This is a genomic window from Enterobacter cloacae complex sp. FDA-CDC-AR_0164, from assembly GCF_003071645.1.
Classification (GTDB): Bacteria; Pseudomonadota; Gammaproteobacteria; order Enterobacterales; family Enterobacteriaceae; genus Enterobacter; species Enterobacter ludwigii.
The window spans coordinates 3,622,204-4,542,000 of sequence record NZ_CP028950.1 but is presented as its reverse complement, the minus strand read 5'-3'; the positions used below and the strand labels follow the sequence as shown (position 1 = coordinate 4,542,000).

The 919,797-nt window shown below is 54.5% G+C and carries 886 protein-coding genes, 4 tRNA genes, 2 other RNA genes, 12 pseudogenes, 2 riboswitches and 2 other annotated features (2 of these 908 cut by a window edge); of the genes and pseudogenes, 470 read left to right on the top strand and 434 right to left on the bottom strand.

Going from position 1 to position 919,797, the window contains the following annotated elements; genetic code table 11:
* The 3 genes in view from AM410_RS22465 to hpxO are tightly spaced (at most 17 nt apart) and all read right to left on the bottom strand, a layout consistent with a single transcriptional unit that may run on beyond the window.
* Positions 1-538 carry the 5' portion of a PDR/VanB family oxidoreductase gene (locus AM410_RS22465; RefSeq protein WP_108648477.1) on the bottom strand. Its footprint begins 413 nt before the window's first position, so 538 of the gene's 951 nt are visible here — the first part of the coding sequence; its start codon is at positions 536-538; the stop codon falls past the left edge of the window.
* An 11-nt stretch (positions 539-549) separates the two neighbouring features.
* A complete protein-coding gene (hpxD, locus tag AM410_RS22460; protein WP_032677828.1) occupies positions 550-1,584 on the bottom strand; it encodes a molybdenum cofactor-independent xanthine hydroxylase subunit HpxD in 1,035 nt (344 codons plus the stop codon).
* Positions 1,585-1,601: 17 nt separating this feature from the next.
* Entirely contained in the window at positions 1,602-2,756 is a 1,155-nt protein-coding gene (gene hpxO / locus AM410_RS22455; protein ID WP_032681299.1) for an FAD-dependent urate hydroxylase HpxO, read from the bottom strand.
* A gap of 242 nt (positions 2,757-2,998) precedes the next feature.
* On the opposite strand from hpxO, the gene uraD reads away from it, so the two are divergent.
* Positions 2,999-3,499: a 2-oxo-4-hydroxy-4-carboxy-5-ureidoimidazoline decarboxylase gene (uraD, locus tag AM410_RS22450; RefSeq protein WP_047955337.1), complete on the top strand. Its 501-nt coding sequence runs from the start codon at positions 2,999-3,001 to the stop codon at positions 3,497-3,499.
* Positions 3,496-3,819, top strand: coding sequence for a hydroxyisourate hydrolase (gene uraH, locus AM410_RS22445; RefSeq protein ID WP_073395870.1), 324 nt, complete (start codon positions 3,496-3,498; stop codon positions 3,817-3,819). The genes uraD and uraH overlap by 4 nt, the downstream gene beginning before the upstream one ends.
* Here uraH and guaD read toward each other — a convergent pair.
* Together guaD and AM410_RS22435 are read right to left on the bottom strand one after the other, a co-directional pair.
* Entirely contained in the window at positions 3,799-5,118 is a 1,320-nt protein-coding gene (gene guaD / locus AM410_RS22440) for a guanine deaminase (RefSeq protein ID WP_083599645.1), read from the bottom strand. The two genes, uraH and guaD, sit on opposite strands and share 21 nt — an antisense overlap.
* Positions 5,119-5,217: 99 nt before the next feature.
* Positions 5,218-6,714, bottom strand: a complete 1,497-nt coding sequence (locus tag AM410_RS22435; protein ID WP_073395873.1) for an NCS1 family nucleobase:cation symporter-1 — start codon at positions 6,712-6,714, stop codon at positions 5,218-5,220.
* A 144-nt stretch (positions 6,715-6,858) separates the two neighbouring features.
* Between AM410_RS22435 and AM410_RS22430 the strand changes: the two genes are divergently transcribed.
* The 3 genes and pseudogenes from AM410_RS22430 to puuE all read left to right on the top strand — a co-directional run.
* Positions 6,859-7,575: a GntR family transcriptional regulator gene (locus AM410_RS22430; protein ID WP_020884746.1), complete on the top strand. Its 717-nt coding sequence runs from the start codon at positions 6,859-6,861 to the stop codon at positions 7,573-7,575.
* Positions 7,575-8,448, top strand: a pseudogene (gene hpxA / locus AM410_RS22425) (allantoin racemase). The gene AM410_RS22430 and the pseudogene hpxA overlap by 1 nt, the downstream one beginning before the upstream one ends.
* A pseudogene (gene puuE, locus AM410_RS22420) lies at positions 8,348-9,265 on the top strand (allantoinase PuuE); the annotation flags it as partial. The pseudogenes hpxA and puuE, both read left to right, overlap by 101 nt.
* A gap of 91 nt (positions 9,266-9,356) precedes the next feature.
* On the opposite strand, the gene hpxZ reads toward puuE, so the two are convergent.
* Genes hpxZ through hpxW form a run of 4 tightly spaced genes read right to left on the bottom strand, consistent with a single transcriptional unit; the run spans position 9,357 to position 12,916 of the window.
* Complete coding sequence (gene hpxZ / locus AM410_RS22415; protein ID WP_032677834.1) at positions 9,357-9,743, bottom strand: oxalurate catabolism protein HpxZ; 387 nt, start codon at positions 9,741-9,743, stop codon at positions 9,357-9,359.
* Positions 9,740-11,137 carry an AtzE family amidohydrolase gene (locus tag AM410_RS22410; protein WP_050736610.1) on the bottom strand — a complete coding sequence of 466 codons (1,398 nt, stop codon included), beginning with the start codon at positions 11,135-11,137 and terminating at the stop codon, positions 9,740-9,742. Before AM410_RS22410 ends, hpxZ begins: the two co-directional genes overlap by 4 nt.
* On the bottom strand, positions 11,134-11,322 hold the full coding sequence (gene hpxX, locus AM410_RS22405; protein WP_073395874.1) for an oxalurate catabolism protein HpxX: 189 nt from the start codon (positions 11,320-11,322) through the stop codon (positions 11,134-11,136). Before hpxX ends, AM410_RS22410 begins: the two co-directional genes overlap by 4 nt.
* A gap of 10 nt (positions 11,323-11,332) precedes the next feature.
* The gene (hpxW, locus tag AM410_RS22400; RefSeq protein WP_073395875.1) at positions 11,333-12,916 is read right to left on the bottom strand and encodes an oxamate amidohydrolase; all 1,584 of its coding nucleotides are present in this window, start codon (positions 12,914-12,916) and stop codon (positions 11,333-11,335) included.
* Between the two features lie 153 nt (positions 12,917-13,069).
* Between hpxW and hpxU the strand changes: the two genes are divergently transcribed.
* The 7 genes from hpxU to hpxK all read left to right on the top strand — a co-directional run bounded on the left by hpxU (position 13,070) and on the right by hpxK (position 19,422).
* Positions 13,070-13,909, top strand: coding sequence for a MurR/RpiR family transcriptional regulator HpxU (hpxU, locus tag AM410_RS22395; protein ID WP_020884740.1), 840 nt, complete (start codon positions 13,070-13,072; stop codon positions 13,907-13,909).
* A 192-nt stretch (positions 13,910-14,101) separates the two neighbouring features.
* Positions 14,102-14,884: a transporter substrate-binding domain-containing protein gene (locus tag AM410_RS22390; RefSeq protein ID WP_020884739.1), complete on the top strand. Its 783-nt coding sequence runs from the start codon at positions 14,102-14,104 to the stop codon at positions 14,882-14,884.
* A gap of 4 nt (positions 14,885-14,888) precedes the next feature.
* Positions 14,889-15,554: an amino acid ABC transporter permease gene (locus tag AM410_RS22385; RefSeq protein WP_047744285.1), complete on the top strand. Its 666-nt coding sequence runs from the start codon at positions 14,889-14,891 to the stop codon at positions 15,552-15,554.
* Positions 15,554-16,210, top strand: a complete 657-nt coding sequence (locus AM410_RS22380; RefSeq protein WP_025204495.1) for an amino acid ABC transporter permease — start codon at positions 15,554-15,556, stop codon at positions 16,208-16,210. Before AM410_RS22385 ends, AM410_RS22380 begins: the two co-directional genes overlap by 1 nt.
* On the top strand, positions 16,191-16,928 hold the full coding sequence (locus tag AM410_RS22375; protein WP_020884737.1) for an amino acid ABC transporter ATP-binding protein: 738 nt from the start codon (positions 16,191-16,193) through the stop codon (positions 16,926-16,928). The genes AM410_RS22380 and AM410_RS22375 overlap by 20 nt, the downstream gene beginning before the upstream one ends.
* Before the next feature lie 14 nt (positions 16,929-16,942).
* Positions 16,943-18,184 (top strand): pyridoxal-phosphate-dependent aminotransferase family protein, encoded by a 1,242-nt coding sequence (locus AM410_RS22370; RefSeq protein WP_014169474.1) that lies wholly within the window; start codon positions 16,943-16,945, stop codon positions 18,182-18,184.
* Positions 18,181-19,422 carry an allantoate amidohydrolase gene (gene hpxK, locus AM410_RS22365; RefSeq protein WP_047744287.1) on the top strand — a complete coding sequence of 414 codons (1,242 nt, stop codon included), beginning with the start codon at positions 18,181-18,183 and terminating at the stop codon, positions 19,420-19,422. Before AM410_RS22370 ends, hpxK begins: the two co-directional genes overlap by 4 nt.
* Here the strand turns inward: hpxK and AM410_RS22360 are convergent.
* Positions 19,419-20,534, bottom strand: a complete 1,116-nt coding sequence (locus AM410_RS22360) for an ABC transporter ATP-binding protein (protein WP_020884735.1) — start codon at positions 20,532-20,534, stop codon at positions 19,419-19,421. The genes hpxK and AM410_RS22360 overlap by 4 nt on opposite strands.
* A gap of 321 nt (positions 20,535-20,855) precedes the next feature.
* Between AM410_RS22360 and AM410_RS22355 the strand changes: the two genes are divergently transcribed.
* From AM410_RS22355 to AM410_RS22330, 6 genes are all read left to right on the top strand, one after another.
* Positions 20,856-22,070, top strand: a complete 1,215-nt coding sequence (locus AM410_RS22355) for an extracellular solute-binding protein (RefSeq protein WP_032681287.1) — start codon at positions 20,856-20,858, stop codon at positions 22,068-22,070.
* 57 nt (positions 22,071-22,127) lie between these two features.
* Positions 22,128-23,432: a carbohydrate ABC transporter permease gene (locus AM410_RS22350; protein WP_108648474.1), complete on the top strand. Its 1,305-nt coding sequence runs from the start codon at positions 22,128-22,130 to the stop codon at positions 23,430-23,432.
* An 11-nt stretch (positions 23,433-23,443) separates the two neighbouring features.
* Positions 23,444-24,295, top strand: a complete 852-nt coding sequence (locus tag AM410_RS22345; RefSeq protein ID WP_014169479.1) for a sugar ABC transporter permease — start codon at positions 23,444-23,446, stop codon at positions 24,293-24,295.
* A gap of 2 nt (positions 24,296-24,297) precedes the next feature.
* Positions 24,298-25,500, top strand: a complete 1,203-nt coding sequence (locus AM410_RS22340) for a glycoside hydrolase family 53 protein (protein WP_014169480.1) — start codon at positions 24,298-24,300, stop codon at positions 25,498-25,500.
* Between the two features lie 30 nt (positions 25,501-25,530).
* Positions 25,531-27,588, top strand: coding sequence for a beta-galactosidase (locus AM410_RS22335; RefSeq protein WP_108648472.1), 2,058 nt, complete (start codon positions 25,531-25,533; stop codon positions 27,586-27,588).
* 99 nt (positions 27,589-27,687) lie between these two features.
* Entirely contained in the window at positions 27,688-27,930 is a 243-nt protein-coding gene (locus AM410_RS22330; RefSeq protein WP_108648470.1) for a glucose PTS transporter subunit EIIB, read from the top strand.
* 104 nt (positions 27,931-28,034) lie between these two features.
* Here the strand turns inward: AM410_RS22330 and AM410_RS22325 are convergent, their stop codons facing one another.
* Positions 28,035-29,300 carry a maltoporin gene (locus tag AM410_RS22325; protein WP_032681282.1) on the bottom strand — a complete coding sequence of 422 codons (1,266 nt, stop codon included), beginning with the start codon at positions 29,298-29,300 and terminating at the stop codon, positions 28,035-28,037.
* Positions 29,301-29,569: 269 nt separating this feature from the next.
* Here AM410_RS22325 and AM410_RS22320 point away from each other — a divergent pair, with 269 nt between their 5' ends.
* Complete coding sequence (locus AM410_RS22320) at positions 29,570-30,646, top strand: LacI family DNA-binding transcriptional regulator (RefSeq protein ID WP_032677847.1); 1,077 nt, start codon at positions 29,570-29,572, stop codon at positions 30,644-30,646.
* A 41-nt stretch (positions 30,647-30,687) separates the two neighbouring features.
* On the opposite strand, the gene AM410_RS22315 is transcribed toward AM410_RS22320, so the two are convergent.
* Positions 30,688-31,689: a magnesium transporter gene (locus tag AM410_RS22315; RefSeq protein WP_020884727.1), complete on the bottom strand. Its 1,002-nt coding sequence runs from the start codon at positions 31,687-31,689 to the stop codon at positions 30,688-30,690.
* Positions 31,690-31,749: 60 nt separating this feature from the next.
* Positions 31,750-31,919: riboswitch (M-box (ykoK) riboswitch) on the bottom strand.
* Between the two features lie 290 nt (positions 31,920-32,209).
* Between AM410_RS22315 and AM410_RS22310 the strand changes: the two genes are divergently transcribed.
* Positions 32,210-32,713, top strand: coding sequence for a DedA family protein (locus AM410_RS22310; RefSeq protein ID WP_063214624.1), 504 nt, complete (start codon positions 32,210-32,212; stop codon positions 32,711-32,713).
* Between the two features lies 1 nt (position 32,714).
* Here the strand turns inward: AM410_RS22310 and AM410_RS22305 are convergent, their stop codons facing one another.
* Positions 32,715-33,464 (bottom strand): SDR family oxidoreductase, encoded by a 750-nt coding sequence (locus AM410_RS22305; protein ID WP_044857451.1) that lies wholly within the window; start codon positions 33,462-33,464, stop codon positions 32,715-32,717.
* A 100-nt stretch (positions 33,465-33,564) separates the two neighbouring features.
* Here AM410_RS22305 and AM410_RS22300 point away from each other — a divergent pair, with 100 nt between their 5' ends.
* On the top strand, positions 33,565-33,924 hold the full coding sequence (locus AM410_RS22300; RefSeq protein ID WP_020884724.1) for a winged helix-turn-helix transcriptional regulator: 360 nt from the start codon (positions 33,565-33,567) through the stop codon (positions 33,922-33,924).
* Positions 33,925-34,010: 86 nt separating this feature from the next.
* Complete coding sequence (agp, locus tag AM410_RS22295) at positions 34,011-35,252, top strand: bifunctional glucose-1-phosphatase/inositol phosphatase (protein WP_073395887.1); 1,242 nt, start codon at positions 34,011-34,013, stop codon at positions 35,250-35,252.
* Positions 35,253-35,284: 32 nt separating this feature from the next.
* Here the strand turns inward: agp and AM410_RS22290 are convergent, their stop codons facing one another.
* Together AM410_RS22290 and wrbA are read right to left on the bottom strand one after the other, a co-directional pair.
* Positions 35,285-35,512: a YccJ family protein gene (locus tag AM410_RS22290; protein ID WP_014169490.1), complete on the bottom strand. Its 228-nt coding sequence runs from the start codon at positions 35,510-35,512 to the stop codon at positions 35,285-35,287.
* A gap of 18 nt (positions 35,513-35,530) precedes the next feature.
* Positions 35,531-36,127, bottom strand: a complete 597-nt coding sequence (wrbA, locus tag AM410_RS22285) for an NAD(P)H:quinone oxidoreductase (RefSeq protein ID WP_014169491.1) — start codon at positions 36,125-36,127, stop codon at positions 35,531-35,533.
* Between the two features lie 391 nt (positions 36,128-36,518).
* On the opposite strand from wrbA, the gene AM410_RS22280 reads away from it, so the two are divergent.
* Together AM410_RS22280 and AM410_RS22275 are read left to right on the top strand one after the other, a co-directional pair.
* Entirely contained in the window at positions 36,519-36,689 is a 171-nt protein-coding gene (locus AM410_RS22280) for a general stress protein (protein ID WP_001273664.1), read from the top strand.
* A gap of 117 nt (positions 36,690-36,806) precedes the next feature.
* The gene (locus AM410_RS22275) at positions 36,807-37,730 is read left to right on the top strand and encodes a DMT family transporter (RefSeq protein ID WP_041162529.1); all 924 of its coding nucleotides are present in this window, start codon (positions 36,807-36,809) and stop codon (positions 37,728-37,730) included.
* Here the strand turns inward: AM410_RS22275 and rutG are convergent.
* From rutG to rutA, 7 genes are read right to left on the bottom strand one after another with little or no spacing between them, the layout of a single operon-like run.
* The gene (gene rutG, locus AM410_RS22270) at positions 37,718-39,046 is read right to left on the bottom strand and encodes a pyrimidine utilization transport protein G (protein WP_014169495.1); all 1,329 of its coding nucleotides are present in this window, start codon (positions 39,044-39,046) and stop codon (positions 37,718-37,720) included. The genes AM410_RS22275 and rutG overlap by 13 nt on opposite strands.
* 21 nt (positions 39,047-39,067) lie before the next feature.
* Positions 39,068-39,562, bottom strand: a complete 495-nt coding sequence (gene rutF / locus AM410_RS22265; protein ID WP_014169496.1) for an NADH-dependent FMN reductase RutF — start codon at positions 39,560-39,562, stop codon at positions 39,068-39,070.
* A 9-nt stretch (positions 39,563-39,571) separates the two neighbouring features.
* The gene (locus AM410_RS22260; RefSeq protein WP_025204485.1) at positions 39,572-40,162 is read right to left on the bottom strand and encodes a malonic semialdehyde reductase; all 591 of its coding nucleotides are present in this window, start codon (positions 40,160-40,162) and stop codon (positions 39,572-39,574) included.
* A gap of 9 nt (positions 40,163-40,171) precedes the next feature.
* Positions 40,172-40,972: a pyrimidine utilization protein D gene (gene rutD, locus AM410_RS22255; RefSeq protein WP_073395889.1), complete on the bottom strand. Its 801-nt coding sequence runs from the start codon at positions 40,970-40,972 to the stop codon at positions 40,172-40,174.
* A gap of 7 nt (positions 40,973-40,979) precedes the next feature.
* A complete protein-coding gene (rutC, locus tag AM410_RS22250; protein WP_073395890.1) occupies positions 40,980-41,366 on the bottom strand; it encodes a pyrimidine utilization protein C in 387 nt (128 codons plus the stop codon).
* Positions 41,367-41,377: 11 nt separating this feature from the next.
* A complete protein-coding gene (rutB, locus tag AM410_RS22245) occupies positions 41,378-42,067 on the bottom strand; it encodes a pyrimidine utilization protein B (RefSeq protein WP_020884717.1) in 690 nt (229 codons plus the stop codon).
* On the bottom strand, positions 42,067-43,158 hold the full coding sequence (rutA, locus tag AM410_RS22240; protein ID WP_025204484.1) for a pyrimidine utilization protein A: 1,092 nt from the start codon (positions 43,156-43,158) through the stop codon (positions 42,067-42,069). The genes rutB and rutA overlap by 1 nt, the downstream gene beginning before the upstream one ends.
* 243 nt (positions 43,159-43,401) lie before the next feature.
* Here rutA and rutR point away from each other — a divergent pair, with 243 nt between their 5' ends.
* Positions 43,402-44,040, top strand: a complete 639-nt coding sequence (rutR, locus tag AM410_RS22235) for an HTH-type transcriptional regulator RutR (protein WP_014169502.1) — start codon at positions 43,402-43,404, stop codon at positions 44,038-44,040.
* Here rutR and AM410_RS22230 read toward each other — a convergent pair.
* Both AM410_RS22230 and putA read right to left on the bottom strand, forming a co-directional pair.
* Positions 44,037-44,432 (bottom strand): lysozyme inhibitor LprI family protein, encoded by a 396-nt coding sequence (locus AM410_RS22230; RefSeq protein ID WP_020884714.1) that lies wholly within the window; start codon positions 44,430-44,432, stop codon positions 44,037-44,039. The genes rutR and AM410_RS22230 overlap by 4 nt on opposite strands.
* 101 nt (positions 44,433-44,533) lie before the next feature.
* Entirely contained in the window at positions 44,534-48,496 is a 3,963-nt protein-coding gene (gene putA, locus AM410_RS22225; RefSeq protein ID WP_073395893.1) for a trifunctional transcriptional regulator/proline dehydrogenase/L-glutamate gamma-semialdehyde dehydrogenase, read from the bottom strand.
* A 423-nt stretch (positions 48,497-48,919) separates the two neighbouring features.
* On the opposite strand from putA, the gene putP reads away from it, so the two are divergent.
* Together putP and AM410_RS22215 are read left to right on the top strand one after the other, a co-directional pair.
* Positions 48,920-50,428 (top strand): sodium/proline symporter PutP, encoded by a 1,509-nt coding sequence (gene putP, locus AM410_RS22220; RefSeq protein ID WP_020884712.1) that lies wholly within the window; start codon positions 48,920-48,922, stop codon positions 50,426-50,428.
* A 113-nt stretch (positions 50,429-50,541) separates the two neighbouring features.
* A complete protein-coding gene (locus AM410_RS22215; RefSeq protein ID WP_020884711.1) occupies positions 50,542-50,961 on the top strand; it encodes a DUF3574 domain-containing protein in 420 nt (139 codons plus the stop codon).
* A gap of 32 nt (positions 50,962-50,993) precedes the next feature.
* Here the strand turns inward: AM410_RS22215 and AM410_RS22210 are convergent, their stop codons facing one another.
* Positions 50,994-52,178: a NupC/NupG family nucleoside CNT transporter gene (locus AM410_RS22210; protein ID WP_014169507.1), complete on the bottom strand. Its 1,185-nt coding sequence runs from the start codon at positions 52,176-52,178 to the stop codon at positions 50,994-50,996.
* A gap of 251 nt (positions 52,179-52,429) precedes the next feature.
* Here AM410_RS22210 and efeU point away from each other — a divergent pair, with 251 nt between their 5' ends.
* The 4 genes from efeU (at position 52,430) to phoH (ending at position 57,010) form a co-directional block, all read left to right on the top strand.
* Positions 52,430-53,263 carry an iron uptake transporter permease EfeU gene (gene efeU, locus AM410_RS22200; protein ID WP_020884710.1) on the top strand — a complete coding sequence of 278 codons (834 nt, stop codon included), beginning with the start codon at positions 52,430-52,432 and terminating at the stop codon, positions 53,261-53,263.
* 42 nt (positions 53,264-53,305) lie between these two features.
* Positions 53,306-54,433 carry an iron uptake system protein EfeO gene (gene efeO / locus AM410_RS22195; protein ID WP_108648468.1) on the top strand — a complete coding sequence of 376 codons (1,128 nt, stop codon included), beginning with the start codon at positions 53,306-53,308 and terminating at the stop codon, positions 54,431-54,433.
* A gap of 5 nt (positions 54,434-54,438) precedes the next feature.
* Positions 54,439-55,722 carry an iron uptake transporter deferrochelatase/peroxidase subunit gene (efeB, locus tag AM410_RS22190; RefSeq protein ID WP_108648465.1) on the top strand — a complete coding sequence of 428 codons (1,284 nt, stop codon included), beginning with the start codon at positions 54,439-54,441 and terminating at the stop codon, positions 55,720-55,722.
* A 499-nt stretch (positions 55,723-56,221) separates the two neighbouring features.
* The gene (gene phoH, locus AM410_RS22185; RefSeq protein WP_024908976.1) at positions 56,222-57,010 is read left to right on the top strand and encodes a phosphate starvation-inducible protein PhoH; all 789 of its coding nucleotides are present in this window, start codon (positions 56,222-56,224) and stop codon (positions 57,008-57,010) included.
* A 116-nt stretch (positions 57,011-57,126) separates the two neighbouring features.
* Here phoH and AM410_RS22180 read toward each other — a convergent pair.
* The 4 genes from AM410_RS22180 to AM410_RS22165 all read right to left on the bottom strand — a co-directional run bounded on the left by AM410_RS22180 (position 57,127) and on the right by AM410_RS22165 (position 59,103).
* Positions 57,127-57,264: non-coding RNA, RtT sRNA (locus AM410_RS22180), on the bottom strand.
* 45 nt (positions 57,265-57,309) lie between these two features.
* A tRNA-Ser gene (locus tag AM410_RS22175) sits at positions 57,310-57,397 on the bottom strand.
* Between the two features lie 147 nt (positions 57,398-57,544).
* Complete coding sequence (locus AM410_RS22170) at positions 57,545-58,222, bottom strand: isochorismatase family protein (RefSeq protein WP_040017121.1); 678 nt, start codon at positions 58,220-58,222, stop codon at positions 57,545-57,547.
* 20 nt (positions 58,223-58,242) lie between these two features.
* On the bottom strand, positions 58,243-59,103 hold the full coding sequence (locus tag AM410_RS22165) for a pirin family protein (protein WP_040017122.1): 861 nt from the start codon (positions 59,101-59,103) through the stop codon (positions 58,243-58,245).
* Positions 59,104-59,212: 109 nt separating this feature from the next.
* On the opposite strand from AM410_RS22165, the gene AM410_RS22160 reads away from it, so the two are divergent.
* The gene (locus AM410_RS22160; RefSeq protein WP_068794498.1) at positions 59,213-60,118 is read left to right on the top strand and encodes a LysR family transcriptional regulator; all 906 of its coding nucleotides are present in this window, start codon (positions 59,213-59,215) and stop codon (positions 60,116-60,118) included.
* A 275-nt stretch (positions 60,119-60,393) separates the two neighbouring features.
* Here AM410_RS22160 and AM410_RS22155 read toward each other — a convergent pair.
* Positions 60,394-60,481: transfer RNA gene (locus tag AM410_RS22155), tRNA-Ser, on the bottom strand.
* 232 nt (positions 60,482-60,713) lie between these two features.
* On the opposite strand from AM410_RS22155, the gene ghrA reads away from it, so the two are divergent.
* The 4 genes from ghrA to AM410_RS22135 all read left to right on the top strand — a co-directional run bounded on the left by ghrA (position 60,714) and on the right by AM410_RS22135 (position 63,628).
* Positions 60,714-61,652 carry a glyoxylate/hydroxypyruvate reductase GhrA gene (gene ghrA, locus AM410_RS22150; RefSeq protein ID WP_020884704.1) on the top strand — a complete coding sequence of 313 codons (939 nt, stop codon included), beginning with the start codon at positions 60,714-60,716 and terminating at the stop codon, positions 61,650-61,652.
* 84 nt (positions 61,653-61,736) lie between these two features.
* A complete protein-coding gene (locus tag AM410_RS22145; protein ID WP_073395896.1) occupies positions 61,737-62,474 on the top strand; it encodes a phosphatase in 738 nt (245 codons plus the stop codon).
* A 20-nt stretch (positions 62,475-62,494) separates the two neighbouring features.
* Entirely contained in the window at positions 62,495-63,049 is a 555-nt protein-coding gene (locus tag AM410_RS22140) for a TorD/DmsD family molecular chaperone (RefSeq protein ID WP_020884703.1), read from the top strand.
* A 96-nt stretch (positions 63,050-63,145) separates the two neighbouring features.
* The gene (locus AM410_RS22135; RefSeq protein ID WP_073395898.1) at positions 63,146-63,628 is read left to right on the top strand and encodes a DUF1097 domain-containing protein; all 483 of its coding nucleotides are present in this window, start codon (positions 63,146-63,148) and stop codon (positions 63,626-63,628) included.
* A gap of 43 nt (positions 63,629-63,671) precedes the next feature.
* Here the strand turns inward: AM410_RS22135 and csgG are convergent, their stop codons facing one another.
* From csgG to csgD, 4 genes are read right to left on the bottom strand one after another with little or no spacing between them, the layout of a single operon-like run.
* Positions 63,672-64,505, bottom strand: a complete 834-nt coding sequence (gene csgG, locus AM410_RS22130) for a curli production assembly/transport protein CsgG (RefSeq protein WP_014169519.1) — start codon at positions 64,503-64,505, stop codon at positions 63,672-63,674.
* A gap of 26 nt (positions 64,506-64,531) precedes the next feature.
* Positions 64,532-64,945: a curli production assembly/transport protein CsgF gene (csgF, locus tag AM410_RS22125; RefSeq protein WP_020884701.1), complete on the bottom strand. Its 414-nt coding sequence runs from the start codon at positions 64,943-64,945 to the stop codon at positions 64,532-64,534.
* 23 nt (positions 64,946-64,968) lie between these two features.
* Positions 64,969-65,358, bottom strand: coding sequence for a curli production assembly/transport protein CsgE (gene csgE, locus AM410_RS22120; protein ID WP_020884700.1), 390 nt, complete (start codon positions 65,356-65,358; stop codon positions 64,969-64,971).
* A 4-nt stretch (positions 65,359-65,362) separates the two neighbouring features.
* Positions 65,363-66,013 (bottom strand): biofilm master transcriptional regulator CsgD, encoded by a 651-nt coding sequence (csgD, locus tag AM410_RS22115; RefSeq protein ID WP_020884699.1) that lies wholly within the window; start codon positions 66,011-66,013, stop codon positions 65,363-65,365.
* Positions 66,014-66,779: 766 nt separating this feature from the next.
* Between csgD and csgB the strand changes: the two genes are divergently transcribed.
* The 5 genes from csgB (at position 66,780) to ymdB (ending at position 69,254) form a co-directional block, all read left to right on the top strand.
* A complete protein-coding gene (gene csgB, locus AM410_RS22110) occupies positions 66,780-67,235 on the top strand; it encodes a curli minor subunit CsgB (protein ID WP_020884698.1) in 456 nt (151 codons plus the stop codon).
* Positions 67,236-67,276: 41 nt separating this feature from the next.
* Positions 67,277-67,732, top strand: coding sequence for a curli major subunit CsgA (gene csgA, locus AM410_RS22105; protein WP_014169524.1), 456 nt, complete (start codon positions 67,277-67,279; stop codon positions 67,730-67,732).
* Between the two features lie 60 nt (positions 67,733-67,792).
* A complete protein-coding gene (csgC, locus tag AM410_RS22100; protein WP_014169525.1) occupies positions 67,793-68,125 on the top strand; it encodes a curli assembly chaperone CsgC in 333 nt (110 codons plus the stop codon).
* 159 nt (positions 68,126-68,284) lie between these two features.
* Complete coding sequence (locus tag AM410_RS22095; RefSeq protein ID WP_014169526.1) at positions 68,285-68,605, top strand: hypothetical protein; 321 nt, start codon at positions 68,285-68,287, stop codon at positions 68,603-68,605.
* A 106-nt stretch (positions 68,606-68,711) separates the two neighbouring features.
* Positions 68,712-69,254, top strand: a complete 543-nt coding sequence (gene ymdB, locus AM410_RS22090; RefSeq protein WP_014169527.1) for an O-acetyl-ADP-ribose deacetylase — start codon at positions 68,712-68,714, stop codon at positions 69,252-69,254.
* 34 nt (positions 69,255-69,288) lie between these two features.
* Here the strand turns inward: ymdB and mdoC are convergent, their stop codons facing one another.
* Positions 69,289-70,428: a glucans biosynthesis protein MdoC gene (mdoC, locus tag AM410_RS22085; protein ID WP_014169528.1), complete on the bottom strand. Its 1,140-nt coding sequence runs from the start codon at positions 70,426-70,428 to the stop codon at positions 69,289-69,291.
* A gap of 255 nt (positions 70,429-70,683) precedes the next feature.
* On the opposite strand from mdoC, the gene mdoG reads away from it, so the two are divergent.
* The 3 genes from mdoG to AM410_RS22065 all read left to right on the top strand — a co-directional run bounded on the left by mdoG (position 70,684) and on the right by AM410_RS22065 (position 75,066).
* Positions 70,684-72,237, top strand: coding sequence for a glucans biosynthesis protein MdoG (gene mdoG / locus AM410_RS22075; protein ID WP_025204472.1), 1,554 nt, complete (start codon positions 70,684-70,686; stop codon positions 72,235-72,237).
* A complete protein-coding gene (gene mdoH, locus AM410_RS22070; RefSeq protein ID WP_032681268.1) occupies positions 72,230-74,758 on the top strand; it encodes a glucans biosynthesis glucosyltransferase MdoH in 2,529 nt (842 codons plus the stop codon). The genes mdoG and mdoH overlap by 8 nt, the downstream gene beginning before the upstream one ends.
* Before the next feature lie 80 nt (positions 74,759-74,838).
* Positions 74,839-75,066, top strand: a complete 228-nt coding sequence (locus AM410_RS22065) for a YceK/YidQ family lipoprotein (RefSeq protein ID WP_020884695.1) — start codon at positions 74,839-74,841, stop codon at positions 75,064-75,066.
* Positions 75,067-75,072: 6 nt separating this feature from the next.
* Here the strand turns inward: AM410_RS22065 and AM410_RS22060 are convergent, their stop codons facing one another.
* The 3 genes from AM410_RS22060 to AM410_RS22050 all read right to left on the bottom strand — a co-directional run bounded on the left by AM410_RS22060 (position 75,073) and on the right by AM410_RS22050 (position 77,829).
* A complete protein-coding gene (locus AM410_RS22060) occupies positions 75,073-75,447 on the bottom strand; it encodes a MysB family protein (RefSeq protein WP_020884694.1) in 375 nt (124 codons plus the stop codon).
* Between the two features lie 84 nt (positions 75,448-75,531).
* Positions 75,532-76,761: a multidrug efflux MFS transporter MdtG gene (mdtG, locus tag AM410_RS22055; RefSeq protein ID WP_020884693.1), complete on the bottom strand. Its 1,230-nt coding sequence runs from the start codon at positions 76,759-76,761 to the stop codon at positions 75,532-75,534.
* 141 nt (positions 76,762-76,902) lie between these two features.
* Positions 76,903-77,829, bottom strand: a complete 927-nt coding sequence (locus AM410_RS22050; RefSeq protein WP_014169534.1) for a Kdo(2)-lipid IV(A) acyltransferase — start codon at positions 77,827-77,829, stop codon at positions 76,903-76,905.
* Positions 77,830-78,051: 222 nt separating this feature from the next.
* Between AM410_RS22050 and trhO the strand changes: the two genes are divergently transcribed.
* Positions 78,052-79,101, top strand: a complete 1,050-nt coding sequence (gene trhO, locus AM410_RS22045) for an oxygen-dependent tRNA uridine(34) hydroxylase TrhO (protein WP_032677865.1) — start codon at positions 78,052-78,054, stop codon at positions 79,099-79,101.
* Positions 79,102-79,142: 41 nt separating this feature from the next.
* On the opposite strand, the gene AM410_RS22040 is transcribed toward trhO, so the two are convergent.
* The 9 genes from AM410_RS22040 to mdtH all read right to left on the bottom strand — a co-directional run bounded on the left by AM410_RS22040 (position 79,143) and on the right by mdtH (position 85,840).
* Positions 79,143-79,721 (bottom strand): YceI family protein, encoded by a 579-nt coding sequence (locus AM410_RS22040; RefSeq protein ID WP_020884691.1) that lies wholly within the window; start codon positions 79,719-79,721, stop codon positions 79,143-79,145.
* Between the two features lies 1 nt (position 79,722).
* The gene (locus AM410_RS22035) at positions 79,723-80,289 is read right to left on the bottom strand and encodes a cytochrome b (RefSeq protein WP_032670551.1); all 567 of its coding nucleotides are present in this window, start codon (positions 80,287-80,289) and stop codon (positions 79,723-79,725) included.
* Between the two features lie 228 nt (positions 80,290-80,517).
* Positions 80,518-80,631 (bottom strand): DUF2770 family protein, encoded by a 114-nt coding sequence (locus AM410_RS22030; protein WP_032670549.1) that lies wholly within the window; start codon positions 80,629-80,631, stop codon positions 80,518-80,520.
* A gap of 59 nt (positions 80,632-80,690) precedes the next feature.
* Positions 80,691-81,809, bottom strand: a complete 1,119-nt coding sequence (solA, locus tag AM410_RS22025) for an N-methyl-L-tryptophan oxidase (RefSeq protein ID WP_020884688.1) — start codon at positions 81,807-81,809, stop codon at positions 80,691-80,693.
* A 116-nt stretch (positions 81,810-81,925) separates the two neighbouring features.
* Positions 81,926-82,180 carry a biofilm formation regulator BssS gene (gene bssS / locus AM410_RS22020; RefSeq protein ID WP_008500827.1) on the bottom strand — a complete coding sequence of 85 codons (255 nt, stop codon included), beginning with the start codon at positions 82,178-82,180 and terminating at the stop codon, positions 81,926-81,928.
* 273 nt (positions 82,181-82,453) lie between these two features.
* Entirely contained in the window at positions 82,454-82,699 is a 246-nt protein-coding gene (gene dinI, locus AM410_RS22015; RefSeq protein ID WP_020884687.1) for a DNA damage-inducible protein I, read from the bottom strand.
* Positions 82,700-82,773: 74 nt separating this feature from the next.
* On the bottom strand, positions 82,774-83,820 hold the full coding sequence (gene pyrC, locus AM410_RS22010) for a dihydroorotase (protein WP_063214596.1): 1,047 nt from the start codon (positions 83,818-83,820) through the stop codon (positions 82,774-82,776).
* Positions 83,821-83,946: 126 nt separating this feature from the next.
* Entirely contained in the window at positions 83,947-84,507 is a 561-nt protein-coding gene (locus AM410_RS22005; RefSeq protein WP_020884685.1) for a lipoprotein, read from the bottom strand.
* Between the two features lie 124 nt (positions 84,508-84,631).
* Positions 84,632-85,840 (bottom strand): multidrug efflux MFS transporter MdtH, encoded by a 1,209-nt coding sequence (gene mdtH, locus AM410_RS22000; RefSeq protein WP_014169547.1) that lies wholly within the window; start codon positions 85,838-85,840, stop codon positions 84,632-84,634.
* A 236-nt stretch (positions 85,841-86,076) separates the two neighbouring features.
* On the opposite strand from mdtH, the gene rimJ reads away from it, so the two are divergent.
* The 4 genes from rimJ (at position 86,077) to murJ (ending at position 89,974) form a co-directional block, all read left to right on the top strand.
* The gene (gene rimJ / locus AM410_RS21995; protein WP_013097146.1) at positions 86,077-86,661 is read left to right on the top strand and encodes a ribosomal protein S5-alanine N-acetyltransferase; all 585 of its coding nucleotides are present in this window, start codon (positions 86,077-86,079) and stop codon (positions 86,659-86,661) included.
* A 9-nt stretch (positions 86,662-86,670) separates the two neighbouring features.
* The gene (locus AM410_RS21990; RefSeq protein ID WP_020884684.1) at positions 86,671-87,321 is read left to right on the top strand and encodes a YceH family protein; all 651 of its coding nucleotides are present in this window, start codon (positions 86,671-86,673) and stop codon (positions 87,319-87,321) included.
* Between the two features lie 2 nt (positions 87,322-87,323).
* On the top strand, positions 87,324-88,247 hold the full coding sequence (locus AM410_RS21985) for a Gfo/Idh/MocA family protein (protein ID WP_025204464.1): 924 nt from the start codon (positions 87,324-87,326) through the stop codon (positions 88,245-88,247).
* Between the two features lie 191 nt (positions 88,248-88,438).
* Complete coding sequence (gene murJ / locus AM410_RS21980) at positions 88,439-89,974, top strand: murein biosynthesis integral membrane protein MurJ (RefSeq protein ID WP_020884681.1); 1,536 nt, start codon at positions 88,439-88,441, stop codon at positions 89,972-89,974.
* 59 nt (positions 89,975-90,033) lie between these two features.
* Here murJ and flgN read toward each other — a convergent pair whose 3' ends face one another.
* From flgN to flgA, 3 genes are all read right to left on the bottom strand, one after another.
* Positions 90,034-90,459 carry a flagella biosynthesis chaperone FlgN gene (gene flgN / locus AM410_RS21975; RefSeq protein WP_025204463.1) on the bottom strand — a complete coding sequence of 142 codons (426 nt, stop codon included), beginning with the start codon at positions 90,457-90,459 and terminating at the stop codon, positions 90,034-90,036.
* A gap of 4 nt (positions 90,460-90,463) precedes the next feature.
* Positions 90,464-90,757 (bottom strand): flagellar biosynthesis anti-sigma factor FlgM, encoded by a 294-nt coding sequence (gene flgM, locus AM410_RS21970; protein WP_014169554.1) that lies wholly within the window; start codon positions 90,755-90,757, stop codon positions 90,464-90,466.
* 93 nt (positions 90,758-90,850) lie between these two features.
* Positions 90,851-91,510, bottom strand: a complete 660-nt coding sequence (flgA, locus tag AM410_RS21965; RefSeq protein WP_040017138.1) for a flagellar basal body P-ring formation chaperone FlgA — start codon at positions 91,508-91,510, stop codon at positions 90,851-90,853.
* Positions 91,511-91,667: 157 nt separating this feature from the next.
* Here flgA and flgB point away from each other — a divergent pair, with 157 nt between their 5' ends.
* The 11 genes from flgB (at position 91,668) to flgL (ending at position 101,522) form a co-directional block, all read left to right on the top strand.
* Positions 91,668-92,084 (top strand): flagellar basal body rod protein FlgB, encoded by a 417-nt coding sequence (flgB, locus tag AM410_RS21955; RefSeq protein ID WP_014169556.1) that lies wholly within the window; start codon positions 91,668-91,670, stop codon positions 92,082-92,084.
* Positions 92,085-92,087: 3 nt separating this feature from the next.
* Positions 92,088-92,492 carry a flagellar basal body rod protein FlgC gene (gene flgC, locus AM410_RS21950; RefSeq protein ID WP_013097138.1) on the top strand — a complete coding sequence of 135 codons (405 nt, stop codon included), beginning with the start codon at positions 92,088-92,090 and terminating at the stop codon, positions 92,490-92,492.
* A gap of 11 nt (positions 92,493-92,503) precedes the next feature.
* Entirely contained in the window at positions 92,504-93,214 is a 711-nt protein-coding gene (gene flgD / locus AM410_RS21945; protein WP_020884678.1) for a flagellar hook assembly protein FlgD, read from the top strand.
* 26 nt (positions 93,215-93,240) lie between these two features.
* A complete protein-coding gene (gene flgE / locus AM410_RS21940; protein WP_014169558.1) occupies positions 93,241-94,449 on the top strand; it encodes a flagellar hook protein FlgE in 1,209 nt (402 codons plus the stop codon).
* A gap of 20 nt (positions 94,450-94,469) precedes the next feature.
* Positions 94,470-95,225, top strand: a complete 756-nt coding sequence (locus AM410_RS21935; RefSeq protein ID WP_014169559.1) for a flagellar basal body rod protein FlgF — start codon at positions 94,470-94,472, stop codon at positions 95,223-95,225.
* Between the two features lie 11 nt (positions 95,226-95,236).
* Entirely contained in the window at positions 95,237-96,019 is a 783-nt protein-coding gene (flgG, locus tag AM410_RS21930; protein ID WP_008500810.1) for a flagellar basal-body rod protein FlgG, read from the top strand.
* Positions 96,020-96,076: 57 nt separating this feature from the next.
* Complete coding sequence (gene flgH, locus AM410_RS21925) at positions 96,077-96,775, top strand: flagellar basal body L-ring protein FlgH (protein WP_023311139.1); 699 nt, start codon at positions 96,077-96,079, stop codon at positions 96,773-96,775.
* 12 nt (positions 96,776-96,787) lie between these two features.
* Entirely contained in the window at positions 96,788-97,885 is a 1,098-nt protein-coding gene (locus tag AM410_RS21920) for a flagellar basal body P-ring protein FlgI (protein WP_014169561.1), read from the top strand.
* Entirely contained in the window at positions 97,885-98,838 is a 954-nt protein-coding gene (gene flgJ / locus AM410_RS21915) for a flagellar assembly peptidoglycan hydrolase FlgJ (RefSeq protein WP_073395902.1), read from the top strand. Before AM410_RS21920 ends, flgJ begins: the two co-directional genes overlap by 1 nt.
* A 75-nt stretch (positions 98,839-98,913) precedes the next feature.
* Entirely contained in the window at positions 98,914-100,554 is a 1,641-nt protein-coding gene (flgK, locus tag AM410_RS21910; RefSeq protein ID WP_049022670.1) for a flagellar hook-associated protein FlgK, read from the top strand.
* 14 nt (positions 100,555-100,568) lie between these two features.
* A complete protein-coding gene (gene flgL / locus AM410_RS21905) occupies positions 100,569-101,522 on the top strand; it encodes a flagellar hook-associated protein FlgL (protein WP_014169564.1) in 954 nt (317 codons plus the stop codon).
* A gap of 75 nt (positions 101,523-101,597) precedes the next feature.
* On the opposite strand, the gene AM410_RS21900 is transcribed toward flgL, so the two are convergent.
* A complete protein-coding gene (locus AM410_RS21900) occupies positions 101,598-102,812 on the bottom strand; it encodes an MFS transporter (protein ID WP_073395904.1) in 1,215 nt (404 codons plus the stop codon).
* Positions 102,813-102,921: 109 nt separating this feature from the next.
* Here AM410_RS21900 and AM410_RS21895 point away from each other — a divergent pair, with 109 nt between their 5' ends.
* The gene (locus tag AM410_RS21895; RefSeq protein WP_049022668.1) at positions 102,922-103,857 is read left to right on the top strand and encodes a LysR family transcriptional regulator; all 936 of its coding nucleotides are present in this window, start codon (positions 102,922-102,924) and stop codon (positions 103,855-103,857) included.
* Between the two features lie 40 nt (positions 103,858-103,897).
* On the opposite strand, the gene rne is transcribed toward AM410_RS21895, so the two are convergent.
* Complete coding sequence (gene rne, locus AM410_RS21890; protein ID WP_073395905.1) at positions 103,898-106,999, bottom strand: ribonuclease E; 3,102 nt, start codon at positions 106,997-106,999, stop codon at positions 103,898-103,900.
* Positions 107,000-107,571: 572 nt separating this feature from the next.
* Here rne and rluC point away from each other — a divergent pair.
* The gene (gene rluC, locus AM410_RS21880; protein ID WP_073395907.1) at positions 107,572-108,519 is read left to right on the top strand and encodes a 23S rRNA pseudouridine(955/2504/2580) synthase RluC; all 948 of its coding nucleotides are present in this window, start codon (positions 107,572-107,574) and stop codon (positions 108,517-108,519) included.
* Positions 108,520-108,582: 63 nt separating this feature from the next.
* Here the strand turns inward: rluC and AM410_RS21875 are convergent, their stop codons facing one another.
* Positions 108,583-109,167 (bottom strand): Maf family protein, encoded by a 585-nt coding sequence (locus AM410_RS21875; RefSeq protein WP_032677877.1) that lies wholly within the window; start codon positions 109,165-109,167, stop codon positions 108,583-108,585.
* Between the two features lie 140 nt (positions 109,168-109,307).
* On the opposite strand from AM410_RS21875, the gene yceD reads away from it, so the two are divergent.
* The 14 genes from yceD to ptsG all read left to right on the top strand — a co-directional run bounded on the left by yceD (position 109,308) and on the right by ptsG (position 121,632).
* On the top strand, positions 109,308-109,829 hold the full coding sequence (gene yceD, locus AM410_RS21870) for a 23S rRNA accumulation protein YceD (protein ID WP_014169570.1): 522 nt from the start codon (positions 109,308-109,310) through the stop codon (positions 109,827-109,829).
* A 16-nt stretch (positions 109,830-109,845) separates the two neighbouring features.
* Positions 109,846-110,019, top strand: coding sequence for a 50S ribosomal protein L32 (gene rpmF / locus AM410_RS21865; protein ID WP_003857964.1), 174 nt, complete (start codon positions 109,846-109,848; stop codon positions 110,017-110,019).
* A gap of 80 nt (positions 110,020-110,099) precedes the next feature.
* Positions 110,100-111,134: a phosphate acyltransferase PlsX gene (gene plsX, locus AM410_RS21860; protein WP_014169571.1), complete on the top strand. Its 1,035-nt coding sequence runs from the start codon at positions 110,100-110,102 to the stop codon at positions 111,132-111,134.
* A gap of 6 nt (positions 111,135-111,140) precedes the next feature.
* Positions 111,141-112,094 carry a beta-ketoacyl-ACP synthase III gene (locus tag AM410_RS21855; RefSeq protein WP_014169572.1) on the top strand — a complete coding sequence of 318 codons (954 nt, stop codon included), beginning with the start codon at positions 111,141-111,143 and terminating at the stop codon, positions 112,092-112,094.
* A gap of 15 nt (positions 112,095-112,109) precedes the next feature.
* The gene (gene fabD / locus AM410_RS21850) at positions 112,110-113,039 is read left to right on the top strand and encodes an ACP S-malonyltransferase (RefSeq protein WP_014169574.1); all 930 of its coding nucleotides are present in this window, start codon (positions 112,110-112,112) and stop codon (positions 113,037-113,039) included.
* 12 nt (positions 113,040-113,051) lie between these two features.
* Entirely contained in the window at positions 113,052-113,786 is a 735-nt protein-coding gene (gene fabG, locus AM410_RS21845; protein ID WP_014169575.1) for a 3-oxoacyl-ACP reductase FabG, read from the top strand.
* A gap of 154 nt (positions 113,787-113,940) precedes the next feature.
* On the top strand, positions 113,941-114,177 hold the full coding sequence (acpP, locus tag AM410_RS21840) for an acyl carrier protein (protein WP_003857954.1): 237 nt from the start codon (positions 113,941-113,943) through the stop codon (positions 114,175-114,177).
* Positions 114,178-114,266: 89 nt separating this feature from the next.
* Positions 114,267-115,508 carry a beta-ketoacyl-ACP synthase II gene (gene fabF, locus AM410_RS21835; protein ID WP_014169576.1) on the top strand — a complete coding sequence of 414 codons (1,242 nt, stop codon included), beginning with the start codon at positions 114,267-114,269 and terminating at the stop codon, positions 115,506-115,508.
* 121 nt (positions 115,509-115,629) lie between these two features.
* Positions 115,630-116,439 carry an aminodeoxychorismate lyase gene (gene pabC / locus AM410_RS21830; RefSeq protein ID WP_073395908.1) on the top strand — a complete coding sequence of 270 codons (810 nt, stop codon included), beginning with the start codon at positions 115,630-115,632 and terminating at the stop codon, positions 116,437-116,439.
* Positions 116,440-116,441: 2 nt separating this feature from the next.
* Positions 116,442-117,464, top strand: a complete 1,023-nt coding sequence (gene yceG, locus AM410_RS21825; RefSeq protein WP_040017143.1) for a cell division protein YceG — start codon at positions 116,442-116,444, stop codon at positions 117,462-117,464.
* Positions 117,454-118,095 (top strand): dTMP kinase, encoded by a 642-nt coding sequence (gene tmk, locus AM410_RS21820; RefSeq protein ID WP_014169579.1) that lies wholly within the window; start codon positions 117,454-117,456, stop codon positions 118,093-118,095. The genes yceG and tmk overlap by 11 nt, the downstream gene beginning before the upstream one ends.
* Entirely contained in the window at positions 118,092-119,096 is a 1,005-nt protein-coding gene (holB, locus tag AM410_RS21815; protein ID WP_047744340.1) for a DNA polymerase III subunit delta', read from the top strand. The genes tmk and holB overlap by 4 nt, the downstream gene beginning before the upstream one ends.
* Positions 119,097-119,106: 10 nt before the next feature.
* Positions 119,107-119,901 (top strand): metal-dependent hydrolase, encoded by a 795-nt coding sequence (locus tag AM410_RS21810; protein WP_073395910.1) that lies wholly within the window; start codon positions 119,107-119,109, stop codon positions 119,899-119,901.
* Between the two features lie 297 nt (positions 119,902-120,198).
* A complete protein-coding gene (gene ptsG / locus AM410_RS21805; RefSeq protein WP_014169582.1) occupies positions 120,199-121,632 on the top strand; it encodes a PTS glucose transporter subunit IIBC in 1,434 nt (477 codons plus the stop codon).
* A 57-nt stretch (positions 121,633-121,689) separates the two neighbouring features.
* On the opposite strand, the gene fhuE is transcribed toward ptsG, so the two are convergent.
* A complete protein-coding gene (gene fhuE / locus AM410_RS21800; RefSeq protein WP_073395911.1) occupies positions 121,690-123,879 on the bottom strand; it encodes a ferric-rhodotorulic acid/ferric-coprogen receptor FhuE in 2,190 nt (729 codons plus the stop codon).
* A 350-nt stretch (positions 123,880-124,229) separates the two neighbouring features.
* On the opposite strand from fhuE, the gene hinT reads away from it, so the two are divergent.
* The 8 genes from hinT (at position 124,230) to AM410_RS21760 (ending at position 130,317) form a co-directional block, all read left to right on the top strand.
* Positions 124,230-124,589 (top strand): purine nucleoside phosphoramidase, encoded by a 360-nt coding sequence (hinT, locus tag AM410_RS21795; RefSeq protein ID WP_006809243.1) that lies wholly within the window; start codon positions 124,230-124,232, stop codon positions 124,587-124,589.
* A 1-nt stretch (position 124,590) separates the two neighbouring features.
* On the top strand, positions 124,591-124,965 hold the full coding sequence (locus AM410_RS21790; protein ID WP_014169585.1) for a YcfL family protein: 375 nt from the start codon (positions 124,591-124,593) through the stop codon (positions 124,963-124,965).
* A gap of 10 nt (positions 124,966-124,975) precedes the next feature.
* A complete protein-coding gene (gene lpoB / locus AM410_RS21785) occupies positions 124,976-125,623 on the top strand; it encodes a penicillin-binding protein activator LpoB (protein WP_014169586.1) in 648 nt (215 codons plus the stop codon).
* Positions 125,604-126,428: a thiamine kinase gene (thiK, locus tag AM410_RS21780; RefSeq protein ID WP_073395913.1), complete on the top strand. Its 825-nt coding sequence runs from the start codon at positions 125,604-125,606 to the stop codon at positions 126,426-126,428. Before lpoB ends, thiK begins: the two co-directional genes overlap by 20 nt.
* Positions 126,429-126,439: 11 nt before the next feature.
* On the top strand, positions 126,440-127,465 hold the full coding sequence (nagZ, locus tag AM410_RS21775; protein ID WP_083599647.1) for a beta-N-acetylhexosaminidase: 1,026 nt from the start codon (positions 126,440-126,442) through the stop codon (positions 127,463-127,465).
* Positions 127,466-127,499: 34 nt separating this feature from the next.
* Entirely contained in the window at positions 127,500-128,042 is a 543-nt protein-coding gene (gene ycfP, locus AM410_RS21770; protein ID WP_013097106.1) for an alpha/beta hydrolase YcfP, read from the top strand.
* Between the two features lie 238 nt (positions 128,043-128,280).
* Positions 128,281-129,585, top strand: coding sequence for an NAD(P)/FAD-dependent oxidoreductase (locus tag AM410_RS21765; protein ID WP_073395916.1), 1,305 nt, complete (start codon positions 128,281-128,283; stop codon positions 129,583-129,585).
* A gap of 192 nt (positions 129,586-129,777) precedes the next feature.
* Positions 129,778-130,317 (top strand): glycine zipper 2TM domain-containing protein, encoded by a 540-nt coding sequence (locus tag AM410_RS21760; RefSeq protein WP_008500779.1) that lies wholly within the window; start codon positions 129,778-129,780, stop codon positions 130,315-130,317.
* Positions 130,318-130,377: 60 nt separating this feature from the next.
* Here the strand turns inward: AM410_RS21760 and comR are convergent, their stop codons facing one another.
* Positions 130,378-131,013 carry a TetR family copper-responsive transcriptional repressor ComR gene (comR, locus tag AM410_RS21755; protein WP_014169591.1) on the bottom strand — a complete coding sequence of 212 codons (636 nt, stop codon included), beginning with the start codon at positions 131,011-131,013 and terminating at the stop codon, positions 130,378-130,380.
* A 244-nt stretch (positions 131,014-131,257) separates the two neighbouring features.
* Here comR and bhsA point away from each other — a divergent pair, with 244 nt between their 5' ends.
* The gene (gene bhsA, locus AM410_RS21750) at positions 131,258-131,515 is read left to right on the top strand and encodes a multiple stress resistance protein BhsA (RefSeq protein WP_013097102.1); all 258 of its coding nucleotides are present in this window, start codon (positions 131,258-131,260) and stop codon (positions 131,513-131,515) included.
* 79 nt (positions 131,516-131,594) lie between these two features.
* Here bhsA and ldtC read toward each other — a convergent pair whose 3' ends face one another.
* From ldtC to AM410_RS21735, 3 genes are all read right to left on the bottom strand, one after another.
* Positions 131,595-132,560 (bottom strand): L,D-transpeptidase LdtC, encoded by a 966-nt coding sequence (gene ldtC / locus AM410_RS21745; protein ID WP_108648463.1) that lies wholly within the window; start codon positions 132,558-132,560, stop codon positions 131,595-131,597.
* A 150-nt stretch (positions 132,561-132,710) separates the two neighbouring features.
* Complete coding sequence (mfd, locus tag AM410_RS21740) at positions 132,711-136,157, bottom strand: transcription-repair coupling factor (RefSeq protein WP_025204447.1); 3,447 nt, start codon at positions 136,155-136,157, stop codon at positions 132,711-132,713.
* Between the two features lie 148 nt (positions 136,158-136,305).
* Positions 136,306-137,379, bottom strand: coding sequence for an acyltransferase family protein (locus AM410_RS21735; RefSeq protein ID WP_014169594.1), 1,074 nt, complete (start codon positions 137,377-137,379; stop codon positions 136,306-136,308).
* A gap of 256 nt (positions 137,380-137,635) precedes the next feature.
* Between AM410_RS21735 and lolC the strand changes: the two genes are divergently transcribed.
* The 5 genes from lolC to cobB are packed head-to-tail and all read left to right on the top strand — an operon-like array spanning position 137,636 to position 142,575.
* Entirely contained in the window at positions 137,636-138,835 is a 1,200-nt protein-coding gene (lolC, locus tag AM410_RS21730) for a lipoprotein-releasing ABC transporter permease subunit LolC (protein ID WP_025204446.1), read from the top strand.
* Entirely contained in the window at positions 138,828-139,529 is a 702-nt protein-coding gene (lolD, locus tag AM410_RS21725) for a lipoprotein-releasing ABC transporter ATP-binding protein LolD (RefSeq protein WP_041162538.1), read from the top strand. Before lolC ends, lolD begins: the two co-directional genes overlap by 8 nt.
* Positions 139,529-140,773, top strand: coding sequence for a lipoprotein-releasing ABC transporter permease subunit LolE (gene lolE / locus AM410_RS21720; protein WP_014169597.1), 1,245 nt, complete (start codon positions 139,529-139,531; stop codon positions 140,771-140,773). Before lolD ends, lolE begins: the two co-directional genes overlap by 1 nt.
* 54 nt (positions 140,774-140,827) lie before the next feature.
* A complete protein-coding gene (gene nagK / locus AM410_RS21715) occupies positions 140,828-141,739 on the top strand; it encodes an N-acetylglucosamine kinase (RefSeq protein WP_108648460.1) in 912 nt (303 codons plus the stop codon).
* A gap of 14 nt (positions 141,740-141,753) precedes the next feature.
* Positions 141,754-142,575, top strand: coding sequence for a Sir2 family NAD+-dependent deacetylase (cobB, locus tag AM410_RS21710; protein WP_014169599.1), 822 nt, complete (start codon positions 141,754-141,756; stop codon positions 142,573-142,575).
* A gap of 47 nt (positions 142,576-142,622) precedes the next feature.
* Here cobB and AM410_RS21705 read toward each other — a convergent pair whose 3' ends face one another.
* Positions 142,623-144,554, bottom strand: a complete 1,932-nt coding sequence (locus AM410_RS21705) for a methyl-accepting chemotaxis protein (RefSeq protein WP_108648458.1) — start codon at positions 144,552-144,554, stop codon at positions 142,623-142,625.
* A gap of 237 nt (positions 144,555-144,791) precedes the next feature.
* On the opposite strand from AM410_RS21705, the gene AM410_RS21700 reads away from it, so the two are divergent.
* Positions 144,792-146,021, top strand: a complete 1,230-nt coding sequence (locus tag AM410_RS21700) for an EAL and HDOD domain-containing protein (RefSeq protein WP_020884653.1) — start codon at positions 144,792-144,794, stop codon at positions 146,019-146,021.
* A gap of 47 nt (positions 146,022-146,068) precedes the next feature.
* Here the strand turns inward: AM410_RS21700 and potD are convergent, their stop codons facing one another.
* Genes potD through potA form a run of 4 tightly spaced genes read right to left on the bottom strand, consistent with a single transcriptional unit; the run spans position 146,069 to position 149,880 of the window.
* Complete coding sequence (gene potD, locus AM410_RS21695; protein WP_014169602.1) at positions 146,069-147,103, bottom strand: spermidine/putrescine ABC transporter substrate-binding protein PotD; 1,035 nt, start codon at positions 147,101-147,103, stop codon at positions 146,069-146,071.
* Complete coding sequence (gene potC, locus AM410_RS21690; protein ID WP_014169603.1) at positions 147,100-147,891, bottom strand: spermidine/putrescine ABC transporter permease PotC; 792 nt, start codon at positions 147,889-147,891, stop codon at positions 147,100-147,102. The genes potD and potC overlap by 4 nt, the downstream gene beginning before the upstream one ends.
* Entirely contained in the window at positions 147,888-148,745 is an 858-nt protein-coding gene (gene potB / locus AM410_RS21685) for a spermidine/putrescine ABC transporter permease PotB (RefSeq protein ID WP_020884651.1), read from the bottom strand. Before potB ends, potC begins: the two co-directional genes overlap by 4 nt.
* Positions 148,729-149,880: a spermidine/putrescine ABC transporter ATP-binding protein PotA gene (gene potA / locus AM410_RS21680; RefSeq protein WP_171032980.1), complete on the bottom strand. Its 1,152-nt coding sequence runs from the start codon at positions 149,878-149,880 to the stop codon at positions 148,729-148,731. The genes potB and potA overlap by 17 nt, the downstream gene beginning before the upstream one ends.
* Before the next feature lie 233 nt (positions 149,881-150,113).
* Between potA and pepT (AM410_RS21675) the strand changes: the two genes are divergently transcribed.
* Positions 150,114-151,337, top strand: coding sequence for a peptidase T (pepT, locus tag AM410_RS21675; protein WP_108648456.1), 1,224 nt, complete (start codon positions 150,114-150,116; stop codon positions 151,335-151,337).
* 58 nt (positions 151,338-151,395) lie between these two features.
* On the opposite strand, the gene AM410_RS21670 is transcribed toward pepT (AM410_RS21675), so the two are convergent.
* From AM410_RS21670 to rluE, 8 genes are all read right to left on the bottom strand, one after another.
* The gene (locus AM410_RS21670) at positions 151,396-152,517 is read right to left on the bottom strand and encodes a ribosomal protein uL16 3-hydroxylase (protein ID WP_032677894.1); all 1,122 of its coding nucleotides are present in this window, start codon (positions 152,515-152,517) and stop codon (positions 151,396-151,398) included.
* 91 nt (positions 152,518-152,608) lie between these two features.
* Positions 152,609-154,072 (bottom strand): two-component system sensor histidine kinase PhoQ, encoded by a 1,464-nt coding sequence (phoQ, locus tag AM410_RS21665; RefSeq protein WP_032681238.1) that lies wholly within the window; start codon positions 154,070-154,072, stop codon positions 152,609-152,611.
* Positions 154,073-154,744: a two-component system response regulator PhoP gene (phoP, locus tag AM410_RS21660; RefSeq protein ID WP_032670531.1), complete on the bottom strand. Its 672-nt coding sequence runs from the start codon at positions 154,742-154,744 to the stop codon at positions 154,073-154,075.
* Between the two features lie 122 nt (positions 154,745-154,866).
* Positions 154,867-156,237, bottom strand: coding sequence for an adenylosuccinate lyase (gene purB / locus AM410_RS21655; protein ID WP_020884458.1), 1,371 nt, complete (start codon positions 156,235-156,237; stop codon positions 154,867-154,869).
* A 19-nt stretch (positions 156,238-156,256) separates the two neighbouring features.
* Entirely contained in the window at positions 156,257-156,886 is a 630-nt protein-coding gene (gene hflD / locus AM410_RS21650; RefSeq protein ID WP_014169611.1) for a high frequency lysogenization protein HflD, read from the bottom strand.
* 27 nt (positions 156,887-156,913) lie between these two features.
* The gene (gene mnmA / locus AM410_RS21645) at positions 156,914-158,026 is read right to left on the bottom strand and encodes a tRNA 2-thiouridine(34) synthase MnmA (RefSeq protein ID WP_032670452.1); all 1,113 of its coding nucleotides are present in this window, start codon (positions 158,024-158,026) and stop codon (positions 156,914-156,916) included.
* Between the two features lie 40 nt (positions 158,027-158,066).
* Entirely contained in the window at positions 158,067-158,540 is a 474-nt protein-coding gene (locus tag AM410_RS21640) for an NUDIX hydrolase (protein ID WP_108648453.1), read from the bottom strand.
* A gap of 9 nt (positions 158,541-158,549) precedes the next feature.
* On the bottom strand, positions 158,550-159,203 hold the full coding sequence (rluE, locus tag AM410_RS21635) for a 23S rRNA pseudouridine(2457) synthase RluE (RefSeq protein WP_108648451.1): 654 nt from the start codon (positions 159,201-159,203) through the stop codon (positions 158,550-158,552).
* A gap of 117 nt (positions 159,204-159,320) precedes the next feature.
* Here rluE and icd point away from each other — a divergent pair, with 117 nt between their 5' ends.
* The 5 genes from icd to AM410_RS21610 all read left to right on the top strand — a co-directional run bounded on the left by icd (position 159,321) and on the right by AM410_RS21610 (position 164,018).
* Positions 159,321-160,571: an NADP-dependent isocitrate dehydrogenase gene (gene icd / locus AM410_RS21630; protein WP_014169617.1), complete on the top strand. Its 1,251-nt coding sequence runs from the start codon at positions 159,321-159,323 to the stop codon at positions 160,569-160,571.
* Positions 160,572-161,160: 589 nt separating this feature from the next.
* On the top strand, positions 161,161-162,207 hold the full coding sequence (locus tag AM410_RS21625) for a glycosyl hydrolase (protein ID WP_108648449.1): 1,047 nt from the start codon (positions 161,161-161,163) through the stop codon (positions 162,205-162,207).
* Between the two features lie 199 nt (positions 162,208-162,406).
* Complete coding sequence (locus AM410_RS21620; RefSeq protein ID WP_032681232.1) at positions 162,407-162,757, top strand: DUF1304 domain-containing protein; 351 nt, start codon at positions 162,407-162,409, stop codon at positions 162,755-162,757.
* A gap of 76 nt (positions 162,758-162,833) precedes the next feature.
* A complete protein-coding gene (locus AM410_RS21615) occupies positions 162,834-163,079 on the top strand; it encodes a YmjA family protein (RefSeq protein ID WP_014169620.1) in 246 nt (81 codons plus the stop codon).
* A 243-nt stretch (positions 163,080-163,322) separates the two neighbouring features.
* The gene (locus AM410_RS21610) at positions 163,323-164,018 is read left to right on the top strand and encodes a hypothetical protein (RefSeq protein ID WP_108648447.1); all 696 of its coding nucleotides are present in this window, start codon (positions 163,323-163,325) and stop codon (positions 164,016-164,018) included.
* On the opposite strand, the gene AM410_RS21605 is transcribed toward AM410_RS21610, so the two are convergent.
* On the bottom strand, positions 164,015-165,526 hold the full coding sequence (locus AM410_RS21605) for an EAL domain-containing protein (RefSeq protein ID WP_025204430.1): 1,512 nt from the start codon (positions 165,524-165,526) through the stop codon (positions 164,015-164,017). The two genes, AM410_RS21610 and AM410_RS21605, sit on opposite strands and share 4 nt — an antisense overlap.
* Before the next feature lie 237 nt (positions 165,527-165,763).
* On the opposite strand from AM410_RS21605, the gene AM410_RS21600 reads away from it, so the two are divergent.
* The 3 genes from AM410_RS21600 to AM410_RS21585 all read left to right on the top strand — a co-directional run bounded on the left by AM410_RS21600 (position 165,764) and on the right by AM410_RS21585 (position 169,461).
* On the top strand, positions 165,764-167,284 hold the full coding sequence (locus AM410_RS21600; RefSeq protein ID WP_108648445.1) for an EAL domain-containing protein: 1,521 nt from the start codon (positions 165,764-165,766) through the stop codon (positions 167,282-167,284).
* A gap of 181 nt (positions 167,285-167,465) precedes the next feature.
* On the top strand, positions 167,466-168,938 hold the full coding sequence (locus tag AM410_RS21595; RefSeq protein ID WP_032679672.1) for a sensor domain-containing diguanylate cyclase: 1,473 nt from the start codon (positions 167,466-167,468) through the stop codon (positions 168,936-168,938).
* Between the two features lie 274 nt (positions 168,939-169,212).
* The gene (locus AM410_RS21585) at positions 169,213-169,461 is read left to right on the top strand and encodes a GlsB/YeaQ/YmgE family stress response membrane protein (protein ID WP_006174788.1); all 249 of its coding nucleotides are present in this window, start codon (positions 169,213-169,215) and stop codon (positions 169,459-169,461) included.
* A gap of 129 nt (positions 169,462-169,590) precedes the next feature.
* Here the strand turns inward: AM410_RS21585 and AM410_RS21580 are convergent, their stop codons facing one another.
* Entirely contained in the window at positions 169,591-169,689 is a 99-nt protein-coding gene (locus AM410_RS21580; protein ID WP_014883431.1) for a YoaK family small membrane protein, read from the bottom strand.
* 45 nt (positions 169,690-169,734) lie between these two features.
* Positions 169,735-170,763 (bottom strand): sensor domain-containing diguanylate cyclase, encoded by a 1,029-nt coding sequence (locus AM410_RS21575; RefSeq protein ID WP_063156116.1) that lies wholly within the window; start codon positions 170,761-170,763, stop codon positions 169,735-169,737.
* 304 nt (positions 170,764-171,067) lie between these two features.
* Between AM410_RS21575 and AM410_RS21570 the strand changes: the two genes are divergently transcribed.
* The gene (locus tag AM410_RS21570; protein WP_020884447.1) at positions 171,068-171,322 is read left to right on the top strand and encodes a putative hemolysin; all 255 of its coding nucleotides are present in this window, start codon (positions 171,068-171,070) and stop codon (positions 171,320-171,322) included.
* Positions 171,323-171,402: 80 nt separating this feature from the next.
* On the top strand, positions 171,403-171,708 hold the full coding sequence (locus AM410_RS21565) for a hypothetical protein (RefSeq protein ID WP_020884446.1): 306 nt from the start codon (positions 171,403-171,405) through the stop codon (positions 171,706-171,708).
* Here AM410_RS21565 and AM410_RS21560 read toward each other — a convergent pair whose 3' ends face one another.
* The gene (locus AM410_RS21560) at positions 171,709-172,053 is read right to left on the bottom strand and encodes a DUF488 domain-containing protein (RefSeq protein WP_073396579.1); all 345 of its coding nucleotides are present in this window, start codon (positions 172,051-172,053) and stop codon (positions 171,709-171,711) included.
* A 151-nt stretch (positions 172,054-172,204) separates the two neighbouring features.
* Between AM410_RS21560 and AM410_RS21555 the strand changes: the two genes are divergently transcribed.
* Positions 172,205-172,912: a CTP synthase C-terminal region-related (seleno)protein gene (locus AM410_RS21555; RefSeq protein WP_044868433.1), complete on the top strand. Its 708-nt coding sequence runs from the start codon at positions 172,205-172,207 to the stop codon at positions 172,910-172,912.
* Positions 172,913-172,943: 31 nt separating this feature from the next.
* On the opposite strand, the gene AM410_RS21550 is transcribed toward AM410_RS21555, so the two are convergent.
* Positions 172,944-174,131 (bottom strand): CynX/NimT family MFS transporter, encoded by a 1,188-nt coding sequence (locus tag AM410_RS21550; protein WP_040017220.1) that lies wholly within the window; start codon positions 174,129-174,131, stop codon positions 172,944-172,946.
* A 99-nt stretch (positions 174,132-174,230) separates the two neighbouring features.
* On the opposite strand from AM410_RS21550, the gene AM410_RS21545 reads away from it, so the two are divergent.
* Positions 174,231-175,022, top strand: a complete 792-nt coding sequence (locus tag AM410_RS21545; RefSeq protein WP_014169632.1) for an AraC family transcriptional regulator — start codon at positions 174,231-174,233, stop codon at positions 175,020-175,022.
* Here AM410_RS21545 and AM410_RS21540 read toward each other — a convergent pair.
* Positions 175,006-175,452, bottom strand: a complete 447-nt coding sequence (locus AM410_RS21540; RefSeq protein ID WP_014169633.1) for a DUF441 domain-containing protein — start codon at positions 175,450-175,452, stop codon at positions 175,006-175,008. The two genes, AM410_RS21545 and AM410_RS21540, sit on opposite strands and share 17 nt — an antisense overlap.
* 145 nt (positions 175,453-175,597) lie before the next feature.
* Here AM410_RS21540 and yoaI point away from each other — a divergent pair, with 145 nt between their 5' ends.
* Positions 175,598-175,702 carry a small membrane protein YoaI gene (yoaI, locus tag AM410_RS24245; protein ID WP_231106641.1) on the top strand — a complete coding sequence of 35 codons (105 nt, stop codon included), beginning with the start codon at positions 175,598-175,600 and terminating at the stop codon, positions 175,700-175,702.
* Positions 175,703-175,722: 20 nt separating this feature from the next.
* Here yoaI and AM410_RS21535 read toward each other — a convergent pair whose 3' ends face one another.
* From AM410_RS21535 to yeaG, 4 genes are all read right to left on the bottom strand, one after another.
* A complete protein-coding gene (locus tag AM410_RS21535; RefSeq protein WP_014169635.1) occupies positions 175,723-176,223 on the bottom strand; it encodes a YbaK/prolyl-tRNA synthetase associated domain-containing protein in 501 nt (166 codons plus the stop codon).
* A gap of 252 nt (positions 176,224-176,475) precedes the next feature.
* Positions 176,476-177,579, bottom strand: coding sequence for a glycosyltransferase family 9 protein (locus AM410_RS21530; RefSeq protein ID WP_049022944.1), 1,104 nt, complete (start codon positions 177,577-177,579; stop codon positions 176,476-176,478).
* Positions 177,580-178,219: 640 nt separating this feature from the next.
* Positions 178,220-179,500, bottom strand: a complete 1,281-nt coding sequence (locus AM410_RS21525) for a YeaH/YhbH family protein (protein WP_049022945.1) — start codon at positions 179,498-179,500, stop codon at positions 178,220-178,222.
* A 101-nt stretch (positions 179,501-179,601) separates the two neighbouring features.
* Entirely contained in the window at positions 179,602-181,536 is a 1,935-nt protein-coding gene (gene yeaG / locus AM410_RS21520; protein WP_014169637.1) for a protein kinase YeaG, read from the bottom strand.
* Positions 181,537-181,968: 432 nt separating this feature from the next.
* Between yeaG and AM410_RS21515 the strand changes: the two genes are divergently transcribed.
* Together AM410_RS21515 and AM410_RS21510 are read left to right on the top strand one after the other, a co-directional pair.
* Entirely contained in the window at positions 181,969-182,718 is a 750-nt protein-coding gene (locus tag AM410_RS21515) for a MipA/OmpV family protein (protein ID WP_014169638.1), read from the top strand.
* Between the two features lie 91 nt (positions 182,719-182,809).
* Positions 182,810-183,664 carry an aldo/keto reductase gene (locus AM410_RS21510; protein ID WP_020884443.1) on the top strand — a complete coding sequence of 285 codons (855 nt, stop codon included), beginning with the start codon at positions 182,810-182,812 and terminating at the stop codon, positions 183,662-183,664.
* Between the two features lie 47 nt (positions 183,665-183,711).
* On the opposite strand, the gene AM410_RS21505 is transcribed toward AM410_RS21510, so the two are convergent.
* A complete protein-coding gene (locus tag AM410_RS21505) occupies positions 183,712-184,596 on the bottom strand; it encodes a D-hexose-6-phosphate mutarotase (protein WP_014169640.1) in 885 nt (294 codons plus the stop codon).
* Positions 184,597-184,670: 74 nt separating this feature from the next.
* Positions 184,671-185,666 carry a glyceraldehyde-3-phosphate dehydrogenase gene (gene gapA, locus AM410_RS21500; RefSeq protein WP_020884442.1) on the bottom strand — a complete coding sequence of 332 codons (996 nt, stop codon included), beginning with the start codon at positions 185,664-185,666 and terminating at the stop codon, positions 184,671-184,673.
* A 341-nt stretch (positions 185,667-186,007) separates the two neighbouring features.
* Here gapA and msrB point away from each other — a divergent pair, with 341 nt between their 5' ends.
* Together msrB and AM410_RS21490 are read left to right on the top strand one after the other, a co-directional pair.
* Positions 186,008-186,421: a peptide-methionine (R)-S-oxide reductase MsrB gene (msrB, locus tag AM410_RS21495; protein ID WP_020884441.1), complete on the top strand. Its 414-nt coding sequence runs from the start codon at positions 186,008-186,010 to the stop codon at positions 186,419-186,421.
* Between the two features lie 56 nt (positions 186,422-186,477).
* Positions 186,478-186,741, top strand: coding sequence for a YeaC family protein (locus AM410_RS21490; RefSeq protein WP_153852331.1), 264 nt, complete (start codon positions 186,478-186,480; stop codon positions 186,739-186,741).
* A 55-nt stretch (positions 186,742-186,796) separates the two neighbouring features.
* On the opposite strand, the gene AM410_RS21485 is transcribed toward AM410_RS21490, so the two are convergent.
* The 4 genes from AM410_RS21485 to sppA all read right to left on the bottom strand — a co-directional run bounded on the left by AM410_RS21485 (position 186,797) and on the right by sppA (position 191,813).
* Positions 186,797-188,056 (bottom strand): glycoside hydrolase family 18 protein, encoded by a 1,260-nt coding sequence (locus AM410_RS21485; RefSeq protein WP_020884440.1) that lies wholly within the window; start codon positions 188,054-188,056, stop codon positions 186,797-186,799.
* 169 nt (positions 188,057-188,225) lie between these two features.
* A complete protein-coding gene (pncA, locus tag AM410_RS21480) occupies positions 188,226-188,867 on the bottom strand; it encodes a bifunctional nicotinamidase/pyrazinamidase (RefSeq protein ID WP_032681225.1) in 642 nt (213 codons plus the stop codon).
* A 9-nt stretch (positions 188,868-188,876) separates the two neighbouring features.
* Positions 188,877-189,893, bottom strand: coding sequence for an asparaginase (gene ansA, locus AM410_RS21475; RefSeq protein ID WP_020884438.1), 1,017 nt, complete (start codon positions 189,891-189,893; stop codon positions 188,877-188,879).
* 63 nt (positions 189,894-189,956) lie between these two features.
* Complete coding sequence (gene sppA / locus AM410_RS21470; RefSeq protein WP_014169647.1) at positions 189,957-191,813, bottom strand: signal peptide peptidase SppA; 1,857 nt, start codon at positions 191,811-191,813, stop codon at positions 189,957-189,959.
* 167 nt (positions 191,814-191,980) lie between these two features.
* Here sppA and AM410_RS21460 point away from each other — a divergent pair, with 167 nt between their 5' ends.
* The 3 genes from AM410_RS21460 (at position 191,981) to AM410_RS21450 (ending at position 195,604) form a co-directional block, all read left to right on the top strand.
* Positions 191,981-192,532, top strand: coding sequence for an NAD(P)H nitroreductase (locus AM410_RS21460; RefSeq protein WP_108648442.1), 552 nt, complete (start codon positions 191,981-191,983; stop codon positions 192,530-192,532).
* A 116-nt stretch (positions 192,533-192,648) separates the two neighbouring features.
* The gene (selD, locus tag AM410_RS21455) at positions 192,649-193,692 is read left to right on the top strand and encodes a selenide, water dikinase SelD (protein WP_020884436.1); all 1,044 of its coding nucleotides are present in this window, start codon (positions 192,649-192,651) and stop codon (positions 193,690-193,692) included.
* Positions 193,693-193,696: 4 nt separating this feature from the next.
* Complete coding sequence (locus AM410_RS21450) at positions 193,697-195,604, top strand: DNA topoisomerase III (RefSeq protein ID WP_020884435.1); 1,908 nt, start codon at positions 193,697-193,699, stop codon at positions 195,602-195,604.
* Between the two features lie 49 nt (positions 195,605-195,653).
* Here the strand turns inward: AM410_RS21450 and gdhA are convergent, their stop codons facing one another.
* The gene (gene gdhA, locus AM410_RS21445; protein WP_014169652.1) at positions 195,654-196,997 is read right to left on the bottom strand and encodes an NADP-specific glutamate dehydrogenase; all 1,344 of its coding nucleotides are present in this window, start codon (positions 196,995-196,997) and stop codon (positions 195,654-195,656) included.
* Positions 196,998-197,225: 228 nt separating this feature from the next.
* On the opposite strand from gdhA, the gene AM410_RS21440 reads away from it, so the two are divergent.
* Entirely contained in the window at positions 197,226-197,498 is a 273-nt protein-coding gene (locus AM410_RS21440; RefSeq protein WP_014169653.1) for a YnjH family protein, read from the top strand.
* Here AM410_RS21440 and AM410_RS21435 read toward each other — a convergent pair.
* Complete coding sequence (locus tag AM410_RS21435) at positions 197,458-197,874, bottom strand: pyrimidine (deoxy)nucleoside triphosphate diphosphatase (protein WP_025204417.1); 417 nt, start codon at positions 197,872-197,874, stop codon at positions 197,458-197,460. The two genes, AM410_RS21440 and AM410_RS21435, sit on opposite strands and share 41 nt — an antisense overlap.
* A gap of 75 nt (positions 197,875-197,949) precedes the next feature.
* On the opposite strand from AM410_RS21435, the gene AM410_RS21430 reads away from it, so the two are divergent.
* On the top strand, positions 197,950-198,519 hold the full coding sequence (locus AM410_RS21430) for a carboxymuconolactone decarboxylase family protein (RefSeq protein WP_108648440.1): 570 nt from the start codon (positions 197,950-197,952) through the stop codon (positions 198,517-198,519).
* A complete protein-coding gene (locus tag AM410_RS21425) occupies positions 198,512-199,129 on the top strand; it encodes a CDP-alcohol phosphatidyltransferase family protein (protein ID WP_108648438.1) in 618 nt (205 codons plus the stop codon). The genes AM410_RS21430 and AM410_RS21425 overlap by 8 nt, the downstream gene beginning before the upstream one ends.
* Here the strand turns inward: AM410_RS21425 and AM410_RS21420 are convergent.
* From AM410_RS21420 to xthA, 6 genes are all read right to left on the bottom strand, one after another.
* Entirely contained in the window at positions 199,126-200,433 is a 1,308-nt protein-coding gene (locus AM410_RS21420; RefSeq protein WP_108648437.1) for a rhodanese-like domain-containing protein, read from the bottom strand. The genes AM410_RS21425 and AM410_RS21420 overlap by 4 nt on opposite strands.
* A 73-nt stretch (positions 200,434-200,506) precedes the next feature.
* The gene (locus AM410_RS21415) at positions 200,507-201,127 is read right to left on the bottom strand and encodes an ATP-binding cassette domain-containing protein (protein WP_047744471.1); all 621 of its coding nucleotides are present in this window, start codon (positions 201,125-201,127) and stop codon (positions 200,507-200,509) included.
* Positions 201,127-202,656, bottom strand: a complete 1,530-nt coding sequence (locus AM410_RS21410) for a thiamine ABC transporter permease (RefSeq protein ID WP_108648435.1) — start codon at positions 202,654-202,656, stop codon at positions 201,127-201,129. Before AM410_RS21410 ends, AM410_RS21415 begins: the two co-directional genes overlap by 1 nt.
* A complete protein-coding gene (locus AM410_RS21405) occupies positions 202,629-203,789 on the bottom strand; it encodes an ABC transporter substrate-binding protein (RefSeq protein ID WP_416173636.1) in 1,161 nt (386 codons plus the stop codon). The genes AM410_RS21410 and AM410_RS21405 overlap by 28 nt, the downstream gene beginning before the upstream one ends.
* Before the next feature lie 15 nt (positions 203,790-203,804).
* Complete coding sequence (locus tag AM410_RS21400; protein WP_106503952.1) at positions 203,805-204,488, bottom strand: TVP38/TMEM64 family protein; 684 nt, start codon at positions 204,486-204,488, stop codon at positions 203,805-203,807.
* Positions 204,489-204,494: 6 nt separating this feature from the next.
* A complete protein-coding gene (xthA, locus tag AM410_RS21395; protein ID WP_020884424.1) occupies positions 204,495-205,301 on the bottom strand; it encodes an exodeoxyribonuclease III in 807 nt (268 codons plus the stop codon).
* 433 nt (positions 205,302-205,734) lie between these two features.
* Here xthA and astC point away from each other — a divergent pair, with 433 nt between their 5' ends.
* The 7 genes from astC (at position 205,735) to ves (ending at position 213,449) form a co-directional block, all read left to right on the top strand.
* Entirely contained in the window at positions 205,735-206,955 is a 1,221-nt protein-coding gene (gene astC / locus AM410_RS21390) for a succinylornithine/acetylornithine transaminase (RefSeq protein ID WP_014169663.1), read from the top strand.
* On the top strand, positions 206,952-207,986 hold the full coding sequence (astA, locus tag AM410_RS21385) for an arginine N-succinyltransferase (RefSeq protein ID WP_044857183.1): 1,035 nt from the start codon (positions 206,952-206,954) through the stop codon (positions 207,984-207,986). The genes astC and astA overlap by 4 nt, the downstream gene beginning before the upstream one ends.
* On the top strand, positions 207,983-209,470 hold the full coding sequence (astD, locus tag AM410_RS21380; RefSeq protein ID WP_047366436.1) for a succinylglutamate-semialdehyde dehydrogenase: 1,488 nt from the start codon (positions 207,983-207,985) through the stop codon (positions 209,468-209,470). The genes astA and astD overlap by 4 nt, the downstream gene beginning before the upstream one ends.
* Entirely contained in the window at positions 209,457-210,782 is a 1,326-nt protein-coding gene (gene astB / locus AM410_RS21375) for an N-succinylarginine dihydrolase (RefSeq protein WP_108648431.1), read from the top strand. Before astD ends, astB begins: the two co-directional genes overlap by 14 nt.
* A 10-nt stretch (positions 210,783-210,792) precedes the next feature.
* Complete coding sequence (gene astE, locus AM410_RS21370) at positions 210,793-211,758, top strand: succinylglutamate desuccinylase (protein WP_047955473.1); 966 nt, start codon at positions 210,793-210,795, stop codon at positions 211,756-211,758.
* A 338-nt stretch (positions 211,759-212,096) separates the two neighbouring features.
* On the top strand, positions 212,097-212,594 hold the full coding sequence (gene spy, locus AM410_RS21365) for an ATP-independent periplasmic protein-refolding chaperone Spy (protein ID WP_020884420.1): 498 nt from the start codon (positions 212,097-212,099) through the stop codon (positions 212,592-212,594).
* 297 nt (positions 212,595-212,891) lie between these two features.
* Entirely contained in the window at positions 212,892-213,449 is a 558-nt protein-coding gene (gene ves / locus AM410_RS21360; protein WP_020884419.1) for an environmental stress-induced protein Ves, read from the top strand.
* Here ves and cho read toward each other — a convergent pair.
* Positions 213,427-214,305 (bottom strand): excinuclease Cho, encoded by an 879-nt coding sequence (cho, locus tag AM410_RS21355; protein WP_014169671.1) that lies wholly within the window; start codon positions 214,303-214,305, stop codon positions 213,427-213,429. The two genes, ves and cho, sit on opposite strands and share 23 nt — an antisense overlap.
* Before the next feature lie 123 nt (positions 214,306-214,428).
* Complete coding sequence (gene nadE / locus AM410_RS21350; RefSeq protein WP_020884418.1) at positions 214,429-215,256, bottom strand: ammonia-dependent NAD(+) synthetase; 828 nt, start codon at positions 215,254-215,256, stop codon at positions 214,429-214,431.
* Between the two features lie 232 nt (positions 215,257-215,488).
* On the opposite strand from nadE, the gene osmE reads away from it, so the two are divergent.
* The 7 genes from osmE (at position 215,489) to chbG (ending at position 221,351) form a co-directional block, all read left to right on the top strand.
* Entirely contained in the window at positions 215,489-215,833 is a 345-nt protein-coding gene (gene osmE / locus AM410_RS21345) for an osmotically-inducible lipoprotein OsmE (RefSeq protein WP_014169673.1), read from the top strand.
* Positions 215,834-216,116: 283 nt separating this feature from the next.
* Positions 216,117-216,434, top strand: a complete 318-nt coding sequence (gene chbB / locus AM410_RS21340; protein WP_008500676.1) for a PTS N,N'-diacetylchitobiose transporter subunit IIB — start codon at positions 216,117-216,119, stop codon at positions 216,432-216,434.
* A gap of 79 nt (positions 216,435-216,513) precedes the next feature.
* Entirely contained in the window at positions 216,514-217,872 is a 1,359-nt protein-coding gene (gene chbC, locus AM410_RS21335; RefSeq protein WP_014169674.1) for a PTS N,N'-diacetylchitobiose transporter subunit IIC, read from the top strand.
* Between the two features lie 47 nt (positions 217,873-217,919).
* Positions 217,920-218,267 (top strand): PTS N,N'-diacetylchitobiose transporter subunit IIA, encoded by a 348-nt coding sequence (gene chbA, locus AM410_RS21330; protein ID WP_020884417.1) that lies wholly within the window; start codon positions 217,920-217,922, stop codon positions 218,265-218,267.
* 8 nt (positions 218,268-218,275) lie between these two features.
* Positions 218,276-219,115: a transcriptional regulator ChbR gene (chbR, locus tag AM410_RS21325; RefSeq protein ID WP_014169676.1), complete on the top strand. Its 840-nt coding sequence runs from the start codon at positions 218,276-218,278 to the stop codon at positions 219,113-219,115.
* A gap of 110 nt (positions 219,116-219,225) precedes the next feature.
* On the top strand, positions 219,226-220,581 hold the full coding sequence (locus AM410_RS21320) for a 6-phospho-beta-glucosidase (protein WP_025204406.1): 1,356 nt from the start codon (positions 219,226-219,228) through the stop codon (positions 220,579-220,581).
* An 11-nt stretch (positions 220,582-220,592) separates the two neighbouring features.
* Complete coding sequence (gene chbG, locus AM410_RS21315; RefSeq protein WP_032677967.1) at positions 220,593-221,351, top strand: chitin disaccharide deacetylase; 759 nt, start codon at positions 220,593-220,595, stop codon at positions 221,349-221,351.
* Positions 221,352-221,436: 85 nt separating this feature from the next.
* On the opposite strand, the gene katE is transcribed toward chbG, so the two are convergent.
* Entirely contained in the window at positions 221,437-223,686 is a 2,250-nt protein-coding gene (gene katE / locus AM410_RS21310; RefSeq protein ID WP_014169679.1) for a catalase HPII, read from the bottom strand.
* Between the two features lie 187 nt (positions 223,687-223,873).
* Between katE and cedA the strand changes: the two genes are divergently transcribed.
* Positions 223,874-224,128: a cell division activator CedA gene (cedA, locus tag AM410_RS21305; protein ID WP_071605472.1), complete on the top strand. Its 255-nt coding sequence runs from the start codon at positions 223,874-223,876 to the stop codon at positions 224,126-224,128.
* Positions 224,129-224,176: 48 nt separating this feature from the next.
* Here the strand turns inward: cedA and AM410_RS21300 are convergent, their stop codons facing one another.
* The 4 genes from AM410_RS21300 to hxpB all read right to left on the bottom strand — a co-directional run bounded on the left by AM410_RS21300 (position 224,177) and on the right by hxpB (position 227,943).
* Positions 224,177-225,568 carry an L-cystine transporter gene (locus tag AM410_RS21300; RefSeq protein ID WP_014169681.1) on the bottom strand — a complete coding sequence of 464 codons (1,392 nt, stop codon included), beginning with the start codon at positions 225,566-225,568 and terminating at the stop codon, positions 224,177-224,179.
* 127 nt (positions 225,569-225,695) lie between these two features.
* Positions 225,696-226,286: a metal-dependent hydrolase gene (locus tag AM410_RS21295; RefSeq protein WP_020884412.1), complete on the bottom strand. Its 591-nt coding sequence runs from the start codon at positions 226,284-226,286 to the stop codon at positions 225,696-225,698.
* Between the two features lie 93 nt (positions 226,287-226,379).
* Entirely contained in the window at positions 226,380-227,141 is a 762-nt protein-coding gene (gene kduD, locus AM410_RS21290) for a 2-dehydro-3-deoxy-D-gluconate 5-dehydrogenase KduD (protein WP_014169683.1), read from the bottom strand.
* Positions 227,142-227,271: 130 nt separating this feature from the next.
* Positions 227,272-227,943 (bottom strand): hexitol phosphatase HxpB, encoded by a 672-nt coding sequence (gene hxpB / locus AM410_RS21285; RefSeq protein WP_086532653.1) that lies wholly within the window; start codon positions 227,941-227,943, stop codon positions 227,272-227,274.
* Positions 227,944-228,091: 148 nt separating this feature from the next.
* Here hxpB and AM410_RS21280 point away from each other — a divergent pair, with 148 nt between their 5' ends.
* Entirely contained in the window at positions 228,092-228,628 is a 537-nt protein-coding gene (locus AM410_RS21280) for a YniB family protein (RefSeq protein ID WP_014169686.1), read from the top strand.
* A gap of 36 nt (positions 228,629-228,664) precedes the next feature.
* Here AM410_RS21280 and AM410_RS21275 read toward each other — a convergent pair whose 3' ends face one another.
* The 3 genes from AM410_RS21275 to pfkB all read right to left on the bottom strand — a co-directional run bounded on the left by AM410_RS21275 (position 228,665) and on the right by pfkB (position 230,959).
* Complete coding sequence (locus AM410_RS21275; RefSeq protein WP_014169687.1) at positions 228,665-229,525, bottom strand: fructosamine kinase family protein; 861 nt, start codon at positions 229,523-229,525, stop codon at positions 228,665-228,667.
* Between the two features lie 105 nt (positions 229,526-229,630).
* On the bottom strand, positions 229,631-229,921 hold the full coding sequence (gene ghoS, locus AM410_RS21270) for a type V toxin-antitoxin system endoribonuclease antitoxin GhoS (RefSeq protein WP_050736661.1): 291 nt from the start codon (positions 229,919-229,921) through the stop codon (positions 229,631-229,633).
* Between the two features lie 105 nt (positions 229,922-230,026).
* A complete protein-coding gene (gene pfkB, locus AM410_RS21265) occupies positions 230,027-230,959 on the bottom strand; it encodes a 6-phosphofructokinase II (RefSeq protein ID WP_032681207.1) in 933 nt (310 codons plus the stop codon).
* Positions 230,960-231,254: 295 nt separating this feature from the next.
* Between pfkB and AM410_RS21260 the strand changes: the two genes are divergently transcribed.
* Positions 231,255-232,013 (top strand): DUF481 domain-containing protein, encoded by a 759-nt coding sequence (locus AM410_RS21260; protein ID WP_025204400.1) that lies wholly within the window; start codon positions 231,255-231,257, stop codon positions 232,011-232,013.
* A gap of 272 nt (positions 232,014-232,285) precedes the next feature.
* Positions 232,286-232,519: a hypothetical protein gene (locus AM410_RS21255; RefSeq protein ID WP_108648427.1), complete on the top strand. Its 234-nt coding sequence runs from the start codon at positions 232,286-232,288 to the stop codon at positions 232,517-232,519.
* A gap of 198 nt (positions 232,520-232,717) precedes the next feature.
* On the opposite strand, the gene yniD is transcribed toward AM410_RS21255, so the two are convergent.
* Entirely contained in the window at positions 232,718-232,825 is a 108-nt protein-coding gene (yniD, locus tag AM410_RS21250) for a small membrane protein YniD (protein ID WP_008500658.1), read from the bottom strand.
* 99 nt (positions 232,826-232,924) lie between these two features.
* Positions 232,925-233,017: a stress response membrane protein YncL gene (yncL, locus tag AM410_RS21245; protein ID WP_021241082.1), complete on the bottom strand. Its 93-nt coding sequence runs from the start codon at positions 233,015-233,017 to the stop codon at positions 232,925-232,927.
* A 323-nt stretch (positions 233,018-233,340) separates the two neighbouring features.
* Here yncL and thrS point away from each other — a divergent pair, with 323 nt between their 5' ends.
* From thrS to selO, 14 genes are all read left to right on the top strand, one after another.
* Positions 233,341-235,269: a threonine--tRNA ligase gene (gene thrS, locus AM410_RS21240; protein WP_014169692.1), complete on the top strand. Its 1,929-nt coding sequence runs from the start codon at positions 233,341-233,343 to the stop codon at positions 235,267-235,269.
* A gap of 3 nt (positions 235,270-235,272) precedes the next feature.
* Positions 235,273-235,815, top strand: a complete 543-nt coding sequence (gene infC / locus AM410_RS21235; RefSeq protein WP_023616141.1) for a translation initiation factor IF-3 — start codon at positions 235,273-235,275, stop codon at positions 235,813-235,815.
* A gap of 97 nt (positions 235,816-235,912) precedes the next feature.
* Complete coding sequence (gene rpmI, locus AM410_RS21230) at positions 235,913-236,110, top strand: 50S ribosomal protein L35 (protein ID WP_003030583.1); 198 nt, start codon at positions 235,913-235,915, stop codon at positions 236,108-236,110.
* A gap of 50 nt (positions 236,111-236,160) precedes the next feature.
* Positions 236,161-236,517 (top strand): 50S ribosomal protein L20, encoded by a 357-nt coding sequence (rplT, locus tag AM410_RS21225; protein WP_000124850.1) that lies wholly within the window; start codon positions 236,161-236,163, stop codon positions 236,515-236,517.
* Positions 236,518-236,635: 118 nt separating this feature from the next.
* Positions 236,636-236,760, top strand: a sequence feature (Phe leader region).
* Complete coding sequence (gene pheM / locus AM410_RS21220) at positions 236,641-236,685, top strand: pheST operon leader peptide PheM (RefSeq protein WP_001386830.1); 45 nt, start codon at positions 236,641-236,643, stop codon at positions 236,683-236,685. It overlaps the preceding feature by 45 nt.
* A 62-nt stretch (positions 236,761-236,822) precedes the next feature.
* The gene (gene pheS / locus AM410_RS21215; RefSeq protein ID WP_020884406.1) at positions 236,823-237,806 is read left to right on the top strand and encodes a phenylalanine--tRNA ligase subunit alpha; all 984 of its coding nucleotides are present in this window, start codon (positions 236,823-236,825) and stop codon (positions 237,804-237,806) included.
* A gap of 15 nt (positions 237,807-237,821) precedes the next feature.
* A complete protein-coding gene (gene pheT, locus AM410_RS21210; protein WP_025204398.1) occupies positions 237,822-240,209 on the top strand; it encodes a phenylalanine--tRNA ligase subunit beta in 2,388 nt (795 codons plus the stop codon).
* A gap of 4 nt (positions 240,210-240,213) precedes the next feature.
* Positions 240,214-240,513 carry an integration host factor subunit alpha gene (ihfA, locus tag AM410_RS21205; protein ID WP_003857805.1) on the top strand — a complete coding sequence of 100 codons (300 nt, stop codon included), beginning with the start codon at positions 240,214-240,216 and terminating at the stop codon, positions 240,511-240,513.
* A 103-nt stretch (positions 240,514-240,616) separates the two neighbouring features.
* The gene (btuC, locus tag AM410_RS21200; protein ID WP_047366468.1) at positions 240,617-241,597 is read left to right on the top strand and encodes a vitamin B12 ABC transporter permease BtuC; all 981 of its coding nucleotides are present in this window, start codon (positions 240,617-240,619) and stop codon (positions 241,595-241,597) included.
* A 33-nt stretch (positions 241,598-241,630) separates the two neighbouring features.
* Positions 241,631-242,182, top strand: coding sequence for a glutathione peroxidase (locus AM410_RS21195; protein ID WP_014169696.1), 552 nt, complete (start codon positions 241,631-241,633; stop codon positions 242,180-242,182).
* Positions 242,182-242,937 carry a vitamin B12 ABC transporter ATP-binding protein BtuD gene (gene btuD / locus AM410_RS21190; RefSeq protein ID WP_047366440.1) on the top strand — a complete coding sequence of 252 codons (756 nt, stop codon included), beginning with the start codon at positions 242,182-242,184 and terminating at the stop codon, positions 242,935-242,937. The genes AM410_RS21195 and btuD overlap by 1 nt, the downstream gene beginning before the upstream one ends.
* A 74-nt stretch (positions 242,938-243,011) precedes the next feature.
* Positions 243,012-243,476 (top strand): NlpC/P60 family protein, encoded by a 465-nt coding sequence (locus tag AM410_RS21185; RefSeq protein WP_020884403.1) that lies wholly within the window; start codon positions 243,012-243,014, stop codon positions 243,474-243,476.
* A gap of 294 nt (positions 243,477-243,770) precedes the next feature.
* On the top strand, positions 243,771-244,481 hold the full coding sequence (locus AM410_RS21180) for an EAL domain-containing protein (RefSeq protein WP_020884402.1): 711 nt from the start codon (positions 243,771-243,773) through the stop codon (positions 244,479-244,481).
* Positions 244,482-244,545: 64 nt separating this feature from the next.
* On the top strand, positions 244,546-245,988 hold the full coding sequence (gene selO / locus AM410_RS21175; RefSeq protein ID WP_047366441.1) for a protein adenylyltransferase SelO: 1,443 nt from the start codon (positions 244,546-244,548) through the stop codon (positions 245,986-245,988).
* A 59-nt stretch (positions 245,989-246,047) separates the two neighbouring features.
* Here the strand turns inward: selO and AM410_RS21170 are convergent, their stop codons facing one another.
* Genes AM410_RS21170 through AM410_RS21150 form a run of 5 tightly spaced genes read right to left on the bottom strand, consistent with a single transcriptional unit; the run spans position 246,048 to position 250,834 of the window.
* Positions 246,048-246,818, bottom strand: a complete 771-nt coding sequence (locus AM410_RS21170; RefSeq protein WP_032681201.1) for a 3-hydroxybutyrate dehydrogenase — start codon at positions 246,816-246,818, stop codon at positions 246,048-246,050.
* Positions 246,819-246,828: 10 nt separating this feature from the next.
* Entirely contained in the window at positions 246,829-248,223 is a 1,395-nt protein-coding gene (locus AM410_RS21165; protein ID WP_217498541.1) for a GntP family permease, read from the bottom strand.
* 53 nt (positions 248,224-248,276) lie between these two features.
* Positions 248,277-249,458 carry an acetyl-CoA C-acetyltransferase gene (locus AM410_RS21160; protein WP_047366443.1) on the bottom strand — a complete coding sequence of 394 codons (1,182 nt, stop codon included), beginning with the start codon at positions 249,456-249,458 and terminating at the stop codon, positions 248,277-248,279.
* A gap of 9 nt (positions 249,459-249,467) precedes the next feature.
* Positions 249,468-250,124, bottom strand: coding sequence for a 3-oxoacid CoA-transferase subunit B (locus AM410_RS21155; RefSeq protein WP_108648424.1), 657 nt, complete (start codon positions 250,122-250,124; stop codon positions 249,468-249,470).
* A 2-nt stretch (positions 250,125-250,126) separates the two neighbouring features.
* Entirely contained in the window at positions 250,127-250,834 is a 708-nt protein-coding gene (locus tag AM410_RS21150; RefSeq protein WP_032677981.1) for a CoA transferase subunit A, read from the bottom strand.
* A gap of 140 nt (positions 250,835-250,974) precedes the next feature.
* Here AM410_RS21150 and AM410_RS21145 point away from each other — a divergent pair, with 140 nt between their 5' ends.
* On the top strand, positions 250,975-251,898 hold the full coding sequence (locus AM410_RS21145; protein WP_047366444.1) for a LysR family transcriptional regulator: 924 nt from the start codon (positions 250,975-250,977) through the stop codon (positions 251,896-251,898).
* Here the strand turns inward: AM410_RS21145 and AM410_RS21140 are convergent.
* From AM410_RS21140 to ppsR, 8 genes are all read right to left on the bottom strand, one after another.
* Positions 251,865-252,644 carry a heme ABC transporter ATP-binding protein gene (locus tag AM410_RS21140; RefSeq protein WP_047366445.1) on the bottom strand — a complete coding sequence of 260 codons (780 nt, stop codon included), beginning with the start codon at positions 252,642-252,644 and terminating at the stop codon, positions 251,865-251,867. The two genes, AM410_RS21145 and AM410_RS21140, sit on opposite strands and share 34 nt — an antisense overlap.
* Positions 252,637-253,629, bottom strand: coding sequence for a FecCD family ABC transporter permease (locus AM410_RS21135; protein WP_047366446.1), 993 nt, complete (start codon positions 253,627-253,629; stop codon positions 252,637-252,639). The genes AM410_RS21140 and AM410_RS21135 overlap by 8 nt, the downstream gene beginning before the upstream one ends.
* Positions 253,629-254,450 carry a heme/hemin ABC transporter substrate-binding protein gene (locus AM410_RS21130; protein ID WP_047366447.1) on the bottom strand — a complete coding sequence of 274 codons (822 nt, stop codon included), beginning with the start codon at positions 254,448-254,450 and terminating at the stop codon, positions 253,629-253,631. Before AM410_RS21130 ends, AM410_RS21135 begins: the two co-directional genes overlap by 1 nt.
* Positions 254,447-255,475, bottom strand: coding sequence for a hemin-degrading factor (locus AM410_RS21125; RefSeq protein ID WP_044867859.1), 1,029 nt, complete (start codon positions 255,473-255,475; stop codon positions 254,447-254,449). The genes AM410_RS21130 and AM410_RS21125 overlap by 4 nt, the downstream gene beginning before the upstream one ends.
* A 47-nt stretch (positions 255,476-255,522) precedes the next feature.
* Positions 255,523-257,508, bottom strand: a complete 1,986-nt coding sequence (locus AM410_RS21120; RefSeq protein ID WP_073396615.1) for a TonB-dependent hemoglobin/transferrin/lactoferrin family receptor — start codon at positions 257,506-257,508, stop codon at positions 255,523-255,525.
* Between the two features lie 77 nt (positions 257,509-257,585).
* Complete coding sequence (gene hemP, locus AM410_RS21115; RefSeq protein WP_047366450.1) at positions 257,586-257,774, bottom strand: hemin uptake protein HemP; 189 nt, start codon at positions 257,772-257,774, stop codon at positions 257,586-257,588.
* A gap of 166 nt (positions 257,775-257,940) precedes the next feature.
* A complete protein-coding gene (gene aroH / locus AM410_RS21110; protein WP_025204385.1) occupies positions 257,941-258,987 on the bottom strand; it encodes a 3-deoxy-7-phosphoheptulonate synthase AroH in 1,047 nt (348 codons plus the stop codon).
* 152 nt (positions 258,988-259,139) lie between these two features.
* On the bottom strand, positions 259,140-259,973 hold the full coding sequence (gene ppsR, locus AM410_RS21105; RefSeq protein WP_020884387.1) for a posphoenolpyruvate synthetase regulatory kinase/phosphorylase PpsR: 834 nt from the start codon (positions 259,971-259,973) through the stop codon (positions 259,140-259,142).
* A 335-nt stretch (positions 259,974-260,308) separates the two neighbouring features.
* Between ppsR and ppsA the strand changes: the two genes are divergently transcribed.
* From ppsA to AM410_RS21090, 3 genes are all read left to right on the top strand, one after another.
* Positions 260,309-262,687, top strand: a complete 2,379-nt coding sequence (gene ppsA / locus AM410_RS21100; RefSeq protein WP_020884386.1) for a phosphoenolpyruvate synthase — start codon at positions 260,309-260,311, stop codon at positions 262,685-262,687.
* Positions 262,688-262,919: 232 nt separating this feature from the next.
* Positions 262,920-264,320, top strand: coding sequence for an MFS transporter (locus AM410_RS21095; protein ID WP_108648420.1), 1,401 nt, complete (start codon positions 262,920-262,922; stop codon positions 264,318-264,320).
* Between the two features lie 3 nt (positions 264,321-264,323).
* Complete coding sequence (locus AM410_RS21090) at positions 264,324-266,699, top strand: glycoside hydrolase family 3 N-terminal domain-containing protein (RefSeq protein ID WP_073396617.1); 2,376 nt, start codon at positions 264,324-264,326, stop codon at positions 266,697-266,699.
* 5 nt (positions 266,700-266,704) lie between these two features.
* On the opposite strand, the gene rprA is transcribed toward AM410_RS21090, so the two are convergent.
* Positions 266,705-266,812, bottom strand: an RNA gene (gene rprA, locus AM410_RS21085) — antisense sRNA RprA.
* Positions 266,813-267,020: 208 nt separating this feature from the next.
* The gene (ydiK, locus tag AM410_RS21080; RefSeq protein ID WP_020884383.1) at positions 267,021-268,136 is read right to left on the bottom strand and encodes an AI-2E family transporter YdiK; all 1,116 of its coding nucleotides are present in this window, start codon (positions 268,134-268,136) and stop codon (positions 267,021-267,023) included.
* 197 nt (positions 268,137-268,333) lie between these two features.
* Between ydiK and ydiJ the strand changes: the two genes are divergently transcribed.
* The 3 genes from ydiJ (at position 268,334) to AM410_RS21065 (ending at position 272,077) form a co-directional block, all read left to right on the top strand.
* The gene (ydiJ, locus tag AM410_RS21075) at positions 268,334-271,390 is read left to right on the top strand and encodes a D-2-hydroxyglutarate dehydrogenase YdiJ (protein ID WP_014169719.1); all 3,057 of its coding nucleotides are present in this window, start codon (positions 268,334-268,336) and stop codon (positions 271,388-271,390) included.
* A complete protein-coding gene (gene menI / locus AM410_RS21070; RefSeq protein ID WP_020884381.1) occupies positions 271,387-271,797 on the top strand; it encodes a 1,4-dihydroxy-2-naphthoyl-CoA hydrolase in 411 nt (136 codons plus the stop codon). Before ydiJ ends, menI begins: the two co-directional genes overlap by 4 nt.
* 85 nt (positions 271,798-271,882) lie before the next feature.
* Positions 271,883-272,077, top strand: coding sequence for a YdiH family protein (locus AM410_RS21065; protein ID WP_003857766.1), 195 nt, complete (start codon positions 271,883-271,885; stop codon positions 272,075-272,077).
* Between the two features lie 51 nt (positions 272,078-272,128).
* On the opposite strand, the gene AM410_RS21060 is transcribed toward AM410_RS21065, so the two are convergent.
* On the bottom strand, positions 272,129-272,758 hold the full coding sequence (locus AM410_RS21060) for a helix-turn-helix domain-containing protein (protein WP_073396620.1): 630 nt from the start codon (positions 272,756-272,758) through the stop codon (positions 272,129-272,131).
* Positions 272,759-272,825: 67 nt separating this feature from the next.
* The gene (locus AM410_RS21055) at positions 272,826-273,485 is read right to left on the bottom strand and encodes a winged helix-turn-helix transcriptional regulator (RefSeq protein WP_025204381.1); all 660 of its coding nucleotides are present in this window, start codon (positions 273,483-273,485) and stop codon (positions 272,826-272,828) included.
* 451 nt (positions 273,486-273,936) lie between these two features.
* Between AM410_RS21055 and AM410_RS21050 the strand changes: the two genes are divergently transcribed.
* The 6 genes from AM410_RS21050 to AM410_RS21025 are packed head-to-tail and all read left to right on the top strand — an operon-like array spanning position 273,937 to position 279,959.
* On the top strand, positions 273,937-274,467 hold the full coding sequence (locus tag AM410_RS21050) for a fimbrial protein (protein ID WP_050736933.1): 531 nt from the start codon (positions 273,937-273,939) through the stop codon (positions 274,465-274,467).
* Positions 274,468-274,521: 54 nt separating this feature from the next.
* On the top strand, positions 274,522-275,199 hold the full coding sequence (locus tag AM410_RS21045) for a fimbrial biogenesis chaperone (RefSeq protein WP_020884376.1): 678 nt from the start codon (positions 274,522-274,524) through the stop codon (positions 275,197-275,199).
* 44 nt (positions 275,200-275,243) lie between these two features.
* Positions 275,244-277,769, top strand: coding sequence for a fimbria/pilus outer membrane usher protein (locus tag AM410_RS21040; RefSeq protein WP_108648418.1), 2,526 nt, complete (start codon positions 275,244-275,246; stop codon positions 277,767-277,769).
* Between the two features lie 2 nt (positions 277,770-277,771).
* Positions 277,772-278,719: a fimbrial protein gene (locus tag AM410_RS21035; protein ID WP_020884374.1), complete on the top strand. Its 948-nt coding sequence runs from the start codon at positions 277,772-277,774 to the stop codon at positions 278,717-278,719.
* Positions 278,720-278,727: 8 nt separating this feature from the next.
* Complete coding sequence (locus AM410_RS21030) at positions 278,728-279,243, top strand: fimbrial protein (protein ID WP_014169728.1); 516 nt, start codon at positions 278,728-278,730, stop codon at positions 279,241-279,243.
* Positions 279,244-279,290: 47 nt separating this feature from the next.
* Positions 279,291-279,959 (top strand): helix-turn-helix transcriptional regulator, encoded by a 669-nt coding sequence (locus tag AM410_RS21025; protein ID WP_073396623.1) that lies wholly within the window; start codon positions 279,291-279,293, stop codon positions 279,957-279,959.
* A 95-nt stretch (positions 279,960-280,054) separates the two neighbouring features.
* Here the strand turns inward: AM410_RS21025 and fdhF are convergent, their stop codons facing one another.
* The 4 genes from fdhF to ycgZ form a co-directional block, all read right to left on the bottom strand.
* Positions 280,055-282,205, bottom strand: a complete 2,151-nt coding sequence (fdhF, locus tag AM410_RS21020) for a formate dehydrogenase subunit alpha (RefSeq protein WP_068794541.1) — start codon at positions 282,203-282,205, stop codon at positions 280,055-280,057.
* Between the two features lie 192 nt (positions 282,206-282,397).
* Positions 282,398-282,676 carry a biofilm development regulator YmgB/AriR family protein gene (locus AM410_RS21015; protein ID WP_014169732.1) on the bottom strand — a complete coding sequence of 93 codons (279 nt, stop codon included), beginning with the start codon at positions 282,674-282,676 and terminating at the stop codon, positions 282,398-282,400.
* Positions 282,677-282,705: 29 nt separating this feature from the next.
* Entirely contained in the window at positions 282,706-283,026 is a 321-nt protein-coding gene (locus AM410_RS21010; protein WP_020884369.1) for a hypothetical protein, read from the bottom strand.
* Positions 283,027-283,030: 4 nt separating this feature from the next.
* Positions 283,031-283,270 (bottom strand): regulatory protein YcgZ, encoded by a 240-nt coding sequence (gene ycgZ / locus AM410_RS21005; RefSeq protein WP_073396624.1) that lies wholly within the window; start codon positions 283,268-283,270, stop codon positions 283,031-283,033.
* Positions 283,271-283,611: 341 nt separating this feature from the next.
* On the opposite strand from ycgZ, the gene AM410_RS21000 reads away from it, so the two are divergent.
* From AM410_RS21000 to ldtE, 9 genes are all read left to right on the top strand, one after another.
* Positions 283,612-284,832 carry a diguanylate phosphodiesterase gene (locus tag AM410_RS21000; RefSeq protein ID WP_047744529.1) on the top strand — a complete coding sequence of 407 codons (1,221 nt, stop codon included), beginning with the start codon at positions 283,612-283,614 and terminating at the stop codon, positions 284,830-284,832.
* Positions 284,833-285,020: 188 nt separating this feature from the next.
* A complete protein-coding gene (locus AM410_RS20995; protein ID WP_020884367.1) occupies positions 285,021-285,749 on the top strand; it encodes a MerR family transcriptional regulator in 729 nt (242 codons plus the stop codon).
* A gap of 313 nt (positions 285,750-286,062) precedes the next feature.
* Positions 286,063-286,431 carry a Fe-S cluster assembly scaffold SufA gene (sufA, locus tag AM410_RS20990; RefSeq protein WP_008500631.1) on the top strand — a complete coding sequence of 123 codons (369 nt, stop codon included), beginning with the start codon at positions 286,063-286,065 and terminating at the stop codon, positions 286,429-286,431.
* Between the two features lie 8 nt (positions 286,432-286,439).
* Complete coding sequence (gene sufB / locus AM410_RS20985; RefSeq protein ID WP_020884366.1) at positions 286,440-287,930, top strand: Fe-S cluster assembly protein SufB; 1,491 nt, start codon at positions 286,440-286,442, stop codon at positions 287,928-287,930.
* 9 nt (positions 287,931-287,939) lie between these two features.
* Entirely contained in the window at positions 287,940-288,686 is a 747-nt protein-coding gene (gene sufC, locus AM410_RS20980) for a Fe-S cluster assembly ATPase SufC (protein WP_020884365.1), read from the top strand.
* On the top strand, positions 288,661-289,932 hold the full coding sequence (gene sufD / locus AM410_RS20975) for a Fe-S cluster assembly protein SufD (RefSeq protein WP_108648416.1): 1,272 nt from the start codon (positions 288,661-288,663) through the stop codon (positions 289,930-289,932). Before sufC ends, sufD begins: the two co-directional genes overlap by 26 nt.
* Positions 289,929-291,149 (top strand): cysteine desulfurase SufS, encoded by a 1,221-nt coding sequence (sufS, locus tag AM410_RS20970; protein WP_073396626.1) that lies wholly within the window; start codon positions 289,929-289,931, stop codon positions 291,147-291,149. The genes sufD and sufS overlap by 4 nt, the downstream gene beginning before the upstream one ends.
* 14 nt (positions 291,150-291,163) lie before the next feature.
* Positions 291,164-291,580, top strand: a complete 417-nt coding sequence (sufE, locus tag AM410_RS20965; protein WP_073396627.1) for a cysteine desulfuration protein SufE — start codon at positions 291,164-291,166, stop codon at positions 291,578-291,580.
* Positions 291,581-291,677: 97 nt separating this feature from the next.
* On the top strand, positions 291,678-292,691 hold the full coding sequence (gene ldtE, locus AM410_RS20960; RefSeq protein ID WP_014169743.1) for a L,D-transpeptidase LdtE: 1,014 nt from the start codon (positions 291,678-291,680) through the stop codon (positions 292,689-292,691).
* Between the two features lie 60 nt (positions 292,692-292,751).
* On the opposite strand, the gene lpp is transcribed toward ldtE, so the two are convergent.
* The 5 genes from lpp to AM410_RS20930 form a co-directional block, all read right to left on the bottom strand.
* Positions 292,752-292,988, bottom strand: a complete 237-nt coding sequence (gene lpp / locus AM410_RS20955; protein ID WP_001082307.1) for a murein lipoprotein Lpp — start codon at positions 292,986-292,988, stop codon at positions 292,752-292,754.
* A gap of 310 nt (positions 292,989-293,298) precedes the next feature.
* On the bottom strand, positions 293,299-294,711 hold the full coding sequence (gene pykF, locus AM410_RS20950; RefSeq protein ID WP_014169744.1) for a pyruvate kinase PykF: 1,413 nt from the start codon (positions 294,709-294,711) through the stop codon (positions 293,299-293,301).
* A 7-nt stretch (positions 294,712-294,718) separates the two neighbouring features.
* The gene (ynhH, locus tag AM410_RS24425; RefSeq protein WP_419145756.1) at positions 294,719-295,015 is read right to left on the bottom strand and encodes a protein YnhH; all 297 of its coding nucleotides are present in this window, start codon (positions 295,013-295,015) and stop codon (positions 294,719-294,721) included.
* Positions 295,016-295,088: 73 nt separating this feature from the next.
* Positions 295,089-296,234 carry a trans-sulfuration enzyme family protein gene (locus tag AM410_RS20935; protein ID WP_108648414.1) on the bottom strand — a complete coding sequence of 382 codons (1,146 nt, stop codon included), beginning with the start codon at positions 296,232-296,234 and terminating at the stop codon, positions 295,089-295,091.
* 11 nt (positions 296,235-296,245) lie between these two features.
* Positions 296,246-297,616: a pyridoxal-phosphate dependent enzyme gene (locus AM410_RS20930; RefSeq protein WP_014169746.1), complete on the bottom strand. Its 1,371-nt coding sequence runs from the start codon at positions 297,614-297,616 to the stop codon at positions 296,246-296,248.
* Between the two features lie 399 nt (positions 297,617-298,015).
* On the opposite strand from AM410_RS20930, the gene AM410_RS20925 reads away from it, so the two are divergent.
* The 4 genes from AM410_RS20925 (at position 298,016) to fumD (ending at position 300,858) form a co-directional block, all read left to right on the top strand.
* On the top strand, positions 298,016-299,038 hold the full coding sequence (locus tag AM410_RS20925; RefSeq protein WP_020884357.1) for a methionine ABC transporter ATP-binding protein: 1,023 nt from the start codon (positions 298,016-298,018) through the stop codon (positions 299,036-299,038).
* Positions 299,031-299,699 (top strand): methionine ABC transporter permease, encoded by a 669-nt coding sequence (locus tag AM410_RS20920; protein WP_025204366.1) that lies wholly within the window; start codon positions 299,031-299,033, stop codon positions 299,697-299,699. Before AM410_RS20925 ends, AM410_RS20920 begins: the two co-directional genes overlap by 8 nt.
* 28 nt (positions 299,700-299,727) lie before the next feature.
* Positions 299,728-300,540 (top strand): MetQ/NlpA family ABC transporter substrate-binding protein, encoded by an 813-nt coding sequence (locus AM410_RS20915; protein ID WP_014169750.1) that lies wholly within the window; start codon positions 299,728-299,730, stop codon positions 300,538-300,540.
* Between the two features lie 108 nt (positions 300,541-300,648).
* Positions 300,649-300,858, top strand: coding sequence for a fumarate hydratase FumD (fumD, locus tag AM410_RS20910; RefSeq protein ID WP_014831602.1), 210 nt, complete (start codon positions 300,649-300,651; stop codon positions 300,856-300,858).
* Here fumD and AM410_RS20905 read toward each other — a convergent pair.
* Genes AM410_RS20905 through AM410_RS20890 form a run of 4 tightly spaced genes read right to left on the bottom strand, consistent with a single transcriptional unit; the run spans position 300,839 to position 303,902 of the window.
* Positions 300,839-301,525: an amino acid ABC transporter permease gene (locus AM410_RS20905; protein ID WP_108648412.1), complete on the bottom strand. Its 687-nt coding sequence runs from the start codon at positions 301,523-301,525 to the stop codon at positions 300,839-300,841. The two genes, fumD and AM410_RS20905, sit on opposite strands and share 20 nt — an antisense overlap.
* Entirely contained in the window at positions 301,509-302,255 is a 747-nt protein-coding gene (locus tag AM410_RS20900) for an amino acid ABC transporter permease (protein WP_108648409.1), read from the bottom strand. Before AM410_RS20900 ends, AM410_RS20905 begins: the two co-directional genes overlap by 17 nt.
* Positions 302,255-303,070 carry an amino acid ABC transporter ATP-binding protein gene (locus AM410_RS20895; RefSeq protein WP_108648407.1) on the bottom strand — a complete coding sequence of 272 codons (816 nt, stop codon included), beginning with the start codon at positions 303,068-303,070 and terminating at the stop codon, positions 302,255-302,257. Before AM410_RS20895 ends, AM410_RS20900 begins: the two co-directional genes overlap by 1 nt.
* A 1-nt stretch (position 303,071) precedes the next feature.
* Complete coding sequence (locus AM410_RS20890) at positions 303,072-303,902, bottom strand: ABC transporter substrate-binding protein (RefSeq protein WP_020884352.1); 831 nt, start codon at positions 303,900-303,902, stop codon at positions 303,072-303,074.
* A 244-nt stretch (positions 303,903-304,146) separates the two neighbouring features.
* On the opposite strand from AM410_RS20890, the gene AM410_RS24010 reads away from it, so the two are divergent.
* The 4 genes from AM410_RS24010 (at position 304,147) to AM410_RS20875 (ending at position 306,920) form a co-directional block, all read left to right on the top strand.
* Positions 304,147-304,314: a hypothetical protein gene (locus tag AM410_RS24010; RefSeq protein WP_014169756.1), complete on the top strand. Its 168-nt coding sequence runs from the start codon at positions 304,147-304,149 to the stop codon at positions 304,312-304,314.
* 107 nt (positions 304,315-304,421) lie between these two features.
* Positions 304,422-305,747, top strand: a complete 1,326-nt coding sequence (locus tag AM410_RS20885) for a sensor histidine kinase (protein ID WP_108648405.1) — start codon at positions 304,422-304,424, stop codon at positions 305,745-305,747.
* On the top strand, positions 305,740-306,351 hold the full coding sequence (locus AM410_RS20880) for a response regulator transcription factor (RefSeq protein WP_014169758.1): 612 nt from the start codon (positions 305,740-305,742) through the stop codon (positions 306,349-306,351). Before AM410_RS20885 ends, AM410_RS20880 begins: the two co-directional genes overlap by 8 nt.
* Before the next feature lie 89 nt (positions 306,352-306,440).
* The gene (locus AM410_RS20875) at positions 306,441-306,920 is read left to right on the top strand and encodes a GlcG/HbpS family heme-binding protein (RefSeq protein WP_020884350.1); all 480 of its coding nucleotides are present in this window, start codon (positions 306,441-306,443) and stop codon (positions 306,918-306,920) included.
* 35 nt (positions 306,921-306,955) lie between these two features.
* Here AM410_RS20875 and AM410_RS20870 read toward each other — a convergent pair whose 3' ends face one another.
* Positions 306,956-307,096, bottom strand: a complete 141-nt coding sequence (locus AM410_RS20870) for a hypothetical protein (RefSeq protein WP_020884349.1) — start codon at positions 307,094-307,096, stop codon at positions 306,956-306,958.
* Positions 307,097-307,221: 125 nt separating this feature from the next.
* Between AM410_RS20870 and AM410_RS20865 the strand changes: the two genes are divergently transcribed.
* Entirely contained in the window at positions 307,222-308,004 is a 783-nt protein-coding gene (locus AM410_RS20865; RefSeq protein WP_108648403.1) for an MBL fold metallo-hydrolase, read from the top strand.
* 72 nt (positions 308,005-308,076) lie between these two features.
* Complete coding sequence (locus AM410_RS20860) at positions 308,077-308,712, top strand: carbonic anhydrase (protein WP_014169762.1); 636 nt, start codon at positions 308,077-308,079, stop codon at positions 308,710-308,712.
* A gap of 28 nt (positions 308,713-308,740) precedes the next feature.
* Here the strand turns inward: AM410_RS20860 and AM410_RS20855 are convergent, their stop codons facing one another.
* The 4 genes from AM410_RS20855 to mdtK form a co-directional block, all read right to left on the bottom strand.
* Complete coding sequence (locus tag AM410_RS20855) at positions 308,741-310,336, bottom strand: FAD-NAD(P)-binding protein (RefSeq protein ID WP_108648401.1); 1,596 nt, start codon at positions 310,334-310,336, stop codon at positions 308,741-308,743.
* A gap of 118 nt (positions 310,337-310,454) precedes the next feature.
* Positions 310,455-310,531: transfer RNA gene (locus AM410_RS20850), tRNA-Val, on the bottom strand.
* Positions 310,532-310,535: 4 nt separating this feature from the next.
* Positions 310,536-310,612 (bottom strand) — tRNA-Val (locus AM410_RS20845).
* A 153-nt stretch (positions 310,613-310,765) separates the two neighbouring features.
* Positions 310,766-312,139, bottom strand: coding sequence for an MdtK family multidrug efflux MATE transporter (mdtK, locus tag AM410_RS20840; protein WP_014169764.1), 1,374 nt, complete (start codon positions 312,137-312,139; stop codon positions 310,766-310,768).
* Between the two features lie 225 nt (positions 312,140-312,364).
* Between mdtK and AM410_RS20835 the strand changes: the two genes are divergently transcribed.
* Positions 312,365-313,006, top strand: a complete 642-nt coding sequence (locus AM410_RS20835) for a riboflavin synthase (RefSeq protein WP_020884345.1) — start codon at positions 312,365-312,367, stop codon at positions 313,004-313,006.
* A 28-nt stretch (positions 313,007-313,034) separates the two neighbouring features.
* Here AM410_RS20835 and cfa read toward each other — a convergent pair whose 3' ends face one another.
* On the bottom strand, positions 313,035-314,183 hold the full coding sequence (gene cfa / locus AM410_RS20830; protein WP_014169766.1) for a cyclopropane fatty acyl phospholipid synthase: 1,149 nt from the start codon (positions 314,181-314,183) through the stop codon (positions 313,035-313,037).
* Positions 314,184-314,482: 299 nt separating this feature from the next.
* On the bottom strand, positions 314,483-315,682 hold the full coding sequence (gene punC, locus AM410_RS20825; RefSeq protein ID WP_108648399.1) for a purine nucleoside transporter PunC: 1,200 nt from the start codon (positions 315,680-315,682) through the stop codon (positions 314,483-314,485).
* A gap of 114 nt (positions 315,683-315,796) precedes the next feature.
* Here punC and punR point away from each other — a divergent pair, with 114 nt between their 5' ends.
* A complete protein-coding gene (gene punR, locus AM410_RS20820; RefSeq protein WP_108648397.1) occupies positions 315,797-316,708 on the top strand; it encodes a DNA-binding transcriptional activator PunR in 912 nt (303 codons plus the stop codon).
* A gap of 16 nt (positions 316,709-316,724) precedes the next feature.
* On the opposite strand, the gene purR is transcribed toward punR, so the two are convergent.
* A complete protein-coding gene (gene purR, locus AM410_RS20815) occupies positions 316,725-317,750 on the bottom strand; it encodes an HTH-type transcriptional repressor PurR (RefSeq protein ID WP_014169769.1) in 1,026 nt (341 codons plus the stop codon).
* A 297-nt stretch (positions 317,751-318,047) separates the two neighbouring features.
* Here purR and cydH point away from each other — a divergent pair, with 297 nt between their 5' ends.
* Together cydH and AM410_RS20800 are read left to right on the top strand one after the other, a co-directional pair.
* Positions 318,048-318,137: a cytochrome bd-I oxidase subunit CydH gene (gene cydH, locus AM410_RS20805; protein ID WP_032670423.1), complete on the top strand. Its 90-nt coding sequence runs from the start codon at positions 318,048-318,050 to the stop codon at positions 318,135-318,137.
* Positions 318,138-318,300: 163 nt separating this feature from the next.
* Positions 318,301-319,467: an MFS transporter gene (locus AM410_RS20800; RefSeq protein WP_014169771.1), complete on the top strand. Its 1,167-nt coding sequence runs from the start codon at positions 318,301-318,303 to the stop codon at positions 319,465-319,467.
* A gap of 38 nt (positions 319,468-319,505) precedes the next feature.
* Here AM410_RS20800 and sodB read toward each other — a convergent pair whose 3' ends face one another.
* Both sodB and AM410_RS20790 read right to left on the bottom strand, forming a co-directional pair.
* Positions 319,506-320,087 carry a superoxide dismutase [Fe] gene (sodB, locus tag AM410_RS20795; protein ID WP_108648395.1) on the bottom strand — a complete coding sequence of 194 codons (582 nt, stop codon included), beginning with the start codon at positions 320,085-320,087 and terminating at the stop codon, positions 319,506-319,508.
* 122 nt (positions 320,088-320,209) lie between these two features.
* Complete coding sequence (locus AM410_RS20790) at positions 320,210-320,983, bottom strand: C40 family peptidase (RefSeq protein WP_014169773.1); 774 nt, start codon at positions 320,981-320,983, stop codon at positions 320,210-320,212.
* Between the two features lie 339 nt (positions 320,984-321,322).
* Here AM410_RS20790 and grxD point away from each other — a divergent pair, with 339 nt between their 5' ends.
* On the top strand, positions 321,323-321,670 hold the full coding sequence (gene grxD, locus AM410_RS20785; protein WP_003832760.1) for a monothiol glutaredoxin 4: 348 nt from the start codon (positions 321,323-321,325) through the stop codon (positions 321,668-321,670).
* Between the two features lie 46 nt (positions 321,671-321,716).
* Here grxD and rnt read toward each other — a convergent pair whose 3' ends face one another.
* From rnt to eptA, 5 genes are all read right to left on the bottom strand, one after another.
* Entirely contained in the window at positions 321,717-322,367 is a 651-nt protein-coding gene (rnt, locus tag AM410_RS20780; protein ID WP_014169774.1) for a ribonuclease T, read from the bottom strand.
* Positions 322,368-322,463: 96 nt separating this feature from the next.
* Positions 322,464-322,871 (bottom strand): lactoylglutathione lyase, encoded by a 408-nt coding sequence (gene gloA, locus AM410_RS20775; RefSeq protein WP_020884340.1) that lies wholly within the window; start codon positions 322,869-322,871, stop codon positions 322,464-322,466.
* Between the two features lie 100 nt (positions 322,872-322,971).
* Positions 322,972-324,069, bottom strand: a complete 1,098-nt coding sequence (locus AM410_RS20770) for an alkene reductase (RefSeq protein ID WP_073396642.1) — start codon at positions 324,067-324,069, stop codon at positions 322,972-322,974.
* Positions 324,070-324,122: 53 nt separating this feature from the next.
* A complete protein-coding gene (locus AM410_RS20765; protein WP_014169778.1) occupies positions 324,123-324,722 on the bottom strand; it encodes a TetR/AcrR family transcriptional regulator in 600 nt (199 codons plus the stop codon).
* A gap of 41 nt (positions 324,723-324,763) precedes the next feature.
* A complete protein-coding gene (gene eptA, locus AM410_RS20760) occupies positions 324,764-326,389 on the bottom strand; it encodes a phosphoethanolamine transferase EptA (RefSeq protein WP_073396643.1) in 1,626 nt (541 codons plus the stop codon).
* 149 nt (positions 326,390-326,538) lie between these two features.
* On the opposite strand from eptA, the gene AM410_RS20755 reads away from it, so the two are divergent.
* The 3 genes from AM410_RS20755 (at position 326,539) to sodC (ending at position 328,321) form a co-directional block, all read left to right on the top strand.
* Entirely contained in the window at positions 326,539-326,778 is a 240-nt protein-coding gene (locus tag AM410_RS20755; RefSeq protein WP_073396645.1) for a DUF1289 domain-containing protein, read from the top strand.
* A 48-nt stretch (positions 326,779-326,826) separates the two neighbouring features.
* Positions 326,827-327,723, top strand: a complete 897-nt coding sequence (locus AM410_RS20750; RefSeq protein ID WP_014169781.1) for an aldo/keto reductase — start codon at positions 326,827-326,829, stop codon at positions 327,721-327,723.
* A 79-nt stretch (positions 327,724-327,802) separates the two neighbouring features.
* The gene (gene sodC / locus AM410_RS20745) at positions 327,803-328,321 is read left to right on the top strand and encodes a superoxide dismutase [Cu-Zn] SodC (protein WP_047366453.1); all 519 of its coding nucleotides are present in this window, start codon (positions 327,803-327,805) and stop codon (positions 328,319-328,321) included.
* Here the strand turns inward: sodC and AM410_RS20740 are convergent.
* The 3 genes from AM410_RS20740 to AM410_RS20730 are packed head-to-tail and all read right to left on the bottom strand — an operon-like array spanning position 328,300 to position 331,432.
* Complete coding sequence (locus AM410_RS20740; protein WP_047366454.1) at positions 328,300-330,333, bottom strand: FUSC family protein; 2,034 nt, start codon at positions 330,331-330,333, stop codon at positions 328,300-328,302. The genes sodC and AM410_RS20740 overlap by 22 nt on opposite strands.
* Positions 330,333-331,193 carry an efflux RND transporter periplasmic adaptor subunit gene (locus AM410_RS20735; protein WP_040017309.1) on the bottom strand — a complete coding sequence of 287 codons (861 nt, stop codon included), beginning with the start codon at positions 331,191-331,193 and terminating at the stop codon, positions 330,333-330,335. The genes AM410_RS20740 and AM410_RS20735 overlap by 1 nt, the downstream gene beginning before the upstream one ends.
* A 2-nt stretch (positions 331,194-331,195) precedes the next feature.
* On the bottom strand, positions 331,196-331,432 hold the full coding sequence (locus tag AM410_RS20730; protein ID WP_020884333.1) for a DUF1656 domain-containing protein: 237 nt from the start codon (positions 331,430-331,432) through the stop codon (positions 331,196-331,198).
* 186 nt (positions 331,433-331,618) lie between these two features.
* Between AM410_RS20730 and slyA the strand changes: the two genes are divergently transcribed.
* Positions 331,619-332,059 carry a transcriptional regulator SlyA gene (gene slyA, locus AM410_RS20725; protein WP_014169785.1) on the top strand — a complete coding sequence of 147 codons (441 nt, stop codon included), beginning with the start codon at positions 331,619-331,621 and terminating at the stop codon, positions 332,057-332,059.
* Between the two features lie 35 nt (positions 332,060-332,094).
* Here the strand turns inward: slyA and AM410_RS20720 are convergent, their stop codons facing one another.
* Entirely contained in the window at positions 332,095-333,456 is a 1,362-nt protein-coding gene (locus AM410_RS20720) for a sensor domain-containing diguanylate cyclase (protein WP_047744553.1), read from the bottom strand.
* 248 nt (positions 333,457-333,704) lie between these two features.
* On the bottom strand, positions 333,705-334,172 hold the full coding sequence (slyB, locus tag AM410_RS20715; protein WP_014169789.1) for an outer membrane lipoprotein SlyB: 468 nt from the start codon (positions 334,170-334,172) through the stop codon (positions 333,705-333,707).
* A gap of 255 nt (positions 334,173-334,427) precedes the next feature.
* On the opposite strand from slyB, the gene anmK reads away from it, so the two are divergent.
* The 5 genes from anmK (at position 334,428) to pdxY (ending at position 339,009) form a co-directional block, all read left to right on the top strand.
* Entirely contained in the window at positions 334,428-335,552 is a 1,125-nt protein-coding gene (gene anmK / locus AM410_RS20710; protein WP_020884330.1) for an anhydro-N-acetylmuramic acid kinase, read from the top strand.
* Positions 335,553-335,645: 93 nt separating this feature from the next.
* Positions 335,646-335,969 carry a C-type lysozyme inhibitor gene (gene mliC, locus AM410_RS20705; protein ID WP_020884329.1) on the top strand — a complete coding sequence of 108 codons (324 nt, stop codon included), beginning with the start codon at positions 335,646-335,648 and terminating at the stop codon, positions 335,967-335,969.
* A 57-nt stretch (positions 335,970-336,026) separates the two neighbouring features.
* A complete protein-coding gene (gene pdxH / locus AM410_RS20700; RefSeq protein WP_025204349.1) occupies positions 336,027-336,683 on the top strand; it encodes a pyridoxamine 5'-phosphate oxidase in 657 nt (218 codons plus the stop codon).
* Positions 336,684-336,808: 125 nt separating this feature from the next.
* Positions 336,809-338,083 carry a tyrosine--tRNA ligase gene (gene tyrS, locus AM410_RS20695; protein ID WP_025204348.1) on the top strand — a complete coding sequence of 425 codons (1,275 nt, stop codon included), beginning with the start codon at positions 336,809-336,811 and terminating at the stop codon, positions 338,081-338,083.
* 65 nt (positions 338,084-338,148) lie between these two features.
* Entirely contained in the window at positions 338,149-339,009 is an 861-nt protein-coding gene (pdxY, locus tag AM410_RS20690; RefSeq protein WP_014169794.1) for a pyridoxal kinase PdxY, read from the top strand.
* Positions 339,010-339,068: 59 nt separating this feature from the next.
* Here the strand turns inward: pdxY and gstA are convergent, their stop codons facing one another.
* The 12 genes from gstA to blr all read right to left on the bottom strand — a co-directional run bounded on the left by gstA (position 339,069) and on the right by blr (position 349,363).
* Positions 339,069-339,674, bottom strand: coding sequence for a glutathione transferase GstA (gene gstA, locus AM410_RS20685; RefSeq protein ID WP_014169795.1), 606 nt, complete (start codon positions 339,672-339,674; stop codon positions 339,069-339,071).
* Between the two features lie 105 nt (positions 339,675-339,779).
* Positions 339,780-341,288 carry a dipeptide/tripeptide permease DtpA gene (dtpA, locus tag AM410_RS20680; RefSeq protein WP_014169796.1) on the bottom strand — a complete coding sequence of 503 codons (1,509 nt, stop codon included), beginning with the start codon at positions 341,286-341,288 and terminating at the stop codon, positions 339,780-339,782.
* 617 nt (positions 341,289-341,905) lie between these two features.
* A complete protein-coding gene (gene nth, locus AM410_RS20675; RefSeq protein ID WP_014169797.1) occupies positions 341,906-342,541 on the bottom strand; it encodes an endonuclease III in 636 nt (211 codons plus the stop codon).
* Positions 342,538-343,224, bottom strand: coding sequence for an electron transport complex subunit E (locus tag AM410_RS20670; RefSeq protein WP_108648393.1), 687 nt, complete (start codon positions 343,222-343,224; stop codon positions 342,538-342,540). Before AM410_RS20670 ends, nth begins: the two co-directional genes overlap by 4 nt.
* Before the next feature lie 2 nt (positions 343,225-343,226).
* Positions 343,227-343,847 carry an electron transport complex subunit RsxG gene (gene rsxG / locus AM410_RS20665; RefSeq protein ID WP_020884325.1) on the bottom strand — a complete coding sequence of 207 codons (621 nt, stop codon included), beginning with the start codon at positions 343,845-343,847 and terminating at the stop codon, positions 343,227-343,229.
* Between the two features lie 10 nt (positions 343,848-343,857).
* Positions 343,858-344,910, bottom strand: a complete 1,053-nt coding sequence (rsxD, locus tag AM410_RS20660; RefSeq protein WP_073396648.1) for an electron transport complex subunit RsxD — start codon at positions 344,908-344,910, stop codon at positions 343,858-343,860.
* Complete coding sequence (rsxC, locus tag AM410_RS20655) at positions 344,911-347,034, bottom strand: electron transport complex subunit RsxC (protein ID WP_073396649.1); 2,124 nt, start codon at positions 347,032-347,034, stop codon at positions 344,911-344,913.
* Positions 347,027-347,605, bottom strand: coding sequence for an electron transport complex subunit RsxB (rsxB, locus tag AM410_RS20650; RefSeq protein WP_032678028.1), 579 nt, complete (start codon positions 347,603-347,605; stop codon positions 347,027-347,029). The genes rsxC and rsxB overlap by 8 nt, the downstream gene beginning before the upstream one ends.
* Positions 347,605-348,186: an electron transport complex subunit RsxA gene (gene rsxA / locus AM410_RS20645; RefSeq protein WP_014169803.1), complete on the bottom strand. Its 582-nt coding sequence runs from the start codon at positions 348,184-348,186 to the stop codon at positions 347,605-347,607. The genes rsxB and rsxA overlap by 1 nt, the downstream gene beginning before the upstream one ends.
* A 76-nt stretch (positions 348,187-348,262) precedes the next feature.
* Positions 348,263-348,703, bottom strand: a complete 441-nt coding sequence (locus AM410_RS20640; RefSeq protein WP_073396651.1) for a DUF2569 domain-containing protein — start codon at positions 348,701-348,703, stop codon at positions 348,263-348,265.
* Between the two features lie 86 nt (positions 348,704-348,789).
* The gene (gene ydgT, locus AM410_RS20635; RefSeq protein WP_006174966.1) at positions 348,790-349,005 is read right to left on the bottom strand and encodes a transcription modulator YdgT; all 216 of its coding nucleotides are present in this window, start codon (positions 349,003-349,005) and stop codon (positions 348,790-348,792) included.
* Positions 349,006-349,237: 232 nt separating this feature from the next.
* Positions 349,238-349,363 carry a division septum protein Blr gene (gene blr, locus AM410_RS20630; protein ID WP_168112406.1) on the bottom strand — a complete coding sequence of 42 codons (126 nt, stop codon included), beginning with the start codon at positions 349,361-349,363 and terminating at the stop codon, positions 349,238-349,240.
* Positions 349,364-349,606: 243 nt separating this feature from the next.
* Between blr and AM410_RS20625 the strand changes: the two genes are divergently transcribed.
* Entirely contained in the window at positions 349,607-350,647 is a 1,041-nt protein-coding gene (locus AM410_RS20625) for an oxidoreductase (protein ID WP_073396653.1), read from the top strand.
* 45 nt (positions 350,648-350,692) lie between these two features.
* On the opposite strand, the gene add (AM410_RS20620) is transcribed toward AM410_RS20625, so the two are convergent.
* The 3 genes from add (AM410_RS20620) to malX all read right to left on the bottom strand — a co-directional run bounded on the left by add (AM410_RS20620) (position 350,693) and on the right by malX (position 354,604).
* Positions 350,693-351,694 carry an adenosine deaminase gene (add, locus tag AM410_RS20620; RefSeq protein ID WP_073396654.1) on the bottom strand — a complete coding sequence of 334 codons (1,002 nt, stop codon included), beginning with the start codon at positions 351,692-351,694 and terminating at the stop codon, positions 350,693-350,695.
* Between the two features lie 96 nt (positions 351,695-351,790).
* Complete coding sequence (locus AM410_RS20615; protein WP_073396656.1) at positions 351,791-352,963, bottom strand: MalY/PatB family protein; 1,173 nt, start codon at positions 352,961-352,963, stop codon at positions 351,791-351,793.
* A 48-nt stretch (positions 352,964-353,011) separates the two neighbouring features.
* Complete coding sequence (malX, locus tag AM410_RS20610; RefSeq protein WP_014169809.1) at positions 353,012-354,604, bottom strand: maltose/glucose-specific PTS transporter subunit IIBC; 1,593 nt, start codon at positions 354,602-354,604, stop codon at positions 353,012-353,014.
* 177 nt (positions 354,605-354,781) lie between these two features.
* Between malX and AM410_RS20605 the strand changes: the two genes are divergently transcribed.
* On the top strand, positions 354,782-355,810 hold the full coding sequence (locus AM410_RS20605) for a Mal regulon transcriptional regulator MalI (RefSeq protein ID WP_014169810.1): 1,029 nt from the start codon (positions 354,782-354,784) through the stop codon (positions 355,808-355,810).
* A gap of 69 nt (positions 355,811-355,879) precedes the next feature.
* Here the strand turns inward: AM410_RS20605 and AM410_RS20600 are convergent, their stop codons facing one another.
* Both AM410_RS20600 and manA read right to left on the bottom strand, forming a co-directional pair.
* Positions 355,880-357,457 carry a YdgA family protein gene (locus AM410_RS20600; protein ID WP_073396657.1) on the bottom strand — a complete coding sequence of 526 codons (1,578 nt, stop codon included), beginning with the start codon at positions 357,455-357,457 and terminating at the stop codon, positions 355,880-355,882.
* A 99-nt stretch (positions 357,458-357,556) separates the two neighbouring features.
* The gene (gene manA, locus AM410_RS20595) at positions 357,557-358,732 is read right to left on the bottom strand and encodes a mannose-6-phosphate isomerase (protein ID WP_020884317.1); all 1,176 of its coding nucleotides are present in this window, start codon (positions 358,730-358,732) and stop codon (positions 357,557-357,559) included.
* A 197-nt stretch (positions 358,733-358,929) separates the two neighbouring features.
* Here manA and fumA point away from each other — a divergent pair, with 197 nt between their 5' ends.
* Entirely contained in the window at positions 358,930-360,576 is a 1,647-nt protein-coding gene (fumA, locus tag AM410_RS20590; protein WP_025204339.1) for a class I fumarate hydratase FumA, read from the top strand.
* Between the two features lie 137 nt (positions 360,577-360,713).
* Complete coding sequence (gene fumC, locus AM410_RS20585; protein WP_073396659.1) at positions 360,714-362,108, top strand: class II fumarate hydratase; 1,395 nt, start codon at positions 360,714-360,716, stop codon at positions 362,106-362,108.
* Here fumC and tus read toward each other — a convergent pair whose 3' ends face one another.
* The 3 genes from tus to rstA all read right to left on the bottom strand — a co-directional run bounded on the left by tus (position 362,109) and on the right by rstA (position 365,613).
* Positions 362,109-363,038, bottom strand: a complete 930-nt coding sequence (tus, locus tag AM410_RS20580; RefSeq protein WP_073396660.1) for a DNA replication terminus site-binding protein — start codon at positions 363,036-363,038, stop codon at positions 362,109-362,111.
* Positions 363,039-363,112: 74 nt separating this feature from the next.
* Positions 363,113-364,411: a two-component system sensor histidine kinase RstB gene (rstB, locus tag AM410_RS20575; protein ID WP_014169816.1), complete on the bottom strand. Its 1,299-nt coding sequence runs from the start codon at positions 364,409-364,411 to the stop codon at positions 363,113-363,115.
* Positions 364,412-364,896: 485 nt separating this feature from the next.
* The gene (gene rstA, locus AM410_RS20565; RefSeq protein WP_025204337.1) at positions 364,897-365,613 is read right to left on the bottom strand and encodes a two-component system response regulator RstA; all 717 of its coding nucleotides are present in this window, start codon (positions 365,611-365,613) and stop codon (positions 364,897-364,899) included.
* A gap of 128 nt (positions 365,614-365,741) precedes the next feature.
* Here rstA and AM410_RS20560 point away from each other — a divergent pair, with 128 nt between their 5' ends.
* Complete coding sequence (locus AM410_RS20560) at positions 365,742-366,077, top strand: GlpM family protein (RefSeq protein ID WP_025204336.1); 336 nt, start codon at positions 365,742-365,744, stop codon at positions 366,075-366,077.
* Here AM410_RS20560 and folM read toward each other — a convergent pair.
* The 3 genes from folM to ydgH form a co-directional block, all read right to left on the bottom strand.
* On the bottom strand, positions 366,074-366,796 hold the full coding sequence (gene folM / locus AM410_RS20555; protein WP_020884311.1) for a dihydromonapterin reductase: 723 nt from the start codon (positions 366,794-366,796) through the stop codon (positions 366,074-366,076). The genes AM410_RS20560 and folM overlap by 4 nt on opposite strands.
* Before the next feature lie 39 nt (positions 366,797-366,835).
* Complete coding sequence (locus AM410_RS20550; protein ID WP_020884310.1) at positions 366,836-368,218, bottom strand: amino acid permease; 1,383 nt, start codon at positions 368,216-368,218, stop codon at positions 366,836-366,838.
* A gap of 186 nt (positions 368,219-368,404) precedes the next feature.
* The gene (ydgH, locus tag AM410_RS20540) at positions 368,405-369,349 is read right to left on the bottom strand and encodes a DUF1471 family protein YdgH (RefSeq protein ID WP_020884309.1); all 945 of its coding nucleotides are present in this window, start codon (positions 369,347-369,349) and stop codon (positions 368,405-368,407) included.
* Between the two features lie 535 nt (positions 369,350-369,884).
* Between ydgH and pntA the strand changes: the two genes are divergently transcribed.
* Positions 369,885-371,414, top strand: coding sequence for a Re/Si-specific NAD(P)(+) transhydrogenase subunit alpha (gene pntA / locus AM410_RS20530; protein WP_020884308.1), 1,530 nt, complete (start codon positions 369,885-369,887; stop codon positions 371,412-371,414).
* Between the two features lie 10 nt (positions 371,415-371,424).
* The gene (gene pntB, locus AM410_RS20525; protein WP_025204333.1) at positions 371,425-372,813 is read left to right on the top strand and encodes a Re/Si-specific NAD(P)(+) transhydrogenase subunit beta; all 1,389 of its coding nucleotides are present in this window, start codon (positions 371,425-371,427) and stop codon (positions 372,811-372,813) included.
* Positions 372,814-372,862: 49 nt separating this feature from the next.
* Here pntB and uspE read toward each other — a convergent pair whose 3' ends face one another.
* From uspE to AM410_RS20485, 7 genes are all read right to left on the bottom strand, one after another.
* On the bottom strand, positions 372,863-373,813 hold the full coding sequence (uspE, locus tag AM410_RS20520; protein WP_014169827.1) for a universal stress protein UspE: 951 nt from the start codon (positions 373,811-373,813) through the stop codon (positions 372,863-372,865).
* A gap of 110 nt (positions 373,814-373,923) precedes the next feature.
* Positions 373,924-374,076 carry a hypothetical protein gene (locus tag AM410_RS20515; RefSeq protein WP_223398027.1) on the bottom strand — a complete coding sequence of 51 codons (153 nt, stop codon included), beginning with the start codon at positions 374,074-374,076 and terminating at the stop codon, positions 373,924-373,926.
* Positions 374,077-374,252: 176 nt separating this feature from the next.
* The gene (gene fnr / locus AM410_RS20510) at positions 374,253-375,005 is read right to left on the bottom strand and encodes a fumarate/nitrate reduction transcriptional regulator Fnr (protein WP_014070017.1); all 753 of its coding nucleotides are present in this window, start codon (positions 375,003-375,005) and stop codon (positions 374,253-374,255) included.
* Positions 375,006-375,188: 183 nt separating this feature from the next.
* Positions 375,189-375,704, bottom strand: a complete 516-nt coding sequence (ogt, locus tag AM410_RS20505; RefSeq protein WP_020884306.1) for a methylated-DNA--[protein]-cysteine S-methyltransferase — start codon at positions 375,702-375,704, stop codon at positions 375,189-375,191.
* 10 nt (positions 375,705-375,714) lie between these two features.
* The gene (abgT, locus tag AM410_RS20500; RefSeq protein WP_032681150.1) at positions 375,715-377,241 is read right to left on the bottom strand and encodes a p-aminobenzoyl-glutamate transporter; all 1,527 of its coding nucleotides are present in this window, start codon (positions 377,239-377,241) and stop codon (positions 375,715-375,717) included.
* A 60-nt stretch (positions 377,242-377,301) separates the two neighbouring features.
* Entirely contained in the window at positions 377,302-378,747 is a 1,446-nt protein-coding gene (locus tag AM410_RS20490; protein WP_108648391.1) for a M20 family metallopeptidase, read from the bottom strand.
* Positions 378,747-380,057, bottom strand: a complete 1,311-nt coding sequence (locus AM410_RS20485; RefSeq protein ID WP_104440213.1) for a M20 family metallo-hydrolase — start codon at positions 380,055-380,057, stop codon at positions 378,747-378,749. Before AM410_RS20485 ends, AM410_RS20490 begins: the two co-directional genes overlap by 1 nt.
* Positions 380,058-380,232: 175 nt before the next feature.
* Between AM410_RS20485 and AM410_RS20480 the strand changes: the two genes are divergently transcribed.
* Together AM410_RS20480 and smrA are read left to right on the top strand one after the other, a co-directional pair.
* Positions 380,233-381,144, top strand: a complete 912-nt coding sequence (locus AM410_RS20480; protein WP_014169834.1) for a LysR family transcriptional regulator — start codon at positions 380,233-380,235, stop codon at positions 381,142-381,144.
* A gap of 355 nt (positions 381,145-381,499) precedes the next feature.
* Entirely contained in the window at positions 381,500-382,063 is a 564-nt protein-coding gene (gene smrA, locus AM410_RS20475) for a DNA endonuclease SmrA (protein WP_108648389.1), read from the top strand.
* 37 nt (positions 382,064-382,100) lie between these two features.
* Here the strand turns inward: smrA and tcp are convergent, their stop codons facing one another.
* Positions 382,101-383,762, bottom strand: coding sequence for a methyl-accepting chemotaxis citrate transducer (tcp, locus tag AM410_RS20470; RefSeq protein WP_108648387.1), 1,662 nt, complete (start codon positions 383,760-383,762; stop codon positions 382,101-382,103).
* 144 nt (positions 383,763-383,906) lie between these two features.
* Here tcp and AM410_RS20465 point away from each other — a divergent pair, with 144 nt between their 5' ends.
* From AM410_RS20465 to umuC, 3 genes are all read left to right on the top strand, one after another.
* Complete coding sequence (locus AM410_RS20465; protein ID WP_068794557.1) at positions 383,907-384,773, top strand: aldo/keto reductase family oxidoreductase; 867 nt, start codon at positions 383,907-383,909, stop codon at positions 384,771-384,773.
* Between the two features lie 233 nt (positions 384,774-385,006).
* Complete coding sequence (gene umuD / locus AM410_RS20460; protein ID WP_014169838.1) at positions 385,007-385,441, top strand: translesion error-prone DNA polymerase V autoproteolytic subunit; 435 nt, start codon at positions 385,007-385,009, stop codon at positions 385,439-385,441.
* On the top strand, positions 385,425-386,687 hold the full coding sequence (umuC, locus tag AM410_RS20455) for a translesion error-prone DNA polymerase V subunit UmuC (protein ID WP_108648385.1): 1,263 nt from the start codon (positions 385,425-385,427) through the stop codon (positions 386,685-386,687). The genes umuD and umuC overlap by 17 nt, the downstream gene beginning before the upstream one ends.
* Before the next feature lie 7 nt (positions 386,688-386,694).
* Here umuC and AM410_RS20450 read toward each other — a convergent pair whose 3' ends face one another.
* On the bottom strand, positions 386,695-387,576 hold the full coding sequence (locus AM410_RS20450; protein WP_108648383.1) for a LysR family transcriptional regulator: 882 nt from the start codon (positions 387,574-387,576) through the stop codon (positions 386,695-386,697).
* A gap of 97 nt (positions 387,577-387,673) precedes the next feature.
* Between AM410_RS20450 and AM410_RS20445 the strand changes: the two genes are divergently transcribed.
* A complete protein-coding gene (locus tag AM410_RS20445) occupies positions 387,674-388,729 on the top strand; it encodes an SDR family oxidoreductase (protein WP_044868126.1) in 1,056 nt (351 codons plus the stop codon).
* 65 nt (positions 388,730-388,794) lie between these two features.
* Here AM410_RS20445 and AM410_RS20440 read toward each other — a convergent pair whose 3' ends face one another.
* A complete protein-coding gene (locus AM410_RS20440; RefSeq protein WP_108648381.1) occupies positions 388,795-390,303 on the bottom strand; it encodes an aminotransferase-like domain-containing protein in 1,509 nt (502 codons plus the stop codon).
* 36 nt (positions 390,304-390,339) lie between these two features.
* Between AM410_RS20440 and AM410_RS20435 the strand changes: the two genes are divergently transcribed.
* On the top strand, positions 390,340-391,107 hold the full coding sequence (locus AM410_RS20435; protein WP_025204325.1) for an arylamine N-acetyltransferase family protein: 768 nt from the start codon (positions 390,340-390,342) through the stop codon (positions 391,105-391,107).
* 120 nt (positions 391,108-391,227) lie between these two features.
* Here AM410_RS20435 and AM410_RS20430 read toward each other — a convergent pair whose 3' ends face one another.
* Together AM410_RS20430 and yajD are read right to left on the bottom strand one after the other, a co-directional pair.
* On the bottom strand, positions 391,228-391,497 hold the full coding sequence (locus AM410_RS20430; protein WP_014169844.1) for a hypothetical protein: 270 nt from the start codon (positions 391,495-391,497) through the stop codon (positions 391,228-391,230).
* A 56-nt stretch (positions 391,498-391,553) separates the two neighbouring features.
* Positions 391,554-391,901 carry an HNH nuclease YajD gene (gene yajD / locus AM410_RS20425; RefSeq protein ID WP_014169845.1) on the bottom strand — a complete coding sequence of 116 codons (348 nt, stop codon included), beginning with the start codon at positions 391,899-391,901 and terminating at the stop codon, positions 391,554-391,556.
* A gap of 178 nt (positions 391,902-392,079) precedes the next feature.
* On the opposite strand from yajD, the gene AM410_RS20420 reads away from it, so the two are divergent.
* Positions 392,080-393,105, top strand: coding sequence for an LLM class flavin-dependent oxidoreductase (locus AM410_RS20420; RefSeq protein WP_108648379.1), 1,026 nt, complete (start codon positions 392,080-392,082; stop codon positions 393,103-393,105).
* A gap of 96 nt (positions 393,106-393,201) precedes the next feature.
* Here AM410_RS20420 and AM410_RS20415 read toward each other — a convergent pair whose 3' ends face one another.
* Complete coding sequence (locus tag AM410_RS20415) at positions 393,202-394,245, bottom strand: AI-2E family transporter (RefSeq protein WP_014169847.1); 1,044 nt, start codon at positions 394,243-394,245, stop codon at positions 393,202-393,204.
* 133 nt (positions 394,246-394,378) lie between these two features.
* Between AM410_RS20415 and AM410_RS24420 the strand changes: the two genes are divergently transcribed.
* The 4 genes from AM410_RS24420 (at position 394,379) to AM410_RS20400 (ending at position 397,593) form a co-directional block, all read left to right on the top strand.
* Positions 394,379-394,549, top strand: a complete 171-nt coding sequence (locus AM410_RS24420) for a protein YdgV (protein WP_086463355.1) — start codon at positions 394,379-394,381, stop codon at positions 394,547-394,549.
* Positions 394,550-394,666: 117 nt separating this feature from the next.
* Entirely contained in the window at positions 394,667-395,029 is a 363-nt protein-coding gene (gene mdtJ, locus AM410_RS20410) for a multidrug/spermidine efflux SMR transporter subunit MdtJ (RefSeq protein ID WP_032670478.1), read from the top strand.
* Entirely contained in the window at positions 395,016-395,345 is a 330-nt protein-coding gene (mdtI, locus tag AM410_RS20405; protein ID WP_014169849.1) for a multidrug/spermidine efflux SMR transporter subunit MdtI, read from the top strand. The genes mdtJ and mdtI overlap by 14 nt, the downstream gene beginning before the upstream one ends.
* Before the next feature lie 85 nt (positions 395,346-395,430).
* A complete protein-coding gene (locus AM410_RS20400; RefSeq protein WP_108648377.1) occupies positions 395,431-397,593 on the top strand; it encodes a bifunctional diguanylate cyclase/phosphodiesterase in 2,163 nt (720 codons plus the stop codon).
* 1 nt (position 397,594) lies between these two features.
* Here the strand turns inward: AM410_RS20400 and AM410_RS20395 are convergent, their stop codons facing one another.
* The 3 genes from AM410_RS20395 to AM410_RS20385 all read right to left on the bottom strand — a co-directional run bounded on the left by AM410_RS20395 (position 397,595) and on the right by AM410_RS20385 (position 400,749).
* Entirely contained in the window at positions 397,595-398,416 is an 822-nt protein-coding gene (locus tag AM410_RS20395; protein WP_108648375.1) for a trypsin-like serine peptidase, read from the bottom strand.
* Positions 398,417-398,694: 278 nt separating this feature from the next.
* Positions 398,695-399,084 carry an acid resistance repetitive basic protein Asr gene (gene asr, locus AM410_RS20390; protein WP_032670412.1) on the bottom strand — a complete coding sequence of 130 codons (390 nt, stop codon included), beginning with the start codon at positions 399,082-399,084 and terminating at the stop codon, positions 398,695-398,697.
* A gap of 177 nt (positions 399,085-399,261) precedes the next feature.
* Positions 399,262-400,749 carry a carboxypeptidase M32 gene (locus AM410_RS20385; protein WP_108648373.1) on the bottom strand — a complete coding sequence of 496 codons (1,488 nt, stop codon included), beginning with the start codon at positions 400,747-400,749 and terminating at the stop codon, positions 399,262-399,264.
* A 155-nt stretch (positions 400,750-400,904) separates the two neighbouring features.
* Here AM410_RS20385 and AM410_RS20380 point away from each other — a divergent pair, with 155 nt between their 5' ends.
* On the top strand, positions 400,905-401,267 hold the full coding sequence (locus AM410_RS20380; RefSeq protein ID WP_108648371.1) for a cell envelope integrity protein TolA: 363 nt from the start codon (positions 400,905-400,907) through the stop codon (positions 401,265-401,267).
* A 1-nt stretch (position 401,268) separates the two neighbouring features.
* Here the strand turns inward: AM410_RS20380 and AM410_RS20375 are convergent, their stop codons facing one another.
* A complete protein-coding gene (locus AM410_RS20375) occupies positions 401,269-402,522 on the bottom strand; it encodes an MFS transporter (RefSeq protein WP_020884288.1) in 1,254 nt (417 codons plus the stop codon).
* A gap of 121 nt (positions 402,523-402,643) precedes the next feature.
* On the opposite strand from AM410_RS20375, the gene AM410_RS20370 reads away from it, so the two are divergent.
* From AM410_RS20370 to bioD, 3 genes are all read left to right on the top strand, one after another.
* A complete protein-coding gene (locus tag AM410_RS20370; RefSeq protein ID WP_020884287.1) occupies positions 402,644-403,576 on the top strand; it encodes a LysR family transcriptional regulator in 933 nt (310 codons plus the stop codon).
* A 94-nt stretch (positions 403,577-403,670) separates the two neighbouring features.
* Positions 403,671-404,891: a sugar metabolism global transcriptional regulator Mlc gene (mlc, locus tag AM410_RS20365; protein WP_040017347.1), complete on the top strand. Its 1,221-nt coding sequence runs from the start codon at positions 403,671-403,673 to the stop codon at positions 404,889-404,891.
* Positions 404,892-405,021: 130 nt separating this feature from the next.
* A complete protein-coding gene (gene bioD, locus AM410_RS20360; protein WP_014169857.1) occupies positions 405,022-405,717 on the top strand; it encodes a dethiobiotin synthase in 696 nt (231 codons plus the stop codon).
* Here bioD and clcB read toward each other — a convergent pair.
* The 8 genes from clcB to AM410_RS20320 form a co-directional block, all read right to left on the bottom strand.
* On the bottom strand, positions 405,652-406,962 hold the full coding sequence (clcB, locus tag AM410_RS20355) for a voltage-gated ClC-type chloride channel ClcB (protein ID WP_108648369.1): 1,311 nt from the start codon (positions 406,960-406,962) through the stop codon (positions 405,652-405,654). The genes bioD and clcB overlap by 66 nt on opposite strands.
* Positions 406,963-407,130: 168 nt before the next feature.
* On the bottom strand, positions 407,131-408,279 hold the full coding sequence (gene osmV, locus AM410_RS20350) for an osmoprotectant ABC transporter ATP-binding protein OsmV (RefSeq protein ID WP_047357361.1): 1,149 nt from the start codon (positions 408,277-408,279) through the stop codon (positions 407,131-407,133).
* Entirely contained in the window at positions 408,279-408,926 is a 648-nt protein-coding gene (gene osmW, locus AM410_RS20345) for an osmoprotectant ABC transporter permease OsmW (RefSeq protein ID WP_108648367.1), read from the bottom strand. The genes osmV and osmW overlap by 1 nt, the downstream gene beginning before the upstream one ends.
* A gap of 8 nt (positions 408,927-408,934) precedes the next feature.
* Complete coding sequence (gene osmX, locus AM410_RS20340; RefSeq protein WP_079231099.1) at positions 408,935-409,834, bottom strand: osmoprotectant ABC transporter substrate-binding protein OsmX; 900 nt, start codon at positions 409,832-409,834, stop codon at positions 408,935-408,937.
* 18 nt (positions 409,835-409,852) lie between these two features.
* Entirely contained in the window at positions 409,853-410,563 is a 711-nt protein-coding gene (gene osmY, locus AM410_RS20335) for an osmoprotectant ABC transporter permease OsmY (RefSeq protein ID WP_032681133.1), read from the bottom strand.
* A 273-nt stretch (positions 410,564-410,836) separates the two neighbouring features.
* Positions 410,837-411,580 carry a YoaK family protein gene (locus AM410_RS20330; protein WP_047357364.1) on the bottom strand — a complete coding sequence of 248 codons (744 nt, stop codon included), beginning with the start codon at positions 411,578-411,580 and terminating at the stop codon, positions 410,837-410,839.
* A gap of 155 nt (positions 411,581-411,735) precedes the next feature.
* On the bottom strand, positions 411,736-412,359 hold the full coding sequence (locus tag AM410_RS20325; protein ID WP_014169864.1) for a glutathione S-transferase family protein: 624 nt from the start codon (positions 412,357-412,359) through the stop codon (positions 411,736-411,738).
* Positions 412,360-412,465: 106 nt separating this feature from the next.
* Complete coding sequence (locus AM410_RS20320) at positions 412,466-412,759, bottom strand: DUF1330 domain-containing protein (protein WP_014169865.1); 294 nt, start codon at positions 412,757-412,759, stop codon at positions 412,466-412,468.
* Between the two features lie 68 nt (positions 412,760-412,827).
* Here AM410_RS20320 and AM410_RS20315 point away from each other — a divergent pair, with 68 nt between their 5' ends.
* The 8 genes from AM410_RS20315 to atzF all read left to right on the top strand — a co-directional run bounded on the left by AM410_RS20315 (position 412,828) and on the right by atzF (position 423,233).
* Complete coding sequence (locus AM410_RS20315) at positions 412,828-413,280, top strand: MarR family winged helix-turn-helix transcriptional regulator (protein ID WP_014169866.1); 453 nt, start codon at positions 412,828-412,830, stop codon at positions 413,278-413,280.
* A gap of 216 nt (positions 413,281-413,496) precedes the next feature.
* A riboswitch (guanidine-I (ykkC/yxkD leader) is annotated at positions 413,497-413,595 on the top strand.
* 57 nt (positions 413,596-413,652) lie between these two features.
* Positions 413,653-414,711: a putative urea ABC transporter substrate-binding protein gene (locus tag AM410_RS20310; protein WP_025204314.1), complete on the top strand. Its 1,059-nt coding sequence runs from the start codon at positions 413,653-413,655 to the stop codon at positions 414,709-414,711.
* A 17-nt stretch (positions 414,712-414,728) separates the two neighbouring features.
* Positions 414,729-415,544, top strand: coding sequence for an ABC transporter permease (locus tag AM410_RS20305; protein ID WP_014169869.1), 816 nt, complete (start codon positions 414,729-414,731; stop codon positions 415,542-415,544).
* The gene (locus tag AM410_RS20300) at positions 415,541-416,317 is read left to right on the top strand and encodes an ABC transporter ATP-binding protein (protein ID WP_014169870.1); all 777 of its coding nucleotides are present in this window, start codon (positions 415,541-415,543) and stop codon (positions 416,315-416,317) included. The genes AM410_RS20305 and AM410_RS20300 overlap by 4 nt, the downstream gene beginning before the upstream one ends.
* Positions 416,318-416,330: 13 nt before the next feature.
* Entirely contained in the window at positions 416,331-417,038 is a 708-nt protein-coding gene (locus AM410_RS20295) for an urea amidolyase associated protein UAAP1 (RefSeq protein WP_040019021.1), read from the top strand.
* A gap of 11 nt (positions 417,039-417,049) precedes the next feature.
* Positions 417,050-417,682 (top strand): urea amidolyase associated protein UAAP2, encoded by a 633-nt coding sequence (locus tag AM410_RS20290; RefSeq protein WP_025204312.1) that lies wholly within the window; start codon positions 417,050-417,052, stop codon positions 417,680-417,682.
* 152 nt (positions 417,683-417,834) lie between these two features.
* Positions 417,835-421,437: an urea carboxylase gene (gene uca / locus AM410_RS20285; RefSeq protein WP_108648365.1), complete on the top strand. Its 3,603-nt coding sequence runs from the start codon at positions 417,835-417,837 to the stop codon at positions 421,435-421,437.
* Positions 421,434-423,233, top strand: coding sequence for an allophanate hydrolase (atzF, locus tag AM410_RS20280; RefSeq protein WP_108648362.1), 1,800 nt, complete (start codon positions 421,434-421,436; stop codon positions 423,231-423,233). The genes uca and atzF overlap by 4 nt, the downstream gene beginning before the upstream one ends.
* Positions 423,234-423,251: 18 nt before the next feature.
* Here the strand turns inward: atzF and dmsD are convergent, their stop codons facing one another.
* The 6 genes from dmsD to catA form a co-directional block, all read right to left on the bottom strand.
* Entirely contained in the window at positions 423,252-423,866 is a 615-nt protein-coding gene (dmsD, locus tag AM410_RS20275) for a Tat proofreading chaperone DmsD (RefSeq protein WP_020884270.1), read from the bottom strand.
* Positions 423,867-423,908: 42 nt separating this feature from the next.
* Complete coding sequence (locus AM410_RS20270) at positions 423,909-424,763, bottom strand: dimethyl sulfoxide reductase anchor subunit family protein (RefSeq protein ID WP_108648360.1); 855 nt, start codon at positions 424,761-424,763, stop codon at positions 423,909-423,911.
* Position 424,764: 1 nt separating this feature from the next.
* The gene (locus AM410_RS20265; protein WP_014169373.1) at positions 424,765-425,382 is read right to left on the bottom strand and encodes a DMSO/selenate family reductase complex B subunit; all 618 of its coding nucleotides are present in this window, start codon (positions 425,380-425,382) and stop codon (positions 424,765-424,767) included.
* Positions 425,383-425,392: 10 nt separating this feature from the next.
* Positions 425,393-427,831, bottom strand: coding sequence for a selenate/tellurate reductase subunit YnfE (gene ynfE, locus AM410_RS20260; RefSeq protein ID WP_108648358.1), 2,439 nt, complete (start codon positions 427,829-427,831; stop codon positions 425,393-425,395).
* Positions 427,832-427,976: 145 nt separating this feature from the next.
* The gene (locus AM410_RS20255) at positions 427,977-428,270 is read right to left on the bottom strand and encodes a DUF1161 domain-containing protein (protein ID WP_014169881.1); all 294 of its coding nucleotides are present in this window, start codon (positions 428,268-428,270) and stop codon (positions 427,977-427,979) included.
* Between the two features lie 173 nt (positions 428,271-428,443).
* Positions 428,444-429,142 carry a type A chloramphenicol O-acetyltransferase gene (gene catA / locus AM410_RS20250; RefSeq protein ID WP_108648356.1) on the bottom strand — a complete coding sequence of 233 codons (699 nt, stop codon included), beginning with the start codon at positions 429,140-429,142 and terminating at the stop codon, positions 428,444-428,446.
* A gap of 386 nt (positions 429,143-429,528) precedes the next feature.
* Between catA and AM410_RS20245 the strand changes: the two genes are divergently transcribed.
* Complete coding sequence (locus AM410_RS20245) at positions 429,529-430,275, top strand: YnfC family lipoprotein (RefSeq protein WP_032670404.1); 747 nt, start codon at positions 429,529-429,531, stop codon at positions 430,273-430,275.
* A gap of 16 nt (positions 430,276-430,291) precedes the next feature.
* Here the strand turns inward: AM410_RS20245 and speG are convergent, their stop codons facing one another.
* Together speG and AM410_RS20235 are read right to left on the bottom strand one after the other, a co-directional pair.
* Positions 430,292-430,852 (bottom strand): spermidine N1-acetyltransferase, encoded by a 561-nt coding sequence (gene speG / locus AM410_RS20240; protein WP_020884265.1) that lies wholly within the window; start codon positions 430,850-430,852, stop codon positions 430,292-430,294.
* Positions 430,852-431,190: a DUF1283 family protein gene (locus tag AM410_RS20235; protein ID WP_020884264.1), complete on the bottom strand. Its 339-nt coding sequence runs from the start codon at positions 431,188-431,190 to the stop codon at positions 430,852-430,854. Before AM410_RS20235 ends, speG begins: the two co-directional genes overlap by 1 nt.
* 152 nt (positions 431,191-431,342) lie before the next feature.
* Between AM410_RS20235 and AM410_RS20230 the strand changes: the two genes are divergently transcribed.
* From AM410_RS20230 to AM410_RS20210, 5 genes are all read left to right on the top strand, one after another.
* On the top strand, positions 431,343-431,669 hold the full coding sequence (locus AM410_RS20230) for a YnfA family protein (RefSeq protein ID WP_025204305.1): 327 nt from the start codon (positions 431,343-431,345) through the stop codon (positions 431,667-431,669).
* A 113-nt stretch (positions 431,670-431,782) separates the two neighbouring features.
* Complete coding sequence (gene rspA, locus AM410_RS20225) at positions 431,783-432,997, top strand: starvation-sensing protein RspA (protein WP_108648354.1); 1,215 nt, start codon at positions 431,783-431,785, stop codon at positions 432,995-432,997.
* A 14-nt stretch (positions 432,998-433,011) separates the two neighbouring features.
* The gene (locus AM410_RS20220; RefSeq protein ID WP_025204304.1) at positions 433,012-434,031 is read left to right on the top strand and encodes a Zn-dependent oxidoreductase; all 1,020 of its coding nucleotides are present in this window, start codon (positions 433,012-433,014) and stop codon (positions 434,029-434,031) included.
* A 73-nt stretch (positions 434,032-434,104) separates the two neighbouring features.
* Complete coding sequence (locus AM410_RS20215; protein WP_025204303.1) at positions 434,105-435,484, top strand: MFS transporter; 1,380 nt, start codon at positions 434,105-434,107, stop codon at positions 435,482-435,484.
* A gap of 220 nt (positions 435,485-435,704) precedes the next feature.
* A complete protein-coding gene (locus AM410_RS20210; RefSeq protein WP_108648352.1) occupies positions 435,705-437,168 on the top strand; it encodes a mannitol dehydrogenase family protein in 1,464 nt (487 codons plus the stop codon).
* 43 nt (positions 437,169-437,211) lie between these two features.
* On the opposite strand, the gene ydfZ is transcribed toward AM410_RS20210, so the two are convergent.
* On the bottom strand, positions 437,212-437,415 hold the full coding sequence (ydfZ, locus tag AM410_RS20205) for a putative selenium delivery protein YdfZ (protein WP_013096785.1): 204 nt from the start codon (positions 437,413-437,415) through the stop codon (positions 437,212-437,214).
* Positions 437,416-437,704: 289 nt separating this feature from the next.
* On the opposite strand from ydfZ, the gene AM410_RS20200 reads away from it, so the two are divergent.
* Positions 437,705-438,136, top strand: a complete 432-nt coding sequence (locus tag AM410_RS20200; protein ID WP_014169892.1) for a universal stress protein — start codon at positions 437,705-437,707, stop codon at positions 438,134-438,136.
* Between the two features lie 35 nt (positions 438,137-438,171).
* On the opposite strand, the gene AM410_RS20195 is transcribed toward AM410_RS20200, so the two are convergent.
* On the bottom strand, positions 438,172-438,858 hold the full coding sequence (locus AM410_RS20195; protein ID WP_108648350.1) for a GntR family transcriptional regulator: 687 nt from the start codon (positions 438,856-438,858) through the stop codon (positions 438,172-438,174).
* Between the two features lie 91 nt (positions 438,859-438,949).
* Positions 438,950-439,696, bottom strand: coding sequence for a bifunctional NADP-dependent 3-hydroxy acid dehydrogenase/3-hydroxypropionate dehydrogenase YdfG (gene ydfG, locus AM410_RS20190; protein ID WP_020884259.1), 747 nt, complete (start codon positions 439,694-439,696; stop codon positions 438,950-438,952).
* Between the two features lie 142 nt (positions 439,697-439,838).
* On the opposite strand from ydfG, the gene dcp reads away from it, so the two are divergent.
* The 6 genes and pseudogenes from dcp (at position 439,839) to AM410_RS20160 (ending at position 446,841) form a co-directional block, all read left to right on the top strand.
* Complete coding sequence (gene dcp / locus AM410_RS20185) at positions 439,839-441,872, top strand: peptidyl-dipeptidase Dcp (RefSeq protein WP_108648347.1); 2,034 nt, start codon at positions 439,839-439,841, stop codon at positions 441,870-441,872.
* An 83-nt stretch (positions 441,873-441,955) separates the two neighbouring features.
* A pseudogene (locus tag AM410_RS24005) lies at positions 441,956-442,246 on the top strand (DUF4113 domain-containing protein); the annotation flags it as partial.
* Between the two features lie 130 nt (positions 442,247-442,376).
* Positions 442,377-444,245: a DUF4209 domain-containing protein gene (locus AM410_RS20175; RefSeq protein WP_047366276.1), complete on the top strand. Its 1,869-nt coding sequence runs from the start codon at positions 442,377-442,379 to the stop codon at positions 444,243-444,245.
* A gap of 384 nt (positions 444,246-444,629) precedes the next feature.
* Complete coding sequence (locus AM410_RS20170; RefSeq protein ID WP_047366275.1) at positions 444,630-445,694, top strand: hypothetical protein; 1,065 nt, start codon at positions 444,630-444,632, stop codon at positions 445,692-445,694.
* Positions 445,691-445,990 (top strand): DUF6966 domain-containing protein, encoded by a 300-nt coding sequence (locus AM410_RS20165; RefSeq protein WP_044867644.1) that lies wholly within the window; start codon positions 445,691-445,693, stop codon positions 445,988-445,990. Before AM410_RS20170 ends, AM410_RS20165 begins: the two co-directional genes overlap by 4 nt.
* A 251-nt stretch (positions 445,991-446,241) precedes the next feature.
* Entirely contained in the window at positions 446,242-446,841 is a 600-nt protein-coding gene (locus AM410_RS20160) for a tyrosine-type recombinase/integrase (protein WP_047366274.1), read from the top strand.
* 163 nt (positions 446,842-447,004) lie between these two features.
* Here the strand turns inward: AM410_RS20160 and AM410_RS20155 are convergent, their stop codons facing one another.
* Both AM410_RS20155 and AM410_RS24240 read right to left on the bottom strand, forming a co-directional pair.
* Complete coding sequence (locus AM410_RS20155; RefSeq protein ID WP_032681105.1) at positions 447,005-447,751, bottom strand: SDR family oxidoreductase; 747 nt, start codon at positions 447,749-447,751, stop codon at positions 447,005-447,007.
* A gap of 223 nt (positions 447,752-447,974) precedes the next feature.
* A pseudogene (locus AM410_RS24240) lies at positions 447,975-448,100 on the bottom strand (LysR family transcriptional regulator); the annotation flags it as partial.
* A 225-nt stretch (positions 448,101-448,325) separates the two neighbouring features.
* Here AM410_RS24240 and AM410_RS20145 point away from each other — a divergent pair.
* From AM410_RS20145 to asd, 3 genes and pseudogenes are all read left to right on the top strand, one after another.
* Complete coding sequence (locus AM410_RS20145; protein WP_047366273.1) at positions 448,326-448,778, top strand: cyclophilin-like fold protein; 453 nt, start codon at positions 448,326-448,328, stop codon at positions 448,776-448,778.
* A gap of 37 nt (positions 448,779-448,815) precedes the next feature.
* Positions 448,816-449,010 (top strand): annotated as a pseudogene (locus AM410_RS20140) (M3 family metallopeptidase); the annotation flags it as partial.
* A 234-nt stretch (positions 449,011-449,244) separates the two neighbouring features.
* The gene (gene asd / locus AM410_RS20135; RefSeq protein ID WP_108648345.1) at positions 449,245-450,363 is read left to right on the top strand and encodes an aspartate-semialdehyde dehydrogenase; all 1,119 of its coding nucleotides are present in this window, start codon (positions 449,245-449,247) and stop codon (positions 450,361-450,363) included.
* A gap of 88 nt (positions 450,364-450,451) precedes the next feature.
* Here the strand turns inward: asd and iraP are convergent, their stop codons facing one another.
* From iraP to AM410_RS20120, 3 genes are all read right to left on the bottom strand, one after another.
* On the bottom strand, positions 450,452-450,787 hold the full coding sequence (gene iraP, locus AM410_RS20130) for an anti-adapter protein IraP (protein WP_108648343.1): 336 nt from the start codon (positions 450,785-450,787) through the stop codon (positions 450,452-450,454).
* Between the two features lie 135 nt (positions 450,788-450,922).
* Positions 450,923-451,828 (bottom strand): alpha/beta fold hydrolase, encoded by a 906-nt coding sequence (locus AM410_RS20125; RefSeq protein ID WP_020884252.1) that lies wholly within the window; start codon positions 451,826-451,828, stop codon positions 450,923-450,925.
* Positions 451,829-451,879: 51 nt separating this feature from the next.
* Complete coding sequence (locus AM410_RS20120; protein WP_073396690.1) at positions 451,880-452,488, bottom strand: TetR/AcrR family transcriptional regulator; 609 nt, start codon at positions 452,486-452,488, stop codon at positions 451,880-451,882.
* Between the two features lie 219 nt (positions 452,489-452,707).
* Between AM410_RS20120 and AM410_RS20115 the strand changes: the two genes are divergently transcribed.
* Complete coding sequence (locus AM410_RS20115; RefSeq protein WP_047366270.1) at positions 452,708-453,904, top strand: MFS transporter; 1,197 nt, start codon at positions 452,708-452,710, stop codon at positions 453,902-453,904.
* Between the two features lie 38 nt (positions 453,905-453,942).
* On the opposite strand, the gene AM410_RS20110 is transcribed toward AM410_RS20115, so the two are convergent.
* The gene (locus tag AM410_RS20110; RefSeq protein ID WP_014169916.1) at positions 453,943-454,932 is read right to left on the bottom strand and encodes a 2-hydroxyacid dehydrogenase; all 990 of its coding nucleotides are present in this window, start codon (positions 454,930-454,932) and stop codon (positions 453,943-453,945) included.
* 252 nt (positions 454,933-455,184) lie between these two features.
* On the opposite strand from AM410_RS20110, the gene AM410_RS20105 reads away from it, so the two are divergent.
* The 4 genes from AM410_RS20105 (at position 455,185) to AM410_RS20090 (ending at position 458,878) form a co-directional block, all read left to right on the top strand.
* Positions 455,185-455,508: a hypothetical protein gene (locus tag AM410_RS20105; protein ID WP_047366269.1), complete on the top strand. Its 324-nt coding sequence runs from the start codon at positions 455,185-455,187 to the stop codon at positions 455,506-455,508.
* Between the two features lie 217 nt (positions 455,509-455,725).
* Positions 455,726-458,365: a YdbH family protein gene (locus AM410_RS20100; protein WP_073396692.1), complete on the top strand. Its 2,640-nt coding sequence runs from the start codon at positions 455,726-455,728 to the stop codon at positions 458,363-458,365.
* Positions 458,362-458,553, top strand: coding sequence for a YnbE family lipoprotein (locus AM410_RS20095; RefSeq protein WP_014169918.1), 192 nt, complete (start codon positions 458,362-458,364; stop codon positions 458,551-458,553). Before AM410_RS20100 ends, AM410_RS20095 begins: the two co-directional genes overlap by 4 nt.
* Before the next feature lie 7 nt (positions 458,554-458,560).
* The gene (locus AM410_RS20090; protein WP_014169919.1) at positions 458,561-458,878 is read left to right on the top strand and encodes a YdbL family protein; all 318 of its coding nucleotides are present in this window, start codon (positions 458,561-458,563) and stop codon (positions 458,876-458,878) included.
* Here the strand turns inward: AM410_RS20090 and feaR are convergent, their stop codons facing one another.
* Positions 458,879-459,787 carry a transcriptional regulator FeaR gene (feaR, locus tag AM410_RS20085; protein ID WP_014169920.1) on the bottom strand — a complete coding sequence of 303 codons (909 nt, stop codon included), beginning with the start codon at positions 459,785-459,787 and terminating at the stop codon, positions 458,879-458,881.
* A gap of 241 nt (positions 459,788-460,028) precedes the next feature.
* On the opposite strand from feaR, the gene AM410_RS20080 reads away from it, so the two are divergent.
* Positions 460,029-461,528 carry an aldehyde dehydrogenase family protein gene (locus tag AM410_RS20080; RefSeq protein WP_108648341.1) on the top strand — a complete coding sequence of 500 codons (1,500 nt, stop codon included), beginning with the start codon at positions 460,029-460,031 and terminating at the stop codon, positions 461,526-461,528.
* A 41-nt stretch (positions 461,529-461,569) separates the two neighbouring features.
* On the opposite strand, the gene AM410_RS20075 is transcribed toward AM410_RS20080, so the two are convergent.
* The 4 genes from AM410_RS20075 to paaZ form a co-directional block, all read right to left on the bottom strand.
* Complete coding sequence (locus tag AM410_RS20075) at positions 461,570-462,676, bottom strand: GGDEF domain-containing protein (RefSeq protein ID WP_020884248.1); 1,107 nt, start codon at positions 462,674-462,676, stop codon at positions 461,570-461,572.
* Between the two features lie 74 nt (positions 462,677-462,750).
* Entirely contained in the window at positions 462,751-464,724 is a 1,974-nt protein-coding gene (locus tag AM410_RS20070) for an alkyl/aryl-sulfatase (RefSeq protein WP_068794589.1), read from the bottom strand.
* A gap of 167 nt (positions 464,725-464,891) precedes the next feature.
* On the bottom strand, positions 464,892-467,168 hold the full coding sequence (gene tynA / locus AM410_RS20065) for a primary-amine oxidase (protein ID WP_059306799.1): 2,277 nt from the start codon (positions 467,166-467,168) through the stop codon (positions 464,892-464,894).
* A gap of 165 nt (positions 467,169-467,333) precedes the next feature.
* On the bottom strand, positions 467,334-469,373 hold the full coding sequence (gene paaZ, locus AM410_RS20060) for a phenylacetic acid degradation bifunctional protein PaaZ (RefSeq protein ID WP_108648339.1): 2,040 nt from the start codon (positions 469,371-469,373) through the stop codon (positions 467,334-467,336).
* A 284-nt stretch (positions 469,374-469,657) separates the two neighbouring features.
* Here paaZ and paaA point away from each other — a divergent pair, with 284 nt between their 5' ends.
* The 13 genes from paaA to paaY all read left to right on the top strand — a co-directional run bounded on the left by paaA (position 469,658) and on the right by paaY (position 480,836).
* The gene (gene paaA, locus AM410_RS20055) at positions 469,658-470,587 is read left to right on the top strand and encodes a 1,2-phenylacetyl-CoA epoxidase subunit PaaA (protein WP_014169925.1); all 930 of its coding nucleotides are present in this window, start codon (positions 469,658-469,660) and stop codon (positions 470,585-470,587) included.
* An 11-nt stretch (positions 470,588-470,598) separates the two neighbouring features.
* Complete coding sequence (gene paaB / locus AM410_RS20050) at positions 470,599-470,886, top strand: 1,2-phenylacetyl-CoA epoxidase subunit PaaB (RefSeq protein ID WP_003857353.1); 288 nt, start codon at positions 470,599-470,601, stop codon at positions 470,884-470,886.
* 8 nt (positions 470,887-470,894) lie between these two features.
* Positions 470,895-471,641 (top strand): 1,2-phenylacetyl-CoA epoxidase subunit PaaC, encoded by a 747-nt coding sequence (gene paaC, locus AM410_RS20045; RefSeq protein WP_108648337.1) that lies wholly within the window; start codon positions 470,895-470,897, stop codon positions 471,639-471,641.
* A gap of 14 nt (positions 471,642-471,655) precedes the next feature.
* The gene (gene paaD / locus AM410_RS20040) at positions 471,656-472,153 is read left to right on the top strand and encodes a 1,2-phenylacetyl-CoA epoxidase subunit PaaD (protein ID WP_073396700.1); all 498 of its coding nucleotides are present in this window, start codon (positions 471,656-471,658) and stop codon (positions 472,151-472,153) included.
* 7 nt (positions 472,154-472,160) lie between these two features.
* Entirely contained in the window at positions 472,161-473,231 is a 1,071-nt protein-coding gene (gene paaE, locus AM410_RS20035; RefSeq protein ID WP_108648335.1) for a 1,2-phenylacetyl-CoA epoxidase subunit PaaE, read from the top strand.
* Entirely contained in the window at positions 473,228-473,995 is a 768-nt protein-coding gene (gene paaF, locus AM410_RS20030; RefSeq protein ID WP_014169929.1) for a 2,3-dehydroadipyl-CoA hydratase PaaF, read from the top strand. The genes paaE and paaF overlap by 4 nt, the downstream gene beginning before the upstream one ends.
* Entirely contained in the window at positions 473,995-474,783 is a 789-nt protein-coding gene (gene paaG, locus AM410_RS20025; protein ID WP_025204280.1) for a 2-(1,2-epoxy-1,2-dihydrophenyl)acetyl-CoA isomerase PaaG, read from the top strand. The genes paaF and paaG overlap by 1 nt, the downstream gene beginning before the upstream one ends.
* A gap of 1 nt (position 474,784) precedes the next feature.
* The gene (gene paaH / locus AM410_RS20020) at positions 474,785-476,212 is read left to right on the top strand and encodes a 3-hydroxyacyl-CoA dehydrogenase PaaH (RefSeq protein ID WP_073396703.1); all 1,428 of its coding nucleotides are present in this window, start codon (positions 474,785-474,787) and stop codon (positions 476,210-476,212) included.
* Positions 476,202-476,624 carry a hydroxyphenylacetyl-CoA thioesterase PaaI gene (gene paaI, locus AM410_RS20015; protein WP_020884240.1) on the top strand — a complete coding sequence of 141 codons (423 nt, stop codon included), beginning with the start codon at positions 476,202-476,204 and terminating at the stop codon, positions 476,622-476,624. The genes paaH and paaI overlap by 11 nt, the downstream gene beginning before the upstream one ends.
* A complete protein-coding gene (gene pcaF / locus AM410_RS20010) occupies positions 476,624-477,829 on the top strand; it encodes a 3-oxoadipyl-CoA thiolase (RefSeq protein WP_020884239.1) in 1,206 nt (401 codons plus the stop codon). Before paaI ends, pcaF begins: the two co-directional genes overlap by 1 nt.
* Before the next feature lie 26 nt (positions 477,830-477,855).
* Positions 477,856-479,172, top strand: a complete 1,317-nt coding sequence (paaK, locus tag AM410_RS20005) for a phenylacetate--CoA ligase PaaK (RefSeq protein ID WP_014169934.1) — start codon at positions 477,856-477,858, stop codon at positions 479,170-479,172.
* 122 nt (positions 479,173-479,294) lie between these two features.
* On the top strand, positions 479,295-480,230 hold the full coding sequence (gene paaX / locus AM410_RS20000) for a phenylacetic acid degradation operon negative regulatory protein PaaX (RefSeq protein ID WP_044867798.1): 936 nt from the start codon (positions 479,295-479,297) through the stop codon (positions 480,228-480,230).
* Between the two features lie 9 nt (positions 480,231-480,239).
* Positions 480,240-480,836 carry a phenylacetic acid degradation protein PaaY gene (gene paaY / locus AM410_RS19995; protein WP_020884237.1) on the top strand — a complete coding sequence of 199 codons (597 nt, stop codon included), beginning with the start codon at positions 480,240-480,242 and terminating at the stop codon, positions 480,834-480,836.
* 93 nt (positions 480,837-480,929) lie between these two features.
* On the opposite strand, the gene AM410_RS19990 is transcribed toward paaY, so the two are convergent.
* Together AM410_RS19990 and AM410_RS19985 are read right to left on the bottom strand one after the other, a co-directional pair.
* Complete coding sequence (locus AM410_RS19990; protein WP_073396705.1) at positions 480,930-481,868, bottom strand: omptin family outer membrane protease; 939 nt, start codon at positions 481,866-481,868, stop codon at positions 480,930-480,932.
* Between the two features lie 193 nt (positions 481,869-482,061).
* Positions 482,062-482,967: a LysR family transcriptional regulator gene (locus tag AM410_RS19985; RefSeq protein WP_068794593.1), complete on the bottom strand. Its 906-nt coding sequence runs from the start codon at positions 482,965-482,967 to the stop codon at positions 482,062-482,064.
* 149 nt (positions 482,968-483,116) lie between these two features.
* Between AM410_RS19985 and AM410_RS19980 the strand changes: the two genes are divergently transcribed.
* Positions 483,117-483,404: a DUF1330 domain-containing protein gene (locus AM410_RS19980; protein ID WP_014169939.1), complete on the top strand. Its 288-nt coding sequence runs from the start codon at positions 483,117-483,119 to the stop codon at positions 483,402-483,404.
* On the opposite strand, the gene AM410_RS19975 is transcribed toward AM410_RS19980, so the two are convergent.
* Positions 483,401-484,795, bottom strand: coding sequence for an amidohydrolase family protein (locus AM410_RS19975; protein WP_073396706.1), 1,395 nt, complete (start codon positions 484,793-484,795; stop codon positions 483,401-483,403). The genes AM410_RS19980 and AM410_RS19975 overlap by 4 nt on opposite strands.
* 128 nt (positions 484,796-484,923) lie before the next feature.
* Here AM410_RS19975 and AM410_RS19970 point away from each other — a divergent pair, with 128 nt between their 5' ends.
* On the top strand, positions 484,924-485,904 hold the full coding sequence (locus AM410_RS19970) for a LysR family transcriptional regulator (RefSeq protein WP_073396708.1): 981 nt from the start codon (positions 484,924-484,926) through the stop codon (positions 485,902-485,904).
* On the opposite strand, the gene AM410_RS19965 is transcribed toward AM410_RS19970, so the two are convergent.
* From AM410_RS19965 to AM410_RS19950, 4 genes are all read right to left on the bottom strand, one after another.
* On the bottom strand, positions 485,827-488,886 hold the full coding sequence (locus AM410_RS19965) for an efflux RND transporter permease subunit (RefSeq protein WP_063156026.1): 3,060 nt from the start codon (positions 488,884-488,886) through the stop codon (positions 485,827-485,829). The genes AM410_RS19970 and AM410_RS19965 overlap by 78 nt on opposite strands.
* On the bottom strand, positions 488,883-489,992 hold the full coding sequence (locus tag AM410_RS19960) for an efflux RND transporter periplasmic adaptor subunit (protein WP_025204274.1): 1,110 nt from the start codon (positions 489,990-489,992) through the stop codon (positions 488,883-488,885). The genes AM410_RS19965 and AM410_RS19960 overlap by 4 nt, the downstream gene beginning before the upstream one ends.
* A gap of 74 nt (positions 489,993-490,066) precedes the next feature.
* On the bottom strand, positions 490,067-490,681 hold the full coding sequence (locus AM410_RS19955; protein WP_014169944.1) for a TetR/AcrR family transcriptional regulator: 615 nt from the start codon (positions 490,679-490,681) through the stop codon (positions 490,067-490,069).
* A 273-nt stretch (positions 490,682-490,954) separates the two neighbouring features.
* Positions 490,955-491,773 carry an SDR family NAD(P)-dependent oxidoreductase gene (locus AM410_RS19950; protein WP_032681083.1) on the bottom strand — a complete coding sequence of 273 codons (819 nt, stop codon included), beginning with the start codon at positions 491,771-491,773 and terminating at the stop codon, positions 490,955-490,957.
* Between the two features lie 96 nt (positions 491,774-491,869).
* Here AM410_RS19950 and AM410_RS19945 point away from each other — a divergent pair, with 96 nt between their 5' ends.
* Positions 491,870-492,238 carry a MerR family transcriptional regulator gene (locus tag AM410_RS19945; protein WP_020884230.1) on the top strand — a complete coding sequence of 123 codons (369 nt, stop codon included), beginning with the start codon at positions 491,870-491,872 and terminating at the stop codon, positions 492,236-492,238.
* A gap of 36 nt (positions 492,239-492,274) precedes the next feature.
* On the opposite strand, the gene AM410_RS19940 is transcribed toward AM410_RS19945, so the two are convergent.
* Positions 492,275-493,210: a LysR family transcriptional regulator gene (locus tag AM410_RS19940; protein WP_073396710.1), complete on the bottom strand. Its 936-nt coding sequence runs from the start codon at positions 493,208-493,210 to the stop codon at positions 492,275-492,277.
* A 99-nt stretch (positions 493,211-493,309) separates the two neighbouring features.
* On the opposite strand from AM410_RS19940, the gene AM410_RS19935 reads away from it, so the two are divergent.
* The 3 genes from AM410_RS19935 (at position 493,310) to AM410_RS19925 (ending at position 495,753) form a co-directional block, all read left to right on the top strand.
* The gene (locus AM410_RS19935; protein WP_073396712.1) at positions 493,310-494,422 is read left to right on the top strand and encodes an alkene reductase; all 1,113 of its coding nucleotides are present in this window, start codon (positions 493,310-493,312) and stop codon (positions 494,420-494,422) included.
* On the top strand, positions 494,419-495,141 hold the full coding sequence (locus tag AM410_RS19930; RefSeq protein WP_175556440.1) for an SDR family oxidoreductase: 723 nt from the start codon (positions 494,419-494,421) through the stop codon (positions 495,139-495,141). The genes AM410_RS19935 and AM410_RS19930 overlap by 4 nt, the downstream gene beginning before the upstream one ends.
* A 72-nt stretch (positions 495,142-495,213) precedes the next feature.
* Positions 495,214-495,753: an ester cyclase gene (locus AM410_RS19925; RefSeq protein ID WP_108648333.1), complete on the top strand. Its 540-nt coding sequence runs from the start codon at positions 495,214-495,216 to the stop codon at positions 495,751-495,753.
* Positions 495,754-495,864: 111 nt separating this feature from the next.
* Here the strand turns inward: AM410_RS19925 and AM410_RS19920 are convergent, their stop codons facing one another.
* Positions 495,865-496,332: a nuclear transport factor 2 family protein gene (locus tag AM410_RS19920; RefSeq protein WP_014169951.1), complete on the bottom strand. Its 468-nt coding sequence runs from the start codon at positions 496,330-496,332 to the stop codon at positions 495,865-495,867.
* 103 nt (positions 496,333-496,435) lie between these two features.
* On the opposite strand from AM410_RS19920, the gene AM410_RS19915 reads away from it, so the two are divergent.
* Positions 496,436-497,020: a TetR/AcrR family transcriptional regulator gene (locus AM410_RS19915; RefSeq protein ID WP_108648331.1), complete on the top strand. Its 585-nt coding sequence runs from the start codon at positions 496,436-496,438 to the stop codon at positions 497,018-497,020.
* An 86-nt stretch (positions 497,021-497,106) separates the two neighbouring features.
* Here AM410_RS19915 and AM410_RS19910 read toward each other — a convergent pair whose 3' ends face one another.
* Both AM410_RS19910 and AM410_RS19905 read right to left on the bottom strand, forming a co-directional pair.
* On the bottom strand, positions 497,107-497,877 hold the full coding sequence (locus AM410_RS19910) for a hypothetical protein (protein ID WP_014169953.1): 771 nt from the start codon (positions 497,875-497,877) through the stop codon (positions 497,107-497,109).
* Between the two features lies 1 nt (position 497,878).
* Positions 497,879-498,076 (bottom strand): hypothetical protein, encoded by a 198-nt coding sequence (locus AM410_RS19905; protein WP_008502331.1) that lies wholly within the window; start codon positions 498,074-498,076, stop codon positions 497,879-497,881.
* Between the two features lie 263 nt (positions 498,077-498,339).
* Between AM410_RS19905 and AM410_RS19900 the strand changes: the two genes are divergently transcribed.
* The 8 genes from AM410_RS19900 to AM410_RS19865 are packed head-to-tail and all read left to right on the top strand — an operon-like array spanning position 498,340 to position 504,214.
* Entirely contained in the window at positions 498,340-498,774 is a 435-nt protein-coding gene (locus AM410_RS19900) for a nuclear transport factor 2 family protein (RefSeq protein ID WP_014169955.1), read from the top strand.
* Positions 498,771-499,490, top strand: a complete 720-nt coding sequence (locus tag AM410_RS19895; RefSeq protein WP_108648329.1) for an SDR family NAD(P)-dependent oxidoreductase — start codon at positions 498,771-498,773, stop codon at positions 499,488-499,490. The genes AM410_RS19900 and AM410_RS19895 overlap by 4 nt, the downstream gene beginning before the upstream one ends.
* Positions 499,487-500,746, top strand: a complete 1,260-nt coding sequence (locus AM410_RS19890) for an NAD(P)/FAD-dependent oxidoreductase (RefSeq protein WP_108648327.1) — start codon at positions 499,487-499,489, stop codon at positions 500,744-500,746. The genes AM410_RS19895 and AM410_RS19890 overlap by 4 nt, the downstream gene beginning before the upstream one ends.
* A 1-nt stretch (position 500,747) precedes the next feature.
* The gene (locus tag AM410_RS19885; protein ID WP_014169958.1) at positions 500,748-501,470 is read left to right on the top strand and encodes a DUF1365 domain-containing protein; all 723 of its coding nucleotides are present in this window, start codon (positions 500,748-500,750) and stop codon (positions 501,468-501,470) included.
* Positions 501,467-502,687: an SAM-dependent methyltransferase gene (locus AM410_RS19880; protein ID WP_108648324.1), complete on the top strand. Its 1,221-nt coding sequence runs from the start codon at positions 501,467-501,469 to the stop codon at positions 502,685-502,687. Before AM410_RS19885 ends, AM410_RS19880 begins: the two co-directional genes overlap by 4 nt.
* Positions 502,684-503,169 (top strand): DUF2878 domain-containing protein, encoded by a 486-nt coding sequence (locus AM410_RS19875; RefSeq protein ID WP_020884221.1) that lies wholly within the window; start codon positions 502,684-502,686, stop codon positions 503,167-503,169. The genes AM410_RS19880 and AM410_RS19875 overlap by 4 nt, the downstream gene beginning before the upstream one ends.
* Positions 503,166-503,690 carry a hypothetical protein gene (locus AM410_RS19870; RefSeq protein ID WP_108648322.1) on the top strand — a complete coding sequence of 175 codons (525 nt, stop codon included), beginning with the start codon at positions 503,166-503,168 and terminating at the stop codon, positions 503,688-503,690. The genes AM410_RS19875 and AM410_RS19870 overlap by 4 nt, the downstream gene beginning before the upstream one ends.
* Complete coding sequence (locus AM410_RS19865) at positions 503,687-504,214, top strand: DUF3833 domain-containing protein (RefSeq protein ID WP_108648321.1); 528 nt, start codon at positions 503,687-503,689, stop codon at positions 504,212-504,214. The genes AM410_RS19870 and AM410_RS19865 overlap by 4 nt, the downstream gene beginning before the upstream one ends.
* 2 nt (positions 504,215-504,216) lie before the next feature.
* Here AM410_RS19865 and AM410_RS19860 read toward each other — a convergent pair whose 3' ends face one another.
* A complete protein-coding gene (locus AM410_RS19860) occupies positions 504,217-504,687 on the bottom strand; it encodes a DMT family transporter (protein WP_047955572.1) in 471 nt (156 codons plus the stop codon).
* 4 nt (positions 504,688-504,691) lie between these two features.
* On the bottom strand, positions 504,692-505,126 hold the full coding sequence (locus AM410_RS19855) for a DMT family transporter (protein ID WP_079232001.1): 435 nt from the start codon (positions 505,124-505,126) through the stop codon (positions 504,692-504,694).
* 99 nt (positions 505,127-505,225) lie between these two features.
* On the opposite strand from AM410_RS19855, the gene AM410_RS19850 reads away from it, so the two are divergent.
* Positions 505,226-506,158: a LysR family transcriptional regulator gene (locus AM410_RS19850; protein ID WP_108648318.1), complete on the top strand. Its 933-nt coding sequence runs from the start codon at positions 505,226-505,228 to the stop codon at positions 506,156-506,158.
* A 3-nt stretch (positions 506,159-506,161) separates the two neighbouring features.
* Here AM410_RS19850 and AM410_RS19845 read toward each other — a convergent pair whose 3' ends face one another.
* Entirely contained in the window at positions 506,162-507,190 is a 1,029-nt protein-coding gene (locus AM410_RS19845; RefSeq protein WP_025204256.1) for a methionine synthase, read from the bottom strand.
* A 26-nt stretch (positions 507,191-507,216) separates the two neighbouring features.
* On the bottom strand, positions 507,217-508,191 hold the full coding sequence (locus AM410_RS19840) for a DUF1852 domain-containing protein (protein WP_014169967.1): 975 nt from the start codon (positions 508,189-508,191) through the stop codon (positions 507,217-507,219).
* Positions 508,192-508,362: 171 nt separating this feature from the next.
* Here AM410_RS19840 and AM410_RS19835 point away from each other — a divergent pair, with 171 nt between their 5' ends.
* A complete protein-coding gene (locus AM410_RS19835) occupies positions 508,363-508,902 on the top strand; it encodes a DUF2058 domain-containing protein (RefSeq protein ID WP_014169968.1) in 540 nt (179 codons plus the stop codon).
* 7 nt (positions 508,903-508,909) lie between these two features.
* Here AM410_RS19835 and AM410_RS19830 read toward each other — a convergent pair whose 3' ends face one another.
* Both AM410_RS19830 and azoR read right to left on the bottom strand, forming a co-directional pair.
* On the bottom strand, positions 508,910-509,593 hold the full coding sequence (locus tag AM410_RS19830) for an RluA family pseudouridine synthase (RefSeq protein WP_108648316.1): 684 nt from the start codon (positions 509,591-509,593) through the stop codon (positions 508,910-508,912).
* A 96-nt stretch (positions 509,594-509,689) separates the two neighbouring features.
* On the bottom strand, positions 509,690-510,295 hold the full coding sequence (gene azoR / locus AM410_RS19825) for an FMN-dependent NADH-azoreductase (RefSeq protein ID WP_025204253.1): 606 nt from the start codon (positions 510,293-510,295) through the stop codon (positions 509,690-509,692).
* A gap of 205 nt (positions 510,296-510,500) precedes the next feature.
* On the opposite strand from azoR, the gene hrpA reads away from it, so the two are divergent.
* A complete protein-coding gene (hrpA, locus tag AM410_RS19820; protein WP_108648314.1) occupies positions 510,501-514,403 on the top strand; it encodes an ATP-dependent RNA helicase HrpA in 3,903 nt (1,300 codons plus the stop codon).
* A gap of 43 nt (positions 514,404-514,446) precedes the next feature.
* Here hrpA and AM410_RS19815 read toward each other — a convergent pair whose 3' ends face one another.
* The 4 genes from AM410_RS19815 to AM410_RS19800 all read right to left on the bottom strand — a co-directional run bounded on the left by AM410_RS19815 (position 514,447) and on the right by AM410_RS19800 (position 519,337).
* Positions 514,447-515,106 (bottom strand): O-methyltransferase, encoded by a 660-nt coding sequence (locus tag AM410_RS19815; protein ID WP_047744616.1) that lies wholly within the window; start codon positions 515,104-515,106, stop codon positions 514,447-514,449.
* 88 nt (positions 515,107-515,194) lie between these two features.
* A complete protein-coding gene (locus AM410_RS19810; RefSeq protein WP_108648312.1) occupies positions 515,195-516,574 on the bottom strand; it encodes an efflux transporter outer membrane subunit in 1,380 nt (459 codons plus the stop codon).
* The gene (locus tag AM410_RS19805) at positions 516,571-517,653 is read right to left on the bottom strand and encodes an HlyD family secretion protein (RefSeq protein ID WP_108648309.1); all 1,083 of its coding nucleotides are present in this window, start codon (positions 517,651-517,653) and stop codon (positions 516,571-516,573) included. Before AM410_RS19805 ends, AM410_RS19810 begins: the two co-directional genes overlap by 4 nt.
* Before the next feature lie 31 nt (positions 517,654-517,684).
* Positions 517,685-519,337 carry an MFS transporter gene (locus AM410_RS19800; RefSeq protein WP_032681063.1) on the bottom strand — a complete coding sequence of 551 codons (1,653 nt, stop codon included), beginning with the start codon at positions 519,335-519,337 and terminating at the stop codon, positions 517,685-517,687.
* A 202-nt stretch (positions 519,338-519,539) separates the two neighbouring features.
* Between AM410_RS19800 and AM410_RS19795 the strand changes: the two genes are divergently transcribed.
* The gene (locus AM410_RS19795) at positions 519,540-520,343 is read left to right on the top strand and encodes a YdcF family protein (protein WP_073396729.1); all 804 of its coding nucleotides are present in this window, start codon (positions 519,540-519,542) and stop codon (positions 520,341-520,343) included.
* Between the two features lie 48 nt (positions 520,344-520,391).
* Here AM410_RS19795 and gap read toward each other — a convergent pair whose 3' ends face one another.
* A complete protein-coding gene (gene gap, locus AM410_RS19790; RefSeq protein ID WP_020884211.1) occupies positions 520,392-521,393 on the bottom strand; it encodes a type I glyceraldehyde-3-phosphate dehydrogenase in 1,002 nt (333 codons plus the stop codon).
* Positions 521,394-521,582: 189 nt separating this feature from the next.
* Here gap and cybB point away from each other — a divergent pair, with 189 nt between their 5' ends.
* The gene (gene cybB / locus AM410_RS19785) at positions 521,583-522,113 is read left to right on the top strand and encodes a cytochrome b561 (protein ID WP_108648307.1); all 531 of its coding nucleotides are present in this window, start codon (positions 521,583-521,585) and stop codon (positions 522,111-522,113) included.
* A gap of 49 nt (positions 522,114-522,162) precedes the next feature.
* Here cybB and AM410_RS19780 read toward each other — a convergent pair whose 3' ends face one another.
* Both AM410_RS19780 and AM410_RS19775 read right to left on the bottom strand, forming a co-directional pair.
* Positions 522,163-523,230, bottom strand: coding sequence for an oxidoreductase (locus AM410_RS19780; RefSeq protein WP_108648305.1), 1,068 nt, complete (start codon positions 523,228-523,230; stop codon positions 522,163-522,165).
* 13 nt (positions 523,231-523,243) lie between these two features.
* Complete coding sequence (locus AM410_RS19775) at positions 523,244-523,987, bottom strand: DeoR/GlpR family DNA-binding transcription regulator (RefSeq protein WP_020884208.1); 744 nt, start codon at positions 523,985-523,987, stop codon at positions 523,244-523,246.
* Positions 523,988-524,723: 736 nt separating this feature from the next.
* Here AM410_RS19775 and AM410_RS19770 point away from each other — a divergent pair.
* The 4 genes from AM410_RS19770 to AM410_RS19755 all read left to right on the top strand — a co-directional run bounded on the left by AM410_RS19770 (position 524,724) and on the right by AM410_RS19755 (position 547,616).
* Entirely contained in the window at positions 524,724-526,061 is a 1,338-nt protein-coding gene (locus AM410_RS19770; RefSeq protein WP_014169981.1) for a TolC family outer membrane protein, read from the top strand.
* Between the two features lie 120 nt (positions 526,062-526,181).
* A complete protein-coding gene (locus tag AM410_RS19765) occupies positions 526,182-544,187 on the top strand; it encodes an Ig-like domain-containing protein (protein WP_108648303.1) in 18,006 nt (6,001 codons plus the stop codon).
* A gap of 76 nt (positions 544,188-544,263) precedes the next feature.
* On the top strand, positions 544,264-546,444 hold the full coding sequence (locus AM410_RS19760; RefSeq protein ID WP_073396740.1) for a type I secretion system permease/ATPase: 2,181 nt from the start codon (positions 544,264-544,266) through the stop codon (positions 546,442-546,444).
* A complete protein-coding gene (locus AM410_RS19755) occupies positions 546,441-547,616 on the top strand; it encodes an HlyD family type I secretion periplasmic adaptor subunit (RefSeq protein ID WP_020884204.1) in 1,176 nt (391 codons plus the stop codon). The genes AM410_RS19760 and AM410_RS19755 overlap by 4 nt, the downstream gene beginning before the upstream one ends.
* Positions 547,617-547,651: 35 nt before the next feature.
* Here AM410_RS19755 and AM410_RS19750 read toward each other — a convergent pair whose 3' ends face one another.
* Positions 547,652-548,536: a MarR family transcriptional regulator gene (locus AM410_RS19750; protein WP_014169985.1), complete on the bottom strand. Its 885-nt coding sequence runs from the start codon at positions 548,534-548,536 to the stop codon at positions 547,652-547,654.
* A gap of 290 nt (positions 548,537-548,826) precedes the next feature.
* On the opposite strand from AM410_RS19750, the gene AM410_RS19745 reads away from it, so the two are divergent.
* Complete coding sequence (locus AM410_RS19745; RefSeq protein ID WP_073396742.1) at positions 548,827-550,290, top strand: EAL domain-containing protein; 1,464 nt, start codon at positions 548,827-548,829, stop codon at positions 550,288-550,290.
* 32 nt (positions 550,291-550,322) lie between these two features.
* Here the strand turns inward: AM410_RS19745 and AM410_RS19740 are convergent, their stop codons facing one another.
* The gene (locus tag AM410_RS19740) at positions 550,323-550,595 is read right to left on the bottom strand and encodes a DUF883 family protein (RefSeq protein ID WP_014169987.1); all 273 of its coding nucleotides are present in this window, start codon (positions 550,593-550,595) and stop codon (positions 550,323-550,325) included.
* Positions 550,596-550,714: 119 nt separating this feature from the next.
* Entirely contained in the window at positions 550,715-551,383 is a 669-nt protein-coding gene (locus AM410_RS19735; RefSeq protein WP_032681052.1) for an epoxyqueuosine reductase QueH, read from the bottom strand.
* A gap of 802 nt (positions 551,384-552,185) precedes the next feature.
* On the opposite strand from AM410_RS19735, the gene AM410_RS19730 reads away from it, so the two are divergent.
* From AM410_RS19730 to AM410_RS19715, 4 genes are all read left to right on the top strand, one after another.
* Entirely contained in the window at positions 552,186-552,989 is an 804-nt protein-coding gene (locus AM410_RS19730) for a DUF6694 family lipoprotein (protein ID WP_020884201.1), read from the top strand.
* Positions 552,990-553,289: 300 nt separating this feature from the next.
* Positions 553,290-553,565, top strand: a complete 276-nt coding sequence (locus tag AM410_RS19725) for a metal/formaldehyde-sensitive transcriptional repressor (protein ID WP_014169989.1) — start codon at positions 553,290-553,292, stop codon at positions 553,563-553,565.
* Between the two features lie 33 nt (positions 553,566-553,598).
* The gene (locus tag AM410_RS19720) at positions 553,599-554,717 is read left to right on the top strand and encodes an S-(hydroxymethyl)glutathione dehydrogenase/class III alcohol dehydrogenase (protein WP_014169990.1); all 1,119 of its coding nucleotides are present in this window, start codon (positions 553,599-553,601) and stop codon (positions 554,715-554,717) included.
* Between the two features lie 161 nt (positions 554,718-554,878).
* Positions 554,879-556,570 (top strand): methyl-accepting chemotaxis protein, encoded by a 1,692-nt coding sequence (locus tag AM410_RS19715; RefSeq protein WP_025204238.1) that lies wholly within the window; start codon positions 554,879-554,881, stop codon positions 556,568-556,570.
* Positions 556,571-556,625: 55 nt separating this feature from the next.
* On the opposite strand, the gene AM410_RS19710 is transcribed toward AM410_RS19715, so the two are convergent.
* From AM410_RS19710 to AM410_RS19695, 4 genes are all read right to left on the bottom strand, one after another.
* Positions 556,626-559,007: a glucose/quinate/shikimate family membrane-bound PQQ-dependent dehydrogenase gene (locus AM410_RS19710; protein WP_047955586.1), complete on the bottom strand. Its 2,382-nt coding sequence runs from the start codon at positions 559,005-559,007 to the stop codon at positions 556,626-556,628.
* Positions 559,008-559,289: 282 nt separating this feature from the next.
* The gene (locus tag AM410_RS19705) at positions 559,290-560,213 is read right to left on the bottom strand and encodes a LysR substrate-binding domain-containing protein (protein WP_073396745.1); all 924 of its coding nucleotides are present in this window, start codon (positions 560,211-560,213) and stop codon (positions 559,290-559,292) included.
* 186 nt (positions 560,214-560,399) lie between these two features.
* Positions 560,400-561,284 (bottom strand): SDR family oxidoreductase, encoded by an 885-nt coding sequence (locus AM410_RS19700; RefSeq protein ID WP_014169994.1) that lies wholly within the window; start codon positions 561,282-561,284, stop codon positions 560,400-560,402.
* Positions 561,285-561,348: 64 nt separating this feature from the next.
* Positions 561,349-561,738 (bottom strand): YdeI family stress tolerance OB fold protein, encoded by a 390-nt coding sequence (locus AM410_RS19695; RefSeq protein WP_020884197.1) that lies wholly within the window; start codon positions 561,736-561,738, stop codon positions 561,349-561,351.
* A gap of 138 nt (positions 561,739-561,876) precedes the next feature.
* Between AM410_RS19695 and AM410_RS19690 the strand changes: the two genes are divergently transcribed.
* The 4 genes from AM410_RS19690 to AM410_RS19675 are packed head-to-tail and all read left to right on the top strand — an operon-like array spanning position 561,877 to position 564,370.
* Complete coding sequence (locus AM410_RS19690; RefSeq protein WP_032681048.1) at positions 561,877-562,380, top strand: hypothetical protein; 504 nt, start codon at positions 561,877-561,879, stop codon at positions 562,378-562,380.
* 9 nt (positions 562,381-562,389) lie between these two features.
* Positions 562,390-562,836: a DUF421 domain-containing protein gene (locus tag AM410_RS19685; protein ID WP_020884195.1), complete on the top strand. Its 447-nt coding sequence runs from the start codon at positions 562,390-562,392 to the stop codon at positions 562,834-562,836.
* An 11-nt stretch (positions 562,837-562,847) separates the two neighbouring features.
* A complete protein-coding gene (locus tag AM410_RS19680) occupies positions 562,848-563,366 on the top strand; it encodes a 2-oxo-tetronate isomerase (protein ID WP_014169998.1) in 519 nt (172 codons plus the stop codon).
* 17 nt (positions 563,367-563,383) lie between these two features.
* Entirely contained in the window at positions 563,384-564,370 is a 987-nt protein-coding gene (locus AM410_RS19675; RefSeq protein WP_025204235.1) for an SDR family oxidoreductase, read from the top strand.
* Here AM410_RS19675 and AM410_RS19670 read toward each other — a convergent pair whose 3' ends face one another.
* From AM410_RS19670 to AM410_RS19635, 8 genes are all read right to left on the bottom strand, one after another.
* Positions 564,371-565,996 (bottom strand): alpha-amylase family protein, encoded by a 1,626-nt coding sequence (locus AM410_RS19670; RefSeq protein WP_108648300.1) that lies wholly within the window; start codon positions 565,994-565,996, stop codon positions 564,371-564,373.
* 8 nt (positions 565,997-566,004) lie between these two features.
* Positions 566,005-567,015 (bottom strand): cytochrome d ubiquinol oxidase subunit II, encoded by a 1,011-nt coding sequence (cydB, locus tag AM410_RS19665; RefSeq protein ID WP_047955589.1) that lies wholly within the window; start codon positions 567,013-567,015, stop codon positions 566,005-566,007.
* Entirely contained in the window at positions 567,015-568,418 is a 1,404-nt protein-coding gene (locus AM410_RS19660; RefSeq protein ID WP_020884191.1) for a cytochrome ubiquinol oxidase subunit I, read from the bottom strand. The genes cydB (AM410_RS19665) and AM410_RS19660 overlap by 1 nt, the downstream gene beginning before the upstream one ends.
* Before the next feature lie 68 nt (positions 568,419-568,486).
* Positions 568,487-569,359 carry a manganese catalase family protein gene (locus tag AM410_RS19655; RefSeq protein WP_020884190.1) on the bottom strand — a complete coding sequence of 291 codons (873 nt, stop codon included), beginning with the start codon at positions 569,357-569,359 and terminating at the stop codon, positions 568,487-568,489.
* A 16-nt stretch (positions 569,360-569,375) separates the two neighbouring features.
* The gene (locus AM410_RS19650; RefSeq protein ID WP_014170004.1) at positions 569,376-569,882 is read right to left on the bottom strand and encodes a ferritin-like domain-containing protein; all 507 of its coding nucleotides are present in this window, start codon (positions 569,880-569,882) and stop codon (positions 569,376-569,378) included.
* 25 nt (positions 569,883-569,907) lie between these two features.
* Positions 569,908-570,111 (bottom strand): hypothetical protein, encoded by a 204-nt coding sequence (locus tag AM410_RS19645; protein ID WP_020884189.1) that lies wholly within the window; start codon positions 570,109-570,111, stop codon positions 569,908-569,910.
* Between the two features lie 23 nt (positions 570,112-570,134).
* The gene (locus AM410_RS19640) at positions 570,135-570,629 is read right to left on the bottom strand and encodes a YciE/YciF ferroxidase family protein (RefSeq protein ID WP_108648298.1); all 495 of its coding nucleotides are present in this window, start codon (positions 570,627-570,629) and stop codon (positions 570,135-570,137) included.
* 91 nt (positions 570,630-570,720) lie between these two features.
* Complete coding sequence (locus AM410_RS19635) at positions 570,721-570,900, bottom strand: general stress protein (protein WP_020884187.1); 180 nt, start codon at positions 570,898-570,900, stop codon at positions 570,721-570,723.
* Between the two features lie 644 nt (positions 570,901-571,544).
* On the opposite strand from AM410_RS19635, the gene hglS reads away from it, so the two are divergent.
* Together hglS and AM410_RS19625 are read left to right on the top strand one after the other, a co-directional pair.
* On the top strand, positions 571,545-572,888 hold the full coding sequence (gene hglS / locus AM410_RS19630; protein ID WP_014170009.1) for a 2-oxoadipate dioxygenase/decarboxylase HglS: 1,344 nt from the start codon (positions 571,545-571,547) through the stop codon (positions 572,886-572,888).
* Between the two features lie 42 nt (positions 572,889-572,930).
* Positions 572,931-574,436: a carboxylesterase/lipase family protein gene (locus AM410_RS19625; RefSeq protein ID WP_108648296.1), complete on the top strand. Its 1,506-nt coding sequence runs from the start codon at positions 572,931-572,933 to the stop codon at positions 574,434-574,436.
* Here the strand turns inward: AM410_RS19625 and AM410_RS19620 are convergent.
* Positions 574,408-575,265 (bottom strand): LysR family transcriptional regulator, encoded by an 858-nt coding sequence (locus tag AM410_RS19620; protein ID WP_047356516.1) that lies wholly within the window; start codon positions 575,263-575,265, stop codon positions 574,408-574,410. The genes AM410_RS19625 and AM410_RS19620 overlap by 29 nt on opposite strands.
* A gap of 113 nt (positions 575,266-575,378) precedes the next feature.
* Between AM410_RS19620 and AM410_RS19615 the strand changes: the two genes are divergently transcribed.
* The 4 genes from AM410_RS19615 to rimL all read left to right on the top strand — a co-directional run bounded on the left by AM410_RS19615 (position 575,379) and on the right by rimL (position 579,826).
* A complete protein-coding gene (locus AM410_RS19615) occupies positions 575,379-576,548 on the top strand; it encodes a pyridoxal phosphate-dependent aminotransferase (RefSeq protein ID WP_014170012.1) in 1,170 nt (389 codons plus the stop codon).
* Positions 576,549-576,558: 10 nt separating this feature from the next.
* Positions 576,559-577,332, top strand: coding sequence for a transporter substrate-binding domain-containing protein (locus tag AM410_RS19610; protein WP_025204230.1), 774 nt, complete (start codon positions 576,559-576,561; stop codon positions 577,330-577,332).
* A gap of 242 nt (positions 577,333-577,574) precedes the next feature.
* Positions 577,575-579,230, top strand: a complete 1,656-nt coding sequence (locus tag AM410_RS19600) for a glucan biosynthesis protein D (RefSeq protein WP_025204228.1) — start codon at positions 577,575-577,577, stop codon at positions 579,228-579,230.
* A 47-nt stretch (positions 579,231-579,277) separates the two neighbouring features.
* Positions 579,278-579,826, top strand: a complete 549-nt coding sequence (rimL, locus tag AM410_RS19595) for a 50S ribosomal protein L7/L12-serine acetyltransferase (RefSeq protein WP_073396760.1) — start codon at positions 579,278-579,280, stop codon at positions 579,824-579,826.
* On the opposite strand, the gene ydcK is transcribed toward rimL, so the two are convergent.
* On the bottom strand, positions 579,821-580,801 hold the full coding sequence (gene ydcK / locus AM410_RS19590; protein WP_073396959.1) for a YdcK family protein: 981 nt from the start codon (positions 580,799-580,801) through the stop codon (positions 579,821-579,823). The two genes, rimL and ydcK, sit on opposite strands and share 6 nt — an antisense overlap.
* 122 nt (positions 580,802-580,923) lie before the next feature.
* Here ydcK and tehA point away from each other — a divergent pair, with 122 nt between their 5' ends.
* Both tehA and tehB read left to right on the top strand, forming a co-directional pair.
* Positions 580,924-581,925, top strand: a complete 1,002-nt coding sequence (gene tehA / locus AM410_RS19585) for a dicarboxylate transporter/tellurite-resistance protein TehA (protein ID WP_073396763.1) — start codon at positions 580,924-580,926, stop codon at positions 581,923-581,925.
* Positions 581,925-582,518 (top strand): tellurite resistance methyltransferase TehB, encoded by a 594-nt coding sequence (gene tehB, locus AM410_RS19580; protein ID WP_020884178.1) that lies wholly within the window; start codon positions 581,925-581,927, stop codon positions 582,516-582,518. The genes tehA and tehB overlap by 1 nt, the downstream gene beginning before the upstream one ends.
* Here tehB and pepT (AM410_RS19575) read toward each other — a convergent pair.
* Complete coding sequence (gene pepT, locus AM410_RS19575; RefSeq protein ID WP_073396766.1) at positions 582,515-583,744, bottom strand: peptidase T; 1,230 nt, start codon at positions 583,742-583,744, stop codon at positions 582,515-582,517. The two genes, tehB and pepT (AM410_RS19575), sit on opposite strands and share 4 nt — an antisense overlap.
* A gap of 111 nt (positions 583,745-583,855) precedes the next feature.
* On the opposite strand from pepT (AM410_RS19575), the gene AM410_RS19570 reads away from it, so the two are divergent.
* A complete protein-coding gene (locus AM410_RS19570) occupies positions 583,856-585,451 on the top strand; it encodes an ABC transporter substrate-binding protein (protein ID WP_047744635.1) in 1,596 nt (531 codons plus the stop codon).
* Between the two features lie 135 nt (positions 585,452-585,586).
* Positions 585,587-586,261 (top strand): DUF3313 domain-containing protein, encoded by a 675-nt coding sequence (locus tag AM410_RS19565; protein WP_020884175.1) that lies wholly within the window; start codon positions 585,587-585,589, stop codon positions 586,259-586,261.
* A 33-nt stretch (positions 586,262-586,294) separates the two neighbouring features.
* Here AM410_RS19565 and AM410_RS19560 read toward each other — a convergent pair whose 3' ends face one another.
* Entirely contained in the window at positions 586,295-587,191 is an 897-nt protein-coding gene (locus AM410_RS19560) for a DMT family transporter (RefSeq protein WP_108648294.1), read from the bottom strand.
* A gap of 173 nt (positions 587,192-587,364) precedes the next feature.
* Between AM410_RS19560 and AM410_RS19555 the strand changes: the two genes are divergently transcribed.
* On the top strand, positions 587,365-588,237 hold the full coding sequence (locus AM410_RS19555; RefSeq protein ID WP_025204220.1) for a helix-turn-helix domain-containing protein: 873 nt from the start codon (positions 587,365-587,367) through the stop codon (positions 588,235-588,237).
* Here the strand turns inward: AM410_RS19555 and AM410_RS19550 are convergent.
* Positions 588,217-589,383: a benzoate/H(+) symporter BenE family transporter gene (locus AM410_RS19550; RefSeq protein WP_020884173.1), complete on the bottom strand. Its 1,167-nt coding sequence runs from the start codon at positions 589,381-589,383 to the stop codon at positions 588,217-588,219. The two genes, AM410_RS19555 and AM410_RS19550, sit on opposite strands and share 21 nt — an antisense overlap.
* Before the next feature lie 92 nt (positions 589,384-589,475).
* Between AM410_RS19550 and AM410_RS19545 the strand changes: the two genes are divergently transcribed.
* Both AM410_RS19545 and AM410_RS19540 read left to right on the top strand, forming a co-directional pair.
* The gene (locus AM410_RS19545; protein ID WP_108648292.1) at positions 589,476-590,003 is read left to right on the top strand and encodes a helix-turn-helix domain-containing protein; all 528 of its coding nucleotides are present in this window, start codon (positions 589,476-589,478) and stop codon (positions 590,001-590,003) included.
* A gap of 80 nt (positions 590,004-590,083) precedes the next feature.
* On the top strand, positions 590,084-592,048 hold the full coding sequence (locus tag AM410_RS19540; RefSeq protein ID WP_073396781.1) for a peptidase U32 family protein: 1,965 nt from the start codon (positions 590,084-590,086) through the stop codon (positions 592,046-592,048).
* Here AM410_RS19540 and AM410_RS19535 read toward each other — a convergent pair whose 3' ends face one another.
* Entirely contained in the window at positions 592,049-592,279 is a 231-nt protein-coding gene (locus tag AM410_RS19535; protein ID WP_025204219.1) for a DUF2554 family protein, read from the bottom strand.
* A 242-nt stretch (positions 592,280-592,521) separates the two neighbouring features.
* Between AM410_RS19535 and AM410_RS19530 the strand changes: the two genes are divergently transcribed.
* On the top strand, positions 592,522-592,884 hold the full coding sequence (locus AM410_RS19530; protein WP_020884170.1) for a hypothetical protein: 363 nt from the start codon (positions 592,522-592,524) through the stop codon (positions 592,882-592,884).
* Positions 592,885-593,042: 158 nt separating this feature from the next.
* Here AM410_RS19530 and ftrA read toward each other — a convergent pair whose 3' ends face one another.
* Positions 593,043-594,044 (bottom strand): transcriptional regulator FtrA, encoded by a 1,002-nt coding sequence (ftrA, locus tag AM410_RS19525; RefSeq protein WP_050736780.1) that lies wholly within the window; start codon positions 594,042-594,044, stop codon positions 593,043-593,045.
* A gap of 73 nt (positions 594,045-594,117) precedes the next feature.
* Between ftrA and AM410_RS19520 the strand changes: the two genes are divergently transcribed.
* From AM410_RS19520 to zinT, 8 genes are all read left to right on the top strand, one after another.
* Positions 594,118-594,531 (top strand): rhodanese-like domain-containing protein, encoded by a 414-nt coding sequence (locus AM410_RS19520; RefSeq protein ID WP_025204217.1) that lies wholly within the window; start codon positions 594,118-594,120, stop codon positions 594,529-594,531.
* Between the two features lie 156 nt (positions 594,532-594,687).
* Positions 594,688-595,791, top strand: a complete 1,104-nt coding sequence (locus tag AM410_RS19515) for a cobalamin-independent methionine synthase II family protein (protein ID WP_047356507.1) — start codon at positions 594,688-594,690, stop codon at positions 595,789-595,791.
* A gap of 203 nt (positions 595,792-595,994) precedes the next feature.
* Complete coding sequence (urtA, locus tag AM410_RS19510; protein ID WP_020884166.1) at positions 595,995-597,266, top strand: urea ABC transporter substrate-binding protein; 1,272 nt, start codon at positions 595,995-595,997, stop codon at positions 597,264-597,266.
* Positions 597,267-597,290: 24 nt separating this feature from the next.
* Positions 597,291-598,865: an urea ABC transporter permease subunit UrtB gene (urtB, locus tag AM410_RS19505; protein ID WP_108648290.1), complete on the top strand. Its 1,575-nt coding sequence runs from the start codon at positions 597,291-597,293 to the stop codon at positions 598,863-598,865.
* Positions 598,865-599,938, top strand: coding sequence for an urea ABC transporter permease subunit UrtC (gene urtC, locus AM410_RS19500; protein WP_032678138.1), 1,074 nt, complete (start codon positions 598,865-598,867; stop codon positions 599,936-599,938). The genes urtB and urtC overlap by 1 nt, the downstream gene beginning before the upstream one ends.
* Positions 599,938-600,735 carry an urea ABC transporter ATP-binding protein UrtD gene (gene urtD, locus AM410_RS19495; protein ID WP_108648288.1) on the top strand — a complete coding sequence of 266 codons (798 nt, stop codon included), beginning with the start codon at positions 599,938-599,940 and terminating at the stop codon, positions 600,733-600,735. The genes urtC and urtD overlap by 1 nt, the downstream gene beginning before the upstream one ends.
* Positions 600,736-600,744: 9 nt before the next feature.
* Entirely contained in the window at positions 600,745-601,443 is a 699-nt protein-coding gene (urtE, locus tag AM410_RS19490; protein WP_014170038.1) for an urea ABC transporter ATP-binding subunit UrtE, read from the top strand.
* A 52-nt stretch (positions 601,444-601,495) separates the two neighbouring features.
* Positions 601,496-602,134, top strand: coding sequence for a metal-binding protein ZinT (gene zinT / locus AM410_RS19485; protein ID WP_041162947.1), 639 nt, complete (start codon positions 601,496-601,498; stop codon positions 602,132-602,134).
* 48 nt (positions 602,135-602,182) lie between these two features.
* Here zinT and ydeE read toward each other — a convergent pair whose 3' ends face one another.
* Positions 602,183-603,376, bottom strand: a complete 1,194-nt coding sequence (gene ydeE, locus AM410_RS19480) for an efflux MFS transporter YdeE (RefSeq protein ID WP_063924953.1) — start codon at positions 603,374-603,376, stop codon at positions 602,183-602,185.
* Between the two features lie 247 nt (positions 603,377-603,623).
* On the opposite strand from ydeE, the gene eamA reads away from it, so the two are divergent.
* Positions 603,624-604,523 (top strand): O-acetylserine/cysteine exporter, encoded by a 900-nt coding sequence (gene eamA / locus AM410_RS19475; RefSeq protein ID WP_020884160.1) that lies wholly within the window; start codon positions 603,624-603,626, stop codon positions 604,521-604,523.
* Positions 604,524-604,561: 38 nt separating this feature from the next.
* Here eamA and marB read toward each other — a convergent pair whose 3' ends face one another.
* From marB to marR, 3 genes are read right to left on the bottom strand one after another with little or no spacing between them, the layout of a single operon-like run.
* Positions 604,562-604,780 (bottom strand): multiple antibiotic resistance protein MarB, encoded by a 219-nt coding sequence (marB, locus tag AM410_RS19470; RefSeq protein WP_014170042.1) that lies wholly within the window; start codon positions 604,778-604,780, stop codon positions 604,562-604,564.
* A 32-nt stretch (positions 604,781-604,812) separates the two neighbouring features.
* Complete coding sequence (marA, locus tag AM410_RS19465; RefSeq protein WP_008502237.1) at positions 604,813-605,193, bottom strand: MDR efflux pump AcrAB transcriptional activator MarA; 381 nt, start codon at positions 605,191-605,193, stop codon at positions 604,813-604,815.
* 20 nt (positions 605,194-605,213) lie between these two features.
* On the bottom strand, positions 605,214-605,648 hold the full coding sequence (marR, locus tag AM410_RS19460) for a multiple antibiotic resistance transcriptional regulator MarR (protein ID WP_020884159.1): 435 nt from the start codon (positions 605,646-605,648) through the stop codon (positions 605,214-605,216).
* A gap of 256 nt (positions 605,649-605,904) precedes the next feature.
* On the opposite strand from marR, the gene AM410_RS19455 reads away from it, so the two are divergent.
* Positions 605,905-606,570, top strand: a complete 666-nt coding sequence (locus tag AM410_RS19455; protein ID WP_014170045.1) for a MarC family NAAT transporter — start codon at positions 605,905-605,907, stop codon at positions 606,568-606,570.
* A gap of 58 nt (positions 606,571-606,628) precedes the next feature.
* Here AM410_RS19455 and AM410_RS19450 read toward each other — a convergent pair whose 3' ends face one another.
* Positions 606,629-607,825 (bottom strand): sugar transporter, encoded by a 1,197-nt coding sequence (locus AM410_RS19450; RefSeq protein ID WP_108648285.1) that lies wholly within the window; start codon positions 607,823-607,825, stop codon positions 606,629-606,631.
* 177 nt (positions 607,826-608,002) lie between these two features.
* On the opposite strand from AM410_RS19450, the gene AM410_RS19445 reads away from it, so the two are divergent.
* Together AM410_RS19445 and AM410_RS19440 are read left to right on the top strand one after the other, a co-directional pair.
* Complete coding sequence (locus AM410_RS19445; RefSeq protein ID WP_020884156.1) at positions 608,003-608,791, top strand: PhzF family phenazine biosynthesis protein; 789 nt, start codon at positions 608,003-608,005, stop codon at positions 608,789-608,791.
* 27 nt (positions 608,792-608,818) lie between these two features.
* Positions 608,819-609,619, top strand: coding sequence for a PhzF family phenazine biosynthesis protein (locus AM410_RS19440; RefSeq protein WP_108648283.1), 801 nt, complete (start codon positions 608,819-608,821; stop codon positions 609,617-609,619).
* A gap of 51 nt (positions 609,620-609,670) precedes the next feature.
* Here the strand turns inward: AM410_RS19440 and AM410_RS19435 are convergent, their stop codons facing one another.
* Positions 609,671-610,633 carry an NmrA/HSCARG family protein gene (locus AM410_RS19435; RefSeq protein ID WP_020884154.1) on the bottom strand — a complete coding sequence of 321 codons (963 nt, stop codon included), beginning with the start codon at positions 610,631-610,633 and terminating at the stop codon, positions 609,671-609,673.
* Positions 610,634-610,725: 92 nt separating this feature from the next.
* Here AM410_RS19435 and AM410_RS19430 point away from each other — a divergent pair, with 92 nt between their 5' ends.
* On the top strand, positions 610,726-611,637 hold the full coding sequence (locus tag AM410_RS19430) for a LysR family transcriptional regulator (protein WP_236900096.1): 912 nt from the start codon (positions 610,726-610,728) through the stop codon (positions 611,635-611,637).
* A gap of 61 nt (positions 611,638-611,698) precedes the next feature.
* Positions 611,699-612,181 (top strand): GNAT family N-acetyltransferase, encoded by a 483-nt coding sequence (locus AM410_RS19425; RefSeq protein WP_014170050.1) that lies wholly within the window; start codon positions 611,699-611,701, stop codon positions 612,179-612,181.
* On the opposite strand, the gene ptrR is transcribed toward AM410_RS19425, so the two are convergent.
* Positions 612,135-613,013, bottom strand: coding sequence for a putrescine utilization regulator PtrR (ptrR, locus tag AM410_RS19420; RefSeq protein WP_014170051.1), 879 nt, complete (start codon positions 613,011-613,013; stop codon positions 612,135-612,137). The genes AM410_RS19425 and ptrR overlap by 47 nt on opposite strands.
* Positions 613,014-613,112: 99 nt before the next feature.
* Here ptrR and sad point away from each other — a divergent pair, with 99 nt between their 5' ends.
* From sad to AM410_RS19375, 9 genes are all read left to right on the top strand, one after another.
* Positions 613,113-614,501, top strand: a complete 1,389-nt coding sequence (sad, locus tag AM410_RS19415) for a succinate-semialdehyde dehydrogenase (protein ID WP_108648279.1) — start codon at positions 613,113-613,115, stop codon at positions 614,499-614,501.
* 116 nt (positions 614,502-614,617) lie between these two features.
* Complete coding sequence (locus AM410_RS19410) at positions 614,618-616,207, top strand: methyl-accepting chemotaxis protein (RefSeq protein WP_040017476.1); 1,590 nt, start codon at positions 614,618-614,620, stop codon at positions 616,205-616,207.
* A 62-nt stretch (positions 616,208-616,269) separates the two neighbouring features.
* On the top strand, positions 616,270-617,196 hold the full coding sequence (glsB, locus tag AM410_RS19405; protein ID WP_025204200.1) for a glutaminase B: 927 nt from the start codon (positions 616,270-616,272) through the stop codon (positions 617,194-617,196).
* Positions 617,196-617,552: a DUF4186 domain-containing protein gene (locus tag AM410_RS19400; RefSeq protein WP_014170055.1), complete on the top strand. Its 357-nt coding sequence runs from the start codon at positions 617,196-617,198 to the stop codon at positions 617,550-617,552. Before glsB ends, AM410_RS19400 begins: the two co-directional genes overlap by 1 nt.
* A 113-nt stretch (positions 617,553-617,665) precedes the next feature.
* A complete protein-coding gene (locus AM410_RS19395) occupies positions 617,666-619,111 on the top strand; it encodes a sensor domain-containing diguanylate cyclase (protein ID WP_020884148.1) in 1,446 nt (481 codons plus the stop codon).
* Positions 619,112-619,220: 109 nt separating this feature from the next.
* On the top strand, positions 619,221-620,186 hold the full coding sequence (locus AM410_RS19390; RefSeq protein WP_014170057.1) for a sensor domain-containing diguanylate cyclase: 966 nt from the start codon (positions 619,221-619,223) through the stop codon (positions 620,184-620,186).
* An 82-nt stretch (positions 620,187-620,268) separates the two neighbouring features.
* Entirely contained in the window at positions 620,269-620,796 is a 528-nt protein-coding gene (locus tag AM410_RS19385) for a GNAT family N-acetyltransferase (RefSeq protein ID WP_020884147.1), read from the top strand.
* 117 nt (positions 620,797-620,913) lie between these two features.
* Positions 620,914-622,365, top strand: coding sequence for a tagaturonate reductase (locus tag AM410_RS19380; RefSeq protein WP_108648277.1), 1,452 nt, complete (start codon positions 620,914-620,916; stop codon positions 622,363-622,365).
* A gap of 202 nt (positions 622,366-622,567) precedes the next feature.
* Positions 622,568-623,482 carry a bestrophin family protein gene (locus AM410_RS19375; protein ID WP_032681009.1) on the top strand — a complete coding sequence of 305 codons (915 nt, stop codon included), beginning with the start codon at positions 622,568-622,570 and terminating at the stop codon, positions 623,480-623,482.
* Here AM410_RS19375 and AM410_RS19370 read toward each other — a convergent pair.
* The gene (locus tag AM410_RS19370) at positions 623,470-624,018 is read right to left on the bottom strand and encodes a GNAT family N-acetyltransferase (protein WP_020884145.1); all 549 of its coding nucleotides are present in this window, start codon (positions 624,016-624,018) and stop codon (positions 623,470-623,472) included. The two genes, AM410_RS19375 and AM410_RS19370, sit on opposite strands and share 13 nt — an antisense overlap.
* A 143-nt stretch (positions 624,019-624,161) precedes the next feature.
* Between AM410_RS19370 and AM410_RS19365 the strand changes: the two genes are divergently transcribed.
* The 5 genes from AM410_RS19365 to AM410_RS19345 all read left to right on the top strand — a co-directional run bounded on the left by AM410_RS19365 (position 624,162) and on the right by AM410_RS19345 (position 629,151).
* Positions 624,162-624,602: a GNAT family N-acetyltransferase gene (locus AM410_RS19365; RefSeq protein WP_047356495.1), complete on the top strand. Its 441-nt coding sequence runs from the start codon at positions 624,162-624,164 to the stop codon at positions 624,600-624,602.
* A 145-nt stretch (positions 624,603-624,747) separates the two neighbouring features.
* Positions 624,748-625,743: an alpha/beta fold hydrolase gene (locus AM410_RS19360; RefSeq protein WP_108648618.1), complete on the top strand. Its 996-nt coding sequence runs from the start codon at positions 624,748-624,750 to the stop codon at positions 625,741-625,743.
* 44 nt (positions 625,744-625,787) lie between these two features.
* Positions 625,788-626,528 (top strand): response regulator, encoded by a 741-nt coding sequence (locus tag AM410_RS19355; RefSeq protein WP_025204193.1) that lies wholly within the window; start codon positions 625,788-625,790, stop codon positions 626,526-626,528.
* Positions 626,525-627,823, top strand: a complete 1,299-nt coding sequence (locus tag AM410_RS19350) for an ATP-binding protein (RefSeq protein WP_025204192.1) — start codon at positions 626,525-626,527, stop codon at positions 627,821-627,823. Before AM410_RS19355 ends, AM410_RS19350 begins: the two co-directional genes overlap by 4 nt.
* A gap of 137 nt (positions 627,824-627,960) precedes the next feature.
* Positions 627,961-629,151 (top strand): cytochrome c biogenesis protein/redoxin, encoded by a 1,191-nt coding sequence (locus tag AM410_RS19345; protein ID WP_108648275.1) that lies wholly within the window; start codon positions 627,961-627,963, stop codon positions 629,149-629,151.
* 6 nt (positions 629,152-629,157) lie between these two features.
* Here AM410_RS19345 and tam read toward each other — a convergent pair whose 3' ends face one another.
* Positions 629,158-629,916, bottom strand: a complete 759-nt coding sequence (tam, locus tag AM410_RS19340; RefSeq protein WP_108648273.1) for a trans-aconitate 2-methyltransferase — start codon at positions 629,914-629,916, stop codon at positions 629,158-629,160.
* 82 nt (positions 629,917-629,998) lie between these two features.
* Complete coding sequence (locus AM410_RS19335; protein WP_108648272.1) at positions 629,999-630,583, bottom strand: NUDIX domain-containing protein; 585 nt, start codon at positions 630,581-630,583, stop codon at positions 629,999-630,001.
* A gap of 86 nt (positions 630,584-630,669) precedes the next feature.
* Here AM410_RS19335 and AM410_RS19330 point away from each other — a divergent pair, with 86 nt between their 5' ends.
* A complete protein-coding gene (locus tag AM410_RS19330; RefSeq protein ID WP_020884137.1) occupies positions 630,670-631,443 on the top strand; it encodes a DeoR/GlpR family DNA-binding transcription regulator in 774 nt (257 codons plus the stop codon).
* Positions 631,444-631,503: 60 nt separating this feature from the next.
* Here the strand turns inward: AM410_RS19330 and AM410_RS19325 are convergent, their stop codons facing one another.
* Positions 631,504-631,866 carry a DUF4406 domain-containing protein gene (locus AM410_RS19325; RefSeq protein ID WP_041162604.1) on the bottom strand — a complete coding sequence of 121 codons (363 nt, stop codon included), beginning with the start codon at positions 631,864-631,866 and terminating at the stop codon, positions 631,504-631,506.
* 172 nt (positions 631,867-632,038) lie between these two features.
* Here AM410_RS19325 and AM410_RS19320 point away from each other — a divergent pair.
* The 3 genes and pseudogenes from AM410_RS19320 to AM410_RS19305 form a co-directional block, all read left to right on the top strand.
* Positions 632,039-632,518 (top strand): annotated as a pseudogene (locus AM410_RS19320) (mechanosensitive ion channel protein MscS); the annotation flags it as partial.
* An 832-nt stretch (positions 632,519-633,350) separates the two neighbouring features.
* The gene (locus tag AM410_RS19310) at positions 633,351-633,611 is read left to right on the top strand and encodes a protein L (RefSeq protein WP_204247281.1); all 261 of its coding nucleotides are present in this window, start codon (positions 633,351-633,353) and stop codon (positions 633,609-633,611) included.
* Positions 633,608-634,072: a hypothetical protein gene (locus AM410_RS19305; RefSeq protein ID WP_108648269.1), complete on the top strand. Its 465-nt coding sequence runs from the start codon at positions 633,608-633,610 to the stop codon at positions 634,070-634,072. The genes AM410_RS19310 and AM410_RS19305 overlap by 4 nt, the downstream gene beginning before the upstream one ends.
* Positions 634,073-634,109: 37 nt before the next feature.
* On the opposite strand, the gene AM410_RS24235 is transcribed toward AM410_RS19305, so the two are convergent.
* Positions 634,110-635,237 (bottom strand): glycoside hydrolase family 19 protein, encoded by a 1,128-nt coding sequence (locus tag AM410_RS24235; protein ID WP_236900093.1) that lies wholly within the window; start codon positions 635,235-635,237, stop codon positions 634,110-634,112.
* Between the two features lie 57 nt (positions 635,238-635,294).
* On the opposite strand from AM410_RS24235, the gene AM410_RS19295 reads away from it, so the two are divergent.
* Positions 635,295-635,567 (top strand): hypothetical protein, encoded by a 273-nt coding sequence (locus AM410_RS19295; protein ID WP_236900091.1) that lies wholly within the window; start codon positions 635,295-635,297, stop codon positions 635,565-635,567.
* A gap of 156 nt (positions 635,568-635,723) precedes the next feature.
* On the opposite strand, the gene AM410_RS19290 is transcribed toward AM410_RS19295, so the two are convergent.
* From AM410_RS19290 to AM410_RS19270, 5 genes are all read right to left on the bottom strand, one after another.
* Entirely contained in the window at positions 635,724-636,035 is a 312-nt protein-coding gene (locus tag AM410_RS19290) for a Silver-binding protein (protein ID WP_108648268.1), read from the bottom strand.
* Between the two features lie 221 nt (positions 636,036-636,256).
* Positions 636,257-639,391 carry a Cu(+)/Ag(+) efflux RND transporter permease subunit SilA gene (silA, locus tag AM410_RS19285; RefSeq protein ID WP_108648266.1) on the bottom strand — a complete coding sequence of 1,045 codons (3,135 nt, stop codon included), beginning with the start codon at positions 639,389-639,391 and terminating at the stop codon, positions 636,257-636,259.
* Positions 639,392-639,401: 10 nt separating this feature from the next.
* Positions 639,402-640,652 (bottom strand): efflux RND transporter periplasmic adaptor subunit, encoded by a 1,251-nt coding sequence (locus tag AM410_RS19280; protein ID WP_108648264.1) that lies wholly within the window; start codon positions 640,650-640,652, stop codon positions 639,402-639,404.
* A gap of 11 nt (positions 640,653-640,663) precedes the next feature.
* Positions 640,664-641,005 (bottom strand): cation efflux system protein CusF, encoded by a 342-nt coding sequence (cusF, locus tag AM410_RS19275; RefSeq protein ID WP_014170083.1) that lies wholly within the window; start codon positions 641,003-641,005, stop codon positions 640,664-640,666.
* Positions 641,006-641,038: 33 nt separating this feature from the next.
* Positions 641,039-642,424 carry an efflux transporter outer membrane subunit gene (locus AM410_RS19270; RefSeq protein ID WP_025204174.1) on the bottom strand — a complete coding sequence of 462 codons (1,386 nt, stop codon included), beginning with the start codon at positions 642,422-642,424 and terminating at the stop codon, positions 641,039-641,041.
* Between the two features lie 190 nt (positions 642,425-642,614).
* Between AM410_RS19270 and AM410_RS19265 the strand changes: the two genes are divergently transcribed.
* Complete coding sequence (locus AM410_RS19265; RefSeq protein WP_108648262.1) at positions 642,615-643,298, top strand: copper/silver response regulator transcription factor; 684 nt, start codon at positions 642,615-642,617, stop codon at positions 643,296-643,298.
* Positions 643,288-644,748, top strand: a complete 1,461-nt coding sequence (locus tag AM410_RS19260) for a Cu(+)/Ag(+) sensor histidine kinase (RefSeq protein WP_108648260.1) — start codon at positions 643,288-643,290, stop codon at positions 644,746-644,748. The genes AM410_RS19265 and AM410_RS19260 overlap by 11 nt, the downstream gene beginning before the upstream one ends.
* Here AM410_RS19260 and AM410_RS19255 read toward each other — a convergent pair.
* Entirely contained in the window at positions 644,735-645,658 is a 924-nt protein-coding gene (locus AM410_RS19255; protein ID WP_108648258.1) for a LysR family transcriptional regulator, read from the bottom strand. The two genes, AM410_RS19260 and AM410_RS19255, sit on opposite strands and share 14 nt — an antisense overlap.
* Before the next feature lie 116 nt (positions 645,659-645,774).
* On the opposite strand from AM410_RS19255, the gene AM410_RS19250 reads away from it, so the two are divergent.
* The gene (locus AM410_RS19250) at positions 645,775-647,184 is read left to right on the top strand and encodes an MFS transporter (RefSeq protein WP_108648256.1); all 1,410 of its coding nucleotides are present in this window, start codon (positions 645,775-645,777) and stop codon (positions 647,182-647,184) included.
* Between the two features lie 35 nt (positions 647,185-647,219).
* Here AM410_RS19250 and AM410_RS19245 read toward each other — a convergent pair whose 3' ends face one another.
* From AM410_RS19245 to AM410_RS19235, 3 genes are read right to left on the bottom strand one after another with little or no spacing between them, the layout of a single operon-like run.
* The gene (locus AM410_RS19245; protein ID WP_108648255.1) at positions 647,220-648,215 is read right to left on the bottom strand and encodes a DUF2891 domain-containing protein; all 996 of its coding nucleotides are present in this window, start codon (positions 648,213-648,215) and stop codon (positions 647,220-647,222) included.
* Positions 648,216-648,241: 26 nt separating this feature from the next.
* Complete coding sequence (locus tag AM410_RS19240; protein WP_014170090.1) at positions 648,242-649,228, bottom strand: DUF979 domain-containing protein; 987 nt, start codon at positions 649,226-649,228, stop codon at positions 648,242-648,244.
* Complete coding sequence (locus AM410_RS19235) at positions 649,225-649,947, bottom strand: DUF969 domain-containing protein (RefSeq protein WP_014170091.1); 723 nt, start codon at positions 649,945-649,947, stop codon at positions 649,225-649,227. Before AM410_RS19235 ends, AM410_RS19240 begins: the two co-directional genes overlap by 4 nt.
* Positions 649,948-650,192: 245 nt before the next feature.
* Between AM410_RS19235 and AM410_RS19230 the strand changes: the two genes are divergently transcribed.
* Complete coding sequence (locus AM410_RS19230) at positions 650,193-650,741, top strand: winged helix DNA-binding protein (RefSeq protein WP_014170092.1); 549 nt, start codon at positions 650,193-650,195, stop codon at positions 650,739-650,741.
* On the opposite strand, the gene glgX is transcribed toward AM410_RS19230, so the two are convergent.
* The 3 genes from glgX to treZ are packed head-to-tail and all read right to left on the bottom strand — an operon-like array spanning position 650,742 to position 657,086.
* On the bottom strand, positions 650,742-652,817 hold the full coding sequence (gene glgX, locus AM410_RS19225) for a glycogen debranching protein GlgX (RefSeq protein WP_032680984.1): 2,076 nt from the start codon (positions 652,815-652,817) through the stop codon (positions 650,742-650,744).
* A 16-nt stretch (positions 652,818-652,833) separates the two neighbouring features.
* Positions 652,834-655,302, bottom strand: a complete 2,469-nt coding sequence (gene treY / locus AM410_RS19220; RefSeq protein WP_108648253.1) for a malto-oligosyltrehalose synthase — start codon at positions 655,300-655,302, stop codon at positions 652,834-652,836.
* The gene (treZ, locus tag AM410_RS19215) at positions 655,299-657,086 is read right to left on the bottom strand and encodes a malto-oligosyltrehalose trehalohydrolase (RefSeq protein WP_108648251.1); all 1,788 of its coding nucleotides are present in this window, start codon (positions 657,084-657,086) and stop codon (positions 655,299-655,301) included. Before treZ ends, treY begins: the two co-directional genes overlap by 4 nt.
* A gap of 132 nt (positions 657,087-657,218) precedes the next feature.
* On the opposite strand from treZ, the gene AM410_RS19210 reads away from it, so the two are divergent.
* From AM410_RS19210 to AM410_RS19195, 4 genes are all read left to right on the top strand, one after another.
* Positions 657,219-657,746, top strand: a complete 528-nt coding sequence (locus AM410_RS19210; RefSeq protein ID WP_020884118.1) for a GNAT family N-acetyltransferase — start codon at positions 657,219-657,221, stop codon at positions 657,744-657,746.
* A 178-nt stretch (positions 657,747-657,924) separates the two neighbouring features.
* Complete coding sequence (locus AM410_RS19205) at positions 657,925-658,668, top strand: 5'-nucleotidase, lipoprotein e(P4) family (protein ID WP_181012634.1); 744 nt, start codon at positions 657,925-657,927, stop codon at positions 658,666-658,668.
* 142 nt (positions 658,669-658,810) lie between these two features.
* Positions 658,811-659,797 (top strand): MBL fold metallo-hydrolase, encoded by a 987-nt coding sequence (locus AM410_RS19200; RefSeq protein ID WP_108648249.1) that lies wholly within the window; start codon positions 658,811-658,813, stop codon positions 659,795-659,797.
* A gap of 13 nt (positions 659,798-659,810) precedes the next feature.
* Complete coding sequence (locus AM410_RS19195) at positions 659,811-660,722, top strand: LysR family transcriptional regulator (protein WP_049022550.1); 912 nt, start codon at positions 659,811-659,813, stop codon at positions 660,720-660,722.
* Here AM410_RS19195 and AM410_RS19190 read toward each other — a convergent pair.
* Entirely contained in the window at positions 660,713-661,597 is an 885-nt protein-coding gene (locus AM410_RS19190; RefSeq protein WP_020884114.1) for a LysR substrate-binding domain-containing protein, read from the bottom strand. The two genes, AM410_RS19195 and AM410_RS19190, sit on opposite strands and share 10 nt — an antisense overlap.
* Positions 661,598-661,712: 115 nt before the next feature.
* Between AM410_RS19190 and AM410_RS19185 the strand changes: the two genes are divergently transcribed.
* From AM410_RS19185 to AM410_RS19175, 3 genes are all read left to right on the top strand, one after another.
* Positions 661,713-663,203: a UbiD family decarboxylase gene (locus tag AM410_RS19185; protein WP_020884113.1), complete on the top strand. Its 1,491-nt coding sequence runs from the start codon at positions 661,713-661,715 to the stop codon at positions 663,201-663,203.
* A gap of 153 nt (positions 663,204-663,356) precedes the next feature.
* Entirely contained in the window at positions 663,357-663,644 is a 288-nt protein-coding gene (locus AM410_RS19180) for a VF530 family DNA-binding protein (RefSeq protein ID WP_014170105.1), read from the top strand.
* A gap of 7 nt (positions 663,645-663,651) precedes the next feature.
* Positions 663,652-664,944: a glycoside hydrolase family 10 protein gene (locus tag AM410_RS19175; protein ID WP_014170106.1), complete on the top strand. Its 1,293-nt coding sequence runs from the start codon at positions 663,652-663,654 to the stop codon at positions 664,942-664,944.
* Positions 664,945-664,992: 48 nt separating this feature from the next.
* Here AM410_RS19175 and dsbG read toward each other — a convergent pair whose 3' ends face one another.
* The 9 genes from dsbG to AM410_RS24275 all read right to left on the bottom strand — a co-directional run bounded on the left by dsbG (position 664,993) and on the right by AM410_RS24275 (position 671,613).
* Complete coding sequence (gene dsbG / locus AM410_RS19170; RefSeq protein ID WP_032678179.1) at positions 664,993-665,751, bottom strand: thiol:disulfide interchange protein DsbG; 759 nt, start codon at positions 665,749-665,751, stop codon at positions 664,993-664,995.
* Between the two features lie 41 nt (positions 665,752-665,792).
* The gene (locus tag AM410_RS19165) at positions 665,793-666,404 is read right to left on the bottom strand and encodes a DsbA family protein (RefSeq protein WP_020884110.1); all 612 of its coding nucleotides are present in this window, start codon (positions 666,402-666,404) and stop codon (positions 665,793-665,795) included.
* A 7-nt stretch (positions 666,405-666,411) separates the two neighbouring features.
* Positions 666,412-668,445, bottom strand: a complete 2,034-nt coding sequence (locus AM410_RS19160) for a protein-disulfide reductase DsbD family protein (RefSeq protein WP_108648247.1) — start codon at positions 668,443-668,445, stop codon at positions 666,412-666,414.
* Positions 668,446-668,492: 47 nt separating this feature from the next.
* On the bottom strand, positions 668,493-668,864 hold the full coding sequence (locus tag AM410_RS19155) for a hypothetical protein (protein WP_079231019.1): 372 nt from the start codon (positions 668,862-668,864) through the stop codon (positions 668,493-668,495).
* 87 nt (positions 668,865-668,951) lie between these two features.
* Positions 668,952-669,509: an RNA polymerase sigma factor gene (locus tag AM410_RS19150; protein ID WP_108648616.1), complete on the bottom strand. Its 558-nt coding sequence runs from the start codon at positions 669,507-669,509 to the stop codon at positions 668,952-668,954.
* 5 nt (positions 669,510-669,514) lie between these two features.
* Complete coding sequence (locus tag AM410_RS19145; protein WP_014170113.1) at positions 669,515-669,934, bottom strand: hypothetical protein; 420 nt, start codon at positions 669,932-669,934, stop codon at positions 669,515-669,517.
* A 276-nt stretch (positions 669,935-670,210) separates the two neighbouring features.
* Positions 670,211-670,639: a WapI family immunity protein gene (locus AM410_RS19140; protein ID WP_040017536.1), complete on the bottom strand. Its 429-nt coding sequence runs from the start codon at positions 670,637-670,639 to the stop codon at positions 670,211-670,213.
* 11 nt (positions 670,640-670,650) lie between these two features.
* Positions 670,651-671,322, bottom strand: a complete 672-nt coding sequence (locus AM410_RS19135) for a hypothetical protein (protein WP_234047585.1) — start codon at positions 671,320-671,322, stop codon at positions 670,651-670,653.
* Between the two features lie 159 nt (positions 671,323-671,481).
* A complete protein-coding gene (locus tag AM410_RS24275; protein ID WP_257791591.1) occupies positions 671,482-671,613 on the bottom strand; it encodes a hypothetical protein in 132 nt (43 codons plus the stop codon).
* Between AM410_RS24275 and AM410_RS19130 the strand changes: the two are divergent.
* The 3 genes and pseudogenes from AM410_RS19130 to AM410_RS24225 all read left to right on the top strand — a co-directional run.
* Positions 671,600-672,292 (top strand): annotated as a pseudogene (locus tag AM410_RS19130) (phage portal protein); the annotation flags it as partial. The gene AM410_RS24275 and the pseudogene AM410_RS19130 sit on opposite strands and share 14 nt — an antisense overlap.
* 474 nt (positions 672,293-672,766) lie before the next feature.
* Complete coding sequence (locus AM410_RS24230) at positions 672,767-673,819, top strand: SIR2 family protein (RefSeq protein ID WP_236900087.1); 1,053 nt, start codon at positions 672,767-672,769, stop codon at positions 673,817-673,819.
* Entirely contained in the window at positions 673,791-675,362 is a 1,572-nt protein-coding gene (locus tag AM410_RS24225; protein WP_236900085.1) for a hypothetical protein, read from the top strand. Before AM410_RS24230 ends, AM410_RS24225 begins: the two co-directional genes overlap by 29 nt.
* Before the next feature lie 825 nt (positions 675,363-676,187).
* On the opposite strand, the gene AM410_RS19115 is transcribed toward AM410_RS24225, so the two are convergent.
* The 5 genes and pseudogenes from AM410_RS19115 to AM410_RS19095 form a co-directional block, all read right to left on the bottom strand.
* Positions 676,188-676,904: a toll/interleukin-1 receptor domain-containing protein gene (locus tag AM410_RS19115; RefSeq protein ID WP_108648244.1), complete on the bottom strand. Its 717-nt coding sequence runs from the start codon at positions 676,902-676,904 to the stop codon at positions 676,188-676,190.
* 570 nt (positions 676,905-677,474) lie between these two features.
* Positions 677,475-677,696, bottom strand: coding sequence for a DNA-binding transcriptional regulator (locus AM410_RS19110; protein WP_108648242.1), 222 nt, complete (start codon positions 677,694-677,696; stop codon positions 677,475-677,477).
* Between the two features lie 76 nt (positions 677,697-677,772).
* On the bottom strand, positions 677,773-678,942 hold the full coding sequence (locus AM410_RS19105; RefSeq protein ID WP_108648240.1) for a phage late control D family protein: 1,170 nt from the start codon (positions 678,940-678,942) through the stop codon (positions 677,773-677,775).
* Positions 678,939-679,196, bottom strand: a pseudogene (locus AM410_RS19100) (phage tail protein); the annotation flags it as partial. The pseudogene AM410_RS19100 and the gene AM410_RS19105, both read right to left, overlap by 4 nt.
* Positions 679,196-679,312, bottom strand: a pseudogene (locus AM410_RS19095) (Cox family DNA-binding protein); the annotation flags it as partial. The pseudogenes AM410_RS19100 and AM410_RS19095, both read right to left, overlap by 1 nt.
* A 120-nt stretch (positions 679,313-679,432) precedes the next feature.
* On the opposite strand from AM410_RS19095, the gene AM410_RS19090 reads away from it, so the two are divergent.
* Entirely contained in the window at positions 679,433-679,732 is a 300-nt protein-coding gene (locus AM410_RS19090) for a helix-turn-helix domain-containing protein (protein ID WP_108648238.1), read from the top strand.
* A gap of 96 nt (positions 679,733-679,828) precedes the next feature.
* Positions 679,829-680,839, top strand: a complete 1,011-nt coding sequence (locus AM410_RS19085; protein ID WP_047651154.1) for a phage integrase — start codon at positions 679,829-679,831, stop codon at positions 680,837-680,839.
* Between the two features lie 112 nt (positions 680,840-680,951).
* Here the strand turns inward: AM410_RS19085 and AM410_RS19080 are convergent, their stop codons facing one another.
* From AM410_RS19080 to AM410_RS19045, 8 genes are all read right to left on the bottom strand, one after another.
* Positions 680,952-682,502 (bottom strand): methyl-accepting chemotaxis protein, encoded by a 1,551-nt coding sequence (locus AM410_RS19080; protein WP_108648237.1) that lies wholly within the window; start codon positions 682,500-682,502, stop codon positions 680,952-680,954.
* A gap of 97 nt (positions 682,503-682,599) precedes the next feature.
* Positions 682,600-683,616 carry a LacI family DNA-binding transcriptional regulator gene (locus tag AM410_RS19075; RefSeq protein WP_014170151.1) on the bottom strand — a complete coding sequence of 339 codons (1,017 nt, stop codon included), beginning with the start codon at positions 683,614-683,616 and terminating at the stop codon, positions 682,600-682,602.
* Positions 683,617-683,643: 27 nt separating this feature from the next.
* Complete coding sequence (locus tag AM410_RS19070) at positions 683,644-685,050, bottom strand: sucrose-6-phosphate hydrolase (protein WP_108648235.1); 1,407 nt, start codon at positions 685,048-685,050, stop codon at positions 683,644-683,646.
* Positions 685,050-686,420: a sucrose-specific PTS transporter subunit IIBC gene (locus tag AM410_RS19065; RefSeq protein ID WP_014170153.1), complete on the bottom strand. Its 1,371-nt coding sequence runs from the start codon at positions 686,418-686,420 to the stop codon at positions 685,050-685,052. Before AM410_RS19065 ends, AM410_RS19070 begins: the two co-directional genes overlap by 1 nt.
* A 67-nt stretch (positions 686,421-686,487) precedes the next feature.
* A complete protein-coding gene (locus tag AM410_RS19060; protein WP_108648233.1) occupies positions 686,488-688,005 on the bottom strand; it encodes a carbohydrate porin in 1,518 nt (505 codons plus the stop codon).
* A 173-nt stretch (positions 688,006-688,178) separates the two neighbouring features.
* Positions 688,179-689,084 carry an aminoimidazole riboside kinase gene (locus AM410_RS19055; protein ID WP_108648231.1) on the bottom strand — a complete coding sequence of 302 codons (906 nt, stop codon included), beginning with the start codon at positions 689,082-689,084 and terminating at the stop codon, positions 688,179-688,181.
* 89 nt (positions 689,085-689,173) lie between these two features.
* On the bottom strand, positions 689,174-690,385 hold the full coding sequence (locus AM410_RS19050) for a diguanylate phosphodiesterase (RefSeq protein WP_040019032.1): 1,212 nt from the start codon (positions 690,383-690,385) through the stop codon (positions 689,174-689,176).
* A gap of 93 nt (positions 690,386-690,478) precedes the next feature.
* On the bottom strand, positions 690,479-691,960 hold the full coding sequence (locus AM410_RS19045; RefSeq protein ID WP_108648229.1) for an alpha/beta hydrolase: 1,482 nt from the start codon (positions 691,958-691,960) through the stop codon (positions 690,479-690,481).
* 266 nt (positions 691,961-692,226) lie between these two features.
* On the opposite strand from AM410_RS19045, the gene AM410_RS19040 reads away from it, so the two are divergent.
* The 7 genes from AM410_RS19040 to AM410_RS19010 are packed head-to-tail and all read left to right on the top strand — an operon-like array spanning position 692,227 to position 699,064.
* Positions 692,227-693,081 carry a MurR/RpiR family transcriptional regulator gene (locus AM410_RS19040; protein WP_014170158.1) on the top strand — a complete coding sequence of 285 codons (855 nt, stop codon included), beginning with the start codon at positions 692,227-692,229 and terminating at the stop codon, positions 693,079-693,081.
* Positions 693,082-693,093: 12 nt separating this feature from the next.
* Positions 693,094-693,669 (top strand): D-alanyl-D-alanine dipeptidase, encoded by a 576-nt coding sequence (gene ddpX / locus AM410_RS19035; protein ID WP_014170160.1) that lies wholly within the window; start codon positions 693,094-693,096, stop codon positions 693,667-693,669.
* Positions 693,670-693,684: 15 nt separating this feature from the next.
* A complete protein-coding gene (locus AM410_RS19030; protein ID WP_108648227.1) occupies positions 693,685-695,217 on the top strand; it encodes an ABC transporter substrate-binding protein in 1,533 nt (510 codons plus the stop codon).
* A gap of 23 nt (positions 695,218-695,240) precedes the next feature.
* Positions 695,241-696,263: an ABC transporter permease gene (locus AM410_RS19025; protein ID WP_014170162.1), complete on the top strand. Its 1,023-nt coding sequence runs from the start codon at positions 695,241-695,243 to the stop codon at positions 696,261-696,263.
* Positions 696,260-697,156, top strand: coding sequence for a D,D-dipeptide ABC transporter permease (gene ddpC, locus AM410_RS19020; protein ID WP_020884090.1), 897 nt, complete (start codon positions 696,260-696,262; stop codon positions 697,154-697,156). Before AM410_RS19025 ends, ddpC begins: the two co-directional genes overlap by 4 nt.
* A complete protein-coding gene (locus AM410_RS19015) occupies positions 697,153-698,139 on the top strand; it encodes an ABC transporter ATP-binding protein (protein WP_108648225.1) in 987 nt (328 codons plus the stop codon). The genes ddpC and AM410_RS19015 overlap by 4 nt, the downstream gene beginning before the upstream one ends.
* The gene (locus AM410_RS19010; RefSeq protein ID WP_063156450.1) at positions 698,132-699,064 is read left to right on the top strand and encodes an oligopeptide/dipeptide ABC transporter ATP-binding protein; all 933 of its coding nucleotides are present in this window, start codon (positions 698,132-698,134) and stop codon (positions 699,062-699,064) included. The genes AM410_RS19015 and AM410_RS19010 overlap by 8 nt, the downstream gene beginning before the upstream one ends.
* A 26-nt stretch (positions 699,065-699,090) precedes the next feature.
* On the opposite strand, the gene AM410_RS19005 is transcribed toward AM410_RS19010, so the two are convergent.
* Entirely contained in the window at positions 699,091-699,840 is a 750-nt protein-coding gene (locus tag AM410_RS19005) for an SDR family NAD(P)-dependent oxidoreductase (RefSeq protein WP_020884087.1), read from the bottom strand.
* A gap of 153 nt (positions 699,841-699,993) precedes the next feature.
* Here AM410_RS19005 and AM410_RS19000 point away from each other — a divergent pair, with 153 nt between their 5' ends.
* Complete coding sequence (locus AM410_RS19000) at positions 699,994-700,899, top strand: LysR family transcriptional regulator (RefSeq protein WP_108648223.1); 906 nt, start codon at positions 699,994-699,996, stop codon at positions 700,897-700,899.
* 23 nt (positions 700,900-700,922) lie between these two features.
* On the opposite strand, the gene AM410_RS18995 is transcribed toward AM410_RS19000, so the two are convergent.
* A complete protein-coding gene (locus tag AM410_RS18995; RefSeq protein ID WP_108648221.1) occupies positions 700,923-701,351 on the bottom strand; it encodes an OsmC family protein in 429 nt (142 codons plus the stop codon).
* Between the two features lie 127 nt (positions 701,352-701,478).
* Here AM410_RS18995 and AM410_RS18990 point away from each other — a divergent pair, with 127 nt between their 5' ends.
* The gene (locus AM410_RS18990; protein WP_047356455.1) at positions 701,479-702,438 is read left to right on the top strand and encodes a hypothetical protein; all 960 of its coding nucleotides are present in this window, start codon (positions 701,479-701,481) and stop codon (positions 702,436-702,438) included.
* A 23-nt stretch (positions 702,439-702,461) separates the two neighbouring features.
* On the opposite strand, the gene AM410_RS18985 is transcribed toward AM410_RS18990, so the two are convergent.
* The gene (locus AM410_RS18985) at positions 702,462-703,337 is read right to left on the bottom strand and encodes a LysR family transcriptional regulator (protein WP_020884082.1); all 876 of its coding nucleotides are present in this window, start codon (positions 703,335-703,337) and stop codon (positions 702,462-702,464) included.
* Between the two features lie 111 nt (positions 703,338-703,448).
* Between AM410_RS18985 and AM410_RS18980 the strand changes: the two genes are divergently transcribed.
* The 6 genes from AM410_RS18980 (at position 703,449) to adhP (ending at position 710,103) form a co-directional block, all read left to right on the top strand.
* On the top strand, positions 703,449-704,300 hold the full coding sequence (locus AM410_RS18980; protein WP_108648612.1) for a Vmh family MBL fold metallo-hydrolase: 852 nt from the start codon (positions 703,449-703,451) through the stop codon (positions 704,298-704,300).
* 232 nt (positions 704,301-704,532) lie between these two features.
* Positions 704,533-704,748 carry a biofilm-dependent modulation protein gene (bdm, locus tag AM410_RS18975; RefSeq protein WP_020884080.1) on the top strand — a complete coding sequence of 72 codons (216 nt, stop codon included), beginning with the start codon at positions 704,533-704,535 and terminating at the stop codon, positions 704,746-704,748.
* A 95-nt stretch (positions 704,749-704,843) separates the two neighbouring features.
* Positions 704,844-704,981 (top strand): stationary-phase-induced ribosome-associated protein, encoded by a 138-nt coding sequence (gene sra, locus AM410_RS18970; RefSeq protein WP_013096533.1) that lies wholly within the window; start codon positions 704,844-704,846, stop codon positions 704,979-704,981.
* Between the two features lie 176 nt (positions 704,982-705,157).
* The gene (locus tag AM410_RS18965; protein WP_020884079.1) at positions 705,158-706,855 is read left to right on the top strand and encodes an NAD-dependent malic enzyme; all 1,698 of its coding nucleotides are present in this window, start codon (positions 705,158-705,160) and stop codon (positions 706,853-706,855) included.
* A gap of 323 nt (positions 706,856-707,178) precedes the next feature.
* Positions 707,179-708,888 carry an ABC-F family ATP-binding cassette domain-containing protein gene (locus AM410_RS18960; RefSeq protein WP_014170176.1) on the top strand — a complete coding sequence of 570 codons (1,710 nt, stop codon included), beginning with the start codon at positions 707,179-707,181 and terminating at the stop codon, positions 708,886-708,888.
* 204 nt (positions 708,889-709,092) lie between these two features.
* Positions 709,093-710,103 carry an alcohol dehydrogenase AdhP gene (adhP, locus tag AM410_RS18955; protein WP_020884077.1) on the top strand — a complete coding sequence of 337 codons (1,011 nt, stop codon included), beginning with the start codon at positions 709,093-709,095 and terminating at the stop codon, positions 710,101-710,103.
* A gap of 43 nt (positions 710,104-710,146) precedes the next feature.
* Here adhP and AM410_RS18950 read toward each other — a convergent pair whose 3' ends face one another.
* Positions 710,147-710,653 (bottom strand): RrF2 family transcriptional regulator, encoded by a 507-nt coding sequence (locus AM410_RS18950; protein WP_014170178.1) that lies wholly within the window; start codon positions 710,651-710,653, stop codon positions 710,147-710,149.
* A 199-nt stretch (positions 710,654-710,852) separates the two neighbouring features.
* On the opposite strand from AM410_RS18950, the gene AM410_RS18945 reads away from it, so the two are divergent.
* On the top strand, positions 710,853-712,055 hold the full coding sequence (locus AM410_RS18945; protein WP_059306107.1) for an NAD(P)/FAD-dependent oxidoreductase: 1,203 nt from the start codon (positions 710,853-710,855) through the stop codon (positions 712,053-712,055).
* A 30-nt stretch (positions 712,056-712,085) separates the two neighbouring features.
* On the opposite strand, the gene araJ is transcribed toward AM410_RS18945, so the two are convergent.
* A complete protein-coding gene (gene araJ / locus AM410_RS18940; RefSeq protein WP_108648219.1) occupies positions 712,086-713,264 on the bottom strand; it encodes an MFS transporter AraJ in 1,179 nt (392 codons plus the stop codon).
* 166 nt (positions 713,265-713,430) lie between these two features.
* On the opposite strand from araJ, the gene ppk2 reads away from it, so the two are divergent.
* Positions 713,431-714,249, top strand: coding sequence for a polyphosphate kinase 2 (ppk2, locus tag AM410_RS18935; protein ID WP_108648217.1), 819 nt, complete (start codon positions 713,431-713,433; stop codon positions 714,247-714,249).
* Between the two features lie 43 nt (positions 714,250-714,292).
* On the opposite strand, the gene fdnI is transcribed toward ppk2, so the two are convergent.
* Genes fdnI through fdnG form a run of 3 tightly spaced genes read right to left on the bottom strand, consistent with a single transcriptional unit; the run spans position 714,293 to position 718,882 of the window.
* A complete protein-coding gene (gene fdnI, locus AM410_RS18930) occupies positions 714,293-714,946 on the bottom strand; it encodes a formate dehydrogenase-N subunit gamma (RefSeq protein WP_108648216.1) in 654 nt (217 codons plus the stop codon).
* The gene (fdxH, locus tag AM410_RS18925) at positions 714,939-715,823 is read right to left on the bottom strand and encodes a formate dehydrogenase subunit beta (protein ID WP_014170219.1); all 885 of its coding nucleotides are present in this window, start codon (positions 715,821-715,823) and stop codon (positions 714,939-714,941) included. Before fdxH ends, fdnI begins: the two co-directional genes overlap by 8 nt.
* Positions 715,824-715,834: 11 nt before the next feature.
* Positions 715,835-718,882: a formate dehydrogenase-N subunit alpha gene (fdnG, locus tag AM410_RS18920; protein WP_159082276.1), complete on the bottom strand. Its 3,048-nt coding sequence runs from the start codon at positions 718,880-718,882 to the stop codon at positions 715,835-715,837.
* Positions 718,883-719,103: 221 nt separating this feature from the next.
* Here fdnG and yddG point away from each other — a divergent pair, with 221 nt between their 5' ends.
* The 3 genes from yddG to AM410_RS18900 all read left to right on the top strand — a co-directional run bounded on the left by yddG (position 719,104) and on the right by AM410_RS18900 (position 722,224).
* Positions 719,104-719,982, top strand: a complete 879-nt coding sequence (gene yddG, locus AM410_RS18910; protein ID WP_014170222.1) for an aromatic amino acid DMT transporter YddG — start codon at positions 719,104-719,106, stop codon at positions 719,980-719,982.
* 630 nt (positions 719,983-720,612) lie between these two features.
* Positions 720,613-721,686 carry a porin OmpD gene (gene ompD, locus AM410_RS18905; protein ID WP_020884056.1) on the top strand — a complete coding sequence of 358 codons (1,074 nt, stop codon included), beginning with the start codon at positions 720,613-720,615 and terminating at the stop codon, positions 721,684-721,686.
* 79 nt (positions 721,687-721,765) lie between these two features.
* Positions 721,766-722,224 (top strand): GFA family protein, encoded by a 459-nt coding sequence (locus AM410_RS18900; protein ID WP_020884055.1) that lies wholly within the window; start codon positions 721,766-721,768, stop codon positions 722,222-722,224.
* 39 nt (positions 722,225-722,263) lie between these two features.
* On the opposite strand, the gene AM410_RS18895 is transcribed toward AM410_RS18900, so the two are convergent.
* On the bottom strand, positions 722,264-723,751 hold the full coding sequence (locus AM410_RS18895) for an MFS transporter (RefSeq protein WP_025204129.1): 1,488 nt from the start codon (positions 723,749-723,751) through the stop codon (positions 722,264-722,266).
* 116 nt (positions 723,752-723,867) lie between these two features.
* On the opposite strand from AM410_RS18895, the gene AM410_RS18890 reads away from it, so the two are divergent.
* The 6 genes from AM410_RS18890 to narI all read left to right on the top strand — a co-directional run bounded on the left by AM410_RS18890 (position 723,868) and on the right by narI (position 732,761).
* On the top strand, positions 723,868-724,443 hold the full coding sequence (locus AM410_RS18890; protein ID WP_020884053.1) for a TetR family transcriptional regulator: 576 nt from the start codon (positions 723,868-723,870) through the stop codon (positions 724,441-724,443).
* Between the two features lie 206 nt (positions 724,444-724,649).
* The gene (locus tag AM410_RS18885) at positions 724,650-726,035 is read left to right on the top strand and encodes a NarK family nitrate/nitrite MFS transporter (RefSeq protein ID WP_050736857.1); all 1,386 of its coding nucleotides are present in this window, start codon (positions 724,650-724,652) and stop codon (positions 726,033-726,035) included.
* A 72-nt stretch (positions 726,036-726,107) separates the two neighbouring features.
* Positions 726,108-729,848 (top strand): nitrate reductase subunit alpha, encoded by a 3,741-nt coding sequence (locus tag AM410_RS18880; protein WP_047366419.1) that lies wholly within the window; start codon positions 726,108-726,110, stop codon positions 729,846-729,848.
* Positions 729,845-731,389 (top strand): nitrate reductase subunit beta, encoded by a 1,545-nt coding sequence (narH, locus tag AM410_RS18875; protein ID WP_020884050.1) that lies wholly within the window; start codon positions 729,845-729,847, stop codon positions 731,387-731,389. The genes AM410_RS18880 and narH overlap by 4 nt, the downstream gene beginning before the upstream one ends.
* Entirely contained in the window at positions 731,389-732,084 is a 696-nt protein-coding gene (narW, locus tag AM410_RS18870; RefSeq protein WP_050736858.1) for a nitrate reductase molybdenum cofactor assembly chaperone, read from the top strand. The genes narH and narW overlap by 1 nt, the downstream gene beginning before the upstream one ends.
* A complete protein-coding gene (narI, locus tag AM410_RS18865; RefSeq protein WP_014170231.1) occupies positions 732,081-732,761 on the top strand; it encodes a respiratory nitrate reductase subunit gamma in 681 nt (226 codons plus the stop codon). Before narW ends, narI begins: the two co-directional genes overlap by 4 nt.
* Before the next feature lie 42 nt (positions 732,762-732,803).
* Here the strand turns inward: narI and nhoA are convergent, their stop codons facing one another.
* Entirely contained in the window at positions 732,804-733,649 is an 846-nt protein-coding gene (nhoA, locus tag AM410_RS18860) for an N-hydroxyarylamine O-acetyltransferase (protein WP_020884048.1), read from the bottom strand.
* 143 nt (positions 733,650-733,792) lie between these two features.
* On the opposite strand from nhoA, the gene AM410_RS18855 reads away from it, so the two are divergent.
* Positions 733,793-734,368, top strand: a complete 576-nt coding sequence (locus tag AM410_RS18855; protein ID WP_020884047.1) for a flavin reductase family protein — start codon at positions 733,793-733,795, stop codon at positions 734,366-734,368.
* 42 nt (positions 734,369-734,410) lie between these two features.
* On the opposite strand, the gene fusA is transcribed toward AM410_RS18855, so the two are convergent.
* Positions 734,411-736,510, bottom strand: coding sequence for an elongation factor G (gene fusA / locus AM410_RS18850; RefSeq protein ID WP_014170234.1), 2,100 nt, complete (start codon positions 736,508-736,510; stop codon positions 734,411-734,413).
* A gap of 160 nt (positions 736,511-736,670) precedes the next feature.
* On the opposite strand from fusA, the gene AM410_RS18845 reads away from it, so the two are divergent.
* On the top strand, positions 736,671-736,970 hold the full coding sequence (locus tag AM410_RS18845; RefSeq protein WP_014170235.1) for an ArsR/SmtB family transcription factor: 300 nt from the start codon (positions 736,671-736,673) through the stop codon (positions 736,968-736,970).
* A 43-nt stretch (positions 736,971-737,013) separates the two neighbouring features.
* On the opposite strand, the gene pptA is transcribed toward AM410_RS18845, so the two are convergent.
* From pptA to AM410_RS18790, 10 genes and pseudogenes are all read right to left on the bottom strand, one after another.
* A complete protein-coding gene (pptA, locus tag AM410_RS18840) occupies positions 737,014-737,244 on the bottom strand; it encodes a tautomerase PptA (RefSeq protein ID WP_020884045.1) in 231 nt (76 codons plus the stop codon).
* Positions 737,245-737,281: 37 nt separating this feature from the next.
* Positions 737,282-737,899 carry a glutathione S-transferase family protein gene (locus AM410_RS18835; RefSeq protein WP_014170237.1) on the bottom strand — a complete coding sequence of 206 codons (618 nt, stop codon included), beginning with the start codon at positions 737,897-737,899 and terminating at the stop codon, positions 737,282-737,284.
* 40 nt (positions 737,900-737,939) lie between these two features.
* The gene (locus AM410_RS18830; RefSeq protein ID WP_014170238.1) at positions 737,940-738,827 is read right to left on the bottom strand and encodes a transporter substrate-binding domain-containing protein; all 888 of its coding nucleotides are present in this window, start codon (positions 738,825-738,827) and stop codon (positions 737,940-737,942) included.
* Positions 738,828-738,836: 9 nt separating this feature from the next.
* Positions 738,837-739,610: an amino acid ABC transporter ATP-binding protein gene (locus tag AM410_RS18825; RefSeq protein WP_014170239.1), complete on the bottom strand. Its 774-nt coding sequence runs from the start codon at positions 739,608-739,610 to the stop codon at positions 738,837-738,839.
* Positions 739,594-740,520 (bottom strand): amino acid ABC transporter permease, encoded by a 927-nt coding sequence (locus AM410_RS18820; RefSeq protein ID WP_050736859.1) that lies wholly within the window; start codon positions 740,518-740,520, stop codon positions 739,594-739,596. The genes AM410_RS18825 and AM410_RS18820 overlap by 17 nt, the downstream gene beginning before the upstream one ends.
* A 9-nt stretch (positions 740,521-740,529) precedes the next feature.
* Positions 740,530-741,039: a GNAT family N-acetyltransferase gene (locus AM410_RS18815; RefSeq protein WP_014170241.1), complete on the bottom strand. Its 510-nt coding sequence runs from the start codon at positions 741,037-741,039 to the stop codon at positions 740,530-740,532.
* A gap of 9 nt (positions 741,040-741,048) precedes the next feature.
* Positions 741,049-743,312: pseudogene (locus tag AM410_RS24220) on the bottom strand (NtaA/DmoA family FMN-dependent monooxygenase).
* A gap of 16 nt (positions 743,313-743,328) precedes the next feature.
* Positions 743,329-744,450 (bottom strand): amidohydrolase, encoded by a 1,122-nt coding sequence (locus AM410_RS18800; protein ID WP_020884038.1) that lies wholly within the window; start codon positions 744,448-744,450, stop codon positions 743,329-743,331.
* Positions 744,429-745,448, bottom strand: a complete 1,020-nt coding sequence (locus AM410_RS18795) for an LLM class flavin-dependent oxidoreductase (protein ID WP_050736861.1) — start codon at positions 745,446-745,448, stop codon at positions 744,429-744,431. The genes AM410_RS18800 and AM410_RS18795 overlap by 22 nt, the downstream gene beginning before the upstream one ends.
* Before the next feature lie 110 nt (positions 745,449-745,558).
* Entirely contained in the window at positions 745,559-746,098 is a 540-nt protein-coding gene (locus tag AM410_RS18790) for an AAA family ATPase (protein WP_025204120.1), read from the bottom strand.
* Between the two features lie 341 nt (positions 746,099-746,439).
* Between AM410_RS18790 and AM410_RS18785 the strand changes: the two genes are divergently transcribed.
* Positions 746,440-747,975 (top strand): methyl-accepting chemotaxis protein, encoded by a 1,536-nt coding sequence (locus AM410_RS18785; protein ID WP_050736862.1) that lies wholly within the window; start codon positions 746,440-746,442, stop codon positions 747,973-747,975.
* Positions 747,976-748,322: 347 nt separating this feature from the next.
* Positions 748,323-749,819, top strand: coding sequence for an L-asparagine permease (gene ansP / locus AM410_RS18780; RefSeq protein ID WP_020884034.1), 1,497 nt, complete (start codon positions 748,323-748,325; stop codon positions 749,817-749,819).
* Positions 749,820-749,889: 70 nt separating this feature from the next.
* Here the strand turns inward: ansP and yncE are convergent, their stop codons facing one another.
* Entirely contained in the window at positions 749,890-750,951 is a 1,062-nt protein-coding gene (gene yncE, locus AM410_RS18775) for a 7-bladed beta-propeller protein YncE (protein ID WP_020884033.1), read from the bottom strand.
* Between the two features lie 241 nt (positions 750,952-751,192).
* On the opposite strand from yncE, the gene pqqU reads away from it, so the two are divergent.
* Positions 751,193-753,307, top strand: a complete 2,115-nt coding sequence (pqqU, locus tag AM410_RS18770; RefSeq protein ID WP_020884032.1) for a TonB-dependent receptor PqqU — start codon at positions 751,193-751,195, stop codon at positions 753,305-753,307.
* A gap of 133 nt (positions 753,308-753,440) precedes the next feature.
* Here pqqU and AM410_RS18765 read toward each other — a convergent pair whose 3' ends face one another.
* From AM410_RS18765 to AM410_RS18755, 3 genes are all read right to left on the bottom strand, one after another.
* Positions 753,441-754,109, bottom strand: a complete 669-nt coding sequence (locus AM410_RS18765) for a GntR family transcriptional regulator (protein ID WP_020884031.1) — start codon at positions 754,107-754,109, stop codon at positions 753,441-753,443.
* A 254-nt stretch (positions 754,110-754,363) separates the two neighbouring features.
* Positions 754,364-755,404 carry an NADP-dependent oxidoreductase gene (locus tag AM410_RS18760; RefSeq protein WP_108648214.1) on the bottom strand — a complete coding sequence of 347 codons (1,041 nt, stop codon included), beginning with the start codon at positions 755,402-755,404 and terminating at the stop codon, positions 754,364-754,366.
* Between the two features lie 65 nt (positions 755,405-755,469).
* Complete coding sequence (locus tag AM410_RS18755) at positions 755,470-756,045, bottom strand: helix-turn-helix domain-containing protein (RefSeq protein WP_014170255.1); 576 nt, start codon at positions 756,043-756,045, stop codon at positions 755,470-755,472.
* Between the two features lie 150 nt (positions 756,046-756,195).
* Between AM410_RS18755 and AM410_RS18750 the strand changes: the two genes are divergently transcribed.
* A complete protein-coding gene (locus tag AM410_RS18750; protein ID WP_020884028.1) occupies positions 756,196-756,714 on the top strand; it encodes a GNAT family N-acetyltransferase in 519 nt (172 codons plus the stop codon).
* Positions 756,711-757,160 carry a DMT family transporter gene (locus tag AM410_RS18745; protein WP_014170257.1) on the top strand — a complete coding sequence of 150 codons (450 nt, stop codon included), beginning with the start codon at positions 756,711-756,713 and terminating at the stop codon, positions 757,158-757,160. The genes AM410_RS18750 and AM410_RS18745 overlap by 4 nt, the downstream gene beginning before the upstream one ends.
* Positions 757,161-757,174: 14 nt before the next feature.
* Here the strand turns inward: AM410_RS18745 and AM410_RS18740 are convergent, their stop codons facing one another.
* Positions 757,175-757,408 carry a YdcY family protein gene (locus tag AM410_RS18740; protein ID WP_020884026.1) on the bottom strand — a complete coding sequence of 78 codons (234 nt, stop codon included), beginning with the start codon at positions 757,406-757,408 and terminating at the stop codon, positions 757,175-757,177.
* 51 nt (positions 757,409-757,459) lie between these two features.
* Positions 757,460-759,058: an ABC transporter substrate-binding protein gene (locus tag AM410_RS18735; RefSeq protein WP_025204114.1), complete on the bottom strand. Its 1,599-nt coding sequence runs from the start codon at positions 759,056-759,058 to the stop codon at positions 757,460-757,462.
* Between the two features lie 283 nt (positions 759,059-759,341).
* On the opposite strand from AM410_RS18735, the gene AM410_RS18730 reads away from it, so the two are divergent.
* The 3 genes from AM410_RS18730 to AM410_RS18720 are packed head-to-tail and all read left to right on the top strand — an operon-like array spanning position 759,342 to position 765,851.
* Positions 759,342-760,694, top strand: a complete 1,353-nt coding sequence (locus AM410_RS18730) for an SrfA family protein (RefSeq protein ID WP_108648213.1) — start codon at positions 759,342-759,344, stop codon at positions 760,692-760,694.
* Positions 760,695-760,698: 4 nt separating this feature from the next.
* The gene (locus AM410_RS18725; protein ID WP_041162655.1) at positions 760,699-763,680 is read left to right on the top strand and encodes a virulence factor SrfB; all 2,982 of its coding nucleotides are present in this window, start codon (positions 760,699-760,701) and stop codon (positions 763,678-763,680) included.
* Positions 763,677-765,851 (top strand): virulence factor SrfC family protein, encoded by a 2,175-nt coding sequence (locus tag AM410_RS18720; RefSeq protein ID WP_108648212.1) that lies wholly within the window; start codon positions 763,677-763,679, stop codon positions 765,849-765,851. The genes AM410_RS18725 and AM410_RS18720 overlap by 4 nt, the downstream gene beginning before the upstream one ends.
* Positions 765,852-765,884: 33 nt before the next feature.
* Here the strand turns inward: AM410_RS18720 and AM410_RS18715 are convergent, their stop codons facing one another.
* The 9 genes from AM410_RS18715 to ymcF all read right to left on the bottom strand — a co-directional run bounded on the left by AM410_RS18715 (position 765,885) and on the right by ymcF (position 774,378).
* Positions 765,885-766,643 carry an alpha/beta fold hydrolase gene (locus AM410_RS18715; protein ID WP_020884021.1) on the bottom strand — a complete coding sequence of 253 codons (759 nt, stop codon included), beginning with the start codon at positions 766,641-766,643 and terminating at the stop codon, positions 765,885-765,887.
* Between the two features lie 86 nt (positions 766,644-766,729).
* Positions 766,730-766,903, bottom strand: a complete 174-nt coding sequence (locus AM410_RS18710; RefSeq protein WP_032670341.1) for a GhoT/OrtT family toxin — start codon at positions 766,901-766,903, stop codon at positions 766,730-766,732.
* 155 nt (positions 766,904-767,058) lie between these two features.
* The gene (patD, locus tag AM410_RS18705; protein ID WP_108648211.1) at positions 767,059-768,483 is read right to left on the bottom strand and encodes an aminobutyraldehyde dehydrogenase; all 1,425 of its coding nucleotides are present in this window, start codon (positions 768,481-768,483) and stop codon (positions 767,059-767,061) included.
* A 24-nt stretch (positions 768,484-768,507) separates the two neighbouring features.
* Positions 768,508-769,314, bottom strand: a complete 807-nt coding sequence (locus AM410_RS18700; protein WP_032680927.1) for an ABC transporter permease — start codon at positions 769,312-769,314, stop codon at positions 768,508-768,510.
* Positions 769,304-770,206 carry an ABC transporter permease gene (locus AM410_RS18695; RefSeq protein WP_108648610.1) on the bottom strand — a complete coding sequence of 301 codons (903 nt, stop codon included), beginning with the start codon at positions 770,204-770,206 and terminating at the stop codon, positions 769,304-769,306. Before AM410_RS18695 ends, AM410_RS18700 begins: the two co-directional genes overlap by 11 nt.
* A 43-nt stretch (positions 770,207-770,249) precedes the next feature.
* Complete coding sequence (locus AM410_RS18690; RefSeq protein WP_020884017.1) at positions 770,250-771,263, bottom strand: ABC transporter ATP-binding protein; 1,014 nt, start codon at positions 771,261-771,263, stop codon at positions 770,250-770,252.
* Positions 771,264-771,278: 15 nt separating this feature from the next.
* Positions 771,279-772,424: a putative ABC transporter substrate-binding protein YdcS gene (ydcS, locus tag AM410_RS18685; RefSeq protein WP_020884016.1), complete on the bottom strand. Its 1,146-nt coding sequence runs from the start codon at positions 772,422-772,424 to the stop codon at positions 771,279-771,281.
* Between the two features lie 273 nt (positions 772,425-772,697).
* Positions 772,698-774,107, bottom strand: coding sequence for an aminotransferase-like domain-containing protein (locus AM410_RS18680; RefSeq protein ID WP_108648210.1), 1,410 nt, complete (start codon positions 774,105-774,107; stop codon positions 772,698-772,700).
* Between the two features lie 82 nt (positions 774,108-774,189).
* Positions 774,190-774,378 (bottom strand): cold shock small protein YmcF, encoded by a 189-nt coding sequence (gene ymcF, locus AM410_RS18675; protein ID WP_020884014.1) that lies wholly within the window; start codon positions 774,376-774,378, stop codon positions 774,190-774,192.
* 394 nt (positions 774,379-774,772) lie between these two features.
* Here ymcF and AM410_RS18670 point away from each other — a divergent pair, with 394 nt between their 5' ends.
* The 4 genes from AM410_RS18670 to hslJ all read left to right on the top strand — a co-directional run bounded on the left by AM410_RS18670 (position 774,773) and on the right by hslJ (position 777,875).
* Complete coding sequence (locus AM410_RS18670) at positions 774,773-776,173, top strand: cytochrome ubiquinol oxidase subunit I (RefSeq protein WP_108648209.1); 1,401 nt, start codon at positions 774,773-774,775, stop codon at positions 776,171-776,173.
* Positions 776,173-777,183, top strand: a complete 1,011-nt coding sequence (gene cydB, locus AM410_RS18665; protein WP_108648208.1) for a cytochrome d ubiquinol oxidase subunit II — start codon at positions 776,173-776,175, stop codon at positions 777,181-777,183. Before AM410_RS18670 ends, cydB (AM410_RS18665) begins: the two co-directional genes overlap by 1 nt.
* The gene (locus AM410_RS18660; RefSeq protein ID WP_014170274.1) at positions 777,183-777,311 is read left to right on the top strand and encodes a DUF2474 domain-containing protein; all 129 of its coding nucleotides are present in this window, start codon (positions 777,183-777,185) and stop codon (positions 777,309-777,311) included. Before cydB (AM410_RS18665) ends, AM410_RS18660 begins: the two co-directional genes overlap by 1 nt.
* A 126-nt stretch (positions 777,312-777,437) precedes the next feature.
* The gene (gene hslJ, locus AM410_RS18655; protein WP_014170275.1) at positions 777,438-777,875 is read left to right on the top strand and encodes a heat shock protein HslJ; all 438 of its coding nucleotides are present in this window, start codon (positions 777,438-777,440) and stop codon (positions 777,873-777,875) included.
* Here hslJ and AM410_RS18650 read toward each other — a convergent pair whose 3' ends face one another.
* Positions 777,876-778,142 (bottom strand): putative hemolysin, encoded by a 267-nt coding sequence (locus tag AM410_RS18650; RefSeq protein WP_108648207.1) that lies wholly within the window; start codon positions 778,140-778,142, stop codon positions 777,876-777,878.
* Positions 778,143-778,415: 273 nt separating this feature from the next.
* On the opposite strand from AM410_RS18650, the gene nifJ reads away from it, so the two are divergent.
* From nifJ to AM410_RS24270, 3 genes are all read left to right on the top strand, one after another.
* Entirely contained in the window at positions 778,416-781,940 is a 3,525-nt protein-coding gene (gene nifJ, locus AM410_RS18640) for a pyruvate:ferredoxin (flavodoxin) oxidoreductase (protein WP_108648206.1), read from the top strand.
* Positions 781,941-782,332: 392 nt separating this feature from the next.
* Entirely contained in the window at positions 782,333-783,442 is a 1,110-nt protein-coding gene (ompC, locus tag AM410_RS18635; RefSeq protein WP_032678256.1) for a porin OmpC, read from the top strand.
* 224 nt (positions 783,443-783,666) lie between these two features.
* Positions 783,667-783,792 (top strand): hypothetical protein, encoded by a 126-nt coding sequence (locus AM410_RS24270; protein ID WP_255320659.1) that lies wholly within the window; start codon positions 783,667-783,669, stop codon positions 783,790-783,792.
* 58 nt (positions 783,793-783,850) lie between these two features.
* Here the strand turns inward: AM410_RS24270 and AM410_RS24215 are convergent, their stop codons facing one another.
* From AM410_RS24215 to AM410_RS18615, 5 genes are all read right to left on the bottom strand, one after another.
* A complete protein-coding gene (locus AM410_RS24215) occupies positions 783,851-783,928 on the bottom strand; it encodes a hypothetical protein (protein WP_223263916.1) in 78 nt (25 codons plus the stop codon).
* Positions 783,929-783,997: 69 nt separating this feature from the next.
* Positions 783,998-784,411, bottom strand: coding sequence for a GFA family protein (locus tag AM410_RS18630; RefSeq protein WP_020884007.1), 414 nt, complete (start codon positions 784,409-784,411; stop codon positions 783,998-784,000).
* A 3-nt stretch (positions 784,412-784,414) separates the two neighbouring features.
* Positions 784,415-784,612: a hypothetical protein gene (locus AM410_RS18625; RefSeq protein WP_014170281.1), complete on the bottom strand. Its 198-nt coding sequence runs from the start codon at positions 784,610-784,612 to the stop codon at positions 784,415-784,417.
* Between the two features lie 134 nt (positions 784,613-784,746).
* On the bottom strand, positions 784,747-785,196 hold the full coding sequence (locus AM410_RS18620) for a hypothetical protein (protein WP_020884006.1): 450 nt from the start codon (positions 785,194-785,196) through the stop codon (positions 784,747-784,749).
* Between the two features lie 144 nt (positions 785,197-785,340).
* Positions 785,341-785,685, bottom strand: a complete 345-nt coding sequence (locus AM410_RS18615) for a DUF1294 domain-containing protein (protein ID WP_020884005.1) — start codon at positions 785,683-785,685, stop codon at positions 785,341-785,343.
* Between the two features lie 90 nt (positions 785,686-785,775).
* On the opposite strand from AM410_RS18615, the pseudogene AM410_RS18610 reads away from it, so the two are divergent.
* Positions 785,776-785,892, top strand: a pseudogene (locus AM410_RS18610) (site-specific integrase); the annotation flags it as partial.
* Positions 785,893-786,033: 141 nt separating this feature from the next.
* A complete protein-coding gene (gene ttcA / locus AM410_RS18605; RefSeq protein WP_032678259.1) occupies positions 786,034-786,969 on the top strand; it encodes a tRNA 2-thiocytidine(32) synthetase TtcA in 936 nt (311 codons plus the stop codon).
* Positions 786,970-787,019: 50 nt separating this feature from the next.
* On the opposite strand, the gene dbpA is transcribed toward ttcA, so the two are convergent.
* From dbpA to AM410_RS18585, 4 genes are all read right to left on the bottom strand, one after another.
* On the bottom strand, positions 787,020-788,393 hold the full coding sequence (gene dbpA / locus AM410_RS18600) for an ATP-dependent RNA helicase DbpA (protein ID WP_108648205.1): 1,374 nt from the start codon (positions 788,391-788,393) through the stop codon (positions 787,020-787,022).
* Between the two features lie 27 nt (positions 788,394-788,420).
* The gene (gene ynaL, locus AM410_RS24415; protein WP_020882481.1) at positions 788,421-788,603 is read right to left on the bottom strand and encodes a proline-rich small protein YnaL; all 183 of its coding nucleotides are present in this window, start codon (positions 788,601-788,603) and stop codon (positions 788,421-788,423) included.
* Positions 788,604-788,877: 274 nt separating this feature from the next.
* Positions 788,878-789,861 carry a zinc transporter ZntB gene (gene zntB, locus AM410_RS18590; RefSeq protein ID WP_047356423.1) on the bottom strand — a complete coding sequence of 328 codons (984 nt, stop codon included), beginning with the start codon at positions 789,859-789,861 and terminating at the stop codon, positions 788,878-788,880.
* A gap of 200 nt (positions 789,862-790,061) precedes the next feature.
* Positions 790,062-791,213 (bottom strand): methyl-accepting chemotaxis protein, encoded by a 1,152-nt coding sequence (locus AM410_RS18585; protein WP_020882480.1) that lies wholly within the window; start codon positions 791,211-791,213, stop codon positions 790,062-790,064.
* A 457-nt stretch (positions 791,214-791,670) separates the two neighbouring features.
* On the opposite strand from AM410_RS18585, the gene AM410_RS18580 reads away from it, so the two are divergent.
* The 4 genes from AM410_RS18580 to AM410_RS18570 all read left to right on the top strand — a co-directional run bounded on the left by AM410_RS18580 (position 791,671) and on the right by AM410_RS18570 (position 796,120).
* Positions 791,671-793,800, top strand: coding sequence for a putative bifunctional diguanylate cyclase/phosphodiesterase (locus AM410_RS18580; RefSeq protein ID WP_108648204.1), 2,130 nt, complete (start codon positions 791,671-791,673; stop codon positions 793,798-793,800).
* Positions 793,801-793,892: 92 nt separating this feature from the next.
* On the top strand, positions 793,893-795,125 hold the full coding sequence (locus AM410_RS18575) for a sensor domain-containing diguanylate cyclase (protein WP_086532463.1): 1,233 nt from the start codon (positions 793,893-793,895) through the stop codon (positions 795,123-795,125).
* Positions 795,049-795,339: an Ecr family regulatory small membrane protein gene (locus AM410_RS24410; protein WP_369797154.1), complete on the top strand. Its 291-nt coding sequence runs from the start codon at positions 795,049-795,051 to the stop codon at positions 795,337-795,339. The genes AM410_RS18575 and AM410_RS24410 overlap by 77 nt, the downstream gene beginning before the upstream one ends.
* A 217-nt stretch (positions 795,340-795,556) precedes the next feature.
* Positions 795,557-796,120, top strand: a complete 564-nt coding sequence (locus AM410_RS18570) for a DJ-1/PfpI family protein (protein WP_025204027.1) — start codon at positions 795,557-795,559, stop codon at positions 796,118-796,120.
* Positions 796,121-796,189: 69 nt separating this feature from the next.
* Here the strand turns inward: AM410_RS18570 and AM410_RS18565 are convergent, their stop codons facing one another.
* Complete coding sequence (locus AM410_RS18565) at positions 796,190-796,948, bottom strand: hypothetical protein (RefSeq protein ID WP_108648203.1); 759 nt, start codon at positions 796,946-796,948, stop codon at positions 796,190-796,192.
* A 115-nt stretch (positions 796,949-797,063) separates the two neighbouring features.
* A complete protein-coding gene (locus tag AM410_RS18560) occupies positions 797,064-798,680 on the bottom strand; it encodes a peptide ABC transporter substrate-binding protein (protein WP_049022936.1) in 1,617 nt (538 codons plus the stop codon).
* A gap of 185 nt (positions 798,681-798,865) precedes the next feature.
* Here AM410_RS18560 and mpaA point away from each other — a divergent pair, with 185 nt between their 5' ends.
* Positions 798,866-799,579, top strand: a complete 714-nt coding sequence (mpaA, locus tag AM410_RS18555) for a murein tripeptide amidase MpaA (protein ID WP_020882474.1) — start codon at positions 798,866-798,868, stop codon at positions 799,577-799,579.
* Here the strand turns inward: mpaA and ycjG are convergent.
* Positions 799,570-800,535 (bottom strand): L-Ala-D/L-Glu epimerase, encoded by a 966-nt coding sequence (ycjG, locus tag AM410_RS18550; protein WP_108648202.1) that lies wholly within the window; start codon positions 800,533-800,535, stop codon positions 799,570-799,572. The genes mpaA and ycjG overlap by 10 nt on opposite strands.
* A gap of 107 nt (positions 800,536-800,642) precedes the next feature.
* Here ycjG and tpx point away from each other — a divergent pair, with 107 nt between their 5' ends.
* Both tpx and AM410_RS18540 read left to right on the top strand, forming a co-directional pair.
* Positions 800,643-801,149 (top strand): thiol peroxidase, encoded by a 507-nt coding sequence (gene tpx / locus AM410_RS18545; RefSeq protein ID WP_020882472.1) that lies wholly within the window; start codon positions 800,643-800,645, stop codon positions 801,147-801,149.
* A gap of 332 nt (positions 801,150-801,481) precedes the next feature.
* Positions 801,482-802,690 carry an aldose 1-epimerase family protein gene (locus AM410_RS18540; protein ID WP_108648201.1) on the top strand — a complete coding sequence of 403 codons (1,209 nt, stop codon included), beginning with the start codon at positions 801,482-801,484 and terminating at the stop codon, positions 802,688-802,690.
* Positions 802,691-802,725: 35 nt separating this feature from the next.
* Here AM410_RS18540 and tyrR read toward each other — a convergent pair whose 3' ends face one another.
* The 3 genes from tyrR to AM410_RS18525 all read right to left on the bottom strand — a co-directional run bounded on the left by tyrR (position 802,726) and on the right by AM410_RS18525 (position 806,827).
* Complete coding sequence (tyrR, locus tag AM410_RS18535) at positions 802,726-804,267, bottom strand: transcriptional regulator TyrR (protein ID WP_014170325.1); 1,542 nt, start codon at positions 804,265-804,267, stop codon at positions 802,726-802,728.
* 113 nt (positions 804,268-804,380) lie between these two features.
* Positions 804,381-805,433 (bottom strand): YcjF family protein, encoded by a 1,053-nt coding sequence (locus AM410_RS18530; RefSeq protein WP_020882470.1) that lies wholly within the window; start codon positions 805,431-805,433, stop codon positions 804,381-804,383.
* On the bottom strand, positions 805,430-806,827 hold the full coding sequence (locus AM410_RS18525; RefSeq protein WP_049021890.1) for a YcjX family protein: 1,398 nt from the start codon (positions 806,825-806,827) through the stop codon (positions 805,430-805,432). Before AM410_RS18525 ends, AM410_RS18530 begins: the two co-directional genes overlap by 4 nt.
* Positions 806,828-806,982: 155 nt before the next feature.
* Between AM410_RS18525 and AM410_RS18520 the strand changes: the two genes are divergently transcribed.
* On the top strand, positions 806,983-807,993 hold the full coding sequence (locus AM410_RS18520; RefSeq protein WP_073397268.1) for a LacI family DNA-binding transcriptional regulator: 1,011 nt from the start codon (positions 806,983-806,985) through the stop codon (positions 807,991-807,993).
* 34 nt (positions 807,994-808,027) lie between these two features.
* Here AM410_RS18520 and AM410_RS18515 read toward each other — a convergent pair whose 3' ends face one another.
* The 15 genes from AM410_RS18515 to pspA all read right to left on the bottom strand — a co-directional run bounded on the left by AM410_RS18515 (position 808,028) and on the right by pspA (position 822,457).
* Positions 808,028-808,942, bottom strand: coding sequence for an OmpG family monomeric porin (locus AM410_RS18515; protein WP_073397270.1), 915 nt, complete (start codon positions 808,940-808,942; stop codon positions 808,028-808,030).
* A gap of 66 nt (positions 808,943-809,008) precedes the next feature.
* A complete protein-coding gene (locus AM410_RS18510) occupies positions 809,009-810,091 on the bottom strand; it encodes an ABC transporter ATP-binding protein (RefSeq protein WP_063924896.1) in 1,083 nt (360 codons plus the stop codon).
* 2 nt (positions 810,092-810,093) lie between these two features.
* Positions 810,094-810,771 (bottom strand): beta-phosphoglucomutase, encoded by a 678-nt coding sequence (gene pgmB / locus AM410_RS18505; RefSeq protein WP_059305683.1) that lies wholly within the window; start codon positions 810,769-810,771, stop codon positions 810,094-810,096.
* Positions 810,761-813,040, bottom strand: coding sequence for a glycoside hydrolase family 65 protein (locus tag AM410_RS18500; RefSeq protein ID WP_073397272.1), 2,280 nt, complete (start codon positions 813,038-813,040; stop codon positions 810,761-810,763). The genes pgmB and AM410_RS18500 overlap by 11 nt, the downstream gene beginning before the upstream one ends.
* Complete coding sequence (locus tag AM410_RS18495; protein WP_108648608.1) at positions 813,034-814,092, bottom strand: Gfo/Idh/MocA family protein; 1,059 nt, start codon at positions 814,090-814,092, stop codon at positions 813,034-813,036. The genes AM410_RS18500 and AM410_RS18495 overlap by 7 nt, the downstream gene beginning before the upstream one ends.
* Positions 814,093-814,103: 11 nt before the next feature.
* Complete coding sequence (locus AM410_RS18490) at positions 814,104-814,892, bottom strand: sugar phosphate isomerase/epimerase family protein (RefSeq protein WP_073397274.1); 789 nt, start codon at positions 814,890-814,892, stop codon at positions 814,104-814,106.
* 16 nt (positions 814,893-814,908) lie between these two features.
* Positions 814,909-815,961 (bottom strand): zinc-dependent alcohol dehydrogenase, encoded by a 1,053-nt coding sequence (locus AM410_RS18485; RefSeq protein ID WP_073397275.1) that lies wholly within the window; start codon positions 815,959-815,961, stop codon positions 814,909-814,911.
* 28 nt (positions 815,962-815,989) lie between these two features.
* On the bottom strand, positions 815,990-816,832 hold the full coding sequence (locus AM410_RS18480) for a carbohydrate ABC transporter permease (protein ID WP_025204015.1): 843 nt from the start codon (positions 816,830-816,832) through the stop codon (positions 815,990-815,992).
* Entirely contained in the window at positions 816,819-817,700 is an 882-nt protein-coding gene (locus AM410_RS18475; RefSeq protein ID WP_108648200.1) for a carbohydrate ABC transporter permease, read from the bottom strand. Before AM410_RS18475 ends, AM410_RS18480 begins: the two co-directional genes overlap by 14 nt.
* Positions 817,701-817,722: 22 nt before the next feature.
* Positions 817,723-819,015 carry an ABC transporter substrate-binding protein gene (locus tag AM410_RS18470; protein ID WP_020882458.1) on the bottom strand — a complete coding sequence of 431 codons (1,293 nt, stop codon included), beginning with the start codon at positions 819,013-819,015 and terminating at the stop codon, positions 817,723-817,725.
* Between the two features lie 15 nt (positions 819,016-819,030).
* Positions 819,031-820,728 carry a sugar phosphorylase gene (locus AM410_RS18465; RefSeq protein WP_032680896.1) on the bottom strand — a complete coding sequence of 566 codons (1,698 nt, stop codon included), beginning with the start codon at positions 820,726-820,728 and terminating at the stop codon, positions 819,031-819,033.
* A 185-nt stretch (positions 820,729-820,913) separates the two neighbouring features.
* On the bottom strand, positions 820,914-821,138 hold the full coding sequence (gene pspD / locus AM410_RS18460) for a phage shock protein PspD (protein ID WP_032680895.1): 225 nt from the start codon (positions 821,136-821,138) through the stop codon (positions 820,914-820,916).
* 12 nt (positions 821,139-821,150) lie between these two features.
* A complete protein-coding gene (gene pspC, locus AM410_RS18455) occupies positions 821,151-821,510 on the bottom strand; it encodes an envelope stress response membrane protein PspC (protein ID WP_014170343.1) in 360 nt (119 codons plus the stop codon).
* A complete protein-coding gene (pspB, locus tag AM410_RS18450; RefSeq protein WP_025204011.1) occupies positions 821,510-821,734 on the bottom strand; it encodes an envelope stress response membrane protein PspB in 225 nt (74 codons plus the stop codon). The genes pspC and pspB overlap by 1 nt, the downstream gene beginning before the upstream one ends.
* Positions 821,735-821,788: 54 nt before the next feature.
* The gene (gene pspA, locus AM410_RS18445) at positions 821,789-822,457 is read right to left on the bottom strand and encodes a phage shock protein PspA (RefSeq protein WP_014170345.1); all 669 of its coding nucleotides are present in this window, start codon (positions 822,455-822,457) and stop codon (positions 821,789-821,791) included.
* Positions 822,458-822,623: 166 nt separating this feature from the next.
* Here pspA and pspF point away from each other — a divergent pair, with 166 nt between their 5' ends.
* From pspF to sapF, 6 genes are all read left to right on the top strand, one after another.
* Entirely contained in the window at positions 822,624-823,601 is a 978-nt protein-coding gene (pspF, locus tag AM410_RS18440) for a phage shock protein operon transcriptional activator (protein WP_032680894.1), read from the top strand.
* An 88-nt stretch (positions 823,602-823,689) separates the two neighbouring features.
* Complete coding sequence (gene sapA / locus AM410_RS18435; protein ID WP_020882454.1) at positions 823,690-825,330, top strand: ABC transporter substrate-binding protein SapA; 1,641 nt, start codon at positions 823,690-823,692, stop codon at positions 825,328-825,330.
* A complete protein-coding gene (sapB, locus tag AM410_RS18430) occupies positions 825,327-826,292 on the top strand; it encodes a putrescine export ABC transporter permease SapB (protein WP_014170348.1) in 966 nt (321 codons plus the stop codon). The genes sapA and sapB overlap by 4 nt, the downstream gene beginning before the upstream one ends.
* The gene (sapC, locus tag AM410_RS18425; RefSeq protein WP_014170349.1) at positions 826,279-827,169 is read left to right on the top strand and encodes a putrescine export ABC transporter permease SapC; all 891 of its coding nucleotides are present in this window, start codon (positions 826,279-826,281) and stop codon (positions 827,167-827,169) included. The genes sapB and sapC overlap by 14 nt, the downstream gene beginning before the upstream one ends.
* Complete coding sequence (gene sapD, locus AM410_RS18420; RefSeq protein ID WP_014170350.1) at positions 827,169-828,161, top strand: putrescine export ABC transporter ATP-binding protein SapD; 993 nt, start codon at positions 827,169-827,171, stop codon at positions 828,159-828,161. Before sapC ends, sapD begins: the two co-directional genes overlap by 1 nt.
* Position 828,162: 1 nt before the next feature.
* Entirely contained in the window at positions 828,163-828,969 is an 807-nt protein-coding gene (sapF, locus tag AM410_RS18415; protein WP_014170351.1) for a putrescine export ABC transporter ATP-binding protein SapF, read from the top strand.
* Positions 828,970-829,116: 147 nt separating this feature from the next.
* On the opposite strand, the gene AM410_RS18410 is transcribed toward sapF, so the two are convergent.
* Positions 829,117-829,707 (bottom strand): TetR/AcrR family transcriptional regulator, encoded by a 591-nt coding sequence (locus AM410_RS18410; protein ID WP_032680893.1) that lies wholly within the window; start codon positions 829,705-829,707, stop codon positions 829,117-829,119.
* A gap of 132 nt (positions 829,708-829,839) precedes the next feature.
* On the opposite strand from AM410_RS18410, the gene AM410_RS18405 reads away from it, so the two are divergent.
* Together AM410_RS18405 and AM410_RS18400 are read left to right on the top strand one after the other, a co-directional pair.
* Positions 829,840-830,235 (top strand): RidA family protein, encoded by a 396-nt coding sequence (locus AM410_RS18405; protein ID WP_020882451.1) that lies wholly within the window; start codon positions 829,840-829,842, stop codon positions 830,233-830,235.
* A 72-nt stretch (positions 830,236-830,307) separates the two neighbouring features.
* A complete protein-coding gene (locus AM410_RS18400) occupies positions 830,308-831,132 on the top strand; it encodes a helix-turn-helix domain-containing protein (RefSeq protein ID WP_032680892.1) in 825 nt (274 codons plus the stop codon).
* A 52-nt stretch (positions 831,133-831,184) separates the two neighbouring features.
* Here the strand turns inward: AM410_RS18400 and AM410_RS18395 are convergent, their stop codons facing one another.
* From AM410_RS18395 to AM410_RS18385, 4 genes are all read right to left on the bottom strand, one after another.
* Positions 831,185-832,534, bottom strand: a complete 1,350-nt coding sequence (locus AM410_RS18395; RefSeq protein WP_032679689.1) for a sensor domain-containing diguanylate cyclase — start codon at positions 832,532-832,534, stop codon at positions 831,185-831,187.
* A gap of 182 nt (positions 832,535-832,716) precedes the next feature.
* Positions 832,717-832,929 (bottom strand): hypothetical protein, encoded by a 213-nt coding sequence (locus tag AM410_RS23960; protein ID WP_154819380.1) that lies wholly within the window; start codon positions 832,927-832,929, stop codon positions 832,717-832,719.
* Between the two features lie 262 nt (positions 832,930-833,191).
* Positions 833,192-833,344: a hypothetical protein gene (locus tag AM410_RS23955; protein WP_154816610.1), complete on the bottom strand. Its 153-nt coding sequence runs from the start codon at positions 833,342-833,344 to the stop codon at positions 833,192-833,194.
* 113 nt (positions 833,345-833,457) lie between these two features.
* Positions 833,458-834,282, bottom strand: coding sequence for a helix-turn-helix transcriptional regulator (locus AM410_RS18385; protein ID WP_032680890.1), 825 nt, complete (start codon positions 834,280-834,282; stop codon positions 833,458-833,460).
* Positions 834,283-834,599: 317 nt separating this feature from the next.
* Between AM410_RS18385 and fabI the strand changes: the two genes are divergently transcribed.
* The 4 genes from fabI (at position 834,600) to pdeR (ending at position 840,870) form a co-directional block, all read left to right on the top strand.
* A complete protein-coding gene (gene fabI / locus AM410_RS18380) occupies positions 834,600-835,388 on the top strand; it encodes an enoyl-ACP reductase FabI (RefSeq protein ID WP_020882447.1) in 789 nt (262 codons plus the stop codon).
* 156 nt (positions 835,389-835,544) lie between these two features.
* The gene (locus AM410_RS18375; RefSeq protein WP_032680889.1) at positions 835,545-836,531 is read left to right on the top strand and encodes a CMD domain-containing protein; all 987 of its coding nucleotides are present in this window, start codon (positions 835,545-835,547) and stop codon (positions 836,529-836,531) included.
* Between the two features lie 88 nt (positions 836,532-836,619).
* Complete coding sequence (locus AM410_RS18370) at positions 836,620-838,554, top strand: exoribonuclease II (RefSeq protein WP_073397283.1); 1,935 nt, start codon at positions 836,620-836,622, stop codon at positions 838,552-838,554.
* Positions 838,555-838,878: 324 nt separating this feature from the next.
* Positions 838,879-840,870 (top strand): cyclic di-GMP phosphodiesterase, encoded by a 1,992-nt coding sequence (gene pdeR / locus AM410_RS18365; protein ID WP_073397286.1) that lies wholly within the window; start codon positions 838,879-838,881, stop codon positions 840,868-840,870.
* On the opposite strand, the gene AM410_RS18360 is transcribed toward pdeR, so the two are convergent.
* Entirely contained in the window at positions 840,867-841,733 is an 867-nt protein-coding gene (locus AM410_RS18360; protein WP_014170362.1) for a crotonase/enoyl-CoA hydratase family protein, read from the bottom strand. The two genes, pdeR and AM410_RS18360, sit on opposite strands and share 4 nt — an antisense overlap.
* A 192-nt stretch (positions 841,734-841,925) precedes the next feature.
* Here AM410_RS18360 and AM410_RS18355 point away from each other — a divergent pair, with 192 nt between their 5' ends.
* From AM410_RS18355 to osmB, 3 genes are all read left to right on the top strand, one after another.
* On the top strand, positions 841,926-842,108 hold the full coding sequence (locus tag AM410_RS18355) for a YciZ family protein (protein WP_025204000.1): 183 nt from the start codon (positions 841,926-841,928) through the stop codon (positions 842,106-842,108).
* A gap of 43 nt (positions 842,109-842,151) precedes the next feature.
* On the top strand, positions 842,152-842,904 hold the full coding sequence (gene yciT, locus AM410_RS18350) for a DNA-binding transcriptional regulator YciT (RefSeq protein ID WP_073397288.1): 753 nt from the start codon (positions 842,152-842,154) through the stop codon (positions 842,902-842,904).
* Positions 842,905-843,167: 263 nt separating this feature from the next.
* Positions 843,168-843,386, top strand: coding sequence for an osmotically-inducible lipoprotein OsmB (gene osmB, locus AM410_RS18345; RefSeq protein ID WP_008501216.1), 219 nt, complete (start codon positions 843,168-843,170; stop codon positions 843,384-843,386).
* 104 nt (positions 843,387-843,490) lie between these two features.
* Here osmB and yciH read toward each other — a convergent pair whose 3' ends face one another.
* The 5 genes from yciH to pgpB form a co-directional block, all read right to left on the bottom strand.
* Positions 843,491-843,817 carry a stress response translation initiation inhibitor YciH gene (gene yciH, locus AM410_RS18340; protein ID WP_014170365.1) on the bottom strand — a complete coding sequence of 109 codons (327 nt, stop codon included), beginning with the start codon at positions 843,815-843,817 and terminating at the stop codon, positions 843,491-843,493.
* Positions 843,817-844,554 carry an orotidine-5'-phosphate decarboxylase gene (gene pyrF, locus AM410_RS18335; RefSeq protein ID WP_020882443.1) on the bottom strand — a complete coding sequence of 246 codons (738 nt, stop codon included), beginning with the start codon at positions 844,552-844,554 and terminating at the stop codon, positions 843,817-843,819. The genes yciH and pyrF overlap by 1 nt, the downstream gene beginning before the upstream one ends.
* A 185-nt stretch (positions 844,555-844,739) precedes the next feature.
* Positions 844,740-845,909, bottom strand: coding sequence for a lipopolysaccharide assembly protein LapB (gene lapB, locus AM410_RS18330; protein ID WP_014170367.1), 1,170 nt, complete (start codon positions 845,907-845,909; stop codon positions 844,740-844,742).
* 6 nt (positions 845,910-845,915) lie between these two features.
* Positions 845,916-846,224 (bottom strand): LapA family protein, encoded by a 309-nt coding sequence (locus AM410_RS18325; RefSeq protein WP_013096374.1) that lies wholly within the window; start codon positions 846,222-846,224, stop codon positions 845,916-845,918.
* A gap of 148 nt (positions 846,225-846,372) precedes the next feature.
* Positions 846,373-847,140 (bottom strand): phosphatidylglycerophosphatase B, encoded by a 768-nt coding sequence (pgpB, locus tag AM410_RS18315; protein ID WP_020882442.1) that lies wholly within the window; start codon positions 847,138-847,140, stop codon positions 846,373-846,375.
* 197 nt (positions 847,141-847,337) lie between these two features.
* Between pgpB and ribA the strand changes: the two genes are divergently transcribed.
* A complete protein-coding gene (gene ribA, locus AM410_RS18310; RefSeq protein WP_003856813.1) occupies positions 847,338-847,928 on the top strand; it encodes a GTP cyclohydrolase II in 591 nt (196 codons plus the stop codon).
* 44 nt (positions 847,929-847,972) lie between these two features.
* Here ribA and acnA read toward each other — a convergent pair whose 3' ends face one another.
* The 6 genes from acnA to topA all read right to left on the bottom strand — a co-directional run bounded on the left by acnA (position 847,973) and on the right by topA (position 855,462).
* Positions 847,973-850,648, bottom strand: coding sequence for an aconitate hydratase AcnA (gene acnA, locus AM410_RS18305; protein WP_032678290.1), 2,676 nt, complete (start codon positions 850,646-850,648; stop codon positions 847,973-847,975).
* A 163-nt stretch (positions 850,649-850,811) separates the two neighbouring features.
* Entirely contained in the window at positions 850,812-850,910 is a 99-nt protein-coding gene (gene ymiC, locus AM410_RS24205) for a small membrane protein YmiC (protein ID WP_032669830.1), read from the bottom strand.
* A 140-nt stretch (positions 850,911-851,050) separates the two neighbouring features.
* On the bottom strand, positions 851,051-851,221 hold the full coding sequence (locus tag AM410_RS24000; RefSeq protein ID WP_032669764.1) for a hypothetical protein: 171 nt from the start codon (positions 851,219-851,221) through the stop codon (positions 851,051-851,053).
* 2 nt (positions 851,222-851,223) lie between these two features.
* Entirely contained in the window at positions 851,224-851,364 is a 141-nt protein-coding gene (locus AM410_RS18300; protein ID WP_214579162.1) for a YmiA family putative membrane protein, read from the bottom strand.
* Positions 851,365-851,702: 338 nt separating this feature from the next.
* Positions 851,703-852,677 (bottom strand): HTH-type transcriptional regulator CysB, encoded by a 975-nt coding sequence (gene cysB / locus AM410_RS18295; protein WP_006175683.1) that lies wholly within the window; start codon positions 852,675-852,677, stop codon positions 851,703-851,705.
* 187 nt (positions 852,678-852,864) lie between these two features.
* A complete protein-coding gene (gene topA, locus AM410_RS18290; RefSeq protein ID WP_049022533.1) occupies positions 852,865-855,462 on the bottom strand; it encodes a type I DNA topoisomerase in 2,598 nt (865 codons plus the stop codon).
* 398 nt (positions 855,463-855,860) lie between these two features.
* On the opposite strand from topA, the gene AM410_RS18285 reads away from it, so the two are divergent.
* Entirely contained in the window at positions 855,861-856,112 is a 252-nt protein-coding gene (locus tag AM410_RS18285; protein WP_020882438.1) for a YciN family protein, read from the top strand.
* A 34-nt stretch (positions 856,113-856,146) separates the two neighbouring features.
* Here the strand turns inward: AM410_RS18285 and sohB are convergent, their stop codons facing one another.
* Positions 856,147-857,193, bottom strand: a complete 1,047-nt coding sequence (sohB, locus tag AM410_RS18280) for a protease SohB (RefSeq protein WP_049022540.1) — start codon at positions 857,191-857,193, stop codon at positions 856,147-856,149.
* A 250-nt stretch (positions 857,194-857,443) separates the two neighbouring features.
* On the opposite strand from sohB, the gene AM410_RS18275 reads away from it, so the two are divergent.
* Entirely contained in the window at positions 857,444-858,205 is a 762-nt protein-coding gene (locus AM410_RS18275; RefSeq protein ID WP_020882436.1) for a YciK family oxidoreductase, read from the top strand.
* Positions 858,202-858,792, top strand: coding sequence for a cob(I)yrinic acid a,c-diamide adenosyltransferase (gene cobO / locus AM410_RS18270; RefSeq protein ID WP_073397301.1), 591 nt, complete (start codon positions 858,202-858,204; stop codon positions 858,790-858,792). Before AM410_RS18275 ends, cobO begins: the two co-directional genes overlap by 4 nt.
* 35 nt (positions 858,793-858,827) lie before the next feature.
* Here cobO and rluB read toward each other — a convergent pair whose 3' ends face one another.
* The 3 genes from rluB to rnm form a co-directional block, all read right to left on the bottom strand.
* Positions 858,828-859,703: a 23S rRNA pseudouridine(2605) synthase RluB gene (rluB, locus tag AM410_RS18265; protein WP_008502809.1), complete on the bottom strand. Its 876-nt coding sequence runs from the start codon at positions 859,701-859,703 to the stop codon at positions 858,828-858,830.
* Between the two features lie 96 nt (positions 859,704-859,799).
* Complete coding sequence (locus AM410_RS18260) at positions 859,800-860,420, bottom strand: L-threonylcarbamoyladenylate synthase (RefSeq protein WP_003856793.1); 621 nt, start codon at positions 860,418-860,420, stop codon at positions 859,800-859,802.
* The gene (gene rnm, locus AM410_RS18255; protein ID WP_020882434.1) at positions 860,417-861,310 is read right to left on the bottom strand and encodes an RNase RNM; all 894 of its coding nucleotides are present in this window, start codon (positions 861,308-861,310) and stop codon (positions 860,417-860,419) included. Before rnm ends, AM410_RS18260 begins: the two co-directional genes overlap by 4 nt.
* Positions 861,311-861,437: 127 nt before the next feature.
* Here rnm and trpL point away from each other — a divergent pair, with 127 nt between their 5' ends.
* The 14 genes and pseudogenes from trpL (at position 861,438) to AM410_RS18185 (ending at position 873,306) form a co-directional block, all read left to right on the top strand.
* Positions 861,438-861,482 carry a trp operon leader peptide gene (gene trpL, locus AM410_RS24405; protein WP_106993556.1) on the top strand — a complete coding sequence of 15 codons (45 nt, stop codon included), beginning with the start codon at positions 861,438-861,440 and terminating at the stop codon, positions 861,480-861,482.
* Positions 861,459-861,553: a sequence feature (Trp leader region), on the top strand. It overlaps the preceding gene by 24 nt.
* Positions 861,554-861,578: 25 nt before the next feature.
* The gene (locus AM410_RS18245) at positions 861,579-863,141 is read left to right on the top strand and encodes an anthranilate synthase component 1 (protein WP_025203978.1); all 1,563 of its coding nucleotides are present in this window, start codon (positions 861,579-861,581) and stop codon (positions 863,139-863,141) included.
* The gene (gene trpD / locus AM410_RS18240; RefSeq protein ID WP_014170382.1) at positions 863,141-864,736 is read left to right on the top strand and encodes a bifunctional anthranilate synthase glutamate amidotransferase component TrpG/anthranilate phosphoribosyltransferase TrpD; all 1,596 of its coding nucleotides are present in this window, start codon (positions 863,141-863,143) and stop codon (positions 864,734-864,736) included. Before AM410_RS18245 ends, trpD begins: the two co-directional genes overlap by 1 nt.
* A 3-nt stretch (positions 864,737-864,739) precedes the next feature.
* A complete protein-coding gene (gene trpCF / locus AM410_RS18235) occupies positions 864,740-866,098 on the top strand; it encodes a bifunctional indole-3-glycerol-phosphate synthase TrpC/phosphoribosylanthranilate isomerase TrpF (protein ID WP_014170383.1) in 1,359 nt (452 codons plus the stop codon).
* A 10-nt stretch (positions 866,099-866,108) separates the two neighbouring features.
* Positions 866,109-867,302, top strand: coding sequence for a tryptophan synthase subunit beta (gene trpB, locus AM410_RS18230; RefSeq protein WP_020882431.1), 1,194 nt, complete (start codon positions 866,109-866,111; stop codon positions 867,300-867,302).
* Positions 867,302-868,111: a tryptophan synthase subunit alpha gene (gene trpA, locus AM410_RS18225; protein WP_014170385.1), complete on the top strand. Its 810-nt coding sequence runs from the start codon at positions 867,302-867,304 to the stop codon at positions 868,109-868,111. Before trpB ends, trpA begins: the two co-directional genes overlap by 1 nt.
* Positions 868,111-868,671: pseudogene (locus AM410_RS18220) on the top strand (LysR substrate-binding domain-containing protein); the annotation flags it as partial. The gene trpA and the pseudogene AM410_RS18220, both read left to right, overlap by 1 nt.
* A gap of 215 nt (positions 868,672-868,886) precedes the next feature.
* Positions 868,887-869,168 carry a hypothetical protein gene (locus AM410_RS18215; RefSeq protein ID WP_108648199.1) on the top strand — a complete coding sequence of 94 codons (282 nt, stop codon included), beginning with the start codon at positions 868,887-868,889 and terminating at the stop codon, positions 869,166-869,168.
* A gap of 38 nt (positions 869,169-869,206) precedes the next feature.
* The gene (locus AM410_RS18210; protein WP_014170390.1) at positions 869,207-869,551 is read left to right on the top strand and encodes a carboxymuconolactone decarboxylase family protein; all 345 of its coding nucleotides are present in this window, start codon (positions 869,207-869,209) and stop codon (positions 869,549-869,551) included.
* Between the two features lie 43 nt (positions 869,552-869,594).
* The gene (locus AM410_RS18205) at positions 869,595-870,278 is read left to right on the top strand and encodes a cupin domain-containing protein (protein WP_108648198.1); all 684 of its coding nucleotides are present in this window, start codon (positions 869,595-869,597) and stop codon (positions 870,276-870,278) included.
* Complete coding sequence (locus tag AM410_RS18200) at positions 870,275-871,378, top strand: flavin monoamine oxidase family protein (RefSeq protein WP_108648197.1); 1,104 nt, start codon at positions 870,275-870,277, stop codon at positions 871,376-871,378. Before AM410_RS18205 ends, AM410_RS18200 begins: the two co-directional genes overlap by 4 nt.
* 173 nt (positions 871,379-871,551) lie before the next feature.
* Positions 871,552-871,908 (top strand): cyclophilin-like fold protein, encoded by a 357-nt coding sequence (locus tag AM410_RS18195; protein WP_020882425.1) that lies wholly within the window; start codon positions 871,552-871,554, stop codon positions 871,906-871,908.
* Positions 871,909-872,017: 109 nt separating this feature from the next.
* A complete protein-coding gene (locus AM410_RS18190) occupies positions 872,018-872,515 on the top strand; it encodes a (R)-mandelonitrile lyase (protein WP_236900082.1) in 498 nt (165 codons plus the stop codon).
* Complete coding sequence (locus AM410_RS18185; protein WP_083599684.1) at positions 872,515-873,306, top strand: carboxymuconolactone decarboxylase family protein; 792 nt, start codon at positions 872,515-872,517, stop codon at positions 873,304-873,306. Before AM410_RS18190 ends, AM410_RS18185 begins: the two co-directional genes overlap by 1 nt.
* Positions 873,307-873,381: 75 nt before the next feature.
* On the opposite strand, the gene AM410_RS18180 is transcribed toward AM410_RS18185, so the two are convergent.
* Positions 873,382-874,281 carry a LysR family transcriptional regulator gene (locus AM410_RS18180; RefSeq protein ID WP_108648195.1) on the bottom strand — a complete coding sequence of 300 codons (900 nt, stop codon included), beginning with the start codon at positions 874,279-874,281 and terminating at the stop codon, positions 873,382-873,384.
* A gap of 264 nt (positions 874,282-874,545) precedes the next feature.
* Here AM410_RS18180 and AM410_RS18175 point away from each other — a divergent pair, with 264 nt between their 5' ends.
* The 3 genes from AM410_RS18175 to AM410_RS24195 all read left to right on the top strand — a co-directional run bounded on the left by AM410_RS18175 (position 874,546) and on the right by AM410_RS24195 (position 877,894).
* On the top strand, positions 874,546-875,310 hold the full coding sequence (locus tag AM410_RS18175) for an SDR family NAD(P)-dependent oxidoreductase (protein ID WP_014170397.1): 765 nt from the start codon (positions 874,546-874,548) through the stop codon (positions 875,308-875,310).
* Positions 875,311-875,453: 143 nt separating this feature from the next.
* On the top strand, positions 875,454-876,323 hold the full coding sequence (locus AM410_RS18170; protein WP_073397323.1) for an aldo/keto reductase: 870 nt from the start codon (positions 875,454-875,456) through the stop codon (positions 876,321-876,323).
* A 314-nt stretch (positions 876,324-876,637) separates the two neighbouring features.
* A complete protein-coding gene (locus AM410_RS24195) occupies positions 876,638-877,894 on the top strand; it encodes a mechanosensitive ion channel family protein (RefSeq protein WP_020882422.1) in 1,257 nt (418 codons plus the stop codon).
* 165 nt (positions 877,895-878,059) lie between these two features.
* Here AM410_RS24195 and cspE read toward each other — a convergent pair whose 3' ends face one another.
* On the bottom strand, positions 878,060-878,272 hold the full coding sequence (gene cspE, locus AM410_RS18160) for a transcription antiterminator/RNA stability regulator CspE (RefSeq protein WP_014170400.1): 213 nt from the start codon (positions 878,270-878,272) through the stop codon (positions 878,060-878,062).
* 589 nt (positions 878,273-878,861) lie between these two features.
* On the opposite strand from cspE, the gene AM410_RS18150 reads away from it, so the two are divergent.
* Complete coding sequence (locus AM410_RS18150; protein WP_073397467.1) at positions 878,862-879,467, top strand: transporter; 606 nt, start codon at positions 878,862-878,864, stop codon at positions 879,465-879,467.
* A 317-nt stretch (positions 879,468-879,784) separates the two neighbouring features.
* On the opposite strand, the gene AM410_RS18145 is transcribed toward AM410_RS18150, so the two are convergent.
* On the bottom strand, positions 879,785-880,318 hold the full coding sequence (locus AM410_RS18145) for a hypothetical protein (protein WP_073397326.1): 534 nt from the start codon (positions 880,316-880,318) through the stop codon (positions 879,785-879,787).
* Between the two features lie 254 nt (positions 880,319-880,572).
* Between AM410_RS18145 and AM410_RS18140 the strand changes: the two genes are divergently transcribed.
* From AM410_RS18140 to AM410_RS18125, 4 genes are all read left to right on the top strand, one after another.
* Positions 880,573-881,238, top strand: a complete 666-nt coding sequence (locus tag AM410_RS18140) for a Crp/Fnr family transcriptional regulator (RefSeq protein ID WP_052955247.1) — start codon at positions 880,573-880,575, stop codon at positions 881,236-881,238.
* Positions 881,239-881,541: 303 nt separating this feature from the next.
* Positions 881,542-882,507: a nucleoside hydrolase gene (locus AM410_RS18135; RefSeq protein WP_044867516.1), complete on the top strand. Its 966-nt coding sequence runs from the start codon at positions 881,542-881,544 to the stop codon at positions 882,505-882,507.
* Positions 882,497-883,480 (top strand): adenosine deaminase, encoded by a 984-nt coding sequence (add, locus tag AM410_RS18130; RefSeq protein WP_040017659.1) that lies wholly within the window; start codon positions 882,497-882,499, stop codon positions 883,478-883,480. Before AM410_RS18135 ends, add (AM410_RS18130) begins: the two co-directional genes overlap by 11 nt.
* Positions 883,481-883,542: 62 nt before the next feature.
* On the top strand, positions 883,543-884,691 hold the full coding sequence (locus AM410_RS18125) for an MFS transporter (protein WP_073397327.1): 1,149 nt from the start codon (positions 883,543-883,545) through the stop codon (positions 884,689-884,691).
* 181 nt (positions 884,692-884,872) lie between these two features.
* Here the strand turns inward: AM410_RS18125 and AM410_RS18120 are convergent, their stop codons facing one another.
* Positions 884,873-885,352, bottom strand: a complete 480-nt coding sequence (locus AM410_RS18120) for a MarR family winged helix-turn-helix transcriptional regulator (RefSeq protein WP_108648193.1) — start codon at positions 885,350-885,352, stop codon at positions 884,873-884,875.
* A gap of 140 nt (positions 885,353-885,492) precedes the next feature.
* On the opposite strand from AM410_RS18120, the gene AM410_RS18115 reads away from it, so the two are divergent.
* Positions 885,493-886,314 carry an alpha/beta fold hydrolase gene (locus tag AM410_RS18115; RefSeq protein WP_073397329.1) on the top strand — a complete coding sequence of 274 codons (822 nt, stop codon included), beginning with the start codon at positions 885,493-885,495 and terminating at the stop codon, positions 886,312-886,314.
* A 75-nt stretch (positions 886,315-886,389) separates the two neighbouring features.
* Positions 886,390-887,157 (top strand): alpha/beta fold hydrolase, encoded by a 768-nt coding sequence (locus AM410_RS18110; protein WP_073397331.1) that lies wholly within the window; start codon positions 886,390-886,392, stop codon positions 887,155-887,157.
* Between the two features lie 106 nt (positions 887,158-887,263).
* Here the strand turns inward: AM410_RS18110 and AM410_RS18105 are convergent, their stop codons facing one another.
* A complete protein-coding gene (locus tag AM410_RS18105) occupies positions 887,264-888,205 on the bottom strand; it encodes an MBL fold metallo-hydrolase (protein WP_073397333.1) in 942 nt (313 codons plus the stop codon).
* A 174-nt stretch (positions 888,206-888,379) separates the two neighbouring features.
* On the opposite strand from AM410_RS18105, the gene AM410_RS18100 reads away from it, so the two are divergent.
* On the top strand, positions 888,380-889,276 hold the full coding sequence (locus tag AM410_RS18100; protein ID WP_073397335.1) for a helix-turn-helix transcriptional regulator: 897 nt from the start codon (positions 888,380-888,382) through the stop codon (positions 889,274-889,276).
* A gap of 39 nt (positions 889,277-889,315) precedes the next feature.
* On the opposite strand, the gene AM410_RS18095 is transcribed toward AM410_RS18100, so the two are convergent.
* The 3 genes from AM410_RS18095 to AM410_RS18085 form a co-directional block, all read right to left on the bottom strand.
* Positions 889,316-890,521: an NAD(P)/FAD-dependent oxidoreductase gene (locus AM410_RS18095; RefSeq protein ID WP_073397337.1), complete on the bottom strand. Its 1,206-nt coding sequence runs from the start codon at positions 890,519-890,521 to the stop codon at positions 889,316-889,318.
* 136 nt (positions 890,522-890,657) lie between these two features.
* The gene (locus tag AM410_RS18090) at positions 890,658-891,410 is read right to left on the bottom strand and encodes a glucose 1-dehydrogenase (protein ID WP_032680869.1); all 753 of its coding nucleotides are present in this window, start codon (positions 891,408-891,410) and stop codon (positions 890,658-890,660) included.
* A gap of 37 nt (positions 891,411-891,447) precedes the next feature.
* The gene (locus AM410_RS18085; protein ID WP_020882407.1) at positions 891,448-891,795 is read right to left on the bottom strand and encodes a MerR family transcriptional regulator; all 348 of its coding nucleotides are present in this window, start codon (positions 891,793-891,795) and stop codon (positions 891,448-891,450) included.
* Positions 891,796-892,043: 248 nt separating this feature from the next.
* Here AM410_RS18085 and AM410_RS18080 point away from each other — a divergent pair, with 248 nt between their 5' ends.
* Positions 892,044-892,934 (top strand): GNAT family N-acetyltransferase, encoded by an 891-nt coding sequence (locus AM410_RS18080; protein WP_049023750.1) that lies wholly within the window; start codon positions 892,044-892,046, stop codon positions 892,932-892,934.
* Between the two features lie 247 nt (positions 892,935-893,181).
* Here the strand turns inward: AM410_RS18080 and AM410_RS18075 are convergent, their stop codons facing one another.
* Positions 893,182-894,384, bottom strand: a complete 1,203-nt coding sequence (locus AM410_RS18075; protein WP_020882405.1) for a sensor histidine kinase — start codon at positions 894,382-894,384, stop codon at positions 893,182-893,184.
* Positions 894,381-895,067, bottom strand: a complete 687-nt coding sequence (locus tag AM410_RS18070) for a response regulator (protein ID WP_014170413.1) — start codon at positions 895,065-895,067, stop codon at positions 894,381-894,383. The genes AM410_RS18075 and AM410_RS18070 overlap by 4 nt, the downstream gene beginning before the upstream one ends.
* Positions 895,068-895,172: 105 nt before the next feature.
* Here AM410_RS18070 and AM410_RS18065 point away from each other — a divergent pair, with 105 nt between their 5' ends.
* On the top strand, positions 895,173-895,949 hold the full coding sequence (locus AM410_RS18065; protein WP_049023752.1) for a MipA/OmpV family protein: 777 nt from the start codon (positions 895,173-895,175) through the stop codon (positions 895,947-895,949).
* 46 nt (positions 895,950-895,995) lie between these two features.
* Here the strand turns inward: AM410_RS18065 and AM410_RS18060 are convergent, their stop codons facing one another.
* A complete protein-coding gene (locus AM410_RS18060; protein ID WP_073397339.1) occupies positions 895,996-896,886 on the bottom strand; it encodes a LysR family transcriptional regulator in 891 nt (296 codons plus the stop codon).
* A gap of 75 nt (positions 896,887-896,961) precedes the next feature.
* Here AM410_RS18060 and AM410_RS18055 point away from each other — a divergent pair, with 75 nt between their 5' ends.
* The 3 genes from AM410_RS18055 (at position 896,962) to AM410_RS18045 (ending at position 899,376) form a co-directional block, all read left to right on the top strand.
* A complete protein-coding gene (locus tag AM410_RS18055; protein WP_072255850.1) occupies positions 896,962-897,627 on the top strand; it encodes an NADPH-dependent F420 reductase in 666 nt (221 codons plus the stop codon).
* A gap of 18 nt (positions 897,628-897,645) precedes the next feature.
* Positions 897,646-898,527 carry a helix-turn-helix domain-containing protein gene (locus AM410_RS18050; RefSeq protein WP_108648192.1) on the top strand — a complete coding sequence of 294 codons (882 nt, stop codon included), beginning with the start codon at positions 897,646-897,648 and terminating at the stop codon, positions 898,525-898,527.
* Between the two features lie 102 nt (positions 898,528-898,629).
* Complete coding sequence (locus tag AM410_RS18045; RefSeq protein ID WP_020882399.1) at positions 898,630-899,376, top strand: SDR family oxidoreductase; 747 nt, start codon at positions 898,630-898,632, stop codon at positions 899,374-899,376.
* A gap of 140 nt (positions 899,377-899,516) precedes the next feature.
* On the opposite strand, the gene AM410_RS18040 is transcribed toward AM410_RS18045, so the two are convergent.
* The gene (locus tag AM410_RS18040; protein WP_047366395.1) at positions 899,517-900,239 is read right to left on the bottom strand and encodes an SDR family oxidoreductase; all 723 of its coding nucleotides are present in this window, start codon (positions 900,237-900,239) and stop codon (positions 899,517-899,519) included.
* Between the two features lie 98 nt (positions 900,240-900,337).
* On the opposite strand from AM410_RS18040, the gene AM410_RS18035 reads away from it, so the two are divergent.
* On the top strand, positions 900,338-901,240 hold the full coding sequence (locus tag AM410_RS18035) for a LysR family transcriptional regulator (protein WP_073397344.1): 903 nt from the start codon (positions 900,338-900,340) through the stop codon (positions 901,238-901,240).
* Positions 901,241-901,400: 160 nt separating this feature from the next.
* Here the strand turns inward: AM410_RS18035 and AM410_RS18030 are convergent, their stop codons facing one another.
* A complete protein-coding gene (locus AM410_RS18030; RefSeq protein WP_108648191.1) occupies positions 901,401-902,300 on the bottom strand; it encodes a LysR family transcriptional regulator in 900 nt (299 codons plus the stop codon).
* A 161-nt stretch (positions 902,301-902,461) separates the two neighbouring features.
* Between AM410_RS18030 and attM the strand changes: the two genes are divergently transcribed.
* Positions 902,462-903,253: an AttM family quorum-quenching N-acyl homoserine lactonase gene (attM, locus tag AM410_RS18025; protein WP_108648190.1), complete on the top strand. Its 792-nt coding sequence runs from the start codon at positions 902,462-902,464 to the stop codon at positions 903,251-903,253.
* An 87-nt stretch (positions 903,254-903,340) separates the two neighbouring features.
* Here attM and AM410_RS18020 read toward each other — a convergent pair whose 3' ends face one another.
* From AM410_RS18020 to AM410_RS18005, 4 genes are all read right to left on the bottom strand, one after another.
* The gene (locus AM410_RS18020; protein ID WP_025203942.1) at positions 903,341-904,360 is read right to left on the bottom strand and encodes an NADP-dependent oxidoreductase; all 1,020 of its coding nucleotides are present in this window, start codon (positions 904,358-904,360) and stop codon (positions 903,341-903,343) included.
* Entirely contained in the window at positions 904,357-904,767 is a 411-nt protein-coding gene (locus AM410_RS18015) for a hypothetical protein (RefSeq protein WP_073397350.1), read from the bottom strand. The genes AM410_RS18020 and AM410_RS18015 overlap by 4 nt, the downstream gene beginning before the upstream one ends.
* Before the next feature lie 4 nt (positions 904,768-904,771).
* Positions 904,772-905,590, bottom strand: a complete 819-nt coding sequence (locus tag AM410_RS18010) for an oxidoreductase (protein WP_073397352.1) — start codon at positions 905,588-905,590, stop codon at positions 904,772-904,774.
* Between the two features lie 98 nt (positions 905,591-905,688).
* Positions 905,689-906,468, bottom strand: coding sequence for an SDR family NAD(P)-dependent oxidoreductase (locus AM410_RS18005; RefSeq protein ID WP_063156509.1), 780 nt, complete (start codon positions 906,466-906,468; stop codon positions 905,689-905,691).
* A 240-nt stretch (positions 906,469-906,708) separates the two neighbouring features.
* Here AM410_RS18005 and AM410_RS18000 point away from each other — a divergent pair, with 240 nt between their 5' ends.
* The 4 genes from AM410_RS18000 (at position 906,709) to uspF (ending at position 909,451) form a co-directional block, all read left to right on the top strand.
* Positions 906,709-907,257, top strand: a complete 549-nt coding sequence (locus AM410_RS18000) for a TetR/AcrR family transcriptional regulator (RefSeq protein ID WP_047955725.1) — start codon at positions 906,709-906,711, stop codon at positions 907,255-907,257.
* A 177-nt stretch (positions 907,258-907,434) separates the two neighbouring features.
* Positions 907,435-908,646 carry a selenium metabolism membrane protein YedE/FdhT gene (gene yedE / locus AM410_RS17995; protein WP_073397356.1) on the top strand — a complete coding sequence of 404 codons (1,212 nt, stop codon included), beginning with the start codon at positions 907,435-907,437 and terminating at the stop codon, positions 908,644-908,646.
* Positions 908,643-908,876: a sulfurtransferase-like selenium metabolism protein YedF gene (gene yedF, locus AM410_RS17990; protein WP_014170428.1), complete on the top strand. Its 234-nt coding sequence runs from the start codon at positions 908,643-908,645 to the stop codon at positions 908,874-908,876. Before yedE ends, yedF begins: the two co-directional genes overlap by 4 nt.
* A 140-nt stretch (positions 908,877-909,016) precedes the next feature.
* Positions 909,017-909,451: a universal stress protein UspF gene (gene uspF / locus AM410_RS17985; protein ID WP_014170429.1), complete on the top strand. Its 435-nt coding sequence runs from the start codon at positions 909,017-909,019 to the stop codon at positions 909,449-909,451.
* Positions 909,452-909,480: 29 nt separating this feature from the next.
* Here uspF and AM410_RS17980 read toward each other — a convergent pair whose 3' ends face one another.
* Entirely contained in the window at positions 909,481-909,819 is a 339-nt protein-coding gene (locus AM410_RS17980; RefSeq protein ID WP_080127469.1) for an energy transducer TonB, read from the bottom strand.
* A gap of 545 nt (positions 909,820-910,364) precedes the next feature.
* On the bottom strand, positions 910,365-910,997 hold the full coding sequence (gene ompW / locus AM410_RS17970) for an outer membrane protein OmpW (RefSeq protein ID WP_014170432.1): 633 nt from the start codon (positions 910,995-910,997) through the stop codon (positions 910,365-910,367).
* Positions 910,998-911,279: 282 nt separating this feature from the next.
* Between ompW and AM410_RS17965 the strand changes: the two genes are divergently transcribed.
* The 4 genes from AM410_RS17965 to yciA all read left to right on the top strand — a co-directional run bounded on the left by AM410_RS17965 (position 911,280) and on the right by yciA (position 913,545).
* Complete coding sequence (locus AM410_RS17965; RefSeq protein ID WP_032678333.1) at positions 911,280-911,684, top strand: YkgJ family cysteine cluster protein; 405 nt, start codon at positions 911,280-911,282, stop codon at positions 911,682-911,684.
* A 25-nt stretch (positions 911,685-911,709) separates the two neighbouring features.
* A complete protein-coding gene (locus tag AM410_RS17960; protein WP_020882388.1) occupies positions 911,710-912,453 on the top strand; it encodes a YciC family protein in 744 nt (247 codons plus the stop codon).
* 52 nt (positions 912,454-912,505) lie between these two features.
* The gene (locus AM410_RS17955) at positions 912,506-913,045 is read left to right on the top strand and encodes a septation protein A (protein ID WP_020882387.1); all 540 of its coding nucleotides are present in this window, start codon (positions 912,506-912,508) and stop codon (positions 913,043-913,045) included.
* Between the two features lie 104 nt (positions 913,046-913,149).
* On the top strand, positions 913,150-913,545 hold the full coding sequence (gene yciA, locus AM410_RS17950; RefSeq protein WP_014170435.1) for an acyl-CoA thioester hydrolase YciA: 396 nt from the start codon (positions 913,150-913,152) through the stop codon (positions 913,543-913,545).
* A 37-nt stretch (positions 913,546-913,582) separates the two neighbouring features.
* Here the strand turns inward: yciA and tonB are convergent, their stop codons facing one another.
* Positions 913,583-914,305, bottom strand: a complete 723-nt coding sequence (gene tonB, locus AM410_RS17945) for a TonB system transport protein TonB (protein ID WP_025203933.1) — start codon at positions 914,303-914,305, stop codon at positions 913,583-913,585.
* Positions 914,306-914,526: 221 nt separating this feature from the next.
* Between tonB and AM410_RS17940 the strand changes: the two genes are divergently transcribed.
* Positions 914,527-914,823, top strand: a complete 297-nt coding sequence (locus AM410_RS17940) for a YciI family protein (RefSeq protein ID WP_014170437.1) — start codon at positions 914,527-914,529, stop codon at positions 914,821-914,823.
* 35 nt (positions 914,824-914,858) lie between these two features.
* Here AM410_RS17940 and leuE read toward each other — a convergent pair whose 3' ends face one another.
* The 4 genes from leuE to AM410_RS23950 all read right to left on the bottom strand — a co-directional run bounded on the left by leuE (position 914,859) and on the right by AM410_RS23950 (position 916,403).
* The gene (gene leuE / locus AM410_RS17935) at positions 914,859-915,494 is read right to left on the bottom strand and encodes a leucine efflux protein LeuE (protein WP_020882385.1); all 636 of its coding nucleotides are present in this window, start codon (positions 915,492-915,494) and stop codon (positions 914,859-914,861) included.
* Positions 915,495-915,561: 67 nt separating this feature from the next.
* Positions 915,562-915,972 carry an Exc2 family lipoprotein gene (locus AM410_RS17930; RefSeq protein WP_047366390.1) on the bottom strand — a complete coding sequence of 137 codons (411 nt, stop codon included), beginning with the start codon at positions 915,970-915,972 and terminating at the stop codon, positions 915,562-915,564.
* A gap of 12 nt (positions 915,973-915,984) precedes the next feature.
* Entirely contained in the window at positions 915,985-916,113 is a 129-nt protein-coding gene (locus AM410_RS24400; RefSeq protein WP_014170440.1) for a KPN_01571 family protein, read from the bottom strand.
* A gap of 116 nt (positions 916,114-916,229) precedes the next feature.
* Positions 916,230-916,403 (bottom strand): YciY family protein, encoded by a 174-nt coding sequence (locus AM410_RS23950; protein ID WP_086463573.1) that lies wholly within the window; start codon positions 916,401-916,403, stop codon positions 916,230-916,232.
* A 144-nt stretch (positions 916,404-916,547) separates the two neighbouring features.
* Here AM410_RS23950 and cls point away from each other — a divergent pair, with 144 nt between their 5' ends.
* Positions 916,548-918,008, top strand: a complete 1,461-nt coding sequence (gene cls / locus AM410_RS17925) for a cardiolipin synthase (RefSeq protein WP_014170441.1) — start codon at positions 916,548-916,550, stop codon at positions 918,006-918,008.
* Between the two features lie 33 nt (positions 918,009-918,041).
* Entirely contained in the window at positions 918,042-918,371 is a 330-nt protein-coding gene (locus AM410_RS17920) for an HI1450 family dsDNA-mimic protein (protein ID WP_006810881.1), read from the top strand.
* A gap of 31 nt (positions 918,372-918,402) precedes the next feature.
* Here AM410_RS17920 and AM410_RS17915 read toward each other — a convergent pair whose 3' ends face one another.
* Positions 918,403-919,272 (bottom strand): ion transporter, encoded by an 870-nt coding sequence (locus AM410_RS17915; protein ID WP_032678336.1) that lies wholly within the window; start codon positions 919,270-919,272, stop codon positions 918,403-918,405.
* Between the two features lie 14 nt (positions 919,273-919,286).
* Positions 919,287-919,797, bottom strand: the 3' portion of a protein-coding gene (oppF, locus tag AM410_RS17910; RefSeq protein WP_014170444.1) for a murein tripeptide/oligopeptide ABC transporter ATP-binding protein OppF. It continues 494 nt past the right edge of the window; 511 of the gene's 1,005 nt are visible here — the last part of the coding sequence; the start codon falls outside the window, past its right edge; it ends in the stop codon at positions 919,287-919,289.

The following is a 919,797-nucleotide window of genomic DNA, read 5'->3' as shown; positions in this document are numbered from 1 at the left end:
GCGCTGGCGTGGGCATGTGCTCTGCCAGCGCAGTGCGCGGGCTGATGGTATGGATGACACACTCGCCGTGTTTAAATTGCATGAGTTCACGTGCAAACGCCGCGTTGCCATGCTCTTTAACGTAATAGTGCAGCGTAAACGGGGTGCCGGAACCCTCCAGCAGCCGGGCCATCGCATACAAGGGCGTTATGCCTATCCCTGCCGCCAGCAGCAAGAAGCGTTCAGCCTTGTGCAGCGCAAACAGATTGCGCGGTGAGGAGATAAGCAGTTTCTGCCCCGGACGTAGCGTCTCGTGAACATAGCGTGACCCGCCGCGCGAGGCGGCTTCACGCCCTACGCAAATAAGATAGCTCTCGCTGTCGCTTGCCCCGGTCAGCGAATACTGGCGAACCAGCCCGCAGGGCAGATGCACGTCAATGTGCGCCCCGGGCTGCCAGCCCGGCAGGGCTTCACCGCATTCTGACACCAGCCTGACGGCGAGACTCTTATCCCCCTCACGCCAGAGACCGTCGACAATAACGCTCAACATTTCGCTCATCACGTCCTCCGTCACACCAGGAAAAACTCGCCGAAGCCCATCTTTTTCAGCCCCCGGCGGTAGGCAATCGAGCTTTTATCCGCAGGGATATGGGCTTCCAGAGTCAGATCCAGCGGCAGGCTTTCCGGGCGCTGCGTCTCAACCATCAGGCGGTCTTCTTCAAAAATACGCAAATTGAAGGCGTGCACTTCCTCTACCGGAATATGCAGGTCAAAGTTGCGCGCGATAGGGGCGAACATGCGGGTTACCCGTGAAGAGACGGGCGAGGCGGCGTTCATGATCACCAGCCTGGCTTCCCCCGGAAAATGGATCGTCAGCGTGGCGGTAAACGGTAAATGCATTTCAAAATGACGCAGCCACTGGAAGCCTTCCGGGGCCTGGACATCGGAGCTGGCGGGGTAGTTGCTCACCGAGCTCCAGTAATCGGCAACAAAGCCAAACGGCGTCTCCTGGGGCTGATAGTGGGGTACCAGCGGATTATTGGGGTCAGCAAAGGTGTCAGTGTGGATCCAGGCAAAATGCGCCACGTCCAGAAAGCCTTCCACCTGACGGCCGGCGAAGCCATTCACTTCAAACGCCGGGCAGTTGATCTGCTGAAATCCGTCGTTATCCCAGTGCGGCATGGTGGGCAGCGGCATTGGGTTATCCGGATCAAACGCCAGGCAGGTCCAGATCAACCCAAAGCGCTCCTCCACGGCATAGTTGATCAGGTTAAGCTTCGCGGGAACCGGCTGGTCAGGGCTGGACGGAATGCGGTTGCAGCGTCCATCTTCACCAAAGCGTAAGCCATGATAAGGGCAGATTATCCCGTGTTCATCGTGAAAGCCCAGCGTCAGCGGTACGCCGCGGTGCGGGCAAACGTCCCGGGCGACCACAACCTGGTCTTTGACGCGGTAGATAACCAGTTGTTCGTCGAGCAGGGTGGCTTTGACCGGTGCCGCGCCGATGTCGCAGGCGCGAGCAACCGGATGCCAGCATTTTGCCAGACGCAGCCAGTCCTCTGGCTCAAACGTACAATGGGCGGGTGGAGTCGGTTGTATTTTCATGGTTGTCCCTCTCGCGTTCAGCCTAAAGGCCCGGCCTGAATGGTGTCGCACAGACCGTTAATGATGCGCTCTCCGGTCTCCTCTTTGAGCTCCTGGTACCAGGCCCGGGTCAATGCCATGTCTTTGCCATGCGTGATATCACAGCGTTTACGGGCCTTAAGCACCAGGTCGCGGACCCGGTCACAGCGCAGCGCTTCGTACTGCCGCAACGCCAGTGCGATGTTGTGGTTCTCGCGCAGGCAGTCACCCAGCACCACGGCGTCCTCCATCGCCGCGCATCCGCCCTGGCCGATATCCGGCGTGGTGCTGTGCGCGGCATCGCCAAGAAGCGCCACGTTGCCACGCACCAGGGTGTCGAACGGTTCAATGTCGTGGATTTCGATACGGTTGGTGGTCTCGGGATCCAGCGCGGCGATGAGCTTCTGTACCGGTGCCGCCCAGCCGCGGAAGTAGCCCGTGAGATCGGCGCGAAGGGTAGTGCGATCTTCCGCCAGCCCGAGGGGGAGCGGAACATCAAAAAAGAAATAGAAGCGTCCGCCAGCGACGGGCATCAGCGAAACGCGCTTGCCCTCGCCGACGAAGGTGGTCCACTGGTGCGCAGGGGCAATCTCTTCATCAATCTTCACCAGCCCGTTCCAGTTGACGTAACCGGCGTAGCGGCGCTCGGGCGTATAGCCCAGCACGTACGGGCGAACCGCGGAGTGACTGCCATCGGCGGCAATCAGGAAATCCCCTGTCGCGGTAGTACCGTCGGTGAAGGTGACGGTGACGCCAGCCGCGTCCTCACGGACGCTTTCAACGCGTTTGCCGAACTGAACGTTCTCGTGCCCCCAGAAGTTCAGCATTTCGCGCTGCAGTTCCGTACGCGACACGGGGCAGGGGCGACCGCCCGTGCGCTCGACCAGCGGGGCAAGGCTAAAGCGGGTGAGGGTATCGCCGCGCCGGTGATCCTTATAGGCCATAAAGCGCATAGGGCCGCCGTAGGTCTCGATGATGTCGCCCATCCCGAGGTGCTGCATGCATTTCACCCCATTGGGCCAGATGGAGATGGCCGCACCGACGGGCTTCATCTCTTTCACGGCCTCAAACACGGTACAGTCGATTCCCGCCTTCTTCAGCGCTACAGCGGCGCTCAGGCCGCCAATGCCCGCGCCAATAACGATTGCTCTCATGCTTCTCTCCTTTTGCAGGGTGTAAAAAGGAAAGAGCAATTTGCGTACCAGGCTGTAGAGTGGCGAAAAGCGCGTTGTTTGAAGCGGTTTTGCACTGCTAAGGTGCGCAAACGCGGTGAGAATGCCTTTTTATGAATCAATAATTTCCTGTTGTACGATCCGGAATCGACTGTTTCATGGGAGATGGCAAGAGTGGCGTAGTTTGTGCAAAGCGAGAAAACGACGATATGACGGGAGCGAGTATGATTGCACTGCAAACTTTTAATCAACTGAGCCACGAAGAGGCGCTCGCGCGGTTGCAGCCCTGCGTGGCGTTGCCCGACTGGGCCGATGCGCTGGTGCAGGGGCGGCCCTATTTACACCGCAAAGCACTGTTCGACGCCGCCCGGACATTGGCGCAAACCTGGGATGAAACGGCGCTTACGCAGGCCCTGAATGCGCACCCGCGAATTGGTGAGAAACCGACGGGAGCACAGGCGGAGGCGGTGCTTTCGCGCCAGGAGCAGGGCGCCGTCGACAACCGCGACAGGCAGCTGGCACAGGCACTGCAGGAAGGGAACGCTCGCTACGAGGCCCGTTTTGGACGCGTGTTTTTGATCCGCGCGAAAGGCCGTAGCGGTGAGGAGATTTTACGCGCCCTGAACGCCCGGCTGGAAAACAGCGATGCGCAGGAGGTACAGGCCGCACTGGAACAGCTGCGGGAAATTACGCTGCTTCGGCTGGAAGGAGTCATTGACGAATGAGTACGTTAAGCACGCATATTCTTGATATTTCAACGGGAAAACCGGCGCAGGGCGTAAGGGTTTATCTTGAGCAGGACGGCGTCGTATTGGCCACTGCTTTCACTAACGCCCAGGGGCGCATCACCGCGTTTATCCCTTTCCTGCCTGCAGGACGTTACCGGCTGGTGGCCGAGATTGGGGCTTGGTTTACCGAAACCGGCAGCGACACGCTTTACCCCTGCGCACAGATCGATTTTGTGACGGGAGAAACGGCAGACGAGCACTTCCACCTGCCGTTTGTGATTGCGCCGGGCGGGTGGTCAACCTACCGCGGCAGTTGACCACACCTGCACACCGTTGACCCAGGTCTCGCTAATATTGCGCTCGTCGCCCAGGGTCATCAGCACAAACAGCTGCTCATAAATGTCCTGACAGCGCCGGTTACGCAGGCGCTGTAGCGGCGTAACGGCCGGGTCGAGGACGATAAAATCGGCCTCTTTGCCGGGGGCGAAATTGCCAATCTTATCGTCCAGCCTCAGGGCGTGAGCGCCGCCCAGCGTGGCGTGATAAAACGCTTCGCTGGCGCGCAGACGGTAGCTCTGCAGCTGACCCACCTTGTACGCCTCCCCGAGGGTGCGCAGCATGCTGAAGGTGGTTCCGGCACCCACATCGGTGCCAATGCCCATACGCACCTGGTGTTGCCAGCAGGCGGGTAAGCGGAACAGTCCGCTGCCAAGAAACAGGTTCGAGGTGGGGCAAAATGCCACTGCCGAGCCGGTATCGTGCAGACAGCGCCACTCGCTCTCATGGAGGTGGATCCCATGGGCAAACACGCTGCGTTCGCCGGTCAGCCCGTAATGATGATACACATCCAGATAACGTTCATGTTCCGGCCACAGATCGCTTACCCAGGCCACTTCATTTGGGTTTTCGCTCAGATGGGTCTGCATCCACGTGTCGGGAAACTCCTCTTTGAGCAGGCTGACCGCGGCCAGCAGTTCCGGTGAGGAGGTCGGGGCAAAGCGTGGCGTAATGGCGTAGCCCAACCGTCCACGGTGGTGCCAGCGCTGGATCAGCTCGCGCGTCTGCCGGTAGCTCTCTTTCGCGGTTTCACTCAGGTAGTCAGGCGTGTGGCGGTCCATCATCACCTTGCCGGCGATAAGGCGCATGTTAAGGCGCAGGGCCTCGGTGAACAGCGCCTCGACCGATTCAGGATGCAGCGTACAAAACACCAGCGCGGTAGTGGTGCCGTGGCTGACCAGTTGGTTGATGAAAAACGCCGCAATCTCCTTCGCATAGGCCTCATCGGCAAACTGGCTTTCTACCGGGAACGTGTAGGTGGTCAGCCACTCCAGCAGCTGCTCACCAAAAGCGCCAATCATCTCCGTCTGCGGGTAATGGACGTGGGTATCGACAAAACCCGGGAGCAGCAGTTTGCCGCGCAGGTCGGTGTACCCTTTATAGGGATCAAGATACTGCTCGCCCTCCTGCCAGGCCATCTGCGCCAGAATTTTGCCGTCATGGATGAACAACAGCCCGTCTTCAAGGTAGCGCGCCTGTTGGGCGATAACGTCTGCACTGTCGCAGACCCGGGCAATATCAAAAAATGCACCGCGGATCGCAGTCTGGTAGTCCATCATGATTCCTGCCTTAGTGTTTGCGTAGCGGGGTGATGAGACTGAGCAAAAACGGTGCCAGAATGAAAAAGGCCGCAGAGGAACTGCGGCCCGGAGGAAGGGTTACTCTTTTTGCGTCGCCACGCGGGGGCTGAACGACGAGGCGTCTGCCGCTTCACGCTCTTCCCGCGCCAGCCAGCGGTAGGTGACCCCGCCCAGGAAGACACCGATAAACCAGCTAAAATTTGCCACTTCATGCAGGGAGGGAATAAAGCTTATCACCAGTCCAACGGCAACGGATGGCACCAGCGCGCCGATGGCTTTCGGGTTGAAACCGTTGCGATACCAGTATTTGCCTTTTGGCGTGTCATCAAACAGATCGTCTACGGAGACCTTGCCGCGCTTAATCAGGTAAAAATCGGCAATCAGAATCCCGAACAGCGGGCCAATAAACGCCCCGAGCACGTCCAGAGTGTAGTGGATAAGCTCCGGCGAGTTAAACAGGTTCCACGGGGTTAACAGGATAGAGCCGACGGCGGCGATCATCCCCCCGGTGCGGAAGCTGATTTTTTGCGGTGAACAGTTAGAGAAATCAAACGCCGGGGAGACGAAGTTCGCCACGATGTTGATCCCGATAGTGGCGGTGATCATGGTCAGCAAGCCAATGGCCACGGCCAGATCGTTGCCCACACGGCTGACGGTTTCAATCGGGTCAGTGATCATGCGGCCAAACAGCGATTGCGTACCCGACACAATCACCACGGTAACGATGGAGAACAGCAGGAAGTTAAACGGCAGGCCCCAGCGGTTACCGAGGCGGATCTCGCCCATGCTTTTACCGTAGCGGGAGAAGTCACCAAAATTGAGCAGCGGGCCGGAGAAGTAAGAGACCACCAGCGCCGTGGCGGTGATCATCTGCCAGGTCTGCTCACCGGCGCTCAGGGATTTGCTGGCGAGGGTAAAGGAGATGCCGTCAAAACCGGTCTTGTATACAATCCATCCCGCCAGCGCCAGCATCACCACGTAGACAGCCGGACCGGCGATATCAATAAAGCGCTTAATGGCGCTCATGCCGTGCCAGAAGACCATCGCCTGCAGCACCCACATGATAGCGAAACAGATCCAGCCAAGATGCGACAGGCCCAGGAACGAACCGGTGGTGAGCGTCGCGAGTGAAGGCCAGAACTTAAGCGCCACCAGCATCAGCGCGTTGGCGGCCAGGTAGGTCTGAATACCGTACCACGCGAAAGCAATCAGCCCGCGGATCACCGCCGGAATATTGGCCCCGAAAACGCCAAATGCCTGACGGCAAATCACCGCGTAGGGTACGCCTGCCATCTGACTCGGTTTCGCCACCAGGTTGGCGCACAACTGCACAATGCAAATCCCTATCAGCAGGCAGAGCAAGACCTGCCAGCTTGCCAGCCCGAGCGTAAAGAAGCTCGCGGCAACAACATAACCCCCCATGCTGTGGACGTCCGACATCCAGAAAGAAAAGATGTTGTACCAGCTCCAGTTCTGGTCACGCGTCGGTGCCAGATCCTCATTGCAAAGCCGTGGGCTGTAAACCGCACCGGAATCAGCGGCCGTACCGTGCTGCGCGTTTTGTCTGTTTGGCATGAAACCTGCTCCTGTGAATGAAAACCCGTTAAGTGGGAGTGCAGACGGTGTTGCAGGATCCAGGCCAAAATAATAAATCTTGTATGCAATATTTTATTTTTATGTATACGATTCGATAACGAAAAGTAAAAATCGGAGTGGTGAATGAACAACATAAACAGCCTGCAGACCGCGCCAGACCTGCATGACAAAGATGAATCTATCTTTCAGGCGCTGATGACCGCGATAGTCGAACATCAGTTGCTCCCGGGAAGTAAATTGCCTGAAGAGGCGCTGGCTGAGGTCTTCGGCGTGAGCCGCACCGGTATTCGCAAGGTGCTGCAACGACTCGCCGCTGTGCAAATGGTCACCTTAACGCCCAAACGTGGTGCACACGTGGCCAGCCCGACGGTAGAAGAAGCGCAGCAGATCTTCCGCACGCGCGCGCTGCTTGAGGTGGCTAACCTGCCGGACGTGCTGGCCCACTGTCAGCCGCCGCATCTGGCTGCACTGGAAGGGATTATTCGCCAGGAGCAGCAGGCGCACGAAGCGTATGACGGCCCCGCCGCAATCCGCCACTCCGCCAATTTCCATATTCAGCTTCAGGCCATTTCAGGCAATCAGGTGCTGACAGAGATGGTGACCGGACTGAGCCAGCGGTCGTCGCTGGTGATCGCAGCCTGGGGCGCGCCGTGGCGTCAGGGCTGCCGCTGCAATGACCACGAGCAACTGGTGGAACTCTTGCGCCAGAAGGCGCTCCAGCCCCTGAGTGAGGCCTTAATGCACCATTTTGAACATATTGTCGCCAGTCTCTGTTTCGAACGGGCCGGTGAGTGCCTGCCTGATTTTGCCCGGCTGTTCGCCAGCCACAAGGAGTCGTAATGTCGTCTGTTTGTATACAAGTGATTAACCCCAACACCAGCCTCGCGATGACGGAAACCATCGGCGCCGCAGCCCGCGCGGTAGCAGCACCGGGAACGGAGATCCTCGCCGTCTGCCCGAGCGCAGGTGTGCCCTCGATAGAAGGTCATTTTGATGAGGCCATCGCCGCCGTGGGCGTTCTCGAACAGATAAAACGCGGACGGCAACAGGGCGTGGATGGACATGTGATTGCCTGCTTTGGTGACCCCGGCCTGCTGGCGGCGCGCGAGCTGGCGCAGGGGCCGGTCATCGGTATCGCAGAAGCTGCGATGCATATGGCCACGCTGGTGGCAACGCGCTTTTCCGTTGTGACCACGCTGCCGCGCACGCGGATTATCGCCCGTCATCTGTTGCACCAGTATGGTTTCCAGGACCACTGTGCAGCCCTGCATGCCATCGATCTGCCGGTGCTGGCACTGGAAGACGGTAGCGGCCTGGCTCAGGAGAAGGTGCGCGCGCGCTGCATCCAGGCGCTGAAAGAAGATGGCTGCGGCGCGATTGTGCTCGGCTGCGGTGGAATGGCGACGCTGGCGCAGGAGCTGACGCGTGAGCTGCACGTGCCGGTGATCGACGGCGTCAGTGCGGCGGTAAAAATGGTCGAGTCGCTGGTGGCGCTGGGGCTGTCAACCAGCAAGCACGGGGACCTGGCTTTCCCGGAGAAAAAAGCGTTGAGCGGACACTTTCAGGCACTGAATCCATTTTAATTGAGGGGGTGATAATGGCGCTTTTTAACGAGGATTATCCGCGGGACTTACGCGGCTATGCAGGCAAGCCGCCGCACGCGCAGTGGCCGAACCAGGCGCGCATCGCCGTGCAGTTTGTACTCAATTATGAAGAAGGGGCGGAAAACCACGTGCTGCACGGTGATGCCGGCTCAGAACAATTCCTCTCGGACATCATCGGTGCGGCCAGTTATCCGGACAGACACATGTCGATGGACTCCCTCTATGAATACGGCAGCCGTGCCGGGTTCTGGCGGATCCATAACGAATTCTGCAAGCGTGGCCTGCCGCTGACGGTCTTTGGCGTGGCAATGGCGCTGGCGCGACATCCCGATATCGTCGACGCCATCAAAGCAGCTGATTACGACGTGGTTAGCCACGGCTGGCGCTGGATCCACTATCAAAGTATGGATATCAACCAGGAACGCGAGCACCTGCACAAGGCGGTGCATGTCCTGACTGACCTGTTTGGCAAACCGCCTGCCGGCTGGTACACCGGGCGTGACAGCCCAAACACCCGCCAGCTGGTAGTGGAGCATGGGGGCTTTGACTATGACAGCGACTACTATGGCGATGATTTACCGTTCTGGACGCAAGTGGCGTGCAGCGACGGCACGCGCAAACCCCACCTGATTGTGCCGTATACGCTGGATGCCAACGACATGCGCTTCGCGACCGCTCAGGGGTTCAACACCGCCGAGCAGTTTTATACCTACCTGAAAGACAGCTTTGACGTGCTGTACGAAGAAGGGGAACGTGCGCCGAAGATGATGTCCATCGGCATGCATTGCCGTCTGCTGGGGCGTCCGGGGCGTTTTCGTGCTCTGCAGCGGTTCCTTGATTACCTTGCGCAGCACGATCGGGTATGGGTCTGTACCCGCCAGCAGATAGCCGATCACTGGCGTGAGGTGCACCCGTTTCAACAATAACGATCCAGCAGTGCGCCGGGCGGGCGGTGACGCCTGTCCCGGCCTGCTGCTTATCTGATGGGAAAAGCGCCACCGGGCAGGGTTATAAACATTACGCCATCACGCTGACCTGCGCCGCCACAATTCGCCAGCCGTACGGGAAGCGTACCCATGTCTGCTGCTGGCGGCCAATCCGCTCCGTTCCTTCGCGGGTGAATTCGGTGCTACACACGGCGTAATCCTCTCCGAAGGTGGTGATTACCGTATGGCGCAATGTCCTTTGCAGACCCGCGGATGGGCGCGCCGCCCGAAAGGCGCGGATTTCCTCAATGCCGTACAGGTTTTCGCCCGCACCGAGACGCACCGTGTTTTTGTCGTGCCAGAACAGCTCATCCAGCACCGGAATGTTGTTGCTTACCAGCGCATCTTCATAGCGGTAAAAGGCTGCGGTCACTTCTGCAACGACCCACGGAAGGTTAATGTCATCGTGATTTATCATGGTGCCATCTCCGCCGGCCGGGCATCGGTTATTCCGCTTGCTTCCAGCACCCGCGCCACGCGCAGGCAGGCTTGCTCGTTAAACGGTGCGGCGATCAACTGCAGGCCAACAGGTGCGCCCTGAGCGGTGCGCAGCGGGACGGTGGTAACGGGTAAACCTAAAAACGAAATCGGCTGCGTCAGCATGCCCATGCTGGCGCGAACCGGTAACGGCTGGCCGTTGATCTCCATAATCTCTTCGCCAATTTGCGTTGCACTGCGCGGCGTGGCCGGGGCGATCAGCACGTCGGCCTGCGCAAACAACGCTTTAAACGCCTGTCGGGCCTGCGTGCGAAAACGCTGGGCCTGAATATACCAGGCTGAAGGGATCATCGCGCCGGCCAGCAGTCGCTCGCGGGAGTGCGGTTCAAAACGCCCGGGCTCGCGGCGAAGCGCGGGCAGGTACTGATTTCCGCCTTCCGAGGCGCTGATGATAAACGCCGCGGAGCGGGCCAGTTCGGCATCGGGGAATTGCAGCGTTTCCTGCACGTCGAGGGCTTTTGCCACCCGCGCCACGGCGTCTCGCATGTCGCTGTCGCACCAGGTACTGAAATAGCCGCCGAGCACCGCGCAGCGCAAACCATCCAGACCGCGGTCGAGCAGGGGCCGGGTCTGCTCCCGGGAGCTCTCCGCCTGAAATCCGTCGCTGGTATCCCGACCCTGCAGTGCATCGTACACCGACGCCAGATCGCTCACGCGACGGGCAAACGGCCCGATGTGATCCAGACTGGCGACAAACGGATGGCTGCCGGCGCGTGACAGACGACCAAAAGTGGGCTTAAGACCGTATATTCCGCACAGGGAGGCCGGTACGCGAATCGACCCGTTGGTGTCGGTGCCGAGCGAAAAATGAACCAGTCCGGCAGCGACCGCGGCGGCAGAGCCGCCGGACGATCCTCCGGCAATGCGCGTCACATCGTGCGGGTTACGCGTTGCGCCGTAGTAACTGTTTTCCGTCGTAAAGCCGTAGGCGTAGGCATCCATGTTGACCATCCCCGACAATAAGCCGCCGGCACTGCGCAGCTGGCGTACCGCAAAGCTGTCAGCGGTGGCGGGGGGGCGCTGGCTGAACAGCTCTGCACCGGCAAGGGTCGTATGCCCGGCGACGTCGAACAGGTTTTTCACCGCGTAGGGAATACCTGCCAGCGGCGGCAGAGGGCGTTTCTCCCGACGCAGGGTGTCGATATTCTCGGCTTCGGCCAGCATGCGTTCTTCCGTGACGGTGGTCCAGGCGTTGATATGGGGATTGATGCGCGTAATGGCTTCCAGGGTCTGGCGGGCGATGTCATGGGCGCTCAGGTCGCCTGCACTCAGCGCCTGCTGGATCTCACTGATACTCATCTCGTGTAGCGTCATGCTTTGTATACTCCTGCGATCTCCAGACGGTCATCAAGCGGCAGCGCCATCAGCGGGCCGGCCATCGCCGCGATACGGCAGAACTGTACATGGAGTTCTGCCCGGCGGGCGTCATCCAGCTCAACGCCCAGCACGGACTCCATTTGCGCCAGATAGGCATGCCAGTCAGGTTGTGTGGTATTCATCAGTCTCTCCTTAAAATCCGGCGGCGGCGCCGTTGCTGCGCGGGTCAAATGCCCCTTCAAACAGCCCGTTAGGATGGCGAACAATCGCACCCGCGTGGCCCATGGCTTCGCTGAATGCCGGGAAGCACTCCACGTCGTGCCCCAGCGCCCGCAGGCGCGCGACGGTCTGCGGCGTAAAGCGGCCTTCCACCTTCAGGGTGTCGGACGTCTGACCCCAGGTGCGTCCCAGTAACCAGCGCGGGCGGGCGATGCTCTCCTGCAGTGGTACCCCCTGCACCACATAGCGGGTAAACAGGGTGGCCTGAGTTTGCGGCTGGCCGTCACCGCCCATCGAGCCGTAGACCATGACGCGTCCGTCATGCAGACGCGCGGCTGCCGGGTTCAGGGTGTGGAACGGTTGTTTTCCTGGCGCAAGCGCCAGCAGGTGACGGGGATTGAGGCTGAATGAGGCTCCCCGGTTTTGCCAGACGATGCCTGTATCAGGCAGGACCACGCCGCTGCCGAACTCGTGATAAATGCTCTGGATAAACGACACGGCAAGACCGCTGTTATCCATCACCCCCATCCAGACCGTATCACCAGGGCCTTTGCCGCAGCCCCACGGTGCGGCCTGGTTATCATCGACCTGGTCGGCGAGGGCGGCCAGTGCGGCAGGATCCAGCAGACTCTGGATATCGGTTTTCAGCTCGCGCGGGTCGGTGATATGGGCATCGCGCAGACCAAACGCCAGTTTGGTGGCCTCTACAATGCGGTGAACGGTGGTCGCTTCGTCAGCATCGGCCATGGACAGGCGGTCGGTTATCCCGAGGATCGCCAGCGACACCAGCCCCTGCGTTGGCGGCGCAAGGTTCCACACTTCGCCCTGCTGATGCTGTAATTTCAGCGGCGTGGTGCGCCGGGCGACATGCGCGTTTAGGTCAGCCAGGGTGATGGGCAGCCCCAGCGTTGCCATGCCCCGGGCCAGACGCTCCGCCAGCGGGCCGCGATAAAAACTGTCCAGACCGTCTTCTGCGAGGTGCGAGAGCGTGGAGGCCAGCGACGGTTGATAAAACCGGCTGCCGACCTGCGGCGGTTTGCCGTCCGTCAGCCAGGTCTCCGCGAAGCCGGGCAGGTCCTTCAGTTCATCCAGCTTACTGGCCGTGGCGGCGGCCTGAGACGCGGTCACCGGCGTGCCGTTTCGGGCATAGTCAATGGCGTCTGCCAGCAGGCGATTCAGGGGAAGAGCGGTGCCCGTCAGCGTGCGCGAAACCTTCAGCGCTTCGTCCCAGCCGCTCACCGTTCCCGCCACGGTCAGCGCCGCGCGAGGCCCGCGATGGGGGATCTGAGAGACATCGTCATAGGCGGCAAGCGTCGCCAGTGAGCCTGCTGCGCCGCTGGCGTCAATGGCAACCGGTTCGCCGTCAGGCGGCACGATAAGCCAGAAACCGTCCCCACCGAGACCGTTCATGTGCGGGTAAACCACGGCAATGGTTGCGGCGGCGGCGACCATTGCTTCAATCGCGCTACCGCCTTCGCGCAGAATGGCCAGGGCGCTCTGGCTGGCAAGATGGTGGGGCGCCACGGCCATTCCGTGTACGGAGACATTACTTTGCATGGAGAGTCCTCATAACCCAAAAGTCACAAGGTGCTGCAAAAGCTGTTCCAGTTATGAATGAAAAGTTTCACGTCAGTCGTAACATAACGTTTTAAGAAGCTGGCATGCTTAATGAAAGGTATAGTGAGGTGAAACAAAAGTTACAGAGGCTTTATGGAACAGCTTGATGAACGTCTGAAAGCGCAATACGCGTCGTTGTCACCGCAGGAGCAACGGGTGGCTGATTTTATTTTTGATCATTTCGACGACCTCATTAGTTATAACAGCGCCGAGCTGGCGCAGCTGAGCGGGGTGTCGAAAGCCACGGTAAGCCGTCTGTTTAAGCGTCTGGGCTATGAGAAGTATAAAGAGATGCGCGACGAACTGCGCACGCTGCGCCAGAGCGGCATGCCGCTGACCGATAACCGCGATGCGGTGCAGGGCAACACTCTGCTGGCGCGGCATTATAAGCAGGAGATGGCAAACCTCACCCAGTGGGTCAACGCTCTGGATGCTCAGCAGTTTGCCGAGGCCATGGCCTCAATGGTGAAGGCACGGCGGATTGTGATTATCGGGATGCGCAACGCCTATCCGGCGGCGCTGCACCTGCGCCAGCAGCTGTTGCAGGCGCGCGGACAGGTGCTGCTGCTGCCGCAGCCGGGGCAGAGCCTGAGCGAGGAACTGGTCGATTTAACGCCCGACGATCTGGTGATTATGATGGCATTTCGCCGTCGCCCGCGGATCGTTCGGCCGCTGTTGCAGCAGCTTCAGCACAGCGGTATTCCGGTTCTGCTGATGTGTGAGCCGCAGGCGCACAGCCTGTTTCCGCTGACCAGCTGGCAGCTCTGCGCCCCGCTGGACAGCGTCTCGGCGTACGACAGCTACTCGTCGGTCAACAGTCTGATCAACCTGCTGGCTAACGCCTTCCTGCATGAAATCCTCGATAAAGGCCGTCCCCGGATCCACGATATCGCCTCCCTGTATCAGCAGCTGGACGAACTGGAACAGCGATAATGGGGCATCAGGCTGGTGCTTTGCATTAAAATAGTGCAGAAAAGCGGGGCGGAAAAGGGAGGCCTTTTCCGCCCCGCTCTCGTTTTATCAGGTCTTCAGAGAAAATTTCCCGTTTCGCTTCATCTGGCACATTAGTTGCAAAATCCAATTCAAAGAATCTTTTGTTTCATGTTAACGTTACGGGGAAGCACCATGAAAAAGTTATTGATTGCACTGACCGGGGCCGTCTGTCTGTTTGCAAACCTGCCAGCAAAAGCTGACCAGCTTCAGGATATTGAGAAACGCGGCACTCTTCGTATCGCCGTCCCGCAGGATTTTCCTCCGTTTGGTTCGGTCGGGACCGATCTCCAGCCGCAGGGCTACGACATCGACATGGCGCGCTATCTGGCAAAACAGATGAAGCTCAAGCTGCAGCTGGTACCGGTGACCAGTGCCAACCGCGTGCCGTATCTGCAAACCGATAAGGTGGATCTGGTGATCTCAAGCCTTGGTAAAAACGCCGAGCGTGAAAAGGTGATCGATTTTAGCCGTGCCTATGCGCCGTTCTTCCTCGGCGTGTTCGGCCCGAAAGGGGCTGAGCTGAAAGATGCTGCTCAACTGAGTGGAAAAACCATTGGCGTGACGCGCGGCGCGGTGGAGGACATGGTGCTGACCAGCCTTGCGCCGAAAGATGCAGACGTCAAACGCTACGAAGACAATAACACCACGCTGTCGGCTTACCTGTCCGGTCAGGTCCAGTACGTGGCGACAGGTAATCTGGTCGTGGCGGCGATTTCCCGCCAGAACGCCGCCAAAGCCCCGGTTCCGAGCTTTATGCTGAAGGACTCGCCGTGCTTTATCGGGCTGAAGAAAAACGAACCGGCATTGAAAGCGAAAGTTGATGCGGTGATTGAGCAGGGAATTAAAGACGGCACCCTGAATAGCCTCTCTGAGCAGTGGCTGAAAGCGCCGTTGCCGGCAAGCCTGGGCGTGTAAGGCGATGACAGAGCAACTCCATTTCTCTGCGCTCTGGCCGTACTGGCCGGCGCTGCTGGCAGGGCTGTGGGTCACCATTCAACTGACGGTGATGGCAACCCTCGGCGGGCTGGCGATCGGTATTTTCGGGGCGGCGATTCGCAGCGGCCCGACGACGTGGTTCAGCAGGATCTGGGGCGGCTACGTGGAGATTATCCGCAACACGCCCTTTGTCGTGCAGCTGTTTTTCATTGTGTTCGGTCTGCCGAATCTGGGGCTGAAGATGACGGCGGGCGAAGCGGCGCTGCTGGCAATGGTCGTCAACCTGGGCGCGTACAGCACGGAGATTGTCCGTGCCGGTATTCAGGTTACGCCCAAAGGACAGTGGGAGGCCGGCCGCGTGCTGGGGCTTACCCGCCTGCAAACGTTTATACGCGTGGTGCTGCCACCGGCACTGCAGCGTATTTATCCGGCGCTGGTTAGCCAGTGCATTATCGTTATGCTCGGTTCGTCGGTGGTGTCGCAGGTCTCCTATGAAGAGCTGACTTTTGCCGCCAACCTGATTCAGTCAAGAACGTTCCTGAGCTTTGAGGTCTATCTGGTGACCACCGGAATTTACCTGGTGCTGTCAATTACCCTGCGCCAGCTAATGATGGCGGCAGGACGGAAGTGGCTGGGGGTACAGGCATGATGACCACCTTTACCGACTGGGACATTATTCGCAATCTGCTGCTCGCCGGACGCTGGACGGTGCTGCTGTCGCTGGTGGCGTTTGTCGGCGGGGCGGCGGTAACGCTGCCGCTGTTGCTGTTGCGCCTCACGGGCGGGCGTACGGTAAAACGTCTTATCCGCGGCTATATCGAACTGTTTCAGGGCACGCCGCTGCTGATGCAACTGTTCCTGGCCTTCTTCGGCGTGGCGCTGTTGGGTATCGATGTTTCGCCGTGGACCGCCGCGTCGCTGGCCCTGACGTTCTACACCAGCGCCTTTTTGCTTGATATCTGGTTTGGCAGTATTCGTGCGCTGCCGAAAGGGCAGTGGGAGGCGTCGCGCTGTCTGGGGCTGACCTTCGGCCAGACGCTGTTTCGCGTGGTGGCTCCCCAGGCGTTACGCATCGCCATCGCCCCAACGGTGGGGTTCGCCGTGCAGGTGATTAAGGGGACCGCGCTGGCATCCATTATCGGTTTTATCGAGCTGACCAAGGCCGGGACGATGCTGACCAACGTGACCTATCAGCCGTTTAAAGTCTTTGCGCTGGTGGCGCTCGGCTACTTCATTCTGTGTTATCCGCTGTCGCGCTACAGCCGTTATCTGGAGACTAAATTCAATGCCTCTCATCACCATTAATCAGGTGCAGAAGTACTACGGCGATAACCACGTGCTCAAGGGCGTGGATCTGGACATCGACATGGGCCAGGTCATTTCAATTATCGGGCGCAGCGGTTCGGGTAAAAGCACGCTGTTGCGCTGCATTAACGGCCTCGAAGGGTATCAGGACGGCAGCATCAAGCTCGGCGGCATGACCATTACCGACCGGGATTCCCAGGCGCGTGAAATCAGCCGCTCGGTCGGCATGGTATTTCAGAACTTCAACCTTTTCCCGCACATGACGGCGATGGAAAACGTGATGCTCGCGCCACGTCGGGTGCTGAAGAAAAGCGCAGCAGAATGTCAGGTGCTGGCGCAGCGCATGCTGGAGAAAGTCGGGCTGGGTGACCGTCTGGATTACTACCCGTCAAGCCTCTCCGGGGGCCAGCAGCAGCGCGTGGCGATTGCCCGTGCTCTGGCGATGTCGCCTAAAGTTTTACTCTGTGACGAGATAACTTCCGCGCTCGATCCGGAACTGGTAGGCGAAGTGCTCAAGGTGCTGGAACAACTGGCCGCTGAGGGGATGACGCTGATCCTGGTGACCCATGAAATGAATTTTGCCCGCGAAGTGGGCGACCGCGTGGTGTTTATGCATCAGGGGCGCGTCTGGGAGCAGGGCGACAGCAAAACGCTGTTCGCTAACCCACAGACCACTGAGCTTAAACAGTTTATCTCCTCCGTGCGCGGCCTCAATTAACTAAGGACTAAAAAATGGATATCGCTCAATTTCCGCAAATCAATCCGCCACAACGTCTGCTGATGGGGCCGGGGCCAATCAACGCCGATCCGCGCGTGCTGCGAGCCATGTCGAGCCAGCTTATCGGCCAGTACGATCCGGCGATGACCCACTACATGAACGACGTCATGGCACTCTACCGCGGCGTGTTCCGCACGGAAAACCGCTGGACGATGTTGGTGGACGGCACCTCCCGCGCGGGGATTGAAGCGATTCTGGTATCGGCCATTCGTCCGGGGGACAAAGTGCTGGTGCCCGTTTTTGGTCGCTTCGGCCATCTGCTGTGCGAAATTGCCCGCCGCTGCCGTGCAGAGGTCCACACCATCGAGGTACCGTGGGGCGAGGTGTTCACACCGGATCGGGTGGAAGATGCCATTAAACGCGTGCGTCCGCGCCTGCTGTTAACCGTGCAGGGGGATACGTCCACCACCATGCTGCAGCCGCTTGCAGAACTCGGGGCAATCTGCCGTCGTTACGATGTCCTGTTTTATACCGATGCTACCGCGTCGCTCGGCGGCAACGCCCTGGAGACCGATGCCTGGGGGCTGGATGCGGTCTCGGCGGGGATGCAGAAATGTCTTGGCGGTCCGTCCGGCACCTCGCCTGTTACCCTGAGCCCACGGATGGAAGAGGCAATCCGTCGCCGCAAATGCATCGAAGAGGGGATCCGTACCGATGCCCATCGCGACGGCGACGAGGAGATGATTTACTCCAACTATTTCGACCTCGGCATGGTGATGGATTACTGGGGACCCGAGCGTCTGAACCACCACACCGAAGCGACCACCGCGCTGTTTGGCGCCCGCGAATGTGCCCGCCTCATTCTGCAGGAAGGGCTGGATAACGGTATCGCCCGCCACAAGCTGCACGGGGATGCGCTGCTGAAAGGTATTCAGGCGATGGGACTCGAGACCTTCGGCGACCTCAGGCACAAGATGAACAACGTGCTGGGCGTGCTTATCCCTCAGGGCGTAAACGGTGACCAGGTGCGTAAACTGATGCTGGAGGATTTCGGCATTGAAATCGGTACTTCGTTTGGTCCGCTGCACGGCAAAGTGTGGCGTATTGGCACCATGGGCTATAACGCGCGTAAAGACTGCGTGATGACCACCCTGAGTGCGCTGGAGTCGGTACTGAACTACCTGAAGTTTTCCACTACGCAGGGTGCCGCGATGCAGGCCGCGTGGGATCATTACCGCACTGAGACGGCGCTATGAATCACGCGACACGCCAGCAGGCGGCAGAACGTGTGATGGCCCGCGCCGATGCGCTGGCCGCCATCAGCGAAACCCAGGATTCCCTTACCCGCGTGTATCTCTCTGCCCAGCATCTGCAGGCTAACCAGCTGGTCGGGCAGTGGATGAACCAGGCGGGCATGACCGTCTGGCAGGACAGCGTGGGGAATATCTGCGGACGTTATGAAGGCGAGCAGGAGGGCGCACCGGCGGTGTTGCTTGGCTCGCATCTGGATACCGTGCGCAATGCCGGGCGCTACGACGGGATGCTGGGGGTGCTGACGGCCATTGAAGTCGTTGACAGCCTGCACCAACAGGGAAAACGGCTGGCACAGGCCGTTGAGATTGTCGGCTTTTGCGATGAAGAGGGAACCCGCTTTGGTATCACGCTGTTGGGCAGCCGCGCCCTGACGGGCACCTGGCCTGTGGGCTGGCTCGACACGTGCGATGCCAGAGGTATCAGCGTGGCGCAGGCGATGGTACAGGCAGGGTTAGATCCCAGCCGTGTCTCGATGGCCGCGCGACGCCCGGATGATTTCAGCGCCTGTCTGGAACTGCATATTGAACAAGGACCGTGTCTGGAACAGGCCGGTCTGGCGCTGGGCGTGGTTGAAGCCATTAACGGCGCGCGTCGTCTGAACTGCCGCTTCACCGGTGAGGCCGGCCACGCCGGGACCGTGCCGATGGCGCATCGTAAGGACGCGCTGGCCGCCGCCGCCGAATGGATGGTGCTGATTGAAAACACCACCCGTCAGCACGGCGGCAACCTGGTGGCCACGGTGGGTGAGTTGCGCTGTCTGCCTGGTGCGGTAAACGTCATCCCCGGCGAGGTCGCGCTCTCGTTAGATATTCGCGGCCCGCAGGATGCGCCGCTTGACCTTCTGCTTACTGCACTGCTGACGCAGGCGCAGGCGATAGCGGCCCGTCGCGGAATACATTTTGCAGCCGACGAATTTTACCGAATTGCCGCCACGCCATGCGATACACATCTGCAGGCGCTGCTGGCGGAGGCTGTAGAATCGGTGCAGGGGAAGACATTATCGCTGCCGAGCGGTGCCGGTCATGACACCATCGCCCTGGCGGAGCGCTGGCCGGTAGGGATGTTGTTTGTGCGGTGTAAGGGAGGCGTCAGCCACCATCCGGCGGAATCGGTGATGGCTGAGGATGTCGCGCTGGCGATTGATGCCTTTACGCGTGCGGTAACGCGTCTGGCGGGTTAAGCGACCGAGCGTACCGCTTCATCGATGTCGGCACTCACCCGCACATCCTGCTCGTCAAACACCATGCAGTGGCGATCGTCAAAAGCCACATCAATTTGCTGCCACGGCGCGAATTTCACATCGCCCGGCAGCAAAATCTTCACATTGTCGTGGCCGTAGCACTGACCAAAGAGGTAGGTGTTGTTGCCCAGACGCTCAACCACTTCACAGTTAAACGTCAGCCGCGTGCCGTGGCGGAGATCGGTGGTTAAATGTTCCGGACGAATGCCCAGCGTCACCGGGCTGCCTGCGTTCAACGGTGTGGTGGTCAGGGCCAGTGTGAGCGTCTTCTGCTGGGATAATCTCACCGTCAGCTCACCCGGTTGCCAGGCCTCTACCGTTGCCGGCAGGAAATTCATCTTCGGCGAGCCGATAAACCCGGCCACGAACTTGTTCGCCGGTTTGTAGTAGAGTTCCATCGGCGCGCCCATCTGCTCAACCTTTCCGTAGTTCATCACCACAATTTTATCAGCCAGGGTCATCGCTTCTATCTGGTCGTGGGTGACATACACCATGGTGGTTTTCAGCTCCTGGTGCAGACGGGCAAGGTGCAGACGCATCTCCACGCGCAGCTCGGCATCCAGGTTGGAGAGCGGTTCGTCGAACATAAAGACCCGCGGATTACGTACGATGGCGCGGCCAATGGCCACACGCTGGCGCTGGCCGCCGGAAAGCTGCTTAGGTTTGCGATCCAGAAGGTGGGAAAGCTGCAGCGTTTTGGCCACCATCTCGACCTGATGGCGGATCTGATCTTTCGGCACCTTATTGACCTTCAGGCCGTAGCCCATGTTTTCGGCCACCGTCATATGTGGGTAGAGCGCATAGGACTGAAACACCATCGCCACGCCGCGGTGGGAGGGGGCAACGTCGTTCATCACCTCGTCACCAATCAACACTTCCCCTTCGCTAATGTCCTCCAGTCCGGCAATCATGCGCAGCATTGTCGATTTACCGCAGCCGGAAGGACCGACAAAGACGGCAAACTCACCGTCTTCAATCTCAAGATTCACGTTGTGCAAGGTTACGGTGTCGCCAAAGCGTTTGGTGACATTCCTCAATTGTATGTTCGACATCTGTATTCCCCGAGTAAACCGCCGCGTATGTATTACGTATAACAATTATTTGCTACATGGCTTGACGGTGCAATTTGTCTGCTCTGACTATAACTTCCAGTATTCACGCACCCTATACTGATATTCCATTAATGTTATGACGATCACACAACTTACAGTTTTTTGTAGAGTTATCATGATGTGAAGGGTAGCGTATACCAAACCAAAGGCATTTGATGTTATACGTTGTACGCCAGTGTTAGTCGGTTTTCTGGCGAAGGTGTATGGCGGTGAAATGCAATAACAACCATAAAATTGTTATACCTTCACATGAGGTTGATAATGAAAAAGAACATACTCGCTGCTCTGATCCTCTCTACGCTCGCGGTGCAGGCTCACGCCACCACGCAGCTTAACGTCTGGGAAGACATCAAAAAGTCGTCCGGCATTAAAGACGCGGTCGCCGATTTCGAAAAGCAGTACGACGTTAAGGTTAACCTGCAGGAGATGCCTTACGCGCAGCAGCTGGAAAAACTGCGCCTCGACGGCCCGGCAGGAATTGGCCCGGACGTGCTGGTCATTCCCAATGATCAACTGGGCGGGGCGGTTGTGCAAGGGCTGCTGACCCCCCTGAATCTGGAGGCGAAGCAGACCGAACAGTACACGCCGGCGTCGATAAATGCCTTCAAAATGGATAACACCCTTTACGGTGTGCCGAAAGCGGTTGAGACGCTGGTGCTGATTTACAACAAAGACCTGATCGCGAAGCCGCTCAACTCACTTCAGGACTGGTATGACTTTTCTAAACAGCAGCGCGCCAAAAACCAGTACGGCCTGCTCGCCAAGTTCGACCAGATTTACTACAGCTGGGGGGCTATCTCCCCGATGGGCGGGTACATCTTCGGTAAAAACGATAAAGGCGGTTATAACGCCAGCGACGTGGGCCTGAACAAGCCGGGCGCGGTAGACGCGGTCACCTACCTGAAAAAATTCTATACCGATGACGTGTTCCCGGCGGGGATCATCGGCGATAACGGTCTGAACGCGATCGATTCTCTGTTTACCGAGAAAAAAGCGGCAGCCGTCATCAACGGTCCGTGGGCGTTCCAGCCGTATGAAGCGGCGGGCATTAACTACGGCGTTGCGCCGCTGCCGACGCTGCCGGACGGTAAGCCAATGAGTTCATTCCTGGGCGTGAAGGGCTATGTCGTCTCTACCTGGAGCAAAGACAAAGCCATGGCGCAGAAATTTATCGAATTTATCAACCAGCCGCAGTACGTCAAAACGCGCTATATCGCGACGCGAGAAATTCCGCCGCTGACCGCGATGATTGACGATCCGCTCATTAAGAACGACGAGAAAGCCAGCGCGGTTGCCGTGCAGGCCGCACGGGCGACAGCGATGCCGGGCATTCCGGAAATGGGTGAAGTCTGGGCTCCGGCGAACGCGGCCCTCGAGCTGAGCCTGACCGGTAAACAGGATCCGAAAGCCGCGCTCGACAGCGCAGAAAAACAGGTTCAGATGCAAATCGAAGCCATGCAGGCCAGCAACCAGTAGTTTTCTGACGTCGCAGAACGGGAGGGCGTCTCTCCCGTTTTTTGAAAGGAGTTGTTTGTGAGTATCATCCCGGAACATTTTGCCAAACCGCGCGTGGCCGGGCGTCACGCCTGGACCAGCCTGCTGCTGGCGGTCATTCCCGGCTTCGGTCAGTTTTACCACCGTCAGTGGCTAAAAGGGGTCATCTTCCTGGTGCTGCTTGCCAGTTTTATCGGCGTATTTGCTGATTTTCTGCGCGAAGGGCTGTGGGGACTGGTGACGCTGGGTGAGGAGGTGCCGCGCGACAACTCCATCTTCCTGCTGGCGGAGGGGATCATCAGCGTGTTAATCGCGGCGTTCGGCGTGATGGTGTATTACCTGTCGATGCGTGACGCGTGGGTCAATGGCCTGAAACGTGACGAAGGATTGGAGCTTAACAGCGTGCGTAAACAGTATCAGATGCTATTGAGCGACGGCTTCCCGTATCTGATGATCACCCCGGGCTTTATCCTGCTGGTGTTTGTGGTGGTGTTTCCCATTTTGTTCGGGTTTGCCATCGCCTTTACCAACTACAACCTCTACCACACGCCGCCGGCTAAGCTGGTTGACTGGGTCGGGTTTAAGAACTTCATCAATATCTTTACGCTCTCTATCTGGCGTTCCACCTTCTTCGACGTGCTGCAGTGGACGGTGGTCTGGACGCTGCTCGCCACCACGCTGCAGTGTACGGTGGGCGTACTGCTGGCGATTCTGGTGAACCAGAAAGATTTACGCTTTAAGCCGCTGATCCGCACCATCTTTATTTTGCCGTGGGCGGTGCCGGGCTTTGTCACCATCCTGGTTTTCGCCGGGATGTTTAATGACTCCTTCGGGGTGATTAACAACGCCATTCTGGCCTTCTTTGGTATTGCGCCTAAAGCCTGGATGACCGATCCGTTCTGGACCAAAACGGCGCTGATCATGATGCAAACCTGGCTTGGTTTCCCGTTTGTTTTCGCCATGACCACCGGTGTGCTGCAGGCCATTCCTGATGACCTGTATGAAGCGGCCACCATGGACGGCGCCAGCAGCTGGACCCGGCTGCGGACCATTACGCTGCCGCTGGTGCTCTACGCCATTGCGCCGATCCTGATTACGCAATACACCTTTAACTTCAATAATTTCAACATCATCTATCTGTTCAATAACGGCGGGCCGGCGGTGGTGGGGTCGAATGCGGGCGGCACCGACATTCTGGTGTCGTGGATCTACAAACTGACGATGTCATCTTCGCAATATGCCATTGCGGCGACCATCACTATCCTGCTGTCTGTTTTTGTCGTCGGCCTGGCGCTATGGCAGTTCCGCGCCACCAAATCTTTCAAAAATGACGACATGGCGTAAGGGACGTAACAATGGCTAAATCACAAAGTATTAAACGTGAGAAATGGGTCCGCCTTTCACTCTCCTGGCTGGTTATTGTGCTGGTGTCGGTCATCATCATTTACCCGCTGGTGTGGACGGTGGGCGCCTCACTCAACGCGGGCAACAGCCTGTTAAGCTCCTCTGTTATTCCGCAGAACCTGTCGTTCCAGCATTACGCCGACCTGTTTAATGGTCAGGTGAACTACATGACGTGGTACTGGAACTCGATGAAAATCAGCTTCCTGACCATGGTGTTGACCTTAATCAGCGTTAGCTTTACCGCCTATGCCTTCTCGCGTTTTCGCTTTAAGGGGCGGCAGAACGGACTGATGCTCTTCCTGCTGCTGCAGATGATCCCGCAGTTCTCGGCGCTGATTGCCATCTTCGTGCTCTCGCAGCTGTTGGGCTTAATCAACAGCCATCTGGCGCTGGTGCTGATTTACGTTGGCGGCATGATCCCAATGAATACCTATCTGATGAAGGGCTACCTGGACGCCATTCCTAAGGATCTGGACGAGTCCGCGCGCATGGACGGAGCCAGTAACTTCCGCATCTTCATCGAGATCATCATGCCGCTTTCCAAACCCATTGTGGCGGTGGTGGCGCTGTTCTCCTTCACCGGGCCGCTGGGGGATTTCATTCTCTCCAGCACCATTTTGCGCACCCCGGACAAATACACCTTACCCATCGGGCTTTATAACCTGGTGGCGCAAAAAATGGGTGCCAGTTACACCACCTACGCGGCAGGCGCGGTGCTGATTGCGGTGCCGGTCGCGATCCTCTATCTGGCCTTACAAAAATACTTCGTCTCCGGTCTGACCTCCGGGAGTACTAAGGGATAACCATGAAAAGACTCAAACCCGCTTTGCTTGCTGTTTGTCTTTCTTGCGGTCTTGCCGCGAGTGCGTTCGCCGCGGACGGGGTAAAAACGCGTCCTTTTAACGCCATGCCGGCAGACTTTATTAAGGGGGCGGACATCTCGACGCTGCTCGAGGCTGAACAGCATGGCGCAACATTTTATAACCAGAATGGCCAGCAGCAGGACGCGATTGCCATTCTGAAAGCCAACGGCGTGAACTATGTGCGCCTGCGTTTGTGGGTGGATCCGCAGGATGCCAACGGAAATACCTACGGGGGCGGCAGTAACAATCTGGAAAACACGCTGGCGCTGGCGAAGCGCGTGAAGGCCCAGGGCATAAAACTCCTGCTCGATTTCCACTACAGCGATTTCTGGACCGACCCGGGCAAACAGTTCAAACCTAAAGCCTGGGAGAAGATGGATTACCCGCAGCTTAAAACGGCAATCCATGACTATACGCGCGACACCATTGCCCGCTTTAAAAAAGAGGGCGTGCTGCCGGACATGGTCCAGATTGGTAATGAAATCAATGGCGGAATACTCTGGCCGGAAGGCAAAAGCTGGGGGCAGGGTGGCGGCGAGTTTGACCGCGTAGCCGGGTTACTCAACGCCGCAATCAGCGGGATGAAGGAGAACCTGACCGACGGCGAGCAGGTGAAAATTATGCTGCACCTGGCCGAAGGCACTAAAAATGACACCTTCCGCTGGTGGTTTGATGAGATCACGAAGCGCGATGTGCCGTTCGATATTATCGGCCTGTCGATGTACACCTACTGGAATGGTCCGATCGGCGCGCTGAAAGCCAATATGGATGACATCAGCAAACGCTATAACAAAGACGTCATTGTGGTGGAAGCGGCCTATGGCTATACACTGGAGAACTGCGATAACGCAGAAAACAGTTTCCAGGCCAAAGAAGAGAAGGACGGTGGCTACCCCGGCACCGTGCAGGGTCAGTACGATTATATCCACGATTTAATGCAGGCCGTGATTGACGTTCCCGATCGTCGCGGTAAGGGCCTGTTTTACTGGGAGCCGACCTGGATTGCCGTACCGGGCACCACATGGGCCACCAAAACCGGCATGAAATATATCCATGATGACTGGAAAGAGGGAAATGCCCGCGAAAACCAGGCGTTGTTTGATTGTCATGGCAAAGTGCTGCCGTCGATAACGGTATTTAAATAGTATTCTGTTTCACTTCAGGACGTTTTTAATATGAATAAATTTGCGCCTTTAAGTTCGAAGGTCGCTGCGTTATTGCATGGCGCCGACTATAACCCGGAGCAATGGGAGAATTACCCCGGTATTATTGAAAAAGATATTGCCATGATGCAGCAGGCGAAATGTAATGTTATGTCGGTGGGCATATTTAGCTGGGCGAAGCTCGAACCGCGTGAAGGGGAATATGATTTTGTCTGGCTGGATAACGTCATTGATAAATTATATTCAGCGGGGATCCATATTTTCCTCGCCACGCCGAGTGGTGCGCGCCCGGCATGGATGTCGCAAAAATACCCGCAGGTGCTGCGCGTAGGGCGTAACCGCGTGCCTGCGCTGCACGGTGGACGTCATAACCACTGTATGTCTTCCCCGGTGTACCGTGAGAAGACATTGAAAATGAATACCTTACTGGCTGAGCGTTATTCACAGCACCCGGCGGTGCTGGGCTGGCATATCTCCAATGAGTACGGCGGTGAGTGCCACTGCGATCTGTGCCAGGAGCGCTTTCGTGACTGGCTGAAAGCGCGCTACAAAACCCTGGATGCGCTGAACCACGCATGGTGGAGCACCTTCTGGAGCCACACCTATAGCGACTGGTCGCAGATTGAGTCCCCTGCGCCGCAGGGCGAGGTGTCCATTCACGGTCTGAACCTCGACTGGCGCCGCTTTAATACGGCGCAGGTAACAGATTTCTGCCGCCATGAGGTTGCGCCGCTAAAAGCCGTCAACGCAGCGTTGCCGGTGACGACCAACTTCATGGAGTACTTCTACGATTACGACTACTGGCAGCTTGCGAAAGCGATCGACTTTATCTCCTGGGACAGCTACCCGATGTGGCACAAGGAGAAAGACGAAACCCAGCTCGCCTGCTATACCGCCATGTACCACGACATGATGCGCAGCCTGAAAGGCGGCAAACCTTTTGTGCTGATGGAGTCCACGCCGAGCACCACCAACTGGCAGCCGACCAGCAAGCTGAAAAAGCCGGGGATGCATATTCTCTCCTCAATGCAGGCGGTGGCACACGGGGCCGATGCGGTGCAGTACTTCCAGTGGCGTAAAAGCCGCGGTTCGGTGGAGAAATTCCACGGGGCGGTTATCGACCACGTGGGGCATCTTGATACGCGTGTCGGGCGCGAAGTGACGCGTCTGGGCGAAATGCTTGAGCGCCTGCCGGGGGTGGTCGGGTGTCGCACGCAGGCACGGGTGGCGATTATCTTCGACCAGCAAAATCGTTGGGCGCTGGACGATGCCGAAGGGCCGCGCAACATGGGGATGGAGTACGAAAAAACCGTTAACGAACACTACCGTCCGTTCTGGGAAAAAGGCATCGCGGTGGATGTGATTGATGCCGACGGCGATCTCAGCCAGTACGCGCTGGTGATTGCGCCGATGCTTTATATGGTGCGGGAAGGCTTTGCCGAACGCGCAGAAGCGTTTGTCGCCGGGGGCGGCCATCTGGTGACCACCTACTGGAGCGGCATCGTGGATGAAAGTGATCTTTGTCATCTCGGTGGGTTCCCGGGGCCGCTGCGTAAACTGCTCGGCATCTGGGCAGAAGAGATCGACTGTCTCGGTGAGGGAGAACGTAATATGGTACAGGGGCTGGCGGGTAATGCGGCTGGCCTGCAGGGCCCGTATCAGGTTCGCCATCTGTGCGAACTGATCCATGTCGAAAACGCTCAGCCGCTGGCGACCTACCGGGATGATTTCTACGCCGGTCGGCCTGCCGTGACGGTGAACCGTTTCGGTAAGGGGAAAGCGTGGCATGTGGCGTCGCGCAACGATCTGCCGTTCCAGCGTGATTTCTTCGCCGGGATTATTGACGAACTGGCGCTGCCGCGGGCCATGGAATGCGATTTCCCACCGGGTGTGGTGGCAACGGCTCGCACGGACGGCGTCACCACGTGGGTGTTTGTGCAGAACTACACCGCCCAGCAGCAGCTCATTACGCTGCCGCAGGGGTATACCGACTGCATGACCGATGCCGCCGCCGCGGGTGATACTGCTCTGCTGCCGTGGGATTGTCGGGTACTCAGGCGTAAAGCGTAGTCGCTGAGGGCGTCGCGTCGTACAACCCTGGCTAATCAATCTGAAGGCGCCTGCTCTATGAGCAGGCATTTTTTTATCTGCATAACAGAGAGGCGTATTATGGACAGTGAAATAACTCAGCGTTTAATTCCTGCATTCGGCGGCGACGATAATATCGAACATGTTGAAGCCTGTATTACCCGTCTGCGCGTCACGGTAAAAGATTTAAATAAGGTGGATACGCAGGCGTTACAACAGGCGGGGGCGCTGGGCGTGATTATTATCGGCCAGCAGGTGCATGCGATATTTGGCCGGCAGTCTGATACCTTGCGGCAATTATTAGATGCGCATTTTAGTCATTAATAATAAAAAAGGGATAGCCAAAATAATGGCTATCCCAAACGAGGAGAATAGACTGCCAGTTGTTGGAGATACAATAACGATTAACGCATATCAGGAAATAAACATTACCACCAGGCTTCCACCTGCACGCCAAAATTCCAGGTATTATTTGCGGTGCCGTCTTCGAAGGATTGTCCTTTCTCGGAGTCATTCAGGTAAGAGGCGAAGACGCGCAGTTCCGGACGCGACATAAAATCAGGCCCATCCGCCAGTCCGAGTGCGAGGGTGTACTTCTCTCCGCTCTGCTTGTAGCTGGAGCCATCGGTGTAGGTATCTTTCTGGTAGAAACCGCCCACTTCACCAATCAGACGCACGTATTCGGTGAACTGGTACTGTGCGCGACCCACCAGAGAGACAAGGCGCGATTTATCGGTGAATTGCGTGGTGTCATCCGCCGAGCCCCAGGTCAGCACGTGGTTGAAGGAGAGCTTGTCCGTAATCGGAATTAAGCCGGTGTTAATCACACGGTAGCCGCTGGCGTCGTTCACGTAGTTCCACATGTCATACCAGCCGCCGCCCTGGGACACCATGTTCTGCGCCAGGCCTTTGTTCGCATACTGCAGCACCAGCTTGTTGTAGCCGCCTAACATGTCCTGGCTGATCTCACCGGTGACCATGACGCCGTTATCGGCCTCATACAGCCCACCGTACTCTTTCTGCTTATTGGTGGGGTTTGGCATGGCGTAATCAATGCCCACTTCAGTCCATGCACCCGCCCACGGCTTCCAGCCCGCATAGCGAAGGTCGATGTAGTTGATATTAACGTCGCTATCGCCGTCCACGCGGTAGTCCACGTCGTTGGCATCGCCACGGATCCAGGCCACGGACACCGCACCCGGTCCGAGCGTGTAGTTTTCGATACCGGCACCCGCGCCTGAGATGTTCCAGTATTTGGTGTCAATGATGTGCAGGTCATGGCGCTGGTAGTAGCGCTTACCGCCCCAGATCACCGCGTTCGGATCGCCGGGGATCAGCCCCTTGATCTGCAGATTCAGCTGACGCAACCCGAACTGCGCATCGTCGCCGAAGGTGGTTTCATTGTCGTTAGAGCCGTCAGAGACCATGCTCACCATGCTGTCGAGGTAGAAGCTGACATCGTTCTTTTTGTACACCTCTGAGCCCAGCTCCAGCTCGCCGTAGGTATCGGCCTCGTTACCCAGACGGCCAATTTTATTTTTTTGCCACTCCTCCATCCCACCATCCCGTGAGACGCCCACACCGGAGCGAAGATACCCATGAAAATCAATTGGTACTGAAGACGCTGCAAACAGCGAAGGAGACGCTAACGCGGCAGCCAACGCAACAGATACAGAGCGGATCGTCGTGTTCATTGTTACCCTCTTATTGTTTTGTAATACGTTCACAAATCCGCTGTCATAAAATGCCTAAACCTTTTTTCTGGCAATTGCGTGATCGTTAATCTGTGATTAAGTGCAAATAAAATAGCCAATTTTGTTACGATTGATGAGGTGTGACCAGAAATGTAGTATTGTGAACGTAATACTTTTTGATGGTGTTATGGCAGCCAGACGTGCCCAGTGGGCGTTTTTTTATATCGCCCCTGATACAATCAGCGCATAACAACATAAGGAACCGGACCATGAAGTCGAAAAGCGCAACGTTAGAGGACGTCGCACGCCATGCGGGCGTCTCCTATCAGACCGTGTCCAGGGTACTGAATAAATCTGCCAATGTATCCGAAGCCACGCGTCACAAGGTGGAGAAATCCATAGAGTTATTGCGGTATGTCCCGAACCGCCTGGCGCAGCAGCTGGTCGGAAAGCAGACCCAGACCGTCGGACTGGTGACGATTTCGCTGGCTTTGCATGCGCCGTCACAGGTCGCAGCGGCGGTAAAACGCTATGCAAATGTGGAAGGGTATCAGGTGTTGATCTCCATGATTGATGAGAACGTCAACCACAGCATCCAGGATTCGATCAATGAACTGAAATCTCAGCTCGTCAGTAAGGTGATCATCAACGTCCCGCTGGAAGCAGAGCAGGCGCAGAAAATCGCGACGGACAACGACGATATCGTCTGTCTGTTCCTCGACGTTGACCCTTACAGTTCCGTGTTTAACGTTTCGTTTAACCCGGCAGATGGAACCCGTGCCAGCGTCAAATATCTTTACGAACTGGGGCACCGGGAAATCGCGTTGCTGGCGGGGCCAGCGTCTTCTGTCTCGGCGCAGCTCAGGCTGAAAAGCTGGATTGAAACCCTGAAAGGTTACGGTCTGGAGCCGGCCTCGGTGATCCGCGGGAACTGGGATGCGCAGAGCGGTTACGCGGGTGCATTGCAGATGCTGCGCGAGACGCCGCAATTTTCTGCCGTGCTGGTGGCCAACGACCAGATGGCGCTGGGGGTATTAAGTGCTTTCCATCAGCATCAGATTTCCATTCCGGGTGAAAAATCGGTGATTGGCTACGATGACACCTACGAAAGCTCATTCTTCTATCCGGCATTGACCACGGTATCGCTGGACCTGGATCTGCAGGGGAAAGAGGCGGTGCGCCGCATTCTTGACAGTGGCGAAGACAATGCCGTGCGCATGTCATCCATTTTGCCTGCCCGGCTGGTGGTGCGGCAGTCGACCGGGCCGAAAGGTGAGAAGGGCAAAAACCTGCAGGCGCTGGCGCAACAGCTTCGTGATATCGCACATCAGCTTGGCGATATGTAAAACGGTGAGCACCTCAACCCGGTGGGTGAGGTGCTGCACTCTTATTCCAGCCCCAGCGTGTACTGCGCAATCTTGAAGTAGATAATCAGACCGGTTCCGTCGATAAGCGTCGCGATAAAGGGCGCGGAAACGACGGCCGGGTCAATGCCGCAGCGCTTCAGTACCATCGGAATAACTGACGAGACAATCGCACTCCACAGCGTAATGCAGACCAGCGTCAGGCTGACGATAAGGGTAATTTCCAGCCCGATACCCATCATCCAGGCGCGAACACACCCGGCAAGACCAAGCGTGGCGGCAATCATCAGCGAGGTGGTCATCTCCTTTCGTAACACGCGGCCAACGTCGCGCAGGCGCACTTCACCCAGCGCCATTGCACGCACCAGCGTGGAGGTGATCTGCGTCCCGCTGTTCCCACCGGTCCCTATCAGCAGCGGAATAAAAAAGGCCAGGGCAATGGCGGATTCCAGCGCCTCTTCGAAGTGCTGAATAACCGAGCTGGTATAGGCTTCAGCGACAAACAACAGCAGCAGCCAGACGGAGCGTTTTTTCCACAGGCTGAAGGGGCTGGTTTCCAGATACGGCTTTTCCAGCGGCAGCGTTGCTCCCTGGAGCTGGGCATCTTCGGTGACATCATCTTCCAGCAGATGGGCGATTTCGCGTTCGGTCAGGCAGCCGACCACTTTACCGTGCGTGACCACCGGCACGACATCCGCCTCGCCATGGGCCAGCAGCCCGGCGACATCGGCACGCTCGTCTTCCGGTTTGACCTGCAGAAACTGAGAAATCATCAGCGTTTTCACCGGCTGTACCGTATCGGCGGTCTGCAGCAGTTTGCGCACCGCAACCATGCCCGCCAGCCGACCGTTATCTTCGAGGAAAATATGCGATGGAATATCATCGTCTTTTAATTTTTCGAAAAATTGCTCGCGTGCCAGCGCCACGCATAATGAAATATCGAGGACGATAAAATCGGTATTCATATATTGCGCGATTGCGCTGTCATTGAATGCCAGGTTTTGATTGTGAATAGCGTAAGACATAGTGAATTCCCTTTGAATAATAAAATCTCTCAGGGGCGAGCAAGACAGGGCATGTCGAAGAGGAGATCCCCACGTCCTGGGTTCAGCACTGTACACCGTATCCCGTAAGGGAAGTTATACTGACAAAGCCTTGATTCGACAGTGCCTGTTTTACCCTGTGCCGGTTCTCTCGAACCCACCAGAGCGATAACGTGTATTTGTACAGGAGCCTCGCCATAACGAGATCGTTGTAAAACGAGAGGGATAATACGCCACTTTAAAAATCGCGCTGTGGAATTTAAAAGACGTTTAAGAAACGTTTAGAACAATAATTTAATCCCGCGTATTAATGACATCGATTATTCATCAATGACGGAGGTTATTGCTCAAGAGAGTATAATTCCACACCTCTGTGTTTCTAAATGGCGCTGACATTTTCGCGTGTCGTTAATGCCTTCCTGCTGGAGGTCTGAGCGGTTGATACCCCATTTAAGGTTGTTCGTTTCTAATGGTCAGCATCACGAACGCTGCGGGGTGGAATATGACGTGGTTTGACAATCTGCTGAATCATTTTGCGCTCTATCCGACGCATCTGTTCGCGCTGCTTTTCATCATCGCGCTGAGCAAGTCTACGGTACTGGTTTCCTCCGTGCTTCCGCCGGCCTCGGTGATGCTGCTGGCAGGGATCACCGTCAGCCAGACCAGCCTGCATCCGGGACTGACGTGGCTGGCTGTCGCGGCGGGTGCCGCAACAGGGTCGGTATTGAATTATCATATCGGCCAGTTGATGGGCCACACGCGGCTGGTCACGCGCTTCACCTCCCGGCACGCCGAGAAATTTTTGCGGGTACAACATCAGCTGCAGAAAAACGGCGTGCTGGTGCTCTTTACCGCGCGTTTCCTGGCGGTGCTGCGCTATATCGTCCCGCTGGCAGCGGGCATGCTCAGACTGAACGCGGCGAAGGTGTACGCGGTAAGCCTGATTTCAGCCGTCGTATGGGCGGCGCTGTATGTCGGCATCGTCACCGGCATCAGCGCCTTTTGACCTACAGGTTTCCCATTCCGCCGTCGACCAGCAGTTCCGTTCCCACCATATAGCGCGATTCGTCAGAGGCAAGATAGAGCGCGGCTTTCGCCAGCTCCGTCGGCGTGCCCATTCTGCCCAGCGGCACAAGTTTGGTGATATCCCCCAGCATCGCCTTGAGCGCTTCCTCGCTTAACCCCGTTTTATTAAATGCCGGTGTTTCTACCGGACCCGGGCTCAGGCCGTTGACGCGAATACCGCGCGGCAACAGCTCCCCTGACAGCGTGCGTGCCAGCGACAGTAATCCCGCCTTGCTGGCGGCATAAACGCTGCTGGCAGGCAGCCCGATGCGGGCGCTCACGGACCCGCACAGGATCACAGAGGAGGGATTATTGAGCAGCGGCAGCAGGGCCTGAATCAAAAAGAACGGTCCTTTAAGGTTGATGCCCATCAGGCGATCCCAGGCGTCTTCCTGCCACTCTTCAAGCAGCCCGTGCGTCACATCGCCGGCGTTAATAAACACGGCATCAAGACGTGGCCAGCGAGAGGAGAGTGTGTCCGCCAGCGCTTTTTGCGCGGCGATGTCACCCGCATCGGTCGGAATAACCCAGGCATTATCGCCCAGAATGCGTTGTGCTTCGGCAAGGGTATCCGGGTTACGTCCGGTGACAGCAACGTGCGCCCCTTCGGCAATAAATTCCTGCGCGGTAGCGAGACCAATACCGGAAGTGCCGCCGGTAATCAGCGTATATTTACCTGCTAAACGACCCATGTGCTTCTCCTGAAATGACTCTGGAGAAAGCACTATAGAAACGTTAGTATCGAAAGGAAACCAGGTACCATTTGGATACTAATGAGGCAAGAGGTGTGCTATGGCGGAATCACTCACTATACCCTGTGAAAAAAAATCTGAGGTTTATCTTTGCCCGATGACGCAGTTTGTAAACCTGATTTCCGGTAAGTGGGCCATCCCGGTGCTCTATCGCCTGATTATGCTCAATGCACCGGTCCGGTTTGGCGATCTGCTGCGCGCCGCCGCCCCCATCACGCAAAAAGAGCTCACGAAGCAGTTGCGCCTGTTTGAGCAGCGCGGGCTGGTGTCGCGCACTATCTACCCGGAGATCCCACCGCGGGTGGAGTACCAGATAACCGCGCTGGGATTAACCCTGCAGAGCGCGCTCTCCCCGCTGGCCGACTGGATGAGCGAATACGGCGATCGCCTTGAAAAGTAATCCTCAGTTTGCGAAACGCTTCCCGGAAAATTGTCACGAATCTGTCACACTCACTGCGACATTTTAAAACGAGTGAGGAATTAGGGATGAGAAAAGCACTACTCGCGCTGGCAATCGCCGGTTCCATTGCAGTGACATCTGGCGTGCAGGCGCAAGAGACGCCGGAAGGGTATCAGCTGGAACAAGTTTTAATCATGAGTCGCCATAATTTGCGCGCGCCGCTCGCCAATAATGGCAGCGTGCTCGAGCAATCCACACCGAAGCAGTGGCCAGAATGGGAGGTGCCAGGCGGCCAGCTCACCACCAAAGGTGGCGTGCTTGAAGTCTATATGGGCCACTATATGCGTGAGTGGCTGGCACAGCAGGGGATGGTGAAAACCGGCGAGTGCCCGGCCGCGGATAGCGTATATGCCTATGCCAACAGCCTGCAGCGCACTGTCGCCACCGCGCAGTTCTTTATCACCGGCGCCTTCCCGGGGTGCGATGTGCCTGTGCATCATCAGGAAAAAATGGGCACCATGGATCCGACCTTTAACCCGGTGATTACGGATAACTCACCTGCATTCCGTGAAAAAGCGCTGAAGGCGATGGAGACTGAGCGGCAGAAAATGCAGCTTGGCGAGAGCTACAAGCTGCTGGAGCAGATGACGAATTACGCCGATTCACCGTCCTGTAAAGAGAAGAACGTGTGCTCGCTGGCAGAGGCGAAAGATACCTTCAGCGCCGACTATGAAAAAGAACCTGGCGTATCGGGGCCGTTAAAAGTCGGTAACTCGCTGGTGGATGCCTTCACGCTGCAGTATTACGAAGGCTTCCCGGCAGACAAGGTTGCCTGGGGTGAAATTAAAACCGATCAACAGTGGCGCGTGTTGTCGCAGCTGAAAAATGGCTATCAGGACTCGCTGTTTACCTCCACCGAGGTGGCGCAAAACGTGGCCAAACCGCTGGTGAAGTATATCGACCAGGCCCTCGTCACCGGGCAGGCGAAAGCGCCGAAAATCACCCTGCTGGTGGGGCATGATTCCAATATCGCGTCGCTGCTTACGGCGCTGGATTTCAAACCGTACCAGCTGCATGACCAGCACGAGCGGACGCCAATTGGCGGGAAAATTGTTTTCCAGCGCTGGCATGATAAAAACGCCAACCAGGAGCTCATGAAGATTGAGTATGTCTATCAGAGCGCCGACCAGTTGCGTAACGCCAGCGTACTGTCACTGGATGCGCCGGCACAGCGTGTGACGCTGGAACTGAAAGGGTGTCCGGTTGATGCGAACGGTTTTTGCCCAATCGATAAATTCAATGCGGTGATGAATAACGCGGCGAAATAGGTAAAACCCCCCGCTCAGGCGGGGGGAAACGTTCAGACGTTTTTACGTTCGATGGTTTGCTCACCCCAGAAGAGCGCGTCTTTGTCCGTTTTCCCGAAGGCACGTTCCAGCACTTCATCGCTGCCTTCTTCCCAAATCTGCTCTGCCAGCTTCTCGTCATAGTTCGCGACTTCAAAAATGGCTTCGGCGATCTCCGGAGAGGTGTTGCGTAAACTTGCCCATTCACCCACGCGGTGGGCTTTGGATTCTTGAGTTGGCATACTTGTCCTCCTGTTGAGTTAGCCGTTCAGTTTTTTGGCGAGGCCTGCGACATACTCACCCTGATAGCGGGCGATAGTGAGCTCTTCGTTGCTCGGCTGTCGGGAGCCATCGCCACCGGCAATGGTGGTGGCGCCGTACGGTGTCCCGCCACGAACCTGGGAAATATCAAACAGTTCCTGCGCGCCGTAGCCAATCGGCACAATCACCATCCCATGATGAGCAAGGGTAGTCCAGGTTGACGTAATCGTCTGCTCCTGACCGCCGCCGGTCCCGGTGGAGCTGAAGACGCTGGCGAGTTTGCCGTATAACGCTCCGGATGCCCAAAGTCCTCCGGTTTGATCGAGGAAGGTCCGCATCTGGCCTGACATATTGCCAAATCGGGTAGGGGTGCCGAAAATAATGGCATCGTAATCAGCCAGTTCCTGCGGGGTGGCAACCGGGGCATTTTGTGTTTTCCCCCCGGCTTTGGCGAACGCCTCAGCCTGCATCGTTTCCGGTACGCGTTTCACCACAACTTCTACGCCGTCCACTCTGTTTGCACCTTCTGCTACCGCGTGAGCCATGGTTTCAATGTGTCCATACATGGAATAATAGAGCACCAGAACTTTTGCCATTTTGCATCACTCCTCGTTTGTGTTTTCTGACAGCGGATCGCTGCGTTCATTTAAAGATAAGTCATCACAGCCAGACTGCAAAAATGAACGGCATTTCTTTGATTTATAACAATATGGATACAAAAGCGCTTTGTAGCAAAATGAAACAACTTTCCCGCTGCGGATTTTTAAAATGATAAGAAAGGCTTATAAATGGCCGTCGCGTAATCTCACCCGAATGGCTGAGATCATGTTGCAGAATATTACCTCTGACTTGCCGGATAGCCGCATTCCACTAAGCTTAATTTCACGCGGCACAGATAAAGGCACTTTCCTTCAGCCGCGCGGTGAAAGAATCCTCTTTTACTGAATGCAATATGATGTCTAATGTTTCACACTCTGGAGGTTAGAGATGGCAAACCATCGTGGTGGTTCAGGTAATTTCGCTGAAGACCGTGAAAGAGCATCAGAAGCAGGTCGTAAAGGTGGCCAGTCTAGCGGGGGGAATTTCAAAAATGACCCTCAGCGCGCATCAGAAGCTGGCAAAAAAGGGGGCAAAAACAGTCATGGCAGCAATAAGTAATACGCCGGGCTGATACCCTGCCGCCGGGATCTCCCGGCGGTTTTTTATTTCTGCAACATTGAACTGTAACCAAAGGCATCGCACACTAGAGGATTGATGCTTATTTGCTGGTGCCGCATGTCTCTCTCCCGTTTCACATTCTCCGTCAAACCTCAGGAAGCCCTTCTCATTCTGATCACCATGTTCTGGGGCGGAACCTTTCTTGCCGTCCAGTACGCGGTCACGCTGAGCGGTCCGTTCTTTTTTGTCGGCCTGCGCTTTGCGACGGCGGCGATTGCCGTGGGATTACTCTCGCTTAAAACCTTGCGCGGGCTGACGCTTAAAGAACTGAAGGCCGGGGTGGCCATTGGGGTTGCGATTGCCATGGGCTACAGCCTGCAGACGTGGGGATTACAGACCATCACCAGCAGCAAATCGGCGTTTATCACCGCCATGTATGTGCCGCTGGTGCCGTTACTGCAATGGCTCTGTCTGGGGAGAATACCGGGTCTGATGTCCTGCACGGGGATCGTGCTGGCGTTTATTGGCCTTATCTTGCTTGCCGGGCCGGAAAACAATCTGCTGGCGCTGGGGCCGGGCGAAATCATTACGCTGGTGGGCGCTATCGCGATTGCCGCGGAAATTATTCTGATCAGCGCCTGGGCTGGCAAAGTGGACGTCAAGCGCGTCACCGTGGTTCAGCTGGCGACCGCGTCGCTGGTGGCTTTTGCCACCATGGTGCCGGCAGGGGAGTCTGTTCCGCCGATGTCCACCGGGCTGGTTGTAGTGGCGCTGGGGCTGGGCATCTTTAGCGCCATTATCCAGGTCACCATGAACTGGGCGCAGCGCAGCGTTTCCCCGACGCGTGCGACGGTTATCTATACCGGTGAACCGGTATGGGCGGGCATTTTCGGGCGTATCGCGGGAGAGCGTTTACCGCTGCTGGCGCTGGTGGGTGCGGCGTTTATTGTCGCCGGCGTGCTGGTGAGTGAGCTGAAGCTGAAACGGAAGAAAAAAGCGCTGCCAGAGCGTGACAGCGCTGCGATAAATCAAGAGTCCTGATGTACCACGTCGCCCTGCGGTGCGGCCGCTTCCCGGCGGCTCAGCAGGGCGTTAAGCAGGATTGCGCCAAAGGTTGCGGTGCCAATCCCACCAAGGGTGAAGCCGCCCAGCGTCAGGGCAAAATCTCCCGCCCCCAGCACTAGCGTGACCGCCACCATAATCAGGTTGCTGTTCTGGCTCAGATCGACACGATGCTGCACCCAGATGCGTGCCCCGGCAACGGCAATCAGACCAAATACCACAATCGATGCCCCACCAATCACCGGCGCGGGAATGGTGTGGATCAGCGCGCCGAATTTCGGTGAGAAGCCGAGGAGCATCGCCATCACCGCTGCCGCCACGAAGACCAGGGTGGAGTAAACTTTGGTCACTGCCATCACACCAATATTTTCAGCGTAGGTCGTTACGCCGCTGCCGCCGACCGAGCCGGAGAGCATGGTAGCCAGACCGTCGCCGACAAAGGCGCGGCCCATGTAAGGGTCCATGCTGCGCCCGGTCATACCCGCAACGGCTTTCAGATGGCCTAAGTTTTCTGCCACCAGGATCACCGCAACCGGCGCAATTAACATCATCGCCTGCGTGTTAAAGACCGGAGACGTCACCTGCGGCAGGCCGAACCAGGCGGCGTTATGCAGCAGCGTAAAATCAACCGGCTTGCCCAGACCGAAGACGTTTGCCAGCAGGGCGTACACCAGACAGGCAACGATTAACCCCACCAGGATCAACAGTCGCTGGATCATCCCCCGCGTAAACACCGCCACCAGGCCAATGCAGAGTACCGTGATCACCGCCATCCAGCTTTCAAAGGGCGAACCGGAAACACTTCTGACGGCTATTGGCGCAAGGTTCAGACCAATTGCCATTACCACTGCCCCGGTGACGACGGGAGGCATCATCCGCTCTATCCAGCGCGTCCCGACCTTCATGACCACCAGGCCAATCAGCGTGTAGACCAGCCCGCAGGCGATAATGCCGCCGAGCGCGACGCTCAGATTCGGGTTGATGCCCTGACCGTTAAAGCCGGTGGTGGCGATGACCACGCCGACAAACGCAGCGCTGGAACCAAGATAGCTGGGCACGCGCCCGCCGGTGATGAAAAAGAACAGCAGGGTACCGATACCCGACATCAGAATGGACAGATTGGGATCAAGCCCCATCAGCATGGGCATCAGCACCGTTGCGCCGAACATCGCAACCGCGTGCTGAACCCCCATCACTAAGGTTGGCCCGAGCGGGAGCCTTTCATCCGGCGCGACCACGCCAGGTTCCGTAGAGGTCGATTTCAACTGCCAGTGGGGAAAACCGAACATTGCCATGAGCTGACTCCTTAAGGAGGGTTAACAGGCGGGTCGCATAAGCGCGTGATAGCCGCGGTCAAACCACACCAGCCCTTGCGGCGCGGGGTGGCGAATAATCGAAACGATGTCGCAAAACAGGATGTCGTGCGTGCCCACGCTCACCACCTGGCTGATACGGCAGTCAAACGAGGCCAGCGCCTCCTCCAGACGCGGGCAACCCGTTTCGCCGGTCTCCCAGCGCGCGGCGGCGAAGCGCTCGTCCATCGGGGTTTTCCCCCCAAACAGGTTTGATAGCGGCTCTTGTCCGGCGCTCAGGGTATTGACGCACAGGGTGCGGTTTTCACTGAAGGTCGGCCAGACGGATGCGCCACGGTTCAGGCATACCAGCAGCGTGGGTGGTGAATCCGTTACGCTGCACACCGCGCTGGCGGTGAAGCCCGCCATCCCGGCAGGACCGTCGGTGGTGATGATATTGACCGCCGCACCGACGCAGGCCATGGCATCACGGAAGGTTTGTTTATCGGGTGTCATCATGATGGCTCCTTATGCCAGTGCGCATGCGTCTTCAAAGGCCAGACGCGGCAAACGGCCGTAGAGTTTGCTGGTATCGCCATAGCCAATATTGATAAGCAGATTACTTTTCAGCGACGTGCCGGTGAAAAACGCGTCGTCGACTTTTTGGCGATCAAAGCCTGACATCGGGCCCGTATCGAGCCCCAGCGCCCGACAGGCGAAAATCAGGTAAGCCGCCTGCATCGCGCTGTTGCGAAAGGCTGTCTCTTCGGCAAGCGCCGGGCTTGAGGTAAACCAGCTCCGCGCATCCCCGTGGGGGAACAGGGCGGGAAGGCGTTCATAAAATTCACTATCCCAGGCGACAATCGCCGTAACCGGGGCTGTGAGGGTTTTCTCCAGGTTGCCGCTGGAAAGCGCCGGGCGCAGTTTTTCTTTTCCCTCTGCGCTTCGTACAAACACAATCCGCGCTGGCGAGCAGTTGGCGGACGTGGGACCCCATTTCATCAGGTCGTAGATCTCGCGCAGCGTCTCGTCGCTGACGGGGATCGCCTGCCAGCCGTTATGGGTGCGTGCGCCGGTAAACAGTGATGCCAGCGCGCCAGGGGTAATCGCTTCGCTCATCAGGGCTCCTTATAAAGCGGGTTCAGGGCTGTGCAGCAGGCTGGCAAGCCCGTTCAGCAGCAGCGTATTAAAGGTTTCTGGCTCGGTGACGTTGCAGGCGTGCCCGCCCTGACGCATCACCACCTTGTGGCTGCCGGGGATGGCCGCCTGTAGCTCAGTGGAACAGACCGCAGGGATGAGCAGATCGTCGGCGGAGCAGATGAGGTGTACCGGGCAGTGAATGCGTGAGGCGTGGCGACTGAAGTCCGCTTTCTTCAGGGCATTCAGCCTGTGCAGCAGGTTGTTTTTGCCCTGGAAGTGGGCCAGTGCCAGAGCCTCTTCGGCCTCCAGACGCGGCGCGCGGGCGGCCATCCAGTCGGCCGGGTAAAGAAACAGCGGCTGTGCCTCTACCCACGCCTGTGCGCCGCCTGCATGAAGCAGGCGTTCGCGGATCTGGAAACAGCGTCGGGTATGAGCATTCAGAGTGAGCCAGCCGTTCACGCACACCAGCGCGCTGAGGGCATCGGGGTGGTCGAGCGCCAGCTGCAGGCCGATCAGCGCCCCCAGCGCATGACCCACGACGCAGTAACGAACGATCCCGGCGGCATTCAGCGCCCGGGCCAGCTCGTCGGCCATCATCGCCAGGCTGTAGGCTTCCGGCAGCACGTCGGGATTATTGCCCGTCCCGCGCTGGTCGTAGCACACCACCTGGTACTCTTGCTCCAGGACGGCAAGCTGCGGTAGCCAGTAGCTGCCGCCCCCGCCAAGTCCGGTAATCAGGACAACCGTGGGCGCGCCGTCGTAAGGGGGAGGTGAGACAGAGAGCTTCATGGCCGCCTCACTTTGCGATGTGTGCAACGGTCGCGATTTCAACCAGCGCATCTGGCTTCACCAGCCCACACTGAATGCAGAACCGGGCCGGTTTATCACCGGGAAAGAACTCGGCGTAAATGTCGTTAATCGCGGCGTAGTTTTTCCAGTCGGTGATAAAGATACTGTTGAACGTCACATCCTCCATTGTGCCACCCGCTGTTTCGATCACTTTTTTGATCGTCTCCAGCACGTGGCGGGTTTGCGCCTTTGGGTCGTTGGGGTAGACCACGTTATTGTGCTGATCAAACGGCAGCGTGCCGGATACATACACCACACCATCGGCCAGCGTGCCGGGCACGAACGGGGCAATCGGGGTACTGGTTCCTGACGGAATAATCACGGATTTCGGCATGGTCTTGTTCCTCAGGCAATACGGGCTAACGGTGGATTCAGGGCGTCGCAAAAATCCGCGACGTTACTGACCCAGCCAAAAAAGGTTTCGATGTTGAACAGGGCCGCTTGCTGCGCAAACGCCGGCCCGGCCTGATGGGTGGCGTCTTCCAGCACCACGCCAAAATATTCCAGGAAGAAGCCGTCGCGCAGGGTGGATTCCACGCAGACGTTGGTAGCGATGCCGGTAAAGACCAGATGACGGATCCCCCGGCTGCGCAGCAGGCTGTCGAGCGGGGTGTTGAAAAAGCCGCTGTAGCGCGGTTTGGGCAGCACGATATCGCCTGCCTCTGGCACCAGCTCATCCACCAGCTGGTAATCCCAGCTGCCTTTCGCCAGCAGTGTGCCCTGCAGTTCGGGCCGTTTGCGCATGGTTTTCAGGGCGTTCGATTTATGGAAATTGGGAGAGCCCGGGCCACCGGCCTCCACATATTGATCGTCCCAGCCGTTCTGGAACCAGACGATCAGCATGCCTGCCGCGCGGGCTGCGTTGACGGCAGTTTTAATGTTTTCAATCACCGGTCGGGTGGCGGAGACGTCAAATCCCGCCAGATCCAGATAGCCGCCCTGGCTGGCATAGGCGTTTTGCATATCCACCACAATCAGGGCGCTTTGGTGCGGCGCAAAGGTGATAGCTTCCGGACGTGCTGCAAGCGTGGTCATTACGCGACCTCCTTTGTGATGGCAGGAATGTGGGCGCGGCACTGCATCAGCGGCTGAATGCGCTCGCCGAATGTTTCCACACCGGTCAGGAACTCATCGAAGGTCAGCAGCACGCCTTCCGCACCGGGCACGGCGGCCACTTCATCGAGCATTCTGGCGACGCTGGCATAGGAACCGACCAGCGTGCCCATGTTGATGTTGACCGCTGAGGTCGGGTCGGCCATCTGACGGACGTTGGTGTCCGAGCCGGAACGGGTATCTTTCTGGCTCTGTTCGGTGAGCCAGCTCAGCGCTTCGTCGTCTGCGCCCGCCTTATACCGTTCCCATTTCGCGCGGGCGGCGTCGTCGGTTTCGTCGGCAATGACCATAAACAGGACATAGGAACCCACATCGCGACCGGTTTTGTCCGCGGCCTCTTTCATGCGTGCCGCGGTCGGGGCGAAGGCGGCTGGGGTATTCACGCCTTTGCCAAAGCAGAAGTTGAAGTCGGCGTATTTAGCGGAGAATTCCATTCCTGCGTCGCTCTGCCCGGCGCAGATCACTTTCATCGGGGCGGAAGGCTGCGGGCTGACGCGGCAGTCGTTCATGGTGAAGTAGTCACCTTTGAAGTCGCTTTTGCCGGTGCCCCAGAGATCGCGCAGCACCTGCACATACTCGGTCAGGTAGTCGTAGCGGCGGGAGAAATACTCGTCGCCCGGCCAGATCCCCATCTGCTCATATTCAGGTTTTTGCCAGCCCGTAACCAGGTTAACGCCAAAGCGACCACCGGAGATGGAGTCGATGGTGGAGGCCATTCTGGCAACAATCGCCGGCGGCAGGGTGAGGGTGGCGGCCGTCGCGTAGATCTGAATGCGCGAGGTGACGGCTGCCAGCCCGGCCATCAGGGTGAAGGACTCCAGGTTGTGATCCCAGAATTCGGTTTTGCCGCCGAAACCCCGCAGCTTGATCATCGAAAGCGCAAAATCGAAATGGTAGTGCTCCGCCTTTTGCACAATGGCCTTATTCAGCTCAAAAGTAGGCATGTATTGCGGGGCGGTGGTCGAGATTAGCCAGCCGTTGTTGCCGATAGGTACAAATACGCCAATTTTCATCACGAACCTCTCTTTACGACGTTGCAGGTAAAAAGGGTTTTGCAAAGGCAATGCCAGTTTTGAAAATGGCTTTGTTATTAATGTGTTAATCAATGGTTGGTTAATTGAGGTATGCAAATGTGGACTAAATGGTCAAAAACATTGCACAGAAAACAGGCATTCATGCGCGATCGGAGTGCAGAGTGTCGTGGTCGGTGAGGGGTTTTGCTATGCTGATGGCAACGCAAAATATGGAGAGCGGGAATGACACAAGGTGCAGTGAAAACACCCGGTAAACGTTCGCAGGCGGTCAGTGCGAAGAAGCAGGCCATCCTGAGTGCGGCGCTGGAGACCTTTTCGCAGTTTGGTATTCATGGCACGCGTCTTGAGCAGGTGGCGGAACAGGCCGGGGTGTCGAAAACGAATCTGCTCTACTACTACCCGTCGAAAGAGGCGCTTTACATTGCGGTGATGCAGCAGATCCTTGATATCTGGCTGGCGCCGCTCAAGGCGTTTCGCGAAGAGCTTGCCCCGCTGGTGGCAATCAGGGAGTACATTCGCCTGAAGCTGGAGGTGTCGCGTGATTATCCGCAGGCGTCACGGCTGTTCTGCCTGGAGATGCTGCAGGGCGCACCGCTGTTGCAGGCGGAACTGACCGGGGATTTAAAACAGCTGGTTGACGAGAAATCGGCCATTATTGCCGGATGGGTGGCGGGCGGGAAGCTGGCTCCAGTTGACCCACATCATCTGATCTTTATGATTTGGGCCTCCACTCAGCATTACGCTGACTTTGCGGCCCAGGTTGAAGCGGTAACCGGTAAGACGCTTCAGGATGAGGCGTTTTTCCACAGCACGCTGGAAAACGTTCAGCAGATGATCATTGAAGGGATCCGCGTGCGTTAGTTTCCCGGCGGAAGAGGGCAGCTTAAATCGCCCTCTTCACACTGCATCAGTGAGGCAAGAAACGCTTCACGCTCAACGGTTTTTTCGTTCAGGCACTGGCTGATGATCATCGGCTGGACGCTGCCTCCCTCAGTACCCGACCCGATAAAGTTGCAGTCGGCATCGCGCAGGGCAATCCACGCCTGCTGTGCCTTTTTCAGAAGCTCACGCTGTGGGGCTTCTGCGCGTTTGATGGCAGCCTGATACGTCTGATTCAGTTTTTTATCGGCTGCCTGGTACTGCTGCGCCGTACAGGTGTTCATTTCAAGCTGGGTGGTCGCATTTGCGCATTCTTCTGCCAGCGCGTTCGCGCTCAGCAGCAATGCAGCCCCCGCGATCAGATATCTTTTCATCATCCCCTCCATGTAAAAAAGCCGGATGCGCTGTGCTTATCCGGCCCTGGGTTATTTTGTCACCCCGGTAAGCGTAGTGCCACCGGGGATATTTTACACGATTAACCGATTGTCATCAGGCTCGCGTTACCGCCCGCCGCCGCGGTGTTCACGCTGAGCGAGCGCTCAACGTACAGACGTTCCAGCAGCAGATTGGTTTCGCCGCGGGCAAAGCCCTGTACCGAAACAATCGCACCGCTGCGGGCCGCCACCTGCTCGCACAGTTCGCGTAGCTGGTCGGAATCACCGTGATAGATAACGGCATCAAACGGCTGAGTCAGCAGGGCATCGGGCTTCGCAAAATGAATGCGGGCAGAGACCGCTTTCGGCAGCTGTTTCGCGAGGTCACGATGCAGTGCATCTTCCGGCCACAGCACTTCACAACCGGTTGCAGCAGCGGCGGCCAGCTGAACCAGCGCATCCTGCTCGTTGTCCGCCACGCACAGCACACGCTCGCGCGGCATCAGCGTCCAGGTGTTGCGCTCACCGGTTGGCCCCGGCAGCAGGCGCTGCGTTCCCGCCTGCGCCAGTTCGCCATACTGCTGTGCGACAGCGCGCAGTTCCGGGCGTGTTTCTGCCCACGTGATGAGCGCCTCCAGCGGCTGTGTCAGCACGGCCTTCAGCTGCGCGTCCACCGGACGTTCGGCATCCTGACGTGCCAGCGTCACGCCGAGCGCATTGTCCGGACGGTTTGCCAGCAGACGGTACAGGTAGAGTGGACCACCGGCTTTTGGACCGGTACCTGACAGACCTTCACCGCCGAACGGCTGTACGCCCACTACCGCGCCGACCATGTTACGGTTGACGTACAGGTTGCCTACTTTAGCGCTGCCGGTCACCTGAGCGATGGTCTCATCGATGCGGGTATGCACGCCGAGGGTCAGGCCATAGCCGGAGGCGTTAATCTGTTCAATCAGCTCGTTGAGGTTGTTACGGTTGTAGCGCACCACGTGCAATACCGGGCCAAAGACCTCTTTTTTCAGCTCGTCGAAGCTGGCCAGTTCAATCAGCGTTGGCGGCACAAAGGTGCCGGTCTGCCACTCGCGGGCATCCTCGCTGTTTTCACGCACGGCCTGGAAGACCGGACGGCCTTTGGCGCGCATGGTCTGAATGTGGTTTTCGATATTTGCTTTGGCTTCCCCGTCGATAACCGGCCCGATATCGGTCGTGAGACGGCCCGGGTTACCCATGCGGCATTCGGCCATCGCGCCGCGCAGCATCTTCAGCGTGTGGTCTGCTACGTCATCCTGCAGACACAGCACGCGCAGGGCGGAACAGCGCTGGCCCGCGCTGTCGAAGGCGGAGGCGAGAACATCGACCACCACCTGCTCGGTGAGCGCGGAGGAGTCGACGATCATGGCGTTCATGCCGCCGGTTTCAGCGATGAGCGGCGTTGGACGCCCTTGTGCATCAAGACGGGTGGCGATGTTGCGCTGGAGCAGGGAGGCCACTTCAGTCGAGCCGGTAAACATCACGCCGCGCACACGGTTATCGGCGGTCAGTTTCGCCCCGACCGTTTCACCGCGGCCCGGCAACAGCTGTATGACACCCGCAGGCACGCCCGCTTCCAGCAGAATGTTAATACCCTGAGCGGCAATCAGCGGGGTCTGCTCCGCCGGTTTTGCCAGCACGCTGTTGCCTGCGGCAAGTGCGGCGGCAATCTGGCCGGTGAAGATCGCCAGCGGGAAGTTCCACGGACTGATACACACCACCGGACCGAGAGGACGGTGGGTTTCGTTATCGAAATCATCACGAACCTGGCCTGCGTAGTAGTGCAGGAAGTCGACCGCTTCACGAACTTCGGCAATGGCGTTGCTGAAGGTTTTACCTGCTTCGCGCACCAGGATCCCGATGAGCGACTGCATCTGGTCTTCCATCAGCACCGCAGCACGTTCCAGAATGGCGCCACGCTCTTGCGGCGGCGTCGCGAACCAGATTGGCGCGTTATTCACCGCACTGTCCAGCGCCTGATCCACTTCTGCTTCGGTTGCTTCACGCACGTAGCCGACGATATCTTTTGGCTCCGCCGGGTTAATCACGGGCTGCATTTCGCCATCAGCGACGGGCTGCTCCAGAATCGGTTTGGCCTGCCATTTCTGCAGCGCGCTGTTGAGCAGGGCGGAGGAGAGGGAGGCCAGACGGTGTTCGTTCGCCAGGTCCAGGCCCGCGGAGTTCACGCGACCTTTGCCGTACAGTTCACGCGGCAGCGGGATCTTCGGATGCGGCAGGCCAATCTGACCTTCCTGGGCCGCCATCTTCTCAACCGCCTGCACCGGATCGGCAACCAGCTCGTCAAGCGGCAGGGTGGTATCGGCGATACGGTTAACGAAGGAGGTGTTCGCCCCGTTCTCCAGCAGGCGACGCACCAGGTACGCCAGCAGGGTTTCATGGGTGCCCACCGGGGCATAAATACGGCATGGACGGTTCAGTTTGCCATCCGCCACTTTACCGGTGACCTGCTCGTACAGCGGTTCCCCCATGCCGTGCAGGCACTGGAACTCATACTGACCCGGATAGTAGTTCTGACCGGCCAGGCTGTAGATGGCCGCCAGAGTGTGGGCGTTATGGGTGGCAAACTGCGGGTAAATCAGGTTCGGCACGCCGAGCAGTTTTTTCGCGCAGGCAAGGTAGGAGACATCGGTGTAAACCTTGCGGGTATAGACCGGATAGCCTTCCAGACCTTCCATCTGGGCGCGTTTAATTTCGCTGTCCCAGTAGGCGCCTTTCACCAGGCGGATCATCAGGCGACGGCGGCTGCGGCTTGCCAGGTCAATCAGGTAATCAATCACGAACGGACAACGTTTCTGATACGCCTGGATAACGAAACCAATTCCGTTCCAGCCTGCCAGCTCCGGCTCGAAGCACAGTTTTTCCAGCAGATCGAGGGAGATCTCCAGGCGGTCGGCCTCTTCGGCATCGATGTTGATACCGATGTCGTACTGGCGCGCCAGCAGGGTCAGGGATTTCAGGCGCGGATAGAGCTCTTCCATCACCCGGTCGTACTGCGCACGGCTGTAGCGCGGATGCAGGGCCGAGAGCTTGATGGAGATCCCCGGGCCTTCATAAATACCACGACCGTTTGACGCTTTACCAATGGCGTGAATCGCCTGCTGGTAAGAGACCATATAAGCCTGCGCGTCGGCGGCGGTCAGCGCCGCTTCACCCAGCATGTCGTAAGAGTAGCGGAAACCTTTATCTTCGAGCTTACGGGCGTTGGCCAGCGCTTCCGCGATGGTTTCGCCGGTAACAAACTGCTCGCCCATCAGGCGCATCGCCATATCCACGCCTTTGCGGATCAGCGGTTCACCGCTCTTGCCGATGATGCGGTTCAGGGAGCGAGAGAGGTTGGCTTCGTTATGAGTCGAGACCAGTCGGCCGGTAAACAGCAGGCCCCAGGTCGCCGCGTTGACGAACAGCGACGGGCTGCGGCCAATGTGTGACTGCCAGTTACCGTTGCTGATTTTGTCGCGGATCAGTGCGTCACGGGTGGCTTTGTCAGGAATACGCAACAGCGCTTCCGCCAGACACATCAGCGCTACGCCCTCCTGAGAGGAGAGGGAAAACTCCTGCAGCAGACCCTGTACCATTCCGGCGCGGCCGGTGGCATTTTTCTGGTTACGCAGTTTGTCGGCAAGCTGATACGCCAGGCTGTGCGCCTGAGAGGCAATGGCTTCTGGCAGACGGGCCTGCTCCAGCAGCATCGGTACGGCGTCGGTTTCGGCGCGACGGTAAGCGCCGGTAATGGCGGCGCGGCTGACGGACTGAGGCAGGATCTGCTCGGCGAATTCAAGGAACGGCTGATGGTTTTCGTCAGCAGCGGCGGAAACCTCATCACTTTCATTGGCCGCACCCGCCAGCAGCGCGGGCAGCTCTGGCAGCCCCTCATCGCTTTCGAGTCTTTCGAGGTAGTTAAAAATCGCCTGCTTGATTAGCCAGTGCGGCGTGCGGTCAATGCGGGTTGCTGCGGTCTTAATCCGTTCGCGGGTTGCGTCATCCAGCTTAACCCCCATGGTGGTCATACCCATGCCAAAGCTCCTGTTGTTCTGTCGTCGTGTGCTATCGATAGCGTGAAATATCCACCATGTTGCAACTTTGTGCAACCGTGTTAAATGTGACCTGGTTTGCAACCCAGGAAATGAATGGATTGTTAAGAGATGGTTAGCTGGAAAAAAGTGCTGGCTTCTGGATGAGAGGCCTGTTTTTATGCGGGACTTAACACTTTTAAAAGGTGCAACCCGTAAAAGCGTGAGCGAGTGCAACCTATACGAAAGACGTATAAAACCAGGGATGAATTTGATGTAAATGCAGTGTTAAATCGTTTGTGTGCGAGCACTGCTTACGGCAGGATACGCGCGGCCAACAGAAACACATACACACATCACTACGTTCCGGTGATGACATAACAAGGCAACCCGGACGGTTGTCGCTCGACATTTTGGAGAATTTGAATGGCAATTAGCACACCGATGCTGGTGACATTTCTCGTTTATATATTTGGCATGATCCTGATAGGGTTTTTGGCATGGCGTTCAACAAAGAACTTTGACGACTACATTCTGGGCGGGCGTAGCTTAGGGCCGATGGTCACCGCACTCTCTGCGGGCGCGTCCGACATGAGCGGCTGGCTGCTGATGGGTCTGCCGGGGGCGATTTTCATCTCCGGTATTTCTGAAAGCTGGATCGCCATTGGCCTGACCGTCGGGGCATGGATCAACTGGAAGCTGGTTGCAGGCCGTCTGCGCGTGCATACCGAAGCCAACAACAATGCGTTGACCCTGCCGGATTACTTCACCGGACGCTTTGAAGATAACAGCCGCGTGCTGCGCATTATCTCTGCGCTGGTTATCCTCGTGTTCTTCACCATCTATTGTGCCTCTGGCATTGTGGCCGGTGCGCGCCTGTTCGAAAGCACTTTCGGCATGAGCTATGAAACGGCGCTGTGGGCCGGTGCTGCGGCAACCATTCTTTATACCTTCGTGGGCGGTTTCCTGGCCGTAAGCTGGACTGACACCGTGCAGGCGAGCCTGATGATTTTCGCTCTGATCCTGACGCCAGTCATTGTCATCTTCACCGTCGGCGGCTTTGCTGATTCGCTGGAAGTGATTAAGCAGAAGAGCATTGAAAACGTCGACATGCTGAAAGGGCTGAACTTTGTCGCCATCGTTTCTCTGATGGGCTGGGGTCTGGGCTACTTCGGTCAGCCGCATATTCTGGCGCGCTTCATGGCCGCTGACTCTCACCACACGATTGTTCATGCCCGTCGTATCAGTATGACGTGGATGATCCTCTGTCTGGCGGGTGCCTGTGCGGTTGGCTTCTTCGGCATCGCTTACTTCAACAATAACCCGGCGCAGGCAGGTGCAGTAAACCAGAACGCCGAGCGTGTGTTCATCGAACTGGCGGGCATTCTGTTCAACCCGTGGATTGCCGGTATTCTCCTCTCCGCGATCCTGGCGGCCGTGATGTCCACCCTGAGCTGCCAGCTGCTGGTCTGCTCAAGTGCAATCACCGAAGACCTCTACAAAGCGTTCCTGCGTAAAGATGCGAGCCAGAAAGAGCTGGTATGGGTGGGGCGTTTCATGGTGCTGGTGGTGGCCTTAATTGCCATTGCGCTGGCGGCAAACCCTGAGAACCGCGTGCTGGGCCTGGTAAGCTACGCGTGGGCGGGCTTTGGTGCGGCGTTTGGTCCGGTGGTGCTCTTCTCGGTGCTGTGGTCGCGCATGACCCGCAACGGCGCGCTGGCGGGGATGATTATCGGTGCGCTTACCGTGATCGTCTGGAAGCAGTTCGCCTGGCTCGGTCTGTACGAAATTATTCCGGGCTTCATCTTCGGCAGTATCGGCATTGTGGTGTTCAGCCTGCTGGGGAAAGCGCCTTCTGCCTCAATGCAGAAACGTTTTGCTGAAGCAGACGCACACTATCACACTGCACCGCCGTCTAAGCTGCAGGCTGAGTAATCTTTTTCGCTGATAGTCAGGCCGGGTAAGCGCGCGCTACCCGGCTTTTTTCTTGCCAAAATCCGCAATTTACGATGATATCGCTGTGCTTATAACAATGAGGATAGCGAAGCATGACAATCAAAACAGGGGTAATGGCAGCGGCATTATTGATGCTGGCGGGCTGCAGTATGCCGCCGCAACACGCGGCGATGGAGACCTGCAAAGCGGATAACCAGATGCAGCAAACCACGCTCTATTTCGGGCTAAACCGTCCCGCAGGCGCGCAAATCACCACCGGCGAGTGGCAGCAGTTCGTTGACCAGGACGTGACGCCGCGTTTTCGCGATGGCCTGACGGTCTTTGATGCGCGCGGGCAGTGGCTGGGTAACGACGGGAAAGTGGCGCGTGAACCGAGTAAGGCGCTTATGCTGATCCACGGTAAAGATGCGCAGAGCGAGAAGAATATTGAAGCGTTGCGCGGTATTTATAAATCACGCTTCGCGCAGGAGTCGGTGATGCGGGTCGATCAGCCGGTGTGCGTGCAGTTTTAATGAAAAACGGCGGGAGAACCCGCCGTTATCGCTTACAGCACCAGTCCTGCAAAGCTGGCGGACAGCAAACTGACCAGCGTCGCGCCATACACCAGACGTAAGCCAAAACGCGATACCACGTTCCCCTGTTGCTCGTTCAGGCCTTTGATCGCCCCGGCCACAATGCCGATAGAGGCAAAGTTAGCGAACGACACCAGGAAAACGGACAAAATGCCCAGTCCGCGGGGTGACATCTGATGCGCAATTTTTTGCAGCTCAATCATTGCCACAAATTCATTTGCGACCAGCTTGGTTGCCATAATACTGCCGGCATTCAACGCGTCGCTCAGCGGAATACCAACCAGCCACGCCAGCGGATAAAATACATAGCCCAGGATCTGCTGGAAGCTCATACCAAATACGCTGGAGAAGAGGGCGTTAACGGCGCTAATAAGGGCAATAAAGCCAATCAGCATCGCCAGAATAATCATCGCCACTTTAAAACCGGCCAGAATATACTCGCCAAGCATTTCGAAGAAGCTCTGGGACTCGTGCAGCTTTTCAAGCTTGATGTCCGGCTCTGCTTCCGGGCGCGCCGGGTTGATAATGGAGAGAATAATAAAGGTGCTGAACATGTTCAGGATGAGCGCGGCAACGACAAATTTGGCGTCGAGCATGGTCATATAGGCACCGACAATCGACAGGGATACCGTCGACATGGCCGTGGCCGCCATGGTGAAGAGACGACGAGAGGAGAGGTCGCCCAGTACACCCTTGTAGGCAATAAAGTTTTCAGACTGTCCGAGGATCAGCGAGCTCACCGCGTTGAACGATTCCAGCTTACCCATGCCATTCAGTTTTGACAGCAGTGTCCCGATCACCCGAATAAAAATCGGCAGAATTCGCCAGTGCTGAAGAATACCAATCAGTGCGGAGATAAAAATAATCGGGCAGAGTACGCCGAGGAAAATGAACGCCAGTCCTTTTTCACCCATCCCGCCAAAGACGAAATTGGTGCCTTCGGCCGCGAATTTCAGCAGTGACTCAAAGAATCCCGAGACATATTTAATAATGAACAGCCCGCTTTCGGCATGAAGGAAAAAGAACGCCAGGGCTATTTCAATGACAATCAGCTGTAAAACAAAACGAATGCGAATTTTTCGGCGGTCGAAACTCACCAGCCAGGCAAGCGCAAGAATAATCACCAGCGCCAGCAGGAAATGGATAATGTTAAACATGGTTAATTTTCAGTTGGTTTTTGAGGCAGATATTTAGCCACAGCCCTGATTAACCGTAAATGGGCATTTTCGCTATAACTTATAAACTTAACGATAACGCCAGCAATTATTACCAGGCTGGGTGTTTACAACTCGTCATCAAAACAACACACATTTCGCTTGTTTTTCTTGCTGGCGTAATGATAATCACTATCACAAGAATTTACCTTTCTTTGCATCAGTTGACCGCGATAAACATTTAAGGTGTCGGCATGTTTGTTCCATTTCTCATTATGTTACGTGAAGGTCTCGAAGCGGCCCTCATCGTCAGCCTCATCGCCAGTTATCTGAAGCGAACCCAGCGTGGACGCTGGATTGGTGTCATGTGGATTGGGGTATTCCTCGCCGCAGCACTCTGTCTGGGCCTTGGCATTCTTATCAATGAAACCACCGGTGAGTTTCCCCAGAAAGAGCAAGAGTTGTTTGAAGGGATCGTGGCCGTCATTGCCGTGGTAATCCTCACCTGGATGGTGTTCTGGATGCGTAAAGTGTCCCGCAACGTGAAGGTGCAGCTTGAGCAGGCGGTGGATAACGCCCTGCAAAAGGGCAATAACCACGGCTGGGCGCTGATCATGATGGTCTTTTTCGCCGTGGCGCGGGAAGGGCTGGAGTCGGTTTTCTTCCTGCTGGCGGCATTTCAGCAGGATGTGGGGATCTGGCCACCGCTGGGTGCGATGCTGGGTCTGGCCACTGCGGTGGTGCTGGGCTTCCTGCTCTACTGGGGCGGCATTCGTCTTAACCTGGGTGCGTTCTTTAAATGGACCAGCCTGTTTATTCTGCTGGTGGCCGCTGGGCTGGCGGCGGGGGCGATCCGCGCTTTCCACGAAGCGGGCCTGTGGAATCACTTCCAGGAAGTGGCGTTCGACCTCAGTAACGTGCTCTCAACGCACTCCCTGACCGGTACCTTGCTCGAAGGTATTTTTGGTTACCAGGAAACGCCGAGCGTCAGCGAAGTGGCGATGTACTTTATCTATTTGGTTCCGGCGCTGGTGCTGTTTGCCATGCCGCCGCGCACCGGCACTCAGACGTCGCGCGTTGCGCCGTAATCTGACTGTATTAGTTACAACATACTTTTAAAGGGAAGAGTCATGGCAATTCAGTTCCGTCGTAGTGCGTTATGCGCAGGCATTGCCGCGCTGTTCGCTTCAGCATTTTCCGCCTGGAGCGCGGATGTTCCGCAGGTCAAGGTTTCGGTCAATGATAAGCAGTGCGAGCCAATGACCATCACGGTCAACAGCGGCAAAACCCAGTTTATTATTCAGAACCACAGCCAGAAGGCGCTGGAGTGGGAAATTCTGAAAGGCGTCATGGTGGTGGAAGAGCGTGAAAATATCGCGCCGGGCTTTAGTCAGAAGATGACCGCCAACCTGCAACCGGGTGAATATGAGATGACCTGCGGGCTGCTGACGAACCCTAAAGGCAAGCTTATCGTGAAGGGCAACGCCACGGCCGATGCCGCAAAAGGCACGGCTCTGTTGAGCCTGGGTGATGCGATTACTGCTTATAAAGCGTATGTCATCAAAGAGACAGCGGACCTGGCTACCGGTACCAAAGCCTTCACCGATGCAGTAAAAGCGGGCGATATCGCGAAAGCGAAATCCCTGTATGCGCCAACCCGCCAGCATTACGAGCGTATTGAGCCGATTGCCGAGTTGTTCTCTGACCTGGATGGCAGCATTGATGCCCGTGAAGATGATTTTGAGCAGAAAGCCGCCGACCCGAAATTTACCGGCTTCCACCGTCTGGAGAAAGCCCTGTTTGGCGATAACACTCTCAAAGGGATGGATAAATATGCCGATCAGCTGAACAGTGACGTGCTTGAGCTGCAAAAACGCATCGGCGAGCTGGCCTTCCCGCCATCAAAAGTGGTGGGCGGTGCCGCGGGTCTGATTGAAGAAGTGGCGGCAAGTAAAATCAGCGGTGAAGAAGACCGTTACAGCCACACCGACCTGTGGGACTTCCAGGCGAACGTCGATGGCGCGCAGAAAATTGTCGATCTGCTGCGTCCTCAGTTGCAGAAAGATAACAGCGAACTGCTGGCGAAAGTGGATGCCAACTTCAAAAAAGTCGACACCATTCTGGCGAAGTACCGTACCAAAGACGGGTTTGAAACCTACGATAAACTGACCGATGCCGACCGTAACGCGCTGAAAGGCCCGATTACCACACTGGCGGAAGATCTCTCCCTGCTGCGTGGCGTACTGGGTCTGGATTAAGCACGATGAACAAGCAGAATGAACACGACGTGGTGGAACCTTCACGTCGTCGATTGTTAAAAGGGGTAGGGGCGCTGGGGGGCGCCCTTGCTCTGGCCGGAGGGTGCCCGGTGGCGCATGCGGCGAAATCGCAAAGTGCTCCCGGCACGCTGTCACCCAATGCACGCATGGAGACGCAGCCTTTTTATGGCGAGCATCAGTCGGGCATTCTGACGCCACAGCAGGCCTCCATGATGCTGGTGGCTTTTGATTCGCTGGCAAGCGATAAAGCCGATCTTGAGCGTTTGTTCCGCCTGCTGACGACGCGCATCGCGTTTCTCACCGCCGGTGGTCCGGCGCCGGACACGCCTAACCCGCGTCTGCCGCCGATGGATTCCGGTATCCTCGGGGCATTTATCGCTCCGGATAACCTGACGATAACCGTTTCGCTCGGTGAGTCGCTGTTTGATGCGCGCTACGGGCTGGCAAAACAGAAGCCAAAAGCGCTGCAGAAAATGACGCGTTTCCCGAATGACTCTCTGGATGCTGCTCTCTGCCATGGCGATCTGCTCTTGCAAATTTGCGCCAACACCCAGGATACGGTGATCCACGCGCTGCGCGACATCATCAAGCACACGCCGGACCTGCTGAGCGTTCGCTGGAAGCGGGAAGGGTTTATCTCTGACCATGCCGCCCGCAGCAAAGGGAAAGAGACGCCGGTTAACCTGCTGGGCTTTAAAGACGGCACGGCCAACCCGGACAGCCGTAATGACCCGCTCATGAAAGAGGTGGTCTGGGTGACGGCCGATCAGGGCGAGCCGGCATGGGCTGTGGGGGGAAGTTATCAGGCGGTGCGGATTATTCAGTTCCACGTGGAGTTCTGGGACCGTACGCCGCTCAAAGAGCAGCAGACGATTTTTGGCCGCGATAAACAGAGTGGCGCTCCGCTCGGGATGAAGAACGAGCATGATGTGCCTGACTACGCCAGCGATCCGAATGGCGATGTCATCGCGCTGGACAGCCATATCCGCCTGGCCAATCCGCGTACCAAAGAGACACAATCCAGCCTGATGATGCGTCGGGGATATAGCTATTCACTTGGCGTAACCAACGCTGGCCAGCTCGATATGGGGCTGCTGTTTGTCTGCTATCAGCACGACCTGGAGAAGGGCTTCCTGACCGTACAGAAACGCTTAAACGGGGAAGCGCTGGAAGAGTACATTAAACCCATCGGCGGCGGTTATTTCTTTGCCCTGCCTGGCGCACGCGATCGCAACGCCTATCTCGCTCAAGGGTTGATTGAAGCCTGATAATTGTCCCTGCGATAATTCGCGGGGACATTATTTTTTCATATGCCTGTCCTGCTGTTATATTTCTGTAATATTCCTGTATGAGACTGATTTCCACTGTAGGGACAGTCTTAAAGTTACGTTCAGGTAAAATAAATGTTGCATTTATGATAACTCCTGATGTACTTAAGATAAGACAGCGGTAGTTCCCGGCAGTGATGCTGAATCACTATGGAGATCGCGAATGGTTGCGTCCTGTACTGGACATGGTAAACACAACACCCGCAGCACCCGGCGCGGAGGCTCAGACTCCGGCAGCGATTTCCTCACCACAAAATTATCCCCCTCGACTCAAGAATCTCTTTCGACCGACGTGCAGAATGGTGCGCGTAGCCGTTCTGTTGCGTCATCCGGTAAAGCAAGCAATGGCTTACAAGGAAGCCAACCCTCTGATGTTCGTGCGCATAATCGTGCTGAAACTGGCACGTGTGATGAATACCAACAACTCAAGGTGCTATCCATGGGAAGACAAAAAGCAGTGATCAAAGCTCGTCGCGAAGCAAAACGTGTGCTGAGACGGGATTCACGTAGCCATAAACAGCGTGAAGAAGAATCGGTCACCTCGCTTGTGCAGATGAGTGGCGTAGAAGCAATTGGCATGGCCCGAGACAGCCGTGATAATTCTCCAATTGTGGCGCGCAATGAGGCTCAGGCGCACTACCTGAATGCTATCGAGAGTAAACAGCTCATCTTTGCAACCGGCGAAGCCGGATGCGGGAAAACGTGGATCAGTGCAGCCAAAGCGGCAGAGGCGCTGATCCATAAAGACGTGGAGAGAATTATTGTCACCCGTCCGGTACTGCAGGCTGATGAAGATCTTGGCTTCTTGCCCGGAGATATTTCAGAGAAGTTTGCCCCTTACTTCAGGCCCGTCTATGACGTGCTGGTGAAACGTCTGGGAGCATCCTTTATGCAGTACTGTCTGCGACCAGAGATTGGCAAGGTGGAAATCGCGCCGTTCGCTTATATGCGCGGACGTACATTTGAAAATGCGGTCGTCATTCTTGACGAGGCTCAGAACGTGACCGCAGCGCAAATGAAGATGTTTTTAACGCGCCTCGGGGAAAACGTGACGGTCATCGTCAATGGTGATATTACCCAGTGCGATCTGCCGTCGGGCGTGAAGTCCGGACTGAGCGACGCCATGTCACGTTTTGAGGAAGATGAGATGATTGGGGTGGTACGCTTCACGAAAGAAGACTGCGTGCGTTCAGCGCTCTGCCAGCGCACGCTGCAAGCGTACTATTGAGTTAGCCGTTGTGTTCAAGGCCCGGGAAACCGGGCTTTGTTTTTCGTGCGGGCGTCCTGTCCGGGGAATATAAAAGAAAAAAGCCCGTACTTTCGTACGCGCTCTCATCTTGAATAAGGCGGTGAGGGGGGGATTGACTCGCGTCGCTCGCCCTGCGGGCAGCCTGTTCGCTGCGCGCTCAGTCTGTCCAACTGGCTGTCGCCCGTTGTCGAACCCCGGTCGGGGATTCTCATCCCCCCCTGTCCGGGGAATATAAAAGAAAAAAGCCCGTACTTTCGTACGAGCTCTTATCTTGAATATGGCGGTGAGGGGGGGATTCGAACCCCCGATACGTTGCCGTATACACACTTTCCAGGCGTGCTCCTTCAGCCACTCGGACACCTCACCATATTGTTTTGCTGCCTGACCGCTTGGGGGGCAACGGGGCGCTACTATAGGGAGTTGCGCTAAAACGGTCAAGCAGATTTTCTGCTTTAGTGCTTGTTCGGTTAAGCAATAATCAGCTCCACGTCTTTTTGACCGTGGAGCCGGTGATTAACGCTGTGAATCGAGCACTTCGCTGTTTTTGACCACCTCTTGTGCTCTGGTATAGCTTTCGATCAGCAACTGATAGGCAGGGAAGATATGGGTATACACTTCAGCCCACTCGGCTGCATCTTCCCGGTTCCATGTCCGCTGGATCTCAGAGGCAACCGCCGCGGTATCCATCGGTACCACCCCGGCCTGGACCACGCGCGCCAGGGTGATCTCCTGAGCCATTTTGCTGTAGGTGCCGGAGGCATCAATAACCGCAAACACTTTATAACCCTCCGCGACTGCGCTAATAGAGGGAAACGCCATGCAGACGCTGGTGATGGTGCCGGCGATGATCAACGTTTTGCGCCCGGTGGCTTTCACCGCAGCCACAAACTCCGGGTTATCCCAGGCGTTGATCTCACCTTTACGTGGAACGTATTGCGCATGTGGCGCATTAGCGTGGATCTCCGGGATAAGGGGGCCATTCGGTCCCTGCGGAACAGAAGCGGTGGTGATCACCGGGATCTTCGCCAGGGTAGCGATTTTTGCCAGCGCCGCAGCACGTGCGCGCAACTCTGGCATTGGCATATCCCCCACGGTCTGGAAAAGTCCGCTCTGGTGATCGATAAGCAACATCACCGCATCGTTTACATCAATAACCGGGCGTGAGCCGTTAAAATTTGCAGGTGCAGACATCTTCTTCTCCTTTATTACCATCAGATCTGGCCGAAGCGGCCGGAGTTGAAATCACGAATGGCTTCCGCGATTTCGGTTTTACTGTTCATCACAAACGGCCCATAGCCCACGATGGGTTCATTCAGCGGTTCGCCGGCCATCAGTAGGACTTTGGCATCGAGGCTCGCTTCCAGATGGAGTGTGTCGCCTTGCTGGCTTAATACAACCAGCTGTGCCTCGCCTGCCTGGGCTGTTCCGTTCACTGTAATGGTGCCTTCCATCACAACCAGCGCCGTGCTCCATCCCTCCGGCTGACTGAGCGTGAGATGGCTACCCTGATTGAGCGCGATGTCCCAGACGTTTAGCGGCGAAAAGGTGTGCGCGGGGCCTGCAACATCCTCGTAGCGACCTGCGATAACCCGCAGCGAGCCGCTGTTATCCGGCAGCGTGATCACAGGGATATCCGCCTTAGTGATGCTCTGGTAGCCCGGCGTCGCCATTTTGTCTTTGGCAGGCAGGTTGACCCACAGCTGCATCATTTTCAGTTCACCGCCTTTCTGCGCGAACGCGCTGGAGTGGAACTCCTCGTGCAAAATGCCAGCGCCCGCCGTCATCCATTGCACGTCCCCGGGGCCTATTACGCCGCCTCTGCCGGTGGAATCGCGATGTTCAACTTCGCCGGAATAGACGAGGGTGACCGTTTCGAAACCCCGGTGCGGATGCTCGCCGACGCCGCGCTTTGCCCCATCCGCCGGGAAGGTGTATGGCCCGGCGTAGTCCAGCAGCAAGAACGGGCTGAGCGGCTCGCCGTGTGTCTGGTAAGAAAACATTGAACGTACCGGGAAACCATCACCAACCCAGTGTTGACGGGGAGCGGTATACACGCCTGTTACGTTTTTCATGATGAACTCCTGAAGCGTTGTTGATGTAATTAGCTTATATTCAGCGTTAATATCCCGGTAGATAGTGAAAATGGCATTCACTGTTCTAAAAATAGAACGATGAGGATTTATGCAGGATCTCAATGACTTCGTCTGGTTTGTGAAGGTGGTCGACTACGGTGGTTTTGCTGCAGCGGGGCGTGCGCTCGATTTGCCGAAGTCCCGGCTAAGCCGCCGGATAGCTCAGCTGGAAGAGCGGCTTGGCGTGCGGTTAATACATCGCACAACGCGGCAGTTTACGGTGACAGAAGTAGGTCAGACCTTCTATCAGCACTGTAAAGCGATGATGGTGGAAGCAGAAGCTGCTGAGGAGGCGGTGGCCGCGTTACAGGCTGAGCCGCGCGGTATTGTCAGGATCACCTGCCCGATAACATTGTTGCATGTCCATGTTGGCCCGATGCTGGCGAGATTTATGGCGCGCTATCCAGGGATCGCGCTGCAGCTTGAGGCAACCAACCGGCGGGTAGACCTGGTGGGGGAGGGGATTGATGTCGCGATTCGCGTGCGCCCGCGTCCGTTCGATGACAGCGATCTGGTGTTAAGGGTACTGGCTGACCGGGGACATTGTCTGGTCGCCGCACCGGCGTTGATTCAGCGGATGGGTAAACCGTTGGTGCCCTCTGAACTCAGTGCCTGGCCTGGATTAAGCACGAACGAGGGTAAACACATCCATAAATGGGAACTGAGCGGTCCCGAAGGGGCGAAGGCGGAAATCCATTACCATCCTCGCCTGATCACTACCGATATGCTGGCATTGCGTGAAGCGGCTATAGCGGGTATCGGCGTGGTGCAGTTGCCCATATTGATGGTGAAAGAGCAGCTTGCGTCAGGGGACCTCATTCGCGTACTTGATGCCTGGGAGCCACGACGTGAGGTGATTCATGCTGTGTATCCTTCAAGACGCGGGTTACTCCCGTCTGTCAGGGCACTGGTGGATTTTCTTACCGAAGAGTATGCGCGGATGGTGGAAGATTAATATTTCGGGAGAGGGGCTCAGGGCGCATGCTGCACTGGCGGAGAATATAAAAGAAAAAAGCCCGTACTTTCGTACGAGCTCTCATCTTGAATATGGCGGTGAGGGGGGGATTGACTCGCTTCGCTCGCCCTGCGGGCAGCCTGTTCGCTGCGCGCTCAGTCTGTCCAACTGGCTGTCGCCCGTTGTCGAAGCCCGGTCGGGGATTCTCATCCCCCCTGTCCGGGGAATATAAAAGAAAAAAGCCCGTACTTTCGTACGAGCTCTTATCTTGAAAATGGCGGTGAGGGGGGGATTCGAACCCCCGATACGTTGCCGTATACACACTTTCCAGGCGTGCTCCTTCAGCCACTCGGACACCTCACCATATTGTCATCCCGTTGTTGCCGGGACGGGCGCTAATGTAAGGAAAAGCCGAACTGGCGTCAACTCACTTTTTCAGTAAATCAGTGCATTTAGACAAACTTCAGTCAACATGGCTTTTAAATGTGCTGAAAGCGCCTTTTTTATCAACAACGCGGTGGCGGTAAAAATTTGTTATGCTGGCAATCCAGTTGAAAATGAACACAAAACAGCGCAATAAAAGGCAGGAATGACTATGGATATAATCTTCTATCACCCCACTTTTGATACTGCTTACTGGATTAAGGCACTTTCGGCGGCGTTGCCCGGGGCGCGCGTGCGTGAGTGGAAACGTGGTGATAACGAACATGCTGACTACGCGCTGGTCTGGCATCCGCCGGTAGAAATGCTCCAGGGCCGTAAACTGAAGGCCGTTTTTGCACTGGGCGCCGGCGTGGATTCGATTCTGAGCAAACTGAAAGCACACCCTGAAATGCTGCCGGAAGAGATCCCCCTTTTCCGCCTGGAAGATACCGGCATGGGCCAGCAAATGCAGGAGTATGCTGTCAGCCAGGTGCTGCACTGGTTCCGCCGCTTCGACGACTATCAGGCACTAAAACAGCAATCCCACTGGGAACCGCTGCCGGATTATCAGCGCGAAGATTTTACCATTGGTATCCTCGGGGCTGGCGTGCTCGGCTCAAAAGTCGCTGAAGCACTTGCCCCGTGGGGCTTCCCACTGCGCTGCTGGAGCCGTAGCCGCAAGGATTATCCGGGCGTAGAAAGTTTTGCCGGCGCTGATGAGCTTCCTGCGTTCCTGAACGGTACGCGCGTGCTCATCAACCTGCTGCCAAATACGGCCGAAACGGTGGGGATTATCAATGGTGCACTGCTTAATCAACTGGCCGACCAGAGTTACGTAATGAACCTGGCACGCGGGGTACACCTTGTTGAGTCCGATCTGCTTCAGGCGCTGAACAGCGGAAAACTGAAAGGGGCGATGCTGGATGTGTACAGCCGCGAGCCGTTACCGGCCGAAAGCCCGCTGTGGGCACATCCGCGTGTGGCGATGACGCCGCACATTGCAGCGGTCACGCGTCCGGCGGAAGCTGTGGCCTATATTACCCACACCATCAGTGAGATGGAGCAGGGCCATCCGGTAACCGGACAGGTCGACAGACAGCGCGGCTACTGAGTGAAACCCGGCGTTAGCCGGGTTTTTGCTAATATTCGCTGCAGATAACTGCTATCCTTTGGAAAAACCGCAGAGGAGAGAAAGATGTATCCCGTTGACCTGCATATGCACACCGTCGCCAGTACCCACGCGTATAGCAACCTCCATGATTATATCGCGCAAGCGAAACGCAAGGGCATTACGCTTTTTGCGATTACCGATCACGGCCCGGACATGGCAGATGCGCCGCACTACTGGCATTTTGTGAATATGCGGATCTGGCCACGTCTGGTGGACGGTATTGGGATACTGCGCGGCATTGAGGCAAACATTAAAAATACAGACGGTGAAATCGACTGTACCGGACCGATGCTGACCTCTCTGGATCTGATCCTTGCCGGTTTCCATGAGCCGGTTTTCGCGCCGCAGGATAAAGAGACGAACACCCGAGCGATGATTGCTGCTATAGCCAGCGGCAACGTGCACATTATTTCTCATCCAGGCAATCCTAAATACCCGATTGATATCGAGGTTGTTGCCCAGGCGGCAGCGAAACACCGCGTGGCGCTGGAGATCAATAACTCTTCTTTTGTTCACTCGCGTAAGGGCAGTGAAGCAAACTGTCGCGCCGTGGCAGCTGCAGTACGGGATGCCGGCGGCATGGTGGCGCTGGGTTCCGATTCCCATACCGCGTTTACGCTGGGTGATTTTAGTGAATGCCTGAAAATACTGAATGACGTGGATTTCCCGGAAGACAGGATCCTTAACGTTACCCCACGCCGCATGCTTGATTTCCTCGAGTCACGCGGAATGGATCCGATTGATGAATTTGCCGATCTTTAATTGTGTAATGGAATAAAAAAATGAATGAGTTTTCCATCCTTTGCCGCGTGCTGGGTACGCTGTTCTATCGTCAGCCGCAAGACCCGCTGTTGGTTCCACTCTTTACCCTGATTCGTGAAGGGAAACTGGCGCAAAACTGGCCGCTGGAACAGGATGAGTTGCTGGAGCGTCTGCAAAAAAGTTGCGATATGCAGCAGATTTCAACGGATTACAACGCACTGTTTATTGGCGACGAATGCCGCGTTTCGCCGTACCGTTCAGCCTGGCAGGAAGGGGCGACGGAAGCGGAAGTGCGCGCGTTTCTCTCTGAACGCGGAATGCCGCTGACGGATACCCCTGCGGACCATATCGGAACGTTGCTGCTGGCTGCATCTTGGATTGAAGATCACGCCGCTGATGATGAGAACGAGGCTATCGAAACGCTCTTCGAAGCGTATCTGCTGCCGTGGTGCGGTACTTTCCTCGGCAAAGTTGAAGCACATGCGACCTCGCCGTTCTGGAGAACGCTGGCTCCGCTGACCCGCGACGCCATTGCGGCAATGTGGGATGAGCTGGAAGAAGAGGATGAAGAGTGATTTAGGTCACATAAATTCTGCAACCATACATTTCATCTTGCACGGAATGTGCATCTGATCTCATTTCCATGGCGCGCTTCTGCTAAGATGCGCGCCATGAACATATTACTTTGTATCGCATTAACGACAGGCATTCTCTCCGGACTATGGGGATGGGTGGCGGTCTCTCTCGGGTTGCTCAGTTGGGCCGGGTTTCTGGGCTGTACGGCCTACTTTGCCTGCCCGCAGGGCGGCGTAAAAGGGCTATTCATCTCTGGCTGTACCCTGATGAGCGGCGTTATCTGGGCACTCGTGATTATGAAGGGCAGCGCGCTGGCCCCGCATCTGGAGATCCTGGGCTATATCATGACCGGCGTAGTCGCGTTTTTGATGTGTATCCAGGCAAAGCATATGCTGCTGTCGTTTGTACCCGGTACCTTTATGGGCGCATGCGCGACGTTTGCAGGGCAGGGGGACTGGGCGCTGGTGCTTCCCTCGCTAATGCTGGGGTTGGTGTTTGGCTATGCCATGAAGAACAGCGGCCTCTGGCTGGCCGCCAGACGGGATAAAGCGCAAAACATCACTGCGGTAAGCGAATAAAAAAAGGCGAGATGATGATCTCGCCTTTTTTATGCGCTTCCTGTCAGGATTCCGGAGGCACCGACATATCGCGGTATTTAACCAGTATCGGGTTTTGCGCCTCTGCTTTGTTCTGCAGGTCCCACAATCCACGATCGATACCATCATTAATCAGGAAGATTACTCCGGTTTCTATGGCTGACATCAGACACATCATGACCGGTTCGTTAGAGGTATACCCGATTTCACCCTCCAGCAAACGCTGGTAATCGATGAAGCGGAAAACCCCGGCCTGCACTTCATAAGAAAGAATGGTTTTGCTGGTCGTTACCGAAGAGAGCACTTCGCCCGTGCTGACGTTGACGACACGCAGGTTTACGGCGATTTGGTCGAGCTGATATTGCGTATCAGCACCGATACCAAAGTAACGCGCGCCCACACCACCCGATTTAACGTTGCTTTCATAACCAATAATCGATCCCTCGATCATGACGTTCGCCGCGGCCAGTGATTCCAGCGGCATGCGGTTATTATTCGCGACGGTGCCATTTTCCTGCGCAGCGCGAATAATTTTCCGTTCATTTAACAGGTTCTGCAGACCCTGACGTTCCAGAGGAATAAACCAGTGCGAATCCTTCAGGGCGGTCACCAGCATGGCGGTGGCGCTCTGTGGCACTGCCGTAGAGAAGTTACTTGCCGGATAAGGTTTAAATTGTCCCGTTTCATCCTGAATGTTGTAAACCGAGACAAATATTTTACCGGTCGGCGCAGGTAAATGTGTTAAATCACGATAGCTTTGAGCCCGAGGCATTAATGTTGGTTTTGCAGCTTCTTTAGGTGGAGCAGTTAAACAACCGCTCAATAAGCACACTGCAACAAATATCAGGAAGCGCTGCATGATCGTTGTCCTTATTTCGTTGTTGTTTAAAAGTTCGTTGAATCACTTTGTAGACCGGAAACCTGAATGGTGGAGGTTTTCCCGGTTTTTCGATCGGTAACGTTCAACTGGAGTTGTCCGTCCTTGTTGGCGATGTCGACAATGAAGTCGTTGGTCACCATTCGGCCGGGTTTGCCGGTATTAATGTTGGTCAGCAACCCTCCCAAAATCTGCGACTGGATAGCCTGCGTGAAGTTGTCCAGTGCCGATGGGGTATCGACGCTAAAATCCTTAAAGCTGGGATCCTTATAGGAGTTTTGCGCCTGGGCTTCGTTCAACAGAAACGCCCCATTATTGGGATTACCGCCAAAGTTAGGGTTACGGAACTGGAACGTCATATTTCCGGCCCAGCTTATAGGGGTTATTAGCATTATCGAAACAACTGCATATGCAATACGCATGACAGCCTCCGGATATAGGTTCGCTAGAATTCGTCTTTTGCTAAATCGCTGGTGCTTAATAGCGCTTTATCAATTTGCAGGCGATTAATAGCATCTTCTGATTGAGCCAGTGCTAAGGCTACGTTTTTATCGAAGTCTATTTTCGTGGGGAATAAAAATGTTTGATAAATAACGTCCTGATTAGCCGTTATTGTTATCCAACTTCCCCATCGTGCACTGGGCCGCTCGTTGATTGTTATATTTCCAGTAAATGTACTGTCCCATTTGTCACTGAATGCACGATAAAAATTGTGCCCGACCGAGGAGACAGTGTGGTCTGTTAACAATCCAGGAACTTCGACCTCGACGGCCCGTACGTTCCCGGCAGCGAGCATAAAACTCGCTGCGGCGATCCAACTCAACGTGCGTTTCATTTGATTAACGCCTGAGGTTATCGTTTGCCCATGAAACAGCCTGAGTTCGGTTCTTAACAGCTATCTTCTTGAAAAGATTATAAAGGTGCGTCTTTACCGTATTTTCGCTGATAAATAACGAACGGGCGATTTCAATATTTGAAGCACCAATGCGCAATTTGTTCAGGATCTCTTTCTCACGGTGCGTTAGCAGCGCTGACTCTGAACTGTTATAGCGGTAATTTCCGGAGTGCGTGATGAGGTAGCTGGCAAGTTTTTGCGAAAAATAACACTCGCCGCGCAATATACCCTGCAGACCTTCGACCAGCCGATCTTCTTCTTCCGTGATATAGAACACACCATTGATATGCGGCCAGCTTTCAATATCTCTGAAGGGATACTCATCAGGGGTATTCAATAATAACACGCGGATATTATTGTTTTTCCTGCTTAAATTATCTTGCCAGTAATGGATAAGCTTTTTATCCGCTTCCATCATATCAATCAGAATGATACTGCCAGGTGCAATATCATCAAAAGAACGTTGAATATTATGTAATTTCCCGTGCAGAGACAGCGATTGCTTTAAATGTTGTAATAAAGCGGTCGCTTGCAACGAAGGTTTTGTGATCAACAGTAACGTATGACCATGTAAACTTTGGACTTCATTATACATGATGAAACCCCACTTTTTTATGACACCTGACAGCGGTCCTCCAGATAAAAAAGAGGACCCCAGAAGTACTGACAGATGTTGCACTGCTGTGTGAAGAAAAAAACCATAACCTCCAGCAGGAGGTAAATATAAAACAAATTTCGTACATCTGATTTCAATCTAGCTATTACTAACTTTAAAGCAAGTGTTAAACGTGTAACAGAATGTAAAAATCAATATTAATTTGTGAAAATGGACTATTTTAAATGTTGTGAAATGATAAGAAAGTTGTACATGTAAATAACCCTGCACAGATTTTAAAAATCATACAAATATTTATAATTGTTTGATTTTTATGAATATTAATTATTTATTTCTTCCTGTAAAGAGGTATGAGTCACAGAGATTTTCTAAGTCCTGGAATGAACGATGCTGCGTCTTAAGAAAACAGGTCTCGTGTCACGTGTTGTGTAAAATGTCCTCCTGGCGTTTCGTTTAGCGTCCGTTGCATGGGGGCTTTACCCCTCTCGTCCCGCTGCACAATCGATTATTAAGAAAGGCTTAATAGAAAAATAAGAACCCCGGTCTATAACGTTTTTTTGCATGGAATTACTACTTTGAGGTGACGTGATAAATAAAAATAAGCCACGCGGGTGAGATATTTAAAATGTTTCGGCAGACATACTCATCACCGTAACGACGCGTTAACAAATTACGAGTCGTTCTAACACGAAGTCACAGTAACAAGGTTATGGCGTTATCAAATAGCCAGGTCCAGGGTGACAACATGAAAAATACATCGTTATTTATGATGTTTACATTACTGGGTGCGCCTGGATTTGTAATCGCGGCTGATTCAGATTTGGCTAACGCTGAATATAACTTCACGGTTAATGAATTAAGTCGTTCATCATTAAATCAGGCAGCCATTATTGGTCAGCAGGGCATGTTAAATGATGCTCAGGTTCGCCAGGACGGGTCAAAATTATTGTCCATTGTTTCTCAGGATGGAGCAGGCAACAGAGCGAGAGTTGATCAATCAGGGACTTATAATATTGCCTGGATCGATCAGAGCGGTAGCGCGAATGATGCAGGTATTACGCAAGATGGGTATGGTAATAGTGCGAAAATTATCCAAAAAGGGTCGGGTAATAGAGCAAATATTACGCAGTACGGTACGCAGAAAACCGCAGTTGTAGTGCAGAGACAGTCGCAAATGGCGATTCGCGTTATTCAGCGTTAGTTATTTAGCGGCGACTTTAATCAATCCGATGGGGGTTTACCATGAAATTTATCAAAGTGGCAGCAATTGCAGCAATCGTAGTTTCTGGTAGTGCTATGGCCGGTAGTATTAATCAAGGCGGTTGGGGTAACGGGCATGGCCATGGTGGTCATGACAGTGGTCCAAATTCAACGCTGAGCATTTACCAGTACGGTGGCGGTAACTCGGCTCTCGCTTTGCAAACCAGTGCGAGAAATTCCACACTGACCATTAATCAGAGTGGCGGCGGTAACGGCGCTGACGTTGGCCAGGGCTCTGATGACAGCTCAATTAGTCTGACTCAGAATGGTTTCGGTAACAGCGCAACGCTTGACCAGTGGAATGGTAACCACTCGGTGATGAACGTTAGCCAGTACGGTGGTGGCAACGGTGCTGCTGTTGATCAAACCGCATCCGGATCCACTGTGACTGTTCAGCAGGTTGGTTTTGGCAACCATGCGACTGCACATCAGTATTAATTTCCAGTCTGTGCTACAAAAAAACAGGGCATTTGCCCTGTTTTTTTTCGGGAGTTCATCATGAATACCTTAATTCTCCTCGCGGCGCTTTCCAGTCAGATCACGTTTAAAACATCGCAACAGGGAAATATGACCACCATTATTCCGCAGGTTATTCTGACGGAACCGTGTGAATGTCAGGTGCAGATTGTCTCTTTGCGACAGGGGCAGGGGGGGCAAAGTTCTTCACGGCAACAAAACACACTTTTTATTCCCGCTAATCAGACGATTGATTTAATGCGGCTGAGTTTAAATATAGATTCCGGAGACAAGGTGAACATTACTGTCACTGTCTCTGACGGGAAATCGCTTCATTTATCACAGCAATGGTCCCCGGCGGGAAGTGCGCTCTAATGATTATGAAATCAAGACGTTGTGGATATGGCGGGCATACGCGGTTGAGCTATGCTGTTATCAGGAGCTGTGCAGTGCTGTTCCATAACGTGATGCTTTGTTTGCCTTAACGGAGCGCGTTTACCCCTCAAGGACGACTTTCATTGAGGAGTACATATAGTGACCAAATATTTAGCCCGACGGGTTTATGGTTTAGGTTTGATCCTCTCTGCATTTATTACTCCCGCTTTTTCAGCCACGATTGTCGACGGTGGTGTGATTCATTTTCGCGGCGCTATTGTCGCAGACCCCTGCGTGGTCACACCGCATCATGACGCGTTTGCAATGACATGCCCGGATAATAATCGGATGCAAACGCGCAGGGTCAGCTATGAAGATGTACTTAACGGTCAGGTCAACGATTCCAGCCTCGCAACTCTCAGCATGAAGTACCTTAATCCCGAAAAAACGCTCGCGGTTGTTCAAATTCAGTATCGTTAATTCTCGCTCTTCCGCTCCCCGGCGGAAGAGGTTTTTCCCCGATAGTTTTTTATCCATACCTCCTCTGCGATACACTTAAGAAAAAGGCGGGTAGCAGAGGGTACGTATGAAACCGCAAATTGAAGTCATTCATGGCGATATTACGACGATGCACGTCGACGTGATCGTTAATGCGGCCAATCCATCACTGATGGGCGGGGGCGGTGTTGACGGCGCAATCCACCGGGCTGCAGGACCGCAGCTCCTTGAGGCCTGTAAAGCTGTGCGTCAGCAGCAGGGTGAATGTCCTCCGGGTCATGCGGTGATTACCCTCGCGGGAGATCTTCCTGCCAAAGCGGTGATTCACGCTGTGGGGCCTGTATGGCATGGCGGCGATCGGCATGAGGCGAGTATTCTGGAGGAGGCGTACCGCAACTGCCTGCGCCTGGCAGCGGATAACGGCTATAAGACGATGGCTTTTCCGGCTATCAGCACTGGGGTATACGGATATCCAAAACCTGCCGCTGCCACGATCGCGGTAGAGACCGTTTACCGATACCTCTCCCTCAAGCCGATGCCTGAGAAGGTGATTTTTGTCTGTTTCGACGAAGAAACCACGCACCTTTATCAGCGGCTTCTCACGCAGCGTGGGCAGGACGTAGAGAGCTAAAACAAACGCGGCGCACTGAGTGCGCCGCGTTTGTTTATGAGGCTTTAGCCTGCGGTTTTCCTGAAAAGAGGAAACGCAGGAGCGGGATCCGCAGATGGATTTCATAGAGCACGATGGCAATCCCAATCACAAAGACCAGTCCGGTAAAGAAACCCAGCGTGTTGGACGCAATATGTGGCGTGATATAAGCGCCGAAGAACAGCGTCAGCGGGTGGTGCACCAGGTAAATAAACAGTGACGCATTGACGAAGTAGGTCACGCGGCTGGACTTAAAGTTCAGCAAGCGGTGTCCCAGCGCGAAGACCACATTCACCATCCACAGACCCAGCAGCATGGTGATCACGCTTTCTGTTTCATACATCCAGCCATCGCCGCTGCCATAGCGCTGATTTAACAGATAGGCCGCAAACGCGATAGCGGCACCCAGAGCGCACCATGGCGACGGGGTGGTAAACAGCGATTTAAGTTTGGGATGAATAAATGCCAGCGCACCGGCTAAAAAGAAGGGGATGTAAAACAGCGACTGCATCACGACGAAATTGAACAGTCCGTCACTCAGTATCGGCGGATACACGATAAACAGCGTGCGTCTCACGGCCGCATAGGCGATACCCAGCAGCAAAAAGAGCAGAGACAGTTTACCCAGCGTAATATTGGCGAAGAAGGTATCGGCCTGGGTACTCAGGCGATGGCGCAGGCGGCTGAAAATGACCAGGCTGACCGTGGTGAGCACCACCAGGACCAGCAGGAACCACAGGTGAGACACCAGTTCCCAGACCAGGGTATTGTACTTTTCATACAGCGTCAGATTTGGCCAGTTCTCCGCCTTGCCTTTGACGTACTGCAACATAATAAACTGCGGCAACGTCAGCAGGGGAATGGCGGTCAACATCGGAATGCCCACACGCTCCACGCGCACTTTCCACCAGCGTTTTACCGGGTAGCGTAAGAACAGCATGTAGGAGAAATAGCCGGATATGACAAAAAACACCTGCATACGGAAGGCATGGATAAAGTCATTAAACAGCGTGAGCCACCAGGAAGGCATCTGGCTATTCACATGCCAGGTGTGGCTGGAGTAAATTAGTGAAATGTGAAAGGGGATCCCCAACAGCATCAGCCATGCCCGGATCGAGTCGAGGAAATATTCGCGTTCTACAGGTGTTGAGCTCATATAACTTTGTGCATTCTCAGACTTTTCGCCTTATCCCTAAGACTCATAATGGTTACATTCGAAGCCAACCCTACACCAAGACCGACACCCTGTCTCCAGGATAAGCACGCAAAGTGAAAAGCGGGTTCTTTCATTTGCTTAATCCATGAGCCAGCGAGCTGAACAAAGCAGTGATAATGTTGTCGGATTGCCTGAGTTTCCATTAAAATGGATCGGATCGATATAAGCACACAAAGGGGGAAGTGCTTACTTATTATGAAACATAAACCACAGATGATGAAAATGCGTTGGTTGGGTGCTGCAGTGGTGTTATCTCTGTATACCTCATCGGCACTGGCCTTTAACATCGACGATGTCGCAAAACAGGCAAAATCGATGGCAGGCAAGAGCTACGAAGCGCCAAAAAGTAACTTGCCCTCCGTTTTCCGCGACATGAAGTATGCGGACTATCAGCAGATCCAGTTCAACCATGATAAAGCGTACTGGAACAACATTAAAACCCCGTTCAAGCTTGAGTTTTATCATCAGGGAATGTACTTCGACACGCCTGTTGCCATTAATGAAGTGACGGCGACCGCGGTACGTAAAATCAAGTACAGCCCGGATTACTTCAATTTTGGCAATGTTCAGCACGATAAAGATACGGTTAAAGACCTGGGCTTCGCTGGCTTCAAGGTGCTTTACCCGATCAACAGCAAAGATAAAAACGACGAAATCGTCAGCATGCTCGGTGCCAGCTACTTCCGCGTGATCGGGGCAGGGCAGGTGTACGGGCTTTCTGCGCGTGGCCTCGCCATTGATACCGCGCTGCCATCAGGTGAAGAGTTCCCGCGTTTCCGCGAGTTCTGGATTGAACGTCCAAAACCAACCGACAAGCGCCTGACTATTTATGCACTGCTGGATTCCCCGCGTGCGACCGGTGCTTATCGCTTTGTGATTATGCCTGGCCGTGACACGGTCGTTGACGTGCAGTCCAAAGTTTACCTGCGCGATAAAGTCGGCAAACTGGGCGTTGCACCGCTGACGAGTATGTTCCTGTTTGGGCCGAATCAGCCGTCACCGGCGACGAACTTCCGCCCGGAACTGCACGATTCCAACGGTCTTTCTATTCATGCAGGTAATGGTGAGTGGATCTGGCGTCCGCTGAATAACCCGAAACATCTGGCTGTTAGCAGTTTTGCGATGGAAAACCCGCAAGGTTTCGGCCTCCTGCAGCGTGGCCGTCAGTTCTCCCGATTTGAAGATCTGGATGACCGCTATGACCTGCGCCCAAGCGCCTGGGTCACGCCGAAAGGTGACTGGGGTAAAGGTAAGGTTGAGCTGGTTGAAATTCCAACCAATGACGAAACCAACGATAACATCGTTGCTTACTGGACGCCGGATCAGCTGCCGGAAGCCGGTAAAGAGATGAACTTCAAATACACCATTACCTTTAGCCGCGACGAAGACAAACTGCATGCGCCGGATAACGCGTACGTCATGCAGACTCGCCGTTCTACGGGTGATGTGAAGCAGTCTAACCTGATCCGTCAGCCTGATGGCACCGTGGCCTTTGTTGTGGACTTCGCGGGCCAGGATATGAAAAAACTGTCCCCGGATACTGCCGTTGCCGCTCAGGCCAGCATCGGTGATAACGGTGAAATCGTTGAGAACACCGTACGCTATAACCCGGTAACGAAAGGCTGGCGTCTGACGCTGCGCGTGAAAGTGAAAGATCCGAAACAGACCACTGAAATGCGTGCTGCGCTGGTCAGTAACGATCAGCCGCTGAGTGAAACCTGGAGCTATCAGCTACCTGCCAATGAATAATACATCTGAATATATTGATGCCATGCCGCTGACGGACATTGAAAAAGCGGCGCTGCCTAAAAGCGACATCCGCGCGGTACATACCGCGCTGGATGGCGAACATCGTCCGTTTTCCCGTGACGATGATACGCCGCTGGGGTCAGTAAAGGCGCGTCTGGAGCAGGCATGGCCAGACTCGCTGGCAGAAGGGCAGTTGATTAAAGACGACGAAGGACGCGATCAGCTTCAGGCAATGCCGAAAGCCACGCGTTCCTCAATGTTCCCTGACCCGTGGCGCACCAACCCGGTTGGCCGCTTCTGGGATCGCCTGCGTGGGCGTGATGTTACGCCGCGCTATCTGTCGCGCCTGACGAAAGAAGAGCAGGCCTCCGAACAGAAATGGCGTACCGTGGGGACCATTCGTCGTTACATTCTGCTGTTACTGACGCTGGCGCAGACCGTGGTCGCTACCTGGTACATGAAAACCATTCTGCCTTACCAGGGCTGGGCACTTATCAACCCTGCAGACATGATGGGCCAGGATATATGGGTCTCCTTCATGCAGCTGCTGCCGTATATCCTGCAGAGCGGCATTCTTCTGCTGTTTGCCGTTCTCTTCTGCTGGGTGTCAGCCGGTTTCTGGACCGCGCTGATGGGCTTCCTGCAGCTGCTGATGGGGCGGGACAAATACAGCATTTCAGCCTCAACGGTCGGGGATGAACCCCTTAATCCTGAGCACCGTACGGCGCTGATCATGCCTATCTGTAACGAAGACGTTGACCGCGTATTTGCGGGTCTGCGTGCGACCTGGGAGTCCGTAAAGGCAACCGGTAACGCGGCGCATTTTGACGTCTATATCCTGAGTGACAGCTACAACCCGGACATTTGCGTTGCCGAGCAAAAAGCCTGGATGGAACTGATCGCGGAAGTGCAGGGTGAAGGCCAGATCTTCTACCGCCGTCGTCGTCGTCGCGTGAAGCGTAAAAGCGGAAACATCGATGACTTCTGCCGTCGCTGGGGGAATCAGTACAGCTACATGGTCGTGCTCGATGCTGACTCCGTAATGAGCGGCGACTGCCTGAGCGGTCTGGTGCGTCTGATGGAAGCCAACCCGAACGCGGGGATCATCCAGTCTTCGCCAAAAGCGTCCGGTATGGACACGCTTTATGCGCGCTGCCAGCAGTTTGCAACCCGCGTCTACGGGCCGCTCTTTACTGCCGGTCTGCACTTCTGGCAACTGGGTGAGTCTCACTACTGGGGTCACAACGCCATTATCCGCGTGAAGCCGTTCATTGAGCACTGTGCGCTGGCTCCGCTGCCGGGTGAAGGTTCGTTTGCGGGGTCTATTCTGTCGCACGACTTCGTGGAAGCGGCGTTGATGCGTCGTGCTGGCTGGGGCGTCTGGATCGCCTACGACCTGCCGGGATCTTACGAAGAGCTGCCGCCGAACCTGCTGGATGAACTCAAGCGTGACCGCCGCTGGTGTCACGGTAACCTGATGAACTTCCGCCTGTTCCTCGTAAAAGGGATGCACCCGGTTCACCGTGCTGTGTTCCTGACTGGCGTAATGTCTTATCTCTCCGCACCGCTGTGGTTTATGTTCCTTGCACTCTCTACTGCGCTACAGGTGGTGCATGCTCTGACGGAACCGCAATACTTCCTGCAACCGCGCCAGCTGTTCCCGGTGTGGCCGCAGTGGCGTCCGGAGCTGGCGATTGCGCTGTTTGCCTCCACCATGGTGCTGCTGTTCCTGCCTAAGCTGCTCAGTATCATTCTGATCTGGTGCAAAGGCTCGAAAGAGTACGGTGGTTTCTGCCGCGTGACGCTCTCGCTTCTTCTGGAAGTGCTGTTCTCGGTGCTGCTGGCGCCGGTGCGTATGCTGTTCCATACCGTGTTTGTGGTCAGCGCGTTCCTCGGCTGGGAAGTGGTCTGGAATTCTCCGCAGCGTGATGATGACTCCACGCCGTGGGGGGAAGCCTTCATGCGTCATGGCTCGCAGCTGCTGCTGGGTCTGGTATGGGCAGCAGGTATGGCCTGGCTGGATCTGCGCTTCCTGTTCTGGCTGGCACCGATTGTCTTCTCGCTGATCCTGTCACCGTTTGTGTCAGTGATTTCGAGCCGTTCAACGGTGGGGCTGCGTACCAAACGCTGGAAACTGTTCCTGATCCCGGAAGAGTATTCGCCGCCACAGGTGCTGGTGGATACCGACACGTATCTGGAGCAGAACCGCAAACGCTCGCTGGAAGATGGTTTTATGCACGCGGTGTTTAACCCGTCATTTAACGCTCTGGCGACGGCCATGGCGACAGCGCGTCACCGTGCAAGCCAGGTACTGGAGATTGCCCGCGATCGTCACGTTGAACAGGCGCTGAACGATACGCCGGAAAAACTCAACCGCGACCGTCGTCTGGTGCTGTTGAGCGATCCGGTTACGATGGCACGCCTTCACTACCGTGTGTGGTCTGCGCCGGAAAAATACTCTTCGTGGGTCAGCCACTATAAAGAGATTAAAATTAATCCACTCGCGCTGAAGGCGAAGTAAGCCTTCTGTGCCCGGCGGCGTTACGCTACCCGGCAAATAAAATACCGGCTGAAAAGCCGGTATTTTTTTAGAGGTCATTGATGAAAATAATCCTCGCCGTGATGATGGCGTGTTTACTCAGCGGCTGTGGCAGCATCATCAGCCGCACCATTCCAGGGCAAGGCCACGGTAATCAGTACTACCCCGGGGTAAAATGGGATGTACGTGACTCTGCGTGGCGCTATCTCACCGTGCTCGATTTACCGTTTTCACTGGTATTCGATACGCTATTGCTGCCGATCGACGCTCAGCACGGCCCTTATGAATAGGGGAAATTAACGCTCATCCCACTCATCGGCTGCGGTCTGTCCTTCTTCCGTATCCAGCGGCGGCTCGAGCTGAAATTCGCCCTCATCCCACTCGTGCAGGGTGTTTTCTTCAAGCCATTCCTGCCGTAGTTCGATTTCGTCATAGTCGCCATCAAAGACGGCCTGCGCACCTTCTCCGCTCAGGACCGGCAAACATTCTCCTTCCTCGCCATCATCAGCAAAGAATTCGGCCTGCCACATAATATCCCCGTCCTGCAGAACGTATTTCTGGATATTAAGTTGTTGCACGTCAGCATTTTCTTCCTCAACGCCAGGATTATCGGCGAGGAACTCTTCACGAGCGGCATCAATAGCTTCTTCCAGTGTGGCGTACATGGTCATTGGTGTCTCCCTGTTTTCCTGAAGGTTTCAGGGAAAGAATAGCTGAATATCGGGTTCTGCAAGTATGAATGCAAAAATAAGCTGTCACGCGTTCGTCTTATTAACGACCGGTCGTAAAGCCCTCGATAAACTGAACCACGAATAAATCGCATTAAACAGCACCACGCCCGCGGTGACGATAAACACGGCGCGGAAACCAAAACTGGCGGAAATTCCGGCTCCGACAAGCGGTCCGGTGACGTTGCCGATATCGCGAAATGACTGGTTATAGCTAAAAATGCGGCCGGCTATCTGGTTCGTTGAGTTGTAAACCAGCAGGGTCTGAACCGCGGGCAGTAACGCGCCGTCTGCCGCTCCCAGTAAGAAACGCAGCAAGCCAAGTTGCCACGGCGCTTGTACCATCGACATCGGAATGAGGAGCAGAACGGAAATCACCAGGGCGCATATCAGGATTTTTTCCGGGCCCACGCGGTCCCCCAGTTTTCCCAGCCTCGGGGCGCTGAGCAACGCTGCCACGCCGGGCACCGACGCGATAAGCCCGCTGATAAACGCAATATTACTGACGTCACCGGCCAGATCGCGAACGTAGAGCGTCAGAATAGGGGCAATCGACCCGGTTGCTACCTGAATAATCAGGGTCGTGACGAACAGGCTTAGCACCAGCCTGGGATTTTTAAGCGAGGTCAGCACATCCCGTGCGTGGAGCATCTCTTTTCGAGTGACCGGGGTGAAACGTTCACGGATACAGAGCAGCGTGACGATAAAGCAGAGAAATAGGACGCTGGCAGTAATGAAAAAGACCGGACGCAGGCCGTAGTTATCCGCCAGCAGTCCGCCTGCCAGCGGTCCCAGCAATGCGCCGCTCACGCCACCGGTGGAGAGCGTTCCGAGCGCCCAGCCGCTTTTGTGTCGCGGAATTTGGGTGGCGATGAGCGCATTTGCGTTAGGAATAAAGCCCCCCAGCAGCCCCAGTAACGCGCGCAAAATCAGAAATTGCCAGACGTTCTGCGCAAGGCCCATCAGCGCCATGATGATGGCCATCCCCAGTGCCGAACGCAGCAGCATGATCTTTCGTCCTTTGCGATCGGCAAGGCCACCCCAGAAGGGCGAAGCAATCGCGGAAAAGAGAAAGGTGATACTGAAGACCAGGCCAGACCACATATTGAGCGCACTGTGACCGGTGACGCCAAGTTGTTCAACGTAAAGCGGCAGGAAGGGCATCACCAGGCTAAACGCCGCACCGGTGAGAAAACAACCAAGCCACGCAACCGTGAGGTTACGCTTCCAGTTTATGGGGGCATCTGAGGGTGACATAACAATCCGCATAATGAGGTGCAGAGCACCATAGGCCTGAAGTAATAAGCCTGCTAAGTATGCGCCTGGGTTATGATCGCTGCAATGCGGAGGAGCTTTTAAAGCTAAATGAGCGTGCGGCCCTGATGGCCGCACGGAAAATTAATAGCGCGACGGCATACCCTCTGGCCGCGTTTTGAAGCGACGATGGAGCCACATATACTGCTCCGGCGCGAGCATGATGCATTTCTCAACCACTCTGTTCATCCAGCGAGCGGTCGTTTCCGCATCGTCCAGCGGCGGCGCGAGTTCCGGCTCGAGCATCATTAACTCGTAGCCTGAGCCATCCGGCTTGCGACGCGGGACAAACGGGACGATCGCGGCTTTGGACATTTTCGCCAGCATCCAGGTACCGGTGGTTGTGGCCGCCTCTTCAACGGCGAAGAACGGGACAAATACGCTGGATTGTGGGCCATAATCGTGGTCAGGGGCATACCAGATCACTTCACCTGATTTCAGCGCGCGGATCATCCCCTTCAGGTCTTTACGGTCGATCATACTTTTGTTGGAGCGCATACGACCATTGGTCTGGATTAAATCGATCACCGGGTTATCGTTAGGGCGATAAACACCAATACCGGGTGCCTGCATGCCAAACATACGCGCACCGATCTCCAGCGTCAGAAAATGCACGCCAATCAGCAGTACGCCTGTCTTATTGGCCTGAAGCGTATGCACAGGCTCCATACCTGTCCCGGTGACTTCACTCCAGCGGGCCATCCGTTTGTCTGGCCAGAACCATGCCATACCGGTTTCCATCAGCCCCATGCCAACGGATTCGAAATTCCTGGTAACCATCTCATGACGTTCCGCCTCGCTCATCTGCGGGAAGCACAGCTCAAGGTTGCGGTAGGCAATCCTGGCGCGGCGTTTCATGAATTTTTGACCAATACGGCCCACACATTTGCCCACACGGAAAATCACAGGGTAAGGGAGTTGGACCATCAGCCATAAAAAACCAATGCCAAGCCAGGTCAACCAATAGCGGGGATGCAAAAGGGCGACAGTAAATTTCGGTAACTGGGTCATGTCTTTCCTGTGTTCTAACGTCCTGTTTAGCTATTGTCTCATTTTTTGAGGCGTAGCCAAAATGTCTGTCTTCGAAACGTGTACGAATGCAGCAATTGATAAGTCTGACTAACTAGGGTGTGTGAAATGTAGCGTAAATTGTGTGGATGTAAATTGTCATTGTTTGCTATATGATGCCGACCGATTTTTCATTCTCTCTAACGATTGCAGGACTTGTACACCATGCCAGTGTTACACAACCGCGTTTCGAATGAGATGTTAAAGGCGCGTATGTTGGCTGAAACCGAACCGCGCACGACAATCTCATTCTACAAATACTTCACCATCAACGATCCACAAGCGACCCGCGATGCGCTTTATCAGGCCTTCACGACGCTGAATGTTTTCGGTCGCGTCTATCTTGCCCGTGAAGGCATCAATGCCCAGATCAGCGTACCGGAAAGCAAAGTAAACGCCTTCCGCGACCTGCTTTACGGGTTCGATCCGGCTCTCAACGGTGTACGCCTGAACATTGCCCTGGATGATGACGGTAAATCATTCTGGGTACTGCGCATGAAAGTGCGTGAACGCATTGTCGCGGACGGTATTGACGATCCGGCGTTTAACGCCGCTGATGTCGGGGAATACCTGAAAGCGGCGGAAGTGAATGCGATGCTGGACGATCCGGATGCGGTGTTCATCGATATGCGTAACCACTATGAGTATGAAGTGGGGCATTTCGAAAACGCGATGGAAATTCCGGCTGATACCTTCCGCGAGCAACTGCCAAAAGCGGTTGAGATGATGCAGGAACATAAAGATAAAAAGATCGTGATGTACTGTACCGGTGGGATCCGCTGTGAGAAGGCCAGCGCCTGGATGAAGCACAACGGGTTTAATAAGGTTTGGCACATTGAAGGCGGCATTATAGAGTACGCCCGCCGTGCCCGTGAGCAGGGTTTACCGGTGCGTTTTATCGGTAAGAACTTTGTCTTTGACGAACGAATGGGCGAGCGTATTTCAGAGGATGTGATTGCCCACTGTCACCAGTGCGGTACGCCGTGTGATACCCATACCAACTGCAAAAATGACGGATGTCATTTGCTGTTTATTCAGTGTCCGACCTGTGCCGAGAAATTTAACGGATGCTGCAGCGAACTGTGCAGTGAAGAGAGTATGCTGCCGGAAGAGGAGCAGCGCCGTCGTCGTGCAGGACGGGAAAACGGTAACAAGATTTTTAATAAATCCCGTGGCCGTCTGAACACCAAACTGGGTATTCCCGACCCTGAATAAGGCTGATGCCCGGCAGTGTGAAAGCCTGCCGGGCGTCGTTATTATGACTTCTGCTGAACGCCTTCAACGGAAATAATCAGTTCGACATCCTGAGAAGCCGGGCCCAAATCGGTAGTAATATTAAAGTCTTTCAGGTGAATTTTACCTGCGGCTTCAAATCCGGCACGTTTACCCCCCCACGGATCGTCACCCTGGCCCATTAATTTTGCATTCAGCGTAACCGGTTTTGTCACGCCGTTGAGCGTCAGGTTGCCGGTAATATCCAGCTTATCGCCATCTTTTTTCACTTCCGTGGAGGTGAAGGTAGCCTGTGGGAATTTAGACACGTTCAGGAATTCCGCACTGCGCAAATGTTTATCGCGTTCTGCATGATTGGTGTCGACACTGTTGGTATTAATGGTCACGTTGACTTTATCGGCGGCAGGATTTTTTTCGTCAAAGCTGAATGTGCCGTCAAAATCATTAAAGGTGCCATACAGCCAGCTATACCCGAGATGCTGAATACGGAAATTGACGAAAGCATGTTGGCCCTCTTTATCAATTTTATAGTCAGCAGCAACGGCTGAGCCGGTGGTAAATAACAGAGAACCCAGTGCGATACCCAGCAGGTGTTTTTTCATTTTAAGCTCCAGAGTCAACTGACGAGCGGCCAAGCATGCGCTTTAGCGTATCGTCTTTATCGATGAAATGATGTTTAAGGGCGGCAAGCCCGTGCAGCACGGACAGGATAACCACGCTCCATGCCAGCCAGAGGTGAATCACCCCGGCAATATCGGCCTGTGATCCCGCATCGGCAAGCGTTGCCGGGACATCAAAAATGCCAAAAACGCTTATTGGCTTACCCTCTGCTGTCGAGATGAGATAGCCGCTGATCAGAAGAGCGAAGAGCAGCGCATAAAGCGTAATATGCGCGGCAACAGCGCTGATACGGGTAAATTTACTGTGGGTCTTTGGCGCGGCAGGCGGCGGTGAAATGTGTCGCCAGATCACGCGAATAACCAGCCCCATCATCAGCAGCACGCCGATACTCTTATGCAGCTCCGGGGCCTGGTGATACCAGCCATCGTAATAGCTGAGCGTCACCATCCAGAGGCCAAGTCCGAACATGGCATAGACCGCAATAGCAAATATCCAGTGCAAGCTTATGGATATTATTCCATAGCGCCGGGAGGTGTTACGCAATTGCATCAGGATTACCATTATCAAATAAACAGAGCAGTAAAAATGAACGGGAAGGAATGATATTGCAACTGAAATAAGTCGATATTGATTTTTATTTTATTTATTTCAGCGGTTTTGAAAATGATCCGCAAAGGTAATTCAATGTCTTCGTGCAAGACTTAACAAAGGGCTAATTGAGGAATTGTTCTAACTTAAGTAAATATAAAGTAATGTCAATAAATGTCAGGCAGGCTTTCAGTAAAATACAATGTAAATAAAATCAATGATGGCCAGCAGCGCCCACAATAAGATATAGAGCATCAAATGCTCACGAATATTATTGATGAGAAAACCCACAACTTTGCGCATAGCGCCCCGCAAACCGTAACAAAAAGACGGGCTCCGGAACGTCCGAAGCCCGTGGTGGATTATCCGTTAAAACGTGAAAGAGAGAAGGGCGTCAGATCAAACTGCGGTGTAATACCCTGGGCAAACTGCGCGGCAATTTCACCCAGCACCGACGCGAACTTAAAGCCGTGACCGCTCAGACCGGTGATGAGCAATGTGTTCTCATGCCCGGGCAGCGTATCGATAATAAAGTCTTCGTCCGGGGTGTTGTCGTAGGTGCATGCCGCGCCATAGAGTAAGCCACCGACGCCCGGCAGAATATTTCGCAGGAACGAGAAGGCTTCAGAGCCATCCTGTGGGTAGGCGCCAAACGGTTTACGTTCTTCAGGAGAGGAGATAATTTGTCCCCCATTGTGTTTCCCGATTTTGAGCGCGTCTTTATCCGAAGGGAAGCCGTAGAACTGATCGCCGTTGGGTAACTCGCCGGTGAACGCCGGGAATTTATTCTGCGTACTGTAACGGCCATCAGACTGGAACCAGGAGAAGACCTTGCGCACCGGCTGTACGGGCAGGTCTGGCAGCAGACGGGTTACCCAGGTACCTGCACTGATGAGCAATCGGGAGGCCGTGTACTCTCCGTCCAGGGTTGTCACCGTGACGCCGTCAGCGTCATGTTTAATGGCCTCGACCGGGCAATTGAAAAGCTGGGCGCAGCCTGCTTTCGCGGCCAGCGCTATCCAGGTTTTTATTGCTGTTTCGCAATGCAACACCCCAGAATGGGCTTCAAAGAGACCAACATAATCGTCCGGGACGGTGATTTCCGGCCAGCGTGACATGATCCCCGCCGCGTCGAGCTTCTCAACGTCCAGGTTGAATGTCTTCGCGCTGCGTTCGACGCTGGCGAGAAAATCAGAGCGGGCAGGACCAAGGTTAATGATACCCGTGCGTTCGAAAATGCGTTCCTCAGTCTGTTTAGCCAGTTCGTCCCAGAGCGCTTGCGCGCGAAGTACCAGCGGGACATAGCGCTCGCCTTCACCATAGGCGTGACGAATGAGGCGAGTATCGCCATGATGGCTTCCCTCTGAATGAGGGGGAAGATGGGCATCTATCATCAGAACCTTGAGGCCAGCCTGGGTGGCATAATATCCGGCGGCAGAACCAACGGAGCCGCTACCAATAATAATCAGATCATATTTCATGGGCATCTCTTAAACTAACGCTTTGTTAGCAGAGTAATTAACATCGGGGGCTTATACAAGGGAGAAATAAATAAGGCACCCCAAGGGTGCCTGTAGAGTGAAAAGTGGGCTAAACGCTAATGCCGTTTATACTCATTTTCCTGGTAGTCGCCAGATTCTATTTTTGCGATGCCTGCTTCCAAAATAGAAATAAACTGACGGGCGACGTCTGTCGTAAGCCACAGCGTCTGTCCAACTTCCGCTTCTTCACGGTTCAGCTGATTTGGGGTCTGGTAGTGCAAACGCAGCATCAGTGCATCGTAGCTGTCTACGGTACTGATATCCCAGCCAACGAGTGGATGGGTCTGGATGACTTCGCTATTCTTTTCCATTATAACCCCCATAATGCGTGTTAGAAGACAACGACTTCGAGGTTCAATGCATGTTTTTCTGAAGCAACTTCAGTATACAAGTAATAAGGGTTCCTAAGGGAAAAATAAACAGCTAGCAACACATTTTTCTGCTTTTTAGGATTGTTCGAACAATAAAACACCATGTTGTTCACGATTTTTAAAGAAGTTGCCGAATTAATTTGAACTTTCTGGATTTTCAGGCGAAAAAAAAGCCGGGGCGACCCGGCAAAAAAACACAATGAGGGAGCAGTGTTAATCTGTGATGAACCAGTCGTCGGCGCTTTCCCACGTTTCCTGCAGGATTTCGGTGATACGCGCTTTATCTTCTTTCGCGCCGCCAATGACGGAGAGGTTGTTTGCGGCCGCGTAACGCACCGTTACGGCACCATCGTTTTCGGGAAAGGTGTTGTTAATACGACGGGATAATTCGCCTGCAAGTGCATCAAGCGCGCCGGCAGGCAGAACAGTAGTTTTGGCTATGGTGACTTCAATACGCATAAATGCCCCCTGTGTAATATACTGTGTATTTATACAGGTATATTATCGGTTTGACAACAAGGGGCACTGATTTTTTAGCGTTTTACCGTCCAGCGAACGGTTTCACCTGCCAGGAATGGGATCAGCGTGTCATCGGTCAGTGGAATGGCTTCCTCAACCTGGCTCTCTTCACGTTCCAGCTCAATGAAGGTCTCATTGACCGGCAGCCCATAAAAACGGGGGCCATTGAGTGAGCAGAACGCCTCGAAATGCGGCAGGGCATTCATCTCTTCAAACACGGTTGCATAGCTGGCGAGAGCAGTTGGGGCATTAAAGCAGCCCGCACAGCCGCAGCTTGCTTCTTTGCGATGACGCGCATGAGGTGCGGAATCCGTGCCCAGAAACGCGCGGGAGAAGCCGCTGGCAACCAGTTCGCGCAGCGCCTGCTGGTGAATGTTACGCTTGAGGATCGGCAGGCAGTACAGATGCGGACGTACACCGCCAACCAGCATGTGGTTACGGTTAAACATCAAATGCTGTGGCGTGATGGTGGCGGCGATAAGCTCGTTACCGTCGCGGACATACTCCGCGGCATCTTTGGTGGTGATGTGCTCGAAGACCACTTTGAGCGCGGGAAGGCGCTGACGCAGGGGCTCCATCACGGTGTCGATAAAACGGGCTTCACGGTCGAAGATGTCGATCTCGGCATGCGTGACTTCACCGTGAACCAGCAGCGGCATACCCAGTTTCTGCATGCGCTCCAGTACCGGCATGATGGCATCAATGCTGGTAACGCCGTGGCTGGAGTTGGTGGTGGCATTGGCCGGGTAAAGTTTCGCAGCGGTGAATACGCCTTCGTTAAACCCGCGCTCCACTTCGTTTGGATCCAGGGAATCGGTCAGGTAGCAGGTCATCAGCGGGGTGAAATCATGGCCCGCCGGGACGGCATCCAGAATGCGCTGGCGATACGCCATTGCGGCATCGACGGTGGTGACTGGTGGCACCAGGTTAGGCATGACAATCGCGCGGCCATAAATTTCGCTGGTATAAGGCACGACGGTTTTGAGCATATCGCCATCGCGCAGATGGATATGCCAGTCGTCAGGGCGGCGGATTTTAAGAACCTGGGGTTGTGCAGTCATGGAAGCTCCGGCTTGTCAGGAATCAGTCATTCGGATGGCTGTTTTTGCCGGACACAAATCATAAGCGGAAACGTTTTCGTTTGCACACTTTTCCGTAAAAAAAAGGGCGCCTCGGCGCCCTACGGGTTAATCAGTGAAGGGAATAATGATTTCTCCCGGTTTCACCTCTATCCCTTTAGCATACTTTTTCGCAAGCGCTTCACCCTTGCTCTTGTCTTCACTTAAGACATAGGCTGGCTGCTGATTAAAATAGTTACGCAGCGACTGATTCAGATAAGGCATCAGGGTTTGCAACACAGATTTCATCTTGTCCGGCGTGACTTCCGCATCGACGACTTCCATCTCCTGCAGGTAAATAGCCCCTTTCTCTTTGTTAAAGACCGGCAGCGCTTTCAGCTTCAGCTTGATATTGGCTTTCTGGTTGCCGAAGAGGGAGGTCATATCGAGGTTTGCATCCCCGTTCAGCGTCACTTTGTTTGGCTCTTCACGTCCTATCTGGCTGGTCAGGTTGCTGAGGACGATATGCGCATCGGCAAGCCCGGGCACGCCGATGTCTTTTGAAAAGTTGTTATGTTTTTCCAGCGCCTGATTAATTTCCTGTTCACTGACGGTGTATTGCGTAAGCTGGTTACAGCCTACCAGCAGACCGCTGACAATGAATGCAGCGGCAATGACAATTTTCTTCATAGTGTTCCTCAACGAAAAATCGGCGCTTCTGTCCTGTTACGTCAGTATGTCAGTGTGAAATGGCAGAAACCAGCAGAAAAAACTGAGAAGTGAGGCGGGAGCGACCTCCCGCCAGAGGGAAGGGCTATGCGCCCGGTTCGAGCATGCCGCTTGCGCTGCGCTTCTGGCTGAACTGCCACCAGAGGGCCAGCAGCGTCATAAAGCCCACCGCGCCGAGCATCATCCACGGCAGTTCCGGCTGATTCAGCGCTTTGCCTGCATCAAACAGCCAGCCGCCGCCGGCGTAACCCAAAGCCCCACCAAAGGCCAGACCGAGTCGGCTGAACCCCATATAGCTGCCGCGGGCACGCGCATCTGCAAGCGAGGCGCTCAGCGTCTCACGAGCCGGCTCGGCGATGATAGAGCCGATATAGAAGGTGCAAATCAGCGTAAACAGCTGCTGGAGAGAATTCACCAGACCGATGGGCATCATGCTCAGCGTCATTAAAAACAGCCCGGCCATCAGACGATGCTCCAGGCGAAAACGCCGTTCGCTCCAGCGGGCAATCGGATAGAGCAGCGTCAGCGAAAGCGCGGCTTCGATGGCGTACATCCATTTCACGGCGGCCGGGGTTCCCGCAATATCATTGACCATGATAGGCAGCATCAGCATCACCTGCACGGCAAGCATGTAGTAACCCGTCAGGGTCAATACGTAGGTGACAAAACGTTTGTCGTGCAGGACGCGGCCCAGCCCTTCGCGTACCGGCGCTTTCACCGTCGACAATTTCCATGCTGGCAGATACAGGCCATTAAAGAGGGCGCACAGAATAAAGAGCACCGCGCCAGCCGCGCAGACCAGACGGAAATCGTACTGCAGCAACCAGCTCCCCAGAAGCGCGCCAATTACCGCGCCCGCGCTGTCCTGCATCATCAAAATCGAGAAGAAACGTCCGCGGTGCTGCGGGCGAATTAACTTCACCACCAGCGCGGTACGCGGCGGGTCAAACAGGGTTCCGCCGATCCCGGAGAGAAAGCAGGAGAACCACAGAAGCCAGGGCTCATGGGCAACAGCCATCGTGGCAAAGCCTGCCGCACGAAGCAGCATACCGGTCACAATCATCGGTTTCGCGCCGAAGCGGTCAGCAATGGCGCCGCCAAACACCCCAAGGCCTTGCTGGACAAACTGGCGTAACCCCAACGCGATGCCAACCATCAGCGCCGCCCAGCCCATTTGATCGACAAAGCGGATCGAGATAAGAGGAAACACGACAAAAAAGCCGAGCACGACCAGCATGTTATCGACTAGCAGGAAATATTTACCCAGGCTCCTCGCCTGTGATACGCGGGACATTTTCCCTCCAGGGAAAACAGGATGGTGAGCACGCTAACATTCTGCGGGGTTACTGCGCGTTTTCCCACCCCTGGGCGTGACAATATTTTTTTATCAAAAGAGCGCTTTGATAGAGAGTTCTCATCGAAAAATGTGAAAAGAGGTCAAAATGGTATGTCACTGTTTTCACAGACGGCGCAGGCACAGGTATAGTAAAGCTAATGGGTCAGCAGAAGTGACGGGAAGGAGTGGTATCGATGTTTGGCTATCGCAGTAATGTGCCAAAAGTGCGTCTGACAACGGACAGGCTGGTCGTTCGTCTGGTGCATGAGCGTGATGCCTGGCGTCTGGCGGATTATTACGCCGAGAATCGCCAGTTTTTAAAACCCTGGGAACCCGTTCGGGATGAGAGCCATTGTTACCCATCCGGCTGGCAGGCGCGCCTCAGTATGATTGCGGAATTTCATAAGCAGGGAAGTGCGTTTTATTTTGCGCTGCTGGATCCTGAAGAAAAAGAGATCATCGGCATCGCCAACTTTTCAAACGTCGTGCGCGGATCGTTTCACGCCTGCTACCTCGGCTACTCCATCGGTCAGAAATGGCAGGGGCAGGGGCTGATGTATGAAGCATTAACGGTGGCGATCCGTTATATGCAACGCACGCAACATATCCATCGTATTATGGCGAACTATATGCCGCATAATCAGCGCAGCGGTAATTTGCTGGCGCGTTTAGGGTTTGAGAAAGAGGGTTACGCCAAAGACTATCTGCTGATAGATGGAGAATGGCGCGACCATGTCCTCACGGCATTAACCACCCGGGACTGGACAGCGGGTCGCTAAGGAGAAGAGATGAAATATCAGTTAAGCGGTGCAGAAGCGCGCGTCGTCGGATGCCTGCTGGAAAAACAGGTCACGACGCCGGAGCAATATCCGCTCTCTGTCAACGCCGTCATGATGGCCTGCAACCAAAAGACCAACCGCGAGCCGGTAATGAACCTCAGCGAGCATGACGTTCAGGATGTGCTGGATGAACTGGTGAAACGCCATTATCTGCGCACCGTCAGCGGCTTCGGAAACCGCGTCACCAAGTACGAACAACGTTTTTGTAATTCCGAATTCGGCGACCTGAAGTTGAGCGCCGCGGAAGTGGCGGTGATCACGACCCTTTTACTGCGCGGGGCACAGACTCCCGGCGAGCTGCGCACGCGGGCTTCCCGTATGCATGAGTTTGCGGATATGCAGGAAGTGGAACAAACCCTGGAAGGGCTTGCAACCCGCGAGGATGGCCCTTACGTGGTGCGTCTGGCACGCGAACCGGGCAAGCGTGAGAGCCGCTATATGCATCTCTTCAGTGGCGAGGTGGATACCGCGACGCTGGCGACGGAACAAGAGTCCACTGTTGTCAGCGGCAGCCTGACGGCGCGCGTGGACGCGCTGGAAGAGGAGGTCGCTGGGCTGAAACAGCGCCTGGACGCACTGCTGGCACATTTGGGAGACTAACAGTGAAAAAATTACGTGTAGGCGTGGTGGGGCTTGGCGGTATTGCGCAGAAAGCCTGGTTACCGGTATTAGGCGCGGCAACGGACTGGACGCTTCAGGGCGCGTGGTCACCTACCCGCGAGAAGGCTGAACGCATCTGCGCAACCTGGCGGATACCTTACGCCGCTTCGCTGTCGGATCTAGCCCGCGAGTGCGATGCGGTATTTGTGCATACCTCAACGGCAACACACTATCAGGTGGTCAGCGAACTGCTGAATGCCGGTGTTCACGTCTGTGTGGATAAGCCCCTGGCGGAGAACGTTCAGGATGCCGAGCGACTGATAGAGCTGGCGGCACGCAAGAACCTGACGCTGATGGTGGGCTTTAACCGCCGCTTCGCTCCGCTTTATCAGCAGCTGAAGGCACAGCCGGGCGCGCTGGCCTCCCTGAGGATGGATAAACACCGTACCGACAGCGTCGGGCCAAACGATCTGCGCTTTACGCTTCTCGATGATTATCTGCACGTGGTGGACACGGCGCTCTGGCTGACAAACGGCCAGGCTCAGCTGAAAAGCGGGACCCTGATGACCAACGATCTGGGCGAGATGGTCTACGCCGAGCACCACTTTGCGCTGGAACATCTGCAGGTGACCACCAGCATGCATCGTCGTGCGGGCAGTCAGCGGGAGTTTGTCCAGGCCGTCACTGACGGTGCGTTGTATGACATCACTGACATGCGGGAGTGGCGAGAAGAGAAGGGCAACGGTGTGGTCACGCTTCCGGCGCCGGGCTGGCAGAGCACTCTGGAGCAACGCGGCTTCGCGGGATGCGCCCGTCACTTCATTAGCTGCGTGCAAAATCAGACGGTTCCGGAAACCGCCGGTGAACAGGCCATCATGGCGCAACGCATCGTGGAACGGCTCTGGCGAGAGGCCATGAGTGAATAACCCTCTGTAACATCTGCCGATAGTAATTCCCTTAAATCCGGGTAGACTAAGCGCCGATTGTTGGTTTCGCCGGGAGGCTTTTCGCCTACCCGGCCTGCAAATCCGAAGGCCTGCGCAAGCGCAACGCCGTCGGGCATTCATTACGCCTGCTCTGCAGGCGTTTTGCCGTATGGTTGTGGAAATTCACATTAATGAACTTATTAAAATCGCTGGCAGCCGTCAGCTCGATGACCATGTTTTCTCGCGTACTGGGTTTTGCGCGCGATGCCATTGTGGCAAGGGTTTTTGGTGCTGGGATGGCAACGGACGCCTTTTTCGTCGCGTTCAAACTGCCGAATTTATTGCGCCGTATTTTTGCTGAGGGCGCTTTCTCGCAGGCCTTCGTTCCAATTCTGGCGGAATATAAAAGCAAGCAGGGCGAAGATGCTACGCGGGTGTTTGTCGCCTACGTCTCCGGGCTGCTGACGCTGGCGCTGGCTATTGTGACAGTCCTGGGGATGCTGGCTGCGCCCTGGGTGATTATGGTGACCGCGCCGGGGTTTGCCGACACCGCTGATAAATTTGCGCTCACCACCCAGCTGCTGCGCATTACCTTTCCTTATATCCTGCTGATCTCACTGGCCTCGCTGGTGGGGGCAATCCTCAATACCTGGAACCGCTTCTCCGTTCCGGCGTTTGCGCCGACGTTTTTGAATGTCAGCATGATCGGCTTTGCCCTGTTTGCCGCACCGCATTTCAACCCGCCGGTACTGGCGCTGGCCTGGGCGGTGACCGTGGGCGGCGTCCTGCAGCTGGCATATCAGCTGCCGCATCTGAAGAAAATTGGCATGCTGGTTCTGCCGCGCATTAATTTCCGTGATGCCGGCGCAATGCGCGTCATGAAGCAGATGGGACCTGCAATCCTCGGGGTTTCTGTCAGCCAGATCTCACTTATCATCAATACCATCTTTGCCTCTTTCCTGGTGTCCGGTTCGGTCTCCTGGATGTACTACGCTGACCGTCTGATGGAGTTTCCTTCTGGCGTACTGGGCGTCGCGCTGGGGACGATTCTGCTGCCGTCGCTCTCTAAAAGCTTTGCCAGCGGCAACCATGATGAGTATTGCCGCCTGATGGACTGGGGCTTACGCCTCTGTTTCCTGCTGGCACTGCCAAGCGCGGTGGCGCTGGGGATCCTCGCGAAACCGCTGACCGTCTCGCTGTTCCAGTACGGTAAATTTTCAGCCCATGATGCGTCCATGACTCAGCAGGCGCTGGTGGCGTACTCGGTGGGATTGATGGGGCTGATTGTTGTTAAAGTGCTGGCGCCAGGGTTCTACTCCCGTCAGAACATTAAAACGCCGGTGAAGATTGCCCTGGTGACGCTGGTGATGACCCAGTTGATGAACCTGGCGTTTATTGGCCCGCTGAAGCACGCGGGGCTGGCTCTGTCTATTGGTCTGGCGGCCTGTCTGAATGCCGGGCTGTTGTACTGGCAGCTGCGTAAGCAGGATATCTTCACGCCGCAGCCGGGCTGGGCGAGTTTCCTTGTGCGACTGGTTATCGCGGTGCTGGTGATGGCAGCGGCGTTGCTCGGCATGATGCACGTGATGCCGGAGTGGTCGCTCGGCACCATGCCTTATCGTCTGCTGCGACTGATGGCCGTGGTGGGTGTTGGGGTTGTGGCTTACTTTGCCACACTCGCCGTGTTGGGCTTCAAAGTGAAAGAGTTTGCCCGCCGTACGGCATAAACGCCAAAAGGGGAGTTCACCTTATGGTGCTCCCCACTGCTTGATTTGTCGCTTATGCTTCAAATCGAAATCTTTTTCCCGCCCGTAATACGTGCCGTCGCTGTCTGCCCATCCGCACCGTACAGCCCGGTTTCTTTATGCGGTTTTAACACCTCAAGCGCTTGCTGATTACGCTCTATCTGACCTTCAAGCAGCCAGCCGTTATGCTGGTTGAGATCGCGAAGGTGCTGGGTTTTTTCTGTAATAGTCTGCCAGCGCTCAACGATATCGTCGTTAGCACTGCGCTTAGGATCCTGCTCAGCGCGACGTTGCTGCTCAAGGTAATCCAGCGTCGCCAGGAGCGAGCTTTTGTCTTCAGTAATACGCTGCAACGCGCTGCCGTTGATGTGACCGGAAGAGAGGTGCTGTTGCTCAGCGTCCATTACCGTTTTCAGGTCGTTCAGGACAACCGTCATTTGATCCAGTATTTCTGACAGTCGACTCATACGGTTAGTTACTCTGTAAGAAACTCTGCGCTTCCTGAATCAGGGCGTCAGCAATTTTGCTGGTGTCCATTTTCAGCTCGCCGTTACGAATAGCCGTTTTCAGCGCTTCAACGCGTTCCATGTTGATATCGTTGCCGCCTGGCTGCATCAGTTTTGCCTGGGCATCGCTCAGGGTTACGCTGGTGCTGTTAGACGTTGACGGTTTTTCCAGACGCGTTTTCTGCGGCGTAGCGTCATTCGTTTCGCGAGGTTGTACAGCGCTTACCGGCTTCAGGGCTGATGTACGATCAATGCTCATAGTGTTGTCCTCATCGAGGGTTCGCGGCGTTGGCGCCTGACATCATCAATAGTTGAATATTTATCGGCAGCTGCAGCGAAATCTTTAAAAAGATTATAGGTTAATCAGAATATTCCCATCAGAATCGACGGTTCCGCTAACCACCTGCCCTGAAGACATTCTGACGCGGGCATTTTGCGCCACCGCGGCATTGTTTAACGCTTTCCCTTCACTGTTGATACTGAAGCCATCTCCATTGGCCACCACCATCACCTGCTGACCCGCCTTGACGCGCCACGCCTGGCGCAGCATAGACAGCTGTATCGGCTGGCCTGGTGCGACATCACGCAGGCTGACGGCGTCCTGCGCCTGGTTAATTTCAAGCATTGCCCGTGGCGGCAGCTGATCCAGACGGCCACGTTTCAACGTCACGCTATTGGCCTGCAGTGCGGTACCCCGGGCAATGGGGACAGCGGCGACAACATAATTGCCTGTCGCCTGGACTGCAACCTGTAAATACCGTTTTTCGTTGGCGCAGCGTGCCAGCACGTTCACGTTTCCCCACAGTCTGGTGGTGCCGGTCACGGTAAATGACGGCTGCTCACAGGAGGGATACAGATTCGGTGGCGTGCGTACCGTGACGACAACTTCATCGCTAAAGCCCGCCAGCTTCTGGGCAAAAAAGGTGTTTAGCTGATCCTGTAAACCATCCGCCTGCACCAGGGGGCTAAAAAGCAAGAAAGTTGCCATCAGGCCACGTTTTAACGTTTGCATCGCAAGTTCCACCGTTTCCAGAATTGAGTGAATTCTACCTGCAGTGGTTTTTCATCAACGCAATAAATAGCGACGCATTTTGCGCTTATTCCGTCGATAAGGCGGATGGGTTGAGATTTAAGCTGTGAACTGAAATTTTGCCATCAGCGGAGGAGACATGCTCGATAAACTCGACGCCGCGTTACGTTTTCAGCAGGAAGCGCTCAATTTACGTGCCCAGCGGCAGGAAATTTTAGCCGCCAATATCGCTAACGCCGATACGCCAGGGTATCAGGCGCGCGATATTGATTTTTCCAGTGAGCTTAAAAAAGTGATGGAGCGTGGACGCGCAGAAGGGAGCGGTGTCGCGCTCGCGCTGACCTCCTCACGCCATATTCCCGCTCAGACGATGACCGCACCAACGACCGATTTGCTTTATCGCATTCCCGACCAGCCTTCACTCGACGGTAACACCGTGGACATGGACCGGGAGCGTACACAGTTTGCCGATAACAGCCTGAAGTACCAGACAGGCCTGACCGTTCTCGGCGGACAAATCAAAGGCATGATGAACGTCCTGCAGGGGGGCAACTGATAAATGGCCTTGCTGAATATTTTTGATATCGCCGGCTCGGCGCTTACCGCGCAGTCCAAACGTCTGAACGTAGCCGCCAGTAACCTGGCGAACGCCGACAGCGTGACCGGACCAGACGGTCAGCCTTATCGTGCGAAACAGGTCGTCTTTCAGGTCGATGCGGCGCCAGGTGCGGCCACCGGCGGTGTGAAAGTCTCTGATGTGGTTGAGAGCCAGGCACCGGACAAGCTGGTGTATGAGCCTGGCAACCCGCTGGCGGATGCGAACGGTTACGTAAAAATGCCTAACGTGGATGTGGTGGGTGAGATGGTGAACTCCATGTCGGCGTCACGAAGTTACCAGGCAAACGTCGAAGTGCTTAATACCGTGAAGAGCATGATGCTCAAAACACTCACTCTCGGCCAGTAAAGGAGACATGCATGTCCATCGCCGTAAATGTGAATGATCCCACGAACTCAGGTGTTAATGGCGCCAAAAGTTCGACGGGTTCCAACGCCCTGACGGGCAGTAACGCGTCCGATCTGCAGAGCAGCTTTCTGACGCTGCTGGTGGCGCAGCTGAAGAACCAGGATCCCACCAATCCGATGCAGAACAACGAGCTGACCACGCAACTGGCGCAGATCAGTACCGTCAGCGGCATTGAAAAACTCAACACCACCCTTGGCTCCGTTTCCGGTCAGATTGACAACAGCCAGTCTCTGCAGGCTGCGAATCTGATTGGTCATGGGGTGATGATCCCGGGGACCACGATCCTTGCCGGCACCAGCACTACCGAGGGGACGTCAACCACGACCACCACGCCGTTTGGCGTTGAGCTGCAGCAGCCGGCTGACAAAGTGACTGCGACGATCAGCGATGCGAGCGGGGCAGTGGTACGCACCATTGACATCGGTGAGCTGAAGGCAGGCGTACACACCTTTACCTGGGACGGCAGCCTGACCGACGGCACGAAAGCACCAAACGGTTCTTACAAAGTGGCGATCAGCGCCAGCAACGGAACCACCCAACTGGTGGCACAGCCGCTGCAGTTCGCGCTGGTTCAGGGCGTGATTAAAGGCGCTGGCGGTAACAAACTGGATTTGGGTACCTCAGGTACCACCACGCTCGACGAAGTTCGGCAGATTATCTAAGCCTTAACACTTATCAGGAGTAAGTCATGGCCTTTTCTCAAGCGGTCAGCGGCCTGAATGCTGCGGCCACCAACCTGGATGTCATTGGCAACAACATCGCCAACTCCGCGACCTATGGTTTTAAATCCGGTTCTGCCTCATTTGCAGATATGTTTGCCGGTTCCAAAGTGGGTCTGGGCGTGAAAGTTGCGGGCATCACTCAGGACTTTACCGACGGTACGACGACCAACACCGGTCGTGGTCTGGACGTCGCCATCAGCCAGAACGGTTTCTTCCGTATGGTCGATTCCAACGGCTCTGTGTTCTACAGCCGTAACGGTCAGTTCAAACTGGACGAAAACCGTAACCTGGTGAACATGCAGGGTCTGCAATTAACCGGTTATCCTGTTGCGGGTACCCCGCCAACGGTTCAGACCGGCGCTAACCCGCAGGCGATCAATATCCCAACGACCTTGATGGCGGCGAAATCCACCACCACCGCGTCCCAGCAGATCAACCTGAACTCTACTGACACCGCGCCAACCACGGCCTTTGATCCGACCAACCCTGACAGCTACAACAAAAAAGGGACGGTGACGGTCTTTGACAGCCAGGGTAATGCGCACAACATGAACCTGTTTTACGTTAAAGACGCGACTCCGGCAAACTCCTGGAAAGTCTATGCCCAGGACGGCAGCGTTGCAGGAAGCACGCCATCCCTGGCGACCACGCTGACCTTCAACACCAGCGGCGTACTGACCGGCGGCGGCAGCATCAATATCACCACCGGCACCGTTCCAGGTGCAACGCCAGCCACGTTTGCGATGAGCTTCGCCAATTCCATGCAGCAGAACACCGGCGCCAATAACATCGTGGCAACCAACCAGAACGGTTACAAACCGGGTGACCTGGTGAGCTACCAGATCAACGACGACGGCACCGTGGTGGGTAATTACTCCAACGAACAGACCCAGGCCCTGGGCCAGATCGTGCTGGCTAACTTCGCCAACAACGAAGGTCTGAAGTCTGAAGGCGATAACGTCTGGTCTGCCACCCAGTCTTCCGGCGTGGCGCTGCTGGGTACCGCGGGCTCCGGTAACTTCGGTACGCTGACCAACGGTGCGCTGGAAGCGTCTAACGTGGATCTGAGTAAAGAACTGGTGAACATGATCGTCGCGCAACGTAACTATCAGTCGAACGCGCAGACCATCAAAACCCAGGATCAGATCCTCAACACGCTGGTTAACCTGCGTTAAGCGGCTGACAGGAAAGCGCAATGGATCACGCAATATATACCGCGATGGGCGCGGCAAGCCAGACGCTCAATCAGCAGGCTGTTACTGCCAGCAACCTGGCAAACGCCTCTACACCGGGCTTTCGTGCGCAGCTTAATGCGCTGCGTGCGGTCCCGGTGGAAGGGCTCTCCCTGCCGACGCGTACGCTGGTCACGGCCTCCACGCCGGGTGCGGATATGACGCCAGGGCAGATGGATTACACCTCACGCCCGCTGGACGTTGCCCTGCAACAGGACGGCTGGCTGGCGGTGCAGACCGCTGACGGCGGTGAAGGATATACCCGTAACGGTAACATCCAGGTGAGTGCCACGGGCCAGCTGACGATTCAGGGTCATCCGGTAATGGGTGAAGCGGGTCCGCTGACGGTGCCGGAAGGGTCTGAGCTGACTATCGCGGCCGACGGGACCATTTCGGCATTGAACCCGGGCGATCCGGCCAATACCGTTGCGCCCGTCGGGCGTCTGAAGCTGGTGAAGGCGGAAGGCAAAGAGGTGCAGCGTGGCGATGACGGGATGTTCCGTCTGACCCAGGCGACCCAGGCCACTCGGGGGGCCACGTTACAGGCCGATCCGAGCATCCGCGTGATGTCCGGCGTTCTGGAAGGCAGTAACGTCAAGCCGGTCGAAGCGATGACCGACATGATCGCCAGTGCCCGTCGTTTTGAAATGCAGATGAAGATTATCAGCAGCGTTGATGAGAACGCGGGCAAGGCTAACCAACTTCTGGCTATGAGTTAACAGGACTCCTTATGATCAGTTCTTTATGGATCGCGAAAACTGGCCTGGACGCGCAGCAAACCAACATGGATGTGATTGCCAACAACCTGGCAAACGTCAGCACCAATGGTTTCAAGCGTCAGCGTGCCGTTTTCGAAGATTTGCTTTATCAAACCATCCGCCAGCCGGGAGCGCAGTCTTCTGAACAAACGACGCTGCCATCCGGTCTGCAGATTGGTACCGGTGTTCGTCCGGTAGCCACCGAGCGTCTGCATAGCCAGGGCAACCTGTCTCAGACCAACAACAGCAAAGACGTGGCAATCAAAGGCCAGGGGTTCTTCCAGGTGCAGTTGCCTGACGGTACTTCTGCCTATACCCGCGACGGATCGTTCCAGGTCGATCAGAATGGTCAGCTGGTGACGGCGGGTGGTTTCCAGGTTCAGCCTGCGATTACCATCCCGGCGAATGCCCTGAGTATTACTATCGGGCGTGACGGCGTGGTGAGTGTGACGCAGCAGGGGCAGGCCGCACCTGTTCAGGTTGGACAGCTAAACCTGACCACCTTCATGAACGACACCGGTCTGGAAAGCATTGGTGAGAACCTCTACACCGAAACGCAATCCTCCGGTACGCCAAATGAAAGCACCCCGGGCCTCAACGGTGCGGGTCTGTTGTATCAGGGTTATGTGGAAACCTCGAACGTGAACGTTGCGGAAGAGCTGGTGAATATGATCCAGGTCCAGCGCGCGTATGAAATTAACAGTAAAGCAGTGTCGACGACCGACCAGATGCTGCAGAAACTGACGCAACTCTAAGGTGTAGCCCGGTGCGGTCAACGCCGCGCCGGCTCCCTGTTTTCGAAGATGAAGGCAATGCAAAAAAACGCGGCGTTTCGTTATCCGATACTGACTGTTCTGGCTGTCACCCTCAGTGGGTGTGCCTTGATCCCGTCTAAACCTTTAGTGCAGGGTGCGACTACCGCCCAACCCGTTCCTGGCCCGGCGCCAGTGGTGAACGGCTCCATTTTCCAGACCGCGCAGCCAATCAATTATGGCTATCAACCGCTGTTTGAAGATCGCCGCCCGCGTAATGTCGGCGATACGTTGACCATTGTGCTGCAGGAAAACGTCAGCGCGAGCAAGAGCTCGTCGGCGAATGCCAGCCGCGATGGCAAAACCAATTTCGGTTTCGATACCGTTCCACGCTATCTGCAGGGCCTGTTCGGCAATGCGCGTGCTGATGTCGAGGCCTCTGGCGGCAATACCTTTAACGGTAAAGGTGGCGCGAATGCCAGCAATACCTTTAGCGGCACGCTGACGGTGACGGTTGACCAGGTGCTGGTTAACGGCAATTTACACGTTGTGGGTGAAAAACAGATCGCCATCAATCAGGGCACTGAGTTCATTCGTTTCTCGGGCGTGGTTAATCCTCGCACCATCAGCGGCACCAACACCGTTCCGTCCACCCAGGTGGCGGATGCGCGCATCGAGTACGTCGGTAACGGCTACATCAATGAAGCGCAAAATATGGGTTGGCTGCAGCGTTTCTTCCTTAACTTATCGCCGATGTAAGCGAGGTGACCCATGTTTAAATCGATCTTCGCCGTGGCGCTGGCGCTGGTGGCAACGTTTGCCCAGGCTGACCGTATTCGCGATCTCACCAGCGTTCAGGGCGTACGCGAAAACTCGCTGATTGGCTATGGCCTGGTGGTGGGTCTGGACGGAACGGGCGACCAGACCACCCAGACGCCATTCACGACTCAAAGTTTGAACAACATGCTTTCCCAGCTCGGTATTACCGTCCCGGCGGGAACCAACATGCAGCTGAAAAACGTGGCCGCGGTCATGGTCACCGCCTCCTATCCTGCGTTCGCGCGCCAGGGGCAGACGATTGATGTCGTGGTCTCGTCAATGGGTAACGCCAAAAGCCTGCGTGGTGGCACGCTGCTGATGACTCCGCTGAAAGGGGTCGACAGCCAGGTTTATGCGCTGGCGCAGGGGAACATTCTGGTCGGCGGTGCCGGCGCGTCTGCGGGCGGCAGCAGTGTGCAGGTGAACCAGCTGAACGGCGGGCGTATCACCAATGGTGCGATCATTGAGCGTGAACTGCCGACCCAGTTTGGCGCAGGCAACACCATTAACCTGCAGTTGAATAATGAAGACTTCACGATGGCGCAGCAGATTGCCGACACCATCAACCGCAGCCGCGGCTACGGCAGCGCCACGGCGCTGGATGCCCGTACCGTGCAGATCCGCACTTCTACCGGCAGCAGTAACCAGGTCCGTATGCTGGCTGATATCCAGAATATGGAAGTGAATGTTCCGGTTCAGGATGCCAAAGTGATTATCAACTCGCGCACCGGTTCGGTCGTGATGAACCGCGAAGTGTCGCTCGACAGTTGTGCCGTGGCGCAGGGTAACCTCTCCGTGACGGTTAACCGCTCCGCCAACGTCAGTCAGCCTGATACCCCGTTCGGGGGTGGCCAGACCGTGGTGACGCCACAAACGCAGATTGATTTGCGCCAGAGCGGTGGGTCGCTGCAGAGCGTACGCTCCAGCGCGAACCTCAATAGCGTGGTTCGGGCCCTGAATGCCCTGGGGGCGACGCCGATGGATCTGATGTCGATTCTGCAATCCATGCAAAGCGCGGGCTGTCTGCGCGCCAAATTGGAAATCATCTGATGCTGACCGATAGCAAGCTGTTGACCGGTGCTGCCTGGGATGCCCAGTCGCTCAACGAACTGAAAACCAAAGCAGGTAAGGACCCGGCGGCGAATATCCGCCCGGTCGCCCGCCAGGTGGAAGGGATGTTTGTACAGATGATGCTGAAAAGCATGCGTGAAACCCTGCCGAAAGACGGGATGTTCAGCAGTGATTCAACCCGTCTTTACACCAGCATGTATGACCAGCAGATTGCACAGCAGATGACCGCCGGGAAAGGCCTCGGTCTGGCTGATATGATTGTCAAACAGACCGAAGCCGCGCAGGGCATCCAGCCGGATGATAAGCCACAGCAGGTGCCGATGAAGTTCGACCTGCAAACGGTGACCAGTTATCAGAATCAGGCCCTGACGCAGATGGTGCGCAAAGCCATACCGAAGGCCACGAGTACCAGCGATGAGCCACTTTCTGGCGACAGCAAAGACTTCCTGGAGCAGCTCTCGCTGCCGGCACGTCTTGCCAGTGAACAGAGCGGCGTGCCTCACCACCTGATCCTCGCGCAGGCGGCGCTGGAGTCCGGCTGGGGTCAGCGGCAGATCCGTAAAGAAAACGGCGATCCGAGCTTTAACATCTTCGGCGTGAAGGCCACGTCGAGCTGGAAGGGGCCGACCACCGAGATCACCACCACTGAATATGAAAACGGTGCGGCGGTGAAGGTTAAAGCCAAATTCCGCGTCTATAGCTCCTATCTGGAAGCCTTATCCGACTATGTGGGCCTGTTGAGCCGAAATCCGCGTTACACCGCCGTTACACAGGCGGCAACCGCGGAGCAGGGCGCTCAGGCACTGCAGAACGCGGGCTACGCCACCGATCCGAACTATGCGCGTAAGCTCACCAGTATGATTCAGCAGCTGAAATCGATGGGCGAGAAGGTCAGTAAAGCCTATAGCACAGATATCGAAAATCTGTTCTGAAAGTTCTCAAGTCCCGGTGGAGGCTGCCGATAACCTTCATCAGGACTCGTGTCTGAACGTATAAAAGGAACCCCCATGTCCAGTTTGATTAACAGTGCCATGAGTGGCCTCAGTGCTGCGCAGTCGGCACTCAATACCGTCAGTAATAATATTTCAAGCTATAACGTGGCAGGTTATACCCGCCAGACAACAGTGCTGGGCGCGTCAAACAGCACGCTGACCGGCGGTGGCTGGGTAGGTAACGGGGTTTATGTCTCCGGTGTCCAGCGTGAGTATGATGCATTCATTACCAACCAGCTGCGCGCCGCGCAGACCCAGAGCAGCGGCCTGACTACGCGCTATCAGCAGATGTCAAAAATCGACGATGTGCTCTCGGATACCACCAACTCGCTCTCTACCACGCTGCAGGACTTCTTCAAAAGTCTGCAGACGCTGGTGAGTAACGCGGAAGATCCGGCTGCGCGCCAGACGGTGCTGGGCAAAGCGGATGGCCTGGTCAATCAGTTTAAAACCAACGATCAGTATCTTCGCGATCAGGATTCTCAGGTGAATACCGCGATTTCTGCCAGCGTCGATCAAATTAATAACTACGCCAAACAGATTGCGAACCTGAACGATCAGATTTCCCGTCTGACCGGCGTGGGTGCTGGCTCATCACCAAATGACCTGCTCGATCAACGCGATCAGCTGGTGAGCGAACTGAATAAAATTGTCGGTGTTGAAGTTTCTGTGCAGGATGGCGGCACGTATAACGTCTCATTTGGCACCGGTTACAGCCTGGTACAAGGGAGCAAAGCGAACCAGCTGGCTGCGGTGAAATCCAGCGCAGACCCAACCCGTACAACGCTGGCCTATACCGATGATGTTACAGGCAATATCGAAATTCCTGAGAAGCTGATTACCACCGGCACCCTTGGCGGTTTACTCACCTTCCGCTCTGAAGATCTGGATAAAGCGCGTAATAACCTTAACCAGATGGCGCTGGCCTTTGCTGACGCGATGAACAAGCAGCATGAAGCGGGTTTTGATGCTAACGGCGATGCTGGCGGCAAGCTCTTTGACTTTGGCTCGCCTGCGGTTGTGTCCAACAGCAAGAATTCAGGTACCGCCGCGCTGACAGCCTCCGTGGCTGACAGTACCAAAGTCCAGGCAACGGATTATAAGCTGCAGTTCAACGGAACCGACTGGACCATTACGCGTACGTCGGATAAGACCAGTTTCACGATGAGTCCGGATGCGAGCGGCAATCTGTCTTTCGACGGCCTGAATGTCAACGTGAGCGGTACCGCGAATAACAAAGACAGTTTTGTTGTGAAGCCCGTTTCTGATGTCATCGTAAACATGGAACTCAAGTTTAATGATGAGTCCAAACTGGCGATGGCATCGACAAGCGCCGGTGGCGAAAGTGACAACCGCAACGGTCAAAAATTGCTGGATCTGCAAAATAGCAAGCTTGTCGGCGGGAATAAGTCTTTCAATGATGCTTATGCTTCCCTCGTCAGTACCGTTGGTAGCTCAACAGCGGCACTGAAAACCAGCAGCGAAACGAAAGCGAATGTGGCGACGCAGTTAACCAAACAGCAGCAGTCGATCTCAGGGGTAAACCTTGACGAAGAGTACGGCAATTTGCAGCGCTATCAGCAGTATTACCTCGCTAATGCGCAGGTTCTACAAACTGCCAGCTCGCTCTTTGATGCAATCATTAATATTCGCTAAGGCTGAGGTGAAACATGCGTATTAGCACCCAGATGATGTACGACCAAAACATGCGCGGGATCACCGATTCCCAGAGCAAGTGGTTGAGTTATGGTGAACAAATGTCCACCGGCAAGCGTGTCAATCGTCCGTCGGACGATCCCATCGCGGCGTCGCAGGCTATTGTTCTGTCACAATCACAGTCACAAAATAGCCAGTTTGCGTTGGCAAGATCGTTCGCATCACAAAAAGTTTCTCTCGAAGATAATGTGCTTAACCAGGTCACTGCCGCTATCACCAGTGCTAAAGAGAAATTAGTCTATGCCGGAAACGCAACCTTAAGTGATGACGATCGCCTGTCGCTGGCGAGCGATTTGCAAGGTATTCGCGACCAATTGATGAACCTTGCAAACACCGCGGATGGTAATGGTCGGTTTATTTTTGCCGGCTTTAAGACTGAAGTGCCACCGTTTGATTCCGTTACCGGTGATTACAAAGGCGGTACTGAGGCTATTTCGCAGCAGGTTGATACCGCGCGTAATATGGTCATTAGCCACACGGGTCAGCAGATCTTCGAAAGCATCACCAGTAACGCCAAAGAACTGCCTGGTGGCGGATATGGCGAGACGAACATGTTCAAGATCCTCGATACGGCGATTACCGCGCTTAAGGTTCCCGTCGATACCGACTCTGCTGCAGCTGAAGCACAGGGGAAAATCATTTCTGATGCTCAAACCGGCATCACAAATACCCAGAACAACATTCTTACTGTCGCTGCTGATGTAGGTACCAAGATGAACGAGCTTGAAAAGCTGGATAACCTTGGTGACGATCGTGCACTGGGCCAGACTAAGCAGATGAGCGACCTGGTTGATGTGGACTGGAACGCAGCGATCTCTTCTTACACCATGCAGCAGGCCGCGCTGCAGGCATCTTATAAAGCGTTTAGCGATATGCAGGGCATGTCCCTGTTCCAGCTGAACAGATAACATCTTGACCTCTTGGAACATGTCTTGAAACTGGGCATGTTTTACTGCCCAATCCGTGTGGATTGGGCATTTTTTTTACGCGATTTCTGCCGGTGCGGAGGCGACGCGTGCACTTTCAATCAGACGTATTGCCAGCGCAATGACACCGCATACCGTTGCCAGGGCAACCACGCCCGTCCAGCCAGCCAGCGTGTAGATTTTACTCCCCGCAGCCGAACCCAACGCCATGCCGATAAAGACCACCGTAAAGAGCAGGGCGTTAAGACGCCCCCTGGCCTGAGGCTCAAGGCTATAGACTAGATTCTGGTGCGCCACCAGACTGGACTGCAGGCCCAGATCAAACCCGATGGCTGAGACAGCAATCAGAATCAGTTGTCCATGAAGACCCAGCGCGGGCATCAGGAACATCAGGGCAAACGAGACGGTAACCAGTGCCGCGCCAAGCTGCGTGACTTTTCCGGCGCCCAGCTTGTCCGCCAGACCTCCCGCCAGCGGGGCGGCTAAGGCCCCCGCGGCCCCGGCAATACCATAACCACCCGCGACGGCGCTCCCCAGGTGATAGCGCTCCAGCAGCATGACCGCCAGCGTTGACCAGAAGGCGCTAAAGGCAATCGACAGAAAACCCTGTGCCAGTGCTGCACGGCGCAGAGCCGGATAACGACGCCACAGATGTTCCATTGAGCGCATCAGGGCGGGATAGCTCAGCGTGGAGTGAATGGCAAAACGCGGGAGTACCCGCCACATCACCGCCCCAATAAATGCGATGCTTACAGCGGCCAGCTGATACATGACGCGCCAGCCAAAAGCTTCACCCACTACACCGCTGACGGTTCGCGACAGCAAGATGCCCATCAGCAACCCTGTCATCACGGTTCCCACGGTTTTCCCCTGCTTACCTTCGGGGGCGAGGATAGCCGCTGCGGGAACGATATCCTGTGCCATGGTCGCGGCCATGCCAATCAGGAGGCTTGCCAGCAGCAGTGAGTGCTGCTGCCCGGTCAGGCTGCAGCCCAGCAGAAACAGTGCCAGGGCGGCGCTTTTTATCAGGATTAACGTCCTGCGGTCGTGACGATCGCCAAGTGGCAACAGAAAAAGAATACCGAGCGCGTAGCCTGCCTGGGTCAGCGTCGGGACCAGCCCCATCCCTTCGATAGTGAGATGAAGGTCGGCGCCTATCAGCGGCAGCAGCGGTTGCGCGTAGTAAATGGATGCGACGCTAAAGCCAGCCCCCAGAGCCAGCATAAAAATCACCCAGCGACTGGCGGCATGGGGAGCAGTTGTTGTGTTCATAAGACGTTCCTCACTCATAGTGTGCCGCTATTTTTTATCACTACGCCTTGCGACGGTAGAGGGCCTGGTGGTAAAACGCTTATACGTTTGGCGTATAGCAGGGAAAATGATGAAGCGAGTTGAGCGTATAGACAGGGTGGAACTCATGCGCACATTTGTTCGTATTGTGGAAAGCGGCTCGCTATCCGGGGCGGCAAGGCTGCTTGCGACGAGCCAGGCCACGGTGAGCCGCCGCCTTCAGTCTCTGGAAACGCTGCTGGGGGTACGGCTTTTATTGCGAACCACCCATGCAACAAAACTTACCGATGACGGCGAGCGCTGCTATCAACATGCCCGGCGGGTCATTGATAGCTGGCTGGCACTGGAAGATGAAATCGGCCAGACGGAGGACGAGCCGGTCGGGGTATTACGGGTACGTGCACCGCACGCCTTTGGGCAGGATCAGCTCCTGAGACCGTTAACGGAGTTTTTGCAGCGTTATCCTCAGCTGTCGGTGGAGTGGATGCTCAACGATAAGTCGGTGGATTTTCTGAGCGACAATCTGGATTGTGCTATTCGAGTTGGCGCAGAGGTGGATCCGGCAACCGTCTCCGTGCTGTTGGCGGAAGTGCCACGCTGTGTGGTGGCTTCGCCTGCGCTGCTGGACCAGTTTGCGCCGGTTCACACACCGGAGGATCTGCAGGCGCTTCCCTGGATTGCCATCAGCACGTTCTATCAGCGACATGTGGAGTTGTGGGATGATCTTTCGCAGGTAAAACGTATCTCCATTGCGCCACGGTTAAGTACGGATAGCCTGCATGTTGCGCGCAATACCGCCCTGACAGGGTTAGGGGTGGCGATGGTTTCAAGCTGGACGGTCAAGCAGGATATCCAGGAAGGGCGCTTAGTGCATTTGCTTCCACAGTGGCAGCCCGCCGCGCTCCCGGTTCATCTGGTTTATCCGTGGTCGCGTTATTATCCGGCGCGTTTACGCCGTTTTCTGGAGATGATGAAGAGGGTGATGCCGGACATTGCGGGTATGAGAAAGCCGGCACGCGAGCAATAAAAAAGCCGACCCGAAGGTCGGCTTTTTACGCTATGTGTCGTTACTCAACAGACTGCGGACGGGTAGCCGGTGCTGTCGCCTGATGCGTTGCACTGTGGCCACCGGCAGAGCCTTTACCGTCAAAGTTGAACGCAGGGCGGACCCAGTCACTGTGACGCGGCGCTTCCGGCACATATTCCGGCGCTGGTGCGCGAGTCATCGGGGCTGTCGCAACGTGAGCAGGGGCCGGCGCTGTGATTACCGGCTCGGCTTTCACTTCTGGCTCTTCTGCTTTCGCGGCTTCACGCACTGGTTCGACGTCAATTTCAACGTCCTGAACCACGTCTTCAGTCACGGTTTCGACAACCACGTCCGGGGTCTCTTCTACCGCTGCTGCTGGCTGAACCTCAGCAACAACGTCTTCAGCGACCACGGTGTCTTCTTCAGCAATAAGCTGCGGTGCGGCGTCAACCGGCGCGGCAATCACTTCAGGGTGCGTGGTTTCAACGTCTACTGCATGAGGCGCTTCTGACTCAACGGCCTGTGGCTCAACCACGATAGCGGCTTCATTTACCGCTTCTTCAGTTGCGGCTACCGGGGCAATCACCTCTTCGGTGACAGCCTGTTCTTCCACAACCTGCTCCTGACGAGCAACCGGGTAGCGGATCCAGACTTTACCGGATGCCATTTCAGGAGACGCGCACGCCACGGTTAATGGCATTGGCGACTGTGTCGGGTAACGCTCATCGCGATAACGACGACGACGTTGACCGCTGACGCGCAGGTGACGCGGAGAGCGGCGTGAACGACGTGGCATACCCGCGTTATCACGGCCTTCACCGTTATCGTCTTGCTCAGAGTTGCTTTCGACGACGGCCGGCAGATCCACTTTCGCCAGTTGAGTGCCTGGTGCAGTGTCACTTGCTTCTGCAGGGATGATGACGGTCTCTTCCACCGGCAGGGCGCCTACACGCACTTTCTGTGACAGCTGGCGCTGCTTACGACGCGGCATAACCTGAGTACGTTCTTCCTGCTCGCTTTCCTGTTGTTCAACAGGCTCTTCGCGGTTCAGGTTTTTGACTTCCTGCTGCGCCTGGCGCTTCTCGTCGTTACGACGACGGCTACGCTCACGGCGTGGCTGCTGCTCGTCGCGCTGTTTGCTCTTCTCAGACTCATCGCCCGCCTGCTGGCGAATTTCACGATCTTCAACATTCTGCGGTTGCTTCTCGCGACGGTTGCGACGGTTGTCTTCGCGTTGCTCACGACCCTCATTATTGTCCGAACGGTTGTCACGGCGTTCGTTACGGTCATTACGATCACGGCGGTTGTTCTGACGTTTACGACGGTCCTGCTGACGTTCAGGTTTCGCTTCTTTCGGTGCTTCTTTCGGTTGCTCAGGCTGCTGGACTTCTTCGCCTGCAAACATCTTCTTCAGCGCACCGAAGAGGCGGCTCAGCAGACCCGGTTGTTCTGGCTGGGCTTTGACCGCAACGGCTTCTGGTTTTTGCGCAACCGGTTTGGTCACAGGTTTTTCCAGCGCCGTTTCTGGCGGAGCTTCAGGCATGATGAAGGTCGCTAAGGCTGGCTGCTCTGGCAGTTTGCGCTCGGCAGGTTCTTCATCGGAAGGCAGCGCCATCTCTTCTTCATGCAGCTTAGGCAGCAGATAGCTGAGCGTGCTGGTCTCTTCACCCTTACGGACACGCAGCACGTGGTAGTGCGGGGTTTCCATCTGATCGTTAGGCACGATGATGCAGCGAACATCGCCCTGGCGTGATTCAATTGCGCTGACGGCCGCACGTTTTTCGTTCAGCAGGTAGGACGCAATTGGCACAGGAACAATGGCATGAACCTCTTTGGTGTTCTCTTTCAGCGCTTCTTCTTCAATCAGACGCAGAATAGAGAGGGACAGAGATTCGTTATCACGAACCGTACCGGTACCGGAGCAGCGCGGACAGACGTGATGGCTGGATTCACCGAGTGAAGGGCTCAGACGCTGACGGGACATCTCCAGCAAGCCGAAGCGTGAGATATGGCTAATCTGGATACGAGCACGATCCTGACGTACCGCTTCGCGCAGACGGTTTTCAACCGCACGCTGGTGGCGAACAGGGGTCATGTCGATAAAGTCGATAACAATCAGACCACCCAGGTCACGCAGGCGGAGCTGGCGGGCGATTTCATCAGCGGCTTCAAGGTTGGTGTTGAAGGCGGTCTCTTCGATATCACCGCCGCGCGTAGCACGTGCGGAGTTGATGTCGATGGCGGTCAGCGCTTCGGTCGTATCAATAACGATAGAACCACCGGATGGCAGACGCACTTCACGCTGGAAAGCGGATTCAATCTGCGATTCGATCTGATAATGGCTGAACAGCGGGATTTCACCGGTGTACAGTTTGATTTTGCTGGTGAAATCCGGACGACCCAGCGCAGCAATGTGCTGGCGCGCCAGCTCAAGCACTTTCGGGTTATCGATCAGAATCTCACCGATGTCCTGACGCAGGTAGTCACGGAAGGCACGCACAATCACGTTGCTTTCCTGGTGAATCAGGAACGGCGCTGCGCGGCTTTCTGCCGCTTTCTGGATTGCTTCCCAGTGCTTCAGACGGAAGCTTAAGTCCCACTGCAGCGCTTCGGCAGATTTGCCGACGCCTGCGGTACGTACGATAAGCCCCATGCCGTCAGGCAGCTCAAGACTTGCCAGCGCTTCTTTCAGTTCGGTACGGTCATCACCTTCGATACGGCGAGAGATACCACCGGCACGCGGGTTGTTTGGCATCAGAACCAGGTAACTTCCCGCAAGACTGATAAAGGTGGTCAGTGCGGCACCTTTGTTGCCACGCTCTTCTTTATCAATTTGAACAATGACTTCCTGACCTTCACGCAGCACATCTTTGATGTTTGGGCGGCCATGGGAGTTATAGTTTGCAGGGAAATATTCGCGGGCGATTTCTTTCAGAGGGAGGAAACCGTGACGCTCAGCACCGTAATCGACAAATGCAGCTTCAAGGCTTGGTTCAATGCGGGTGATTTTACCTTTGTAAATGTTCGCTTTTTTCTGTTCGTGTCCAGGACTTTCGATATCCAGATCGTACAGGCGCTGCCCATCCACAAGGGCGACACGCAACTCTTCTTGCTGAGTTGCGTTGATTAACATTCTTTTCATCGTAACTTACTCGTTATTCTTACATTGACGACAAAGCTGCGGGCAAGGTGACGCTTTCCGGGGTATGAACCGATGGCCTCGTGTCTATTCACGTCGCCAACCTCACGGTTGTCGCTCGCTTAAGAGGCGCAGAGTGTCGGTTGCCTGTATTTCATACGGAAACACAGCGCAATTATCAGGGGAATTGCCTGGGTAGAACTCTCCAGAGAACAATCCTTATACCGGGAAGTACTGCAACCCGCAGCCCGCTAACTGCCTGAAAGATCAATACGTCTTACGCCATTGCTGCGTGGATGATCGGTCAGACAAAATTGGTCATTCCGTCGAGATCCTTACTTAACCAGGATTTAACACGGAAAACGAGTTCATTATTCCACTGCTCGCCGGGTTATAGCAAGATGACTTTTACCAATTATCACCCGGTTACTCACAGTTTCTTCACTTCAAGGTGGTGATTGGTTTAATAACCACCAAATCGATTGCGTGAAACAGGGGACAGGCCGGATAAAAGTAAATATAAGCATAGAAAAATGAGTGGCGCTAATGGCTGACGATATTTAGAATCGCCAACCATGAAAACAGAGACTCCAGCCGTAAAAATGGTTGCCATCGCGGAAGACGACGCGGGGCAACGTATCGATAACTTTTTGCGCACCCAACTCAAAGGCGTGCCAAAGAGCATGATTTACCGCATCCTGCGCAAGGGTGAAGTGCGGGTTAACAAAAAACGCGTGAAGCCTGAGTACAAACTCGAAGCCGGTGATGAAGTGCGTATCCCGCCGGTCCGTGTTGCGGAACGCGAAGAAGAGGTCGTTTCACCCAGGTTGCAGAAAGTGGCCGCCCTGAGTGACGTTATCCTTTATGAGGATGATCATATCCTGGTGCTGAATAAACCGTCAGGTACCGCTGTCCATGGCGGGAGTGGTCTCAGCTTTGGCGTGATTGAAGGCCTGCGTGCGCTGCGCCCTGAAGCCCGTTTCCTTGAACTGGTTCACCGTCTCGATCGCGATACCTCCGGCGTGCTGCTGGTCGCAAAAAAACGTTCTGCCCTGCGTTCCCTGCATGAGCAGCTGCGTGAAAAAGGGATGCAGAAGGATTATCTGGCGCTGGTTCGCGGCCACTGGCAGTCCCACGTTAAGACGGTGCAGGCACCTTTGCTGAAGAATATTTTGCAAAGCGGTGAGCGCATTGTACGTGTGAATCAGGAAGGGAAGCCGTCTGAGACGCGTTTCAAAGTGGAAGAGCGCTATGCGTTCGCCACGCTGGTGCGCTGCAGCCCGGTAACCGGCCGTACCCACCAGATCCGCGTACATACGCAGTATGCCGGTCATCCGATCGCATTTGATGACCGCTATGGTGACAGGGAGTTTGATAAGCAGCTGGCGGGCACCGGGTTGTCACGCCTGTTCCTGCATGCGGCGGCACTGACGTTCACTCACCCGAATACCGGCGAAACAATTCGCATTGAAGCCCCCCTTGATGAGCAGTTAAAACGCTGCCTGAAGGTGCTGCGCGGCTGATTTGGCTGGCACTTACCGGCCTGAGGTCTCTCAGGCCGGTAAGTGAGGTATCACCCGTAATACTCACATCTTCAGCGGATTACACTCCTCGCGTCTGAGCATCTGGCACAATGCTATCAACGGCAACCCAACCAGCGTGTTTGGGTCACGTCCGTCCAGCTTGTCGAACAGGGCAATCCCCAGACCTTCGCTTTTGAAGCTTCCGGCGCAATTGAGCGGTCGCTCCCGGCGCACATAGTCGGCGATTTCCTGCTCGCTAAGATGGCGAAAATGGACGTCGAAAGGTTCGCATTCGGTTTGCAGGTGACCCGAGGCGGAGTTGTAGAGTGCCAGACCCGTATAAAAGGTGACGATATTGCCTCGCGCTTGCATAAGCTGCTGGCAGGCATTCGCTTCAGTGTGCGGCTTTCCGGTGATAACACCGTCCAGCACACAAACCTGATCGGAGCCTATAATCAAATGCGAAGGGTAGCGTGCGGCAAGTGATTGCGCTTTCTCCTTCGCAAGACGGGTGACCAGGTGACGTGGTGATTCGCCCGGCTGTGGCGTCTCGTCAACCTCCGGCGCCGCGCATTCAAACGGGATCCCGAGCTTTTCCAGCAACATTCGGCGGTAGGGTGAGGTGGAGGCAAGAACGAGATTTGGCATATTTTTATCACCAGATATAGCGTATCGATGCCAGCCATTTTAAACTACAGGCCGCAATGTGTGCGAATAATTGGCAAAAGGCAGCTGTGGTTGCCTTTTTCTTTGACTATATGACGTTACAAAGTTAATATGCGCGCCCTATGCAAAAGGTAAAATTACCCCTGACTCTTGATCCGGTTCGCACGGCTCAAAAACGCCTCGATTACGAAGGTATTTATACTTCCGATCAGGCTGAGCGTGTCGCCGAATCCGTAGTCAGTGTGGACAGTGATGTAGAATGCTCCATGTCGTTCGCTATCGATAACCAGCGTCTCGCCGTTTTAACCGGTGATGCAAAGGTGACGGTAACCCTCGAATGTCAGCGTTGCGGGAAACCGTTTGTACAGCATGTTCACACAACGTATTGTTTCAGTCCGGTCCGTTCTGACGAACAGGCTGAAGCACTCCCGGAAGCGTATGAACCGATTGAAGTTAATGAATTCGGTGAAATCGATCTTCTGGCTCTGGTTGAAGATGAAATCATCCTCTCCTTGCCAGTCGTTCCGGTGCATGAATCTGAACACTGTGAAGTGTCCGAGGCGGACATGGTCTTTGGGGAACTGCCTGATGAAGCGCAAAAACCAAACCCATTTGCCGTATTAGCCAGCTTAAAGCGTAAGTAATTGAGGAGTAAGGTCCATGGCCGTACAACAGAATAAACCAACCCGTTCCAAACGTGGCATGCGTCGTTCCCATGACGCGCTGACTGCAGTTACCAGCCTGTCTGTAGACAAGACTTCTGGTGAGAAACACCTGCGTCACCACATCACCGCTGACGGTTTCTACCGCGGCCGCAAGGTTATCACTAAGTAATCACGCGTCAGCGTGATTAGGCTTAGTGAGGATTTCCCCGTGCAAACGGGGAATTTACCGAACCAGGCTGTGACGATACCTTGACACGTCTAACCCTGGCGTTAGATGTCATGGGAGGGGATTTTGGCCCTTCCGTGACAGTGCCTGCAGCTTTGCAGGCACTGAATTCTAATTCGCAACTCACACTTCTTTTAGTCGGCAATCCCGACACAATCACGCCATTACTTGCAAAAGCTGACTTCGAACAACGTTCGCGTCTGCAGATTATTCCTGCGCAGTCAGTTATTGCCAGTGATGCACGTCCATCGCAGGCGATTCGCAATAGCCGGGGCAGTTCTATGCGAATGGCGCTGGAGCTGGTGAAGGAAGGACGCGCGGAGGCTTGCGTCAGTGCGGGAAATACCGGCGCGCTGATGGGGCTGTCGAAATTGTTGCTCAAACCTATTGAAGGTATTGAGCGTCCGGCGCTGGTGACGGTATTACCGCATCAGCAGAAGGGCAAGACGGTGGTGCTCGATTTGGGTGCTAACGTCGATTGTGATAGTACAATGCTGGCTCAGTTTGCCGTGATGGGGTCGGTGCTGGCAGAAGAAGTTGTCGGGATAAACAATCCCCGTGTTGCGTTATTGAACATCGGTGAAGAAGAGACCAAAGGCCTGGACAGTATTCGCGAAGCTGCCGAATTGCTCAAACAGGTTCCCTCCATCAACTATATTGGTTATCTCGAAGCCAATGAGTTGCTGACGGGGAAAACGGATGTTCTGGTGTGTGATGGCTTCACCGGGAACGTAACGTTGAAGACCATGGAAGGGGTCGTGCGAATGTTTCTCTCACTGCTTAAATCGCAGGGAGAAGGCAAAAAAAGCGCCTGGTGGTTGATTTTATTAAAGCGTTGGTTACAAAAAAGCCTGACGCGGCGATTCAGTCACCTCAACCCCGACCAGTATAATGGCGCCTGTCTGTTAGGATTGCGCGGCATCGTGATTAAGAGTCATGGTGCCGCCAATCAGCGAGCATTTACTGTCGCCATTGAACAGGCAGTGCAGGCGGTGCAGCGACAAGTCCCTCAGCGGATTGCCGCTCGCCTGGAATCTGTATTAGCTAAAAGTGACTGAGCGTACATGTATACGAAGATTTTAGGTACCGGCAGCTACCTGCCAAAACACGTGCGTACCAACGCCGATCTTGAAAAAATGGTAGATACGTCTGACGAGTGGATTGTCACGCGCACAGGTATCCGTGAACGTCGTATTGCCGCGCCAGACGAAACCGTTTCGACCATGGGTTACGAAGCCGCGCAGCGTGCTATCGAAATGGCGGGCATTGATAAAGATCAGATTGGCTTGATCGTGGTTGCCACGACCTCTGCCACGCATGCCTTCCCAAGCGCAGCGTGCCAGGTGCAAAACATGCTCGGCATTAAAGGCTGCCCGGCATTTGACGTTGCTGCAGCGTGTGCAGGGTTCACCTATGCGCTGAGCGTTGCCGATCAGTATGTTAAATCCGGTGCCGTGAAATATGCGCTGGTCATCGGTGCTGACGTGCTGGCACGTACCTGCGATCCAACCGATCGCGGGACGATCATTATTTTTGGTGATGGTGCGGGCGCGGTACTGCTCGGTCAGTCCGAAGAGCCGGGCATCATCTCTACGCATCTGCATGCCGATGGCAGCTATGGAGAATTACTGACCCTGCCTAACGCCGATCGCGTTAATCCGGATAACGCTATTTACCTGACGATGGCAGGTAATGAGGTGTTCAAGGTGGCGGTGACTGAGCTTGCGCACATTGTCGATGAAACGCTGGAAGCGAATAACCTTGACCGCTCCGCACTCGACTGGCTGGTGCCGCATCAGGCGAACCTGCGCATCATCAGCGCGACCGCTAAAAAGCTGGGCATGTCGATGGATAACGTTGTGGTGACGCTGGATCGTCACGGCAATACCTCTGCGGCGTCAGTACCGTGCGCATTTGATGAAGCGGTACGTGACGGACGAATCAAACGGGGCCAGTTGGTCTTGCTTGAAGCCTTTGGTGGCGGGTTCACCTGGGGTTCCGCGCTGGTTCGTTTCTAGTATAAGGATTAAATAATGACGCAATTTGCTTTTGTGTTCCCGGGCCAGGGTTCTCAGGCCGTTGGGATGTTGTCTGAAATGGCAGCAAAGTATCCGGTTATCGAAGAGACTTTCCGTGAAGCTTCCGCTGCGCTGGGTTATGATTTGTGGGCGCTGACTCAACAGGGACCGGCCGAAGAGCTGAACAAAACCTGGCAGACTCAGCCAGCGCTGTTGACGGCGTCCGTTGCGCTGTGGCGTGTCTGGCAGCAGCAGGGCGGTAAAGCGCCAGCGCTGCTCGCGGGCCATAGCCTGGGTGAATACTCTGCGCTGGTGTGTGCCGGTGTTATCGCGTTTGCTGACGCGGTGCGTCTGGTTGAACTGCGCGGTAAGTTCATGCAGGAAGCAGTACCTGAAGGCACCGGTGGCATGTCTGCTATCATCGGCCTCGATGATGCTGCGATTGCAAAAGCGTGTGAAGAATCCGCTGAAGGTCAGGTGGTGTCTCCCGTTAACTTCAACTCGCCAGGCCAGGTGGTTATCGCCGGTCATAAAGACGCGGTTGAACGTGCTGGTGCAGCCTGTAAAGCTGCAGGCGCGAAACGCGCTCTGCCGCTGCCCGTCAGCGTACCGTCCCACTGCGCACTGATGAAACCTGCTGCCGATAAACTGGCCGTTGAGCTTGAAAAAATTACTTTTAACACACCGACAATCTCCGTTGTGAACAACGTCGATGTGAAATGCGAAACCTCGCCGGACGCTATCCGTGATGCGCTGGTTCGCCAGCTCTACAGCCCGGTACAGTGGACCAAAACCGTTGAGTTTATGGCCTCTCAGGGCGTTGAGCATCTGTATGAAGTCGGCCCAGGTAAAGTCCTCACCGGTCTGACAAAACGTATTGTTGACACCCTGACTGCTTCGGCAATTAACGAGCCGGACGCGATGTCAGCGGCACTCTCGCAATAAAAGAGGAATACCATGAGTTTTGAAGGAAAAATTGCCCTGGTCACTGGCGCAAGCCGCGGTATCGGGCGTGCAATTGCTGAAACACTGGTTGCGCGCGGCGCGAAAGTGATTGGTACAGCAACCAGCGAGAATGGCGCTAAGGCCATCAGCGAGTATCTGGGTGCGAACGGTAAAGGTCTGGTTCTGAATGTGACCGAACCTGCATCTATCGAATCTGTTCTGGAAAATATTCGCGCAGAATTTGGCGAAGTGGATATTCTGGTAAATAATGCCGGGATCACTCGTGATAACCTGTTAATGCGAATGAAAGACGACGAGTGGAACGATATCATCGAAACCAACCTGTCATCTGTATTCCGTCTGTCAAAAGCGGTAATGCGCGCTATGATGAAAAAGCGTCATGGTCGTATTATCACTGTCGGTTCTGTGGTTGGTACCATGGGAAATGCTGGTCAGGCTAACTACGCTGCGGCGAAAGCAGGTCTGATCGGTTTCAGTAAGTCGCTGGCACGTGAAGTTGCGTCCCGCGGTATTACTGTAAACGTTGTTGCTCCGGGCTTTATTGAAACGGACATGACGCGTGCGCTAACTGATGAGCAGCGTGCGGGTACGCTGGCAGCTGTTCCAGCGGGCCGCTTAGGCGACCCTAAAGAAATTGCCAGCGCGGTTGCATTTTTAGCCTCTGACGAAGCGGGTTACATCACTGGTGAGACCCTCCACGTCAACGGCGGGATGTACATGGTTTAATCACGATGAAAAATATTTGCGTTATTAGGGCGAATGGCCTCAAAATAACGTAAAATCGTGGTAAGAACTGCCGGGATTTAGTTGCAAATTTTTCAACATTTTATACACTACGAAAACCATCGCGAAAGCGAGTTTTGATAGGAAATTTAAGAGTATGAGCACTATCGAAGAACGCGTTAAGAAAATTATCGGCGAACAGCTGGGCGTTAAGCAGGAAGAAGTTGTGAACTCCGCTTCCTTCGTTGAAGACCTGGGCGCAGATTCTCTTGACACCGTTGAGCTGGTAATGGCTCTGGAAGAAGAGTTTGATACTGAGATTCCGGACGAAGAAGCTGAGAAGATCACCACCGTTCAGGCTGCCATTGATTACATCAACGGTCACCAGGCGTAAGTGAACATCTCCAGGCGGTCATTCGACCGCCTGAGTTTTATCTTTTTTGTCCCACGAATCCCTTTTTTATCCCTCCCTGGAGGACAAACGTGTCTAAGCGTCGTGTAGTTGTGACCGGACTTGGCATGTTGTCTCCTGTCGGCAATACCGTAGAGTCCACCTGGAAAGCTCTCCTTGCCGGTCAGAGCGGCATCAGCCTAATCGACCATTTCGATACTAGCGCCTATGCAACGAAATTTGCTGGCTTAGTAAAGGATTTTAACTGTGAAGAGATCATCTCGCGCAAAGAACAGCGCAAGATGGATGCCTTCATTCAATATGGAATTGTCGCTGGCGTTCAGGCCATGCAGGATTCTGGCCTTGAAATTACGGAAGAGAACGCAACCCGTATCGGTGCCGCTATCGGTTCCGGGATTGGCGGTCTGGGTCTGATCGAGGAAAACCATACATCTCTGATGAATGGCGGCCCGCGAAAAATCAGCCCGTTCTTCGTTCCGTCCACGATTGTTAATATGGTGGCAGGTCATCTGACCATCATGTTCGGCCTGCGTGGGCCAAGCATTTCTATCGCTACCGCATGTACCTCTGGCGTGCATAACATCGGCCAGGCCGCGCGCATGATTGCGTACGGCGATGCAGATGCTATGGTTGCGGGCGGTGCGGAAAAAGCCAGTACTCCGCTGGGAGTGGGTGGCTTTGGTGCAGCGCGTGCGCTGTCTACCCGCAACGATAACCCGCAGGCGGCAAGCCGTCCGTGGGACAAAGACCGTGATGGTTTCGTGCTGGGTGACGGTGCGGGTATGATCGTACTTGAAGAGTACGAACATGCTAAAAAACGTGGCGCGAAGATTTATGCTGAAGTTGTCGGCTTCGGGATGAGCAGCGATGCATACCACATGACGTCACCACCAGAAAATGGTGCGGGCGCCGCGCAGGCAATGGCCAACGCGATTCGCGACGCGGGTCTTACCCCGGAGCACATCGGTTACGTTAACGCGCACGGTACTTCTACGCCTGCAGGCGATAAAGCAGAAGCTCAGGCTGTTAAGTCTATCTTCGGCGAATACGCCAGCCGCGTGCTGGTGAGCTCCACGAAATCCATGACCGGTCACCTGTTGGGTGCGGCGGGTGCAGTAGAGTCTATCTACTCTATCCTTGCGCTGCGCGATCAGGCTGTTCCGCCAACCATCAACCTGGATAATCCGGATGAAGGTTGTGACCTGGACTTCGTTCCTCACGAAGCGCGTCAGGTAAGTGGTATGGAGTACACCCTGTGTAACTCCTTCGGCTTTGGTGGTACTAACGGTTCACTGATCTTCAAAAAGATCTGAGCCTGACTGCATCATGGCGATTAAAAAAGGTCCGCTTGTCGGGCCTTTTTTATTAAGCCTAATCTTCTTGTCGGCTGCATGGCATCCTGCCAGACTAAATGCCCACGCATAAGGAGCCACCATGTTTTTAATCAATGGCCTTGAGCAAAACACGCTGCCTGCTGGTGACAGGGCAACTCAGTTTGGTGATGGCTGCTTTACGACAGCGCGCATTCTCGACGGCAATGTCTGCCTGCTCGAGGCGCACCTTCGTCGTCTTCAGCAGGGTTGTGAAGCCTTGATGATCCCCTTCACGCACTGGGACACATTGCGTCAGGAGATGTGCCAGCTGGCTGCCGGGAAGCAAAGCAGTGTTCTGAAGGTGATTATCAGCCGCGGCAGCGGTGGCCGGGGATACAGCGGTACAGCTTGCCAGCACCCAACGCGGATCCTTGCAGTGTCTGCCTGTCCTGCTCATTATCTGCGCTGGCGTGAAGAGGGCGTTACGCTGACGCTCAGCCCGGTACGTCTGGGGCGAAACCCCATGCTTGCCGGTATAAAACACCTCAACCGCCTTGAACAGGTACTGATTCGCACTCATCTTGAACAGACGGACGCTGATGAGGCGCTGGTTCTTGACAGCGAAGGGTTTATTACGGAATGCTGTGCGGCTAATTTACTCTGGCGGCAGGGGAGCGATGTTTATACGCCGTCGCTCGAGCAGGCCGGCGTCAACGGGATTATGCGTCAGTTTTGTTTGCAGCAGCTGGCACACTCTGGCTTTCGCGTTGTCGAAGTGAGCGCGAGAGAAGAGGCGCTGCACCAGGCTGATGAAATTATCATCTGTAATGCGCTGATGCCGGTTGTACCCGTCCGCGCGTATGGTCAATACAGCTTGTCCTCGCGCGAGCTGTTTCAGTTTTTAGCCCCGATATGTGAGCAAACCCGATAGTCATGAAGAAAATGTTGCGCTTTGTCCTCCTCCTTATCGTTGCGCTGGGTGTTGCCGGCGGAGCGGGAGTGTGGAAAGTTCGTCAGCTGGCGAACAGTAAGATCCTGATTAAAGACGAGACGATTTTTACCCTGAAAGCGGGGACGGGCCGCCTGGCGCTTGGCGAACAGCTTTATGGCGACAAGATCATTAACCGTCCGCGCGTGTTTCAGTGGCTGTTACGTATCGAGCCTGAACTGTCTCATTTCAAAGCCGGTACCTATCGCTTTACGCCGGGGATGACCGTCAAAGAGATGCTTCAGCTGCTGGAAAGCGGTAAAGAAGCGCAGTTCCCGCTGCGTTTTGTTGAGGGGATGCGCCTGAGCGATTATCTCGAGCAGCTGCGCGATGCTCCGTACATTAAGCATACCCTGAAAGATGACCGCTATCAGACGGTGGCCGAGGTACTGAAATTTGAACACCCTGAGTGGGTGGAAGGCTGGTTCTGGCCAGACACCTGGATGTACACCGCAGGCACGACCGATGTGGCTATCCTCAAGCGGGCGCATAAAAAGATGGTTGCAGCCGTCGATTCCGCCTGGGAAGGGCGCATGGACGGTCTGCCATACAGAGATCAAAACCAGTTTGTCACGATGGCCTCAATTATTGAGAAAGAGACGGCCGTCGCCGCCGAACGCGATCAGGTGGCATCGGTCTTCATTAACCGCCTGCGTATCGGCATGCGTCTGCAAACGGACCCCACCGTCATCTACGGAATGGGCGAGAGTTATACCGGTAAGATTTCAAGAAAAGATCTGGAGACGCCAACGGCGTATAATACCTACGTGATTAGCGGTCTGCCGCCGGGCCCGATTGCCACGCCGAGCGAGGCTTCCCTGCGTGCGGCTGCGCATCCTGCTAAAACACCGTATCTCTATTTTGTGGCTGATGGAAAAGGGGGGCATACCTTTAACACCAACCTTGCCAGCCATAATCGCTCCGTTCAGGACTATCTGAAGGCACTTAAGGAAAAAAATGCGCAGTAAATACATTGTCATTGAGGGACTCGAAGGGGCGGGTAAAACCACGGCCCGCAACGTGGTGGTGGATACGCTCAAATCGCTTGGCGTTGCGGACATGGTATTTACCCGCGAGCCCGGCGGTACGCAACTGGCCGAAAAGCTGCGAAGCCTGGTGCTGGATATCAAATCCGTAGGTGACGAGGTCATCACAGATAAAGCCGAAGTATTGATGTTCTACGCGGCGCGCGTGCAGCTGGTGGAGACGGTCATTAAACCGGCCCTGGCTAATGGCAAGTGGGTAATTGGCGATCGTCACGATCTGTCGACCCAGGCTTATCAGGGCGGTGGACGTGGTATCGACCAGACGATGCTGGCCACGCTGCGCGATGCGGTGCTGGGTGATTTTCGCCCTGACCTGACGCTCTATCTGGATGTGACGCCGGAAGTGGGTCTCAAGCGCGCGCGTGCTCGCGGTGAGCTGGACCGCATTGAGCAGGAGTCTCTTGATTTCTTTAACCGTACCCGCGCGCGCTATCTGGAACTGGCGGATCAGGATGGCAGTATTCGCACCATTGATGCGACGCAATCCCTGGAAGAGGTCACCCGCGCAATTCAGAAGACGGTTACGCAGTGGCTACAGGAGCAACAGGCATGAAATGGTACCCATGGTTGCGCCCGCATTTTGAAAAGCTGATCGAAAGCTATCAGGCTGGTCGGGGGCATCATGCGTTACTGATTCAGGCACTGCCGGGAATGGGGGATGATGCATTGATTTACGCCATCACCCGCTTCCTGATGTGTCAGCAGCCGGAAGGGCACAAAAGCTGTGGTAAATGCCGTGGCTGCCAGTTAATGCAGGCGGGCACGCACCCTGACTATTACACGCTCGAGCCTGAGAAGGGCAAAAGCGCGCTCGGTATTGATGCCGTGCGTGAAGTCAGTGAAAAATTGTACGAACATGCGCGGCTCAGCGGCGCAAAAGTCGTCTGGCTCAAAGACGCAGCACAGCTTACCGAGGCGGCGGCGAATGCACTGCTTAAAACGCTGGAAGAACCGCCGGAGAAAACGTGGTTCCTTCTCTCCTGTCGTGACCCGGGGCGTTTGCTGGCAACGCTGCGCAGCCGTTGTCGTCTTCATCACCTCGCGGTGCCTCAGGAATCATGGGCGCTGAGCTGGCTTGAGCGAGAGGTGACAACGTCACAGGAAGGGGCGCTCTCTGCGTTGCGCCTGAGCAGCGGCGCGCCCGCGGCGGCGCTGGCATTACTGCAGCCAGAGGTCTGGTCACAGCGAGACGCGCTCTGCCGGGCCGTTGAGTCTTCCATCACCAGCCGCGACTGGCTAAGTTTATTGCCTGTGCTTAACGGCGAGCAGGCCGCGGAACGTCTGCACTGGCTGGCTTCCTTACTTCTGGATGCGCTCAAACTCCAGCAAGGAGCAACGCTACTGACCAACCCGGATGTCTGGCCGCTGGTTAACACGCTGGCGAACAGCCTGTCAGGCGCATCATTACACGCTATCCTTCACGATATCTGTCAGAGTCGTGAACAACTTTTAACAGTGACCGGTCTTAATCGCGAGCTTTTACTGACCGACCAGTTGCTGCGTATCGAACATTACCTGCAACCAGGCGTGACACCGCCTGTTTCCCATCTCTGAGAGAGACATTATGTTTTTAGTCGACTCACACTGCCATCTTGATGGCCTGGATTATCAATCCCTGCATAAAAACGTGGACGACGTGCTGGCCAAAGCCGCTGCCCGTGATGTGAAGTTTTGCCTTGCCGTGGCGACAACGTTACCGGGGTATCGCGGCATGCGTGAGCTGGTGGGCGAGCGCGAGAACGTTGTTTTCTCCTGTGGCGTGCATCCGCTCAATCAGGATGAAGAGTATGACGTTGAGGAACTTCGCCGGCTGGCCGCAGAAGAGGGCGTCGTGGCGATGGGGGAGACCGGGCTGGATTACTACTACACGCCGGAAACGAAACCGCGCCAGCAAGCGTCCTTCCGCCATCATATTCGCATTGGTCGCGAGCTCAACAAGCCGGTGATTGTCCATACCCGTGATGCGCGCGCCGATACGCTGGCGATCCTGAAGGAAGAAAAGGTGACGGATTGCGGTGGCGTACTACACTGTTTCACAGAAGACAGAGAAACAGCGGGTAAACTGCTTGATTTAGGGTTTTATATCTCGTTTTCGGGGATCGTGACGTTCCGTAACGCTGAGCAACTCCGCGAAGCTGCGCGCTATGTTCCGCTCGATCGCATCCTCGTGGAAACAGACTCTCCGTATCTGGCACCGGTGCCGCATCGCGGTAAAGAAAATCAGCCAGCCATGACGAGAGACGTAGCCGAGTACATGGCCGTGCTTAAAGGCGTCTGCATTGAAGAGCTGGCCCGCGTCACGACGGAAAACTTCTCTACGCTGTTCCATATCGACCCCGCCCGCCTGCAATCTGTTTGATACGCCTGTTTTTTTTAGGCTCGTAATTAATACATAAAACGAGTAAAGTTCACCGCCTCATTTGGGGTGGTGAAGGTGTATTTAGACACATCCAGAAACGCTTTTTGTAAATAACTGAAAGTTTTTCGACCGTCTTAAGCTGAAACGTGATAGCCGTCAAACAAACTCAGAGGGAATTATTTTACTCTGTGTAATAAATAAAGGGCGCTTAGATGTCCTGTCCACGGCACGGTACTCCCCCCGGGCCAATGCGTGAAAGCGTAAAAAAAGCACAAATACTCAGGAGCACTCTCAATTATGTTTAAGAATGCATTTGCTAACCTGCAAAAGGTCGGTAAATCGCTGATGCTGCCAGTATCCGTACTGCCTATCGCAGGTATCCTGCTGGGTGTCGGTTCTGCTAACTTCAGCTGGCTGCCAGCCGTAGTTTCCCACGTGATGGCCGAAGCAGGCGGTTCCGTCTTTGCTAACATGCCTCTGATCTTCGCTATAGGTGTGGCGCTGGGCTTCACCAATAACGACGGCGTTTCTGCGCTGGCTGCAGTTGTTGCCTACGGCATCATGGTGAAAACCATGGCAGTGGTTGCGCCACTGGTTCTGCATTTACCGGCAGAAGAGATCGCTGCGAAACACCTGGCAGACACCGGTGTTCTGGGCGGTATCATCTCCGGTGCGATTGCAGCGTACATGTTCAACCGCTTCTATCGCATCAAGCTGCCTGAGTATCTGGGCTTCTTCGCGGGCAAGCGTTTTGTTCCGATTATTTCTGGTCTGGCAGCGATTTTCACTGGCGTGATCCTGTCCTTCATCTGGCCACCAATCGGTTCCGCTATCCAGACCTTCTCTCAGTGGGCTGCTTATCAGAACCCGGTTGTGGCGTTTGGTATCTACGGCTTCATCGAGCGTTGCCTGGTACCATTTGGTCTGCACCACATCTGGAACGTTCCATTCCAGATGCAGATTGGTGAATTCACCAACGCAGCAGGTCAGGTATTCCACGGTGATATCCCACGTTACATGGCGGGTGACCCAACTGCAGGTAAACTGTCTGGTGGCTTCCTGTTCAAAATGTACGGTCTGCCGGCAGCGGCAATTGCTATCTGGCACTCTGCTAAACCAGAGAACCGTGCAAAAGTGGGCGGTATCATGATCTCCGCAGCGTTGACCTCGTTCCTGACCGGTATCACCGAGCCGATCGAGTTCTCCTTCATGTTCGTTGCGCCGATCCTGTACATCATTCACGCGGTTCTGGCGGGTCTGGCGTTCCCAATCTGTATCCTGCTGGGTATGCGTGACGGTACGTCCTTCTCTCACGGCCTGATCGACTTCATCGTTCTGTCCGGTAACAGCAGCAAACTGTGGCTGTTCCCAATCGTTGGTGCGTGCTATGCCGTTGTTTACTACACCATCTTCCGCGTGCTGATCAAAGCACTGGACCTGAAAACACCAGGTCGTGAAGATGCGTCAGAAGACAGCAAAGCCACCGCGACAAGCGAAATGGCTCCGGCTCTGGTTGCCGCATTCGGCGGGAAAGAGAACATCACTAACCTGGACGCGTGCATTACTCGTCTGCGTGTTAGCGTTGCCGACGTCGCGAAAGTAGACCAGCCGGGTCTGAAAAAACTGGGTGCAGCAGGGGTTGTTGTTGCTGGTTCGGGCGTTCAGGCAATCTTCGGGACTAAATCCGATAACCTGAAAACCGAAATGGATGAGTACATCCGCAACAGCTAAGCTGTGACCTGGGGAGACTAAGGCAGCCGAATGGCTGCCTTTTTTATGGGTAGAAACTTAAAAAGAGTAATTCGCGCTGACGGAGACGTTCAGCGGCGCGCCATAGACAACGTATGACCCGACGTAGTCGTAGTATTTTTTATCAAACAGGTTGTTAACGTTGGCCTGCAAGGCCAGGTCCCTGGTGACCTGATAACGGCTGAAGAGATTCACCAGCGCATAGCTGCCCTGTTCTGCACGGGACTGGCCTGCCGGGCCACCCTCTACATCCGTCCACACTTTATTCTGCCAGTTCACCCCGCCGCCCACCGCCAGTTCCGGCAGCATAGGCAATTGATAACGGGTAAACAGCTTCATGGTCGTGCGTGGCTGATCGGAACTGATGGCATTCCCGCGCTTATCTTCTGCAATAAACCGTGTCGCCCCGAAGGTTAACTGCCAGTTGTCGGTCAGTGCACCGTTTAGCTCAAATTCAATCCCTTTGCTGACCACGCCATCCAGTGATTCATAAATAGATTCACCGCTCGGCATATAGGTGTAGGTATTGCTCGCCACGTTATCCTGTTCAATACGGAAAACGGCCAGTGAGGTGGTCAGGCGGGTGTTGAACCAGTCCGCTTTCACCCCCGCTTCGTAGCTTTTCCCGGTCGTAGGGTCGAGGTAACGGCCGCTCGCGTCACGCTTGTCCTGTGGCTGGAAAATAGAGGTGTAGCTGACATAGGTCGACCAGTCTTCATTGATGTCATAAACCAGTCCTGCATAAGGCGTTACGTCATCTTTGGAACTTTCCAGACGGGTATCCGGGGAGCCTGCCGGGTTGTAACGAATGTTATAGTTGGTGTAACGCGCGCCAAGGATCAGGTGCAGCGGGTCGGCCAGCGAGAATCGGGCCGAGGTATACGCCGATGACTGGCGAATGTCGTCCTGGCTATAGAGCTTCCACGGTGTCCACTGCGGGTCGGCGATTTTGCCATTCCAGTTTTTAAAATTACCCACATCCACCATACCGTATAACGCATCCGGCATGCTGTTATCGTAATGGTTACGCTGGCGGCTGAAGCTCCCGCCAAACATCATCTCATGCTGACGACCAAAAAGGCTGAAATCGCCACGCAGGAAGGCGTCGATGGCATCCTGCTTCCGTTCACCGCGGTTCCAGCCGCCGTAGCCGACCATGCCCACCCCGGTCTCTTTATCCGGATAGCCTGACATATACATCAGTTTGCTGTCGAAATGGGTTTCCGCATGCATGCCGTTGATGTGCGCTTCCCAGCCGTTGTCAAAACGTTGGGTCAGGTTGGCAAAGATACGGGTGTTGTCTTTATCCGAGTAAGCCCAGTCAGGCGCAACGGTCTGGCTGCGGTTGTAATGGGTTTTGCTTCCGTCGCTATACCAGGTTGGCAGCCCGCCCCAGGTGGGATCGGCGGTGTGACTTTCCTGGTATTCATAGCCTACGGAGAGGGTTGTGCTGTCGGTGACGTCGGCATCCACCACGCCATAGAGGAATTTTTTACGGTAGTGGTAGTTATCCACAGCGCTGTCGTTGTCCTGGTAACCGGTGATCAGACGACCGCGCACATTGCCAGACTCTACCAGCGGGGCCTGTAAATCCAGCACATAGCGCTGCTTGTCCCAGCTGCCGTAGCTGGCGGAGACGTTCCCTTTGAATACGTTACTGTCTGCGTGCTTGCGCACCATATTGACGTAGGCGGATGGGTTACCGGTGCCGGACATCAGCCCGGTAGCGCCGCGAACCACCTCTATACGGTCATAAATGGCGGTGTCGGCGGCGGTGTCGCCGAAGTTCCATACTTCGCTGATGGAGGTCGGCAGGTCATCGAACGCATAGTTACTGACGAAAAATCCGCGCGAGTAAAATACGGTGCGGTCGCTGTCCTGTACCTGGGCCGTTACGCCGGTGGTGTTGGTTAACACCTGGCCAACTGACTGCAGGTTCTGATCTGCCATGCGCTGCTGGCTAATCACGCTGACGGACTGGGGGATATCGCGGGGAACAAGTAACAGTTTGGTCCCGGTGGTGGTGGTTTTTACGCTGTAGTCCTGATCCTGTCCGCTGGAGGGATCCTGTGCGTTATCAAAGCCACCCTCCACAACTACCGTATCTTCGGTCGTGGAGGCGGCAAAACTGACGGTTGGCATCAATGCCATAGCAATACAGGCTGCCAGCAACGAAGGTGTTGCGACAGGCTGGCGTTGCCCATCCCTGGTATGAGTAATGAAAGACATCATCAAACCCTTAATGAATGGTGAAGGTGGTCTGCATCAGTCCCGCGTGTGCGGGCTAATGTCGTTTTCTATGTTGAAAATGCGCATGAAAATGCAAATGCGAAATATACGCATTGAGATTAACGGTGTAAACAGATGTGTCAAAAGGAACTGAAATAATGTTTCAGGCGATCGCGACGCGTCAGCGCTCACTCTCCAGGCAGCTGGAGGACATTCAGGAAAGAAATTGGTGGAGAAGGTTGAAAGGACAGGAGAATCTCGCTCATACTCTTGTGTTGTGTCACACAGTAATACTGAGAATGTGTTAATGGCGGCGCACTACGCCAGATTAAACAAAAAAGGAAAAGGTCATGGCTGAAGAAACGATTTTTAGTAAAATTATCCGCCGCGAAATCCCTTCGGATATCGTTTATCAGGATGAGCTGGTGACGGCTTTCCGGGACATTTCTCCTCAGGCTCCGACACATATCCTTATTATTCCTAATATTCTGATTCCGACCGTAAACGACGTAAAAACCGAGCATGAAGTAGCGTTAGGTCGTATGCTGACAGTGGCCGCAAAAATTGCTGAGCAGGAAGGGATTGCTGAAGACGGTTACCGTCTCATCATGAACTGTAATCGCCACGGTGGTCAGGAAGTTTATCATATTCACATGCATCTGCTGGGTGGACGTCCTCTGGGGCCGATGCTGGCACATAAAGGTCTTTGACATGCTTAAAGGGCGTATTGCAGCGCTGGTAATGACGATGTTGATCGTAGGGTGCAGCACGCGTCCGGCGATCCCCGTCAGCGATGAACAGACGCTGGTGATGGAATCCTCCGTACTTGCTGCGGGCATCACGGCGCAACAACCTGCGTTGTCGATCAGTGAAATCAACTCTTCTGCTTCCTCTACGCTCTTTAATGAAAGACAAGAACCAGTGACGGTGCACTACCGTTTTTTCTGGTATGACGTACGAGGTCTTGAAATGCATCCGCTGGAAGCGCCGCGCAGCGTCACTATTCCGGCAAGATCGTCGGTAACGCTCTATGGCAGCGCCAACTATCTGGGTGCACATAAGGTGAGACTTTATCTTTATTTGTAAGGGGTGAACCTTGATTAAAAATTTGAGCCGTTATGCGCTCGTGACTGCTTTCGCTCTGTTCCTCGCAGGGTGTGTGACCCGAACTGAAGAACCTGCGCCTGTGGAAGAGGCCAAACCGGGTACCGAGCAGCCGACACAGCCAACGCAGCCGCCGCCAACCGTACCGACTGTGCCGTCTATTCCGTCGCAGCCTGGTCCAATTGAACATCCGGATCAGACATCGCAGCCTGCGCCGCGCGTTCGCCATTACGACTGGAACGGTGCGATGCAACCGATGGTCGGCAAAATGCTGCAGGCTCAGGGTGTGACCGCGGGCAGCGTATTGCTGGTTGATAGCGTGAATAACCGTACCAACGGTTCGCTGAACGCGGGCGAAGCGACAGAAACCCTGCGCAATGCCCTGGCTAATAACGGTAAGTTTACGCTGGTCTCGGCACAGCAGCTCGCGGTAGCCAAGCAGCAGTTGGGCCTGTCACCGCAGGACAGCCTCGGTTCACGCAGCAAGGCGATTGGGATTGCCCGTAACGTCGGTGCGCAGTATGTGCTTTACTCCAGTGCCACCGGTAATGTGAACACGCCAGCCCTGCAGATGCAGCTGATGCTGGTTCAGACAGGCGAGATTATCTGGTCAGGTAAAGGTGCCGTTACGCAACTCTGACAGGACGCATGAAGAGATCCTGACGCGTTATTTTCCACAGTATCGCCTTATCGCGCCGCAGGCCCCTTCCGGGCTTGGCGGCGCGAGTTGCATTATAGAGCAGGGCGAGCAACGTCTGGTATTGCGGCAGAATCACGATCCCTCAGCGTCATCATCCCATTTCCGCCGTCAGTTTCGGGCACTGAAACGCCTTCCGGCGGATCTGGTGCCAAAGCCCCGTTTTTACCGCCAGGGCTGGATGGCCGTGGAGTATCTGGCAGGGGAGATCGGCAACACGCTACCGGAAACGGCAGTGCTTGCGGCTATGCTCTGTCATCTGCACCGGCAACCGCGTCTGGGGTGGCGGGTGACGCTGCTGCCGTTGCTTGAACAATACTGGCAGCAGGCTTCAGCCGACAGGCGAACCCCATTCTGGCTGGCACAGCTAAAACGGCTGCGTAAAACGGGCGAACCGCAGCCGCTTCGGCTCTCGCCGCTGCATATGGATGTTCATGCCGGAAATATTGTTCATACGTCCCTCGGTGCGAGGCTTATCGACTGGGAGTATGCCGGTGACGGAGACGTGGCGCTGGAGCTGGCGGCAGTCTGGTCGGAAGATGATGCTGCGCGGCAGCGGCTCATCACCAACTACGCCCGGGTAGCGCACATGAATGTCGGTATCCTGGGGCGTCAGGTGAGGCGCTGGCGACCGTGGGTCATCATGCTGATGGCTGGCTGGTTTGAAATGCGCTTTCAGCAATCCCGAGACAAACAATTTATTGCGCTGGCAGATGATGCCTGGCGTCAGTTACAAACTAAAGGATAAGAGAGGTTGGTGTGGGTCCAGTCATGTTGGATGTAGAAGGGTTTGAACTGGATGCGGAGGAGCGTGAAATACTGGCGCACCCGCTGGTGGGAGGCTTGATCCTGTTCACCCGCAACTATCACGATCCAGCGCAGCTGCGAGAACTGGTGCGCCAGATCCGTGCTGCATCGCGCAATCATCTGGTGGTGGCCGTCGATCAGGAAGGCGGACGCGTACAGCGTTTCCGCGAAGGCTTTACTCGCCTGCCTGCCGCCCAATCTTTTGCGGCATTACTGGGCACGGAAGAGGGTGGCAAACTGGCGCAAGAGGCTGGCTGGCTGATGGCCAGCGAGATAATTGCCATGGATATCGACATCAGTTTTGCGCCGGTTCTGGACGTGGGGCATATCAGCGCCGCCATTGGCGAACGCTCATACCATGAAGATCCGCGTATTGCGCTGGCGATAGCGAGCTGTTTCATTGACGGTATGCACGACGCGGGAATGAAAACCACCGGGAAACATTTCCCGGGACACGGTGCGGTGACCGCCGACTCGCACAAAGAGACGCCGCGCGATCCGCGTCCGGAAGCTGACATTCGTGCCAAAGATATGTCGGTTTTCCGCTCCCTGATTACCGATAACAAGCTGGACGCTATCATGCCAGCGCACGTGATTTACAGCGACGTCGACCCGCGTCCTGCAAGCGGGTCCGCGCACTGGCTGAAAACCGTTTTGCGTCAGGAGCTGGGGTTTAATGGCGTGATTTTCTCAGACGATTTGTCGATGGAAGGGGCGGCGATTATGGGCAGCTACGCGGAGCGCGGTCAGGCGTCGCTGGACGCAGGTTGCGATATGATCCTCGTCTGCAATAATCGTAAAGGTGCCGTCAGCGTGCTGGATAACCTGTCGCCGATCAATGCACAGCGTGTTACACAATTGTATCATAAAGGTTCATTTAGCCGTCAGGAGCTGATGGACTCGGCGCGCTGGAAGACGGTCAACGCGCAGCTTGAAGCCCTGAATGAACGCTGGCAGGCACATAAAGCCAGCCTGTAAATCCTCCCGGAAGGCGTAGCGTGGTGAGAAGACAATGATCATCTATTTACACGGTTTTGACTCAAACAGTCCTGGTAATCATGAGAAGGTCCTGCAGCTGCAGTTTATCGATCCGGATGTCCGGCTGATCAGTTACAGCACACGCCATCCAAAGCATGACATGCAGCACCTGCTCAAAGAGGTGGACAAGATGTTGCAGCTCAACATCGATGACCGTCCGCTGATTTGTGGCGTGGGATTAGGTGGCTACTGGGCAGAGCGGATTGGATTCCTGTGCGATATCCGCCAGGTGGTGTTCAATCCTAATCTTTTCCCGAATGAGAACATGGAAGGCAAAATTGACCGCCCTGAAGAGTATGTCGATATTGCCACCAAGTGCGTCAGTAATTTTCGGGAGAAAAACCGCGACCGTTGTCTGGTGATCTTGTCGCGTAATGATGAAGCCCTTAACAGCCACCGGGCGGCTGAGCTGCTGCATCATTACTATGAAATTGTCTGGGATGAAGAACAGACCCACAAATTCAAGAACATCTCCCCGCATTTGCAGCGGATTAAAGCCTTCAAAACCCTGGGCTAAGCCACTGCGTACGTCCTGCCAGGCCCGGCCGCGAAAGCGCGCCGGGCTTTCTTTTTGTCCAGAATTGTCTACTTTTAAGCCATCAAAACTTGATGCATATCAATTTTGGTATGACCAATGCGCCTGACGTGATATTCTCAATGCACCTGAATGGTTTCAGTGCTGTAACCTGTTGTTAATTAAGGGTTATTTTTATAACTTTTAATTAACAATTGGTTAATAATTTGAGGGGGTCACGTTGACTACGCCATTGAAAAAGATAGTGATTGTCGGCGGTGGTGCTGGCGGGCTGGAGCTGGCTACACAGTTAGGCAAGAAGCTCGGTCGCGGCAAAAAAGCCAAAATTACGCTGGTGGATCGTAACCACAGCCATCTGTGGAAACCGCTGTTGCACGAAGTGGCGACCGGTTCACTGGATGAGGGCGTGGACGCGCTGAGCTATCTGGCACATGCGCGCAATCACCATTTCCAGTTCCAGCTGGGCTCCGTGGTGGATATCAATCGTGAGAGCAAAACCATTACCCTGGCAGAGCTGCGCGATGAAAAAGGGGAACTGCTGGTTCCTGAGCGCAAACTGCCGTATGACACGCTGGTCATGGCGCTGGGCAGTACCTCCAATGACTTCAACACACCAGGTGTAAAAGAGCACTGTATCTTCCTCGATAACCCACATCAGGCACGTCGTTTCCACCAGGAAATGCTGAACCTGTTCCTGAAGTACACCAGCAATATGGGTGCGAACGGGAAGGTTAATATCGCGATTGTTGGTGGGGGTGCGACGGGCGTCGAGCTTTCTGCTGAGCTGCACAACGCGGTGAAACAGCTGCACAGCTACGGCTATAAAGGCTTAACCAATGACGCGCTGAACGTGACGCTGGTTGAAGCGGGTGAACGTATCCTGCCGGCGCTGCCTCCGCGCATTTCCGGTGCGGCGCATAATGAACTGACCAAGCTGGGCGTGCGGGTTCTGACCCAAACCATGGTAACCAGCGCGGACGGCGGCGGCCTGCATACCAAAGATGGCGAGTACATCAAAGCAGACCTGATGGTCTGGGCTGCTGGCATCAAAGCACCTGATTTTATGAAAGAGATTGGCGGGCTGGAAACGAACCGTATTAACCAGCTGGTGACCGAGCCGACCCTGCAAACCACACTCGATCCGGACATTTTCGCCATCGGCGACTGTGCTTCCTGCGCGCGTCCGGAGGGCGGTTTTGTGCCTCCGCGTGCTCAGGCAGCGCACCAGATGGCAAGCCTGGTACTGCACAATATTCTGGCGCAGTACAAAGGTAAGCCGATGAAAGCCTATGTCTATAAAGACCATGGTTCTCTGGTATCGCTCTCGAACTTCTCTACCGTCGGCAGCCTGATGGGTAACCTGATGCGCGGCTCTATGATGGTGGAAGGGCGTATTGCACGCTTTGTCTATATCTCGCTCTATCGTATGCACCAGATTGCCCTGCACGGTTACTTCAAAACCGGGCTGATGATGCTGGTGGGACGAATCAACCGCGTTATTCGACCACGCCTGAAGCTGCACTAATATTCTCTCCCTCCGGGGCCTCCGGAGGGAATTTTTAGCATATCATGCTGCTCATCGTACATTGAGTGCTTAAGAGTTCTCCTAAACACGATATATCTCTCCTCCACGTCCACTTTTTGATCCTTTGTCTTATTGGCGAAGCGCGACCTGCATTGCAAAATTGTTACCAATAGCAACAAAGGAGGAAGTCCCGTGAATAAATCAATGTTGGCGGGTATAGGGATTGGCGTCGCTGCTGCGTTAGGTGTGGCTGCCGTTGCCAGTCTCAACGTACTGGATCGCGGCCCACAATACGCACAGGTCGTGTCTGCTACCCCGATTAAAGAAACCGTGAAAACGCCTCGTCAGGAGTGCCGCAACGTCTCCGTAACCCATCGCCGTCCGGTACAGGATGAAAACCGTATCGCCGGTTCAGTACTGGGTGCGGTTGCCGGCGGTGTGATTGGCCATCAGTTTGGTGGTGGTCGTGGTAAAGATGTGGCGACCGTGGTCGGCGCGCTGGGCGGCGGCTATGCCGGTAACCAGGTGCAGGGCGCTATGCAGGATAACGACACGTACACGACGACTCAGCAGCGCTGCAAAACCGTCTATGACAAGTCGGAGAAAATGCTGGGTTACGACGTGACGTACAAAATTGGCGATCAGCAGGGTAAGATCCGTATGGATAAAGACCCGGGCACTCAAATTCCGCTGGATGGAAACGGTCAGCTGGTACTGAATAACAAAGTGTAAAAAAGATGTTCTCTGAACTTAGCTCCTCAAGCGCTCAGGCTGAGGAGCTTTTTTTTTGCGTCAGATTTTGAGCAGTTCAGGCCACAGTTTTAGCGTGGTCGCGGTAATGGTTTGCAGTTTTTCCAGCGTAGCCCCTTCACGAGCGCTTATCGACATACCCTGCAAAATACAGTTCAGGTATTGCGCCAGCATCTGTGGATTGCAATGCGCAGGAATTTCACCTCGTTGTTGGCGCTGAGACAGGAACGCGCTTAGCGTCTCTTCCTGCATGGCATGGCGCGATTTCACCGTGTTGGCAATCTCTTTTGAGGAGGCTGCAAGGGTGGCAGAGGTGTTAATCATAAAGCAGCCCGCAGGGGTATCTTTACTGGTGAAGCAGGTCGCGACGGTGGTGAAATAGTCCCGTAGCGCCTGTTCGACGCTTTTCTCTTCACAAAACAGCTGGGCTTCGTGTTTCGCCGCAAAGCGCGAAATGTATCTGTCCAGCACCGCCCTGAACAGCCCCTCTTTATTGGTGAATTCAGCATACAGTGTGGGTGCTTTGGCACCGGTAGCTTCCACCAGATCGGAAAGCGAGGTCGCTTCATACCCATGTTGCCAGAAGAGAGTCATGGCCTTATCAAGCGCTGCATCCCTGTCGAACACTTTTGGTCGGCCACGGCTTTTCTTCGCGCAACTCGTCACGTCGGTTGTCATTTGCCGTTGGTCCTCTGTTGGTTTGTTGAATAATCATTATAAAAATAATCGCGGGTGACCACCAGCACTGATGAGAGAAAAATAAATTAATCATATGGGTATGAAAAATAACGAATTTAAAATTTAATTAATGTTCGTTATAAAAAGATGTTGACGCGTGAGCTGGATCACATTTATGATTTACCTATCGATCGTTAACTAAATAGCTAACGACCTCCAAATCATCTGCCCAAAGGTAAAAATCATGAAAAACGTAAAAACCCTCATCGCTGCTGCTGTTCTGAGTTCACTTTCTTTCGCAAGCTTCGCTGCTGTTGAAGTGCAATCAACCCCTGCTGACCAGCATAAAGTCGGGACTATCTCTGCTTCTGCCGGGACTAACCTGGGCTCACTGGAAGATCAGCTGGCGCAGAAAGCTGACGAGATGGGTGCAAAATCTTTCCGCATCACCTCAGTGACCGGTCCTAACACCCTGCACGGCACCGCTGTTATCTACAAATAAGCCTGGCTAAACCCTCATTTATGCCACTGCGATGCCACTGTAAAAAAGCCCTGCTCAGCAGGGCTTTTTTTATTGGGGATCACATCGACTGCTGGGTGACATCCTGATGCCGGGTGACATCGGTGGGCATCCCGGAACGCGCCTCCATCGCACGCTCCATCACGATGCCATCCGTGCGGGCATTCGTTTTAAAGCTCACCATCGCGGCATTCAGATTAATTGGCAGTGTCTGCGGATCGTCGCCAATGTTTTTCGATAACGGCTGGTGAATTTCAACCAGTCTTACGCCACCCGGCTCCTCAGAAACCTTAATGGGCGTATTAATAATATTCACTCGGGTACCAGGCGTGATCACGCTATAGAGCGTCTTGATATCATCATCGCGCAGACGAATACAGCCGGAACTGACGCGCATCCCGATACCGAAATCCGCATTTGTTCCATGCAGAAGGTAAACGCCACCATAGGCCGCAAGACGGATCGCGTGGTGACCCATCGGATTCTCCGGACCCGCTGGCACCACAGCCGGCAAATCAATTCCCTGTGCTTTATAGCGAGCACGAATATTAGCCGTTGGCGTCCAGGTTGGGTTGGCACGTTTATCCGATACGGTGGTGACCATTGTTGGGGTCAGCGTGTCGCCGCCCAGTTGGCCAATACCGATTGGATAAACGGTGACTTCATTTTTACCCGGTGGGTAATAGTAAAGACGCAGCTCGGCAAGGTTTATCACGATCCCTTCGCGCGCTACATCCGGGAGAATAGTCTGCAACGGGATGGTCAGGACGCTGCCAGCGCGTGGCACATAGGGGTCGACGCCAGGGTTAGCCTGCAGCAGAGCCAGAAAGCCTACGTTATATTTTTTGGCAATCGCTTCGAGCGATCCCCCATTATTTTCAACCACATGAAAACGGTTTTCGCCCACGACCTTGCTGCCAGCAGGGGGAAGAGGCCAGGTATTTGCGCGTACAGGAAGCGCAACAGCGACCGTTGCTGCCAGCGCAAACACGGTTATCCAGCGGGTAAAACGCGAAGAGGTCATCATCACCATAATCCATATAAATAATAAGGTTATTGTTTTATAAGGCGTTAACGATAATTATGGCGAATGGGTATGTCGGGAAATCCAGGTGAAGTGCAAAGAGTTTGTAAATTGTCCCCCCGTAAGCATTGCGCCAACGGGGGGAAGGGGGAATTATGCAACAGCGTTCTCTTCCAACTGACGCATAAAGTGACGAACCCACTCCATCCGGTTTTTACGATCCGTCAGCTCCTGCGTAAATTTCAGACGCGTTGGACCATCCAGACGGAAATGCTGTGGCTGTTTCTGGAGCAGACCGATTAGCCACATCGGATTAACGTGATTCTTCTCGGCAAATTCAATCACGCCACCTTTTTCATTGCCTTCGAGCTTACGAATGCCCAGCTTCTGTGCCTGCTGGCGCAGCCTCGCAATATCCAGCAGGTTTCTCGCGGCATCCGGCAACAGGCCAAAGCGATCGATCAGCTCTACCTTAATTTCATCCAGTTCGTTCTCATTTTTCGCACTGGCGATACGTTTGTAGAACGACAGACGCGTGTTCACATCCGGAATAAAATCATCCGGTAGCAGGGAAGGCATGCGCAGTTCCACCTCAGTTTGCTGGCTGGTCAGATCTTCCAGCGATGGCTCACGTCCGGCCTTCAGGGCATCGACCGCATTTTCCAGCAGCTCCATATAGAGCGAGAAGCCGATGGTTTCCATCGAGCCGCTCTGGTCTTCGCCCAGAAGTTCACCTGCACCGCGGATCTCAAGGTCGTGTGTCGCCAGCGCGAAGCCCGCGCCCAGATCTTCCAGCGATGCGATAGCCTCCAGACGTTTTTGTGCATCGGTGGTCATCGCTTTCGGATGCGGGGTCAGCAGCCAGGCGTAGGCCTGATGGTGCGAGCGGCCAACGCGGCCACGCAGCTGGTGAAGCTGCGCCAGTCCAAAGTGATCCGCGCGCTCAATAATGATGGTATTGGCCGTCGGAATATCGATCCCGGTCTCAATGATGGTGGTACACACCAGGACGTTAAAGCGCTGGTGGTGGAAATCGTTCATCACCCGCTCCAGCTCGCGCTCGCGCATTTGACCGTGACCGATAGCGATGCGCGCTTCCGGCACCAGTTCTGCCAGCCTGTCCGCCGCTTTCTGGATATTTTCCACGTCGTTGTAGAGATAATAGACCTGACCCCCGCGCAGTACTTCACGCAGAATAGCCTCGCGGACGACCAGGTTGTCGTACTCACGAACAAAGGTTTTTACCGCCAGACGACGTGCCGGCGGCGTGGCGATAATCGACAGGTCGCGCATGCCGCTCATCGCCATATTCAGCGTTCGCGGAATCGGTGTGGCGGTCAGGGTGAGGATATCGACGTCGGCACGCATCGCTTTAATGCGCTCTTTATGACGGACCCCGAAGCGGTGTTCTTCATCGACGATCAACAGCCCCAGATCTTTCCACTTCACATCACTCTGCAGCAGCTTGTGGGTGCCGATCAGAATATCGATCTTACCCTCGCTGGCCTGTTCCAGAATCTGCGTCTGCTCTTTGGTACTGCGAAAACGTGACAGCATCTCAATACGAACCGGCCAGTTGGCGAAACGGTCGCGGAAGTTGTCAAAATGCTGCTGGGCGAGCAGGGTGGTAGGCACCAGCACCGCGACCTGTTTGTTGTTTTCTACCGCGAGGAAGGCGGCACGCATCGCCACTTCGGTTTTGCCGAAGCCGACATCGCCGCAAACCAGCCTGTCCATCGCCAGCGGCTGGCACATGTCGCTCAGCACAGCATTAATGGCCTGGGCCTGATCCGGCGTGGTTTCAAACGGGAAGCTATCGCAGAACATCTGGTACTGTTGTTTATCATGCCTGAAGGCAAAGCCTTCTTTGGCCGCGCGTTGGGCGTAGATATCCAGCAGCTCTGCCGCCACATCACGCACTTTTTCCGCGGCTTTCTGCCGCGCGCGCGCCCAGGCGTCGCCGCCCAGTTTATGTAATGGCGCATGGTCTTCTGCACCGCCGGCATAGCGGCTGATGAGATGCAGGGAAGAGACCGGCACATAGAGTTTGGCGTCATTGGCGTAGGTCAGCATCAGGTATTCGCCCTTGATGCCACCGGCTTCCAGCGTCGTCATGCCCTGATAACGGCCAACTCCGTGCTCGAGGTGAACAATCGGCTGGCCGGGGTGCAGTTCGGCGAGGTTACGGATCAGCGTGTCCGGATTAATGGTGCGACGGCTGTCCTGACGGCGGCGCGCCACGCGTTCCCCCAGCAGGTCGCTTTCGCAAATCAGCGCCAGATTGTTGAGAGTATCCACAAACCCGTGCTCGGCGGAGCCAATCATCAGATAACGGCCATTACCGGTGGCTTCACTCAGGCGCAAAATACGTTTCGGGGCAATTTTGATCCGCCCCAGCAGTTCACCCAGCGCTTCCCGGCGGCCTTCGCTTTCAACGGAGAACACGACCGGCCCGGTAAAGGATTCGAGGAACTTGCGCAGATTATCCAGCGGCGACTTCTGCTGCGCCTGAACGGATAAATCCGGTAGCGTGCGGAAGGCGAGGTTGGTATTGGCGGCCTTGTCGGCGAGCGAATCGGTTTTGAGCTGCATACGCGGCCAGCGTTTCAGCTCGGCGTTCAGCTCATCAGTGCGCAGCCACAGCACTTCCGGTGGCAACAGCGGACGCATCGGGTCCACGCCCCGGTTTTCAAAGCGGGCGCGAGTTTCGCTCTCAAAACGGCTGGCGCTGGCGTCGATATCACCGGTGTTAACAATCAGCGTATTGGCCGGGAAATAGCTGAACAGCGCGGGCAGAGGCTCGTTAAAGAACAGCGGCTGCCAGTATTCAATCCCCGCCGGCAGCGTCCCTTTGCTGACCTGCTGATAGATATGTTCGGCATCGCGTTTAACGTCGAATCTGTCGCGCCACTGGCTGCGGAACAGCTCGATTGCGGTTTTGTCGGTCGGGAACTCATGTGCGGGCAGTAAATTGATGGAGTCCACTTCTTCCAGCGTGCGCTGCGTGTCGGCGTCGAACACGCGCAGGCTATCGATTTCATCATCGAAGAAATCCAGACGATACGGCTGGTCGCTGCCCATCGGGTAAAGATCGAGCAGTGCACCACGCGTGGCATATTCCCCGTGCTCCATCACCTGATCGACATGGCGATAACCGGCGCTGTCGAGCTGCGCGCGCAGGGCGTCCCGGGACAGGCGCTGGCCTTTTTTCATCACCAGCGCATGGCCATGAAGATAGCTGTGCGGACAGACCCGCTGCATCAGGGTGTTTACGGGGACGATCAGCACGCCGCGCTGCATCGTCGGTAACTGATACAGGGTCGACAGACGAGAGGAGATGATCTCCTGGTGCGGCGAGAAACTGTCATAGGGCAGCGTTTCCCAGTCGGCCAGACTGAACACCAGATTGTCAGTGAACTGGCGGATTTCATCATGCAGGCGCAGGGCATTTTGCATATCCGGGGCAACCAGTACCACCGGACCCGGGTGTCGCTCAGCGATTTCTGCCACCAGCGTGGCGCACGCCGCGCCAGTAAGTTCGCCCAGCTGGCGCTGATCGCCCGCTTTGACAGGCAAGGAATATCGATAGTGTTCAGGCATGGCTATGTCAGAGTCTCTTGGGGATATACCAACAGTATTGGGGCATATCACTGATACGCAATGTCTTTATTATCCTCGATCGTTTTACATAATCAAACCGGAACCGCACAGGGAGGAAATTCGCCCCCAAAAGGGGGCGAAAAGCGCATCAGCGGCTGGCCGATGACGGAGAAAGCGTGGAAGGCGGGGAGAAGAACACATCACCAAACAGTGCGGTGGAGACCTTACGCACCCCAAGCCCGGCAACGGTGCAGAGCAACAGGCTGGCAAACGGGTAGACCAGAATCAACGTCAGCTCCGCCCAGACCGGCCAGTATGCGGCATTCATCTCACCAATCAGGAACAGGCTAAAGGCCTCAATCAGGATGCGATGGGTGGTATAAATCGCGATGGTATTAGAACCGATCACGTTAAGCAGATTATTAGGATGGACGGCATAACGTTGCTCAATGCTGTAGAAAAGCTTCATGATCAACACAATCGACAGCAGGGAGAGCAGCAGCGGGACGTTAGCAAACCACAGCACCACAGAAACGGCAGCGAACGCGGCTAACGCCAGCCAGGCGCGACGCAGATTGAACCCTTTCATCCACGCCATCAGCTCAGCGCCATACCACGCGCCGAGGCTGTAGTAGATCATGTTGCGCACCACGCTGTTCATTCCCCACCACGGCAGCGGCAGGAAGTTTATCGCGACGCTCGCCAGTGCCAGCAGCCCCAGTACCGGCAGCTTCCAGCGGCTCAGCAGTTTACACAGCGTGAAATAGACCACCAGGGCATACAGATACCAGAGACTGGTGCTGGCGGTGAGCATTCCCTTCACAAACCCGGAAAGGGAATCGGCATAGGCCGCATTGGAGGAAGTGGCCAGTTCACGCTCGGGAGCAAGCCAGGCGTTGAGGTGGCTCAGCGCCTGCCATTGCAGAACGCCCCACAGCGCCAGTACCCAGACAATGCTCCAGATCCGTTTATCGAGACTGGTACGCCAGTCCACCTCATCGATGTAACGTCGAATCAGATAGCCGGAAATGAAGAAAAACACCGGCATGCGGAAGGGAGCAAGATAGAGATTAAAATAGACCCAACATTTGGCGAGAAGACCGGATAACGGATGTTGTAACCCATTGAGATGGGGATAAAAGGTGATGACTGAATGGTAGATAACCACCAGGCAGATACACAGCCCTTTTATCTGGTTAATCCATAATGCTTTTTGCTTCATTGTTCGCGACTACCTTTTTGCCATAAACGAACGAACAATTGTTGTTAAACAAAACCGTGATGTAACGGGTAACAGTCTGTATCAGGAGGTTTTTCGGAAAAGGTGGAGGCTGTACAGGGAGGTTTCAGAGAGTAGTACCCTGATTTATCTGAATTTTTCAGAAAAATGATTACCAAAGCTTACGGTTTCAGTCATTTACGCTTAAGGGATTCGCTTATATACTCGTGGGTCTGCTATCAGCAAACAGACGGATTTCATGTACCAACCTGTCGCACTCTTCATAGGCTTACGTTACATGCGTGGGCGCGCCGCGGACCGCTTCGGTCGCTTTGTCTCCTGGCTTTCGACTATTGGCATTACGCTTGGCGTAATGGCTCTGGTGACGGTTCTCTCCGTCATGAACGGCTTTGAGCGCGAGCTGCAAAACAACATCCTGGGGCTGATGCCGCAGGCTATCCTCTCCTCAACCAACGGTTCCGTTAACCCACAACAGCTCCCGGAAAGCGCGGCGAAGTTACAGGGTGTCACGCGCGTTGCGCCGTTAACCACGGGCGATGTGGTGCTGCAAAGCGCCCGTAGCGTGGCGGTCGGCGTGATGCTGGGCATTGACCCGGCGCAAAACGACCCGCTGACGCCATTCCTCGTGAACGTGAAGCAGACCGACCTGGAAGCCGGCAAATATAACGTGATCCTCGGCGAGCAACTGGCCGGGCAGCTTGGCGTCAACCGTGGCGACCAGCTGCGCGTAATGGTGCCGTCGGCCAGTCAGTTTACGCCGATGGGACGTTTGCCAAGCCAGCGCTTGTTTACGGTGGTTGGCACGTTTGCCGCCAACAGTGAAGTCGATGGTTATCAGATGCTGGTGAATATTCAGGACGCGTCACGTCTGATGCGCTATCCGGCGGGGAATATCACCGGCTGGCGCCTGTGGCTCGACGCCCCGCTAAAAGTGGATACCCTCAGCCAGCAAACGTTGCCGGAAGGGACCAAATGGCAGGACTGGCGTGAACGCAAGGGCGAGCTGTTCCAGGCCGTGCGGATGGAAAAAAATATGATGGGGCTGCTGCTGAGCCTGATCGTGGCGGTCGCGGCCTTCAACATCATCACCTCACTGGGGTTGATGGTGATGGAAAAGCAGGGTGAGGTCGCCATTCTGCAGACTCAGGGGCTAACGCCGCGCCAGATCATGGCGGTATTTATGGTGCAGGGTGCCAGTGCCGGGATTATCGGTGCGCTACTCGGTGCGGTGCTGGGGGCGCTGCTCGCCAGCCAGCTTAACAATTTAATGCCGATCATCGGCGCTCTGCTTGATGGTGCGGCGCTGCCCGTGGCTATCGAACCGTTACAGGTGATTGGAATTGCGCTGGCTGCGATGGCCATTGCGCTGCTTTCTACGCTTTATCCTTCCTGGCGCGCTGCCGCCACTCAACCCGCTGAGGCTTTACGTTATGAATAAGATCCTGTTGCAATGCGACAACCTGTCCAAACGCTATCAGGAAGGCACTGTGCAGACTGACGTGTTGCACAATGTGAGCTTCAGCGTGGGCGAAGGTGAGATGATGGCGATTGTGGGCAGTTCCGGCTCCGGCAAAAGTACGTTATTACACCTGCTCGGTGGGCTGGATACACCCACCAGCGGTGACGTGATTTTCTCCGGCCAGCCGATGAGCAAAATGTCATCTGCGGCAAAAGCGGAGCTGCGTAACCGCGAGCTGGGCTTTATCTACCAGTTCCACCACCTGCTGCCGGATTTCACGGCGCTGGAAAACGTGGCGATGCCGCTGCTGATTGGTAAAAAGAAACCCGCAGAAATTAACACCCGCGCCAGCGATATGCTGAAAGCGGTTGGGCTTGGGCATCGCGGTAGCCATCGTCCTTCTGAACTTTCCGGCGGTGAACGCCAGCGTGTGGCCATTGCGCGTGCGCTGGTCAACAATCCGCGCCTGGTACTGGCGGATGAGCCAACGGGTAACCTGGACGCCCGCAACGCGGACAGTATTTTCCAGCTGCTGGGTGAGTTGAATGCCTCGCAGGGAACCGCGTTTCTGGTGGTAACCCACGATCTCCAGCTGGCAAAACGGATGGGACGTCAGCTTGAGATGCGCGACGGTCATCTGAACCCAGAACTGACCCTGATGGGGGCGGAGTAATGGCTTCACCGTTATCGTTACTCATAGGGTTGCGTTTTAGCCGCGGACGTCGTCGCGGCGGCATGGTGTCACTGATCTCGGTGATCTCCACCATCGGTATTGCGCTGGGAGTGGCGGTGCTGATCGTGGGCCTTAGCGCCATGAACGGCTTTGAGCGTGAACTGAATAACCGCATCCTGGCGGTGGTCCCGCACGGTGAAATCGAACCGGTGAATCAGCCGTGGACGCACTGGAGCGATGCCCTGAGCAAAATCGAAAAAGTGCCAGGCATCGTGGCGGCCGCGCCTTACATTAACTTTACCGGGCTGGTCGAGAGCGGCGTTAACCTGCGCGCCATTCAGGTAAAAGGGGTGAACCCGGTGCAGGAAGAGCGCCTCAGCGCGTTGCCGAAATATGTTCAAAACGGCGCGTGGGCAAACTTTAAGGCCGGTGAACAGCAAATTATTATGGGCAAAGGCGTTGCCGAGGCCCTGAAGGTTAAGCAGGGCGACTGGGTCTCTATCATGATCCCGAACGCCAGTGCCGACCACAAGCTGCAGCAGCCTAAACGCGTACGTCTGCACGTCACCGGTATTCTTCAGTTAAGCGGCCAGCTCGATCACAGCTTTGCGATGGTGCCGATGGAAGATGCGCGCCAGTATCTCGACATGGCCGACAGCGTGACGGGGATTGCCATTAAGGTCAACGACGTCTTCAACGCCAATAAACTGGTGCGTGATGCCGGCAGCGTGACCAATAACTATGTCTACATCAAAAGCTGGATTGGCACTTACGGTTATATGTACCGTGATATCCAGATGATCCGCGCCATTATGTATCTGGCGATGGTGCTGGTGATTGGGGTCGCGTGCTTTAATATCGTTTCGACGCTGGTGATGGCGGTCAAAGACAAGAGCGGCGACATCGCCGTCCTGCGTACCCTGGGGGCAAAAGACGGTCTTATTCGCGCCATCTTTGTCTGGTACGGTCTGCTGGCTGGACTGTTCGGGAGCCTCTGTGGCGTGGTGATTGGCGTGGTGGTTTCTCTGCAGCTGACGCCAATTATCAATGGCATCGAGGCGCTTATTGGCCACCAGTTCCTGTCAGGTGATATCTATTTTATTGACTTCCTGCCGTCTGAATTGCACTGGCTGGACGTTTTTTATGTGCTGGTAACGGCACTTTTACTGAGTCTGCTGGCAAGCTGGTATCCGGCGCGTCGCGCAAGCCGAATTGATCCGGCGAGGGTACTAAGTGGCCAGTAATTACGTCATGATTTAGCGGTCGTCAGGCCGCCAAATCAAAAAGAGGAATGCGTGATGTATTATGGATTTGATATTGGCGGCACCAAAATTGCGCTGGGCGTGTTTGATAAAAACCTCAAACTGCAGTGGGAAACCCGCGTTCCCACGCCACGCGAAAGCTACGATGAATTTTTAACTGCCATTGCCGCGCTGGTGGCGCAAGCTGATTCACGTTTTGGCGTGAAAGGCAGCGTCGGCATTGGTATTCCGGGAATGCCCGAAACTGACGATGGTACGCTGTATGCGGCCAACGTTCCTGCTGCCAGCGGTAAACCGCTGCGCGCCGATCTCTCCGCTCTGCTTGAACGCGACGTGCGTTTAGATAATGATGCCAACTGTTTTGCACTCTCCGAAGCCTGGGACGATGAGTTTCAGCGCTATCCGCTGGTGATGGGGCTTATCCTCGGCACGGGCGTAGGGGGAGGGATCGTCATCAACGGTAAGCCGATTACCGGGCGCAGTTACATTACGGGAGAGTTCGGCCATATCCGCCTGCCGGTTGATGCCCTGGCGGTCGTCGGGCGCGACTTCCCGCTGACCCGCTGCGGTTGCGGTCAGCACGGCTGTATTGAGAACTACCTCTCCGGACGTGGGTTTGCATGGCTTTACGAACACTTCTATCATCAGAAACTTGAAGCCCCTCAAATCATTACCTTGTGGGAGCAGGGGGATGCGCAGGCGCGAGAGCACGTTGAGCGCTATCTGGATCTGCTGGCGGTGTGTCTGGGAAATATTCTCACCATCGTCGACCCGGATCTGCTGGTGATTGGGGGAGGGCTTTCAAACTTTAGCGCGTTAACGGAACAGCTGTCCGGGCGTTTGCCCCGATATTTATTGCCGGTTGCCCGCGTGCCGCGTATTGAACGTGCGCGACACGGGGACGCAGGAGGGATGCGCGGAGCCGCATTCCTTCATCTCACCGATTAGTTTACGAGGTTTTTATGCTGTCGCGTCGCTTAGGTCGACTCAGCCGTTTTCGCAAAAATAAACGCCGCTTACGTGAGCGCTTGCGCCAGCGGATCTTTTTCAGAGACAGAATGATGCCAGAAGCGATGGATAAACCCAGAGTGGTGGTGCTGACCGGGGCGGGGATCTCCGCAGAGTCAGGTATTCGTACTTTCCGCGCTGCGGACGGGTTATGGGAAGAGCACCGTGTTGAGGATGTGGCGACGCCGGAAGGCTTTGCCCGCGATCCGGATCTTGTGCAGGCGTTTTATAACGCCCGCCGTCGTCAGCTGCAGCAGCCAGAGGTTGTGCCTAACCCGGCGCACCTGGCGCTGGCGAAGCTGGAAGAGGCGCTTGGCGATCGTTTTTTACTGGTTACGCAGAATATTGACAATCTGCATGAACGGGCCGGTAACAAAAACATCATCCATATGCACGGTGAACTGCTGAAAGTTCGCTGCGCCTGGAGCGGTCAGGTGCTGGACTGGAAAGAGGACGTGCTGCCTGAAGATAAGTGCCACTGCTGCCAGTTTCCGTCGCGCCTGCGTCCGCATGTGGTCTGGTTTGGTGAAATGCCGCTTGGTATGGATGACATCTACAGCGCACTGGCCATGGCGGATGTCTTTATCGCCATTGGCACATCTGGCCATGTCTATCCGGCGGCCGGCTTTGTTCACGAAGCGCGGCTGCACGGCGCGCATACGGTTGAGCTGAATCTTGAGCCGAGCCAGGTGGGCAGTGAGTTCGAAGAGAAGCACTATGGCCTGGCCAGTACCGTCGTACCGGAGTTTGTCGATAAGCTCCTGAAAGGGCTGTAATCGCGATAGCCTGAAAAGGCACCCGTCCTGCGGGTGCCTTTTTTTGTTTATGGCGTAAAGTACGCCAGCGTTTTCTCCAGCGATTTCGCCTGCTCGTCCAGAGACAGGGCCGCTGCCGAGATCTGTTGTACCAGGGACGCGTTCTGCTGGGTCGTGCTGTCCATCTGATTGACGGCAATACTGACCTGGCTAATTCCCCGATTCTGCTCATCCAGAGCCTGAACAATATCGTTAATCACCAGATGCACATGCGACACGGCCTCAATGACCTGCTTCATCATGACGCCGGTTTCATTGACCAGCTCAACGCCTTTGCTGACACGGCCTGAAGACTCGGCTATCAGCTGGGAGATCTCTTTTGCCGCGTTGGCGCTTCGCTGGGCAAGGTTGCGAACCTCACCCGCCACCACTGCAAAACCGCGCCCCTGTTCGCCCGCGCGCGCCGCTTCTACGGCGGCATTCAGCGCCAGAATATTGGTCTGGAAGGCGATACCGTCCACAATGCTGTTGATCTCTCCAATCTTACGGGCGCTTTCGTCAATTTCCCCGATCACCACCACGACATCGTTGACCAGCGTCTCGCCATGTCCGGCAAGGGTCGCGGCGCGATCGGTAAGGGTGGTAGCTTTGTGCGCATTGTCGGCGTTATTTTTCACCGTGACCGAAATCTCTTCCATGCTGGCTGCGGTTTCGACAATCGCTGCTGCCTGTTCTTCGGTGCGTGAGGCCAGATCGAGATTGCCTGCCGAAATTTCACTGGTGCCACCGTGAACGGAGTGGCTGGCTTCGCTGATGTTACCCACGATGCGCTTGAGCTGCATCTGCATGGTGTGCAGGGCGTAAAAAATACTGCTGGTATCCCCGGGCCGCACCGGGATAGCGTTGTTCAGGTCGCCGCCGGCCACGGCCAGCGCGATCCCGGCGGCATCTGACGGTTCGCCCCCCACCGGGCGGTCCACTTTACGGGTAAAGATTTGCGCCATGACCAGGCTGACAACCACAATGCTTAACACCATCAGGAGGATGGCTTTCAGTAAAAATTGTCTTGCCTCGGCCATCACTTCGCTGACCGGGGTGACGATAGCCAGCTTCCAGGGCGTCTGACTGTTGCCGATGGTAATCGCCTGCCAGGTGATAAATGCCTCTTCCTTCAGTTGAGGATCGTTTGTGCGTATCACCTCATCCCCTGTGACGGTTCCGGTGTAAGGCTTGCCTACGGCACGTTTATCCGGGCTGGAAACCACGCTGTTGCCCGCCGACAGAAGCAGGGCGTAGCCTGTACCGTTCCACGGTTTAATCGCCCCGATCATCGATTGCAGGGTGGCGAGTGAGAAATCCGACGTGACGGACCCCAGGAACTGCCCCTCACGCATGATGGGGGCGGCAATCGAGGTGAGCATTACGTCCACCCCATTGTAGGGATAAATATAGGGTTCGATGATGACATCTTTTTGCCGTTGCTTCGGCAGCAGATAATAATCGCCGCTGCCGGGCGTTTCGATGTCCGTCAGCAGATGTAATGCCGGTTTGCCTGTGGCGTCGCGGTCAACGTAGCGGGCGTAACGTCCGGCGGGATCTTCACCGCTCTGACCGGCAAAGGTGGCATCGTTGCCATCGAAGGCATCAGGTTCAAAGGCCATCGACATTGAAAGAAACTGAGGGTGCGCTGAGAGATAATGGATTAGCAGCTGGTTGAGCCCCTGTCGATCAGCGATGCTCGCGTCGCGCAGTGCCTGAGCGCTATTTCCCATGTCACGCGCGGCCGCCAGGGCGGAATCCATCTGTTTACTGACCTGCAACGACTGCACTTCAGCAATCTGGCGGATGTGTTTTTTAGCCAGCACTTCTTGCTGATCCATCCACTGCCACATCATAAAACCGATCGTTGCCGTAAAGCCCACCGTCACGGTGAGGAAAATGGACAATAGCATCAACGTCTTGACTCTTATTTTTTGTTTTCGGACCATGGCGTCTTTCATTCTCAACTCCCGTAATGACGTGCATGTCGGGCAGGCACAGATCACTTATCGGATATTTCGCCATGTTTCTGTAGAGCACCGGGTATATTTAATTTAAATTTTTGATCGCTAATTCCCGTTAATTAGTGTGGATGCTTTTATTTTGTGCATTCAATCAAATTAGTGTTCGATAATGCTCGTTATCGTTGTGCAGATAGGGGATGCTAATAAATATAAAGACGTTCAGGAGGATGGGATATGTATGGATTTATCGCGAGACAACCCATTTTTAACCTCGATATGAATACCGTGGCCTATGAGCTGCTTTTCAGAGACGGAATGACCAACCGTTTCCCGGATGTGTCGGCGGAATATGCCACGTCCAGAATGATATCAGACCAGTTCTTATCCGTGCCATCTCAGCGCATCGCCGGGGAACATACGTCGTTTATCAATTTTCCTTCCCGGATGATCATCGACCGCAGCGCTGAGGCGCTGGACAAAAACAACGTGGTCATTGAGATCCTTGAAGATGCTGACCCGGGTGAGGCGCTTTTGCAGGCCGTGAGAGAAATGTATGAGCACGGGTACTGCTTTGCGCTCGATGATTTCACTCTCGCACCGGAATGGGATGTTTTTTTGCCCTATATTTCCATCATCAAATTTGATGTCCAGAATTACACCTTAGCGCAAATTAAAAATTACCTGAGTGAGCGTAAAAGCCTGACCGGGCATATTAAATATCTGGCTGAAAAAATTGAGACTAAAGAGGAATTCAAACAATACAGCGATGCCGGATTTTCTCTTTTTCAGGGATATTTTTTCTGTCGTCCGGAGGTGATTAAATATAAACGGCTATCGCAAAATCAGCTTGCAATTTTCCGTCTGCAAATGGAAGTAGGGCGCAATAAACCTGACTTTCGGATCATCGAGGCGTTAATCAAAAGCGATCTCACGCTGTCCTATAAAATCATGCGCTATATGAAGCACACCGCCTTTAAACACATGGGGGCCTGTAATTTCAGCAAGTTAACCCTGAGTGAAGTGCTGAGGTATCTCGGGGAAAATCAGCTCAGAAGGTTTGTGGCCGTTGTAGTGCTGGCAAGTGCAGCCAACGACACCGTCACCGAGCTTTACCCGATGAGTATGATGCGCGGGAAATTCTGTGAACTGATTGCTGAGAAACTGAATGAGCCAATGCTGGCTGAGAATGCGTTCATGTGCGGTCTGTTCTCACTGCTTGATACCCTGCTTGAGCTGCCGATGGCAGAGTTGATGACACAAATTGCTGTCCCGCAGAGCGTGAGTAATGCGTTGTGCCATCAGGAAGGGCAGTTAGCGGATATGGTTCGCCTCTGCCATTACTACGAGCAGCAGCAGTGGGATGAGGCAAGCAGAATAAGTCACGCGCTGGGACTGGCAGAGGAAGACATCGTAGAGGCGATGAGGAAGGCCACGATCTGGGCCGGGGAGAACGCCGTCAGTTAATCGTTCCTCACTCCGCTAAGACGGAGTGAGGAAGAAAGCCTGGCCGCTTACCGGCCCGCTTTTAATTTCTGGTAATACTCTTCATAGATGCGGCTTGCGTCACCGACATCGTTTTGCCACTCGCCTTTACTGATGGTTTGCGCATCCGGATAGAGCGATTTGTCGTTCGCGACGGCCGGGCTGAGCAGCTTACGCGCAGCGAGGTTCGGGGTGGGATAACCAATGGTCTCCGCAACCTGTTTCGCGACGTCCGGGCGCAGCAGGAAGTTAATCAGCTTCAGGGCACCGTCAACGTTCTTCGCGTTTGCAGGAATAGAGAGGCTATCCATCCAGAAGATCCCGCCTTCTTTCGGCCACACTACCTCCAGCGGCGTACCGGCCTGACGGGCAACATACGCGGAGCCGTTCCACACCATGCCCAGATTCACTTCGCCTTCCATATAGGGGTTTGCCGGGTTATCAGAGTTGAATGCCGCCACGTTAGGCATCAGCTTTTTCAGCTCGTTATAGGCCGCTTCAATCTCTTTCGGGTCCGTCGTATTGCCTGAGTAGCCGAGCTTACGCAGCGCTACCTGGAACACTTCGCGCGCGTCGTCGGTTAACAGCAGGCTGCCTTTGTATTCCGGTTTCCACAGATCGGCCCAGCTTGTAACGGTTTTCGGATCGATAGCCTCGCTGTTGACACCAATGGCGGTTGCGCCCCAGATGTAAGGAATGGAGTAGTCGTTATTCGGGTCAAACGGCTTATTGAGCATCTCCGGATCGAGATTGTTGAAGTGAGTGAGCTTCGTTTTATCGATCTTCTGAATCATGCCCTCTTTGCGCATTTTATCGACGAAATAGGTCGACGGGACGACCAGATCGTACGCGCCTTCTTTGTAAGTTTTGAGCTTGGCGTACATGGTTTCATTCGACTCATAGGTAGAATAGATAACCTTGATGCCCGTCTCTTTCGTGAACTGCTCGAGCAGGCCAGGTGGCACATACTCGGTCCAGTTATAGAAATAGAGCGTTTTGCTGTCATCAGCGTGCGCGGCACCCATTCCGAGCACCAGTGCCGCAGCGGCAAGCATTTTTTTCATTTCATTGTCCCCTGAGATTTTGTTTTATCACGAGCAATAACCTGGCTGGCAATCACCAGCACCAGCGAGAACACTAACAGTATGGTCGCCAGCGCGTTCACCTCGGGCGAGACGCCGACTTTCACCATTGAATAGATCTTCAATGGCAGAATTTCATAACTCGGGCCGGTGACGAAGGAGGAGACCACCACATCGTCCATCGACAGGGTAAAACTCAGCAGCCATCCGGCAGCAACGGCGGGCATCGCCAGCGGCAGGATGATTTTGCGCAGGATCGTCATCTCACTGGCACCCAGATCTTTTGCGGCTTCCAGCATGCGTACGTCAAACCCTTTCAGGCGTGCGAAGACGGTGACCACCACAAACGGCAGGCAGAAAGTGATGTGGGAGAACAGCAGTGACCAGAAGCCCAACTGGACGCCCAGCAGCATAAACAGCACCAGCAGCGAAATCGCCATGACGATATCCGGCGACATCATCACCACAAACAGCATCCCGCTGACGAACGGTTTACCCCGGAAGCGATAGCGATAGAGCGCCACGGCGGTAAGCGAACCAATCAGCGTGGCGAAGGTGGCGGAGAAAATCGCCATCGTCAGGGAGTGCTGAGCAGCCTGCAGCAGGCTGTCGTTGTTCATCAGCAGGCTGTACCAGTTGGTAGTGAAACCTTGCCAGTTGATGCCGAAACGCGAGCTGTTAAACGAGTTCACGATCAAAATAATGATCGGAATATAAAGATAGGCATAGATGGCGGTCATAAAACCGCCGCGAAGCAGTCGACCAATCATTCGAGTTCCACCTTTTTATTCAGTAATCGTGAAGCGCGCCAGTAGATCAACAGCATCAGGCCCATCACCACCGTGAGCGTAATGCTGGTGGCGGAACCGAACGGCCAGTCGCGAATGTTCAGGAACTGACTCTTAATCACGTTGCCGATAAGCAGGTTTTTCGCGCCGCCCATCAGGTCGGACACGTAGAACAAGCCCATTGCCGGCAGCATTACCAGCAGACAACCTGCAATGATGCCAGGCATGGTCAACGGAATGATAATCCGGATAAAGGTCTGCAGTTTGCTGGCGCCCAGGTCTCTCGCAGCTTCCAGCAGCGGTTTATCCAGCTTCTCAATGCTGGAATAGAGCGGCATCACCATAAAGGGCAGCAGGATATAGACCAGACCCACAATGACCGCACCCGGCGTAAACATGATGCGCACTGGCGTATCAATCACGCCCAGCCACAACAGGAACTCGTTCAGATAGCCTTTGGTGCTGAGGAAAATTTTCAGCCCGTAGATGCGGATCAGGGAGTTGGTCCAGAAAGGCACGATCAGCAAAAAGAGCAGCAGTGGACGCACTTTTTGCGGCAGACGTGCCAGAAACCATGCAAAGGGATAACCCAGCACCAGGCAGGCAACGGTGGCGATCAGCGCCATATTAAGCGAGTGCAACAGCACGTCAAAATAGAGCGGATCGAGCAGACGCGAGTAGTTGTCCAGCGTAAAGACCAGCTTTACGAAGTCAGTATCGTCGCGGGTCAGGAAGCTGGTGGCGATGATCATCAGGTTGGGTAAGAAGACAAACAACACAAGCCAACCGACGATAGTAGCAATCACCACATTCTGGAATTTACTTGTGTTCTTCATCAGCCAGTACAACCTCCCAGCTTTCTACCCAGTTGATAACCATTTTCTGGTCGAGGGAGTGGTCGAAATCAGGGTCGTCCTCATTAAAGAACTCACTGACCATCACCATCTTACCGTTTTCCAGTTCGACGACAGACTCCAGCGTCATCCCTTTATAGTTGCGCTCCCGGATATAGCCAATCAGGCCCTCGGCATCAGTATTGCCGTGGATCTCTTCAACGCGCAGATCCTCCGGGCGCAGCAGGACGTTGAGCTTTTGCCCTTTTTCGACGGCAAAATTCACGGTGATATTGCACTCGCGGCCTTCTACGTTGGCCCGCACGCGCTGTTCGTCCAGGCGTTCAATCACCGTGGCGTTGAAAATGTTGATCTCCCCAATGAAGCTGGCCACGAACAGGTTTTTCGGCTCTTCATAGATTTCACGTGGCGTGCCGTCCTGCTCGATTTTGCCGTCACGCATCACCACGATACGGTCCGACATGGTGAGTGCCTCTTCCTGATCGTGGGTAACGAAGACAAAGGTAATGCCGAGCTTGCGCTGCAGGGCTTTAAGCTCGTTCTGCATCTGCTTGCGCAGTTTATAGTCCAGCGCGGAAAGTGACTCATCCAGCAGGAGCAGACGCGGTTTATTGACCACAGCGCGGGCGATAGCAACGCGCTGCTGCTGGCCGCCGGAAAGCTGGTGTGGCTTACGCTGGGCAAATTCTTCCAGTTGCACCATGCGCAGCGCGTCGGTAACGCGAGCAGGGATCTCGCTGGCCGGGGTTTTTTGCATCCGCAGGCCAAATGCGACGTTCTCGAACACGGTCATGTGCGGAAACAGGGCATAGCTCTGAAAGACGGTATTCACGTGCCGCTCTTCGGCGGGAACCTGGGTGATATCCTGGTTTTCAAGGTGGATGTGACCGCTATCGACGTTTTCCAGTCCGGCGATAAGGCGCAGTACGGTTGTCTTGCCGCAGCCAGAGGGGCCAAGCAGCGTGAGGAACTCACCGTCATTGATGGTCAGGTTGAGCCCGGAAATAACATCTTTACCATCAAAACTTTTACGAATTCGTTCCAGTTGCACCAGCGGTGAACGTGAACGGGATTGTGTATTCAATTTTTGCGCTGTCCCATATAGACGCTCCGGGATGCAGACCGAAGCGGGGTTTGTGTGTAACCACCTTGGTGACTCGTAATGAGGGCGGACATTCTACGGCAAACCACTATAATCGCCAATCCTTGTCACTGATTCATAAGCTACATTTACTAACGGATACGATATAAACGGAAAATATTCTCGTTTGCGGGATAAAAGTGACCTGACGCAATATTTGCCTTTTGATGCTTATTGATAATGTTGTCACAAAAAGTGAGGGTGACTGCATGGATAAATTACTTGAGCGTTTTTTACAGTACGTTTCGCTGGATACCCAATCTAAACCGGGTGTCCGCCAGGTGCCAAGCACCGAAGGCCAGTGGAAGTTATTAAACCTGCTCAAAGAGCAGCTCGACGCCATGGGGCTGGTTAACGTCACGTTAAGCGAGAAAGGCACTGTGATGGGAACGCTGCCTGCGAATGTCTCCGGTGATATCCCGGCGATTGGCTTTATCTCTCATGTCGACACCTCTCCGGATTTTAGCGGTAAACATGTCAACCCGCAGATTGTTGAAAACTACCGCGGCGGCGACATTGCGCTGGGGATTGGTGACGAAGTACTGTCGCCGGTGATGTTCCCGGTGCTGCACCAGCTGCTCGGTCAGACGCTCATCACCACCGACGGCAAAACGCTGCTGGGTGCCGATGACAAAGCGGGGATTACCGAGATCATGACGGCGCTGGCGGTGCTGAAAGAGAAAAATATCCCGCACGGGGATATCCGTGTCGCCTTTACGCCGGATGAAGAGGTCGGCAAGGGGGCAAAACACTTCGACGTAGATGCCTTTAACGCAAAGTGGGCCTATACCGTCGACGGTGGCGGCGTAGGGGAACTGGAGTTCGAGAATTTCAACGCCGCGTCCGTGACAATCAAAATCGTCGGAAACAACGTTCATCCTGGCTCCGCCAAAGGGGTCATGGTGAATGCGTTGTCGCTGGCGTCGCGTATTCATGCGGAAGTTCCGCCAGAAGAGAGCCCGGAACAGACCGACGGTTATGAAGGTTTTTATCACCTGACCAGCATTAAAGGCACCGTAGACAGTGCGCAGATGCACTACATCATTCGCGACTTTGACCGTAAAGCATTTGAAGCGCGTAAACGTAAGATGATGGAGATAGCCAAAAAGGTCGGTAAGGGCCTGCATCCGGATTGCTATATCGAGCTGATTATTGAAGACAGCTACTACAATATGCGCGAGAAAGTGATGGCGCATCCGCATATCCTCGATATCGCGCAGCAGGCAATGCGTGACTGTGATATTGAACCGCTGTTAAAACCGATTCGTGGTGGCACAGACGGTTCGCAGCTGTCGTTCATGGGGCTGCCTTGCCCGAATCTGTTTACCGGTGGCTACAACTATCACGGCAAGCACGAGTTCGTGACGCTGGAAGGAATGGAAAAAGCGGTGAAGGTGATTGTGCGAATTGCGGAGCTGACCGCGGCGCGGTAATGACAAAAAAAAGGCCGGGTCAGGCGAAGCCGCCACCCGGCACGCTTTTCTTTACGGTTTAGTCCTCAAAGAACCAGTACCCGCTGTTCACCAGCGCGGCGAGCATCGCGAGGAAAGAGGGATCTTCCAGCGCATCGCCAAAGGTATCGGCCGTTAAGGTCAGGTGGCTGGCAATAGCCTCCAGCGCCGGACGGTGAGGGGAGTCCAGCTTCTCGCCGTTAACGAAAACATCTTCACCGATGCGCAGTACGCGCAACCCGCCCAGACGAACCAGTTTGTCGCCCTGTTGCAGTGCGTCATAAATCTCGTCGGCCTGGTATGGCGGCTCTGGCGGTGCCACATCCAGCTCATGGCGTGACTGGCTGATAAACTCACCAAACCACTGGCTGAAATGCGCCGGTTCATTGATCAAATCCAGCATCATGCCGCGAAGCTTGTCCAGTTCGGCTGGCACAATATCAGCCGGGTGCTCGCGCGCAGGCACATCCGGGTCGCTGTAACGATGGCTGCCCAGTTCACGCTGCAGCACGTAGTCAGCAAAGCCGCTGATCATTTCGCGACCGCTTGGTGCGCGGAATCCGACGGAGTAGTTCAGCGAGTTTTCCAGCGAATACCCTTCGTGCGGGAACCCTGGTGGGATATAGAGAATATCACCCGGCTCCAGCTCTTCATCGATAATCCCTTCAAACGGATCGACCTGAAGCAGGTCCGGATGCGGGCAGTGCTGTTTCATCGGCACTTTGTCGCCCACGCGCCAGCGGCGGCGGCCTGTACCCTGAATGATGAATACGTCGTACTGGTCCAGATGCGGACCAACGCCCCCTCCTGGCACGGAGAAGGAGATCATCAGATCGTCCATTCGCCAGTCGGGCAGGGCGCGGAACGGACGCATTAACGCCGCAGTCGGTTCATGCCAGTGGTTAACCGCCTGAACCAGTAATGACCAGTTGTTTTCACCGAGGTGATCGTAGCTTTCGAAAGGACCGTGGCTGACCTGCCATTTCCCGTCCTGGTGGCTTACCAGGCGGCTGTCGACTTCGCTCTCCATGGCCAGGCCGGCCAGTTCGTCAGGGGAGAGGGGATCGACAAAATTGCTGAACCCGCGTTTAAGAACGACCGGGCGTTTCTGCCAGTAACGTTCAATAAATTCGGGCCAGTTAAGTGTTAAGTGATAATCCATATTTTTTTATTCCGCAGGCTCTTACTGACTCGGATTATAACGGAAGCACAGGAGCCTGGGTGCGAGATCCTCGCATTTTTCACATAACGGGTTAACTATCGTTCGATGTGGGCTGCTGGCGACCGAAAATGACCTCCATTCTGGCGCCTCCGAGTAAACTGTCTTCGGTTTCAATTTTTCCGTCGTACTGGTCGACGATTTCGCGTGCCACCGCTAACCCAACCCCCTGGCCGGGGCGCAACGTATCCGCACGCTGACCGCGGTCGAATACCACATCACGTTTATTGCGCGGGATCCCCGGGCCATCATCCTCAACGATAATATGCAATTCGTTATCCGTCTGACGCGCGGAAACTTCCACGAATTCCAGGCAATATTTACAGGCGTTATCCAGCAGATTGCCCATCACTTCCATGAAATCATTTTTTTCACCAACAAAGCTGATTTCGGGAGAGATATCGAGGCTGATATTGACCCCTTTGCGCTGGTAAACCTTGTTGAGCGCGGAGGTGAGGTTATCCAGAAGCGGTGCCACAGGATGCAGTTCGCGGCTCAATAACGCGCTGCCGGAACGCATGCTGGCACGGTGCAGATAGTAACCAATTTGCTGAGAAATACGGCTGATCTGTTCCAGCATCACCGGCTCGGCGTCATCAACGCTCAGCTTTGAGCTGCGCATCGAACGCAGGGTACTTTGCATCACCGCCAGCGGCGTTTTCAGGCTATGCGTGAGGTCGGTGAGGGTGGTGCGGTATTTATCATAGCGCTCACGTTCGCTTTTCAGCAGACGGTTGAGGTTACGCACCAGGCTTGTCAGCTCGCGGGTAGTCTCCGGGTTGAGCTTCTCACGATGATGTTCTTCCAGCTCGCGCACCTCTCTCGCCAGCGATTCGATGGGGCGTAAACTCCACCACGCGGCGAGCCACAGCAGCGGGATCACCAGCAGCAGATTCGCGGCCAGAACATAGACGAACCAGTTCCATACCATATAAGAACGTTTAAGTTCGACCGGGATGGTATCGACCACCACGATAGTTAACTGCGGCATGTTCATCGTGGCCGGGTAGAGGTTAATCGCCACGGAATGCGTCATTTCTGTTTCGGCATCGTCTGCGCGGATCTCATTCAGCTTTTGCTGCAGGGAGCGGTCCTCGCGCAGCAGCGAGCTGGTGGTGTTCAGATCGGCTTCAAGTTCGTGGAAACCATTGGTCTTAAGCCATTCCGGACGAATACTTTTAACCAGCCATGGAATATCGCGTTGTGCCCAAAGTAGTTTTCCCTTTTCGTTATAAATCAGGGCCAGCGTCGGGCTTTGCTGGTTAAGGTTTTCCGGCATTTCGACGGTGATCGTGTTGTTTTCCCATTTCGCCAGGGTATAAAACAGGTTGCTTTCACCACGCAACAGTCGAAAAGTTGTTTTATCAAAACTGACGCTGTAGCCCACCAGAGCCACCATGCCGTAGGAGAGGGATAACACCAGCACGACGGCGGCCGTTGCCAGTAAAAAGCGAACCCGCAGCGAGAGGGGCAGAATATGACGCAAGATCCCTTTCATTTAGCGTATTTCGAACAGATAACCCTGACCACGGACGGTCGTGATCACGTCCTGCGGGTACTCCGCCTGAATTTTCTTGCGCAGACGTCCCATCAACACATCAATCGTGTGGCTCTCACGCAGCTCGGCATCCGGATAAAGCTGAAGCATTAAGGAGTCTTTGCTCACCACTTTGCCGCTGTTGCGGATTAACGTTTCCATGATGGTGTATTCAAACGCGGTCAGCTTAATGACTTCATTATTGATCGAGAATTCACGACGGGAGAGATCAACCTGGAAAGGGGGAATCGAAATCACCTGGGACGCCAGGCCGCTGTTGCGGCGTAGCAGTGCCTGCATGCGTGCCGCCACTTCTTCGATGTGAAACGGCTTGGTGACGTAATCATCCGCGCCCGCGCTGAGCACTTCAACCTTGTCCTGCCAGCCTTCACGTGCGGTCAACACCAGAACCGGAAGGGAGACATCATGGCTGCGCCAGCGACGAATCAACGACAAACCGTCTTCATCAGGCAATCCGAGGTCGACGATGGCGATGTCCGGCAGGTGCTCATTGAGATAATAATCGGCTTCTTTTGCATCTTCGGCATCGTCCACCTGATGTCCCATCTCCTGAAGCTGAACCTTCAGGTGATGGCGTAGCAATGCGTTATCCTCAACAACCAGTACGCGCATCATCTTTTCTCCCTATATGAATGGTATGAATAGTTTAACGCTGATTATGTTGTTGTGGGGATAAACATTAAGTAAACCGGGGAAAAGCAGCCCCCTTTCCAGGCGGAAAGGGGGAAGGGAGGTTACTTCAGCTCGTCAACCATGGTGATGGCACGGCCGATATAGTTTGCCGGGGTCATCGCTTTCAGGCGGGTTTTCTCGTCTTCTGGCAGTTCCAGACTGTCGATAAACTGTTTCATGCCTTCGGCGTCTACGCGTTTGCCGCGCGTCAGCTCTTTCAGTTTCTCGTACGGTTTTTCAATGCCATAACGACGCATGACGGTCTGAATGGGCTCTGCCAGCACTTCCCAGTTGTGATCCAACTCGTCCAGCAGACGATCGCGGTTCACTTCCAGTTTGCTTACACCTTTCAGGGTGGACTGATACGCGATCAGCGCGTAGCCGATACCCACGCCCAGGTTACGCAGCACGGTGGAGTCAGTCAGGTCGCGCTGCCAGCGGGAAACCGGCAGTTTGCTCGCCATGTGCTGCAGCACCGCATTCGCCAGGCCCAGGTTGCCTTCGGAGTTTTCGAAGTCGATTGGGTTGACTTTGTGCGGCATGGTTGAGGAGCCAATTTCACCGGCGATAGTCTTCTGTTTGAAGTGGTTCAGCGCGATGTAACCCCACACGTCACGATCGAAATCGATCAGAATGGTGTTGAAGCGAGCGATGCAGTCAAACAGTTCCGCGATATAGTCGTGCGGCTCAATCTGGGTGGTGTACGGGTTCCACTGAATGCCCAGAGAGGTCACGAACGCTTCGCTGAACTGATGCCAGTCCACTTCCGGGTAGGCGGCGATGTGGGCGTTGTAGTTACCTACCGCACCGTTGATTTTACCCAGAATCTCGACCTGCTCCAGCTGACGATACTGACGTTCCATACGGTACGCCACGTTTGCCATCTCTTTACCCATCGTGGAGGGAGTGGCCGGCTGACCGTGGGTACGGGACAGCAGCGGAATATCACGATATTCGACAGACAGTGCTTTTACCGCGTCGATGATTTTACGCCAGTAAGGCAGCACCACGTCTTTGCGCGCGGTGGAGAGCATCAGCGCATGAGACAGGTTGTTAATGTCTTCTGAGGTGCAGGCGAAGTGAATGAATTCAGACACGGCATGCAGCGCAGGCACGCTTGCCACTTTCTCTTTCAGGAAATACTCAACCGCTTTTACGTCATGGTTGGTGGTGCGCTCAATAGTTTTAATGCGCGCAGCATCTTCTTCGTTGAAGTCAGCAACGATTTTATCGAGGTAATCGTTTGCCTGGGCGTCAAAAGCAGGAACTTCCTTGATTGCTGCCTGGGCGGCCAGCTTTTGCAGCCAGCGTACTTCAACCTGAACACGGAACTTCAGCAAACCATATTCGCTGAAGATCCCGCGCAGCGCGCTGACTTTATCGCCGTAGCGTCCATCTACAGGGGATACGGCGGTCAGTGAGGATAATTCCATAATTCGCAACTCCGGGAGGTTAACAATGAGCAAGAATTTGTTTTGCCTGAGTCGTCAGGCGATTACGAGAAAACATTAACTGCAGGCGGCCACCGCCAACCTGATGCCACAGCACGGCGGCACGAATACCCGCCAGCAGGGAGGCGCGTACTTTTGCCTGAACCTGCGGGCTTTGCAGCACGGCAGGAGAGCCGGTGACCTGAATACGTGGGCCCAGCGGGCTGATGACGTCAACATAAATGCCGGCCATGGCACTGAGCAGCGTTTCGGACTGCAGATCAAAATGGTCGAGCTGGCGCTGCAGCCCGGCAATGCGGTCACCGAGCGTATCAAGCGCGCCTTTGGCCGCACTGAGCTTACGCTCCAGCACCATCAGGCTTAACGTGTAGCGGGTCAGCTCCGCGTTCAACCCCTGACGGCTACTGGCGTTAAGCACGCCAAGCAAAGTTTCAAGACCGAGACGAAGATTGGTTTCACTCCCACCGAAGACACCCAGAGTCGAACCGGGGTTGAGGTCGATAACGCTGTTGAGTGAAACGTGCAGCGCGTCAGCATCGCAATGACCCTGATGCGCCAGCTGTTGCACCAGACGGGCAGACTGGCAAATTCCAGCCAGTGCCAGGGTGATGTCATAATAGTTCTTCGCCACACGTTCTCCTTTATGTGTGCAATCGTGTTAAACGGCCGGCAGCGGCAGGCGCTGTTCAATGATCCCGCCGCCCAGACAGATTTCGCCGCTGTAGAATACGGCGGACTGGCCTGGGGTGACCGCCGCAACCGGCTCGTCGAAACGCACATCAATGCGTTCATCATCCAGCGCGGTGACGGTACAAGGGATATCGGTCTGGCGATAGCGTGTTTTTACCGTGCAGCGCAGCGTACCCTTCAGCGGCTCACGATCGACCCAGTGCAGCTGTTGTGCGATGAGGCCGACGGACATCAGACGCGGATGGTCGTGGCCCTGAGCAACAACCAGAATATTGTTTTCGACATCTTTATCTACGACGTACCACGGATCTTCGCTGCCTTCTTTGGTGCCGCCAATACCCAGCCCTTTACGCTGGCCCAGCGTGTGGTACATCAGCCCCTGATGTTGACCAATCTCATCACCGTCGACGGTAACGATTTTGCCCGGCTGTGCCGGCAGGTAACGACCAAGGAAGTCGCGGAATTTGCGCTCGCCGATAAAACAGATACCAGTGGAGTCTTTTTTCTTCGCGGTGATCAGATCCAGCTCTTCGGCGATTTTACGCACCTGCGGCTTTTCAAGCTCGCCTACCGGGAACAGGCTTTGCGCAATCTGTTCGTGGCTGAGTGTATACAGGAAGTAGCTTTGATCTTTGTTGCCATCCAGACCGCGCAGCAGCTGGCTTTTGCCATTCACATCGGCACGACGCACGTAATGCCCGGTCGCAATATAGTCTGCACCCAGATCTTCTGCGGCGAATTCCAGGAAGGCTTTAAATTTGATCTCTTTGTTGCACAGAATGTCCGGGTTCGGGGTACGACCGGCTTTGTACTCTTCCAGGAAAAGCTCGAAGACGTTGTCCCAGTATTCTGCGGCAAAGTTAACGGTGTGCAGTTCAATGCCCAGCTTATCGCACACCGCCTGCGCATCGGCGAGATCCGCAGCAGCAGTGCAATATTCCTCGCCATCATCTTCCTCCCAGTTCTTCATGAACAGGCCCTCCACCTTATAGCCCTGTTGTTGCAACAGGTAGGCGGAAACGGAGGAATCGACACCGCCGGACATGCCGACGATCACTTTTTTCTGGCTGTTATCTGACATGGAATACTCACGACATTGAACTTCAAGGCGGCGTATTCTATCACGCCCCCCCACCATTGGCACCCTCTGTAAACGGCCAGTTAAATTCTCCAATCACCTCAAGCGGCAGGCGACCAGCAGACTGCCAGCAGCGGATACTCTCGGCAACCAGCGGCGAGCGCAGGTTTGGCGCATTCAGGATCTCTTCGGCAGTGACCCACAGGCAGCGATCGATATCATTGTCCTGCGGCTCTGTGGCGCACGTTTCGCTAAGCTCCACAGCAAATAAAAAGCGCAGGAACGGGGTGTGATCAGGGGCAATCCACTGGTGCATACGGATGAAGTGTTGCGGCTCCGCGTGGATACCGGTCTCTTCCCACAGTTCGCGTTTGGCGGCCTGCAGTAAGGTTTCATTGGCTTCAAGGTGCCCGGCTGGCTGGTTCCAGAGCGCCTTGCCGTTAATACTCTCTTCTACGACCAAAAACTTACCCTGGGCGTGAACCACGCAGGCGACCGTGACATGCGGTTTAAACATAGTGACTCCTTAAGGGGTAACGTCCCGCCATTCACCGTTTGCCAGTGAATCCAGGGTGTAGTTGCCCATGGCATAGCGAATAAGTCGCAGGGTAGGGATGCCCACGTGTGCGGTCATCCGACGCACCTGGCGATTACGGCCTTCATAAAGGGTGATCTTGAGCCAGCTCGTCGGGATGGATTTGCGCTCGCGGATAGGCGGGGTGCGTGGCCACAGCCATTCCGGCTCGCTGACGAGCTCAATACCTGCAGGCAAGGTAGGACCATCGTTTAACGTCACGCCATGGCGTAATGTCGCCAGCGTCTCTTCATCCGGTTCACCTTCAACCTGGACGAAGTAAATCTTTCCCGTGCGTTTGCCCGGCTGAGTGAGCCTGGCCTGTAAGGCACCATCGTTGGTTAAGACCAGAAGTCCTTCGCTATCCCGGTCCAGACGGCCGGCGGCGTAGACGCCCTGAACAGGAATGTAATCCTTCAGCGTACTGCGTCCGGCTTCGTCAGTAAATTGCGGCAAAACATCATAGGGTTTATTGAACAAAATCACCCGCTTTGGCTTGGATTCTTGTGGTCTTCTGGCGGCTTGTCGTGAGCTGAATCGCTCAACCCGGTGTTTTGTAAAAGAAGTTTTCTTCATGGTATTTTCAGACGTTATCAATTGCCGCATTATAGCCTATTAACGAAGACCTTTCATGGCGTCGGACAATCAGGTACTATCGAAGGGCTCATTACAATTTATTAACATAAGATCAGTAACAACCAGAAGCGCTCGAAGGAGAGGTTAATGGAAAGCAAAGTAGTTGTTCCGGCGGAAGGTAAAAAGATCACCCTGCAAAACGGCAAGATTAACGTTCCTCACAATCCGATTATCCCGTTCATCGAAGGTGACGGTATCGGTGTAGACGTTACCCCGGCAATGCTGAAAGTGGTTGATGCCGCTGTTGAGAAAGCCTACAAAGGCGAGCGTAAAATTTCCTGGATGGAAATTTACACCGGTGAAAAATCTACTCAAGTTTATGGCCAGGACGTTTGGCTGCCAGCTGAAACGCTGGACCTGATCCGCGACTACCGCGTTGCTATTAAAGGCCCTCTGACAACTCCAGTCGGTGGCGGTATTCGTTCCCTGAACGTTGCGCTGCGTCAGGAGCTGGACCTGTACGTGTGTCTGCGTCCGGTTCGTTACTATCAGGGCACCCCAAGCCCGGTTAAGCACCCTGAACTGACCGACATGGTTATCTTCCGCGAAAACTCAGAAGACATCTACGCGGGCATCGAGTGGAAAGCGGACTCTGCTGACGCAGAGAAAGTGATTAAATTCCTGCGCGAAGAGATGGGCGTGAAGAAAATTCGCTTCCCTGAGCATTGCGGTATCGGTATCAAGCCTTGCTCCGAAGAAGGGACTAAACGTCTGGTGCGTGCGGCCATTGAATACGCGATCACCAACGACCGTGACTCTGTGACGCTGGTTCACAAAGGCAACATCATGAAGTTCACCGAAGGCGCATTCAAAGACTGGGGCTACCAGCTGGCGATGGAAGAGTTCGGTGGTGAGCTGATTGACGGTGGTCCATGGCAGAAGATCAAGAACCCGAACACCGGCAAAGAGATCATCATTAAAGATGTGATCGCCGATGCGTTCCTGCAGCAGATCCTGCTGCGTCCTGCTGAATATGACGTTATCGCCTGTATGAACCTGAACGGTGACTACATCTCCGACGCCCTGGCGGCGCAGGTTGGCGGTATTGGTATCGCCCCTGGTGCGAACATCGGTGACGAGTGCGCACTGTTCGAAGCGACCCACGGTACGGCACCAAAATATGCCGGCCAGGATAAAGTGAACCCAGGTTCTATCATCCTGTCTGCAGAAATGATGCTCCGTCATATGGAATGGTTCGAAGCCGCAGACCTGATCGTTAAAGGTATGGAAGGCGCGATCAACGCGAAAACCGTTACCTATGATTTCGAACGTCTGATGGAAGGCGCTAAGCTGCTGAAATGTTCAGAGTTTGGCGACGCGATTATCGCGAACATGTAATCCAGAGTCTGGGTTAAACAAGAACGGGAGCCGATGGGTTCCCGTTTTTTATTATTCGATTTCGTACGGTTATCAAAACCCCTCCTTCAATAGCATTTACCGTCCACACTCTACCGGGCCATCATGAGCTTTCGCCGTTTGATTCGGCGATGTATGCCCCAAAATTTCTTGAATATCTTAATTCCACGTCTCACTAAATTCATTGTTATGGTGTCCGGCCTCACCCGGTGCCGCGCTCATGAATACCTGATCTGACTTATCGGGTACGACGCGATTACGGTGAAACTCTCATTAATTCTCTTGTCAGCATAACTTTCTGGTGTGCGGAATATCACTCGTATTACGGGAGATAGCACAACGTGAATTAGCATCATTTTAAGCAGGCGGCTGATATAAATATCCGTGTCGCAGCAAGTTATTTAATCAAACGGTATTGCTGCGCTGGCACTTTCCGCGGTAGTGGGAAAAGTCAGACAAACTGTACGAAAAAATAAAGCCGGGAAATGTCGGTTTTATTGTGTACATAGCAAACACGCATGGTCATTCATTGCCATGTATTTTCCAATCGAGACGTAAGGATATTCTACAAATGAGTACTTTTACTGTAGTACCCGCAAATCAGTCTGCAGATAATAATGCGAAAATGATTTATCAGTGGTTGAGTGGTCTGTCCGAACGACAGGGTAAAAAGCTCATTTCAGGTATTTTTGGTGGCTATAGCAATATCGGCGGCGTCGATGCTTTTTCCCTGCAACAAGGAAAAGACCTGCAGGCCCTGACCGGGAAATTCCCCGCTATTTATAGCGCTGACTATGCCCGTGGCTGGGATGCCTGTACCCCAGGAGAGGAAGCCAGTTTGATCGATTTTGGTTGTAATGCCGATCTGATCGACCACTGGAAAAAAGGCGGACTGGTCGCGATCAGCCACCATTTACCAAACCCTTGTTTTGCGGGGAATAATCCAGGTGATGGAAAGGGGGCTCTCAAGCATCCTGTGAGTAATGATGAATTTTCTGCAATCTTACAGTCTGGAACACCGTCGCGTGGGCGCTGGCTGGCAATGCTTGATAAAGTCGCTCAGGGCCTACAGCAACTGAATGAGAAAGGTGTCACCGTCTTTTATCGACCCTTGCATGAGATGAATGGCGAGTGGTTCTGGTGGGGGGCAACCGGTGAGAATACAAACGATACTGTACGTATGGATCTGTATCGACGCCTGTATCAGGATATCTTTAACTATTTCGTTAAAACGAAAGGGTTAAACAATTTACTCTGGGTCTTCTCTCCTGATGCAAACCGGGATTATAAGACATCTTATTACCCTGGCGCAGAGTATGTTGATATTACTGGCCTGGACTTGTATACAGACAATCCTGCCACTGTAAACGGTTACGATGAAATGGTGGCATTGAATAAGCCGTTTGCCTTTGCAGAAGTGGGGCCATCAACAATTAACGGCCAGTTTGATTATGCAAACTTAGTGAGTGTTATTCTTCAGAAATACCCTAAAGCAACCATGTTTATCCCCTGGAACAATGACTGGAGCCCGCTGAAAAACCTGAATGCCTCTGGTGCATACAATAATGACCGGGTAATAAATCTCGGAGATGTATGGAACGGCAGCGTTCTGAGTTAATGTACGTTTCGGTGTCACGTTGATGCACCATATAAAATGGTTGAAGTCGCTGGCCCAATCGTTAACGCTATAGAAGATGCTAAAATGTTCAGAGTCTGGCGACGCGATCATCGCGAATATGTCATCCAGATTCTGGGTTAAACGTGAACGGGGGCCAGAAGGTCCCCGTTTTTTTCCTCAGCCTGCGGGAGACTGCAAGATGTTAGCTACGATCCTTGTCGCTATTGTGGCATTAATTCATCTCTACATACTTGTTCTGGAAATGTTCCTGTGGAACACAAAAACAGGCCACAAGGCATTTAATCTCAGCCCTGATTTTGCACGCGATACCCGCGTGCTGGCCGCAAATCAGGGGTTGTATAACGGTTTTCTGGCAGCGGGACTGCTCTGGGGACTGTGGCTTGGTGAAAGCGGTGTTCCTGTGGTCTTCTTCTTTTTGACCTGCGTGTTGATTGCGGGCATTTACGGTGCCATGACCGCCAGCCGAAAAATACTCTGTGTTCAGGCTTTACCGGCGCTGGCTGCATTGATTGCATTGTGGTTGCGTTGATTAACAAGGCTTTGGTCTAAGAGTGCCGTCCGATATACTTACGCATTACCCTTAAAGGTCAGAGAAGAGACTGTTTATGCACAATGAAATTCCACTTAAGTATTATGACATCGTCGATGAGTACGCGTCGGAAGCCGCGGAGCCGGTAAGTGAGGCAGAGCGCGATCCTCTTGCCTGTTATTTCCAGTTGCTGCTCACCCGTTTATCGAACAATGAAGAGATCAGCGAGGAAGCCCAGCAAGAGATGGCGAGTGAAGCCGGTATCCGTAGCGCGCGCATTGATGATATTGCGAACTTCCTCAATCAGTGGGGAAATGAATAGTCCGCCTCAAAAACCGTTGTGCTGATGCTTTGCTAAACAGCTCAGCATCACGCTATCGGACCACATGCATTTTTTATCCGGGATGTGCGTTGAGGGTTTACCGATGAGCAGGGCGAAAATAACGATCAGGAAAAAGAGTACCAGCGGAAACAACAGAGAATTTTTCACGTTTTAACCAAATGAGAGTGTGCTTCAGGGTAATCTACGGTCTGAATGTGACGACTATATGTTTTTAGGAAAGAAATGGAAACGTCTGATCTGGAAAAACATTACCACGACACCAACGCGAAGACGCTGGCACTCTGGGAAAAGCGGGACGGTATCGGAGCGGTAAGGGAGCCGTTTTATGCTACGCAAAAGCTCGCACTGGCGACAGGTTTCCAGCCGGAAATGACCGCGTCTGTCGACATGTTGTTTCGGGAACTGCGGGCGTTGACCCGCCACGACTCGTTAGTAGACCTCCAGCCGCCATCCGGCTTCCATTTCACCTTCGTACCCATAACGCTCCCTCTCTACGACGAGAATGCACCGTTACCGGCGAAGTCGCATCAGCTTATCGACGCATGGACCCCTTTTGCCGGTCTGGGTATCACGGTTCGGGAACTCAGGCTGGTGGCATTGCCCAACCAGCTCTTGCTTGCAGGCATACCCGATACACTTGCCTTGAGGCAGCGGCAGGCGTTTTGTGAACGTCTGTTAACCACGGACTGGCAAGCGGCGTTGCGCTTACGCCATGGCAATACCCCTTTGCCAGCGCCGTTCTGGCACACTACGCTGTTGCGCTACCAGGCAGACTGTCTGCCTGAATTTCTGAGGGCGTTTTTCCGTGAGCGCCGCATGCAGCGTTACGGTGAGGTTTGCGGAGAGCTAAAACTCAACGTCGTGAATTATAACTGGACGCTATGCAGAGCCGTCACGTCGTCAATGTTGACACGTTAACGCGCTGGTTTTTGCTTATCGTTGTTAAGTTGCTGCGTCAGTTCATCAATGGTCAGTGATTTAGAGAAATACCATCCCTGAATCAGGGCATCAGGATACCGGTCAGCGATAAAGCGATATTGCGTTTCGCTTTCCACACCTTCAAAGACGAGCGTTTTATTCAGTCTGGCGAGGGCGTCACTAAAGATGACGAATATATTTTGTTTATAATGCTCATTAATACCATCTACCAGCGATTTGTCTATTTTGATCTCATCGTATTCCAGAAGCGATATGCGGGCGAGGTTAGAGTTTTGTACTCCAAAATCGTCAATTGATATTCTCACACCCAGTGATTTTAACGCCTGACAAAACCCTTCGAGAACATCCGCAGTGGAGACCGCCTTTTCAGAGAGTTCGACTTTTATCAAGGAGAGTGGAATGCTATTCACTAAACACTCACGACACAGAATCTTAATGAATTGCCCGTCTTCAATCTCGGTTCGACCAATGTTTAATGAAATCACCAGCTGATGTTTAATCGCCAGCGAGGCGATTTCTGCCAGGGATTTTTCGATGATATTGATATAATACTTTTGATACAGGCCAATTTTCTTAATTAAGGGAATAAAGAGCTCAGGCGAGACCTCTCCATGATTGTTATCGCGCCATCTCGACAGAACTTCGACGCCCACCATTTTTTTATCCTGGATTCGAATAATGGGCTGGTAGTTAACGCTGATGGTATTGGCTTTTACCGCGTTAACCAGCGTGCGCTCCAGTGAGAACCGATCTTCATAGATGCGGAAGAAAAACAGCGTGATCGCTATCCAGATGAAAGCCAGAATTGCCGTGAGAAGGGTAAACACCACCAGAGACAACGAAGCCAGCCCTGCGTTGTGATGCTTCACGATCACACACAAATCCCATACGGCGCTGCACTGCGTCAGGGTTAAGGTAAACAGATTTGAATGCAGCCAGCTCTGTTCTTTTATCACCGGGGAGGCTGAGAAAAATGTTCTGCCGAAATCTTTGGTCGTCGTACTCAGTGAATAGTTCGCCGTAATCGGCGTGAACTTATCGTAAGCATAGCGGGAGGTGAATATAATCACGTTATTATAAATTGCCGCATTGCCTGTAAAAAAATCTTTTCTGGAAAACTGAGCCAGAAGAAAACCCCGTGGCGTTTTATGCAGCTCTGCAGGAAGGGCAACGGGAGTGGCGAGTTTACCCCAAAAAGCAGTACAGGCTATTTTCCCCTTTTCAATAAAACCGATATCCCCGAAATAGAGGCTATCTAACTTTATCTGCCTGTAACTATCGAGACTGGTTTTATCACAACCCTGTGTAGTAATGCTTTTGAGCGCCTGCGCCACACTTTGAGACAGGCCTTCTGAATATTGCAAAAGGGAATGGGAAACCTCGAGCTGTTTGCTCTTTTGCTGGGCCACGATAACCGCATTAACCGCGTAGAGAGAGAGGGCGACCAGCAACGTTGAAATGATAGCAACGGCAATGATCTTTTTCATTTTCCAGTTGTCCCGTTCGCTCCCTGATTTCACAAATCTTAACACAGCCAGGGCAAGGCACAAGCCTGATAATAACGGAGGTTTATCTTATTCAGTCAGAGTAACTCATGCGGAAGTACCAGTTTTTTAAGATAAATCTTAACTAAACTTTTCATATTGCTTTAAGCAGCGCAGAGTTTGCCAGGCGCTCGCCTTATACAGGTCATAAATGAGCATTTTTCTCTTAAGGAAAAAATCGTGCGCAACGTTATGCTCCCCATTCTGTGTGCCTTATTTGTGTTTCTGAGTGGCATGCTGATCATTAACTGGCAGTTGTGGCATATGGCCCGGTCAAATTATGCCGAAACCGCCGCCGCAAGCACGCGTAAAATTGAGGCCATTCTTGCTGAGGCTGTCAGTGCTGCAGATACCGCAAAACGGGTCGCCGCTGCAGGGTGTACCGACACCGGACAGCGTGAACTGGGTTCGGAAGCTGCGCTGAAACCGCATCTTCGCGCCATTATGATTGAGCAGCAGGGCAGGATCGTCTGTACCTCCCTTCCCGGAAACGGCGTATTGATTGTTCGCCCGCAGACGCTGCCCAACAAAGGATTGATGCTGCTCCCCGGTAATCGCCTGGTGAACGGCATTCCGGTGTTACTTTTTCAGATGCCCGTCGCGAAAGGGCGCGTTATCGTAAGCGTTAGCGACGCGCATTTGCGGGATGTTATTGCGAGTGCAGCAAACAACACGGGACTGAGGCTGGTTGTTGGCGATAAAGCAATAGCCGGCGCGGGCGATGTGATCAGTTGGCCCCCCGTGAAGTGGGCGGGCTCCATAACAGCATCGGCACATTTTCCGTTTAGCATGGCCTGGCAGCCTCCCGCCTTTTTCAGCCTGACGCGTTTACTGTACCAGGGATTGAGCCTGATACTGCTTATCCTTGCGTTATCTGCGGCTGTTGGCATTCTTATCCGTCGCTACAGGGGGAAAAGCAGCTCGTTTGAAGACGATCTGCGTAAAGCCATCATCCACGGCCAGATCGTTCCGTACTATCAGCCGATCGTGAATGGCGATACCGGCGGTTTGTATGGCGTGGAAGTACTGGCAAGGTGGAAGCACCCAGAATCAGGCTTTATCCCACCGGATGTTTTTATTCCGATTGCCGAGCGCAGCGGTCTGATAATTCCGCTGACCAAAGGGTTAATGGCGAAAGTGGTGACCGAGCTTAAGCCGCTTTTGCCTAAGTTGCCGGACGGATTTCACATCGGGGTGAACATCAGCGCCAGACACATCAATGCGCCTTCTTTTATCGCTGACTGCCGGGTCTTTGGAAAAGGCTTTTATGGTAAAGAGGTCAAACTGGTTCTCGAAGTGACCGAGCGTGAACCGCTGATCGATAATCCTCATCTGGTGGAAAATCTCAATGCGTTACATAACGCCGGTTTCGTCATTGCGCTTGATGACTTTGGGACCGGGTATTCCGGACTCTCCTGTCTGCACGCGCTGGCGATTGATTATATTAAAATCGATAAAAGTTTCGTGAACCGGGTATCAGAGGCGAAAGACTCTACGATCCTGCTGGACTGTGTGATTGACCTGGCGAAAAAACTCTCACTGCATATCGTGGCTGAAGGGGTAGAAACGAAGGAGCAACTGGACTATCTCAACCGTAATCAGATTACCCTGTTGCAGGGATACTATTTTGGTAAACCGGTCTCGTATAAAGAATTTATTAAAGTCATCTTATCTAAGCCGCTGGAGAAGGTCAGTCTGTAAGAGATTTTTTTCTGTGAAAGGGGCCCAGTAATAATATCTGATGCCCGTTTGCGAAAAGCGAAATATCATCAGATTTCTGTTGTATGCTTAAGTGCAATTCATTTTCCTCTTATCCTGAGCTTTGTTACAGTGACTCTAGTTGTCAGCCAGGGATGTCAGGCGTGATAAGGTGGAAGAGCTCGTGCATGTGAAAAATACTTTTTACACAACAACTATTACCGTCATCATTGTCTCATTGATCATTTCGCTGTCGCTTGCCGTCCAAATTACCACGTCCAGGCAGCAGTCAATCCAGCAAATAAACACCAGCGTTGCCAACCTGAGCCATACCTTAGACGTGTACAGCGAAGGGATCATGCGCCAAAGTGAAATGTTGATTACTTCGGTTTCCGACATAATCAAAATTTATGGCATGACCCCACAACAGGCCAAAAATATCCAGCGGATGATAAGCAATCAGGATAATCTTCTTATCCAGATAAATAATGTGGTTGTTTACGATGCGCAAGGGAATATTTTTACGGCACTGCATGAAAGTTTTTCCGGACCCCGGAAAGGGGTGGACAGGTCGTTTTTTATCTACCACAAAGAAAATAAGAGCCAGCAGATTTTTATTGGCCAGCCGGTGGTCAGCAGAACGAATGGTAAATGGGTCATAACCATTAGTCGTCGGCTGGAAACCCCTACCGGCGCGTTTAACGGTGTCGTTGTGGTTACGCTGGGTATCGAAAATTTTCTGGCGTTATACGGGCAGATCAATATTGGTCACTCAGGCGTGATCGGCTTAACAACCCAGTCAGGCGTGTTGCTGGTGCGTCATCCGTTTAAAAATAATTACATTGGTGCGATTGTTTCGGATTCGCCTCTCTTCAGGACATACCTCAAGGTACAAAACGCGGGTATCGCCAGCTCTGTCTCACGGTTTGATAAAATCGAACGCATTTATGCTTTCGAGAAGAACAAGCGCTACGGGCTCGTCACCACCGTGGCGGTCAGTACGCAAGAAGCGCTCGCCCCCTGGCGCAAGCAGGCTCTCCAGCTTTCTGTACTCATTTTGGTTTTTACCGCGATACTCATTGCGGCGTCCTGTTTCCTCTATTCCGATTTATCCAGAAAAACACGGGATAACAGGGCGCTGAAGATTATTGCGTCTGAAGATGCGCTAACAGGGCTTTTCAACCGACGCATTTTTGATGAAAAAATTCTGTCAGAAATTGCGGCCTGTGCGGCCAGCGACGCCCCGATTTCGGTGTTGATTGTCGATGTGGACTACTTCAAAAAATACAACGATAACTATGGTCATCCCGAAGGGGACCGCTGTTTAACCCTGCTGGGAAATAGCCTCAGGGAGAGCCTCAACCGGGACAACCAGGTTGTGGCGCGCTATGGCGGGGAAGAGTTTGCACTGATCCTGCCAGACACGGATATCCAGGAAGCGCTCCGCCTCGGTCAGACGATCATTCGCAATGTCTTTTCGCTGCATATTGAACATGCTTTCAGTCCCTTCGGGCGGGTCACGGTTAGCGTCGGGATCTCCACTGCGCGTGCCGTGGATATCGCGGGCAGCCAGCAGAACATCATTATAGCCGCCGACCAGGCGCTCTATCAGGCAAAACGTGCAGGGCGAAACCGGCACGCTTTTGTTGCAGTGTAGGCAAAAAAAGCCCACTTTAGAGTGGGCAAGAAATACTGGAAGCAATGTGAGCAATGTCGTACTGAATACCTGAGTGTTTCGCTCAACTATTCAGTGTTGATAAAGATAATCTTTCTCAACAAAAGATGCAACCCCACATTTCTTGTGGTGCTGTTGATGAATAAACGCGCACTCTCTCACTGTGATGCTTATCACAAATTTCCTTTCTGAAATCCTGTGCTATCCTTTCTTGTGTCGTTGATTTAATGACAAAAACCATACGGAGAGGAAACTTATGGGAATTTTATCCTGGATTATCTTTGGGCTTATTGCAGGTATTCTGGCGAAGTGGATTATGCCGGGCAAAGATGGCGGTGGGTTTATCGTCACCGTAATACTGGGGATTATCGGTGCAGTGGTGGGCGGTTGGATCAGTACGCTGTTCGGCTTTGGTAAGGTCGATGGCTTTAACTTCGGCAGTTTCGCTGTCGCGGTGATCGGTGCGTTGGTTGTTCTGTTTATCTACAGAAAAATCAAAAGCTAAGCCTGATAAATGTTGAAAAAGGCTGCCATATGGCGGCCTTTTTACGTGGTGGGTTTACCACCAGCCTAGCTGCGAGCCTGCAACAGCCACGATTGCCACGATCAGCATAATGAGGGTTATTTTTCTCATTTATGCCCCCGGAGCAGCGTAACCACCGACAAAAAACCAGGCCAAAAACACTACCGCCGTTATAAAAATAACGACCGGGAAGAGGATCCCTATTCTCATACCATCACCTGTTTCGGTTTTTATAACGCCGTAGAGTGTACGGGGTTAATCCATCGCGAGAAAGCACGTTTTGCTTTTTCCTTTCTTATGCTGATACATCGCGACATCAGCCGCGCGTAACGCACTGTCCGGATCGGTCACGGTGGGGTCAACTTCAATCACACCGAAGCTGGCGCCAGGATAAATAATGTTCACGCTCCCCAGCCAGTATTCTCCTGCAATACGGGCATCGAGGCGCGTTTTAAGCAGGTTAATCTGTGTGCTCTCATCCGTACTGTTGGTTTGGCTAAGCGAGGCCACCAGAAACTCATCACCGCCCAGCCGGCCAATTATTTCGTCCGCCTGTTTTTCTTCAGTCAGACGTTTACCCACTTCAATCAGGAACCGATCGCCTGATTCATGCCCGTAACGGTCGTTAATCAGCTTGAAATCATCAAGGTCGATAAACGCGATGATGGCGTTGCGTTTAAGGTGCTTTGCCAGTGAAAACAGGGTCGTCAGCTCTTCGAAGATGGCGCGGCGGTTTGGTAATCCGGTGAGGGCATCGGTATAAGAGTGCGCAATGAGTGCCGCATTGGCTTCCCGAAGCTGGATCACCAGCGACTCTTTCTGAATATACTGGGCAATCAACCCGGCGAATAATTTCAAAACTTGTTCACCGCGATCGCTGGGATGTTTCTTTTCTGTGCTGGTGGCGCAGAGCGTGCCATAGAGTGAACCATCCGCAAGGTGAATAGGAATACTCATGTAGGTTGTAATGCCAAGGGCTTTCGCGGCATCGCAATCCGGCCAGCGCTCAGCCACCTCGTTACTGAACAACGTACCACTCTCAATGGCGCGCTTACACAGCGTGTCGCCCCAGGGAACGCTCAGCCCCTCAGGGATCTGCATCTGCTTGCTGTTGCGGGCGTAGAGGATATGCTGCAGCCGCGCATTGATATCGACCTTTGTCAGGTAGGTGGACTCCATTTCAGTCACAATCTCCAGCATCTCCAGCAGCTGGCGGACGAGACTTTCAAGGGACTGCTCAGTGGCGAGCGTTTCTGAAACACGGGCAAGGATAATATCCGACATGACGTAGGCTCACTCCCATGCAGAAGACGTCTGCATCTGCATGTTATGCTGAATTTTTCGACTTCGGGCATAGTAAAACATGAATATAAAAATTTTAATATTCATCACAGGGGAGCGGGGGAGAAAAAAAGCCCCGATGTTGAGACCGGGGCAAAGACATCTTGATTACGGAATGATGTTCTCTGGTCATTGAGAACACGTGCCACTGTAGTGTGGAAAAGTGCAGTTAAGATGGAGAAATCGTGGAGAAAGCGGCGATGACCCGTTACCCTTAAAGTCTGATGAGGTTAAAAGGATCAATGAGATGAGATTACTGCTTCTGGCACTGGCGTTACCGCTGGCCGCCTGTACCTCCAAAACATCCCCGCCTGATGCCCCGAAACCGCCCCATGTTATCGGGATGGCTAATCCCGCCTCTGTCTACTGCCTGAATAAAGGCGGGGAACAGGTCCCGGTTCAGAGCCCGCAAGGGGTTCGCACGGAGTGCAAGTTGCCCGGCGGCGAAGTGATCGATGAATGGGCGCTTTATCGTCGCGATCATCCGCAACCTGCCAGGTGACAGCGGGACAGTGGCTGCGGTACACTTCTCTTTAGGATTATTCTTAGCCTTTCGATGGCTACCGTTATCGTGAGAGAAGTATGTTTCAGCTTAAACCGGGCAGCATGGCGATGATCATCGGTGCCCGCACGGCGTCCGGCCGTCGTAATATTGGTAAATCTGTTGAACTGTTTGGCCTGTGTCAGCCCGGCCAGCGTTTCGTTAATCCGGTCAATGGCGTCATGACGCAGTTACCTACCACCTCGGATCGCGCGCTTTGGCTGGTGACCGGTGATGTCTTCGCGTTTGACAATCAGCACGGCTTTGCGTTTATTCGCGCCGAACATCTGATGCCGCTTACCCCGGATACGGCGCCGCAAATCCTTGATGAACTGATGATCGACTGACTAGACATTACGCAGCCAGTCGGCTAACACCAGGGCGTGATTGTGTTCCTTATCTTTCGCGCCATAGAGAAGGGTTAAGGTCTGCTTGCTGGCCAGCGCCACAAGACGCAACCCCTCGTCCTTGTGCTGCGCCAGCTCTTCCCGGTACGCCTTGCTGAAGGCGTTGAAATCAAGGGTTTCGCTATGAAACGCCTTGCGTAAATCGTTGGACGGGGTGAGCGTTTTACACCATTCATCATACGCGAGATCGGTTTTCTTCACGCCACGCGGCCAGAGTCTGTCTACCAGCACCCGATAACCATCGTCCGGGCTTGCCTGTTCGTATACGCGTTTACACTGGATCATCTTTTCTCCTCAGCTGCGGCAAAACGTTCTGCGTATTACTCTAGCACTTTGTCTTTACCCACCCAATTTAAGGTATTGTGATAATTGCAGAAGATCGGTAGTCTGAGGTTCCTTATGTTATCTGCTAATACTCAGGCATAAGGAACCTTTCATGGAACACCTCCCGGCTAAAACCACACTGCGCATTGCGCTGGTTGGCGATTACAATCCCGATGTTATTGCGCACCAGGCGATCCCGCTGGCAATTGACGACGCCGCTGCCGTTCTTGACCTCACCGCTGATTATGACTGGCTCGCGACCACGGAACTGACCAGCCCGGAAGATCTGGTGGGTTATGACGCTATCTGGCTGGTTCCCGCAAGCCCGTACAAAAACACGGCGGCGGCCTTTATCGCTGCACGCTACGCACGCGAAAACAGTATTCCCTTCCTCGGCACCTGCGGCGGGTTCCAGCATGCGCTGATTGAGTACGCCCGTAATGTGCTGGGCTGGCACGATGCGGCTCACGCCGAAACGGATACCGAAGGCACAATGGTGATTGCGCCATTAACCTGCTCGCTGGTGGAAAAAACCGATGCAATTGAGCTGCGCAACAATACGCTCATCGCCAAAGCCTATGGCAAACCGGAAATCGTGGAGGGATATCACTGCAATTACGGTGTGTCGCCGGAATTTGCACGGGAGCTGGAGAGCGGTGACATGCGCGTCACCGGCTGGGACGAGCAGGGTGAAATTCGCGCCGCGGAGTTACTGACCCATCCGTTCTTCGTGATCACCTTATTCCAGCATGAACGTGCCGCGCTGGAAGGTCGACCGGTGGTGCTGGTACAGGCAATGCTGCGCGCGGCGCGCGGATAAAAAAAGGCAGACCTGGTGGTCTGCCATTCTACTAACGGGGCGTTACCTCCCGGTCACGCCCGGCAAGCATACCGCAAACGGCCATGATCACGGCGGCCAGTGCACAGGCCAGAAGCGGATACCGCCAGTCACCGGCAGCATCGTGAATTTTGCCCATCAACGGCGGGCCACAGGCGGCCAGCAGATAGCCAACCGACTGTGCCATGCCGGACAAGGCCGCGGCCTGATGCGCAGAGCTGGCGCGCAGCCCGATGAAGGTCAGGCCAAGGATCATCGTTGCCCCGGTACCAAAACCAAACACCAGCGTCCACATGACCGCCATTCCCGGCGCAAACCACAATCCTGCTGCGCTTATCGCGCACAACAGCGCCACGACGCCGGCGATTGCTCGCTGATCCTTCAGACGATGGAGGATCAGCGGCACAGCGAGACCCGGCACGGCGGTGGCCAGCTGTAAGAGTCCGTGCACAGAACCCGCCTGGGCTTCGCTATACCCGTGGCTGAGCAGGATCGCCGGTAGCCAGCCAATGATGACATAGTAAATCAGCGAGTTAATCCCCAGAAAAAGGGTGACCTGCCAGGCGAGGGCAGAGCGCCAGATGGCGCGGTTATGTAACGCGCCTGCACCGGTCACCGTCGCAACGTGTTTCTGACGCCACTGTGGCAGCCAGAGCAGTAACGCCGCCAGCGGAAAGGCCATCAGCATTAGCAGGGCGCCATGCCAGCCGGCTTCCCCCTGCGCCAGCGGAACAATCAGTGCGGAGCCTAACGCCGCGGAGATCCCCATCGTCAGGGAATACGCGCCGGTGAGTCTGGCAACCTGTCCCGGGAAGTCACGTTTAATTAACCCAGGCAACAGCACATTGCCCAGTGCGATACCGCAACCAATCACCGCCGTACCGATGAAAAGCAGGGGGGCGGAAGGCAGGGAGCGCACAGCAATGCCGACGCAAATCAGCAGCAGGGCGATAAACAGGCTGCGCTCCATGCCGATACGCCGGGCAACACCTGCGGCGAGCGGGGAGATAAGGGCGAAAGCCAGCAGAGGCAGGGTGGTCAGCAGACCGGTTTGCGCTGTACTCAAGCCATAATCGAGACGAATGGTATCGAGCAGCGGTGCTGCTCCGGTAAAGGTGACGCGAAGCGTAGTGGCAATCATCAGGATACCTGCGATCAGCAGCGCGCCTTTTTTTCCCGAAACCCGAATTGCAGTAGTCATTGTGTTCTCATACGTTCAAGCGAGCGCACACCATACCGATTTTCTCCACGGTTGAAATCAGGCTAAAATGACAGTTTATCGCTAATATCGGACAACCTGATGATTGGTCTCGGACTGGACGGCTACGATCCCGATAGCCAGCATGATGCGGCTGTCGCGTTTCGCATCCGCGTGGTGGCGCAGGAACAATACATTCCGCGACACCAACACCGTAAGGGACAGCTGATTCTGGCGCTGGGGGGCGCCATCACCTGTGAAGTGGAAAACGCCATGCTGATGGTACCGCCCCAGTATGCCGTATGGATCCCTGGCCAGATGCCGCACAGCAATAAGGCCACGCCGGGTGCGCAGCTTTGCTTTTTGTTTATTGAACCCGGAGCGGTAAGTTTGCCCGATCGCTGCTGCACCCTGAAGATCTCCCCTCTGGTGCGGGAACTGATCTTATCGCTGGCGGAAAAATCACGTGAAGCGCTTTCGCTTGCTGCCACATCGCGTCTGGTGGATGTTCTCTTTGACGAGCTACCGCTGCAGCGTCAGGAACATTTGCAACTGCCCGTTTCGCCTCATCCAAAAATCCGGCTGATGAGCGAGAAGATGGCGGAAGAGCCTGCTGCCTGGCAGACTCTGGCGCAATGGGCGAGCCACTTCGCCATGAGTGAGCGCAATCTGGCGCGCCTGGTGGTGAAAGAAACGGGCCTGAGCTTTCGCCGCTGGCGGCATCAGCTGCAGCTTATTGTGGCGTTACAGCTGTTGATTGGGGGAAAGTCGGTACAGCAGGTGGCACAGTCGCTGGGGTACGACTCCACCACCGCGTTTATCACGATGTTTAAGAAGGGGCTGGGGCAGACGCCAGCGCGGTATATAGCCAGCCTGACTATGACTTCCCGATAAACAGTGAGACCAGCCCGGCCGCAATCAGCGGGCCCACCGGAACGCCACGAAAGAGCGCCACACCGAGCACGGTTCCCACCAGCAGACCGGCCACCAGCGAGGGCTGGCTGCTCATCAGCGTAACGCCACGCCCGCCCAGCCACGAGACAAAAACGCCTACCGCTATCGCTATCAGCGATTTCCAGTTTACAAACGAGTGCAGCAGCGTCGAGGCAGGCAGCGTACCGCTGGCGATAGGTGCCATCACCCCAATGGTCAGAATGATGATCCCGATGGTGAGACCTTGTTTTTCTATCCACGGGAAAAAGGTGTTTAACGGGGTCACGCGCACAATGATCAACACCAGAATTGAGATAGCGACGGTGGTGTTATGGCTGACAAAGCCAAGCGCAGCGAGGGCCAGAAGAATGAGCAGAGTCGGGTCAAACATAAGGAATCCTTGCCAAAAGAGTAAGCCTGCTTACTTTACGCGGAAACACGGCTGAAGACAGTTTTTAAAAAGATTTTACTGCTGTCATAACCCTGTCATTTACGGGGGATAAAACAGGGGCAGGCATCGAAAAAGGGTCGCAAAAATGTACGATCACATGTTTACCGAAACGCTGATCATCTCTTCATCGTTTTTCGCTGTTGCCATTATCCTGGTCGCGTCAGTTATTTTTCTGGAAAAAAAAGGCTGACGGGATGCCAGCCTACACGATTACGCTTTATGGAACGTCACCAGCTCAGGACGGGCGATACGCAAATAATCTTGCGTATCCATAATCACGGATTTTTCCAGCAGACCGGCGTTAAACGCGATTTCATCGAAACGCTCGAACAGGAGCGGGTCGGCCACCAGTGCCAGATCGGGATGGAAGCTAAAAGGCGGAATGGCGCCAAAAACGCAGGCGGTCAGGGTATCGACTTCGGCAGGGCTTGCGAGAGACGCTTTTATCCCCCCAAAATGGCTGGCAAGCTGGCTTAAATCGGCCTGCAGATCGGCGGCGAGGATCGCCAGAACGTGTTTTTTTACGCCGTTTCCCTTCACCTTACAGACCAGTGCTTTTGCCCCTTGCCCCAGATCGGTTCCGCGGATCTCACTCACCGCTTCGCATTTCCCCACGGCGTCATGCTCCATGACGCGAAATCGTGCGCCCTGCTGGGTTAACAACGTAATGAGTTGCTGGTGGGTTGTTGTTCCCTTAACGTCATCAGACATAGCGATTTACCTGTTAAATACCAATACGCAGCGTTTAACCTTAGCACAGAATATTTCGCCGTTGGTATAGACGTTGCTGTTGGGCGATTGTTTTTCCCGCTGATTAGTGTCGGCATCAGAAGAGATTATATCCAGCTGCAATTTGCAGGTGAGATCGGAGAAAGATTTAAAAACGCTTAACAGGCATGAAGCTTCTCAGGTTTCATAAAGTGAAGGTCCTGAGAAGCGAGAAAAGTTACAAATGTGATTTCTTTATCTCGAACTATTATCGGCGATACTCTTCAATTGTTCGTCAATAATATTCAGTATAGGCCGAACATCAGTATCCATCACGCGGCGCTCTTTCAATCTAACCTGGATAGCTGATTCATAGTTTGGTCCCCAGACATCAGCATTATCTGCCTGAGCGACAAGCATTTTAAATGGATAGAGGCAAATTAGTTTTTTCTTAAATGCTCTGGATACATGCACGAATGATGTATCTGGAGAAATCACGAGTGCACTCTCTTTTATGATTTGTGCAGCCGAAAAGAATGAGGGCAATGAGCTCTTAGTGACATGATCTGCATCGGGAATAGGCTTTATTTTATGTTGTTCGCCAAGAATGATTAAGTGAAAAGTATCTTTATATTTAGCCATGTGACTGGTAATGGCCTCAATCTGCGCTGTTGAGAAGAAACGTTCACTAACACTGCCGTAAGGAATGAACGCAACCGTTTTTTTATCACTGGTTTTCTTAAGAAAATCCTTTGCTTTTTGTACATCGTCGTCAGGTATGATCACAGTGTAATCATAGTTCTGTGCCGATATCCCCAGATGCTTCAGGAAATCAATGTATCTTGTGCTTATATGTGACAAAGGGCAGCTAATGTTAATTACTTCGTCATAGATACGATACTTCCTGGTAAAACCGATTGTTTTGTGTGGTTTTATTAGTCTGATTAAATTAAATGTTTCGACATTTGAATGAGTTATTTCATGCGAGTCAACAAATACAAAAGGTGGAAGTTCCCTTAACACCTTGATTAGCATCTTTTTGTTGTTAGGTTCATAAAAGTAAAGAGCTTCTAAATTGTGCCATTCTTTAAAGAGAAAGTGCGTCCTTTTATCTGCAATAACAGAGACCTGAAAATTGTTTCTTACCAGAGTCTCAATCACACCACCAATGACAATAGCATCACCAATCCCTTTACCAATGAAGGGGATAATCAGATGGTTTGTGCCCGACCCATGTCTCGTTCGAGAAGTACGCCCCTGAGCGGCAATCATACTCAATAAGTTAAGTTTTAACTTAAGTTTGATCCTTTTCAAAAAATAGTTTTTAGATCTGTTTGCTTTTTTTATCCATCGAAACATTAAAGACTCCTTGAATACTTATCTGGTGTTAGTTAGCGTGGTACCAATTTCTTTTCATTTTGGCTAAAAGTCAGCGCGACATCCATAAAAATAGTATATGCATTCCCATCCACGAGGAGGCTCTCCACCCGTATATTACCTGTAGGGATTGCTACCAGTCAGTACTGCGAGGTAGGCCACCTGTGTGTCAGTAAACTCTGGCGCGCCCTGGAGTTGGGTAAGTTGTTCTGCCGTCGGTGGAGAAATATTTTCAATGACTGCATAACGCATCTGTGAAAAGGCCCTACGGGGCTTAACGCTTAAAATTATGTGTAAATGGCCGCGAGTTGATGACTCTAACACTGGAGGTAAGGTGGATTCAATGTTCGGTTTTGGTAGGTCAGCAATACGTTCCTGCTTTGGGCAATTTTTATGCGCCGGTTGTTCTTCCTTCTCCGGATATGCTTATCCTTAGTTTATCGTATAGCTTATCCAACAAACATATAACCCTGGTAGGGGTATGCCAATATCGGAAGAAAGAATTTTAGTCAAACATGGGATTGTTGAGGTATTAAATAATCCGCTTGCCCTTTACAGGCAAATTACCCTGAAAGCCAAAAGATCAGCCAGTTAGTATAAATAACTGGCTGATTAATGATGATTAACTTGTTGTTGAACTTTGTTTATGGAACAGTTCCCTGAACACCGGATAGATATCATCCTGATCGCGGATATGCTGCATGGCAAAGTTATCGAACATCGATTGCAGATGTTCATACTCACGCCACAGCGTCTGGTGAGCACGGCGGGTAATTTCGATATAGCTGTAGTAACGCACCACCGGCAGAATTTTCTTCGCCAGAATGTCGTGACACAGCGGGGAGTCATCTGCCCAGTTATCGCCATCTGATGCCTGCGCGGCATAGATGTTCCACTGCGCCGGGTCGTAACGCTCTTTCACCACTTCATCCATCAGTTTCAGAGCGCTCGACACGATGGTGCCACCGGTCTCCTGCGAGTAGAAGAACTCATGTTCATCCACCTCTTTCGCCTGAGTGTGGTGGCGAATATAGACCACTTCCACGTTCTTATAGGTTCTGCTCAGGAACAGATAGAGCAGGATATAAAAACGCTTCGCCATATCCTTGGTGGCCTGGTCCATCGAACCGGAGACATCCATCAGACAGAACATGACCGCCTGGCTCGACGGTTCGGGGCGTTTTTCGTAATTTTTGTAGCGCAGGTCGAAGGTGTCGATAAACGGTACCCGGTCTATTTTAGCCCGAAGTTCGGCTATCTCTTTGCGCAGGCGTTCCTCTTCCAGCAGTTGCGCCGGTTCCGTATTTTCCACCACCTTCAGGCTGCTCTCCAGCTCGCGGAGTTCGCGCCGTTTACCTGCCGTCATGGCCGTGCGTCGCGCCAGAGAGTTCTGCAGCGAGCGGACCACGCTGATGTTGGCGGGCACGCCGTTTGCGGTATATCCCGCGCGATGGGTTTTGTACTCGTTAAGCTGACGATGCTGGTTCTTTTTCAGATTCGGCAGCGCCAGATCCTCAAACAGCAGGTCGAGATACTCATCTTTTGAAATCTGGAAGACAAACTCATCCTGTCCTTCACCGTCCTGGCTGGCCTGTCCCTGACCGCTTCCTGAACCGCCCCCGCCGCCTTGCGGGCGCTCGATTCTGTCGTTCTGCACGAAGTGGTCATTACCTGGGTGTACGCGATGGCGCAGGCCGCCACGTCCCTGATGAAACATCGGTTCGCTGATGTCATCGGTGGGGATGGAGACAGATTCGCCGCTGTCGACGTCGGTCACCGAGCGTTTGTTGATGGCCTCGGAGATCGACTGTTTAATTTGCGCTTTATAACGGCGCAAGAAGCGCTGGCGATTTACCGTGCTCTTGTTTTTGCCGTTAAGACGACGGTCAATAAACCAGGTCATATATCCCCCGTACTGCATTTGCCAACTTGCAGTGTCCGGACGTGCCGGACATTTTTTTGTAGCCCGGCAGGCGTATGCGCTACCGGGCACTTGTACTTGTATTAAGACGATTTACGTACGCGCAGATACCATTCGCAGAGCAGGCGAACCTGTTTACGGGTGTAGCCTTTCTCCATCATACGGTCGACAAAATCGTCGTGCTTTTTCTGCTCATCGGTTGACGTTTTGGTGTTAAACGAAATCACCGGCAACAGCTCTTCGGTATTGGAGAACATTTTCTTCTCGATTACCGTGCGCAGTTTCTCGTAGCTGGTCCAGTTCGGATTACGTCCGTTGTTATGCGCTCTGGCGCGCAGGACGAAGTTCACAATCTCGTTACGGAAGTCTTTCGGGTTACTGATCCCGGCCGGCTTCTCGATTTTTTCCAGCTCTGCGTTCAGGGATTCCCGATCGAACAGCTGGCCGGTATCCGGGTCGCGGTACTCCTGATCCTGGATCCAGAAGTCAGCATAGGTGACATAACGGTCAAAAATGTTCTGCCCGTACTCTGAATAAGACTCCAGGTAGGCGGTCTGGATCTCTTTGCCGATGAACTCCGCATATTTCGGGATCAGGTAGCCTTTCAGGAACTCAAGGTAGCGTTCAGCCTGTTCCTGCGGGAACTGCTCGCGTTCAATTTGCTGCTCCAGCACGTAGAACAGATGAACCGGGTTGGCCGCCACTTCCGCATGGTCGAAGTTAAACACGCGGGAGAGGATCTTAAAGGCGAAACGCGTGGACAGACCGTTCATCCCTTCGTCCACACCGGCGTAGTCGCGGTACTCCTGATAAGACTTCGCTTTCGGGTCGGTATCTTTCAGGCTTTCCCCGTCATACACGCGCATTTTCGAGTAGATGCTGGAGTTTTCCGGCTCTTTCAGGCGCGAGAGAATGGAGAAGCGCGACAGCGTTTCCAGGGTGCCCGGTGCGCAAGGTGCGTGTACCAGCTCACTGTGGTTAAGCAATTTCTCGTAAATTTTGATCTCTTCGGAGATCCGCAGGCAATAAGGCACTTTGACGATGTAGACACGGTCAAGGAACGCCTCATTGTTTTTGTTATTACGGAAGGAGACCCACTCAGATTCGTTTGAGTGTGCGAGGATAATGCCGTTAAACGGCAGGGCGGAAATACCTTCCGTACCGTTGTAGTTGCCTTCCTGGGTGGCCGTCAGCAGCGGATGCAGCACTTTAATCGGTGCTTTAAACATCTCGACGAACTCCATAATCCCCTGGTTGGCGCGGCACAGCGCACCCGAGTAACCGTAGGCATCCGGGTCGTTTTGCGCGTAGTTTTCCAGCTTACGAATATCGACTTTACCCACCAGAGCGGAGATATCCTGGTTGTTCTCATCCCCCGGTTCAGTTTTGGCGATAGCAATCTGTTCCAGAATGGATGGCCACACCTTGACGACGCGGAATTTGGTGATATCCCCACCAAACTCGTGCAGGCGTTTTGCCGCCCAAGGCGACATGATGGTGCCAAGGTAGCGCCGCGGAATACCAAACTCTTTATCCAGAATTTGCGCATCTTCCTGCGGGTTAAACAGGCACAGCGGATGGTCATTCACCGGGCTGCGTTCACCGTTAGCGCTCAGCACATAGATAGGGACGCGCTGCATCAGTGATTTCAGACGTTCAGCCAGTGATGATTTACCCCCACCCACAGGGCCGAGTAAATAAAGGATCTGTTTCTTCTCTTCCAGACCCTGGGCGGCATGCTTCAGGTAGGAGACAATCTGTTCGATGGCATCTTCCATACCATAGAACTCTTCAAACGCCGGGTAGCGGGCGACCACCCGATTCGAAAAGAGACGGGAAAGCCGAGGTTCCAGGGCAGTATCAACCATGTTTGGCTCACCAATAGCCATTAATAGCCGTTCTGCCGCATTGGCATAGGCACTGCGATCTTGCCGACAAATGGTAAGAAACTCCTGCAGTGTGAACTCTTCGTCCTTGGCAGCTTCATAACGCTGGCGATAGTGATCGAATATATTCATGGCATGCCGTCCTTTCGTTTTTTAGCACAGGATAAGAGCCGTTCGTATGAGTAGTGGAGGCTCCCGGAAGAGAATCTCTCGCACCTCACTGCCAGAGCAGCAACCTGTGTGCCAGGTCAGACGCTAAGAACCGCAGGGTGTTCAGAAAAAACTCTTCTTAATTTAAAGCGTAGATGGCATTTGCAAAACTTGCATGCCGATAAAATCTAATTTCAATGACATATCAATAACTCATCCAAAAATTTACCCTGCTGTTTTAGGGTAAAAGCACGTTTTTCATTCAGTAGTCATATAAATGAAAGCAGGCTGTCACCTGAAAAGTTGAAAATAACGGGTTAATCAGACTGATTAGCAGGCAAAAAATTTTGGGATGTACGACAATGGCGGTTAAACTTCTCTCGCTGATTATTTGACTACAGGAAAGAATGGATTGTGACCAAACTCAAACTTCTGGCATTGGGCGTACTTGCCGCAACCGCTGTTAGCACCGCACAGGCGGCGGAAAGTCAGTGGACTGTTGGCGCGGGCGTTGGCGTGATTAACAGCCCATACAAACAGTATGATCGTGATGTTTATCCAGTTCCGGTTGTCACCTATGAAGGCGATAACTTCTGGTTCCGCGGTCTGGGCGGTGGCTACTATCTCTGGAATGATACGGCCGACAAGCTCTCCATCATGGCTTACTACGATCCGACGCACTTCAAGCCGGGTGACAGCGACAGCCATGCGCTTCGCCAGCTCGACAAGCGTAAGAGCACCATGATGGCGGGACTCTCTTATGTGCATAACACCGAATATGGCTTCCTGCGTACCGCACTTGCGGGGGATACGCTGGATAACAGCAACGGTTTTATCTGGGATCTGGCCTGGCTCTATCGCTACACCAACGGTGCGTTAACGCTAACCCCGGGTATCGGTGTGCAATATAACAGTGAGAACTACAACGACTACTACTATGGTGTTTCTAAGAACGAATCCCGTCGTAGCGGTCTGAAGAGCTACAGTGCGGACGACGGCTGGGATCCGTACCTTGAGCTGACGGCGAGCTATAACTTCCTCGGTGACTGGAACGTCTACGGTACCGGGCGCTATGAGCGTCTGAGCGATGAAGTGAAGGACAGCCCGATGGTTGATAAGTCCTGGGCGGGCATATTCTCAGTCGGTGTGTCCTACAAGTTCTGATTGTGCATTAAAACAGTGCAATCATTGCATCAAAACGGGGCGCTTGCGCCCCGTTTGCATTGGTGTGGTGCAACGAAAAAGAGGGGATGATATGAGCGTAAAAACCGTGACCTTTTCCGCAGGGCGTCCACTTCCGGCTATCGGACAGGGTACCTGGTATATGGGAGAAAAAGCCAGCCAGCGTAAATCCGAAGTGAATGCACTGCGGGCGGGCATTGATCTGGGGTTAACGTTAATTGATACCGCTGAAATGTATGCCGAAGGCGGAGCGGAAGAGGTGGTCGGGGAGGCCATTAAGGGCCAGCGCGACAACGTTTTTCTGGTATCAAAAGTCTACCCGTGGAACGCTGGCGGTCAGAAAGGCCAGGCGGCGTGTGATGCCAGTCTGCGACGTCTCGGGACAGACCATATCGATCTCTACCTTCTGCACTGGCGCGGTAATTATGGCCTGGATGAAACCATTACGCTGATGGACACACTCCAGCAGCAGGGAAAAATTGGCCGCTGGGGCGTCTCAAACCTGGATTATGAAGATATGCAGGCGCTGTGGCGCGAAGAGGGCGGTTCCGCCTGTGCCACTAATCAGGTGCTTTATCATCTGGCGTCACGGGGAATTGAATTTGATCTGCTTCCCTGGTGTCAGCAACAGGCGATGCCGGTGATGGCTTACTGCCCGCTGGCTCAGGCCGGGCGCCTGCGTTCGGGGCTGATGAACCATCCGGTCGTGAATGCCATCGCGCATAACCACCGCGCCACTGCCGCCCAAATTCTGCTGGCGTGGGTTATCCGCCATCAGGGTGTTATTGCCATACCGAAAGCGGCCTCGATTGAGCATGTTAACGCCAACGCTGGAGCGCTGGAGATAACCCTCACCGCGGAAGAACGTCACAAACTGGATAATGCTTTCCCACCACCCACCCATAAACTCCCGCTGGATGTCGTTTAATCCTGACGCATGCCCCTCTCCTTTACAGGAAGAGGGGCGGTAGCGTATTAGCGCTTCACAATACTGATTGTCTGCCCTAAGCGAGACGGTTTTTCTTCGCTGGTTTTTTGTGGCGCAGTGACGCACGCCGTTTCCACACAGACGAAGGTTTTGTAACCGTCATCAGGCACGTCGGCCATACTGACAGAAAGTGCCGGGCCTGGGTTCCAGCCCACCACGTTGCTGTGATGGTGGTGTACCACTTCGATACCACGGTTCAGGGCGCTGTCGTGGATCACGTTGCACGCTTCCGGATGCAGGTAAACGCGGTCAGTACGGTCCGGGAACGTCTGAATGCCGTCGCTCAGTTTTCCTTCTTTCGCGTTATCCACTTTGTCGATAAAGGTATCGCCAAGGCCGCTCACCTTCACAGCGCTGATGTCACCAACGTTGAAATAGGTGTGCAGGGCGGAGGTGGTTTCAAATTCACCGTGCGCTTCCAGTTCGATTTCGCAGGTTTTGCCCAGCTTGAAGCGTGCGTACAGGGTGAAATCGTGCGGCCACAGGGCGCGGGTTTCCTCATTCGCCTGCAGCTCAAAGGTCAGTACCGCACCGTTATCGTCTTCATTGTGCGCTTTCAGCGTCCACTGCTGGTTACGGGCAAAACCGTGAGAAGGCAGGCCTTTCTCAGCGGAAGGACCAAACCATGGCCAGCAAATAGGCACGCCGCCGCGAATCGCATCCCCTTTTTTAAAGGAAGTCGCGTCGCTCAGCCACAGTGCTTCCGTTTCGCCTTCAGGTTTCCAGGAGAGCAGGTGTGCGCCGTTCAGCGCCACGGAGGCTTTTACGCGCGGGTGGTCAACGACGATGATATCCGCACCATCAATCTGGCGGCGGGAGAGCACAGGGGTAAGTTGTTCGACTACCGGAAGTGCAAAAATTTTATTAATCATTAAGCAATCCTCTGTCTAAAAACAATAAAAAAGGCGACCGAAGTCGCCTTTTTGGATCAAGCACTCATCTCAACTTATTTGGAGATGTGAGCGATCAGGTCCAGTACTTTGTTAGAGTAGCCGGTTTCGTTGTCGTACCAGGAAACCAGTTTCACGAAGTTGTCGTTCAGTGCGATACCCGCTTTAGCATCGAACACGGAAGTGCACACTTCGCCGTTGAAATCGGTAGATACAACGTCGTCTTCGGTGTAGCCCAGAACGCCTTTCATTGCGCCTTCGGAAGCAGCTTTGATTGCTTTCTTAATTTCTTCATAAGAAGCAGCTTTTTCCAGACGAACGGTCAGGTCAACAACGGATACGTTAGGAGTTGGAACGCGGAACGCCATACCAGTCAGTTTGCCATTCAGTTCTGGCAGTACTTTACCTACAGCTTTAGCTGCACCGGTAGAGGATGGGATGATGTTCTGAGCCGCGCCACGACCGCCACGCCAGTCTTTGTGAGACGGGCCGTCAACAGTTTTCTGAGTCGCGGTGGTCGCGTGGACGGTAGTCATCAGACCTTCGACGATGCCGAAGTTGTCGTTGATTACTTTCGCCAGCGGTGCCAGGCAGTTGGTGGTGCAGGATGCGTTAGAAACGATGTCCTGGCCAGCGTAAGTTTCGAAGTTTGCACCACGAACGAACATTGGGGTGTTGTCTTTAGAAGGACCGGTCAGAACAACTTTTTTCGCACCCGCGGTGATGTGTTTACGCGCAGTTTCGTCGGTCAGGAAGATACCGGTAGCTTCAGCTACAACATCAACACCGATTTCGTTCCATTTCAGGTTAGCTGGGTCTTTCTCAGCAGTAACGCGGATGGTTTTGCCATTAACAACCAGGTGGCCGTCTTTCACTTCAACGGTGCCGTCGAAACGACCGTGAGTTGAGTCGTACTTCAGCATGTACGCCATGTATTCAGCGTCCAGGAGATCGTTGATACCAACGATTTCGATGTCAGAACGTTTCTGAGCAGCACGGAAAACAATACGGCCGATACGGCCAAAACCGTTGATACCTACTTTGATAGTCATATATTCCACCAGCTATTTGTTAGTGAATAAAAGGTTGCCTGTAAAATTACAAAAACCTTACGCAGCGTCAAGCGGAATCGTGTCAATCATTGCGACAAATCAATCCTGTGACTAACGTTTGTGCGACTGACTCGCCTCACTTTCCCTTTGAGCTAGCAACCACATGGGGGCTGCGCGCGGCATTTTAAAGTCCTCGCAGGATAAAAATGTGAACATGATCACAATTGCCTGACCGCCTTTTCGCGACACATAAGTTTAGAACAAAAGTGCACGCAAGGGTGTTAATGTTTTGTTAGAATCCGGGTTAAAAGGTGTCTGTTTCTACAGCGAGATGTAAGCATATGTCGAACCAACGTAACCCTGACGATTTGAAAAAAAACCTCACCGAAATGCAGTTTTACGTGACGCAAAATCACGGAACCGAACCGCCTTTTACTGGCCGTTTACTGCACAACAAGCGCGACGGTGTCTACCACTGTCTGGTATGTGACGCCCCGTTGTTCAATTCCCAAACGAAGTTCGATTCTGGCTGTGGCTGGCCAAGCTTTTATGAGCCGGTCAGCGACGATGCGATCCGCTACCTGAGCGACACGTCGCACGGCATGGTGCGAACTGAAATTCGTTGCGGAACCTGTGACGCCCACCTTGGACACGTCTTCCCGGATGGCCCTCAACCGACGGGTGAGCGTTTCTGTGTGAATTCAGCGTCGATGAGCTTCACCGATGATGAAAACGGTGACCAGATCAAAGGTTGAAAAAACGATTCAGCAAATTATTCCTTTGAAAGGGAGAGATCGTGAATATTGATGACATGATTAGCGGTATGACGCCGGAGGTGTATCAGCGCCTGGTGACTGCTGTTGAACTGGGAAAATGGCCGGACGGTGTCGCGCTCACGCCGGAGCAAAAAGAGAACAGTCTGCAACTGGTGATGCTCTGGCAGGCGCGTAACAATACCGACGCGCAACACATGACTATCGACACTCAAGGCCAGATGGTGATGAAGAGCAAGCGCGAGCTGAAAGAGGACTTTGGTATCACGCCAAAGCCGATCGCGACGATAAAGATGCAGTAACGGTGGGGCGGCAGTCCTGCCAACGCCCTCTCTCTGGAGAGAGGGCGTGCTTATCTTACTCTTTGGGTTTAATTCCCAGCGACTCCGCCAGCTGTTTCGCTAACTGGTTATTGTCATCCGCGCCGTACTCCCAGAACATCGCCCCGGCGAGACCTTTCTCCTTGATGTAATCCGCTTTGATGGCGACGGAACGCGGGTTCTCATAGGAAAGGGCAAACAGCGCCTTGCCGTCCGCCGCATTCACTGAAAGCCACGGCACTTGCGCCCGTTCGTCCCAGTGTTCGGTAAAACGCTTCTGCGGATCGTTTAAGAGCTTTTTCACAATATCGTTGTACTTCACATACGTATCTTTGGTCAGGTCGTAACCCAGTGACGCGAACAAGCCGGTTTCCTGAGGCCCAAAGTAGGGCTGGGTCACCGGATGGTTTTGCGCATCGGGTTTTGTCCAGTCAATACCGGGCTCCACGGCGCGTTTCGGCACGCGGCCGTAAAAACCAATCCCGAGGTTCATCTGTTGCGGCTTCAGCCCGGCCGCCAGATAATTGTTCACCACAAAATCCACGCTGTATTTGTCTGCGGCGGCCACCGTTGGCCAGTCGCTGGAGTCATACAGATTGGCGTTGAAATACTGTGTGCCATACGCCATGTCGTAGGTCATCAGGTTGATGTAGTCGAGCAGCGGGGCAATAGCCTTCACATCCACCCAGCTTTTCGGACTTTCTGCATTTGCCCCCACCGCGATGGTGACCAGCTTTTTATGCCCGAAGGCGGCGCGCAATTCTTTCAGCAGTGCGGTGAAGTTATCGCGATCGGCTGGCGTGCTGGCCACCAGTCCCCATGCGCCATTTACCGGGTATTCCCAGTCAAGATCGATGCCGTCGAGCGCATATTTTTCGACAATCTCCTGAGCCGAGCGGATAAACACCGCACGGCTCTCTTGGGTCGCGGCTGCGCCGGAGAAGCCACGCGCACCCCATCCGCCAACGGAGAGCAACACTTTCAGGTTTGGATTTTGCTTACGCAGCGTCGGGATTAGCGCCAGATCGGCGGCGACTTTTGGCGACAGCCAGATCTGATGAAGTTTCGCCGGATCTTTCAGCGCAGCATGGGTTTCGTCTTTCTCATCGTTATAGACCAGACCAAATGAGTAGTTCAGGTGGGTAATCTGACGAACATCGAGCGTATTGATATCGCCACCGGGACCGGCGGTGACATCGCCACCACCGTTAAAATATCCCACAGACATCAGGGGAGTGGCGGAAGCAACTGACGCGCAAAGCAGGGGTAATGCTGCCAGCAAAGGCAAACGTTTCATACAAGTTCCTCTTTGACTTAACAAAAATAACCACGCCACGGAAAAGCGTGGCGAAAAAACAGCCTGAAGAGAATAGCATTGCCGCTTCGCTGGTGATGCGAGGGAGTTCACTTTATGGGGAATGAGACGGGGCGTGCCGGGCAGCACTGTGGCTTGCCCGGCGAGAAGGTCAGGCGTGCGTTTCCAGCCAGTCTTCCAGGGTATACAGGGTGGCGCCTTCCGCGGCCATATCCATAAACGCCTGTGCGCTGTCCTGCGCCTGAATGTTCACCCCGCGACAGCCATCGGTGATGACGCTGACGGTATAGCCTAGCTGGAGAGCGTCCAGCACGGTGAACTTCACGCAGTAATCCGTCGCCAGACCCAGCACAATCAGTTCGGTGATTTCGTGATGGCGTAACCACCCGTCCAGCGCCGTTTTCTGGCGATGCCCGTTATCAAAGAAGGCGCTGTAGCTGTCGATAGACGGGTTTTCGCCTTTATGAAACACCGCGTCGATGGCCTTCTGATTCAGCAGCGGATGCAGCTGCGCACCTTCCGTCTGTTGCACGCAGTGATCCGGCCAGAAGGTTTGTGCCAGGCCGTCAAGTTCACCCTGAGTGAAGGGCTCAACGCCGTGCTGGCTGGCAAAACTGCCGTGGTCAGCCGGGTGCCAGTCCTGGCTTGCGACAACCGCCTCACCCCGCGTTTTGCACCACTCAATCAGCGTATTCGCCACGTCTACGGTGCTGTCACCTTCAGCGACAGCCAGTGCGCCGCCCGCACAGAAATCATTTTGCAAATCGACCAGTAACAGGGCGCGTTGCGTCATGGTGCCTCCTTATTCGTCCGGCGTCAGTTCGCCGCGCAGGTTTTGCATCATCGCGCTGCGGATGGACTGAATGTCCAGATCCTGACTCAGTAAATAGTGAAGTTTAGTCAGCGTGGCTTCAACGGTCATATCGAATCCGCTGATAACGCCTGCATGCGCGAGGGCGTTACCGGTGGCGTAACCGCCCATGTTGACTTTACCGGACATGCATTGCGTCAGGTTAACCACCACGATCCCGCGCTCGCTCGCTTCCTGCAGCTCTTTCAGGAACTCGCCGTTCTGCGGGGCATTGCCCACGCCGTAAGAGCGCAGGATCAGCGCTTTCACCGGCTGGCGCAGGAAGTTACGCACCACATCTGCAGAGATACCCGGGTAAATCGTTACCACGCCAATCGGTTGCGGCGTGATCGGATGAACAATCAGTTCGCCCGCCGTGCTCGGCGCAGGCGGGGTGCCCAGACGACGAATATGGATGCCCGCCTCCAGTAGCGGCTGCAGGTTCGGTGAGGCGAAAGCGTCAAAACCATCGGCGTGCGCCTTCGTGGTCCGGTTGCCGCGATACAGTCGGTTGTTGAAGAACAGCGACACTTCGTTAATCGGGTAATTCGCTGCCACATACAGGGAGTTGAGCAGGTTGATCTGCCCGTCAGAACGCAGCTCCGCCAGCGGAATTTGCGAGCCGGTGACGATGACGGGCTTGCCCAGATTCTCCAGCATGAAGGAGAGTGCCGAGGCGGTAAACGCCATCGTGTCGGTACCATGCAGGATCACAAAGCCGTCGTACTGGTCGTAATGGGCTTTAATGTCGTCCGCGATATGCTGCCAGTCTTCTGGCGTCATATCGGAGGAGTCCATCAGCGGCTCGTATTCGTGGATGGTGAAGTCAGGCATTTCCGGACGGTGGAATTCAGGCATCAGCGCGAGCTGGCGCTGAAGGTGGCCGGAGACCGGAATATAGCCATTTTCAGAGCGCTGCATACCGATGGTACCGCCAGTGTAGGCTACATAAATCGATTTCTTCTGCATGGTAGTGAGTTCTTGTTCTTCAAAAGAAAAAAATCCCCTCTTCACGGGAAGAGGGGACGGTGTTTAACGGACGTTTGCACAGGTCAGACAAAACGCGTAACGGCTTTGTGGATCGTTAAAGGCCGCCAGTTTGTCGCTTTCCGCTTTCATTGCTTTAGCCGCCGTCGCGACTGGCGCAGGCAGATACGCCTGCAGCGCCTCAGGCAGCATGGCACGCACGGAGCCGGACATGCTGTTCATCACCAGGTCAAAGAACGACGGCTCGTCCTGGTAATACTCAACATGCCACTGCTTGAGCTTCGCCAGCTCGGCGGCTTTTTTCACCGCGTCATCAAAGTCGCCCAGGCTGTCTACCAGACCATTATTCTTCGCATCCTGGCCGGTCCAGACGTGGCCCTGCGCAATGTCGTCGATCTGTTGCGGTGTCTTTTTACGGGACTCTGCCACCAGCGTAATAAAGCGCTTGTAGCCGTTCTCGATACTGAGCTGCATCATCTCAGAGACTTCAGGCGGCAGCGATTTGGTGACCGACACATCCGCCAGCGGTGAAGTGGCAACGCCATCGGTATGGACGCCCAGATAATCCAGGCTGTTTTCCACGGTGTTAATCACCCCAAAGATGCCAATCGAGCCGGTCAGCGTGCTCGGGTTGGCGACGATGTAGTTAGCCGGGGTTGAAATCCAGTAACCGCCCGATGCTGCCATTCCCCCCATCGACACCACTACCGGCTTGCCGGCTGCACGTGCCGCGGCAAGTTCAGCGCGGATCACTTCAGAAGCGCTGACGCTGCCGCCAGGGCTGTTTACGCGCAGTACAATCGCCTTCACTTTCGGATCAAGGCGAGCATCACGGATTTGCGATGCGGTGGTATCACCGCCCACGTTACCCGGCGTTTCCTCGCCGTCCATGATGGCACCATTAGCAAAGACCACCGCGACGCTGTCACCGCTGTCATCCGGCTTTTTGGTCGCATAATCGTACATGCTGATAGCGCTGAAGTTTTTATCCTCTTTGCTCCAGCCAAACTGTTTGCTCAGTGATTTTTCGATATCCGCGCTGGTGCCCAGCGCATCGACCAGTTTGTTATCCAGCGCATATTTTGCGGTATCACCATCAACCTTGCGCAGGCCCTCCAGCACGCCCTGCGCGCCAGGGAACACCTGTTCAGCGGTTATCTGGCGGTTAGCGGCCACGGTGCTCAGATAGTTCTGCCACAGCTCACCAATCCAGCGGCTGTCCGCTTCACGGGCCGCAGGGGACATATCATCACGAATAAACGGCTCCACGGCGGATTTATAGGTTCCGACGCGGAAGACGTGGGTGGTGACTTTCAGTTTGTCGAGCAGCGATTTGTAATACAGACCGTTAGTGGCAAAGCCATGCAGATCGACCGTACCCTGCGGGGAGAGCCAGATTTTATTGGCGAAGCTGGCCAGATAATACTGCCCCTGGCTGTAGCTGTCCCCGACCGCAATCACCGGCTTGCCGCTGTCGCGGAATTCGCGCAGCGCTTTACCAATGTATTGCATTGAAGGCTGGTCGCCGCCGGCAAAATCTTTCAGATCCAGCACGATGCCGGTAATGTTGCGGTCATCTTTTGCCTGACGAATGGTGTCGACGATATCGAACAGGGAGTTTTCCTGAAGACGGTCTGATGTCGCGCCAAACAGCTGACGGCCAATAACGCCCAGACGATTGCTGGTGGACGGCTTATCGACGATGACGCCCGTGATATCAAGTAACAGCGCCCCGCGAGTCGAATGCTGCGCCTGATTTGCGTTGCTGATATGCATCCAGACGCCTGCGCAAACCAGAACCAGGAGGATGAAGAAGATATTCATCACCAGATTGCGGACGAAGTTGAGCAGTCGCCACGTCCATTTAAAGAAACCGGCAATGATTCGCCAAAGGGTTCGCATGTATTCTCCCTAACCAGAAAATGACTGTTTCCGTCGCCACGGGACGGCAATGTGCGGTTATCGTAATGACCCAACCGTCACTTGTCAGCAGGAATCGCCTGCTACGCTGTAACAAAATCTGCCGCCGTGTTAATTTTGTGAGTAAATTTCAAGAAAGGAGTTAACCAATGGACGCACTTGAACTGCTTGTTAACCGCCGTAGCGCTTCACGTCTCACCGAGCCGGCGCCGGCAGGGGAGCAACTGGAGAATATTCTGCGTGCCGGCCTGCGTGCACCGGATCATGGTACGCTGCAGCCATGGCACTTCTTTGTGATTGAAGGTGAAGGCCGCGATCGTTTCAGTCAGATACTGGCGCAGGGGGCGGTTGCCGCAGGTCAGGATGAGAAGGGTATTGAGAAAGCCCGCAGTGCGCCATTCCGTGCGCCGATGATCATCGCTGTCGTGGCGAAATGTCAGGCCGACCACAAAGTGCCGGTCTGGGAGCAGGAGATGTCTGCAGGCTGTGCCGTCATGGCAATGCAAATGGCCGCCGTGGCGCAAGGGTTTAACGGTATCTGGCGCACAGGGCCGCTGACCAACAGCCAGCCGGTTCGCGACGGATTCGCCTGTGGCGAACATGATAAAATTGTCGGCTTCCTCTATCTCGGCACGCCTCAGCTTAAAGCCTCCGCCACCATTAATGTGCCGGACACCACGCCTTTCGTCAGCCGTTTCTGATAACGCGCGCTAAACTGTCTGGATTCTGAGCATCTGCCGCAGAATTCAGACAGTCATACTTACCTCTTTATGGAATGAGCGCTACCATAGCGCGATTGAGATGACAGGAGACGTCCATGAGCGAGCAAACCATTCGTTTAACGCAATACAGCCACGGAGCCGGTTGCGGTTGTAAAATTTCCCCGAAAGTGCTGGAGACCATTCTCCACAGTGAACAGGCGAAGTTTGTCGACCCGAACCTGCTTGTCGGTAACGAAACGCGTGACGATGCGGCAGTTTATGACCTGGGTAACGGCACCAGCATTATCAGTACCACCGACTTCTTTATGCCGATTGTCGACAACCCGTTCGATTTCGGGCGTATTGCGGCCACCAACGCCATCAGCGATATTTTCGCCATGGGGGGCAAACCGATTATGGCGATTGCCATTCTGGGCTGGCCGATTAACACCCTTGCTCCTGAAATTGCCCGTGAGGTGATTGAAGGGGGACGTTTTGCCTGCCAGCAGGCGGGGATCGCGCTGGCCGGGGGTCATTCTATCGATGCGCCGGAGCCAATCTTCGGTCTCGCGGTCACGGGCGTGGTGCCCACCGAGCGCGTGAAACGCAACAGCACCGCGCAGGCGGGCTGCAAGCTGTTCCTCACCAAACCGCTGGGCATTGGTGTCCTCACTACTGCGGAGAAAAAATCGCTGCTGAAGCCGGAACACCAGGGGCTGGCAACCGAGGTCATGTGCCAGATGAACCTCGCGGGTGCGGCCTTTGCGAATATCGACGGCGTGAAAGCCATGACCGACGTGACCGGTTTTGGCCTTCTCGGACACCTCTCCGAAGTGTGTCAGGGCGCGGGCGTACAGGCGCAGGTCTGGTATCAGGACGTGCCGAAGCTGCCGGGTGTGGAGGAGTACATTGCAGCGGGCGCCGTTCCGGGCGGTACCCAGCGTAACTTTGCCAGCTATGGCCATCTGATGGGCGAAATGCCTGAAGCGTGGCGCAATCTGCTGTGCGATCCGCAAACGTCCGGTGGTTTGCTGCTGGCGGTCACGCCAGACGCTGAAGCCGACGTCCAGGCGACGGCCGCAGAGTTTGGTATTACCCTGACGGCGATCGGTGAACTGGTGACCGCGCGCGGTGGCCGACCGATGATTGAGATCCGTTAATTCAATGCGGTTGTTTATTGCCGAAAAGCCGAGCCTGGCCCGTGCCATTGCCGATGTGCTGCCGAAGCCGCATCGCAAGGGCGACGGCTTTATCGAATGCGGTAACGGGCAGGTGGTCACCTGGTGTATCGGTCACCTGCTTGAGCAGGCGCAGCCGGATGTCTACGACAGCCGCTATGCCCGCTGGAACCTCAATGACCTGCCCATCGTCCCTGAAAAATGGCGCCTGCAGCCACGGCCTTCCGTCACCAAACAGCTCAACGTGATTAAACGTTTTTTGCATGACGCGACGGAAGTCATTCACGCGGGTGACCCGGACAGGGAAGGGCAACTGCTGGTGGATGAGGTGCTGGACTATCTGGAGCTGGCGCCGGAAAAACGCCAGCAGGTCCAGCGCTGCCTGATTAACGACCTCAATCCGCAGGCCGTGGAGCGGGCCATTTCACGTCTGCGCGCGAACAGCGAGTTTATTCCGCTGTGCGTTTCCGCGCTGGCCCGCGCTCGTGCTGACTGGCTTTACGGGATCAATATGACCCGCGCCTACACCATTCTGGGGCGTAATGCCGGTTATCAGGGCGTCCTCTCCGTCGGGCGTGTGCAAACGCCGGTGCTGGGGCTGGTGGTGCGTCGTGACGAAGAGATTGAGAATTTCGTCGCCAAAGATTTCTTTGAGGTTAAAGCGCATATCGTCACGCCGAAAGACGAGCGTTTTACCGCCGTCTGGCAGCCAAGCGATGCCTGCGAATCGTATCAGGATGAAGAGGGACGGTTGCTGCACCGTCCGCTGGCGGAGCACGTGGTCAACCGGATTACCGGTCAGCCTGCTATTGTCACCAGCTATAACGATAAACGGGAATCAGAACCCGCGCCGCTGCCGTTCTCGCTTTCCGCGCTGCAGATTGAAGCGGCGAAACGCTTCGGTCTGAGCGCGCAGAACGTCCTTGATATCTGCCAGAAGCTCTACGAAACCCACAAACTCATTACCTATCCGCGTTCGGACAGCCGGTATCTGCCGGAAGAGCACTTTGCCGGCCGTCACTCGGTGATGAACGCCATTGCCGTTCACGCGCCGGATCTGCTGCCACAACCGGTTGTGAATCCGGACATTCATAACCGCTGCTGGGATGATAAAAAGGTGGATGCCCACCATGCGATTATCCCGACGGCGCGCGCCAGCAACGTTAACCTCACGGAAAACGAAGCGAAGGTGTATAACCTGGTTGCTCGTCAGTACCTGATGCAGTTCTGCCCGGACGCAGTGTTCCGCAAATGCGTGATTGAGCTGGAAATTGCCAAAGGAAAATTTATCGCCAAGGCGCGTTTCCTGGCGGAGGCTGGCTGGCGCACGCTGCTTGGCAACAAAGAGCGTGATGAAGAGAATGACGGCACGCCGCTGCCGGTGGTCGCCAAAGATGACGAGCTGCTGTGTGAGAAAGGCGAAGTGGTTGAACGCCAGACCCAACCGCCGCGCCACTTCACCGATGCGACACTGCTCTCGGCAATGACCGGGATCGCCCGTTTTGTTCAGGATAAGGATCTGAAGAAGATCTTGCGTGCCACCGACGGACTGGGCACGGAAGCGACCCGTGCGGGCATTATCGAGCTGCTGTTTAAGCGCGGTTTTCTGGAGAAAAAAGGGCGCTATATCCACTCGACTGAACCGGGGCGCGCATTGATCCACTCACTGCCTGAGCTGGCCGCAAGGCCGGACATGACGGCACACTGGGAATCTGTGCTGACGCAAATCAGTGAAAAGCAGTGTCGCTATCAGGACTTTATGCAGCCGCTGGTGGGGACCTTGTACGAGCTGATTAACCAGGCGCGTAATACGCCGGTGAAGCAGTTCCGGGGGATGGTTGCACCGGGTGGTGCGCCGAAGAAACCGTTCAAAAAGAAAAAAAGCGCAGCCTGATGTGCTTTCGGTTGTCGCCCTCTCCCGACGGGAAAGGGCGACAGCGTGCTTAGATAACCCCTTGCCCCATCATCGCATCCGCGACCTTCACGAACCCGGCGATATTTGCGCCACGCACGTAGTTGGTTTGCGATGCCTCACCGCCGTACTCGACGCAGGCGTGGTGAATATCCAGCATAATGTGGTGCAGGCGCGCATCCACTTTCTCTGCCTTCCAGCCGAGGCGCGCGGCGTTTTGCGCCATCTCCAGGCCAGAGGTCGCCACGCCGCCGGCGTTCGCGGCTTTGCCCGGCGCAAACAGCACGCCGGCCTCAAGGAACAGATCGGTCGCTTCGATGGTGGTTGGCATATTCGCCCCTTCGGCCACGGCCTTCACGCCGTTGGTAATCAGGGTGCGTGCGGCCTCGGTATCCAGTTCGTTCTGGGTCGCACATGGCAGGGCGATATCGACCGGCACGCCCCACGGCTGTTTGCCTTCGAGCCAGGTCAGACCAAATTCACGGGCATAATCCGCCAGACGGCCGTCGCGGCTGGCTTTAATGTCGCACAGGCGTGCCAGCTTCTCGGCCGTAAAACCGGCTTCATCCACCACGGTACCGCGTGAATCTGACGCGGTAACCACGCGGGCACCAAACTGCATTGCTTTCTCAATGGCGTATTGGGCCACGTTACCGGAGCCGGACACCGCCACGCGCATACCTTCAAACCCTAAGCCGTGGCGCTTCAGCATCGCCTCGGTAAAATAGACCAGCCCGTAGCCGGTGGCTTCCGGACGGATCAGGCTGCCGCCAAAGGAGAGCCCTTTGCCCGTAAAGACACAGGCGCTATTATTCGAAAGCTTTTTCATCATGCCGGCCATGAAGCCCACTTCACGCGCACCGACGCCGATATCGCCCGCCGGAACGTCAGTATCGGGACCAAGATGACGATAGAGTTCGGTCATCAGCGCCTGACAGAAACGCATCACTTCGCCTTCGCTTTTGCCTTTCGGATCGAAATCACTGCCGCCTTTCCCGCCGCCCATGGGCAGGGTCGTAAGGGCGTTTTTAAACGTCTGCTCAAAGCCGAGGAATTTTAAAATCGACAGATTCACGGAAGGATGGAAACGCATCCCGCCCTTAAACGGGCCGATGGCGGAATTAAACTGCACGCGCCACGCGCGGTTAACCTGGACCTGATTACGGTCATCTACCCAGGTCACGCGAAACTGGATCACGCGCTCCGGCTCCACGAGGCGCTCAAGCAGTGACATCTGGCGATAACGCGGGTTTTCTTCAAGGAACGGCCACAACGTGGTCATGACTTCACGTACGGCCTGCGCAAACTCACTTTGATGCGGGTCGCGCTGTTGAACATAAGAGAGGAAAGTTTCCAGAGAGCGTGTCTGATCCATAGATATAAGAACCCCTTATATTATTTTATGTATATTGCCTATACGAATTGTGTTGTTTTTTTGACTATACCATCCGTACCGCTTTGTGAAGCAAGCAGAAATGCATGCCGAAAGGGAAATTAATCAGCGGGGCTGCGTCATAACCAAAAGCGATGACGAGATAAATTAAAGGTTCTGCGCCGGTTTACCGTTATAGTCTTTATCAGGGCACAACAGGAAGATAAGTCTATGAACCGTTACGTGATAGCCGCGTTATGTTTGATGTTTACCGCAGGCGCGCAGGCAGACCGCATTCGCCCGGATGTGGACGTGAATGTGCCGCCGGAGGTGTTCAGCTCCAGCGGCCAGCGAGCGCAGCCGTGTAACCAGTGCTGCATCTATCAGGATCAGAACTATTCGGAAGGGGCAGTGGTAAAAGCGGACGGCATTCTGTTGCAGTGCCAGCGTGATGAACGCACCATTAGCACGAATCCGCTGGTCTGGCGTCGCGTAAAACAATAAACGCCTCCAGCAGCGGGATGTCCGCAGGCGCTAAGTTGAAACCAAATGCGTCTTCAGGCGTACACCACACCAGTGCACTGTGGTAATGCGCCGTCAGCGCGCCGCTGAACGCCGGAACGTGCCAGGCGTGAAGGTTGATTAACCGCTGTGACACTTCACGCTGATGGCTTGCCACATACTCACCTGGCTGCGCGTGGATGCCGAGCTCTTCGTGCAACTCGCGGACAAGCGCCTCGGGCTGCGTCTCACCGGCTTCTACTTTTCCGCCTGCGAATTCCCACATGCCCGGCTGGTCGGCATGAGCCGGGCGCTGGGCCAGTAAAATTTTGTTGTCTTTTTCGATGATTGCCGCAACGACATCGACTGTTTTTAGCATGGTCGTCAATACTTGTTAGCGAAAAACACCATATTATCGTGCCCTTTCTAAGAGTCCAGCCATCAGGAGAATCAGGTGAAAGAGACGTCCACCTGGGTAGATCCCATCGCCACCCTTCCGGTCAGCATAAAACCGATTGCCGCCATGCAGAAAAAACACTTTGGTGCCGTGCTTAACCCCACGCGCTGGTGGGGAAGGATGCCACGTCTTTTCTGGCTGGTGGCATTGTTCGTCGGTTTTCTCGAACGTCGTCACGCGCGCCTGTCGCCGGTGCTCCGTTCGCTGTTAATGACCCGGGTATCGCAGCTTTGTCACTGCGCTTTTTGTATCGATGCCAACAGTTTGCGCCTGGCGGAGCGCTCGGGCGCATTGGATAAGGTTCAGGCCGTCAACGCGTGGCGTGATTCCCCTCTTTTTAGCGAAGAGGAGCGTGCGGCGCTGGCCTATGCCGAGGCTGTCACCGCGACGCCGCCCCGTGTGAATGACGAAATCAAAAGTGAGATCACACGCCATTTCAGCGAGGACGCGATCGCCGAAATGACGGCGCTGATTGCGTTTCAGAATCTCTCTGCACGCTTTAATGCCGCGCTGGACATCCCGGCGCAGGGGTTATGTGCCACGTTTAAAGAGGATCCCCATGCTTGATCGTCATCTGCACCCGCGGATTAAACCCACGCTCAACCGACTGGTGTCAGTAGTGGATAAGCCGGGGATTACGCCTGACGGATTAACCCTGACCGGGTTTGCCATAGGCGTGCTGGCCTTACCGTTTCTGGCCCTCGGCTGGTATCCGGCGGCGCTCGTCGCCATCGTGCTGAATCGCCTGCTGGATGGTCTCGACGGTGCGCTGGCGCGCCGGCGCGGGCTGACGGATGCGGGAGGCTTTCTTGATATCGCCCTCGATTTTCTGTTTTACGCGCTGGTTCCCTTCGGATTCGCGCTGGCGGCCCCCGCAGAGAATGCGCTTGCCGCTGGCTGGCTGTTGTTTGCCTTTATCGGTACCGGGAGCAGTTTTCTGGCATTTGCCGCGCTGGCAGCGAAACACAACATCGACAACCCTGGCTACGCGCATAAGTCGTTTTACTATATTGGTGGATTAACGGAGGGGACGGAGACGATCGTGCTGTTCGTGCTGTGCTGCCTGTTTCCGGCGCACTTCAGCGTGCTGGCGTGGATATTTGGCGCGTTGTGCTGGCTGACCACCACAACGCGCATCTGGAGCGGGTATGTGACGCTGAAGTCACTTACCCGTTAGCGTGAACTTTCTGGCCCGCGTTTTCCGCTGGAGACGGGGTTCTGTGGATGACTGCTCCACTCGTACCAGCCGCCGTCATAGACGGCGACATTTTTCCAGCCCATCGCCCGTGCGTACATAAACGTCTCGGACGCACGCCAGCCGGTGCCGCAGTAAAACGCGACGTGCTGTTCCGGCAGGATGTTCCAGGTTTTCCACATGGCGGCGATGTCGTCAGCGCTGCGCATGGTGCCATCCGGATTATGGAAATCTTCCATATGGGTGGCGTCGCTACCGGCATGACCCCAGCGGGCACCGGCAATTTCACCTTTTGGCTTGATGTAGCTATAGCCGCTGGTTTCGCCGATGAACTCCGGCCAGGAACGAATGCTGACCAGCGACGCGTCCTGGCGATGCAGCATCCCGCGTGCTTGCGCCATATCCACCATCAACTGCGGCTGGCCAGGGATCGGTGCACCAAAATCGGGGGCGGGCTTCACGTCTTTGGGCATTCCCTGTTCAACCGGCAGACCCGCGTCAGACCAGGCTTTCCAGCCGCCATCAAGAATGCGGACGTCCTTCACGCCCGCATACAGCATGATCTGCGCCACGCGGGCGGCGGCATATACGTCACGGCCATACAGAATGACGGTCGTATCGTGACGGATCCCGTGCTTCGCCAGCATCGCTTTTAGCGTGTCGTCAGAAACTTTATTCCACAGCGGTTCGCTTTCCACTTCGTTGGTATCAATGTAGCCGGCACCGGGAATATGGTTCAGCAGATAAAACTTCGGCGCGCCCCATGCGGCTTCAATGACTTTCCAGTCGCCCGTTGGCGCAGCAGTGACGGGTTTACCCTGCTGAAGCTGGTGGATCCACTCCGGGTAGACGAGTTGTTCAAAGTGCGGCAAACGCTGCAGACGCTCAGGTACCTGCAGGGCATCGTTGAGCACGGAAATCTGGTGGTAGCCGGCTTTTTCCAGCCGCGTTTTGACCGCCTGATTATCGGCGTCGCGACCGTAGAGCGCGATCGTCATGGCCGGCGTAAGCTGGTGCTGTCTGGCCCAGACGGCAATCTGGTCATCGCTCATCGCGCCAAGCCAGGAGGCGGAAAGGTTAAGTGCGGCGGGCTCATGCCCGGAGGGCGCGCTCAGCGTTTGCGGCCAGCCGTTGTAAAACGCGCTGGCGCGGGTGTCGATCACCGCGCCGTGTTGTGCCTGAAGTTGAGACAGCGTCATGGCGTGCGGCATATCAGCAGCCAGAGAGGAAAATGAAGCGAGGCCGCACAGCATGGCCAGCGCGGTCAGTTGAGAAACACGTTTCATCGAATAACCTGACGTCAGTAAAAGAGGGGGGCATTGTCGTCTCTCCTGAAAGGTAAAACATTGCGTTAGCACATTATTGCCAGCGAGAAATCTCAATCACTTCGCCGCCCGGGGGCACGTCTTCGTCGTCATGCGTGACCAGAACCACCGGAATATTGCGTGCGCGGGTAGTGTCAAATACCCATGCCCGAAACGAGGCGCGTAACGCATTATCGAGACGGCTGAACGGTTCATCCAGCAGTAACGCCTGCGGCTCTGCAAGCAGGGCACGCAGCAGACTGACCCGGGCACGTTCGCCGCCGGAAAGGGTCGCCGGATCGCTGGCATAATGCCCGGCAAGCCCGGCAGAACCGAGCGCCTGCTCGACCGCTTCCCGCCGTGCTCGTCCGACAATCCGTTCAGGTAATGCCAGCAGCAAATTTTGTCCGACGCTGAAATGGTCAAACAGCAGGGCATCCTGAAAGAGGATCCCCAACCCGCGGGCCTCCACGGGCAGTCCGTCGCAGCGACGTTCATCAAGCCACAATTCGCCCTGAGCCTGAAAGTCGTCTGACAGTGCCCCCACCATCCAGGCAAAAAGGGTTGATTTTCCGCTGCCGGAAGGGCCCATCAGCGTGACTATTTCGCCGCGTGGCACACAAAAATTGACCTCGCGGAAAAGCGGTTCAATGGTGAGATTGCTGACCTGCAGCATTAACGTAATCCTCGTCGGTAACGGCTTGCGAGCCGGGATAGCAGGGCGGCAAGGCCAAACACACTCCCCGTGACCAACAGCAACCCCAGCGCCCGGTTAGCCAGAAGCGGAATGCTGCCTCCACTGCTGAGCGCCACGGTTTCAGTGGTCAGCGTCGCAAAACGGCCCGCGCCCAGCCAGAGGGTTGGCATGTATTGCGCCATGCTGACGGAAAACCCGGTCGCGAAAGCCAGCAGCGCCGGGCGTACCAGCAAGGGGCATTTCAGCCAGCAGAAGATTTTTCCCCGCCGCCAGCCGAGCGTTCTGGCGGTAAGGATCAGACGGGGATCGATCCTCTGCCAGGCTGGCTGGAGGACCAGCAACATCCACGGTAAAACCCACAGCAGATGGCTCCACAGCACGGCGGCATAGTGTCCGTCGATACCCAGTCGCAACGCGATAACATATTGTCCGGTAACGAGGGGCAGCGCCGGCAGCGCCAGCGGCAACCACACCCACTGTGTGCCTCGCTGCGGTCCCCACTCAAGCCAGAGAACAATTACCCCCAGCGAAATCAGGCTGGCGAGCAGGCCAAAGGTGAGACTGGCGCCAACCGCACCGATGTCGTCCCGCTGCGCCAGCATGAGCAGCACGACCGCGCAAAGCACCCCGCAGGCGGGCAGAAATCCGCTGAACAGACGCGCTGGTGGCGCGATAAGCGACATTCGACGGCGTCCGCTCAGATCCGGCAGCGTGCGACGCCAGAGTCTCCATGCGCCGTAACCCAGTGCAGAAAGCGCGGCCAGCAGCAGAAGGAGAAGCAGGCACAGCAGCGTTCCCTTTGTCTGCTGCTGCGCATCGCCCTGACTGAGCCACTGCCACGCCAGTACGGCAAGCGTCGGGGGATTGCCGGGCCCGAGCACCATCGCCACGTCCACTACCGACAAGGACCAGGCCAGCACCGCCAGCATCACCGCGCCAAGAGCCGGCGCGATCGTCGGAAGGATGAGCCAGTTCAGCGCCTGAAAACGCCCGTAGCCGAAGGTATGCAGCACGACCTTTTGCTGCGCAAGGCGTTTTTCCGGCAGGACGGCGTAAAGGGCCCACAGCACAAACGCGCTCTCTTTTACCGCAAGCGTCAGCCCCAGCCCTGCACCGTATCGGTCAAGCGGCGGCGTACAGACGCTACACACCTGATACAACAGGCCCCCTTCGGCAAACAGCAGTAAAGCGCTGGTGGCAAAGGCCACATGAGGAACGGCGAGCAGCCACGTCAGCCGGCTGCTGAGCCGTCGCCAGCGCTCGCCCGGCCACAGGAGGGCCACGATCACCAGAGCGATAAACATCGACCCCAGCGTCGCGATAAGCGTTGAGACCAGCGTGGCGACCGTAGCCTGTGGCAGCTGCGGGTCGTTAAACAGCAACTGCCAGTTGTTCAGCGAGAATGCCGGGGCAAACAGTATGGCGGCGGCGGGAAGCAACGGCAGATAGATGACCGCCATCGCCAGCCAGACGAGCCAGCTCAGCGGGTGCCGTAACGACGCAGCCATTCCTGCTCCAGCGCGTTAACCCAGGCGGAGTGCGGCTCGGGAAGCATTTTCGGCAGCCCTGCCGGCGTATGGGCAGCGAGCTGCTTCGCTTCTTTTTCGGGCAGTGTTTTCGCATCCAGTACGCTCGGGTCTCCCCAGATGGCCGGGTCGGCCTTGCGGATTTGCGCCTGCGGTGAAAGGAGGAAATTGGCGACCACCTTCGCGCCTGCGCTTGCGCTGGCATTCGACGGAATGGCCACAAAATGGACGTTGCCTATCATTCCGTTGTCAAAACCAACGCTGTAGCTGTCGGCAGGCAGTTCACCGCTGGCCACTTTTTGCTGCGCATGTGCCGGGTTAAAGGTCAGGGAGAGATTGAGGCTACCGCTGGCAAGCAAGGTATCCATTCTGGCGGGCGAGGGAGGAAAGTCCTCTCCCTTTCGCCACAGCAGCGGGTGTAATTTGTCCAGGTAGTGCCACAGCGGAGCCGTCACCAGGGCAAAGGTGTTATCAGGGGCTTTTTGCAGCGCCTCCGGGTGAGCGGTGAGGGTCAGGAGCAACTGTTCCAGAAACGCCGTACCGGTAAAATCGGGCGGGCGTGGGTAGCTGACTTTGCCCGGATGCTGCTGCGCATACGCCAGTAACGCCTGAGGATCGTTTGGGGGCGCAGGCAGGCTTGCGTGGCGGGCAATAAAGGTGAGCTGCGCACTGCCCCATGGGGATTCCGCGCCATCGGTGGGGACAGCAAAATCCTCCATAACCGGTTTGCGGGTATCGACATAGCGCCAGTTGGGCAAGGTCTGCGCCCATCCGGTTTGCAGCAGGTTAGCGGCTTTCAGGGTACGGAAGTTCTCACCGTTGACCCATAAGAGGTCGACTGAACCGTTTGTTTTCCGGCCTGCGGCGGCTTCTGTTTGAATACGTTTGACCGCATCGGCGGCATCCGCCAGTGGGACGATTTTAAGGGTTATGTCGTAATGCGTTTTCATCTCACCGCTTACCCACTCAAGGTAGCGGTTTACCGCCCGATCGCCGCCCCAGGCGTTAAACCAGACGGTCTGGCCTTTGGCTTGTTGTTGGATAGCCTGCCAGTTGTCCGCTGCAAACAGCGGGGCTGCCAGCAGCAGACCGCTCAGAAACGTGCAAAAACGCACACGGCGCATAATGCCTCACTTTTTTGATGAAGGGGTAAAACGGGAAAACAGCCAGCGCGTCGCCAGCGGCAATAACCCCAGTAGTGTAAAGGCGAATATCAGTCCCGGCGATAAAATATCGCGAAGCGAATTCACTTTCCCCAGCGCGCGTCCGGCGTTCAGAAAGATAATGGTTGCAGGCAGCATGGCGACCTGGCTCACCCACCAGTAGCGACTGACCGCAATACGTGTCAGCCCCATGAGCAGATTCACGAGAAAAAACGGGAACAAGGGCATCAGACGCAGGGCAAAAAGATACCCTGCACCGTCTCGCGCCATACCGGCATTCACCGTATTCATCTGTGTTGTGAATCGCCGCTGTACCCAGTCGCGCAGCAGATAACGGCTGGCAAGCATCGCCAGCGTGGCGCCGAGGGTAGAAGCAAACGAGACCAGCAGGGTGCCTTCCCACAGCGTAAACAGCGCTCCCGCCAGCAGCGTCAGTATCGCCGCACCGGGTATCGACAGGGCGGAGACCAACACGTAGAGGGCGAAAAAGAAAAACGCGCTTTGCCACGGTGCCTGTTCCACGTGCGAGAGGAGCGACTGCTGGTGCGTTTTGATGGTTTCCAGGGAGAGCGTCCCCGGCGGAAGAAAGACGAAGGTCAGAACAAATGCGCCCAGAAGGGCGCACATCAGGAGTATTTTTTGCGTGTTCACACGAGGTTACAGTTTGAATTTCGCCCAGACCGGCGCATGGTCAGACGGTTTTTCCATGCTGCGGATATCGTAGTCGATGCCGGTTTCGATGCAGCGTTCCGCCAGCGGCGGGCTGGCCAGCAGCAGGTCAATACGCAGACCGCGGTTGTCATCAAAGCCTTTTGACCGGTAGTCAAACCACGAGAAGCGATCCTGCGTTTCCGGGTTGGCGGTGCGGAAAGTATCAACCAGACCCCAGCCGAGCAGGCGTTCCATCCACTCGCGTTCTTCCGGCAGGAAAGAACATTTACCGGTACGCAACCAGCGTTTGCGGTTCTCTTCTCCAATGCCGATATCGAGATCGGTCGGGCTGATATTCATGTCGCCCATGATCAGCACCGGATTCTCTTTTTTCAGTTCGGTGGTCAGGTAATCCTGCAGATCCTGATAAAACTTTGCTTTGGCCGGGAATTTTGTCTCATGGTCGCGGCTCTCACCCTGTGGGAAATACCCGTTAATCACCGTGATATTGCCGAGTGGTGAAGGAATTTCCGCCATGATGATGCGACGCTGCGCTTCGCCATCATCGCCCGGGAAGCCACGACGTACGGAAACCGGCGTCTCTTTGGTCAGCAGCGCCACGCCATAGTGACCTTTCTGTCCGTGATAGAAGACGTTGTAACCGAGCTTCGCCACCTCTTCGAGGGGGAACATATCGTCGTGAACTTTTGTCTCCTGCAGGCCGATCACATCTGGCTGATGTTGCTCAACAATTGCTTCAAGCTGGTGAGGGCGGGCACGCAGGCCGTTGATATTAAAAGAGACAAATTTCATAGTCGCTGCCAATGCAAGGTGAATAGTGCATGGATGGTAGCAGAATTTGCGTCATCTGTTACGGGGTTCGACCAATAACTGCGACAGATCATGCCAACGGTGCAATATTTGCACCATTCTGACGCGCATTGCCCCCCAACAGGGCGTAAAGAACCGATAAATTTCGCGAGCGATCACAATTCCAGAATTATATTTGGCTTCTGCATACTCTTTCTTATTTTCGTGCGGCAAACCGCCGCTTGTCGTAAAAATATTCACTTTTTATGCAATAACAGTGAATAACTCCATATCGTAACTTATTGATATTCTGTAACCCTAACCCGTTTATGCATTTTTATCGCTGGATGGCACGAAGGCTGCAATCTACATTCACAGTGCAAACACTCAATTATTTAACATCTAAATAACCTTTTATTTACCGGATGAGGTCGCTATGTCTCTGTCAATTACGCGTGAAAATTTCGATGAATGGATGATGCCGGTTTACGCTCCGGCGGCTTTTATTCCGGTACGGGGGGAAGGCTCACGCCTGTGGGATCAACAGGGCAAAGAGTATATCGACTTTGCAGGCGGGATTGCGGTAAACGCGCTGGGCCACGCGCACCCGGCACTGCGCCAGGCGTTGAACGACCAGGCGGCGAAGTTCTGGCATACCGGTAACGGTTTTACCAACGAGCCCGCTCTGCGACTGGCGAAAAAACTGATCGACGCAACGTTTGCCGAAAAAGTCTTTTTCTGTAACTCAGGTGCGGAAGCAAACGAAGCTGCCCTGAAGCTGGCGCGCAAATATGCACACGATAAATTCGGCGTTCATAAGAGCGGCATTGTGGCGTTTAAAAACGCGTTCCACGGCCGTACGCTCTTTACCGTCAGCGCCGGCGGTCAGCCGTCATACTCGCAGGATTTTGCGCCACTGCCGCCGGATATTCGTCACGGCGTGTATAACGATCTGCAGTCCGCCAGCGAGCTTATCAACGACACCACCTGTGCGGTGATCGTCGAACCTATGCAGGGTGAGGGCGGGGTCCTTCCGGCGCAAAAAGCGTTCCTGCAGGGGCTGCGTGAGCTGTGCGATCGTCATCACGCGGTGCTGATTTTCGATGAAGTCCAGACGGGTGTGGGGCGTACCGGTGAGCTGTATGCCTATATGCACTACGGCGTAACGCCGGACGTGCTCTCTACGGCGAAAGCGCTGGGCGGCGGCTTCCCGATTGGCGCCATGCTGACCACCGATAAATTCGCCAGCGTAATGACCGTGGGTACGCATGGTACAACATACGGGGGTAACCCGCTGGCTACCGCCGTGGCCGGACAGGTTCTCGACATCATTAACACGCCGGAAGTGCTCAAGGGCGTTAAACAACGTCATGACTGGTTTGTTGAGCGCCTGAACGCCATCAACAGCAAGACGGGACTGTTTAAAGAGATCCGCGGTCTGGGTCTGTTAATTGGCTGCGAACTCACACCTGAGTTTGCCGGAAAAGCTAAACTTATTTCACAGGAAGCGGCAAAAATGGGCGTGATGGTACTGATTGCCGGTGCCAACGTGGTGCGTTTTGCCCCTGCGCTGATTGTCAGCGAGGAAGAGGTGAGAACCGGTTTAGACCGTTTTGCACTGGCCTGTGAACATGTGAAGTCCGGGGTGTCATCATGATGGTCATCCGTCCCGTTGAGCGCGGCGATATCGCCGGGCTCATGCAGCTTGCCGGTAAGACGGGAGGCGGGCTGACCTCGCTTCCTGCCGATGAAAAAACGCTGTCGGCGCGCATTGAGCGCGCCCTGCAAACCTGGCAGGGGACGTTGCCAAAAAGCGAACAGGGTTATGTGTTCGTTCTCGAAGATACCGACACCGGTACCGTGGCCGGCATTTGCGCAATCGAAGTGGCCGTCGGGCTTAACGACCCGTGGTACAACTACCGTGTCGGTACGATGGTTCACGCCTCAAAAGAGCTGAACGTCTATAACGCGCTGCCCACGCTTTTTCTCTGTAATGACCACACGGGAGCCAGCGAGCTTTGCACGCTGTTCCTCGATCCTGCGTGGCGGAAAGAGGGCAACGGTTATCTGCTCTCCAAGTCGCGCTTCATGTTTATGGCCGCGTTCCGCGATCGTTTTAACGAAAAGGTCGTCGCCGAGATGCGCGGCGTGATCGACGACACCGGCTATTCACCTTTCTGGGAGAGCCTCGGCGAGCGCTTCTTCTCGATGGAATTCAGCCGGGCGGACTATCTGTGCGGCACCGGGCAGAAAGCGTTTATCGCCGAACTGATGCCGAAACATCCCATCTATACCCATTTCTTAAGCCCACAGGCGCAGGCGGTGATTGGCGAAGTGCACCCGCAAACCGCGCCGGCCCGGGCGGTGCTGGAAAAAGAGGGTTTCCGCTACCGTAACTATGTGGACATCTTTGACGGCGGACCCACCCTGGAGTGCGATATCGACCGCGTGCGTGCGATCCGTAAAAGCCGGCTGGTTGAGGTTTCCGAAGGCCAGCCTGCACCGGGTGAGTGGCCAGCATGTCTGGTGGCTAACGAGCAGTACAACAATTTCCGCGCCATGCTGGTGCGAACCAATCCGAAATGTGAACGTCTGGTGCTGACGGCCGCGCAACTGGATGCCCTGAAATGTAACGCCGGCGACACGGTTCGCCTGGTGCGTCTCTGCCCTGAGGAGAAAACAGCATGACTTTATGGATCAACGGTGACTGGGTCACGGGCGAAGGCGAGCCGCGCATAAAGACCAATCCGGTCGGACAAGAAGTGCTCTGGAAGGGAAATGATGCCAGCGCCGGGCAGGTCGAACAGGCCTGTCACGCCGCCCGTCGCGCCTTCCCGGGATGGGCGAAACAACCGTTCTCCGTACGTCATGGAATAGTCGAGAAATTTGCATCACTGCTGGAGGCCAATAAAGCCGAATTGACGCGCGTTATCGCTCAGGAAACCAGCAAGCCGCGCTGGGAGGCGGCCACGGAAGTGACGGCGATGATCAATAAAATCGCCATTTCGGTGAAGGCGTACCATACCCGTACCGGTGAGCAACATACCGATATGCCTGACGGGGCGGCCACGCTGCGCCACCGTCCGCACGGCGTGCTGGCGGTATTTGGCCCCTATAACTTCCCGGGGCATCTGCCGAACGGGCATATCGTGCCCGCGCTGCTGGCGGGCAATAGCGTGATTTTCAAGCCGAGTGAGTTAACGCCACTGACCGGTGAGGTGGTGGTGAAGCTCTGGGAACAGGCTGGTCTGCCGCACGGGGTGCTCAACCTGGTGCAGGGGGGGCGTGAAACCGGCCAGGCGCTGAGTGCGTTGAGTGATATCGACGGCCTGCTGTTTACCGGCAGCGCTGGAACGGGCTACCAACTGCATCGCCAGCTGGCGGGGCAGCCGGAAAAAATTCTCGCGCTGGAGATGGGCGGTAACAACCCGCTGATCGTTGAAGATCCCGATGATATCGACGCGGCGGTGCATTTGACCCTCCAGTCAGCGTTTATTACCGCCGGACAGCGCTGCACCTGCGCGCGTCGTCTGCTGGTGAAACGGGGTGCACAGGGCGACGCCTTCCTCGCGCGGCTGGTGGAAATCAGCGCGCGTCTGGTGCCTGCGCAGTGGGATGCCGACCCACAGCCGTTTATTGGGGGGCTGATTTCCGAGCAGGCCGCGCTGAACGTGCTGAAAGCCTGGCAGGATCACGTGGCGCGCGGGGCGAAAACCCTGCTTGAACCAAAGCAAATCAAGCCCGGAACATCGCTCCTGACGCCGGGCATTGTTGAGATGAGTGGCGCACGCAACGTGCCGGATGAAGAGGTCTTTGGCCCGCTGCTCTGCGTCTGGCGTTATGACGATTTTGACAGCGCCATTGAGATGGCCAATCACACCCGCTATGGACTGTCGAGCGGTCTGATTTCCCCGCATCGTGAGAAATTTGATCAGCTGCTGCTCGAAGCACGCGCCGGGATTGTGAACTGGAATAAACCGCTTACCGGTGCGGCGAGTACGGCACCGTTTGGCGGGGTAGGCGCTTCGGGTAACCACCGCGCCAGCGCGTGGTATGCCGCAGATTACTGCGCGTGGCCGATGGCGAGCCTGGAAACGCCTGCGCTGACGCTGCCGGAAACGCTGAGTCCGGGGCTGGATTTTACTCAGGGGGATCGTCATGAAAGCGCGTGAAGTCAACTTTGACGGGCTGGTGGGGCTGACGCACCACTATGCCGGCCTCTCGTTTGGTAATGAAGCCTCTACGAAGCACCGTTTTCAGGTCTCTAACCCGAAACTGGCGGCGAAGCAGGGGCTGCTGAAAATGAAAGCCCTGTCGGATGCCGGTTTCCCGCAGGCGGTGATCCCGCCGCAGGAGCGCCCGAACGTGGCGGTGTTACGTCAGCTCGGCTTTAACGGCAGCGATGAGCAGGTTATCGAAAAAGCGGGTACGCAGACGCCGCACCTGCTTTCAGCGGCGAGCTCTGCCTCGTCGATGTGGGTGGCAAACGCTGCTACCGTTGCACCGTCGGCCGATACGCTGGATGGCAAAGTGCATTTAACGGTGGCGAACCTGAATAACAAATTCCACCGTGCTACCGAAGCGGAGACGACCGAGCGCGTTCTGCGTGCGATTTTCCGTCATGAGGCTCACTTTGAGGTCCATCAGGCGTTGCCACAGGTGGCCATGTTCGGAGATGAAGGAGCGGCAAACCATAACCGTCTTGGGGGGGATTATGGCGATCCCGGCGTGCAGCTGTTCATTTACGGGCGAGAAGAGGGCGGCTATTCGGCGCCTGTCCGTTATCCCGCCCGCCAGACGCTGGCGGCAAGCCAGGCCGTCGCGCGGCTGAACCAGGTGAATCCCGCACAGGTGATTTTTGCTCAGCAGAACCCACAGGTGATTGACCAGGGTGTTTTCCACAACGACGTCATTGCCGTCTCTAACCGCCAGGTGCTGTTCTGCCATGAACAGGCGTTTGCCCATCAGGAGAAGCTGCTCGCTACGCTGCATGAGCGGGTGCCGGGGTTTATGCCGATTCAGGTGCCGACCCAGGCGGTCAGCGTGCAGGACGCGGTTGAAACTTACCTCTTTAATAGCCAGCTGTTGAGCCGTGAGGACGGCAGCATGATGCTGGTGCTGCCGCAAGAGTCGCAGGACCATAAAGGGGTGTGGCGTTATCTGTCTGAACTGGTGAAAGCCGATAACCCGATCGATGAACTGCGCGTCTTTGACCTGCGCGAAAGCATGGCCAACGGCGGCGGTCCGGCCTGTTTACGCCTGCGCGTAGTGCTGACGCAGAACGAAATGCAGGCTGTTAATCCGGCCGTGATGATGAATGAGACGCTGTTTAACTCCCTGAATGACTGGGTGGATCGTTATTATCGCGACAGATTAACGCAGGCCGATCTGGTCGACCCTCAGCTACTGCGTGAGGGGCGTGAGGCACTGGACGCGTTAACAACAATCCTGCAGTTGGGATCGGTTTATCCGTTCCAGCGCTAAAGGAGTGGCTATGGAAAATTTACTGGCGTTGACACTGGCCGATGAAACCCCCGAACAGCGTGAGGGGGAGGGCCCCTCATTTCACTGGCGGTGGCTGGGTCGCGGCGTCCTTGAACTGACACCGGCCGCAAAGAGTGAGTTATCGCTGCTGCTTTCAACCGGCATCCATGGCAATGAAACCGCGCCGGTTGAAATTGTCGACCTGCTGCTTCGCGCGTTGTATCGGGGAGATATCACCCTGCAGTGCCGTCTGCTGGTGGTGCTTGGCAACCCGCCTGCGCTGGCGCAAAACAAACGTTATCTTGAGAGCGACCTTAACCGCATGTTTGGCGGCCGCTGGTCACAGTTTGTGCCGGGCGATGAAACGTCGCGGGCGCAGTGGCTTGAGCACGTGGTTGCCACATTTTTCGCCGCGGCCGGTCCCGTGCGCTGGCATCTCGACCTGCATACGGCAATTCGCGCCTCTTATCATGTGCGCTTTGGTGTTCTGCCCCAGCGTAACCAGCCGTGGGATGAGGCGTTTCTGAGCTGGCTGGGCGACGCCGGGCTGGAGGCTCTGGTGTTTCATCAGTCGCCGGGGGGCACATTTACCCATTTCACCTGTGAGCATTTCGGCGCGCTGGCCTGCACTCTGGAGCTGGGAAAAGCGCTACCGTTTGGCCAGAACGATCTCGCGCGCTTCGCGCCAACGCATCTTGCGCTTCGCGCGCTGCTCGGGGGATTGGCACCCGAGCCAACGCAACAGACTGTCGTGCGCTATCGGGTCGTACAGCAGATCACTCGCCGCAGCGAGGCCTTCCGGCTGCATATGGCCGCCCACACGCTGAACTTCACCCCTTTTCGCAAAGGCGTTCTGCTGGCGGAAGATGGCGACGAGCGTTACGAGGTGCAGAAAACCACTGAATATGTTCTGTTCCCAAATCCATCGGTAGCGTTTGGCCTGCGCGCCGGGCTGATGCTGGAAAAAGTGTCCTGAACATTTCCCCTCTCATTGCCTGAGAGGGGAACGTCAAAATATTTTTCTTAGCGATTAAAGCGCAATGACAACTATTGCAGAATATTCCTGGTGAATTGCTTTATTATTGGTCTTCACTTCGCTATACTTTTTTAAATTGCTTTGAAAATCATCATTTTGAATATTTTCGTTGCAACTCTCCATCCTTTATCCTTAATTCCTCCACATTTGGCGATAATTTGTTTTTTACACTTTCATTGTTTTACTGTTGCTCTGATTAATTGACGATAAACCCCGTAAAGTTAATCTCGTCAACACGGCATAGCGCCGAAGAATAACTGAAAGTAAGGAAATAAATTATGCGTAAGTTTACTGCACTGTTTGTTGCTTCTACCCTGGCTCTGGGCGCTACCAGCATGGCGTTCGCTGCAGATACCGCGACCACCACCACTGCCGCGCCTGTCGAAGGCAAAATGATGATGCATCATAAAGGCAAGCCGGGTATGCACCACGAGATGATGATGTTTAAAGATCTGAACCTGACGGATGCACAGAAACAGCAGGTCCGCGACATCATGAAAAGCCAGCGCGACCAGATGAAACGTCCGTCACTGGACGAACGCCGCGCGATGCATGACATCATCGCCAGCGACAGCTTCGATAAAGCAAAAGCCGAAGCGCAGATCGACAAAATGGCTGAGCAGCATAAAGCCCGCATGCTGGCGCATATGGAAACCCAGAACAAGATCTACAACATTCTGACGCCGGAACAGAAAAAACAATTTAATGCCAATTTTGAGAAGCGTCTGACAGAACGTCCAGCAATGGAAGGTAAAATGCCAGCACCAACCGAATAATCGGTTCAACATCTTAAGACCGCCGGGATCCTGTCCACAAAAGCGCTAACGCTGTGGACAGGACCGGCGGTTTTTCTTTCCTGCCCTCTTGTCTGCCGCCGCCAGAGCGGTATTCTCCTGTAGTCGCTTCAGAGAATGTTTGCAGAGTCATGGCGTTATAATTTTTATTAACGTTCCGCTAAGGCCTGCCCGCTCTGCTGCCGATACTGTGTCTGTGAAAACCCAACGATAACAAACAAGACAGCAACGATAGCGATATCCTTGCCCTGGCACAGGTTGTGCCTTTCAGGAGTGGTGATGGAGTTCTTTGATATCCGTAAGATGCCGGTCAGCCTCTGGCGCAATGGCGCAGGCGAAACGCGGGAAATTTGTTGTTTTCCGCCCGCAACGCGTGATTTTTACTGGCGAGCCAGTATCGCGACCATCGCCAGCAATGGCGAATTCTCCTCTTTTCCCGGTGTCGATCGGGTAATTACCTTGCTTGAAGGGGGTGAGGTAACGCTGGATGCCGGTCAGGCGTTCTGCCATACCCTGAAACATCATCAGCCATACCATTTTTCCGGCGATCAGCCGGTGAAAGCGCTGCTTTCCGAAGGACGGATGTCGATGGATTTCAACATCATGACCCGGCGTGACCGTTGTCAGGCGAAAGTGCGTGTCGCTGACCGCACCTTTACCACGTTCGGCTCCCGCGGGGGCGTCGCGTTCGTGTTAAGCGGGGCGTGGCAGCTTGGCGATAAGTTGCTGACGGCCGATCAGGGCGCCAGCTGGGAGGAGGGCGTCCATACTCTCCGCCTGCTGGAGGCTCAGGGCACCTTATTATTCAGCGAAATTAACTGGCTGCCGGGGCACTAAGCTCTATGACCTCATACTTGCCGGTTAGCACGGGCTTGCAGAGAATTTTGTAGCCATCGTGGTCGAAACCGGCGGGTGTGCGCAGCAAGGTTGCCGCATCGTTTACATCGTCAACAGCACCCAGCCAGAGCCAGTTATTGATGATGTGATACTGGGTCATCGCGTCACCAACTTCTTTTAGCGCAACGGCACCCTCCCACGGCCAGCAGTTAACGCTAAGCGCTGCCAGCCCTGCGAGGAGCCGGGCGTGGTGTTCCTCAATGCTTTCTTTCCCGCAGCAGGCACCTGCGCAGCGCTTCAACGCTGAGCGGAAACAGGCACGCCCGCGGGTGGTTGCTTCGAGGCCTAGCAGGCTGTAGCACAGCTGTAACTCATCGGCCAGCGTTTGCAGAGCCTGCAGAGCCGCCCGTTTATTTGCGAACAGCCCGTAGAGATTGGGGGCGTGAGAAAAATCGACTTCGCGTGCGTAGACAACCTGCGGCTTACCGGCGTTTATCTGCAGGGAGCAGAGCTGCCGGTTGCGGCGCAGACGCTTATTGAACAGCGGCTGTTGCTCTTTGATCAGCCGGGCTTCCAGTAAGAGCGCGCCCATCTCTCCGGCGGTACGAAACCAGGTGATGCGTCGCGACTGGCGCAGCATTGCCGCCTCGTCTGGCGTACGCAGATGAGACATGACCCGGCTGCGAATATTTACGCTTTTGCCAATGTAGAGCGGAAGGGTGTCACTCTCACCGTGAAAGATATACACGCCCGGCTGTTTAGGCAGTTCCTCAAGCCAGGGGCGAAGATGTTCGGGATATTCGTAGATAGCCGCCGCTTCAAACTCAAGACGCGGGGCGGATTGACGCCTGCTCACATACTACTCCATATACTGTTCAGGCATACAGTGTAGCAGAGCCGGTTTGGTTAAAAAAGAGCCGGATGGCGCAACGGACGGTGCGGGAGAACACCCCCTCCCCAGAGAGAGGGTGCCAGAGTGTCACTTTTTCCAGAAATCATCGAACACGGTGATCGGTGGGCGACGCTTGTGCTCGGTTTTCAGATACCAGCTTTCAATGATCTTCGCGGTACCTTCATCCAGTTTTTTGCCTTCCAGATAATCATCAATATTGTCATAGGTGACACCCAGGGCCGCTTCATCCGGCAGGGAGGGGCGATCGTCTTCCAGATCTGCCGTTGGCGCTTTCTTGTAAAGGTGCTCCGGGCAACCCAGCGCGGCAAGCAGCTGCTTACCCTGACGTTTGTTCAGACGGAAGAGCGGGTTAATATCGGTACCGCCGTCGCCATACTTGGTGAAGAAACCCGTGATGGCTTCTGCCGCATGATCGGTACCGACCACAACGCCTTTGGTCATCCCGGCAATGCTGTATTGCGCTTTCATACGTTCACGGGCTTTTTCATTGCCGCGGACAAAATCGCTCAACTCAATGCCTGCTTCGCGAAGCGCCTGCTCGCTGGCCAGCACCGATCCTTTGATATTGACGGTGAGTACGCGATCGGGCTGGATGAAGGCGATGGCATCCTGGCAATCCTGTTCATCAGCCTGCACGCCATAGGGAAGACGCACGGCAATAAACTGCAGCGCGTCATCACCCGTCTCTTCGCGGAGCTCTGAAATTGCCATCTGGCAGAGTTTACCGGCCAGGGTAGAGTCCTGACCGCCGCTGATGCCCAGCACCAGGGATTTCAGGAACGAGTGAGTTTTTAAATAAGACTTTAAAAAATCCACGCTGCGGCGGATCTCTTCTTGTGCGTCTACCGCGGGCTTCGCGCCCAGCGCCTGAATAATCTCTTGTTGCAGAGCCATCACGCCCTCCATATGCAGAACATAAACAGATTGTGTTAACTGTTAAAACTAACCCTTTGAACGAGAAACGACAAGGATCACAGTTTCGAGTGCGCTAAATTGCGGCGATTTAGCAGGTTATCGTTGTTTTATTAGAATTTTCCGAAATTCGTCTGGCGGAATTCACAAAGTTGAACAATAGTACTTTTTATTCCATGCTTAGATAACACGCTGATAAACAAGAGGACGGAATATGAACAAGAACGTAGCAGGAATTCTTAGCGCAGCGGCGGTACTGACTATGCTGGCAGGGTGTACGGCCTACGACCGCACCAAAGATCAGTTTACACAGCCCGTAGTGAAAGATGTCAAAAAAGGCATGACCCGTTCGCAGGTGGCTGCGATTGCCGGCAAGCCTTCTTCTGAAGTGACAATGATTCATGCACGCGGTACCTGCCAGACCTATATCCTGGGTCAACGTGATGGTAAGGCAGAGACCTACTTCGTTGCGTTGGATGAGACCGGTCATGTGATCAACTCCGGTTACCAGACCTGTACTGAATACGATACCGATCCGCAGGCACCTAAGGCGCAGTAACCCTTCTTGCCTGAATATGTTAATAAACCGGCCGTTGGGCCGGTTTTTTTTTATACATACGTAAATCTTATTTCTTCTCGCGAATTATTTGCCTGAAATGTGAAGGTAGTCAACACACCAGGTCAATGAGAGACAATTTGACCCTGTGCAGAATTATCTCCTGTCTGTACCATTGCGTATACTCACTCCAACGACAAACAACAGTAAGCAAACTACCTGTCTGCCAGGATAGCGAGTCGAGTGATAGCGCGATGGCAGGTAGTCATACGAGAGGGAAGTTACTATGGAAAAGAAACATATCTATCTGTTCTGCTCAGCAGGCATGTCAACCTCGCTTCTGGTGTCAAAGATGCGTGCTCAGGCTGAGAAGTATGAAGTCCCGGTGGTAATCGAAGCGTTTCCGGAGACGCTGGCGGGCGAAAAGGGCCAGACAGCCGACGTCGTTTTACTGGGGCCGCAAATTGCCTATATGTTGCCCGAAATTCAACGTCTGTTACCCAATAAACCGGTCGAAGTGATCGATTCGGGATTGTACGGCAAGATTGATGGTTTAGGTGTATTGAAAGCTGCTGTTGCAGCAATTAAAAAAGCTGCTAATTAATTTTTATTTTTCCCGTCAAAGAGTTATTTCACACACAATACGCCGTAACCTGCGTTGCGGCATTTAAGGGTATTTTCCTATGAGTAAAGTCATCGCTTCACTTGAAAAGGTACTCCTTCCTTTTGCTGTTAAAATAGGAAAGCAGCCTCACGTTAATGCCATCAAAAACGGTTTTATTAGATTAATGCCGTTGACGCTGGCTGGGGCAATGTTCGTTTTAATTAACAACGTTTTTCTGAGCTTTGGTGAAGGTTCCTTTTTTTATTCATTAGGAATTCGATTAGACGCTTCCACAATTGAAACCCTTAATGGTTTAAAAGCCATCGGCGGCAACGTATATAACGGTACGTTAGGTATTATGTCGCTGATGGCACCTTTCTTTATTGGCATGGCACTGGCGGAAGAGCGGAAAGTGGATCCGCTGGCCGCAGGTTTATTATCCATTGCCGCCTTTATGACCGTGACGCCATACAGCGTCGGTGAGGCCTATGCCGTAGGGGCCAACTGGCTGGGGGGCGCTAATATCATCTCCGGTATCGTTATCGGCCTGGTGGTTGCGGAGATGTTCACCTTTATTATTCGTCGCAACTGGGTTATCCGTTTACCGGATAGCGTGCCGGCGTCCGTTTCTCGTTCATTTTCCGCGTTGATTCCAGGCTTCATTATTCTCTCCATCATGGGGATTATCGCCTGGGCGCTCTCTCATTGGGGCACTAACTTCCACCAGATCATTATGGACTCTATCTCAACGCCGCTGGCGTCAATGGGTAGCGTGGTCGGTTGGGCGTATGTGATTTTCACCTCCCTGCTGTGGTTCTTTGGCGTGCATGGTTCACTGGCACTGGCGGCGCTGGACAGCGGTATTATGACCCCATGGGCACTGGAAAACGTTGCACTTTACCAGCAGTACGGCTCCGTTGACGCGGCGCTGGCAGCCGGTAAAACCTTCCATGTGTGGGCGAAGCCGATGCTTGACTCTTATATCTTCCTGGGGGGTACCGGGGCGACGCTGGGTCTGATCATCGCGGTCTTTATTGTTTCTCGTCGCGCTGACCATCGTCAGGTTGCGAAGCTGGCGCTGCCGTCAGGCATCTTCCAGATTAACGAGCCGATTCTGTTTGGTCTGCCAATCATCATGAACCCGGTAATGTTCATTCCGTTCATTCTGGTTCAGCCACTGCTGGCGGCCATTACCCTGACGGCCTATTACCTGGGCATTATCCCGCCCGTCACCAACATTGCGCCGTGGACCATGCCGGCGGGTCTGGGGGCGTTCTTCAACACCAACGGTAGCGTGGCTGCCTTCCTGCTGGCGATATTCAACCTTGGGATTGCAACACTGCTCTATATGCCATTCGTGGCGATAGCAAACAAAGCTGCAACCGTTATCGATGAAGAAGAGAGCGAAGAGGATATCGCCCTCGCACTGAAATTCTAAAATTGCACGGCGCGGGTCAACCCGCGCCAGCCAAAAGGAGCTTAAAAATGTTAGATTTGGACAGTATTGTCGCAGAAGAAACCGCAGAGAACGATCTGGAAGAGGTGGTGATGGGGCTTATCATCAATTCCGGGCAGGCGCGTAGCCTGGCGTATGCCGCGCTCAAACAGGCCAAGCAGGGTGATTTCGCAGCCGCGAAAACCATGATGGAACAGTCCCGTACGGCGCTGAACGAAGCGCACCTGGTGCAGACAAAGCTTATCGAAAGCGACCAGGGTGAAGGCAAGATGAAGGTCAGTCTGGTGCTGGTGCATGCGCAGGATCATCTGATGACGTCGATGCTGGCACGTGAACTGGTGGCCGAGTTAATTGAGCTTCACGAGAAGATGCAGTAAGGCAGAGTTTGCAGCAGGAGGTCAGCGCGATGGAAATAAAAACCGCACTTGAACAGCAACTGTTTAATGGCAAAAATTTTCACGTGATTATTTACAACAAGACGGAGAGCGCGAGCGGTCTGCATCAGCATGACTACTATGAGTTCACGATTGTTCTGACCGGTCGCTACTACCAGGAAATCAACGGCAAGCGCGTCCTGCTTGAGCGGGGAGATTTCGTCTTCCTGCCGATGGGGTCCCATCACCAGAGCTTTTATGAATTTGGTGCAACCCGCATTCTTAACGTAGGTGTCAGCAGACGCTTCTTTGAGAAACACTATCTGCCGCTGGTGCCGTTCTGCTTTGTGGCCTCGCAGGTCTATCGCATCAAAAACGAGTTCATGACCTGGATTGAAACGGTTATCGCCTCGCTTAACTTTCGCGAGAATGAATTTGATGAGTTTATTGAAACGGTGACGTTTTATGTGATGAACCGTCTGCGCCACCATCGTGAAGAGCAGCAGGTGAGCGATGATATTCCGCAGTGGCTGCGCAGTACGGTTGAACTGATGCACGATAAAGGGCAGTTCAGCGAAAATGCGCTGGAAAATATGGTCGCTTTGTCCGGTAAATCACAGGAATATCTGACCCGAGCAACTCAGCGTTATTATCGTAAAACGCCAGTGCAAATTATTAATGAAATCCGCATTAATTTTGCTAAAAAACAGCTGGAAATAACCAACTACTCGGTTACCGATATTGCTTATGAGTCAGGCTACAGTAGCCCCAGCTTGTTTATTAAGACTTTTAAGAAATTGACCTCGTTCACACCGAACAGTTACCGGAAGAACCTGACGGTAATTAATTAAATTTCGGCGGATTTACCCGCCACAAATATTGCCTTGATTGCTTGCCCACAGAGCGGGAAGAGTACGCTACACCTTGCAGGCGATTAACCTGATATGCTAAGGGAGATATTATGCAGAAGAAATTAAAAGTCGTAACCATTGGCGGCGGCAGCAGTTATACCCCGGAATTACTCGAAGGTTTCCTGAAACGTTATCATGAATTACCGGTCAGCGAATTATGGCTGGTGGACGTTGAGGAAGGTCAGGAGAAACTGAATATCATTTTTGAGCTCTGCAAGCGGATGGTCGCGAAAGCCGGTGTGCCATTGACCGTGCATAAAACCCTCGACCGTCGCCTGGCGCTGCAGGATGCCGACTTCGTGACGACTCAGCTGCGCGTCGGTCAACTCAAAGCGCGTGAAATGGATGAACGTATTCCACTGAGCCACGGCTATCTGGGGCAGGAGACCAACGGCGCGGGCGGCCTGTTCAAGGGGCTGCGTACCATTCCGGTCATTTTTGACATCATCAACGATGTGGAAGCGATCTGCCCCAACGCGTGGGTGATTAACTTCACCAACCCGGCCGGGATGGTGACCGAGGCGGTCTATCGCCACACCGGTTTCAAACGCTTTATCGGCGTCTGTAATATTCCGATTGGCATGAAGATGTTCATCAGCGATGTGCTGGAGTTGACCGATACCGACGATCTTTCTATCGATCTCTTTGGCCTGAACCACATGGTGTTTATCAAAGATGTCATCGTGAATGGTCAGTCTCGCTTTAGCGAACTGCTTGACGGCGTAGCCTCCGGACGCCTGACCGCTGCGTCAGTGAAAAACATCTTTGACCTGCCGTTCAGCGAAGGGCTGATCCGCTCGCTTAATCTGCTGCCTTGCTCATACCTGCTTTACTACTTCAAACAGAAAGAGATGCTGGCCATCGAGATGGGTGAGTACTATAAGGGTGGCGCACGCGCTCAGGTGGTGCAGAAAGTTGAAAAGCAGCTGTTTGATTTGTATAAAGATCCGAACCTGAACGTGAAACCGAAAGAGCTTGAGCTGCGCGGCGGAGCGTATTATTCCGATGCGGCGTGCGAAGTGATCAACGCCATTTACAACGACAAGCAGGCCGAGCACTACGTCAATGTGCCGCATCACGGCCATATCGACAACATCCCGGCTGACTGGGCCGTTGAGATGACCTGCATTCTGGGACGTGATGGCGCCAGGCCGCATCCACGGATTACCCACTTTGACGACAAAGTGATGGGGTTGATCCACACCATCAAAGGGTTTGAAGTGGCAGCCAGCAACGCGGCGCTGAGCGGTGAACTCAATGACGTTCTTCTGGCACTCAATCTCAGCCCGCTAGTCCATTCCGATCGCGATGCCGAGCAACTGGCCAGCGAAATGATTCTGGCGCATGAAAAATGGTTGCCTAATTTTGCCGCCACGATTGAGAAGCTGAAATTCAAACAGCACTGAGAGGATGTGTGATGGAAAACCTGCTGATCGTCAATGCTGATGATTTTGGTCTCTCAAAAGGTCAAAACTACGGCATTATTGAAGCCTGCCGCCGGGGTGTGGTGACCTCAACAACGGCACTGGTTAATGGTGACGCGGTTGAACACGCCGCGCAGCTCAGCCGCGAAGTGCCAGCGCTGGGCGTCGGCATGCACTTTGTATTGACGCTCGGGATGCCGCTTTCACCGATGCCAGGACTGACGCGGGACGGACAGCTGGGCAAATGGATTTGGGAGCAGGCAGAGCAGGGCACGCTGCCGCTCGAGGAGATTACCCGCGAGCTGGACTGTCAGTTCAACCGTTTCGTCGATCTCTTTGGCCGTGAACCCACGCATATTGACAGCCATCATCACGTGCATATGATCCCGGCACTTTTCCCGTCAGTGGCGGAATTTGCACAGCGCAAAGGCGTGGCAATGCGCGTGGATCGTGAGGTGCAGGCGCTGCACGGGCTGTCATTGTCTTCTGTGCCCACAACGGACGGATTCAGTAGCGCGTTCTACGGCGACGAGATTAGCGAAGCGCTGTTCCTGCAGGTGCTGGATGAGTCCGCCGCGCGCGGGGAACGGTCGCTGGAAGTGATGGCACACCCTGCGTTTGTCGATAACATTGTGCGTAAAAGTGCCTACTGCTGGCCGCGACTGGCGGAACTGGATGTGCTGACGTCGGCATCGCTGAAATACGCCATTGCCGAGCGTGGGTACCGTCTGGGCACCTTTGAGGATGTATGAAAATAGCCCGGAGGCGCGGTGCCTGCCGGGCTGAGTAAACGATGTCAATCAGCGCCGGGTCGGGCAAAGCCAGACCCGGCTTTTCTTATGCTGGTATCCGATCAATCTTACTGCTGCGTGACCACACACGGTGCGCTGCGAGCAGATCGAACAGCTTCGTCATAAACGCATCATCGACGTTATCGCCTTCGACAATACCATCTTCACCTTGCTCAGCCACCTTCAGGTGCGCTTTAAACTGTCGCGCATCGCCGGACAGGGCGATCGGCTTCAGGTGCTTATAGGCTTCCAGCAGATAATAAATCGCATCGCCATTGTTCAGCAGACTGTCGATGTCGCCGCACGGCACAATCACCGCATCAACGGTGAGCGATGGTGCTCCGGCAAAGGTGGCCGCAACCGGCAGCACTGAACCGTCGTCGGCGGTCACTTCCCCCATGCGGGAATAGAGCAGTTTGGCGTGAACGCCTTTGGTTTTCAGCGCCTGCATAATCCCCAGCACGTCGCTGGCACGGGTGTTGTCATTCAGCAGAATGGCCACTACCCGGCCCTTTATCGAGCCACCCGGCACCGCATACAGACTCAGGGACGGATCTTTCTTCAGGCCGTTAACGTCTTTCGGTGGGGCCGCATTGCGTTGCTCATCCGTCAGCGTAATGCCAAGGTTATCCGCCACGCTCTGGGCAAGCTGAATATCGATATGGGCGAGCTGATCGACCACGCGCTCGCGGATGTAAGTCCGCACCACTTTGCTCAGTTCAAAGCTAAAGCCGCCGATAATGTGCTGTTGCTCGATCGGCGTCTGGCTGTTCCAGAACAGGCGAGGTTGGGCATAATACTCGCCGAATGACGGGCTACGCTCGCGGATTTTATTGCCATCGATGCGCTCCTGGTACGACTCAAAACCACCGCGTTTCGGTCCCGGCGGCGTTTCGCGCGGCCAGTTATCGTTGATGGAGTTCGGCTCATAGTTAGCCGGATTGGTATCGATATCCTGGCGATGCATCCCGTCGCGCTGGAAATTGTGGTACGGGCAGGTTGGACGGTTAATCGGAATTTCGTGGAAGTTGGGCCCGCCAAGGCGACTGATCTGCGTATCGGTATAGGAGAACAATCGCCCCTGCAGGAGGGGATCGTTCGTGAAATCCAGCCCCGGAACGATATGCCCCGGGTGGAACGCGACCTGCTCATTTTCGGCAAAGAAGTTGTCCGGGTTACGGTTGAGCACCATTTTACCCACCAGCTGAACCGGCACCAGCTCCTCTGGGATCAGCTTTGTCGGGTCGAGAAGGTCGAAATCAAAGTTAAACTCATCCTCTTCCGGGATCAGCTGTAACCCCAGTTCATATTCCGGGAAGTCACCGGCTTCAATCGACTCCCACAGCTCACGACGGTGGAAGTCCGGATCGCGCCCGGTCAGCTTCTGGGCTTCATCCCAGACCAGCGAGGCTTTGCCCGCCACAGGCTTCCAGTGGAAGCGTACGAATGTGGCTTTCCCGTCCGCGTTGATCATCCTGAAGGTATGAATACCAAACCCTTCCATCGTGCGGTAGCTGCGCGGAATGCCCCGGTCTGACATCGCCCACATCACGTTGTGTAACGTTTCTGGCTGCAGTGAGACATAATCCCAGAAGGTGTCATGCGCACTTTGTCCCTGCGGTATGGCCCAGTGGGGCTCCGGTTTTACCGCATGGACAAAGTCAGGAAATTTATGCGCATCCTGAATGAAGAACACCGGGGTGTTATTACCGACGAGATCGAAAATACCCTCTTCGGTATAAAACTTGGTGGCGAAGCCGCGGATATCACGCACGGTATCTGCCGAACCCGCGCCGCCCTGTACGGTTGAAAAGCGGACAAAGACCGGTGTGATTTTGTCCGGATCGGAAAGGAAATCCGCTTTGGTTATCTCTTTGAGGCTTTTGTAGGGCTGGAAGTAGCCGTGTGCCGCGGAGCCACGCGCGTGAACGATGCGCTCAGGTATACGTTCATGGTCAAAATGGGTGATTTTTTCCCGCAGAATAAAGTCTTCCAGCAGGGTCGGTCCGCGTGTTCCCGCACGCAGCGAGTTTTGATCGTCAGCAATGCGCACGCCCTGGTTGGTGGTAAGTGCAAAACCTTCGCCGCCTTTACGGTGGGACTCAAGGGATTTCAGCTTCTCGTTTCCGGTATCCGGGGATTTCATACTTCCCGGCGCGGTAGGCTGTTCGCCAGGTGCGGAAGGGCCGGGGGACGGGCGGTGAGAGCCGTCCGCTGGGGCCAGAGAGTCCATGCCTGGTTGAGATTCTTCAGTGCCATGAATGGGTGATTGATGTGTTTTATCTTTGTTCGACATTGCACGCTTCTCCTTTATCCATTGCTAAAAACCTTGTTAACTATAGAACAATGTGGCGAAAGGGCGGGCGAACTAAGAGTTTTCAGATGACCTGGTTAAGGAATGCGCTATCAGAGCGATGCAGGGCGCGACGCGTGGGGGGAGGATCGGCTATCATAGAATTTTCCTGCTTCCAGAATGTGCTTTAGTGAACCCGTCGCTTATGAAACCTTTTCGTCAACAAAACCGCCCTGTCATTAGCTACGTGCCCCGCGTCGAACCCGCGCCGCCCGAACACGCCCTGAAGGTGGATGGTTTTCGTGATGTCTGGCAACTTCGCGGTAAATACGTAGCGTTTGTTCTGATGGGAGAACACTTCCGCCGTTCACCCGCGTTTTCGGGGCCGGAGTCGGCCCAGCGATGGGCGAACCAGGTCCGCCAGGATGAAGAGATTGAAGAATAACAGCCAAAAAAAAACCGCCATCAGGCGGTTTTTTTTATTCATCCGTGATTAACGGTGCGCCAGTTCAGCGTCGTCTTCACTTTCCAGAATGGTTTTATCGGTCTGCTTCAGCCACTGGCTGGTCAACGTACCGGCGGTCATGGAACCGCTCACGTTCAGCGCAGTACGACCCATGTCGATCAGCGGCTCAACGGAGATCAGCAGGGCAACCAGCGTCACCGGCAGACCCAGGGCTGGCAGGACAATCAGCGCGGCGAAGGTTGCGCCACCGCCAACACCCGCAACGCCTGCGGAGCTGATGGTAACAATCCCGACCAGCGTGGCAATCCAAACGGGATCCAGTGGGTTGATACCCACGGTCGGAGCAACCATTACCGCCAGCATTGCAGGGTAGAGACCTGCGCAACCGTTCTGACCAATGGTGGCACCAAAGGAGGCAGAGAAGCTGGCAATAGATTCCGGTACGCCCAGACGACGGGTCTGCGCTTCAACGTTCAGCGGAATAGACGCGGCGCTGGAACGGCTGGTGAACGCAAAGGTCAGTACCGGCCACACTTTACGGAAGTATTTCAGCGGGCTAACGCCATTGACGCCCAGCAGGATACCGTGCACCACGAACATAATGCCCAGACCCAGATAAGAGGCGACGACGAAGCTACCCAGCTTAATGATGTCCTGCAGGTTAGAGCCGGCAACCACTTTGGTCATCAGCGCCAGAACACCGTAAGGGGTCAACTGCATCACCAGACGGACCAGCTTCATTACCCAGCTTTGCAGGGTATCGATAGCCACCAGCACGCGCTCGCCTTTCGGCGCGTCGTCTTTCAGCAGCTTCAGCGCCGCCACACCGAGGAAGGCCGCAAAGATCACCACGCTGATAATGGAGGTTGGGCTGGCACCGGTCAGGTCAGCAAACGGGTTCTTCGGCACGAAAGAGAGCACCATCTGTGGCACCGTCAGGTCAGCGACTTTACCCACGTAGTTGGTCTGAATCGCCGTAAGACGCGCCGTTTCAGCCGTACCCTGGACCAGACCTTCAGCGGTCAGCCCGAACAGGTTGGTGACCAGCACACCGACCAGAGCTGCAATCAGCGTGGTAAACAGCAGCGTACCGATGGTCAGGAAGCTGATTTTACCCAACTGGGTGGCGTTATGCAGACGGGCAACGGCGCTCAGAATAGAGGCAAACACCAGCGGCATAACGATCATCTGCAGCAGCTGGACATAGCCGTTACCGACGATGTTGAACCACTGAATAGAATCTTTCAGAACTGGATTATCGGAGCCGTAAATAGCCTGCAACGCCAGACCAAACACGACACCCATGGCCAGACCAACCAGCACTTTCTTCGCGAGGCTCCACTGTTTGTGGCGCGCTTGCGCGAGAAGCAATAGCAATACAACGAACACCACAATGTTCGCGATGAGTGGAAAATTCATCCCCGTTCTCCTGATTTATTATACGGTCGGTTTTTACCGATCCTGTTGGCGCAAGGTTATCAGAAGTGTGATGTGGCGCTTATATCCAAATGGAATGGGTTATGACAAATGGAAATAATTTGTGTGCTTAGTGTTCAATCTGGTGATTAATGAAACGATTGAACTGAAATTGCAGCGAATTGATCATCTGGGATGACCAGCGCACTGCACTGTTTTCGGGCAAGGTTTGCGGCATCCAGACGGCGTAGGCAAAGAGCGCCATACACAACACACGCTCAAGCTGATTACCTTTCTGCGGCGCAAGAATGGGCAAACGGAAACGCCAGCGGCATGGCCAGAGCAGCGGCACGCCCGCAGGCGTCAGCATATCGGCAAGGATATGGCTTAAATAACCCAGCACCATTCCCTGGATAGCATCGGCGGGCACTATCCAGCTCTCAGGGACTTTTAAATAGAACAGGGTGAGCAGGCCGAATACGGCCAGCAGGCTGTGGGTAAACCCACGGTGACCAAACGCGCGGGCGATGGGTTTTGATATCCACTTTAGCCGCTGTCCCAGGAACGATTTTGGATGGTCGATATCGGGCAGCAGACAGGTCAACACGGCGGACGGGACAATATGCCACCAGTCCCCCTGTGCGAGCACAGGGGTAAGTTCAGCGTTTTTGGCAAAAACTGCGCACGCAATGGAAAAAAGCAGATGGCCTTCCGCCGTCATGATAAAACCCACAAAACTGTCAATTCATACAGTATAGGGTTTTTATACAGTAGACGAAAGAGGTGACGGTGTAACTGTATGTCACAAACGCGCCTAGCGCGCCAGCCAGCCCCCGTCGACGGCTAACGTATGACCGTTCACGTAATCCGAGGCGGCGGAGGCTAAAAAGACCACCGGTCCCTGCAGGTCTTCCGGAACTCCCCAGCGCCCGGCAGGTATCCGGTCGAGGATCTCCTGGCTGCGCTGCTGATCATCCCGCAGTTGCTGAGTGTTGTTGGTCGCCATATAGCCCGGCGCGATGGCATTAACATTGATGCCGTGTGTCGCCCATTCATTCGCCAGCAGACGCGTGATCCCCAACACGCCGCTTTTGGACGCGGTGTAAGAGGGCACGCGGATGCCACCCTGGAATGAGAGCATCGAGGCGATATTAATGATTTTCCCGCCCTGTCCCTGCGCAATAAACTGTTTAGCCACGGCCTGGGAGAGGAAAAAAAGCGATTTCAGATTCAGGTTGATGACGTCGTCCCAGTCCTTTTCGCTGAACGCGAGAGCATCTTCACGGCGTATGGTCCCGGCATTGTTCACCAGAATATCGACTCGCCCCATCTCAGCCACCGCGCTGTCAACAACGTTCTGAAGACTCTCCTGCTGACTGAGGTCGGCCCGAATCGCCCTGAACCGCCTTCCGAGTGCGCTAATGCATGCAGCCGTTTCCTCCGGCGCTTTGCGGTTAACACCCACGATGTCGCATCCCGCCTGCGCCAGCGCAATGGCCATGGCTTGTCCCAGACCGGTATCGCATCCGGTGACGATGGCCACTTTTCCTGACAGAGTGAAGTTATCCAGTATCATACGCGCCTCAGAAGTAAGGTTATTGTCATTCTGACGCTAAGGATAGAAGCGGGGGATAAGAAAAGCAAACAAAATGAAACGATGTTTTGTTTTTAAAGCAGGCAGCCTGACGCTGCCTGAAAAGGGCGGGTTACTCGCCGCGCAGGTGCTGCGCCGTCAGCTCAACCAGTGAGTTCAGCTTCACGTCGGCAAGGGCAAAACGGGGATCGTGTCGGCCTTCCTCCGCGGGAACAACAATCGAGCGCATGCGCGCGGCCTTCGAGGCCACCATTCCGTTAACGGAATCTTCCAGCGCGACACAGCAGAGGGGATCAAGACCGAGCTTAGCGGCACAGTCGAGATAGACCTGCGGGTGCGGCTTGCTGTATGGCAACGTTTCCGCTGAGGCCAGCGCGTCGAAGCTGTCGCGCAGCTCAAACATGGTCAGTACTTTTTCCAGCATATGCAGCGGTGAAGCTGACGCCAGGCCAACTCTCAACCCCTGCGCTTTACACAGCGCGACGGCTTCACGCACGCCGGGCAGCAGGGGCTTGCTCTCTTCCACCAGTGAGATGGCGCGGCTGATAATGCGCGCGGTCACTTCGTCGCGATCGGGTCCCACCCACGGCTGCTGGGCATACCACAGGTCCACCACCATATCGATGCGCAGACCAAGCGTATCCGGAAGTTCATTACGGCGGCTGATATCAACGCCCAGGCTGGCGATAACGTCCAGTTCGGCGCGATCCCACAACGGTTCGGAATCGATCAGTAATCCATCCATGTCAAAAATTGCGGCAAGAATCTGGCGCGGTGTCGACATCACAACGTCTCCTTATCCAGGGTGTACGACAGACGATAAATGCTAAGTGCACTCTGCAATTTAGCATATTGCCTTTAAAGAGCGGGCGAAAATGATGGTCAGCAGGTAGACTTAGGCAGAAATAACGCGTCTTTATGAAGGGGAACTGATGACGTATCAACAAGCTGGACGCATTGCTGTCTTAAAACGTATTGCTGGCTGGGTAATTTTTATTCCAGCCGTCATTTCGACGCTGATCTCTGTGCTCAAATTTATGTACGATCACAGTGAAAAACAGCCAGGTATTAATGCGGTAATGCTTGATTTTGCTCATGTCATGATTGAAATGATGCGTTTTAACACGCCGTTTCTGAATGTCTTTTGGTTCAATTCGCCGACGCCGAATTTTCATCAGCAGTTGAATCTCGGGTTTTGGGTGATCTACGCGCTGATTTTTATTGGTATGGCGTTGCAGGCCTCTGGCGCACGCATGAGCCGTCAGACGCGCTTTTTACGCGAAGGTGTGGAAGACCAGATGATTCTCGAACAGGCGAAAGGCCCGGAAGGGATGAGCCGCGAGCAGATTGAGTCCCGCATTGTTGTGCCGCGTCACACCATTTTCCTGCAAATTTTCCCGCTGTATATCCTGCCAGTCATTATCATCGTGGCGGGTTATTTCTTCTTTTCGCTGTTGGGATTCCTGTAACCGATAAGGGTGGCGACATAGCCACCCGTCCCGCCATTACGCGGCAAGCACACGTTCAAGTGCCCTCTGGGCATTGACCAGATGCTCTCCGCCAAACAGAATGGCGCGGTTCATCAGTGTGTAGAGCTGATACACCGGCTGGCGCTCAAGAAAACCCTGCGGCAGAGGCAGCACGGACTGGTACCCGTCGTAAATTTGCGGCGGTTGCTCAGGGTGCAGTGGCAGCATCGCCAGGTCACACTCCCTGTCGCCCCAGTAACAGGCCGGGTCGAAGATATAGGGGCCGTCAGGACCCAGCGCGCAGTTATCTGACCACAGATCGCCGTGCAGCAGAGACGGCTGAGGCTGGTGGGATGCCAGACGCTGCTGAATGTGTTCGACGATGGCATCGATATTGCCAAACTCCAGACCTTTCTCCGCAGCCAGTTCCAGCTGCCAGCCAATGCGTTGCTCAGCAAAGAATGTCGACCAGCGGCGTTGCCAGGCATTGGGTTGTGGGGTGGTGGAGAGGTCGTTGTCAAAATCGAGACCAAACTGCGGCTGGTCGCTCCATTGATGCAGTCGCGCTAACTGTTGGCCGAGAATGAAGGCGTTATGGGCGTCTAACGGGCGGGCAGGAAGAAATTCCATGACCAGAAAACTGTAGTCGCGGTCGCTGCCCACGGCCCAGACCTGCGGGACCGTCACCGTTTTACTGCGCGACAACAGTTCCAGCTGGTCGGCTTCGGCGGTGAAAATCGGAAGCAGCTCTCGCTCATCGCATTTAACAAAGAGATCGCGCCCGGCGTAGCGTAAGTGCCATGCGGCGTGGATTTCTCCGCCTGGCAGTTCGTTCCGCAGTTCAATTTCACCTTCACCCAGTTGCTCACTTAAAAGATGACTGATAGCCTGCCACATGTTGTCTCTCCCATGTTGTCTGCCAGATCATAAAGTTAGCGCATAATTGCGGTAAAAAAATACGAACTAACGCACACCTGAGCGGTTTAAATTCATGCAGGGCACTTATTGTTCTTTTTTCTGCCAGTTTTCCCAGGTATCAAGATCAATTTCTGCCGCTTTGTCGGTCACGCTTTCGACCAGACTGGCCGCCAGAGCGTGAACCTCTTCTTTACTCAGGGCGCTGATCAGGCCAAACGTCAGGGTGCCTAAATCATGGATATTGCCCTCGTCATCCGTGAGTGTGAGCAGGAAATTAGCCCGGGTAAAGGCGTTGTTGAGCTCATTAAGCTCGGTCAGCGACGCTTGATGAATGTTGATGGTAACGACGTAGCGGGTGATGTCACCACTGCTCATAATTCACCTCATTGTTATCTTGGAAGTTTTCTTAGCATAGTCGATAGGCTGCGTTTGGCGACTATGGCGCGTATTTCCCCTTCACAGAGAAGGGGAAAAGGGGGATTAATTTCGGGACAGGTAATCGACGATTTTTTGCGTGTCGCTAAGCGAACAGAGACGTGTGCCCTGGTTGATGGTGGCAGCGCTACCCGCTGCGACGCCGTAGCGTGTCATCTCCAGTAATGAAGCACCCTGGGCCAGTTTCAGGGTCATCGCTCCAACCATGCTATCACCTGCGCCCACGGTACTCTGGCTTTTCATCGGCGGCGGGACAACCTGAACGGACCCGGTTTCGTCCACGGCCAGGGCACCCTGCGGGCCAAGGGAGACCACAACCCGTCGCGCTTTGCCGCTGTGAACCAGCTCCTGCGCGGCGGTGAGGACATCGTCCGGCTGGTTCAGCTCGCGGTTCACCAGCGCGCTTAACTCTTTCTGGTTGGGTTTAACCAGCTCAAGATTGCCTGGCGTCAGGGCTGCCTGCAGCGCCTCGCCGCTGCTGTCGACAATGCAGCGGATACCGCGTTGCTGCGCGGCCCGAATCAGCGCCGTCAGTTTTTCCGTGCTGACACCGGGCGGCAGGCTGCCGCTTATCACCAGCAGAGCACCGCTCTCAATGGCCAGCACCTTCTCTTCAAGCTGACGAAACTCATCTTCACTGAGTTTTGCACCAGGCATGACGAAACGGTATTGCTCGCCGCTGGACTCCACGTGCACATGCAGGTTTTGCCGCGTCCAGTCTTTGGCCTCGACGGTCTGCGAGGCCACCTGTTCATCGGCCAGCAGAGAGACCAGGTGCTCACCGGTCGCGCCGCCTGCGGGGAAAATTGCTGTCGCCTTTCCACCGAGGTGCGTTATGGCTCGCGCCACATTGATACCGCCGCCGCCGGGCTCAAACACCGGGGCGCTGCAGCGCAATTTACCTTCCGGGTAAATCTGGGGCGTCAGGGTGGCGGAGTCGAGGGAAGGGGAGAGCGTCAGGGTGTAGATAGAAACCATCATTACCTCCTTTTAGCGTGGGTTCCTTTTAGTCTGGCACCATTTGTCAGGAAGGCAATGTAAATAACAGTATGATTTTAAATATGAATACTGACATAAAGTCTGCTGCGGCTTATATAAAATAAAACGCTTTTTGAGATCGTTCTTATTCAAAAAATGAAATAAGAAATCATTGCTATGTTATTTGCGGCTTTTTATAATTTGTTACCTTTCTCTGGACGCCTTGTCATTGATCCTCAAGAAAGTTTCCGGGACCGTGTGGTCTCTTTTTTTGTTGTACGGACTCCTTAATAAAATGAAGCTTTTGAAGACAGTACCCGCTGCACTGATGCTGGCGGGTGGCGTGTTTGCTGCAATGAACGCGACCGCAGATGATTCCGTTTTTACTGTCATGGACGATCCAGCCACCGCGCAAAAACCGTTTGAAGGTAACCTGAACGCTGGCTATCTTGCACAATCCGGTAACACGAAAAGCTCCTCTCTCACGGCGGACAGTACGCTGACCTGGTACGGTAATACCACCGCCTGGTCTCTGTGGGGAAATGCCAGTAACACCTCCGCGAATGACGAACGTTCTTCCGAGAAATATGCGGTTGGCGGACGTAGCCGTTACAACATGACCGACTTTGACTATCTGTTTGGTCAGGCCAGCTGGTTAACTGACCGTTACAACGGCTATCGCCAGCGTGATGTGTTCACTGCCGGTTATGGTCGTCAGTTCCTGAACGGTCCGGTACACAGTTTACGTTTTGAATTCGGTCCAGGTGTGCGCTACGACGAGTACACCGACGGCGAAACCAAAACTCAACCGCTCGGTTACGCTTCCGGCACCTATGCCTGGCAGATGACTGACAACACCAAATTTACCCAGGGGGTGTCTGTGTTTGGTGCCGACGATACGACGCTGAACTCAGAAACAGCGCTGAACGTGGCCATCAACGAACACTTTGGCCTGAAAGTGGCCTACAACGTCACCTGGAACTCTTCTCCTCCTGATTCTGCTCCGGATCATACCGACCGCAGAACCACGGTTTCACTGGGTTATAAAATGTAATATTCTCGGGCCGATTACGCTATCGGCCCGTTTTTTATTTTTTGAAACTGTGCTGTTTTATATTAAACACTGTTTTGAAATATCTGGTCTGCTGATATCTCCATCATTTCTTCATAATGCATTTTCATTAATTTGCGGCTTATTTGACACGAATTGATAACGTAACAGGCTAGGCAAAAGTGTGATCTGGATCTACACTCTTAGCACGGGCAGAATTCGGCCTTAAGGAATTTAGCATTATTAGTATTAAATGTAGAAAGAGAAAAAACATTATGAAAAAAATCAAAACTGCCGCAGCCGCGATGGTGCTTTCCGCACTGTCTTTTGGCGTATTTGCTGCTGATGAAACCACCCCCACAGCCAGTGACGCCCGCAGCCAAATCGGCATTGCGAAAGCCGCTGACGTTGAAGCCGGGTCTAACATCGCGCCAGCCTCTCAGTCCACCGGCCAGTCTATGAATGATGCTTTTGACGTCCATAAACTGGTTGCAGGTGAATGGTCCTGATGGGTTTTGCCGTGTTGTTATTGACGTTTAAACGCTAATTCAACGCGCCAAAAAAACCGGATTTTGTGGTACCGGTTTTTTCGCGGTAAACCTATTTGACGTAAACCTATCGTCCGTATTTCGTCCTGGCGGCGGATGTCCGCGAAATGTTATTACGGATAACGACGTTATTCCCTGCGCAGTTATTTATATCCACGTTCAGCCCCAAATCATTGCCGCCCAACGCAGAAGCAGCATTGCGCCGCAGATGGCAATCAGCACCAGTACCATTTTCCAGTGTTTTACGGCAAATCGTTTTGTTGGCATAACCTGATCCTTGTAAGTTGATGCGAACAGTCTACCAAACAGGGCGGGGAAATGCCCCTTCTCCAGTGGTGAATCAGGTTATGCCTGCTTCCGGTTCGGTTAGAACCAGTGGAATCGTTCTGCAAGAATCAACAATAAACCGGTGGCTGAAAGGATGTTCAATATCACAACCGTTCTACTTGATACGTTCATGGTATGCACCTTTGGGTTTAAAGACTTGTTCAAGAGTAGCCCAGCATCTCTGGAATGCGAGCACCGGAGATATGCGCCCTGCAAATTCATGCGAAAGTGCCAGCGCAGCAATCTGCCAGCAAAGGGTGCAATCTCTCTTTTGTTAGTGTTACCATTGCAGGGCTTGCCGTAAATCCGCATTTATCTGATTTTCGGTGGGTGAATGATCGCGAGCCAATTTGACGATTGTTGGTCAGATGGTGTCGTAATCTATTGTCAAATCACGATTATTTTCTTTGTATATGCTCTTATGTGTGGGGCATCACTGCAAATAAGGATATAAAATGCCTGTAATTACTCTTCCTGATGGCAGCCAACGCCATTACGACCACGCTGTAAGCCCAATGGATGTTGCCCTGGACATTGGTCCTGGACTCGCGAAAGCAACCATCGCTGGCCGTGTTAATGGTGAGCTGGTTGATGCATCTGACCTGATTGAAAGCGATGCGCAGCTGTCTATCATCACAGCGAAAGACGAAGAAGGTCTGGAGATCATTCGTCACTCCTGCGCGCACCTGTTAGGTCATGCGATCAAACAGCTGTGGCCGAACACCAAAATGGCGATCGGTCCGGTTATCGACAACGGTTTCTACTATGACGTTGATCTTGACCATACCCTGACTCAGGAAGATATCGACGCGCTCGAAAAACGTATGCACGAGCTCGCCGAAACTAACTATGACGTCATTAAGAAGAAAGTCAGCTGGCACGAAGCGCGTGAAACCTTCGTGAAGCGTGGTGAGAGCTATAAAGTCTCTATTCTTGATGAAAACATCTCTCATGATGACAAGCCTGGCTTGTACCATCACGAAGAATACGTCGACATGTGCCGTGGTCCGCACGTGCCGAACATGCGCTTCTGTCATCACTTTAAGCTGATGAAAATCGCGGGCGCCTACTGGCGTGGCGATAGCAACAACAAGATGTTGCAGCGTATCTATGGTACCGCGTGGGCCGATAAAAAAGCCCTTAACGCCTACCTGCAGCGCCTGGAAGAGGCGGCTAAACGTGACCACCGTAAAATCGGTAAGCAGCTTGACCTGTACCACATGCAGGAAGAAGCGCCGGGTATGGTGTTCTGGCACAATGACGGCTGGACTATCTTCCGTGAACTGGAAACGTTCGTACGCTCCAAGCTGAAAGAGTACCAGTATCAGGAAGTGAAAGGCCCGTTCATGATGGACCGTGTGCTGTGGGAAAAAACCGGCCACTGGGACAACTACAAAGATGCGATGTTCACCACCTCTTCTGAGAACCGTGAATACTGCATTAAGCCAATGAACTGCCCTGGCCACGTTCAGATCTTCAACCAGGGTCTGAAATCCTACCGCGATCTGCCGCTGCGTATGGCAGAGTTCGGTAGCTGCCACCGTAACGAGCCATCAGGTGCATTGCACGGTCTGATGCGTGTTCGTGGCTTTACTCAGGATGATGCGCATATCTTCTGTACTGAAGATCAGGTTCGTGATGAAGTTAACGCCTGTATTCGTATGGTCTACGATATGTACAGCACCTTTGGCTTCGAGAAGATCGTTGTCAAACTCTCAACGCGTCCGGAAAAACGTATCGGTAGCGATGAGACCTGGGATCGCGCAGAAGCGGATCTCGCCGTGGCGCTGGAAGAGAACGGTATTCCGTTCGAATACCAGCTGGGCGAGGGCGCATTCTACGGTCCGAAAATTGAATTTACCCTGTATGACTGCCTCGATCGCGCATGGCAGTGCGGTACTGTACAGCTGGACTTCTCCCTGCCGCAGCGTTTAAGCGCCTCTTATGTTGGCGAAGATAACGAACGTCAGGTACCGGTTATGATTCACCGTGCAATCCTCGGTTCTCTGGAGCGCTTCATCGGCATCCTGACTGAAGAGTTTGCCGGCTTCTTCCCAACCTGGCTTGCGCCAGTGCAGGTCGTGGTGATGAACATTACCGATTCTCAGGCTGAATACGTTAAAGAATTGACGCAGAAACTACAAAATGCGGGCATTCGCGTAAAAGCAGACTTGAGAAATGAGAAGATTGGCTTTAAAATCCGCGAGCACACTTTACGTCGTGTCCCGTATATGTTGGTCTGTGGTGATAAAGAGGTGGAAGCAGGCAAAGTTGCCGTTCGCACCCGCCGTGGTAAAGACCTGGGGAGCCTGGACGTAAGTGAAGTGATTGAGAAGCTGCAACAAGAGATTCGCAGCCGCAGTCTTCAACAACTGGAGGAATAAGGTATTAAAGGCGGAAAACGAGTTCAAACGGCACGTCCGAATCGTATCAATGGCGAGATTCGCGCCCAGGAAGTTCGCTTAACAGGTCTGGAAGGCGAGCAGCTGGGGATTGTGAGTCTGAGAGAAGCGATCGAAAAGGCTGAAGAAGCTGGAGTAGATTTAGTTGAAATCAGCCCTAACGCCGAACCGCCAGTTTGTCGTATCATGGACTACGGCAAGTTCCTTTATGAAAAGAGTAAGTCTTCTAAGGAACAGAAGAAAAAGCAAAAAGTTATCCAGGTTAAGGAAATTAAATTCCGTCCTGGTACCGACGATGGCGATTATCAGGTAAAACTCCGCAGCCTGATTCGCTTTCTGGAAGATGGCGATAAGGCCAAGATCACACTGCGTTTCCGCGGTCGTGAGATGGCCCACCAACAGATTGGTATGGAAGTGCTTAACCGCGTCCGTGACGATCTGAGTGAACTGGCAGTAGTCGAATCCTTCCCTACGAAGATCGAAGGCCGCCAGATGATCATGGTGCTCGCTCCTAAGAAGAAACAGTAAGGCCTTCAAGCAGCAAAACCTGTGGAGCCTTCGGGTCTCATAGGTTTTGTTCGCCTATGTTTCGTTTATTTAACAATGCGAAGTGGAAGTAATTAAGATGCCAAAAATTAAGACCGTACGCGGTGCTGCTAAGCGCTTCAAAAAAACCGGTGGTGGTGGATTTAAGCGTAAGCACGCAAACCTGCGTCATATTCTGACCAAAAAATCTACTAAGCGTAAACGTCACCTGCGTCCAAAAGGCCTTGTTTCTAAAGGCGATCTGGGTCTGGTTATCGCGTGCCTGCCGTACGCATAAGCCGTTAACGTTTAATTTTTTACTAAGAATATAGATACAGGAGAGCACATATGGCTCGCGTAAAACGTGGTGTAATTGCACGTGCACGTCACAAGAAAATTTTGAAACAAGCTAAAGGCTACTACGGTGCGCGTTCACGCGTATACCGCGTTGCCTTCCAGGCTGTTATCAAAGCAGGTCAGTACGCTTACCGTGACCGTCGTCAACGTAAGCGTCAGTTCCGTCAACTGTGGATTGCGCGTATCAACGCAGCAGCACGTCAGAACGGTATTTCTTACAGCAAATTCATCAACGGCCTGAAAAAAGCCTCTGTTGAAATCGACCGTAAGATCCTGGCTGACATCGCAGTATTCGACAAAGTAGCGTTCACCGCTCTGGTCGAAAAAGCGAAAGCAGCACTGGCATAAGCCAGTTGAAAGAGGGGGCTTCGCTCCCTCTTTTCATTTAACACCATCAGAAGATTGACTTTTACCCGTGCAACCTTTTCAATAAGGTCTTAACGGTTTTTTACCACACAAGGTAACGCAAGCATGAATGCTGCTATTTTCCGCTTCTTCTTTTACTTTAGCACCTGAATTCAGGAGGCTAGCGCGTGAAAGATGAAACGAAAAACAGCGCCAGATAAGCCTCCTGATGGAGGCTTTTTTTGTGTCTAAATTCGAGAGAATAACTCCACCAAATCGGTGTCTGCACCGACATAATGAGGAAAATCATGTCACATCTCGCAGAGCTGGTTGCCAGTGCAACAGCCGCCATTAATCAGGCCTCAGATGTTGCCGCGTTAGACAATGTCCGCGTCGAATATCTCGGTAAGAAAGGGCATTTGACCCTTCAAATGACAACCCTGCGTGAACTGCCGCCAGAGGAACGCCCGGCAGCGGGTGCGGTCATTAACGAAGCCAAAGAGCAGGTGCAACAGGCACTGAACGCGCGCAAAGCTGAGCTGGAAAGCGCGGTGCTGAATGCGCGTCTGGCGGCAGAAACTATCGATGTCTCCCTGCCGGGTCGCCGTATTGAAAACGGTGGCCTGCATCCGGTTACCCGCACCATTGATCGCATTGAAAGTTTCTTCGGTGAGCTCGGCTTTACCGTGGCGACTGGCCCGGAAATCGAAGATGATTACCACAACTTCGACGCCCTCAACATTCCAGGCCATCATCCGGCACGTGCTGACCACGACACTTTCTGGTTCGACGCCACCCGTCTGCTGCGTACTCAGACCTCGGGCGTTCAGATCCGTACCATGAAGGAACAGGAGCCCCCGATCCGCATCATCGCACCGGGCCGCGTGTACCGTAACGACTACGATCAGACCCATACCCCGATGTTCCATCAGATGGAAGGCCTGATTGTTGATAAGAACATCAGCTTTACCAACCTGAAAGGTACGCTGCACGATTTCCTGAACAACTTCTTTGAGGAAGACCTGCAGGTTCGTTTCCGTCCGTCCTACTTCCCGTTCACTGAACCGTCTGCGGAAGTTGACGTGATGGGTAAAAACGGCAAATGGCTGGAAGTGCTGGGCTGCGGCATGGTGCATCCAAACGTTCTGCGCAACGTGGGTATCGATCCAGAAGTCTACTCCGGCTTTGCGTTCGGTATGGGCATGGAGCGTCTGACAATGCTGCGCTATGGCGTGACCGATTTGCGTGCATTCTTCGAAAACGATCTGCGTTTCCTCAAACAGTTTAAATAAGGGCAGGACAGAACAATGAAATTCAGTGAACTGTGGTTACGCGAATGGGTGAACACCACGCTTGATAGCGAAGCGCTTTCCAACCAGATCACCATGGCGGGTCTGGAAGTTGACGGTGTTGAGCCGGTTTCTGGCGCTTTCAATGGCGTCGTTGTGGGCGAAGTGGTTGAGTGCGGTCAGCACCCTAACGCTGACAAGCTGCGTGTGACAAAAGTTAACGTAGGCGGCGATCGCCTGCTGGATATCGTCTGCGGCGCGCCAAACTGCCGTCAGGGCCTGAAAGTGGCCGTGGCGACCGTGGGGGCTGTACTGCCGGGCGATTTTAAAATTAAAGCAGCGAAACTGCGCGGTGAGCCGTCTGAAGGCATGCTGTGTTCGTTCTCTGAGCTGGGTATTTCCGACGATCACAATGGCATCATTGAGCTGCCGCTTGATGCGCCTATTGGTACCGACATCCGCGAATACCTGAAACTTGATGACAACACCATTGAAATCAGCGTGACGCCAAACCGTGCGGACTGCTTAGGCATTATCGGCGTGGCCCGCGATGTGGCCGTGCTGAACCAGACTGAACTGAACGTACCGGAAATCGTACCGGTTGACGCTACCATCAGTGACACACTGCCGATTCAGGTTGAAGCCGCTGATGCGTGCCCACGCTACCTTGGTCGTGTGGTGAAAGGCATCAACGTAAAAGCGCCAACCCCGCTGTGGATGAAAGAGAAGCTGCGTCGCTGCGGTATTCGTTCTATCGACGCCGTCGTTGACGTGACCAACTATGTTCTGCTGGAGCTGGGTCAGCCGATGCACGCGTTCGATAAAGATCGTATCGAAGGCGGTATTGTGGTGCGTATGGCGAAAGAGGGCGAAACCCTGGTTCTGCTCGACGGTAGCGAAGCAAAACTGAATGCTGATACGCTGGTGATCGCGGACCACGTTAAAGCGCTGGCGATGGGCGGTATCTTCGGTGGCGAACACTCCGGTGTAAATGATGAAACGCAAAACGTTCTGCTGGAGTGTGCGTTTTTCAGCCCGCTCTCTATCACCGGTCGCGCACGTCGTCACGGCCTGCATACCGATGCCTCTCACCGTTATGAGCGTGGCGTCGATCCGGCACTGCAGCACAAAGCGATGGAGCGTGCGACGCGTCTGCTGATCGACATCTGCGGCGGTGAAGCGGGCCCGGTTATCGACGTCACCCACGAAGCGACGTTGCCGAAGCGTGCGACCATTACCCTGCGTCGTAGCAAGCTGGATCGTCTGATTGGTCACCATGTTGCTGACGCACAGGTCAGCGATATCCTTCGCCGCCTGGGTTGTGACGTGACCGAAGGGCAGGACGAGTGGAAAGCCGTTGCGCCATCTTGGCGTTTCGACATGGAGATCGAAGAAGATCTGGTGGAAGAAGTGGCTCGCGTATACGGCTACAACAACATCCCGGATGAGCCTGTTCAGGCGGGTCTGGTGATGGGAAGCCACCGTGAAGCAGATTTGTCTCTTAAGCGTGTGAAAACCATGCTGAACGACAAAGGCTATCAGGAAGTGATCACCTACAGCTTTGTTGATCCAAAACTGCAGCAGATGATCCATCCGGGCCAGGAAGCGCTGATCCTGCCAAGCCCAATCTCCAGCGAAATGTCCGCGATGCGCCTGTCCCTGTGGACCGGTCTGCTGGGGACTATCGTTTACAACCAGAATCGTCAGCAAAACCGCGTGCGAATTTTCGAAAGTGGTTTACGCTTTGTACCGGATAATCAGGCAAATTTAGGCATCCGTCAGGATCTCATGCTGGCTGGTGCCATCAGCGGTAACCGTTACGAAGAGCACTGGGACCTGGCAAAAGGCACGGTTGATTTCTACGATATGAAGGGAGATCTGGAAGCAATTCTCGATCTGACCGGTAAATTATCTGAAATTGAATTCCGTGCAGAAGCGATCCCTGCGCTGCATCCAGGCCAGAGCGCGGCTATCTATTTAGACGGCAAACGCATTGGTTTCATTGGCGTTGTTCATCCTGAGCTGGAGCGCAAGCTGGACCTGAACGGCCGTACCATCGTGTTCGAGCTGGAATGGAGCCCGGTTGCAGACCGCGTCATTCCTCAGGCCCGCGACGTCTCACGCTTCCCGGCAAACCGCCGTGATATCGCGGTTGTGGTCGCGGAAAATGTGCCCGCAGCAGATATTTTGGCCGAATGTAAGAAAGTTGGCGTAAATCAGGTAGTTGGCGTAAACTTATTTGACGTGTACCGCGGCAAGGGCGTAGCAGAAGGTTTCAAGAGCCTCGCTATTAGCCTTATCCTTCAGGATACCAGCCGTACACTCGAAGAAGAGGAGATTGCCGCTACCGTCGCCAAATGTGTAGAGGCATTAAAAGAGCGATTCCAGGCATCATTGAGGGATTGAACCTATGGCGCTTACAAAAGCTGAAATGTCAGAATATCTGTTTGATAAGCTTGGGCTTAGCAAACGAGATGCCAAAGAGCTGGTAGAGCTGTTTTTCGAAGAGATCCGTCGTGCTCTGGAAAATGGTGAGCAGGTAAAACTCTCCGGTTTTGGCAATTTTGATTTGCGTGACAAAAACCAACGTCCGGGCCGTAACCCGAAGACGGGGGAAGATATTCCGATTACAGCCCGCCGCGTGGTGACCTTCAGACCCGGCCAGAAGTTAAAAAGCCGTGTCGAAAACGCAACGCCCAAAGCAGAGTAATATGAACTAACTAAAAAGGCCGCTCACGCGGCCTTTTTTCTTTGCGCTCTCTGGCAAACCCGCCGTAAAATCAATTACATCACACGCTACTAAAACCATGTCCATGCTTGATTATGCCCATCGCCAGCACCGTTTAGATCAACGACACCTGCTTTTGCTCGTGCTGCTGCTCATTGTTACCGCAGGCGTCAGCCTGTGCGCCGGGGAACAGTGGATAGGGCCTGAACACTGGTTTGGGCCTGAGGGGCAGCTTTTCGTCTGGCAAATCCGTCTGCCGCGCACGCTGGCGGTGATCCTGGTGGGCGCCGCGCTGGCACTGTGCGGCACCATTATGCAGGCATTATTTGATAACCCGCTGGCGGAGCCCGGGCTGCTCGGCGTGTCGAATGGCGCGGGCGTAGGGCTGGTGGCGGCGGTGATGTTGGGCGGGGGGGAACTCTCCTCATGGGGGATTAGCCTCAGCGCCATTATCGGCGCGTTGCTGATAACGGTAATCCTTTTGCGCTTTGCCAGACGGCACTTATCAACCAGCCGGCTGCTGCTTGCCGGGGTGGCTCTGGGGATCATCTGTAGCGCACTGATGACCTGGGCGGTGTACTTCTCCACGTCCTTTGACTTGCGTCAGTTGATGTACTGGATGATGGGCGGCTTCGGGGGCGTAGACTGGCGCCAGGGCTGGCTGATGGCACTGCTGATACCGGTCTTGCTGTGGGCAGGCCTGCAGGCACAGCCGCTGAATATTCTCGCGCTGGGGGAAACCTCGGCCCGCCAGCTTGGCATGCCGATAGGCTTCTGGCGTAACGTGCTGGTCATTGCCATTGGCTGGCTGGTTGGTGTGAGCGTGGCACTGGCCGGGGCGATTGGCTTTATTGGGCTGGTTATCCCGCACATGCTGCGTCTGTGCGGGATCACCGACCATCGAACCTTACTGCCGGCCTCGGCGGTTGCCGGGGCGGTAACGCTACTGGTGGCGGATATCATCGCCCGGCTCGCCCTGACAGCCGCTGAGCTGCCAATAGGCGTGGTGACCGCCACGCTGGGCGCGCCGGTATTTATCTGGCTACTATTAAAATCCGGACGTTAAATCACTACCCGTAAGATAACCTGAGGGAATGCTATGCAGTCTGATATTTTGAATACCGAAGTGACCACCATTGAGGGTGAGAAAACCACGCTGGAAAGCTATAAAGGCAACGTGCTGCTCATCGTGAACGTGGCCTCCAAATGTGGCCTGACGCCGCAGTACGAACAGCTGGAAAACATTCAAAAAGCCTGGGAGAAAGACGGTTTCACCGTGCTGGGCTTCCCGTGCAACCAGTTCCTGGGCCAGGAGCCGGGCAGCGAAGACGAAATCAAAACGTTTTGCAGCACCACCTACGGTGTGACGTTCCCGATGTTCAGCAAAATCGATGTTAACGGTGAACATCGCCATCCCCTGTATGCGAAGCTGGTGGCGGCCGCGCCGACCGCCGTTGCGCCGGAAGGCAGCGGTTTTTATGAGCGCATGGCCAGTAAAGGACGCGCGCCGCTCTATCCGGACGATATCCTGTGGAATTTTGAAAAATTCCTTATTGGTCGTGACGGACAGGTGGTGCAGCGTTTTTCACCGGACATGACGCCTGAAGATCCGATTGTGATGGAGTCTATCAAGCTGGCGCTGGCGAAATAATGACGTTGCTGATGCAGCTCACGGACGTCGCCGATACGGGGCGTCTCGAGCCGATAACCGGTGCCATCAATGCAGGCGAAATCCTGCATCTTGTCGGGCCGAACGGCGCAGGAAAGAGCACCTTACTGGCGCGCATGGCGGGGCTGACCGCCGGCGCGGGGGAGATAACCCTGCTGGAGCATAACCTTGCTGACTGGTCGCCAGTCTCGCTGGCGCACAGGCGCAGCTATCTGGTGCAGCAGCAGGTCCCGCCCTTTGTGATGCCCGTCTGGCACTACCTGATGCTGCATCTGCACGATAAACAGCATACGTCGCTGCTCACTGAGGTGGCGGCGGGATTAGGACTAGAAGATAAACTGTCCCGGCATGCCAGCCAGCTTTCGGGGGGCGAGTGGCAGCGCGTGCGTCTGGCGGCCGTCATTTTGCAGATTCACCCGGCCGGCAATCCACATGGCAGACTGCTGCTTCTGGATGAACCGATGAGCGGTCTGGATGTGGCACAGCAGGCCGCGCTGGACACCCTGTTAAGCTCCCTGAGCAGAAAAGGGATCGGCGTGGTCATGAGCAGTCATGACCTGAACCATACGCTGCGTCACGCCCACCGGGTGTGGCTGTTGGCGCGAGGAAAGATGATTGCCAGCGGCACGCGCGATGCGGTATTGACGCCGCCAAATCTTGCCCGCGCGTACAATATGTCTTTCCGCAGGCTGGATATAGAAGGGCATAAGATGCTGATTTCTACCGCGCAGGCGTAACCGTTTCTTGCCTGTTAACGCCGTTGCACGCTAAATTACGAAAAGAACAAAAAAAGCAGAGGATTCGTCTGAAAATGCGATTCTGGTTTCTCCTGATGGCCGCGTTATTTCTTGCGGGATGCAGTAGCCATCGTGCGCCGCCGCCTAACCCGCGGCTTTCAGATTCTATTACCGTCATTGCCAGCCTTAACGATCAGCTGAGCAACTGGCGCGGCACGCCCTATCGTTATGGCGGCATGAGCCGTGGGGGCGTAGATTGTTCTGGCTTTGTTCTGATGACGTTTCGCGATAAGTTTGATTTACAGCTTCCGCGCGAAACGCGCAAACAGGCGGAAATTGGCACGGAAATCGATAAAGATGATTTGCTGCCCGGCGACCTGGTTTTTTTCAAAACCGGCTCGGGTGACAGTGGGCTTCACGTCGGTATTTATGATACCGATAATCAGTTTATTCACGCCTCGACCAGTCGTGGGGTGATGCGCTCGTCGCTCGATAATGTTTACTGGCGTAAAAACTTCTGGCAGGCACGACGTATTTAGTCTGTCAAAGAGCAGTCTCTTATGATGGCATGATAACTAATAAATCATGCCATTTTTTCTCAAATAAGAGGTTTAAAGTTAAATTTACGAAAAATGACTTATCTCCTCAGGTGTCTGTTTTATCTAAAACTGGCTATTACTGAGTAACCAGGATAAGATTATTTTAGATTCAGGGATAAATCTGAAAAATAATACGGAACTAATGAAATTAATCTTATTAAAATCAAGACAGTGGAATTGTGTCGGCAATTGCTCCAGGATGTCCTCTCTCATCTTTAATGCGGGGCGAGTGCAATGATTATTACGCTAGATAATGCTTACCAGTCTGAACTGATGCTTCTGCCTGCCCGTAATAGCGCCGGCGAGCTTAAAGGTTTAGAGGTTCTGGTTAACTTTACTGGCGTCGGTACCCACGTTCGGATCCCCACCGAACTCGTTATCCCGCGGCTTTCGGCTGAAGAAGAGTTAGCGTTGTTTAACGAGAAATTGCAATTGCTTGATACCTGTAAACTGTTTTTTATTCAGCATCAGTTAATTGCATGGATCAATATTACACCTGTAATTGTTGAATTTTTATTAAGTAATGGGAACGCTGTTTCAATACTTGAGCGTTATCCGTTTCTTGAGTTTACTGTTAATGAGAATTATCCAGGTTTAAATAACGGGAAGGACGATCTGCAACTGGCGAGAATGGCAATCCATTTTCCGCTGGTGCTGGCAAACTTTGGCGCAGGCGCAGCGTCGTTGAAAGCCGTTTATGATGGATTGTTTAAACGGGTCATTCTCGACAAGGGATTTATCCAGCAGCGTGCTTCTGAACTCTCTTTTGAGCCTTTTATGCGCGCAATCCTCTGGCAAATAACGCCTCACTGTCAGTCCGTGCTCGTCGGCGGCATTGATGACCACGGTTTATTGCAGCGCGTCTTGTCCTTTAACTTTGGCGCAATGCAGGGGGCGCTCTGGCCAGCCGTCTCTGCAGAGCACGTCACCACGCTCGTTCAGTGATAACCCTCTCTTTCGCCCGTGTTTAAGTCCGGGTAAACCCTCTACACTAAAAGCAGGAGGACCTATGACCCTGTCTTTTACTGCTCACTGGCATGACGAGTTGCCGGGTTTTTATACCGCACTCAAACCCACACCGTTACAAAATTCCCGTCTTATCTGGCATAACGATCGGCTGGCAGATGAGCTGGCTGTTCCACCTGAGATGTTTCAGCCCGCCGACGGCGCTGGCGTCTGGGGAGGCGAAACGCTGCTTGCCGGTATGCAGCCTCTGGCTCAGGTCTATAGCGGACATCAGTTTGGCGTCTGGGCAGGACAACTGGGCGATGGCCGGGGGATCCTGCTGGGCGAACAACGGCTGCCCAACGGGGAGACGGTGGACTGGCACCTGAAGGGTGCCGGCCTGACCCCTTACTCGCGAATGGGCGACGGGCGCGCGGTATTGCGTTCGACTATTCGCGAATGTCTGGCATCCGAAGCGATGCATGCGCTGGGGATCCCCACCACCCGCGCACTGTCGATTGTAACCAGTGACACCCCGGTGGCACGTGAAACGATGGAAAAAGGGGCGATGCTCATGCGCGTTGCGCAAAGCCATCTGCGTTTTGGCCACTTTGAACACTTTTATTATCGTCGTGAGCCGGAAAAAGTCCGCCAGCTTGCGGATTATGCCCTTCGTCATCACTGGTCTCATTTCCAGGACGAGGCCGATAAATACATTCTCTGGTTCCGCGATGTGGTAGCCCGTACCGCAACTATGATTGCCCGCTGGCAGACGGTCGGGTTTGCCCATGGGGTGATGAACACGGACAACATGTCGCTTCTCGGGTTGACCTTTGATTACGGTCCGTTTGGCTTCCTTGATGACTATCAGCCGGGGTACATCTGCAACCATTCTGACTATCAGGGACGTTACAGTTTCGACAATCAGCCGGCTGTTGGCCTGTGGAACCTGCAGCGCCTTGCGCAAACTCTGTCGCCGTTTATCGACGTTGATGCCCTGAATGATGCGCTCGACAGCTACCAGGACATTTTACTGCGCGAATACGGCGTGCTGATGCGCAACAAGCTGGGGCTGGTGACGCAGGAGAGGGGCGATAACGACATCCTGAACGCTCTGTTTGCCCTCATGGAACGTGAAGGCAGCGATTACACCCGCACCTTCCGGATGCTGAGCCAGACTGAGCAACACAGTTGTGCCTCACCGCTGCGCGACGAGTTCATTGACAGGCAGGGCTTTGACGACTGGTTTGCGCTTTACCGTGCGCGGTTGCAGCAAGAGCAAGTCGACGACGCAACCCGGCAGGCGCAAATGAACGCGGCGAACCCGGCGATGGTTTTGCGCAACTGGCTGGCGCAGCGGGCCATTGAACAGGCAGAGCAGGGGGAGTATGACGAATTACATCGCCTGCATGTGGCTCTGCGTACGCCGTTTGCTGACCGTGATGACGACTATGTCAGCCGTCCGCCGGACTGGGGAAAACGCCTGGAAGTGAGCTGTTCGAGCTAGTCCGGGCGGACAAAACCTGACACCTTGCGGTGCCAGGTTTTTTTATGCCGATACCGCGGTCACTGTGCGACCCATCCGCCATCCATATTCCAGGCGGCGCCGCGGACCTGTACGGCGCTGTCACTGCACAAAAACAACGCCAGTTCGCCTAGCTGTTCCGGCGTAACAAACTCACCGGCGGGCTGTTTCTCTGCCAGCAGTTGCTCACGAGCGACATCCGGTGCGACGCCATCGGCAATACGTCTGTCGATTTGCTGCTGCACCAGCGGGGTCAGCACCCAGCCCGGGCAGATGGCATTGGCGGTAATACCGGTGCGGGCGGTCTCCAGCGCCAGGGATTTGGTAAAGCCCACCACGCCATGCTTGGCGGCAACATAGGCGGATTTCTCTTTCGACGCGACCAACCCATGCACGGAGGCGATATTAATGATGCGCCCCCAGTTTTTCGCCTGCATCGCAGGCAGCGCCAGCCGGCTGGTGTGAAAGACGGAAGAGAGGTTGATGGCGATAATGTCGTTCCATTTCTCCACCGGGAACGCATCAACAGGTGCGACGTGCTGTATACCGGCGTTGTTGATCAGAATATCGACTCCGCCATACCGGGTTTCGGCGTAGTGCATCATGGCTTCAATCTGCTGGACGTCACGCAGGTCCGCATCGTGATAGCCCGGCGTTTTACCCCGTTTCGCGATTTCGTCTCTTGCCGATTCACTGTCGCCGAAACCGTTAAGAATCAACTGCGCGCCGGCCTTCGCCAGCACGCCAGCGATCCCAAGTCCAATACCGCTGGTCGAGCCGGTCACCAGTGCGGTTTTACCGTTCAGATTCATTTTATTCTCCTTACACAATGCCGGTGAGATAGAACACGGCAATGACAAAAAGCACCGCCAGACTTTTGATGAGGGTGATAGCGAAAATGCCGCCATACGCCTGACGATGGCTCAGACCCGTAATGGCAAGCAACGTAATCACGGCCCCGTTATGGGGAAGCGTATCCATGCCGCCGCTGGCCATCGAGGCCACGCGGTGGAGAACCTCCAGAGGGATATTGGCTGCGTGGGCGGCCGCGACAAACGTATCGGCCATGGCCGCAAGGGCGATGCTCATCCCGCCCGACGCCGAACCGGTGATCCCGGCAAGCACGGTCACGCTGATGGCTTCGTTGAGCAACGGGTTCGGGATAGCGGCGAGCGCTTTGGATAAGACCAGAAAACCGGGCAGCGCAGCGATCACCGCCCCGAAACCATATTCAGATGCGGTATTCATTGCCGCCAGAATGGCGCCGCTGACCGCCGTCCGGCTGCCTTCTGCCAGCCGTCCCCGGATATTGCGAAATCCAAAAAGCAGTACCATGACAATACCCGCGATCAGCGCCGCTTCCACGGCCCAGATGGCGGTGATTTTGCTGACCTCGGTGACAATCGGCTTCGCCAGCCCGGGCAGGGTAAGTTCATGGTGCGTCCCGTACCAGCCGGGGATCCAGCGGGTAAACAGCAGGTTGAGGATCCCGACCAGCAGCAGAGGGGAAATGGCGATCAGCGGATGGGGCAGATTAATGTTGTCCGGCGTTTCAGGTTCATTTTTCAGATCGGAACCGTAACCCTCATTGTTGTTGAGCGCCTTTCGCCGCTGACGCTCCAGCCAGAGCAGGCCAAAACAGAGGATAAACAGCGAGCCAATCAGCCCAAGCCACGGGGCGGCCCAGGCGTTAGTGCCAAAGAAGCTGGTGGGGATAATGTTCTGGATCTGCGGCGTGCCGGGCAGGGCATCCATGGTAAACGAGAACGCACCCAGAGCCACGGTCGCCGGGATAAGACGTTTGGGGATGCCGCTCTGGCGGAACAGTTCGGCCGCAAAAGGATAGACGGCAAAGGCCACCACGAAGAGCGAAACGCCGCCGTACGTTAACAATGCACACACCAGCACAATGACCGGAATCGCATGGCGGCGCCCGAGGATCTGGATCGCTGCAGCGACGATAGCGCGTGAGAAACCGGAAAGCTCAATCAGCTTGCCAAACACGGCACCCAGCAGGAACACCGGGAAGTAGAGCTTGACGAAGCCGACCATCTTTTCCATAAACAGACCGGTAAACGTCGGGCCGACGGCCCCCGGATCGGTCAGCAGCACGGCACCCAGCGCCGCGATGGGGGCAAACAGAATAACGCTGTATCCGCGATAGGCCGCAAGCATCAGCAATGCCAGCGCCGCCAGGGCAATCAACACACTCATTATGACTCCTCACTATCATTGTTATATTCGGGTACCAACGAGATGTCCGGGCGCGGTTAGCGCGCAAGGGTTAATGCAATGCCTTGCCCCCCTCCCACACACAGGGTGACGAGCCCTTTTTTCGCGTCGCGGCGTTGCATCTCATGCAGCAGCGTGACGAGGATCCGACAGCCAGAGGCGCCGATGGGGTGGCCAAGCGCAATCGCACCACCGTTTACGTTCACCTTACGTTCATCCCAGCCGAGCAGTTTGCCAACGGCCAGCGCCTGTGCGGCAAAGGCTTCATTCGCTTCAATGACGTCCACCTCATCCAGCGCCCAGCCTGCCCGGGCCAGAGCCGTCTGGCAGGCGCTGACCGGCCCGATGCCCATCACCGATGGATCAATGCCGGTCACGGCATAACTCACGATCCGTCCCAGGATCGGTAACCCGCTTTCCCGCGCTTTTTCACCGCTCATCAACAGCACCGCAGCGGCACCATCGTTCAGGGTTGAGGCATTACCCGCCGTGACCGTTCCATCTTCACGACGAAAGGCAGGGCGCAACTGAGCGAGTTGCTCAGCGGTGGTTCCCGGCCGGGGTTGTTCATCACTGCTAACCAGGCGCGGCGGCTTTTTACCCTCGCTCACCGTGACCGGAGCCATCTCCGCGTTAAACAGACCGTGCTCAATGGCCGACGCCGCTTTTTGCTGCGACCGGGCGGCAAAAGCGTCCTGCTGCTCGCGGGAGATGCCATACTGGCGGGCAACGTTTTCCGCGGTGATGCCCATGTGATAATCGTTAAATGCGTCCCACAGGCCGTCCGTTATCATGCTGTCCTGCAACCCTGTATGACCAAAACGCAACCCTGACCGCGCACCGTCCAGCAGGTAAGGGGCATTGCTCATGCTCTCCTGGCCGCCAGCGATAACCACGTCGGCATCGCCGCAGCGGATAGCCTGCGCGGCGAGCTGCACCGCTTTTAAACCAGCACCGCACACCAGATTGACGGTTGTCGCGGGCGTACTGACGGGCAATCCGGCCGTGAGAGCGGTCTGACGGGCGGGGTTTTGTCCGCACCCTGCCGTCAGCACCTGACCGAAAATCAGTTCGTCTACCTGATCTGCGCACAGTTGGCTGTTCTCAAGCAGGCGACGAACCGCTACGGCACCCAGTTCAACCGCGGAAAGGGAGGAGAGCGATCCGCGAAAACTGCCTACAGGGGTTCGCGTGGCCCCGACAATCATGACCTCATTCATGTTCACTCCTCAGTTGAAGCGCATCTCGCGCACGTCGTCCGCCACGATGATTTTCCCGGCTGTTTTACTGACGATGTCGTCAATACTGACGCCGGGGGCGTATTCCCGCAGAATGAACGCGCCGTCTTCAATCTCCAGCAACGCAAGGTCGGTTAACACCCGACGGAGACAGCCAGCGCCGGTCAACGGCAGCGTGCAGCGCGGCAGCAGTTTTGACTCGCCGTTTTTTGCGGCATGGGTCATCACCACAATGATGTTCTGCGCCCCGGCGACCAGATCCATCGCGCCTCCCATCCCTTTCACCATCTTGCCCGGGATCATCCACGAGGCGATGTTGCCTTCGACATCCACTTCGAACGCCCCGAGTACGGTCAGGTCAACATGACCGCCCCGGATCATGGCGAACGACTGGGCCGAGTCGAAAATGGCGGCACCGATCCTCGCGGTGACGGTCTGCTTACCGGCGTTGATCATGTCGGCGTCAAGGCTCTGCTCATCCGGAAAGGCTCCCATCCCCAGCAGGCCGTTTTCAGACTGGAGCATCACGTCCATTCCCGCCGGAATATAGTTCGCCACAAGGGTCGGGATCCCTATCCCCAGGTTGACGTAGTAACCGTCGCGCAGTTCTCGGGCGACGCGCATGGCCATCTGTTCACGGGTTAACATCTTCAGACTCCCTCTGCGCGCAGCGTGCGCTGTTCAATGCGTTTCTCGAACTGGCCGACAATCAGCCTGTCGACGTAGATCCCCGGGGTATGAATGGCCGACGGGGGCAGTTCGCCCGGGGCGACGATCTCTTCCACTTCCACCACCGTTATCCGGCCCGCGGTGGCCATCAGCGGGTTAAAGTTTTGCGCGGTATGGCGATAGATAACGTTGCCGTACCAGTCCGCTTTCCAGCCCTTGATCAGCGCAAAATCGCCGGTGATGGCCTCTTCGAGGACATAATGCTTGCCGGCAAACTGGCGAACTTCCTTGCCAGCAGCCACGGGGGTGCCATAGCCGGTGGCCGTGTAAAACGCCGGAATACCCGCTCCGCCAGCGCGAACCTTTTCTGCCAGGGTTCCCTGTGGGGTGAGTTCCACTTCCAGCTCGCCGCTCAACACCTGTTGCTCGAACAGCGCGTTTTCGCCCACGTACGACGCCACCACTTTTCGTACCTGGCGCGTCTCAAGGAGTATCCCGAGACCAAAACCATCGACGCCGCAGTTGTTTGAAACCACCGTCAGCCCCTGCACCTGACGGCGTCTGACTTCGGCAATCAGGTTCTCAGGAATGCCGCACAGGCCGAAGCCGCCTGCCAGCAATGTCATTCCGTCCGTCAGCCCGTCCAGCGCCTGCGCATAGCTGCCGACGCGCTTATCCAGTCCCGCCATAATCATCCCTCCCGTTATCCGTGCCGGTATCATTAGGGGCGGCGACTCATTTGTTAATTTTGAATTTGTGACCCACTCATTTGGTTTTTTTATTAATTTCCTGTTAACTAAATTTTTTCAATTAGTTAACAAGGTGAAAAATGAGAATGAGTGTCAAACAGTTACGCGCGTTTTTAGCGGTAGCTCACACTCTGAATTTCGCGCATGCCAGTGAACGGCTGAATCTTTCCCAGCCGGCGCTTAGCCTGACGATCAAGGGTCTGGAGGAGGCGCTGGGGGGACCGCTGTTGCAGCGCAGCACCCGCAAGGTGGCGCTGACGCAGGAGGGGGAGACCTTTTTACCGATGGCGCGCCAGCTGCTGGCGGACTGGGATAACGCCGAAGAGGCCATGCATCAGTGCTTTACGCTGCAGCGCGGCAAAATCTCAGTCGCGGCGATGCCGTCATTTGCGGCGAATGTCCTGCCGGAGGTGCTCAAGGCATTTCGCGATCGCCACGCCGGGATCAACGTCACCGTCCATGATGTTATCAACGAGCAGGTAATTGAAATGGTGCGTGAAGGGCGGGTCGAGATGGGGATCGCGTTTGAACCGGCGCCGACTCATAACCTGCTTTTTACGCCGCTGGGTCTCGATCGATTTGTCGCCATTGTGCCGAAATCATCCGCTCTGGCAGCCAAAAAATGCCTTTCATGGGAAGCGCTACTGACGCTGGATTTCATTACCCTGCAGCGCCCTTCGGCCGTTCGTCTGATGATGGAAGAGGAACTGGCCCGCAGCGGTCGTAAACTGGATGTGGCGCTGGAGAGCCATCAGTTGGTGACGGTGGGCAGAATGGTCGCCAGCGGCCTGGGCGGCAGTGCGGTCCCGGCACTGTGTGAGGCGCAGATGACCTCGTTAGGCGCGGTCTGTATTCCACTCGATAACCCGCCAATTGAAAAATGCATCGGCGTGATCCACCCCGGGCACACGCAGCTTTCAAAAGCGGCGCATGCCCTGCTCGAGACGCTGAAAGATTTTTATCAGCCCGGTCAGGGGGCGAGAAACACCTGCGGCGAGGCGTGAACCGGATGTGGGCCAACGTATACCTGCGCGCCATACCACCGGGCCAGCGCGTCGGCCTGTAAAACCGTTTCCGGCGTGCCCTGAGAAACCAGCGTGCCGTTATGCAGCAACAGGATCCGGTCCGCCCACAGCGCTGCCAGATTGAGGTCGTGCAGCACCACGCACACGTGAAAATCGCCCTGACGGGTCAGGGATTTCAACAGCCGCAGCAGATGCTGCTGGTGGTAAAGATCCAGCGCGGAAGTGGGTTCATCGAGAAACAGCCAGCCGCGCGGCCCGCCGTCATGCCAGAGCTGCGCCAGGGCGCGGGCGAGCTGGATCCGTTGTTGCTCGCCACCGGAGAGGGCCGAAAAATATCGGTCTGCGAGGGGCAGGCAGCCCGTTATCGCCATTACGGCTTCGACAACCGGGGCTTCCGGGTAGCGCGTCCAGGGCGCGCGGCCCATACCCACCACCGCGTCGACCGGCCAGTCGAAACCGAGCTGCGTATTCTGGCGCATCACTGCCCGGCGGCGTGAGAGCTTTTGCGGGTGCCACGCCTCAAGTGGCGTACCCGCCAGGCTGCATTGCCCGCCAGAAGGCGTGAGATAGCCCGTGAGCAGGCGCAGTAACGTCGATTTTCCGGCACCGTTAGGCCCAATCAACGCCACCATTTCCCCCGGAGATAACGCCAGCGACACGTTGTTGATAATTGTCCGTTGCCCGACCTGATAAACAAGACGTTCCGCGCAGTAACGTTCAGCCATGTGCGCCTCCACGACGAAAAATGAGCCACAGGAACCACGGCGCGCCGAAGAGACTGGTCAGTAAACCGACCGGCATTTCAGCCGGTGCGACCAGCGTGCGCGCCACCGTATCGGCAACCAGCAGCAGCGACGCCCCGGCCAGTACGGAGCCGGGGATCACGGCCCGGTGATCGGCGCCCAGCCACATCCGTATCAGGTGCGGCACCACCAGACCGACAAAACCAATCACCCCGCTGACGGCAACCGCGGCGGCAACCAGTAAGGCGCTGCACAGCAACAGGATCCGCTGTACCTTTGCTACCGCCACGCCAAGGTAGTGCGCTTCTTCTTCACCCAGCTGCAGTAAATTGAGCGCGCAGGCAAGACGCCAGATCATCAGAACGCCTGGCACCATCAGCGAGGTGACGGCCAGCAGCGTAGACCACTGTGCCTGACCCAGGCTGCCCATGCCCCAGAGGGAGAGCTGGCGAAGCTGGGCATCATTGCTGAGCCATGACAGTACGCCGACTGCCGCACCGCACAGGGCATTGAGGGCAATGCCCACCAGTAACAGCCGTGAAAGTGTGCTGTTACGCTGCTGGCTTAGGACGAAAATGACGAAAGTGGCCGCCAGCGCACCCCCAAATGCCGCGATCATGGGAGCGTAAAGCATCATCAGCGCGGGGAGCGAGAGGGGAATAACCACCCACAGCGCCACGGCCAGCGCCGCGCCGCTGCTGATCCCAAGCAGCCCCGGATCCGCCAGCGGATTACGAAAAAGCCCCTGCATTACGCAGCCTGCCAGCGCCAGCGAGCCGCCGGTGACCAGCGCCAGCAGGACCCGGGGGAGACGAATGGTCAGCCAGATCTGACGCAGGGTTTCATCACTGCCGCGCCACAGCAGACTGACCGGCAGATGCAGTGCGCCAGCCCCGGAGGCCGCCAGCGTCATGATCGTCAGGATGGCGGCCAGCATCCACAGCGACAACGCGATCCGTCGGGACATCAGGGCAGTTGCTCCGCCCGGGTGCGCAATTGCTGTATGGCCTGCGGCGTGCGCACGCTAAAGCCCAGCAGCGCCATATCGTCGATGGCCAGCACCTGCCTGTTCCGTCCCGCCGGCGTTTGCGCGAGGCCGGGAAGTGTCCACACATTCGCTTCGCCACCCAATGCCTTTACGCCATCCTGTGAAATCACGACAAGGTCAGGCTGGCTGGCAATCACGCCTTCCTGGGACAGCGGCTGATAACGGGTAAAGCCCTGCATCGCGTTTTGCAAACCCGCTGCGCGAATGGCTGCATCCGCGGCGGTCTGTTGTCCGGCAGCCATCGAGGTCATCCCGCCGTGGTTGAGGATAAACAGTACCCGTTTGTCGAGTGGCGAGATGGGCAGGGCTGCCAGCGCCTGGCGCAGCCTGGCGCGCAGTGCGTCACCCTGTGCTTCGCGATGCGTCGCTTCGGCAATGACTCGCACCTTGTCGTCAATCACGCTCAGGTCATGACTGCCGGGAACGGTGACGACACTGACGTGACTTTCCTCGACCTGTTTTAACGCCAGAGAGGGCTGCGCCTGAGCACTGGCCAGCACCAGCGTCGGGCGCATGGATAAGATCCCCTCCGCGTTAAGCTGGCGCAAATAGCCGACGTCGGGCAGGGCGTTCGCCGCCTGCGGCCACTGGCTGGTGCTGTCGCGGGCAACCAGTGACGATCCCGCGCCAAGGGCATAAACAATCTCAGTCACGTCACCCCCCAGGGCGACAATTTTCTGCGGTGTGGCCGCGAACGTCACCAGCGGCAGGGCGCAGAGCAGGGCGAGCCATTTTTTCATGCGGCCAGCCCTTTTCGGGTCAGGGCGTCGACCTGGCTGCGCCACTGACGCTGCTCTGGTTCACCTTCGCTGCGTTGACCGTACAGTTGAGCGATTTGCGTCCCGTCGGCGGCGAAGAGCTCCAGGCTGGTGACGTGCCCGTCAGCGGTGGGTTTACGCGTCACCCATGTTTCGGCGATGGACGTATCCCGCAGATGCAGGGTAAAGGTTGGGTTGAAGATGTTGAGCCAGCCTTTCATCGGGACGACGTTTTCCACCACGCCGGTAAAGATCTGCACGCAGCCGCGGTTGCCGACGAAGATCATCATCTCATTCCCCTCCAGGCGGACCGTTTCCAGCAGCTGTGCCAGAGCGGTGTTGTCTACCCTGCAGGCCAGATCGTCACCCACCAGCCGAAACGCCTGCTGGCGGCTCAGATTGTGGCGCTTCAGCAGGCCGAAGAACTGATGCACGTCGGTCATGGCGCGCCACTCCTGGTCAACGAGGGCGGCATCAGCCTTTTCGTTATGGGCAGGGACATCGGCATGCTTCAGCGCCAGTGGCGGATTATCGGCAAAGATAAAGCGCGTAAGCAGGTCGCCCCAGGCAGAAATATCGGTGTTATCGGTCGTGTAAACTTTCAGCAGGGCATCGCCCTGAAGGTCGAAGAACTGAATGCTCTGACGCTCACCGCGGGCGGTGGTTTCACTGATGTGGAACGCGCTCGCCCACTGGTTGAGAAACAGACGCAGATCCAGCGCCCGCGGATTCAGTACCAGCCCGGCGTGGCCGCCAAGGTGTTGATGCGTAAACGCGCCCACCTGCTCGTGAACTGCATAGTCGTTACGACAGATGCATTTGGTCTCGCCCACGGCTTCCAGCGCGCCGATGATTTCGCGGATGTCGCCGTGCAGGCGCCAGGCGTCGTGGCCCACGCGGGCGAAGGTCAGCTCTGCTTCGCTGATGTTCATTAAGCCTGCGATGTCACGTGCGTATTGACCCGGATTTTCTTCTTTCAGCGCAAGCCAGCGTGTGTAGTGATTCATTGTCTCTTCCTTTCGAATAAGGGCCCCGGCAGGCCGGGGCGTGGGGATTACCACTGGTAACTCACAAAAATCTTACCGTTGCGTCCGTCCTGAGGAATGCCCTGAGGAGACCAGTACGCCTTGTCGAACGCGTTACCCAGCACCAGCGTCGTGGTTACCCCTTTGAGCTGCTCCTGGCCTTTATAGCTTACGTAGAAATCGTTAACCGCATAGCCAGGCTGTTCGCTGTAACTACTGCTGATATGGGTTGAGCGATCGACGAAGGTGCCGATCCAGCCGACGGAAAAACCGCTTTGCGCCACCGGGATATCCAGCTTGCTGGTGACGGTATCCGGGTTGATGCTGGAGATATACTCGCCCGTATCGGTATCTTTTCCCCGGGTGCGGTTATAGGCGACGTCGAGGTTGAACAGGTCGGCCGTGTATTTCGCCAGCACGTCCCAGCCCCAGATTTTGGCGTGGGGAACGTTCATGGACATGGTGGTCGCAGCCGCAAAATCGACGCTGGTGGAGATGTAGTCTTTGGCTTTGGTGTCGAAGTAGCTGGCCTTGAATTCCAGCGCATCGTTAGCAAGCATGACGTCGTCAAAGCGCAGTCCGAAGCCAAACTCCTGCGTTTCATTGGTTTCCGGACGCAGGTTCGGGTTCGGTACCCAGTAGTTAGTGTAAAAGCGGCCGATGGAGAAGTGTTTGGCGTCGTTATACATTTCACCCATGGTCGGCGCACGGAAGGCCTGTGCGTAAGAGCCGAACAGCATCAGCCAGTCGGTCGGGCTGACGGACAGTCCGGCACGGGAGGACCATCTGTCCGCGTTCACATCGTCGTATCCTTCGCTGCTCCCGCGGTAATTATCGTAACGGGTACCGCCGAGTAGCGTGACCGGCAGGTCGCGCAGGGTGATCTCGTCCTGCAGCCAGCCGGAGCTGAAATCGATTTTAGCCTCCGGGAAGCCGGTGGTGGTGCCCCCCGGATGTTGCTCCTGACGGTAGTATTCGCCGCCATAGGTCAGAAGATGTGAGGCAAACGTGTCGCTGAACAGACGGGTGCGGTTTTCCACTTTGCCACCTTTGGTGGTCTGCTTGCGAAACTCGCCGGTGCCGTCAATGTTCTGGGCGTTAATGCGCGCTTCAGACCAGTAGAGTTTCGCATCGGCATTCAGCCAGTCGTTGCCCTGGGGAGCCAGGTGATAGCCCAACTGAGCGTCTCGCTGAATGGTGGAGCGATCGGTCATGGGATTGCTGCTGGCGTCCGCGGCGGGGGTTTGCGGGTTTTTGGGCTCCTGCGCCGCGTTATTGTAATAGCGCAGGGATCCGCTCAGCGTCTGGGCCGGATCGATGGCCCAGCGGCCTTTTGCCAGCATGTTGTTGATGGATTCGTCATTCGGTGCTGTTCCACCGTCGCTCTGGCGCAGATCGCCGCGATCGCGGCTCGACCAGGCAACCAGTCCGTCCAGGGTTTCGGTACGCCCGTAAGCGCTGGCCCCCATGCCCAGACTGTGATCGCCCGTCGCGCCCGTACCAAACACGCGGTAGCCGCTGTTTTTGCCCGGTTCCAGCAGGTCATTTGCATCGGCGGTGTCATACGCGATCACGCCCCCCAGCGCGCCGCTGCCGTACAGTAAGGCTGACGGGCCGCGAACCACTTCGATACGTTTAATCAGAGCCGGGTCGAGGAACGTGCTGTTCAGGTGGCCAGTGTCGGTCCCCTGGCGCACGCCATCCACCAGCACCAGCACGCCGCGGCGGTCGTAACCGCGCAGGTTGACGTCCTGACCGTTGGTGCGCCCGGTGCCGTCAAGCATCAGGCCTGGGACGTAGCGCAGCAGGTCGGCGGCCGAGCTGGCGGTCTGATTTTCCGGGGCCGCGGTGTCAATCACGCTGACCATCATCGGGGCTTCGAAGGCGCTGCGGGCGTTGCCGGTGGCGATAACGGTCATATCATCTGTGGCCGCAAACGCGACGCCCGGCAGGGCGCTGACAACGGATAGCGCAAGGCAGGACGGGCGCAAAAATGCGGAATGCAGGTGTGGCATAGCAACTCTCCATAAAGAATCGAAAGCGCTGGCTGCCTGGGGGATCACCTGGGTGGCTGGCGAAGGTATTGTGGTATTTATTTGGTGAGGATCAGCTTCCCGGCATGGGTCTGGCGCAACAGATAAAGCTGGCCGTCATGCTCGATGATCACGCGTCCCTCGTCCCCCAGCAGGCTTTTACTGTCGATCCGACGATCGGTGCGCGCTGGGGCAGGTGCTGTGTGTGTGTTTTCGGGCGTTGCCGTGTTGTTATCCGTACGTGACATAATGTTTATAAATAACAATCAATGTAACAATGATAATCATTATCAACAAAGTGAAAATTCACGGCAAGCGTTTTTGTAAAAAAACTGTGATGGGATCAAAACAGAAGCGGATGTGGCCGTGCGCGAACGTAGACCCTCTCCCGCAGGAGAGGGTAAAAGGCAAGGACTAAAAACGTGAATCGACCGCTGCCGCCAGTTTCTCCAGCAGCAGTTCGCTGTCTTCCCAGCTCAGGCATGGGTCGGTGATCGACTGGCCGTAAACCATTGGCTGTCCGGCTACGATTTTTTGCGTGCCTTCCCGGATAAAACTTTCGGCCATAATGCCCGCGATGGCGGTTGAACCGCTGACGATCTGCTGGCAGATCTCATCACACACGTCCAGCTGGCGGCGATGCTGTTTCTGGCAATTGCCGTGGCTGAAATCCACCACCAGGTGTTCCGGCAGGTCGAACTCGGCCAGCGTTTCGCACGCCGCAGCAATATCTTGCGCGTGGTAATTAGGCTTTTTCCCGCCACGCATGATGATATGCCCGTATGGGTTGCCGCTGGTCTGATAAATGGTCATCTGACCGCGCTTATCCGGCGACAGGAACATATGGCTGGCACGCGATGCGCGGATCGCGTCAACGGCAATTCGCGTGTTGCCATCGGTACCGTTTTTAAAACCAACCGGGCAGGAGAGGGCAGAGGCCATCTCACGGTGGATCTGACTTTCCGTGGTGCGCGCACCGATAGCGCCCCAGCTGATGAGATCGGCGATAAACTGTCCGGTCACCATATCGAGAAACTCGGTGGCCGTCGGTACGCCCAGCTCATTGACCTGCAAAAGCAGTTTACGCGCCAGCTCAATACCATAATTAACACGGTAGCTGCCGTTCAGGTCCGGGTCGGAAATCAGCCCTTTCCAGCCCACGACGGTGCGCGGTTTTTCAAAGTAGGTGCGCATGACAATTTCAAGGCGATGCTGGTACTTGTCCCGCAGTCCCTGAAGCCGTTTTGCGTAATCCATTGCGGCATCCAGATCGTGGATGGAGCAAGGGCCAATCACCACCAGAAGACGTTTGTCTTCGCCATTAAGGATTTTTTCAATGCGACGGCGGGATGCCGTGACATGTTCCGCTACACCCGCGGAAACAGGATGCCGCTGTGCCAGTTCAGCCGGTGTGACCAGGCTGTCAATGCGCGCAGTGCGGAGTTCATCGGTTTTATTCATGAAATGTCTCAGAAAAATTTTTGCTTCATCGGCAGACTACCGGGAAGTGATGGGCATCACCTTAAACCAATCCCTGCTGAATTCAAGTTCGGCGCGCCTGCGCGCCGAGGATGTGGTGATGATACCCGATTCTGAGTTATTGTACTAGCATGTTAGTACATGCGTCGGTTGAGTCCCATGATATCGAGGATTTTGGTGGCGATCTCTTCTACCGAATAGTTAGTGCTGTTTAGCCACGGGATCTGGTTTTTGCGGTACAGCGCTTCCACCTCGGAAACCTCCATTCGACACTGGCGCATTGAGGCGTAGCGGCTGTTCTCACGGCGTTCTTCACGTATTGCCGCCAGCCGTTCCGGGTTGATGGTCAGGCCAAACAGCTTGTGCTGGAGCGGCTTAAGGGCGGCTGGCAGCACCAGATTGTCCATGTCGTCAGCAATAAAGGGGTAGTTGGCGGCGCGGATACCGAACTGCATCGCCAGGTAAAGGCTGGTCGGGGTTTTCCCGCAACGCGAGACGCCCAGCAGTATCACCTGCGCCTGGTCGAGGTTACGCAGCGAAATACCGTCGTCGTGCGCCAGGGTGTAATCAATGGCGGCGATACGCGCATCGTATTTGGTCAGGTTGCCGGGGTTCAGCCCGTGCGTTCGGTGGGCGATAGGCGTCGGGTCGAGTTTCAGTTCGCTCTGCAGCGGGGCCACCAGCGCCTGGACGATATCCTGACAGAACCCTTCACTTTGCAAAATAATCGCGCGAATTTCAGGGATCACGATGGAGTAGAAGACCAGCGGGCGGACCCCCGTCTGCTGGAAGATGGCGTCAATCTGGTCCTTCACCGCCTTTGCACGGCTCTCATTTTCCACAAACGGCAGCGTGATGCTGTTAATCGAAACGGGGAACTGGGACATCACCGCATGTCCCAGCACTTCGGCGGTAATCGCCGTACCATCAGAAATATAAAAAACGTGGCGATCGACAGCATTATCCATTTTACCCACCCTGAATATCGTACGTAATTGTCTGAAAGCATAAATTAAAAAAGTAAATTACACAGCAAAGAACTTATCCTAATTATAAATGAAACGGTGTTTTTGATTTTCCTGAAAAGTGGATTTCATTTTTCAATTAGCGACTTTATTTTTAGGGTTTTTGGCTGAATATATAGGAATCATCGGGTTAGCGGATGGTGGGAAAGTATCCGAAAAGTTGAAAATTTAAATTGCTTACACGATTCACCGTTTTTTTAGCGGAAATAATTATGCCAGTATAAATACGTAGTCAGGTGTTTCTTACTCCGATCAAATATCACAAAAGGATTGTTTCGATGTCCAACAATGGCTCGTCACCGCTGGTGCTTTGGTATAACCAACTCGGCATGAATGATGTAGACAGAGTTGGGGGCAAAAATGCCTCCCTGGGTGAAATGATTACAAATCTGTCGGGTATGGGTGTCTCCGTACCGAACGGGTTTGCCACAACCGCCGATGCCTTTAACCTGTTTTTAGACCAGAGCGGTGTAAACCAGCGCATTTATGACCTGCTGGATAAAACGGATATTGATGATGTGACCGAGCTTGCGAAAGCCGGTGCCCAAATCCGCCAGTGGATTATCGACACACCTTTCCAGCCGGAACTGGAAAAAGCCATTCACGAAGCCTATAACCAGCTCTCAGCGGATGATGCCCAGGCGTCGTTTGCCGTGCGTTCTTCTGCCACCGCGGAAGATATGCCCGATGCGTCATTCGCCGGACAGCAGGAAACCTTCCTTAACGTCCAGGGTTATGACGCCGTGCTGGTGGCGGTGAAGCACGTCTTCGCGTCCCTGTTCAATGACCGCGCCATCTCTTACCGCGTGCACCAGGGCTATGACCATCGCGGCGTGGCGCTTTCTGCTGGCGTACAGCGCATGGTGCGCTCCGACGTGGGCTCTTCCGGCGTGATGTTCTCCATCGACACCGAATCCGGCTTCGACCAGGTGGTGTTCATCACCTCGGCGTGGGGTCTGGGTGAGATGGTAGTACAGGGCGCGGTGAACCCTGACGAATTCTACGTTCATAAGCCGACGCTGGCCGCAAACCGTCCGGCGGTTGTTCGCCGCACGATGGGCTCGAAAAAAATCCGCATGATCTATGCCCCGACGCAGGAGCATGGCAAGCAGGTTAAGATTGAAGACGTACCGCAGGAAATGCGTGACCGTTTCTCCCTGACCGATGCAGAAGTGCAGGAGCTGGCGAAACAGGCGGTACAGATCGAAAAACACTACGGTCGTCCGATGGATATCGAATGGGCCAAAGATGGCAACACCGGCAAGCTGTTTATCGTGCAGGCGCGTCCGGAAACTGTCCGCTCCCGCGGTCAGGTGATGGAGCGTTATACCCTGCACGCACAGGGCAAAATCGTGGCGGAAGGCCGCGCGATTGGTCATCGCATCGGTGCCGGTCCTGTCAAAGTGATCCATGACATCAGCGAGATGAACCGCATTCAGCCAGGCGATGTGCTGGTGACCGACATGACCGACCCGGACTGGGAACCGATCATGAAGAAAGCGGCGGCCATCGTCACCAACCGCGGTGGCCGTACCTGCCACGCGGCAATCATCGCCCGTGAGCTGGGGATCCCTGCCGTTGTCGGTTGCGGTGACGCGACCGAACGCATGAAGGACGATCAGAAAGTGACCGTCTCCTGTGCGGAAGGCGATACCGGTTACGTGTATGCCGATATTCTCGACTTCAGCGTGAAGAGTTCAAGCGTCGATACCATGCCGGATCTGCCGCTGAAGATCATGATGAACGTTGGTAATCCGGATCGTGCGTTTGACTTTGCCTGCCTGCCGAACGAAGGCGTTGGCCTGGCGCGTCTGGAATTTATCATCAACCGTATGATTGGTGTTCACCCGCGCGCGCTGCTGGAATTTGACGACCAGGACGCGAAGCTGCAGAACGAAATCCGCGAGATGATGAAAGGTTACGACTCGCCAAAAGAGTTCTACGTCGGTCGTCTGACCGAGGGGATCGCCACGCTGGGCGCGGCGTTTTATCCGAAGCGCGTGATCGTCCGTCTGTCCGACTTTAAGTCAAACGAATACGCGAATCTGGTGGGGGGTGAGCGTTACGAGCCAGAAGAAGAGAACCCAATGCTCGGCTTCCGTGGCGCCGGACGTTATGTTTCCGACAGCTTCCGTGCCTGCTTCGCGCTGGAATGTGACGCCGTGAAGCGCGTGCGCAACGACATGGGACTGACCAACGTTGAGATCATGATCCCGTTCGTGCGTACCGTGGATCAGGCGAAAGCGGTGGTGGAGGAGCTGGCACGTCAGGGTCTGAAGCGCGGCGAAAACGGGCTGAAGATTATCATGATGTGTGAAATTCCGTCCAACGCCCTGCTGGCTGAGCAGTTCCTGGAGTACTTCGACGGCTTCTCTATCGGCTCGAACGACATGACGCAGCTGACGCTCGGACTTGACCGTGACTCCGGCGTGGTCTCTGAACTGTTTGATGAGCGTAACGAGGCGGTGAAAGCGCTGCTGTCGATGTCCATCCGCGCCGCGAAGAAACAGGGTAAATATGTCGGGATTTGCGGTCAGGGTCCGTCTGACCATGAAGACTTTGCCGCATGGCTGATGGAAGAGGGGATTGACAGCCTGTCCCTGAACCCGGACACCGTGGTGCAAACCTGGCTGAGCCTGGCCGAACTCAACAAGTAACGCCATCAGCACCAGAAAAAGGCGAGGATATATTCCTCGCCTTTTTTTATTTCATGCCTTATTTGCTCCCCATCACAAATAAAGTAAAAAACCAAATATCATAATTTGTCTGTTAATTTAGACAATTGTTAGCGCGCAAAGCGTTGCTAATACTTGAGCCTTACCGCGCATTTCCCTCGCTGATGCGCAACTGGTTGAAATACGTTTTAACCTGATAAAAAGGCAAATAACAATGACAATCTCCTCTGTATTGCGTACCAAAGATAAAATAGGTTATGGCTTAGGTGATATGGCCAGTGCGCTGGTCTGGCAAACGGCAACCTTATTTCTCGCCTATTTCTATACGGATGTTTTCGGTTTGCCGGCGGCCATCATGGGAACCATGTTTTTAGTGGTGCGCGTGGTGGATGCTTTTGTCGACCCCTGCATTGGCGCGCTGGTCGACCGCACCCAGACGCGGCACGGTCGCTTTCGTCCCTGGCTATTGTGGTTTGCCATCCCATTTGGCGTAAGTTGCCTTATCACCTTCTATGTACCGGACGTCGGGCCGACGGCAAAAATCGTGTATGCCTGCGTCACTTACGCCATCTTAAGCCTTATTTATTCCGCGATTAACGTCCCGTATTGCGCTATGCCCGGGGCGCTGACGCTGGATCCGCGTGAGCGTCACTCGCTGCAGTCCTGGCGCTTCGGCCTGTCGTTCATCGGCGGGTTGATTGTGACGGTGATCGCCTTACCGCTGGTCTCGCTGTTAGGCCAGGGCAACGTTCAGAAAGGCTATTTCTATGCCATGAGCATGATGGGCCTGCTGGGTATTATTCTCTTCTTCTGCTGTTTCCTGATGACCCGCGAGCGTTATTCCCCGCGCAATGACACCTCGGGTTCGATGAGCAGTGATTTAAAACTGCTGGCCGGAAATAGCCAGTGGCGAATTGTTTTCCTGTTTAATATTTTGCTGTTAACCGCAGTGGTGACGCGTGGTTCTGCCACCATGTATTACGTGAAATATGTGCTTCTGCGCCCGGAGTTGGTATTTGCCTTTATTGTTTCCGGGATGGTGGCGTCCTTAACGGGGGCATTATTATCTGAACGTCTGTTGGGGAAATTTGACCGCGTCCGCGCCTATCAGTGGACCATTATTTCCTTCGTGATTTTCGGCGCGCTGATTTTCTTCCTGCCGCCTTCGCAGATCTGGCTGATTTTTGGCCTCAACATTATCTTTAGCTTTATTCAGAACCTGACCACGCCGCTGCAGTGGACCATGTTCTCTGATGTGGTCGATTATGAGGAGCATCGCAGCGGCCGTCGTCTGGATGGTCTGGTCTTTTCTACCGCGCTGTTTGCCATCAAATTTGGTCTGGCGCTGGGCGGGGCGGTGGTCGGTTGGGTTCTCGGGATGGTGGATTATGCGCCCGGTCAGGCAACCCAGGCACCGCACGTGCTCTCTACCATTAATGCGCTCTTCACCCTCATCCCCTGCGTGCTGTTCCTCTGTATGGTCGCGCTGCTGACCATTTACAAACTCAACAGCAAGCTCGTCAATTCCATCGCCCGCGAGCTGGCCAGCAAACGCGAGGTGCGAGACGAGACAGGACAACTCACCCCGGCCACCCATTCCGCAATACAGGAGTAACACATGACTGCGATTTATAAGGACGCGGGACGTCCCGTGCATGAACGCGTCGCCGACCTACTGGCACGCATGACCCCGGAAGAGAAGTTCGCCCAGATGCATGCCTACTGGTTGATCCTCGATGAAAACGGTAACCACCGCGAACGCAGCGATCTGAGCGATGAATTCGCGGGCGTGAGCGAACAGGCTGCGCTTAGCGAACGGCTGAAACTGGGTGTGGGACAGATTACGCGTCCACTGGGCACCCATATTGTTGATGCGAAAACAGGCGTGCGTGCCGCTAACCGCCTGCAGTGCATGATGATGGAAGAGACGCGCCTCGGTATTCCGGCGCTGTTCCATGAAGAGTGCCTGGTGGGGCTGTTGTGCAAAGATGCCACGCTGTTCCCGTCGTCGCTGAACTACGGTTCGACCTGGGATCCGCAGTTGGTGCAGCGTGCGGCAGAACAGATTGGCAAAGAAGCACGCTCTGTTGGCTGCCAGCAGGGGCTGGCCCCGGTGCTGGATGTCTCTCGCGACGTTCGCTGGGGACGCACCGAAGAGACCTTCGGAGAAGACCCGTGGCTGGTGGGGGTGATGGCCACGGCATACGTGAAGGGTTTGCAGGGCGATAAGCGCGATCTTCTGGCAACGCTCAAACATTATGTGGGCCACTCCTTCAGCGAAGGGGCACGCAACCACGCGCCGGTGCATCTGGGCCTTAGCGAACTGAACGACACCTTCCTGCTGCCGTTTGAGATGGCGGTGAAGCTGGCCAATGCCGGTTCGGTGATGCCTGCCTATCACGATATCGATAACCAGCCCGGACACAGCGACCACTTCCTGATGACAACCGTGCTGCGTGAACAGTGGGGGTTCGATGGGATCATCGTTGCGGACTACGGCGGCGTGAGCCTGCTGCACCAGCATCATGGCATCTCGCACGATGCCGCCGAATCTGCAGCGCTGGCCTTCAATGCCGGGCTGGATGTCGAACTACCAAAAGATGACTGCGCGCGTCATCTGGCAGAAGCCGTTGAGCGCGGACTGATTTCCATGGCGAAAGTCGATGAAATAGTGGCACGCGTCCTGACCGAAAAATTCCGTCTTGGCTTGTTTGAAAAACCGTATGCCGATGAACAGGGCATCGATTTGCAAAATGAGGCAACGCGTCAGGTTGCAAGGGAAGTGGCGACCCGTTCGCTGACGCTGCTTGAGAATAACGGCATTTTGCCCCTCGGCGGCAACCCTCGCGTGGCGGTCGTCGGGCCAACGGCAGACGATCCGCTGGCGCTCCTCAGCGGTTACAGTTTTCCGGTGCACTTAATTATTAGCGACATGGTGGAAGAGACCTCGCAGGTCACGACACCGCGCGCGGCGCTTGAGCAGTATCTGGGGGCCTCGCGGGTACGTTATGCCAAAGGCTGTCACATTATCGAAAAACGGATGGCGGGTGCGCCGGTGTTTCCGGGTGACAGCGGCGGTAAACCTATGCAGCAATCTCCGGTTTCGCAGCGTACCGACCTGATCCCTGAAGCCGTAAAAGCCGCACAGGAGAGTGACGTGGTGGTGGCCTGCGTTGGCGATCTCGCCGGGCTATTCCAGAGCGGAACCGTCGGGGAGGGCTCTGATACCGACTCTCTGAATCTGCCGGGCGTACAGCAACAATTGCTGGCTGCGCTGGTGGCCACCGGCAAGCCGGTTATCGTGGTCATGACCGGCGGGAGGCCTTACAACCTTCAGGGGCTGGAAGATAACGTCGCCGCGCTGATGATGGCCTGGGCACCAGGGCAGGAGGGCGGCTGGGCGATTGCGGATGTATTAACGGGCCGCGCTGAACCGCAGGGACGTCTGGTGGTCAGCGTGCCGAAAAGCGCGGGAGCAATGCCCTATTACTACAACCACAAGCTCAAAAGTGGCGGCACACCGTTCGCTTTCCATTTTGGCTCCCGCTATCCCTTTGGCTTCGGTCTCGGCTGGACGCAGTTTAGCTGGGGAACGGCGCGCGTGGCTGAACCCCGCGTTCCGATCGACGGCGAGGTGGTCGTAAGCCTGGATATCACCAATACCGGTGAGCGCAGCGGCAGCGAGGTGGTACAGGTCTATGTCCGGGATAACGTCGCCACGCAGGTGCGGCCACTGCAGGAGTTGAAGGCGTTCCAGCGCGTCACGCTCTCACCGGGTGAAACCGCCACGCTCACCTTTACGTTGCCCGTTGAGATGTTCAACTTTACCCGTCGTGACGGCAAACGGATCGTCGAGCCGGGTGAATTTGAGTTGCAGATTGGTGCATCGTCGGCGGATATTCGCGAGGTGGTGACGGTCAATGTGACCGGGGAAACCCGTGTATTGTCAACGGAATGGCGGATGCTCAGCACCTGTGACGTCAGCCGCGCGTAATCAGGATAAAAAAAAGCCCATCGTGGGAGATGGGCAAAGACTACACACAGCAATTCGTAGTTTCACTCAGGGGATTTCCATGCTTATAAATCAAGGTGTTGATTTATAACCGTGTCCTAATAGTAGGCATGTCAGCTTTTAGCGTCGATCAGATTCGTCTCAATAGTTAAAGAGACGTAAAGATTTCTTGAGGTTAATAGGGGACTTAGAGCCGTAATAGCGGGTCTGACCAGTGCGCAACGAATAAATACTTTAGCAACGTTTAAGTATTAAAGGGGAATATGTAGGCCGGGTACGCGACTGCGTTACCCGGCCTGTCCATTACTGCTTGTTCTTATCTTCCAGCTCTTCCAGTTCGCTCAAAATCACGTCCGGGTCCGTTCCCGGAGGCGGGATTTCGTGCACCCAGGCGGAGAACAGACGCCAGGTCACGGCCAGAAGCACCGGGCCAATAAACAGACCAATCATCCCAAAGGCAATCAATCCACCAATTACGCCTGAGAGAATAAGGATCAGCGGCAGGTCTGCGCCCATGCGAATAAGGATGGGACGAATAACGTTATCCATGGTGCCAACCACGCAGCTCCAGACCAGCAGAACGGTGCCCCACGTGGTATCGCCGGTCCAGTACAGCCAGATAATGCTGGGTACCAGCACCAGCAACGGACCCAGTTGCGCAAGGCAGGTCATCAGCATGACCACGGTGAAGACGGTGGCGTACGGCACGCCAGAAATCGCAAGACCAATACCGCCCAGCACCGCCTGAACCAGCGCCGTTACCACGACGCCAAGCGCAACCGCGCGCACGGCCTGCGCCGCCAGCAGAACCGCGGCATCACCCCGTTTGCCCGCCAGGCGAGTGGCAAAATGACGAACGCCTAATGCCACCTGCTCACCGCGCCAGTACAGCAGGGCGCTAAAGACCAGCATCAGCGTACAGTGCATCATAAAGCGGCCAATGTGCGCCGCCTGACCCACAAACCAGGTGGTGGTAGTGCCAATATACGGGCGCACTTTCGCCATCAGCGCGCTGCCACCCATCTCCAGCAGGCCATGCCAGCCGCTGTAAAGTTTTGCGCCAACAACCGGTATGCTGTTAAGCCAGGCGAGATCCGGCGGCGTCAGATCGCCACTGGTCACGGCGCGAATCACCGGGCCGCTGGAGTCGACAAGGCTGTTGACCAGCAACGCAACGGGAATAATGAACAGCAGGAACAACAGCAACGTCATCACCAGGACCGCCAGCCCACGACGTCCGAAGAGCAGTTTCTGTAACCGTAACAGTAAAGGCCAGGTGGCAACCACAACGGTTGCAGCCCAGGCGAAGCCGAGAATGAAGGGTTGAACGATCCACAAACACGCAATAATCATGAGGGCCAGGAACAGCACCGACAGCAAAATTTGCGCAACATCCCTGGGCTGGCGAAGATTGACCATAAATGAAACTTTCCTTAATTGAACACCAGCGTGGCTGGCGGGAACGGAAAACCGCGATTCTCTAATCATTAATGATTTCAGCGATTTTTGACAGGCGAATTCTGCCTGTAATTCTGCAGAGCGTATAAGAAAAAAATGTGATAAAACTTTTACGATACACGCAAACGATTTCACACCTCTAATTAGGGTCGACAGTAATGATCCCACAGATTTCTCAGGCACCTGGCGTCGTTCAGCTGGTGCTTAATTTTTTGCAGGCACTGGAGCAACAGGGTTTTACAGGGGATACCGCCACACATTATGCCGACAGGCTGACAATGGCGACCGACAACAGTATCTACCAGCTTCTTCCCGATGCAGTCGTGTTTCCCCGTTCAACGGCCGATGTGGCGCTTATTGCGCGGCTCGCAACGCAGGAGCGATTTACCTCGCTGGTGTTCACGCCACGCGGCGGCGGCACCGGCACCAATGGTCAGGCGCTGAACCAGGGCATCATCATTGATATGTCGCGCTATATGAACCGCATCATTGAGATCAATCCCGAAGAAGGATGGGTGCGTGTCGAAGCGGGCGTCATCAAAGATCAGCTTAATCAGTACCTCAAGCCTTATGGTTACTTCTTTGCCCCCGAGCTCTCTACCAGCAACCGTGCGACAATCGGTGGGATGATTAACACCGATGCCTCCGGGCAGGGGTCGCTGGTCTACGGTAAAACCTCCGATCACGTTCTTGGCGTGCGCGCGGTGCTGCTGGGCGGCGATATCCTGGATACCCAGCCGATGCCGGTCGAACTGGCGGAAACGCTGGGTAAAGACAACACGGCCAACGGGCGGATTTACCGCACCGTGCTTGAGCGCTGTCGCGATAACCGCCAGCTGATCCTCGACAAATTCCCTAAACTGAACCGCTTCTTAACCGGTTACGATCTGCGTCATGTCTTTAACGATGACCTGACGCAGTTTGATTTAACCCGCGTGCTGACCGGCTCCGAAGGGACGCTGGCATTTATTACCGAGGCGCGGCTGGATATTACGCCGCTGCCGAAAGTGCGTCGGCTGGTGAACGTCAAATACAACTCCTTCGATTCTGCCCTGCGAAATGCACCCTTTATGGTTGACGCGCGGGCGCTGTCGGTGGAAACCGTCGACTCTAAAGTGCTTAACCTGGCTCGGGAAGACATCGTCTGGCACTCGGTGAGTGAGCTTATCACCGATGTACCTGATAAAGAGATGTTGGGTCTCAACATCGTTGAATTTGCCGGCGATGACGAAGCACTGATTGAAAGCCAGGTCACCACGCTCTGTCAGCGGCTGGACGAACTGATTGCAGCAGGCGAAGGTGGGGTGATTGGCTGGCAGCTTTGCAGCGAACTCTCCGGCATTGAGCGTATTTACGCGATGCGTAAAAAAGCGGTGGGGCTGCTGGGCAACGCGAAGGGGGCTGCCAAACCGATTCCCTTTGCTGAAGACACCTGCGTCCCGCCTGAGCATCTGGCGGATTACATCGTTGAGTTCCGCGCCCTGCTGGACAGCCACGGTCTGAGTTACGGCATGTTCGGCCACGTGGATGCCGGGGTGCTGCACGTGCGTCCGGCGCTGGACATGTGCGATCCGCAGCAGGAGATCCTGATGAAACAGATCTCTGACGATGTGGTGGCGTTGACCGCGAAATATGGCGGCCTGCTCTGGGGAGAACACGGGAAAGGGTTCCGCGCGGAGTACAGCCCGGCGTTCTTCGGTGAAACGCTCTACGCTGAACTGCGTAAGGTCAAAGCGGCATTCGATCCGGATAACCGTCTCAACCCGGGTAAAATTTGCCCGCCAGAGGGCGTCGATGCCCCAATGCTGCAGGTGGATGCCGTCAAGCGCGGCACCTATGACAGACAAATCCCGATTGCGGTGCGCGCCTCCTGGCGTGGTGCAATGGAGTGTAACGGTAACGGTCTGTGTTTCAACTTCGACGTGAAAAGCCCAATGTGCCCGTCGATGAAAATTACCAGTAACCGCATTCACTCGCCCAAAGGCCGCGCAACGCTGGTCCGCGAATGGCTGCGTCTGCTGGCCGACCGCGGGGTTGATCCGCTGAAGCTGGAACAGGAATTACCGGAAAAACGCGCCAGTCTGCGCTCGCTGATTGAACGTACCCGTAACAGCTGGCATGCGAACAAAGGCGAGTATGATTTCTCCCACGAGGTGAAGGAGGCCATGTCCGGCTGCCTGGCCTGTAAAGCCTGCTCAACCCAGTGTCCGATCAAGATTGATGTGCCGGAGTTTCGCTCACGGTTCCTGCAGCTTTACCATACCCGCTATCTGCGTCCAATGCGTGACCATCTGGTGGCGACGGTGGAGAGCTATGCCCCGCTGATGGCGCGTGCGCCGAAGACCTTTAACTTCTTCATTAATCAGCCGCTGGTGCGAAAGCTTTCCGAAAAACATATCGGGATGGTGGACCTGCCGCTGCTGTCAGTCCCTTCGCTACAGCGTCAGCTCGTGGGGCACCGCTCGGCGAACATGACGCTGGAGCAGCTTGAGGCGCTGACCCCTGAGCAGAAAGCCAATGTGGTGCTGGTGGTGCAGGATCCGTTTACCAGCTACTACGATGCCCAGGTGGTAGCCGATTTTATCCGTCTGGTAGAAAAACTGGGCTATCAGCCGGTGGTACTGCCATTCTCACCAAACGGCAAAGCGCAGCACATTAAAGGTTTCCTTACCCGTTTTGCGAAAACGGCGCGGAAAACCGCTGACTTCCTCAACCGGGTGGCGCAGCTAGGGATGCCGATGGTCGGTGTCGATCCGGCGCTGGTGCTCTGCTACCGCGATGAGTATAAGCAGACGCTGGGGGAGCAACGCGGTGATTTCCACGTCATGCTGGTGCACGAGTGGCTGCCGGCGGCGCTGCAACAGGCGACCGTGAAGGATGTGAGCGGTGAATCGTGGTATTTGTTCGGTCACTGCACGGAAGTGACGGCACTGCCGGGCGCCCCGGCGCAGTGGGCGTCTATCTTTGCCCGCTTCGGGGCGAAGCTTGAGAGCGTCAACGTGGGCTGCTGTGGCATGGCAGGTACCTACGGGCACGAAGTGAAAAACCACGCGAACTCGCTCGGTATCTATGAGTTGTCGTGGCATCAGGCGATGCAGCGTTTACCGAGGAACCGCTGTCTGGCCACGGGCTACTCCTGCCGAAGCCAGGTGAAACGGGTTGAAGGGAACGGGGTGCGTCACCCATTACAGGCCTTACTGGAGATAATTGGATGATCTGGAAACGAGCCGTGACGCTGCAGGCGCTGAATGCCATGGGCGAGGGGAATATGGTAGGGCTGCTGGACATTCAGTTCACGCGTATTGGTGAGGATGAACTGGAGGCCACGATGCCTGTCGATCATCGCACGCATCAGCCGTTTGGTTTATTGCACGGCGGCGCATCCGTCGTGCTGGCCGAAACCCTGGGGTCCGTGGCGGGTTATCTTTGCACCGAAGGGGAGCAAAAGGTCGTCGGGCTGGAGGTGAACGCGAACCATATTCGCTCGGTGCGAAGTGGACGGGTGCGCGGCGTTTGTCGGGCGCTACATGCCGGTAGCCGCCATCAGGTGTGGCAGATTGACATTCTTGACGAGCAGGATCGGCTCTGCTGTTCGTCGAGACTGACGACGGCGGTCGTGTAAAGTTTTCAGATGTTTTGCCTTTGGTCAAAAACTAGCCAGCCTCTTGTGATATACTGGTCAGGTTTTGTACATAAGCGAGGACATCATGGATACTGAAATAACCCCAACACAGCTGGCAATTGAATATTTACGTCGTGATAAAAGCAACCTGTCTCCGGCGCAGTACCTGAAAAAGCTGAAACAGCTTGAACTGGAGTTCACAGATTTGCTGGCGCTCTCTTCAAATGAGCTTAAAGAAGAGATCTACTTTGCCTGGCGGTTGGGCGTTCACGTCCATTGATCGTGACAGTAAAAAAAAGGCCGCGTCAGCGGTCTTTTTTGTATCTGACGTTCAGTACCGGGCAGGCAGTTTATTGATTTTAACGAGCCTGCCTTCTTCTATCTCAATAAACCCGCCTGTTTTCAAATCCGCCAGAATACGCATTACCCCACTGCGCGACAGCTGGGTTTTTTCGCGAATATACCGCTCTGCGGTGATGGCGTTGCGATAACTCTCATCTTCATCCATCAGCTTTATCAATTGCTGGCGAATCATCTCATAGGCCGTGGGCGCGCCCTGAGGCATCACATTATTGTATAGCCGGTTATAAACAAACATCAGGTGCTTAGACAACAACCCCCATAACCCATTCTCTTTGATAACGGCTTCCACCTGAGCGGTGGTAAGCATACCCGTCAGGCAGGGGGTCACGGTTTTCAGATAATCATTGAAGTAGATGTCTGTCAGATTGGCGAGGCCAAAAAGCGCCGGGCTACGTGCGGTGGTGAGCATCATGTTGTCGCTTCTGCGGTAGATAGCAACGGTGCCTTCGAGGATCAAATAGCACACGCTCTGGCCATTAACCTGGAGATCCAGCTGTTCGCCGGGAGCGACATTGCGCTTGGTACAGTAGGGTTGCAGGAATGAAATCAGTTCTCGCGCGTAAGGAGAACCACGATGCATTTTTTCAGTAGAGGACATAACCTATAACCCGTAGCGATAACCCCCCTGATTATAGCGTTACTCCTTATCGTAAACACGAGGCCAATCAGTATTTACGTGGTAAATGACGGATTTCCAGCAGCACGCCACGCTCCATCGTGATGTACTTTCCGGTACGCAGTTCCGCGAGAATACGCATAATCCCACTGCGTGAAAGGTAGGTTCGACTCTTGATATACGCTGCCGCCGTGATGTTTTTCCGTACGGCATCTGGCTCCTGCATCAGTTCGACCAGCTGAAACCGGATAATGTCATAGGCTGACATCTGCGATATTTGCGCGCAGTGCTCGTATACCCGGGAGGCGGTATAGATGAGTAGCTTTGAAAAATGTTCCCATAAGTTTTTTTCCGCCACGATCTTATTAAAATTATCCAGAGAGACATGCGCTATTTCTGAGGTTTCAAGCGCTCTGACGTACAGATGTTCAGAGGAGAACTGGCTGCTGACACCCAGAATAAAAGGTGAGGATTCTGAGTTTAAAACAATACCATCGCCACGACGATGCAGCGCAACGCTGCCGTGTAACAGCAAAAAACAGAGGCGAACATCATTATTGTGATATTGAATAATTTCGCCTTTCGCGAGAATATGCCTTTCCGTAAAAGGCAGCACAGTACTGATTAACTTATCAATATGGGCATACGGCTTTAAATCCAGTACGGTAGATTTTACATCGGTGAGGACCGCTGTCATTCGCGTGTTCATAAGGTGCTCCACTGCTTTCATTGCGATCATGGTTGACCGGCGTAGAGAATTATCTTAAAAAACAGCGACTACGGGAATATGCAGCACAGGTCTAAAAGTAGACTTTCGATATTATCCTGACTAACATTTTGAATTTAATGATCTTAACACTCCGGTCTATTAATAGACTGCCTGTTATATGCATAAGGCATTCCTTATTTACAATGTTTTATTTTTGTTAATTACGGGTCTACGGAAAGACTCCGAAAATGATTGTCGACGTCAATGGAGTTGTATAAATTTTATTTCATCGACAGCAAGTCATATGCGTCTTCAGACGTTTAATGAAATAAAGTTATTTCATTTTTTTCGCTGCTGTCTGTAAAAGGCAAAACATTAAGCGGGTGAAAAAACCGACGCGTCTTTTTGTCTGAATGTTAATAATAAATAAAGTGATACAGGATATAGCATGATGAAAAAAACACTTCTTCTGGCAACGATCGCAGCAGGTTCCGTACTGACAATGGCCAATGCGTTTGCCGCTGCAGGTACCGTTAATTTTAACGGTAATATTCTGGATTCTGCCTGTGATGTTGATGTGGCATCGCAGAACCAGGTGGTTGTACTTGGGGATTATTATAAAACAGAGTTTACCGCGACGGGGGCGAGAACCGCGGCAACGAAATTCGATATTATTTTGAAAAACTGTCCGGTCTCGGTCACGAACGCCAAAGTGCGCTTTGACGGTACTCCGGATGCGTCTAATAGCAATCTTCTGGCGATTGACACCTCCGTGGCGGGTGCCGCAACGGGCGTGGCGATCAACCTGATGACCGCGGATAAAACCGACCTGCCTCTGCATGGCAGCAATGGTTACACCTACATGCTCAGCAGCTCCGCAGACAATACGCTCAATTTCTATGCCCAGTATATTTCGACCACGGCCAGCGTCACGGCAGGCCCGGCGAATTCTGTCGCCAACTTCTCGGTGGTTTATAACTAGCTCTTTTGCCTGAACGTCGGGGCCGCCCCGGCCCCCAATTTTATGAGGAACAGAATGTATTTTTTCAGAACCCCTTTACTGGCAACAGCGTTGTTATCTCTGATGCTGTCAACGGCTCATGCCGGCGTCATTATTGGTGGTACGCGCATTATTTTTGATGGCGCTAAAAAGGAAACGTCACTCAGTGTGAATAACCCTGATGGTACGCCGTATTTAATTCAGTCATGGATCGACGTGCAGGAAGGGGCGTCAGGCAAGGTGCCTTTTATTATTACGCCGCCTTTGTATCGTCTGGATGGCGGGCAAAAAAACGTTGAGCGCATCGTGATGACGGGGGCACTGCCTCAGGATCGGGAAAGTTTATTCTGGCTGAATATTAAAGCGATTCCGTCTGCCTCAACGCAGATGAACGCATTACAAATTGCGGTTAAAACGCGCATCAAACTGATTTATCGGCCCGCTGAGCTGCACGCGTCCACGCCTGACGAACAGGCCAGTCAATTACGCTGGCGCAGAACCGGGAATGAACTTCAGGTTAATAACCCGACCGCGTATGTCATCAATTTTAATGAAATCACACTTGGGGGTAAAAAAATCGATGACGTGTCGTATGTCTTACCCGGTGGCTCAGTCCGTTTCACGTTACCGCAGGGGGCCAGCGGCAGTGTACTGACGTTTAAAGTGATTAATGACTTCGGCAGCCCTGGGGGCGCGCATCAGGCAACCTTATAACCGGTGAAACGCGGGCATTGCCTGTCATAAATGAGTTAAAAGCGATGGCAATACACTATTTTCGGGCTCGACCTGCACCCCTGGCGACAGTGATCGGATTAATACTTGCAGGTTCATCGCAGGCGCTTTTTGCCGGTGAGACATTTAATGCCGAACTGGTTGAACTTGATAATCCAGGAAGAGGGAGAACGGATTTATCGGCATTTGAATCCGGATCGCAGGCACCCGGCACCTATCACGTCGATATTGTTCTTGATGACCAGCTAATGGCGACCCGCGATATCACCTTTACTGCAGTAAAAGACGAAAAGGGCAATGACGTCCTCCGGCCGTGCCTGAGTCTTGACCAGTTAAAACAGTGGGGCGTAAGAACCACGCTTTTCCCGCAGCTGGCGGCGAACAACGGTGAATGCGCAAACCTTCAGGCGATCCCGCAGGCCAGTAGCGATTTTCAGTTTGGCGCACAGCGGCTGGTGATCAGCATTCCTCAGGCCGCCATCGACCTGCCAGCCAGGGACGCGGTTCCGCCAGAGATGTGGGATGAGGGGATTAATGCCGCCATGCTTAATTACAGTCTGAGCGGCGCAAACGCGTGGGCGAAGAACACTCGCGGCAGCCAGAATGATAGCCAGTACGCCAACCTGCGCCCCGGGGTCAATATCGGGCCGTGGCGCTTACGTAATTACACCACCTGGTCTCGGGATTCCACCGGTGAGGATCGGTGGGACAACGTATATACCTATGCGCAGCGCGCCGTCATTCCGCTGAAAGCACAGCTGATTATTGGGGACAGTACCGCACCGGCGGATGTTTTCGACAGTATGCCATTTCGCGGCGGTCAGCTGGCCTCGGATGATGACATGCTGCCGGACTCTCTTAAAGGTTATGCGCCCGTGGTCCGCGGCATCGCGCGAACCAATGCGCAGGTGGTGGTCCGCCAGAATAGTTATCAAATTTATCAGAGCTACGTGGCGCCAGGCGCGTTTGAAATCTCGGACATGTATCCCACCGGCGGCGCAGGCGATCTGGATGTGACCATTAAAGAGGCTGACGGGAGTGAGCAGCATTTCACGCTGCCTTATGCATCGCTGCCGGTCCTGCAGCGGGAAGGACGACTGAAGTATGCGGTGACGGCCGGGCAGTATCGCGCCTACAACAGCCGCGTGGAGAAAACGTCCTTTGGTCAAATCACCGGTATTTATGGGATTCAGCACGGCATCACCGTTTACGGCGGGATGCAGGGGTCTGATAAATACCGTTCAGTGGCGTTTGGCGTCGGTAAAAATATGGGGGATATCGGCGCGATCTCTGCCGACGTGACCCAGGCCTGGTCAACGCCGAATAACACCGACAAAACATCCGGTCAGTCCTTGCGCGCGCGTTACAGCAAAAATATGGCGAAGACCGGGACAAACTTTTCAATTGCGGGATACCGATATTCAACCCGTGGCTATTACGGGATGCAGGACGTGCTGGATTCCTACGGCGACAGCAGCGCCCTGCAGGATCGGCGGCGTAACCGTGCTGAACTAACCATGAGCCAGGCGCTGGGCGGCGCGCTGGGTTCACTGACGCTCAGCGCCGCACGCGAAGATTACTGGAATTCTGGTCAGGCGATGGCCTCCTGGAGCGTGGGCTACAACAATGACTGGAACAACGTCAGTTACGGTTTGACCTGGACCTACAGCAAGAATGGACGCGGGAGCGCGCAAAACGCGGACCACGATCGGTTGCTGGCCTTTAACGTCAGCGTACCGTTGGACAAATTCTTGCCGCGTACCTGGGCTAACTATGGCATGAACGCCAGTAAGCACAACGGCACGACGCACGTGGTCGGGCTGAACGGCGTGTCTCTGGAAAACAGTGCCCTGAACTGGAACGTGCAGCAAGGTTATGGCACACAGGGCACGGGAAATACCGGCAACCTGAACGGCGACTATAAAGGCACCTATGGCGAAATTGTCGCGGGCTACAGCTACGACAAACACAGCGAGCGCCTGAATTACGGGTTGCAGGGGGGCGTCATTGCTCACCGTGACGGCATCACGCTTTCGCAGCCGCTCGGTGAAACCAATATCCTGGTGAAAGCGCCGGGTGCACACGGTGTCGATATTCGCAATCAACCCGGGGTTCGTACGGATTACCGCGGGTATACGGTGGTTAACAATCTGTCGGTATACCGAAAAAACGACATCACTCTTGAGCCGGAAACTATGCCGGATGACGTGGAACTTGAGATTAATACGCGCACCGTAACACCGACTCGCGGGGCGATAGTGGAAGCCGATTATGTGTCTAAAATCGGGCGCCGGGTGCTAATGACCCTGTCCGACGGGCAATATGCCGTTCCGTTTGGTGCGGTCGTCACGCTCAAAGGCGACAGCAACAGCAGCTTTATTGTGGGCGACCGTGGTCAGGTCTATTTAACGGGACTGCCCGGACAGGGAGAAATCGTGGCAACCTGGGGAAATCAACCCGGTCAGCAGTGCCGCGCGCAGTTTAGCCTGCCTGCACAACCCACCTACGGCGGAATAACCGACGTTAACGCGCTTTGCCGCCAGGAAGGTTAAAAATGAAATTTGCTTTATCTCTGATCCTGCTCTGTTTACTGAGCGGGTGGAATAGCGCCCGTGCCGGCACCTGTACAACCATCACGCCGCAAATATCGACGATATCTGTGGGCACGATTAACGTGCAGCGTGATGCCCCCGTGGGCACCATTATTTTTTCTCGCGCTGCTTCATCAACGGGAACCTATTTAACGGGATGTTCTAACCCGCTGATGCTGGGATTCAGTATGCGATATAACAATGGGAACCTGAGCAGCTACGGTAACCATGTTTATGCCACCAATGTCAGCGGTATTGGTATTCGCTTTTCCTCGGGGAATTATTTTGAAAACCCGGCTTACACGTTTTCGTATAACGCGGTGACGTCGTATGTGGATTGGTTTGGTGGAAAAGTTGAGCTGGTGGTGACCGGCCCGGTAACGTCGGGCGCTTTAACGCCGGGCGTTATCGGAACCGTGGCGCTTCAGGGAAGTGACGGTGTTTATCGTGACGGTCTGACGGTCCAGTTAACTGACGGCACAATTAATGCGCTGGCATGCACGATAACGACGGCGCAGTTGACGTTCCCGATAGGCGATATTCCGGCCTCATCGTTTGGCTCCGTTATTGGAACCACGCCATCCGGCGCCCAAAATACGCAAAATCTGGGGTTAACCTGCAGTGCCGGCACCAATATCAGTGTGTCACTCAGCGGTATGCAAAATCCGGACAGCGCCAATACCAGCGTCATGGCATTAACCGGTCAGGGGAATGCCGGTACGGCAAAAGGGGTAGGGGTTCAGCTACTTTATAACGGTTCTCCTTTGGTAATGAACGGTCGCCTGTTATTAAAACAGTCTGCGGGAGGACAGGAGACGCTCCCGTTAACCGCGCGCTATTACCAGACGTTAACCACCGTGGAATCAGGCTCGGCAAATGCGTCAGCCACGCTTACGATAACCTATCAATAACCGGTGAGATGATGAAAATAATTCCCGCGGCGTTGCTTGTGTCGGGTTTACTGTGCGGCAAAGCGCTATGTGCAGACAGCGTAAATATCGGGGTCACCGGAAATATCGTGGCCTCACCCTGCCTGTTTAATAACGGCAATACGAATCTCGATATTAATCTGGGCAATATCCAGGCGAGTAATATGGTGACGCCAGGATCATCCTCAGACCCGGTTACGTTTGATCTGTTATTTACCCAATGTCCGGTGGGGACGCGTAGCGTCACCGCTACCTTTACGGGTACACCCGACCCTGTTGCCGGCGCCGACTATTACATTAACCGCGGTACGGCCACCCACGTGGCGATAGCAATGCGCGAGGCCGGAAGTGGCATACTGAAAGGGAACGGCTCCAGCATGACGGAATATGTTGCCTCAGACCGGACGGCGAAGATGGCCATGCAGGCTGCGGTTATATCCACCGGAGGCAGGGCGACGCCCGGCACCCTCAGCGCAGTGGTGGTCATTACGCTGCAATACAATTAAGTCGCGCGGGATTTCACGCGCATTTTTGCTTCCCGTCGGTGTGGTCTATGTTGAATATTTTAATTAGCGAGACGGATTCGTTATTTCAGTCTGGTCTGCAGTATTTTTTTATGGATTTCTTTTGGCGTAATTTTAATGACTGTATTCACTTTGATTATGAAATGACGCCGCATAACGTCAGCACGGCGGATATTATTGTCCTCTCTTTATGCCAGGGGGAAACCCTGACCTGTTTTCCGGAATTACAGTCACGGCAAAAAGGCATTGTGATCGGCTGGGTTGACGATGAGCAACGCTCTACGGCGTCGCAATCCTGTTATCAGGATATTATTTTCATCTCCCGCAGGGCCTCTCTTGACATAATTGGCGAGACGGTAGGGTGTGCGTGGCGTAAAACGCAGTTGAAGGGACATGTGCTGCAGAAAACGTCCTGTTTCGATTGCGAGCATAAAATATTATCACCGCAGCAAATACGCATCGTCATGAACCTGTATAAAGGCTTATCCGTTATGCAGACGGCAGACGCGTTACAGATCGGCTATAAGACCGTTTTTGCACACAAGTACATGATCATGCAAAAATTTAACCTGAGAAGCGATTATGAACTTATCGCGCTGCTCAACAGGATGGTGAAGAAAAACGGCACCCCCAATATTTTTCGTGATTCTGCGAGACAGGGTTTCCAGGACCGCCCTTGTTTTGAGGCGTTTATATAAAGAACAAAAAATCTATGACTACTGATATTTAGCGATGTTACATATGATTATAAGCAAACGTATAACGAGGCTCGCCGTGGCGAGCCTCTTTTTCCTCAGACGTTTACTGCCGTGATTAACCGCGTCTTCATGGTCTGATAAGACGACGCCGCAAAGTCTTCCGCCCAGCGTTGGTCTTCAATCGCCTCAAGCTTAACCGCACAATACTTGGTTTCTGGGGTTTTGGAGACCGGGTCAAGGTTATCCTGCGTCAGTTCGTTACAGGCACCAATCCACCACTGGTAGGTCATATAAACCGCACCGGCGTTGATGCGCTCGCTGATGCTGGCACGGGTAATGACTTTGCCCCGACGGGAATGCACCCACACCAGCTGTCCGTCTTTAATGCCCAGGTTGTCCGCATCAAGGGGGTTCATTTGTACACGGCCTGGTTCGTCGGCAAGGCTTTGCAGCGCGGCGCAATTGCCGGTCATTGAACGGCAGGAGTAGTGGCCGACCTCACGCACGGTGCAGAGCACCAGCGGATACGTTTCGTCCGGTATCTCGGCTGGCGCGCGCCAGGCTGCCGCAAAAAGCTGGCCTTTGCCGCTCGGCGTATCGAACTGGTTATCTTTATAGAGATACGGCGTCCCCGGGTGATCGAGCGTTGGACACGGCCATTGCACATGGCCCATTTCACCCATTTTTTCGTATGTCACGCCATAGAACAGCGGACAGAGCTCGCGCATCTCGTCCCAGATCTGCTGGTTGGATGCGTAATGCATCGGATAGCCCATTTCGGTAGCAAGCAGGCTGATGATCTCCCAGTCACGTTTCACGTTGCCGCTGGCCTCAATGGCTTTACCGAAACGCTGGAAACCGCGGTCGGCACAGGTAAAGACGCCACCGTGTTCTCCCCACGATGTGGCAGGTAACAGAACATCCGCCACTTCCGCCGTTTTCGTCATAAAGATGTCCTGAACCACCACAAAATCGAGTGCTTCAAAACCGCGGCGCACCAGCCCCAGATCGGCTTCAGTCTGCAGCGGATCCTCGCCCATGATGTAATAGGCTTTTACCTTGCCTTCCAGCGCAAGGTGAGGGACTTCGGTGATACGCGTTCCAACCTCTTTGTCCATAATCCCGACATCGATTCCCCAGGCTGTGGCGAATTTCTGCCGGACCGCCGGGTCCGTAACGTCCTGATACCCCGGGAACATATTGGGCAGAACGCCCATATCACACGCGCCCTGAACGTTGTTTTGACCACGTACTGGCCCAACGCCGACGGCAGGTCGACCAAGATTTCCGGTCAGCAGCGCCAGGCTGGAGAGACCTTTGACCACGTCTACAGCCTGACCAAACTGCGTTACGCCCATGCCCCACATGACGGTGGCGGAAGGCGCAGCCGCGAACGTCCGCATCGCCTGACGCACATCCCGGGCTGGAATGCCGGTGAGATGTTCGACGTTTTCGGGCGCGTAGTCTTTGACCGTTTCCCGATAAGCGTCAAGCCCTTCGGTAAAGCGGGCGACGTAGTTTTTGTCGTACAACTCCTCTTCCAGAAGGACATAGCCAAACGCATTGACCAGCGCCATGTTGCTGCCGTTTTTCAGCTGCAGGTGCTGGTCGGCAATGCGTGCGGTTTCAATGCGACGGGGATCGCAGACGATGATTTTCGCGCCATTTTCGCGGGCTTTTAAGACCCGACGGGCGACGATGGGGTGCGAATCGGCGCAGTTATAGCCAAACACCAGCAGGCATTTTGAGTTTTCAATATCGTTAATGGAATTGCTCATTGCACCGTTGCCGAGGGTTTCCTGTAACCCGGCAACAGAAGGGCCGTGACAGACGCGCGCGCAGCAGTCCACGTTGTTGGTATTCAGCACCGCACGGGCAAATTTTTGCATCACATAGTTCGTTTCATTCCCTGTTCCCCGGGAGGAACCGGTGGTCATGATGGACCGTGGGCCATACTGCTCTTTTATGCTCCTGAGTTTATGGGCGGTATAGCGGATCGCCTCTTCCCAGGTGACGGGGGTAAAAGCCTCTCCCTTGTGGTAGCGGATCATGGGCTGAGTCAGACGGGGGGTAAGCAGACGCGTATCGTTCAGGAAGTCCCAGCCATAAAAGCCTTTCAGGCACAGGGTGCCCTGGTTTGTTACGCCTTCGGCCGCTTCGGCACGGAGGATACGGTTATTTTCGACGACAAGGTTTAATTTGCAGCCTGCACCACAGTAGGGGCAGACGCTGGCGATTTTTTTCATCAATAACAGACCTGTTAAGAAATGAAGCAAAGTTGACTGGGTAGCCCAGTCCCGTAAACGGGAGTAAGCAGGAACCATGCCACATTTACTTTGTAGGTTTTACAGGGTGTTATACGAGGAGGGAACGTGTCATCGTCAGCCTGATCGTCAGTTTTGACGATGACACGTTAGTATTCACAGAGGGGAGGGTTTTTAGAGATCGTCCATGGTGTGACCCACAACGATTTCCAGGGTCTTACGAATGACATCTGCCTGCACAACGTCGTTTGTGGATTCCAGCGTCTGGATCAGCCACAAAATGATCGCTTTGTTGGACAGGTGTCCTTCAGAAGCCAGAACACAGCGTACTGCAGTAGAAAAAACAGCGGACTCTTCAGCAAAACGATCGCCTGCGTGACGGAAATATTCCGACAGCGCGCTTTCTAAAAAAGCGGAATGGTATTCGGGTTGAAGCTGAATATTTTGTCTCATTTGTTCTCACCGTAGCTGTAAAATTGCAGTCAATGTATTTTCCTGGGATCGGACGGTTTTCCATTTCCAAATAACGGCACTACATTGTCTCTTTTAACGTTGAGAGATCCCTCTCTATCGGTTCGTCCTTGCGCGGTTCTGCGACGTTTCAGGGCGATGTTGTTTGAACCGATGTCGGCAATCACCATCGCAAGTGTCTCCCGCCGCTGGGGATCCTTTTCATGCGCTTTCATATCCCGCAGACGCTGAACCAGAGCTTCGGTTGTGACGGGGCCTCGCTCTTTCAAAAGAGAAAGAACGGCTTCACCGATAAGCTGGTCAATCAGTCGGTCTGCATCACTGCTGTTCATAACATTACCGTTCGAAAAGCAGACCAAGCAGCATGTGGTAATGCTGTTCCTCTTCAGGCCCATCGGCCTTTTCGAGGCGGCTTAAGAGTTTGGTACAGAGCGATTTGCGATTCAGATTTCGCCCGTCGCTAAGAATCTCAACCACGACCTGACCGAGCGTCTCCTGTTGGGTAGGAAGCGCGGCCTTCTCGAAGTAGTGCGCGATCGCTGCTGCTGAATCTGCGACATGATCCTTCTGCTGCATGTTTCGCTCCTGTAAAAAAATGTAATCACTAACGTTACATTTAAGGTATACACAATTTCCAAATCTGTACATAGAAAATGTACAATTTTTTAAAATAATTGTGATATATTTTATAAATTATATGTTTATCAGGTGGTTGGGTCATGAAAATGAAGCATTTCCGTTACAGAATATATTGTACAATACGCACGGTGATGGATAAGTTGTACAACGCAGGAAACGGATGCGTTAGGTGCCGTAAATGGTTGAGATGTAAATTATTTGTCACGTAATTAATATGCTATAACAGATGTTTACCGACGTGTTTTTGTGGCCAACCCCTAACCCCCTTCAGGATAAGCATGCTTACAACCATCATATACCGCAGTCATATCTGCGAGGACGTTCCAGTGAAAGCGCTGGAAAACATGGTAGCTGCTGCAAATAGTAAAAACCGGCAATCCAATGTCACGGGGATCTTGCTGTTTAACGGCACGCATTTTTTTCAGTTGCTCGAAGGCCCAGCGGAAAACGTTTCATCCATTTACGAGCAGATTTGCCAGGACACGCGCCACCATAACGTGGTGGAGCTGATGCGCGATCACGGCCCCTCCCGACGCTTCGGCAAGGTTGGCATGGAGCTTTTTGACTTGCGTCAGTTCGACAGGGAAGAGGTGCTTCAGCAGGTTCTCGACAAAGGCACCAGCAGGTATCAGCTGACATATAGCGATCGCGCCCTGCAGTTTTTCCGCACTTTCGTGGAGGCCACGGAGAAAGCCAACTACTTTGAACTGCCCCCTGCAGATGCCTGGGATTTTATCCCGGAAGAGACGCCTTTATCGGCGCAACCGGAGGTGGTGGCTAAAGGTGCGGATTGCAGCTTTGCGTTCCAGCCTATCGTGGATCCGTTTATGCAGCAGGTCGTCTCCTGGGAGGCCTTGATCCGCACGCCCACCGGTGAATCGCCTGGGGCCTATTTTGCCCAAATTCCTCGTGAAGAGGTGTACGCCTCTGATTTGAAAAGCAAGCAGGTCGCGCTCTCCATGGCGAGCGCACTGGGATTACAGGATCAGACATTATCCATTAACCTGCTGCCCATGACGCTGGTCAACGTGCCTGGCGCCGTGGATTTCCTGCTGACGGCCATTGACGCGAATGGCTTTGTGCCGGAGCAGGTTGTGGTGGAATTCACCGAGAGCGAAGCGATTTCCCGTTTTGAAGAGTTTACCCATTCGGTCAGGCAGCTAAAAAGTGCCGGTATCAGCGTAACCATCGATCACTTTGGTGCCGGTTTTGCCGGTCTGCAGTTACTGGCGCAATTCCAGCCTGACAGAATTAAGATTAACCGCGATCTGGTCGCGAATGTGCACAAAAGCGGCCCGCGGCAGGCCATCATTCAGGCGATTATCACCTGCTGTTCCTCGCTGGAGATCCAGTTCTGTGCCGTTGGCGTTGAGAAGCCTGAAGAGTGGATGTGGCTGGAGTCTGCAGGCATTTCCCAGTTCCAGGGGCATCTGTTTGCCAGCCCGCGTCACGGGGGAATTCCGGCGATCGCGTGGCCAGAGAAGAAGTTTGAATTTTGAGAAAGCTGTACATAAACCTGCAAGCTTGACTGTACGCGCGGCAAAATTTGTACAACAATACATTAACGGGTGAAGGAACTTGTATACCCTTCACCCGCTCAAAAAGAGGCCTTAGTTATACAAATGGTTTGTACAATCTGATAAGGTTGGTCTGGTTGGGTATGGAAGTTCTAAGCGTGAGGGAGTTAATGGCCTATTACAGTATCGGCGAAGTGGCCGAACGATGCGGTATCAACCCCGTTACGCTGCGTGCCTGGCAGCGCCGTTATGGATTGTTGAAGCCGCAGCGAAGCGAAGGGGGCCATCGTCAGTTTGACGATGAAGATATCCTGCGTATTGAAGAGATCAAACGCCTGATGAAAAGCGGCGTTTCGGTCGGCAAAGTCAAAGGCTTGCTGGAAAACAAAGAAGTGATGACTCAGGGTAATTGGGCATCAATCCAGGAAGAGATGATGACGGTTTTGCGTTATGCCAGCCCGGCAAAGCTGCGCGCCAAAATAGGCGAGTTCCGCCGCGATCACGCGATGGATGCGCTTATCGATAATATTATTTCTCCCGTTCGTCAGCGAATGAATCAGGATCAAAATACGGTGCGTCATATGGCGAGCCTGCTTGACGGTGTGCTGATAGAGTTTGCTGTCGCAAGCCTGGCGGAGTCACGTAAGAAAGCCGGTAAAGATGCTCTGCTTATTGGCTGGGAGTGTGATGACCGCACCCACTTGTGGCTTGAGGCTGCGCGTCTGGCACAAAAGGGGTGGCATATTGATGTGCTGGCCGACCCGATTGATTCCCCTCGTCCGGAGCTTTTTCCTGGGCAAAGAATTTTCGTCTGGACCGGTAAAGCGCCGACGCCGCGTCAGCAGGAACTGCTTGACCACTGGCGTGAACAGGGTTTTGTTGTCTCCTTTCATCATTAATTTCCGCAGGCCTTGAAGGCCTTTTTTTTTGCCCGTCGTTTCTCTGGATAAAATCTATCTTAAAAATAGGCATTTCCGATGCATATTTTACTTTTCCCCTTTACTCCACTTTTCTGATTCGATAACCCATTATTTTTCAAAGTATTGAACAATTAAATCCATCCCGCCCGCATCCGCTGACAGGGTCTATGCTTAATAAAAGTATGCAAAAAGGGCGATTTAGCCCAATGCCCCTGCTGACAGAGGGTTGAAGTGATAATCGTTATCACTAACATGGTGTTATGCCCTGGGGCTTATTAGATGAGGTGGACCTATGGAACTGCATTCAGAAACCTTCAATCCTGCCGACTTCGCCTGGCGTGGCTTAACGCTCACGCCAGCGGCGGCGGCACATATTCACGAACTGGTGGCGAAAAAGCCAGAGATCCTCGGCGTGCGCCTGGGGGTGAAACAGACCGGCTGCGCAGGATTCGGTTACGTGCTCGATACCGTCACAGAACCCGAGAAGGATGATCTGGTATTCGAAACTGACGGCGCAAAATTGTATGTCGCCCTGCAGGCCATGCCGTTTATTGACGGCACGGAAGTGGACTACGTACGTGAAGGTTTAAACCAGTTATTCAAATTTCATAACCCGAAAGCCCAGAACGAATGTGGGTGCGGCGAAAGCTTTGGGGTATAGGCGGTACTATGTCACGTAATACTGAAGCAACGAGTGATGTTAACACCTGGAGCGGCGGCCACCTCAATTATAAAGAGGGGTTCTTTACCCAGCTGCAGACCGATGAACTGGCGAAAGGCATCAATGAAGATGTCGTCCGGGCGATCTCGGCCAAACGCAATGAACCTGAGTGGATGCTTGAGTTTCGGCTGAGCGCCTTCCGGGCGTGGCTGGAAATGGAGGAACCTCACTGGCTGAAAGCGCATTATGACAAGCTGAACTATCAGGATTACAGCTACTACTCTGCGCCATCCTGCGGGAGTTGCGACGACACCTGCGCCTCACAGCCTGGCGCGGTGCAGCAAACCGGTGCGGACAACAGCTTCCTGAGCAAAGAAGTGGAAGAGGCGTTTAACCAGCTGGGTGTGCCCGTTCGCGAAGGGAAAGAGGTGGCGGTGGACGCCATTTTTGACTCCGTCTCAGTGGCGACAACCTACCGTGAAAAACTGGCAGAACAGGGGATTATTTTCTGCTCCTTCGGCGAAGCGATTCACGAGCACCCTGAGCTGGTGAAAAAGTACATCGGCACCGTGGTGCCAAGTAACGATAACTTTTTTGCCGCGCTTAATGCGGCGGTAGCGTCTGATGGCACCTTTATCTACGTGCCAAAAGGCGTTCGCTGCCCGATGGAGTTGTCGACCTATTTCCGCATCAACGCGGAAAAAACCGGTCAGTTCGAACGCACCATTCTGGTGGCCGATGAAGGCAGCTACGTCAGTTACATTGAAGGGTGCTCTGCACCGGTCCGTGACAGCTACCAGCTTCACGCCGCGGTGGTTGAAGTCATCATCCATAAAGATGCCGAGGTGAAATACTCCACGGTGCAGAACTGGTTCCCGGGCGATGGCAACACCGGCGGTATTCTGAACTTCGTGACCAAGCGTGCGCTGTGCGAAGGCGAAAACAGCAAAATGTCCTGGACCCAGTCGGAAACCGGCTCTGCGATCACCTGGAAATACCCGAGCTGTATTCTGCGTGGGGATAACTCGATCGGTGAGTTCTACTCCGTGGCGCTGACCAGCGGCCATCAGCAGGCAGATACGGGTACCAAGATGATCCACATCGGTAAAAACACCCGGTCGACCATTATTTCCAAAGGCATCTCCGCCGGGCACAGTCAGAACAGCTATCGTGGGCTGGTCAAAATCATGCCGACGGCCACCAATGCCCGAAACTTTACCCAGTGTGACTCAATGTTAATTGGCGCAGACTGCGGGGCACACACCTTCCCGTACGTTGAATGCCGTAACAATACCGCCCAGCTTGAGCACGAGGCGACGACGTCACGTATTGGGGAAGATCAGCTCTTCTACTGCCTGCAGCGCGGGATCAGTGAGGAGGATGCCATCTCAATGATTGTGAACGGCTTCTGTAAGGATGTGTTCTCTGAACTGCCGCTGGAATTTGCCGTTGAAGCCCAGAAACTCCTCGCCATTAGTCTTGAACACAGCGTCGGTTAAGGAAAGCACATGTTAAGTATTAAAGATTTACAGGTTAGCGTGGAAGACAAAGAGATCCTGCGTGGTCTCAATTTTGACGTCAAACCGGGTGAAGTCCACGCCATTATGGGGCCCAATGGCTCCGGGAAAAGTACGCTCTCCGCGACGCTGGCAGGACGCGAAGATTACGAAGTGACCCACGGGTCGGTCGAGTTTAACGGCAAAGATTTGCTGGAGATGTCGGTGGAAGAGCGGGCCGGTGAAGGTATCTTTATGGCCTTCCAGTATCCGGTGGAGATCCCGGGGGTGAGTAACCAGTTCTTTCTGCAAACGGCGCTGAACGCGGTACGTAAATATCGCGGACTGGAGGCGCTGGACCGCTTTGATTTCCAGGACCTGATGGAAGAGAAGATTAAGCTGCTGAAAATGCCGGAAGACCTGCTGACCCGCTCGGTCAACGTCGGTTTTTCAGGCGGCGAGAAAAAGCGTAACGACATTCTGCAGATGGCGGTCCTTGAGCCTGAACTGTGCATTCTGGATGAGACCGACTCCGGTCTGGATATCGATGCCCTGAAGATTGTCGCCGACGGGGTGAACTCCCTGCGCGACGGCAAACGCGCGTTCATCATCGTCACTCACTACCAGCGTATTCTGGATTACATCAAGCCGGATTACGTCCATGTGCTTTACCAGGGGCGTATTGTGAAATCCGGTGATTTCACGCTGGTTAAACAACTGGAGGAGCAGGGTTATGGCTGGCTTACCGAACAGCAGTAATGCGCTCCAGCAGTGGCACCGTCTGTTTGAAGCGCAGGGCAATACGCGCTCGGAACAGGCGCAACAGCACCTGCAGCAGATGCTGCGTCTCGGTTTGCCGTCACGCAAGCAGGAGAACTGGAAGTACACGCCGCTTGATGGCCTGCTGAACGGCGAGTTTGTCACCCGCCTGGCAGACATCAGCCCGGCGCAGCGCGATGCCCTGGCATTGACCGTGGATGCCGTGCGTCTGGTCTTCGTCGATGGTCAGTTCCGCCCTGAGCTGAGTGACAGCACCCAGGACTGTGGGTTTGAGATTGCCATTAACGATGACCGTCAGAGCCTGAGCGCCCCGGTACAGCCCGAGGTCTTCCTGCATCTCACCGAGAGCCTGGCGCGGAGCGTGACGCATATTCGCGTTAAGCGTAACCAGCGTCCGGTAAAACCACTGCTGCTGATGCACATCACTCAGGGAGCAGACGGCGACGAGATCAACACTGCTCACTACCGCCACCATCTTGAGCTGGCGGAAGGGGCGGAGGCCACGGTGATTGAGCATTACGTCAGCCTCAACGAGGCCCGGCACTTTACCGGGGCGCGTTTGACAATGCATGTTGCCGCCAATGCCCAGCTTCACCATATCAAACTGGCGTTTGAAAACCCGCAGAGCCACCACTTTGCGCATAACGACATGCTGCTTGGACAAGATGCCGCGGCATACAGCCACAGCTTTTTGCTGGGCGGCGCAGTACTGCGCCACAACACCAGCACGCAGCTTAACGGCGAGAATACAACGCTTCGCATCAACAGCCTGGCGATGCCGGTTAAAACGCAAGTGTGCGATACACGCACCTGGCTTGAGCATAACAAAGGCTACTGTAACAGTCGCCAGCTGCACAAAACCATTGTCAGCGACAAAGGACGGGCGGTGTTTAACGGCCTGATTAACGTGGCGCAGCACGCGATTAAAACCGACGGGCAGATGACCAACAACAACCTGCTGTTGGGACGCCTGGCGGAAGTGGACACCAAACCACAGCTTGAAATCTATACTGATGACGTGAAGTGCAGCCATGGCGCGACGGTCGGGCGAATTGATGACGAACAGATGTTCTATTTACGCTCCCGCGGTATCGACCAGCAGGCGGCGCAACAAATGATTATCTATGCGTTTGCCGCTGAACTGACGGAAGCGCTGCACGATGGCCTGTTAAAACAGCAGGTGCTGGCCCGTATCGGGCAGCGTCTGCCTGGAGGCGAAGCATGAGTTTTCCCGTAGAGAAAGTACGGGCAGATTTTCCGGTTCTGACCCGTGAAGTGAACGGTCTGCCCCTGGCGTATCTGGACAGTGCGGCCAGTGCGCAGAAACCGAATCAGGTGATCGACGCGGAAGCGGAATTCTACCGCCACGGTTATGCTGCCGTGCACCGGGGGATCCACACCCTGAGTGCGGAGGCGACCCAGCGTATGGAAAATGTGCGTACCCAAATCGCCGCTTTCCTCAATGCACGCTCGCCAGAGGAACTGGTGTTTGTGCGTGGTACCACCGAGGGGATCAACCTTGTTGCCAACAGCTGGGGCAACGCGCAGGTCCACGCGGGGGATAACATCATCATCACCCAGATGGAGCACCATGCCAATATCGTGCCGTGGCAGATGCTCTGTGAGCGTGTCGGTGCGCAACTGAGGGTGATCCCATTGAACGTTGATGGCACCCTGCAGCTTGAGCAACTTGACGCGTTGCTGGATGCGCGTACGCGGCTGGTGGCCGTGACCCAGGTTTCTAACGTGCTGGGAACCGAGAACCCGGTGGCAGCGATTATTGAGAAAGCCCACCAGGCTGGCGCGAAGGTGCTGATTGATGGTGCGCAGGCGGTCATGCACCACGCGGTCGACGTCCAGGCGCTGGACTGCGATTTCTACGTCTTCTCCGGGCACAAGCTCTACGGGCCGACCGGGATTGGCGTGCTGTACGTGAAAGAAGATATTCTGCAGGCGATGCCACCGTGGGAAGGGGGCGGCTCGATGATCGCGACCGTCAGTCTCTCTGAAGGGACCACCTACGCACGCGCACCGTGGCGCTTTGAAGCTGGCACGCCGAATACCGGCGGGATTATCGGGCTGGGGGCGGCCATCGCCTATGTCACGTCTGTTGGCCTTGACGCGATTCAGGAGTACGAACACCTGCTGATGCACTACGCGCTGCAGGAGCTTGCCAGCGTACCGGCGCTGACCCTGTATGGCCCGGCGGATCGCCAGGGGGTGATTGCGTTCAATCTGGGTAAACACCATGCATACGATGTGGGCAGTTTCCTCGATAATTACGGCGTGGCCGTGCGTACCGGACACCACTGTGCTATGCCGTTGATGGCGTTTTACCAGGTGCCGGCGATGTGCCGCGCATCGCTGGTGATGTACAACACAACGGAAGAGGTCGACAGGCTGGTGGCGGGGCTTAAACGTATTCACCAGTTGCTGGGCTAACGGAGAGGCGACAGATGGCAGATTTGCCGGATAAAGAAAAATTACTGCGTAACTTCGGGCGTTGCGCAAACTGGGAAGAGAAATACCTCTATATCATTGAACTGGGCCAGCGTTTACCACCGCTCAGAGAAGAGGCACACAACCCGGAAAATATTATTCAGGGCTGCCAGAGCCAGGTCTGGATTGTGATGGAGCAGACGCGCGACGGCGTGATCGAATTACAGGGCGACAGCGATGCCGCTATTGTGAAAGGGCTTATTGCGGTGGTATTTATTCTCTATCACCAGATGTCAGCGCAGGATATTGTCGCTTTTGATGTCCGCCCTTGGTTTGAAAAATTGGCCCTGACCCAACACCTCACCCCGTCCCGTTCCCAGGGGCTGGAAGCGATGATTCGCGCCATCCGCGCCAAAGCTGCAATCCTTAGCTAGACTTACAGAACAGCATTCATTCTGTTTCGCGAGGTGGTTCCCGCCTCGCTGGTTTTTCAGCTTTCTGGCATCCGGCCAGTGAATAAGGAATCTCAGCATGAAGCGCGCGTCTCTAATAACTCTATTACTCCTGGGTTCGCTCGGTGCTCTTAATTCGGCCCGCGCGATGGATTACCCGTTGCCGCCCGCAGGCAGCCGTCTGATTGGGCAAAATCAAACCTACACGATACAGGAAGGGGATAATAAACTTCAGACCATCGCTCGCCGGTTTAATACTGCAGCGCAGCTTATCCTTGAAGCCAATAATACCATTGCGCCGGTAAACCCTGCGCCGGGGACGGTGATCACGATCCCTTCGCAGATGCTGTTGCCCGACACGCCCCGTGAGGGGATTGTCGTGAACCTGGCGGAGCTGCGGCTTTACTACTTCCCGCCGGGCGAAAACATCGTTCAGGTTTTCCCGCTCGGCATTGGGCAACTGGGACTGGAAACGCCGGTCACCACCACCCGGGTCAGCCAGAAGATCCCTAATCCTACCTGGACCCCAACACCGGGCATCAGAGCGCGCTCTCTGGAGCAGGGCATCAAATTGCCGCCCGTGGTCCCGGCCGGGCCAAATAACCCGCTAGGACGCTTTGCATTGCGTTTAGGCGTGGGTCACGGGGAATACCTGATACACGGCACCAGTGCGCCGGACAGCGTCGGCCTGCGGGTCAGCTCTGGCTGTATGCGCATGAATGCGCCGGATATCAAAGCGCTGTTTGAGCAGGTGCGGGTCGGCACGCGGGTGCAAATCATTAATGAGCCGGTGAAGTTCTCCGTCGAGCCTGACGGTAAACGCTATATTGAAGTGCATCGTCCGCTGGCCCAGGTTGAGGGTGAAAACCCCCAGATGACACCCATTTCGCATTCCGCAGACTTTGCGACGTTTGTCTCGCAGTCAGGAAGTGATAAAGCGCTTATCGATAAAGCCTTGTCACGCCGCGCGGGGATCCCGGTAGCCGTGTCGGCCGATAACGGCGCGTCAGCGCGTCAGAACGTGTTGTCAGTACAGAACAGTCGGACATCCGCTGTGGTCGCGGAAAATGACGGTGAGAAGGTGACGCAGTAGGGGTTTGACGCAGACAAAAAAAATGGCGCACAATGTGCGCCATTTTATTAACAGGTACTATTACTTACGGTATTTAGTAGCCTGGTTGTCCAGACGCTGGTTAGCGCGAGCTGCGTCGTCTTTAGCAGCCTGAACGTCGGAACGCATTGCGTTCACGTCGTTGCTCAGCTGGTCAACTTTAGCGTTCAGAGTCTGAACGTCAGAAGACAGCTGATCGATTTTAGCGTTGCTGGAGCAACCAGCCAGCAGAGTAGAACCCAGGATTACCGCGCCCAGTACCAGTTTAGTACGATTCATTATTAATACCCTCTAGATTGAGTTAATCTCCATGTAGCGTTACAAGTATTACACAAAGTTTTTTAGGTTGAGAATATTTTTTTGATGGGAATACGCCTATTTTTGATCGTTCGCTCAAAGAAGCATCGAATCGGCCCTTTTTTGGCAAAAAGCTCTGTAAAAAAAGGCATTTTTCATCGGATTCATCTTAGATAATTCGCAATTAAATAGAGAAACCCGATTTGCTTTTTGAATGACTTTGGCTAATGCATGAAATAAAAAAAGCGTCCCGGAGGACGCTTTTTATGAAAATTAATTCGTTCGGGAATTATTACAGCACGTGAACAGATGCTGTGTTGGTGGTTCCGCTTGGTACCAGCGCACCAGAAACCATGACCACAACGTCGCCTTTCTGTGCCAGGCCGCTTTCCAGCGCCAGCGCTTTACCCTGAATGTAGAAATCGTCGGTAGACGCGATTTCTTTCACCAGATGCGCAACCACGCCTTTGCTCAGCACCAGCTGACGGGCAGTGGTTTCGTTGGTGGTCAGCGCCAGGATCGTCGCGTCCGGGAAGTATTTACGGACTGCGCGAGCAGATTTACCGCCCTGGGTGGCAACCACAATCAGAGGCGCTTCCAGTTTCTCAGCGGTTTCTACCGCACCGCGGCAGACTGCTTCGGTAATACGCAGTTTGCGGCTGTCGTTGTTGAAGTCCAGACGGCTGGTCATCACGCGGTCAGTACGTTCGCAAATGGTCGCCATGATGCCAACGGCTTCCAGCGGGTATTTACCTTTCGCGGATTCGCCGGACAGCATGACTGCATCGGTACCGTCGAGGATGGCGTTAGCCACGTCGCCAGCTTCTGCGCGGGTTGGGCGTGGGTTTTTGATCATGGAGTCCAGCATCTGCGTTGCGGTGATAACCACTTTACGCGCGCGAACACACTTCTCGATCATCATCTTCTGCGCGAAGATAACTTCTTCAACCGGGATTTCAACACCCAGGTCACCACGTGCAACCATGATGCCGTCTGACGCTTCGAGGATTTCGTCGAAGTTGTTCAGGCCTTCCTGGTTTTCGATTTTGGAGATGATCTGGATCTTCTCGCCGCCGTGCGCTTTCAGGTGCTCACGGATTTCAACCACGTCGGAACGTTTACGGATGAAGGATGCCGCAACGAAGTCGACGCCTTGCTCGCAACCGAAGATCAGGTCTTGTTTGTCTTTTTCAGCCAGGGCTGGCAGCGCGATGGAAACGCCTGGCAGGTTAACGCCTTTGTTTTCACCCAGGTCGCCGTTGTTCAGCACTTTACAGATAACCTTGTTACCTTCGATGGCGGTCACTTCCATGCCGATCAGACCATCGTCTACCAGCACGGTGTTGCCAACGGACAGGTCGCTGGTGAAACCTTCATAGGTGACCGCAACGATTTCGTTGTTACCGACAACAGTCTTGTCAGTGGTGAAGGTGAAGGTCTGGCCCGCTTTCAGAGAGACGTCGTTACCGCCTTCCAGTTTGATGGTGCGGATTTCTGGACCTTTGGTATCCAGCAGGATGGCTGCTTTTTTACCGGTCTTGCTCATCACGTTGCGCAAGTTCTGGATACGCTGACCGTGTTCAGCATAGTCACCGTGGGAGAAGTTCAGACGCATAACGTTCATGCCGGCGTCCAGCATTTTGCTCAGCATCTCTTCAGATTCGGTTTTCGGGCCGATAGTACAAACAATTTTCGTCTTTTTCATGACAGTCTTAGTCTTTAAGTTGGGAAGGATATGGAAATCTCGCTCCGGGGGCGCACCGCCGCGGAGTCAAACCTGTGTTGCAAAAGAGTATATGACACGCACTAAGGATAGGAGACATCAAATGAGCGTGCAGAAGAAAGTGTGCCTGAGTGACAGCCCAACGAAGGAGAGGAGTAGTTGTACGTTGTTTTTTGTATTCCAAGCGCTGAAACCATTCACCAGGGATTAGGCGCGCATTATACGCTGATTTTAAGATAAAAGGAAAATGAAAACAGCGTTTCAAAAATAATCTGTGCAGATCCACATGAGATTGTTATCAAGGCGTTAAGGTTAGATGACATCTTATCGCGGCAGGTGCGTGACCTGCCGCGTTTTGCTTAGTTTTTCAGCGCCTGGCTGAGGTCGGCAATCAGGTCTTTGGCATCTTCAATGCCCACGGACAGGCGAATCAGCTGCGGTACGATGCCGTTGGCCAGCCGCTGCTCAAGCGGAATCGAAGCATGAGTCATGCTGTAAGGCTGGCTGACCAGACTTTCCACGCCACCCAGGCTTTCTGCGAGGGTGAATAATTTCAGTTTGCGGATCACCTCTGTGGCCCGTTGCGCATCACCTTTCACCACCAGAGAAATCATGCCGCCCGGCAGCGCCATCTGCGTGCGGGCAAGCGAATATTGCGGGTGTGATTCCAGCCCCGGATAAAATACCTTTTCGACCTGCGGCTGTTGCTCCAGCCATTGCGCAATGGCCAGCGCGTTGGTGCTGTGTTTTTCTACCCGCAGCGACAGCGTACGAATACCGCGCAGCGTCAGGAAGCTGCTAAACGGATCCAGTACACCGCCGACTGCGTTCTGCAGGTAGGCAAGCTTGTCCGCCAGCGCGGCGTTATCCCCCACAACTGCCAGTCCGGCGACCACGTCCGAGTGACCATTCAGGTATTTGGTGGCAGAGTGCACGACGATGTCGAAACCCGTTTCCAGCGGGCGATGGATGACGGGCGATGCGAAGGTATTATCGGCCACGCTGATGACGTGATGACGACGGGCGATATCGGCGATAGCCGCCAGATCCGCCAGTTTAAGCAACGGATTGGTTGGCGTTTCAACCCATACCATTCGCGTATCCGGCCGGATGGCGGCTTCAAGACCGGCCAAATCGTTCGGCTTGACCCAGCTCACCTGCAGGCCGGTGCTACGTTTGCGCACGTTTTCAATCAGGCGCCAGGTTCCGCCGTAAACATCGTCAATGGCGACGATATGGCTGTCTTTGTCCAGCAGTTCAAGCACGGTAGAGATGGCGGCGAGGCCGGAAGCGAAGGCATAGCCGCGGGTCCCGCCTTCCAGTTCGGCGATGGCGGTTTCCAGCGCATGGCGGGTCGGGTTGCCGCTGCGCGAATATTCATAGCCGGTGTGCTCGCCGGGTGACGGTTGCGCAAACGTGGAGGTGGCGTAAATCGGGGGCATGACCGCGCCATGCCGATCGTTAAACTCACCGCTGTGTACGCTCAGGGTTGCCAGATTTTTCATCGTGTATTCCTTTATTGCTGAAGACGGTTGCGCCAGGCGGTAAGAACATCGCTGCGCGTAATCAGGCCCAGGAAGCGGTCATTGTCATTAATGACCGCCACCAGACCGCGATCGAAAATGGCGTTCAGGGCGCTTTCCGGGGCGTTTTTATCGAGGAACTCCACCTGACGGGTCATTGCCGCGGTCACGGGAAGCGAGAAGCGGTCGCCATCGCCACCGATATGGCGCAGAAGATCCCACTCGTCAATGATGCCCACGACCTGACCGTTCTCCAGAACCGGCAGCTGGGAGATATCATACAAACGCATCCGCGCCAGTACGGTGGAGAGGGTGTCATCTGGCGCGGCGGTGACGGTTGCGCCTTCATCGTGGCGCAGGGCAATGTAGTCGGAGAGATCGCCAGCCTGCGGCCGGGAGATCAAACCCTGCTGGCGCATCCAGTCATCGTTGAACATCTTTGAGAGATATTTGTTGCCACTGTCGCAGGCGAAGGTCACAACCCGTTTCGGGGTGGTCTGTGCCTGGCAATATTTCAGCGCAGCCGCCAGTAGGGTGCCGCTGGAGGAGCCTGCCAGGATACCTTCCGTTTTCAGCAGCTCGCGGGCGGTGGTGAAAGCCTCGCGATCGGTGATGCGCCAGGCACGATTCACCCCTTCGATGTGTGCCAGCGGAGGAATAAAGTCTTCACCAATCCCCTCAACCAGCCACGAGCCCGCATCCTGGTAGCGTCCCGTTTCTACCTGATCGGCCAGGACCGAACCGGCCGGGTCGGCCAGCACAAATTCAGTCTGCGGTGAGTGCTCAGCGAACCATGCCTGTAGCCCACCCAGCGTCCCGCCAGACCCCACGCCGACGACGATGGCGTCAATCTTACCGTCAAGCTGTTCATACAGTTCAGGCGCGGTGGTGGTGCGGTGCGCCAGCGGATTGGCTTCGTTATTAAACTGATCGATGTAATACGCCCCCGGCAGTTCATTCGCCAGACGTTGCGCGTAATCCTGATAGTAGGCAGGGTGGCCCTTATTGACATCGGAGCGGGTCAGTACCACCTGAGCCCCCAGTGCCCGCAGGTGGAAAATCTTCTCGCGGCTCATTTTGTCTGGCACCACCAGGATCAGCGAATAGCCTTTCTGCGCGGCGATCAAGGCCAGGCCAAGACCGGTATTTCCCGCCGTCGCCTCAATGATGGTACCGCCTGGCTGGAGCTGGCCGTTGCGCTCCGCTTCGTTAATCATCGACAGTGCAACGCGGTCTTTAATCGAACCGCCCGGGTTCTGGTTTTCCAGCTTCAGAAACAACGAGCAGAGACCGGTATCAAGCTTATGCAGCTGGATAAGCGGGGTGTGGCCAATCAGTTCGGTGACGGAGTGGTAAATCGTCATGGTGTTTTCCTTTCAGGAGGTCATGACAGGATGATAGGGCGGGGAAATTAACCCCTTAAAGAATCCTTCACTCCGTTTTAGAACAGAAAAGAATATAAATGCCGTTTTTGGATGGAGGGATAGCAAGACGTAAAGTGCTCTGGATGTGAGGATGGCTATATCAGTCAAAAATGCTGCAAAATTAACCGTTTTCATCAGGTGATGAACCGCTGATATGCACATGCCAGATAATCATTTCTGAAATTGGTCTAAATGCCTGCCGGCGCGAAAACCGCTATTTATTCCTGCAAGTTATAACAAATTCCTTTTTGTTCATTTAAAAGGTGATAACGCCTGTTTACTATCATTTGGACATCCATACTGCTAAACCGCCATGCGCGGGACGGATTACACATAAGAATGATTGTACTCAGCAATATTTCGAAGGTTTTTGACAACGGGAAGGTTGCACTCACTGCCGTTGATAACGTCAATTTGACGATAGAGCAGGGGCAGATATACGGCATTATCGGTTACAGCGGCGCGGGTAAAAGTACTCTTATTCGTTTGCTGAATGGACTGGAAAAACCCACTCGTGGCAGTGTGACCATCAACGGACAGGACATTTCTGCCGCAAAGGGCGAAGCACTGCGCCAGGCGCGTCTGAAGATCAGCATGGTCTTCCAGCACTTCAATCTGCTTTGGTCGCGCACGGTGAGTGAGAATATCGCGTTCTCAATGCAAATCGCCGGTGTGCCAAAAGCCAACATTAAGGCCCGCGTGGCTGAACTGGTCGATCTCGTTGGGCTGAAGGGTCGCGAGAACGCCTATCCCTCGCAGCTGAGCGGCGGGCAAAAACAGCGTGTGGGGATTGCGCGTGCATTGGCCAATAACCCCGACGTATTGCTTTGCGATGAAGCCACGTCAGCCCTCGACCCACAGACCACCGATCAGATCCTCGATCTGCTGCTGGACATTAACCGCCGCTTCAGGCTGACCATTGTGCTGATCACGCACGAGATGCACGTGGTGCGCAAAATTTGCGACCGCGTGGCGGTGATGGAGAACGGCAAAGTGGTGGAAGAGGGGGAGGTGCTGAGCGTCTTTACCCGTCCGCAGCAGCCTATCACTCAGCAGTTCGTCCGCCAGGTGAGCCAGTATGCCGAGGAAGAGACGTTTAATACGGAGCTGGCAGCTGACCTTGAAGGTAGCGTCATCAGGTTGACCTTTACGGGCCACAGCACCCATAAGCCGATCGTGGGCGAGCTGACTCTGCGCTACGGCCTGCCATTTAACATTCTGCACGGAAAAATGACCCAAACGGCCCACGGCGTATTTGGGCAACTCTGGGTACACGTCGTGGCATCGGATGAACAACTGAGCAATATCCTCGCCGACCTGAAGCACAGCGATATTGAAGGCGAGGTAATTAAACATGGCTGAGACGCTTTTTCCTCATCTGAAGTGGGAGCAACTCTGGGCGGCGACGCTGGAAACGCTGTACATGACTGCCCTTTCCGGCGTGGCAACCTTTGTTCTTGGGATCGTCCTTGGCCTGGCGCTGTTTTTAACCGCGCGCGGCGGGTTGTTCCACAATCGCGCGGTCTACAGCGTGATTTCAATTGTGGTGAACGTGTTTCGTTCTATCCCGTTCATCATTCTGATTGTGCTGTTGATCCCGTTCACGAAAACCCTTGTCGGCACCATTCTTGGCGCAAACGCGGCGCTGCCGGCTCTGATTGTCGGTGCGGCACCGTTCTACGCACGCCTGGTCGAAATTGCCCTGCGTGAAGTGGACAAGGGGGTTATTGAAGCCACGCGCTCAATGGGCGCACGGCTGAGCACCCTGGTGTTTCGGGTTTTACTGCCGGAGTCATCACCTGCACTGGTATCAGGTATTACGGTAACGCTGATTGCGCTGGTGAGTTACAGCGCCATGGCGGGGGTGATTGGCGCAGGCGGTTTGGGAAATCTGGCTTATCTGGAAGGATTCCAGCGCAACCATGGCGACGTCACGCTGGTGGCGACGGTGACCATTCTGATCATCGTTTTCATTATCCAGTTCTGCGGCGACGTCCTGACCTCACTGTTAGATAAACGATAATCTCTAATAACACACAGGAACCATCATCATGAAAAAAACACTGACACTGATCGCCGCAGCAACCCTGAGCGCCCTGAGCTTTGCCACCTGGGCTGATACCCTGACCGTGGGGGCATCCAACACGCCGCACGCCGAAATTCTGGAGCAGGCGAAGCCTATCCTGGCGAAGCAGGGTATCGATCTGGAGATCAAACCTTTCCAGGACTACATTCTGCCCAACACCGCGCTGGCGGGTCATGATATTGACGCTAACTATTTCCAGCATATTCCTTACCTGAACAGCGTGCTGAAAGATCACGCCGGTGATAAGGATTATGATTTTGTCAGCGCGGGCGCGATCCACATCGAGCCAATCGGGATCTATTCCAAAAAATACAAATCCCTGAAAGATCTGCCGCAGGGCGGCAAAATCATCATGCGTGATGCTGTATCTGAAGAGGGCCGCATTCTCTCTATCTTCGAAAAAGAGGGGGTGATCAAACTGAAGCCGGGCATCGACAAAGTGACCGCGCGTATCAGCGATATCGTGGAAAACCCGAAAAAACTGCAGTTCACGCCTAACGTGGAAGCCTCTCTGCTGCCACAGATGTACAACAACGACGAAGGTGACGCGGTCGTGATTAACGCCAACTACGCGATTGATGCGGGCCTTGATCCTGTACATGACCCGATTGCGGTAGAGAGTGGTGAAAATAACCCGTATGCCAATATCATTACCGTGCATCGTGGTGACGAGAAGAAGAAAGATATCGTCGCGCTGGTGAACGTTCTGCACTCCAAAGCGATCCAGGACTGGATCCGCACCAAATACAAAGGCGCAGTGATCCCGGTAAACAACTAATTTATTGATTTTACGAATGAAGCCCGGCGGGACTCTCGCCGGGCTTCTTTTTTGTATCCGGGCGATGAATCATTTAAGCTGAGAGTTTAGGGCAATGGAGTGATGACGATGGGTAATGTGACCAAAGACGAAGCGCTGTATCAGGAGATGTGTCGGGTGGTCGGGAAGGTCGTTCTGGAGATGCGTGATTTGGGGCAGGAGCCGAAGCATATTGTCATTGCGGGGGTGCTGCGTACGGCGCTGGCGAACCAGCGCGTAAAACGTAGTGAGTTAACCACCCAGGCGATGGAAACCGTGGTCAAAGCACTGGCCGGTTGAAGCGCCAGTGTTTCGCAAGCTGCTCAAGGGAGCAGCAGAGCAGGTAATAGACCACACCCGTAAAGATAAAAATGGCCGCCGGGTAAATTTGCACCCGGTTGTTCACCTGGCCGGCCACCGTGGTGAGCTCAGGGACATTCACAATAAACGCCAGCGACGTATCCTTCAGCAGGCTGATAAAAATCCCCACCAGTGACGGCAGAATATTGCGCAGCGCCTGCGGCAGCAGCACGCGCGACAGCGTTTGCCGGGTACTGAAACCCTGAGACAGGGCGGCCTCGTACTGCCCTGACGGTAAGGCGCTGAGTCCGGCCAGTACTGAATGCATAACCGAAGCCGTGGTAAACCAGGCCAGGGCCAGCGTGACGGTGAGCGCCCCCGGGAGATCGCCGCCGGTGATGAGCGGCAGCAGATACCACATCCAGAAAATCACAAAGATTAACGGGATCCCGCGAATTAACTCCGCCCATACAAAGAGCGCCTTGCGCACAAGCCCCGTAAAACGCCAGGCCAGGCACGCGAGAGCAATTCCACCGGGCAGGGCGAGAGCCGCCGCGCCCAGCGCCATCAGCAACGAGAGCAAGACCCCGCCAGGCTCACCGACTGCTGCACGTCCCCAGAGCAGGTAATCCAGGTTATCGGTAATGACATTAAGTCCGGCAAGCATGGTTTCCCCTCCCTGAGATTGGGCCGAGGCGCACCAGCACCGCCCCCATCAGCATACCGGTAAGCAGGTACAGGACGGTGCCGACGGTAAACGCCTCCAGCGCATGGGCGTTGTAGCTTTCAATCTGTCTCACCTGATAGGTCAGTTCGGCAAAGCCAATGCCGCTGGCGAGCGATGAGAGTTTCATCAGATTGAGATACTGCCCGACAACGGGTTGCCAGGCGTTGGCCAGCCCTTGCGGCAGAAGGATGTAACGAAACAAGCGCCACGCGGAAAATCCCTGTGCGAGCGCCGCTTCCCGTTGCCCGGCAGGGACTGAACGTAGTCCCGATGCCACTTCCTCAATCAAGAAAGCCGAGGTGAATACGCCTAACCCCCATGCAGAGCATAAAAACTCAGGGGTAAACCACCAGACGTCACCGGGTAAAACGGACCAGCGGTGATCCGCATTCACGGCATCCCGGAACGCCTGCGGTAACCCGTTCCAGGCGGCGAAATACCAGAACAGCAGTTGCACCAGCAGCGGCGTATTGCGAAACAGCGACACCCAGCTACTGACGACCGCGTTCCCGACACGTCCACCCGTCAGGCGCAGAAGCAGAAAAAGCAGCGTGAGCAGGGTTGCCAGCAGCATCCCCGCGAGCGTCACCCACAAGGTGGTGAGAAATCCGGATACGATCCACTGCAGGGGCTGTCCGGTCAGCACGCCCTGCCAGTCAAGTGCGGGCATTAGAGATGCTCCTGATGCAGCGGGTTCAGGACTTTTTGCAGGAATCGCTGAGCGCGTGGGTGCGACGGTTGCCTGAAAAATTGCTCCGGTGGCGCGGTTTCAAGAACGTGCCCGGCGTCGATAAACACAATCCGGTCGGCAATTTCCCGGGCAAATTGCATCTCATGCGTCACCACAATCATGGTGATCCCGCTGTGCGCAAGCGCCTTCATCACGAACAGCACTTCGCCAATCATCTCCGGGTCAAGCGCGGAGGTCGGCTCATCGAACAAAATGATTTGCGGTGAAGAGGCCAGCGCGCGGGCAATCGCCACGCGCTGTTGCTGACCGCCGGAAAGTTCGGCAGGGAAATGGTGTGCTTTTTCCAGCATCCCCACTTTTTCCAGCAGTGCCAGCGCCCGCGCCTGAGCTGGCTGGGCCTTCCAGCCGTGAACATGCTCCAGCGCCAGCGTGATGTTTTGACTGGCGGTGAGGTGGGCGTAAAGATTGAACTGCTGAAACACAAACCCGACGCGGCTGCGCAACTGACGCAGCGCGGTGCCGGAGAGCCGTCCGGTGGGTTTGTTATCGATCAGGATCTCGCCACCGCTCAGGGTTTCAAGCTGATTGATAAGCCGGATCAGGGTAGATTTACCGGAACCCGAAGGCCCGAGAATGGCCACCACTTCACCTGGCGTGATGGTGAGGTTAATGCCCTTTAAGACCTGATGGTTACCGTAATGTTTCTGCACATCGCGAAACTCGACGCTGGCGTGTTTCAGATGTGAAAAATCCGCGGCACCGGCCGCGGAGTATGGAAAAAGCGCTGAGAGCATATTACTGAGCTTCTATTTTAAAGGCACGAGGCTGTGGGGAGGGGGTATCCGGACCGAACCAGACGTCATAGATTTTTGCCGCCTGACCGTTCTTCTCAAGGTTAACAAGCTCGTCGTTGACGGCTTTCAGCAGAGCGGTTTCGCCTTTTTTTACCCCCACGCCAATCTCTTCTTTGCTGAGCAGATCGGGCAGGATTTTAAAGTTCGCCTTGTCCGGCGCCTGCGCCAGCAGACCGGCCAGAATCGTACTGTCCTGAGTGATAGCCTGCACGTTACCGTTGCGCAGGGCCGTCAGCGCCAGCGGAATATCGTCATAAGAGAGCACGCGGGCGTGCGGGAAACGCTGGTGCAGCGCCTGTTCACCCGTTGTGCCTTTTACCGCGCCAATGCGCGCCCGGCTATAGGCCTCAAGCGTATCGGCAGCTTTTACCGGTACCAGGAACTGCTGGCCGGTCACGAAATAGGGAAGGGAGAAATCAACCACCTGCGCCCGTTCCGGGGTAATGGTGATATCTGCCACAATCAAATCCGCTTTACCGGACTGCAGGAGGGGAATGCGGTTAGCGGGGTTGGTGGCGACCAGTTCAAGCTTCACGCCAAGCGCACTGGCAAGCGCTCTGGCGAAATCGACGTCGTAGCCGACAATCTCATGGGTCTTTGCATCGATGGAGCCAAACGGCGGATTGGCATCAAAGGTGGCAACTTTGACCACGCCTGCGGCTTTAATATCCGCCAGTTGATCGGCCTGCACCTGCATTGAGAACAGACCGCCTGCCGCCAGTAAGCCCAGCACCAGTGTCCTTTTTTTAAACCCTTTCGTGTTTGCTGCCATAGTGATTGTTCATCCCGTTGTTTTTGTTTTACCCCGTTACGCTCCCATAAGCGAAAGCTCTCGCCAAATAAGAAATCGTTCTTTGCTATTAGCAAAAAAGCATTAGTGAACAAGGTGTTAATGGTGAGTAAAAGAATGGAGGGCTATTTGCAAATCCTGCACATCGACAGTGGATTTTGGTATTTCCCCTGTGCGGGGGTTGGGTGTTTAACTTAGGGCAAGTGAAGCGAGAGGGGGAAAGACGATGAAAAAGTGGATAAACACGTTACGGCGGTTTTTTGCGACCCGACCAGCGAATGCGGAGAACAGCGCGCAACGTGTTCTTGAGTCCGTACTGCCTGTCGCCAGCCTGTATGGCGTAGACGTTGCCAACATTGATCCGGAGTGGTTCCATGATAAAACGTCACGCTGAACTGCGCCGCACGCGCGAAATGTACTGGAATGAGCTGTGCGAAATTTTGTTCTGACAACGGTTAACTGCTAATGTCGGCAGGATGAATCTCCTGACCCGTTAACGGAATGAATAACACTCTTTTCAGGCGCACGGTTATTGTCTGGCTGCTGGTGTGCCTCATCAGCGGCGTTTTGCTCTATGCCGAACAGATCCGCCGCCAGTTCTGGGAACGCGATCGTGAGTTTTCGACACGCTATTCCACCCTTAGCGCCGTACTGACGCAAAATGAATCTGTTTTGCCGTTACTCAACGGCGAGGAAGACCTCGCGGCCCTGCGCAAAAAATTCCCGCACATCCTCGCCCTTGAGAAAACCTCAGGCCGTGCGCTGAACGCCGCCCGTGTGGAATCGACCCGCGATTGTCAGTACTGGCTGTATAACCCCTGGCGTCAGATCCGCGTACTTATCGATCTTGCGCCGCTGCTCCGCACCCAACATACCTTTGACGCACTTGCCATTCGCTTCAATGACGCAGATAACGCGCCCCCTGCCGGGGCTTTCTGGCACTGGCAGCGGACCTTCACGCAACCCACACAACCTTTTACCCTTATGGCCACGGCAAAGCCGCACTGGCTGGCCGTCTCCTGGTGGGTATATCCGTTCCTGTTCTTCGGCTGGGCAGTGCTTATCGCCGCGGCCAGCCTGCTGCTCTGGCAACGGCGGCAGCGCCAGCACGCCGAACAGCGCGCACACTATTACCAGCATGCAAGGCTCAACACCCTGGGAGAGATCACCGCTGGGATCGTGCATGAGATTAACCAGCCGCTGACTGCCGTTCAGACCTGGATTCAGGGTGCTCAGCGCCAACAACTGCAGGCGAATCCGCAGGCCGTATCGCAGGCGCTGGCTGCCGCGCTGGTACAAACCCAGCGTATCAGCGCGCTCTTAACCCGCTTTCGCGAACATGTGGTTCAGGAAAAAGTCACCTTGCGCGACATCGACCTGAAACCGTGCTGGCAGCAGGTGGTCGATCTCCTGGAACATGAACGCCGCTCTGAGCATATCTCGGTGAGCCATGCGTTCGCGGCAGGTGCCACGCGGGTTCTGGCAGACCGACTCTGGCTTGAACAGGTGCTGCATAATCTGCTCAGTAATGCCATTCAGGCCCAGCAAGAGTGCGCGCAAGGGTGGGTGAAAATAACCAGCGAGAAACGGGAAAACTGGATTTATATCACCCTCACCGATGGCGGACCTGGCTTTAGCCCGGAGGCCTTGCAGAACGCCTTTATGCCGTTTTACAGCGGACGGACGGAAGGAATAGGGCTGGGAATGACGTTAACGGAGTCGTTGATGACGCGCATGAACGGAGCAATTACGCTGGGCAATGCGCCCCAGGGCGGGGCGCAGGTCCGGTTACAACTGGCGAGTGGAGAGGTAAATAGGCGTGGATAACACAGTCTGGCTGATTGATGACGATGAATCCATCCGTGAGTCGCTGGCCTTCTTACTCTCGGGAATGGGCTGGCAGGTCAATGGGTTTGAAAGCGTGGACGCGTTTACGTCAGCGCACGGTGGGCGCGCGGCGCTCGTCGGCTGTCTGCTGCTGGATATGCGCATGCCGGGAAAAGGCGGGCTGACCTGGCTGGAGGAGGGCAAATGGCCCTGGCCGCTGCTGCCGGTTATCGTCATGACCGGACACGGCACCGTTGATGCCTGCCGCCGCGCCTTTCGCAATGGCGTCTTTGAGTTTTTCACCAAGCCGCTGGATGCCGATAAGCTCATTGAAACGGTGGGGCTCGCCTTCGAAGAGAGCCAGAGACGACTGACCCGCTGGCAGGAAACGTCGCGGATTAAAGCGCGTTTCGAACAACTGACGGCGCGTGAGCACGAGGTGCTGGCGGTGCTGATGGAAGGACGCAGCAATAAAGAGGTGGCCCTGCAGTTGAACCTCTCGCCCAGAACGGTTGAAGCGCACCGGGCCGCGGCGTTCGCCAAGCTTGGCGTGACCAGCCTGGTGCAGGCAATCCGCGATTACGACAAATTACAATCCGTATAACTACCAGGATAATTGCGTAATCAACCGAATTACGCCTCATCGCGCGTCTGAGTACGATTGAACGGTATTCAATCATTCGAGGACGTGCGATGAAAAAAGTAATGATGGCAGCCGCGCTTGTCGCCGGTAGCGTAAGCCTGACGGCACAGGCCGACGCATTGAACCAGAAAAACCTCTCCCTGGCGCAGGCCAACGCGCTGGCGACCTCCGCCATTCAGGCCTGCGTAGCGAAAAACTACCAGGTGACGGTCACCGTGGTGGACCGCGCCGGTGTGGTCAAAGCGGTGCAGCGGACCGACAATGCCGGGCCACACACGGTAAAAGCCAGCGAAATGAAAGCCTATACCGCGCTGAGTGCAAAAAATGCGTCAGGCAAGGTTATGGAAGCCGCGCAGAGCAATGCCGGCGCACAAAACATGCGTGATATTCCGGGCTTCCTGCTGCTGGCCGGTGGTCTGCCGGTGAAAGAGGGGGATGAGGTGATCGGCGCAATAGGGATCGGCGGTGCGCCGGGTGGTCATCTGGATGAAGCGTGCGCGCAGGCGGCGATTGACGGGCTGAAGAAATAATATAAAAAAGCACCGGGTTTTCCGGTGCTTTATCATCAGATCTTGCAGGCATCACCGCAGTCGTCATCGGCGATAATCGACTGCGCTTTTTTATCAGCGTCGTCGAGACGTTCCGCGTTACGCTCTTCAGCTTCATCCAGCCCGTTAAAGACCAAGTTTTCGAGATCAATTTCCATATGGCACCTGCTTTGTTCGGTTTTTGATACTGGCACAGTATAGGGCAAAAAGAGCCGGCAATGTACCGCGCAGCACATAACGATAATCCCTGCCATACTCAGTGCTTTATCGCTGAGGAGAGCTCATGATTACACTGTGTAAAACCTGCGGTACCTCTTATGACGCAACGCCGGCGCGATGCCCTGTATGCGAGGATGAACGCCAGTATGTTCCGGCCAGCGGCCAGGCGTGGAGTGATTTTGCGACGGTGACGACCACACACAGCAATAAATGGCAGCAGCTTGAGCCGCAGTTGCTCAGCATCAAAACGGTGCCCGCTTTTGCCATCAACCAGCGCGCGCTGCTTCTGCGTACCCCCCACGGCAATATCCTTTGGGATTGCATTGCGAATCTCGACCCGGCAACCAGAACCGTCATCACGGCGCTCGGCGGCATCAGCGCGATCGCGATTTCACATCCTCACTACTACACCACGATGCAGGAGTGGGCCGGGGCTTTCGATGCGCCGGTTTACCTGCACGCGAACGATCGCGAGTGGGTTATGCGCGACAGTCCGATGCTCCACTTCTGGCAGGGCGATACGCTGGACATTTTCCCCGCGGTAACGTTATTACGTCTCGGAGGACATTTCGCTGGCGGAACGGTGCTGCACTGGCAGGAGGGTGGTGGTGTCTTGCTGGCAGGCGATATTCTACAGGTCACGCCGGGCAAAGATGCCGTCTCGTTTATGTGGAGCTATCCGAATATGCTGCCGTTGCCCGCCCGCAGCGTCGAAGACGTGACCGGGCGGCTGGTGGGGAAAAAATTCGCTCGCCTGTACGGCGCTTTTGAAGGGCAAAATATCCTGGCGAATGCGGATGAGATTGTGCAGCGGTCGGGCCAGAAATATATTGCTTGTCTGAAGTAAAGTCCGGTGGGTAAACTTTACTTGTGTGATCCCGATCATACCTAAACTAAAACAGATAAAAGAGAAATTGCTATGCAACATATTATTGAAGGTTTTCTCAGCTTTCAAAAAGAGATTTTCCCGCAACGTAAAGAGCTCTTCCGCAGTTTAGCGTCCAGCCAGAATCCCAAAGCGCTGTTCATCTCATGCTCTGACAGCCGTCTGGTCCCAGAACTGGTCACTCAGCAAGAGCCAGGACAACTCTTTGTCATTCGTAATGCTGGCAATATCGTGCCACCGTTCGGCCCTGAGCCAGGCGGTGTCTCCGCAACGATTGAATACGCGGTTGTCGCGCTGGGCGTGACCGATATTGTTATCTGCGGCCACTCCAACTGTGGGGCGATGAAAGCCATTGCCGACAATGCGGACCTCGAACCTATGCCGGCGGTTTCTCACTGGTTACGCTATTCCGATGCGGCAAAAGCGGTGGTTGAGAAGAAAACCTGGGATAAGCCAATAGATAAAGTGAATGCGATGGTGCAGGAAAACGTGTTTGCGCAGCTGAGCAACATTAAGACTCACCCGTCAGTGGCGGTGGGCCTGCGCAACAACGCCATCCGTCTTCACGGCTGGGTGTATGACATTGAAAGCGGCAAAATTCTTGCACTGGATAAAGAGACGAAAACCTTCGTCTCTTTATCCGATAACCCGCAGGTTTACTTCGAGTAATCCCGCGTTGCAGGGCACGGATGCCCTGTCAGTCATCACTGTACGGTAATTTCCTTCTTGAACCCGATGCGGTTTTCTCTGCGGCTTTTGCCATCGCCTCTGCTATCTCTGCACATTCCGCCAGTCCCTGAACAAAAGGGTGATCGTGCATCAGCCACGGGATTGCGCCAAATGCAATGCGTCCGCGAAGCGTTTCCGGCGCTTTTAACGTGTAATCCTCGCCAATATCCGGGATCTCATCGCCCGTCGCCTGTAGCTGTTTGCGCAGCGTCGGGAAGGGCAGATCTTTTGTTTTAAGCGGCTTTTGCCCGCGGGCATCAATAAAGACGTCGAAACGGTAGGTCGTCTCTTTAGTGGCGATCACCGTCTGCGCGCTGCCAATATCCAGCGTGTAATCATCACCCAGCGCCACAACGCTAATGATGCCGGCCTCACGAAGCGCGAGAAGCCTGCGAATGGACTGCGGGGGAATGGCGGCATAGTTGTCGATAAAGACGCGTGCCAGCCCGTTTTTAAAGCGTTCAGCGTCCTTTTCGGTAAGATGAGGAACCATCTCCTGAACCACTTCATGCAGCCGAAGCACGGTGTAGCGCCAGGCCACCGTGCGCCGGTCACGTTTGTTCCGCTCGACCTCATTCAGGTTCTCTTCAGCCCAGGTAAACGGACCGTGCTGTTTTCGATCCTCAAACCACGCTTCGCGAAGGCTGTCCGCCGTCTGCATGCGCAGCGATATTTTCTCACACCAGGCCGGGTCGGCGAGTTCAAGCTCTTTCACCATCAGGGCGAAAATGCGGTCAAGCAGACCGTCTGATCCTTTGGCGATTTCGGCTTCGAGTACCGATTCGGTTAATACCGACAGCGGTTCGTACGGAATAGGACAGTAAAAATCGGCCTCTGGCAGAATCCCGGTCCTGGACATGAGTACAATTTTTAACGCTTCACTTCCTTTATCGAGGAGGAATGTGTCGTCGCGAAACTCACCGTGCTGCATGACCACGGCCATCGCCGCGTCCAGCCCGCTTAAGGATGTTCCCATAATACCGACGCGGCAGGGGCGGATGCGGGCATCCATCAACCCTGACCACGGGCTTGGGAAATACGCGCGCGTGGCTTCCTCTTCTTCTGGCCAGACATGCCCGGTGGCGATCACGGCGAGATCGAATCGTTCCGGAAACGGCGTGTCATTGACCGAAAGCGTCACGCCGGAGGAGGACGGGGCAACATCGGTGACGGTGGCAGACGTGTGGATCTCAACCTGAAATCCCCGCCTCTTAGCTTCCTGGACTATCGTCTGGAAACTGTCGCGAAAATACTCGCCCAGCAGAATACGGGGCAAAAACTGTCTGTCATGCAAGGTGGCTTTATCAACCTTAAAGCGCGCCAGATGGGCTTCACTCTGGCGCTTAAGCCAGTCGAGGTAGGTCATAAAAAGGGGCGGGATTTCAATGCTGGCAATGTTCGCCAGCATCAGGCGAGAGTTATCGTCGTCGTTGTAGGGCATTCCCACGCCAGCTTCGTCTGCCTGTTCAAAAACGGAGACAGAGAGCGGCGACGCGTTCTTAAGAAGAGAATAAAAGGTGTAAATCCCTGTAGGGCCGGAGCCGATAATGGCGATTTTCTTCATCGACAGTCTTCCTGTTTTTTTTTCATAAGAAAAGCGTAGCAGGAGAATAATGATGAAATTGGGGTATTAAGAAAAATCAGGCATTAAGAAGAGGATTTGCACCATTTCAGGACTGAAATGGTGCGTCCGAGTGGACTCGAACCACCGACCCCCACCATGTCAAGGTGGTGCTCTAACCAACTGAGCTACGGACGCAGAATGGTGCGTTCAATTGGACTCGAACCAACGACCCCCACCATGTCAAGGTGGTGCTCTAACCAACTGAGCTATGAACGCAACGTGTTGTCGGTGACAACGGGGACGAATATTAGCGGCACAGCATCGTTGAGGCAAGAGGGAAAATGCATTTTTCTCTCTGATTTCACACGATTGCTTTATTACCGCGCAAAGTGAAGAGAAAGTAGCCGCCAGCTGGCGGCTACTGCGTATTTAACGTGCAGCGCGTTGCAATATTACCGAGGATGACTGGCGTTGCAGGAAGCGCATGCGCAGCATCATCATAATTGCCGCAGAGGTTAAGCCGATGATAAAGCCCATCCAGAATCCTGCCGGCCCCATGCGGTCAACCACCAGATCGGTAAGCGCCAGGATATAACCACACGGCAGACCCAGCACCCAGTAAGCGATGAAGGTGATAAAGAAGATCGAACGCGTATCTTTATACCCACGCAGTACGCCGCTGCCAATCACCTGTATGGAGTCGGAGATCTGGTACACCGCGGCAAGCAGCATCAGATGGGAGGCCAGGGCCACCACTTCCGGGTTGTCGTTGTAAAGCAGGGCAATTTGCTCACGCAGCGTGATGGTAAACAGTGCCGTACAGATGGCCATACAGACACCGACGCCAAGCCCCGTGCGGGCCGCCGTTTGCGCATCCAGCGTCGAACCTTGCCCCAGACGAAAGCCCACGCGAATGGTCACCGCTGCGGCCAGCGACATCGGCAATACGAACATCAGGGAACTGAAGTTCAGCGCAATCTGGTGACCGGCTACGTTCACAATGCCGAGCGGAGAAACCAGCAGGGCGACCACGGCAAACAGCGTCACTTCAAAGAACAGCGCCAGTGCAATCGGCAGGCCTAACTGCACCAGACGCGTCATGATGTTCCAGTCCGGCGTGCTGAACGAACGTTCATTGCGGATATCGCGCATTGAACGGGCACGTTTCACATAGGAGATCATACTGAAGAACATCACCCAATAGACGGCAGCCGTCGCCACGCCGCAGCCGACGCCGCCGAGCTCCGGCATACCGAAGTGACCATAGATGAAGATGTAGTTCACCGGAATATTCACCAGCAAGCCGATAAAGCCCATTACCATTCCGGGCTTGGTTTTCGCCAGGCCTTCACACTGGTTACGCGCGACCTGGAAGAACAGATAGCCAGGCGCACCCCACAGCAGGGCTCGCAGATAGCCGACGGCTTTGTCAGCCAGAGCCGGGTCAATATTATGCATGGCACGGATGATATGACCGGCATTCCACAGCACAACCATTATCAGCACGGAGACAAACCCTGCCAGCCAGAACCCTTGTCGAACCTGATGGGCAATACGTTCACGTCGCCCTGAGCCATTTAGCTGAGCGATAACCGGGGTGAGGGCGAGCAGCAGGCCGTGGCCAAACAGGATGGCAGGAAGCCAGATCGAGGTGCCTATTGCCACGGCGGCCATATCGGTGGCGCTGTAGCCACCCGCCATTACCGTATCCACAAATCCCATTGCGGTCTGGGCCACTTGCGCGATGATCACTGGTATAGCCAGTGCCAATAACTGGCGCGCTTCATTCATGTACTTCTGCACGTGAACACCTTTATATTCTAGTTATTTGAGAGACTAAAAAGGCCGCCGTAACTGGCAGCAAGAAGAAAATGCAGGGGGGTGCCAGCTATTGTAGCGGGGTTTAGCTATTTATCTAGTGAAAAAATCGCCACAAAATGCGCTCCGCTGGCAACCTGTTTTTCCAACTGTTATTGTGGTGGGATTAAACGGTGTCACCACCGTCCGGAAAAAACAGGAGTTGTAAGCATGTTTACTGGTATTGTGCAGGGCACCGCCAAAGTGGTGTCCATTGATGAAAAACCTAATTTCCGAACTCATGTGGTTGAGCTTCCGGAATATATGCTTGATGGCATTGAAACTGGCGCCTCGATTGCACATAACGGCTGTTGCCTGACGGTAACCGAAATTAACGGTAACCAGATTAGCTTTGATTTAATGAAAGAGACGCTGCGCATCACCAACCTGGGCGAGCTGGTGGTGGGGGATACCGTAAACGTAGAGCGTGCGGCCAGGTTCAGCGATGAGATTGGCGGCCATCTGATGTCAGGCCATATTATGACCACCGCGGAAGTGGCGAAGATTGTCACCTCGGAAAATAACCGTCAAATCTGGTTTAAAGTGCAGGATCCTTCATTAATGAAATACATCCTGTATAAAGGATTTATTGGTATTGACGGGATTAGCCTGACGGTTGGGGAAGTGACGCCGACCCGTTTCTGCGTGCATTTAATTCCTGAAACTCTCCAGCGTACAACCCTGGGTGCGAAAAAACTGGGGCATCGGGTTAATATCGAAATCGATCCGCAGACTCAGGCGGTTGTGGATACCGTTGAGCGGCTGTTGGCGGCAAAAGAAGCCGCAATAATAAAGACCGCAGAAGAAGAATAAAATGAACCCCGGATATCCGGGGTTTTTTTTAGCGTGCGACCCGCAAACCGTGTTCTATCCCTCGGCTGAAAACAACCTGCCAAAGTTGAATATCACGCGCGCGAAAGGCGCCTGCGCAGGCATTGAGATAATAGCTGAACATCCGTTTAAACCGTTCAGAATAGTTGTCCGCAATTTCTGGCCAGGCTTCCTGGAAACGTGAATGCCATGCCATCAACGTGGTGTCATAATCCGCGCCAAAGTTATGCCAGTCTTCCATAATGAAATGAGGTTCACTGGCGTTAGCAATCTGGCGAACGGACGGCAAACAGCCATTCGGAAAGATGTATTTGTTGATCCACGGATCGACGTTATTGTCGGTGCGCTTAGAACCAATGGTGTGCAGCAGGAAGATGCCGTCAGGTTTCAAGTTACGGTCCACCACGCTGAAGTAGGTGTCATAGTTTTTCGGCCCCACGTGTTCGAACATGCCGACGGAGACTATGCGATCAAACTGCTCGTTCAGGTCGCGATAATCCTGAAGGCGAATATCCACATCAAGGCCCTGGCAGCGCTCCCGTGCCATTTTTTGCTGTTCAGCTGAAATGGTCACACCGACCACGCTGGCACCATAATGCTTCGCCATAAAATAGGCCAGACCACCCCATCCACAGCCGATATCCAGCACACGCATGCCCGGCTGTAGCTGCAGTTTTTCACAAATCAGACGCAGCTTAGCCTGCTGTGCTTCTTCAAGGGTTGAGGCCTCTTTCCAGTAGGCGCAGGAATATTGCATGAAAGGATCGAGCATGCGGCTGAACAGGTCATTACCGAGGTCGTAATGCTCCTTGCCGACGATCCACGCCCGTTTTTTGCTTTGCAGATTAAACAGCCGGGCGGAGGCGACACGTAATGTATCTTTCAGATTACGGGGGAGTTGGTTTTCCAGACCGGCGCGTAACACGCTGGAGAAAAACATATCCAGCCGTTCACACTCCCACCAGCCGTCCATATAACTTTCCCCCAGGCCTAACGATCCCTCCCGCAATACGCGTTTAAAAAAGTCGGGATGCTTAACCTGTGGATCGGATGGCGAAGATCCATTAATAGTGATGCCTGCGCGACCTAACAGTTCACTGACGATCCGGGACCAGTTATCGTCCGGAACGCTGACTTCTTCTATACACGATGAACTCATAGCTTCTCCATCACCTTACTGTGATCAGAACCTTCAAACAGCGTAGACGCTTTTTATGGTTTGTGAGAAATCTCACGGTATTTCCCCGTGAGGCTAGTATCCGACGTAGAACAGAGGAAGGGAGATAACCCTTGCCGAAATGCCTTCCATGGTAAAACGGGAGCGCTCCGGCTCCCGTTAACACTTAATATTTATCGTATTTAATCGAACCAAATTTAGTATAGGCCTCAAAATTTGGTGATTCAATAGAAAATTCTTAGCAACCTAATCACTGATATTTAACATAATTTCTGGCGCGATTATGCATGCGAGGTTTTCACCTCTGCGCGGTCATCCTGCTCACGTTGTGCCGCAGACTGCATACGGTATCCCAGAAGGGCCAGCGCAACCGTAACCAGCATGACGCTGGTGGTGGTCAGGAGCGGCGTGGCAATCAGCGCAGAGACCACCAGGCTTGCCAGGAAGCACAGACCCAGCTGCAGGGTATTCTGAAGCGCGGCCGCACGACCTGTTGCCTGTGGGAACGGACGTAATGCCTGGGCTACCACGACAGGGTAAATCGCACCGTTCGCCACGGCCATCACGCAGAAGGGAATCAGAATTTCTGCCAGACCTGCGCCCGGGATAAAGCCCACAGCCCAGGTGGCGATCACGCTCAGCGCGTAGAGTACCAGCAGCCAGGGCAGCATCTGCTGGCCTTCCCATTTTTGCAGCGCCGCGCGACAGCCATAGCCCCCGACCAGAAACGCGATGGTCTGCGGGACATAGCTCAGACCGATGGCGGCCGGGCTGTAACCCATATCGTGAAGAATGAACGGCGAACCGGTCAGCCACGCGAAGAAACTCGCCGAGCAGGCGGCATAAATCAGGACATTACCGCGGTACGCTTTGGTGCTCAGCAGAGAGGTAAAGGTCACCGGTGTCGTGCCAGCAGGCGTCTCTTTCTTATGTGCTGCCTTGAGTGTGAATGCCGGGATCATCAGGACCAGCGTGATGGCAAACAGCGTAGCGAAAATGGCCTGCCAGTCGAAATGCGCCAGGATCCAGCTCCCGAGCAGCGGGGCGAGGGCAGGCGAAAGCCCTACCAGCGGCATAATGGTGGCGAAAATGCGGTTTGTCCGGTTGGCCGGATAGTAGTCGGTGACCAGCGCCTGCCAGGTCACCGCAGCAGCACAGACGCCAACGGCCTGCACGAAGCGCAGTACCAGCAGCCAGGTTGCATCGCGCACCCATAACATTCCCAGACAGCCGACGGCAAAGATAGCCAGCCCCAGCAACAGCACCGGTTTACGACCAAAGCGGTCAGAGAGAGGCCCCCAGAGCAGCTGCGCGAAGGCAAAGCCCGCGAGGAATAAACTCAGGCTAGCGCTGATGGCTGCCGCCGGGGTCTGTAAATCTTCCTGCATTGCGGCGAAGGCAGGCAGGTACATATCGGTGGCTAAAAAGCCCAGCACGCTTAAACCACCGAGCCAGACTAAAAATCCTTTCCTGGGTTGCATTGTTTTTTCTCCTGAGGGAGGCAGGTCTATGTTTGCGCAGAGTGTAGGGAGTGCAAAGCAGCTTGTGAAACGCTAATATTTGGCGAGTGCATTCAAAATTTTTGCAGGCAGAAAATGTGGTCAGATTATTCTCTTGAAGTGGTCGATGCTGTTGCGCGCAACGGCAGCTTTAGCGGTGCAGCGCAGGAGTTGCACCGCGTCCCCTCAGCAATCAGCTATACGGTGCGTCAGCTTGAGGAATGGCTGGCCGTTCCGCTGTTTGAACGGCGTCACCGTGATGTGGAATTAACGCCCGCCGGGGCATGGTTTTTGAAAGAAGGGCGTTCTGTTATCAAAAAAATGCAGATCACCCGCGAACAGTGTCAGCAGATCGCTAACGGCTGGCGAGGACATCTTTCCATTGCCGTGGATAACATCGTAAAACCGGAACGTACCCGGCAAATGATTGTCGATTTCTATCGCCATTTCTCGGATGTCGAATTGCGGGTATCCCAGGAAGTGTTTAACGGCGTCTGGGATGCGCTGGCGGATGGCAGGGCAGAGATGGCGATCGGTGCCACGCAGGCGATTCCGGTTGGGGGACGCTTTGCCTTTCGCGACATGGGCATGCTCAACTGGAAATGTGTGGTGGCAAGCGATCATCCGCTGGCTACCCTGGACGGGCCGCTCAGCGACGAAACGCTCCGTAACTGGCCCTCGCTGGTGCTGGAAGATACCTCGCGTTCGTTGCCCAAACGCATTACCTGGCTGCTGGATAACCAGCGACGGGTGGTTGCGCCGGACTGGGAATCCTCAGCAACATGCCTCAGCGCAGGGCTGTGCGTTGCCATGGTCCCTGGCCATTTTGCGCGACCCCGAATCGACACCGGTGAATGGGTTGAACTGACGCTGGAAAATCCTTTTCCGGATGCGGCCTGTTGCCTCACCTGGCAACAAAATGATGTGTCGCCCGCGATGGCCTGGCTTCTGGATTACCTGGGAGACAGTGAGACGCTTAACCGGGAATGGCTACGGGAGCCAGTATAACTGGCCCCGTAAAAGATTAACGACGATAGTCGCGGAACGGACCATCCGCAACGGAACGGCGTTCGATAAGACGCGGGTGAACTTCAATGGACTGAGACTCTTCACGCTTGTTGACGATCCTGTCCATCAGCATATTGAAGGCCGTTTCACCCAGCGAGTCTTTTGGCTGGTGGATGGTGGTCAGCGCCGGGGTAAAGAAGCGCGCGTTGCGCACGTTGTCATACCCGATCACGGAAATGTCCTGCGGCACGCGCAAACCCAGTTCATCGGCGGCACAGAGAGCACCCATCGCCATAATGTCACCGCCACAGAAAACGGCTGTCGGGCGATGCGACTGGGAGACAATCTGCTGCATTGCGCGGTAACCGGATTCAGGTTCAAAGTCACCCTGCACGATCCAGTTTTCCGGCACGGTAATCAGCGCCTCTTCCATTGCTTTCATAAACCCGGCCAGACGTCCGGCACCGGTGTTGCGCTCCAGTGGACCCGGGATCACACCAATCTCACGGTGACCGCGTTCAATCAGATAACGGCCTGCCATATAGCCGCCTTCAAACGCGTTATCGATGACGGAGTCGGTGAAGTCTGCACGTGCTTCGCCCCAGTCCATGACTACCATAGGAATATGGCGGTACTCTTCCAGCATGGAAAGCACGGACTCCGGATACTCTGAACACATCACCAGCAGGCCATCCACACGCTTTTGCGCCATCATGGAGAGATAAGCGCGCTGTTTTTCAATGCTGTTCCACGCGTTGCCCAGAATCAGGGTATAGCCTTTCTGGAAGCAGTTTTTCTCGACCGCTTCAATTATCTCGGCAAAATAGGCCGCTTCACTGCTGGTTGCCAGCAAACCAATGGATTTGGTGTGATTAACTTTGAGGCTGCGCGCCACCGCACTCGGTGAATAGTGTAATTCTTTGATTGCCGCCCAGACGGCGTTGCGCGTCTCTTCCGCCACAAAGCGGGTTTTGTTAATTACATGTGATACGGTTGTAGTGGAAACGTTTGCGCGTTTTGCTACGTCTTTAATTGTTGCCATTAAATGTCACTCCAGACCATATCCTAAACTCCTGAAAAACTTGAAGGTAAACGTTTGCCTTCTCTCACCCTTATCACGCAATCTTGAATTGCGGCACGCCGGGAAAACGACACAGGACGTCAGGAGGGGGTCAATGGCCGGTACGCTAATAAATTTAGCGTGGAATTTTGTCCTATCTTGATGAAAAGGGGAAGAGCTAAAGTGGTTATCAGTTTAAATCCAGGAAGATTTTTGAACTAAACTGTGTAAAAATGAGCAGGCTCACTTTTCGTGGGGAGATTAAAAGGAGAAAAATTGATGAGCTACGATCTGAAGTTTTCGCTGGTGACCACCGTTATTGTACTGGCTCTGATTGTTGCGGCGGGTCTGACGGCTGCATTGCACTGATTTACACGGAGGGAGAGCTCTCTCCCTCTCAGTTTTCCTGATTGTTACGTCTGCGGCAAAAATCTTTTGCCAATTTGTTAACTTCTCATTTTTTGTGATTGATGTCATGCTTTCGGCTTCTTTGTTCTGTGTCACGACATGACACGGCATCCGGAGTTGACGCATGAAAATCAATTTTCCCCTGCTTGCCCTGGCGATTGGCGCTTTTGGGATTGGCACCACTGAATTCTCCCCGATGGGGTTACTGCCTGTTATCGCCCGGGGCGTGGATGTTTCTATCCCGGCGGCCGGGATGCTCATCAGCGCCTACGCCATTGGCGTGATGGTGGGGGCACCGCTCATGACGCTTCTGCTTTCACACCGCGCGCGCCGCAATGCGCTGATTTTCCTGATGGCGATATTTACGCTGGGCAACGTGCTCTCCGCGATTGCTCCGGATTACACCACCCTGATGTTGTCCCGCATTCTGACCAGTCTTAACCACGGCGCGTTCTTTGGGCTGGGATCGGTTGTGGCCGCAAGCGTAGTGCCAAAACACAAGCAGGCGAGTGCCGTGGCAACCATGTTTATGGGTCTGACGATTGCCAACATTGGCGGTGTACCTGCCGCAACCTGGCTGGGTGAGGCGATCGGCTGGCGCATGTCGTTCCTGGCGACGGCCGTGCTGGGTGTTATCGCCATGGTGGCGTTGTACTTCTCCTTGCCGAAAGGCAGCGCTGGTGAACGTCCTGATGTCCGCAAAGAGCTGTCGGTACTGATGCGCCCGCAGGTGCTCTCCGCGCTGTTGACCACCGTACTGGGGGCGGGCGCCATGTTTACCCTGTACACCTATATTTCACCGGTGTTGCACGATATCACCCACGCGACGCCTCTCTTTGTGACCGCGATGCTGGTGCTGATTGGTGTCGGGTTCTCTATAGGCAACTATCTCGGCGGGAAATTCGCCGATCGTTCCGTGAGCGGGACGCTGAAAGGCTTTTTAACGCTGCTGATTGTCATCATGATCGCCATTCCGTGGCTGGCGCGTAATGAAGTCGGGGCGGCGATGGCGATGGTTGTCTGGGGGGCTGCGACCTTTGCCGTGGTTCCGCCGCTGCAGATGCGCGTGATGCGCGTTGCCCATGAGGCACCGGGTCTCTCGTCGTCGGTCAATATTGGCGCGTTTAACCTTGGCAATGCGCTCGGTGCCGCTGCCGGTGGTGCCGTCATTTCTGGCGGCCTGGGATACAGCTTTGTGCCGGTGATGGGGGCGATAATTGCCGCACTCGGCCTGCTGTTAGTGATGATGTCTGGCCGTAAACAGCCGGAAGCAGCGTGCGCTGCTGAATAATTAAAAAACGCAGAAGGGCAACCCCTTCTGCGTGTCTCTTACGCGGCGAAGTTCTTCGCCACAAACGCCCAGTTAACCAGTGCCCAGAAGTGCTCCAGGTAGTTCGGACGCGCGTTACGGTAATCAATGTAATAAGCGTGTTCCCAGACGTCCACGGTCATCAGCGGCGTCGCGCTGGTGGTCAGTGGCGTACCCGCGTTCGAGGTGGAAACGATAGCCAGTTTGCCATCCGCGTCTTTCACCAGCCACGTCCAGCCAGAACCGAAGTTCTTGACTGCAGCATCCGTAAACTTCGCTTTAAAATCAGCAAAGCTACCAAATGCCGCGTTAATCGCGCCAGCCAGTTCACCCGTAGGTTCGCCGCCTGCATTCGGTGCCAGGCAGTTCCAGTAGAAGGTGTGGTTCCACACCTGAGCGGCATTGTTAAAGACACCGCCCTCTGAACTGCGGACGATCTCTTCCAGCGTTTTGCCTTCAAAATCGGTGCCCTTGATCAGGTTGTTCAGATTGGTGACGTACGTCTGGTGATGTTTGCCGTAGTGATACTCCAGGGTTTCCGCAGAAATGTGCGGGGCCAGGGCGTCTTTTGCATATGGTAGTGCAGGTAATTCGAACGACATTGCTTCTCTCCTTATTGTTTTTTATGTTGCCAATAACCACACAGACAACAGGGACAGAATAGCAAATTGAAAGGGTATGCAAAAGAGGAACTTACCCTGCCACGGCTGTGGCAGGGCAGGGGTTAGCGAATGGTTTTTGGCGTCATCACGCGGCGTGCGCCGACATAGTGACGTACCCAGTAGTCTTCACTGAGAGAGGTTATCTGGATGTCCTGGCCGCTACGTGGGGACTGGATAAATTTCCCGTTGCCTACATATACGCCAACGTGGTCAGCCGTGCCGCGCCCCTGAGTGCGGAAGAAGACGAGATCGCCATTCTCCAGTTCACCGCGGTTGACCGGTGACGCGTCGCGCAGGTGATACATCTCATTGGCGGTACGTGGAATTCGGAACTTCACCAGATCTTTATAGGCGTAATAGACGAGGCCGCTGCAGTCGAAACCGGTACGCGGTGAGCTGCCGCCCCAGCGATAGGGTTTGCCGATCTGCCCCATCAGTTTATTCAACGCCGTTTTTTGCGCTTTCTGCACGCGAACCTTATGCACTTCCGCTATTTTCGTGACCTTCGTGCATTTCGCTTTATGACCTTTGCGGGGGATGCATTTTTCCGTCACGAGATTAGCAGCAGTTTGCGAGGCTTTACTTTTGGTTGCGTGGGCAGTGCGGGAAGGTTTTGTTTTCGTCTTGCTGGAGGCGGTCTTTTTAGTCTGGGTGGTGGTCTTTTTCTTGTCGTTCTTGCTGGTGGTTTTTTTCTTACGGTCTGTGGTTTTGGCCAGATGCGTTTTTTGTACAGCAGAGTGCCGCGCCTGTTGAGAGGCGTTCGCCACTGGCGTGAAAGTGAGTGTTGTAAACAGTAAAGCACAGAGCGTGATCGAGATTTTATTTATCCGCGCCACTGGGCAGTCCCCTGATAAATGCAGGTCATCAATAATACCCGCGAATGATTTACAAAGCCCGTCGATTCTAATCTATAAAAACACGATAAGTTAATAGCATTTTTCAATCTACAATCCTGTTTCGTTAGCAAGTGCAAAAAAATTCATCAATCTGTCGCACTATTGTTCACTCCCTAAACAAAACCCTGAGTGCCGCAGGGTTAAACACCATTTGCAATGCAACTTTTCATCACTCGCGGTAAAATAAGAAAGACGTGACAAAAATGTTATTTTCCGATGGCAGTCTGAACCGCTACAATGACAGACGAATGCCGTAACAGAAGTTAAAGGAAGCAAGACATGAGCACCACTATTGAAAAAATCCAGCGCCAGATCGCTGAAAACCCGATTCTGCTGTATATGAAAGGTTCTCCGAAGCTGCCAAGCTGTGGCTTCTCCGCGCAAGCGGTTCAGGCGCTGTCTGCCTGTGGTGAGCGTTTTGCTTACGTTGATATCCTGCAGAACCCGGACATCCGCGCTGAGCTGCCTAAATACGCTAACTGGCCGACGTTCCCACAGCTGTGGGTAGACGGTGAGCTGGTCGGCGGTTGCGATATCCTGATCGAAATGTATCAGCGCGGTGAACTGCAGCAGCTGATCAAAGAAACGGCTGCGAAGTACAAAACGGAAGAGCCAGACGCGGAGTAAGTTATCTGCGAAGACAAAAAAGCGACCTCATGAGGTCGCTTTTTTTTTATTCTTCACTGTCACCCATTGGCAGCGGCCAGCCGCCCAGACGCTTCCAGCGGTTCACAATTTCGCAAAACAGCTCCGCCGTCCGCTCGGTGTCATAAAGCGCGGAATGCGCCTGCGTACCGTCAAACTCAATGCCTGCCGTAATACATGCCTTTGATAATACCGTTTGTCCCAACGCCAGACCGCTCAGTGCCGCGGTATCGAAGGTCACAAACGGGTGGAAAGGGTTACGCTTGAGCGACGCGCGCTCAGCGGCGGCCATGGTAAAGGTGTGATCGAACGTGGCGTTATGCGCCACCATAATGGCGCGGCTGCAGTTGCTCTCTTTCATACCTTTACGCACCATTTTAAAAATGGCGTGCAGCGCGTCATATTCACTTACCGCACCACGCAGCGGGTTATGCGGATCGATGCCGTTAAAGGCCAACGCCTCGGGCTGTAAGTTGGCCCCTTCAAACGGTTCAACGTGGAAATGCAGCGTGGTGTCCGGTGTAAGCCATCCCTGTTCATCCATCTTCAGCGTGATGGCGGCAATTTCAAGCAGCGCATCGGTTTTAGCGTTAAATCCAGCTGTTTCAACATCGATCACAACAGGATAAAAACCACGAAAACGGTCGCACAGACCGCTAAATTGAGCGTTATCGGACATCAGGGTCTCTTACATGGGGAAAAAAGCAGTGCGCATTATGGCAAATTTTGGATGGGGATGCAGTAAAAGTACGGGCGCATGTTGCGCCCTGCGGGATCAGTTGCCCAGACCGCGACCAGCGTCTTTGGCTTCAATCAGCTCGATTTTGTAGCCGTCCGGATCTTCAACAAACGCGATCACGGTGGTGCCGCCTTTGACCGGGCCAGCTTCACGCGTCACGTTACCGCCGTTGCTGCGAATACGTTCACAGGCTTCGGCTGCGTTGTCCACTTCGAGCGCGATATGACCATAAGCGGTGCCCAGCTCATAGCTGTCCACGCCCCAGTTGTAGGTTAGTTCGATGACCGCTTCGTCCGTTTCCGGGCCGTAACCCACAAACGCCAGCGAGTATTTATATTCCGGGTTTTCGCTGGTGCGCAGCAGTTTCATACCCAGTACGTTAGTGTAGAAATCGACAGAACGTTGCAGATCGCCAACGCGCAGCATGGTGTGAAGTAGGCGCATAATTTCCTCATTAACCAATGGAATAGAATATCTATTTGAACAGAAACGATGTTTTAGTATAGCGGCGAAAGGTCGCCGCTATCAATGAGCAATGAAGAGATTACAGGGGAGGGTAGTCGGTATAACCTTCAGCGCCGCCGCCGTAGAAGCTTTCCGGACGCTGAGGGTTCAGCGCGGCTTTCTGCTGCAGACGAGCGACCAGATCAGGGTTAGCGATAAAATCGCGACCAAATGCAACGGCGTCGATCAAATCTTTGCTAATCAGATCTTCAGCTTTCTCAGGGGTATATGCCCCTGCACCGATGATCACACCGTGGAAGCGTTCGCGTACTTTCTGACGGAAGGCTTCAGTGTAAGGCTGACCACCGGCCCAGTCTGGCTCGGACATATGCAGATACGCGATACCCCGTTTTGCCAGCTCTTCAATCAGATAAAGGGCATCCGCTTCTTCGTCCGGGCCGTTATCAACGTTCTGGAAAGAACCAATCGGGGACACGCGGATACCAATGCGATCCGGGCTCCACTCCTGACATACGGCATCCACCACTTCCAGTACCAGGCGCGCACGGTTTTCAACGCTGCCGCCGTACTGGTCGGTACGATGGTTAGAGGACGGTGACAGGAACTGGTGCAGCAGATAGCCATGCGCGGAGTGCAGTTCAACCAGGTCGAAACCGGCTTCACGCGCATTCGCCACGGCCTGGCGGAAATCGTTAACAATCCCCGGGATCTCGTCCAGTTCAAGAGCGCGCGGCATAGACGTATCAACGCGGATCGCATTGCCGTTTTCATCACGCAGCGAGGTGCGGGTGTTCGCGCTCAGGGCAGAGGCGGAAACCGGTGCCTGACCGCCAGGCTGGATGCTGCTGTGAGAGATACGACCGGTATGCCACAGCTGGACGGCAATACGACCCTCTTCAGCGTGAACGCCAGCCGTGATTTTTTTCCACGCGGCAATCTGTTCCGGGCTGTGCAGACCTGGTGCGCCAGCGTAACCCTTAGCCTGAGCAGAAATCTGGGTGGCCTCGGTGATGATCAGGCCAGAGCTTGCGCGCTGACGGTAATATTCACCCATCAACGGGGTAGGGATATCACCCGGCTCAATGCTGCGCAGACGGGTAAGCGGGGCCATGAACACACGGTTTGGCGCGGTAACGGCACCCACTTTCAAGGGGGTAAATAATTTTTCAGCGGACATAAAGGCTCCTGAGTAGACCAGTCGTCTAGTAATTACGTAAATAAAAACGCCTGCTATACGCGAGGCGTAGTAATGCTGCTTTTTACATGTGCCAGTGCGCTTTCAAGCGGCACCGCACTGCGAGAAATCTTGGCCTGCAGGTTCGCGCCTAACCAGAGGGCGTATAAAACCTGCGCCTGGGTTAAAGGTTCGCCGGGAAAAGTCAGCGTTTTTTCATCGCGGCCTTTCTCCAGCGCCTGTGCCATGAGGGCGATAACCCCGCGTGCCCCTTTATCCATTGCTGTGCGCATATCTTCTGAAAGATCGCACACTTCGGCAGAAAGTTTTACCGTCAGGCAACCGCTGATGATGCCCTGCTGACAGAACTGGTTCAGCGTTTCCTGATAGAAGTGCAGAACACGATCGCGATAATTACCTTCGCCCGTGGCAAAGTGCGCTGCCAGGCGCTGATGGTAGCTGGCATAGTGCCGCTCCAGCATTGCCACGCCAAACGCCTCTTTGGACCGGAAGTAGTGATAAAACGACCCCTTCGGTACCTCAGCGGTTTTTAATAACTCGCTCAACCCCATACCGGTGAACCCGCGATGCATGCAAAGTCGCTCGCCGGTCGCCAGTAAATGTTCTCGGGTATCGTGTTCTGTATTTCTGCTCATGGCCGCACTCTAATAGACCGTTCGGTCTATTGCAAGCGTGTTCAGTGGCGACATGCGTTCAGAATATCCAGCTGTTGTTGATAAACCTTTGATTTAATGTCCATCATACCCAATACGGTAGAGAACAAATTGTCCTGCGAAACCGCATTTTTTGCTGCATGGTCACGTAAACATTGCTCGTTGACGCCGAAATTTTTCGCATAGTTTGGTGATAACCAGAACATAAACGGAATGTGCGTTTGTTGCTCTGGTGCCAGCAGATACGGCGTGCCGTGCAGATAAATCCCGCTTTCGCCCAGCGACTCCCCGTGATCCGAAAGGTAAATCAGGGCGGTATTCATGCTCGCCTGACGCGCTTTCAGGGCATCGATGGTTTTACTGACCATGCTGTCGGTATACAGGATGGTGTTGTCATAGGTATTCATTAGCGCATGGTGATCGCAATCCTGAATTTCATTGGTATCGCAGGTTGGCGTAAATTTGCGGAAATTATCCGGATAACGGCGATAGTATGCCGGGCCGTGGCTGCCCATCAGGTGGATGACCAGTACGGAGTCCTGCTTCAGGCCATCCAGAACATTGTCCAGACGGGTGAAGTTCACATCGTCAATGCAGGAGTTGTCTTTGCAGAACTGATCGAGTTTCCACTGGGTCATGTCGGTATGGGGAACGCGATCGCAGGCGCCTTTACAACCGCCATCATTGTCACGCCACAGCATATTGATCCCCGCATGGGCGAGCACGTCCAGCAACCCTTCCTGGTGATGGGCCAGGTCGGCATCGTATTTACTGCGCGTCATACCGGAGAACATGCAGGGCACGGAAACGGCCGTTTCGGTGCCGCAGGAGGAGGCCTGCGGGAAGTTAATCACATCCTGCTTTTTCAGCTCGGGGTTTGTTTCACGCCCGTAGCCATTCAAGGAGTAGTTCGCGGCGCGTGACGCTTCGCCGATGACCAGCACCAGAACGGTTTTCTTTTGTTGGCCTGCAATCAGCGGCCCTTTATGGGCATCTTCACCGATCCGGACCAGCGTTTGATCGCCTGCAAACCAGCGCATTTTGCTGTATTTGACCATCGCGCTGACATAGTTAGCGGGGGTCACCATTTTGACGATGCTTTTGTTATTGCGAAACAGCGACGCGTAGTCTTTATAAAACAGGGCGGCGATGAGGATGATAACCAGCAGGGCGCCGAGCATTGCGGCAAAACGGGTCAGCAGGGCGTACCACCATTTCCCGGTGCGAATGCGGATCATGGCCAGCACCACGGACGGAACAAGACCGGCAACGACAATCCACAGGATCATCTGCGGCGTCACCAGGGCAGTGGCTTCCTGAGAGTTGGTTTCGAACACGTTAACAATCATGTTCTGATCGATAACCGCGCCGTAGGTATACATAAAGTAAGTCGCGGCGGCGCATCCGACGGTCAAGACAATCAGCAGCGGCTTACGGATAAACGGGATATTAAGCAGACTAAAAACAATGACCCAGCCGCAAAACAGCACCAGTGGAACGGACGCGGCAAAGAGGACGTCATGGATATGCGCGGGCGCGATAATTGCCCAGCTACGCTGAATAAACAGCGCGTTTAATACGGTAAAGAAAAGTGCACAGCCCAGAGTAAATTTTATATCGTTACATTGTAACTTTTTGATTAGCCACATCGATCAGAAAACCTGCAATTTTAATGATGGGGCGAGTATAGAGAACGAAGATTAGTGAAACCTTAATGCCACAAAACTGTGGTAAAGCCCTTGCACGCGGGACGTTTAGCGTCTTCACTGTAGGTGATAGTCGTTATCGGGAGGTGAGTGTGGCAGAGCAACTGGAGTTTTTCCCCATCCAGAGCCCGTGCCGGGGTATTTGTCAGGTGGATGAACGCGGATATTGCCGTGGCTGCATGCGCACGCGCGATGAGCGTTTTAACTGGCAACACTTCAGCGACACGCAGAAACAGGAGGTGCTCCGTCTCTGTCGACAGCGACTTCTGCGCAAAATACGCGCAAACAAAGCCGATGACACCGAAGAACCCCAGCAACCTTCACTGTTTTAACACGGTAATTGCGTATACTCATGACATCACGTCCTTGAGGAAAATGTTATGGTTCAGCGAATTACCCTTGCCCCCCAGGGGCCAGAATTCTCCCGCTTTGTGATGGGCTACTGGCGCCTTATGGACTGGAATATGTCCCCCCTCCAGCTGGCGAGCTTTATTGAAGAGCATCTCGACTTAGGGATCACCACGGTCGATCACGCTGATATTTACGGTGGCTATCAGTGTGAAGCCGCGTTCGGCGAGGCACTCAAACTGGTTCCTGCGTTACGCGAACGCATGGAGATCGTCACCAAATGCGGGATTGCCACGACGGCAAAACCGGAACATGCTCTCGGCCATTACATTACCGACAGCGCGCACATCATTAAGAGCGCCGAACAGTCGCTGGTTAACCTGGCGACCGATCATATCGATCTGTTGCTGATCCACCGCCCCGATCCGTTGATGGATGCCGATGAGGTGGCCGAAGCGTTTCTGAATCTGCATCAAAGCGGCAAAGTGCGTCATTTCGGCGTATCAAACTTTACCCCTGCACAGTTTGCGCTGCTGCAGTCTCGTCTGCCGTTTACCCTGGCCACCAACCAGGTTGAAATTTCTCCGGTTCATCAGCCGCTGTTGCTGGATGGCACGCTCGATCAGCTTCAGCAGTTGCGTATCCGTCCGATGGCGTGGTCGTGTCTGGGCGGCGGACGTCTGTTTAATGATGATGAATTCCAGCCGCTGCGGACTGAGCTTGAGACCATTGCCCGCGAACTGAATGCCGGGAGCATCGAACAGGTGGTGTACGCGTGGATCCTGCGTCTGCCGTCAAAACCACTGCCGATCATTGGCTCGGGCAAAATTGAACGCGTACGCGCCGCCATTGCCGCGGAAGAGTTGCAGATGACCCGTCAGCAGTGGTTCCGCATCCGCAAAGCGGCGCTGGGTTACGACGTCCCGTAACCGGTAAAACGTGACTTTCCGGTGAAATCTTTGCCCCTGGTATAAACTTAAGGGGCAAAAAACAACCCGTGGAGGTCATATGAAGCGTTTTACTCTGGCTCTCGTCACGCTGGTGGTCTGTGCAGGTGCGCAGGCGGCCAGTGATGAAGTGGAAATGAATCTCGTCACCTCTCAGGGTGTAGGTCAGTCCATCGGCACGGTGAAAGTCACTGAAACCGACAAGGGACTGGAATTCGCGCCCAATCTCAAAGCCCTTCCTCCTGGCGAACATGGTTTCCATGTCCATGCTAACGGTAGCTGTCAGCCCGCATTAAAAGAGGGTAAAGCCTCGGCTGCGGAGGCGGCAGGCGGCCACCTCGACCCACAACATACCGGTAAGCATGAAGGTCCTGACGGTATGGGACATCTGGGCGATTTGCCGGTGCTGGTGGTGAATAACGACGGCAAAGCCACGGATCCCGTCGTCGCGCCGCGGCTGAAAAAGCTGGATGAAGTGAAAGGCAAGGCGCTGATGATCCATGTCGGCGGCGACAATATGTCCGATCAGCCAAAACCGCTTGGCGGTGGCGGGGCTCGCTATGCCTGCGGGGTGATGTGATCCCCAATTGTACCCGGAGCCGGTGCCTGTTCCAGCTGCGACAGTGAGCAGTGCAGGCGCCAGATTATCGAGGCTAAATCTCGTGCTGCAGGCGAGTGGTGGTGCGCAAGGGTATCGCAAATTCGCTGAAGTTCAGCAAGCGTGGTTTCCAGTGGACGCTGCTGGACACCGCGTTCGCTCATGACATCGCGTAGCAGGGTGATGCAGACATCACGAACCTGCGACAGCGGGTCGGACCGTGTTTCCCATGCCCTAAGTTGCCAGACCACGTGAGAGCAGTTCAACAGCACCACGCCCCAGCGCAACAGCCAGCGGCGCGAAAGGGAGTCCTGGCTGTTATTGAGCTGGCTGACATAGTGATAGACCAGCGATTCATACTCACTTTCACGTAAATGCGGTTTTCGACTCAACTGGTCGACAAAACCTCTGCGTAACTCGCGGATATGCCGGCGACTCTTGCGCGCATCTGAACCCGGACGTAACACCGCAAATGCCAGCCACGCCAGCCCAACGCCAAGGATCTTCGCCAGATTGTCATTGAGAAAATCGGCGTAGTCATAAACCGGCGGGTTAGTGACGGAGATAAACGAGCCCATAAACACAATCAGCTGTCCCCACAGCCCCGCGAGTTTGGGCATTTGCAGCTTCAGCAGCTGCATGGTGGTTAACAGCGGGAACAGGAACAGAAGGAACTGCCACAGGTCGCTTATCTGCACCATCAACCCAAACTTCACGGCAAAACTAAACAGCGAAAGCAGCACCAGGGTGCGCAGCAGCAGCGTGAGGGAGTTGAACGGTGACGCAGCGACGGAGTATAGCACGCAGCTGATAGCAGCAAGCGTCAGGGCCGCAGGGCCTGACTCCCACTGGGTGGTGATACTCCACGCGCCAACCAGCGTGAGCGCGCAAAAGGTACGAAAACCGCTCCACAGTGCCTCCATCGAGTCTGTGTGTCGTGCCAGCGCCGGGCTACCGGGGACAGCGAACTCGGTGACCGGGGTGGCATTTTCCACGGCGTTAATCCAGCGGCTGCTGCGCAGATACAACCGGCAAAAATAGTTGAGACGCTGCCAGAAGGCGCGGTGACGGTAATCGTACTCATCTACTGGCGCGAGCGGGGCGATAATCTTCGCGACGGTGTAGATGTCGGCATCCGGGCGTGCAAGCGCCGCGAGCAGCGTTTCAATCACGGCGCGCGTATGTGCAGGGGGCGTGGGCCAGTTGAGCAGCATCCGGCGCAGGCTGGAGATTGAACTGGTCATACGCAGCTGCTGATGCAACAGATAGTTCAGCAGGGTGTTCTGACGACGAAAGCGATAGTGGCTCCAGAAGGCCTGAATGCGTAACAGATTCATGGTCAGGATCTGGCCGATCACCTTTTCGTGCGCAAGACGGATGTCGTCGTTGGTATCCGGTTGCCAGAGCAGGCTTGCGTGCTCCAGTAAACGGGTATGCATGGTCTTCAGGGCGGTAATAAGCGCGGTGCCATCGGAAGTGCTCGGCAGTATCATCATCATGAAACCGCCGCTCAGAATACCGACAATCACTTCGCAGACGCGCGCCTGTGCGATGTCCCACAGCTCGGTGGTATCGAGCACATTCACCACCGGAAAGGCGATAATGGCGGCGGTATAGCCGGCCAGCTGGAAGGCATAGGCAACGTTATTCGTAAAGTGCGCGCAGGCCCAGGTACAAAAGCCCAGCCATATCGCCATGCTCAACAAAAAAAGCCACGGATCGTTCAGCGTATGACCTGCAATGATTAACGCTGCGGTGGCACCCAACAGGCTGCCGGCAATACGTCCAAGACTTTTGCTGATCACCCCGCCGACGGTGGGGAAACTCACCACCGCGGCAGAGGTCATTGCCCAGTAGGGCTGATCAAGGTTGAGGTAATAGGCGACAGTCAGCGCCAGACACATCGCAATGCCATTACGCAGCGCATAGCGCCACTGCGGACGTGTCGCTTTCATCCACGGCGTATTTCGCCAGGAGAAGGCCTGCAGGTTCATCAACGGGTCCCGATGGCGACGGTGCAGGTTGTGCCGGAGACCAGCGTTATGCCCTGCGGTAAATGGTCAAACTCCACACGAACCGGTACGCGCTGGGCCAGACGCACCCACGGCACGTTCGGTTTAATGTCCGGTACCAGGCCTGAATCCATTTCAACACTCTGATCGTAGATGGCGCGGCCAATACTGGAGACGTGACCCTGTAACCTCTGCGAGCCGCTGTAAAGCGTAATGGTAGCGGGAGACCCTTCGCGAATATGGCGAAGCTTGGTCTCTTCAAAATAACCCACCACATAGAACGAGTGGCTGTCGACAAGGGCGAAAACGGGTTGCCCGGCGGTGGCATAATTCCCCACGCGGGCTGACAGGTTGGTGATCCATCCATCGACTGGCGCGGTAATAACGGTTTGTGTCAGCTCCCACTGCGCCTGTTTGAGCGTAGCCTCCGCGACGTTCACGCTCGCCTGCATGGCCTTAACGTTGATATTGGCAGTATCTAAATCTTCTGCGGAAATGTAGTTGCGCGACAAGTGCCGGCGGCGATTGGCTTCGTTATTGGCTTTTGCTAAATCAGACTGGGCCTTCGCCAGCTGTGCCTGGGCGTTAAGGATCGCAATATGATAGGGGGTGTCGTCGATACGGAATAACACGTCACCCTTTTTAACGTACTGGTTATCTTTCACAACAAGCGTCGTAATGCTGCCCGAAACCTGTGGGGTAATGCTGACCTGCTCAGCCCGCACTTTGCCGTCACGTGTCCAGGGTGACTGCATATAAAAATTCCAGAGCCACCACCCGGCAACCAGGGCAAGAGCAAGAACAATCAGCGTGGAAAAGTACTTCAGCGTTTTCAGGGGCATATTCACCACACAATCAAGACAGCTAGGCCCAGGCATACGGAAAGGGCAAACAGGGAGAGATCCATTAACATGGGGTGCCAAATCTCGCCGGAGTACATCCAGTCGCGAAGCAGGCGATGGGCTATGAGCCAAATCATAAAGCCGACCAGGACGGCCTTAAACAAGGGCGGAAAGTAGACTGACGCACCGAAAATCAGGTCCTGAAGGGGGAGTCCCACGGAGCTTTGAAAAAACGTCACGGGCAGAGATCCTTTGCAGTGAACAAAATGCCGCGAGGGCGAGTCTTAATCTGATGGAACATCACAATTCAGTGTAAGTCATCCTTTTAAGTTCGATGAATGCAGTATTGCATTTGTTTTGCCAATACAAATGCTGCACACTATTCTAAAATCAGTATAATAACTTAGCAAGCTAATTATAAGGAGATGAAATTGGAATCGCCATTAGGTTCTGATCTGGCAAGGTTGGTACGCGTCTGGCGTGCTCTGATTGACCATCGCCTGAAACCTCTGGAATTGACACAGACGCACTGGGTCACGCTGCATAACATTCATCAGCTGCCACCCGACCAGTCACAAATTCAACTGGCAAAAGCGATCGGCATTGAGCAACCATCACTGGTACGTACGCTTGACCAACTGGAAGAGAAAGGACTCATCTCCCGGCAAACCTGCGCCAGCGATCGTCGCGCTAAGCGGATTAAGCTCACTGAGAAAGCGGCCCCTATCATTACTGAAATGGAAGCCGTTATCACCAAAACGCGCGGCGAAATCCTTTCCGGGGTTTCACCCGCAGAGCTTGAACTGCTCATCAGCCTCATTGGACGCCTCGAGCAGAACATCCATGAGCTGCAGTCACGCGACTGACACCATCACAAGGCCTTGCAGCAGCAAGGCCTTTTTTACCTCGATACAACGACACGGTTACGCCCGGTCTCTTTCGCTTCATACATCGCCTTGTCAGCATTCTCCACGCACGCTTCAGCGGTCGTCGTCGGAGAGGTGGCGGTAAATACCCCCATGCTAATCGTGATGGATTCAGGTAACTGACCCCCGCTGCTGACCTTATCAAAACTGCTCAGCTTTAGCCGTATGCGTTCAGCCACCTGGTACGCTGCCTCCGACGAAGTATTGGTCAGCATCAGGACAAATTCTTCCCCACCAATACGTGCCGCAATGTCCTGCGGGCGGACGGAATCCATCAGCAGGTTGGCGACAAACTGCAATACTTTGTCTCCCTGCAGATGGCCGTAGCAGTCGTTGATGCGCTTAAAACGGTCGAGATCGCTGACGATAACCGACACAGGGTGATTGGCTTTGCTGATGCTGAGTGCCTGATTTAAGGCGTCGTAAAAATAACTGCGGTTGTAAAGGCGCGTCAGCGGGTCGCGGATCGAGTTCTGATAAGACTGCTGATACTTTATGTGTGAGTCGCGATACAGGTTAAAGACGTCGTACAGCAGGACAAAAATAATCATCAGCGTCGCCACGGTTTCGAATAAGCGAGCGTGATACCAGGACGTGTCCTCGGCATGTCCGCCGGCTAACAGTAATGAGAGCGTCAGGACATAACAGACACATAAGAAATTACCGCCAACCCAAAAAAGATTCCGCACCCGGGTAATCGTCATTAACGTTGCTAATGCCACAACCCAGAGAAGAATCAAAAAGATATTTATGACCTGGCTCCAGAGAACCATAAATTGCCGGGTTTCATTATCCACCAGATCCAGCGTTATCAGTGCCGAGTGGCTGGAGCAGAACCAGGCCAGGGCGACCATAGAAACCGTAAACAGCATTGTACCGATAACCACGGCAATATGCGCGGGGCGTGAAAGGGGATAATCCCGAATGGAATAGAGTAACGCTGAGACTATTATCAGCACCGCCATAAGAATATGACGGAACATAAAGAAGATCATGGCGTCGTTATAGTCGACAACATTGAACTGATAGAGATCCAGCCATGACGGGAAGCTGGACAGGGTACCGGCCATCAGCATCGTCGACCCGGCGAAGGCCGAGGCGAGGGCGATAAGGTACAACCGCCGTCTGTCGCACCAGTATTTCATGACCATGAAGCAGGCAATAAACAGGTGGAATACCAGCAAAAATATGGTAAGTGTCGGGAATAGCAGCGGTGAGAATGAAGGGACTAATTCGACCAGTTTTACAAAGAGACCTTGTAATATTCCAACGACGACGATGCATCCAAAACAGAATGTAATATAAGGGTTCTTAAAATATCGTTGTAGTGCAAGCATAGGGATTTGACGGAATAATAAAATTAAAAAATGTAAAGTAAGAAAGAGAGTAACAGGCGTGGAGAGTAAATACTTTGCGCAGGAACAAGATATACCGCGCTTAATGATTCATGGCGGGAATGTTTTTTGTAAATATATTGCTGATAATTATATTATATGTAAATAGATTTGTTTACTGGCTTCGCTAAACGGATTTGTTAAATGGATTTGTTAAATGGATGTGGTCTGATGACCACATCCAGTTTGAATTAGCGTGGAGAAACGGTGACCTGGCTTCCGTTGCTCGCCAGAACAACGCGCTGGCCGGCAGAGAAACGGGTATTACCTTGTTTCTGTACTACCATGATGGTGCTGCCGTCATCTTTACGGATTTCCAGTTCTACGCCCTGGCTTTTGTTCATTGCACCCTGAACGCCCTGGCCTGCAACACCACCTGCAACGGCACCTGCTGCCGTGGCCAGCGAACGACCCGTGCCACCGCCCACGGTATTACCAAGGAAGCCACCCAGCACAGCACCGCCGATGGCACCCATCACGTTGCTGTCATCGCCACCCTGAATTTGTACAGGGCGTGCGTTAACAACGGTACCGTAAGTGACGCTCTGAACCTGTTTGGCTTCAGAAGCGCTGTACACGTCGCCAGAAAGTGAACTGTCATTCACACAGCCTGCAAGGGTTAAACCGATCAGCGAAACGCCCAGTACACGTAAAATCATTTGAATCTCCTGTTCACCAAAAACACCCGATGGCGGGCATCCGTTATGGCTAAATTATATGGCATAAGGGGCCATAGTTCATATCTTTGCACTAACAATAAGAAAATTGTACTTGAATTTAACTTAACGAGACATAAACGGGCACCCGGCAGGTTACCTGTCTGAGATTGTTAAAAAATATTATCGCCGGATAGCAAAGCGGCGCTGTTTATGGTTGAGTGGAGAGCATTAGCCCACGCAACGTAAGGAAAGCGCATGAAATCGGGTCGCTACATTGGTGTGATGTCGGGTACCAGTCTGGATGGCGTAGACGTCGTTCTGGCCGCTATTGATGAAAACATGGTGGCACAGCAGGCGAGCCTGACCTGGCCTATCCCCCTGGCGCTGAAAGAGGACATTCTCAGTGTCTGTCAGGGGCAGCAACTGACGCTTTCTCAGCTTGGTCAGCTTGATGTGCGGCTGGGGGCGCTGTTTGCCGATGCGGTACTGGCCCTGATGCATAAAGAAAAGCTTCGCCCGCAGGATGTCGTCGCCATCGGCTGTCACGGACAAACGGTCTGGCATGAGCCGGTCGGCGACGCACCGCATACCCTGCAAATCGGCGACAATAACCAGATTGTGGCGAAGACGGGCGTAACCGTAGTCGGTGATTTTCGGCGTCGCGATATTGCGCTTGGCGGGCAGGGCGCGCCACTGGTGCCCGCTTTTCATCAGGCATTGTTGACCCATCCGACAGAGCGCCGGATGGTGCTGAACATTGGCGGTATTGCCAACCTGTCTCTGCTTATCCCGGATCAACCCGTACGCGGCTATGACACCGGCCCGGGTAACATGCTGATGGATGCCTGGATCTGGCGTCAGCGTGGTCAGGCGTATGATAAAGACGCGCAGTGGGCCAGCGAAGGCAAAGTGATCATCCCGCTGTTGCAGTCCATGCTAAGCGATCCGTACTTCGCTTTACCGGCGCCCAAAAGCACGGGGCGCGAATATTTCAACTATGGCTGGCTCGAACGTCAGCTGGCGCAGTTCCCGGCGCTTGCACCGCAGGATGTCCAGGCGACGCTCGCCGAGTTAACGGCGGTTTCGATATCGGAACAGGTTCTTCTCAGCGGTGGATGCGAACGCCTGCTGGTGTGCGGCGGTGGCAGCCGTAACCCGTTAGTGATGGCACGTCTTGCCGGGTTATTGCCGGGTACCGAGGTGACGACCACCGATGAAGCCGGCATCAGCGGCGATGATATGGAAGCGCTGGCCTTTGCCTGGCTTGCCTGGCGCACCATTGCCGGGCTTCCGGGCAATTTGCCGTCGGTGACTGGCGCACGTGAGGCCAGCGTCCTCGGGGCCATTTTCCCGGCGAATCCACGTCATAATCAGAGTTAACTGAAATTCAGCGCGGCGTGTGGTCGTTAGAATGGAATGAAACAGGAGGGCAGCCATGCCCTCCAGGACCAGGAAAGTCTTCGGAATACGCCCATGAAAAAACTTCTTCTTATTGCCGCGCCTTTATTGCTGTCAGGATGCAGCGTCTACAACCAGTTCCTTGATCGCATGCAGACCGATACCCTGGAGTATCGCTGTGATGAAAAACCGCTGACCGTTAAGCTGAACAATCCGCGTCAGGAAGCCAGTTTTGTCTACGACAACAAATTGCTCACCCTCAAGCAGGGCATTTCTGCCTCCGGCGCACGCTACACGGACGGAATTTATGTCTTCTGGTCGAAAGGCGACAGTGCCACCGTCTACAAACGCGACCGTATTGTGCTGAACAATTGCCAGCTCGAAAATCCGAAGCGTTGAGATTTTTACAGGGGCGGCGCACAATAGCGCCACCCAATGTCAATGTCAGCTAACGCCATGTCAGATAACGACGAACTGCAGCAAATTGCGCATCTGCGCCGTGAATACACCAAAGGCGGCCTGCGTCGCCAGGATCTTCCCGCCGAACCCCTCGTGCTTTTTGAACGCTGGCTGAAACAGGCCTGCGAAGCGAAACTCGCCGACCCAACGGCAATGGTTGTCGCAACGGTAGATGAAAACGGTCAACCGTATCAGCGTATCGTCCTGCTCAAACATTATGACGAGAAAGGCCTGGTGTTTTACACCAACCTGGGCAGTCGTAAGGCACACCATTTAGAAAACAATCCTCGTATCAGCCTGCTGTTCCCGTGGCATATGCTGGAGCGTCAGGTGATGGTCACCGGCAAAGCAGAGCGTCTCTCCACGCTGGAAGTGGTGAAGTATTTCCACAGCCGTCCGCGTGACAGCCAGATTGGCGCCTGGGTCTCAAAACAGTCCAGCCGTATTTCGGCGCGTGGGGTGCTTGAAAGCAAATTCCTCGAACTGAAGCAGAAATTCCAGCAGGGCGAAGTTCCGTTGCCCAGTTTCTGGGGGGGCTTCCGCATTCCGATCGAGCAGATGGAATTCTGGCAGGGCGGCGAACACCGTCTGCATGACCGCTTTTTATACCAGCGTGAAAATGGCGGCTGGAAAATCGACAGGCTGGCACCGTAATCGCCGAAATTTGTTGATTTAAGCGCTAGCGCAGGCCGCGCTTGCGCTTTATTCTATGTACCTTTCGCATCAGGCGAAAAGTCGTGTACCGGCAAAGGTGCAGTCGTTTATACATGGAGAATTTGATGGCAAGCAGTAACTTGATTAAACAATTGCAAGAGCGGGGCCTTGTGGCTCAGGTGACGGACGAGGAAGCGTTAGCAGAGCGACTGGCGCAAGGCCCGATCGCGCTCTATTGCGGCTTCGATCCTACCGCTGACAGCTTGCATTTGGGGCATCTTGTTCCATTGTTATGCCTGAAACGCTTCCAGATGGCGGGCCACAAGCCGGTCGCACTGGTTGGCGGCGCGACCGGTCTGATTGGCGACCCAAGCTTTAAAGCTGCCGAGCGTAAACTGAACACCGAAGACACTGTGCAGGAGTGGGTGGATAAGATCCGCAAACAGGTTGCGCCTTTCCTCGACTTTAACTGCGGTGACAACTCTGCGATTGCGGCCAACAACTATGACTGGTTTGGCGGCATGAACGTGCTGACCTTCCTGCGCGACATTGGCAAACACTTCTCCGTTAACCAGATGATTAACAAAGAAGCGGTGAAGCAGCGTCTGAACCGTGACGACCAGGGCATCTCCTTTACCGAGTTCTCCTACAACCTGCTGCAGGGTTATGACTTTGCCTGCCTGAATAAACTGCACGGCGTCTGCCTGCAGATTGGCGGCTCTGACCAGTGGGGCAACATCACGTCGGGTATCGATCTGACGCGTCGTCTGCACCAGAACCAGGTCTTCGGTCTGACCGTTCCACTGATCACCAAAGCCGACGGCACCAAATTTGGCAAAACCGAAGGCGGCGCGGTATGGCTTGATCCGAAGAAAACCAGCCCGTACAAATTCTACCAGTTCTGGATTAACACGGCGGATGCCGATGTTTATCGCTTCCTGAAGTTCTTCACCTTTATGGACATTGAGGCGATCAATGCTCTGGAAGAAGAAGACAAAACCAGCGGTAAAGCGCCACGCGCTCAGTACGTACTGGCTGATGAAGTGACCAAACTGGTTCACGGTGAAGAAGGTCTGGCCGCGGCAAAACGTATTACTGCAAGCCTGTTCAACGGGACGCTGAGCGATCTGAGCGAAGCGGACTTCGAACAGCTGGCGCAGGATGGCGTGCCGATGGTTGAGATGGAAAAAGGTGCCGACCTGATGCAGGCGCTGGTGGACTCCGAGCTGCAGCCATCCCGCGGTCAGGCGCGTAAAACCATCGCCTCGAACGCTATCACCATTAACGGTGAAAAACAGGCCGACCCGGAATACACCTTCGCTGACAGCGATCGTCTGTATGGCCGCTACACGCTTCTGCGTCGCGGTAAGAAAAACTACTGTCTGGTCTGCTGGAAATAATTAAAAGTATCCAGGGGCGTGGGAAACCACGCCCCTTTTGTTTTTTCAGGGTTTGGTAAGTAAAAATGAAGAACATCCTCGCCATTCAGTCCCACGTTGTCTTTGGGCATGCTGGCAACAGCGCCGCGGAATTTCCGATGCGCCGCCTCGGTGCCAACGTCTGGCCCCTCAATACCGTGCAGTTCTCAAACCATACACAATACGGTCAATGGACCGGCTGCGTGATGCCGCCCTCGCACCTCACCGACATTGTGCAGGGCATTGCCAATATCGATCAGCTAAAACGCTGTGATGCGATACTGAGCGGATATCTCGGTTCGGCAGAGCAGGGAGAGCATATCCTGGGCATTGTCCGCCAGGTGAAAGCGGCAAACCCGGCGGCGAAATACTTTTGTGATCCTGTTATGGGGCATCCGGAGAAAGGCTGTATCGTGGCCCCCGGCGTGGCTGAATTCCATGTGCGTCACGCGCTGCCGGCCAGCGATATTATTGCGCCGAACCTCATTGAGCTGGAAATTCTCTGCGAGCATCCGGTGAATAGCGTAGAAGAGGCGGTAAGCGCCTCTCGCGAGCTAATAGCCCAGGGGCCGGAGATTGTCCTGGTGAAACATCTCGCGCGCGCAGGGCTGAGCAGGGACCGTTTTGAGATGCTGCTGGTGACGAAAGACGAAGCCTGGCATATCAGCCGTCCGCTGGTGGACTTCGGCATGCGTCAGCCGGTGGGTGTCGGTGATGTGACAAGCGGTTTGCTGCTGGTGAAATTACTTCAGGGAGCCACGCTGCGGGATGCGCTTGAGCATGTGACTGCTGCGGTGTACGAAATCATGAAGGCGACAAAAGAGATGCAGGAGTATGAACTGCAGGTGGTCGCGGCACAGGATCGTATCGCGAAACCGGAGCATTACTTCAGCGCGACCCGGTTATAACGGTTCACGTTCCTGTCAGCCGGGTAGCGACAGCGCCACCCGGCAATACAGTGCGCCGGTCAGTTCAACCCTTCTGCTTTAAGCGCTGCAGCCACCGCAGGACGCGCGGCTACGCGATCCATGTACGATGCAATGTGGTCCAGCCCGTCCATGTTGAGCTTAATGGCCCGCGCCCAGCGCAGCACGGTGAACAGATAGGCATCAGCAATCGTAAAACGCGCGCCTCCAATCCACTGATCGTCTTTCAGCGATGCGTTAACGTACTGCAGTTTTTTCTCCAGCTGAGCACGTACGGTCGGTTTGTACTCTTCCGGCGTCTCCGGACGGAACAGCGGCGTAAAGCCTTTGTGCAGCTCGGTCGCAATGTAGTTCATCCACTCCAGCGTTTTGTAGCGAGAAACCGTGCTTACCGGTGCCAGCAATTGCCTGTCGGGCACGCTATCGGCGAGGAACTGCATAATCGCCACGCCTTCGGTCAGCAGGGTACCGTCATCCAGCAGCAGAGCCGGAACTTGTCCCTTCGGGTTAATAGCAAAAAAATCATCGCCGTTTTCCAGGCGTTTTTTCATCAGGTCAACGCCATCCAGCGTGAAATCTTTGCCGCTCTCGCGCAGGGTAATGTGGGAAGCAAGAGAGCACGCGCCCGGTTTGTAGAACAGTTTCATCGGTAACTCCTTTTTGCTGAGGTTTCAGCTATGTTAGTGCGCGAACGGGTAAAAAAAAAGCCGCTAATACATTAGCGGCTTCTGTTCAGTCGTTTCTCAGTGACATTATGCGGTAGCGGTTTCGGTCGCTTTCGCCGTCTTGTCGTCGTCCTGAGTCATGCGATTCAGCTTCGGCGCAGTCAGCATCATCAGAACCGCGATAACCGCAGTAGCAATACCAATCTGCATGAACACGGTACCGTAGACGTTCAGAGAGACCAGTGGGTCAGTCACGTTATCCGGCACGGCCATCAGGTTTGCAATTTTACCTGCGATGATAGCGGCACCCGCAGTGGTCAGGAACCAGCTACCCATGATGAAGCCCATCAGACGCTGAGGAACCAGTTGTGCAACCATCGCCAGGCCCAGACCGGAGATCATCAGTTCACCGATAGACTGCAGCGCATAGCTCAGGATCAGCCAGTTAACGGAGACGATACCGGCGTCAGTCGCAAATTTCGTACCCAGCGGCAGTACCAGGAATGCGCCAGAACACAGCAGCATACCGATAGCAAATTTGTGCGGCATCGGCAGACGGTCGCCCATCTTGTTATAGATAGCAGCCAGAATCGGGCTACCAATCATGATCCAGAACGGGTTCAGGGCCTGATACTGTTCCGGCTCGAACGCGATACCCAGGATTGAGTGTTCAACGTTACGGATAGCGAAGAAGTTCAGAGACGTTGGCATCTGGCTGTACAGAACGAAGAAGATAATCGCTTCCAGCATCAGGATGAAGGCCACAATCATCTTACGACGAGCGGCACCCTGCATGGCGAAGGCTTCTTTCGCGAAGATGATCACAATACCCAGCGCAACCACACCCAGAACGGCACGCGCGATGCCCTGGTTATGCAGCAGCCAGGTTGCGATTGCCGCGAGGATCACCACGCCGACAATGGTCGCCAGCAGTTTGCCAATGTGAACCGGTTCGAAGTCAGGTTTAGAGCCGTAGTCTTTAACCCAGCGTTTGCAGAAGGCAAAGTTAACCACGGTGATCAGCATACCGACAACGGACAGGGAGAACGCAACGCTCCAGCCGAATTTAGCGGCCAGCCACGGGGTTGCCAGCATGGAGAAGAAGGAACCGATGTTCACGGACATGTAGTACATGGTGAATGCACCGTCCAGACGCGGGTCATCTTTGTTGTAACAGGTAGAGAGCAGGGAAGACGGGTTCGCTTTGAACAGACCGTTACCGACGGCGATAGTCGCCATACCCATATACACCACAGCGGCATCGTGACCAGACCATGCAACCAGCGCATAGCCAACGGCCAGGACAATCGCACCCAGCATAATGACACGTTTAGTCCCGAGGACTTTATCACCGAGCCAGCCGCCGATAGCGACCAGACCGTACACGAGGGCACTGAAAGAGGAGAACAGCGTAATGGAATCTGCTTCGGACATACCCAGCTGTTTTACCAGGTAAACCGCCATGATCCCTTGCAGGCCGTAATAACCAAAACGCTCCCATAACTCGATAGAGAAGATGAGATAGAACGCTTTAGGTTGTTTAAAAGCGTTAAGACTTACGCTTTCATCTGTTGGTTTATTGTTTGCAGTCGACACATATACCTCTTTTTTTACATCCCATATTAACGGGGGTGTTCATCGCGTGATGGCCGTAGTCCATCCGCCTTATAGTTATATTGGGAGGAGAAACGGCGGGTAATGTTCACTATCCTGCACCGTCTGGCAATACGTTTGTAATAATCTGTTACATATAACTGGGCCGCTATAATCGGCGGTTCATACAAATGTTATTCAGCGTTAAATTTCATACGATCTCTAAAGGGAGTTTTTTTGACTGGCATTCACCCGTATTTTGCCCTCAATGGCGATATGTTCTGCTATTTGAGGTTTATTGCAGTGATATAGCCCATATTCTGAAAAATAGCTGGTCTTATGTGTTGCTCATGATGAGTTTGATCTTGTCTGGCAAAGGGTTTACGCCGCTTTTAACAACAAAAATTCAACACGAAGTTATCAGGGTGATCTTGATCACATATGTATAGAAATTTTCGGCTATGAAAAAAGTATTAACCTGTTTGAGCGTTAAAGGCTCGAACAAGTGATAAGGGAAGCGGTAATGAAGGCGGATAAATTATGGTCAAAAGAAGGTCTTCTGGTAGACCCTCTTTTGGTAAGGAATTGCCGTTGCGACATAAAACGAAAAGTGGAAGATATCAGGGATACACTTTCTCTTTGTACTCGCAAAGATCTTCGATAATACAGGAGCCACAGCGAGGCTTACGGGCAATACAGGTATAACGGCCATGGAGAATGAGCCAGTGATGGCAATCCACCTTAAATTCGGCGGGAACCACTTTTAGCAGTTTCTCTTCTACCTGCTCGACATTCTTGCCCGGTGCGAAGTTCGTGCGGTTAGAGACGCGGAAAATATGGGTATCAACGGCGATAGTCGGCCAGCCAAACGCGGTGTTAAGTACCACATTCGCAGTCTTACGTCCCACGCCGGGTAATGCTTCCAGCGCGGCGCGATCTTCCGGCACTTCACCCCCGTGCTGTTCCAGCAGGATCCGGCAGGTTTTGATCACGTTCTCAGCCTTGCTGTTAAACAGACCGATAGTTTTGATATAGGACTTCACCCCGTCCACGCCCAGTTCCAGCATCGCCTTTGGCGTGTTGGCGACCGGATAAAGCAGGGCGGTCGCCTTATTAACGCTCACGTCGGTAGCTTGCGCAGAGAGCAGCACGGCGATCAACAGCTCGAACGGGGAGTTAAAATTCAGCTCCGTCGTCGGGTGTGGGTTCTCATCCCGCAGACGGGTCAGGATCGCAATGCGCTTTTCTTTATTCATGAGGCCTTCTCGGGTATCCCTTCCTGTACGCTGCGCTCAGCCGCGCGGCGCTTACGTTTTTCATCTATCAGGTATTTTATCGCCAGCATCATGCCGAGGCCAATAAACGCGCCTGGCGGCAGCATGGCCAGCAGGAACGGCGTATCGGTGTGGAAGACTTCGATGCGCAGCGCTTTAGCCCAGCCGCCGAGCAGTGCATCTGCGCCATCAAACAGCGTTCCGTTACCCAGGATCTCACGCATTGAGCCGAGCACGAACATGGCACCGGTTGCCCCCATACCAATAGAGAAACCATCCAGAGCCGACATCGCCGGGCTGTTTTTCACGGCAAAAGCTTCCGCGCGGCCCACCACAATACAGTTGGTTACGATGAGGGGAATAAAGATCCCGAGCGACTGATACAGACCGAACGCATAAGCGTTAATCAGCATCTGGACGATACTCACCACCGACGCGATGATCATGACGTAAATCGGTATACGGATTTCCAATGGCGTCCAGCGGCGCAGGGCAGAGATGGACAGGTTGGTCAGGGTGAGAACCAGCGTGGTTGCCAGCCCCAGACCCAGCGCATTGGTGGCGGTGGATGTCACTGCCAGCAGCGGACACATCCCCAACAGCTGTACCAGCGCGGAGTTGTTCTTCCACAATCCCTGGACGATAACCTCTTTAACCTGGCTCATGATTACTCCTCACAGGCCGGAAGATTGTTCATCTGCGCGGGCAGCGTTTCCGCATACAGCCCGGCTCGTTTTACGGCATTGACCACGGCCCGTGGGGTAATGGTTGCCCCCGTGAACTGGTCAAACTCGCCGCCATCCTTTTTCACAGCAAACGCAGGATCCGCTTCGCCGTGGATCACTTTTCCGGCAAAATGCAAAATCCAGTCGCTCAGACGGGTTTCAATTTTATCCCCCAGGCCTGGCGTCTCATGATGTTCCGTCACGCGCGTACCCAACACGGTACCGGAGAAATCGCTGCCGACCAGCAGTTGAATCGCCCCGGAGTAGCCATCGGGCGCCGTCGCTTCCATTACCGCGCCTACCGCGTTATCCCCCTTACGGGCAATAAAGACGCGGTGCGGGCCTTTGCCTAACTGAGGTGCCTGGACCACGAAGCAACTTTTCTGCAGGTCATTATCGTAGAAATCAGGGGGGATCACCTGATCGAACAGGGCTTTTTGCTGCTTCACCGCCTGTTCGTCGATGGTCGATTTGGTCAGGTTGTTCACCAGGGCCGTCAGTCCGGTGAGGACCGCGGCGAAAATGGCCAGCGTGACACCGTGTTTTTGCATTGTTTTCAGCATCGCGAAACCCTTAACGGTGGCCGTACACGCGCGGACGCGTGTAGTAGTCGATGAGCGGAACGGTGATGTTTGCAAGCAGAACCGCGAATGCCACACCGTCCGGGTAACCGCCAAAGCTGCGGATGAGCCACACCAGCAAGCCAGCCAGCGCACCGAAGATCAGGCGGCCACGGTTCGTGGTAGATGCCGTTACCGGATCGGTCAGGATAAAGAACGCACCCAGCATGGTTGCCCCTGAGAGCAGATGCATCTGTGGGCTGGCGAGCGATTCTGGCGAGAACACCCATCCCAGTGTGGCGCAGACCGCCAGCGTCACGAGGAAGCTGACCGGAATATGCCAGCGGATCGCTTTCTGCTGCAGCAGGAACAGCCCGCCCAGCAAATAAGCAAGGTTCACCCACTGCCAGCCCGCGCCCGCCAGCATGCCGCTGAAGATGGCAGATTTCATAATCTGATCGACGGAGTGCCCGGCATGCAGGGAGGTTTTAAACGTATCGAGTGGTGTGGCCTGGCTGATGCCATCCACGCCCATACGCAGCGCGTCCATATCCGCACCGAGCGCGGTATGGCCGGTAAAGATAACGTGCAGGGCATCCATAAAGCCGGGTACCGTCGCGGCAATGTCATGCGGCGGCAACCAGCTGGTCATCTGAACCGGGAAGGAGATCAGCAGTACGACGTAGCCAATCATCGCCGGGTTGAACGGGTTATGGCCCAGCCCACCATAAAGCTGTTTGGCAATAATGACTGCAAACACCGTACCGAGCACCACCATCCACCACGGGGCAAACGGTGGAATACTGATTGCCAGCAACAGGCCAGTCAGCAGTGCTGAGTTATCGGCAAGTATGCGGGAAACCGCCAGCTTACGCAGTTTAAGCACCAGGGCTTCTGCCCCTAAGGCGCTGGCACTGCCCAGCACTATCTGGAACAGCGTTCCCCAGCCGAAAAACCAGCACTGTACGGCAATGCCCGGCAGCGCCGCCAGGCACACCAGCATCATGATGCGTGATGTCTGGCGCTGATTATGGGTGTAAGGGGAACTTGCGATTCTGAAAACCATTTAATCCTCGTTAACTGCTTGCTGTGCGGCTTTCTTCGCCTGAACGCGCGCAATGGCGGCGGCGACTGCGGCTTTACGTGGGTCGTCGTTTGCGGCCGGTTGCTGTTCTTCCTGCTGTGCTGCTTTGCGGGCCTTGGCGCGGGCAATGGCGGCTTCAACAGCCGCCTTACGCGGGTCGACAGGTGCTTCAGGTTCAGCGGCTTCAGGCTGCGCCGCCGCTTTACGCGCTTTGGCACGGGCAATGGCGGCTTCGACAGCCGCTTTACGCGGGTCGACGGGGGCTTCAGGCGTAGCGGTTTCAGTCTGCGCCGCTGCTTTGCGCGCTTTAGCGCGCGCGATCGCCGCTTCAACAGCCGCTTTACGGGGATCTACGGCCTCCGCTTCTTGTTCAACTACCACGTTTTGCTCGCCGGCCTTACGGGCTTTGGCGCGGGCAATGGCGGCTTCAACGGCGGCTTTACGCGGATCGATCTCAGCGTCAGAGGAGGCTGACCGTGCTTTTTCTGCCTGACGGGCGCGCGCAGCCGCTTTACGCGCTTCGCGGGCGGCAATCGCTTCGCTGTTATCCGGTTTTTCACCGGCCGGGATCACCACGGTCTGGGCTGCCGTCGCTTTTTTCTCCCGCACGCGTGCCAGTGCGGCATTAATCGCATCCTGGTCTTTTTCGCCGGGCTGAACTGCGGCCTGTTTGTGACGCGCCTGACGGGCCAGTTTTTCACGTTCCAGACGCGCCTGACGCGCTTCAAAACGCGCTTTCGCTTCGGCTGCGCGTTTCTCTTCCATGGAGATGGCATAAATCTCGGCCTTCTCCTGGCGGAAGTACTGCACCAGAGGAATGTTACTTGGGCAGACCCAGGCGCAGGCACCGCATTCGATGCAGTCGGCCAGGTTATGGGCCTGCGCTTTATCGTGCAGCTGACCTTTGCTGTACCAGTACAACTGTTGCGGAAGTAAATCCGCCGGGCAGGCATCGGCACAGGCGCTGCAGCGGATACAGCCTTTCTCCTCCTGCTCTTCACCCATTTCGGTCGGGGAGGGGGCAAGCAGGCAGTTTGTGATTTTTACTACCGGGACATCGAGCCACGGCAGGGTAAAGCCCATCAGCGGGCCACCCATGATCACCATCTGGTCGCTGGCCGGGCAAAAATCAGCCTGTTCCAGCAGATGACGAACCGGCGTACCCAGACGCGCCCAGACGTTGCCCGGACGTGCGACAGATTCACCGGTCAGCGTAACCACGCGCTCGGTCAGCGGTTCACCGTCCACCACCGCACGTTTCACGGCGTAGGCTGTCCCGACGTTTTGCATCAGCACCCCGATGTCCGAAGAGCGTCCGCCATGCGGAACCTGCTTGCCGGTCAGAATTTGCGTCAGCTGTTTGGCGCCGCCAGAGGGGTACTTGGTTGGGATAACGCGCAGGCCGATATCGTGGCTGCCGTTGAGGACGGCGCGCAGCATCGAAATAGCCTGTGGCTTGTTATCTTCAATGCCAATCAGCACTTCGCGCGGCTGCAGAATATGGGCAAGAATGCGGATCCCTTCCACGACCTGCGCGGCGCAGTCCTGCATCAGACGATCGTCGGCGGTGATGTAGGGTTCACATTCCGCTGCATTGATGATCAGGGTCTGAATTTTATCGCCGCCGCCGTGCAGTTTGACGCCGGTAGGGAACCCTGCGCCGCCCAGGCCGGCAACGCCGAATTGATGAATACGCTCGATAAGCGCTTCGCGGCTCCGGTTGCGGTAGTCGCTCCAGCCGTCACGGTCTATCCAGCGGTCTTCTCCGTCGGCTTCAATAATGACGCTCAGCTCGGAGAGCGCAGAGGGGTGTGCAACGGTATGGGGGGCGATCGCCACCACTGTACCGGACGTCGGAGCGTGGACCGGCAGCATACGTCCGCGACCGAACGTTAACGGCTGGCCGCGAAGGACGGTATCGCCTTCTTTCACGCACAGTTCACCCTCAGCACCGATATGCTGTTTCAGTGGCATGACGTAACGGGACGCCAGCGGAATTTGGCGCAGCGGCGTGCCGTTGGACTGGGTTTTCATTTCAGGTGGATGGATACCACCGTCAAAGTCCCAAATCTTCTCTTTTCTGAAAGCAGAAAATAACTTAAGCATGTTGTTCCACAGGAATGATGCGAACCGGAATGGTTTGAAGATCCCACTTCCAGCTTTCGGTAGTCGGTTCAACCGGGCGCAACGCGATACATTGCGTCGGGCAGGGTGCCACGCAGAGGTTACAGCCGGTGCACAGATCCGCCACGACGGTGTGCATGGCACGGGTTGCGCCAACGATGGCGTCGACAGGGCATGCCTGAATGCATTTTGTGCAGCCGATGCAGTTCGCTTCGTCAATCACGGCGAGGGCGCGAACCGGCTCCTGCACATCTTCATCGCCGTCAACAGGTTGCGGATCAACGTTAAGCAGGGCGGCTATTTTCAGCATTACCGCTTCACCGCCGGGTGCGCAGCGGTTAATTTTTTCACCCTGCACGCCTACCGCTTCGGCATAGGGGCGGCAGCCAGGATAGCCACACTGCCCGCACTGGCTTTGCGGCAGAAGCTCATCGATTTTTTCTACAACAGGATCGTCCTCTACCGCGAAACGGCGGGAGGCATAACCCAGAATAAGGCCAAACACCAACCCCAGCACGCTGATAGAGGCGATGGCTATCCAGACAGTACTCATTACAACTTCACCAGACCACTAAAGCCCATAAAGGCCAGAGACATTAAACCTGCTGTCACCAGAGCGATCGCGTTACCGCGGAATGGCGCAGGGATATCCGCTGCTGCCAGGCGCTCGCGAATCGAGGCGAACAGCACCATCACCAGAGAGAAACCGACGGCGGCAGAAAAACCGTACAGCGCCGATTGCATGAAGTTATGCCCAAGGTTGATGTTCAGCAGCGCCACGCCAAGTACTGCACAGTTGGTGGTAATCAGCGGCAGGAAGATACCCAGCAGGCGATAGAGAGCCGGGCTGGTTTTACGCACCACCATTTCTGTGAATTGCACTACCACCGCGATGACCAGAATAAAGGACAGCGTACGCAGATAGATTAAATCCAGCGGGATGAGGATCCAGTTATCAATCAACCACGCGCAGATAGACGCCATCGTCATCACGAAGGTGGTGGCCAGCCCCATGCCCATCGCAGTTTCCAGCTTTTTGGAAACCCCCATAAATGGACACAGGCCAAGGAACTTCACCAGGACGAAGTTGTTAACCAGCACAGTGCCGACAAAGAGCAGTAAGTAATCGGTCATTATTTAGCCTGAAATAAAAAAGCCGCCTATTATCGGACAAACCACCGCAGGCGACAACAGGTTATCTGTAAGGTTATTACGAGTTCACAAAGGTGTTCTTCACCCGCGTCGAACGCTTGAAATAGGGCACCAGCAGCGCCGCAGCCAGTAACGGAAAAAGCAGCTGGCGAACGGCCAGGGCATCAGAAACTGGCGAAAAAGCAAAGGCTTTCACCGCCAGCAGGACCGAAATCAGCAGCCAGATAATGTAGTGTTTAGGGACACCCTTACGGCGCTTAAAGAAGGCAATGGTCAGCCATAGCGTGTAGTACCACATCCCGATCGCAAAAACGAACGACACAAACCACATCGTAATATTAAGCACACTTTGCGACATCAGGGTCTGGATTGCATGAGGTGTAATCAGTGCGGTGGTATAAAGCAGCAGCGCAAGTGATGCGCTTAATAAGGCAACCAGCAGCCATGCCAGTGGGGCGATTAACCAGCCTCCAATTCGTTCTCCAGGCGTTGCGGTCATGAACTCTCCCATAATCTGCGCGAAATGTTGTACAGCCAGTTTGCAGGGCGGAGAGTATATAACATTTCGCGCGGATGGCTACTTTCTTATAAAACGTAGCGCCATACAGACTTAGGCACTTCACCGACGTTGAACAAACGGCCACCGGAGACCAGCTCCGCACGGCGGTGGTCAGCGGCGCGATACATATTGATGATTTCCTGATTATCCGACAGCGTGTAGTTCAGATGGTCAAACAGTTTTTCCAGGCTCTCAAGCGAATTGATCTTGCGAAATTTTAATAAATAGTCCTGAACTGTCATATTAATAAGTTTCCATATAAAAGTGAGTAATACCAGTTAAGGTAATTCGTCCGAATAATAAACGGATTAATAAAGACGTAAACAGCCCACTCAGATAACGCGACTAAATTAGGAGTTTTCTTTGCTGAAAGTACAGGCATCAGACGATGCCTGGAAGAGAAGGTTAACCGTGTTCACCAGGGCTGGCAATAAGTAACTGACATATTATGTCACTCTTTATTGCGGTAACCGGTTACTTAGGTTGGGCGACGGTGACAGGCTCCGGCGGCTGGTAGTTATCGATATGGCTGGCAACACCAAGCAAAATGACCGATACCCCAAGGACAATCCATCCCGCTAATTCAATGATTCGATTAATAATTGACGTCATGACTGGTACGTGTAATTTATCCATAAATACAGGTTGCAAATGTTACAGCGCCGTTTCCCCCGCGGCAAGTGCTTTGGGAACGGTTCCCCTAAACAAAATCAGAACGTTAAATCTATGTAACAAAAACAACCGGCATAGCCTGCTATTTTACGTCATATGGCACATGATTAATCTGTAAGAACGTCAGAGTAGCCAGTGTGAAATAAGATAGTCATAAAAGAGGGCAACATTATGAGTGATAGCATCCGCGTCGGGCTTATTGGTTACGGTTACGCGAGCAAGACTTTTCATGCGCCTCTGATTGCCGGGACGCCGGGCATGGCGCTGGCGGCAGTTTCCAGTAGCGATGCCACGAAAGTGCATGCCGACTGGCCCTCCGTGCCGGTTGTTTCTGAACCTAAGCATCTTTTTAACGACCCTAATATTGATCTGATCGTCATTCCCACCCCCAATGACACGCATTTTCCGCTGGCAAAGGCCGCACTGGAAGCCGGTAAGCACGTTATTGTCGATAAACCTTTCACGGTGACGTTGTCACAGGCGCGCGAACTGGATGCGCTGGCAAAAAGTTTTGGAAGAGTGCTTTCGGTATTTCATAACCGCCGCTGGGACAGTGATTTCCTGACGGTAAAAGCGCTCCTTAATGAAGGTTCGCTGGGCGAAATCCTCTTTTTTGAATCGCACTTTGACCGGTTCCGCCCTCAGGTCCGAAACCGCTGGCGTGAGCAAGCCGGGCCGGGCAGCGGCATCTGGTACGATTTAGCGCCGCATCTTCTCGATCAGGCCGTAAATTTGTTTGGCCTGCCAGTCAGCATGACGGTTGATCTGGCCCAGCTCAGACCCGGAGCGCAAACCACTGACTACTTTCATGCCGTCTTGAGTTACCCGCAGCGGCGTATTGTACTGCACGGGACAATGGTGGCAGCCGCCGAATCAGCGCGTTATATCCTTCACGGTACCCGCGGGAGCTATGTGAAGTTTGGTCTCGATCCTCAGGAAGAACGCCTGAAAAACGGCGAGCGTTTGCCGCAGGAAGACTGGGGCTATGACATGCGGGACGGGGTTGTGACGCGGGTGGAAGGCGAGGAGAGGGTTGAAGAAACGTTACTGACGATCCCGGGTAACTATCCGGCATATTATGCCGCTATCCGTGATGCGCTAAACGGGACGGGGGATAACCCGGTTCCGGCCAGCCAGGCGATTCAGATTATGGAATTGATTGAACTGGGGATTGAATCAGCCAAACACCGCGCAACGCTCTGTCTGGCGTGATTCTGGCAAAGCCGGGTAAGGCGAAGCGCCCACCCGGCAACGGGCTTAGCCGCGGGCGACCTTATCCCGCAGCGCCTGTTTCTCTGCTGGCGTCAGGAAGGCGATGTCCAGGCCGTTAATCTGCGCCTGGCGGATCTGATCCTGACTCAGGCCAGCCTGCGGTGCAGCGATGGTGTACTCATGAATAATATCCACGCCCTGTACCGCCGGATCGTCCGTGTTCAGTGAGGCCAGAACACCGTGCTCCAGGAAGGTTTTCAGCGGGTGATGCGCCAGTGATGCCACTGTGCTGGTCTGAATATTGGACGTCAGACACGATTCAATACCAATACGCTGCTCGGCAAGGAAATCCATCAGGGCGCGATCTTCAACGGCTTTGACACCATGACCGATACGCTCTGCACCCAGCTCACGGATGGCCTGCCAGATGCTTTCAGGGCCTGCCGCTTCACCGGCATGCACGGTAATGTGCCAGCCGGCGTCACGCGCGCGGTTGAAATGAGAAAGGAACAAACTGCCCGGGAAGCCGAGTTCATCACCCGCCAGGTCAACGGCAGCGATCGCATCACGATGCGCCAGTAACCCTTCCAGCTCCTGCAGACAGGCCGCTTCACCGAAGGTGCGGCTCATAATGCCAATCAGGCGAGCCTGAACGTCGAAGGTTTTACACCCTTCGCGCACGCCGTCAATTACCGCTTCAACCACGCCTGCAACGGGCAGGTTGTGGGTCATCGCCATATAGCCTGGCGAAAAGCGCAGTTCAACGTAGTGCAGGCCATTACGGGCAGCATCTTCAATATTTTCGAAAGCAACACGGCGGCAGGCATCCAGCGAGGCCAGCATCTTCACGCCCCAGTCGAGTTTGCTCAGGAAACTGACCAGATCCGGTTCATTTGAGGTGACCTGAACGTGGGGGATTAGGGTCTCAATCGTTTGTGCAGGGAGCGTGAGATTGTACTGGCGGCCAAGATCGAGGATGGTTTGGGCACGAATGTTACCGTCAAGATGGCGGTGAATATCAGTTAGTGGCAGGCGTGTATCAATCATGGTCGCACTCTTTTCTGGTTAAAGTGCGTCATATTATAAAAACAAAACGAGGTAAAAAGCTATTTGCGCAAGGGAATATTCCGTTGCGCAATCTGATTACAGGAGCGTCGTTATGCCAGCGATCAGCCGCTGAACCCCTTGCTCAAGCTTGCTACGCGGGCATCCCGCGTTCAGACGGACAAAACCGTTACCCTCTTCGCCGTAGGTGTATCCCGGCATGATGGCGACCTTTTGCTGCTCAATCAGGACCTTTTGTAGCATTTTGTCGTCAAGGTTGAGTGGGCGTAAATCGATCCAGGCCAGATACGTGGCTTCGGGTGGCTGCCAGTTAAGCGTCGGAAACGCACGGTGTAATTCGTGGGCAATGTACGCCAGATTTTCCTCCAGATACGCCCGCAGTGCATCCAGCCATGGCTCTCCCTGCTGATAGGCAGCAATGTGGGCCGTCAGCGCCAGTACGGAAGGGGAAGAGAGCCCGTCACGACCTTTTAATGCGCTGAGGTAACCGTTACGGCTCTCTTCATCGCCAATCAGCCCCCAGGCACCGGTGAGCGCCGGTATGTTAAAACTTTTTGAACCAGAGCTCAGAAGTGCCCATTTGCCGCGTGCCACTTCATTCCACGGCGTATGGCGACGGCCTCCCCACACCATGTCCATATGAATTTCATCGCTGATCACCGCCACGTCATAACGGGCGCACAGTTCTGCCATGTGACTCAGCTCTTCACGGGTCCAGACTTTACCCGTGGGATTTTGCGGGCTGCACAGCAGCAAAATTTTGTTTTCCGGTTTTGCCAGTGCCGCCTCAAGCGCGGCCCTATTTCCCTGCCAGCCCGTGTCATGTTTTTCCATCGCCACGCCGACCACCTGGCGGGCATTCCCCTCGATGGCCTTATAGAACGCATCGTAAGCGGGGGTATGGACCACCACGCCGTCGCCGGGAGTTGACCAGAGGCGAATCAGTTCGGACACCATATAAATAACGGAAGGCCCGTACACGAGCGATTCGGTATCAATGTGGCTGTTAAAGCGCTGCCGGAACCAGTGCGCCACAGCGGCGAGAAACTCTTCATTTTTCCAGCGGCTGTAGCCAAACACCCCGTGATGAATACGCTGGTGCAGCGCTTCGGTGATGCAGGGCGCGGTCGCGAAATCCATATCGGAGATGGTGAAGGGCAGCAGATCGTCCGCGCCAAAGCGGTCGGCGACATAGTCCCACTGCGTGCACCAGGTGCCGTGTCGATCCACGACGGTTGAAAAATCGAACATGACTCAAGTCCTTAAAGAAAACCCCCCTCAGCGCGAGGGGGTGAGGCATCAGGCTTCCACTGTACGCATCAGGGTTGCCAGCTCATCTTTCACTGACTGGACCTGCGGGCCGATAACCACCTGCAAATTATGTTGATTTAACTGTACCACGCCGATGGCCCGGTTGGCTTTCAGGGCGTTGGTGTCCACTTTCGACATGTCCGCCACCGACAGGCGCAGTCGGGTGATGCAGTTATCCAGAGAGGTAATGTTATCCGCTCCGCCCAGCGCCGCCAGAATAGCAGGGGTGTTATAGCCGGACTTACCCACGGTACCTGCAACAGCCTGCTCAACGCTGCTGGCGGTATCGGTATCCCGCCCAGGCGTTTTGAGGTTAAAGCGGGTGATGGCGAAGCGGAAAATGCCGTAGTACACCGCGAACCAGATAGCGGCGACCACCGGTACCAGGTACCATTTGGTCGACAACCCGTGCAGGATCCCGAACACCACAAAGTCGATGACGTTGCCGTCGGTATTCCCGATGGTGACGCCCAGCACCGCCATCACAGTGAAGCCCAGACCGGTCAGTACCGCGTGGATGAGATACAGCACTGGCGCGACAAACAGGAACAGGAATTCGATTGGCTCCGTTGTACCGCCCACGACACAGGCGATGACCCCGGAAATCAGCAGCCCTTTAATTTTATGGCGGTTTTCCGGACGAGCACAGTGATACATGGCCAGCGCCGCACCCGGCAAGCCGCCGAGGAAGGCCGGCATTTTACCCTGTGACAGGAAGCGGGTCGCACTTTCAGAGAAGCCGTGCGTGGTCGGGCAGCTCAGCTGTGCCTGGAAGATGGTCAGCGCACCGCTCACATCGTGTCCGCACACCTCCATTGTGCCGCCCGCTTCGGTAAAGCGGATCAGCGCCACCAGAATATGTTGCAGACCAAACGGCAGCAGCAGACGTTCGCCGGTTCCGAAGATCATCGGACCAAAATCGCCCGCACCGTTGATGATGCGGCCAATTCCGTTAATCCCCAGCGCAAAGACTGGCCAGATCAGCGGAATAATAAGGCCAAACAGACCCATGACCACAAGGGTTACAATGGGTACAAAGCGGGTGCCCCCGAAGAACGCCAGCGCATCAGGCAGGCGGATATTGTGGAAGCGCTCATGCAGCATCCAGATAATCACCCCGGCGATCACCGCGCCGAGGATCCCGGTATCAATGGACTGAATCCCGATAACGCTCTGAATGTTGTTCGCTTTAAGCACGGCGGCATCGGTGGTGGGCAGAATGCCTTTAGCCGTCAGCCAGAAGTTCACCGCAAGGTTCATTACCGCATAACCGACAAACCCGGCAAAGGCGGCCACGCCTTTGTTCTCGCGTGCCAGACCCAGCGGGATAGCAATACAGAACATCACCGGCAGGAAGCTGAAGGCGAAGGAGCCGACTTTACTCATCCAGATAAAGATCGCCTGCAGCACAGGTGTTCCGAGGAACGGGATCAGCGTGATGACGTCCTTACTGCTCAACGAACTGCCGATCCCGAGCATGATCCCGCAGAACGAGAGGAGTGCCACGGGCAGCATAAAGGTTTTACCCAGTTGCTGGAAAAATTCCCACAGCGATATTTTTTGTGCTGCTTTCGCCGTCATAAAACGACTCCTTTATTGTTAAAATCAGTTTATCTGCTTCAATGCTGCGAGAAGATAAAACGTTTTATCAAAGTTTAGTGCGCTCTGAATCACATTCTCAGGCTTTGACTGGTAGTATAAAGATTACATATTGATAAAACGTTTTACCGATCTCATTTCAGGGAGTCACGCCGACACATGGCTGTAGCGAAAAAAATCACCATCAACGATGTCGCGCTGGCGGCGGGGGTTTCCGTCAGCACCGTTTCACTGGTGCTCAGCGGGAAAGGACGCATTTCTCCCGCGACCGGGCAACGGGTTAACGAGGCGGTTGAGCAACTGGGCTTTGTACGTAACCGCCAGGCATCAGCGCTGCGCGGCGGCCAAAGCGGTGTGATCGGTTTGATTGTGCGTGACCTGACCTCTCCCTTTTATGCCGAACTGACCGCGGGCCTGACCGAAGCGCTTGAAGCGCAGGGACGGATGGTCTTTTTGCTTCACGGCGGTCGCGAGGCCGATCAGCTCCTTTCCCGTCTGGATATGCTCCTTACGCAGGGCGTCGACGGGGTGATCGTCGCCGGCGCGTCGGGTGTGAGTAATGACTTGTGCGAGCGCGCCGCCGAAAAAGGCGTGCCGCTGGTGTTTGCCTCGCGCGCCAGCTATCTGGACGAAGCCGATACCCTGCGACCGGACAACATGCAGGCCGCACAAATGTTGACGGAGCATCTCATTCATCGTGGGCATCAGCGCATTGCCTGGCTTGGCGGAAAAAGCTCGTCCCTGACGCGAGCCGAGCGGGTAGGCGGTTACTGCGCGACGCTGATTAAATACGGCCTCCCGTTCCACAGCGAATGGGTGGTGGAATGCGAATCCAGCCAGAAGAAAGCCGCGGAAGCGATAAACGCGTTATTACGGAGTAGCCCGACGATAAGCGCCGTGATTTGCTATAACGAGGTGATTGCGATGGGAGCCTGGTTTGGCCTGATCCGCGCCGGGCGTCAGAGCGGAGAGGGTGGGGTTGAAACCTTCTTCGGCCACCAGGTGGCGTTAGGGGCATTTGCCGACGTCGGTGAAAACGCGCTGGACGATCTGCCCATTGTCTGGGCCACCACACCTGCCCGGGAGATGGGTTACACGCTGGCGGACAGGATTATGCAGCGCATCGAAAAAGCAGACGTGCAGGCCGGGCACCAGATTGTGTCGGCACGGTTAGTGACGGTGAAATAGTATTTCGTGGCACCAGTCTGAGTACCTGCAACCGGTAATAAAAAACCCCTCAGAGAGGGGTTTTGATGATTACTGCTGTGGTGCAGCGGGTGCAGCGGGTGCAGCGGGTGCAGCGGGTGCAGCGGGTGCTTCAGGCACGGCCGGCGCTGCAGGTTCAGCCGGTTCCGGCATCCCCAGGGCAGGCATACCAAACATCCCGACAAAATCTTCCAGCGGCATTTTATCGCCGTTTAGCGTGACCTGACCGTTGGCATACTGCAGGCTGGTGGAAATGGTGTTGTCTTCCATCTTCGTGATGCGGAACATCTGGCCCATTGCCGCCAGGCCTTTCACCTGCTGGCTCGCCAGCTTGCCGGCATCTTCATCGCCATACCCTTCAAGCTTCGCAATCTGGGTCATAAACTCGGTTGCCATATCCACAGGGATGGTCAGCTTGCTGTCGAGTGACTTCACGCTGCGATCCACTTCCTGCGCCAGCGTCTGAGGTTCACCCGTTGCGGTTGCAGGGTCTTTCAGGAACAGGGACAGGTTAAAGTTGGTTTCGCCTTTGCTGTTTTTCCAGCTCAGCGGGGCCACGGTGATAACTGGCTCGCCTTTCAGCAGGATTGGCAGGTTGTTCATCAGCACCGCCATGGCCTGCTGCTGGTAAACTTCCGGATTCTGCTGCAGCGCGGCATTGCTCAGCAGTGCCTGGCTCTCTTTGCTGTATTTCTGGCTAAATTCATGCCATGCCTGACCGTCGATATTGCCAATCTTCAGCGACAGTTTGCCGGTCCCGAGATCCTGGTTCTGCACTTTCAGGCTCTTCAGGGCGTAATCCAGTTGGGTATTGATGCTCTTACCGTCTTTAGACACGTCGGATTTGCCGTCCACCTCCATGCCTTCCAGCACGGCCATCTCTTTCCCTTCAACCGCGATAGCAATCTTGTCGAAAGAGAGTTTCTGATTACCGATACGCTCTTTAAAATCGGTCATCTTGCTGTCGCCATCGGCTTTCAGGTTATTGAACGTCAGCTGAACCTTTTGACCGTATTCATTGACGGCATTGATCAGGCCGCTCTCTGCTTCACCGGTCAGGGAGAAGACATTTCCATCGCGGTCAGCATCAACCTTGAAATTCCCCCCGCTAAAGGTCACTTTCTCGTTATCTTTCTCGTAGTTCAGTGCTTTCAGATCGATACTGGAACGTGTGTCACCGGCGTAGCTGATGCGGGTGTTAACCTCGAAAGGTGACTCATTCTTTGCCAGATCAAACAGCGGTTTGGTTAAGTCGTTATTCACCAGTACAGTATGAACGGACGCCATCGACGGGATCAGGTTAAAAGACGTTAACTGTGCCAGCGGGAACGGACCATGGCTGACCACTTCATCCAGCACCACGCTTTGGCCCGGTTTCAGCCAGCCATTTTCATTACCGGCAACAGGCTTGACAACCACCTGCATATGGCTGGTAAAGATACCACGCTGATAATTCTGGTAGGCAAGCTCCACGCCTGCTTCCGGCGCGCCACGCTTAAGCTCTCCGTTAGCCTGTGCCACCATCTCAGCCAGACGGCTTTCCAGCTGTTTCCCGGTAAACCAGGAGGCACCTGTCCAGACCACGCCTAACGCTACAATCACTCCTACCGCTACGACCGATTTTTTCATTGCGACTATCCCTAAAATGAAACCAGGCGGTAGAAACCGCCCGGTGATGTAAAGTCTTCAACTAGCTTAGCAAGAGTTGTTAAAAAATTCAGTAAGTGCTTATAGCTTATTAAAAACACGCGCCAGACGACCGGTACCGCTCACGCTCACCGGCGACTCGTTTGCCGCTACAAATGCCGATTCGCCTGGCTTGAGCACCAGACGCTCGCCACCTTTATGCAGCGTTGCTTCACCCTCAACGCAGAACAGGATTGCCGCGCTCTCCTGCGCGATGGCGGTTTCTGCCGGGCTCAGGTCATGCAGTGAGAAGGCAAAATCATCCACCGGGATCGGGAAATCCAGCTCCGCACCCTGTTTAACAGGCTGAGTCAACAGGTGATCCGCAGGCTTCGCCTCAAACTTCACGTTGGCAACCAGCTCAGGGATATCAATGTATTTCGGCGTCAGGCCTGCACGCAGTACGTTGTCTGAGTTGGCCATCACCTCCAGCGCCACGCCCTGCAGGTAGGCGTGCGGGGTTTCAGCAAACAGGAACATCGCCTCGCCCGGGTTCAGCTTCACCACGTTCAGCAGCAGAGGGGAGAACAGGCCGCTGTCGTCCGGGTAGAATTCAGAAATCAGGCGGATGGTATCCCACGGCTCACCGTGCTGGCTGTCCAGCGCTGCTTTCAGCACCGCCAGGGCGTGAGATTTCTCTTCTCCCTGCATGTTCAGCAGGCTGGCGAAAAGCTGGCTCAGGCCTTCTGCATTCGGGTTTTCCAGGAAGTGAGCGATCGCGTTGTTAGCACCCGCCACCGGCTGCAGCAGGGAGATAATTTCTGAGAACTCGCGAAACGCGTTCATCGCCAGGAAGGGGGTCAGCGCAAAGACCAGCTCCGGCTTGTGGTTAGGATCTTTGTAGTTACGCTCGGCGGCATCTAACGGAATACCGGCCGCGTTCTCTTTCGCAAAGCCCATCTCAGAGGCTTTTTTATTCGGGTGCACCTGGATGGAGAGCGGCTGGTCGGCGCACAGCACTTTAAACAGGAACGGCAGCTCACCAAAACGGCTGGCAACCTTGTCACCCAGCAGGGTGGCTTTGTCGGCATCAATCACGTCGCGCAGAGAGCGAACCTGGCCGCTTGCGTCTTCAATTTTTGAGCTGCTCTTCGGGTGCGCCCCCATCCACAGTTCTGCCATTGGCAGGTTGTTTGGGTTCGCGATACCGTAGAGATCCGTTAACGCAGTTTTACTTCCCCAGGCGTAGTTTTGCACTGAGTTAATGAGTTTTTGCATTATCAAGCCCTGATTCAATGGTTGAATTAACTCCGGGTATTAAAGCAATAAACCACATGGAAGTAACCTGTGGATGTAAAAAGTCGTACTAGTCTCAGTTTTTGTTAAAAAATTGTGTAGGATAAGCTGACTCGCTTTTAAGCGGGCAGCGGAACATCTGCCCAAATAATCAGACTGAAGCAGTAAGTGAGAGAACAATGTCGAACAAACCCTTTCATTATCAGGATCCTTTCCCCCTCAGTAAGGATCAAACCGAATATTACCTGTTAACCCGCGATCACGTCTCCGTCTCTGAATTCGAAGGGCAGGAGATCCTCAAGGTTGATCCGCAGGCGCTGACGTTACTGGCGCAGCAGGCTTTCCACGACGCCTCGTTTATGCTCCGCCCTGCGCACCAGCAGCAGGTGGCCGATATTCTGAGCGACCCGCAGGCCAGCGAAAACGACAAATACGTCGCCCTGCAGTTCCTGCGTAACTCGGATATCGCGGCGAAGGGTATCTTACCTACCTGCCAGGACACCGGCACGGCCATCATTGTGGGTAAAAAAGGCCAGCGCGTCTGGACCGGCGGCGGCGACGAAGCGGCGCTGGCGCACGGCGTGTACAACACCTACACCGAAGACAACCTGCGCTACTCGCAAAACGCGGCGCTGGATATGTACAAAGAGGTCAACACGGGCACAAACCTGCCTGCGCAGATTGACCTGTATAGCGTGGACGGTGATGAATACAAATTCCTCTGCATCGCCAAAGGTGGCGGTTCAGCGAACAAAACCTATCTCTACCAGGAAACCAAAGCGCTGCTCACACCGGGCAAGCTGAAGAATTACCTGGTTGAGAAAATGCGCACGCTCGGCACCGCTGCCTGCCCGCCGTACCATATTGCCTTTGTGATTGGCGGTACGTCAGCAGAGAGCACCCTGAAAACGGTGAAGCTGGCGTCGACCAAATACTACGACGGCCTGCCTACCGAAGGGAACGAGCACGGCCAGGCGTTCCGCGATGTTCAGCTCGAACAGGAACTGCTGGAAGAAGCGCGTAACCTTGGCCTGGGTGCGCAGTTCGGCGGCAAATATTTTGCCCATGATGTGCGTGTGATCCGTCTGCCGCGCCACGGTGCCTCCTGCCCGGTTGGGATGGGGGTCTCCTGTTCTGCGGATCGTAACATCAAGGCGAAGATCAACCGTGAAGGCGTCTGGATCGAAAAACTGGAGAATAACCCAGGGAAGTACATTCCTGAAGCGTTGCGCAAAGCGGGCGAGGGTGAAGCCGTTCACGTTGACCTGAACCGTCCGATGAAAGAGATTCTGGCGCAGCTGTCTCAGTATCCGGTGTCGACCCGTCTCTCTCTTAACGGAACCATCATCGTTGGTCGTGACATCGCTCACGCGAAACTGAAAGAGCGTCTGGACAACGGTGAAGGGCTGCCGCAGTACATCAAAGATCACCCGATTTACTACGCAGGCCCGGCCAAAACGCCAGAAGGCTACGCCTCTGGCTCGTTAGGCCCGACCACCGCAGGCCGTATGGACTCGTATGTTGACCAGCTGCAGGCCAACGGCGGCAGCATGATCATGCTGGCAAAAGGAAACCGTAGCCAGCAGGTGACGGATGCCTGCCATAAACACGGTGGCTTCTACCTGGGCAGCATCGGCGGTCCGGCTGCCGTACTCGCGCAGGGCAGCATCAAGAGCCTGGAGTGCATTGAATACCCGGAACTGGGTATGGAAGCTATCTGGAAAATTGAAGTGGAAGATTTCCCGGCGTTTATCCTTGTGGATGACAAAGGTAACGACTTCTTCAGGCAGATCCAGTCCTCTCAATGTTCGGCGTGTGTGAAGTAATCTACTATAGCCGGGTGGCGTTCACGTCACCCGGCACATCAAAGAGCGCACAAAGCGCCATATCTTTTCTGTAAAGCAATCAATACTTATCTCTGAAGCATGTGAGCAATCCCGACAGTGTTATCAAGGAGAAAGTAATGACTACGGTACGCCGTGAGAAAGACTCTATGGGCGCGATCGATGTCCCGGCTGACAAGCTATGGGGCGCGCAAACCCAGCGTTCGCTGGAACATTTCCGTATTTCGACCGAGAAAATGCCCGTCTCGCTGATTCAGGCGCTGGCGCTCACTAAACGTGCGGCCGCCAAAGTGAATCAGGATTTAGGCCTGCTGGCGGCAGATAAGGCCACCGCGATTATTACTGCTGCCGATGAAGTGCTGGCCGGCAAGCATCCCGATGAATTCCCCCTCGCCATCTGGCAGACCGGTTCTGGCACCCAGAGCAACATGAATATGAACGAAGTGCTGGCGAACCGGGCAAGCGAACTGCTGGGCGGCGTGCGCGGTATGGAGCGTAAGGTTCACCCGAACGATGACGTAAACAAAAGCCAAAGTTCGAACGACGTCTTCCCGACGGCGATGCACGTGGCGGCGGTGATTGCGCTTCGTGAACATCTGATCCCGCAGCTCAACGTGCTTAAAACCACCCTTGGCGAGAAGGCGCAGGCTTTCAGCGATATCGTCAAAATAGGACGTACTCACCTGCAGGATGCCACGCCGCTGACGCTCGGCCAGGAGATTTCCGGCTGGGTGGCAATGCTAGAACATAACCTCAAGCACATCGAGTACAGCCTGCCGCATCTTGCTGAGCTGGCGCTGGGCGGAACGGCGGTCGGTACGGGGTTAAATACCCATCCGGAATATGCGGTGCGCGTTGCCGACGAGCTGGCGGCCATCACCGGGCAGCCGTTTATCACGGCGCCGAATAAGTTTGAAGCGCTGGCCACCTGTGATGCGCTGGTTCATACCCACGGTGCCCTCAAGGGGCTGGCAGCGTCGTTGATGAAAATCGCCAATGATGTGCGCTGGCTGGCCTCGGGTCCCCGTTGCGGTATCGGTGAAATTAGCATTCCGGAAAACGAGCCGGGTAGCTCAATCATGCCGGGCAAAGTAAACCCGACCCAGTGTGAAGCCATGACCATGCTCTGCTGTCAGGTAATGGGTAACGACGTTGCCGTTAACATGGGCGGCGCATCCGGTAACTTTGAGCTGAACGTCTATCGCCCGATGGTGATTCACAACGTGCTTCAGTCCATACGCCTGCTGGCGGACGGTATGGAGAGTTTCAACGAGCACTGTGCGTCAGGCATTGAGCCAAACCGCGAGCGCATCAGCCAGTTGCTCAATGAGTCGTTGATGCTGGTGACTGCGCTGAATACCCATATCGGCTACGACAAAGCCGCCGAGATTGCGAAAAAAGCGCATAAAGAGGGGCTGACGCTGAAAGCCTCCGCTCTGGCATTGGGTTACCTGACGGAGGCTGAGTTTGATGCATGGGTACGCCCGGAATCGATGGTCGGCAGCCTGAAATAATCACTGCGCCACATACAGGTGCAGCCGCGGAATAATCAGCTGCAGCGGTTGCGCCTGAGGTCTGTAACGATGCTGGACATTTTCAGCATCGTAATTCAGCAGTTCGCCAATATCCGGCACAATGGCCCCCTGATCGGCATCATAAAGTGCGATCAGCGGCGTTGGGCAGGCATACTGTACCTGCTTTTGCTGGCCGGAATACCAGACGCGCGCGATAGGCTGCACCTTCACCGGACGCTTAATCTTAAGCCGGGTATCCACCGGCAGTGAGGCGATGCTGTGGTACTCCTGCTCAAGCCGTTCAATCCACTGCTCGCGTGACCACGGTGCGACAGTCCGCGGTGCCTTAAGACTCTTTTCCAGCTGTGCCAGAATTTCATCCCGGGTGAAGTTTTTAATGATGTGCTTGTTGGCCCAGCCGAAGCGAAGCGTGGCGGGATGACGTAGTACCGTCAGCGTACGGTAGGCATTCAGGGTGATCAATCCCGGTAGCTGTCGGTGTACCCATTCAAAACGGGCGGCAGGGGCCAGACCCGACTCTTCAGTAATGATCTTTTCAAACGTCGCCTTAAGCGTGTTGATATGCGCAATCTGGTTTTCCAGCGTTTCTCGCGTTGTTGCATCGGTTTGCAGGCAGATTACGCCCGGCAGACGAACGGCCGCCTTACTGCTGCGGTTTTCTGACTGCTGCTGGATAAACAGGCGACGGTAGTGTCGCAGCGTCAGTTCCAGCGCCGCTTTGCCGATATGCTGCTGTACCTCTATGGTTTCCAGCGGGTCGTGTTCAGCGCCTTTCACCACATCCGGCAGGGTAAAGACGCGCGCGGCTAACAGACGGCAGGTCTGCAAACGTTCGGTCAGGGTCAGTAACTCGTGTTCAATGTCGCGGAACGTGCTGTTCAGCCTTTCGATGAGATCGTACGTCGCCATGATAACTCTTCATTAGTTACAACATACTTATCATATAGCACAGCACGCCGGGTCAGGCCAGCGTGCGATAAAGGTCAGGCAGGGACGGGAAGGGTGATGTTGTGATATACCGGCCAGCTAAAGCAGAAGCGCGCGCCGCCGAGTGCGCTCTCTTCACAATGCACCGTGCCGCCCATCGCCTGCGCAATGGAGTAAACAATTGCCAGCCCGAGGCCACATCCCCCCGTGGCACGATCGCGGCTGGGGTCGAGGCGTACAAACGGCTCAAACACCGTTTCACGTGCTTCCGGGGCGATGCCCGGTCCGTCGTCCTCAACCGTCAGACAGGCCTGACTACCCTGTAAATCTAAGCCAATCTGCAGCGTGCTCTCGCTATAGCGCATGGCGTTGTTCATCAGATTATCCAGCACACGTTCCATCAGACGCATATCCAGTGCGCCATAATCGCCGGGCGTGACGTGTGTCAGCAGGGTACGTTGCGGGTTTACGCTCTGGACATCATCAATATGGGTTTGTAACCAGCCGGGCAGGTCCGGCGTACTGAGGTTCAGTTCGTTTTGCGGGCGATCGAGGCGCGCGTAGGTCAGGAGCTCCTCAATGAGGCCCTCAAGCTGACCAATGTCGCGGTTCAGCGCCTGAGACTCGGCCTCCGTCAGGTTTTCGCTCATCTCCAGCCGATAGCGCAGGCGCACCAGCGGCGTACGCAGCTCGTGAGCAATTCCGTCAATGAGCTGTTTTTTACTGATAATCAGCGCATTGATGTTATCGGCCATCTGGTTAAACGCCACGCCAAGACGCTCGAAGCTGGAACCGCTGTCGAAGTGAATGCGCTCGGTAAAATGCCCGTCACCAAAACGCTGCGCAGCAGATTCCAGTTTCAGCATGTCCTGCCAGTGTGGCCTCATCCAGATAAAGACCGGGAAAGCGAGCGAAATGGCAATGAAAGCCAGCAGGGCAAGGTCCAGCAGGCGCATCTGGTGCAGATAATAGAGATAAGGTACCGGCCCCACGGCCAGAACGTAATGGCTCCGTGGAATGCGCTGGATAAAGGTATATTTCTCATCCAGCGCCACAATGTCCCCGTCACGCAGTCGCTGCATGGCGGGTGGCTCTAAATCGAAATCCTTCATTGGCTCGATGCGCAGATCAAACGACAGGTTCAGATCCAGCTCTTTTAAGGTCTTGGCCCAGTCGTGTGGCGGGATCTCACGCAGCTCGCTGCGCATCAGGTAGAGCGAGCTTTTCATTAAATCATCCAGTGACTGCCTGCCCGCACGTTCGGCGGTGAATTTATAGACCAGCCCAACCAGCATGGTCATCACCAGGAAGCAGACAAACAGCAGGAGGTAAAACTGTACGAACAGCTTTTTCATTCAATCTCACCGAAAATCAATACGTTAACAACCTGCGTCGAAGACAAACACGCAAACCCAAACTAGTTACACATACCGCTCGGTTTTTTACGGGGCCCGCATTGTGAGTAATCCCACAGAACGTACCCTTTTGATTTCATACAGTCTTCTATTTTTTTGATCCTGGAATCCTGCTGTTCTATCGTTTCGCCCGGCAGCAGGCGGTTACGACTGAAGTTTTCGTCCCATGAATTGAGAGAATACTTTCGATCAACGCCGCAGGCGTACAAATCCTCACGGCGTTGTTGCACATTGGTATGGCCCGGGGTCCAGGGATTCTGGATAGTCTGAATATACGGAACATAGTCATAATTACTTGAATCCATATCTGCGACAACGCATCCGGTTAACCCAAAACAGCAGATCAGGCTGAGTGTTCTTATTTTATGCAACTGTCAGACCTCGTCTGCGTAATGTTTTAAACAGTGTCGTTCGGGGAACCGGCATCAGGTTTCCCAGGCGTGAGGCGCGAACAGATAGCCCTTGTTACGCACGGTTTTAATGCGGTACGGCTCAGTGGCATTATCCTGCAGTTTTTTACGCAGGCGCGAAATAGCCACGTCAACGCTGCGATCCATTCCGTCGTAGCTGACGCCGCGCAGGTTTTTCAGTAATGCATCGCGATCCATGATCTGCCCGGCGTGGGTTGCCAGTTCCCAGAGCAGGTCAAAATCTGCGGTGGAAAGGGCGATAAGCTCGCCAGAAAGCAGAACCTGACGGTTAATCGGATCAATAGACAAGGTACCAAAACGCATCGCTTTGTGCGGGGTCAGTGACTGAGCAGGCGCTTCTCGTTCAACGCTGGCACGCTGGCGTAAATGAAGGCGCAGACGAGCAAGGAGGACGGCAGGGGGCGTGGTTTTCAGAATGTAGTCATTGGCACCCATTTCGAGTGACAAAATATGGTTCATGTCGCTGTCCAGCGAGGTCAACAGCACGATAGGGCCCTCCCACCGGGCGCGCAGATCGCGGCAGACCGTCATGCCATCTTTGCCGGGCAGCATAATGTCCAGCAGCACCAGGTCCGGGTTTTCACGTAAGACCACCTCTTCGGCACGATCGCCACGAGGCTCAACAATGACGTCCATATCATGCTTACCCAGATAGGCGGCGATCAATTGCCCCACTTCGGGCTCGTCTTCAACATAAACAATCTTATTCATACAACGTCTGTTATCGTGAAAAAAGCCAACATACACCGCACAACCTTAACGTTCCATTAATCTTTCATAATTAACGCCAGTTCCGTTATTCTGGCTCATATTGTTATTTGATTGTTATAGGGAAAAAGATGGGGCTGGTGATAAAAGCCGCGTTGGGTGCGCTGGTGGTGTTACTGATTGGTGTTCTGGCTAAAACCAGGAATTATTATATTGCCGGGCTGATCCCACTCTTCCCGACCTTTGCGTTAATAGCGCACTATATTGTCGCCTCAGAACGAGGCACGGAAGCATTGCGTACGACCATCGTGTTCGGGATGTGGTCGATCATCCCTTATTTTCTTTATCTGCTTTCGCTGTGGTACTTCACCGGTTTTATGCGACTTCCCCTGGCGCTGAGCGGGGCCGTTGTCTGCTGGGGGCTCAGCGCCTGGGTGCTTATCTTCTTCTGGAGCCGCTTTCACTAGCGCAGCGGTCGACCGCCGTCCACGGCAAAGGTTCTGCCAGTGACGTAGCAACTGGTGAGCAGATAATCGATAAGATCGATAACCTCTTTTTCACCTGGCGCAATTTTCATCAGCGATTTATTCAGCGCCTGCTGGCGATACTCCGCATCATCGTCTTCGTTGAATAAAATCATCGCCGGGGCGATGGCGTTCACCTTAACTTCAGGGGCAAGTTTACGGGCGAACGAGCGCGTCATGTTATCGAGTGCGGCTTTACTGGCCGCATAGGCGATGTGCTTGTCGCTGCCGCGCTCCACGACGTAATCGGTGAAATGAATAATATCACCCGCCGCATGTCCGTGACCACGCAGCAGGTCGAGCAGGGCATGGTTCAGCAGATAGGGCGCATTGACGTGGATCTGCAGCATGCAGGAGAGCGTTTCGCTGAGTGGCGTACCGGATTTTTCGGGAAGCCAGGCGCTGGCATTATGGATAATGGCGCGCAGCCCGGGAGTGGTAGATTTCACTTTATCAGCGAAGGCCAGAATACCGTCATCGGTTGAGAAATCGGCCTGAATGCAGATCGCACCGGCTTTGCGTAGCCCCTCAATCGAGGGATATTCGCTGCGGTAACTGATGATGACCGGATGGCGAAGATTGAGAAAGTGATGGGCAAGGGCGAGGCCGATACGACGGCCTCCACCAGTAATCAGTATTGGGCGTTGCTGCGCGTTTCCCATCGTGTTCTCCTTTTCAGTTCAACAATGGGAAAGGCGATTCTATCCCATTAACATCCAGGTTGCCGGTACGGCAGCAACCAGTAACAGCCCGATTAAGGCCATCTCACGGCGTCTAAGCGCGTTCTCTAACTGATGCGTGCGGCGGGCGTAGATAAACACCAGCAGACCCGGTGCATACAACACCACCGACAGCAGCAGATGCATAGGCCCGGAAGCATACAACAACCACAGGCCGTAAATACAGGCTCCGACACCCACCACATAGTGCGCCGGACGTGTGGCGATTTTTAACAGATATGCACCCACTAAGAAATAGGGTACCAGAATCATCTCCGAGGCGATGGTCAGCAGAGTGTTATAGTCTGAACCTGTGAGCCAGATCAGCACCAGACAGACCTGAACGCTGATGTTGGTCAGCCAGAGTGAGGCCGACGGCGCGCTGTTTTTGTTTTGACGAGCAAACAGGCGTGGAAATGCTTTGTGCGTTGCGGCCAGGAACGGCACTTCTGCCGCCATAATGGTCCAGCTCAGGTACGCGCCGCACACGGAGATAATCAGCCCCGCGGCAATCACCACGTCACCCCACGGTCCGAACATTTTCACCATCAGGCCCGCCATCGACGGGTTACGCATTTCGGCCAGTTCAGGACGCGCGACCACCCCCAGCGACAGCAGTGTCACCATCAGATACACGCCCAGCGCCGCCAGTACCGCCAGCAGCGTGGCGCGACCCACATCGCGCTTATTCCGCGCCCGGGCAGAGACCACGACGGCCCCTTCAACACCGATGAAAACCCACAGGGTGATCAGCATGGTGTTTTTGACCTGCTCCCAGACCGGTACGCCCAGAGCGACACCGCTGAAATCGAGACTGAACACATCGAGACGGAACGCCATAAAGGCCAGCACGATAAACAGGCCGAGCGGAACCAGTTTGGCCAGGGTTGCCACCAGGTTAATGCTGGCCGCCGTCTGTACGCCACGTAGAATCAGCCAGTGAACAACCCACAGCAGTACCGAAGCGCCCACAATGGACTGCCAGGTATTGCCGTCGCCAAAGAACCGCAGTTCAGGGGTATCGGTAAAGAAACTGAGCGCCGAAAAGACGATCACCAGGTAGGAGACGTTTGCGATGACCGCACACAGCCAGTAGCCCCATGCGGAACAGAAGCCAATCAGTTCGCCGAAACCTTCACGGGCGTAAGTGAAAATCCCCCCATCCAGATCCGGGCGGATGCGGGTCAGCAGCAGCATTGCGAACGCCAGCAGCAAAATCCCGGCACCCGTGATGCCCCACCCTATAAGCAGTGCGGCAGGGCTTGCGACCGCCGCCATATTCTGCGGTAAGCTGAACACGCCCGCACCCAGCATTGAGCTCAAAACGAGTGCAGTCAAAGCACTCAGGCCTAGTTTCTTTTCCATTGGCTTCCTGTTATGAAAGGTCCAAATCCAGAATAATTATTTCGCACAGGCGCATAAAAATGGTGGATCACACTAAGGCGCGGGATTTTACGGAGTGTCACGAAAGCATGCAATGACGTGGGGCCGAATTTCAAAAAAAAGTAACAAAAAAAGGCGGCATTGCGCCGCCTCGGGTCAACCGTTCTGTTACTTGTACAGGTCGGCGCTGATGGTCACGTTGTTACCACGTTCCTGCCACTGGCGGGTGATGTGGTAATACTTCGCCCCTTTCTTCGCCGCACGTTTCGCGACCTGATAAGAGACTTCCGTCATGTTGCCGTAGTTGCCGGTAAATTTAATGCTGTCGAACGGCACCATCTGCGCTGCAGTGGCTTTGTTCAGCTCTTCAATTTTGGTTCCGTCTGGCAGGGTAACGGAGTAACGGCCACCTTTGGTGGATTGCGTTTCGAAGAAACGGCCCACTTCAGCGCTTGGTGCGGCAGAGGTGGCTACGCCTGGAATTTCCACTTTCTTCGCTTCTTCGCCGCCTTTCGCTATCGCCGCACGACCCGCTTCAGAATCAGCAGGAATAGCGTCCGGGCTTTGCAGAACGCGTTTCTTCGCATCTTCTTTATAGATGAACGCGGTAATGCGCTGGTTGCCACCCTGGTTAGCATCGACCTGACGCACGATAAAGAAAGAGTACGCGCCTTTTTCTTTTGCGGCTTTGGTGATGGCATCATTCACTTCAGGCTGGCTGCGATAGAAGCCCTGCACGGTGACGGTGTCATAAGGTTCCAGCTCAATCGCCTGATCTTTTGGTAATTCAACGACGCCGTTAATCACGCGGTTTTTCGGTGCGTCAGCTTTCGGCGCATTGTCTTTATACAGCGCAATGGTCACGCGCTGGTTACCGCTGTTGCCGGAGTCAGACTGATCAACAACGTAAAACGAGGCCGCACCGTTTTTATCGGCGGCTTTTGATGCGGCGGCGACGGCATCGCCAATAGAATTATAACGACCCACAATGACCGTATGGTCAAAAGGTTTTAACGCTGCCGCTTGCTCCGGCGTTAACTCTGTCGCGGCATTCGCAGACAGGGCGGTCGCGGAGAGAAGTGCGGACGCCAGGAGTGTGTTCTTAAGCTTCATAAAAATAATCCTTCGCCTTGCGCAAACCATGTACTGGTATTGTTGTTAATTTGAGACGGTCCCGATTATGGCATTTAAAACCCGTCGCTGTCTGCGCCATTTTTCACAGCCTGTGCTCACTGAATCATCTGATTTGATAACATTTAGTGATATGTTGAAAAAACAGGCGTCTGACAAGCAAAACTGATAAAGCTTATGACTTTTACAAGTTAATTTAATGTTAATAAGTTGTTCTCTAATGGCGCTATATCATGTTTTTACCGCTTCGCTTGCGCTATTTATCGGTCTCAGCGATGAATTTAAGGTAAATATCACTGTCAGCGACGCAGATCACTTATTTTTCACAGATAAAGTAAGAAATAGTGTTTTCTGGCGGTAGATCACGGGCGTTATTTTCAGTAGGTTATAGAAAGTTTGTTACTGTTTTATTTTCTGGGGTTAATCATATGTCGTCGCTGTCCTGCTGGCGAAAGTTGATACAAACCGCGGGCATTTATCGACAAACCATCATCAAAAACCGATGGAAGGGAAAACTATGCGTATTGGGGTACCAAAAGAACGGTTAGCCAATGAAACCCGCGTAGCGGCAACACCGAAAACGGTGGAGCAACTGCTTAAACTGGGTTTTACCGTCGCAGTTGAACGCGGCGCGGGCAAACTGGCGAGTTTCGATGACGAGGCCTTTATTCAGGCTGGCGCGGAAGTGGTGGACGGTGCTGAAGTCTGGCAGTCGCCCGTTATTCTCAAGGTTAATGCGCCGGAAGAGAGCGAGATTGAACTGCTGAATCCTGGCACGACGCTGGTGAGCTTCATCTGGCCTGCACAGAATCCTGAGTTGATGGAGAAGCTGGCAGCACGTGGCGTGACCGTGATGGCCATGGACTCCGTGCCGCGTATTTCGCGCGCGCAGTCGCTGGATGCCTTAAGTTCCATGGCGAATATCGCCGGTTACCGCGCGATTGTTGAGGCGGCGCATGAGTTTGGTCGCTTCTTTACCGGTCAGATCACCGCGGCAGGGAAAGTGCCTCCCGCGAAAGTGATGGTGATTGGCGCGGGCGTGGCGGGTCTTGCGGCTATCGGTGCGGCAAACAGCCTGGGCGCTATCGTACGCGCTTTTGACACCCGTCCTGAAGTAAAAGAACAAGTACAAAGTATGGGTGCCGAATTCCTTGAGCTGGACTTCAAGGAAGAAGCGGGCAGCGGTGACGGTTACGCGAAGGTCATGTCCGAAGCCTTTATCAAAGCGGAAATGGAACTCTTCGCCGCGCAGGCAAAAGATGTCGACATCATTGTCACTACCGCGCTTATCCCCGGTAAACCCGCGCCGAAGCTGATTACCCGTGAGATGGTTGACTCAATGAAGTCGGGCAGCGTGATCGTCGACCTGGCGTCGCAGAACGGTGGCAACTGTGAATACACCGTGCCAAATCAGGTGACCACAACTGCTAACGGCGTGAAGGTGATCGGGTATACCGATTTGCCGGGCCGTCTGCCAACCCAGTCTTCTCAGCTGTACGGTACCAACCTTGTTAACCTGCTGAAACTGCTCTGCAAAGAGAAAGACGGCAACATCACCGTTGATTTTGACGATGTTGTTGTGCGTGGCGTAACGGTGGTGCGTGAAGGCGAAATCACCTGGCCTGCGCCACCGATTCAGGTTTCCGCGCAGCCTCAGGCTGCACCGAAAGCGGCACCTGAGCCTAAAGAGCCAGCTAAACCGGCTTCTCCGTGGCGCAAGTACGCGATCATGGCGCTGGTCATTATTCTGTTTGGCTGGCTGGCAGACGTCGCGCCGAAAGAATTCCTCGGCCACTTTACCGTCTTCGCGCTCTCGTGTGTGGTGGGGTACTACGTCGTGTGGAATGTCTCCCATGCGCTGCATACGCCACTGATGTCGGTCACTAACGCCATCTCCGGGATTATCGTGGTCGGGGCGCTGCTGCAGATTGGCCACGGCGGCTGGGTAAGCTTCCTGAGCTTTATCGCGGTGCTGATCGCCAGTATCAATATTTTCGGTGGGTTCACCGTGACTCAGCGCATGCTGAAAATGTTTCGTAAAGGCTAAGGGGTAGCATATGTCTGGAGGATTAGTCACAGCCGCATACATTGTTGCTGCAATCCTGTTTATTTTCAGTCTGGCGGGACTTTCCAAACACGAAACGTCTCAGCAGGGAAATAACTTTGGTATCGCCGGGATGGCGATTGCGCTGATTGCCACCATCTTCGGGCCGGACACCGGCAACGTTGCATGGATCCTGGTGGCGATGATTATCGGTGGCGCGATTGGTATTCGCCTGGCGAAACGCGTTGAAATGACCGAGATGCCGGAGCTGGTGGCCATTCTGCACAGCTTCGTGGGGCTGGCGGCGGTGCTGGTGGGCTTCAACAGCTACCTGTACCACACACCCGGTCTGGAACCGATTCTGGTCAACATCCATCTGACGGAAGTGTTCCTCGGCATCTTCATTGGTGCGGTGACCTTCACCGGCTCAATTGTCGCGTTCGGCAAACTGCGCGGTAAGATCTCTTCTAAACCGCTGATGCTGCCAAACCGTCACAAGCTGAACCTGGCGGCGCTGGTCGTGTCCTTTGTGCTGCTGGTGGTCTTCGTGCGCACTGAAAGCGTGGGCCTGCAGGTGCTGGCGTTACTGGTGATGACCCTGATTGCTCTGGCCTTTGGCTGGCACCTGGTGGCCTCCATTGGTGGTGCCGATATGCCAGTGGTTGTCTCCATGCTGAACTCCTACTCCGGTTGGGCCGCGGCGGCAGCTGGCTTCATGCTGAGCAACGATCTGTTGATCGTCACCGGTGCGCTGGTCGGTTCTTCTGGTGCGATCCTGTCTTACATCATGTGTAAGGCGATGAACCGTTCGTTTATCAGCGTTATCGCGGGTGGCTTTGGTTCTGACGGCTCCTCAACCGGTTCTGACGAAGAAGTGGGTGAGCACCGTGAGATCACCGCGGAAGATACCGCAGAGATGCTGAAAAACTCACACTCGGTCATCATTACCCCAGGCTACGGCATGGCGGTGGCACAGGCTCAGTATCCGGTTGCGGAGATCACCGAGAAGCTGCGTGCGCGTGGTATCAAGGTTCGCTTTGGCATTCACCCGGTAGCGGGGCGTTTGCCAGGCCACATGAACGTGCTGCTGGCGGAAGCGAAAGTGCCTTACGACATCGTGCTGGAGATGGATGAGATCAACGATGATTTCACCGATACCGACACCGTCCTGGTTATTGGTGCCAACGACACCGTTAACCCGGCGGCGCAGGACGATCCGCGTAGCCCAATCGCCGGTATGCCGGTTCTGGAAGTGTGGAAGGCGCAGAACGTGATTGTCTTCAAACGTTCCATGAACACCGGTTATGCAGGGGTTCAGAACCCGCTGTTCTTCAAAGAGAACACGCACATGCTGTTTGGCGATGCAAAAGCCAGTGTCGATGCGATTCTGAAATCGCTGTAAATCAGCGACAAAAAAACCGCCGGAAACGGCGGTTTTTTTATGTCTGAACTTAGTCGTCTTCCGGGTCGTCCAGTTCAACCGGTGTCTGATACTCATCCGGCTTGATGACCAGCAGGTCACAGCGCAGATGGTCGATCACCTGTTCGGCGGTATTGCCCAGGAATGCGGCAGAAATACCGGTCCGGCCAATGGTACCCAGTACCACAATCCCCGCCTGCAGATGTTCTGCTAAATCCGGGATCACCTCTTCAGGCAACCCTTTTTCCACATGTGTCATTTTCTCATCGATGCTGAATTTCTGGCGTAACGCCTTCATGGCCAGCAGGTGCTGCCCCCGGATCGCATCGTTATACACGCTCGGGTCAAATTCAGGCAGCTCGATAGCAATATTAATCGGTGTTACCGGGTAAGCGCCCACCAGATGGACTTCAGTGTGGTTAACCTGCTCGGCAAGTTGGATCGTCTCCTTGACCAGCTTTTCATTGAGCGAATTGTGGTAATCCTCCTCGCTCGCCAGGTTGACCGCCACGACGGCCTTGCCGCCTTCTGGCCACGGCTGGTCTTTTACCATCCACACCGGGCAAGGGCATTTACGCAGCAGGTGCCAGTCGGTAGGGGTAAAGATCACGGATTCCAGCTTGTCATGCTGGTGCGCCATTTTCAGCAACAGGTCGTGCCCACCGGCGACCACTTCCTGGATAATGGCTTCGAAAGGTCGGTTATGCCAGACCACTTTAATATCGATAGGAACACCCGCTTCCAGGTAATATTTGGCCTGTTCACGGATCCACGCGGTACGCTGGCTGATCACTCCCTGACGCATTGCGGTGCGTTCGTCAGGCGACAGAAGGGTGGTCATCTCATAAGAGAAGTCATAGATCGGCAAAAACGCTTTGATTTTGCCACCAATCCGTTGATGTAGATACACAGCACGTCGTAATGCCGGCTGATCGTCCTGGTTAGGATCGATAGCCACCAGCATGTTTTGATACTTTGCCATACAGGTCTCCTTACTACTGTCACCACAGTCTGTAATTAAAAGAGTAACCTATATATCTTGAATGAAACAGGGGGGAAGTTTTTGTCAGATCAATAAATCATGAAAATCTGTCACAGAAAAAGAACCGTTGTCGTTACCGCGATAAAGGCAATCAACAGCAGTACCATCACCGCAATCGCAAACGTCGTTGAATCCTGTACATAGGTTTTTTCTTCACCCTTCATTGGCCCGACAAGCATGATCCAGATGAATATGAAGGTCACTGAGGCGATAACGACTGAAACGAAAAATAAACTTTCTCTCAATTCATAACCTCAACAAGAACCTTTCAGGGACTGAGTGGGGCGGTGCCAGGGAAACGTGGTGAAACGGAAGTGGTGACGTACCAGACCAATAAATCATAAAAATTTATCGGCCTGGCATCAATCATGCGGGGGCGTTATGCCACGTTGCGGGAGTGACCGGCAAGAACGGCCAGAGCTTCACCGTTTTCGATGGTAATGTATTTACCCTTAACGGCCAGCATTCCGCTTTTCTGGAAACGACCCAGCAGACGGCTGATGGTTTCCACGGTCAGGCCCAGGTAGTTACCGATATCGCCACGCGTCATGGTCAGACGGAATTCACGCGGGGAGAAACCGCGCTCCGCGAAGCGGCGTGAGAGGTTATAGATAAACGCGGCCAGGCGTTCTTCTGCATTCTTTTTGGAAAGCAGCAGAATCATGTCCTGATCGCCTTTGATCTCACCGCTCATCAGACGCATCATCTGCTGACGCAGATTGGGCATTTTGCCTGAGAGATCGTCCAGCGTTTCAAACGGAATTTCGCAAACCATTGAGGTTTCCAGCGCCTGAGCAAAGCTCGGGTGATGGCCAGTACCGATGGCATCAAAGCCAACCAAGTCACCCGCCAGATGGAAGCCGGTGATCTGCTCATCACCCTGTTCAGTGATGGTGTAGCTTTTGATGGTGCCAGAACGGATAGCATAGAGCGATTTCAGTTCGTCTCCCGCTTTAAACAGCGTCTGCCCTTTCTGAATAGGCTTTTTGCGCTCGATGATATTATCAAGCTGATCGAGTTCATGCTCATTCAGGGTAAACGGGATACAGAGCTGGCTGATGCTGCAATCCTGGCAATGGATAGCACAACCGCCAGACTGAATGCGTCGTATAATTCGCTTTTCCGGGATCATAGGTTTGCTCAAGCCTTAATTGATATTGGTCAATTTTAACATCTTTTTGGTAAGTACGTAAGCCTGCCAAACCATCAATAAGGACAAGAGACGGCAACCTGTTGCCATCTTCTTGAAATTCCACAGCTTGATTATGGATTTTTAGCCTAACCGGAAGAAAATTAAGCACTAAAAGCCTGGAAACTAGAGCAGGAGATACCCCTCGTGACGCAGTAACCACTCCTTGCGCTGCACGCCACCGGCATAGCCGGTCAGGGTGCCGTTGCGGCCAATCACGCGGTGGCAGGGGACCACAATACTGACGGGGTTAGCGCCATTTGCCGCGCCGACCGCGCGGGCCGCGCCGGCACGGCCGAGTTGCCCGGCGAGCTGGCCGTAATGCATGACCTGTCCGCACGGAATACTGCGCAGCGCCTGCCAGACTTCGCGCTGGAAAGGTGTGCCTGCCGTGGCGGTCGGCAGGGTGTCAATGATGCTGAGATCGCCCTCGAAGTACGCCGTCAGTTTGTCGCTCAGGCCGCCGGGGTTGGTGGCGCTGATACGTTCATAACCCTGCGCGCGATAGTGCACGTTGAGCAACGTGTCCATCCTGTCGCTGTGTTCTTCCCACTCAACGGCGCGCAGACAAAACTGCTCGTCTGCAATCACCCACAGTGGACCAAGCGGCGTGGCAATTTTATCTTCGAGTAATCTCAGCATCGTTAATCCTTTAGTGCAGCCTTGGGTAAATCCCCGGCCCAATCGGCAGACCGACAAGATACCATGCCACCAGCATCACCAGCCATACCCCTAAAAAGATAAGCGGATAGGGTAAAACCAGCGAATAGTAGGTACCCAGTTTTGCCTCTGGTTTATAGCGCTGCAGGAAGCCCAAAAACAGCGGAACAAACGGTGAGACCGGTGCCAGGGGGATGACGGAGGAGTCTGCGATACGGAACAGGATCTGGGCAAACGCCGGGTGGAACCCCAGCATCATAAACATCGGCACAAAGATGGGGGCCAGAATCGACCAGATTGCCGAGCCGCTGGCGATAAACATACACAGCAGTGACGACAGCAGCGCAAGGCCGACAAATGCCGGGACGCCGCTTAACCCCGCCGCTTCCAGCGCATCGGTCAGCCCCACGGCCATAAATTTGCCCATGTTGCTCCAGTTAAACATCGCCACGAACTGCGCCAGCGGGAACACCATCACAATAAAGCCCGCCATCTCTTTCATGGGTTCGATCATCAGCTGCGGCAGATCGCCCTGACGGCGAATTTTGCCGGTGGCGATCCCATAGGCGAGCGAAACGACAAAGAAAAACAGAATAATCAGCGGCACAATGCCCTGAATAAACGGCGAGGGGAGAACGGTATGTTTAACCGGATCGCGCAGGATGCCGTTTTCCGGTACCACCATCAGCGCGACCGCGGCAATAAACGCCAGCGAGACCACGCCTGCCACGCGCAGGCCAACGCGTTGCTCTTTACTCAGCGTCTCCAGCTTCTCATCGCTTCGGCCTTCCCATTTCCCTAAACGCGGCTCAATGAGTTTATCGGTAATCAGTCCGCCCACCAGGGTCAGCAGGACCACCGAGCTGGCCATAAAGTACCAGTTGTCGATGACGCTGACGTGCATCGCGGTGTCGATGGTTTTAGCCGCCTCCGTGCTGATGCCTGAGAGCAGGACATCGGTGGTCACGATCAGCAGGTTGGCGGTAAAGCCGCAGCCTACGCCCGCAATCGCCGACAGCAGACCCGCCACGGGATGGCGTCCGACGGCGAGGAAAATCAGAGCGCCCATGGGCGGCATGATCACCAGCGCGGCATCCGAGGAGATGTGGCTAAAGAAGGCGATAAACAGCACCATGTAGCTGGCGTAACGTGCGCTGACGTGGGAGGCCATTTTCACCATCAGCGCCGGTAACAGTCCGACACGCTCGGCAAGCCCGGCGCCCAGTACCAGCGCCAGAATGGCTCCCAGCGGGGCGAAGCCGCTGAAGTTTTTAACCACATTCGGTAAGAACCAGTGCAACCCTTCGACACTCAACAGGTTCTTGACCGCCACCAGACTGCCATCGGCCGGACTGCGCACGCTGACATCAAAGGCGGACAGCACCGCTGTCGCCACCATCAAAACCACGATCAACCAGATAAAAAGCAGGAAAGGGTGCGGCACTTTATTGCCGATCCTTTCAACCCAGCCATAGAGCTTACCGGATGGGGAATGCGAAGGTATGGAAGACATACTCATGGGCGTTCCTCGGGACTGTTGTTGTGTTGTTGTGTTGTTGTGTTGTTGTGTTGTGTTTTATTATTTTAAAGGTGACGGTGTCACGCCTGACGGAATCGGACACACGTACGGTTTTTCGGTGATTTGTTGTTCGAACTCTTCCCGGCATTGTTGCAGCAGCGTTGCATCCTGGAGCAGATTTAGCGCGGTTGCGCCCATCACTTTTCCGGCCAGCAGCATGCCCTTATGAGCAATGGAGGTTCGCCCCTGAGCCACGAGTTGCCAGGTATGCAAAGGCGTTCCGATGGTAAAGCAGGGGCTGAAACACTGTGCCACCGGCATTTTCCAGCTGACATCGCCCACATCGGTTGACCCGGCCAGTACGTTATCGGTAATGGCGTAAGGTGCGACCTCATCTGTCAGTAACATCTCCTGCTGACGGCGCGCAAAAGCGTTACCGGCTTCTCCCCCCGTCGCGGCAATGTTCTTCAGGCTGTTTTGCAGGTCATTTGGCGTTAGCGTGGCACGAATATCCTGCGCAAACTGGCGCTCCTCTTCCGTCCACTCCGGCGTGCCGTAATGCTGCAGGGCGCGATACATCGCCGCTTCGAGCGTGCGGTTGGGCAGGTAGCTGGAGCAGGCTTTATCAAAGCGACACGCAACGGTGGTTTCGGTCATCATTGCCGCGCCCTGAGCGATTTTCTCGATACGTTCGTAGATCTGCTGCGCATCGGCCATTTCCGGCGCGCGGATCAGATACAGCACTTCAGCCTGCGCCTGCACCACGTTGGGTGAGATTCCACCGGTATCGGTGATAGCGTAATGAACGCGCGCTTTCTCAATGATGTGTTCGTTGAGGAAATTGGTGCCGGTGGTCATCAGCGTTACGGCATCCAGCGCGCTACGCCCCAGATGTGGCGAGTTAGCAGCATGCGCCGCCACGCCGTGAAACCGCCAGGCGGCCTGAATATTGGCCAGCGTGCTGACGTTAAACATGCCGGCAAATGCTTCAGGGTGCCAGGTGACGGCGGCATCAACGTCATCAAACAAACCTTCGCGCACCATAAAGGTTTTCCCTGAACCACCTTCTTCACCAGGACAGCCGTAGAAACGCACGGTGCCGCTCCCCCCGTGCTGCTCCAGCCAGCTTTTCACCGCAATGGCACCCGCCAGCGCTGCCGTTCCCAGCAAATTGTGGCCACAGCCGTGGCCGTTGGCACCCGGCGTGGCGGGCTGTGCCGTCGCGCAGTGTGCCTGCTGGCTCAATCCGGCCAGAGCATCATATTCCCCCAGCAGGGCGATAACGGGTTTACCACTGCCGAAGCTGGCGATAAAGGCATTCGGAATCCCGCCGGCTTCACGGGTCAGATTGAAACCTTCCGCTTCCAGCGCGCCGGCAATCCGTTCCGCGGACCAGAACTCTTCAAAACGCGTTTCAGGGTGATCCCAGATGTCGTCGGCAATGTCGGTTAACAGCTGACATCGCGTGTCGATGGCATCGGCAATAAAAGCGTAGTTCTCCTGCATTACACACCTCGCGTCCACGGGAAATTAAGCGCAGTGCGCGCCAGCGTTTCGATAGCGAGGTTCATGACCTGCTCATCAAAATCAAATTTTTCATTGTGATGACCTGCGCTTAACTCGGTACCGAACACCATATACGACGCCATTCCGCCGTTCTGTTGCACGCGGGCCATCATCAGCGTCGCGTCTTCGGAACCTGCGGGGGCGTTGACTCTGTCAATGGCCTGCACCACGCCGGTCACCTGGCTTGCCTGCTGGCGCAGATAATCTACCCAGGCCGGTGTAGGGGCACTGGCGGTGGCGGCGCCCATCAGACGCATCTCGACGCTCACGCCGTAGAGTGCCGCCGCACCGGTAATCACGGCCTGCGCGCGTTCAAAGACGTACTGGTTAATGGCTTCGCTTACGCCGCGGGTTTCAACCTTGAGCAGGGCGTTAGCCGGCACGACGTTGCGTCCGCTGCCGGCCTGCATCACGCCGACATTCACCCGCGATGCACCTTCGCTGTGTGGGGCAATGCTGTGAAGCGCGATAGCGGCCTGAGCTGCGGCGAGCAGGGCATTCCGGCCGTCCTCCGGTTTACCGCCGGCGTGTGCGGCAACCCCGGTAAAATGCACATCGAACTTGGTGGTGGCCATAAAATTATCGCTGCCGCAGATCACCACACCGGCGGGCACACCGGTGCCAATGTGAATCGCGGTGAAGTAGTCCACGTCGTCGAGCGCCCCGGCGGCCACCATGGCGCGAGCGCCTCGGGTGCCTTCCTCGGCAGGCTGGAAGATCAGTTTGATGGTGCCATTGAGTTGCGATTCATTCTGCTTAAGCACGTGCGCCAGCCCCAGACCAATGGTGGTGTGGCCATCGTGGCCGCAGGCGTGCATCATCCCCGGGTTGCAGGAGGCAAACCCGTCGCGGAACGGGCGATGGCTGTCATTGAGTGCTTCGCTTAAATCCAGCGCGTCCATATCCACGCGAAACGCCAGCGTCGGTCCTGGGCGGCCGGTATTCAGGGTCGCCACAATGCCGGTAAATCCCCCTTCAAACGGGGCCAGCCATTTCTCTGGTGCGCCTTGCGCCCGGGCGCGGGCAAACTCTCGCGCCAGCGTGGCGTCATCGGGTAATCCCATACGGCTTTCGGCGTCTACCACGTCGCGGCCCATCGCCAGCGAATAACCCAGCTGGTCTAAGATTTCCGCGACTTTCGCCGCCGTGCGAAATTCGAGCCATCCGGACTCCGCGAAATGGTGAAAATCGCGACGCCATGCGCTCAGTTGTGGGGCTAATGTCTGGATGTACTGCGCCAGTGATTCCATATCTGTTCCTGTCATCATTAAAATATGTGAACTGCTTCACGCTGTGATAGTTTTTACTTATCACTAACCGTTTTTTCACAGTTTTAACCGTTCAGGAATTACCCTCGCACATCCATTTCCATTAAAGTAGATGACAGTTTCTTTACTCTGATAAACAACGGTTATCGGTCGGGCTATGTCATTTCAGATTAAATTTCATCAAATCCGGGCGTTTGTTGAAGTCGCGCGTCAGGGCAGTATCCGCGGTGCCAGCAGGACGCTTAATCTTTCGCAACCGGCGCTGACCAAATCGATCAAAGAGCTGGAAGAGGGGATGGCGGCGCAGCTGTTTGTGCGCAGGAGTAAAGGCGTCGCATTGACCGAATGTGGGGAAGGGTTTTACTCGCGCGCCAGGCTGATTCTGGAAGAGTTACGCGCGGCGCAGGATGATATCCGCCAGCGCCAGGGGGAACTGGCCGGGCAGATTAATATTGGAATGGGAGCCAGTATTTCACGAAGCCTTATGCCCGCGGTGATCACCCGCTTTCATGCACAACATCCGCAGGTAAAAGTCCGGATTATGGAAGGGCAACTGGTGTCGATGATCAATGAATTACGCCAGGGCGAGCTGGATTTCACCATCAACACCTATTATCAGGGGCCGTACGATCATGAGTTTACGTTTGAAAAATTGTTTGAAAAGCCTTTCGCCGTATTTTGTCGGGAAGGGCATCCGGCGACGGGCGCGACATCCATTACCGAATTGCTGAATTATAACTGGACAATGCCGACGCCACGCGGGAGTTATTATAAGCAATTAGAAGATGTTTTTACTCATCGCTCGCAAATACCGCGCATTGACGTTGTTTGCGAAACGTTTTCTTCCTGCATTAGCCTTGTTGCACAAAGTGATTTTTTAAGTATCCTGCCAAAGGAACTGGGCTGTGACCCGCTGCTGGCGCACCGTCTGGTTATGCTGCCCGTTGTCGAATCGCTACCTAAAGCGGCCTATTATTTAATTCAGCGTCGTGATTCTCGTCAGACACCCCTGACCGAATCGTTAATTACGCAATTCAGAAGAGAGGCGCGGAAAATAGTATCGGAGTGAAGTGGGGAGTAAAATAAAAAAACAGAGCCTGTCCGACATCAGACAGACCCTACAACACACAGCAGTGCTTCCCTTCGCAGATCCTGAATGTTATATCCGTGAAGCAGGTTTATTTAATTATAACAGCCAACCCTCAAAAAGATATGTTTTAGCATCATTGATTCCACATTTTTTTAACCTAAACTTTCTGTTTTATGTGTGCTGAAATTTAAGTTAAGTCGCGTTTAACTTTTGCGAAGAAATAATTTTTATATTCATCAGGTTAATATTTATGCCCTCATCCTGGGGTAGCGGTTATTGAGGCCCATGCCTGGCGCAGGTATAGTACAGGCTCAGATGTAGCGGGAGGATGTCCATGAACCCTGACGACAAATCACTTTTTCTTGACGCCATGGAGGGTATCCAGCCCCTGAAGCGCTGCACGGATATTCACTGGCAGCCGAGCCGCAACACGCGAACGCGTCAGGAGATTGATACCGAGCAACTGGATAACTTCCTGACCCTGGGCTTCCTGGAACTTCTGCCCCTGGAGGAGCCGCTGGCGTTCAGACGGGAAGGGGTGCAACAGGGCGTTATTGATAAGCTCCGCTCGGGTAAATATTCCCGCCAGGCCAGCTTAAATCTGTTACGCCAGCCCGCCGAGCGTTGCCGGCAGATGCTGTTTTCCTTTATCCGCCAGGCTGGACACGATGGATTACGTAACCTGGTGATCATTCATGGAAAAGGGCGGGAGCAGAACGCCCATCCCAACGTGGTACGCAGCTATCTGGCGCGCTGGTTAACCGAGTTCGAGGAAGTGCAGGCCTTTTGCGTGGCGCTGCCGCATCACGGCGGCAGCGGAGCATGCTATGTTTCGCTACGAAAGTCTGACGAAGCGAAACAGGAGAACTGGGAACGGCACGCTAAGCGCAGCCGTTAAGCGCTTCTGGCGGGCGAGACGTTCGCCCGCCTGTCACTCAGAAGGTTTCCCAGTTGCTGTCGGTGGCGGTGTTGGCCGTTGCCGGGCGTAACAGCTGTGGGGTTTTCACCGTGGCCGGGCGGGGCGCGGTGGCTTTTTCCTTTCCGTTCAGGCGAAATGCTGCCACAGCCTGGCGCAGTTGTTCCGACTGATCTTCCAGGGCCGCCGCCGCCGTGGCGGATTGCTGTACCAGCGCGGCGTTTTGCTGTGTGACGCTGTCCATCTGCGAAACGGCCAGGCTCACCTGTTCAATGCCGCGGCTCTGTTCATCGGACGCCGACGAAATCTCGCCCATGATATCGGTCACGCGGGTCACGGCGGCGACAATCTCCTTCATGGTTGCGCCCGCTTCGCTGACCTGCTCTGAACCGGTATTCACCCGGCTGACGGAGTTCTCAATCAGCCCTTTGATCTCTTTCGCCGCCTGCGCACTGCGGCTGGCCAGCGTGCGGACTTCACCTGCGACGACCGCAAAGCCACGACCTTGCTCCCCGGCACGCGCGGCTTCCACCGCCGCGTTAAGCGCCAGAATGTTTGTCTGGAAGGCAATGCTGTCAATCACGCCGGTAATGTGCGCAATTTGCTGCGAGCTGTCGGCGATTTCGGTCATGGTACGGACAACGTTATCCACCACGTGACCGCCACGGGCCGCCGTTTCTGAAGCGTTCTTCGCCAGTAGCGTAGCCTGACGGGCGTTGTCGGAGTTCTGTTTAACCGTTGCGGTCAGCTCTTCCATGCTGGCAGCCGTCTCCTCCAGCGAAGCCGCCTGTTGCTCGGTGCGGGCAGACAGATCGTTGCTTCCGGCGGCAATTTCACCTGCGCCTGTGTAAATGGAGTCGGTGCTACCACGCACGGCGCTGACGGTGGTCACCAGCGACTGCTGCATCTCATGCAGACCCGCCGCCAGCTGGCCCATCTCATTGCGGCCAGACAGGGCGATATCCTGCGTCAGATCGCCGCCCGAAATGGCGCGAATATGGTTCATAATCATGTGGAGCGGTTTTAACAGCAGGTGTTGTAAACCCTGCCAGATCACCACCAGTACCGCGATAACGGCCAGGAAGATCGCTGCCAGCGTCCATTGCATCTGGGTAAAGCTGCTCTGGTTCTCTTCGGTTGCGGCTTTCAGCAGGGTGTTGTTTTCGGCGCGCCAGCGGTTATAAACCCCTTCCATATCGTCCTGGGCCTGTTGGGCATCCAGATCGCCATAGGCCTGGTAGTTGTCGGCACGCAGATACGCAATGGAAAGACGCATCACTTCATGCATCTGGCTCCATGATTTCTGCATTTCGTCGGTTAATGCCGCGTTCTGGCCGTTAACCTGCGGCATTTTCTGCCACTCTTTGTTATAGGCTTCAGCTTTAGCCAGAGAATCAGCCGCGGTGCCAAGCAGTTTGTTGATCGCCGCAAGGGACGCCGGGTCGCGCTGGTTTTTCAGGTAGCGGATCGCCACGCGGGTGACGGTGACGCGCGTTTTGATCAGCGTGTTCACGCTGTCGCTCAGGCTCTCCTGCTGGGCATTGAGCACCCCGGAGTTCTGGAAGTTATGGCGGTCGTTGCTGACGGCAGAGTAGAACAACCCTCCCGTGACAACTTGCAACAGACAGAATATGGTGAGAGCAAAGATAATACCGGTAATCACGTGCAGATTTTTCAGCATAGCGGTCGTCCGTTAGAGAAGATGCAGGGTTACACAAATACTATCGTCGTAGAGAAATTAAACTTTAATTTAACTCGCGCTTAACTACGGGGTCTGTTAAGGAACTCGTTGTAAATCCGGATCATTTTTATGAGGAAGGTCGACATGAGCAGCATTGATAAAAGCGGGACGTACGCACTGGGGTCGCGGACGGTTAAACGGCTTGGCTATGGCGCGATGCAGCTTGCCGGGCCAGGCGTGTTTGGTCCTCCAAAGGACAAAAATGCCGCGCTGGATGTGCTCCGCGAAGCGGTGGCTGCTGGGGTGAATCACATTGATACCAGCGATTTTTACGGGCCGCATATCACCAACCAGCTGATCCGCGAGGCGCTTCATCCGTACCGCGACGATCTGACGCTCGTCACCAAGATCGGTGCCCGTCGCGGCAGTGATGCCTCCTGGCTGCCGGCCTTCTCCGCGCAGGAACTGACGCAGGCGGTACATGACAACCTGCGTAATCTGCAGCTGGATGTGCTGGACGTGGTTAATCTGCGCATCATGTTCAGCGCACACGGGCCAGCAGAAGGCTCAATTGCTGAACCTCTCGCCACGCTGGCCGAGTTACAACAGCAAGGTTTGGTGCGCCATATTGGCCTGAGCAACGTCACGGCCACCCAGGTTGCGGAAGCGCAGAAGATGGTGCAGGTGGTGTGTGTGCAGAACATGTACAACATCGTGAACCGTGGCGATGATGTGCTGGTGGATTCGCTGGCGCAGCAGGGGATTGCGTATGTGCCGTTCTTCCCGCTGGGCGGTTTTACACCCCTGCAATCATCCGGGCTGCAGGCGGTCGCTGATTCGCTGGGCGTAACGGCAATGCAGGTCGCGCTGGCGTGGTTGCTGCAACGTTCGCCGAACATCCTGCTGATCCCCGGCACCTCCTCCGTGGCGCATCTGCGACAAAATCTTGCGGCGGCGGAGCTGGTGCTCCCGGCTGACGCGCTGGAAACGCTCGATTCGCTGGCGGATTAAGCCAGACAGGCATAAGCCCAAAGCAGTGCTTTGGGCTTTTTTGTCCCTCTTGAAACCTGGATGTCGCTGCCGCAGGCGTTATCTGGCTATTCTTTCGCCGATGCGCAGGATACGGCTGAATTAAATCCGCACACACTTCAATGCGTTTGGGGTGACCCCCGTAAAGGACCTTGATCCTTGTCCATAATCCGTAATACTGTATTTATATACAGTATCTGGCGAGAAAGGCATTTATGGACACTCTCTTTTCTTATTATCCAAAGCAACCTCTTGAATTACCGTTATTTGTAGAACGCGTAGCGTGTGGTTTTCCAAGCCCGGCACAGGATTATGTGGAGGATCGTCTCGATCTTAACCGCCTGGCCGTCAGGCATCCCAGCGCGACCTACTTTGTGAAGGTAAGCGGAGACTCGATGATCGGCGTTGGGATCGGCGATGGCGATCTGCTGGTCGTCGATCGTTCGTTAAACGCCGTGCACGGGGATATTGTGGTGGCATCCGTCGCGGGTGAGTTTACGGTCAAAGAGTTGCAGACCCGTCCGATCCTGAGGTTAGTGCCGCATAACGTTCGCTATCAGCCGATCACGTTTCAGTCCGAAGAGGAACTGCAGATCTTCGGTGTTGTCACCCACACACTCAAAACGCATAAACATGTTCGCGCTGGTTGATGTGAACAGCTTTTATGCCTCCTGCGAGACGGTGTTTCGGCCCGATCTGCGGGGTAAACCCGTGGTGGTGGTCTCCAATAACGACGGCTGCATTATTTCGCTGTCGCGGGAGGCAAAGCAGTTCGATATAAAAATGGGCGAGCCGTATTTCAAATTCAAAGAGAAGCGCTTTCCCGCGCGGGTTTACGTCTTCAGCTCGAACTATGCGCTTTATGCCGATCTCAGCAGCCGGGTGATGCAGACGCTGACCGACTTCGCCCCGGCCATAGAGATTTACTCCATTGATGAGGCGTTTGTGAACGTTGCTGGCATCAGCAACTGCATGGCGCTGGAGGCATTTGGTCATCATATGCGCACGCAGGTGTTTAAAAATACGGGATTAACCGTTGGCGTAGGCATTGCCCCCACGAAAACGCTGGCGAAGCTGGCCAACTATGCGGCAAAGCGGTGGAGCAGCACGGGAGGCGTAGTGGATTTATCGGATCGCGAGCGGCAGCGTAAACTGCTGGCGCGCGTACCGGTAGAGGAGGTGTGGGGCGTCGGGCGGCGCATTACCAAAAAACTTAATGCGATGGGCGTCACCACGGCGCTGGATCTGGCACAAGCTTCCTCGTGGGTCATCCGCAAACATTTTAATGTTGTCCTGGAGCGCACGGCGCGCGAGCTGCGCGGCGAGCCCTGTCTTGATCTGGAAGAGTTTACGCCCACGAAGCAGCAGATTATCTGTAGCCGCTCGTTTGGACATCGTATTACGCAATACGAGGAGATGCACCAGGCCATTTGCGCCTACGCTGAACGGGCTGCGGAAAAGCTGCGCAGCGAGCATCAATATTGTCGCTTTATCAGCGTGTTTTTGCGTACCAGCCCGCATGCGGACAACGAGGTTTATTACGGCAATCAGGCGTCTGTCACCCTGATGACGCCCACCAATGACTCGCGCGATATCATCCGTGCCGCCACCGATGCGCTGGGGCGCATATGGCTTGACGGCTATCGCTACATGAAAGCGGGGGTGATGCTGGCGGACTTTTTCAGTAGCGGCGTCGCCCAGCTGAATTTATTTGACGATAACCGTTTGCGCGCCAACAGCGCGGCGCTGATGGAGCTGATCGACAGCGTGAATCATTCCGGGAAAGGGAAGATATGGTTTGCCGGGCAGGGGATTGAGAAATCCTGGGCGATGAAGCGCGAGATGTTGTCACCGGCTTATACGACGCGGTACGCGGATTTGCCGGTAGCGAAGTAGGCGCCGGTTATTTGGCAAGCGACGGCAGGATTTGTTCGATCACCTGTATCACGCTTCTGACGCGTTGTGGGATAAAGCGGGCGTCGGGGTAGACGGCATAGAGATACCGGTCAGGTAACCGCCAGGCCGGTAATACCGGCACCAGCGTGCCGGCTTGCAACGCCTTTGCCGCAAGCGGCAACTGCATACCGCCAATCCCGATGCCTGACTCCAGCGCCTGTAACAGGACGTCACTGGTGTTGGCACGAAAAACGGTATGCACTTTCACGTCAATTGTTTCCTCACCGGCGATCAACCGTAGAGGCGCATCCCGCGGAATGCCGCTAAATCGCACATGGGGATGTGCCGCCAGTTCGCTGACGGAGTGTACCGCCTGAAAGCCGGGAGCAGCGAACAGCGCGGTTTCAATCCGCATCAGAAGACGTGCCGCATGCGATTGCGGAGGCTCAGCGCTAAGGCGTAGCGCGACATCCACCCCTTCGCTCACCAGGTCGGCGATGCGGTCATCCAGGGACAACGTCAGGTGCAACGCCGGATGCAGGCGCTGAAGCGCCAGCAGAGGGGGCAAAACGATCTGCCCCAGACCGCTTGGCAACTGAACATGGACGCTGCCCTGAAACTGATGATCGGCAGGATTCAACCGTCTCTCCGCTTCCTGCATGGCATCCAGCAAAAGCTGCATATCACGGCGATAACGTTCACCCTGCTCGGTGAGCTTCATCATTCGCGTTGTCCGATGCAGTAATACCACCCCGAGCTCCTGTTCCAGGGCGGCAATCTGCTGGCTGACGGCAGACTGCTTCATTCCGCTCTGGCGAGCGGCTGCCGAAAAGGAACCCGCTTCTGCGACGCGCAGAAAGGTGGAAATGGCGTTGAGCTTATTGTTCATTTAATGTTTTTTCTTATAAGTGCCATCGAATTCAGGGGATATGTAGGGAAAAAATAATATATCACACTGTGTCTGTCACCCTAACTGGAGAAACACCGTGAATAAGATGCAGCCACAAAACGTCGCGCTGGTCGCTGGCGCCAGCGGGATCGTAGGCAGACAGCTCGTCAAAACGCTTCTGGACAACAAATGGCAGGTGATTGGCCTGAGCCGCCATGCCTTATCCCATCCTGATGCTATTTCGCTGATCAACGTTGATTTACTGGATGCGGAGGATAGCGCCAGGGCTTTGCAAGCCGCTGGCGAGATCACTCATATTTTTTACAGCGCCTGGATGAATGCCGGGAGCTGGACGGAAATGGTTGAACCGAACGTCACGATGTTGCGCAACCTGGTCAGCAATATTGAAAAAACGGCACCTTTGCAGACGGTAAGCCTGATGCAGGGATACAAAGTGTATGGCGCGCACCTGGGACCGTTCAAAACCCCGGCACGCGAAAGCGATCCGGGCGTACCCGGGGCAGAATTTAACGCCGCTCAGCTCGCGTGGCTCCGTGATTTTCAGCGGGGAAAACGCTGGCACTGGAATGCCATCAGGCCAGGCGTGGTGGGCAGTTCGGTGCCAGGCAATACCATGAACCTTGCACTGAGCATCGCACTGTATGCGTCCCTGTGTAAGGCTCTGGGTTTACCTCTGCGTTTTCCCGGTTCGGAACAGACCTGGCACAGCATTGTTGATCATACTGACGCCGGATTGCTGGCGGAGGCAACGCTGTGGGCAGCCACATCACGTAGGGCTAACAACCAGGCTTTCAACGTGAATAATGGGGACATCTGGCGCTGGAGCGAGCTGTGGCCGCGCATCGCACGCTGGTTTGAACTGGACTCTGCGCCGCCGGTCAGATTGTCATTCCATCAGCTGTTTAAGGACTATCGTGCGTTATGGCGCGACATTGCCGGGGATCGCTTGGTGGAGGCGGATATTTTGCAGCTAAACGACGGGCATTTTGCCGATTTTGTCTTTAGCTGGAATTACGACATGTTTGGCGACGGCAGTAAGCTCCGCCGGTCAGGGTTCACGCGAATGCAGGCAACCGATGAAATGTTTTTCAGCCTGTTCTCGCAGCTAAGAGCGGCACGTATTATTCCGTGAAAAAAGGGAGTGCGTTTCTGACGGCAGTAAAAAACGCGAACCCGGAAGCAGGGAGTAAAGAGCGCTCAATGTTCACTTTCTGGAATAAGGCCAGAGGAGCTGGCCAGTTCATGACAAAGCGCGCCAATCCGATCCACCGCATTCAACAGGAGGGGCGTGGGTTCGTTGGCACAATTTAATCGCAGGAAATTCGTTAAGTGTGCGCGGGGGGAAAACAGCGGCCCGGGGCTAACGCCGATGTTCAGTGTCAGCGCGCGGCGGTGCACCTCCAGTGCATTCACCTGGTGTGGAAGTTCAACCCACAACAGGAAACCGGCAGCCGGCACGTTAACGCGCGTGCCGGGAGGGAAGCTTGCCTTGACGCGCGCAATGACGGCACCAATCCCCTCCGCGATGCGCCGCTTTAGCCGCCGCAGATGACGATCGTAGTCGCCACTGGCCAGGATTTCGCTCGTTGCGGCTTCAAACAGCGGCGCGCCTGCCCAGTCTCCGGCCATACGCGCCTGCAGGACCTGGGCGTGGTAACGTCCGGCCACAATCCAGCCGATGCGCCATCCGGGCGCAAGCGTTTTAGACAATGAACTGCAGTAAATGACATTCCCGCTCTGGTCGAACGCTTTACAGGCCGGAGGACGTTGCCCTTCGCCGACCAGATCGCCATAAACATCGTCCTCAATTAACGGGATGCCTGCATCTTCCAGCAGGGCAACAAGTTCCTGCTTGCGGGTGACGGACATACTGGCGCCCAGCGGATTTTGCACGGTGGGCGAGGCCAGAACGGCCGCTGGATGATGGCACCGAATAGCATCGGCGAGCGGCGCCAGCAACAACCCTTCTTGAGGATCGGTTGGGATCTCCAGCGCCTTCAGGCCCAAATCTTCCAGCAACAACAGCGTACCGAAATAGGCGGGTTGTTCTATCGCCACCACGTCGCCAGGCTGGCACACAGCCCGCAACGCCAGACGCAGCGCCTGTGTCGCGCCAGCGGTGATGATGAGATCCTCTGCACCAAAACGGCCACCCCATTGCGCTGCCCGGGCGGCAATCTTACTGCGCAAATCAACCCGTCCCGGAGGCAGACTATAGCTTTGCCCACGCGCTTCCAGACGTCGACCTGCAGACTGCAGCGCACGTTGCAGGGTATCGCCTGGCAGCCACGCGGGGTCGGGCAAGGCAGCCCCCAGCGGTACCAGTCGGGCTTCTGCACTACTGAATAACGATCGGGCGACGGCTGACATTGTCACAGGCACGGGGCCGGGCAGGGAACGGGTGGGCTGCACGCATCGGGACGGGCGGGTCTGACGGACGTAGTAGCCCGAACGCGGACGCGCAACGATCAGGCCTTCGGCCTCAAGGCAGCGGAGTGCTTCCAGTGCCGTCGGGAGACTGACCTGTTCGCGCTCGGCCAGTTTACGTGCAGAGATCATCCGGTCGCCGATTTGCAACGCGCCTGAAGCCAGCGTAAGACGCAGCATCTCAGCAATCCGACGGTAATGGGGGGACGGGGCGGCCATGGGGATCTGTGCAGTCAAATTTTCGATAAAACTGACTATACAGCCAATGAAGTGCCCCATCTATAGTGTCCGGCATGTTCCAGACAAGGAGGCTCTATGCACAGCGACAATTTCGATATTTCTGCCTATTTCAGGCGCATAAACTATACCGGTCCGGCGGCTGCCGATACTGCTACCCTGCATGCGCTTATGCGCCATCAGCTCTTTTCGATACCCTTTGAAAATGGGGATGTACAGGCGGGTAAAGTCGTCTCGCTGGTCCCCGAAGACATTGCCGATAAGCTGTTGAGGCAGAAGCGCGGCGGCTACTGCTATGAGGTGAATGGGCTATTTGCGATGGCGCTGGAGGCATTGGGCATTCGCTGGCGTTTTGTCGCGGCGCGCCCGATGTTCTACCCGGTGCGTCGGCCTAAAACCCATATGGCACTCATTGCTGAGATTGACGGTCGTCAGTGGCTTTGTGACCTCGGTTTCGGTAGCTACGGCATCCGTGCGCCGATGGCGTTAGACATGCTTGATACGGATATCCGGCAGGATTTCGACACGTTCCGGCTGACCCGTAACGCTGAGGGTGAGTATCTGCTTCAGGCACGGGTGGAGGGTAAATGGGCCAGTCAGTACGGCTTTGACCTCTCTCCTCAGGAGTGGATTGATTTCGTGCCTGCCAACTACCTTAACTCCACGCACCCGGACGCCATTTTTGTGCAGAAGCTGCTCGTCGTACAGCATCGCCCTGAAGGACGCCAGATTTTGCTGGGTAACGTGCTGAAAACGATCACCGCGCAGGGCGTGGAAACGCAGCAGCTGGCAGAAGATGACATTGCCTCTGTACTGAAAAATTGTTTTGCGCTGACGGTTGAGTGATCCGCAGGGGGACGCTGGACTGTATCGAGTCTGCGCATGCGTCCCCGGCTTATCATCGACAATGCGGACTGTTAAATACAGAGGCTACCTGAGACGTCTTCAGGGCAGAAACCGTATCCGCTACGTAAAAAGCGTCGTAATAATCAACCCTATAATATACAGGGAAAGGATGCCCTGGATGCTACTTAAAGCCCACCGCAAGTAGCGCCACTGGTAGCGTTCTCTGGCATTGGCCTCGGCAATGGGGCCGGTAGCGTCAGGGGCTTCTTTTCTGAAGCGCTGCAGGGTTTGATGACACCACCACACCAGCAGTAATACCAGCACGGTTTTCGTGAGCAGTGAGCCATAAGCATTGAAAAAAACGTCCCAGTAGCAACGGAGTGTATCCATATCCTTTTACCTGTAACTGTGAGGCCCATATGACGAAGAGGGGCAATATTAGGGAATTATTTTTTCTTATTCATCATCGCTTTTAGATCGGCAAACGGGTTGAAAGTGGCCACGCCCATGTCTTTTTGCGCGTCTTCACCCGCCACAACGGTAGTACCGTACTGATCTGCTTCGGTGTATTTCGAGTGTTCATGGTCGTGGCAAAACAGGCACAACAGCTCCCAGTTGCTGCCATCTTCCGGGTTATTAGTATGATCGTGATCGATATGGTGAACCGTGAGCTCGCGCAGGTTTGAATAGACGAACTCGCGTGAGCAGCGTCCACAGACCCAGGGATAGATTTTTAATGCCTTTTCACGGTAGCCACTTTCCAGTCGCGCGTAGTTTTTAGGGATCAGAGCCATTGCCGGTTTTACCTGCCAGGGAAAAATAAAGACGCACTATATCTCATTATGGGGCGTCATTGCGATCCGCTCAATTCAGTCAATTTATTTGAATTATTCCGTTAAATAAAGGGCATTTATTCTCCCCGGGTAATGCGTAAAGTAGAGATAACGCAAAGCATCATCAGGATATCTCGTTATGAAAAAGATCGGCTTTTTGTCATTTGGTCACTGGACACCGTCACCTCAGTCCGGCACGCGTTCCGCGGCGGACACCCTGTTGCAATCCATCGACCTGGCCGTCGCCGCTGAAGAGCTGGGCGCAGACGGTGCCTATTTCCGTGTGCATCATTTTGCCCGTCAACTCAGCTCTCCGTTCCCCTTACTGGCGGCGATCGGTGCCAAAACGAAACGCATCGAAATCGGTACTGGCGTGATCGATATGCGCTATGAAAATCCGATGTACATGGCGGAAGATGCGGGCGCGGCGGATTTAATCTCCGGTGGACGTTTGCAGCTGGGGATCAGCCGGGGCTCTCCGGAGCAGGTCATTGATGCCTGGCGTCATTTTGGTTATGTCCCGCAGGAAGGGGAAAACGAATCAGATATGGCGCGCCGACATACCGAGGTACTGCTTGAGGTGCTGCGCGGAGAAGGGTTTGCAAAACCGAACCCACAACCCATGTTCCCAAATCCACCGGGGCTGCTGCGCCTGGAGCCACATTCCGAAGGTTTACGTGAGCGCATCTGGTGGGGCGCAGGGTCGAACGCGACAGCGGTATGGGCTGCAAAACTGGGGATGAACCTGCAAAGCTCAACCCTGAAAGATGATGAAACCGGTGAGCCATTCCATATTCAGCAGGCAAAACAGATCCGCGCCTACCGACAGGCCTGGGCGGAAGCCGGGCATACTCGTCAGCCGCGCGTCTCGGTCAGCCGCAGTATTTTTGCGCTGATGGACGATCGTGACCGCATGTACTTCGGCGCAAGCCGGAACGACAGCGATAGCGTGGGTTACCTTGATGAGAAAACGCGCGCAATTTTCGGACGCAGCTATGCCGCTGAGCCTGAAAAGCTGATTGAGCAGTTGAAACAGGACGAAGCGATTGCCGAAGCGGACACCTTATTGCTCACCGTGCCGAACCAACTCGGGGTGGATTACAACGCGCATGTTATCGAATCCATTCTGAAGCATGTTGCACCGGCAATGGGATGGCGCGAGTAGCCATTTTGTTGTGCGCCGGGCGCCGCGCGCGAAGGCCGTAACGCCTGCCTGTCTCGTCCCCCCCGATAAGGGAGACGAGACAGGCATCTGCGGAGGTTATTCCACTGGCTTATGGCTCATATCGCTCAGCAGCACGGCGATACTTTGCCCGCCCGCCGTCTGTTCGAGGCCAATCTTCACAATGATGGTCAGCGGAACGGAGAGCAACATGCCGACCGGGCCGAGCAGCCATCCCCAAAATATAAGGGACAGAAATACCACCAGTGTGGACAATCCCAGACCGCGCCCCATCATGCGTGGCTCAAGAATATTCCCGAACACCAGGTTAATCACCAGATACCCGGCCAGCAGAATCAGCGCATCATAGAACCCACTGAACACCAGCACCTGCAGAATAGGGGGAATAGCGGCCAGCACCGAACCGATGTTGGGGATATAGTTGAGCGCAAAGGCCAGTAATCCCCAGACGAACGCAAACCGGACATCCAGCGCCATCAGCATTCCCCAGACCACGGCCCCGGTGACCAGGCTAATGGCGGTTTTCAGGACCAGATAGCGGGAGACGCTATCCAGCGCGCGTTGAATCGCCCCCATGCCTTCAACCGGACGGACCATTATTTGCTGCAGTTTTGCGGGCAGTTGCGGCACTTCCAGCAGCATGAACACCACCGTTAAAAACAGCAGGAAAATCGAGGTCATGGCGTTAGAGAGCTGCGCCAGCAGGCCGGTGACGAGGGTCATGGCGGCATTCGGATCAATGTACTTCAGCAACTCCTCAACGGACACTTCGATTCCCGCACGCTGCAGCCAGGGTTCAAGCTGCAACAGCGGTATCGCCAGCGACGAGCGGTATTTCGGTAACGTTCGCGTCAGTTCATTCAGGGAGGTGCCGAGATAAGCGACCAGCAGCACCATGGCAATAATAATGATGCTGATAAGCATCGTGATTGCCAGCACGCGCGGGATGCGGAACCGCGTCATGCGCTGTATGAGCGGGTTAAGGATCACCGCAATAAACAGGGCCAGAATAAACGGCACGATGATGTCGGCGGCAAAACGAACGCCCGTCAGTATGATCACCAGCATGCCCAGCATGATGACAATTTTTAGCCCGTTCAGGGTAATGATGGGTTTAGCCATGGGGGGTCCTGAATAATATTTTTATTTATAATAAAGGCGAAAGCCGTTTCAATAAACTAACCAAAATCAAACGGGATGGGTAAAGAATTGAAAAGACTTTGAGTAAAAGCCTTACTTATGGTACAAATTTGGCGTGTTCAACTACCGAGGACAATTTTCATCCGCAAAGACGAGAAGCAACAACGCGGATAATTGTAATTTTATGGACAATTTGTTCAGGACGTATTCTTCAAACAACACCGCTGTATTTTTCACTTCCTTCTGCCTTCTTTCTGGTGAGCAACACTGGCGCAACGCGCTATAGTCACATCTTCTGCCTGAGCTGGCGCTACGCGCTTAGCTGTCTGATTTAATTTCATATTTTTTGGTTTGCTGCACGCAGCAGGCCACGATGGATTATATTCTCAAGCAGGAGAAAAACATGTTTTACTGGATTTTATTAGCCCTTGCTATTGTCGCTGAAATTACCGGCACGCTGTCTATGAAATGGGCAAGCGTCAGCGATGGCAATACCGGCTTTATTTTAATGCTGGTGATGATTTCACTTTCCTATATTTTCCTGTCGTTTGCAGTGAAGAAAATTGCGCTGGGTGTGGCCTATGCGCTGTGGGAAGGGATCGGTATTTTGTTGATCACCCTGTTCAGCGTCTTATTATTTGACGAAACATTATCAACAATGAAGATTGCCGGGTTAACGACGCTGGTAGCAGGTATCGTGCTGATTAAATCGGGTACACGCAAACCGACTAAGCAGCCGAAGGAGCAGACCCATGCAGCAGTTTGAATGGATCCACGCGGCCTGGTTGGGGTTTGCCATCGTGTTGGAGATTTTAGCGAACGTCCTGCTAAAATTCTCTGACGGTTTTCGTCGTAAAATTTACGGACTGTTGTCGATTGCCGCCGTACTGGGGGCGTTCAGCGCCCTGTCACAGGCGGTGAAGGGTATCGATCTGTCCGTGGCCTATGCGCTGTGGGGCGGGTTTGGTATTGCCGCCACCCTGGCAGCCGGCTGGGTGCTGTTCGGTCAGCGTTTAAATAACAAAGGTTGGATTGGACTGATATTGCTGCTTGCTGGCATGATCATGATAAAACTCGCCTGATACACGTTAAGCCATTATTTACAGGCAGCGAAATTCGCTGCCTGTATTACTCTTAAAAAAAGCAAAACATTGAAGAGGATGGCTAATGTATCGCACATTAAGCTGGCGCAATATTCCCACCGCGAGAACATTGTTCGCCATGATCTTCATGGCGGGGATCGGCTTAATCATCTCCATTGTCGCGCTGCTCTATTTATCTCTGCACCTGATCAGCACCAAAACCAATGAAATTGACGAGCACCGCACCACGCTTTCCGTGCAGGGTGCTATACAAACGTCGGTTAACCGTGTCTCGACCCTGGTGATTGATAATGCCGTCTGGGACGATGCGGTACGCGAGGTCTACCGCCCAAAGCTCGATACCGAATGGTTATACAACACCTGGGGAGCGGGCTTTAAAGTCAATAACCTCTATGACGGCACTTTCGTGCTGGATGAGCATTTCAACGTTATCTGGGGATCGTTTCAAAGCCAGCCTTTTGCGGAGACGAATCTCGACTTTTTTGGCAAAGGCCTGCAAGCGCTTATTCAGCAGCACGGACATGAATTACCCAGCCAGAAGAATATTTATGCCGGGATCACCCGAACGCGTCACGGCGTCGCGTTTGTCGGAATAGGGCTGATCCGACCAATGATCGGGCGATTGCAGGTTAACGACGGTACACGCCGCTATCTGGTGATTACCCGCCATTTGAATGGCGGCATATTATCCGATCTGGGGCAGACCTTTCAGATTGATAACCTCAACTTTACCCCGGATAAAATCAACAGTCTGAGTATGCCGCTGCGCAGTTCTGCAGGGGAGTTACTGGGGTACCTCAACTGGCAGGCACGCCTTCCTGGCGCGCAGGCGGCCCGGGCCGCATCATCCGATATTACGCAGATAGTGGTGCTGGCATCGGTGCTGATCCTGCTGTTCATTATGGTGAGCTGTGTGGGCCTGTACAAACTGGCCCGCGGAGAAAGCCAGGCGCGTCTGGTCGCCAGAACGGACTGGCTAAGCCATCTGCCGAACCGCCGCGCACTCATTGAAGCGCTGGACCGTGTGAGTTTGCGTGGCGATATTGACGTCAAAAGCGTGGTGTTTATCGATCTGGATGGCTTCAAGGACGTCAACGATATCTACGGCCACAGCGTCGGTGACGATCTCATTGTGACCATCGCCAAAACGCTGAATGAATGCGTTCCACCGGGCGGGATGCTGGCGCGCATGGGAGGCGATGAGTTTGCCATGACCATCGGCGATGAAGGGGCAGAAGCGCTGGCGACCACCTTTGCTGAATCCGTACTGGATTTTCTCAATACCCCTATTCGTCTGGGGGAGCGCACCATTCATATCGGTGCCAGCATCGGGATTGCCAGCGGAACCCTGATTGAATGCACCAGTTCCGAGCTGTTTCGCCGCGCCGATATCGCCATGTACCATTCCAAAATTAGCGGGAAAGGGCGTGTCACCCACTATGACGCGGCGCTGAATAACGCCCGGGAACGCAAGCTTGCGATTGAAAACCAGATCCGTAACGGACTGGAGCGAGACGAGTTTGAGGTCTGGTACCAGCCGATTATTGACGCCCGCAGTCAGAAAATGAGCAGTGTGGAAGCGCTGGTTCGCTGGCCGCGTCGTCCGGAAGGTGAACTCGGTCCGGATACCTTCATTTCCATTGCGGAAACGAGCGGGCTGATTTACAAACTGGGCCAGTTTGTTTTGCAGCGTGCCTGCCAGGATCTGGAGCCGTACAGCGAATTGAAGCTCTCCGTTAATATCTCCCCGGCGCAGTTTCGCGACCCTGAATTCGAAGAAAAAGTGGCCTGGGTTCTGGAAAGCACCCGTTTCCCGGCCAGGCGACTCCAGCTCGAAGTCACGGAGACCTATGTGCTGGAAAACCCCGAGCGTGCCCGCACGGCGATAGCCAACCTTAAAGCACTGGGCACCGCGGTGGCGCTGGATGATTTTGGCACGGGCTATTCGAGTATTGGCTATTTGCGGCGTTTTAATTTCGACACCATTAAGATCGATAAATCACTGGCCGGGCTGGTGGACAACTATGAGCAGGCAGCGGCGCTGGTGAGCGGCACGGTGAGGATCGCCAATGCCCTGGGCATGGCGGTGGTCGCTGAAGGGGTGGAAAACGAAAAGCAGATGAAATTGTTACGGCTGGCTGGCTGCGATCAGCTGCAGGGATTCTGGTTCAGCCAGCCGATGCCGATTGAATCAATCAGGGCGTTACGTCAGGTCAGACAGTGCTGAGCTACTGCTGCGCCAGTGCTTCCAGCTTGTCACGAAAACCGGTCACGGCTAAGGCCCGGTTATCTGCACGCCATCTGTCTTTTGCCGCTGGCGCAGAGCTTTGAACACCAATCAGCTGCCAGCCGTTATCCGTTTTTAACATCAGCGGCGAGCCGCTGTCACCGGGTAACGTATCGCACTGATGTGAGAGCACGCTGTTTTGCGCCCATCCTGTGACAATACAGTCCGTGTGGGTGTAAAGCGCGTCCAGATGATCGACAGGGTAGCCTGATTGCGTCACCTTACGGTCGGCGGCTTTCAGCGCGGCAGTGAGCGCGACTTTGTCTCCGTCAAATAACGGAAGCGGGGTAATGCCAGAGGGCGGGTAGCGCAAAATGATCAGGCCAAAATCCCAGGATGCCGCTGACGGAGGCACTATCCAGCCGTCACCGTCGGGCTTCAGACGTTTGCCGAGAGAAGCATCAACCCGTCCCTCAATACCGTGAATTTCATAACGCCACATCCCTTTTTGCGACACAAATCGCAGGGCAACGGCTTTGTCTGGCTTGCCGTCTGGCGGTGTCAGCAGGCAGTGGCCTGCCGTCAGGGCAAGTTGTGGGGTAATCAGCGTAGCGGTACATAAATTACCGCTGGCGGTTTCCAGTTGCCCGATAGCGTCCCAGGGTGCCTGGGTAGGATCGGCGACGCGCGTACGATCGTCATGACCGAAAAACAGCGTTTTAAGCTCTTTCGCGCTAATGGTTTCATCACCGCCATCATCCGCATGTGAGAATCCAGAAAAAAGACCAAACGTTCCCAGTAACAACACAACAGATTTACGCATATCACACTCTGGTGGGGGCAATTATGATTATTAAAAGTGAACCCTATGAAAATACTATAGACGGGACAGCGCTAAAGTGGGAGTAAAATCAGCGTGCTACGATCAGGAAAGATAAAAATGGCTTGCGATGAGCGCGCATAAAATAAGCAGGATAAGAATCAGCTCAAACCGATAGCGCCGCAGCATACGCCCTCCGGATAAAAAAAACGGCGCTGGACCTTTCCGGTTCAGCGCCGGTTTACCAACGTGCCCCGAAAGGCACGGTTAAGCTTGTACTCTTACGCAGCTGGCTGTGCAGCTGGTTTAGCAGCTTCGTGTTTTACTGCTTTTTTGTGATGCTTTTTAGCGGCCTGGGCTTTCTGTTCTACAGCAGGTTTGGTCGCTTTTTTGTGGTGCTTTTTAGCGGCCTGCGCTTTCTGCTCTACAGCCGGTTTAGCGGCATCTTGTTTAACGGCTTTTTTGTGGTGTTTTTTAGCAGCCTGGGCTTTTTGCTCTGCAGCAGGTTTAGCGGCTTTATGGTGTTTCTTGTGGTGTACGGTTTTTGCCGGAGCAGCAGTCGTTGTTGCAGCTGGAGCAGCAGCAGCCGGTGCAGCAGTGGTTTCAGCAGCAAACGCAGCAGAAGACAGACCCATAGCAGCGGCAACAACCAGAGCTAATACTTTTTTCATGTTCATACCCTCGAATTTGGTTTTTCATTTAACCCCACTGCGGGGCCGTTGAAAGAACTATATCCCTGTAAATTCGGGGTTTCCGTGAGTGATTGGTATCGGCGTGTAACGGAATGTACAAAGGGCGGTAAAGGGTGCGCAAAAGGAAAACGGCCGGAGCGTACTCCGGCCGCTGGATTACAGATAACGGGACGTCAAATGCTCGCGGAAGTAACGGATATTCAGGTCTTCACCCGTCGCCTGGGTAATCAGTTGCGAAGTGGTGAAGCGGCTACCGTGCTGCCAGATGTTCTGACGCAGCCAGTCAAACAGGGCGGAGAAATCGCCCTCAGCGATGGAGGACTGCAGATCCGGCAGCGCCGTTTTGGCCGCATGGAACAATTGCGCGGCGTACATCGCGCCGAGCGTGTAGGACGGGAAGTAGCCAAAACCGCCGTCGGTCCAGTGAATGTCCTGCATACAGCCGTTGCGGTAGTTATCTTTGGTTGATAACCCGAGCCAGGCCTGCATTTTCTCATCCCACAGCGCCGGAATGTCATCCACCTCGATATCGCCATTGATCAGCGCACGTTCAATTTCATAGCGCAGCACCACATGTGCCGGGTAGCTGACTTCGTCGGCATCGACGCGGATATAGCCCGGTTTCACGCGCTGGTTCCAGGCAATAAAGTTCTCTTCACTGAACGCCGCCTGACTGCCAAAACGGGCGTGAACCGCAGGGAGGAGATGTTTAAGAAAAGCGTCGCTGCGCCCCAGCTGCATCTCAAAGAACAGGCTCTGGGATTCGTGGATCGCCGTTGAACGGGCGAGAGAGACAGGTTGACCGGCCCACGTTCGCGGCAGGTTTTGCTCGTAGCGCGCGTGTCCGGTTTCGTGGATCACGCCAAACAGCGCGCTGAGCAGTTCGTCCTCATCATAACGCGTGGTGATGCGCACATCTTCCGGCACGCCACCGCAGAACGGGTGTGCACTGACGTCCAGGCGACCACCGTTAAAATCAAAGCCGAGCATCTTCATGGCTTCAAGCCCAAGTTCACGCTGCGTTGCCGTCGGGAAGGGGCCCTGCGGCGGAACGAACGACTGCTGAGCCTGTTTTTCCACAACGTTTGCCAGCAGGTCCGGCAGCCAGGATTTCATATCCGCGAACAGTACGTCCAGACGCGCACTGGTCATGTCCGGCTCGAAAATATCCAGCAGCGCGTCGTAAGGGCTGCAGCCTTTGGCTTCAGCACGCAGACGAGCCTCCTCGCGGCTCAGTTTGACGACCTCTTTCAGGTTGGCGGCAAACCCCTGCCAGTCATTGGCCGGGCGCTGGGTACGCCAGGCGTGCTCACATTTGCTGCCTGCCAGCGATTTGGCTTCCACCAGCGCTTCCGGCAACAGCGACGCCTGCTGGTAATGACGCGTCATTTCACGCAGGTTGGCTTGTTCAATATCATTCAGGTCCTCACCGGCCGCGGCGGACAGCCATTCACCCACCTTTTTATCGGTCAGGATCTGGTGTTGCAGAACGCTCATTTCGGCCAGCGCTTCACCGCGCGCGGCACTGCCTCCCGGCGGCATCATGGTAAACATATCCCAGCTGGCGATGGAGGAGAGGTGGGAGAAACGGGAGAGGCGCTGGAAGGTGCGGGTGAGTTGTTGGTAATGGCTGTTTTCGCTCATTTCGTTTTCTCTTTGCAAGGCGATGTTTCAGGCATGAAGAGTGAGTAGTATCAAAATTCCCGCCTGAATCCAAGCCATTACCCCTTAGAGTTTGGTGCTATTTCGTTCAGTAACGCTGTGCTATAACCCTAAAAAAAACGACTACCGGATGGAAAATGAACAAGGTTGTGAGTGTAGGGATTGCAGTGTTGCTGACGGGGTGCCAGACACATCATCATGACGTGATCCCGTTCAACACCGAAGAAGACTCCGCGCACGCATGGGCGTTTGCGTATGTGGAAACAGTGAAACAAAGGATGACGACCACAGAGCAGTATGAAGGGAAGCTCTGCTCGTTGAAGATTCACCAGCCCAAAGGCGCGACCTATGTGACCCACATTCAGGTGGTAAAAGGCAGCGATCCTGCGCTGTGTAAGGCCGCCATTGCGGCCTTACAGTCTGCCAGTGACGATCATGTGCTCCCAGTGGTACCTGATGAGCGTATCGGGGAAAACTACACGCTCGATTTCAAACCCTGAATCAGTGCAGCCGCTGGTGTAAACGGGTCCCTACCAGCAGCGCCCCGCAGAGCATCAGCGCAATAAAACCGCCTACGCCGTTCCAGCCATAGTTATGCCAGAACACCCCACCCAGCGTCCCCGCAAAGCTGGAACCGAGGTAATAGCTGAACAGATACAAAGATGACGCCTGGCCTTTAGCCCGGCGAGCGCGTGGGCCAATCCAGCTGCTGGCCACCGAGTGAGCGGCGAAGAAACCGGCAGAGAAAAGCAGCATCCCGGCGAAGATAAGCCACAGGGAGGCGAAAAGGGTCATCAACAGGCCGAGCAGCATGACGGCGGTAGAGACCAGCATAACCGGACCGCGTCCAAAGCGGGCCGTCATCGCTCCGGCTTTAGGTGAACTCCACGTGCCGGTGAGATACGCCACAGAGAGCAGACCCACCACCGCCTGGCTCAGGTGCCACGGGGAGAGCATCAGGCGATAGCCGATATAGTTAAACAACGTAACGAATGAGCCCATCAGCAGAAAGCCGGTCAGGAACAGCAGCGGCAACCCTTTGTCACGCCAGTGCAGACGGAAGTTGATAAACAGCGTTTTCGGGCGCAGGGAGGTGGAACGAAAATGACGTGATTCCGGAAGGATTCTCCAGAACATCAGCGCAGACGCAAGGGCAAAGCAGCCGATCACCGCCAGCGCAATACGCCAGTTAAAGAAGTCCGTAAACACCCCGCTCAGCAGACGTCCACTCATTCCGCCAATCGAGTTCCCGCTGATGTACAGCCCCATAGAGAAGGCGACAAAGCTCGGGTGGATCTCTTCGCTGAGATAGGTCATCCCGACCGCCGCCACGCCGCTCAGGGATAACCCAATTAACGCGCGCATCACCAGGATACCGTGCCAGCTGGTCATCATCGTGGAGAGTAACGTACAAATCGAAGCCAGCATCAGGGCGGTAACCATCACCTGTTTACGGCCAATGGCGTCGGAAAGTGGCCCGGTGAAAAGCAGACCAATCGCCAGCATGCCGGTAGAGATGGAGAGCGAAATACTGCTGCTGGCAGGCGATACGCCAAATTCATGGGAAAGAACGGGCAGGATCGGCTGAACACAATAGAGCAGGGCGAAGGTTGCCAGACCCGCTGAGAAAAGCGCCAGCGTGACGCGCATGAACTGGGGGGTACCACGTTTAATGAACTGAACCGGCTGCGATGCTGCGGGTAAATCATCAATATCTCTGGCCGGATCGATATCAATGGTAGATGTACGACTCACACAATGTCCTTGCTTAAACATCCCCGTGGTTTCGGGTGACGGGTATGACCACACGATCAGAGTAGGAAAATGTAAATATTCTGTCTAATATATTAATAATCTCAAATGATACTTTAAAAATATGAATATCGAACTGCGTCATCTGCGCTACTTTGTCGCCGTCGCTGAAGAGCTTCATTTTGGCCGCGCGGCGGCAAGACTGAATATCTCACAACCCCCGCTAAGCCAGCAGATCCAGATCCTTGAGCAACAGGTCGGGGCGCGCCTTCTGGCACGGACCAACCGCAGCGTGAGCCTGACGGCGGCCGGGAAGCAATTTCTGGCCGACAGCCGACAAATTCTCAGTATGGTGGATGAGGCGGCAGCCCGGGCAGAGCGGCTTTATCTCGGGGAAACCGGAGAGTTGCGGATTGGGTTTACCTCGTCTGCACCGTTTATCAGCGCTGTTTCGCAGACCCTGTCGTCGTTTCGCCGGCATTTTCCGGATGTGCATATTCAGACGCGCGAAATTAATACCCGCGAGCAAATCGCTCCGCTGAATGAAGGTTCTCTTGATTTAGGTCTGATGCGTAACACCCAACTCCCGGATACGCTGGCGTGGCAGGTTATTCTGCGCGAACCGTTAATGGCAATGATCCCGCACGATCATCCGCTCGCCTCGCGTTCGGCGGTCACGCTGGCAGAGCTGGCAAAAGAGCCGTTTGTTTTTTTCGACCCGCAGGTAGGTACCGGTCTGTACGACGATATTCTGGGCCTGTTACGACGCTACGATCTTGCCCCGATCATTACGCAGGAAGTCGGGGAAGCGATGACCATCATTGGGCTTGTCGCGGCGGGGCTGGGTGTCTCTATTCTTCCGGCCTCGTTTAAACGGGTACAATTGCGTGAAATGCGCTGGGTTGCTATCGCCGAAGACGATGCTGTTTCGGAAATGTGGCTGGTATGGTCGAAACATCATGAGCAGAGCCATGCAGCGCAGCGGTTTAAAGCACAGCTGTTAAGCGCCTCTGCAGGACAATATTTAGAGGGAAAAGTGGGTAAAAATGTGCAGTAAATCACATGGCTAAGTAAATATTTGACGACGGCCATTGAAGTGCTTCACCATAGCCCACAGTTTATTTCGATGCTCGAAAATAAGGGAGTACGAGGTGGTTGCTGATAGTCAGCCAGGGCACATTGATCAGATTAAGCAGACCAACGCTGGCGCGGTTTATCGCCTGATTGATCAGCTTGGCCCGGTTTCGCGTATCGATCTTTCGCGCCTGGCACAACTGGCACCTGCCAGTATTACCAAGATTGTTCGTGAAATGCTGGAAGCCCACCTGGTCCAGGAGACGGAAATTCAGGAGCCGGGCAGCCGCGGCCGTCCGGCGGTCGGCCTGGTGGTGGAGACCGAAGCGTGGCACTACCTGTCACTGCGCATTAGCCGGGGAGAGATCTTCCTTGCCCTGCGCGATTTAAGCAGCAAGCTGGTGGTTGAAGACCGGCTGGAACTGCCGCTCGAGGCTGAACAATCGCTCCTCGATGCCATTGTCACCCATATCGATCACTTCTTTATTCGCCATCAGCAACGCCTTGAACGCTTAACGGCTATTGCGATCACCATGCCGGGTATTATTGATACCGAAAATGGAATCGTGCACCGCATGCCGTTCTACGACGATGTCAAAGAGATGCCGCTGGGCGAGGTGCTGAAAAATCACACCGGCGTGCCGGTCTATATTCAGCATGACATCAGCGCCTGGACGATGGCGGAGGCGCTGTTTGGCGCATCCCGCGGCGCAAGGGACGTGATTCAGGTGGTGATTGACCATAACGTCGGGGCGGGCGTCATCACCGACGGACGCCTTCTGCATGCCGGAAGCAGTAGCTTGGTCGAAATCGGCCACACGCAGGTCGATCCCTACGGCAAGCGCTGTTACTGCGGAAACCATGGCTGTCTGGAAACCATCGCCAGCGTGGAAAGCGTGCTGGAGCTGGCGCAGGTCAGGCTCAGCCAGTCCATGAGCTCTTCGCTGCACGGACAACCGTTGACCGTCGATTCACTCTGCGCCGCAGCGCGTCAGGGGGATCTGCTGGCAAAGGATATTATTACCGGAGTGGGGAATAACGTTGGCCGCATTCTGGCCATTATGGTGAATCTCTTCAACCCGCAAAAAATCCTGATTGGCTCACCGCTGAGTCAGGCGGCGGAAATCCTCTTCCCGGCTATCTCGGCCTGTATTCATCAACAGGCGCTCCCGGCCTACAGCAAAAATATTGCCGTGGAAAGCACCCAGTTTTCCAATCAGGGCACCATGGCTGGTGCAGCCCTGGTCAAGGACGCCATGTATAACGGCTCGCTGCTGATCCGCCTGTTACAGGGTTAACTCTTTTCCGCAGATGTACGAAAAATTGCGCTATCTCAAGCTGGGTAGCGCACGCATCCCGTAGACTTCCCCCACTGAATTATTTCTCTGGTTTATATTTTCGAAGCATACCCAAGAGGTGGAATGAGTCATGCTTAAGCGTTTCTTTGTTACGGGTACAGATACCTCTGTCGGCAAGACCGTTGTATCCCGCGCGTTGCTTCAGGCTCTGGCAGCAAGCGGTAAACGCGTTGCAGGGTACAAACCGGTCGCAAAAGGCAGTAAAGAGACGCCCGAAGGATTGCGGAATAAAGACGCCCTGGTGTTACAAAGCGTCTCGTCACTGGAACTGCCATATCACGCGATCAATCCCATTGCCTTAAGCGAAGATGAAAGCAGCGTGGCGCACAGCGGTCTGATTAATTACACCCTGTTGTCCGACGGTCTGGCGAACCTGAGCGAGATGGCCGACCATGTCGTGGTGGAAGGTACCGGCGGATGGCGCAGCCTGATGAACGATCTGCGCCCGCTTTCTGAGTGGGTGGTGCAGGAGCAACTGCCGGTGATCATGGTGGTCGGTATTCAGGAAGGGTGCATCAACCATGCGCTTCTGACGGCGCAGGCGATTGCCAATGACGGATTGCCGTTGATTGGCTGGGTCGCAAACCGTATCAACCCGGGCCTGGCGCACTACGCGGAAATCATCGACGTGCTGAGCAAAAAACTGCCGGGACCGTTGGTGGGCGAGCTGCCTTATCTGCCGCGTGCCGAACAGCGTGAATTAGCGCAGTACATCGATCTCTCTTCCCTCGGTCGCATGTTGTCCGTAGATCGAGTCGTGGCGTAACGTCCGCGACAAGACGGACGCGATCACGCAGGCAATCAGCAAACCGGGCAGCAAAAAATACTGCCCGGTCATTTCACAGACCATCAACGCAGACATAATGGGCGCATGGGTCGTCGCGGCGAGTAACGTCGCCATGCCTGCCAGCCCCAGCAAAATCACCGTTTCAGATCCCGGAAACCACAGCCCGAAGAGTTGTGCAAACAGCATTCCTGTGGCCATGCCGACAAACAACGTCGGTGTGAAAACCCCGCCCGGCGCGCCAGAACCACTGCTTGCCAGTACCGCCAGCAATTTACAGATAAATACACCTGCTATCACGGACAGCAGCGGTGGGGCGAGCAGAAAAGCCTGAACCACGCTGTAGCCATTCCCCCACACGTCAGGCGTCAGGAGCGACAGCAGCCCGACGATCGCTCCGCCGAGCGCCAGTTGCCAGGGCGGCGAGAGCCTGAGACGCAGAAATAACGAATGGCTGAACGCCATAAGCCACATCAGCAGCGGTCCGCACAGTCCCGCCAGCAGGCCTGTCACGACAAGCAGGCCATAATCTGTCGCACTGAGTAGGCCACTCAGATGGACGTCATAGAGCGTACCGGCACCGGGCGCTAAGAGTCGCGTGGTAAGCAGGGCTACCACCGCCGCAATCACCACCGGCCCGAGCGAGGCCAGCATCAGCGTGCCAAACAGAATTTCGGCAATAAACAGGCTGCCGGCCAGGGGCGCGTGATAGGCGCTGGCCATCCCGGCCGCGGCTCCGCAGGCAATCCATAATTTCCATTCGGATTTCGGCGTAAAGCGTTGGGCGAAAAAGGAGGCGGCCAGTGCCGCAAGCAGGATCATGGCACCTTCGCGGCCGATGGCGCTCCCGCTGGAGACAACCAGCAGTGACGCAAGGGATTTTACGAGGCTCGAGCCATAATCAAACTGGCCGTCACCCGTCTCCAGCGCTTCCATATAATCTGTCGGCGCATGAGGACGTTGCGCTGTAAGCCGCTGCCATCCCCACAACAGTAACCCCGCCGCCAGCCCTCCCAGCGCGGGCGTGAGCGCGCGACGCCACGGGGATAACGCCGCCGCGGCATTCACCAGACTGCCGCTGTTGTTACTGAGAAACAGCCACTCCAGCAGATACATGCTGTGGCGGAACACCGCGACGGCCAGCGCGGCCAGTATGCCGGTAAGGGTGGCAATCAGCAGTCTGCGAAACATCGCGCGGATGTCGGGATAAGCGTGAAGACGTTGCATGGGCCGCAATTAAACGTGGGAGATACAATATTGTGAGGGGAAATCGCGGGGTTAGCAAAAGGTATGCGTGCGATGAACCGTGTCGGCCAGAGCAAATGCGCTGTGGTGGAGCGCGCCGCCGGGCAGGTCAGCGTCATACGTCTGGCCCGCCCGGCGGAGTGTTTTCGCTTAACTCTCGCTGTGAATATTCAGCGCCCGGCGCGTACGGCCGGAGCTGAGATACTCGGCAATATAATCCTGTGAGATCTCGCCGTTATAGCGGCCCTCTTCGTCGACAATCGGCATCCAGCTGGTGTTGCTCTCATACAACCGTGAAAGCACCACGCGCAGGTTATCCTCCGCTTTGCCGGTCATACGGAACGGATGCAGGATATCGGCACAGGTGCCGCTGGCATTACGCGCTTCCCGACGCTTCACAAAGCCCAGCGGTTTACCCCGATCGTCCACGACGGTAATGGCGCGAATATCGTTGTCATCCATGGTTGCAAAGGCCTCAGAAAGCAGGGTAGAGCCCCGAACGGTGAGGGTCGGTTGCTGGTCGGTGACATCGCCTGCCGATACCAGCAGCAGACGCTTGAGCGTACGGTCCTGGCCGACAAACGAGCCGACGAACTCATTCGCCGGTTTTGCCAGCAGTTCGTCCGGGCTGGCGCACTGGACAATACGCCCCTGGCGGAAGACGGCGATACGATCCCCAAGCTTCAGGGCCTCGTCGATGTCATGGCTGACCAGCATCACGGTCTTTTTCAGTTTACGCTGCATCTCCAGGAACTGGTTCTGGATCACCTCGCGGTTTATCGGGTCCACCGCACCGAACGGTTCATCCATCAGCAGTACCGGAGGATCCGCCGCCAGGGCGCGGATCACGCCGATACGCTGCTGCTGACCGCCGGACATTTCACGCGGATAGCGGTTGAGAAATTTATGCGGGTCCATGGCCACCATATCCATCAGCTCTTCAGCGCGGGTTTTACATCGGGCTTTATCCCAGCCCAGCATGCGCGGCACCACGGTGATGTTCTCCTCAATGGTCATGTTCGGGAACAGACCAATCTGCTGAATAACGTAGCCAATATTGCGGCGCAGGGTCACGGTATCCATCCCGCTGGTGTCTTCACCGTTAATCAGGATCGTGCCGCTGCTTGGCGCGATCAGACGGTTAATCATCTTCAGGGTGGTGGTTTTCCCACAGCCTGACGGGCCGAGGAGGACGCACATTTCCCCTTCAGGCACGTTGAGGTTGACGTTGTCGACGGCCTTAACGCTCTGGCCGTGTTTCTGTGAAAATTGTTTGGTGAGGTTTTCCAGTTTTATCATTATCGTATCCCCTTTGGAGTCAGAACGACCTGCAGACGATGCAGCAGCCAGTCGAGCACAATCGCTAAAAGACAGATCATCAGTGCACCCGCAATTAACATACGAATATCGCTACCGCCGATGCCATTAAGCAGCAGCAGGCCAAGACCGCCAGCGCCAATCACTGCGGCAATGGCCATCACGCCGATGTTCATCACGACGGCGGTGCGGATGCCGCCAAAAATCACCGGCAGTGCCATCGGGATTTCAACCCAGCGCAAACGCTGCCAGAAGGTCATCCCGATACCGCGTCCGGCTTCACGCAGGCCCGGCGGCAGGCTGTCCAGCGCGGTATGGGTATTACGCACAATTGGCAGCAACGAGTAGAGAAACACCGCCGTGATAGCGGGCAGGGCACCAATGCCCTGACCGATCAGCGAAAAGAGCGGGATCATCAGGCCAAACAGCGCAATGGACGGTATTGTCAGCACGATGGTGGCAATCCCCAGCACCGGCGTCGCCAGCCATTTGTGGCGGACAATCAAAATCCCCACAGGGACGCCGATGAGTATGGCTAGCCCAACCGCCAGCGCCACCAGCCACAGGTGTTGCAGCGTCAGGGTTAACAGATAGTCCCAGTTATCCAGAATGTAGTGAATCGTCTCCATAGCGCCTCCTACAGCAACTGTTTGCTACGCAGGAAATCACGGGCGACCTGCTGCGGTGACTGATGGTCGATATCCACCTTCTTATTCAGTTCGGTGATAACGTCGTTATTGAGCTGGGCGGAGAGAGTATTCAGCGCCTCTTCCAGACCCGGATTGGCGTCAAGGGTGTCTTTACGCACCACGGGAGTGACCGCATAGCTCGGGAAGAAGCCTTTATCATCTTCCAGCACCTTCAGGTCGAAGCCTTTTACCCGCCCGTCGGTGGTATAGATAAGCCCGGCATCGACGAAACCGTCCCGCACCGCGTTATAGACCAGGCCCGGGTCCATCTGGCGGATCTGCGGGCGATCCAGTTCCATGTTGTATGCCGCCTGCAGCGGTTTCATCCCGTCGCTGCGTCCGGCAAATTCGAGGTCCAGACCCAGCAGCCAGTTTTTATCAGGATCGGTTTTACGGATCTGCTCAATCTTTGCGACCATTTCAGACATGGTGTTGATGTGTTCCGCTTCGGCGCGTTTACGCTGCATGGCGAAGGCGTAGGTATTGTTCATATCGGCAGGGTTGAGCCATACCAGACCGTGCTTAGCGTCCAGGCGTTTCACCGTCTCGTAAGACTCCTGTGGCGACATGCGCTTGTTGATGTGGTTAAAAATGATTAACGACGTGCCGGTGTACTCCCAGGTCATATCAATCTGTTTGTTGATCATCGCGTTGCGGGAAATGACCGTGGCAATATTGGTCTGTGGCTGGACCTGAAACCCCTTCTTTTGCAAATACTGGACGGTCATGGCCGAGAGAATGTGCTGCTCGGTAAAGCTCTTGGTCGCCAGGATCAGCGGGGCCGCTATCGCCTGGCTGGTGAACAGTGCCGCGGCACACAGCGCCGTCAGGCTGGATATCAGTCTCATAAAAGCTCCTTGTTATTGTTATCGAGCGAGATGTGGACTCATCACGCGACCCAGCGCAGCCAGCAGGGTGTCGAGGATCAGAGCAAACAGGGCGGTGGCCGCCGCGCCGAGGATCAGCGTCGGGAAGTCGTTGAGGTAGATACCGGGAAAAATCAGTTCGCCGTAGCTGCTGGCACCAATCAGGAAGGCCAGCGGGGCGGTACCCACGTTGATGGCGGTGGCAATGCGGATCCCGGAGAGCATTACCGGCCAGGCGTTGGGAAGTTCGACCTGGCGCAGACGCTGCCATTTCGTCATCCCAATGCCATTAGCCGCTTCCAGTAACGACGCCGGAACCGAGCACAGTCCGGCATAGGTGTTTCGCACTATCGGCAGCAGCGAGGCGAGGAACAGGGCGATAATCGCAGGCGTATCACCGATACCAATCACCACCATTGCCAGCGCCAGAACGGCCAGCGGCGGCAGGGTATTACCGACGTTAAAGATTTGCATCACGTATTCAGCGATACCGCGTGCTGACGGGCGGCTCAACAAAATGCCGCTGGGAATACCCATCAGCAGGGCAAAGAACATGGATGAGAATACCAGGATTAAATGCTGTTGCCCGAGGTAAATCAGGTCAACCTGACGCGCCTTAATTGTATCCAGCCCAATTCCCCAGGTGAGGAGGGCAACGACCACAATAATGGCGCCGACAAAAAGCAGCGAACGTTTGAGTAATGGGTGCATTGCGATGTGTCTCCCTGTGCGCATGCGTTATAGCAACCACGGGTTGCCTGTTGTTATGCCATGTTTCGGCAGGGGTAGATGACCTATAGCAAGCGTTTGGGATGGGTTCCAGCGAAGGGGGAAAATCAGTAACCCTATGAAATTAGTGACAACCTTAGGTTAAGCCTTATGGAGCAAGGGCTGGCTGTGGGGCAGACAGAATTGTCCTAAAGCGTAATTTAAAATGTGACAGTGTCACATGGCGTGAGCGTCTCCTCACGCCTGCGACCCTCATTATCGGCTGAAGGCGGCGCGCACCCGGCGAACGCGCACTGAGGTGCTGATGATGGAAAAGGCGGCGACAACGACGAGCATTACCCCAAGCGCCAGCATGGCGTTAAACCCAATCCACCTGAACAGGAGCAGCCCGGCGATACCGCCGGTAATAAACGAGAAAATGGTGGTTAAGTGGGTTTTAAGCTGACTTTTTTGCGCTGCCGTATCTTTGGAATAATCCCGGCGGAGCATCGCCACCAGGACCGAGGCCAGGGATATTCCCGCGTCCGTCAGCGTGCCGGTAATATGGGTTGATCTTACCCGGCCGCCGGAAAGCTGGGTCGATGTTGAATTATGAATCCCCATCAGACCACAAAGAAAGATAATAATTTCACGGTTAGTCGTGAGGGCATGGAAATACATCTCGTAACAGGAAACGCCGGTCAGTAATAATCCCTCGACCAACAGTATCTGGCAAAAAACCAGCCTGATATTATGGATAATCCCCCATAACACGATGATACGGGCCATGATTGCGCCGGCAACAAAAGACAGAATAATGGTGCCAAAGAACAAAATATCATTCAGATCGGTAGAGGAAACTTCGCTGGATAATTGGGAGGTATTGCCGGTCATATGGGAGGGGAAAAAGCCAAATGCCCCGAGGGCGATGGCGTTGAGCAAGCCTGCAGAGGTCGCAAGCCAGAGTGCGAGCAGGCGATCCTCCTGATGCGTTCGTTCTTTTTTGAGTTTAATCAGCAAGAATACCTCCGGGTTGAGCTTTGCCTGACTATTCAGGCTAGCAAAGCGGTGCAAGGGGCTGTCCAGGATATTGCTTAATTATTATTCCTGATAACGGCATTCAGGGTTTTGTAATTAAATAAAATATCCTTGCTGAATGTGTGTGGGCTGAAAACTTACACCATACCGTTATTCCCGTGACGTAAAAATGCCGGTCGCTGATTAAGTCGTTCGAACCAGGCGTTAATTGCCGGCACATCAGGCTTATCAAATGGCGTCATTTTCCAGCGGTTCACCGAAAGACCAAGTACCACGTCTGCAAGGGTAAACACCTCGCCCGCCGTATAGGCTGCGGTGCGTTGCAACTGCTCCTCCAGAATAGCAATGCAGTGGTTCCACGCTTTAATTCCGGCGGCAATACGCTCCGGGTCGTTATAGTCCGGGTTATTGCGTCCCAGTGCCGGAAAGACATACCGCCAGGCATTGTTAAATTCGCTTGCCTGCCAGTCCATCCAGCGTTCGACGTTGGCGCAGGCCTGCGGTTCCGTTGGCAGGAGATCCTCACGGCCGGCTTTACGGGCCAGATAACGGCAGATTGCGTTAGATTCCCAGAGGACGAACTCGTCATCGAGCAGCACGGGAACCATGGCGTTGGGATTCAGGGCGCGGAACGCAGCGGTTTGCGTGGAGGCAAAACCGCTGCCGTAGTCTTCCTGGTGATACTCGATACCCGCTTCTTCGCAGGTCCAGAGCACTTTACGTACGTTGATCGAGGTTGTCTTGCCCAGGATGCTTAACATGATGCCGGTGTCCTTTTAGAGATGCAGTGTTTAAAAACTCTACACCGGTTCTGGCGAACGGATGGATAAATCTGGAAACGATATCGCAGGCAAGGAAACGAAACGCTTAGTCAGTGGTGACAACGAACATTTTTGCCTGCTGTGCCAGCTGGCGTTCAGCTTTGATCGGGGCATATTTTTCCGAATGGTAAAACGCCAGCGCCTGCTGCAGTGAAGGGAACTCAAAAATGCCAGCAAAGGGTAGCGGTTCTTCATCGCCTTCAAGGAGTTCAACAACAGGACCAAAATGCAGAATTTTGCCGCCGGCCTCTTCAAGTGCCAGTCTGAAGCGAGGGGCAAGATTGGCCTGCCGTGCAGGGTCGATAACACGTAAATTGATATGGATAAATGCGGGCATCATGATACCTTGAATAGCGTTAATAGTGTATATACACTATTTTATCTCACCGTATCTGTCGAGCGTAAAGTATGAACACTGTTGATCTGGCGTTACTAAAAACCATCCCCGAGACCTGTCCGGCGTATCAGGCACGTGCAACCGCACGGGCTATTACGCGTTATTACAACGCCTGCTTCAGACCTTATGAATTGACGGCAGAACAGTTCAGCCTGCTGGTGGGGATCGGCGGTGGCGTAAATGAAACGGTGGCAGGGCTTGCATCAAAGGCCGGGGTGGATGCAACCACACTGAGCCGAAACATACGGATTATGGAGTCCCGTGGGGTTATTGAATCAACGGGGGGGCGCGGACGCCGTGGAAAACAACTTAGCCTGACCGCGCAGGGGTGGGCGCTTCTGACATCCGTGATCCCCGTATGGCAGTCCGCAAGAGAGGAATTGTCACGTAAAATGGGAAGCGAGCAGCTCAGCCTGACGACGACGATGATGAAAGACCTGGCAAAAACCAGCACATCATTTTGAGCCTTTCCTGCTGTCGCAGACACGTTCTGTGGGCAACGCCGTCAGCACCACGCGTCATCCCAAAGAGCACCAGCACGGTGCACTCAACTCGCCGTGTCTCACCAAAACGGTGAAACAGCCTGCACAGGCAGACTTAACAGTTTAATAATTAACATAAAAAATTCTGGCATATCCCTTGCAACGCTTAACACTGAAGGGCAGCACACCACAATTTGAAAAATAGCTGGCTAGGGTTCCGGTTCACTGCGGTGAATGACTGGTCCAAGAGCTGGCGACCTCTGAGAGGTTACACGGCGGGACAAAAGCCCGGGAGACAGCAGCACCTGAAGGTGTCGCGCTGCCCCCTAATTTTGTGCCACTCAGAGGTCAAGCATGAAGAAAACGCCATTATTCCGCACCCTGGTACTCTCCCTGGCGATGCTGGTCAGTCTCCCCACCTTTGCTGCGGTGAAGAAAGAGTTCAACGTCTGCTGGACCATCTACGCCGGCTGGATGCCCTGGGGCACCCTCAGCAGTAGCAAAATCATCGATAAATGGGCCGATAAATACGGCATCAAAATCAACGTTGTTCAGCTCAACGACTATATCGAATCCATCAACCAGTACACTGCGGGCCAGTTTGACGGCTGCACCATGACCAATATGGATGCGCTGACCATACCGGCCGCGGGCGGCGTTGATACCACGGCGCTGATCCTTGGCAGCTATTCAGAAGGCAACGACGGCGTGGTGATGAAGGGCGAGGGCAAAACGCTCAACGACCTGAAAGGGATGAAAGTCTACCTGCCGGAGCTCTCTGTTTCCCACTATCTGCTGGTGCGCGGCCTGGAAAAAGCCGGCCTGGCCGAAAAAGACGTCACCGTGGTAAACACGTCTGACGCGGATATCGTCTCTGCCTTTGGCACGGTAAATGTGCAGGCGGCGGTAGCCTGGAACCCGCAGCTGTCGGTCATCAAAAGCACGCCAAAAACGACTGAAGTGTTCAGTTCCTCTCAGGTACCGGGTGAGCTTATCGACATGATGGTGGTCAACAGCGAAACCCTGAAAGACAACCCGGCGCTTGGCAAAGCATTGACCGGCGCATGGTACGAGATAATGGGGCTGATGAAAGCGCAGGATGCCACCGTGCTCAACGCGATGGCCGCCGCCTCCGGTACCGATCTGGCCGGTTATCAGGCGCAGCTGAAAACAACCCACCTGTTCTATACCCCGCAGGACAATATTGCCTTTTTAACCTCGCCGGAGCTGGCGAAAACCATGCAGCGCGTGGCCACGTTTTCGTTCGATAAAGGGCTGCTGGGCGATGGGGCGCAAAGCGCGGATTTCATCGGCATGCGCTTCCCGGGCAATGTCACCCAGGGCGATGCCAGCAACGTGAAGCTGCGCTTTGACGACAGCTTCGTGAAAATGGCCGCTGCCGGCACGCTGTAATAACGGACGGAACATCCATGCGACAAATTAATCGCCATCCCACGCCCGGCATGCGGCTGATGCTCGTGATGCTGCCTTTCGTCCTGCTGCTGGCCGCATACTTTTTCGGTTCCGCGGTCAGGCTGGAGGCTAACCCGCAGGATAAGCTGCTGCCTGGCCTGCAGCAGATGCTGGACGCGCTATCACGCATGGCGTTTACCCCGGATAAACGCAGTGGTGACTATCTGTTCTGGGTGGATACGCTGGTGAGCCTTGCCCGTCTTCTGACGGGGCTGGTCATCGCCTCGATCATCGGCCTCTGTGTTGGCGTCACCGCCGGTGTTTTCCCGCTGTGGCGCGCGTCGCTCTCGCCGCTGATGACGGTGCTGTCGATGATCCCGCCGCTGGCGATCCTGCCGGTGCTATTTATCGTTTTCGGGCTGGATGAACTGTCGAAAGTGATGCTGATTGTCATCGGCATCACGCCGATGCTGGCGCGCGATCTGGAGCATCGCGCGTGCGAAATCCCACCGGAGATTCTGATCAAAGCCCAGACGCTGGGTGCCAACAGCTGGACGCTGGTGTTGCGCGTGGTACTTCCGCAGCTGCTATCGCGGCTGCTGACCTCGCTGCGTCTGCTGCTGGGATCGGCATGGTTGTTTCTCATTTCGGCAGAGGCCATCTCCTCAACCGCCGGGCTGGGCTATCGCATTTTCCTCGTGCGCCGCTATATGGCGATGGATGTGATCATTCCGTACGTCCTGTGGATCACGCTGCTGGCCTGGCTGATGGATCTGGCCCTGCGCCAGTTACATAAAACCTGGTTTCCCTGGGCGGAAGGAGGGAAAGCATGAGCTTTATCACCATCAACAATATCTGGCAGGAGTACGGCGACCACGTGGTGCTGGAGCGCCTCAATCTGCAGGTGAAAGAGGGCGAGTTCTGCTCAATGGTGGGGGCCTCTGGCTGCGGAAAATCCACGTTTTTGCGCCTGCTGCTCGGTCAGGAAGCGCCCAGCCGAGGGTCCATTACGCTCGACGGTAAACCGCTGCGCGCCGAGCCGGACAGCAGCCGGGGCGTGGTGTTTCAGCGCTACTCCGTTTTCCCGCATCTCAGCGTGCTGGATAACGTCACCATAGGGCTCGAACTGCCGCAAGCGCCGCTGTTCGGGCGCCTGTTTGGGGCAAAGAAACGCGCGGCGCGTGAGCGGGCCACCGGGATGCTGGAAAAAGTCGGTCTCGGGCATGCGATGCACAAATACCCGGCCCAGCTTTCAGGCGGTATGCAGCAACGTTTAGCCATTGCGCAGGCCTTCATCATGCAGCCGCGCGTGTTGCTGCTGGATGAGCCGTTTGGCGCCCTGGACCCGGGTATCCGTAAAGATATGCACGCCTTGTTGCTTCAACTGTGGGGGGAGACCCGCATGACCGTCTTTATGGTCACCCACGATCTTTCGGAAGGCTTTAACCTCGGCACCCGCTTACTGGTGTTCGACAAAGTGCGCCTCGACCCGCAGGCGCCCAACGCCTTTGGCGCCCGTATTACCTACGACATTCCGCTCAACGAGACGCGGCTCTCCGCGCTGAGTGGAACGGCTCCCGATAACGTTTATGCATTAAGGGGTTAACACCGTGAATACCATGACCATGTTACGTGAAGAGATCCTGCCCGGCGGCGGTCACCTCTCGTTTGTGCTTAAGCGCGGGCAGATCCTGCGTATGACCGACATTGAAGGTGGAGCAAACGTCAGCCTGCTGATGCTGAATCCGCACGAGAAAAGTGAACGTCTGAACCTGCCCGACACCCTGAAAGGCCAGCACACCGCGCGTCTGACCGCCGGACACTGCTTTTACTCCGACATGGGACGCGTGCTGGCAGGCATCACCGCAGATACCTGCGGCTGGCATGACCCGTTTGGCGGCGTACTGAACGCCGCCGAGGTGACTGAAAAGTATGGCCAGGGACGCTATCAGGAACTGCGTAACGGGTTTTACCGAAACGGAACGGACAACCTGCTGGTGGAGATGGGGAAGTGGGATCTCAATCTCGAAGATCTGCTGATGGTGGTCAACTTCTTCAGCAAAGTCACCGTCGATGACCGCGGTCAGTTCACCTTCCACGGCGGCTATTCGCAGCCGGGCAGTTACGTGGAGCTGTACGCGCCCATGGACACGCTTGTGGTGATGACCGCGCTGCAGCATCCGATGGATCCGTCCCGGGAATATGCCCCACGACCGGTCGCGCTGAGCTGGCGACAGGCTGAGGATGAAGAGGGGGCTGTTAACGCGCTTCTGACGCGCCCGGAAAACGAACGCGCCATGACCAATACCCGGCTTTTCGCCCTGTAAGGAGCAGTAAAATGACCATGATCTCTGAAAAGCATGTGCAAGACGCGGTATTTCGCCACGTGATCCCGGCAGGTGAACCGTACCTGTTCGAGGTGAAACAAGGGCAGACGTTGCGCCTGCTCGACCTGGAAGGTAACCAGGCGGTCGACACGCTGTTCTACAATGCCGATAACCCGCGTGAACGTTACGATGCGCAGCGCACATTGCGCCGTCAGAACAACGCCTATCTCACGCGTGGCAGCGTCCTGTACTCCAGCCTCGGTAACCCCCTGCTGACCATTATCGACGATACCTGCGGGCGTCACGATACCCTCGGCGGGGCCTGCGCCCAGGAGAGCAACACCGTGCGATACGCCCTCGATAAACGCCATATGCACAGCTGCCGCGATAACTTCCTCTGCGCCTGTCTGCACGATGGCCGTCTGCAAAAACGCGACATCACGGCCAACATCAATTTCTTTATGAACGTGCCGGTGACGCCAGAGGGCGGGCTGACGTTTGAAGATGGCATCTCCGCGCCGGGGAAATACGTCGACCTGCGCGCCGAGTGCAACGTCATTGTCTTGATCTCCAACTGTCCACAGCTGAATAACCCCTGCAACGGCTGGAACCCAACGCCTGCTGAGGTGCTGGTATGGAACTGACGCCCACCCGCTGGCAGCGACTGCGCCAGGCGCTGTACCGCCTGTTTGAAGTTCGTGCCGGACGCATTCTGCCGTAACCGCTTTTTCCCCCATGGACGACCATGGGTGAGCCGATTTTCGGCGGGACGACCCGCCACGATTGAGTCTGACCTATGTTGACGACACTCCTGATTGCGAACCGCGGGGCGATAGCCTGCCGCATTTTACGCACCCTGCGCACCATGAAAATCCGTGGTGTGGCAGTCTATTCCGAGGCGGATATCAGCAGCCTGCATATTCGCGAGGCCGATGAAGCGCTGAGTCTGGGCGATGGCCCGGCGGCGAATACCTATCTGGATAGCACGAAGATCATCGCCGCCGCGAAAGCCAGCGGGGCACAGGCCATTCATCCGGGGTACGGCTTTCTCTCGGAAAACGCCGCGTTCGCCGAAGCGTGTGACGCCGCGGGGATTGCCTTTGTGGGCCCCACGCCGGAACAGCTGCGTCTGTTTGGGCTAAAACATACCGCTCGCGCGCTGGCGAAAACGCACGATGTTCCGATGCTGGAGGGCACCGACCTGCTGGCCGATGTTAACCAGGCCGTCAACGCTGCCGCCGGGGTGGGATATCCGGTGATGCTGAAAAGCACGGCGGGAGGCGGCGGTATCGGTATGCGCGTCTGCTATGACGCAGAAGCGCTGCGTGACGCGTTCGATGCGGTAGTGCGTCTGGGGAAAAATAACTTCAGCGACGCGGGTGTCTTTATCGAAAAGTACATTGAGCGGGCGCGTCATCTGGAAGTACAGCTGTTTGGCGACGGCAAGGGTGAGGTAATTGCCCTCGGCGTGCGCGACTGCTCTGTGCAGCGGCGTAACCAGAAAGTGCTGGAGGAGACGCCCGCGCCAAACCTGCCGGCGGGCATAGTGCAGTCATTGTGCGAGGCGGCGATAACGCTCGGTAAAGCGGTCAACTACCGCAGCGCGGGCACCGTTGAATTCGTCTATGACAGCGACGCCGCCCGCTTTTACTTCCTTGAGGTGAATACCCGTTTGCAGGTGGAGCACGGCGTGACCGAACAGGTGTGGGGCGTGGATCTGGTGCGCTGGATGATCGAACTTGCCGCCGGAACGTTGCCGCCACTGGCGACACTGCGTGACACCCTGAAACCGAAGGGGCATGCCATTCAGGCCAGGATCTATGCCGAGAATCCGGGCCGTCAGTTCCAGCCTTCACCGGGACTGCTCACCGACGTGGCTTTCCCGCCCGATGACCGCGTTACGCTGCGCATCGACAGCTGGGTTGAGGCCGGATGCGAAGTCCCGCCGTTTTTTGACCCCATGTTAGCCAAAATGATCGCCTGGCAGCCGACACGCGAAGCCGCCATCCGCGTGCTGCATTCCGCGCTGGGGGAGACCCGTCTTTATGGCGTTGAAACCAACCGCAGTTATCTGCAGCAGATCCTGACCTTCGCGCCGTTTGCCGCAGGTGAGCCCTGGACCCGCTGTCTTGAGCATCTGATGTACCAGGCGTCCACGCTGGAGGTGCTCAGCGCCGGTACGCAGACCACGGTACAGGATTACCCGGGACGCACAGGCTACTGGGCGGTTGGCGTTCCGCCATCCGGGCCAATGGACAGCCTGGCGCTGCGTCTGGGTAACCGTCTGCTGGGCAATAAAGACGATGCCGCCGCGCTTGAGATCACCCTCAGCGGCCCGACGCTGAAATTCAACTGCGATGCGCAGCTGGTGGTGACGGGCGCTGAAATTGCGCTCACGCTGGACGGTGAACCGCTGACCAATAATCACGTTTTTCGCGTCCGTGCGGGCATGACGCTGCGTATGGGAGAGATCCGTGGTGAGGGCGTGCGCAGCTATCTTTGCCTGCGCGGCGGGTTTAACGTGCCGGAATATCTGGGCAGTAAAAGCACCTTCACGCTGGGGCAGTTCGGGGGGCACGCCGGACGGGCGCTCCGCACAGGTGACATTTTGCATCTGGCTCCGTTAACCGAGCCGGTAGCCGACGCGCCGCTGCCGCAGGCGCTGCACACGAGGCTGGACGCGGTGCGCGAACTGCGGGTGATTTACGGCCCGCACGGTGCACCGGAGTATTTCACGCCGGATTACATCGCGACGTTTTTCGCCACCGAATGGGAAGTGCATTTCAACTCCAGCCGGACGGGGGTACGCCTGATTGGCCCGAAACCGGAATGGGTTCGCGACAGCGGCGGCGAGGCGGGACTGCATCCGTCGAACATTCATGACAATCCGTATGCCATCGGCGCGGTGGATTTTACCGGCGATATGCCGGTGATCCTCGGCCCGGATGGCCCAAGCCTGGGCGGGTTTGTCTGTCCGGTCACCATCATCGAGGCCGATCTGCACGCGGTAGGGCAACTGAAGGCGGGAGATTACGTTCGCTTTGTGCCGGTGGATATTGCCACCGCGCGACGGCTGGCGCAGGCGCAGGAGCGCCAAATCGCCAGCCTGACCCCGCAACCTGTCATGTGGCAACCTGCCGGTCTGGACTCACCGATTGTGCTGACGCAGGGGACTGACGATAAACGTCTGGTGGCGAGAGTGTCGGGTGATACCCATCTGCTGCTGGAGATTGGCGAGCCAGAGCTGGATCTGGTGCTGCGTTTTCGCGGCCACGCGCTGATGCAGGCGCTGGAGGACCGGGCGCTGAAAGGCGTTATCGATCTCACGCCGGGGATCCGCTCCCTGCAAATTCATTATCAGCCGGAAACGCTGCGCCTGGATAGCCTGCTGGAGGTGATCGCCGGGCTGTGGCAGGGCGTTTGTGACCAGGACTCGCTGGACGTGCCATCGCGCATCGTCTGGCTGCCGCTCTCCTGGGACGATCCGGCGTGTCAGAAAGCCATCGACAAATACATGACCACCGTGCGCCGCGATGCGCCGTGGTGCCCGAGTAACCTGGAGTTTATCCGTCGCATAAACGATCTGGCTAACATTGATGAAGTGTATAAAACGGTGTTCGACGCCCGTTATCTGGTGATGGGGCTGGGGGATGTCTACCTCGGCGCGCCGGTGGCCACGCCGCTCGACCCGCGACACCGTCTGGTGACCACCAAATACAATCCGGCGCGCACCTGGACGGCGGAGAACTCGGTGGGTATTGGCGGGGCATACCTCTGCATCTACGGTATGGAAGGGCCGGGCGGGTATCAGTTTGTGGGGCGAACCCTGCAGATGTGGAATCGCTATCGCACGGTAGATGATTTCGGCGGCAAGCCCTGGCTGCTGCGTTTCTTCGATCAAATTCGTTTTTATCCGGTCTCAGCCGGGGAATTGCAAACCATCCGCCGGGATTTCCCGCTGGGGCGTTATCCGCTGCGTATTGAACACACCACGCTGAAACTGGCGGAGTATCAGCAGTTTCTGGCTGACGAAGCAGCTGAGATTGAGGTATTCCGTACGCATCAGCAGGCGGCGTTTAACGCCGAGCGTGAGCGCTGGATAGCGGGCGGGCAGGCGCATTTTGACAGCAGCGACGAAACGACGGATGACGGTGACGACGCGCCGTTACGGTCGGGAGAATCCGGTGTTGAAAGCCCGGTTGCCGGCAACCTGTGGCAGGTGAACGTTGAGGTCGGCAACTCCGTGCGCGAAGGCGATGTGCTGGTGGTGCTGGAGTCGATGAAAATGGAAATCCCGTTAGTTGCCACTCAGGACGGCGTGGTCAGTCAGGTCCGTGTCCAGCCGGGGTCGTCGGTGCGGGCGGGCCAGTGCGTGGTCGTTCTGGAGAAAACAGCATGAAGCCTCTTTATGATTTACGTCTCTCTGTGCTGGCAGAGGCATACCGTGAAGGCCAGATCGCCCCGCGTGAGGTGATAACGGCATTACGCGAGCGCGCGCTGGCGCTGAACCCGTCATTTAACGCTTTTATTTATCTGCTCACCCCTGAAGAGCTGGAGCCGTACCTTGCCGCGCTGGAGGGCGTAGCGCCGGACGCGCTGCCGCTGTTCGGCGTGCCCTTTGCCATCAAAGACAATATCGATCTGGCGGGTATCGACACCACCGCCGCCTGTCCGGCATTTGCGTATCGGGCAGAACAGGATGCAACGATAGTTTCGCAGCTGATTGCGCTGGGGGCGATTCCTCTGGGGAAAACTAACCTCGATCAGTTCGCTACCGGCTTAAACGGTACGCGTTCGCCGTATGGCCCATGTCGTAACAGCGTTCATCCGGATTACCCGTCCGGTGGATCCAGCGCGGGGTCGTCGCTGGCGGTCGCCCTGGGTCTGGCGAGCTTCGCGCTGGGAACGGACACGGCCGGCAGCGGGCGCGTACCGGCCTCGCTGAATAATCTGGTCGGCCTCAAGGCAACCAAAGGACTCATCTCCACGGCAGGGGTTGTGCCTGCCTGCCGCACGCTGGACTGCGTCACGTTTTTCACCGCGACAGCAGCAGAGGCCAGCCAGCTGCTGGCACTCACGGCGCGACAGGATCCGCGTGACGAATACAGCCGGTCAAACCCGGCGTGGAACGGTCCGCAGGCTTTTGGTGTCCCTGCTGCGGGCTTTCGCTTTGGCGTGCCGGAGACGCTGGAGTTTCTCGGCTGTGCAGAAAGCGAGGCGCTGTATCACCGCGCGAAGACAGGGCTTATCGCGCTGGGTGGCGTGCCCGTGACTCTCGACTTTGCACCGTTTCTGGCGGCCGCGAAACTGCTCTATGACGGCCCGTGGGTTGCCGAGCGTTATCACCTCGCGGGTGCGCTGATTGAACGCCAGCCCGACGCGGTGTTGCCGGTTATCCGTGATGTCCTGCAACACGCGCCTGCAGCCACTGCGGTGGCGGCGTTTGACGCGCAGTACAAACTCCAGCGGTATAAAGCCGAGTGCGATGCCATGATGGCCGACCTGGAGTGCGTATTAATCCCGACGTATCCCCGCCCGGTGAGTCTGGCTGAGCTGGCCGATGAACCGGTTAAAAGCAACTCGGCGCTGGGCATCTATACCAACTTTATGAACCTGCTCGACTATGCCGCCGTAGCGGTCCCGGTCGGTGAAATGAACAATGGGCTGCCATCCGGCGTCACGCTATTTGGCCGCGCGTTTACCGATCAGTATCTGCTCAGTCTGGCCGATGCGTTACAACGTCACACAAAATTAACGTTACCGGGCAATCGTGCCATGCTGGACGACGCGCCGACCTGCACTGCAACCCATGACCGCCTGCGGATAGTGGTCTGCGGTGCGCATATGGACGGTCTGGCGCTCAATGTTCAGTTACGAGAGCGCGGAGCACGCCTTGTCGACGCGACCACCAGCGCACCTTATTACCGTCTGTATGCGCTGGCGGACGGTAAACGTCCCGGAATGGTTCGGGTGGCAGACCAAGGGGCCGGGATTGCGGTCGAAGTCTGGGAGCTACCGCACAGCGAAGTGGGGTCGTTTCTTGCCGGGATCCCCGCACCTCTGGGGCTGGGAAAAATCGAGCTGCAGGATGGACGGTGGTTGACCGGGTTTATCTGCGAGGCGTATGGCCTGGAGGGGGCACGGGATATCACCGAATTTGGTGGCTGGAGAGCCTGGCTTGCCCGGAATCGGTGAGCAAGCCAGGTGCTGGCGTTAGCGGTACAGCGTTTTTTCTGCGACCGGAATAATTAACGTGTCCTGCCAGTCCGCGAGCGTCAGCTGTGCGAGTTTGCCCAGTGCGGTGTAGAACGGGTGCCCGGCGTTTTCAACAAACACGGACAGGAAGCGGGTACTCCACGGCAGCAGGTGCCACGCCAGAAGCTGGTCGCGTTCAGCGTCGCGGCCATTTTCTGCCAGCCACGCGGCCAGTAACAGCAGGGTACCGATGTGATCTTCCGGTTCGTTCTGCTTCATCTCGAAGGCAATGTTGTTTTCACGCATCCACTGGCGCAGCGCGAGGGTGGAGTCGCCGAAGAGCACGGATTCCCGATCCAGCCAGACGGAACCCCATGGCGGTGACGGCAGGGCGTAAGGGCCAATAAACAGACGTTGCCAGGCATCTTTCAACGCTTCATCTGATGGCGTTTTGAACGCATCTGCAACGGGTTGCAGCGTTTCCGGCGCCAGCGGCCAGTCCTGAATCCAGTCGCCTGCGGTGAGCGCCTGCACCAGCGGCGCAGTCTGCTCGCTATCCGGAGCAAAATAAAACAGCGCGCCCAGTACCCGGGCGCTGAACGCGAACGAATCACGCTGTGAGACTTCTTTCATGACTACCTTCCTTGCTCGCGCGGAGTCGCCCGCGCGACTGTGTTAACCCGCAATCGCCATACCTGCGGTCATGTGCAGACCATAGAAAAGACCACGGCCAATCAGTTCACCCACGACGACCAGTATCACGCCTGCAAAAAGAGCGAAGGCTTTAGGCTCCTGCCGACGCATCAGCGGGCACAACCAGCAGCCGAGTCCGGCGGCAAGCAGTACGATACGCCAGATTTGCAGTGCGCCATAGTCAGGCAGCAGGGCACTCGCCTGTTGAACGGAACTGTGGATTGTCGCCAGGTCATTGCTCTGCAGCACGATGACCGCCACGCAGGCCAGGAGTGCCAGCACGCTGACAGAGGCCGCGAATGTGCTTTTATATGTCGTGTTTGCCACGCGCAGCAACAGGGCTGCAAACAGCGGCCCTCCCAATGCCAGCGTCAGGAAAAAGGCCAGCGTGGTGTAACCCGTGTACCAGGTCGGTACGGTATCAATTTGATAAACCCGGGTCATCGCCCAGACAAAGACAACGCCCAGGATCTGGCTAACGACCAGCCAGATTTTACCCAGTGCCAGGGGCATTTTACCGATAACGGATACCAGCCACCAGAAACCGCCAACGGCAAAGAAAACGGATCCCGCGGCAATTTCGTTACTGAGCGCCGAAGCACCCACGCGGTTGAGCGAGTTAAAGGCCCGGAGCGGGGAGCCAAGGTGCAGCACGGACGCCAAAAATCCGATGCCCATCACCAGCCACAGAAAGAACATACTGCGGACAAGGCGTGTTTTCACCGCGTCGTCTTTTTCAGTAAGCCAGACGAGCCCCATAACGATCAATGCCCCGGCGACGCACTGTCCGAAGACCGTGAAGATCACCAGCGGCCATTCATGCCATCCACTTCCCATCTCACACCTCTTTCGGGTTTGCCAGGTAGCCGGTGGTATCCCCTGTCGGGCGACTGTTGGCGTTAGGTTTAATCACGATGCTTGGCTTCGTGAAGTGCGCGGACGGCAGCGGCGCGACGGCCGCCAGCTGACCATGTTTTTTACGCAACTCGTCGATAGGACCGAAATCCAGCGCGCGCAGCGGGCAGGACTCCACGCAGATCGGCTTTTTGCCGTCTGCCACACGAGTGTGGCAGCCGTCGCACTTGGTCATATGCCCTTTGGCGGCGTTGTACTGCGGGGCACCGTACGGACAGGCCATGTGGCAGTAGCGACAGCCGATGCAGACATCTTCATCCACTACCACGAACCCGTCGTCACGCTTGTGCATCGCCCCGCTCGGGCAGACCTTGGTGCAGGCCGGGTCTTCGCAGTGGTTGCAGGCAATCGACAGGTAGTAGGCAAACACGTTCTGGTGCCAGACACCGTTGTCTTCCTGCCAGTCACCGCCCGCGTATTCGTAAATACGACGGAAGCTGACGTCCGGGGTTAAATCTTTGTAATCCTTGCAGGCGAGCTCGCAGGTTTTGCACCCGGTGCAGCGGCTGGAATCAATAAAAAATCCATACTGAGTGGTCATCACTTACTCCTTACGCCTTCTCGATCTGCACCAGATTGGTGTGCTGCGGGTTACCTTTGGCCAGCGGTGACGGGCGGTGCGTGGTCAGGGTGTTGATGCATGAACCGTGGTCGATACGATCGCCGTTCATATTGGCGTCATGCCAGGCTCCCTGGCCCATCGCGCTCACGCCGGGCATGATGCGTGGTGTGACTTTCGCTTCGATGCGTACCTCGCCGCGATCGTTAAACACGCGCACCGTATCGCCATTTTTGATGCCGCGTTGCGCCGCGTCCACGGGGTTGAGCCAGACCTCCTGACGGCAGGCGGCTTTCAGCACGTCGACATTGCCGTAGCTGGAGTGGGTGCGAGCTTTGAAGTGGAAGCCGAAGAGCTGCAGCGGGAATTTATGACGTTCCGGGGCGTCCCAGCCGTCGAAGGTCGAGGCGTAGACCGGCAGCGGGCTGATGGTTTCGTCGTCGGCGAGCTCCCAGGTAGCCGCAATCTCTGCCAGCTTGCTGGAGTAAATTTCAATCTTGCCCGAGGGGGTGTTGAGCGGATGAGCCTGCGGATCATCGCGGAATTTTTTATAGGCCACGAAGTGCCCGGCCGGATCTTTACGCTTATAAATACCCCTCTCTTTCAGTTCGTCATAGGACGGCAACTGCGGATCTTTTTCGAGCATTTTGGCATACAGATACTGCAGCCACTGCGCCTGGGTACGTCCTTCGGTAAATCGCTGATGAATATCCGGGCCGAGGCGTTTCGCCACTTCACTCATGATCCAGTAGATCGGTTTGCGCTCAAACTTCGGTGCGGTCACGGGCTGAAGGAAAATCAGATAGCCCATGTTGCCTGCATAATCGTTAGGAATAATGTCTTCCTGCTCAACGGTCATTAAATCGGGCAGCAGGATGTCAGCATATTTCGCCGACGAGGTCATAAAGTTGTCGATCACCACGATGGTTTCGCATTTACTCTCGTCCTGCAGAATATCGTGGGTTTTGTTGATGTCGGAATGCTGGTTGATGATGGTGTTGCCAGCGTAGTTCCAGATGAATTTGATCGGCACATCCAGCTTCTCTTTTCCCCGCACGCCGTCGCGCAGGGCGGTCATTTCGGGTCCGCGCGCGATGGCGTCGGTCCAGCTAAAGCATGAGATTTGCGTTTTCACCGGGTTATCCGGCAGTGGCATACGCTCAATGGTGATCGTGTAGGTCGATTCACGTGCGCCGCTGTTCCCGCCGTTGATACCGACGTTTCCGGTCAAAATCGGCAACATGGCAATGGCGCGGGAGGTCAGCTCGCCGTTGGCCTGGCGCTGGGGGCCCCAGCCCTGACAGATGTAAGCCGGTTTGGTACTGCCAATTTCTCGTGCAAGCTTGATGATGCGATCGGCCGGTATGCCTGTGATGCGCGAGGCCCATTCCGGCGTTTTGGCGGTGGCATCATCACCCTGACCGAGAATATACGCTTTGTAATGTCCGTTAGCAGGCGCACCTTCCGGCAGCGTTTTTTCGTCATAGCCGACGCAGTACGTGTCGAGGAACGGCTGATCGACAAGGTTTTCGTCGATCAGTACCCAGGCGATACCCGCGACCAGCGCGGCGTCCGTCCCCGGGCGAATCGGGATCCACTCGTCTTCGCGCCCGGCGGCGGTGTCGGTATACCGCGGATCGATGACGATCATGCGCGCGTGAGAGCGCTCGCGGGCCTGCTCGAGATAATAGGTTATCCCGCCGCCACTCATTCGCGTCTCTGCCGGGTTATTGCCGAACATCACCACCAGCTTCGTGTTTTCAATATCCGAGGTGCTGTTGCCATCGTTGCTGCCGTAGGTGTAGGGCATTGCACAGGCTATTTGCGCGGTGCTGTAAGTGCCATAGTGGCTTAAAAAGCCGCCGTAGCAGTTCATAAGACGCGCGACCAGCGAAGCATAAGGGGAGGAGCGGGTGATATTGCCGCCCACAATGCCGGAGGAGTAGTTAATGTAGACCGCTTCGTTGCCGTATTTTTCGACGACATCTTTCAGGCTGCGGGTAAGGGTGTCCAGGGCTTCATCCCATGAGATACGCTCAAATTTGCCTTCACCGCGTTTCCCTACGCGCTTCATGGGGTAGTTCAGACGATCGGGGTGATTGATCCGACGGCGAATAGAACGCCCGCGCAGGCAGGCGCGAACCTGATGATTGCCATAAATATCCTCACCGGTGTTATCCGTTTCGACCCAGTAAACTTCTTCATCACGGACGTGAAGACGCAGCGCACAACGGCTCCCGCAGTTGACCGAGCAGGCACCCCAGACCACTTTGTCTTCAGCGGGCTTTACGGCGTTTTGTACCGCGGCAGCGGCGCTCTTGAGGCCAAAAGGCAGTGAGATCCCTCCGGCGGCAAGTGCCAGAGAGCCTATTGCAGTGGATTTAACCAACGTTCGACGGCTGATCCCGCCGTGATTTTCGACATCGGACATAACTCACCCCATCATTTTAATTGCGTATTATTTTCGCCCGTGATTACAACCGGGCTAATGATGGGGTGAATGTTACTTATTTGGAGGTATTAAATATTAATCCTCATCAAGTCAAAGGGAATTGGCCACGAGAAAGTGATTAAAATCACTGAGGTTCGCCCTGACCATTATCCTGCATCCCTGATGCGGCACCGCTACCGGTGCGGGTATAGAGAATTTTAAAAGTATCGTTCGCACAATGACCGACTACCTGTGCATCCGGCTGGTCAGCCTGATCGTTTGGCACAATATTCAACGTAAAGCCGGACTCGGGCACGCCGTTATTGATGATTTTCTGCTGAATATCGCTTTTTACGCGCTCGCAGGAATCCGGGGCAGCCAGAGCCGCTGTAGAAGCGCTCATTAACAGCAGGGCGGTAATCCAGGGTAACCGTTTCATCTGTAGCTCCTTTTCTCTGTGTGTCGGTTAAGCTTAGCAGGGTTCGTGTAAGCTTTTGTTATTGGGGATAACTTTCTGAACAATCTTATACAGGCTTCCTGCGCTCATTTTCCCCAATTTCAATTTCCATCAACACGTCCTGCGGGCGGTGATACCCGCCCGGCATCGCGACGCTAAGCGCGGTGCGTTTTGCTCTGCACCTGTTGTTCGCCGGAGTGATGCCGTAAGTCATCACACATCGCCTGCAATTCATTGAACAATCTTGCCACATGGAAACCATCGCACACGGAATGATGGACCTGCACGGCGAGGGGCAACAATACTTTTCCACCCTGGTTGACGTATTTCCCCATAGTGAACATGGGGGCAAAAAAGTTCTGCATATTGGCTACGTTGATATTAAAACTGGTAAAACTTGACCAGGGGATCGCCGACACGAAAAATACATTTTCCCGTGACTCTTCCTTCGGCCAATAAGAAAGGCTATTACCATAGCGAGCAACATCTTCCGAATAAACGTTCTGGAAATGATCAATATTGCCATCGAAGTGACTCCATAATGAAGAAAAGGTCTCCGTTTCATTATGGAAAATGGTATAGCTTGGATGAATTTCATTCCATATGACAAGTTCATTGTTCTTCATGGCCATACGGAATTCCGAATGGTTGTTGACGATTTTAGAAAGGAGGGAAATCATCGTCGGATAAAATTTCCAGCCCAGTTCTTTTATATCCCTGAGCAATGCGGTGATGTCTATTTGAACAGTTTGATTAAATGTAGATTGAGCAAAGGACTGAAATACCTCGAAATGTTCTTTTCTGGCCCAACGTGATAAGTCAACAGGCGTATATGCAGGGATTGTTTTTTTCATTTTTTAACCTTTGATGAGCAATCAAAAATCAGCGTTTTGCCTACGTTTTTTCATGAATAAAGAAAGCATAGAGATTCCAGGCGGTTTTGGACGCGAACGCATTTGTGAGGGTAGCGCATCCTTATAGAGGAAGAAAGGGGATGGTAAACATTTAATATATCAAAGAAAAAAGTTAGATGGTGCAATCTGCCGGCGTTTTCATGTTGTTAATATGTCACAGAATATCCGTCATGCGCTCAAAACAGGTGTGTTTCCTGTTCAACAGCGGGCACAGCGCCTTCTCGTTCTGGCGAGGTTTTGCAGAGGGTAAGAGAGATTAATGCATTGATTGTACGTCTCTTTTCGCCTGACATTTTGCTATCGTGTGAACAACGGTATTTGCTAATATGATCGGGAATACTCTCCCTGATTCGGTAAATGATGTGAAGAACTACGCAGCGATAACGCTACTGGCAGCAACACTGGTGGGGTGCGACAACCCTTCCGCGCCGCTGTCGTTTACGCCCGAGATGGCGAGCTTCTCCAATGAATTTGATTTTGACCCTCTGCGCGGCCCGGTAAAAGACTTTACCCAGACACTGTTCAACGACAAAGGTGAAGTCTCCAAACGGGTAACCGGTACGATGTCGACGGAAGGGTGTTTCGATACCCTCGAACTGCACGACCTCGAGGCCAATACCGGCGTGGCGCTGGTACTGGATGCTAATTACTACCTTGATGCGGAAACCCAGCAGCGAAAAGTGAAACTGCAGGGGAAATGCCAGCTGGCCGAATTACCGTCGGCGGGCGTAACGTGGGATACCGACGATAACGGGTTTGTGGTGGCGGCGCACGGCAAAGAGATGGAAGTGAAGTACCGCTATGATGCGGATGGCTATCCGCTGGGGAAAACCACCGTCTCCGGGGACCAGCATTTATCCGTCCAGTCGACGCCGTCTAAAGATCTTCGCAAAAGAATGGATTACTCCGCCGTGAGCATGCTGAATGACAAGCCGCTGGGCAACGTCAATCAGAGCTGTGATTACGATCGACACAATAATCCGGTGAGTTGCGATCTGACGATCACCGACAACAGCGTGAAGCCCGCCGTTGAGCGCAAGTACACCATTAAGAACAGTATTGAATACTACTGAGAAAAAGCCGCGCAGGTTACTGCGCGGTGGGTTTCAGCAGGCTGGCGCCTGACGGTTTGTGTCCGGCCAGGTGCTGATGCTGGAAGATGCACATGCGAATGGTGTTGCGGTATTCACCGTTGATAAAGAACTCGTGAACCAGTTCGCCTTCCACCATAAAGCCCAGCTTGCGGTATATATGGATCGCTTTCTCGTTCTCTTTATCCACGATGAGATAAAGCTTGTAGAGATTCAGGACGTTGAATCCGTAATCCATCGCCAGCTTCGCCGCCCGCGTGGCAAGACCTTTCCCCTGATGCTCAGGTGAAATGATAATCTGGAATTCTGCCCGACGATGAACGTGGTTGATCTCAACCAGTTCCACCAGACCGGCTTTTTCACCTTCACACTCCACGACAAAACGGCGTTCGCTCTGATCGTGAATGTGCTTATCGTAGAGATCCGACAGCTCAACAAACGCCTCGTAAGGCTCTTCGAACCAGTAGCGCATCACGCTGGCGTTATTGTCGAGCTGGTGGACGAAGCGCAGGTCTTCACGCTCCAGCGGGCGGAGCTTAACGTCACACTGCACTGACATTATGGCGCTACCGTGCGGCCAGTTCGACGATCCAGGCAGCGCAGGGTATTTGGCTCCCAGTAGGCGTTAACGTTGGCACTTTGCTGACACTTATCGCGCGCGTCGAAAGCGACATCTTCTTTGTCCCACTCTTTTTCAACACGTTTGTTCACCTTCTGGCGAAGGCTACGGGTGTCATTCCATTGTTCTTTGTCCATCGCGGCGTTCTGACGGCTTTGCGCGCTGTCGCCAGACTCAATAATGAGTTTGCTGGTTTCGGCGGTGGCAGAGGCGGCAAAGGCGAACGATGACAGCGCCAGCAGGGCTGTCAGACAAAGGCGTTTGCTTAATGTAGTCATAGCGTTTCCTTTTAAATGGGCGCAGATAATTAAGTTATCCCGTTCAGATTCTACACCAAAGAGAAATAACGGCATACCCGCGGCACGGGTATGGAAAAGTAAACGATATCATCAGGTATGATGTCTAAATAAATCATCACATGACCGTAAATATGCTCAAAACCACTCTGCTTTTTTTTGCCACCGCGCTGTGTGAAATCATCGGCTGCTTCCTTCCGTGGCTCTGGCTGAAGAAGGGGGCAACCGTATTCCTGCTGATCCCGGCGGGCATTGCGCTGGCCCTGTTTGTCTGGCTGTTGACGCTGCACCCGGCGGCCAGCGGGCGCGTCTACGCCGCTTATGGCGGGGTTTATGTCTGTACCGCGCTGCTGTGGTTACGCGTGGTGGATGGTGTGAAGCTCAGCGCCTATGACTGGGCCGGGGCGCTGGTTGCGCTGTGCGGCATGTTGATTATTGTTGCCGGATGGGGGCGCGCCTGAGCGCCCGATTTTTTTGTGACCGTTCGCTGATTTTATGATCATTATACTTGTATGGTAGTAGTGCAGAGGAGTAAGTTTCCAGCATCACAATGAGCGATGTAAGGAAATGGATTATGAAGATTGTCGGGGCTGAAGTCTTTGTTACCTGCCCGGGGCGTAACTTTGTCACCCTTAAAATTACCACCGACGAGGGCATCGTCGGCCTGGGTGATGCCACCCTCAACGGACGTGAACTTTCGGTGGCCTCTTATCTGAAAGATCACCTTTGCCCGCAGTTGATCGGCCGTGATGCGCACCGTATTGAGGATATCTGGCAGTTCTTCTATAAAGGCGCCTACTGGCGTCGTGGCCCGGTCACCATGTCGGCCATTTCCGCCGTGGATATGGCACTGTGGGATATCAAAGCCAAAGCGGCCAATATGCCGCTCTACCAGCTGCTGGGCGGCGCATCCCGGGAAGGGGTGATGGTCTATTGTCATACCACCGGACACTCCATTGATGACGTGCTGGAAGATTACGCCCGGCATAAAGAGATGGGCTTTAAGGCGATCCGCGTTCAGTGCGGCGTGCCGGGTATGAAAACCACCTATGGCATGTCGAAAGGAAAAGGGCTGGCCTACGAGCCCGCCACTAAAGGTGACTGGCCGGAAGAGCAGCTCTGGTCCACTGAAAAATACCTCGATTTCACACCGAAGCTGTTCGATGCGGTGCGCAGTAAATTTGGCTTTAATGAGCATCTTTTGCACGACATGCACCACCGTTTGACCCCGATTGAGGCGGCGCGATTCGGTAAGAGCATTGAAGCATTCCGTATGTTCTGGATGGAAGATCCTACGCCTGCGGAAAACCAGGCCTGCTTCCGTCTGATCCGTCAGCACACGGTCACGCCGATTGCGGTTGGAGAAGTGTTTAACAGTATCTGGGACTGCAAGCAGCTTATTGAAGAGCAGCTTATCGACTATATCCGCACCACCATTACCCACGCGGGCGGCATCACCGGCATGCGGCGCATCGCGGACTTCGCCTCGCTTTATCAGGTGCGTACCGGCTCACATGGACCGTCGGATCTGTCGCCTGTTTGCCACGCCGCCGCGCTGCATTTTGACCTGTGGGTGCCAAACTTTGGTGTACAGGAATATATGGGTTACTCCGAACAGATGCTGGAGGTCTTCCCGCACAGCTGGCGCTTTGATAATGGCTATATGCATCCGGGCGACAAACCCGGGCTGGGTATTGAATTTGACGAAAAACTGGCGGTGAAATACCCGTACGATCCTGCCTATCTTCCGGTTGCCCGTCTCGAAGATGGCACGTTGTGGAACTGGTAAACGAGGAGCGAACGATGAAAAGCGTAGTGATTCAACAACCCAACGCACTGGTGATTGAAGATCGTCCACTCCCGGAACCCGCGGCAGGTGAAGTGCGCGTCAACGTCAAACTGGCCGGTATTTGCGGTTCAGACAGCCATATTTACCGCGGGCATAATCCGTTTGCCCGATACCCGCGCGTGATTGGCCATGAATTTTTTGGTGAGATTGATGCCGTTGGTGAGGGAGTTGACCCGGCCCGCGTGGGCGAACGCGTCTCGGTTGACCCGGTGATCAGCTGCGGACACTGCTATCCGTGCTCCGTGGGCAAACCCAATGTCTGTACCTCTCTGGTGGTGCTGGGCGTTCATCGCGACGGAGGCTTTAGTGAATATGCCGTCGTACCGGCAAAAAATGCCTGGGTTGTTCCGGATGCTATTCCAGATAAACACGCGGTAATGATCGAGCCGTTCACGATTGCCGCTAACGTGACGGGGCATGCACAACCCACCGGGCAGGATATCGCCCTGATCTACGGCGCAGGTCCCATGGGGCTTGTCACCGTCCAGGCGCTGAAAGGTGTCTATAAGGTGAAGCAGGTTATCGTAGTCGATCGGATCAATGAACGGCTGGCGATGGCGCAACGCAGCGGCGCGGACTGGGTGTTCAACAACGCAGAGCTGTCGTTACAGGCGGCGCTGGAAGAAAAAGGGATCAAACCGACGCTTATTATTGACGCAGCCTGTCATCCGACAATTTTACAGGAAGCCATCACCATTGCCTCTCCGGCGGCACGCATCGTGCTGATGGGGTTTTCCAGCGACCCAAGCCAGATTGTTCAGCAGGGGATCACCGGAAAAGAGCTGGCGATATTCTCATCACGGCTGAATGCCAACAAATTCCCCGTCGTCATCGACTGGCTGGAAAAGGGGCTGATCGACCCGGACAAACTGATCACCCACACCTTTGACTATCACCACGTAACAGACGCCATCGAACGGTTTGAAAAAGATCAGCGGCAGTGCTGCAAAGTCTTACTCACGTTCGGGCAATAATAATTCACGCGGTTAAGAGCCTGCGCAGACAGGCTCTGAGTGGTACGCATCTTACCTTGCAGAGATAGCCATTATGACGCAAACACAACCACAAAGAACGACTTCAGATCTGGTGAAAGCCGCCGTTTCCGGCTGGCTGGGTACCGCACTGGAGTTTATGGATTTCCAGCTCTATTCGCTGGGGGCCGCACTGGTATTCCATGAGATCTTCTTCCCGGAACAATCGGCCGCAATGGCGCTGATTCTGGCGATGGGGACGTACGGCGCAGGCTATATCGCGCGCATTGTCGGCGCCTTTATCTTCGGGCGAATGGGCGACAGCATTGGCCGTAAAAAGGTGCTGTTTATCACCATTACTATGATGGGGATCTGCACGACCCTGATCGGGGTCTTGCCGACCTACGCGCAGATTGGGATTTTCGCGCCCGTCCTGTTAGTGACGCTGCGTATTATCCAGGGGCTGGGGGCAGGGGCTGAAATCTCCGGCGCCGGGACCATGCTGGCGGAGTACGCCCCTAAAGGGAAACGCGGCATTATCTCCTCGCTGGTGGCGATGGGCACCAACTGCGGGACGCTAAGTGCAACGGCTATCTGGGCAGTTATGTTCTTCGCCCTCGACCGCGAACAGTTGGTTGCCTGGGGCTGGCGTGTACCGTTTCTTGCCAGCGTGGTGGTAATGATCTTCGCCATCTGGCTGCGAATGAACCTCAAGGAGAGCCCGGTATTTGAAAAAGTGAACGAGGCTGAGACAACCGCACCGGTGACAAAACACGATTTATCATTTGCAGCGATGGTGAAGAGTAAGTCCTTCTGGCTGGCAACCGGGCTGCGTTTTGGTCAGGCGGGGAATTCGGGACTGATCCAGACGTTTCTTGCCGGGTATCTGGTTCAGACGCTGCTGTTCGATAAAGCGATCCCCACCGATGCGCTGATGATAAGCTCAATTCTCGGGTTTATCTCTATCCCGCTGTTGGGCTGGCTCTCCGATAAAGTGGGGCGTCGTCTGCCGTACATTCTGCTCAATATCTCCGCCATTATTCTGGCGTACCCGATGCTGTCGATTATCGTTGATAAGAGCTATGCGCCGGGCGTGATCATGCTTTCCATCATCGTTATCCATAATTTCGCCGTACTGGGACTGTTTGCCCTGGAAAATATCACGATGGCGGAGATGTTTGGTTCGCGTAACCGCTTTACCCGGATGGCTATCTCAAAAGAGGCGGGCGGGCTGGTGGCGGTAGGCTTCGGGCCAGTGCTCGCCGGGATCTTCTGCAATATGACCGGATCCTGGTGGCCAATTGTCGCCATGATGATCGCCTACTCCGTGATTGGGCTGATCGCCGCCATCTGCATGCCAGAGGTCTGCGATCGTGATTTGAGCGTGGCGGAAGATGCGGCGGAGGGGCCGGCACGTGATTCCGTCGGCTATGGGGCGGTTTCATCGCGGCGGTAATGGTTTATATCTTTAGTGACCTGTCACACAACTTTATGTTCATGTCACACCACATGCGTAAAAGTTAATATAAATCAAAATCTCAAACTGCAGGATCAGTATGGTTAATGGCAGTTCTTTTTTACCCCGACTGCCATTCTAGTTGGTGTAGTCAGCAGGCGCTGCTGCTCGTTCAGAGCGGCAGCGAATCCCAGCGTACATAACTTAACGAGTCTTAATCATGGAAAACCGGTTATTACAGGCGAAAGCGACGCTTCCTCAGTACGATCGCGAACGCCTCAAGGCACGCATTGTTCATTTAGGGTTTGGCGCATTTCACCGTGCGCATCAGGCGGTGTACGCCGACATTCTCGCCGCGGAACACAACAGCGACTGGGGTTACTGTGAGGTAAACCTGATTGGCGGTGAACAGCAGATTGCCGATCTGAACGCACAGGATCATCTCTACACCGTGGCGGAAATGTCTGCCGATGCGTGGACATCGCGGGTGGTGGGCGTGGTCAGGAACGCACTGCATGCCCAGGTTGACGGGCTGGAACGCGTGCTGGCCGCACTGTGTGAGCCGCAGGTGGCGATTGTCTCGCTCACCATTACTGAAAAGGGATATTGCCACTCGCCGGCGACCGGGAAACTGATGCTCGATCACCCGTTAATCGCCGCCGACCTGAAAAACCCGCATCAGCCGAAATCTGCGCCGGGTGTGGTGGTGGAAGCACTCGCGCGACGCAAAGCTGCCGGGCTGCCCGCGTTTAGCGTCATGTCCTGTGACAATATGCCGGAGAACGGTCACGTCATGCGTAATGTGACCTGCGCTTATGCCCGCGCGGTTGACGGCGAGCTGGCAGACTGGATTGAATCCAGCGTCACTTTCCCGTCCACCATGGTGGATCGTATTGTTCCCGCGGTTACACCGGAGACGCTGGATAAAATTGAACAGCTGACCGGCGTTCGTGACCCGGCAGGCGTGGCGTGCGAACCGTTCCGTCAGTGGGTGATTGAGGACAACTTTGTTGCAGGCCGTCCGCAGTGGGAAAAGGCCGGGGCGGAGCTGGTTTCTGACGTCATTCCGTTTGAAGAGATGAAGCTGCGCATGCTTAACGGCAGTCACTCTTTCCTCGCGTATCTTGGCTATCTGGCGGGGTACCCGCACATCAACGACTGCATGGAAGACGCGCACTACCGTACTGCCGCCCATGCGCTAATGCTGAACGAGCAGGCGCCGACCTTAAAAGTGAAAGGCGTTGATTTAGGCCACTATGCAGACCTGTTGATTGCCCGCTACAGCAACCCGGCGTTACGTCACCGTACCTGGCAAATCGCGATGGACGGCAGCCAGAAGCTCCCGCAGCGTATGCTCGATTCCGTACGCTGGCATCTGGTGCATCAAAAAAGCTTCCCGCTGCTGGCATTAGGCATTGCAGGCTGGATGCGGTATGCCGGTGGTGTCGATGAGCAGGGCAACGCTATCGACGTGAGCGACCCGCAGCTGGCGGTCATTCAGGCGGCGGTGAAGGGAAGTGCTGAGGGCGAAGACCGGGTGAAGGCGCTGCTGGGCATTGAGGCCATTTTTGGCAAAGAACTCCCGCATGAAACCGTCTTTGTGGATGCGGTAATGCGTGCTTACCAGACGTTACTGCAAAAAGGTGCAAAAGCCACGGTCGCAGAGTACGCGGCGAACGGCTAAGTCATCACATGCCGCCGCGTGCGGCGGCATGATGTCGCATGAATCAGTGCATACCCAGGCGAATCAGTTCAATCGGTTCGAACTTACCTTCGCAACCTTCCACTTCTACCGTTTTGCTGCGACGCACCTGCGCGGCATCCAGCCCTTCGCTGTGGATCGCTTTAATCACGCCGGTGTGTCCTGTGCCATTGATCATTACACGGCTGCCGGTGGTAATTGCGTTACGGTTACGGTCGTATGTCATCATGGTATTTTCTCCTCTCTCTCTTATCCGTTACGGCGCTATTTTAGGTTTCACCGTTCACGGGGCACTATAAATACGCCTGTCTGCATCTCATTTTTTTGTTTTTGATCAAACTCACACTTTTTTCTCAATATTGGTGGGTGCTGACGGTTCACGACAGCAATTTACAAAGCCCACATTTATTTTCCTTTATTGATAGTTTCTGCAGGCAAGCGTTTAGGGTTTGTTTATATTCCGGCTGTCATTCTTGAAGCAGGGAATACCCCTTTCACAGGAATAAGGAGTCAGGCTTATGTATAAGAAGATTTTAATGCCTGTTGATGTATTTGAAATGGAATTGAGCGACAAAGCGGTTCGCCACGCGGCCAACCTTGCAAAGGCGGAAGGCGCGTCGATTACGCTGGTGAACATTCTCCCCAACAGCAGCCGCTCGTTGCTGCGCGGATTCAACGCCGATATCAAAAAGTTTGAAGCGTTTATGACCGCTGAATCCGGGAAGAAAATGAACGAGCTAAAAAGGCTGTTTGATCTCCCCGGGGAGAATATCCACAGCCTGGTCTGCTTTGGCAACGTGCGTGACGAAATTATCAAACTGAGCAAAGAAGGGGAATATGACGTGATCGTCATCGGGTCGAAAAACCCGAGCATCAGCACCCATCTGCTCGGTTCTAATGCGGAATCTATCCTGCGCTATGCGAGTATTCCGGTGCTGGTGGTTCGCTAATCTCTTCGCCGCAACCGAAACGGGGGCGGCGTATTTTACTCTTCGCTAAACCAGTCGCTGTTTTCCTGACGAATTAACTGTACGGATTCGCTGATTTCCTGCAGGTGCAGCGTCATCGCTTTTTCTACACCGTCCTGATCGCGTTTTTCCAGCGCACTGAAAATATCATGATGCTGTCGGAGCAACATTTCCGGTGGGGAGACGTGGTCGAGGCTCATATAGCGCACGCGGTCGATGGTGGCTTTGATGTTTTCAATCGTGTCCCAGGCCAGCTGACAGTCCGCAATTTGCGCCAGCTTCTGGTGAAACTCGTCATCAAGCTGGAAGAAGTCGTTGAGCTGTTTGCGGTCAATCGCAATACGCTGCTGATGCAGGTTTTGCTCCAGCAGGTAGCACTGGTTGTCATCAATCAAGGATGCGGCACGGCGCGCCACCGCGCACTCAATGGCCTGACGGACAAAACAGCCGTTACGCACCTGGGAGAGCGAGATTTTGTTCACATAGCTGCCGCGCTGCGGGCGGATCTGAATCAGACCGTTTTCTGCAAGCTTGATAAACGCCTCACGCACGGGCTGGCGGGACACGTCAAACCGCACGGATACCTCTTTTTCAGAGAGCGGCGTTCCGGGTGGGATCAGGCAATGGACAATATCACGTCGCAAAATGCGATAGATTTGCCGGTTTACGGGCTGGGTAGGATTGAGTTGCGATTCAGCGGCCATGAGTTGTCATTTCTCAGAGAGTTAGCCTGAACATACTACCATTCTTTTATGGCCTGAAACAGACCCGGCCCGCAGGCCGGGAAGGGCAATTTTAGCCACGATGGACGCTAAGTCCGCCAAAACTCTGGCTGACTGGCATCATTTCTACCGTATTAATGTTGACGTGTTTTGGCAGCGTTGCCACCCACCAGACCGCTTCGGTGACATCTTCCGGCGTCAGGGCGTTCGCATTCTCGTAGGTTTTGTCTGCTTTCGCGTCATCACCTTTAAACCGAACGTTGGAAAATTCGGTTCCGCCTACCAGGCCCGGCTCAATATCGGTCACGCGAATGGCGGTGCCGTGCAGATCGGTACGCAGGTTAAGGCTGAACTGACGCACGAAGGCTTTGGTCGCGCCATAAACATTACCGCCCGCATAAGGCCAGCTTCCTGCGGTCGAACCGATGTTAATAATGTGGCCGCGATTGCGCTCAACCATGCCTGGCAGCACGGCGCGGGTCATGTACACCAGCCCTTTGTTGTTCGTGTCGATCATGTTTTCCCAGTCTTCGACGCTGGCTTTGTGGGCAGGCTCCATACCGAGCGCCAGACCGGCATTGTTGACCAGCAGGTCAATGGCACGCCATTCGGCCGGCAGGTTAGCAATCATCTCTTCGATGGCGGCACGGTTACGGACATCAAGCTGCGCGGTCAGGATGCTGTCACCCAGCTCATCTTTCAGCTCCTGCAGACGCTCCTGACGACGACCCGTCGCAATCACCTTATGCCCGTTGGCGACGAAGCGACGCGTGATGCTTTCACCAAAACCTGCCGTTGCCCCGGTAACTAAAATAATCATCTCACTGTTCCTCAACGCTTTTTGTGTTGTACTAACATAGCACGGCCGCGAAGGATGCGTTAAGGCAACATTTGTATGACGGCATTGCAGGCAGTGGCGGCCTGGCCTACTCTGGGAAGATAACCGTACTCAGGAGTGAAAGATGTCAGCCACTAATCCCTTTTTTGAAAGCAGCCTGTTGCCTTATCAGGCACCCCGATTCGACGAAATCAACGACGGCCACTACCGCCCGGCATTCGATGAAGCGATACGCCAGAAGCGAGCCGAAATTGACGCGATTGTCGCGCAAACGGCCGCCCCCGATTTCAACAATACCGTGCTGGCACTCGAAAAAAGCGGTGCCATGCTCTCGCGTGTCAGCAGCGTTTTCTTCGCCATGACCTCTGCGCACACCAATGATGACTTACAGGCGCTTGAGGAGCAGATCTCTACCGATCTTGCTGCGCTGGCGAACGATATCTGGCTTAACGACACGCTGTTCTCTCGTGTGGAGAGCGTCTGGCAGGATTGTGCTGCGCTGGACGCCGAATCCCGTCGGCTGGCAGAAGAGACGTACCAGCACTTTGTGCTGGCCGGTGCGCGGCTGAATGATGCAGAAAAAGCGGAGCTGAAAGCGCTGAATACCGAGGCGGCGACCCTCACCAGCCAGTTTAATCAGCGTCTGCTGGCCGCCACCAAAGCCGGTGGGCTGGTCGTGGATTATGCTTATCAGCTTGATGGACTCAGTCCTGACGAGATTGCGACGGCCGCCCATGCCGCCGCGGAGAAAGGGCTGAACGAACGCTGGTTGATTCCGCTGCTGAATACCACTCAACAACCCGCACTTTCTGCGCTGCGTGACCGTCAGACGCGCGAAAATTTGTTTAACGCGGGCTGGACGCGTACCCAGAAAGGGGATGAAAACGATACCCGGACACTGATCCTGCGTCTCACCGCGTTGCGTGCGCGTCAGGCAAAATTGTTGGGGTTTGAGGACTACGCAAGCTGGAGTATCGCCGATCAAATGGCGAAAACACCTGCCGCCGCGTTGGCTTTTATGCGCGGAATTGTGCCCGCCGCACGCACCCGAGCGATGCTTGAGCAAGCTGATATCCAAAAAGTGATTGATGACGAGCAGGGCGGGTTCACCGTGCAGGCGTGGGACTGGGCCTTTTATGCCGAGCGCGTGCGCCAGGCGAAATATGCCCTCGACGAGTCGCAAATCAAGCCGTACTTTGCGCTCAACACGGTGTTGCAGGATGGCGTATTCTGGGCTGCAAGCCAGCTGTTTGGCCTCCGCTTTGTCGAGCGTTTCGATATTCCGGTTTACCATCCTGATGTCCGCGTGTGGGAGATTTTCGACCACACCGGCGAAGGGATGGCGCTGTTCTACGGTGATTTCTTTGCCCGCGAATCGAAAGCCGGTGGGGCGTGGATGGGGAATTTCGTCGAGCAATCGTATGAGTTTGCCTCGCGCCCGGTTATCTACAATGTCTGCAACTATCAAAAACCGGCTAACGGTCAGACGGCGCTGATCTCCTGGGACGATGTGGTCACCCTGTTCCACGAGTTTGGTCATACGCTGCACGGTCTGTTTGCCAGCCAGCGCTACGCCTCCCTCTCCGGCACCAATACGCCGCGTGATTTTGTCGAGTTCCCATCGCAAATCAACGAGCACTGGGCGAGCCACCCGCAGGTGTTTGCCCACTATGCCCGCCACTATCAGACAGGAGAGCCGATGCCCGAGGCGCTGCGCGATAAAATGCTTAACGCGACGCAGTTTAATAAAGGTTATGACATGACCGAGCTGCTTAGCGCTGCGCTGCTGGATATGAACTGGCACGGCATCAGCGAACCCGTGGACGATGTTGACACCTTTGAAGCGGCAGCACTGCACAAAGAGGGGCTGGATCTGCCCGCCGTTCCACCGCGCTATCGCAGCTGCTACTTCGCCCATATCTTCGGCGGCGGCTATGCGGCAGGGTATTACGCTTACCTGTGGACGCAAATGCTGGCAGACGATGGCTATCAGTGGTTTGTTGAGCAGGGCGGCTTAACCCGCGAAAACGGGCAGAAATTCCGCGAGGCGATTTTGTCGCGCGGGAATAGTAGTGATTTAGCTGAACTTTACCGCCAGTGGCGTGGGCACGATCCGAGGATTGAACCGATGCTGGAGAATCGTGGATTGAGTGCTTAAGGGCTTTTTTAGTATGGGAACAGAACCGGGCGCGATGCCCGGTTTTTTGTCCGATTTTGTCTTCCCCAAATCATTAACGCCACATAAAGTGCCTGGATAAAATCTGGAAGGATGGCCATCGTTACCAGAAAGCCGGAATAATGTTGGGTGACTTCTTCAGCCAGGGGTTGGCCCAGCTCAACCTTTTCGATGAGAACGCACCGTATGCTGGCAGCGAAAAGTTGATTGAGGTGCTCGAACACCTGAATGCGAAAGACGGGAAAGGCACGCTTTACTTTGCAGGACAGGGCATATAGCAGTATTGGCAGATGAAACGTGAAATGCTGTCGCCGAGATATACGACCAGATATTCAGATCTGCTAAGGGTCCGGTGATTTTCCCAATTTCCAGGGCCGTTATGTGCCAGAAGCGGACTTTTAGTGGTTCTAAAAAGTCTCATGCCGCGGTCAAATTTTGTCGACCACTGCACTGGCAGGCTCAACTAAACCGTATTAAGGAATAATCATGGCAACTAAACAAGACGGCACCCAACCAAAAAGCGATATGGCGACCATGCCTGTAGTTCTGGCGGCAGCAGATGATTTCGCCGTTTTTAACTTTGATTCCTTGCTACCAGAATCGGCCTCTTGTGATTATCACGAGCTAAATATTCAGTTGGAAGCATCAGCTCGTTCCTCTAATGAGACTCAAAAAAGCGTGTATGAATTGTTCAAGGCAGTTTGCTCATTTCATTTTAGGGCTGATGACCCTGTCCAACCGTGGGGGCCAGTATGGAGTGGTCCAAATGGTCGTTCTTACATACCTAGTGACTTCCGAGGTGAACAAAATGACATTCTTTCAAACGTAGTTATTAAAATTGAAAACAGACTACTTCGAGCACGGGTGGCAGATATAATATGGACTAATGATAAAAGAAAAAAAGACGCAGCTACAATAGCAATAAATACTTATTGCGAACTAATAGACACATACAGTAACCGTAGTGTGCAGGAGGGGAATTATAGCACCTTTAATCATATGGGGAAGCTCGAGCAATTCTTAAGACGTGTGTTCGATATAGCCTCGTTAACACAGAAGAAAAACTCATTCCCGCAAAATATACAATCTGCATTTGATGTTGTATATGCAAAAGCATTAGAGCTAAAGTTGTATGTAGTATTTGAACGAGTAGCGCGGTTTGGGGCAAATAAGAAGATAATCGATTGGAGTGTTGTTGCGAAGGATGCCAAGAGACTAGCAAGTAAGATTGATGCTAATACAAATCCGGATGTTGTCAAAAAGGTACTTTATTTAGCGGCAAGTGCATTTGAAAAAAATGGGGACAATGATTCTAAGCGAGAGTGCCAAGAGAAGGCAGTAGAGCAGACACTTAAGATGAGAAAGCATGTCAGTCAGGCTTCAGCAAAAGCATACTGGACAAGCATTGCAATAGGGGAACTGCGTTCTGTAGGTGGGCACAAAGAGCGAATAGCAGCGTTGATTGCCGAGTTGCGTGACTTCCAGATGTCATCACGCGATGAATTTGCAACATTCACAATCCCCATAGATGCCGATAATGAGAGAGAAGAAACATCTAAAATCTACTCAGAACTCTCCCTCTCAGCCTGTTTGCATGAATTTGCCCTGGCTCCATACATTATATCTAAGAGCGACTTACGTCACCACGCTGACACTGTTCGAAAGGAAAGTTTTTTTAGTAATTTCATGGGAGGGGTTCATACTGATGTAGAAGGTAAGGTCTACGCCAAAACGCCTGCAGTTTCTGTCGATGGGAATCCATCGGATGAGTGGTACAAATCTCGGCATATAAGAACTCTTGATTTATTTTATCATCACTTCGTTTCAGGTTATGTAGACCCTGTTCGTTATTGTTTATCAACCCGGTTTTCTATAGAAGAACGTCATTTTGAATCAATTTCCGCATTAAGCCCATTCGTTCCACGTGGTCATGAACATATATTTTCGTTAGGCTTTTCTCGCTTTTTTCAGGGTGATTATGCTTCTGCTACTTACCTTCTCGTTCCTCAACTTGAAAACTCAATACGGTTTTATATGCACACATTGAACCGTGAGACTTCTAAATTAGATAATGAGCTTCTCCAGGAAGATCGTTCTCTATCTGGAATGCTAGAAAGCCTTCGCCCTGAGTTGGAGCAGGTCTTTGGTGGGGATTTAATAAATATTATTGATTTACTTTTTAATTACAAGCCAGGTCCGTCACTGCGCCATGAAATAGCGCACGGGAAGTTGTCTGCAGGAGGGTGTTTTAGCGCTTCAGCTATTTATGCTTGCTGGCTGATTTATCGTCTTGTCTGTTGGCCTCTGTTAGATTGCTGGGTTGAACATATAGCACCGTCTATAGAGGAAAACTAAAATTTGTGAGCCTTATGACATATAACTACTGATTACCTGCACAGGGCCTGCGTGAAGGAGAACTTCCGCTCCTCGCTCATAGCACTCATAGCGGCCCTTCAGTAAGCAAATAGATGTCTGCTTAGACAAAAGCTGACGTTAAGAGCGCTTGACCCGCTCCCCGTTCGTTAACACATAGCAACGTTAGTAATGCATTCTACGCGGTAATAACAATTGCGAGCTTCCGCTACTCGCTCGTAGCGGACCTTTTCTAGTCAGTCCCCGGTCAGATAGAACCCAGATGCTGGCGGAGCCAGCATCTGGCCACAGGGGCATTAGGGGGCTTTGCCTGTTGTCTGTAATACGCAATAATGGGGCGCATAACAGCAGCGAAAAAGGGGCTCCATGCTTCATCACAGCCAGGCAATGTCACTGGACGACATCTACCTTGAGGACATCCCTCACATTATCCACCCGGACACTGCGGCAGGAGATCTTGCAGAAACTGCATTGCCCAATCGCATCATCCAGGAGTGGAATTTACCGCAGGGCTACACCCGGTTTGTCAGCCGCTATCAACCGTTTCACTGGCAGCAACCGTGGATGGCATACCGTGACACGCTTGCCGACATCAAATCCGGGAAGCTCGTTCTGCTGAGAAAAGACATAACCGGGCATACTATTTCGGGTGTGCTGACGACATCCGGTGACCTTCGCAATGATCTGCCTCTGTTCCTTTATACCCGGCTCAGCTTCCTCCTGTCCCGGCAGCTGAAACGCCCGGGATATCACGTCCGCCCGGCGGCACCTGCGCAACATGCTCAGGCTGCAAAAACCATCAATAGCAAAGCAGCAGGCCGGTTGTTGGCCGCAGGTGGGATCTATAATGGCAATATTGATGGATTCCATCAGACCGCGCAGCAACTCGGTGGCGATGCGCCAGAGGGTTACAAGCAAGTTATGGACAATAAAGGGCTGATCATTGCTGGTGCTTCTGTTGCTGCGGGTCTTGGGCTCGGCAGAATAGGGGCGGCGAGTGAGCTTAACAATCTTCATGTTCTGGGAAAAATCGAGGGGGAATACTCGATGATAAAGCCCGGACCATTACCTAAAGAGCTAGCAGAAACTTTTTCCAGTGGTACATACAAAGAGATCACTCTATCAACAGATACGAGTTTCTATAGAGGGGGGGTTGAGGGGCGACCATTAGGTCAGTTTTTCGGGTATGAACGACCTCAAGGAGTGCTCCAAACCAGGATAGATAAGGCACTGCTACCCAAATGGCCTAATGGAAGTGAATCTCCTCTTGATAGCTATCACGAGATCCAAATACCCGCGGGAACGAAAGTATATGTTGGAGAAGTAGGCTATCAAACAGACCTTTTTTCCGGTGGCTCTGAGCAAGTTGTAGTACCTGCACCGTGGAAAATACCTGGCGTTAAGATACTTGGAAGTGGTGGTTTGAAATGAAAAATGAAATAAAGAAAACAGTAACTGACATCATTAAAATACTATCCTCAAATGAGGAGGGTTCATGGGCAAAAACATTTGAAAAACTGGCCATCGAACTCGATGTTGATTGTGAGTCATCCATTTACTCATTGAAAAAACTCTACGGCGGGATGGGGTCATTTAACGATATTGTTCTCCATAAAAATGGAATACCTCTAATTCGAGAAAATGACGAGTTAGATGATTTGAGACACAAACTCTATAAGCAACTTGACCATGCAATCGGCTTGTTAAAAGCAGGAGATTTACCCTAACGTCGTTACCGGTAGCGCCTTTGAGTTACTGGCGATGCTTACGATGAGAAAAGATAAAACTGCTATGTATTGACCCGGAAAACGACTGGAAACACGCCCGGTAAAATTTATCCGGATGCATGACTATGCAGCCAGCTGAATTACCACTCGGCTCGCCGAAACATGACCAATCGGCGGACAGCACTAAGGTCCGCTCCTCGCTGATAAGGGACAACCATACTCAAATCTCCCACATTGCAGGAGATTTGAGTATGAACACGTCACCGTGGAACAAAGACCGTATCATCGGCCAAAAAAGACCACTTCAAATATCTCATATCTGGGGGATCCTAAACCGGCTTGAACTGGAAGGTAAAACGCGCGATTTAGCTCTGTTCAATATGGCCCTGGACAGTAAGCTTCGAGGCTGTGATCTGATTAAACTCAAAGTATCTGATGTGGCATATGGTAGCTTGGTTTCAAGCAGAGCAACGGTGTTGCAACAGAAAACCGGTAGTCCTGTGCAATTTGAGATAACCAAAGGAACAAGAGAAGCTGATGCATTGATAAATCTTGGCAATTTGCACAGTAAAGACTTCTTGTTCCGGTCTCGGGTCGGAACTAATCAGCACCTATCAACCCGACAATACAACCGAATCTTTCATGGGTGGGTAGAAAAGCTTGGTCTCGAAGATTCGCTTTACAGCACACATTCCATGAGAAGAACAAAACCTTACCTGATCTACAAGAAAACCAAGAATCTTCGGGTGATCCAACTTCTGTTGGGCCATAAGAAACTGGAAAGCACAGTCCGCTATCTGGGCATTGAAGTAGATGATGCGTTAGAGATCTCTGGATCGATTGAAGTCTAAGGTTGTCAGGGCTGCAACAGCAGGCCTGTGCCAGAAGCGGACATTTCTCGCTGTTAGGTGCAGGAAAAATCGTGTTTTTAGGCTTAGGAAAAGGCATAGGGGTATGCCGAATCTGAAAGCCTAAATCCTGATAGTTTTTCTCCAGTTGCCGCCACTAAACTAATTACAATTCCTGAGCCGTTGGTCTGAAAATAATTTCACTCACACCAACATCTTCTGGTTCATTAATTGCGAAGGCTACCATGCGTGCAAAGGTTTCTGCTGGCACGCCAACATTTTCAACGTAATCCTGGTTTGCAGCCTTAACATCTTTATCCGTTATATGCTCCAGCAGTTCTGTTTTAACAGCACCGGGGGAGACTAACGTGACGCGAATGTTATGTGCCGCCATTTCCTGGCGCAAACCATCGGTTAATGCACGAACAGCAAATTTTGTCGCCGAATAGACAGCAGAACTCTGGAAGACAAGGTGTGCAGCAACAGATGCGGTGTTAATGATATGACCTGTTTTTTGTGATTTCATATAAGGCAGCACCGCAGCAATCCCGTGTAGAACCCCGCGCAGATTGACATCAATCATCTGATTCCATTCATCGACATTTCCCTGTTCAAGGCGGGAAAGTGGCATCAGGCCGGCATTATTGATAAGAACATCTACACGACCGAATTTGTTGACCGCAGTCTCAATGAGGTTGTTTACGTCATCAAGTTTCGTCACATCGGTTGCGACGGCGATGGCTTCTTTATTCTGCTTTTGGAGCTCACTCGCAATGGCCTCTATGCGGTCTATTCTCCGCGCTGCCATCACAACCTTTGCTCCTTTTTCAGCAAGATAACGTGCAGCCGCTTCACCCATACCGCTTGATGCACCCGTGATTACAATTACTTTGCCTATGATGTTATCTGTCATTTTTACTATTCCTGAATAGGTGATGGGCTGTTGTCACCACTATCAGACTGAGATCAGGTTCAATCTCTTCAGACTTCAGTGACACATTCCTGAACAGGGATAATCTTAGCAGCAGAGCATTAATTCGATAATGCGTATAAATTTATATTGATTATGAGTACAGCTCATTAATTGGAGATACGTTACGGGTAGTTCGTGTGAGCAGTAGGATCTGCAGCCGTTATTCCCGCGTCGATATTGCCTGGCTGAGAGCCGGTTGCGCCCCCCTTGGTTGAGCCTTCGCACGGGTTAAACTCCCTTCGCGGGTGACGGTAATGAAATAAAGGAGGTCATTCAGATTACGTTTCATCAGTGAAATACTCGCAAAACATAACTATAGCTTATAAGCCCATTAAGCAATCATTAGCTAGTCAGCATACATCTATCGTGTAGAATTTTCAGTAAGAGAGGAGTCCGGAGATAAGCATATGGTTCTGAACCCATTTGATAAATTGACTTCTTTTTAAAAGATTATCTAAAATAATCATTGATACTGCACCTGAAAGGTGCAGTACATTTGCGGGAGAGAATCTGGATGAAAAAAATATTATTCCTGTTATTTATTATCATCACGAGCTTTTTATTCCCGGTTCGTGCCAGTAATTCTTTACAGACAGACAAGGAAAAAGCCGTGACCATTAAAATGACTATCAATCAGCAAACTTTTTACGTTGAACTTAAGAATAATCCAGCCGCAAAGGCATTTATTGAACAGCTTCCCCTGACTCTAACGATGGAGGAACTTAACGGGAACGAGAAATTTGCTGATCTGCCCCGTCCCTTACCGACCCACCAGGTCAAACCTGGAACCATTAATCAGGGCGATCTCATGTTATATGGCCATCGTACCCTGGTACTTTTTTATGAGACCTTTCAGACAAACTACGGATACACACCCGTTGGCAGAATAATAGCGCCAGAAAATCTTGGTAAAATTGCAGATGAAAAAGAAGTAATAGCAAGGTTTACCACAGATAAAAAAGGTTGATCTGTATTATCAAACACTGAATCTGGATTACCTATAGACGCAAATGCTGGCAGACGATGGCTATCAGTGGCTTGTCGAGCAGGGTGGTTTGACCCGCGAAAACGGACAGACATTCCGCGAGGTGATTCTGTCGCGCGGGAGCAGTAGTGATTGAGCTGAACTTTACCGGAACTGGCGCGGCCACGATCCGAGGATTGAACCGATGCTGGAGAATCGCGGGTTGAGTGCGTAGCGCTGATTCAGATCAGCCACAAAACCGGGCGTGAGGCCCGGTTTTTGTTTGATTATGTCTTACCCACAATTTTAATTATTTATGCCGTGTAAAAGGTATAAATATTGCTGATGCCGTATGAAACATTTTAATAATGGCCGAATGTGATGCAATTCGTAATGACCATTAATGTGGGATGAGATATAACATGTTTTGAAAAATTAACATTCTCATAACGTCATTAAGGTTAAGCAAATGAAGCAGGTTGGTATTGTTGGTTGGCGAGGAATGGTGGGCTCTGTTTTGTTACAAAGAATGGTCGAAGAGAACGACTTCGACAATATTTCCGCGCATTTTTACAGTACTTCCAGTGCAGGGGCTGCTGGTCCCGTCATTGGTGGCGTCAACCACACACTCAAAGATGCTAATTCTATTAGCGCTCTGGCCGAAATGGATATCATCATAACCTGTCAGGGCGGGGATTATACCAAAGCAATTTATCCTAAGTTGATTAGCCATGGCTGGCAAGGCTACTGGATTGATGCGGCCTCAGCGCTCCGGATGGATGAAAAAGCCTGCATTATTCTCGACCCGGTCAACCGCACAAATATCGATCGTGCCATCAAAGAGGGAATTAAACTTTTTGTTGGGGGCAATTGTTCCATTACGCTGAGTCTTATGGGACTGTCAGGCTTAATTAAAGCTGATCTGATAGAATGGATGAGTGTGATGACCTATCAGTCTGCATCCGGAGCGGGTGCTAAATATGTCCGGGAATTAATTGCTCAAAGCGCTTATATCAGTAAACATTTATCTTCTGATGAGCTGGAATCCTCAGGTTCAGTGCTTCCTTTAGTCAATAAAGTGAGTGAATTAATTAACAGTGCTAACATGCCCATCCAGAATTTCGGCGCGCCTTTAATGGGCAGTATTATTCCATGGATTGACAGCGATTTAGGGGATGGTAATAGCAGAGAAGAATGGAAGGGTGAGGCAGAAACGAACAAAATTCTTGGTCTCTCTCCGGGTACGATTGCAGTAAATGGCTTGTGTATTCGGGTCGGTGTGATCCGTTGCCATAGTGCTGCAATAACCCTGAAGCTCAAGCGTGAAGTCAGCGAAGAAGAATTTGCAGAGCTTGTGACGCATTCCCATCCATGGGTTAACTATGTGCCCAATAATAAGGATGACAGTGTCAGTAAATTGACTCCCGCTAACATTAGCGGTTCGCTGCAGGTGGGTATTGGCCGTTACAAGAAAATGTCGCTTAACAATGACCCTATATACTCGGTTCTGACGGTCGGCGATCAGCTGTTGTGGGGCGCTGCGGAACCCTTGCGACGGATGTTGAATATTCTGCCTGGCAAAGTCTAATCACGCTCACACGGTCAGGGCGCGCTGCGCGTAAGGCGTGGGTTTAACGAGAAGCTGGAGACTTAACTCCAGCCTCAAGGAATGGGTTTCAATCTGAGGCCGTTTCGCCTGGGGCTTCCTTTAACGATTCGATACTGATCTCTGAGTCATTAGTTTCGAGTAGCTGGGTTAATAAAATCAGGTTATTGAATTCGTTCAGTAATATTTCAGCGTCGGATTTGAGCGGCGTATCTGCTGCTTCAAGCGCTGCGTTGATCGCTTTTCTGACATTCTCGAGCATTTCGTTCATACCGCCATTTTTACCAATGGTCAGTAACAACGCGCCTATCAACAAAGACTGCGCTTCTACTTTGGCCGCCAGCTCTTTAGCTTCAGCGTCCATTTTGGAAATTTTTGCGATAACACTGAGTATCAAGTTTTTCATAATGCCCCCTTATTTTCTTTGCGAGATTAACTCCTTAATAAATTTTGAGCGAGGTTTATTTTATGGCGACAGCAATTGTCTTTGTTGATGAAGCAGGGCACGGTGCCAGCAGTGATCAACACCGTGCGCTTCCTGTTAACGGAAGAAGTCTGCCAGGGCCTCACTCAGGGCCTGAGGTTGTTCATCCGGAATGAAATGACCGCAATGAGCAAGCGTAATGCCACTCACCGTCTCTGCAAACTGGCGAAGCGGGGCCGCCATATCGGCAATCGAACCCTGATCGGCACTGACGGCCAGCAGCGGCACCCGAAGTTTTTGTGTTTCAGCCAGCGTCCGGTTCTGAACAGCGGAGACCGCCGCTTCTCTGTAAGGGGCCAGCCCGGCACGCAGCGCCCCGTTTTGCTGCATCAGGCGGACATACCGGGCGATATCCGCATCGCTAAAGGCCATCGGACTGGCGGTTTTTCGCCTCAGGAACCATTCGAGGTAAATCTCTTCACGCCCGCTAATTAAGGCTTCCGGCAGGTCGGGGAGAAGATGAAACGCGAAGTGCCAGGTTTTCCAGGCTTTTTCTGGCGTCGCGGGCAGGGCGTCCGGCAAAGTAATACCCGGGATACCGGCATCAAGCAGAGCCAGCTTGATTACCTGCTGTTCATAACGCAGGGCATACGGCCAGGCAACCCATGCACCTACATCGTGGGCGGCCAGGTAATGTCTTGTGATCCCAAGTGTCTGCACCAGCCCAAAAACCGAACTGGCAAGCGTGAGGGTATCGTAGCCAGACTGTGGCTTATCGGAGTCGCCCTGGCCCGGGAGGTCGAGTGCGATGATATCGTAACGATCGGCTAAAAGAGCCATCACCTTATGCCAGGCAAATCCGCTTTGCGGGAAGCCTGCAAGCAGCACGATTGTTTCACCTTGCGTCTGTCCGCCTCTGACATAGTGCAGACGAACCCCATCGACCGTTGAGTAATAGTGCGCAAAACCGGGCAAGCCCGCGACAGGCTGCGACCACGGAAGGGGGATTGAATTCTCAGACATGACTACCTCCAGCTATTTAGGAAATGATCATTTCCTTTATGGGTAAATTTTTTAGGCGAGTAGCGCCATCACCGTCTCTACCAGCCGTTCGCGTGCCGGTAATTCTCCGGCTTTGCCCGCCACACGCATGCCCAGGACCACGCACAGCAGAACGCCGCTCAACGCCTGCGCGTCGTGTCGTGAATTTACCGAACCGTCCTGCATACCCTGTTCAATCAGCTGGAGGATCGCGTGCTGATTTCGCGCAAGCGCGCTCTGCACCAGCCCGGCAATTTCGCCGTCAAACTGGCTGAGTTCAAGGGTGCTGCCGACCACCAGGCAGCCGCGGCGCCCTTCGACAGCACTGGCCGATTCAAGATAAAAGTTCAGCAGCTCGGCTATTTTGGCCCGGCCATCAGGTTGTCGCGCCAGACGCTCGCGCAACGATTGATTACGCAGGGAGGTATAACGTGCGAATACCTGTAGGAACAGGCCACGTTTATCGTGAAAGGCTTTATAAATACTGCCCGCAGTGAGCTGCATCGCGTCGCTCAGGTCACTTATCGACGCGCTGTGGTAACCCTTTTCTCTGAATACCGGCATCGCCAGATCCAGGGCCGCATCGAGATTAAATTGCCGCGGACGTCCGCGCTCGCGTGCGTTCTGTAGCTTCTCAGACATTGTGCTCATCATTTAGGAAACAATCGATTCCTAAATACTCCCATAAATGGGCGTATCTGGAAAGCGTGAAGTTCTATAAAAAGAGTTTGCCGCGGCAGAAGAGTGGAGAGGTCATTTTAGCTTCAACACGCTCCGGTATACTGCATCGTGATTTTAACAGGGCGTCGAACGTACAGGCCGTCGCTAACAGAGCCAGCCAATATGCAAAAGGCAGGAAGTATGTCTCTTCGTTCACTGCGGGCGTTGTGCCTGACAAGTTTTTTCATTGCTGATGTTCGCGATGGCCTCGGGCCCTTTCTCGGCATCTTCCTGACGGAACGTCACTGGACCCCGGATGATATCGGCATCCTGATGACCGCCGGGGGGCTGGCGGGATTACTGGCAACGCTGCCGGCGGGATTTATTACGGATACCTCCCGCAATAAGCGTTCGGTTCTGGCACTGCTTTGTATCGCCATTACGCTGAGTACGCTGCTGCTCTGGTTTAGTCAGCAGAGCGGCGTCGTCGCCGTCTCGCAAATTATCACCGGTATCTGCGCGGCGTTTGTGGGGCCATTGATTGCGGGTATTACGCTGGGTCTGACGGGCCCGAGCGGGTTTAGCGCGCAGATGGGGAAGAACGAGGCGTTCAACCACGCCGGCAATTTCCTGACGGCGGTGATTGCGGGCGGCATTGCCTGGTTCTGGGGCGTCGGGGGCATTTTCCTGCTGATGACCTGTACGACGCTTCTGACGTTGTGCGCGCTGCTTGCCATTCGTCATGCAGATATCGACAACGATGCGGCGCGAGGGCTGACCTCTTCAGCCCGTCAACCAGTCCCCGGCGTCGCGGTGCTGATTAAAAACCGGGCGCTGTTGATAACCGGGCTGACGCTGCTGCTGTTCCATCTGGCCAATGCCGCACTGCTGCCGATGCTGAGCATGAGGGTTGCTGCGGCACCGGCAACCATCAATCCCGGATTATTTGCGGCGGCCACCGTCATCATTTCTCAGGCGGTGATGATCCCCGTCGCCATGGGGGTGGCAGGCCGAATTGAGCGCTACGGTTACTGGCGTTTCATCATGCTGGCCCTGCTGATCATGCCCGTTCGGGCGGCACTGGCAGCCTCCACAGACGCCCCGTTGATGATGATCCCGGTACAAATTCTTGATGGTCTGGCCGCGGGGATCCTGGGCGTTGTCGTGCCGTCGTTTATCGTGGTGCTGTTGCGCGGGAGTGGGCACGTGAATGCCGGGCAGAGTGTGGTCATGCTGATGCAGGGTGTCGGGGCAGCAATGAGCCCGGCGTTAACCGGCACGATTGCCGGTCATTACTCTTTTGCGACGGCCTTTAGCGTGCTCAGCGCCATTGCGCTGCTGGCTGTCCTGCTCTGGTGGCGCTTTGCTCACCTGAGCTGGAAACCAGACCGGGCGTAGCTGGCCGGGCAGGGCAGAGCCGCACCCGGCATATAGATTTACACGATAGCGTTAGGGCACTCTTCACCCTTTTCCAGCTGCTGCAAGTTCCCCAGCGTGGTTTCTGAAATGCTGATCAGCGCTTCGGCAGTCAGAAACGCCTGGTGTCCGGTGAACAGGACGTTATGGCAGGCAGACAGACGGCGGAATACGTCGTCCTGGATCACGTCATTAGATTTGTCTTCAAAGAACAGATCGCGCTCATTTTCATACACGTCCATCCCCAGCGCGCCAATCTTCTGAGTTTTCAGCGCTTCAATAGCGGCCTGGGAATCAATCAACCCGCCGCGGCTGGTGTTGATGATCATCACGCCATCTTTCATCTGGTCAAACGCCGCCTGGTTGAGCAGGTGGTAGTTTTCCGGCGTCAGCGGACAGTGCAGGGAGATAACGTCAGACTGTGAAAACAGCGTCGGCAGGTCGACATATTCCACGCCCAGATCCAGCGCGGCAGCGCTTGGGTACGGATCAAACGCCAGCAGACGCATACCAAACCCTTTCAGAATGCGCAGAGCGGCGACGCCAATCTTACCGGTACCGATAACGCCTGCGGTTTTACCGTACATGGTAAAGCCGGTCAGTCCTTCCAGAGAGAAGTTGGCATCACGGGTACGCTGATAAGCACGGTGAATACGACGGTTCAGCGACATCATCATACCGATGGCATGTTCCGCGACCGCTTCCGGAGAATATGCCGGGACGCGGACCACCTTCAGCCCCAGCTCTTTTGCGGCATCAAGATCTACGTTGTTGAAGCCAGCGCAGCGCAGGGCGATATATTTCACGCCCTGTTTTTTCAGCTCTTCCAGCACCGGACGGCTGCCATCATCATTCACAAAAATGCAAACGCCTTCACAGCCGTGCGCCGTTTTGGCGGTTTTTTCGGACAGCAGAAAGTCGAAAAATTCAAGCTCAAACCCGTAAGCCTCGTTAACATGTTGCAGATACTTTTTGTCGTACTGCTTTGTGCTATATACCGCGAGTTTCATAAGACTTTCTCCAGTGATTTTGCATTCACGTTAGCATGATTAAAATTATCTTACAATTTCTGAAATATTATTGAATTCAATAAGTTCTATCAATTATTTTAGAGCATCTTTACCCGTTAACTCTATGATATTCAATCTACACCCCTGCTTAAGTATAGATTTGATGCACCCTGGGGCGGAGGTGTCAGAAGGTCGGCGAAGTGGAAGCGTTACAGGATGGCAGATGTACCAGATTGCTAAAGAGAATTGATTATGTCACCACAACTTGAGTTATCCCTAAACCCACCTATGTGGCCCGCTTTTTTCTATTTTATTGTATCTATTGCAATTTTTGTCCTCCTGTATCTGGGGAAGATAAAAATCAACCGACTCCGCAAATACCCTCTCTTCATTGCTTATACATTGCTAGTGATTGCAGTCGCTGCCGTACAGATAAACATTTTTGCGAATGGTCATGAGTTTGTGAATGGATTTTTGCACATAGATTTTGATCCTTATCGGTATGACTCCGTGTACTGGGGTTCCCTGGTTTTTGCGATGGTTTACCTGCTGGCAATGCCGCGCAACAAATTCTAACTTTTGACGCTACAACGCTGAAGGTCGTCTTGAAATACAGCCTAACCCATTGAATTTAAGATGACTTATTGACGTTAAGTATAATAAAATTTTTAGCGCATACGGTCAGAGCATCTATCCTTAAATTTGGCATTCTCTTCAACTGACTGGCTAAACATGCGACAATGATCGGCACTGTCGGCTTAATTCTTTCGCTAAATCAGGATATTAACTGCCCATGAGGGGTACATACAAAGCCGCAATCGCGCTCTTACTGCTGTTCATTCTGGTGCCGCTGACGCTGCTGATGACCCTTGCCCAGTGGGTACCAACCCTTGCCGGGATCTGGCTTCCTGTCGGGACACGCATCGCCTTTGAACAAAGTCCCAGACTCACGCGTCATGCCCTGATCATCCCCGATCTTCGCTATCTTGTGGATGACTGCGAAATTGCCCGAGTCGATAACGCGACCCTGTCGCACCCCAGCCGCTGGAAACTGGATGTCGGCGCGCTCGAACTGAACTCCGTTTGCCTCAATAAAATTCCCCAGTCCGCACCGTCCACGGTCGCGCCCAAAACGCTGGCGCAGTGGCAGGCGGTGTTACCGAATACCTGGCTTACTGTCCATCGTCTGACGCTCTCGCCCTGGCAGCAGTGGCAGGGAGAACTTCAGGCGTCGCTGACGCCCGCCCGTCAGGAGATTGCCTACAAAGGTGAGCAGGTCAGTATTAAAGGGATGCTCCGCGGTCAGACCCTCTCTGTCACCCAGTTCGATGTACAACTTCCCGACCAGCCACAGCCGATAAAACTGGTGGGACAATTCACCCTGCCGCTGGTGCCGGACGGCGTGCCGGTTAAAGGCCATGCGGTTGCGACCTTTAACGTGCCACAGTTAACCTCGCTGGTCGATGCCGATCTCGACTGGGAAGCCAATCAGGGGCAACTGGTGGTCATGGCGCGGGATAACCCCGATCCGCTGCTCGATCTGCCGTGGCAAATAACCGCGGAACAGCTGAATATCAGTGACGGACGCTGGAACTGGAACCTTTCCGGCATGCCGCTGAGCGGGCGCGTTGGCCTTCGTGTCGATAACTGGCAGGCGGGGCTTGAGAAAGCGACCCTGACCGGGCGTCTGAATGTGCTCACTCAAGGGGATGCGGGGAAGGGCAACGCGGTGCTGAATATCGGACCGGGCAGGCTCAGTATGGAACAAAGCGACATGCCGCTTCATCTGAGCGGCGAGGCGAAACATAACGACCTGGTGCTCTATGCCAGACTGCCGGCAAAATTGACCGGAAGCCTGTATGAACCGCAGCTCTCCTTTGAGCCGGGCGCGCTGCTGCGCTCACGTGGTCGCATTATCGATTCACTGGATATTGATGAAATTCGCTGGCCGCTGGCGGGCGTCAGGCTGACCCAAAAGGGTGTCGATGGACGCCTGCAGGCCATTTTGCGGGCGCACGAGAACGAGATGGGTGATTTTGAACTGCATCTGGATGGCCAGGCCAGTGACTTTTTACCCGACAACGGCCTGTGGCAGTGGCGCTACTGGGGCAAAGGGGGCTTCACCCCAATGAATGCGCGCTGGGATGTTGCCGGAAAAGGCGAATGGCGCGACAAACTTATTGAGCTGACTGCGCTTTCAACCGGTTTTGACCAGCTCAAGTACGGTGCCATGGAGGTCAGTAAACCCCGTCTGGTGCTGGATAACCCGGTGCGCTGGTATCGCGATCCTGACAAGCCGACATTCAGCGGAGCGCTGTCGCTGAATGCCGGGCAAACCCGTTTCAGCGGCGGCAGCGTATTGCCGCCGTCGGTGCTGACCTTCAGCGTAGACGGAACAGACCCGACACTGTTCCAGTTCAAGGGCGATCTGCATGCTGATGATATCGGACCGGTACAGGTGAACGGACGCTGGGACGGGGAGCGCCTTCGCGGGCAGGCCTGGTGGCCGAAACAATCGCTCACCGTGTTCCAGCCGTTGATCCCGCCAGAGTGGAAAATGACGCTGCGTGACGGCGAACTGTATGCGCAGGTGGCCTTCTCGGCCGCCGCGGGTCAGGGCTTTGAGGCGGGCGGTCACGGCGTACTGAAAGCCGGTAGCGCCTGGATGCCAGACAACCAGATCAACGGCGTCGACTTTGTCCTGCCGTTCCGGTTTAGTGAGGGCACCTGGTCGCTGGGAACGCGCGGCCCGGTAACCTTGCGGATTGGCGAGGTGGTAAACCTGGTGACCGCGCGGAATATCACGGCGGACCTGCAGGGTGACTACCCCTGGAGTGAGGCGAACCCGCTTCTGCTCACCAATGTGAAGGTGGAAACCCTCGGCGGAAAAATCACCATGCAGCAGTTGAGGATGCCGCAACACGATCCGGCGCTGTTGCGGGTAGACAATATCTCCTCCAGCGAGCTGATCAGTGCCGTTAATCCGAAGCAGTTTGCGATGTCTGGCCCGGTGAGCGGGGCGCTGCCGTTCTGGCTGGACAATGAAAAATGGATCATCAAAGATGGCTGGCTGACCAACCCCGGCCCGATGACGCTGCGTATCGATAAAGACACGGCTGACGCCATCGTAAAAGATAATATGGTGGCGGGCGCCGCAATTAACTGGCTGCGCTATATGGAAATTTCTCGCTCGTGGACAAGAATCAATTTAGATAATCTGGGTGAATTAACCATGCAGGCGACCCTTAAGGGAACCAGCCGGGTAGAGGGTAAAAGCAGCTACGTTAATCTGAACTATACCCATGAAGAGAATGTCTTTACCCTCTGGCGCAGCCTGCGTTTTGGAGACAACCTGCAAACCTGGTTTGAGCAACACGCGGCAATACCTGGTATCCGCAGTTCGACTGGCAAGGAAAGTGAGGAACAACAATGAAAAAGATGGCTGGTGTGCTCACCGTTGCCGTTGCCGCGCTACTGACCGGCTGTACGCCGCGCATTGAAGTCGCCGCGCCGAAGGAGCCGATTACCATCAATATGAATGTCAAAATCGAACATGAGATCCACATTAAGGTCGATAAAGACGTTGAAACCCTGCTGAAATCACGCAGCGATCTGTTCTGAGGATGCCATGAAACGATTAGCTCTGATGTTACTGGCGCTCGGCATGAACGTGCAGGCGGCAACACTGACCTTAAATGACGCCCGGACGCAGGGGCGCGTGGGGGAAACCCTGAGCGGTTATCTTGCGCCAATCAAACAGGATGCGGAAACCCTGGCGCTGGTCAATCGCATTAACGCCGCGCGCACGGAAAGCTATCAGAAGCTGGCTGACAGCAACAATCTGCCGGTGGATGAAGTAGCGAAAATGGCAGGGCAAAAGCTGGTTGCCCGCGCCCAGCCGGGCGAGTACGTGAAAGGCATTAACGGGAAATGGCTGAAGAAGTAGTTAGCGAAAGCGCTTACGATATTCGCCAGGCGAGACGCCAAAACGCTGCTTAAAGGCGGTTGAAAAATGGCTGTGGTCGGAAAAGCCCCAGCTGTAGCCAATGCCCGCCAGCTTTTCATCATCGCTGGCGGAGCGCAACACTTGTGCGCACAGGTCGAGACGGCGGTTTTTAATGTACTGGGCGACCACCAGCCCCTTATCAGCAAACATGCGGTAGAGGCTTCGCACCGACATCCCGCTCTGTGCAGCAATCCATTCCGGTCGTAGTGATTCAGACTGAATATGATCGTCAATCAATGACAGCACATTGCGGAACAGGCGTTCTTTACGTGGCTGAGCCACGTCGCGCTGCTGGAACGCGGGGCGAAGCAGACAGATCATCGCTTCCAGCGCCGCTTCACTCTCCCGGTCACTCAGATCGGCATTCCCCATACTTTCCATCAGCAGGTGGTGGCTTAACTGAACGGTGGGCAGCGTGCGCGAAAGGGTGAGCGCGCAGCTTACCTCCTGAAAACGACACTGTTGCTCAATAATCTGGCGCGGAACCAGCAGCGAAATCTGGCGGGATTTTTCATGCCAGGCAATGGAGCACGGGCGGGAAGCATCAAGCAGCGTGATATCGCCGGTCTTCAGCACCGCGCGGCGGTCGTCCTGTTCAATCTCCGCGCTGCCTTCCAGCTGAAATACGGTGTAGAACCAGGCATCGTTACTGTCGTTAATCTCATGGCGGGATCGGAACAGGTTAACGCCACCTGCGGTTACGGTGCTTAACTTCAGGCTACGGGCATAGCTGGTTTCCAGCTCGCCGACGAATTCCCCCTCCAGCGGACGCGCATTAAAACGCCCGCAGACCTGGTTAATTTGTGCCAGCCACTGTTGATACTGTTCCTCTTCGCTTGCACACGCCATCGCTTATCTCGCTGCACCGTCAATGTTTTTGCATTGTTGCATTTGTGTTGCATTTTGTCAGAGCTATGAGGCTGACTATAGGAAAGAACACTCACCGGTAACAGCGTTATAAGACGGAATTATCACGATTTGCGGAGCCTGTCACAGGTGGCAAAGCGAATGTCACAGAGACAAAAGCGAGAATCCAAAACCCCTCTTAGACTGCATTAACACCCTGCGAATAAAAACGAAGGAGTACCCTATGTCTGAATCTCAGGTAGCCGTTCAGCCTGCCGTACAGCAGTTTTTAGACCGACATCATGGCCTGTGGATTGAAGGGCGTCAGGCCGCGTCGGACAGTGAAAAGCGGCTCAATGTCTATAATCCGGCAACGGGCGACGTCATCGCCTCCACCGCCGATGCCAGCGTTGATGATGTCGACCGCGCCGTGATGTCCGGCTGGCGTGCGTTTGTTGCCCGTAGCTGGGCCGGAAAATTACCGGCAGAGCGTGAGCGTATCCTGCTGCATTTCGCCGATCTGGTTGAGCAGCACAGCGAAGAGCTGGCCCAGCTTGAGACGCTGGAGCAGGGGAAATCCATTCATATCTCCCGCGCCTTTGAAGTGGGCTGCACCCTGAACTGGATGCGCTATACCGCAGGGCTTACCACGAAAATTGCCGGTAAAACCCTCGACCTCTCCATCCCCTTACCGCAGGGGGCCCGCTATCAGGCGTGGACGCGCAAAGAGCCGGTTGGCGTGGTGGCCGGGATTGTGCCGTGGAACTTCCCGCTGATGATCGGGATGTGGAAAGTCATGCCTGCGCTGGCGGCGGGGTGTTCCATTGTCATTAAGCCTTCAGAAACCACGCCGCTCACCATGCTGCGCGTGGCGGAACTGGCAAGTGAAGCGGGCATCCCCGACGGGGTGTTTAATGTGGTCACGGGAAGCGGTGCGGTGTGCGGTGTCGCGCTGACCTCACATCCGCATATTGCCAAAGTGAGCTTTACTGGCTCAACGGCGACAGGCAAGCAAATTGCCCGCGCGGCGGCGGATACGCTCACGGGGGTGACGCTGGAGCTGGGGGGTAAAAACCCGGCTATCGTACTGAAAGATGCTGACCCGGCCTGGGTAATTGAAGGCCTGATGACCGGCAGCTTCCTGAATCAGGGGCAGGTTTGTGCGGCGAGCTCCCGTATCTATATTGAAGCGCCGCTGTTTGACACGCTGGTCAGCGGGTTTGAGCAGGCGGTGAAATCCCTGAGCGTCGGGCCGGGCATGTCGCCGGAGGCGTTCATCAACCCGCTGGTCTCGCGCGCGCACTGCGATAAAGTGCAGACCTTCCTCGACGAGGCAAAATCGCGCAATGCGGAGTTGATCACCGGTAATCGGGGCCCGGATGGCAAAGGTTATTACGTGTCGCCGACGCTGGTGGTGAACCCGGATGCCGCGCTGCGACTCACCCGCGAAGAAGTGTTCGGCCCGGTGGTCAACCTGGTGCGCGTCGCGGATGGCGAAGAAGCGCTGGCGCTGGCCAACGACACCGAATACGGGCTGACGGCCAGCGTCTGGACGCAAAATATCAGCAAGGCGCTGGAATACACCGACCGGCTGCAGGCGGGGGCCGTCTGGGTGAACAGCCATACGCTGATCGACGCCAACCTGCCGTTTGGTGGCATGAAGCAGTCCGGCACCGGGCGCGATTTCGGCCCGGACTGGCTGGATGGCTGGTGTGAAACCAAATCGGTATGTGTACGGTATTAAAACAAAGCGTGTCGGGCTGGCGCAACGGCCACCCGACACGGCTATCGTGACCAGCGGTCCCGTCCGGCCGCTTTCGCCCGGTACAGCGCCTCATCGGCGCGGGCAATAATCTCCGTCCCCGCCAGACCCTCTGCCATTCCTGCAATGCCCATGCTTACGGTGACGCGATCGCTGACTTTTGAGGCGTCGTGCGCTATCGCTTCCGCGCGCAGGCCGTCCTGAATACGCATGGCAACTTTTTCGGCTGTGTTTTCCGGGCAATCAAAGAGGATCACCACAAACTCTTCACCGCCGTAGCGAGACACGACATCATCAGGTGTTCGCACCGACTGCCGGAGCACCTGCGCCACGCGGGTCAAACATTCGTCACCGGCCTGATGACCATAGGTGTCGTTGTAAAGTTTGAAATAATCTATATCCAGCATAATCAGCGAGAAGGCTTTTTTCTGCTCAACGGCATTCTCCAGCACCACTTCCATCTTGCGACGGTTGGCGGTCTGGGTTAACGGATCCTGATGCGCCAGCGCTTCCAGCCGCGAAATCAACAGCTGGTTTTGCTGGTTACGTCGCCAGGCCTCATCAAACCAGCTTATCAGGATGAAACGCCCGCAGAGCAAAATCAGCGTAAAGACGGTCCAGACGGCGGCAAAGTGAAGGTTGACACCATCATTGAGTACCCAGCTTGCGACCGGTAGCGTGACCCAGAGCGGGATCACGAAGGCGAGTAACCCACGAGGGTAAAAGTAGAGTGCCGTCAACCCGGCGAGTAACAGAATCGCGCACAGGGGCCAGACGTGAGGCAGCAACAGATCGGTGATAAACCAGAAACAGGATATCGACCAGATGACGCTACAGAAAAAGAGCACCACGCTGATGCCGGCAATACGTCGCCAGGCCATGATGATTAACGCAGCTGACAGAATAATAATGCCGAACATCGAGGCATCGATAAACTTCAGCAGAGGCAGCGACCGGAGGTAGAGGGGGTCGTCGGGCTTAAGCGAGACGTGGCGCAGCAGGATCATCACGGCGAAGCTGATGTTGACGAATGCCAGCCACGGCAGGTTCATCGCCAGCCCGTGCATGACCATCGCCTGACGCGTCGGCCAGGCAGCCCGCTCTGGCGTCGTTTTTTTTCTTTTTTCCATAAATGCTCTTTACCCTTTCCTGGGAGCAAGTGAAGCAGGAACGGGCGGAAGGACCGCCCGTCTGTTTTGCACCGTTACGGTGTCACAATATTAAACCAGAAATCGAACTTATCCATATAGCCAAGCATAGCGTCCAGTTTGGCACTGTCGCCGCTGATCTTGATATCGCCACTGTCCTGCGCCTGTTTCAGCGTGACTTCTTTCAGGATAATTTTATTCAGGGTATCACGGTTCAGGGTAAGCGTAGCGTCAGCGTCTTTCGCTTCGGCATTTGCCGTGTGGTTCAGCACGCCGTTTTCCAGTTCAAGTTTGTATTTGCCGCCATCGCTGCCCAGATCGATGTTAAACACCGATTTGGCATCGCCGGCTTTTTGGCCATTGATATGAACGGCAAGGTAGTCGAAGAACATCTCTGGCGTCATCGCCCGCACGGTATCCGGGCTGGCGGTGTTCGGGGTCGGGCCTTTCACCACGCCGTTACGCAGCTCTTGCGCGCCGGTCAGGTAGAAGTTGCGCCACGGGCCGGATTCCGCCTGATAACCCAGCTGTTCCAGCGCATCTGCTTCGAGATTACGCGCGGCCTGGTTGTTCGGGTCGGCAAACACCACTTTACTCACGACCTGCGCCACCCAGCGATAGTTGCCCTGATCGAAGTCAGTTTTCGCTTTGTTCAGAATGGCCTCCGCGCCGCCCATATACTCAACAAATTTCTTCGCAGCCTCTTCAGGTGGCAGTTCATCCAGCGTGGCGGGATTACCGTCGAACCAGCCCAGATAGAGCACATAGGTGGCTTTAACGTCATGGCTGACAGAACCGTAGTAACCGCGGTTAGCCCAGATATGGGCAAGGGAATCCGGGAGTTTGAAATTAGCGGCGATTTCATCACGCGTCAGGCCTTCATTCGCCATGCGTAACGTCTGGTCGTTGATGTAACGGTAGAGGTCGCGCTGGCTCTTCAGCAGTGTGACGACATTATCATTGCCCCAGGTTGGCCAGTGATGCTGTGCCATGATGATGTCGGCTTTATCGCCCCAGCGCACAATCGCCTGGTTAATATATTTTGACCAGGGCAGCGGTTCACGAATTTTTGCGCCGCGCAGCGAGTAGGTGTTATGCAGCGTATGGGTCACATCCTCTGCGGATTCAATGATTTTTTTCTCTTCGATAAACCAGAGCATCTCTGAAGGTGCTTCAGAGCCGGGGGCCAGCATAAAATCGTAGGTCAGCCCGTCAATGACCTCTTTTTGTCCGTCTTTTTCAATGATGTTAGTCGGTGCGATAAGGGTGACGGTACCGGCGGACGTGGTCGTCCCCAGACCCGCACCCACTTGTCCTTTTGCATCAGGCTTCAGCAGGTTGCCATACATATAACTGGCGCGACGACTCATAACGTTGCCCGCCATGATATTTTCCGCAACCGCCGCCTCCATAAATCCGGAAGGGGCATAAACTTTTACCTTGCCAGCCTTCACGTCGGCTTCATCAACCACACCCCGCACACCGCCATAGTGGTCAACATGACTGTGGGTATAAATCACCGCCACGACCGGTTTTTGGCCGCGATTTTTGTAATAAAGATCCATGCCGACTTTGGCGGTTTCTGCTGAGACCAGCGGATCGACGACGGTAATCCCTTCTTTGCCTTCGATGATGGTCATATTTGACAGATCGAGATTGCGGATCTGATATACCCCTTCGGTAACTTCAAACAGACCGCTGATATTAATCAGCTGGGATTGACGCCATAAACTGGGGTTTACCGAATCCGGCGATTTATCACCTTCTTTAATAAATGAATACTGTTGGGGATCCCAGATGACATTGCCTTGTTCGCCTTTGATAACGTCCTGAGGAAGTGGAGCGATAAATCCTTTATGGGCATTGGTAAAATCAGTGTTATCGGAGAAAGGAAGCTGGTTAAAAAGGGCATTGTTGGCTTGTTGTGTTGCGGCAGACGCGTCCTTTGGTGCTTCCGCCGCATAAGAGGGACTGTTGGACATGATCATTCCAGCCAGCACGAAACTTCTGACAATCAGATTCAATTTCATTTAAAACCTCTCAGAGAAAGTACTACGTCGTTTGTGAAAACTTCGCGTCCTGGCTGAAAATGTTTCAAAAGATGCAATCGGAATGTGTGGAGTAAAATAACTATAATCAGGATGAGATATTCAGCAAATAAACGAATAAAAAACCGGGCATTACGCCCGGTCTGTTTTTATTTCTGCGCGTCTTTTTTCCTGCCGAGTGTCGGCGTTTCGTCGAAGAAGTTCCACGGTTTGAGCAGGGTATGCACCCATTCCGTTGGCATGATTGGCCACTCTTCGGCGCGCGCGACGTGGGTTGTGCCGGTGGTCATCCAGACCACGTCATCCTGATCGTTTAGCGACTCGTTATCTTTGCTGTATTTGCCAAGCCCCGTATCGTGGGTTGAGCGATTTGGGAATTTGCCCTCCGGGTACATCTCATCCGGATGGTAACGCGTGACCCACAGCTGTTTATCCATAAAGCTCAGGCGGTGATAGATCCACTCGTCCGGGGCAAACTTCGCGCCGGTCGCCACCGGGTGCGTCCCCCCGGCGTAAGGGATTATCTGATACGAAATTGGGTTCCCCATGCGGTTCTCTTTGCTGGTGTTGCTCAGCAGACGAATGGTGCCCGGGTCAAATTTCTGCGCCGCCTGCTGCTCGGTATCAATAGCGTACTGATTGATCTGCATGGTGCTGGTTCGCGGGCCGCCGGCGGTGTTCGGTTTCACCTGTGGATCCATTGCCACCAGCGTGTTGTTGATGCCATCCACATCCATATCGAGACGGAAGTTATAGATGTGCTGGTGGGTGGTCCCGACGATGTTGTGATCAATTAATGTGCCGTATCGGGTATCGTCTTTGGCAGTAGGGTCATGCATCGTTTTCGCCTGTACGCCTTTCACCGCCTCAATCCCCGTTGCACCGGCATCAATCCCGATGGTGCCATTTTCGTGGAATACCCAGTCGAAAATATAGTCGTAGTTGCCAACGGTGCTCACCCAGCGAACCACCAGCTCGCGCCGCTCGGTACTGACGTTAGGCTGACCCATCTCCTGGTGTTTATATTCCGGTCCTGCGTAGCGTTCAAAAATGGCGATGGCGCGGGGGATCTCCATCGGCGCACCGGTGTAATCGGCAATGGTTTCATTGAGCATCACGGCGTTGGACGGCACGTCTTTGCCGCGCACCAGCGGAGAGGTCAGGGTGCCCATACCGTAGTCGCCGGAATCCAGATAGGCTTTAAAGTACCAGCCCACGTCAGGGTCACCGTAAGGAACGATCATCCCGCCCAGGGAGCCCTGATACATAATCTGGCGTTTTTTGCCGTTGTCATTGTAGGTGACGGTAGAAATCATTGGGCCCACGCGGGAATCCAGACTCAGATGGAAATCCCAGTTCTGCCAGTGAATCATATCGCCGGTAATGGTGTAGTTTTTGCCTTCTGGTTCAATAATGTTAAGCGGTTTTTTCGGCGTGTTGATGCGGTCACGTCCATCATACGGACGCGGCGTCATCGGCACCGGCACAACGGCACCTTCTTCAATCTTCTGGATCTTCTTCTGCTCAAGGTCGACCACTGCCACCAGGTTCTCAATCGGGTGCGCCCAGTAGTTGCCGTCGCCCACGTCCAGATAGCTCACCACTTTCAGCAGCCGGTCTTCCTGTTTCAGGCCATCTTTGCCGTCGAAATAGCCGACGGTCAGTGGCGTGGTGATCACTTTCTTCGTATCGGTAATACCGCGCTTTTTCAGAACCTCGGCAAACTCTGCACTCTCGTTGATGATCTGCTGAACGGTCGCAAAATCATCCAGCAGCACCATGCCGTGGGCATCTTTAACGGCGTCCCAGCGCAGGATCTTTTTATCCTTCAGGTCCACCAGACTTTCAATAACGTGTTTCCCGTCCAGCATGGTGATGTTCGCCTGGCGGGGAGAGTCCACCGCCGTGCCGTTGAGCACAAAGTCCCACACTTTGGCTTTCTCGGGTTCGGCCAGGGCTATCTGGGTGAAGCGGGTGTTCGGTTTAAAATCCGCAGAGCCTTTCACAATCTCTACGGCTTGCTTAATTTCGTCAGCCGTTAGCGCGTTTAACGGGTGAGGGCGTTTTTCAACCTGGAAGGTCTGGTCGAGACCCGACTGGAAAACGTCGTTGATGAAGGTCTCGGAGATGAACGCTTTTTTGCCTTTCATGACCACCGGCACCTGTAGCGTGAGGGTTTTGCCGTTCACAATAGCGGTTTTCGCGCCGGGCTTGACCTTCACATATGCCCCATCCTTTGCAATGGTGAACATCTGTGCGTAATCATCCCACTGCACATCGGCGCCAAACGCCTGCAGCGTTTTGTCCATCGGGACCATATGCGCCTCACTGCCGTGTGCGAAAACAGGTGATTGCCAGGCGCAACACAGCGCAACGGCCATAGCCAGTGCCGTTCTACGGGCAGAAAAAGAAGAATTGCTTCCCATCGTAGACCTCATCTTGTTGTGTTTATTGTGTTGTGACAGCCTTATCCTGACAGGCGCCCGAGAAAAGCGTTTGCCTGCATCTGCCAGGTTATTTGTTGGTCTTGCCAGGTTAAAAAAAGACCGGGGCAATATCACACCCCGGTCAACGTGCGAGAGAGGAACGTGTCAGAAGTCGCCGTGCTGGCGCGCCACCAGCGTCAGGATGGAGTAGAGCGCGACCGCCTGCTGGTGCTGGTTAAAGATCTCAACGGCCCATTCGACCACGCCGGTTGGCTTCTCATCGGCGGTCCGTTGTTTCTTGAGCGTTTTACGTTTACAGGTGAGGCGCACCTGAATGGTATCGCCCGGCTTAACCGGTTCGATAAAGCGCAGGTTTTCCATGCCGTAGTTGGCAATCACCGGCCCAACGCCGGCATCAACAAACAGACCCGCCGCGGCAGAGATCAGGAAGTAACCGTGCACCACCCGTTCGCCAAAGATGGATTCAGCCGCGCCGATTTTGTCCATATGGGCGTAGAAGTGATCGCCGCTCAGGCAGGCAAAGTTAACGATATCGGCTTCCGTCAGGGTGCGGCGCGGGGTCAGCAGGCTGTCGCCCGGCTGCAGTTCTTCAAAGTATTTCCGGAACGGATGAACGCGATCTTCCTGAACCGCAGCACCCCGTACCCACTGTTTGCCGATGGCGGCAAGCATGGTCGGGCTGCCCTGAATGGCGGTGCGCTGCAGATAGTGCTTCACCGCACGCAGTCCTCCCAGCTCTTCACCGCCACCTGCGCGGCCAGGACCGCCGTGCACCAGTTGCGGCAGCGGAGAGCCGTGTCCGGTGGACTCCCTGGCGGATTCGGCGTTAAGGATCTGAATTCGTCCGTGCGCCCGCGCCGCGCCGGCAATAAACTGGCGGGCGATAGCCGGGTCGGCGGTGACCAGCGTACCGGCCAGACTCCCGCCACCCGCCCGTGCCAGCTGCATCGCGTGGTCTGAATTGCGGGAGGGCATCAGCGTGGCGACCGGCCCGAAGGCTTCGGTGCAATGCACGGCGGGGGTTTCATCTGGCTGTGGGCAGAAAAGCAGCGTCGGCGGGAAGAATGCCCCCGCAGCCTGCAGATCGGCTTTTCCGCCGAGTCTGACCTGGCAACCCGCCGCAATCAACAGATCGACTTTCTCCTGCACGTCCGCGCGTTGCTCGCCGTTCACCAGCGCGCCCATCTTCACCCCATCCTCTGCCGGGTCGCCGACGACCACGTTTTGCAGCCGTGCGATCAGCGCCTGGCTGACGGCATCCATTCGATCCTGAGGCACAATTATGCGGCGGATGGCGGTACATTTTTGCCCTGCCTTGGCGGTCATTTCGCGTACCACTTCGCGAATAAACAGCGCGAATTCTGGCTGTTCCGGCGTTACATCCTCACCCAGAACGCAGCAGTTGAGAGAGTCGGCTTCCATGGTAAAGGGAATGGAATTCGCCACGATATTCGGGTGAATGCGCAGGCTCTGGCCGGTGCTGGCGGAGCCGGTAAAGGTCACCACATCCTGGCTGTCGAGATGATTCAGCAGATCGCCCGCGCCGCCGCAGACAAGGCTGATAGCACCGTCCGGCACCAGACCGCTCTCCACAATCGCTTTCACCATCGCCTGCGCGACCTGCGCGGTAGCGGTGGCGGGTTTGATAATGGCAGGCATCCCCGCAAGCCAGGTGGGCGCCAGTTTTTCCAGCATTCCCCAGCACGGGAAATTAAAGGCGTTGATATGGACCGCCACGCCCGATTTTGACGTCAGTACGTGACGCGCAGCAAAGCCGCCTTCCTTCGACAACGGGATCAACTCATCTTCCGGCCAGAGTGTGTCATCAGGCAGCTCGCGACTCCCCAGGCTGGCATAGGTGAACAGCGTCCCGATCCCACCCTCAATATCCACCCAGCTGTCCGCTCGGGTCGCCCCGGTCTGGGCAGACAGGGCATAGAACGTCTCTTTCTCACTAAGCAGATGTTTCGCCACCGCCTTCAGCATGGCGGCACGGTCGATAAAGGTCATGGCGCGCAGGGCTTCGCCGCCACGCGCGATCGCATAGCGACGTGCATCCGCCATGTCCAGCCCTTCGCTGGTCACGGACCACAGCGCTTCGCCACTGATGGCGTGATGGATAGTACGTTCGCGGCCCCGGCCAGACTGCCAGGCACCGGACAAGAAGCTGGCTAACTGCTGCATCGCTTATCTCCAAGTGTTACGTGATTTCACTATCAATAGTTTAATCATGAATCATAAAAAGCAAGCTGAGTTTTAATGAATTGTTAACATTGTGATCCAGCATAATGAAGCAGAGGGCCGTAAGCCCCGTCGTGTAGGCCTTGTGCAAAAAGCCTTGCGAGCACCATCACAAAATGGGGAAACATTTCTTGGGGTTATATTTAACCTTTGTGTAACTTTTAAGAAATGAAGTGATTCAGTATTTCACTTTAAGTGGTAAATAATCGAATCATAAAGGTGATGACGTGACGCAAGAACAACGCTTTGAGCAGCGCATAGCGCAGGAGACGGCGATTGAGCCTCAGGACTGGATGCCTGATGCCTATCGTAAGACGTTGATCCGCCAGATTGGTCAGCACGCGCACTCCGAAATTGTCGGCATGTTGCCGGAAGGAAACTGGATCACCCGCGCGCCGACGCTGCGCCGCAAAGCGATCCTGCTGGCAAAAGTGCAGGACGAAGCCGGGCACGGTTTGTACCTCTACAGCGCGGCCGAGACGCTGGGCTGCGCGCGGGAAGACATCTACCAGAAGATGCTCGACGGCAAGATGAAATACTCCTCCATCTTCAACTACCCGACCCTGAGCTGGGCGGATATCGGGGTGATCGGCTGGCTGGTGGACGGTGCGGCGATCGTCAACCAGGTGGCGCTCTGCCGTACCTCATATGGCCCCTATGCCCGCGCGATGGTGAAAATCTGTAAAGAAGAGAGTTTCCACCAGCGTCAGGGCTTTGAAGCCTGTATGGCGCTTGCGCAGGGGAGTGACGCCCAACGCCAGATGCTGCAGGACGCCATTAACCGCTTCTGGTGGCCCGCTCTGATGATGTTCGGCCCAAACGATGATAACTCGCCGAACAGCGCCCGCAGCCTCGCCTGGAAAATCAAACGCTTCGGCAATGACGAACTTCGCCAGCGCTTTGTCGACAACACGGTTCCGCAGGTAGAAATGCTGGGCATGACGGTTCCGGATCCTGACCTGCGTTTTGACGAAGAGAGCGGTCACTACCGCTTTGGCGAGATCGACTGGCACGAGTTTGATGAGGTCATTAACGGGCGCGGTATCTGTAACCACGAACGTCTGGCTGCCAAACGTAAAGCCTGGGAAGACGGGGCGTGGGTGCGTGAAGCCGCACTGGCGCACGCGGAAAAACAACACGCCCGCAAAGTGGCTTAAGAGGAAACACGATGAGCAATGTCTACTGGCCGCTGTACGAAGTGTTCGTACGCAGCAAACAAGGGTTGTCCCACCGTCATGTGGGAAGTCTTCATGCCGCCGACGATCGCATGGCGCTGGAAAATGCGCGTGATGCCTATACCCGTCGCAGTGAAGGCTGCTCTATCTGGGTGGTGAAGGCGAGCGAGATTGTCGCCTCTCAGCCGGAAGAGAGCGGCGAGTTCTTCGACCCGGCGGAAAGTAAGGTTTACCGCCATCCTACGTTTTACACCATCCCTGATGGCATCGAGCACATGTGAGGTCAGGGATGAAAACATTATCCGCATATGCCCTGCGTCTGGGCGACAACGGTCTGGTGCTCTCCCAGCGTCTGGGCGCCTGGTGTGGTCACGCGCCGGAGCTGGAAATCGATCTCGCGCTCGCCAACATCGGTCTCGACTTGCTGGGGCAGGCGCGCAATTTCCTGACCTATGCCGCAGAGCTGGAAGGTCAGGGCGATGAAAACACCCTGGCGTTTGGGCGTGATGAGCGCCAGTTTCACAACGTGTTGCTGGTGGAACAGCCTAACGGCAGTTTCGCCGACACGCTCGCGCGCCAGTACTTTATGGATGCCTGGAACGTAGCGCTGTATGAACGCCTGACCCACAGCAGCGACAGCCAGCTTGCCGCCATCGCAGCGAAAGCCATTAAAGAGGCGCGCTACCACCTGCGCTTCAGTCGTGGCTGGCTGGTGCGTCTGGGTGACGGAACGGAAACATCTTCACAGCGTATGCAGCAGGCGGTCGACACCCTGTGGCGGTTTACGGCCGAGCTGTTTGAAGCCGATGACGTCGAGCTGGCGTTGATTGCCTCCGGCGTCGCGGTTGATCCGCGCGAGCTTCGTCAGCCGTGGGAGCAGGAAGTGTTTTCCGGTTTGCAGGAGGCCACCCTGAGCGTGCCGTCGGAAGTGGCGTATCGCACGGGGGGCAAGCGCGGGCTGCATACCGAACATCTCGGCCCAATGCTGGCAGAAATGCAGTATCTCCAGCGTGCCCATCCGGGTCAGCAGTGGTAAGTACGGAGGTTAAGATGCAGCGTTTTGCCGGGATTGCACCCGCGGAGATCCCTCAAATCTGGTCGTTGTTAAGCCAGATCCCGGACCCGGAAGTGCCGGTGTTAACCATCACCGATTTAGGCATGGTGCGTAGCGTATCGGCGCAGGGCGAAGGCTGGGTCATTGGCTTTACGCCAACCTATTCAGGCTGCCCGGCGACGGAACATTTGCTTGGCGCGATTCGCGAGGCGATGACCGCACACGGCTTTACGCCAGTGCATATTGTGCTTCAGCTCGAACCAGCCTGGACCACCGACTGGATGACGGCGGATGCGCGTGAACGCCTGCGCGCATATGGCATCAGCCCACCGGAGGGCCACAGCTGCCACGCGCATGCCCCGGTCGAGGTGAGTTGCCCACGCTGTGCCAGCACACATACCTCGCTTATCAGTGAATTTGGTTCGACGGCCTGCAAAGCGCTTTATCGCTGCAACGACTGCCGTGAGCCTTTCGACTATTTCAAATGTATTTGAGGTTGCCATGACAATGTTTCATTCATTAACAGTGGCAAAAGTGGAACCCGAAACCCGCGACGCGGTGACCATCACTTTCGCGGTACCGCAGGAGTTGCAGGACGCCTATCGCTTTCGTCCCGGACAACACCTGACCCTGAAAGCGAAGCTGGGTGAGGATGAGCTGCGTCGCTGCTACTCCATCTGCCGCAGTACCGCGCCGGGTGAGATCAGCGTAGCGGTGAAAGCCATCGAGGGCGGACGTTTTTCCCGCTATGCCCGGGATGAGATCAAACAGGGCATGGCGCTGGAGGTCATGGTGCCTCAGGGCCAGTTTGGTTACCAGCCGCGCGCTGACCGGGAAGGGCACTATCTGGCCATTGCCGCGGGTTCAGGCATTACCCCAATGCTGGCCATCTTATCCGCCACGCTCGCCACCGAGCCGAACAGTCATTTCACCTTGATCTACGGCAACCGCAGCAGCCAGAGCATGATGTTTCGCGAGGCGCTGGCCGATCTGAAAGACAAATACCCGCAGCGTCTGCAGCTGGTCGCCATCTTCAGCCAGGAGGTGCTCGACAGCGATCTGCTGCATGGACGTATCGACGGTGAGAAGCTGCAGGCGCTGGCGAAAACCCTGATCAACTTCCGCCAGTACGACGAAGCCTTTATTTGTGGCCCGTCCGCCATGATGGACGACGCGGAAGCGGCGCTGAAAGCGCTGGGGATGCCAGAGAAATCGATCCACCTTGAGCGTTTTAATACGCCAGGCTCGACCGGCAAACGCACGGTCAGCGTGCAGGCTGAAGGGCAGAAAGTCACCGTGCGTCAGGACGGTCGTGACCGGGAAATTACCCTCACGGCAAACGATGAAAGCATTCTTGATGCCGCCCTGCGTCAGGGCGCCGACCTGCCGTATGCCTGCAAGGGCGGCGTATGCGCGACCTGCAAATGCAAAGTGCTGCGTGGCAAAGTTGATATGGCGACGAACTACAGCCTTGAGCCGGACGAACTGGCGGCCGGGTATGTGCTGAGCTGTCAGTCGCTGCCGTTAACCGCTGACGTGATCGTCGATTTTGACTCCAGGGGGATGGCATGAGCGAACTGATGGTCACCCGTCATGGTCGTGTCCTGCAGCTGACGCTTAACCGTCCGGCGGCACGCAACGCGCTGAATAACGCCCTGTTAGAGCAGATTGCTGACGCGCTCGACGCCGCTGCGGCCGATCGCGATCTCTCTGTTTGCGTGATTTACGGCAACGCACGCTGCTTTGCTGCCGGCGCAGATCTCAACGAAATGGCGGAGAAAGACCTGCCTGCCACTCTGAACGATATCCGTCCCCAGCTGTGGGCCCGGATCAACGCCTTCAACAAACCCCTGATTGCCGCCGTCAACGGCTTCGCGCTGGGCGCGGGCTGCGAGCTTGCGCTGCTGTGCGACGTGGTGATTGCCGGGGATAACGCCCGTTTTGGTCTGCCGGAAATTACGCTCGGGATCATGCCCGGGGCGGGCGGTACGCAGCGCCTGATTCGTAGCGTGGGCAAATCGCTGGCCAGCAAAATGGTGCTGACCGGGGAGAGCATTACCGCGCAGCAGGCGCAGCGCGCCGGGCTGGTCAGCGATGTGTTCCCGGCTTCATTGACGCTGGAATATGCCCTGAAACAGGCGGCGCTGATGGCTCGACACTCACCGCTGGCGCTCCAGGCGGCGAAGCAGGCGCTGCGCCAGTCTCAGGAGGTTTCCCTGCAGGCCGGACTGGTCCAGGAGCGACAGCTGTTTACGCTGCTTTCAGCGACCGAAGACCGGCGAGAAGGCATCGACGCATTCTTACAGAAACGTACCCCCGACTTTAAAGGACGCTAATCGTGGAATTTATTCTCAGTCATGTAGAACAAGGCGTGATGACCCTGACGCTGAACCGTCCGGAGCGTCTGAACAGCTTTAACGACGTGATGCATCAGCAACTCGCTGAGTGCCTGAAGCAGGCCGAGCGCGATGACACCATCCGCTGTCTGCTTATTACCGGGGCGGGGCGCGGCTTCTGCGCGGGTCAGGATCTTAATGACCGCAACGTCGACCCTAACGGTCCGGCGCCGGATCTGGGAATGTCCGTGGAGACGTTCTACAACCCGCTGGTTCGCCGTCTTGCGACGTTGCCGAAACCGGTGATTTGCGCGGTCAACGGCGTGGCCGCCGGGGCCGGGGCCACGCTGGCACTGGGGTGTGACATGGTCATTGCCGCCCGTTCTGCCACCTTTGTGATGGCCTTCAGCAAGCTCGGATTAGTGCCGGACTGCGGGGGAACATGGTTCCTGCCGCGCGTCGCCGGGCGCGCCCGCGCAATGGGGCTGGCGTTACTCGGAGACAAACTCAGCGCCGAACAGGCACACGCCTGGGGGATGATCTGGCAGGTGGTGGATGACGAACACCTCTCCGCCACGGCCCAGCAGATGGCGCTGCACTTTGCTTCTCAGCCCACCTTTGGTCTGGGGCTGATTAAGCAGGCGATTAACGCGGCAGAGACCAACACCCTCGACGCCCAGCTTGACCTGGAGCGCGATTATCAACGTCTGGCCGGTCGCAGCGACGACTACCGGGAAGGGGTCAGCGCCTTCCTTGCCAAACGCGCACCGACATTCACGGGGAAATAAGATGGCGATCACGGTTCGTACTGTCGCCGTCATTGGAAGCGGCACGATGGGCGCGGGAATTGCGGAAGTCGCGGCGAGTCATGGGCATCAGGTTCTGATGTATGACATTGCTTCAGACGCGATTTCACGCGCGCTTGACGGGATCCGCCAGCGTCTCGCCTCCCGGGTGACTCGCGGAAAACTTTCCGCCGATGCTGGCAGCCAGATACTTGCCAGGCTGCTGCCAGTAACGGATATCGAAGCGCTCGCCGCGGCAGATCTGGTGATTGAAGCCGCGTCTGAGCGTATCGACGTCAAAAAAGCGCTGTTTGCGCAACTGGCTCAGATTTGCCCGCCGCAGACCTTGCTGACCAGCAATACCTCCTCCATTTCTGTTACGGCGATTGCGGCGGATGTTCACCATCCGGAGCGCGTCGCGGGGCTGCATTTCTTTAATCCTGCACCGGTCATGAAGCTGGTCGAGGTGGTGAGCGGGCTGGCGACATCGCCCGAAGTGGCCGATGCGCTGTGCGAGCTGGCGCTGAACTGGGGGAAACAGCCCGTCCGCTGCCAGTCAACGCCAGGGTTCATCGTCAACCGCGTTGCGCGTCCATTCTATTCTGAAGCCTGGCGCGCCCTGGAAGAGCAGGTCGCCGCGCCAGAAGTGATTGATGCCGCCCTGCGCGACGGCGGCGGTTTCCCGATGGGACCGCTGGAGCTGACCGACATGATTGGTCAGGACGTCAACTTTGCGGTGACCTGTTCCGTGTTCAATGCCTTCTGGCAGGAACGTCGTTTCCTGCCGTCGCTGGTGCAGCAGGAACTGGTGCTGGCGGGGCGACTGGGCAAAAAAAGCGGGAAGGGCGTTTACGACTGGCACGGTGAGAAACCGGCTGTGCCGTGGCTTGATGCAGTAAACGCCAGCGTTACACCCCTGCGCGTGCAGCGAAGAGGTGACGGTGTCACGGAAATTGATGAGCTCCTGTTGATTGAAACCCAGGGGGAGACCGCTCAGGCGCTGGCCCGGCGTTTTAACTGTCCGGTCGTGGTGATTGACCGCATCGAACGCGACGTGGCGGTGATCGCAGCCGCATCGGATAACCCGCATACCGCCACGCAAAAAGCCGTCTGGTACCTGCAACAGCAGGGACACCGGGTACTGCGCATTGCCGATTACCCCGGCCTGCTGGTCTGGCGGACGGTGGCGATGATCGCCAACGAAGCGCTGGATGCGCTGCAAAAAGGGGTGGCCAGCGAGAAGGATATCGACACCGCCATGCGCCTCGGCGTGAATTACCCGAACGGGCCCATTGCCTGGGGTGAGCGTCTGGGCTGGCAACGGCTGTTAACGCTGCTGGAGAATTTGCAACGCCATTACGGCGAAGAACGCTATCGCCCTTGTTCACTGCTGCGCCAGCGTGCGCTTCTGGAGAGTAGCTATGAGTCATAACGCCTGGCATAACGCCCGCACCATGTATGAACAGGACGCCTGCGCCCAGGCGCTGGGGATCGACATCATCGACATGGACGATGGCTACGCGGTAGTGACGATGACCATCACCCCGCAGATGCTCAACGGCCACAAAACCTGCCACGGAGGGCAGCTGTTTTCACTGGCCGATACCGCCTTTGCCTACGCCTGCAACAGCCAGGGGCTGGCGGCAGTGGCGTCAGGCTGTTCAATCGATTTTCTGCGCCCGGGGTTTGCCGGCGACACGCTGACCGCCACCGCGCGGGTTAAGCATCAGGGCAAACTGACCGGCGTGTATGACATTGAAATTCAGAACCAACAACAGAAAACCGTTGCCCTGTTTCGCGGAAAATCTCACCGCATCGGCGGCAGTGTGACAGGAGAAGCCTGATGCGTGACGCTTTTATTTGTGATGGCGTTCGAACCCCGGTGGGGCGCTATGGCGGGGCGCTGGCCAGCGTTCGCGCCGACGATCTCGGCGCGGTGCCGCTGCGTGCGCTGCTGGCCCGTTATCCGCAGCTCGACCTCGAGCGGATTGATGATGTGATCTTCGGCTGCGCCAACCAGGCGGGGGAAGATAACCGCAACGTGGCGCGTATGTCGCTGCTGCTGGCCGGACTGCCTCAGACGGTCTCGGGCACCACGCTGAACCGCCTGTGCGGTTCGGGTCTTGACGCGATTGGCTTTGCCGCGCGGGCAATCAGGGCGGGTGATGGCGACATGCTGCTTGCAGGCGGCGTCGAGTCAATGTCCCGGGCGCCGTTTGTAATGGGTAAAGCCACGGCGGCGTTCCAGCGTCAGGCGGAGATTTTCGACACCACCCTCGGCTGGCGATTTGTGAATCCGCTCATGCATCAGCAATTCGGAACTGACAGCATGCCGGAAACGGCAGAGAATGTAGCTGAATTGTTAAATATCAGCCGGGCCGATCAGGATGCTTTCGCGCTGCGCAGCCAGCAGCGTACTGCTCAGGCACAGCAGAACGGCATTCTGGCGCAGGAGATTGTGCCGGTGCAGGTGCCCGGCAAAAAAGGAACGATTACGGAAGTTTCGGTAGATGAGCATCCCCGTGCTGATACCACGCTTGAACAACTTGCCGCGCTGAAAACACCGTTTCGCAAGAACGGTGTCGTGACGGCGGGTAACGCCTCCGGTGTAAACGATGGCGCTGCGGCGTTGATTATCGCCAGCGAGTCGATGGCGCACGCGCAAGGGCTTGTCCCGCGCACGCGGATCGTGGCGATGGCTACCGCTGGCGTGGAGCCACGTCTGATGGGCTTAGGACCGGTGCCAGCCACCCGCAAAGTGCTGGAACGTGCCGGGCTCAGCATCAACGATATGGACGTGATTGAGCTTAACGAAGCTTTCGCTTCTCAGGCGCTGGGCGTGTTACGTCAGCTGGGATTGCCGGATGACGCTGAACACGTCAACCCGAACGGAGGGGCCATTGCGTTGGGCCACCCGCTGGGCATGAGTGGTGCCAGGCTGGCGCTGGCCGCGAGCAATGAATTGCATCGACGCAACGGGCGCTATGCGCTGTGTACGATGTGCATCGGTGTGGGTCAGGGCATTGCCATGATCCTTGAGCGTGTTTGAGCGAATAACAGTGTGAGTACCCTACAATGACAAATACAACAAAGCTTGATCCGATCGAAACGGCCTCCATTGACGAATTACAGGCGCTGCAAACCGAGCGTCTGAAATGGACGCTGCATCACGCCTATAACAACGTTCCGATGTACAAACGCAAGTTTGACGCCGCGGGCGTTCACCCTGACGATTTTAAAACGCTGGAAGACATCCGTAAGTTTCCGTGCACCACCAAGCAGGACCTGCGTGATAACTATCCGTTCGATACCTTTGCCGTACCGATGGAGCAGGTGGTGCGTATTCACGCCTCTTCCGGCACCACCGGAAAGCCGACCGTCGTCGGTTATACCCAACATGACATCGACAACTGGGCTAATCTGGTGGCCCGTTCTCTGCGCGCCGCGGGCGGCAGTGCGAAAGACAAAATTCATGTGGCCTATGGGTATGGCCTGTTTACCGGAGGGCTGGGCGCGCACTATGGCGCAGAGCGTTTAGGGGCGACCGTTATCCCGATGTCCGGCGGTCAGACGGAGAAACAGGCGCAACTGATCCGCGATTTCCAGCCGGACATGATCATGGTGACGCCATCCTACTGCCTCAATCTGATCGAAGAGCTGGAGCGCCAGATGGGAGGCGATGCCAGCGCCTGCTCCCTGCGTGTGGGGGTGTTTGGCGCAGAGCCGTGGACGCAGGCCATGCGCCGCGAAATCGAGAAACGTCTGGGGATCACCGCGCTGGATATCTATGGGCTTTCCGAGGTCATGGGGCCAGGCGTGGCGATGGAGTGTATCGAAACCGCCGACGGTCCGACCATCTGGGAAGATCATTTCTATCCGGAGATCGTTAACCCGAACGACGGCACGCCGCTTAATGATGGCGAGCAGGGCGAACTGCTGTTTACCACGCTGACCAAGGAGGCGCTGCCGGTGATCCGTTATCGCACCCGCGACCTGACGCGCCTGCTGCCCGGCACAGCCCGTACCATGCGTCGTATGGACAGGATCAGCGGTCGCAGTGACGATATGCTCATCATCCGCGGCGTCAACGTCTTCCCGTCCCAGCTGGAAGAGGAGATCGTGAAGTTCGAACACCTCTCCCCGCACTACCAGCTGGAGGTCAACCGCCGCGGCCATCTTGATTCACTTTCCGTGAAGGTGGAGCTCAAAGAGAGCAGTCTGACCCTGACCCACGAGCAGCGCTGCCAGGTGTGCCATCAGCTGCGCCATCGGATTAAATCGATGGTCGGGATCTCCACCGACGTGATGATTGTCAACTGCGGCAGTATCCCGCGCTCAGAGGGCAAAGCCTGTCGGGTGTTTGATTTGCGTAAAGTTGCGGCTAACGGTTGAGTTTCCCTCATCCTAACCTTCTCCGCAGAAGGGAGAAGGGACTTTCTCTCCCTCTCCCTTTGGGAGAGGGCCGGGGTGAGGGGAATATGCTATGATTCATCCAGACCAAAAATAACAACAGAATGAATCACATGAATAAACTCGATGCCTTTATCCAGCACGCGGTTAGCTCGGTTCCCGTTAGCGGAACGTCGCTTATCTCCTCATTATACGGTGACGCGCTTTCACATCGCGGCGGCGAGATTTGGCTTGGTAGCCTCGCCGCCTTACTGGAAGGCATGGGGTTTGGCGAGCGTTTTGTGCGCACTGCGCTGTTTCGTCTTAACAAAGAGGGCTGGCTGGATGTGTCGCGCATCGGACGACGCAGCTTTTACCGGCTGAGCGACAAAGGGCTGCGTTTGACCCGCCGCGCGGAGAGTAAAATCTACCGGTCTGAACTCCCCGCATGGGACGGCAAGTGGCTGTTGCTGCTTTCGGAAGGTCTGGACAAAACCACCCTTGCTGACGTCAAAAAGCAGCTGATCTGGCAGGGTTTTGGCACCCTGGCTCCCAGCCTGATGGCCTCCCCGTCGCAGCATCTGGCGGATGTGCAGTCGCTTTTACACGACGCAGGCGTGGCGGAAAACGTCATCTTCTTCGAGGCCCATTCGCCGCTGGCGCTGTCCCGCGCGGCGCTGCGTGCCCGGGTGGAGGAGTGCTGGCAGTTGACCGAACAGAACGCGATGTACGAGACGTTTATCCACTCGTTCCGTCCTCTTCTGCCGCTGCTGAAAGAGGCCGCGCCGGACGAATTAACGCCGGAACGCTGCTTCCAGATCCAGCTGTTGCTGATCCATTTTTACCGTCGCGTGGTGCTGAAAGACCCGCTGTTGCCGGAAGAGTTATTGCCTGCACACTGGGCCGGACAAAGTGCGCGACAGCTGTGCATTAATATTTATCAGCGTGTGGCACCGGGGGCGCTGGCGTTTGTCAGCGAGAAAGGTGAAACCTCCGTCGGCGAACTGCCTGTGCCCGGCACGCTCTACTATCAACGCTTTGGTGGTCTTACTATCGTATAAGGAGTGGAGATGCCCGTTTATCAAATTGACGGTCTGACGCCGGTGGTGCCTGATGAGAGCTACGTTCACCCGACGGCGGTGCTCATCGGCGACGTGATCCTGGGCAAAGGCGTGTATGTTGGCCCGAATGCCAGCCTGCGCGGCGATTTTGGCCGGATTGTGGTGAAAGACGGCGCGAACATTCAGGATAACTGCGTCATGCACGGTTTCCCGGAGCAGGACACGGTGGTGGAAGAGGACGGCCATATCGGCCACAGCGCGATTCTGCACGGCTGTATTATCCGCCGTAACGCCCTGGTAGGGATGAACGCGGTGGTCATGGACGGCGCGGTGATTGGCGAAAACAGCATTGTCGGCGCGGCGGCCTTTGTGAAAGCGAAAGCGGAGATGCCCGCCAACCATTTGATCATTGGCAGTCCGGCAAAAGCGATACGTGTGCTGAGCGAGCAGGAAATTGCCTGGAAGAAGCAGGGCACGCGTGAGTATCAGGTGCTGGTGGATCGCTGCAAGCTGACCCTGCATCAGGTCGAACCCCTGCGCGAAGTGGAGCCCGGTCGAAAACGTCTGGAGTTTGACGAGGATCTGCGACCAAAATCGGCGTCATGAAGGGGCGCACCTGCTGATGTCAAAGCAGCGCATCGAAAAAGGCCCCGTCAGGGGCCTGTGCATGTTTACGCTGGCCTGATGCGTTGCGCGAAATCAGAACCGGTATTGCAGACCGGCGGTAACGGTATAGTTTTTGTTGGAAATGCCCGCCGCATCACCGCCAATTGACCCGGATTCGCCCGTGTTAGTATCAATAATCTGCGTGCCGCCTTTGCCCTCTTTGTAACGGCTATACGCGAACTCGGCAAAGACTTTGGCGTGTGGCGTGACGTAATATCCTGCATCCACTGACGCACCATAATAGCGAGAGTCTGAGGTTTTCTCGCGGAAGGTCAGGTCGCGCATATAGTGCTCGTCGTTATCATGAGCGCGCACCCAGTCACTGAATTTAAACAGGCCATTAAATTCGAAATTATTAATACGATACTGCCCCACAAGCCCAATATAAGGCATTGAGAAGCGCTGGCTATAACCAATGCCGCGTTTGCCCGCCGGGAAATTCCCCGTGTTGGTACCGTTATCATAATTATAAGAGCCACCGGTGGCCGTCCAGCTAAAACGGGTTTCCTGATAACCGGCAGTCACGCCCGCTTTATAGCTTTCGCCCTGCAATATCCAGCCTTTTACATTGAGATCGTATTCATTGGCATAATTGACGTTAGTTGCCGGATGCGTCGAATGATCTGTCCAGCTGGATTGTCTTTCGTTCATCCAGTCATAGTCATCCATATGACCCGAGCCGGATGCCAGCGAGGTCCAGCCGCGTGCGTTCAGGGTCAGGAAAGGGTACGCATCCCAGGAAATGTCGCCTTTCAGGATGGCGACGTTTTTAATTTTCCAGTCCAGCTGGCTGATTTTTCTGCCTGTGACGTCGTCATACACCATTTCATGGGATTTCCCACTGAGCATCCCGCCCGAGGCTGAAACGGTGACGCTGTCAGGTGAGAAATTCGGCGTAAATTGCGTTTCCCCTGCGTATACTGCGCCTGAAAAGGCGGCCATCATTGTCAGTAAAAGCGTATTTCTTGTCATTTTTATGTCCCTAATTAAAATTTAATAAATACCTTGCAATTAAATTTTAAAAGCCACGCAAATAACAATCAACTGCCAGTTTTAGTCATTATTCGCATTTGCGCTGTATATTCCTTTCACAAGAAACGCCCCTGGGCGAGATAATATTGCCGTCCGGCCTCCGACAATTAGCGTGAATATCTTTAGCAGGATATTAATCAAAGTACGGTTTTAAAATGACTTCCGTCCAGTGCATAAAAGCTCTGACACGCTGCGATAAATTGCGCCGATGGGCGACCACAAAAGCGGCATTAAGCGGTTCAGGAGGCAAATGGGGAAGCACTTCAACCAGCGCGCCGCGCTGGATATGGGGCGCCAGCGCGGAATACCCGCCCTGAATTAAGCCCAGACCCGCCAGCCCGGCCTCATGATAGGCCGGTACGCTGTTGACCCGCGCGGCGCCGGGTAACATGACGGACCGGTAGCCATCACCGTCCGGGTACTGCCAGCCATCAGGTCGGGCACCAAAATTTCGCATGTAATGCACCATTCGGTGTCCCTGACGAAGCAGGTCGTCAATCGTCTCGGGCACTCCGACGCGCTCCAGATAGCGTGGGCTGGCGGCGTTAATCATCCGTAACTGACCCAGCGGTCGGGCAATGAGGGTCTCATCAACAATGGGCCCAAAACGAATCACGCAGTCAAAGCCTTCCTGAACCAGATCGACTCGCCGGTCTGTGCTTGAAAGTTCTATTTCAAGTTCAGGATGCGCGTCCAGCAGTTGTGGCAGGGCGGGAATCACTACGCTTTGGGCCAACACTGCTGGCATATCGACGCGTAAACGTCCCCGCAGTGACATGCCGCCAGGCGCAAACATGGACTGCAGATCTTCAGCATCTGCTAACAAATCCCGGGCGCGGGAATAAAAAGCCCGACCGTCTTCGGTCAGCTGTACCGCGCGGGTAGTCCGGTGCAACAGCGTCGTCCCGAGGTCATGCTCAAGCTCACGTACGACCGTTGAAACGCGGCCTTTCTTAATGCCCAGGCTCTCCGCCGCCTGAGTAAAGCTCTGCATTTCTGCGACGCGCGCAAAAATAGTCAGTGCATGCAGGTTTTTCATTGTTCACCTTCCGGGTAACAGTGCGTTATTTTTTGGGTGATTTATTCCCTTATTGATGACTAATAGAGTGTCTTCGTACCGCGTAACGCTGTCAAACAGGTTGATGCGTTTTACACCACCGGCAACAGTCCTCAGGAAGGATAAAGAAGATGAATAAAGGTTATTTAATCGCCCACGTGACCGTCACAGATCCTGCTGCCTATGCAGAATATGCGAACGCTGCCGGGGAAGCGCTGCAGGGGTTCAACCCCCGGGTCATCGTCTGGTCAGGGGAATATGAAAATCTCGAAGGGGAGGCGCATGAACGCCATGTCGTTTTAGAGTTTGATTCGTATGCTGAGGCCAAACGTTTTTATAACAGTCCCGGGTACGTTGCCGCCAGAAAGCTGCGCGCGGGGGCGGCAACCGGGACATTTGTTGTGGTTGAAGGGGCTTAATCCTGCGCCAGCGGCAGGAAGGCGTCAGCAAATATGTCCGGCTCATACCCGGCTGAGGTAAAGAGATGATGACGTGATTCATCAATGGCCTCGCGAAGGCGGGTGATGTCTACCCCCAGCACGTTGCCGTCTTGCTTCACGATTCGTCCGGCAATCATGACGGTATGGATGTTGCTGCGCTCTGCCGCATGGACCACCGTGCCAAATGCATTGCCGGACGGATAGAGGTTGAGATCGCCGGCGTTAATAAGCACCAGGTCGGCCTGTTTACCCGGCGTCAGGCTGCCGATGCTCTCCTGTAACCCTGCACAGGCCGCACCATCGACGGTGGCTGCTTTCAGGAGCTGTTGGGTATGAAGCGTATTTACGGTGTGCGCTGAACCACAGCAGCGCTGCTGATGCATGCCCATGACGCGCTGGAGGTAAAAAGCCACGCGCATTTCCATAAACATGTCGCCGCTGTACGACGTTTCATTGTCAACGCTGAGGCCGGGGCTGATGCCGTGGCGCAGCGCGGACTGAAGGGCAAACATGCCGTCTTCAATCCCATAGTGCGCATCGGAACGGGGGCAGACGTTCACGCGTACACCCGCGTCCCGCAGGATTTTCCATCCGTCGTCCGGCAGTGCGGTGCAGTGATTAAAAATATTGTCCGGTCCCAGAAGCCCCTGCTGATGCAGCGCCTCAAGCTGCGACGCCATTTCACCCCCAAAGAATTCGGTCACGATTGGCAACCCCAGCCTGCGGGCCTCCAGCCATCTCTCCGGCTCCAGCTGGGCCATGACCGCCAGCGAAACAAGACTTTCAGGGTTATTCTGGAAATACTTTTCTTGCAGGCGCTGCCAGTTACCGGGCCAGTGCGCGCGGTCCCATTCTCCGGACACCGGTGCACCGGAAGCGTGTACGGCGCGGATCCCTGCATCCAGCAGGGCCTCAACGGCCGCGTCCGAATGCGCAGCGGTGCGGCTGTTATGGGAATTATCAATCACCGTAGTGATACCGGCATCAATACACCCCAGGGCGGTGAGCAGGTTGCCGATATAAATATCGGCAGGGCGATAATATCTGGCGAATGAGAAGTGCGTGGCGTTGCAGTAATCTTCAAGCGTTTTGGCGTCGGGGTTAATGCGGCGCAGTTGTCCCTCCCAGGCATGGCGATGGGTATCTACCAGGCCCGGCATGGCAATCATATGTGTGGCATCTATTATGCTGGCGCCTTCTGCTGCCAGATTTTCACCAATGGCGACGATCTTTGCGCCTTCGATAAGGATATCGCCGCGCTCAAGATTACCCACCCTGTCATCCATGCTGAGCAAGGTTGCGCCCTTAATCAACGTGGCGGGTGGGGTTATGCTCTGATTGTTAATCATATTTCTCAGGTAATCGCTCATCTTCTTGTCCTTTATCTCTTCATGGGTGAGAAATTACGCCACCCGATTACGGCGAAAAAGATGCTTAACGTGTTTTCATTATTCATAATCTACGAAGAATAATGTGAGCGACGGTCGGGGGAGAAAAAATGGATCGTATTCAGGCAATGCAGATCTTCATGCGGGTAGCGCAGGCCGGAAGCTTTGTCCGCGCAGCCGAAACGCTTTCTCTGCCTTCGTCAACGGTCACCAGCAGCATAAAAAATCTGGAGAATTACCTCCAGGTGCGCCTGCTTAACAGAACGACAAGGCGGGTGAGCCTCACCGCTGAAGGTGTGCAGTATCTGGCGCAATGCCAGGAAATACTGGCGTTAATCGAGCATGCCGAAACAAGCCTGACGGCGTCAGTCCGGCGCCCGCAGGGACGCTTGCGGGTGGATATGCCGGGCGGGATCGCAGATTTCATCGTGATGCCTCACCTGAAAGATTTTTACCGGCTTTATCCGGATATCTACCTGATGCTGGGCGTCAACGATCGGCAGGTTGATCTGGTGCAGGAGGGGGTTGACTGTGTGATCCGAACGGGGGATCTGAATAACTCGACTCTTGTTGCCCGTCCTCTGGGCCGGTTTCGCTGGGTGACCTGTGCCTCACCGGACTATCTCAGGAAGTTCGGTACTCCCCGCTCGCCAGACGACTTGTCACAGCATCGGGCGATACACTATTTTTCCGATCAGACCCGACGGGCGGATGCGTTACGCTTTGTCCGCGGGACAGAGACCGTCTCCATCCCTGTCCGCGGCGAAGCGGCCGTAAATGCCACCGGGCTTTATATCAACATGTGCCTTGAAGGTTTCGGGCTGGCGCAGCTGGCTGAGAGTATTGTCTCAGCGCATCTGCGGGAGGGAAGGCTGGTTGAGGTTCTGGCTGACTGGCAACCGCCTTCGGTGCCCGTTACGTTGCTTTATCCCCATCAGCGTTTTCTCTCTCCCGCAGTGCGTGCCTTTGCAGACTGGATTGCCGGGCTTATCCCGAACGCCAGCCCGGCACCGTCAGGCGGCGGGCTTGATCCGAAACCAGATCGCATACATCGCAGGCAGGAAGACGAGGGTAATAATGGTTCCCCCTAGCGTTCCGCCAATCAGCGTGTAGGCCAGCGTTCCCCAGAACACGGAGTGCGTCAGGGGAATGAACGCCAGCACGGCGGCCATGGCCGTCAGTAAGACCGGCCTCGCGCGCTGTACGGTCGCCTCAACCACGGCGTGGAACGGATCGAGACCGTCCTTCTGGTTGTGATCGATTTGACCAATGAGTATCAGCGTGTTTCGCATCAGGATCCCCGACAGCGCGATCAGGCCGACGAGGGCATTGATGCCAAACGGCTGATTGAAAAGCAGCAGCGTAGGAACCACACCAATAAGCCCCAGCGGTGCGGTCAGGAATACCATGACCATGGCCGAGAGTGAACGCACCTGCAGAATGATTATCAGCAGCGTCAGGGCAATCATGATGGGGAACAGCGGGGCCATGGCCTGGGTAGCTTTGCCGGATTCCTCAATCGATCCCGCCATTTCGATGCGATAGCCAGGTGGAAGTGAATCAACAATGGGTTGCAGCTGTTTCATGATGGCGGTTGACACATCCGGGGGCTGAAGGTTTTCGGCAATGTCTCCCCGCACGGTAATCGTGGGCGTACGATCGCGACGGCGCAACAGCGGATCCTCCATTCGGATCTCAATCTCCCCGATTTGTGACAGCGGAACGCGTTGCCCGGCGTTACCCACCAGGGTAAAGCCCTCTATCTTCGCTGGATCGAGGCGGATATCACCCGCGGCGCGGCCCGTAACCTGTACCGAGCGAATATCTTCCCGCACGGAGGTGATGGGAACGCCCGACAGCAGGAACTGAAGCTGCTGGGCAACGGCGTTCGACGTTAAACCGGTCGCCTGCAGGCGGTTCTGATCGAGGGTGAAATGCAGGGTCGGTACGCGTGAACCCCAGTCGGTATTGACGGTTCTCATCATCGGACTGGCCTGCAGCACACCTTTGACGTTATCTGCAATGTCACGCAGTTTATTGACATCCGGTCCCATTACTCGCCAGGCGACCGGGAAGGGAGAATAAGGCCCGAACACCAGCTGCGTGACCCGCACGCGTGCCTCCGGAGCCAGCCCGCGGGCTACCGCTTCGCGAAGGCGGAACTTAAGCGCCTCGCGTGACTTCTCGCTGTCCGTCATGACGACAACCTTCGCGAAAGAGGGATCGGGCAACTCAGGGGCCATCGCCAGATAAAAGCGCGGCGAACCCTGGCCAATGTAGGCGGTGACGATGCTGGCTTCAGGCTGTTTGCGCAGCCACGCTTCGATTTTCGCGGTGGCGGCGCTGGTTTGCTCAATCGATGTGCCATACGGCATCTGCACTTCCACCAGCACCTCGGGGCGGTCGGACGTCGGGAAAAACTGTTTCTTAACCAGCCCCATCCCCAGTACTGCGAGGGTGAAGATGGCCACGACGGACGCGGCGACGATCCATTTTCGGGCGATCACGCGGCTCAGGGTATGACGAAAACGGTTATAGCGCGGGGTGTCATAGATGGCGGCATGACCACCTTCGACTTTTGCGATGTCCGGCAGGATTTTGACGCCCAGATAAGGGGTGAACACCACCGCCACAAACCACGAAGCTATCAGGGCGAGGCCGACTACCCAGAACATATTGCTGGTGTACTCCCCGGCGGTTGACTGCGCAAAACCATTCGGCATAAACCCGATGGCTGTCACCAGGGTTCCGGCCAGCATTGGCGCGGCGGTATGGCTCCAGGCGTAGGCGGAGGCTTTGATTCTGTCGTAGCCTTCCTCCATTTTTACCACCATCATTTCGATGGCGATAATGGCATCATCAACCAGTAAGCCGAGGGCTAAAATAAGGGAGCCCAGGGTAACGCGGTCGAAGTTTATACCGGAGGCTTCCATCACGACAAAAACGACCGCCAGCGTCAGCGGCACTGCCGCCGCGACAACGATGCCCACGCGCCACCCCATACTGACAAAACACACCACCATCACCACCAGCAGGGCGACGAAGAACTTGATCATGAACTCATCGACCGACGAGCGGATATTCACCGACTGATCGGTGACTTTCGTCAGGGTCATCCCCAGAGGCATATTGGCATTGATGTTTGCCGTTTCAGCATCCAGCGCTTTACCCAGCGCCAGGCCGTTCCAGCCTTCACGCATGACAATACCGAGCAGGAGGGTGGGTTCTTGCTGGTTACGGATCTGCAGGGTCGGTGGGTCCTCATAGCCCCGTTCAACCGTTGCCACGTCGGACAGCCGGAGCGTTTTGCCCTGCGCGATCAGGGGCGTATCGCGGATCTTCTGCAATTTATCGAAAGCGCCGTCGAGGCGGATAAAGATTTGCGCCCCGCGCGTTTCAATCGAGCCCGCCGCGGTTAATGCGTTCTGGCTGTTGAGCGTGGTGAAAATATCCTGCGGCGAGAGTCCCAGTGTTGCCAGACGGTCATGCGAGAAGGAGATGTAAATCCGCTCGGCCTGTTCCCCGATGATGTTCACTTTCTTTACGCCCGGAACGTGCAAAAGCTGCTGGCGCAGGGCTTCGGCGTCACGCACTAACAGACGCTGTGGTTCGCCTTTCGCTTTCAGTGCAAAAAGGGCAAAGGTGACATCGGAAAACTCGTCATTGATCATCGGCCCCATGACGCCTGCCGGAAGGTTTTTGGTTTCATCCCCCAGTTTCTTTCGCGCCTGGTAAAATTCCTCCTGAACCTGAGAAGGCGGGGTTTTGTCCTGCAATGACAACGTGATAAACGCCATACCGGGGCGGGTATACGTTTCCGTGCGGTCATACCATTTGAGTTCCTGCAGACGTTTTTCCAGCGGCTCGGCGACCTGATCCTGGATTTCCTGCGCGGTTGCGCCGGGCCAGACGGTGATAACCGTCATTTGCTTAACCGTGAAGGGGGGATCTTCCGCGCGGCCAAGGCCAAAAAACGAGAAAATACCGGCAAGGGTAACCAGAATAATCAAGAACAGCGTGACCGAGCGCTCGCGTACCGCAAGCGCTGACAGGTTGAAACGACCTCCACTCATGGTGTCATCCCCGCCTGAGTGGCATCGCGCTGTTCCGCCAGCCGGACCGCTTCGCCTTCGTGCAGAAGATGGACGCCTAACGCAACAATCTTCTCTCCGGGCTGCACGCCGCCGGTCACTCTGGCGATATCATCCCCTACGCTAAGCACCCTGACAGGCTGCCAGACGACTTTTGTCGGCTGAGCGGAAATACGCCAGACGCCAGGCCCTTTCCCCGCATCGTAGAGAGACGCCAGAGGAACCTGCATTACCCGGCTGTCGCCTTTGCCGTGTTCGATGCTCAGCGTCACGGTCGCCCCCAGCGGCGCGTTCGCCAGCGCGCCATCCAGCACGTATCGGGCCTCAAAGGTACGGGTGGTCGCATCGGCTGAATCAGACAGCAGGCGCAGCTTCGCGCTAACGGGCTGCTTTTCGTTACCGTAGAGCGTTGCCAGGGCTGTACTTCCCACGGCAGGGCGCAGGGTTTCCGGCAACTGGACCAGCGCCTCGCGCTGCCCCGCGCGGGCCAGACGGATCACCGCCTGCCCGGCGCTGACCACCTGTCCAGGCTCGGCAAGTGTCTCCATCACCACGCCGTCTGAATCGGCAAGTAGCACGGCATAACCGGTGGCGTTTTGCGCCACGCCTGCCTGTGCCCGGGCAGCGCTGAGCTCCGCTCTGGCGCTGTCGGCTGCGGCTTTAATCTGGTCGTATTCCGACGCCGACACTGCACCGGATGCCACAAGGCCGCGATAACGCGCCTCATCGCTGGACGCTTTACGTGCGCGCGCCTGGGCAGCATCCACCGCTCGCTGCTGGGCCTGCGCCTGTAATTTCAGATCAACAGGATCCAGACGCATTAAAGGCTGGCCCTGCTTAACGGTTTGACCCGTATCGACAAGACGTTCGAGAATTTTGCCCTGCACCCTGAAGCCTAAATCACTTTGCGTTCTTGCCACCACCACGCCGGTAAAGGCGCGTGACGTCTCGTTCGCAGGGATCACGGACGCAGACCTGACAAGCGGTGGCTGCGTGCGCGGATCGTCACTGGCGTGGTTATCGCCGCATGCCACCAGGGCAAACGGCAGGAGGCATACGGCAAGGCGGGCTGAATGAAGCCTGAGCATGGGAACCCTTATTACATTAACAGGACGGTATCCGCATTCTCATTCTAGTGACCAATAAAGTCAATGGTCACTAATCAGGGGGCGAGGCTTCGCAAAATCAGAGAGGAGAGGACAACCGCCGCGGTCGGGGCGGCTTCGAGGTTGTACTGCAGCTGAACAGGGTTAATGAAAGGGCACATCACCATATAGATCGCCAGTGTAGCTTCGTCCAGAGGGGTTTTTCTCTCGAACTCACCGGCTTTTCTGCCCTCGACAACAATGCTCTCAATCAATTTCAGCAGACGTTCGGAATACCTTTCGGTTGAAGGCCACTTGTCCCGCGCGGCAACGGCGGCGATGTCGTAGAGTTTACGCTCATGGAAAAACAGTTCACTTCCCGCCTCGGTGAGCGCCCTGAACAGACGACGCAGCTTTTCGCTTGCGGATGGCGCATCAGCGATGGCTGCATTGACCGCCGCCATGATCATATCAAGGCGGTTCGCGCAGATGACCTCGCCGATTGCCTGCTTGGAATCAAAAAACTTATAGATATAGGCTTTTGAAAAACCGATGGCTTTGGCAAGTTCAGCGACGGTGGTTTTTTCATAGCCGTAATGGCCGAAATGCTCATACGCAGCTTCGACGATTTGCTCTCGGACCGTGTGATCGAGTGGACCACGTGTGGATGGGGTGTTCATGTCTTTAGTCATTATTTCAGCTTAGCGTGACAGGCTCCGATTGACAACGTGTGACCATTTGGTAATTAGGTCACATGGTTGAGTGGGCAGATGGCACATGCACAGTCGTCTGTGGAACCCGAGGGATAATACTCGTTAGCCCTGAGCCGTTAAGACTGCATCATCAACCAGGTCGGCTAAGTGTATCACTGTTTTTCGCGGGATATTGTCAGTCTTTGCGAGAGGTTGCGCGCGTTTCAGTGCAATTGCGCGGCACTGAAACGTCACGCTTTGGCCTGAACGGGATTATGCGTCTGAGCGCGTCCCCTGACCGGCAGGCTTAGGTCGTAATACTTTTTCAGCAATGATCGCCAGACGTCGGCGGGTGACAAACCGGTGTAACTGGCCCAGCAGCCAGTTACCGCAGCCGGGGATCAGCGTGTTGCGTTGCGTATCCACGGCCCGTAACGCCAGCGCGACCACGTTCTGCGCTGGCATTCTTTTGCCCACTGACGCTTCCTCGGCATTCACCACCTCAAAAAAGGCGGTATCCGTTGCGCCGGGGCAAAGCGCCAGCACGCGGATGCCGTGGGCGCGGTATTCTCCCCACAGCGCGTTCGAAAAGGAGAGTAAAAATGCCTTTGTTGCCCCATAAATTGCCATATACGGATCCGGTTGCATGGCAGCGGTTGAGGCCACGTTAATCATCACGCCTGAACCTTTACGCAGCATGGCGGGCAGCAGGGCGTGCGCGAGTGCCACGGGGGCGACGCAGTTGACGTTGATCTCTTCACGCTGGCGCGCCAGAGATAGCTTTTCAAATCGCCCGTAGGTGGCAAATCCCGCGCTATTAATCAAAATATCGGGATAAAGCCGTAACGCTTCCAGCCGTTCCACAATGTGGGTAATGGCCTCAGGCAGCGTTAAGTCCTGCACGATAACGGTGAGTGATACGCCGTGCGTTTTGTGTAGCTCAGCCGCAAGCGCCTGCAGCGTTGCCTCGGAGCGGGCAACCAGGATCAACCCCACGCCACGGGCCGCGAGCTGGCGGGCGAACTCCCGTCCTATGCCCGAGGATGCACCGGTAACCAGTGCTGTTTTTCCTGTATAATCAAAAGAATTCATAACATAAATCCCGTTTTCCCTGTCTGTGCGGCACAGGATAAACCGTGTACTCAGGTACACGGTCAAGCGTGATTTTTACAAGGTGAGAACGACGCGATGAGGATCGGCGAGCTGTGTGCCAGAACTGGGTTATCGAAAGAGACGGTGCGTTATTATGAAAGGGCGGGCTTGCTGGAAAAAATTCCGCAGCCAAACGGCAGTAATAACTACAAAGTCTACTCGGCTGTGGATTTACAACGGCTGAAGCTGATCGGGCATGCCAAAATGCTGGGGTTTACCCTGGCTGAAATCGCCGATGTTCTGGCGGTCTGGGTTGATGACCGCTTTACCGCGGAGGAAAAACAGGCCGCTTTGCGGCGCAAACTGGCGCAACTGGCGGAGAAAGAAGCGGCGCTGAATGAACTTCGGACCCGCTTGACCGATGCCCTTCATAAAGTCGGTCAGCCGTGTGTTGATGTATTTTAATCGGCCGACGCGGACCGTTTAACGCAACCGGCGGCTTCACGACGTCATCAGCTCACCGCCTTCAGTCTTTTTAAGCCAGTCGATAAAAAACTGGCTAAATGCGGTGACCTGAAGCGGCTGGAGTTTCCGTTGCGGGTAGACAAACTGTAGCCCGACATCTTTGCGATCAAACCGGCTAAAGCCGGTGAAGCTCCCGGCAAGCAACACTTTCAGCCTTCCTTTCTCGACATCGTCCTTCACGTCCCACCACGATTTGCCCACAATGCCAGCCCCGTCGAGGGCCCACTGACGAAGCAGCGCTCCGTCATCACAGACCATGGCAGGCTCTACGCGAACGACGCGCTCTTTCCCCTCAACCTCAAACCGCCATTCATTCATCACCACCCCTTGCGACTCCAGCGCCAGACAGCGGTGGTCCGTCAGCGCGTCACAGGAGGCAGGGATACCCTGGTCGTTAAGATACGCTGCTGACGCGACCAGCACCCGGTGATTGGGACGGATATTTCTGACCACCAGGCTGCTGTCCGGCAGGTTGCCGAAGCGAATGCTCATATCCAGCCGGTTAGCGACCAGATCCTCTACGTGTTCTCTTAAGTAAACGAAAAATTTGATTTCCGGATGCAGGCGGGAAAATGCCATGACGGCGGGGCTGAGATACTGCCTGCCAAAGTCAGAGGGGGCGGAAAGACGAATGTTACCGCTGAGCACGCCCTCTTTTTGTGCCAGTAACGACTCGGCATGATGCATCTCTTCCAGCACGCGCAGTGCAGCATGGTAAAACTCTTCGCCCGCCCGGGTGAGGGAGATAGCCCGCGTGGAACGGTGAAACAGGCGCGTCTGGTAGCGTTCTTCAATCGCCTTGAGGCGGGCGGTCATGGTGGCCGGGGAAAGTGACAGGCGGCGGCCAGCGGCGGAAAGCCCGCCAGCCTCGGCCACTTCAACCAGCAGCGCCATATCTTCGAGTTTACCCATTATTCATATTTTCCGAAAAGTGCATCTGATTTTAGTGTAATTATCAAAATAAGATGCCGCCTGTAAAGTGATTTCATCGTAACCACAAGGGACGTCCAGATGAACCAGACCTCACTTTTTGAACGCTACAGGTTAGGGGATCTCAACCTGAAAAATCGCATCGTCATGGCACCAATGACCCGTGCCCGCGCTCTTCAGCCGGGAAATATTCCCTCGACGCTGATGGCTGAATATTACCGACAGCGGGCCAGCGCGGGCTTAATCATCACCGAAGCCACGCAGATTTCGCCTCAGGGCCAGGGCTATTCATGGACTCCGGGGATCCATACGCCAGAGCAGGTTGCGGGGTGGCAACTCACTACCGGCGCGGTCCATCAGGCGGGAGGGGTAATTTTTTCCCAGCTCTGGCACGTGGGGCGGATGTCTCATGCCCGTTTTCACGAAGACGGACTGCCCGTCGCGCCCTCCGCGCTGGCACCCGATGCGAAAGTATGGGTGGTGAATGAACATGGCGAAGGTCAAATGGTTGACTGCCCGACGCCACGCGTGCTGTCGCGAAAAGAGATCGCGCGCGTCGTCGAACAGTACCGACAGGCGGCGCTCAATGCCGTTCAGGCCGGGTTTGATGGCGTGGAGGTGCACGGCGGAAACGGCTATCTGATTGATCAGTTCCTGAGATCCACGTCAAACATCCGTACGGATGAGTATGGCGGCAGTCTCGTGAACCGGATCCGCTTCGCACAGGAGGTGCTCGATGCCATTGCGCAGGCCATTGGCGCTGAGCGCACCGGTATCCGGCTTTCGCCGTTTATTACACAACGGGGAATGAACGATCCGCAGGTCATCGAAGCCATTCTCGCCCTCGGGGCCTGGTGCCAGCAACGAGGCATTGCGTTTATTCACCTGGCGGAAGCCGACTGGGATGATGCGCCACAGGTTCCGGAAAGTTTCCGCAAAAAACTGCGCGAAACATTCCGTGGCACCCTGATCGTGGCAGGAAATTATACCCCCGAAAAGGCGGAAAAAATCCTCGCAGCAGGGTATGCCGATTTGATTGCGTTTGGACGCCCGTTTATTGCCAACCCCGATTTACCACAGCGGCTGGCGCACCACTGGCCGCTGAATGACGTCAGCGATCCCGCCACGCTCTTTGGTGGTACAGCGGTGGGGTATACCGATTATCCCACCTACAACCTGAGTGAGGAAAAATGATGACCCGTAAAACGTTAATTATTGGCGGCGCGTCCGGTATTGGTTTTGCTGTAGCCCGTGCCCTGGCAGCACGCGGCGACGCCATTATTCTCGCGGGACGCAATAAAGAGAAACTGAACGCTGCCCGCGCGCGGCTCAGTCCATCTCCCGCCTCTGTTGAGACCCTCGTCCTCGATATTAGCAATGAAGCAGAGGTGATCGCGTTAAGCGAAACGCTGGGTGAGGTCGACAATATTATTGTCACGGCCGGCTCTCAGGCACCGGGAGGGCCGCTTTCCACCCTCGACCCTGGCGCGGCGAGACTGGCTTTTGATACCAAATTTTGGGGCAGCATGCATGTCGCCAGGTATCTGAGCGGGAATATTTCGCCCCGCGGTACGCTGACGCTGACCAGCGGATTTGTTGCACGCCGCGTGGTAGCCGGTGCCATAGTCAAAACCACCATGAACGCCGCCATCGAGGCGGCAACAAAAGTGCTGGCAAAAGAGCTTTCACCGCGTCGCGTAAACGTCATCAGCCCGGGTCTGACCGATACCGAAGCCCACGCCGGGATGGATGCGGCTGCGCGGGAAAAAATGCTGACTGTTGCAGCACAGACGTTGCCCGCTAAAGCGTGGGGACGAGCGGAAGACGTTGCTCAGGGCTATCTCTTTGCCATCGATAATGCCTTTGTTACGGGCTCGGTGATTGATATTGAGGGCGGGGCATTACTTAACTGACCCCGTGTTGATCCGAATTGATTCCGGCAGTGAACATGCTGGCGGAAACTTAATCACAGGTTGTAAGCGTTTATGCAATATTCAACATATGCACGTCCAGCTGTGCTGGCGTTAATTCTGGCTGGCGTATCCGGCGTGGCTTATTCGGCCCAGAGCGACTGGGTGAAACTGAATCTTCTTATTGTGGATAACACGCTGTCGCAAACGCAATTAACGGCGAGCGAACATGCGGCCGTTACGTATGCCACGTTCTGGGATACCGGCAAAGAGTCTCTGGCGCGGGAAGCGCTGGCGGTTAATTTTGTGGATAAAACCCCACCGGAAGGCCGAAAACAGGGGCCAGAGGGCGCCATTATGGCCTCGAGGGCATTTCGCACCGCGGTGCCGGATTTACGCTGCGAGGTGGAACAAATGATCGTTACGGGTAATCGTGTCGTGTCCCATTTGCATTTCCACGGTCATTTCAGCGGGACATTTGGCAAAATAAAAGGGCAGGGTCAGAACGTGGATTTTATCGCGACGGATATCTATGAGATCGGCAACGGTAAAATAGTGTCCAACTGGCATATTGAAGATAACCTGACGCTGATGAAACAGTTGGGTGTGATTTAAATAATAGTCTGCCTCTTTTTCATGGTGTAAAAGATAAGCCCGCCCGGGTAACCGAAAGGTTACCCGGAGCGTATAACCCCTCGTAATGGCGAAGCATGATCCTGACGAAACCTACAGCCCCAGGTCGCTCAGTGAAGGGTGGTCATCAGGACGTCTGCCCAGCGGCCAGTGAAACAGGCGCTCAGACGCTTTTATCGGCATATCGTTGATGCAGGCGAAGCGGCGCTTCATCAGACCATCCGGCTCGAATTCCCAGTTTTCATTACCGTAAGACCGATACCAGTTGCCCGAATCATCATGCCATTCATAGGCATAGCGCACGGCGATACGGTTTTCCGTAAATGCCCACAGCTCTTTGATCAGACGATAATCCAGCTCTTTTTTCCATTTGCGCTCCAGGAATGCCTGTGCTTCCTGACGGTTAGTGGCAAACTCCGCGCGATTTCGCCACTGGGTATCGAGCGAATAGGCAAGTGCGATTTTGGCCGGGTCGCGACTGTTCCAGCCATCTTCTGCCAGTCTGACTTTTTCGATGGCACTTTCACGCGTAAAAGGCGGTAAAGGGGGGCGTGTGTTCATTTCGGCTACCTCTGGTTGGTATTAGGTAGACAGGTCTGTCTACTGGTGTTAATCTAGGCCTGAAAAATAACGCTGTCAACCTGTCAATTGAGGCCGTCGATCTGTGAATACAGTCAACTTGAATAACGATAAAACAATCAGTGTGAGGGAAAAAATCTTGCTGACCGCGCACGATCTGTTTTATTCCAGCGGATTTAAAGCAACGGGCGTGGATACCATTATCAAGCAGGCTAAAGTCACTAAAGTGACGTTTTATCGCCATTTTCCGGGAAAAAGTTTACTGATTGTTGCCTATCTCCACTATCGACACGAAATATGGATTGACTGGTTTGAAAGCACGCTGCGTCGACATCTTGCTGCGGGTAAAACCCTGGCCAGTGCATTATCTGACACGCTGTATGAATGGTTTATTTCGCCGTTATTCCATGGGTGCGCCTTTATTAATGCCAGCGCAGAAGCAAAATCTGAAGAAAATGAACGCGAAATAAAAGATATTTGCCGCAATCATAAAACCGAAACAAAGGCAAAAATAGCGTCCCTGACCGGCATAACCGATGAGAAAACCGTTAATGAAATTATGATGCTGTTCGACGGTGCGATTATTCATGCGCAAATGGGGATCGCAGCGGATGAGGTCATAAGCTCATTGAAAAAGGGAGTAGAACGGCTAACAGAAAACGCCGCCTGACCCGGGGCACGATCGGCCGCCGACGAAATACGCTTAGCATGGAGGGGCTGGCGCTGAGCCTGGCAGTGAATGCCAGGCTCCTGCCTTTAGTCATCATCTTCTGCCCGTTCCGCCAGCGCCAGCGAGCTGGCACTGGCCGGATCAAACAGGGAAATACTCTCGATCTGATTTAGCATGATCACCTTTCTGAAGTCCATCGCGCTTCCGGGTTCTGAATCCAGAGTAATGTCGTGGCGGGCATACCATTTGCTGTAATTATTTTCGATGCAGATCCGCATTGTCTTCTCATCGCGATAGCCGCTTAGCATGGGGATCAGCACGATATTGGCGGTTTTTTCATACTCGAGCGTTGCGGTGTGGATCATGCCGACATAAATCCGTCTCGAACGCAGCGTCACCTGCGCCAGCTCCCCTTGCTCCATACACTGATACAGCAGTTGTTCGATACCGCTCGACTGCGCGAGACGTTTGTAGAGCTTCTTCCTGCCTTCTCCGTCCAGCCTGGCGCTGCCTGCCCAGTTAGAACGATAAAGACAAAACAGGATGGCGAAGGCCAGCATGACGACAACCGGTGCCTGAATACCTAAAAAGCTCCAGTTCATAAAATCTATTTGCCAGTCGGCATAGGTTTGCGCGGTGAAGTGGAAGGTGTTGTCGGCGGCAGAAAGTGCATAGAGCAACAGCCAGAGCAGCCCCGTGGCGATCACCCCTTGCAGAACGAAGATACAGCCATACAGGGCAACGAGAAAATAGACATCCCAGCCGAAAGATCGCTTGATTTTAAAACGGGTCGACAGGTCACGGCTGGTGTACCAGTACCCACAGACCATCAGCACCATAAAGATAGCCGTTCCCATATCAGGCCCTCTTCAGCGCGTTAACATGACGCAGGAAATCCTGTCGCACCTCGTTGCTCTTGTAGTTCACCGAGGCGTTCCCGTCCTGGTCGATGATGATGCGATCGCCATCCTCCACGGCTTCGATAATTTCCTGCTGGCTCATCACCTGGAGCAATGATTCCGGACTGGAGAAAAGTGACAGAAAGAAACGTTTCATCGCGGGGTTTCCTCATCCTTATGATTAAAAAGGATAAGTCTGGAAGAAGAAGGGGAAATTCGCCTTAAGGTAAAACTGAAAAGCAAAACGGGAAACAGGTGTGTCAGAAAAGGTGCTGAAAAAAGTATCGACGAGCAAGGTGTAACTATTTGAAAAACAATATAAATAAAAAATAGTTTTACACAAACTTGGACAAATAACGTTAATTGTGTAAGTTTTAATTATGCGATTACGCCACGTTGTTTACCGCCAGGATGTGACCCATGAGCACTTTGCCCTCTGTCGTGAGTCGGTTTGTTGAGTACTACACCGCACTGGATAGCCAGCCGCCCTCAGCGCTGGTCGGGCTTTATCATTCGGATGCCACGCTTATCGATCCGTTCGGCGAGCATGACGGGATTTTCGCGCTCCAGCGCTATTTCACCCATCTGCTGGCCAATGTTGAAAATTGCCGTTTTACCATTGATCCTCCGCTGTTTGGTGACCGCCGTTTCGTTGTCACGTGGATTATGCACTGGTCACATCCGCGCATTGCCGGAGGCGAGCCGCTCGACCTGCCGGGATGTTCGGTGGTGGAGACCGAACATGGGTTGATTACTCGCCAGCGTGACTATTACGACGCCGGAGAGATGATCTACGAACACCTTCCGCTGCTCGGTTGGGCAGTGCGCGGCGTGAAGCGGAGGGTGAACGCATGAGCACGATTCTGATTACCGGAGCAAGTTCGGGCATCGGCGCCGGGCTGGCGAAATCCTTCGCTGCTGACGGCCACACGGTTATCGCCTGCGGGCGCGATCCGGCGCGTCTGGACGCCCTGCATCAGCACAGCCCCACTATCACGGTTCGCCTGTTCGATATGACAGACAGGGACGCCTGTCGCCAGGCGCTGACGGGCTGCTATGCCGACCTGGTTATTCTCTGCGCCGGTACCTGCGAATACCTTGAGCAGGGCGTGGTGGATGCAGCGCTGGTAGAGCGGGTGATGACCACCAATTTCCTCGGGCCGGTGAACTGTCTGGCCGCGTTACAGCCGCAGCTGGTTTCAGGCAACCGCGTGGTGCTGGTCAGCTCCATGGCGCACTGGCTGACGTTCCCGCGCGCAGAGGCTTACGGCGCGTCCAAAGCGGCGCTGAGCTGGTTTGCCGACAGTCTGCGGCTCGACTGGGAGCCGAAAGGGATCGCCGTGACGGTGGTATTTCCGGGCTTCGTTGATACGCCGCTGACGCGAAAAAATGACTTTGCCATGCCGGGCAGGGTGAGCGTTGAGGAGGCCGTGCAGGCCATTCGGACCGGGCTGGCGAAAGGGAAAATGCAAATTGCGTTTCCTGTGGGATTTGGCCTTATCTTGCGGTTGCTCTCAGGGCTTCCCGCGTTTCTTCAGCGCACACTGCTGCGCAGGATGGTGCGTTCATGAAGATTGCCATTATCGGCAGCGGCATCGCCGGGTTGACCTGTGCCTGGCGTCTTGCCGGTCATCATGAGGTGACGCTGTTCGAAGCGGGGGCCACTCCCGGCGGGCATACCGCGACGGTTGACGTGCCGACGCCACAGGGCACTTTCGCCATCGATACCGGTTTTATCGTCTACAACGACCGTACCTACCCACGATTTATGGGCCTGCTGAGCGAGCTGGGTATCAGTGGCCAAAAGACGCAGATGAGCTTTTCGGTGCATAACCCGCAAACCGGGCTGGAGTACAACGGACACACCCTGACCTCGTTATTTGCTCAGCGTCGAAACCTGGTGAACCCGTCGTTCTGGCGGCTGCTCGGAGAGATTGTCCGCTTTAATCGCCTGGCGAAACAGGCGCTGGAGAGCGAGCCAGACCCGCACGCGACGCTGCAGACGTTTCTGGACAGGTACCGCTTTACGCCGTTTTTCGCACGTCACTACATTCTGCCGATGGGGGCGGCCATCTGGTCATCGTCGTTGCAGGAGATGAAACGTTTTCCGTTGCCGCTCTTTTTGCGTTTCTTTGACAATCACGGCCTGCTGGATGTGACGCATCGTCCGCAGTGGTTCGTCGTGCCCGGAGGTTCGCGGGAATACATCCGCGCCATGCTGGATAAACTCGGTGACCGCCTGACGCTGCACCTCAACGCCCCGGTGCAGCGGGTGATTCGTCAGCAGAATGGGGTAACGATCCAGCTCGACAACGCGAGCCACAGCGTTGATCAGGTGATTTTTGCCTGTCACTCCGGGCAGGCGCTGGCGATGCTTGACGCGCCGAGCGCGGCTGAGCAGGTCGTGCTGGGCGATATCAGCTGGCAGCGTAATGAGGTGGTGCTTCACAGCGATCCGCGCTGGCTACCGGTACGTCAGCGTGCCTGGGCGAGCTGGAACTACCGTCTGAGCCAGCAGGATCAGGCCAGCGCCTGCGTCACCTACAACATGAATATTTTGCAGGGGTTGCCTGCGGGTAGCCCGCTGTTCTGCGTCACCCTTAATCCGGACATCCCCGTGGATGAACGCTTCGTTCTGAAACGCTTTGTCTATGAACACCCGCTGTTTAACCCCAAAAGCTGGCGTGCACAGGCGCGTCGCGGTGAGATTAACGGCCACCAGCGTAGCTGGTTCTGCGGCGCTTACTGGTACAACGGCTTTCATGAAGATGGCGTGCGCAGTGCGCTGGACGTGGTGAATGCGATAGCCGCCGGGGAGGGGAACTGAAATGAACAGCTGCCTCTATCACGGTGTCTTACGCCATCGTCGCTTCCGGCCGAAAGCGCACCAGTTCCGCTACAGCGTCTTTATGGCCTGGCTCGATCTCGATGAGCTGGAGACGTTGCCCGCGGTCGGGGTCCGTCGCAATCGTGTTGCCGCCGCTTCGTTCCATGATGCGGATTATCCGCTGGGCACGCCGCTTAAAGAGAACGTCCTCACCAGGCTTGAAAGCCTGACCGGAGAACGGCCGCAGGGGCGGGTTATGCTCCTGACGCAGCTGCGCTACTTCGGATTCCATTTTAATCCGGTCAACTTTTACTACTGCTATGACCGGGCGGAGACGCTGCGCTGGGTGCTGGCGGAAGTTCGCAATACCCCGTGGAATGAGCGTCATTACTACGCGGTGAATGGGCAGGATGCGCGTCCCACAGAAAAAGCGTTTCATGTTTCCCCTTTTAACCCGATGGACATGGTTTACCACTGGCGCTTTAACCCGCCTGACGACTCGTTGCATATGCACATTGAAAACCATCAGGAAGCGAAGGTGTTTGACGCCACGCTGGCGCTACGCCGGGAGCCGCTTACCCGGGCGGCACTGCGGTCGCTGCTGCTGCGCATTCCACTGATGACCCTCAAAACCGTTTTCGCTATTTACTGGCAGGCGCTGCGGCTGTGGCTCAAGCGCGTGCCGCTGTATAACCATCCCGTCAGCAGGAGTGAACGCTCATGACCGATCCCGTCTTTGCGCTTGAACCCGATATTCCGCGCAACGTCCGCATCGCGCGCTGGCTGCTGTTTCGTCTGTTAAGCGGTATCCGCGGCGGCTCGCTGACCCTGCGTGAGGGTGCGCAGACGTTCCATTTCGGCGAGACATCCGCTGCGCTGCATGCGGACGTTCAGATCCGGAGCCCGGGCGTGTACTGGCGTGTCTTAACGGGGGGCAGCCTCGCCGCCGCTGAGGCCTGGATGGATGGCGAATGGGAAACCACACAGCTCACGCCATTGCTTGAGATCCTGGCGCTTAACGGGCAAGTGCTTGGCCGGCTGGAAAAGGGATTTCGTCTGTTCAGCAGGCCGCTTGAACGGCTTCGCCACTGGACGAGGCGAAACTCACGCGCCCAGGCCCGCGAAAATATTGCCGCGCATTACGATCTGGGTAACACCTTCTATGCCCATTTTCTGGACAACGAGTTGCTTTACTCCAGTGCGCTGTTCACCGCAGATGAGCAGGATCTCACGGCGGCTCAACAGGCCAAAATGGCTCGCCTGTGCGATCAACTGGCGCTGAACGCCAATGATCACCTGCTGGAAATTGGCACCGGCTGGGGCGCGATGGCGGAATATGCCGCCCGTCATTATGGCTGTCGGGTGACCACCACGACGCTGTCGCAGGAGCAATATCTCTGGGCGAAAGAACGGATTGTCCGCGCCGGGTTGCAGGATCGCGTTGAGGTACTGCTGTGCGATTACCGCGACCTCACCGGAGAGTACGACAAGCTGGTCTCGATAGAGATGATTGAGGCCGTGGGGCAGCGCTATCTGCCAACCTTCTTCCGCACCTGTCAGGCCAGGCTGCGACCGGGAGGTCGTATGGCAATACAGGCCATCACCATTCAGGACCAGCGCTATCGCGACTACAGCAAAAGCGTCGATTTTATCCAGCGCTACATTTTTCCCGGCGGTTTTTTACCAAGCATCACCGCCATGAATGAGCTTATGACGCGCCACACCGATTTCGTGATGCGCAATCTCTTTGATATGGGGCCCGACTATGCCCGCACGCTGGCTCTCTGGCGCCAGCGCTTCGTGCATGCATGGCAGGAGATTGAAAAGCTTGGGTTCGATGAGCGGTTTCGTCGGATGTGGCTGTACTACCTCGGCTACTGCGAAGCCGGGTTTAACGCCCGCACCATCAGCGTGGTGCAGCTGACCGCCGAGCGCGTATGAAACATTATTTGCAGGTCTTTCTGCTGGCTATCGCGTTCGATTTTTACTGGGCGCTGGTGGTGCTCTTTCGCGAGCAGGGCCTGATTATCTGGATCGTGCTGGCGGTCGTGGCCTGCCTGCTGTTGCCGTCCGCGTACCGACTTTACGCCATTGCGCTGGCCGCGGCAGGGAGCCTGCTGGATGCGCTCTGGGCGTTGACGGGCCTGCTTGCGTTTACGGGTGAGTCACTGATGCCGCTGTGGATGGTGGCACTGTGGCTGATGTTCGCCACCGTCTGGACTCAGCTGACGCGCACAACAACATTACCCGGCTGGCTGCTGACCCTGCTGGCAACCGTGGGCGGGCCTGTCGCCTATCTGATTGGCGAACGGCTTGGCGCCATTACTTTTCTGGAGCCGACCTTTATTGTCATCAGCTGGATGGCACCGGGCTGGCTGGTATTGATGCTGTTTTTCCATCTGCTGGTGGGGAGACAAAAATGAGAGCTGCGACACTGCTTCTCTGCCTGATAATCCTGTCCCCCGTGGCTCAGGCTGCCGACTGGCTGACCTGGCGCAAGGTCGGTGACGCCACGCTGACCTGGGGGCCGTTCACCGTCTATACCTCACAGCTTCGCACGCCGGAGGGGCGTTACAGCGGGGAGAACGGGGATCGGGCGTTGATTATCACTTACGCGCGTGAAATCGACCGTGATGACCTGGTTGAGGCAACGCGCGATCAGTGGCAGGCGCAGGGGATTCTCGAGCAGGAGCCCCAAAGCGAAGCCTGGCTGCGTATGCTCCAGTCGCTCTGGCCCGATGTTGGGCCGGGCAGCCAGCTGGCGTTTGTGGTCACCGACAGGCAGGGGCAGTTCTGGTACCGTGCTTCGGCGACGCAGAAAGACTTTATTCCACTGGGACCACGTCAGTCCGCCGCGTTCAGCACGCGCTTTCTGGCAATCTGGCTCAGTCCCCGCACGCAATATCCCGCGCTGCGTCAGCAGCTGACAGGAGGGCAACAATGAAACGTATTCTGGTCATCGCGCTGGCGGTAACGATGCTGCTGGCCGGCTGCAGTACAGAGGTGACGGAATACCGTCAGCAGCAGCCGAAGCTGGATATCTTCCACTATTTTCAGGGGAAAACCGAAGCGTGGGGCATGGTGCAGGATCGCAGCGGTAAACAGTTGCGCCGGTTTCACGTTGAGATTGCCGGGGACGTTATCGGCGATACGCTGACGCTCAATGAACATTTCGTCTATGACGACGGCGAAAAGCAGCAGCGGGTATGGCATATCCGGCGGATAGGGGGCGATCGCTACGAAGGCACGGCAGGGGATATCGAAGGGGTGGCGACCGGGCAGGCGGCGGGAAACGCCTTCAACTGGCATTACAGCATGCAGGTGAAAGCCAATGGCAGCACCTGGCTGCTGCACTTTGACGACTGGATGTACCTGCAGGATGAAACCCATCTGTTCAATAAAACAGAGCTGAAGAAACTGGGCGTCACCGTCGCCACGGTGACGCTGTTCTTTACCCGCAAGGCGTGACGTTACTCGCTCCCGGGCACCGGTTCGGCGGGGGTTTTGCTGCTGAGGTAGATGAAGATCAGCGCAATGGCCAGGCAGACGATGGCCCCGAGACGGCTCAGCGAAAACGGAATGACGGCGTTACCCAGCCAGCCAAAGCTGTCAATCAACATGCTCATGGTGAGCTGGCCGAAGATCACCGCGACCGTGGCAACGGCGGTACCGATACGTTGTACCGCCAGTACCATTATCACAATGTAGGGCACGCCGAACAGGGCACCGAGCAGCTGCCATTTGGGCACGTCCATCAGGGTAACGGCCTGTTTGGGTTCAAAGAAGAAGATCAGCAGGGCGGTGACCAGCGCACCAACGGAAAACGTCAGAAACGCGCTTTTAAAGACGCCCACGCTGCTTCCCAGCTGTCCGTTGATGGCGGCCTGGATGCTCAGCGTCGCACCGCCACACACTGCCAACATAATCATAATCAGTGTCATTTTGTTACCCCTGTGCAACCAGAACCAGCGCGGCAATGATGAAAAGCAGCGCGATGATGCGTTTACCGTTAATCTTTCTGGGCGTGGTGCCCAGCAACCCAAAGTGGTCAATGATAAGACTCTTAAAGACCTGACCTGCCAGAATGCCAATCATCGTCAGGGCAATGCCGATGGCTGGCGTGGCGAGGGTCAAAATGACGACGTAAACGGGCCCGAGCACGCCGCCGAGCAGTTGCCATGCGGGCTGCGCGAAAAACGACGGGCTGTTACGCGGGCTGAAAAACAGCATCAGCAGAAACGTCAGCGCGGCACCTGTACCGAAAATACTGAACGTGGCCCATAAATCGCCGACTTCCCCACCCAGTGGCCCCAGCAAGCCAGCCTCTACGGAGAGGCCCATGCCGCCGAGAATAACCAGTAAAATTAACATCCATTGCATATTCATTATCTCTACGTTCTGAAGGCGAAACAGACTAGCCCTGAACATCGATGAGAAAAATGCCATAATGCAGGAAACACCTTTGCAGGAAATGCACTAATGGTTGATGCCGGAAATATGAATATCCGCTCGCTGCGGGTTTTTATTGCGGTTTACGAAGCGCAAAACTTTTCTGTGGTCGCCCGGCGGGAGGGGATGTCTGCCTCGCAGGTTTCACGCGTTATCCATCAGCTTGAGGACGCGCTCGGCCAGCAGCTTTTCTATCGTAATACCCGGGCGGTGATCCCAACGGAAAGCGGCCACCTTTTTATCCGCTACGCCAGAGCGATGGTGGAAAGCCTGGAGGAGGCGCGTCGGGAGCTGGATGAGCGTTCGACGGAGCCTTCCGGCACGCTGCGCATTAATGGCCCGGTGTACTTTGGGCAGCGACACGTTGCCCCGGGTCTGCCTGCACTGGCGGCGCGGTATCCCCGGCTGAATATAGAGCTGACGCTGACCGATGACTTTATCGACCCGCACAAAGATGCCGCCGACGTTATCTTTCGCATCGGCATGCTGACGGATTCAACCTTTCACGCGCGGGTTTTTGGCCAGCAGCGTTACCATCTGGCCGCGTCGCCGGACTATTTGCGAAAACACGGTGTGCCAGACGGGCCGGATGACCTCAGTCGTCACCAGTGCCTGGTCTACCGCGGGTCGTCAGGTCCCAATCGCTGGCTGGTGCGAGGTCAGGGGGAAGCCTGGGTGCATTACCCCGTGGTGCCGCTGATGACCTCCAATAATGCGGAGTCGCTGCTCATTGCCGCGCTGGGCGGGATGGGGATCGTGCTGTTTCCGGACTGGTTGATTGGCGACAGACTGCAGAAGGGGGAACTGGTCGCACTCCTCGTGGAATGGGAGTGCGCCATAAATACCGAGCCGCTGAACATTGCGGCGATCTATCCTCACGCCCGTCACCCGCCCCTGAACGTCAGGGCGGTGATTGATCATTACGTGGCGCTTTTCGGCACCCCGCCTTACTGGCAGACGTAGCGATTACGCGCCGAGTTCTTTACGGATAATGTCGGCGCCGGCGCTCAGGGCGTTGAGCTTTCCGTTGGCAACCTGACGTGAGAGCGGGGCCATCCCGCAGTTTGTTGATGGCCACAGCTTGTCGGCATCGACAAACTGCAGCGCTTTACGCAGCGTATCGGCCACTTCCTCTGGCGTCTCAATGGTATTGGTCGCCACGTCAATGGCACCCACCATCACCTTTTTGCCGCGGATCAGTTCCAGCAGGTCCATCGGTACGCGGGAGTTGTGGCACTCCAGCGAGATGATGTCGATATTGGACGTCTGCAGCTTAGGAAAGGCTTCTTCATACTGCCGCCATTCTGAACCGAGCGTTTTTTTCCAGTCGGTATTGGCTTTGATGCCATACCCGTAGCAGATATGGACCGCGGTCTGGCAGCGCAAACCTTCGATGGCACGTTCCAGCGCGGCAATACCCCAGTCGTTCACCTCATCAAAAAACACGTTAAAGGCCGGTTCATCAAACTGGATGATATCAACGCCCGCCGCTTCTAACTCTCTCGCTTCCTGATTGAGAATTTTGGCAAATTCCCAGGCCAGCTTTTCGCGGCTTTTATAGTGAGCGTCATAGAGGGTGTCGATCATGGTCATCGGGCCGGGCAGAGCCCACTTGATCGGTTTATCCGTGAGCTGGCGTAAATACTTTGCATCATCAACGAACACCGGTTTTTGACGCGCGACGGCATCCACCACGGTCGGCACGCTCGCGTCATAGCGGTTACGAATTCGCACGGTCTGGCGGTTCTCAAAATCAACGCCGCTGAGATGTTCAATAAAGGTGGTGACGAAGTGCTGACGAGTCTGTTCCCCGTCGCTGACAATATCAATGCCCGCACGGATCTGCTCATCCAGAGATAAACGCAGCGCATCCTGTTTACCGGCAAGTAATTCCTGATCCTGCAATTTCCATGGCGACCAGAGCGTTTCGGGTTGCGCAAGCCAGGTTGGCTTAGGCAAACTGCCAGCCGTTGAAGTCGGGAGCAATGTTTTCATAGTAGAAGACCTTTATTATCGATTAATTAAAGCGTGTTGTGACCTGACCACTGCTCAAGAAGAGGTTTATAGGGCTTGATGAAATACGCTTCCGTAAATTTGCCCTGTTCAATTGCCAGCCGGCTGCGTTCTTCGCGGTCATAAACAATTTTTGTTAATGAATGATCCTCATGATTCAGATCGGGCTGGTAGCATTCTCCGGCGGTTGAGTTCGCATTGTAAATTTCAGGACGATAAATTTTCTGGAAAGTCTCCATGGTGCTGATGGTGCTAATCAACTCCAGGTTGGTGTAATCCCGTAATAAATCGCCGGTGAAATAAAACGCAAACGGCGCTGCGCTATTCTCAGGCATAAAGTAACGAACCTGCAGACCCATTTTCCCGAAGTACTGCTCGGTTAAGGATGTACCGTCCGGACGATACTCGATGCCCAGCACCGGGTGCTGGTTGCCCGTGCGGCGGTAGGTGTCTTTGCTGGAGACGCTCAGGCAGATCACCGGTGCCTTTTTGAAGTTCTCTTTGTATTCAGGTGAGTTAACGAAATGCCGGAAAATAGTGCCGTGCAGCTCACCAAAATTATCCGGGATAGCGAAGCGGGACTGATTTTTATTGTGCTCCGGCAGCAAGACGCTGAAATCATAATCGCGGACATAGGACGAGAAATTATTTCCAACGATACCGTCGATGCGCTCATGGGTCTTTTTATCAACGATCGTTGTCTGCAATATTTCGATAGCCGGGAAGGGCTTCTCAGCGCCGATATGCAAATCCACAGAAATAATGTCCAGTTCGAGCGCATAGCGATCGGCTTTTGGGTTGTCCCAGCGCGCTAACGCGTTAAAACGGTTATTCATCATCACCAGCGTATTACGCAGGTTTTGCTGGCGTTTTTCGCCACGGGCCAGGTTGGCGAAGTTGGTGGTGGTACGCGTATTTTCTGAAGGGTTATAATTTTCATCAAAGCAACTACGCTTAAGGCTAAATGTAAAAGCATTACTCATCGTCGTTATACATCCTAAGTTCTTGTTGCTAAGAAGTTACCAATGCATAATTTATGCCTGAGCCCGTGACGGAGGGGAAGTGACTTAATTTCACTGCAACATGAGCTATCTTCATGAACAGCGCCTTTCCAGGTATAATCCCCAAAATTTCAATACGGTTTAGAAACGATCATGACAAAACTCACCCTACAAGAGCAGATGCTGAAAGCAGGCTTAGTCAGCAGCAAGAAGATGGCTAAAGTTCAGCGCACGGCCAAGAAATCGCGCGTTCAGGCCCGTGAAGCAAGGGAAGCAGTAGAAGAGAATAAAAAAGCGCAGCTCGAGCGTGACAAGCAGCTGAGCGAGCAGCAGAAGCAGGCGACGCTGGCGAAAGAGTTTAAAGCGCAGGTCAAGCAGCTGATCGAAATGAACCGCATCACCGTGACCAGAGGCACCATCGCCTTTAACTTTACCGACGGCAATCTCATCAAAAAAATCGAGGTCGACAAGCAGACGCAGGCCCAGCTGATCAATGGCCGCCTGGCGATTGCGCGTCTGGTGATTAATGCCAATGGCGACTGCGACTATGCGATTATCCCGGCAGTGGTGGCCGATAAAATCGCCCAGCGCGATGCCGAGAGTATCGTGTTAAACAGCGCCCTGAGTCAGGAAGAGCAGGATGAAGACGATCCGTACGCAGATTTCAAAATTCCTGACGATTTGATGTGGTAAGCAGCGCTTAAAACGGTGCGGCGTGACGGGCGTTAATTGCCTCTGCGCTCACCGGATGCACAAAATCCAGCTCGCTGGCGTGCAGCATCAGCCGCGGTATCGGTTCGGTGCCCGGCAGTGCAAGACCACCATACAGATCGCAGCCTAAAATAGGGTAGCCCAACTGCTGGCAGTGAATACGCAGCTGGTGGGTTCGCCCGGTCTCCGGGGTCAGTCTGACCCGCGTCAACGGCAGTGCTGCATCATAAAACCGGTCCATCACCTGATAGCGTGAGCGTGCGGGCTTGCCGGTAATCGCACAAATCGACATCAGCGGGAACAGCGCCGGATCTTTAGCAATCGGGGCATCAATCACTCCCTCGTCGTTTTCCACATGCCCGCAAAGCAGGGCGCTGTATACCTTTCGCACGGCGCGCTGGCTGAACTGGTGACAGAGAGCGGCGTTAATCGCTTTATTGCGCGCAATCACCATCAGCCCGGATGTACCGAAATCCAGACGATGCACCAGCGTGCAGCCGGGAAACGTCTGTACCAGTCGATAATGCACTGAATCGCGATTTTGCGGATTTTTGCCTGAAAGGCTGAGCAGACCGGAAGGCTTATTAATCAGGACCAGATGTTCGTCCTGCCAGAGGATCTCGATCTCGTCGTGACACGGTGGGGCAATAAAAGAATCTATAATCGCAGACATCAGACGGCCCGACAGAAGAGTGGGTGCGGATGATAGCGAATTTTTAGCGGCGGGGACAGAAAGAAACCCTCCCACCAGGCGGTGAGAGGGGGATGATTAAGCGGCTACGAGGCTGTCGATAGCGGCTTTCGCGTCGGTCTGCGCTTTGGTCGCAACTTCCGGGCCGTAGGCAATACCTTCAGCAAACACGAAATTCACGTCGGTAATACCGATGAAGCCCAGGAACAGAGTCAGGTACGGTGCAACCAGGTCAGTTGGGGTGTCTTTGTGAATACCACCACGGCTGGTCAGTACAATCGCACGCTTACCTTTCACCAGACCTTCAGGGCCGTTTTCAGTGTAACGGAAGGTTACGCCGGCACGGGCAACCAGGTCGAAGTAGTTCTTCAGCTGAGTAGGGATGTTGAAGTTGTACATTGGCGCGTTGATCACGATAACGTCGTGCGCCTGCAGTTCAGCAATCAGCTCGTCAGAGAGGGCCAGGGCTTCCTGCTGACGTGGCGTCAGGGGAGCGTCGCCTGGACGCAGCGCGCCAACCAGTTCGCCATCCAGCACAGGAATCGGGTTTGCAGCCAGGTCACGCACGGTGATTTCATCAGCAGAATGCTGTTCACGCCACTGTTCAACGAAGTAGTCAGAGAGCTGACCAGACTGTGAGTACCCTGCCAGAATACTGGATTTCAATACTAATACTTTGCTCATGGGTGATTCCTGTTTTTGCATTTGATTGAAGGGGGTTGCCCCGTTGCTTGTTGACACTCTATTCACAATCCTGTCGCAGGGATAGCGCAATATATCGAAGTCTATGTTCGAATTTTTTGAATAAGGCACTCAAAGCGCCAATGTGATACTCTATAGCAATCATTAAAAAGAGATTTTACCCGGCAGTGCACTGCCCGTTAACGCTATGACAGAACAACAAAAATTAACCTTCCCGATGCTCCTGCAACAGCTTGATTCACTGATGCTGCGTGATAAACAGCGGTTTGCCCGCCGTCTGCACGGGGTGAAGAAGGTTAAAAATCCTGATGCACAACAGGCCATTTATCAGGAGATGGCGAAAGAGATTGAACAGGCGGCAGGGAAAGTCGTGCTGCGCGAAGCCGCACGTCCGGAGATTACCTACCCGGAAAACCTGCCGGTCAGTCAGAAAAAACAGGACATTCTTGACGCCGTGCGCGACCACCAGGTGGTGATTGTTGCAGGGGAAACCGGTTCAGGGAAAACCACTCAGCTGCCGAAAATTTGTATGGAGCTGGGGCGTGGAGTGAAAGGGCTGATTGGTCACACCCAGCCGCGTCGTCTGGCGGCGCGTACCGTGGCGAACCGTATTGCCGAAGAGCTGCAAACGCAGCCCGGTGGCTGCATTGGGTATAAGGTGCGATTCAGCGACCACGTTAGCGATAACACCATGGTCAAACTGATGACTGACGGTATTCTGCTGGCGGAAATCCAGCAGGATCGTCTGCTGATGCAGTACGACACGATCATTATCGATGAAGCGCACGAACGCAGCCTGAATATCGACTTCCTGCTCGGGTATCTGAAAGAACTGTTACCGCGTCGCCCGGACCTGAAAATTATCATCACCTCCGCCACCATCGATCCGGAGCGTTTCTCAAAGCATTTCAACAATGCGCCGATTATCGAGGTCTCTGGCCGAACGTATCCGGTGGAGGTGCGCTATCGCCCGATAGTGGAAGACGCGGACGATACCGAGCGCGACCAGCTGCAGGCCATCTTTGATGCCGTCGACGAGCTGGGAAATGAAAGCGCGGGCGACATTCTGATTTTCCTGAGCGGCGAACGGGAAATTCGCGTTACCGCTGACGCCCTCAGCAAGCGCGATCTTCGCCATACCGAAATTCTGCCGCTGTATGCGCGCCTGTCAAACAGCGAACAAAACCGCGTGTTCCAGTCGCACAGCGGACGTCGTATTGTGCTGGCCACCAACGTGGCGGAAACCTCGCTTACCGTGCCGGGCATCAAATATGTGATTGACCCGGGTACGGCGCGTATCAGCCGCTACAGCTACCGCACCAAAGTGCAGCGCCTGCCAATTGAGCCGGTTTCTCAGGCTTCCGCTAATCAGCGTAAAGGGCGCTGCGGCCGTGTGTCGGAAGGGATCTGTATTCGCCTCTATTCCGAGGACGATTTCCTGTCGCGACCGGAGTTTACTGACCCGGAAATTCTGCGCACCAACCTGGCGTCGGTCATCCTGCAGATGACCGCGCTAGGGCTTGGCGACATCGCCGCGTTCCCGTTTGTCGAAGCGCCGGACAAGCGCAACATTCAGGACGGCGTGCGCCTGCTGGAAGAGCTGGGTGCCATCACCACCGACGAGCAGGCTAGCGCCTACAAACTGACGCCGCTGGGTCGTCAGCTCAGCCAGCTGCCGGTTGACCCGCGTCTGGCGCGCATGGTGCTGGAAGCACAGAAACACGGCTGTGTGCGTGAAGCAATGATCATTACCTCCGCGCTCTCGATTCAGGATCCGCGCGAGCGTCCGATGGACAAGCAGCAGGCGTCTGATGAAAAACACCGTCGGTTCCACGATAAAGAGTCCGACTTCCTCGCCTTTGTGAACCTGTGGAACTACCTCGGCGAGCAGCAGAAAGCGCTGTCGTCGAACCAGTTCCGCCGCCAGTGCCGCGTCGATTTCCTCAATTATCTGCGCGTGCGCGAGTGGCAGGATATCTACACGCAGCTGCGTCAGGTGGTGAAAGAGCTGGGCATTCCGGTTAACAGTGAACCGGCGGAGTACCGCGAAATTCACATTGCGTTGCTGACCGGTCTGCTCTCCCATATCGGGATGAAGGATGCCGACAAGCAGGAGTATACCGGGGCGCGTAACGCCCGTTTCTCCATCTTCCCGGGGTCCGGTTTATTCAAGAAACCGCCTAAATGGACCATGGTGGCCGAACTGGTGGAAACCAGCCGCCTGTGGGGCCGCATTGCGGCGCGCATTGATCCCGAATGGGTTGAACCTGTTGCCCAGCATTTGCTGAAACGCTCATACAGTGAACCGCACTGGGAGCGCGCGCAGGGCGCGGTGATGGCGACCGAAAAAGTGACCGTTTACGGTTTGCCGGTGGTTGGCGCGCGCAAGGTTAACTACAGCCAGATAGATCCCGCGTTGTGCCGCGAGTTGTTTATTCGTCACGCGCTGGTGGAGGGCGACTGGCAGACGCGTCATGCGTTCTTCCGTGAAAACCTTAAACTGCGTGCCGAAGTGGAAGAGCTTGAGCATAAATCCCGTCGCCGCGACATTCTGGTCGACGACGAGGCGCTGTTTGAGTTTTACGACCAGCGTATCAGCCACGATGTGATTTCTGCCCGCCACTTCGACAGCTGGTGGAAGAAGGCCAGCAAAGAGACCCCGGACCTGCTCAACTTTGAAAAGAGCATGTTGATCAAAGAGGGAGCGGAGTCGGTCAGCAAACTCGATTACCCGAACTTCTGGCATCAGGGCTCTCTCAAGCTGCGCCTGACCTATCAGTTTGAGCCGGGCGCGGATGCGGATGGCGTCACCGTACACATTCCGCTGCCGCTGTTAAACCAGGTCGAAGAGAGCGGATTCGAGTGGCAAATTCCAGGGCTGCGTCGCGAGCTGGTGATTGCGCTGATCAAATCGCTGCCAAAACCGGTGCGTCGTAACTTTGTGCCTGCGCCAAACTATGCCGAAGCGTTTTTAGGCCGCGTAACGCCGCTGGAGTTGCCGCTGCTGGATTCGCTGGAGCGTGAGCTCAGGCGCATGACGGGCGTAACCGTCGACCGCGACGACTGGCACTGGGATCAGGTGCCCGATCACCTGAAAATCAGCTTCCGCGTGGTGGACGACAAAAACAAAAAGCTGCAGGAAGGCCGATCGCTGACCGAAATGAAAGAGGCGCTGAAAGGTAAAGTCCAGGAGACGCTTTCTGCGGTGGCTGATGACGGTATCGAGCAGAGCGGATTGCACATCTGGAGCTTTGGCGCGCTTCCGGAAAGCTACGAGCAAAAACGCGGCAACTACAGGGTGAAGGCCTGGCCTGCACTGGTAGATGAGCGTGACAGCGTGGCCATCAAACTCTTTGATAATCCACAGGAACAACAGCAGATGATGTGGCGTGGTCTGCGTCGTTTGCTGCTGCTTAATATTCCGTCACCGATTAAATATCTGCACGAGAAGTTACCGAACAAAGCCAAGCTTGGCCTCTACTTTAACCCGTACGGTAAAGTGCTGGATCTGATTGACGACTGCATCTCCTGTGGCGTAGACAAGCTTATCCACGAGGCGGGCGGTCCGGTCTGGTCAGAAGCGGAGTTTGCGGTACTGCATGAGAAAGTCAGGGCAGAACTGAACGACACCGTGGTCGACATTGCGAAACAGGTCGAGCAGATCCTCACCACCGTGTTCAATATCAACAAACGCCTGAAAGGGCGCGTGGATATGACCATGGCGCTGGGGCTGTCGGACGTGAAAGCGCAGATGGCCGGGTTAGTGTACCGTGGATTCGTTACCGGCAACGGCTTCAAGCGCCTTGGCGATACGTTGCGTTATCTGCAGGCGATCGAAAAACGTCTGGAGAAAATGGCTATCGATCCGCATCGTGACCGCGCGCAGATGCTGAAAGTGGAAAGCGTGCAGAAGGCATGGCAGCAGTGGCTCAACAAATTGCCGCCGGCGCGCCGTGACGATGAAGACGTGCAGGCGATCCGCTGGATGATCGAAGAGCTGCGCGTCAGCTTCTTTGCCCAGCAGCTCGGTACGCCGTATCCCATTTCGGATAAACGTATTTTGCAGGCAATGGAGCAGATTTCGGCGTAACGTCGGGTGTTCGCCCTCTCTCTGTGAGAGAGGGCATCTGCGTTTAGCGATTCACCACGGCCAGGGTAAAGCCATCCCATCCTTTACTGCCCACCGTTTGTAGCGCGGTCGCCGTCAGGCGCGGGTTATCCCCGATCATCTCAATAAATCGTCTGACGCCCTGTACGCGGGCATCGTCGCTTTGCGCGTTAATCACTTCGCCGTCCCGGACCACATTATCCCCGACGATCAGCGTTCCCGGGCGTGAGTAGTACAGTGCCCACTCCAGATACCCCGGATTGTTTGGCTTATCGGCATCGATAAAGATCAGGTCGAACGGTGGAACATCACCGACGTGTTCAAGAGAGTGCAGGGCCGGGCCTTCAATGAGCTCAATCCGATCGCTGAGCCCCGCCAGCTGGATATTCTGCCGTGCAACGCGGGCATGGATGGGGTCCGCTTCGAGGGTGATCAACTTCCCGTCAGGTGGCAGCGCACGCGCCATCCAGATAGTGCTGTAGGCGCCCAGCGTGCCGATTTCAAGGATCCGCCGTGCCTGCGTCATGCGGACAAAAAGCGCCAGCAACTGCCCTTGATTTGGCGCGACATCGTGTTCGGGTAAACCAGCTCGCTGGTTGTTTTCCAGCACCCGCTGGAGGATATCATCCTCGGGAATGAGTGAGGAGATCATGTAATTATCGACTGCAGACCACTGTTGTTGCATAGATTGACTCCTGAGTGGCAAACACCGGGTTGTGCTGCGATCCGGTTTTCGCCCCCTCCATGCCGGAGAGGGCCTGTGGGGTATCAGGTCACGCGTTGCTCCAGCCTCCGCCCAGTGCTGTGTACAAATCAACCTGCGCCAGCAGCAGGTTATTTTTGACCTGCACGACGCTGGTTTGTACCGAGAACAGCGTGCGCTGGGCATCCAGCACATCCAGGTACGACGAATAGCCGTTGCGATAGCGGTTTTGCGCTATGCGCAGCGTCTCTTGCGCCACATCTTGTTGGGCAAGCAGCTCCGTCAGTTGTTCCTGATAGCGCGTGATGGCATCAAGACTGTTATTGACCTCGGCAAAGGCGTTACGGACGGTTTTTTCATAACTGTAAAGCGCCTGGTTGCGCTGGGACTGCGAAATATCCACCTGTGCGTTCAGCGCCTGGCGGTTGAGCAGCGGAGCAAGAATGCTGCCGCCGACGCTCCAGAGCTGCAGCGGGTTGTCGAGTAAGCCGGAAAGCGTGCGTTCCTGTATCGATCCGGTTGCAGTCAGGTTGATCGACGGCAGCAGGCTGGCGCGTGAGGCAGCCAGCGAGGCATCAGCCGCAACCAGTTGCTTTTCAGCCTGCACAATATCCGGACGGCGATTAAGCAGCGAGGAGGGCAGTTGCGAGGGCAATGTCAGGGGCGTCAGGGCCGCGAAGCTTTCACTGCGCGCGACCTCGCCCGGGTTGCTCCCCAGCAGCAGGCTCAGGGCATTCTCCTGCTGTGCAATCTGATGCTGCAGCAGGGGAACCTGCGCCCGCGTGGAGCGCAGTTCGGAGTCGGACTGCATCAGCTCCAGGCGTGAACTGTAGCCCGTTTCAAACTGGCGTTTAGCGAGAGTGAATGCCTCTTCCCGGGACTTCAGCGTGGAGCGGGTGACGCGAAGCTGTTCATCGAGGGACAGCAGGGTGATATAGCCGGAGGCGACCGAGGATGCCACGGTAAGATCTGCCGCCGCCGCCGCGGCTTTCTGCGCGTCCAGCGAGGCTTCAGCCGCATTCGCGGTGCTGCGGTTTACGCCCCAGATATCGACATCATAGCTGGCGGTGAGGCTGCCTTTATACAGGCTGCTGTAGATCGGCAGACCGGTGGCAGCAGATTGTGTCCGCGCGCGGGTGCCCGTGACGCCAGCATCCAGCGACGGAAACAGGCTGCCGTCGGCCGCGTAGACCCGCGCCTGATACTCGTTAATCCGTTCGCGGGCAATCAGCACGTCGCTGTTGTTCTTAAGCGCCAGGTCCACATAGCGGTTCAGATTATTGTCGTGGAAATTACGCCACCAGAGCTGTTCTGCAGGGCTTGCCGGGCCTGCTGTTGCTCGCCATTGCGTGGGGATGTGCAGCGACGGCTGCGCCGGTTTCACGTCGACCGACTGGCAACCGGCCAGCACGGTCATCATCATCAGAACGGCTATCGGGCGAAGGGTCATTGCTTCGCCTCCCGCGTATCAATGGTCACCTGCACCGACATGCCCGGACGCAGAAGCTGATAGGCTTCCTGGTCACCCAATACTTCAATTCGCACCGGAATACGCTGGGCAATTTTGACAAAGTTACCCGTGGCGTTATCCGGCGTGATGGCGCTGAACTCAACGCCGGTTGCCGGAGAGATGCTCTCCACGCGGCCCTGATAGGCCTTATCATTTAATGCATCGACGGTGAATTTCACCGGCTGACCCACCCGAAGCTCCGCCAGCTGCGTCTCTTTAATATTGGCGATGACCCAGTGCTGAGGCGGCACGAGGGTGGTGAGGTGGGTTCCGGCGGTAACGTAAGCCCCCAGACGAACGGCGATCTGACCAAGCTGGCCGTCGCGTGGCGCCACAATGCGCGTGTTTTGCAGGTCAATTTGCGCCAGCTCCAGCGCCGCTTTGGCGTTTTCTACATCCGCCTCCAGCGCGCCGCGATTGACGATCACCGTTTGCAGATCCTGGCGCGACATTTCCAGCGTGGCTTTCGCCTGGTCAATGTCGGCGCTGCCCTGGGCTGCGCTTGCCAGCGCGGCGTCGCGCTCACGGATAGACAGTGAACCATCCGCCGTCAGGTCCTTTACGCGTTTCAAATCCGCCTGAGATTTAAGACTCTGGGCGCGGGCATTTTTCAGAGCCGCTGCGTTTTTGGCGATCACCGCTTCGGCGCTTTTGCGCTGTTGCAGGTTGTTGTTCAGGGCGGCAATCTTCATCGCCAGCTGTGCCTCGGCCTGATGCACCCGCTGGCGGTAGATACGGTCATCAATCTGCAGCAGCAGCTCGCCCTTTTTGACCCGGTCGAAATCCTGCACCTTCACCTCAGTGATATAGCCGTTAACCTGCGGGCTGATAAAGGTCGTCTGTCCGCGCACGTAGGCATTATCAGTAAACTGCGAGTGGCGGGTGAACGGGGGTAGCTGCCAGGCGTAGAGGATCACCAGTACGCCGACAATACCGATTGCCGCCGCGGTGAAAACCGAAACGATACGGACATTTTTACGGGTGTTGGCCTGCTCTTTAGCGGCATCCTGCTGACTCATAACATCTCCAGAGAAATCATCTTCATATTCATTACTTGTTGCCTGTTGCCTTCTTCAGGGCCATACGGGCAGTCAGGCGCAGGCGCAGCAAGCGCCATAAAATCCAGACCAGGGTGGCGGCGGCAATGCTCGCCGTCAGTAAATAAGTATCGTTATAAGCCAGAATATTTGCCTCAAGCGATGAAACCGTTTGCAGCTGGGTGATGGCCTGGGTGCCCAGCAGCGAGCTGTCGCCAATCAGGCTCCGGTACAGCCCGGTGTAAGCCTGAATACGGTCATTCACCAGCGGGTTCAGGGTTGTGAGCTGATCGGCCAGCATGCTGGAGTGGTATTTCTCGCGCCAGGTCTGGAAGGTCCCCAGGATGGCAGAGCCGAGCAGGCCGCCGAGGTTCTGGCTCATGCCAAACATCACCGAGAAGCTCACCAGGTTGCGCGGATCGGCGATAACCCCGCCAATCGCGGCCAGCATGGCGGGCGCGAGGAAGAAGGCGCTGCCGAAGCCCAGCAGGAACTGGCTGAGCATCAGCTGGTCCGGGCGGGTCAGGTTGTTCGACTGGCTGTCCAGCAGGGAGGCAACAATCATGAGCGCCAGCGAGGTAATGATCGGCCACGCCAGTTTAGTGGGCTTGATGGTCAAACAGCTGGTCACAATCCCGCAGACAATACCGGCAAAAATAGACCACGCCAGGTGGGTCATCTGCTCATTCTGCAGGCCGACATACTGCAGCCAGCCGATAACGCCGGTGTTTTGCTCCGCCAGCACGATGCGGATAAGCAGCATAATGAGCCCGAGACGCACGATGCTGCCGCTCGACAGCCAGCGGGTATTCAGCAACGGGTTAGAACGGTTATGTTCAAACACGATCGCAGACACGATTAATACCAGCGCTAATGCCAGCGACCAGCCGATCCACGGCGCTTCAAACCACCAGTAAAGACGGCCTAAGGAAAGTACCGCGCAGAGCAGCGCCATCCCCGGGGCCAGTAAAAAGAAGGTGATGAAGTCTTTTTTCTCGAAGACCTTGCGCCGGTCGCCAGGAGGCAATTTCAACGCTATCACGCAGGCCAGTGAAATGAGCGCCAGCCCGAGCTCAAAGAAGTAAAGCCCGCGCCACTCGTCAAGCTGCAGCAGCTCGGTCGAAAAGAGGCGGGCGAGGGGGATGGCGAGCGATGACCCGGTAATCCCGATGGTCAGTGCCTTCAGACGGTGTTTCGCGGGCCAGGCCTGTATCTGGTAGTAAATACCGAGGGAGCTGAGCGCGGCGGCCACCATCCCGTGTGCGGCACGCACCATCAGCGCGGAGCTGAGATCGTTTACAAACAGGTGGAAAAAGGTGACCAGCACATACAGCACCAGAAAACCTTCCGTGAAGGCGCGCAAACCATACTGCTGGCGGAATTTCACCAGCAGCAGGTTGATGGAGATGTTGGTCATTACATACACCGCCGGGAGCCAGGCGATTTCTGTCGACCAGGCCCCGAAGGTCCCCTGCAGATTTTGCAGATTGGCGGTGACCACCGCATTACCCAGCGCCCCCGTCAGGCACACCAGCAGACCGACAACCCCGTAGGCAATCCGTTTTGGCGTGCTGTGTTCTGGCGTGGAGGGCGAACCCAACAGGGCGGGTTTCTCATGAGGCTGCCACTCGCGAGGAGCATAAGGGTCGCGTTCGGGCAGGCGCATAACGTCTTTTACCTTAGAAAAAATTGAATAATGAGTGGGCTAACGATTCTACGTTTGCCGCAAATGATAATTCAAGTGAATATGATTTTCGCAGGTTAATCAAATGTTGAAGAACAGGTTAAGGAAAAAGAGCGGCCCGAAAGGCCGTTGTTTTGTCGATCTGAAGTCGTTAATCTGAACCAGAGCAACTGAGGACATCACCATGGTTCAGACGCATTTTCCCCTTCTGCCGGAGTCAACCCTGGCGGCAATCAACACGGTCGGCCAGTGGCTGGCACAGGATGATCTGGGCGATACCCGCGACGTGGCGGCGGTTGACAGGGTTATTCTGGCCGGAAACGCGGTGATGCCGACTATCGACGCTGCCTGCCGTCTTGCCGCTGAACACGACGTTCCGTTACTGATTAGCGGAGGGATTGGCCATTCGACCGCGTTTTTGTATGCGGCCATCGCTCAGCATCCGCGTTATCACACTGTCCCGGTAACGGGGCGAGCGGAAGCACGTATTCTGGCCGATATTGCCCGCCAGTTCTGGCAGATCCCTGATGCGCGCGTGTGGGTTGACGATCAATCAACCAACTGCGGAGAAAACGCGCGTTTTAGCTGGAACATGCTCAAACAGCATCAACAGACGTCCGGGCGCGTGCTGGTCGTGCAGGATCCGACCATGCAGCGCCGCACGATGGCAACCTTTGCCCGCGTGTGCCGTGACGAGTCTGCTTCGCCGCAGTGGGTCAGCCACCCGGGCTATACACCGGTGCTGAAAAATGGCGAAAACGGGCTGGTGTTCAGCGGGGAGAGCGCTGGCCTCTGGCCGGTAGAGCGTTACCTCTCGCTCATGTTAGGCGAGCTTCCGCGACTCTGTGATGACATGAACGGCTATGGCCCGGCCGGGCGTGATTTTATTGCACACGTTGAATTCCCCGACGAGGTGACTGCAGCGTGGGCACGGTTAAAGCAGGATCCTGTGCTTACAGATGCCCTGAACCACCGGTCGCTTCTCTGAGCAGAGGTCGTTTGCGGTATTCCCCTCTCCGCGGAGAGGGGACCGGCATTACAGCGAGGCGAATTTGTCCAGCGTGCGCACCAGCTGGGTGACGAAACCGTATTCGTTGTCATACCAGGCGACGGTTTTCACCAGTTGCAGATCGCCAGCCTCTGAAACTTCGGTCTGTGTGGCGTCAAAGACAGAACCAAAGTGAGAGCCAATCACATCAGACGAAACAATCTCTTCATCGGTATAACCAAAAGATTTATTCCCCTGCGTCGCTTTTTTCAGCGCGGCGTTGATCTCCTCAACGGTGACCTTTTTACCCAGAATCGAGACCAGCTCGGTCACTGAACCGGTTTTCACCGGTACGCGCTGGGCATGGCCTTTCAGCTTGCCGCTGAGGGCCGGAATCACCAGACCGATGGCTTTGGCCGCCCCGGTGGTGTGCGGAATAATATTCTCCGCCGCGGCACGTGAGGCGCGAAGATCTTTCCCGCGCGGGCCATCCACCAGCGCCTGCGTGCCGGTATAGGCGTGAATGGTTGTCATGGTGCCCACTTTTATTTCAAACGCATCGTGCAGGGCTTTTGCCAGTGGGGCGAGGCAGTTGGTGGTACAGGAAGCAACGGAAATAATCGTATCACTGGCGTCAATGGTATCGTCATTCACGTTATACACGATGGTTTTCATCTCACCGGCAGGGGCAGAGATCAGCACTTTTTTGGCACCGGCCTCAAGGTGTGCCTGTGATTTTTCTGCCGACGTGTAGAAGCCGGTGCATTCCACGACGATATCCACGCCCGCGGCTTTCCACGGGATATGTTTTGCCTCTTTTTCGGCGTACACGGCGATAGTTTTTCCGTCAACAATCAGGGCGTCTTCGGTGAAATCTACGCTCCACGGGAAGCCACCGTAGTTGGAATCATGCCTGAGCAGATAGGCCAGCACTTTGGGAGAGGTGAGATCGTTGATGGCGACGACGGTGTTGCTGTCCTGGGTTTCAAGAAGGCGACGCAGGACAAGGCGTCCTATGCGTCCAAATCCGTTAATGCCAATTTTACTCATGGTGTACTCCTGTGAACGCGTCTTTGCGACAGTTTGAACTCATCCAGGCTTAGACCATCACGGACAGGGCGGCAATTGAAGAAGCTTCATGCGAGGGGAAGTATTTGAAAAACCATACAGAAAAATTAATGAATTTTTAAGGAAAGGGGATTATGTTGGCGCGATATCGGTTATTTATCAGGAAATCTCATGCGTACTAAATATACAAGCCTGCAAATTGCTATCCACTGGCTGGTGTTTTTGTTAATCATCGTCGCCTACTGCGCGATGGAGTTCAAAGGCTTCTTCCCACGCACCGCCCGGCCGGTAATCAACATGATCCACGTTTCGTGCGGCATCTCTGTACTGGTGTTGATGGTGACGCGTTTAGTGGTTCGCCTTAAATTCCGCGCACCGCCGATTGAACCGAAGCCAAAACCGATGGTGACCGGACTGTCCCATCTTGGCCATCTGGTGGTGTATCTGCTGTTCATCGCGCTGCCGCTGATTGGTATTGTCATGATGTATAACCGCGGTACTGACTGGTTAGCCTTTGGTCTGGTGATGCCGCACGCGGCAGAATCGAATTTTGTTCTGGTCGACGTTCTGAAAGAGTGGCACGAGACGCTGGCCAACGTGGGGTACGTTGTGATTGGTCTGCACGCGATGGCGGCGCTGATGCATCACTATTTCTGGAAAGACAACACCCTCCTGCGCATGATGCCAAAAAAACGCCAGTAACCCATAACCGCGAGCCCTGCAGCAGTCTGCAGGGCTTTTTTTTAGCGTTTTATTGCAGTTGAGCGCGTTCTTCCGGGGTTAACTCCAGCGCCTGAGTGGTGCCCGTCTCTGAGGATTTCACGGCCGCTTCCAGTACCGCCATCACCGCCAGCGCCTCGACCGGATGAACCGGATTGGTGATTTTTCCGAGTAGCGCATCACGCACGTTGATGTAGTACTGACGCTGATCGCCTTTCGGCGTGGTAACGGTCTGCGGCTCACCGTTTGCACCAAAGAACACCATGCTGTCACTGTCCTCGCCCCAGGCCTCACTGCCGGGGATCACGCCCGCCAGCAGCTGCGCTTCCTGTTGGTCGATTCGGGCTTTCACCACGCTGCCTTTATCGCCGTGAACGGTAAAACGTGCCGTTCCGCCAGCCACCAGCATGCTGCAGTGCAAAATCACTTTATGTTGCGGATAATCTAAGACCACGTGTGCCCAGTCGTTAATTTCCGCGCCGTCACGCAGCGTGGCGATATTGCCCTGTACCGACTGTGGCAGTCCAAAGAGCTGCAGCGTCTGGTCAATCAGGTGCGGCCCCAGATCAAACCACAGACCACTACCGGGCACGTTTTGCTCTCTCCAGCGCACGCGCACTTCCGGGCGGAAACGGTCAATGTGCGACTCAAGGTGTTTGACCTTGCCAAGGGTTCCTTGCTCAATAACCTGCTTAATGCCGAGGAAGTCGCTGTCCCAGCGGCGGTTATGGAAGACGGAGAGCAGCAGTTGCTTCTCTTGCGCCAGGGCAATCAGGTCGCGGGCTTCCTGCATGTCGAGTGTGAACGGTTTATCTACGACCACATGTTTGCCTGAATTCAGGGCAAGCGTTGCCAGCGGCGCGTGGGTGGCGTTAGGGGAGGCAATCACCACCAGATCGACATCGGGATGCTGAATTGCCTCTTCCGGGGTTGCCACCACCTGAACATCAGGAAGATCGCGTTTAACCTTCTCTTCATCACGAGACGAAACCACCGCCAGCTTAAGGCCGTCCACGGACTGGATCAGCGGGGCATGGAAGGTCTTGCCTACAAATCCATACCCGATCAGCGCAATGTTGATTGTCTTCTCTTTACTCATGACCTTCTCCACGTTATTTCGCGCAAACCGTAATGTGCATTGCGCCAGGGTCCCCAAGCTCAGGCCAGGGACGATCTAAAAAGAGGTGCTGGATGTTGGATAATCCGCTGACCAGATACGGTTCACAGCGGTTTAGTTTCAGATGGTCGGCGACAATCCAGCGCTCATGGCTGGCCGCGAGCATCGCCCGTTTGACCTCGGCATCGGCCTCTTTTCCGGCGCTCAGACCGAGTTCAGCATGGATTGCACAGGCTCCCAGAATGGCGATATCCGCGCGGTAGCGTGACAGCAGGGAGAGGGTGGCGCTGCCGGCAAACAGTCGCTGCTTGTGGTCCCATTTTCCGCCGAGCAGGATCAGTTCGATATCGTCACGGTCGCTGAAGTGCCACGCGATATCCAGCGAGGTGGTGATGATTGTCAGCGGTCCCTTCAGGAACGAGGCGACAGCCATTACCGTGCTCCCCGCATCCAGAAACAGCGTCGAACCTGGCGGAACAGCCTGCGCCACCTGTTTACCAAGACGTTGTTTGGTTTCGGGCAGCAGTGTATTGCGCCCCTGACGATTCATGGCCGACAGATTCAGGGCAATTGCCCCGCCGTGGTTCTTTTGCGCCAGCCCCTGTTTCTCGAGATCGGTCAGATCCCGGCGGATGGTGTCCGCTGAGACCTGCAGTTTGTCCGCCAGTTCCGTAATGCTGGCCTGCCCGTGCTCACTAATGATATCAAGCACATATTTTTGTCTGGCCGTTTTGTGCATGGATCAATCCCGCAAAATGTCGCAATAAGTTGCATATTACAGCATTTTACCGCAGAGGGAAGGGTGTTGATCGCCAGTAAGTATCAATGTCCGGTATTGTTCACATTGGTTATTATTAAAATGTTATTAATACGGTGTGAGTGATTCATTCCAAATGTTAACAGCAATGTTATTGTTGTGTTTTATTAAACACACTGGCGGATATAACCATTGTGATACCAATATGCAATCATTAATGCTTTAATGAAATTAATAAATAGCAGTAAATTCTGTATATTTTTATATTAATAGATATTAATGTTGTATATGGCGTTGTGGTTACTTAAGCTGACATTTCTTTGAAAATCTTTGTGTCTGACGCATGCTGAAATTAACGCAAAAATGTGCATCCGGCGATTCTAAAATTTTACTTAAATAACAAAGACTTTATTTGTTTCATTTGAAAGCCCCTTTTTAAGGTTTTGTCCAGAAACCCCATCTTTTTTCTTATCTGTAACACCACATTAACATTGTGGGTGTAGTTGCCTATAGCGCATTTTGTTATGCTGCAAACCAGTTAAAGAAATAAGTAAATTCTTATTGTCATAAGAATATGGTCGGCTCTCATCTCCAATGGAAATGGGGTTGGGGAGCGTTTGTCCAATATTTATTCGGACCCATGTAAGATATTTGTCGAATTATTTATACCCCTTTAGGGGTAAATATTTAAGCGTCATTCAGAGTCAGGGAGATAAAAATGACTATCATGCGAAATAATATGTTGCTGAGATTTCCAGTCGCCCTGGCATTAATTTCGTTGGCCTTTAATACGGCCTCTGCGAATAGCCGCCAGGTGGGGATTGCTCCGATTGCTGCGACAACATTAAAAGAGAGTATTCTTTTTGCCATCGATCGCGATCCGTCGATTAGCCAGCAGGCCGCGCAACTGGGAATAGGTCAGGCACAAATAGATGAAGCACGCAGCGGCTGGATGCCACAAATATCGTTAAACGGTAGCACCGGCCATAGCCAGACCACCGATTCCAGCGGCTCGCTGCGAAATTCTGCGGCCTGGGGATTGAGTCTGACGCAGCTGGTATACGATTTTGGCAAGACCAACAACAGCATCGACCAGTCCACGGCGCAGCGCGATAGCTATCGTTACCAGTTGATGAGCACTTTGTCTGCGGTGGCGGAAAAAACGGCGCTCAGCTACGTAGAAGTCAAACGCTATTCCGACCTGTTGCAGGCCGCCAAAGAGAACGTTCAGGCGCTCAAAAACGTTGAACAACTGGCCAAACTCCGCGCCGACGCAGGCGTCAGCTCAACCTCTGACGAGCTTCAGACGCGCACGCGCATTGCCGGTATGCAGGCCACGGTCGAGCAGTATAACGCGGCGTTAAACAGCGCCCGCGCACGGCTTGCGGTGTTGACTGGCATGGAGGCCGAGCGCTATTCACCTGTACCGGCGAAGCTTGCCGTTGAGCAAGATTCGCTTAATCGCATTGATTACTCGGCCATTCCCGCGGTCATGGCCGCACAGAATATGGAGCGTTCAGCTCAGTATGGCGTGGCAACGGCAAAGTCTCAGCACTGGCCGACGTTAAGCCTGAAAGGAGGCCGCACCCGCTACGAGTCCGACAACCGTTCTTACTGGGATGACCAGATTCAGCTCAATATTGACGCACCGCTATACCAGGGGGGTGCCGTTTCAGCCCGCGTTCGCCAGGCTGAAGGGGCAAGGGCCATGGCATCGTCTCAGGTTGACCAGGCGCGGTTCGATGTCCTGCAAAAAGCCTCTGTCGCGCAGGCTGACTGGACCGGCGCGCAGGGGAGAATGCAGGCGGGGAAGCTGCAGCTGGAAAGCGCGTTACGCGCCCGGGATGTTTACAGAAATGAATATACCCTGAGCAAGCGGAGCATTAACGATCTGCTCAGCGTTGAACAGGATGTCTGGCAAGCCACCTCAGCCAAAATAATGGCTGAATATGATGGCTGGAGTTCGGCGATTAATTACGCATCTGCCGTTGATAATTTGATGCCAATGATCGGCATAGAGAAAAACGCTGCCGCAAAATTACCTGATTTGAGTTAAAAAACACGCGTCTTTTTGTGCGAAATAAGTAAGAAAATAATGGGTGCTTTTTCCCAGGGATAGCTACATCCATTTGGTGGACATATCCACAGGAATCCGGACACCTGCAAGGAGAGGAAAATGAGTAACGTAAAAATTGTTGATGTCATCATTCGCAAAACGGCCGAGAAAACGAAATTAACCGGTGAGGGTAATTTGTCGGTTTCTATTTCTTCGCCGAGTGTGATTGAAATTCAGGGTTCTGCTCAGGATGTTGTGCGTTATGTTCGCCAGGGTAAAGACCTGCTTATTTATATGAAAGACGGCAGCGTTATTCGCTGCAATAACTATTTTGTTGAAGATCCACAGACCCATAATCAATCAGAACTGGTCTTCAACGATCAGCAGGAACTGACGCATATTTCTTTTGCCGATGCCGAGGAAGCGTCTGGCGTTGCTGTTACCGAGTTAACCGCGCAGGCTACGCCGGTTGCCAGCATTGAGCCTTTCCTTGAGCAGGGAAGCGTTCTCAATGACGCGCCATGGGGATGGATTGCAGGCGCTGCGTTGGGCGGCGGTGCCATTGGCGCACTGCTGGCGCACGGGGGTGACGGCGAAACCAAAACTAAAGTCATCGACAACACCAAAGATGTTGAAAGCGCGACGCCGACCTTTTTGCTGACGGACAACGCGGGTGATAAGCAGGGTGTGCTGAGTGGAAAAGAGATCACGGACGACAACACCCCAACCTTTAGCGGTACCGGGCAGCCGGGGGCGACCATTCAGGTTAAAGACAGCAGCGGAAGCACCATTGCCAGCACCATGGTCGGGAAAGAGGGTACCTGGACCGTAAAACTCCCGACTCAGGCTGACGGCGAACATACCTGGTCTGTCGTGCAAATCGACGGGAGCAAAACGACGCAGGCGGGCAGCATTACCGTCACAATTTCTACCGCTGACGCCAGCATCACGCTGGGGACAACGACCGGTGACAACGTGATCAATGCCAGCGAACACTCCGCTGGCTTTACGCTGTCCGGCACCAGCAAAAATCTGGCGCAGGGAACCGGGCTTACCGTCACGCTGAACGGCAAAACCTACACGGCGGAAGTGGGGGCCGGCGGGGCATGGAGCGTAAACGTGCCTGCCGCGGATGCACAGGCGCTGGGTGACGGCACCTGGACGGTGAACGTCAGCGGTAAAGACGCCGCGGGCAATACCGTGAGCGGCAGCCAGACGATAGGTGTGGATACCAACGCGCCAGCGCTTTCTGTTGATACGATTGCGCAGGACAACGTCATCAACGCGGCTGAGCACAACCAGGCGCTGACGCTCACCGGTAAAACCGATGCGGAAGCCGGCCAGATTGTGACGGTAACGCTCAACGGGAAAAATCATACCGCCACGGTGGGGAGCAACGGCACGTGGTCCGTTACGCTGCCCGCCAGCGAGGTGCAATCGCTGGCGAATGGCGACCATACGCTAACGGTGAACGTCAGCGATAAAGCGGGGAACGGATCTTCCACGACCGTCGATTTCACCGTGGATACCGCCGCCCCGGTCGTGACGATTAACACCGTTGCTGACGACAATATCCTCAATACCAGCGAGCAGGGCCAGGCGCAGATTATTTCCGGTACGGCGAGCGGCGCCGCAGCAGGGGATGTCGTGAGCGTAACCGTTGGCGGTCAGACCTTCACCGGTGTGGTGCAGGCGGACGGCAGCTGGAGCGTGGGTGTGCCTGCGTCTGTGGTGGGCTTGCTGGGAGAAGGCAACCACAACATTACGGTTTCCGTTACCGATGCCGCGGGCAATACCGGCAGCGCCACACACGGCATTACGCTGAGCGGTAACCCACCGGAATTTACCGTTCATGCCATCAGCCAGGATAACGTTCTCAATGCTCAGGAGGCTATGCAGCCGCTGAGTCTGACCGGCACCAGCACGCTGCCAGACGGCAGCGCCATCACCGTGACGCTGAACAACGTCAATTATCAAACCGTTGTCGAGAACGGGAGCTGGTCAGTTCAGGTACCGGTTTCCGACGTCCTGCAACTGGCGAACACGCTGTACACCGTCAGCGTCAGCGGTACCGACAGCGTGGGCAACAGCGGCTCAGCAGAGGCCACACTGCTGGTTGATACCGTGTTGCCACAGGTGGTCATCAATACCTTTGCCGGCGACAACCGGGTGAATAACGCCGAAGTGGCCGCCGATCAAACGATCAGCGGTCGTGTCACGGGTGCAGCGGCAGGGGATACGGTGTCTGTTTCCGTTGGCGGCAAGCATTACAGCGCCACCGTGGGTAGCGATCTGACCTGGAACCTTACTATCCCGTCTGTGGATCTCAGGGCATTCGGCGACGGCGACCTGACCATTACCGCGTCAGTCACCAACAGCCACGGCAATACGGGCAGCGGCGAGCGCGAAATCAATATCAACGCGGCGCTGCCGGGTCTGCGCGTTAACACCCTTTCCGGTGATGACGTGATCAATGCCATTGAGCAGCATCAGGATCTTACCGTGACCGGCTCCAGCAGCCATCTGGCCGCAGGCACGCAGATCACCGTCACCATCAATAACGTCGATTATGTCACCGTGGTCAACGCCACCGGTGGCTGGCAGATTGGTGTCCCGGCGAGCGACCTCCAGTCCTGGACGCCGGGCCATATCGCGGTGCACGTCAGTGCAGAAGATGCGTGGGGCAATGCCGTTGCCGCTGAACATCCGATCGAACTCGACCTGAACGCCGTGGCGGTTACTGTTGATGTCATCTCCGGTGATGACCGGCTGAACGCGGCGGAAAAAGGCAGCGATCTCACGCTCTCTGGCCAGACGCAGGGCGTGGAAGCCGGGCAGACTGTGGTGGTGAAATTCGCCGATCGGACCTATACCGCGCAGGTGCAGCAGGACGGCTCCTGGAGCCTGACCGTACCGGCCAGCGCCATGGAAACGTTGATTGACGGCCGCGCGCAGGTGAGCGTCAGCGTGACGAACGTTAACGGCAACAGCGCCGATGCGTCGCGCGTGGTGACGGTCGATACGCTGCCTCCGGACATCACGATCAATAATCTGACCGATGACAACATCATCAGTGCCGCCGAAGCGCAGCAGGATATCGTGTTAAGCGGTAGCAGCACGGCGGAGGCGGGCCAGACGGTCACCGTCGCGCTGAACGGTAAAACCTACCAGACTACCGTTCAACATGACGGTAGCTGGCAACTGACAGTACCTGCTGCGGACGTCGGCGCACTGGCCGATGGCACCGTCACGGTAACGGCAACCGTGAGCGATGTGGCAGGTAACAGCAGCAGTACGGATCGCGTCGGGCTGGTGGATGCCACCGTACCGCAGGTGACCATTAACGATTTTGTCACCGATACCAATACCATAAACCAGCTTGCCCATACCCAGGCGCAGGTCCTCAGCGGCTCCGTGACCGGAGCGGCAGCGGGTGATTGGGTCACGGTGACCATCAATAACGTGGATTACACCACCGTGGTGGATGCGGCGGGCAACTGGAGCCTCGGCCTGCCTGCGTCTGTGGTACAGGGCCTGGCGGACGGAACCTGGACGATTACGGTCTCTGTGACCGATCAATCTGGCAACACCGGCAGCAACACGCTGGAGGTGGTGGTTAATACCGTGACGCCGCAGATAGGTATTCACACTCTGGCGGCGGACGACGTGATTAACGCCACGGAAAAAGGCGAAAACCTGCTGCTTTCCGGAACCAGCAACCAGCCAGAAGGCACCCCGATCACCGTGGCCCTGAATGGCATTCACTACACCGCCATTACGGATGCCAGCGGTAACTGGCGTGTTACCGTACCGGCCTCCGCAGTAAGCGCGCTGGGCGAGGCGCACTATACGGTGACGGCGAGCGTCACGGACAGTGTGGGTAACAGCGCGTCGGCCACGCACGATGTGCTGGTAGACAGCTCGCTGCCGGTGGTCACGCTCAACACGCTGGCGGGCGATAACATCATCAACGCGGCGGAACTGGCGGCAGGCCAGACCCTGACGGGGAAAGTCGCCAACGCGGCGGCAGGCGACATTGTCACCCTTACCCTGGGCGGCCAGACGTATACCGTTGCGGTGCAGGACGATCTTACCTGGAGCCTGCCGTTAACCCAGAGCCAGTTAACCGCGCTCGGTAACGGTGAGCTGACGGTTACGGCCAGCGTGACGAATGCGCACGGAAACACCGGTTCTGCCGCGCTGGACTTCACCATCGACGCCCAGTTGCCTGGTCTGCGTATTGATACCGTGGCGGGCGACGATGTTATCAATATCATCGAGCACGGTCAGAATCTGATTGTTTCCGGTACCAGCACCGATCTGGCCGCGGGCAGCACCGTTACCGTGACCATTAACAACATTGAGTACGTCGCCACGGTCCTGGCCGATGGAACCTGGAAAGCGGCTGTGCCTGCGGCGGATGTCAGCCAGTGGCCGGACGGTCCTCTCAACATTACAGCCCGCGCACAGGATGCTTCCGCCAACCCGGTGAATATCGGGACCGTGGTGGATGTCGATCTCGCCCCGGTCGCGATAAGCGTTAACAGCGTGACCCCTGATAACGTGCTGAACGCGGCGGAGAAGGGACACGATCTGGCGCTCTCCGGCACCACGTCTGGGGTCGAAGCCGGTCAGACGGTGACGGTCACCTTTGGTGGCAAAAGCTACACCACCACCGTGGATGCGAATGGCAACTGGGCTTACACCGTTCCGGCTGCGGATGTAAGCGGCCTGAAAGAGGGCGATGCCCGCGTTCAGGTGAGCGTGAGCAACGTGAATGGCAACCCGGCCTCTTCGTCACACGAATTCAGCGTCGATACCACTGCGCCGGCGGTCACCATCAATACGGTCAGTCACGACAACATGCTCAATGCGGCAGAGGCGGCACAGGATCTCACCCTGAGCGGCACCTCGACTGCCGAAGCGGGGCAGACGGTCACGGTGACCTTTAATGGCAATCAATACACCGCACAGGTACAGGCTGACGGCAGCTGGACGCTTGACGTGCCGGCAGCCGATCTGGCCGGTATCACCGACGGCACTGCCGTCGTTACGGCGACCGTGTCGGATAAAGCCGGTAACCCGGCCAGCACGGATGCGTCTGTGCTGGTGGACACTACCGTGCCGCAGATCACCTTCAACACCGTTGCCGGTGATGACATTCTGAATATTGCTGAACACGGTCAGGCGCTGATCGTTTCTGGCACAGTCACCGGGGCACAGGCAGGCGACGTGATCACCGTGACGCTGAACGGTAAAAATTACAGCGCAATGCTGGACGCGTCCGGCAACTGGAGTATGGGTATTCCGGCGGCTGACGCGGGCGCGCTGGGCAATGGCGACCATACGATGTCTGCGACCCTCACCGACAAAGCGGGCAACAGCACCACGCAGACGCATGAGATTGCGGTTTCCCTGACCGCACCGGTTATCGCTATCAATACCGTTGCGGGCGATGATGTGATCAATGCCATCGAGAAAGGCGAAGATCTGCAACTCTCCGGCACCAGCAACCAGCCGGACGGCACCACGATCGTCGTGACCCTGAATGGCATTAACTACACGGCCACGACTGACGCCAGCGGCAACTGGAGCGTGACGGTACCGGCAGCAAACGTCTCGGCGCTGGGCGAAGCGAACTACACCGTTACCGCGAGCGTGACCGATACCGCAGGCAACAGCGCGAGCACCAGCCATCAGGCACTTGTCGACAGTGCACTACCGGTGGTGACCATTAACGCTGTCGCCATTGATGATGTCATCAATGCGGCGGAAGTGACTGCGGGACAGACCCTGAGCGGAAAAGTCAGCGGTGCCGCAAGTGGTGACACTGTCACGGTTTCAATGGGGGGCAACACCTGGACCGCCACCGTTCAGGATGATCTGAGCTGGTCGGTCAATGTGCCGCCTGAAGTCTTGAAGGCCATTGGCAACGGCGATTTGACCGTGACGGCAAGCGTCACTAACGGTCACGGCAATACCGGCTCCGGCAGCCGCGACATCACCATTGATGCCAACCTGCCGGGTCTGCGGGTCGATACCGTGGCGGGCGACGATGTGATTAACAGCATCGAGCATGGTCAAAACCTGATTATTAGCGGCTCCAGTGATGGGCTGAAAACCGGCTCTGCGTTGACGGTGACCGTCAATGGTAAAACCTATGCCGCGACGGTTCTGGCAGACGGAACCTGGACGGCAGCGATCCCGGCCGCCGACGTCAGCGCGCTGAACGCAGGCAAGGTGACGGTAACCGTTGAGGGTCAGAGCACCGCAGGAAACCCGGTGACGATCGCGCATGACGTCACGGTCGATCTGGCCGCGGTGGCGATCAGCGTCAATGCGATTGCCACCGACGACGTGATCAACGCGGCGGAAAAAGGCACGGACCTGGTCCTGTCGGGTACCACCACCCACGTCGAAGCCAACCAGACCGTGTATCTCACCTTCGGCGGCAAGTCTTACACCGCGACCGTGGATGCCAGCGGTAACTGGACCGCTACCGTGCCTTCTGCTGATTTAGGCAGCCTGAAGGAGGGCGATGCCAGCGTGCAGGTTAGCGTTACCAACGTGAACGGCAACAGCGCGTCAGCGGGCCGTGAATACAGCGTGGATACGACCGCGCCGACGGTCTCTATCGACATTGTCAGCGACAACAACATCATTAATGCGTCTGAAGCGCAGCAGGATTTGGTGGTTAACGGCATCACAAACGCGGAAGCGGGACAGACCGTGACCGTGACGCTGAACGGCAAGGATTACACCACCACCGTGCAGGCGGATGGCAGCTGGAGCCTGAGCGTACCGTCAACCGACCTGAGCGGCATTACCGACGGAAACTACACCATCACCGCGGCGGTATCCGACAAAGCGGGTAACCCGGCCTCGGTGGATCGTGACGTGCTGGTGGATATCACGGTGCCACAGTTGACCATTCACACCGTTTCGGATGACGACGTCATCAACAGCGTTGAGCACGCGCAGGCGTTGATTGTCACCGGGTCTGTCACCGGCGCGGCAGCGGGTGATGTGGTCACCGTCACCATCAATAATAAATCTTACACCGCCACGCTGGATGCCGCGGGCAACTGGAGCGTGGGAGTGCCTGCGGCCGACGTCACTGCTCTGGCCGCCGGGGATCACACCATCACCGCGACCCTGACCGATAAAGCGGGCAACAGCAACAGTGCGACTCACGACGTGGCCGTCAACCTTACCGCTCCGGTGCTGACCATTGACACCGTTTCAGACGACGATGTCATCAATAGCACCGAGAAAACGCAGGATCTCACCCTCACCGGCACCGCGTCAGGTCTGGCGGCGGGCGCGATCGTCACCGTGATGCTGAACGGCAAAGCCTACAGCGCGACGGTGGATGATAACGGGCTGTGGACGGCTACCGTTCCGGCGGATCAGGTCGGCGCACTGGGTGAAGCGATCTACACCCTCACGGCGTCTGCAACCGATGCTGTTGGCAACAGTACCAGCGTGACTCACACCGTGAACGTGGAGTCTGTCCTGCCGGGTGTCACCATCAACACCGTGGCTGGCGACGATATTATCAATACCGCGGAGCTGGCGACCGGCCAGACTCTCAGCGGTACCGTGGTGAATGCCGAAGCGGGCAACACCGTCACCGTGACCCTCGGCGGTAACACCCTGACCGCAACGGTGCAGGATGACCTGACCTGGTCCGTCAACGTACCGGAGTCCGTATTAACCGCACTGGGTAACGGCGAACTGACCGTCACCGCCAGCGTGACTAACGGCGTGGGCAACAGCGGCTCCGGCGAGCGCGATATCACCATCGACGCCAGCCTGCCGGGCCTGCGCGTGGATAACGTGGCGGGTGACGATGTGATCAACAGCATCGAGCATGGCCAGAACCTGATCGTGACCGGCACCAGCGAAGGACTGGCGACAGGAACCGCACTGACCGTAACGGTAAATAATAAAACCTATCCGGCCACCGTGCTGGCTGACGGCACCTGGAGTGCGGCTATTCCGGCGGCCGATGTTGGCGCGCTGGCGGCAGGCACGGTAGCTGTCACCGTTGAGGGGCAGAACAGCGCCGGTACGCCGGTGTCTATTAGCCACAATGTGATGGTGGACCTTGCGGCGGTCGCCATCGGGATTGACGCCATTGCCACGGATGATGTGATTAACGCGGCTGAGAAGGGCGCGGACCTGGTGCTCTCTGGCACCACCTCCAACGTGGAGGAGAATCAGACCGTCAGCATCCTCTTCGGCGGTAAAACCTATACGGCGTCGGTGGATGCCGACGGCAAATGGACGGCGACGGTGCCGTCTGCTGACCTGACCGGTCTGAAAGAGGGCGATGCCAGCGTGCAGGTGAGCGTCACCAACGTCAACGGCAACAGCGCGTCTGCGGGCCGCGAGTACAGCGTGGACACCACCGCGCCGTCCGTAACGATTAACACCCTGGCGGCTGACGACATCCTGAATGCGACCGAAGCGAAAGCTGACCTGACGGTGTCCGGTACCAGCACCGCCGAAGCGGGCCAGACGGTCACCGTAAGCCTGAACGGGAAGGACTACACCACTACCGTGGGCGCAGACGGCAACTGGACGCTGGACGTTCCGGCAGCCGACCTGGCGGCGCTTACGGACGGCAGCGTGACCGTGACGGCCGCCGTCAGTGACAAGGCGGGTAACCCGGCCTCGGTGGCTCACAACCTGGCTGTTGACGTGACGGTGCCGGTCGTGACCATCAACACCGTGGCAGGCGACGACGTGATTAACGTGGCTGAGCATGCGCAGGCGCAGATCGTCAGCGGCTCCGCCACCGGCGCGGCGGCGGGCGATAAAGTCACCGTGACCCTTGGCAGCCAGACCTACACCACCGTGCTGGACGCCGCGGGTAACTGGAGCGTGGGCGTTCCGGCGAATGTGATTTCTGGCCTCAGCGACGGCACCGTGACGGTCAGCGTCAGCGTCACCGATGCTGCGGGCAATACCGGATCCGGCACCCATAACGTGACCGTCGATACCGGGCTGCCTTCCGTGGGCTTCAGTACCCTCAGTGGTGACAACGTACTGAACGCGGTGGAGAAAGGTCAGGATCTGAGCGTCAGCGGTACCAGCGCCAACCTTGCGGAAGGTACCCTGGTCACCGTGACCCTGAACGGCAAACAATACACCGCAACAACCGCGGCGGACGGCGTCTGGAGCCTGACGGTACCGGCAGCGGATCTGGCCGCGCTGGGTGAGGCGAACTACACCCTGAGCGCAACCGCGACGAATACCGTGGGGAACAGCGTCAGCAATACGGCAAACCTGCAGGTCGATACCGCGCTGCCGACCGTCATCATCAACACCGTGGCCGGTGACAACGTGATCAATGCGGCGGAAGTGGCTGCAGGTCAGACGATCGGCGGGAAAGTGGTGAACGCCGAAGCGGGCAATACCGTCACCGTTACGATGGGCGGTAACAGCTGGACGGCGACGGTACAGGATGACCTGACCTGGTCCGTCAACGTGCCTTCAGAGGTGCTGACGGCGCTGGGTAACGGCGGACTGAGCGTGACGGCCACCGTCACCAACGGGCACGGCAATACCGGTTCCGGCGAACGCGATATCACCATTGACGCCAGCCTGCCGGGCCTGCGTGTCGATACCGTGGCAGGTGACGATGTGATTAACAGCATCGAGCATGGTCAGAACCTGATTGTCAGCGGCTCCAGCGATGGGCTGGCAGCGGGGACCATGCTTACGGTAACGGTGAACGGCAAAACCTATGCGGCATCCGTACTGGCGGACGGGACCTGGAACGCAGCCGTTCCGGCTGCAGACGTCAGCGCGTGGCCAGAAGGCACCGTGAAAATTACCGTTACCGGTGATAGCCCGACGGGCAACCCGATGACCATCAGCCACGACGTGACGGTGGATCTGGCGACCGTGGCGATCAGCATTAACGCCATCGCTACCGATGACGTGATTAACGCGGCGGAAAAAGGGACCGATCTGGTGCTGTCAGGTGCGACCACCAACGTGGAAGCCGGACAGACCGTCTCCCTCGCCATGGGCGGTAAAATCTATACCACCACTGTCGATGCCAGTGGTAACTGGACTTATACCGTACCGTCTGCTGACCTGGCCGGTCTGAAAGAGGGCGATGCCGGCGTGCAGGTGAGCGTCACCAACGTCAACGGCAACAGCGCGTCTGCGGGCCGCGAGTACAGCGTGGACACCACCGCGCCGTCCGTAACGATTAACACCCTGGCGGCTGACGACATCCTGAATGCGACCGAAGCGAAAGCTGACCTGACGGTGTCCGGTACCAGCACCGCCGAAGCGGGCCAGACGGTCACCGTGAGCCTGAACGGGAAGAACTACACCACCACCGCGGGGGCAGACGGCAACTGGACGCTGGACGTTCCGGCAGCCGACCTGGCTGCGCTCACGGACGGCAGCGTGACCGTGACGGCCGCCGTCAGTGACAAGGCGGGTAACCCGGTCTCGGTGGATCATAACCTGGCTGTTGACGTGACGGTGCCGGTCGTGACCATCAACACCGTGGCGGGCGACGACGTGATTAACGTGGCTGAGCATGCGCAGGCGCAGATCGTCAGCGGCTCCGCCACCGGCGCGGCGGCGGGCGATAAAGTCACCGTGACCCTTGGCAGCCAGACCTACACCACCGTGCTGGACGCCGCGGGCAACTGGAGCGTGGGCGTTCCGGCGAACGTGATTTCCGCGCTGCAGGATGGCACCGTGACGGTCAGCGTCAGCGTCACCGATGCCGCGGGCAATACCGGATCCGGCACCCATAACGTGACCGTCGATACCGGGCTGCCTTCCGTGGGCTTCAGTACCCTCAGCGGCGACAACGTGCTGAACGCGGTGGAGAAAGGTCAGGATCTGAGCGTCAGCGGTACCAGCGCTAACCTTGCGGAAGGCACCCTGGTCACCGTGACCCTGAACGGCAAACAGTACACCGCAACAACCGCGGCGGACGGCGACTGGAGCCTGACGGTACCGGCAGCGGATCTGGCCGCGCTGGGTGAGGCGAACTACACCCTGAGCGCAACCGCGACGAACACCGTGGGAAACAGCGTCAGCAATACGGCGAACCTGCAGGTCGACACCGCGCTGCCGACCGTCATCATCAACACCGTGGCCGGTGACAACGTCATCAATGCAGCGGAAGTGGCGGCAGGCCAGACGATCGGCGGGAAAGTGGTGAACGCCGAAGCGGGTAACACCGTGACGGTCTCTGTCGGTGGCAATACCTACACCACAACGGTACAGAGCGATCTGAGCTGGTCCGTTGACGTCCCGCAGTCTGTGCTGACCGCGCTGGGTAATGGCGACCTGACCGTCACCGCAACGGTTACCAACGGGCACGGCAATACCGGTTCCGGCGAGCGTGATATCTCCATCGATGCCAGCCTGCCGGGCCTGCGAGTCGATACCGTGGCAGGCGACGATGTGATTAACAGCATCGAGCATGGTCAGAACCTGATTGTCAGCGGCTCCAGCGATGGGCTGGCAGCGGGGACCATGCTTACGGTAACGGTGAACGGCAAAACCTATGCGGCGTCCGTACTGGCTGACGGGACCTGGAACGCGGCTATTCCGGCGACGGATGTAAGCGCGCTGCCGGCAGGAACGGTAACCGTTACCGTTGCAGGCCAAAGCACCACGGGCAATCCGGTGACCATCAGCCATGACGTCACTGTTGATCTGGCGACCGTCGCCATCAGCATTGATACCATTGCCGTTGACGATGTGATTAACGCGGCGGAGAAAGGGGCAGATCTGCTGCTTTCCGGCACCACCAGCAACGTGGAAGCCAACCAGACCGTCAGCATCATCTTTGGCGGCAAGCACTACACGGCCACCGTTGATGCCAGCGGTAACTGGACGGCGACGGTACCGTCTGCTGACCTGGCCGGTCTGAAAGAGGGCGATGCCAGCGTACAGGTGAGCGTCACCAACGTGAACGGCAACAGCGCCTCAGCAGGGCGCGAATACAGCGTCGATGCGACCGCGCCTGGCGTGACGATTGATACGGTTGCCGGCGACAACGTGATCAACGCCAGCGAAGCGTCTGCAGGTGTGGCCATCACCGGCACCACCACGGCAGAAGCGGGTCAGACGGTCACCGTAGCGCTCGGTGATAAGCAGTACACCGCGCAGGTTCAGGCAGGCGGCACGTGGAGTGTGAATGTGCCCGGGGCCGACCTGACCGCGATGGCCGACAACGGCTACACCGTACAGGTTAGCGTGAGCGATGCGGCCGGTAACCCAGGCAGTGCGGCTAAAGCCATTACCCTTGACATCACGCCACCGGTTATCAGCTTTAACGCGGTCGCCGTTGATGATGTGATCAACAGCGTGGAGCATGCGCAGGCGCAGATCGTCAGCGGTAGTGCAACCGGTGCAAACGTCGGCGACAGGCTGGTGATTACCGTCGGGTCTCATCAGTACACGACAACGGTAGATGCGAGCGGTAACTGGAGTGTGGGCGTACCGGCCAGCGTAATTTCCTCGCTGGCTGACGGCACTGCGACCCTCAGCGCAACCATTACCGACAGTGCGGGCAACAGCAGCACGAAGACCCATGATGTGGTGGTCAACACGGCCTCGGTGGCGCTGACCGTGAATACCATTGCCGGCGACGACGTGATCAACGCGGCAGAAGCAGGCACCTCGCTGGTGATTAACGGCTCGAGCGCGCAGTTTGCCAGCGGGACGCAGGTCACGGTAACCCTGAACGGTAAAAGCTACACCGCCACCATTCAGAGCGACGGCTCCTGGACGACTACCGTGCCGGCTGCTGATGTGGGCGCACTGACCGATGGCGGACATTATTCTGTCTCCGTTGCTGCCCAGGACAGCGCGGGCAACAGCGCGTCGGCAACGCACAGCATCAGCGTGGATACCACCGCGCCGGTGATCGGTGTGAATACGCTCTCTGGCGACGACGTGTTAAATGCAGCAGAAGCACAGCAGCCGCTGACCGTGCACGGTTCTACCAGCGCGGAAGCCGGGCAGACCGTTACCGTAACGCTGGGGGGTAAAACCTACAGCGCAACGGTGGCGAACGATGGTACGTGGACGCTGGATGTGCCAGCCGCCGACCTGGCGGCCCTGAATCAAGGGGCGCTGACGCTGACCGCTTCAGTCAACGATAAAGCGGGTAACAGCGGACAGACCGCTCACACCCTGACGGTGGATACCGTGGCGCCAACCGTAACCATCGGCACTGTGGCGGATGACGATATTGTCAATAACGCTGAGCAGCTGGCAGGCCAGACCATCAGCGGCACCACCACGGCGGAACAGGGCCAGACGGTGACGGTTTCCTTCAACGATCACAACTATCAGGCGACCGTGGGGGCGGACGGCTCGTGGTCGGTCTTTGTGCCGGGGCATGATTTCCTCGGCCTGAGTGACGGGAATTACACCCTAACGGCGACGGTGAACGATAAGGCCGGTAACCCGGGCAGCGCGACGCACGACGTGACGCTGAACGGTGATGTCCCGACCATAACTATCCACACCTTTGCGCAGGACGATATCGTCAGCGCCGCTGAACATGGTATCCCTCTGGTGGTCAGTGGTACCACCGACGCGCCTGCGGGCCAGACGGTGACCATCACCCTGAACGGCAAAACCTACACCACAACCGTGCAGGCTGACGGTAGCTGGAACTACACCGTAGGCAGTGCAGACGTGACCGCGCTGGCAGACGGAGGATCGTATGTGATCCATGCCCAGGTGAGTAACACCATCGGTAACACTGCCAGCGACGATCATACCGTGACCGTGGATCTGACCGCGCCGTCAATGGGGATCAGTATCGACGCCCTGCAAAACGATACCGGGCTGAGCGCGAGTGATTTCATCACCAACGACAGCCAGATTATTGTTAACGGTTCATTGACCGCGCAGCTCGGCAATAACGAGAAAGCGCAGATCAGCGTGGACGGCGGGGCGAGCTGGATTGACCTGGCCGTCACGGGCACCACCTGGCGCTACACCGATGGCCGCACCCTGACGGACGGTACGTATCAGTACCAGGTCCGCGTGATTGATAACGCGGGTAACGTAGGGGCAACGGACAGCCAGAACGTGGTGGTGGATCTCACCGCGCCTGCGGCGACGACCATTACGGTCGATTCCGTCAGTCAGGATACCGGTTTGTCTGGCAGCGACTTTATCACCAGCGATAACCAGATCAGCCTGAAAGGGACGCTCGGTGCGGCGCTGGGGAGTGGCGATCACGCGCAAATCAGCCTCGATGGCGGTGTAACCTGGACGGACGTCAGCGTCAGCGGACTCAGCTGGACCTGGGTTGATACCCGCACGCTGGCGGACGGCGATTATAACTATCAGCTTCGCGTGATTGACGATGCGGGCAATATCAGCGCCACCACCAGCCAGGTGGTCACCATTGATACCGTGGCACCCGATGCCAGTAAAACCATCGCCATTGACAGCATCAGCGATGACACTGGCCTGAGCAGCAGCGACTTTATCACCCATGATACCTCGCTGACGCTGCATGGCTCGCTCGGCGCGACGCTGGCTGACGGCGAATATGCGCAAATCAGCATCGACGGTGGCGTGACCTGGCAGAATGTGATTGTCACCGGCAACAGCTGGTACTACGTGGACGGCCGTACGTTGGGTAATGCCACCTATGACTATTATGTGCGCGTGGTGGATGCCGCAGGTAACGTGGGATCCAGTGCCCATCAGCAGGTGACCGTCGATACGGTCGCCCCGGATGCGGCGATTACGGTGACCGTGGATAACATCACCGTGGATACCGGCTTTGACAACAACGACTTCCTGACCAGTTCAACGTCATACACCCTGAACGGGACGCTGGGGGCGCAACCCGGTGCGGGCGAGTATGTTCAGGTCAGTATGGATGGCGGCACCACCTGGGTTAACGCGACGGTGAATGGCACACAGTGGAGCTATAACGACACGCGTACCCTGACCGACGGTAGCTACAACTATCAGGTGCGGGTGGTCGATCTGGCCGGTAACGTCGGGGCAACCACGTCGCAGACGGTCACGGTTGATACCCACGCGCCTCAGTACGGCATCACCATTGACAGCATCAGTGAAGATACCGGGCAGTCCGGCACTGATTTCATCACCATGGACACCACGCTTACGCTCAACGGCTCGCTTGGCAGCGCGCTGGCCAATGATGAACGCGTGCAGATTAGCCTGGACGGCGGGAATACCTGGACAGATGCAACGGTAACCAACCAGCGCTGGAGCTACACCGATACCCGCGATCTGGCTGATGGTGATTACACCTATCAGGTGCGGATTATCGACCAGGCGGGCAACGTGGGCTCAACCTCATCGCAGGTGGTGACGGTGGATACCACGCCGCCAACCACCGTGGGAACCGTGGTGAGCTATACCGATGACGAAGGTGAGCGTCTGGGCTCCTTTGGCAGCGCGATGGCGACGGATGACAGCTCGCCGCTGATCAACGGAACGCTGAACCGCGCGCCGGATGACGGTGAGATTGTGCAGCTTTATCGTGACGGGATCCTGCTGGGCCAAGTCACGATGAACGGTAGCGCAAGCTGGTCCTTCCAGGATAACGGCCTGAGCGATGGCAATCATACGTATATGCTGCGAGTAACCGATAAAGCCGGTAACTATACGGAATCGGACGGGTTTGTACTGAACGTCGATACCAGTATCCCAACCACCACGGCGGCAATTACCGCGCAGACAACATCGGATACCACGCCGATTGTCAGCGGAACGGTCTCCGCGGATCTGGTGAACGGCGAGTACCTGGTGGTGAATGTGAACGGTAAAACCTACACGTCGCAGACGGGCGGCGCGGTGGTGGTCGACCCGGATCACAACACCTGGTATCTGCAGATCCCGGACAGCGATGCACTGAGCGTTGCCAGCTATAACGTAACGGCACAGGTGAAGAGCAGTGCGGGTAACGGCAATACCACCGGGACGGCGAGCGGCAGCCTGGTGATTGATACCACAACGGTGAATACCAGTTGGGCCACCACGGCGGGTAACAGCGATAACTCGACCATGACCGTCGGCATGAACAGCAGCGGCCTGTGGAATATCATTGCTAACGGACAGTCCTATTCCAGCAGTGATGATTCAACCTACGCGGCGAACGCGCTAACCAATACGCGTGGCTTCCCTGCCGTAAGCCAGACCGCCGCCGATTTCGACCGTAACGGCACGCAGGACATCTTTGCGACTGAAACCACCTACGGCGGGTCTACACAGGTGATGTGGACCTACGATGGCAGCACTTACAACGCCAGCCAACTGGGTATGGGAACCACTATCTGGTATGGCGGTGTCATTGCCTACGATAAAACCGGTGACGGGTATCTGGACCTTGCGTATGGCGATGCCGGTGCGGACTCCATTACCTACCTTATTAACAACAAGGGGGTGCTCACGCCGGATGGGAACTATGGCGGCGCCGGGTTCTGGGGACAATTCACCACCATGCGTGAAATCTCCGGCGTCGACCTGAATAACGACGGCACCGTGGATGTGGTTCAGCACACCAACCGCAGCGGCGCGTACTCGCTTACCGTGATTAACAACAACGGTAACGGGACGTTATCCCTCGGTCAGAACCTGACTAACGTGTTTGTGGCAAACGTGGCGAATACCACCACGGCGGCGTCGATGACGTGGGCGGATTTCAACGGCGATGGCTACATGGATCTGTACCTGGGCAGCAGCTACAACAACAACGGCGGGGTGATCTACTACAACGACGGTACCGGGAAACTGTCCACCACCAAGAGCGCGGTTGAGGCGTCTAACGCGTCAGCAGGGTATCTGTCGGTGGCGGTGGACTGGAACGCTGACGGCCAGATGGACGTCATCAAGCTCAGTACCTACAGCGGATCGCAGACCGCAACCCTGTTTACCAACAACGGTTACGGTTCAAGCTGGACATCAAGTCAGCTGGCTTCCGGACTGGCGAACGTCACCGGTGTGGCCGCCGTGGATTACAACTGGGACGGCGCGCAGGATCTGCTGGTGTCGCAGCAGAACGGCAAAGTGGTGCTGGTGCAAAACAGCAAAACCGTTGCCGACGGCACGGCGATGCATCTGCACATTGTCGACAGTGAGGGTATCAACGCCTACTACGGTAATACGGTCAATCTGTATAACGCGGCGGGCGTACTGGTGGCCTCGCAGATCATCAACGCCCAGTCCGGTATCGGTTCGAACGATACCTCTGCACTGGTGAGTTTCTACGGTCTGGATCCGAATGAAACTTACTCGGCCGAGATCCTGAAAATCACCAATGGCGTGTCGGATAACGTCACCTGGAGCGGTCTGGAAGCCGGCAACGGCAAAGAGGGCTACGTCCTCACTGCCGAAGCAGCAACCGGAGGGCACAGCGGGACGCTTACCGGTACCGGGTATAACGACACCTTTATCGCCGAGGACGGCACGTATACCTATAACGGTTCCGGCGGCTGGACGACCCACTCGGATCACGACACCTGGAGCAACACCGGGGGGATGGACGTGGTGGACTACCGCAATGCGACGTCCGGCGTGACCGTCGACCTGCGTCTTTCAACCGCGCAGGACACCGGGTTTGGTACCTCACGCCTGCTGAACATTGAGGGCATTAACGGCTCGGACTTTGACGATGTCATTACCGGCAACAGCGGTAACAACCAGTTCGAAGGCCGTGGCGGTAACGACACGTTCAATATTGGCAGCGGCGGTCACGATACGCTGCTCTATACGTTGATCAACGCCTCCAATGCCACAGGCGGTAACGGCAGTGATGTGGTGAACGGCTTTACGGTAGGCACCTGGGAAGGCACGGCGGATACGGACCGTATTGACCTGCGCGACCTGCTTTCAGGCAGCGGCTACACCGGTACGGGCTCAGCGAGCTATGTGAACGGGGTCGCCACGCTGGACGGCAGTGCGGGGAATATCACCGATTACATCCGCGTGGTGCAAAACGGCAGCAATACCGAAATCCAGGTTGACCTGGACGGTAGCGGCGGCCAGTTCTCACCCACAACGCTGGTCACGCTGAACGGCGTGCAGACCGATCTGGCTACGCTGCTGGCAAATCATCAACTGTTAATTGCGTAAAACTATGCCGCGAGGAGCGATCCTCGCGGCCTTTTGCGTGGCTACAACGAAGAGCGATAAAAGATTTCACAACATTATGAAGACATATCCACAGTACGAACCCTGGTTGCAGGGCATGCTCATCATCGCGAAGCACTATCGGCTGGACTTCTCGGCAGAGCATGTTCGGGTCACGATTAACCATGAAAGCCAGTCTCCACGCCAGCTGGTGCTGGAAGAGATGGCACGCCAGCTTGGGTTAGGGATGCGTATGGTGGCGGCCGACGCGGTCTCCCTCGACCCGTGGCGTTTACCTCTGCTTGCGGAATTTACCGGCGGGCAAATCGCGGTCATTAACCGCATGGACAGCGAGGGCAACGTGAGCCTGCAGTTCAGCGGTGACGGCGGCCTGGAGACGACGCTGACGCGTGAGGCGCTGTGCTCACGGTTGACAGGACTGCTGGTGCTGCGCCCGCTCGAGTCCACGCCGGATGCCCGGGTGGATGATTACATCAAACCGTATGAGAAAAACTGGTTCTGGCAGCTGGCCCTGAAGGACTGGCGACGCTACAGCGATATTATGCTGGTGGCGCTGGTCGCTAACGTCCTGGCCCTTTCCGGCATGGTCTTTTCCATGCAGGTGTATGACAGGGTGGTGCCCTCGCAATCGGAAGCCACGCTGTGGGTCCTGTTTGGCGGCGTGATGATCGCCATTGTTTTCGAATTCATCATGCGCATGCTGCGCGTGCACATTTCGGATGTGGTGGGTAAACGCGCCGACCTGCGTATTTCTGAACGCGTTTTTGCACACGCGCTGAGGATTAAAAACGGAGCCCGCTCTAAGTCAACCGGGTCGTTCATTGCCCAGATCCGCGAGCTGGAGTCGGTTCGTGAACTGATCACGTCCACCACCATTGCGGCCATCTCCGATCTGCCATTCTTCCTGCTGTTTGTGTTCATTTTGTGGATGATTGGCGGTCCGCTGGTACTGGTTGTCCTGCTTGCCGTGCCGCTGCTGCTTATCCCGGGCCTGCTGGTCCAGCGCCCGCTGGGCAAACTGTCCAGCGAAGGGATGCGCGAGTCCGCCATTCGTAACGCCACGCTGGTGGAAGCGGTTCAGGGCATTGAAGACATCAAGCTGATGCGCGCTGAACAGCGCTTCCAGAATCAGTGGAATAACACCAATGATGTTGCCGCTAACGTCGGCATGAAGCAGCGCTGGCTGACCGGGCTGTTGCTGACCTGGACGCAGGAGGTGCAGTCGATTGTGTATGCCGTGGTGCTGCTGGTGGGGTGTTACCTGGTTATCAGCGGGGACATGACCACCGGTGCGCTGGTGGGGACCTCTATTCTCGCGTCACGGACCATCGCGCCGCTGTCGCAAATTTCAGGCGTGCTCTCCCGCTGGCAGTCGGCGAAAGTGGCGCGTAAAGGACTCGACGATCTGATGCAGCGCCCGATTGACGATCCTCAGCAGGGCAAGAAGGTGCATAAAGCCCATCTGCGGGGGGATTATGCGCTGGAAGAGGTGGGGTTCTGGTACGACGATGAAGAAAAACTCACCGTTCTGAACATCAGCAAACTGCAGATTCGCGCCGGTGAGCGGGTGGCGGTGCTCGGACGCAATGGCTCCGGCAAAAGCACGCTGCTGCAACTGCTGGCAGGGATGCAGGAGCCTCAGCAGGGCAGCATTCTGCTGGATAATATCGCGTTGAACCACCTGGACCCGGCTGACGTGCGCCGCGACATGCAGCTGCTGAGCCAGCAGGCGAGGCTGTTCTTTGGCTCCGTGCGGGACAACATTCTGATGGGCAACCCGCTGGCCACCGACGATGAAATCCATCAGGCGCTGGTGAACAGTGGTGCGCTGGAGTTTGTCCGCAAACAGAAAATGGGGCTCAACTACATTATCAACGAAGGCGGTGCGGGCCTGTCCGGCGGGCAGCGTCAGGCGTTATTACTGGCTCGCGCCCTGATCACCTCTCCGAACATTTTGTTGCTGGATGAACCTACCGCCTGGCTTGACGAGATGAGTGAGAAGCAGTTTATCCAGCACCTTAAACCGTGGTTGGGCAAGCGCCGGACGCTGGTGGTCGCGACCCATCGTCTGCCTATTCTGGAACTGGTTGACCGTATCATCGTGCTGGAAAACGGCAAGGTGATCATGGATGGCCCGCGCGACGCAATTCTTCGGCAGCACGGTATGGCGCCGCAAAAAGCCTCACAGCGTACCGTGACCATGAAACCGACACCAGTAGCAGAGGAGGGCGTAGCATGACTGATTTCTCTCGCGTCAACAGCCGCCTGAAGGAGCCACGCTTGCCGCGGTCAACCTGGGTCGCCTGGTCGTTGTTCGCCCTGCTGGCGGTATTTATCACCTGGGCAAGCCTGTTCAGCCTTGATGAGGTCACCACCGGTAGCGGCAAGGTGATCCCCTCTTCGCACGAGCAGGTGATCCAGTCCCTCGAAGGGGGCATTATTCACAGTTTGCTGGTGCGTGAAGGCGACATCGTTGAGCGTGGTCAGCAGCTGGCACAGCTTGACCGGACGAAAACCGAATCAAGCGTGCTGGAGAGTGAATCGCGCCTGAATGCCGCGCTGGCTACCGCCTCGCGTCTGAAGGCCGAAGTGAACGACACGGCACTGGCTTTTCCGGCAGAGCTGGATGATGACGTTGAACTGGTCAAACAGGAAACGGCGCTGTATCAGTCTCGTCGCGAAAGTCTTGAGAAAGGGCTGGCGGGTTTACGGCAGGGGGCCGAGCTGGTGCAGCGTGAGCTGTCGCTGACCCGTCCGCTGGTGACGCAGGGGGCAGCCAGTAAGGTGGAGGTGTTACGTCTTGAGCGTCAAAAAAATGAGCTTGAGAACAAAATCACCGAGATGAAAAACCAGTATTACGTTCGCGCCCGTGAAGAGCTGGCGAAAGCGAACGCGGAGATTGAAGCGCAACGTTCGGTGATGAAAGGGCGTGAAGATTCGCTGACGAGACTGACCTTCAATGCGCCGGTGCGCGGGATCGTTAAGGATATCGACGTGACAACCGTGGGAGGGGTGATTCCGCCAAACGGCAAGCTGATGAGCCTGGTTCCGCTTGATGACCAGATGGTGATTGAAGCGAAAATCTCGCCGCGCGATGTCGCCTTTATTCATCCGGGACAAAAAGCGCTGGTGAAAGTGACCGCCTATGACTACTCCATTTACGGTGGGCTGGAGGGCGAGGTGACCATGATTTCGCCGGATACGCTTCAGGATGAGGTGAAAAGGGATGTGTATTACTATCGGGTCTATATTCGCACTGACAGTAACCATCTGACCAATAAACAAGGCAAAGCCTTCCCGGTGTTTCCGGGGATGATTGCGACCGTTGATATTAAAACAGGCAGTAAAACGATTCTGGATTATCTGTTGAAACCGCTTAATAAGGCGAAAGAGGCACTGCGGGAACGGTAAGCAAAGGGCGTTCGGGAAACCGAACGCCAGAAACATTATACCGTCGACGTTACGTTAACAACGTGGCGTCGTTCTTTAGGAACGACGTTGATATAGTGAGTCACATAGGCGAAGTATAATCCGGCATAGTTTTCGACCAGTTCTATAAACGCCGGGTAAATCGACATCTGGCCATCACCCTGATCTTTAAGATAACCCGCCTCTTGCGCCGATTTAATAATACGGTTGACGTGGATCCGTGAAACAAAAAATTCTTTAGCCAGTAAGTTGGCTGAATAAGGTATTACTGCGCCATGTGCGGTTTTATTTTTTATGGCCTGCAGGTAAAGATATAACATTATCATCCGCCCTCCGTCTTTATCAATAAACAATCCCACTTCAGGCAAAACCTTCCTGAACGTTAATCCCCTGAAAAGGTATTCCGCTGCGCGACGGAAAAAGTTATTTCGCAGGATGTCGTTATCCAGCAGATTAACGTTGATATTAAACTTTGGGAAAAGAATACTTACCGGCAAAAATGCGCCGGACATGTAGCGTTTAAGTTCATTGAGTCCCTTTTCAGTCGGTGCGATTCTCGTTTTGCGTCTGTCTTCACTGCAGCGCCAGGTCTTGATACGCCCGGTGGTTCTGAGCAAGGTGATGATCGCAATCACACTGTTGGGGCTGGCTATTTTATAACGGGAACATAATTCTTTAATTTCTGATACTGACTCAGCCTGATTTCCAAAGATAAAACAACACATGGAAAGAATAATGTTGAACCGTGATTCCTGAAGCATCGTTTTGTAGAACAAAGGTTGTTTTTTGTAGATGGCGTCATTAATGGTGTAGTGCTCTGTTATTGCCTCACTGAATCGCGGATTGTTTTTAATGACATCCCTTCGATGTAGCAAGGCCCTGGATGAGATATGATTATCCATAGCGTTTGTCTCTTATATGAATGAGCCGATAGATGAAGTATCCAGTCTTCTTTCGGATTTTTCATTATACCTTGAGATTGACATATTTACCGTTATTATTTGATGCGAATTTTATATTTATACTGCATATGGATACAGGCGGTGATTAACACAAAGATGTTCTCGTTAGTCACGTTGATAACGGTTTCTTAACCTGATGGTGTACTGTAAAATTATTATCAACAACAGGGTTTTTTATATTTTGTTACATTCACAAATGGGATATGTGTTTTTGTGCCCAGGAGCAGGTTATGACCCAAAATATTTCTTTCAGAAATGCTGCTTTTTATGAGCAAAAATTTGTCATCTCAACCTGCCATTTCACATTTCAGGGGTACAGTCTGTTGCTTAAACAGTACGGTATAGATGCTTCGCACGTTCGTTTTGAGGGGGATGAACCTTCCCGGCAGGATCTGGAAAATATCCTTATCAGTCAAAATGCTCAAATCTCGGTGTTCCTCGGCAAAGGTGTGGTCTCTCTCCTGGAGAGCCTGAAGCGACTCGCTTGCGTGCTAAATAAACTTCCTGTTATTCGAAAGGTAACCCTGTACGGGGAAATGCCGGATGGCTGGCTGTATCGAACGCTGGGGAATCTGTTAAATAATACTTTCCAGCTTTCATTGATTCGTATAGCCAGCGTGTCTGATGTTATGACCTGTTTTCGTATGCATAATGACGTATTTAAGGATAACTCACGTTCATTGCGTGACCAATACTGGGGGGTGTCTTATCAGGAAAACGTAAAAGGTTTAACCGAAAGAGAGGTAAGTGTTTTATTAAATTTTTATCGCGGAATGTCAGTAAAAGAGCAGTGTGAAAAAATGGGGCTGTCTAATAAAACGGTTTATACCCATCGTAAGGAAGGGGTGAAAAAATTACACCAGATCCGACGCTGGCTGAAAGATCCGCATGCCTTAAGAATGGAAGGAAGCACGGAACGGTTAACGCAAAAAGAAAGTCTCTCTGCCAAAGAGACGTCGGTTTATAATGCATTGCTAAAAAGAGAAATATTCCCTGCATATCAGATCATAACCGATCGTTATAAGAAAGGGGTGGGGTTTGAGATACTCATTCGCTGGAATAATAATGGTAAAATTATCAAGCCAGTTAATTTTCTTACTGATATTTCAAGCCAGGAAATATGGCTAAAAATTACTGCGCTAGTGATTCATGCTGCGGTGTCAGGTATTAATAAATATAACGGTAAATATTATTTTTCCGTCAATATCCCCCCGCGACTTGCCTCGGGTAATGCACTTCCCGACATGGCCAAAAAGGCTGTGGCGATGCTGCTCAATCCGCAGTGGGCCGACAAACTGGTCTTTGAATTTGCCGAAGATATTGATGTGACCAAGGATAGGACGATCCCAGAAACCATGCGGCGTTTACGCAATACCGGGTGCCGGCTGTTTCTCGATGACTGCTTTTCCAACCATCAAACCATGTTCCCGGTAAGGCAGGTGCATTTTGATGGATTAAAGCTTGACCGGGATATCGTCGAGCATTTTGTGGCGAATGATAATGATTATAATCTTATTAAAGCGATACAGATATACAGCGATATGACCGGCACGGATTGTATTGCTGAAGGGGTGGATAGCGAAGAGAAGTTTGAGAAGTTAGTCGCCCTTGGGGTTAAAAGCTTTCAGGGCTATTATCTGTCGCGAGCGGTGAAAGAAGACGAATTAGATCGCATGGTCAGATTGTTTAGCTAAAGCGCAAAAATAAAGCCCCGAAGGGCCTTTATTTATTTTCGACCCAGTAACAGGCCGAGAACAATACCTACCGCCCCCGCAGCAATTAAACCCGTCAGGGGATTGTTTCTCACCGCTTCAGTGACATCGGAAACGGCGTCGCTGGCCTGTGCGGCATATTTCTTGGCAGCACCTTTAACCTGATGCTTAGGGGAATCAACGAAATCGCCAAACTGCTGTTGGGCTGAGCCTGCCAGTTCATCGAGTTTATTTTTCGCTTTGTCTTCTGCAAACTGTGTATTTTTATCAGTATTGAAATCAGTCATTTTTGCCTCCTTGTGTTGATAGTATAAGGATAGCCTCTCTTTTGCGTTTTAAGGGACGCAGGGCGGAATTTGGCACAAAATCCTCCTGTTTTCGGATATATCTCTATGCCACAAACCCTTTATTTCTCATTCTCATCCTGGCCGTAATACAGTTTCCCAATCCGGATAAGCGGGCGGCCCTGAGACTTGCGGTGCAGGTTACTGTCCCTGAGCGAATACACGCACCCGCAATATTCCTGCTGGTAAAACTGTTCCCGCTTGCTTATCTCAATCATGCGCGAGGAACCGCCCTGTTTGCGCCAGTTGTAGTCCCAGTAGACCATCCCCGGATAGCGCGCTGCCGCACGCTGGCCGCAGTCATTTATCTGCTGCATATTCTTCCAGCGGGAGATCCCTAATGAACTACTGATGACGCGAAAACCATTTTCTGCCGCATACAACGCCGTGCGTTCGAAACGCATATCGAAGCACATGGTGCAGCGGATGCCGCGCTCGGGTTCCCATTCCATGCCCTTAGCGCGTTCAAACCAGTTATCGGTGTCGTAATCGGCATCGACAAACGGCACGCCGTGTTTTTCCGCAAAGCGAATATTCTCCTCCTTACGGATGAGGTATTCCTTTTGTGGATGAATATTGGGGTTATAGAAAAATATGGTGTAATCAATTCCCGAGGCCTGGATGGCCTCCATCACTTCTCCCGAGCAGGGGGCGCAGCAGGAGTGCAGCAGCAGTTTGTCGGCACCGTCTGGCAGGTTAAGTTGAGGGCGGATAAAGGGGGTTGTACTCATCGTATCAACTCTATGTGAATGAAATTTATTGAATTGTAGTCCCGTAATCGAAGAAAGTGAACGTTCAGGGCAGACCCCGGCGAACATAAGCATCCACGTTTCTTTTCTATGGCTCCGATCACGTCACCTCGTATTCCCCTAATCCTGCGACAACTCGCAGCAATCATGCATTGACCGAAGGAATAAATTCGACATAATTTATTTCCGTGGTGAATCCTCTCTGACGAGAGGGCGTTCCAGACTACTGCTGTCCGCAGGTATGCACGCGTCTTTGCTTATCTGGGAAGAGTCACTGGGATGCACCCGACACCACGATTTTTTCTTTAATTTTTTATCCCATTGGAAGGGTATAGAGTGCACAAGTTTAATTCCTCTCTTCTTGCGATTTTTTTGCTGACAGGTTGTAGTTCCGATCTGGTTCTCAGCCCACCTCAAAAACCTGAATACAAGGCTATGCCAGAGATAACCCAGTCTGTGACGCCATCCCAACAGCGTGCGATCATGGCTGGTGAGAGACCTGATTGGTCAGAAAGGACGCCAGTCGGCACCATGAAACGATATTGATAAATACCTAACGACCAGGGCTGCCATTCGGTGGCCTTTTTTATTGTGATGAATGCGCGGGATGTGATGGCTGCAGCCAAAACGCAGAAGGCATGGTGAAAACGCCCCTGCGCCTGGCGTTGATAATCACCAGACGTGTGGAATGCAACTGAATCAAGTTAATGTTCTATATGCTTATTTTATCAATGCACCAATTCCTGATAAGATTGTTCCTAATTTTTACTGATGGAATAGGGACATGAAAAAAATTGTTGGCGTGATATTACTTTCCTGCTTACTTGCCGGTTGCGATAAACCTAAAATTGACTCATCAACTGATGATGCAATGAAATCGTCTATAGCTAAAGTCAGAGAGTCACTTCCGGAGAATAAGCGGGAGGAGTTTGATAGCGCTCTGCAAGTTGTGGCATTCAGTAACATCAACATGGCTGATCTCATGCATGCCTCATCAGACAATGACAAAGAAGACCTCAGCAAAAAGATGCGCGAACCCCTGTCGGGAAAGACTGCTGAGGAAGTCATTTCTTATGCTCAGAAAGTAACAGCAGAGCGAGAGCTTAAGCAGAAAGAACAGGCAATTCAGGAAATTAAAACGCTAGAAAAGAAAAAAGCTGACTCAGATATGGCTAAAGAGGAGCTGAAGAAAATCCAGGTTTTATCAGCCAGATTTACCAGGGAGCCTGAGGCAGACGGTGAGCCACAACCCGTAATTAGACTGGTTGTAAAAAACAAGAGTGAAAACGTTATTTCCAGAGCCTACCTGCATGGAGTGATAGCAAGCAGCGGACACTCAGATCCCTGGTTGGAAAGTAAGTTCTTTTACGATATTCCTGACGGGCTTAAACCGAATGAAGAAGCTACATGGGCTCTGGCTCCGCCTAAAAATTCTGAATGGGGTCAACTTTATGCCCCAAGCGACGCTGTTTTCACTGTGACAGTCATGAGAGTAGACGGTACTGATAAGCGGGCGTTGTTTGATGCAACAATGTTTACAGAGGAAGACGGTAACAAGCTTGATGAACTGAAGAAAAAATACCCGTGATTTTTAGCTAAAAAAAAAATGACCCGCTTAGGCGGGTTTTTTTACGTCCGGAGGAAACGTGGCGACAGATATATTCACCTGGTGAACCCAGATACGGGCAGAAAGGGAAGTTTAGCCACACGGTTCGTTCTGCATCCTTTGGTCATGGTTATGAGCAAATCGCAGGAGATGAACTAACCCTGAGCAGCAATTCTGGCTGATGACCCTCTCAGCTAACTACACGATAACCACGTCAAACCTAATGTTTACATAAAGCTGCTTTCAAAGATACAATACCCCCCTATAGTATCAGGAGGGCGTATGCCGCATTCACCCGCAGATAAAAAACGTATTCTGACGCGCGTCCGCCGCATTCGAGGGCAGGTTGATGCTCTTGAGCGTGCACTGGAATCGGGCGACCCCTGTCTGGCCATCCTGCAGCAAATTGCCGCCGTGCGCGGTGCTGCGAATGGGCTGATGGGCGAAATGGTTGAAATTCACCTCAAAGATGAGCTGGTGACCGGGGAGACAACGCCGGACCAGCGGGCCGTTCGCATGGCAGAAGTCGGCCATTTGCTGCGCTCTTATCTAAAATAAACCCACAGACCTCACAATAAGGGAAGAGACATTATGAAATCTCGCGCTGCTGTCGCATTTGGCCCCGGCCAGCCGCTCAAAATCGTTGAAATCGACGTGGCTCCGCCGAAGAAAGGCGAAGTCCTGATCAAAATTACCCATACCGGCGTGTGCCATACCGATGCGTTTACCCTTTCGGGTGACGATCCTGAAGGCGTGTTCCCGGCGGTACTCGGCCACGAAGGCGGCGGGATTGTGGTGGAAGTCGGCGAGGGTGTGACCAGCCTGAAGCCGGGTGACCATGTGATTCCGCTGTACACGGCAGAATGTGGTGAGTGTAAGTTCTGTAAATCCGGCAAAACTAACCTCTGCCAGGCGGTTCGCGCTACTCAGGGTAAAGGTCTGATGCCAGACGGTACCACTCGCTTCTCCTATAACGGTGAGCCGATCTATCACTACATGGGCACCAGTACCTTCAGCGAATACACCGTGTGCGCGGAAATTTCGCTGGCGAAAGTGAACCCACAGGCGCCGCTGGATAAGGTTTGCCTGCTGGGCTGCGGCGTAACCACCGGGATTGGCGCGGTGCATAACACCGCAAAAGTGAAAGAGGGCGACACCGTTGCGGTGTTCGGTCTGGGCGGTATCGGTCTGGCGGTAATCCAGGGGGCGGTGCAGGCGAAGGCGGGTCGTATTATCGCTGTCGATACTAACCCGGAGAAATTCACACTGGCAGGCGAAATGGGTGCCACTGATTTCGTGAACCCGAAAGACTACGATAAGCCGGTTCAGGATGTGATCGTTGAGATGACCGATGGCGGCGTTGACTTCAGCTTCGAATGTATCGGTAACGTTAACGTGATGCGCTCCGCGCTTGAATGCTGCCACAAAGGCTGGGGTGAGAGCATCATCATTGGCGTTGCCGGTGCGGGCCAGGAGATCAAAACCCGTCCATTCCAGCTGGTGACCGGCCGTGTGTGGCGTGGTTCAGCGTTTGGCGGCGTGAAAGGGCGCACCCAGCTTCCGGGCATGGTGGAAGATGCAATGGTCGGGAAAATTCAGCTCGACCCGTTCATTACCCATCGCCTGCCGCTGGAGCAAATCAACGACGCGTTCGATTTGATGCACGAAGGTAAGTCCATCCGTACCGTGATTCACTTCGGCGACAAGTAACTCTTCTGCCAGCGGTTTTTTTGCCGCTGGCGTTTCCTGCATAATCTTCTCTAAAGTGTGACCTGCCTTGCGCTTTTAGCCGTAAGCTAATCTCCAGCCGTGCCGATGACTATTTTACAGGCGTGTTTTTACGCATCTTACCTACAAGAGAGTCGACGGTCATGGACAACACAACAACGATGCAGGCGCAGCGCACGCTGAGCTTTTTGCATCATATCAGGCTGGTTCCGCTGTTTTCCTCCATTCTCGGTGGCATTATTTTGCTGTTCGCCTTGAGCTCAGGTCTGGCGGGCTATTTCCTGCTGCAGGCAGACGCCGATCAGCAGGATGTCACATCAGAAATTCAGGTGCGTATGGGGCTGTCGAACAGTTCTAACCATCTTCGCACCGCGCGTATCAATATGATCCACGCTGGCGCGGCCAGCCGTATCGCCGAGATGGATGCAATGAAGCAGAACATCAGCGAGGCGGAAAAACGTATTAAGCAGTCTCAGGATGGCTTTAATGCGTACATGAACCGCCCCGTTCGTACGGCGGAGGATGAAGCGCTGGATGCCGAACTGAAAACACGCTTTGACGCCTATATCGCGGGCCTTCAGCCGATGGTTAAATTTGCCAAAAACGGCATGTTTGAAGCGATCATTAACCATGAAAACGAATCCGCGCGCCCGCTGGATGACGCCTATAACGCCGTCCTGCTGAAGGCGATTAAGATCCGTACCGACCGGGCCAATGCCCTGACGGCGCAGGCGCACAGCCGCACGCAGCTGGGCCTGATGTTTATGGTCGGGGCGTTTGCCCTGGCGCTGGTGTTGACCGCGCTGACCTTTATCGTACTGCGCCGCACGGTCATCAATCCGCTTCAGCGTGCTGCTACGCGAATCGAGAACATTGCGAAAGGCGACCTGACGATGCCGGATGATGTCGCCGGGCGCAGCGAAATTGGCCGACTGACGCGCGACCTGCAAACCATGCAGCACTCGCTGGAGACCACGGTTGGCACCGTACGCCAGGGGGCGGAAGAGATCTATCGCGGAACCAGTGAAATCTCGGCTGGCAACACCGATCTCTCATCCCGTACCGAACAGCAGGCGGCCGCCATTGAGCAGACTGCCGCAAGTATGGAACAGCTGACCGCGACGGTGAAACAGAATGCCGATAACGCGCACCATGCCAGCAAGCTGGCGGAAGATGCCTCCGGTAAAGCCAGTCGTGGCGGCCAGATGGTCTCCGGCGTGGTGAAAACGATGAGCAATATCTCCACCAGTTCGAAGAAGATCTCTGAGATTACTGCGGTGATTAACAGCATTGCGTTCCAGACCAATATCCTGGCGCTCAATGCGGCAGTAGAAGCAGCGCGTGCGGGTGAACAAGGACGCGGCTTTGCGGTGGTGGCGAGCGAAGTGCGTACCCTGGCGAGCCGAAGTGCAAATGCCGCGAAAGAGATTGAAAGCCTGATCAACGAGTCGGTTTCCCTGATCGATCAGGGTTCCGGTGAAGTGGTCGCCGCGGGCAACACCATGAACGACATCGTCGATGCGGTGAAACGCGTCACCGATATTATGCTGGAGATTGCCGCCGCCTCCGACGAGCAGAGCCGCGGTATCGAGCAGGTCAGCCAGGCGATTTCGGAGATGGACAAAGTGACGCAGCAGAACGCCTCACTGGTGGAAGAAGCCTCTGCGGCGGCGGCCTCCCTGGAAGAACAGGGTGCACGCCTGACCGAGGCAGTCGGGGCATTTCGTCTGAGTGGCGCAAAGCCTGGCCGTTCAGTCTCGTCTGCGCCAGCGGTGAAAAACGCACCTTTACGTCCTGCGCCTGCGGTGTCGGGTGATAACTGGGAAACGTTCTGAGTCGTCAGGGTAAACGGGTGAAAAAAAGGGACCGTCAGGTCCCTTTTTTATTGCGTTACTGCTTATCCGGCAGCGCGTAGGCAATCACGTAATCACCGCGATCCGGCGACTGACGGGCACCCCCCGCGTTGATGATGATGTACTGTTTACCGGTTTTCGGTGAAACATAGGTCATCGGTCCGGACTGGCTACCGACCGGCAGACGGTCTTTCCAGATCTCTTTTCCGGTGGCGGTATCAAACGCGCGCAGGTAGAAATCCTGGGTGCCGGCAAAGAACAGCAGACCGGACTGGGTAGCGAGTGACGCGCCCAGGGTCGGCATACCGATTGGGATCGGCATATGCATGCGAATGCCAAGCGGGCCAGTATCTTCCACCGTACCAACCGGAACCTGCCACACCAGCTTGCCTGATTTCAGGTCAACGGCTGACATGGTGCCAAACGGTGGCTTCTGACACGGAATGCCCAACGGCGACAGGAAGCGTTCACGCATAGCCCCGAACGGCGTACCGTCCATAGGCACAATACCCATCTCGATGCCGCTGGCGTTTTTCGCCACGTTGGCACGCGGTACCATGTAGTTTGCCAGTCCCAGGCGCATATCGTTAACGAACATCAGGCTGTTGTTCGGGTCGATTGAGACGCTGCCCCAGTTCATCCCGCCGAGGGAGCCCGGGAACTGCAGGGAACGGTCGAGACCCGGTGGGGTGAAGACGCCCTGGTGACGCATCTCTTTAAACTGAATGCGGCACAGCAGCAGGTCGACTGGCGTCGCCCCCCACATATCCGATTCGGTCAGCGTCTGGTTGCCAATCATCGGCATGCCAACAGAGTACGGTTGGGTCGGGGAGTAACGTTCACCTTCAACATTACCGGCCGGTACCGGGCGCTCTTCCACTTTCGCCACGGGCTTGCCGGTTTCGCGGTTGAGCATAAAGATCATGCCCTGCTTGCTGGTCTGCACCAGCACCGGCGTGGTGCCACCTTTACCGTCGGGTAAATCGTACAGCAGCGGCTGGGAAGGGAGATCAAAGTCCCACAGGTCGTGGTGGGTGGTCTGGAAATGCCAGCGCACCTGACCGGTGGCGGCGTCCACCGCCACGATGGAGGAGCTGTACTTGTCATCCAGCGCCGTACGCTCACCCGCCCAGAAATCTGGCGTGGCGTTGCCGGTTGGCAGATAGATCAGGTTCAGTTTTGCATCGTAAGACATGGCAGACCAGACGTTCGGCGTGCCGCGTGTATAGGTCTGTCCTTCCGGTGGGAGGCCGGTCAGCTGCGGATTACCCGGATCCCATGCCCATGCCAGCTTACCGGTATGAACGTCATATGCACGCACGACGCCCGGCGGTTCGCCAGTGGAGAAGTTATCCGCGATACGACCGCCGACCACCACCACATTCCCCGCGACCAGTGGCGTGGAGGTCTGCTGATAGTAACCCGGTTTGATTTCCCCCATCCCGATGCTCAGGTCAACGGTGCCACGATCGCCAAAGTCTTCACAGACCTTGCCGTTATCTGCATTGATGGCTATCAGTCGCGCATCGGTGGTCGGCAGGAACAGACGACGAGGGCATGCCGCAGGCTGTGCATCTGCCTGTGACGTTGTCACGCTGCTGTGATCTTCAAAATAGCCCAGACCGCGGCAACGCTGCCAGTTCGGTGCCGAGGCTTTCGCGTCGTAACGCCATTTTTCTTTACCGGAGTCGACGTCCAGCGCCAGGACTTTACTGTACGGCGTACAGACATACAGCGTGTCGCCAATTTGCAATGGTGTGTTCTGATCTTCCGCACCGGAGCCGTTGCTCTGAGGAATATCCCCCGTGTGGGCAACCCAGGCCACCTTCAGATCGTTCACGTTTTGTTTGTTAATTTGATCGAGGGCGGCGAAGCGGTCACCGTGGGTGGTATTGCCCCAGTGCGCCCAGTTTTTCTGCTCCTGACCCGGTGCGACCGGTTTTACCGGTACCGGCTCATTCGCCGCCACCAGCGTTTGCGGCTTGAACATCCAGCCGAGGCTCACCAGCATCACGACCGCCAGAACGGCCGCGACGCCAAACGCCGGTGCTTTGTTCGGGGCGTTGTGGTTTGCTGCGCGCATAAACGGCCAGACGATGGCACAGAGGAAGGCCAGCACGGCAAACGTAAAGAGGCGCGAGAAGAGCGGCCAGAAATCCCATCCGGCATCGCTGACGGCCCAGAACAGCGAGGCGATAAACGCGATGCCATAGAGGACGATCCCGCTGGCGCGGTTGATGAAAATCAGGACGGCGGCAATCACCATCGCCACGCCCATGATCAGGAAGTACCCACTTCCGCCTACGGTAACAAGCTTTAAACCTAAGCCGCCAACAGCCAGACCGATGAGCGTCATCAGTCCGGCAAGGAGCCACTGCAGGATACGGGGTATCCCACGTGGCGCGCTGCCAAATGCCATTTCTGTCTCCTTTAAATCCCCCGCGTTGCGGAACGGTGCCGAATATGTACCAATTGGGTAATAATCGCGGAGGGGGATGAGGTTTTATACGGTTTATCCGCATCATGTGCGGTTGAATTCCTGTTTAACAAATAGCATGCGAACCATTTGGTGAATTCGCGGCTATGATAAAACTGTTAAATTGTTTTACGCAATTGTTAATGGATGATTTCGCATTTTTTGACCACAGAAACAAAAAACCCGTCGACAGGACGGGTTAGTTGTTGAGGTTGTAAAGGCGTCTCAGGCAGGCATGGATTTGCGGATGGCGCTGAGCAGCGTCTGCGCACCCGGGGAGAGCGGGGTATCCACGCGGGTTAGTATGCCGATAGGTTCGCCCGCACCTGGCGACGTCACCGGCAGTGCGGTAAGCGTGCCCTGGCGGAGATCATCTTTCACCGCGCCGGAGGGAACGAACCAGACGTAGTCATAATCCACCGTAAGCTGGCGCGAAAGCGAGGCCGACAGCGTTTCGATGCAACCTGAAGGCAGTGAGCAGCCCTGCATCTGCAGCAGTGTCTCGGCGTTCTGACGCGGAACGGTGCCTTTTGGGGATACTACCACCGGCCACTCCATTACGCGGCTTAACGTCACCGTATCCTGCAGCAGGGGGTGACCGGGACGCACGACCAGCTTCAGGGATTCCAGGAACAACAGCTCGTAGTTAAGCCCGCCCATAAGCTCGGGGTCGGACATGCGCCCGATACCGAGATCCAGTTCGCCGGATTTTAGCCCGGCGAGCAGCATGGTGTTATTCATGGTGGCAACCTGAATAGTGGTATGCCGCTGATGTTTGTGGAACTGCCCAATGACCGGAGGCAGAATGCCGAGTGCCGCCGTTGGCAGGGCACCCACGCGCACAATCTCCGTGGCGTGCTCCTCTTTGCGGTTGAGCGACTGTCCGGCAGTATTCAGCGCATCGAGAACCTTGACGGCGTGCTTTAGGAATTGTTCACCCACGAGGGTGAGTTGTGCCCCCAGCCGACCGCGGTCGAAGAGACGGGTTCCGGTGAGTTGTTCCAGCTCGTTCAGCGTTTTGGAGAGCGCAGGCTGGCTTAGGTTGAGAGTTTCAGCCGCTCGCCCCAGCGTTCCCTGTTGAGCGACGGCCACAAATGTATGCAAATGGCGCAAGCGTATGCGCTGACTGAACAGACCATTTTTTTCCATAGGCGATGTTAAAAACAGAGCGATGCGGGTGACAAGCTAAGTTGTTTAATTTTGATAACTTGATAGCAAAATATTTTTAACATTTGATCTGTTTGAGTTACAACATGTTTTTTGGCAGGGGGGAGAGGAAGAACGTCCTTGTTCTTTTCGAGCATATTGAGAGCGTTACGTCAGTGTATAGCCGGGTTAAATCACGCCATCACCGCCGTCAGAGCACCATACCTGACCGGAGGTAAATGAACATTCATCCGAGGCCAGCGTGACATAGAGCGGTGCGATTTCAACAGGTTGACCCGGACGCCCCAGCGGGGTATCGCCACCAAACTCTTTCACTTTTTCCATCGGCTGGCCGCCGCTGGATTGCAGCACCGTCCAGTAAGGACCCGGGGCAACCGCGTTGACGCGTATTCCTTTTGGACCAAGCTGTTTCGCTAAGGATTTGGTGAACACCGCCAGACAGGCTTTTGTCTGGGCATAATCCAGCAGCACAGGGCTGGGCTTAACCGCCTGGACCGAGGAGGTATTAATGATAGAGGCCGACGGTTTCAGATGGCGCAGCGCCGCTTTGGTTATCCAGAAAGGCGCATAGACATTGGTTTTGAAGGTCGCGTCAAAATCTTCCGTGGTGAGCTCTTCAAGGGATTCACGGTATTGCTGACGACCGGCGTTATTCACCAGAATGTCCAGTCCCCCCAGTTTGGCCACCGCCTCTTCTACCAGATTCTGGCAGAACGTCTCGTCACGTATGTCACCCGGCAGCGCGACGGCAATGCGTCCTTCCGCTTTGATAAGCTCAATGACGTCAACCGCGTCTTTCTCTTCTTCAGGCAGATAGTTGATTGCGACGTCAGCCCCTTCACGGGCGTAAGCGATCGCGACTGCGCGACCAATACCGGAGTCACCTCCGGTGATCAATGCTTTCTTGCCGGCAAGGCGGCCATGCCCTTTATAGCTCGTTTCCCCGTGGTCGGGTACGGGTTGCATTTCTGATGCCAGTCCCGGCGGCGTTTGCGGTTGCTCCGGGAAAGGGGGTTGCGGGTAAGCGTTCTGACGTTGTGTAGTATCACTCATAGCTGACTCCTTAAGCCAAGGGGTGAGATTTGATGGATAGTTGCAGCGTTAACGCTTCGCTGAATTATTTCTGCAAATGATCGACGCGCACGACAGGCGGCGATGATTTCTTATCAAGCGATCCGTTGATACTGATCATCTGATCGGGTTTTACTGTTCTGCCGTCGAATACTGCCTGGGGAATAATAACGTCTATTTTTCCGGTTTTATCCTGGAATACAAACTTATCGCCGCTACCGTCAATAAGGTTTCCGCGTAATGAAATAGTCGCACCATCATGCATTTCTTTTGCATGATCGATGGTCATAATTCGTGCGTCATCGGTTCCACGATAACCGCTATCCAGTGCGTGCGGCGGTGGCGGTGCTTCACCCTTTTGTAACCCGCCGTTATTATCTGCCCATGCGGCCGGTACCAGAAATATCAAAAAAGCGGAAATAAGCGATAATTTCATCTGATATCCTTCATTTTGTGTGTCTTGACTTATTAAGTATTGTTGCTATTCCTTTATGTGGCAAATGTGATAAGTCTTAAAAAAATTCGCTTTTGAAATCAAAAATATCGGTTAATAAGCGAAACGGTGATAGCCGCCATGAAGCGTCAAAGTGATAAGTTACCTGGGATAGATGAGAATTACCGATTGCTGACGTTTGAATATGGATTTCGTCAGGTGGGTTTTATTGTCCTGCTGGCCATTATCGTTGCGGCGATAGCGGGCTTCTTTTCAAGCGGAGTGGTGAGTGATACGCAAAGAACAAACTCGGCAAAGTCGCTGACCATCAACTACGAGCGCTTTGGCCGACGCCAGACGGAGTCGAAGATCCACCTTTCATTTCCGGTCAGAACAGAAGGGAAATACACCCTGAGTGTGACCAGCGAGAGCAACGATGTTTACGAGCCAGGAAGCGTTTGGCCGCAACCGGACAGCATGTTCAGTCGCGGGAATACGCTCTTTTTTGTTTATAACAACCTGAAAATGTCCGACAACTTCTCTGTCTTACTCTTCACGACCCCTGCACGCGCAGGTAAATGGGACAATGTCGTTCGCATAAACAACGAGCCGGAAATCCCTTTCTGGCAATTAATTTACCCGTAGGAGGCTGATATGGATATGGTCTTTCGTGCGCTGGCTATTTACCTGTTCCTCGTCGTGGTATTTAAAGTTGCCGGACGGCGCGCTTTGCTGCAGATGACCAGCTTTGATCTGATTCTCCTGTTAATTATCAGTGAGGCGACGCAACAGGCGCTGCTCGGGGAAGATTTTTCGGTCACCGGCGCAATGATTACCATTACCACGCTGGTGGTAGTGGATATTATCTTTGGGATAATGAAAAAATATTTCTCACCGGTAGAAAATATTCTTGATGGTACTCCGGTAATATTGGTTGAGAACGGCGTGCCGTTAGCAGATAAACTCAAAAAAGTCGACGTTTCCTGTGATGATATTCTGGTATCAGCACGCCAGAATAATGGTGTTACGCAGCTGAGTGAAATTAAATATGCCATTCTTGAGCGCAATGGCCATATTTCAATCATTCCTTTTGAGAAGTAAGAGGCCACGAAATGAGCAACCTTCACCATGATAACAATTATACCGTCGCCGAACTGACCAAAAAAGTGGCGAGCAAATTGACAGACCTAGGGCTTCGCTTAACCACGGCAGAATCCTGCACTGGCGGAAAACTCTCCGTCGCCCTTTGTGCCGAAGAGAACACGGCCGAATTTTATGATGTCGGCCTGGTCGTGTTCAGTGACGGCGCAAAAGAGCGCATTCTGGGCGTGCGTCCTGAGACCCTTGAACGGTATACGGCCGTAAGTGAACAGACGGTAACCGAAATGGCCGCCCGGATCCTGGAGATTGCCCAGGCGGATGTCAGTATTGCCATCAGCGGTTATGCCGGGCCAGAAGGGGGCGACGATGGCACGGCGGCAGGGACCGTTTGCTTCGCCTGGAACCTTCGCGGACACACGGAAACCCGTACCGTCCTGTTTTCCGGCGACTGCCAGGATGTGGTAGAGAAGGCGGTGCAGTATTCATTGTCTGAATTAGTGACCAGATTATCCGGCTGGGATAACGAGTAAATTAACGCGGAGGTTCTATGGCTGTGATTGTCATTACCGGCGGTACGGCGGGTGTGGGAAAGGCAACGGCGCTGCACTTCGCAAAGGCAGGCTACGATGTGGGGATTATTGCCCGCGATGAGACAAGCCTGCACTCGACCCAGGAGGAGTTAACGCGTTTTGGCGTCAAAGCCTGTGCGGTACAGGCGGATGTCGCCGACAGCCAGGCGGTGGTGGACGCGGCAAACGAGATTGAATATCGTCTCGGCGCGATTGATGTGTGGGTTAACAATGCGATGGGTGCGGTGCTGGCACCGTTTCGTACCCTGACGCCGGATGAATTTCGCCGCGTCACTGACGTGACCTATCTTGGCTTCGTAAACGGAACCCGCGCCGCGCTGGAATTGATGGTGCCACGCGATCGCGGCGTGATTATTCAGGTCGGGTCCGCGCTGGCCTACCGCTCGATCCCGTTGCAATCGGCCTACTGCGGCGCCAAAGCGGCGATTCGGGGATTCACCGATGCGGTGCGCACGGAACTGATGCATGAGAACAGCCGGGTGCAGCTTTCAATGGTGCAGATGCCGGGGCTGAATACACCGCAGTTTGACTGGGCAAGAAACAAATTCGCCTGGGCTATGCGGCCGGTTCCGCCGGTGTTTGAGCCTGAAGTTGCCGCGAGCGCGATTTTTAAGGTCGCGCAAAAACCGGTGCGCGAACTGTGGGTGGGCAGCAGTACCATTCAGTCGATCGTCGGACAATTCCTCTTCCCGGGTTTCCTGGACCGGCTAATGGTGAAGAAGGCCTGGGAAGGTCAGATGACTGACGATCTGAATGACCGGGATCGCCAGGATTATCTCGACCAGCCGGTCAACGACCTGCATAAAATCCATGGACGTTTTACCCCGGAAGCGAAAAACCGCGCCACGGCGATCACGTCAGGTGTGCCCGGGAAAGTCCTGTTAGGCTCCCTCGCGGTGGCGGGCGTTGTGCTGACGCGGCTGATGACCCGGCGTAAAAGGTAATCAGCGCAGCGCGCTACGGTTAGTCCAGAACCAGCGATAGCCGTAGCCGCTGAGGGTAAGCTGGACGGTTTTGCCACAGATCAGCGCGTCGTCATAGCGTTTATCCGCCAGGCAGGCGGTCCAGGTGGCGTGACGGATCCCGCGGGCGGTAAACTGGACCGGCTTGTCGCTAAAGTTAACGAAGGTCAGGATACTGCGCGCTTCGGCTTCGTAATAAATGCCCAGTACCGCGTCATCATCAATATTGATGAGACGAAACGGTGCGACAGCAATCTCCGGAAATTCAGAGCGCGTATTGGCCATGTCGATGATCCGGTGCAGCAGGGAATTGCGGTGCAGCAGGGAATCGGCCACGTTGATTTTCTGATAACGCCAGGGACCGCGAACGATGATCGGGGCGATAAACCGCTCAGGATCCGCTGCTGAAAAGCCACCGCCTTCTGACCCCGCCCACTGCATTGGCGTACGCACGGCATAGCGCTCTTCCAGCGTCAAATCATCACCCATGCCAATCTCATCGCCGTAGCGCATGACCGGCACGCCCGGGAGTGAGAAGAGCACCGCGTGGCAGAACGCCAGCCGTTTTTGATCGCCCTTTAACATCGGTGCCAGACGGCGTCGTATCCCGCGCTGGTAGACGTTCATCTCTTCGTCAGGGGCGAAGGTGTCGACCACAATCTGTTTCTCTTTTTTACCGATCCCTTCCAGATCTAACTCATCGTGGTTGCGCAGCCAGTTGGCAAAGCAGCACGAGTCAGGCGGGACAATCATCTTCTTTATGGCATTGCGCAGCGGTCGGGCGCTTTTCCTGGCAAGGCTGACGTAGAAATACTTATTGAGCCAGAAATTCAGCACCAGATTCAGACGGTTATTTTCGCCGAAATAGTCTTTATACGCCTCCACGTCGACGTCCACCTCACCGAGCAGGATCGCTTCCGGATTACGTGCTTCAATAAGGCGGCGCATATGCTCCAGGATCCATAACCCCTTTTTCTCGTCACCGCCGCCTGCCTGCGCGGTCAGGTGCGTTGCGGCATCAAGGCGAAAGCCCGACACCCCGAGCTTGAGCCAGAAGAGGATAATATTTTCGATCTCGTTGAGCAGCGCGGGGCAGGTCAGATTCAGGTCGGGCTCGTGGTGATAGAACATATGTCGGTAGTATTGCCCGGCCTCGTCATCCCATGTCCAGACGCTCTCTTCCACGCCGGGAAACATCGGGGAGGTATCGTCCTCGTTATTATCCGACCAGATGTAGTAGTCACGAAAAGGTGAAGTTGGGTTGCGGCGAGCCTGCTGAAACCACGGATGGGCGTCCGAGGTGTGCTGAATCAACAGCTCAATAATGACCTGCATACCCAGCTCCCGAGCCTGTTCAATAAAGGCGATAATGTCGGCCAGCTTTCCGAAGCGAGGATCAACCTGCAGATGGTCGCTGACGTCGTAGCCTTCATCCAGAAACGGGGTGAGGTAGAAAGGGGTGATCCAGATAACCGTCGCCCCCATGCGGCGAATGTAGCGCAACTTTGCGCCAATCCCGGCGATGTCCCCGCAGCCATCGCCGTTTAAATCATAAAAGAGTGCAGTATCAATCTGATAAATAATGGCTCGGGTATGCCAGTCTGCCATAGTTCACCTCAGTGATAACCTTCCGTGTCGGAAACTTTGCCCCGGAAAACGTAGTAGCTCCAGGCGGTGTACACCAGAATCACCGGAATAATCAGTAACGTTCCGACCAGCATAAATAGCTGGCTGGCCGGTGGTGCCGCAGCCTCCCACAGGGTAATGCGCGGCGGAATAATATTAGGCCACAGGCTAATGCCCAGACCGCTAAATCCGAGGAAGATCAGCCCAAGGGTCAGCAGGAAGGGACGCGAGTGGCTGGCCGGGTTGCGTGTTAGTCGCCAGATCCACAGGCTAAACACGCCTACCAGCAGGGGAACCGGCAGGAACCAGATGAAGTTGGGGAAGGTAAACCAGCGGTCGGCAACGTACTGCCAGCCGAGCGGCGTCCAGATACTCACCACCGCGATCACCACCACCAGCGCCAGCAGCACGTGCCGGGTCAGTTCACGCATGCGGTTTTGCAACGCACCTTCACTTTTCATGATAAGCCACGTGGTACCGAGCAGGGTGTAGGCCACAACCAGCCCGATGCCGCAGAAAAGATTGAAGGGCGTTAACCAGTCAAGGGCGGAGCCGACAAAACGCCGGCCCTCAACGTCAAAGCCGTTAATCACTGCTCCCACCACCACCCCCTGGCTGAAGGTGGCAAGCAAAGAGCCGCCGGCGAAGGCGTAGTCCCAGAATTTGCGGTGCGAAGGCGTTGCCTTAAAGCGGAACTCAAAGGCCACGCCGCGAAAGATAAGGCCAATTAACATGGCGGTAAGAGGGATGGTCAGCGCATCGATAATCACCGCATAGGCCAGCGGAAACGCGCCGAATAACCCCGCACCGCCGAGCACCAGCCAGGTCTCGTTGCCGTCCCACACCGGCGCCACGCTGTTGACCATTACGTCACGCTCTCTGGCATCGCCCACGAAGTTAAAAAGCAGCCCGATGCCCAAATCAAAGCCATCCATGATGATATACATCAGCGTGGCGAACACGATGATGGCAAACCAGATAACTGAGATATCGACGCCCATCAGTTTCTCTCCTGTTCCGGAACAGACTCAGCGGCAGACAGCGGACGGGCAGGGGTGCCCGAGGTATTTGACGTCAAGGTATCAACGGGCTGCGGACCTTTCTTGATAAGCCGAATCAGGTAGACGTAGCCCACGCCAAACACCGACGAATAGACCACAAAGAAGGCCAGCAGGCTGATGCTCATCTGCAGCGTACTGTGCAGCGAGACCGCGTCGATCGTGCGCAGATAGCCATACACCACCCACGGCTGACGACCCACTTCGGTGGTGACCCAGCCGGCCAGCAGCGCCAGTAGGCCCGCCGGTCCCATGCACAGCGCGAACCAGTGGAAGGGCCGCGACTGGTAGAGTCGATGGCGATAGCGTAGCCAGACGCTGACCAGACCCAGCGTGATCATCAGCAGACCCATGCCGACCATAATGCGGAATGACCAGAAAACAATCGGTGAGTTCGGGCGATCTTCTTTCGGGAAGTCTTTCAGTGCCGGGACCTGTTTATCCAGGCTGTGGGTCAGAATCAGACTGCCAAGGGCAGGAATTTCCAGCGCGTAGCGGGTGCGCTCCTGCTCCATATCCGGCAGGCCAAACAGCAGCAGCGGTGTCGCTTCGCCTGGCGGGTTCTCCCAGTGACCTTCGATGGCGGCAATTTTGGCCGGCTGATGTTCGAGGGTATTCAGGCCATGCATATCACCGACGACGGCCTGAATGGGCGCGACCAGCAGGGCCATCCACATCGCCATGGAAAACATGGTGCGTATCGCGGGCGTGTCGTTACCGCGCAGCAGATGCCATGCGCCCGACGCTCCCACAAACAGCGCGCTGCTCAGGAACGCGGCGATAGCCATGTGAATGAGACGGTAAGGGAAGGAGGGGTTAAAAATGATGGCCAGCCAGTCCTCCGGAATGACCTGACCGTTCTGAATACTGAACCCCTGGGGCGTGTGCATCCAGCTGTTGGAGGCGAGGATCCAGAAGGTGGACATCAGCGTACCCAGCGCGACCATACAGGTCGAGAAGAAGTGCAGGCCCGGGCCGACCTTGTTCCAGCCGAACAGCATCACGCCAAGAAAACCGGCTTCGAGGAAGAAGGCGGTTAAGACTTCATAGGTCAGGAGGGGGCCGGTGATACTGCCGGCAAACTGTGAGAATCCGCTCCAGTTTGTGCCGAACTGATAGGCCATGACCAGACCGGAAACGACCCCCATACCGAAGTTAACGGCAAATATCTTTAGCCAGAAATGGTACAGTGAGCGCCACACCTCATTTTTGGTGCGAAGCCACATCCCTTCGAGCACCACCAGATAGCTGGCAAGACCGATGGTGATCGCCGGGAATAGAATATGGAACGAGACGGTAAAAGCGAACTGGATTCTGGCGAGGTGAAATGCGTCGAGTTCGAACATGGTCCGTACCTCTGGAACTGTTGCGCACGAGGATTGCCAGGCAGTCCGGGGCTGCCTGGCAAAATCGGTTACGGTTTTTTCTTCCCGGCACCCAGTTCGGCGCCGGTCAGCGGGTCGGAATGTGGATCGGACTTCGTGCGGGCCGACATCGCTTTGACCAGCGTGGCCTGTTCGGTCGTCAGCGTCACGCTTGCACTCCCGTCTCCGCCGTCAACGGCAGGTTGGGGGGATTCAACGTAGTCGAAATGTTTATCGCTGTTCCAGCTTCCGCGAACCTCTCCACCTTCAGACATATTGTAGTACTTGTTGGTGTATTCCTCGATTGGCGGCAGTTTTCCCGGAGGGAAATTATTACGAATGGACTGAAGCGCCTTCTCAAAGGAGAGCTGATGCGCCGCCTCACGCGTCATCAGAAACGCCAGCGCATCCTTCACGCCCGGATCGTCCGTGACGTTAATCAGCCGTTCATAGATGATCTTCGCTCGGGCCTCGGCAGCCACATTCGAGCGCAGATCGGCGGTCGGCTCGCCAATGGTGTCGACATAAGCCGCCGTCCACGGCACCCCGGCGGAGTTGGTCAACGGAGTACCGCCACCGTAAAGCAGGGAGGTGATATGGCTGTCGTTACCGTTTTCGGTCATGGACCGATACAGCTCGGCTTCATTTTCCACGCCCTCCGCCAGTGCGCCTTTAGCCCCTTTATTAAGCATACCCACCAGGGTACCGATAATTTCAAGGTGGCTTAACTCTTCGGTCGCGATATCCATCAGCATATCTTTACGACCCGGGTCGTCATCACTCAACCCCTGAGTGAAGTAACGGCAGGCGGCGGCCAGCTCGCCCTGAGGACCGCCGAATTGTTCCAGTAATAAATTGGCAAGGCCGGGGTTCGGTTCGGCAACCCGAACCGTATATTGTAATTGTTTGACGTGTCGAAACATGTCTTCTCTCCTGAGGTTATTTTTTTGCTTCGACACCGGATGCGTCTGAACGCAGCAGGAACTGTTCGGTGGTCTGTGGAATGTGGCGAATCAGCCAGTCGGCCATCTCGCGCTCTTCCGCCAGGATACTTTCGATGGCGGGCACGGAAGCCATGTCGCCCGCTTTTTTGGCCGCGGCCAGCAGGGAGGTGTAGCAGGCTATTTCAAACTGTTCGAAAACATAGCCGCTGATAGACCCTTTGACGATCTCATCAGAAGGGAACATCCCGCCAATGGACTGTCCGAGCGCCGCCATTTTACTCATCGAATCTTTTAAAACCGAACGAGAAATATCATTACGGTCGAGGATCTCTTCCAGTAAGGTAATTTGTCGCTTTGTTTCACTAATATGCTGCTCAATTCTGGCGCGAACATCGGGATAATTATCGATACGGCTGGCCATGGATTCCAGCATAGATTCGGCTTGCTTTTCCATCGCATGGGCATCGCGTAGCCAGTCATGGTAGTGTTCTACGTGATTCATTATAATGTCCTCATTATGGTGTCGCTTATTTGGTCTCACTCTCAGCAGCCTGATCGGCACGCGCAGCACTGTAGCCAGATAAATGGCCGACAATATTGGCGTAGATACTGATGATAATGACCCATAGCACGCTGCTCTTCCACCATAAAACGGAAGGGATAGCGAGTATGAACCATATTATTGCTGCCGTTAAATGGCACCGTTTAATAGTCCTGGGACTGATGCTCATTTTATTTAACCTTTGCTATAGCGTCATTTTTGCGCTTTTTGGTTAATATTGCCTACGGCCAGGTCGGTAAGTTTAAGATCGGTTTCTTTCTCTTCTTCCAGCGTTTCTGCCAGAAGTTTAACGGCTTTTTTATAGCCCAGTTGTTCTGCTAATGTGGCGAGGGTACCGTAACTGGCAATTTCGTAATGCTCCACTTTTTGTGCTGCGGCAATTAATGCGGCGTCACGCACCTCATTTTTCTCGGTGCTCTCGATGACCTCATTGGCCTCTTCAATCAGGCCTTCCATTGCTACGCACTTCATACGTTTGAGCTTAAGGCCAGATTCATGCTCGATAATCTGGTCGATACGCTCAATCTGTCCCTGCGTCTCTTCAAGGTGTGCACTAAAGGCTGCGCTCAGTTTTTCACTGGAGGCAGCACGAGCCAGTTTGCCGAGCGCGCGGGTCAGCTGCTTCTCAGCGCTGTAGGTATCGGACAGGAGGTGAATAAACACATCTTCGACACTTTTCATATTCATCATTACGCTCCGGTAAAAAAAAGAAGGGGTACTGCGAGCCTGGAGGCCCGCAGCATGCTCTCTGTTTTAAATAAAAGAGATTTACATCAGATCAGGAGTTTTTACGGCCACCACCGTGGCTGTTTTCTCCTCCTTTCTTACCTGCTTCAGATGCGCGTTGCGGATCGTTTTTAAAATTACCGCCGCTGTGCTGGCCACCTTTACGTCCAGCTTCTGATGCTTTTTCACGGTCTTGTGCGAAATTACCGGAACCACCACGATGCTCTGCCATATTAAACCTCATATATTGGTTATGTCAGTTAAGATACGAAAATATTCCGTATCACTCGTCGTTCGAATAATAACTTTAGTCGGTGTTTCATATTCGTCAAATATGTTTTGTAAACCATCGCTTCGTTGCTGAGATATTTCTGATGGTTAACGCTTCGGTTAATATGAATATATTCTTGATGGCTTGCGGTTAACTGCCTGTCTTCATAGAGTTAATCCGCGAGCCGCAGGGGATAACTGTTTTTCTTGCATTGTTTATGCCTGAAGCGCGTGCGGCAGTCTAAAAATTACAGACTAATCTTAAGGAGAAATATTGAAAATCCGCTTGTTGCGTTAACGAAATAAGATATATGCCACTAATATTTGTTTTTAATGAGATATTACCTCTTAAGATCATGCTATTTATTACCTCTTAATGGTTAAGCGATGAGGTTATTAATAATACAGTTTGATCAGAAAACGCTTTATTTAGAGAAGGTGAATCTACATTTAGAGAAGGTGAATCTGCCAGGTCATATGGGTGTCAGGGCAGGCCAGCACACGCTTTAACCACTCCTGTCTTAAGATCACAAATCGGAAATTCTTCCCCCCAGAGGGAACGGGTTTCTCTACACTCCAGGTAATATTCACTGGAGGCATGACATCATGGCGAACACCATCACGGCTGATGATATTCGGGAACACTTTTCGCAGGCTATGTCGGCGATGTACCAGCAGGAAGTTCCGCAGTACGGCACCTTGCTCGACCTGGTTGCGGACGTAAACCTGGCGGTTCTGGAAAATAACCCACTATTACATGAACAACTGGCGAACGCGGATGAACTGGCGCGCCTGAATGTGGAGCGTCACGGGGCGATCCGCGTGGGTACCGCGCAAGAGCTTTCGACCTTGCGTCGTATGTTTGCCATTATGGGGATGTACCCGGTCAGCTATTATGACCTCTCTCAGGCGGGCGTGCCCGTCCACTCCACGGCGTTCCGCCCGGTCGATGATGCGGCGCTGTGCCGAAATCCGTTTCGTATCTTTACCTCGCTGCTGCGCCTCGAATTGATTGACAACGTCGTCCTGCGTGAGCGTGCCGCGGAGATCCTGTCTCACCGCAATATCTTTACCCCGCGTTGTCTGGAGCTTATCGCGCTGCATGAGGCAGAAGGGCACTTTACGGATGCGCAGGCGCAGGCGTTTGTGCAAGAGGCGTTAGAAACCTTCCGCTGGCATCGTCATGCGACGGTCGACCAGGAGACCTATCTGGCATTGCATAACGAGCACCGACTGATTGCGGATGTGGTCTGTTTCCCGGGGTGCCATATCAACCACCTCACGCCACGTACGCTGGATATTGACCGGGTGCAGGAGCTGATGCCGAAGTACGGGATTGAACCCAAAATTCTGATTGAAGGACCACCGCGCCGCGAGGTTCCCGTATTACTGCGCCAGACCAGCTTTAAAGCGCTGGAAGAGCCGGTGCTGTTTGCCGGGGAGCATACAGGAACGCATACCGCGCGCTTTGGCGAAATTGAACAGCGCGGCGTGGCGCTGACGCCAAAAGGTCGTGCGCTTTATGACAGCCTGCTTGCAGAGGCCGGTACCGGTAAAGACAACATGACGCACCAGCTCCATTTGCGCGAGATCTTCAGCGCCTTCCCGGACAGCGAATTGTTGATGCGCCGTCAGGAACTCGCCTATTTCCGCTATCGCCTGACGCCATCCGGGGAAGCGCATCGACATGCGTTTCGTCCGGGAGACGATCCACAGCCGTTAATTGAGCGCGGGTGGGTTGTCGCTCAGCCGATCACCTATGAAGATTTCCTCCCGGTCAGTGCCGCAGGGATTTTCCAGTCGAATCTGGGCAATGAAACCCAGGCGCGTAGCCACGGTAACGCCAGTCGCGACGCGTTCGAAGCGGCGCTGGGTTGCCCGGTGTACGATGAGTTCATGCTCTATCAGGAAGCTGAAATCCGCAGCAAACAGCGTTGCGGTTTGCTCTGAAATCGTTACTCTTCTGGGGTGTGATGGAAACAGAAGGTTGTTATGCAAAATCCCTCCGCCCCTGTGATTGAAACGCGCCAGGGCGCACTGTCTGGTTTAACGGATGAAAACGTTCATCTCTGGTGTGGTATTCCCTATGCTGCGCCTCCCGTTGGCAACTGGCGCTGGCGTTCGCCACGGCCGCCTGAACGCTGGGAGGGGCTGCGTCTGGCCACCGCTTTTTCGCCTTCAAGCTGGCAGAACAGTGAGTATTGCCAGGCGTTAGGCGGCGGCGATCCCGGCCGGTTCTCAGAAGATTGTCTGTATCTTAACGTCTGGTCACCCGTCGAGCGCCCGACGCCGCTTCCCGTCATGGTCTGGCTGCACGGCGGGGGGTTTACCATTGGCGCGGGTGGCCTGCCGCCCTATAACGGTAAGGCGCTGGCAACGCGCGGCGTGGTGGTTGTGACGATCAATTACCGTCTTGGTCACCTTGGCTTTTTTGCCCATCCCGCGCTGGAGGGAGAAGAAGACCGGGTGGTGCATAACTTTGCGCTGCTGGATCAGATTGCCGCCCTTGAATGGGTTCGGGAGAATATTGCCGCTTTCGGTGGCGATCCTGACAACGTCACCCTGTTTGGCGAATCCGCCGGCGCGCGCAGCGTGCTGTCGCTGCTGGCGTCTCCGCTGGCGAAGGGACTCTTCCACAAAGCGATTGTGCAAAGCGGATACACCCTGCCGGATACGCCACGGGAACAGGCCCTGCAAAAAGGGGAAGCGCTGGCGGCGCATTTCGGCCTTGAGAAGGCGTCAGCAGAACAGTTACGTGCCATTCCCCCCGAAGCGTTCTGGCCGCTGGCCGCGCCGCTGAACATCGCCCCGGCACCCATCGTCGGAGACTGTGTTCTGCCGGAATCAATGCTCGATGTGTTCTTTGCCGCGCGTCAGCATCCTGTTCCGGTAATGATTGGGTCGAACAGTGACGAAGCCAGCGTGATGGCGGTATTTGGTATCGATCTCGCCGGTCAGATCCAGAAGCTTCGCCGTGAACGTCGCTTTGGACTGGGGCTGATCAAACTGCTCTATCCGGGTGTGAAAGGGGATGTGGAGCTTGGCAGGCAGGTGTGCCGGGATATGGCTTTTACCACCATGGGATATGTGGTGATGCAGGCCCAGCAGCGCGTGGGCGGCTTGTGCTGGCGTTACTGGTTCGACTATGTGGCGGAAGCAGAGCACGCAACCTATATCAACGGTGCCTGGCACGGTAATGAGGTGCCGTACGTGTTTGACACCCTTGGTGAGATTGAGCCTTCCTGCCACTACGTTAATGCGCGAGACCGGCAATTCGCAGCGCAGGTTGCAGATTATTGGGTGAGTTTTGCGCGTGACGCCGGTCACCGGGAAAGTCTTCCTGGCCCGACGCACTGGCCGGCCTGTCGAAAAGGAAGGGACGTGCTGCTACGTATCGGCGTGAATAAACATGCAGGTTTCAGGCTTGAAAACCGCTTTATGCGCGCGCGCATGAGCCTCTTTAAGCGCGTTATGAAACACCATGTGAGCCTCGACTGAGCAGGCAGGCGCGAAACGCCGCCAGCCCATTTTCCTGGCCAGGCGATTCGCGCAGAACCAGTCTGTAGCTCGCACCCGTTTTAATGCTGCTCGCAAAAGGCCGCGCCAGCCTCCCGGCGCGGACATCTTCTTCCACCAGCGTTTCGTCAGCAATGGCCACCCCCAGCCCCTGAATGGCGGCCGTGATGGCAAGGTCCATCGTGTCGAAGTGTTGATTTTTGTGCATAACAACCCCCGGGCCTTCCTGCTTCGCCAGCCACAATGACCAGTCTGTCTTATCCCGTGTCGGGTGAAGGAAGGTTAACGCACCCAGTTCGCAACCTGCTCGCAGGGGGCTCATTACCGGGGTTAACGCCTCTTCAAACAGCAGATCGCCCGCGCTCATATGGGTGCCAAATACAATGGCCGCGTCGTAAGATTCCGTTTTGAAATTGACGTTATGGTCGGTGGTAGTGGTCAGTGCGATCTGCAGATCCGGCTGCTCACGCTCCACCTCCAGCAGACGAGGCACCAGCCAGCGCATGGCGCAGGTGGGTGCTTTGAGTCGGATCACGGTTTGCTGGGTACGGGCCCGATCGGCCAGGGTCAGCAGCGTTTCAAAAGTGGATTGCAATTCCGGAAGCAGGGCGCTGCCCTGTGGGGAGAGGCGCAGGCCGCGCGCATGGCGCTCGAACAGCGGAAAGCCGAACCACGCTTCAAGGGTGGCGATTTTGCGACTTACGGCTCCCTGCGTCAGACAGAGTTCTGTTGCGGCATGGGTCAGATTCAGATGACGCGCGGTGACTAAAAAGGCGTCGATGGCATTAAGCGGGAGCGAACGGCGCGACATTAAACACCTCAGGTATGCGTTTTTCTCATGGCTATTATGACAACAATTCGATTGTCCCGACAACTGACTTGTTGTTTGAATAGTTATGCATTCATCATGAGAAAGGAAAGAGGATGACGTTACACACTCCGGTGCACACCCGTTCCAAATTACCCGATGTGGGAACCACGATTTTTACCGTTATCGGCCAGCTCTCCGCCCGGCATAACGCCATCAATCTTTCTCAGGGTGCACCCAATTTTTCCTGCGATCCCAAACTGGTCGCCGGGGTGACCCGGGCGATGGAGGCAGGGCACAACCAGTACGCGGCAATGACCGGCCTGCAGCCGCTTAAAGAGCGTATTGCGGATAAAATTGCCACCCTCTACGGCACGCACTATGACCCGGCCAGCGAAGTGCTGGTCACCGCCAGTGCCAGTGAAGGACTCTATTCGGCGATCAGCGGGCTGGTGCACCCGGGCGACGAAGTGATCTACTTTGAACCGTCGTTTGACAGTTACGCCCCGATTGTTCGCCTGCAGGGGGCCACGCCGGTTGCCATTAAACTGACGGTGCCGGATTTTGCCGTCAACTGGGATGAAGTCCGTGCGGCGATCACCCCGCGTACGCGCATGATTATCATCAATACCCCGCACAACCCGAGCGGGCAGGTCTTCTCAGCAGAGGACCTGCAGCAGCTGGTGGCGGTGACCCGCAATACCGATATCATTATTTTGTCTGACGAAGTGTACGAACACGTCGTCTTTGATGGTGAACCGCACCACGGTATGGCGACACATCCGCAGCTGGCGGAGCGTAGCGTCATTATCTCTTCTTTCGGAAAAACCTATCACGTGACCGGCTGGCGTGTGGGTTACTGTGTTGCTCCGGCGGTACTGATGGATGAGATTTGTAAAGTCCATCAATTTCTGATGTTTTCGGCCGATACGCCAATGCAGCATGCGTTTGCAGAGCACATGATTGACCCGCAAACCTGGCTGTCGCTGGCGGCGTTTTATCAGCGCAAACGCGATCTGCTGCAAAGTTTGCTGGAAGCATCACCGTTCAGACTCTTGCCGAGCGCCGGTTCGTTTTTCCTGCTGGCCGACTACAGCCAGTTTAGCGATGAGCGCGACAGTGAACTGGTGAAACGGCTGATCGTTGAGTATGGCGTAGCCACCATTCCGCTGTCGGCGTTTTATGCGGATGGTACGGATAATAAATTGATTCGTCTCTCTTTTGCGAAAGATGAGGCGACGTTACGGGCAGGTGCCCAGGCCCTGTGTCGGGTTAAACCACGCTAAGGAGTTGGAGATGAAATTACGCGCGTTAGTTGTCGGCATGGGATTGCTGTGTACGTTTTCGTCATTCGCGGCCACCGAACTGCGGTACGGGCTGGAGGCAGAATATCCGCCGTTTGAAAGCCGAAATGCTGCTGGCGAACTGGAAGGGTTTGACGTTGAGCTGGGCAATGCCATCTGCAAAGCCGCAGCGCTGAAATGCACCTGGGTTGAAACCTCTTTTGATGCGTTAATACCGGGCCTGGTGGCGAAGAAATTTGATGCCATTAACTCGGCGATGAACATCACCGAACAGCGACGTAAAAGTATTGATTTTACCCAGCCGATTTACCGCATCCCGTCGCAGCTCGTCGGCAAGGCTGGTACCGCGGTAGAGGCAACGCCCGCAGGGCTTAAGGGCAAAACCATCGGTGTCCTGCAGGGCTCTATTCAGGAAACCTACGCGAAAGAGCACTGGGAAAAGCAGGGTGTCACCGTGGTGTCTTATAAAGATCAGAATATGGCCTGGGGCGATCTGCTGAATGGCCGTATCGACGCCTCGCTGGTCATGTCCGCGGCCGGGCAGGCAGGTTTCCTCAGCAAGCCGCAGGGGAAAGGGTTTGGCTTTATCGGCAAACCGGTGTCGGACGACACTATCCTCGGCAGTGGGATCGGCTTTGGGTTGCGTAAAGGGGACGAGGCCACCAAAAAGCAACTAGATGCCGCAATTGATAAAGTGCGTGCCGATGGCACGATCGCTAAACTCGCTGATAAGTACTTCCCAGGTATCGATGTCAGCGTAAAATAACCGCCTCATTTGCCCCGACTGACGATGTCCAGCCGGGGCATTTTTATACACGTCTTTATACCTTTCTTTACACCTTTTTCGGGTCGTTCTGGTCGACAGAAAATATTTCGCACTTTGTACAGATAATCGCCGCCCAACAATTGGATTCTTAACCATTTTTGTTTAGGCTGTGCGTTCTTTCTTGCCGTCATTTCGCCGAGTGCGAAACACATTCACACGACCATAAGGACGTTTTTCCAGGCATGAATCGCAGACGTTTTCTAAAAGGCTCGCTGGCAATGGCAGCCCTGAGCGGCACAACTGGCCTTGCTTCCCTGTTTTCCAAAGCGGCTTACGCTGCTGACTCTGACATTGCTGACGGTCAGAGCCGTCGTTTTGACTTCTCCGTACTGCAATCCATGGCCCATGACCTGGCGAAAACCCCGTGGGGCGGAGCACCGCGACCGTTACCGGACACGCTGGCGACCATGACGCCGCAGGCCTATAACGCCATCCGTTACGATGAAAAACAGTCACTGTGGAATAACATTGAAGGCCGTCAGCTGGATGTGCAGTTCTTCCATATGGGCATGGGTTTCCGTCGCCGCGTGCGCATGTTCTCGCTGGATCAGTCAACGTCACAGGCGCGCGAAATCCACTTCCGTCCTGAGCTGTTCAGCTACGGTGAAACCGGTGTTGATACGAAGCAGCTGGAAGGGCAAAGCGATCTTGGGTTTGCCGGTTTCCGCGCCTTCAAGGCACCAGAACTGGCGCGTCGTGATATCGTCTCATTCCTGGGCGCGAGCTATTTCCGTGCGGTTGATGATACCTATCAGTATGGTCTTTCCGCGCGGGGTCTGGCGGTGGATACCTTTACCGACACGCCGGAAGAGTTTCCTGACTTCACCGCGTTCTGGTTCGAAACCGTCAAACCGGGCGACACCACCTTCACCGTCTATACGCTGCTGGACAGCCCAAGCATCACCGGTGCGTATAAGTTCGTGATCCACTGCGAGAAGAGCCAGGTGATCATGGAGGTGGAAAACCATCTCTATGCGCGTAAAGACATTAAACAGCTCGGCATTGCGCCGATGACCAGTATGTTCAGCTGCGGTACAAACGAACGCCGCATGTGCGATACCATCCACCCGCAAATTCATGACTCCGACCGTCTCGCCATGTGGCGCGGTAACGGGGAGTGGATTTGCCGTCCGCTGAACAACCCGCAGAAGCTGCAGTTCAATGCGTTTGTGGACAAAAACCCGAAAGGGTTCGGCTTGCTTCAGCTCGATCGCGATTTCTCGCATTATCAGGACGTCATGGGCTGGTATAACAAACGCCCAGGCCTCTGGGTGGAGCCGCGTAACGACTGGGGTAAAGGTGCGGTTGGCCTGATGGAGATCCCGACAACGGGTGAAACACTGGATAACGTGGTCTGCTTCTGGCAGCCAGAAAAACCGGTGAAAGCGGGCGATGAGCTGGACTTTAAATACCGTCTTTACTGGAGCGCCATGCCGCCGGTCCGTTCCCCACTGGCGAATGTCTTCGCGACCCGTACCGGTATGGGTGGGTTCCCGGAAGGCTGGGCGCCGGGCGAAAACTACCCGAAAGTGTGGGCCCGTCGCTTTGCTATCGACTTCGTCGGGGGCGATCTGAAAGCTGCCGCGCCAAAAGGCATTGAGCCGGTCATTACCCTCTCCAGCGGTGAAGCGAAGCAGGTTGAGATCCTCTACGTTGAGCCGTTTGACGGCTATCGCATTCTGTTCGACTGGTATCCTACCTCGGATTCGACCGAACCGGTGGACATGCGCCTGTTCCTGCGCTGTCAGGGGGATGCGATCAGTGAGACCTGGCTGTATCAGTATTTCCCGCCTGCGCCGGACAAACGTAACTACGTTGACGATCGCATCATGCGTTGACCATTTATTCCCTCTCCCCGGCGGGGAGAGGGTGACGGGAAGGGACCATGACCGCCACTGAATCTGAAATAATCCCGGTGACTGACCATCTCGAGCTTCGCGCCGTCGAAGAGCGCTATACCGCCGATTTGCACAACATGGTCATCAGAAACAAAGCCTGGCTGCAAACCGCCTTTGACTGGGCGCAGCATGTGGGCACCGAAGATGACACCCGTCGTAATGTGCTGAGTAATCAGATGCTGCACCAGCGCGGCTACGCCAAAATGTTTCTGATTTTCAAGGATGAGGACCTGGTCGGCGTGCTGTCGTTTAATGCGATTGAACCCGCCAACAAAGCCGGATACATCGGTTACTGGCTGGACGAGGCGCATCAGGGACAGGGCATTTTGTCGCAGGCGCTGCAGGCATTTATGCGCTATTACGTCGAGCGAGGCGAGATCCGCCGTTTTGTCATTAAGTGTCGGGTGGCGAATAAACCCAGCAACAACGTTGCTCTGCGCAACGGTTTTACGCTGGAGGGGTGCCTGCGGGAAGCAGAATTTCTGAATGGTAATTTTGACGATGTGAATATCTACGGCAAAATTTACCCGCTATAACGCCCCCAACAGAGGCGTACGGGTGATGCGCTGGTCGCCGTTAATCACCTTTTCTCCGCGCAGGTGGATGTTATCACCGGCAAAAGCCTCAATCACCGCATCGTCGGTGATTTCAACCCGATGTTCAATAAGCACATCGCCGCTGATGCGCGCCCGTCCCTGGATCACGACCTTATCGTCAAGCAGGATAGGGCCGCCGCGCAGCCAGGCCTGACCGCCAATCAGGACGTGGTGTTTAATGACACAATTTCCTTCCACCACCGCGTTTTCAGCCACCTGAGAGCTGTAGCGGACGGTAGGGATGGCATCGTCGTCAAAACCGGCAATGACGCGGGCGTTACCGTACACTTTTGCGCAGTCACATACCCAGACGTTATTGAGATCGTTGCCTTCGAGGATGGCGCTGTCGAAAACTTCCGCCCGGTGTTCAACGAAGGCATAATTAACCATTGCCTCGCCGTAGATTTGCGCCTGATGCACAACACGTGACTGGCTCACCGTCGCCTTGTCATAAATTTTCAGGATCTGCTCATGGTCCGGCGTAAGCCCTTTGGCAGCAATCACCACGCTGTTATGAAGCACCCGCGCCTCGCCGAAAATATGGCATTCGCCGCGTACGCAGGATTGCTGTATCGTGACGTTGTCACTTATGCGCGCGCCGTGACTGACCTCTGCGCCGTCCAGCCAGCAGTTGTCGCCAATCTGCGCGTCATGACTGACGATGCAAGGCAGGGTAAGGCGCGCGTTGCCGGATACCGTCGCACCGGCAAAGACGACGCTGTTTTCATCGTAGATCCAGCAGTCGCCTTCGTGCGCGAGGGCGCTCTCATCTTCAACCCAGCCGCCTTTCGTGCCGCTCACGATGTCGTTAAAATTCGCCGTGGCAATAATCTGTCGTAACGACGTCGTGTGCGTTGTCTCGCCGTTTTTCCATTGCCAGAGGCGGGTGTCCTCGCTGAGCCTGTACTTTTTCATCATGGAGTCTCGGGTAAGCGTCTCCACTAAACGTAGCAAACTTTCGGCGTTTCGTAGTGCTGGCATCCGTCGCGGAAACCCCTTAAAATGGCATTTAAAATACATTTTAAAAATTCAAATTAATGAATAAAAATAACAACGCTCAACAAGTGCTTAACCTGCCCGCGGGTTACTTCGGTATGGTGCTTGGCATCATTGGGATGGGGTTCGCCTGGCGATACGCCAGCACGCTCTGGCCCGTGACGCGCTGGCCTGGTGAGAGCCTGGTGGCCCTTGCGATTGTGATTTGGTTTTTGCTGACGGTGGCGTTTATCGCCCGGGCGATCCGTTTCCCGCGAAGTGTGCTGGCCGAGATGCGCCACCCGGTGATGAGCAGTTTTGTCAGCCTTTTTCCCGCCACAACGATGCTGGTCGCCATCGGTTTTGTGCCCTGGCTGCGCCCGGTGTCACTGGTGTTATTTGGCGTCGGGGTGGTGATACAGCTGGCTTATGCTGCCTGGCAAAGCGCCGGATTATGGCGCGGTAACCATCCGCAAGAGGCCACCACGCCGGGGTTATATCTGCCCACGGTGGCAAACAACTTTATCAGCGCCATGGCGTGCGGCGCGCTGGGGTTTAACGATGTCGGGCTGGTGTTTCTCGGGGCGGGCGTTTTTTCCTGGCTCAGCCTTGAGCCGGTGATTTTGCAACGACTTCGTAGCGCCGGGGAGTTGCCTTCCGCGCTGCGAACCTCGCTGGGTATTCAGCTGGCTCCCGCGCTGGTGGCCTGCAGCGCCTGGTTTAGCGTCAATGGCGGTGAGGCGGATACATTTGCCAAAATGCTGTTCGGCTACGGCCTGTTGCAACTGCTGTTTATGTTACGGCTGATGCCATGGTATTTGTCCCAGCCGTTTAACGCCTCGTTCTGGAGCTTCTCGTTTGGCGTGTCGGCCCTGGCCACCACGGGGCTTCATCTGGGGCAGAGCAGTCCGTCGGGCTTTTTCCACGCCATTGCCGTCCCACTGTTTATCTTTACCAATGTCATCATCGGGATGCTGCTGGTACGAACGTTTATCTTGCTGATACAGGGCAAACTTCTGGTGCGCACTGATAAAGCGCTGCTTATGCAATCTGAGGAAAAATAATGGCTGTTGATGAAAATTACTTCACAGAGAAATATGGCTTAACCCGTACGCACTCAGAAGTGCTGTACAGCGCGGGCATTGTGAAACCGGGTAAAACGCTGGATCTGGGCTGTGGTAACGGGCGTAACAGCCTCTATCTGGCAGCCAACGGTTACGACGTGACCGCGTGGGATAAAAATCCCCTGAGTATCGATAATATTGAGCGTATCAAAGCGGAAGAAGGCATCGTAAACCTGCAGACGGCAATCAAAGATCTGAACAACCTGAGCTTTGAGGGCGAATACGATTTTATTCTCTCTACCGTGGTGCTGATGTTCCTGGAAGCGAAAACCATTCCGGGCCTGATCGACAATATGCAGCGCTGCACCAGACCCGGCGGTTATAACCTGATTGTTGCCGCGATGGACACGGCGGATTACCCGTGCACCGTCGGCTTCCCGTTTGCGTTCAAAAGCGGTGAACTGAGCAACTACTACGAGGGCTGGGCGTTGCTCAAGTACAACGAAGAGGTGGGCGAACTGCACCGCACCGACGAGAACGGTAACCGCATCAAACTGCGTTTTGCCACGCTGCTGGCGCGCAAGCCCGCTTAACGGGCGGCCAACAGGCAGAGCTGCAGGGCTGTGTTGTATGAGGCCTCGAACGACGACAGCGGCAAAAACTCAAACTTCGAGTGGAAGTTATGCGCCCCGGTGAAGAAGTTTGGCGTGAGCAGGCCTTTTGCCGAGAGCGCCGCGCCGTCAGTACCGCCGCGCATTGGCGTCGGTTTGGGCGTGATCCCAAGGGATTTCATGGCCTCAAACATCAGGTCGATAGCGCGACGATCCTCACCAATCGCATTGCTGATATTGCTGTAGGTATCTTCAATGCGATACTCCACCTTTGCCGTAGGATGCTGCCCGGCAATCAACGCCGCGACATCGGCAATCTGCTGCTTGCGGGCGGCAAACTGTGCTTTATCGAAATCACGGATATTCGCTTTTAAGACGGCCTCGTTTTGCCCCGCCTGAATGCCGTTAAACCAGATATAGCCTTCACGCCCCTCGGTGCATTCCGGGGTTTGCTGGCGGTCAAAATGGCTGATGAAGTCTGTCGCCATCAGCAGTGGGTTAACCAGCACGCCTTTGGCGGACATGGGGTGAGCCGTTACGCCGGTAAAGCGAATTTCTGCCGCCGCGGCGTTGAAGTTCTCGTAAACAATCTCACCCAGCTCACAGCAGTCGATGGTCCAGGCAAAATCAACGTCAAAACGGTTTAGATCCAGCGCCTTCGCGCCACACAGGCCGATCTCCTCATCCGGCACAAACGCGACCACAATGTCGCCATGCTGGTGTTCTGGCGTCAGGTTTTCCAGCAGCGTCATGACCACGGTGACGGCGGCTTTATTATCTGCGCCTAATACGCTGGTCCCGTCGCTGAAAATAATCTCTTCACCCGGGTAAGCCAGAATTTCTGGATGCTCTTTTACGCGTAACCAGATTGATTTCTCTTTATTCAAACAGAGGTCTTCACCCGCAAATTTTAATATTTGTGGATGAATATCCGGTGATAAACCGACATCGACGGTATCAATATGGGTAATAAAACCGATGCGTGGCGCCCCGGCTACATTACCTTTTTTAACCGCAGTAACCGTCGCGTATTCATCAATCACAATATCGTCTAAACCCAGCTTCGCCAGCTCCTGGGCCAGCTCACGCGCCATGTCGTGCTGGCCCGGCGTAGAGGGAAGGGTGTTCACTCTGGGATCGCTCTGGCTGGTGATGCCGAGATAGCGGAAGAAGCGGTGCGTTAATTGTCTGGAGAGTGCCGAGCCCATAGTGATTCCTTCTGTATTTATTTTTCAGGTGTTTGCTACATCACTTTAATGATATTTATGAAATGGCAAAAGAATTAATTAGCCGTCGAATTAAAAAGACAGGAATAAATGATGAAAAGCAAACTCACAATGTTAACGCTGGCACTTGCTGCGCTCACGGTCAGTTCCACCGTCGCGGCAAAAACGCTGGTGTATTGCTCTGAAGGATCGCCGGAAAACTTTAATCCTCAGTTATACACGTCGGGAACCAGCGTGGATGCCAGTGCCGTGCCGGTCTATAACCGGCTGGTCGATTTCAGGGCGGGTACAACGGAACTGGTCCCGAGCCTGGCGGAACGCTGGGAGGTGAGCGAGGACGGCAAGGTTTATACCTTCCATCTGCGTAAAGGGGTGAAATTCCAGAGTAATAAATCGTTCAGGCCGACGCGCGACTTTAACGCCGACGACGTGATTTTCTCATTTATGCGCCAGAAGGATGTAAACCATCCCTATCACAACGTCTCTAACGGCAGCTATTCCAACTTCGAGAGCCTTGAGTTCGGTAGCCTGATCACGGCCATTGATAAAGTCGATGACCACACCGTGCGCTTTACGCTCGCTCATCCGGAAGCGCCGTTTGTCGCCGATCTGGCGTGGTATTTCGCCTCGATCCTGTCGGCGGAGTATGCCGACGCGATGCTGAAAGCCGGCACGCCGGAAAAGGTGGATATGGACCCGATTGGCACCGGGCCGTTTAAGCTGGCGCAGTACCAGAAAGATTCGCGCATCCTGTTCACTGCGTTTCCGGAGTACTGGCAGGGCAAATCGAAGCTGGATCGACTGGTGTTTAGCATCACGCCCGATGCCTCGGTGCGTTTTGCCAAAATCGAGAAGAACGAATGTCAGGTGATGCCGTTTCCAAACCCGGCGGACCTGCCGCGCATGAAGGCTAACAAAGACATTAATCTGATGAGTAAAGCCGGGCTGAATACCGGTTTTCTGGCCTTCAATACGCAAAAACCTCCGCTGGATAACGTGAAGGTCCGCCAGGCGCTGGCAATGGCCATCAATAAGCCGGCCATTATTGACGCGGTATTCCACGGCACCGGCACGGCGGCGAAAAACCTGCTGCCACCCGGCGTCTGGAGCGCCGACAGCGAACTGAAGGATTACGACTACGATCCGGAAAAAGCGAAAGCGTTGTTGAAGGAGGCTGGTTTTGCAAACGGCATCAGCATCGATTTATGGGCGATGCCGGTTCAGCGTCCCTACAATCCGAACGCAAAACGGATGGCGGAGATGATTCAGGCCGACTGGGCGAAGGTTGGCGTCCAGACCAAAATCGTCACCTATGAATGGGGCGAGTATCTTAAGCGGGTGAAGGGCGGTGAACACCAGGCCGCGCTGATGGGCTGGACCACCGCAACCGGGGACCCGGATAACTTCTTTGGTCCGTTATTTACCTGTACTTCGGCTAACGGTGGATCTAATTCCGCCAAATGGTGCTACAAACCATTTGATAAAATTATCGCTGAAGCGAAATCGATAACTGATCATGATAAACGCGTGGCGCTGTATAAAGAGGCCCAGCAGATGATGCATGACCAGATGCCGGCAGTAATGATTGCCCATTCGACGATTTTCGAACCGGTGCGCAAGGAAGTCACGGGCTATGAAATCGATCCGTTTGGCAAGCATTTGTTCTGGCAGGTTGATATTAATCAGTAGTTTTTCTCTGCCCGGCGTTCAGTCGGGCAATCTTTTCGCAATTTGTGCTGCTTACATCATTTTTTGTCACAACAAACCCGCCAGACTTTTGCTATAACTTCAAATGCATACTTGCAGATAACATGGAATACCATCATGCGTACTCACACTTTTTTTAAAGTTGCAGTGCTTTCTGGTCTGTTGGCGTTAGCGGGCTGTTCGTCTAAAGTCGCCGCCCCCGAACAATATTCAGGCTTTTTAAAAGATTATTCTGGATTGCAGCAAACAACGTCCGCAACGGGTAAACCGACGCTGCGTTGGGTCGACCCGTCGTATAACGAGGCAAATTACGACAGTATTTTATGGACGCCAATCACCTATTATCCAGCGCCAAAACCAACGACCCAAATTGGTCAAAAAACGCTTGATGAGCTTCTGGCTTATACCAACACCAAAATGAAAGCGGCAATCAGCCAGCGTAAACCTGTTGTTACGACGCCAGGTAAACACAGCCTGATCTTCCGCGGTGCGATTACCGGTGTGAGTTCACAGAAAGAAGGTCTGCAGTTCTATGAAGTAGTGCCCGTCGCGTTAGTGGTTGCAGGTACGCAGATGGCAACGGGGCACCGCACCATGGATACCCATCTCTTCTTCGAAGGCGAGCTGATTGATTCGGCCACGAATAAGCCGGTCATGAAGGTCGTGCGTAAAGGCGAAGGTAAAGAGCTGGCGAACGAAAACACGCCAATGGGCTTCGCAACGTTAAAACAGGTTGTGGATGACATGGCGACGGATGCCACCATGTTTGATGTTAAGAAAACCGCGAAATAATCAAAACGGCCTGCAGCAATGCAGGCCTTTTTTTTATGCTATACGCAAACGTCTGAACCAGGTTTCCGGTTTCGTAAACATCACCATATTCCCGCCCAGAATCAGCAGTAATCCAATGATGCCGTTGAGATGCCACACGTAACCTTCATAGACCGTGGAGATGGACAGCGCCACCAGCGGGAAGAGCAGCGTACTGTATGCCGCTTTGCCCGGGCCAATGCGTCCCACCAACGTGAAGTAGGCGCCAAAAGCGATGACCGAACCAAAAATGGCGAGATAAAGCAGCGCACCAATGTAACTCACCGTCCATTCGGGGATAAAACTGTCACCCCGGAACAGGGCAATGCAGCCCATAATGACCGTACCGTAAAACATCGCCCAGGCGTTGGTGGTCATGGTCTCCAGCCCTTTTCGCTGGTGGCGCATGCTGATCATATTGCCCAGCGAGAACCCGTAGGTCCCCAGTGCTGAAAGGCCAATCCCCGTCAGCAGGGAGGCACTCCAGCCACTCGCCAGCAGGTCGTCCCAGAAGAGGGTAATGATCCCGATAAGTCCCAGGGCCGCCGCCGTCCAGAAGCGTGCGGGTGGGCGCTGACCGAAGAAAATAAAACTGTTGATAGCGTTATACAGTACGGCCATCGAGAAAATCACCGACTCCAGCCCGGTATTGATGTGCGCGGCGGCGGTGTAAAAACACCAGAAGTTGAAGCAAAAAACGCAGCATCCTTGCAGCATGCAAAAGAGATGATCCCGCAAGGCCAGCTTACGAAGCCGGCGCAGGGCAATTAAGACGATCATGATCATGGCGCAGGCCACAGCAAAGCGCCAGAAAATTGACACCGGGGCTGCGACTGGTCCCTGTTGCAGGAAAATGGCAATCCAGGTTGTTCCCCATATCACCACCACCAGTCCATAGAGTAATGCGTTCATTGTTGCTCTCTTCTCACATACTGAAAAGTGCAGTCTGGCGCGAGTGGCATGACATTGCTTTCACCGATTTGCGGTGGACTTGCATATTCTTGCGCTTTTTTGTGGCTGCAGATCTGGCATCGTGGCGCAACACTTCATAGACTGAGAGTCTGATTACTCACCCGTTAATAGCTATGTCTCGCGCTTACGATACCTTTGAAACGCTACGCCAGCAGAACGCCGTGCTGCGGGAAACCGTTGCGCTGAATTCCGGTATTCAACTGGCAGCCTGGTACAACAAGCACGACACGATAACCGTAAAAAGTAATCACCATACCCTCAGCCTGTACGTGGCGGACGGTTATGAGAGCTATCAAAAAACGCCGGGCGGCTGGAAAAACGGCGGCGGCCCGGACCGTTTCTGTCTGATGCCAAAAGAGAGTGAATCGACGTGGGATATTCGCGATGACCTGTCTTTTGTCCATCTCTACTGCACCGATGAGCATCTGCGTGATGTCGGGGAAAAAATCTGGGACAAGCGCCCGCTGTCCCTGACGCTGGATGAAAAGATCTTCGGCAGCGACCCGAAAATTACCGCGCTTTACCGTCAGTTTTTGCTCGGCTGCGACTGGCAGCAAAAAGCTAACCAGCTCACCCTGAGTACCGCGTCTACGCTGTTGATGACCCACCTGTTACAGAATTACTCCAGCGTGCAGTGGAAACTGCCGGTGGTGACCGGCGGGTTGTCGCCGTTTGTGCTGCGTAACGTGCTGGCGTTTATCGAAGAGAACCTTTCCCAGCCGCTGACGCTGGCGGAACTGGCCGAACAGGCCGCGCTGAGCGAGTATCATTTCGCCAGGATGTTCCGTCAGTCCATGGGGCTGGCACCGCATCAGTACGTGATGCAGCGTCGGATGGAGAAAGCCAAAGCGCTGGTGCAGCACACAACCACACCGCTCACCGATATCGCGCTGGCCTGCGGGTTTAACTCCGCCAGCCATTTCAGTAACCGCTTTCGCAGCATGATGGGCATAACGCCCTCGCAGCTACGCGCGGCGAAGGTGTGAAAAGACCGTATAACATACGCCGCCCAACACCAGCCCCCAGAACGCAGAGCCAATACCCAGGATCGTGACGCCGCTGGCGGTCATCAGAAAGGTGACTATTGCCGCGTCGCGCTCCGTTTCATTGTTCAATGCCTGATATAAGCTCCCGCTGATGGTGCCCAGCAGCGCCAGGCCGGCGAGCATCTGGATCCAGCTCAGGGGAAGGGAGGCCATCAGCCCGGAAATGGATCCGCCAAAAATGCCCGCCAGCAGATAAAACCCGCCTGCGGCCATGGCGGCAAGCCAGCGTTTGCTGGCATCCGGGTGCGCATCCGGGCTCTGGCAAATCGCAGCGGTGATCGCCGCGATACAGATGGAAAAGACGCCGAGCGGGGATAACACCAGTGCCAGCCCTCCGGTGACGATCATCAGCGGTGATACGGCCAGAGGATAGCCGGAAGCCTGCATCGTGGCGAAGCCCGGCGCATTCTGGGACGCCATGGTGACCAGGAAGAAGGGCACGCCAATGCTTATCAGACTGGTTAACGTAAAGGTTGGCGCGATAAACGTGGGCATCACCACGGAAAGGGTTAACTCTTTTGTGACAACGTCACCTCCCGCCCAGGCCACCATACTGCCCACCAGCAACGTGGCGACAATGGCGTAGCGGGGGGCCAGCGCTTTGGCGAACAGCCATGCCGCCAGCATGCTGCCGCACAGTAAAAAATGCCCCTCAAGATTGCTGAACGCCTGCAGTCCAAACCTGAGCAACACCCCGGCGAGCATAGCAGCGGCAAGGGAATGCGGGATAAGCTTCATCAGGCGAGCAAACAACCCGGTTACGCCGCACAGCAGAATGAGCGCGTTGGCAAAGATGAAAATCCCGATGGTCTCGGCAAGCGTTACCCCATGCAGGCTGGTGGCTAACAGCGCCGCGCCGGGTGTAGACCAGGCGGTGAGCACCGGGGCTTTATACCACCAGGAAAGCGCCAGCGTGCTGACCCCCATACCTATCCCCAGGGCCGTCATCCAGCCGGCGATCTGCTGCGCGTTTGCGCCTGCGGCAGCAGCGGCTTGCCAGATAATGGCGGCGGAACTGGCATATCCCACCAGAACGGCGACAAAACCGGCGAGAACGGCAGGAAAGAGTGAGGATGAAGGGCGCATAAAAACTCCGTTGTGCGTTATAACGTCCGCTTTAAGGTAACACTGTGCGTTATAGCGTACAAGTGGTATGATCGGTCGCATCAGGAGGGAACATGGACATCACACAACATCTTGCTTACACACTGAAAACCGAGCGTCAGGCGCGTGGCTGGAGCCTCGCCAGACTGGCGGAAGAGACCGGCGTTTCAAAGGCCATGCTCGGGCAAATCGAGCGCAATGAATCCAGCCCGACGGTATCCACGTTGTGGAAAATCGCCACGGGGCTGAACATCCCTTTTTCTGCCTTCATCACGCCGGCAACTGACAGGCAGGCGGTATTCGACCCGGAGCAGCAGGCGATGGTGGTGAAACCGTTATTCCCGTGGGATGAGGCGCTAAAGTTTGACCACTTTTCGATAACCCTCGCTGCCGGCGCCCTGAGCGAATCTACGCCCCACGAGGCTGGCGTGATTGAACACGTGGTGGTGATCAGCGGCGTACTGGAGATGAACATTGATGGCGAGTGGCAGACCATTACTGCCGATTCGGGGGTGCGTTTTGCCGGGGATAAACCGCACGCCTACCGCAACAGCAGCGACCGGCTGGTGCATTTTCACTCCCTGATCCATTATCCCCGCTGAAGCGATGCAAAACTGTTTCGCTGCCGCATACTTCTGACTACAATAGCCGCCATTTTGACCATAACGGATAACGACGAAGTATGCGCCTGCAATCCCATCATCTCGAACTCTTAAGCCCGGCCCGCGACGCCTCCATCGCCCGTGAAGCGATCCTTCATGGTGCTGATGCCGTCTACATTGGTGGACCTGGCTTTGGTGCCCGCCATAACGCCAGCAACAGCCTGAGCGATATTGCTGAACTGGTGCCGTTCGCCCATCGCTTTGGGGCGAAAGTGTTCGTGACCCTGAACACCATTCTGCATGATGATGAGCTGGAGCCTGCGCAACGTTTAATTACCGATCTCTACCAGACCGGCGTCGATGCCCTGATTGTGCAGGATATGGGCGTGCTGGAGCTGGATATTCCCCCCATTGAACTGCATGCCAGTACCCAGTGCGATATCCGCACGGTAGAGAAGGCGAAGTTTCTTTCTGATGTGGGTTTTTCCCAGATCGTGCTGGCGCGTGAGCTGAACCTGAACCAGATCCGCGATATTCATCAGGCGACCGACGCAACCATTGAATTCTTTATCCACGGCGCGCTGTGCGTCGCCTATTCTGGTCAGTGCAATATTTCCCACGCCCAGACGGGGCGCAGCGCCAACCGCGGCGACTGCTCTCAGGCATGTCGTCTGCCGTATACCCTGAAAGACGATCAGGGCCGCGTTGTGGCGTTCGAAAAACACCTGCTCTCGATGAAAGATAACGATCAGACCGCCAACCTGGGTGCGCTGATTGACGCCGGTGTGCGCTCCTTCAAGATTGAAGGGCGTTATAAAGACATGAGCTACGTGAAGAACATCACCGCTCACTATCGTCAGATGCTGGATGCCATCATTGAAGATCGCGGTGACCTGGCGCGTGCGTCGGCCGGTCGTACCGAGCATTTCTTTATTCCGTCAACGGACAAAACTTTCCACCGCGGCAGCACTGACTACTTTGTGAATGCCCGTAAAGGGGATATCGGTGCGTTTGATTCACCGAAGTTTATCGGTTTACCGGTGGGTGAAGTGCTGAAAGTGGCAAAAGATCACCTCGACGTGGAAGTGACCGAGCCGCTGGCCAACGGCGATGGACTGAACGTGATGATCAAGCGTGAAGTTGTGGGCTTCCGTGCGAATACGGTGGAAAAAAACGGTGAAAATCGCTATCGCGTATGGCCAAACGAGATGCCTGCGGATCTCTACAAAGCGCGCCCTAACGCGGCACTGAACCGTAACCTTGACCACAACTGGCAGCAGGCGCTGCTGAAAACCTCGAGCGAACGTCGTATCGCGGTGGACATTGAACTGGGCGGCTGGGAAGAGCAGCTGATCCTGACCATGACCTGTGAAGACGGTATCAGCGTGACGCATACGCTTGATGGCCTGTTCGAGGTGGCAAACAACGCGGAAAAAGCCCTTAACAACCTGAAGGATGGCGTGGCGAAGCTGGGGCAGACCCTTTACTACGCGCGTCATATCGACGTTAACCTGCCGGATGCCCTGTTTGTTCCGAACAGCCTGCTGAACCAGTTCCGCCGCGAGACGGCAGAAATGCTGGATGCCGCCCGCCTGGCTAACTATCCACGCGGCAGCCGCAAGGCCGAAACCGTTCCTGCGCCGGTTTACCCTGACACGCACTTGTCCTTCCTGGCGAACGTCTATAACCACAAAGCGCGTGAATTCTATCACCGTCACGGCGTACAGCTGATTGACGCAGCCTATGAAGCCCATGAAGAGAAGGGCGATGTGCCGGTGATGATCACCAAGCACTGTCTCCGCTTCGCCTTCAACCTCTGCCCGAAACAGGCGAAAGGGAATATTAAAAGCTGGAAGGCCACACCGATGCAGCTGGTGAATGGCGACGAAGTGCTGACCCTGAAATTTGACTGCCGTCCGTGCGAAATGCATGTGATTGGCAAGATGAAAAATCATATTTTCAAAATGCCGTCGCCGGGTAGCGTTGTGGCCTCCGTGAGCCCGGACGATTTAATGAAAACCCTGCCTAAGCGTAAGGGTAATTAATTACCGAAAGTGCGTGTCCGGTTTGCGCGATTTCTGCCACAGGTGGTGTTCGCGCAAACCTTCCGCAGACTCTTCTGCAACGCTGCGTAATTCATCGCTATCCGCTTCATGGCGGAGCTGATGCTCCACATTCTTTACCCACACATATTCATGGCCTTTATGTCCTGCCATCAGCTGACCTGAAAATAACCCACACACCAGCAATATCAGCGTTAACCCTTTTCTCATCATTATTTCACCGTTGAATGCCATCGCGGGACTATCATGCCAATAATTTCGTCGGGAAATTATTAAAATATTCAAATTAGCGCAAAGAGAGTGTCAAATTCTGTGCGGCGACAGCCGTGATGAGACTTTTCCTAAAATTAGCATCAAGTTTGTTAACCGCCAATTCTGGTACGTAATTAGCCACTAGCTTTAAGGATAAATCCTATATAATGGTTAAACTCTGGCTAAGGAATGGGTCTTGTTAAATGAAAAAAATGATAGCGCTTGCGCTGCTGGTGGTTGCTGTTGGGGCGGGTGCAGGTATTTACTCTATTAGTAATGACGAACCAGAATATATTCAGTCCGCGAAAGCACGTGTTGGGTCATATTTAACCAGCGATTACGGACGCGTGGCCTGTAATAGCACCAAAATTGATGACCAGCGCTGGCAATTAGGCTGCACCAATCAGGCAAGAGGTAAAACATTCGAGTTCGCGGTTTATCCGTCTGAAAAAGCACCGTATGGTGTGTCGCGTTCATTTTATCTGGAAGCCATCAATGATGATGCAAAACAGAGCGCGGAGCAGGGTCTGATGCGTTATTTGCAAATCAATACCAAAGCGGGTTAATCAGGCTGTTTACCTTTCATTGAGACTATGGATGTTAGTTTGTAAGAGATCCGCTGCCCGGCCATGGAGTGTCGGGACGTAGAGACCAAAATACAAATCTATCCATGCAAGCATTTACCGCCATATTATGGCGGTTTTTTTTGTCTGCAATCCGGCCACTAGCGGGCAGGACGCGAATAGTGTTTGCGATACTGGGCCGGGGAAAGGGCGAACTGCTGCCGAAAATGGTGACGCAGGGTCGATGCCTGACCGAATCCGGTCTGCTCCGCGATGCTGTCGATACTTAAGCGACTGCTTTCCAGATAATCCTTTGCCCTCAGCAGGCGCTCATTGAGCAACCAGCGCGCGGGCGTGGTGCCGGTCGCATCCTGAAAGCGGCGCAGAAAGGTGCGTTGACTCATGCCGACCCGACGCGCCAGTGAATCAACGCTGTGCGATACGGCAAGATGGGTATGCAGAAAATCAAACAGCTGACCGAGACGCTGACTTTCGCGCAGTTGCGCCACCGGGCGGCTTAGCTGCTGCGGCTGTGAGCCATCCCGGTGCGGGGGAATGACCAGACGACGCGCTACGGTGTTGGCAATTTCCATCCCATAATCCCGCCGGACTACGTGCAGGCATAAATCGATGCCTGCCGCGCTGCCCGCCGAGGTGAGAATGTCGCCGTCGTCCTGATAAAGTACATCTTCAACCACCTCGATGGCCGGGTAATGGGCCTTAAGCGCCTCAATATAGCGCCAGTGCGTTGTGGCTTTACGCCCATCCAGCAGGCCGGCAGCGGCAAGAACAAACACGCCGGAACAGATCGACAAAAGCTGGCATCCCCGCGCATTGGCCTTACGTAATGCCGCGCAGAGCGCGGGTGGAACCGGTGAATCCAGTCCTCGCCAGCCGGGCACGACGATCAGGTCGGCCGTCTCAAGCAGGGTTAAATCGCCGTCGGTGATGAGGCGAATCCCCCCGGTCGCCCGAAGTTCACCGCTGTCTACGCCCGCCACGGCAAAACGATACCATTCGTCTCCCAGCTCCGGACGCGGCAGACCAAAGATTTCCACAGCCACGCCAAACTCAAAGGTACACAAACCGTCATACGCCAGCACAATGACCTGAGGGCGGGAAATCTGTCTTAAGTTTGTCATCTTTTTGCTGTTTTCTGGCATAAACGAGCGCATTCACGGGCTGAATTTGTGGATAGAGTAGTGTTAACACAAACGCCAAAGATGAGGAAGGATCATGAGTTATGTTACTGAATTTCCGGCTGCTGAACCGCAGGAAGCCGTTACCCATTTTCTGCGCCGCCTGAGCGTCGAGACCGATTGCGCCGATGTGCATCATGCCATCACGAATCACGAGCAGGATTTCGTCCTGCTGCACGTCGTCGGAAGCCCGCAGCAGTTCGCCCGCCGTCACGTTCCCGGTGCACTACATATGCCGTGGCGTCAGATCACCGCCGAACGCATGGCCCAGTGGCCTGACGGCACGCTGTTTGTGGTCTATTGCGCCGGGCCTCACTGCAACGGTGCGGACAGAGCCGCGCTGAAGCTGGCGCGTCTGGGGCTGCCGGTGAAAATTATGCTCGGCGGGATCACCGGCTGGGAAGATGAAAAGTTTGAGTTTGCGAGCCAGGAATCGCTCTCCGCACTGTGAAGATGAATTTTTTTCAACACCCGTGAAATTTTCTCGTTTGCCGGCTGGCGGCAGGTATGACATCTTTTTTGGACATTTAGACATCCAGAAGTCTAAAGATTCAAATAATGAATTATCACTGCAGGCAATTATTGTCGGCAGATAAAGGAGATTTCCATGCAACGACACCATGCCCCATACCGCGCCGATGTAGTCGGCAGCTTTTTACGTCCGGATGCCATCAAACAGGCTCGCCTGAAATTCGCCAGCGGCGAAATTGATGCCGGGCAGCTTCGTGCGGTTGAGGATGAGGCGATCCGCCATGTTGTCGAGCAGCAGTGCGCCTGTGGCTTGCATGTGGTGACCGACGGTGAATTTCGTCGTGCCTGGTGGCACTTTGATTTCTTCGACGGTCTGCAGGGTGTTGAGCGTTACGATTCTCAGCAGGGTATTCAGTTCAATGGTGTACAGACCAAAGCCCACGGCGTGCGCGTGACCGGCAAGCTGGGCTTTGGCGATCACCCGATGCTGGAGGATTTCCGCTACCTGAAAAGCATTAGCGGCAATGCTCAGCCGAAGATGACCATTCCCAGCCCGAGCGTGCTGCATTTCCGCGGTGGGCGCAAAGACATTGATGCGACGGTCTACCCGGATCTGAAGGACTATTTTGACGATCTGGCGACCACCTGGCGGGACGCGATTCGGGCGTTTTACGACGCGGGCTGCCGTTATCTGCAGCTGGATGACACTGTCTGGGCCTATCTCTGTTCGGACGATCAACGTCGTCAGATCCGCGAGCGTGGTGACGATGCCGACGAGCTGGCGCGTATATATGCCCGCGTTCTGAATAAGGCACTGGAGGGCAAGCCGGACGATCTCACCATCGGGCTGCATGTCTGTCGCGGAAACTTCCGTTCAACCTGGATTTCCGAAGGGGGCTATGAGCCGGTGGCTGAAGTGCTGTTCGGGACGGTCAACGTGGATGCCTTTTTCCTTGAGTACGACAATGACCGGAGCGGTGATTTTGCACCACTGCGTTTTGTTCGCCCGGGCAAGCAGCAGGTGGTGCTCGGCCTTATTACCACCAAAAATGGCGAGCTGGAGAACCCGGAAGGGGTGAAGGCGCGTCTGGAAGAGGCGGCGAAATACGTGGCTAAAGAGCAGATTTGCCTGAGCCCGCAGTGCGGATTTGCCTCTACCGAAGAGGGCAACAGCCTGAGCGAAACCCAGCAGTGGGACAAAGTCCGTCTGGTGACACAGATCGCCAGCGAAGTCTGGTAAACCTTCCGCCACAGCGCTGCATTATAAAAGTGCAGCGCTGTACCATTCTGAGTCGTTCTTTTTACATCCTTCGTTACCTCTCCTGTTATAGCGCTTTATCCATCCTGGCATCCTTTTTGCTCTCTCTAAGCTGACGTTTTTATTTTCTGCGTCCACGCCGTATCGGACGCCTTTGCACAGCTTTCTTTTTCAGGAGTGAAAATATGCACCGTCGTACCTTATTAAAAGCCTTCGCATTGTCCGCGTCTGTCGTAGCTATGGGGATGAGTTTTGGCGCTCAGGCGGCCGATACCATCAAGGTGGGGATCATGCATTCCCTTTCCGGCACGATGGCGATTTCCGAAACGCCGCTTAAAGATGTTGCGCTGATGACCATCGATGAGATCAACGCCAAAGGGGGCGTGCTGGGTAAGAAGCTGGAACCGGTAGTGGTTGACCCGGCCTCGAACTGGCCGCTGTTTGCTGAAAAAGCGCGCCAGCTGCTGAGCCAGGACAAAGTGGCAGTGGTGTTTGGTTGCTGGACGTCGGTGTCGCGTAAATCGGTGCTGCCGGTGTTTGAGGAGCTGAACGGACTGCTGTTCTACCCGGTGCAGTATGAGGGTGAAGAGATGTCACCTAACGTCTTCTATACCGGCGCCGCGCCAAACCAGCAGGCGATCCCGGCGGTGGAGTACCTGATGAGTGAAGACGGAGGCAGCGCGAAACGCTTCTTCCTGTTAGGCACCGATTACGTTTATCCCCGCACCACGAACAAAATCTTGCGTGCTTTCCTGCATTCGAAAGGGGTGGAAGACAAAGACATTGAAGAGGTATACACCCCGTTTGGTCACAGCGATTACCAGACAATCGTTTCCAGTATCAAAAAATTCTCTGCCGGAGGGAAAACCGCGGTGGTTTCCACCATCAACGGCGACTCCAACGTTCCGTTCTATAAAGAGCTGGCTAACCAGGGCCTGAAAGCTACCGATGTTCCGGTTGTGGCCTTCTCAGTGGGAGAAGAGGAGCTGCGCGGGATTGACACCAAACCGCTGGTGGGCAACCTGGCGGCGTGGAACTACTTTGAGTCCGTTGATAACCCGACCAACCAGGCGTTTGTGGCGGATTACAAAGCGTATGCCAGGGCACACAAATTGCCGAACGCCGACACCGTGGTCACCAACGACCCGATGGAAGCCACCTACGTCGGGATCCACATGTGGGCGCAGGCGGTTGAAAAAGCAGGTACCACCGACGTCGATAAAGTTCGGGCGGCAATGGCCGGTCAGTCCTTCAAGGCCCCTTCAGGCTTTACGCTCACCATGGATGCCACCAACCACCATCTGCATAAGCCGGTCATGATTGGCGAAATTGAAGGTAACGGCCAGTTTAATGTGGTCTGGCAGACGGAACAGCCGGTGCGCGCCCAGCCGTGGAGTCCCTTCATTGCCGGTAATGACAAAAAGCCCGATCAGCCGATGAAAACCGCCAGCAACTAAGTTATCACCGCAGGGAGAAAAGTCATGAACGCCATACGCACGATCATCGCTATTGTGTGGCTTACCGGACTGCTGCCAGGGATGGTGCAGGCATCGGATGCCGACCAATTCGTGGCCGCCAGTCGCAGCCAGCAGGCAGAACTGTTGACGCAGTGGGCAACCGCGCCGGAGGCGGCACGGTTGCCGCTGCTCCAGGCGCTGCAGAGTGAAAGTCTCTACACCGACAGCCAGAAACATGCGTTTGCACAACGCCAGGGGGCAATGGTTCCCCTGGGTGAAACAAAAGCCGCGGCAGGCCAAACCAAAGCCGTGCGTCTGACCAACCGGCTGCGCAATCTGGTGGCGACGGCAATGGCAACCCATCAACTTTTGAGTGACAGTGTCACGGTAAGGCGTGCGGCAGCTCGTCAACTCCAGCGGGATGCGCAGCCTGAAATGCTCGATTTCCTGCAAAAACGGGTGAGCAGCGAAACGGATGATGTGGCCCGTCAGTCGCTGATGCTGGCGCTGGCGAACCTCCAGCTGGCAAGTCCGCAGGCTGCGGTGCGCCTGAACGCTGTGGCGCTGTTAGGGCAATCAGACGATCCGGACGTTCAGTCCCGGCTGATGCCGTATACGCAGGCAGGATCGGAGCCGGATGCCGGCGTGCGTGCTGCCGCTGCCGAAAGTCTGAAACAGATTGAGCATCGCCTGATGTGGGGCGATCTGCTTGGTCAGGCGTTTATGGGGCTCTCGCTGGGGTCGGTACTGTTGCTCGCCGCGCTGGGGCTGGCAATTACCTACGGCCTGCTGGGGGTGATTAACATGGCTCACGGGGAGATGCTGATGCTGGGCGCGTACGCCACCTGGATGGTTCAGCAGGTGATGGCCGGCTTCGCCCCACAGTGGCTGGCGCTCTACCCGATCGTTGCGCTGCCGGTGGCGTTTATTGTGACCGCCAGCATCGGGATGGTGCTTGAGCGTACCGTTATTCGTCATTTGTATGGCCGACCGCTGGAAACGCTGCTGGCGACATGGGGTATCAGCCTGATGATTATTCAGCTGGTACGCATGACGTTTGGCGCCCAGAACCTGGAGGTGGCAAACCCGGCATGGCTGTCCGGTGGCGTGCAGGTGTTTGCCAATCTGACGCTGCCGTGGAACCGCATTGTGGTACTGGGTTTTGTGCTGCTGGTGCTGTTCTTCACGTGGCTCATTCTGAACAAAACCCGTCTTGGACTGAACGTGCGCGCAGTGACGCAAAATCGCAGCATGGCAGCCTGCTGCGGGGTACCGACAGGTCGCGTCGATATGCTGGCCTTTGGGCTTGGCTCGGGGATTGCGGGTCTGGGGGGCGTGGCGTTATCGCAGTTAGGCAACGTTGGGCCAGAACTGGGCCAGGGTTACATCATCGACTCGTTCCTCGTGGTGGTGCTTGGCGGGGTGGGTCAACTGGCAGGTAGCGTGGCCGCGGCGTTTGGGCTGGGGATCTTTAATAAAATTCTCGAACCGCAAATGGGGGCAGTATTGGGCAAGATCCTGATCCTGGTGGCGATTATTCTGTTTATTCAGAAACGTCCGCAGGGGTTATTCGCACTGAAAGGGAGGGTTACTGACTGATGAGCCAGCCGCTTACCTTAACGCTGGCGCGCAAAGCGCCACGCACGACGCAGATAGCCGGTAGCCTGATCGTGGCCTGCCTGCTGATTTTACCGTTTTTCGCCTTACTGCCCGCGACGCATCCGCTGGCGATTTCGACCTGGATGCTCACGCTCACGGGTAAGATCCTCTGCTATGCCATTGTCGCCGTGGCGCTCGATCTGGTGTGGGGCTATGCCGGAATGCTCTCCCTGGGCCACGGTATCTTCTTCGCGTTGGGCGGCTATGCGATGGGCATGTACCTGATGCGCCAGGCAGCGGGTGACGGGCTGCCCGCGTTTATGTCGTTTCTCTCCTGGAGCGAACTGCCATGGTTCTGGTGGGGGACGCAGCACTTTGTCTGGGCTCTGGTATTAATTGTGATGGTACCGGGGCTGCTGGCGCTGGTGTTTGGCTGGTTTGCCTTTCGCTCAAAAATCAAAGGGGTCTATTTTTCGATCATGACCCAGGCGCTGACGTACGCGGGGATGTTGCTGTTCTTTCGCAATGAAACCGGCTTTGGCGGGAATAACGGCTTTACCGGTTTTACCACGCTGCTCGGGTTCTCCGTTACCGCGACCACCACCCGTATCGCGCTGTTTCTGGCTACCGTGATGCTGTTGCTGATAGCGCTGGGCACAGGCTTCGCACTGGCGAAAAGTAAGTTCGGTCGCATTCTGACCGCGGTGCGTGACGCCGAAAACCGCCTGACGTTTTGCGGGTACGATCCCCGCGGTTTCAAGCTGCTGGTGTGGACACTTTCAGCCGTACTCTGCGGTCTGGCTGGCGCACTGTATGTGCCGCAGGTGGGCATTATCAACCCGGGTGAAATGTCGCCAACCAACTCAATTGAAGCGGCCATCTGGGTTGCGCTGGGGGGGCGCGGCACGCTGGTCGGCCCGGTAATAGGCGCGGCGCTGGTGAACGGTGCGAAGAGCGTCTTTACCGTTGCCCTGCCGGAATACTGGCAGCTGTTTCTGGGGCTGATATTCATCGCCGTGACGCTGTTTTTACCACGCGGTGTCTACGGTCTGTTTCGTAAGGGAGAACACTAATGCAGCCAGCCGAAGAATTATTTACCCGCCAGTTACCCGGGGATCGCTATCGCGACCAGACCGATCCGGTACTGCAACTTGAAGCCATCAACGTGAATTTCGATGGTTTTCAGGCGCTGACGGACCTCTCACTGAACATTGGCGTGGGTGAATTGCGCTGCGTGATTGGCCCAAACGGTGCGGGAAAAACGACATTAATGGACGTGATTACCGGCAAGACGCGGCCTAAAAGCGGCATAGCGCTGTACGATCAGTCCATCGACCTGACGGCGCTCGAACCCGCCGAGATTGCCCGCCGGGGCATCGGACGTAAGTTCCAGAAGCCCACGGTCTTTGAAGCGCTCACGGTGTGGGAAAACCTTGAGATTGCGATGAAAACCGACAAATCCGTCTGGGCGAGCCTGCGGGCCAGACTCAACGGCGAGCAGCGGGACCGTATTGACGAGATGCTGCTCTTGCTGCGGCTTGGCGGTGAGCGCAATCGCCGCGCCGGGCTGCTTTCGCACGGGCAAAAGCAGTTTCTGGAGATTGGCATGCTGCTGGTGCAGGACCCGCATCTGCTGTTGCTGGATGAACCGGCGGCCGGAATGACCGACGCGGAGACCGACTATACGGCTGAGCTGTTCAGAACCCTTGCGGGCAAACACTCCCTGATGGTGGTCGAGCATGATATGGGCTTTGTCGAAACCATTGCCGATCACGTGACGGTACTGCACCAGGGACGCGTGCTGGCGGAGGGGTCACTTCGCCAGGTACAGGCGAATGAGCAGGTCATAGAAGTCTATCTGGGACGCTAAGGAGCCGTCATGTTACAGGTGAATGAACTGAATCAGTATTACGGCGGCAGTCATATTCTGCGCGGGGTAAGTTTTGAAGCGGCGACCGGTGAAGTGACCTGTCTGCTGGGGCGCAACGGGGTGGGGAAAACCACGCTGCTCAAGTGTCTGATGGGCCTGATCCCGGTAAAAACAGGAGACATTATCTGGCAGGGAAAAAAAATCACCCACAGCAAACCGCACCAGCGCGTGCAGTCCGGTGTGGCCTATGTTCCGCAGGGGCGTGAGATTTTTCCACGCTTAACGGTCGAGGAGAATCTGTTGCTCGGGCTGTCACGCTTCCCCGCCCGCGACGCAAAGCGCGTCCCGGAGGATATCTGGCAGTTGTTCCCGGTGCTTAAAGAGATGAAGCATCGTCGTGGAGGCGATCTCTCCGGCGGTCAGCAGCAACAGCTGGCGATTGGTCGCGCCCTGGCGAGCCGGCCACAGCTGTTAATCCTCGATGAACCCACGGAAGGTATTCAGCCGTCGGTAATCAAAGAGATAGGCCTGGTGATCCGCAAGCTGGCGGACAGAGGGGATATGGCAATCCTGCTCGTAGAGCAGTTTTACGATTTCGCCGCTGAACTTGCCGACAGCTATCTGCTGATGTCGCGCGGGACCATCATTCAGCGTGGACGGGGCGATACAATGGAACAAGAGGGCGTTCGCGGACTGGTTGCGATTTAAAATGTTATATTATAACATCCTCATTCTTATAAAACGGAGTGAGGAGTTTGTTTTGGCTGCACATATTGGCAAATTTGCAATGACTCTGGGGGCGCTGCTGGTAAGCGGTCAGCTGTTTGCCCATTCGCATGGTCATCAGATGACGGAAGCGGAACAGAAGGCGGCGAACGGCGTCTTTGAGGATAAAGACGTCAAAGACAGAAAGCTGTCTGACTGGGATGGGACATGGCAATCCGTCTATCCGTTTTTGCTCGATGGCGCGCTGGATCCGGTTTTTAAACAGAAAGCGCAGAAGGATAAAAAATCCTTCGACGAGGTGAAAGCTTACTATCGCACAGGGTATGCGACGGACGTTGAGGCTATCGGCATCGAAAACAACGTGATGGAATTCCACAAAGGTAAGGCTATCAGTCGCTGCCAGTATGATTACAGCGGCTATAAGATCCTGACTTATGCATCAGGTAAGAAAGGGGTTCGCTATCTGTTCGAGTGTAAAGATCCGGACAGCAAGGCGCCGAAGTTTGTCCAGTTCAGCGACCATACCATCGCCCCAAAAGCCTCTTCCCATTTCCATATCTTTATGGGCAACACCTCCCACGAGGCGCTGCTAAAAGAGATGGATAACTGGCCGACGTACTACCCGAACGAAATGTACAAACAGCAGGTGGTCGACGAGATGCTGCACCATTAATGGCCTGCCCGATGCCGGGTGGGCGTCATGCCGCCCGGCGTCGAGGACTTAAGCCACTTTCGGCATTTCGCACCACGCCTTCACGCTCATTCCGCGCAAAATCATCAGCCAGGCAATCACGATGGCAACCATCATGATCGCAAACAATGACCAGTGCGGCAGGTTGGTAAGGATAATACCGGTGATCATCGGGTTTGCCGCCGCCCCAAGCCAGCCCAGCGCCTGTGCAGAGAAATAACTCGCTTTCATACCCGGCGGGGCAATATTGTCGATCAGCATATATTCGCCCGGTGCATAGATAATCTCACCCAGCGTAAACACCGCTGCCGCAATGCCCCAGTAGACCAGGTTTTCCCCGGAGAGCATAAAACCGCCCAGACCCAGGACGAAGAAGAGTGTTCCCACCGTCATCAGCGGACGTATATTGGTGGCGGAGATCTTGCGACCGATAACGTATTGCAGGGTGACGACCACCGCAGCATTCACCGGCAGCACCACGGCGACCACGTTTTGCGCAAAGTTGCTGTCGGCATTCGCAGCCAGCACGTACTGCGAAATACAGCTGGCGAATGACCCGCCCACATACGACGCCAGCAGGCCGGAAAGGGTGTACCAGAAGAGGGCGCGGTCTTTAAGCAGTACTGACGGTTGCCACGGCATTTTCTCTTCGGTGGCATCGAGCGCAACGCTTTTTTGCACGAAGAAATGGATAAAACCGAGCGGCAGTGCGGCACAAAAAGCGGCCAGCCAGAACGGCAGCTGCAGGCTGTACATCACCAGTAAGGTGCCCACCGGCGGCCCGATCGTCCAGCCAATGTTCAGGAAGCTATAGTTTAGCGAGAAAACGCGCGCTTTTTGACTCGAGGTCAGCACATCGGCAAACCAGGCCTTCAGCACCGTTGAAAACACCGAATAGGCGCAGTTAATCAGGGAAAAGAAGAGCACCACCAGCGTGACGTTATCCACCAGCGGGATAGCAACAAACCCGGCAATAAAGGCGACGATAGACATCAGCATGTAGCGCTTTTTATCAAACTTATCGGCGAGGATGCCAAACCCCATACTGAATACCACACCGACGGTAAGCGCAATGGTCAGGGCATAACCAATATTCTCGACGCTCATATTAAATACACGCGTGAGATAGATGGTCATAAACGGCAGCGTTGCCCCACGACCAATGGTTAATAATAACGACGACGCCAGCAGCGCTGCGGTTGAGCGCCTGAGTGATGGTTTCATATTCCTGCCTGACAATTGCGTTTGGTTTTTTGAGCCGCAGAGATTCTGGCCGCGCTTGCTCGCCGCCATCCTGCAACGTGTATTATTTTAGGTATATATCAGGAGTATCACGACATAAGGGGCTTGTATAGCACCTAATTTATCCGTAAGTGCTTCAGTTGACTGCCAGAAATAATGATCTTCTCGTGGCATGTTTTTTTCGTTACCTTGAAGTGTTTACAAAAATTTAATTATTCAGGGGCAGAGTATGACGCGAAAAGACGGGCTGCTGGCGTTGCTGGTGGTTATCGTATGGGGTCTGAATTTTGTGGTCATCAAGCTTGGGTTGCATAACATGCCCCCACTCATGCTGGCCGGTTTGCGTTTTCTGCTGGTGGCTTTCCCGGCGCTCTTCTTTGTCGCGCGCCCGAAAATTCCGTTCAGACTCTTACTGGGATACGGCCTGACCATCAGCTTTGGCCAGTTCGCGTTTCTGTTCTGCGCCATTAAGTTCGGGATGCCCGCCGGTCTGGCTTCTCTGGTGTTACAGGCTCAGGCGTTCTTTACCATCATTCTCGGGGCGTTTGTCTTTGGCGAGCGTTTGCAGGGTAAACAGCTGGCGGGGATCACCCTTGCGGTGTTCGGCGTGCTGGTGCTGATAGAAGCCAGCCTGAACGGGCAGCACGTGGCGTTACTGGGCTTTATGTTAACGCTGGCGGCGGGACTGAGCTGGGCCTGCGGGAATATCTTCAACAAGCTGATTATGCAGCATGAGGCGCGCCCGAAGGTGATGTCGCTGGTGGTCTGGAGCGCCTTGATCCCCATTGTTCCGTTTATGGTTGCGGCGCTCATTTTTGATGGGCCGGACGTGATGCTGAAAAGCCTGGTGGAAATCGATCTCACCACCATTTTATCGCTGATCTACCTGGCGTTTGTGGCCACCATTATTGGTTATGGGATCTGGGGATCGCTGCTGGGTCGCTACGAAACCTGGCGCGTTGCGCCGTTATCCCTGCTGGTTCCGGTGGTAGGGTTGGCCAGCGCCGCGCTGTTGCTCGATGAAAAGCTGAGTGCGCTGCAGCTGCTGGGGGCCGTGCTGATCATGGCCGGGCTGTACATCAACGTGTTTGGTTTGCGCGTGCGTCGGGTAACGCGGGCAAGAGGATAGGCATAAAAAAAGCCCCGCATCCGCGGGGCAAAAACGAATCAGAAGCTGTGCTGATTATAATAAGGCACGCCTAACTCGTCGGATTTGTCACTACCAGCACCCATGTGGTTGAAGTCATAAGGTGACTGGTCATGTGCTGACGGCAAAATCATCGTATCACGATTATTTTGCTGCGTTGCACGAGGGGTTTGCTCCGCGAAGGTCTGGCTGGAAAACAGCACCAGCAAGGCGAGGGCGGCGGAGGCTGTAACTTTCATGATTTCCTCGGTTACGTCTTTACAGGCGATGATTAACTACAATGTTTTAGTGGATACAGGTATCGGGATTCACCCGGCACGCTGGTAATACGGTATTTGTGAGGCGGCACGTCGAAGTAGTTCTTAAACGTACGCGTCAGGGTTTGCTGTGATTCAAAACCGTAACGTTCCGCCAGATAAAGGATCGGCTCATTGCTTTCTTTCAGCTTCTGGGCAATTTCCGTCAGCTTGCGGCTGCGAATATATTGACCTAATGAATGGCCGGTCTCTTTTTTGAACATCCGTTGCAGGTGCCATTTGGAGTAACCTGAACGCTCTGACACTTTTTCAAGGGAGAGCGGCGATTCCAGGTTATCTTCGATCCAGTCCAAAATGCTATGAATAGTAATAGCGTCAGTATTGCGTCTGGACATCGTCATACCTCTTTTTCTGTTTACGGCAGTATTTTCTTAAGCAAAAGCTCAAGCGTTGCCACTTCATCTGCCGTTAAGTTTTTTGTTAGTTCCTGATGCAGTGTTTGTCCTACTAGTTGATGACATTGCTCGCACATCGCCGCGCCATCGCTGGTGAGTTTCACCAGGACGCCGCGTTTGTCATTCGGGTTAGGGCTTCGTTCTATCCATCCTTTGCAAACGAGACGATCGAGCATGCGGGTTAGCGCACCCAGATCGACAGAGAGCACCTTTTTCAGCTCAACCGGCGTGATACACACTTCGCAGCGAATGGAGCACAGCACTTTGAACTGCGTGGCGGTGATATCCAGCGGTGACAGATAGTCATTGAGCAGGCGATCTTTTTTCTGGTTAACCATATGAATAAGACGACCCAGCGGAATAATGTCGTTAAAGAGATCACTGGTGCTTTTCACAATGGTTGCCCTGGCAAGTAGTTTAGTCACGGCAGATATTATTGCTCAGGCAAGTATAAGTCAACTGAATGGATCAGCGGATGCCACGAATTGCTAAAACGTTTCATGAACTTTTTTTGCATGCTTTCAATTCAAATAGATAACGAAGGGTTATCGTTAATGACCGTAAATAATCGTTACGTTGAGCGAATGGCTGAACGTCACACTTTCACCCTATAATTGCGGTGATAAACATGGATAAGGACAACGACGCACTATGTTGGATTTGATTAAAGCAATTGGTCTGGGGCTGGTGGTATTGCTGCCGTTGGCTAACCCGCTAACGACGGTTGCGCTCTTCCTGGGGCTGGCAGGGAACATGAACAGCGCCGAGCGTAACCATCAGTCGATGATGGCCTCGGTCTATGTGTTTGCCATCATGATGGTGGCTTACTACGCAGGACAACTGGTGATGAACACCTTCGGAATCTCTATCCCGGGTCTGCGTATTGCCGGCGGACTGATTGTCGCCTTCATCGGGTTCCGTATGCTGTTCCCTGCGCAGAAAGCGCATGAGTCACCTGAGGCCAAAAGCAAATCCGAAGAGCTGGAAACCGAGCCCAGCGCGAATATTGCTTTTGTCCCGCTGGCGATGCCCAGTACGGCGGGGCCAGGAACGATTGCGATGATCATCAGCTCCGCGTCAACGGTGCGGGATGGTTCGACCTTCCCGGACTGGGTCATCACGGTTGCGCCCCCGCTGATTTTTGCACTGATTGGTATCATCGTATGGGCATCCTTGCGCAGTTCAGGCGCGATCATGCGCTGGGTCGGTAAGGGCGGTATTGAGGCGATTTCCCGCCTGATGGGCTTCTTACTGGTGTGTATGGGCGTGCAGTTTATTATCAACGGCGTGCTGGAGATTATTAAGACGTACCATTAATCACCCGCCCGGTAATGCAAAACGGCAACCTCGGTTGCCGTTTTACGTTGACTGCGGTCTACCTGTGATGGGCCTGTTCTTCCAGTGCGACCGGCCATTTACGGAAGATGAGCAGGGACCAGATGAGCGCCACCAGTGCCGGAATGGCACCCAGATAGCCAATCGCCGACATCGACACGTGAAGGCTAATCTGATTTCCCAGAAGCGCGCCCGCGCCAATACCGAGATTGAAAATCCCCGAGAACAGTGACATCGCCACATCCGTTGCGTCCGGCGCGAGGGCCAGCACCTTCACCTGCATACCCAGACCGATAATCATGATCGCCACTCCCCAGAACAGGCTCAGGACGGCCAGATGACCCTCGCTGCCCGCTGCTGGCATGAGTAACACCAGGCACGCCAGCAGTAAACCAATGGCGCTGCTGACCAGCGCCGACGCGTGCTGATTGCCGAGCTTACCAAACAGAATACTACCAATAATGCCCGCGCCCCCCAGGATCAACAGCAGAACGGTGGCAAAGTTGGCGCTAAAGCCGGCCACGACCTGAACGAACGGCTCGATATAGCTGTAGGCGGTGTAATGTGCCGTGACCACAATGACCGTCAGCAGATAGATACTCAGCAATGCCGGACGACGCATTAACAGCGGCAGGCTTTTCAGCGAGCCGGAGTGTTCGCTTGGCAGCTTCGGCAGCAGTTTAATCAGGCAGACCAGGGTGATCATTGCCCCCATGCCGATAGCGAAGAACGTGGTTCGCCAGCCAAAGTATTGCCCAACGATACGGCCAATCGGCAGGCCCAGGACCATAGCCAGTGCCGTGCCGGTGGCTATCAGGCTCAATGCCTGCGCGCGTTTTCCCGCAGGTGCCAGGCGGATGGCCAGTGACGCGGTGATCGACCAGAACACGGCATGGGCAAAGGCGATACCGACGCGGCTGATGACCAGCACCGTAAAGTTCCACGCCAGAAACGACAGGACGTGGCTGACGATAAACAGAGCAAACAGCCCGATCAGCAGCTTTCGCCGTTCCATCTGGCTGGTCATCAGCATAAACGGCAGTGACATCAGTGCCACCACCCAGGCATAGATGGTCAACATAATGCCCACCTGCGCGGTTTCCATCTGGAAACTTTCAGCGATGTCAGACAACAGCCCAACCGGAACAAATTCTGTGGTATTAAAAATAAACGCGGCAATTGCCAGCGTGACCACTCGTAGCCACGCGACTCTGCGGGTAACTGTGTTCGTTGTCATAGCGATGTCGGAGATTCGTTGCTGAAAAGAAGAGGAGACGATCTTAAAACGTCAACAGGCGAAAACTCAACCATTATGTGATGCAGATCTCAAAATTAACCTGGTAAAAGCGGTAGCCGGGGGCATGGTTTTCATTGAATATAAAAGAACATCACAACAAAAACAGGCGGTAAGACAATGCAGGAGATTGATTTTTATCTGGTAGATGCGTTCAGCAATGCCTCTTTTGGTGGAAACCCGGCGGCCGTGTGCCCGTTAGACGCATGGTTGCCTGATGAGACACTGCTCAGAATGGCACAGCAGCATAATCAGTCGGAAACGGCGTTTTTCGTCTGCAGTAAAGCGGGAATTGAGTTACGCTGGTTTACCACCCTTACCGAAGTCAACCTTTGCGGACATGCCACACTGGCAGCCGCGTACGTCCTGTTTAATGAACTCAACTATCCTGACCCGCGTATCCACTTTGATACCGCCTCTGGCCAACTGACGGTTAGCCGGGAAGGGGACTGGATGACGCTGGACTTCCCGGCATGCCCGACGCAGGAAGAGACGCCCCCGCCGGCGATGCTTGCGGCGCTGGGGATCGGCCATTACGTAGAAGCCCGTAAGGGGCGAGCCTGGGTGGTGGTTCTGGAAAACCGCCAGCAGGTTGAGGCGCTTGCGCCGAATATCTCGGCAATGACGCCTGGCGAACATAAGGTCAGCGTGACGGCGCGGGGAGAGGGGGATTATGATTTTGTGAGCCGCTTTTTCTCACCGGGAGTTGCCGTCTGGGAAGATCCGGTCACCGGATCCGCGCATACAATGCTTATTCCCTACTGGAGTGAAAAACTGGGTAAAACAGCGATGTTTGCCCGCCAGGTGTCGGCTCGTGGCGGTGATATGCGCTGCGAACTGAAAGGTTCACGTGTGCTGATGAGCGGGCAGGCCTCGCTTTATCTGAAAGGCACCGTCTTTCTGCGCTAAATAACCATAACAAAAGAGGAAAAGACAATGCAGGAAATTGATTTCTATTTGGTCGATGCCTTCAGCGACAGGGCGTTTGGCGGCAACGCAGCGGCGGTTTGCCCCCTGGAAGAGTGGCTGCCGGACGAGACGCTGCTCAACATGGCGCAACAGCACAATCAGTCTGAGACGGCCTTTTTCGTACGCACTGACGGCGGATTCGAGCTGCGCTGGTTCACTACCCTTGACGAAATTAACCTGTGTGGACATGCCACACTGGCGGCATCGCATGTCATTTTCGAATACCTTGATTATCCACACACGGAAATCACCTTCACCACCCGTTTCGTCGGCGAGCTGACGGTAAAACGCAGCGGTGACTGGCTGACGCTCAACTTCCCGGCCTGGCCGACGGAGGTCGTCGATAATCCGCCAGCGCTGCTGTTGAGCGCGCTGGGCATTGAGCGGGCAAAAGAGGTGCGTGTCGGGCGCGACTACATGGTGGTGCTGGAGAACCAGCAGCAGGTAGAGGCCCTTACGCCGGATATCTCAGCAATGATTCCGCTGGATAAGATGGTCTGCGTCACGGCACCGGGCGATGAATATGACTTCGTCAGCCGCTTCTTCTGTCCGGGAGAAGGGGTGCCGGAAGATCCGGTCACGGGGTCCACTCACAGCATGTTGATTCCCTACTGGAGCGAAAAGCTGGGCAAAACCGTGCTGAACGCGCGCCAGGTCTCGCGACGGGGCGGGGATTTACGCTGTGAACTGGCGGGGGACCGGGTGTTAATCGGCGGTCAGGCCACCCTGTATCTGAAAGGGCATATCTATCTACGCCAGGCGATGTAAGCCAGGAATGGGCCACCGTCATTTCATCATTGGGAATGACGGTGGCTTGCGTTAATCAAACGTGCGTTTTTCCCCCTGCCAGCCAGACGTAATCAGAAATTCACGCCACGTTAAGGTGGCAGGGTTTATGGTTCTGCTCCAGGTAAGATCCCGGTCTTTTCCGTAATAGCCGTAGTTCACGGCATATTCCGTCATGCCGGTAATTTCACTGACCAGTGCCGCGTTGTCTGCGAAATCGGGGAAGTGGTGAAGGAGTGCTTCTCGCGTGTAGGCTGAGCGATACCGGGCTTTTATGCCGGTGACCTCCGTGAAGGTTTCCACCATCTCACGCGGCGAAAGACACTCACCGACAACGGGTAACGTCATGCCGTTGTAGTGTTCGGGGTTATCGAACATCTCAAGCACCGCAGGGCCGGTCGCCGTGAGCGGGTCGACAAAGGGCGCCCGAACGTCTTCCGGGAGATAGAGGGGAAAGATCAGCTCGTCGCCTTCTTTACGCGGCGGATAATATTCGGCCAGATTGGTGTAAAAGAACGCCAGTTGAATAAACGACGCGCTGACGGGGAGTGTGCGGATGTACTCCTCAATTCGGCCCTTATCGCTGAAATGAGGAGCCCATAGAGTTCCGGCCGTTATTCTCTCGACGTTTTCCAGACTGCTGAAGACAAGGTGTTTTACGCCGGCGTTGACGGCGGCATCTGCAAGCCTGTAACCCAGCGCCGTTTCACCCGTTGGCATCTGCGTCGATACGGGGATGAAACCTGGTGTCATCAGAAACGCCCCGTCTGACTCGGCAAACGCCCCGATCAGATGCGCATCATTGCCTGTCTGAAGGGTGATTTGTCTCAGTTCAGCACCCCGTTCCGCCAGCTGTTTCGCCGCAGGAGAGTCCGTGTTTTGCGTTAAGGCGCGCACCCGATAGCGCCCACTTTGCAGCAGGGTTCTGGTTACGCTACGTCCTTGTTTACTGGTGGCACCAAAAACTGTTATGAGTGGTTTTTTATCATACGACATTTCATTCTCGCTCTGTGTTGTTGCGGTAGTGCATTATCGGAATGCGGGCGGCGAGCGTGAAATCGATTTATTTCTTACATGATATCCATCCTATGAATACCAAAAAGCCTGACGTAAACCTGCTGCTGACTCTGGAAGCGCTGGTCGCGGAGCAAAATGTCACCAGGGCCGCCAGCCGGCTTTGTCTTAGCCAGCCTGCCGTCAGCGCGCAGCTTAACCGGTTGAGGGGGATGTTTAACGATCCGTTATTGATCCCGGGGCGCAGGGGGATGACGCCAACCCCCAAAGCTCTTGAGCTGATGGCGACGCTTGGCGGGGCGCTGGCAAAAATACGGGATAAGCTGCAATCACATGAGGACTTTGATCCGCTGCACGATTCGCTAACGGTCTCTCTGGCCTGTACTGATTACGTGCAGGCCGCGGTCATTATGCCGCTGATTGTGACCCTGCAAGAGATTGCCCCCGGCGTGCGTATTGCTGTCAGGAATTACGATCCGCATCAGCTGGCCCATCAACTGAGCTCAGGCGATGTTGATGCTGCCATAGCCACGCCAGACCCTGCGCAGGCGCAGCTCAGAACGCAACATCTTTATGACGAATCGTACGTGCTTATCGGGCGCCCTCAGCATCCTGAACTGAACGACCAACTGACAATGGAAGCGTTCGCAAAACTTGAGCATATTATCGTGTCCCCCTCGGGAGGCGGTTTTACCACGCCGCTCGATGTCATGCTGGCGGAGTCAGGGTTGCAACGTAAGGTTGCGGTGTCTGCGGCATCATTTCTGTTTGTTCCCGGCATGGTGCAGATGAGCCATCTGGTAGCACTTGTGCCCCGACGATTGATTATGGGAACCGTTAACCCGCTCACCGTGGTGGAACTCCCCTGGCTGAAAGAGACGTTTGACGTCAGTCTTATCTGGCATGAACGCAGCCATAACCACGCCGGACAACGCTGGCTAAGGGATACCCTCGTCAGCCTGAACGGCAATGCTGATATAAGTTAACGGTATGAAGCACGTGTGCAGGGCTGCGCTATGTTGAAATAAAAACAACAAGGAGCCCGCCATGTATTCCATTACCGCTGAATCTGCACATCACCCTGATATTTTGCATCTGATTGCCGCGCTTGACCGCTATCAGAGCGAACTCTATCCCGCTGAAAGTAACCACCTGCTCGATCTGACCGAACTGCCGACAGCCTCGCTGATCCTGATGATTATTCGGGACCGGCAGCTTCATGCCGTCGGGTGTGGTGCCGTGGTGCTCAACGGCGACGGGACCGGTGAAATGAAACGGGTGTATATCGATCCGGCTCATCGCGGGCAACATCTCGGCGAGATGCTGCTGGCGGCGCTGGAAGATGAAGCCCTGAGCCGTCACTGCCACACGCTTCGCCTGGAGACGGGCATCCGGCAACATGCCGCCGTCCGTCTGTATGAGCAGTGCGGCTATGAGCAACGTCCGGCGTTTCCGCCGTATGTTGATGACCCGCTGAGCCTCTTTATGGAGAAGGCACTGGTGGTTGACGTTCGTTTAGCAGCGCTATAAAAGCCTCCAGCGGGCGGGTCATAGCCCCGCGGCGCCAGACCAGCCAGGTGGTGAGCCAGCGCCAGTTTTCTGCCAGCGGCCAGGCTTCCACCTGATGGTGGCCTGGCATACTTTCCAGCATCGAACGAGGCATCAGCGCGATACCGGCGCCCGCGATGACGCAGGCGAGCATGCCGTGATAAGACTCCATCTCATGAATACGCCCGGGCGTGGCTCTGTCGGCGTGAAACCAGCTTTCCAGATGTCGGCGATACGAACAGTTTGCGCGAAAGGCGTAGACGTCACTGCCGCTTACCTGCGTGGCGCGTGCCACTTCTGCATGCCCGGCGGGCGTGACCAGCATCATCTCTTCCCGGTAAACCGGCATGCCTTCCAGTTCCGGATGCGAAAGGGGGCCGTCGACAAACGCGGCGCTTAAGGTTCCCTCCAGTACGCCGTCAATCATTGTGCCGGACGGCCCGGTAGAGAGGGCAAACTGGATACGTGGGTAGCGCTGGTTAAACTGCGCCAGGCTTTCCGGAATACGCACGGCGGCGGTACTCTCCAGCGCACCAAGCGCAAATAATCCCTGCGGTTCATCACCGGCGACGACCATTCGTGCTTCATCGACCAGCGCCAGGATCTGCTTGCTGTAGCGCAGGAAGTTATGCCCGGCAGGGGATAAACGTAAACGCTGGTTCTCACGAATAAACAGCTCAACGCCAAGATCGGCCTCCAGCTGGCGGATGCGGGTGGTCAGGTTCGACGGAACGCGATGCACCTTTTGCGCCGCCTGGGTGATGCTGCCGGTGAGCGCCACGGCGTTAAACATTTCAAGCTGAGTTAAGTCCATGCCATTCTCGATTTGTGAACAAGGTGGTTAGTATTATTCATTTTTAAGAAATAGCAGAGTGCGCCACAATGAATCAACCGTTATTACGTGGAGACCATCATGACTTATTCCTCTGCTACACATGCCCTCTCTGTTAACCCAGCCACCGGCGAGACGCTCGCGGCGTATCCGTGGGCGAGCACCGACGACGTTGAACGCGCAATTGCGCAGGCTGATGCCGGTTTTCGTCAGTGGAGACGCGTAAGCGTTTCAGACCGGGCGCAGAAGCTGCGCGATCTCGCCAGCGCGCTGCGCAACCGTGCAGACGAGATGGCACGAATGATCTCCCGTGAGATGGGCAAACCTATTTTGCAGGCGCGTGCTGAAGTGGCAAAATCCGCCAGCCTCTGCGACTGGTATGCGGAACACGGCCCGGCAATGCTGCAGCCTGAACCGACCCTGGTAGAAAACCAGAACGCGGTGATTGAATACCGGCCGCTGGGACCTGTTCTTGCCGTCATGCCGTGGAACTTCCCGCTCTGGCAGGTACTGCGTGGCGCGGTACCCATCCTGCTGGCCGGGAACAGCTATCTGCTCAAGCACGCGCCAAACGTACTCGGCTCGGCTGACCTTATTGCGCAGGTATTTGCTGACGCCGGTTTTCCGCAGGGTGTCTTTGGCTGGGTGAATGCCACGAATGAGGGCGTGAGCCAGGCGATCAACGACCGTCGTATTGCCGCTGTAACCGTAACCGGCAGCGTGCGCGCGGGGGCGGCGATCGGTGCGCAGGCGGGGGCAGCACTCAAGAAATGCGTCCTGGAGCTGGGCGGTTCAGATCCGTTTATTGTGCTCAATGATGCTGATTTGGATCTGGCGGTGAAAGCAGCCGTGGCCGGACGTTATCAGAATACCGGACAGGTTTGCGCCGCCGCTAAGCGCTTTATTGTGGAAGAGGGCATCGCTGATGCTTTCACCCAGCGCTTTGTCGAGGCGACGGCAGCCCTGAAGATGGGGACGCCGGATAGCGAAGAAAACTTTATTGGCCCGATGGCGCGATTTGACCTGCGCGATGAACTGCATCAGCAGGTGCAGGCCACGCTGGCCGAAGGCGCCACGCTGCTGCTTGGCGGGGAGAAAGTCGCCGGTGAAGGTAACTACTATGCACCGACCGTGCTGGGGAATGTCACTGCCAGCATGACGGCATTTCGTCAGGAGCTGTTTGGTCCGGTTGCGGCGGTTAGCGTTGCGAAAGACGCGGAGCACGCGTTGCTGCTGGCTAACGACAGCGACTTTGGTCTGTCCGCAACCGTCTTTACCGCGAACGATACGCTGGCGGAGAAATTCTCCCGTGAGCTGGAGTGCGGTGGGGTGTTCATCAATGGTTTCAGCGCCAGCGATGCGCGCGTGGCCTTTGGCGGCGTGAAGAAGAGCGGTTTTGGTCGTGAGCTTTCCCACTTCGGTCTGCACGAGTTCTGTAACGTGCAGACGGTATGGAAGAACAGAGTCTAGTTCGCTCTCCGATAACGGCCTTCAGCACGAAGGCCGTTGTCATTTTCCTGCAATGGTTCTGTCATTTTCGTTTCGTAGACTCGCACGCGTCTAACGTCTTGTTACTGAAGAAAATTATGAACCTAACGCAAATTTTTCGCCGTATTGCGCAGCGCCTCATCCCTCGTCAGTTTGGCCTGCTGACCGGTATTTTCTGTATTATTGGTCTTTTCTCCGCACTGCAACTCTCCTCTTCATTTTTGCTCAATGCTTCCCTGAAAGATGCTCAGCGCAACGAGCAGCAAAATCTGCTGGCATACCAGCAACAGAGCAAACTGGATCTGGCCCGCGTGTCTCTGCTGGCAGCAAGCGATCTGCTTAACCGCTCCGGCGTCTGGTTTATGCAGGATAAAGAGACCGGCTCTGAAGGAAGCTGGCACAGCCTGATGGACGAAGCTCAGGCGTCGCTGACGGTTTCTCAGCAGGCCTGGAACGCCTGGCTGGCGCTCAATCCGCCAAAAGATGATGCCCTGATCACCAGCTACCAGCTTTTCTACGGTGCCATCAAGGAGCAGGCGGAAGGGCTCATCAAGACCAACACGATCGACGCCTTTTTTGCCGTACCTGCCCAGGCTTTCCAGACTGACTTCAACGAAAACTATGCCCGCTATCAGCAGGCCAGCGAGAAGCAGGCGATGCAGGGCCGCCAGAGTCTGATGGCGCAACTCTCTGGCCTGCAAACGCTCTTCCTGATTGCACCGGTTCTGCTACTTGCCATCGCCATTCTGGTGTGGTTCGGCATGTCCCGCTGGGTCATTACGCCGCTGCGTCGGTTGATTGCTCACATTAACCAGCTGGCGGCAGGAGACCTGTCCGGTACACCGCCAGGCGTGCTGCGCTTTAACAAGGAGATCGGACAGTTGAGCGACAGTGTTTCCACCCTGCAGCACGGACTGCAGGAACTGGTGACCCAGGTCAGCAATGCCACCCACGCAATGGTCGAAAATATAGGCTCGCTGGCGCAGGGCAACCAGAAGCTGTATCTGCAATCGGCTCGTCAGGCGAAAGAGCTTGAGGATGTGACGACACACATTGCCGCGCTGGAAAACCACGTGGAAGGGAATACAGGTTATGCAAAACTCGCCAGCTCACGGGCGGACGAGGCGCGCCAGGTAGCCGCGGGTGGCGATCGGATGATGACAACCGTCAATGCCTCCATGCAGGCGATCGTTGACCGATCGTCAGAGATGCGCGGGATCGTGGCTATGATCGACAGCGTGGCGTTTCAGACCAACATTCTGGCACTGAATGCGGCCATCGAGGCTGCCCATGCGGGGAACCACGGGCGCGGGTTCGCCGTTGTCGCCCGGGAAGTGGGGCTGCTGGCCAGAAAGAGCAGCCACTCGACGCAGACTATTCAGGCACTGATCAATCACTCTTTGCAGGGCATCGAAGACGGTTCCCGGGCCGTTAACCTGCTGGAAGATAATCTGCAGCAGGTGATCGGGCTGGTGGCTAATTTAAGCAGTCTGCTGAATGAGATCTCGGTCGCGACCCTGAGCCAGGGGGAGAGCATTCATCAGATGACGCGGCAGCTTCAGGCGCTGAATCAGGTTTCCCGTCAGACCGACATGCTGGTGTCTGACGCGTCGGATGCCTCTGAACGGCTGCATAAGCAATCCGATCTTTTATTGCAGGCGGTTTCGCGTTTTCGTCTTAGCGCCTGACGCAACATATAAGCCTCTGTTATACTCGCAGCCCGTTTTAGCCTGAGGGCAAGGAGCAAAGTGTGGCTGCGGTCATCCATAATGAGATGTTGGACGAGATTCTGTCGCAGGTTCGTCCGTTAATTGGAAAAGGGAAGGTTGCCGACTATATTCCGGCCCTTGCCTCAGTCAGCGGGAATAAGCTGGGTATTGCCATTTGTACGGTAGACGGGCAGCGTTACCAGGCCGGTGACGCCACCGAGCGTTTTTCAATTCAGTCGATTTCAAAAGTACTCAGTCTGGTTGCGGCCATGCGCCAGTATGAGGAAGACGAAATCTGGCACCGCGTGGGGAAAGATCCGTCCGGGCAGCCTTTCAACTCACTGCTTCAGCTCGAAATTGAACAGGGTAAACCGCGTAACCCGTTTATCAATGCCGGTGCGCTGGTGGTTTGCGATATGCTGCAAAGCCGTCTCAGCGCCCCTCGCCAGCGTATGCTTGAAATTGTCCGCCAGCTCTCGGGCGTCGCGGATATTGCCTACAATGCGGTGGTGGCGCGCTCGGAGTTTGAACACTCCGCCCGTAACGCGGCTATCGCCTGGCTCATGAAATCGTTTGGTAACTTCCATAACGATGTCGCCACCGTGCTGCAAAACTATTTCCATTACTGCGCGCTGGAAATGAGCTGTGTTGAACTGGCACAGACATTCTTGTTCCTCGCCCATCAGGGGCATGCGCCGCACCTCGCGCAAGATGTTGTCTCGCCCATGCAGGCGCGTCAGGTGAATGCCCTGATGGCGACCAGCGGGATGTATCAGAACGCCGGAGAGTTTGCCTGGCGCGTCGGTCTTCCGGCTAAATCGGGTGTCGGCGGCGGGGTGGTGGCAATCGTGCCTCACGAAATGGCGATTGCCGTCTGGAGCCCGGAGCTGGATGAAACGGGAAATTCACTTGCCGGTGTGGCAGTTCTGGAGAAACTGACCCAACGTCTGGGACGTTCCGTATACTGATGTCGACCCTGGATCCGCTTTTTGCCCGCCTGGCACGATCGCCTTTTCGTTCGCGCTTTCGCTTAGGCACGAAGGAACGGCAGTACTGCTGGGACAAAGGTGCCGAAACCATTGACCAGCACGCCGCCGATTTTATTGCCCGGCGTCTTGCACCGGCCCATCCCACCAATGACGGGAAACAGACGCCCATGCGCGGTCATCCGGTGTTTATCGCTCAGCATGCCACCGCCACCTGTTGTCGTGGCTGTCTGGCAAAGTGGCATAACATTCCGCAGGGTGTTCAGCTCAGCGCGCAGCAACAGCATTATATCGTCAGCGTGATCCACCACTGGCTGGTGCTGCAGATGAACGCCTAAATTTGACGAGTTATGATCCTGTTGTATTTGTGTTATAGATGCAGGTTAAGTTAGTTCAGATCCTGCTGACGATCGACATAATCGCCATAAGTTATTATACGGAATGATATTTAATGCGTTCTGCTCTCTCTGCCTTCAGGTTTTTTCAACCCGATACTCCGCTGCGTAATGCGTCGTGGATCTTTATTCTCACCACCTTATTCTATTTTGTGGGTGCTGAATTGCGTCTGGTTGAAGCGTTGTCGCTGTTCTGGCCACTGAATGGCGTTATGGCGGGAGTATTCGCCCGTTATGCTTATCTGAATCGTCTGCATAACTACGCGGTCGCGTATGTTGCCATGCTGATGTACGACGCGGTCACCACCAGCTGGGGAATGGCCTCGCTGGTGATTAACCTGTCGAATATGATTTTTATCGTCGTGGTCGCCATACTGGTTCTGCGTGATAAACGGCTGATGAAAACCCCCGATCCGCTTAATGCGCTGCGTCTGTTTAACTACTGCCTGATTGCTGCGCTGCTGTGTGCCTTGCTTGGCGCGGTGGGGTCGGTCGGTATCGACAGTCACACCTTCTGGCCGCTGTTTGCCGACTGGTTTAGCGAGCAGTTTTCAACGGGGGTGCTGATTGTGCCGTGTATGCTGACGATTAGCCTGCCCGTGCGTGATATTCAGTTACGTCTGGAGCAGCTGTTCCCGGTTATGGCGTTGATTGTCTCGGTGGTCGCATCGGTGGTGATTGGCGGCGCGGGGAGCCTCTGTTTCCCGCTGCCGGCGCTTATCTGGTGTGCGGTACGCTACCCGCTGCCCGTCACCTGTTTACTGACGTTTCTCACGGGCGCCGTTGAGATCATTCTGGTTGCCAACTCCATTATCAATATTGCCGTTGCGACACCGCTTTCGACCCCGATGATGTTCTCAGCCCGGCTGGGCATTGCCACTATGGCTATTTGTCCGGTGATGGTCTCCGTCAGCGTGGCGGCCATTAATTCACTGATTCGTCAGGTGTCACTGCGGGCAGATTATGATTTTCTGACGCATGTCTATTCCCGCTCCGGGCTTTATGAAGCGTTAAAGCAAGAAGAGGCGCACCGGCATTCGCGTTTTTTAACCGTCATGCTGCTGGATATCGATTACTTCAAAAGCATCAATGATAACTACGGTCACGAGTGCGGTGATCGCATACTGGCGGCCTTTGCCCGGCAGGTTCAGCAGGTTGTCGGTGAGGACGGTATGGTGGCGCGAATGGGCGGAGAAGAGTTCGCGGTGGTCGTGAACTCCGGGGATGCGCAGCACGGTTTTGAACTGGCTGAACGCATCCGAACCACCGTCGCACATCATCCGTTTACCTGGCGCCAGCAGACGCTGTATCTGACCGTCAGCATTGGCCTGGGCAGTGGTAAATCTGAGTCATGGCAGTTGACGGAGGTCTTTAATAAGCTGATGGCTGAAGCGGACGATCATCTCTATCGTTCAAAGAAAGCGGGGCGAAATCGGACCAGCGCCCGGCTGTCGGATGAGCAGGTTACTGCAACGTCCGGCAGCGAAACATCACTGCATTAGTCGTCATGAGCCAGTGACGTTAACAAATAGCGTCTGAACAGGATATTCGTACACTGACAATGTCTCTGTTTAAGCTACGCTTTTAGTAAAGCTTGCGTCAGGAGACGTTATGAAAACACCTGCAACCCCTGAAAATGAAACGGAACGTCTGAACTCGCTGCGCGAATCAGGCCTGCTTGAAATCGACAGTTCGCCGGCCTTTGACCGCCTGACGCGTCTGGCAAAACGCTTTTTCCAGGTGCCGCTGGCGATGGTCAATCTTATCGATGAGCATTCGCTGATCGTGAAGTCAGCGGATGGCCAGGCACCGGACTCTGTCCCGCGCAATATCTCATTTTGTGGCCATACGATCCTCAGCGAAGCGCCGCTGGTGGTGGGGGACATGCGTCAGGATGACCGCTTTGCCGATAATCCGCTGGTGGCCGGTGAGCCTGGCGTTCGTTTCTACGCTGGTTTCCCGCTGCGTCTGCGCGACGGCGCGAGCGTCGGATCGCTTTGCCTGATTGATTATTCTCCGCGCGAGTTTACGGCGGCCGATCTTGCCGTGCTGGGAGACCTGGGCGCGCTGGCAGAAGATGAATTTGCCGCCGTCAGTGCGGCGACTACCGATGAACTGACGGGCTTATTCAACCGTCGGGGCTTTAATCAGCTCGTTCGGTTTACCCTGTCCGTCGCCCGACGCCGTGCAGAGCCGTTAACCCTCGGCTGGCTGGATCTGGATCGCTTTAAGGAGATAAACGATCGCTACGGCCACGAGGAAGGCGATAAGGCGCTGAACGTGATGGCGCAACTGATGCGTTCCTCCTTCCGTGAGGCGGATCTGCTGGTTCGCTTTGGCGGGGATGAGTTTGCCGTGCTGTTCGCCGATACGGATGAGCAGGGGGCCTGGATTGCGATGCAGTATCTGGCCGAGCAGGTCGAAAATTATAATGCCCGCAAATTGCATCCGTGGTCGCTTCTGTTCTCGTGGGGCCTCAGTGAATTCGACCACAATGGTCATGACCTGCAACAGTGGCTAAAAGAGGCCGATGAAAAGATGTATGCCATGAAGCAGCAGCGCCATCGCGAAAGATGACATAACAAAAGCCTATGATCGATCCGTTTGCGTTAATAAGATGTTAATTGCACAGTGACGGTATTCAACGTAAGGAAAAACAATGAATACCTCACTGCACATCAAAAACCTCACCCGGGAAGAGATCCTCACCCACCTCGATGCGTTGTCCGCGATCCTCGAAAACTGCGTTAACGGCGGCGCATCCGTCAGTTTTATGTTGCCCTTTAGCCCGGAAAAAGCACGTGCTTTCTGGCGCGGTATTGCTGAGAGCGTGGGACGCAATGAACGTCTTGTGCTGGCCAGTATCGATCCGCAGGACGGTGTTATCGGCACGGTACAGTTGATCACCGATCAGCCGGAGAATCAGCCGCATCGCGCGGATGTGGCAAAACTGCTGGTCCATGAAAAAGCGCGCCGTAAAGGGGCGGCAATGGCCCTGATGGAAGAGCTTGAAGTTCAGGCCAGAGCCAGAGGCATTTCGGTCCTGGTACTGGATACGTCGACTGGCAGCGGTGCCGAGACGTTCTACCAGCGTGCTGGCTGGCAAAAAGTGGGGGAGATCCCGCGCTATGCATTGATGCCGGACGGTGCGATGACCGCCACCTCCGTGTTCTATAAGTTCTTATAATTATTTTTCACAACTCCATCATGAATTGATCAAAACAGGGTTCCCGGTCGTAAAGTTTTGATAAGTTATCGTACCAATCTTATCAGGCTGTATGACTAATTATAAAAGGAACCCATTGTGAACACACTTAACCGTCATGATTTTCCCGGTCCACACTACCCGGAACGTATCATTCAGTTTGGTGAAGGCAATTTCCTGCGGGCGTTTATCGACTGGCAAATCGACCTGTTAAACGAACATACCGATCTTAACGCCGGTGTGGTGGTCGTTCGTCCCATTCAAAGTGATTTTCCGCCGTCGCTGAATACGCAGGATGGACTGTATACCACGATCATTCGCGGCCTGAACGAGAAGGGCGATGCGGTGAGCGATGCGCGCCTTATCCGTTCCGTTAACCGCGAAATCAACGTTTATAACGAATACGATGCGTTCCTCAGGCTGGCTCATAACCCTGAGATGCGCTTTGTGTTCTCGAATACCACGGAAGCGGGGATCGGTTATCACGCGGGCGACACCTTTGAAGATGCGCCTGCCGTCAGCTACCCGGCGAAACTGACGCGGTTGCTCTTCGAGCGTTTCAGTCATTTTAACGGTGCGCCAGACAAAGGTTGGGTCATCATTCCGTGTGAACTGATTGACTACAACGGGGATGCGCTGCGGGAACTGGTGCTGCGCTACGCGCAGGAGTGGGCGCTGCCGACGGCCTTTACTGAATGGTTGAACGATGCCAACTGTTTCTGCTCAACCCTGGTTGACCGCATTGTAACGGGTTACCCGCGTGACGAAGTGGCCGCCCTGCAGGCTGAACTGGGTTATCAGGACGGGTTCCTGGATACCGCCGAACACTTCTATCTGTTTGTGATTCAGGGCCCTGACTCCCTTGCCAGCGAACTGCGTCTTGATAAGTTCCCGCTCAACGTATTGATCGTGGATGACATCCGCCCTTACAAAGAGCGTAAAGTCGCCATTCTGAACGGTGCGCACACGGCGCTGGTACCGGTAGCCTTCCAGGCCGGGCTGGACACGGTAGGCGAGGCGATGAACGATGCTGACGTGTGTGCTTTTGTCGAAAAAGCTATCTATGAGGAAATTATTCCGGTACTGGATTTGCCGCGTGATGAGCTGGAATCGTTCGCCAGTGCGGTAACGGGCCGTTTCCGTAACCCTTACATCCGGCATCAGCTGCTGTCGATTGCTCTCAACGGGATGACCAAGTACCGCACCCGCATTCTGCCGCAGCTGCTGGCAGGGCAGAAAGCAACCGGGTCATTGCCTGCGCGACTGACGTTTGCTTTAGCGGCACTGATTGCGTTTTATCGCGGGGAGCGTAACGGGGAAAGTTACCCGGTACAGGACGACGCGCACTGGCTGGCGCGTTTCCAGCAGCTGTGGACACAGCATCACGATCGCCAGATCACTACCCGTCAACTGGTAAAATCGGTACTGAGCGTGAGTGAACACTGGGAGCAAGATCTTACGCAGGTTAACGGCCTGGTCGAGCAGGTTACGCGGGATCTGGATGCTATTCTGCTTCAAGGAATGCGTGCGGCGGTTAAACCGCTCTGCTAACACCGTTGCCCGGCTTCGGCCGGGTTTTAATGGGGATTTTATTAGTTACAACATACTATTTGCTCTGTTTTTAAAAAACACCTCTGACACCGTGCGGTTTAGGCTAGCCAAGTCAGAAAATTCAATGTTTTATTAACATGCTTGCAACCGTGAGGGGGATCACGTTTAATAGCCACGCTCTTTTTCTTTCCTGAAACTCACTATGATTGTTCGTCCTAAACAGCACTGGTTACAACTCATCTTTGTCTGGCATGGCTCGGTACTGCCAAAAATCTATACCCGCTTGCTACTCAACTTCCTGCTTTCTATCGCCGTGATCCTGATGCTGCCGTGGTACACGTCCCTTGGCATCAAATTTACCGTTGCGCCATTTAGCATTCTCGGTGTGGCGATCGCTATCTTTCTCGGTTTCCGAAACAACGCCTGCTATTCCCGCTACGTTGAGGCGCGCCAGCTTTGGGGGCAACTGATGATAGCGGCACGCTCTCTGTTTCGCGAGGTAAAAAACACCTTGCCGGACGATAAACATCTCGGCGAGTTTGTCCGCCTGCAGATTGCCTTTGCCAACTGTTTGCGCATGACCCTGCGCCGGGAAACGAACGCCGAACAACTTTCCCGTTATCTTACGGAAGATGATTTACGCAAGGTGATGAACGCCAACTCGCCGGCGAACCGTATTTTACTGATCATGGGGGAGTGGCTTGCCGTCAGGCGTCGCAATGGCGAGCTCTCAGATATCCTGTTCCACAGTCTCAACAACCGGCTGAACGACATGTCCATCGTCCTGTCGGGTTGCGAGCGTATTTTGACGACACCCGTACCGTTTGCTTACACGCTGATCCTTCATCGTACGGTGTATCTGTTCTGCATCATGCTGCCGTTCGCGCTGGTCGTCGATCTGCACTACATGACGCCTTTTGTATCGGCGCTGATTTCTTACACCTTTATCTCTCTGGATACGCTGGCGGAAGAGCTGGAAGACCCGTTTGGTACCGAAGATAATGACCTGCCGCTGGACGCCATCTGCAACATGATGGAACGTGACCTGTTGCAGATGAACGATGAAGAAGAGATCCCCGAAAGACTGTTACCGGATAAGTATTATCAACTGACCTGACGGGCATTCCATTCGTCACGGGTGATTTCCCACAGTTCGGAATCCAGCATGCCGCTGACGTACGCTTTCTTTTCTGTCCTGATAAGCCGCATGCCGCTACTGTCTGAAATACGACGGGAGCGGCTGTTAGCAGCCGCTTTTGGCGCACGCAACACTGGCTTGTTCAGGGTGTTAAACCAATAATCCGTCGCCGCAATACTGGCCTCACGCATGTATCCCTTACCCTGAAACTCCGGCGCCAGCCAGAACCCACGGTTGTTATCTTCGACATCGTACAGGCAGATAATCCCCATCAGCTCATCCGGCGCCTCGCGACGTCGAATACTCCAGAACCAGGCAATGCCTTTTTCCATATCCGGCAGCGCAACGTTATTAACATAATACTCCGCGCCGTTATCCGGGTAGGGCCAGGGCACTGAGGAGACCATATAGCGAACGATTTCCCAGCGTGGATAAAGCCGCTGTATCTGGACGGCATCTTCCGCGACCAGGGGAATGAGTAACAGGCGGTCTGTCGTTAGCGTCGGTATTGTCATCCGTGGTTCTCCCTGTTTAAGCGTTATGTTTTTGTTCACCTTCTGGTATTTTCATCTCTATCACATTCTTTTTCGGTGTGCTGGAATTCTTTACTACCAATAACTGCTTTTAAAAGGCTTTCGATTTGTAATATGAGGAATATATGGCTGTTACGGTAAGAGCTTTACGCGCAGAAGATTATTCCCAGTGGCGTCCGCTGTGGGACGGCTACACCCATTTTTATGACTGTGTCCTCGATGAGTCCGTGACCGCCGCGACATGGCAAAGGGCGCTCGACGAGCGATCATCGATGTTTTGCCGGGTTGCGGAAAGCGACGGCAGCGTCATCGGCTTCGCCATGTGTATTTTGCACGAAGGAACCTGGTCGACAGCGCCCGTTTGTTATCTGGAAGACCTGTTTGTTGCTGCCAGCCAACGGGGAGCAGGGACCGGAAAAGCGCTCATTGATGCCCTGATGGACGAAGGCAAGCGCGAAGGGTGGTCGAAACTTTACTGGGTCACACGGCAGAACAACCCGGCACGTAAACTCTACGACCAATATGGCGAAGCCGACGATTACGTTCGTTATCGCGTCTCGCTTTAAGACGCAATGACCTGTGTTTGTATCACATTGTATCAACGCCTCTGATACATACACAGGCTTGCAATAAAGGCCCATTCGCACATATCCGCTATACAAACCGATGTTGTTATATACCCGTGAATCGTACTCAATCGGAGATAACAACATGTTCAGCAAACTCGCATACTCAACTCTCGCATTAACCGTTTCTCTTGGTACCGTCATGTCCTGTCAGGCCGAAGCAACCGGTACTGATTTCACGACGGCGTTTGATCATCCTCAGCAGATTAACGCCGGCGACCTTAACGTCGGTTATGTCGACATCGGCCCGAAAGATGGCCAACCGATCATTTTATTACACGGCTGGCCCTACGATATTCATAGTTATGCGCAAGTTGCTCCTGCGCTGGCTGCCAAAGGATATCGGGTGATTGTGCCTTCTCTGCGTGGCTACGGAACTACCCGTTTCCTCTCAGACAAAACGCCGCGTAACGGCCAGCCTTCGGCCATGGCGAAAGACGTTGTGAACCTGATGGATGCCCTGAACATCAAGCAGGCCGTTTTTGCAGGATACGACTGGGGTGCCCGTACGGCGGACATCGTCGCGGCGCTGTGGCCAGAACGCGTTAAATCGCTGGTCTCCGTCAGTGGATACCTGATCAGCAGCCAGCAGATTGGCAAACAACCCTTACCGCCGAAAGCAGAAGTTCAGTGGTGGTATCAGTTCTATTTCGCCACCGCACGTGGCGCTGAAGGCTACGCCAAAAACACCCATGACTTCGCCCGTTTGATCTGGTCACAGGCATCACCTGACTGGAAATTTAGCGATGCAACGTTTAACGCCAGTGCCAAATCCCTTGATAACCCGGACCATGTTGCGGTGACGCTCAGTAACTATCGCTGGCGTTTAGGGCTGGAAAAAGGGGAGCGCAAATACGACAGTTATGAGCAAAAACTGGCAACGCTTCCGAATATTACCGTCCCGACGATCACCATCGAAGGCGGAAACAACGGGGCGCCGCATCCTGCACCACAGGCCTACGCCGGGAAATTCACCGGCAAGTATGAACACCGTACCTTTGGCAAAACCGTAGGTCACAACCCACCACAGGAAGATCCGCAGGATTTCGTCAACGCAGTTGTGGACGCAGATAAACTCTGAAATGTGCTATTTTCAATACGTTACCCTTCAGTCTGGAGATTTCTGTGGAGCATATTGATCATATCCTTGTCGTCGATGACGACAGGGATATTCGTGAGCTGATTGTCGATTACCTCGTTAAGTCCGGATATCGCGCCTCTGGCGCGGCAAATGGCAAAGAGATGCGAGTTGTGCTTGATAAACAGCATATCGATCTTGTGGTGCTGGATGTCATGATGCCCGGCGATGACGGATTAACGCTGTGTCGTCAGCTCCGAAGCGGTAAACATAAAGACTTGCCCATTCTGATGCTCACGGCGCGTAACGAGGAAACAGACCGGATCCTCGGGCTGGAGATGGGGGCAGACGATTATGTCGTGAAGCCTTTTGTTGCACGCGAGTTACTCGCGCGGATCAAAGCCATTTTACGTCGTTTCCGCACAATGCCCCCCAATTTACAGGTGACGGAAGCCGGACGACTGGTCACGTTCGGAGAATGGCAACTGGACACCGTGGCCCGTCATTTAATCGACAGTGAAGGGATGGTGGTGGCGCTCAGCGGGGCGGAATATCGTCTTCTGCGCGTGTTCCTCGATCACCCTCAGCGTGTCCTGACCCGGGATCAACTGCTAAATTTGACCCAGGGGCGCGATGCCGAGCTCTTTGAACGATCGATTGATCTGCTGGTGAGCCGGGTGCGTCAGCGTCTGAATGAAGACGCCCGCACGCCGGCCTATATCAAGACCGTGCGCAGTGAAGGCTATGTCTTTACAATGCCGGTGACCATAAAAGAGGCCAATGAATGACGCTTTGGCCACGCTCGTTGCTGTCCCGGCTGTTGGTCATCGTGCTGGCTGGACTCTTACTGGCCAATACTCTCAGCCTGACGCTGGTGATGGTTGAACGCATGCACAGCGCCCGCACCGTAATGCTGGGTAATCTGGAAAACGATGTAGCCACTAGCGTGGCCATTCTTGACCGACTTCCCGCTCAGGAGCGGGCGGCCTGGCTGCCGCGGCTGGAGCGCGGTAACTATCGCTATATTCTCGGGCCTGGAGAACCGGGCGCACCCCCTGAGGATAAACGTTCACGCGACGCCATTCGAACGCTAAAAGAGACCCTTACGGCTGACTACCCGCTCACGTTTACCGCCGTTCCCGGTCCCATTTCCCATATTCAGGCGCATCTCACCTTACGTGATGGGGCACCGTTGACCATCGATCTGACACCACGCATGCCACCGGTCGCCAGCTGGTTACCTGTCGTGCTGGTATTGCAGCTGCTGCTGCTTGCGGCCTGTGCCTGGATCGCCGTGCGTCAGGTGATTCGGCCTTTTTCTCAGTTTACCCGTGCGGTTGACGCGCTGGACCCGGCGGCAAACACACCAATGACGGAGAAAGGGCCGGTAGAAGTGCAAAGAGCCGCGCATGCCTTTAACGCGATGCAGGCGCGCATTCAGTCCTATCTTCGCGAACGCGCGCAGATCCTGGCATCCATTTCTCACGACCTGCAGACGCCCATCACGCGCATGAAATTGCGCGTCGAGATGGCCGATCAACCCGAGTTACGCGACAAGTTATTGAACGACCTCGATAACATGACCCGTCTGGTGCGGGAGGGGATTGCCTATGCCCGGTCATCAGAATCTCTGGAAGAGACCTCGCTAAAGCTGGAGCTCAATGCCTGGGTAAACAGCATTGCCTGTGATTATCAGGACATTGGTAAAAACGTGCAGTTTCAGGCAAACGACGCCCGCCTGCCGATAGTGACTCGGCCGCAGGCACTTCGCCGGGTGATGACCAACCTCCTGGATAACGCGCTTAAGTTTGGTGGCTATGCCGTTATTGAGATTGATGACTCTTCAGCCGGACACATTGCTATCCATATTCTGGACGGCGGGCCGGGGATACCCGAGGCTGAACTCGACGCGGTATTACAGCCTTTTTATCGGGTAGAAACATCGCGTAACCGTGATACCGGCGGTACCGGCCTGGGGCTGGCGATTGCCGCGCAACTGACCGCGCAGCTTGACGGGAAACTGCGGCTGGCAAACCTTCCTGAAGGCGGGCTGAAGGTCACGGTAACGCTGCCGCGTCGCTGATTGTACGGTTTTGTATCCGGTTGCGTGACCGATACGAGAGCAGACAAATCGTCCCTTTTTGCACACATCCCAAACACATCCGTACGATGAAATACCCTCACTGCAGCGTCGCAGGCCATCTGTAATGTGAGGTTTTTATGTTTTTGATAATCGCGTTTCTGGGCGGGATGATAAGCCTGCTCAGTCCATGTACGCTCCCGGTGATACCTCTTCTGTTTGCCGGTTTTCAGGGGCAGCGAAGACATATCCTGGCTCTGCTGGCAGGGATGATCGTGATGTTTACCGTGGTGGCGATGGTTGTCACGGTTGCCAGCGAATGGATCACGAATGCCACGATAATAGGGCGCTGGCTGGCACTCATTATTCTGGCTACAGCCGCGCTGGCCTTGATTTTCCCGTCCTTCGCCCAGCGTATAGCCGGGCCCGCGGTCAGCGCGGGCAATATCCTCAACACCCGCAGCGGACAAACGCGCGGAATGTTTTCCGCTTTCCTGGCCGGACTGGCCGTCGGTCTGCTCTGGTCTCCCTGTGCCGGACCGATTCTTGGGGCTATTTTCAGTATCAATATTGCGGGTCATTCGGCCATCACCACCGGCGCGCTGCTGGCGGCGTATGGCAGCGGATGTGCGCTTATGCTGGGCCTGCTTATGGCCGGCGGGCGGAAACTGATGGCACCGCTGCGGGCCAAATCAGCGCTGATGGAAAGGGTGCGCAAGGGGGCGGGCGTGGTGATGTTAGCGGCTGTGGCATTCAACGCCACGGGGATGAACTCGGTGCTGAAAGGTGCAAATGGGGTGGCAGACCGTCTTGAAACCACGCTGTTGACCCTGGCGAAGCCCGCCACTGCGCCAGTAAAACTGCAGCCGGTCGCAATGACCGAACCCAGCAGTCAGTTGCCTTCGTTAAGTGGCGGAACCGGATGGGTTAATGGTGACCCTGTCACGTCTGAATCATTGCGAGGTAAAGTCGTCCTGATTGATTTCTGGACCTGGGACTGCATCAACTGCCAGCATACGCTCCCGCATGTCCGCGACTGGGCCACGCGATATCAGTCCCAGGGTCTGGTGGTCATCGGCGTGCATACGCCTGAATATCCATGGGAAAAACCGCTCTCGTCGGTGAAAAACGCGGTGAACATATGGCAACTGCCGTATCGGGTCGTGACGGATAATAACTACCAGATCTGGAACGCCTTCGGTAACCAGTACTGGCCGGCACATTATTATTTCGATGCCAAAGGGCAGTTACGTTATACCTCTTTTGGTGAAGGTAACTATGAAGAACAGGAAAAAGTTATCCAGCAGTTGCTTAAAGAGGCCCGGTCATAACGTTGCTCAGGGCTGACGTTGAGCAATGATAAACAACCGTGGAAAAGCCAGCAGTATCTGCCCATTTTCCTGGAGCGGATACTGCTCTTCCAGCATTTCATGGTAGCGCTTGAGAAAACGTTTCTGCTCGCTCTCATTAAGCTCCTGCAGCCACGGACGTAAACCGGTCGCGCTTACCCAGTCAATGATGGCCTGGTGTGAGCTCATTTTATGGAAATAGGTTGTCCGCCAGATATCCACATCACAACCGGCGTCTGTCAGAATGTCGTAATAGGCATGTACGCCGGGCAAGGCTTCACGACCCCGATCGGGATAGCCTTGTTCCCAGGCAACTTCACGCATCGCCATATGAGTGGGCTCAAGCCAGTTGTCAGGCATCTGAATGGCCAGTACGCCATTTAACGTGAGCAGAGAGACCAGGTGCGGCAGGAGATCGTAGTGGTCGGGCACCCACTGCAACGAGGCATTGGCGTAAATCAGGCTCAGCGGCTGGCCGGGCTTAAACTGGCGGATATCGGCCTCAACAAAGTGGCAATCCGGTAAGGCGTTGCGGGCTTCGTCCAGCATCGCAGGTGAGTTATCGACCCCTGTGACGTGCGCTGAAGGCCAGCGATGTTTTAACAGCGCCGTACTGTTTCCAGGCCCGCAGCCCAGATCGACGATGGATGACACGTCATCCAGGGGAATTCTGGCGAGTAATTCAGCGGCGGGGCGCGTACGTTCGGCTCCGTATCGCAGGTACAGGGAAGGGTTCCAGTCGGCCATCTTCGCATCTCCGTTGTGCATGCTTCAGCAAGAATAGCACACGCAGACACCTGCACTGCGGCAGGTGTCTGTCCTGCGGCAATTACAGAATGCCTTTCAGGGCAACATGATAAAGCAGCATGATGGTTTTCCCGTCGACAATCCTGCCCGTTTCAATGTCGCGCAGTGCCTCTTCCAGCGTCATTTCCAGTACGTCAATATCCTCACCCTCCGCTTTGAGTCCACCGCCTTCACTGGTTCTGTCTTTCGGCTGGTATTCGGCGAGATAAAAATAGAGTTTTTCAGTGACGGAGCCCGGGCTCATGTAAGCTTCAAAAATTTTCTCAACGCGGGAAACGCTATAGCCGGTCTCTTCTTCCGCTTCTGCTTTAATCCGGCTTTCCGGATCCATGTTATCGAGCAAGCCCGCAGCAGCTTCAATAAGGTCATCTTCGTGCCCGTTAATAAAGACAGGGAAACGGAACTGGCGGGTCAGGATCACCGTCTTTTTATCCCGGTTATAAAGCAGGATGGTGGCTCCGTTTCCCCGGTCGTAAACTTCGCGATTTTGCCGCTGCCATTCGCCATTGCGTCGCTGAAGATCAAAGGTATATTTTTTCAGGATGTACCAGTTATCAGACAGTGTTTCACTTTCTATGATGCGTACATCTGCACGTTTTGATTGCACGTTTGTTCCTCCTTACGTAGAGTAATTATCATAAACAGCATTGTCGTGCAGTTTCAAGATTAAACGTGCAATATCAGGAATTCCTTATGCTCACAACGCAGCGAAAACAATTGATCCTTGAAAAGCTCGAGGCTGAAGGTCAGGTCCAGTCGAAAGCGCTCAGCACGCTCTTCGCGGTGTCTGAAGACACCATTCGGCGCGATTTACGCGAGCTGGCGGCAGAAGGGCGTTTACAGCGTGTTCACGGCGGGGCGCTGCCGTCATCCTCGGCCATTGCCCCGTTTGCTGAGCGTAAATCGGTAAAGATGGATGCCAAGAAAAATGTCGCCCGTAAAGGTGCGCAGCTGATTTCTGACGGCCAGGTGGTGATCATTGACGGCGGCACGACCACGTCAGAGCTGATTACGTTTCTGCCTCCTGATTTGAAGATAACCGTGGTCACGCACAGCCCTGGCATTGCGCTGGGACTTGTCGAACATCCCTCCATTGAAGTTATCCTGATCGGTGGCCGTCTGTATAAACACTCTATTGTTGCGGTCGGCGCGGCTGCTATCGAAGGCATCGAAAAAATCCATGCGGACCTGTTCTTTATGGGAGTGACCGGCATCCATCCTGATGCGGGCCTGACGACCGGTGATTTTGAAGAGGCGAGTATCAAACGTGCATTTTCCGGCAGAGCCGCCGAAACGGTTGTGCTGGCTTCCCCCGAAAAAATCAATACCGCGTCATCTTTTGTGATTGGCGATCTGTCGTTGGTGAACACGATTGTCGTTGAAGACGATACCGATAGCGCCTGGATTAACGCGGTAAAAGAAAAGGGGGTTTCCGTGGTGATGACCTCTGAACCGGAAAAGGCATAACCCACGCGAAAAGCCTTTATGATCCGGCCTGTCGGTATGCCGACAAGCTGGCAGGCAACATCAAACCTGAGGGATATCCTCAAGCGCAGTGTAAATCTTAAGCCCCAGCGTTTGCGCCACCTCAATGTCCATATCGGCCCCTTTGGACGCGCCGGCAATCCGGTAGAGAGCATCACATTTCGCTATGAGCCGGTGCGCGACGGGATACAGCATTGCTTCACTGATTTCATCACCCATCGATTTCGAGCCAGCCGCTTTTGCCAACGGTAAGGCCAGCCATTCGCCAATAACCGGAACGTGGCCCCGTTGATAGACGGCTAACGCCGCATTTTCAAGACGAGCAAGGTTTTCATCAATGCGCGCCTGCACGCCATCGGTGCCGCTACGATAGGGGCCGGCGATTAAAATCAACTGTTGTGTCATATCAACCTCAGTAAGTAAAAATGCATGAGTTTGCACGTTTCTGCGTCTTTTGTTTCTGGCTTCATATTAATCGGCAATTTCGTGCAATTTCAAGTAATATTGTGCATTGTGAGTTTTTTAAGACAGTTGCAGAAGAGTAGAGCTGGTCTATGCTCAAAAAGCAGAGATCAACCTAGGTATGCTCGCGACGAAAATCATTACGCGGGAGAATTATGTTGTAACCGTACCGAATGCTGTCGTAGTTAGCGGCAAAATCACTAATCTGAGCGCGCAAAATCCAGATGGTGGCGTGAACCTGACGACAGGTGTCACTATCGGATACGACACGCCATGGCGGCAAGTTCATGCCATGCTGGAGATTGCCGCCAGACGGGCGAAATGTATCGATCAGTCACAACAGCCGCTGGTAAGACAATTGAGTTTGATGGACTGGTATATTGCTTATGAACTTCAGGTGAAGCTGCGTGCCGGGCAGTCACTGGCGGAGGCCCGCAATGAACTGCACAGCAATATTCAGGATGTTTTTAACGAGTTTAATGTACAAATCATGTCGCCAAACTTTGTGATGCAACCAGAAGGCGCGGTCGTCGTGACGGAAGATAACTGGTATGCAGCGCCGGCAGAGAAGCCAGAGAATAAACAGCGTGAGTGAAGATGGCTATGCAGGTTTAGAGGATTCGGAGCAGATAAGGTGCATTAGAGGCTGTCAAACACCAGAACAAGGATGACCATAAAAAGCCAGATTCTGCCTTAATCTATGTAAGTGCGCATAATGTATATTATGTTAAATATGCTGGGTTTGAAGTTAAGTACATGAGGACCGCTCTTTCAGCAACTTACCGGCGAATCAGTCGTTTGCTAAAATTCAGTTGTGGCTTTACGATAACTTCATAACGCAACAATTATGGGGATATCGCTAAGTTCATGGCATATTCCATCTTACATTTATCCAGGAACAACCAGAGAACTCATCTCATGGTTGATACCGTAACTACCCTGCCCGTCATGTTCACCACAATTTAATGCAGACGACAAAGTCATTCAGGGTATGGAGCTTGATGCTTACATCAAGGCCGAGTAACTAGCTATGGTACATGAGGGGCTCGAAAAATCCCCCATTCAGCCTTCGACACTACATGCTCGACTTAAAGCAAAAGGAATTATGATTGAATCCGTTTTAAGGTTGGCTGTACTTTCAATGTAGAGATTTCATGGCTTTTGTCATACAATTAACATGCAACTGCGGAAGATTATGCAAAGTGGATGGCCATCTTTATACCTCACGTTTTCGAGAAGAAGCGCAATGAGCATGACGAAGCATACGTCGTGTTTGTTAAGTCAGCTGGCAACCGGGGAAATCTTATCTATGGAGTGAGAATCTCCACTGCTATCGGATCCTTCAACAATGGCTCATTCCTGTACATCACGTATTACGGGACTTTGGCGATAGTTGAGTATATGGATTGAGTTCAAAAAGGAAAATAATGGCTGCATTTACAAGCGAGACAGAGCAATTTTTACAGCGCGTTGAGGGCGACAAAGAGCGCTGGACGTCACAGTACAATCCTGGTGACACTGTTCCTGTTTCAGGAATTTACCGTTGTACCGTATGTGGCAAAGAAGTGACCAGTAATAAAGATGATCCATTCCCGCCACAAAATCACCATCAACATAGTTCTCACCATGAAACGGATACGAAGAATTGTCCGCTTTGTGCGGATGAAACCCTAAGGAGAAGCTTGTGATAAAGACAATTACCATTCTTTTAGTTGGCTTGTTTTTTTCTGCATCAAACGCTTTTGCAAATACAGAATTAGTTTTTCAATGCATGACAAAAAGCAAAAAAATAATAAAAATAGAACGTACAGATGAAACCTTAAAGTACACATATGGCAATGATAAAAAAAATGATTTAACTCTAGAGACTCGACTTTTCAGCGAGAAAATTCCAACTATTTTTTCATCAGAAGTTCAACTTGGAAACAAATCCGGACCTTATGTTTTTAACACTGTTACATTCCATAATGGAGAATATACATATTCAGTCTCCGCATTAAGTGACATCAATGTTCCATCAGACGAAACCTTTACAGGGGTTTACGTCAGCAGAAACAACATAAAAAGCAATAAAATCAAATGCATAGATGGCACGATACAAGATAATTTTGAGTCGCTCTTTACTTTTAACAGCTCACGCATCAAATAAAAATTGGGCTTACCATTAGGTAAGCCCTTACATCGAATCAATAAATGTCAATAAATATTTTTTCGTCGGCAAACGTAATCAAATTTTTGTATCGGGCATTTTTTGTATTAGTACCCGGATTTACTATATTCGTCACACTATGTGATGCACTCTCTGTTATACCACCATCAGCTTTTTTATATGCATCATAAAAATCCCAAAAGAACAATGCTGAACGAACCACTTGCTTTGTTGATGCAGTAATTAACTCTGGATGCTCTTCATAATCCACTGGATCGCCCCAAACCTTATTAGCATACTGAGTAAAGACTCTATAATTATATCTCCCTGTGAGTTGTTTCATCCCCCTGCCCTTATAGCGCCATCCATCACCAGGCTCTGTATTACCATTACGTCCGCCATAAGCTTTATTGGCAATCGCTTCCTGATTTGCTCTGTGTGCACCTGTTCGCCCATCAATTTGCTGTTCATCAGGATGTCTTCGATAATAGCTGAAGAGACCAGGGAGTGCTGTTGCCGCATAATTTAAATCCTCATCAATCATGAACGTAGCTCCCGTTTCCTGATAGACCTGAGCCATAAAATGATACAGCCGAACCTCGGTATTAAGGTGACAACGTTCCAGATTATCATTTAGCTCATCCGCCACCTGCTGGAGAACCTCGTCGCTGACCTTGCGACTATTCGTCCATATTTTCCGTAACATTGGCAGCGTAATTTTCCCGCCTGCGGGTTTGAGCATCTCAAGGAATTCAAGCGGATGAAAATGCCATACATACCGCTGACTGGCGAACGGTGGAACCTTATCCATCCAGCGCGTCGCATCCAGAAATCCCCCGTTAGCCAGCTGCACAACCGGACTTTCGTCCCTGTCCTTAAATACCGATGACCAGCGTGTATCATCGCGTGTACTGTGCCAGTCGCTGTCGTGTTTCACTATCAGCCGCCGCACATATTCCGGGATGTTCATCTGGTTTGTATGCAGTGCGCCGAACAGCAGTTCGTCCTGGGATTTATCAGGATACGGGTCGGGCGGTCTTCTGTTTTCAGCGTTGTGGATCAGGCTGTCATAAAACATTTTTGCCTGTGCCGATTCGGGGCCTTTTTCACTGTCAAAGTGCGAATCAATGCTTTTCAGGGCATCAATAACCCAGCCTTCATCCAAAGACGTTAAGCAGGTCTGGACGCGGTAGCCTGTTTCTGGTTTAGAAAAAGGATCATCATGAAAAAGAGTCTCATGTTTTTAACTTGCCTGCTAATAAGCAGCCCTGCCTTTGCAAAAAGTCAGGGCATACAGGATACGCCCGTGATGAATATCGTTGAGATAAGCGTCACGCCCGATCGGGACAGGCATTTTGATGAGGTTGCCAGGCAAACGATCACCGCTTCGGTTGATCATGAGGCGGGCACGCTGGCGATGTACGCGCTGAAACGCAGTGTAAAGAATATGGCGAAGAACGATAGCCAGAGAGAAGAACATTCTCGCGCGCTGTAACCTCGGCAGGTCATGTCTGCAAACCAACTGCAACGCTTCTCCTTATCGGCATGATACTGCTCAGCGGTGGCTGCATTCTTACTGCGACCTTCTAAAAGATGCTGAAAACGCCCCACACTCGAGGGGCGTATACCCGTGACATCCACCACGCGCCAGTTAATTCGCCTGATTCATACGGCGATGTTTCTCTGCCTGTTGCTGGTGAATAACAGAAGACTGCCCATTGTTCGCCGTTTCATGCACAACGGCGGTCTTCTCATGCTCATTCATCGTGGAGAAAGACTTTGCCGATTCGGGAGTAGTATTACAGGGGCCAGCTTTGAGCATTTTCTTGTGCATCTCAGCCATGGTTTGATGCGCAGTTGCCTGAGCGTTATTAACCTGGTCGTGCATGTTGATCGTTTCTGCTGCCCAGCCAGATGAGGTGACAGCCATAATGGTGACAATGGATAACAGGATCTTTTTCATGGTCGAATCTCCTAAGTTTACATGCTCTGCAATATCGCTGAATGAAAATTCAGAGATAAATGCATCGGCGTCTGAATTATCATTGATTATAAAAACCGACCTCTGTTTATCCCGTGACGGGCTGATGACATTTCTGTCACTGGGCCATACGGGGAATAACCCCCTGCCCCATACGCATAAAAAAGGACACTCCAGCGTGTCCTTTTAATATCGTCGCGCGTTTATTTATGTCTTCGCAGCCAGATTAATTTGTAGGCGGCCGGAATAATGAACAGGGATAACAGCGGAGCCGTAATCATTCCTCCAATCATCGGCGCGGCTATCCGGCTCATGACTTCTGAGCCCGCACCGGTTCCCCAGAGGATGGGCAACAGACCGGCAATGATAACCGCCACGGTCATCGCTTTCGGTCTCACGCGGAGTACCGCCCCCTGATAAAGGGCTTCATCGAGCCCTTCCGCGGTAAAGGTTTCCCGCTGGGCAAGCGCCGGATGGGCTTCAATGGCATGACGCAAATACATCAGCATCACCACGCCAAACTCTGCTGCCACCCCGGCCAGGGCAATAAAGCCGGTTCCGGTCGCCACGGACATATGGAAGCCCTGCCAGTACAGGAACCAAATTCCGCCGACAAGTGCGAATGGCAGACTCATCAGAATAAGCAGTGCCTCATCAACACGACGGAATGCCAGATATAACAAAATGAATATGATCATTACCGTCATTGGCACCATCAGTTTCAGTTTTTTATTGGCGTGCTCCAGCAATTCAAACTGTCCGGAGAAAGAGACACTGGTGCCCGGTCTTAATTTTACGTGCTGGCTGATAGCGGTTTTAATGTCGTTTACAACCGACACCATATCCCTGCCACGGGCATCAATATAAATCCAGCTGGCAGGACGGGCATTTTCCGTTTTCAGCATGGTAGGTCCGGAAACGACACGAATATCAGCGACATCGCCCAGGGTAATTTGCTGTTTCATGGGCGTCAGAATGGGCATCTGTTTCAGTGCCTGTGGGCTGTTTCGGTAATCCTGAGGGTAGCGGATATTGATCGGGTAACGGGCTACGCCCTCAACCGTCTCGCCGGTTGTTGCGCCACCGATGGCTGATGAGACAAACAGCTGCACATCACCCACCGTCATTCCGTATCGGGATGCTTTCTCCCGGTTGATATCCACATCGATGTAGCGTCCGCCTTCCAGACGTTCTGCCAGGGCTGAAACCACGCCCGGCACGGTTTTGGCCACCGCTTCGATACGTTGCGCAGTGGCATCAATATCAGACAAAACGGTGCCAGACACTTTGATACCGATTGGGCTTTTAATGCCGGTGGAGAGCATATCTATACGGTTACGGATCGGCGGTACCCAGAGGTTAGCCAGGCCGGGCAAACGCACGGTCTTATCCAGTTCATCAATGATCTTGTCAATCGTCATTCCTGGTCGCCACTGATCTTCAGGTTTAAGCTGAAGAGTGGTTTCGACCATTTCCAGTGGCGCGGAGTCGGTCGCCGTTTCGGCCTTACCGGTCTTACCAAATACGGACGCCACTTCAGGGACGGTTTTGATTAATTTGTCTGTCGTCTGCAAGAGCGCGGCAGCTTCTGCCGGCGATACGCCAGGTAACGTTGACGGCATGTACAGCAGGTCGCCCTCATTGATCTTTGGCAGAAATTCCCCCCCGACCTGACTCAGCGGCCATATGACCGTAAAAATAGTTAACGCCGCAATCAGCAAGGTCGTTTTCGGCCAGTGGAGCACGCGAAGCAATAACGGATGATAGGCATTAATCAGCAGTCGGTTCAGGGGGTTGCTGGTCTCCGCGGGGATTTTCCCTCTGATCCAGAACCCCATCAGTATAGGAATGACGATGATTGCCAGCGCGGCCGCACCCGCCATGGCATACGTCTTCGTGAAGGCCAGCGGCCCAAACAGGCGCCCTTCCTGTCCCTCAAGCGTGAAAATGGGGATGAACGACAAGGTGATGATCAGCAGGCTGATAAACAGCGCCGGGCCCACTTCAACGGACGCATCGGTAATGACCTTCCAGCGGGTTGCGTTGTCTATCTGCTCCCCAGGGTGTTGATGATCCCACTCTTCCAACCGTTTATGCGCATTTTCAATCATCACAATGGCGGCATCCACCATCGCCCCCACGGCAATGGCAATCCCGCCCAGAGACATAATATTGGCGTTTAGCCCCTGGAAATGCATGACGATAAAGGCAATGCACAGGCCAAGCGGCAGAGAAACGATCGCCACCAGCGCAGAGCGGATATGCCAGAGGAACAGCGCACAGACGATGGCTACCACGATAAACTCTTCAAGGAGTTTGTTACTCAGGTTATCAATGGCGCGGTCAATTAACTGGCTGCGATCGTAGGTGGTCACCACCTCGACACCCTCTGGCAGGCTGGCTTTCAGCGTCTCCAGTTTGTCTTTCACTGCGGTAATAACTTCACGTGCGTTTTTCCCCGAGCGCAGGATCACGACGCCACCAGCAACTTCGCCCTGGCCGTTAAGTTCTGCAATGCCGCGCCGCATTTCCGGGCCCGTTTGCACGCGGGCCACATCGCGCAGATAAACCGGCACGCCATTCTCGCCCGTTTTCAGGACGATATTATTGAAATCATCAATGGACTGAAGGTAACCGCTGGCGCGGACCATGTACTCCGCTTCCGCCATTTCAATGGATGAACCCCCTGCTTCCTGGTTAGATGATTCGAGAGCCTGTTTAACGTCGGGCAGCGTGACACCGTACTGCGCCAGCTTCAACGGGTTAACCTGAATCTGATACTGCTTAACCACGCCGCCTACTGACGCAACCTCCGCGACGTTAGGGATGGTTTTCAGTTCGAATTTCAGGAACCAGTCCTGAAGGGAACGCAGTTCTGCAAGATCGTGTTTTCCGCTGTGATCCACCAGGGCATATTCAAATATCCAGCCGACACCGGTGGCATCTGGTCCTATTTCTGAGCTTACACCGGCAGGCAATTTGCCCTGAACCTGGTTCAGGTATTCCAGAACGCGCGAGCGAGCCCAGTAGAGGTCAGTACCGTCTTCAAAAATGACGTAAACATAGGAGTCACCAAACTGGGAAAAACCACGCACGGTCTTTGCGCCGGGTACCGACAGCATGGTTGTCGTGAGCGGATACGTGACCTGATTTTCAACAATCTGCGGAGCCTGACCGGGATAGCTGGTTTTAATGATCACCTGCACATCAGACAGATCGGGCAATGCATCCACAGGGGTATTGATGATAGTCCATGTTCCCCAGACGCTGAGAAACAAAGCGCCCATCATCACCAGGAAACGGTTGGCGACGGAGCGCCGGATAATCCATTCAATCATCATCGTCTCCTTAATGGCCCGAATGCGCGTCGTGAGTTTTTTCAGGATGACGCATGCGCTCCAGCGCACCGCTAATATTGGCTTCGGAGTCAATCAGGAACAGACCGCTGACCACGACAGAATCGCCTTCGTTCAGTCCGCTGCCAATCGCGGACTGTTGCTGAGATTCATGCAGAACATGAATGTTTTTTGGCACAAAACGCCCTTCCGCATCGACCACAATCACCCGCTGTTCTTTGCCCGTATCAATCACGGCCTGGGATGGGATCAGCAGCATCTCCTGGCTCCTGGCGTTCAGTTTCAGGTAGGCGTTCATGCCGGGTTTCAGGCTTTCGTCTTGGTTGGAGACCTGCAGACGGACCTGCAGCGTGCGGGTAGTTTGATCCACGCTGGGGAGAATGTTCCATTTTTCAACGGCAAACGATTTATCCGGGTACGCGGGCACTGAAATTTCAAATTGCGAGCTGTCTTTGAGAAGATACGCAATGGATTCCGGCACGGCCGCACTGATCCAGACCGGATCCATCCCCTGAATTTGTGCCACCACATTATCTTTGGTAATGTTCATGCCCGCGCGCAGGTTAAACGCCGTAATCACGCCATCTATAGGGGCCTTGATAGTAAAACGGGTCTGGATACTCCGGGTCGCACGCAGTCGTTGAACATCCTCTTCCGGCATGCCGGCAAGACGTAGTCGCTCCAGAACACCTTTTATCTGGGTTGGGGTTCCGCCGGTACCCGATAACAACAGGAACTCGCTTTGCGCTTCTACCCATTCCGGAATGGTGATATCGATAAGCGGCGTCCCTTTTTTAACATGATCGCCCACGGTCAGTGGGTACACTCTCTCAACGAAACCCTCAGAACGCGCCTGCACAATGACAAACTGATATTCGTTATAACTGACGTTGGCCGGTATGGTCTGGGCGTAATTCAGCGCTCCCCGCGTCACTTTCTGCGTTTTGAGTCCCAGGTTCTGAACCTGCGTCGGGTCAATACGAATACCCTCACTGCTTTTTTCGTCATGTTCATCGGCATATTTCGGCACCAGATCCATATCCATAAACGGAGACTTGCCGGGTTTATCAAACCGGGTATCCGGCTTCATCGGGTCATACCAGAAAAGAACTTTTCTCTCCGTCGTGGTCTGTTCTGTTTTTTCTGCGGGATGCACCGACTGCCAGGCGATAACTGAAATCAGCCCTCCTGCAATAAGGCTGCCGAGGATGACGGCAGCAAACTTTATTCTTAAAGAGGCCATGCTTTTTCTCGCTATTTAATGCTCTTGAGTAAAGAGATATTGCCCTGCTGAACAAACGTAAAATTAACGTGGCTGCCGGCTTTTAAGGCGAGAATAGTTTCGTCTGCCTGGACAAAGGTGAAACGCATGGTCATGGCGGGCCAACCAATCGCTGGAATAGCATCGTGCGCGATAGTGATTTTTTTAGTGCTCAGATCAACCGCTTTCACCACGCCGGTTCCCGCGATGACCTGCTCTGGCGTGGCTTGTGCTGCTGTGCTCATCTCCCCGTGCTGATGTGTTTCAGCATGCAGGCCTGCAGAAAATATAACGGAGAGTGCGCCCAGTACGACCGCGTTAAATAAACTGTTCATTTTTTGATTTCCTGATGGAGTAATTAAAAGAAATTACTCAACCCAACCGCCGCCCAGCGCGGTGAATAAGTTAATTTCATTCACCTGTCGGGAATAGATAAGGTCGAGAATGGTTTGTTGTGTTGCAAAAAGAGAACGTTCAGCATCGAGCACTTCAATGTAACTGACCGCGCCACTGGAATATAAACCTCTGGCTCGCTGCAGGGTGATATGTAGCGAATCAAGATAACGCTGCTGGGCGTCAAGTTGCTGACTGATGCTGTCCCGCAATGCGAGCGCGTCGGCGACCTGTTTAAAAGCCGCCTGAATTTTTTGTTCATAATTGACGATTGACTGCTGCTGGCGAATTTCAGCCAGTTTGAGATTGGCTTTATTCCTTCCGGCATTAAAAACAGGAATGTCAATTTTCGGAATAAAATTCCACATCCCGCTTCCTGCGGTGAAGAGGCTGGATAATTCCGTACTGCTTGCTGAAAGCCCGCTGGTTAGCGTAATAGACGGGAAAAAGGCGGCACGCGCCGCGCCAATATTGGCATCAGCCGCTTTCAACTGGTACTCCGCTTCCATAATGTCCGGGCGCTGAAGCAATATTTCTGACGGCAGACGAGGCGGCAGTTTGACGGGGGAAATCTCATCGACGCTGCCTCCTTTCTCTGCCGGCAGCGCGCGATAGGTTCCCAGAACCTGCTGCAGGGCATTATTGGCCTGAGCCAGCTCGCCTTCTCTTTTCGCTATTTCTGCACGGGTACTTTCAATCTGCCCCCGGGCCTGTTCAAGTGCCAGAACGTTGGTGCTGCCCGTTACCAGCTGTTGTTCAACAAAAGCCCAGGATTGTTGATAGTTTTTTAGCGTATCGCGGGCAATTCGACGTTGTTTGTAGGCCAGCTGCTGGCTGAAATAGCTCTGCGACACGCTGGAGACGAGCAGGATATGCACGGCACGGCGGGCCTCCTCGCTGGCAAAATAGTTCTGTCTGTCAGCATCACTCATATTCCTGAGCTTGCCGAAGAAATCGAGTTCGTAACTGAGGTTCAACCCTGCGTCGTACTGCTGTGTGGTCGGCTTGTCCGTTTTCAGCCCACCGCTGTAAGTCACACCTGACGAGGCATTCAGCTGCGGATACCGGTCGGCATCCGTCACGTTGAACTGCGCGCGCGCCTCTTCAACCTTAAGGGCGGCCATTTTTAAATCACGGTTGTTATTCAGGGCTTCGGCGATCAGTGCTGCGACCTGAGGATCGGTAAAAAAGCTACGCCATCCGCTGTCGTGATACCCCGCCACCACCGGCGTGAGGCTATTTCGGGATAACGAGAACTGCTGCGGAACCGGTGCTGGCGGGCGCGCATATTCTGGTGCCAGCGAGACGCAGCCTGCCAGGAAAAATATTGTGCTAATGCTAAGTCGTTTTAATGTGCACATCACGCTTCTCGTCCAGGCAGGCCTGGTAAATGTTTCAAATGAAGTCCAGAGTATTACCAGGGTTACTCTACAGCGTGCTTCCTGTTTGCCTGGTGACAGGATAATGACAATGTTGTCATTCTTAACGTAAGTCATTGATAACGGTTTGAGGCTCTCTAGAATGTCCAGAGCAGCCAGTCAGGGGAGCAACATGAAAATACTGATCGTTGAAGACGAGATAAAAACCGGGGAGTACCTCAGCAAGGGGCTGACTGAGGCGGGGTTTGTGGTGGACCACGCTGACAATGGCCTGACCGGATATCATCTCGCCATGACCGCCGAGTATGACCTCCTGATTCTGGATATCATGCTTCCCGACGTGAACGGCTGGGATATCATCCGCATGTTACGTTCTGCCGGGAAGGGAATGCCGGTTCTGTTACTCTCAGCCCTTGGCACTATTGAACACCGGGTGAAGGGTCTTGAACTGGGCGCGGATGATTACCTGATCAAACCCTTTGCCTTTGCGGAGCTGCTCGCCCGCGTCAGGACGCTTCTGCGACGGGGCAATACGGTGATCACGGAAAGCCAGTTTCAGGTGTCTGATCTGATGATTGATCTCGTGTCCAGAAAGGTGAGCCGCGCGGGGAACCGCATCCTGCTGACCAGCAAAGAGTTCAGCCTGCTGGAGTTTTTTATGCGACACCAGGGGGAAGTGCTGCCCCGCTCCCTGATTGCATCCCAGGTCTGGGACATGAATTTTGACAGCGACACCAACGCGATTGATGTCGCCGTCAAACGGCTTCGCGCGAAAATAGACAATGATTTTGAGCCGAAGCTGATCCAGACGGTCCGCGGCGTGGGGTACATGCTGGAGGCACCGGATGCGCGTTAAATTACCCGGACGCCCTTTTTCACTAGCCCTGAGGCTGACGTTTTTTATCAGCCTCTCCACGATACTGGCATTTTTCGCCTTCACCTGGTTTATGCTGCACTCCGTTGAAAAGCATTTTGCCGAGCAGGATATCAACGATCTGCAGCAAATCAGTACCGCGATGCACCGTATCCTGCAGTCCCCGGCAGATCCGGACGAGAAGAAAATCAGTAAAATCAAAGAGTCAATTGCCAGCTATCGTAACGTTGCGGTTCTGCTTCTCGACGCGCGTGGAGAGGTGTTGTTCAGTACGGCGCAGGGGGCAGCGTTACGCCCTGCCGTGAACACGGCGGCATTCAGCACGCACAGCCGGGCACGGGATGTGTTTCTCTGGACGGTAGATGCCCCCACCCTGCAGAGTCATTCCGGCGCTGAGATGAAAAGTGACACGTACCGGATTATCGCCTCGTCAGGCACGGCAACGCTGCAGGGAAAAGCGCAGAATTACGTTATGCTGATCGGGCTTTCTATTAATTTCCATCTCCATTACCTCGATGCGCTGAAAAAGAACCTGATTGCGATTGCCATGGTGATCAGCCTGCTGATTATTCTTATCATTCGAATCGCGGTACGTCAGGGACACCTGCCGCTGCGTAACGTCAGCAATGCCATTAAAAATATCACCTCTGAAAATCTCGATGTGAGGCTGGAACCGTCGCGCGTTCCGGTTGAACTGGAGCAACTGGTGATTTCGTTCAACCATATGATTGAAAAAATTGAAGATGTGTTCACCCGCCAGGCGAATTTTTCTGCCGATATCGCCCACGAAATCAGAACCCCCATCACCAATCTGGTGACCCAGACTGAAATCGCACTCAGCCAGAACCGGACGCCGAAAGAGCTGGAAGATATCCTCTACTCCAGCCTTGAAGAGTATAACCGGATGACCCGGATGGTCAGCGATATGCTGTTCCTGGCGCAGGCGGATAATAATCAGCTGATCCCGGACAGGGTGATGTTTGATTTAAGCGCGGAGGTCATTAAAGTCTTTGATTTCTTCGAGGCCTGGGCGGAAGAACGTCATATCACGCTGACGTTTCACGGGATGCCCTGCCTGATCGAAGGCGATCCGCAGATGTTCAGACGCGCAATCAACAACCTGTTATCCAATGCCCTGCGCTATACGCCGGAAGGCAAGACGGTGACCGTCTCAATCGCCGAACGGGAAAACGATTTTGAGCTGATGATTGCCAACCCCGGGAAACCTGTCCCGCAAGAACATCTACCCAGGCTGTTTGACCGTTTTTACCGGGTGGATCCTTCAAGGCAGCGAAAAGGCGAAGGCAGCGGGATTGGTCTTGCCATTGTGAAGTCAATTGTCACCGCGCATCATGGCAAAGTCCGCGTCGAATCGGATGCTCAGTCGACGCGCTTTATCTTGTCCGTGCCTAAGCGGGTTACTCAGCACTGAGTGGTTGCTGCACAGCCCGACACACGTCCAGCACTTTCTCTCTCAGCCAGCGGTGCCCCGGATCCCTTTCCATTCGCGGGTGCCACATCTGCGATACCGTAATGGTTCGGGTTTTAAACGGCAGTTCAAAGACATGCACACTCTGCGCCATCGGCTGGTTCAGCAGATACAATGCCGGAACCATGGCGATCAGATCGGACGCCAGCGCCACGGATAACGCCGTCGGGAAACCGGGCACGACGCTGGCAATTTTGCGCTTCATCCCCACTTCTGCCAGCGCATCGTCGACAAAGCCGTGTAGCGATCCGTCGGGTGCGGCAACCACGTGGCCCCAGGAAACATAATCGTGAAGGCTGACCGTGGGGTGTGCCGCCAGCGGATGTCCCTTACGCACCGCGGCAATGAACCGATCCTGAAATAATCGCTGCAGGCGTATTTCAGGTCCCATGTTGCTCTGCACGCCAATTTCCAGGTCAACCAGCCCTTCCCGCAGATAACGTGACGTTTTCTCAGGCTTCGGCGAGAACCGAATACACACATCGGGCGCGGCTTCGGCCACGGCGGCAATCAGCAATGGGCCAAATGCGACCACAAAACCATCATTGGCTCTGATGGTGAACAGTCGCTCGAGGTTTTCCACCTTCAGCGTTTCAGTGGAGGGCTGCAGTACGGCTCTTGCCTCATATACGGCGCCTCTGGCTCGCTCCCGGCTGGCCTCGGCCCAGGGCGTCAGCACCATATTACGCCCTGCCCGCACCAGGATCGGGTCGCCGGTCACCTCTCGCAGCCGGCTCAGGGTACGGCTCATGGCTGACGTACTCAGGTTTAAACGCCGCGCAGCACCCGCCACGCTGGCTTCGGCCAGCAGGACGTCGAGGGCGACAAGCAAATTAAAATCCGGATCGGACATGATGCATCCTCAGATAAGGCGTTGTATGCAACTGAACAGTGCAACTGCTGCGTCTTCCGCCTTGTATATCCCATGATTATAGTTTCGTCATCAACATTCTTTCCGGAGTTACGACGATGACGCTATTTTCAAACCAGCCCGGCGACGAAGGATTGCCCGGCCATGAACGCGCCCGGGTGATGGCCGCGGTAATGACCACCACGCTGATGGGCGTTTTTGATGGCACCATGATCAACATCGCCTTGCCTTCGATGGCGAGCGCGATGCAGGTGCCCGCGAATGTGGCCGTCTGGTTCGCCAATGGGTATCTGTTGTCCGCGGCCATGACTCTGGCCATCTTCGCTGCCCTGGCGGCCCGCGTTGGCTACCGCCCGGTGTTTCTGACCGGACTTGCCGTCTTTACACTCACCTCGCTCGGCTGCGCGCTGGCCCGCACCCCGGACATGCTGATCGGGATGCGGATTTTGCAGGGGATTGGCGGGGCGGCCACACTGAGTATTGCCCCGGCGATACTGCGCGCCGTCTTCCCCGGTCGACTGCTTGGCCGCATTCTGGGACTGCACGCCCTGCTGATCGCCTCCAGCACGGCCATTGCACCCGTACTGGGCGGGACGATCCTGGACGTACTGCGCTGGCAGTGGTTATTCGCCATTAACCTTGTTCCCGGAACGATTGCCCTGCTGTTGGCCTGGAAGGCCTTACCTCGACAGCCGGCTTCAGATCCCTCTCCGTTCGATGCCCCGGGGGCACTGCTCTCCGCGGTCCTGTTGGGGGCGATGATCATGACGGCCAACAGTTTCCAGCATGCTTCGCACCACATCAGCCACGAGGCCATCAGCTGGGCGCTGCTCGCCACGATTAGCGCCATCACCTTTGTCTGGCATATTCGCCGCGCCCGAAGCCCCATACTGCCTCCCGTTATTTTCCACAACGGACGCTTTACGCTCGCCGCGCTCACGTCGCTGGCCTCGTTTGTGAGCCAGGGCATCACCTTTATCGCCCTGCCGTTCCTGTTTCAGAGCGTGTACGGCTACAGTCCGGTGGTCTCCGCGCTGCTGTTCACGCCCTGGCCGATAGGCATCGTACTGATTGCGCCGCATGCGGGCCGCTGGGCAGACACAATTTCAGCCCCGCTGATATCTACCCTTGGGCTTATCGTGTTTGTGGTGGGGTTGATCCTGCTCGCGACACTGCCCGCCAGCCCTTCCGCTTGGAATATCTGCCTGCGAAGCCTGGTGTGCGGGATCGGTTTTGGCTGTTTCCAGAGTCCCAATAACCGGGAAATGCTCTCTAACGTGGTGCGGGAGTATGCCAGCTACGCATCCGGCGTACTGGCTATCGTGCGGACGTTTGGACAATGCCTGGGGGCTGCCGTGGTCGGCGTTCTGCTGGCCACAACGCAGAATCAGCCGGCCTTTGACGATCGGGCCGTTCATTATTCACTGTGGATTGCGGTCATTGCTTCGGCGGTTTCTGTCATGTTTAGCGTGAGCCGGCTGCGCGCCACGCGTCAGGCTACGGCATAAACACGGTGCAGCGCACTAAGCGCTGCACCTGTGATTTACTCCAGCGCCAGCAGCGCAAAACTCGCCAGCCAGTGTCCACCGCTGTAGTGGCTTCCCACCACATGCTCGACGCTTGCCGCCAGATGTCGGTTGACTGCCTCGCGCAGCGCCTGTTGTCCCGGATGGTTATCCGGCAACGCGCGGGCAATATGCTTCATGCACCAGGCGCGGCTGAGGTTTAACCCATCCAGATGGGCAATTTTCGGGTCGGTACGATCGCTCACCTCTGCCGGGTGCATCAGGGCCGAAACAGACCCCACATCAGGAAGAAAGGCGTCAAACCACGTGGGGAAATGCTCCGCCACCTTACTCATCAACAGCGCTTCCGTCAGCGCGCCGGAAATGTACTCATCACCACCCGGTTCATAGTGAGCCGGGTAATGCGTGTCAGCCAGATAAAAGCGCGTCGCCGCCGTCAGAATAGCCTGTTCAAGGGCGTTATCCTGCACTGCCCGGGCGTAATCAATCCCCAGCGCCAGCGCAAAAGCGGTGTTGTAATGCGTACCGACACGGATCGGATAGGTGAGCTTGCTGAGGTAATCCACCAGCCTGTCGCGAATGTCCTGCGTTAACGGCTGCAGTGTCTGATACCAGCTGGCGGCTTGAGGTAACGCGGACTGCTTCAGCTCCTGCGCCAGCGCCAGAAGCCAGCCGTAGCCATAAGGGCGCTCGAACGAGGCGCGAAACGGTGCATTGAAATAGGCCAGCTCTTTCGCCACCTTCTCCTGCGTGATATGTTCATCAAACAGGGCGACAATTTCATCCCGGCACGACAGTTCAGGGTAAAGCCGCACGCAGCGCAGCAGCAGCCAGTAGCCGTGCACCGCCGAGTGCCAGTCGAAGCAGCCATAAAAAATGGGGTGCAGTTCGCGAGGTGGCAGGACATCACCGTCATCATTAAGCAGGTGCATAATGTGGTTCGGATATTCTTGGCGTAAATAGGTCAAAGGCATGCGGGCAAACGCGTCGGCCTGGTGTTGCGTTAATTCCATATCAGCTCCTTAGATCGTTGCCGCGCTTAGCGAAAAACGAGAAAATACATTAAGAACACGTTGACCACCAGCAGGGTTAACGCCGTTGGGATCTGGATCTTGATCACCTGGTACTTATCTTTAAGCTCCAGCAGCGCGGCCGGAACGATATTAAAGTTGGCCGCCATCGGCGTCATCAGCGTGCCGCAATAGCCCGCGTACATGCCAATCGCCAGCAGCGGTGCCGGGTTACCATGATGAACGTTAATCAGGAACGGCAAGGCGATACCGGCGCTGAGCACCGGGAATGCCGCGAAGGCGTTGCCCATGATCATGGTGAAAAGCGCCATGCCCACGCAGTAAATCACCACCAGCATGAACCGGCTATCGGGGTTCACAAACAGGCTTACGACCTTCTGGACTGACTCGCCGGTGTTCGCCACCACAAATACCCCGCCCAGCATGGCCAGCATCTGTGGCAAAATCACCGCCCAGCCAATGGTGTCGACCAGGCGTCGGGACTGGCGAATAGCCTGCAATGGCGTGCCTTTTGTCAGCCACCAGCCGGTCAGGATCGCCGCCACACAGGCGACGCACAGTGCCGCCAGCGTGAGCTGTTTCTGGTCAAGAAGGAATACGCCCCCTATCGACACCCCTTTCAGGAATAATGTCCCGATCACCGTAACCACCGGGATCATCAGCGCAGGCAGGAACAACCAGTTTTTCAGCCGCGTTGACGAGGCTTCGCGCTCGGCATCGGTAGCCATTTTATAATGCCCCTTCCCGACCAGACCAAAGCCCGCCAGCAGAGCAATCACAATGACGCAGCCGCCGATAATTCGATAAGCAAGGGATTTTCCCAGCTCCTGCACCATCAGGTCGCCAAACAGGAAGATCCCGCCGAACAGGAACCAGAACAGCGCGGTGGTAAAACGTTTAGGATTCGCGCGATCGCGCAGGGTCATCACGACCAGCAGCATCACGACAAAGCCGATCAGGTAATACACGCGGTTAATGGTGATCAGGGTCATCATGGCGCGATCTCCTGAGTACCCTGCTCAGCGCGCCAGGACATAACGTCACGACGGATGCTGGCATCCAGACGCAACAGGCGCGTCATATGAATAATCAATGCCGCGATGGCGGTCGGAATGGCCCACAGACCGATATGCAACGGTTCAATGCCCTGTATCCCATTCTCTTTCAGGAAAGCGTCGATCAGCAGCACCGCGCCAAACGCGATAAAAATATCTTCGCCAAAGAAAACCGCGATGTTGTCGCACGCCGCGGCATGCGCTTTGATCTTGTCCCGGATATGTTGCGGCAGTTCGCCATACTCATTGAGCGCTGCGCCTTCGGCCATCGGTGCCAGCAGCGGACGAACGGTCTGAGCATGCCCACCCAGCGACATCAATCCCAGCGCGGCCGTCCCTTCACGCGCCACAAAATAGAGCATCAGAATACGTGCCGAGGTGGCGCTGGCAATCTTTGCCACCCACGCCTGCGCCCGCTCTTTCAACCCGTAATATTCCAGCAGGCCAATAACCGGCAGGATCAGAATAAAGGTTGCCAGGGAACGACTGTTGACGAACTTCTCGCCAAAGGTCTCCAGCAACATCCCAAAATCCATGCCAACCAGCAGTCCGGTAGCCAGCCCCGCCACCACAACCACCAGTAGCGGGTTGAAACGCAGAGCAAAACCAATAACCACCACCGGTATACCGATGAGCGGCAACAGTGTCGAACCGTCCATAAACGTTTACCCTATCCAAAGTGAGCGTTGCGCGCCGGCGGCTATTTTTTTAATACTTCGCATCATGGCGAAGCGGGATGCAGTGCGGCGCGCGATGTTGTGTTTTGCGTCAGGCTCCGCAGAACCTGCACTAAAAAGCTATATCTGAACCACAAAAACATGTAAACAATTTATCAATAAAATGTTCTTATTTTATCGATGAGTTTACATTTCCGGGCCAACGTCACCCCCCCGTAAGGAACGTTATGACTGCAAAGAAGAGTGCTGGATCATCAAATCACGACGATATAACCGATGGCCGTATCGTGTCCTCTCGCCATCTGGTATCGGAACGTTGCGCGGAATTATCAGAGCTGGAGTACGCGTTGATCATGACCAGCAACGCGTTTAACAAATGGATGGTGCGCTGCATGACCGCAGCCGGTGAGCCAGATATGGGCGCTTTTGATGTCTCGCTTCTGCATCACGTGAACCACCGCGACCGCAAGAAAAAGCTGGCCGACATCTGCTTTGTCCTGAACGTGGAAGATACCCATGTGGTGACGTATGCACTGAAGAAGCTGGTCAAGGCGGGCTACGTGACGAGTGAAAAAGCCGGAAAAGAGCTCTATTTCTCAACGACGGAGGAAGGGAAAGCGCTATGCATGAAATACCGCGACGTGCGGGAAGCGTGCCTGATCAATATCCATGCGGAGAGCGGGATTTCCGGAGCGTCTATAGGTGACACCGCGCAGCTGCTCCGGACCATATCTTCCCTGTATGACACCGCCGCGCGGGCGGCGGCATCACTGTAGTTAAGGGCGTCTGAAAAGCGAAATACTTCGTCCGGCCAGATGGTATTCCACGGCTTTGGTGATGACCGTCCCGGGGACAACGTCATCCGCCGTGGAGAGTTCCAGTACCCAGCCTCCTTCGCCAAACTGGGGGATCTGGAACGGCACGGTGCCTTCAAACGGGTTAAACAGCATCAGCACATCGTGCCAGAGGCCCGGCTCCTGTCTGAGGTCCGGTCTGCTGATGGATACGCCGAGGGTGGAACCTTCATCCCACTGCTCATCCTGCTGCGGGCCGCCGCCGGCGTTAAACCAGCGGATCTCAAGCCCGTCGCGCCAGCTTTCACGCCGCAGCAACGGCTGTTTCGCGCGAAGGGCAATCAGATGGCGGGTAAAGTCGCGCAGGGCGGTGTCGTTTTCCGATAATCCCTTCCAGTCGATCCAGGAGATCTCGCTGTCCTGGCAATACCCGTTATTGTTGCCCTTTTGCGTACGGCCAAACTCATCCCCGGCCAGCAGCATTGGCGTGCCATGAGAGAACAACAGCGTGGTGAGGAAATTACGCTTTTGCCGCTCCCGGGTAGCGATAATATCCGGATTCTCTGTCGGCCCTTCCTCTCCGTAGTTATACGACCGGTTATCGTTATGCCCGTCGTTATTGTCTTCACCATTGTCGGCATTATGCTTTTCGTTGTAAGACACCAGGTCATTCAACGTAAAGCCGTCGTGGGCGGTAATAAAGTTGATGCTGGCCCACGGACGGCGTCCGCGCAGATCGTACAAGTCACCGGAACCGAGCAGGCGCGCGGCGAAGTCGTTAGACACGTTATCGCCCTTCCAGTACTCACGTACGGTATCGCGATATTTGTCGTTCCACTCCCCCCAGCCCGGCGGGAAGCCGCCGACCTGATAACCGCCGGGGCCGATATCCCAGGGCTCACCAATCAGCTTCAGACGGGATAACACCGGATCCTGCGTGACGGCATCGAAAAAGCCACCGCGCGGATCAAAGCCTTCGGGCTCACGGCCCAGAATTGTCCCGAGGTCGAAACGGAAACCGTCAATATGCATCGATTCGGCCCAGTAGCGCAGTGAATCCATCACCATCTGCAGCACTCTCGGGTGGGAGGTATTCACCGTATTCCCCGTGCCGGTGTCGTTAATGTAATACCGGTGTTGATCGGGTAAGGTGCGGTAATAGCTGAAGTTATCGATGCCCTTAAACGACAGCGTTGGGCCGAGCTCATTGCCTTCTGCCGTGTGGTTATAGACAACATCGAGGATCACCTCGATGCCTGCGTCATGATAGGCGCGCACCATATCGCGAAAACCCTGGATCCCCGCCGGACCGTAATAGCGTGACGCCGGCGCAAAGAAGCCGAGCGTGTTGTAGCCCCAGAAGTTTTTCAGCCCCCTGTCGAGCAGGTGTTGATCGTCCGGGAACCAGTGAACCGGAAGCAGTTCAACCGAGGTGATGCCAAGGCTTTTGATGTAATCGACCGAGGCTTTGTGCCCCATCCCTTCAAACGTACCGCGCAGTTCAGGCGGAATCGCCGGGTTAAGCTGGGTAAAGCCCTTCACGTGGCTCTCATACACAACGGTATTCGGCCACGGAATGGTTGGCCGGTTATCATCCTGCCAGTCAAAAGCATTGGGGTCGATGACCTTGCATTTTGGCGTGAACGGCGCGCTGTCGCGGGTATCAAAACTGAGGTCGAGATCGTCATGACCCAGCTCATAGCCGAAATGGGCGTCGTTCCAGTCGATATCGCCCACCAGTTCACGGGCATACGGATCGATAAGCAGTTTATTGGGGTTGAAGCGATGCCCGTTTTCCGGGTCATAGGGGCCGTAGACACGATAGCCGTACAGCGCGCCAGGCTTCAGATCCGGCACATAGCCGTGCCACACTTCATGGGTATATTCCGGCAGCTCCAGCCGGGCGATTTCGGTTTTTCCTGAAGGGTCAAACAGACAGAGCTCAACCCGCTCCGCATGTGCTGAAAACAGCGCAAAGTTGACCCCCTTCCCGTCATAATTTGCGCCTTGCTGCTGGCCATGACCGGCCCGAATTTCAAACGTATTATCCTTTGGCATTTTTTGTTCTCCACGATCATTCGCAGGTAAGCAGAACCATTAAGCATCCCGTTTCAGACGTTACATCCAGCGTCTCTTGCAGAACCCGGCTTTCACCGGTGAACAGATCCCGGTAGCGTTTTCCTGCCAGCGCATCGGGTATAGCAATAGTGGTATTGGCCCACAGTGCTTCATGGGTTGTCACGTCGAAGACCAGCCGCGGCACGGCAACAATCAGCGCCTCCTCGTCTTTCACGCGTGCGTAAACAATCAGGTTCTCCGCCCGCTCGCCGCTCACCTTCAGTGGCAGCCAGTCACCGTAATGGAATAGCGCGGCATAATGTGGACGAAGCCGTAACAGCGTGGCGGTGACATATTGCTTAACGCTTCCGTCTCGCCAGCATTCCGGGCGGGCAAATACCCCGGCATCCGCCGTGCTGAGGTGGTGCACCAGCGCGGGGAAATCCGGTTCCCGTCGGTTATCCGGGTCGACAAGGCTAAAGTTAAGCGCTTCGCAGCCCTGATAGATGTCCGGTACCCCGGGTGCGGTAAGTTTGATCACCGTCTGGCTGAGGCTGTTCATCAGCCCTGCACGGATAAAAGGCTGCATCGCCTCACTGAAATCCTTCAGGAACAGCGTGTTGTCCGGTGAAAGCAGATGCCGGGCATAGCTCAGCACCACGCTCTCATAGCTTTCGTTGCTGTCTATCCAGTCTGTGCGTTGTTTGGCTTCGCGCAGCGCTTTCTCCAGGAAGCCGAGGAAGCGCTCTTCGAGTGATTTCAGCCCGTCGACATCGTCAGGTGACAGCGTGGCGGGCCAGACGCCAGCCAGAGCCTGATAAATCATCCAGGTATCGGCAGCGTTCGGCGCGGTACCGTCGCTCAGAAAACGCACGTGGGTTTGATTCATCTGCCGCCAGCGGGCCAGATTTTCGCCCCACTGTTCCGGCGCTTCCGTCAGGGTATAGAGGCGTGCCCGGGCATCTTCACCGCGCTTCGTGTCATGGGTGGATGTCCCGAGTAAGGCGTCAGGCTGACGGGCAAGACGGATGCGCATTTCCTGATGAAAACGCGATAGCGAAAAGGCGCGCGGCGTCGGGTCTGCCCCCACTTCGTTAAGCGCCAGCTCCAGGTTATGGCGAAAGAACAGCGTATCTTCCACGGATTTCGCCATCAGTGGCCCGGTGAGTTGCTGGAAGCGGGTTCTGAAACGTGCCGCGTCGTCGTGGCAATTTTCTGGAAGATCGCCGGTGAGAATGCACACGATCAGGCTCAGGGCCGCTTCAGAAGTGTTAACGCTTGCGACAACGCGATTGAGCAGCGCCACGTCAGAGGCGGTTAATCCTTCACGGGTGCCGTAGGTCCGATACACCGGAAACGCGATCAGCAGCTCGCGCAACGCATGGTGGATCTCATCGGGTTGCAGTTCAACCGCATTGCGTCGGGCAAGATCGGTGGCGATAGTTAACAGGGTAGTGAATTCGCCCTCGAAATTGCGATCGGTCATCAGCCCTTTGGCATCCCGTAACGCTGCAAACCGATCAACGGTTTCCCCGAGCGTGTCGTCATGGATTTTCTCCAGGCGGTCAAGGCGGCTGTCGTCCACCAGAACTTCCGCCAGCGAGGCAATAAACTCGTACCCCGTGGTGCCGGAGACTGGCCATTCGACGGGGAGCTGTTCCCCTTTGGCGAGAATTTTTTCAACCGTGATGTAACACGCCGGTCCGGTTGCCTGGCGCAGACGCTGCAGATAGCCCAGCGGATCGGCCAGACCGTCGATATGGTCAATTCGCAGACCGTCAACGACGCCAGAATGAACCAGTTCAAGGATCAATCGGTGTGTATCACTAAATACCGACGCGTCTTCAACCCGCACGCCCACCAGGCCGGTGATTTCGAAGAAACGCCGCCACGAGAGCTGTTTCGGGGCTTCACGCCAGGACATCAGCCTCCAGCTCTGGGCCTCGTGCAGCGCCGCAATGCTTTTACCCTCCACAAAGGTCCCGGGGTTAAGAGGATAGGCGGTGTCGTAGTAGACCAGCGCGGCTTTGTCCGTGACAGGGTCACGTTTTACACTGATGGCGCCCTTCTCAAGCTCCGCCTCAAAGGTGTCGCCCAGAAACGGCAGCGTAAGCGGCCGTGACCAGTCAATATCGAAATAGCGTGCGTAGCGGCTCTGTTTGCCGTGCTCAATCACGTCTCGCCACCAGTGATTCTCCAGCGAGGTCGACATGTGGTTAGGCACAATATCCAGTATCAAGCCCATTCCCGCCTGCCTGAGCGCGGCCGCCATACGGTCGAATCCTTCTCGTCCGCCAATGGCGGGGTCAATTTCATTCGGGTCGGTCACGTCATAGCCGTGCGTAGAGCCGGTCGTGGCGGTAAACACCGGTGAGGCGTAAAGATGGCTGATGCCGAGATCTTTCATATACGGCACCAGTTCCACGACACGGTCAAACGTCATGCCATTACGGAACTGAATACGGTAGGTCGCGGAAGGGATCATAACGATGCTTCTCCATCAGCAAAGCGAACAACAATACTGTTCGGCGGTAACACCTCGTTCACCTCCGGCCAGCTAAAGAGCGTTTCTCCTGCCAGTGCAGGCACATCAACAGCCTTATTGCCGGTATTGAACGCCAGAGACAACGTTCCGGTCGGGAATCGCCAGCTCACTGCAATCATGCCGGGTGCCGTCCTGATGACCTTGCCCTCCACCGTGACGCCCTTTCGCAGTAACGGAACGATATGACGATGGCGCAACGTCAGCAGCGTTCGCGTGAAGCGAAGCCACGTTTTACCGTCATCGGTGGCGACCTTATTCCAGTCAATTTTGGAGCGAACAAAGGTCTTCACGTCATTCGGGTCGGGGACGGACGCACCGTGCCCGGCATGGCCGGTAAACTCTTTTGCGCGCCCTTCTCGCACTGCTTTGGCAAGCTCACCGTGAAAATCGGTAAAGAACAAAAACGGATTGGTTTCACCAAACTCTTCCCCCATAAACAGCAGCGGAATATGGGGCGAAAGCAGCAATGCAGCAAGCAACACCCGTGTTTTATCGGCCCCCGCGAGGGCAATCAGTCTCTCTCCCTGAGCGCGGTTGCCGGTTTGATCGTGGTTTTGAATAAAATCGACAAAAAACTGTGGCGGCTGCGTGTGACATTCCACGCCGCGTGACTTGCCGGTCTGGAGAGAAACCTCGCCCTGATAGACAAAACCTTCTGTCAGCGCACGGGCGAGTTTTTTCTCCGGTTCAAAGGCAAAATCCTGGTAGTACGCATGCGTTTCGCCGGTGGCAAAGACATGCGCGGCATTGTGAAAGTCATCGTTCCACTCCGCGGTAAAAAGCGGTGTCGCACCGTGTGCGTCACGCGGATGCAGGAAGATAACGTTACGGCTGTCTTCGGTGGTGAGATGGATCTGCCGCCCGGGGATAGCCTCGCGAATGCGTTCGGCAATCTCCTGCAGGATGTGTTTATCCGACGCGTCTTCAATCTGGTCGATGGCATCAAACCGTAATCCATCAAGATGGTATTCCGTCAGCCAGAACAGCGGGGCTTCGGTAATGTATTGCCTGACCGGCTCAGTCTCGTAAGCAATCCCGTTGCCCCAGGGCGTCATTCGTTCCGCGTCGAAAAACGCGGGTGACAACACAGGCAGATAATTGCCTTCCGGACCGAAGTGGTTAAGCACAATATCCAGCACGACAGAAAGCCCAAGCCCATGCGCAGCATCGATAAAGGCGTGGAAGTCTTCTGGCGTGCCATAGGCAGAGTGCGGTGCATACAGCAATACCCCGTCATATCCCCAGCCGCGCGATCCGCCAAACTGTGAGACGGGCATGACTTCAATCTGGGTAATGCCAAGTTCAGCCAGGTAAGGCAGTTTTTCAATGGCGGCCCGGAAGGTGCCCTCCGGGGTAAAGGTGCCGATGTGCAGCTCGTAAATGACCGTGTCTTCCCACGGACGCCCTGCCCACTCCCGGTTGCCGGGCGGATACCGTCTGGCATCGATAACAACCGAGGGACCGTTAACATCCCCAGCCTGGGCGCGCGACGCCGGATCGGGTACGGCCATGCCGTCTTGCAAAACATACTGATATTCTGTGCCGTGCGTGACGCCGGGGACGTCAATCTGGAACCAGCCGCTGCCGACCGCCGTCATTGGCAAGTCGTTTTCTGCCAGACGTAGCGTAAGTTCTTTCTGTCCTTCTGCCCAGACGCGAAAACGTACAACGTCATTGGAAATAAACTCAGCACCCCAGTGTTTTTGAAATGTCCTGAATTCCATTCATTGTCCTCGAATGACCCACATTTTACGCGGAATGAAGTACAAGCTTAGTTCAGGATCAAAAGAGTGTTACGCCAGCGGTTTTAATGGCTTCATCTATTATTTATAAAAATATTCGCCACAAGGAATACCATGCAGATTCGAAAAGGATTAAATACCGACCTCGCACGTCTTGAATGCTGTGACTTTTCATTCACCGTCAGTCACGTTGCGCGGGAGCCTTTTATACATTGTGATTTGCATATCGACGCTGTCGCCGTGCCTTATCGTAAAACGTATGAGCTCGATATGCAGACCCTTGAAAATCATTGCGTTAATCCGGATGCCATATTTCTTGTGGCCGAAACAGATGAGGGAGAAATTGCCGGTTTTATCACCGCCTCAATGAGCTGGAATAAATTTATCGCCGTTGACTATATTGCCGTTGAGCGCACGAAACGCAGAGCTGGCGCGGCGCAAAAATTGATGGCGGCCGCACACGTGTGGGCGCGCAGCGTCAACGCGGCTGGATTAAGGCTCGAAACCCAGAATGTGAATGTTTCTGCCTGCCTGTTCTACCGCCATTATGGCTTTACGTTAGGCGGATATGATCGTTTCCTCTACAACGCATTACCGGAAAAAGACGAAATCGCCCTGTTCTGGTATTACATGCTGATCTGACTCTGGCTCTAACGGATATTGGCGGACGAAAGCGATTTGTCTGAAAATTACCCACCCGGCGCGCAAGGGAATGTGCGTCAGAATATGACTCGCCTGCCTCCCTTCATTTTTCTGTCACTTACTTTCAATACGCTTACATGATTTTGACAATGACGTTAAGGAAAGAAGAGTGAATTCAATGGCTAAGGCATTACTGCTGGCATTACCTGTTATAAGCGCGACCGCCACGGCAGCCGACCACGAAATCTGTGAGCCGAAAGCGTATGAGATGGCGCTGCGCTACCAACAGAAATCGGCAGAAATCATGGCACTTCAGCTGCAGACCTACCGTTTCGCCACCGAGCGTTTTAACGAAAAAATAAAAGGGCTGACTGCGCCTGAGAACTATGCCGTTGTGATGGATCTTGATGAAACGGTGCTGGATAACACTCCGTTACTGGCGCGTGATGCCGAACAGTGCCACGACTACACGAAATGGGACACCTGGAGTGACTGGGAAAAACAGGGAAAACCGGGATTAATTCCTGGTGCGAAGGCGTTTCTTGATCGCGTGAATCAAAGTAAGGTCCGTATTTATTATGTATCTGACCGCATGCAGGAAAACAAAGCAGATACGCTCAATACATTAAAATCCCTTGGCTTACCGCAGGTTTCAGAGGATAGCGTTCTGCTCGATACGGTCAGTAAAGAAGCCCGCCGCCAGAGCATCCTGAAGAAACAGCAGATAATCATGCTCTTCGGTGACAGCCTGCCTGATTTCGCCGCGCAATTTAAAAACAAAAAGCCGAGCGAAGCGCAGCGTGAACTCGTTGAGGCCAGCGCCGATCGCTTTGGCAGTGACTGGATCGTGCTGCCGAATGCCGCGTATGGCTCGTGGTCAAAAGCCACGCTTGAAGGCTGGAAAGCCCCGCTGAAGCAATAACGTCTGGCTTGCCGGGTGGTACATTGCTGCCACCCGACATTTGACCCGACCTATCCATCCCGTTTATAGGTCCTATCATTATCAGGCGGGTTCATATAATTTTACGGAGAAGTAAGATGAGCTCTTTCTGAAGGAGACCCTTATGCTGACCGTAAAAAAACTTGCCCTGACAACGCTGATTTCCAGTTCGTTATTGTTCTACCCTGCGCTTCAGGCTTCGGCAGAAACGCCCCAGCACGTGGTTAAACAGCCTGCCGGGGGGTACAGTGTGCAGGTTGGCGATATTATGGTGACCTCGTTTACCGACGGTACCGTGGCGCAAGACCTGCACAAATTACTTCGTCGGACGACCCCGCAGAAAACCGATGCGTTGCTCACACAAAATTTCCAGACCAACCCGGTAGAGGCGTCCATTAACGCTTTTCTGATTGCGCTACCCGGCCACAAGATTCTGGTGGATACCGGCTCAGGCCAGCTTTTTGGCCCCGGTAACGGCGGGCGACTGATTGAGAGTCTGGCAAAGCAGGGGATCGCGCCGCAGGACATCACCGAGATTTTACTGACCCATGCACATTCCGACCATGCCGGTGGCCTGGTCAAAGATGGCAAGGCGGTGTTTACCAATGCGCGCGTTTTTGTCGGCAAACCTGACATCGACTTTTTCTTTAACAACGATAATCAGAAAAAAACCGGCTACGACCAGAACTACTTCGATGTCGCGCAGAAAACCTTAAAACCGTATCGTGATGCCGGCAAGGTAGTTCCTTTTTCCGGAACCTCGCAGCTTCTGCCCGGGATAACCGGCACGGTTCACCCGGGCCATACGCCTGGCTCGGCCTTCTATACGCTGGAAAGTAAAGGCGAGAAAATCACCTTTGTCGGCGATATTATCCACGTCGCGGCGGTACAGTTCCCGCAGCCCGCCGTGACCATCGCCTACGACCAGGATCAGGACGGTGCGGCACGTGTCCGCCAGGATGCTTTTGCTGATTTTGTGAAAAACAGAGACCTTGTCGCAGCCCCCCACCTGCCGTTCCCGGGTATCGGTTACGTCACGAAAGGCGAGCACGGCGGTTACGCCTGGGTGCCCGTCACCTACACCAATCGCGACAGCCACAGCGCAAAGTAAAACGGATAACACGATGACGCCCGTTGCTGAGATGGATATCGACCTGATCCTGACGCTGGATGCATTGCTCCAGGATCAGAACATCACCCATGCGGCCGCGCGGCTCGGCATCAGCCAGCCCGCGATGTCCGCCCGTCTGGCGCGCCTGCGTTCGCTCTTTGGCGAACCGTTGTTTATCCCTTCCCCACATGGACGTGGGGTGTTGCCCACGCCCAGAGCGGAAGCGCTGCGACCGCAGGTCATGACCGTATTGCGGGGCATTAACGCGATGTTTGCTCCCACCACCTTTGATGCGCAAACCAGCCAGCGGACATTTGTGATTGCCCTGCATGAAAATCCGGCCCTGATGCTGGGTGCCGAACTGCTTAATCAGTTCCGGGCCCATGCCCCGGGGATCCGCTTGCGGTTCGCGCTGCCAGAAATGGCAACCCTGCCACAGCAGCTGGAAAAGGGTGATGTGGATGTCTATATCGGTGTGAGCGCCGGCGCGCACGACGGCTGGGTCAGACGCAAACTTTTCGATGACCAGTTTGCAACAGCCCAGCGAAAAGGCCACCCCCGCGGTGTCGGGCCACTGGATCTGGAGCACTATTGCGCGCTCTCTCATCTGGTGGTCTCTTCAGAGGGTGACCCGTTTACCGGCTTTGTGGATCAAACCCTGGGCGGACTGGGGTATCAGCGCAACGTGGTGATGTCCACGCAGAGCTACGCCATGGCACCTCCGCTTGTCGCCAGCACGGACCTGCTCTGCACCTTACCGGAACGTATGCTGCAACGCTTTGCCTCGACGCTGGATATCTTTCCCCCGCCGCTGCCGCTGCAGCCGATTACCATCAGCATGTACTGGCACCCGAAAAACAGCCAGGATCCGGCAAGCCTCTGGCTGCGCGAGCAACTGCTGCTGGCCGCGGGACGTCAGATGTGATCGAGGGTGTGCAGAAATTTCTTTAACACCTCTGAGCGAATGATCCGGTGGCACACCAGCTTCAGCTCGCTTTCCCTGAGCCTGTCAATGATGTCGACGTACACGACATTCTCCACGCTGACTGCCCTGGCCGAGGCCGGCAATAGCGCCATGCCAAACCCCGCAGAGACCAGGCTGATGACAGTAGGTACGTCGGTGGCGTTTTGTACCACCTCAGGCTGGAAACCTGCGCCGTAACAAACGTCATAGAAGTACTGTTCGAGGCCCATTCCCTTCGGGTCGCGCAGGGAGATCCATTTTTCGTCTTTCACCGAGGCGAGCGTAAGCGCGGACGATTTTGCCAGAGGATGCTGTGAAGAGAGCGCCAGCACCGTTTTCTCGGACGTAAACGGGCGGCTTTGCAGGTCGTCAGGCAGAGACGGCAGCGGCGCCCGGATGATGGCCACATCCAGCTGGTTGCTTTGCACGGCGCTATAGAGCGTCTGCACATTCCCCGTCATTAGCGACATGGTGATGGCAGGCCACCGACTGTGCATCTGGCGCAGCGCGGCAGGCAGCCTGGTGTCAAACATGGCGCTCGATACGCACCCGAGATTCAACACCCCCTGCTCCCCCCTCGCCGTTTGCCTGGCGTCCAGTACCGCCTGTTCCGTCAGGGCGATCGCCAGCCTGGCTTTCTCCAGGAAAGCTTCACCGGCCGGCGTCAGGGTTAAACGGCGGTTCGCCCGGCTAAAGAGCGTAACGCCTAACCGTTCCTCTAACGTTTTAATCTGCTGACTCAGCGCGGGTTGTGCCATGTTCAGGCGCTCCGCAGCCCGGTGCATGTGAAGCTCTTCCGCAACGACAATGAAATTACGCATCTGACGAAATTGCATAACGCTTCCCCGGATTTTTTGATAACAAATTTATTATCAAAATAGCAGTAATGATGCAATTGATGCTATGGGCTATTGCCATAAAAATGGAGGCATGCAAACACGGGAGGAAAAAATGGAAAGCCCAGTCAACGATCTCAGAAGTGCCATCGCGTTACTGCAACGCCACGAAGGACAATATATTGAAACGGATCATCCGGTGGATCCCAACGCGGAGCTGGCGGGTGTTTATCGACACATTGGTGCGGGCGGCACGGTGAAACGTCCTACCCGAACGGGCCCGGCCATGATGTTCAATAACGTTAAAGGTTATCCGGATTCGCGTATCCTGGTGGGCATGCACGCCAGCCGGGAAAGAGCGGCACTCCTTCTGGGATGTGAACCCTCGACGCTCGCGCAGCACGTCGGTCAGGCCGTGAAAAACCCGATCGCGCCGGTTGTTGTCCCGGCATCGCAGGCCCCTTGCCAGGAGCAGGTATTCTACGCTGACGATCCTGATTTTGATCTGCGTAAACTGCTTCCGGCCCCGACCAACACGCCGATTGATGCTGGCCCGTTCTTCTGTCTGGGGCTGGTACTGGCAAGCGATCCGGAAGACAGTTCGCTGACTGACGTCACGATTCACCGTCTCTGCGTTCAGGAGCGCGATGAGCTTTCCATGTTCCTGGCCGCGGGGCGCCACATTGAGGTCTTTCGTAAAAAGGCTGAAGCAGCCGGAAAACCGCTGCCGGTGACGATCAACATGGGGCTCGACCCGGCGATTTATATCGGCGCCTGCTTTGAAGCGCCCACGACGCCGTTTGGTTATAACGAACTGGGCGTTGCCGGGGCGCTGCGTCAGAAACCGGTCGAACTGGTACAGGGCGTGGCGGTAAAAGAGAAAGCGATCGCGCGGGCTGAAATCATTATCGAAGGCGAACTGCTGCCAGGGGTGCGCGTTAGAGAAGATCAGCACACCAACAGTGGCCATGCGATGCCGGAATTTCCGGGCTACTGCGGCGAGGCAAACCCTTCTTTGCCCGTCATCAAAGTGAAAGCCGTCACCCTGCGTCACCAGGCAATCCTGCAAACGCTGGTGGGGCCAGGTGAAGAGCACACCACGCTCGCAGGCCTGCCAACGGAGGCCAGCATCCGCAATGCCGTTGAAGAGGCCATTCCGGGCTTCCTGCAAAATGTCTATGCGCATACCGCGGGCGGCGGTAAGTTCCTCGGCATTCTGCAGGTGAAAAAACGCCAGCCATCCGATGAAGGACGTCAGGGACAGGCGGCGCTCATCGCACTCGCGACCTATTCCGAGCTGAAAAACATCATTCTTGTCGACGAAGACGTGGATATTTTCGACAGCGACGACATCCTGTGGGCGATGACCACCCGCATGCAGGGAGATGTCAGCATCACCACTATTCCAGGGATCCGCGGCCACCAGCTGGATCCGTCGCAGTCGCCGGATTACAGCACGTCGATTCGCGGAAACGGCATTTCCTGTAAGACCATCTTCGACTGCACGGTACCGTGGGCGCTGAAGGACCGCTTCGAACGCGCGCCGTTTATGGAGGTTGACCCACGTCCGTGGGCACCAGATTTGTTTGACACAAAACACGACTAGCGCGTTCGCGATACAGAAGAGCGTATGGCTTTCGGGTCATACGCTCTTCTGTTTTTCATCGCAGGTAAAAAGGGAAATTGCCGCTTCCCCTGCTTTCTTGTACCCTTTCGTCGTTAACCCCAACCCCACAAGAACTGAGACATCCGGACGCTTATGACTGCACACCTTTCTAAAGACCCTTTACATGGCGTAACGCTGGAGATGCAGGTCAATGCCCTGGTTGCACGATATGGCTGGAGTGAGTTGGGCGATCGAATCAAAATTAACTGTTTCAGAAAAGACCCAAGCGTTAAATCGAGCCTGAAATTTCTGCGCCGCACGCCCTGGGCTCGCGCAGAAGTTGAAGCCCTGTATCTTGATTCCCTGAATGATGAGGGGATCGCAGAACCGGACGAACCCGCCTTTAACCCCTGGGCTAACAGTCGGATAACCAAGAGCTAAAACGCAAATGACGCGACATGTAAAACGGATTGGTGCGCTGACTGCCTGCGCACTTTTACTTGTTAGTTGCTCCTCAAAACCACCAAAATCACTGGTAACGCCTCTCCCGACCGCGAGCAAACCGACCCAGCAGGCTAACGAGCCGATGCGTGGGATCTGGCTGGCAACCGTCTCACGCCTGGACTGGCCCCCGGTGGCCTCAGTGAATGGCCGCGATGCGCAAGACCGCATCGCGATGCAAAAACAGGCCCTGACGAACAAGCTCGACAAGCTTAAGCACCTCGGTATTAATACCGTGTTTTTCCAGGTCAAACCGGACAGCACGGCGCTCTGGTCGTCTAAAATTCTGCCGTGGTCAGATATGCTCACCGGCAATATCGGCGAGTACCCGGGCTACGATCCGCTGCAGTTTATGCTCGATGAAGCGCACAAACGCGGCATGAAAGTCCATGCCTGGTTCAACCCTTACCGCGTTTCAACCAATACCAAACCGTCGACCATTGCCGCGCTGAACCGCACGTCGTCATTGCACCCTTCCAGCGTTTATGTCCAGCACCCGGAATGGATTCGTATTGCCGGCGATCGTTTTGTGCTCGACCCCGGCATTCCGCAAGTGCGTGACTGGATAACGCAGGTGGTCACCGAAGTGGTTGCGCACTATCCCATTGATGGCGTGCAGTTTGACGACTATTTCTATACCGAATCACCGGGATCCGCGCTCAATGACGCGCAGACTTTCAGACAATACGGTCAGGGATTTGCCTCTAAAGCAGACTGGCGCCGCCACAATACACAGCAGCTGATTGTGCAGGTCTCCCGGGCCATTAAGCAGACTAAACCTGGCGTGGAGTTTGGTGTCAGCCCGGCTGGCGTATGGCGTAACCGCTCATTCGACCCGGCAGGCTCAGACACGCGCGGTGCCGCAGCCTACGATGAATCCTATGCCGACACGCGTCAGTGGGTGCAGCAGGGTCTGCTGGACTATATCGCGCCACAAATTTACTGGCCTTTCTCCCGGGATGCGGCGCGCTATGACGTGCTGACGAAATGGTGGGCAGAGGTGGTGAAACCGACGCATACCCGCCTGTATATCGGCATTGCGTTCTACAAGGTAGGTGAACCGTCGAAAAATGAGCCGGACTGGACGGTTCAGGGCGGCGTGCCGGAGCTGAAAAAACAGCTCGATCTCAACGATTCACTGCCCAACGTGAATGGCACGATCCTGTTCCGCGAAGATTATCTTAATCAGCCGCAGACGCAGGAAGCCGTCAGCTACCTGCGCGGACGCTGGGGTAGCTGACCGGTCAACATCAGGCAGAAACACCCTGTTTCTGCCTGTTTTTTTTTACTACGGCTTCGGCCCAAACATCGCCTCAAGCTGTTTCTCATCCGGCATGCCGACCACCTGCTGAAGCTCATTATCGGCATTCAGATAATAAATGGCGGGCGTAGCGTTCGCGCCCAGGTTGTCCATTAACGTCTGGTGTTTTTGCAGTATGTCGACGGTTTCACGGGATGCAGTGCCCTGCGGTTTTGGCAATTTTTTCCCGCCTGAAAGCTCGTAATCACGCCAGGCCGAAACGGGATCTTTCGCATTCAGGATAGCGGAGGCATTACGCCCACTGTTGGGGTTGAGAAACGCTACCAGCAGCGTATTAAGCTGCACCTTGCCCGCCTTCACCCACGGCTGCGCCTCGGACCAGAATTGCTTACAGTACGGGCAGAACGGATCGGCAAAGACGAAGACTTTGCGCGGAGCGTTATCCGCCCCCTCTTTCAGGGGATGCGCCGCGTTCAGTTGCTTCCACATTTCGCGTCCCATCGGGGCGTAGATCTCTTTCTGGAAATAGCCTTCGCTCAGGTTTTTTCCTTTTTCATCGTACAAATAGCCTGAAATTACGTGCTTGCCGTCAGGGGTTAAAAACAGCGTAACGCCCATATCCTGATACTGCCCCAGCCAGGCCGGCGCGCCCCCTGGCGCATCAATTTTCTTAATGATTTTGATATTCTGCTGCTCGCTGAAGAGCTTCACCACATCCGGTATCGCTTCAGCGGCCTGCGCCAGCCCTGACGTTGCCAGCACCGACAGTAACAGTAATTTTTTCATTTTCCGCTCCGGGATCATTGGGGCGAACCGCCCCCTTCACGTTAACGATTTTTCAGTGCGTCACTGACCATTTCATCGAACTGTTCAAAAGGAACCCAGCCCGGGAGTAACCCTTCGCCAATCAGCGTGGCCGGTGTTCCCTGGATACCCATCTTTTCGGCGATGATCAGGCTGCGTTTGATCGTCACCAGGCTCTCATCATCAGGCGTTGTGACGTTCACCCCGGCCCGTTTTTGCGCCTCCTGAATGCTGGCGTCATCGTGATATCCCTTTTTGGCCATCAGGGTATGGTTAAATTTCATAAACTGCTCAGGATGCGCGCGCCAGACGGTTAAGGCATCGCGTGCTGAGGTCAGTGAACTTTCCGACCGGAAAGGCAAGAACTTAAATACCACCGCCACATCCGGGTGTTTTTCGACGATCTTTTCCAGGTAAGGATCGAATTTCTTGCAGTACGGGCAGTTGTAATCCGTAAAGACCACCAGGGTGAGCTTCGGATCCTTAGCGCCAATGCGCGGCGAGTCCGGGTCGTTAAACAGAAAGTCATAAACCATCTTCTGTGCACGTTGCTCCTGTTCCGGCGTCATGGTCTGCGCCGCCATCACCTGCGCTGAGGTCAACAGTAGCAGAAGCGTAATAAGGATTCTTTTCATAATACATTTAGCCTTTAGCGTTGTTCAGGATGGCAATAAGCGTGTCTTTATCCAGCAACGGCGAAAGCATCTCCCCCTCAGGGAAGCCCGGGCCGTACACCTCATTAAACGGGATGGCGTAACGGTTGCGCTTTTCAAGGAATTCGGCGATAAACGCTGACGGCTTACTCCAGTCGCCACGCAGCGCCACCACGTCCGGCTGGCTAAGCGCGGCAATAACGTCAGGCTGATTCAATACCCGATGCTCATTTACCTTGCAGGTAACACACCAGTCCGCGGAGATATCCACGAAGACCCGTTTGCCCTGCGCAAGGGCACCCTGAATAGCGTCTTCACTTAGCGGTTGCCACGGGATTGCCTGAGCGACGCTTGCGGTGTTTGTTACAGGCGGTGAGGTAAGCAACCCGCGCAGCTGGTACCCACCAAAGGCTGACAGCGCGATCACCACGCACCAGAACAGCGGCGAGGTTTTCTGCCCGGTCATCGCAAGCAGTGCGATAGCGACGACGATAAGCACTAACATCACGCTCTGGCTCACCGCCTCACCCAGATGCGGGTTAAGCAACGTCACCAGCCACAGGCTGGAAGCCAGCATCATCAGGCCGAGAATAATTTTCAGGCCGTTCATCCAGCGACCGGGTTTTGGCAGCAGCATGGCGGTTTTTGGAAGCAGCGCAACGAACAACCACGGCAAACTCATCCCCACGCCGAGCATCAGGAAGATAAGCCACAGGGAATGCAGCGGTGCGCCAAGGGCAAAGGCCACCGCCGTGCCGAGGAACGGCGCAGAACATGGTGTGGCCAGCAGCGTGGCAAACATCCCTTCGCAGAAACTGCCGGCAAGCCCCGTTCCCCCTGCCGTTGCCAGCCGTCCTGCGGCGGCAGAAGGCAGCAGCATCTCAAACGCCCCGAACAGATTGAGTGCGAAGAGGAAGGTCACCGCGACCATCAGGCCAATAAACCACGGATTCTGGAACTGAATACCCCAGCCCAGCGAGGCACCGGTCAGCTTAAGCGCGGTGACCATTGCGGCCAGCAGCATAAAGGAGACCAGGATCCCGGCACTGGTTGCCAGAAAACGGAGCCTGATCATCCGTCTGTCTGAGCCCGCATGGAGCACGCTGTTGAGCTTCATGCCCATCACCGGCAGCACGCAAGGCATCAGGTTCAGGATCAAGCCGCCCAGTAGCGCAAAGAGCACCATTTTGCCGGTTCCCTCAGACACGCCCGCCGCTGACGGTTCCGCGGGCGTTGCCCCGACGCTCATCACGGTTTGCTGCGCTTTATCGCCATTGGTGAGCACAAACGACAGCGCTTTTCCCTGCAGCGAAGTGGGTTTATCTCCCCACTCATCGGTCACGGGCACCGTTACCCGAAGCTGATTGCCGTCGGCTTTGAGGGTCGGTTCTCCGGGAAGAATGTCGCCTTCCAGCGGGTCAAAATAGATCCCCGGCTTGTCCCATTGCCCTTGTGTGGTTCCCGTAATGATCAGCTTGTCGTCTGATAACCAGGCCGACAGATCTGCGGACACGCCAGATGTCGCGGGAATGGCCTGCATCGCGCGTTCAAACGCGTGGCTGAATCCCTCATCCACCGGCTGGTTAAAATCAAGGTGCAGCTTATAGTCCGTCAGCAGACAGACATTACTGCACGTGGAAAGGGTAAGCGTCCCGTCGAGCGCATCCCCCGCCGCACCGTCGAGGGTGATGGGGATGATGACCTTATCGTGATAGCCCTGGGTGGTCATCCCGGAGATATCAAAGCGCGAAGGCACCGGCCAGTGCCAGTCATCCGTTACGCCAGCAGGCCAGGTGATTTTCGGGGCTACGCCGCCCTCGCCGGGTGAACGCCAGTAGGTTTTCCAGCCGGGCTGCAGCTCAACGGTGAGCAGCGCGAGGATGCGGTTTTGCTCCCTTTCCGCCTGAACGCGGATCCGGGCATGATCGTTTTGCGGGGAAACCAGCCAGCCTGTATCCGCCGCATGGACAATGCCGATGCAGGACAGCCACAGGAAGACGAATCCCCTGAAGAGGTTAAACATGTTTTACTCCGTGAATAGTGAAAATTATCGTGTGGTGACGATGCTTTTCATTCACGGAAAACGCAGTTTTTGAGGTGTATTCGGGGAGGCGGTGCCTGAACGGGCTGTTCTCTCGGAACGCATGCCCGCCCTTGCGTAAACAACTGAAGTAGCGCGAAGAAGATGATAATCGCCGGTAGCGCACCATCAAAGAACAGAGGCTGAGCACAAAGCAGCGAGTGTGCGCCTAACTGACACGGCGATGGCCCGGACGGCTCAGCGTCGCTGGTTTGAGCCGGGGCATCAGCAATCAGGGTCGTTTGCGGATCCAGTCCCTGCAAAAAATGGTTGAGATAAACCGCACGCTGCACCAGGCAAATAGCCATCGCCACACATGTGATTATCAAAAGCCATTTTCCCAGAAGCTGACGGTTGCGCATAACGTTCCAAATTTACCAGACGCCCCGATCATAAACGATAGTGATGAATCTACAAGTCCTGATAATGTAAGGTTTTGTCTGTCGGCGTTACTCACCGGTCAGCGCATCATAGACGTCCCGCAGTCGCGTGCGCAGGAAAAGCACCGCCTTGTGCTTACGCGATAACAGCGCCTGCTCGCTGGCCCCGGTTTCCTCTGCCAGCATTTTAATGCTGTAGCCCTGGAGCTCCGTTTTTTCAAAAACCTCGCGCTGAGGCAGCGGAAGTTCAGACAGCGCCTGGCCCAGTTCTTCCCACAGCAGCGTTTTGAGGTACTCCTCCTCCGGCGTATGCGGGACACCGAACAGGGTTTCCGCCAGTTCATCTTCGGGGAAGTCCTCATCATCCCCGGTAAAATATCCTGAAAGAGAGACCTCACGCTTTTTTCGTGCCCGGTCGGTCATCTCATTACGTGCCGCGCGAAACAGCCAGGCGGCGACGTTTTCGACCGGCTGCTCCACTTTCATCAGCTGATAGGTAACTTCCTGCAAAATATCGTCGGCATCATCGCGCACGGACGTTCGTCCGCGGATAAAGGCTTTCAGCCGGGCGCGGCAGGCATTAAGCGCCGACATCAGCAATGACTCTCCCGCCAGCCCGGTTTTCATCTCGCTCACTCTGCTTCCGGCGTTTTCGGCGCGCTGTCGTCGCGTTTATCTTCGCGATGACCGTGCCAGCCGCAATGCCCGCGACCATGGCGACCAAAGCCTTCGCGACGCTGCTGAATAAACGCCTCACGCTGCTCGGGGGTCATGTTCATCCAGCGTTCGTGCATACGACGGTGCGCGCCGAACATCCCCGGGCGGAAGCCCAGCCCACCGAACAGGATCCGGCTTAATACCAGAATCCCCAGCGCCTGCCAGAAACCGATGGCTTTCACGCCAAGAATGGCCGGGAGTAAGGCATTCCACAGGGTCATGACCACCAGTCCAAGCACAAGGACGATTACCGCGCCTATCACCAGCCCTTTACCCATACGGTGGCGGCCAAACCCGCGTCCGTGCCCTCTTCCGTGCATATCGAAATCTCTCATGGTGTTTACCTCATTTACAGTGATTGATTATGGCTTGTGATGAGGTAGACGGATGAGGCGGGGAAATATTGCTGGGGAAATGGGAAATTTTTTGAGGCTTGTGGAAACGCGTTTTTTGCCGGGTGAGACTACGCTTACCCGGCTTACGAAATACAATTTTGCAAGTTAGCCGGGCATCAACCAGGCCCCCCTGAGTGACACTGGGGGGGCAGCAAAAACGGCGTAAAAGTATCTGCAAACTCGTGCACCTGATGCATGCACAACTAACATTGAAAATTAATTTGCCCAATTAATGATTTCGTCCAGCCCTAAAAGTAGTGCAGGAAAGTAACTTTCATCCAGCCCAAGACTATCGTTAACAACTACACTTTCGGCAGGGTTTTCCGGTCTGAGAGTTAATGTCAAAAGCACCCCCCGACCAACAGATGAGGGTGAAAATATCAGGTTTAACTGGTTCTCCGTGCTATCAAAAACCACGTCCTGCGCTTTAACGCCATTAACTAAATTCGCATGTAAATTTTTGAGCTTATCTTTTAAAGCTCTAAGTTCACCGACATTAAAAGAAGCCTTATATTGAGCCTTAAGCTCTGGTAGCTCATACTCTACATAAGTTTGTATCCAGTCATACGCTGGGGCTTCGGGTGTATTTTCCCGCTCAAAGGGGGTAATCCGAAGTACTTTCCTGTCGCTAATTATTTCAATCATATTCAGTTCCATCACTTGTATAGAAAGTGAGTTATTGTCCAGTCTTTTTCACGCACCAACACCTCTAGTGTGTATTTTTTATAAATATAGGTGCCCTTTTCTGCCCGATTCTCTACGAGTTTATATATTTCTGATTCGTAACGAAAAAGCCCAGGAACCTTTTGAGGGTCAGGAGTTCTTTTTCCGTAGCGAATAACTTTTTCCTGAAGTTGCAAAGGAACATAGCGCCCGGGATTAAGCATATGTTTAGCAGGGGTTTCAGTCATTTTAAGAGACCGTGCAGATAAGCCCATTTTCAGGCGTCCACGCAAGAGACTGATGGTAGCCTCACTGAGTCTCACAGCTACGGCGGTTTTGACACCACTCTCCAGTAATGCTTTACCTGCGCGGAAAAGACGAAATGCGCCAAAGGCAATTAAAGCGAGGTCAGTTGGATCAATCAGAGGGGCTTCTAATGGCGCTTCTTCCAGCCTGATGAACACACCATCAGCATCATATATCTGCCATAAACCGGGCGCCTGAGCGACGGAGTAGCCAATACACATTCCACTCTCATCATCTACGATAGGCTTAGAATTCAGTGGAGGATTGCGAGGTCGAAACTGGAAGTATTCACCGGAGGGTAAATTTGACTGGAAGGTGTAGTAGCGTCCTGGCTCGTCTGTAGCCAATCCAACAGTCATTAGCATGATTTCCTTTTGACTTAATCTTGTGGTCATCATAATTGACGTTTTCGTTTCAATCCACTTTTCATGACTCGAGCTTAAGTCGCATTTAACGCTAACGCCTCATTGGGAGAGTCGTTCAACCTCGTCAGTACTGAAAGCAAATTTCTTCAGCACCTACGGCAACTTACTGTCGACCAGCGTTATCAGTGGAAAAGTATGGAGTTTGCCGAACAGGCCGAGGTCGTCCGGGCGTTGTCCAAGAAATACACCGTCGATTGTATCTGCATCGATTCTTGAAAAGCGCATGAGCGTGACCGGCCAATTCATGAAGCTGGAAACCTCACCGGCCAAATACACCCGCCGTGGCGTGGAGGATGGTGTTTACTGGTACGTATCGAGCTTTACCCACCCGCACCAGTTTGCCCCCGGTTCGGTGTGCCATCTGCTTGAGCCCGATATCAATCAGGAGCTCTACGGGATGCCGGAATACCTGAGCGCGCTTAATTCCGCCTGGCTGAATGAATCCGCCACGCTGTTTTGTTGAAAGTATTACCAGAACGGCGCGCACGCGGGTTACATCATGTACGTCACCGACGCGGCGCAGAGCAGCACCGACGTTGAGTCGCTGCGCTCCGCAATGCGTGACTCGAAAGGACTCGGGAATTTCAAAAACCTGTTTTTCTACGCCCCGAACGGGAAGCCGGACGGCATCAAGATCGTGCCGTTGAGTGAAGTCGCCACGAAAGATGATTTTTTTAACATCAAGAAGGTGAGCGCCGCTGACCTGCTCGATGCGCACCGCGTGCCGTTTCAGCTCATGGGCGGCAAACCTGAAAATATCGGCTCGATGGGCGATATCGAGAAGGTGGCACGGGTATTTGTGCGTAACGAGCTGTCGCCGCTGCAGGAGCGGTTTAAAGAGATTAACGATTGGTTAGGAATGGAGGTGATCCGCTTTAAGGATTACAGCATCGAGACCGACTAAATCCGCCCAAAGTGCCGCCTACGGGCGGCACATCCTCAGACCTCACCAGACGACGCACACGCCACGTAGCTCCGCCACCACTCACGATTCAACCTCACCGCTCAGCGCACCGCCACGATGCACACAGACCCGCAAAATAAATCCTGTCACCACGTCTGGCGCGCAGTGCTATCCCCGCCTCGCCTGCTCGCTTAAAAGGTCGCTTTACTACCTCAGCCTTCGGCTAGCTCTAGCGGTAAAAGGCTAATCTGCATAAGCTAAACACATGCAAAAAAATGCAATTTCACAGTCTACCCATAGCCATGTGGTGACGAAGGCGGGTGGTAAGTAACTTGTTGGAATATCATCTTTTATTTGACTGAAGTCACGTTTTCCATGTTTTTTTGCTCAATACCCAAGGAAAAAATTTTGATATGATTTTTCTTTGTTTTATTGGGTTAACTTTCCACACACAACATTCTGATTGGAGACAAAATGATTGATAACTATGTTGCGGATGAAAAATTATTAATCAAGAAAAGAACCATAAAAGATCTTGCTGACTATATAAACATTAGATCTGGCCAAACCCCTAACTATTCATTATTTTTAGGTGCTGGCGCTTCAGTTACATCAGGTATTAGAACAGGCTTCGAATTGGTTCAAGATTGGAGAGAAGAGATTTTCACCAAGTTTTCAAAAGAAGAATACTCAACACCTGATAAAGCCGTTGAATGGCTATCAAAAAAACACCCTGATTGGTATGATAAAAACAATGAGTATTCATCTCTATTCGAAAGAAAATTCGACTTACCTTCACAGCGCAGACGCTTCGTTGAACTCCAAGTCGATAAGAAGTTACCTTCCATTGGTTATGCATATCTTGTTGAATTATTTGAAACCGGATACTTTGACACTGTTTTCACAACAAACTTTGATGATTTAATCAACGAAGCCTTTTATCAGTTCTCGTCTAACAGGCCGTTATTATGTGCTCATGATTCTTCAATAAAGGGAATATCGATAACATCAGCAAGGCCCAAAATAATAAAGCTTCATGGTGACTATTTATTTGACAGCATTAAAAGCTCACTCAGAGAAACTGAATCTTTAGAAAATAACACCCGTGAAAAATTGATAGAATTCACTAAAGAATATGGTTTGATATTTGTAGGCTACGCTGGAAATGACAACTCAATCATGGATGTTCTAAAACATCTTTTAAAACAAAGCGATTACTTGAGAAATGGTATTTACTGGTGCACCAGAAAGGGTGATCATATAACACCAGAATTGTTTAAATTTTTAAATCATGAAAAAGTTTATTGGGTAGAAATAGATGGATTTGATCAATTAATGGCAGAATTAGTTCATGAGTTAGGTGGCAATCTATCATTGGGAGGAAACCAAAAATCTTCCAAAAGAGAACGCATGATTCAAAATTTCATTGCTGATGAATTTAAGTTAAATAGTAATAACCTTATCAAGAAAGACATTCTAAAATTAAAAAAAACACACATTGACTCAAGACATTTCCGCCCTTATTAATGAACTTTCTGAGGCTGAAGGTGACGATCAAAAGATACCTGAAGAAGATTTCAAAAACCTCTTAGCCATAGACAATCTAATTCGTTCTAAAAATTATAGCGCCGCAGAAGATAAACTTAATAAATTAACCAATAGCACCACTGATGACAATATAAAATCAAAATATCTTCGTCGCTTAGTTGAACTAAAAGAAGAGCAAAATGATACGAAATCCGCCCTTGAGTACAGCGATAAACTCATAGAGCTGGATGGATTCAATTTGCATTACTCACTTACAAGAACCAACATATTCCCTGAATTAAAAGAGAAAATCATATATCTCAAAACTCTTTTAGAAAAATTTAAATATAGCGTTGATCTCAGGAATCACTTATGTAGAGTATCATTAAGACATTTAGAAACAAATGATGAAAAACTTATAAACTTTACTGATATCTATAGACTTTTAGACGAGAGTTTAAAGCAAGATAGCAGCCTTGGAAATGACGCATGGCGCATAAAATATGATGCATTTAAATGCGAACACTTATCAAATCACGATAAAAAAGAAAGAAATTCTTTAATTAAGGATCTACTGGAAACATTAAAAGGTATAAATCCTCTTCATGATACTTATTTAGATATTTATTCAAGCCACTCCAGTTCAACTCAAGAAAAAAAAGAAGTATTAGCTTGTATTGAAACTTTAAGTGATGCTTACAAGATTAGTTCAAAAAGCAAAAAAAAGAACATATTGAAATATTTAACTCAATTATATCTATCATTATTTGATTCTGAAGTTGATGAAGACACACCAATTCTCATGAGAGAATTTATTGCTAAGTATGAAGAAGATAAAGACATTTCGTGCATTGCTCCTTTTGTTTTATTTAAATCACGCTTTGAAATTGGTTGTAATAAAAACATTTCAGCCGGAATAGAACTTGCTAAAGAAGCCATGGAAAGTCCTTGGCGTAATGATCATATCCAGAGCATTGTCGACATACTTTTAATTGATAGAGGAAACATAGAGTTAGTTGCGGAATTTTTAGATAACCTCCCAAGAGACACTTCAGAGGTTCTAATTTTAAAAATCAAAGCTGAGCTGGCATACCTTAAAGGAGATTACGAATCATCGTTCAAATTAATGGATATGGCTCGTGATAAAAAATGGAATTTTAGCAGCTACATTCTAGGGAAAACTTATGTAAATCTTTTAGCGAAAAATTATCGAGAAGTTATTAAATTAGTTGATGAGAACTTAGGGAAAATAAAAGACATCCAAGAGCATGACATTCTCATTATTAATCGTGAGCTAGCAAAAAGAAAGCTTGGCTTAGAGGTTAAGAAACACGACATATTATCAATAATAGCCCATTACAAATCTAAGGGCACTGTTCCGATGTGTGCTTTCTTCCTTTTAGATGATGAGCGACAAGGGAAAAGACAGTTGCAAGTATTATTAGAACAAGACTTTATTAATTATTATAGGTTCATCGAATGGCCAGTATTACCTGAGGGTGTTTTATTATCTTTCTCGCCAATAAAAGGTGAGGCAGCTTAAATTTCTTTATTAACCCTAACAGTGGGACACTCATTCTACTGTTAGGTTTTAATATGACACCTATAATCATCAAGACGGAAACCAGATCTTTTTATACTTGAATTGTCTACGCATCCAAATTTAGTACAATGAAGCCAGTTATTATTCTCTTCGTTATATTCTCGCGAGGTTTTTATCTCATGTTCAGCCTTTTTAGAACCACTAGAGATTGGACCCAATCTACAGTTATTGACAGGACTCCGAGGCACAGCCATGCCGCTTTTTAAAGTCAAAGGCTCAACAACCAAAAACTGTGGAACGATGCGTCATTCGGCTACTCAGGTAATTTGTACCAGCTCAGAGCCAAATGCTGGCCGTAGATGCCCACAACGTTTTCCCACGTAAGATTGCTAGCGCAACTTTCCAGTTACACCAGACATTAAAAAGGCTCCCTCAGGAGCTTTTTTAAACGCTTCAACTCAATGAAATAAAAGGATTTATTTCAAGTCACGTCCACATACTGACCACATCGATACAAGAAGCCCCGTGAATGCGGGGCTTATGTTTTAACTGACAATGATATTTAACAAGACATTTATTAAGCAACTCGTATACGTTTTACGGTCGGTTATGAGCGAAAAGTGAAAGTTCAAAATGCTTAGTTATTTTGAGGTCCTTTGAGTCATTGCGGTTAGCGATTTCTGTATCTGAAACAATACATCTTGTTTCAAACAGGCCCTCTATTATAATCTTTAAATTAAAAAATGGACATGAAACTGACCTCTAATGCGGTCAGTTTTATGCCTTTCAATTTGACGGAGAAAATACAAAACTTGCGTTTTATATTTAGCAAAACATCTTAGGATCGTACCCATTTTCAATACACATATCCCAAAGTTGCTGATATCCATCCTCTTGAACCCATTTTTTTACTCTAGAAGGATCAGCTCCAATAATTTGAGCCACGTGCAATAAAAGATCTCTTTTAGAATATGACTTACCAGCTAACCAAAAAGGAAACTCTTCATCTCCACTATGAATTAATAATTCAAAAATTGTAGTTGCCTTACCGTCAATGCTTTGAAGTTTAATTTCTCCGACACCATCCAAAAAACGATGTTCAGGATTTTCCCAGCTTGGAATTACACCTCGATAGGGTGCTCCATCGGAAAGCACTTCTACCAGCTGCGACACAACTCCAGGAACTCCTGATGTATCTGTAATCCCTACTATACCACTTAGTGCAAAATGCTTATTTTCAATTTCTCTCTTAGTGACATTCAACCAGATCGGAAGTATTTTTGTATTTCCTTCAATATTCTTCCTAATGAGAGCATCCATTTCAAAGGACGTCCAACTTTTAGTCAGATAAGCTGGACTCAAAACCAAAATACCTGTTCTCGATTCATTCATTCCCTTTTCAATCGAGTCAAGTAATCGATCTCCAACCTTAAGAGACATAGGAGCAAACCAAACGCTTAATCCATTATTTTTCAGCCCAAATGCTACATCCGTTACAAAGTCATTGTCTTCAACAGCATATGATATAAATGTATCGTGCATTTTAATCGCCTTTTTCTTGATAATTTAACTAAAGGTATAATTTGAGTTACGTGGACATTAGTTGCTCGATAATTACGTTTAATGTTAACTTAAGCAAGGAAATTCATTACTTTTACTAAAGAGCACGATCTAAATCAAACTCTTTCTTTTTGGGCGTTGGGCCGGACTTACTTGGTGGGTATTGCTTAAATGCCTCTAACCTGCATACTCACTGTTGCGACCGCCCCCAACTATCAGCAGTTGCTCTTGAATAAATGTCACCCTGATAGCTAGTAGACTTACGATTCGTCATCACGATCCGAACGTGGAGTTATAGATGTAGCAACTCCCACTTCAACAGTTCACGCCTTCTGTTTCGGCTACATGAGTCAAATGTGATTCTATCCAATTAACAGTAAAAGAAATAAAATCTACGAGTAATCTTGATAAGAAACAATTGCAATATTGATGGCTTCATCTCATTTCTTTTGGTTTGGTTTGGTTTGGTTTGAATTTCATCACTTCCACTGCAGGCACTTTGTAGACGGTCATATTGTAACAAGCCCCGCAAATACGAGGCTTTTTCTTGCGTTACATCCAATGAATTTGCTGCTGACCCGATTGTGCTAGATGTGGGGGCGCTGGCACTACCTCACCTGGCGAAACGATAAAACGCTCTACCGTCTCAGTGGTGACAAACGTGCAACTGCAGTTGATGTTTGTGCACTGGTGATAGCGCTCCTTAGTGGTATCCGTAAAGTAACGGCTAGTACGAGCGTGTGCGGCAAATTTGCATTTTGGACAGTGAAACATGATGAGCACCTTATGACGTTTCCGATGCGTTCATTTTACTGACTTTATCAATACAAAACAAACACATACAAAACAATCACCCTTCCAATTTCTCTGCCTCATACTCTACGTCAGAAACCTTAACCTCAAGCTCTAAGCCCGTCGTGTAGCCGTTCCCGTTGAGGTTATGCACCACCCTGCTGATTATCCATGCCTGATCGTCTATGACGCGCTTAAAGCCTTTCACCGCCACTGGCGTCTCGGGAAATAAATCAGCCCGGCCAATAGCGAGCGAGATTGAAAACTCCGCGACGCCGCGCTGCAGCTTGTCCCACTTTGCCTGAGCGGCACGCATGGCCTGCGCCTTTGTCGCGTAGATGGTCGTCAGCTCCAGCACGTTGTCAGACTCACCGACCATGTACTCGCCCTCGCGCGCTTCCTGCTCCTTTTTAGCTTTGGGCTTTGACGTGGCTTTGGTGGCCTTTGGGTGTTGCAGCGCGCGCAGGTGCTGCTCTTTGGGCTTGCGCTTAAGCTTCACCTTTTGCTTTTGCGGCTTCGGGTCTCTGGTGTGCAGCCATTTGGCCGTAACGCCGGTGTAGGCTTCGCGGTCAGCAATCGCAAACTGGTGCCGGTCGCCGTCGCCGCGTTCAAGTGTCATCTGCGGAATGGGCTTCCCGCTGGCCGTCTTACCGCTTCCGGCTTTCAGAAATAACAGATTCCCCGCTTTTACAGAGACCGCTGCACCGTTCCGGTCAGCCAGACGGGACAGAAACACCGCGTCGGATTCCTGCGACTGGTCAATGTGAGGTACGGGGATCGCTTTCAACGTGTCGGCCACGCTGGCTGTCATCTTATTGCGCGCTGCAATGGTCTCAACAATGACCCCGAGCGTGGTGTCGTGCCATGACTGTTCCCGGCGGGAGTTCAGCGAACCGCGAAAATCAGCGCTCCGCCCCCGGATGGTCAGCGTATCAGGCGCGCCCCGGTGCTCGATTTCATCGACCGTAAAGGTGCCTTTTTTTATCAAAGCGCTATCCTGCCAGCCAAGCCACAGCGTTAACGTTGCGCCGCGCGGAGGCAGAGCGATTTGCCCGTCGGTGTCATCGAGCTCGATATCGAGCTGGTCGGCCTCGAATCCGCGATTGTCCGTCATGGTCAGGCTGATTAACCGGTCGCTAAAATCCTGCGTAATATCTTCGTTATCCTGCTTGAGCATAAACGCCGGGGCTATCTTTGCCCCGGCCTGAATATTCATACCCGTAATCATCCCGCCAGCCCTCCCAGCCAGTTACCGGCAGATGTCACCAGATTGTCGGCCTGCGTTTTCAGGTCGCCGTATATCGCCGCGAGCGACTCATCGACCCGTTTCAGCGAGAGGCTAAACTCGATTTTTCTGGCCGCGCCGTCGCTGAATAATTCGCTGTGCGTGTGGGTCACTTTATCGATGACATACATGCCGTGGATCATGCCCGTTCCGTCAATCAGCGGCCACGCCCTGCCCTCGTCGGCCATCAGCTCGATACAGGCAGCTTGCCCTTCTCAATCATCCCTTTAACCGCTGCGGGAGTTTTTCCAATAAGACGGGCAAATTCCTGATATGGAACCGCATCTGTTCTACTTACAAGCTGGTTGTTCATCTGCTACGATTCTCCTTTAGTGTGATTAATTGCTCTTAATGGGCTTTAATTGCTCTCACTAGATAACCCAATAAGAGTAAAACATCCCAATGGGGGCAATATTCTTCCATAGGAGTAACTATGTCAACCCCGGTATTTGAGAAGATAAAGCTGATTAGAGAATCAGAGAGATTAAACAAGAGGCAATTCAGTGAGTTAACAGGGATAGCGTATAGCTCTCTTGCTGGTTATGAGTCCGGAGACAAAAAGCCCGGCGTTGAGCAAATCATGAAAATCCTGCAACACCCCCGGTTCACAAAGTACACGTTGTGGTTCATGGCCGATCAAATAACACCTGAAGCTGGGCAGATTGCACCGGCTCTCGCGCACTTTGGGCAGCAGACAACAACGTCATCCCACTCAGACCAGAAAACTGGCTAACTATTTATGGCGCTTATTTGTGCAGTAAATGCACAGTGAGTTTTTGCTATTTAAATCAGGAAATTGAAGTACGCAGTAACATCATCGGGAGGCTTTATGTCTGTTAAAAAGCTCGATGATGGTCGATATGAAGTGGACATTAGACCGACCGGGCGTAACGGAAAACGCATCCGTCGGAAGTTCGACAAGAAAAGCGAGGCGATGGCTTTTGAAAAGCATACTCAATATAACCATCACTCAAAGGAATGGCTTTCAAAACCAACGGACAAACGCCAATTGTCAGAACTGAAAGAGTTATGGTGGAAGCTGAAAGGTAAACATGAGGAGCACGGTCAATCGTATCTCAGGAAAATTGAGCGTTTCGAAACGATGACCGGAAACCCGTGCGCTTTCCAGATCACCAAGAGCCTGATAACGCAATATTGTGCTCAACGTCGGGGTGAAGGTATTAAGCCAACTACCATCAACCGCGACCTGATCACGCTAGGTGGGATGTTCACAACCCTAATTGAGTCAGAACTGTATAACGGTGAGCATCCATTCAGGGGATTCAAAAAACTGAAAGAGCAGACAGCCGAAACGGGCTATCTTACTCTTGAGGAAATTGACGCCTTACTTGCTGCGCTCTCAGGTGATAATCGTAAAATTGCGGTTTTGTGTTTGAGTACCGGAGCAAGATGGGGGGAAGCTGCGCGATTGAAGGCGGAGAATGTGATTCATAACCGGGTGTCTTTCGTTAAGACGAAAACCAACACACCGCGCACGGTCCCGATCTCTGATGACGTTGCGGCTTACGTAGTCGGCAAAGCACGAGGCTTTCTGTTTCCTGAGGCCAGTTATGCTGAATTCAGGCGAATCCTCAAAGAAGTTAAGCCCGACTTACCGGCGGGGCAAGCAACACATGCTCTACGACACTCTTTCGCCACGCACTTTATGATTAACGGGGGCAACATCATCACACTGCAGAGGATCTTAGGTCATACGAAAATTGCGCAGACAATGGTCTATGCGCACTTCGCTCCTCAATACCTGCAGGACGCGATTTCGCTTAATCCGTTGAAGGGTGCTAATGGTGGTCAGAGTGTCCACAATGTGTCCACACCCTAGCCGCTTTTTATGGCTTTTGACTGCTAGTAGTAAAACGTGAAGCCTTGTCTGGCGCGGCTTTCCAGCTACGCCAGACATTAAAAAGGCTCCCTCAGGAGCCTCTCATTATCAATCAAGCCTGCACCGGCAAACTAAAGCTCGAAATACTCCTTGAGAGCTGCTGCGCCTGCTCTTCCAGGGAAGCGGCGGCTGCGGCGGACTGCTGAACCAGCGCGGCGTTCTGCTGGGTCACGCCATCCATCTCTGTCACCGCCTGTCCGACCTGGCTGATCCCACGGCTCTGCTCTTCAGAAGCCACGGAGATCTGCTCCATCAACGTATTCACTTTATTCACGGAGCTGATAATAGAATCAATGACCTCGCCTGAGCGGTTCACCAGTTCAGCACCGTTTTTGACGCTGGAAACCGACTGGGCAATCAGGCTTTCAATGTCTTTCGCGGCAACCGCGCTTTTCTGCGCAAGGGTGCGCACTTCACTGGCCACCACGGCGAAGCCGCGTCCTTGTGTGCCGGCGCGTGCTGCTTCAACCGCGGCGTTCAGCGCCAGAATGTTGGTCTGGAAAGCAATGCTGTTGATGACGCTGGTGATGTCCTCGATGCGCTTAGAGTTCGCCGCGATGGTATTCATCGTTTCGATCACTTCGCGGGTCACGGCCTCACCGGTGTGCGCATTGTTCACCGCGTCCTGCACCAGTTTTCCAGCCTGGTGAACGTTATCGGTGTTATTCGCCACGGTCGCGCTCAGCTCTTCCATGCTGGCCGCCGTCTGGGTTAACGCGGAGGCCTGCTGCTCGGTGCGTGAAGCCAGATCGATATTCCCGGAAGCAATTTCCTGCGCGGCGTGGGTGACGGTATGGCTCGCATCACGCACCTGGGCGATAGTCGACAGAAGCGCCTGGCGCATCTGCTCCATTGAGCCCATCAGGTGATCGATTTCATTGCCGGAGGTGCCTTTTACCGGTACTGGAATGTCCAGTTTACCGGCGGCAATCTGGCTGCAGTGCTCGCGTGCCAGGTTGACCGGTGCGAAAACAAAGCGCTTCATCAGCAGGCTGACGGCAACAATCACGATTACAAACAGGAAAGCAATCGCCGCAATGATCGCCAGACCGGAGATGAAATTACTGCTCGCATCCTCGTTCAGGGTTTTGGCATATTTCTGGTGAACCGCAAGCACTTGGTCGAGAACGATTTCATACTGACGGTCGAGGCGGGACACCTCCGGGATAAGCGCATTAAACTTCGCGACATCGTGCGCAGCGGCGGCGTCAATCAACGGTGCCAGCCCCTGGTTACGGTAGTTTTGCCAGGCATCCTGATACGCGCTCACCAGCGGCGCTTCATCCGACAGGCGCGGAGACGCCATAAACGTCGCAAAGGCATGATCCGCTTTTGTGAGGGCCTCTTTAACCGCGGAAAGTTTCGCTGACTCGTCAGCCGAGTTCCCCGCTTCCACCATCTTCACGTACTCCATCACCCTGACACGCAAGGTACGGCTGTGGTTGATGGGGTCAATGATCGACAGCACAACCTGGATTTCTTTGTTCACATTATCCAGGGAATTATTACTTTTAATGATGAGGCCAACGCTGGTAATGGTGCTGACGACAAAGAAGAAAAGCAGAGCAAAAAGGACAATCAGGGATGATTTTTTTAACGACATGGACCGATACCTCAAGAATAAACATTCCCTATCGTTATCGGCCGATCCAAAACTTAAATTAATTAAAGTTATTAACGTTTCCCTTCAGCAGCCAGGGCTATGCTTTCGCTTTATAGCGCCGCTGCAGGGTGGCATCCAGTTTTCGCTGTAACGGTTGTGGCGTTTCGCCGTCGATCAGTTTGCCAATCAGATCAAAGCAGTGCCACGCCAGCTGGCGGTTATCCTGGCGAATGGTATCAACCGGAATGGTGAGCGAGTCGTAAAGGTAGTGATCGTCAAAGCTGGCTAACCGGATATCACTTTGCATCAGGTTATGCTGCCCCATATAGCGCAATACCCCTTCCAGCAGACCACAGGCGGCAGTGAACAAGGCTTTTGGCGGGCGTCCCAGGCGGGCGCACAGCTCGGCGAACATCTCGTAGCCGGAGCTCGGGTGATAGTTTCCGTGAATGATCCACTCCGGGCGCAGCGCCACATTGGCCTCTTGCAGCCCTTGCTTAAACCCTTCCAGACGATCGCGCGTCGGGGAAAGCCGCGGCTGCCCGCCAAGGAAGTAAATTTCATCAGGATGCTGGCGCGCAATGTCGGCCACCAGTTCCGCCGTCGGGGTAATGGAATCGGTGATCACCAGCGGCAATGTGCTGTCGTTCATATGGCGGTCAAAAAGGACGACCGGCAGCTGTTCGCTCAGCTTCTGGTAGTCGGCATCATTGAGCATGCTGGAGGCCACAATCAGCCCGTCCACCTGACGCGCCACCATGTTATTAACCACCACCGTCTCCTGCCCCGGGTTTTCATCACTGCAGGAGATGAGCAGTTGAACGCCCGCCTCACGGCACAGCGTCTCCAGTTCGTGAGAAAACACCGCAAAGCCGTAGTTAGTGATCTCCGGCACCACCAGACCGATGGTGTGGCTACGGTTATCACGCAGCGAGCGCGCGTGAATGCTGGGCTGGTAATGATGCTCTTTCGCAATCGCCAGCACGCGCTCACGCGTCTCTTCCGCCACGCGAAGCTCTTTGCTGCGCCCGTTCAGTACCAGGCTGGCGGTGGCTTTTGAAACCCCCGCCAGTTCCGCGATGTCTTTAATTGTGACGCGTTTTGTTTTTCTCACAACGACTTAGATCCGGCTGCCAAAACCCTATTCTACCATGCAGCCGCGCAGCGACCAGTAGCGTAATGTGATGTCGGACCCACCTTCGAATCGCACCCGTGCCGGATGGTCAGGAAAATAGCGGCTGCTCATCACCCCTTCGCCATGATTGATGAAAATTTCAACGCTGGAGCTGTCACACAGGACGCGTAAATGATGAACGTCGCCCCGCCAGTAACGGGTCAATGTTTCCCCGGTTTTCAGGCTGGCGCGTTCCAGACGCAACCCGCTGTCCTCGACAATAAGGCGCAACGCACCGGCGAAATCCACGGTTACTGAAGATGAGGTGAGCTCGAACTCAAGGCGCGTCGCATCAAGAGCCGGGGCATCGCTGGCGTTACCCTGCCAGCAACATTCCTCTTCGCGCAGTGCGTGCAGTTCGCGCACCGGCGTCTGCCACAGTTTGCCCTCACGGAAGTGTAATTCTCGCGGGCAGGTCATCTGATGGATCCACCCCTGCGCCCGTGTGGGCTGAAGCATCTCTTCTCCGTCCGGCACGCCCATCCATCCAATCAGGATCCGCCGTCCGTCTTCCGCCACCGTGGTTTGGGGAGCATAGAACTCGAAACCGGCGTCCAGCTCGTGCAACTCGCCATGTTCAAACAAAGCGCGGGTATGGTCGAACGCCCCGCTCATCCACGTGGCCGGATAGGTATTGAGATAGCGATGCGGTTCGCGCGCCAGCCCCTGCGGGCAGCAGATCAGTACGTGTGTCCCGTCGAGGGCAAACAGGTCCGGGCACTCCCACATGTATCCCGCCTCGGTCAGGCCGTTCACGCCATGACCGGCAATCTCTCCGCAAGACGCCCAGTGGTGCAAATCGGCAGATGTGAACAGCAGCACCTTGCCGCGTTTTTGCAGATCCTGCGCCCCCAGTACCATGTACCATACCCCGTCGTGCTGCCACACTTTCGGGTCACGCACGTGGCCGGTGTAGCCTTCCGGCAGCGCAAGAACCGGACCGAGTTTTTTGAACGTACCGTCAGCCTGTTGCGTGGCAAGGCACTGCCAGGCGGTGCGGCTGCCATCATCAAATTTCACGTTGCCGGTATAACACAACGTCAGGACACCGTTGTTATCGACGGCGCTGCCGGAATAGCAGCCGTTGCGGTCATACTCCTCATCGGGCATCAGCGCCATCGGTTCGTGCTGCCAGTGCACCAGGTCTGCGGAACTCCAGTGGCCCCAGCACTTATAGCGATGGTCGCAATCCAGCGGGTTCCACTGATAGAACAGGTGGTAACGCCCGGCAAACCAGATAAACCCGTTAGGATCGTTCATCAGTCCCGTCACCGGTGCCGGATGCCATTGCGGATAATGGCTGTCGGCGTACGCACGCGGCTGGCCTTTCATGACAGCCTGCAGGATTGCAGGCCAGCGGGAAGGTAACGTCATTATTCAGAATCCGTTTTATATTTCAGCAGCAGCGAGACGGTAAACGCCACGCCGAAGGCAATCACCATGCCGATAATATAGTTGAGCAGCGAGCTTGCCTGCACGATCGCCATGCCCGGGATGGCAGTCAGCCCGACGGCGGTCATATAAACATGCACCGAGACCACCCACGCCCCGCCTGCCGCACCGCCAATCAGCGCGGCGATAAACGGTTTCACGAAACGCAGGTTGATACCAAATATTGCCGCTTCGGTAATACCCAGCATGGCCGAAAACGCGGACGGTAACGTAATGGCTTTAATTTTTGCGTCTTTGGTTTTAAACCAGACCGCCAGACAGGCTCCCCCCTGCGCCACGTTGGCCATCGCCCAGATAGGCAGCAGGAAGTTAACGCCAATCGACGGATTCCCCAGTAACCCGGCTTCAATGGCATGGAAACTGTGGTGAATACCGGTGATAACGATAACCGAGTAAAGCCCGCCAAATAACAGCCCGGCCAGCCAGCCCGCATGGGCGATCAGGGTGCTCAGAACAAAGGAAATGCCATCCCCTAACGCACGCCCGGCCGGGCCAATGATCAGCAAGGCAATAAAGCCGGAGAGAATAACGGTGAGGAACGGCGTCAGGATCAGATCTAACGCATCCGGAATAATACGGCGCAGGTTTTTCTCCACGATACTCATAAACCAGACGGCCAGCAGCACCGGGAACACCGTTCCCTGATAGCCAATCATGGCAATCTCAAGACCGAAGAAGTTCATGGTGTGGAAGCCAGACGCCACGCCCCAGGCGTTAGTCAACGCCGGGTGCGTCAGAATGCCGCCGAGGGTCGCCCCCAGATAAGGGTTACCGCCAAATTCACGCGCGGCCGTGAAGCCAATCAGGATCGGCAGAATGATAAACGCCGCTGAACTGCACATATCCAGCATGATATAGAGCGCGTTATCGGCATTGACCCAGCCGTAGGTTTTGACCATCCCGAGCAGGCCCATCAGTAAACCGGAGGCCACAATCGCAGGAATGATCGGCACAAAGATGTTTGAGAGCAGTCGGGCAATGCGCTGGAACGGGTTCAGCTTGCGTGCCGCCATGTCGGCCGCTTCGGACTTGCTGGATTCGCTAATCCCTGCCGCCTGGATAAACGCGGCGTAGACCTTGTTAACCACCCCCGTACCAAAAATCACCTGCATCTGCCCGGCGTTGCGAAAACAGCCTTTAACTCCGTCAACCTTGCCGATGGCCTGCTGGTCGGCAAGCGTGTCGTCGACCAGCACCAGTCGAAGACGCGTTGCGCAGTGCGCCGCACTGGCGATGTTCTCTTTGCCACCGAGCAGCGGAATGAGCGCGCGGGCGATATTATCAAAATCCATAGATACCTCTGCCTGACTGTATTTTTATGATGTGAAAAACGCTCCCGCACTGCGGGAGCGTAAAAGGTTAAAACCAGGTTTCCATCTGTACCCCAAAGTTCCATTCCCCGCCGGCGTTGAAACCGCTGCTGCCAAAGGCATCATCGCTGGCGTAATTATCCAGTTTGCTGCTCCAGTCCATCCAGGTGGCGAACAGACGCAACTCAGGACGGCTGAAGAAATCGCCGATCTTGCCCGCTTTTAACGTTGGGGCAAAGGTCAGTTTGTAGAAACTTCCGTTGACGGCGTTTCGGTCTTTATACCCTTCCGGGTTTAAATCCATGTACTGATAGCTGCCCTCAAACGCCAGGGCGAAATTCTGCGTGACCTCTTTAATCAGGCGGGTATTGAGCGTGACCCACTCATAGCTGTCGCCTTTGACATAGCGGTCTTTACTACTCTGGGCCAGAACGGCAGGCGCGATATGCCAGCCGCCACCAAGAGGCGTGACACCGTAACTTGCAAAGCGCCAGGTATCGGCTTCAGACAGCAATGCGCCATCGGAACCGATGCTCTTCACCTCTGCCCCCAGCCCGTGGCCGTACAGCAGCGCCGTTTTGGCAGAACCTTCGCGCAGGCCGTAGAAACTTTCATTGTGCAATCCGACCAGGGCATGGACGCCATTGTTGGCGGCGTCGGTTTTTATCAGATCGCCATTGCTGTCTTTGCGGTCGTCGTTGTCTTTTGCCCGCAGGCCGCTCACCATCAGCTGGAACGGCCCGGCGAAGTGGTTCATGCTCAGGATGTAGTTTTGAACGTTATTGTCGATTTGCTCTTCGCTGCCGAAGTTACGCCCGTAAAGAGAGAAGTTGCTGCGCAGCGATTCATTCCATTTCACGTCATACACGCCACCACCGGTACCGGCCAGGAACACCACATCGGAGTCCAGCCAGTGAATATCAAAGTTATCCCGGTCAAAGCGTTTACCGGCCCAGAAGGTACTGCCCTTCAGCGCGCCGGTAAAATCAGGCAGATTGCCCAGTTCAGCAAACGCCTGACGAATATTGAGATCGCTGGTGTCAGCGGACCAGTCGTTATAGGTTTTCTGACCATCCGCCAGCATAGCCTTGAAGCGCGTGGTCGCCCCGTTATCCAGGGTCTGTTTGTGTTCCACATTCAGCTCAACGTAGGTATCGGCTTCATTCCCCAGACGCCCGACCGCACCACCGGTTTCCCCGGCTGGCGTCAGATAAGGGCCGCTTTTACTGCTCGACGCCGCATCGTTCATCAGCAGGCCAGAACGGGCATAGCCATGAAACTCAAACCCACTGCTCTGATCGGCTTTCTTCTCCAGGGCGGCGGTACGCTGCGCCACTTGCTGGGTTGTTGTTTGCGCCTGCTGCTGGGCAGTCACCAACTGCTGCGTTTTTTGTTCTGCGTCGGTGGCGCGTTTCTCTGCAACCTGCGCGCGGGTTTCCGCAGCCTGAAGACGCTGCTCCAGAGCAGCAAGACGCGCTTCGATATTCGTCATATCCGTTTGGGCAAAAACAGAGGTACTCCCGGCCAGCATGCCTATCATCACGGCAAGTCTGCGTTTTTTATACATTTTGTCGCATCCCTAAAAGAAGTCATTGAAAGTGCTAAATTGCTAAACCGGTTTAGGTTGATGATACTAAACCTGCCAATTTTGGATCGGCAATCTTTTTTGCTAAACCGATTTAGTAAGTGTGATCGAGGCGACAATTCAGGCCGCCGACAGACGGCCCGTTGCGGGAGGAATTACAGTTGCGGGTGATAAGGCAGCGCGGTCATCGCCCCTTTAGCCGTGGTGGCTAACGCGCCGCAGCGCTGGGCTAATGCGATCACGCGTGGAAGATCGTGGCTGTCGATACTCCCAGCGAAAGCCAGTCCATAAAGCAGTCCCGCCACGAAGGCATCACCTGCGCCCGTGGTGTCCACGCATTCAACGGGGGTTGCCGGATAATGCTTTACCGTTCCGTCATGCCAGGCGATGACCCCGTCTTTGCCCTGAGTGACCAGCACCAGCCGGGCCGGACAGCGGCGCATCAGCGCGGTCAGCCCTTTCGTGACCCCAAGGTCAGCGGTTAAAAAAGCCAGTTCTTCGACGGAGAGTTTGACGACGTCAGCGCATTGCAGCGCCTGTTCAAGACAGCGGCGCAGGTCGTCCTCATCCGGCCAGAGATCCGGGCGGATATTGGGGTCGAAACTGACATAACCCCCCGCTTCCCTGACCGCGTTCATGGCCTGAAACGTTGCAGAACGGCTCGGCTCAGCGCTCAGGGCAATGGAACAGACATGCAGCCACTCTCCTGCGCTAAAGGGCGGCAGGTCGGCTGACGCCAGAAACAGATCGGCGCTCGGGCGAACCATAAAGGTGAACGAACGTTCGCCCTGTTCGTCCAGATCCACGACCACGGTTGACGTGCGGTGTGCCGGGTCGAGGCGCATCCAGTTTACGTCAACCTCCTCGTCAGCCAGCGTTTTATGCATAAAGCGACCGAAAGGATCGTCGCCGACCCTGCCGATAAAGGCGCTTTTCCCGCCCAGACGGGCAATACCGACCGCTACGTTCGCCGGCGCGCCGCCGGGGCATTGCAGCAACCGGCCTTCTCCCTCCGGTAATAAATCCACTACCGCATCGCCAAGTACCCAGATTTTTTGCATGTGATCCTCTCAGCTAAACAATGTTAAACCGTTTTAGCTATTTAAGCACAGGCAGGACGAAGGGGAAATAATACGGAAGGAAAATTGGCTTAACGCACCAGGTGTGGCCAGCTAATATCGCCTACGCCATTCAGCGCTGGACGGGCAAACAGAAAGCCCTGAAAACGTCGGATCCCGGCAGATTCAAGCCAGCACCACTCTTCCAGCTTCTCGATGCCTTCCGCCACCAGGGTGATTTCAAGGTCGGTGCAGCAGCTGACTATCGAGCGCACAATCGCCTGTTTTGGCCCACTGAGATGAATATTGCTGACAATTTCGCGGTCAATTTTAATTTTATCCGGCTGGAATCGGGTCAGCAATGAAAGCCCGGCGTAACCGGAACCGAAATCATCGATCGCCAGGCCAATACCTTCAGCACGCAGGTGTTTAATGGCGCTATTGAACTTGTTGAACCCGGAAATCATCTCGTTTTCGGTCACTTCAATGACCACCTGCTCCGGCTGAAGCCCATGTTGTTTAATCTGTTCAACCAGAAACTCCACGGCGCCAGGCACTTTCACCAGCGACATCGGGAGAAGATTTACCGCGATTTTATGGCTCCCGATCCCCAGTTTATCGGCCAGCGCAAAAGCCCAGGCCTTGGTCTGGAGATCGACTTCATAGATTTTATCCTGATCAAGGCGGCTGAAAAAATGCTCCGGGCTTCCCCCGTCATTACCGCGGATAAGGGCTTCAAGTGAACTGATTTTCCCTTCCAGCGGTTCGACGATGGGCTGGAGGGCGAACTGGCAGGTTTGTTTGTCCAGCAGACCCAGACTCTCGCCAAACGGCGATTTCTCAGGCGAGAGCGTCCATTTCTCCGGGGCAAAACGCGCCCCCGACGGGGCCGGACGTTTGCCGGTAATAAACGTCTGAATAAATTTGAACACCCGATCATCAGATGTCAGATAACTGTCCAGTTTGCTGTAGTGCAGTACCGACTGCAGAACGTCTTTCGGCGACTGGTTCTGCAGGTCAAACAGCAGCATACCGACATTCTCAAAACGTCTGCGGGGGCCGTAATCCCGCATAAGCTCAACCACGCCGCTGTGCCGCTTATCCTCACGGATCTTCTGAAACAGCCTTACCACACTCTCTTCCGAGCCTTCGAGGAGTTGCAGGACATCATCTCCTTTTGAAAGAAGAACGCCGGTAATATTCAACCCGGCATTGCGCGTCCTGGCCTGTTCAACCAGCGCCTGGAGTTCGGCGGATCGGCAGGATAAATTCAACTGGCTGCGGTAAATAAGAGTAGTCAGCACAAAAACGTGTTCCGATAAGAGGTATGCGTTGGACATTACTGTTTAACATACTTCATCTGCGCGACCTAACAGATTAACCCCTTGCGGGAGAGGCTACTTTTTCTCATCCCCGATGCGTTTGTCAATCCTCTCCTGCATGTAGGCATAAAACGGGTTCGACGTCACCCGCATTAACGCGTCTTTGCCTACGCTCAGCACGGAGGTTTCCCCCCACAGCGCAATCGTGCCGAGGCTAATGCCATAGCGGTTTTTCTCCGCAGGATGTCGGCCATAGAGATCGTCATCAGGCGGGAACGGCACGGCGACATGCGACAGTGAATAGACCTCCTGCGGCCAGGACATCGCCAGCGGTACCGCGGTCTCATCGGTGCCTCCCGCCGGGGTTATTTTCGCCACCGCGGCGAAACTGTCCGCGCTGGCATTGGTAATAATCGTGACACCGTAACGCCTTTTCGCCACAGGCAGTAACTCAGAGGTCGCCGCCCACGACGACGGTTTAAAGAGAGGACGGAAGCTGGCGGCCTGATTGATATCAAATACAACCAGCTCGCTGCCGTTCGCCGGAAGCTGGTCAAATAAGCCGGTGACCACGGCGCGGGTGCTGACCGTTGAATCCATTACCGACTGGAATGCGAGTACCGGTGGCAGCTGGTCCAGTCTGTGCTCCCGGGCATCCCGCCCCATCTGCTCCTGCAGGGCCTGGGTCAAGAGCCATGACTGGCGCGCCGCATTGACCGGGAAGGAGTTGTATTTATACGGGTTATATTCCGGCGAGATGTTTAACCATGCCGCTTTGGCAAACGGCGGTAACATCGCCGGCAATCCGGCCAATCCTGCAAACCGGGCGAACGCCGTGACGCCAATCATTGGCGAGAGCAGGATGAGCTGTTGCGGTTTGCGAAGCGCAGGCGTGTCCAGCGCATCAAGGGCATATTTCATCGCCAGCGCCCCACCGTTGGAATAACCCACCAGATGCAGGGGAACGTTGTCTCCCGCCAGCCGCGTGGCTTCACGCACAGCAAGGCGCGTCGCCGCCAGCCACCTTTCCCAGTCAACGTCGGTCAGCGCGCCGGGCGCGGTGCCGTGCCCGGGCAGGCGTGGGACCACCGCCACAAAACCGTGCTGCTGATAATCACGGGCAAGATGCCGGACACTGTAAGGCGAATCTGTTAGCCCGTGCAGCAACACCACCGCGCCGCGTGGCGTTCCGGCAGGCATCAGCACCAAGGAGCGGTTGGCATCGGGTGCAAATTTACCGGGCCAAACCAGGCTCTGACGGTAGTAGCGGTTTAACGGCGTGCGCTCCTCACCCTGGGTTTTGCGCGTTACCGCGTTATCCAGACCGGTGAAAATGGCGTTTTCCCGGACGACATACTGGGCAAAATTCGCCTTATCGATCTCGCGAACGGACATCTCATCTGCCCGCCAGGTATGCCAGAGATGCAGTTCCGGCCCCTGCTGCGAGAGATAAACCCGAACCGCGAGCAGGACGATCAGTACCACTCCTGCGATCATCGCCATTTTCTTTGCGAGCGCCATCAGGCGCACGCTGATACGCCAGGGCAAGTTCGCCATGCCGGGATCCCTTTCATATTTACGTTGCCTCTATCTTATCAAAAATGTGAAGACGCTGACGTATTCACGAAATTCATACCTCCCCGCTCAGCCAGTGCACCAAAAGTGAACTACGCTGCACAAATGTTGATCATTGGTTAACTAAATATTGCATGAAGTTTGCAGCACAGCGGCGTCCCGTCGCTCTGTGGACATGGCACGCGTCATGCATTGTTAATCAAATAACACAAACCTGATGACTGACAGCCTGTTAACAGCGAGGCGGTATGACGACGAAACCCGAGGTGTTGAGCCGTATTGAAGCCACGTTCAGCCAACTGACCCCCAGCGAGAAGCGGGTGGCAAGCTGGCTGCTGGCGCATGCCGCACAGATCCCGTTTGAAACGGCTGAAAGCGTGGGTCTGGCGACCGGCACCAGCGGCATTACCGTGGGACGCTTTCTGCGAAAACTCGGCTACCGCAATCTGGAAGATGCCAAAAAGAGCCTGCGCGACCCGCATCAGCCCTGGGGTATGAACGAGCGGCTGGACTCCTGGCAGCAGCAGTCCCCTCTGCCCAACCGCCTTCAGCACTCTCTGTCGCTGGAGGTGGATGCCATCACCCAGGTTTATCAGCTGGCGCACACCGACGCATTCCGCCAGGTGGTTCATCAGCTTGCCCACGCCGATGCGGTTTTTGTGCTGGGGATCCAGTCGACACGCGGGATAGCCAACGCCTTCTTCAGTCATCTTGAGTACCTTCGCCCGCGCGTCAGCTATGCCGAAGGCGCGTCCGGCAGCTGGGTTGAATCCCTGAACTCCGGTTTCGCCCACCCCTACGTGGTGCTGACCGATACCCGCACCTATTCCACCATTGCGCGGCAGTACTGTCGGGTCGCGAGCGAAAAAGGTATTTCGCTGGCCCTGATCACCGATATCTGGTGCCCGTGGGCGCGGGATTACCCGCTTGATTTACTGCAGGTGAAAACCGAAACCGGCCATTTCTGGGATTCGCTGGCACCTGTGAGCTGTCTGTTCAACCTGCTGTTGTCAGGTGTCGTGGAAGCGCTGGGTGATGCCCTTCCACCGCGGCTGGCGGTAAACCGGCAATTACAACAAGAGTTTGGTCAATTCGAACGCTAAAGGAGCGGAGCTATGCCCCCAGAGAGTGAACTGATTGATGTGGCGAAGACCTTCCCTGCGCTGCATATCGATCTGAAATACGCCACAGCCGACAACATCACGGGCCGTCCGATTTATCAGGAGGCGCTGTGCCTGCTGCATACCGATGCGGCCACCGCGCTGGCGAAAGCCATCAGCATCGCCGCACTGGCCGGGCTGAAGCTGGTGGTCTACGACGCTTATCGCCCGCAGGAAGCGCAGGCTCAGTTGTGGGATGCCTGCCCGAACCCGGAATACGTGGTTGATGTGGCGATTGGTTCCAACCACAGCCGCGGGACGGCCATCGACGTTACGCTGATGGACGAACAGAACACCGTGCTGGATATGGGGGCCGGTTTTGACGAAATGCACGATCGCTCGCACGCCTGGCACCCGTCCGTGCCGCCGCACGCGCAGCGCAATCGCCTGCTGCTTAACGCCATCATGTCCGGTGGCGGCTTTGTGGGGATCAGCAGCGAATGGTGGCACTTCGAGCTGCCGAACGCGGCCAGCTATCCCCTGCTTGACGATCGTTTTGCCTGTTTCCCGTTGACGCACACCCCTCTTTAAAACTGGAGCACTGCCATGAAAACAACGCTTCTTACTACCCTGATCGCCGCCTCGCTGGCACTCAGCGCCCCGGTTGCGCTGGCTGCCGTCCCGAAAGATATGCTGGTGATCGGGAAAGCGGCCGACCCGCAAACGCTCGACCCGGCGGTGACCATTGATAACAACGACTGGACGGTGACCTACCCCGCCTATCAGCGTCTGGTGAAGTACAAGCCAGGCTCCACCGAGGTGGAGGGCGACCTGTCAACGGGCTGGAAGGCGTCAGCGGATCAGAAAGAGTGGACCTTTACCCTTACCGATAACGCGAAATTCGCCGATGGCACGCCGGTTACTGCCGAGGCGGTAAAACTCTCCTTTGAACGTCTGCTGAAGCTTAGCCAGGGGCCGTCTGAAGCGTTCCCGAAAGATCTCAAAATTGATGCGGTCGATCCGCACACGGTGAAATTCACCCTCAGCCAGCCGTTTGCCCCGTTCCTCTACACCCTGGCCAACGACGGTGCGTCGATCGTTAACCCGGCGGTGTTAAAAGCGAACGCTGCCGATGATGCACGCGGTTATTTAGCGCAAAACACCGCCGGGTCCGGACCATTCATGCTGAAAAGCTGGCAGAAAGGTCAGCAGCTGGTGCTCGTTCCGAACCCACACTGGGCGGGTGAGAAGCCGCACTTCAAGCGCGTTTCGGTGAAAATTATTGGTGAAAGCGCTTCACGCCGCCTGCAGCTTTCCCGTGGCGATCTGGATATCGCCGATTCACTGCCCGTCGATCAGCTTTCAGCCCTTAAGCAAGAAGGCAAAGTGGCGGTGGCGGAATATCCGTCCCTGCGCGTGACCTATCTTTATCTGAATAACAGCAAAGCCCCGCTCAATCAGGTGGATTTACGTCGGGCCGTCTCCTGGGCAACAGATTATCAGGGGATGGTGAAAGGCATCCTGAGCGGCAATGGTAAACAGATGCGCGGCCCGATACCGGACGGCATGTGGGGGTTTGACGCCACGGCAATGCAGTACAGCTTTGACGAGGCCAAAGCCAAAGCCGCGCTGGAGAAAGTCAAAGACAAGCCGACAAGCCTGACATTCCTCTATTCAGACAACGACCCCAACTGGGAGCCGATCGCCCTGTCCACGCAGGCGAGCCTCGGCAAGATCGGCATCAACGTGATGCTGGAAAAACTGGCTAACGCCACCATGCGCGATCGTGTCGGGAAAGGTGACTATGACATCGCTATTGGCAACTGGAGCCCGGACTTTGCCGACCCGTACATGTTCATGAACTACTGGTTTGAGTCGGACAAAAAAGGGTTGCCGGGTAACCGCTCGTTTTACGAGAACAAAGAGGTCGACACCCTGCTGAAGGCGGCCCTGAAAACCACCGATCAGGCGGAGCGTACCCACGATTATCAGCAGGCGCAGAAGGTGGTGATCGACGAGGCGGCCTACGTGTATCTGTTCCAGAAGAACTACCAGCTGGCGATGAACAAAGAGGTGAAAGGCTTCACCTTTAATCCAATGCTGGAGCAGGTCTTTAACATTGCCACCATGAGTAAATAACGGTTCTCGCCGGGGGAAAGTGTATGACGTTCTGGAGCATTGTGCGCCAGCGCTGCTGGGGGTTAATCCTGGTGGTGGCCGGTGTCTGTATCATCACCTTTATTATTTCACACCTGATCCCCGGCGATCCGGCCCGCCTGCTGGCCGGAGACCGCGCCAGCGACGACATTGTGCAAGGCATCCGCCAGCAGCTGGGGCTGGATCAACCGCTGTATATCCAGTTTGGTCGCTATGTGGATGCGCTGGCCCATGGCGATTTAGGCACCTCTATCCGCACCGGACGTCCGGTCGCGGAAGATTTGAAAGCCTTTTTCCCGGCCACCCTGGAGCTGGCTTTTTGTTCCCTGCTGCTGGCGCTGGTTATCGGCGTGCCGCTGGGGATTTTATCGGCGGTCTACCGTGACCGCTGGCTGGATCATCTGGTGCGGTTAATGGCGATGACGGGCATTTCAACGCCCGCATTCTGGCTTGGGTTGGGGGTGATTGTCCTCTTCTACGGGCATCTGCAACTTCTGCCGGGCGGCGGAAGGCTTGACGACTGGCTCGATCCACCGACGCGCGTTACTGGCTTTTATCTGGTGGATGCGCTGCTGGAAGGCAACGGGGAGGTCTTTTTCAATGCCCTGCAGCATCTGATTTTACCTTCAATGACGCTGGCATTTGTTCATCTTGGCATTGTAGCGCGTCAGGTCCGCTCGGCCATGCTGGAGCAGCTCAGTGAAGATTACATACGAACCGCACGCGCCAGCGGATTGCCCGGCTGGTACATCGTGCTGCGCTATGCCCTGCCCAATGCGATGATCCCGTCGATTACCGTGCTTGGACTGGCACTTGGCGATCTGCTGTATGGCGCAGTCCTCACCGAAACCGTCTTTGCCTGGCCGGGAATGGGCGCCTGGGTCGTCACCTCTATTCAGGCACTCGATTTCCCTGCCGTCATGGGCTTCGCGGTAGTGGTCTCACTGGCCTATGTGCTGGTTAATCTGGTGGTCGATCTGCTCTATCTGTGGGTTGACCCGCGAATCGGACGCGGAGGTGCCGAATGATGTTGACTCAGGAAACGCCCGTCCCGGTTAAAACAGCGAAAGCAGGCATCAACTGGGCAAAACTGTTCTGGATGCTGCGTAAAAGCCCCCTCACGCTGATTGGCGCCGCGATCATGATCCTGATGCTCCTGCTGATGGTGACATCACCGTGGATTGTGCCGCATGACCCCAATGCGCTGGATTTGACCGCGCGTCTGCAGGCTCCGTCTGCCGAACACTGGTTTGGCACCGATGAGGTCGGCCGCGATCTGTTCAGCCGGGTGCTCGCCGGCAGCCAGCAGTCGATCAGCGCGGGGCTGGCCGTCGTGGTGATTGCGGGCGGTATTGGCTCGCTGCTGGGCTGTTTGTCTGGTGTGCTGGGCGGGCGCGGCGACGCCATTATTATGCGCATTATGGACGTGATGCTCTCCATTCCCTCGCTGGTGCTGACCATGGCGCTGGCGGCGGCGCTGGGGCCGAGCCTGTTTAACGCAATGCTCGCCATCGCGATTGTACGTATTCCGTTTTACGTGCGTCTGGCACGCGGGCAAACCCTTGTCGTGCGCCAGTTTACCTATGTTCAGGCGGCCCGCACCTTCGGCGCATCACGCTGGCATTTAATCAGCTGGCATATTCTGCGCAACGCCCTCCCGCCGCTGATTGTGCAGGCTTCGCTGGATATTGGCAGCGCCATTCTGATGGCCGCCACGCTGGGCTTTATCGGTCTGGGCGCACAGCAACCCACCGCCGAATGGGGCGCGATGGTTGCCGTAGGGCGCAACTATGTACTTGACCAGTGGTGGTATTGCGCTTTTCCTGGCGCGGCCATTTTGATTACCGCCGTGGGCTTTAATCTTTTTGGTGACGGCATCCGCGACCTGCTGGATCCGAAATCAGGAGGGAAACAGTCATGACCGACTCGGTTTTAACCATCGAGGATTTACATCTGAGTTTCCCGATATACCGCGGTGAGGTTCATGCGCTGAACCACGTCTCGCTGGAGATTAAACGGGGTGAGATTGTCGGCGTAGTGGGCGAGTCGGGGTCGGGGAAGTCGGTTACCGCCATGCTCGCCATGCGCCTGTTGCCGGAAGGCAGCTACCGAATTCATCACGGTCAGGTGACATTGCTGGGAGAAGATGTTCTGACCGCATCGGAAAAACAGCTTCGCCAGTGGCGCGGGGCAAAAGTGGCGATGATTTTTCAGGAGCCCATGACCGCCCTGAACCCAACGCGGCGGATTGGTAAGCAAATGGTGGAGGTGATCCGCCAGCATCAGCCGCTCGACCGTCGCGCGGCGCAGCAAAAAGCGATTGCCCTGCTGGAGGAGATGCAAATCCCGGACGCAAAAGCGGTGATGGCGCGTTATCCGTTTGAACTGTCCGGCGGCATGCGTCAGCGAGTGATGATCGCCCTTGCCTTCTCCTGCGAGCCTGAACTTATCATCGCCGACGAGCCGACCACGGCGCTGGATGTAACCGTGCAGCTGCAGGTACTGCGTCTGCTGAAGCACAAGGCGCGGGCCAGCGGAACCTCGGTGCTGTTTATCAGCCACGATATGGCCGTGGTTTCCCAGCTCTGTGACCGGATGTATGTGATGTACGCGGGAAGCGTAATTGAGAGCGGTGCCACGCAAACGCTGATCCACCATCCCGTTCATCCCTACTCCATCGGTCTGTTGCAATGTGCACCTGAAAACGGTGCGCCGCGCGAGTTGCTTCCGGCCATTCCCGGCACGGTGCCTAATCTCAGCAAGCTTCCACAAGGCTGCGCGTTCCGCGAGCGCTGCTTTGCCGCCGGGACGAAATGCGGTGAGGCACCGCGCTTGCTTCCTAATGGTGCAGAGGGCCAGATGGCTGCCTGCTGGTACCCGCAACGGGAGAAACACCATGTCTGACATTTTGCTTGAACTGGATAGCGTGCATGTCAACTTTCCCGCGCGCAAAAACTGGCTGGGCCGCGTCACGGAACAGGTGCATGCCCTCAATGGGCTGGACCTGCAGATCCGTCGCGGCGAAACGCTGGGCATTGTTGGGGAATCCGGCTGCGGGAAAAGCACGCTGGCACAGCTATTGATGGGCATGCTCAGGCCCAGCACCGGCGACTATCAGCGGACGCATCACGCGGGCGGCATGCAGATGGTTTTTCAGGACCCGCTCTCCTCCCTCGACCCGCGTTTACCGGTGTGGCGCATCATCACCGAGCCGGTGTGGGTGCAAAAACGCAGCAGTGAACGTGAACGGCGCCAGCTGGCAGAGACGCTGGCGATGCAGGTGGGTATTCGTGCGGAATACCTTGACCGGCTACCGCATGCCTTTTCAGGCGGGCAGCGCCAGCGCATTGCTATCGCCCGGGCGCTGTCGTCCAATCCAGACATCATCGTGCTTGACGAACCCACCAGCGCGCTGGATATTTCCGTGCAGGCGCAAATCCTCAACCTGCTGGTAAAACTGCAGCAGGAACGGAACCTCACCTATGTGTTGATCTCACATAACGTCTCGGTAGTCAGACACATGAGCGATCGTGTGGCTGTGATGTATCTGGGCCAGATCGTGGAACTGGGAACCACCGATCAGGTGCTTGTCAGGCCGCGCCATCCCTATACCCGGCTGCTGCTTGATTCCGTCCCCAGAACCGGTGAACCGCTGGATGAAAACCTGGCGCTGCGTAAAACAGAGCTTCCTGGCAATCGTCACCTTCCCACCGGCTGTTTTTTCCGGGACCGCTGTCCGCAGGCAGCGCAAGGGTGCGAGCGTCCGCAGTCGCTACAGCCTTCAGTTGAGGGCTGTAGCGTGCGTTGCTGGCGCAATCTGAGCGAGTAGCCACGCAGGGTGGCGCTGTTTCACGTTTAAATTTGCGCCATTCCACCGTCGACAAACAGTTCGGTGGCGTTGATAAAGCTTGCTGCATCTGAGGCCAGAAACGCCACCGCTTTACCCACTTCCCCTGGCGCCCCTAAGCGCCCCAGCGGCACCTGGGCGGCCAGCGCGTCATATAGCCCCTGACGATGTTCTTCTGGCACCAGGTCACCCAGCCCTGGGGTTTTAATGGGCCCCGGGCTCACCACGTTGACGCGAATTCCGCGCCCCTGCAAATCCAGCGCCCACGAACGGGCAAAGTTGCGCACGGCGGCTTTACTGGCGCTGTATACGCTAAAGTTTGCGGTTCCTTTAATGGACACCGTGGATCCGGTCAGAATGATCGACGATCCGGCTGATAACAGCGGTAACGCTTTTTGCACGGTGAACAGTACACCGCGAACGTTGGTTGCAAAGATGCGGTCAAACTGCTCTTCAGTGATAGCGCCTAACGGCAGCATGTCGCCACCACCCGCATTGGCGAACAGAATATCCAGACGCCCTTCGTCTTTTGCAATCTGCGCATAGACTTTATCGAGGTCGGAAAGTTGAGAGACGTCCGCACGGATGCCGACCGCCGCGGTGGCAATTTGTGCAACGGCAGCGTCCAGCTCCGCCTGACGACGTCCGGTGATATAAACCTTCGCGCCCTGGGCCGCCAGTTCCTGCGCGGTGGCGAGACCGATACCTGTGCTACCGCCCGTAACCAGGGCAATTTTACCTGCGAGAGACGTATTCATACTATTCACCTTTAATCATGTTTTCAGGATGCCCGCAAAAACGGTTGAAGAGGTTTTCGCTTGCGTTGAATAAACTCTATCGGTTGCAGGATTAATGAAAAACGGGCAAAAATGAAAATCACTATTCACAGGTGGAAATAATCCGGAGTACGAATGGACCAGCTCATGGCAATGCGCGCATTTACGCGGGTGGTGGAAACCGGAAGTTTTACGCGTGCGGCTGATTCTCTGAATATGCCTATCGCCACCCTGAGCAAGCTGGTGAAATCGCTCGAAGCGCACCTGGAGATCCGGCTTTTACACCGCACGACACGACGGGTAGTCACCACACCGGAAGGTGCCGGGTACTATGAAAAAGCGCTCAGGGTGCTGATTGATATTGAAGATATCGATACGTCGTTTCGCGTTTCCCGCGCGACGCCGAAAGGCCATCTGCGCGTGGATGTGGGCGGTTCAACCGCGCGCGACGTGCTGATCCCCCTGCTCCCGGATTTTATGCAGCGTTACCCGGAAATACGCATCGACCTTGGCGTGGCCGACCGGCCCGTGGATTTGATCAGCGGTAACGTTGACTGCGTGATCCGCGGCGGCCCTCTGGACGACTCCTCCCTTATTGCCCGTCATCTGGGCAACGCCGAAATGATCACCTGCGCGACGTCCGATTATTTAAAACTTCATGGCGTACCGGCCTATCCGCGGGAACTGTGCAATGGCCATAAGCTGATTAGCTACCTTTCTCCCGTCACCGGTCGGGCCTTTCCGTTTCGCTTCAGGGAAAAGGGAGAAAAGCTGGAGATAAGCATTCCGCACTTCCTTGGGGTCAATGAAAGCAACGCTCATCTGGCGGCGGCGGTGGCAGGTTTAGGCATTATTCAGACGTTTCAGTATTCGGCAAAAAGGCATTTACAGGCGGGGGCGTTAACTGAAATTCTGAGTGACTGGCGACCTGACGCTTATCCGTTTCATGTGGTTTATCCGCAGAACCGGCATCTGACACATCGACTGAGAGTGTTTATCGCCTGGCTGGCAGAAGTGTTTCCTGCCGCGCTGAAGGGATAGCCGGGTGTTAACCCGGCTGGGGTTTAATTGAGCGTGTAATCCAGCGTGATATCCGCGTTCAGCAGCTGTGAAACCGGGCAGCCGGCTTTTGCTTTCTGAATAACACCATCGAACTGCTGAGGGTCAATGCCAGGGACAGTAACCTTGCTCTGCAGTGCGACCTTCGTAATGGCGAAACCGCCCTCTTTTTTATCCAGTGACACGTCGGCGGTGGTATCAATGGAATCGGCGGTGTAGCCTGCTTCACCCAGCATCAGCGACAGTGCCATCGAAAAACAGGCTGCGTGTGCGGCACCAATCAGTTCTTCCGGGTTGGTCCCTTTTTCGCCTTCAAAACGGGTGTTGAAGCCGTAAGGCTGTTGATTGAGAACGCCGCTCTCGGTAGAAACAGTTCCTTTTCCGCGTTTAATATCGCCAGACCAGTGTGCTGAACCGTGCTTATGAATTGTCATTCTTGCTCTCCTTTTGGCTTACAAAGGGTTAAGTATAGACCAGAGATCTGACGCGTCCTGGAACACAGAGTATTCTGGTTGGCGTTGATGCGATACATCACTTCGAACCATCAAAAGGGAAAGGCCTATGATGCTAAACACCAGGATTGTCGTGGCACTGACCACGCTCGCCGTGACGTTCCCCCTCTTTGCCAGCACGCCGGAGAATTTTATCTATACCAGCTCGGGCGACCTTGATGCCGCCGCCGCGCTTATCACCCGTCGTGATATCGGTGGCGCGCAGATCGTTTATAACTGGCGTGCACTGGAGCCTGAGAAAAACAGATATGACTTCTCATCCATAGAGCGAGATCTGGCGCGCCTGAAGGCCAGCAATAAAAAGCTGTTTATTCAAATTCAGGATCGCTTCTTCGAAAAAGATGCCCGGTATGTCCCTGATTATCTGATGGCAGACACGAAGTACAGCGGCGGTATTTCTCCGCAGTTTGACAACCCTGGTGAAGGGAAACCAACAGGTTCAGGCTGGGTAGCCCGGCAGTGGGATCCTGCCGTGCGTGAACGGTATCAGGCCTTACTGGCAGCCCTGGCGAAGCGTTTTGATGGCCAGGTTTATGGTGTGAACTTACCGGAAACCGCGATTGACCTTGATGAGAAAAAGCCGCCGACAGGATTTTCGTGCGACAACTATTTTGCCGGAGAAATGGAAAACCTCGCCTTTGCGCGAAAGGTTTTCACGCAATCCCATGTCGTACAATATGTGAACTTCTGGCCGTGTGAATGGAACAATGACCATAATTACATGGGGCGGCTGTTTGAATACGCCAGTGCCCATAATATCGGGCTTGGCGGACCGGATATTGTTCCCAACCGCAAGGCGCAAATGAAAAACGCCTATCCGTTCTTTAACCAGTATAAAAACAAACTGCCGCTGGTCGCCATGGCCGTTCAGGAGCCCACGCTCACCTACCGAAACCCGGCTACCGGCAAGCCCTTCACCAAAGATGAATTTGTTCAGTTCGCAGAAGCATATCTCGGCGCAGATATTATTTTCTGGAGCACGACGTCGCCCTGGCTGACGACGAAATAAGCCACAGGCTCACTGCGCGGGCATCAGTTCAGATGCCCTGCAATTTCATCAAGAAAGACGCGCAGGGCCGCAGGCTGATATTCCCGCGACTGGTAAATCCCGTGAATGGCGAGCGGCTTAGGCACTAAGTCTGTGAGCACCGGTACCAGCAGTCCTTGCTCGAGCGCCCCTTGCGCTTCGTGTTCGGGCAGCATTGCAATACCGCAATGTTTAACCGCCGCGTCCATCAACAACGACGAGATGCTGGCGCTAAGATTGCCGCTCACCGCGACGCTCACGCTTTCGCCTTCCAGCGTTACAAAATGCCAAGACTGACCCGCGAAGAAGCTGTAATGCAGACAATTGTGCTGCGCCAAATCCTCAGGCGTCACGGGCGTGCCGTGCTGCGCAAGATAGTCCGGCGAGGCGCAAAGCACCGAACGGCACTCGCCCAGCCTACGGGCAATCATCCCCGGCTCTGGGTTATCGGTAATACGCACGGCTACGTCAATACGCTCGCCCACCAGACTCACGGGATGGTTATTCACATCCAGTTCAATTCTGAGCTGCGGATAACGCGCCAGCAGCCCGGGCAGTACCGGCGCAATCATGTGCATGGCGGTAAAGTGCGCGCAGGCTACCCGTAAGGTGCCGGAAGGTAAATCTTTCTCCGACTGGCCTTCAATCTCCTGCGACAGTTGCGAAAGGGTACGCGTTTTCTGCAGTACCTTTTCCCCTGCTGCGGTCAGCGTCAGCTTGCGCGTTGAGCGATTCACCAGCCGGGTCCCCGCCCACTTCTCCATCTGCTCAAGATAACGGCTTACCATGGGCCGGGAAATGCCCAGCGCACGGGCTGCGGCACTCAAACTTCCCAGCTCGCAAATCCGGTTATAGACCTGTGCGGCAATAACGCGATCCATATAACGCTCCATTTGCTCGATTTATGAAACTAAGCATGTCTTGTTTCAGGAATTCTGGCAAATGTAGAGTTCGGTACAATAGGGTCTTTCCTGATAAAAAGAGACATGATGATGAAGCTCACTCGCCTTGCACTGCTATGCACCCTCTTCACGCCGGCGGTCTTCGCCGCACCGTTAACCATTGATACCTGGAACCCGCAGGAGAAAGGTATTTTTGCGGTCTCGTCGACGCTGGTGTCCGGCCCGAAAGAGGCCGTCCTGTTTGACGCGCAGTTCAGCGTGAAAGACGGTGAAGCACTGGTGGAGAAAATTCGCCGCAGCGGTAAAACCCTGAACAAGATTGTGATCACCTCCGGCGATCCGGACTTCTACTTTGGTTTGCAACCGCTGGTAAAAGCATTCCCGAATGCGAAAGTCGTGGCGACTCAGCAGGTGGTTGACCATATCAAGGCCACCAAAGATGCCAAGCTGGCCTTCTGGGGCCCACAGATGAAAGACGGCGCGCCATCAACGCTGATCGTTCCCCAGGTGCTGACCTCCACCACGTTTATGGTTGATGGTGAGAAAATCGATATTGAACAGCCAGACAGCTACGCGGCCTATGTCTGGATCCCGTCGGCGAAGACGATTCTTGGCGGCACGGGCGTTTCATGGGGCATCCATCTGTGGACGGCCGATACCCAGACCAGGGCGCGTCGCCAGCAGTGGCAGGACACGCTGGAAAACATGGCGGCGCACAAACCGGAGCGCGTGATCCCGGGTCACTATCTGGGGACGCCACCGTCAGGTACCGGCGCTATCGATTTTACCCGTGAATATCTGCAGCGGTTCGAGCAGACTCTGGCTAATCACAAAGATTCTGCTGGCGTCATTAGCGCCATGAAAAAAGCGTATCCGGGCCTGGCCGAAGAGAGCTCGCTGGAATTAAGTGCGAAAGTGAATACCGGCGAAATGAAATGGTAAATTAATCTCTGCTCCTGCTATTTTCTCGGATAGCAGGAGCGGCATCAAAATACCCCCCCCTCGTCCCCTATTATTATTTCTCCATTTCTAAAAGTGTCTAAAAGCATGCACTTATGTCATTTTTATTTCTAAGATGAATCTTAGACACAGCAAGGAAAATATTTGCCATTCTGTTTGTGAATTACATTTTTTGCGAGCCGTACCATTACACAGACAACGACACGGAGGCAGCATGTTTACTTATTACCCGGCAAATACTGCAGCAGCACAACCTGAACTCGTTAACGCGATAGCACAGGGTCTTCACGCCGAACACGGTGCTGTGACTGAAGATGACATTTTGATGGAACTGACCAAATGGGTGGAATCCACAGACAATGACATCCTCAGTGACATCTACCAACAGACCATTAACTACGTGGTCAGTGGACAGAATGCCTCTTTGTAAAAACCTGCTAAGCTGGATCTGCAACCTAAGGGGTTACATTTCGTTTGCGTAAGCAAACTTGTCCTTAAAACTATCAACAGGATTGAGGAGTAAAGATGAAATCGAACCGTCAGGCACGCCATATTCTGGGACTGAACTACAAGCTTTCTAACCAACGTAAAGTGGTGATTGAGGGCGACAGTGAAACGCAAGTCACCCATGCCACCGGCAGAAAACGCCACGCTGGCAAGTAAGTTCCAGTAAGAGATCCTGAACACCATCGGCAAAACCGATGGTGTTTTTGTTTATGTGTTGCGGTAATTAACATTTAGCTCCTTTATAATACCGCCTGACCGCACCCCACCGCACAGGCCAGAAAGATGACAAACAGCAGTGTCAGGGACGGATCTTCAAAAAAAGAGTGAGTGACATGGACAACAAACTGAAAAAACATCGTTCCTTATATATCCCTTATGCCGGTCCGGTTTTACTGGAATTCCCCCTGCTCAACAAAGGCAGCGCCTTCAGCATGGAAGAGCGCAGCAGCTTCAACCTGCTTGGTCTGCTGCCCGAAGTGGTGGAAACCATTGAAGAACAGGCTGAACGTGCGTGGATCCAGTATCAGGGTTTCAAGACTGAAATCGACAAGCACATCTACCTGCGTAACATTCAGGACACCAATGAAACCCTCTTCTATCGCCTGGTTCAGAACCACCTCGAAGAGATGATGCCGGTGATCTACACCCCAACGGTGGGTGCGGCGTGTGAACGTTTCTCTGAGATCTACCGTCGTTCCCGCGGCGTATTCATCTCTTATCAGAACCGCCACAATATGGACGATATTCTGCAGAACGTGCCGAACCACAACATCAAGGTCATTGTTGTGACTGACGGGGAACGTATTCTCGGCCTCGGGGATCAGGGTATTGGCGGAATGGGGATCCCAATCGGTAAGCTCTCCCTGTACACCGCTTGTGGAGGTATCAGCCCGGCGTACACCCTGCCGGTAGTGCTGGATGTGGGTACCAACAACCAGCAGCTGCTCAACGATCCGCTGTACATGGGCTGGCGTCATCCGCGCATTACCGACGATGAGTATTATCAGTTTGTTGATGATTTTATCCAGGCCGTTAAGGCACGCTGGCCGAACGTGCTGCTGCAGTTTGAAGACTTTGCGCAGAAGAACGCCATGCCGCTGCTGAACCGCTACCGCGATGACATCTGTTCATTCAACGACGACATTCAGGGCACCGCCGCCGTGACCGTTGGGACGCTGATCGCCGCCAGCCGTGCGGCAGGCAGCCAGTTGAGCTACCAGAAAATCGTCTTCCTGGGCGCAGGCTCTGCGGGCTGCGGTATTGCCGAGCAGATTATTGCTCAGACGCAGCGCGAGGGCTTGAGTGAAGAACTGGCCCGTTCCCGCGTCTATATGGTTGACCGTTTCGGCCTGCTGACCGACGGTATGCCTAACCTGCTGCCGTTCCAGACCCGACTGGTTCAGAAACGCGAGAACCTGAAAAACTGGGATACCGACAACGAGGTGCTCTCCCTGCTGGACGTGGTGCGCAACGTGAAGCCGGACATTCTTATCGGCGTTTCCGGGCAAACCGGTCTCTTCACCGAAGAGATTATTCGCGAAATGCACAAACACTGTGAACGCCCTATCGTGATGCCGCTCTCTAACCCGACTTCCCGTGTAGAAGCAACGCCGCAGGACATCATCGCCTGGACCGAAGGTAACGCACTGGTGGCAACCGGCAGTCCGTTCGACCCGGTGGTGTGGAAGGATAAAACCTATCCGATCGCGCAGTGCAACAACTCCTACATCTTCCCGGGGATTGGTCTGGGGGTTATCGCGTCCGGTGCGTCACGCATTACCGATGAAATGCTGATGTCAGCCAGCGAAACCCTGGCGAAACACTCACCGCTGGTGAATAACGGTGAAGGCCTGGTGTTGCCAGAGCTGAAAGACATTCATAAGGTGTCCCGCGCGATCGCTTTCGCAGTAGGCAAAATGGCACAGCAGCAAGGCGTGGCGGTGAAAACCTCCGCCGATGCGCTGCAGCAGGCCATTGACGACAACTTCTGGATGCCGGAATACCGCAGCTATCGCAGAACGTCTATCTAAAGAACAGGCCGGGTCAGGCAATCATGCCTCCCGGCCTGCCATTCTGCCCGCGCTTGCCGGGCCATAAAATCCCCGCTACACTGCCTTCATCCATTAACCTACTGAATATATAAGGAGGCCAATTATGCTGTACTGTGAAATTTTCAATGTTTCACATACATTTGGTGATCGCACCAGCTCAAGCGTTATCGGTATCGTGCTGCGATAACTTCTGCTTGAGCGAAGACACCAACCCCTGAAATCCCTTCTCTCGGGCTTACTGAGTTATCGTCAGCGATGTTTGACGAGGCATAAACATGCCTGTAACTCTTGGGTAAGCAACAATGAGCACTTTACTCACTGCACAATCTCTACGTGTTGATACGGCGTTTGGTACGCTCTTCGACTCTCTCTCCTTTACGCTGAAAAAAGGCGATCGCATCGGTCTGCTGGGCGACAACGGCTGCGGTAAAAGCACGCTGCTGAAGGTGCTGGACGGTACGGACACGCCCGCCGCCGGAACGGTCGCGCTGGCCGGGCACTGCATCATGGCGCGCGTAGAACAACACCTGCCGGACGGGATTTATCCCCTGAGCATGCTGGATGCCGTGCTGGCACAACTGCCTGCGGCTGAACGCGAGAGCCTGCGCTGGAAAGCGGAAACGCTGCTGGCGAGTATGGGCTTTACGCCGCAGGACTGGACATTAACCTCGGCAACGTTGAGCGGCGGGCAACATACGCGTCTGCTGCTGGCGCGGGCTTTGATTAATGCGCCGGACCTGCTGCTGCTGGATGAACCGAGTAACCACCTCGATTTACCCACCATGCTCTGGCTGGAGCAGTTTTTACAGGCCTGGTCAGGCAGCTTTGTGCTGGTTTCACATGACAGGCAACTGCTGGATGCCGTGACCAACGGCAGCTGGATCCTGCGCGATAAGATGCTGCATTACTTTGCCCTTCCCTGCACCGCCGCACGCAAAGCGCTGGATGCGAAAGACGAAAGTGATGCGCAGCGCCACAAGGCAGAACAAAAGGAGATCGACCGCGTCGCGGCCAGCGCAAAAAGACTGGCGACCTGGGGCAAAGTCTACGACAACGAAGACCTGGCCCGCAAAGCGAAACAGATGGAAAAGCAGGTTGAACGGCTGAAAGAGAGCCAGACGGAGGTCACGGCGGGAAGTCAGTGGACATTAACCCTGCGCGGCGACGCGCTACGGGCCGATCGTCTGCTGGAGCTGGAAAACCTCGCGGTGCCGCCGGCTCCCGGACTGCCTGCGCTGTTTAGCATTGACATCGCGCGTCTCAAAAGCGGCGATCGCGTGGCCATCGTTGGACGTAACGGCTGCGGTAAATCATCCCTGATGAAGCTGATCTGGCGGCATTTTCGCGGCGAGCAGGCTGACGATGGGCTGAAACTCCACCCACGCGTATCGCCTGGCTATTATGATCAGACGCTGAACCAGCTCCCGGACGATGCATCGCTGTTTGACGCACTGGAGCCGTTTGCACCCGATCCGCAGAATCGCAAGATGGCCCTGATCGGTGCCGGCTTTGCGTGGCCACGTCACGGTCAGAAAGTCAGTACGCTCAGCGGTGGAGAACGCTCTCGCCTGCTGTTTGTTGGCCTGACGTTAGCGCGCTATAGCCTGCTGATGCTGGATGAACCGACCAACCATCTGGACATGGAAGGCAAAGAGGCGCTGACGGAAACCCTGCAGCAATTTGAAGGTGGCGTGCTGCTGGTCAGCCATGATCGCCAATTAATCAGCCAAAGCTGCAACCGTTTCTGGCTGATTGAGGACGGCAGGCTGAGTGAATGGCATGACGCCGAAGCGGTCTTTGAACGGCTGCGTGAAAGTGCAGGCCTGATAACATCGCCGTGTTCACCGAAACAACAGCACGATCGCCCTTCGCAGTTTGACGACCTGCTTGAACGGCTGATCGCGCTGGAGACATTGCTGGAGGAAGACCTGGCCCGCAAACCGAAGCACCAGAAGCCGCAGTTGCAGGCGCAATGGCGCCAGGAGATTGAGGCGATAGAAGCAAAACTGTAAGTCCGCGCCCGGCGAGCGTCTCGCCGGGCCGCTCTCCCCCTGAACGCCCCCCTGATTATTAGAGGATCGCTGTATTCTTAATCCGAAATCGAATCAAATGATGACATTATGTTGCTGCCACCTTGCATTAACGCGCCTAAGTATTAATCCTTAAGAAGTAGTACACCTGCTATGCAGAATCTCATCATGAACAAGGAGAAACATATGAAGGCTGCTGTTGTCACTCAGGATCATCAGGTCAATGTCACCGAAAAATCATTACGTCCGCTTAAGCATGGTGAAGCCCTGCTGAAGATGGAATGCTGCGGCGTATGTCATACCGATCTTCACGTGAAGAACGGTGATTTCGGCGATAAGACCGGGGTGATCCTGGGTCACGAAGGAATAGGGATCGTTAAAGAGATTGGCCCAGGCGTCAACTCGCTGAAAATTGGCGACCGTGCGAGCGTGGCATGGTTTTTTGAAGGCTGTGGACACTGCGAATACTGTAATACCGGCAACGAAACCCTGTGCCGCGATGTGAAAAACGCGGGTTATTCCGTTGACGGAGGGATGGCTGAAGAGTGCATCGTGACCGCCGATTATGCGGTAAAAGTGCCGGACGGTCTGGATTCCGCAGCGGCGAGCAGCATCACCTGCGCGGGGGTCACCACCTACAAAGCGGTAAAAGTGTCCCACATTAAGCCGGGCCAGTGGATTGCGATTTACGGTCTTGGTGGTCTGGGTAACCTTGCGCTGCAGTACGCTAAAAACGTATTCAACGCCAAGGTCATCGCCATTGATGTGAACGATGAACAGCTGAAACTGGCCGCCAGCATGGGGGCAGATTTAACCATTAACTCTCGCAGCGAAGATGCAGCGAAAATTGTTCAGGAGAAAACCGGAGGCGCACATGCTGCGGTGGTAACTGCCGTGGCAAAAGCAGCCTTCAACTCAGCAGTGGATGCCGTGCGTGCCGGTGGCCGCGTGGTCGCCGTTGGCCTGCCGCCGGAAGCGATGAGCCTGGATATTCCACGCCTGGTTCTGGACGGCATTCAGGTCGTCGGTTCGCTGGTGGGAACCCGTCAGGACCTGATGGAGGCATTCCAGTTTGCGGCAGAGGGCAAAGTGGTGCCAAAAGTGACAATGCGTCCGCTGGAAGATATCAATGCCATCTTTAAAGAGATGGAGCAGGGTCAAATCCGCGGTCGTATGGTGATTGATTTACGCTCTTAATCGCCGGTTGCCGGGGGGTGGTTTTGCCTTACCCGGCATTTCACTACGACGATCGCCGGTCAGAAATCCACTCCTGAACCTCAATCTGAAAGGTATCCGGCGCTTTGCGGTACATCTTGCGCGCCAGATCGAGAATGGTATGTCGCGCTAACTCCTCTTCCATCCGTTGCTGTGCGCTGTCCATGACCGAACGTACGCCGCACGGGCCATTGCACACCCAGGCAGGAGGCGTTTCATTAAACACCGCCAGCCGCTGACGCACCTCGCGACACTCAAACATGTTCTTCTCACCGTCAATGGCGTGCGCCACATCCAGTACGGTGATCAACTCCGCCGGGCGCGCCAGTTTAAACCCGCCGCCCTTACCTTCCGTGCTGCTCACCAGCCCGGCACGTGACAAACGGGTGAAGATTTTTCCCAGGTAATCATACGGCACACCCTGCAGGGCGGCCATTTCCCGGACGCTCATCTCACGCTCATTGCCTTTTGCATCCACCATGCACATCAGGCTGTGAATGCCGTATTCCACACCGGAACTGTAAAACGCCATGGTTAACTCCGAAGTTATTTATCAGGGTCATTATAACGGCGTTATTGCCCACAATCACAACTACCCTCCCCTTTTTCATTAACATGCTGATTTTATGCAGCATTAAAATTTAACTCAGAAAGAAGTTGTCGCAGTTAACTGCGACAAGTATAGTTGCAGTTATGTCAGGTATACAGCGTGATGATCAAAAGGATCGAAGATGAAGAAGCAGATTTTAATTGTGGGCACCGGTTTTTCCGGCATGTGGGCTGCCGTCAGCGCCGCGCGTCTGAATGCGCTGGAGGGCAATAACAGCCTGAAGATCGCCGTACTGGCACCCGCCCCCGAGTTGCGTGTTCGCCCGCGCTTCTATGAAGAGAACGTGACGTCGCTGGTCTCTCCGCTGACCGGACTATTCGCTGAACTGGGTATTGATTTTATCGCCGGAAAAGCAGAATTCATTGATATAAAAGGGAAAAGTGTTTCCTATCGTGATGCGAATGGCGTAACTGCCGCAGTGAGTTACGAGCGGTTAGTGCTGGCCACCGGCAGTCAGAGCAAGCGTCCACCGATTGCCGGGCTGGCTGAGTACGCCTTTGATATCGATCAGCTTGAATCCGCACAGACCTTTGAGCAGCATCTTGACTCCCTGGTCTCGCGCCCTTCCACCGCTGCGCGCAATACCGTGGTTGTCTGTGGCGGCGGTTTTACCGGCATTGAACTGGCAACCGAGCTTCCTGCCCGACTGCGCGCTCGCTTCGGTGATGATACAGCGACAAGAGTTATCGTAGTTGAAAGGGGTCATGTCATTGGCGGACGATACAGTGAAGCATTGCGTAACACCATTGAAGACGCGAGCCAGGAACTGGGGATTGAGTGGCGTCTGAACAGTGAAATTGAGGCCATCGATGCGAACGGCGTAACGCTGAAAAACGGCGAACGTATCCCCGCTGCAACCGTAGTCTGGACGGCAGGCGTTGAAGCAAACCCGCTTGGACAACAGATTAACGGCGAACGCGATAACCAGGGGCGTCTGAAAGTGACAGAAACGCTGCAGGTTCCGGCTCATCCGGACGTGTACGCGACGGGAGATATGGCCTACGCCAGAACGGACGAGATGGGGAACACGGCGCTAATGACCTGCCAGCACGCGATCCAGTTGGGTAAATTTGCCGGCCACAACGCGGCAGCCAGCCTGTTGAATCGCACGCCTTATCCTTACCGCCAGGTTAACTACGTGACCTGTCTGGACCTGGGTGCCTGGGGTGCCGTTTACACTGAAGGGTGGGACCAGGCCGTCAAATCGGTGCGTGATGACGCAAAGAAAATCAAAATCGCCATCACCAATGAACTTATCTACCCGCCAGCAGCGGACAAAGCCGTGGCGTTTGCCGCTGCCGATCCGTTGGCGAAATTTGTCTAATGCCCTTCTACCGCGCCTTACCGGCGCGGTTCAACGTGCGGAAGCGAGCGAACCGGCGTCTGCCTTTCTGGCCCGAAGGTGTGCGTAGATCAGCAGTGAACTCATGGCTGAGAATGAGAGCACAGCCGCTGGCAGCGTGACATAGCTCCAGCTAAAGCCAAGCGTGATCATCATCCCGCCAAAATACGCCCCTATCGCACTGCCGAGGTTAAATGCCATTTGCCCGCCTGCGGCACCCAGCATCTCACCGCCCCTGGCATTTTGCAGGAGAAGAATTTGCAGCGGCGCAGAGAGTGCAAACAGCCCGGCGCAGCAGATAAAGCCCATCACCAGCGACGCCGTTTTATGTTCCCCAAAGGCGAATAGCAACAGCAGTGACGCGACAATGACCATGTCGGTGGTGGCGGCAATACGCAGCGGACTGAAGCGACCCGATAATTTCCCGCTCAGGAGATTACCTAACACCATACCCAGCCCCATCAGCATCATGATGACCGTCATGACGCCTTCGGAGAAGCCAGAGACGTTGACCATAAACGGTTTGACGAAGCTGAACCACGCAAACACGCCAGCATTGCCAAACATGGTGGCGGCAAAAATCAGCCACGGCTCCGGTTTTTTCAGAAAGGAAAATTGCGCGGTCAATTTGATTTCGGAGCGATCATGGATGTGCGGCACCCAGACCAGTACCGAGATGATCACCAGAGCATCAAACAGGGCAATCAGGAAGAAGGTATAGCGCCAGCTGAATTCATGACCCAGCCAGGTGCCCAGCGGTACGCCCACCAGATTGGCAACCGTCATGCCGGCTATCATGCCCGCCACGGCGACCGTCACCTTCCCCGGAGGCGCAATTCTCGAGAGAATAATCGCCCCGACGCCAAAAATGGCGCCGTGCGGTAAACCGGAAATCAGCCGCCCTATCGCCAGCCAGGCATACGACGTTGAAAAGGTAAAAATTGCATTACCGACGGCACACAGCACCACCAGAAACAACAGCGTGGATTTTAACGAAAATTTGCCTGAGAACAGCGCCACAATCGGGGCACCAATCACCACACCAAAGGCGTAAAACGAAATCATATTCCCGGCGGCGGGAATTGAAATTCCGGTGTCATGGGCCAGTTCAGTTAATACGCCCATAATGCCAAATTCAGCCATTCCCAGGCCAAACGTGCCAAGTGCCAACGAAAAAATTGTCTTTTTCATACCACAACCACTGGTTAACAACGCGCGACAGGCATTATTGAACAATCTTGTATGGTGAGCCAGTTCAAATCAGCTGGCTGACACGTTAATCCATTAATTCAGGTGGATTACACTTCATAGTGCGGCCCCGCTTTTTCCCGCGCCGGACAACCTGAGGATGACAATCATGGGAAGCAAGAAGAAAACCAGTGTCGCAGTTGATGTCATAAAGCATGAGCCGTTAAAAACGAAAGAGTATGAAAAAGAGCTTCGTCGCCTCCACGTTGAACTGGTTAAGCTCCAGCAGTGGGTCGTCGCAAAGGGTTTAAAGGTCTGTATTGTCTTTGAAGGGCGCGACGGTGCCGGTAAAGGCGGAACCATTAAAGCCATCACTGAACGCGTTAGCCCACGCGTCTTCCGGGTTGTTGCGCTCCCCGCGCCGACGGAAAAAGAGAAGACCCAGCTCTATTTCCAGCGTTATGTCCCCCACCTGCCAGCCGCTGGCGAAATCGTCATTTTTGACCGCAGCTGGTACAACCGCGCGGGCGTTGAACGGGTGATGGGATTCTGCACACAGGAGCAGGTCGAGAAGTTTCTTGATGGCACGCCGGTGATGGAAAAAGCAATGGTGGATGCCGGGATCATCCTGCTCAAATACTGGCTGGAGGTCACGCCGAAAGAACAGGAGCGTCGTCTGCGCGATCGTATTAACGACGGGCGAAAGACCTGGAAATTATCGCCAATGGACATTAAGTCTTTTAATTTGTGGGATGAATATACCGTGGCGCGAGATGCGATGTTTGCTGCCACCGACACCGCCTGGGCGCCGTGGTTTGTCGCCCGTTCGGAAGATAAAAAACGCGTGCGCCTGAACATTATTTCGCACCTGCTGGCGCAAATCCCGTACAAAGCCATTCACATCGAAGCGGTGAGTTTGCCGAAGCGTAAGATTGGTAAAGTGAAGCCGACCCAATACCCGTTCCGGTATGTTGAAGAGCGTTTTTGACTGAAGCGTTCGCGGGTCATTCGCTGACCCGCGAGCGCGGGACTTACGGCATCCCTTTCGTACTGTCCTGTTTCGCTTCCAGCCGCTCAACGTCACGGTACCAGCGCGGGTGGTGTTTCTGCGCCCAGCGGCGGCTCACTTTCCCTTCAATCATGCCTTTAATCGACCCTTTGACCCAGAAGGCCATATACATGTGGATCAGGATGGCGTGGATCAGAATGATGGCTGACGTCGCGTGAATAAGCAGCGCGTAGCGAATCACCTGTATGGGGAAGTAGTGCGCAAAGTACGGCCGCCAGATAATGACGCCGGTGACCAGCAGCACAAAAATCATGCTCATGATGGTCCAGAACATCATCTTCTGCCCGGCGTTGTATTTGCCGACCTTCGCAACCTTATGCTCATTGCCCTTCAGAACCTCAATAATCCCCTTCAGCCATGGAATGTCATGCTTGTCCGGAATATTGTGATGTACGAAGCGCGCCAACATAAACATCAGCACCACGAAAATCAGCACGCCGAAGAACGGATGCAAGATACGCCCCATCTGTGGCGTCCCGAAGGTTTCCGTCAGCCACTGCAGCGTCGGGAAGAAGAAGGAGATCCCCGAGACCGCCACCAGGAAGAAGCAGATCACTACCGTCCAGTGACAGGCGCGGTCGACAAACTTCGTGCGCACAATCCATGACTTACTCATGAGGTTCCTCCTCATCGTCATCCACCTCTTTGTTGGGTCCGATACCGATGTAGTGATAAATCAACCCGGCGAAAGTAGCGATAAAGCCCGCCGCAGAGAGCGGTTTGAGCGCCCCTTTCCACAGGTTGATCGAGGTATCGATCGCAGGATCTTTCGGCAGATTGTGGTACAACTCCGGCTGGTCGTTATGGTGCAGAACATACATCACGTGCGTTCCCCCCACCCCCTGCGGGTTATAAATGCCCGCACTGGCGTAACCGCGCGCTTTCAGTTTGTCCACGCGCTGCTGGGCTACCTCCAGCATCTCTCTTTTTGTCCCGAAGTGGATAGCCCCGGTCGGGCAGGTTTTCACGCAGGCAGGCTCCTGCCCGACGCTCACGCGATCGACACACAGGGTGCATTTGTAGACCCGGTTATCCTCTTTACTGAGGCGCGGAATATTAAACGGACAGCCCGCAATGCAGTAGCCACAACCGATGCAGTTATCCTGCTGGAAATCGACAATTCCGTTGGCGTACTGGACGATGGCCCCGGCTGACGGACAGGCCTTCAGGCATCCCGGATCTTCGCAGTGCATACAACCGTCTTTACGGATCAGCCACTCCAGCTTGCCGTTCTGATCGGTTTCGCTAAAACGCATCACCGTCCAGGATTTGGCACTCAGGTCCGCCGGATTATCGTAAACCCCGACGCAGTGTCCCACTTCATCGCGGATATCGTTCCACTCCGAGCAGGCCACCTGGCAGGCTTTACAGCCTACGCAGGAAGTGACATCGATAAGCTTGGCGACTTCTGCCTTATCATCCCGCGCACGAGGCGCGGGGGTGATAGAGTTGGTCGCGGAGCGTTTAATAATGTCCTGTGTTTCCATTGCCATGTATTCGCTCCTTACGCTTTCTCAATGTTGACCAGAAACGCTTTGTACTCCGGCGTTTGCGAGTTGGAATCGCCGACGTTTGGCGTCAGGGTATTGGCGAGGTAGCCTTTTTGCGCCACCCCTTCAAAGCCCCAGTGCAGCGGAATACCGACGGTTTCCACCTGCTGACCATGCACGCTCAGCGCCTGCAGACGACGCGTAACCACCGCAACCGCGCGAATAAAGCCGCGCTTGCTGCTCACCTTCACGCGGTCACCGTTGGCAATACCCTTCGCTTTCGCCAGCGTTTCGCTGATCTCCACAAACTGTTCTGGCTGGGCAATGGCGTTAAGCCGTGCATGCTTGGTCCAGGTATGGAAATGCTCGGTCAGGCGGTAGGTTGTCCCGACATACGGGAACCTGTCCTTCTTGCCTAAACGCAGGACGTCCTCTTCATAGATACGCACCACCGGACTGGATATGACGTTCGGGTGCAGCGGGTTGGTACCGAGCGGCGTTTCCATTGGCTCGTAGTGTTCCGGGAACGGACCCTCCGCCAGCTTATCGAGGGCAAACAGGCGTCCCAGCCCTTCCGGCTGCATGATAAACGGCCCGGTCTCAGTCCCCGGTGCGGCGGTGCTGAAGTCCGGAATATCGTTACCCGTCCATTTGCTGCCGTTCCATTCGATCAGCATCCGTTTCGGATCCCACGGTTTGCCGTTGATATCCGCAGAAGCACGGTTGTACAGCACGCGACGGTTCAGTGGCCATGCCCACGCCCAGCCCAGCGTATTGCCCAGCCCTGACGGGTCGGCGTTATCGCGGTTCGCCATCTGGTTACCCTGTTCCGTCCAGGAGCCGGTGTAGATCCAGCATGACGACGCGGTCGTGCCGTCATCCCGCAGCAGCGCGAAGCTGTTGAGCAACTGACCTTTCTTCGCCAGCAGCGTGCCGTTCGCGTCAAACAGATCCGCCAGCGCAACGCCGTTATTCTCTTTGGCGACCTCTTCGGATTCAGGATGGTCCGGCTGTTTGTAATTCCAGCTCATCCTCAGCAGCGGTTCAGCGGCTTTTCCGCCTTCGGTGCGATACATTTCACGCAGACGATGGTAAATCCCGGCCAGGATTTCGCCGTCGTTACGCGCTTCACCCGGTGCATCCTGGCCTTTCCAGTGCCACTGCAGCCAGCGGCCGGAGTTGGCAATCGACCCGTCTTCTTCTGCAAAACAGGTGGACGGCAGGCGGAACACTTCGGTCTGAATCGATGCAGGATCGACGTCGTTCATCTCGCCGTGGTTCTGCCAGAAGTTGGAGGTCTCGGTCACCAGCGGATCGATAACCACCATGTACTTCAGTTTGCTCAGGCTGCGAACGACCTTGTTTTTGTCCGGGAAAGACGCCACCGGGTTAAAGCCCTGGCAGATGTAGCCCGTGACGTTGCCCTTATCCATCATGTTGAAATACTTAATGACATCGTAGGCCTGGTCCCATTTCGGCAACCACTCGAAGCCCCAGTCGTTTTCCTTCTGCGCGGCATCGCCATAGAACGACTTCATCAGGCTGACGAAGAACTTCGGATAGTTACTCCAGTAGTTCACCTGATCGGCACGCGTCGCTTTTGGCGTGTTGGCCGCCAGATAGCTGTGCAAATCAGTCTGCTTTTCAGACGGCAGCGTCAGATAGCCTGACAGGCTGGTCGACAGCAGGCCCAGATCGGTCAAGCCCTGAATGTTGGAGTGTCCGCGCAGGGCGTTCACGCCGCCGCCAGCCATCCCCATGTTTCCGAGCAACAGCTGAATCATTGCCATGGTGCGGATGTTTTGCGCACCGACGGTATGCTGCGTCCAGCCGAGCGCATACAGGAACGTTGTGGTTCTGTCGGCGGCGCTGGTTGACGCCAGTACATCACACACCTTGAGGAAATCTGCTTTTGGCGTACCGCAGATATTCTCCACGACGTCCGGCGTATAGCGGGAAACATGCTGTTTCAGCAAATTCCATACGCAGCGCGGATGGCTCAGGGTCTCATCGCGTCTGGCGTAGCCGTTTTCATCGAACTGGTAGTTCCAGGACGATTTATCGTACTGCCGTTTTTCCGCGTCATAACCGCTGAACAACCCCTCTTCAAAGGCAAAATCATCCCGTACCAGGAGGCTGGCGTTGGTGTAATGCTTAACGTATTCAGCGTTAATTTTGTTGTTTTCAATCAGATACAGCAGAACGCCCGAGAGGAACGTAATGTCCGTACCGGAGCGAATAGGCGCATAGATATCCGCCACCGATGCCGTACGTGTAAAGCGCGGATCGACAACGATCAGCGTCGCATCGTTATTGTTTTTCGCTTCCATCGCCCAGCGGAAACCCACCGGATGGGCTTCAGCGGCATTACCGCCCATCACCATCACGACGTTGGCGTTTTTAATATCAACCCAGTGGTTGGTCATCGCACCGCGACCAAATGTTGGAGCAAGACTTGCTACCGTTGGTCCGTGTCAGACGCGCGCCTGGTTATCTACCGCCAGCATGCCGAGGGAACGCACAAATTTTTGCGTCAGCATGCCGGTTTCATTACTTGCCGCGGACGCGCACAGCATGCCGGTCGACAGCCAGCGGTTCACCGTAACGCCCTGCGCGTTCTTTTCGATAAAGTTGGCGTCGCGGTCAGCTTTCATCAGTTTTGCGATTCGGGAAAACGCCTCATCCCAGGAGATACGCTGCCATTTGTCAGATCCTGGCGCACGGTATTCCGGATAGCGCAGACGGTTTTCGCTGTGGACATAATCCAGCAGACCCGCCCCTTTCGGACAAAGTGCGCCACGGCTCACCGGATGATCCGGGTCCCCTTCAATATGATAAATCGCTTTTTTGGCGTTCTTCGCGCCATCGCCCAGGCTATACATTAAAAGCCCACAACCTACGGAACAGTATGTGCAGGTGTTACGGATCTCTTTAGCGCGCAGCAGTTTATAGTTGCGTGCCTGAGCCAGCGCCATTTTGGGTGCAAATCCCAGCATTGCGGCTGTTGTTCCGGCCATACCGCCCGCGCAGATTTTAAAAAATTGTCTGCGGCTGACGTCCATTGTTGTCCTCGTTTTCATATAAGACTTCGCGCCGCAAACTAGCAGTAAAGCCCCTGATTTTTTTGCGTCAAATCAAGGTCACTTGTCTTCACCCCCTTAATAGTCACCCCCACGGAATTTAAATACCTCTTTTTGATTAAAGACTTAAGAGAATAATTCGCGATGGCAGGAGGATTAATGCTATAAATTTTTCCTTTGATTTTTATAGCGGTGGCAGGGTTATGGACAGAAAGAGAGCAACGCTCACGGGACTGGCGGCGATACTGTTGTGGAGCACCATGGTTGGCCTCATTCGTAGCGTCAGTGAGGGGCTGGGACCGGTGGGAGGCGCCGCAATGATATACACCCTCAGCGGATTACTGTGCCTGGTGACGGTAGGATTTCCTGATATCAGACGGTTTTCACCCCGGTATCTTATTGCCGGCAGCGTGCTGTTTGTCAGCTATGAAATTTGCCTCGCCCTGTCGTTAGGCTATGCCGCAACGCGCTCCCAGGCTATCGAAGTGGGAATGGTCAATTATCTCTGGCCAAGCCTGACGATAGTGTTTGCCATTTTATTTAACGGCCAACGGTCCACCCTGTGGGTGATCCCGGGCTTAGCCGTCTCATTGTTGGGCGTCTGTTGGGTATTAGGCGGAGAACAAGGGCTACATCTTGATGACATCATGCGTAATGTCATCTCAAGCCCGCTCAGCTACGCGCTGGCGTTCGCCGGGGCTTTTATCTGGGCGGCTTACTGCACCGTCACCAGTAAGTTTGCCAACGGGCAAAACGGGATAACGCTTTTCGTGCTGCTCACCGCGCTCAGTCTGTGGGTGAAATATGCGTTCAGCGAACAGCCGCAAATGGTGTTTACTCTCCCGGTGGTCGTAAAGCTCATCATGTGCAGCGTCGCACTGGGGTTTGGCTATGCGGCATGGAATATCGGTATTCTTCATGGCAACGTCACGGTACTCGCAGCGGTATCCTATTTCACGCCTGTACTCTCAGCAGCACTTGCTGCCGTATTGCTGAATTCCCCCCTCTCGTTTTCTTTCTGGCAAGGCGCATTAATGGTTTGTGCCGGGTCATTGTTGTGCTGGTACGCCACGCGAAAATAATATCGCTATCTTCTGCCGGGTCCATAATCGCCCGGCGGAAATTAACATAAATTTAATATGTGATCGCGCGTCAAAATAATGATCGGCGCGTTAGAAAAGCCGTTTAGATTCTGTTTATATTACCGCCCTTTCGTAAACCCCCGTCGTCTTTTATTGACATAACTTGACACCGTCACGTTATTAATCCCTTGCGAATATTAACAATGTATATAGCACAAAGTGCAATAGTGTGTTTCTGTGTGTTTCATGTCCAACAACGATTATCCCGCATAATGAAATAGTTAACACACTGATTTTAAACAACTGACATTTATATCAAACGCGTAAAAAGACAGAAAATACCGACAATTAACAAAAGAAACTAAAACGGCTGAAAACTATATTGCGGCCAATGGTTTTGTTGAATAATTCATCAAAAAATGCACAAATCACCACCATCTCATTCGTTACAGCCGCAATTTATCCGATCCGGATCACACTAATTGAAATTATTGCTAATATTTTGAAACTTATTATTGAAACCCTACTACAAGATTCTTAAAAATAGCATGCCATTGATGATTAGCCTCGTTTAGAAATCGTTCAAAGTGGCTCAGGAAATACTGAAGAAAATTATAAGGAATATTTAAGATGAAACTTAAATTAGTTGCAGTGGCAGTGACTTCCATGTTGGCAGCAGGCGTTGTAAACGCAGCTGAAGTTTTTAACAAAGACGGTAACAAACTGGATCTGTACGGCAAAGTAACAGGTCTGCACTATTTCTCTGATGACGCTGGCAACGACGGCGACAAAACCTATGTTCGTCTGGGCTTCAAAGGTGAAACTCAGATCAACGACCAGATGACCGGTTACGGCCAGTGGGAATACGAGTTCAAAGGCAACCGCTCTGAATCTCAGGGTTCTGACGGCAACAAAACCCGTCTGGCATTCGCGGGCCTGAAATTCAACGAATTCGGTTCTTTCGACTACGGTCGTAACTACGGTGTTGCTTACGACATCGGCGCATGGACTGACGTTCTGCCAGAATTCGGTGGTGATACCTGGACTCAGACTGATGGCTTTATGACTGGCCGTACGACTGGCGTTGCAACTTACCGTAACACCGACTTCTTCGGTCTGGTTGACGGCCTGAACGTGGCTGCTCAGTACCAGGGTAAAAACGACCGTAACGACATCACCGAAGCGAACGGTGACGGCTGGGGTCTGTCTTCTACTTATGAATTCGAAGGCTTCGGTGTAGGTGCTACCTACGCGAAATCTGACCGTACTGACCGTCAGGTTGCTGCTGCAAGCAATCTGAATGCAGGCGGCGAAAACGCGGAAGTATGGGCTGCGGGTCTGAAGTACGATGCCAACAACATCTACCTGGCAACCACCTACTCTGAAACCCGTAACATGACCAACTTCGGTAGCGGTTTCATCGCTAACAAAGCGCAGAACTTCGAAGTGGTTGCTCAGTACCAGTTCGACTTCGGTCTGCGTCCATCCATTGCTTACCTGAAATCCAAAGGTAAAGACATTGGTACTTACGGCGACCAGGATCTGGTTGAATACGTTGACGTTGGCGCGAGCTACTACTTCAACAAAAACATGTCTACCTACGTTGATTACAAAATCAACCTGGTTGACGACAGCAGCTTCACTAAAGCAGCTGGCGTTTCTACCGACAACATCGTTGCTGTTGGTCTGACCTACCAGTTCTAAGATTTGTTAGTATAAAAAAGCCAGCCTTCGTGGCTGGCTTTTTTTATTCGGTTTGACTGGCGTAATAAAGGAGCACGCCATGCATATTTTCAAAGGACGCTGCCTGTGTGGGATGAGCCAATTCAGCGTTTCCCTCAACAACTTCGACGTCTATGCCTGCCACTGTACCCAGTGCCAGAAATGGTCGGGGGGAATGGCCATGTATCTGGAAGCGCAGGGTCAACCGCTTGTGGAAGAAGAGTCGATAGCCCCTTCTCATTTCACGTCATCTGCGCGCGGCGAACGCTGGTTTTGTCCCGGATGCGGTTGCCCGCTGTGGTTCACACTGACCGCACGCTCAACGACGCGCTATTTCATTCCCTGGACGCAGCTTGAGATGAGCGAAGACGAACGTCGCCGTCTGATACTTGCCGCTGAAATCTATACAGAAACGCAACCCGCATTCTTCGGCCTGACCGGGCAATACGCGCGCTTTAGCGGCACCGAAATTGAAGCACACGACAAGCGCTGCCTGCTGACTCCCCATGACGCACACTGAGGGTTGCCCGGTAAGCATTGCACCACCGGGCCTGTTTTTTTACTGTTTCGGTACGTTTGCCAGGCTAAACCAAATCCCGACCGCCAGCACCAGTAACATTGCGCCGGCACTGCCTAATGCCACGCTGTGTGACGTGATAAAGGCCGTTTTTGCCGCCGCAATTAACGACTCCGCCAGCCCTGGAGTCAGGCTCTGCGCCACGTTCACCGCTTCGCCAATCGATGACGAGGCCTTATCGGCCAGCGTCGCGCTCAGTCCCTGCGGCAGGACAATTGACGCCGAGAAGCTGCGGGTTAACAGCAGACCAAAAATGGCAATGCCCAACCCTGCGCCCAGCTCATAGGACATGGTTTCAATCGCCCCTGCGGCAGCCGCTTTCTCTTTTGGCGCAGCCGCCATAATTGCCGAGGTTGAGGCCAGCAGCGCACTGGCGGCACTGAAGCCCAGCAGCACCATCAGACTCCATGCCTGCCAGTGCTGCGTGCTGAAGTCGAGCATCGACAGACCGATAAAGCTGACGGCACTCAACCCCATTCCGCCTGCTGCCACCAGGCGCAGCCCCAGACGACCGACCAGCACACCGGCAATCGGCCCGCTAAACCCGCTGGCGACCATCAGCGGCAGCATAAACATCCCCGCTTCGAACGGCGTAAAGCCATGCACAAACTGCAGCTCCTGGGCCATCAACAGCTCAAACCCCACCAGCGCGATCATGGCGGTCATCGCCATCACGACACCGCTTAAAATAATGCGATGACAGAACAGGCGCATGTCGATCATCGGCACGCGGGCGCGAAGCTGGATCCGCACAAAGATCATCAGCATCACCGCTCCGGTGAGCAGCGTCATTGCCACCAGCCACGGAGAAAGCACCCCTTTGAGCGCGGTTTTCGCGCTGTAGACCAGCAGCAATATCGCCACAATCAGCATGATTGCATGGGCAATATTCAGCGGCTGTTCCGGGCGTCCCTGTTGACGAGGCACCAGACGCGCGGCAAGGGAAACAACGATGACCACGATCGGCACGTTGATCAAAAAGACCGATCCCCAGTAAAAATGCTCCAGCAACATACCGCCAATCAGCGGACCAAACGCCGCACCGCCTGAACCGACGGCGGCCCAGACCCCAAGCGCGATGTTGCGATCGCGCGCATTAACGAACAACGTGCGGATCCCCGCAAGCGTGGCCGGGATGATCATCGCCGCCCCAATCGCCAGCGAGGCGCGGGCAGCAATCAGCCATCCTGCTGAAGGCGCAAACGCGGCTGCCAGCGATGACAAGCCAAAAAGCGTACTGCCAATTATCAACAACCGTTTAAAACCAATGCGGTCACCCAGCGCGCCCATCGGCAGCACCATCCCCGCCATCACCAGCGAGTATATATCGATGATCCACAATAATTCGTTACCGCTGGCACCCAGCGTCATACTCAACGTCGGCGCCGCTACGTGCAGTACCGTCGCGTCGATCGCCACCGGGATATACACCAGCACGATAATGACTAACGCTAACCACTGACGAAACATAAATTTCCTTTTCTTTTAAATCATGGACACATGTCCAGCTTGCGATCCTACGTAAAGTTGAACGAGTGTCCAGCTTTTTGTTACACTTGTTTCAGTCCCATTAAGAGTGAGTGAAAATGCGATATCTGAGCAAGGATGAAAGGCGGGAAGAGATTTTACAGGCCGCTATGCGCGTGGCGCTCTCTGACGGACTTTCCGCAATGACGGTACGGCGAATTGCCGCCGAAGCCGGCGTCGCCACCGGACAGGTCCACCACCATTTCACCTCTGGCGGGGAGCTAAAATCGCTGGCTTTTGTCCGGTTAATCCGTGAACTGCTGGATGCGGATGTGGTCGGCAAGCAGGCCAGCTGGCGACAGCAGCTGCATGCCATGCTCGGCAGCGATGATGGCCGATTTGAGCCCTATATTCGCCTGTGGCGTGAGGCGCAGATCCTGGCAAGCCGGGATACGGACATCAGGGGTGCATATGTACTGACCATGGAGATGTGGCACCAGGAGACCGTCGCCCTTATCAAAGCAGGCACTGACGCGGGAGATTTTACCCCGGGAGATCGGCCAGAAAATATTGCCTGGCGTTTAATTGGTCTGGTGTGTGGCCTGGACGGCATTTATATATTAGATATCCCAGAGATGGACGACGCTGCCTTTAATAACCATCTTGATAAATTAATCTCTCTGGAATTGTGTTAATACTCACTTATGAGTATTAACAGCCCTCACTTACAATTCGTAACACATTAAGCGAACCCTTATTTCCCGTCCCGGCTCAGGGATTCGCTTTTTTATCTATCCTTTCAGATGTATCCCAAACCATCCAATAATTCCAGAAACACACTGTCAGACATCCACCTGTTTTTACTCCATTTTTTCTTTTTATGGTTAAGCAAGAGGGCGACATGTCACAACAAAGTGAGAAGAATAATCCTTATCTGCTGAGCAACTGGAAACCCGAAAACGCGCAATTCTGGGAAAATAAAGGAAAACATATTGCCCGAAGAAATCTTTTAATTTCTGTGGCTTGCCTGTTATTAGCGTTTTGCGTATGGATGTTATTTAGTGCCATTGCGGTCAATCTGAATAAAGTTGGATTTAATTTTTCCACCGACCAGCTTTTTATGCTAACAGCCTTACCCTCCCTGTCCGGTGCGATATTGCGCGTCCCCTACTCGTTTATGGTTCCTCTCTTTGGTGGACGCTACTGGACGGTGTTAAGCACGGTGATCCTGATTGTTCCGTGCGTCTGGTTGGGGATCGCGATTCAGGACACTGCCACTCCCTACTGGATCTTTATCGTCATCGCGCTGCTGTGTGGTTTTGCCGGCGCTAACTTCGCCTCCAGCATGGGCAATATCAGCTTCTTCTTCCCGAAAACGAAACAGGGTAGCGCCCTGGGGATTAACGGCGGGCTGGGGAATCTGGGCGTGAGCGTAATGCAGCTGGTCGCGCCGCTGGTGATCTTCCTGCCCATGTTCACCTTTCTCGGCGTAAACGGCGTGCCGCAGGATGACGGCTCAACGATGTGGCTGGCCAATGCCGCGTGGATTTGGGCGCCCCTTCTTTTGCTGGCCACGATTGCGGCGTTTTTCGGCATGAATGACATCGCGAGCTCTAAGGCCACGATTGCCAGCCAGCTACCGGTGTTAAAACGTTTTCACCTGTGGCTCCTGAGCCTCCTCTACCTGGCAACCTTCGGTTCGTTTATCGGTTTTTCAGCAGGCTTCGCCATGCTGTCGAAAACCCAGTTTCCTGACGTCAATATCCTCCATCTGGCTTTCTTTGGCCCACTGATTGGCGCGCTGGCCCGTTCTGCGGGCGGGATGATCTCAGACAGACTCGGCGGCGTACGCGTCACCCTGATTAACTTCGTCTTTATGGCGCTTTTCAGCGCCCTGCTTTTCCTGACGCTTCCCGGTTCCGGGTCGGGCAGTTTTCTCGCCTTCTATCTGGTCTTTATGGGCCTGTTCCTCACCGCCGGACTGGGCAGCGGGTCAACGTTTCAGATGATTGCCATCATTTTCCGCCAAATCACCCTCACCCGCGTGAAGCAACAAGGGGGAAGTGACGAGCAGGCGCAGCATGAAGCAGTGACCGAAACCGCGGCAGCGCTGGGCTTTATCTCCGCCATCGGTGCCGTCGGCGGGTTCTTCATTCCGAAAGCCTTCGGCACGTCGCTGGCCATGACCGGCTCGCCTGTGGGTGCCATGAAAGTTTTCCTCGTGTTTTACATCGTCTGCGTCCTGGTGACCTGGCTGGTTTATGGCCGCAAATCTTCACAACAATAACAATAACAATTACACATTCGCCTGAGAGTGGGCAGCCCTCTCCGAAAAGGCTATCGAAGCAGGAGACATGTCATGAGTAAACTGTTGGATCGCTTTCGCTATTTCAAACAAAAAGGCGACAGCTTCGCCAATGGACACGGGCAGGTGTACAACACCAACCGTGACTGGGAGGACAGCTACCGACAGCGATGGCAGTTCGACAAGATTGTGCGGTCCACCCACGGCGTGAACTGCACGGGCTCCTGTAGCTGGAAAATCTACGTCAAAAACGGCCTGGTTACCTGGGAAACCCAGCAGACCGACTACCCGCGTACCCGCCCCGACCTGCCTAACCACGAGCCGCGCGGCTGCCCGCGCGGTGCAAGTTATTCCTGGTACCTATACAGCGCTAACCGGCTGAAATACCCGCTGGTGCGCCGCACGCTGATCGAACTGTGGCGTGACGCGCTGGCGCAACACAGCGATCCGGTGCTGGCCTGGGATGCCATTCAGAACGATCCGCAGAAGAGCCGGAGCTACAAGCAGGCACGCGGACACGGCGGATTTATCCGCTCCAGCTGGAAAGAGCTAAACCAGCTGATTGCTGCCGCCAACGTCTGGACCATTAAACATTACGGCCCCGATCGCGTGGCCGGTTTTTCACCGATTCCGGCGATGTCGATGGTCTCGTATGCCGCCGGGACGCGTTATCTCTCTCTGCTGGGCGGCACCTGTCTCAGCTTTTATGACTGGTATTGTGATTTGCCGCCCGCCTCGCCCATGACGTGGGGCGAGCAGACCGACGTGCCGGAATCCGCAGACTGGTATAACTCCAGCTATATCATTGCCTGGGGGTCTAACGTTCCGCAGACGCGTACGCCAGATGCCCACTTCTTTACCGAGGTCCGCTACAAAGGCACCAAAACCGTGGCCATCACCCCGGACTTCTCCGAGGTCGCCAAACTGAGCGATCAGTGGCTGGCACCCAAGCAAGGCACCGACAGCGCGCTGGCGATGGCCATGGGCCACGTGATCCTTAAAGAGTTCCATCTCGACAACCCCAGCGAGTACTTCCTCAACTACTGCCGCCGCTACACCGACATGCCGATGCTGGTGCTGCTGGATGAACAGGCCGATGGCCGCGTGGTGCCGGGGCGGATGCTTCGGGCCTCTGATCTCACGGACGGGCTGGGTGAAGCCAATAATGCTGAGTGGAAAACCGTCGCCTTTGATATCGCCGGCGATCTGGTGGTGCCGAACGGGTCCATTGGTTTCCGCTGGGGCGAAAAAGGCAAATGGAACCTGGCGCCGCTGGCGGCAGATCATGAAACTGAGCTCACCCTCTCGCTGCTGATTACCCACGACAGCGTGGCAGAGGTGGCATTCCCCTATTTTGGCGGCAATGAAAATCCACACTTCCGTAGCGTCAAGCAGGAGCCGGTCCTGACGCGCCGTGTACCGAGTAAAACCCTGACGCTGGCCGATGGCAGCCAGAAACGGGTGGTCAGCGTCTACGATCTGATTCTCGCTAACTACGGCCTCGATCGTGGTCTGGAAGACAGCAACGCGGCGGGCAGCTATGACCAGATCAAAGCTTATACTCCCGCCTGGGGCGAGCAGATCACCGGCGTCCCGGCTTACCTGATAGAGAAAATTGCCCGTGAGTTTGCCGACACGGCACACAAAACGCACGGCCGGTCGATGATTATCCTCGGTGCCGGGGTGAACCACTGGTACCACATGGACATGAACTACCGCGGGATGATCAACATGCTGGTGTTCTGCGGCTGCGTGGGTCAAAGCGGCGGCGGCTGGTCACACTATGTGGGTCAGGAGAAGTTGCGTCCGCAAACCGGCTGGCTGCCGCTGGCGTTTGCGCTGGACTGGAACCGTCCCCCGCGCCAGATGAACAGTACGTCGTACTTCTACAACCACGCCTGCCAGTGGCGTTATGAGAAACTGACCGCGCAGGAGTTACTCTCTCCGCTGGCGGACGCGACAAAATTCACCGGTCACCTGATCGATTTTAACGTCCGGGCAGAGCGTATGGGCTGGCTTCCCTCGGCACCGCAGCTAAACCTCAATCCGTTGCACATTAAAGCCCGGGCCGACGCCGCCGGCATGACCCCGCAGGAGTACACCGTGCAGGCATTAAAATCGGGCGATATACGTTTCGCCTGCGAACAGCCTGACAACGGTAAAAACCACCCGCGCAATCTGTTTGTCTGGCGGTCTAACCTGCTCGGCTCTTCGGGGAAAGGTCACGAGTACATGCTCAAATACCTGCTCGGTACCGAAAGCGGCATCCAGGGCGAAGATTTAGGGTCGACGGATGACGTTAAGCCCGAAGAGGTGGAGTGGCAAACTCAGGCCATCGAGGGCAAGCTTGACCTGCTGGTGACGCTCGATTTCCGCATGTCCAGCACCTGCCTGTTCTCCGATATCGTGCTGCCCACCGCGACATGGTATGAAAAAGACGACATGAATACGTCGGATATGCATCCGTTTATTCATCCGCTTTCAGCTGCCGTCGACCCGGCCTGGGAATCCCGCAGCGACTGGGAGATCTACAAAGGTATTGCCAACGTTTTCTCAGAGGTGTGCGTCGGTCATCTTGGCACCGAAACGGACGTGGTACTGCAGCCACTGCAGCACGACTCCCCGGGGGAACTTTCACAGCCGTTTGATATTCAGGACTGGCGCAAAGGCGAATGCGATCTCATTCCGGGTAAAACGGCGCCGACGATTGCGGTGGTCGAACGACATTATCCGGAAACCTACGAGCGCTTTACATCACTCGGCCCGCTGATGGACAAACTCGGCAACGGCGGAAAAGGCATTTCATGGAATACCCAGAGCGAGGTCGATTTCCTTGGCAAGCTGAACTACGTCAAGCTCGATGGCCCGGCAAAAGGACGCCCGCGTATTGAAACGGCGATTGACGCCTCTGAAGTGATCCTCGCCCTCGCCCCTGAAACGAATGGCCAGGTGGCAGTGCGAGCCTGGCAAGCGCTGGGCGAACTGACCGGTCGCGATCACACCCATCTGGCGCTGAACAAAGAAGATGAGAAAATCCGCTTCCGCGATATTCAGGCCCAGCCGCGGAAAATTATCTCCAGCCCCACCTGGTCGGGCCTTGAGAGCGAGCATGTCTCCTATAACGCCGGTTATACCAACGTTCACGAGCTTATTCCCTGGCGCACCCTTTCCGGTCGTCAGCAGCTGTATCAGGACCATCCGTGGATGCGCGCGTTCGGGGAGAGTCTGGTGGCCTATCGCCCACCGATTGATACCCGAAGCGTTAGCCATATGCGCGAAATCCCGCCGAACGGCTTTCCTGAGAAGGCGCTGAACTTCCTGACGCCACACCAGAAATGGGGCATTCACTCGACCTACAGTGAAAACCTGCTGATGCAGACGCTGTCACGCGGGGGGCCTATCGTCTGGATCAGCGAAACCGATGCCAGAGAGTTAGGCATTGAAGACAACGACTGGATCGAAGCCTTCAACGCCAACGGGGCCCTGACCGCCCGGGCAGTGGTGAGCCAGCGCGTCCCGCCGGGCATGACCATGATGTACCACGCGCAGGAACGTATCCTGAATATTCCGGGTTCAGAAGTCACCGGTCGTCGCGGCGGGATCCATAACTCGGTGACGCGCGTCTGTCCCAAACCGACACACATGATTGGCGGCTACGCCCAGTTGGCGTACAGCTTCAACTATTACGGCACCGTCGGCTCTAACCGCGACGAGTTCATCATGATCCGCAAAATGAAAAACATTAACTGGCTGGATGGCGAAGGTCGGGATCAGGTACAGGAGGCGAAAAAATGAAAATACGCTCACAGGTTGGAATGGTGCTGAATCTCGACAAATGCATTGGCTGTCACACCTGCTCGGTCACCTGTAAAAACGTCTGGACCGGGCGTGAAGGTATGGAATATGCGTGGTTCAACAACGTCGAAACCAAACCGGGGATTGGCTACCCGAAAAACTGGGAAGATCAGGAGGAGTGGCAAGGCGGTTGGGTACGCGGGATCACCGGCAAGCTGACGCCGCGTCTCGGCGGGCGCGTGGGCGTGCTGTCAAAAATCTTTGCCAACCCGTCCCTGCCCGGCATTGATGATTACTACGAGCCCTTCACGTTTGATTACCAGGATCTGCACCGTGCACCACAAGGCGATCACCTCCCGACGGCCCGCCCGCGCTCGCTGATTAGCGGCAAACGGATGGACAAAATTGTTGGCGGCCCGAACTGGGAAGAACTGCTTGGCGGCGAGTTCGAAAAACGCGCCCGCGACCGCAACTTCGACAAGATCCAGAAGGAGATGTACGGCCAGTTTGAAAACACCTTCATGATGTACCTGCCGCGCCTGTGTGAACACTGCCTGAACCCGAGCTGCGTGGCCACCTGCCCGAGCGGTGCCATCTACAAGCGTGAAGAAGACGGCATTGTGCTGATTGACCAGGACAAATGCCGTGGCTGGCGCATGTGCATCAGCGGTTGCCCGTACAAGAAAATCTACTTCAACTGGAAAAGCGGAAAGTCGGAGAAATGCATCTTCTGCTACCCGCGCATTGAATCCGGCCAGCCAACCGTTTGTTCGGAGACCTGCGTCGGGCGTATTCGCTATCTGGGCGTGCTGCTGTATGACGCGGATCGCATTGAAGAAGCGGCCAGCACCGAACATGAAACTGACCTCTATGAACGCCAGTGTGACGTATTCCTTGATCCGCATGACCCGGCGGTCATTGAAGAAGCCTTCAAGCAAGGTATTCCGCAGAACGTGATTGACGCCGCCCAGCGTTCCCCGGTTTACAAGATGGCGATGGACTGGAAGCTGGCCCTGCCGCTGCATCCGGAATACCGCACCCTGCCGATGGTCTGGTACGTTCCGCCGCTGTCACCGATCCAGTCTTACGCAGATGCAGGCGGCCTGCCGCTCAACGACGGCGTGTTACCGGCGGTCGAAAGCCTGCGCATACCGGTGCAGTATCTGGCCAACATGCTCAGCGCGGGCGATCCTGCTCCGGTGCTGCGCGCCCTGAAACGCATGATGGCCATGCGTCATTACAAACGCTCTCAGACCGTTGAAGGCGTGACCGATACCCGCGCCATCGAAGAAGTGGGCCTTAGCGTCGAGCAGGTCGAAGAGATGTACCGCTATCTGGCGATTGCCAACTACGAAGATCGTTTCGTGATCCCCACCAGCCACCGCGAAATGGCGCGCGACGCCTTCCCGGAACGCAACGGCTGCGGCTTCTCCTTTGGCGACGGGTGCCACGGTTCCGACACCAAATTCAACCTTTTTAACAGCAGCCGCATTGATGCCATCAACATCACCGAAGTGCGCGACCACGGGGAGGGAGAGTGATGCAGATCCTCAAAATCATCGCCCTGCTGATTGAGTATCCCGATGAAACATTATGGGAAAATCGCGAGGAGGCACTTTCCCTGATAGAACAGGATATCCCTGCGTTACTGCCCTTTGCCCGCCAGCATCTGGATGCCGCGCTGCTGGATAAGCAGGCCGAATGGTGCGAGGTGTTTGAGCGGGGTCGTGCGACCTCGCTGCTGCTGTTTGAGCACGTTCATGCTGAATCCCGCGATCGCGGCCAGGCGATGGTCGACCTGATGAGCCAGTACGAAAAAGCCGGCCTGCAGCTGGACTGTCGTGAACTGCCGGACTATCTGCCGCTCTACCTGGAGTATCTCAGTCTCGTCACCGACGACGAGGCCCGCGAAGGGCTACACAACGTTGCGCCGATCCTGGCGCTGATAGGCGGTCGCCTGAAGCAGCGCGGCGTGGCGCATTATCAGCTGTTCGATTCGCTCCTGACGCTCGCAGGCACGCGTCTGACCAGCGACAGCGTGGCGAAACAGGTTTCCACCGAGAAACGGGATGATACCCGCCAGGCGCTGGACGCCGTCTGGGAAGAGGAACAGGTCAAGTTCATCGAGGACAACGCCACATCGTGTGATACCTCACCGATGCAGCAATATCAACGACGCTTTAGCCAGGACGTTGCCCCGCAGTATGTCGACGTCAGTGCGGGAGGCCCAAAATGATCCAGTTTCTGAACGTCTTTTTCTACGATATTTACCCCTACCTGTGCGGCACGGTTTTTCTGGTGGGAAGCTGGCTTCGTTATGACTACGGGCAGTATACCTGGCGCGCCTCCTCCAGCCAGATGCTGGATAAGCGCGGCATGGTGCTGTGGTCGAATCTGTTCCATATCGGGATCCTGGGGATCTTCTTCGGACATCTTTTCGGGATGCTGACGCCGCACTGGGTTTATTCGTGGTTTCTGCCGATGTCGCAGAAACAGCTGATGGCGATGATTCTGGGTGGCGTTTGCGGCGTGCTCACGCTGGTGGGCGGTGCGGGATTATTGATTCGCCGGCTGACGAACCCGCGTATCCGGGCGACCTCCTCCACGGCAGATATCCTGATCCTCTGCATTTTGCTGGTGCAGTGTATTCTTGGGCTCACCACCATTCCGTTCTCCGCGAAATATCCCGACGGCAGCGAGATGCTCAAGCTGGTGGACTGGGCGCAGTCGGTAGTGACCTTCCGCGGTGGCTCCTCCGAACATCTGGCGGGCGTGGCGTTTATCTTCCGTGTCCATCTGGTGCTGGGCATGACCATTTTCCTGATCTTCCCCTTCACCCGACTGGTGCACGTCTGGAGCGCGCCGGTGGAGTATTTAACACGCAGGTATCAGGTGGTGAGATCGCGCCGCTGAGTGTTGCCGGGTGGCGCTACGCCTGAGCGCAGCGCCACCGTTCTATTTCCCGGCCTGAGGATGTGTATCAAACCCGGCCATCACCGCCGTCAGCGCGTCCAGCGAAAACCCGTGTTTTGGATCGTCAACGCCCAGTCCAAACCGTGACTGCATCACCTGATACAGCGCGTTCGCGTCGGGAAGATGGACCTGCTCTTCCGCATGCCCCTTCTGCCAGTGGGTAAAGTTAAAGTTGGTCAGGGTCAGCTTTCCGCCGTCAGGCAGATGGCGACACATCAACAGATGGTGACGAAAATGGGATTGCGGCCAGTGCGCAGACCAGAAGTTGCCCATCACGTAATCGCTGAAATACTGTGTTGTCAGATCAAAATGGTACATCGACTGCCAGTGATCGTGGTGGCTGAACTGCAGGATCCAGTCGTTGCCCTCGCTCAGCAAACGGTACAGCCCGTGGGGTGTCTCCTGCTCCTCGTTGGCGAGCAAACGAATCGGCGCCGTCAGGGTCTGTCCGCCAAAACCGACGTCGGCAATCCAGCGCTCGCCGTTGAGTTCAACCAGCAGCAGACGATGCGTACGCGGCGGCATCTGTGGCGGACTGGCTAAGACCACGCGGCCCAGCACGCTGCGAACCGTAAAGCCCACTTCACGCAAAACGCGTTCAAAGAGGCCGTTCTGTTCAAAGCAATAGCCTCCACGACGCGCCGTCACCAGTTTGTCGACCAGGCACTGATCTTCCAGATGGATTTCGCGCGGCATCACGACGTCAATATTCTCGAAGGGGATCGCGCAGTTGTGGTGTAGATGCAGCGCCCGCAGGGTGTCGATGTCAACCTGAACAGGCTGTTGCCAGCCCGTACGGGCAAAATAAGCACTCAGAAATGGGGACATGATTCGCTTCCATGATGTGATGTTCCCTGTTTATAAACTATTTTCCGGCCTCCATATGCGCAAAAGTGCTTTTTGCGGGTGCATCTTGATTTCGGCTCCCCATCAGACGTTTAATGCCAGCATACCTGCTGAGAGGAATGTTCATGAGCGCGTTTCGTCCCGTTGAATTAAAGCATGCCAGCCGTCTGCTGAACCATGGCCCTACGGTGCTGATTACCAGCCGCGATGAGTCTATCGACCGTCGTAACGTCATGGCTGCGGCCTGGTCGATGCCGGTGGAGTTTGAGCCACCGCGTATCGCAATTGTGGTGGACAAAAGCACCTGGTCGCGCGAACTGATTGAGCGCAGTGGGAAGTTCGGCATCGTCATCCCCGGCGTGGCAGCGGCTAACTGGGCTTACGCCGTCGGCAGCGTGAGCGGGCGCGACGAAGACAAGTTCAACTGCTACGGGATCCCGGTTGTACAAGGTCCGGTACTCGGACTGCCGGTGATTGAAGAGAAATGCCTGGCGTGGATGGAGTGTCGTTTACTCCCGGTTACCGCAGCCGCAGAAAAATACGACACGCTGTTTGGTGAGGTTGTTTCGGCAGCCGCAGATGAACGCGCGTTTGTCGCCGGACGCTGGCAGTTTGACGGCGATAAGCTGAATACCCTGCATCATCTGGGGGCCGGGACGTTTGTGACCAGTGGGAAAATGGTAAAGGCGCTGGAAAAATAGCCTATAAAAAAAGCCCTCTCCGCGAGGGAAAGGGCTTTTAAATTACTTCGCGCGCCGTGCAATAATTTCATCCGCAACATTACGCGGTGCTTCCGCGAAATGATGGAATTCCATCGTGTAGGTCGCGCGGCCTTGCGACATCGAACGCAGCGTCGTGGCATAGCCAAACATCTCCGCCAGCGGCACATCCGCGCGAATAATCTGGCTACCGTACTGCTCTTCCATTCCCTGCACCATGCCGCGGCGGGAAGAGAGATCGCCCATAATGTTGCCGGCGTACTCTTCCGGTGTTTCCACCTCGACATGCATGACCGGTTCAAGAATAACCGGGTCCGCTTTGCGAGCGCCCTCTTTAAAGCCGAGGATCGCCGCCATGCGGAACGCCATTTCCGAGGAGTCGACCTCGTGATAGGAGCCAAACGTCAGGGTCGCTTTCACATCGACAACCGGATACCCCGCCAGGACACCGCTGTTCATGGCTTCGCGCAGGCCTTTCTCCACAGACGGAATATACTCGCGCGGGACAACGCCGCCCTTGGTGGCATCTTCAAATACAAAACCACTGCCGGGCTCTAACGGCGCCAGACTGAGCACCACATGGCCGTACTGCCCTTTACCGCCGGACTGTCGGACAAATTTCCCTTCGATATCCTTCACCGCTTTACGCAGGGTTTCACGGTACGTGACCTGTGGGCGACCAATGTTCGCCTCAACGCCGAACTCACGCCGCATGCGGTCAACGATAATCTCAAGATGTAACTCACCCATCCCGGAGATAATTGTCTGGCCGGACTCTTCATCGGTGTGCAGACGAAACGAAGGGTCTTCCGCTGCCAGGCGCTGCAATGCAATGCCCATTTTCTCCTGATCGCCTTTGGTTTTCGGCTCGATCGCAAGCGAGATAACCGGGTCCGGAAACTCCATCCGCTCCAGCGTGATGACGGCATTCGGGTCGGTGAGCGTGTCACCGGTTGTCACATCTTTCAACCCAACGCAGGCCGCGATATCGCCCGCGCGCAGCTCATCCACTTCGTGGCGATCGTTAGCATGCATCAGCACGATGCGCCCAATGCGCTCTTTCTTCCCTTTCACCGGGTTGAAGACCGCGTCGCCTTTGCGCAGCACGCCAGAGTAAACGCGGATAAAGGTCAGCTGTCCGACGTACGGGTCGCTCATCAGTTTAAAGGCCAGCGCGGAGAACGGCTCGTTGTCGTCTGGATGACGCTCGGCATGCTGCCCATTCTCATCCACACCATCAATGGCGGGCACGTCCAGAGGCGACGGCATCAGTTCAATGACCGCATCGAGCATGCGTTGCACGCCTTTATTTTTAAACGCACTGCCGCACAGCATCGGCTGGATTTCACCGGAGATGGTCCGCATACGCAGCCCCCTGATGATTTCCGCTTCCTCTAAATCACCCGTTTCCAGGTATTTATCCATCAGCTCATCGCTGGCTTCCGCCGCCGCAGAGACCATTTTTTCACGCCATTCCTGCGCAGTACTCACTACGTCATCCGGCACAGGAGCATAGGTAAACACCATGCCCTGGGTGGCATCGTCCCACAAAATGGTACGCATTTTGATGAGATCCACCACGCCGGTGAAGTGTTCTTCTGCCCCCACCGGAATAACAATCGGGACCGGATTCGCTTTCAGACGCTCCTGCATCATTCGCACGACGCGGAAGAAGTCCGCACCCGGGCGGTCCATTTTATTGACGAAGGCCAGCCGCGGGACATGATATTTGTTCGCCTGACGCCAGACGGTTTCCGACTGCGGCTGCACGCCACCGACGGAGTCATACACCATGACAGCGCCGTCGAGTACACGCATGGAACGTTCCACCTCAATGGTGAAATCCACGTGGCCCGGGGTGTCGATAATGTTGATCCGGTGCGGTTCAAAGCCCCGGTCCATACCTGGCCAGAAACAGCTGACTGCCGCAGAGGTAATGGTTATCCCGCGCTCTTGCTCCTGTGCCATCCAGTCGGTAGTTGCCGCGCCATCGTGTACTTCACCCAGTTTGTGGCTCATACCGGTATAAAACAGGATGCGCTCGGTGGTGGTCGTTTTACCGGCATCGATATGCGCGGAGATACCGATGTTGCGATAACGTTCGAGAGGGATGGGTCGGGGCATAATATTTCCTTAGTCATTAAGACTGCGTTGTGACGACCGGGATGGTCGCGTGTTCGTTCGTTTGCTATAATAGTCCTATTGTACGAGTATTATCGAACTATTTTTTTACGGTTGACCTATTGTTGATATAGCTCAATCTGACACCAGACGCAGGAAAACGATGATCCCGAACCACCCTGAAACTGAACAAATACTGCTGGAAAATGTGCTTTTTGCCCTCGGTAACCCGCTACGGCTGTCGATTATCCGCAGGCTGGCCGATGGCAGCGAACTGAGCTGTAACGCGCTGCGCCCGGACGAGGTGGTGAAATCGACGATGACCCATCACTGGCGCGTCTTGCGCGACAGCGGCGTGATTTGGCAGCGCCCGCAGGGGCGAGAAAATATGATTTCACTGCGCAGAGACGATCTTGATGCCCGCTTTCCGGGGCTGATGGCAATATTACTGCAGACGAAGTAACGCGTGTGTCGTGTCGGGCGACTCCGCGCCGCCCGACCCTCTCTCACATTGAATAGCCGGGTTTCTTAATTAAGTGATCCAGGTTGGGTTCAATTTCGGTATCCCAGACCTGCGCTTTCCAGTCGGCTTCCTGCACTTCATTCAGGGCGACCGAAATAGAGCGATCTTTACTGTTCAGATGACGGGTAATCACCTCGGCAATATCCGCCGCCAGCGCGGTTTTTTGGTCGTCGTTCAAATCACGGGGAAAACATTTGATATCTACGTGTGGCATATGCAGGCTTCCAGTTATGAATGTGAGTTCCACGTTATCAGATTATCTCGTTTGCCTTTAACACCTTGTGCAGTTCCGGCAGCTGGCACACGGTATCCGCAATCGCCGTTATCTTCGGCGTATTCGCCGCAAACCATGCATGGCGAGGCCCCCAGGTGCGTGCAACCGTGATGTAGACGTCAAGCAGCGTCAGCCGTTCCCCGAGCGCAAAAGGGGTGGCACTGAGCTGGCTGTCAAACCACAGATAGAGTGATTTTCGGTATTCAATACAGCTGTTTTTCAACTGCTCCGGCGCATCCGGCACCCAGCGTTCGGGGTAGTCAGCGTAGGTAAAGGTGGGATAAACGTTCGCAACAAACCAAATGAGCAACCGCTGAAACTGCTGCCGCTCAGCCTGCCCGACGGCAGGTGCAAGATCGGGACATCTGTCCAGCACCATCAGGGCAATCGCCGCCGTTTCGGTCATGATCGCCCCGTTTTCCAGTTCCAGCGTGGGTACCTGACACAGCGGATTGCGTGCTTTCAGCAACTCACGCTGCGGACCGGGCTGGTCAAACCCGTCCACGTTGATAAATTGATAAGGGATGTCTGCCAGAGTCAGCATCACTTCACTGATTGCCGATCCCCAGCCGGGTACGCCATAGAGTTTAATCATGTTGCCCCCTCCGGGATGAAAACCCTAAGTGTAGACATGACTAATAGGTTATCCCAGGCGGGTTCACGTCGGATTGCGTCACCGCTTCGCCCTCTTCTCCCCAGCGTGCCAGCACCCGCTGGTACTCTCCACGCGTAATAGCGCCCTCCAGCGCAGCCTGCAAAGCATAAACCAGCCCATTGCCCTTTTTGGTCGTCGTGGCGACATAGGCTCTCTTCGGCCCGAGCCCCACTACGCGCGTTTTGCCGGTCAACGCCGCTTTATAGGCGGATACGGATTGAGGCCCGAAGAACACATCCGCCCTGCCGGACTGAATATAGAGGTTGCCGGAAGCATCATCGGTCAGATAGACCGGCAGCGCAGGCTCACGACCGGCTTTTTTGTTCTCTTCATTCCAGCCCAGCAGAATGCGCTCCTGATTGGTCCCGGAACCGACTATCACCTTTTTGCCTGCCAGATCTTTTGCGCTGTTAATCGCCTGGACCGCGCTGGTGGATTTCACGGAAAACGCCAGTGAGTCGACGCGATAGGTCGCAAAATCAAATTTCTCTTTTCGCTGTTCGGTCACCGCAATATTCACCAGCGCCACGTCATAGCGTCCGGAGCTGATCCCCAGCGGCCAGTCTTCCCAGGCCGTGGGAACCAGCTTCAGCTTTAACCCCAGACTGCCCGCCAGCAAGCGGGCAATATCCGGATCGCTGCCAATCCGCGTCCTGTTATCGCTGGCAAGCAGCGCCAGCGGTGGAGAGTTGAGCGCTGAGATCGCTACCGTGAGCGTGCCCGGCTCAACAAATTTATAGTTCGCGGGGATCTTCGCGACGGCCTGCCGATCTACCGTCACCGGCAGCGGTTGCTCGTTGGCGTGTAAATCGATACCCGCATGGCTCGCGGTCGTAAAAGCCAGACCGGCCAGAAAAGCATATTTCATCTGCACTCCTTACAGCACTTTTGACAGGAACTGGCGCGTTCGCGGGTGCGACGGACGGGTTAATACGTCGTCACTGCTGCCCTGCTCCACAATTTTGCCGTCGACCATAAAGACCACCTGATCCGCCACTTCCCGGGCAAAGCCGATCTCGTGGGTGACCACCACCAGCGTGGTACCCGAGCGGGCGAGCTTTTTAATCACATCCAGCACTTCGCCAACCAGTTCCGGGTCGAGCGCTGAAGTGGGCTCATCAAACAGCATTACCCGGGGACGTAACGCCAGTGCGCGGGCAATGGCAATACGCTGCTGTTGGCCCCCGGAGAGATGGCGCGACCAGGCGTCGGCTTTATCGCGCAGCCCGACCACATCCAGCAGGCTGTATGCCCTTTCAACGGCTTCTTTCTTACTCAGTTTTTTATGGGCGATGGGCGCTTCAATCAGGTTTTCCAGCACTGTGAGATGCGGAAAGAGATTAAAGTTCTGGAAGACATAGCCCACATTGACGCGCTGTTTGAGGATCTCTTTCTCTTTCAGCTCGTAGAGTTTGTCACCCTGACGGCGGTAACCGATGTAATCACCGTCAATCTGGATAAACCCTTCGTCGACGCGTTCCAGATGGTTAATGGTGCGCAGAAGCGTCGATTTACCCGATCCGGAAGGCCCGAGGATCACCGTTACCGATCCGGGCGGGATCTCCAGCGAGACGTTATCAAGCGCTTTATGGCGGCCAAAAAACTTACTGACGCCGGTAATCGAAATATGCCCTTCAGGAGAGGTTTGCATGGATGGGCTCCTGTACTGATGCGGTGGATACGGAACGGACGCGACTGGCTACCCGGTTTTGATTAACGGCTGAACGACGTTCGCTGCGGGCAAGCCCGCGCTCCACAACATGCTGAATGGCAGACAACACGGTGGTAATCACCAGATACCAGACCGCACCGACCATCAGCAGCGGGATAACCTCCTGCGTGCGGTTATAGATCATCTGAATGGTATAGAAGAGTTCCGGCATCGCCAGGACATACACCATCGCCGTGCCTTTCGCGAGACTGATAATTTCATTAAATCCGGACGGCAAAATCGTGCGTAGCGCCTGCGGCAAAATGATACGCACCGTACGACGCCAGGCTGGCAGACCGAGTGCCGCCGCCGCTTCATACTGACCATGATCCACACCCAGAAAACCGCCGCGAATGATCTCGGCGGTATACGCGCTCTGAACCAGCGTCAGTCCCACCACGGCGGTGGAAAACTGTCCCAGCACGTTGATGGTTTCGAAACGACCCCAGGTAATGGCGGTGAAGGGTACGCCGAGCGAGAGCGTGTCGTAGAGATAGGAAAAGTTATAGAGAATGATCAGAACCACAATCAGCGGCAACGAACGAAACAGCCAGATATACCCCCAGGCCAGGCTGCTCAGCAGCCAGGATGAAGAGAGCCTCGCCAGCGCCAGCAGGCCGCCAATGACCACGCTTAGCGCAGTGCCGATCAGGGTCAACAACAATGTCTGCCCTACGCCTTCAAGGATAACCGGATCAAAGAACCAGCGGGCAAAAACAGACCACTCCCAGCGCGGGTTAAAGGCCACGGACTGAATGACCACCGCAAGCACAAACAGCGCCACCACGGCACCGACAGTCCGCAGCGGATAACGCGCCGGGACCACCTTAATGGTTTCAATGTTGCTCATTGTCATTCCTCATGCTGTTTTACTGAACGCTTCACTGATCAGCGTTTTGGTGAAACGCAGCCGGCCATCGAACGGCGGCTGGCTGTACTCTTCCGGATCGCGGTTCAGATCAAACTGCGGCTGATAGCCCTGGCTGATATACAGCCTGACCGCTTCCGGCTGACGAAAACCGGTGGTGAGGTAGATCTGGCTGTAACCGGCCTGTACCGCCCGACGCTCCAGCTCCTGGACGACGCGGGCCGCCAGCCCCTGTTGACGCAGCGCCTTGTGCGTCCAGATTCGTTTGATTTCAGCGGTGCGTTCATCAAACGGTTTATACGCGCCGGTGGCGATGATGTCGCCGTCACGCTCAAGGACAATAAACAGCCCCTGCGGGGCCAGGTACCACTCCGTGAGCTCCACTTCCGCGTCTTTAGAGAAGTAGTCGCCATAGCGGGCGGCATATTCACCGAATAATCCGTCGATAATGGGCTGAAGATCGGCGTCTTCCGGTGACACGTCCCGAAAATGCTCGCGCATAGCGCCTCCTTAGTCACCCAGTCCTGCCGGGTTCACTTCTGATTGAGGGATACGTTCTACCCCTTCCCCCCAGCGGTTCAGCACTTTGTCGTAATCGCCGTTTTTGATGACCCCGTTAAGTGCGGTCTGTACCGGCTCGACCAGGCCGCTGCCTTTTTTCAGCGTCACCGCAATGTGCGCCGCCTTCGGCCAGCCGCCGTCGACAATCCCAACCCGTTTCGTTTTCCCGGTCAGCGCCGCTTTCCATGCGCCAGTCACGTTCGGGCCAAAGAACGCATCTGCGCGGCCTGACTGGAGAGACAGGGTTTGTGATGCATCGTCTTTGGTGTAGATCGGGGTAAACGGCTTCAGGCCTTTCTTCACGTTCTCCGCATTCCACGCCAGCAGGATAGCCTCCTGGTTAGTCCCGGAACCTACGATGATGCGCAGCCCGGCGATGTCCTCCGCCTTCTGCAGCGAGGTAATCGGGCTGGTCGATTTCACATAGAAGCCGAGGGAATCTTTACGGTAAGTGGCAAAATCAAACTTCTCTTTGCGCTCTCTGGTCACGGTGATGTTGCTGATCGCCGCATCGTACTTCCCGGAGGCGACGCCGAGAGGCCAGTCCTCCCAGGAGGTTGGCACCACGTTCAGCTCCAGCCCAAGGCTGTCGGCCACCAGACGGGCAACGTCCACCTCGCTTCCGAGCAGCGTTTTATTGTCGTCGGAAAAAACGGTCAGCGGCGGTGAGTTAAGCGCGGCAACCGCCACGGTGAATTTGCCCGGCACGGCGAAGCGATAATCTTTCGGCAGTTGCGCGATGGCGTCGCTGTTTTTGGCGGTGTTGACGGGCGTTTTGTTGGCTTCCAGGCTCACGCCAGTGCCATTAATGTTCACATTCTCTGCCCAGACGGCAGGGGAAAAGGCCAGCGCAAGCGCCAGAATAAGCGATGATTTCTGCATAGCGAGGTTCTCTATTATTGTTGTGTGAACTGGTTTTGCGGTTCGTCTAAACCCAGACTGTCGCGCAGCGTAGTGCCGGGATAGTCGGTGCGGAATAACCCGCGGGCCTGTAACACCGGGACAACCTGGTCAACAAAACGCGGGAACGTGTCCGGCGTTCCACCCTGAATAATGAAACCGTCCGCGGCGAATGCCTCAAACCAGCCCTGCAGACCGTCTGCCACCTCCTCCGGCGTACCGGAAAAGCGCGGGCGCGGGGATGCCGCTTCGAGTGCAACCTGACGCAGGGTTAAGTTGCGTTCGCGAGCATTACGCTTAATTTCATCGGTCGTGCTGCGAAAACTGTTTTTACCTAATTCACCGATGTCCGGGAACGGCTCGTCGAGCGGGTACTGGCTGAAATCGTGATGTTCGAAATAACGGCCGAGATAATTCAGGGCATCGTTAATCGACACCAGAGCCGCGGTTGTCTGATACTGGTTCTCCACGTCCTCCGCGTCTTTGCCAACAATCACGCTGACGCCCTGAAAAATATGTAAGTCCGATGCCCTGCGGCCATTCGATTCAAGCTGGTGTTTCACGTCGCGATAAAACGCTTTGGCTTCCTCTAACGTTTCATGATGGGTAAAAATGGCGTCAGCATGTTTCGCAGCCAGTTTTTTTCCGTCATCCGATGCACCTGCCTGAAAAACAATCGGGCGTCCCTGCGGCGTGCGGCCAATATTGAGCGGACCGGCCACCTGGAAGAAATCGCCGTGGTGATCAAGCGTATGCAGTTTTGCCGGGTCAAAGAACTGCCCGCTCTCTTTGTTGCGCACAAAGGCATCCCCCTCCCAGGAATCCCAGAGTCCTTTCACCACGTCGAGGTATTCATCCGCTATCCGGTAGCGCAGCGCATGTTCAGGGTGTTTCTCGCGCGAGAAGTTTTTCGCCGACCCCTCCAGCGGTGAGGTCACCACGTTCCAGCCTGCACGTCCGTTGCTCAAATGATCGAGGCTGGCAAACTGGCGCGCCACGGTAAACGGTTCGCTGTAGGAGGTCGATAAGGTACCGACCAGACCGAGGCGCGACGTCAGACTTGCCAGTGCGGACAAGACCGTTAACGGCTCAAACCGGTTTAAGAAATGCGGAATGGATTTCTCGTTAATATAGAGGCCGTCGGCGACGAATAAAAAATCAAGCTTCCCCTCTTCGGCTTTTAACGCCGTGGCTTTTACAAAATCAAAATTAATGCTGGCATCGGCGACCGCCGCCGGATGGCGCCAGGCAGACATATTTCCGGAAGCACCATGCAAAATGGTTCCCAGCCGCAATTGTCGGGTTGCAGACATATTCACCTCTTCAGAATTAAACGTGTTGCAGGGCTTTTTCCGCAAGCTGTGCAAAATAGCGGGCAGCGGGCTCAATTAATGCTTCATCCGGGTTGAAGGCCGGGTGATGTAAACCGAACGGACTGGCGCTACCGATGCTGACAAACGCCCCGGGGATCTGCTGCAGATACACCGCGAAATCTTCCCCGCCCATATGCAGCTCGGCGTGCTGCGTTTCATACCCAGATTCTCTGGCAACGGCGGTGGCAAATTCGGCCCAGTGCGCGTCATTGACCAGCGCGGTAGGCCCGGCGTACCAGGTGATGTCGATCTGCGCGCTAAACGCGCTGGCAAACCCGGCGGCAATTTCGCCGACGCGTGCTTTCACATTCTGCTGCACTTCCACGCGGTGGGTGCGAAGCGTGCCTTCCAGTTCAACGCTTTCCGGCAGGACGTTCCAGGTATTGCCCCCGGTAATGCGCGTGACGCTCAGCACCACGGAATCAAGCGTGTTGACGTTGCGGCTGGCAACGCTCTGCAACGCCGTTACCAGCTGGCTCGCCAGCACGATGGCGTCGTTACCTTCATGCGGACGTGCAGCATGCGCGCCTTTACCGGTAATTCGGATAACAAACCGGTCGACGTTGGCGTAGAACGGCCCACCGCGGGTGGCAAATTCCCCGACCGGCAGCCCCGGCTCGTTATGCATCCCGAAGATGGCACTGACATCACGTAAGGCACCGGCCCGCACCATACTTTTCGCGCCGCCAAAGTTCTCTTCAGCCGGCTGAAAGAGGATCCGCACGCGCCCGTTTAAAGACGCTTCACGCTCTTTAAGTTTTAACGCCGCCCCGAGGATCACACTGGTATGAATATCGTGTCCGCAGGCATGCATCACCCCCGCACGCTGTGAGCTAAACGGCACGCCGCTGCGCTCTTCAATGGGCAAGGCGTCAATATCGGCCCGCAGCGCGATCAGCTTTTTCCCCGTGCCAATTTCGGCCACCACGCCGGTCTGAAGCGCATAAGGCAGCGGCGTAATGCCAGCCGTCGTCAGCCACTGACGCAGGCGAGCGGTCGTTTCGACCTCCTGGCCGGACAGCTCCGGGTTCTGGTGCAGCTCCCGGCGCCAGGCAATCAGTTGTTCGTCAAAACGCATACGGCGACCTCCTTGTTAAGCTTCGCCTGCGCCAGCAGACGCAGGGACTGTAGTCGCGTTACGCCATCCGCAACGGGGGTATCAATAATGAATTCATCAATGCCCCATTTTTCGTGCAGGGCGTTCAACTGTTCCAGCACCGATTCAGCTGTTCCCGCCAGCAGCGACTGTGCCCGACGGGCAATGCGCACCGGCTCGCTGCCCGCCTGTCGGGCAAAGGCATAGGCCTGCTCTTCGCTGGCCACGGTGACGCGCTGCCCATTTGCCAGTTCGACGCCCCAGACTTCAACCTGTTGTGCCAGTGCCTCCGCCTCAGCCTGCGACTGAGCGACGATGACCTGCACCGCCACAATCGCATCCCGGGCGCTGTGGTTACGCCAGGTGGTGATGACTTCACGCAGCAGCGCCGGATCCCCGTTCAGGTGAGCAGCAAAGACAAAATGCCAGTCAAGTTTCGCGGCCAGCAGCGCGCTTTCGGTACTGGCCCCCAGCAGGAACCCCTGTGCCGGAACCGGCGGCAGCGGCGTCGCGCGAACGGCCTCGTCCACCGACTGATTTTCCGGCTGGATCCAGTGATGAAGCTGTGTCAGCTGTTCGGCAAAACTGCCTTTTTGCTGTTGATTGAGGCCCTGCTGCAGCGCCCGGGTGGAAAGCGGCAGGCCGCCTGGGGCTTTACCGACGCCCAGATCCACGCGCCCGGGAGCAAGCGCGGCCAGGAGGTTGAAATTTTCTGCGACTTTGTAAGGGCTGTAGTGCTGGAGCATGACGCCACCAGAGCCCACGCGGATACGCCGGGTTTGCCCGAGGATCCAGGCAATTAACAGTTCGGGTGAAGGGCTGGCCAGCTGGGGCGTGTTGTGGTGTTCGGCAATCCAGAAACGGTGATAGCCCAGATTTTCTGCCTGCTGTGCCAGCGCCAGGGTTCGCGCCAGTGCATCGGCAGCCGTTTCGTTTTCAGCGATGGGGCTTTTATCCAGAATACTGATTCGCCAGGACATGTTGCGTTCTCGTTTGACTTAACATGTCGTCATTATTAAAGGCGTATTTCACCTCTGAGAAACAATTAATTTACATTTGGTTTGCCGGAAATCAGATATATAAATCCATGCTACGCGTGTGACTTAAGCGATGAAATGAGGTTTTCCACCTCACTGCGGCGGGTAATGCGGACAAAATGAATATGGGCGTATTGCGGGTCTACCATATCGCGTGCATAACGTGCGCGGTTGCTGCGCCAGGTTTTGATTGTCCAGATAATAATGGACTCACGGCTCAAGAATGAGCGACGAAAACTCTCACAGTTTCCCGTACCGGGCCACAGTTCCTGTTTGTGCCAGGCGCGCGTGAACGCTCGGGTGACAGCCTGATACAAAGTTCGGGCGAACCCATAATCCACCCACACCACCCGATCCACGTCTCGCCATTTCACAGGGCGCGTACGGTTATAGTTGCCATCAAGCACCCACTCCGCTGACGCCTTTAGCGTCGTCTCCAGTTTTTCCAGCAAGATAGCGTCCGGGGTGCCCTGCCAGTCCGGACACCAGTAAAGTCGGTCCATTTCGATGTAAGGAATATCCAGTTCTGCGGCGATACGCTTCGCCAGGGTGCTTTTTCCACTCCCGCTGGTGCCAATCACATTCACTTTCACCCTGTTGCCCCCTGTTGAAGAAAAACCCTTAAAGCATAGCGTTTTCATCTTGTTAACGAAACGCTATTTCGGCGGGTCAGTTTACGTCGAAGCGTGATCTCCCGCTTTTAATTTGCCTTATGGCGTTTATTTCCAGGGCGCCACAAAAACGCACCGATAAATATTTTCATTTTTATTACATCGAATGCATTTTAAAAATAAAAAATACTAAATACAGGGTATTCCGGAACGCATAACTTTCGTAGAGAATATGCCGACAGTAAAAATAAAACCAAACCTTTCAAACTTGCCTGAATGTTTAACGGACTCTTTTTTATTGATATATGACCATGGGGTTACTGATGCGGAATAACACTCCCGTTACACAAAACGAGTATTTACTTAACGAAGGTTCGACGCTTATGTCGACCACCAATACGCATAGCCATATTACCTATGCGAACTCTGCCTTTATTGACGCCAGCGGCTATAAAGAAGAGAGTCTTCTCGGTGAGCCGCATAATCTTATTCGCCATCCCGACATGCCTGCCGAGGCGTTTGGTGACATGTGGTTTACCCTGCAACAGGGTGAGACCTGGACGGGGCTGGTCAAGAACCGCCGCCTGAACGGCGATCACTACTGGGTGCGCGCAAACGTCACCCCGGTTTATCAGAATGAAACGTTAACCGGCTATATTTCTGTGCGAAATATTCCTTCGCGTGAAGAGATTGCTGTCAGTGAAAAACGGTATGAGAAAGTGCGCAATAATGAATTAAAACATCACCGCTTTTATAAAGGCCTGTTTGTTCGCCACGGTCTGTTCTCTTTTACGTCGCTGTTTAAACGCCTCAGCACCAGTAAAAGGATCCATCTTGGTATTGCGATAACCGCCCTGCTCGCTTGTCTGCAGCTGTTTATATTTGCCGATCGTATTGTTGAGACTGTAGGTCTGGCTCTGCTATTTATTGCCCTGGCCGTTTATCTTCATGCGCAAATTGCGAAGCCGGTTAAATCCATTGTCCAGCAAATGCAGCGGGTGGTTTCAGGACGTAAAGCGGACTATTACCATTTTGACCGCGTCGATGAAATCGGCCTGATGATGCGCATGGTGAATCAGTCGGGTCTGAACCTCCATTCGCTGGTGGACGATGTCGGTGCGCAAATCAGCGGTATAAGTACAATCAGCCAGCAGGTGGCGAAAGAAGGTATGGCATTACAAACGCGTACCGAAGAAACCGCAGACTTTCTGCAGCAAACGGCCTCAGCCGTGGAAGAAATTGCCAGCGCAGTTCAGCAGACGGCTGAAACGGCGAAAGACGCGATCCTGATGGCAGATCGCACCCGCACCAGCGCTCACCGCGGTGAAGCAATGATGAAAGAGACTATCGGCATGATGCAGTCCGTGTCGCAGGATAACAGCCAGATCGTCGACATCATCAGCGTCATCGATCGTATCGCCTTCCAGACCAATATTCTGGCGCTGAACGCGGCCGTTGAAGCGGCGCGTGCGGGTGATGCCGGACGCGGTTTTGCGGTCGTGGCGGCCGAAGTCCGCAACCTTGCCCAGCACTCTGCCACCGCGGCCAAAGAGATCAAAACGCTTATAGAGAAAAACGTTTCCAGCGTGAACGCCGGCGTGGAGAAGGTCGAGCAAACTGAATCGCAGCTGACGGTGATGATTGGCAATGTCATGGAGATGTCTTCTCTGATTAAGGAGATAGGCCACGCCACGCAGGAGCAAACGCAGGCGCTGACCCTGATTAACGCGTCCATCTCCCGCATCGGTACAATGACCCAAAACAATACCGGTATGGTGGATAACGTGACGGACGCCGCACACCATCTGACGCAGCGCACGACCCGCCTGCAACAGGCGATTGCCGTTTTTGGCGGTTGAGAAAAGGCGCCGTTATGCGCTGGTTGCTTTGCGCAATCATTAAGCGAAACTGATGATTAAAGCACCACTTCATTAATGGATTTGTCTAAAAACTCACCGCTATTCAGCGTGTTGTGATCCCCGTCTGCTCTGACCACACGATTTCCTTCGACGTGCATCACTTTCGGCACGGTTATATTTTGCGTCGCTTATGAATTGCAGGTAGGATGCCTCGCCATGTTTCGCCTTATCCATACGCAGAATGACTGGGAAGGCAACATGTGTTTGCGCAGAAGCAATCGTTTGTATTGCACTCTGCCAGGCAGGACTATCACGATAATGGTTCAGACAGGCAAACAGGTAACTCAATGAAAACAAGCAATAAAAGCGCAGCCGATCATCACGCTGCTAAACGTCGCTGGTTAAACTCCCATGAAGAGGGCTACCACAAAGCGATGGGCAACCGTCAGGTTCAAATGATCGCCATCGGCGGCGCTATCGGAACGGGTCTGTTTTTAGGTGCTGGCGCTCGTCTGCAGATGGCTGGCCCGGCTCTCGCCCTGGTCTATCTGGTGTGCGGGATCTTCTCTTTCTTCATTCTTCGTGCATTGGGCGAACTGGTACTGCATCGCCCTTCCAGCGGCAGTTTTGTCTCTTATGCCCGTGAATTCCTCGGTGAAAAAGCGGCCTACGTTGCTGGATGGATGTACTTCGTCAACTGGGCAATGACCGGTATTGTCGATATCACCGCCGTCGCGCTTTACATGCACTACTGGGGCGCGTTTGGTGATGTGCCACAATGGGTGTTTGCGCTGGGCGCACTGGCCATTGTCGGCACCATGAACATGATCGGCGTGAAGTGGTTCGCGGAGATGGAGTTCTGGTTCGCGCTGGTAAAAGTGCTGGCCATCGTGGTGTTCCTGGTCGTGGGTACGGTGTTCCTCGGTAGCGGTAAACCGCTCGATGGCAATGCCACCGGTTTCCACCTGATCACCGATAACGGCGGTTTCTTCCCGCATGGCCTGCTGCCTGCGCTGGTGCTGGTTCAGGGTGTGGTGTTCGCCTTCGCGTCCATTGAGCTGGTCGGCACCGCGGCGGGTGAATGTAAAGACCCACAGACCATGGTACCTAAAGCCATTAACAGCGTTATCTGGCGTATCGGTCTCTTTTATGTTGGTTCCGTGGTGCTGCTGGTTCTGCTGCTGCCGTGGAACGCCTATCAGGCGGGTCAAAGCCCGTTTGTGACCTTCTTCTCTAAACTGGGCGTGCCTTATGTTGGCAGCATCATGAATATCGTGGTGCTGACGGCTGCACTCTCCAGTCTGAACTCGGGTCTTTACTCCACCGGTCGTATCCTGCGCTCCATGTCGATGGGCGGCTCGGCGCCGAAATTCATGTCGAAGATGAGCCGTCAGCATGTGCCTTACGCGGGCATCCTGGCGACACTGGTGGTGTATGTCTTCGGCGTGTTCCTGAACTACCTGGTACCGTCTCAGGTATTCGAAATCGTGCTGAACGTTGCCGCGCTCGGCATCATCGCCTCCTGGGCCTTTATCGTGGTCTGCCAGATGCGTCTGCGCAAAGCGATCAAAGAAGGCAAAGCCGCTGAAGTCAGCTTTAAGCTGCCGGGCGCACCGGTGACCTCCTGGCTCACCCTGCTTTTCCTGTTCAGCGTGCTGGTGTTGATGGCGTTTGATTACCCGAACGGTACCTACACGATTGCCACCATTCCTCTGCTGGCCGTATTGCTGATTGCCGGCTGGTTTGGCGTGCGTAAACGCGTACAAGAAATTCACAGTACGGCGCCGGTTCATCCTGATGATGCCAAACACGACGCCCCGCTGGTTGAAGAGACGTCGCGTTAATATCGACCTGCTGGTTATACAAAGGGAAGGCATTGCGCCTTCCCTTTTTCTTTATGTTGAGGAGCGAAACTTAGAGCGTGATACGAATCACGTCATCAGGCTGGGTGGCTTCCTGCTGACGGGTCGATTTTTGTTTTACCGTCACATACAGGGTTTTGCCATCCGCAGAGAGCGCCAGACTGTTCGGGTAGACCGGGGTGTCGAAGGTTTTGGTAACGTTGTAGGTTTTCGCGTCGATTACGCTCACCTTACCCGCTTCACGGTGCGTCACATACGCTTCGTTGCGCGCCGGGTTAAACAGAACGGCCAGCGATTCAGGCACGGCAATTTTCTTGATGACGCTGCCGTCCTTCAGATTCACCACCAGCACTTCCGGCTGCTTTGAGTCGGTTAAGAACGCACGCTGTCCGGCGGTATCCAGGCTCAGATTCAGGTAGAAGTGCTCCTTACCGTCGTCCTGCACTTTTTTACGGCTGAGGATTTTGTGGGTTGCCGTATCAATCGTCACCAGTTCGCCATCAGCATTGGTGGTGTAAAGACGTTTTGCCTTCGCATCCAGCGCCAGGCCGGTACTGAATTTACCGGTACTGCCGATGGTCTCTTTCAGCTTCAGCGTTGCACCATCCACTACCCAAATCGCGCTCTCCTGGCCTACGCCGGTGATGTAAACGGTGTTTGTGCTGTCATCGGCCACCAGCTGGCGCGGCTGCAGCGGTTTGACGGTTTCACTGCGCTGACGGTTATCCAGCACCAGTCGCCCTTTCACCTCACCCGTTTTGGCATCAATCGCGGTTACCGCGCCGTTGATGGTGTTACCAAACCACAGCGTCTGGGTGGCATTATCAAGGGTGGCACCGAACGGTTTGAGATCGTTATGAATGACCTGCGTCACGTCCAGCGTGACCGGGTCAAGGCGATAGACAATCCCGCCTTTGTCCGTTTTGCGGCTCTGCGATGTCGCGACCCACAGCGCATTCTCCTGCTGGCTCACGGCCATTTCATATGCGCCTTTCCCTACCGCTTTGCGCAACATCTCTTCGGCAGCATGAACCTGGAAGGTTCCGGCAAACAGTAACGCCCCTGACAGCAGAGACATACTCAGGCGCGGCGAGCACAGATGACGTAAAGACATAACAATTCCTTTTTTGAACACAGGGTTTACTGCTGACATCACTTCCGGCAGGCAACGTCATGGCATTGCCTTCTTGATAATGAGAATAGTAATCATTTATGAGTTAAATGTGGAGTTTTTCTTTCCTTGCCGGCCTTTCATTAACGCAATGTGCGGTTATAGTTTTCAAAAGATTTACAAAAGATTTAACATATATGGACATGTTCCATTTGGTACGTTTTTTCCATAACCGGTCTATTTCATGAAAATCATTTCTGCCCGTAAGGCAACGCTTCCACTGCTGCTGGTTCCTGTTATCTCTGCGCCTCTCACTGCGATGAGTGCCGATGAACAAACCATGATCGTCAGCGCCACGCCGCAAACCGTCTCGGAGCTCGATACCCCGGCGGCGGTCAGCGTCGTGAATGGCGATGATATGCGTCATGCTGCGCCACGCATTAACCTGTCTGAATCTCTTGGCAGCGTGCCGGGGCTGCAGATCCAGAACCGCCAGAATTACGCTCAGGATCTCCAGCTTTCGATGCGTGGGTTTGGTGCCCGCTCAACCTTCGGCGTGCGCGGTATCCGTATGTATGTCGACGGTATTCCGGCAACCATGCCGGATGGACAGGGACAAACCTCCAATATCGATCTCTCCAGCGTGGACAGCGTAGAAGTGCTGCGCGGCCCCTTCTCTGCCCTTTATGGCAACGCCTCTGGCGGCGTGATCAACATGACGACCCAGACCGGGCAGCAGCCGCCGACCATCGAGGCCAGCAGCTATTACGGCAGTTACGGTACCTGGCGCTATGGAATGAAAGCCACCGGCGCGATGGGTGACGGGACGCATGCCGGGGATGTGGACTACACCGTGTCCACTACCCGTTTCACGACCAAAGGTTATCGCGACCACAGCGGCGCGCGGAAGAATCTTGCCAACGCTAAACTGGGTGTTCGTATTGATGACGTGAGCAAGCTGACGCTGATTTTCAACAGCGTGGACATGAAAGCCAACGATCCGGGTGGACTGAGTGCCCAGGAGTGGCATGACAACCCTCGCCAGTCTCCGCGTGGCGACCAATACAATACGCGCAAGACCATCAAGCAGACCCAGGCTGGCCTGCGCTACGATCGTCAGCTCAGCACCCAGGACGATCTCAGCGTCATGATGTACGCCGGCGAACGTGAAATGACGCAGTACCAGTCAATTCCTTATCAGCCTCAGCTGAGACCTTCCCACTCCGGCGGCGTGATTGATATGCAGCGCCATTACCAGGGGATTGATACCCGCTGGACGCACCGTGGCGAACTGCTGGTTCCGGTCACCTTTACCACCGGTCTGAACTACGAAAACATGAGCGAAGATCGTCGCGGATACGAGAACTTCGTCATGAACAACGGCGTGCCAGAGTACGGCGTCAAGGGCGACAAACGCCGTAACGAACGTAACCTGATGTGGAACGTCGACCCGTACCTGCAAACCAGCTGGCAGTTAACGCAGAAACTCTCCGTGGATGCCGGCGTCCGTTACAGCTCGGTCTGGTTTGACTCCAACGACCATTACGTGACCCCGGGCAACGGAGACGACAGCGGTGACGCAAGCTATCACAAGTGGCTCCCGGCCGGTTCGGTGAAATATGCCGTGACCGATGCGTGGAATCTCTATGCTGCGGCAGGTCGTGGGTTTGAAACGCCAACCATCAATGAGCTCTCTTATCGTGCGGATAACCAGGGCGGCCTCAACATTGGCCTGAAACCTTCCACGAACAATACCTATGAAGTGGGCAGTAAAACCCGTATCGGTAATGGTCTGCTGACGGCAGCGCTGTTCCGCACCGATACGGATGACGAGATTGTCGTCGATGCCAGCGCTGGCGGTCGTACCAGCTATAAAAACGCCGGTAAAACCCGTCGTCAGGGGGTTGAAGTTTCCCTGGATCAGCAGTTTGCTGAGAACTGGAAGCTGAAAATGGCGTGGACCTATCTGGACGCCACCTATCGTACCAACGTGTGCAGCACCGGTGACTGTAACGGCAACCGTATGCCGGGCATTGCCCGCAACATGGGTTATGCCTCGTTTGGCTGGCAGCCGGAAGAAGGCTGGTATGCGGGATCGGATGTGCGCTATATGAGCGATATCATGGCGGATGACGAGAACACGGCGAAAGCCCCGTCCTACACGGTGGTTGGGCTGAATACCGGGTATAAATTCAACTACGGTAACTGGGGAATGGACGTCTTTGGTCGCGTCGATAACCTGTTCGATAAAGAGTATGTCGGATCGGTTATCGTGAATGAATCCAACGGGCGTTATTACGAACCTGCACCGGGCCGTAACTACGGCGTAGGTCTGTCGGTCTCTTATCGCTTCGAGTAAGCAAAAAGCATTCTTTTTTGCTGAATATTATTTTTATAAATGGAATAACGCTCCTGATGGCAATAAGCCATCAGGAGTATTTAACCAGGAATATAATTCGCGGCAGGATATAGTCGCTCTGCTAAATAATCTCTCAGTTAAAATATTGTCGCTGTAAAAGCGTGTTCGCTTCGTCAATCAACGTCTCTATCGCCTTCTGACTGCCATCAACATCTCTTCGCTCAAGCGCGGACAGGAGCTCGGCGTAGTGATAAGTCGACACCTTGATATCGTTAAGCTCCTGATGCAGATAGTTCATGCAAGGTCCAATACGCACCCATAGCTGCTCAATTAAGGCGCTGAGTGTCGGCATTTCCGCGTACTGATAAAGCGTAAACCGAAAGATGCGGTTAGCATGCAGCGCCTGCTGAACGTGCCCGTTGCGCATGGCTTCATGGAATGTCTCTGATAGCTTGCGCAACACCTCCAGCTTATTTTCCGTCATATGCTGACAGGCGGCAGCTACCGCCATAGGCTCAAGCTGTTTTCTGATGGCGTTAATCTCGTTATAACGCTCAAGCGTGACCTCAGGAACCAGAAACGCCTGGGCTGGCGTGGCGTGTAATGCCCCAGACGACACCAGACGCAAAAGCGCCTCGCGAACCGGGGTAATACTGGTTCCTAATTTATCAGCAATTTCTTTGGTAATCAGTCGAGCGCCAGGTTTCAGTGAGCCTGTAATTAACGCGCCTTTCAAACTGAGTTCGACTTGCATGGTAAGACTGATCCTTTGCGCTTTTTCTAAATGGTCCAAATCAAGCATGTTCAATTCCTGTAGCTAATACTTAATGCTATTTTTAAACGCCGTTTTTTATAAACGACGCTGTTCCGATATATCCTGTATCGTCATGCCTGGTGATGGGAAGTCTGTAAAAATGTCAAGAAATGCAAAATTTATTTTTTTTCGTTTTCGTGCTCATCTGAACGGAAGGCGCGAAAAGCCATGTCCAGTTAATTAAAGACAATATATCGTATCTTCACAAATAAATATGGCGGGAAACCCCGCCATATTTTAGATTATTTATTGTCACTCGCGACGCGAATCACGACTTTGCCGAAGTTTTTTCCTTCAAGAAGGCCAATCAGCGCCTCAGGCGCATTCTCCAGGCCGTCTGTGACCTGCTCACGGTAGTGAATTTTGCCTTCCTGCACCCAGCGCCCCATCTCATCCTGGAACTCCTTGATGCGATGGCTGTAGTCCTGAGCGATGATAAACCCCTGCATACGAATACGTTTCTTCAGAATCGTCGCCATCAATAACGGCAAACGATCCGGCCCTTCCGGCAGACCCGTCGCATTGTAACCGCTCACCAGACCACATACTGGTACGCGCGCCGAGGTGTTCAGTAAGGGCAACACGGCATCAAAGACTTTCCCGCCGACGTTTTCATAATAAACATCAATCCCTTTCGGGCAGGCCTTTTCCAGCTGGGCCGCGAAGTCATCGGCATGGTGATCCAGGCACTGGTCAAACCCGAGCACCTCTACGGCATGGCGGCATTTTTCTGCACCACCGGCAACGCCGATCACCCGGCAACCTTTGATTTTACCGATCTGCCCGACCGTCGCACCAACCGGCCCCGTCGCCGCCGCAACCACCAGCGTTTCACCGGCTTTAGGCTGGCCGATGTCCAGTAGCCCCATATAGGCGGTAAACCCTGGCATACCCAGAATGCCCAGCGCCCACGAGGGGTGAGAAATATTATCGCCCAGTTTCACCAGGCCGCTGCCGTCTGAAATTTCATACTCCTGCCAGCCGCTGTAGCCCAGCACCCACTCACCCGGCGTATAGTCCGGATGGTTTGACTGCTCCACGCGACTGACCGTTCCCCCCACCATGACCGCCCCAATTTCCACTGGCGGTGAATAGGAAGGTGCATCACTCATGCGCCCACGCATGTAAGGATCAAGCGACAGCCAGACCGTGCGCAGCAAAAGCTGTCCTGCCTGAGGTTCAGGAACAGGCTGCTCTTCCAGACGAAAATTCTCCGCGACCGGCGCACCGTGCGGACGAGAAGCCAGAACCCAGCGGCGATTTTGCGAAACAGATTGATTCATCAGGAACTCCTTCTGGTACAAATGTCATTAGAGCCTGGCTCATGATCGGCGTAAACGCTTTAACTTTACGAGCCAGACTGGTTAAGCCGCACAACCAGATAGATACAGGTTTCATTCGTCTCATTAATGAACCGGCAGTCGTTGGGCGGCCCCAGTTCCAGGCAATCACCGGCGTGCATTTCATGACGGGTATCGCCCTCCTGGAAAACCAGTTCGCCAGACTGCAGCCAGATAAGCTGGCGCGCCAGCGCATACGACGAGGCGGGCATAGGGACATCGCTTCCCGCCGGCAGCTCAACCTGAACAAGATCGATGGGCAGATCGGTGCGGGGTGACACGTGGCGGCGGAGATAGTGTGTCTGAGGGTCACGCCAGACGGGCTGGTTTTCCAGACGCAGCAGCTTTCCTTCCTGCATTTCGGCTCTGGCGATCAGCGTTGACATGCTGATGCCAAACGCGCCGGATAACCGCGCGAGCAAGGTCGCCGTCGGGCTGCTGTCCCCGCGCTCTATCTTGTGGATCATGGCGCGCGAGACGCCGGCCCGGTCAGCAAGCTCGCTTAATGACCATCCTCGCGACTCGCGTTCAAGGCGAATTCGCGCGCTAATCCTTTGATTCATTGTGTCTGCCATAGTATTCATGACGTCATACTATAGTGTATGAACGGCATTTCAACGCGGTTTTGATAACAAAAAAATCTGGCTTATGTCATAGCCATCCGTCTGTACAGTTGTGTAATATCGTACTCATAACGTAATACTATAGTGAACAACACACTCAGAGGTTCAAACATGATCGTTCGTCATGCCTGCAAAGAAGACTGCGCCGCTATTGGGGAGATTTACAACCACGCGGTGCTGCATACTGCCGCGATCTGGAATGATAAAACCGTCGATACGGATAACCGCATTGCCTGGTTTGAGGCGCGTGCCCTCGCAGGCTACCCGGTGCTGGTGAGTGAAGAGAATGGCGTTATCACCGGCTACGCCTCGTTTGGCGACTGGCGCGCCTTTGACGGTTTCCGACATACGGTAGAGCATTCTGTCTACGTTCATCCGGATCATCAGGGGAAAGGTATTGGCCGCACGCTGATGAACGCGCTGATTATTGAAGCGCGGACCCTCGGCAAACACGTCATGGTGGCGGGCATTGAGGCGCAAAACCAGGCCTCTATTCATCTTCATGAGACGCTCGGTTTTGTGACCACCGGCCAGATGCCGCAGGTGGGCACGAAGTTTGGCCGCTGGCTGGATCTGACCTTTATGCAGTTGCAGCTTGATGAGCGTAGCGATCCGGACGCTATCTCATGAATCAGTCTCTGACGCTGGCTTTTCTGGTGGCGGCGGGAATTGGCCTGGTGGTGCAAAACACCTTAATGGTGCGCATCACTCAGTCCTCCTCGACCATTCTTATCGCGATGCTGCTGAATTCGCTGGTTGGCATTGTGCTGTTTGTCAGCATTCTGCTGCTAAAACAGGGCTTCGCCGGATTTAGCGAGCTGGCCTCAACGATCCGCTGGTGGACGTTGATCCCGGGGCTGTTAGGGTCGTTTTTTGTTTTTGCCAGTATCAGCGGCTATCAAAATGTTGGCGCAGCGACAACCATCGCCGTGCTGGTGGCAAGCCAGTTGATTGGCGGGCTGGTGATGGATGTACTCAGAAGCAATGGCATCCCCTTGCGCGCGCTGATTGGCCCGGTGTGCGGTGCCGTAATGCTGGTGGTCGGGGCGTGGCTGGTCGCGAGACGCCAGTTCTGACCCCCGGCTTACCGCTACAGAATCGTACCGCCTTTGGTCAGCAATTCCTGACGGGCGTCCATCTCTTCTTTATGTTGCTTACCGTGATGTGCAATCGCGGTACGCAGACGCTGCTGCTGACTGTAGCGATCTTCACGGCTTAACGCTGCGTCATCGCTCAGTTCGATCAGCAGTTCATTCATTCGGCTAATCACTCCCTCTTCGATGGCGGTATCGACACGGGCGATAACTTCATTTAAATGTGACATTGTCACTCCTTGTCAGATGCCCGGCAGGCGCGGTGCCTGCCGGGAAAAATGTCAGTTCAGTTTCGCTTTGGAGAAATCGCTGCCCATCAGGCTCACGCTGTACCCCGTTACGTTGCTGCGGGTGGCGTAGAACGTTTTGCCGTTCGCCAGCGCAATCCACGGTGCCTGGGCATAGAAGATCTCCTGCGCCTGGCTGTAGAGTTTTGCACGCTCACCCGGGTTGCTGGTCAGTTTGGCTTTCTTGACCAGATCATCATACCCCTTATCGCACCAGCGCGCGGCGTTCGATCCGGTTTTGATGCTGTCGCATCCCAGCAGTACATCAGCAAAGTTATCCGGGTCGCCGTTATCGGACATCCAGCCAAACAGCGCGGAATCATGCTCCCCTTTACGCATACCGGAGAGATACTCGCCCCACTCGTAAGAGACAATTTTGGCCTTCACGCCGACTTTTGCCCAGTCGCTCTGGATCATCTCCGCAATACGCTTCGAGTTAGGGTTATACGGACGCTGCACAGGCATTGACCACAGCGTCACGTCCGCGCCCTTCTCCAGACCGGCCTGTTTCAACAAAGCTTTCGCTTTTTCAGGATCGTAGCTGTAGTCCTTCAGATCGTTATTAAAGCCCAGCATATTCGGCGGAATGGGTGATTTCGCCACCGTACCGGAACCCATAAAGACCGCATTCACGATGGCTTTTTTGTCCGTCGCATAGTTCAGGGCCTGACGCACCAGCACGTTATCAAACGGTTTTTTCTCGGTATTGAACGCCAGATACCCCACGTTCAACGCCTCCACGGCGTGCAGCTTCAGGTCTTTATTTTTGTTAATAACATCAAACTGAACCGGTGACGGCGCCGGAATGATCTGGCATTCGTTGGTCTGCAGCTTCGCCAGACGCGTTTCTACGTTTGGCGTGATGGAGAAAATAAGGTGTTTCGTCGGAACCGCACCTTCCCAGTAGTTCGGGTTAGCGACGTAGCGGATCAGCGAATCCACTTTGTACTGCTGCAGAACGTACGGCCCGGTACCAATCGGCCAGGTATCGACATTCTCAGGCGTCCCTTTTTTCAGCATCGCGTCAGCGTATTCAGCGGAAAGAATAGAGGCGAAATCCATCCCCCAGTCAGCAAGGAATGCGGCGTTTGGTTCGCTCAGCGTAAACTGCACGTGATAATCATCAACCTTTTTGACGTCCTGAATCAGCTTGTCCAGGCCTACATCATTAAAGTATTCGTAATTACCCTGCGAGACATTGTGATAAGGATGCTTAGGGTCTTTCTGACGCATGACGGAAAAAATAACGTCATCCGCATTAAAATCACGGGTCGGCTTGAAGTATTTATTGCTGTTGAACTTGACCCCTTTACGCAGCGTAAAGGTATAAGTCTTACCGTCCGGGGAAATTGTCCAGGACTCTGCCAGCGACGGTACCGGGGTGTTTTTCACCGGGTCGAAATTGATCAGGCGGTTATACAGGACCTGAGAGCTGGCCACGAATGACGGGCCTGAGCTGGCGATCTGCGGGTTGAAAGACTCCGGTGATGCTTCAGAGCAATAAATGATGGTGTCATTATTCGCCGCCCATGCGGCACCTGCTGGTAAGAGAGTGCTCAGCGCGAGGGCGAGCAGCGTTTTCCCTGTAGACATGGTTATAACCCTGGCAGTTTTATTATATTGGACTGTAATAACAGCACAGCCGCTATAACCTGGCAAATAACGAATCACTATCAGGTTATTCTAAAGCAACGTTTTCCGCTGGTTTTACAGCCAGTGCGCCAGAGGTTGATTTGCCTTAAGTGCCATTATTCGTCAAGCACAACCGCACCTTTCTATGCCACAAGAAATCGTCCCTTTTGGCGTCTCTTCCTCCGTTTGGTTGCTTCCCGATTTCGTTAAAGTAACGGTGTGAAGAAGTATATGGGATCAAATCGTGGCAAAAACTCTTTTACGCAGCGGTAATCTGGATGACTTTCAGGCCGTTGGCGGCGGCGGACAAGCCGTTTTTGAATCAGCGTTACAAATCCGGGAAGCGCTCCGGTTACGCAAACAACAGACGATTGTCGACTGTCTGGCTATTCCGCAGGTCAATGATGGTGGCGACCGTGTCGACTGGTATTCGCCGGTCGACGGTAGTGTAATCAGCTGGAAAGCGGCCAACGAAGACGATCGTTATCGCGCCCTGCGCTATCTGGAAAATACGCTGGCCAGCGTTGAATCGCTCAGTAAGAAGTGCCTGCAGTCGCCAAAAACAGCGCAACAGCTTTTCGGCTCCCTGCTGTCGAAAGCATTTCAGTTTCCCGGCGAAAATTTCCTTTTCCTGGTTGATGGAAAGCCGGTCATAAGCTTCTGGGGGTTTGTAAATCTCAATGAGAATGCGCGTGACGACGTACTCGACTGTTTACGCGAATCGCTGATCCCTGAGCCAGCCCCGATTGTCATTGAAGACCCTGAACCCGAGCCGGAACCGACCCCAGTCCTGACCTTTGAACAGGCCGATGAGCCGCTGATCGCCCCGGCCACGGTGGTGCGCATCACGCCGGACGAACTGTATACGCCTGAACCTGCGCCGGTCATTGTGCCGCCTGTGGAAGAACCCGAGCCAGAGCCTGCGATCGTAGCCAAAAAACGCCGCGTTCCCCTGTGGACGCTTCCGGTTGCCGCCGTGATCGTTGCCGCGATTGCCACCCCGTTGCTGTGGCCAAAACAGGCCCCTTCTGCCGAGCCAGTGGCTGTCGTTGCCCCTGAACCTGTCGCCATTGCGCCAAAGCCGATTAAAGCCGTTGAGCCACTGCCGATGAAATTACCGCTGCATCAGGCAGAGGTGGTCGCAAGCAAAGAAAAAGAGCCGGCTCCCGTTGCCACCCCAGCGCCTGCGCCGGTTGTGATTGCGGCGATCCCGAAAGACGCCATGGTCATGGAAGCAAACCAGGTGAAAGCGGGGTCGACGCGTTTTCTGAACGGAACATGGCGTGCGATCCTCGACGTGAAAGATCCGATTACCGGCAAACCACCGTCGCTGCGCTATCAGATCCAGAACAATAAAGGCTTCGCTCGTGTTGTTCACGGTGACAATGTTGTCTGCCGCGTGGAGGTTTTCTCCGGGCTGCACAGCAATGGCGAACTGATGATTAAGAGTCGCGGTAATGCCCACTGCACAGACGGTTCACGCTACCCGATGCCGGAAGTTGCCTGTAAAGCAGGTACCAGCGATGTCGCTGAATGTAATGCCCGTTATGATGCCAAAACCGTCGTTCCACTGACGTTCAAGAAAGCAGGTGCCTGACCCTATGCTGGTAAATCTTTGCGACTATAAACAGAGCGTCACGCTTATTGCCAACAGCGGCGTGCAATTCCTCGATTTTGGCCTGACTCCGCAGGACACCGCCAGCAACGGGCGCTTCGTACGTAAAACCGCCAACGGTCCGCTTCTGCGTCTCGATTTCGATCTCGTCAACGGGCGTTACACGCTGCCGGGATTGAACGGCGGACAGCCTGAAGTGGTGAAACCGGAAACCACGATCCCACTGCATCAGTCCCTGACGGTGCTGGATGGTGTCTGGCTCCCCATTCCCTTCCTGCGCTTCAATCCGCCACGTACCTTTGTTGACGGGCCGGATAACTGGGCGCGTGTCCAGGTGCGTAAACTTGAAACGCCTGATGCGGCAGGTAATACACATCGCGTCACGCTCGCTCTCGACAGCCAGATTGCAGAGCATGCTACTGCCGCGCTGTCCCCGGTTGAAAATGACATTCTCAACGGCACCCGTTTCGGACTGGCATGGCGTGACGATGAGGTGGAAAGCTTCCTCGACCAGACCTGGATTGACGGCTGGCTGCGCGAGGCGTTTACCCACTATGCGACCGACGTCGAAAACCGCGCAGAACGCGACCTGCAACAGGCAATGCGCAGCTTTGAGTACCAGGCACACTGGCTCAACCTGCTGTCCATGCTCGGTGAACAGCTCACCGTGCCGGAAGTGAAATTTGTCACCCATACCCTCAGTACGCCGGCTATTCCGGTCGACCTGATCCTCGACGTCGGAAATACCCATACCTGCGGCGTTATTATTGAAGATCACGGTGATGCGAACGACGGTCTGCGCCAGACGGCCGAACTGCAGGTGCGCTCGTTAAGCGAGCCACAGTTCCTCAATGAGCCGCTGTTTACCAGTCGTCTGGAGTTTTCAGAAGCGCGTTTTGGCAAGCAGCACTTCTCGGTGGAAAGTGGGCGTGAAGATGCCTTTGTCTGGCCGTCTATTGTCCGCGTGGGCGACGAAGCCCGCAAACTGGCTACGCGCCGTCTGGGCACGGAAGGTAACAGCGGTATCTCCAGCCCGCGTCGCTACCTGTGGGATGAAACCCCGGTGGTCCAGGACTGGCGCTTTAGCCAGATGAACAGCAAAACCCAGCGCGAACCGCTGGCGACCGCGTTCCCGCTGATGAACCTGATGAACGATGACGGTGAGCCGCTCTTTACGCTGCCGCAGGACGAGCGACTGCCGGTCTTCTCTCCGCAGTACAGCCGCAGCACGCTGATGACGCATATGCTGTGCGAACTGCTGGCACAGGCGCTGGGGCAGATAAACAGCGTTGCCACGCGCCTGCGCCTGGGCTTTCCGGCCTCGCCACGCCAGCTGCGTACGCTGATCCTGACCCTGCCCTCGGCGATGCCGAAGCAGGAACGCGAGATCTTCCGTCGCCGCATGTTCGAAGCGATCGCTATCGTCTGGAAAGCGATGGGCTGGCACCCGCAGGACGACGATTTTGCCACCCGTAAGCACCAGGAAAAAAGCGTGGTGCCGGTACCTGCAATCCAGATGGAGTGGGACGAGGCCAGCTGTGGTCAACTGGTGTGGCTGTACAACGAAGCGATCTCACATTTTGGTGGTCAGACGGAAGCGTTCTTCGCCTCCCTCGCCCGCCCGGATCGTGAACCTGAACCAGGCGTTCAGCCGGGGCGCTCGCTGCGTGTCGCCTCTATCGACATTGGCGGCGGCACAACCGACATGGCGATCACCCATTATCAGCTGGATGACGGCTCCGGTAACAACGTCAAAATCACGCCGCAGCTGCTGTTCCGCGAAGGGTTTAAAGTGGCCGGTGACGACACCCTGCTGGACGTCATCCAGCGCTATGTGTTACCCGCCCTGCAAACCCAGTTGCAGAAGTCCGGCATCGCCGATGCCTCTCTGCTGATGGCCTCGCTGTTTGGTGACTCAGGACGTATCGATACCCAGGCGGTATTGCGCCAGCAAACGGCGCTTCAGCTCTTTATGCCGATTGGTCACGCCATCCTTGCCGCGTGGGAATCCAGCGACATCGACGATCCGCTGGCAGGCTTGCATGCCACCTTTGGCGATCTGCTGTCGCAGAAACCGACCCGCAACGTGATGAATTATCTGCAACAGGCCGTCGATCATGCCTTGCCGGCAGGTTCAGACGCCTTCGATCTGTTTGCCGTTCCGCTGCACGTGAATTTCCGTGAAATGCAGGATGCGATGCTGGCAGGCCAGTTCACGCTGGCGTCACCCCTGCATGCGGTGTGCGAGGCCATTTCACATTACAGCTGCGATATTCTGCTGATCACGGGGCGTCCGGGCTGCCTGCCTGGCGTTCAGGCGCTTATTCGCCACCTGCAGCCGGTGCCGGTTAATCGCATCGTCTGGCTGGATAAATACCAGGTTCATGAATGGTACCCGTTCAGCCAGCAAGGACGCATTGGTAATCCAAAATCGACCGCCGCCGTCGGCGCGATGCTTTGCAGCCTGGCGCTTGACCTGCGACTGCCGCGCTTTAACTTTAAAGCCGCGGATATCGGTGCATATTCAACGGTTCGCTATCTGGGCGTACTGGATAACACCGTAAACACCCTGCGTGAAGAAAACGTCTGGTATCAGGATATCGACCTGGATAAACCGGGTGCGAAACTCGACGCCCGTCTGCACTTCCCCCTGCGCGGAAATGTGACGCTCGGTTTCCGCCAGCTGGCGAACGCGCGCTGGCCGGCAACGCCGCTCTATACGCTTAGCATCAACTCGGCCGAACTGGCCAAAGCGATTGCGGGTGACGGCGTGCTGAACGTGCGGCTCAAACTTTGTGGCGGCAATAAGCATGAAGGGCCTGAATCCTTCGCGCTGAGCGATGCCTGGTTGCAGGACGGGACGCCGGTTCCGCCTGATGCTTTAACCTTCAAACTGAATACTCTGGCCGATCGCCGTCATAGCGGCAGCCACTACTGGATCGACAGCGGGAGCGTATACCTGAAATGACTGCGACGATGACCACCACTCAGGCCTTAATCGGGTGGATAAATGAGACGCGCCTGAACGCCCCTATGCTGGATAACGAGGCCGATGCCCTTCTTGCGCGCATCAACGCGACGCAGGCACGGGAGCAGGCCATTGACCGCGCCCTGTCACGCCCGGGCAGTATTGGACTTTACGGTCATTCTCAGAGTGCTAAAGCGCATCTGCTTTTATCGCTGTGCGGCAGCGGTAATGGCCGCCTGAACGTTACGCCAGGCCAGCGTACATTTGACTATTTTTCGCACATTAATCCGGGACATGCCCTGACCAACATGGCCGTGCGGTTCACCCGCGGAAATACAGAGGTGATGGATGAGGCGTTCCCGCTGCGCCTGAGCCTGGTGACAGAGGCAGAGTTGGTTCAGCTGTTTATCGCCCGCACCACGCTGCAGCCGGACATCCGCGCCGTGGATAAAGCGGTCATTGAGACGCGCCTGGAGAAGTGGCGTGGCCTGCGCCAGCCGCAGGGTGTTCCTGGTATTACGGCTCAGGACGTGGGTGCCATCGCCCGCTTCTGGCAAAGCTCAGTACCTGCCGCGAAACAACAAATTGATGATGCCCTGTGGCATCAGTTTGCACAGCTGGTCCCTTCGCTCGATCTCAGCACGCGTGCCAGCGTCTGGTCGCTGCTGTGGGGTGAGCAACAGGAGTTGACCCAGCAGTGGTTAAAGCTCGCTCATGTCCTGCATCAGACCAGCCATGCCGGAGCACTCGCCGCCCCGCTCAGCCTGCTGGTCGATAACTTCGGGCTGCCGGGCGAAGGGTTCCTGACTCACGGCACCTTTACCCTTCCGGAGGCCCAGGAGACGCTGCTTCATCCGCTGAACAACGGCGAGATGCTTAACGCCATCAGTATCCCTGTCGATACGCTCGCCTTCCTGACGCGTGAGCTGGTCTTGCCGGTCGAAAGCAGCGCCCTGGATAATGTCGATATTATTGATATTCCGGTCTTTTCAGATAACAGCGCCGATGCACTGAATCAGGCTAAATGCCAGTGGTTGCTGGAGCATTATCGCCAGCAGCTGCAACCGGACGTGCTTGTTATCTGCAATGCGACAGCCCAGCACGAGCAAACGGCTAAAAAAGCCCGGGTACTGATGAACTGGGTCAAAGAGACTCAGCCGGTTGAAGAATCCGCCCTGCCGGGGCTGGTGTGGGCGATTACGCCTCACGACGCACGTTTTACCACCCGTCAGAACCTCGATGAAACGGTACAGCACCTGTTGGGCAAACCGGGTGTGCGCTGGGGGACACTGCAGGCGCTGGACAGCCACAGCATGCAGCGCGTGATCGAGTGGTTGTCTCAGGCCACGTTACCCGCTCAGCGGCAGAAGCGTCTTAGCACGCTGAAAGCAATGCTGCGCCAGGAACTCTCGGCCCTGATGAAGGGGTATCTGGCACCGCTGGTTGAGGAACCCGGCGCCAGACGAACTCAGGCCGAAAACATGGTGCGCGTTCTGCAAAGCTCCGCCGCCCGCCACGGTGAACTGCTTGAAGGTCTTCTGCCGCCGCTTAAAGCCTTTGAAACCCTGCTGGCCGTTCAGCAGCCCCGCGAGGAGCAGGTGAACGGACTGTTTACGGATACCATTGACCTGTTTGCCGAGCATGCCCAGGAGAACGCCAGTCCATTCCAGACCAAAGACAAAGCTCGCCTGGCACATAAAGTCTGGATAAACCATCTGCGCCAGTGGAGCCGCAACGATGCCACTGCCGCGCGCCTTGGGCTGGAACCCGCTGTTTTGCAGCAAATTGCCGACGTTCTGGTGGTGGCCAGCTACCGACTGAACCTGCCACAGCATCTGCAGAACATTGTTGAAACCGACAAGTGCAGTGCAGCCCAACTGCATGCCGTGATGGGCAACTTCATTGGCTGGCTGGGCTACGATCGGACACCCGCAGAGGCACGCCCGGCGAGCCGCATCCGTAAAGGCCAGGCAATCTTTGTCACGCCGGTGGTCAACAGTACCGCGCCGCGCCTGACGCGTCTGGGAGAACAACCCGTACATGCGGCAACGGTGTATGTCTATGACTGGCTGGTCGCCCTCTATAGCCGGGCAATAGAGAACATCGATTTCCGCCACCCGCACGATGTACAGCCTGCCGCACGCCAGGCCTTACAAGCTTTGTTACGATAGCGTTCCTGGCCCGCAGAGATGCGGGCTATCCTTTCAGGTCGTGGTCATACACTCTGCTAACGTCTGCGCCAGTGCCGACGGATTTTCCCAGGACATGGAGTGTCCGGCCGCTGGGATGATTTTCACTTCAACGCCCCGCTTTTGCAGAGAGTCCACATCATCATCAGGCAGGGACCACTCGCCGAAAATCAACGTCACCGGGCAGCGCAGAGACAAAAACTGAACCTCCCATTCCGGCTCTACCCCTTCCACCAGGCTGGACGCGCCACGCCACACGGCATACGGCGCATTGCTTTGCAGACTGCCCGCCCAGGGTGAGGTTTCCGCACTGAGCAGCGCATCATACCCCTGCGCCAGGAACTGTTGTTCCGTCTGTGCAGCAATAGAGCGGCTGAACATGCCACCTCCGGCGTGAAAATTGGGTTCCGACACCATCAACCCTTTTACGCGTGGCGCCATCAGTCCTGCTGCCTCGATAGCAATGCTGCCACCCATACTATGACCATATAGCCAGAAGCTATTGAGTTTGAGATGGTCCAACAGTTCAGCCACCACTCGCGCCTGCTCGCTGGTGCGATAACGATACTGCACAGGTTTGTCGCTGTAACCGCTGCCCGGGAGATCGATAAGAATGGCTCTGCGCGCACCAAACCGGGCGTCAGAGACGATACGAGGATATTCATAAGAAGAGGCGCAGCCTAACCCGTGAATAAACACCACAGGATCGCCAGAGCCGGGAAGATCGTGCCAGCGCACAACGCAGCCGGCCTGCTGCGAGTAAAAACTGTTCATAAGCACTCCTTTAACGATTTACTGTGTATTTATACAGTCTTCGTGTCTGGAATGCTATGTTCATCTTTTAAAACGGGAAGCGTGCTTCAGAAAAGCGAGATCAACAGCGCAACGGGAAAGCTCATTGGCCAGGTTGACCCCACCAGAAAAGCACTGAGCAGTCGGATACGTTTGCGGTCTTTAGAGAGGAACCAGGTAATTAATGCACAGACAGAAGCCATGATTGCGTAAAAAACCAACATCTTTTGATACAACGTCATTCTGTTTACCAGAGCCGAAAAAATAACCGCACGCAATATGCGTCATATGTTGATACAGATCAAGTTTTTTCGTTACAGAATAACCATCTGAATAATATGGATAATGTACTGCAGGCAGAGAATGCCCGGCGCTGAATGCGACCGGGCATGGGGGCTTAGTGTTTTATCATCACGTGGCGAACAACGGTATAATCTTCAAGGCCGTACACCGACATATCTTTGCCGTAGCCGGATAACTTCATCCCGCCGTGCGGCATTTCGCTCACCAGCATAAAATGGGTATTAACCCAGGTGCAGCCGTACTGCAGACGCGCGCTCATCCGGTGGGCACGCCCTACATCGCGGGTCCAGACCGATGACGCCAGGCCGTACTGCGAATCGTTCGCCCATGCCAGCACCTGCGCTTCGTCATCAAACTCGGTGACACTTACAACCGGGCCAAATACTTCACGCTGAACGATAGCATCGTCCTGTTTTGCCCCTGCCAGAAGGGTTGGCTGGAAATAGTAGCCTGCCCCCTCTTTTTTGCTGCCGCCGGTCACCACGCGAATATGGCTCAGGGCTTTAGCCTCATCAACCGCCTTACAGACGCGTGAAAGATGGGCTTCGGAACTGAGCGGACCCAGCTCGGTGGTTTCCTCCTCCGGCGCCCCCATCTTCAGGCTCGCCACCGCGGCACCCAGTTTTTCCACCAGCGCGGCATAAACGCCTTTCTGCGCATAAATACGACAGGCTGCCGTACAATCCTGCCCCGCATTGTAGAAACCGAAAGTACGTACCCCTTCAACAACCGCATCAAGATCGGCGTCGTCGAAAACGATAACCGGGGCTTTGCCGCCCAGCTCCATATGGGTGCGTTTAATCGAGGACGCCGTGTGTCCAATAATATGTTCGCCGGTGGCAATAGAACCGGTGAGCGATACCATACGCACCTTTTCGTGGCCGGTCAGCGGATCGCCGACCGTTTTTCCGCGGCCAAACAGAACGTTCAGAACGCCTGCCGGGAAGATGTCTTTCGCCAGTTCCGCCAGCTTGAGGGCCGTCAGTGGGGTAATCTCCGAAGGTTTGATCACCACACAGTTACCCGCGGCCAGCGCGGGTGCCAGCTTCCATGCCGCCATCATCAGCGGATAGTTCCATGGCGCAATGGAGGCGACCACGCCCACCGGATCGCGGCGTATCATCGATGTGTGACCGTCAAGATATTCGCCGGCGGCCAGCCCGTTCAGGCAGCGGGCGGCGCCGGCAAAGAAGCGGAAAACGTCGACCACAGCCGGAATTTCATCTCCCAACGCACAGTGCAGTGGCTTACCGCAATTGAGCGATTCGAGACGGGCAAATTCTTCGCCGTGGGCTTCAATCACGTCAGCCAGCTTCAGCAGACACTCGGCACGCGTTTTAGGCGTGGTTTGTCCCCATTCAATGAATGCGCGATCGGCGGCCTGGACCGCCGCGTCGACCTGCGCTGCTGACGCTTCAGCAATCTCCAGAAGTATCTCTCCGGTGGCAGGGTTATAGACCGGCTGTTTTTCCCCGTCCCCGGCGACCAGTTCACCATTTATCAGCAGTTGTGTTTGCATAGCATTGTCCTGTTGAAATCAATGTTATTTCCCGCTTCCGGCACTGTTTTCGCCGTCGCGGGTGAGCCACCAGGCTCCCAGAATGGGTAGGGTTGTGACCAGCATCACCAGCAGTGCAACGACGTTGGTGACCGGCACGTCGCGCGGACGCCCGAGCTGATTAAGCAACCACAGCGGTAACGTGCGCTCGTGTCCCGCGGTAAATGTTGTGACGATGATTTCGTCAAACGAGAGTGCAAACGCCAGCATCCCCCCGGCCAGCAACGCCGAACCGAGATTCGGCAGGACCACGTAACGGAAGGTTTGCCAGCCGTCGGCCCCCAAATCCATTGACGCCTCGACCAGACTCCAGGAGGTGCGTCTGAAACGGGCAATCACGTTGTTAAACACCACCACCACGCAGAACGTGGCGTGACCGACCACGATGGTGAAAAAACCCGGCTCAAGGTCAATGGTTTTAAATGCCGTCAACAGCGCCAGACCGGTGATAATCCCCGGTAACGCAATCGGCAACAGCAGCAACAGCGAGATCGCATTTTTGCCAAAAAACGCGCTTCGCCACAGCGCCGCTGCAGCAAGCGTGCCAAGCACCAGCGCGATAGCCGTCGACAGCGCAGCGATTTGAAGTGACAACGTCACTGATTCAATGATGTCGCCACGCCCCGCTGCCACGGTGAACCACTTCAAGGTCAACCCCTGCGGCGGAAAACTGAACGCGGCGTCTTCGGTGTTAAAGGCGTAGGTCGCAATAATCAGCAGCGGGAAATGAAGGAAGATAACGCCTCCCCAGGCTGCCACTTTCAGGAACAACGGTGCGCGTTCAGAGTGCATCGAATGCTCCCAGACGTTTCACGAACGCCAGATAAAGCGAGATGAGGACAATTGGCACCAGGGTGAAGGCCGCGGCCATGGGCATATTGCCGATAGCGCCCTGCTGGGAATAGACCATATTGCCAATAAAGTACCCCGGCGGCCCCACCAGCTGTGGAACAATGAAATCGCCCAGCGTCAGGGAAAAAGTGAAGATTGACCCTGCGGCAATGCCCGGGATTGCCAGCGGCAAAACGACGTAACGAAAAGTCTGGCGTGGTCGCGCGCCGAGATCGGCTGAAGCCTGCAGTAACGACGCGGGCAGTCGCTCCAGCGCCGCCTGTACCGGCAGGATCATAAACGGCAGCCAGATATAGACGAACACCAGAAAACGCCCCAGCCCGGAGGTGGAAAGCGTGTTTCCGCCAATGGCCGGAAGCGTAAGGATCGCGGTCAGGATCGGCTCCAGCCCCAGGTGGCTCAGAAACCACTGAGCTACCCCGTCTTTCGCCAGCAGCAGCGTCCAGGCATAGGCTTTAACAATATAGCTGGCCCACATTGGCAGCATCACGGCGATATAGAAGAACGCCTTCCACTTGCCGCGGGTGTAACGTGCCATGTACCACGCCATCGGAAACGCGAGGATAGCGCTGGCGATGGTCACCGCAATGGCCATCATCAGCGTACGCAGGATGATGTCATAGTTTGCCGGATTAAAAAGCGCCAGGATATTGGCAAACGTCAGTTCCGGCGTGACCGCCATGGTGAAATCGTCAAAGGTATAAAACCCTTGCCATAAAAGGGTGAGAAGCGATCCCAGATAAACGATGCCAAACCACATTAGCGGCGCGAGCAGCAGCAGGAACAGCCCAAGCGATGGCTTACGCCAGAACAGCGCGGTAAGGCGGCTCATGCGGCTACGGTGGGCGGGAGGCGGCGCGACATGCGTGTTCATGTCACCTCTCCTCTTGCAGGCGAACCATGGCATCACGTGACCACGACGCCATCACCGCCTGCCCCGGCGTCACGCCGCTCAGCGTTGCGGCATCGCTAAAATTGGCCTGGCTGACCAGCAGTTTTGCACCGTCAGCGAGTTTTAGCTCAAGACGCGTTGCCGCCCCCTGATACTGTACTGCCTGCACCACGCCCTCAACCTGAACCTCACCGCTCTCATTGAGGCGAATATGTTCCGGCCGTAAAGAATAGATGCCTTCCATCCCGCACACGTTGTGTGCCATACCGGCGTCAAACACGTTTGAGGTCCCGACAAAACTCGCCACGAAGGGCGTTCCTGGACGCATATAGAGATCGCGCGGGGTGTCGACTTGCTCAATGCGGCCATTATTGAAAACCGCGACCCGGTCAGACATCGACAGGGCTTCCCCCTGATCGTGAGTGACGAAAATAAAGGTGATGCCGAGCTCCTGCTGCAGCTTTTTCAGCTCGAACTGCATCTGCTCACGCAGTTTAAGATCGAGCGCGCCGAGCGGTTCATCCAGCAGCAATACCCGGGGTTCATTGACCAGCGCCCGCGCGATGGCGACACGTTGACGTTGCCCGCCGGAAAGCTGCGAAGGCTTACGCGTGACAGCAAAGCTTAGCCCCACTTTTTCCAGCGCTTGACGCGCCTGCGCATGGCGCGTTTTCTTGTCGATACCTTTGACCATGAGCCCGTACGCGACGTTATCGAGGATCGACATATGCGGGAACAACGCATAATCCTGGAACACGGTATTCACATCGCGTTCCCATGGGGGAAGTGCGCTCGCCTCTTTACCGAAGATTTTGATTGCGCCGCCTGACAGCTGCTCAAAACCGGCTATCAGACGCAGGCAGGTAGTTTTGCCGGAGCCCGAAGGCCCCAGCATGGAGAAAAACTCTCCGTCATGAATAGCAATGGTGACCCCATCCACCGCCCGCACGTCACCGTACAGACGGGAAACGTCATTAAACTCTACTGCGTACGTCATGTTCTGCTCCTGCGATTAACGGCCGCCCATGATGGCGATGTAATCCTGTGTCCAGCGGCTGTAAGGAACGAATTTGCCGCCTTCTGCAATCGGGGTTTTCCAGAACATGATTTTGTCGAAATAGTTGTAGCCGTTCGTTTCGCAGCCTTTATCGCCGAGCAATGTGCTGGCTTTACACCCTTCCGGCACCACGGGCAGCGAGCCAAACCAGGCCGCCAGATCGCCCTGCACTTTAGGCGTCAGCGACCAGTTCATCCATTTGTAGGCGCACATTGGGTGCTTGGCCTGCGCGTGCAGCATGGTGGTGTCCGCCCAGCCGGTTACCCCTTCTTTCGGGAAAACAGTGGCAACAGGCTGGTTCTCCGCTTTCAGGGCATTGGCCTGATAGGGCCAGGCGCTGGAGGCCACTACGCCTTCATTTTTAAAGTCGCTCATCTGAACGGTGGTGTCATGCCAGTAGCGGTGGATCAGCGCATGCTGGTCACGCAATACCTTCAGGACGGCGGCATACTGTTTTTCTGTTAGCTGGTACGGGTCGGTGATACCCAGCTGCGGCTGCGTGGCTTTGACAAACAGCGCCGCATCGGCGATGTAAATCGGGCCATCATAGGCCTGCACGCGGCCCTGATTAGTTTTACCGTCAGGTAAATTCTGTTTCGTAAAGACGACGCTCCAGCTGTCCGGCGGCGTCGGGAACGTTTTGCTGTTGTACATCAGCAGGTTTGGCCCCCACTGATACGGCGTGCCGTAGACGTTGCCGCCGACGTTAAACCATTCACCTTTGACGATCCGCGGGTCGAGGGTTTTCCAGTTTGGGATAAGGTCGGGGTTAATCGGCTGTACGCGTTTCCCCATGATCAGGCGCAGTGAGGCATCGCCCGAGGCAGTGACCAGATCGTATCCTCCTTTCGCCATCAGGCTAACCATTTCATCCGAGGTGGCCGCGGTTTTGACGTTCACCGCGCAGCCGGTCTCTTTTTCGAACTGGGTGACCCAGTCATAATTTTTATCGGTTTGTCCCCGTTCGATGTACCCGGGCCAGGCAATAATATCCAGTCGTCCTTCCCCGTCGCCAATAGCCTTCGGTGGCTCTGCGGCGTGCGCTGTCATGAGGGTCATGCCGAGCGCGCACAGGCTGCTGCGGGCAAATTTTTTGCTCATAAGAATTACTCCTGTCGCAATGAAATTTAGCGGCAGCCGTGCCGTAAATATATCTCCCTTATTAAACGTAGACCGCGCAAATGCGCCGCACCGTGCGGCTTAAAGAAATTTCATCAAGGTGTGACCGAGGGCGCATTCCCCGTTAACTGGATTATAGACAAGGAGTTAGCGTTGAGAGGCGGTATGCAGATTTCCTATGATGCGGTACTGCGGAATATTCGCCGTACCGCCATCAGGATAAGGAATGATTATTTTAGAAAGGTGCGGAGATTATTATTCGAGCATGCTGCTAATTAATTTCCCTAACTGAATCACAGCCTGTTCTTCTCGCTCCCCCCACGCCCAGGAGGTATTAAACCGAAAGAACGGTGTCCAGGCGTCAGAGGTCGAAAACATCTTACCGGGGGCAATACTGATGTGGTGCATTAGCGCTTTCTCACTCAGCAGTCCGGCGTCCAGCTGCGCCGGGAGTTCCAGCCATAAAAAATAGCCGCTGTCGTTGTGATGAATTTTGACGCCTGCCGGCATATGGCGCAAAAGCGACTGCCACGCCTGCTGTTTGCGTTCGGCCAGCGTGCGTCGCAGGCGGCGAAGATGGGCGTCATAGCGTTTTGTCGCCAGGTAATCCACCAGCGCCAGCTGCATGGGTGAACTGGTCGATAAGGTGCTCATCAGCTGTAGCTGCTGAATGCGTCGCGCATGTTTACCTGCCGCCACCCAGCCGATGCGAAACCCCGCCACCAGACATTTCGAGAAGGACGAGCAGTGCAGCGTCATATCGTCACGATCCCAGGCTTTCGCTGGCAGGGGTTTCTCCCGGCCAAAATAGAGTTCGCTGTAGACATCATCTTCGATCAGGGTGACGTTGTGACTGGCGAGAAGCGCGACCAGGTGCGCTTTTTTCTCTGCGCTGAGCGTGAAGCCGAGGGGATTTTGACTGTTGGTCATGAGCCAGCAGGCTTTGACCGGATACTCATTGAGCGCCTGCTCAAGCGCATTCAGATCGATCCCTTCGCGGACGTCCGTCGCCACCGACAGCGCTTTGAGTTTCAGGCGTTCAAGCGCCTGCAGTGCACCATAGAAACAGGGGTTTTCGACAATCACCCAGTCACCAGGCTCGGTAACGGCCTGCAGGCTAAGATTCAGGGCTTCGAGTGCGCCTGCGGTTATGACAATCTCATCCGGCGAGATATTCATTCCCTGCTGCGCATAGCGGCGGGCAATGGCGTGGCGAAGGTCAACGTTACCCGGAGGCAGGTTCTCAATTACGCTCATTGCTGTGGCGGTTTTACTGACATTGGCCAGCGAACGGTTAAGTTGCTGCAGCGGGAAAAGCCGGGGGTCGGGGAAGGCAGAAGCGAAAGGAACCACCGACGGGTCGCGGCTGGCCTGTAATACGTCGAAGATATAGGTGTTGATATCTACCACTTCGTCCCGCATCACCTGGGCAGGCGGCGCAGGTTGTTGGGCGGTCGGGCGCGAGGCAACGTAATAGCCCGACTGCGGCCTGGCGACGATACGCCCCTGGCTTTCCAGCATCTGATACGCGTGGCCCACGGTCATAAAACTCATGCCGCTGCTCGCGACCTGCTCTCGCAGAGAAGGCAGCTTATCGCCCGGCAACCATACGCCAAGCTCGATCTGCGAGATAATTTGTTGCGCCAGACGCTGGTATTTTTTCATCAGATTCTCCTTATGAACGACAGTGTATATCAGCAGGAGAAAAAGAGAAGATTTTGCTAACTGTTATAGTTAGCCAGATGCATTACTTACGCAGTTCGGTGACGTTACGCTGAGCGTGGCGGGCAGCGGCCAGATGATCGAGGGTAATCATCGACGATTTGCAAAAAATGCATTTTGCACCGAACGGGTTTTTCTCAGACACATCAAAAGCTGAGGTACGGTACTGCGAACCATGGCAGCATGGGCAGCGGAAATGGATATAAGAAGTCATAGGATTCTCCTGTAAACGTAAAAACGTTAATTGCTTAATGGGCCCTTCAGGCGATAGTGGTTTGAAACAAAAACTAATCGGAGTGTAGAAAAAGACCCAAGAGAGGCTGCGGAGAGGCACAACGTGATGAGAACTGCTTTATAAAACTACGTCAGATGTTTATTTGGACTCAAACCCAGAGAGTCATTAACGCATGTTGTTGATAACAAGGCAAGCTGTTTAATGCATAAATATCATAAAAATAATTTTTTTATTCTTTCACGCAAGCTATATCAGATGTGCAAAGCGTGATGTTTTCATGAACTGTTATAGGTAAATTTCGCTTTTCTGCGTCTGATACTCGTTATTTCGCCCCTATACCATAACAGCACACCGTTTGACATTGAGGTTGTGCATGTTTGGTTTAGATGCTTTTCATCTTGCACGGATACAGTTTGCCTTTACCGTATCCTTCCACATTATTTTCCCGGCTATTACCATCGGTCTGGCGAGTTATCTCGCTGTGCTAGAAGGCCTGTGGCTGAAAACCAAAAACCCGGTCTGGCGTTCGCTGTACCATTTCTGGTCGAAGATTTTTGCCGTTAACTTCGGTATGGGCGTGGTCTCCGGGCTGGTCATGGCCTACCAGTTTGGGACCAACTGGAGTGGGTTTTCACAATTTGCCGGCAGTATTACCGGCCCGCTCCTGACCTACGAAGTGCTTACTGCCTTCTTCCTCGAGGCAGGATTCCTCGGCGTTATGCTGTTCGGCTGGAATAAAGTCGGGCCGGGTCTGCATTTCTTTGCAACCTGTATGGTGGCACTGGGGACCATTATCTCAACCTTCTGGATCCTCTCATCAAACAGCTGGATGCAGACGCCACAGGGCTTTGAAATCGTCAACGGACAGGTGGTGCCGGTAGACTGGTTTGCCGTGGTGTTTAACCCCTCCTTCCCGTATCGCCTGCTGCATATGTCGATAGCGGCCTTCCTGAGTAGCGCCCTGTTTGTCGGCGCATCCGCAGCCTGGCATTTGCTGCGCGGAAACAACACCCCCGCCATCCGCGCGATGTTTTCCATGGCGCTGTGGATGACCCTGATTGTGGCTCCCCTTCAGGCGATGGTGGGTGATATGCACGGGTTGAACACCCTGAAGCACCAGCCCGCCAAAATAGCAGCCATTGAAGGCCACTGGGAGAACCCACCGGGTGAACCCACCCCGCTGCTGCTGTTTGGCTGGCCGGATATGGAACAGGAGCGCACCCGCTTTGGGCTGGAGATCCCGGCGCTTGGCAGCCTTATTCTGACGCACAGCCTCGACAAACAGGTTCCGGCACTGAAAGAATTTCCAAAGGAAGACCGGCCAAATTCCACCATCGTCTTCTGGTCATTCCGCATTATGGCGGGCTTAGGCATGCTGATGCTGTTGCTTGGGGTAACGGCGCTCTGGTTACGTTATAAAAAGCGCGTGTACGCTTCGCGTCCCTTCCTGTGGTTTGCCCTCCTGATGGGACCCACCGGGCTGATTGCCATCCTGGCCGGATGGGTCACTACCGAAGTGGGCCGCCAGCCGTGGGTCGTCTACGGGCTTCAGCGAACAAAGGATGCGGTTTCTGCGCATGGTGACTTGCATATGAGCGTGAGTCTGCTGGCCTTCTTCTTCGTCTACACCTCCGTATTTGGCGTGGGTTACAGCTATATGGTCCGCCTGATTAAAAAAGGACCTCAGCCTCATGAATCGTTTGCCACCGAGTCCGATGGACGTCCCGCACGCCCGCTTTCTGCCGTTACTACTGAACATAAGGAGCAACCATAATGGGTATCGATCTTTCCATTATCTGGTTTGTTATCATCGTCTTTGCCACGCTGATGTATATCGTGATGGATGGTTTTGACCTGGGGATAGGTATCCTGTTCCCGGCTACGCCTGATGCCGACGATCGCGATGTGATGGTGAACAGCGTTGCGCCGGTCTGGGACGGCAATGAAACCTGGCTGGTGCTCGGCGGTGCAGCGCTGTTTGGCGCGTTTCCGCTGGCCTATGCGGTCATTATTGATGCCCTCACTATTCCGCTGACGTTAATGCTGATCGGACTTATATTCCGGGGCGTGGCATTTGAGTTTCGTTTTAAAGCCACGCCGGCACACCGCCCTTTCTGGGATAAAGCGTTTATCGGCGGTTCGATCCTGGCGACCTTTACCCAGGGCATGACGGTGGGCGCAGTGATCAACGGCTTTAGCGTCACCGGGCGTGCCTACAGTGGCGGACCGTTCGACTGGCTGACCGTTTTTAACCTGTTCTGCGGCGCAGGTCTGGTGGTGGCCTACGCGCTGTTAGGCTCGACATGGCTGGTGATGAAAAGCGAAAACGCGCTGCAACAGCGAATGCGACGGGTATCCAGAACGCTCCTGATCCTGCTTCTGGTATTCATTGCAGCAATCAGCCTCTGGACGCCACTGGCGCAGCCGGCCATCGCCGCGCGCTGGTTTACCCTGCCGAATCTCTTCTTCCTGCTGCCCGTGCCGGTGCTGGTGGTGATCCTGAGCCTGTATCAGTGGCGTTGCCTGAATAATCCCGACAGCCATCATCTGCCGTTTATCCTGACGTTAGGGCTGATTTTTCTCGGCTTTAGCGGACTTGGGATCAGCATCTGGCCGCATATTATTCCCCCGTCAATCACGCTCTGGCAGGCGGCGGCTCCGACACAAAGTCAGGGCTTTATGCTGGTGGGCGCGTTGTTGATCATTCCCGTGATTCTGGTCTACACCTTCTGGAGTTACTACGTGTTTCGCGGAAAAGTACAGCATGGAGAGGGTTATCACTGATGCAACAACCTTTCTGGAAAAGAGTCATGTGGCTGGCCATTATCTGGGGCGGCAGCGTACTGGCACTGGCGGCGGTCAGTATGCTCTTTCGCATGTTAATGACGGCCGCAGGGTTTAAGTCGCACTGATCGTATTGCGGGCAACGCCAACGTTGCCCGGTACCCGCCCGCACTTTCAGATAAACCCCATTAACGCACGGCAGAGTATCGTTACACTGGTAAAAGATTCACAGTATCTATCGTCTGAGAAGAAAAATGAAAAAGCTCATTGCGTTAAGTGTTATCAGTCTTGTCCTCACCGGGTGCGTTAATCCTGGTAAAGCCTCCGTTCAGCCGGACCAACTTAAGAGCCACCGTTTTGTGCTGGAGAATGTGGACGGGAAAGCCGTTAAGGCCACGACAACGCAACCAGAGATCAGCTTCAAAGCCCTGTCTGATATCAGTCTGGTTAATAACATTAGCGTTTCCGGCGTGATGTGTAACACGTTTAACGGACAGGGGAAATTGTCCGAAGGTGAGCTCAAGGTCAAAACGCTCGCCATGACGCGCAAGCTCTGTACCGAACCACAGTTAAACGAACTGGATCAGGCCATTGGCGACATGCTGCGCAAAGGGGCGCAGGTCGACCTGACTGAAGACCAGTTAACGCTGGCGACAGCCGATAAAACGCTGATGTTTAAGCGTGCGGAGTAATCAGTAGTTTCCGCAGGATCCTACGGCAAGCGCCTGTTCACTGCAGCGTTTGCCGTTTGGCAATGCGCACATCCCGATAGCTGAGCCGTCAAGCTGGCGGGCAACAGACAGCGAGCCGCCAATCATCGCGCAGTTGGCTTGTCCGGAGCTGGACATCGCCGCTTTCATTCCCGGCGTTACGTGTGCCGCCGTTGCCTGCTGAACAGGTTCACTGCTGCATGCCGATAATAATAACGCGGCACACCCGACCCAAAATGCTGAACGCATGCTCTCTCTCCCCCATTAATAATGCGAAACCTATGCATAATAGGCATCACATGCCGTGTCGTCGAGAGCGAAAGTGCGTATTTATGCGCTCCTGAAACAATTTCTCGCAATTTTTTCGCCAAAAGATTGATCTACTCATTGATGTCGAGAATACCGAGGACACAAAAGCGAAAATCGTAAAATCCGACCTTTGCTAAACTAAGGGAATAATATTCAAAGCCCGTTGTGTTTTTTTCGGGCTCCTTTTTTTGCGCAATGTAAGGGTGTTGTCCTATGCAAACTATTGACGGTAATGGTGCAGTCGCGTCCGTCGCGTTTCGCACCAGTGAAGTTATCGCCATCTACCCAATTACGCCAAGTTCTACGATGGCCGAGCAGGCCGATGCCTGGGCGGGAAACGGACTGAAAAACGTCTGGGGCGATGTCCCAAGAGTCGTGGAAATGCAGTCTGAGGCTGGCGCTATCGCGACCGTCCACGGGGCGCTGCAGACCGGAGCTCTGTCGACGTCATTCACGTCGTCGCAGGGATTATTGTTGATGATCCCGACGCTCTATAAACTGGCAGGACAACTCACCCCGTTTGTGCTTCACGTTGCCGCACGAACCGTTGCGACACACGCCCTCTCCATCTTTGGCGATCATTCAGACGTGATGGCCGTCCGCCAGACCGGTTGCGCCATGCTGTGCGCCAGCAGCGTTCAGGAAGCACAGGACTTCGCGTTAATTTCGCACATGGCGACGCTGAAGAGTCGCGTGCCCTTTATTCACTTCTTTGATGGTTTTCGTACCTCTCACGAAATCAATAAAATTGTTCCGCTGGCTGACGACACCCTCCTCAATCTTCTGCCGCAGGCGGAAATCGACGCGCATCGCGCCCGTGCGCTGAACCCGGAACACCCGGTGATCCGCGGGACATCGGCCAACCCGGATACCTATTTCCAGTCCCGGGAAGCAACGAACCCGTGGTACAACGCCGTTTATGATCACGTTGAGCAGGCGATGGATGATTTTGCCGCGGCCACCGGACGTCAATACAAACCGTTTGAATACTACGGTCATCCGCAGGCGGAACGGGTCATTGTGCTCATGGGGTCAGCCATTGGCACCTGTGAAGAGGTGGTGGATGAACTGCTGACCCGTGGTGAAAAAATCGGCGTGCTCAAAGTGCGGCTCTACCGACCGTTTTCCGCGCGACATTTGCTCTCCGCCCTGCCGGAAAGCGCGCGCACCGTGGCGGTGCTCGATCGCACGAAAGAGCCTGGCGCCCACGCAGAACCTCTGTATCTGGACGTCATGTCCGCGCTGGCTGAAGCGTTTAATTGCGGTGAGCGCGAAACACTGCCGCGCGTGATCGGGGGTCGCTATGGGTTGTCCTCCAAAGAGTTTGGCCCGGACTGTGTGCTGGCGGTGTTTAATGAGCTGAGCGAGGCTAAACCAAAACCGCGCTTTACCGTCGGTATTTATGATGACGTGACCAACCTCTCTCTGCCCCTGCCGGAAAACACGCTGCCTCCCACCGCAAAACTTGAGGCGCTGTTTTATGGACTGGGCAGCGACGGTAGCGTCTCCGCGACCAAGAACAACATTAAGATTATCGGGAACTCCACGTCGTGGTATGCCCAGGGGTATTTTGTCTACGACTCCAAAAAAGCAGGCGGGCTGACCGTTTCCCACCTGCGCGTCAGCGAGCACCCTATCCGCTCGGCATACCTTATCTCGCAGGCTGATTTTGTGGGCTGTCACCAGCTGCAGTTCATCGATAAGTACCAGATGGCAGAGCGCCTGAAACCGGGCGGTATTTTCCTGCTCAATACGCCATACAGCGTGGATGAAGTCTGGTCGCGGCTGCCACAGGAAGTGCAGGCGGTGCTGAACCAGAAAAAAGCCCGCTTCTACGTCATTAACGCTGCAAAAATTGCCCGCGAGTGTGGCCTTGCCGCGCGAATTAACACCGTGATGCAAATGGCCTTCTTCCACCTGACGCAGATCCTGCCGGGAGACAGCGCGCTAATGGAACTGCAGGGGGCGATTGCCAAAAGCTACAGCAGTAAAGGTCAGGAGCTGGTCGAGCGTAACTGGCAGGCGCTGGCGCTGGCACGCGAGTCTTTGTTTGAAGTACCGCTGCAAGCGGTTGATGCGTCCAGCCCGAACCGTCCACCGGTGGTTTCTGACGCGGCACCGGATTTCGTGAAAACCGTGACGGCAGCCATGCTGGCCGGGCTGGGTGATGCCCTTCCCGTCTCCGCGTTGCCACCGGATGGCACCTGGCCGATGGGCACCACGCGCTGGGAAAAACGCAATATTGCCGAAGAAATCCCCATCTGGAAAGAGGAGCTGTGTACCCAGTGCAACCACTGCGTAGCAGCCTGCCCGCACTCGGCCATTCGTGCCAAAGTGGTCTCCCCGGAAGCGATGGAAGACGCCCCGGCCAGCCTGCATTCACTTGATGTGAAATCCCGTGATATGCGCGGACAGAAGTATGTTCTGCAGGTCGCTCCGGAAGATTGCACCGGATGTAATCTGTGCGTTGAGGTCTGTCCGGCGAAAGATCGTCAGGATCCGGACATCAAAGCCATCAATATGATGTCGCGCCTCGAGCATGTCGAAGAAGAGAAGGTAAATTATGACTTCTTCCTGAACCTGCCGGAGATCGACCGTAGCACGCTGGAGCGTATTGATATTCGTACCTCGCAGCTCATTACTCCGCTGTTCGAATATTCAGGCGCCTGCTCCGGCTGCGGTGAAACGCCGTATATCAAGCTGCTCACGCAACTGTACGGCGACAGAATGTTGATCGCTAACGCCACGGGCTGTTCATCAATCTATGGCGGTAATCTGCCTTCCACGCCGTACACCACCGACGCCCATGGCCGCGGTCCGGCATGGGCGAACTCGTTGTTTGAGGATAACGCCGAGTTTGGTCTGGGCTTCCGTCTGACCGTTGACCAGCACCGCGCACGCGTGATGCGGTTACTGGAACAGTTTGCTGGCCACATCCCGGCGGAGCTGAATGAGGCGTTGCACGCTGATGCAACGCCAGAACGTCGTCGTGAGCAGGTTGCGGAACTGCGCAACGCTCTGCAGGACGTGGAAGGTGCCGGGCAACTGTTGACCGACGCTGACGCGCTGGTGGAAAAATCAATATGGCTGATTGGCGGTGACGGCTGGGCGTATGACATCGGCTTTGGCGGGCTGGATCACGTGTTAAGCCTCACCGAAAACGTCAACATTCTGGTTCTGGATACGCAGTGCTATTCCAACACCGGTGGCCAGGCGTCAAAAGCTACCCCGCTTGGCGCAGTAACTAAGTTTGGTGAACACGGCAAGCGCAAGGCGCGTAAAGATCTCGGCGTCAGCATGATGATGTACGGCCACGTGTATGTCGCGCAAATCTCGCTGGGCGCGCAGCTGAACCAGACGGTGAAAGCCATTCAGGAAGCGGAAGCCTACCCGGGTCCGTCGCTGATCATTGCCTACAGCCCGTGTGAAGAGCATGGCTACGACCTGGCACTCAGCCACGATCAGATGCGCCAGCTGACCGCAACCGGCTTCTGGCCGCTCTACCGGTTCGACCCGCGCCGCGCCGATGAAGGTAAATTGCCTCTGGCGCTGGATTCACGCCCGCCTTCCGATGCGTTGGCCGAAACGTTAATGCAGGAACAGCGCTTCCGTCGCCTCAACGCGCAACAACCAGAGGTGGCCGAGCAGTTGTGGAAAGATGCCGCCGCCGATCTGCAAAAACGGTATGATTTCCTGGCGCAAATGGCCGGAAAAGCGGAAAAACCCACCCGCGACTGACTCTCCCTCTGCCCGGCTTGTCCGGGCATTTTTTTGCCATAAAAAAAGCCCGATGTATTCACACCGGGCGAGTCCAGATAATTAATGAATATCACGTTAATTCACTAAATGACATTCACATAAATTATGGATGAAAAATCTTAAAGGCATATAACGCCGCTGAGATTATCTGATTTAAGGGGCAATTAATAATTTTTATTTAATATGATTAGCTTTAAATCATTCATAAAACCAATGACTATTTCCGTCGCATAATCCGGTTAAGAATTAACTTAACTCGTAACAATTATATTTTATTATTCTTGGTCAGGAGTGATTTAGCATGAGACAGCTTTCTCGTGCGGAAAGTTCAATACGTAATTAAATAAAAACAACTGCAAAGGAATTCCAAAATGCAAAGAAAAGTACTGGCCCTGATGATTCCAGCGCTGTTAATGGCTGGCGCTGCGCATGCTGCAGAAATTTATAATAAAGACGGCAACAAATTAGATCTGTACGGAAAAGTAGATGGTCTGCATTACTTCTCCGACGATGCCTCTAAAGATGGCGATCAAACTTACATGCGTCTGGGCTTCAAGGGTGAAACCCAGATCAACAACATGATGACCGGTTACGCCCAGTGGGAATACAACATCCAGGCCAATAACACTGAAGGGTCTGATAACCAGTCATGGACGCGTCTGGCCTTCGCCGGTATTAAAGTCGGTGACTATGGCTCCTTCGATTACGGTCGTAACTACGGCGTTCTGTACGACGTGGAAGGCTGGACCGATATGTTGCCAGAATTCGGTGGTGACTCTTACACCAATGCAGACAACTTTATGACTGGCCGTGCCAACGGGGTCGCCACCTACCGTAACACTGACTTCTATGGTCTGGTACAGGGTCTGAACTTTGCCCTGCAGTATCAGGGTAAGAACGAAGATGCCAGCAACAACCAGGAAGGTACCAACAATGGTCGCGACACGCGCCATGAGAACGGTGACGGCTTCGGTATCTCCACCACCTATGACTTTGGCATGGGTATCAGCGCGGGTGCTGCCTATACCTCTTCTGACCGTACCAACGAACAGGTGATGAATACCACTGCCGGTGGCGATAAAGCGGATGCCTGGACTGCAGGCCTGAAATATGACGCCAACAATATTTATCTGGCGGCAATGTATTCTGAAACCCGCAATATGACCCCTTATGGCGATAATACGGATGCCGTGGCCAATAAAACGCAAAACGTTGAAGTGACCGCGCAATATCAGTTCGACTTCGGCCTGCGCCCGGCAATTTCTTATCTGCAGTCTAAAGGTAAAGACCTGGCCAACGGTCAGGGCGATCAGGATCTGGTTAAATATGCTGACGTAGGCGCAACCTACTACTTCAACAAAAACATGTCCACCTACGTTGATTATAAAATCAACCTGTTGGATGAAGATGACAGTTTCTACAAAAATAACGGCATTAGCACGGATGATGTCGTTGCATTAGGTCTGGTTTACCAGTTCTGATCCCAAGAGCCCGCATCGTGATGCGGGCTCGTTATTTTCGTTGCGACGCCTGAAGCCAGCCCTCCTCTTCTCTCCCATCATATTTCCCTCTCTTCGCGCCTGTCGGCTCAGAGAATGTGTGAATCATCTCAAAAGGAAAATTTATGACGGTGTCGTTAAGGGTAAGTTTAAAGAAACGCATGTAGACTAGCCTTATAGACTTTGCTTCATTAAGGATAACTGCATTGTTTGGTCGTGTATCAGTTGCCGTACTTACCCTTCTGGCGATTATATGGATGGCGTTAATTTTTGATTTTGGTGGTGTCGTTGGGCATCTCGGCGCGCTGTTGAACCATCTGGATGGCAGTTAAGGTTTTCCCCAAACAATACGCCACCAGCAGGGCCGGTGGCGGGAAACGTATAAACGGACTATTTTTTGACCGGCTGAGGCTTTTTATCACCTGACTCAGGCGCCTCACGCGGATCGTCTTTCTCAACATACAGCATATTTCTCTCCTGTTTCGGATACCCACTCCCCACTATAGGCCGCATTGTAAAAATCTGGCCAGGCGGCAGTTACGCTTCTTTTTGACGAAAAGAGAGGTAGCCGAAAACCCCGCTGTCGCCATCCGCGGGATGATTAACGCCGTCCATCACCGCCACTTCGGCAAAATCAAAGGGGGTCACATTTTCAAAACAGGCCACATTCACGCCGTATTCGTTGGGATTTGAACGCCGCTGATGGAAGGTATAAATCCCGCAGACCGAGCAGAAGAAATGGCGGGCTGTTCCTGTGTTAAAACGATATTCCGTGAGCTTATCCGCCCCTTTCGTTACGGTAATGCCCGACAGCGGTGCCGAGACCACCACGGCACCCCGCATCCGGCAAAAAGAGCAGCTGCAGCGCCGGGCGGTATTTAATCCGTCTGAAAGTTCAACGGTAAACGCCACCGCGCCACAATGGCACTGAGCATGACGAATATCAGCCATCGGTTACACCCCCTTTCTCACGAGCTCGGCAGCCTTAACGAAAACCTCATCTTCAACGCCATCGCCTTTCTGTCTGCCGAGTCTGACCAGTTCACTCACAATACTGTCGCGATGGATGGGTTGCTGTGCTGAAACAAGACCGATAACGGCGGCACCAATTGCCAGTCCCACTAATCCCGTTTGTTCATCTTTGTTCTTCATGTTTGTGCTCCCTTGTACAACACAAAAAGCGTAGCAGGATTGTGGTAAAACGTGGCGTTGTCACGGATGCTATTTATTCTGTGATACAGGGCGTAACCCCTCCGCTAACAGGCGATGAGGTCGAGATGTACGTGTCAGAATCGCGGCGCGAGGCCGTATTTGGGCGCATTAATGTTCGCGGCCCAGACCTTGATGTCGTTTTGAAGAAGTAAGGTAAAATCCGATTTCAGATGGTTAACCATGCCGTTAACGCTCTGTGCATCTTTCACCGAAAAATGCTCTATCCGGTTCTGCCCGACCTGAACACAATAATACGTGGCCGGAAGCACTTTGCCATTCACGTTAAGTTCTTGTCGGGTCCCGCCACAGCGCCCTTCGGTGATATAGGAGACCAGCAAATTTGCTGATTTCCGCTCAGGCTGGGAGATGCTCAACATGACCGGGAAACCGTCTGAAGTCTGGGTCATATCGTAAAGAACAGCATTTTTTATATACCAGGTATTATATTCCCGTTCCTGAAAAGCTGACCTCGAAGGCGCAGAAACAACCACCAGCATTGCCAGTGTAATAGTTTGAATTTTCATGAGATGTTGTCATCCGTGTCGTTGCACACATTATTCAGATCGTGCAAAAAACAGCAACACCTTAAGAATATTCCTACTACTATTGGCAGTCGTTTTTAGTTATCTACCGTGGTCAGCGCGTTATTGCATTCCGTTTGTACACGCTCAGTACGTTAAAACAGGAAAGAGTTGGTACACCGCCACCATCGCTGAAATACTGACGATGACACTGACAATGAAGTAGGTTTTGAAGGGCTGCTTTTGCGTTTTATGGCGAAACAGTTGCTGACCTATAATCGCCCCGGGCCATCCGCCGATAAGGCCAAATACCAGCAGTGTGGCTTCCGGCACTCTGCGCATGGCCCTTCGCGCCGCCATTTTGTCGGCGCCATACATCGCTAACGTCAGTACGTTGATAAGCAGGAGCCACAGGATGAACGGATGCGAGGTGAATAGACTTCCGATTGCGGCGATCAACAGAAGCAAATAACAAAAGCGATTGAGGGTCATAGCACAAGCCACTGGAATGTTCAGAGTATGTCGAAGCCGCATTATACGCGATATCACAAAGCAAGGTTGCTGCCGTCCACAATTCAAAATCCTGTAAAACGTGCTGGCATTCGGCGCAACAATCCGTACCATACACGGCACACTTTCGCATGCTGGTGGTTAACCGCAGGCGCTGACCCGTCTTTTATTGCCAGTCAGATGGGGCACTAAAATGCGCAGAGGGTGTTTGAAATCTAAGCTTCATAGAGTGAAGAGATGAACAGCAAAGAGAGGGCAATGCGGAAAGAAGCTGCCCCTCTAAACCGTTTGCCCCACTGGTGCCCCATTTGAAATTTGAGTACAGATTAAATGCAACAAAATCAAGATATTAATAAGAAAGAGCAATACAACCTGAACAAACTGCAAAAGCGTCTGCGCCGTAACGTTGGTGAAGCCATTGCAGACTTCAATATGATTGAAGAAGGCGACCGCATTATGGTCTGCCTGTCAGGTGGTAAAGACAGTTACACCATGCTGGAGATCCTGCGTAATCTTCAGCAAAGCGCGCCGGTGAAGTTTTCCCTGGTGGCGGTTAACCTCGATCAAAAGCAGCCTGGTTTCCCGGAACACATTCTGCCGGAATACCTGGAAAAACTGGGCGTTGAGTACAAAATCGTAGAAGAAAATACCTACGGGATTGTGAAAGAGAAGATCCCGGAAGGCAAAACCACCTGCTCGCTCTGCTCTCGTCTTCGCCGCGGCATCCTGTACCGTACCGCGACAGAACTGGGTGCAACCAAAATCGCACTCGGCCATCACCGCGACGATATCCTGCAGACGCTGTTCCTGAACATGTTCTACGGCGGCAAGATGAAAGGCATGCCGCCAAAACTGATGAGCGATGACGGCAAACACATTGTGATCCGCCCGCTTGCCTACTGCCGCGAGAAAGATATCGAGCGGTTCTCTCAGGCCAAAGGGTTCCCGATCATTCCATGTAACCTGTGCGGCTCTCAGCCGAACCTGCAGCGTCAGGTGATTGGTGACATGCTGCGTGACTGGGACAAACGCTACCCGGGCCGTATCGAAACCATGTTCAGCGCGATGCAGAACGTAGTGCCTTCTCACCTCGCGGACGTTGAGCTTTTCGATTTCAAAGGTATCAACCATGAGTCGGAAGTGGTGAATGGCGGCGATCTGGCGTTTGACCGGGAAGAGATCCCCGTGAAACCTGCTGGCTGGCAGCCAGAAGAAGATGACAATCAGTTTGAAGAACTGCGCCTGAATGTCGTGGAAGTAAAATAGTGAAATAACGCAAACGCGTCTCAGACCACCGTTTGAGACGCGTTTAAATCTTATTTCAGCAGACGAACGCGACAGGTTTTACCCTTGATTTTCCCGTTCTGCAGCTGTTTCCAGGCCTTATGGGCAACCGACTGGCGAACAGCAACATAAACATGTGCAGGATGTACCGCAATCTTGCCGATATCCGCCCCATCCAGCCCCACGTCTCCGGTCAGCGCACCGAGCACATCACCCGGACGCATCTTGGCTTTTTTACCGCCATCAATACACAGCGTTGCCATTTCTGCTTCCAGCGGAACGAGACTGACGTTGCCCGGTGCATTCACCCAGTTAAGCTTAATCTGCAGCATTTCAGACAGAATATTGGCGCGCTGCGCCTCTTCCGGTGCGCAGAAGCTGATGGCCAGACCGCTGTTTCCGGCACGCGCAGTACGGCCGATACGGTGAACGTGTACTTCAGGATCCCATGCCAGCTCGTAGTTCACGACCAGCTCAAGCGATTTAATATCCAGACCGCGCGCCGCCACGTCGGTGGCAACCAGCACGCGGGCACTGCCGTTGGCGAAACGGACCAGCGTCTGATCGCGATCGCGCTGTTCCAGATCGCCATGCAACGATAACGCGCTCTGCCCAGCAGCGTTCAGGGCGTCACAGACCGCCTGACAATCTTTTTTGGTGTTACAGAACACCACGCAGGAAGCGGGCTGATGCTGACTGAGCACCTTCTGCAGGAGCGCGATTTTTCCATGCTGGGACGTTTCATAAAACTGCTGCTCGATAGCAGGCAGCGCATCAACACTGTCAATTTCGATGGTGAGCGGATTTTTCTGCACGCGGCCACTGATTGCGGCGATCGCTTCAGGCCAGGTCGCCGAAAATAACAGCGTCTGACGGTCTGCAGGCGCGAAACGGATCACTTCATCGATAGCATCGCTGAAGCCCATATCCAGCATCCGGTCTGCCTCATCCATGACCAGCGTGTGTAATGCATCCAGCGAGACCGTACCTTTTTGCAGGTGGTCGAGCAGTCGGCCAGGCGTCGCCACAATGATGTGTGGAGGATGCTGAAGCGAATCACGCTGTGCGCCAAACGGTTGTCCGCCACAGAGGGTTAAAATCTTGGTGTTAGGCAGGAATCGCGCCAGACGACGCAGCTCGCCCGCGACCTGGTCCGCCAGTTCGCGGGTTGGGCACAGCACCAGAGACTGCGTCTGAAACAGCGCAGCATCAATATGCTGTAGCAGACCCAGACCGAAAGCCGCCGTTTTTCCGCTCCCTGTTTTAGCCTGAACGCGTACATCACTCCCCTCAAGAATGGCGGGCAATGCGGCCGCCTGAACAGGCGTCATGGTGAGGTATCCCAACTCGTTGAGGTTATCGAGTTGGGCGGCGGGCAGTACATTCAGGGTTGAAAAAGCGGTCACAATAGTCTCTCGTGGTCATCTTTGCGGTCAGATGGCGCGTATCCTCGCAGATCTCGGGGTTCGATGCGACAATTTAATCGGTTCTTCATCGGGCGGCGGGTCAGGCATGGGTTGCGGACGCGGAACAGGATCGGGCATCGGCGTCGGATCGGTGGGGATCGGATCGGACTGACGTGAATACTGCAGTTGCAGAGCGAGTAAGATGCTCATCATTCCCTCCAGGTTTTACTGACGTCCCTTTTAGGGTAGACGCTGGGGAACAGGAGGCAAAAAAAAGCCGACTAGTTAAGTCGGCGTCGTACGAATCAATTGTGCTATGCAGTAATTCAAAAAAGGAAGTAAGACAATATGGAGCGCAACGCCCATCGCTTGACGTTGCATTCACCTGCGGGAGTAATATTGCACCTTACGGGGTCATTGTTTATTGACTTCGCTCAATTAAAAGAGCGTTTTGATCTCCGTAAAAGCTGAAAAAAGCGTAAATTTACAGCCATTTACTACGATGCAACCACCATGCAACACCACCGATCAAAACAACTAACATGACGCAAAATGCGGTAAAGCCATAATGGGCCGCGCCGCCGGGAATTCCGCCCAGGTTTACGCCAAACAATCCCGTCAGGAATGTGCTCGGCAGAAAGACCATTGCCATCAGCGACATCGTATAGGTTCTTCTTGCCAGCGACTCCTGCATCACCTGCGCGATTTCATCCGCCATGACGCCCGTGCGGGCAATACAGGAATCGATTTCATCAAGTCCTCGGCCCAGCCTGTCGGCAATATCCTGCATTCGGCGTCGCTGATCGTCATTCATCCAGTTGAGCCTTTCGCTGGACAGACGCGCGTATACGTCCCGCTGTGGCGTCATATAACGGCGCATGACAATTAACTGCTTACGCAGGAGCGCCAGAAAACCGCGCGGCGGGATCTGCTGATCGAGCAGGTTATCTTCGAGGTCGATGATTTTATCGTGCAGCTCTTCGATAAACTCACTCGCATGGTCAGTCAGCGCGTCGCAGACATCCACCAGCCAGCTTCCGCAATCGGTCGGTCCGGTGCCCTCTTTCAGATCGTTCACGATATCATCCAGCGCCAGAACTTTACGCTGACGGGTGGAGACAATCAGACCATCGTCCATATAAACACGCATCGCGACCAGCTGGTCAGGACGTTCATCGGTGCTGCCGTTAATGCAACGCAAAGTGATGAGCGTGCCGTCCCCCATTCTGCTCACGCGTGGCCGCAGGCTTTCACCCGCCAGCGCATCACGCACGTTGTTCGGCAGGAGCGGCGTCGAGGCCAGCCAGTCGGCACTGTCCGGATGGGTATAGTTAAGGTGTAGCCAGCAGGGATGCTCATTATCAATGACATCGTTGTCTTCCAGCGGTCGGGCACCGCCACGCCCATCCAGCACCCAGGCAAAAACTGCATCAGGAACGTTTAGTTCTGATCCTTTTATACTCTCCACCGCGCCTCCCCCTTTTCAGCTCTTTCGTTGTCAGTCTAGCTTTCATCAGGGGTTAAGCAACAACTATGTTTCGCATCGCGCTGAATTCGCTCAGGAAATAACCGTATTCCGCCAGACTCCTTTTCAGACCGCACGGGAGGGTCATTCAGCGGCGAGAAGTCGAGATAAAAGAGCCCGGTTGACCAGGCTCTTTTCGTGCATCAGAGGGAGTGACCGGGACGCGAGTGGAATGACAGCGGGCCAGCATGAGAAGGCGTGGATTCAGCCTGATACCCCTTTTCGAGCCGGAAGTTACGCGTCCGCGCCTGCAGTTCACTCACCTGATTACGCAGTACATCAGAGGATCCGTTGAGTTCTTCTGCCATCGTAACGTTACTTTGCGTGACCCGTTCCAGCTCAGATAAGGCCAGCGTAATCTGGGAAATGCCTTTCTCCTGCTCTGACGTCGAGGTGAAAATGTCATCCATCAACTGGCTGACATTGCCGGAACCGGTCACAATTTCTTGCATATTCTTTTCAGCCTCGGACACAACAGTCACGCCCTGAGTGACGTTATTGCTGGTCACTTCAATCAGCGTTTTGATGTTTTTGGCGGCATCCGCACTGCGGTGGGCCAGGTTTCGCACCTCTTCTGCCACCACCGAAAACCCTTTTCCGTGGTCGCCGGCTCTGGCCGCCTCAACGGCCGCGTTTAGCGCCAGGATATTCGTCTGGAAGGCAATGCCGTCGATCATCGAGATAATCTCCGTCATTTGCTGTGCACATTCGGTAATGGATTGCATATTGGTGGCCACCTGCCCCATCAACTCGCCACCTTTACGCGCCTGCAGTGTCGCCCTGTTTGCCTGCTCGCTGGCCAGTCGGGTGTTATCGGCATTATTTCGGGTACTTGCTGCCATCTGCTCCATGCTGGCAGCCGTTTGCACCAGCGATGCAGACTGCTGCTCTGTTTTCACCGAAAGCTGCGCGCTACGCGCGGAGAGTTGATCAGACAAGGTCATGGCGGTTTGCGACGAGGCCCTGATCTCGCGTACCAGGGTCGCGATGTTGCTGGAGAGGCTATTAATCCCTGGGATTAAACGCCCTGCACAGTTATTGCCAAATTCAGGGATAGTCACGCCAAGATTGCCTGCAGTCACTTCTTCAATACTTTTTTTCACCGTATTGATCGGCGTCACAAGATACTTTGTCATGTAGCCCCAGAGCAAAAATAGCGCAACGAAATTAATGATATTGAGTGAAATAAAGAGAGAGGATTTGCTGGAAAATAGAACAACGACACCTGCATCAACCAGGAAAAGACATAAAAGGAACCCGGCAATGAAGGTTCTGACACTAATATTTCTTAGCATGATTATATCCACGATTTTATATTTAGGTCGGCATTAAGATTTATAGCATTCGTGTTGTTGTTTGTCCTGACGAACAACGCTGGTTTCACCTTTCGCCGTTAGCCACCTGAGATTTAACTTAAGTCAGATAAAAACAGGGTATTAGTGAAAATGTTATATGCAGCATCCTGTGATACTGGTTTCCTGCCACTTTAAGCGATACCATCGCCTGCGATGAGACAATATGGCCGCGCTCATATTTAAGGAGCTTTGCTGCAATTATTCGCCTTTGTTTAGCAATGCTTAATAGGTGCCGGAAAGAATATATTTTATATTCACCGCCAGCCTTAACGTTTTAATATGACCGGTCGTTTTGCACGATACCTAACTCATATTATTTGAATGCGCATGTACGTTGCCAGTTAAAGACGTGCCCGGCAGGCGAAATCGGTAACCCTCTTTGGCGTGGGATTGCATAATGCTCAATATATCGTGGGACCCTGTGTTAATAGCCCTCTCGTATCTGGTGGCCTTTATCGCCTCATTTGTGGCCCTGGACAGCGCCGGAAAAATCCCGCTTTCCAGTCGTAAAACGGCGATGTTCTGGCGTATCGCCGGAGGCGTCACGCTTGGGATCGGGATCTGGTCAATGCACTTCATCGGCATGCTGTCGATGCAAATGCCGATGATAATGAGCTATAACCTCTGGTTAACCCTCGCCTCACTGGGCGTGGCGGTGGTTGCATCCACGGTCGCCATCAATATTGCCGTAACGGGTAAAACCCTTTCCCCTTTTCGATTGATCGTTGCCACGGTGCTCCTGAGTGCTGGCGTGGTCTGTATGCACTTTATCGGTATGGCCGCACTGATGCTGGACAGCCATATTCTCTGGGATCGACGCATTGTTGCCGTGTCCGTGTTGATTGCCGTTATGGCCTCCGGCGCGGCGCTGTGGCTGGCATTCCGCCTGCGGGATATGCGCAAAGGGGTGTTTATCAATCGTATTCTCGCGGCCTGCGTGCTGGGTGTCGCCATCTGCGCGATGCACTACACCGGCATGCATGCCGCCCATTTTCAGGAAATGACGCATACCCTGCCCGGCGGTATCAGCGAGCTGGGGTTATCGGTCTGGGTTTCTGTCACCACACTGTGCCTGCTCGGCGGTATGTTAATGATTTCGCTCATCGACTCGCACCGGCGGACGAACCGACTGACCGACAACCTACGCCAGCTTAATCGTCAGCTTGAACTGCAGGCGCGGTTTGATGCGCTTACCGGTCTCGCTAATCGCCACCAGATGGACATTCGGATGCAGGATTGCCTGCGCAGCGCATTGCTCAGCAAGAAGCCATTCGCCGTGATTTTCCTCAACGTCGATCATTTCAAACGCATCAACGATACCTGGGGCCACAACACCGGGGATGAGTTGTTAATCTCTCTCGCGCAGCGCATTACCGCCCGCCTTACCCGCGAGATGACCCTCGCCAGGCTTGGCGGCGACGCCTTTATCCTGCTGGTTCCCGAGTGTGACGACGATAAACTCAACCCGCTGCTCACGACATTGCTGGAGGATATGCGCCGCCCGTTTTCACTTTGTGGGCACACGCTGAGCACAACAATCAGCGCGGGTGTCAGCCTCTACCCGCAGGATGGCGAGACGCTGCATGAGCTGAAGCTAAAAGCCGATGCGGCCCTGAATCGCGTCAAAGAGGATGGACGAAACGGCTGGGCCGTCTACCGGAACGAGATGTCAACGGCCATTCCGGCCAACCCCGGCTTCCTGCAGGAGTTAACTCAGGCGCTGGAACGCGATCAGTTTGAACTGTGGTATCAGCCGACCTGGCATGCAAAAGACACCACTATTCACGGTTTTGAAGCCCTTCTGCGCTGGCGGCACCCTGAGCAAGGGGTGTTGCTGCCTAATCTGTTTTTACCGTCGCTGGAACAAACAGGGCTGATCATCCCGGTGGGGAACTGGGCGATTGAAGCGGCATGCCGTCAGCTTCATTTCTGGACAGAACAAGGTTTCAGCCAGTGGACATTGTCCTTTAACCTCTCCCCCGTCCAGTTCGAACAGCCCGATATCTTCCACATCATTTCGTCGATGTTGCATAAATATAATCTGTCGCCCTCCCGGCTTATCCTTGAGGTGACGGAAAGTACCGCACTGAAAAATCTCGACCGCAGTATTGAATTACTCAATGCGTTCAATCAAGCCGGGATTACCGTCTCGATTGATGATTTTGGCACCGGCTATTCCAACCTGTTGATGTTGAGCGTTCTGCCCGCTAAAGAGCTAAAAATCGACAAAAGCTTTGTGCACTCGATGCTGGTAAATGAAAAAAGCCGCAAGCTGGTGGAAACCATTATCAATATCGCCCGGACCATGGAAATGAATGTGGTTGCGGAAGGGATCGAGACGGAAGAACAACAGGTGGTGCTGACGGACCTCGGCTGTGATTACCTGCAGGGGTTCCTTTTCTCCCGTCCTTTACCTGCCGAACAGGTTCCCTGGCTGCTGCTGCAAAAAAACTCAGACAAACAAATTATACCCATTGGTAAAATTCACGCGGAACCCGCATATATTTCACAAAAAAATCATGCCTGACCGGGTTAAGTAGAGTATGTTTCAAAGGAGTCCACTCCCGTTAATTCTGTCATGATCCTCAGGCACATGGTGCCGATGTACAGGAATACGCTATGTCGCAAAATTGTTTTGATGCGCTGAATTTAATTAAAACCCCCGTGTGGCTCATTTCACCTGCTTCAGAACAGATCATTTTTGCAAATGTGGCCGCCGCTCAGATCATGGGTGATAAAACCCTGGATGACCTACGCAAAGGTACCTATTCCGCCAATGCGCATCACGTGCTGTCGATGTATGTGCCTGAACTGAAGAGTGAGCAGGAGGTCGTCGAAATCTGGACCATCTCCCGCGATGGACATGAAACCGCGCTGAGCTGCCGTCTCTCGCTTGCCCATTTCGTGCCCCAGGGGAATGTTATTGTTTTTGAAGGGCTGACGCAGCAGGTTCTCTCCGGGCTTAAGGCCAGCCGCTCCGCGACCTACCAGCGCAAAAAACAGGGATTTTACGCGCGCTTTTTCCTGACCAACAGCGCGCCAATGCTGCTTATCGATCCGTCCCGGGATGGCCAGATTGTGGATGCCAATCTGGCGGCGCTGACTTTTTACGGTTATGCGCATGATGAAATGTGCAGAAAACATACCTGGGAAATCAATACTCTGGGGCGGGATGTGATCCCCGTGATGACGGAGATTGCCGCGTTGCCGGGCGGCCATAAGCCCCTCAACTTTATCCACCGTCTGGCCGATGGCTCCACCCGCCATGTTCAGACTTATGCCGGGCCGATTGAAATTTACGGTGACAAATTGATGTTGTGCATTATCCACGATATCACCGAGCAAAAAAGGCTGGAGCAGGAGCTGGAACACGCGGCACTGCGTGATTCCATGACGGGCCTGCTCAACCGGCGTCAGTTCTATATCATCACCGATCAGGCCAATACCCATCATCTTCCCGCTCAGCAGCAATTTAGCCTGCTGCTGGTGGATACCGATCACTTCAAAAATATCAACGACCTCTTCGGCCACCTGAAAGGTGATGAGGTACTGATCTCGCTCTCGCGCACGCTGGAAGCCTGTAGCCGCAAAGAGGACCTGGTCTTCCGCTGGGGCGGTGAGGAGTTCGTCATCCTGCTGCCGCGCACCCCGCTCGACACCGCCCTGCAAATCGCCGAAACTGTGCGCGATGCGGTCGCCCGTATCACGATCCCGGGTTTACCTCGCTTCACCGTCAGCATTGGCGTGGCGCGACATAATCCGGGCGAGAGTATGGATGAGCTGTTTAAACGTGTGGACGATGCGCTTTATCGCGCCAAAAGTGATGGGCGCAATAAAGTCCTGGCGGCATGAAACTGGTGTATCTTCGTCAGCCCCGTTACAATGCCCCTCTCGAATAAATGGACCACAGGTGGGTAGATGTGCAATGGGAAAAACAGAAATAATACTCACCATAATTATTTTATTCGTTATTATATTCGGCTTCTGGTTTATTTTCAGCGGTGAGATCTGGTTTCTGGTGGAATACCTTGAGAACAGTATCTACCCCACCTTCGATGCGCTATGACGCATGTTTAATTCCTTGTTTCACCTACCGAATTTGTCAGGTATCAGCACCGGTAAGAGGTGCGTAAAATACGCAACGTTATCCTCCAACAAGTTGATAACGAATCATTAAATCATTTGCTTATTTCGCCCGTTCTCTGACGGGCTTTTTTTATTTCCGGCAATTCAGCTGTGCCAGGCTATATCTTAAACATCGTTAAACCTAAAGGTGAGAAATGATGAGCAAGAAAATCCTGATGTTGGTCGGCGATTACGCCGAAGATTATGAAACAATGGTGCCCTTTCAGGCTTTACAGATGATTGGCCATCAGGTGGACGCCGTCTGCCCGGACAAATCCCGTGGCGACTACATCATGACGGCGATCCATGATTTCGACGGTGCCCAGACCTACAGTGAAAAGCCGGGCCACCGTTTTATCCTCAATGCCGATTTTTCCGCCGTAAAAGAGCAGGATTATGACGCGCTGCTAATCCCGGGCGGACGAGCCCCTGAATATCTCCGGCTAAATGATGACGTGCTGAAACTGGTGCAGGCCTTCGACGCCGCGCGCAAACCGATTGCTGCGGTTTGCCACGGACCGCAACTGCTCGCTGCTGCCGGCATATTAAAAGGACGAACCTGTAGCGCCTATCCCGCCTGTGCGCCTGAAGTCCGCCTCGGCGGCGGGCACTATGCCAATATTGGTATCGATCAGGCGCACGTAGACGGTAATCTGGTCACTGCCCCCGCCTGGCCTGCGCATCCGCAATGGCTGGCGAAATTCAGTGCATTGCTAGAATAACAGTGCCCTGCTCCCGCCAGCAGCGCCTGGCGGGAGCAATCTGCTGGGAATAATGTGTCGCCCGGCGATTTAGCGATCCTGCCGCTCCCACTGCGCTTCCCGCTCACGCGCTTTTCTGCGGGCTTCCTCTTTTTCACGATACAGTGGCGGATAGTAGATGTTCCCCCAGTCCCATTTACCGAACCAGAGACTCATCAGCGTACTAAAGATGAGTATAAGTACGGTATAAAACAGAACGGTTCCGCTTTCACCGCCGTGGCTGAACAGATCGATGACCAGCGAATGCTGCGCGTCGCTAAACCACTGCGGATGGTCATCAAGCATCATGAAAAACAGGATCCCAAAGAGTAAATCCCCGACTTTAAATCGTTTATGAAATTTCGTGCGCCAGTTTGCATTATGTTTTTCATAATAATTCAGCAGGAACTGGTTGTTTTCCTTCAACGCTAAATCAAGTACTTCGCCTGAAGGAACTTCACCCGACCTCTTCTGATAATCACTCTGCGCGCGCAAGAAATCCGGGAAGATACTGCTGTAGATGAGCTCATTGAGTAATAGCCTGACGATATTGGCTATAAAAGGCATCACGGTGGTGGCAATCAAACCTAAGGCGGCGAGCGCCACGCAGAAAAAACCCAGATGTTCGGTCCAGTTAAGTGTCTGAACAGGCCAGGTCAATATTCCTTGCCCGCTGTATACCAGCAGCGCCAGATCGGCGAAAAGGACAATATAGATGAAGCGGATAATCCATTGCCATTCCCAGATTTTATCCATAATCCCTAACCCTGCCGGGAAAGACGCTTTCTCTTTCTTTTCATCCGTCATCATTTACCTCCCCTTTGACTCACGGAACAAACATCCCTCGTTCAATAAAGAAAAACTGGCGCAAATGCGCCAGCTCTTAATTTAACGTTCACAACGAAGCCCGTCGGTTACCGGCTCGTCAGTGTTTCTCAATATACATCGTCCGGCTATAAGCCACGTCTTCCGGGTTATTAATGGGGTAACCTTTCACCCATGGTTTGATCAGGCGGCCGTTGGTGTACTGGTAAATAGGTGCGATTGGCGCTTTTTCCGTGAGGATTTTCTCCGCCATGTTGTAGTCTGCGTTACGGGCTTTCGCCGTGTTTTCGAGCGTCGCCTGATGGATAATTTTATCGTACGCCGGATCGTTGAAACGCGAAATATTGCCGCTGTGGGTTGAGGTCAATAACGACAGGAAGGTCGATGGCTCATTGTAATCCCCGACCCATGACGCGCGGATCACATCGAAATTACCGGTATTACGGCTATCGATGTAGGTTTTCCACTCCTGGTTCTGCAGTTTGACGTCAACGCCGAGGTTTTTCTTCCACATCGAGGCCACCGCAATCGCGATTTTCTGATGGTTTTCTGACGTGTTGTACAACAGGTTCAGCTTCAGCGGGCGCTGAGGGCCATAGCCCGCGGCCTGAAGCAGCGTTTTCGCCTGGGCATTAAGTTCCTGCTGTGACATTTGCTCAAACGGCGAGGTTTCTGGCGTAAACCCTGCCGTCACGTCTGGCGTGAAATGCCAGGCGGGCTTCTCACCGGTTCCTAACACTTTGTCCGCCATGATGCGGCGATCGATGGTCATGCTCAGGGCGAGGCGTACACGGGCATCGGCCGTGGGTCCTTTTTGCGTATTAAACGCATAGTAATAGGTGCCCAGCTGAGGCGGTGTATACACTTGTCCCGGAATGTCCTTGAGCAGTTTCTGATACATGTTTTTCGGGAACGATTCGGTGATATCAATATCATCCGCCAGATAGCGTTTAGTGGCCGAGGATTCCTGGTTAATCGGTATGAACGTCACTTTTTGCAGGACGGTTTTGGCGTTATCCCAGTAGTGTGTATTTGGCACCACAACCAGTTTTTCATTCACCACGCGATCTTTCAGAACGTAGGCGCCATTTCCGACCAGAGCCCCCGGACGCGTCCACTCTTTGCCGCTCTCCACATTGGCCTTTTGCACCGGATAGAAGGCAAAGTTTGCCGTCAGATTGCTAAACCACGGCAGCGGTTTATCCAGCTGCACACGTAAGGTTTTTGCATCTACGGCCGTCACGCCCAGCGTATCTGGCGCGGCTTTACCATCAATTATCGCCTGTGCGTTATGGATACCCGCCAGCGCCGCAAACCAGGCAAACGGAGACGTGGTTTTCGGATCAACCAGACGCTGCCAGCTGTAGACAAAATCCTGAGCGGTAACCGGAGAACCGTCCGACCATTTCGCGTTATCACGTAAGGAGAAGGTCCAGATACGGTTATCATTACTCTGCCAGCGCGTCGCCACGCCTGGGGTCAGTTCACCTTTCTCATTCTGATTAATCAGCCCTTCAAAAAGGTCGCGAATGACCTGTATCTCGGGTAATCCCACGGCTTTTGCCGGATCAAGGGAAGCCGGCTCATCTTTAATGTGTCTGACCAGCTCCTGTTTTTGCGCCAGTACCGTGCCCTGTGGCACATCAGCGGCGTACGAGAGTGAAGAGAGTCCGCACAGCAACAGTGCAGTACAGAGACGCGAAACAGGATGCTTCATAAGATCCCCTTTTATGAATTCAGGTAATAAGCAGATGCGTAATTATTTGTTTCGACAATGAGAATTGCAAATACCTTCCTCCGGAAAGTTGATATCCGGCAATTTTCCCGCCATACGGAAACTATTTGATTAACCGCGAGTTTTGCACAACACTGCCAGTAGAGACTTCTTTATCAGGATTTCCTATGGCAATCACCCGACCCAGAGCGGAACGCGGCGCCTTCCCGCCAGGTGCAGAGCAGTATGGCCGTTCATTTTTAGGCGCATCGCTGATTTGGTTTCCGGCCCCCGATGCCGATCGCAACAGCGGCTTGATCATTGCCGGCACGCACGGCGACGAGAACTCGTCTGTCGTCACGCTCTCGTGCGCGCTGCGCACGTTGACGCCCAGCTTACGACGTCATCACGTGATTCTGGCCGTCAACCCGGATGGGTGTCAGCTTGGGTTACGCGCCAATGCGCGGGGCATCGATTTAAACCGTAATTTCCCTGCAGCAAACTGGCGCGCCGGTGAAACGGTTTATCGCTGGAACAGCTCCGCTGAAGAGCGTGACGTTGTCTTACTGACCGGCGATACGCCGGGCTCGGAGCCGGAAACACAGGCGCTGTGCCAGTTAATCCATAAGATCCACCCGGCCTGGGTTGTCACCTTTCACGATCCGCTGGCCTGCATCGAAGATCCGCGGCACACCGAGCTGGGCGAATGGCTGGCGAATGCTTTCGCCCTGCCGCTTGTCTCCAGCGTGGGCTATGAAACCCCTGGCTCATTCGGCAGCTGGTGTGCCGACCTGGGATTACCTTGCATCACCGCGGAATTCCCGCCGATATCGTCAGACGAAGCCAGCGAAAAATATTTAAAGGCCATGGTGGAGCTTCTGCGCTGGCAGCCTCAAAAATGAAGGACGCCGCTGGTAAACGTGAGTGCCGGTGAAACGTCAACCGCCAGCCATGTCGGGCCATCAAGATCGGCAAAACTGACATGATTTACCAGCGGCAACGCCGCGTTGATCGCCCGGGATGTACAGAGCATGCATCCCAGCATGATTGAAAACCCCTGCGCCTGCGCCTGTTCTGCCAGCGCCAGCGCCTCTGTCAGCCCGCCGGTCTTGTCGAGCTTGATATTGACCATCTCGTAACGGCCCTGCAGTTCAACCAGGCTATCGCGCGTATGGCAGCTTTCATCTGCGCAGATGGGCAGCGGGTGGATAAAATTCTTCAGCGCCGCATCATCCTGTGCCGGCAGAGGCTGCTCCAGCATGGCTACGCCCAGGTCGGCCAGCAGCTGACATCGTGCGGCAAGGCCTTCGGGATGCCATGACTCATTCGCATCCACAATTAACGTGGCTGTCGGGACTGCCGAGCGGATAGCGACCATACGCTCGCTGATCAGACGATCGTCAAGCTTCACCTTTAACAGCGTCGCCCCCGCATCAAGGAGTGCTTTTGAGCTGGCGGCCATGTGTTCAGGCTCGCCAATCACTACCGTTTGCGCCGTGACAACCGATGTCGGCAACGTGACGCCTAGCAGCGTCGTCAGCGAGGTTTGCTGTTTGGCAGCCTCCAGGCTCCAGAGTGCGCAGTCAATCGCATTACGTGCCGCGCCGGCGGGTATACGCTGCTGTAACGCCTCGCGGGTGAGCCCTTTTTCCAGATCGGGAACGAGCGTCATGATAAGTGCCATTACCGACGCCAGACTTTCGCCATAGCGCGGGTACGGCGTGCATTCGCCGACGCCCTTAATGCCATCCTCTTCTATCTCCACCACGACCACACTGGCTTCGCTTCGACTGCCGCGGGAGATCACAAACGGGGTATGCAATGGCCAGGCTTCTTCATAGACCTTAACGCTTCTCATCACTGACTCCTTGCGGCCCGGAAAGGCGAAAAAATTGGTTTGCCGTGTTATCCGCTGATGGCATACACTAGCCCCGACGTTAACTATATGTAAACAGGAAGATATCTATGTCACAACTCGTTCATTTCCAGGGCAACCCGGTTACTGTTGCAGGTTCCATTCCACAGGCTGGCAGCAAAGCACAGGCTTTTACTCTGGTGGCTAAAGATCTGTCTGACGTCACACTGTCTCAGTTTGCTGGCAAACGCAAAGTCCTGAACATTTTCCCAAGCATCGACACCGGCGTCTGTGCTGCATCCGTGCGCAAATTCAACCAGCTGGCGACGGAAATGGACAACACCGTTGTGCTGTGTATTTCTGCCGATCTGCCGTTCGCCCAGTCCCGTTTCTGCGGTGCTGAAGGTCTGAGCAACGTCATTACCCTCTCCACCCTGCGCAGCCCGGATTTCCTGGAAAACTACGGCGTGAGCATCGCGGAAGGCCCACTGAAAGGCCTGGCAGCGCGCGCTGTACTGGTTATCGATGAAAATGACAACGTCGTGTTCAGCGAACTGGTTAACGAAATCACCACCGAGCCGGATTACACTGCCGCGCTGGACGTGTTGAAAGCATAATGAATGCTTAGCATTCTATATAGCTTAGCAATCTAATGAAATAACAGGGTTTATTTCTCTTTGCAGGCTCTGGAAGACGACACATGACAAACCTCGCACTGGCGGGGTTTTTTATTCCCTTCAAGCTGAATCGTTAAAGCTAAACCCTTCACTGTTCACATTTACTGTGCAATTAATTGTATTAAAGTTAACTTAATTGCGATCTTATTCTCATATTAGACCTTAAATATTCATATTTTCTTCCCCAGTGAAGCACATCACATTTCCCTTCAGGTCAAAACATTAGATTTGCTGACGAAAGCAAATAATCGTTTCAGCAAAAAGGAAGGGATATGAAAATTAAACTGGCTATTACGCTCCTTGCAGCTTTGATTTCGGGTCATGCTGCGGCGAAAACCTGGGTGCTGACAAGCGCTGAAAGCGGCGTGGAGAAAGGAAACTGGAAAATAACGAGCGATGAGCTGAAGGTAAAAGATCAGGCGTTCAGCATTGAACAAAAAGTGTTGCACGGTGGCAAACAGGAAGGCAGCAAAATCCTTGTTATCAGCAGTAAAAGTGGCCTGACCATTACCTTAAGCCCCTCTCGCGGCATGAACCTGCTCCATGTGGAAGGCTTCGGCACCAGAATGGGCTGGGATTCCCCGGTAAAAGAGGTCGTGAACCCGGCATATATTAATCTGGAAAGTCGCAACGGGCTTGGCTGGCTGGAAGGTTTCAACGAGATGATGGTGCGCTGTGGCTATGAGTGGACGGGCCACCCGGTCACGGCTGACGGCCAAAACTACACGCTTCACGGCAAGGCGGGCAATACGCCTGTCTCGCAGGTTGAAGTGGAGGTGGCTGACGCCGCCCCCCATGAAATTCGAATTCGTGGTTTGATCAAAGAGAGCACGTTCAAAAAAGCAGATTTGCAGACCATGACCGAACTGCGTTACGTCCCAGGAACCAACCAGTTCAGTTTGCATGATGTTCTGACAAACCATGCCGATTACCCGCATGATTATCAAATCATCTACCACAGCAACTTTGGTACCCCGATCCTCGAAGAAGGTGCACGCTTCCTTGCCCCGGTCGCGAGCGTCAGTCCATTCAATGACTACGCGAAAGCCGGTGTCAACGACTGGCAGACCTATGCTGGGCCAACGAAAGGCTTTGATGAGATGGTGTTTAACCTCAAACCGCTTGCGGATAACAACCACGAAACCCTCGCGGCCGTGGTGAATAAAGCCGGTGATAAAGGGGCGTCCATTCAGTTTGATACCCGCCAGTTGCCGGTGCTGACCTTATGGAAAAATACCGACACCCTGAAGCAAGGTTATGTCACCGGTATTGAGCCGGGTACCAGCTACGCCTACCCGGTCACCATTGAGCGCGAACAAAAACGCGTTAAGCAATTGCAACCGGGAGCCAGCACACAGTTTGATCTGACCTATACCCTGCTCCATAACCCGCAACAGGTGAAAGACGTGGAGAACCGAATTGCATCGATTCAGGGAGAGACAAAGGTCGACATTAATAGCACCCCTATCGCAAAAGAATGAGTAAAAAAAAGCCTCTTTACAGAGGCTTTTTACCGTTATTCGTCACCCTTCTTCTGATTCAAACCATACTCTCGCAACTTATTGGCAATCGCCGTGTGTGAAACGCCAAGGCGTTTTGCCAGCTTACGGGTGCTTGGATAGCTACGATACAGTTGCGTCAGCACGGAGCGCTCAAAACGGCTGGTAATGTCATCCAGCGAACCTTCCATCGCCTCTTCACCTACTGACACCGTCCCGGCATCGTAATCCGGTAACAGAATATCCTGCGGACGCAGTTCATAACCTTCCAGCTGCGTCAGTGCGCGGTAAACGGCGTTCTTGAGCTGGCGAATGTTGCCCGGCCAGCCGTAGCGCATGAGCACCGTGCCGAGATCGGCTGAAAGCTTCGGACGCGGTACCCCCTGCTCGTCGGCAAAGCGCGCCACAAAGAGTTCGGTCAGCGGCATGATATCCTGCGGGCAATCGCGCAGCGGTGGGATATTCAGGGTCAGGACATTCAGGCGGTAGTAGAGATCCTCGCGGAATACCCCTTTTTGCACCAGTTCGACCAGGTTTTTCTGCGTCGCACAAATCACACGCACATCCACATGAACTTCGTGATCCTCGCCTACGCGGCGGAACGTGCCATCATTGAGGAAGCGCAGCAGCTTGGCCTGCATGCGTGGCGACATTTCACCAATCTCGTCCAGCAGCACGGAACCGCCGTTAGCCTGCTCGAAGAACCCTTTTTTACCTTCCGGCGCGTGACCAAATAATTCGCTTTCGACGGCATCTTCCGGAATCGAGGCGCAGTTCAGGGCCAGATACGGTTTTGCCGCTCGCGGGCTGGCCAGATGCACAGCATGCGCCAGCAGGTCCTTCCCGGTACCGGTATCGCCGGTAATCAGCAGTGGCGCGGTCAGACTCGCGAGTTTGCGCGCCTGGTCCACCACATGCCGCATTTTCGGGCTGACGGCAATAATCTGGCTGAATGCCCCCACATCCTGGCTGGAGATATTTTGCAGCTGACGGCCCATGCGCACGGTGGAACGCAGCATGATCACGGCACCGGTCAGAACGCGCGTGTCGGCCTCGCCTTTCAGATAGACCGGCGTTATCTCCATTAAGAAATTCTGTCCGTGGATAACCACATGCTCGCTGTGGGTGTTCTGCGGGTTGCTGTCCAGCCAGCGCTGGAAGTTAAAGCCGGGAATCAACTGTGCTGCGTTGTGGTTGCTGAGTTTTTCCTGACTCTGCGCGAACAGCTGGCAGCTGGCATGGTTAACACGCTCAACCTTACTTTTTAAATCCAGGGAGAGGAAAGGCTCTGGCATGGCTTCAAGCAATGCGCTCAATGCCAGATGCTCACGCTCCGACGGCATCCAGGGGATGGTGCGTACATCCGTAACGCCAGCGATACGGCGTATTTCTGCCATCAGGCTACTGAACGTATTAAATTCAATTTCGGCAAAATTGAGGTAAATTCGCCCGACAGGATCGATCTCAATGCCACGTAAATCAATGCTACGTAAAACAAGAAGATCGAGTAATTCGCGGGTCAGACCGAGACGGTCTTCACAAAAGACTTCAAGACGCATGGGAAATTCACCGTTTTAAGCCAATGACATTAAAATGATATGTCAGAACACGGTGATCGGGAAGATGGCTGTCAACAAATATTGACAGCCAGCACGATTAATGACCAAACCGGCTACTGAACCGGTTTTTTATTGAGCGTCTCTTTGAGCTGACCGATTAACTCACGTCGGAAATCCCCCAATCGCGGCTTATCGCCATCAATCCATGGCAGTGGACGGCACACTTCCATCGCTTTGATGCCCAGACGGGCGGTCAACAAACCGGCACCAATACCCTGCGCGGCACGGGCAGAGAGACGCGCCGCCAGATCCTGCGACATCCAGTCCATCCCCACTTCCCGCACGAGCTCGCTTGCTCCGGCAAAGGCGATGTTGAGCAATACCAGACGGAACAAGCGAAGGCGGCTGTAGTACCCCAGCTCAATACCGTATAAAGCAGCAATTCGGTTAATCAGACGCAGGTTACGCCAGGCGATAAACGCCATATCCACCAGCGCCAGCGGGCTGACGGCAATCATCAGGGTTGATTCCGCAGCAGAGCGGCTGATTTCGCGCCGCGCCTGGGCATCCAGCACCGGCTGCACCATGTGGGAATACAGCGTCACCACTTCACGATCGTTCTGGGTTTCATGGATAGCGGCATACCAGCGCTGAAGCGCCGGGTGTGACTGGTCAATACCCGCCTGACTGGCCAGCTTTTCACAAAACGCGCGGCCTTTGCCGGTTCCGTGACTGTGGAGCAGATCCCGCGCTTCATCACGCTCATGGGCGCGCTGTCGCAGGCGCCACAGGCGACGCCACTCGGTCGCAACAGACCCGACACCCGCCCCCACAATCAGAGCACCGGCAGCGCAGCCGCCCAACGCGACCCAATCCTGGGTTTGCCAGGCGTTGACTGCCCACTGGACGCCTTGCCCAACCACGCTGACGCCAAACAACGCCAGCCCGGCAGTCACCATCTTTCGCCACAGGCTGCGTTTTGGGCGTAGCGCGGCTTCCACGACCGCTTCAGCCGGCCCCTCTTCAACAAGCAGCTCTTCGGTCAGCGCCGGGGCAAAATTATCTGCCTGCGGGCCATTAAACGTCTGCGCAGTTTTAAACGCCTCCGGGTGCTCTTGCTCAAGCGTTCCGGTAAAATCAATGCGCGGTTTTAACGGTTCCGTCATCGCAATTTATCTCCAATCAAAAACTCCAGCGCCGCATCCAGACGGATATGCGGTAACGGCTGATCGACCGTCATGGCCTGCGGGCGGAAGGCTTCAAACTGGAAGCCCTGGTTCTGCCAGAAGGCCGGCCCCGGAAGGCGGGCGGGCACTTCGCCCGGATAGACAGTAAGCGGTTCGCCGTCGCTAAGACGATTCCCGCGCAATGCCGGTATTTTCTCGCCATTAAGGTCAATCAACCCACTCTGTGTCGCCTGTACGGAAGCCAGTCCGAGGCAATCCATACTGATCCCTTCGAACGCGGCATTCTGCCAGGCGTCCTGCACCAGTTGCTGCAGCAGCGACACCATATTGGCATGCTGATCGACCGTCACGTGATCGGCTTTTGTGGCCGCAAACAGCAACTTGTCGATAACGGGTGAGAAGAGACGACGAAACAGCGTGCGCTGCCCGTAGTGAAAACTTTGCATTAACTGTGTCAGCGCCAGGCGCATATCGTTGAAGGCCTGCGGCCCGCTGTTCAGCGGTTGCAGGCAATCCACCAGCACAATCTGGCGATCAAAACGTAAAAAATGGTTTTTATAAAAACCTTTCACCACTTTTTCACAGTAGTAATTGTAACGTTCGCGCAGCATTCCGGCGTTAGTGTGTTTGTCCGCCTGGGCCAGTTTTGACTCCCCGATGCCATCCACGTCCGGCCACGGGAAAAACTGCAGCGCAGGTGCGCCCGCCAAATCTCCCGGCAGAACAAAACGGCCCGGCTGGATGAAATGCAACCCTTCCTGCTTACACTGATGCAGATACTCCGTCCAGGCCTCGGCAATCGCCGCCAGCCGGTTTTCATCGGCAGGGGCCAGCGGATCCAGGCCTTCGCACAGTTTTCGCCATTTCGTCGACCACTCGGCGCGGTTGCCCTGCAACAGCCCCGTCATCTGTCGTGACCAGCTGAGATAGTCCTGAGCCAGCATAGGTAAATCGAGCAACCACTCACCGGGGTAATCCACAATTTCCAGATACAGGGTGGAGGTATCCTTGAAGTGGCGCATCAGGGATTCATTAGAGCGAAAACGCAGCGCAAGGCGAATTTCACTCACCCCGCGCGTCGGCGTCGGCCAGGTGGGCGGTTCACCATAAAGCTGAGCCAGCCCTTCATCATAGGTAAAACGGGGAATGCCAAAATCGCGCTGAGGCACACGTTTAACCCCCAGCAGGCGCTCTTCCCGCACGGCGCTCAGCAGCGGCAGCCGCGCCCCACTGTGCAGGTTAAGCAGCTGGTTCACCATCGCGGTGATAAACGCCGTCTTGCCGCTGCGGCTCAGCCCCGTCACCGCCAGACGCAGATGACGGTCAACGCCACGGTTCACCAGTGAATTGAGTTCGTTCTTAAGTCGCTTCATCGCCGTCCTTCATTGCCCGGAAGCCTCAAATACATTGCTTCAGAATACAATAAATGGGGGCAGATCGTTGATTATCAATTCTTATTTATTGCTATTGCCGTTTTCTCTCCAGTAAGATGAACGACATTGCTGTTAGTCAGGAGTGAGTAAGGTGTATGTCACCCACCATCTATGATATCGCACGGGTTGCCGGCGTTTCGAAATCAACCGTCTCCCGCGTTCTGAATAAACAAACGAATATTTCTCCTGAAGCGCGTGAAAAAGTGTTGAAGGCGATTGACGAATTAAATTATCAACCCAATAAACTCGCCCGCGCCCTGACCTCTTCTGGCTTCGACGCCATTATGGTTATTTCGACACGCTCGACGAAAACCACCGCCGGCAACCCTTTTTTCTCTGATGTTCTGCATGCCATTACAGCCAAAGCTGAAGAGGAAGGTTTTGACGTTATTTTGCAAACCTCGAAAAGCAGTGAAGACGATCTGCTGAAATGCGAAAGTAAAATAAAACAAAAAATGATTAAAGGGATCATCATGCTGAGCTCACCGGCAAATGAATCCTTTTTCACAACGCTGGATGCTTATGGCGTACCGGTGGTCGTCATCGGGAAAGTCGAAGGTGATTTTCAGAATATTTACTCGGTCGACACGGATAATTTTCACGACAGCGCCACGCTAACAGAAACCTTTATTAAAAATGGCCGACGTAACATTGCCTGTCTGCATGCGCCGCTCAATTATCATGTTTCGATTGATCGTCTTGCCGGTTATAAATCCAGCCTTGAAAAGCACGGCATCGCCATTAACCCGGCGTGGATCATCGACGGCGGATATACCCATGAAAGCGCGCTTGCCGCGGCCACAGAATTGCTCTCCTCGGCCACGCCACCTGATGCGGTATTTGCCACCGACAGCATGAAGTTACTCAGCCTTTATCGCGCGGCGGATACTCTGGATCTGAGGATCCCCGAGCAGGTTGTGATTGCAGGATACAGTGACCCGATGCTCTCTCTCATTTTAACGCCAGCACCCGGGGGTTTTGATATCCCAACCCGCAAGCTGGGTGAAGAGAGCTGCAATCTTCTTTTCAGGCGTATCGCCGGTCAGCCTGCGCCACAAAAAGTGCTTGTCGATACCCATTTTACGTTAGCGCCCTCTCTTTGCTAAAACCAGGGGCTGAAAGCCCCTGGCATCCGGTCTGTCAGAACGCGTAATTAACGCCAACACCCGCGTAGTGGAAACGGTCGCTGTCGCCTTCGTCATGGTTTTCCCATTCGTAGGCGTATTCCAGCGTCATGGATAATCCATTGTTGAAGTCATACGCGTACAGTAAACCCAGTCGGTTGAAATCGTGTCCTTCACGATCGGGATCGTCCTGCCAGTCCCAGTTCGACCAGCGATCCAGCCCCAGACGGGTATATGGCGTGAGCGTCGTCTGGCCTAATGAAACAGGCAGATACGCGCGAATTTCCTGCGTTGAAAATTCGCCGTTATTACGTGAACTGTCCATATTGAAACCGCGCTCAAGATAATAGTTCACTTTAGCAGAGAAGGTTTCATTAATGGTCCAGGTAAAACCCGTTTCCGTTTCTACACGGCTGTCGGCATAACCGGTTTTTTCCAGGTCATTCGCAAACTGATACATGGCAAACCAGCCACCAAAACGCCAGTCGTCGGACAATTTAATATCCCAGTCGGGCTGAATTTTGTAGCGCTGCATATTTGCGCTACCGTCTTTGGCACCGTGTTCATCTTTAAAGTGATAACCGTAATTACGGAAACCGCCGGTCAACCCGAGTGTAAAATCATCGGTGCCAATAAAGCGATAGCGTAATTCAAATTCCGGACGGTCAAAATAGGTCCCACGGGTCATGCTGCTGTAATCAACCGGTCCTTCCTGATACATTGCCAGCGAAAGGGTCCAGACATCCCATGTGGCATTAAACCACACAGAGGGTTCATATAATCCATCTTTATCGTCGCCCTGACCTTCGACGTTTTCAATTTCATACATGGCACCGATATTAAATTCCCAGTGTTTTGCTGATTCCGTTGCGTGCGCGCAGCTAACCCCTGCGCACAGAACGAGCGCAGCACGTCTTAGTAGAGTACTCATTTAAATGTTCCCTTTATAATTAACTCAAAAAAAACCGGAAATTTGCATTTCCGGCGAACGCCTTTCTTATCTAATAGCCACTTCAGTATCAGCGTCGAAGAAATGACATTTATTCATATCGAACTGGATGCCGATATTATCCCCCGCCGCATAATCATTTACCGCTCCTGCACGAACGACCAGCTCATGCCCGCCCACGGTGGCATAGAGCATGAACTCAGCCCCGGTCAGTTCGGCCACGCTGACTTTTGCCGCAATATCATCCCCACGGTTTTGCAGCGTCAGAATATCTTCCGGCCGGATCCCAAAGACCACGGCTTTACGCTGATATCCGGCGGCATTCACCGCCGCCAGCGTGTCTTCAGGTATCTCCAGACGCAGCGTTTCCGTCACGAAATAGCGATCGTCTATCGCGCCCCGAATAAAATTCATTGCCGGTGATCCGATGAAGCCCGCCACAAACATATTCGCCGGTTCGTTGTAGACCTGCTTAGGTGCCCCCACCTGCTGAATAACGCCATCCTTGAGGATCACAATGCGGGTTGCCATCGTCATCGCTTCCGTCTGATCGTGGGTCACGTAAATCATTGTGGTGTTGAGCTTCTGATGCAGCTTGCTGATTTCAGCACGCATTTGCACACGCAGCTTGGCGTCGAGGTTAGAAAGCGGTTCATCCATCAGAAAGACGCCGGCTTCGCGCACAATCGCCCGTCCTAACGCCACGCGCTGACGTTGCCCACCCGACAATGCGCCAGGTTTACGCGTGAGGTAATCACGCAACCCCAGGATTTGTGCCGCCCAGTTCACACGCTCTTCAATGACCGCGGGGGGAATTTTCTGCATCTTCAGGCCAAACGCCATGTTGTCGTAAACCGTCATATGCGGATAAAGCGCATAGTTCTGGAAAACCATCGCAATGTCGCGGGACTTGGCGGGCACATCGTTCATGCAGACACCGTCAATCACCAGCTCACCGGCGGAGATCTCCTCCAGCCCGGCAATCATGCGGAGCGTCGTCGATTTACCGCACCCCGAGGGACCCACAAAGACGATAAACTCCTTGTCCTCAATTTCGAGGTTAAAATCCTTAACCACATGGACCTGGTTATCGTAGATTTTCTGAATATGTTTCAGAGACAGTTGAGCCATTTTTAATTCCTTATCATTACCGTTCGGGATGCCCAGAAATCCGTCAGGCATTTCCAGGTCAGTTCCTGCGTTGAATGAAGTTGTAAGCCCGCATGGTTCAGGCCAGGTCCAATCCCGACCGAGAGCATTCCCGCCGCGTTGATTGCCTCAACGCCGGCTGCAGCATCTTCGATTCCGATAGCCTGCTCGGGGCGCACGTTCAGCCCGGCGCAGGCCGCAAGAAAGATCTCCGGGTCCGGTTTTGAGCGGGCAATGCGCGAGGCATCGGCGCAGAAATCAAAAGCCCTCTCAATGCCCAGCGCCTGCAAAATACCGGGGGCGTTAAGGGACACTGAGGCCAGCCCGATTTTGACGTTCGCCGCACGAATTTCCGCCAGCACCTCGCGGATGCCCGGAAGCAGAGAATCCTGCGTCAACGACGCCAGAGACCCGACGTAGCGCGCGTTCTTTTTATCCGCGAGCGCCTGCCGCTGCTGGTCGTTAAACTCCCCCTCTTTTCCGCCATGGCGCAGGATCCGCTGCAGCGATTCCATACGGCTTATCCCTTTCAGCTCGTCGTTGAACACCACGTCGAACGAGATGCCAATTTCCTGCGCCACGGCACGCCAGGCCAGAAAATGCAGATGCGCGGTATCGGTGATCACACCATCAAGATCGAAGACAACGGCCTCAGGCATCATGATTTGCTCCCGTGGTAGCGGTCCCATAAGTAGATGTAAAAAAATCCCTGAAAGAACAGACCTGCCGATCCGTTATGCACAGGGTTTTACCCCACAGCGTTAAGGTCACCGGTGCAGTGGTTTCAATCGTTAAAACATCATTTTCAAACGTGAAGTGAATGCGCGCGTTTCTCCATCGCAGCGGGAAAGCCAGTTTTCGCCAGTGGGCAGGCAGCTTCGGGGCAAGATGCAATTCCCCCTGGACGATCTGCATGCCGGCAAATCCCTGAATAACGCCGGACCAGATAGCCCCGGTGGCGGCAGCATGAATCCCGTCATCGCAGCTGTGCGGATCGTCGCCCAGATCGATGGCGACACCCTCGCGCCAGAAGGCGTAGGCCCTTTCCGTATCGCCACACCGGGCAGCAACAATTCCGTGAATCGCTTTGCTCAGCGAAGAGTCGTGTATGGTACGCGGCTCGTAGTACGCCAGGTTGGCAGCACACTGCTGCGGAGTAAACCGTTCCGGCAGCAGGTAGGTGAGCATCACCACATCGGCCTGTTTAAGGATCTGCATCTCGTTCACTTCCGCGCGGGAGTAATCGAGCAGAATGGTCTGTTTACCCGCTTTCGCCTTATAGCGGCTCAGATCGATAGCCGGTTTCGCCATGAAGGTGTCATCCTGAGGAAGGACCCCTTCTGCGTTGGCTTGCGGTAACCACAAACGGGACATAAACCGGCTGGCATTCTCCATGAAGCCGGCATCTTCATGATTGAACATCGCCATAAACTGGCGCGCACAGGCGACATTGTGCCAGGCCAGATAGTTGGTGTAGGCATTGTTATTGACGTGCTCCGTGTACTCATCCGGCCCGATCACATCGTGGATTTCCAGGCGACCATTGACTTCCGTCGCCCGCCCCATCCAGAACGTTGCCGTCTCTATCAGTAGCGTCAGCCCTTCGTTACGCATAAAAGCGTCATCATGTGTCGCTTGCCAGTAGGCCACGACAGCCCAGGCAATGTCCGCCACAATGTGATGTTCTGCCAGCGCAGAGGCCACTTTCTGGCGCGTGCCCGTGCGGATGTTGATTGCTGCATATTCCGGCGTTTCCTCCTGACCGCTCGCGGCACTCTCCCAGGGGAAAAGTGCGCCAGGCCAGCCGTTGCGACGCGCTTTTTCACGAGCCCCGGCCAGGTTGAGCCAGCGATAACGCAGCAGTCTGCGGGCGACCTGCGGACGCGTAAAGAGATGGAAAGGCAGCAGGAAAATTTCGGTATCCCAGAAGACGTGGCCTTTATACCCTTCGCCGGTCAATCCTTTCGCGGCGATACTGCAGCGCTCATTGTCGGCAGGGGTCATGGCGGTCAGATGCCAGACGGTATAATCCAGCGCGAGCTGATCCTGCGGTTCCGCAGACGTTACCGCTACCCGCGCATCTCGCCAGACGTCTTCCCAGGCGCAGGCAGAGCTCTCCAGCAACGATGCGTAGCCTCGCGCTGCGCACACCTTGAGTTCGGCCAGTGCGTTACGCGCAAACGACGCCTGCGAAAGGGCTTTGTCACTGCGGTGGGCGACCCAGACGATCTTTTCAAGCGTGACAGTGTCACCCTGCGAAACGTTCAGGTCGTAATGCGCACTGATGCGACGATTTTTAGCGGTAAAGCAGCTTTCGCTACCCGCTGAAAGCCGGCAGAACGCGGATATAACGACGTCAGAGACCCGGTCCTGCGTTTCATACACGCCCTGCATACAGTTCTGGTCGAATACCCGGACTGAAATCTCATCCAGATGCTGCCTGCCGCTGTTGGTTTGCGTCGCATCGATTCCGGTTTTCAACACCACCTGCGAGGGCCCATCAAGGGGAGTGATGGCGAGTTGCATTGCCACTAACGGCAGCTGAGCGAGAGAAACGAAACGACGGCTCTCCAGGCGATAGCGTTTCCCGTCGGGCGAGCGCCAGAGCACGCTGCGACGCAGTTCACCATTGGCAAACGCCAGCTCGCGCTGCCACTCAAGAAGCGCCCCGGAAAGCAGGGTAAAATTCACACCATCCAGTTCAACCTCAATACCGGTAATATCCGGCAGGTTGATTAACTCCGTGGTCTCATTGCGACCTGCGCGATGATAAAGCCCGGCGAGATACATGCCTCTGGTTTGCTGGGTGTAATCCTCTTCGTGTGCCGCGCGAATGCCCATGTAGCCATTGCCGCAAGCCATGATGGAGGCGTATTTATTCAGACTGTGGGGAGAGAAGCCCGGTTCGGTTAAAACAGACACATTCAGCATAACGTCACGCTTTCCCCTGTATCCGCCGATTCATAAAGCGCGGCAACAAGTTGCTGGATAACCAGCCCCTGTTCCGCATCTGCGATCATAACCGGCTCTCCCAGCACATGGCGTACAAACGCCTCCATGCTGCGCAGGTGACGCTGGTCGTCTGCCTCAACACGCTGCATGAGGGTCTGTAAAACGCCTGCCTCATCGTGGTATATGTGTGCCGGGAAGAGCGTGGCCCCCGCCTTTTCGCCACAGAATGAAACATTCATGATCGACTGCTCACGGATATTCAGCGCAAACGACGTATCCAGGCGCAGAACGCCGCCATTGCAGAATTCAATTGTGCCAAACAGAGCATCTTCAACGGTAAACCGGGCGGGATCCCACTCGCCAAACTGTCCACTGTTTTTACGGTTCCCCAGCTTCTGGAAGCTGTGGGCGGTCACCCTTTTTACCGCCGGGAAACCCAGCACATACATCGCGGCATCCAGCATATGAATACCGATATCGATAAGCGGTCCGCCACCCTGTAGCGATTTGTTCGTAAAGACGCCCCAGCCCGGCACGCCGCAACGACGCAGCGCCTGCGCCGACGTAAAGTAGATCTCACCTAACGCTCCGTTTGTGACAGCGTCACGAAGCAGCTGCGTGTCGAGCGCAAACCGATGGTGAAAATCATACGCCAGTACTTTTCCCGCTTTACGGGCCGCCCTGCGCATCTGGTCAGCCTGTTGCGGCGTCATGGCAGGCGGTTTTTCGCACATCACATGACATCCGGCCTCCAGTGCCGCCATGACATGTTCAAAATGGAACCGGTTTGGCGAGCAGACGCTGACCACATCAGGTTTTACCGCCTGCAGCATTTCAGATGCATTCTGCCAGACCGAAGGAATTGCATGACGTTCCGCAAACGCCTGTGCCTGTTCAAGGCCGCTGTCCATGACAGCGACCATTTGAACATCACTGCGAGTGGCGTAATACGAGGCATGCACTTTGTCCGCGACCTGCCCGGCGCCAATAATGGCGACGCGCAGAAGCGAAGGTGTTGAAGCACTCATCACGCTCGTCATCCTTAGCATTCACGCAGATACGTGAGTGAATCCTGGTAAGCCTGGGCCGGATCGTCGGCGCGGACACGGCACTCATACACCACGTAGCCCTGATAGTTGTCCGCACGAAGCTGCCCGAACAACGTGGCAAAATCCAGCGTCCCGCTGCCAGGCTGATAGCGATGGTTATCGGCGATATGCACATGACCCAGCAGATCCCGGTTGCGATGCAGCGCCTCTGTTAGCGAATCTTCTTCGATATTCATGTGGTAAAAGTCGCCGATGATCTGCACATGCCTGAGCGCGTTCTCTTCAATATAGCGACGCGCATCCGAGAGCGTGTTGACCATGTGATCCTGGTAGCGGTTGAGCGGCTCAAGGTAAACGGTGGTCCCGGTACGCGCTGCCACCTCATCCAGATAACGGAGCGAAGCACTCACCGCTTCGCGGTCACCCGCCAGGCTGCGTGGAGAGGTCATCGGCGGCAAACGGAAGGTAAACATTCCCCAGGCGGCGGGCACAATAATCCCCTTTCCACCCACTTCAGCCAGCGCTTCCAGGATGCGTTCGATCTGTTTTAATCCGTTCAGACGACGTTCTTCAATGAAGTCACCAATCCAGCCGTCATATCCCCCACAGGCGGTGGTCACCGGCAGGCCCGTGGCGGTGATTGCGGCTTTCACTTCATCGAGATTATCCACCAGCAGTTTGCCGTCAATTTCAAAGCCATCAAAACCCATCGCTTTGATGTACTGGAATTTCTCCAGAATAGAAATCGGGAAAAAGGCCTGGTTTTGCGTTGCGATTTTCATTGATGCTCTCCTTAGCTTAAAAAGTGACGCCCATCTTGATGCTCAGTTCCGGATGCTGATCGACATACTTCATGTAGCTCTCAGCGCTGGTGGTAAAGGTGACAACCGGGTCAATCAGATCTTCGCAGTTCAGATAACCGTTCATCAGCAGTTCCCAGCAGGTCTCTTCAATACGCTTGCGGCTCCAGCGCGGGTAATCCGGGTTGGGTTCGCTGCAGGCGCGCGAGAAAACGATTTTCGCGTTATTGAAGTGGGCTTCACGCCCCAGATTGAACCCTTCTGCGAACGGTTTCGCGAAAGCCACGTAGGCGATCGTTCCACCGTAGGCGAGCCCGCGCAGCGCAGACTGCAATGCATCGGCAAAACCGCTGGTTTCGATAATCACGTCAGCGCCCTGCTTTCCGGTCAGTTTTTTAATCTCCAGACCGACATCGGTGCCAAACGGATTGAGGCAGTAATCGGCCCCGTGACGGCGGGCAATTTCGCAGCGATGTTCGATAGGATCGACACCGATGACGATGGATGCACCGGCTTTTTTCGCCAGCTGAATCGCAATCTGCCCAATAGCACCCAGTCCGACCACAACGACAAAATCCCCTACCCGCACGTTAGCATCACGCACGCCGCTCATGGCGAACTGCGCAGGGTCGTAACAGACGGCATTTTTCCAGGAAGACCCTTGCGGCATTTTGCGCAGCTTGTAGTTATTAACGGCATTCACGATGACCGTCTCCTGCAGCGGCCCATAGCAGCAGACACGGTCGCCCGTCTGGTAGTCCGTCACGTCATCGCCGCATTCGATAATGTCGCCAACGATCATGTTGCCCAGCTGGAACTTACCAAACTCAATGCCCCGCGCCGCGCCCTCTTCACGCGGGGTAAACATCTGCCACTCCGCGTTAAACTCCTCATCAATGAAGGGACTTGCCGCCCGGAAATCTACCACTTCGGTGCCGTGTTTTGGCGCGCCGAAGCGCGCACGAATTTTCACTTCATGGACGGCAACAGGACGATCTTCATATTCCACCAGCGCCGCTACACGAGGCGCTGTCGCAACTAACTTTTTCATGACTGACTCCTAGTTAAAACTGGCCGCCTCAGCCTTTAACGCCACCGGCGGTCAAACCACTTTTGATAAAACGTTCAGACAGTGCGTACATGATGACCACCGGAAGCGCTGTCACCAGCGATGCCGCCATCATCCGACCCCAGATATAATCTGGCGTGCTAAAGAGGGTGTTCAGCCCAACCGGCAAGGTGAAATTGCTGGCGCTGGACAGGAAAATGGATGCAAACAGGTAGTCGTTCCATGCCACCATGAAGCAGTAGACGAACACCGACACGAGGCCGGAAATCGCCAGCGGAACGGTAATGCGGAAGATAATTTGCAGGCGGTTAAGCCCGTCCATCATCGCGGCTTCTTCTATTTCATCCGGAATGGTGTCGAAATAGCTGCGCAGCATAAAGACGGCTGTCGGCAGCGTCTGGGTCACCATGGTGATAATCAGCGCCAGCTCCGTGTCATAGATCCCCAGCGCGGTGATGATTTTGAACAGCGGCACCACCAGCAAAATCCCCGAGAACATATAGACGGTGTAAAAACTCGCATTGATCGTCGTGCGTCCTTTAAAACGCAGTTTGGATAACGCGTAAGCCCCCAGCGTGCCGAGAAAAACAGCAATTACCGACGAGGTCAGCGAGACCACCATGCTGTTTCTGAAGTAGTCCACAAACGGGAAGATCAGCGGATTAAAGATGTCGATGTAATGCTGCAGCGTCCACGCCTGCGGCAGGATGGTCGGATGGAGCGATATCGCCTCTTTCGCGCTCTTGAGCGAGGTCATTAACATCACAAAGAACGGGAACAGCGTGATGATCAGAAACACCGCCAGCCCCAGATAAAAACCGAGACGGCCCAGTACGCGTTTATTTGTTGCCATTGAGGTTTACCCTTTTTCTGGTCAGCAGAATGACGGCGAAGATGATCACGAACAGCACCATGGAGATGGCAGCGGCTTTCCCGAGGTCATTGAAGGCAAATGCGGTCTTGTAGAGATAGACGCCCAAAATATCGACCTTGGTAGTCAGGAGATAAACATCAGCGAACATATAGAACATCCAGATGGTTCGCAGTGTAATCACCGTGGCCAGCACCGGCATAATGGCGGGCAGCGTGACGATACGAAAACGCTGCCAGGCATTTGCCCCATCCATTTCCGCGGCTTCGTACAGCGATTTATCGATGGTCTGCAATATCGCGAGGAACGAGATAAACGCGTAGGGGAAGTAACGCCAGATGGCGAACAGCACCACCAGCACAAAACTGCTGCCCGGGTTGTCGAACCACAGCGGCGCCTGGTCATACAGGTGCAACAGATCGACACCCAGATAGTTCACAATGCCGTAGCCGTTGTTGAACATGTATTTCCATGCAAACACCAGCGAGATGGATGGTGTGACGTAGGACAAAATCACCAGTGAACGTGCCGTTTTCCGCAGACGAAATTCCCGGTTAAAAAAGATGGCAACGGCCAGCCCCAGCGCCGTGCTGCCCATCACCACCAGGGCGGTGTACCAGAACGTCATCCACAGGGAGTGCCAGAATGCGCCATCGCTGAGGATACGAACATAGTTATCCAGCCCGACAAACACGGCGCTAATGCGCGGGTTAAGCGGCAAACGTAAAAAGCTGATTTCAATATTGGAAATCATCGGCCAGGCCACCAGGCCCCCCAGCAAAATCAGGCTGGGGGCCAACAGCAGCATGGCGAAAGGCATATCTGAACGACCAGAAAACAACGTCTTCATAATTTCCTTCCGCAGAGCGCTCCTATCGTTGTGAAATCAGGTCAGTCAGTCGCTTTTGGCTGTTGCTTAACGTTGCAGTGAGATCTTGTTGACCTACTGTGACGTTATGCACCATGGAACTGATGATGCCGGACCCCGTTACATCACCCATGCGGGTAAAGTTTTTGTCGCCCACGGCGCCAAATACCTGCACATTCGGGAACTGGGCGATAAGCTCATAGGGAAGTTGACCAAACGCTTTAATGACCTCGTTGTCTTTCCAGGAGTCCGTGCCGACGACCAGTTTGTTCACCGGCAGCGCGGCACCCGGGGACATCATCACCCAGTCAGACGCGTTCTGTGCCTGCTCCATCCAGGTAACAAACTTCTGTGCAGCCTGGGTTTCATCTTCTGTTTGACCGGAGGTGATCGTCAGCGATGTGACCATGCCGTAGACCGCTGAAGACGTTTCAGTCGGAACGACAAAGCCCAGATTGGCCGGGTTGCCGTCTTTATAGACCGCCGGCAGGATATAGGTGGAATACACCGCCATCGGCGCCGAGCCATTCATAAAGGCATCTTTAATCTCCATGACATCGTTCGAGCCCGGCATGGTGGTCGCGGCCAGTGCTTTATAGAACGCCAGCGCGTTCACCATTTCCGGGGTATCGATGTTGATTTTCCCGTTGGCGTCAAAAACGTTCGCGCCACCGGAAAGCGCAAACTGAGAAAACGCCTGCTCGGTCATCACGCTTTCCGCCGTGGGTAGCGCAATGCCATAGCGTTTTTTAGCCGGATCGTTGAGGCGTTGGCTGGCTTTCAGCAACTGTTCCCAGTTATGCGGCTCCTCAATACCCGCCGCAGCAAGCACATCTTTGTGATACCAGACGCCGGACAGCCAGGCGCTGATTGGCACCCCCGTCCAGGCTGAGCCGTCTTCCGTGCGAACGACACGTAAAATTCCGTCATAGAAAGTGTTTTCGCCCACCGCTTTGATGGCGGCGTTGATCGCATCCCGGTCCAGCAGCTGCTCTTTATCCATGACTTTTGCGTAGTCATGGCTGACCTCAATGACCTCGGGCAGCGCACCGGTGCGGGCCAACGTAATCACTTTGGTGTTGTAGGCATCCTCTTCTACCGGTACCTGTTTCACCGTAATCGTCGGGTTCTCTTTCTCGAATTTTTCAATCAGTTTTGTAATTACCGCCTGACGCTCCTGTTCAACTGAGGAGTGCATAAACTCAATGGTGACAGCAGAGGGTTTGTCATCCTTACAGCCTGACAACAAGGCGCACGAAACCAGTGCTGATATCAGCACAATTTTGGGCATATTCATGTTTAAGGTCCTTTTTTAGTTTTCTTTAATCCACAACACCTGCCATGGATTAAGGGTCAGAGTCGTACCAGTAATATCTTTCCCGGCGATCAATTCCCTGCCGGATGGAATATTCGACTCAAGCGTTTGAACGCGATCGCTGAAATTAAATAACGCGGTAACTTTTTCGCCACTTTGCGCAATACGCATTATTTTTAATACATGCTCGCCTGCCGTACTAAAACAAGCCTGACTGTCAGGGTGGAATGCTTTTTCTGCACGCCTCAGGGCGATTAATTCACGCAATCTATAATAGACTTTCTGCCGCAGGCTATTTTCGTTCTCAAGTTCACTGTCGATTGCACCGGCGAGGTATTTTTTGCGGTTAATCGCACGGTTATATCCCAGGCGCTCCACGCCCTCATAATCATTACGCGAGCCAAGAATACTTTGGATATAGACGGCAGGCACACCGGGGAAACTCAGGAGTACAGCATGAGCCAGAATAAACCGGGCAATACGGTGATTGTCATCGCAGTCCCTTGTGCTTAACGCATCAAGATAAGTGACATTGATTTCATACGGGCTTCGCGTTCCATCCGGATTGTTTTTCCAGTTGACCAGCGCCCCCTCGGCCTGAAGTTTCTCAACCAGCGAGAGGATCTCAGACTCGGGTAAAATTCCGCGTAACGGATTGAGGCCAATCCCGTCATGCGAGGCCAAAAAGTTAAACCAGGTGGTTTTCGTGGAAGGAAGCGTCAACGACGACGCCCACTGACACAGCGCCCGGACATCCTGACGGTGTACCGCATGCAGCACAAGCGGCGGCAAGGAGAACTGATACACCATCTGCGCTTCATTGTTGCCGTCACCAAAGTAGGCAACGTTGTCTTTATGCGGGACATTGGTCTCAGTGATTATCACCGTACCCGGCGCGACAGCCTCGGTAATGGCACGGAAAAGCTGGATAAGCTGATGGGTTTGTTCCAGATGGATACAGCTCGTTCCGGGTATCTTCCACATAAACCCAACGGCATCCAGACGAATGTAGCGCGCCCCTTCAGTCAGGTAGTGCAGCAGCACGTCTACCATCGCAATCAGAACCTGAGGAGAGGCAAAATTGAGATCGACCTGGTCGCTGCTGAAGGTGGTCCACAGGTGGCGTACGCTGCCATCGTGAAGCGTAAACGGCGTGAGGAGGGGCAAAGCACGCGGTCGCGTGACGGCCGACAGATCCGTTTCAGGGTCAACAGAAATGAAGAAATCGTTATACCCCGGCATTTGCTTAAGGTAATTCGCGAACCATTGACTTTGCGCCGACATGTGATTGCAGACGAAATCAAACATCAAACTGGCTGATTGTTTTAATTCGGCGATGTCCTGCCACGTTCCTGTTTCTGGTGCGACGTCGTGGTAATCAATAACAGAAAAACCGTCGTCAGAAGACCACGGATAAAAAGGTAAAAGATGAACATGTGAAAAGGAGTGAGAGAGCCACTTATTATAAAACCGTGTGAAAACCGGCAGGGCTTTCTCCCCTTCTGCCGAAAACTGATCGGCATACGTAATCAGGACAACATCTTTTTCATCCCACCCCACCTTACGCTTATCTGTAATAACAGAAATCGCGTTATCAATCTTTTCCAGCAACACCGAAAAATGGGTATCGGAAAATGATTCCCCGTAAACAAGATTAATGATTTCTTTAATTTTAGCCTGCATTTTATTTTCCATGGTAGCGGTCCCACGGAACGCAATCTACTCCCATGAAAAATATCTGTCAACGGACCGGGACGCAGAAAAAGGCGATTGCAAAGCAGCTCAACGCAGTATTGTGAGCTGCCGCAAAGAAAGAAAGGGAAAGCGAAGAAGTATCGCTAGCCTGCCCCGAAAACGAGAAAGGCTAACGTACGCAGGAATTATTGGGGAAAGTAGCGGCGTGAAAGCTGTTTTGCCACTTTTTGCAGCAGAGGTTCGAGCGCCACAGCCAGCAACATTCTTACCGGCTTGCGGGCAACAGATTTTATCGCCCAACCCGCCACACCTGCCGGGCCGAAACGTAATGCCGTCAGCAGGACCAGTTTACCTGCGATTTTCAGGCCGGGTTTTACCTTCTGACCGGCCTGTTGCCAGTTTTGCTTCATGTATATTCTCTCTTAAAGCTGACGAAAACGGCTTCTCAGCGTGAAGGTGTCAGACGTGACATAGCGCTCCATCTCACGTAACCGCTTCTCCCCAGCGGCGAGTTGATCGTCAACCGCGTTCAGGAGATCGTTGCTGGTCGGTGCGCCTTCTGCGGCCAGTTCACCTTCCGGCATCGGGTCGAGTACAAACGACAGCACGATGTACGCCACCAGGGTGATAAACGCCAGACCGAAGAAGATCGACAGCACTGTTACCACGCGAACCAGTTTGACCGGGACATCAAGATAATGGGCCAGTCCGGCACAGACGCCGCGTACCATTCCCTGCTGCGGAATGCGCCACAATTTTTTGTTCAGGTTCAGTCCAGCCATTAACGGTCCCTCCAGTTTGGATGTTCTGCATCGAGGATATCTTCCAGCGCCTGAATGCGTTCGCGCATTTTATTCGCCTGTTCGGTCAGCTGTACGAGACGCTGTTGTTCACTCTGGGAAAGTTCACCACGTGAAGAACGGTTGCTGTAGTGCAGCCATAACCAAATCGGCAGAACAAACAGCACGAAAATGGTCAGGGGAATAGCCAGAAAAAGCGCGCTCATGTGTACTCCTTGTCTTACGATGCGTGGCGGCACGCTCAGGTGCCGCACAAATTATTATTGGTTGTCTTGCTTCATTTTGGCTTTCAGCGCAGCAAGTTGCTCGCTGATTTCATCGTCCGCTTTCAGGTCAGCAAACTGCTGATCCAGTGACTTTTGTTTACCAATGCTGTGACTTTCCGCTTCCGCTTCCATATGGTCGATACGGCGTTCAAATGACTCAAAACGTGCCATTGCTTCATCCAGCTTACCGCTATCCAGCTGGCGACGTACATCGCGGGATGAGCTTGCCGCCTGGTGGCGCAATGCCAGCGCCTGCTGACGCGCACGCGTTTCGTTCAGTTTGTTCTCAAGCTCACCAATTTCTTTCTTCATACGCGAAAGGGTATCATCGACCAGTGTGACTTCATGCTCGAGCGTCGCGACCATGTCTGCCAGCTTCTGTTTTTCAATCAGCGCGGCGCGGGCCAGGTCTTCTTTATCTTTACGCAGCGCAAGTTCTGCTTTTTCCTGCCATTCGTTAAGCTGAGCGGTCGCCTGCTCAATGCGGCGCGTTAACTGTTTTTTCTCAGCCAGCGCACGGGCGGAGGTAGAACGCACTTCAACCAGCGTATCTTCCATTTCCTGAATCATCAGGCGCACCAGCTTCTGCGGATCTTCCGCTTTCTCAAGCAGTGAGTTGATATTGGCGTTCACGATGTCGGCGAAACGAGAAAAAATACCCATAATGTGATCCTCATAGTTCTGTTATCGGGCGATGCCCTGCTACATAGCTAATACAAATACCGTGCCAAGTTTTTATCTTGTTGATTTTACTTGATGTGGTTGATTTCCAGGCATCGGCACACTATGCTCACCTGGTGAATATCACTAAGGAGTGGTTAATTTCATCATGGCTGGATACAAAGACAATTTACTCGGCGAAGCCAACAGTTTTCTGGAAGTCCTCGAACAGGTCTCCCGTCTCGCGCCGCTCAACAAGCCGGTGCTTATTATCGGTGAGCGCGGCACGGGCAAGGAACTGATTGCTAACCGTCTACATTATTTATCCGGACGCTGGGATGGCCCCTTCATTTCGCTTAACTGCGCGGCGTTGAATGAAAATCTGCTCGACACGGAGCTTTTCGGTCATGAAGCCGGTGCTTTTACCGGTGCCCAAAAACGCCATCCGGGTCGTTTTGAACGCGCCGACGGCGGCACGCTGTTTCTTGATGAACTGGCCACCGCGCCCATGCTGGTACAGGAAAAGCTGCTGCGCGTGATTGAGTATGGCGAGCTGGAGCGTGTCGGCGGTAGCCAGCCGTTGCAGGTCAACGTGCGTCTGGTGTGCGCGACCAATGCCAACCTCCCGCAAATGGTGGCAGAGGATAAATTCCGTGCCGACCTGCTCGACCGGCTGGCCTTTGACGTCGTTCAGCTCCCGCCGCTGCGCGAGCGAAGAAGCGACATCATGCTGCTGGCAGAGCAGTTTGCGATTCAGATGTGTCGCGAGCTCGGTCTGCCGCTTTTTCCGGGGTTCAGCGAGTATGCAAAGGAAACACTCCTCGCTTACCACTGGCCGGGAAATATCCGTGAGTTAAAAAACGTCGTGGAGCGTTCTGTCTATCGCCACGGCAGCAGTGAGACCGAGCTGGATAACATTATTCTCGATCCTTTTCAGCGTAGCCCGCAGCCAGCTTCCGCCCCGCCCGCGTCCGGAGCTTCCCCTGCACTTCCCCTGGATTTGCGGCAGTTCCAGCATGAACAGGAACAACAGCTGCTTGAGCAGAGCCTGAAGATGGCGAAATATAACCAGAAACGGGCGGCTGAACTCCTGGGTCTGACCTACCATCAATTAAGGGCATTGCTCAAAAAGCATCAAATGCGCTGACAATATCAGCACTTACCCGCAGACATTTTTACGAAGCAGGCGTAAGTGCGATACACTTTGCAGATCGAACCTAAAAACCTTAAAAATTATGCGTCTGGTTTTATCGTCCTTCTTTGCACTTGGTCTGTTCAGCAGCCTGGCGTTTGCTGCGCCCGAACCCGCTACGCAACCTGATATTCGCGACAGCGGCTTCGTCTATTGCGTAAGCGGTCAGGTTGATACATTTAACCCGCAAAAAGCGGGCAGCGGCCTGATTGTGGATACCCTTGCCGCGCAACTCTATGACCGTCTGCTTGATGTGGATCCCTACACCTACCGTCTGGTGCCAGAGCTTGCCGAAAGCTGGGAAGTCCTGGATAACGGCGCGACCTACCGTTTCCACCTGCGCGATGATGTCGCATTTCAGCACACGCCATGGTTTACCCCAACGCGCAAACTGAACGCGGATGACGTGGTCTTTACGTTCCAGCGTATCTTTAACCGTAATCACCCGTGGCATAACGTTAACGGCAGCAACTTCCCCTACTTCGACAGCCTGCAGTTTGCCGATACCGTTAAAAGCGTTCGCAAGCTGGATAACCGCACGGTGGAGTTTTCGCTGAAGCGCCCGGATGCCTCTTTCCTCTGGCACCTGGCCACCCACTATGCGTCCGTCATGTCTGCTGAATACGCCGCGAACCTGAGCAAAATCGATCGGCAGGAGTTAATCGATCGTCAGCCAGTCGGTACCGGTCCGTTCCAGCTGGCCGAATATCGCTCCGGACAATATATCCGCCTGCAGCGCCATGCGCATTTCTGGCGCGGCACGCCGCTGATGCCACAGGTAGTGGTCGATCTTGGCTCTGGCGGGACGGGGCGTTTATCAAAACTGCTGACCGGGGAGTGCGACGTGCTGGCGTGGCCTGCTGCCAGCCAGCTCACCATTTTGCGCGACGATCCGCGTTTGCGCCTGACGTTACGCCCCGGCATGAACATCGCCTATCTGGCGTTTAATACCGATAAGCCGCCGCTGAACAACCCTGCCGTACGCCATGCGCTGGCGCTGGCCATCAACAACCAGCGTCTGATGCAGTCGATCTATTACGGTACGGCAGAAACCGCCGCCTCTATTTTGCCGCGAGCCTCGTGGGCCTATGACAGTGAAGCTAAAATTACGGAATACAACCCGGCAAAAGCGCGTGAACAGCTGAAAGCGCTGGGGGCAGAAAACCTGACGCTGCAACTCTGGGTACCGACCAGCTCTCAGGCCTGGAACCCAAGCCCGCTGAAGACCGCCGAGCTGTTGCAGGCAGATATGGCGCAGGTGGGTGTGAAAGTGATCATCGTGCCGGTTGAGGGTCGTTTCCAGGAGGCGCGCCTGATGGACATGAACCATGATTTAACCCTGACAGGCTGGGCGACCGACAGTAATGATCCGGACAGCTTCTTCCGTCCGTTGCTGAGCTGTGCGGCGATTAACTCCCAGACCAACTACGCCCACTGGTGCAACCGGGAATTTGACGGCGTGCTGCAAAAAGCGCTGGCGTCCCAACAGCTGGCGTCACGCATAGACGCCTATGATGAAGCGCAGAAGATCCTTGCCGAAGAGCTGCCCGTGCTGCCGCTGGCCTCGTCCCTGCGCCTGCAGGCCTATCGCTATGATATTAAAGGCCTGGTGTTGAGTCCGTTCGGCAACGCCTCCTTCGCCGGCGTGTCTCGCGAAAAAGAACAAGAGGTGAAAAAACCATGATCATTTTTACCTTGCGCCGCCTTCTGCTGTTGCTGGTGACGCTCTTTTTCCTGACCTTTGTTGGTTTCAGTCTGAGCTATTTCACCCCGCACGCCCCGCTCCAGGGGTCGTCGCTGTGGGATGCGTGGCTCTTCTGGTTTAACGGTCTGCTGCACTGGGATTTCGGTGTTTCAAGCATCAACGGACAGCTCATCTCCGAGCAGCTGAAAGAGGTTTTCCCGGCGACAATGGAGCTGTGCATTCTGGCATTCGGTTTTGCCTTAATGGTTGGTATTCCGGTAGGGATGCTGGCAGGGATTTATCGCAACAAATGGCAGGATAAATTTATCAGCGCCCTCGCCCTGCTCGGCTTCTCGATCCCGATCTTCTGGCTGGCGCTGCTGCTGACGCTTTTCTTTTCCCTCAACCTGGGCTGGCTGCCGGTTTCTGGCCGTTTTGACCTGTTGTATACGGTAAAAACGGTGACCGGGTTTGCTATCGTTGACGCCTGGCTGTCTGATTCAGCCTGGCGACATGAGATGATCGTCAGCGCCGTACGCCATATGGTCTTGCCGGTACTGACGCTGGCGGTGGCACCGACAACCGAAGTGATCCGCCTGATGCGCCTGAGTACCATCGAGGTGTTCGATCAGAACTATGTCAAAGCGGCCGCCACGCGCGGCTTATCGCGCCTGACTATCTTGCGCCGTAATGTGCTGCATAATGCCCTGCCGCCTGTGATCCCGCGACTGGGGCTCCAGTTTTCCACCATGCTCACCCTGGCGATGATTACCGAAATGGTCTTCAGCTGGCCGGGGCTGGGACGATGGTTGATCAATGCTATCCGCCAGCAGGACTACGCCGCCATTTCGGCGGGCGTCATGGTGATTGGCTCTCTGGTGATTATTGTTAACGTGATTTCCGATATTTTGGGTGCTATGGCCAACCCGTTGAAGCATAAGGAATGGTATGCCCTACGATAACGTATACAGTGAAAAGCGCACGCCCGGTGCGCTGCGTACCGTGTGGCGTAAATTCTATGGTGACACCACGGCAATGATTGGCCTTTATGGCTTCGCCGGGCTGGTGTTGCTCTGCGTTTTTGGCTCCTGGTTTGCGCCCTACGGTATTGATCAGCAGTTCCTTGGCTATCAGTTGCTGCCCCCATCCTGGTCGCGCTACGGTGAGGTCTCTTTCTTCCTCGGTACGGACGACCTCGGGCGTGACGTATTGAGCCGCCTGTTGAGCGGCGCGGCGCCGACGGTCGGCGGTGCATTTGTGGTGACGTTTGCTGCCACCATCTGCGGTCTGGCGCTCGGCATCTTTGCCGGGTCGACGCATGGCCTGCGCTCGGCGGCACTGAACCACATTCTCGACACCCTGCTCTCTATTCCGTCCCTGCTGCTGGCCATCATTGTGGTGGCGTTTGTCGGGCCACACCTGTCGCATGCCATGTTCGCGGTCTGGCTGGCGATCCTCCCCCGCATCGTGCGTTCGGTATACAGCATGGTGCATGACGAGCTGGAAAAAGAGTATGTCGTCGCAGCTCGCCTGGACGGTGCGACAACCTTAAACATCCTCTGGTTTGCCGTACTGCCGAACATCGCTGCCGGGCTGGTCACGGAGATCACCCGCGCCCTGTCGATGGCGATTCTGGACATCGCGGCGCTTGGCTTTCTCGATCTCGGTGCGCAGCTGCCGTCGCCTGAATGGGGCGCGATGCTCGGTGACGCGCTTGAGCTTATCTACGTTGCGCCGTGGACGGTCATGTTACCGGGCGCAGCCATTATGGTGAGTGTGCTGCTTGTTAACCTGCTGGGCGATGGTATACGCCGTGCAATTAATGCGGGGGTGCAATAATGCCGCTTCTTGATATTCGCAACCTGACCATCGAGTTCAAAACCGGTGAAGGCTGGGTGAAAGCCGTCGATCGCATCAGTATCACCCTTGCTGAGGGTGAAATTCGCGGGCTGGTGGGTGAATCCGGTTCAGGGAAAAGCCTGATCGCCAAAGCCATCTGTGGCGTGGCGAAGGATAACTGGCGCGTCACCGCTGACCGTATGCGTTTTGATGATATCGACCTGCAACGCCTCTCTCCCCGCGAGCGTCGCAAGCTGGTCGGCCATAACGTATCAATGATTTTCCAGGAGCCGCAATCCTGTCTTGACCCTTCCGAGCGCGTGGGCAAACAGCTGATGCAGAACATTCCCGGATGGACCTATAAAGGCCGCTGGTGGCAACGGTTTGGCTGGCGTAAGCGTCGTGCTATTGAGCTGTTGCACCGCGTCGGGATCAAAGATCATAAAGATGCCATGCGCAGTTTTCCGTACGAACTGACCGACGGTGAATGTCAGAAAGTGATGATTGCCATCGCGCTGGCCAATCAGCCGCGTCTGCTGATTGCGGATGAACCGACCAACGCGATGGAACCGACCACGCAGGCGCAGATTTTCCGCCTGCTGACGCGTCTGAACCAGAACAACAACACCACCATTTTGTTAATCAGTCACGACCTGCAAATGCTCAGCAAATGGGCTGATAAGATTGATGTGATGTACTGCGGGCAGACGGTCGAAACCGCCCCGAGTGAAGACCTCATCACCGCGCCGCATCATCCGTATACGCAGGCGCTGATCCGCGCCATTCCAGATTTTGGCAGCGCCATGCCGCACAAGAGTCGCCTGAATACCCTGCCCGGGGCTATCCCGCTGCTGGAGTCCTTGCCGATTGGCTGTCGTCTGGGGCCGCGGTGCCCGTATGCGCAGCGTAAATGTATTGAGACGCCACGCCTGACAGGGGCCAAAAATCATCTATATGCCTGTCATTTCCCGCTGAACATGGAGAGAGAGTGAAATGGTCGAAACCTTACTGGAAGTCCGTAACCTGAGTAAGACCTTTCGCTACCGTACCGGACTGTTCCATCGTCAGACCGTTGAAGCCGTGAAGCCGCTCAGCTTTACCCTGCGCGAAAAACAGACGCTGGCGATCATCGGTGAGAACGGTTCCGGTAAATCCACGCTGGCGAAGATGCTGGCAGGCATGGTTGAACCCTCCGGCGGCGAAGTGCTGATAGATGACCATCCGCTGGAATTCGGCGATTACTCTTTCCGCAGCCAGCGTATCCGCATGATCTTCCAGGATCCGTCGACATCGCTCAACCCGCGTCAGCGTATTTCGCAAATCCTCGATTTTCCGCTGCGTCTGAATACCGATCTCGAGCCAGAAGCGCGACGCAAACGCGTTTTTGAAACCCTGCGGATGGTTGGGCTGCTGCCCGATCACGAGAGCTATTACCCGCACATGCTCGCCCCCGGCCAGAAACAGCGTCTTGGGCTCGCGCGTGCGCTGATATTGCGCCCGAAAGTGATCATCGCCGACGAAGCGCTCGCCTCGCTGGATATGTCGATGCGGTCGCAGTTAATTAACCTGATGCTCGAATTACAGGAAAAACAGGGTATCTCGTATATCTACGTGACCCAACATCTGGGGATGATGAAACATATCAGCGACCAGGTGATGGTCATGCATCAGGGTGAGGTTGTTGAACGTGGCAGTACCGCGGATGTTATGGCCTCTCCGCTTCATGAACTGACTAAGCGATTGATTGCCGGCCATTTCGGTGAAGCATTAACCGCGGATGCGTGGAGAAAAGATCGCTAGCGCGTTGGTGCAAGGGGCGGATTAACAACGCTCACCACGCGCGAAATCCTCGCGGCGTTTTAACGCCCCTTATCCGACAAAAATGCCCCCGGCACACCCATTCCTTTAAGGGTTAAATGGCAGCTCGCGCGCGTTAACCCTTTCCTTTCACTGATGGCGTAACCCGCTTGCAAGCAGGACAAACACCTCAATCGCATGTGGCAACGTCTTCTGTGGATCGTCACTGGCGGCTATCAACAGTGCAGCATTGAGCGCAGCGCCATTTAACAGCTGTGCAGCGACGTTTGCATCCATGTCTTTCAGGACCTTGCGTTCAATCATTTTTTCTATGGTCTCACGGGTAGATTCCAGACAGCTATTCTGGCTGGGCCAGTGGGCCGGGTCACCCAGAACAGCCGGACCATCACGCAGTACAATACGCTGCACTTCCGGATCGAGCGCCATGTTGATGTAAGCGACGCCTTCCGCCAGCAGTCGCTCCCAGTCATTCTCGGCGCTGGCGGCAATTTCCTTCGCCTTTCGTGCCATTTCGCTGTCTATCTGGGCGACCACCGCAGCCAGCAAGCCTTTCTTGTCAGTGAAATTATGGTATAGCGCTCCACGTGTTAACCCCACGCTTGCGGTCAGTTCATCCATGGAGGCTGCGGCATAGCCTTTCTCGGCAAAAGCTTTGCGCCCTGCCTGAATCATTTTTTCGCGATTTTCCTGGGCCGTTTCGGCACGGCTTTTTGCAGCCATAAGACGTCCTTGGTTACGTTGTGTTTTTACGTTTGACATACGTGGCGTATGTGGTTTAGATTTTGACATACGCCGCGTATGTTAATACGACCGCGTGATCTCAACAATACCCCCAATCGAAAAGGAAATGCCATGCACCCACGTGAACCTGTATTTCCCGCTAATCGTCATGCCCTCTATGAAGAACATGGCTATTCTGCTGCCATTCGCTCTGGCGATCTGTTATTTGTCTCAGGCCAGGTTGGAAGCCGCAGCGACGGCACACCTGAAACGGATTTCGGCGCTCAGGTACAACTGGCTTTTGATAATCTCCAGGCTACGCTTTCTGCTGCGGGATGTACGTTTGATGATGTGATCGACGTGACGACGTTTCATACCGATCCAGAAAATCAGTTTTCAACCATCATGGAAGCCAAAAAATTAGCGTTCCCCCGCCCCCCTTATCCGAACTGGACGGCCGTGGGGGTAAACTGGCTTGCGGGCTTTGATTTTGAAATTAAGGTCATTGCCAGAATCCCACCGCAATAAAGCAAGTATTTGGCATAAGCCCCACCGGCAATTTATTAATTACGTCATGACGCCACACGCTGTAGATATCGAATGAAAGAAAGTATTAGTAAATATATTCTCACCTGGGTAGAGGAAAATAATTTTTCTATTTTACATATTGATCAATTGGTTAAAGATACCGGGTATAGCAGAAGAACCATGGAAACATGGTTTAAAGAGAAATATCACCTCTCTTTAGGTGAGTACATCCTAAGGAGAAGGCTGAGCCTTGCAGCCATCATGCTCAGAATGACGTCGCTTCCCGTTACGGACATTGCTTATTTATTTCACTACCAAAGCAGCCAGGGGTTTTCAAGAGCCTTTAAAAAGATGTCGGGACTCACCCCTTCTGAATACAGAAATGCAAAAGAGTGGGATTTTGATATCCTTCAGCCCTCATTTTTATTAGACGATCTTAAAACACCCGAAATAACACTCTGTGAACTCAATGAGATTTTTCCGTATACCCATGAGATTATAGAGCACGATCATCTTTTTGATACTGCGGTGCACGATGTCACTAAAAAAATCAAAAAACTCCTGCTTGAGAATCGCGATCGGATCCAACAGCTTGCCATAGTGCCGCGCCGACCAGAACGTCTGGGTAAAAGCCGTTCCTATCTGGTAGAAGTCTTAATTTCATATTGTTTAGACAGCACTAAAACAACAAAGAAAGACACACTTTTACTTACCGGAAAATATGCAAAAATGTCCTTTGAAGGCAGCTGGGAATGTTATAGCGCCTATAACAAAATTGCGTTTGTTAAGGCAATGGTGACGAACCGCCTGACGTTGCGCGATGGCATTCATTTAATGCGTTTTAACGCCTGCAGCGATGAGCGCGTTAACTTTGATATTTACATCCCTGTGTTATAACCCCGTTTTTTCTTGCGCGTAAATCACACCGCGGGAGGCGCGCAACGCCGGTTCAGACCGACCCTGCGGCCTGTCTGCACACGGTTCTGTTTTTACCACCGTGCTTGGCCTCATACAGTGCTTCATCCACATCACGAATGATATCGCTACTGTTGACGTTTTCCTGAATGGCTGAGCACACGCCAATACTTAACGTTACCGTCAGGGGCACCGCGTACAGATTACCCTGCCCGGTGCGTTGCTCAACATTCTTGCGAATACGTTCTGCGACGACTACGGCCATACTCCTGTCCGTGTCGGGCAACAGCAGGCCAAACTCTTCACCTCCCAGTCTGGCAAAGACGTCATTATCACGAATACTGTCTTTAATAATATCCACGACCGCCAGAATGACGCGGTCCCCCACAGGATGTCCCCAGGTGTCATTAATGGTCTTAAAGTTATCGATATCCAGCATCATAATGCTGGTGCCCTTTTCTGTTCTGAGCATGCGGAGCCGCTGAAGTGCCTCAAAAAAATACTTGCGGTTGAAGATCTGCGTAAGGGGATCGCGGTTAACCCGATCGCCAAAAAATCTCAGCAAGCTGAAGACATGTAACAGTAAGGTACAGATAACAAATAGTTTACTGAACACTTCTACCGCCCGGCTGATATACCAGAGCGACAGGTTATACGTATCGAGTAAGAGCAGGAAAAAGTTATAGGTGATCGCAGAAAGGCACACCACGATGATGCTGTTCCAGACGCCAGATGAAAAGCGTGTCACGTAAGTCATGTAGCAGGCCAGGGCCGACCAGAGAACTATCAGAGCGTTAACGTAGCGGACATCCCAGACAGGATGATACTGATCGGGGCGATACGCGGCTATCGTTAATGTCCAGGTTGGATTGTAGCTGCTCAACGCATGGGCCAGCACCGGGAACATAACCAGGGGGATTAACGATATTAGCGCCAGCCAGACCTTATTCCGTAATGTGAACCGTCGTCGTGCCGTGTGTTTCTCCACCCATACAGCAAGCCCCAGCAAAAAAATAAAACTTAACTGGCGGAAAAAATAAAATACCGCCGTATCGTTAGTTTTTAGCGTATGGGTTAACCCTGCGTCTTCAGGAAGCTGAATGACGATAATCGTTTCTATGAAATAGATGAGACCGCTCAGAAACGCCATGCTCAGGATTAACAGGGATAAATGAGATCGGTCAGACGCATACTGCATCTGGATAAAAATAGAGATAATGGTATCCAGAAAAAATAGCGCAATCATGACGATCAAATAGGTTGTCATGGGTACCCTGAAACCTGGATTATCATTAACAAAAAAGGAGTTCACCGCGATCATCAGTGCAAACAGCAGCGCACCGGACAGCACGATCATTTTCTCAGCCAACGTAATGTTATTCATGTTCATTAATACCGCATAAATAAAAGACGTGAAACGGCAGAGCGATTTACACCATTCTCTGCTTAACATCGAGGGGCAAACCGGTCAGGCTTGCCACCCTCTTTTCAGATGCTTCAGTTAACCGACCTCAGTCTGTTGAAGTGGATTATCCCGGTCGATGTCGTACCGAACCGGGATATTCCCTACTGCGCTTTACTCACCAGTGAGATCACTCTTACCTGCTTGTTGCGATAGGCTATCGCCAGCGCTGAATAGGCCCTCGCCGGTAACGTATGATGTTTGTATTGTGAATAGACGTTGATAACCTCATTATCTTTACCGGCCCACAGGGCGATTTGCATCCAGTCGGCGACCTGAGACTCATCAAGCCGATGGTGGCCTGAAAACCAAGACAAGGCTGGTTCCGTATTGCCTTTTCTCGCCTCGATAATCAGAGCGTCATACTGACTATGTTCCGCTGGTGTCATGGCCGACACCGTCGCGTAAGGAAAAGAAACCGTTCCGACAATTAACGTCTTAACTAATAACTGTGCAATCCTCATGCATGCATTCCATATATCCGTATATGTTAAACTTAGTGATGCGTTTTATTCTGTAAAAGAAAATGTGAAAAATACTACTCCCCTGAAGCATATTGAAAGAAATGGCGAAACTCCTCTAACTTTCGCTCATATTCCCCCTGTCCTCCTCCGAAATTCTTGTCAGGGCACAATCCTGCAGATTATCGATACCGAGCCATTCGCTAAATGCGACGGAATAGGCAATTGAGTCGATATCATCATCATCGAATCGATACAATTCTTCTTTCATCGTTCACAACTCCATTTGTAAAACATCTGTTTTGCGAGGAATATATAGCGTCAGGGCTCACAGATGAGAGCCCGTACTGACTGATTCGTTTTAATTACGAGACGGTGCCAGACTCAGACTATGGGTATATAAATATCAAATACGACCTTATCTTCGGAGCAGGAATGGAACGTCATTAAATGGGTTTCATTACGCAGCCTGAATTGATGATAAGACATTATCCACAAATAGTTCTTTTTGCTGAGCTTACCGTAGGCGCTCCAGCTACCGTCATACCGCATAACGGCATATTTACCGGAAAAATGATATTCCTGTTTTTGGTGCGATGTATTATCCGGTGACAGATAATCAATTATGACTTCAGCCATGTTTTCCCGGCTTTTATCCAGGCCTTCTGGACGCCGTCCCCTGATGGCGATTTCTTTTACCTCCCCACGATGATCAAGCAAAAGTTTTCTCAGTCTTTTGGTCACATCCTGTATCGCAGGATTAAAAATATGATCATATACCGTCAGGGTATCGTTATAGGAAAACGTCCGCGCCAGCCGACAAATCTTCACGTCAGGTTTACGGAGCCCTTCTAATAACAGTGAAGGATGGTAACGCTGGAAGTCCCATATTTCATCGCTTCGATATTGAGACGGTGTTTTCCCGGTCAATTTCTTAAACGCGCGGGCAAAACCCTGTCCACTATGATACTGAAAAATGTGAGCGATTTCGGTGACCGGCAGCGACGTCATCCTTAATAAAGACGCGGCATAGCTCATTCGTCTCCTGAGCATATACTCACCCAGCGACTGGTGGAATTGGTGTTTAAACCAGATTTCGAGCGTCCTTCTGCTGTAACCCGTTTTTACGACCAGCCGATCGATATGCTCCAGAGATAAAATATTATCTTCAACCCAGTCTATAACGTGTTTGTTAATGATTTCTTTCATGTTTTGACTCTAACTGGATTGTAATACGTAAAATCCACTGAACGGATCATTTTGCGCAAAAACGCCCGCCTCTGGTTGGATGAGGCGAACCGGCCGCGCAGTGATATAATGGACGGATGCCTGTGAAACAGCGTGATAACGCGTTCGCTCACCCCCTTCCATGACATACGTCACGGGCTTTGAGCGAGAAATAGCGTGACACAAGGGGCACTGAGTGGGATATAATTTCGAGCTAATTTCGAATGACTTTGAAATGTTGCCTGTAATGCTATGATTTACAAGGCAAAAAATAAGCAATGAATATAAGGATTAAATCTATGGGTTTTCTTTCCGGTAAGCGCATTCTGGTAACTGGCGTTGCCAGCAAACTGTCCATCGCATACGGCATCGCACAGGCTATGCATCGCGAAGGCGCTGAGCTGGCGTTCACCTACCAGAACGACAAGCTGAAAGGCCGTGTAGAAGAGTTTGCCGCGCAGCTGGGTTCCAGCCTTGTTCTGGAATGCGACGTTGCACAAGACGAAAGCATCGATGGCATGTTTGCTGAACTGGCAAAAGCATGGCCGAAATTCGACGGTTTCGTTCACTCCATCGGCTTCGCTCCTGGCGATCAGCTGGACGGCGACTACGTGAACGCGGTAACCCGTGATGGCTTCAAAATCGCTCACGACATCAGCTCCTACAGCTTCGTGGCAATGGCTAAATCTTGCCGTGCGATGCTGAACCCAGGCGCAGCTCTGCTGACCCTGTCCTATCTGGGCGCAGAACGTGCTATCCCTAACTACAACGTTATGGGTCTGGCTAAAGCGTCTCTGGAAGCAAACGTCCGCTACATGGCGAACGCGATGGGTCCAGAAGGTGTGCGTGTGAACGCTATCTCTGCGGGTCCAATCCGTACCCTGGCAGCTTCCGGTATCAAAGATTTCCGTAAAATGCTGGCGCACTGCGAAGCGGTTACGCCGATTCGTCGTACCGTTACCATTGAAGATGTGGGTAACTCTGCAGCGTTCCTGTGCTCTGACCTTTCCGCGGGTATCTCCGGTGAAGTGGTTCACGTTGACGGCGGCTTCAACATCGCTGCAATGAACGAGCTGGAAATTAAATAAGCTGTGACTCTCTTCCCTCACGGGAAGAGAGTTTTCCTTCCTCCGCCCGACCCCTTCGTTATTCCGTTCAGCTATTTGTTATCACCTAACAATATTTTTCCCCACATCTGCCTTACGCCAGGATATTGATCGCCATTTTGAGATCAAGGAACGCCCATGGAACAACGCCGTTTTTCCGGCAAAGGCCACTGGTACCACGAAACCCAGTCAAACCACGCGCAGACGGATGTTCTGCCTCTGGTGCCCGAAGCCGCTAACGTCGACGATCGTTTTTTGCTCGATTTAGCCCTGCCTGACGAGATTGTCGCCGCCTGTACTGGCTGGCTCACCCCTGCCAGAACCTTATGCCACCTGTTGTTTCCGCTCTCAATCTCCGTTAACCGGCTGCATACGCTCAGCGCCTACGACAGATTGAGTACTGCATTAACGGTCGCGCAGGCCTGTGGCGTCCAACGGTTGTGTAACCACTATGCCGCCCTCCTCGCCCCGCTTCCCGGCCCTGACTCCTCACGCGAAAGTAACCGCCGCCTGGCACAAATCACCCAGTACGCCCGTCAGCTCGCCAGCTCACCTGATGTCATCGATGATAAAGCACTGCAGCAGCTTGATGAGGTGGGCCTGACAACCTACGACATGGTGCTTATTAATCAGATTATCGGCTTTATCGGTTTTCAGGCACGCGTGGTGGCCGTCTTTCAGGCCCTGCTGGGGCATCCTGTACGCTGGCTGCCCGGCCATCATATTCAGCCGCACACGCTGCCAGCCGCTCCTGAGTCCTGGGTGGCGCTTTTACCTGTCGTTGAACTGCGTTATGCCAGCGCGCATCAGCTTGAATCGCTTTCCCGCTGGCAGGCCGAACCCGCCCTTGAAGCGCTGACGCCGGTACTCAGCCATGAGCCCATCCTGCTCGACCTGACGGGTGAGATCCTGGTAAACAGCCATGATGATATTTCTCTTGATTCGCCGGCGCTTTCGGCGGCAATCGACTTGTTGACGCGTTCTCCGGACCGCTTCAGTGCCGCACAGTTCACCCCGCTCACTGAACAAGGACTGCCTGCGGTACGGGCGATAAAACTGCTCACCCGGAGCGCGATGGATGGCTGGCTTGAACGCCTGAAAGTCGCGTTTGGCAAAGGGGAATAACCATACTAATTACCCAAAGACCGCTTGCTGTGACAGTGAGAATCGCGTAAAACTGTCAGCCGCTCAATGGCTACGAAAATAGAACATTATGTTTCAGGACAACCCGCTGCTAGCGCAGCTTAAACAGCAACTGCATTCCCAGACGCCGCGTGCAGAAGGGGTCGTAAAAGCCACGGAAAAGGGCTTTGGCTTCCTTGAAGTTGATGCGCAGAAAAGCTACTTCATTCCGCCACCGCAAATGAAGAAAGTGATGCATGGCGACCGCATTACGGCCGTCATTCATACCGAAAAGGAACGAGAGTCCGCCGAGCCGGAAGAACTGATCGAACCGTTCCTGACCCGCTTCGTGGGCAAGGTCCAGCGAAAAGACGATCGTCTTTCTATCGTGCCGGATCATCCCCTGCTGAAAGATGCCATTCCTTGCCGCGCCGCCCGTGGTGTTGAGCATGATTTCAAAGAAGGTGACTGGGCCGTAGCAGAAATGCGCCGTCATCCTCTGAAAGGCGATCGTGGCTTTTATGCTGAACTGACCCAGTTCATCACTTTTGGCGACGACCATTTCGTGCCATGGTGGGTGACGCTTGCACGCCATAATCTTGAGAAAGAAGCGCCAGACGGCGTAGCGACTGAAATGCAGGACGAAGGCCTGACGCGTCGCGACCTCACTGCCCTGGAGTTTGTCACTATCGACAGCGCCAGCACAGAAGATATGGATGATGCGCTGTATGCGGAAGAGAGCGCTGATGGCAAATTGCATTTGACCGTCGCCATTGCCGATCCCACCGCCTGGATCGTTGAAGGCAGCAAGCTGGACGATATGGCAAAAGTCCGATCGTTCACTAACTACCTGCCGGGCTTCAACATCCCCATGTTGCCGCGCGAACTGTCAGATGACCTCTGCTCACTGCGTCCAAATGAAGTGCGTCCGGTCCTTGCCTGCCGCATGGCCATCGCCGCCGATGGCGCGATCGAAGACGATATTGAATTTTTTGCCGCAACCATCGAATCGAAAGCCAAGCTGGCCTACGACAATGTTTCCGACTGGCTTGAGAATACCGGCACCTGGAAACCGGAATCAGACGCGATTGCCGCACAGATCCGCCTGCTGCACCGCATTTGTCTGAACCGCGGCGAGTGGCGTAAAACCCATGCGCTGGTCTTTAAGGATCGTCCGGACTATCGCTTTGTGCTGGGTGAAAAAGGCGAAGTGCTGAATATCGTGGCCGAACCGCGTCGCATTGCGAACCGCATTGTTGAAGAAGCGATGATTTCTGCCAACATTTGTGCCGCTCGCGTCCTGCGTGACAAGCTGGGCTTTGGTATTTACAACGTCCACACCGGTTTTGATCCGGCCAATACCGAAGCGCTGGCGGCCCTGCTGAAGAACCACGATGTGCACGTTGACCCTGAAGAAGTGCTGACGCTGCAGGGCTTCTGTAAGCTGCGCCGCGAGCTGGATGCACAGCCATCCGGTTTCCTCGACAGCCGTATCCGTCGTTTCCAGTCCTTTGCTGAAATCAGCACCGAGCCGGGTCCACACTTTGGCCTCGGCCTGGAAGCCTACGCGACCTGGACGTCACCTATTCGTAAGTATGGTGACATGGTCAACCACCGTCTGCTGAAGGCGATCATTAAGGGTGAGTCCATTGCGCGTCCGCAAAATGACACCACCCTGCAGATGGCCGAACGACGTCGCCTGAACCGTATGGCGGAACGTGACGTGGGAGACTGGCTGTACGCACGCTACCTGCAGGATAAAGCGGGTACAGATACTCGCTTCGCCGCAGAAATCATTGATATCAGCCGGGGCGGTATGCGCGTTCGCCTGGTGGATAACGGTGCCGTCGCCTTTATCCCTGCCCCGTTCCTGCATGCCGTCCGTGACGAACTGGTCTGCAGCCAGGAGAATGGTACCGTGCAAATCAAAGGTGAAACAGTTTACAAAGTCACAGACGTGATTGACGTAAACATCGCTGAAGTTCGCATGGAAACCCGCAGCGTTATCGCGCGACCGGTCGCCTGATAACCGCTTAAATTGTCGGCCGTTTCCCTTCGGGAAGCGCCGACAATTTTTCTTTTGAACCCCCGCCGCAAAATCATTATTTTTTCGTACTATTTTCAGCGCCTTCCCGCCCAAAATTGCCATAATTATCTACAGTAAAAGAGTGCCGTTATATTCGGTTACGTGAATTTTTATACAATAAATATCCTTTTTCGCCAGACGCGTTTTTTATAAGAAAACCGGGAAAAAACACGACGTTCATTTTGGGGTTGCCGCTGTTTCACAACGGAAAAGTCGACGGCAAATGAATGATTTGTGCGCTAATGAGCAGCTGCGGGAGAAAACATGATGGACGATCTGGAGCAGAATTTGCTGTTTCGTTACATGGGTACGCATAGCCCCTGGTGGCGAATGACAGCTGACAGCAATGCTCTGCACCTTGCCGCCAGCGAAAATGCCGATGTGACTGAGGTGGTGGCGCTGGATGATGAACAAGCCGAACTTATCCGCCAGTTAACCGTCATTACCTCCAGCATCTCCATGACGCTCTCGTTGTACGGCGAAGATGTCCCGGTTCATCTTGTGGGGCGCAAAATAACCCGTAATGAATGGGCCGGCACCGCGTCAGCGTGGAACGATACGCCCTCCGTGGCTCGTGACCTGGCTCAGGGCCTCTCTTTTGCTGAACAGGTTGTCTCTGAAGCCAACTCCGTCATCGTTATTCTCGATCATAACGGCAATATTCAGCGTTTTAACCGGCTGAGTGAAGAATATACCGGTCTGAAAGAACAAGAAGTTATTGGCCAGAACGTGTTCAAGCTGTTTATGAGCCGGAGCGAAGCGGCAGCTTCAAAGCGCAATATCACCGGTTTTTTTCGCAACGGCAGCTCCTACGAGGTCGAACGCTGGATCAAAACGCGTAAAGGGCAACGGCTGTTTTTGTTCAGAAACAAGTTTGTTCATAGCGGCAGCGGCAAAAATGAAATTTTCCTTATCTGTTCCGGCACCGACATTACCGAGGAGCGCCGCGCCCAGGAGCGTCTGCGCGTGCTGGCCAATACCGACACCATTACCGGTTTACCAAACCGTAATGCGATCCACGAACTGATTTCTGATGCCATCGCCAGCCGCGGTGAAACGCAGGTCGGCGTGGTGTATCTCGACCTGGACAACTTTAAAAAGGTCAATGATGCCTACGGCCATATGTTTGGTGACCAGCTATTGCAGGCTGTCGCTCTGGCCATTCTGAGCTGTCTGGATGACGGTCAGGTGCTGGCGCGACTTGGCGGTGATGAGTTTATTGTCATGGCCATAGATACCTCTCAGGGCTCTCTGGAAGCCATGGCGTCGCGGATCTTAACCCGTCTGCGCCAGCCGTTCAGAATTGGCCTGATAGAAATTTACACCGGTTGCTCGCTCGGTATCGCCCTCGCCCCCCAGCACGGTAACGACAGGGAAAGCGTCATCCGTAATGCCGATACCGCCATGTACACGGCGAAAGAGAATGGCCGGGGCAAGTTCTGCGTCTTCTCACCTGAGATGAACCAGCGCGTATTTGAATATCTCTGGCTGGATACCAACCTGCGTAAAGCGCTGGATAACGATCAGCTTCTGATTCACTACCAGCCTAAAATTACCTGGCGGGGTGAAATCCGAAGTCTGGAAGCGCTGGTGCGCTGGCAGTCGCCGGAGCGCGGTTTGATCCCTCCGCTGGAGTTTATCTCTTATGCCGAGGAGTCGGGATTGATTGTCCCGCTGGGCCGCTGGGTGATGCTTGATGTGGTGCGCCAGGTGGCTAAATGGCGCGATAAGGGGATTAACCTGCGCGTGGCGGTCAACGTCTCCGCACGTCAGCTGGCCGACCAGACCATTTTCAGCGATTTAAAGCAGGCGCTGAAGGATCTGGATTTTGAATACTGCCCCATCGACGTTGAACTCACGGAAAGCTGCCTTATCGAAAACGAAGAGCTGGCGCTCTCTGTGATCCAGCAGTTCAGCAAACTTGGCGCGCAAATTCATCTTGATGATTTCGGCACCGGCTACTCGTCTCTGTCGCAGCTGGCGCGGTTCCCTATCGACGCCATTAAACTCGATCAATCCTTCGTCAGGGATATACATAAACAATCGATCTCCCAGTCTCTGGTGCGGGCCATCGTCGCGGTGGCACAGGCCTTAAACCTGCAGGTCATCGCTGAAGGGGTCGAGAGCGCGAAAGAAGACGCCTTTCTGACCAAGAACGGCGTCAACGAACGGCAGGGCTTTCTCTTCGCTAAGCCGATGCCCGCTGCCGCATTCGAGCGATGGCTAAAGCGATATCAGTCGCGAAAACAACGTTAACTGGCTTTGCGTAATGCCCCATGATGGCGGTTTTGCAGCATCACCAGACGCTCCATATAGGCGATATCTTTTGGCTCGAGGCAAAACGCCGCATCAACCCAGTCTTCCGTGATATCCATCAGTTCACTGCGCGGCAGTTGCAGTACCCGGGTTCGGGCGCGCAACATCGCCCTTACCCCGTTCAGCTTCGGTCGCAGCGTGTCGATGAAGGTTCTGACGGAGACGTAGCTCTGCCCGGGCTCAAACAGCACATCGACCAATCCATGCTGTTCGTACCATTCTGCCGTATGCGACTCCCCCTTGTAGATGAGTTCTTCCGCCAGTTTCATCCCTGCCCGACGTGCGACCAGCGAATATGCCCCCATGCCCGGGAAGAGGTTGAAGGCAATTTCCGGGAAGCCCAGACGGGCATCGCGCTGAGAGAGAACAAAATGGTGTGCCAGCGCAGCCTCAAACCCACCGCCTAGCGCACTGCCTTCAACCATTGCCAGAGAGACCGCGCCCGTATCAAACCCCCGCGACGCTGCGTGCACACAGTCGACGCAGGCACGTGCATACGCGCGTAACGCTTCACGCCGTCCATTTTGAATGCACTCTACGAAGAACTGTAAATCGCCTCCCGCATTATACATTTCAGGAACCAGTGACCCGGTTACCCAAAAATCGACCAGATACCCGGACTGGCGAACCAGCCAGGAGAGGTTCATGATCTCCTCAATTAACGCATGATTAAAACAAGGACGAGGTTGCGCCCGCAGCATCATCCAGATGGTGTGCCGCTCTTCCTCGTAGTAGGCTGACAACTGTGTGAAACGTTCAGTATCGGTAAACAGGGTGCAGGTAGGCTGGTTGATAACTGTCATAGTCTAATTCCTCACAGAAAAAGCGCCTTGCGCGCAGTTTTAGACTAATCCACTCATTAAGCCCGCAGCATGTGGGGGAATAAATTTATCACTTTCATTTATGTAATTTAGTTATTGCATTTTTTCCCTTCTCTTTTGATCCCATTTTCTGCATCATTGAAAATATTACCTTTTCGCACCTGGGGTGAGATTATGTCTACTATTGATGCACAAGCTGTAGCACAACGTATTGATACCGTGCTGGATATCCTGGTGGCAGGCGATTATCACTCGGCGATCCGTAATCTGGAGATCCTGAAGTCTGAACTTCTTGCTCAGAAGGGTGCTGAAAACGCGCCTGAGAACGGACAGCCAAAAGCGCCGTGGGAAGTTTGATCCTGCTGTTTTCGAACCTGTTTCGCTTTATTAATTGGATGCTATGAATTCCCGACAACAAATCATTTTGCAGATGGTCATTGACCAGGGACGCGTCAGCGTAGTCGATCTCGCTAAAACCACCGGCGTTTCAGAAGTCACCATCCGCCAGGATCTTAACCTGCTGGAGAAACAGAGCTACCTGCGTCGTGCGCATGGATATGCGGTCCCGCTCGATAGCGAGGACGTTGAGACGCGCATGATGAACAACTACGCCCTGAAGCGTGAGCTGGCGGAGTTTGCCGCGTCTTTAGTTAACAATGGCGAGACGGTGTTTATCGAAAATGGCAGTAGCAATGCCTTACTGGCGCGCACGCTTGCCGAACAGAAAGACGTTACTATCATCACGGTCAGTAGCTATATCGCGCACCTGCTCAAAGAGACCCGCTGCGAGGTGATCCTGCTGGGCGGCATTTACCAGAAAAAAAGCGAAAGCATGGTTGGCCCCCTGACCCGCCAGTATGTTCAGCAGGTCCATTTCAGTAAGGCCTTTATTGGTATTGATGGCTGGCAGCCAGAAACGGGCTTCACCGGCCGCGATATGATGCGTTCTGATGTGGTGAATGCGGTGCTGGAAAAAGAGTGTGAGGCCATTGTGCTGACTGACAGCTCAAAATTTGGCGCCGTTCACCCTTATACCATGGGGCCAGTCTCTCGCTTTAGCCGCGTAATTACCGACGGACGCTTGAGCGATGAGCATCGTATTAAACTGGAAGATGACGGTCTTATCGTCAATATTATTAAAAAGTCGTCCTGAGTCCTTTAAGCGCCCGAATGTCGGGCGCCTATGTCCCTACTGTCTGAGATGATTCCTAACCCTCCTTTAAGAGTTTTTACCTGTTTAACCCGCCTTAAAGTCGTAAAATTAATGTTAGCGATATAACAGGAAGTGACTATCACCTGCGTGATTACGTAACGCCTGCGCGACCAGCTTTCACGGAAAACAGTTTTTAAGTATTCAATTCGTCTATACTTAAAGCGTAGCTCTTTCCGTGAATCGATAATTCAGGAGAAAGTATTATGACCTTAACCAGCAAAAAATTAGCCGCCGCTGTTCTGGCAATCACTGTAGCAATGTCCCTGAGCGCTTGCTCTAACTGGTCTAAACGTGACCGCAACACCGCAATTGGTGCCGGTGCTGGTGCTCTGGGCGGTGCGGTATTAACAGATGGCAGTACGCTGGGTACATTAGGTGGCGCTGCTGTCGGTGGTATTATCGGTCACCAGGTCGGCAAATAATTATTAAATAAGCCTTCACCGGTACTGCGATATTAGAACGCATTTCAGGTCTGACTTACGCACGTAAAAAAAAGAGCCACGGCAAATGCCGTGGCTCATCTATTTTAGCCGCCCGCCAGTTTCACTTTCATGCCTTTGGCTTCGAGCAGGGATTTAATTAAATCACGTTTATCGCCCTGGATTTCGATAATGCCGTCTTTCACGGCACCACCGCAGCCACATTTCTTTTTCAGATCGGCGGCCAGCTTAACCAGTTCCGCGTCGTCAAGATCAATGCCGGAGATAAGGCATACGCCCTTACCTTTACGCCCACTGGTTTGACGCTGGATACGAACAATACCGTCCCCCTTCGGGCGCTCGGCTTTCGCTTTTGGTTCGTCTATACGCCCACTTTCTGTTGAGTAGACCAGACGACTGTTTGAATCAGTCATTATGCCCCCTTTTTCAGTGATGCATTGATCGCTTTGAGCGTCTCTGACGGGTTAGCAGACTGCGTCACAGGACGCCCAATGACCATATAGTCTACCCCTGCCGCCAGCGCCTGTTCAGGCGTCATAATGCGACGCTGATCGCCGGCCTCGCTGCCGGCCGGGCGGATACCTGGGGTAACGAGTTTGAAAGCCTGGCCCAGTTCTGATTTGAAACGCACGGCTTCCTGCGCGGAACAGACGACACCATCAAGCCCGCAATTTTGCGTCAGGCGCGCGAGACGCTCTGCATGTTCCGCAGGTGACAACGTCACGCCGAGATCGCGTAAATCACTCTCATCCATACTGGTCAGCACGGTAACCGCAATCAGCAACGGTGCGTCGCTGCCGAACGGCAGGAGCGCTTCACGGGCCGCGGTCATCATTCTTGCCCCACCCGATGCATGCACATTGACCATCCATACCCCCAGTTCGGCAGCAGCAGCCACGGCGTGCGCGGTGGTATTCGGGATATCGTGGAATTTAAGGTCGAGGAAAACGTCAAAACCGCGCTGTTGCAGGTCGCGCACGATTTGCGGTCCAAACAGCGTGAACATCTCTTTGCCAACTTTCAGACGGCAGTCGCGAGGGTCTATACCGTCGACAAAGGCCAGTGCCGCGTCACGTTTATTGTAATCAAGCGCAACAACAACAGGAGAATCAGTAATTACGCGGGAAGCGGAGGAAGTAACAGACGTCATGACCAGCCCTTTTCGTCTATGGGCGCGCAGCGGCGCGGAACAGATAAACGGCGAGCATTCTACCTGCCAGCGCTGCAAATTGACAGGATCGATTTACTCTCCTGCCTGGCCGGCAAACCGCACGGGCTCAACGGGTTCTAAAAACCCATCAGTATGTTGTAACTAAAATAGATCGTTTTTAAAAATTACTGCCCATCAAGGCCACGGATTGGCTTGATGGTCGACCATGCCCGGCATGAAGGACAGTGCCAGTATAATGTATACGCCGTAAACCCACACTTCTGGCAACGATAGCGCGGTTTGCTTCGTACCTGCTCGCCTACCATGTCGCGCAGTACCATCAGGCTCTCTTTGGCGCGCCCTTCCTCTGCATCGTTGAGGTGGTAGTCCATCAGCTTATGGAATACCCGCATGGTCGGATGACGCTGCAGCTGACGCGTAATATAGACCTGCGCGGTATCACTGCCCTCATACTGCTCAACCACGTCCGAGAGCATCAGTTCGGCAGTCGCGCCGGTGTTCTCTTCCACGCAACGACGCAGGAACGCTACCCATTCATCCTGCTTATCCAGTTGTTGATAGCAGGTTTGCAGCATGTCGAGGGTTTCACTGACCAGCTCTTTATCCTGGTCAATAACCCGCAACAGGCTCTCTACAGCTTTGGCATAGTCGCCGTTCGCCATAAAGACGCGCCCCATCATGATGGAGATACGCGCGCTGTTACGATCAGCGGCGGCACCCTTTTTAAGCAACGCCATGGCTTTGTCCATGTCGTCGTTGCCCATTTGCTGAAGGGCCAGTTCACAGTAGAAGTGGGCTATCTCAACTCGCTGCTTATCTTTGCCCAGCTTCACCAGACGCTCGGCCGTATCAATGGCTTTCTGCCAGTCACTGGTGGCCTGATAAATCTGCAGCAGCTGCTGCAAGGCGCTGACGCGGAAATCCGTTTCATCCACCAGCTGCGAGAACATGTCTTCTGCACGGTCGTACAGCCCCGCCGCCATGTAATCACGGCCCAGCTGTTGTACCGCCAGCAGGCGTTGATCGTAGGTCAACGAGGCGCTTTCCATAAGGGTCTGGTGAATACGAATGGCGCGGTCAACCTCGCCGCGCGAGCGGAACAGGTTTCCCAGGGTGAGATGCGCTTCAACGGTGCCCGTATCCTCTTTGAGCATATCGAGGAACAGGTCTACTGCTTTGTCCTGTTGATTGCTCAGGAGGAAGTTCACCCCAGCAACGTAGTCGCGGGAGAGTCGGTTAGCCTCATCCTGTTTTGTTTGTTGCGCACTTCTGCGGCCCATATACCAGCCATAGGCTGCGGCTACAGGCAAAAGCAGAAACAACAACTCCAGCATAGTCGATTATTCCTTGACGACCGGCACACCAGAGCTTTCCGGAATGTCGGACGCAGGCGCAATTTGATGTTCGAGTCGTTTAATTTTACGTTCAGCGCGCGCAAGTGAAACACGAACTTTCAACCAGAAAAGACCGCATACCAGCCAGCCAATCGCAAAGCCCGCGGCGAATAAAACCGCCAGAAGGCTCGATACACGATACTCGCCCTGCGCCAGCAGATAGTTAAACGTTACCTGTTGATCGTTTTGTGCACCCAATGTGACTGAAATGACAAAAATCGCCAATACCAGTAAGAAAATGAGTAAATATTTCACATTACTTCCCGTTATGTGGTTCAAGCGAATAAAGTGTGTTCAACTCACCGCAATCAGCCTTATAAACTACCATTTTAGTGACGGGCGCGAAACGGAAAAAGTGACGCGCCAGTCATGGATTTATGGGCAAAACACGGAATATCAACCGTCAGGCGTCGCTTTGGTCCCTTTCGGCGATCTCTTCTTCCTCGACAGGCGGTGGCGTTAACGGACCGCAGATGCGTTCAGCAAGCCATGTTGCCAGCGTCACAAGCAGCCATGAGATCAGCGTAGCCACCACCAAATCCCGCGGCCAGTGCATACCCAGCAGCAAACGACTGCCCATCACCCCTGTGGCCCAGACCAGTAAAATCGCGATCGTGACAGTACGTCGCCGTGGCCAAAGCAGCCCTACACCCAGTAACGCCCAGCTGGCGGCAAACATGGTATGGCCGGAAGGAAAAGCAAACCCGGTCTCTTTTTGCCAGTGTTTACGTAAGAACTTCGGGATATCCTGCTGTTCCGCAAGCTGTTCTTTGACCAGCGCACCACGATCTTTACGTTTTAAATTGTAGAACTCATCCACCGGAACATGGTGCGCTTTTTCCAGCCAGACGACAAAAGGACGCGGCTCCTGGACATGATCTTTAACCCAGGACTTCACGCCCTGTCCGATGAGGATCGCCCCACCGAGTATCGCAAAGAGCATCAGCGCCGCACGCAGACGAAAGCGCAAACACCACAGAAACCAGGCGCAAAGGATCACATGCGTGATAATTCCCCACGGCTGGGTGACCGTCTCCGTTATCCAGTATAATGTTTTCAGCCATGTGGCGTTCTGCCCCGGCTGCCACATCCAGCCTGAGACCCATACGGCCAGCGGCATAATAAGTAGAATGGCCGCACCTGCTGCCGTACGTCTGGCGATTGAAAGCATGTCTTCTCCTTTTTCGCTAAGCACCACAATCATAACTGAAATTCATCTGTTGGGTGGATATGTCGGATCGTGCGTTTAACGTCCATATAGCATGGCGCCCATTAGGCGAACGTGCTGAGCTTGTGGCAAAATGAACAGATACAGAAAGCCAAACAGGCGAAAGGCACGAAACGTGTCAGCCTACTCTGGAGAATCACATGCAGCTTAAACGTGTGGCAGAAGCCAAACTGCCAACCCCATGGGGCGATTTCCTGATGGTGGGATTTGAAGAACTGGCAACCGGACAGGATCATGTCGCGCTGGTGTTCGGTGACATTTCAGGACAGACGCCGGTACTCTCTCGCGTACATTCGGAGTGTCTGACTGGCGATGCCTTGTTCAGCCTGCGCTGTGATTGCGGTTTCCAGCTTGAAGCAGCCCTTTCTCACATCGCTGAAGAAGGTCGTGGGGTGCTGCTTTATCACCGTCAGGAAGGTCGTAATATTGGCCTGCTGAATAAAATCCGCGCCTACGCGCTGCAGGATCAGGGATACGATACGGTTGAAGCGAACCACCAGCTCGGGTTCGCCGCCGATGAGCGCGACTTTACCCTGTGCGCCGATATGTTCAAGCTTCTTGGGGTAGATGAAGTCCGTCTGCTGACCAATAACCCGAAAAAGGTGGAAATCCTGACCGAAGCGGGGATCAATATCGTCGAACGTGTTCCGCTGATTGTCGGCCGTAACCCGAAAAATGCCCACTATCTTGATACCAAAGCCGCCAAAATGGGTCACCTCCTGAGCGAGTGATCGCGAGATGCCCGGCATCGCCATCGCGAGCCGGGCTGGCTGCGTCAATCCAGCATTTTACGAATCACGTAATGTAATATGCCGTCGTTCTGGTAGTAGGTCAGCTCGGTTGCCGTATCAATGCGACACCGGCATTCAAGCACTTCCGTTTTACCGTCTGCTCGCGTTAACGTCACCGGAACCGTTTTACCCGGCTGCAGGTTTTGCAGACCACTAATATCAATCTGCTCTTCCCCGGTCAGCCCCAGCGTTTTACGGGTGACGCCCTGCGGGAACTCTAGCGGCAGGATCCCCATCCCGATAAGATTCGAACGGTGAATACGCTCGAAAGATTCGGCAATGACCACGCGAACCCCAAGCAGGCGCGGACCTTTCGCTGCCCAGTCTCGACTGGAGCCGGAGCCGTACTCTTTACCGGCAATCACCGCCAGCGGCGTGCCTTCCTGCTGGTATTTAACGGCGGCATCATAAATCGAAACCACTTCCGTGCCAGGTAAATGACGCGTCATGCCCCCTTCCACGCCCGGAACCATTTCGTTGCGGATGCGGATGTTGGCAAACGTCCCGCGCATCATCACTTCGTGGTTACCACGACGCGATCCGTAGGAGTTGAAATCCCGGCGTTCCACCCCACGGCTTTGCAGATAGCGCCCTGCCGGGCTGTCGGCTTTGATACTGCCTGCCGGCGAGATGTGGTCCGTGGTAACGGAATCGCCCAGCATCGCCAGAATACGCGCCCCGTGGATATCCTTAAGCGGAGCAGGTTCAGCCAGCATGTCATCGAAGAACGGTGACAGACGAATATAGGTCGAATCATCCTGCCAGCCATAGGTATCCGAGCCCACGACGTTAATTGTTTTCCATTCCGGCGTGCCCTCAAACACTTCCGCATACTCTTTGCGGAACATTTCGGTTGAGACCTTTTCAACGGCTCGCGCGATGTCGCGTGAAGACGGCCAGATATCTTTCAGGTAAACAGGCTCGTTCTTGCGATCGTGACCAATCGGGTCTGTCGTGAGATTGATGTTCATGTTTCCCGCCAGCGCGTAAGCCACAACCAGCGGCGGCGAGGCCAGCCAGTTGGTTTTCACCAGCGGATGAATGCGCCCTTCAAAGTTGCGGTTACCGGAAAGAACCGCACCCACGGTAAGATCGCCCTGCTTGATCGCCGTTTCAATCGGCTCAGGCAGCGGACCGGAGTTACCGATACAGGTAGTACATCCGTAACCCACGAGGTTAAAGCCCAGCTCGTCAAGGTACGGGGTGAGTTTTGCCTGCGCCAGGTAATCTGAAACCACTTTAGAGCCCGGGGCCAGCGAAGCCTTAACCCACGGCTGCGGTTTCAGGCCAAGCTCAACGGCTTTTTTGGCCAACAGTCCCGCGGCCATCAAAACGCTTGGGTTCGAGGTGTTGGTGCAGGAGGTGATAGCGGCAATAACCACCGCGCCATCCGGAAGTTGATACTGATGTCCGTTCAGGACATAGTCTATTGGACGGTGATCTTTTTTCGCGACATTAACTTCCAGTTCATTGCTGGCGGCAAAAGCTTTCGGTACGTCCGGTAACGCGACCCGATCCTGCGGACGTTTTGGCCCGGCAAGGCTCGCCTCGACGCTTCCCATATCCAGCTCAAGCGTACTGGTAAATACCGGCTCATCACCCGGGTTTCGCCACATCCCCTGCGCTTTAGTGTAGGCCTCGACCAGCGCGACCTGCTCTTCACTGCGACCACTCAGGCGCATATATTCCAGCGTGACGTCATCGATGGGGAAGAAGCCACAGGTCGCGCCATATTCCGGTGCCATATTGGCGATCGTGGCGCGATCGGCTAGCGGCAGCGAATCCAGCCCGTCACCGTAGAATTCAACAAATTTACCCACCACCCCATGCTTACGCAGCATCTGGGTGACGGTTAACACCAGGTCGGTGGCGGTAATGCCTTCCGACAGCTTACCGGTGAGCTTGAAGCCCACCACATCAGGAATGAGCATCGACACCGGCTGACCAAGCATTGCCGCTTCCGCTTCAATACCCCCGACGCCCCACCCCAGCACACCGAGGCCGTTAATCATGGTGGTATGTGAATCCGTCCCGACCAGCGTATCCGGATAAGCCACCCACTCTTTATCCTGCAATTCACTCCAGACGGCTTTGCCCAGATATTCGAGGTTAACCTGATGGCAAATACCGGTTCCAGGCGGAACCACGCTAAAGCGGCTGAACGCCTGTTGCCCCCATTTCAGGAAGACATAGCGCTCGTGGTTACGTTCCATCTCCAGACGTACGTTTTCGCCAAAAGCGTCATCATCACCAAAGTGGTCAACGGTCACGGAGTGGTCAATCACGAGGTCAACGGGAGAAAGCGGATTCACTTTTGCCGTATCGCCTCCGAGGCGCTTAACGGCTTCGCGCATAGCGGCTAAATCAACCACGGCAGGAACACCGGTAAAGTCCTGCATCAGGACCCTCGCCGGGCGATAGGCTATTTCTCTGTCGGCATGGGCACTCTTCAGCCACCCCGCCAGCGCCTGGATATCCTCGAGGGTGACGGAATCGCCATCCTGCCAGCGTAAGAGGTTTTCCAGCAAAACTTTCAAGGACTTGGGTAAACGCGAAATGTCCCCAAGCGTTCTGGCAGCCAGTGGCAGGCTATAGTAATGCCAGGTTTTGTTTTCTGCCTGTAATGTGTCCTTACTGGCTTCGCGTAGGGTTAACGACATAAGCTCCTCCTTAATTACAGAGATGTCCTGACAATCATCAGGGCTGTAATTAAAGATAACACAAAGATGTCGTAACGTTTTGATAACAACCCGAATTGATAAATTTAGGAATGGTCCAGTGAAGTGCGAAAACAAAAAACCCCGCCGCAGCGAGGTTTTGGATTTACAGGAAGGCCAGCCAGATGAGCTGAGACCAGAACAGGATCGACACAGAAAAAACGCCGAGCCATGACCAGTATTTGTGAGACATCATGTTATTCATCATAGGGTACACCAGGCATTATTTTTAAAAAGGCTCCGAGGTTTGCCCTCAGTTCTATATTGCTGATGTGTATTTATTAAAGAGTACAAAGGTGCAGAGTCTTTATTCAGACTATTTGCATCATTACGCAATTAACTAAATTATTGTTTTTTGGGTTCGTCTTCTGCGAACACATCAATAAAGGCTTGCTGCTGTGGCGTCAGTTTCCAGGACGCGGGGACAACGGTCGCAGGTGCTTTGCGTCCTTTGTGACCACTGTCACGATGCTGACACATCTGTTTTACCGTTTCTGTACGTACCGTCACTGCCATATTCAACCCCAATATTTCCAGGCCAGGAGAGCAACCACTACCCAAAACAGGGCGGAGACGAGAAAGACCGCCAGCCAGGCTTTACGCTTGAGCGCAGGATCCCTTTGCGGTTCTTCACTTCCTGAAGGCATTGCTAACCTCATACAATCGATATCGCTTATCATTTAGGACCAAACAATTGGTACAATTAATCATCTGTTGAGATAAATCCTAAAGAAACTTTAGCCGAAAAGCCAGTGAATTTACGCATCAATGGGTGGGAAATATTCAATCTTTTGACCAGAAATAAATAATTGAAAAGAAATATTTGCGTAGCCGTAAATTAGTTTCTACTTTTGTCGCCAATTCACGACATTAAAACCATACAAATTAAATGGGTAATGACATTATATGGCAGGGAAAATGTAGATGATGATAATTATGATTTAGCTTTGAGGAGTTAATTCGGTATCTTTCCGTGAGGGAAAGATACCGGGAGTGATTATTTTGCCGGAAGTTTGATGTCTTTAAACATCTCTTCAATATCTTCATTTGAGCGTAATGCAACCGCCGTATCGACCACGTCACGCGTTAAATGCGGGGCAAAGCGTTGAATAAAATCATACATATAGCTGCGCAGGAAGGTGCTGCGACGGAAACCAATTTTGGTCGTGCTGTGGCTGAAAATATCGTGCGCATCAAGACGAACCAAATCCGGGTCTGAAACCGGGTCGACGGCCATGCTGGCAATCACCCCAACGCCCAGGCCAAGCCGCACATAGGTTTTAATGACATCAGCATCCGTGGCGGTAAAGACAATGCGCGGCGTTAATCCCGCCCGGTTAAAGGCCGTATCAAGCTCAGAGCGTCCGGTGAAGCCGAAGGTGTATGTCACTAAAGGATATTGCGCCAGCTCTTCAATAGTCACCGACCCTTTCCCCGCCAGCGGATGATCCGGGGTCACTACGATAGAACGGTTCCAGTGGTAGCACGGTAGCATAACCAGATCGTCATACAGGTGAAGCGCTTCTGTCGCGATGGCAAAGTCCGCGTTGCCCTTTGAAACCGCTTCAGCGATTTGCGTGGGCGAGCCCTGATGCATATGCAAAGAGACGCGCGGATAACGTTCTATAAAGCCCTTAATAACGCCTGGCAGCGCATAACGCGCCTGAGTATGCGTTGTGGCAATATAAAGCGAGCCTTTATCCGGCCAGGTATGTTCACCCGCCACGGACTTAATAGCGTCAACTTTGGAGAGGACTTCCCGGGCAATACGAATGATTTCCTGCCCGGCGGGTGTCACCTGCGTGAGGTGCTTACCGCTGCGAGCGAAAATCTGGATACCTAATTCGTCCTCCAGCATACGAACCTGTTTGCTGATGCCCGGTTGCGAGGTATATAACCCCTCAGCGGTAGAAGAGACGTTGAGGTTGTGATTCACCACCTCAACGATATAACGAAGCTGCTGTAATTTCATGCCAGACCATCCGATTTAGCGCACGCGGTCAATCGCTTAAGACGATTTGATAATAAGAAAAGGGTTAACTATAACCACTATATCATTTATAGCCTGACTGTATAGTACGGAACAAAAAATAATAACAAGGTAATAAAAAAGGGCCGGAAGTCCGGCCCTTTTACAGGTAAGTTACGGTAAGGGAAGATTATTTCTTGCCTTCAACCCATTTTCCGTCGATAAAGAAGGCGGACCAGCCGGTCGCTTTCCCCTCTTTCTCAGCCGCAACGTACTGCTGTTTTGTTTTACGGCTAAAACGTACCACCGTTTTATTCCCTTCAGGATCCTGCTGTGGCGCATCGGCCAGATAACGCAGTTTCTCAGGCAGACGGTCGCGGAAGCGATGCAGCTCTTCCACCAGCGGCGCGCGGGTTTCACGCGATTTCGGGAAGGTGTTGGCCGCGAGGAAGACCCCGGCAGCACCGTCACGCAGCACGAAATAGGCGTCAGACTTCTCACACGGCAATTCTGGCAGCGGAACCGGATCTTCCTTCGGCGGCGCGACTTCACCGTTACGCAGAATCTTACGAGTGTTCTTACACTCGTCGTTGGTGCACGCCATGTATTTCCCGAAACGCCCCATTTTCAGGTGCATTTCCGAGCCACACTTCTCGCACTCAACGATAGGGCCGTCATAGCCTTTGATGCGGAACTCACCCTCTTCGATCTCATAACCATCACACGTTGGGTTATTCCCGCAGACGTGCAATTTGCGTTTCGGATCGATCAGGTAGCTGTCCATCGCCGTGCCACATTTCTTACAACGACGTTTGGCACGCAGGGCATTGGTTTCTGCATCGTCACCTTCCAGCACGTTAAGAACTTCGTTCTCAGGTACCAGGTTGATGGTGGTTTTGCAGCGCTCTTTCGGCGATAACGCATAGCCAGAGCAACCGAGGAAGACGCCTGTTGTCGCAGTACGGATCCCCATCTTACGGCCACAGGTTGGGCAATCGATGCTGGTCAGTACCATCTGGTTAGGCAGCATGCCGCCCTCTTCAGGATCTTTCTCCGCTTTTTCAAGCTGGTTGGTAAAGTCGCTGAAGAAGCTGTCGAGCACTTTCTTCCATTCCGCCTGATGGCTGGCAACCTGGTCAAGGCTGTCTTCCATCTGTGCGGTAAAGTCGTAGTTCATCAACTCGCGGAAGTTAGCTTCCAGACGGTCGGTTACGATCTCACCCATTTTTTCAGCGTAGAAACGGCGGTTTTCAACACGCACATAACCACGATCCTGAATGGTCGAAATGATTGACGCATAGGTTGACGGACGACCAATACCGCGTTTTTCCAGCTCTTTTACCAGCGATGCTTCGCTAAAGCGCGCAGGCGGCTTGGTAAAGTGCTGAGCTGGCACAAGGTCAACCAGAGAGAGTTCATCCCCTTTGTTCACCGCGGGCAGCGTTCGGTCTTCGTCGCCTTTACGCAGTGCAGGCATGACTTTCGTCCAGCCGTCGAAACGCAGGATACGGCCACGCGCTTTCAGACGGAAATCACCCGCACCAACGGTAAGCGTAGTGGAATCGTACTGCGCGGGTGTCATTTGACACGCGACGAACTGACGCCAGATAAGCTGGTACAGCTTCTGGGCGTCGGCTTCCATATCCTTCAGGGATTCCGCTAACACAGAGACGTCAGAAGGACGAATGGCTTCGTGCGCTTCCTGTGAGTTCTCTTTGCTGGCGTACTGGTTAGCGCTTTCTGGCAGGTATTTCTTACCGAAATTGTCACCGATATAGCCGCGCACCATGTTAACCGCATCCTGACTCAGGTTAGTCGAGTCGGTACGCATGTAGGTGATGTAACCCGCTTCATACAAGCGCTGGGCCATCATCATGGTTTTCTTCACGCCATAACCCAGACGCGTGCTTGCGGCCTGTTGCAGCGTAGAGGTAATAAATGGTGCGCCAGGCTTACTGCTGGTCGGTTTGTCTTCACGCTCCAGAACTTGATAGCGTGCTTTTTCCAGCAGCGCCACCGCGGCCATGGTCTGGTCACGGTTTTCAGGACGGAAAGGCTTGTCGTTTTGATGGCTCACCTGCAGCGGCAGAGCATCCCCGCCCGGCGTGGTGACATTCGCGTCGACTTCCCAGAACTCTTCTGGCACAAACGCTTTAATTTCGCGTTCACGTTCAACGACAAGACGCACGGCAACGGATTGCACACGGCCTGCGGACAGACCACGGGCAATCTTTTTCCACAGCAGTGGAGACACCATGTAGCCCACAACACGGTCCATAAAGCGACGTGCCTGCTGCGCGTTTACACGGTCAATGTTCAGTTCGCCCGGCTTTTCAAACGCCTGACGAATCGCATTCTTCGTAATTTCGTTAAACACTACACGGCTGTAGCGTTTGTCATCACCACCGATCACTTCCCGCAGGTGCCACGCAATGGCTTCCCCTTCGCGGTCAAGGTCGGTTGCGAGATAGATGTGGTCTGCTTTTTCAGCAAGCTGCTTCAGCTCATTAACGACTTTTTCTTTCCCGGGCAGCACTTCGTATTGTGCATCCCAGTTGTGCCATGGGTTAACACCCATGCGGTTGACAAGCGCGCTACGTTCATCCTTTTTAGGCTTTTTAGCCCCTTTGGTGGAGGTAGAGTCTGCGCTCTTTTTGCTGGCTGAGCCACTGGTCGGCAAATCGCGGATATGACCCACGCTGGACTTAACCACGTAGTCATTACCCAGATACTTATTGATCGTTTTGGCTTTTGCCGGGGACTCAACGATGACGAGAGCTTTACCCATATTCACCTTTACCTAATTTAATTCTTCCAGGAATACGCCGCACGTTGATTTCCCTTCCACTGACGACGCGTCATTGATATTGCGACTGCGTCAGGGGATATCAACCCCTTTGTCTTACCGAACGTCAGAAAATGACGCCCAGGTGATTGAGTTTTCGGGTATTTTTCTCACGCCTCATATGATTCGTGACGAATTACCGGTCGAATGTCAAGCAATTCTGTTGCCAGAATGACGAAAGCGCACACTCTACCTGATAAAATCCGTTACGCAACTTTATTAGCATGCAAAAGCAAATCACGCCAGCCAGGCTCCTGCACCTTATCCCCTCAGATTACAGGGAAAATTTGCCCCCAAAGCGCCCTCGGCGTAGACTATTGTCACTGTTTAAGGAGTGGATTATGCACAATACGACCCAACCAATTGACCGAGTCTCTCTGCTTATCGAAGCAAACAAGCTTATCCGTGATCATGAAGATACTCTGGCGGGCATTGAAGCCACCGGCGTAGAACAGCGTAATGGCGTGCTGGTTTTCAGCGGCGAATACTTCCTTGACGAACAGGGGCTACCTACCCCGAAAAGCACCGCCGTGTTTAACATGTTTAAATACCTGGCGCATACGCTTTCAGAGAAATATCACCTGGTTGATTAATGCAAAACGCGAGGCCTGAGCCTCGCGTTTTTGTTTACAGCAACGGTTTTTGTCCGCGCTGTAGCCAGCGGAGCAACAGCCGATCGGCACTTTCTGCCGCACTGTTGGTAAAGCGATCGAGCAGACGCTTGCGCTGCGTAAAGCGCACGCCCACCAGCTCACGGCCATCCATCAGGCTCAGCAGCAGGTCATCGCTGGTGCCCACTTCATCTACCAGTCCTTTCTCCTGGGCCTGGATCCCGTACCAGTGCTCCCCCGTGGCAACCTGCTCAATATCGAGCGATGGGCGCATACGGTGCACAAAGTCTTTAAAGAGGTGGTGCGTTTCATTGAGATCTTCACGGAATTTCTGACGCCCCTCTTCCGTATTTTCACCCAGCAGCGTCAGAGTGCGTTTGTACTGCCCGGCCGTGTGCAGTTCAATGTCGATCTCTTTGTTTTTGAGGAAGCGGTTAAAGTTAGGGATTTGCGCAACCACACCGATTGAACCAATAATAGAAAACGGTGCCGCCACAATTTTATCCGCGACGCAGGCCATCATGTAGCCACCGCTCGCCGCGACTTTATCCACCGCAACGGTCAGCGGGATCTGTTTTTCACGCAGGCGCTGCAGCTGTGACGCAGCCAGTCCATAACCGTGTACCACACCGCCCGGGCTTTCAAGACGCACCACCACCTGATCCTGCGGTTTTGCCACGGCAAGAACGGCAGTGACCTCTTCGCGCAGAGAAGAAACTTCATGCGCATCCATGCTGCCTTTAAAGTCGAGCACATAGACGCGTGGCTTTGCCTCATCCTGCGGTGCATTGAGCTTGGCTTTCGCTTTTGCCGCTTTGGCTTCTTGTTTATGCTTTTTCTTCTGCGCTTTAAGCCACTGCTTCTGTTGATGGCTATCGAGCAGCGACAGAGACATATCTTCCTGCATCTCTTTATACTGCTCACTCAGGCGGGTAATGCGTAACTCCCCACGCTGACGCTTACGCTGCGTCAGGTTTACAATCAGAACGGCAATCACCGCAATGGCAATCACCACCGTTGCGATTTTGGCCAAAAACAACCCATACTGAGAAAGTAATTCCACGCGTTCCACCTTGTTTAACCACGATTCTTTCACGGCAGTGTACAACAGCCCTGCCCATGCGTCTCGCTCGTGACATTACCTCTGCGAGCCTGCTTCAGGAATCCCCTCATGGGGGTTTAAATATTTGCAAATTGTTAATTTTACAGTAATGCCTCCTGTAGACTGATTGAATTCTCATGCTAATTCGGGCATAAAGCCGAAAAGTCATAAAGAAGGCGTCATTGCGTCACTGCGCACCAGAGGAGTCCCCGTGCATTATCAACCGCAAAAAAATCTGCTGCAAAATCGCATCATTCTGGTCACCGGTGCCAGCGACGGAATTGGTCGCGAGGCGGCCCTGACCTACGCTGACTATGGCGCGAGCGTTATTCTTATTGGTCGTAACGAAGAGAAACTGAAAAGCGTCGCGCAGGAAATAGAGGCGGCAGGCGGCATTCCGGCCCCGTGGTATACCCTCGATTTACTCACCTGCACGCCAGCGGTGTGCCAGGAGCTTGCTCACCGTATTAGCGCCCACTATCCGCGGCTGGACGGTGTCCTGCACAATGCGGGTTTGCTGGGAGAAGTCCGTCCTATGGACGAACAGGATCCCGATATCTGGCAGCAGGTGATGCAGGTCAACGTCAACGGCACGTTTTTCCTGACGCAGGCTTTGCTTCCTTTATTACTTAAATCCGAGTCCGGCTCGCTGGTCTTTACCTCCTCAAGCGTAGGCCGCGAAGGTCGAGCCAACTGGGGAGCATATGCCGTCTCAAAATTCGCGACTGAAGGGATGATGCAGGTGCTGGCGGAAGAGTATCAAAGCCGCCATCTGCGCGTAAATTGCATTAACCCGGGTGGAACGCGCACCAAAATGCGCGCCAGCGCCTTCCCGTCGGAAGACCCGCAGAAACTGAAAACACCCGCAGACATTATGCCGCTCTATCTCTGGCTGATGGGCGACGACAGTCGTCGTAAAACGGGGATGACCTTCGATGCCCAGCCGGGCCGTAAACCAGGGATTTCGCAATGAGTGAAGAACGTCATCAACAACGCCAGCAGCGTCTGAAGGAACAGGTCGATGCGCGCGTTGCGACCGCACAGGACGAGCGCGGGATAATTATCGTCTTTACCGGTAACGGCAAAGGTAAAACTACCGCGGCATTTGGCACCGCCACGCGTGCTGTCGGTCACGGGCAGAAAGTGGGCGTCATTCAGTTCATCAAAGGCGAATGGCCGAACGGCGAACGTAATCTGCTTGAACCGCATGGCGTTGAATTTCAGGTGATGGCGACAGGTTTCACATGGGATACGCAGAACCGGGAAACCGATACTGCAGCTTGTCTTGCAGTCTGGGAGCACGCCAAAAGAATGCTGGCAGACCCCGCCCTGAATATGGTTCTGCTGGATGAGATAACCTATATGGTGGCCTACGACTATCTCCCGCTGGATGTGGTACTGGAGGCGCTACAACAACGTCCGGCGCACCAGACGGTTATCGTCACGGGGCGTGGCTGTCATCGGGAAATACTGGAGCTTGCTGATACCGTCAGCGAACTGCGTCCGGTCAAACACGCGTTTGACGCGGGAATCAAAGCGCAAATCGGTATTGATTACTAAGAAAAAAGCCCGGTGATCATCACCGGGCTTTTATGTTAACCGTTGTTGTTACGGCTGCCAGAGCGGCGGTTGCTGCTCACCTGGCTATGACGTTTCACCGCACGACGGATCTGATTCGCCTTCATACGACGACGATCTTTTTCCACCGCCACTTTAGAGGTGGTTTCTGGCGTCAGGCCGACCAGTTCACGCAGGTAGTTAGTCTGTGTCAGATCCAGCTCGGTATAACCACCCCGTGGCAGACCTTTTGGCAGCAGGATGTCGCCATAACGGACACGGATTAGACGGCTCACCTGCACACCTACCGCTTCCCAAAGACGACGCACTTCGCGGTTACGGCCTTCAGTCAGGGTAACGTTGTACCACTGGTTAATGCCTTCGCCACCGGTAAATTTGATGGTTTTAAATGCCGCAGGACCGTCTTCCAGCTGAACGCCGCGAGACAGATCGCGCAGTTTATTCTCATCAACCTGGCCGAAGACACGCACGGCGTATTCGCGTTCCACTTCACGGCTAGGGTGCATCAGACGGTTTGCCAGTTCACCATCAGTGGTAAACAGCAGCAGGCCGCAGGTATTCACGTCCAGACGCCCCACGGCAATCCAGCGAGCGCCGCGCAGTTTAGGCAGACGGTCAAACACCGTCGGGCGACCTTCAGGGTCGTTGCGCGTACACAGCTCGCCTTCTGGCTTGTAATACGCCAGCACACGGCAAATCTGCTCAGCGGACTCTTTCACGGAAATAAGATGACCGTCGATGCGGATCTTCAATCCCGGTACGATTTCTACGCGGTCACCCAGCGTGGCGATTTTACCGTCCACACTCACGCGCCCCGCTTCAATAATGGCTTCGATTTCACGGCGTGAACCGTGGCCGGCACGCGCCAGCACTTTCTGTAACTTCTCGCTCATTGAGCTTCCTCAGGTGTCGCCTTCACAGGCGTCGAATCAGGTCAAAAGAGGGCTCAGCCCTGCTTTGATGGCCGCGTAGTATATCTGCTTACACCCTTACAAGAAAGGCTTAACATCACCCACGCCTTCACGAATTACTTCTGGCGCATCTTCGGTTAAGTCAACAACGGTGGTTGGCTGCTGACCAAGGTAGCCGCCATGAATAATCAACTCGACCACCTTTTCCAGACGGTCTTTAATCTCTTCGGGATCGGATTCGGTGAACTCGCTCCCAGGCAACATTAAAGAGGTCGAAAGCATCGGCTCGCCGAGGGTTTCCAGCAGCGCCTGCGCAATCGGGTTGGACGGTACGCGCATCCCGATGGTTTTACGCTTTTCCTGTAACAGTCGGCGCGGCACTTCCTTGGTTCCTTTAAGAATAAAGGTGTAGTTGCCCGGCGTGTTATTTTTGATCAGACGAAACGCCACGTTATCGACATACGCGTAGGTCGACAGTTCAGAAAGATCGCGGCACATCAGGGTAAAGTTATGGCCGTCCGGCAGCTGACGAATGCGGCAAATGCGCTCCATCGCCCCTTTGTCTTCAATTTTACAGCCCAGCGCGTAGCCAGAATCGGTCGGGTAGACAATCACGCCGCCTTTGCGAACGATCTCCACGGCCTGATTAATTAAGCGTGGCTGCGGGTTATCCGGATGAATATAGAAAAACTGACTCATACTTCCCTCTCTTCAATTTTCTGCGGCTGTTCCCAGAGCTGCCAGACGGGCTCAACGCCTGCGGGCAACCAGAGCTTGCGTCCCAGCTCGATCCACGCACAGGGCTGATGGAAATCCGACCCTTGCGAACCCAGCAGACCGAACTGACGCGCGTAGGTTGCGAGCTGCGCACGCTCATTGGGCGCCTGCTGACACTGGGCGACTTCCATCGCCTCACCGCCACATTCGGCAAAGTGTGCCAGCAGTCTTTTCAGCCACTTAGCAGAAAGATTATACCGCCCCGGATGGGCGAGCACGGCCTTACCGCCAGAATGATGAATGACATCAATAGCTTGTTTTATTGTACACCACTGTGGCGGAACGTAACCGGTTTTCCCGCGTGCCAGATATTTTTTAAACACGTCCGCCATCGTCGTGGCTTTGCCCGCCTCAACCAGAAAACGGGCAAAATGGCCGCGCGTCACCGCCCCACCGTTTGCCAGTTTCTGTGCACCTTCCAGCGCTCCGGGAATATGCGCTTTTTCCAGTCGCTCACCAATCATTTCGGCGCGTTCGTTGCGGCGCGATTTTTGTTCTTGCAAAAACGCACGCATTGCCGGATGTTCAATATCGATATTGAGGCCAACAATGTGAATTTCGTGATTTTCCCAGACTGTCGAAATTTCGACGCCGGGCACCAGATTCAGCGCCAGTCCGCTGCGGGCAATTTCGGCGCGCGCCGCGGGAATAGCATCTGTCGTATCGTGATCGGTTATCGCCAGCGTGCCGACACGCATTTCAACGGCGCGATGAACCAGGGCTTCGGGTGTCAGCAGGCCATCAGAGGCCTGAGTATGGCTGTGTAAATCATAAATTACGGCGTAGGTGGTATCGCTCAAAGCACTTCCCATAGCAGGTTAAAGACATCCGAAACCCCTATGATAACGGCTTGGCGCGAAATTCTGAAATCAAGGGTTGACAACTTGCCATCGAACTAGTTAACTAGTACGCAAGTTCACACGAGAAAGGTATCTGAAAATGACAGCACATTTCACTCTGCACGGTTGGTGGCGCACATCCTGATTATCGGGCAGTGTCACACGTCTGCAAAATGCAAACAGATACCCAGCCCGCGACTAAGCGGGCTTTTTTTTGAACAGAATAAATGAGAACAACATAATGCAAACAGCCAAACCACACCTCGAATTGCTGACCTGCGAGGCGGTCTATCGCCACAACCCAACCGCGCTGTTTCATCAGGTCTGCGGTGCGCGTCCGGCGACGTTGCTGCTGGAATCCGCAGATATTGACAGTAAAGACGATCTTAAGAGCCTGCTGCTGGTCGACAGCGCATTGCGCATTACCGCGCTGGGTGACACTGTCACGATAAAAGCGCTCTCTGAGAACGGTGCCGCGCTGCTGCCACTGCTGGACGCCTCCCTGCCAGCGGGTATCGAGAATGAACGTCACCCGGAAGTGCGGGTACTGCATTTCCCGCCGGTCAGCCAACTGCTGGACGAAGATGCACGCCTCTGTTCTTTGTCAGTCTTCGATGCCTTCCGCCTGCTGCAAAACCTGGTCTCGGTACCAGAAGATGAACGCGAAGCAATGTTCTTTGGCGGGCTGTTTGCTTACGATCTGGTCGCCGGTTTCGAAGACCTGCCCGAAACCGAACAGGGCAACCGCTGCCCTGACTACTGCTTCTACCTGGCCGAGACCCTGCTGGTGATCGACCATCAGAAAAAATACACCCGTATTCAGGCGAGCCTGTTCACGCCATCCGTGACCGAAAAAACACGTCTTGAGCAGCGCATTGCTCAGCTGCAACAGCAAATGACCGAAGCGCCACCCGCACTGCCGGTTCAGCATGTAGAGAAGATGACCTGTGAGGTTAACCAGACCGACGATCAGTACGGTGCCGTGGTGCGTCAGATGCAAAAGGCGATTCGCGCCGGGGAAATTTTCCAGGTCGTCCCGTCCCGTCGTTTCTCACTGCCCTGCCCGTCGCCGCTGGCGGCCTATGACGTGCTGAAAAAGAGCAACCCAAGCCCGTATATGTTCTTTATGCAGGACAACGAGTTCACCCTGTTTGGTGCGTCACCGGAAAGCTCCCTGAAATACGACGCCACCAGCCGCCAGATCGAGATCTACCCGATTGCCGGTACACGTCCGCGCGGGCGTCGCGCCGATGGCTCTCTGGATCGCGATCTCGACAGCCGTATCGAACTGGAAATGCGCACCGACCACAAAGAGCTCTCCGAGCACCTGATGCTGGTTGACCTGGCGCGTAACGATCTGGCCCGCATTTGTACTCCCGGCAGCCGCTATGTGGCTGACTTAACGAAAGTCGACCGTTACTCCTTCGTGATGCACCTGGTCTCCCGTGTGGTGGGTGAACTGCGCAACGACCTCGACGTGCTGCACGCCTATCGCGCCTGCATGAATATGGGCACCCTGAGCGGTGCGCCGAAAGTCCGTGCGATGCAGCTTATCGCCGCCGCCGAAGGGCGTCGTCGTGGCAGCTATGGCGGTGCGGTGGGTTATTTCACCGCGCACGGTGACCTTGATACCTGCATCGTTATCCGCTCTGCCTATGTTGAAGACGGCATCGCCACCGTCCAGGCGGGCGCCGGGGTGGTTCTTGATTCTGTTCCGCAGTCTGAAGCTGACGAAACGCGCAATAAAGCTCGCGCGGTATTGCGCGCCATCGCTACCGCACACCATGCACAGGAGATTTTCTGATGGCTGACATTCTGCTGCTCGATAACATCGACTCCTTTACCTATAACCTGGCAGATCAGCTGCGTGCGAATGGTCACAACGTCGTTATCTATCGTAACCACGTGCCGGCGCAAACCCTGATTGAGCGTCTGGCAACCATGCAAAACCCGGTGCTGATGCTCTCTCCTGGCCCCGGTGCCCCCAGTGAAGCGGGCTGTATGCCTGAACTGCTGACCCGTATGCGCGGCAAGTTGCCTATTATCGGTATCTGCCTCGGGCATCAGGCGATTGTTGAAGCCTATGGCGGATACGTCGGCCAGGCGGGTGAAATCCTGCACGGTAAAGCCTCCAGCATTGAACATGACGGTCAGGCGATGTTTGCCGGGCTGCCGAATCCGCTGCCGGTGGCGCGCTACCACTCGCTGGTCGGCAGCAACATCCCGGCAGGCCTGACCATTAACGCCTCGTTCGAAGGCATGGTGATGGCCGTACGTCACGATACCGATCGTGTCTGTGGGATGCAGTTCCATCCGGAGTCAATCCTCACCTCTCACGGCGCGCGTCTGCTGGAACAGACCCTGGACTGGGCGCTGCAGAAACTGGAACAGACCAACACCCTGCAACCTGTTCTGGAAAAATTGTACCAGGCACAGACCCTGAGCCAGCAGGAGAGCCACCAGCTCTTCTCCGCCGTGGTTCGTGGTGAACTGAAGCCTGAACAACTGGCGGCCGCGCTGGTGAGCATGAAAGTTCGCGGTGAAAGCCCGCAGGAAATTGCCGGTGCGGCAACGGCGCTGCTGGAAAATGCCGCCCCGTTCCCGCGCCCGGACTACATGTTTGCGGATATCGTCGGTACCGGTGGTGACGGCAGCAACAGCATCAATATCTCCACCGCCAGCGCCTTCGTGGCGGCTGCCTGTGGTTTGAAAGTGGCGAAGCACGGTAACCGCAGCGTCTCCAGCCGGTCGGGATCGTCGGACCTGCTGGCCGCATTCGGCATCAATCTCGAGATGAACGCCGAACGTTCGCGTGAAGCCCTGGACGACCTGGGCGTCTGCTTCCTGTTTGCACCGAAATATCACACCGGTTTCCGCCATGCGATGCCGGTTCGCCAGCAGCTTAAAACCCGCACGCTGTTTAACGTGCTCGGCCCGCTGATCAACCCGGCCCATCCGCCGCTGGCGCTGATTGGCGTCTACAGCCCGGAGCTGGTTCTGCCGATTGCAGAGACCCTGCGCGTGCTGGGTTATCAACGTGCCGCGGTGGTTCACAGTGGGGGAATGGATGAAGTGTCGCTGCATGCGCCTACGCTTGTGGCCGAACTTCGCGACGGTGAAATCCTGAGCTATCAGCTGGAGGCGAGCGACTTTGGTTTAACGCCTTACCATCAGGAAGCGCTGGCGGGCGGCACGCCTGAAGAAAACCGTGACATTCTGACGCGCTTATTACAAGGTAAAGGTGAGGTCGCCCACGAGGCCGCCGTCGCTGCCAACGTCGCGATGCTGATGCGTTTGCACGGCGAGGAAGATCTCAAAGCCAACGCACAAAAAGTTCTGAACGTACTGCGCTCAGGTGCAGCTTACGATCGCGTTACCGCACTTGCGGCAAGAGGGTAAAGAATGCAGACCGTTTTAGCGAAAATCGTTGCCGATAAGGCCATCTGGGTGGAAGCACGTAAAGCACAGCAGCCGCTGGCCAGCTTCCAGAATGACGTTGTCCCGAGCAGCCGTCGTTTCTATGATGCTCTGCAGGGCGCACGCACCGCGTTTATTCTCGAGTGCAAAAAAGCGTCCCCGTCGAAAGGCGTTATCCGTGACGATTTCGATCCGGCGCGAATTGCCGGTATCTACAAACATCATGCGTCAGCCATCTCCGTGCTGACGGATGAGAAGTATTTCCAGGGCAGCTTCGATTTCCTGCCCGTTGTCAGCGGGATCGCGCCACAACCGATCCTGTGCAAAGACTTTATTATCGACCCGTATCAGATTTGGCTCGCTCGCTTTTACCAGGCCGATGCCTGCCTGCTGATGCTCTCAGTGCTGGATGACGAACAGTATCGCCAGCTCGCTGCGGTCGCGCACAGTCTGAACATGGGCGTGCTGACCGAAGTGAGCAACGAAGAGGAGCTGGAACGCGCCATTGCGCTGAAAGCCAAAGTGGTCGGCATCAACAACCGCGATCTGCGTGACCTGTCGATTGACCTGAACCGCACGCGCCAGCTGGCGCCGCGTCTGGGCTCTGGCGTCACCGTGATCAGTGAATCCGGTATTAACAGCTACGCTCAGGTCCGCGAGCTGAGCCATTTCGCCAACGGTTTCCTGATTGGTTCTGCAATGATGGAACATGACGATCTCAACGCCGCGGTGCGCCGCGTGCTGTTGGGTGAAAACAAAGTGTGCGGCTTAACCCGTGAAGAGGATGCCCTGGCTGCGTATGAAGCCGGTGCGATTTACGGCGGGCTGATTTTTGTCGCCTCCTCCCCTCGCGTGGTGACCGAAGCGCAGGCGCGTCAGGTGATGACGGCAGCGCCACTCAGCTATGTGGGGGTCTTTCGCAACGCGGATATCGCCGACGTGGTAGCGAAAGCCGAAGCGTTATCTCTGCATGCGGTGCAGCTTCATGGCAACGAAGATCAGGCCTATATCGATGCCCTGCGCAGCGCACTGGCACCTCAGGTGCAAATCTGGAAAGCGCAGAGCGTGGGCGACAGGTTGCCTGAGCGTAACCTGAATCATGTTGATAAATACGTACTCGATAATGGCCAGGGCGGCACGGGACAGCGTTTTGACTGGTCCCTGTTGCACGGCGAAGTGCTGGACAATGTTTTGCTGGCGGGTGGACTTAGCCCGGATAACTGCGTGGAAGCCGCCAAAGCGGGCTGCGCGGGCCTCGATTTCAATTCAGGCGTAGAGTCGCAACCGGGCATCAAAGATGCCAGTAAGCTGGCCTCGGTATTTAAAACTCTGCGTGCATATTAAGGAAGAGAAGATGACGACATTACTAAACCCCTATTTTGGTGAGTTCGGCGGGATGTACGTCCCGCAAATCCTGATGCCCGCCCTGCGCCAGCTGGAAGAAGCGTTCGTGAGCGCGCAGAAAGATCCGGCGTTTCAGGCTGAGTTTACCGACCTGCTGAAAAACTACGCTGGCCGTCCAACGGCCCTGACGAAATGCCGTAACCTGACCGAAGGCACCAAAACCACGCTGTATCTTAAGCGTGAAGATTTGCTGCACGGCGGTGCGCATAAAACCAACCAGGTGTTGGGTCAGGCGCTGCTTGCAAAACGGATGGGTAAAACCGAAATCATCGCTGAAACTGGCGCAGGCCAGCACGGGGTGGCATCAGCCCTTGCCAGCGCCCTTCTCGGTCTGAAATGCCGCATTTACATGGGCGCAAAAGACGTTGAGCGCCAGTCGCCTAACGTATTCCGTATGCGTCTGATGGGCGCAGAAGTGATCCCGGTGCACAGCGGCTCCGCGACGCTGAAGGATGCGTGTAACGAAGCGCTGCGCGACTGGTCTGGCAGCTATGAAACCGCGCACTATATGCTCGGCACCGCTGCAGGCCCGCACCCGTTCCCGACGATTGTGCGTGAATTCCAGCGCATGATTGGCGAAGAGACCAAAGCGCAGATCCTGGAAAAAGAGGGTCGCCTGCCGGATGCGGTGATCGCCTGCGTTGGCGGTGGCTCTAACGCTATCGGCATGTTCGCTGATTTCATCGACGAAACCAGCGTCGGGCTGATTGGCGTTGAACCTGCAGGCCACGGGATTGAAACCGGTGAGCACGGCGCACCGTTGAAACATGGTCGCGTGGGGATCTACTTCGGTATGAAAGCGCCGATGATGCAGACCGATGACGGCCAGATTGAAGAGTCATACTCTATCTCGGCAGGTCTGGATTTCCCTTCCGTTGGGCCTCAGCACGCCTTCCTGAACAGCACCGGTCGTGCGGACTACGTTTCCATTACCGATGACGAAGCCCTGGAGGCGTTTAAAACGCTCTGTCGCCACGAAGGGATCATTCCTGCCCTGGAGTCCTCTCACGCCCTGGCGCATGCGCTGAAAATGATGAAAGAGAACCCGGAAAAAGAGCAACTGCTGGTGGTTAACCTTTCCGGTCGCGGTGATAAAGACATCTTCACCGTTCACGATATTTTGAAAGCACGAGGGGAAATCTGATGGAACGCTACGATAACGCATTTGCAGCACTGAAATCTCGCCAGGAAGGCGCGTTCGTTCCCTTCGTGACGCTGGGTGATCCGGGTCCTGAGCAGTCGCTGAAAATTATCGACACCCTGATTGAAGCCGGTGCCGACGCGCTGGAGTTGGGTATTCCGTTTTCCGATCCTCTGGCCGATGGCCCGACTATCCAGAACGCAACGCTGCGGGCATTCGCGGCCGGTGTCACCCCGGGGCAATGTTTCGAGATGCTGGCCGCTATCCGCCAGAAGCACCCGACCATTCCGATTGGCCTGTTGATGTATGCCAACCTGGTCTTCAGTCGCGGTATTGATACCTTTTATGCAGAATGCGCGCGCGTGGGTGTTGACTCGGTGCTGGTGGCAGACGTACCGGTTGAAGAATCTGCGCCGTTCCGCCAGGCGGCGATGCGCCATAACGTGGCACCTATCTTCATCTGCCCGCCAAACGCCGATGATGAACTGCTGCGCCAGATTGCCTCTTATGGTCGCGGGTATACCTACCTGCTCTCCCGTGCGGGTGTAACTGGCGCGGAGAACAAAGCGGCGCTGCCTCTGCATCATCTGGTCGAGAAGCTGGCTGAATACCACGCGGCTCCTCCGCTGCAGGGCTTTGGGATTTCATCTCCCGATCAGGTCACGGCGGCAATTGACGCTAACGCAGCCGGTGCAATTTCAGGCTCCGCTATCGTTAAAATCATTGAGAAGAACGTGGACAAGCCAGAGCAAATGCTGGCTGAGCTGAAAACGTTTGTGAGCGCAATGAAAGCGGCAACGCGTAAAGCGTAACCTCAACGCATGACACAATCGATCTGCGGCTTAACGTCACGGAAAAGCTGATGGACGTATCACACGGCGAGGCGGATATCGGCATTCGCTGCGGACAGGGAGACTGGCCCGGCGTGAATAAAACCTGGCTGATGGATGAAGAGGCGGTGCTGGTCTGTAGCCCCCGCCTGGTGCCTCCGGAGAAAATTGCCTGTGGTGACTGGCTCGCCACGCAGAAGCTGATCCACGATGACACGCCGCACCCGGGCGCGAATTTTCCCTCATGGGACGACGTTCTCCGTACCGTCAATGCCCCTGGCGCGCTGGAAAGCAGGCTGCATATTAACTCCACCTCCGCGGTTATTCTCTCGGCCCTGAGCGGCCGGGGGGTGGCGATTGTACGTCACGCGCTGGTGAAACAGCTGATTGAAACCGGGCAACTGGTTCAATTGCACCCAGACCATCGCTGGCCGTTAACATGGTCTTACTACCTGGTGACCCCGCAGCACACCGCCATGCGTGAAGAAGTAAAAATATTTCACGACTGGCTTCTTCATGACGTGGTCTCTGACAATCCATAACCCGCCTTTTTTAAGCATCATGCGGCAAGGGTCATCGCGTACCGGCATGATGCTTCTCTCTTCAGACGTCCGACATAGTTTTTCTTTTCTGCAACGCAAGATTAACTGATTTGTTGAAGATAACCGGCTTTCTCATAATCGCCCTCAACGAACGGTAAAGCAGGCCGGTACCTTATCCGGCCGCCTTGCCTTAACCCTGAGCGAAGGAGAGAACGATGGCTTATCTGCAAATCAGCCTTGATATCAGTAATGAAAACCGTGCGGCAGCCGCCGGGGTCTACCAGCAATACAAAACCCCGTTCCTGACCACCATCGACGGTGTCACCTCTAAAGAACTGCTTGTTCGTGACGAGGACGTACAGGTCCTGCACGGATTTAAAACCGTGTCCCAGGCACAGGCGTATCTCAGCAGTCCGCTTTTCACCCAGGACGTCGTTGAAGCACTGAAACCGTATCTGAACAGCGCGCCTGAAATCCGCATTTACGACGTCCTGTAACGGGCATTTTCTGAAACCTACACGTACCGGAGCTATGAATGTTTTTAAACTGGAATGAATATCGCACCAGCCTGCTGGCCACCGTCGGGAAATTTGCCAGACTGCAGCCTGAATTTATGAAAGGCTTACAGCAGATGGATAAAGGGGCTTCTGAAAATCAGCACCTTGATCCCAAGACCCACGAACTGATTGCGCTGGCTGTTGCCGTTACCACTCGCTGTGATGGTTGCCTGGCGGTACATGTGGAAGCTGCGGTTAAGAAAGGCGCAACGCGTGAAGAGATAGCTGAAGCGCTTTCCGTTGCCATCAGTCTGAACGCCGGTGCTGCGTTAACCTATACCGCCCGGGCTCTGGATGTTTTTGACAACCTGCCAACAAAATAAACCTGCATACGGCACCGCCTGCGGTGCCGTTTAATGACTGACTATGATGTTACTGAATTCTGATTTTTCACTGCGAGCCATCATTACTCCTGATGACTACCGCTGGGTGCCTTCCCCGCAACCTGGTGTGGAGCGCGTCATGCTTGATCGCATTGGCCACGAGCAGGCCCGCGCAACCAGCCTTGTCAGGTATGCTCCTGATTCTGTGTTTCCTGAGCACACCCACCCCGGCGGAGAAGAGATTCTGGTGCTGAGCGGTACCTTTACGGAAAACGGAACCGATTATCCGGCTGGCTGGTATCTGCGCAGCCCGGACGGCTCGTCGCATCGACCGTCCAGTCGTGACGGCACCACCCTTTTCGTTAAGCTGCGCCAGTTCTCCGCCGAAGAACAGGAACCGGTCAGGATCAATACCAACGAGGCGAGTCGCTGGCACGGCCAGCCGCACAGACTCATTTGTCCCCTGTTCGCAAGCGTAGCGGAAACCACTCAGCTTCAGAGGATCGCACCGGGTGAACGACTCTTCTGCGCTCCGCTCGCCGGAGGAGCCGAGCTTCTGCTTCTCGAAGGGGAAATCAGCGCACCGGAAGTTCGTTACCTGAAAGGAAGCTGGCTCAGATTTCCTGAAGGCGATTTGCCGGCGCTGACGGCCGCCGCCTCTGGGGCACTTTTTTATCTTAAAACGGGACATCTCAGCCCGACCACACTGACCGGAGCGATACCATGAAAGGCAGCGTTATTATCATTGGTGCGGGTGTCAGCGGCCTGTATGCAGGCATACTGCTTGAAAAAGCGGGAGTGGATTACGTGATACTGGAAGCGAGGAAAAGAACCGGCGGTCGCGTACTTTCAGGTCAGGTGTTAGCAAACACGCCTGATGGGGTTCATGTGGACATGGGGGCGACCTGGTTCTGGCCGGAAATTCAGCCTGACTTCGCACACCTGGTTCATCAACTTGGATTAACGCCTCTCCCTCAGGGGCGACCGGGGGATATGCTTTATGAACGCCAGACGACGTCCCCTGCGCAACGTTATCCTGCCTATGTGACATCACCGGAGTCGTTCAGGCTTCAGGGTGGAATGCAGGCGCTGACGAGCGCATTAACACGCCAGATCCCGGCGCAGAAGATTAAGTCAGACCATCAGGTGGTTTCCATTTCCCTTCTCGGCGAGGGTATGCAGGTCGCGACGCAGTCCGAAACGGGCGAAGGCTCACTTTTCACCGGTGAACACGTTTTCCTCGCCCTGCCTCCCGCGCTGGCAGCAAAAATAACGTTCGAGCCGGCATTGCCGGAGCGGGTACTTTCACACTGGCGTAAAACGCCAACCTGGATGGCGCCTCACGCAAAATATGTCGCCCTGTACCAGACCGACTTTTTGCAGGCACAGCATCTCTGCGGTGATGTAAGCAGCCGTGTGGGTCCAATGGTTGAAATTCACGATGTGTCAGAGCCCGATACAGGCAAAACGGCTATCTTTGGTTTTATTGGCGTACCGGCAAAATCGCGATGGACGGTGAGCGAGGCCGAACTCAAGCGACTGTGCCGGGAGCAACTGGTGCGACTCTTCGGAGAAGACGCGGCAGAGCCTGAAGCCGAGTGGATAAAAGACTGGGCCGCCGATCCGTTTACGACGACAAAATTTGACCTGCAGCAGGACGTCGGGCACGCACAGCCGCAACAGATTCCGGCGCAGGAAGAATGGGCTGATAAATTAACCGGGATTGCCAGCGAATGGTCACCGCAATTTTCGGGTTATCTGGCCGGCGCAATTGACGCTGCTGCTGAAGGCGTTGGGCACTGGTTACGCCACGTTGCCAGACCCTGAGGCCTGTATCTGCCGATAACAAACATTTTGCTTCCCGGACCGGATTAATGAAATTTATTCATTTTTCTATTCTGATAACGCCTATTAACACGCGGTTTATTTCTGTTAAGAATAGTTGCCAATGACTGCAGACGAATGCCGGCTGGCGCAACGAACTCATACAGGAAAACCCGATGAAGATAAAAATTATACTTAACGACAAGACGCTGACCGCAACGTTAAATAGCAGCCAAACCAGTCGTGACTTTATCGCACTGTTGCCCCTCACGCTGCAGCTGAAAGATTATGCCGGGGAAGAGAAAATCGGCGATCTTCCTCGCCGCCTGTCCACGGCCGGCGCACCTGCGGGTACCGCGGCCGCTAAGGGTGATATCACGCTATATGCCCCGTGGGGAAATCTGGCGATTTTCTACAAAGCACACGGATATGCGTCGGGATTAATTACGCTGGGGCAATTAGACGAACCGGATGCCTTGCCCGTATCACCTGCTGAATATACTGCCCGATTTGAGCTACTGACGGATAAGTAGCCGCCCGAATATGTATTTCCGGCACAGCCGGCAAATCTCATCACAACACATTTATCCCCTTCTCTTTTTCCCGGTACCGCGTTTGCCGTTTCATTCACAACAGGAGAGCATGATGATCCGTTTCACCTCTGTAGCAGCATCACTATTGTTATTTGCAGGTATGTCCGCACACAGCGAAACCACCCCTTCAGCTCAAATGACCGTGTCTGAAACGGGCAGTCGCGCGACGATTGCCGAACCCGCTGACCACTTTACCGGACGTGCTTACATTGACCCCCTCTTCTCACCTGTCGCCCCGCAAAGAACAGGCGCCGCGTATGTCACCTTCGTGCCCGGCGCACGTTCCGACTGGCATACCCATCCGCTTGGGCAAACACTGGTGGTCACGTCCGGGACGGGCTGGGTGCAGGAGTGGGGGCAGGAGCGAAAAACCGTGCACGCCGGGGATGTCATTCAATGCTCGCCAGGGATTAAACACTGGCACGGCGCAACGGATAAAACCACGATGGTGCATATGGCCATTCAGGAATCGAATGAGCAGGGACAAAACGTGAACTGGCTTGAAAAAGTCAGCGATGCGCAGTACCTGCAGGCCGGAGGGCATTAATGCTGAACAGAACCGCCCTGCTTATCGTTTCACTCTTATTGATTAACGGATGTGTCTCCCAGACTACTCAAAACAGGAGTTCGACAATGAAACCGGAAGACTCACGGGACGCTGTAGCCCAGGTCGCGCCAGCAATGGCTGCCTATTCAGAACAGTTTATTGAAAAAGATCTCTGGAATCGCCCGGAACTGTCGCGACGCGATCGAAGCCTGGTGACGGTTGCAGCGCTGATCAGCCGCAATGATACGGCGGAACTTCCCCACTACCTCAACGTGGCGCTGGACAGCGGCGTAAAACCTGCGGAAATCTCAGAGACAATCACCCACCTGGCTTTTTACGCCGGCTGGCCGAACGCCACCTCTGCGGCGCTGATCACGCGTCAGCTGTTTGCTCAACGCCATATCGATACCGCTTCCTTGCCAGGCGGAAAGGTGGATTTCCTGCCGCTGGATGAAGAGTCGGAAAACAAGCGTGCCACGCTGGTTGAATCAAACTTTGGCAAGGTCTCGCCGGGCGTAGTGAAATACACGACCGACGCGCTATTCCAGAACCTGTGGCTCAGGCCCGGACTGGCGCCACGGGACAGAAGTCTGATCACGGTCAGCGCGTTGGTCACTGCCGGCCAGGTGGCCCAGGTTCCTTACCATCTCAACCGCGCCATGGACAATGGTTTAACCCGGACCCAGGCGTCCGAAGTCCTGACGCAACTGGCCTTTGTTGCGGGCTGGCCCAATGTTTTCTCGGCGATGCCGGTCTTTAAAGAGGTGTTTGCCGGCAGGGATCCAGCCTGACGTTTAGCCACGCAACTGTAAACGCCAGGCACCGGATGAGGGGCCTGGCTTTGCGTTGCTGACAAACGTCTCTCTTCAGGGATGTTTGTAATGGCGTAGCGCGTCGACCACCAGCTGGAATGCTTTCGATAGATTTCGGTTCTCGGGATAGTAAATATAATAGCCATCCCAGTAGGGGCACCAGTCGTCGAGCACGCTAATAAGCTCCCCACGGGCGATATGCTTTTCTGCGATATCACGCGGAACATGCGCCAGGCCGTACCCTTCCACTGCAGCCTGAAGGCACTGATAGATCCGGCTAAAGACCAGCTGGCCAGTGACTTTCACGTTCAGGCTTTTACCCTCTTTTTCAAATTCCCAGACGTATAAATTTCCATGCGTAGGAAACCGCAGGTTGATGCAGTTGTAATCAATCAGATCGTTAGGGTGCTGCGGCTGAGGATTGCGGGAAAAATAATCAGGTGAGCCGACCACGGCAAAACGGACATCCGGGCCAATACGCACGGAAATCATGCCGTTGGAGATCTGTTCCCCCAGACGGGTCCCTACATCAAACCGCCCGGAAACAATATCCGTCAAGGCATAGTCATCAATCAGCTCCAGACTAATGTCAGGATATTCTTTAAGCAGCGGTTCCAGCTTCGGCCAGATAACAGACCCGATTGCATAATCTGACGTTGATATGCGCACCGTACCCGCGGGTTTGCTGTTGAGATCTTTCAGGGACTGCAAACGACCCTGAATACCATCGATGTAAGGCCCCAGGTCATCCAGCATGGACTGACCAATATCGGTTAACGCAATACTGCGCGTGGTGCGAGTCAGCAGTTTCATCCCCAGACGAGATTCGAGGGTACGCATAGTATGGCTCAGGGCTGACTGCGATACGCCTAATTGGGCCGCAGCTTTGGTGAAGCTTTTTTCGCGCGCAACGGCAATAAAAGCCATTAAGTCATTAAGATTTTCTCGTGCCAATCTGGGCCTCTGATATCCGGAAAATGGGTGGCTGATTCATCCCAATACACTGTCTCTTCAGACGAAAAGCGTTCTGGCGGTATGGTGTTCATTATAAATGACGGCCGCCTGCGCTGTACGAGAAGCAGTCTATCTAATTTATGAAAATTCCTCATTACTGCATTTTGATTTAGTCAGTTTTAACAACATCACATTTCCCGCAGAATACTTTTACACAACGTGAGACGTCTTCATTGCACGTGATTCCACGGTAAGAGGTATCAAATGGTTAAGTATGATTTTAGTGGCAAGGTGGCGCTGGTCACCGGCGCGGCTTCCGGTATGGGGCTCGCGACCGTCAGGGCATTTTGCGAATCTGGCGCAACGGTGGTGATGGCGGATATTCGCGAGGATGCGTTATCTCGCGAAGCGGATGCGCTACTGGCTGAAGGGTATACCGTGAAACCCGTCGTCTGCGACGTGACTGACGAAGAGCAGGTCAGACGCATGATTGAGAATGCAGTACAGGCGTTTGGTCAGCTCGACGCCGCCTATAACAACGCCGGTATTCAGAGCCCCATTGCAGAAACCGCAGATGCCAGCGGCGAAGAGTTTGATCGCGTCAACGCGATTAACCTGCGGGGTATCTGGAACTGCATGAAATATGAGCTGCAACAAATGCGCCGTCAGAAAAGTGGCGCTATCGTTAACTGTTCGTCTCTGGGCGGGCTGGTCGGCATTGCCGGGCGCGGCGTTTATCATGCGACAAAGCATGGCGTCCTCGGGCTGACCAAAAGCGCAGCGCTGGAATATGCCGCGCGTGGAATACAGATCAACGCCGTTTGTCCCGGCATTATCCGCACGCCAATGGTCGAAAATATGCTGAACAGCGAGCCTGATGCGATGGCCGAGCTCATGAAGCTGCAGCCAATTGGTCGCCTGGGCGAGCCCGAAGAGATCGCGCGCGCCGTCTTATGGTTATGCAGTTCCGATGCCAGCTTCGTCACCGGACAGGCTCTGGCAATTGATGGCGGTTATACGGTTCAGTAATCAGATGTCATTCTGGTTTATTCCCGACAGGGTGTAGACCAGCGTAATCAGCGATTTGAAAGAATAAAGACGATTACCACGGGTTCGTCGTGGTTCTGTTTATACTTTTGAATGGTGTCTAAACAGGGTGGAGGGACTCTTCAGTGGAATATACAGTATTAAGCAACAACCTCAGAATGCCGATGGCGGGTTTTGGTGTTTTTCAGGTCACCGATAAAGAAGAATGTAAACAGTCAGTGCTGAGCGCCATTCGTACAGGCTATCGCCTCATTGATACCGCAGCAGTGTACGGCAATGAAGACGCCGTGGGCGATGCCGTTCGTGAAGCCATCGCTGAAGGTCTGTGTACCCGCGAGGAGTTATTTATTACCTCTAAGCTGTGGGTGCAGGACATGGCAAGCTACGAGACCGCCAAAGCAGGTATTGAGGCCTCGTTAAAAAAATCGGGATTAGACTATTTCGATCTCTACTTATTGCATCAGGCAATGCGCGATTATTTCAGCGCGTGGCGGGCTTTGGAAGATGCGTATGATGCCGGAAAGCTAAAAGCGATTGGCGTGTCTAATTTCTACGCCCACGTGCTCACCAACTTCTGTGAAACGGTCAGAATTAAGCCCATGGTAAATCAGGTGGAATTACACCCTTACTTTGCGCAATCTGACGCACTCGAGACCATGAAATATTACAACGTTCAGCCAGAAGCCTGGGCACCACTTGGCGGCGGAAGGCACAAACCGTACGAAAATGAAATGCTCAAGGGGATTGCCGAAGCGCATCAAAAAACCATCGCTCAGATCATTCTGCGCTGGAATGTGCAACGTGGCGTTACCGTCATTCCTAAATCCACGCACCAGAACCGGATTGAAGAGAACCTGTCTATCTGGGACTTCTCTCTGACCGATGCCGAAATGGCGCAAATCAGTTCGCTCGACTTAGGCTATGTTGGCGATGCGGTTAAACACTTTAACCCTGAGTTTGTTCGCGGGTGTCTGGGTGTAAAAATCCACGACTAAGCGCGACGCGGCGTGCCACCCTCTTCCACTTCTGCAGAGAATGTTACGCCCCTCTCCCTGCTTCGATACCGAACAGGGAGAGGATATATGTTTTAGCGATCCAGATGCTGAAGGTGGGCATCGTCTGCTTTTATTGCCTGGAACGGTTCTGGAAATAAAGTTGCCGACCGAAACAAAATAGGTCTGTGCGACTTAGGATTCAGGTCGTGGACTTGTCTGTACCGGATATGCCATTATATGATTTGGTTAAATCTTTGTATTTATCTTTTGAATAAGGTCGATACAAAATGGCATACTTATTCAGGCGATAAGCGATGGTGTACTTGGATTATTTATTAACATTTATAGAAAGCAATCCGGCTCTGGCCATTGGATTTAATCTTATTCTGTTAGTCATCTCAGGTTTTTTTGCGCACCTGATGTGCAAATTCCTGCTCATAAAAATCGTTCGTAAGGTCTTCTTTGCCAGCCATAAACAGGATGTCCCGCTGGAAAAAGATCGTCGCATAGCCGAAAAGCTGTCGAATTTCATTCCGGTTATTATCGTTTATTACGTCCTGCAGTTTATGCCCAATATGCCTGCATCGCTGGTGACGGCAATAAATACCATTTGTGGGATTTTATTCTTTATTTTTCTGTCGGTTTTCTTCAATGAGATGCTGGATATTGTCAACAGCTCATATTTACGCAAGACGAAGCGTAAAAATCACTCTATCAAAGGCTATATCCAGATAGGGAAAATATTTATTCACGTCATTGCCGCGATCATGATCCTTGCCGTCATGTCGAATAAATCCCCCGCGATTATTATTTCCAGCCTCGGGGCCGTGGCGGCCGTGCTGATGTTAGTCTTTCAGCATACCCTGCTTTCGCTCGTTGCCAATATCCAGCTTTCGTCAAATGACGTCCTGCAGTTGGGGGACTGGATTGAAATGCCCGATAAAAACCTGAGTGGCGAAGTAACCGACATTGCGCTGCACACCATTACTATCCGTAACTGGGATAACACGATTTCGCGTATCCCGACCAAAAACTTTCTGACCGAAACGTATACCAACTGGCAGGCCATGTTTTCGTCAGGCGCGCGCCGGATTATGCGCAGCACCACTATCGATCAGCACTCCGTTACATTTCTCACGCAGGAAACGCTGGCCCCGATGCTGGCCCTGCGCGGCACGAATGAACCACTGGCAAAACTCATCGACGGGCGTGATCCCATGGGCGTACCGGACAGTTGGTTTATGGATAATGGCCTGACAAATTTAACGCTCTTTCGGCACTACCTGATGGCCTGGCTCGCCGATCGGCCTGATATTATCAAAGATATGTATATTGTGGTGAGAACGCTGAAGCCTACGCCGTCGGGTATTCCCCTGGAAATTTATTGCTTTACCTCTTCCGTACTGTGGATGGAGTATGAGAATACTCAGTCAGCGATATTTGAATACATCACCGCTGTCGCCGGTCAGTTCTCGCTCCGCTTATATCAGTATCCGGCAGGACATGATTTCTGGCGCTTATCACAGGAACACAGCCTTCGGGACCGCACCCCACCTCCGGGTGAAGGTTAAGCTTTTTTGTAAACAGGCCGGTCAAACGGAATAATAGACAGCCTATCACCATCCTGAAGCCATAAAAAAACCCGCACTTGGCGGGTTTTTTATTATCGGTGAAGCTTAACTGCTCAGACTCGCGTCTTCATCGCTATCGTAAGGCTCACCGACAATGTGCGCGACTTACAGCGGAGAAACGTTACCCGCTGCTGGGCCTTTAGCGCCATTTTCAATGGTGAAGGACACTTTCTGGCCTTCATCAAGAGATTTGTAGCTGTCGCTCTGAATAGCAGAGAAATGTACGAATACATCTTTGCTGCCGTCGTCAGGAGTGATAAAGCCAAAACCTTTATCAGAGTTAAACCATTTTACTAAACCAGTCATTTTATTAGACATAGATAATTCCTTATTTTTTGAGCCACTAAGCGCGGCGATGATGGCCTGTATTTAGAGAGTAACTTATTTGGCACTTAGGAGGAGGCTCACGAAGAAGAGTATCTATTGATAACACCTGAACTGAGGACTGCTTTACTAAACTGCTTTAATAAGGTCTGTATTCCAAACCGATGACGCTATTTAGGCACAGAAAAATTTTTTAAGCAAAGTTTTTATTTTTTATTATAACCAATTAAACACCCGGACGGCTGAATGGCTATGAAAATTAAGGCGCTGGAACAGCGTATTCACGCCCTGTTTAGCTAAAGCATACCGCCCCTTTTGAGGGTGGATACCCGTCTGACGATGGGTCATCGTATGCGCGTGACTGCTCAACCAGAGGCTGAACTCGTGTGGCATGGGATTACATCGCTCAGGCGACTTTCCACCTGGATTTCTGATGCAAGGCTGAAGTCTGAGGTGGAAAGGTAATGCGCCCTCGCTAAGTAGCTCAAAATGCTTAAAATTCATGCCTATAGCGCACAAAGTGAAATAGATTTTCGTTCGAAGCCACTTATCATAGGTGTTTTGAATGAAAGTGGTGGTGTTAATGTCTGTGCTCAAAAGCTTTTTCTTCTTTCTTTTCGCGTCAGCAGCCTGCTCTGTGCCCGTGATTTGCCTGTGGGCGGATATCTATTTATTTAACCTGGATATACCGGAGATATCGCTGACCGAAATTGTGCAGGAATCAGTTTTAGGGGGCATCGTATTTATACACTTCCTGCTGGCGAAGAAATGGGCATTCATGCGCTATTGCAACATCCTGATTGGCGGCTTTTTCCTCTCCATGCTGATTCGAGAACTGGATGCATTTTTCGATCTTCTGGCTCACGGAAGCTGGGTATGGTTTGCACTGCTTTCCGCCGTTTGTGCTTTGCTTTATCCCGTTATCCATTATCGTCTTACCCTTACACAACTCGCACACTATACCCGTACCCCGTGGTACGGCGTGATGCTCAGTGGTCTGTTGGCAGTCCTGGTCTTCTCCCGACTGTTTGGAATGCACGGGTTATGGTACGCGATACTTGATCAAAGCTACGTCAGGGTAGTCAAAAATGTCGTGGAGGAAGGCAGCGAGTCATTCGGGTATATGCTCTGCCTTATAGCATCTGTAGGGTACTACTGCTCTTTCCGGTCTCTTCCCCGCCAGAAATGATTCTGGTATTTAGAGAGCACGATAAACACGCCAATCTTCCTGTGACGATGAGTTGAACGCCACAGGGAGAGCGGACTTCTATTCTCAAAAGCAAACGTTGTAGCGCCCAATATAATACGTTACATCTCTCTTAACGCCATCCGCGTGCTCCGTGTTCAGGTAATGCCCTTATAAAGTGAAAAAGAATCAATAGTCATTGAACAGATGAAGATAAAAAAACAACATCAAAAATCTCTTCTTCAGATTTTTAATGGTGAAGTCAATCTCCCTCGCAGCAAAAATTCACGTGATTATATGTGAATTCGCAGACTAACATCTTAACGCTCTATTAATTCGGCGAATCTCTCAAGAAATGCACTAAATGCAGCTTTCGGTAGCATCGGAACGACTTTAATTATAACCGATGGTAATATATCTCGCAGGGAAGGATAGTCTAATACCTTTTCCATACCCAGATCCCTCGCTTCAGTAGCGAGCATGATCCGATCAGCATGCTTAACTTCTGAGGCTTTACAGGAGGAAATATTAAATTTCACTCTGATCAATGACTCAATTTCTTTCTCAAGGTTTATATACTGCGGCATACATTTTTTTAAAGGAGAAGGGAAATCTTTTATGTAAGCCTCGGTGGCATCATGAAGAAGCCCTTCCAGAGCCAAATGCACTGGCGTTAAATAACTTACCAGAACGGAATGCTGAGCCACTGAATAGAAACTTTCGCATTGCCCACCAAAACGGCATTCATTTGACAAGCCCTTAGCGATATCAATTATATCTATATCATTTATACTGAGATTAAGAAAATCAATTTTCTTGCCGCTAAAAGTAACGATAGTGGTTGCTGAATGCATAAACCCGCCCCAAATAAAATAACTCTCAGACCATTTACCTGGAGTATAAAAAACGCTTTATCGAAAAAAAAGGACGCATGTCCTTTTTTCGAAAGGAGTTTTATTATAAGAGTTGATGACGATTTGACAAAATGGTATAGATGCGCCAGAAATATCATCGCTGACAGGTTAACCTGGGGATGCCAGGCATATGACTTGAGATTATTTCATGCGCAATCTATAATAATTCACAAACAAAGCGTTGAGTCACCTTTATGAAATCATTACAAATAGATTTATCACATTCTGACATTCTGAACTCTAAACTTAAATTCATTTTACCAGATGACATACTCAGCAGAGCTAAATTACTGATTTTTAATAAGGGAGAGATTTTACTCCACCAAGGAGATTCCCCATCGGGAGTTTACTGTTTAATTAAAGGTAAGGTACAAATAGAGCATTTATCTAAAGATGGTAAAGATATTACTTTTTGTATAGAAGAACCTCTCTCTGTGATTGGTGCCATTGAAATTTTCCAACATGATAGCACCAGCAGAAATCTGAGTACAGTAAAGATCCTTAAGACGTCAACGATAGTTTATTTTTCACTTAACTATATAAATACTATTGGATTAAATGAGCCAGTTTTTCTTCGTTTTCTTTGCAAACAACTTGCAAATAAATTATTCATCTCTTCTCAATTAAAAACCACTATGTGTTTAAGTTCATTACAGAGAGTGTCAAATTACCTCATGAATGAATATAATAAACATGGTTCCGTTATCAGGCTTGAGCGAAGAGAATTGGTCGCCTCATTTCTTTCCATTTCGGTGAGACATCTCAATCGAGTTTTAGCAGAGTTACAAGAAAATCAAATCATAGAACTCAAGAATAAAACGATTATAGTGAAAGACAGTGAATTATTAAAGCCAGAGTAATCTGCAAATAACCTTCGCACCACATTCTACCACAGCCGCTTTCAACGCCATCGGAAGATGGTTCATTTATATGAAGCCTTTTTTAATCACAAGTTTTTTATTTTATAAAAGCACTAACCATATATAAAAACTATGGCGCGCGATTTTTCACAAATATCTTAGCGAAGTTAGCGCTCAGAATACTAATCGTTATTGAAGCGAGACCGACTGGCATGTCCACTAAAAAGAGATAGATGTCCTTTTTTTTGGATGCATTGTTCGTCATCTTATCTCGTGACAAGCTTCCTTACTGAGAGAAATACTATGAGAAAATTACTTATTGATACTGATACCGCTTCTGATGACGCAGTCGCTATTGTGATGGCACTCAGAGAGCGTACCGTTAGGGTTGAAGCAATCACAGTAGTCGTTGGTAACTGTGAGATCGAACAGTGTGTTCAAAACGCATTAGTGAGTATTGAAAAAGCCGGAACATATGCTCCTCCTGTATTTTCCGGAATGACAAAGCCGCTTTTTAAAACCCACTTCACTTCTCACCATATTCATGGCAAAGATGGTATGGGTAATATGGAAAATCCCCCCACCACCCTAAAGTCGGAATCACTTCATGCGGTAGATGCGATTCTTCTTTATGCAGAAAAATTCAAAGGTGAACTTGAGATCGTTACCCTGGGACCTCTGACTAATCTGGCAATGGCAGTACTGAAGGAACCAACGCTTGCGAAAAAAATTAAACATGTTTATATCATGGGCGGTGCCGGCCTTACTTCGGGAAATATCACGCCTCTGGCTGAGTTCAATTTTTTTGTTGATGCGGAAGCCGCTAATATAGTGATGCAATCAGGGCTCCCTATGACAGTCGTTGGGTGGGAAATAGGCATGGGAGAAGCTTTCATTAATGAAGATGATATAGCATACCTCAATCAACTGAGCCCCTTGGGTCAGTTCGCCGTAAGATGCAACAAATCCTTGATGGAGTTTAATGCAGGCCGAACGGTACGCAAGGGTTTTGATTTGCCAGACCCCACCACCATGGCAGTAGCGCTTTTTCCTGATATTGTTGAGGAGGCGTTTTCCCGTTATTCCTGGGTGGAGTACAAATGTGAGTCATCGTATGGACATTATGTTATCGATGCGACAAACCTTACAGGGAAAGCACCTAATGCCAGAATTATACTTAAAATAAAAAGTGGTATGTTCAAAGAGAAATTATTCTCGTTACTCGCAGACTCCGCAATGATGTATAGAGGAACTTTAGATGCATTTTAATTCCCGAAGGATTCCGAAAATTGAGCTTCACGTTCATTTGGATACTTGTATTAGCTATCATTGCGCAAAAATGCTGATGCCTGCACTGAATCTTAAAGTATTTCAGTCGAATTTTATCGCACCGAGTCAATGTACTGACCTGGGAGATTTTTTAAGAAGAATTTCTCCGCAGCTGAGCTTATTACAAACCCACACTGCATTACGTCAGGCCGTCGAAGACATGTTTGATCAACTCCATGCTGATGGGGTAATTTATGCTGAGTTACGCTTTGCGCCACTCTTACATCTTAATCAATATCTTACGGCTGAAGAGGTCATTGAAACCGTCCTGGATGCCATGCAGATAAATAGCCATATTTTTGATATCAAAGCCAATTTAATATTATGTACACTGCGTCATTTTACGGCAGAACAGAGCCTTGAGACGGCAAGACTGGTGACAAAATACCTGCATTATGGGGTTGTCGCGCTTGACCTTGCAGCTGATGAAGCCCGCTACCCGCTGGATAACCATGTTGAGGCGTTTAATTATGTACGCCAGCATGGAGGCAACTGTATCGCACATGCAGGAGAGGCTAAGGATTTCGTCAGCGTAAATGAAACGCTTAATAAACTGAAAGTTTCTCGCATCGGACATGGCGTCAGAAGCATTGCTGACAGAGCGACACTAGATCGGTTGCTTGAAGAGCATATCCATCTGGAGATTTGCCCGGGTTGTAACATTGTCTGTAATATTTATCCTTCCATTGAAGAGCACCCTGTTAATGCGCTTTTTCGTGAAGGCATTTCATTAAGCATTAATACTGATGCCAGAACCGTTGCCAACACCTCACTGGATAAAGAATATCAACTATTACATCATGTTTTTGGATGGGACACAGAAGAATTTCTGGTTTGCAATATCAATGCTATTGACGCATGTTTTGCCTCGCTACCGCTGAAGAAACAACTCAAAGCCAATCTTACGGGGTGATAATCCCAGACATACATTTAAACAACAGGCATGAGCGCTCATTACATCGAATATGAAATAACATGACCACATTTTTGTATCTAATACTCTGTGCGATGTCTACCGCCGCCGGCACCGATATGGTTTTGCCTGCTATTCCACTTTTTGCTACAGTCTTTAATACCTCATCGGAGATATCACAAAGGATACTCTCCATATATGTAGCAGGTAATGCCTGTGGTTTATTACTATTTGGTAACCTGGCCGATCGCTTCAGCAAAATCAGGATGCTCTTCTTTGCGCTACTTTTATTTTCACTAACTTCTTTTGGTTGCGCGTATGCTCCAGAAATAACACTTCTTTTAATATTACGATTTATACAAGGGATGGCTTCTGCTGCAGCATCAGTTTTCATCCCTGGATTTGTTAGAGGTTTGTTTCCTCATCGGAAGGCAGCCCGGGCAATTGGATTGTTAGGGAGCATACAGGCATTAGTTCCGGCGATAGCCCCTGTAGTAGGTACACTTATCCTGCAGTTCTTTAACTGGAGAATCACGTTTATCTCTCTGGGCGTACTGACGATGGTTTTAGCTGTAATGATAAGGTTTGCAAAGGGACCAGAACGAAACCCAGGCCAGTACACGCCTGGAACGTACGTACAATTATTGAAAAATGCTGTTTATCTTCGCTATGCATTGAGCCAGGCTTTGGCCGTTGGCGGTCTGATAACGTTCGTATTCGGAGCACCAAGCGTCATTATCCTTTCCATGGGCGGGAACCTGAATGACTTCATCCTTATGCAAATGTTGAACGTAGGAGGTTACATCATCGCCGCCAACATTTCTCCGGGGTTGGCTGAACGTTTTAGCCATGAAAAAGTAATTCTTGCCGGCACGCTTATGGCATTGCTCAGCGCCTTCGCGCTATCGGGATATGGTTTCCTGAACGGAAGCCGGGCTTTTGTTATGACCATACTCTTTACGCCAATGGGTTTTGCGCTGGGGTTAAGGGGCCCCGTCGCCTTCTACAGGGGTATCGTTTCTGCAGGCAGTAATGATGCCAGAGGATCTGCGCTTATGATTTTCCTCACCTTCATAACGACTGCGCTGGGGTCACTCATAACTGGACATTTTATTACGGGTGGGCTCACCCCTCTTGCCATGTCAGTCACCGCCATGTTCTTACTGTCATTTTTGCTTTTTGTGTTATTGCCAAAACTGAACCGCCAGTGAATAAACAACAATGGGTAAGTCAATATTCTTTACAGCAGTGCATGAACGCTGTTGAAGAGTCGCTTCGGGGCGCAGCGGACATTGCACCCGCCCACCCCGGCAGTTAAAGCAAAGTTACTCCCCGGTACCTGTCTTGTCAGTCACCAGACGTACACTTATCAGGAACCCGAATCCGCCTCAATCAGGATAGGTCATCGGCGTCCGATTTCTGCGCACGGTGGATCTTGTCACGGATCTTATCAACTGATGCTTTGATGTCAGCAATGATGTCGGCGTCCATCCCAAGGGTATCCACAATACAGCGCGTGATAGTGCTGGTCTCGCTTTTCAGCGCCTCACCCTTCTCCGTTAGGTGGATAAGCACTTCGCGCTCATCCTTCGGATTGCGTGTCCGGGTGATCAACCCCGCAGTCTCCAGCCGTTTCAGTAAAGGGGTCAGCGTGCTGGACTCAAGAAAAAGAATTCCACTCAGTTCCTTCACTGTTCGCCCATCCTGATTCCACAAGGTGACCATCACCAGATACTGGGGATAGGTCAGGCCAAGCTTATCGAGCATGGGACGATAGAGCTGGGTAAAAGCATGTCCCGCTGAGTAAAGAGAGAAACAGAGCATGCCGTGCACATCGGGCAGGGAATCCTCGGAAGTAGTGTGTTTAGTCATATGTCCTCCAGTCCCTCTAAAATAATTTGCATACGATTTAATTGCAAGCGATTGACAAAGGCAAAAAGGGCTGCCATATTCATTTGCACACAAACAAGTCGCACACAAACTAATAACACAACACATGACAGGAGAACGAAATGACAACTTTCACTACCACAGACGGAACAGGCATTTTCTACAAAGACTGGGGTTCAGGTCAGCCTATCCTCTTCGCTCATGGATGGCCGTTATCGTCTGATGCCTGGGATCAGCAGATGCTGTTTTTCAGCCAGAAGGGTTTCCGGGTCATCGCACACGACCGTCGCAGCCACGGGCGTTCGGACCAGACTTTCCACGGTAACAATATGGATCAGTATGCGGACGATCTCGCTGAGCTGATTGAGGCGCTGGATCTGAAGGATCTGATTTTAGTGGGTCACTCAACAGGGGGCGGCGAAGTTGCACATTATATCGGTCGTCATGGTACCTCACGTGTGGCTAAAGTCGTTCTGGTCGGCGCTGTCCCTCCTCTGATGCTCCGGACGGATGCCAATCCTGACGGCACCCCGATGGAGGTGTTTGATACCATCCGCGAAGGCACGGCCAAAAACCGCTCACAGTTTTACTTCGACCTGACGGTTCCGTTCTATGGCTTCAACCGTAACCATGTCCCCACCAATGACGGGTTACGGGAAAACTTCCGCAGAATCGGCCTGCAGGGCGGTATTAAGGGGCAATATGACTGCATCCATGAGTTCTCTGAAGTCGATTACACACACGACCTGCAACAGATTGATCGCCCTACCCTGATTATTCATGGCGACGACGACCAGATTGTCCCCATTAAGGCATCCGCACACCGCGCCGCTGAGATCGTCGCGAATGCGACGCTGACGATATATGCCGGCGGTTCACATGGACTGGCGGAGACAGAAGCCGATCGCTTTAACGCTGACGTACTGGCCTTTATTCGCAGCTAACAAGGTGGCCTGTTCCAGACAGGCCGCAACCAACACACGCATAGCCTTTAAACTGAATTGAAAAGAGGAACGATCATGTCCAAATTTGCTGCCACCCTTGCCGTTGCCACCGTTTTGCTGTCTGCCAGCGCTATCGCAGAAACCGCTAAGCCGACTGTTGTCCTGGTTCATGGTGCCTTTGCCGACTCTTCTAGCTGGAATGGCGTTACCCAAATCCTGCAAAAGGACGGGTATAACGTCGTCGCTGCGGCGAATCCGCTGCGCAGTGTTTCGACTGATGCGGCTTACGTCTCTTCCGTGGTGAACAATATTAAGGGACCGGTCGTCCTTGTCGGCCATTCCTATGGTGGCCAGGTCATTACGAACGCGGCCCGTGATACAAACAATGTGAAATCGCTGGTGTATGTCGCCGCATTTGCTCCGGATGCCGGTGAAGCGGCGGCCGACCTGGCCGGAAAATTCCCTGGCGGCACGCTTGGCCAGGCGCTCGCCGCACCGGTGAAGCTGGCTGATGGTAGCGTCGATCTCTCCATCGACCAGGCGAAGTTCCACCAGCAATTCGCACATGACGTTTCAGCTAAAGAGGCGGCGCTGATGGCCGCAGGGCAAAGACCGATTACCGAAGCGGCTTTAACTGAAAAGTCAGGGGCACCTGCCTGGAAAAAACTGCCCTCTTACTTCATTTACGGTGACGGCGACAAAAATATCCCCGCCCAGGGTTTGCGATTCATGGCTGAACGCGCGGGCTCAAAACACACCGTGGTGATCAAGGGCGCATCCCATGTCGTGATGGTTTCTCATCCGCAGGACGTTGCCACACTTATTGAGGAAGCGGCGAAGTAAACATCGCTCTCCCCCCTGAACGCCATCCCTCGCCTGAGGGATGGCCGTTTAAGTAATGCCTCGTATATTCCTGCCGGTATCGATGAAAATGACGTCAGCGGTATTCTTAATAATCCCAGGGACCCGGAATGCAACGGAACGTATCGCCGTCGACAGCAACATGGCAGACAGACGGGAATGAGAGATGAGTAGCGATCAATGACTCCCTGTTATCTGCCAGTTCCTGCAGCAGACGAATGCGAATCTGTGCCGCTTCTTCGGGATAATGGTCGAAACCATTGAACCAGTCAGGATGTTCAAACCCAACCTGGAAAATGGCATCGCCGGCAAAGGTGAGTCGTTCCCCCTCAGAGGCCAGCCTTACCACGCTGTGTCCGGGAGTATGCCCGCCTGTACGAACGACACGCACGCCGGGTGCAACCTCATATTCCTCTTCGAATGTATGCAGTTGAGTCTGGTACGCTTCCAAAAATTGGGTAGCGGTTTGGCGCAGTGCTTCCGGGAAACCAGGCGGCATGGAAACCTGTGAAAAATCGGGGTCACGCCAAAATTCCACCTCAGCAGCAGCGACATGAATGTGAAGGTCTGACCGCATGCGCGCTTTCACACCCTCAATAAGCAGCCCACCAACGTGATCCATATGCAGATGCGTGATAATCACATCCGTGACGCTGGCAAGATCTATCCCCGCTGACACCAGGCGGTTAACCGTCCGACCGGCGCGGGGTAAATCAGGGAAAGCCTCCCCCATCCCTGCATCAACCAGGATCGTCCGCTCCCCGCTACGCACGAGAACCACATTTAATGCCCAGTCGAGAAAATCGGCAGGCAGAAACTTATCTTCAAACCAGTGGGTACGTTCGGAGGCCTCCGCGTTATGACCCAACATGGGTCCAGGTAATGACAACACGCCGTCACTGATCACCAGAACATCAATCTTACCGACCTGTAGTGCATAACGTGATGGCACCTTTTCATAAACGGCTTCCACATGCGAGGTACCATTAACAGGTGCTAACGACGCTGCATCATTCTTAGATATCGCCATATTTCCTCCAGACAAGATAATTAATCGATTTAAGGGTATACACACCGTAGAAATGACTTTTTCCCCTCTGTTATTTCCCATCATCAAAAATAAACATGCAGACAGAACACAATGAAACAGGGTTAAAACATCGCTATACTCTTATGATGCCCACTGTTATTAACAGGTATACTCATGAAAAATCATGACATTCCTCTTGACGATGCCGTTCATAAAATGGCTCAGGTATTAAAGAACCGACCTGAATTAGGCATAGACAGTGGAGATGCGCTGCAAATTCGCTGTTATCACTGGCCGCATGGGCCATTGCATGAAACTATCCCGCCACTCGATCAACATGTGATTATTGCTCACGTTGGACATATGCAGCGTGTTGAGCGAAAAACAGAAAATAAAATCGTTAAAAACACGATCCGGAAAGGCGCCATCACGACAATTCCTCAGGGAAGTACATCTCGCTGGGATATTGCTGGTCTTGTTGATGTTATGCATTTATATATTCCTGATAATATTTTCGCCGATCTTCTGAATCAAATGGAGATACCCACTACAGAGTTAATCTTACGCACAGCGCATTTTGATGAGACGGCATCAAAAATTACGCTGGCCGTTGCGGAAATCATTTCGGACAATAACAAAATTAACCAACTGCTCTGCGAGCACTTAACACTGTCATTAATATTACAGTTAATAAAAAACCACTCCAACACGCTGAAAGCCGCAGGTCAGTCGCAAGGAGTATTGTCTTCGCGCGCATTAAAAATGGCGCTGGAAAAACTGGATAACAGCCCCATAGGGGATGTCACGATTAAATCACTGGCTCTTGAGCTGGGAGTTTCCTCAGCTCATTTCTGCCGTGCCTTTAAAAACAGTACCGGCTTAACCCCGTACGGGTGGCTTAAGCAGCGCGTAATGGAACGCGCTTTCCACGAGTTACAACACTCCGATAAACTGATTACAGAAATTGCCATTGAAAGCGGCTATGGCTCGCAAAATGCATTTACCCAGGCCTTCAGAAAAACAACAGGCTTGACCCCCGGTCAATGGCGTGAAAAAAAGAACACACGTTGATGCTGCCAGCCGCCAGGCAGCATCAATAGAGATGCCCTGTTACGGAACAATAATATAATCAGGGTTAGCAACAGAAAACATTTTCTCTCTGTCGGGTTCTGGCGGATAGATCCACTGAGTATTAATTTCCTGCTTTATTTTTTTCGCTTCAATGCCCTGGTACATAACCTGATGATCCCAGCCTTCCGTGTAGACCGCCCCCCATTTGCCCAGATCAAGACAGGTAACATATTTTGGCTGGCTGTAAGGATGCAGCGGTAATCCCAGTATTTCTGCTGCCGCGTTATGACCGGCGACGCGCCCCAGGCTCATCGCATGCTGGCAGGACATGACGTTATAATTACCTTCATCATCCGTAGGGACTTTTACGGTATCGCCGGTAACGAAGATACCCCTGGCGGCAGGTGCCCGCAGATACGCATCCCCAATAACACGGCCCAGATTATCGTGGTCGCCCGGGATGAGCCCGGCTAACGCGCTGGCCCGCATTCCCGCCGTCCATATCACCGTTTTGCTGGGGATAAATTCATCGTCCGAAAGCATCACCCCCTCAGCGTTGATTGCGCGCACTCTGACGCCCGTTCGTACAGTCACGCCATTACTGGCCAGCGCCTGATTGATGATCTCACAGGCATCCTCGCCCATCGCCTGACCAATTTTGTTCGAACTGTCCACAATAATAACCTGCAAATGGTGCTCCGAACCCAAGAGGTCTCTGAGGCGTTCCGGCATTTCAGTGGCGGTCTCAAGCCCGGTCAGCCCCCCACCGGCGACAACAACAGTATTTCGTGCGGGAGAATCAGGCTCTGAAGCTAACGACATGAGGTGTTGCTCCAGTTCATGAGCAGCATTCAATGAGTTAACGTCAAAACTGTATTCCGTGATCCCCGGCAGTTCAGGGTGAAATGCCTGGCTTCCGGTGGCCAGCACAAAACTGTCAAAATTAACCGAGGTTTCGCCACTCTCTTTTTTTACCGAGATAGTTTTATTTTCTGCATCAATATCGGTGACATAACCGGCAATATAGTGCACACCCGCAGCCTTAAGAACATGCAGAATAGAGGGTGCCATATTTTCAAGTACGGCTTCATACAATCTTGGGCGAATGGTTAATGCAGGTTCCGGAGAAACCAAAAAAATCTCAATCCGATCATTTGCCTTTTCCATATGTACCAGCCTTGCTGCTGAAATGGCGGCCCACATACCTGCAAAACCCGAACCGGCAATAATAATACGTTTTTTCATAGCGATACCTGTTAACAGCGGATGATGAAAATGTCGTTACCGCACCAAGAGTAGTGAAAGTCAAACCCGCCTGCTCTAGCAAAATTGATGTGCTTTAATCAAATTTGATGTTTTTTTATCAGCGCTGCACGCGTCGCTAAATTTGTCCCATCCCGCCATCGACAGACAGGTCGATACCCGAAATAAAACTGCTTTCATCCGATGCAAGAAACAGCGCTGCCGCGGCAACCTCGTCAGGCTTGCCTAATCGACCTAACGGAATACGACTTGCGATGCTGGCGTCAAAAACCTCGCGATCGCTCTGGGAAACGCCCATTTTACTGATAATCGGTGTGGCGACGGGTCCTGGGCTCAGACAATTCACGCGGATCCCACGGCCTTTAAGGTCGGTCGTCCAGCTGCGGGCAAAAGATCGCAGCGCGGCTTTTGAGGCGGCATAGATATTGTGTCCATCGAACCCTTTATAATGCGCAATGGAGGACGTTAATATTATCGAGCCACCGTCGGACATTAACGGGAGGGCCTGTTGCACGGCGAAAAACGTCCCTTTTACGTTGATATCAAACTGCGTATTAAAATCATCTTCGGTGGAGGCCGGGAAATCGGAAAGCACAATAACGCCGGCATTTGCAAACATCACATCCAGCTTGCCGTACTTTTCGTTAATAATGCGAAACAGGTTTTCATGGCTTCGTATGTCACCGATATCATGTTTTATTGACAGTGCATTATCGTCACCGAGCTCATTCATCGCCTGCTGCAGGGTTTCTGCATTCCTGCCAGTGATAATCACCTTTGCACCTTCTTCACTAAACCGTTTAGCCGTGGCCAGCCCGATACCGCTACTGCCTCCGGTAATTAACGCGACTTTATTGTCTAACTGTTTCATGATGATATTTCCTGTTATTACTGCTCAGACAGAGCGATCACTCGTAGGCGTGAATACGCGTGGCAAGTGTATTTCTGCGTTCATTAAGTAATTCGATAAGCGTGTCCAGTGCCCGAAGTTTTTCTCTGTGCTGCGCCAGACACTGGATAAAACGCGCATCATCCATGTCGCTTACCTGAGAAAACTTTTCCAGCTCTGCAATCTGTCGGGTACTGAACCCACATTTTAAAAGCGAGATTATCCATCTCACTTTCTCGACGTCTTTCGCGTCGTAATTCCGATAACCGTTGTCCAACCGCTGAGAAACAATCAGTCCTTTAGCTTCATAATGTCTTAGCACTCGGGTGCTGACGCCAGTGAGCGCCGCCAGTTCAGATGGTCGCATACCTTTCTCCTCGTCATAGATGCACTCTACAACATTGACACTAGTGTCAATGTAAAGAGCATAGCGTTAGCTGGAATGTAAGCAGATATTTCCTGAGACAGGCAAAATTAACTCCGCCAACGAAGATTGCAGCAATCTTGATTTTGCCTTGACCGTTTATTGATTAACGGTCGGGATAATCAGCCTGTTCAGACAGAACTGCCCGGCGCTGACAGCGCCCTCTGATGAGATTGCAAGGAGAAACAATAATGGGCTTCAGACATTCGCTTTTTGGATGGGAACGTTCAAACTTCACGCATTACCAGGCGGCTTATTATAAGTACGGCGGCAGTGTTAATACTCACCCCGACATTATCAATTTCTTTATGCAGAAGAAGGAAAAAGAATTCGCATTCTGGCATTACCGACGCGATGGCGAGGTCACCGCAGCGTACTTTACCAGTGATGAAAATACCTTCGGCCTGAATGTCTGGCGCGATTACCCGGTATCTTATGATGAAATTATTATCCCCATGGCTGCCGATCAAAAAATCGTTCTGCCAGTAAAAACAAACCGGCTGTCTTCATCGCTGCGTGGGAATATAATAAATGCCACCTATGCTTTTCGTGAAAAACGTAAGGTTTGCCTGATTAAAACGTCTTTCTCAGGTAAAACGGTGAAAAAAAGAAATGGCGAGCTAAAAAAAATGCTGGCTGCGGGCGGAGAATGCATACCGCTCAGAGAGATGTCACCGGCGGATATTGCTGATATTTACGTGCATCTTTTCAGGCTGCGTTTTGCTGACAGCGTCAGATGCTATAACAGGAAAAACATCACTGAACTGTTAACCGCCCTGCCACATATGGTCACCGGCAATGTACTTTTCTTTGAAGGTGCTCCCGTTGCGATAGATCTCGTACTGTGTGCCCGTAGTGAAAAAAGCCTGTATTTTGATGTTCCTAACGGAGGGATTGATCCGTCGATCACCGCATTCAGCCCAGGAAGTCTGCTCATGTGGAAAAATATTGTTGATGCACGAGAAGTGTGTCGCAATGAAAATAAGGCAATGCAATTTTCAATCGGATTGTATGATAAAAAATGGGACTATAAACTGCTTTGGGCCGAAACCCGGCCTACAGGTAAATCACTGGTTCTTTGAACTGTATTAGCCGCCCTGCCCTCAACAATTATTTATCTCTTTTCGGCGCATCCAATAAAACAATAATGATAACCTGAAATATGACAATCACCGGTGCGATGTACAGTAAAAAACATCCACATCGTACCATTTTACGAAAGGCAGAAAGCAGTGAGAGAAGTAATTCAGGTGACATGGTAAACCCCCGTTTACCATGTATTTAAACTCAATTTTTACAAGATTCAGTTCACCCTTTGTTAAGGAACCGTCAATGCTGTTCCTTTTCGCTTAGCGGTATCGTCATCGTGAACGATAGCCCTCCGCTGGCATTCCGTTCTGCAAAGATAGTACCGCGATGCGCCTCGCATATCGCTCGGGCAATAGAGAGCCCAAGCCCGGATCCACCGGTATGTCGTGAACGAGACTGCTCCTCACGCACAAACGGTGAAAATATGGTTTCAAGCAGTGCGTCCGGGACTGCCGGACCGTTGTCGCGGAAAATAACGGATACCTTTTTATCGCTGACATGATAACGAATATCCAGGATGCCCCCTTCCGCAGCGTAGCGCAGAGCATTGTCCATCAGGATCAAAAAGACCTGGCCTATCCGGTACGGATCAACCCGACAGGTCACAGATTCCCCCTCATGGTAGATAATGTTCACTCCCACCCTTTGGGCTGAAGGCATCGTCCATGCCACTTTCTCACGGATTATCTGGTCCAGGCTGGTTGATACCAGGCTCAAATTCAGCTGGTTGGCATCAGCCAGTTTTAACAGATGCAGATCGTCAACCAGTCTGTTTAAATCATTCATCTGCTGCATGATCATGTTCAACTGGGCCTGACTGGGTTCAAATACGCCGTCCATAATGCCCTGCAGACGACCGATGGCAGCCGTCAGCGGCGAGCGCAATTCATGTGCCATGATCACATGCGATTTTTTCAAATCTTTCTCGTAGCGTTCCAGCTGCATCGACATCCCGTTAAAGTTCTCGCTGAGGCTACGCAATTCAAGCGGCAGATTGTCCGGCACGGGCACGCGGGTCCCAAACCCGCCTTCAGCAACAGACCGTGCCGCACCGGCAAGCCGGCTAATATGATGGGAAATGGGTCGCGCTGTTTTCAGCGTAAGCATAAAAATAATCGGTATGAATATCAGAACCAGGATGCCAAGAATCACCCAGTCCTTAATCCCCATCGTCGGATCTGAGTAGGACAGCCCATACCAGGTGTCGATAATTTCATGATAGCGGTTGATGTTCTGTTCAGGGTGCTTGCTCAGAACTGAGAGTTCAGCCCTGACGGCCTCTGGCATCCGGTAGGCGTGCCATTTGTTTTCAACAAAAAATCGCACCCACATAAAAAAGGCGATAAGAATAATACTTCCGACTGCCAGGGATATCAGCCGCTTGCATATCCAGTTCCACAGCGTACTCGGTTCGCCTCGTGGAGATAACGTAAACTTTTTCATGCATTTGCAAATCGGTAGCCGATCCCTCGTACGTTTATCAGCAATTCAGTCTGCCCCGCTGACTCGAGTTTTTTTCGCAAGTTATAGATATGCGTGTCCACAACGCGCTCCAGGGCTTCACTTTCTGGGAGACACGCTTCAAGAAGCGCCTGACGGGTGAAAGCCTTATTAGGCGACTTAAGAAATGTCATCAGTAGCAGCAGTTCCGTCGGCGTTAAATCCAGCGCTGTCCGTTGCCCGTTCTCGCTCTCAACGCTTACCGTCATGGACTCTGTATCTGCCTGCAGTCCCCGGTACTCAATAAGCGTGCTGCTGCGCTCGCCGGAATAACGACGGAGTACAGCATGGACTCTGGCGACCACCTCACCCGGGTTATAGGGCTTCACCACATAGTCATCCGCGCCAAATCGCAGGGCACTGATTTTGTCGCTGCCGTCGCGGATGGCGGTGATCATAATCACGGGAATATCACTGCGCCGGCGCAGGGCCAGCAGAACATCGTTCCCGCTCATGCCGGGCAACATCACATCCAGTAAAATAATGTCGGGCTTCCAGCTGAATGCCAGTTCGAGCCCCCGGTTACCGCTGCTGGCCGAAGAGGTCTGAAACTGATCGCGCTTAAGGTAAGCCTCAAGCACATTCGCGGCATCCAAATCGTCTTCAATAATTAAAACACGTTTCACATTCGCACCTTGATGGAATCTTGATTAAATCTTGCAGGAATATTGATTGACCGCCCGCATACTCCGCAATTCATAGATATAAGCATAATTCATTCAGGAAGTTTTATGAAGGAAATAAAAATCGCCTTAGTAACACTCATCGCAGCATCGTTCGCTTCACAGGCATCATCAGATAAAAAAGCATCTTATGTCACGATTGGCGTGGGTTCACAATATGCGCCTGAATATACCGGCTCGAATAAATATGATGTCAATACGCTGCCGTATTTCGGATGGACTTACGATGACTGGTCCGTCAATACCGACAAAGGTATCGTCTATTCCCATCAGTTCAGTAATGGCGTTTACCTGGGGCAAGCTCTGGGGTATTCCCTTGGCCGCACGGATAGCGGAAACGCCTGGCTTCAGGAAGGCTCTGATAAACTTAAAGGTATGGGTAAGATTAATACCGTAATGAATACCACCACCACGGCAGGATGGTGGATGGCACCCTGGATAGGCTTTGAGGGAAATATTACGGCACCGCTGACGGAAAGCCAGGGAATGCAATATAAAATGAAACTTAATGTCGTTCTTTTTGCTAACGACACAGATACTCTGGTAATCAGTACCGAAAGAAAATACGGCGACGCACGGTATAATAATACCTGGTTTGGGGTGAATAAAAATCAGAGTACCCATTCCGGATATAGGTCTTTCAACGCGGGTAGCGGATTAAACAGTGTGAATTACGATATTAACTGGCAACACACATTTAATGATAACTGGTCCGGCTATGCGGATTTAGGGTATATCACGCTTGCAGAGCGTGTAAGCAGCAGCCCCATTGTGCAAAAGGATGAATATCTTCTCTTTACCGTCGGGGCATTTTATACATTCTGATGCAGGATATCGGTTATCTGGTGCTCTGACCGCCAGATAACCTGGTTTACTGCGTTTTAAGGTTATTAATAAACCAGCGCCCGGCTGGCCCTGGAGGATATTGCGTCATATGTACCGCATGCATGGAAAAACCAGGGCCAACATCGGGCTGCATCTCCAGGTTCAGGATAACCAGTCTGCCATTAGCAATATCGTCCTCAACCATAGGCAAAGGCATATAACCCCAACCGAGGCCCGCACGCAAGAATGCATGTTTTGCCCCCATGTCACCCAAACGCCACGTCTTAGCCGACATCACGCCAAAGTTGCGACCCGCCGTGAGTGATGAGCGGTCAGCCAATACAAGCTGCACAGCGTTCTCCATAACCGGCCGAAGAATTGGGCCAGCCATTTTAGCCAAAGGATGATCGGGTGAGACCACAGCCACGGCAGGAACACTGAGCAGGAACTCAGAGGCACACCCGGTCGGAACATCCGGTAGCGAGCCGATAATCGCGACCCGACAGTTGCCGGCCAGCAATGGCTGAAGTACCGCGCCCAGCGCCTCAACATAAAGACGCAACGGTGTGCCGGGAAAGGCCAGATGAAATTCCTTCACGACTGCGGTCAGGATCTCTATCGGAAACATCACATCCACAGACACGGCGAGTTCGGGTTCCAGGCCTTCTGCCAGGATACGCGCCTTAGCCTTAAACGCGTCCATTCCGGCAAGCGTATGGCGTGCGGCCTCCAGTAAGGCTGCCCCCGCCTCCGTCAGTTTCGGGTAACGTCCCGTTCGCTCAAATAAAGGAAAGCCTACCTGAGATTCCAGATTTGCCAGCGTAGCGCTAACGACGGACTGCGCCCGGCGAAGTTTGCGACCCGCGGCCGAGAAACTGCCTTCATCAACCGCAGCAATGAAAGTACGCAGTTGATCAATCGACATACCATCCAGCATGTATCGCCCCTTTAGATGTATACCATCTAATTATATAGGCTACACAGATAGATCGGTGAGCACTATTCTCCTTTCATGTTCTCAAGCAACGTAGCCAAACACATCAACGCATCTGTTCATTTAAGGAAACAAACTATGAAAACAAATACTGTCGGCATTATTGGTGCAGGCGCCATCGGACAAGCCTTTGCCCACCAGCTGGTCAACGCAGGCGTAAATGTCATTCTCAGTAACAGTCGTGGCCCGGACAGCCTGGCTGAAGTGATTGAGGCATTAGGCGACAAAGCTCGCGCCGGAACGGTACAACAGGCTGCCGAAGCCGAAATCGTTTTTATAAGTACCAACTGGAACAGAACCGAGGCCGCATTAAGTGGGGTGAACTGGGAGGGTCGTATTCTGATTGACGCGACTAACCCGGTACTTTTGCCGGGCTACACCCTTGCAGATCTGGGGGGTAAAAATTCATCCCAGCGCGTTTCAGAATGGGCAGCGGGAGCCCGGGTCGTCAAAGCCTTCAACACGCTTCTGGCAAACGTTCTTGCGCAAGATCCGTCCCAATCTGGCGGGCGCCGAGTGGTCTTTATGTCCGGCGACCACGCTGATGCAAAAGCAGACGTTGAAGAATTAGCCACCCGAATGGGCTTCGCCAGTATAGACTTAGGGAGTCTTGAGATTGGGGGATATCTGCAACAATTCCCGGGTGGTCCCCTTCCCGCGCTAAACCTTGTGAAACTGGCTTAAGAGACGTTATTGACGAATATGGCTCAACGTACTTCCGCTGAATCATTCGAAGCGTACATTCCGGGCGAATTGCTCAAGGAACATCGGGCACAATCTTCCCGGGATGTCTTCATTCAAATTCTGGCGCGCCGGCAGAGACAGGACAACGTTATTATCCCGGCTGTGCCAGAGCCCTTTATTGTCTGGATACTCTCTGGACGGGCCGTCGTTGAAGAACGGCCTCTGGGCGGAGAGTGGTCAGAAAACCACGTTACCGCAGGTGATTTTTTTCTCACGACCGACACCTCTCCGACAGAGATGAGATGGCAAGCCGAGCCAGACTACCCTTTCATCGTTATGCACGTCTATATTGGTGTGTCCATGATGCAGGATATTGAGCTGCGGGAAGTGTCGGGCGAACGCGATGAAACACTGTCAGCCCTGCTGGAACTTATGCGCGCAGAGCTTTATTTTCAGCACCCACCCAGTGGACCTTACATCCAGGGTATCGCTCAAGCCCTTGCCGTACATCTCTCCCGTGCTTACCGGACATCGGCAAAGCGACACCACGGCGGGTTGCAGGCATATAAATTACACCGGGTATTTAAGGCGATGCATGAAGAGCTGGCTCACCCCTTCGACTTAGCACGTCTGGCTGGCCTTGCCGAGCTTAGCGAATTCCATTTCAGCCGGGTCTTTAAACAGTCTACCGGGCTTTCGCCTTCCCATTATTTTATCCGCTTGCGAATGGAAGAGGCGCGCCGCCTGTTGTCCGAGACAGAGGATTCGATGATCAGCATTGCCCTGACCGTGGGCTACAACAGCCCCAGCCATTTTGCTGCCATATTCCGCAAGCACACCGGTATTTCGCCCTCCCAATATCGCCACGAAAATATGCGTAGCAAAACACCGACAGCGTGAGCAAACCACCGCGCGAAGAGAGTGCCTTTTGCAGACATGATTAACCCGAACTTCAGATGTTCTTTTCTGAAGCGCTGAAACAAACGCATAAGAGGATTAATCATGGAACTCAACGGTAAATCAGCCATCGTGACCGGTGCATCAAGCGGTATCGGCGCAGCCACCGCCATTAAATTGGCCAGAGAGGGGGTCAAAGTGGGACTCGCGGCCCGCCGCCGGGATCGTCTCCAGGCGCTGGTGTCAGAAATCAAGGCCTTCGGCGGAGAAGCCATTGCGCTGGAAATGGATGTGACTGACCAGGCGTCAGTCTTCGACGGCGTGAAGAAACTGCACGACGCCTATGGCCACATTGATATCGCCTTTAACAATGCCGGACTCATGCCCATTTCAGACATCGCCAGTCTCAAACTGGAGGAGTGGCATCGTATGGTTGATGTCAATATTAAGGGCTTAATGAACACGGTTGCCGCGGTACTCCCTGTGATGCAAGCGCAAAAGTCAGGGCATATCATCAATACTTCCTCGATTGCGGGCAGAAAAACGTTCGCTGGACTCGGGGTATATTGCGCGACGAAACATGCGGTAGCCGCATTTTCAGATGTATTACGCATGGAGCTTTCGTCTCAATACAATATTCGCGTAACCTCACTTCAGCCAGGCGCGGTTGAAAGTGAATTATTCGAGCACATTACTGACGAAAACTACCGTGCACAGATGGAAAACCTGAAGGAACACATGACGTTCCTGAAGTCAGAGGATATTGCTGATTCCATCCTTTATGTGCTGCGCGCGCCGGATCATGTCGACGTGGCAGAATTGTTCATCATGCCCACAGAGCAGCAGTGGTAAGTTTGTCATGCGGGCCAAACCGGTTGTCTGGCCCGCGTTATGACCTTTTCAATACACATACAATTTTCACCCTGCACTCTGTGACGCGACAAAAAAGCTGCCTTACAGGCAGCTTTCGTGATGCATATGCGTTAGCCAGTTCAGTTCGCAGACGCGGTAGGTCGAATCGTGATTTCTGTTGTATCAACATTTTCAGGCGCTTCAATCACTTGCCGAACAGCGCGGGCAATATCAGCCGGCTGGAGTGCAATGGAACGGTATACCTCCATTGCCGCCTGCGTTTCCGGATGAGTAATGGTTGAGGCAAGTTCGCTTTCCACCACACCAGGGTTGACGCAGGTGACACGGATGCTGGCACTTTCCTGTCGCAAGCCATCTGAAATCGCCCGAACGGCGAACTTTGTGGCGCAATAGACGGCGGCTGTCGGCACCACAGAAAGAGCACCGATAGAGCCAATGTTGATTATCTGACCGGAACCCTGCGCTTCCATGGTGGGAAGCACGGCGCCAATCCCCCATAGTACGCCCTTGATATTCACATCAATGGTACGTTCCCATTCATCATATTTACCCGCTGCCAGCGGAGAAAGGGGCATTATTCCCGCGTTGTTGATCAGAACGTCAATACGCCCCCACGTAGTCAGTGCCGCCTGCACGAAATCAGACATCGACTGGCGATTTGTGACATCCAGCTCGCAGGCTTCCGCTTGCCCGCCTGTACTGCGGATTTCTGCAGCGATAGCTTCAATACGATCTTTCCTGCGTGCCCCAAGTAATAACTTCGCGCCTGCATTGCCAAGCTCTCGTGCAATACCCTCTCCGATACCGCTGGATGCACCGGTGATCAAGATGACTTTATCCATGACTTACTCCTTCAGTTGAGTTCAGAGGGATAATAGAACGAGAGTATTGTTTCGTGTATCCTGCCTCTGATGTACACACTGGTTAGCAAACCTAAACAATGAAAATTGACCTTAATCTTTTACCTCTGTTTCTGGCTGTCGCAGAGGAACATAGCTTCAGCGCTGCCGCCGAACGTCTTGGCGTGACGCGATCGGCGGTCAGCCAGGGTATCAGACGCCTGGAGGATACGTTCGGGACCCTGCTTGTCATGCGCACCACACGTTCGGTAAACCTGACTGAAGCCGGAGAACGGCTGCGAAAATCGTTGTCCGTACCGCTATCAACGATTGACGCGGCGTGCGAAGACGTTCTCTCTGACAACGGGCCGCGAGGGCATCTGAAAATTGCTGTCACCTCAATTGCAGAAGAATTTCTTTCAGGCCCTCTGCTCGCGTCCTTTACAGCCGCTAACCCTGCCGTCACCATCGATATCGTCGTGTCGGATGACGAATTTGATATCGTGGCAGCGGGCTTTGATGCCGGCGTAAGGCTCGGTGACGTGATCGAAAAAGACATGATTGCTGTCCCTCTGACGGGACAGCAACGGGAAGTGGTGGTGGCATCACCAACGTATCTGGCGGCCCACAGCGCACCGCGCCATCCGCGAGAGCTTATCCGCCATCGCTGTATCGGCTGGCGCCCATCGCCAGACGTCGCGCCCTATCGCTGGGAATTTGAGGAAGCGGGAATACCTTTCGACGTGGCGGTTGAACCGCATATCACCACCAACGATCTCCGTCTCATGCTCAGGCTCGCGCTTGCGGGGGGAGGAATTACCTTTGCAACCTATGAAACATTCAGGCCATTTATTGAAAAAGGACAGCTTGTTTCATTACTGGATGATTTTCTTCCACCTTTTCCTGGGTTTTATCTGTACTTCCCGCAACGTCGAAATATGGCCCCCAAGCTGCGGGCTCTGATTGAACACGTCAGGCAGTGGGGGAAGACGTCACTGCAGTAGTTTCAAACCCGCGCAGAATATTTAGCTTCCGGAGAGTTGCCGCACCGTAGCAGCGAATGACGCATGCTCGACTGGGCAAGCCATTAACCGGGTGTACCTCAGGCAGGCAAGAAATTTTGTTCAACCGTTTATTTAACAGCCTCGTATTCCAGCTTGAGAACTATGGCTGCCCTTTTGTTACCGAACGCGTAAGGCTTGTGCGAAGTTCGTTTTCAAGGAAAGCGACACATGCTCGTGTTTCAGCGGAGATGATATTAGCCGGGGGATAAAGTAGATATGCAGGGAATGAAGGAACAATGTAGTCGGGTAACACAGGTACGAGATGCCCGTCGGCAATCTCCTGTCGGCAAACCGGAGACTGCAATACCCCGATTGCCCTTCCTGCCAGAAGCACAGTACGTAACGGCCGCCAGTGGCTGGAAGTGAATGTTATTCTCACAGGGACGGTGAGTAACGCGTTGTCAGGCGCGATCAGCGTCACATGGTTATTCATAAACAGGCCCGAAACACGAGCAAACGCATGTCGGGCGAGCTCACCCGGTGTACGGGGCATATCATAACGCTGCAAATATTCGGGAGAGGCCACCAGCAACCGCTCAATTTTCCCCAACGGGCGGGCAACATAATATCCTTCCCCCGCCTCACCAAGACGTAGCGAGATATCCACACCTTCGGTGACCGGGTCCGTCACTCTGTCACTGAGCACCAGATCAATGTTGATGCCCGGATAGGCCAATTGCAGTTTAAGCAGGGCGGGCATAAGTAACTCTTCCCCGGCTCCATAGGGTGCGGCAATGCGCAGGGTTCCACTAATTGCCTCACCATTATCCGCGATTGCCAGCGCATGGTCAGCCGCTGCAACGGCGCTTTTGCTCCGTTCATAGAACAGCGTCCCACTATTCGTGAGAGACATTCGGCGCGTGTGACGTCGCAGCAGGCGGGTATTAAGATGAGCTTCCAGACGCTCTATCCTTTCACTGACCGCCGGCTGTCCGATGCCGAGATCGCGCGCAGCGGCAGACATGCTTCCGCGCTCAACCACCCGAATGAAAATACGCATTGCCGTAAGTAAATCCATTCACCGATTATATTGGTAAAACCGATAAATGAAAGTGGTCCCGCCCCTCTACTGCTAGGCCCTTCTGTTAATGAAAATCTGTGCGTCCACGGCTGTTGTAGCTATGGCGTACAGAAGATTTCATTTTTTACGGGAAAAGAAGCATGTCAGATATCAGGCTTTATATGTTCCAGTCGGGCTATCAGCGTTGTAAATATCACGATATCAGGATGAATCAGGGTGAAGGCTCCGACTACATTATACCTGTCCCCTGGTTTTTACTGACGCATCCGCAGGGGAATGTTGTTATTGACGGTGGGCTTGCGGTGGAAGGGCTGAAGGATCCCCGCGCCTACTGGGGACCGGCTGTTGACCAGTATCAACCCATCATGGATACAAACCAGGGCTGTAGAAGACAACTGGCAAATCTCGGAATAAGGCCAGAATCGGTGCGTTATGTTTTACTCTCCCACCTCCACTCTGACCATACCGGCGCGATTGGCCGCTTTCCTGAAGCCACTCATCTTGTACAGCGTGCTGAGTACGACTATGCCTTTTCACCGGACTGGTTTACCGCCGGGGCCTACTGTCGGAAAGATTTTCATCGCGAAGGTCTCAAATGGCAGTTTCTGGCAGGAGATGCCGATGACGGTTTTGATCTGTATGGCGACGGCGTTCTGAAAATCATTTACACGCCAGGCCACTCCCCGGGTCATCAATCTTTTGTCGTCTCCCTGCCGAGTGGAAAATCGTTCACCCTGGCGATAGATGCTGCCTATACGCTTGACCATTTTCAGGATAAAGCCCTGCCTGGCTTGATGACATCGGCCAGTGAGGTGGCACGATCGGTGGCAAAACTAAGAGTGGTTACCCAGATGCATAATGCGGAAATTATTCCCGGGCACGATCCTGACATCTGGCCGCATTATGCGATGAAGACGGAAGGCTATAACTGATACGAACGGTGATAGTGACTATACCTCTTCCCTGAGGCGATAACCCTGGTCATTTATGCTTAGCGCAGAGGCAAGCCTTCGTTGCTATCACTCATGAATTTTAACCACCACTTTCCCCTTTGCATGCCCGCGAGCCAGATAGGCGAAGGCGTCGCCAGTTTCGGCAAAGGGGAAAACGTTGTCGATAACGGGCTTGATGCGTTGAGCGTCCATGAGTTCAGCGATTTGGCTAAGCTGGCTGCCATCAGGGCGGACAAAGAGAAACGAATAGGTTAATCCTCGTTTTTTTGACAGTCGCATGATTTTGCGGCTCATCAGTCCTAATACGAAACGCAGGAAAACATTAAGGTGTCTTTCCCGTGCGAAAGCCGTATCTAACGGCCCGATCAGGGAAACTATCTTCCCTCCCGGTTTAAGGATTTGGGTGGATTTCTCAATCGCGTCACCTCTGATAGTCCCGAGGACAATATCGTAGCCGCTCAGCACTTTTTCGAATTCCTGCTTTTTATAGTCAACCACCTCATCTGCACCAAGGCGGCTCACCCAGTCAATGTTGGCGGTGCTGGTTGTCGTCCCTACCGTTGCGCCAAGGTGTTTTGCCAGTTGGATAGCAAAACTGCCAATTCCACCGGAGCCGGCCGGGATAAATACTTTCTGCCCCGCTCGCAGCTTCGCGCGTTCCGTCAGCGCTTGCCAGGAGGTGAGACTGACCATCGGAAGCGACGCTGCCTGTACGAAATCCAGAGTGGCGGGTTTTAACGCTGCAAGGTTTTCTGGCACCCGCACAAATTCAGCAAGCGAACCCGTTCCCCTGTCAAAAATACTGGCAAACACCTCATCGCCTGCGTTGAAACGCGTCACGCGACGTCCTGTGGCAACGACAACGCCGGACACGTCACTGCCCAACGTCGCGGGGAGACTGAAATGCAGAACACGTTTGAACATGCCGGTCGGGATCATGTTATCGATCGGGTTCAGACCTACTGCATACACTTTGACCAGAATTTCATCATCACCAGGGGAGGGAAAATCTACGTCGTCGAATCCCAGTTCAGGGGATTTACCATAGCGTTTGAACGTAAATGCTTTCATCGTCTTCTTATTCATTTGTCTTTTACTCTGCCGGGTTTGCCGGTGGCGTGTTTCTTACCAACGCTGTTGCTGAGTAAAAAAGCGATACCCAGGAATAGCTCGATAAATACTGCAATAACGATCTGCCCATTAACGTGTCCTGCATACCACTCAACAACGCCGGACACGGCTAAAATCAAACATAACGTACCGATCCCTGCTGCCAGGGCATAGCGGGCCAGCGAGGGCTCTGCGTGCCTGGCGAATAAACACATCACCCCCAGGCCCGCGTACAGGGCGGCAGAGCGATGGCCGAGCACATCTGTTCCCGGTGTTGGCGTGATTCCCCACTGCGCTAACAGCAGTTGCGGGCAGAACATCCATATCGCCGCCAGGATGAAAAACAACCCGGCAGTCAGAATAGCCAGTTGAGAAAATTTCATATTCTTATTCTTTCGCGTCGAGCTGAAGACTGTTGCGTACTACCTTGTCCAGAAGTGAAGCAGGCGCAAAGCGGCGAATGAAATCTAGTTTCCCTGCCAGCGTGCCCGCCGTATAACGCACCTTAGGCCGTAAAGACTGGGCAGCCTTTACCACCACATCAGCCACCACTTCCGGACGTTCCGCCTCGTCCATTGCCTTGCTGACGACGTTGTTCAGCTTAGCCCGGAGCGGTTCATATTCTTCTAGCTTCGCGTCAGGTTCTAAATTGTTTACGTCGAACTGTGTCTTTGTATAGGCCGGCTCGATCACGGAAACCCTGATACCCTGTGTGCGCAGTTCATGGTCCAGCGCGCCCGTATACCCTTCAACCGCATGCTTACTGGCTGCATACAGTGCCACGTACGGTAGCGGGACAATCCCTAATATCGAACCAATGTTGATGATGCGGCCACTGCCCTGACGGCGCATGTGCGGGATCACTGCCCGCGTCATTCTGACCAGGCCAAGAAAGTTGGTGTCGAAAATACGCCTGGCCTGATCAATCGAACTTTCTTCCGCGGCCGCAGGAGCAACCCCAAAGCCCGCATTATTCACCAGCAAATCTATCCGCCCTTCCAGATGCAGTAACGCCTCAATGGCGGCGCTCACGGACGCATCGTCCGTCACATCAAGCGTTAATAACGCAAAGGGATGTGTGCCTGCCTGCACAGCGCGCCGGCTGGTGCCATAGACCGTATACCCCGCGGCCAGCAGTTTTTTAGCCGACGCCTCACCGATCCCCGAAGAAGCTCCGGTCACCAGTGCTACACGTTTTTTTGTCATTCTCACTACGCTCTCTTGATGGAGTCCTGCTCACCCTGCAGCGCAACAACACGCTGCAGGGAAACAACGCGGCATAGGGTTATGCCAAATCCCCGTGACTACACTGTGTACCGTTCTGCCGCTTTAGCCTGATTGATATCCGCCAGCAGAGCCTGACGCGCCTTCTCCAGGTCATCCCAGTGGGCAGCATTTTGTAAAGGAGGGATGGTGACGAGTTCGCGACGATCAAAGCCGGCCAGGGCTGCGTCAACTAACTGACCCACTTCCATCATCTCGGGCGCCTTACTGATATCAATACCTGCACGTTCCCAGATTTCGGTGTAAGTGCCGGCCGGAAGTACCGCCTGGACGTAAACGCCCGCGGAGGACAGCTCAAGATGCAATCCCTGCGACAGGAAAAGCACAAAGGCTTTGGTTGCACCGTAAACCGTCATGGCAAATTCCGGGGCGAGCCCAACGACGGAACTGATATTGACGATTGCGCCTTCTCCGGTTTTGACAAACCGAGGCGCCGCGGCACTGGCAAGCCTCGTCAGCGCAGTGACGTTCAGGGCGATAAGACGCTCAATTGCCTCAGGCGTCTGGCCGGTAAAATTGCCCGACTGTGCCATGCCTGCGTTGTTAATCAGCACCCCTATTTTTTCGTCTTCACGAAGACGAGCTTCCACCGTCGCTAAATCCGCTGCCTGAGTGAGATCGGCTGGCAGAACATCTACAGAAACGCCCTTCTCCTGTCGCAGACGCTCGGCGAGTGCGTCTAATTTTGTTTTATCGCGGGCAACCAGAACCAGGTCATGTCCACGGCTCGCAAATCTTTGCGCATAAACAGCACCAATACCCGTCGATGCGCCTGTAATGAGAACTGAAGTTTTCGTCATATGTGATCTTCTTTATTCAATGTTGAACAGAATCTGCACTGTTCGATGCAGGTAAATCCAGGGATATGTCCGGCTCTCTTTGCTGATCTCAGTCAGACTGACGGAGCGCGCATAACTCTGCGAAGCGCCGTCGGGGACATGGATTTAATGATGATGATCATAATCTATAAAGTCAACTGGTTTGATTATGATCATCATCAATGTATAATTGAGCCTTGTTTTGTAAGGGGGCGGGAAAGCATGAAAGTGTCAAAAGAGCAGGTTCGGGAAAACCGGATGCGCATTGTTGAAACGGCATCAGAACTTTTTCGTGAGCGCGGCTATGACGGCGTGGGCGTGGCGGAGCTGATGTCTGCGGCGGGTTTAACCCACGGCGGGTTTTATAAGCACTTTGGTTCAAAGGCTGACCTGATGTCAGAAGCCATGAACTGTGGTTTTGTACACGCCGCGGAAAACCTGGCGGGTGTGGACCGAGAAAAATTCATTGAATATTACCTCTCCCGACAGCATCGCGATGATATGGCCAGGGGTTGTGTGATGTCAGCCCTGGGCACCGACACCGCCCGTCAGTCCGGGTCCATCAAAGAGACATTTGCAGCCGGGGTTGAACGTCAGCTGGCAATGTTAAGTGACGAAAATGTCTCACGTGCTGACCTGATAGACACCTTTGCACATCTTGTCGGGGCTCTGGTGTTGTCCCGTGCCTGCCCGGATAATTCTGCACTCGCTGACGAAATTCTGGATGTCTGCCGCTCGCGTATTCTGCGTGAGGGGCCGCGAAAAGATTGAATATTTTGCAGCCGGGTGAGTGATTGCCAGGAGATATCAGGAAGATTTGATGACGGAGGTCATAAAAAAGGTAGGTATTTTGGAGAAAAGTTTTGGAGAGGTTTTGGAGAAAGAAAAAAAGTTATATATTCCAGCCCGTTAAATCCAAATATACCTTCTGAGTTCAGAGGCTTACTCATGTCATGGCAATACTTCAAACAGACTTACCTGGTTAAGTTCTGGTCACCTGTACCCGCCGTTATCGCAGCGGGGATCCTGTCTACTTACTACTTCGGCATTACCGGTACGTTCTGGGCTGTAACCGGCGAGTTTACCCGTTGGGGTGGACAGCTGCTGCAGCTTGCGGGCGTGCATGCTGAAGAGTGGGGTTACTTTAAGCTCATTCATCTGGAAGGCACTCCGCTGACCCGCATCGACGGGATGATGATCATCGGCATGTTCGGCGGCTGTTTTGCCGCCGCGCTGTGGGCAAACAACGTTAAGCTGAGAATGCCAAAAAGTCGGATCCGCATCGTACAGGCGGTCATCGGCGGCATGATTGCCGGTTTCGGTGCGCGCCTGGCGATGGGCTGTAACCTTGCCGCCTTCTTTACCGGTATCCCACAGTTTTCGCTACATGCCTGGTTCTTTGCCGTCGCTACCGCCATCGGTTCTTACTTTGGCGCAAAATTTACCCTTTTGCCGCTGTTCCGTATTCCCGTCAGGATGGTTAAGGTCAGCGCCGCATCGCCGCTGACGCAAAAACCGGCTCAGGCACACCGTCGTTTCCGCCTGGGGATGCTGGTCTTTTTCGCCATGGTGGCATGGGCACTGTGTACAGCGCTCAATCAACCTAAACTGGGTCTGGCAATGCTGTTTGGCGTGGGCTTTGGTTTGCTTATTGAACGCGCGCAGATCTGCTTTACTTCAGCGTTTCGCGATATGTGGATCACCGGGCGGACAATGATGGCAAAAGCGATTATTGCCGGGATGGCGGTGAGTGCTATCGGCATCTTCAGCTATGTTCAGTTAGGTGTTGAACCGAAAATCATGTGGGCCGGCCCGAATGCGGTGATTGGCGGCCTGCTGTTTGGCTTCGGGATTGTGCTGGCTGGCGGTTGTGAAACCGGCTGGATGTACCGCGCCGTTGAAGGTCAGGTGCATTACTGGTGGGTTGGCCTGGGGAACGTGATCGGGTCAACTCTCCTCGCGTACTACTGGGATTCCCTTTCTCCTGTCCTCGCGACAAACTGGGATAAGGTCAACCTGCTCAGCACGTTCGGCCCACTCGGTGGCCTGTTAGTGACGTACGCCCTACTGCTGGTCGCTTTTTTACTGGTGATTGCGCAGGAGAAACGGTTCTTCCGCCGTGCCGCTGTCAAAAATGAAACGCAGGAGAATGCCGCATGAAAGAGATCGTGCCTGACTATCGTCTGGATATGGTGGGCGAACCCTGCCCTTATCCCGCTGTCGCTACGCTGGAAGCCCTGCCTCAGCTCAGGAAAGGGGAAATTCTGGAGGTGGTGAGCGACTGCCCGCAGTCTATCAACAACATTCCTCTGGATGCTAAAAACCACGGTTACACCGTGCTGGACATTCAACAGGATGGGCCAACCATTCGTTATTTGATACAGAAATAATCCCGCCACAGACGCTCCTTAACCGGGGCGTCTCCTGCCCCAAAAATCCGCCTTACGTCCCACTTTGGCGGTAAATACAGTCCCCTGTTCTCCCCCGGAACTACACTTAAAGTGGATAAAAAACAAACAGGAGGTGTGGCATGTTTGCGTCAATTCTCGTTCCTGTCGATATTTCAGAGCGTCGCCTGACCGAACAGGTGATTCCCTATGTTCAGGCGAACGCAGCAATCAGTAACGGCAAAGTGCATTTTCTGACTGTCGTTCCTTCTTTCCCCTACTATTCCTCTCTTGGTCTGGCCTATTCCGTTGAGATGCCAAAACTGGAAGAAATGCAGCAGGAGGCGCTGGCGAAATTGAATGAGATCGTTACGCAGTTCAATTTACCGGCCGACCGCATTCAGACCCACGCCATTTCTGGCACGCCTAAAGATCAGATCCTGAAACTGGCTGAGAGTATCAATGCAGACCTGATAATTATTGCGTCTCATCGACCTGATATTTCGACCTATCTGTTAGGCTCTAACGCTGCGGTCGTCGTGCGCCACGCAAAATGCCCGGTGCTGGTGGTGCGTTAGCGTGCCTGCGAGGAAAGATAAGCCCCGGGCTATCGGGGCTTATTTACTGTGAAAGTGACCGTTTCTGTTTGACGGCTTTTATTCGGTGATAAACACCATATTTGCACGGCACGCAGCGTTTCGCGTTCAAACACCCCTTCAGGCTGTGCAGAGACAATACGTATATCGTATGGATGACCATCGTCGCCCACAGAAAAAGAGAAAACAACGTTACCCTCAATGCCCAGCGCCTGTGCCTTTACGGGCATGGCAGGGAAAGGCTTATTCGTTATTCCATTGCACGGTTTCTGCGCCGGTTCAGGTTGCATGGGCTGTTGATGGCAGCCAGAAATGAGCGTAACCGCAGCCGCAATAATTATTCTTTTCAATATTATGTCCTGTAAAATTTAACGTCTCGCTTTTCGAGAACAGTATATTGCGGCATCTGGCATTAATCTCCTCCCAACTCCGATAGCCTGCTTGCGGAATAACTTTCATAAATGGACTTTCTCATGAATCAAATTCTTCCGTCAGTGTGTATTACTGCTGTGCTTGCCGGATGTGTTCCCCTTCCCCCTAAACGCTGTCACAAACAACGTGCCCCCGATGCCTGTACTTATAAGCGTTCCGGTAAAGTCTTGGATAACAATATCCACGGGCTACAGGCTGCGCCATTGAGCAATCACTGGACGCCGCACTGACCAATCCTCACGCATGAAGCGGTAAGCGGTGCAACCTGCACCTCGACTTTAGGAATGGTGTGAATAGGTTATGGTCAGGCGTTGGCTGACGCGGCTAAACGGGCAGTATTTCCGCCGTTTACGGTTCTGCATGTATTTGTTGAGATGAGTTCAGCACGCTGGAATATGGAGGGGCAACCTTAATCGCCCCCGAAGTAAGACTGGCCATAACCAGGCCAGTCTCAGGGGATAAATCAGAAACGATAACCCGCGGAGAACATAAACACCCACGGATCGAGGCGAGTGCTGATACTTTGCTGTTCACCGCCCGCTTTAAAGCGAACGTCGGTATCAATGTCCATGTACCAGACCGAGGCGTTAATTAACCAGTCACGGTTAATCAGATAGTCCAGCCCCACCTGCCCCGCAACACCCCACGAGTCTTTCAGGCTGAGATCGGTAAGCCCGGCTTCTTTACCGGTATCGTTAAATTTCTCGTCGAAGAAGGTGGTGTAGTTCACCCCTGCGCCAATATACGGACGCACCTTACTGTTAGCATCACCAAAGTACCACTGCGCCATCAGTGTTGGCGGTAAATGGTGCACCGTCGCGATATCCCCGGTTGGCCCTAAACCGACGCGATGACGGAATGGCGTTGCTGCCAGAAGCTCAACACCAATGTTCTCCGTCGCCATATACGTAAAGGTCAAACCGAGTTGGGTATTGTTGCTGACGTTAAAACCGCCCATACCCAGTACGCTATCAGAGCCTTCTGTTGGACGCACCGTTGCCGAACCGGCACGAATAAAGAATTCACCTGCTTCATGCGCATACGCGCCGCCAGAGAGACTGCTTAATACAAGGGCTGCCACCGCTAATTTTTTCATATCCGCTCCATCGTTGTGGTTTTAGTCGCGGAGGAGAATATACTCACAAATGAGTAATAAGTGATCTGCTACAGATCACATTAAAACCAGTAAGTTAACATTCATTGATCTGGGTTAATTTTTGGTGACACGCCGTAAAGCGATAAGTTGTCGTCAGGTCAATTTCTGGCATTTCGGCGTTACAAAATTTTCTCTTTTCACCCTCTTGCTCTTCCTCTCGCGGCTGGATAATTTAGCGCTCTCACAAGTTGATTTGATGCGTTCTTCTTTTGCAGGTGTGCCATGAGTGATTTTAACCCGTGCATGACGTGCGGAGCCTGTTGTGCGTATTTTCGAGTCTCTTTCTACTGGGCCGAAGCCAGCGATGGCGGCGGTACCGTTCCGGTTCATCTCACTGAACCGTTAACGCCTTTTCTGCGCTGCATGAGTGGCACCAACCAAAAACCGTGCCGATGCGCTGCGCTTCAAGGTGAACCTGGGGTGTCCACCCGGTGCTCTATCTACGAGCACCGCCCCAGCCCGTGCCGGGAATTTTCCATGTCAGGTGAGGATGGGCAGGTCAATGAAGCCTGTAATCGTGCCCGTGCGCGCTTTGGATTACCGCCGCTTTACAAAGATATGCTTTTCCATACAAGCCTTGATGCTGCCACGACAGTGTTATCCGGTGTACAATTGCCGGCTAATTAACACCTGCAATACTCAAGGAGAGTGCATGTCTATCACGGCGAAGTCTGTCTACCGTGACACGGGAAACTTTTTCCGCAATCAGTTCTTAACCTTTTTACTGATCGCGTTGCTATGCGCCTTCATTACAGTGGTGCTTGGCCATGCGTTCTCGCCAAGTGACGAACAGATTGCCAGCCTGAGCCAGGGCGACAATCTTGCAGATAGCGTGGGGTTGTTTGAACTGGTACAAAACATGACGCCGGAGCAGCAACAAATCCTGCTGCGGGCTTCCGCTGCTTCGACATTCTCTGGTCTTATCGGCAATGCGATTCTGGCAGGTGGCGTTCTGCTGATGATTCAGCTGGTTTCCGCCGGTCAGCGCGTCAGCGCCCTGCGGGCGATTGGTGCCAGCGCGCCGGTATTACCGAAGCTGTTTATCCTCATCTTTTTAACCACCATGCTGGTGCAGATGGGGATTATGCTGGTCGTCGTGCCGGGTGTATTACTGGCTATCGTGCTCTCTTTCGCGCCGGTAATGGTCGTGCAGGATAAACTGGGGATCTTTACCGCGATGCGCAGCAGCATCCGGCTCGCCTGGGCAAATATACGCCTGGTGGCACCAGCTGTTATCGGCTGGCTGTTGGCGAAAACGCTCCTGCTGCTGTTTGCCCCGAATTTTGCGGTACTCACGCCAAATGTTGGCGCGGTGGTGGCAAATACGCTGAGCAACCTCATTTCAGCGGTACTGCTGGTCTATCTGTTCCGCCTGTATATGTTAATTCGTCAGTAATCCTGTGGCCGGGAACGTCAGCCCGGCCCTACACAGAAGATGGAATCACAGAATGAAGCAGTTTCTTGATTTTTTACCGCTCGTGGTCTTTTTCGCTTTCTACAAGCTGTATGACATTTATGCCGCCACGACTGCACTGATCGTGGCCACAGCGGTTGTGCTGATCTACAGCTGGGTTCGCTACCGTAAAGTTGAAAAAATGGCGCTGGTGACCTTCGTCCTGGTCGCGGTGTTTGGTGGACTCACCCTGTTCTTCCACAACGATGAATTCATCAAATGGAAAGTCACGGTAATTTACGCTCTGTTTGCGGGTGCGTTACTGATTAGTCAGTGGGTGATGAAGAAGCCGCTGATCCAGCGCATGCTGGGCAAAGAGCTGACGCTGCCTCAGGAAGTGTGGTCCCGACTGAATATCGCCTGGGCGATCTTCTTTATTCTCTGTGGTCTTGCCAATATCTATATTGCTTTCTGGCTGCCGCAGAATATCTGGGTCAACTTCAAGGTCTTTGGCCTGACGGCTCTGACGCTTATCTTCACGCTGTTAAGTGGCGTTTATATCTATCGCCACATGCCACAGGACGACCAGCACTGATCGTTCACCGACCAGAACGTGTGCAGCAGGCGTTCTGGTCTATTCTCTCCAGCCTGAAATCATAGTAGCATCCCGCCTGAAGTCTTCAGTTACGAGTTAAAACAATGACAACAAATAACGCCCCTCAGGGCGAACTGGTTTTACGCACACTGGCAATGCCCGCTGACACCAATGCCAATGGCGATATTTTTGGCGGCTGGCTGATGTCGCAAATGGATATGGGCGGCGCTATTCTGGCAAAAGAGATTGCACATGGCCGGGTAGTGACGGTGAGAGTGGATGGCATGACCTTCCTGCGCCCGGTTGCAGTGGGTGATGTGGTTTGCTGTTACGCGCGTTGCGTAAAACGTGGCAATACCTCCATCTCCATTAACATCGAAGTGTGGGTGAAAAAGGTCTCGTCCGAACCCATTGGACAGCGTTATAAAGCAACAGAAGCGCTGTTTATTTATGTGGCCGTGGACAACGAAGGTAAACCCCGACCGCTTCCTCAGGCCTGATTGCCCGGTAAAAAAAGCCTCCTTGCGGAGGCTTTTTTTATTCCATCTGTGCCCCGCCATTCAGGCGGAAGACAATATTCACGATCAGTCCGTTGCCCGGTTTACCGGCTTCATAACGCCATCTGCGCATCGCCGTTTTAACTTCTCTCTCGAACATATTAGACGGCTGCGCGGACAGTATTTCCACGTTCTCAACACGCCCTTCCGGCGTAACATCGAATTTCACCCGTACACGGCCCTCAATACGTAATGCCTGAGCACGGGCCGGATACTGCGGCTGATTACGGCTGACCGCACGCGGTCCCGCGGGTGCGGTGACTGTCGGTTTGGCTGTCGTCGTGGTGTTATTCATCACCGGACGCGAAGGTGCTGCGTTTTCTACCGTCTGCGTGGCGCGGGGTTCAACCGGACGCGTTTCGCGTTTTGGACGTTCTTCTACCTTTTTCACCGGTTTTGGCTTCGGCTTAGGTTTCGGCTTCGGCTCGGGTTTGTGGATCACCACCGGAGCTTCTTTTGGCGGTTCCGGCACCGGTTCAGGTTCGGGTTCCGGTTCGGCGACGGGCTGTGGCGGCGGAGGCGCAACCTGCGGCGGTTCGAGATCCGCTGGCGATACCATCGTCACAGAAATAGGCTGTGCGGGCGCTGGCATTTCAACAACCTGATGAACCGAGGTATAAAGCAAACCCGCCACGACAGCACCGTGAATAACGACAGAAAGCAGCGTCGGCCAGGGAAAGCGGCGAGGTAAATCAAGGGTCATCGAAGTCATAATCATCAACGTTAAAAAACCGAACACTGATTTTAAATGCAAATAGCAATCATATTCAATAAGACACTTTGTCCTGGCGCAATTTAAGCGCAAGAGAGGCCAAAAAAGGCGCATTCAGATCAGGGTTTTAACATTGTTTTTATCTTTACATTGCAGTCAGTTGCCCTTTCACATAACGTTACTGACACTTTTAATGGTTAAGGAGCTTCACCGTGCTTTACGTGATTTACTCTGAAGATGTCGCTGATTCCCTCGAAAAACGCCAGTCCGTTCGCCCTGCCCATCTGGCGCGTTTACAACTGCTCCAGGATGAAGGTCGATTACTGACCGCGGGTCCAATGCCTGCGGTAGACAGCAATGACCCTGGCGCTGCCGGTTTCGCGGGCTCCACGGTGATTGCCGAGTTTGAATCCCTGGAAGCGGCTCAGGCCTGGGCTGATGCAGACCCGTACGTTGCCGCAGGTGTCTATGCGAAGGTGACGGTTCGCCCGTACAAGAAAGTGTTTTGATACAAAAGTGGCTCCGAAAGGAGCCACTCATCTCTTCAGTGCAGTGACGCTAAGCGCGCCGCAAATCCGACAAACAGCAGCCCAATCAGCCCGTTCCCTAGCTTTGCCAGTTTCTTTTTGGTTTTCAGATAACGCGTGACAAACGCACCAGAGAAGATCAGGAAGCTCATATACATAAAGCTAATCAGCTCCAGCGTGGTCGCGAGGATCAGGAAAGACGTGCCCGTGTTTTTCGCATTCACATCGATGAACTGCACAAAGAACGAGACATAGAACAAAATAGCCTTTGGATTCGTCAGGCTCAGCACCAGCGAGCGTTTCATGATCATGCTCGCAGGCTCGGTTCCGCTCTCATGGGTATTCTTCTGACGGGTGATGACTGACCAGAGCATTTTGCCGCCGAGCCACAGGAGATAGAAAGCACCGAGGTAGCGCACAATATTAAACAGAACCGGGGTCGTCTGGATTAATGCTGCGACGCCCGCCCAGGCCAGAAACATCAGCACTGCATCGCCGATAAACACGCCAGTGGCGGCGAGATACCCTTTTTTAACACCGTGCCCAATACCGGTTTTCAGTACAAACAATGTGTTCGGTCCAGGCACCAGCACGATAAAAAATGCCCCTACAACATAGGTCCAGAAATTAAGTACACCAAACTCCGCAAACACCTCTCCCTCCTTTTGCTAAAAAACGACGGGAATATCGCTGCAAATACGATATCCCCAAAATCAGACGCTATTGTATGCCGTTATAGCCATCAAGATAAGTCGTAGCCAGTTCGTTACCAAATAAAACGGCGTCCTTCTCTTCCATTTGAGACGTCCATTTATCCGCGGTATTACCGTCGAAAGCATGCTCCGTTTTCGCCTGATTCTTCAGTTGATCGCGAATGCTTTGGGCGTACTGGTTAGCCTCAGACAGTGTGCGTCCTGCAGCGCGATCGGTTTTCCCCTGCTCATACAGCTCACGGAACTGAGGAACATTCAGACGATAATTTTGCGATACACTTGACGTAAAATTGCCGCCAGTAAAATTGGTTTTATGCGACACGAAATAATAAGCATGCCTTTCCGGTGACGTTTTACTGCTGGCACAACCGCTCAACACGGCAATCCCAAGAAGGGCAGCAACCACTTTTCCGTTCATCTCTTTTCCTTTTTAGTTTATCCAGTGCGATATCCCGCTGAGCAGTAAATTAATCAACGCGGATAATGACGATAATCCTGCGTTTTCCCTGATCGCATCCAGCGCAAGCAGCACAATAAATACCCAGAGATAAGGATTCATCTTTGAAATGCATAAGATTAAGAGGGCGGAGTATATCGCGGAATGAATCGGGGGAGAGACTGCGAAAAATGATAGCCTGAAAATCAGTGGGCACCTTAACGGTGCCCTGATGGTTCTCAGATAACCTGTGTAGCGAACAGCAACGCGTTACGGTGTCTGGTCATTCCACATTTTCTGATGGCGTGTATACGCATATTGCGGCGGGATTGTGCTTCCAGCCAACGAGCCTTGCGACGACTCACCTGTCGCAACATGCGCCAGCGCCCTACTTCTGTTCTACTGCGCTTCATGTTTACAACTCTTTCTCTAACAGAAACCCCATTATAAACCCAACCCCGCAGCAAACCAGCGCTTTTAACTGGCGTTTTTATTTGCCAGATGATTCCTGATGCGTACACTCATAACAATACGCTTTCAAAAGGATTTTTTTACCTATGACAACCTTCTACACCGTGGTGAGTTGGCTGGTCATTCTGGGATACTGGCTGTTAATCGCGGGTGTGACTTTGCGCATCCTGATGAAGCGCAGAGCCGTACCCTCTGCCATGGCCTGGCTGCTGATAATCTACATCCTGCCGCTGGTGGGGATTATTGCCTATCTCTCTTTCGGTGAGCTTCATCTGGGTAAACGCCGTGCCGAGCGTGCCCGCGCCATGTGGCCTTCAACCGCCAAATGGCTCAACGATCTCAAAGCCTGCAAACATATCTTTGCCGAGGAGAACAGCAGTGTTGCCTCCTCGCTGTTTAAGCTGTGCGAACTCCGTCAGGGTATTGGCGGCGTTAAGGGCAACCAGCTCCAGTTGCTGACCTCCTCGGATGACGTCATGCAGGCCCTCATCCGCGATATTCAACTGGCTCGCCATAATATCGAGATGGTGTTCTATATCTGGCAGCCTGGCGGCATGGCCGATCAGGTTGCAGAATCGCTGATGGCCGCTGCGCGTCGGGGCATTCATTGCCGATTGTTGCTGGACTCCGCTGGCAGCGTCGCCTTCTTCCGTAGCCCCTGGGCGGGCATGATGCGTAATGCCGGTATTGAAGTGGTTGAAGCGCTGAAGGTCAATCTCTTGCGTGTGTTTCTGCGCCGGATGGACCTTCGCCAGCACCGTAAAATGATCATGATCGACAACTATATTGCCTATACCGGCAGCATGAACATGGTTGACCCGCGGTTCTTCAAGCAGGACTCGGGTGTCGGGCAGTGGGTAGACCTGATGGCGAGAATGGAGGGGCCCATTGCCACCTCGATGGGTATCGTTTATTCCTGCGACTGGGAGATAGAAACCGGGAAACGTATCCTGCCGCCACCACCGGATGGCAATATCATGCCATTTGAAGAGGCCAGCGGGCACACCATCCATACTATCGCTTCCGGACCGGGCTTCCCGGAGGACCTGATCCATCAGGCGTTGCTGACGGCCACTTACGCAGCGCGTGAATATTTGATCATGACCACCCCCTACTTTGTTCCCAGCGATGACCTGCTGCACGCCATCTGTACCGCGGCACAGCGCGGTGTCGATGTGAGTATCATCTTGCCACGCAAAAATGACTCGCTTCTGGTGGGCTGGGCCAGCCGGGCATTTTTCAGTGAACTGCTGGCTGCGGGGGTGAAAATCTACCAGTTTGAAGGCGGATTACTCCATACCAAGAGCGTGCTTGTCGACGGCGAGTTAAGTCTGGTGGGTACGGTTAACCTGGATATGCGCAGTCTGTGGCTGAACTTTGAAATCACACTGGTGATCGATGATGCCGGCTTTGGCGGCGATCTGGCCGCGGTCCAGGATGATTATATCTCCCGCTCGCGACTGCTGGATGCCAGACTGTGGGTTAAACGCCCGCTGTGGCAGAGAATTACCGAACGACTGTTTTACTTCTTTAGTCCGTTGCTGTAAAACGTGCCCAACGATGTTAAACAGGTAGTCATCATGGAAATGGATCTGAACAATCGCCTGACCGAAGACGAAACGCTCGAACAGGCCTATGACATTTTTCTCGAACTGGCGGTTGATAACCTCGATCCCGCAGACGTGATCCTCTTTAATCTCCAGTTTGAAGAGCGTGGGGGCGCCGAGTTGTTCGACCCTTCTGAAGACTGGGCTGAACATGTGGATTTCGACCTCAATCCTGACTTCTTTGCCGAAGTGGTGATTGGCCTGGCCGATGAAGATGGCGGTGAAATTAACGACATCTTCGCCCGCGTCCTGCTGTGTCGCGAGAAAGACCACAAGCTGTGTCATATTCTCTGGCGCGAATAATAAAAAAGGCTGCGATTGCAGCCTTTTTTATTTAATCCGGTAACTCACTTCCACACTGATTACAAAACCGCGCGCTGTGTTCATGTTCACCCTGGTGACATTTCGGGCATTTTCGTTGCGCCTTACGGTTCTGAAAGGCGCTGCTCATGTGCGTAGTAATGAGCCCTGTCGGGACCGCAATCACCGAATAACCAATCAGAATCAGTACCGAGGCGACAATCCGTCCCAGCGGAGTGTGAGGGGCTATATCACCATAGCCAACGGTCGTAACGGTCACAATCGCCCAATAAACAGAAGCATTCAGCGTTGAGAAGCCATTCTTCGGCCCTTCTATCAAATACATCAGCGCGCCGAATATCACCATAACGATGGCAATAAATGAGTAGAACAGGATCAGCTGATGCCGTGCGCTGACGATTGCACTCCAGAATATCCGCAATGACGGCATAAACCGCAGCAGTTTAAGAATGCGTAACACCCGAATAACGCGCATCGCTCGCCAGGCAAAAACATAGCTCAGACTGATTTCCGGCCATAGCCACATGACATAGAGCGGCAGGATCGTGGCCAAATCAATAAATCCCCAGAAGCTGAAGACATATTTCGCCGGGTCAGGCCAACAGAATACCCGCAGGAAATATTCAGCGGTAAAGACCAGCGTAATGACCAGCTCCAGCCAGACAAAAAGATGCCATTCTTCCAGCGTCAGGTGATACTGCGTTCCGACGCCCGATTCGATAAAAATGATCACCACGCTGAGCAGCGCAAACAGCGCGCAGAGGGCTTCAAAACGCCGTCCGGTTACCGTTTCAGGATCGAATAAAAGATGATAGAGCCGCCGACGGACGGAGGTGAATAATCGCGACACATTAACCTCGCAAATAATAAGGGCTGACATCATGTCAGCCCTTGCGATTATAACGGGTCTACTTTCAGGCAGGAAACCGCATGTCGGAAACTGCCCTCCAGAACCGGACGTGTTTTTGCACATTCCGGCCCGGCCATCGGGCATCGCGTACGGAATACACAACCGGACGGCGGGTTAATCGGGGACGGTAATTCACCTTCCAGAAGCTGGATGGTTTTATTTTTTTCCAGATCCGGATCGGGAATCGGTACCGCAGACATCAGTGCCCGGGTATATGGGTGCAGTGGGTTATGGTACACCTCATCGTAAGTCCCTAATTCCACCGCATGGCCCAGATACATCACCAGTACGCGGTCAGAAATATGTTTCACCACCGCGAGGTCATGCGCAATGAAGATCAGCGACAGCCCCATTTCACGCTGCAGTTTCTGCAGCAGGTTAACCACCTGCGCCTGAATAGAGACGTCCAGCGCCGAGACGGGCTCGTCACAGATAATCAGCTTCGGCTCAAGGATCAAGGCGCGGGCGATACCGATACGCTGGCACTGACCACCGGAG

Bases quoted from the DNA above. Each gene is read 5' to 3' on its own strand.
- AM410_RS20720 (WP_047744553.1), bottom strand. From the start codon at position 333,456: ATGCTTGCACTACAACGATATTTTAAGAACCCTTATATTACATTCTGT.
- ydgH (WP_020884309.1), bottom strand. From the start codon at position 369,349: ATGAAGCTTAAGAACACACTCCTGGCGTCCGCACTTCTCTCCGCGACC.
- AM410_RS19780 (WP_108648305.1), bottom strand. From the start codon at position 523,230: ATGAGTAAAGAGAAGACAATCAACATTGCGCTGATCGGGTATGGATTT.
- AM410_RS18710 (WP_032670341.1), bottom strand. From the start codon at position 766,903: ATGACGTTGTATCAAAAGATGTTGGTTTTTTACGCAATCATGGCTTCT.
- rsxA (WP_014169803.1), bottom strand. From the start codon at position 348,186: ATGACCGATTACTTACTGCTCTTTGTCGGCACTGTGCTGGTTAACAAC.
- AM410_RS22380 (WP_025204495.1), top strand. From the start codon at position 15,554: ATGACCACCTTTACCGACTGGGACATTATTCGCAATCTGCTGCTCGCC.
- AM410_RS19810 (WP_108648312.1), bottom strand. From the start codon at position 516,574: ATGACCCTTCGCCCGATAGCCGTTCTGATGATGATGACCGTGCTGGCC.
- AM410_RS20640 (WP_073396651.1), bottom strand. From the start codon at position 348,703: ATGACCGCAACGCCTGGAGAACGAATTGGAGGCTGGTTAATCGCCCCA.
- AM410_RS19845 (WP_025204256.1), bottom strand. From the start codon at position 507,190: ATGAAAACATTGCTCCCGACTTCAACGGCTGGCAGTTTGCCTAAGCCA.
- rimL (WP_073396760.1), top strand. From the start codon at position 579,278: ATGACCGCCACTGAATCTGAAATAATCCCGGTGACTGACCATCTCGAG.
- atzF (WP_108648362.1), top strand. From the start codon at position 421,434: ATGAAGCCTCTTTATGATTTACGTCTCTCTGTGCTGGCAGAGGCATAC.
- AM410_RS19295 (WP_236900091.1), top strand. From the start codon at position 635,295: ATGAAAAAGAGTCTCATGTTTTTAACTTGCCTGCTAATAAGCAGCCCT.
- glgX (WP_032680984.1), bottom strand. From the start codon at position 652,817: ATGCCAAAGGATAATACGTTTGAAATTCGGGCCGGTCATGGCCAGCAG.
- AM410_RS21900 (WP_073395904.1), bottom strand. From the start codon at position 102,812: ATGAACACAACAACTGCTCCCCATGCCGCCAGTCGCTGGGTGATTTTT.
- msrB (WP_020884441.1), top strand. From the start codon at position 186,008: ATGTCGAACCAACGTAACCCTGACGATTTGAAAAAAAACCTCACCGAA.
- AM410_RS18035 (WP_073397344.1), top strand. From the start codon at position 900,338: ATGAAAATTGACCTTAATCTTTTACCTCTGTTTCTGGCTGTCGCAGAG.
- AM410_RS20095 (WP_014169918.1), top strand. From the start codon at position 458,362: ATGAAAAAGATGGCTGGTGTGCTCACCGTTGCCGTTGCCGCGCTACTG.
- AM410_RS20310 (WP_025204314.1), top strand. From the start codon at position 413,653: ATGAAGAAAACGCCATTATTCCGCACCCTGGTACTCTCCCTGGCGATG.
- AM410_RS19410 (WP_040017476.1), top strand. From the start codon at position 614,618: ATGAACCTAACGCAAATTTTTCGCCGTATTGCGCAGCGCCTCATCCCT.
- AM410_RS19760 (WP_073396740.1), top strand. From the start codon at position 544,264: ATGAAGACATATCCACAGTACGAACCCTGGTTGCAGGGCATGCTCATC.
- sufD (WP_108648416.1), top strand. From the start codon at position 288,661: ATGGCTGGCTTACCGAACAGCAGTAATGCGCTCCAGCAGTGGCACCGT.
- AM410_RS20835 (WP_020884345.1), top strand. From the start codon at position 312,365: ATGTTTACTGGTATTGTGCAGGGCACCGCCAAAGTGGTGTCCATTGAT.
- cobB (WP_014169599.1), top strand. From the start codon at position 141,754: ATGCTGTCGCGTCGCTTAGGTCGACTCAGCCGTTTTCGCAAAAATAAA.
- ppsA (WP_020884386.1), top strand. From the start codon at position 260,309: ATGTCCAACAATGGCTCGTCACCGCTGGTGCTTTGGTATAACCAACTC.
- yceG (WP_040017143.1), top strand. From the start codon at position 116,442: ATGAAGAAAATGTTGCGCTTTGTCCTCCTCCTTATCGTTGCGCTGGGT.
- AM410_RS20930 (WP_014169746.1), bottom strand. From the start codon at position 297,616: ATGACGATTTACCACTCCGTCACCGAACTGATTGGCCACACCCCGCTT.
- AM410_RS19045 (WP_108648229.1), bottom strand. From the start codon at position 691,960: ATGGCGAACTTGCCCTGGCGTATCAGCGTGCGCCTGATGGCGCTCGCA.
- mliC (WP_020884329.1), top strand. From the start codon at position 335,646: ATGAAAAAACTTCTTCTTATTGCCGCGCCTTTATTGCTGTCAGGATGC.
- dsbG (WP_032678179.1), bottom strand. From the start codon at position 665,751: ATGAAAAAATTACTGTTACTGTCGGTGCTGGCAACGTCAGGGCTGGCG.
- AM410_RS19640 (WP_108648298.1), bottom strand. From the start codon at position 570,629: ATGAATATGAAAAGTGTCGAAGATGTGTTTATTCACCTCCTGTCCGAT.
- sufE (WP_073396627.1), top strand. From the start codon at position 291,164: ATGGCAGATTTGCCGGATAAAGAAAAATTACTGCGTAACTTCGGGCGT.
- flgJ (WP_073395902.1), top strand. From the start codon at position 97,885: ATGCTGACCGATAGCAAGCTGTTGACCGGTGCTGCCTGGGATGCCCAG.
- AM410_RS21670 (WP_032677894.1), bottom strand. From the start codon at position 152,517: ATGGATTATCACTTAACACTTAACTGGCCCGAATTTATTGAACGTTAC.
- pspD (WP_032680895.1), bottom strand. From the start codon at position 821,138: ATGAAGCAAAACTGGCAACAGGCCGGTCAGAAGGTAAAACCCGGCCTG.
- treY (WP_108648253.1), bottom strand. From the start codon at position 655,302: ATGATCCCTTCCGCGACCTACCGTATTCAGTTCCGTAATGGCATGACG.
- AM410_RS21185 (WP_020884403.1), top strand. From the start codon at position 243,012: ATGCGATTCTGGTTTCTCCTGATGGCCGCGTTATTTCTTGCGGGATGC.
- lolC (WP_025204446.1), top strand. From the start codon at position 137,636: ATGTACCAACCTGTCGCACTCTTCATAGGCTTACGTTACATGCGTGGG.
- AM410_RS18690 (WP_020884017.1), bottom strand. From the start codon at position 771,263: ATGACGTACGCAGTAGAGTTTAATGACGTTTCCCGTCTGTACGGTGAC.
- mnmA (WP_032670452.1), bottom strand. From the start codon at position 158,026: ATGTCAGATAACAGCCAGAAAAAAGTGATCGTCGGCATGTCCGGCGGT.
- AM410_RS21060 (WP_073396620.1), bottom strand. From the start codon at position 272,758: ATGTCCTCTACTGAAAAAATGCATCGTGGTTCTCCTTACGCGCGAGAA.
- ydgT (WP_006174966.1), bottom strand. From the start codon at position 349,005: ATGACAGTTCAGGACTATTTATTAAAATTTCGCAAGATCAATTCGCTT.
- mdtI (WP_014169849.1), top strand. From the start codon at position 395,016: ATGCAGCAGTTTGAATGGATCCACGCGGCCTGGTTGGGGTTTGCCATC.
- AM410_RS20270 (WP_108648360.1), bottom strand. From the start codon at position 424,763: ATGGGAAGTGGATGGCATGAATGGCCGCTGGTGATCTTCACGGTCTTC.
- AM410_RS18410 (WP_032680893.1), bottom strand. From the start codon at position 829,707: ATGGCTGCAAAAAGCCGTGCCGAAACGGCCCAGGAAAATCGCGAAAAA.
- AM410_RS21525 (WP_049022945.1), bottom strand. From the start codon at position 179,500: ATGACCTGGTTTATTGACCGTCGTCTTAACGGCAAAAACAAGAGCACG.
- AM410_RS18715 (WP_020884021.1), bottom strand. From the start codon at position 766,643: ATGAACAGTTTTTACTCGCAGCAGGCCGGCTGCGTTGTGCGCTGGCAC.
- AM410_RS19940 (WP_073396710.1), bottom strand. From the start codon at position 493,210: ATGGGTAAACTCGAAGATATGGCGCTGCTGGTTGAAGTGGCCGAGGCT.
- ppk2 (WP_108648217.1), top strand. From the start codon at position 713,431: ATGGGAAGCAAGAAGAAAACCAGTGTCGCAGTTGATGTCATAAAGCAT.
- hpxD (WP_032677828.1), bottom strand. From the start codon at position 1,584: ATGAAAATACAACCGACTCCACCCGCCCATTGTACGTTTGAGCCAGAG.
- AM410_RS18700 (WP_032680927.1), bottom strand. From the start codon at position 769,314: ATGCACTCTGAACGCGCACCGTTGTTCCTGAAAGTGGCAGCCTGGGGA.
- tonB (WP_025203933.1), bottom strand. From the start codon at position 914,305: ATGACCCTTGATTTACCTCGCCGCTTTCCCTGGCCGACGCTGCTTTCT.
- AM410_RS21015 (WP_014169732.1), bottom strand. From the start codon at position 282,676: ATGAGACAAAATATTCAGCTTCAACCCGAATACCATTCCGCTTTTTTA.
- rimJ (WP_013097146.1), top strand. From the start codon at position 86,077: ATGTTTGGCTATCGCAGTAATGTGCCAAAAGTGCGTCTGACAACGGAC.
- AM410_RS19060 (WP_108648233.1), bottom strand. From the start codon at position 688,005: ATGTATAAAAAACGCAGACTTGCCGTGATGATAGGCATGCTGGCCGGG.
- AM410_RS18990 (WP_047356455.1), top strand. From the start codon at position 701,479: ATGATGCTAAACACCAGGATTGTCGTGGCACTGACCACGCTCGCCGTG.
- ydiK (WP_020884383.1), bottom strand. From the start codon at position 268,136: ATGGTCAATCTTCGCCAGCCCAGGGATGTTGCGCAAATTTTGCTGTCG.
- AM410_RS21450 (WP_020884435.1), top strand. From the start codon at position 193,697: ATGCGGTTGTTTATTGCCGAAAAGCCGAGCCTGGCCCGTGCCATTGCC.
- AM410_RS18010 (WP_073397352.1), bottom strand. From the start codon at position 905,590: ATGACAAAAAAACGTGTAGCACTGGTGACCGGAGCTTCTTCGGGGATC.
- AM410_RS18190 (WP_236900082.1), top strand. From the start codon at position 872,018: ATGATGATCCGTTTCACCTCTGTAGCAGCATCACTATTGTTATTTGCA.
- purB (WP_020884458.1), bottom strand. From the start codon at position 156,237: ATGGAATTATCCTCACTGACCGCCGTATCCCCTGTAGATGGACGCTAC.
- AM410_RS21295 (WP_020884412.1), bottom strand. From the start codon at position 226,286: ATGACGGCGGAAGGCCATCTGCTTTTTTCCATTGCGTGCGCAGTTTTT.
- AM410_RS19660 (WP_020884191.1), bottom strand. From the start codon at position 568,418: ATGTTCGAACTCGACGCATTTCACCTCGCCAGAATCCAGTTCGCTTTT.
- potD (WP_014169602.1), bottom strand. From the start codon at position 147,103: ATGAAAAAAATGCTTGCCGCTGCGGCACTGGTGCTCGGAATGGGTGCC.
- sufC (WP_020884365.1), top strand. From the start codon at position 287,940: ATGTTAAGTATTAAAGATTTACAGGTTAGCGTGGAAGACAAAGAGATC.
- AM410_RS19430 (WP_236900096.1), top strand. From the start codon at position 610,726: ATGAATACCAAAAAGCCTGACGTAAACCTGCTGCTGACTCTGGAAGCG.
- AM410_RS19685 (WP_020884195.1), top strand. From the start codon at position 562,390: ATGGATATGGTCTTTCGTGCGCTGGCTATTTACCTGTTCCTCGTCGTG.
- dinI (WP_020884687.1), bottom strand. From the start codon at position 82,699: ATGCGTATTGAAGTCACCATAGCCAAAACTACTGTTCTGCCTGCCGGC.
- flgA (WP_040017138.1), bottom strand. From the start codon at position 91,510: ATGCAAACGTTAAAACGTGGCCTGATGGCAACTTTCTTGCTTTTTAGC.
- yniD (WP_008500658.1), bottom strand. From the start codon at position 232,825: ATGCCAACAAAACGATTTGCCGTAAAACACTGGAAAATGGTACTGGTG.
- fabI (WP_020882447.1), top strand. From the start codon at position 834,600: ATGGGTTTTCTTTCCGGTAAGCGCATTCTGGTAACTGGCGTTGCCAGC.
- AM410_RS20120 (WP_073396690.1), bottom strand. From the start codon at position 452,488: ATGTCTGAGAAGCTACAGAACGCACGCGAGCGCGGACGTCCGCGGCAA.
- uraH (WP_073395870.1), top strand. From the start codon at position 3,496: ATGAGTACGTTAAGCACGCATATTCTTGATATTTCAACGGGAAAACCG.
- AM410_RS18565 (WP_108648203.1), bottom strand. From the start codon at position 796,948: ATGATGACGGATGAAAAGAAAGAGAAAGCGTCTTTCCCGGCAGGGTTA.
- AM410_RS21275 (WP_014169687.1), bottom strand. From the start codon at position 229,525: ATGTGGCAGGCTATCAGTCATCTTTTAAGTGAGCAACTGGGTGAAGGT.
- AM410_RS18795 (WP_050736861.1), bottom strand. From the start codon at position 745,448: ATGTCCTGGCGAATCAGTATTCTGGATAAAAGCCCCATCGCTGAAAAC.
- nagK (WP_108648460.1), top strand. From the start codon at position 140,828: ATGTATTATGGATTTGATATTGGCGGCACCAAAATTGCGCTGGGCGTG.
- AM410_RS19080 (WP_108648237.1), bottom strand. From the start codon at position 682,502: ATGTCGTTAAAAAAATCATCCCTGATTGTCCTTTTTGCTCTGCTTTTC.
- yedE (WP_073397356.1), top strand. From the start codon at position 907,435: ATGTCATGGCAATACTTCAAACAGACTTACCTGGTTAAGTTCTGGTCA.
- AM410_RS19150 (WP_108648616.1), bottom strand. From the start codon at position 669,509: ATGAAAACCGGGCTGGCGGGAGAGTCATTGCTGATGTCGGCGCTTAAT.
- iraP (WP_108648343.1), bottom strand. From the start codon at position 450,787: ATGAAAAACTTGATACTCAGTGTTATCGCAAAAATTTCCAAAATGGAC.
- AM410_RS18830 (WP_014170238.1), bottom strand. From the start codon at position 738,827: ATGAAATATGCTTTTCTGGCCGGTCTGGCTTTTACGACCGCGAGCCAT.
- AM410_RS19725 (WP_014169989.1), top strand. From the start codon at position 553,290: ATGCCGCATTCACCCGCAGATAAAAAACGTATTCTGACGCGCGTCCGC.
- nifJ (WP_108648206.1), top strand. From the start codon at position 778,416: ATGCAAACTATTGACGGTAATGGTGCAGTCGCGTCCGTCGCGTTTCGC.
- tyrS (WP_025204348.1), top strand. From the start codon at position 336,809: ATGGCAAGCAGTAACTTGATTAAACAATTGCAAGAGCGGGGCCTTGTG.
- rspA (WP_108648354.1), top strand. From the start codon at position 431,783: ATGAAGATTGTCGGGGCTGAAGTCTTTGTTACCTGCCCGGGGCGTAAC.
- AM410_RS18965 (WP_020884079.1), top strand. From the start codon at position 705,158: ATGGACAACAAACTGAAAAAACATCGTTCCTTATATATCCCTTATGCC.
- rluC (WP_073395907.1), top strand. From the start codon at position 107,572: ATGAAAACAGAGACTCCAGCCGTAAAAATGGTTGCCATCGCGGAAGAC.
- AM410_RS19090 (WP_108648238.1), top strand. From the start codon at position 679,433: ATGTCAACCCCGGTATTTGAGAAGATAAAGCTGATTAGAGAATCAGAG.
- AM410_RS21300 (WP_014169681.1), bottom strand. From the start codon at position 225,568: ATGAATTTTCCACTCATCGCGAACATTGTGGTGTTCGTTGTATTGCTA.
- AM410_RS23950 (WP_086463573.1), bottom strand. From the start codon at position 916,403: ATGAAGCGCAGTAGAACAGAAGTAGGGCGCTGGCGCATGTTGCGACAG.
- AM410_RS21410 (WP_108648435.1), bottom strand. From the start codon at position 202,656: ATGGCTGCGTCGTTACGGCACCCGCTGAGCTGGCTCGTCTGGCTGGCG.
- AM410_RS18735 (WP_025204114.1), bottom strand. From the start codon at position 759,058: ATGTCTACAGGGAAAACGCTGCTCGCCCTCGCGCTGAGCACTCTCTTA.
- rnm (WP_020882434.1), bottom strand. From the start codon at position 861,310: ATGGGAAGTGCTTTGAGCGATACCACCTACGCCGTAATTTATGATTTA.
- flgN (WP_025204463.1), bottom strand. From the start codon at position 90,459: ATGAGTCGACTGTCAGAAATACTGGATCAAATGACGGTTGTCCTGAAC.
- treZ (WP_108648251.1), bottom strand. From the start codon at position 657,086: ATGGAATTCAGGACATTTCAAAAACACTGGGGTGCTGAGTTTATTTCC.
- AM410_RS18055 (WP_072255850.1), top strand. From the start codon at position 896,962: ATGTTCTCAAGCAACGTAGCCAAACACATCAACGCATCTGTTCATTTA.
- topA (WP_049022533.1), bottom strand. From the start codon at position 855,462: ATGGGTAAAGCTCTCGTCATCGTTGAGTCCCCGGCAAAAGCCAAAACG.
- catA (WP_108648356.1), bottom strand. From the start codon at position 429,142: ATGAAAAAAACAATCCCTGCATATACGCCTGTTGACTTATCACGTTGG.
- hglS (WP_014170009.1), top strand. From the start codon at position 571,545: ATGGCGAACACCATCACGGCTGATGATATTCGGGAACACTTTTCGCAG.
- AM410_RS21095 (WP_108648420.1), top strand. From the start codon at position 262,920: ATGACAATCTCCTCTGTATTGCGTACCAAAGATAAAATAGGTTATGGC.
- AM410_RS19000 (WP_108648223.1), top strand. From the start codon at position 699,994: ATGGACCAGCTCATGGCAATGCGCGCATTTACGCGGGTGGTGGAAACC.
- AM410_RS18540 (WP_108648201.1), top strand. From the start codon at position 801,482: ATGAAAATTAAACTGGCTATTACGCTCCTTGCAGCTTTGATTTCGGGT.
- AM410_RS18580 (WP_108648204.1), top strand. From the start codon at position 791,671: ATGCTCAATATATCGTGGGACCCTGTGTTAATAGCCCTCTCGTATCTG.
- lpp (WP_001082307.1), bottom strand. From the start codon at position 292,988: ATGAATCGTACTAAACTGGTACTGGGCGCGGTAATCCTGGGTTCTACT.
- AM410_RS22135 (WP_073395898.1), top strand. From the start codon at position 63,146: ATGAACATATTACTTTGTATCGCATTAACGACAGGCATTCTCTCCGGA.
- urtB (WP_108648290.1), top strand. From the start codon at position 597,291: ATGAACGCCATACGCACGATCATCGCTATTGTGTGGCTTACCGGACTG.
- AM410_RS18750 (WP_020884028.1), top strand. From the start codon at position 756,196: ATGATCGTTCGTCATGCCTGCAAAGAAGACTGCGCCGCTATTGGGGAG.
- AM410_RS18000 (WP_047955725.1), top strand. From the start codon at position 906,709: ATGAAAGTGTCAAAAGAGCAGGTTCGGGAAAACCGGATGCGCATTGTT.
- AM410_RS18075 (WP_020882405.1), bottom strand. From the start codon at position 894,384: ATGAAAAAGTTTACGTTATCTCCACGAGGCGAACCGAGTACGCTGTGG.
- AM410_RS20450 (WP_108648383.1), bottom strand. From the start codon at position 387,576: ATGAACAATAAGCTCAACGCCATTTCCACCTTTCTGCGCGTCGCAGAA.
- AM410_RS21460 (WP_108648442.1), top strand. From the start codon at position 191,981: ATGGACGCACTTGAACTGCTTGTTAACCGCCGTAGCGCTTCACGTCTC.
- fdxH (WP_014170219.1), bottom strand. From the start codon at position 715,823: ATGGCAATGGAAACACAGGACATTATTAAACGCTCCGCGACCAACTCT.
- hpxZ (WP_032677834.1), bottom strand. From the start codon at position 9,743: ATGATAAATCACGATGACATTAACCTTCCGTGGGTCGTTGCAGAAGTG.
- AM410_RS21425 (WP_108648438.1), top strand. From the start codon at position 198,512: ATGCTTGATCGTCATCTGCACCCGCGGATTAAACCCACGCTCAACCGA.
- AM410_RS20385 (WP_108648373.1), bottom strand. From the start codon at position 400,749: ATGAGCGAAAACAGCCATTACCAACAACTCACCCGCACCTTCCAGCGC.
- AM410_RS20235 (WP_020884264.1), bottom strand. From the start codon at position 431,190: ATGACTACATTAAGCAAACGCCTTTGTCTGACAGCCCTGCTGGCGCTG.
- AM410_RS20490 (WP_108648391.1), bottom strand. From the start codon at position 378,747: ATGCAGGAGAACTACGCTTTTATTGCCGATGCCATCGACACGCGATGT.
- uca (WP_108648365.1), top strand. From the start codon at position 417,835: ATGTTGACGACACTCCTGATTGCGAACCGCGGGGCGATAGCCTGCCGC.
- AM410_RS24400 (WP_014170440.1), bottom strand. From the start codon at position 916,113: ATGAATCCTTATCTCTGGGTATTTATTGTGCTGCTTGCGCTGGATGCG.
- ynaL (WP_020882481.1), bottom strand. From the start codon at position 788,603: ATGAGCATCTTACTCGCTCTGCAACTGCAGTATTCACGTCAGTCCGAT.
- AM410_RS20115 (WP_047366270.1), top strand. From the start codon at position 452,708: ATGTCTCTTCGTTCACTGCGGGCGTTGTGCCTGACAAGTTTTTTCATT.
- spy (WP_020884420.1), top strand. From the start codon at position 212,097: ATGCGTAAGTTTACTGCACTGTTTGTTGCTTCTACCCTGGCTCTGGGC.
- AM410_RS20070 (WP_068794589.1), bottom strand. From the start codon at position 464,724: ATGAAATTGAATCTGATTGTCAGAAGTTTCGTGCTGGCTGGAATGATC.
- AM410_RS21990 (WP_020884684.1), top strand. From the start codon at position 86,671: ATGAAATATCAGTTAAGCGGTGCAGAAGCGCGCGTCGTCGGATGCCTG.
- AM410_RS18725 (WP_041162655.1), top strand. From the start codon at position 760,699: ATGCTGGTAAATCTTTGCGACTATAAACAGAGCGTCACGCTTATTGCC.
- AM410_RS18620 (WP_020884006.1), bottom strand. From the start codon at position 785,196: ATGAAAATTCAAACTATTACACTGGCAATGCTGGTGGTTGTTTCTGCG.
- AM410_RS21570 (WP_020884447.1), top strand. From the start codon at position 171,068: ATGAGATTACTGCTTCTGGCACTGGCGTTACCGCTGGCCGCCTGTACC.
- hpxU (WP_020884740.1), top strand. From the start codon at position 13,070: ATGGAACAGCTTGATGAACGTCTGAAAGCGCAATACGCGTCGTTGTCA.
- AM410_RS22315 (WP_020884727.1), bottom strand. From the start codon at position 31,689: ATGTCTTACGCTATTCACAATCAAAACCTGGCATTCAATGACAGCGCA.
- sapD (WP_014170350.1), top strand. From the start codon at position 827,169: ATGCCGCTTCTTGATATTCGCAACCTGACCATCGAGTTCAAAACCGGT.
- astD (WP_047366436.1), top strand. From the start codon at position 207,983: ATGACTTTATGGATCAACGGTGACTGGGTCACGGGCGAAGGCGAGCCG.
- AM410_RS19455 (WP_014170045.1), top strand. From the start codon at position 605,905: ATGTTGGATTTGATTAAAGCAATTGGTCTGGGGCTGGTGGTATTGCTG.
- AM410_RS20295 (WP_040019021.1), top strand. From the start codon at position 416,331: ATGACCATGTTACGTGAAGAGATCCTGCCCGGCGGCGGTCACCTCTCG.
- AM410_RS24230 (WP_236900087.1), top strand. From the start codon at position 672,767: ATGATTGATAACTATGTTGCGGATGAAAAATTATTAATCAAGAAAAGA.
- AM410_RS19755 (WP_020884204.1), top strand. From the start codon at position 546,441: ATGACTGATTTCTCTCGCGTCAACAGCCGCCTGAAGGAGCCACGCTTG.
- AM410_RS21505 (WP_014169640.1), bottom strand. From the start codon at position 184,596: ATGATTAATAAAATTTTTGCACTTCCGGTAGTCGAACAACTTACCCCT.
- paaX (WP_044867798.1), top strand. From the start codon at position 479,295: ATGAATCACATGAATAAACTCGATGCCTTTATCCAGCACGCGGTTAGC.
- AM410_RS18740 (WP_020884026.1), bottom strand. From the start codon at position 757,408: ATGTCACATTTAAATGAAGTTATCGCCCGTGTCGATACCGCCATCGAA.
- AM410_RS18080 (WP_049023750.1), top strand. From the start codon at position 892,044: ATGGGCTTCAGACATTCGCTTTTTGGATGGGAACGTTCAAACTTCACG.
- AM410_RS20210 (WP_108648352.1), top strand. From the start codon at position 435,705: ATGGAAAACCGGTTATTACAGGCGAAAGCGACGCTTCCTCAGTACGAT.
- AM410_RS20090 (WP_014169919.1), top strand. From the start codon at position 458,561: ATGAAACGATTAGCTCTGATGTTACTGGCGCTCGGCATGAACGTGCAG.
- AM410_RS18135 (WP_044867516.1), top strand. From the start codon at position 881,542: ATGAGAAAATTACTTATTGATACTGATACCGCTTCTGATGACGCAGTC.
- AM410_RS20105 (WP_047366269.1), top strand. From the start codon at position 455,185: ATGTCACCACAACTTGAGTTATCCCTAAACCCACCTATGTGGCCCGCT.
- btuD (WP_047366440.1), top strand. From the start codon at position 242,182: ATGACGTTGCTGATGCAGCTCACGGACGTCGCCGATACGGGGCGTCTC.
- AM410_RS20435 (WP_025204325.1), top strand. From the start codon at position 390,340: ATGCACAGCGACAATTTCGATATTTCTGCCTATTTCAGGCGCATAAAC.
- trpA (WP_014170385.1), top strand. From the start codon at position 867,302: ATGGAACGCTACGATAACGCATTTGCAGCACTGAAATCTCGCCAGGAA.
- AM410_RS19260 (WP_108648260.1), top strand. From the start codon at position 643,288: ATGCGCGTTAAATTACCCGGACGCCCTTTTTCACTAGCCCTGAGGCTG.
- mpaA (WP_020882474.1), top strand. From the start codon at position 798,866: ATGGCAATCACCCGACCCAGAGCGGAACGCGGCGCCTTCCCGCCAGGT.
- AM410_RS19010 (WP_063156450.1), top strand. From the start codon at position 698,132: ATGTCTGACATTTTGCTTGAACTGGATAGCGTGCATGTCAACTTTCCC.
- AM410_RS18110 (WP_073397331.1), top strand. From the start codon at position 886,390: ATGTCCAAATTTGCTGCCACCCTTGCCGTTGCCACCGTTTTGCTGTCT.
- ydiJ (WP_014169719.1), top strand. From the start codon at position 268,334: ATGATCCCACAGATTTCTCAGGCACCTGGCGTCGTTCAGCTGGTGCTT.
- AM410_RS21420 (WP_108648437.1), bottom strand. From the start codon at position 200,433: ATGAAACGTGTTTCTCAACTGACCGCGCTGGCCATGCTGTGCGGCCTC.
- AM410_RS18105 (WP_073397333.1), bottom strand. From the start codon at position 888,205: ATGGCGATATCTAAGAATGATGCAGCGTCGTTAGCACCTGTTAATGGT.
- eamA (WP_020884160.1), top strand. From the start codon at position 603,624: ATGACGCGAAAAGACGGGCTGCTGGCGTTGCTGGTGGTTATCGTATGG.
- AM410_RS19375 (WP_032681009.1), top strand. From the start codon at position 622,568: ATGATTGTTCGTCCTAAACAGCACTGGTTACAACTCATCTTTGTCTGG.
- AM410_RS18855 (WP_020884047.1), top strand. From the start codon at position 733,793: ATGAGCGCGTTTCGTCCCGTTGAATTAAAGCATGCCAGCCGTCTGCTG.
- AM410_RS18950 (WP_014170178.1), bottom strand. From the start codon at position 710,653: ATGGCGTTTTACAGTTCCGGTGTGGAATACGGCATTCACAGCCTGATG.
- AM410_RS18630 (WP_020884007.1), bottom strand. From the start codon at position 784,411: ATGGCTGATATTCGTCATGCTCAGTGCCATTGTGGCGCGGTGGCGTTT.
- AM410_RS18815 (WP_014170241.1), bottom strand. From the start codon at position 741,039: ATGCGCGAGCATTTTCGGGACGTGTCACCGGAAGACGCCGATCTTCAG.
- AM410_RS19190 (WP_020884114.1), bottom strand. From the start codon at position 661,597: ATGCAATTTCGTCAGATGCGTAATTTCATTGTCGTTGCGGAAGAGCTT.
- grxD (WP_003832760.1), top strand. From the start codon at position 321,323: ATGAGCACCACTATTGAAAAAATCCAGCGCCAGATCGCTGAAAACCCG.
- flgE (WP_014169558.1), top strand. From the start codon at position 93,241: ATGGCCTTTTCTCAAGCGGTCAGCGGCCTGAATGCTGCGGCCACCAAC.
- AM410_RS21030 (WP_014169728.1), top strand. From the start codon at position 278,728: ATGATGAAAATAATTCCCGCGGCGTTGCTTGTGTCGGGTTTACTGTGC.
- AM410_RS20160 (WP_047366274.1), top strand. From the start codon at position 446,242: ATGAACACGTCACCGTGGAACAAAGACCGTATCATCGGCCAAAAAAGA.
- umuC (WP_108648385.1), top strand. From the start codon at position 385,425: ATGTTCGCGCTGGTTGATGTGAACAGCTTTTATGCCTCCTGCGAGACG.
- AM410_RS21490 (WP_153852331.1), top strand. From the start codon at position 186,478: ATGATTAGCGGTATGACGCCGGAGGTGTATCAGCGCCTGGTGACTGCT.
- paaI (WP_020884240.1), top strand. From the start codon at position 476,202: ATGAGTCATAACGCCTGGCATAACGCCCGCACCATGTATGAACAGGAC.
- agp (WP_073395887.1), top strand. From the start codon at position 34,011: ATGAGAAAAGCACTACTCGCGCTGGCAATCGCCGGTTCCATTGCAGTG.
- AM410_RS19540 (WP_073396781.1), top strand. From the start codon at position 590,084: ATGCGCCTGCAATCCCATCATCTCGAACTCTTAAGCCCGGCCCGCGAC.
- AM410_RS19970 (WP_073396708.1), top strand. From the start codon at position 484,924: ATGGATCGTATTCAGGCAATGCAGATCTTCATGCGGGTAGCGCAGGCC.
- AM410_RS19515 (WP_047356507.1), top strand. From the start codon at position 594,688: ATGCAACGACACCATGCCCCATACCGCGCCGATGTAGTCGGCAGCTTT.
- AM410_RS19655 (WP_020884190.1), bottom strand. From the start codon at position 569,359: ATGTTTCGACACGTCAAACAATTACAATATACGGTTCGGGTTGCCGAA.
- osmX (WP_079231099.1), bottom strand. From the start codon at position 409,834: ATGAGACTGATATCCAGCCTGACGGCGCTGTGTGCCGCGGCACTGTTC.
- AM410_RS18745 (WP_014170257.1), top strand. From the start codon at position 756,711: ATGAATCAGTCTCTGACGCTGGCTTTTCTGGTGGCGGCGGGAATTGGC.
- menI (WP_020884381.1), top strand. From the start codon at position 271,387: ATGATCTGGAAACGAGCCGTGACGCTGCAGGCGCTGAATGCCATGGGC.
- nth (WP_014169797.1), bottom strand. From the start codon at position 342,541: ATGAATAAAGAAAAGCGCATTGCGATCCTGACCCGTCTGCGGGATGAG.
- sppA (WP_014169647.1), bottom strand. From the start codon at position 191,813: ATGCGAACCCTTTGGCGAATCATTGCCGGTTTCTTTAAATGGACGTGG.
- AM410_RS21025 (WP_073396623.1), top strand. From the start codon at position 279,291: ATGTTGAATATTTTAATTAGCGAGACGGATTCGTTATTTCAGTCTGGT.
- AM410_RS19570 (WP_047744635.1), top strand. From the start codon at position 583,856: ATGAAAAGCAAACTCACAATGTTAACGCTGGCACTTGCTGCGCTCACG.
- mdtG (WP_020884693.1), bottom strand. From the start codon at position 76,761: ATGTCACCCTCAGATGCCCCCATAAACTGGAAGCGTAACCTCACGGTT.
- AM410_RS20855 (WP_108648401.1), bottom strand. From the start codon at position 310,336: ATGAAGAAAATCGCCATTATCGGCTCCGGCCCTACAGGGATTTACACC.
- AM410_RS19115 (WP_108648244.1), bottom strand. From the start codon at position 676,904: ATGCACGATACATTTATATCATATGCTGTTGAAGACAATGACTTTGTA.
- cydH (WP_032670423.1), top strand. From the start codon at position 318,048: ATGAGCTACGATCTGAAGTTTTCGCTGGTGACCACCGTTATTGTACTG.
- AM410_RS18995 (WP_108648221.1), bottom strand. From the start codon at position 701,351: ATGACAATTCATAAGCACGGTTCAGCACACTGGTCTGGCGATATTAAA.
- paaZ (WP_108648339.1), bottom strand. From the start codon at position 469,373: ATGCAGCAGTTAGCCAGCTTCTTGTCCGGTGCCTGGCAGTCTGGCCGG.
- AM410_RS19680 (WP_014169998.1), top strand. From the start codon at position 562,848: ATGAGCAACCTTCACCATGATAACAATTATACCGTCGCCGAACTGACC.
- AM410_RS20440 (WP_108648381.1), bottom strand. From the start codon at position 390,303: ATGGGGCACTTCATTGGCTGTATAGTCAGTTTTATCGAAAATTTGACT.
- AM410_RS21560 (WP_073396579.1), bottom strand. From the start codon at position 172,053: ATGATCCAGTGTAAACGCGTATACGAACAGGCAAGCCCGGACGATGGT.
- AM410_RS18835 (WP_014170237.1), bottom strand. From the start codon at position 737,899: ATGATTAAACTCTATGGCGTACCCGGCTGGGGATCGGCAATCAGTGAA.
- AM410_RS20920 (WP_025204366.1), top strand. From the start codon at position 299,031: ATGGCTGAGACGCTTTTTCCTCATCTGAAGTGGGAGCAACTCTGGGCG.
- AM410_RS18095 (WP_073397337.1), bottom strand. From the start codon at position 890,521: ATGAAAAAACGTATTATTATTGCCGGTTCGGGTTTTGCAGGTATGTGG.
- yeaG (WP_014169637.1), bottom strand. From the start codon at position 181,536: ATGAATATATTCGATCACTATCGCCAGCGTTATGAAGCTGCCAAGGAC.
- AM410_RS17960 (WP_020882388.1), top strand. From the start codon at position 911,710: ATGTCTATCACGGCGAAGTCTGTCTACCGTGACACGGGAAACTTTTTC.
- ttcA (WP_032678259.1), top strand. From the start codon at position 786,034: ATGCAACAAAATCAAGATATTAATAAGAAAGAGCAATACAACCTGAAC.
- ribA (WP_003856813.1), top strand. From the start codon at position 847,338: ATGCAGCTTAAACGTGTGGCAGAAGCCAAACTGCCAACCCCATGGGGC.
- AM410_RS18485 (WP_073397275.1), bottom strand. From the start codon at position 815,961: ATGAAAAAGTTAGTTGCGACAGCGCCTCGTGTAGCGGCGCTGGTGGAA.
- AM410_RS19205 (WP_181012634.1), top strand. From the start codon at position 657,925: ATGGCTAAGGCATTACTGCTGGCATTACCTGTTATAAGCGCGACCGCC.
- AM410_RS20370 (WP_020884287.1), top strand. From the start codon at position 402,644: ATGAATATCGAACTGCGTCATCTGCGCTACTTTGTCGCCGTCGCTGAA.
- AM410_RS24275 (WP_257791591.1), bottom strand. From the start codon at position 671,613: ATGCGCTTTTCAAGAATCGATGCAGATACAATCGACGGTGTATTTCTT.
- AM410_RS21170 (WP_032681201.1), bottom strand. From the start codon at position 246,818: ATGAATCTGAACGGTAAAACCGCACTGGTGACCGGCTCGACCAGCGGT.
- kduD (WP_014169683.1), bottom strand. From the start codon at position 227,141: ATGATACTGGATAACTTCACTCTGTCAGGAAAAGTGGCCATCGTCACC.
- AM410_RS19545 (WP_108648292.1), top strand. From the start codon at position 589,476: ATGGACATCACACAACATCTTGCTTACACACTGAAAACCGAGCGTCAG.
- AM410_RS20935 (WP_108648414.1), bottom strand. From the start codon at position 296,234: ATGAAAAATCTGGCAACCCTGAGCGTACACAGCGGTGAGTTTAACGAT.
- AM410_RS21160 (WP_047366443.1), bottom strand. From the start codon at position 249,458: ATGAATGAGGTCATGATTGTCGGGGCCACGCGAACCCCTGTAGGCAGT.
- AM410_RS18045 (WP_020882399.1), top strand. From the start codon at position 898,630: ATGGAACTCAACGGTAAATCAGCCATCGTGACCGGTGCATCAAGCGGT.
- rutF (WP_014169496.1), bottom strand. From the start codon at position 39,562: ATGATGACACCCGATAAACAAACCTTCCGTGATGCCATGGCCTGCGTC.
- AM410_RS22280 (WP_001273664.1), top strand. From the start codon at position 36,519: ATGGCAAACCATCGTGGTGGTTCAGGTAATTTCGCTGAAGACCGTGAA.
- rutB (WP_020884717.1), bottom strand. From the start codon at position 42,067: ATGACCACGCTTGCAGCACGTCCGGAAGCTATCACCTTTGCGCCGCAC.
- pqqU (WP_020884032.1), top strand. From the start codon at position 751,193: ATGAAAATCATTTCTGCCCGTAAGGCAACGCTTCCACTGCTGCTGGTT.
- AM410_RS18245 (WP_025203978.1), top strand. From the start codon at position 861,579: ATGCAAACAGCCAAACCACACCTCGAATTGCTGACCTGCGAGGCGGTC.
- AM410_RS19135 (WP_234047585.1), bottom strand. From the start codon at position 671,322: ATGACTGTTGGATTGGCTACAGACGAGCCAGGACGCTACTACACCTTC.
- csgA (WP_014169524.1), top strand. From the start codon at position 67,277: ATGAAATTTATCAAAGTGGCAGCAATTGCAGCAATCGTAGTTTCTGGT.
- AM410_RS19065 (WP_014170153.1), bottom strand. From the start codon at position 686,420: ATGGATTTTGATAATATCGCCCGCGCGCTCATTCCGCTGCTCGGTGGC.
- AM410_RS18370 (WP_073397283.1), top strand. From the start codon at position 836,620: ATGTTTCAGGACAACCCGCTGCTAGCGCAGCTTAAACAGCAACTGCAT.
- pgpB (WP_020882442.1), bottom strand. From the start codon at position 847,140: ATGCTTTCAATCGCCAGACGTACGGCAGCAGGTGCGGCCATTCTACTT.
- AM410_RS21625 (WP_108648449.1), top strand. From the start codon at position 161,161: ATGAGTACTTTTACTGTAGTACCCGCAAATCAGTCTGCAGATAATAAT.
- AM410_RS19740 (WP_014169987.1), bottom strand. From the start codon at position 550,595: ATGACTGATTTCAATACTGATAAAAATACACAGTTTGCAGAAGACAAA.
- AM410_RS21895 (WP_049022668.1), top strand. From the start codon at position 102,922: ATGAAGCGAGTTGAGCGTATAGACAGGGTGGAACTCATGCGCACATTT.
- AM410_RS21135 (WP_047366446.1), bottom strand. From the start codon at position 253,629: ATGTCCCGACGGATCGCGTTGTCGCTGTGGATGCTGGCCGCCATCCTG.
- ymcF (WP_020884014.1), bottom strand. From the start codon at position 774,378: ATGACTTCTTATATCCATTTCCGCTGCCCATGCTGCCATGGTTCGCAG.
- AM410_RS19360 (WP_108648618.1), top strand. From the start codon at position 624,748: ATGTTCAGCAAACTCGCATACTCAACTCTCGCATTAACCGTTTCTCTT.
- efeU (WP_020884710.1), top strand. From the start codon at position 52,430: ATGTTTGTTCCATTTCTCATTATGTTACGTGAAGGTCTCGAAGCGGCC.
- AM410_RS22375 (WP_020884737.1), top strand. From the start codon at position 16,191: ATGCCTCTCATCACCATTAATCAGGTGCAGAAGTACTACGGCGATAAC.
- pepT (WP_073396766.1), bottom strand. From the start codon at position 583,744: ATGGGCTCGGCACTCTCCAGACAATTAACGCACCGCTTCTTCCGCTAT.
- mdtH (WP_014169547.1), bottom strand. From the start codon at position 85,840: ATGTCCCGCGTATCACAGGCGAGGAGCCTGGGTAAATATTTCCTGCTA.
- AM410_RS21615 (WP_014169620.1), top strand. From the start codon at position 162,834: ATGCACAATGAAATTCCACTTAAGTATTATGACATCGTCGATGAGTAC.
- yedF (WP_014170428.1), top strand. From the start codon at position 908,643: ATGAAAGAGATCGTGCCTGACTATCGTCTGGATATGGTGGGCGAACCC.
- AM410_RS21585 (WP_006174788.1), top strand. From the start codon at position 169,213: ATGGGAATTTTATCCTGGATTATCTTTGGGCTTATTGCAGGTATTCTG.
- hinT (WP_006809243.1), top strand. From the start codon at position 124,230: ATGGCTGAAGAAACGATTTTTAGTAAAATTATCCGCCGCGAAATCCCT.
- AM410_RS20155 (WP_032681105.1), bottom strand. From the start codon at position 447,751: ATGACAGATAACATCATAGGCAAAGTAATTGTAATCACGGGTGCATCA.
- AM410_RS20905 (WP_108648412.1), bottom strand. From the start codon at position 301,525: ATGCTTGCCGGACTTAATGTCATTACCGATAACCTGGATTACCTGCTC.
- fhuE (WP_073395911.1), bottom strand. From the start codon at position 123,879: ATGTCTTTCATTACTCATACCAGGGATGGGCAACGCCAGCCTGTCGCA.
- AM410_RS21260 (WP_025204400.1), top strand. From the start codon at position 231,255: ATGAAGCTTTTGAAGACAGTACCCGCTGCACTGATGCTGGCGGGTGGC.
- csgD (WP_020884699.1), bottom strand. From the start codon at position 66,013: ATGTATAATGAAGTCCAAAGTTTACATGGTCATACGTTACTGTTGATC.
- chbB (WP_008500676.1), top strand. From the start codon at position 216,117: ATGGAAAAGAAACATATCTATCTGTTCTGCTCAGCAGGCATGTCAACC.
- AM410_RS19160 (WP_108648247.1), bottom strand. From the start codon at position 668,445: ATGTTTAACCTCTTCAGGGGATTCGTCTTCCTGTGGCTGTCCTGCATC.
- AM410_RS19145 (WP_014170113.1), bottom strand. From the start codon at position 669,934: ATGAGAGATTTCGATATGCACGGAAGAGGGCACGGACGCGGGTTTGGC.
- AM410_RS21810 (WP_073395910.1), top strand. From the start codon at position 119,107: ATGTTTTTAGTCGACTCACACTGCCATCTTGATGGCCTGGATTATCAA.
- pdxY (WP_014169794.1), top strand. From the start codon at position 338,149: ATGAAGAACATCCTCGCCATTCAGTCCCACGTTGTCTTTGGGCATGCT.
- ompW (WP_014170432.1), bottom strand. From the start codon at position 910,997: ATGAAAAAATTAGCGGTGGCAGCCCTTGTATTAAGCAGTCTCTCTGGC.
- AM410_RS21055 (WP_025204381.1), bottom strand. From the start codon at position 273,485: ATGAACACGCGAATGACAGCGGTCCTCACCGATGTAAAATCTACCGTA.
- AM410_RS19395 (WP_020884148.1), top strand. From the start codon at position 617,666: ATGCGTTCTGCTCTCTCTGCCTTCAGGTTTTTTCAACCCGATACTCCG.
- osmY (WP_032681133.1), bottom strand. From the start codon at position 410,563: ATGCACCCATTACTCAAACGTTCGCTGCTTTTTGTCGGCGCCATTATT.
- silA (WP_108648266.1), bottom strand. From the start codon at position 639,391: ATGATTGAATGGATTATCCGGCGCTCCGTCGCCAACCGTTTCCTGGTG.
- AM410_RS20110 (WP_014169916.1), bottom strand. From the start codon at position 454,932: ATGAAACTCGCGGTATATAGCACAAAGCAGTACGACAAAAAGTATCTG.
- AM410_RS19965 (WP_063156026.1), bottom strand. From the start codon at position 488,886: ATGAGTGGAGGTCGTTTCAACCTGTCAGCGCTTGCGGTACGCGAGCGC.
- smrA (WP_108648389.1), top strand. From the start codon at position 381,500: ATGAACCCTGACGACAAATCACTTTTTCTTGACGCCATGGAGGGTATC.
- trpB (WP_020882431.1), top strand. From the start codon at position 866,109: ATGACGACATTACTAAACCCCTATTTTGGTGAGTTCGGCGGGATGTAC.
- AM410_RS18820 (WP_050736859.1), bottom strand. From the start codon at position 740,520: ATGAGCAACATTGAAACCATTAAGGTGGTCCCGGCGCGTTATCCGCTG.
- eptA (WP_073396643.1), bottom strand. From the start codon at position 326,389: ATGTGGCTAATCAAAAAGTTACAATGTAACGATATAAAATTTACTCTG.
- AM410_RS19040 (WP_014170158.1), top strand. From the start codon at position 692,227: ATGACGACGAAACCCGAGGTGTTGAGCCGTATTGAAGCCACGTTCAGC.
- selD (WP_020884436.1), top strand. From the start codon at position 192,649: ATGAGCGAGCAAACCATTCGTTTAACGCAATACAGCCACGGAGCCGGT.
- AM410_RS20900 (WP_108648409.1), bottom strand. From the start codon at position 302,255: ATGCCCGCACTTGACTGGCAGGGCGTGCTGACCGGACAGCCCCTGCAG.
- fdnI (WP_108648216.1), bottom strand. From the start codon at position 714,946: ATGAGTAAGTCATGGATTGTGCGCACGAAGTTTGTCGACCGCGCCTGT.
- azoR (WP_025204253.1), bottom strand. From the start codon at position 510,295: ATGAGCAAAGTATTAGTATTGAAATCCAGTATTCTGGCAGGGTACTCA.
- flgD (WP_020884678.1), top strand. From the start codon at position 92,504: ATGTCCATCGCCGTAAATGTGAATGATCCCACGAACTCAGGTGTTAAT.
- AM410_RS18360 (WP_014170362.1), bottom strand. From the start codon at position 841,733: ATGACAGTTATCAACCAGCCTACCTGCACCCTGTTTACCGATACTGAA.
- AM410_RS22340 (WP_014169480.1), top strand. From the start codon at position 24,298: ATGAAAAGACTCAAACCCGCTTTGCTTGCTGTTTGTCTTTCTTGCGGT.
- AM410_RS18960 (WP_014170176.1), top strand. From the start codon at position 707,179: ATGAGCACTTTACTCACTGCACAATCTCTACGTGTTGATACGGCGTTT.
- AM410_RS18385 (WP_032680890.1), bottom strand. From the start codon at position 834,282: ATGAAAGAAATCATTAACAAACACGTTATAGACTGGGTTGAAGATAAT.
- AM410_RS18065 (WP_049023752.1), top strand. From the start codon at position 895,173: ATGAAGGAAATAAAAATCGCCTTAGTAACACTCATCGCAGCATCGTTC.
- AM410_RS22170 (WP_040017121.1), bottom strand. From the start codon at position 58,222: ATGTCTGCACCTGCAAATTTTAACGGCTCACGCCCGGTTATTGATGTA.
- rluE (WP_108648451.1), bottom strand. From the start codon at position 159,203: ATGCGGCAATTGATAACGTCTGAAAATACCATGAAGAAAACTTCTTTT.
- rutR (WP_014169502.1), top strand. From the start codon at position 43,402: ATGACACAAGGTGCAGTGAAAACACCCGGTAAACGTTCGCAGGCGGTC.
- AM410_RS19705 (WP_073396745.1), bottom strand. From the start codon at position 560,213: ATGGAAAAAAATGGTCTGTTCAGTCAGCGCATACGCTTGCGCCATTTG.
- AM410_RS18115 (WP_073397329.1), top strand. From the start codon at position 885,493: ATGACAACTTTCACTACCACAGACGGAACAGGCATTTTCTACAAAGAC.
- AM410_RS19735 (WP_032681052.1), bottom strand. From the start codon at position 551,383: ATGAGTACAACCCCCTTTATCCGCCCTCAACTTAACCTGCCAGACGGT.
- AM410_RS19920 (WP_014169951.1), bottom strand. From the start codon at position 496,332: ATGAACACACGCCCCCCTTTACCGCCTTTTACGCGTGAAAGTGCCATC.
- ghoS (WP_050736661.1), bottom strand. From the start codon at position 229,921: ATGAGCAGTGGTGACATCACCCGCTACGTCGTTACCATCAACATTCAT.
- AM410_RS21140 (WP_047366445.1), bottom strand. From the start codon at position 252,644: ATGGCTGAACGTTACTGCGCGGAACGTCTTGTTTATCAGGTCGGGCAA.
- rne (WP_073395905.1), bottom strand. From the start codon at position 106,999: ATGAAAAGAATGTTAATCAACGCAACTCAGCAAGAAGAGTTGCGTGTC.
- AM410_RS18375 (WP_032680889.1), top strand. From the start codon at position 835,545: ATGGAACAACGCCGTTTTTCCGGCAAAGGCCACTGGTACCACGAAACC.
- AM410_RS20395 (WP_108648375.1), bottom strand. From the start codon at position 398,416: ATGCGTAAATCTGTTGTGTTGTTACTGGGAACGTTTGGTCTTTTTTCT.
- AM410_RS21125 (WP_044867859.1), bottom strand. From the start codon at position 255,475: ATGAATCACTACACACGCTGGCTTGCGCTGAAAGAAGAAAATCCGGGT.
- AM410_RS22390 (WP_020884739.1), top strand. From the start codon at position 14,102: ATGAAAAAGTTATTGATTGCACTGACCGGGGCCGTCTGTCTGTTTGCA.
- AM410_RS20865 (WP_108648403.1), top strand. From the start codon at position 307,222: ATGATTACACTGTGTAAAACCTGCGGTACCTCTTATGACGCAACGCCG.
- yciH (WP_014170365.1), bottom strand. From the start codon at position 843,817: ATGACTGATTCAAACAGTCGTCTGGTCTACTCAACAGAAAGTGGGCGT.
- AM410_RS18980 (WP_108648612.1), top strand. From the start codon at position 703,449: ATGAAGCTCACTCGCCTTGCACTGCTATGCACCCTCTTCACGCCGGCG.
- AM410_RS20615 (WP_073396656.1), bottom strand. From the start codon at position 352,963: ATGTTCGATTTTTCAACCGTCGTGGATCGACACGGCACCTGGTGCACG.
- AM410_RS20750 (WP_014169781.1), top strand. From the start codon at position 326,827: ATGGTTCAGCGAATTACCCTTGCCCCCCAGGGGCCAGAATTCTCCCGC.
- pyrF (WP_020882443.1), bottom strand. From the start codon at position 844,554: ATGACGTCTGTTACTTCCTCCGCTTCCCGCGTAATTACTGATTCTCCT.
- AM410_RS22360 (WP_020884735.1), bottom strand. From the start codon at position 20,534: ATGTCGAACATACAATTGAGGAATGTCACCAAACGCTTTGGCGACACC.
- AM410_RS19280 (WP_108648264.1), bottom strand. From the start codon at position 640,652: ATGGCCTCTTTAAGAATAAAGTTTGCTGCCGTCATCCTCGGCAGCCTT.
- pntA (WP_020884308.1), top strand. From the start codon at position 369,885: ATGCGTATTGGGGTACCAAAAGAACGGTTAGCCAATGAAACCCGCGTA.
- AM410_RS20200 (WP_014169892.1), top strand. From the start codon at position 437,705: ATGTATAAGAAGATTTTAATGCCTGTTGATGTATTTGAAATGGAATTG.
- AM410_RS19890 (WP_108648327.1), top strand. From the start codon at position 499,487: ATGAAGATTGCCATTATCGGCAGCGGCATCGCCGGGTTGACCTGTGCC.
- AM410_RS20480 (WP_014169834.1), top strand. From the start codon at position 380,233: ATGTCATTTCAGATTAAATTTCATCAAATCCGGGCGTTTGTTGAAGTC.
- AM410_RS19385 (WP_020884147.1), top strand. From the start codon at position 620,269: ATGAATACCTCACTGCACATCAAAAACCTCACCCGGGAAGAGATCCTC.
- AM410_RS18405 (WP_020882451.1), top strand. From the start codon at position 829,840: ATGCACCCACGTGAACCTGTATTTCCCGCTAATCGTCATGCCCTCTAT.
- sodC (WP_047366453.1), top strand. From the start codon at position 327,803: ATGAAGCGTTTTACTCTGGCTCTCGTCACGCTGGTGGTCTGTGCAGGT.
- AM410_RS20315 (WP_014169866.1), top strand. From the start codon at position 412,828: ATGAACACTGTTGATCTGGCGTTACTAAAAACCATCCCCGAGACCTGT.
- cydB (WP_047955589.1), bottom strand. From the start codon at position 567,015: ATGGGCGTCGATATCTCAGTTATCTGGTTTGCCATCATCGTGTTCGCC.
- AM410_RS22290 (WP_014169490.1), bottom strand. From the start codon at position 35,512: ATGCCAACTCAAGAATCCAAAGCCCACCGCGTGGGTGAATGGGCAAGT.
- lapB (WP_014170367.1), bottom strand. From the start codon at position 845,909: ATGCTGGAGTTGTTGTTTCTGCTTTTGCCTGTAGCCGCAGCCTATGGC.
- rluB (WP_008502809.1), bottom strand. From the start codon at position 859,703: ATGAGCGAGAAGTTACAGAAAGTGCTGGCGCGTGCCGGCCACGGTTCA.
- pspC (WP_014170343.1), bottom strand. From the start codon at position 821,510: ATGGCTGGACTGAACCTGAACAAAAAATTGTGGCGCATTCCGCAGCAG.
- AM410_RS21790 (WP_014169585.1), top strand. From the start codon at position 124,591: ATGCTTAAAGGGCGTATTGCAGCGCTGGTAATGACGATGTTGATCGTA.
- AM410_RS20735 (WP_040017309.1), bottom strand. From the start codon at position 331,193: ATGCCCCTGAAAACGCTGAAGTACTTTTCCACGCTGATTGTTCTTGCT.
- acpP (WP_003857954.1), top strand. From the start codon at position 113,941: ATGAGCACTATCGAAGAACGCGTTAAGAAAATTATCGGCGAACAGCTG.
- AM410_RS21705 (WP_108648458.1), bottom strand. From the start codon at position 144,554: ATGAAAGACGCCATGGTCCGAAAACAAAAAATAAGAGTCAAGACGTTG.
- astC (WP_014169663.1), top strand. From the start codon at position 205,735: ATGTCTCTGTCAATTACGCGTGAAAATTTCGATGAATGGATGATGCCG.
- mdoC (WP_014169528.1), bottom strand. From the start codon at position 70,428: ATGAGCTCAACACCTGTAGAACGCGAATATTTCCTCGACTCGATCCGG.
- AM410_RS18845 (WP_014170235.1), top strand. From the start codon at position 736,671: ATGATCCCGAACCACCCTGAAACTGAACAAATACTGCTGGAAAATGTG.
- hpxK (WP_047744287.1), top strand. From the start codon at position 18,181: ATGAATCACGCGACACGCCAGCAGGCGGCAGAACGTGTGATGGCCCGC.
- lolE (WP_014169597.1), top strand. From the start codon at position 139,529: ATGGCTTCACCGTTATCGTTACTCATAGGGTTGCGTTTTAGCCGCGGA.
- ghrA (WP_020884704.1), top strand. From the start codon at position 60,714: ATGGATATAATCTTCTATCACCCCACTTTTGATACTGCTTACTGGATT.
- ddpX (WP_014170160.1), top strand. From the start codon at position 693,094: ATGCCCCCAGAGAGTGAACTGATTGATGTGGCGAAGACCTTCCCTGCG.
- AM410_RS19230 (WP_014170092.1), top strand. From the start codon at position 650,193: ATGACTGCAAAGAAGAGTGCTGGATCATCAAATCACGACGATATAACC.
- AM410_RS19855 (WP_079232001.1), bottom strand. From the start codon at position 505,126: ATGCAATGGATGTTAATTTTACTGGTTATTCTCGGCGGCATGGGCCTC.
- AM410_RS21735 (WP_014169594.1), bottom strand. From the start codon at position 137,379: ATGAAGCAAAAAGCATTATGGATTAACCAGATAAAAGGGCTGTGTATC.
- AM410_RS19345 (WP_108648275.1), top strand. From the start codon at position 627,961: ATGTTTTTGATAATCGCGTTTCTGGGCGGGATGATAAGCCTGCTCAGT.
- AM410_RS22145 (WP_073395896.1), top strand. From the start codon at position 61,737: ATGTATCCCGTTGACCTGCATATGCACACCGTCGCCAGTACCCACGCG.
- putP (WP_020884712.1), top strand. From the start codon at position 48,920: ATGGCAATTAGCACACCGATGCTGGTGACATTTCTCGTTTATATATTT.
- btuC (WP_047366468.1), top strand. From the start codon at position 240,617: ATGCTTGATTATGCCCATCGCCAGCACCGTTTAGATCAACGACACCTG.
- AM410_RS19520 (WP_025204217.1), top strand. From the start codon at position 594,118: ATGAGTTATGTTACTGAATTTCCGGCTGCTGAACCGCAGGAAGCCGTT.
- AM410_RS18205 (WP_108648198.1), top strand. From the start codon at position 869,595: ATGATGTTACTGAATTCTGATTTTTCACTGCGAGCCATCATTACTCCT.
- AM410_RS20100 (WP_073396692.1), top strand. From the start codon at position 455,726: ATGAGGGGTACATACAAAGCCGCAATCGCGCTCTTACTGCTGTTCATT.
- sufA (WP_008500631.1), top strand. From the start codon at position 286,063: ATGGAACTGCATTCAGAAACCTTCAATCCTGCCGACTTCGCCTGGCGT.
- AM410_RS18100 (WP_073397335.1), top strand. From the start codon at position 888,380: ATGAAAAATCATGACATTCCTCTTGACGATGCCGTTCATAAAATGGCT.
- AM410_RS19675 (WP_025204235.1), top strand. From the start codon at position 563,384: ATGGCTGTGATTGTCATTACCGGCGGTACGGCGGGTGTGGGAAAGGCA.
- pfkB (WP_032681207.1), bottom strand. From the start codon at position 230,959: ATGGTTTCTATCTACACCCTGACGCTCTCCCCTTCCCTCGACTCCGCC.
- fnr (WP_014070017.1), bottom strand. From the start codon at position 375,005: ATGATCCCGGAAAAGCGAATTATACGACGCATTCAGTCTGGCGGTTGT.
- osmV (WP_047357361.1), bottom strand. From the start codon at position 408,279: ATGATAAAACTGGAAAACCTCACCAAACAATTTTCACAGAAACACGGC.
- AM410_RS19835 (WP_014169968.1), top strand. From the start codon at position 508,363: ATGACAAAACTCACCCTACAAGAGCAGATGCTGAAAGCAGGCTTAGTC.
- pheS (WP_020884406.1), top strand. From the start codon at position 236,823: ATGTCACATCTCGCAGAGCTGGTTGCCAGTGCAACAGCCGCCATTAAT.
- AM410_RS20380 (WP_108648371.1), top strand. From the start codon at position 400,905: ATGAACAAGGTTGTGAGTGTAGGGATTGCAGTGTTGCTGACGGGGTGC.
- AM410_RS19730 (WP_020884201.1), top strand. From the start codon at position 552,186: ATGAAAAAAATTGTTGGCGTGATATTACTTTCCTGCTTACTTGCCGGT.
- AM410_RS19885 (WP_014169958.1), top strand. From the start codon at position 500,748: ATGAACAGCTGCCTCTATCACGGTGTCTTACGCCATCGTCGCTTCCGG.
- phoH (WP_024908976.1), top strand. From the start codon at position 56,222: ATGGGAAGACAAAAAGCAGTGATCAAAGCTCGTCGCGAAGCAAAACGT.
- AM410_RS19945 (WP_020884230.1), top strand. From the start codon at position 491,870: ATGAGGATCGGCGAGCTGTGTGCCAGAACTGGGTTATCGAAAGAGACG.
- AM410_RS24000 (WP_032669764.1), bottom strand. From the start codon at position 851,221: ATGGCAGTGACGGTACGTACAGAAACGGTAAAACAGATGTGTCAGCAT.
- tcp (WP_108648387.1), bottom strand. From the start codon at position 383,762: ATGCTGAAAAATCTGCACGTGATTACCGGTATTATCTTTGCTCTCACC.
- ihfA (WP_003857805.1), top strand. From the start codon at position 240,214: ATGGCGCTTACAAAAGCTGAAATGTCAGAATATCTGTTTGATAAGCTT.
- AM410_RS19350 (WP_025204192.1), top strand. From the start codon at position 626,525: ATGACGCTTTGGCCACGCTCGTTGCTGTCCCGGCTGTTGGTCATCGTG.
- AM410_RS18185 (WP_083599684.1), top strand. From the start codon at position 872,515: ATGCTGAACAGAACCGCCCTGCTTATCGTTTCACTCTTATTGATTAAC.
- AM410_RS19085 (WP_047651154.1), top strand. From the start codon at position 679,829: ATGTCTGTTAAAAAGCTCGATGATGGTCGATATGAAGTGGACATTAGA.
- AM410_RS21065 (WP_003857766.1), top strand. From the start codon at position 271,883: ATGGATACTGAAATAACCCCAACACAGCTGGCAATTGAATATTTACGT.
- AM410_RS19805 (WP_108648309.1), bottom strand. From the start codon at position 517,653: ATGAGTCAGCAGGATGCCGCTAAAGAGCAGGCCAACACCCGTAAAAAT.
- yncE (WP_020884033.1), bottom strand. From the start codon at position 750,951: ATGTCTTTACGTCATCTGTGCTCGCCGCGCCTGAGTATGTCTCTGCTG.
- AM410_RS21155 (WP_108648424.1), bottom strand. From the start codon at position 250,124: ATGTTAACCCGTGAACAGATGGCCATGCGCGTCGCCCGAGAACTGCGC.
- sufB (WP_020884366.1), top strand. From the start codon at position 286,440: ATGTCACGTAATACTGAAGCAACGAGTGATGTTAACACCTGGAGCGGC.
- chbG (WP_032677967.1), top strand. From the start codon at position 220,593: ATGGAAAACCTGCTGATCGTCAATGCTGATGATTTTGGTCTCTCAAAA.
- AM410_RS22385 (WP_047744285.1), top strand. From the start codon at position 14,889: ATGACAGAGCAACTCCATTTCTCTGCGCTCTGGCCGTACTGGCCGGCG.
- AM410_RS19635 (WP_020884187.1), bottom strand. From the start codon at position 570,900: ATGGCAGAGCATCGTGGTGGTTCCGGTAATTTCGCACAAGACCGTGAA.
- pspA (WP_014170345.1), bottom strand. From the start codon at position 822,457: ATGGGTATTTTTTCTCGTTTCGCCGACATCGTGAACGCCAATATCAAC.
- rutG (WP_014169495.1), bottom strand. From the start codon at position 39,046: ATGGCAATGTTCGGTTTTCCCCACTGGCAGTTGAAATCGACCTCTACG.
- AM410_RS19610 (WP_025204230.1), top strand. From the start codon at position 576,559: ATGAAATTACGCGCGTTAGTTGTCGGCATGGGATTGCTGTGTACGTTT.
- slyB (WP_014169789.1), bottom strand. From the start codon at position 334,172: ATGATTTTACGTGTACTGGGCGTTTCGCTGATCGGTTTAACCCTTGCA.
- cydB (WP_108648208.1), top strand. From the start codon at position 776,173: ATGGGTATCGATCTTTCCATTATCTGGTTTGTTATCATCGTCTTTGCC.
- AM410_RS19815 (WP_047744616.1), bottom strand. From the start codon at position 515,106: ATGCAACAACAGTGGTCTGCAGTCGATAATTACATGATCTCCTCACTC.
- AM410_RS18755 (WP_014170255.1), bottom strand. From the start codon at position 756,045: ATGAATACTATGGCAGACACAATGAATCAAAGGATTAGCGCGCGAATT.
- AM410_RS19670 (WP_108648300.1), bottom strand. From the start codon at position 565,996: ATGGCAGACTGGCATACCCGAGCCATTATTTATCAGATTGATACTGCA.
- AM410_RS18005 (WP_063156509.1), bottom strand. From the start codon at position 906,468: ATGACGAAAACTTCAGTTCTCATTACAGGCGCATCGACGGGTATTGGT.
- AM410_RS21120 (WP_073396615.1), bottom strand. From the start codon at position 257,508: ATGCCACACCTGCATTCCGCATTTTTGCGCCCGTCCTGCCTTGCGCTA.
- hslJ (WP_014170275.1), top strand. From the start codon at position 777,438: ATGAAAAAGCTCATTGCGTTAAGTGTTATCAGTCTTGTCCTCACCGGG.
- AM410_RS23955 (WP_154816610.1), bottom strand. From the start codon at position 833,344: ATGAAAGAAGAATTGTATCGATTCGATGATGATGATATCGACTCAATT.
- thrS (WP_014169692.1), top strand. From the start codon at position 233,341: ATGCCTGTAATTACTCTTCCTGATGGCAGCCAACGCCATTACGACCAC.
- trhO (WP_032677865.1), top strand. From the start codon at position 78,052: ATGCCAGTGTTACACAACCGCGTTTCGAATGAGATGTTAAAGGCGCGT.
- AM410_RS22030 (WP_032670549.1), bottom strand. From the start codon at position 80,631: ATGCGCAAAGTTGTGGGTTTTCTCATCAATAATATTCGTGAGCATTTG.
- AM410_RS24195 (WP_020882422.1), top strand. From the start codon at position 876,638: ATGGTGTACTTGGATTATTTATTAACATTTATAGAAAGCAATCCGGCT.
- AM410_RS20915 (WP_014169750.1), top strand. From the start codon at position 299,728: ATGAAAAAAACACTGACACTGATCGCCGCAGCAACCCTGAGCGCCCTG.
- AM410_RS19750 (WP_014169985.1), bottom strand. From the start codon at position 548,536: ATGGATAATCATATCTCATCCAGGGCCTTGCTACATCGAAGGGATGTC.
- urtC (WP_032678138.1), top strand. From the start codon at position 598,865: ATGAGCCAGCCGCTTACCTTAACGCTGGCGCGCAAAGCGCCACGCACG.
- AM410_RS19925 (WP_108648333.1), top strand. From the start codon at position 495,214: ATGCAATATTCAACATATGCACGTCCAGCTGTGCTGGCGTTAATTCTG.
- tam (WP_108648273.1), bottom strand. From the start codon at position 629,916: ATGGCCGACTGGAACCCTTCCCTGTACCTGCGATACGGAGCCGAACGT.
- AM410_RS19530 (WP_020884170.1), top strand. From the start codon at position 592,522: ATGAAAAAAATGATAGCGCTTGCGCTGCTGGTGGTTGCTGTTGGGGCG.
- speG (WP_020884265.1), bottom strand. From the start codon at position 430,852: ATGTCAGTGCAGTGTGACGTTAAGCTCCGCCCGCTGGAGCGTGAAGAC.
- AM410_RS17965 (WP_032678333.1), top strand. From the start codon at position 911,280: ATGAGTGATTTTAACCCGTGCATGACGTGCGGAGCCTGTTGTGCGTAT.
- umuD (WP_014169838.1), top strand. From the start codon at position 385,007: ATGGACACTCTCTTTTCTTATTATCCAAAGCAACCTCTTGAATTACCG.
- AM410_RS18895 (WP_025204129.1), bottom strand. From the start codon at position 723,751: ATGTTTCGTCAGTGGTTAGCGTTAGTCATTATCGTGCTGGTGTATATC.
- AM410_RS19445 (WP_020884156.1), top strand. From the start codon at position 608,003: ATGCAGGAGATTGATTTTTATCTGGTAGATGCGTTCAGCAATGCCTCT.
- yoaI (WP_231106641.1), top strand. From the start codon at position 175,598: ATGTACGATCACATGTTTACCGAAACGCTGATCATCTCTTCATCGTTT.
- AM410_RS21640 (WP_108648453.1), bottom strand. From the start codon at position 158,540: ATGTTTAAACCGCATGTCACGGTCGCCTGCGTGGTTCACGCCCAGGGT.
- AM410_RS22210 (WP_014169507.1), bottom strand. From the start codon at position 52,178: ATGTTTAACATTATCCATTTCCTGCTGGCGCTGGTGATTATTCTTGCG.
- pabC (WP_073395908.1), top strand. From the start codon at position 115,630: ATGTTTTTAATCAATGGCCTTGAGCAAAACACGCTGCCTGCTGGTGAC.
- AM410_RS18515 (WP_073397270.1), bottom strand. From the start codon at position 808,942: ATGAGTACTCTACTAAGACGTGCTGCGCTCGTTCTGTGCGCAGGGGTT.
- AM410_RS20170 (WP_047366275.1), top strand. From the start codon at position 444,630: ATGCTTCATCACAGCCAGGCAATGTCACTGGACGACATCTACCTTGAG.
- punC (WP_108648399.1), bottom strand. From the start codon at position 315,682: ATGCAACCCAGGAAAGGATTTTTAGTCTGGCTCGGTGGTTTAAGCGTG.
- rsxG (WP_020884325.1), bottom strand. From the start codon at position 343,847: ATGCTGAAAACAATGCAAAAACACGGTGTCACGCTGGCCATTTTCGCC.
- AM410_RS21180 (WP_020884402.1), top strand. From the start codon at position 243,771: ATGATTATTACGCTAGATAATGCTTACCAGTCTGAACTGATGCTTCTG.
- AM410_RS20125 (WP_020884252.1), bottom strand. From the start codon at position 451,828: ATGTCTGAGAATTCAATCCCCCTTCCGTGGTCGCAGCCTGTCGCGGGC.
- hpxX (WP_073395874.1), bottom strand. From the start codon at position 11,322: ATGAATACCACACAACCTGACTGGCATGCCTATCTGGCGCAAATGGAG.
- AM410_RS22165 (WP_040017122.1), bottom strand. From the start codon at position 59,103: ATGAAAAACGTAACAGGCGTGTATACCGCTCCCCGTCAACACTGGGTT.
- AM410_RS18650 (WP_108648207.1), bottom strand. From the start codon at position 778,142: ATGCGTTCAGCATTTTGGGTCGGGTGTGCCGCGTTATTATTATCGGCA.
- AM410_RS19180 (WP_014170105.1), top strand. From the start codon at position 663,357: ATGACTGCACACCTTTCTAAAGACCCTTTACATGGCGTAACGCTGGAG.
- AM410_RS19270 (WP_025204174.1), bottom strand. From the start codon at position 642,424: ATGTGCACATTAAAACGACTTAGCATTAGCACAATATTTTTCCTGGCA.
- AM410_RS18140 (WP_052955247.1), top strand. From the start codon at position 880,573: ATGAAATCATTACAAATAGATTTATCACATTCTGACATTCTGAACTCT.
- AM410_RS18480 (WP_025204015.1), bottom strand. From the start codon at position 816,832: ATGGCAACAAATAAACGCGTACTGGGCCGTCTCGGTTTTTATCTGGGG.
- AM410_RS19985 (WP_068794593.1), bottom strand. From the start codon at position 482,967: ATGAAAAACCTGCATGCACTGACTATTTTTGCGCGCGTCGCAGAAATG.
- AM410_RS19860 (WP_047955572.1), bottom strand. From the start codon at position 504,687: ATGACACTGATTATGATTATGTTGGCAGTGTGTGGCGGTGCGACGCTG.
- AM410_RS20400 (WP_108648377.1), top strand. From the start codon at position 395,431: ATGTATCGCACATTAAGCTGGCGCAATATTCCCACCGCGAGAACATTG.
- AM410_RS20625 (WP_073396653.1), top strand. From the start codon at position 349,607: ATGAGTGATAGCATCCGCGTCGGGCTTATTGGTTACGGTTACGCGAGC.
- AM410_RS18660 (WP_014170274.1), top strand. From the start codon at position 777,183: ATGCAACAACCTTTCTGGAAAAGAGTCATGTGGCTGGCCATTATCTGG.
- AM410_RS21150 (WP_032677981.1), bottom strand. From the start codon at position 250,834: ATGGCGGGACTGGATAAGCGCGTCGGCAGCTATGCGCAGGCGCTGGAC.
- aroH (WP_025204385.1), bottom strand. From the start codon at position 258,987: ATGAATAAAACCGATGAACTCCGCACTGCGCGCATTGACAGCCTGGTC.
- AM410_RS19990 (WP_073396705.1), bottom strand. From the start codon at position 481,868: ATGACAAGAAATACGCTTTTACTGACAATGATGGCCGCCTTTTCAGGC.
- AM410_RS19435 (WP_020884154.1), bottom strand. From the start codon at position 610,633: ATGTCGTATGATAAAAAACCACTCATAACAGTTTTTGGTGCCACCAGT.
- AM410_RS22300 (WP_020884724.1), top strand. From the start codon at position 33,565: ATGGCGGAATCACTCACTATACCCTGTGAAAAAAAATCTGAGGTTTAT.
- rutC (WP_073395890.1), bottom strand. From the start codon at position 41,366: ATGCCGAAATCCGTGATTATTCCGTCAGGAACCAGTACCCCGATTGCC.
- AM410_RS18720 (WP_108648212.1), top strand. From the start codon at position 763,677: ATGACTGCGACGATGACCACCACTCAGGCCTTAATCGGGTGGATAAAT.
- osmB (WP_008501216.1), top strand. From the start codon at position 843,168: ATGACCTTAACCAGCAAAAAATTAGCCGCCGCTGTTCTGGCAATCACT.
- AM410_RS21550 (WP_040017220.1), bottom strand. From the start codon at position 174,131: ATGACTACTGCAATTCGGGTTTCGGGAAAAAAAGGCGCGCTGCTGATC.
- AM410_RS19600 (WP_025204228.1), top strand. From the start codon at position 577,575: ATGAATCGCAGACGTTTTCTAAAAGGCTCGCTGGCAATGGCAGCCCTG.
- flgM (WP_014169554.1), bottom strand. From the start codon at position 90,757: ATGAGCATTGATCGTACATCAGCCCTGAAGCCGGTAAGCGCTGTACAA.
- pspB (WP_025204011.1), bottom strand. From the start codon at position 821,734: ATGAGCGCGCTTTTTCTGGCTATTCCCCTGACCATTTTCGTGCTGTTT.
- AM410_RS18020 (WP_025203942.1), bottom strand. From the start codon at position 904,360: ATGAATAAGAAGACGATGAAAGCATTTACGTTCAAACGCTATGGTAAA.
- AM410_RS18195 (WP_020882425.1), top strand. From the start codon at position 871,552: ATGAAGATAAAAATTATACTTAACGACAAGACGCTGACCGCAACGTTA.
- AM410_RS19960 (WP_025204274.1), bottom strand. From the start codon at position 489,992: ATGCTCAGGCTTCATTCAGCCCGCCTTGCCGTATGCCTCCTGCCGTTT.
- AM410_RS21875 (WP_032677877.1), bottom strand. From the start codon at position 109,167: ATGCCAAATCTCGTTCTTGCCTCCACCTCACCCTACCGCCGAATGTTG.
- AM410_RS18880 (WP_047366419.1), top strand. From the start codon at position 726,108: ATGAGTAAACTGTTGGATCGCTTTCGCTATTTCAAACAAAAAGGCGAC.
- ptsG (WP_014169582.1), top strand. From the start codon at position 120,199: ATGTTTAAGAATGCATTTGCTAACCTGCAAAAGGTCGGTAAATCGCTG.
- AM410_RS20080 (WP_108648341.1), top strand. From the start codon at position 460,029: ATGTCTGAATCTCAGGTAGCCGTTCAGCCTGCCGTACAGCAGTTTTTA.
- csgB (WP_020884698.1), top strand. From the start codon at position 66,780: ATGAAAAATACATCGTTATTTATGATGTTTACATTACTGGGTGCGCCT.
- AM410_RS18570 (WP_025204027.1), top strand. From the start codon at position 795,557: ATGAGCAAGAAAATCCTGATGTTGGTCGGCGATTACGCCGAAGATTAT.
- csgE (WP_020884700.1), bottom strand. From the start codon at position 65,358: ATGAAACGCACGTTGAGTTGGATCGCCGCAGCGAGTTTTATGCTCGCT.
- katE (WP_014169679.1), bottom strand. From the start codon at position 223,686: ATGTCGAACAAAGATAAAACACATCAATCACCCATTCATGGCACTGAA.
- AM410_RS22345 (WP_014169479.1), top strand. From the start codon at position 23,444: ATGGCTAAATCACAAAGTATTAAACGTGAGAAATGGGTCCGCCTTTCA.
- AM410_RS21610 (WP_108648447.1), top strand. From the start codon at position 163,323: ATGGAAACGTCTGATCTGGAAAAACATTACCACGACACCAACGCGAAG.
- AM410_RS22410 (WP_050736610.1), bottom strand. From the start codon at position 11,137: ATGACGCTACACGAGATGAGTATCAGTGAGATCCAGCAGGCGCTGAGT.
- AM410_RS18530 (WP_020882470.1), bottom strand. From the start codon at position 805,433: ATGACGGAACCGTTAAAACCGCGCATTGATTTTACCGGAACGCTTGAG.
- rutA (WP_025204484.1), bottom strand. From the start codon at position 43,158: ATGAAAATTGGCGTATTTGTACCTATCGGCAACAACGGCTGGCTAATC.
- AM410_RS21565 (WP_020884446.1), top strand. From the start codon at position 171,403: ATGTTTCAGCTTAAACCGGGCAGCATGGCGATGATCATCGGTGCCCGC.
- phoQ (WP_032681238.1), bottom strand. From the start codon at position 154,072: ATGAAAGGGATCTTGCGTCATATTCTGCCCCTCTCGCTGCGGGTTCGC.
- efeB (WP_108648465.1), top strand. From the start codon at position 54,439: ATGAACAAGCAGAATGAACACGACGTGGTGGAACCTTCACGTCGTCGA.
- sapA (WP_020882454.1), top strand. From the start codon at position 823,690: ATGCGTCTGGTTTTATCGTCCTTCTTTGCACTTGGTCTGTTCAGCAGC.
- urtD (WP_108648288.1), top strand. From the start codon at position 599,938: ATGCAGCCAGCCGAAGAATTATTTACCCGCCAGTTACCCGGGGATCGC.
- AM410_RS20420 (WP_108648379.1), top strand. From the start codon at position 392,080: ATGAAAAAGATCGGCTTTTTGTCATTTGGTCACTGGACACCGTCACCT.
- AM410_RS18285 (WP_020882438.1), top strand. From the start codon at position 855,861: ATGCACAATACGACCCAACCAATTGACCGAGTCTCTCTGCTTATCGAA.
- AM410_RS21605 (WP_025204430.1), bottom strand. From the start codon at position 165,526: ATGAAAAAGATCATTGCCGTTGCTATCATTTCAACGTTGCTGGTCGCC.
- hemP (WP_047366450.1), bottom strand. From the start codon at position 257,774: ATGTCACGTACGGATAACAACACGGCAACGCCCGAAAACACACACACA.
- guaD (WP_083599645.1), bottom strand. From the start codon at position 5,118: ATGATGGACTACCAGACTGCGATCCGCGGTGCATTTTTTGATATTGCC.
- fdhF (WP_068794541.1), bottom strand. From the start codon at position 282,205: ATGAAAAAAATCGCCAGCGTCTGCCCCTACTGTGGTGCAGGCTGCAAA.
- fusA (WP_014170234.1), bottom strand. From the start codon at position 736,510: ATGCCCCGACCCATCCCTCTCGAACGTTATCGCAACATCGGTATCTCC.
- AM410_RS18680 (WP_108648210.1), bottom strand. From the start codon at position 774,107: ATGAAAAAATACCAGCGTCTGGCGCAACAAATTATCTCGCAGATCGAG.
- AM410_RS19910 (WP_014169953.1), bottom strand. From the start codon at position 497,877: ATGGGAACGGCTATCTTTATGGTGCTGATGGTCTGTGGGTACTGGTAC.
- AM410_RS20550 (WP_020884310.1), bottom strand. From the start codon at position 368,218: ATGGAAAAGAAACTAGGCCTGAGTGCTTTGACTGCACTCGTTTTGAGC.
- AM410_RS19240 (WP_014170090.1), bottom strand. From the start codon at position 649,228: ATGATGACCCTGATCACCATTAACCGCGTGTATTACCTGATCGGCTTT.
- pncA (WP_032681225.1), bottom strand. From the start codon at position 188,867: ATGACGCAACGCGCCCTGTTACTGGTCGATTTGCAAAATGATTTCTGT.
- astE (WP_047955473.1), top strand. From the start codon at position 210,793: ATGGAAAATTTACTGGCGTTGACACTGGCCGATGAAACCCCCGAACAG.
- ves (WP_020884419.1), top strand. From the start codon at position 212,892: ATGGAGTTCTTTGATATCCGTAAGATGCCGGTCAGCCTCTGGCGCAAT.
- uspE (WP_014169827.1), bottom strand. From the start codon at position 373,813: ATGGCAAAGTATCAAAACATGCTGGTGGCTATCGATCCTAACCAGGAC.
- AM410_RS18015 (WP_073397350.1), bottom strand. From the start codon at position 904,767: ATGAAATTTTCTCAACTGGCTATTCTGACTGCCGGGTTGTTTTTCATC.
- sad (WP_108648279.1), top strand. From the start codon at position 613,113: ATGACTTATTCCTCTGCTACACATGCCCTCTCTGTTAACCCAGCCACC.
- AM410_RS21415 (WP_047744471.1), bottom strand. From the start codon at position 201,127: ATGCTGCAGGTCAGCAATCTCACCATTGAACCGCTTTTCCGCGAGGTC.
- AM410_RS19185 (WP_020884113.1), top strand. From the start codon at position 661,713: ATGGAAAGCCCAGTCAACGATCTCAGAAGTGCCATCGCGTTACTGCAA.
- gapA (WP_020884442.1), bottom strand. From the start codon at position 185,666: ATGACTATCAAAGTAGGTATCAACGGTTTTGGCCGTATCGGCCGTATT.
- AM410_RS19875 (WP_020884221.1), top strand. From the start codon at position 502,684: ATGAAACATTATTTGCAGGTCTTTCTGCTGGCTATCGCGTTCGATTTT.
- AM410_RS18785 (WP_050736862.1), top strand. From the start codon at position 746,440: ATGCGGAATAACACTCCCGTTACACAAAACGAGTATTTACTTAACGAA.
- pykF (WP_014169744.1), bottom strand. From the start codon at position 294,711: ATGAAAAAGACGAAAATTGTTTGTACTATCGGCCCGAAAACCGAATCT.
- efeO (WP_108648468.1), top strand. From the start codon at position 53,306: ATGGCAATTCAGTTCCGTCGTAGTGCGTTATGCGCAGGCATTGCCGCG.
- AM410_RS19425 (WP_014170050.1), top strand. From the start codon at position 611,699: ATGTATTCCATTACCGCTGAATCTGCACATCACCCTGATATTTTGCAT.
- ydcS (WP_020884016.1), bottom strand. From the start codon at position 772,424: ATGAGCAAAAAATTTGCCCGCAGCAGCCTGTGCGCGCTCGGCATGACC.
- AM410_RS21090 (WP_073396617.1), top strand. From the start codon at position 264,324: ATGACTGCGATTTATAAGGACGCGGGACGTCCCGTGCATGAACGCGTC.
- AM410_RS19390 (WP_014170057.1), top strand. From the start codon at position 619,221: ATGAAAACACCTGCAACCCCTGAAAATGAAACGGAACGTCTGAACTCG.
- tmk (WP_014169579.1), top strand. From the start codon at position 117,454: ATGCGCAGTAAATACATTGTCATTGAGGGACTCGAAGGGGCGGGTAAA.
- AM410_RS20670 (WP_108648393.1), bottom strand. From the start codon at position 343,224: ATGAGCCAGGTTAAAGAGGTTATCGTCCAGGGATTGTGGAAGAACAAC.
- AM410_RS20300 (WP_014169870.1), top strand. From the start codon at position 415,541: ATGAGCTTTATCACCATCAACAATATCTGGCAGGAGTACGGCGACCAC.
- AM410_RS19555 (WP_025204220.1), top strand. From the start codon at position 587,365: ATGTCTCGCGCTTACGATACCTTTGAAACGCTACGCCAGCAGAACGCC.
- AM410_RS19565 (WP_020884175.1), top strand. From the start codon at position 585,587: ATGCGTACTCACACTTTTTTTAAAGTTGCAGTGCTTTCTGGTCTGTTG.
- ptrR (WP_014170051.1), bottom strand. From the start codon at position 613,013: ATGGACTTAACTCAGCTTGAAATGTTTAACGCCGTGGCGCTCACCGGC.
- pcaF (WP_020884239.1), top strand. From the start codon at position 476,624: ATGCGTGACGCTTTTATTTGTGATGGCGTTCGAACCCCGGTGGGGCGC.
- yddG (WP_014170222.1), top strand. From the start codon at position 719,104: ATGGACAGAAAGAGAGCAACGCTCACGGGACTGGCGGCGATACTGTTG.
- AM410_RS19030 (WP_108648227.1), top strand. From the start codon at position 693,685: ATGAAAACAACGCTTCTTACTACCCTGATCGCCGCCTCGCTGGCACTC.
- manA (WP_020884317.1), bottom strand. From the start codon at position 358,732: ATGCAAAAACTCATTAACTCAGTGCAAAACTACGCCTGGGGAAGTAAA.
- AM410_RS18985 (WP_020884082.1), bottom strand. From the start codon at position 703,337: ATGGATCGCGTTATTGCCGCACAGGTCTATAACCGGATTTGCGAGCTG.
- AM410_RS22330 (WP_108648470.1), top strand. From the start codon at position 27,688: ATGGACAGTGAAATAACTCAGCGTTTAATTCCTGCATTCGGCGGCGAC.
- AM410_RS19720 (WP_014169990.1), top strand. From the start codon at position 553,599: ATGAAATCTCGCGCTGCTGTCGCATTTGGCCCCGGCCAGCCGCTCAAA.
- lolD (WP_041162538.1), top strand. From the start codon at position 138,828: ATGAATAAGATCCTGTTGCAATGCGACAACCTGTCCAAACGCTATCAG.
- AM410_RS22355 (WP_032681287.1), top strand. From the start codon at position 20,856: ATGAAAAAGAACATACTCGCTGCTCTGATCCTCTCTACGCTCGCGGTG.
- paaF (WP_014169929.1), top strand. From the start codon at position 473,228: ATGAGCGAACTGATGGTCACCCGTCATGGTCGTGTCCTGCAGCTGACG.
- AM410_RS24410 (WP_369797154.1), top strand. From the start codon at position 795,049: ATGAGCTGTTTAAACGTGTGGACGATGCGCTTTATCGCGCCAAAAGTG.
- AM410_RS21440 (WP_014169653.1), top strand. From the start codon at position 197,226: ATGAACCGTTACGTGATAGCCGCGTTATGTTTGATGTTTACCGCAGGC.
- AM410_RS19850 (WP_108648318.1), top strand. From the start codon at position 505,226: ATGGTTGATGCCGGAAATATGAATATCCGCTCGCTGCGGGTTTTTATT.
- yceD (WP_014169570.1), top strand. From the start codon at position 109,308: ATGCAAAAGGTAAAATTACCCCTGACTCTTGATCCGGTTCGCACGGCT.
- AM410_RS18215 (WP_108648199.1), top strand. From the start codon at position 868,887: ATGGCTTATCTGCAAATCAGCCTTGATATCAGTAATGAAAACCGTGCG.
- chbA (WP_020884417.1), top strand. From the start codon at position 217,920: ATGTTAGATTTGGACAGTATTGTCGCAGAAGAAACCGCAGAGAACGAT.
- AM410_RS22060 (WP_020884694.1), bottom strand. From the start codon at position 75,447: ATGACCATGTACGCCACACTGGAAGAAGCTATTGATGCCGCTCGTGAA.
- AM410_RS21935 (WP_014169559.1), top strand. From the start codon at position 94,470: ATGGATCACGCAATATATACCGCGATGGGCGCGGCAAGCCAGACGCTC.
- ydfZ (WP_013096785.1), bottom strand. From the start codon at position 437,415: ATGATGACATACGACCGTAACCGTAACGCAATTACCACCGGCAGCCGT.
- trpD (WP_014170382.1), top strand. From the start codon at position 863,141: ATGGCTGACATTCTGCTGCTCGATAACATCGACTCCTTTACCTATAAC.
- rstA (WP_025204337.1), bottom strand. From the start codon at position 365,613: ATGAATAAGATTGTTTATGTTGAAGACGAGCCCGAAGTGGGGCAATTG.
- AM410_RS19905 (WP_008502331.1), bottom strand. From the start codon at position 498,076: ATGAAACGTTTCTTTCTGTCACTTTTCTCCAGTCCGGAATCATTGCTC.
- AM410_RS20895 (WP_108648407.1), bottom strand. From the start codon at position 303,070: ATGCTCTCAGCGCTTTTTCCATACTCCGCGGCCGGTGCCGCGGATTTT.
- AM410_RS18890 (WP_020884053.1), top strand. From the start codon at position 723,868: ATGCGATATCTGAGCAAGGATGAAAGGCGGGAAGAGATTTTACAGGCC.
- AM410_RS21435 (WP_025204417.1), bottom strand. From the start codon at position 197,874: ATGCTAAAAACAGTCGATGTCGTTGCGGCAATCATCGAAAAAGACAAC.
- AM410_RS19800 (WP_032681063.1), bottom strand. From the start codon at position 519,337: ATGCGCCTGCCCGAACGCGACCCTTATGCTCCTCGCGAGTGGCAGCCT.
- AM410_RS21195 (WP_014169696.1), top strand. From the start codon at position 241,631: ATGCAGTCTGATATTTTGAATACCGAAGTGACCACCATTGAGGGTGAG.
- AM410_RS20870 (WP_020884349.1), bottom strand. From the start codon at position 307,096: ATGGAAATTGATCTCGAAAACTTGGTCTTTAACGGGCTGGATGAAGCT.
- AM410_RS19450 (WP_108648285.1), bottom strand. From the start codon at position 607,825: ATGACAACGAACACAGTTACCCGCAGAGTCGCGTGGCTACGAGTGGTC.
- AM410_RS19025 (WP_014170162.1), top strand. From the start codon at position 695,241: ATGACGTTCTGGAGCATTGTGCGCCAGCGCTGCTGGGGGTTAATCCTG.
- AM410_RS22140 (WP_020884703.1), top strand. From the start codon at position 62,495: ATGAATGAGTTTTCCATCCTTTGCCGCGTGCTGGGTACGCTGTTCTAT.
- AM410_RS20430 (WP_014169844.1), bottom strand. From the start codon at position 391,497: ATGGATACACTCCGTTGCTACTGGGACGTTTTTTTCAATGCTTATGGC.
- AM410_RS19980 (WP_014169939.1), top strand. From the start codon at position 483,117: ATGAATAAAGGTTATTTAATCGCCCACGTGACCGTCACAGATCCTGCT.
- AM410_RS19690 (WP_032681048.1), top strand. From the start codon at position 561,877: ATGAAGCGTCAAAGTGATAAGTTACCTGGGATAGATGAGAATTACCGA.
- AM410_RS20265 (WP_014169373.1), bottom strand. From the start codon at position 425,382: ATGACCACTCAGTATGGATTTTTTATTGATTCCAGCCGCTGCACCGGG.
- AM410_RS19235 (WP_014170091.1), bottom strand. From the start codon at position 649,947: ATGGACGGTTCGACACTGTTGCCGCTCATCGGTATACCGGTGGTGGTT.
- AM410_RS19105 (WP_108648240.1), bottom strand. From the start codon at position 678,942: ATGATTACGGGTATGAATATTCAGGCCGGGGCAAAGATAGCCCCGGCG.
- AM410_RS18560 (WP_049022936.1), bottom strand. From the start codon at position 798,680: ATGAAGCATCCTGTTTCGCGTCTCTGTACTGCACTGTTGCTGTGCGGA.
- rplT (WP_000124850.1), top strand. From the start codon at position 236,161: ATGGCTCGCGTAAAACGTGGTGTAATTGCACGTGCACGTCACAAGAAA.
- AM410_RS18040 (WP_047366395.1), bottom strand. From the start codon at position 900,239: ATGGATAAAGTCATCTTGATCACCGGTGCATCCAGCGGTATCGGAGAG.
- AM410_RS18525 (WP_049021890.1), bottom strand. From the start codon at position 806,827: ATGAAGCGACTTAAGAACGAACTCAATTCACTGGTGAACCGTGGCGTT.
- ompD (WP_020884056.1), top strand. From the start codon at position 720,613: ATGAAACTTAAATTAGTTGCAGTGGCAGTGACTTCCATGTTGGCAGCA.
- nadE (WP_020884418.1), bottom strand. From the start codon at position 215,256: ATGGCTCTGCAACAAGAGATTATTCAGGCGCTGGGCGCGAAGCCCGCG.
- AM410_RS20465 (WP_068794557.1), top strand. From the start codon at position 383,907: ATGAGCAGCATTGATAAAAGCGGGACGTACGCACTGGGGTCGCGGACG.
- AM410_RS19440 (WP_108648283.1), top strand. From the start codon at position 608,819: ATGCAGGAAATTGATTTCTATTTGGTCGATGCCTTCAGCGACAGGGCG.
- astB (WP_108648431.1), top strand. From the start codon at position 209,457: ATGAAAGCGCGTGAAGTCAACTTTGACGGGCTGGTGGGGCTGACGCAC.
- fabG (WP_014169575.1), top strand. From the start codon at position 113,052: ATGAGTTTTGAAGGAAAAATTGCCCTGGTCACTGGCGCAAGCCGCGGT.
- AM410_RS17930 (WP_047366390.1), bottom strand. From the start codon at position 915,972: ATGAACGGAAAAGTGGTTGCTGCCCTTCTTGGGATTGCCGTGTTGAGC.
- pepT (WP_108648456.1), top strand. From the start codon at position 150,114: ATGGATAAATTACTTGAGCGTTTTTTACAGTACGTTTCGCTGGATACC.
- fumA (WP_025204339.1), top strand. From the start codon at position 358,930: ATGTCGAACAAACCCTTTCATTATCAGGATCCTTTCCCCCTCAGTAAG.
- AM410_RS17920 (WP_006810881.1), top strand. From the start codon at position 918,042: ATGGAAATGGATCTGAACAATCGCCTGACCGAAGACGAAACGCTCGAA.
- AM410_RS20560 (WP_025204336.1), top strand. From the start codon at position 365,742: ATGGGGCTGGTGATAAAAGCCGCGTTGGGTGCGCTGGTGGTGTTACTG.
- gap (WP_020884211.1), bottom strand. From the start codon at position 521,393: ATGAGTAAAATTGGCATTAACGGATTTGGACGCATAGGACGCCTTGTC.
- AM410_RS21855 (WP_014169572.1), top strand. From the start codon at position 111,141: ATGTATACGAAGATTTTAGGTACCGGCAGCTACCTGCCAAAACACGTG.
- ynfE (WP_108648358.1), bottom strand. From the start codon at position 427,831: ATGTCCGATGTCGAAAATCACGGCGGGATCAGCCGTCGAACGTTGGTT.
- slyA (WP_014169785.1), top strand. From the start codon at position 331,619: ATGAAATTGGAATCGCCATTAGGTTCTGATCTGGCAAGGTTGGTACGC.
- AM410_RS18395 (WP_032679689.1), bottom strand. From the start codon at position 832,534: ATGAATAACATTACGTTGGCTGAGAAAATGATCGTGCTGTCCGGTGCG.
- AM410_RS19195 (WP_049022550.1), top strand. From the start codon at position 659,811: ATGACGCCCGTTGCTGAGATGGATATCGACCTGATCCTGACGCTGGAT.
- AM410_RS19535 (WP_025204219.1), bottom strand. From the start codon at position 592,279: ATGATGAGAAAAGGGTTAACGCTGATATTGCTGGTGTGTGGGTTATTT.
- AM410_RS20925 (WP_020884357.1), top strand. From the start codon at position 298,016: ATGATTGTACTCAGCAATATTTCGAAGGTTTTTGACAACGGGAAGGTT.
- paaB (WP_003857353.1), top strand. From the start codon at position 470,599: ATGAGCAATGTCTACTGGCCGCTGTACGAAGTGTTCGTACGCAGCAAA.
- AM410_RS20800 (WP_014169771.1), top strand. From the start codon at position 318,301: ATGAAAATCAATTTTCCCCTGCTTGCCCTGGCGATTGGCGCTTTTGGG.
- cfa (WP_014169766.1), bottom strand. From the start codon at position 314,183: ATGAGTTCATCGTGTATAGAAGAAGTCAGCGTTCCGGACGATAACTGG.
- AM410_RS18585 (WP_020882480.1), bottom strand. From the start codon at position 791,213: ATGCTAAGAAATATTAGTGTCAGAACCTTCATTGCCGGGTTCCTTTTA.
- flgL (WP_014169564.1), top strand. From the start codon at position 100,569: ATGCGTATTAGCACCCAGATGATGTACGACCAAAACATGCGCGGGATC.
- AM410_RS18500 (WP_073397272.1), bottom strand. From the start codon at position 813,040: ATGCTGAATGTGTCTGTTTTAACCGAACCGGGCTTCTCTCCCCACAGT.
- AM410_RS20600 (WP_073396657.1), bottom strand. From the start codon at position 357,457: ATGAAAAAATCGGTCGTAGCGGTAGGAGTGATTGTAGCGTTAGGCGTG.
- AM410_RS19155 (WP_079231019.1), bottom strand. From the start codon at position 668,864: ATGCGCAACCGTCAGCTTCTGGGAAAATGGCTTTTGATAATCACATGT.
- AM410_RS19975 (WP_073396706.1), bottom strand. From the start codon at position 484,795: ATGAGCGATTACCTGAGAAATATGATTAACAATCAGAGCATAACCCCA.
- paaC (WP_108648337.1), top strand. From the start codon at position 470,895: ATGAAAACATTATCCGCATATGCCCTGCGTCTGGGCGACAACGGTCTG.
- AM410_RS19865 (WP_108648321.1), top strand. From the start codon at position 503,687: ATGAAACGTATTCTGGTCATCGCGCTGGCGGTAACGATGCTGCTGGCC.
- paaH (WP_073396703.1), top strand. From the start codon at position 474,785: ATGGCGATCACGGTTCGTACTGTCGCCGTCATTGGAAGCGGCACGATG.
- AM410_RS19935 (WP_073396712.1), top strand. From the start codon at position 493,310: ATGAACCAGACCTCACTTTTTGAACGCTACAGGTTAGGGGATCTCAAC.
- AM410_RS21050 (WP_050736933.1), top strand. From the start codon at position 273,937: ATGAAAAAAACACTTCTTCTGGCAACGATCGCAGCAGGTTCCGTACTG.
- mdoG (WP_025204472.1), top strand. From the start codon at position 70,684: ATGAAACATAAACCACAGATGATGAAAATGCGTTGGTTGGGTGCTGCA.
- flgG (WP_008500810.1), top strand. From the start codon at position 95,237: ATGATCAGTTCTTTATGGATCGCGAAAACTGGCCTGGACGCGCAGCAA.
- selO (WP_047366441.1), top strand. From the start codon at position 244,546: ATGACCCTGTCTTTTACTGCTCACTGGCATGACGAGTTGCCGGGTTTT.
- AM410_RS21575 (WP_063156116.1), bottom strand. From the start codon at position 170,763: ATGTCGGATATTATCCTTGCCCGTGTTTCAGAAACGCTCGCCACTGAG.
- AM410_RS20245 (WP_032670404.1), top strand. From the start codon at position 429,529: ATGATCGGGAATACTCTCCCTGATTCGGTAAATGATGTGAAGAACTAC.
- AM410_RS18490 (WP_073397274.1), bottom strand. From the start codon at position 814,892: ATGAAAATCGCAACGCAAAACCAGGCCTTTTTCCCGATTTCTATTCTG.
- bioD (WP_014169857.1), top strand. From the start codon at position 405,022: ATGCTTAAGCGTTTCTTTGTTACGGGTACAGATACCTCTGTCGGCAAG.
- yajD (WP_014169845.1), bottom strand. From the start codon at position 391,901: ATGGCTCTGATCCCTAAAAACTACGCGCGACTGGAAAGTGGCTACCGT.
- AM410_RS21485 (WP_020884440.1), bottom strand. From the start codon at position 188,056: ATGAAACGTTTGCCTTTGCTGGCAGCATTACCCCTGCTTTGCGCGTCA.
- AM410_RS19650 (WP_014170004.1), bottom strand. From the start codon at position 569,882: ATGAATCACGTAGAACACTACCATGACTGGCTACGCGATGCCCATGCG.
- fabD (WP_014169574.1), top strand. From the start codon at position 112,110: ATGACGCAATTTGCTTTTGTGTTCCCGGGCCAGGGTTCTCAGGCCGTT.
- hxpB (WP_086532653.1), bottom strand. From the start codon at position 227,943: ATGTCGACACCGCGCCAGATTCTTGCCGCAATTTTTGACATGGATGGA.
- AM410_RS19795 (WP_073396729.1), top strand. From the start codon at position 519,540: ATGGTTCAGACGCATTTTCCCCTTCTGCCGGAGTCAACCCTGGCGGCA.
- AM410_RS18355 (WP_025204000.1), top strand. From the start codon at position 841,926: ATGTCTACTATTGATGCACAAGCTGTAGCACAACGTATTGATACCGTG.
- AM410_RS19015 (WP_108648225.1), top strand. From the start codon at position 697,153: ATGACCGACTCGGTTTTAACCATCGAGGATTTACATCTGAGTTTCCCG.
- AM410_RS17955 (WP_020882387.1), top strand. From the start codon at position 912,506: ATGAAGCAGTTTCTTGATTTTTTACCGCTCGTGGTCTTTTTCGCTTTC.
- AM410_RS21255 (WP_108648427.1), top strand. From the start codon at position 232,286: ATGAAAAAAATCAAAACTGCCGCAGCCGCGATGGTGCTTTCCGCACTG.
- nhoA (WP_020884048.1), bottom strand. From the start codon at position 733,649: ATGTCCCCATTTCTGAGTGCTTATTTTGCCCGTACGGGCTGGCAACAG.
- AM410_RS20145 (WP_047366273.1), top strand. From the start codon at position 448,326: ATGAAAAAAATATTATTCCTGTTATTTATTATCATCACGAGCTTTTTA.
- AM410_RS18090 (WP_032680869.1), bottom strand. From the start codon at position 891,410: ATGAAACAGTTAGACAATAAAGTCGCGTTAATTACCGGAGGCAGTAGC.
- AM410_RS19950 (WP_032681083.1), bottom strand. From the start codon at position 491,773: ATGAATTCTTTTGATTATACAGGAAAAACAGCACTGGTTACCGGTGCA.
- AM410_RS19770 (WP_014169981.1), top strand. From the start codon at position 524,724: ATGACTATCATGCGAAATAATATGTTGCTGAGATTTCCAGTCGCCCTG.
- hpxO (WP_032681299.1), bottom strand. From the start codon at position 2,756: ATGAGAGCAATCGTTATTGGCGCGGGCATTGGCGGCCTGAGCGCCGCT.
- uraD (WP_047955337.1), top strand. From the start codon at position 2,999: ATGATTGCACTGCAAACTTTTAATCAACTGAGCCACGAAGAGGCGCTC.
- ansP (WP_020884034.1), top strand. From the start codon at position 748,323: ATGAAAACAAGCAATAAAAGCGCAGCCGATCATCACGCTGCTAAACGT.
- AM410_RS21510 (WP_020884443.1), top strand. From the start codon at position 182,810: ATGAGCGTAAAAACCGTGACCTTTTCCGCAGGGCGTCCACTTCCGGCT.
- AM410_RS20230 (WP_025204305.1), top strand. From the start codon at position 431,343: ATGCTCAAAACCACTCTGCTTTTTTTTGCCACCGCGCTGTGTGAAATC.
- adhP (WP_020884077.1), top strand. From the start codon at position 709,093: ATGAAGGCTGCTGTTGTCACTCAGGATCATCAGGTCAATGTCACCGAA.
- AM410_RS19550 (WP_020884173.1), bottom strand. From the start codon at position 589,383: ATGCGCCCTTCATCCTCACTCTTTCCTGCCGTTCTCGCCGGTTTTGTC.
- fumD (WP_014831602.1), top strand. From the start codon at position 300,649: ATGGGTAATGTGACCAAAGACGAAGCGCTGTATCAGGAGATGTGTCGG.
- cusF (WP_014170083.1), bottom strand. From the start codon at position 641,005: ATGAACAGTTTATTTAACGCGGTCGTACTGGGCGCACTCTCCGTTATA.
- AM410_RS20255 (WP_014169881.1), bottom strand. From the start codon at position 428,270: ATGAAACGGTTACCCTGGATTACCGCCCTGCTGTTAATGAGCGCTTCT.
- phoP (WP_032670531.1), bottom strand. From the start codon at position 154,744: ATGCGCGTACTGGTTGTTGAGGATAACGCATTGCTACGCCATCACCTG.
- AM410_RS20740 (WP_047366454.1), bottom strand. From the start codon at position 330,333: ATGAACCTGCAGGCCTTCTCCTGGCGAAATACGCCGTGGATGAAAGCG.
- pheT (WP_025204398.1), top strand. From the start codon at position 237,822: ATGAAATTCAGTGAACTGTGGTTACGCGAATGGGTGAACACCACGCTT.
- araJ (WP_108648219.1), bottom strand. From the start codon at position 713,264: ATGAAAAAGACAATTTTTTCGTTGGCACTTGGCACGTTTGGCCTGGGA.
- AM410_RS18475 (WP_108648200.1), bottom strand. From the start codon at position 817,700: ATGAAGACGTTGTTTTCTGGTCGTTCAGATATGCCTTTCGCCATGCTG.
- potB (WP_020884651.1), bottom strand. From the start codon at position 148,745: ATGAAGAACACAAGTAAATTCCAGAATGTGGTGATTGCTACTATCGTC.
- acnA (WP_032678290.1), bottom strand. From the start codon at position 850,648: ATGTCGTTAACCCTACGCGAAGCCAGTAAGGACACATTACAGGCAGAA.
- AM410_RS21530 (WP_049022944.1), bottom strand. From the start codon at position 177,579: ATGTTTCGATGGATAAAAAAAGCAAACAGATCTAAAAACTATTTTTTG.
- sapC (WP_014170349.1), top strand. From the start codon at position 826,279: ATGCCCTACGATAACGTATACAGTGAAAAGCGCACGCCCGGTGCGCTG.
- tpx (WP_020882472.1), top strand. From the start codon at position 800,643: ATGTCACAACTCGTTCATTTCCAGGGCAACCCGGTTACTGTTGCAGGT.
- AM410_RS22320 (WP_032677847.1), top strand. From the start codon at position 29,570: ATGAAGTCGAAAAGCGCAACGTTAGAGGACGTCGCACGCCATGCGGGC.
- AM410_RS21040 (WP_108648418.1), top strand. From the start codon at position 275,244: ATGGCAATACACTATTTTCGGGCTCGACCTGCACCCCTGGCGACAGTG.
- AM410_RS19645 (WP_020884189.1), bottom strand. From the start codon at position 570,111: ATGAGCATCAGTCCCAGGACTATTAAACGGTGCCATTTAACGGCAGCA.
- add (WP_073396654.1), bottom strand. From the start codon at position 351,694: ATGATTGATACACGCCTGCCACTAACTGATATTCACCGCCATCTTGAC.
- AM410_RS19140 (WP_040017536.1), bottom strand. From the start codon at position 670,639: ATGATTGAAATAATTAGCGACAGGAAAGTACTTCGGATTACCCCCTTT.
- gloA (WP_020884340.1), bottom strand. From the start codon at position 322,871: ATGCGCCTACTTCACACCATGCTGCGCGTTGGCGATCTGCAACGTTCT.
- AM410_RS19070 (WP_108648235.1), bottom strand. From the start codon at position 685,050: ATGACGTTACCTTCCCGCTGGCCTGCAATCCTGCAGGCTGTCATGAAA.
- AM410_RS19255 (WP_108648258.1), bottom strand. From the start codon at position 645,658: ATGTCCGATCCGGATTTTAATTTGCTTGTCGCCCTCGACGTCCTGCTG.
- ymdB (WP_014169527.1), top strand. From the start codon at position 68,712: ATGAAACCGCAAATTGAAGTCATTCATGGCGATATTACGACGATGCAC.
- chbC (WP_014169674.1), top strand. From the start codon at position 216,514: ATGAGTAAAGTCATCGCTTCACTTGAAAAGGTACTCCTTCCTTTTGCT.
- AM410_RS22370 (WP_014169474.1), top strand. From the start codon at position 16,943: ATGGATATCGCTCAATTTCCGCAAATCAATCCGCCACAACGTCTGCTG.
- ycjG (WP_108648202.1), bottom strand. From the start codon at position 800,535: ATGAGAAGCGTTAAGGTCTATGAAGAAGCCTGGCCATTGCATACCCCG.
- AM410_RS22005 (WP_020884685.1), bottom strand. From the start codon at position 84,507: ATGAAGAAAATTGTCATTGCCGCTGCATTCATTGTCAGCGGTCTGCTG.
- AM410_RS20765 (WP_014169778.1), bottom strand. From the start codon at position 324,722: ATGAGCAGAAATACAGAACACGATACCCGAGAACATTTACTGGCGACC.
- AM410_RS21035 (WP_020884374.1), top strand. From the start codon at position 277,772: ATGAAATTTGCTTTATCTCTGATCCTGCTCTGTTTACTGAGCGGGTGG.
- marA (WP_008502237.1), bottom strand. From the start codon at position 605,193: ATGTCCAGACGCAATACTGACGCTATTACTATTCATAGCATTTTGGAC.
- mdtJ (WP_032670478.1), top strand. From the start codon at position 394,667: ATGTTTTACTGGATTTTATTAGCCCTTGCTATTGTCGCTGAAATTACC.
- AM410_RS20890 (WP_020884352.1), bottom strand. From the start codon at position 303,902: ATGGCAGCAAACACGAAAGGGTTTAAAAAAAGGACACTGGTGCTGGGC.
- abgT (WP_032681150.1), bottom strand. From the start codon at position 377,241: ATGAGTATGTCTTCCATACCTTCGCATTCCCCATCCGGTAAGCTCTAT.
- AM410_RS21130 (WP_047366447.1), bottom strand. From the start codon at position 254,450: ATGAAAAAATGGCTCGCCCTGCTCTGCGCCCTGCCGCTGGTGACGTTC.
- AM410_RS20075 (WP_020884248.1), bottom strand. From the start codon at position 462,676: ATGGAAAAAAGAAAAAAAACGACGCCAGAGCGGGCTGCCTGGCCGACG.
- AM410_RS22050 (WP_014169534.1), bottom strand. From the start codon at position 77,829: ATGACCCAGTTACCGAAATTTACTGTCGCCCTTTTGCATCCCCGCTAT.
- AM410_RS20305 (WP_014169869.1), top strand. From the start codon at position 414,729: ATGCGACAAATTAATCGCCATCCCACGCCCGGCATGCGGCTGATGCTC.
- AM410_RS18625 (WP_014170281.1), bottom strand. From the start codon at position 784,612: ATGAAGAACAAAGATGAACAAACGGGATTAGTGGGACTGGCAATTGGT.
- AM410_RS20860 (WP_014169762.1), top strand. From the start codon at position 308,077: ATGCAACATATTATTGAAGGTTTTCTCAGCTTTCAAAAAGAGATTTTC.
- ldtE (WP_014169743.1), top strand. From the start codon at position 291,678: ATGAAGCGCGCGTCTCTAATAACTCTATTACTCCTGGGTTCGCTCGGT.
- bhsA (WP_013097102.1), top strand. From the start codon at position 131,258: ATGAAAAACGTAAAAACCCTCATCGCTGCTGCTGTTCTGAGTTCACTT.
- sra (WP_013096533.1), top strand. From the start codon at position 704,844: ATGAAATCGAACCGTCAGGCACGCCATATTCTGGGACTGAACTACAAG.
- narH (WP_020884050.1), top strand. From the start codon at position 729,845: ATGAAAATACGCTCACAGGTTGGAATGGTGCTGAATCTCGACAAATGC.
- potC (WP_014169603.1), bottom strand. From the start codon at position 147,891: ATGATTGGTCGACTGCTTCGCGGCGGTTTTATGACCGCCATCTATGCC.
- xthA (WP_020884424.1), bottom strand. From the start codon at position 205,301: ATGAAATTTGTCTCTTTTAATATCAACGGCCTGCGTGCCCGCCCTCAC.
- AM410_RS18520 (WP_073397268.1), top strand. From the start codon at position 806,983: ATGTCACCCACCATCTATGATATCGCACGGGTTGCCGGCGTTTCGAAA.
- pgmB (WP_059305683.1), bottom strand. From the start codon at position 810,771: ATGATGCCTGAGGCCGTTGTCTTCGATCTTGATGGTGTGATCACCGAT.
- AM410_RS21000 (WP_047744529.1), top strand. From the start codon at position 283,612: ATGCTTACAACCATCATATACCGCAGTCATATCTGCGAGGACGTTCCA.
- AM410_RS18175 (WP_014170397.1), top strand. From the start codon at position 874,546: ATGGTTAAGTATGATTTTAGTGGCAAGGTGGCGCTGGTCACCGGCGCG.
- yncL (WP_021241082.1), bottom strand. From the start codon at position 233,017: ATGAACGTATCAAGTAGAACGGTTGTGATATTGAACATCCTTTCAGCC.
- punR (WP_108648397.1), top strand. From the start codon at position 315,797: ATGTGGTCAGATTATTCTCTTGAAGTGGTCGATGCTGTTGCGCGCAAC.
- sapB (WP_014170348.1), top strand. From the start codon at position 825,327: ATGATCATTTTTACCTTGCGCCGCCTTCTGCTGTTGCTGGTGACGCTC.
- AM410_RS22310 (WP_063214624.1), top strand. From the start codon at position 32,210: ATGACGTGGTTTGACAATCTGCTGAATCATTTTGCGCTCTATCCGACG.
- AM410_RS21010 (WP_020884369.1), bottom strand. From the start codon at position 283,026: ATGAACAGCAGTGATGCAGACCGACTGATTGACCAGCTTATCGGTGAA.
- AM410_RS19880 (WP_108648324.1), top strand. From the start codon at position 501,467: ATGACCGATCCCGTCTTTGCGCTTGAACCCGATATTCCGCGCAACGTC.
- AM410_RS18050 (WP_108648192.1), top strand. From the start codon at position 897,646: ATGGCTCAACGTACTTCCGCTGAATCATTCGAAGCGTACATTCCGGGC.
- AM410_RS19325 (WP_041162604.1), bottom strand. From the start codon at position 631,866: ATGACACAACAGTTGATTTTAATCGCCGGCCCCTATCGTAGCGGCACC.
- AM410_RS22160 (WP_068794498.1), top strand. From the start codon at position 59,213: ATGCAGGATCTCAATGACTTCGTCTGGTTTGTGAAGGTGGTCGACTAC.
- cspE (WP_014170400.1), bottom strand. From the start codon at position 878,272: ATGTCTAATAAAATGACTGGTTTAGTAAAATGGTTTAACTCTGATAAA.
- AM410_RS19870 (WP_108648322.1), top strand. From the start codon at position 503,166: ATGAGAGCTGCGACACTGCTTCTCTGCCTGATAATCCTGTCCCCCGTG.
- cobO (WP_073397301.1), top strand. From the start codon at position 858,202: ATGAGTGAAGAACGTCATCAACAACGCCAGCAGCGTCTGAAGGAACAG.
- AM410_RS18400 (WP_032680892.1), top strand. From the start codon at position 830,308: ATGAAAGAAAGTATTAGTAAATATATTCTCACCTGGGTAGAGGAAAAT.
- AM410_RS19840 (WP_014169967.1), bottom strand. From the start codon at position 508,191: ATGAGTAATGCTTTTACATTTAGCCTTAAGCGTAGTTGCTTTGATGAA.
- AM410_RS21580 (WP_014883431.1), bottom strand. From the start codon at position 169,689: ATGAGAATAGGGATCCTCTTCCCGGTCGTTATTTTTATAACGGCGGTA.
- AM410_RS20875 (WP_020884350.1), top strand. From the start codon at position 306,441: ATGAAAAAAGTAATGATGGCAGCCGCGCTTGTCGCCGGTAGCGTAAGC.
- csgG (WP_014169519.1), bottom strand. From the start codon at position 64,505: ATGCAGCGCTTCCTGATATTTGTTGCAGTGTGCTTATTGAGCGGTTGT.
- AM410_RS21280 (WP_014169686.1), top strand. From the start codon at position 228,092: ATGACGTATCAACAAGCTGGACGCATTGCTGTCTTAAAACGTATTGCT.
- narI (WP_014170231.1), top strand. From the start codon at position 732,081: ATGATCCAGTTTCTGAACGTCTTTTTCTACGATATTTACCCCTACCTG.
- tehB (WP_020884178.1), top strand. From the start codon at position 581,925: ATGGCTGTTGATGAAAATTACTTCACAGAGAAATATGGCTTAACCCGT.
- anmK (WP_020884330.1), top strand. From the start codon at position 334,428: ATGAAATCGGGTCGCTACATTGGTGTGATGTCGGGTACCAGTCTGGAT.
- paaK (WP_014169934.1), top strand. From the start codon at position 477,856: ATGACAAATACAACAAAGCTTGATCCGATCGAAACGGCCTCCATTGAC.
- AM410_RS21145 (WP_047366444.1), top strand. From the start codon at position 250,975: ATGAGAATGAGTGTCAAACAGTTACGCGCGTTTTTAGCGGTAGCTCAC.
- AM410_RS19710 (WP_047955586.1), bottom strand. From the start codon at position 559,007: ATGGCATTTGGCAGCGCGCCACGTGGGATACCCCGTATCCTGCAGTGG.
- AM410_RS18300 (WP_214579162.1), bottom strand. From the start codon at position 851,364: ATGAGGTTAGCAATGCCTTCAGGAAGTGAAGAACCGCAAAGGGATCCT.
- AM410_RS19055 (WP_108648231.1), bottom strand. From the start codon at position 689,084: ATGCAAAAAATCTGGGTACTTGGCGATGCGGTAGTGGATTTATTACCG.
- rnt (WP_014169774.1), bottom strand. From the start codon at position 322,367: ATGTCCGATAACGCTCAATTTAGCGGTCTGTGCGACCGTTTTCGTGGT.
- pspF (WP_032680894.1), top strand. From the start codon at position 822,624: ATGGCTGGATACAAAGACAATTTACTCGGCGAAGCCAACAGTTTTCTG.
- AM410_RS18145 (WP_073397326.1), bottom strand. From the start codon at position 880,318: ATGCATTCAGCAACCACTATCGTTACTTTTAGCGGCAAGAAAATTGAT.
- gdhA (WP_014169652.1), bottom strand. From the start codon at position 196,997: ATGGATCAGACACGCTCTCTGGAAACTTTCCTCTCTTATGTTCAACAG.
- AM410_RS19715 (WP_025204238.1), top strand. From the start codon at position 554,879: ATGGACAACACAACAACGATGCAGGCGCAGCGCACGCTGAGCTTTTTG.
- AM410_RS19310 (WP_204247281.1), top strand. From the start codon at position 633,351: ATGGCTGCATTTACAAGCGAGACAGAGCAATTTTTACAGCGCGTTGAG.
- AM410_RS19200 (WP_108648249.1), top strand. From the start codon at position 658,811: ATGCTGACCGTAAAAAAACTTGCCCTGACAACGCTGATTTCCAGTTCG.
- attM (WP_108648190.1), top strand. From the start codon at position 902,462: ATGTCAGATATCAGGCTTTATATGTTCCAGTCGGGCTATCAGCGTTGT.
- AM410_RS20290 (WP_025204312.1), top strand. From the start codon at position 417,050: ATGACCATGATCTCTGAAAAGCATGTGCAAGACGCGGTATTTCGCCAC.
- tus (WP_073396660.1), bottom strand. From the start codon at position 363,038: ATGGCGACGTACGATCTCATCGAAAGGCTGAACAGCACGTTCCGCGAC.
- AM410_RS18670 (WP_108648209.1), top strand. From the start codon at position 774,773: ATGTTTGGTTTAGATGCTTTTCATCTTGCACGGATACAGTTTGCCTTT.
- AM410_RS18800 (WP_020884038.1), bottom strand. From the start codon at position 744,450: ATGCGTTTTGACGAACAACTGATTGCCTGGCGCCGGGAGCTGCACCAG.
- ddpC (WP_020884090.1), top strand. From the start codon at position 696,260: ATGATGTTGACTCAGGAAACGCCCGTCCCGGTTAAAACAGCGAAAGCA.
- yciA (WP_014170435.1), top strand. From the start codon at position 913,150: ATGACAACAAATAACGCCCCTCAGGGCGAACTGGTTTTACGCACACTG.
- urtA (WP_020884166.1), top strand. From the start codon at position 595,995: ATGCACCGTCGTACCTTATTAAAAGCCTTCGCATTGTCCGCGTCTGTC.
- mfd (WP_025204447.1), bottom strand. From the start codon at position 136,157: ATGCCTGAACACTATCGATATTCCTTGCCTGTCAAAGCGGGCGATCAG.
- AM410_RS19700 (WP_014169994.1), bottom strand. From the start codon at position 561,284: ATGAGTGATACTACACAACGTCAGAACGCTTACCCGCAACCCCCTTTC.
- rstB (WP_014169816.1), bottom strand. From the start codon at position 364,411: ATGAAAAAGCTGTTCGTACAGTTTTACCTCCTGCTGTTTGTCTGCTTC.
- solA (WP_020884688.1), bottom strand. From the start codon at position 81,809: ATGAAATATGATCTGATTATTATTGGTAGCGGCTCCGTTGGTTCTGCC.
- add (WP_040017659.1), top strand. From the start codon at position 882,497: ATGCATTTTAATTCCCGAAGGATTCCGAAAATTGAGCTTCACGTTCAT.
- AM410_RS20320 (WP_014169865.1), bottom strand. From the start codon at position 412,759: ATGATGCCCGCATTTATCCATATCAATTTACGTGTTATCGACCCTGCA.
- AM410_RS22260 (WP_025204485.1), bottom strand. From the start codon at position 40,162: ATGAGCGAAGCGATTACCCCTGGCGCGCTGGCATCACTGTTTACCGGC.
- flgB (WP_014169556.1), top strand. From the start codon at position 91,668: ATGCTCGATAAACTCGACGCCGCGTTACGTTTTCAGCAGGAAGCGCTC.
- comR (WP_014169591.1), bottom strand. From the start codon at position 131,013: ATGACAACCGACGTGACGAGTTGCGCGAAGAAAAGCCGTGGCCGACCA.
- AM410_RS19400 (WP_014170055.1), top strand. From the start codon at position 617,196: ATGTCGACCCTGGATCCGCTTTTTGCCCGCCTGGCACGATCGCCTTTT.
- ymiC (WP_032669830.1), bottom strand. From the start codon at position 850,910: ATGAATAACATGATGTCTCACAAATACTGGTCATGGCTCGGCGTTTTT.
- AM410_RS22325 (WP_032681282.1), bottom strand. From the start codon at position 29,300: ATGAACACGACGATCCGCTCTGTATCTGTTGCGTTGGCTGCCGCGTTA.
- AM410_RS17915 (WP_032678336.1), bottom strand. From the start codon at position 919,272: ATGATGTCAGCCCTTATTATTTGCGAGGTTAATGTGTCGCGATTATTC.
- paaY (WP_020884237.1), top strand. From the start codon at position 480,240: ATGCCCGTTTATCAAATTGACGGTCTGACGCCGGTGGTGCCTGATGAG.
- AM410_RS22035 (WP_032670551.1), bottom strand. From the start codon at position 80,289: ATGCAATTGCGTAACACCTCCCGGCGCTATGGAATAATATCCATAAGC.
- trpCF (WP_014170383.1), top strand. From the start codon at position 864,740: ATGCAGACCGTTTTAGCGAAAATCGTTGCCGATAAGGCCATCTGGGTG.
- AM410_RS18260 (WP_003856793.1), bottom strand. From the start codon at position 860,420: ATGAGTCAGTTTTTCTATATTCATCCGGATAACCCGCAGCCACGCTTA.
- AM410_RS19250 (WP_108648256.1), top strand. From the start codon at position 645,775: ATGACGCTATTTTCAAACCAGCCCGGCGACGAAGGATTGCCCGGCCAT.
- narW (WP_050736858.1), top strand. From the start codon at position 731,389: ATGCAGATCCTCAAAATCATCGCCCTGCTGATTGAGTATCCCGATGAA.
- urtE (WP_014170038.1), top strand. From the start codon at position 600,745: ATGTTACAGGTGAATGAACTGAATCAGTATTACGGCGGCAGTCATATT.
- AM410_RS19290 (WP_108648268.1), bottom strand. From the start codon at position 636,035: ATGAAAAAGATCCTGTTATCCATTGTCACCATTATGGCTGTCACCTCA.
- patD (WP_108648211.1), bottom strand. From the start codon at position 768,483: ATGCAAACACAACTGCTGATAAATGGTGAACTGGTCGCCGGGGACGGG.
- tynA (WP_059306799.1), bottom strand. From the start codon at position 467,168: ATGGGAAGCAATTCTTCTTTTTCTGCCCGTAGAACGGCACTGGCTATG.
- AM410_RS22430 (WP_020884746.1), top strand. From the start codon at position 6,859: ATGAACAACATAAACAGCCTGCAGACCGCGCCAGACCTGCATGACAAA.
- AM410_RS19620 (WP_047356516.1), bottom strand. From the start codon at position 575,265: ATGTCGCGCCGTTCGCTCCCGCTTAATGCCATCGACGCCTTTTTAGTC.
- AM410_RS19830 (WP_108648316.1), bottom strand. From the start codon at position 509,593: ATGTCTGCGATTATAGATTCTTTTATTGCCCCACCGTGTCACGACGAG.
- AM410_RS18060 (WP_073397339.1), bottom strand. From the start codon at position 896,886: ATGCTGGATGGTATGTCGATTGATCAACTGCGTACTTTCATTGCTGCG.
- wrbA (WP_014169491.1), bottom strand. From the start codon at position 36,127: ATGGCAAAAGTTCTGGTGCTCTATTATTCCATGTATGGACACATTGAA.
- AM410_RS18210 (WP_014170390.1), top strand. From the start codon at position 869,207: ATGTTTTTAAACTGGAATGAATATCGCACCAGCCTGCTGGCCACCGTC.
- dcp (WP_108648347.1), top strand. From the start codon at position 439,839: ATGTCAGCCACTAATCCCTTTTTTGAAAGCAGCCTGTTGCCTTATCAG.
- AM410_RS20195 (WP_108648350.1), bottom strand. From the start codon at position 438,858: ATGGCCGCTGAATCGCAACTCAATCCTACCCAGCCCGTAAACCGGCAA.
- AM410_RS19365 (WP_047356495.1), top strand. From the start codon at position 624,162: ATGGCTGTTACGGTAAGAGCTTTACGCGCAGAAGATTATTCCCAGTGG.
- AM410_RS19560 (WP_108648294.1), bottom strand. From the start codon at position 587,191: ATGAACGCATTACTCTATGGACTGGTGGTGGTGATATGGGGAACAACC.
- pdxH (WP_025204349.1), top strand. From the start codon at position 336,027: ATGTCAGATAACGACGAACTGCAGCAAATTGCGCATCTGCGCCGTGAA.
- AM410_RS24010 (WP_014169756.1), top strand. From the start codon at position 304,147: ATGAAAAAGTGGATAAACACGTTACGGCGGTTTTTTGCGACCCGACCA.
- purR (WP_014169769.1), bottom strand. From the start codon at position 317,750: ATGGCAACAATTAAAGACGTAGCAAAACGCGCAAACGTTTCCACTACA.
- AM410_RS21540 (WP_014169633.1), bottom strand. From the start codon at position 175,452: ATGTTTGACCCGACTCTGCTCATTCTTCTGGCCCTCGCTGCGCTTGGC.
- AM410_RS18470 (WP_020882458.1), bottom strand. From the start codon at position 819,015: ATGAATATGCCCAAAATTGTGCTGATATCAGCACTGGTTTCGTGCGCC.
- AM410_RS18825 (WP_014170239.1), bottom strand. From the start codon at position 739,610: ATGCAAACCTCTCCTGAAGGGCATATTTCGATTACCGGCGTCAGTAAG.
- AM410_RS22040 (WP_020884691.1), bottom strand. From the start codon at position 79,721: ATGAAAAAACACCTGCTGGGTATCGCACTGGGTTCTCTGTTATTTACC.
- sufS (WP_073396626.1), top strand. From the start codon at position 289,929: ATGAGTTTTCCCGTAGAGAAAGTACGGGCAGATTTTCCGGTTCTGACC.
- paaE (WP_108648335.1), top strand. From the start codon at position 472,161: ATGACAATGTTTCATTCATTAACAGTGGCAAAAGTGGAACCCGAAACC.
- ogt (WP_020884306.1), bottom strand. From the start codon at position 375,704: ATGCTGAGATTACTCGAAGATAAAATTGCCACGCCGCTTGGTCCACTG.
- AM410_RS19625 (WP_108648296.1), top strand. From the start codon at position 572,931: ATGCAAAATCCCTCCGCCCCTGTGATTGAAACGCGCCAGGGCGCACTG.
- AM410_RS20995 (WP_020884367.1), top strand. From the start codon at position 285,021: ATGGCCTATTACAGTATCGGCGAAGTGGCCGAACGATGCGGTATCAAC.
- flgC (WP_013097138.1), top strand. From the start codon at position 92,088: ATGGCCTTGCTGAATATTTTTGATATCGCCGGCTCGGCGCTTACCGCG.
- AM410_RS20215 (WP_025204303.1), top strand. From the start codon at position 434,105: ATGACGCAAACACAACCACAAAGAACGACTTCAGATCTGGTGAAAGCC.
- AM410_RS22335 (WP_108648472.1), top strand. From the start codon at position 25,531: ATGAATAAATTTGCGCCTTTAAGTTCGAAGGTCGCTGCGTTATTGCAT.
- AM410_RS18465 (WP_032680896.1), bottom strand. From the start codon at position 820,728: ATGGAAAATAAAATGCAGGCTAAAATTAAAGAAATCATTAATCTTGTT.
- AM410_RS18765 (WP_020884031.1), bottom strand. From the start codon at position 754,109: ATGCTTGATTTGGACCATTTAGAAAAAGCGCAAAGGATCAGTCTTACC.
- sapF (WP_014170351.1), top strand. From the start codon at position 828,163: ATGGTCGAAACCTTACTGGAAGTCCGTAACCTGAGTAAGACCTTTCGC.
- asr (WP_032670412.1), bottom strand. From the start codon at position 399,084: ATGAAAAAAGTATTAGCTCTGGTTGTTGCCGCTGCTATGGGTCTGTCT.
- flgH (WP_023311139.1), top strand. From the start codon at position 96,077: ATGCAAAAAAACGCGGCGTTTCGTTATCCGATACTGACTGTTCTGGCT.
- ydeE (WP_063924953.1), bottom strand. From the start codon at position 603,376: ATGAAACCATCACTCAGGCGCTCAACCGCAGCGCTGCTGGCGTCGTCG.
- dmsD (WP_020884270.1), bottom strand. From the start codon at position 423,866: ATGAAAGAAGTCTCACAGCGTGATTCGTTCGCGTTCAGCGCCCGGGTA.
- AM410_RS20175 (WP_047366276.1), top strand. From the start codon at position 442,377: ATGGCAACTAAACAAGACGGCACCCAACCAAAAAGCGATATGGCGACC.
- AM410_RS24215 (WP_223263916.1), bottom strand. From the start codon at position 783,928: ATGCTGTATGTTGAGAAAGACGATCCGCGTGAGGCGCCTGAGTCAGGT.
- AM410_RS19895 (WP_108648329.1), top strand. From the start codon at position 498,771: ATGAGCACGATTCTGATTACCGGAGCAAGTTCGGGCATCGGCGCCGGG.
- csgC (WP_014169525.1), top strand. From the start codon at position 67,793: ATGAATACCTTAATTCTCCTCGCGGCGCTTTCCAGTCAGATCACGTTT.
- hpxW (WP_073395875.1), bottom strand. From the start codon at position 12,916: ATGCAAAGTAATGTCTCCGTACACGGAATGGCCGTGGCGCCCCACCAT.
- AM410_RS22065 (WP_020884695.1), top strand. From the start codon at position 74,839: ATGAAAATAATCCTCGCCGTGATGATGGCGTGTTTACTCAGCGGCTGT.
- clcB (WP_108648369.1), bottom strand. From the start codon at position 406,962: ATGCAACGTCTTCACGCTTATCCCGACATCCGCGCGATGTTTCGCAGA.
- AM410_RS18030 (WP_108648191.1), bottom strand. From the start codon at position 902,300: ATGCGTATTTTCATTCGGGTGGTTGAGCGCGGAAGCATGTCTGCCGCT.
- AM410_RS19775 (WP_020884208.1), bottom strand. From the start codon at position 523,987: ATGCACAAAACGGCCAGACAAAAATATGTGCTTGATATCATTAGTGAG.
- osmW (WP_108648367.1), bottom strand. From the start codon at position 408,926: ATGGAGACGATTCACTACATTCTGGATAACTGGGACTATCTGTTAACC.
- AM410_RS18125 (WP_073397327.1), top strand. From the start codon at position 883,543: ATGACCACATTTTTGTATCTAATACTCTGTGCGATGTCTACCGCCGCC.
- AM410_RS18615 (WP_020884005.1), bottom strand. From the start codon at position 785,685: ATGACCCTCAATCGCTTTTGTTATTTGCTTCTGTTGATCGCCGCAATC.
- cls (WP_014170441.1), top strand. From the start codon at position 916,548: ATGACAACCTTCTACACCGTGGTGAGTTGGCTGGTCATTCTGGGATAC.
- ycgZ (WP_073396624.1), bottom strand. From the start codon at position 283,270: ATGCAGCAGAAGGATCATGTCGCAGATTCAGCAGCAGCGATCGCGCAC.
- AM410_RS22275 (WP_041162529.1), top strand. From the start codon at position 36,807: ATGTCTCTCTCCCGTTTCACATTCTCCGTCAAACCTCAGGAAGCCCTT.
- AM410_RS21620 (WP_032681232.1), top strand. From the start codon at position 162,407: ATGTTAGCTACGATCCTTGTCGCTATTGTGGCATTAATTCATCTCTAC.
- AM410_RS18085 (WP_020882407.1), bottom strand. From the start codon at position 891,795: ATGCGACCATCTGAACTGGCGGCGCTCACTGGCGTCAGCACCCGAGTG.
- AM410_RS19245 (WP_108648255.1), bottom strand. From the start codon at position 648,215: ATGGAATTAACGCAACACCAGGCCGACGCGTTTGCCCGCATGCCTTTG.
- AM410_RS21555 (WP_044868433.1), top strand. From the start codon at position 172,205: ATGGAACACCTCCCGGCTAAAACCACACTGCGCATTGCGCTGGTTGGC.
- AM410_RS20605 (WP_014169810.1), top strand. From the start codon at position 354,782: ATGGCTGTAGCGAAAAAAATCACCATCAACGATGTCGCGCTGGCGGCG.
- hrpA (WP_108648314.1), top strand. From the start codon at position 510,501: ATGACAGAACAACAAAAATTAACCTTCCCGATGCTCCTGCAACAGCTT.
- sodB (WP_108648395.1), bottom strand. From the start codon at position 320,087: ATGTCGTTCGAATTACCTGCACTACCATATGCAAAAGACGCCCTGGCC.
- AM410_RS18150 (WP_073397467.1), top strand. From the start codon at position 878,862: ATGTCTGTGCTCAAAAGCTTTTTCTTCTTTCTTTTCGCGTCAGCAGCC.
- ppsR (WP_020884387.1), bottom strand. From the start codon at position 259,973: ATGGATAATGCTGTCGATCGCCACGTTTTTTATATTTCTGATGGTACG.
- AM410_RS18695 (WP_108648610.1), bottom strand. From the start codon at position 770,206: ATGAGCCGCCTTACCGCGCTGTTCTGGCGTAAGCCATCGCTTGGGCTG.
- AM410_RS18510 (WP_063924896.1), bottom strand. From the start codon at position 810,091: ATGGCTCAACTGTCTCTGAAACATATTCAGAAAATCTACGATAACCAG.
- rsxC (WP_073396649.1), bottom strand. From the start codon at position 347,034: ATGCTTAAGTTATTTTCTGCTTTCAGAAAAGAGAAGATTTGGGACTTT.
- AM410_RS19955 (WP_014169944.1), bottom strand. From the start codon at position 490,681: ATGACTAAAGACATGAACACCCCATCCACACGTGGTCCACTCGATCAC.
- cysB (WP_006175683.1), bottom strand. From the start codon at position 852,677: ATGAAATTACAGCAGCTTCGTTATATCGTTGAGGTGGTGAATCACAAC.
- fumC (WP_073396659.1), top strand. From the start codon at position 360,714: ATGACTACGGTACGCCGTGAGAAAGACTCTATGGGCGCGATCGATGTC.
- feaR (WP_014169920.1), bottom strand. From the start codon at position 459,787: ATGGCGTGTGCAAGCGAAGAGGAACAGTATCAACAGTGGCTGGCACAA.
- AM410_RS20220 (WP_025204304.1), top strand. From the start codon at position 433,012: ATGAAAAGCGTAGTGATTCAACAACCCAACGCACTGGTGATTGAAGAT.
- AM410_RS20325 (WP_014169864.1), bottom strand. From the start codon at position 412,359: ATGTTAAGCATCCTGGGCAAGACAACCTCGATCAACGTACGTAAAGTG.
- pptA (WP_020884045.1), bottom strand. From the start codon at position 737,244: ATGCCACACGTAGATATCAAATGTTTTCCCCGTGATTTGAACGACGAC.
- AM410_RS20415 (WP_014169847.1), bottom strand. From the start codon at position 394,245: ATGGCTAAACCCATCATTACCCTGAACGGGCTAAAAATTGTCATCATG.
- ydfG (WP_020884259.1), bottom strand. From the start codon at position 439,696: ATGATTATTTTAGTTACCGGGGCAACGGCAGGTTTTGGTGAAAGCATC.
- ansA (WP_020884438.1), bottom strand. From the start codon at position 189,893: ATGCAGAAGAAATCGATTTATGTAGCCTACACTGGCGGTACCATCGGT.
- AM410_RS18945 (WP_059306107.1), top strand. From the start codon at position 710,853: ATGAAGAAGCAGATTTTAATTGTGGGCACCGGTTTTTCCGGCATGTGG.
- AM410_RS20485 (WP_104440213.1), bottom strand. From the start codon at position 380,057: ATGGAATCACTGGCGCAGTACATCCAGACATTAGCCCCACAACTGAGC.
- rsxD (WP_073396648.1), bottom strand. From the start codon at position 344,910: ATGGTTTTCAGAATCGCAAGTTCCCCTTACACCCATAATCAGCGCCAG.
- tyrR (WP_014170325.1), bottom strand. From the start codon at position 804,267: ATGCGTCTTGAAGTCTTTTGTGAAGACCGTCTCGGTCTGACCCGCGAA.
- ydcK (WP_073396959.1), bottom strand. From the start codon at position 580,801: ATGAAAAAGTACAGGCTCAGCGAGGACACCCGCCTCTGGCAATGGAAA.
- AM410_RS19615 (WP_014170012.1), top strand. From the start codon at position 575,379: ATGACGTTACACACTCCGGTGCACACCCGTTCCAAATTACCCGATGTG.
- rpmI (WP_003030583.1), top strand. From the start codon at position 235,913: ATGCCAAAAATTAAGACCGTACGCGGTGCTGCTAAGCGCTTCAAAAAA.
- asd (WP_108648345.1), top strand. From the start codon at position 449,245: ATGAAGCAGGTTGGTATTGTTGGTTGGCGAGGAATGGTGGGCTCTGTT.
- murJ (WP_020884681.1), top strand. From the start codon at position 88,439: ATGAACTTATTAAAATCGCTGGCAGCCGTCAGCTCGATGACCATGTTT.
- AM410_RS19265 (WP_108648262.1), top strand. From the start codon at position 642,615: ATGAAAATACTGATCGTTGAAGACGAGATAAAAACCGGGGAGTACCTC.
- bssS (WP_008500827.1), bottom strand. From the start codon at position 82,180: ATGGAAAAGAATAGCGAAGTCATCCAGACCCATCCACTCGTTGGCTGG.
- icd (WP_014169617.1), top strand. From the start codon at position 159,321: ATGGAAAGCAAAGTAGTTGTTCCGGCGGAAGGTAAAAAGATCACCCTG.
- AM410_RS19745 (WP_073396742.1), top strand. From the start codon at position 548,827: ATGACCCAAAATATTTCTTTCAGAAATGCTGCTTTTTATGAGCAAAAA.
- AM410_RS19695 (WP_020884197.1), bottom strand. From the start codon at position 561,738: ATGAAATTATCGCTTATTTCCGCTTTTTTGATATTTCTGGTACCGGCC.
- pyrC (WP_063214596.1), bottom strand. From the start codon at position 83,820: ATGACTGCACAACCCCAGGTTCTTAAAATCCGCCGCCCTGACGACTGG.
- AM410_RS18760 (WP_108648214.1), bottom strand. From the start codon at position 755,404: ATGAATCAATCTGTTTCGCAAAATCGCCGCTGGGTTCTGGCTTCTCGT.
- AM410_RS19330 (WP_020884137.1), top strand. From the start codon at position 630,670: ATGCTCACAACGCAGCGAAAACAATTGATCCTTGAAAAGCTCGAGGCT.
- ompC (WP_032678256.1), top strand. From the start codon at position 782,333: ATGCAAAGAAAAGTACTGGCCCTGATGATTCCAGCGCTGTTAATGGCT.
- AM410_RS21545 (WP_014169632.1), top strand. From the start codon at position 174,231: ATGATTGGTCTCGGACTGGACGGCTACGATCCCGATAGCCAGCATGAT.
- AM410_RS21535 (WP_014169635.1), bottom strand. From the start codon at position 176,223: ATGTCTGATGACGTTAAGGGAACAACAACCCACCAGCAACTCATTACG.
- AM410_RS18900 (WP_020884055.1), top strand. From the start codon at position 721,766: ATGCATATTTTCAAAGGACGCTGCCTGTGTGGGATGAGCCAATTCAGC.
- rsxB (WP_032678028.1), bottom strand. From the start codon at position 347,605: ATGAGTACTGTCTGGATAGCCATCGCCTCTATCAGCGTGCTGGGGTTG.
- AM410_RS18120 (WP_108648193.1), bottom strand. From the start codon at position 885,352: ATGACTAAACACACTACTTCCGAGGATTCCCTGCCCGATGTGCACGGC.
- AM410_RS22230 (WP_020884714.1), bottom strand. From the start codon at position 44,432: ATGAAAAGATATCTGATCGCGGGGGCTGCATTGCTGCTGAGCGCGAAC.
- AM410_RS19900 (WP_014169955.1), top strand. From the start codon at position 498,340: ATGAGCACTTTGCCCTCTGTCGTGAGTCGGTTTGTTGAGTACTACACC.
- AM410_RS20885 (WP_108648405.1), top strand. From the start codon at position 304,422: ATGAATAACACTCTTTTCAGGCGCACGGTTATTGTCTGGCTGCTGGTG.
- csgF (WP_020884701.1), bottom strand. From the start codon at position 64,945: ATGCGTATTGCATATGCAGTTGTTTCGATAATGCTAATAACCCCTATA.
- AM410_RS18200 (WP_108648197.1), top strand. From the start codon at position 870,275: ATGAAAGGCAGCGTTATTATCATTGGTGCGGGTGTCAGCGGCCTGTAT.
- AM410_RS19210 (WP_020884118.1), top strand. From the start codon at position 657,219: ATGCAGATTCGAAAAGGATTAAATACCGACCTCGCACGTCTTGAATGC.
- tehA (WP_073396763.1), top strand. From the start codon at position 580,924: ATGAATAAAAATAACAACGCTCAACAAGTGCTTAACCTGCCCGCGGGT.
- AM410_RS19165 (WP_020884110.1), bottom strand. From the start codon at position 666,404: ATGAAAAGAATCCTTATTACGCTTCTGCTACTGTTGACCTCAGCGCAG.
- AM410_RS22435 (WP_073395873.1), bottom strand. From the start codon at position 6,714: ATGCCAAACAGACAAAACGCGCAGCACGGTACGGCCGCTGATTCCGGT.
- AM410_RS19175 (WP_014170106.1), top strand. From the start codon at position 663,652: ATGACGCGACATGTAAAACGGATTGGTGCGCTGACTGCCTGCGCACTT.
- paaD (WP_073396700.1), top strand. From the start codon at position 471,656: ATGCAGCGTTTTGCCGGGATTGCACCCGCGGAGATCCCTCAAATCTGG.
- cybB (WP_108648307.1), top strand. From the start codon at position 521,583: ATGCGTACTAAATATACAAGCCTGCAAATTGCTATCCACTGGCTGGTG.
- holB (WP_047744340.1), top strand. From the start codon at position 118,092: ATGAAATGGTACCCATGGTTGCGCCCGCATTTTGAAAAGCTGATCGAA.
- pdeR (WP_073397286.1), top strand. From the start codon at position 838,879: ATGATGGACGATCTGGAGCAGAATTTGCTGTTTCGTTACATGGGTACG.
- osmE (WP_014169673.1), top strand. From the start codon at position 215,489: ATGAACAAGAACGTAGCAGGAATTCTTAGCGCAGCGGCGGTACTGACT.
- pntB (WP_025204333.1), top strand. From the start codon at position 371,425: ATGTCTGGAGGATTAGTCACAGCCGCATACATTGTTGCTGCAATCCTG.
- marB (WP_014170042.1), bottom strand. From the start codon at position 604,780: ATGAAAGTTACAGCCTCCGCCGCCCTCGCCTTGCTGGTGCTGTTTTCC.
- AM410_RS21045 (WP_020884376.1), top strand. From the start codon at position 274,522: ATGTATTTTTTCAGAACCCCTTTACTGGCAACAGCGTTGTTATCTCTG.
- AM410_RS19005 (WP_020884087.1), bottom strand. From the start codon at position 699,840: ATGAATACGTCTCTCGCAGGTAAAATTGCCCTGGTTACGGGCGGTAGC.
- AM410_RS22305 (WP_044857451.1), bottom strand. From the start codon at position 33,464: ATGGGTCGTTTAGCAGGTAAATATACGCTGATTACCGGCGGCACTTCC.
- AM410_RS22215 (WP_020884711.1), top strand. From the start codon at position 50,542: ATGACAATCAAAACAGGGGTAATGGCAGCGGCATTATTGATGCTGGCG.
- AM410_RS21920 (WP_014169561.1), top strand. From the start codon at position 96,788: ATGTTTAAATCGATCTTCGCCGTGGCGCTGGCGCTGGTGGCAACGTTT.
- flgK (WP_049022670.1), top strand. From the start codon at position 98,914: ATGTCCAGTTTGATTAACAGTGCCATGAGTGGCCTCAGTGCTGCGCAG.
- astA (WP_044857183.1), top strand. From the start codon at position 206,952: ATGATGGTCATCCGTCCCGTTGAGCGCGGCGATATCGCCGGGCTCATG.
- AM410_RS18575 (WP_086532463.1), top strand. From the start codon at position 793,893: ATGTCGCAAAATTGTTTTGATGCGCTGAATTTAATTAAAACCCCCGTG.
- gstA (WP_014169795.1), bottom strand. From the start codon at position 339,674: ATGAAACTGTTCTACAAACCGGGCGCGTGCTCTCTTGCTTCCCACATT.
- yciT (WP_073397288.1), top strand. From the start codon at position 842,152: ATGAATTCCCGACAACAAATCATTTTGCAGATGGTCATTGACCAGGGA.
- ftrA (WP_050736780.1), bottom strand. From the start codon at position 594,044: ATGCCAGAAAACAGCAAAAAGATGACAAACTTAAGACAGATTTCCCGC.
- AM410_RS21320 (WP_025204406.1), top strand. From the start codon at position 219,226: ATGCAGAAGAAATTAAAAGTCGTAACCATTGGCGGCGGCAGCAGTTAT.
- ldtC (WP_108648463.1), bottom strand. From the start codon at position 132,560: ATGATGACCTCTTCGCGTTTTACCCGCTGGATAACCGTGTTTGCGCTG.
- AM410_RS19110 (WP_108648242.1), bottom strand. From the start codon at position 677,696: ATGTTTCACTGTCCAAAATGCAAATTTGCCGCACACGCTCGTACTAGC.
- rutD (WP_073395889.1), bottom strand. From the start codon at position 40,972: ATGAAGCTCTCTGTCTCACCTCCCCCTTACGACGGCGCGCCCACGGTT.
- uspF (WP_014170429.1), top strand. From the start codon at position 909,017: ATGTTTGCGTCAATTCTCGTTCCTGTCGATATTTCAGAGCGTCGCCTG.
- AM410_RS21700 (WP_020884653.1), top strand. From the start codon at position 144,792: ATGTATGGATTTATCGCGAGACAACCCATTTTTAACCTCGATATGAAT.
- AM410_RS20770 (WP_073396642.1), bottom strand. From the start codon at position 324,069: ATGTCCGCTGAAAAATTATTTACCCCCTTGAAAGTGGGTGCCGTTACC.
- AM410_RS18885 (WP_050736857.1), top strand. From the start codon at position 724,650: ATGTCACAACAAAGTGAGAAGAATAATCCTTATCTGCTGAGCAACTGG.
- rpmF (WP_003857964.1), top strand. From the start codon at position 109,846: ATGGCCGTACAACAGAATAAACCAACCCGTTCCAAACGTGGCATGCGT.
- bdm (WP_020884080.1), top strand. From the start codon at position 704,533: ATGTTTACTTATTACCCGGCAAATACTGCAGCAGCACAACCTGAACTC.
- AM410_RS19930 (WP_175556440.1), top strand. From the start codon at position 494,419: ATGATGACCCGTAAAACGTTAATTATTGGCGGCGCGTCCGGTATTGGT.
- mdoH (WP_032681268.1), top strand. From the start codon at position 72,230: ATGAATAATACATCTGAATATATTGATGCCATGCCGCTGACGGACATT.
- folM (WP_020884311.1), bottom strand. From the start codon at position 366,796: ATGGGAAACGCGCAGCAACGCCCAATACTGATTACTGGTGGAGGCCGT.
- putA (WP_073395893.1), bottom strand. From the start codon at position 48,496: ATGGGTATGACCACCATGGGGGTTAAGCTGGATGACGCAACCCGCGAA.
- AM410_RS20165 (WP_044867644.1), top strand. From the start codon at position 445,691: ATGAAAAATGAAATAAAGAAAACAGTAACTGACATCATTAAAATACTA.
- AM410_RS19370 (WP_020884145.1), bottom strand. From the start codon at position 624,018: ATGACAATACCGACGCTAACGACAGACCGCCTGTTACTCATTCCCCTG.
- AM410_RS19765 (WP_108648303.1), top strand. From the start codon at position 526,182: ATGAGTAACGTAAAAATTGTTGATGTCATCATTCGCAAAACGGCCGAG.
- ycfP (WP_013097106.1), top strand. From the start codon at position 127,500: ATGATCATCTATTTACACGGTTTTGACTCAAACAGTCCTGGTAATCAT.
- malX (WP_014169809.1), bottom strand. From the start codon at position 354,604: ATGACGGCGAAAGCAGCACAAAAAATATCGCTGTGGGAATTTTTCCAG.